Annotated in this window: 832 protein-coding genes, 16 tRNA genes, 6 pseudogenes and 2 riboswitches (2 of these 856 only partly in view); of the genes and pseudogenes, 389 read left to right on the plus strand and 465 right to left on the minus strand. The window is 60.1% G+C overall.

The features are described 5' to 3' along the window. Positions 1-550 carry the 3' portion of a hypothetical protein gene (locus HZ993_RS01880; protein WP_209395590.1) on the plus strand. The gene continues 62 nt to the left of window position 1, outside the view, so the window shows 550 of its 612 coding nt (coding positions 63-612); its start codon lies beyond the left edge, outside the window; it ends in the stop codon at positions 548-550. A 23-nt stretch (positions 551-573) separates the two neighbouring features. On the opposite strand, the gene HZ993_RS01885 is transcribed toward HZ993_RS01880, so the two are convergent. Further along, complete coding sequence (locus HZ993_RS01885) at positions 574-1,335, minus strand: PP2C family serine/threonine-protein phosphatase (protein ID WP_209395591.1); 762 nt, start codon at positions 1,333-1,335, stop codon at positions 574-576. 111 nt (positions 1,336-1,446) lie between these two features. On the opposite strand from HZ993_RS01885, the gene HZ993_RS01890 reads away from it, so the two are divergent. Both HZ993_RS01890 and HZ993_RS01895 read left to right on the plus strand, forming a co-directional pair. Then, positions 1,447-1,650: a YdcH family protein gene (locus HZ993_RS01890; protein ID WP_209395592.1), complete on the plus strand. Its 204-nt coding sequence runs from the start codon at positions 1,447-1,449 to the stop codon at positions 1,648-1,650. Positions 1,651-1,653: 3 nt separating this feature from the next. Further along, positions 1,654-3,663 carry an ATP-dependent DNA helicase gene (locus HZ993_RS01895; RefSeq protein WP_209395593.1) on the plus strand — a complete coding sequence of 670 codons (2,010 nt, stop codon included), beginning with the start codon at positions 1,654-1,656 and terminating at the stop codon, positions 3,661-3,663. Here HZ993_RS01895 and HZ993_RS01900 read toward each other — a convergent pair. Continuing rightward, positions 3,635-4,441 carry an outer membrane protein assembly factor BamD gene (locus HZ993_RS01900; RefSeq protein ID WP_209395594.1) on the minus strand — a complete coding sequence of 269 codons (807 nt, stop codon included), beginning with the start codon at positions 4,439-4,441 and terminating at the stop codon, positions 3,635-3,637. The two genes, HZ993_RS01895 and HZ993_RS01900, sit on opposite strands and share 29 nt — an antisense overlap. 50 nt (positions 4,442-4,491) lie before the next feature. Between HZ993_RS01900 and HZ993_RS01905 the strand changes: the two genes are divergently transcribed. From HZ993_RS01905 to HZ993_RS02010, 22 genes are all read left to right on the plus strand, one after another. Continuing rightward, positions 4,492-5,484, plus strand: a complete 993-nt coding sequence (locus HZ993_RS01905) for an RluA family pseudouridine synthase (RefSeq protein ID WP_245213785.1) — start codon at positions 4,492-4,494, stop codon at positions 5,482-5,484. Between the two features lie 114 nt (positions 5,485-5,598). After that, positions 5,599-6,276 (plus strand): SMC-Scp complex subunit ScpB, encoded by a 678-nt coding sequence (gene scpB, locus HZ993_RS01910; protein ID WP_209395596.1) that lies wholly within the window; start codon positions 5,599-5,601, stop codon positions 6,274-6,276. Beyond that, entirely contained in the window at positions 6,273-7,646 is a 1,374-nt protein-coding gene (locus HZ993_RS01915; protein WP_209395597.1) for a pseudouridine synthase, read from the plus strand. Before scpB ends, HZ993_RS01915 begins: the two co-directional genes overlap by 4 nt. A gap of 76 nt (positions 7,647-7,722) precedes the next feature. Continuing rightward, a complete protein-coding gene (gene ndk, locus HZ993_RS01920) occupies positions 7,723-8,148 on the plus strand; it encodes a nucleoside-diphosphate kinase (protein WP_209395598.1) in 426 nt (141 codons plus the stop codon). Positions 8,149-8,156: 8 nt separating this feature from the next. Then, positions 8,157-9,317: a 23S rRNA (adenine(2503)-C(2))-methyltransferase RlmN gene (gene rlmN, locus HZ993_RS01925; RefSeq protein ID WP_209395599.1), complete on the plus strand. Its 1,161-nt coding sequence runs from the start codon at positions 8,157-8,159 to the stop codon at positions 9,315-9,317. Continuing rightward, positions 9,274-10,137, plus strand: coding sequence for a type IV pilus biogenesis/stability protein PilW (gene pilW / locus HZ993_RS01930; RefSeq protein ID WP_245213786.1), 864 nt, complete (start codon positions 9,274-9,276; stop codon positions 10,135-10,137). Before rlmN ends, pilW begins: the two co-directional genes overlap by 44 nt. Next, positions 10,130-11,152: a RodZ domain-containing protein gene (locus HZ993_RS01935; RefSeq protein WP_371816960.1), complete on the plus strand. Its 1,023-nt coding sequence runs from the start codon at positions 10,130-10,132 to the stop codon at positions 11,150-11,152. The genes pilW and HZ993_RS01935 overlap by 8 nt, the downstream gene beginning before the upstream one ends. Beyond that, the gene (ispG, locus tag HZ993_RS01940) at positions 11,152-12,426 is read left to right on the plus strand and encodes a flavodoxin-dependent (E)-4-hydroxy-3-methylbut-2-enyl-diphosphate synthase (RefSeq protein WP_209395601.1); all 1,275 of its coding nucleotides are present in this window, start codon (positions 11,152-11,154) and stop codon (positions 12,424-12,426) included. The genes HZ993_RS01935 and ispG overlap by 1 nt, the downstream gene beginning before the upstream one ends. Before the next feature lie 73 nt (positions 12,427-12,499). Further along, positions 12,500-13,183, plus strand: a complete 684-nt coding sequence (locus HZ993_RS01945) for a tetratricopeptide repeat protein (protein WP_209395602.1) — start codon at positions 12,500-12,502, stop codon at positions 13,181-13,183. Beyond that, positions 13,180-14,310 carry an outer membrane protein assembly factor BamB gene (bamB, locus tag HZ993_RS01950; protein WP_209395603.1) on the plus strand — a complete coding sequence of 377 codons (1,131 nt, stop codon included), beginning with the start codon at positions 13,180-13,182 and terminating at the stop codon, positions 14,308-14,310. The genes HZ993_RS01945 and bamB overlap by 4 nt, the downstream gene beginning before the upstream one ends. 18 nt (positions 14,311-14,328) lie before the next feature. After that, entirely contained in the window at positions 14,329-15,672 is a 1,344-nt protein-coding gene (der, locus tag HZ993_RS01955; protein WP_209395604.1) for a ribosome biogenesis GTPase Der, read from the plus strand. A 102-nt stretch (positions 15,673-15,774) separates the two neighbouring features. Then, on the plus strand, positions 15,775-16,041 hold the full coding sequence (hfq, locus tag HZ993_RS01960; RefSeq protein ID WP_209395605.1) for an RNA chaperone Hfq: 267 nt from the start codon (positions 15,775-15,777) through the stop codon (positions 16,039-16,041). 54 nt (positions 16,042-16,095) lie between these two features. After that, entirely contained in the window at positions 16,096-17,268 is a 1,173-nt protein-coding gene (hflX, locus tag HZ993_RS01965; RefSeq protein WP_245213788.1) for a GTPase HflX, read from the plus strand. Positions 17,269-17,307: 39 nt separating this feature from the next. Beyond that, entirely contained in the window at positions 17,308-18,687 is a 1,380-nt protein-coding gene (gene hflK, locus HZ993_RS01970) for an FtsH protease activity modulator HflK (RefSeq protein WP_209398226.1), read from the plus strand. A gap of 9 nt (positions 18,688-18,696) precedes the next feature. Continuing rightward, on the plus strand, positions 18,697-19,599 hold the full coding sequence (hflC, locus tag HZ993_RS01975) for a protease modulator HflC (RefSeq protein ID WP_209395606.1): 903 nt from the start codon (positions 18,697-18,699) through the stop codon (positions 19,597-19,599). A 3-nt stretch (positions 19,600-19,602) separates the two neighbouring features. Further along, positions 19,603-19,758 carry a DUF2065 family protein gene (locus tag HZ993_RS01980; protein ID WP_209395607.1) on the plus strand — a complete coding sequence of 52 codons (156 nt, stop codon included), beginning with the start codon at positions 19,603-19,605 and terminating at the stop codon, positions 19,756-19,758. A gap of 90 nt (positions 19,759-19,848) precedes the next feature. Continuing rightward, on the plus strand, positions 19,849-20,997 hold the full coding sequence (locus HZ993_RS01985) for an ATP phosphoribosyltransferase regulatory subunit (protein WP_209395608.1): 1,149 nt from the start codon (positions 19,849-19,851) through the stop codon (positions 20,995-20,997). Between the two features lie 61 nt (positions 20,998-21,058). Next, the gene (locus tag HZ993_RS01990; RefSeq protein WP_209395609.1) at positions 21,059-22,435 is read left to right on the plus strand and encodes an adenylosuccinate synthase; all 1,377 of its coding nucleotides are present in this window, start codon (positions 21,059-21,061) and stop codon (positions 22,433-22,435) included. 80 nt (positions 22,436-22,515) lie between these two features. Further along, entirely contained in the window at positions 22,516-23,040 is a 525-nt protein-coding gene (locus HZ993_RS01995) for a phosphoribosyltransferase (RefSeq protein ID WP_209395610.1), read from the plus strand. 242 nt (positions 23,041-23,282) lie between these two features. Continuing rightward, on the plus strand, positions 23,283-24,488 hold the full coding sequence (locus HZ993_RS02000) for a PLP-dependent transferase (RefSeq protein WP_209395611.1): 1,206 nt from the start codon (positions 23,283-23,285) through the stop codon (positions 24,486-24,488). Positions 24,489-24,575: 87 nt separating this feature from the next. Further along, positions 24,576-25,427 (plus strand): DUF2189 domain-containing protein, encoded by an 852-nt coding sequence (locus HZ993_RS02005; protein WP_245213789.1) that lies wholly within the window; start codon positions 24,576-24,578, stop codon positions 25,425-25,427. A gap of 35 nt (positions 25,428-25,462) precedes the next feature. After that, a complete protein-coding gene (locus HZ993_RS02010; protein WP_209395612.1) occupies positions 25,463-25,651 on the plus strand; it encodes a hypothetical protein in 189 nt (62 codons plus the stop codon). On the opposite strand, the gene mnmH is transcribed toward HZ993_RS02010, so the two are convergent. Both mnmH and HZ993_RS02020 read right to left on the minus strand, forming a co-directional pair. Next, positions 25,648-26,739, minus strand: a complete 1,092-nt coding sequence (gene mnmH / locus HZ993_RS02015; protein ID WP_209395613.1) for a tRNA 2-selenouridine(34) synthase MnmH — start codon at positions 26,737-26,739, stop codon at positions 25,648-25,650. The two genes, HZ993_RS02010 and mnmH, sit on opposite strands and share 4 nt — an antisense overlap. Continuing rightward, entirely contained in the window at positions 26,736-27,410 is a 675-nt protein-coding gene (locus HZ993_RS02020) for an arylesterase (protein WP_209395614.1), read from the minus strand. The genes mnmH and HZ993_RS02020 overlap by 4 nt, the downstream gene beginning before the upstream one ends. Between HZ993_RS02020 and HZ993_RS02025 the strand changes: the two genes are divergently transcribed. From HZ993_RS02025 to HZ993_RS02035, 3 genes are read left to right on the plus strand one after another with little or no spacing between them, the layout of a single operon-like run. Then, the gene (locus tag HZ993_RS02025; protein WP_209395615.1) at positions 27,394-28,065 is read left to right on the plus strand and encodes an ABC transporter ATP-binding protein; all 672 of its coding nucleotides are present in this window, start codon (positions 27,394-27,396) and stop codon (positions 28,063-28,065) included. The two genes, HZ993_RS02020 and HZ993_RS02025, sit on opposite strands and share 17 nt — an antisense overlap. Positions 28,066-28,105: 40 nt before the next feature. After that, complete coding sequence (gene rlmB / locus HZ993_RS02030) at positions 28,106-28,876, plus strand: 23S rRNA (guanosine(2251)-2'-O)-methyltransferase RlmB (RefSeq protein WP_209395616.1); 771 nt, start codon at positions 28,106-28,108, stop codon at positions 28,874-28,876. Between the two features lie 45 nt (positions 28,877-28,921). Further along, the gene (locus tag HZ993_RS02035) at positions 28,922-29,245 is read left to right on the plus strand and encodes a hypothetical protein (RefSeq protein WP_209395617.1); all 324 of its coding nucleotides are present in this window, start codon (positions 28,922-28,924) and stop codon (positions 29,243-29,245) included. 4 nt (positions 29,246-29,249) lie between these two features. Here HZ993_RS02035 and HZ993_RS02040 read toward each other — a convergent pair whose 3' ends face one another. Further along, positions 29,250-29,846, minus strand: coding sequence for a chromate transporter (locus HZ993_RS02040; protein ID WP_209395618.1), 597 nt, complete (start codon positions 29,844-29,846; stop codon positions 29,250-29,252). After that, a complete protein-coding gene (locus HZ993_RS02045; protein ID WP_209395619.1) occupies positions 29,843-30,463 on the minus strand; it encodes a chromate transporter in 621 nt (206 codons plus the stop codon). The genes HZ993_RS02040 and HZ993_RS02045 overlap by 4 nt, the downstream gene beginning before the upstream one ends. Positions 30,464-30,553: 90 nt before the next feature. Between HZ993_RS02045 and HZ993_RS02050 the strand changes: the two genes are divergently transcribed. Then, positions 30,554-32,524, plus strand: a complete 1,971-nt coding sequence (locus HZ993_RS02050) for a bifunctional 2',3'-cyclic-nucleotide 2'-phosphodiesterase/3'-nucleotidase (RefSeq protein ID WP_209395620.1) — start codon at positions 30,554-30,556, stop codon at positions 32,522-32,524. Here the strand turns inward: HZ993_RS02050 and HZ993_RS02055 are convergent, their stop codons facing one another. Beyond that, on the minus strand, positions 32,525-34,327 hold the full coding sequence (locus HZ993_RS02055) for a bifunctional UDP-sugar hydrolase/5'-nucleotidase (protein WP_256440959.1): 1,803 nt from the start codon (positions 34,325-34,327) through the stop codon (positions 32,525-32,527). 130 nt (positions 34,328-34,457) lie between these two features. Here HZ993_RS02055 and HZ993_RS02060 point away from each other — a divergent pair, with 130 nt between their 5' ends. Both HZ993_RS02060 and HZ993_RS02065 read left to right on the plus strand, forming a co-directional pair. Further along, complete coding sequence (locus tag HZ993_RS02060) at positions 34,458-37,799, plus strand: TonB-dependent receptor (protein WP_209395622.1); 3,342 nt, start codon at positions 34,458-34,460, stop codon at positions 37,797-37,799. A 178-nt stretch (positions 37,800-37,977) separates the two neighbouring features. Beyond that, positions 37,978-39,810 carry an acyl-CoA dehydrogenase gene (locus tag HZ993_RS02065; RefSeq protein ID WP_209395623.1) on the plus strand — a complete coding sequence of 611 codons (1,833 nt, stop codon included), beginning with the start codon at positions 37,978-37,980 and terminating at the stop codon, positions 39,808-39,810. Positions 39,811-39,913: 103 nt separating this feature from the next. Here the strand turns inward: HZ993_RS02065 and HZ993_RS02070 are convergent, their stop codons facing one another. The 7 genes from HZ993_RS02070 to HZ993_RS02100 all read right to left on the minus strand — a co-directional run bounded on the left by HZ993_RS02070 (position 39,914) and on the right by HZ993_RS02100 (position 47,511). Further along, entirely contained in the window at positions 39,914-40,879 is a 966-nt protein-coding gene (locus HZ993_RS02070) for an OmpA family protein (protein ID WP_209395624.1), read from the minus strand. A gap of 116 nt (positions 40,880-40,995) precedes the next feature. Then, positions 40,996-42,705 carry a hypothetical protein gene (locus HZ993_RS02075; protein ID WP_209395625.1) on the minus strand — a complete coding sequence of 570 codons (1,710 nt, stop codon included), beginning with the start codon at positions 42,703-42,705 and terminating at the stop codon, positions 40,996-40,998. Then, positions 42,705-43,289 carry a hypothetical protein gene (locus HZ993_RS02080; protein WP_209395626.1) on the minus strand — a complete coding sequence of 195 codons (585 nt, stop codon included), beginning with the start codon at positions 43,287-43,289 and terminating at the stop codon, positions 42,705-42,707. Before HZ993_RS02080 ends, HZ993_RS02075 begins: the two co-directional genes overlap by 1 nt. Before the next feature lie 14 nt (positions 43,290-43,303). Further along, a complete protein-coding gene (locus HZ993_RS02085) occupies positions 43,304-44,419 on the minus strand; it encodes an RCC1 domain-containing protein (RefSeq protein ID WP_209395627.1) in 1,116 nt (371 codons plus the stop codon). A gap of 160 nt (positions 44,420-44,579) precedes the next feature. After that, a complete protein-coding gene (locus HZ993_RS02090; protein ID WP_209395628.1) occupies positions 44,580-45,947 on the minus strand; it encodes an RCC1 domain-containing protein in 1,368 nt (455 codons plus the stop codon). Next, entirely contained in the window at positions 45,944-46,429 is a 486-nt protein-coding gene (locus HZ993_RS02095; protein WP_209395629.1) for a hypothetical protein, read from the minus strand. Before HZ993_RS02095 ends, HZ993_RS02090 begins: the two co-directional genes overlap by 4 nt. Before the next feature lie 110 nt (positions 46,430-46,539). Further along, complete coding sequence (locus tag HZ993_RS02100) at positions 46,540-47,511, minus strand: hypothetical protein (protein ID WP_209395630.1); 972 nt, start codon at positions 47,509-47,511, stop codon at positions 46,540-46,542. A gap of 262 nt (positions 47,512-47,773) precedes the next feature. Between HZ993_RS02100 and HZ993_RS02105 the strand changes: the two genes are divergently transcribed. The 12 genes from HZ993_RS02105 (at position 47,774) to HZ993_RS02160 (ending at position 60,334) form a co-directional block, all read left to right on the plus strand. Beyond that, positions 47,774-48,316: an ECF-type sigma factor gene (locus tag HZ993_RS02105; protein WP_209395631.1), complete on the plus strand. Its 543-nt coding sequence runs from the start codon at positions 47,774-47,776 to the stop codon at positions 48,314-48,316. A 65-nt stretch (positions 48,317-48,381) separates the two neighbouring features. Continuing rightward, positions 48,382-51,114 carry a serine/threonine-protein kinase gene (locus tag HZ993_RS02110; protein ID WP_209395632.1) on the plus strand — a complete coding sequence of 911 codons (2,733 nt, stop codon included), beginning with the start codon at positions 48,382-48,384 and terminating at the stop codon, positions 51,112-51,114. A 90-nt stretch (positions 51,115-51,204) separates the two neighbouring features. Further along, positions 51,205-51,999, plus strand: coding sequence for an SDR family oxidoreductase (locus tag HZ993_RS02115; protein ID WP_209395633.1), 795 nt, complete (start codon positions 51,205-51,207; stop codon positions 51,997-51,999). Next, entirely contained in the window at positions 51,992-52,477 is a 486-nt protein-coding gene (locus HZ993_RS02120; RefSeq protein WP_245213791.1) for a PaaI family thioesterase, read from the plus strand. Before HZ993_RS02115 ends, HZ993_RS02120 begins: the two co-directional genes overlap by 8 nt. A 75-nt stretch (positions 52,478-52,552) precedes the next feature. Continuing rightward, on the plus strand, positions 52,553-53,569 hold the full coding sequence (locus tag HZ993_RS02125) for an NADP-dependent oxidoreductase (protein WP_209395634.1): 1,017 nt from the start codon (positions 52,553-52,555) through the stop codon (positions 53,567-53,569). A 9-nt stretch (positions 53,570-53,578) separates the two neighbouring features. Continuing rightward, positions 53,579-54,514, plus strand: a complete 936-nt coding sequence (locus tag HZ993_RS02130) for a glutathione S-transferase family protein (protein WP_209395635.1) — start codon at positions 53,579-53,581, stop codon at positions 54,512-54,514. Continuing rightward, positions 54,511-54,987 (plus strand): GNAT family N-acetyltransferase, encoded by a 477-nt coding sequence (locus HZ993_RS02135; RefSeq protein WP_209395636.1) that lies wholly within the window; start codon positions 54,511-54,513, stop codon positions 54,985-54,987. Before HZ993_RS02130 ends, HZ993_RS02135 begins: the two co-directional genes overlap by 4 nt. Before the next feature lie 18 nt (positions 54,988-55,005). Then, positions 55,006-55,911: an SDR family oxidoreductase gene (locus HZ993_RS02140; protein ID WP_209395637.1), complete on the plus strand. Its 906-nt coding sequence runs from the start codon at positions 55,006-55,008 to the stop codon at positions 55,909-55,911. 76 nt (positions 55,912-55,987) lie between these two features. Further along, complete coding sequence (locus HZ993_RS02145) at positions 55,988-56,470, plus strand: GreA/GreB family elongation factor (protein WP_209395638.1); 483 nt, start codon at positions 55,988-55,990, stop codon at positions 56,468-56,470. 154 nt (positions 56,471-56,624) lie between these two features. Next, positions 56,625-57,107, plus strand: coding sequence for a hypothetical protein (locus tag HZ993_RS02150; protein ID WP_209395639.1), 483 nt, complete (start codon positions 56,625-56,627; stop codon positions 57,105-57,107). 124 nt (positions 57,108-57,231) lie between these two features. Next, positions 57,232-57,690 carry a hypothetical protein gene (locus tag HZ993_RS02155; RefSeq protein ID WP_209395640.1) on the plus strand — a complete coding sequence of 153 codons (459 nt, stop codon included), beginning with the start codon at positions 57,232-57,234 and terminating at the stop codon, positions 57,688-57,690. Between the two features lie 610 nt (positions 57,691-58,300). Next, positions 58,301-60,334 carry a glycosyl hydrolase family 18 protein gene (locus HZ993_RS02160; RefSeq protein WP_209395641.1) on the plus strand — a complete coding sequence of 678 codons (2,034 nt, stop codon included), beginning with the start codon at positions 58,301-58,303 and terminating at the stop codon, positions 60,332-60,334. Between the two features lie 58 nt (positions 60,335-60,392). Here HZ993_RS02160 and HZ993_RS02165 read toward each other — a convergent pair whose 3' ends face one another. After that, entirely contained in the window at positions 60,393-61,415 is a 1,023-nt protein-coding gene (locus HZ993_RS02165) for a Gfo/Idh/MocA family protein (RefSeq protein ID WP_209395642.1), read from the minus strand. A gap of 132 nt (positions 61,416-61,547) precedes the next feature. Here HZ993_RS02165 and HZ993_RS02170 point away from each other — a divergent pair, with 132 nt between their 5' ends. The 17 genes from HZ993_RS02170 to HZ993_RS02250 all read left to right on the plus strand — a co-directional run bounded on the left by HZ993_RS02170 (position 61,548) and on the right by HZ993_RS02250 (position 92,820). Next, positions 61,548-64,307: an ATP-binding protein gene (locus HZ993_RS02170; protein WP_209395643.1), complete on the plus strand. Its 2,760-nt coding sequence runs from the start codon at positions 61,548-61,550 to the stop codon at positions 64,305-64,307. A gap of 5 nt (positions 64,308-64,312) precedes the next feature. Further along, positions 64,313-65,305, plus strand: a complete 993-nt coding sequence (locus HZ993_RS02175; RefSeq protein WP_209395644.1) for an ABC transporter substrate-binding protein — start codon at positions 64,313-64,315, stop codon at positions 65,303-65,305. Between the two features lie 9 nt (positions 65,306-65,314). Further along, positions 65,315-67,666, plus strand: a complete 2,352-nt coding sequence (locus HZ993_RS02180) for an ATP-binding protein (protein WP_209395645.1) — start codon at positions 65,315-65,317, stop codon at positions 67,664-67,666. A 23-nt stretch (positions 67,667-67,689) separates the two neighbouring features. Continuing rightward, positions 67,690-68,652, plus strand: a complete 963-nt coding sequence (locus HZ993_RS02185; protein ID WP_209395646.1) for a diguanylate cyclase domain-containing protein — start codon at positions 67,690-67,692, stop codon at positions 68,650-68,652. 69 nt (positions 68,653-68,721) lie between these two features. Continuing rightward, positions 68,722-69,102 carry a PilZ domain-containing protein gene (locus HZ993_RS02190; protein WP_209395647.1) on the plus strand — a complete coding sequence of 127 codons (381 nt, stop codon included), beginning with the start codon at positions 68,722-68,724 and terminating at the stop codon, positions 69,100-69,102. 122 nt (positions 69,103-69,224) lie between these two features. Beyond that, a complete protein-coding gene (locus HZ993_RS02195) occupies positions 69,225-71,687 on the plus strand; it encodes a Tex family protein (protein ID WP_209395648.1) in 2,463 nt (820 codons plus the stop codon). Between the two features lie 20 nt (positions 71,688-71,707). Beyond that, positions 71,708-72,532 (plus strand): TlpA disulfide reductase family protein, encoded by an 825-nt coding sequence (locus HZ993_RS02200; RefSeq protein ID WP_209395649.1) that lies wholly within the window; start codon positions 71,708-71,710, stop codon positions 72,530-72,532. A gap of 250 nt (positions 72,533-72,782) precedes the next feature. Continuing rightward, the gene (locus HZ993_RS02205) at positions 72,783-73,934 is read left to right on the plus strand and encodes a two-component system response regulator (RefSeq protein ID WP_209395650.1); all 1,152 of its coding nucleotides are present in this window, start codon (positions 72,783-72,785) and stop codon (positions 73,932-73,934) included. Between the two features lie 57 nt (positions 73,935-73,991). Beyond that, on the plus strand, positions 73,992-75,548 hold the full coding sequence (locus HZ993_RS02210) for a GAF domain-containing protein (RefSeq protein WP_209395651.1): 1,557 nt from the start codon (positions 73,992-73,994) through the stop codon (positions 75,546-75,548). Continuing rightward, positions 75,545-80,419: a PAS domain S-box protein gene (locus HZ993_RS02215; protein ID WP_209395652.1), complete on the plus strand. Its 4,875-nt coding sequence runs from the start codon at positions 75,545-75,547 to the stop codon at positions 80,417-80,419. Before HZ993_RS02210 ends, HZ993_RS02215 begins: the two co-directional genes overlap by 4 nt. 13 nt (positions 80,420-80,432) lie before the next feature. Next, positions 80,433-81,488: a TMAO reductase system periplasmic protein TorT gene (gene torT / locus HZ993_RS02220; RefSeq protein WP_209395653.1), complete on the plus strand. Its 1,056-nt coding sequence runs from the start codon at positions 80,433-80,435 to the stop codon at positions 81,486-81,488. Positions 81,489-81,494: 6 nt separating this feature from the next. Next, a complete protein-coding gene (locus tag HZ993_RS02225) occupies positions 81,495-84,260 on the plus strand; it encodes a PAS domain S-box protein (RefSeq protein WP_209395654.1) in 2,766 nt (921 codons plus the stop codon). Positions 84,261-84,265: 5 nt separating this feature from the next. Beyond that, the gene (locus HZ993_RS02230; protein WP_209395655.1) at positions 84,266-87,820 is read left to right on the plus strand and encodes a response regulator; all 3,555 of its coding nucleotides are present in this window, start codon (positions 84,266-84,268) and stop codon (positions 87,818-87,820) included. Between the two features lie 2 nt (positions 87,821-87,822). Beyond that, a complete protein-coding gene (locus tag HZ993_RS02235) occupies positions 87,823-89,460 on the plus strand; it encodes a response regulator (RefSeq protein ID WP_209395656.1) in 1,638 nt (545 codons plus the stop codon). A gap of 65 nt (positions 89,461-89,525) precedes the next feature. After that, positions 89,526-90,332: an HDOD domain-containing protein gene (locus HZ993_RS02240; RefSeq protein WP_209395657.1), complete on the plus strand. Its 807-nt coding sequence runs from the start codon at positions 89,526-89,528 to the stop codon at positions 90,330-90,332. Beyond that, positions 90,332-91,471 carry a patatin-like phospholipase family protein gene (locus HZ993_RS02245; RefSeq protein WP_209395658.1) on the plus strand — a complete coding sequence of 380 codons (1,140 nt, stop codon included), beginning with the start codon at positions 90,332-90,334 and terminating at the stop codon, positions 91,469-91,471. The genes HZ993_RS02240 and HZ993_RS02245 overlap by 1 nt, the downstream gene beginning before the upstream one ends. Beyond that, positions 91,468-92,820 carry a M1 family metallopeptidase gene (locus HZ993_RS02250; protein WP_209395659.1) on the plus strand — a complete coding sequence of 451 codons (1,353 nt, stop codon included), beginning with the start codon at positions 91,468-91,470 and terminating at the stop codon, positions 92,818-92,820. The genes HZ993_RS02245 and HZ993_RS02250 overlap by 4 nt, the downstream gene beginning before the upstream one ends. Before the next feature lie 12 nt (positions 92,821-92,832). Here the strand turns inward: HZ993_RS02250 and HZ993_RS02255 are convergent, their stop codons facing one another. Together HZ993_RS02255 and HZ993_RS02260 are read right to left on the minus strand one after the other, a co-directional pair. Continuing rightward, positions 92,833-93,405: a cysteine hydrolase family protein gene (locus HZ993_RS02255; protein ID WP_209395660.1), complete on the minus strand. Its 573-nt coding sequence runs from the start codon at positions 93,403-93,405 to the stop codon at positions 92,833-92,835. Between the two features lie 33 nt (positions 93,406-93,438). Further along, positions 93,439-94,575 (minus strand): iron-containing alcohol dehydrogenase, encoded by a 1,137-nt coding sequence (locus tag HZ993_RS02260; protein ID WP_209395661.1) that lies wholly within the window; start codon positions 94,573-94,575, stop codon positions 93,439-93,441. A gap of 53 nt (positions 94,576-94,628) precedes the next feature. Between HZ993_RS02260 and HZ993_RS02265 the strand changes: the two genes are divergently transcribed. Continuing rightward, positions 94,629-95,615 carry an alpha/beta hydrolase gene (locus HZ993_RS02265; protein ID WP_209395662.1) on the plus strand — a complete coding sequence of 329 codons (987 nt, stop codon included), beginning with the start codon at positions 94,629-94,631 and terminating at the stop codon, positions 95,613-95,615. After that, positions 95,616-96,485, plus strand: coding sequence for a YbgC/FadM family acyl-CoA thioesterase (locus HZ993_RS02270; protein ID WP_209395663.1), 870 nt, complete (start codon positions 95,616-95,618; stop codon positions 96,483-96,485). It begins immediately after the preceding gene. Positions 96,486-96,496: 11 nt separating this feature from the next. On the opposite strand, the gene HZ993_RS02275 is transcribed toward HZ993_RS02270, so the two are convergent. Beyond that, positions 96,497-97,123: a protein phosphatase CheZ gene (locus HZ993_RS02275; protein WP_209395664.1), complete on the minus strand. Its 627-nt coding sequence runs from the start codon at positions 97,121-97,123 to the stop codon at positions 96,497-96,499. A 112-nt stretch (positions 97,124-97,235) separates the two neighbouring features. Then, the gene (locus tag HZ993_RS02280; RefSeq protein WP_209395665.1) at positions 97,236-98,192 is read right to left on the minus strand and encodes a folate-binding protein YgfZ; all 957 of its coding nucleotides are present in this window, start codon (positions 98,190-98,192) and stop codon (positions 97,236-97,238) included. 47 nt (positions 98,193-98,239) lie between these two features. Between HZ993_RS02280 and mltG the strand changes: the two genes are divergently transcribed. The 6 genes from mltG to HZ993_RS02310 are packed head-to-tail and all read left to right on the plus strand — an operon-like array spanning position 98,240 to position 102,784. Continuing rightward, positions 98,240-99,223 carry an endolytic transglycosylase MltG gene (gene mltG / locus HZ993_RS02285; protein WP_209395666.1) on the plus strand — a complete coding sequence of 328 codons (984 nt, stop codon included), beginning with the start codon at positions 98,240-98,242 and terminating at the stop codon, positions 99,221-99,223. Positions 99,224-99,242: 19 nt separating this feature from the next. Beyond that, on the plus strand, positions 99,243-99,902 hold the full coding sequence (gene tmk, locus HZ993_RS02290) for a dTMP kinase (protein WP_209398232.1): 660 nt from the start codon (positions 99,243-99,245) through the stop codon (positions 99,900-99,902). Then, complete coding sequence (locus HZ993_RS02295; RefSeq protein WP_209395667.1) at positions 99,899-100,912, plus strand: DNA polymerase III subunit delta'; 1,014 nt, start codon at positions 99,899-99,901, stop codon at positions 100,910-100,912. The genes tmk and HZ993_RS02295 overlap by 4 nt, the downstream gene beginning before the upstream one ends. 9 nt (positions 100,913-100,921) lie before the next feature. Then, complete coding sequence (locus HZ993_RS02300; RefSeq protein ID WP_209395668.1) at positions 100,922-101,284, plus strand: PilZ domain-containing protein; 363 nt, start codon at positions 100,922-100,924, stop codon at positions 101,282-101,284. A 49-nt stretch (positions 101,285-101,333) separates the two neighbouring features. Then, positions 101,334-102,128 carry a TatD family hydrolase gene (locus HZ993_RS02305; RefSeq protein ID WP_209395669.1) on the plus strand — a complete coding sequence of 265 codons (795 nt, stop codon included), beginning with the start codon at positions 101,334-101,336 and terminating at the stop codon, positions 102,126-102,128. After that, the gene (locus HZ993_RS02310) at positions 102,125-102,784 is read left to right on the plus strand and encodes an ankyrin repeat domain-containing protein (protein WP_209395670.1); all 660 of its coding nucleotides are present in this window, start codon (positions 102,125-102,127) and stop codon (positions 102,782-102,784) included. Before HZ993_RS02305 ends, HZ993_RS02310 begins: the two co-directional genes overlap by 4 nt. 68 nt (positions 102,785-102,852) lie before the next feature. Here the strand turns inward: HZ993_RS02310 and HZ993_RS02315 are convergent, their stop codons facing one another. Further along, positions 102,853-103,770 (minus strand): adenylate/guanylate cyclase domain-containing protein, encoded by a 918-nt coding sequence (locus HZ993_RS02315; protein WP_209395671.1) that lies wholly within the window; start codon positions 103,768-103,770, stop codon positions 102,853-102,855. Positions 103,771-103,929: 159 nt separating this feature from the next. On the opposite strand from HZ993_RS02315, the gene HZ993_RS02320 reads away from it, so the two are divergent. Next, entirely contained in the window at positions 103,930-104,274 is a 345-nt protein-coding gene (locus HZ993_RS02320) for a hypothetical protein (protein ID WP_209395672.1), read from the plus strand. Between the two features lie 13 nt (positions 104,275-104,287). On the opposite strand, the gene HZ993_RS02325 is transcribed toward HZ993_RS02320, so the two are convergent. The 7 genes from HZ993_RS02325 to guaB form a co-directional block, all read right to left on the minus strand. Next, on the minus strand, positions 104,288-105,268 hold the full coding sequence (locus HZ993_RS02325; protein WP_209395673.1) for an LD-carboxypeptidase: 981 nt from the start codon (positions 105,266-105,268) through the stop codon (positions 104,288-104,290). 35 nt (positions 105,269-105,303) lie between these two features. Then, entirely contained in the window at positions 105,304-107,067 is a 1,764-nt protein-coding gene (locus HZ993_RS02330; RefSeq protein WP_245213793.1) for a bifunctional diguanylate cyclase/phosphodiesterase, read from the minus strand. A gap of 143 nt (positions 107,068-107,210) precedes the next feature. Further along, on the minus strand, positions 107,211-108,608 hold the full coding sequence (gene tadA, locus HZ993_RS02335; protein ID WP_209395674.1) for a tRNA adenosine(34) deaminase TadA: 1,398 nt from the start codon (positions 108,606-108,608) through the stop codon (positions 107,211-107,213). Between the two features lie 55 nt (positions 108,609-108,663). Beyond that, positions 108,664-108,891: a hypothetical protein gene (locus tag HZ993_RS02340; protein ID WP_209395675.1), complete on the minus strand. Its 228-nt coding sequence runs from the start codon at positions 108,889-108,891 to the stop codon at positions 108,664-108,666. A gap of 29 nt (positions 108,892-108,920) precedes the next feature. Beyond that, positions 108,921-110,546 carry a glutamine-hydrolyzing GMP synthase gene (gene guaA, locus HZ993_RS02345; protein WP_209395676.1) on the minus strand — a complete coding sequence of 542 codons (1,626 nt, stop codon included), beginning with the start codon at positions 110,544-110,546 and terminating at the stop codon, positions 108,921-108,923. Positions 110,547-110,556: 10 nt separating this feature from the next. Then, positions 110,557-111,768, minus strand: a complete 1,212-nt coding sequence (locus HZ993_RS02350) for an MFS transporter (RefSeq protein ID WP_209395677.1) — start codon at positions 111,766-111,768, stop codon at positions 110,557-110,559. A 37-nt stretch (positions 111,769-111,805) separates the two neighbouring features. Further along, positions 111,806-113,281 carry an IMP dehydrogenase gene (guaB, locus tag HZ993_RS02355; RefSeq protein WP_209395678.1) on the minus strand — a complete coding sequence of 492 codons (1,476 nt, stop codon included), beginning with the start codon at positions 113,279-113,281 and terminating at the stop codon, positions 111,806-111,808. A 137-nt stretch (positions 113,282-113,418) separates the two neighbouring features. Between guaB and HZ993_RS02360 the strand changes: the two genes are divergently transcribed. Then, a complete protein-coding gene (locus HZ993_RS02360; RefSeq protein WP_209395679.1) occupies positions 113,419-113,961 on the plus strand; it encodes a DUF4124 domain-containing protein in 543 nt (180 codons plus the stop codon). Positions 113,962-113,994: 33 nt separating this feature from the next. On the opposite strand, the gene HZ993_RS02365 is transcribed toward HZ993_RS02360, so the two are convergent. Continuing rightward, positions 113,995-114,345 carry an RnfH family protein gene (locus HZ993_RS02365; RefSeq protein WP_209395680.1) on the minus strand — a complete coding sequence of 117 codons (351 nt, stop codon included), beginning with the start codon at positions 114,343-114,345 and terminating at the stop codon, positions 113,995-113,997. Then, entirely contained in the window at positions 114,335-114,778 is a 444-nt protein-coding gene (locus tag HZ993_RS02370; protein ID WP_209395681.1) for a type II toxin-antitoxin system RatA family toxin, read from the minus strand. The genes HZ993_RS02365 and HZ993_RS02370 overlap by 11 nt, the downstream gene beginning before the upstream one ends. A gap of 81 nt (positions 114,779-114,859) precedes the next feature. Between HZ993_RS02370 and smpB the strand changes: the two genes are divergently transcribed. Then, positions 114,860-115,333 carry an SsrA-binding protein SmpB gene (gene smpB, locus HZ993_RS02375; RefSeq protein ID WP_209395682.1) on the plus strand — a complete coding sequence of 158 codons (474 nt, stop codon included), beginning with the start codon at positions 114,860-114,862 and terminating at the stop codon, positions 115,331-115,333. A 115-nt stretch (positions 115,334-115,448) separates the two neighbouring features. Here smpB and HZ993_RS02380 read toward each other — a convergent pair whose 3' ends face one another. The 8 genes from HZ993_RS02380 to rimP all read right to left on the minus strand — a co-directional run bounded on the left by HZ993_RS02380 (position 115,449) and on the right by rimP (position 126,042). Then, positions 115,449-116,594 (minus strand): enoyl-CoA hydratase/isomerase family protein, encoded by a 1,146-nt coding sequence (locus HZ993_RS02380; RefSeq protein ID WP_209395683.1) that lies wholly within the window; start codon positions 116,592-116,594, stop codon positions 115,449-115,451. Then, positions 116,591-117,472 (minus strand): DMT family transporter, encoded by an 882-nt coding sequence (locus tag HZ993_RS02385; protein WP_209395684.1) that lies wholly within the window; start codon positions 117,470-117,472, stop codon positions 116,591-116,593. The genes HZ993_RS02380 and HZ993_RS02385 overlap by 4 nt, the downstream gene beginning before the upstream one ends. A 133-nt stretch (positions 117,473-117,605) precedes the next feature. Next, entirely contained in the window at positions 117,606-119,435 is a 1,830-nt protein-coding gene (typA, locus tag HZ993_RS02390) for a translational GTPase TypA (protein WP_209395685.1), read from the minus strand. A 50-nt stretch (positions 119,436-119,485) separates the two neighbouring features. Beyond that, on the minus strand, positions 119,486-120,460 hold the full coding sequence (truB, locus tag HZ993_RS02395; RefSeq protein ID WP_209395686.1) for a tRNA pseudouridine(55) synthase TruB: 975 nt from the start codon (positions 120,458-120,460) through the stop codon (positions 119,486-119,488). A gap of 3 nt (positions 120,461-120,463) precedes the next feature. Then, positions 120,464-120,838, minus strand: a complete 375-nt coding sequence (rbfA, locus tag HZ993_RS02400) for a 30S ribosome-binding factor RbfA (protein WP_209395687.1) — start codon at positions 120,836-120,838, stop codon at positions 120,464-120,466. 15 nt (positions 120,839-120,853) lie between these two features. Next, complete coding sequence (gene infB / locus HZ993_RS02405; RefSeq protein ID WP_209395688.1) at positions 120,854-123,748, minus strand: translation initiation factor IF-2; 2,895 nt, start codon at positions 123,746-123,748, stop codon at positions 120,854-120,856. 80 nt (positions 123,749-123,828) lie between these two features. Then, on the minus strand, positions 123,829-125,325 hold the full coding sequence (gene nusA, locus HZ993_RS02410; RefSeq protein ID WP_209395689.1) for a transcription termination factor NusA: 1,497 nt from the start codon (positions 125,323-125,325) through the stop codon (positions 123,829-123,831). Between the two features lie 84 nt (positions 125,326-125,409). Then, on the minus strand, positions 125,410-126,042 hold the full coding sequence (rimP, locus tag HZ993_RS02415; protein WP_209395690.1) for a ribosome maturation factor RimP: 633 nt from the start codon (positions 126,040-126,042) through the stop codon (positions 125,410-125,412). 261 nt (positions 126,043-126,303) lie between these two features. On the opposite strand from rimP, the gene fabI reads away from it, so the two are divergent. Continuing rightward, positions 126,304-127,092: an enoyl-ACP reductase FabI gene (gene fabI / locus HZ993_RS02420; protein WP_209395691.1), complete on the plus strand. Its 789-nt coding sequence runs from the start codon at positions 126,304-126,306 to the stop codon at positions 127,090-127,092. Positions 127,093-127,187: 95 nt separating this feature from the next. Here fabI and HZ993_RS02425 read toward each other — a convergent pair whose 3' ends face one another. Continuing rightward, the gene (locus tag HZ993_RS02425) at positions 127,188-129,461 is read right to left on the minus strand and encodes an arginine/lysine/ornithine decarboxylase (protein WP_209395692.1); all 2,274 of its coding nucleotides are present in this window, start codon (positions 129,459-129,461) and stop codon (positions 127,188-127,190) included. Positions 129,462-129,591: 130 nt separating this feature from the next. Here HZ993_RS02425 and HZ993_RS02430 point away from each other — a divergent pair, with 130 nt between their 5' ends. Together HZ993_RS02430 and HZ993_RS02435 are read left to right on the plus strand one after the other, a co-directional pair. Continuing rightward, the gene (locus HZ993_RS02430; protein WP_209395693.1) at positions 129,592-130,017 is read left to right on the plus strand and encodes an NfeD family protein; all 426 of its coding nucleotides are present in this window, start codon (positions 129,592-129,594) and stop codon (positions 130,015-130,017) included. Positions 130,018-130,068: 51 nt separating this feature from the next. Then, complete coding sequence (locus tag HZ993_RS02435) at positions 130,069-130,980, plus strand: SPFH domain-containing protein (protein WP_209395694.1); 912 nt, start codon at positions 130,069-130,071, stop codon at positions 130,978-130,980. A gap of 57 nt (positions 130,981-131,037) precedes the next feature. Here HZ993_RS02435 and HZ993_RS02440 read toward each other — a convergent pair. The 4 genes from HZ993_RS02440 to HZ993_RS02455 all read right to left on the minus strand — a co-directional run bounded on the left by HZ993_RS02440 (position 131,038) and on the right by HZ993_RS02455 (position 133,364). Continuing rightward, positions 131,038-131,127: transfer RNA gene (locus tag HZ993_RS02440), tRNA-Ser, on the minus strand. A gap of 70 nt (positions 131,128-131,197) precedes the next feature. Continuing rightward, positions 131,198-131,485 (minus strand): hypothetical protein, encoded by a 288-nt coding sequence (locus HZ993_RS02445; RefSeq protein WP_209395695.1) that lies wholly within the window; start codon positions 131,483-131,485, stop codon positions 131,198-131,200. After that, complete coding sequence (locus tag HZ993_RS02450; protein ID WP_209395696.1) at positions 131,485-131,922, minus strand: DNA polymerase III subunit chi; 438 nt, start codon at positions 131,920-131,922, stop codon at positions 131,485-131,487. The genes HZ993_RS02445 and HZ993_RS02450 overlap by 1 nt, the downstream gene beginning before the upstream one ends. After that, on the minus strand, positions 131,919-133,364 hold the full coding sequence (locus HZ993_RS02455) for a leucyl aminopeptidase (protein WP_209395697.1): 1,446 nt from the start codon (positions 133,362-133,364) through the stop codon (positions 131,919-131,921). The genes HZ993_RS02450 and HZ993_RS02455 overlap by 4 nt, the downstream gene beginning before the upstream one ends. Before the next feature lie 23 nt (positions 133,365-133,387). On the opposite strand from HZ993_RS02455, the gene lptF reads away from it, so the two are divergent. From lptF to HZ993_RS02480, 5 genes are read left to right on the plus strand one after another with little or no spacing between them, the layout of a single operon-like run. Further along, on the plus strand, positions 133,388-134,503 hold the full coding sequence (lptF, locus tag HZ993_RS02460) for an LPS export ABC transporter permease LptF (RefSeq protein ID WP_209395698.1): 1,116 nt from the start codon (positions 133,388-133,390) through the stop codon (positions 134,501-134,503). Then, a complete protein-coding gene (gene lptG / locus HZ993_RS02465; RefSeq protein ID WP_209395699.1) occupies positions 134,500-135,606 on the plus strand; it encodes an LPS export ABC transporter permease LptG in 1,107 nt (368 codons plus the stop codon). The genes lptF and lptG overlap by 4 nt, the downstream gene beginning before the upstream one ends. After that, complete coding sequence (locus HZ993_RS02470; RefSeq protein ID WP_209395700.1) at positions 135,603-135,989, plus strand: sirohydrochlorin chelatase; 387 nt, start codon at positions 135,603-135,605, stop codon at positions 135,987-135,989. Before lptG ends, HZ993_RS02470 begins: the two co-directional genes overlap by 4 nt. Before the next feature lie 49 nt (positions 135,990-136,038). Beyond that, positions 136,039-136,992: a CysB family HTH-type transcriptional regulator gene (locus HZ993_RS02475; RefSeq protein WP_209395701.1), complete on the plus strand. Its 954-nt coding sequence runs from the start codon at positions 136,039-136,041 to the stop codon at positions 136,990-136,992. After that, complete coding sequence (locus HZ993_RS02480) at positions 136,992-138,140, plus strand: pyridoxal phosphate-dependent aminotransferase (protein WP_209395702.1); 1,149 nt, start codon at positions 136,992-136,994, stop codon at positions 138,138-138,140. Before HZ993_RS02475 ends, HZ993_RS02480 begins: the two co-directional genes overlap by 1 nt. A gap of 45 nt (positions 138,141-138,185) precedes the next feature. Here HZ993_RS02480 and HZ993_RS02485 read toward each other — a convergent pair whose 3' ends face one another. The 4 genes and pseudogenes from HZ993_RS02485 to HZ993_RS24925 form a co-directional block, all read right to left on the minus strand. Further along, positions 138,186-140,507, minus strand: a complete 2,322-nt coding sequence (locus HZ993_RS02485; protein ID WP_209395703.1) for an ATP-dependent DNA helicase — start codon at positions 140,505-140,507, stop codon at positions 138,186-138,188. Beyond that, positions 140,504-141,307 carry a hypothetical protein gene (locus HZ993_RS02490; RefSeq protein WP_209395704.1) on the minus strand — a complete coding sequence of 268 codons (804 nt, stop codon included), beginning with the start codon at positions 141,305-141,307 and terminating at the stop codon, positions 140,504-140,506. Before HZ993_RS02490 ends, HZ993_RS02485 begins: the two co-directional genes overlap by 4 nt. A 131-nt stretch (positions 141,308-141,438) precedes the next feature. Beyond that, a complete protein-coding gene (locus tag HZ993_RS02495; protein ID WP_209395705.1) occupies positions 141,439-141,972 on the minus strand; it encodes a hypothetical protein in 534 nt (177 codons plus the stop codon). A 12-nt stretch (positions 141,973-141,984) separates the two neighbouring features. After that, positions 141,985-142,128, minus strand: a pseudogene (locus HZ993_RS24925) (DUF4124 domain-containing protein); the annotation flags it as partial. Between the two features lie 432 nt (positions 142,129-142,560). On the opposite strand from HZ993_RS24925, the gene HZ993_RS02500 reads away from it, so the two are divergent. Next, entirely contained in the window at positions 142,561-143,442 is an 882-nt protein-coding gene (locus tag HZ993_RS02500; RefSeq protein ID WP_209395706.1) for a hypothetical protein, read from the plus strand. Between the two features lie 68 nt (positions 143,443-143,510). Here HZ993_RS02500 and HZ993_RS02505 read toward each other — a convergent pair whose 3' ends face one another. The 8 genes from HZ993_RS02505 to hrpA all read right to left on the minus strand — a co-directional run bounded on the left by HZ993_RS02505 (position 143,511) and on the right by hrpA (position 156,877). Further along, on the minus strand, positions 143,511-145,907 hold the full coding sequence (locus HZ993_RS02505) for a TonB-dependent siderophore receptor (RefSeq protein ID WP_209395707.1): 2,397 nt from the start codon (positions 145,905-145,907) through the stop codon (positions 143,511-143,513). Positions 145,908-146,103: 196 nt separating this feature from the next. Next, on the minus strand, positions 146,104-147,660 hold the full coding sequence (locus HZ993_RS24825; RefSeq protein ID WP_209395708.1) for a methyl-accepting chemotaxis protein: 1,557 nt from the start codon (positions 147,658-147,660) through the stop codon (positions 146,104-146,106). A 103-nt stretch (positions 147,661-147,763) separates the two neighbouring features. Beyond that, the gene (locus tag HZ993_RS02515) at positions 147,764-148,708 is read right to left on the minus strand and encodes a branched-chain amino acid ABC transporter permease (protein WP_209395709.1); all 945 of its coding nucleotides are present in this window, start codon (positions 148,706-148,708) and stop codon (positions 147,764-147,766) included. A 42-nt stretch (positions 148,709-148,750) separates the two neighbouring features. Then, positions 148,751-149,635 carry a branched-chain amino acid ABC transporter permease gene (locus HZ993_RS02520; protein WP_209395710.1) on the minus strand — a complete coding sequence of 295 codons (885 nt, stop codon included), beginning with the start codon at positions 149,633-149,635 and terminating at the stop codon, positions 148,751-148,753. A gap of 76 nt (positions 149,636-149,711) precedes the next feature. After that, positions 149,712-150,905 (minus strand): ABC transporter substrate-binding protein, encoded by a 1,194-nt coding sequence (locus tag HZ993_RS02525; RefSeq protein ID WP_209395711.1) that lies wholly within the window; start codon positions 150,903-150,905, stop codon positions 149,712-149,714. A gap of 60 nt (positions 150,906-150,965) precedes the next feature. Further along, entirely contained in the window at positions 150,966-151,670 is a 705-nt protein-coding gene (locus HZ993_RS02530; RefSeq protein WP_209395712.1) for an ABC transporter ATP-binding protein, read from the minus strand. Positions 151,671-151,672: 2 nt separating this feature from the next. Further along, positions 151,673-152,446, minus strand: coding sequence for an ABC transporter ATP-binding protein (locus tag HZ993_RS02535; protein ID WP_209395713.1), 774 nt, complete (start codon positions 152,444-152,446; stop codon positions 151,673-151,675). Positions 152,447-152,704: 258 nt separating this feature from the next. Then, positions 152,705-156,877 (minus strand): ATP-dependent RNA helicase HrpA, encoded by a 4,173-nt coding sequence (gene hrpA, locus HZ993_RS24255; RefSeq protein ID WP_245213946.1) that lies wholly within the window; start codon positions 156,875-156,877, stop codon positions 152,705-152,707. A gap of 139 nt (positions 156,878-157,016) precedes the next feature. On the opposite strand from hrpA, the gene argA reads away from it, so the two are divergent. Then, the gene (argA, locus tag HZ993_RS02550) at positions 157,017-158,366 is read left to right on the plus strand and encodes an amino-acid N-acetyltransferase (RefSeq protein ID WP_209395714.1); all 1,350 of its coding nucleotides are present in this window, start codon (positions 157,017-157,019) and stop codon (positions 158,364-158,366) included. Here argA and HZ993_RS02555 read toward each other — a convergent pair. Next, positions 158,358-159,260, minus strand: coding sequence for a class I SAM-dependent methyltransferase (locus HZ993_RS02555; protein WP_209395715.1), 903 nt, complete (start codon positions 159,258-159,260; stop codon positions 158,358-158,360). The two genes, argA and HZ993_RS02555, sit on opposite strands and share 9 nt — an antisense overlap. A gap of 130 nt (positions 159,261-159,390) precedes the next feature. Then, positions 159,391-159,903, minus strand: a complete 513-nt coding sequence (locus HZ993_RS02560; protein ID WP_245213795.1) for a disulfide bond formation protein B — start codon at positions 159,901-159,903, stop codon at positions 159,391-159,393. Between the two features lie 181 nt (positions 159,904-160,084). Between HZ993_RS02560 and HZ993_RS02565 the strand changes: the two genes are divergently transcribed. Together HZ993_RS02565 and HZ993_RS02570 are read left to right on the plus strand one after the other, a co-directional pair. Further along, complete coding sequence (locus HZ993_RS02565; RefSeq protein WP_209395716.1) at positions 160,085-160,357, plus strand: oxidative damage protection protein; 273 nt, start codon at positions 160,085-160,087, stop codon at positions 160,355-160,357. Positions 160,358-160,392: 35 nt separating this feature from the next. Next, entirely contained in the window at positions 160,393-162,081 is a 1,689-nt protein-coding gene (locus HZ993_RS02570) for an FAD-dependent oxidoreductase (protein ID WP_209395717.1), read from the plus strand. An 8-nt stretch (positions 162,082-162,089) separates the two neighbouring features. On the opposite strand, the gene HZ993_RS02575 is transcribed toward HZ993_RS02570, so the two are convergent. The 5 genes from HZ993_RS02575 to HZ993_RS02595 all read right to left on the minus strand — a co-directional run bounded on the left by HZ993_RS02575 (position 162,090) and on the right by HZ993_RS02595 (position 167,509). After that, positions 162,090-162,827, minus strand: a complete 738-nt coding sequence (locus tag HZ993_RS02575; RefSeq protein WP_209395718.1) for a response regulator — start codon at positions 162,825-162,827, stop codon at positions 162,090-162,092. A 63-nt stretch (positions 162,828-162,890) separates the two neighbouring features. After that, positions 162,891-163,859, minus strand: a complete 969-nt coding sequence (locus HZ993_RS02580) for an ABC transporter permease (RefSeq protein WP_209395719.1) — start codon at positions 163,857-163,859, stop codon at positions 162,891-162,893. Then, the gene (locus HZ993_RS02585; RefSeq protein WP_209395720.1) at positions 163,852-164,982 is read right to left on the minus strand and encodes an ABC transporter permease; all 1,131 of its coding nucleotides are present in this window, start codon (positions 164,980-164,982) and stop codon (positions 163,852-163,854) included. Before HZ993_RS02585 ends, HZ993_RS02580 begins: the two co-directional genes overlap by 8 nt. Next, positions 164,979-166,529, minus strand: a complete 1,551-nt coding sequence (locus HZ993_RS02590) for an ABC transporter ATP-binding protein (protein WP_209395721.1) — start codon at positions 166,527-166,529, stop codon at positions 164,979-164,981. Before HZ993_RS02590 ends, HZ993_RS02585 begins: the two co-directional genes overlap by 4 nt. Beyond that, positions 166,529-167,509: a BMP family protein gene (locus tag HZ993_RS02595; RefSeq protein WP_245213796.1), complete on the minus strand. Its 981-nt coding sequence runs from the start codon at positions 167,507-167,509 to the stop codon at positions 166,529-166,531. Before HZ993_RS02595 ends, HZ993_RS02590 begins: the two co-directional genes overlap by 1 nt. 156 nt (positions 167,510-167,665) lie before the next feature. Between HZ993_RS02595 and HZ993_RS02600 the strand changes: the two genes are divergently transcribed. Genes HZ993_RS02600 through HZ993_RS02610 form a run of 3 tightly spaced genes read left to right on the plus strand, consistent with a single transcriptional unit; the run spans position 167,666 to position 170,501 of the window. Beyond that, a complete protein-coding gene (locus HZ993_RS02600; protein ID WP_209395722.1) occupies positions 167,666-168,613 on the plus strand; it encodes a ribokinase in 948 nt (315 codons plus the stop codon). 18 nt (positions 168,614-168,631) lie between these two features. Beyond that, entirely contained in the window at positions 168,632-169,630 is a 999-nt protein-coding gene (locus HZ993_RS02605; protein ID WP_209395723.1) for a nucleoside hydrolase, read from the plus strand. Between the two features lie 28 nt (positions 169,631-169,658). Beyond that, positions 169,659-170,501 carry an isopenicillin N synthase family oxygenase gene (locus HZ993_RS02610; protein WP_209395724.1) on the plus strand — a complete coding sequence of 281 codons (843 nt, stop codon included), beginning with the start codon at positions 169,659-169,661 and terminating at the stop codon, positions 170,499-170,501. 48 nt (positions 170,502-170,549) lie between these two features. Here HZ993_RS02610 and HZ993_RS02615 read toward each other — a convergent pair whose 3' ends face one another. After that, entirely contained in the window at positions 170,550-170,954 is a 405-nt protein-coding gene (locus tag HZ993_RS02615; protein WP_209395725.1) for an MAPEG family protein, read from the minus strand. A 131-nt stretch (positions 170,955-171,085) separates the two neighbouring features. On the opposite strand from HZ993_RS02615, the gene HZ993_RS02620 reads away from it, so the two are divergent. The 12 genes from HZ993_RS02620 (at position 171,086) to HZ993_RS02675 (ending at position 180,059) form a co-directional block, all read left to right on the plus strand. Then, positions 171,086-171,877, plus strand: a complete 792-nt coding sequence (locus HZ993_RS02620; RefSeq protein ID WP_209395726.1) for a sulfite exporter TauE/SafE family protein — start codon at positions 171,086-171,088, stop codon at positions 171,875-171,877. A gap of 62 nt (positions 171,878-171,939) precedes the next feature. After that, positions 171,940-173,757: a nitrite/sulfite reductase gene (locus HZ993_RS02625; protein WP_209395727.1), complete on the plus strand. Its 1,818-nt coding sequence runs from the start codon at positions 171,940-171,942 to the stop codon at positions 173,755-173,757. A 70-nt stretch (positions 173,758-173,827) separates the two neighbouring features. Continuing rightward, positions 173,828-174,214, plus strand: coding sequence for a DUF934 domain-containing protein (locus tag HZ993_RS02630; protein ID WP_209395728.1), 387 nt, complete (start codon positions 173,828-173,830; stop codon positions 174,212-174,214). Continuing rightward, entirely contained in the window at positions 174,211-174,984 is a 774-nt protein-coding gene (locus HZ993_RS02635; RefSeq protein ID WP_209395729.1) for a phosphoadenylyl-sulfate reductase, read from the plus strand. The genes HZ993_RS02630 and HZ993_RS02635 overlap by 4 nt, the downstream gene beginning before the upstream one ends. Further along, the gene (gene cysD / locus HZ993_RS02640; protein ID WP_209395730.1) at positions 174,981-175,913 is read left to right on the plus strand and encodes a sulfate adenylyltransferase subunit CysD; all 933 of its coding nucleotides are present in this window, start codon (positions 174,981-174,983) and stop codon (positions 175,911-175,913) included. The genes HZ993_RS02635 and cysD overlap by 4 nt, the downstream gene beginning before the upstream one ends. A gap of 1 nt (position 175,914) precedes the next feature. Next, positions 175,915-177,261, plus strand: coding sequence for a sulfate adenylyltransferase subunit 1 (locus HZ993_RS02645; RefSeq protein ID WP_209395731.1), 1,347 nt, complete (start codon positions 175,915-175,917; stop codon positions 177,259-177,261). 93 nt (positions 177,262-177,354) lie between these two features. Further along, the gene (gene fdxA / locus HZ993_RS02650) at positions 177,355-177,684 is read left to right on the plus strand and encodes a ferredoxin FdxA (protein WP_209395732.1); all 330 of its coding nucleotides are present in this window, start codon (positions 177,355-177,357) and stop codon (positions 177,682-177,684) included. Positions 177,685-177,696: 12 nt separating this feature from the next. After that, positions 177,697-178,788, plus strand: coding sequence for an NAD(P)/FAD-dependent oxidoreductase (locus tag HZ993_RS02655; RefSeq protein ID WP_209395733.1), 1,092 nt, complete (start codon positions 177,697-177,699; stop codon positions 178,786-178,788). Between the two features lie 77 nt (positions 178,789-178,865). Beyond that, a tRNA-Asn gene (locus tag HZ993_RS02660) sits at positions 178,866-178,941 on the plus strand. 54 nt (positions 178,942-178,995) lie between these two features. After that, the gene (locus HZ993_RS02665; RefSeq protein ID WP_209395734.1) at positions 178,996-179,217 is read left to right on the plus strand and encodes a hypothetical protein; all 222 of its coding nucleotides are present in this window, start codon (positions 178,996-178,998) and stop codon (positions 179,215-179,217) included. Positions 179,218-179,243: 26 nt separating this feature from the next. Next, positions 179,244-179,501 carry a hypothetical protein gene (locus HZ993_RS02670; protein WP_209395735.1) on the plus strand — a complete coding sequence of 86 codons (258 nt, stop codon included), beginning with the start codon at positions 179,244-179,246 and terminating at the stop codon, positions 179,499-179,501. Positions 179,502-179,525: 24 nt separating this feature from the next. Continuing rightward, positions 179,526-180,059 carry a pseudouridine synthase gene (locus HZ993_RS02675; protein WP_209395736.1) on the plus strand — a complete coding sequence of 178 codons (534 nt, stop codon included), beginning with the start codon at positions 179,526-179,528 and terminating at the stop codon, positions 180,057-180,059. Between the two features lie 26 nt (positions 180,060-180,085). On the opposite strand, the gene HZ993_RS02680 is transcribed toward HZ993_RS02675, so the two are convergent. Continuing rightward, positions 180,086-180,778: an SOS response-associated peptidase gene (locus HZ993_RS02680; protein ID WP_209395737.1), complete on the minus strand. Its 693-nt coding sequence runs from the start codon at positions 180,776-180,778 to the stop codon at positions 180,086-180,088. Continuing rightward, complete coding sequence (locus tag HZ993_RS24260; protein ID WP_245213947.1) at positions 180,775-180,972, minus strand: hypothetical protein; 198 nt, start codon at positions 180,970-180,972, stop codon at positions 180,775-180,777. The genes HZ993_RS02680 and HZ993_RS24260 overlap by 4 nt, the downstream gene beginning before the upstream one ends. Between HZ993_RS24260 and HZ993_RS24265 the strand changes: the two genes are divergently transcribed. Next, the gene (locus HZ993_RS24265) at positions 180,916-181,152 is read left to right on the plus strand and encodes a hypothetical protein (RefSeq protein ID WP_245214026.1); all 237 of its coding nucleotides are present in this window, start codon (positions 180,916-180,918) and stop codon (positions 181,150-181,152) included. The two genes, HZ993_RS24260 and HZ993_RS24265, sit on opposite strands and share 57 nt — an antisense overlap. A gap of 133 nt (positions 181,153-181,285) precedes the next feature. Next, the gene (locus HZ993_RS02690) at positions 181,286-181,573 is read left to right on the plus strand and encodes a DUF5710 domain-containing protein (protein WP_209395739.1); all 288 of its coding nucleotides are present in this window, start codon (positions 181,286-181,288) and stop codon (positions 181,571-181,573) included. Positions 181,574-181,624: 51 nt separating this feature from the next. Here HZ993_RS02690 and aceA read toward each other — a convergent pair whose 3' ends face one another. Further along, complete coding sequence (gene aceA, locus HZ993_RS02695; protein ID WP_209395740.1) at positions 181,625-182,941, minus strand: isocitrate lyase; 1,317 nt, start codon at positions 182,939-182,941, stop codon at positions 181,625-181,627. A 363-nt stretch (positions 182,942-183,304) separates the two neighbouring features. On the opposite strand from aceA, the gene HZ993_RS02700 reads away from it, so the two are divergent. Both HZ993_RS02700 and HZ993_RS02705 read left to right on the plus strand, forming a co-directional pair. Then, positions 183,305-184,753: a sodium:solute symporter family protein gene (locus HZ993_RS02700; RefSeq protein WP_209395741.1), complete on the plus strand. Its 1,449-nt coding sequence runs from the start codon at positions 183,305-183,307 to the stop codon at positions 184,751-184,753. Beyond that, the gene (locus HZ993_RS02705) at positions 184,753-185,694 is read left to right on the plus strand and encodes a DMT family transporter (protein ID WP_245213798.1); all 942 of its coding nucleotides are present in this window, start codon (positions 184,753-184,755) and stop codon (positions 185,692-185,694) included. Before HZ993_RS02700 ends, HZ993_RS02705 begins: the two co-directional genes overlap by 1 nt. Here the strand turns inward: HZ993_RS02705 and rraA are convergent. Next, positions 185,678-186,211, minus strand: coding sequence for a ribonuclease E activity regulator RraA (gene rraA / locus HZ993_RS02710; RefSeq protein ID WP_209395742.1), 534 nt, complete (start codon positions 186,209-186,211; stop codon positions 185,678-185,680). The two genes, HZ993_RS02705 and rraA, sit on opposite strands and share 17 nt — an antisense overlap. Positions 186,212-186,387: 176 nt before the next feature. On the opposite strand from rraA, the gene HZ993_RS02715 reads away from it, so the two are divergent. The 6 genes from HZ993_RS02715 (at position 186,388) to HZ993_RS02740 (ending at position 192,758) form a co-directional block, all read left to right on the plus strand. Next, entirely contained in the window at positions 186,388-186,837 is a 450-nt protein-coding gene (locus HZ993_RS02715; RefSeq protein ID WP_209395743.1) for an SWIB/MDM2 domain-containing protein, read from the plus strand. A gap of 165 nt (positions 186,838-187,002) precedes the next feature. Next, positions 187,003-188,013 (plus strand): ABC transporter permease subunit, encoded by a 1,011-nt coding sequence (locus HZ993_RS02720; RefSeq protein WP_209395744.1) that lies wholly within the window; start codon positions 187,003-187,005, stop codon positions 188,011-188,013. Beyond that, positions 188,010-188,897, plus strand: coding sequence for an ABC transporter permease subunit (locus HZ993_RS02725; protein WP_209395745.1), 888 nt, complete (start codon positions 188,010-188,012; stop codon positions 188,895-188,897). The genes HZ993_RS02720 and HZ993_RS02725 overlap by 4 nt, the downstream gene beginning before the upstream one ends. A gap of 109 nt (positions 188,898-189,006) precedes the next feature. Beyond that, positions 189,007-190,014 (plus strand): ABC transporter ATP-binding protein, encoded by a 1,008-nt coding sequence (locus HZ993_RS02730; RefSeq protein ID WP_209395746.1) that lies wholly within the window; start codon positions 189,007-189,009, stop codon positions 190,012-190,014. Beyond that, positions 190,011-190,994, plus strand: coding sequence for a peptide ABC transporter ATP-binding protein (locus HZ993_RS02735; RefSeq protein WP_209395747.1), 984 nt, complete (start codon positions 190,011-190,013; stop codon positions 190,992-190,994). The genes HZ993_RS02730 and HZ993_RS02735 overlap by 4 nt, the downstream gene beginning before the upstream one ends. Before the next feature lie 138 nt (positions 190,995-191,132). Next, positions 191,133-192,758, plus strand: coding sequence for an ABC transporter substrate-binding protein (locus HZ993_RS02740; protein ID WP_209395748.1), 1,626 nt, complete (start codon positions 191,133-191,135; stop codon positions 192,756-192,758). Between the two features lie 177 nt (positions 192,759-192,935). On the opposite strand, the gene HZ993_RS02745 is transcribed toward HZ993_RS02740, so the two are convergent. Next, complete coding sequence (locus HZ993_RS02745) at positions 192,936-193,460, minus strand: suppressor of fused domain protein (RefSeq protein ID WP_209395749.1); 525 nt, start codon at positions 193,458-193,460, stop codon at positions 192,936-192,938. Between the two features lie 160 nt (positions 193,461-193,620). Between HZ993_RS02745 and HZ993_RS02750 the strand changes: the two are divergent. Beyond that, positions 193,621-194,897, plus strand: a pseudogene (locus tag HZ993_RS02750) (IS256 family transposase). 187 nt (positions 194,898-195,084) lie between these two features. On the opposite strand, the gene HZ993_RS02755 reads toward HZ993_RS02750, so the two are convergent. From HZ993_RS02755 to HZ993_RS02775, 5 genes are all read right to left on the minus strand, one after another. Then, positions 195,085-195,441 carry a hypothetical protein gene (locus HZ993_RS02755; RefSeq protein ID WP_209395750.1) on the minus strand — a complete coding sequence of 119 codons (357 nt, stop codon included), beginning with the start codon at positions 195,439-195,441 and terminating at the stop codon, positions 195,085-195,087. 205 nt (positions 195,442-195,646) lie between these two features. Next, positions 195,647-196,102, minus strand: coding sequence for a hypothetical protein (locus HZ993_RS02760; protein ID WP_209395751.1), 456 nt, complete (start codon positions 196,100-196,102; stop codon positions 195,647-195,649). 137 nt (positions 196,103-196,239) lie between these two features. Beyond that, positions 196,240-197,784, minus strand: a complete 1,545-nt coding sequence (locus HZ993_RS02765) for a hypothetical protein (protein ID WP_209395752.1) — start codon at positions 197,782-197,784, stop codon at positions 196,240-196,242. Between the two features lie 52 nt (positions 197,785-197,836). Further along, the gene (locus tag HZ993_RS02770) at positions 197,837-197,995 is read right to left on the minus strand and encodes a hypothetical protein (RefSeq protein ID WP_209395753.1); all 159 of its coding nucleotides are present in this window, start codon (positions 197,993-197,995) and stop codon (positions 197,837-197,839) included. Positions 197,996-198,139: 144 nt separating this feature from the next. Next, a complete protein-coding gene (locus HZ993_RS02775; RefSeq protein ID WP_209395754.1) occupies positions 198,140-199,165 on the minus strand; it encodes a LacI family DNA-binding transcriptional regulator in 1,026 nt (341 codons plus the stop codon). Between the two features lie 185 nt (positions 199,166-199,350). Here HZ993_RS02775 and HZ993_RS02780 point away from each other — a divergent pair, with 185 nt between their 5' ends. The 4 genes from HZ993_RS02780 to HZ993_RS02795 are packed head-to-tail and all read left to right on the plus strand — an operon-like array spanning position 199,351 to position 202,732. Beyond that, positions 199,351-199,857 (plus strand): gluconokinase, encoded by a 507-nt coding sequence (locus HZ993_RS02780; protein ID WP_245213799.1) that lies wholly within the window; start codon positions 199,351-199,353, stop codon positions 199,855-199,857. Further along, the gene (locus HZ993_RS02785) at positions 199,854-200,369 is read left to right on the plus strand and encodes a TRAP transporter small permease (RefSeq protein ID WP_209395755.1); all 516 of its coding nucleotides are present in this window, start codon (positions 199,854-199,856) and stop codon (positions 200,367-200,369) included. Before HZ993_RS02780 ends, HZ993_RS02785 begins: the two co-directional genes overlap by 4 nt. A 6-nt stretch (positions 200,370-200,375) precedes the next feature. Beyond that, positions 200,376-201,668 carry a TRAP transporter large permease gene (locus HZ993_RS02790; RefSeq protein ID WP_209395756.1) on the plus strand — a complete coding sequence of 431 codons (1,293 nt, stop codon included), beginning with the start codon at positions 200,376-200,378 and terminating at the stop codon, positions 201,666-201,668. A gap of 41 nt (positions 201,669-201,709) precedes the next feature. Next, complete coding sequence (locus HZ993_RS02795) at positions 201,710-202,732, plus strand: TRAP transporter substrate-binding protein (RefSeq protein WP_209395757.1); 1,023 nt, start codon at positions 201,710-201,712, stop codon at positions 202,730-202,732. 92 nt (positions 202,733-202,824) lie between these two features. On the opposite strand, the gene HZ993_RS02800 is transcribed toward HZ993_RS02795, so the two are convergent. After that, positions 202,825-203,742, minus strand: a complete 918-nt coding sequence (locus tag HZ993_RS02800; protein ID WP_209395758.1) for an MBL fold metallo-hydrolase — start codon at positions 203,740-203,742, stop codon at positions 202,825-202,827. A 102-nt stretch (positions 203,743-203,844) separates the two neighbouring features. On the opposite strand from HZ993_RS02800, the gene HZ993_RS02805 reads away from it, so the two are divergent. The 5 genes from HZ993_RS02805 (at position 203,845) to HZ993_RS24270 (ending at position 207,584) form a co-directional block, all read left to right on the plus strand. Continuing rightward, positions 203,845-204,303, plus strand: coding sequence for a heavy metal-responsive transcriptional regulator (locus HZ993_RS02805; RefSeq protein WP_209395759.1), 459 nt, complete (start codon positions 203,845-203,847; stop codon positions 204,301-204,303). Continuing rightward, on the plus strand, positions 204,296-205,396 hold the full coding sequence (locus HZ993_RS02810) for a rhomboid family intramembrane serine protease (protein ID WP_209395760.1): 1,101 nt from the start codon (positions 204,296-204,298) through the stop codon (positions 205,394-205,396). Before HZ993_RS02805 ends, HZ993_RS02810 begins: the two co-directional genes overlap by 8 nt. A gap of 80 nt (positions 205,397-205,476) precedes the next feature. Beyond that, positions 205,477-205,713 (plus strand): hypothetical protein, encoded by a 237-nt coding sequence (locus HZ993_RS02815; RefSeq protein ID WP_209395761.1) that lies wholly within the window; start codon positions 205,477-205,479, stop codon positions 205,711-205,713. Between the two features lie 3 nt (positions 205,714-205,716). Continuing rightward, positions 205,717-206,934, plus strand: coding sequence for a putative zinc-binding metallopeptidase (locus HZ993_RS02820; RefSeq protein ID WP_209395762.1), 1,218 nt, complete (start codon positions 205,717-205,719; stop codon positions 206,932-206,934). Continuing rightward, the gene (locus HZ993_RS24270; RefSeq protein WP_245213801.1) at positions 206,931-207,584 is read left to right on the plus strand and encodes a PEP-CTERM sorting domain-containing protein; all 654 of its coding nucleotides are present in this window, start codon (positions 206,931-206,933) and stop codon (positions 207,582-207,584) included. The genes HZ993_RS02820 and HZ993_RS24270 overlap by 4 nt, the downstream gene beginning before the upstream one ends. Before the next feature lie 68 nt (positions 207,585-207,652). On the opposite strand, the gene HZ993_RS02830 is transcribed toward HZ993_RS24270, so the two are convergent. From HZ993_RS02830 to hppD, 7 genes are all read right to left on the minus strand, one after another. Continuing rightward, the gene (locus tag HZ993_RS02830) at positions 207,653-210,190 is read right to left on the minus strand and encodes a PAS domain-containing hybrid sensor histidine kinase/response regulator (protein ID WP_209395763.1); all 2,538 of its coding nucleotides are present in this window, start codon (positions 210,188-210,190) and stop codon (positions 207,653-207,655) included. A 203-nt stretch (positions 210,191-210,393) separates the two neighbouring features. Further along, a complete protein-coding gene (locus tag HZ993_RS02835) occupies positions 210,394-210,789 on the minus strand; it encodes a VOC family protein (protein WP_209395764.1) in 396 nt (131 codons plus the stop codon). Positions 210,790-210,876: 87 nt separating this feature from the next. Then, positions 210,877-212,673, minus strand: a complete 1,797-nt coding sequence (locus HZ993_RS02840) for a thiamine pyrophosphate-binding protein (protein WP_209395765.1) — start codon at positions 212,671-212,673, stop codon at positions 210,877-210,879. A gap of 79 nt (positions 212,674-212,752) precedes the next feature. Beyond that, on the minus strand, positions 212,753-214,363 hold the full coding sequence (locus HZ993_RS02845) for a Fic family protein (RefSeq protein WP_209395766.1): 1,611 nt from the start codon (positions 214,361-214,363) through the stop codon (positions 212,753-212,755). 197 nt (positions 214,364-214,560) lie between these two features. Continuing rightward, positions 214,561-215,466 carry a phenylalanine 4-monooxygenase gene (gene phhA / locus HZ993_RS02850; protein ID WP_209395767.1) on the minus strand — a complete coding sequence of 302 codons (906 nt, stop codon included), beginning with the start codon at positions 215,464-215,466 and terminating at the stop codon, positions 214,561-214,563. 14 nt (positions 215,467-215,480) lie between these two features. Next, positions 215,481-215,801, minus strand: a complete 321-nt coding sequence (locus tag HZ993_RS02855; RefSeq protein WP_209395768.1) for a 4a-hydroxytetrahydrobiopterin dehydratase — start codon at positions 215,799-215,801, stop codon at positions 215,481-215,483. Positions 215,802-215,803: 2 nt separating this feature from the next. Further along, the gene (gene hppD, locus HZ993_RS02860) at positions 215,804-216,880 is read right to left on the minus strand and encodes a 4-hydroxyphenylpyruvate dioxygenase (protein WP_209395769.1); all 1,077 of its coding nucleotides are present in this window, start codon (positions 216,878-216,880) and stop codon (positions 215,804-215,806) included. A gap of 108 nt (positions 216,881-216,988) precedes the next feature. On the opposite strand from hppD, the gene HZ993_RS02865 reads away from it, so the two are divergent. Next, complete coding sequence (locus tag HZ993_RS02865) at positions 216,989-217,522, plus strand: Lrp/AsnC family transcriptional regulator (RefSeq protein WP_209395770.1); 534 nt, start codon at positions 216,989-216,991, stop codon at positions 217,520-217,522. Between the two features lie 10 nt (positions 217,523-217,532). Here the strand turns inward: HZ993_RS02865 and HZ993_RS02870 are convergent, their stop codons facing one another. The 4 genes from HZ993_RS02870 to HZ993_RS02885 all read right to left on the minus strand — a co-directional run bounded on the left by HZ993_RS02870 (position 217,533) and on the right by HZ993_RS02885 (position 221,852). After that, positions 217,533-218,843, minus strand: coding sequence for a hemolysin family protein (locus tag HZ993_RS02870; protein WP_209395771.1), 1,311 nt, complete (start codon positions 218,841-218,843; stop codon positions 217,533-217,535). A 307-nt stretch (positions 218,844-219,150) separates the two neighbouring features. Continuing rightward, on the minus strand, positions 219,151-219,675 hold the full coding sequence (locus tag HZ993_RS02875; protein ID WP_209395772.1) for a DUF4304 domain-containing protein: 525 nt from the start codon (positions 219,673-219,675) through the stop codon (positions 219,151-219,153). A gap of 146 nt (positions 219,676-219,821) precedes the next feature. Continuing rightward, complete coding sequence (locus tag HZ993_RS02880) at positions 219,822-220,223, minus strand: RHS repeat-associated core domain-containing protein (protein WP_209395773.1); 402 nt, start codon at positions 220,221-220,223, stop codon at positions 219,822-219,824. Between the two features lie 723 nt (positions 220,224-220,946). Next, on the minus strand, positions 220,947-221,852 hold the full coding sequence (locus HZ993_RS02885; RefSeq protein WP_209395774.1) for an RHS repeat-associated core domain-containing protein: 906 nt from the start codon (positions 221,850-221,852) through the stop codon (positions 220,947-220,949). A gap of 203 nt (positions 221,853-222,055) precedes the next feature. Here HZ993_RS02885 and HZ993_RS02890 point away from each other — a divergent pair. Further along, positions 222,056-223,332 (plus strand): annotated as a pseudogene (locus tag HZ993_RS02890) (IS256 family transposase). A gap of 232 nt (positions 223,333-223,564) precedes the next feature. On the opposite strand, the gene HZ993_RS02895 reads toward HZ993_RS02890, so the two are convergent. Genes HZ993_RS02895 through HZ993_RS02905 form a run of 3 tightly spaced genes read right to left on the minus strand, consistent with a single transcriptional unit; the run spans position 223,565 to position 233,628 of the window. Beyond that, on the minus strand, positions 223,565-224,011 hold the full coding sequence (locus tag HZ993_RS02895; RefSeq protein ID WP_209395775.1) for a DUF4265 domain-containing protein: 447 nt from the start codon (positions 224,009-224,011) through the stop codon (positions 223,565-223,567). A gap of 24 nt (positions 224,012-224,035) precedes the next feature. Continuing rightward, positions 224,036-230,197 carry a M6 family metalloprotease domain-containing protein gene (locus HZ993_RS02900; RefSeq protein ID WP_209395776.1) on the minus strand — a complete coding sequence of 2,054 codons (6,162 nt, stop codon included), beginning with the start codon at positions 230,195-230,197 and terminating at the stop codon, positions 224,036-224,038. Between the two features lie 26 nt (positions 230,198-230,223). Beyond that, positions 230,224-233,628 (minus strand): RHS repeat protein, encoded by a 3,405-nt coding sequence (locus HZ993_RS02905; protein ID WP_209395777.1) that lies wholly within the window; start codon positions 233,626-233,628, stop codon positions 230,224-230,226. Between the two features lie 474 nt (positions 233,629-234,102). On the opposite strand from HZ993_RS02905, the gene HZ993_RS02910 reads away from it, so the two are divergent. Both HZ993_RS02910 and HZ993_RS02915 read left to right on the plus strand, forming a co-directional pair. Further along, positions 234,103-235,395 (plus strand): protein kinase, encoded by a 1,293-nt coding sequence (locus tag HZ993_RS02910; protein WP_209395778.1) that lies wholly within the window; start codon positions 234,103-234,105, stop codon positions 235,393-235,395. A gap of 76 nt (positions 235,396-235,471) precedes the next feature. Further along, positions 235,472-235,789, plus strand: coding sequence for a hypothetical protein (locus HZ993_RS02915; protein WP_209395779.1), 318 nt, complete (start codon positions 235,472-235,474; stop codon positions 235,787-235,789). Between the two features lie 22 nt (positions 235,790-235,811). Here HZ993_RS02915 and HZ993_RS02920 read toward each other — a convergent pair whose 3' ends face one another. Further along, the gene (locus tag HZ993_RS02920) at positions 235,812-236,723 is read right to left on the minus strand and encodes a LysR family transcriptional regulator (RefSeq protein WP_209395780.1); all 912 of its coding nucleotides are present in this window, start codon (positions 236,721-236,723) and stop codon (positions 235,812-235,814) included. A gap of 104 nt (positions 236,724-236,827) precedes the next feature. Here HZ993_RS02920 and HZ993_RS02925 point away from each other — a divergent pair, with 104 nt between their 5' ends. From HZ993_RS02925 to HZ993_RS02945, 5 genes are all read left to right on the plus strand, one after another. Then, complete coding sequence (locus tag HZ993_RS02925) at positions 236,828-237,370, plus strand: VOC family protein (protein WP_209395781.1); 543 nt, start codon at positions 236,828-236,830, stop codon at positions 237,368-237,370. 5 nt (positions 237,371-237,375) lie between these two features. Further along, positions 237,376-238,698, plus strand: coding sequence for a fumarylacetoacetase (gene fahA / locus HZ993_RS02930; protein WP_209395782.1), 1,323 nt, complete (start codon positions 237,376-237,378; stop codon positions 238,696-238,698). 14 nt (positions 238,699-238,712) lie between these two features. Next, the gene (gene maiA, locus HZ993_RS02935) at positions 238,713-239,363 is read left to right on the plus strand and encodes a maleylacetoacetate isomerase (protein ID WP_209395783.1); all 651 of its coding nucleotides are present in this window, start codon (positions 238,713-238,715) and stop codon (positions 239,361-239,363) included. 76 nt (positions 239,364-239,439) lie between these two features. Continuing rightward, complete coding sequence (locus HZ993_RS02940) at positions 239,440-239,856, plus strand: hypothetical protein (RefSeq protein WP_209395784.1); 417 nt, start codon at positions 239,440-239,442, stop codon at positions 239,854-239,856. Positions 239,857-239,906: 50 nt separating this feature from the next. Next, positions 239,907-240,329 carry a DUF1801 domain-containing protein gene (locus HZ993_RS02945; RefSeq protein ID WP_209395785.1) on the plus strand — a complete coding sequence of 141 codons (423 nt, stop codon included), beginning with the start codon at positions 239,907-239,909 and terminating at the stop codon, positions 240,327-240,329. Positions 240,330-240,395: 66 nt separating this feature from the next. Here HZ993_RS02945 and HZ993_RS02950 read toward each other — a convergent pair whose 3' ends face one another. Next, a complete protein-coding gene (locus tag HZ993_RS02950; protein WP_209395786.1) occupies positions 240,396-240,920 on the minus strand; it encodes a class IV adenylate cyclase in 525 nt (174 codons plus the stop codon). Between the two features lie 157 nt (positions 240,921-241,077). Between HZ993_RS02950 and HZ993_RS02955 the strand changes: the two genes are divergently transcribed. Then, on the plus strand, positions 241,078-241,680 hold the full coding sequence (locus HZ993_RS02955; protein WP_209395787.1) for a hypothetical protein: 603 nt from the start codon (positions 241,078-241,080) through the stop codon (positions 241,678-241,680). A gap of 24 nt (positions 241,681-241,704) precedes the next feature. Here HZ993_RS02955 and HZ993_RS02960 read toward each other — a convergent pair whose 3' ends face one another. The 3 genes from HZ993_RS02960 to HZ993_RS02970 form a co-directional block, all read right to left on the minus strand. Further along, positions 241,705-242,376, minus strand: coding sequence for an ATP-binding cassette domain-containing protein (locus tag HZ993_RS02960; protein ID WP_209395788.1), 672 nt, complete (start codon positions 242,374-242,376; stop codon positions 241,705-241,707). 18 nt (positions 242,377-242,394) lie between these two features. Further along, positions 242,395-243,144: a ProQ/FINO family protein gene (locus tag HZ993_RS02965; protein ID WP_209395789.1), complete on the minus strand. Its 750-nt coding sequence runs from the start codon at positions 243,142-243,144 to the stop codon at positions 242,395-242,397. Between the two features lie 72 nt (positions 243,145-243,216). Continuing rightward, complete coding sequence (locus HZ993_RS02970; protein WP_209395790.1) at positions 243,217-244,446, minus strand: MFS transporter; 1,230 nt, start codon at positions 244,444-244,446, stop codon at positions 243,217-243,219. An 87-nt stretch (positions 244,447-244,533) separates the two neighbouring features. On the opposite strand from HZ993_RS02970, the gene HZ993_RS02975 reads away from it, so the two are divergent. The 6 genes from HZ993_RS02975 (at position 244,534) to HZ993_RS03000 (ending at position 247,986) form a co-directional block, all read left to right on the plus strand. Further along, on the plus strand, positions 244,534-245,367 hold the full coding sequence (locus HZ993_RS02975) for a helix-turn-helix domain-containing protein (protein WP_209395791.1): 834 nt from the start codon (positions 244,534-244,536) through the stop codon (positions 245,365-245,367). Positions 245,368-245,536: 169 nt separating this feature from the next. After that, the gene (gene ygiD, locus HZ993_RS02980) at positions 245,537-246,397 is read left to right on the plus strand and encodes a 4,5-DOPA dioxygenase extradiol (protein ID WP_209395792.1); all 861 of its coding nucleotides are present in this window, start codon (positions 245,537-245,539) and stop codon (positions 246,395-246,397) included. 44 nt (positions 246,398-246,441) lie between these two features. Then, positions 246,442-246,744 carry a nucleotidyltransferase family protein gene (locus tag HZ993_RS02985; protein WP_209395793.1) on the plus strand — a complete coding sequence of 101 codons (303 nt, stop codon included), beginning with the start codon at positions 246,442-246,444 and terminating at the stop codon, positions 246,742-246,744. Further along, on the plus strand, positions 246,734-247,084 hold the full coding sequence (locus HZ993_RS02990) for a DUF86 domain-containing protein (protein ID WP_209395794.1): 351 nt from the start codon (positions 246,734-246,736) through the stop codon (positions 247,082-247,084). The genes HZ993_RS02985 and HZ993_RS02990 overlap by 11 nt, the downstream gene beginning before the upstream one ends. 31 nt (positions 247,085-247,115) lie before the next feature. Beyond that, on the plus strand, positions 247,116-247,574 hold the full coding sequence (locus tag HZ993_RS02995; RefSeq protein WP_209395795.1) for a GNAT family N-acetyltransferase: 459 nt from the start codon (positions 247,116-247,118) through the stop codon (positions 247,572-247,574). Positions 247,575-247,686: 112 nt separating this feature from the next. Further along, positions 247,687-247,986: a DUF1294 domain-containing protein gene (locus tag HZ993_RS03000; protein ID WP_245213803.1), complete on the plus strand. Its 300-nt coding sequence runs from the start codon at positions 247,687-247,689 to the stop codon at positions 247,984-247,986. A gap of 99 nt (positions 247,987-248,085) precedes the next feature. Here the strand turns inward: HZ993_RS03000 and clpB are convergent, their stop codons facing one another. Next, positions 248,086-250,686: an ATP-dependent chaperone ClpB gene (gene clpB, locus HZ993_RS03005; RefSeq protein ID WP_209395797.1), complete on the minus strand. Its 2,601-nt coding sequence runs from the start codon at positions 250,684-250,686 to the stop codon at positions 248,086-248,088. A gap of 88 nt (positions 250,687-250,774) precedes the next feature. Here clpB and HZ993_RS03010 point away from each other — a divergent pair, with 88 nt between their 5' ends. After that, the gene (locus tag HZ993_RS03010; RefSeq protein WP_209395798.1) at positions 250,775-251,377 is read left to right on the plus strand and encodes a hypothetical protein; all 603 of its coding nucleotides are present in this window, start codon (positions 250,775-250,777) and stop codon (positions 251,375-251,377) included. Between the two features lie 21 nt (positions 251,378-251,398). On the opposite strand, the gene HZ993_RS03015 is transcribed toward HZ993_RS03010, so the two are convergent. Continuing rightward, positions 251,399-251,902 carry a molybdenum cofactor biosynthesis protein MoaE gene (locus HZ993_RS03015; protein WP_209395799.1) on the minus strand — a complete coding sequence of 168 codons (504 nt, stop codon included), beginning with the start codon at positions 251,900-251,902 and terminating at the stop codon, positions 251,399-251,401. A 273-nt stretch (positions 251,903-252,175) separates the two neighbouring features. Between HZ993_RS03015 and dapA the strand changes: the two genes are divergently transcribed. The 4 genes from dapA to HZ993_RS03035 all read left to right on the plus strand — a co-directional run bounded on the left by dapA (position 252,176) and on the right by HZ993_RS03035 (position 256,300). Further along, positions 252,176-253,054, plus strand: a complete 879-nt coding sequence (gene dapA / locus HZ993_RS03020; RefSeq protein WP_209395800.1) for a 4-hydroxy-tetrahydrodipicolinate synthase — start codon at positions 252,176-252,178, stop codon at positions 253,052-253,054. Positions 253,055-253,159: 105 nt separating this feature from the next. After that, positions 253,160-254,095, plus strand: a complete 936-nt coding sequence (locus tag HZ993_RS03025; RefSeq protein ID WP_245213804.1) for a glycosyltransferase family 2 protein — start codon at positions 253,160-253,162, stop codon at positions 254,093-254,095. Continuing rightward, entirely contained in the window at positions 254,088-254,480 is a 393-nt protein-coding gene (locus HZ993_RS03030) for a GtrA family protein (protein WP_209395801.1), read from the plus strand. Before HZ993_RS03025 ends, HZ993_RS03030 begins: the two co-directional genes overlap by 8 nt. Beyond that, positions 254,477-256,300, plus strand: a complete 1,824-nt coding sequence (locus tag HZ993_RS03035) for a hypothetical protein (RefSeq protein WP_209395802.1) — start codon at positions 254,477-254,479, stop codon at positions 256,298-256,300. The genes HZ993_RS03030 and HZ993_RS03035 overlap by 4 nt, the downstream gene beginning before the upstream one ends. Positions 256,301-256,305: 5 nt before the next feature. Here HZ993_RS03035 and moaD read toward each other — a convergent pair whose 3' ends face one another. From moaD to HZ993_RS03060, 5 genes are all read right to left on the minus strand, one after another. Further along, entirely contained in the window at positions 256,306-256,560 is a 255-nt protein-coding gene (moaD, locus tag HZ993_RS03040) for a molybdopterin converting factor subunit 1 (protein ID WP_209395803.1), read from the minus strand. Then, a complete protein-coding gene (gene glp, locus HZ993_RS03045; RefSeq protein WP_209395804.1) occupies positions 256,557-257,819 on the minus strand; it encodes a gephyrin-like molybdotransferase Glp in 1,263 nt (420 codons plus the stop codon). The genes moaD and glp overlap by 4 nt, the downstream gene beginning before the upstream one ends. A 77-nt stretch (positions 257,820-257,896) precedes the next feature. Next, positions 257,897-259,426 (minus strand): threonine synthase, encoded by a 1,530-nt coding sequence (thrC, locus tag HZ993_RS03050; protein WP_209395805.1) that lies wholly within the window; start codon positions 259,424-259,426, stop codon positions 257,897-257,899. Then, the gene (locus HZ993_RS03055; protein WP_209395806.1) at positions 259,426-260,748 is read right to left on the minus strand and encodes a homoserine dehydrogenase; all 1,323 of its coding nucleotides are present in this window, start codon (positions 260,746-260,748) and stop codon (positions 259,426-259,428) included. The genes thrC and HZ993_RS03055 overlap by 1 nt, the downstream gene beginning before the upstream one ends. 40 nt (positions 260,749-260,788) lie before the next feature. Continuing rightward, a complete protein-coding gene (locus HZ993_RS03060; protein WP_209395807.1) occupies positions 260,789-262,072 on the minus strand; it encodes a pyridoxal phosphate-dependent aminotransferase in 1,284 nt (427 codons plus the stop codon). Positions 262,073-262,175: 103 nt separating this feature from the next. Between HZ993_RS03060 and HZ993_RS03065 the strand changes: the two genes are divergently transcribed. From HZ993_RS03065 to HZ993_RS03075, 3 genes are all read left to right on the plus strand, one after another. After that, complete coding sequence (locus tag HZ993_RS03065) at positions 262,176-262,541, plus strand: Mth938-like domain-containing protein (protein WP_209395808.1); 366 nt, start codon at positions 262,176-262,178, stop codon at positions 262,539-262,541. A gap of 136 nt (positions 262,542-262,677) precedes the next feature. Next, positions 262,678-263,154, plus strand: coding sequence for a peroxiredoxin (locus tag HZ993_RS03070; RefSeq protein WP_209395809.1), 477 nt, complete (start codon positions 262,678-262,680; stop codon positions 263,152-263,154). A 181-nt stretch (positions 263,155-263,335) separates the two neighbouring features. Next, on the plus strand, positions 263,336-265,030 hold the full coding sequence (locus HZ993_RS03075) for a PhoH family protein (RefSeq protein WP_209395810.1): 1,695 nt from the start codon (positions 263,336-263,338) through the stop codon (positions 265,028-265,030). A gap of 55 nt (positions 265,031-265,085) precedes the next feature. Here HZ993_RS03075 and dnaB read toward each other — a convergent pair whose 3' ends face one another. From dnaB to ppsA, 7 genes are all read right to left on the minus strand, one after another. After that, positions 265,086-266,489 (minus strand): replicative DNA helicase, encoded by a 1,404-nt coding sequence (dnaB, locus tag HZ993_RS03080; RefSeq protein WP_209395811.1) that lies wholly within the window; start codon positions 266,487-266,489, stop codon positions 265,086-265,088. 190 nt (positions 266,490-266,679) lie between these two features. Beyond that, positions 266,680-267,132 carry a 50S ribosomal protein L9 gene (gene rplI / locus HZ993_RS03085; RefSeq protein WP_209395812.1) on the minus strand — a complete coding sequence of 151 codons (453 nt, stop codon included), beginning with the start codon at positions 267,130-267,132 and terminating at the stop codon, positions 266,680-266,682. An 11-nt stretch (positions 267,133-267,143) separates the two neighbouring features. Next, positions 267,144-267,425, minus strand: a complete 282-nt coding sequence (gene rpsR, locus HZ993_RS03090) for a 30S ribosomal protein S18 (protein WP_209395813.1) — start codon at positions 267,423-267,425, stop codon at positions 267,144-267,146. Between the two features lie 17 nt (positions 267,426-267,442). After that, positions 267,443-267,736, minus strand: coding sequence for a primosomal replication protein N (gene priB / locus HZ993_RS03095; RefSeq protein ID WP_256440965.1), 294 nt, complete (start codon positions 267,734-267,736; stop codon positions 267,443-267,445). 22 nt (positions 267,737-267,758) lie between these two features. Then, positions 267,759-268,124 carry a 30S ribosomal protein S6 gene (gene rpsF, locus HZ993_RS03100; protein WP_209395814.1) on the minus strand — a complete coding sequence of 122 codons (366 nt, stop codon included), beginning with the start codon at positions 268,122-268,124 and terminating at the stop codon, positions 267,759-267,761. A 113-nt stretch (positions 268,125-268,237) separates the two neighbouring features. Next, positions 268,238-270,535, minus strand: coding sequence for a VC_2705 family sodium/solute symporter (locus HZ993_RS03105; RefSeq protein WP_209395815.1), 2,298 nt, complete (start codon positions 270,533-270,535; stop codon positions 268,238-268,240). Then, the gene (ppsA, locus tag HZ993_RS03110) at positions 270,532-272,925 is read right to left on the minus strand and encodes a phosphoenolpyruvate synthase (RefSeq protein ID WP_209395816.1); all 2,394 of its coding nucleotides are present in this window, start codon (positions 272,923-272,925) and stop codon (positions 270,532-270,534) included. Before ppsA ends, HZ993_RS03105 begins: the two co-directional genes overlap by 4 nt. Positions 272,926-273,156: 231 nt before the next feature. On the opposite strand from ppsA, the gene HZ993_RS03115 reads away from it, so the two are divergent. Then, the gene (locus HZ993_RS03115) at positions 273,157-273,978 is read left to right on the plus strand and encodes a pyruvate, water dikinase regulatory protein (protein WP_209395817.1); all 822 of its coding nucleotides are present in this window, start codon (positions 273,157-273,159) and stop codon (positions 273,976-273,978) included. A gap of 139 nt (positions 273,979-274,117) precedes the next feature. After that, complete coding sequence (gene bfr / locus HZ993_RS03120; protein ID WP_209395818.1) at positions 274,118-274,594, plus strand: bacterioferritin; 477 nt, start codon at positions 274,118-274,120, stop codon at positions 274,592-274,594. Here bfr and HZ993_RS03125 read toward each other — a convergent pair. The 5 genes from HZ993_RS03125 to hemP form a co-directional block, all read right to left on the minus strand. Beyond that, positions 274,561-274,788 carry a bacterioferritin-associated ferredoxin gene (locus HZ993_RS03125; protein ID WP_209395819.1) on the minus strand — a complete coding sequence of 76 codons (228 nt, stop codon included), beginning with the start codon at positions 274,786-274,788 and terminating at the stop codon, positions 274,561-274,563. The two genes, bfr and HZ993_RS03125, sit on opposite strands and share 34 nt — an antisense overlap. Positions 274,789-275,470: 682 nt before the next feature. After that, a complete protein-coding gene (locus tag HZ993_RS03130) occupies positions 275,471-276,979 on the minus strand; it encodes a serine hydrolase (RefSeq protein ID WP_209395820.1) in 1,509 nt (502 codons plus the stop codon). Positions 276,980-277,249: 270 nt separating this feature from the next. Further along, positions 277,250-277,738, minus strand: a complete 489-nt coding sequence (locus HZ993_RS03135) for a DUF4112 domain-containing protein (RefSeq protein WP_209395821.1) — start codon at positions 277,736-277,738, stop codon at positions 277,250-277,252. A 97-nt stretch (positions 277,739-277,835) separates the two neighbouring features. Further along, positions 277,836-279,074, minus strand: a complete 1,239-nt coding sequence (locus HZ993_RS03140; protein WP_209395822.1) for a DUF2325 domain-containing protein — start codon at positions 279,072-279,074, stop codon at positions 277,836-277,838. Between the two features lie 114 nt (positions 279,075-279,188). Then, positions 279,189-279,401 (minus strand): hemin uptake protein HemP, encoded by a 213-nt coding sequence (gene hemP, locus HZ993_RS03145; protein ID WP_209395823.1) that lies wholly within the window; start codon positions 279,399-279,401, stop codon positions 279,189-279,191. Positions 279,402-279,482: 81 nt separating this feature from the next. Between hemP and HZ993_RS03150 the strand changes: the two genes are divergently transcribed. The 6 genes from HZ993_RS03150 to HZ993_RS03175 all read left to right on the plus strand — a co-directional run bounded on the left by HZ993_RS03150 (position 279,483) and on the right by HZ993_RS03175 (position 285,392). Further along, the gene (locus HZ993_RS03150) at positions 279,483-280,259 is read left to right on the plus strand and encodes a tetratricopeptide repeat protein (protein ID WP_245213805.1); all 777 of its coding nucleotides are present in this window, start codon (positions 279,483-279,485) and stop codon (positions 280,257-280,259) included. A 183-nt stretch (positions 280,260-280,442) separates the two neighbouring features. Then, a complete protein-coding gene (locus HZ993_RS03155) occupies positions 280,443-282,752 on the plus strand; it encodes a TonB-dependent siderophore receptor (RefSeq protein ID WP_209395824.1) in 2,310 nt (769 codons plus the stop codon). 14 nt (positions 282,753-282,766) lie between these two features. Beyond that, a complete protein-coding gene (locus tag HZ993_RS03160; RefSeq protein WP_209395825.1) occupies positions 282,767-283,450 on the plus strand; it encodes a Fe2+-dependent dioxygenase in 684 nt (227 codons plus the stop codon). A gap of 14 nt (positions 283,451-283,464) precedes the next feature. Next, positions 283,465-284,109, plus strand: coding sequence for an energy transducer TonB (locus HZ993_RS03165; RefSeq protein ID WP_209395826.1), 645 nt, complete (start codon positions 283,465-283,467; stop codon positions 284,107-284,109). A gap of 50 nt (positions 284,110-284,159) precedes the next feature. Next, on the plus strand, positions 284,160-284,876 hold the full coding sequence (locus HZ993_RS03170; protein WP_209395827.1) for a MotA/TolQ/ExbB proton channel family protein: 717 nt from the start codon (positions 284,160-284,162) through the stop codon (positions 284,874-284,876). 93 nt (positions 284,877-284,969) lie between these two features. Then, positions 284,970-285,392 (plus strand): biopolymer transporter ExbD, encoded by a 423-nt coding sequence (locus HZ993_RS03175; protein ID WP_209395828.1) that lies wholly within the window; start codon positions 284,970-284,972, stop codon positions 285,390-285,392. A 103-nt stretch (positions 285,393-285,495) separates the two neighbouring features. Here the strand turns inward: HZ993_RS03175 and HZ993_RS03180 are convergent, their stop codons facing one another. Next, complete coding sequence (locus HZ993_RS03180; protein WP_209395829.1) at positions 285,496-285,903, minus strand: heme-binding protein; 408 nt, start codon at positions 285,901-285,903, stop codon at positions 285,496-285,498. A 194-nt stretch (positions 285,904-286,097) separates the two neighbouring features. On the opposite strand from HZ993_RS03180, the gene HZ993_RS03185 reads away from it, so the two are divergent. Then, positions 286,098-286,805: a Bax inhibitor-1/YccA family protein gene (locus HZ993_RS03185; RefSeq protein WP_209395830.1), complete on the plus strand. Its 708-nt coding sequence runs from the start codon at positions 286,098-286,100 to the stop codon at positions 286,803-286,805. 138 nt (positions 286,806-286,943) lie between these two features. Further along, positions 286,944-287,294, plus strand: coding sequence for a hypothetical protein (locus tag HZ993_RS03190; RefSeq protein WP_209395831.1), 351 nt, complete (start codon positions 286,944-286,946; stop codon positions 287,292-287,294). A 21-nt stretch (positions 287,295-287,315) separates the two neighbouring features. Here HZ993_RS03190 and rlmD read toward each other — a convergent pair whose 3' ends face one another. From rlmD to surE, 12 genes are all read right to left on the minus strand, one after another. Next, positions 287,316-288,770, minus strand: coding sequence for a 23S rRNA (uracil(1939)-C(5))-methyltransferase RlmD (gene rlmD, locus HZ993_RS03195; RefSeq protein ID WP_209395832.1), 1,455 nt, complete (start codon positions 288,768-288,770; stop codon positions 287,316-287,318). Positions 288,771-288,828: 58 nt separating this feature from the next. Continuing rightward, a complete protein-coding gene (locus HZ993_RS03200; RefSeq protein WP_209395833.1) occupies positions 288,829-289,782 on the minus strand; it encodes an ABC transporter permease in 954 nt (317 codons plus the stop codon). After that, a complete protein-coding gene (locus tag HZ993_RS03205; protein ID WP_209395834.1) occupies positions 289,779-290,735 on the minus strand; it encodes an ABC transporter permease in 957 nt (318 codons plus the stop codon). Before HZ993_RS03205 ends, HZ993_RS03200 begins: the two co-directional genes overlap by 4 nt. Before the next feature lie 5 nt (positions 290,736-290,740). After that, positions 290,741-291,739, minus strand: a complete 999-nt coding sequence (locus HZ993_RS03210; protein ID WP_209395835.1) for an ABC transporter ATP-binding protein — start codon at positions 291,737-291,739, stop codon at positions 290,741-290,743. After that, on the minus strand, positions 291,736-292,740 hold the full coding sequence (locus tag HZ993_RS03215) for an ABC transporter ATP-binding protein (RefSeq protein ID WP_209395836.1): 1,005 nt from the start codon (positions 292,738-292,740) through the stop codon (positions 291,736-291,738). The genes HZ993_RS03210 and HZ993_RS03215 overlap by 4 nt, the downstream gene beginning before the upstream one ends. A 19-nt stretch (positions 292,741-292,759) precedes the next feature. Next, entirely contained in the window at positions 292,760-294,451 is a 1,692-nt protein-coding gene (locus HZ993_RS03220; RefSeq protein WP_209395837.1) for a peptide ABC transporter substrate-binding protein, read from the minus strand. Positions 294,452-294,481: 30 nt separating this feature from the next. Beyond that, positions 294,482-296,170, minus strand: coding sequence for a peptide ABC transporter substrate-binding protein (locus HZ993_RS03225; protein ID WP_209395838.1), 1,689 nt, complete (start codon positions 296,168-296,170; stop codon positions 294,482-294,484). 189 nt (positions 296,171-296,359) lie between these two features. Next, complete coding sequence (pepF, locus tag HZ993_RS03230; protein ID WP_209395839.1) at positions 296,360-298,165, minus strand: oligoendopeptidase F; 1,806 nt, start codon at positions 298,163-298,165, stop codon at positions 296,360-296,362. A 93-nt stretch (positions 298,166-298,258) separates the two neighbouring features. Beyond that, positions 298,259-299,296: a sigma-70 family RNA polymerase sigma factor gene (locus HZ993_RS03235; RefSeq protein WP_209395840.1), complete on the minus strand. Its 1,038-nt coding sequence runs from the start codon at positions 299,294-299,296 to the stop codon at positions 298,259-298,261. A 15-nt stretch (positions 299,297-299,311) separates the two neighbouring features. Further along, on the minus strand, positions 299,312-300,226 hold the full coding sequence (locus tag HZ993_RS03240) for a peptidoglycan DD-metalloendopeptidase family protein (protein ID WP_209395841.1): 915 nt from the start codon (positions 300,224-300,226) through the stop codon (positions 299,312-299,314). An 11-nt stretch (positions 300,227-300,237) separates the two neighbouring features. Continuing rightward, a complete protein-coding gene (locus HZ993_RS03245) occupies positions 300,238-301,080 on the minus strand; it encodes a protein-L-isoaspartate(D-aspartate) O-methyltransferase (protein ID WP_209395842.1) in 843 nt (280 codons plus the stop codon). After that, positions 301,077-301,868, minus strand: a complete 792-nt coding sequence (gene surE, locus HZ993_RS03250; protein ID WP_209395843.1) for a 5'/3'-nucleotidase SurE — start codon at positions 301,866-301,868, stop codon at positions 301,077-301,079. The genes HZ993_RS03245 and surE overlap by 4 nt, the downstream gene beginning before the upstream one ends. A gap of 131 nt (positions 301,869-301,999) precedes the next feature. Here surE and HZ993_RS03255 point away from each other — a divergent pair, with 131 nt between their 5' ends. From HZ993_RS03255 to mobA, 3 genes are all read left to right on the plus strand, one after another. Beyond that, positions 302,000-302,974 (plus strand): NADPH:quinone oxidoreductase family protein, encoded by a 975-nt coding sequence (locus tag HZ993_RS03255; RefSeq protein WP_209395844.1) that lies wholly within the window; start codon positions 302,000-302,002, stop codon positions 302,972-302,974. Between the two features lie 107 nt (positions 302,975-303,081). Then, positions 303,082-303,900 (plus strand): hypothetical protein, encoded by an 819-nt coding sequence (locus HZ993_RS03260; RefSeq protein ID WP_209395845.1) that lies wholly within the window; start codon positions 303,082-303,084, stop codon positions 303,898-303,900. A 4-nt stretch (positions 303,901-303,904) separates the two neighbouring features. Then, positions 303,905-304,495 carry a molybdenum cofactor guanylyltransferase MobA gene (gene mobA / locus HZ993_RS03265; protein ID WP_209395846.1) on the plus strand — a complete coding sequence of 197 codons (591 nt, stop codon included), beginning with the start codon at positions 303,905-303,907 and terminating at the stop codon, positions 304,493-304,495. A gap of 47 nt (positions 304,496-304,542) precedes the next feature. On the opposite strand, the gene HZ993_RS03270 is transcribed toward mobA, so the two are convergent. The 10 genes from HZ993_RS03270 to HZ993_RS03315 form a co-directional block, all read right to left on the minus strand. Next, positions 304,543-304,619: transfer RNA gene (locus tag HZ993_RS03270), tRNA-Pro, on the minus strand. A 13-nt stretch (positions 304,620-304,632) separates the two neighbouring features. After that, on the minus strand, positions 304,633-305,106 hold the full coding sequence (locus HZ993_RS03275; RefSeq protein WP_245213806.1) for a MerR family transcriptional regulator: 474 nt from the start codon (positions 305,104-305,106) through the stop codon (positions 304,633-304,635). Between the two features lie 121 nt (positions 305,107-305,227). Further along, a complete protein-coding gene (locus tag HZ993_RS03280; protein WP_209395847.1) occupies positions 305,228-305,545 on the minus strand; it encodes an integration host factor subunit alpha in 318 nt (105 codons plus the stop codon). A 37-nt stretch (positions 305,546-305,582) separates the two neighbouring features. Then, positions 305,583-308,021 (minus strand): phenylalanine--tRNA ligase subunit beta, encoded by a 2,439-nt coding sequence (gene pheT / locus HZ993_RS03285; RefSeq protein WP_209395848.1) that lies wholly within the window; start codon positions 308,019-308,021, stop codon positions 305,583-305,585. Positions 308,022-308,063: 42 nt separating this feature from the next. Then, a complete protein-coding gene (gene pheS, locus HZ993_RS03290) occupies positions 308,064-309,137 on the minus strand; it encodes a phenylalanine--tRNA ligase subunit alpha (RefSeq protein WP_209395849.1) in 1,074 nt (357 codons plus the stop codon). Positions 309,138-309,240: 103 nt separating this feature from the next. After that, positions 309,241-309,600 (minus strand): 50S ribosomal protein L20, encoded by a 360-nt coding sequence (gene rplT / locus HZ993_RS03295; RefSeq protein ID WP_209395850.1) that lies wholly within the window; start codon positions 309,598-309,600, stop codon positions 309,241-309,243. Between the two features lie 25 nt (positions 309,601-309,625). Beyond that, positions 309,626-309,829, minus strand: a complete 204-nt coding sequence (rpmI, locus tag HZ993_RS03300; RefSeq protein WP_029707661.1) for a 50S ribosomal protein L35 — start codon at positions 309,827-309,829, stop codon at positions 309,626-309,628. Between the two features lie 157 nt (positions 309,830-309,986). Next, on the minus strand, positions 309,987-310,583 hold the full coding sequence (gene infC, locus HZ993_RS03305) for a translation initiation factor IF-3 (RefSeq protein WP_209398251.1): 597 nt from the start codon (positions 310,581-310,583) through the stop codon (positions 309,987-309,989). A 76-nt stretch (positions 310,584-310,659) separates the two neighbouring features. Continuing rightward, positions 310,660-312,594, minus strand: coding sequence for a threonine--tRNA ligase (gene thrS, locus HZ993_RS03310; RefSeq protein ID WP_209395851.1), 1,935 nt, complete (start codon positions 312,592-312,594; stop codon positions 310,660-310,662). A gap of 219 nt (positions 312,595-312,813) precedes the next feature. Then, complete coding sequence (locus HZ993_RS03315) at positions 312,814-314,013, minus strand: hypothetical protein (RefSeq protein WP_209395852.1); 1,200 nt, start codon at positions 314,011-314,013, stop codon at positions 312,814-312,816. Positions 314,014-314,165: 152 nt separating this feature from the next. On the opposite strand from HZ993_RS03315, the gene HZ993_RS03320 reads away from it, so the two are divergent. The 7 genes from HZ993_RS03320 (at position 314,166) to HZ993_RS03350 (ending at position 318,481) form a co-directional block, all read left to right on the plus strand. Then, the gene (locus tag HZ993_RS03320; protein WP_209395853.1) at positions 314,166-314,465 is read left to right on the plus strand and encodes a flagellar basal body rod protein; all 300 of its coding nucleotides are present in this window, start codon (positions 314,166-314,168) and stop codon (positions 314,463-314,465) included. Between the two features lie 296 nt (positions 314,466-314,761). Next, positions 314,762-315,049, plus strand: coding sequence for a DnaJ domain-containing protein (locus HZ993_RS03325; RefSeq protein WP_209395854.1), 288 nt, complete (start codon positions 314,762-314,764; stop codon positions 315,047-315,049). Then, entirely contained in the window at positions 315,050-315,586 is a 537-nt protein-coding gene (locus HZ993_RS03330; protein WP_209395855.1) for a hypothetical protein, read from the plus strand. A 4-nt stretch (positions 315,587-315,590) separates the two neighbouring features. After that, complete coding sequence (locus tag HZ993_RS03335; RefSeq protein WP_209395856.1) at positions 315,591-316,352, plus strand: hypothetical protein; 762 nt, start codon at positions 315,591-315,593, stop codon at positions 316,350-316,352. Continuing rightward, on the plus strand, positions 316,352-317,563 hold the full coding sequence (locus HZ993_RS03340) for a hypothetical protein (protein WP_209395857.1): 1,212 nt from the start codon (positions 316,352-316,354) through the stop codon (positions 317,561-317,563). Before HZ993_RS03335 ends, HZ993_RS03340 begins: the two co-directional genes overlap by 1 nt. Before the next feature lie 81 nt (positions 317,564-317,644). Further along, positions 317,645-317,881 (plus strand): hypothetical protein, encoded by a 237-nt coding sequence (locus HZ993_RS03345; RefSeq protein WP_209395858.1) that lies wholly within the window; start codon positions 317,645-317,647, stop codon positions 317,879-317,881. A gap of 12 nt (positions 317,882-317,893) precedes the next feature. Then, on the plus strand, positions 317,894-318,481 hold the full coding sequence (locus tag HZ993_RS03350) for a thioredoxin fold domain-containing protein (protein ID WP_209395859.1): 588 nt from the start codon (positions 317,894-317,896) through the stop codon (positions 318,479-318,481). Between the two features lie 34 nt (positions 318,482-318,515). Here HZ993_RS03350 and HZ993_RS03355 read toward each other — a convergent pair whose 3' ends face one another. Next, positions 318,516-319,118 (minus strand): glutathione peroxidase, encoded by a 603-nt coding sequence (locus tag HZ993_RS03355; protein ID WP_209395860.1) that lies wholly within the window; start codon positions 319,116-319,118, stop codon positions 318,516-318,518. Positions 319,119-319,280: 162 nt separating this feature from the next. Between HZ993_RS03355 and HZ993_RS03360 the strand changes: the two genes are divergently transcribed. Together HZ993_RS03360 and HZ993_RS03365 are read left to right on the plus strand one after the other, a co-directional pair. Further along, positions 319,281-321,317 carry a carbohydrate-binding module family 20 domain-containing protein gene (locus tag HZ993_RS03360; RefSeq protein ID WP_209395861.1) on the plus strand — a complete coding sequence of 679 codons (2,037 nt, stop codon included), beginning with the start codon at positions 319,281-319,283 and terminating at the stop codon, positions 321,315-321,317. 129 nt (positions 321,318-321,446) lie between these two features. Next, positions 321,447-322,097 carry a DUF922 domain-containing protein gene (locus HZ993_RS03365; RefSeq protein ID WP_209395862.1) on the plus strand — a complete coding sequence of 217 codons (651 nt, stop codon included), beginning with the start codon at positions 321,447-321,449 and terminating at the stop codon, positions 322,095-322,097. A gap of 79 nt (positions 322,098-322,176) precedes the next feature. Here the strand turns inward: HZ993_RS03365 and HZ993_RS03370 are convergent, their stop codons facing one another. From HZ993_RS03370 to HZ993_RS03380, 3 genes are all read right to left on the minus strand, one after another. After that, positions 322,177-322,605, minus strand: a complete 429-nt coding sequence (locus HZ993_RS03370; protein ID WP_209395863.1) for an MmcQ/YjbR family DNA-binding protein — start codon at positions 322,603-322,605, stop codon at positions 322,177-322,179. Between the two features lie 13 nt (positions 322,606-322,618). After that, positions 322,619-326,662 (minus strand): phosphoribosylformylglycinamidine synthase, encoded by a 4,044-nt coding sequence (purL, locus tag HZ993_RS03375; RefSeq protein ID WP_209395864.1) that lies wholly within the window; start codon positions 326,660-326,662, stop codon positions 322,619-322,621. Between the two features lie 98 nt (positions 326,663-326,760). After that, positions 326,761-328,977, minus strand: coding sequence for a cation-translocating P-type ATPase (locus HZ993_RS03380; RefSeq protein WP_209395865.1), 2,217 nt, complete (start codon positions 328,975-328,977; stop codon positions 326,761-326,763). 161 nt (positions 328,978-329,138) lie between these two features. Here HZ993_RS03380 and HZ993_RS03385 point away from each other — a divergent pair, with 161 nt between their 5' ends. The 9 genes from HZ993_RS03385 (at position 329,139) to HZ993_RS03425 (ending at position 335,358) form a co-directional block, all read left to right on the plus strand. Then, the gene (locus HZ993_RS03385) at positions 329,139-329,330 is read left to right on the plus strand and encodes a heavy-metal-associated domain-containing protein (RefSeq protein WP_209395866.1); all 192 of its coding nucleotides are present in this window, start codon (positions 329,139-329,141) and stop codon (positions 329,328-329,330) included. A gap of 108 nt (positions 329,331-329,438) precedes the next feature. After that, positions 329,439-329,993: a Cu(I)-responsive transcriptional regulator gene (gene cueR, locus HZ993_RS03390; RefSeq protein ID WP_245213808.1), complete on the plus strand. Its 555-nt coding sequence runs from the start codon at positions 329,439-329,441 to the stop codon at positions 329,991-329,993. A 15-nt stretch (positions 329,994-330,008) separates the two neighbouring features. Next, positions 330,009-330,398, plus strand: a complete 390-nt coding sequence (locus HZ993_RS03395) for a hypothetical protein (RefSeq protein WP_209395867.1) — start codon at positions 330,009-330,011, stop codon at positions 330,396-330,398. A 114-nt stretch (positions 330,399-330,512) separates the two neighbouring features. Continuing rightward, a complete protein-coding gene (locus HZ993_RS03400; RefSeq protein ID WP_209395868.1) occupies positions 330,513-330,914 on the plus strand; it encodes a hypothetical protein in 402 nt (133 codons plus the stop codon). 10 nt (positions 330,915-330,924) lie between these two features. Then, positions 330,925-332,349 carry a TolC family protein gene (locus HZ993_RS03405; protein ID WP_209395869.1) on the plus strand — a complete coding sequence of 475 codons (1,425 nt, stop codon included), beginning with the start codon at positions 330,925-330,927 and terminating at the stop codon, positions 332,347-332,349. Positions 332,350-332,384: 35 nt separating this feature from the next. Next, positions 332,385-333,827 (plus strand): multicopper oxidase family protein, encoded by a 1,443-nt coding sequence (locus HZ993_RS03410; RefSeq protein ID WP_209395870.1) that lies wholly within the window; start codon positions 332,385-332,387, stop codon positions 333,825-333,827. A 25-nt stretch (positions 333,828-333,852) separates the two neighbouring features. Then, complete coding sequence (locus tag HZ993_RS03415) at positions 333,853-334,461, plus strand: Spy/CpxP family protein refolding chaperone (protein WP_209395871.1); 609 nt, start codon at positions 333,853-333,855, stop codon at positions 334,459-334,461. Between the two features lie 27 nt (positions 334,462-334,488). Then, positions 334,489-334,983 (plus strand): plastocyanin/azurin family copper-binding protein, encoded by a 495-nt coding sequence (locus HZ993_RS03420; protein WP_209395872.1) that lies wholly within the window; start codon positions 334,489-334,491, stop codon positions 334,981-334,983. Between the two features lie 42 nt (positions 334,984-335,025). After that, entirely contained in the window at positions 335,026-335,358 is a 333-nt protein-coding gene (locus tag HZ993_RS03425; RefSeq protein WP_209395873.1) for a copper-binding protein, read from the plus strand. A gap of 10 nt (positions 335,359-335,368) precedes the next feature. Here HZ993_RS03425 and HZ993_RS03430 read toward each other — a convergent pair whose 3' ends face one another. Next, entirely contained in the window at positions 335,369-338,206 is a 2,838-nt protein-coding gene (locus HZ993_RS03430; protein WP_371816961.1) for a cation-translocating P-type ATPase, read from the minus strand. A gap of 238 nt (positions 338,207-338,444) precedes the next feature. On the opposite strand from HZ993_RS03430, the gene HZ993_RS03435 reads away from it, so the two are divergent. Then, positions 338,445-338,672: a hypothetical protein gene (locus HZ993_RS03435; RefSeq protein WP_209395874.1), complete on the plus strand. Its 228-nt coding sequence runs from the start codon at positions 338,445-338,447 to the stop codon at positions 338,670-338,672. Between the two features lie 236 nt (positions 338,673-338,908). On the opposite strand, the gene HZ993_RS03440 is transcribed toward HZ993_RS03435, so the two are convergent. Together HZ993_RS03440 and HZ993_RS03445 are read right to left on the minus strand one after the other, a co-directional pair. Next, entirely contained in the window at positions 338,909-339,166 is a 258-nt protein-coding gene (locus HZ993_RS03440) for a hypothetical protein (protein WP_209395875.1), read from the minus strand. A gap of 531 nt (positions 339,167-339,697) precedes the next feature. Then, positions 339,698-342,388, minus strand: a complete 2,691-nt coding sequence (locus HZ993_RS03445) for an FAD-dependent oxidoreductase (RefSeq protein ID WP_209395876.1) — start codon at positions 342,386-342,388, stop codon at positions 339,698-339,700. Positions 342,389-342,492: 104 nt separating this feature from the next. On the opposite strand from HZ993_RS03445, the gene HZ993_RS03450 reads away from it, so the two are divergent. Beyond that, positions 342,493-342,960: a MarR family winged helix-turn-helix transcriptional regulator gene (locus HZ993_RS03450; protein WP_209395877.1), complete on the plus strand. Its 468-nt coding sequence runs from the start codon at positions 342,493-342,495 to the stop codon at positions 342,958-342,960. Between the two features lie 47 nt (positions 342,961-343,007). On the opposite strand, the gene HZ993_RS03455 is transcribed toward HZ993_RS03450, so the two are convergent. Then, positions 343,008-344,048, minus strand: coding sequence for a serine aminopeptidase domain-containing protein (locus HZ993_RS03455; protein WP_209395878.1), 1,041 nt, complete (start codon positions 344,046-344,048; stop codon positions 343,008-343,010). 89 nt (positions 344,049-344,137) lie between these two features. On the opposite strand from HZ993_RS03455, the gene HZ993_RS03460 reads away from it, so the two are divergent. Then, entirely contained in the window at positions 344,138-345,121 is a 984-nt protein-coding gene (locus HZ993_RS03460) for a LysR family transcriptional regulator (protein ID WP_209395879.1), read from the plus strand. Between the two features lie 78 nt (positions 345,122-345,199). On the opposite strand, the gene HZ993_RS03465 is transcribed toward HZ993_RS03460, so the two are convergent. The 10 genes from HZ993_RS03465 to HZ993_RS03510 form a co-directional block, all read right to left on the minus strand. Next, positions 345,200-346,264: an OmpA family protein gene (locus HZ993_RS03465; protein WP_209395880.1), complete on the minus strand. Its 1,065-nt coding sequence runs from the start codon at positions 346,262-346,264 to the stop codon at positions 345,200-345,202. An 84-nt stretch (positions 346,265-346,348) separates the two neighbouring features. Beyond that, a complete protein-coding gene (locus HZ993_RS03470) occupies positions 346,349-346,915 on the minus strand; it encodes a hypothetical protein (RefSeq protein ID WP_209395881.1) in 567 nt (188 codons plus the stop codon). A 116-nt stretch (positions 346,916-347,031) separates the two neighbouring features. Further along, positions 347,032-348,822, minus strand: coding sequence for a hybrid sensor histidine kinase/response regulator (locus HZ993_RS03475; RefSeq protein ID WP_209395882.1), 1,791 nt, complete (start codon positions 348,820-348,822; stop codon positions 347,032-347,034). A gap of 4 nt (positions 348,823-348,826) precedes the next feature. Further along, positions 348,827-349,516 (minus strand): response regulator transcription factor, encoded by a 690-nt coding sequence (locus HZ993_RS03480; protein ID WP_209395883.1) that lies wholly within the window; start codon positions 349,514-349,516, stop codon positions 348,827-348,829. Positions 349,517-349,592: 76 nt separating this feature from the next. Beyond that, a complete protein-coding gene (locus HZ993_RS03485; RefSeq protein WP_209395884.1) occupies positions 349,593-351,416 on the minus strand; it encodes an acyl-CoA dehydrogenase C-terminal domain-containing protein in 1,824 nt (607 codons plus the stop codon). An 8-nt stretch (positions 351,417-351,424) separates the two neighbouring features. After that, positions 351,425-352,720, minus strand: coding sequence for an acetyl-CoA C-acetyltransferase (locus HZ993_RS03490; RefSeq protein ID WP_209395885.1), 1,296 nt, complete (start codon positions 352,718-352,720; stop codon positions 351,425-351,427). 65 nt (positions 352,721-352,785) lie between these two features. Beyond that, the gene (locus HZ993_RS03495; protein ID WP_209395886.1) at positions 352,786-353,649 is read right to left on the minus strand and encodes a MaoC/PaaZ C-terminal domain-containing protein; all 864 of its coding nucleotides are present in this window, start codon (positions 353,647-353,649) and stop codon (positions 352,786-352,788) included. Positions 353,650-353,653: 4 nt separating this feature from the next. Further along, positions 353,654-355,060, minus strand: coding sequence for a 3-oxoacyl-ACP reductase (locus HZ993_RS03500; protein ID WP_209395887.1), 1,407 nt, complete (start codon positions 355,058-355,060; stop codon positions 353,654-353,656). Between the two features lie 87 nt (positions 355,061-355,147). Then, positions 355,148-356,224 (minus strand): acyl-CoA desaturase, encoded by a 1,077-nt coding sequence (locus HZ993_RS03505; RefSeq protein ID WP_209395888.1) that lies wholly within the window; start codon positions 356,222-356,224, stop codon positions 355,148-355,150. 43 nt (positions 356,225-356,267) lie between these two features. Next, complete coding sequence (locus tag HZ993_RS03510) at positions 356,268-357,398, minus strand: ferredoxin reductase (RefSeq protein ID WP_209395889.1); 1,131 nt, start codon at positions 357,396-357,398, stop codon at positions 356,268-356,270. Between the two features lie 160 nt (positions 357,399-357,558). Between HZ993_RS03510 and fabR the strand changes: the two genes are divergently transcribed. The 4 genes from fabR to HZ993_RS03530 are packed head-to-tail and all read left to right on the plus strand — an operon-like array spanning position 357,559 to position 362,946. Then, on the plus strand, positions 357,559-358,227 hold the full coding sequence (gene fabR, locus HZ993_RS03515) for an HTH-type transcriptional repressor FabR (protein ID WP_209395890.1): 669 nt from the start codon (positions 357,559-357,561) through the stop codon (positions 358,225-358,227). 59 nt (positions 358,228-358,286) lie between these two features. Further along, positions 358,287-359,435 (plus strand): GGDEF domain-containing protein, encoded by a 1,149-nt coding sequence (locus tag HZ993_RS03520; RefSeq protein ID WP_209395891.1) that lies wholly within the window; start codon positions 358,287-358,289, stop codon positions 359,433-359,435. 38 nt (positions 359,436-359,473) lie between these two features. Further along, the gene (gene map / locus HZ993_RS03525; RefSeq protein ID WP_209395892.1) at positions 359,474-360,301 is read left to right on the plus strand and encodes a type I methionyl aminopeptidase; all 828 of its coding nucleotides are present in this window, start codon (positions 359,474-359,476) and stop codon (positions 360,299-360,301) included. Positions 360,302-360,336: 35 nt separating this feature from the next. Beyond that, on the plus strand, positions 360,337-362,946 hold the full coding sequence (locus HZ993_RS03530) for a [protein-PII] uridylyltransferase (protein WP_209395893.1): 2,610 nt from the start codon (positions 360,337-360,339) through the stop codon (positions 362,944-362,946). A 72-nt stretch (positions 362,947-363,018) separates the two neighbouring features. Here the strand turns inward: HZ993_RS03530 and HZ993_RS03535 are convergent, their stop codons facing one another. From HZ993_RS03535 to HZ993_RS03550, 4 genes are read right to left on the minus strand one after another with little or no spacing between them, the layout of a single operon-like run. Beyond that, the gene (locus HZ993_RS03535; RefSeq protein WP_209395894.1) at positions 363,019-363,861 is read right to left on the minus strand and encodes an HDOD domain-containing protein; all 843 of its coding nucleotides are present in this window, start codon (positions 363,859-363,861) and stop codon (positions 363,019-363,021) included. Between the two features lie 5 nt (positions 363,862-363,866). After that, a complete protein-coding gene (locus HZ993_RS03540; RefSeq protein ID WP_209395895.1) occupies positions 363,867-364,421 on the minus strand; it encodes a peptide deformylase in 555 nt (184 codons plus the stop codon). Further along, a complete protein-coding gene (locus HZ993_RS03545; RefSeq protein ID WP_209395896.1) occupies positions 364,418-364,762 on the minus strand; it encodes a DUF86 domain-containing protein in 345 nt (114 codons plus the stop codon). The genes HZ993_RS03540 and HZ993_RS03545 overlap by 4 nt, the downstream gene beginning before the upstream one ends. Continuing rightward, positions 364,755-365,045 carry a nucleotidyltransferase family protein gene (locus tag HZ993_RS03550; protein WP_209395897.1) on the minus strand — a complete coding sequence of 97 codons (291 nt, stop codon included), beginning with the start codon at positions 365,043-365,045 and terminating at the stop codon, positions 364,755-364,757. Before HZ993_RS03550 ends, HZ993_RS03545 begins: the two co-directional genes overlap by 8 nt. A 61-nt stretch (positions 365,046-365,106) precedes the next feature. On the opposite strand from HZ993_RS03550, the gene HZ993_RS03555 reads away from it, so the two are divergent. Beyond that, the gene (locus tag HZ993_RS03555; RefSeq protein WP_209395898.1) at positions 365,107-365,535 is read left to right on the plus strand and encodes a YbaN family protein; all 429 of its coding nucleotides are present in this window, start codon (positions 365,107-365,109) and stop codon (positions 365,533-365,535) included. Between the two features lie 19 nt (positions 365,536-365,554). Here the strand turns inward: HZ993_RS03555 and ligA are convergent, their stop codons facing one another. The 5 genes from ligA to HZ993_RS03580 form a co-directional block, all read right to left on the minus strand. Beyond that, positions 365,555-367,624, minus strand: a complete 2,070-nt coding sequence (gene ligA, locus HZ993_RS03560; RefSeq protein WP_209395899.1) for an NAD-dependent DNA ligase LigA — start codon at positions 367,622-367,624, stop codon at positions 365,555-365,557. 22 nt (positions 367,625-367,646) lie between these two features. Beyond that, a complete protein-coding gene (locus tag HZ993_RS03565; protein ID WP_209395900.1) occupies positions 367,647-368,690 on the minus strand; it encodes a cell division protein ZipA C-terminal FtsZ-binding domain-containing protein in 1,044 nt (347 codons plus the stop codon). Between the two features lie 15 nt (positions 368,691-368,705). Beyond that, the gene (smc, locus tag HZ993_RS03570; protein ID WP_209395901.1) at positions 368,706-372,221 is read right to left on the minus strand and encodes a chromosome segregation protein SMC; all 3,516 of its coding nucleotides are present in this window, start codon (positions 372,219-372,221) and stop codon (positions 368,706-368,708) included. 136 nt (positions 372,222-372,357) lie between these two features. Further along, positions 372,358-372,744 (minus strand): response regulator, encoded by a 387-nt coding sequence (locus HZ993_RS03575; protein ID WP_209395902.1) that lies wholly within the window; start codon positions 372,742-372,744, stop codon positions 372,358-372,360. Between the two features lie 17 nt (positions 372,745-372,761). Further along, positions 372,762-373,130 carry an Hpt domain-containing protein gene (locus HZ993_RS03580; protein WP_209395903.1) on the minus strand — a complete coding sequence of 123 codons (369 nt, stop codon included), beginning with the start codon at positions 373,128-373,130 and terminating at the stop codon, positions 372,762-372,764. A 94-nt stretch (positions 373,131-373,224) separates the two neighbouring features. On the opposite strand from HZ993_RS03580, the gene dapC reads away from it, so the two are divergent. From dapC to HZ993_RS03610, 6 genes are all read left to right on the plus strand, one after another. Then, positions 373,225-374,442: a succinyldiaminopimelate transaminase gene (gene dapC / locus HZ993_RS03585; RefSeq protein ID WP_209395904.1), complete on the plus strand. Its 1,218-nt coding sequence runs from the start codon at positions 373,225-373,227 to the stop codon at positions 374,440-374,442. A 50-nt stretch (positions 374,443-374,492) separates the two neighbouring features. After that, positions 374,493-375,317: a 2,3,4,5-tetrahydropyridine-2,6-dicarboxylate N-succinyltransferase gene (gene dapD, locus HZ993_RS03590; RefSeq protein ID WP_209395905.1), complete on the plus strand. Its 825-nt coding sequence runs from the start codon at positions 374,493-374,495 to the stop codon at positions 375,315-375,317. A gap of 46 nt (positions 375,318-375,363) precedes the next feature. After that, positions 375,364-376,533: a PilT/PilU family type 4a pilus ATPase gene (locus tag HZ993_RS03595; RefSeq protein ID WP_209395906.1), complete on the plus strand. Its 1,170-nt coding sequence runs from the start codon at positions 375,364-375,366 to the stop codon at positions 376,531-376,533. Next, on the plus strand, positions 376,533-377,750 hold the full coding sequence (gene dapE / locus HZ993_RS03600) for a succinyl-diaminopimelate desuccinylase (protein ID WP_209395907.1): 1,218 nt from the start codon (positions 376,533-376,535) through the stop codon (positions 377,748-377,750). The genes HZ993_RS03595 and dapE overlap by 1 nt, the downstream gene beginning before the upstream one ends. Next, the gene (gene prmB, locus HZ993_RS03605; RefSeq protein WP_209395908.1) at positions 377,747-378,712 is read left to right on the plus strand and encodes a 50S ribosomal protein L3 N(5)-glutamine methyltransferase; all 966 of its coding nucleotides are present in this window, start codon (positions 377,747-377,749) and stop codon (positions 378,710-378,712) included. The genes dapE and prmB overlap by 4 nt, the downstream gene beginning before the upstream one ends. A gap of 368 nt (positions 378,713-379,080) precedes the next feature. After that, a complete protein-coding gene (locus tag HZ993_RS03610) occupies positions 379,081-381,027 on the plus strand; it encodes an ABC-F family ATP-binding cassette domain-containing protein (RefSeq protein ID WP_209395909.1) in 1,947 nt (648 codons plus the stop codon). A 307-nt stretch (positions 381,028-381,334) separates the two neighbouring features. Here the strand turns inward: HZ993_RS03610 and HZ993_RS03615 are convergent, their stop codons facing one another. The 8 genes from HZ993_RS03615 to HZ993_RS03650 form a co-directional block, all read right to left on the minus strand. Further along, positions 381,335-381,922, minus strand: coding sequence for a DUF2971 domain-containing protein (locus HZ993_RS03615; protein WP_209395910.1), 588 nt, complete (start codon positions 381,920-381,922; stop codon positions 381,335-381,337). 402 nt (positions 381,923-382,324) lie between these two features. Continuing rightward, positions 382,325-382,400: transfer RNA gene (locus HZ993_RS03620), tRNA-Lys, on the minus strand. Positions 382,401-382,411: 11 nt separating this feature from the next. Continuing rightward, positions 382,412-382,487, minus strand: a tRNA-Lys gene (locus HZ993_RS03625). Between the two features lie 56 nt (positions 382,488-382,543). Next, entirely contained in the window at positions 382,544-383,332 is a 789-nt protein-coding gene (locus tag HZ993_RS03630) for a ThiF family adenylyltransferase (RefSeq protein ID WP_209395911.1), read from the minus strand. A 17-nt stretch (positions 383,333-383,349) separates the two neighbouring features. Next, positions 383,350-384,144 carry a tol-pal system protein YbgF gene (ybgF, locus tag HZ993_RS03635; protein ID WP_209395912.1) on the minus strand — a complete coding sequence of 265 codons (795 nt, stop codon included), beginning with the start codon at positions 384,142-384,144 and terminating at the stop codon, positions 383,350-383,352. After that, positions 384,141-384,659, minus strand: a complete 519-nt coding sequence (gene pal, locus HZ993_RS03640) for a peptidoglycan-associated lipoprotein Pal (protein WP_209395913.1) — start codon at positions 384,657-384,659, stop codon at positions 384,141-384,143. Before pal ends, ybgF begins: the two co-directional genes overlap by 4 nt. A gap of 34 nt (positions 384,660-384,693) precedes the next feature. Next, positions 384,694-385,959 (minus strand): Tol-Pal system beta propeller repeat protein TolB, encoded by a 1,266-nt coding sequence (gene tolB, locus HZ993_RS03645; protein ID WP_245213809.1) that lies wholly within the window; start codon positions 385,957-385,959, stop codon positions 384,694-384,696. A gap of 7 nt (positions 385,960-385,966) precedes the next feature. Beyond that, positions 385,967-386,821 carry a glycosyltransferase family 2 protein gene (locus HZ993_RS03650; protein WP_209395915.1) on the minus strand — a complete coding sequence of 285 codons (855 nt, stop codon included), beginning with the start codon at positions 386,819-386,821 and terminating at the stop codon, positions 385,967-385,969. Positions 386,822-386,888: 67 nt separating this feature from the next. Between HZ993_RS03650 and HZ993_RS03655 the strand changes: the two genes are divergently transcribed. From HZ993_RS03655 to msbA, 3 genes are read left to right on the plus strand one after another with little or no spacing between them, the layout of a single operon-like run. Continuing rightward, positions 386,889-387,677, plus strand: a complete 789-nt coding sequence (locus HZ993_RS03655) for a glycosyltransferase family 2 protein (protein ID WP_209395916.1) — start codon at positions 386,889-386,891, stop codon at positions 387,675-387,677. Beyond that, positions 387,670-388,911, plus strand: coding sequence for an O-antigen ligase (locus HZ993_RS03660; RefSeq protein WP_209395917.1), 1,242 nt, complete (start codon positions 387,670-387,672; stop codon positions 388,909-388,911). Before HZ993_RS03655 ends, HZ993_RS03660 begins: the two co-directional genes overlap by 8 nt. Beyond that, positions 388,908-390,716: a lipid A export permease/ATP-binding protein MsbA gene (gene msbA / locus HZ993_RS03665; protein ID WP_209395918.1), complete on the plus strand. Its 1,809-nt coding sequence runs from the start codon at positions 388,908-388,910 to the stop codon at positions 390,714-390,716. The genes HZ993_RS03660 and msbA overlap by 4 nt, the downstream gene beginning before the upstream one ends. On the opposite strand, the gene HZ993_RS03670 is transcribed toward msbA, so the two are convergent. Genes HZ993_RS03670 through HZ993_RS03715 form a run of 10 tightly spaced genes read right to left on the minus strand, consistent with a single transcriptional unit; the run spans position 390,705 to position 399,571 of the window. Next, positions 390,705-391,820, minus strand: coding sequence for a glycosyltransferase family 4 protein (locus HZ993_RS03670; protein ID WP_209395919.1), 1,116 nt, complete (start codon positions 391,818-391,820; stop codon positions 390,705-390,707). The genes msbA and HZ993_RS03670 overlap by 12 nt on opposite strands. Positions 391,821-391,867: 47 nt before the next feature. Further along, positions 391,868-392,614 carry a polysaccharide deacetylase family protein gene (locus HZ993_RS03675; protein ID WP_245213810.1) on the minus strand — a complete coding sequence of 249 codons (747 nt, stop codon included), beginning with the start codon at positions 392,612-392,614 and terminating at the stop codon, positions 391,868-391,870. Positions 392,615-392,648: 34 nt separating this feature from the next. Further along, positions 392,649-394,124 carry a ribonuclease G gene (gene rng, locus HZ993_RS03680; protein WP_209395921.1) on the minus strand — a complete coding sequence of 492 codons (1,476 nt, stop codon included), beginning with the start codon at positions 394,122-394,124 and terminating at the stop codon, positions 392,649-392,651. Positions 394,125-394,147: 23 nt separating this feature from the next. Next, positions 394,148-394,759: a nucleoside triphosphate pyrophosphatase gene (locus HZ993_RS03685; RefSeq protein WP_209395922.1), complete on the minus strand. Its 612-nt coding sequence runs from the start codon at positions 394,757-394,759 to the stop codon at positions 394,148-394,150. Positions 394,760-394,768: 9 nt separating this feature from the next. Then, on the minus strand, positions 394,769-395,236 hold the full coding sequence (gene rlmH, locus HZ993_RS03690) for a 23S rRNA (pseudouridine(1915)-N(3))-methyltransferase RlmH (protein ID WP_209395923.1): 468 nt from the start codon (positions 395,234-395,236) through the stop codon (positions 394,769-394,771). Positions 395,237-395,244: 8 nt separating this feature from the next. Beyond that, positions 395,245-395,946, minus strand: coding sequence for a ribosome silencing factor (rsfS, locus tag HZ993_RS03695; protein ID WP_209395924.1), 702 nt, complete (start codon positions 395,944-395,946; stop codon positions 395,245-395,247). Next, positions 395,946-396,557 carry a nicotinate (nicotinamide) nucleotide adenylyltransferase gene (nadD, locus tag HZ993_RS03700; protein WP_209395925.1) on the minus strand — a complete coding sequence of 204 codons (612 nt, stop codon included), beginning with the start codon at positions 396,555-396,557 and terminating at the stop codon, positions 395,946-395,948. The genes rsfS and nadD overlap by 1 nt, the downstream gene beginning before the upstream one ends. 2 nt (positions 396,558-396,559) lie before the next feature. Continuing rightward, positions 396,560-397,486, minus strand: coding sequence for an oxygen-dependent coproporphyrinogen oxidase (gene hemF, locus HZ993_RS03705; RefSeq protein ID WP_209395926.1), 927 nt, complete (start codon positions 397,484-397,486; stop codon positions 396,560-396,562). Continuing rightward, positions 397,483-398,805 (minus strand): phosphoribosylamine--glycine ligase, encoded by a 1,323-nt coding sequence (gene purD / locus HZ993_RS03710; RefSeq protein ID WP_209395927.1) that lies wholly within the window; start codon positions 398,803-398,805, stop codon positions 397,483-397,485. Before purD ends, hemF begins: the two co-directional genes overlap by 4 nt. Positions 398,806-398,851: 46 nt before the next feature. Then, a complete protein-coding gene (locus HZ993_RS03715) occupies positions 398,852-399,571 on the minus strand; it encodes a YebC/PmpR family DNA-binding transcriptional regulator (protein ID WP_209395928.1) in 720 nt (239 codons plus the stop codon). Between the two features lie 61 nt (positions 399,572-399,632). On the opposite strand from HZ993_RS03715, the gene HZ993_RS03720 reads away from it, so the two are divergent. Next, positions 399,633-401,195, plus strand: a complete 1,563-nt coding sequence (locus HZ993_RS03720; RefSeq protein ID WP_209395929.1) for a helicase HerA-like domain-containing protein — start codon at positions 399,633-399,635, stop codon at positions 401,193-401,195. 133 nt (positions 401,196-401,328) lie between these two features. Here HZ993_RS03720 and HZ993_RS03725 read toward each other — a convergent pair whose 3' ends face one another. The 10 genes from HZ993_RS03725 to HZ993_RS03770 all read right to left on the minus strand — a co-directional run bounded on the left by HZ993_RS03725 (position 401,329) and on the right by HZ993_RS03770 (position 411,473). Further along, positions 401,329-402,558, minus strand: coding sequence for an EAL domain-containing protein (locus tag HZ993_RS03725; RefSeq protein ID WP_209395930.1), 1,230 nt, complete (start codon positions 402,556-402,558; stop codon positions 401,329-401,331). Beyond that, positions 402,555-403,637 (minus strand): chemotaxis response regulator protein-glutamate methylesterase, encoded by a 1,083-nt coding sequence (locus HZ993_RS03730; RefSeq protein WP_209395931.1) that lies wholly within the window; start codon positions 403,635-403,637, stop codon positions 402,555-402,557. Before HZ993_RS03730 ends, HZ993_RS03725 begins: the two co-directional genes overlap by 4 nt. Continuing rightward, complete coding sequence (locus tag HZ993_RS03735) at positions 403,634-404,146, minus strand: chemotaxis protein CheD (RefSeq protein ID WP_209395932.1); 513 nt, start codon at positions 404,144-404,146, stop codon at positions 403,634-403,636. Before HZ993_RS03735 ends, HZ993_RS03730 begins: the two co-directional genes overlap by 4 nt. Positions 404,147-404,154: 8 nt before the next feature. Next, entirely contained in the window at positions 404,155-404,955 is an 801-nt protein-coding gene (locus tag HZ993_RS03740; protein ID WP_209395933.1) for a protein-glutamate O-methyltransferase CheR, read from the minus strand. A 30-nt stretch (positions 404,956-404,985) separates the two neighbouring features. After that, positions 404,986-405,549 carry a chemotaxis protein CheW gene (locus tag HZ993_RS03745; RefSeq protein ID WP_209395934.1) on the minus strand — a complete coding sequence of 188 codons (564 nt, stop codon included), beginning with the start codon at positions 405,547-405,549 and terminating at the stop codon, positions 404,986-404,988. A 24-nt stretch (positions 405,550-405,573) separates the two neighbouring features. After that, the gene (locus HZ993_RS03750) at positions 405,574-407,280 is read right to left on the minus strand and encodes a methyl-accepting chemotaxis protein (protein WP_209395935.1); all 1,707 of its coding nucleotides are present in this window, start codon (positions 407,278-407,280) and stop codon (positions 405,574-405,576) included. Between the two features lie 80 nt (positions 407,281-407,360). Then, positions 407,361-409,568 carry a chemotaxis protein CheA gene (locus HZ993_RS03755; RefSeq protein ID WP_209395936.1) on the minus strand — a complete coding sequence of 736 codons (2,208 nt, stop codon included), beginning with the start codon at positions 409,566-409,568 and terminating at the stop codon, positions 407,361-407,363. 10 nt (positions 409,569-409,578) lie between these two features. Further along, positions 409,579-409,869 (minus strand): STAS domain-containing protein, encoded by a 291-nt coding sequence (locus HZ993_RS03760; protein ID WP_209395937.1) that lies wholly within the window; start codon positions 409,867-409,869, stop codon positions 409,579-409,581. A 32-nt stretch (positions 409,870-409,901) separates the two neighbouring features. Then, on the minus strand, positions 409,902-410,270 hold the full coding sequence (locus HZ993_RS03765; RefSeq protein WP_209395938.1) for a response regulator: 369 nt from the start codon (positions 410,268-410,270) through the stop codon (positions 409,902-409,904). Between the two features lie 12 nt (positions 410,271-410,282). After that, a complete protein-coding gene (locus HZ993_RS03770; protein WP_209395939.1) occupies positions 410,283-411,473 on the minus strand; it encodes a methyl-accepting chemotaxis protein in 1,191 nt (396 codons plus the stop codon). A gap of 220 nt (positions 411,474-411,693) precedes the next feature. Between HZ993_RS03770 and HZ993_RS03775 the strand changes: the two genes are divergently transcribed. The 7 genes from HZ993_RS03775 to HZ993_RS03805 all read left to right on the plus strand — a co-directional run bounded on the left by HZ993_RS03775 (position 411,694) and on the right by HZ993_RS03805 (position 420,319). Beyond that, positions 411,694-412,260: a response regulator gene (locus HZ993_RS03775; RefSeq protein ID WP_209395940.1), complete on the plus strand. Its 567-nt coding sequence runs from the start codon at positions 411,694-411,696 to the stop codon at positions 412,258-412,260. Positions 412,261-412,285: 25 nt separating this feature from the next. Further along, positions 412,286-415,024, plus strand: a complete 2,739-nt coding sequence (locus HZ993_RS03780) for an MASE3 domain-containing protein (protein ID WP_209395941.1) — start codon at positions 412,286-412,288, stop codon at positions 415,022-415,024. Next, entirely contained in the window at positions 415,021-416,895 is a 1,875-nt protein-coding gene (locus tag HZ993_RS03785) for an MCP four helix bundle domain-containing protein (RefSeq protein ID WP_209395942.1), read from the plus strand. The genes HZ993_RS03780 and HZ993_RS03785 overlap by 4 nt, the downstream gene beginning before the upstream one ends. Positions 416,896-416,936: 41 nt before the next feature. Next, a complete protein-coding gene (gene upp, locus HZ993_RS03790; RefSeq protein WP_209395943.1) occupies positions 416,937-417,590 on the plus strand; it encodes a uracil phosphoribosyltransferase in 654 nt (217 codons plus the stop codon). Positions 417,591-417,654: 64 nt separating this feature from the next. Continuing rightward, positions 417,655-418,647, plus strand: coding sequence for a nucleotidyltransferase domain-containing protein (locus tag HZ993_RS03795; protein ID WP_209395944.1), 993 nt, complete (start codon positions 417,655-417,657; stop codon positions 418,645-418,647). Positions 418,648-418,713: 66 nt separating this feature from the next. Further along, positions 418,714-420,066, plus strand: coding sequence for an amidohydrolase family protein (locus HZ993_RS03800; protein ID WP_209395945.1), 1,353 nt, complete (start codon positions 418,714-418,716; stop codon positions 420,064-420,066). Between the two features lie 82 nt (positions 420,067-420,148). Then, complete coding sequence (locus HZ993_RS03805; protein ID WP_245213811.1) at positions 420,149-420,319, plus strand: hypothetical protein; 171 nt, start codon at positions 420,149-420,151, stop codon at positions 420,317-420,319. A gap of 58 nt (positions 420,320-420,377) precedes the next feature. Here HZ993_RS03805 and HZ993_RS03810 read toward each other — a convergent pair whose 3' ends face one another. Both HZ993_RS03810 and HZ993_RS03815 read right to left on the minus strand, forming a co-directional pair. Then, positions 420,378-420,863: a type II toxin-antitoxin system YhaV family toxin gene (locus HZ993_RS03810; protein ID WP_209395946.1), complete on the minus strand. Its 486-nt coding sequence runs from the start codon at positions 420,861-420,863 to the stop codon at positions 420,378-420,380. Beyond that, positions 420,856-421,185 carry a type II toxin-antitoxin system PrlF family antitoxin gene (locus HZ993_RS03815; protein WP_209395947.1) on the minus strand — a complete coding sequence of 110 codons (330 nt, stop codon included), beginning with the start codon at positions 421,183-421,185 and terminating at the stop codon, positions 420,856-420,858. The genes HZ993_RS03810 and HZ993_RS03815 overlap by 8 nt, the downstream gene beginning before the upstream one ends. Positions 421,186-421,479: 294 nt before the next feature. Between HZ993_RS03815 and HZ993_RS24930 the strand changes: the two are divergent. Both HZ993_RS24930 and HZ993_RS03820 read left to right on the plus strand, forming a co-directional pair. After that, positions 421,480-421,881: pseudogene (locus tag HZ993_RS24930) on the plus strand (zinc-ribbon domain-containing protein); the annotation flags it as partial. Between the two features lie 21 nt (positions 421,882-421,902). Continuing rightward, positions 421,903-423,606 carry a zinc-ribbon domain-containing protein gene (locus HZ993_RS03820; RefSeq protein ID WP_245213812.1) on the plus strand — a complete coding sequence of 568 codons (1,704 nt, stop codon included), beginning with the start codon at positions 421,903-421,905 and terminating at the stop codon, positions 423,604-423,606. 408 nt (positions 423,607-424,014) lie between these two features. Here the strand turns inward: HZ993_RS03820 and HZ993_RS03825 are convergent, their stop codons facing one another. The 6 genes from HZ993_RS03825 to HZ993_RS03850 all read right to left on the minus strand — a co-directional run bounded on the left by HZ993_RS03825 (position 424,015) and on the right by HZ993_RS03850 (position 432,122). After that, positions 424,015-424,491, minus strand: a complete 477-nt coding sequence (locus tag HZ993_RS03825; RefSeq protein ID WP_209395949.1) for a peptidylprolyl isomerase — start codon at positions 424,489-424,491, stop codon at positions 424,015-424,017. Positions 424,492-424,557: 66 nt separating this feature from the next. Further along, positions 424,558-426,021, minus strand: coding sequence for an exodeoxyribonuclease I (gene sbcB / locus HZ993_RS03830; protein WP_209395950.1), 1,464 nt, complete (start codon positions 426,019-426,021; stop codon positions 424,558-424,560). A gap of 24 nt (positions 426,022-426,045) precedes the next feature. Next, on the minus strand, positions 426,046-427,362 hold the full coding sequence (locus HZ993_RS03835) for a methyl-accepting chemotaxis protein (RefSeq protein WP_209395951.1): 1,317 nt from the start codon (positions 427,360-427,362) through the stop codon (positions 426,046-426,048). Positions 427,363-427,461: 99 nt separating this feature from the next. Beyond that, a complete protein-coding gene (gene yjjJ, locus HZ993_RS03840; protein ID WP_209395952.1) occupies positions 427,462-428,850 on the minus strand; it encodes a type II toxin-antitoxin system HipA family toxin YjjJ in 1,389 nt (462 codons plus the stop codon). A 116-nt stretch (positions 428,851-428,966) separates the two neighbouring features. Further along, entirely contained in the window at positions 428,967-431,198 is a 2,232-nt protein-coding gene (locus HZ993_RS03845; protein ID WP_209395953.1) for a bifunctional (p)ppGpp synthetase/guanosine-3',5'-bis(diphosphate) 3'-pyrophosphohydrolase, read from the minus strand. A 21-nt stretch (positions 431,199-431,219) separates the two neighbouring features. Further along, a complete protein-coding gene (locus tag HZ993_RS03850) occupies positions 431,220-432,122 on the minus strand; it encodes an alpha/beta fold hydrolase (protein ID WP_209395954.1) in 903 nt (300 codons plus the stop codon). A 106-nt stretch (positions 432,123-432,228) separates the two neighbouring features. On the opposite strand from HZ993_RS03850, the gene HZ993_RS03855 reads away from it, so the two are divergent. Next, complete coding sequence (locus HZ993_RS03855; protein ID WP_305847093.1) at positions 432,229-432,999, plus strand: 3-hydroxybutyrate dehydrogenase; 771 nt, start codon at positions 432,229-432,231, stop codon at positions 432,997-432,999. A 105-nt stretch (positions 433,000-433,104) separates the two neighbouring features. Here HZ993_RS03855 and HZ993_RS03860 read toward each other — a convergent pair whose 3' ends face one another. The 4 genes from HZ993_RS03860 to HZ993_RS24935 all read right to left on the minus strand — a co-directional run bounded on the left by HZ993_RS03860 (position 433,105) and on the right by HZ993_RS24935 (position 434,925). Then, the gene (locus HZ993_RS03860; RefSeq protein ID WP_209395956.1) at positions 433,105-433,578 is read right to left on the minus strand and encodes a hypothetical protein; all 474 of its coding nucleotides are present in this window, start codon (positions 433,576-433,578) and stop codon (positions 433,105-433,107) included. Then, positions 433,565-433,912 carry a helix-turn-helix domain-containing protein gene (locus tag HZ993_RS03865; protein ID WP_209395957.1) on the minus strand — a complete coding sequence of 116 codons (348 nt, stop codon included), beginning with the start codon at positions 433,910-433,912 and terminating at the stop codon, positions 433,565-433,567. Before HZ993_RS03865 ends, HZ993_RS03860 begins: the two co-directional genes overlap by 14 nt. After that, a complete protein-coding gene (locus HZ993_RS03870; RefSeq protein ID WP_209395958.1) occupies positions 433,899-434,231 on the minus strand; it encodes a type II toxin-antitoxin system RelE/ParE family toxin in 333 nt (110 codons plus the stop codon). The genes HZ993_RS03865 and HZ993_RS03870 overlap by 14 nt, the downstream gene beginning before the upstream one ends. A gap of 388 nt (positions 434,232-434,619) precedes the next feature. Continuing rightward, on the minus strand, positions 434,620-434,925 hold the full coding sequence (locus HZ993_RS24935; protein WP_209395959.1) for a transposase: 306 nt from the start codon (positions 434,923-434,925) through the stop codon (positions 434,620-434,622). Positions 434,926-434,979: 54 nt separating this feature from the next. Here HZ993_RS24935 and HZ993_RS24275 point away from each other — a divergent pair. After that, positions 434,980-435,084 (plus strand): annotated as a pseudogene (locus tag HZ993_RS24275) (integrase); the annotation flags it as partial. Here the strand turns inward: HZ993_RS24275 and HZ993_RS03885 are convergent. From HZ993_RS03885 to HZ993_RS03925, 9 genes are all read right to left on the minus strand, one after another. After that, entirely contained in the window at positions 435,085-435,618 is a 534-nt protein-coding gene (locus HZ993_RS03885) for an NTP transferase domain-containing protein (RefSeq protein ID WP_209395960.1), read from the minus strand. Next, positions 435,588-436,610, minus strand: coding sequence for an XdhC family protein (locus tag HZ993_RS03890; protein WP_209395961.1), 1,023 nt, complete (start codon positions 436,608-436,610; stop codon positions 435,588-435,590). The genes HZ993_RS03885 and HZ993_RS03890 overlap by 31 nt, the downstream gene beginning before the upstream one ends. Before the next feature lie 8 nt (positions 436,611-436,618). After that, positions 436,619-438,889 (minus strand): xanthine dehydrogenase family protein molybdopterin-binding subunit, encoded by a 2,271-nt coding sequence (locus tag HZ993_RS03895; RefSeq protein ID WP_209395962.1) that lies wholly within the window; start codon positions 438,887-438,889, stop codon positions 436,619-436,621. 22 nt (positions 438,890-438,911) lie between these two features. Next, positions 438,912-439,370: a (2Fe-2S)-binding protein gene (locus HZ993_RS03900; protein WP_209395963.1), complete on the minus strand. Its 459-nt coding sequence runs from the start codon at positions 439,368-439,370 to the stop codon at positions 438,912-438,914. Positions 439,371-439,452: 82 nt separating this feature from the next. After that, on the minus strand, positions 439,453-441,507 hold the full coding sequence (locus HZ993_RS03905; RefSeq protein WP_209395964.1) for a bifunctional diguanylate cyclase/phosphodiesterase: 2,055 nt from the start codon (positions 441,505-441,507) through the stop codon (positions 439,453-439,455). Further along, a complete protein-coding gene (locus HZ993_RS03910) occupies positions 441,504-442,790 on the minus strand; it encodes an HD-GYP domain-containing protein (protein WP_209395965.1) in 1,287 nt (428 codons plus the stop codon). Before HZ993_RS03910 ends, HZ993_RS03905 begins: the two co-directional genes overlap by 4 nt. Before the next feature lie 283 nt (positions 442,791-443,073). After that, complete coding sequence (gene phbB, locus HZ993_RS03915) at positions 443,074-443,811, minus strand: acetoacetyl-CoA reductase (RefSeq protein ID WP_209395966.1); 738 nt, start codon at positions 443,809-443,811, stop codon at positions 443,074-443,076. 76 nt (positions 443,812-443,887) lie between these two features. Continuing rightward, positions 443,888-445,066 (minus strand): acetyl-CoA C-acetyltransferase, encoded by a 1,179-nt coding sequence (locus HZ993_RS03920; protein WP_209395967.1) that lies wholly within the window; start codon positions 445,064-445,066, stop codon positions 443,888-443,890. 36 nt (positions 445,067-445,102) lie between these two features. Further along, the gene (locus HZ993_RS03925) at positions 445,103-446,773 is read right to left on the minus strand and encodes a PHA/PHB synthase family protein (RefSeq protein ID WP_371816994.1); all 1,671 of its coding nucleotides are present in this window, start codon (positions 446,771-446,773) and stop codon (positions 445,103-445,105) included. A 149-nt stretch (positions 446,774-446,922) separates the two neighbouring features. On the opposite strand from HZ993_RS03925, the gene HZ993_RS03930 reads away from it, so the two are divergent. Beyond that, entirely contained in the window at positions 446,923-447,204 is a 282-nt protein-coding gene (locus tag HZ993_RS03930; protein ID WP_209395969.1) for a hypothetical protein, read from the plus strand. On the opposite strand, the gene pgeF is transcribed toward HZ993_RS03930, so the two are convergent. Beyond that, a complete protein-coding gene (gene pgeF / locus HZ993_RS03935; protein WP_209395970.1) occupies positions 447,136-447,933 on the minus strand; it encodes a peptidoglycan editing factor PgeF in 798 nt (265 codons plus the stop codon). The two genes, HZ993_RS03930 and pgeF, sit on opposite strands and share 69 nt — an antisense overlap. An 85-nt stretch (positions 447,934-448,018) precedes the next feature. Here pgeF and HZ993_RS03940 point away from each other — a divergent pair, with 85 nt between their 5' ends. From HZ993_RS03940 to HZ993_RS03985, 10 genes are all read left to right on the plus strand, one after another. Then, complete coding sequence (locus tag HZ993_RS03940) at positions 448,019-448,321, plus strand: antibiotic biosynthesis monooxygenase (RefSeq protein ID WP_209395971.1); 303 nt, start codon at positions 448,019-448,021, stop codon at positions 448,319-448,321. Positions 448,322-448,346: 25 nt separating this feature from the next. Continuing rightward, positions 448,347-449,042 carry a fumarylacetoacetate hydrolase family protein gene (locus tag HZ993_RS03945; RefSeq protein WP_209395972.1) on the plus strand — a complete coding sequence of 232 codons (696 nt, stop codon included), beginning with the start codon at positions 448,347-448,349 and terminating at the stop codon, positions 449,040-449,042. Positions 449,043-449,047: 5 nt separating this feature from the next. Beyond that, entirely contained in the window at positions 449,048-449,863 is an 816-nt protein-coding gene (locus HZ993_RS03950; RefSeq protein ID WP_209395973.1) for a thioesterase family protein, read from the plus strand. 48 nt (positions 449,864-449,911) lie between these two features. Continuing rightward, positions 449,912-450,427 (plus strand): superoxide dismutase family protein, encoded by a 516-nt coding sequence (locus HZ993_RS03955; RefSeq protein ID WP_209395974.1) that lies wholly within the window; start codon positions 449,912-449,914, stop codon positions 450,425-450,427. Positions 450,428-450,447: 20 nt separating this feature from the next. After that, on the plus strand, positions 450,448-450,993 hold the full coding sequence (locus tag HZ993_RS03960) for an NUDIX hydrolase (protein ID WP_209395975.1): 546 nt from the start codon (positions 450,448-450,450) through the stop codon (positions 450,991-450,993). A 2-nt stretch (positions 450,994-450,995) separates the two neighbouring features. After that, entirely contained in the window at positions 450,996-451,688 is a 693-nt protein-coding gene (locus HZ993_RS03965) for an EcsC family protein (protein WP_209395976.1), read from the plus strand. Between the two features lie 47 nt (positions 451,689-451,735). Continuing rightward, positions 451,736-452,704, plus strand: a complete 969-nt coding sequence (locus tag HZ993_RS03970; protein ID WP_209395977.1) for a phosphatase PAP2 family protein — start codon at positions 451,736-451,738, stop codon at positions 452,702-452,704. Then, entirely contained in the window at positions 452,671-453,258 is a 588-nt protein-coding gene (locus tag HZ993_RS03975; protein ID WP_209395978.1) for a thymidine kinase, read from the plus strand. Before HZ993_RS03970 ends, HZ993_RS03975 begins: the two co-directional genes overlap by 34 nt. 42 nt (positions 453,259-453,300) lie before the next feature. Beyond that, positions 453,301-453,870 carry a hypothetical protein gene (locus HZ993_RS03980; protein WP_209395979.1) on the plus strand — a complete coding sequence of 190 codons (570 nt, stop codon included), beginning with the start codon at positions 453,301-453,303 and terminating at the stop codon, positions 453,868-453,870. 191 nt (positions 453,871-454,061) lie between these two features. Continuing rightward, positions 454,062-454,622, plus strand: a complete 561-nt coding sequence (locus HZ993_RS03985; RefSeq protein WP_209395980.1) for a hypothetical protein — start codon at positions 454,062-454,064, stop codon at positions 454,620-454,622. Positions 454,623-454,678: 56 nt separating this feature from the next. Here HZ993_RS03985 and HZ993_RS03990 read toward each other — a convergent pair whose 3' ends face one another. Together HZ993_RS03990 and HZ993_RS03995 are read right to left on the minus strand one after the other, a co-directional pair. Beyond that, a complete protein-coding gene (locus tag HZ993_RS03990; protein WP_209395981.1) occupies positions 454,679-457,135 on the minus strand; it encodes an HDOD domain-containing protein in 2,457 nt (818 codons plus the stop codon). 113 nt (positions 457,136-457,248) lie between these two features. After that, the gene (locus HZ993_RS03995; RefSeq protein WP_209395982.1) at positions 457,249-457,518 is read right to left on the minus strand and encodes a hypothetical protein; all 270 of its coding nucleotides are present in this window, start codon (positions 457,516-457,518) and stop codon (positions 457,249-457,251) included. A 170-nt stretch (positions 457,519-457,688) separates the two neighbouring features. Here HZ993_RS03995 and ompR point away from each other — a divergent pair, with 170 nt between their 5' ends. Together ompR and HZ993_RS04005 are read left to right on the plus strand one after the other, a co-directional pair. Next, entirely contained in the window at positions 457,689-458,420 is a 732-nt protein-coding gene (gene ompR / locus HZ993_RS04000; protein ID WP_209395983.1) for a two-component system response regulator OmpR, read from the plus strand. 35 nt (positions 458,421-458,455) lie between these two features. Beyond that, positions 458,456-459,814: a sensor histidine kinase gene (locus HZ993_RS04005; RefSeq protein ID WP_245213950.1), complete on the plus strand. Its 1,359-nt coding sequence runs from the start codon at positions 458,456-458,458 to the stop codon at positions 459,812-459,814. Between the two features lie 3 nt (positions 459,815-459,817). Here HZ993_RS04005 and HZ993_RS04010 read toward each other — a convergent pair whose 3' ends face one another. Then, positions 459,818-461,860 (minus strand): NADPH-dependent 2,4-dienoyl-CoA reductase, encoded by a 2,043-nt coding sequence (locus tag HZ993_RS04010; RefSeq protein ID WP_209398254.1) that lies wholly within the window; start codon positions 461,858-461,860, stop codon positions 459,818-459,820. Between the two features lies 1 nt (position 461,861). Then, the gene (gene ispF, locus HZ993_RS04015) at positions 461,862-462,341 is read right to left on the minus strand and encodes a 2-C-methyl-D-erythritol 2,4-cyclodiphosphate synthase (protein ID WP_209395985.1); all 480 of its coding nucleotides are present in this window, start codon (positions 462,339-462,341) and stop codon (positions 461,862-461,864) included. 90 nt (positions 462,342-462,431) lie between these two features. Here ispF and HZ993_RS04020 point away from each other — a divergent pair, with 90 nt between their 5' ends. Beyond that, positions 462,432-462,995, plus strand: a complete 564-nt coding sequence (locus HZ993_RS04020; protein WP_209395986.1) for a hypothetical protein — start codon at positions 462,432-462,434, stop codon at positions 462,993-462,995. A 1-nt stretch (position 462,996) separates the two neighbouring features. Here HZ993_RS04020 and ispD read toward each other — a convergent pair whose 3' ends face one another. After that, a complete protein-coding gene (gene ispD / locus HZ993_RS04025) occupies positions 462,997-463,716 on the minus strand; it encodes a 2-C-methyl-D-erythritol 4-phosphate cytidylyltransferase (protein ID WP_209395987.1) in 720 nt (239 codons plus the stop codon). A gap of 134 nt (positions 463,717-463,850) precedes the next feature. On the opposite strand from ispD, the gene mfd reads away from it, so the two are divergent. From mfd to serB, 7 genes are all read left to right on the plus strand, one after another. Then, entirely contained in the window at positions 463,851-467,399 is a 3,549-nt protein-coding gene (mfd, locus tag HZ993_RS04030) for a transcription-repair coupling factor (protein WP_209395988.1), read from the plus strand. Positions 467,400-467,565: 166 nt separating this feature from the next. Further along, complete coding sequence (locus HZ993_RS04035; RefSeq protein ID WP_209395989.1) at positions 467,566-468,813, plus strand: ATP-binding protein; 1,248 nt, start codon at positions 467,566-467,568, stop codon at positions 468,811-468,813. A 252-nt stretch (positions 468,814-469,065) separates the two neighbouring features. Next, positions 469,066-469,320, plus strand: coding sequence for a hypothetical protein (locus HZ993_RS04040; protein ID WP_209395990.1), 255 nt, complete (start codon positions 469,066-469,068; stop codon positions 469,318-469,320). An 18-nt stretch (positions 469,321-469,338) separates the two neighbouring features. Then, positions 469,339-469,737 (plus strand): type II toxin-antitoxin system VapC family toxin, encoded by a 399-nt coding sequence (locus tag HZ993_RS04045; RefSeq protein ID WP_209395991.1) that lies wholly within the window; start codon positions 469,339-469,341, stop codon positions 469,735-469,737. 67 nt (positions 469,738-469,804) lie between these two features. Then, positions 469,805-470,137, plus strand: coding sequence for an antitoxin (locus tag HZ993_RS04050; protein WP_209395992.1), 333 nt, complete (start codon positions 469,805-469,807; stop codon positions 470,135-470,137). Further along, positions 470,134-470,553 carry a PIN domain-containing protein gene (locus HZ993_RS04055; RefSeq protein ID WP_209395993.1) on the plus strand — a complete coding sequence of 140 codons (420 nt, stop codon included), beginning with the start codon at positions 470,134-470,136 and terminating at the stop codon, positions 470,551-470,553. Before HZ993_RS04050 ends, HZ993_RS04055 begins: the two co-directional genes overlap by 4 nt. Before the next feature lie 69 nt (positions 470,554-470,622). Further along, positions 470,623-471,354: a phosphoserine phosphatase SerB gene (gene serB, locus HZ993_RS04060; RefSeq protein ID WP_209395994.1), complete on the plus strand. Its 732-nt coding sequence runs from the start codon at positions 470,623-470,625 to the stop codon at positions 471,352-471,354. A gap of 9 nt (positions 471,355-471,363) precedes the next feature. On the opposite strand, the gene HZ993_RS04065 is transcribed toward serB, so the two are convergent. Then, the gene (locus HZ993_RS04065) at positions 471,364-472,017 is read right to left on the minus strand and encodes a DsbA family oxidoreductase (protein WP_209395995.1); all 654 of its coding nucleotides are present in this window, start codon (positions 472,015-472,017) and stop codon (positions 471,364-471,366) included. Positions 472,018-472,142: 125 nt separating this feature from the next. Here HZ993_RS04065 and HZ993_RS04070 point away from each other — a divergent pair, with 125 nt between their 5' ends. Both HZ993_RS04070 and HZ993_RS04075 read left to right on the plus strand, forming a co-directional pair. Beyond that, positions 472,143-472,952 carry an HDOD domain-containing protein gene (locus HZ993_RS04070; RefSeq protein WP_209395996.1) on the plus strand — a complete coding sequence of 270 codons (810 nt, stop codon included), beginning with the start codon at positions 472,143-472,145 and terminating at the stop codon, positions 472,950-472,952. Positions 472,953-472,980: 28 nt separating this feature from the next. Beyond that, positions 472,981-474,249, plus strand: coding sequence for a DEAD/DEAH box helicase (locus tag HZ993_RS04075; protein WP_209395997.1), 1,269 nt, complete (start codon positions 472,981-472,983; stop codon positions 474,247-474,249). Here the strand turns inward: HZ993_RS04075 and HZ993_RS04080 are convergent. Both HZ993_RS04080 and HZ993_RS04085 read right to left on the minus strand, forming a co-directional pair. Then, positions 474,246-474,887: a glutathione S-transferase gene (locus HZ993_RS04080; protein WP_209395998.1), complete on the minus strand. Its 642-nt coding sequence runs from the start codon at positions 474,885-474,887 to the stop codon at positions 474,246-474,248. The genes HZ993_RS04075 and HZ993_RS04080 overlap by 4 nt on opposite strands. Before the next feature lie 36 nt (positions 474,888-474,923). Then, positions 474,924-475,232: a DUF6172 family protein gene (locus HZ993_RS04085; RefSeq protein WP_209395999.1), complete on the minus strand. Its 309-nt coding sequence runs from the start codon at positions 475,230-475,232 to the stop codon at positions 474,924-474,926. A 57-nt stretch (positions 475,233-475,289) separates the two neighbouring features. On the opposite strand from HZ993_RS04085, the gene HZ993_RS04090 reads away from it, so the two are divergent. Both HZ993_RS04090 and HZ993_RS04095 read left to right on the plus strand, forming a co-directional pair. Continuing rightward, positions 475,290-475,892, plus strand: a complete 603-nt coding sequence (locus HZ993_RS04090) for a 3'-5' exonuclease (RefSeq protein WP_209396000.1) — start codon at positions 475,290-475,292, stop codon at positions 475,890-475,892. Beyond that, positions 475,889-476,872, plus strand: coding sequence for an LLM class flavin-dependent oxidoreductase (locus tag HZ993_RS04095; RefSeq protein ID WP_209396001.1), 984 nt, complete (start codon positions 475,889-475,891; stop codon positions 476,870-476,872). The genes HZ993_RS04090 and HZ993_RS04095 overlap by 4 nt, the downstream gene beginning before the upstream one ends. Here the strand turns inward: HZ993_RS04095 and HZ993_RS04100 are convergent. From HZ993_RS04100 to HZ993_RS24830, 4 genes are read right to left on the minus strand one after another with little or no spacing between them, the layout of a single operon-like run. Beyond that, on the minus strand, positions 476,869-477,318 hold the full coding sequence (locus tag HZ993_RS04100; RefSeq protein WP_209396002.1) for a DUF2721 domain-containing protein: 450 nt from the start codon (positions 477,316-477,318) through the stop codon (positions 476,869-476,871). The genes HZ993_RS04095 and HZ993_RS04100 overlap by 4 nt on opposite strands. Next, complete coding sequence (locus HZ993_RS04105) at positions 477,312-477,839, minus strand: NYN domain-containing protein (protein ID WP_209396003.1); 528 nt, start codon at positions 477,837-477,839, stop codon at positions 477,312-477,314. The genes HZ993_RS04100 and HZ993_RS04105 overlap by 7 nt, the downstream gene beginning before the upstream one ends. 9 nt (positions 477,840-477,848) lie before the next feature. Further along, positions 477,849-478,232: a translation initiation factor Sui1 gene (locus HZ993_RS04110; RefSeq protein WP_256440966.1), complete on the minus strand. Its 384-nt coding sequence runs from the start codon at positions 478,230-478,232 to the stop codon at positions 477,849-477,851. After that, a complete protein-coding gene (locus tag HZ993_RS24830; protein WP_209396004.1) occupies positions 478,217-479,977 on the minus strand; it encodes a methyl-accepting chemotaxis protein in 1,761 nt (586 codons plus the stop codon). The genes HZ993_RS04110 and HZ993_RS24830 overlap by 16 nt, the downstream gene beginning before the upstream one ends. Positions 479,978-480,216: 239 nt before the next feature. On the opposite strand from HZ993_RS24830, the gene HZ993_RS04120 reads away from it, so the two are divergent. From HZ993_RS04120 to HZ993_RS04135, 4 genes are all read left to right on the plus strand, one after another. Then, a complete protein-coding gene (locus HZ993_RS04120; protein ID WP_209396005.1) occupies positions 480,217-480,699 on the plus strand; it encodes a hypothetical protein in 483 nt (160 codons plus the stop codon). A 4-nt stretch (positions 480,700-480,703) separates the two neighbouring features. Then, positions 480,704-481,978 carry a tetratricopeptide repeat protein gene (locus HZ993_RS04125; protein ID WP_209396006.1) on the plus strand — a complete coding sequence of 425 codons (1,275 nt, stop codon included), beginning with the start codon at positions 480,704-480,706 and terminating at the stop codon, positions 481,976-481,978. Positions 481,979-482,003: 25 nt separating this feature from the next. After that, positions 482,004-483,401, plus strand: a complete 1,398-nt coding sequence (locus HZ993_RS04130; protein ID WP_209396007.1) for a patatin-like phospholipase family protein — start codon at positions 482,004-482,006, stop codon at positions 483,399-483,401. Between the two features lie 74 nt (positions 483,402-483,475). After that, positions 483,476-484,153 (plus strand): DNA alkylation repair protein, encoded by a 678-nt coding sequence (locus tag HZ993_RS04135; RefSeq protein ID WP_209396008.1) that lies wholly within the window; start codon positions 483,476-483,478, stop codon positions 484,151-484,153. Positions 484,154-484,335: 182 nt separating this feature from the next. Here the strand turns inward: HZ993_RS04135 and HZ993_RS04140 are convergent, their stop codons facing one another. Both HZ993_RS04140 and HZ993_RS04145 read right to left on the minus strand, forming a co-directional pair. Then, positions 484,336-485,001: a hypothetical protein gene (locus HZ993_RS04140; protein WP_209396009.1), complete on the minus strand. Its 666-nt coding sequence runs from the start codon at positions 484,999-485,001 to the stop codon at positions 484,336-484,338. A gap of 429 nt (positions 485,002-485,430) precedes the next feature. Then, positions 485,431-486,627 (minus strand): PLP-dependent aminotransferase family protein, encoded by a 1,197-nt coding sequence (locus HZ993_RS04145; protein WP_209396010.1) that lies wholly within the window; start codon positions 486,625-486,627, stop codon positions 485,431-485,433. A gap of 207 nt (positions 486,628-486,834) precedes the next feature. On the opposite strand from HZ993_RS04145, the gene HZ993_RS04150 reads away from it, so the two are divergent. Then, positions 486,835-491,598: an NAD-glutamate dehydrogenase gene (locus tag HZ993_RS04150; protein ID WP_209396011.1), complete on the plus strand. Its 4,764-nt coding sequence runs from the start codon at positions 486,835-486,837 to the stop codon at positions 491,596-491,598. A gap of 167 nt (positions 491,599-491,765) precedes the next feature. On the opposite strand, the gene HZ993_RS04155 is transcribed toward HZ993_RS04150, so the two are convergent. Beyond that, a complete protein-coding gene (locus HZ993_RS04155; protein WP_245213813.1) occupies positions 491,766-494,192 on the minus strand; it encodes an Hpt domain-containing protein in 2,427 nt (808 codons plus the stop codon). A gap of 294 nt (positions 494,193-494,486) precedes the next feature. Here HZ993_RS04155 and HZ993_RS04160 point away from each other — a divergent pair, with 294 nt between their 5' ends. From HZ993_RS04160 to HZ993_RS04175, 4 genes are read left to right on the plus strand one after another with little or no spacing between them, the layout of a single operon-like run. Further along, complete coding sequence (locus tag HZ993_RS04160; protein ID WP_209396012.1) at positions 494,487-495,206, plus strand: methyl-accepting chemotaxis protein; 720 nt, start codon at positions 494,487-494,489, stop codon at positions 495,204-495,206. A gap of 11 nt (positions 495,207-495,217) precedes the next feature. After that, entirely contained in the window at positions 495,218-495,772 is a 555-nt protein-coding gene (locus HZ993_RS04165) for a hypothetical protein (RefSeq protein ID WP_209396013.1), read from the plus strand. A 31-nt stretch (positions 495,773-495,803) separates the two neighbouring features. After that, positions 495,804-496,778: a chemotaxis protein CheX gene (locus HZ993_RS04170; RefSeq protein WP_209396014.1), complete on the plus strand. Its 975-nt coding sequence runs from the start codon at positions 495,804-495,806 to the stop codon at positions 496,776-496,778. An 18-nt stretch (positions 496,779-496,796) separates the two neighbouring features. Then, positions 496,797-497,165 (plus strand): response regulator, encoded by a 369-nt coding sequence (locus HZ993_RS04175; protein WP_209396015.1) that lies wholly within the window; start codon positions 496,797-496,799, stop codon positions 497,163-497,165. A gap of 55 nt (positions 497,166-497,220) precedes the next feature. Here HZ993_RS04175 and HZ993_RS04180 read toward each other — a convergent pair whose 3' ends face one another. Then, the gene (locus HZ993_RS04180) at positions 497,221-499,638 is read right to left on the minus strand and encodes an MCP four helix bundle domain-containing protein (RefSeq protein WP_209396016.1); all 2,418 of its coding nucleotides are present in this window, start codon (positions 499,636-499,638) and stop codon (positions 497,221-497,223) included. A gap of 506 nt (positions 499,639-500,144) precedes the next feature. On the opposite strand from HZ993_RS04180, the gene nth reads away from it, so the two are divergent. Then, complete coding sequence (nth, locus tag HZ993_RS04185; protein WP_209396017.1) at positions 500,145-500,789, plus strand: endonuclease III; 645 nt, start codon at positions 500,145-500,147, stop codon at positions 500,787-500,789. Positions 500,790-500,795: 6 nt separating this feature from the next. Beyond that, positions 500,796-502,136: a TAXI family TRAP transporter solute-binding subunit gene (locus HZ993_RS04190; RefSeq protein ID WP_209396018.1), complete on the plus strand. Its 1,341-nt coding sequence runs from the start codon at positions 500,796-500,798 to the stop codon at positions 502,134-502,136. A 9-nt stretch (positions 502,137-502,145) separates the two neighbouring features. Here the strand turns inward: HZ993_RS04190 and HZ993_RS04195 are convergent, their stop codons facing one another. The 21 genes from HZ993_RS04195 to HZ993_RS04295 all read right to left on the minus strand — a co-directional run bounded on the left by HZ993_RS04195 (position 502,146) and on the right by HZ993_RS04295 (position 525,025). Continuing rightward, the gene (locus HZ993_RS04195; protein WP_209396019.1) at positions 502,146-503,006 is read right to left on the minus strand and encodes a matrixin family metalloprotease; all 861 of its coding nucleotides are present in this window, start codon (positions 503,004-503,006) and stop codon (positions 502,146-502,148) included. A 72-nt stretch (positions 503,007-503,078) separates the two neighbouring features. After that, a complete protein-coding gene (locus tag HZ993_RS04200) occupies positions 503,079-503,948 on the minus strand; it encodes a matrixin family metalloprotease (RefSeq protein WP_209396020.1) in 870 nt (289 codons plus the stop codon). Positions 503,949-503,993: 45 nt separating this feature from the next. Continuing rightward, positions 503,994-504,539: a histidine phosphatase family protein gene (locus HZ993_RS04205; protein WP_209396021.1), complete on the minus strand. Its 546-nt coding sequence runs from the start codon at positions 504,537-504,539 to the stop codon at positions 503,994-503,996. Continuing rightward, positions 504,536-505,378 carry an adenosylcobinamide-GDP ribazoletransferase gene (locus tag HZ993_RS04210; protein ID WP_209396022.1) on the minus strand — a complete coding sequence of 281 codons (843 nt, stop codon included), beginning with the start codon at positions 505,376-505,378 and terminating at the stop codon, positions 504,536-504,538. Before HZ993_RS04210 ends, HZ993_RS04205 begins: the two co-directional genes overlap by 4 nt. A gap of 23 nt (positions 505,379-505,401) precedes the next feature. Beyond that, on the minus strand, positions 505,402-506,490 hold the full coding sequence (cobT, locus tag HZ993_RS04215) for a nicotinate-nucleotide--dimethylbenzimidazole phosphoribosyltransferase (RefSeq protein ID WP_209396023.1): 1,089 nt from the start codon (positions 506,488-506,490) through the stop codon (positions 505,402-505,404). A 36-nt stretch (positions 506,491-506,526) separates the two neighbouring features. After that, entirely contained in the window at positions 506,527-509,772 is a 3,246-nt protein-coding gene (locus tag HZ993_RS04220) for a transglycosylase domain-containing protein (RefSeq protein WP_209396024.1), read from the minus strand. Then, a complete protein-coding gene (locus tag HZ993_RS04225) occupies positions 509,769-511,382 on the minus strand; it encodes a cobyric acid synthase (protein ID WP_209396025.1) in 1,614 nt (537 codons plus the stop codon). The genes HZ993_RS04220 and HZ993_RS04225 overlap by 4 nt, the downstream gene beginning before the upstream one ends. Positions 511,383-511,480: 98 nt before the next feature. Then, positions 511,481-511,735: a toxin-antitoxin system HicB family antitoxin gene (locus tag HZ993_RS04230; protein ID WP_209396026.1), complete on the minus strand. Its 255-nt coding sequence runs from the start codon at positions 511,733-511,735 to the stop codon at positions 511,481-511,483. A gap of 1 nt (position 511,736) precedes the next feature. Then, a complete protein-coding gene (locus tag HZ993_RS04235) occupies positions 511,737-512,216 on the minus strand; it encodes a putative toxin-antitoxin system toxin component, PIN family (protein ID WP_209396027.1) in 480 nt (159 codons plus the stop codon). 9 nt (positions 512,217-512,225) lie between these two features. Next, positions 512,226-513,644: a hypothetical protein gene (locus HZ993_RS04240; RefSeq protein WP_209396028.1), complete on the minus strand. Its 1,419-nt coding sequence runs from the start codon at positions 513,642-513,644 to the stop codon at positions 512,226-512,228. After that, on the minus strand, positions 513,635-514,675 hold the full coding sequence (locus tag HZ993_RS04245; RefSeq protein WP_209396029.1) for an aminotransferase class I/II-fold pyridoxal phosphate-dependent enzyme: 1,041 nt from the start codon (positions 514,673-514,675) through the stop codon (positions 513,635-513,637). The genes HZ993_RS04240 and HZ993_RS04245 overlap by 10 nt, the downstream gene beginning before the upstream one ends. Then, positions 514,672-515,670 carry an adenosylcobinamide-phosphate synthase CbiB gene (gene cbiB, locus HZ993_RS04250; protein WP_209396030.1) on the minus strand — a complete coding sequence of 333 codons (999 nt, stop codon included), beginning with the start codon at positions 515,668-515,670 and terminating at the stop codon, positions 514,672-514,674. The genes HZ993_RS04245 and cbiB overlap by 4 nt, the downstream gene beginning before the upstream one ends. Positions 515,671-515,677: 7 nt before the next feature. Continuing rightward, the gene (bioB, locus tag HZ993_RS04255; RefSeq protein WP_209396031.1) at positions 515,678-516,712 is read right to left on the minus strand and encodes a biotin synthase BioB; all 1,035 of its coding nucleotides are present in this window, start codon (positions 516,710-516,712) and stop codon (positions 515,678-515,680) included. A gap of 21 nt (positions 516,713-516,733) precedes the next feature. Beyond that, positions 516,734-517,303 carry a cob(I)yrinic acid a,c-diamide adenosyltransferase gene (cobO, locus tag HZ993_RS04260; RefSeq protein ID WP_209396032.1) on the minus strand — a complete coding sequence of 190 codons (570 nt, stop codon included), beginning with the start codon at positions 517,301-517,303 and terminating at the stop codon, positions 516,734-516,736. Between the two features lie 166 nt (positions 517,304-517,469). Continuing rightward, positions 517,470-518,273 (minus strand): ABC transporter ATP-binding protein, encoded by an 804-nt coding sequence (locus HZ993_RS04265; protein ID WP_209396033.1) that lies wholly within the window; start codon positions 518,271-518,273, stop codon positions 517,470-517,472. After that, a complete protein-coding gene (locus HZ993_RS04270; RefSeq protein WP_209396034.1) occupies positions 518,270-519,352 on the minus strand; it encodes an iron ABC transporter permease in 1,083 nt (360 codons plus the stop codon). The genes HZ993_RS04265 and HZ993_RS04270 overlap by 4 nt, the downstream gene beginning before the upstream one ends. Continuing rightward, complete coding sequence (locus HZ993_RS04275; RefSeq protein WP_209398257.1) at positions 519,349-520,254, minus strand: ABC transporter substrate-binding protein; 906 nt, start codon at positions 520,252-520,254, stop codon at positions 519,349-519,351. The genes HZ993_RS04270 and HZ993_RS04275 overlap by 4 nt, the downstream gene beginning before the upstream one ends. A gap of 2 nt (positions 520,255-520,256) precedes the next feature. Beyond that, positions 520,257-520,850 carry a bifunctional adenosylcobinamide kinase/adenosylcobinamide-phosphate guanylyltransferase gene (locus HZ993_RS04280; protein ID WP_209396035.1) on the minus strand — a complete coding sequence of 198 codons (594 nt, stop codon included), beginning with the start codon at positions 520,848-520,850 and terminating at the stop codon, positions 520,257-520,259. Further along, complete coding sequence (locus HZ993_RS04285; protein WP_209396036.1) at positions 520,847-521,704, minus strand: ABC transporter substrate-binding protein; 858 nt, start codon at positions 521,702-521,704, stop codon at positions 520,847-520,849. The genes HZ993_RS04280 and HZ993_RS04285 overlap by 4 nt, the downstream gene beginning before the upstream one ends. A 2-nt stretch (positions 521,705-521,706) precedes the next feature. Next, positions 521,707-523,149 (minus strand): cobyrinate a,c-diamide synthase, encoded by a 1,443-nt coding sequence (locus tag HZ993_RS04290; protein WP_209396037.1) that lies wholly within the window; start codon positions 523,147-523,149, stop codon positions 521,707-521,709. 4 nt (positions 523,150-523,153) lie between these two features. Next, a complete protein-coding gene (locus HZ993_RS04295; protein ID WP_209396038.1) occupies positions 523,154-525,025 on the minus strand; it encodes a TonB-dependent receptor domain-containing protein in 1,872 nt (623 codons plus the stop codon). A gap of 76 nt (positions 525,026-525,101) precedes the next feature. After that, a riboswitch (cobalamin riboswitch) is annotated at positions 525,102-525,339 on the minus strand. A 35-nt stretch (positions 525,340-525,374) separates the two neighbouring features. Here HZ993_RS04295 and HZ993_RS04300 point away from each other — a divergent pair. From HZ993_RS04300 to HZ993_RS04315, 4 genes are all read left to right on the plus strand, one after another. Beyond that, entirely contained in the window at positions 525,375-525,602 is a 228-nt protein-coding gene (locus HZ993_RS04300; protein ID WP_209396039.1) for a cell division protein ZapB, read from the plus strand. Beyond that, complete coding sequence (locus HZ993_RS04305; protein ID WP_209396040.1) at positions 525,599-525,943, plus strand: cell division protein ZapA; 345 nt, start codon at positions 525,599-525,601, stop codon at positions 525,941-525,943. Before HZ993_RS04300 ends, HZ993_RS04305 begins: the two co-directional genes overlap by 4 nt. Positions 525,944-526,252: 309 nt before the next feature. Next, positions 526,253-527,419 (plus strand): DUF4034 domain-containing protein, encoded by a 1,167-nt coding sequence (locus HZ993_RS04310; protein ID WP_209396041.1) that lies wholly within the window; start codon positions 526,253-526,255, stop codon positions 527,417-527,419. Positions 527,420-527,527: 108 nt separating this feature from the next. Beyond that, complete coding sequence (locus HZ993_RS04315; protein WP_209396042.1) at positions 527,528-528,340, plus strand: sulfite exporter TauE/SafE family protein; 813 nt, start codon at positions 527,528-527,530, stop codon at positions 528,338-528,340. 59 nt (positions 528,341-528,399) lie between these two features. Here HZ993_RS04315 and HZ993_RS04320 read toward each other — a convergent pair whose 3' ends face one another. The 7 genes from HZ993_RS04320 to HZ993_RS04350 all read right to left on the minus strand — a co-directional run bounded on the left by HZ993_RS04320 (position 528,400) and on the right by HZ993_RS04350 (position 535,065). Next, complete coding sequence (locus HZ993_RS04320) at positions 528,400-529,446, minus strand: acyltransferase (RefSeq protein ID WP_209396043.1); 1,047 nt, start codon at positions 529,444-529,446, stop codon at positions 528,400-528,402. 5 nt (positions 529,447-529,451) lie between these two features. Next, positions 529,452-530,606: a hypothetical protein gene (locus HZ993_RS04325; protein WP_209396044.1), complete on the minus strand. Its 1,155-nt coding sequence runs from the start codon at positions 530,604-530,606 to the stop codon at positions 529,452-529,454. Positions 530,607-530,797: 191 nt separating this feature from the next. Next, positions 530,798-531,886, minus strand: a complete 1,089-nt coding sequence (gene rtcA, locus HZ993_RS04330) for an RNA 3'-terminal phosphate cyclase (RefSeq protein WP_209396045.1) — start codon at positions 531,884-531,886, stop codon at positions 530,798-530,800. Further along, positions 531,852-532,271, minus strand: coding sequence for a zinc-ribbon domain containing protein (locus tag HZ993_RS04335; RefSeq protein WP_209396046.1), 420 nt, complete (start codon positions 532,269-532,271; stop codon positions 531,852-531,854). The genes rtcA and HZ993_RS04335 overlap by 35 nt, the downstream gene beginning before the upstream one ends. A gap of 39 nt (positions 532,272-532,310) precedes the next feature. Next, positions 532,311-533,543 carry an RtcB family protein gene (locus HZ993_RS04340; protein ID WP_209396047.1) on the minus strand — a complete coding sequence of 411 codons (1,233 nt, stop codon included), beginning with the start codon at positions 533,541-533,543 and terminating at the stop codon, positions 532,311-532,313. 58 nt (positions 533,544-533,601) lie between these two features. Then, a complete protein-coding gene (locus tag HZ993_RS04345; RefSeq protein WP_209396048.1) occupies positions 533,602-534,741 on the minus strand; it encodes a slipin family protein in 1,140 nt (379 codons plus the stop codon). 250 nt (positions 534,742-534,991) lie between these two features. Continuing rightward, a tRNA-Ile gene (locus tag HZ993_RS04350) sits at positions 534,992-535,065 on the minus strand. 350 nt (positions 535,066-535,415) lie between these two features. On the opposite strand from HZ993_RS04350, the gene rtcR reads away from it, so the two are divergent. The 7 genes from rtcR (at position 535,416) to fdhD (ending at position 542,089) form a co-directional block, all read left to right on the plus strand. Further along, a complete protein-coding gene (rtcR, locus tag HZ993_RS04355; protein WP_209396049.1) occupies positions 535,416-537,041 on the plus strand; it encodes an RNA repair transcriptional activator RtcR in 1,626 nt (541 codons plus the stop codon). Between the two features lie 122 nt (positions 537,042-537,163). Next, positions 537,164-537,559, plus strand: coding sequence for a GNAT family N-acetyltransferase (locus HZ993_RS04360; RefSeq protein ID WP_209396050.1), 396 nt, complete (start codon positions 537,164-537,166; stop codon positions 537,557-537,559). 109 nt (positions 537,560-537,668) lie between these two features. After that, positions 537,669-537,803, plus strand: a complete 135-nt coding sequence (locus tag HZ993_RS04365) for a lmo0937 family membrane protein (RefSeq protein ID WP_209396051.1) — start codon at positions 537,669-537,671, stop codon at positions 537,801-537,803. Between the two features lie 13 nt (positions 537,804-537,816). Next, positions 537,817-538,464: a transcriptional regulator gene (locus HZ993_RS04370; RefSeq protein ID WP_209396052.1), complete on the plus strand. Its 648-nt coding sequence runs from the start codon at positions 537,817-537,819 to the stop codon at positions 538,462-538,464. Further along, positions 538,461-538,751 (plus strand): 2Fe-2S iron-sulfur cluster binding domain-containing protein, encoded by a 291-nt coding sequence (locus HZ993_RS04375; protein WP_209396053.1) that lies wholly within the window; start codon positions 538,461-538,463, stop codon positions 538,749-538,751. The genes HZ993_RS04370 and HZ993_RS04375 overlap by 4 nt, the downstream gene beginning before the upstream one ends. Before the next feature lie 15 nt (positions 538,752-538,766). After that, on the plus strand, positions 538,767-541,055 hold the full coding sequence (locus tag HZ993_RS04380; RefSeq protein ID WP_209396054.1) for an FdhF/YdeP family oxidoreductase: 2,289 nt from the start codon (positions 538,767-538,769) through the stop codon (positions 541,053-541,055). Positions 541,056-541,060: 5 nt separating this feature from the next. After that, positions 541,061-542,089 carry a formate dehydrogenase accessory sulfurtransferase FdhD gene (fdhD, locus tag HZ993_RS04385; protein WP_245213814.1) on the plus strand — a complete coding sequence of 343 codons (1,029 nt, stop codon included), beginning with the start codon at positions 541,061-541,063 and terminating at the stop codon, positions 542,087-542,089. Between the two features lie 82 nt (positions 542,090-542,171). Here the strand turns inward: fdhD and HZ993_RS24940 are convergent, their stop codons facing one another. Further along, positions 542,172-542,768 carry an IS30 family transposase gene (locus tag HZ993_RS24940; RefSeq protein WP_209398260.1) on the minus strand — a complete coding sequence of 199 codons (597 nt, stop codon included), beginning with the start codon at positions 542,766-542,768 and terminating at the stop codon, positions 542,172-542,174. Beyond that, entirely contained in the window at positions 542,654-543,157 is a 504-nt protein-coding gene (locus HZ993_RS04395; RefSeq protein ID WP_209395537.1) for a helix-turn-helix domain-containing protein, read from the minus strand. Before HZ993_RS04395 ends, HZ993_RS24940 begins: the two co-directional genes overlap by 115 nt. A 101-nt stretch (positions 543,158-543,258) precedes the next feature. Between HZ993_RS04395 and HZ993_RS04400 the strand changes: the two genes are divergently transcribed. Then, positions 543,259-543,663 (plus strand): group II truncated hemoglobin, encoded by a 405-nt coding sequence (locus HZ993_RS04400; RefSeq protein ID WP_209396055.1) that lies wholly within the window; start codon positions 543,259-543,261, stop codon positions 543,661-543,663. A 14-nt stretch (positions 543,664-543,677) separates the two neighbouring features. Here HZ993_RS04400 and HZ993_RS24835 read toward each other — a convergent pair whose 3' ends face one another. The 5 genes from HZ993_RS24835 to HZ993_RS04425 all read right to left on the minus strand — a co-directional run bounded on the left by HZ993_RS24835 (position 543,678) and on the right by HZ993_RS04425 (position 549,174). Beyond that, complete coding sequence (locus tag HZ993_RS24835) at positions 543,678-545,375, minus strand: methyl-accepting chemotaxis protein (RefSeq protein ID WP_209396056.1); 1,698 nt, start codon at positions 545,373-545,375, stop codon at positions 543,678-543,680. A gap of 279 nt (positions 545,376-545,654) precedes the next feature. Further along, a complete protein-coding gene (locus HZ993_RS04410; protein WP_209396057.1) occupies positions 545,655-546,689 on the minus strand; it encodes a cytochrome d ubiquinol oxidase subunit II in 1,035 nt (344 codons plus the stop codon). Further along, positions 546,682-548,067, minus strand: coding sequence for a cytochrome ubiquinol oxidase subunit I (locus tag HZ993_RS04415; protein ID WP_209396058.1), 1,386 nt, complete (start codon positions 548,065-548,067; stop codon positions 546,682-546,684). Before HZ993_RS04415 ends, HZ993_RS04410 begins: the two co-directional genes overlap by 8 nt. A gap of 3 nt (positions 548,068-548,070) precedes the next feature. After that, positions 548,071-548,730, minus strand: coding sequence for a GbsR/MarR family transcriptional regulator (locus HZ993_RS04420; RefSeq protein ID WP_209396059.1), 660 nt, complete (start codon positions 548,728-548,730; stop codon positions 548,071-548,073). A 138-nt stretch (positions 548,731-548,868) separates the two neighbouring features. After that, positions 548,869-549,174 carry a DUF2917 domain-containing protein gene (locus tag HZ993_RS04425; protein ID WP_209396060.1) on the minus strand — a complete coding sequence of 102 codons (306 nt, stop codon included), beginning with the start codon at positions 549,172-549,174 and terminating at the stop codon, positions 548,869-548,871. 155 nt (positions 549,175-549,329) lie between these two features. Between HZ993_RS04425 and HZ993_RS04430 the strand changes: the two genes are divergently transcribed. Further along, a complete protein-coding gene (locus tag HZ993_RS04430; RefSeq protein WP_209396061.1) occupies positions 549,330-550,754 on the plus strand; it encodes a PLP-dependent aminotransferase family protein in 1,425 nt (474 codons plus the stop codon). 22 nt (positions 550,755-550,776) lie between these two features. Here HZ993_RS04430 and HZ993_RS04435 read toward each other — a convergent pair whose 3' ends face one another. Together HZ993_RS04435 and HZ993_RS04440 are read right to left on the minus strand one after the other, a co-directional pair. Beyond that, positions 550,777-551,916: a GGDEF domain-containing protein gene (locus HZ993_RS04435; protein WP_209396062.1), complete on the minus strand. Its 1,140-nt coding sequence runs from the start codon at positions 551,914-551,916 to the stop codon at positions 550,777-550,779. 46 nt (positions 551,917-551,962) lie between these two features. Next, positions 551,963-553,606: a C13 family peptidase gene (locus tag HZ993_RS04440; protein ID WP_209396063.1), complete on the minus strand. Its 1,644-nt coding sequence runs from the start codon at positions 553,604-553,606 to the stop codon at positions 551,963-551,965. Between the two features lie 103 nt (positions 553,607-553,709). On the opposite strand from HZ993_RS04440, the gene HZ993_RS04445 reads away from it, so the two are divergent. Further along, a complete protein-coding gene (locus HZ993_RS04445; RefSeq protein ID WP_209396064.1) occupies positions 553,710-554,105 on the plus strand; it encodes a VOC family protein in 396 nt (131 codons plus the stop codon). On the opposite strand, the gene HZ993_RS04450 is transcribed toward HZ993_RS04445, so the two are convergent. The 4 genes from HZ993_RS04450 to HZ993_RS04465 all read right to left on the minus strand — a co-directional run bounded on the left by HZ993_RS04450 (position 554,102) and on the right by HZ993_RS04465 (position 557,453). Next, positions 554,102-554,749, minus strand: a complete 648-nt coding sequence (locus HZ993_RS04450) for a helix-turn-helix domain-containing protein (protein WP_209396065.1) — start codon at positions 554,747-554,749, stop codon at positions 554,102-554,104. The genes HZ993_RS04445 and HZ993_RS04450 overlap by 4 nt on opposite strands. A gap of 97 nt (positions 554,750-554,846) precedes the next feature. Then, a complete protein-coding gene (locus HZ993_RS24945) occupies positions 554,847-556,556 on the minus strand; it encodes a DUF692 family multinuclear iron-containing protein (RefSeq protein ID WP_209396066.1) in 1,710 nt (569 codons plus the stop codon). Next, a complete protein-coding gene (locus HZ993_RS04460; RefSeq protein WP_209396067.1) occupies positions 556,556-556,840 on the minus strand; it encodes a hypothetical protein in 285 nt (94 codons plus the stop codon). The genes HZ993_RS24945 and HZ993_RS04460 overlap by 1 nt, the downstream gene beginning before the upstream one ends. A gap of 148 nt (positions 556,841-556,988) precedes the next feature. Further along, positions 556,989-557,453, minus strand: a complete 465-nt coding sequence (locus tag HZ993_RS04465; protein WP_209396068.1) for a DoxX family protein — start codon at positions 557,451-557,453, stop codon at positions 556,989-556,991. 108 nt (positions 557,454-557,561) lie between these two features. Between HZ993_RS04465 and HZ993_RS04470 the strand changes: the two genes are divergently transcribed. Together HZ993_RS04470 and HZ993_RS04475 are read left to right on the plus strand one after the other, a co-directional pair. Continuing rightward, positions 557,562-558,149 (plus strand): sigma-70 family RNA polymerase sigma factor, encoded by a 588-nt coding sequence (locus tag HZ993_RS04470; RefSeq protein ID WP_256440967.1) that lies wholly within the window; start codon positions 557,562-557,564, stop codon positions 558,147-558,149. Continuing rightward, positions 558,146-558,787: a DUF1109 domain-containing protein gene (locus HZ993_RS04475; RefSeq protein WP_209396070.1), complete on the plus strand. Its 642-nt coding sequence runs from the start codon at positions 558,146-558,148 to the stop codon at positions 558,785-558,787. The genes HZ993_RS04470 and HZ993_RS04475 overlap by 4 nt, the downstream gene beginning before the upstream one ends. Before the next feature lie 5 nt (positions 558,788-558,792). Here HZ993_RS04475 and HZ993_RS04480 read toward each other — a convergent pair whose 3' ends face one another. The 8 genes from HZ993_RS04480 to HZ993_RS04515 all read right to left on the minus strand — a co-directional run bounded on the left by HZ993_RS04480 (position 558,793) and on the right by HZ993_RS04515 (position 570,777). Beyond that, positions 558,793-559,143 carry a hypothetical protein gene (locus HZ993_RS04480; RefSeq protein WP_209396071.1) on the minus strand — a complete coding sequence of 117 codons (351 nt, stop codon included), beginning with the start codon at positions 559,141-559,143 and terminating at the stop codon, positions 558,793-558,795. A 414-nt stretch (positions 559,144-559,557) separates the two neighbouring features. Next, positions 559,558-561,180, minus strand: coding sequence for a SpoVR family protein (locus tag HZ993_RS04485; protein WP_209396072.1), 1,623 nt, complete (start codon positions 561,178-561,180; stop codon positions 559,558-559,560). Continuing rightward, positions 561,177-562,445 carry a YeaH/YhbH family protein gene (locus tag HZ993_RS04490; RefSeq protein WP_209396073.1) on the minus strand — a complete coding sequence of 423 codons (1,269 nt, stop codon included), beginning with the start codon at positions 562,443-562,445 and terminating at the stop codon, positions 561,177-561,179. The genes HZ993_RS04485 and HZ993_RS04490 overlap by 4 nt, the downstream gene beginning before the upstream one ends. Positions 562,446-562,475: 30 nt before the next feature. Beyond that, complete coding sequence (locus tag HZ993_RS04495; RefSeq protein WP_209396074.1) at positions 562,476-564,398, minus strand: PrkA family serine protein kinase; 1,923 nt, start codon at positions 564,396-564,398, stop codon at positions 562,476-562,478. 292 nt (positions 564,399-564,690) lie between these two features. Next, positions 564,691-567,303: a M1 family metallopeptidase gene (locus HZ993_RS04500; protein WP_209396075.1), complete on the minus strand. Its 2,613-nt coding sequence runs from the start codon at positions 567,301-567,303 to the stop codon at positions 564,691-564,693. Between the two features lie 168 nt (positions 567,304-567,471). Next, entirely contained in the window at positions 567,472-568,875 is a 1,404-nt protein-coding gene (locus tag HZ993_RS04505; RefSeq protein WP_209396076.1) for an FAD-binding oxidoreductase, read from the minus strand. Between the two features lie 7 nt (positions 568,876-568,882). After that, a complete protein-coding gene (locus HZ993_RS04510) occupies positions 568,883-569,791 on the minus strand; it encodes a dihydrodipicolinate synthase family protein (RefSeq protein WP_209396077.1) in 909 nt (302 codons plus the stop codon). 50 nt (positions 569,792-569,841) lie between these two features. Further along, positions 569,842-570,777, minus strand: a complete 936-nt coding sequence (locus HZ993_RS04515) for a proline racemase family protein (protein ID WP_209398262.1) — start codon at positions 570,775-570,777, stop codon at positions 569,842-569,844. Between the two features lie 79 nt (positions 570,778-570,856). On the opposite strand from HZ993_RS04515, the gene HZ993_RS04520 reads away from it, so the two are divergent. Further along, entirely contained in the window at positions 570,857-571,561 is a 705-nt protein-coding gene (locus tag HZ993_RS04520) for a helix-turn-helix domain-containing protein (protein ID WP_209396078.1), read from the plus strand. 21 nt (positions 571,562-571,582) lie between these two features. On the opposite strand, the gene HZ993_RS04525 is transcribed toward HZ993_RS04520, so the two are convergent. Together HZ993_RS04525 and HZ993_RS04530 are read right to left on the minus strand one after the other, a co-directional pair. Further along, positions 571,583-572,194 carry a LysE family translocator gene (locus HZ993_RS04525; protein WP_209396079.1) on the minus strand — a complete coding sequence of 204 codons (612 nt, stop codon included), beginning with the start codon at positions 572,192-572,194 and terminating at the stop codon, positions 571,583-571,585. 14 nt (positions 572,195-572,208) lie between these two features. Continuing rightward, positions 572,209-573,144: an NAD-dependent epimerase/dehydratase family protein gene (locus HZ993_RS04530; protein WP_209396080.1), complete on the minus strand. Its 936-nt coding sequence runs from the start codon at positions 573,142-573,144 to the stop codon at positions 572,209-572,211. Between the two features lie 108 nt (positions 573,145-573,252). On the opposite strand from HZ993_RS04530, the gene HZ993_RS04535 reads away from it, so the two are divergent. Together HZ993_RS04535 and HZ993_RS04540 are read left to right on the plus strand one after the other, a co-directional pair. Beyond that, on the plus strand, positions 573,253-574,176 hold the full coding sequence (locus HZ993_RS04535; RefSeq protein ID WP_209396081.1) for a LysR substrate-binding domain-containing protein: 924 nt from the start codon (positions 573,253-573,255) through the stop codon (positions 574,174-574,176). 18 nt (positions 574,177-574,194) lie between these two features. Next, the gene (locus HZ993_RS04540) at positions 574,195-574,806 is read left to right on the plus strand and encodes a Crp/Fnr family transcriptional regulator (protein WP_209396082.1); all 612 of its coding nucleotides are present in this window, start codon (positions 574,195-574,197) and stop codon (positions 574,804-574,806) included. Positions 574,807-574,818: 12 nt separating this feature from the next. Here the strand turns inward: HZ993_RS04540 and HZ993_RS04545 are convergent, their stop codons facing one another. The 4 genes from HZ993_RS04545 to HZ993_RS04560 all read right to left on the minus strand — a co-directional run bounded on the left by HZ993_RS04545 (position 574,819) and on the right by HZ993_RS04560 (position 579,105). Continuing rightward, positions 574,819-575,385, minus strand: a complete 567-nt coding sequence (locus HZ993_RS04545) for a c-type cytochrome (RefSeq protein ID WP_209396083.1) — start codon at positions 575,383-575,385, stop codon at positions 574,819-574,821. After that, positions 575,378-576,655, minus strand: coding sequence for a sulfite dehydrogenase (soxC, locus tag HZ993_RS04550; protein ID WP_209396084.1), 1,278 nt, complete (start codon positions 576,653-576,655; stop codon positions 575,378-575,380). Before soxC ends, HZ993_RS04545 begins: the two co-directional genes overlap by 8 nt. 116 nt (positions 576,656-576,771) lie before the next feature. Further along, entirely contained in the window at positions 576,772-578,385 is a 1,614-nt protein-coding gene (locus tag HZ993_RS04555) for a tetratricopeptide repeat-containing response regulator (RefSeq protein ID WP_209396085.1), read from the minus strand. 27 nt (positions 578,386-578,412) lie between these two features. Next, positions 578,413-579,105, minus strand: coding sequence for a sensor histidine kinase KdpD (locus HZ993_RS04560; RefSeq protein WP_209396086.1), 693 nt, complete (start codon positions 579,103-579,105; stop codon positions 578,413-578,415). Positions 579,106-579,249: 144 nt separating this feature from the next. Between HZ993_RS04560 and HZ993_RS04565 the strand changes: the two genes are divergently transcribed. From HZ993_RS04565 to rsmH, 3 genes are all read left to right on the plus strand, one after another. Then, positions 579,250-580,440 (plus strand): hypothetical protein, encoded by a 1,191-nt coding sequence (locus HZ993_RS04565; protein WP_209396087.1) that lies wholly within the window; start codon positions 579,250-579,252, stop codon positions 580,438-580,440. Then, complete coding sequence (locus HZ993_RS04570; protein WP_245213815.1) at positions 580,437-581,582, plus strand: HupE/UreJ family protein; 1,146 nt, start codon at positions 580,437-580,439, stop codon at positions 581,580-581,582. Before HZ993_RS04565 ends, HZ993_RS04570 begins: the two co-directional genes overlap by 4 nt. A 118-nt stretch (positions 581,583-581,700) precedes the next feature. Next, positions 581,701-582,753 carry a 16S rRNA (cytosine(1402)-N(4))-methyltransferase RsmH gene (rsmH, locus tag HZ993_RS04575; protein ID WP_209396088.1) on the plus strand — a complete coding sequence of 351 codons (1,053 nt, stop codon included), beginning with the start codon at positions 581,701-581,703 and terminating at the stop codon, positions 582,751-582,753. 64 nt (positions 582,754-582,817) lie between these two features. On the opposite strand, the gene nudC is transcribed toward rsmH, so the two are convergent. Then, positions 582,818-583,660, minus strand: a complete 843-nt coding sequence (gene nudC / locus HZ993_RS04580) for an NAD(+) diphosphatase (RefSeq protein WP_209396089.1) — start codon at positions 583,658-583,660, stop codon at positions 582,818-582,820. Positions 583,661-583,791: 131 nt separating this feature from the next. On the opposite strand from nudC, the gene HZ993_RS04585 reads away from it, so the two are divergent. From HZ993_RS04585 to HZ993_RS04595, 3 genes are all read left to right on the plus strand, one after another. Beyond that, positions 583,792-585,060, plus strand: coding sequence for a D-amino acid dehydrogenase (locus HZ993_RS04585; RefSeq protein WP_209396090.1), 1,269 nt, complete (start codon positions 583,792-583,794; stop codon positions 585,058-585,060). A 112-nt stretch (positions 585,061-585,172) separates the two neighbouring features. After that, positions 585,173-586,393, plus strand: a complete 1,221-nt coding sequence (locus tag HZ993_RS04590; protein ID WP_209396091.1) for an MFS transporter — start codon at positions 585,173-585,175, stop codon at positions 586,391-586,393. Further along, positions 586,390-587,010, plus strand: coding sequence for a metalloregulator ArsR/SmtB family transcription factor (locus HZ993_RS04595; protein ID WP_209396092.1), 621 nt, complete (start codon positions 586,390-586,392; stop codon positions 587,008-587,010). Before HZ993_RS04590 ends, HZ993_RS04595 begins: the two co-directional genes overlap by 4 nt. On the opposite strand, the gene HZ993_RS04600 is transcribed toward HZ993_RS04595, so the two are convergent. Together HZ993_RS04600 and HZ993_RS04605 are read right to left on the minus strand one after the other, a co-directional pair. Then, the gene (locus HZ993_RS04600; RefSeq protein WP_209396093.1) at positions 586,997-589,357 is read right to left on the minus strand and encodes an ABC transporter substrate-binding protein; all 2,361 of its coding nucleotides are present in this window, start codon (positions 589,355-589,357) and stop codon (positions 586,997-586,999) included. The two genes, HZ993_RS04595 and HZ993_RS04600, sit on opposite strands and share 14 nt — an antisense overlap. A gap of 70 nt (positions 589,358-589,427) precedes the next feature. Next, on the minus strand, positions 589,428-590,342 hold the full coding sequence (locus HZ993_RS04605; RefSeq protein ID WP_209396094.1) for a LysR family transcriptional regulator: 915 nt from the start codon (positions 590,340-590,342) through the stop codon (positions 589,428-589,430). Positions 590,343-590,456: 114 nt separating this feature from the next. Between HZ993_RS04605 and HZ993_RS04610 the strand changes: the two genes are divergently transcribed. Beyond that, complete coding sequence (locus HZ993_RS04610) at positions 590,457-591,107, plus strand: FMN-dependent NADH-azoreductase (RefSeq protein ID WP_209396095.1); 651 nt, start codon at positions 590,457-590,459, stop codon at positions 591,105-591,107. Here HZ993_RS04610 and HZ993_RS04615 read toward each other — a convergent pair. Continuing rightward, a complete protein-coding gene (locus HZ993_RS04615; protein ID WP_209396096.1) occupies positions 591,104-592,078 on the minus strand; it encodes a GlxA family transcriptional regulator in 975 nt (324 codons plus the stop codon). The two genes, HZ993_RS04610 and HZ993_RS04615, sit on opposite strands and share 4 nt — an antisense overlap. A 102-nt stretch (positions 592,079-592,180) precedes the next feature. Here HZ993_RS04615 and HZ993_RS04620 point away from each other — a divergent pair, with 102 nt between their 5' ends. Beyond that, complete coding sequence (locus tag HZ993_RS04620; protein ID WP_209396097.1) at positions 592,181-592,786, plus strand: DJ-1/PfpI family protein; 606 nt, start codon at positions 592,181-592,183, stop codon at positions 592,784-592,786. A 14-nt stretch (positions 592,787-592,800) separates the two neighbouring features. Here HZ993_RS04620 and HZ993_RS04625 read toward each other — a convergent pair whose 3' ends face one another. After that, entirely contained in the window at positions 592,801-594,093 is a 1,293-nt protein-coding gene (locus HZ993_RS04625) for a glycerate kinase (RefSeq protein ID WP_209396098.1), read from the minus strand. Next, positions 594,090-594,902: a hydroxypyruvate isomerase gene (gene hyi / locus HZ993_RS04630; protein ID WP_209396099.1), complete on the minus strand. Its 813-nt coding sequence runs from the start codon at positions 594,900-594,902 to the stop codon at positions 594,090-594,092. The genes HZ993_RS04625 and hyi overlap by 4 nt, the downstream gene beginning before the upstream one ends. Before the next feature lie 144 nt (positions 594,903-595,046). Between hyi and pcaF the strand changes: the two genes are divergently transcribed. Continuing rightward, a complete protein-coding gene (gene pcaF / locus HZ993_RS04635) occupies positions 595,047-596,249 on the plus strand; it encodes a 3-oxoadipyl-CoA thiolase (RefSeq protein ID WP_209396100.1) in 1,203 nt (400 codons plus the stop codon). 153 nt (positions 596,250-596,402) lie between these two features. Then, positions 596,403-597,923, plus strand: coding sequence for a serine hydrolase domain-containing protein (locus HZ993_RS04640; protein ID WP_209396101.1), 1,521 nt, complete (start codon positions 596,403-596,405; stop codon positions 597,921-597,923). Between the two features lie 75 nt (positions 597,924-597,998). On the opposite strand, the gene HZ993_RS04645 is transcribed toward HZ993_RS04640, so the two are convergent. From HZ993_RS04645 to uvrB, 10 genes are all read right to left on the minus strand, one after another. Continuing rightward, positions 597,999-598,073: transfer RNA gene (locus tag HZ993_RS04645), tRNA-Val, on the minus strand. 40 nt (positions 598,074-598,113) lie between these two features. Further along, the gene (dnaQ, locus tag HZ993_RS04650; RefSeq protein ID WP_209396102.1) at positions 598,114-598,824 is read right to left on the minus strand and encodes a DNA polymerase III subunit epsilon; all 711 of its coding nucleotides are present in this window, start codon (positions 598,822-598,824) and stop codon (positions 598,114-598,116) included. 18 nt (positions 598,825-598,842) lie between these two features. Further along, positions 598,843-599,181 carry an ISC system 2Fe-2S type ferredoxin gene (gene fdx, locus HZ993_RS04655; protein WP_209396103.1) on the minus strand — a complete coding sequence of 113 codons (339 nt, stop codon included), beginning with the start codon at positions 599,179-599,181 and terminating at the stop codon, positions 598,843-598,845. Next, positions 599,181-601,037 carry a Fe-S protein assembly chaperone HscA gene (gene hscA, locus HZ993_RS04660; protein WP_209396104.1) on the minus strand — a complete coding sequence of 619 codons (1,857 nt, stop codon included), beginning with the start codon at positions 601,035-601,037 and terminating at the stop codon, positions 599,181-599,183. The genes fdx and hscA overlap by 1 nt, the downstream gene beginning before the upstream one ends. 68 nt (positions 601,038-601,105) lie before the next feature. Beyond that, positions 601,106-601,624, minus strand: coding sequence for a Fe-S protein assembly co-chaperone HscB (hscB, locus tag HZ993_RS04665; RefSeq protein ID WP_209396105.1), 519 nt, complete (start codon positions 601,622-601,624; stop codon positions 601,106-601,108). Continuing rightward, positions 601,621-601,944, minus strand: a complete 324-nt coding sequence (iscA, locus tag HZ993_RS04670) for an iron-sulfur cluster assembly protein IscA (protein WP_209396106.1) — start codon at positions 601,942-601,944, stop codon at positions 601,621-601,623. Before iscA ends, hscB begins: the two co-directional genes overlap by 4 nt. Before the next feature lies 1 nt (position 601,945). Then, complete coding sequence (gene iscU / locus HZ993_RS04675; protein ID WP_209396107.1) at positions 601,946-602,332, minus strand: Fe-S cluster assembly scaffold IscU; 387 nt, start codon at positions 602,330-602,332, stop codon at positions 601,946-601,948. Between the two features lie 12 nt (positions 602,333-602,344). Then, a complete protein-coding gene (locus HZ993_RS04680; protein ID WP_209396108.1) occupies positions 602,345-603,565 on the minus strand; it encodes an IscS subfamily cysteine desulfurase in 1,221 nt (406 codons plus the stop codon). Between the two features lie 27 nt (positions 603,566-603,592). After that, positions 603,593-604,129: a Fe-S cluster assembly transcription factor gene (locus tag HZ993_RS04685; protein WP_209396109.1), complete on the minus strand. Its 537-nt coding sequence runs from the start codon at positions 604,127-604,129 to the stop codon at positions 603,593-603,595. 101 nt (positions 604,130-604,230) lie between these two features. After that, the gene (gene uvrB / locus HZ993_RS04690; RefSeq protein ID WP_209396110.1) at positions 604,231-606,351 is read right to left on the minus strand and encodes an excinuclease ABC subunit UvrB; all 2,121 of its coding nucleotides are present in this window, start codon (positions 606,349-606,351) and stop codon (positions 604,231-604,233) included. 427 nt (positions 606,352-606,778) lie between these two features. Between uvrB and HZ993_RS04695 the strand changes: the two genes are divergently transcribed. From HZ993_RS04695 to rsxB, 5 genes are all read left to right on the plus strand, one after another. Continuing rightward, positions 606,779-607,195: a hypothetical protein gene (locus HZ993_RS04695; protein WP_209396111.1), complete on the plus strand. Its 417-nt coding sequence runs from the start codon at positions 606,779-606,781 to the stop codon at positions 607,193-607,195. A 261-nt stretch (positions 607,196-607,456) separates the two neighbouring features. Then, positions 607,457-607,897 (plus strand): tol-pal system-associated acyl-CoA thioesterase, encoded by a 441-nt coding sequence (gene ybgC, locus HZ993_RS04700; RefSeq protein WP_209396112.1) that lies wholly within the window; start codon positions 607,457-607,459, stop codon positions 607,895-607,897. Between the two features lie 151 nt (positions 607,898-608,048). Then, a complete protein-coding gene (locus HZ993_RS04705) occupies positions 608,049-609,245 on the plus strand; it encodes an amino acid aminotransferase (RefSeq protein ID WP_209396113.1) in 1,197 nt (398 codons plus the stop codon). A 256-nt stretch (positions 609,246-609,501) separates the two neighbouring features. Next, positions 609,502-610,941, plus strand: a complete 1,440-nt coding sequence (locus HZ993_RS04710; RefSeq protein ID WP_209398266.1) for a polyhydroxyalkanoate depolymerase — start codon at positions 609,502-609,504, stop codon at positions 610,939-610,941. Then, a complete protein-coding gene (rsxB, locus tag HZ993_RS04715; RefSeq protein WP_245213817.1) occupies positions 610,938-611,618 on the plus strand; it encodes an electron transport complex subunit RsxB in 681 nt (226 codons plus the stop codon). The genes HZ993_RS04710 and rsxB overlap by 4 nt, the downstream gene beginning before the upstream one ends. Here the strand turns inward: rsxB and HZ993_RS04720 are convergent. The 10 genes from HZ993_RS04720 to scpA form a co-directional block, all read right to left on the minus strand. Beyond that, positions 611,615-613,135 carry a methyl-accepting chemotaxis protein gene (locus HZ993_RS04720; RefSeq protein ID WP_209396114.1) on the minus strand — a complete coding sequence of 507 codons (1,521 nt, stop codon included), beginning with the start codon at positions 613,133-613,135 and terminating at the stop codon, positions 611,615-611,617. The genes rsxB and HZ993_RS04720 overlap by 4 nt on opposite strands. Positions 613,136-613,244: 109 nt before the next feature. Then, positions 613,245-614,747, minus strand: a complete 1,503-nt coding sequence (locus tag HZ993_RS04725; protein ID WP_209396115.1) for a mechanosensitive ion channel family protein — start codon at positions 614,745-614,747, stop codon at positions 613,245-613,247. Positions 614,748-614,768: 21 nt separating this feature from the next. After that, positions 614,769-615,257 (minus strand): VOC family protein, encoded by a 489-nt coding sequence (locus tag HZ993_RS04730; protein ID WP_209396116.1) that lies wholly within the window; start codon positions 615,255-615,257, stop codon positions 614,769-614,771. Positions 615,258-615,346: 89 nt separating this feature from the next. Beyond that, positions 615,347-617,395, minus strand: a complete 2,049-nt coding sequence (locus tag HZ993_RS04735) for an acetyl/propionyl/methylcrotonyl-CoA carboxylase subunit alpha (RefSeq protein ID WP_209396117.1) — start codon at positions 617,393-617,395, stop codon at positions 615,347-615,349. A gap of 230 nt (positions 617,396-617,625) precedes the next feature. After that, positions 617,626-619,158 carry an acyl-CoA carboxylase subunit beta gene (locus HZ993_RS04740; protein ID WP_209396118.1) on the minus strand — a complete coding sequence of 511 codons (1,533 nt, stop codon included), beginning with the start codon at positions 619,156-619,158 and terminating at the stop codon, positions 617,626-617,628. A 63-nt stretch (positions 619,159-619,221) separates the two neighbouring features. After that, a complete protein-coding gene (meaB, locus tag HZ993_RS04745) occupies positions 619,222-620,238 on the minus strand; it encodes a methylmalonyl Co-A mutase-associated GTPase MeaB (RefSeq protein WP_209396119.1) in 1,017 nt (338 codons plus the stop codon). Next, positions 620,231-620,629, minus strand: a complete 399-nt coding sequence (locus tag HZ993_RS04750; protein WP_209396120.1) for a PIN domain-containing protein — start codon at positions 620,627-620,629, stop codon at positions 620,231-620,233. The genes meaB and HZ993_RS04750 overlap by 8 nt, the downstream gene beginning before the upstream one ends. Then, positions 620,626-620,916, minus strand: a complete 291-nt coding sequence (locus tag HZ993_RS04755; protein ID WP_245213818.1) for an antitoxin — start codon at positions 620,914-620,916, stop codon at positions 620,626-620,628. Before HZ993_RS04755 ends, HZ993_RS04750 begins: the two co-directional genes overlap by 4 nt. A gap of 70 nt (positions 620,917-620,986) precedes the next feature. Further along, positions 620,987-621,853, minus strand: a complete 867-nt coding sequence (locus tag HZ993_RS04760; RefSeq protein ID WP_209396121.1) for a GNAT family N-acetyltransferase — start codon at positions 621,851-621,853, stop codon at positions 620,987-620,989. A 5-nt stretch (positions 621,854-621,858) separates the two neighbouring features. Next, positions 621,859-624,030, minus strand: a complete 2,172-nt coding sequence (gene scpA, locus HZ993_RS04765; protein WP_209396122.1) for a methylmalonyl-CoA mutase — start codon at positions 624,028-624,030, stop codon at positions 621,859-621,861. A 163-nt stretch (positions 624,031-624,193) separates the two neighbouring features. On the opposite strand from scpA, the gene HZ993_RS04770 reads away from it, so the two are divergent. Next, the gene (locus HZ993_RS04770; protein ID WP_245213819.1) at positions 624,194-624,865 is read left to right on the plus strand and encodes a GntR family transcriptional regulator; all 672 of its coding nucleotides are present in this window, start codon (positions 624,194-624,196) and stop codon (positions 624,863-624,865) included. Between the two features lie 84 nt (positions 624,866-624,949). Here the strand turns inward: HZ993_RS04770 and HZ993_RS04775 are convergent, their stop codons facing one another. Together HZ993_RS04775 and HZ993_RS04780 are read right to left on the minus strand one after the other, a co-directional pair. Further along, on the minus strand, positions 624,950-625,378 hold the full coding sequence (locus HZ993_RS04775; RefSeq protein WP_209396123.1) for a TA system VapC family ribonuclease toxin: 429 nt from the start codon (positions 625,376-625,378) through the stop codon (positions 624,950-624,952). 4 nt (positions 625,379-625,382) lie between these two features. Continuing rightward, on the minus strand, positions 625,383-625,658 hold the full coding sequence (locus HZ993_RS04780; protein ID WP_209396124.1) for a hypothetical protein: 276 nt from the start codon (positions 625,656-625,658) through the stop codon (positions 625,383-625,385). Between the two features lie 145 nt (positions 625,659-625,803). Between HZ993_RS04780 and HZ993_RS04785 the strand changes: the two genes are divergently transcribed. Both HZ993_RS04785 and HZ993_RS04790 read left to right on the plus strand, forming a co-directional pair. Continuing rightward, positions 625,804-627,966, plus strand: coding sequence for a sensor histidine kinase (locus tag HZ993_RS04785; RefSeq protein ID WP_209396125.1), 2,163 nt, complete (start codon positions 625,804-625,806; stop codon positions 627,964-627,966). After that, complete coding sequence (locus HZ993_RS04790) at positions 627,963-628,706, plus strand: response regulator (protein WP_209396126.1); 744 nt, start codon at positions 627,963-627,965, stop codon at positions 628,704-628,706. Before HZ993_RS04785 ends, HZ993_RS04790 begins: the two co-directional genes overlap by 4 nt. Before the next feature lie 72 nt (positions 628,707-628,778). Here the strand turns inward: HZ993_RS04790 and HZ993_RS04795 are convergent, their stop codons facing one another. The 3 genes from HZ993_RS04795 to HZ993_RS04805 are packed head-to-tail and all read right to left on the minus strand — an operon-like array spanning position 628,779 to position 631,841. Continuing rightward, a complete protein-coding gene (locus HZ993_RS04795; RefSeq protein ID WP_245213820.1) occupies positions 628,779-629,699 on the minus strand; it encodes a DMT family transporter in 921 nt (306 codons plus the stop codon). Continuing rightward, positions 629,686-630,669 (minus strand): tRNA dihydrouridine(20/20a) synthase DusA, encoded by a 984-nt coding sequence (dusA, locus tag HZ993_RS04800; RefSeq protein WP_209396127.1) that lies wholly within the window; start codon positions 630,667-630,669, stop codon positions 629,686-629,688. The genes HZ993_RS04795 and dusA overlap by 14 nt, the downstream gene beginning before the upstream one ends. A gap of 56 nt (positions 630,670-630,725) precedes the next feature. Further along, the gene (locus HZ993_RS04805) at positions 630,726-631,841 is read right to left on the minus strand and encodes a hypothetical protein (protein WP_209396128.1); all 1,116 of its coding nucleotides are present in this window, start codon (positions 631,839-631,841) and stop codon (positions 630,726-630,728) included. 191 nt (positions 631,842-632,032) lie between these two features. Here HZ993_RS04805 and HZ993_RS04810 point away from each other — a divergent pair, with 191 nt between their 5' ends. Both HZ993_RS04810 and HZ993_RS04815 read left to right on the plus strand, forming a co-directional pair. Continuing rightward, a complete protein-coding gene (locus HZ993_RS04810) occupies positions 632,033-633,706 on the plus strand; it encodes a PAS domain-containing methyl-accepting chemotaxis protein (protein WP_209396129.1) in 1,674 nt (557 codons plus the stop codon). 23 nt (positions 633,707-633,729) lie between these two features. Next, complete coding sequence (locus HZ993_RS04815) at positions 633,730-636,447, plus strand: bifunctional diguanylate cyclase/phosphodiesterase (protein WP_245213823.1); 2,718 nt, start codon at positions 633,730-633,732, stop codon at positions 636,445-636,447. Positions 636,448-636,648: 201 nt separating this feature from the next. On the opposite strand, the gene HZ993_RS04820 is transcribed toward HZ993_RS04815, so the two are convergent. Further along, entirely contained in the window at positions 636,649-637,179 is a 531-nt protein-coding gene (locus HZ993_RS04820) for an ornithine carbamoyltransferase (protein WP_209396130.1), read from the minus strand. 231 nt (positions 637,180-637,410) lie between these two features. Between HZ993_RS04820 and HZ993_RS04825 the strand changes: the two genes are divergently transcribed. After that, positions 637,411-638,193 (plus strand): Crp/Fnr family transcriptional regulator, encoded by a 783-nt coding sequence (locus HZ993_RS04825; RefSeq protein WP_209396131.1) that lies wholly within the window; start codon positions 637,411-637,413, stop codon positions 638,191-638,193. Between the two features lie 22 nt (positions 638,194-638,215). On the opposite strand, the gene HZ993_RS04830 is transcribed toward HZ993_RS04825, so the two are convergent. Together HZ993_RS04830 and HZ993_RS04835 are read right to left on the minus strand one after the other, a co-directional pair. Further along, positions 638,216-640,321 (minus strand): PAS domain S-box protein, encoded by a 2,106-nt coding sequence (locus tag HZ993_RS04830; protein ID WP_209396132.1) that lies wholly within the window; start codon positions 640,319-640,321, stop codon positions 638,216-638,218. Next, positions 640,314-641,048: a winged helix-turn-helix domain-containing protein gene (locus tag HZ993_RS04835; protein ID WP_209396133.1), complete on the minus strand. Its 735-nt coding sequence runs from the start codon at positions 641,046-641,048 to the stop codon at positions 640,314-640,316. Before HZ993_RS04835 ends, HZ993_RS04830 begins: the two co-directional genes overlap by 8 nt. Before the next feature lie 248 nt (positions 641,049-641,296). Between HZ993_RS04835 and HZ993_RS04840 the strand changes: the two genes are divergently transcribed. Further along, entirely contained in the window at positions 641,297-642,688 is a 1,392-nt protein-coding gene (locus HZ993_RS04840) for a wax ester/triacylglycerol synthase family O-acyltransferase (protein WP_209396134.1), read from the plus strand. Positions 642,689-642,700: 12 nt separating this feature from the next. On the opposite strand, the gene HZ993_RS04845 is transcribed toward HZ993_RS04840, so the two are convergent. Then, positions 642,701-643,390 carry a sulfite exporter TauE/SafE family protein gene (locus HZ993_RS04845; RefSeq protein WP_209396135.1) on the minus strand — a complete coding sequence of 230 codons (690 nt, stop codon included), beginning with the start codon at positions 643,388-643,390 and terminating at the stop codon, positions 642,701-642,703. Between the two features lie 9 nt (positions 643,391-643,399). Next, positions 643,400-644,794, minus strand: a complete 1,395-nt coding sequence (hemN, locus tag HZ993_RS04850) for an oxygen-independent coproporphyrinogen III oxidase (RefSeq protein ID WP_209396136.1) — start codon at positions 644,792-644,794, stop codon at positions 643,400-643,402. Positions 644,795-644,912: 118 nt separating this feature from the next. Here hemN and fnr point away from each other — a divergent pair, with 118 nt between their 5' ends. Next, positions 644,913-645,698, plus strand: a complete 786-nt coding sequence (gene fnr, locus HZ993_RS04855; protein ID WP_371816962.1) for a fumarate/nitrate reduction transcriptional regulator Fnr — start codon at positions 644,913-644,915, stop codon at positions 645,696-645,698. On the opposite strand, the gene HZ993_RS04860 is transcribed toward fnr, so the two are convergent. The 9 genes from HZ993_RS04860 to HZ993_RS04900 form a co-directional block, all read right to left on the minus strand. Continuing rightward, entirely contained in the window at positions 645,695-645,931 is a 237-nt protein-coding gene (locus tag HZ993_RS04860) for a hypothetical protein (RefSeq protein ID WP_209396137.1), read from the minus strand. The genes fnr and HZ993_RS04860 overlap by 4 nt on opposite strands. 6 nt (positions 645,932-645,937) lie before the next feature. Next, on the minus strand, positions 645,938-646,210 hold the full coding sequence (locus HZ993_RS04865; RefSeq protein WP_209396138.1) for a FixH family protein: 273 nt from the start codon (positions 646,208-646,210) through the stop codon (positions 645,938-645,940). A 23-nt stretch (positions 646,211-646,233) separates the two neighbouring features. Next, positions 646,234-647,700 (minus strand): cytochrome c oxidase accessory protein CcoG, encoded by a 1,467-nt coding sequence (gene ccoG, locus HZ993_RS04870; RefSeq protein WP_371816963.1) that lies wholly within the window; start codon positions 647,698-647,700, stop codon positions 646,234-646,236. Between the two features lie 24 nt (positions 647,701-647,724). Continuing rightward, positions 647,725-648,639, minus strand: coding sequence for a cytochrome-c oxidase, cbb3-type subunit III (gene ccoP / locus HZ993_RS04875; protein ID WP_209396139.1), 915 nt, complete (start codon positions 648,637-648,639; stop codon positions 647,725-647,727). A gap of 22 nt (positions 648,640-648,661) precedes the next feature. Further along, positions 648,662-648,805, minus strand: coding sequence for a CcoQ/FixQ family Cbb3-type cytochrome c oxidase assembly chaperone (locus HZ993_RS04880; protein WP_209396140.1), 144 nt, complete (start codon positions 648,803-648,805; stop codon positions 648,662-648,664). A 17-nt stretch (positions 648,806-648,822) separates the two neighbouring features. Beyond that, a complete protein-coding gene (gene ccoO, locus HZ993_RS04885) occupies positions 648,823-649,449 on the minus strand; it encodes a cytochrome-c oxidase, cbb3-type subunit II (protein WP_209396141.1) in 627 nt (208 codons plus the stop codon). Positions 649,450-649,477: 28 nt separating this feature from the next. Next, positions 649,478-650,914: a cytochrome-c oxidase, cbb3-type subunit I gene (gene ccoN, locus HZ993_RS04890; protein ID WP_209396142.1), complete on the minus strand. Its 1,437-nt coding sequence runs from the start codon at positions 650,912-650,914 to the stop codon at positions 649,478-649,480. A gap of 100 nt (positions 650,915-651,014) precedes the next feature. Then, the gene (gene ccoS, locus HZ993_RS04895) at positions 651,015-651,152 is read right to left on the minus strand and encodes a cbb3-type cytochrome oxidase assembly protein CcoS (RefSeq protein WP_209396143.1); all 138 of its coding nucleotides are present in this window, start codon (positions 651,150-651,152) and stop codon (positions 651,015-651,017) included. Beyond that, on the minus strand, positions 651,152-653,524 hold the full coding sequence (locus HZ993_RS04900; protein ID WP_209396144.1) for a cation-translocating P-type ATPase: 2,373 nt from the start codon (positions 653,522-653,524) through the stop codon (positions 651,152-651,154). Before HZ993_RS04900 ends, ccoS begins: the two co-directional genes overlap by 1 nt. 107 nt (positions 653,525-653,631) lie before the next feature. On the opposite strand from HZ993_RS04900, the gene HZ993_RS04905 reads away from it, so the two are divergent. After that, a complete protein-coding gene (locus tag HZ993_RS04905) occupies positions 653,632-654,075 on the plus strand; it encodes a universal stress protein (protein ID WP_209396145.1) in 444 nt (147 codons plus the stop codon). An 85-nt stretch (positions 654,076-654,160) separates the two neighbouring features. On the opposite strand, the gene HZ993_RS04910 is transcribed toward HZ993_RS04905, so the two are convergent. From HZ993_RS04910 to lgt, 9 genes are all read right to left on the minus strand, one after another. After that, positions 654,161-655,207 carry an HD domain-containing phosphohydrolase gene (locus HZ993_RS04910; RefSeq protein WP_209396146.1) on the minus strand — a complete coding sequence of 349 codons (1,047 nt, stop codon included), beginning with the start codon at positions 655,205-655,207 and terminating at the stop codon, positions 654,161-654,163. Positions 655,208-655,241: 34 nt separating this feature from the next. Next, positions 655,242-658,781, minus strand: coding sequence for a response regulator (locus HZ993_RS04915; protein WP_209396147.1), 3,540 nt, complete (start codon positions 658,779-658,781; stop codon positions 655,242-655,244). Between the two features lie 10 nt (positions 658,782-658,791). Next, a complete protein-coding gene (locus HZ993_RS04920; protein ID WP_209396148.1) occupies positions 658,792-659,934 on the minus strand; it encodes an FIST signal transduction protein in 1,143 nt (380 codons plus the stop codon). A 13-nt stretch (positions 659,935-659,947) separates the two neighbouring features. Beyond that, positions 659,948-661,501, minus strand: a complete 1,554-nt coding sequence (locus HZ993_RS04925; RefSeq protein ID WP_209396149.1) for a malonyl-CoA synthase — start codon at positions 661,499-661,501, stop codon at positions 659,948-659,950. Between the two features lie 53 nt (positions 661,502-661,554). Next, positions 661,555-662,346, minus strand: a complete 792-nt coding sequence (locus HZ993_RS04930; RefSeq protein WP_209396150.1) for an enoyl-CoA hydratase/isomerase family protein — start codon at positions 662,344-662,346, stop codon at positions 661,555-661,557. 17 nt (positions 662,347-662,363) lie between these two features. Next, a complete protein-coding gene (locus HZ993_RS04935; protein ID WP_209396151.1) occupies positions 662,364-663,371 on the minus strand; it encodes a tripartite tricarboxylate transporter substrate binding protein in 1,008 nt (335 codons plus the stop codon). 50 nt (positions 663,372-663,421) lie between these two features. Then, the gene (locus HZ993_RS04940) at positions 663,422-664,936 is read right to left on the minus strand and encodes a malonyl-CoA decarboxylase domain-containing protein (RefSeq protein WP_209396152.1); all 1,515 of its coding nucleotides are present in this window, start codon (positions 664,934-664,936) and stop codon (positions 663,422-663,424) included. Further along, on the minus strand, positions 664,933-665,601 hold the full coding sequence (locus HZ993_RS04945; RefSeq protein ID WP_209396153.1) for a GntR family transcriptional regulator: 669 nt from the start codon (positions 665,599-665,601) through the stop codon (positions 664,933-664,935). Before HZ993_RS04945 ends, HZ993_RS04940 begins: the two co-directional genes overlap by 4 nt. A gap of 111 nt (positions 665,602-665,712) precedes the next feature. Beyond that, a complete protein-coding gene (gene lgt / locus HZ993_RS04950; protein WP_209396154.1) occupies positions 665,713-666,525 on the minus strand; it encodes a prolipoprotein diacylglyceryl transferase in 813 nt (270 codons plus the stop codon). A 49-nt stretch (positions 666,526-666,574) separates the two neighbouring features. Here lgt and HZ993_RS04955 point away from each other — a divergent pair, with 49 nt between their 5' ends. Further along, entirely contained in the window at positions 666,575-667,084 is a 510-nt protein-coding gene (locus HZ993_RS04955; protein ID WP_209396155.1) for a DUF4124 domain-containing protein, read from the plus strand. Here HZ993_RS04955 and HZ993_RS04960 read toward each other — a convergent pair. Next, positions 667,081-667,971, minus strand: a complete 891-nt coding sequence (locus tag HZ993_RS04960; RefSeq protein WP_371816995.1) for a LysR family transcriptional regulator — start codon at positions 667,969-667,971, stop codon at positions 667,081-667,083. The two genes, HZ993_RS04955 and HZ993_RS04960, sit on opposite strands and share 4 nt — an antisense overlap. Positions 667,972-668,188: 217 nt before the next feature. Here HZ993_RS04960 and ilvD point away from each other — a divergent pair, with 217 nt between their 5' ends. Next, on the plus strand, positions 668,189-669,883 hold the full coding sequence (gene ilvD / locus HZ993_RS04965) for a dihydroxy-acid dehydratase (RefSeq protein WP_209396157.1): 1,695 nt from the start codon (positions 668,189-668,191) through the stop codon (positions 669,881-669,883). 142 nt (positions 669,884-670,025) lie between these two features. Here ilvD and HZ993_RS04970 read toward each other — a convergent pair whose 3' ends face one another. Together HZ993_RS04970 and acs are read right to left on the minus strand one after the other, a co-directional pair. Beyond that, entirely contained in the window at positions 670,026-670,277 is a 252-nt protein-coding gene (locus HZ993_RS04970) for a TIGR04438 family Trp-rich protein (protein ID WP_209396158.1), read from the minus strand. 129 nt (positions 670,278-670,406) lie between these two features. Beyond that, positions 670,407-672,404, minus strand: coding sequence for an acetate--CoA ligase (acs, locus tag HZ993_RS04975; RefSeq protein ID WP_209396159.1), 1,998 nt, complete (start codon positions 672,402-672,404; stop codon positions 670,407-670,409). A 178-nt stretch (positions 672,405-672,582) separates the two neighbouring features. Between acs and HZ993_RS04980 the strand changes: the two genes are divergently transcribed. From HZ993_RS04980 to HZ993_RS04995, 4 genes are read left to right on the plus strand one after another with little or no spacing between them, the layout of a single operon-like run. Further along, complete coding sequence (locus tag HZ993_RS04980; RefSeq protein WP_209396160.1) at positions 672,583-673,203, plus strand: TIGR00645 family protein; 621 nt, start codon at positions 672,583-672,585, stop codon at positions 673,201-673,203. A gap of 40 nt (positions 673,204-673,243) precedes the next feature. Then, complete coding sequence (locus tag HZ993_RS04985; protein WP_209396161.1) at positions 673,244-674,803, plus strand: fumarate hydratase; 1,560 nt, start codon at positions 673,244-673,246, stop codon at positions 674,801-674,803. A 3-nt stretch (positions 674,804-674,806) separates the two neighbouring features. Further along, a complete protein-coding gene (gene murI, locus HZ993_RS04990; RefSeq protein WP_209396162.1) occupies positions 674,807-675,628 on the plus strand; it encodes a glutamate racemase in 822 nt (273 codons plus the stop codon). A gap of 23 nt (positions 675,629-675,651) precedes the next feature. Further along, positions 675,652-676,482, plus strand: coding sequence for an acyl-CoA thioesterase II (locus tag HZ993_RS04995; RefSeq protein ID WP_245213824.1), 831 nt, complete (start codon positions 675,652-675,654; stop codon positions 676,480-676,482). 24 nt (positions 676,483-676,506) lie between these two features. Here the strand turns inward: HZ993_RS04995 and HZ993_RS05000 are convergent. Next, positions 676,507-676,583, minus strand: a tRNA-Arg gene (locus tag HZ993_RS05000). A 73-nt stretch (positions 676,584-676,656) separates the two neighbouring features. Here HZ993_RS05000 and HZ993_RS05005 point away from each other — a divergent pair. Together HZ993_RS05005 and HZ993_RS05010 are read left to right on the plus strand one after the other, a co-directional pair. Further along, entirely contained in the window at positions 676,657-677,499 is an 843-nt protein-coding gene (locus tag HZ993_RS05005) for a MipA/OmpV family protein (RefSeq protein WP_209396163.1), read from the plus strand. Between the two features lie 6 nt (positions 677,500-677,505). Beyond that, complete coding sequence (locus HZ993_RS05010; RefSeq protein WP_209396164.1) at positions 677,506-678,222, plus strand: class I SAM-dependent methyltransferase; 717 nt, start codon at positions 677,506-677,508, stop codon at positions 678,220-678,222. On the opposite strand, the gene HZ993_RS05015 is transcribed toward HZ993_RS05010, so the two are convergent. The 22 genes from HZ993_RS05015 to HZ993_RS05120 all read right to left on the minus strand — a co-directional run bounded on the left by HZ993_RS05015 (position 678,206) and on the right by HZ993_RS05120 (position 697,017). Next, on the minus strand, positions 678,206-679,030 hold the full coding sequence (locus tag HZ993_RS05015) for a polysaccharide deacetylase family protein (protein ID WP_209396165.1): 825 nt from the start codon (positions 679,028-679,030) through the stop codon (positions 678,206-678,208). The two genes, HZ993_RS05010 and HZ993_RS05015, sit on opposite strands and share 17 nt — an antisense overlap. Positions 679,031-679,140: 110 nt before the next feature. Continuing rightward, a complete protein-coding gene (locus HZ993_RS05020) occupies positions 679,141-679,818 on the minus strand; it encodes a 4'-phosphopantetheinyl transferase superfamily protein (RefSeq protein ID WP_209396166.1) in 678 nt (225 codons plus the stop codon). An 8-nt stretch (positions 679,819-679,826) separates the two neighbouring features. Then, entirely contained in the window at positions 679,827-680,264 is a 438-nt protein-coding gene (locus tag HZ993_RS05025; protein WP_209396167.1) for an excinuclease ATPase subunit, read from the minus strand. Positions 680,265-680,308: 44 nt separating this feature from the next. After that, complete coding sequence (locus tag HZ993_RS05030; protein ID WP_209396168.1) at positions 680,309-681,544, minus strand: beta-ketoacyl-ACP synthase; 1,236 nt, start codon at positions 681,542-681,544, stop codon at positions 680,309-680,311. Next, positions 681,541-682,272, minus strand: a complete 732-nt coding sequence (locus HZ993_RS05035; RefSeq protein ID WP_209396169.1) for a 3-ketoacyl-ACP reductase FabG2 — start codon at positions 682,270-682,272, stop codon at positions 681,541-681,543. Before HZ993_RS05035 ends, HZ993_RS05030 begins: the two co-directional genes overlap by 4 nt. Further along, positions 682,265-682,762: a hotdog family protein gene (locus HZ993_RS05040; protein WP_245213825.1), complete on the minus strand. Its 498-nt coding sequence runs from the start codon at positions 682,760-682,762 to the stop codon at positions 682,265-682,267. Before HZ993_RS05040 ends, HZ993_RS05035 begins: the two co-directional genes overlap by 8 nt. Positions 682,763-682,764: 2 nt before the next feature. Further along, on the minus strand, positions 682,765-683,952 hold the full coding sequence (locus HZ993_RS05045; RefSeq protein WP_371816964.1) for a beta-ketoacyl-ACP synthase: 1,188 nt from the start codon (positions 683,950-683,952) through the stop codon (positions 682,765-682,767). 5 nt (positions 683,953-683,957) lie between these two features. Further along, positions 683,958-684,452, minus strand: a complete 495-nt coding sequence (locus HZ993_RS05050) for a DUF3261 domain-containing protein (RefSeq protein WP_209396171.1) — start codon at positions 684,450-684,452, stop codon at positions 683,958-683,960. A gap of 59 nt (positions 684,453-684,511) precedes the next feature. Beyond that, the gene (locus tag HZ993_RS05055; protein WP_209396172.1) at positions 684,512-685,738 is read right to left on the minus strand and encodes an NAD(P)/FAD-dependent oxidoreductase; all 1,227 of its coding nucleotides are present in this window, start codon (positions 685,736-685,738) and stop codon (positions 684,512-684,514) included. Between the two features lie 3 nt (positions 685,739-685,741). Beyond that, positions 685,742-688,087, minus strand: a complete 2,346-nt coding sequence (locus tag HZ993_RS05060; protein ID WP_209396173.1) for an MMPL family transporter — start codon at positions 688,085-688,087, stop codon at positions 685,742-685,744. Positions 688,088-688,100: 13 nt separating this feature from the next. Next, the gene (locus tag HZ993_RS05065) at positions 688,101-688,682 is read right to left on the minus strand and encodes an outer membrane lipoprotein carrier protein LolA (RefSeq protein ID WP_209396174.1); all 582 of its coding nucleotides are present in this window, start codon (positions 688,680-688,682) and stop codon (positions 688,101-688,103) included. Positions 688,683-688,702: 20 nt separating this feature from the next. Continuing rightward, positions 688,703-689,122, minus strand: coding sequence for a thioesterase family protein (locus HZ993_RS05070; RefSeq protein WP_209396175.1), 420 nt, complete (start codon positions 689,120-689,122; stop codon positions 688,703-688,705). Then, entirely contained in the window at positions 689,112-690,659 is a 1,548-nt protein-coding gene (gene hutH / locus HZ993_RS05075; RefSeq protein WP_209396176.1) for a histidine ammonia-lyase, read from the minus strand. The genes HZ993_RS05070 and hutH overlap by 11 nt, the downstream gene beginning before the upstream one ends. Beyond that, a complete protein-coding gene (locus tag HZ993_RS05080; RefSeq protein ID WP_209396177.1) occupies positions 690,640-691,605 on the minus strand; it encodes an acyltransferase in 966 nt (321 codons plus the stop codon). The genes hutH and HZ993_RS05080 overlap by 20 nt, the downstream gene beginning before the upstream one ends. Then, a complete protein-coding gene (locus HZ993_RS05085) occupies positions 691,602-692,339 on the minus strand; it encodes a glycosyltransferase family 2 protein (protein WP_209396178.1) in 738 nt (245 codons plus the stop codon). Before HZ993_RS05085 ends, HZ993_RS05080 begins: the two co-directional genes overlap by 4 nt. Beyond that, positions 692,336-694,033: an AMP-binding protein gene (locus HZ993_RS05090; protein WP_209396179.1), complete on the minus strand. Its 1,698-nt coding sequence runs from the start codon at positions 694,031-694,033 to the stop codon at positions 692,336-692,338. The genes HZ993_RS05085 and HZ993_RS05090 overlap by 4 nt, the downstream gene beginning before the upstream one ends. Continuing rightward, on the minus strand, positions 694,026-694,571 hold the full coding sequence (locus tag HZ993_RS05095) for a hypothetical protein (protein WP_209396180.1): 546 nt from the start codon (positions 694,569-694,571) through the stop codon (positions 694,026-694,028). The genes HZ993_RS05090 and HZ993_RS05095 overlap by 8 nt, the downstream gene beginning before the upstream one ends. A gap of 9 nt (positions 694,572-694,580) precedes the next feature. Continuing rightward, positions 694,581-694,838 (minus strand): acyl carrier protein, encoded by a 258-nt coding sequence (locus HZ993_RS05100; RefSeq protein ID WP_209396181.1) that lies wholly within the window; start codon positions 694,836-694,838, stop codon positions 694,581-694,583. A 52-nt stretch (positions 694,839-694,890) separates the two neighbouring features. Continuing rightward, positions 694,891-695,151, minus strand: a complete 261-nt coding sequence (locus HZ993_RS05105; protein ID WP_209396182.1) for a phosphopantetheine-binding protein — start codon at positions 695,149-695,151, stop codon at positions 694,891-694,893. Further along, a complete protein-coding gene (locus HZ993_RS05110; RefSeq protein WP_209396183.1) occupies positions 695,138-695,920 on the minus strand; it encodes a 1-acyl-sn-glycerol-3-phosphate acyltransferase in 783 nt (260 codons plus the stop codon). Before HZ993_RS05110 ends, HZ993_RS05105 begins: the two co-directional genes overlap by 14 nt. Further along, positions 695,913-696,653, minus strand: coding sequence for a beta-ketoacyl synthase chain length factor (locus tag HZ993_RS05115; RefSeq protein WP_209396184.1), 741 nt, complete (start codon positions 696,651-696,653; stop codon positions 695,913-695,915). The genes HZ993_RS05110 and HZ993_RS05115 overlap by 8 nt, the downstream gene beginning before the upstream one ends. A 287-nt stretch (positions 696,654-696,940) precedes the next feature. Next, positions 696,941-697,017 (minus strand) — tRNA-Pro (locus HZ993_RS05120). An 86-nt stretch (positions 697,018-697,103) separates the two neighbouring features. On the opposite strand from HZ993_RS05120, the gene aat reads away from it, so the two are divergent. The 3 genes from aat to HZ993_RS05135 are packed head-to-tail and all read left to right on the plus strand — an operon-like array spanning position 697,104 to position 699,423. Next, positions 697,104-697,853: a leucyl/phenylalanyl-tRNA--protein transferase gene (aat, locus tag HZ993_RS05125; protein WP_209396185.1), complete on the plus strand. Its 750-nt coding sequence runs from the start codon at positions 697,104-697,106 to the stop codon at positions 697,851-697,853. Positions 697,854-697,863: 10 nt separating this feature from the next. After that, a complete protein-coding gene (locus tag HZ993_RS05130; RefSeq protein WP_209396186.1) occupies positions 697,864-698,628 on the plus strand; it encodes an arginyltransferase in 765 nt (254 codons plus the stop codon). A 9-nt stretch (positions 698,629-698,637) separates the two neighbouring features. Further along, positions 698,638-699,423: an IclR family transcriptional regulator gene (locus HZ993_RS05135; protein WP_209396187.1), complete on the plus strand. Its 786-nt coding sequence runs from the start codon at positions 698,638-698,640 to the stop codon at positions 699,421-699,423. 10 nt (positions 699,424-699,433) lie between these two features. Here HZ993_RS05135 and pbpG read toward each other — a convergent pair whose 3' ends face one another. The 6 genes from pbpG to HZ993_RS05165 all read right to left on the minus strand — a co-directional run bounded on the left by pbpG (position 699,434) and on the right by HZ993_RS05165 (position 706,732). Continuing rightward, positions 699,434-700,453: a D-alanyl-D-alanine endopeptidase gene (pbpG, locus tag HZ993_RS05140; RefSeq protein ID WP_209398286.1), complete on the minus strand. Its 1,020-nt coding sequence runs from the start codon at positions 700,451-700,453 to the stop codon at positions 699,434-699,436. A 149-nt stretch (positions 700,454-700,602) separates the two neighbouring features. Next, positions 700,603-702,141: a 2-isopropylmalate synthase gene (locus tag HZ993_RS05145; protein ID WP_209396188.1), complete on the minus strand. Its 1,539-nt coding sequence runs from the start codon at positions 702,139-702,141 to the stop codon at positions 700,603-700,605. A 38-nt stretch (positions 702,142-702,179) separates the two neighbouring features. Beyond that, complete coding sequence (gene pssA / locus HZ993_RS05150; RefSeq protein ID WP_209396189.1) at positions 702,180-703,025, minus strand: CDP-diacylglycerol--serine O-phosphatidyltransferase; 846 nt, start codon at positions 703,023-703,025, stop codon at positions 702,180-702,182. Between the two features lie 126 nt (positions 703,026-703,151). Further along, entirely contained in the window at positions 703,152-704,165 is a 1,014-nt protein-coding gene (ilvC, locus tag HZ993_RS05155) for a ketol-acid reductoisomerase (RefSeq protein ID WP_209396190.1), read from the minus strand. 136 nt (positions 704,166-704,301) lie between these two features. Continuing rightward, positions 704,302-704,793 carry an acetolactate synthase small subunit gene (gene ilvN / locus HZ993_RS05160; protein ID WP_209396191.1) on the minus strand — a complete coding sequence of 164 codons (492 nt, stop codon included), beginning with the start codon at positions 704,791-704,793 and terminating at the stop codon, positions 704,302-704,304. Positions 704,794-704,932: 139 nt separating this feature from the next. Further along, positions 704,933-706,732, minus strand: a complete 1,800-nt coding sequence (locus HZ993_RS05165; protein ID WP_209396192.1) for an acetolactate synthase 3 catalytic subunit — start codon at positions 706,730-706,732, stop codon at positions 704,933-704,935. A 300-nt stretch (positions 706,733-707,032) separates the two neighbouring features. Here HZ993_RS05165 and HZ993_RS05170 point away from each other — a divergent pair, with 300 nt between their 5' ends. The 5 genes from HZ993_RS05170 to HZ993_RS05190 all read left to right on the plus strand — a co-directional run bounded on the left by HZ993_RS05170 (position 707,033) and on the right by HZ993_RS05190 (position 709,788). After that, positions 707,033-707,599 (plus strand): RNA polymerase sigma factor, encoded by a 567-nt coding sequence (locus HZ993_RS05170; protein WP_209398288.1) that lies wholly within the window; start codon positions 707,033-707,035, stop codon positions 707,597-707,599. After that, complete coding sequence (locus HZ993_RS05175; protein ID WP_209396193.1) at positions 707,596-708,027, plus strand: DUF3619 family protein; 432 nt, start codon at positions 707,596-707,598, stop codon at positions 708,025-708,027. Before HZ993_RS05170 ends, HZ993_RS05175 begins: the two co-directional genes overlap by 4 nt. 106 nt (positions 708,028-708,133) lie before the next feature. Further along, complete coding sequence (locus tag HZ993_RS05180) at positions 708,134-708,787, plus strand: DUF3106 domain-containing protein (protein WP_256440970.1); 654 nt, start codon at positions 708,134-708,136, stop codon at positions 708,785-708,787. An 89-nt stretch (positions 708,788-708,876) separates the two neighbouring features. Then, the gene (locus HZ993_RS05185; protein ID WP_209396195.1) at positions 708,877-709,371 is read left to right on the plus strand and encodes an RDD family protein; all 495 of its coding nucleotides are present in this window, start codon (positions 708,877-708,879) and stop codon (positions 709,369-709,371) included. Positions 709,372-709,383: 12 nt separating this feature from the next. Continuing rightward, a complete protein-coding gene (locus tag HZ993_RS05190) occupies positions 709,384-709,788 on the plus strand; it encodes a diacylglycerol kinase (RefSeq protein ID WP_209396196.1) in 405 nt (134 codons plus the stop codon). On the opposite strand, the gene HZ993_RS05195 is transcribed toward HZ993_RS05190, so the two are convergent. Next, positions 709,785-710,123, minus strand: a complete 339-nt coding sequence (locus HZ993_RS05195; protein ID WP_209396197.1) for a P-II family nitrogen regulator — start codon at positions 710,121-710,123, stop codon at positions 709,785-709,787. The genes HZ993_RS05190 and HZ993_RS05195 overlap by 4 nt on opposite strands. A gap of 63 nt (positions 710,124-710,186) precedes the next feature. Further along, entirely contained in the window at positions 710,187-711,863 is a 1,677-nt protein-coding gene (locus HZ993_RS05200; protein WP_209396198.1) for an NAD+ synthase, read from the minus strand. 71 nt (positions 711,864-711,934) lie between these two features. On the opposite strand from HZ993_RS05200, the gene HZ993_RS05205 reads away from it, so the two are divergent. Beyond that, the gene (locus HZ993_RS05205) at positions 711,935-713,227 is read left to right on the plus strand and encodes a GNAT family N-acetyltransferase (protein WP_209396199.1); all 1,293 of its coding nucleotides are present in this window, start codon (positions 711,935-711,937) and stop codon (positions 713,225-713,227) included. Here the strand turns inward: HZ993_RS05205 and HZ993_RS05210 are convergent. Continuing rightward, complete coding sequence (locus HZ993_RS05210) at positions 713,224-713,883, minus strand: class I SAM-dependent methyltransferase (RefSeq protein ID WP_209396200.1); 660 nt, start codon at positions 713,881-713,883, stop codon at positions 713,224-713,226. The two genes, HZ993_RS05205 and HZ993_RS05210, sit on opposite strands and share 4 nt — an antisense overlap. Positions 713,884-713,956: 73 nt before the next feature. Continuing rightward, positions 713,957-714,835 carry a CPBP family intramembrane glutamic endopeptidase gene (locus HZ993_RS05215; protein WP_209396201.1) on the minus strand — a complete coding sequence of 293 codons (879 nt, stop codon included), beginning with the start codon at positions 714,833-714,835 and terminating at the stop codon, positions 713,957-713,959. 171 nt (positions 714,836-715,006) lie between these two features. Here HZ993_RS05215 and hpnC point away from each other — a divergent pair, with 171 nt between their 5' ends. After that, positions 715,007-715,879: a squalene synthase HpnC gene (gene hpnC / locus HZ993_RS05220; RefSeq protein WP_245213826.1), complete on the plus strand. Its 873-nt coding sequence runs from the start codon at positions 715,007-715,009 to the stop codon at positions 715,877-715,879. 13 nt (positions 715,880-715,892) lie between these two features. On the opposite strand, the gene HZ993_RS05225 is transcribed toward hpnC, so the two are convergent. Further along, positions 715,893-716,756, minus strand: coding sequence for a DUF4394 domain-containing protein (locus tag HZ993_RS05225; RefSeq protein WP_209396203.1), 864 nt, complete (start codon positions 716,754-716,756; stop codon positions 715,893-715,895). Between the two features lie 141 nt (positions 716,757-716,897). On the opposite strand from HZ993_RS05225, the gene hpnD reads away from it, so the two are divergent. The 10 genes and pseudogenes from hpnD to HZ993_RS05275 all read left to right on the plus strand — a co-directional run bounded on the left by hpnD (position 716,898) and on the right by HZ993_RS05275 (position 730,407). After that, positions 716,898-717,737 (plus strand): presqualene diphosphate synthase HpnD, encoded by an 840-nt coding sequence (hpnD, locus tag HZ993_RS05230; RefSeq protein ID WP_209396204.1) that lies wholly within the window; start codon positions 716,898-716,900, stop codon positions 717,735-717,737. Between the two features lie 5 nt (positions 717,738-717,742). After that, entirely contained in the window at positions 717,743-719,050 is a 1,308-nt protein-coding gene (hpnE, locus tag HZ993_RS05235) for a hydroxysqualene dehydroxylase HpnE (protein WP_209398290.1), read from the plus strand. Positions 719,051-719,180: 130 nt separating this feature from the next. Further along, entirely contained in the window at positions 719,181-720,263 is a 1,083-nt protein-coding gene (locus HZ993_RS05240; protein WP_209396205.1) for a PilT/PilU family type 4a pilus ATPase, read from the plus strand. A 26-nt stretch (positions 720,264-720,289) separates the two neighbouring features. Next, the gene (locus HZ993_RS05245) at positions 720,290-722,737 is read left to right on the plus strand and encodes a Lon protease family protein (RefSeq protein ID WP_209396206.1); all 2,448 of its coding nucleotides are present in this window, start codon (positions 720,290-720,292) and stop codon (positions 722,735-722,737) included. A gap of 138 nt (positions 722,738-722,875) precedes the next feature. Beyond that, a pseudogene (locus tag HZ993_RS24840) lies at positions 722,876-723,748 on the plus strand (tyrosine-type recombinase/integrase). A gap of 9 nt (positions 723,749-723,757) precedes the next feature. Continuing rightward, positions 723,758-724,969: an IS91 family transposase gene (locus HZ993_RS05255; RefSeq protein WP_209396207.1), complete on the plus strand. Its 1,212-nt coding sequence runs from the start codon at positions 723,758-723,760 to the stop codon at positions 724,967-724,969. A gap of 598 nt (positions 724,970-725,567) precedes the next feature. After that, entirely contained in the window at positions 725,568-725,849 is a 282-nt protein-coding gene (locus tag HZ993_RS05260; protein ID WP_209396208.1) for a hypothetical protein, read from the plus strand. Between the two features lie 451 nt (positions 725,850-726,300). After that, entirely contained in the window at positions 726,301-726,618 is a 318-nt protein-coding gene (locus HZ993_RS05265) for a hypothetical protein (RefSeq protein ID WP_209396209.1), read from the plus strand. A 127-nt stretch (positions 726,619-726,745) separates the two neighbouring features. Next, on the plus strand, positions 726,746-727,162 hold the full coding sequence (locus tag HZ993_RS05270; RefSeq protein WP_209396210.1) for a hypothetical protein: 417 nt from the start codon (positions 726,746-726,748) through the stop codon (positions 727,160-727,162). Between the two features lie 797 nt (positions 727,163-727,959). Next, entirely contained in the window at positions 727,960-730,407 is a 2,448-nt protein-coding gene (locus HZ993_RS05275; protein ID WP_209396211.1) for a penicillin acylase family protein, read from the plus strand. Positions 730,408-730,427: 20 nt separating this feature from the next. Here the strand turns inward: HZ993_RS05275 and HZ993_RS05280 are convergent, their stop codons facing one another. Next, on the minus strand, positions 730,428-731,147 hold the full coding sequence (locus HZ993_RS05280) for a 2-phosphosulfolactate phosphatase (protein ID WP_209396212.1): 720 nt from the start codon (positions 731,145-731,147) through the stop codon (positions 730,428-730,430). A 45-nt stretch (positions 731,148-731,192) separates the two neighbouring features. Here HZ993_RS05280 and hemH point away from each other — a divergent pair, with 45 nt between their 5' ends. Further along, positions 731,193-732,284 carry a ferrochelatase gene (gene hemH, locus HZ993_RS05285; protein WP_209396213.1) on the plus strand — a complete coding sequence of 364 codons (1,092 nt, stop codon included), beginning with the start codon at positions 731,193-731,195 and terminating at the stop codon, positions 732,282-732,284. 73 nt (positions 732,285-732,357) lie between these two features. Here hemH and HZ993_RS05290 read toward each other — a convergent pair whose 3' ends face one another. After that, positions 732,358-733,716 carry a GGDEF domain-containing protein gene (locus HZ993_RS05290; RefSeq protein WP_209396214.1) on the minus strand — a complete coding sequence of 453 codons (1,359 nt, stop codon included), beginning with the start codon at positions 733,714-733,716 and terminating at the stop codon, positions 732,358-732,360. A gap of 160 nt (positions 733,717-733,876) precedes the next feature. Between HZ993_RS05290 and HZ993_RS05295 the strand changes: the two genes are divergently transcribed. Further along, positions 733,877-735,148, plus strand: a complete 1,272-nt coding sequence (locus HZ993_RS05295; RefSeq protein WP_209396215.1) for a D-serine ammonia-lyase — start codon at positions 733,877-733,879, stop codon at positions 735,146-735,148. A gap of 82 nt (positions 735,149-735,230) precedes the next feature. On the opposite strand, the gene HZ993_RS05300 is transcribed toward HZ993_RS05295, so the two are convergent. The 13 genes from HZ993_RS05300 to HZ993_RS05360 all read right to left on the minus strand — a co-directional run bounded on the left by HZ993_RS05300 (position 735,231) and on the right by HZ993_RS05360 (position 750,871). Then, positions 735,231-736,100, minus strand: coding sequence for an alpha/beta fold hydrolase (locus HZ993_RS05300; RefSeq protein WP_209396216.1), 870 nt, complete (start codon positions 736,098-736,100; stop codon positions 735,231-735,233). Positions 736,101-736,136: 36 nt separating this feature from the next. Then, on the minus strand, positions 736,137-737,294 hold the full coding sequence (locus HZ993_RS05305; RefSeq protein ID WP_209396217.1) for an ABC transporter substrate-binding protein: 1,158 nt from the start codon (positions 737,292-737,294) through the stop codon (positions 736,137-736,139). Positions 737,295-737,321: 27 nt separating this feature from the next. Next, positions 737,322-739,553: a 3-hydroxybutyrate oligomer hydrolase family protein gene (locus HZ993_RS05310; protein WP_209396218.1), complete on the minus strand. Its 2,232-nt coding sequence runs from the start codon at positions 739,551-739,553 to the stop codon at positions 737,322-737,324. A gap of 69 nt (positions 739,554-739,622) precedes the next feature. Next, a complete protein-coding gene (locus tag HZ993_RS05315) occupies positions 739,623-740,690 on the minus strand; it encodes a branched-chain amino acid ABC transporter permease (RefSeq protein ID WP_209396219.1) in 1,068 nt (355 codons plus the stop codon). A 12-nt stretch (positions 740,691-740,702) separates the two neighbouring features. Continuing rightward, positions 740,703-741,686 carry a branched-chain amino acid ABC transporter permease gene (locus tag HZ993_RS05320; RefSeq protein ID WP_209396220.1) on the minus strand — a complete coding sequence of 328 codons (984 nt, stop codon included), beginning with the start codon at positions 741,684-741,686 and terminating at the stop codon, positions 740,703-740,705. Further along, entirely contained in the window at positions 741,683-742,426 is a 744-nt protein-coding gene (locus HZ993_RS05325) for an ABC transporter ATP-binding protein (protein ID WP_209396221.1), read from the minus strand. Before HZ993_RS05325 ends, HZ993_RS05320 begins: the two co-directional genes overlap by 4 nt. Further along, a complete protein-coding gene (locus tag HZ993_RS05330; RefSeq protein ID WP_209396222.1) occupies positions 742,423-743,247 on the minus strand; it encodes an ABC transporter ATP-binding protein in 825 nt (274 codons plus the stop codon). Before HZ993_RS05330 ends, HZ993_RS05325 begins: the two co-directional genes overlap by 4 nt. A gap of 33 nt (positions 743,248-743,280) precedes the next feature. After that, positions 743,281-744,741: a fibronectin type III domain-containing protein gene (locus HZ993_RS05335; RefSeq protein WP_209396223.1), complete on the minus strand. Its 1,461-nt coding sequence runs from the start codon at positions 744,739-744,741 to the stop codon at positions 743,281-743,283. 124 nt (positions 744,742-744,865) lie between these two features. Then, the gene (locus tag HZ993_RS05340; protein ID WP_245213958.1) at positions 744,866-746,011 is read right to left on the minus strand and encodes a substrate-binding domain-containing protein; all 1,146 of its coding nucleotides are present in this window, start codon (positions 746,009-746,011) and stop codon (positions 744,866-744,868) included. A 239-nt stretch (positions 746,012-746,250) separates the two neighbouring features. Continuing rightward, positions 746,251-747,759 carry a sigma-54-dependent Fis family transcriptional regulator gene (locus HZ993_RS05345; RefSeq protein ID WP_209396225.1) on the minus strand — a complete coding sequence of 503 codons (1,509 nt, stop codon included), beginning with the start codon at positions 747,757-747,759 and terminating at the stop codon, positions 746,251-746,253. A 126-nt stretch (positions 747,760-747,885) separates the two neighbouring features. Continuing rightward, positions 747,886-749,394 (minus strand): tripartite tricarboxylate transporter permease, encoded by a 1,509-nt coding sequence (locus HZ993_RS05350; RefSeq protein ID WP_209396226.1) that lies wholly within the window; start codon positions 749,392-749,394, stop codon positions 747,886-747,888. Continuing rightward, on the minus strand, positions 749,394-749,915 hold the full coding sequence (locus HZ993_RS05355) for a tripartite tricarboxylate transporter TctB family protein (RefSeq protein WP_209396227.1): 522 nt from the start codon (positions 749,913-749,915) through the stop codon (positions 749,394-749,396). The genes HZ993_RS05350 and HZ993_RS05355 overlap by 1 nt, the downstream gene beginning before the upstream one ends. Further along, positions 749,912-750,871, minus strand: coding sequence for a tripartite tricarboxylate transporter substrate binding protein (locus HZ993_RS05360; RefSeq protein ID WP_209396228.1), 960 nt, complete (start codon positions 750,869-750,871; stop codon positions 749,912-749,914). The genes HZ993_RS05355 and HZ993_RS05360 overlap by 4 nt, the downstream gene beginning before the upstream one ends. Positions 750,872-750,989: 118 nt before the next feature. Between HZ993_RS05360 and HZ993_RS05365 the strand changes: the two genes are divergently transcribed. The 4 genes from HZ993_RS05365 to HZ993_RS05380 are packed head-to-tail and all read left to right on the plus strand — an operon-like array spanning position 750,990 to position 755,219. Beyond that, positions 750,990-751,673 (plus strand): response regulator transcription factor, encoded by a 684-nt coding sequence (locus HZ993_RS05365; RefSeq protein WP_209396229.1) that lies wholly within the window; start codon positions 750,990-750,992, stop codon positions 751,671-751,673. 1 nt (position 751,674) lies between these two features. After that, positions 751,675-753,102, plus strand: coding sequence for a sensor histidine kinase (locus tag HZ993_RS05370; RefSeq protein ID WP_209396230.1), 1,428 nt, complete (start codon positions 751,675-751,677; stop codon positions 753,100-753,102). A gap of 3 nt (positions 753,103-753,105) precedes the next feature. Beyond that, entirely contained in the window at positions 753,106-753,510 is a 405-nt protein-coding gene (locus HZ993_RS05375) for an RNA-binding S4 domain-containing protein (protein ID WP_209396231.1), read from the plus strand. Positions 753,511-753,521: 11 nt separating this feature from the next. Further along, positions 753,522-755,219: a DUF2235 domain-containing protein gene (locus tag HZ993_RS05380; RefSeq protein WP_209396232.1), complete on the plus strand. Its 1,698-nt coding sequence runs from the start codon at positions 753,522-753,524 to the stop codon at positions 755,217-755,219. Positions 755,220-755,242: 23 nt separating this feature from the next. On the opposite strand, the gene HZ993_RS05385 is transcribed toward HZ993_RS05380, so the two are convergent. The 6 genes from HZ993_RS05385 to cysS form a co-directional block, all read right to left on the minus strand. Further along, positions 755,243-755,335 (minus strand) — tRNA-Ser (locus tag HZ993_RS05385). A gap of 86 nt (positions 755,336-755,421) precedes the next feature. After that, on the minus strand, positions 755,422-756,690 hold the full coding sequence (locus HZ993_RS05390) for an aspartate kinase (RefSeq protein WP_209396233.1): 1,269 nt from the start codon (positions 756,688-756,690) through the stop codon (positions 755,422-755,424). A 26-nt stretch (positions 756,691-756,716) separates the two neighbouring features. Beyond that, a complete protein-coding gene (tilS, locus tag HZ993_RS05395; RefSeq protein WP_209396234.1) occupies positions 756,717-757,679 on the minus strand; it encodes a tRNA lysidine(34) synthetase TilS in 963 nt (320 codons plus the stop codon). Positions 757,680-757,847: 168 nt separating this feature from the next. Then, positions 757,848-758,825, minus strand: coding sequence for an acetyl-CoA carboxylase carboxyltransferase subunit alpha (locus HZ993_RS05400; RefSeq protein WP_209396235.1), 978 nt, complete (start codon positions 758,823-758,825; stop codon positions 757,848-757,850). A 112-nt stretch (positions 758,826-758,937) separates the two neighbouring features. Continuing rightward, positions 758,938-759,588 (minus strand): DNA-3-methyladenine glycosylase, encoded by a 651-nt coding sequence (locus HZ993_RS05405; RefSeq protein ID WP_209396236.1) that lies wholly within the window; start codon positions 759,586-759,588, stop codon positions 758,938-758,940. After that, the gene (gene cysS, locus HZ993_RS05410) at positions 759,588-760,985 is read right to left on the minus strand and encodes a cysteine--tRNA ligase (protein WP_209396237.1); all 1,398 of its coding nucleotides are present in this window, start codon (positions 760,983-760,985) and stop codon (positions 759,588-759,590) included. Before cysS ends, HZ993_RS05405 begins: the two co-directional genes overlap by 1 nt. A gap of 184 nt (positions 760,986-761,169) precedes the next feature. On the opposite strand from cysS, the gene HZ993_RS05415 reads away from it, so the two are divergent. The 5 genes from HZ993_RS05415 to HZ993_RS05435 are packed head-to-tail and all read left to right on the plus strand — an operon-like array spanning position 761,170 to position 765,491. Continuing rightward, complete coding sequence (locus tag HZ993_RS05415) at positions 761,170-762,312, plus strand: nuclear transport factor 2 family protein (protein ID WP_209396238.1); 1,143 nt, start codon at positions 761,170-761,172, stop codon at positions 762,310-762,312. A 23-nt stretch (positions 762,313-762,335) separates the two neighbouring features. After that, positions 762,336-763,571: a murein L,D-transpeptidase family protein gene (locus tag HZ993_RS05420; protein ID WP_209396239.1), complete on the plus strand. Its 1,236-nt coding sequence runs from the start codon at positions 762,336-762,338 to the stop codon at positions 763,569-763,571. Position 763,572: 1 nt separating this feature from the next. Further along, positions 763,573-764,160 carry a peptidylprolyl isomerase gene (locus HZ993_RS05425; protein WP_209396240.1) on the plus strand — a complete coding sequence of 196 codons (588 nt, stop codon included), beginning with the start codon at positions 763,573-763,575 and terminating at the stop codon, positions 764,158-764,160. 3 nt (positions 764,161-764,163) lie between these two features. Continuing rightward, entirely contained in the window at positions 764,164-764,670 is a 507-nt protein-coding gene (locus HZ993_RS05430; protein WP_209396241.1) for a peptidylprolyl isomerase, read from the plus strand. 17 nt (positions 764,671-764,687) lie between these two features. Next, positions 764,688-765,491 carry a UDP-2,3-diacylglucosamine diphosphatase gene (locus tag HZ993_RS05435; protein WP_209396242.1) on the plus strand — a complete coding sequence of 268 codons (804 nt, stop codon included), beginning with the start codon at positions 764,688-764,690 and terminating at the stop codon, positions 765,489-765,491. Here the strand turns inward: HZ993_RS05435 and HZ993_RS05440 are convergent. Together HZ993_RS05440 and HZ993_RS05445 are read right to left on the minus strand one after the other, a co-directional pair. After that, positions 765,488-767,107 (minus strand): HD domain-containing phosphohydrolase, encoded by a 1,620-nt coding sequence (locus tag HZ993_RS05440; RefSeq protein ID WP_371816965.1) that lies wholly within the window; start codon positions 767,105-767,107, stop codon positions 765,488-765,490. The two genes, HZ993_RS05435 and HZ993_RS05440, sit on opposite strands and share 4 nt — an antisense overlap. A 119-nt stretch (positions 767,108-767,226) precedes the next feature. Continuing rightward, entirely contained in the window at positions 767,227-770,001 is a 2,775-nt protein-coding gene (locus tag HZ993_RS05445) for a DUF349 domain-containing protein (protein ID WP_245213828.1), read from the minus strand. Positions 770,002-770,934: 933 nt separating this feature from the next. Between HZ993_RS05445 and HZ993_RS05450 the strand changes: the two genes are divergently transcribed. From HZ993_RS05450 to HZ993_RS05540, 19 genes are all read left to right on the plus strand, one after another. After that, the gene (locus HZ993_RS05450; RefSeq protein ID WP_209396245.1) at positions 770,935-771,753 is read left to right on the plus strand and encodes a lytic transglycosylase domain-containing protein; all 819 of its coding nucleotides are present in this window, start codon (positions 770,935-770,937) and stop codon (positions 771,751-771,753) included. Positions 771,754-771,794: 41 nt separating this feature from the next. Next, positions 771,795-771,925: riboswitch (ZMP/ZTP riboswitch) on the plus strand. Between the two features lie 57 nt (positions 771,926-771,982). Beyond that, positions 771,983-773,230: a serine hydroxymethyltransferase gene (glyA, locus tag HZ993_RS05455; RefSeq protein ID WP_209396246.1), complete on the plus strand. Its 1,248-nt coding sequence runs from the start codon at positions 771,983-771,985 to the stop codon at positions 773,228-773,230. Positions 773,231-773,333: 103 nt separating this feature from the next. Further along, positions 773,334-773,783, plus strand: coding sequence for a transcriptional regulator NrdR (nrdR, locus tag HZ993_RS05460; protein ID WP_209396247.1), 450 nt, complete (start codon positions 773,334-773,336; stop codon positions 773,781-773,783). 157 nt (positions 773,784-773,940) lie between these two features. After that, complete coding sequence (locus tag HZ993_RS05465) at positions 773,941-774,534, plus strand: GspH/FimT family pseudopilin (protein ID WP_209396248.1); 594 nt, start codon at positions 773,941-773,943, stop codon at positions 774,532-774,534. After that, positions 774,519-775,052: a type IV pilus modification protein PilV gene (gene pilV / locus HZ993_RS05470; RefSeq protein WP_209396249.1), complete on the plus strand. Its 534-nt coding sequence runs from the start codon at positions 774,519-774,521 to the stop codon at positions 775,050-775,052. Before HZ993_RS05465 ends, pilV begins: the two co-directional genes overlap by 16 nt. An 11-nt stretch (positions 775,053-775,063) precedes the next feature. After that, positions 775,064-776,215 (plus strand): PilW family protein, encoded by a 1,152-nt coding sequence (locus tag HZ993_RS05475; protein ID WP_209396250.1) that lies wholly within the window; start codon positions 775,064-775,066, stop codon positions 776,213-776,215. 8 nt (positions 776,216-776,223) lie between these two features. Continuing rightward, a complete protein-coding gene (locus HZ993_RS05480) occupies positions 776,224-776,763 on the plus strand; it encodes a PilX N-terminal domain-containing pilus assembly protein (protein ID WP_209396251.1) in 540 nt (179 codons plus the stop codon). 32 nt (positions 776,764-776,795) lie between these two features. Then, positions 776,796-781,166 carry a pilus assembly protein gene (locus HZ993_RS05485; RefSeq protein ID WP_209396252.1) on the plus strand — a complete coding sequence of 1,457 codons (4,371 nt, stop codon included), beginning with the start codon at positions 776,796-776,798 and terminating at the stop codon, positions 781,164-781,166. Between the two features lie 2 nt (positions 781,167-781,168). Further along, the gene (locus tag HZ993_RS05490) at positions 781,169-781,594 is read left to right on the plus strand and encodes a type IV pilin protein (RefSeq protein ID WP_305847094.1); all 426 of its coding nucleotides are present in this window, start codon (positions 781,169-781,171) and stop codon (positions 781,592-781,594) included. A gap of 35 nt (positions 781,595-781,629) precedes the next feature. Then, positions 781,630-782,754 (plus strand): bifunctional diaminohydroxyphosphoribosylaminopyrimidine deaminase/5-amino-6-(5-phosphoribosylamino)uracil reductase RibD, encoded by a 1,125-nt coding sequence (gene ribD, locus HZ993_RS05495; protein ID WP_209396253.1) that lies wholly within the window; start codon positions 781,630-781,632, stop codon positions 782,752-782,754. 43 nt (positions 782,755-782,797) lie between these two features. Further along, on the plus strand, positions 782,798-783,430 hold the full coding sequence (locus HZ993_RS05500; protein WP_209396254.1) for a riboflavin synthase: 633 nt from the start codon (positions 782,798-782,800) through the stop codon (positions 783,428-783,430). A gap of 45 nt (positions 783,431-783,475) precedes the next feature. Beyond that, positions 783,476-784,720, plus strand: a complete 1,245-nt coding sequence (locus HZ993_RS05505; RefSeq protein ID WP_209396255.1) for a nitronate monooxygenase — start codon at positions 783,476-783,478, stop codon at positions 784,718-784,720. Positions 784,721-784,832: 112 nt separating this feature from the next. Further along, the gene (ribBA, locus tag HZ993_RS05510; RefSeq protein ID WP_209396256.1) at positions 784,833-785,948 is read left to right on the plus strand and encodes a bifunctional 3,4-dihydroxy-2-butanone-4-phosphate synthase/GTP cyclohydrolase II; all 1,116 of its coding nucleotides are present in this window, start codon (positions 784,833-784,835) and stop codon (positions 785,946-785,948) included. A gap of 49 nt (positions 785,949-785,997) precedes the next feature. Further along, positions 785,998-786,471 (plus strand): 6,7-dimethyl-8-ribityllumazine synthase, encoded by a 474-nt coding sequence (gene ribH, locus HZ993_RS05515; RefSeq protein ID WP_209396257.1) that lies wholly within the window; start codon positions 785,998-786,000, stop codon positions 786,469-786,471. After that, positions 786,471-787,013 (plus strand): transcription antitermination factor NusB, encoded by a 543-nt coding sequence (gene nusB / locus HZ993_RS05520; protein WP_209396258.1) that lies wholly within the window; start codon positions 786,471-786,473, stop codon positions 787,011-787,013. The genes ribH and nusB overlap by 1 nt, the downstream gene beginning before the upstream one ends. A gap of 19 nt (positions 787,014-787,032) precedes the next feature. Beyond that, positions 787,033-788,217 (plus strand): pyridoxal phosphate-dependent aminotransferase, encoded by a 1,185-nt coding sequence (locus HZ993_RS05525; RefSeq protein WP_209396259.1) that lies wholly within the window; start codon positions 787,033-787,035, stop codon positions 788,215-788,217. A gap of 40 nt (positions 788,218-788,257) precedes the next feature. After that, a complete protein-coding gene (gene tolQ / locus HZ993_RS05530; protein WP_209396260.1) occupies positions 788,258-788,950 on the plus strand; it encodes a protein TolQ in 693 nt (230 codons plus the stop codon). Between the two features lie 2 nt (positions 788,951-788,952). Continuing rightward, positions 788,953-789,387: a biopolymer transporter ExbD gene (locus HZ993_RS05535; protein WP_209396261.1), complete on the plus strand. Its 435-nt coding sequence runs from the start codon at positions 788,953-788,955 to the stop codon at positions 789,385-789,387. A gap of 35 nt (positions 789,388-789,422) precedes the next feature. After that, positions 789,423-790,334, plus strand: coding sequence for a cell envelope integrity protein TolA (locus HZ993_RS05540; protein WP_209396262.1), 912 nt, complete (start codon positions 789,423-789,425; stop codon positions 790,332-790,334). Between the two features lie 140 nt (positions 790,335-790,474). Here HZ993_RS05540 and HZ993_RS05545 read toward each other — a convergent pair whose 3' ends face one another. From HZ993_RS05545 to uvrC, 7 genes are all read right to left on the minus strand, one after another. Further along, positions 790,475-790,993, minus strand: a complete 519-nt coding sequence (locus HZ993_RS05545) for a PH domain-containing protein (RefSeq protein ID WP_209396263.1) — start codon at positions 790,991-790,993, stop codon at positions 790,475-790,477. An 84-nt stretch (positions 790,994-791,077) separates the two neighbouring features. Further along, positions 791,078-791,153, minus strand: a tRNA-His gene (locus HZ993_RS05550). Between the two features lie 32 nt (positions 791,154-791,185). Then, positions 791,186-793,132 (minus strand): SurA N-terminal domain-containing protein, encoded by a 1,947-nt coding sequence (locus tag HZ993_RS05555; RefSeq protein WP_371816966.1) that lies wholly within the window; start codon positions 793,130-793,132, stop codon positions 791,186-791,188. 48 nt (positions 793,133-793,180) lie between these two features. After that, positions 793,181-793,256 (minus strand) — tRNA-Val (locus HZ993_RS05560). 19 nt (positions 793,257-793,275) lie between these two features. After that, positions 793,276-793,548, minus strand: a complete 273-nt coding sequence (locus HZ993_RS05565; RefSeq protein WP_066709320.1) for an HU family DNA-binding protein — start codon at positions 793,546-793,548, stop codon at positions 793,276-793,278. Positions 793,549-793,875: 327 nt separating this feature from the next. Continuing rightward, complete coding sequence (pgsA, locus tag HZ993_RS05570; protein WP_209396265.1) at positions 793,876-794,451, minus strand: CDP-diacylglycerol--glycerol-3-phosphate 3-phosphatidyltransferase; 576 nt, start codon at positions 794,449-794,451, stop codon at positions 793,876-793,878. A 101-nt stretch (positions 794,452-794,552) separates the two neighbouring features. Continuing rightward, the gene (uvrC, locus tag HZ993_RS05575; RefSeq protein ID WP_209396266.1) at positions 794,553-796,580 is read right to left on the minus strand and encodes an excinuclease ABC subunit UvrC; all 2,028 of its coding nucleotides are present in this window, start codon (positions 796,578-796,580) and stop codon (positions 794,553-794,555) included. A 56-nt stretch (positions 796,581-796,636) separates the two neighbouring features. On the opposite strand from uvrC, the gene earP reads away from it, so the two are divergent. Together earP and efp are read left to right on the plus strand one after the other, a co-directional pair. Continuing rightward, on the plus strand, positions 796,637-797,824 hold the full coding sequence (earP, locus tag HZ993_RS05580; RefSeq protein ID WP_245213829.1) for an elongation factor P maturation arginine rhamnosyltransferase EarP: 1,188 nt from the start codon (positions 796,637-796,639) through the stop codon (positions 797,822-797,824). A gap of 147 nt (positions 797,825-797,971) precedes the next feature. Continuing rightward, the gene (gene efp / locus HZ993_RS05585) at positions 797,972-798,526 is read left to right on the plus strand and encodes an elongation factor P (RefSeq protein WP_209396268.1); all 555 of its coding nucleotides are present in this window, start codon (positions 797,972-797,974) and stop codon (positions 798,524-798,526) included. A 53-nt stretch (positions 798,527-798,579) separates the two neighbouring features. Here efp and HZ993_RS05590 read toward each other — a convergent pair whose 3' ends face one another. Further along, positions 798,580-799,485 carry a LysR family transcriptional regulator gene (locus tag HZ993_RS05590; protein ID WP_245213830.1) on the minus strand — a complete coding sequence of 302 codons (906 nt, stop codon included), beginning with the start codon at positions 799,483-799,485 and terminating at the stop codon, positions 798,580-798,582. Between the two features lie 139 nt (positions 799,486-799,624). Here HZ993_RS05590 and HZ993_RS05595 point away from each other — a divergent pair, with 139 nt between their 5' ends. From HZ993_RS05595 to HZ993_RS05610, 4 genes are read left to right on the plus strand one after another with little or no spacing between them, the layout of a single operon-like run. Further along, complete coding sequence (locus HZ993_RS05595) at positions 799,625-800,644, plus strand: NADP-dependent oxidoreductase (protein WP_209396269.1); 1,020 nt, start codon at positions 799,625-799,627, stop codon at positions 800,642-800,644. A 37-nt stretch (positions 800,645-800,681) separates the two neighbouring features. After that, a complete protein-coding gene (locus tag HZ993_RS05600; RefSeq protein ID WP_209396270.1) occupies positions 800,682-802,280 on the plus strand; it encodes a thymidine phosphorylase family protein in 1,599 nt (532 codons plus the stop codon). Beyond that, the gene (locus HZ993_RS05605) at positions 802,280-803,170 is read left to right on the plus strand and encodes a ribose-phosphate diphosphokinase (protein ID WP_209396271.1); all 891 of its coding nucleotides are present in this window, start codon (positions 802,280-802,282) and stop codon (positions 803,168-803,170) included. The genes HZ993_RS05600 and HZ993_RS05605 overlap by 1 nt, the downstream gene beginning before the upstream one ends. A gap of 11 nt (positions 803,171-803,181) precedes the next feature. Continuing rightward, positions 803,182-804,045: a TIGR00730 family Rossman fold protein gene (locus tag HZ993_RS05610; protein WP_209396272.1), complete on the plus strand. Its 864-nt coding sequence runs from the start codon at positions 803,182-803,184 to the stop codon at positions 804,043-804,045. Positions 804,046-804,143: 98 nt separating this feature from the next. Here HZ993_RS05610 and HZ993_RS05615 read toward each other — a convergent pair whose 3' ends face one another. The 5 genes from HZ993_RS05615 to HZ993_RS05635 all read right to left on the minus strand — a co-directional run bounded on the left by HZ993_RS05615 (position 804,144) and on the right by HZ993_RS05635 (position 809,068). Continuing rightward, positions 804,144-805,346 carry an MFS transporter gene (locus HZ993_RS05615; RefSeq protein ID WP_209396273.1) on the minus strand — a complete coding sequence of 401 codons (1,203 nt, stop codon included), beginning with the start codon at positions 805,344-805,346 and terminating at the stop codon, positions 804,144-804,146. Beyond that, positions 805,343-806,785, minus strand: a complete 1,443-nt coding sequence (gene rmuC, locus HZ993_RS05620; protein ID WP_209398296.1) for a DNA recombination protein RmuC — start codon at positions 806,783-806,785, stop codon at positions 805,343-805,345. Before rmuC ends, HZ993_RS05615 begins: the two co-directional genes overlap by 4 nt. Positions 806,786-806,897: 112 nt before the next feature. Continuing rightward, entirely contained in the window at positions 806,898-807,908 is a 1,011-nt protein-coding gene (locus HZ993_RS05625) for a D-glycerate dehydrogenase (protein WP_209396274.1), read from the minus strand. 15 nt (positions 807,909-807,923) lie between these two features. Further along, positions 807,924-808,628 (minus strand): nitroreductase, encoded by a 705-nt coding sequence (locus HZ993_RS05630; RefSeq protein WP_209396275.1) that lies wholly within the window; start codon positions 808,626-808,628, stop codon positions 807,924-807,926. Then, on the minus strand, positions 808,625-809,068 hold the full coding sequence (locus tag HZ993_RS05635) for a thioesterase family protein (RefSeq protein WP_209396276.1): 444 nt from the start codon (positions 809,066-809,068) through the stop codon (positions 808,625-808,627). The genes HZ993_RS05630 and HZ993_RS05635 overlap by 4 nt, the downstream gene beginning before the upstream one ends. A gap of 261 nt (positions 809,069-809,329) precedes the next feature. Between HZ993_RS05635 and HZ993_RS05640 the strand changes: the two genes are divergently transcribed. Beyond that, entirely contained in the window at positions 809,330-809,875 is a 546-nt protein-coding gene (locus HZ993_RS05640) for a phasin family protein (RefSeq protein WP_209396277.1), read from the plus strand. A gap of 215 nt (positions 809,876-810,090) precedes the next feature. Here the strand turns inward: HZ993_RS05640 and HZ993_RS05645 are convergent, their stop codons facing one another. Continuing rightward, positions 810,091-810,999 (minus strand): patatin-like phospholipase family protein, encoded by a 909-nt coding sequence (locus HZ993_RS05645; protein WP_209396278.1) that lies wholly within the window; start codon positions 810,997-810,999, stop codon positions 810,091-810,093. A gap of 103 nt (positions 811,000-811,102) precedes the next feature. On the opposite strand from HZ993_RS05645, the gene HZ993_RS05650 reads away from it, so the two are divergent. Further along, complete coding sequence (locus HZ993_RS05650; protein ID WP_209396279.1) at positions 811,103-812,143, plus strand: extracellular solute-binding protein; 1,041 nt, start codon at positions 811,103-811,105, stop codon at positions 812,141-812,143. A gap of 83 nt (positions 812,144-812,226) precedes the next feature. On the opposite strand, the gene clpA is transcribed toward HZ993_RS05650, so the two are convergent. From clpA to icd, 3 genes are all read right to left on the minus strand, one after another. Continuing rightward, positions 812,227-814,551: an ATP-dependent Clp protease ATP-binding subunit ClpA gene (gene clpA / locus HZ993_RS05655; RefSeq protein WP_209396280.1), complete on the minus strand. Its 2,325-nt coding sequence runs from the start codon at positions 814,549-814,551 to the stop codon at positions 812,227-812,229. Positions 814,552-814,629: 78 nt separating this feature from the next. Next, complete coding sequence (gene clpS, locus HZ993_RS05660; RefSeq protein WP_209396281.1) at positions 814,630-814,992, minus strand: ATP-dependent Clp protease adapter ClpS; 363 nt, start codon at positions 814,990-814,992, stop codon at positions 814,630-814,632. A gap of 171 nt (positions 814,993-815,163) precedes the next feature. Then, positions 815,164-816,417: an NADP-dependent isocitrate dehydrogenase gene (gene icd, locus HZ993_RS05665; RefSeq protein ID WP_209396282.1), complete on the minus strand. Its 1,254-nt coding sequence runs from the start codon at positions 816,415-816,417 to the stop codon at positions 815,164-815,166. A 155-nt stretch (positions 816,418-816,572) separates the two neighbouring features. On the opposite strand from icd, the gene HZ993_RS05670 reads away from it, so the two are divergent. Further along, positions 816,573-817,022, plus strand: coding sequence for a DUF192 domain-containing protein (locus tag HZ993_RS05670; protein ID WP_209396283.1), 450 nt, complete (start codon positions 816,573-816,575; stop codon positions 817,020-817,022). A gap of 43 nt (positions 817,023-817,065) precedes the next feature. Here the strand turns inward: HZ993_RS05670 and HZ993_RS05675 are convergent, their stop codons facing one another. After that, entirely contained in the window at positions 817,066-817,647 is a 582-nt protein-coding gene (locus HZ993_RS05675) for a superoxide dismutase (protein WP_209396284.1), read from the minus strand. A 41-nt stretch (positions 817,648-817,688) separates the two neighbouring features. Next, positions 817,689-819,002 (minus strand): exodeoxyribonuclease VII large subunit, encoded by a 1,314-nt coding sequence (gene xseA, locus HZ993_RS05680; protein ID WP_209396285.1) that lies wholly within the window; start codon positions 819,000-819,002, stop codon positions 817,689-817,691. 287 nt (positions 819,003-819,289) lie between these two features. Between xseA and HZ993_RS05685 the strand changes: the two genes are divergently transcribed. The 6 genes from HZ993_RS05685 (at position 819,290) to adk (ending at position 823,150) form a co-directional block, all read left to right on the plus strand. Continuing rightward, on the plus strand, positions 819,290-819,925 hold the full coding sequence (locus HZ993_RS05685) for a MotA/TolQ/ExbB proton channel family protein (RefSeq protein WP_209396286.1): 636 nt from the start codon (positions 819,290-819,292) through the stop codon (positions 819,923-819,925). Next, entirely contained in the window at positions 819,922-820,350 is a 429-nt protein-coding gene (locus HZ993_RS05690; RefSeq protein WP_209396287.1) for a biopolymer transporter ExbD, read from the plus strand. Before HZ993_RS05685 ends, HZ993_RS05690 begins: the two co-directional genes overlap by 4 nt. Positions 820,351-820,354: 4 nt before the next feature. Continuing rightward, positions 820,355-821,431: a tetraacyldisaccharide 4'-kinase gene (gene lpxK / locus HZ993_RS05695; RefSeq protein ID WP_209396288.1), complete on the plus strand. Its 1,077-nt coding sequence runs from the start codon at positions 820,355-820,357 to the stop codon at positions 821,429-821,431. Beyond that, positions 821,412-821,594, plus strand: a complete 183-nt coding sequence (locus HZ993_RS05700) for a Trm112 family protein (protein ID WP_209396289.1) — start codon at positions 821,412-821,414, stop codon at positions 821,592-821,594. The genes lpxK and HZ993_RS05700 overlap by 20 nt, the downstream gene beginning before the upstream one ends. Before the next feature lie 11 nt (positions 821,595-821,605). Next, on the plus strand, positions 821,606-822,376 hold the full coding sequence (kdsB, locus tag HZ993_RS05705; protein WP_209396290.1) for a 3-deoxy-manno-octulosonate cytidylyltransferase: 771 nt from the start codon (positions 821,606-821,608) through the stop codon (positions 822,374-822,376). A gap of 117 nt (positions 822,377-822,493) precedes the next feature. Beyond that, positions 822,494-823,150, plus strand: coding sequence for an adenylate kinase (gene adk / locus HZ993_RS05710; protein WP_209396291.1), 657 nt, complete (start codon positions 822,494-822,496; stop codon positions 823,148-823,150). 43 nt (positions 823,151-823,193) lie between these two features. Here the strand turns inward: adk and HZ993_RS05715 are convergent, their stop codons facing one another. Next, positions 823,194-824,153: an asparaginase gene (locus HZ993_RS05715; RefSeq protein WP_209396292.1), complete on the minus strand. Its 960-nt coding sequence runs from the start codon at positions 824,151-824,153 to the stop codon at positions 823,194-823,196. A 113-nt stretch (positions 824,154-824,266) separates the two neighbouring features. On the opposite strand from HZ993_RS05715, the gene lexA reads away from it, so the two are divergent. The 3 genes from lexA to HZ993_RS05730 are packed head-to-tail and all read left to right on the plus strand — an operon-like array spanning position 824,267 to position 826,353. Continuing rightward, positions 824,267-824,941 carry a transcriptional repressor LexA gene (lexA, locus tag HZ993_RS05720; protein ID WP_209396293.1) on the plus strand — a complete coding sequence of 225 codons (675 nt, stop codon included), beginning with the start codon at positions 824,267-824,269 and terminating at the stop codon, positions 824,939-824,941. 21 nt (positions 824,942-824,962) lie between these two features. Next, positions 824,963-825,292, plus strand: coding sequence for a hypothetical protein (locus tag HZ993_RS05725; RefSeq protein ID WP_209398740.1), 330 nt, complete (start codon positions 824,963-824,965; stop codon positions 825,290-825,292). 53 nt (positions 825,293-825,345) lie between these two features. Next, entirely contained in the window at positions 825,346-826,353 is a 1,008-nt protein-coding gene (locus HZ993_RS05730; protein WP_209396294.1) for a D-2-hydroxyacid dehydrogenase family protein, read from the plus strand. A 9-nt stretch (positions 826,354-826,362) separates the two neighbouring features. On the opposite strand, the gene HZ993_RS05735 is transcribed toward HZ993_RS05730, so the two are convergent. Then, the gene (locus tag HZ993_RS05735; protein ID WP_209396295.1) at positions 826,363-828,192 is read right to left on the minus strand and encodes a FimV family protein; all 1,830 of its coding nucleotides are present in this window, start codon (positions 828,190-828,192) and stop codon (positions 826,363-826,365) included. A 290-nt stretch (positions 828,193-828,482) separates the two neighbouring features. Between HZ993_RS05735 and HZ993_RS05740 the strand changes: the two genes are divergently transcribed. Genes HZ993_RS05740 through HZ993_RS05750 form a run of 3 tightly spaced genes read left to right on the plus strand, consistent with a single transcriptional unit; the run spans position 828,483 to position 831,613 of the window. Further along, positions 828,483-829,202 (plus strand): Crp/Fnr family transcriptional regulator, encoded by a 720-nt coding sequence (locus HZ993_RS05740; RefSeq protein WP_209396296.1) that lies wholly within the window; start codon positions 828,483-828,485, stop codon positions 829,200-829,202. A 32-nt stretch (positions 829,203-829,234) separates the two neighbouring features. Continuing rightward, the gene (locus HZ993_RS05745) at positions 829,235-830,320 is read left to right on the plus strand and encodes a phosphotransferase family protein (protein WP_209396297.1); all 1,086 of its coding nucleotides are present in this window, start codon (positions 829,235-829,237) and stop codon (positions 830,318-830,320) included. 42 nt (positions 830,321-830,362) lie between these two features. Further along, on the plus strand, positions 830,363-831,613 hold the full coding sequence (locus tag HZ993_RS05750) for an acyl-CoA dehydrogenase family protein (RefSeq protein WP_209396298.1): 1,251 nt from the start codon (positions 830,363-830,365) through the stop codon (positions 831,611-831,613). A 54-nt stretch (positions 831,614-831,667) separates the two neighbouring features. On the opposite strand, the gene HZ993_RS05755 is transcribed toward HZ993_RS05750, so the two are convergent. The 13 genes from HZ993_RS05755 to dnaE form a co-directional block, all read right to left on the minus strand. Continuing rightward, entirely contained in the window at positions 831,668-832,909 is a 1,242-nt protein-coding gene (locus HZ993_RS05755) for an HD-GYP domain-containing protein (RefSeq protein WP_209396299.1), read from the minus strand. Positions 832,910-832,936: 27 nt separating this feature from the next. Next, positions 832,937-833,566, minus strand: coding sequence for a DUF6806 family protein (locus HZ993_RS05760; protein ID WP_209396300.1), 630 nt, complete (start codon positions 833,564-833,566; stop codon positions 832,937-832,939). Positions 833,567-833,604: 38 nt separating this feature from the next. Continuing rightward, positions 833,605-833,697, minus strand: a tRNA-Leu gene (locus HZ993_RS05765). A 73-nt stretch (positions 833,698-833,770) separates the two neighbouring features. Further along, positions 833,771-833,844, minus strand: a tRNA-Cys gene (locus tag HZ993_RS05770). Positions 833,845-833,929: 85 nt separating this feature from the next. Then, positions 833,930-834,005: transfer RNA gene (locus HZ993_RS05775), tRNA-Gly, on the minus strand. Between the two features lie 88 nt (positions 834,006-834,093). Beyond that, entirely contained in the window at positions 834,094-836,541 is a 2,448-nt protein-coding gene (lon, locus tag HZ993_RS05780) for an endopeptidase La (protein ID WP_209396301.1), read from the minus strand. 144 nt (positions 836,542-836,685) lie between these two features. Beyond that, a complete protein-coding gene (clpX, locus tag HZ993_RS05785) occupies positions 836,686-837,951 on the minus strand; it encodes an ATP-dependent Clp protease ATP-binding subunit ClpX (protein ID WP_209396302.1) in 1,266 nt (421 codons plus the stop codon). Between the two features lie 99 nt (positions 837,952-838,050). Continuing rightward, positions 838,051-838,650, minus strand: coding sequence for an ATP-dependent Clp endopeptidase proteolytic subunit ClpP (gene clpP, locus HZ993_RS05790; protein WP_209396303.1), 600 nt, complete (start codon positions 838,648-838,650; stop codon positions 838,051-838,053). Positions 838,651-838,821: 171 nt separating this feature from the next. Beyond that, on the minus strand, positions 838,822-840,132 hold the full coding sequence (gene tig, locus HZ993_RS05795; protein WP_209396304.1) for a trigger factor: 1,311 nt from the start codon (positions 840,130-840,132) through the stop codon (positions 838,822-838,824). A gap of 76 nt (positions 840,133-840,208) precedes the next feature. After that, positions 840,209-840,295 (minus strand) — tRNA-Leu (locus tag HZ993_RS05800). 118 nt (positions 840,296-840,413) lie between these two features. After that, positions 840,414-843,566, minus strand: coding sequence for an efflux RND transporter permease subunit (locus tag HZ993_RS05805; protein WP_209396305.1), 3,153 nt, complete (start codon positions 843,564-843,566; stop codon positions 840,414-840,416). A 7-nt stretch (positions 843,567-843,573) separates the two neighbouring features. Next, positions 843,574-844,773 carry an efflux RND transporter periplasmic adaptor subunit gene (locus HZ993_RS05810; protein WP_209396306.1) on the minus strand — a complete coding sequence of 400 codons (1,200 nt, stop codon included), beginning with the start codon at positions 844,771-844,773 and terminating at the stop codon, positions 843,574-843,576. 241 nt (positions 844,774-845,014) lie between these two features. Then, positions 845,015-848,614, minus strand: a complete 3,600-nt coding sequence (dnaE, locus tag HZ993_RS05815) for a DNA polymerase III subunit alpha (protein WP_209396307.1) — start codon at positions 848,612-848,614, stop codon at positions 845,015-845,017. Positions 848,615-848,723: 109 nt separating this feature from the next. On the opposite strand from dnaE, the gene HZ993_RS05820 reads away from it, so the two are divergent. After that, on the plus strand, positions 848,724-848,930 hold the full coding sequence (locus tag HZ993_RS05820; RefSeq protein WP_209396308.1) for a hypothetical protein: 207 nt from the start codon (positions 848,724-848,726) through the stop codon (positions 848,928-848,930). Positions 848,931-848,955: 25 nt separating this feature from the next. On the opposite strand, the gene HZ993_RS05825 is transcribed toward HZ993_RS05820, so the two are convergent. Further along, positions 848,956-849,519 (minus strand): flavodoxin family protein, encoded by a 564-nt coding sequence (locus HZ993_RS05825; protein WP_209396309.1) that lies wholly within the window; start codon positions 849,517-849,519, stop codon positions 848,956-848,958. 82 nt (positions 849,520-849,601) lie between these two features. Further along, complete coding sequence (locus HZ993_RS05830) at positions 849,602-850,303, minus strand: pirin family protein (RefSeq protein ID WP_209396310.1); 702 nt, start codon at positions 850,301-850,303, stop codon at positions 849,602-849,604. Positions 850,304-850,463: 160 nt separating this feature from the next. On the opposite strand from HZ993_RS05830, the gene HZ993_RS05835 reads away from it, so the two are divergent. From HZ993_RS05835 to gluQRS, 3 genes are all read left to right on the plus strand, one after another. After that, entirely contained in the window at positions 850,464-851,408 is a 945-nt protein-coding gene (locus HZ993_RS05835; protein ID WP_209396311.1) for a LysR substrate-binding domain-containing protein, read from the plus strand. 61 nt (positions 851,409-851,469) lie between these two features. Continuing rightward, a complete protein-coding gene (locus tag HZ993_RS05840) occupies positions 851,470-852,513 on the plus strand; it encodes an NAD(P)/FAD-dependent oxidoreductase (RefSeq protein WP_209396312.1) in 1,044 nt (347 codons plus the stop codon). Next, positions 852,510-853,529, plus strand: coding sequence for a tRNA glutamyl-Q(34) synthetase GluQRS (gene gluQRS / locus HZ993_RS05845; protein WP_209396313.1), 1,020 nt, complete (start codon positions 852,510-852,512; stop codon positions 853,527-853,529). Before HZ993_RS05840 ends, gluQRS begins: the two co-directional genes overlap by 4 nt. Here gluQRS and HZ993_RS05850 read toward each other — a convergent pair. The 4 genes from HZ993_RS05850 to HZ993_RS05865 form a co-directional block, all read right to left on the minus strand. Further along, on the minus strand, positions 853,490-854,668 hold the full coding sequence (locus HZ993_RS05850; RefSeq protein ID WP_209396314.1) for an ABC transporter permease: 1,179 nt from the start codon (positions 854,666-854,668) through the stop codon (positions 853,490-853,492). The genes gluQRS and HZ993_RS05850 overlap by 40 nt on opposite strands. Next, positions 854,665-855,474 (minus strand): ATP-binding cassette domain-containing protein, encoded by an 810-nt coding sequence (locus tag HZ993_RS05855; protein ID WP_209396315.1) that lies wholly within the window; start codon positions 855,472-855,474, stop codon positions 854,665-854,667. Before HZ993_RS05855 ends, HZ993_RS05850 begins: the two co-directional genes overlap by 4 nt. Continuing rightward, entirely contained in the window at positions 855,471-856,967 is a 1,497-nt protein-coding gene (locus tag HZ993_RS05860; RefSeq protein WP_209396316.1) for an alpha/beta fold hydrolase, read from the minus strand. Before HZ993_RS05860 ends, HZ993_RS05855 begins: the two co-directional genes overlap by 4 nt. Positions 856,968-857,074: 107 nt before the next feature. Beyond that, entirely contained in the window at positions 857,075-857,899 is an 825-nt protein-coding gene (locus HZ993_RS05865; RefSeq protein WP_209396317.1) for an ABC transporter substrate-binding protein, read from the minus strand. A 215-nt stretch (positions 857,900-858,114) separates the two neighbouring features. Between HZ993_RS05865 and HZ993_RS05870 the strand changes: the two genes are divergently transcribed. Beyond that, complete coding sequence (locus tag HZ993_RS05870; protein ID WP_209396318.1) at positions 858,115-859,686, plus strand: right-handed parallel beta-helix repeat-containing protein; 1,572 nt, start codon at positions 858,115-858,117, stop codon at positions 859,684-859,686. A 30-nt stretch (positions 859,687-859,716) separates the two neighbouring features. On the opposite strand, the gene HZ993_RS05875 is transcribed toward HZ993_RS05870, so the two are convergent. Next, entirely contained in the window at positions 859,717-862,224 is a 2,508-nt protein-coding gene (locus HZ993_RS05875) for an EAL domain-containing protein (RefSeq protein WP_245213832.1), read from the minus strand. A gap of 284 nt (positions 862,225-862,508) precedes the next feature. Between HZ993_RS05875 and HZ993_RS05880 the strand changes: the two genes are divergently transcribed. Together HZ993_RS05880 and HZ993_RS05885 are read left to right on the plus strand one after the other, a co-directional pair. Further along, positions 862,509-863,618, plus strand: a complete 1,110-nt coding sequence (locus HZ993_RS05880; RefSeq protein ID WP_209396320.1) for a sensor histidine kinase KdpD — start codon at positions 862,509-862,511, stop codon at positions 863,616-863,618. A gap of 210 nt (positions 863,619-863,828) precedes the next feature. After that, complete coding sequence (locus HZ993_RS05885; RefSeq protein WP_209396321.1) at positions 863,829-864,482, plus strand: PEP-CTERM sorting domain-containing protein; 654 nt, start codon at positions 863,829-863,831, stop codon at positions 864,480-864,482. Between the two features lie 15 nt (positions 864,483-864,497). Here the strand turns inward: HZ993_RS05885 and HZ993_RS05890 are convergent, their stop codons facing one another. Both HZ993_RS05890 and HZ993_RS05895 read right to left on the minus strand, forming a co-directional pair. Then, positions 864,498-865,292, minus strand: a complete 795-nt coding sequence (locus HZ993_RS05890) for a hypothetical protein (protein ID WP_209396322.1) — start codon at positions 865,290-865,292, stop codon at positions 864,498-864,500. Between the two features lie 19 nt (positions 865,293-865,311). Next, the gene (locus HZ993_RS05895; RefSeq protein WP_209396323.1) at positions 865,312-866,244 is read right to left on the minus strand and encodes a 2-hydroxyacid dehydrogenase; all 933 of its coding nucleotides are present in this window, start codon (positions 866,242-866,244) and stop codon (positions 865,312-865,314) included. A gap of 198 nt (positions 866,245-866,442) precedes the next feature. Here HZ993_RS05895 and HZ993_RS05900 point away from each other — a divergent pair, with 198 nt between their 5' ends. Next, positions 866,443-866,901 carry a hypothetical protein gene (locus tag HZ993_RS05900; protein ID WP_209396324.1) on the plus strand — a complete coding sequence of 153 codons (459 nt, stop codon included), beginning with the start codon at positions 866,443-866,445 and terminating at the stop codon, positions 866,899-866,901. Between the two features lie 59 nt (positions 866,902-866,960). Here the strand turns inward: HZ993_RS05900 and bchE are convergent, their stop codons facing one another. The 3 genes from bchE to HZ993_RS05915 form a co-directional block, all read right to left on the minus strand. Continuing rightward, entirely contained in the window at positions 866,961-868,508 is a 1,548-nt protein-coding gene (gene bchE, locus HZ993_RS05905; protein ID WP_209396325.1) for a magnesium-protoporphyrin IX monomethyl ester anaerobic oxidative cyclase, read from the minus strand. 183 nt (positions 868,509-868,691) lie between these two features. Then, the gene (locus HZ993_RS05910) at positions 868,692-869,867 is read right to left on the minus strand and encodes an acyltransferase family protein (RefSeq protein ID WP_209396326.1); all 1,176 of its coding nucleotides are present in this window, start codon (positions 869,865-869,867) and stop codon (positions 868,692-868,694) included. A 154-nt stretch (positions 869,868-870,021) separates the two neighbouring features. Continuing rightward, a complete protein-coding gene (locus HZ993_RS05915) occupies positions 870,022-870,858 on the minus strand; it encodes a S9 family peptidase (protein ID WP_209396327.1) in 837 nt (278 codons plus the stop codon). Between the two features lie 159 nt (positions 870,859-871,017). On the opposite strand from HZ993_RS05915, the gene HZ993_RS05920 reads away from it, so the two are divergent. Then, positions 871,018-872,043 (plus strand): GlxA family transcriptional regulator, encoded by a 1,026-nt coding sequence (locus tag HZ993_RS05920; RefSeq protein ID WP_209396328.1) that lies wholly within the window; start codon positions 871,018-871,020, stop codon positions 872,041-872,043. 156 nt (positions 872,044-872,199) lie between these two features. After that, positions 872,200-872,442, plus strand: a complete 243-nt coding sequence (locus tag HZ993_RS05925; protein WP_209396329.1) for a hypothetical protein — start codon at positions 872,200-872,202, stop codon at positions 872,440-872,442. Between the two features lie 48 nt (positions 872,443-872,490). On the opposite strand, the gene mdeB is transcribed toward HZ993_RS05925, so the two are convergent. Both mdeB and HZ993_RS05935 read right to left on the minus strand, forming a co-directional pair. Further along, entirely contained in the window at positions 872,491-875,112 is a 2,622-nt protein-coding gene (gene mdeB / locus HZ993_RS05930; RefSeq protein ID WP_209396330.1) for an alpha-ketoglutarate dehydrogenase, read from the minus strand. Positions 875,113-875,295: 183 nt separating this feature from the next. Continuing rightward, positions 875,296-876,546 (minus strand): methionine gamma-lyase, encoded by a 1,251-nt coding sequence (locus tag HZ993_RS05935; RefSeq protein WP_209396331.1) that lies wholly within the window; start codon positions 876,544-876,546, stop codon positions 875,296-875,298. Positions 876,547-876,682: 136 nt separating this feature from the next. Here HZ993_RS05935 and HZ993_RS05940 point away from each other — a divergent pair, with 136 nt between their 5' ends. From HZ993_RS05940 to HZ993_RS05955, 4 genes are all read left to right on the plus strand, one after another. Further along, entirely contained in the window at positions 876,683-877,150 is a 468-nt protein-coding gene (locus tag HZ993_RS05940) for an Lrp/AsnC family transcriptional regulator (protein ID WP_209396332.1), read from the plus strand. 61 nt (positions 877,151-877,211) lie between these two features. Beyond that, positions 877,212-878,003 (plus strand): tRNA (guanosine(46)-N7)-methyltransferase TrmB, encoded by a 792-nt coding sequence (gene trmB, locus HZ993_RS05945; protein WP_209396333.1) that lies wholly within the window; start codon positions 877,212-877,214, stop codon positions 878,001-878,003. Positions 878,004-878,130: 127 nt separating this feature from the next. Further along, entirely contained in the window at positions 878,131-879,051 is a 921-nt protein-coding gene (locus HZ993_RS05950) for a pseudouridine synthase (RefSeq protein ID WP_209396334.1), read from the plus strand. Positions 879,052-879,161: 110 nt separating this feature from the next. Next, on the plus strand, positions 879,162-880,784 hold the full coding sequence (locus HZ993_RS05955) for a methyl-accepting chemotaxis protein (protein WP_209396335.1): 1,623 nt from the start codon (positions 879,162-879,164) through the stop codon (positions 880,782-880,784). A gap of 55 nt (positions 880,785-880,839) precedes the next feature. On the opposite strand, the gene HZ993_RS05960 is transcribed toward HZ993_RS05955, so the two are convergent. Continuing rightward, positions 880,840-882,519 carry an AMP-binding protein gene (locus tag HZ993_RS05960; protein ID WP_209396336.1) on the minus strand — a complete coding sequence of 560 codons (1,680 nt, stop codon included), beginning with the start codon at positions 882,517-882,519 and terminating at the stop codon, positions 880,840-880,842. A 170-nt stretch (positions 882,520-882,689) separates the two neighbouring features. Here HZ993_RS05960 and dinG point away from each other — a divergent pair, with 170 nt between their 5' ends. Then, positions 882,690-884,843, plus strand: a complete 2,154-nt coding sequence (dinG, locus tag HZ993_RS05965) for an ATP-dependent DNA helicase DinG (RefSeq protein WP_209396337.1) — start codon at positions 882,690-882,692, stop codon at positions 884,841-884,843. Between the two features lie 28 nt (positions 884,844-884,871). Then, positions 884,872-885,405, plus strand: coding sequence for a DUF2799 domain-containing protein (locus tag HZ993_RS05970; protein ID WP_209396338.1), 534 nt, complete (start codon positions 884,872-884,874; stop codon positions 885,403-885,405). A 43-nt stretch (positions 885,406-885,448) separates the two neighbouring features. Here HZ993_RS05970 and HZ993_RS05975 read toward each other — a convergent pair whose 3' ends face one another. From HZ993_RS05975 to HZ993_RS05990, 4 genes are all read right to left on the minus strand, one after another. Further along, positions 885,449-886,459: an adenosine kinase gene (locus tag HZ993_RS05975; protein WP_209396339.1), complete on the minus strand. Its 1,011-nt coding sequence runs from the start codon at positions 886,457-886,459 to the stop codon at positions 885,449-885,451. Between the two features lie 109 nt (positions 886,460-886,568). Beyond that, a complete protein-coding gene (locus tag HZ993_RS05980) occupies positions 886,569-887,345 on the minus strand; it encodes a ferredoxin--NADP reductase (RefSeq protein ID WP_209396340.1) in 777 nt (258 codons plus the stop codon). Positions 887,346-887,485: 140 nt separating this feature from the next. Continuing rightward, positions 887,486-889,789, minus strand: coding sequence for an NADP-dependent malic enzyme (locus tag HZ993_RS05985; RefSeq protein WP_209396341.1), 2,304 nt, complete (start codon positions 889,787-889,789; stop codon positions 887,486-887,488). 72 nt (positions 889,790-889,861) lie between these two features. Continuing rightward, the gene (locus HZ993_RS05990; protein WP_209396342.1) at positions 889,862-890,974 is read right to left on the minus strand and encodes a 6-phosphofructokinase; all 1,113 of its coding nucleotides are present in this window, start codon (positions 890,972-890,974) and stop codon (positions 889,862-889,864) included. A gap of 116 nt (positions 890,975-891,090) precedes the next feature. Between HZ993_RS05990 and HZ993_RS05995 the strand changes: the two genes are divergently transcribed. Beyond that, a complete protein-coding gene (locus HZ993_RS05995; protein ID WP_209396343.1) occupies positions 891,091-891,462 on the plus strand; it encodes a thioredoxin family protein in 372 nt (123 codons plus the stop codon). Positions 891,463-891,533: 71 nt separating this feature from the next. Here HZ993_RS05995 and alaS read toward each other — a convergent pair whose 3' ends face one another. Next, on the minus strand, positions 891,534-894,161 hold the full coding sequence (gene alaS / locus HZ993_RS06000) for an alanine--tRNA ligase (protein WP_209396344.1): 2,628 nt from the start codon (positions 894,159-894,161) through the stop codon (positions 891,534-891,536). A gap of 194 nt (positions 894,162-894,355) precedes the next feature. Here alaS and HZ993_RS06005 point away from each other — a divergent pair, with 194 nt between their 5' ends. Further along, the gene (locus tag HZ993_RS06005) at positions 894,356-895,852 is read left to right on the plus strand and encodes an NAD-dependent succinate-semialdehyde dehydrogenase (protein ID WP_245213833.1); all 1,497 of its coding nucleotides are present in this window, start codon (positions 894,356-894,358) and stop codon (positions 895,850-895,852) included. 40 nt (positions 895,853-895,892) lie between these two features. Next, positions 895,893-896,123: a hypothetical protein gene (locus HZ993_RS06010; RefSeq protein ID WP_209396345.1), complete on the plus strand. Its 231-nt coding sequence runs from the start codon at positions 895,893-895,895 to the stop codon at positions 896,121-896,123. A 27-nt stretch (positions 896,124-896,150) separates the two neighbouring features. On the opposite strand, the gene HZ993_RS06015 is transcribed toward HZ993_RS06010, so the two are convergent. The 3 genes from HZ993_RS06015 to HZ993_RS06025 form a co-directional block, all read right to left on the minus strand. Next, a complete protein-coding gene (locus HZ993_RS06015) occupies positions 896,151-896,468 on the minus strand; it encodes a hypothetical protein (RefSeq protein WP_209396346.1) in 318 nt (105 codons plus the stop codon). Positions 896,469-896,561: 93 nt separating this feature from the next. Continuing rightward, positions 896,562-898,925, minus strand: coding sequence for a TIM-barrel domain-containing protein (locus tag HZ993_RS06020; protein ID WP_209396347.1), 2,364 nt, complete (start codon positions 898,923-898,925; stop codon positions 896,562-896,564). A 44-nt stretch (positions 898,926-898,969) separates the two neighbouring features. Beyond that, positions 898,970-900,601 (minus strand): alpha-amylase family glycosyl hydrolase, encoded by a 1,632-nt coding sequence (locus HZ993_RS06025; RefSeq protein WP_209396348.1) that lies wholly within the window; start codon positions 900,599-900,601, stop codon positions 898,970-898,972. 248 nt (positions 900,602-900,849) lie between these two features. On the opposite strand from HZ993_RS06025, the gene HZ993_RS06030 reads away from it, so the two are divergent. Beyond that, the gene (locus HZ993_RS06030; protein WP_209396349.1) at positions 900,850-903,636 is read left to right on the plus strand and encodes an alpha-1,6-glucosidase domain-containing protein; all 2,787 of its coding nucleotides are present in this window, start codon (positions 900,850-900,852) and stop codon (positions 903,634-903,636) included. A gap of 109 nt (positions 903,637-903,745) precedes the next feature. Next, entirely contained in the window at positions 903,746-904,120 is a 375-nt protein-coding gene (locus HZ993_RS06035) for a hypothetical protein (protein ID WP_209396350.1), read from the plus strand. A gap of 33 nt (positions 904,121-904,153) precedes the next feature. Here the strand turns inward: HZ993_RS06035 and HZ993_RS06040 are convergent, their stop codons facing one another. Beyond that, a complete protein-coding gene (locus HZ993_RS06040) occupies positions 904,154-904,630 on the minus strand; it encodes a GNAT family N-acetyltransferase (protein WP_209396351.1) in 477 nt (158 codons plus the stop codon). Between the two features lie 82 nt (positions 904,631-904,712). On the opposite strand from HZ993_RS06040, the gene HZ993_RS06045 reads away from it, so the two are divergent. Together HZ993_RS06045 and senA are read left to right on the plus strand one after the other, a co-directional pair. Further along, complete coding sequence (locus HZ993_RS06045) at positions 904,713-905,534, plus strand: class I SAM-dependent methyltransferase (protein WP_209396352.1); 822 nt, start codon at positions 904,713-904,715, stop codon at positions 905,532-905,534. Then, positions 905,534-906,733: a selenoneine synthase SenA gene (gene senA / locus HZ993_RS06050; protein WP_209396353.1), complete on the plus strand. Its 1,200-nt coding sequence runs from the start codon at positions 905,534-905,536 to the stop codon at positions 906,731-906,733. Before HZ993_RS06045 ends, senA begins: the two co-directional genes overlap by 1 nt. A gap of 572 nt (positions 906,734-907,305) precedes the next feature. On the opposite strand, the gene HZ993_RS06055 is transcribed toward senA, so the two are convergent. From HZ993_RS06055 to HZ993_RS06075, 5 genes are all read right to left on the minus strand, one after another. After that, positions 907,306-908,232 carry an SOS response-associated peptidase family protein gene (locus HZ993_RS06055; protein WP_209396354.1) on the minus strand — a complete coding sequence of 309 codons (927 nt, stop codon included), beginning with the start codon at positions 908,230-908,232 and terminating at the stop codon, positions 907,306-907,308. 5 nt (positions 908,233-908,237) lie between these two features. Beyond that, complete coding sequence (gene phnE / locus HZ993_RS06060) at positions 908,238-909,086, minus strand: phosphonate ABC transporter, permease protein PhnE (RefSeq protein ID WP_209396355.1); 849 nt, start codon at positions 909,084-909,086, stop codon at positions 908,238-908,240. A 6-nt stretch (positions 909,087-909,092) separates the two neighbouring features. Beyond that, on the minus strand, positions 909,093-909,920 hold the full coding sequence (locus HZ993_RS06065) for an ABC transporter permease (protein WP_209396356.1): 828 nt from the start codon (positions 909,918-909,920) through the stop codon (positions 909,093-909,095). Further along, complete coding sequence (locus tag HZ993_RS06070; RefSeq protein ID WP_209396357.1) at positions 909,911-910,744, minus strand: phosphonate ABC transporter ATP-binding protein; 834 nt, start codon at positions 910,742-910,744, stop codon at positions 909,911-909,913. Before HZ993_RS06070 ends, HZ993_RS06065 begins: the two co-directional genes overlap by 10 nt. Before the next feature lie 74 nt (positions 910,745-910,818). Continuing rightward, positions 910,819-911,685 carry a putative selenate ABC transporter substrate-binding protein gene (locus tag HZ993_RS06075; RefSeq protein WP_209396358.1) on the minus strand — a complete coding sequence of 289 codons (867 nt, stop codon included), beginning with the start codon at positions 911,683-911,685 and terminating at the stop codon, positions 910,819-910,821. Positions 911,686-911,762: 77 nt separating this feature from the next. Between HZ993_RS06075 and senB the strand changes: the two genes are divergently transcribed. The 5 genes from senB to HZ993_RS06100 all read left to right on the plus strand — a co-directional run bounded on the left by senB (position 911,763) and on the right by HZ993_RS06100 (position 918,072). Further along, complete coding sequence (gene senB, locus HZ993_RS06080; protein ID WP_209396359.1) at positions 911,763-912,785, plus strand: selenoneine biosynthesis selenosugar synthase SenB; 1,023 nt, start codon at positions 911,763-911,765, stop codon at positions 912,783-912,785. A gap of 4 nt (positions 912,786-912,789) precedes the next feature. Next, positions 912,790-915,078, plus strand: coding sequence for a selenide, water dikinase SelD (gene selD, locus HZ993_RS06085; RefSeq protein ID WP_209396360.1), 2,289 nt, complete (start codon positions 912,790-912,792; stop codon positions 915,076-915,078). Positions 915,079-915,181: 103 nt separating this feature from the next. After that, positions 915,182-915,799, plus strand: a complete 618-nt coding sequence (locus HZ993_RS06090) for a redoxin domain-containing protein (RefSeq protein ID WP_371816967.1) — start codon at positions 915,182-915,184, stop codon at positions 915,797-915,799. Between the two features lie 232 nt (positions 915,800-916,031). Continuing rightward, positions 916,032-916,763 carry an MBL fold metallo-hydrolase gene (locus HZ993_RS06095; RefSeq protein WP_209396362.1) on the plus strand — a complete coding sequence of 244 codons (732 nt, stop codon included), beginning with the start codon at positions 916,032-916,034 and terminating at the stop codon, positions 916,761-916,763. Positions 916,764-916,770: 7 nt separating this feature from the next. Further along, entirely contained in the window at positions 916,771-918,072 is a 1,302-nt protein-coding gene (locus HZ993_RS06100; RefSeq protein ID WP_209396363.1) for an MFS transporter, read from the plus strand. A 3-nt stretch (positions 918,073-918,075) separates the two neighbouring features. Here HZ993_RS06100 and HZ993_RS06105 read toward each other — a convergent pair whose 3' ends face one another. The 4 genes from HZ993_RS06105 to HZ993_RS06120 form a co-directional block, all read right to left on the minus strand. Beyond that, on the minus strand, positions 918,076-918,735 hold the full coding sequence (locus HZ993_RS06105; RefSeq protein WP_209396364.1) for a metalloregulator ArsR/SmtB family transcription factor: 660 nt from the start codon (positions 918,733-918,735) through the stop codon (positions 918,076-918,078). Positions 918,736-918,808: 73 nt separating this feature from the next. Further along, on the minus strand, positions 918,809-919,777 hold the full coding sequence (locus HZ993_RS06110; protein ID WP_209396365.1) for a DMT family transporter: 969 nt from the start codon (positions 919,775-919,777) through the stop codon (positions 918,809-918,811). 10 nt (positions 919,778-919,787) lie between these two features. Beyond that, positions 919,788-920,135, minus strand: coding sequence for a YnfA family protein (locus tag HZ993_RS06115; RefSeq protein ID WP_371816968.1), 348 nt, complete (start codon positions 920,133-920,135; stop codon positions 919,788-919,790). After that, on the minus strand, positions 920,132-920,551 hold the full coding sequence (locus HZ993_RS06120) for a helix-turn-helix domain-containing protein (protein ID WP_209396366.1): 420 nt from the start codon (positions 920,549-920,551) through the stop codon (positions 920,132-920,134). Before HZ993_RS06120 ends, HZ993_RS06115 begins: the two co-directional genes overlap by 4 nt. A 94-nt stretch (positions 920,552-920,645) precedes the next feature. Here HZ993_RS06120 and HZ993_RS06125 point away from each other — a divergent pair, with 94 nt between their 5' ends. Further along, complete coding sequence (locus tag HZ993_RS06125; RefSeq protein WP_209396367.1) at positions 920,646-920,948, plus strand: hypothetical protein; 303 nt, start codon at positions 920,646-920,648, stop codon at positions 920,946-920,948. A gap of 80 nt (positions 920,949-921,028) precedes the next feature. On the opposite strand, the gene HZ993_RS06130 is transcribed toward HZ993_RS06125, so the two are convergent. Both HZ993_RS06130 and HZ993_RS06135 read right to left on the minus strand, forming a co-directional pair. Next, positions 921,029-921,394, minus strand: a complete 366-nt coding sequence (locus HZ993_RS06130) for a hypothetical protein (RefSeq protein WP_209396368.1) — start codon at positions 921,392-921,394, stop codon at positions 921,029-921,031. Positions 921,395-921,421: 27 nt separating this feature from the next. Then, on the minus strand, positions 921,422-922,746 hold the end of the coding sequence (locus tag HZ993_RS06135; protein ID WP_209396369.1) for an efflux RND transporter permease subunit. It continues 1,795 nt past the right edge of the window; the window shows 1,325 of its 3,120 coding nt (coding positions 1,796-3,120); its start codon lies beyond the right edge, outside the window; the stop codon is at positions 921,422-921,424.

The raw sequence follows: 922,746 nt of genomic DNA on the forward strand, positions 1-922,746 counted from the left end.
GGATGCCCCAAATGTGGTGGGGGGTGGCCAGGCTGAGCGTCTGCGTATTGACAGCATGCGCCAGCAAAAGACGGCGGAGTTGGATGCAGAAGAGTCGGCCTGTTTGTCACGGTTTGCAGTCACCGACTGCCAAAACGAGGTTAGTGTGCGGCGACGTCAGATGTTGTCTGACCTGAAACGCCAGGAAGCGGTCCTCAATGCCGCGGACCGAAAACAACGAGGCGTTGAGCAGTTGCAACGGGAAGAACTGAAAGCGGCCGACAACGTGCAGCGCCAACGGGACGCACAGACACGCACCGAAAAAAGCGTGCTGCAAGACCGGCAAAAAACGCAGGACGACAAACAGCGCTCCCACCACCAACGGGCGCAACCGGTCAAAAGCCAGGCAGCGGTTGCCAAAACTGGCGCAGTGCTGAATGCTGAGACGATTGAAAAGAATCGCCAGGCCTACAGTGATAAACAGAAGGCACTGGAAAAACGCCGCCAGGAACGTGACCAGCGGCTGCTGGACCATGGAAAGGGCAGTCAGCCACTACCGCTGCCGCCCTGAGGCCCTAACCCTTGAACGCGAAACTAGGGCGTGAGGGGTTCGAGCTTGACCACCACAATCGACAGGTTGTCACCCACACCGCGGCCGCGGGAGCGGGCCTTTTCGATCAAAAACTCGGTGGCCTCACGTGCACTCAGCGTGGACAGGACGGAACCGAGTTCGCCCGTGTTGAAGTAGTGCCAAATACCGTCGCTGCAGGCCATCAGCACGTCGCCGGGGCGCAACTGGGAGATGAAATGGAAATCCACCGGAGGATCGTTCTCGGTACCCAGGCAGCCCATCAGGATATTGGACTGCGGGTGTACGGCCGCTTGCTCCTCGGTGATCTCACCGCGGTTGACCAGGGCCTGCACATACGAGTGGTCCATGGTGCGCTTGACGAAGCGGTTGCCGTGGAAATGGTAAATACGGGAATCGCCCGTGTGGGCCCAGTGGCAGTCGCCACCGGCGTTGATCAGGAAAGCCGCCAGGGTGCTGTGGGGCTCTTCTTCTGAGGAAATGGCTGTGAGCTTGATGACTACGTGGGCTTCCTGCACCACCTGTGCCAGGATGGCTGAGGCGTCGTCGGTGTCGGGGTCGTAACGCTCGAAGAGTTGCTTGGAGGTCATCATGACCTGATCCGAGGCCTTGCGGCCGCCGCTGCGTCCACCCATGCCATCGGCCACGATGGCCAATATGCAACCATTGATACGCGGGTGTTTCAAGAGCGCGATCTGGTCCTGCTGGTACTCGCGGTCGCCCTTGTGTATACCTGTGGAAGCAGTGAGTCGGTAACCAGTGGCCATGTTGATTTGCTTAAGAAGCAATACTTTCTGCAAAAGGACAGTAAGGTCGTATTATCAAGCCAGCACGACCCTTGGTGCCGTAGTTTAAACCCGTACTTGCTTGCATTGCCCTTGGTAACAAATCTCCACTCACCTGAACGCCATTTGATCGAGTTGCGGATGGAGCATGCCGACCTGGATGCTCTGATAGACCGCGCGGCCAATGATGCGCCGGTAGACGAACTGATGATGCGCAGGCTCAAAAAACGCCGTTTGTCCCTGCGTGACGAAATTGCGCGTGTGGAGCGTGAATTGCAGCCCAACGAGCCGGCCTGACGCATGGGTCTGCAGGATCTGGTCGCGCGGGCGTTTGACGTTGATGGGGCCTTGGCGCAGTGTGTAGACGAGTTCACCCCCCGAAGCGGACAGACTGCGATGGCAAATGCAGTGGCGGCCACTTTGGAGAGTGGTGGGGCACTGGTGGTCGAGGCCGGAACGGGTGTTGGCAAAACCTTTGCCTATCTGGTGCCAACCCTGCTCAGTGGTGAACGCGTCCTGCTGTCCACAGCGACAAAAACTCTGCAGGACCAGTTGTTTGGACGCGATATTCCACGCCTGGTGGCCGCGCTGGGCATGCCGGTGCGTGCGGCGCTGTTGAAGGGGCGCAGCAGCTACCTGTGCATGCTCCGCTTGGGGGACGCCAGGCACAGTGAAATGGCACATAAAGCCTCTGTGCAGCGGGATTTGGGCCGTGTTGAGGCCTGGTCTCAAACCACCCGTGCGGGGGATATGGCCGAGTTGACGCAGCTCGATGAACGTTCGCCGGTCATACCCCTGGTCACGTCCACGCGGGACAACTGCCTGGGCGCCCGATGCCCGCAGATCAGCAATTGCCACGTCAACCTGGCGCGGCGCGAGGCCATGGCGGCCGATGTGGTGGTCATCAACCACCACCTCTTTTTTGCCGATCTGAACATCCGCGAATCGGGTGTGGCCGAGTTATTGCCGACGGTGCGGGCCGTGGTGTTTGACGAAGCGCACCAGCTCAACGAAATCGGCGTTAACTTTTTGGGCCGTCAGCTGACAACCCACCAACTGGACAATTTCGGGCGCGATCTGGCGCTGCAAGGGCACAAGATGGTCCTGGCCCACACCGCGTGGCCCGACATGTTGGTGGAGCTCAGCCGCAGTGTGCAGGCGTTGCGCGCGTTGTGTGGTGGTAGCCAGGCCACCGGGCGTATCGCGTGGGAGGCTGAACAGCCCGCAGGCATTGCTGCGCAGGATTGGCAGGCTGTGGTGTCGGATGTGCATACGGCACTGCAGCACACGGATGTGGTGTTGCGCAGCATGGAAGATCTGTCGCCCGAGCTTCAGGCGCTGCATGAACGTGCCTCGCGCCTGATGGCTGAGCTGGACGTGTTTTCACACGCCGTGCAAGCCGGTGCCGTACGCTGGCTGGAGGTGGGCAGTTCACAGGTTCGGCTGGTTCAGTCACCGCTGGACATTGCAGATGCGATGCGATCACGTGTGAACAGCGCTGAAACCGATGGAGGCAATCACAAGTCCTGGATTTTTACGTCAGCCACCCTGGGGCATGACGCGCACATGGCACATTTTGTGGCGTCATGTGGGCTGGAGGGCGCGCAGGTGTTGCAGGTTCAAAGCCCCTTCGACTACATGGCCCAGGCAGCGTTGTACATCCCTGAACACATGCCCAAGCCGGGTGATGCGGGGCATAGCACCGCAGTGGCCCGGCTGGTGGCCCAGGGTGCCGCCGCGTTGGGCGGGCGAACCCTGGTGTTGACGACCACATTGCGGGCCATGCGCGACATTGCAGCAGCTTTGCGTGAGCACTTTGGTGCCTTGTCGTTCATGGATGTGTTGCTGCAGGGAGAGTCCCCCAAGCGCGAACTGACCGAGCGTTTTGTAAGGGGCGCCGTGGCCGGAAACAATGGTTGCATCCTGGTTGGCTCGGCGTCGTTCTGGGAGGGGATAGACGTTCCGGGTGACGCGCTGCAAATGGTGGTGATAGACAAACTTCCGTTTGCCCCGCCAGGAGACCCGGTGGTAGAAGCGCGGTCGAGGCAGCTGGAAGCCAGTGGCAGCAACCCGTTTCACCACTACCATGTGCCCCAGGCGGCGATCGCCCTCAAGCAGGGGGCCGGCCGTTTGATCCGTCGGGAAACTGACCGTGGGATGCTGGTGGTGTGTGATGTGCGGCTAAGCCAGATGGCCTATGGACGCCGTATTCTGGCGGCCTTGCCGGCCATGCGGCGCATCACCTCGCAAGACCAGTTTGTCCAGGTGCTCGAAGGTCTGTTTACCAGACCTTCCACCACGGGTCATTGAGTGCACGCGAGCCATGCACCAGAAAGTCGGACTTGGGATAGTTCTTTTCCAGCACGCGTTTGGCGTCGTCCCGTAGCTGTGTCATGCCAAGTGCTTCGTACGAGCGGTACATGATGTACAAGGCCTCTTCGACGGCTGCAACCTCTCGGTAGTCGGAGACGGCAACTTGGGCGCGGTTGACGGCGGCCAGGTAGGCGCCGCGTTTGTAGTAGTAGCGGGCCACATGTACTTCGTATTGGGCCAGCGCACTCACGATGTAGTTCATGCGCAGGCGCGCGTCACTTGCATAGCGAGAATCTGGAAAGCGGTCTACCAGTTCCTTGAAGGCTTCAAACGACTCTTTGGAGGCTTTCTGGTCGCGTTCGGTCAAATCCTGTCGCGTGAACTTGGCAAACAAGCCCAGGTCATCGTTGAAGTTGATCACGCCCTTGAGGTAAATGGCATAGTCCATGGCGGGGCTCACTGGATGCAGCTTCATGAAACGCTCCAGCGTTGCCAAAGCCTGTGCGGGCTCTGCTGATTTGTACTGTGCGTAGGCTTTGTCCAACTGTGCCTGTTGCGCCAGCGGTGTACCGGCAGCTCTTGCTTCCAGCTTTTCAAGCAAGGGTATCGCCCGTTCCCACTGGCTCGCTGCCATCTCTTCCTTTGCCTCCGAGTAAATCCTGTTGGGACTCATCGTGGCTGTCTTGTCCACCGTGGTGCTAGAGCAGCCGGCGGTCAAGAGTGTGACGGTCGCCAGCAGTGAAACGCAAACGACCGATAATTTGACACGAAGCATGTTAGGAAACTTTCTTGAAACAGAGCACAGGAATTATATCGAGCGCCCCGGTGCCGAACGACTCTGAGGAGTTGGAGGACGCCGCAAACGACGTTGAATGGCGCAAGCTTAGCGTGTCTGCAGAACAACACGGCGCACGGCTGGACAAGGCCCTGGTCGACGCGGCACCCGAGTTCTCCAGAAACTACCTGCAGCAATTGATTGAAGCGGGCCGCGTCACTATCAACTCGCAGCCTGCCCGCAAGGCGTCGCACAAGGTCAAGGCGGGGGACGAGTTGGTGATCGAGCTTCGGCCCACACCCCAAAGCCAAGCCTTTAAACCCCAGGCCATGCCATTGGACGTGGTGTTCCAGGACGCCCACATTCTGGTCATCAACAAGCCAGCGGGGTTGGTGGTTCACCCCGCGCCGGGCAATTGGAGTGGCACCTTGCTCAACGGCCTTCTGGCATATGACACGGCGATTGCAACCGTGCCCAGAGCCGGTATCGTGCACCGCTTGGACAAAGACACCAGCGGGCTGATGGTAGTGGCCCGCAGCCGCACCGTGATGGACGCCCTGGTGCAGTCCATCGCTGCGAGGGATGTGAGCCGGCAATACCTGGCTGTCGCGCACCGTCCCTGGACCGGACCGACGCGCCAGACCGTGGATACGCCCATAGGCAGAGACCCACGCAACCGTTTGCGCATGGCCGTCGTGGATCTGGACAGCCAAGCGGGTAAAGCGGCGAAGACGGATGTGGTGTTTCTGGACAATGCCGACAGTGGATGTCTGGTTCGCTGTATTTTGCATACGGGGCGCACCCATCAGATCAGGGTGCACATGGCTTCGTTGGGCCATCCTTTGGTGGCCGATGTGGTGTACGGAGGTGTCTGTGTTGCTGCCATGCATCGGCAAGCCCTGCACGCTACCCATCTGGCCTTTGACCACCCTGTGACCGGGGTGCAGATGACCTTCGACGCACCACCACCAGAAGATTTCCAAGCACTTCTCGCCGCTTGGGGCCTGCGTTACAATCCAAATGCACGGGTCGAAAACCCGTAAGCGCCTCGTGACATGCCGAGGTGAGGCACGGTGAATTCTTCACATCTGCTGCCGTCTGTTTGGAATCTCATTGATTGCTCACCGGGATGGTGGCGTTTCCGATAAAGCCTGACTATGAACATGGCAGATGCAAAACGGGTCCTGGAGACCGCGTTAATTTGCTCTCAGCAACCCTTGCCGTTGCGCGATATGCGTTCGCTCTTCAATGAGTCTTTGGGTGCAGACACGCTCAAAAGCCTGCTCGAAGAGTTGGGCAGCGAATGGGCGGGCAGGGGCGTTGAGTTGGTCAATGTTGCTTCCGGATGGCGCTTTCAAAGCAGGCCGGAAATGCGCGAGTACCTGGACAGGCTGCATCCCGAAAAACCACCCCGTTACACACGGGCGACGTTGGAGACGCTGGCCATCATTGCCTACCGCCAGCCGGTGACGCGGGGCGATATGGAGGACATCCGTGGTGTGACCATCAATTCCCTGTTGATTAAACAACTGGAAGACAGGGGCTGGGTCGAGGTGATTGGACACCGGGAAGCAGCAGGGCGCCCGGCACTGTATGCGACCACCCGGCAATTTTTGGATGACCTGGGGCTGAAGTCTCTGGATCAGCTGCCATTGTTGGAGAGTGTGGCGAATCAGGACGGAGTTTTTGGCGCCCTGGTTGAATCAGCCGGAGAGACCGTCGCGTTGCAAGCCGCCGAGGAGCTTGTGTTGGGCGACGAAAAGATGCAATTGGATATGCCACTGGAAGCCGTCAATCTAGAAGTGCCTCCACCTTTAAATGGATTCTCAGAATGAACGAAAACACGCCTGCACAGCCAACGCCCGAAGAGCTTGCTCCCGAAACTGCCGCATTACCCAGCACTGAAGTAGACGGCACCGCACCGGTAGCGTCGGCTGCGCCCTCTCTCCAGGCCGATCTGGCGGTTGTACCTGCTGGGCAGACAAAGGCGGCGTTCGACAACCGCTTCAGTGACGTCATTTCGGGCCAGTTTGACGCTGACGAGGAGTTGGTGGAGCTGGTGCTGCCCAAACGCGTGCTGGCACCGATGGCCGAAACGCCTAAGCTGCACAAAGTATTGGCCCAGGCTGGCATGGGCTCGCGCCTGGAGATGGAGCAGCTCATTATGGAAGGGCGTATCTCGGTTAACAATGAGCCTGCCCACATTGGTCAGCGTATCCAGTTTGGCGACAACATCAAGGTCAATGGCAAGCCCATCCGTTTTCGTATCGATCCCCCACCGGCCCGGGTGATCGCTTACCACAAGCCTGTGGGCGAAGTGGTGACCCATGATGACCCACAAAACAGGCCCACCGTGTTTCGACGGCTGCCCAAGCTGCACCAGGGTAAGTGGCAGTCGGTCGGGCGCCTGGACCTGAACACCGAAGGCTTGCTGCTGTTTACCAGTTCTGGTGAGTTGGCCAATAACCTGATGCACCCCCGATTCGGCCTTGAGCGCGAGTATGCGGTGCGGGTATTGGGTTCCTTGAACAAGGAAGAGAAAAAAATGCTGCTGGAAGGCGTCAAGCTGGACGACGGCATGGCGCAGTTTGGCTCGATTGAAGATGGTGGTGGCGAAGGCTCCAATTGCTGGTACCGCGTAACCATTTCTGAGGGCCGAAACCGCGAGGTGCGCCGCATGCTGGAGGCGGTGGGCCATGCCGTGAGCCGATTGATCCGCATCCGATACGGTGCCATGGTTTTACCGCGCGGGCTGAAGCGTGGCGGTTGGATGGAGTTGGACGAGGCTGATATTCGATCCCTGGTACAGGCGGCTGGTGGCGGACGGGCACCAGCGGAGGGTGTTCGGGAAGAGGGTGCACCACGTGGCAACCCGGGTCGTGGTGGTCCACAAGGCAATGGCCAACGCCGCGGTGGTCGCACGGGCGGCCCCCGTGGAGCCAATGCAGGCGGTCAGCCAAACCCGACGGCCCCAAGCGGCTTTAAGGGTCGCGGCGGCCAGGGTGGACCCAAAGGGGGTGGGCGTCCAGATGGGAATCGTTTTGATGCGCCGCGCGATGGGCGGGGTGGGGCTGCGCAGCCGGACCCTATGAAAACCGCCTTTGGTTACATTGGTGCAGATAGCTTTACGCGCCAACGTCAGGACGGCGGGCAAAGACCATCCGGTGGGCCTGGTGGTCAGCGCCGCAAGGGACGTAGCCGCTAGGCGGCAATGCTAAAATAGCAGGCTTTGCCCCGCTTCGGAGCAATAGGTCAGATTCTCAATCAGTTCAGGAAATATTATGACAATCGAACGCACTCTCTCCATCATCAAACCCGACGCCGTTGCCAAGAACGTCATCGGACAAATTTACGCCCGTTTCGAAGCAGCTGGCCTGAAGGTCGTTGCTGCTCGCATGGCGCATTTGTCCCGCGGCGAGGCAGAAGCTTTCTACGCGGTCCACAAGGCGCGTCCTTTCTTCAAAGACCTGGTGGATTTCATGATCTCCGGTCCTGTGATGATCCAGGCACTGGAAGGCGAAAACGCCATTCTGAAGCACCGTGACCTGATGGGCGCTACCGACCCCAAGAAAGCTGCGCCCGGAACCATCCGTGCCGACTTCGCCGACAGCATTGATGCCAACGCAGTGCACGGTTCCGACGCAGCAGAGACCGCCGCAGTCGAAATCGCGTTCTTCTTCGCTGGCGCGAACGTTTTTTCCCGTTAAGTTATGCAATGACGGCCAACCTGCTTGATTACGATCTGGACGGATTGGCCGCCTTTTGCGAGCGGCTCGGGGAAAAACGCTTCCGTGCGACCCAGCTTTTTCGGTGGATTCACCAAAAAGGGGCTGCTCAATTCGAGGATATGAGTGATCTCGCTAAGTCTTTGCGCGAGAAACTCAAGACTACCGCACACGTCCAGGCACTTCCGGTGCTTTCTCAGCACATCTCTGTGGACGGAACCATCAAATGGTTGTTTGATGTGGGTGGTGGCAATGCCATAGAGACCGTATTTATCCCGGAAGACGACCGCGGCACGCTCTGCGTTTCGTCTCAAGCCGGTTGCGCCGTTGCGTGTCGGTTTTGCTCTACCGGGCACCAGGGGTTTAGCCGCAATTTGACGGCTGGCGAGATTGTGTCGCAGCTCTGGTTTGCCGAACATTTTTTGCGCAAGCATTTGAAGAAGGACGAACGCGTCATCTCCAATGTAGTGATGATGGGTATGGGCGAGCCTCTGCAAAACTATTCAGCGTTGGTTCCGGCCCTGCGGGTCATGTTGGACGACCATGCGTATGGTTTGTCGCGCCGCCGTGTGACGGTTTCCACGTCGGGCGTGGTCCCGATGATGGACAGACTGGGCCAGGATTGTCCCGTTGCGCTGGCGGTGTCCTTGCATGCGCCCAATGATGCACTCCGAGACGATCTGGTTCCGTTGAACCGCAAGTACCCTATTGCGGAGTTGCTGGACGCCTGCAAGCGCTATTTGGAGGTGGCGCCCAGGGACTTCATCACCTTTGAGTACTGCATGCTGGATGGAGTGAATGACACGCCAGCACATGCAGCCGAATTGGTGAAGCTGGTGCGTCCCGTTAAGGGTGAACGGGCTTGGTGCAAATTCAACCTTATCCCCTTCAACCCTTTTCCTGCCTCTGGACTGGTCCGCTCCCAACAAAGCGCAGTCCTCGCCTTCTCCAAAATATTGAGTGACGCGGGCATCGTAACGACAATCCGCAAGACCCGTGGCGACGATATCGATGCTGCGTGTGGTCAACTAGCGGGCGATGTGCAAGATAGAACGAATATTCAGACACGAATCAGCAAGCGACGCACTATCATCATCACGCCCGAAAATGAATTGGCTCCACAGGGGAGAGAGGATATTGTTAATGACTGATAAGTTGCGGATTGGCGTTGCAGCGCGCTCATGGATCGTGTGGTCCAGTCTGGTCGCTGTGACCGTCGTGTTGTTTTCTGGTTGCGCGTCCAATATGCCGGGCGCCTCCATGAATTCGGACCGTGAGACAGAGTCAGATGAGCCGGAGGCACGCAAACGCGCGCGGTTGCGGCTGGAGTTGGCTGTGGCCTACTTTGACAAAGGCCAGACCACCGATGCGCTGGATCACCTCAAACAATCCATTACGGCTGATCCCGGTTTGTTTGAGGCCTACAACCTGCGTGGGTTGATCTACATGCGGCTGAATGAGATGCCGCTTGCGGAAGAAAGTTTTCGCAGGGCACTTGCCATTAATACCAAGGCAGCTAGCGTGCAGCACAACTACGGTTGGATGTTGTGCCAACAATCCCGATTCACTGAGTCGACGCAACTGTTCAATAGTGCCTTGGCGAATCCGGCCTATGGCGAACGCGCCAAGACTTGGATGGCCATGGGCTTGTGCCAGATGAAGGCCGGTCAGTCCGCCGAAGCCGAAAGCAGTTTTGTACGTGCCTACGAGTTGGATGCTGGAAACCCCATCACGGCGTATAACCTTGCGCAGTTGTTGTACCAACGCGGGGAGTTTGTGAGAGCCCAGTTTTATGTTCGGCGCTTGAACAACAGCGAGCTGGCAAATGCCGAGTCCCTGTGGCTGGGAATTAAAGTGGAGCGGCGCATGGAAAACCGTGATGCGATGGCACAACTGAGCGGTCAGTTGAGGAAGCGTTATCCACAATCTCGGGAAAACTTGGCTTTGGAGCGAGGTGCCTTCAATGAGTAATGTGGGGGCTTCCGATGAAGTGGGTCTGGGAGAGGCGCAGGCGTCGCCGGATACGGTAACTGCCGGAGCAATGATGCGCAGTGCCAGAGAGGCCGCCGGCTTGCACGTGGCAGCCTTGGCGGTTTCCATGAAGATACCGGTAAAGAAGCTTGAAGCGCTGGAGGCAGACCGTCTGGACTTGCTGCATGACGCGGTTTTTGTACGGGCATTGGCCGCAAGTGTTTGCCGTGCGCTGAAAATTGACCCTGCCCCGATATTGCACAAGCTTCCGCTGACCACAGCACCCAAGTTGAACCCAGACGAGCGTGGTATCAACGCTCCGTTTCATTCGCCCAGTGATGCGACTACGATGCCGCTTCCCGCATTGCTGACCAAACCTTCAACGCTGATTGTTGCTGCCCTTGTATTGGCGGGCATAGCGGTGTTCTTCATGCCGGGTATTCAAGAGCCGGAAGTCTCTGGTGAAATCGCCACCCAACCGAAGGAAACCTTTGACAGCAGCGTAGGGCAAATCCAGGCGGTGCCGCCTTCGGCGCCGGTTTTGAGTGCTAGCCCAGAGCCAGTTGCTGAGGCAAGCTCTGTGGTTCGCAACCCAAATGAAACGGCTACCACGTCAACAACGCCCGTTGTGGAAGCACCGCCCATGAAGGCTGCAACGCCGTTAGGCCCCGCGGTCGCGGCCAGCCAACCCGTGGCGCTTGCGAGTCGGCCAACACAGCCTGCTAGTTCTCCGGCAGTGGCGGCAAGTCGCCCTTCCAGCGCCCCTGTGTTGCCAACGACAGGCACGGTTGTGTTTAAAGCCAGAGGTGTTACCTGGGTCAAGGTTGTAGATGCCAAGGGCATGGTGCAGTTGAGCAAGACTCTGGCCGAAGGTGAGGTGGTGGGTGCTTCTGGCGCGGCGCCTCTGTCGGTTGTCATCGGTCGGGTAGATGCCACGGATGTTGAGGTTCGTGGACAACCTTTTAGTTTGTCGGCGGTATCCCGCGACAACGTTGCACGTTTTGAGGTGAAGTAGTGGATTCCAGTTTGGCTATTGCTTTGTCAACTCCGGTGCGGCGCAAGTCGTTGCAGGCGCGTGTCGTGTGGGGTGGGCGTGTGGTCACCTTAGGTGGCGATGCGCCTGTGCGTTTGCAGTCTATGACCAACACCGACACCGCAGATGCCATTGGTACCGCTATTCAGGTGAAGGAGTTGGCAATCGCAGGATCAGAGATGGTCCGCATTACCGTGAATACCCCAGAGGCTGCCCAGGCAGTACCCTATGTGCGGGAGCAATTGGATCGCATGGGCATTGATGTGCCATTGATAGGCGATTTCCACTTTAACGGGCATCGCTTACTGACAGACTACCCTGAGTGTGCCAAAGCACTGTCCAAATACCGCATCAACCCTGGCAATGTGGGCAAAGGCGATAAGCGGGACAAACAGTTCTCTCAGATGATCGAAGCCGCTTTACGGTGGGATAAGCCTATTCGCATCGGTGTGAATTGGGGCAGCCTGGACCAGGAGCTGCTTGCCTCCATGATGGACGAAAACAGCCGGCGTGCGGTGCCTTGGGACGCAAAGCCGGTGATGTACGAGGCCTTGATCACGTCAGCTATTGAGTCCGCCCAAAGAGCGGAAGCTATTGGCATGGACCCGGGTCAGATTATCTTGTCATGCAAAGTCAGTGGTGTACAGGATTTGGTTGCCGTTTACCGGGAGTTGGGACGTCGATGTGCGTATCCATTGCATCTCGGCCTGACCGAGGCGGGGATGGGGACCAAAGGAACGGTCGCGTCGTCAGTGGCGTTGGGCGTGTTATTGCAAGAGGGTGTAGGTGATACGATCCGTGTCTCGCTGACCCCTGCGCCAGGTGAGTCGCGTTCCCAAGAAATTGTTGTAGCGTCTGAAATCATTCAGGCCTTGGGTCTGCGCAATTTTGTGCCCAGCGTTACTGCCTGCCCAGGATGTGGCCGAACCACCAGTACGACTTTTCAGGAACTCACACAGCAGATTGATGATTTCCTGCGAGAGAAAATGCCAGTCTGGCGCAAAAGTTTTCCTGGCGTGGAAAATCTCAAGGTGGCCGTGATGGGGTGCATCGTGAATGGACCTGGCGAGAGCAAACACGCGGATATCGGTATCAGTTTGCCTGGTACCGGTGAGGCACCTGCCGCTCCGGTGTTCATTGATGGCGAAAAGCGCATGACTTTGCGCGGTGAATCCATCGCATCAGATTTCCAGAATGTCGTGGAAGACTACATCCAAAAGCGCTTTGGCACTTCGGCTGAACGCGCAACGCAATAGAAAACACGTGTCCGAGAGCCTCTTGTCGCTGAGGTTCAACAACCTACAATCCCCGGCTTAACTGAATAATCACATGGCAAACCATTTAGACCTCGAAGAACAAGAGCAGCTTGACCAACTCAAGCATTTTTGGAAGCAATACGGAAACCTCATCACCTGGGGTTTGATCGTGGTGTTGGGTGCTGTAGCTGCCTGGAATGGTTACCACGCTTGGCAGCGGAACCAGTCTGTGCAAGCCGCTGCCATGTTTGATGAAGTTGAAAAGGTGGTGCGCAGTGGTGATGCACAAAAGGCCGAACGCGCTTTTTCGGATATGAAGGATCGCTTTGCAAAAGCTTCCTATACCCAACAGGCAGGTCTTCTGGTTGCCAAGATGGCTTATGAAGCGGGGAAGGTTGATGCTGCAAAGACGACACTGAACTGGCTTGCGGACAACGCGGCGGACAAAGGGTACGCTTCAGTTGCGCGGTTGCGGCTCTCCGCCATCTTGATCGATGCCAAAGCCTATGACGATGCCTTGAAGATTCTGGGTACTGGCATCGCCGAAGAGTTTTCTGCTTTGGCAGACGATAGAAAAGGCGATGTGTACATCCTGCAGGGGAAAAAATCAGAGGCCAAAGCGGAGTACCAAAAAGCATTCAAGGCCCTGGATGAACAGTCCGAGTACCGTCGTCTGGTAGTTGTAAAGTTGAATGCTTTGGGCGTGGACCCTCTGGCAGATACTAAAACTGCCGCTGTTGCGGGGGGCGCGAAGTGACCGTTATTCGCCAAGCTTTGAGCAAGTGGGCGCTGTCCGTCGGCATCATATTGACGCTGAGTGCATGTGCAGGTCCTGATAAATCCAAGCAGCTCGATCTCGGGCCTAATACACCGCTGATAGGAGTCCGCTCCGCGTGGACTTCGACGGTAGGATCTGTCGATTTTCCGCTGGAAATTCGGCCCGTTGGCAGCCTGGTCTTCGTGGCTGGCTCGGATGGAACTGTTGCCGCAATCGATGCCAGAACAGGTGGTGATTTGTGGCGTACGTCGGTCGGGGTCAAATTGTCAGCCGGCGTAGGAAGTGACGGCCGTTATGCTGCAGTTGTCAGCAAAGAAAACGAACTGATCGTATTGGATGGCGCAAAAGAACTGTGGCGCCAAAAGCTGGGTGCAGTGACGCTGACGGCGCCTTTTGTTGCAGGTGCACGGGTTTTTGCGATGTCCGCCGATCGTTCGGTGTCTGCCTTTGACGTGGTGACCGGACGCAAACTCTGGCAGCAACAACGCAGTGGCGAGGCGCTGGTATTGGGGCGCTCAGGTATCGTGATGGCTATCGGCGATACGCTGGTAACTGGTCTGGCCGGACGGTTGGTGGGTATGAATCCGCTCAACGGCAAGATCAAGTGGGAGGCCCAAGTTGCCAATAGCCGCGGTACCAATGAGGTTGAGCGCCTTGTGGACCTTGTCTCCGGCGTTAGCCGCCAGGGAAATCAGGTGTGTGTCCGGGCTTTCCAGTCTGCCGTTGGTTGTGTGGATGGTGTCAGAGGAAACTTGGTCTGGAGCAAGTCTGCGTCAGGATCCACGGGAGTGGATGGTGACGAGTCCGAGGTGTTTGGAACCGAGAGTGACGGTCGTTTGATTGCCTGGAAGCGCGCCGATGGCGAGCGTCTTTGGGTATCGGAGCGACTGCGCTTTAGAAGCCTTACGGCCCCCGTCCTGGTTGGCCGATCCTTGGTGATCGGTGATGAGGTCGGTACCGTGCACTTTTTGTCGCGCCAGGACGGCTCGCCACTGAACCGCCTATCCACGGACGGTTCTGCTATTCGGTCCGCGCCCGTATTGGTCGGTCAGACGCTTGTGGTTGTGACCCAGCGTGGCGGTATTTTTGGCTTCAAACCGGAGTGATGGTCTGAACCATACAACATGAAACCTGTTATCGCATTGGTTGGCCGTCCCAACGTCGGCAAATCAACCCTGTTCAACCGTCTCACCAAAACCCGTGATGCCATTGTGGCCGATTACGCGGGGTTGACGCGGGATCGCCACTACGGAAACGGCAAGCAGGGACAACACGAATTTATCGTCATCGACACGGGCGGATTCGAGCCGGATGCCACCTCTGGCATTTACAAGGAAATGGCCAAACAGACACGGCAAGCCGTGGCCGAGGCCGATGTTGTCTTGTTTGTGGTCGATGCCCGTGCCGGGCTCTCTGCACAAGACTACGAGATTGGAAAATACCTGCGCAAGCTCGGCAAGCCTTGTGTTTTGGTGGCGAACAAGTCAGAGGGTATGACGGCAGGTGCCCAACTGGTGGAGTTTTTTGAGTTGGGGTTGGGTGAGGTATTCCCCATTTCTGCAGCCCACGGCCAAGGCATACGGCCTTTGGTCGATCTCGCATTGGGTCCGCTGGTGCCGCCTGATGATGGCTTGGAAGAGATTGCCGATGAGCCTGGTGTCATCAAGTTGGCAGTGGCTGGTCGTCCCAATGTTGGCAAGTCAACACTGATCAATACTTGGTTGGGTGAGGAGCGCTTGGTCGCTTTTGACCTTCCGGGCACGACGCGTGATGCTATTTCCGTGCCGTTCGAACGCAAAGGTCAACGCTTCGAGTTGATCGATACGGCAGGCTTGCGTCGCAAAGGCCAAGTATTTGAAGCCATAGAGAAATTCTCGGTGGTTAAAACGCTGCAAGCCATCGAGTCGGCAAGCGTCGTGTTATTGCTCATTGACGCTACCCAAGGCGTGACGGACCAGGATGCCCATATTGCTGGATATGTGCTGGAGTCTGGGCGCGCTGTGGTGGTCGCGGTTAATAAGTGGGATGCGATGGATGACGACTACGCACGCGAACTGGTCAAACGTTCCATAGAAACACGCTTGGGTTTTTTGAAGTTTGCGGCGCTGCACATGATCTCTGCGCAAAAGCGGCAGGGCCTTGGCCCAGTATGGGACTCCATTGCACAGGCCCACAAGGCGGCAAACTGCAAGATGTCCACTCCGGTGTTGACGCGCTTGTTGCTGGAGGCTGTGCAGTTCCAGACACCCAAGAAAACGGGAATGTACCGTCCCAAGTTGCGTTACGCGCACCAAGGGGGCATGAATCCACCCATCATCATCATCCACGGTAACTCGCTGGAACACGTGACAGATGCCTACAAGCGATTTCTGGAGGGACGATTCCGCAAGGAATTTAATCTGATAGGTACGCCATTGCGTATACAGATGAAGTCTTCCTCGAATCCCTATGCCGATAAAGACGACTAATCAGGCTTTACGCGTGTAAAAAACGCCATTTGCACCGGGAATGGTGTGCATCGCACCGGGTCACCGGCCTTGGTGTGGTATCGTCCAGTCTTCTTAATCTTCTTGAACACGGAGAATATCGTGAGCAACAAAGGGCAGTTACTGCAGGACCCATTTCTCAACGCTTTGCGGAGGGAACATGTTCCGGTCTCGATTTATTTGGTTAACGGCATCAAACTGCAAGGGCAAGTGGAGTCTTTCGACCAGTACGTAGTGTTGCTGCGCAATACGGTTACCCAAATGGTATACAAGCACGCCATTTCCACGATTGTTCCTGGTCGCGCGGTGAATTTTGCTGCACCGAATGTGGATGCACCAGACGCTGCTTAAGTTTCGGGGCCCTAGCGGCTCAGTTGTTCAAAAGCCAGCTTTCCAGTAGACCATTTGACAGCAGCGCTTCAAACTGCCAGAACGCCGACCATACTGGTGGGTGTGGACTTGGGCACTCCAAATTTTGACAGTGAACTGGAAGAGCTGGGTTTGCTGGCCGAATCCGCCGCTATGGAGCCAGTGGCACGCGTCACCTGCAAGCGGCGTGCGCCTGACGCGGCACTTTTCATAGGTTCAGGCAAGGCGGATGAGATCAAGTTGTTGGCTACACAATTGGGTGCCAAAGAGGTATTGTTTGATCAAAGCCTGAGTCCGGGCCAGCAGCGCAACCTGGAGCGCCATTTGGAGTTGCCGGTCAACGACCGTACCTTTCTCATTCTGGAAATATTTGCCCAACGCGCACGCAGCCATGAAGGCAAGCTGCAGGTTGAGTTGGCACGGCTGCAGTATCTGAGTACACGTCTGGTGCGTCGGTGGTCACACTTGGAGCGCCAAAGCGGTGGCATCGGCATGCGCGGTGGCCCTGGAGAAGCGCAGATCGAGCTGGACCGCCGCATGATTGGCGACACTATCAAACGTACCAAAGAGCGTCTGGCCAAGGTCAAAAAACAACGACAAACCCAAAGACGCCAACGTGAACGCCGAGATGCCTTCAATATCTCCCTGATCGGTTACACCAATGCAGGCAAGTCCACGCTATTCAACGCACTGGTAAAGGCGCGGGCCTATGCGGCCGACCAGCTCTTCGCAACTCTGGATACGACCACCCGCCAGCTTTATTTGGGGGAGGCGGGGCGCTCGGTGTCTCTCTCTGACACGGTGGGCTTCATCCGCGATCTACCTCACGGTTTGGTCGATGCTTTTCAGGCAACACTCCAAGAAGCCATAGACGCCGACCTGTTGTTGCATGTTGTGGATGCGGCCAATCCCCGTTTTGCCGAACAAATTTTGCAGGTCCAAAGCGTGTTGAAAGAAATCGGGGCCGATGGAATTCCCCAGTTATTGGTTTTCAACAAAATCGACGCCTTGGATGCGGAACACCAGCCGCTGAAGCTGGAGGATCAATTCGAGATCGATGGCGTACAAACCCCGCGTATTTTTGTCAGCGCGCGAGACGCAACAGGCCTTCCCGCCTTGCGCAAGCGCTTGGCTGACATTGCGCGTGTGCCATCCTCTGACGAGAATCCAGTGGAGCTATCCCCCGCAAGCCCTGGGGACGACCGCTGAGTAGGCACAATCCGGGACAGATCTATGAAAAACGACGCAATGAAACCACCTGTTCGTACATTTGCTTTCCCCGCAGTCTCTGCGCCCCGTTGGCTGCAAAGAATGTTTAACTTGAACGACTCCCGTTGGGGACGTGGTGACGACAAGCCCACGGAAGGTAACAACACAGACGGAACACCACCACCTGAAAATGAACCGTATAAGCCCCCGCAGGACAGTGGCCCTTCCAACGGCCGCCGGAATACGCCGGCTGGTGGACCGCCGGATCTGGAAGAGGTTTGGAAAGACTTCAACCGAAAATTGGGTGGTCTCTTCGGCAAGGATCCGCAGTCGCCGCGTGGCGGCGGTGGCGGTGGTTTTCAGCCCGACATGAAGAATGCCGGTATTGGGGCGGGGTTGATCGTTGCGGTGCTGGCCCTTATCTGGTTGGGCACTGGCTTCTTTATCGTTCAAGAAGGTCAGCAGGCGGTGATTACGCAGTTTGGCAAGTACAAGGGCACAGTGAATGCCGGTTTTAACTGGCGACTGCCTTACCCCATTCAAAACCATGAACTGGTTTTTGTAACGCAAATTCGCTCGGTCGATGTGGGGCGCGACAACGTGCTCAAGGCCACTGGCTTGCGCGAGTCGGCCATGCTCACAGAGGATGAAAATATTCTGGACATCAAGTTTGCGGTTCAATACCGTTTGAACGATGCCCGGGCTTTCCTCTACGAAAGTAAAAACCCCGCCGAAGCAGTTGTTCAGGCCGCTGAAACCTCGGTGCGTGAGGTTTTGGGCAAGATGAAGATGGACGCGGCGCTGTCGGAAGAGCGTGACCAGATTGGCCCCCGTGTACGGGCCATGATGCAAGTGATTCTGGATCGGTACAAAGTTGGCGTGGAGGTGGTGGGTATCAACCTCCAGTCTGGCGGTGTGCGACCACCGGAGCAGGTGCAGGCTTCCTTTGACGATGTCCTGAAGGCAGGACAAGAGCGCGAGCGCGCCAAGAATGAAGCCCAGGCCTACGCCAACGATGTGATTCCCCGCGCCGTGGGTTCTGCCTCCCGTTTGAAGGAAGAGGCCGAGGCCTACAAAGCGCGTGTAGTGGCGCAGGCACAGGGTGATGCCCAGCGCTTCCGTTCGGTGTTTGCCGAGTACCAAAAGGCACCACAGGTGACCCGGGACCGTATGTACCTGGATACCATGCAGCAAATTTATGGCAACGTGACCAAGGTGCTGGTGGACTCCAAGCAGGGCTCCAACCTGTTGTATTTGCCTTTGGACAAAATTATGCAAATGGGCGCAGGGGCGGGTGAGTCAGGTGCGCCGCTTTCACCGGCAGTGGCTCCGCCCATCCAGGTGGTTCCGTCTGCCGGATCCGGAAGTGATGCCCGCAGCCGTGAAGCTGCCCGTACCCGTGAACGCGAATCCCGCTAGGAGCTCCCCATGAATCGGATTGGATTGATTTTTTCGTCGTTTTTGGTGCTGATTGCGTTGGCAAGCTCGACTCTGTTTGTGGTGGACCAGCGCCAATTTGGTGTGGTCCTTGCCTTGGGTAAGTTCAAGGATGTGATCTCCGAACCAGGGCTCAACTTCAAGTTGCCACCACCGTTCCAGAACGTGATCTACATTGATAAGCGCCTGTTGACCTTGGACAGTTCGGATACCGAGCCCATGTTGACAGCCGAGAAGCAGCGCGTGGTGATCGACTGGTATGTACGCTGGCGCATTTCTGAGCCTACCGAATACATCCGCAATGTGGGATTGAACGAAGGTGCAGGAACCATCCAGTTGAACCGCGTGGTGCGTAATGCCTTCCAGGAAGAAGTTAACAAACGCACGGTCAAGGAGCTGCTGTCGCTCAAACGTGAAGACCTGATGGCCGACGTCAAAGCAGAAGTGCTGGCCAAAGTGCGCGGTGCCAAACCTTGGGGTGTCGACATAGTTGATGTGCGGATCACCCGTGTGGACTATGTGGAAGCGATTACCGAATCGGTCTACCGCCGCATGGAAGCAGAGCGTAAACGGGTCGCCAATGAGCTGCGTTCTACTGGCGCGGCTGAGGGTGAAAAAATTCGTGCCGATGCAGATCGGCAGCGCGAAGTCGCCATTGCCAATGCCTACCGCGACGCGCAAAAGATCAAGGGTGAGGGTGATGCCGAGGCCGCACGTATTTACGGTGAAGCCTTTGGCAAAGACCCCCAGTTCGCGCAGTTTTACCGCAGCCTGGAAGCCTACAAGACCAGTTTCGCCAACAAGAGCGACGTGATGGTGCTGGATCCCTCTTCGTCCGAGTTTTTCAAGGTGTTCCGCGGGGGTGTTGCACCCGCCGCCAACAACAAGAAATAAGGTGTGAGCGGCGATACCATCTGGCTGGCCGTCGCCTTGGTGCTGGTCATCGAAGGGCTCTATCCGTTTGTGTCGCCCGAAGGGTGGCGCAAGATGTTCGCACAGCTGCTGTTGTTAACGGATGGGCAGAGACGCTTCTTTGGCATGTGCAGCATCTAGGGTGGTTTGCTGTTGATTTGGCTGACCGGCGCGTGAAAACCGGGCACCAAGCCCGGTAAAATCTAGGTTTTAATAGCCTGCACTTTCCACATGTCAGCCTGGGTCTTACCGGATCACATTGCCGATGTGCTGCCTTCCGAGGCGCGCCACATCGAAGAAATACGAAGAGACCTGCTGGACATGGCGCGTTGCTATGGCTATGAACTGGTCATGCCGCCCTTATTGGAGCATCTGGAGTCGCTGCTGTCTGGCACCGGAGAGGCGCTGGACCTGCAAACCTTCAAGCTGGTCGATCAACTGTCCGGGCGCATGATGGGTCTGCGTGCCGACAGCACGCCCCAGGTCGCACGCATCGATGCCCATTTGCTCAACCGCCAAGGTGTGACCCGCCTGTGTTACTGCGGCCCTGTGCTGCACACCCGCCCGGGTGGCCCCCACGCAACGCGCGAGCCCCTGCAGTTTGGCGCCGAGATTTATGGCCATGCAGGTCTGGAAGCCGACCTGGAGAGCCTGACACTGGCACTGGATTGCCTGAAAGCCGCCCAGATTGGTGACATCAGCGTGGATATGGCGGATGCGCGCATCGTGCACGCCTTGCTGGATGGTCTTTCACTGGATGCCGCACAGCTTGCGCAAGTGCATGCCGCACTGGCCGCCAAGGATGCCAGCGAACTCAAAACGCTGTTGCGACAGGCACCGGCTGCCACCTCACGCGCGCTGATCGACTTGCTGCAGCTCTACGGGGATGCATCCGTTTTGGACCAAGCGCACAAGGTCTTGCCTGCCACCCCAGAAATCCAGACTGCTCTGGCCCATCTGAAGTGGCTCTCCAGCCACGTCGAAGGTGCCAAGCTGTCGTTTGACCTGGCCGACTTGCGCGGTTATGCCTATTACAGCGGCGCCATGTTCTCTTTGTATGCCCCTGGCGCCAGCGATGCATTGGCCCGTGGTGGACGTTATGACGAAGTGGGCCTGGTGTTTGGCCGCAAGCGTCCCGCCGTTGGCTTTAGCCTGGACATCAAGGCGCTGACCGCGGTGGCGGCGGACCGCCCATTGCGTGCGGCCATCCGTGCGCCCTGGGGCGAGGCTGCCGAACTGCGCGCTGCAATCGCTGCCTTGCGCCGCCAGGGTGAAACGGTGGTCTGCGTGTTGCCCGGCCACGAGAGTGAAGTTGATGAATTCCATTGCGACCGCGAACTGCACCAGTCCGCCGGCCAATGGCTTGTCAAAGTATTGTGATAACCCTTGTGGGACCGTCCGTAGCCTAGCCACGCTCGATCCCCAACCAATTGGATATGAAATGAATGCAACCAAAGGACGCAATGTCGTCGTCGTCGGCACGCAATGGGGCGATGAAGGCAAGGGCAAACTGGTCGACTGGCTTACCGAAAGCGCGCAGGGCGTGGTGCGCTTTCAGGGCGGCCACAACGCAGGCCACACCTTGGTCATCAACGGTGTCAAAACCGCCTTGCACCTGATCCCCAGCGGCATCATGCGCCCCGGTGTCAAGTGTTACATCGGCAACGGTGTGGTGCTGTCCGCGGCCAAGTTGTTTGAAGAAATCGAAGGCCTCGAAAAAGTGGGTGTGGAGCTGCGCTCGCGCCTGCGCATCAGCGAGGCCTGCCCGCTGATACTGCCGTTCCACGCCGCGCTGGACGTGGCACGCGAAGCCTTCCGCGAAAAGGGCGGCACCACCAAGATCGGCACCACGGGCCGTGGCATCGGCCCCGCTTACGAGGACAAGATCGCACGCCGAGCGTTGCGCGTGCAAGACCTCAAATACCCCGAGCGTTTTGCCGCCAAGCTGCGCGAGCTGCTGGACCTGCACAACCATGTGTTGACCAGCTACCTGGGCTCCGCCGCGTTCGACTTTGGTCCCACGCTCGCGCCGTACATGAAAGATGGTCAGGTGCAGTTTGAGCCCGTGTACGCGGAGGCCATGCGCCACGCAGAACTGCTCAGGCCCATGATGGCCGATGTGTCGCGCGAGTTGAACGAAGCCAACCTCAAAGGCGCCAACCTGCTGTTTGAAGGCGCACAGGGCACACTCCTGGACGTGGACCACGGAACCTACCCCTATGTCACATCGAGCAACTGCGTGGCCGGCAATGCCGCCGCCGGTGCCGGTGTAGGCCCCGGCATGTTGCACTACATCCTGGGCATCACCAAGGCCTATTGCACCCGCGTGGGCGGCGGCCCGTTCCCCACCGAACTGGACTGGGAAAAGCCAGGCACCCCTGGCTACCACATGAGCACCGTGGGCTTCGAGAAGGGCGTCACCACCGGCCGTTCACGCCGCTGCGGCTGGTTTGATGCGGCTTTGCTCAAGCGCTCGGCGCAGGTTAATGGCCTGTCCGGCTTGTGCATCACCAAGCTGGACGTGTTGGACGGTTTGAAAGAGCTGCTGCTGTGCACCGGCTACGAGATGGATGGTGAACTGATCGATATCCTGCCCATGGGCGCTGACGACATCGAGCGCTGCAAGCCGGTCTATGAAGTCATGGAAGGCTGGAGCGACAGCACGGTGGGCGTCACGCAATACGACAAGCTGCCCGTGGCGGCCCGCCTGTACCTGCAGCGTATCGAGCAGGTGACGGGTGTGCCTATCCACATGGTGTCTACCAGCCCGGACCGCGACCACACCATCATGATGCGCCACCCCTACCTGGCAGAGTGAGTTGGACCGATCTTTTAAGCGAAATTGGGCTCTAGCCCCCGTAAACATTGCGTAAGCAGCTATAAATACAGGAGCATCCTATGTTGACAGAAGACGGCAAACACCTCTACGTCAGTTATGACGAATACCACAACCTGATCGAAAAACTAGCGATCAAGATCCACCAGTCGGGTTGGGAATTCGACACCATCCTGTGCCTGGCCCGTGGCGGCATGCGCCCAGGTGACATCCTGTCGCGCGTGTTTGACAAGCCCCTGGCCATCATGTCCACCAGCTCTTACCGTGCCGAGGCTGGTACGCAGCAGGGCAAGCTGGATATTGCACGTTACATCACCACACCCAAGGGCGAAATCGCCGGCCGCGTCTTGCTGGTCGACGACCTGGCCGACTCCGGCCACACGCTCAAAGCCGTTGTGCACCAGTTGAAGCACGACTACGAGCCCATCAGTGAATTGCGCAGTGCTGTGATCTGGACCAAGGCCATGTCCACGTTTGTGCCAGATTATTCGGTGGAATTTCTGCCCACCAACCCGTGGATCCACCAGCCCTTTGAAGGGTATGACGCGATGCGTCCGGAGCAGTTGATCCAGAAGTGGAGCGTGTAGTTTTTGTCCTGCCATAGTGTGCAGTGCCGGGGGCTCAGAGGCGCTTCGCTTGCCAAGTCGCCCCCGACACTGCACACCATGGCAGGAAGCTGCATTACTGGTAGTGGACAGCCACAAAACCGCCGCAGAAGGGATAGCGCCAAGGCCGACTTGGCAAGCGAAGCGCCTCTGAGGCCTTGGCGCTATCCCTTCTGCGGCGCGCCCGCTACGCTACGTCACACCCAAAGAGAACGGACTTTCACGTGACCCACCCCACCACCAACCTCATCCACCACCCGTACGTTCCTCCGGAAGGTTTTGAGGCCCCGCAGCCGGGCGTCTTCAAGGCATCTACCGTGTTTTTCCCGACCGTGGCCGCCATGCGCAGCCGCGAGTGGAAGGACAAAACCGCCTACACCTATGGCCTGCACGGCACGCCCACCAGCTATGCGTTGGAAGAGCGTCTGGCCACGCTGGAAGGCGGTAAGCAGTGCCTGCTGGTGCCCAGTGGCCTGGCCGCCTTGGGTCTGGTAGCCCTGTCGCTGCTCAAGAGCGGCGACGAGGTGCTGTTGCCCGACAACGTGTACGGCCCCAACAAAACCCTGGTCGAAGGCGAGTTGATGGGCTGGGGCATCACCCACCAGTATTACAACCCCATGGACCCCGAGGATCTGGAAGCCCAGATTTCCAGCCGCACCAAGCTGGTCTGGCTGGAGGCTGCGGGTTCGGTCACGCTGGAGTTTCCCAATCTGGTGGAGCTGGTGCACATCTGCCAGCGACGCAAGGTCTTGACGGCGCTGGACAACACCTGGGGTGCAGGCCTTGCCTTTGCCCCGTTTGATCTGGTGCCAGGCGCCAGCCCAGCGGTGGGTGTGGACATTTCGGCCCATGCCCTGACCAAGTACCCCAGTGGTGGTGGCGATGTGCTGATGGGCAGCGTCATCACGCGGGATGCCGGTCTGCACCTCAAGCTCAAGCTCACCCACATGCGCTTTGGCCTAGGTGTGGGTATGAACGATGTGGAACTGGTGCTGCGCTCTCTGCCGAGCATCGCACTGCGCTACCGCGCCCACGACGCCGCCACACGTGTACTGGCAGCCTGGGCGCAGACCCAGCCCGAGTTTGTACAGGTCTTGCACCCGTCCCTGCAGGAGTCGCCAGGCCATGCCCATTGGATGGCCCTGTGCGGAGAAGCGCAGGGCAGGGCAGCAGGGCTGTTCAGTGTGATTTTGGATGCCCGGTTCACCCGGGACCAGACCGATGCATTTTGTAACGCACTCAGGCTGTTCCGCCTGGGTTATAGCTGGGGTGGCCCCATCAGCCTGGTGGTGCCTTACGATCTGGACAGCATGCGTTCGGGTTGGCCCAGCCACTTGCTGCCCGGCACGCTGGTTCGTTTCTCGGTGGGTCTGGAAGATGTGGCCGATCTGCAGACCGACATCACACAGGCGTTGAACGTCCTGCGCTGAGTGTTGCCTAACCAGCGCCTGCACCGCGCAGGCTCTGCGCGTTTTCCTCAGTAGGCAAAGGCCCACAGCCACTTTAAGCTGTCGGCCATGCAGAGCACAGACACCACAGACCACATGGAGCAGACGCAGGCCATGCAGCCTGCGCCCTATGTGCCACCACCCTCCGGCGCACCGCGCAAGACCATTGTTGCGCTCACCTGGGGCCAACCCTTTGTCTGGTTGCGCAAAGGTGCTGTCGACCTGCTGGCACACCCCGGTATCGCTGCCTTTTATGGTGTGGCTTTCTGCACCATGGCCATAGTGTTGGCGGCGGTGTTCCGCGCCAAACCCGAATACACCATGTCCATCGCCTCGGGCTGCCTGCTGGTGGGGCCGTTTCTGGCCATGGGTTTGTACGAAGTGAGCCGCCGGCGTGAGCTGGGCATTGCGCCAGAGCTTGGGGCATCTGTGACCTGTTGGGATCGCCATTTGGCCAGCATGGGGCTGCTGGTCTTGGTTCTGGTGGTTCTGGAACTGTTGTGGGGCAGGGCATCACTGGTGGTGTTCGCGGTGTTTTTTAATACCGGCATGCCGTCCACCACGGGCGTATTACAGGCGGTGTTCAACCCGCAGAATTGGGAGTTTGTAGCCGCCTATGCCGCCGTGGGTGGTGCATTTGCCATGCTGGTGTTTTCTACCGCGGTGGTGTCTATCCCCATGATTTTGGATCGGGATACCGATGCCATCTCTGCGGCTATCACCAGCTTGGAAGTCGTGTTCAACAACACCGGCGTGATGGTGTTGTGGGGCCTGTTGCTGACCACCTTGGTGGTGTTGGCCATGTTGTTGCCCTGGAGTCTAGGCTTGTTGGTGGTGGGGCCCTGGCTGGGTCACGCAAGCTGGCATGCCTACCGCGGCAGTGTGGCCTGGCCCGCTGAATCGGCAGTTGCTGGGGGCTGAGGTGGTAAAGTGTCGCCAACAACAGAAAGTACACCTTGGCAACACCCAACTACGGCTACGAAAAACGTCAGAAAGAACTGGCAAAGAAGAAGAAGAAAGAAGAAAAGCTCAAGGAGAAGAATGAGCGCAAAGCCCACGGCCCTGGCGACGACGGCATGGCCGGGCCCGGTGACACCACATCCCCTGCGGATGAGGGGGCGGCACCCGGCCCACAGGGCGGTTAAGTTTGCACCGGTGCGGGGGGCTGCACAGCCCCCATGTCTTGCACCATACGCTGCGCCAGTTCACCCATCGACGCAAGTGATCGGTCCCCCGGCGTAATGGCCATAGCCCGTGGGTACTGCACAAAATTGCGCTGCATGGATTGCAGGTACACCGGGTCGTAGTGCTGCGTCAGCAGGTCTTGCACGACTGGCGCAAAATTGCCCGCGGCGACCTGGTCTTTCCATGCCTGCACCACGGCCTTGCCGCGAAAGTCTGCCAGTACATCCAGGCGTTCGCAGAAGTGCGCGCTGTCCCTGACAAAGAAGTCGTAGTCTTCTAGTAACAAGGCCACACGTTCGGTCATGGGCAATGTCAGGTCCCAGCAGGGGCTGGCGCGCATACGCTCCACCAGAGCGGTTGGCACGGACACATTGCCCACCTTTTTGCTCTCACTTTCCACAAACACCGGGCGCAGCGGGTCAAACCGGCGCAGGGCATCCCATATCAGGGTGTCAAAACGTTTTTGTGTGGGCTGTGTCTGCCCGGGAAGGGCACCCAGCACCGAACTGCGGTGCCGCGCCAATGCCTCCAGATCCAGCACCTGGGCGCCAGCCGCTGCAAGGGCTTGCAACAGCCGTGTCTTGCCCGATCCGGTGGTGCCGCACACGACTTGAAAATTCAAATGCAACACTTTCTCGACAATGTCCAATAGCATGGCCGCCCTGAAGGCCTTGTAGCCACCCTCCACCAGGGTGACCCTGAAACCGATCTGGTCCAGTATCAGAGACAGCGAACCGCTGCGCTTGCCACCGCGCCAGCAGTAGGCCAGTGGTTTCCAGTCCTTGGGCTTGGCAATGACCTCGCGCTCAATATGGTTGGCAATATTGCGCGCTGCAATGGCCGCGCCGCGTTTCTTGGCCTCGAACTGGTTGACCTGCACATACATGGTGCCGACCAGCTTGCGCTCTTCGTCGTTCAGCGTGGGCCAGTTCACTGCGCCAGGCAAGTGGTCCAGCGCAAACTCGCTCTCGCTGCGGGCATCGATGATGGTGTCAAAACCATCCATTTGTGCCAACAGCGCAGCAGCGGGCAGTATTTGAAGGCTCATGACAGCTGCTTTTTCACGGCGGGCCACACATTGTTCAGTATGGTGGGGTGGGCGGCCTCCGTCGGGTGTATGCGGTCGTTCTGGAACAGGCGCAGCGCGTCCGGACCATCCGCCACGTCCTTCAACAGAAAGGGCACCAGGCCGGTTTTGTGGGTCTTGGCAACGGTGGCAAACAGCGCGGCGAAACGATCCGCATAGTCCTGGCCGTAGTTGGGCGGCATCTGCATGCCCAGCAGCAGCACCTTGGCCTTGGTGGCTTGGGCCGCCTGGGTCATAGCCTGCAGGTTGTCTTGGGTCATGGTCAGTGGCAGGCCGCGCAGTGCATCGTTGCCGCCCAACTCGATGATGACCACGGTGGGCTTGTGTTTGGCCAGCAGGGCCGGCAGACGTGACCGCCCGCCAGACGTGGTGTCACCGCTGATGCTGGCATTGATGACGGTGGCGGCAATCTTTTCCTGCACCAGGCGTTGCTCCATCAGCGCCACCCAGCCGGTGCCGCGTTTGAGGCCATACTCGGCACTGAGGGAGTCACCCACAACCAGAATGGTGGCGGGTGTGCGGGCCGGCGGCTGGGCTGCTTCTGCGGGTAAAAACCCCGCGAGCCCGGCCAACAGGCCAAGCGCGATACAGTGTCGACGAACCAAAGAGAGCCCTATGAGTGAAGAAGTCATTATTTCTGTTGAACACGTTTGCAAGTCGGTGACCGATTCCACCGGCACGCTAGAGATTCTGCGCGATATCGATTTTGCGCTCAAAGCCCGCGAGACCGCCGCCATTGTTGGCGCATCGGGTTCGGGCAAGAGCACCTTGCTGTCCATCATCGCCGGTTTGGATACCCCCACCACCGGCACGGTGCATTTGGCGGGCACCGACCTGTTTGCGATGGATGAGGACGCCCGGGCGGGCCTGCGCGCCAGCAAGGTCGGTTTTGTCTTCCAAAGTTTTCAATTGCTGGGCAACCTTACGGCTCTGGAAAACGTCATGCTGCCCCTCGAACTGGCTGCGCGCAAAGACGCACGCCAGGCCGCCACCGACATGCTGGCCCGCGTGGGGCTGTCGCAGCGACTGTCGTCTTACCCCAAGGTGCTCAGCGGGGGTGAACAGCAACGCGTGGCGCTGGCCCGTGCCTTTGTGGTGCACCCGGCCGTGCTGCTGGCCGACGAGCCCACCGGCAGCCTTGACTTTGCCACCGGCGAGAAGATCATGGAGCTGATGTTTGAACTGAACCGCGAGTTGGGGACAACGCTGGTATTGGTAACCCACGACCGGGCCATTGCCGCGCGCTGCGACCGGCGCATCACGATTGAAGCAGGCCGCGTGGTCTAAGGACAGAATGGAGGCAGGCGAGGGCGGCGATAATCCCCCCATGTCATCCCCCAAAGTCCTCTTCGGCTTCCATGCCCTGGGCGTGCGCCTCAAAACAGCGCCCCAATCCATCATCGAAATCTATTTCGAACCCACGCGGCGTGATGCCCGTATGCGCAGTTTTCTGGACCGTGCCAATGAGGCCGGTGTCAAACTGATCGAATCCGACGGAGTTCGCCTGTCCAAGATGTGCGGCGGCCACGGCCACCAGGGCATCGCGGCCAAGGTGCAGGCCATCGCCCAAGTGCATTCGCTGGACGAATTGCTGGAAGACCTGGAGGCTGCCAATGCCGAGTTGCCGGTCGAACAACGCACCCAACCGCTGATTCTTGTCTTGGACGGCGTCACCGATCCGCACAACCTGGGCGCCTGCCTGCGGGTGGCCGATGGTGCCGGTGCCCACGCCGTGATCGCCCCCAAGGACCATGCCGCCGGCATCAACGCCACGGTGGCCAAGGTGGCCAGCGGTGCGGCGGAGACCGTGCCCTATTTCATGGTCACCAACCTGGCGCGTACCTTGAACGAGCTGAAGGAACGCAACATCTGGATCATTGGCACCAGCGACCAGGCACCCGCCACGCTGTACCAGACGGATCTCAAGGGCCCAGTGGCCCTGGTGCTGGGTGCCGAAGGTGCAGGCATGCGCCAGCTGACGGCCAAGACCTGTGATGCGCTGGTGAGTATTCCCATGCGCGGAGCGGTCGAGAGCCTGAACGTGTCCGTGGCCAGCGGCGTCTGCCTGTACGAGGCACTGCGCCAGCGCACGGTGTAGGGGTAGCAAATGGACGCTATTAAATCAAGAGCACTTGGTCTAGTAATGACGGGGGCTACAGCCCTATTTCTCTTAAGCGCTTGCACCCAGGAGCAGCAGAACAAGATCAGCCGCGATATCCAAAACTGGACCGGCACCAACGGCGTGCTGGAGATCTATGCCGGTGACAAGTTGGTGCGCCGCTTCATCAAGATCGACAAGCTCTCCACCGCCCTGGGTACCGAGGACGGCAAACCCAGGCCCTACCGTTTTGGTTATGGCGTGCTGGATGAAAACCTGAACATGCTGGCCGACCCGGGCGAGAAAAAGGTGTACTTCGAAATCAGCGACTACGCGGGCAACTACGTGTTTTTCGAGAGCCCGCGTTAAGCCGTCACACCCATCCTAAGGCGCCCAAGGCGGCGCCCGCCCCCAACAGCCACAGCATATGCAGCTTGGTGTGCCACACCAGCAGGGTGGTCACCACCGTTACCAGCCACAAATGCCAATGCTCCAGCGGCTTGCCGTGGCTGGCCGCCAGAATCCAGCCGGTGGCGACCAGCAGGGCAATAACGATGGGCGCCATGCCCTGCTTGAAGGCGCGCACCGCCCGCAGTTCCCGGTTTTGGTGGGCCCAGCGTGTGGCCACAAAGGTTAATGTGGAGCTGGGCAACATGATGCCCACCATGGCGACCAGCACACCGGCCAGCGCCATCCACCAGGCCCGCGGGCCGGCACCCATCCCACCTCCGGCATTCATGCCCACATTCCAGCCCAAGAGCGCCACAAACAGCACATTCGGTCCGGGCGCCACCTGCGCCAGCGCGATGGACGAGGTGAACTGGCTGTCGCTCAACCACGTTTTTTCATCGACCAGGTAGCCGTGCATGCCCGGCGCGGTGGTGATGGCGCCGCCAATGGCCAGCAAGGACATGGACATGAAATGCAGCAGCAGTGCCATCCAGTCTGCAGCGGCAAAAGCGGCGGTCATGGCGTGCCCTGCGTCTGCCGGGCGCTGTCCAGTTGCCGATACGCCCAGATGCAGGCCAGGCCACCGACACTCAGCAGTACCCAGACCAGTGGCAGGCGCAAGAGCGCGATGGCCACAAAACTCAGCACTGCAAAGCCCCAGCACACGGCCAGCCCCATCACATTGTTTTTCAGTGTGCCAATCAGCTTGATGCCCGTGGCCGTGATCAGGCCCGCCGCCACGGCCCCCATACCGCGCAGGGCACCTTGGGCCGCGGCGGTGTCGGCAATACCGCCAAACAGCGCTGCAACGGCCAGCACCACCACCAGCGGAAAGGTGAGCATGCCCGCCAACGCCGCAAAGGCGCCGCGCCAGCCAAAGTAGCGGTCACCAATCATCAACGACAGGTTGACCACGTTGGGGCCGGGCAAGATTTGGGCGACGGCCCAGTCTTCCAGGAACTCTTCCTGCGTCAGCCAGCGTTTTTTCTCGACCAGCTCGCGTTGCACGATGGCCAGCACGCCGCCAAAACCCTGCAAGGCCAGTATGGAGAAAGAGACAAAAAGGTCGGTCTTGGATTGTGGGCGCGGGTGCTGCGCCAGGCCCGCAGGCTGCGGGTCAGGTTCCTGGGATGTCATGCTCTCACTTTAACGGAAATACCTGACCTTGTAGTCAGATTGGTTACAGTCGCGGATGCTTGAAAACACTGCAGTGCAGAGGAGAAAAGAATGGGCTCTTGTTTGAAAAAGATGTCTGCCGCGGCGCAGACCCTGGGACTGGTGGGTTTTGCCTGCCTGCTGGCCGGTGTGGTGCAGGCCGCCGAGGTGCGCTTGCGCATCATGGAGACCACCGACCTGCACATGAACCTGCTGAGTTACGACTACTACCAGGACAAATCTACCGACCAGTACGGACTGGACCGCACGCTGTCGCTGATCAAGGCGGCCCGTGCCGAAGTTCCCAACAGCCTGTTGTTTGACAACGGCGATTTGCTGCAGGGCAACCCCATGGGTGACTATGTGGCCAAGATCAAACCGCTGAAAGAGGGTGAGGTGCACCCCGCCTACCGGGTCATGAACCAGATGGGTTACGACGCGGCCAATATTGGCAACCATGAGTTCAACTACGGTCTGGAATTTTTGCGCCGTGCCATCAAGGGTGCCGCGTTTCCCTACGTCAATGCCAACATCTATGTGGACAACGCCGACAAGGACGGCGACAAGGCCCAACACGCGTTCACGCCCTATGTGCTGCTGGACCGCCAACTGGTGGATGCAGAGGGCAAACGCCACGCGATTCGCGTGGGTGTCATCGGTTTTGCGCCACCACAGATACTGTTGTGGGACAAGACCCATCTGGAGGGCAGGGTGGTTGCGCGGGATGTGGTCGAGACGGCCCGCAAATACGTGCCCCTGATGCGGGCCCAGGGCGCACAACTGGTGGTGGCCATTCCGCACGCCGGGTTTGAGAAAGGGCCCGTGGCCCGGTTCTCGGAAAACGCCGTAGGCATTCTGACGACAGTGCCCGGCATTGACGCGGTGTTGTTTGGCCACGCCCATGCCGAATTTCCCAGCAAGGCCTTTGCCGACTACCCCCAGGTGAACCTGGAGCGCGGCACCATCAATGGCGTGGCGGCTGTCATGCCCGGGCGCTGGGGCGACCACCTGGGCGTGGTGGACCTGACGCTGGACAACACCACTGGCAGCTGGAAGGTGGTGGACAGCAGGGCCAGCATCCGTCCCATTTTTGACAAGACCGCACGCAAATCCCTTGCCGCGGCCGACCCCCTGGTTGCCCAGACGGTAGCTGATGTGCAGGCCGGCACACTGGAGTTCGTGCGCAACAAGGTGGCCGTGAGCAGCGCCCCCATTTACAGCTACTTTGCGCAGGTGGAAGATGACCCGTCGGTGCAGATCGTGGCCAATGCACAAATCGCGTATGTGAAGCGTGCCATGCAGGGCACGGATTACGAAAAGTACCCGGTGTTATCGGCCGCGGCGCCCTTCAAGACCGGTGGTCGCCAGGGCTGGGATTACTACACCGACATACCGGCGGGCCCCCTGGCCATCAAGAATGTGGCCGACCTGTATGTGTACCCCAACACCTTGAAAGCCATGCTGTTGACCGGCGCCGAGGTGCAGGAATGGATAGAGATGTCGGCCGGCCAGTTCAACCGGATTGACCCCAAGGGTGCGGCGATGCAGTCCGTGCTGGACACCAACTTCCGTTCCTTCAACTTTGACACGCTGGATGGCGTGAGCTACGAGATCGACGTGACGCAGGCCGCTCGCTATGACACCAATGGAAAACTGGTGGCGCCCGACGCGCACCGCGTCAAGAACCTGCGCTTCCAGGGCCAGCCGGTGCAACCGGATGCCAAGTTTGTGGTGGCGACCAACAACTACCGCGCCTATGGAGGTGGTAATTTTCCGGGGCTGAACGCCAGCAAGGTTGTGCTGGAGGCGCCGGATGAAAATCGCCAGGTGTTGATCGAATACCTGCGCATGATGGACACCTTGTCTGCCAACAAACAGGTAAATCCCTCGGCCGACGGCAACTGGCGCATCACCCCGGTGCCCGGCGTGCGCCTGGGTTTTTCATCGGCCAGTGCTGCGCAGCGTTACTTGGCGAACCATCCCCGCATCAAACTGGTCAAAGACAACGGCGATGGTTCTGCACTGTACGAGTTGTTGCCCTGATTACTTTTTAACTATTCGACCTGGTTCGATCTGCTCTAGCGCCTTGGGGTTCTCGGCCAGCCATTCGGCCAGCGCGTCGATGTCCATGCCCAGCGTTGCGCGGTCACGCCCTTGGCGCAGCACGCTGAGGTTGTCGCCACCGTCTGCTGTGAAAGAATTGACCACCACTCGGTAGTCTCGTGCCAGATCCAGGGGTTTGCCTTCAAAGGTGACGGATTCCAGCACGGGCTCGGCGCCAGCAGCCTGGCTCCATTGGTAGCGCAGGTTGTGCGAGACCTGCAGAGATGCGGGGCCCGGACGTTTGGGCAATGCCTTGCGGATCAGCTCCTGCAATTGGCTTCCCGTGATGGTGAGGGCGATCAGATTGTTGCTGAATGGCTGGATCGCAAACAGGTCACTCATGGTCACCATGCGCCCTGGTTCCACGGTGAGATCGGCGCGAATGCCGCCTGAATTCGTCATGGCCATATCGGCCTTTGCATGTTTCTTGCCGTGCGCCAGGTGGGCATCTGCCACCAGGTTGCCCAAGGGGGAATCGCCAAAAGGCGCTGTGGCCGAGCGCTGCGCACCGCGTGTGAGCAGGGCCACCGGTTTCTCACGCGCGGCAGTGGTCAATGCGGCTGCGCGCTGGACCAGGGCGGCAAATGCGGGGTTGGGTGCGTATGCGCCCTGCAGCACCGGGTGGTTGATGGCCTCGGCCTCCAATACACGCCCGGTAGTGTCTAGCTTCAAACGGCTCTCGGTCAACCAGCCGCCAAAACTGCCGGCCTGCACCAGCAAACGTCCATTGATTTTGCAGGTGTAGGCCTGGTGTGTATGCCCGCTGACGATGATGGCGTAGGCCGGGTCCAGTCGTTTGGCAATGTCCACACCACGGCCTTGCAAACTGGGGCAAGCATAGCTGCGGTCATTGGCACCACCCTCATGCACGGCACCTTCATGCATCATCGCCACCAGCACCTGGGCACCGGCCGCGCGCAGCTCCGGCACCAGGGCATTCAGCGTGTCCGCTTCATCGCCAAATCGCAAGCCCACAATGGCACGCGGGCTGATCACCCTTGGGGTGTCCCGGGTGACGGCACCCACAAAGGCCACCTTCAAACCGCCAATGTCCTTGATCACATGGCTGGGCAAGATGCGTTTGCCGCTATCGGCATCGAACATGTTGGCGGCCAGGTAGGGAAAACTGGCGCCTTTGAACTCTGGCCACACACAGCCACCTACGGCACATTCGCCGCGTGTCTTGCGCAACAGCTCGGGCAAGCCGGCGTCCAGCTCATGGTTGCCCAAAGACGAGGCCAGCAGACCTAATTCACCCAAGGCAGACAACGTGGGCTCGTCTTTCAACATGGACGAGAGTTGGGGTGACGCACCCAGCAGATCGCCCGCCGCCACAAACACATGGTTCTTGCGCTGTGCACGCAGGTCGTTCAGTACGGTGGCCAGGTAAGCCACACCACCTGCGGCCTGTGGTTTGACTTCGCCCGTTTTGGGGTCCGGCAAACGTGGCATCAGCGGGGTAGGGGACTTGGGTTGGATATGACCATGGAAGTCGTTGAGCGAAAAAATACTCAGCTCAATGGTCGAGGGAGTTGACTCTAAAGTGGTGGGCGGTGGCGTCGCGCAAGCGGTCAACAAAGCGACCAGGGAAAACCCTAGAGTGGACGTAAAAATGCACTTAAAGGGTGCAATGAGGTGGTGCGGTTTCAAGGGGTTTGCTCCAAAGAAGGGAGTCGCTGGCGGGTGGCAGCAGACGTCGGCCGTTAGATCATAAATTGGTGTCTGGAATACAACAGTTGTCACCAAACTTTCCTGACTATATGGTTAACTTAATGGGTATATTGCAGTTCTTTGCAAATATTTACACCCTACCAATAACCCCCCGTTGGGACCCATTCGCCTAGGAGCTATCAGGATGCGTAGTAATCACCACATGAGTTTTTCCAGCTTTTCACGAACGGTGCTGAGCGCAGCCGTGGCCATCGTGGTGGCTGCGCCAGCGTTGGCACAGAACACCACTGCCGCGATTGGCGGGCAGATCACCGGTGTAGATGGCAAGCCCGTCGCCGGTGCAATGGTCAGCATCGTCCACGCGGAGTCGGGTTCGGCCAATCGCCTTGTCACGGATGCTGATGGCCGTTACTCCGCACGTGGTTTGCGCGTGGGTGGTCCTTACACGATTGTGGTGACCAAGGGCAACGACAAGAGCACGCGTGATGATGTGTTTCTGCAATTGGCCGAAAGCCTGACACTGGATTTGAAGGTGGGTGGAGAGGCCTTGCAGCAGGTGGTCGTGACTGGCGCTGCCAACAAGTTCAACTCAGCGTCCATGGGTTCGGGTACCAATATTGGTCGCCAGGAACTGAATGCATTTGCGTCGGTGCAGCGTAGCCTGAACGACTACGCGCGTATGGACCCCCGCCTGTCGCAAACCGAAAAAGACCGGGGTGAGATTTCGGCAGCCGGCCAGAACTCGCGTTACAACTCGCTGACCATCGACGGCATGCGCACCAACGACACCTTTGGCCTGGAAGCCAACGGCATGCCCACAATCAAACAACCGATCTCCATCGATGCGATCCAGGCAGTCCAGGTCAACCTGTCCAACTACGATGTGACGCAGCAAGGCTACACCGGCGCCAACATCAATGCCGTCACCCGCTCGGGCACCAACGAGTTCAAGGGCAGCGTCTACAGCGTGTACCGCGACAACCGCTGGCAGGGTGACCGTTACAACCGCACCAACGATACCTATACCCCAGCACCGTCGTCCCGCGAAACCACCAACGGTTTTGTACTGGGTGGCCCCATTGTTGAAGACAAGCTGTTTTTCTTTACGAGCTTTGAAGAACTGCGCAGCAACCGCAATGCGCCCACCTTTGGTCCCCTGGGCAGCTCGCTGATCAACGTTGGTATCACACCAGCCCAGATTTCTGCAGCCCAGACGGCGGCGCAATCGCGTTACGGCATTGATGCCGGAACGGCCGATGTCCCTTCGTCTGTGCAGACCGTTGTTAAAGACGTTCTGTTGAAAGTGGACTGGAATATCAGCGAAAACCACCGCGCCAATGTGCGTTATGCCAAGACAACACAGACAGATCCGATCTTTCCGGGCAACTTCAACAACTCGCTGGCGTTGAGCTCACATTGGTACTCCACCGAAAAAACCATTGACACCGCGGTAGCGCAATGGTTTGGTGACTGGACGGACACCTTCTCGACGGAAGTCAAGGTTTCCGCCCGCAATTACGCCAGCGCACCTGCGCTGAACGCGAACACGCCCGAGGTTTACCTGATTTACACCGGTACGGCTCCGGCAGGCACCGCAACGGGTGACCGCACCTTGCGTTTTGGTACCGAAGAAACACGCCAGTTCAATGACTTGCAAACCAAGACGACCAACCTGTTTGCTGCGGGTACGCTGAACCTGAACGACCACGAAATCAAGGGTGGTGTGGACATTGAGCGCAACCTGATAGTCAATGCCTTTGTGCGCGGCTCCAGTGGTCGCTACACCTTCCGCGGTGCTGATCCCGCGGCGCTGCTGGTTGCGGGCAACCCCACCACCTATTCGGTGCAGGTACCACTGCCAGGCCGCACCCTGCAAGACGGTGCCGCCGACTGGACCATGACCAATACCGGTTTGTTCTTGCAAGACGCCTGGAAAGTCAACAAGAAGCTGACCGTGACCGGTGGCGTGCGTGTGGACATCCTGGGCACCAATGACCGCCCCATTGCCAACCCCGCTGCGTCCGCTGCCGTAGTTGCCGGCAATCCTGCTACTGGCGCACGCCAGACCGGCGGTTTCGGTTATGACAACACCCAGACGCTGGATGGCGAGAAGCTGTTCCAGCCCCGTGTTGGCTTCAACTACAACATGGACACGGAAGACAAGCGCAAGTCCCAACTGCGTGGTGGCTTCGGCTTGTTCCAGGGTTCGGCTGCCAACGTCTGGTTGACCAACCCCTTCCAGACCACGGGCGCTGCATTGACCACCTACGCCTGCGGTACCACCGGCAACCCTGCATGCCCAACCAACTTGCGCATCAACTTTGACCCCCGCACCCAACCCACCATCACCGGTGTGGCGCCTGCTCCAGCGGTGGACTTTATTGCGCCAGGTGTGAGCCAGCCTTCGGTGTGGAAAGCCAACTTTGCATGGGATGCCGAGCTGCCATGGGCTGGCTTGGTTCTGGGTGCTGAGGTCTTGCACACCGACGTGAAACAAGGGCTGTACTACAAACATTTGAATCTGGGTGCACCCACCCGTACGGCACCAGATGGCCGCCAGATGTTCTGGAATGCAGCGGGTGTAAACCCCGCCTGCTACAACGGTGGTGCCACGGTGCTGACAACCGGTGCCTGTGCAACTGGTACTGCCCGCCCCACCAGCAAGGCATTGAGCAACTCCAGCTTTGCCAACGTGACTCTGGTCGAAAAGACCAGCGAAGGTGGTGGCAATGCCTTCACCCTGTCACTGGCCGGCGCCATCGACAGTTCCATGCGCTGGAGCACCGCCTTCACACGCACCACGGCAACCGAAGTGAGCCCGCTGACATCGTCCACGGCCAACTCCAACTTTGCCAATCGTGCGGTGTACAACCCCAACGAAGAGGTGGCAGCCAACTCGGCCTACCTGGTGCGCAACCGCCTGAACGCCTCGTTCAACGCGACCAAGTCCCTTTTCTCGGGTTACAAGACCACCTTTGGTGTGTTCTACGAAGGCAAGGACGGCCGTCCCTATAGCTGGACCTTTGGCAACGACATGAACGGTGACGGCGTGGTCAATGACCTGTTGTATGTGCCTTCCGGCAAGGGTTCGGGTGAAGTGTTGTACCGCGCTGCTTCGGGTTCCACAATGACTGCTGCGCAAGCCGAAGAAAAGTTCTGGAACATCGTGGATGCCAACGAAGGCCTGAGCAATTCCAGGGGCTCCGTCGTGTCGCGCAACTCCTCGTTCTCGCCTATCACACACCAGTTCGACGTGCGTATCAGCCAGGAAGTGCCAGGCTTCTTCCCCAAGCACAAGGGTATCTTCTCGTTTGACATCCTGAACATCGGGAATATGATCAACAAGGAGTGGGGCCGTATTGATGAAGTCAATTTCCGGGATGGCAGCGGTGGCAATGCGCGTCAGTTTGTGAATTTCTCTGGTATCGATCCAGCCACTGGCAAGATGATTTATGCGGTCAACGATCCAACGGATCTGACGACAAAACAAAACAAGGGTGAATCGCAGTGGGCGGTTCAGGTCACCCTGAAATATGAGTTCTGATTTGGGTTGAGAGGTTAGGTTTCGGGTTTCGGGCGGCAACGCCTGAGGCAATTCAAAAGCTCCAGCCAGCAATGGCCGGAGCTTTTTTTTGCCTGTTGGGGGTCGAAATTGTCTCTTTGGTGCCAGCCATTTGCCGGGGCTTCCCTTACGCTCTGGGGCAACTTTTGTTGGAACCACCATGAACCTGCGCCCCACGATAGACTTTTTGCTCAACGACTGGCTCAACACCGAGGCACTCACCCAACGAGCACGTTTTACCGACCACTCCCGCGACACCTTTGACGCGGTGCTCGACACTTGTGAGCGCATCGCCCGCGAAAAATACGCACCGTTCAACCGACTGGTCGACACCCAGGAGCCGCACTTTGACGGCGAAAAGGTCATCTTGCCGCAGGCCACCCACGACGCCAACCGCGCCTATGCCGAATCCGGCATGCTCAGCGCCGCGCAGGACTACGACATGGGCGGCATGCAACTGCCCTACAGCGTGGAGGCTGCTGCCAACGCGTTTTTTGCCTGTGCTTCGGTCAGTATTGGCTCGGGCATGTTGACCACCGGCAATGCCAACCTTCTGATGGTCCATGGCACACCCGTGCAGAAGGATGTGTTTGCCAAGAACGAATTCGCGGGCCGTTGGTCGGGCACCATGTGCCTCTCCGAACCACAAGCCGGCTCCAGCCTGAGCGACGTCGCGACCCGCGCCGTGCCAGACGGAGCAGACTTTGAATCCGACCCGCTGGGCGCACGTTACCGCCTCAAGGGCAACAAGATGTGGATATCCAGCGGCGAGCACGAGCTGACCGAGAACATCATCCACCTGGTGTTGGCCAAGATCCCCGATGCCGAAGGCAAGCTGGTACCCGGCACACGCGGCATTTCACTCTTCGTCGTGCCCAAGAAGATGGTGAACACCCAGGGCGAGCTGACCGGTGTACGCAACGACGTGGCCCTGGCCGGGCTCAACCACAAGCTGGGTTGGCGCGGCACCACCAACACGCTGCTGAACTTTGGTGAGGGCAAGTTTCCGGTGGATGGCCAGGCAGGTGCGGTGGGTTACCTGGTGGGCCAGCCCGGCAAGGGCCTGCAGTGCATGTTCCACATGATGAACGAAGCACGGATCGGTGTAGGCATTGCGGCCACCATGCTGGGCATGGCGGGCTACTACGCTTCGCTGGACTACGCACGCAACCGTCCCCAAGGCCGCCCCATGGGAGCAGCCGGCAAGGACGTGGCCGCGCCCCAGGTCGCCATCATTGAACACAGCGACGTCAAACGCATGCTGCTGGCGCAAAAAGCGTACTGCGAAGGCGCGCTGGCGCTGGAGCTGTACTGCGCCCGCCTGGTAGACGAACACCACACGGCCGGCGGTGCAGAGGCCGATGACGCCCGCCTGCTGCTGGAGGTGCTGACACCCATTGCCAAGAGCTGGCCCAGCGAATGGTGCCTGGAGGCCAACTCCCTGGCCATCCAGATCCACGGCGGTTATGGCTACACACGCGATTTCCCGGTGGAGCAATACTGGCGTGACAACCGCCTGAACATGATCCACGAAGGCACCCACGGCATACAGGCCACCGACCTGCTGGGCCGCAAGGTGCTGATGGAGGAGGGTAGAGGCCTCAAGCTGCTGGCCGAACGCATGACCGCCACCATCCAGAGGACCGCGGCGCATCCCACACTCGCCCCACACGCCGCCGCCTTGGGCAATGCCTTGCAACAGGTGTCTGCGGCGACCCAAAAGGCTTGGTCTACCGGCAACCCAACCGAAGCCCTGGCCAACGCCGTGCCCTATATGCAGGCCTTTGGCCACACCGTGCTGGCCTGGATCTGGCTGGACGTGGCCGCCAAGGCGCTGGAGGGTGATGCAGCCCAGGCCAAGTCTGCGACGCAGGGGCGAGTCGGTGCAGCCAGGTATTTCTTCCACTACGAGCTGCCCAAGATCGGCGCCTGGCTAGCCGTGGTCGCTTCGCGGGACCAGACTTGCGCTCAATTCCCAAATGACAGCTTTTGAGAGATCGGTTTTAGTCAAATCAGTGCCTAGCCCCCGTAGTATTTGCGGTTGTTGCTATCATTTTGAGAGTGATATGCTGCTTCGGGCCAAGACGGCGTGATCTTTAAACTCTTACCAGCTCCACGCGGCGATTGCGCGCACGGCCGTCGGCGGTGGTGTTGTCGCCTGCAGGCTGAGACGCGCCCAGGCCTGCGGCCTGCAGCCGGCCCGCCAGAGACGGCTCGCGACTGACAAGCGCGTGCAGCACCGCCTGCGCCCGCGCGAGCGAAAGCGCGCGGTTGGCTGGCTCGCTGCCTATGGCGTCCGTGTGCCCCTCCACGCGCCAACGCCCCGCTAAGGGCTTCAAGGCACGAACGCAGGCAGACAACGCGGCCTCAGAACCCGATTGCAGCGTGGCCTGACCGAAGTCGAAGTACAGACCCGGCAGCGCCACACGGCCTGTGCGCTGAAGTTCGGCAGACAACGCGGCATCGGCATCGGGCCGGGGCCAGTCCAGTCGCACCACCGTGAGCTGCGCGCCGCCGAAGCGCCAGGCCAGTGCCAGCGGGTTAACGTCGTCATCCAGCAGGGCCAGCCGCACCGCTGTCGGCTTGCCGCTGCGGGCCGCCAGCGTGCCCTCGGCCCATCGCACGGGCAGGTCCACCGGCCGACCGTTGACGAGCACGCGCTGTGAGCCTGTGGCTGGCGTGGCCGCCCGCAGCTCGCCGCGCAGCATCAGCTCGCCCACCGTGAGTGAGCGAGCGAGCTCCAGTGCCCCGGCGTCTGCGGGCTGGCGCAGCCACTCGGGCGCCTCCACCAGCGTGAATGGCGTGCCGCCCGGCTTGCGCAAGGCGCGCAGCACCGCGGTGGACACGCCCAGAGCGGTACTGCCGGGGTAGTGCTCCTCGGTGTCGCTCTCGAAGCGGCTGCGATAGGTCGTGGCGTTGGCGAGGTCAGCGTCGGATTGCTGCCGCGTGCTCTGCACCCGTTCGGCACCTTGCGGAAGGCTCGCGCGGTAGTCGATGCGCCAGCCGGGTGCCGGCTGCGTGATCCGGGTACCGAGGGTCTTGACCGATTCGTAGTCGCCCACGCCGGGCTCGTGCAGCGCTGTCACTACCGTCAGCCCGGCCACCAGTGGCACGCGCGTCGGTTCATTTGCATGCGCAGGTAGGCACAGCGCGCTTAGCAGTAGCTGCCGCCGTCGCATCAGCAGGCCCCCGCTGGGTTGCAGAGGTTGAACTTGAGTTGGTAGCGGCCCTTGGCCACGCCAGTCCCTTTCTGCTCGTCGACCTCACCGGCGATGCGCAGCGCCTTGGCCGTCTTTTCCACCTTGAAGCGCATGGGCTGGCCGCCCGAGGCGCGCAGGAAGAAGAAGCCCGCGTCCTTGTATGGCAGCTCGAAGGCGGTGGCCACTGGCACCAGCGACAGCGGCGACACCACGACGTAAACGACGCGCGCCTTGGCGTTGAAGTCGCTGGTAGCAGCCTGCACACGCAGCGTCAGCACGTTGTCGACGATCTCGCCCTCCACCGGCACGAAGAAACCATAGGGTTGCACCATGGCTGCCGAGGCTTTGCCGTCGATCTCTATGGGCTTGCCCTCCTGGGGCGGCGCGATGTTGGGCAGGATGGGCATGGGCACCAGTGCCCGCTTGAAGAGGCGCGCGCCGGAAGTCAGCTTGGGCCAGCCCACGCGAATGGCGTCTTCCTCTAGCGTGAAGCGCACCGCCTGGCCTACGAACTCGCCACGCACCGCCACCGATTGGCCCTCGCCCAGCGGGCTCTTGGCATAACGCAGCTCGAACTGGCCGCGCAGTTGCATGTCGTAGCTCCACCATTTATCGCCGCCCTGGCGGGCGAAGAAGTCGGCGTGCATCACGCCGTCGAAGCGGCCAGAGAAACGGCTGCAGAACTTGTCGAACTGCTGCGTACCCATCCACGCTACCGCCTCGGATAGCCAGCCAACGATATTTCCGTTCGTTTCCTGCCGCAGCTTGGCGGTGGCCTCCAGCGCGCGCTGGTAGCCGGCTAGCTTGCCTTGCAGATGGGGCTTGAGCGTGCGCAGCAGCGCACCCTCCACCAGCTCCTTGGCGGCCGAGACCATCGCACCGCGCGCGCCGTCGAGCAGGTTAGACAACGCCATCGCCCACTTGAAACCTTCGATGACGCGCTCCAGGTTTTCGCAAGTGGCGCCTTCGCGGCGGCTGGCCGACAACTGCCGCAGGATGCGCTCGCGCTCGGCGCGGGACCGCGTGGTCCAGTCGTTCAGCGCGCGCGTTGCGGGCTGCAGCGCCGGGGCCGCATCGCGGTCGCCAGCCACGGCGGCCTTCAGCGGCGTGACGAGGGCATCGATGTCGCCCAGGTCGCGCACGGAGCGCTGCAGCTTCGGTTTGAGTTCGGCCCACTTGGCCTTGAGTGCATCACGCGCCGGGTTGTCGGGCAGGCGGGCGATCTGCGCATCCACATCGGCCGCTATGCCTTGCACCGCTTGCACCGCCGCCTGTGCCTCGGCCTTGGCCTGGCCCGTGGCCTGCTCGAAGTCGTCGGCGAAGTCAGTCTCCAGCACAGTGAAGCGGCCCAAACCCTTGAGCCGGCCGCCGGGTGAAGTGGCGTCCACGCGGTAGTCGCCCGGCACCTGGGTGGTGGCGAACTGCGCGCTCCAGTCGCCATTAGCAGCGGGCGGCACTTCCAGCACCGTGGGCGGCCTCCCGGCGGGTGGCGTAATGGTCAAACGCAGCTTGCCTTTGGCATCCAGCGGCACCACGCCGTCCAGTGTGAACGTGGTGCCCGGCGCAGCCTGTGGGGGCGTGGCGCGGATGGATATGCCCACCGTGCCGGCCGGGGCAGCCGTGGCGGTGTCACCTTGCGCCCAGGCCGGCGCAGCAGCTACCAGGCATAGCGCCACCAACCGGCGCATCACAGGCGCTCCACGGCGCGGCGCGCGGCCGCCTCCAGCCGGGCGGCAGCGCCGTCTGACTCGCCCATGCCCGTCAGCACGAAGGCGGCGACGCGCCGGCCCTTGCGCACCACCACCTGGCTGCTCTGCACCATCTCGCCCATGTTGCTGGCCAGGAACACGGCCTCATCGCCCAGGCCGTCGATGACGCGCGCGGTCTTGCGCGTGGTCTGGCCGAGCGGTTGGTTCACCATCTTGCCCAGCTTGCTGCCGATGCCGGCCACGCCTTCGTAGACCTGCGCCGCCATGGCCTCGTTATCGTTGTTCACCAGCGTCAGCATCAACGTGGTGAAGGCCATGGGCGAATCGGCGGAGCGCCACATGCAGTTTTCTGCGTCGTCGTTCATGGGCTCCACCGACTGAGCCAGCACCGCCTTGGCGGCCTCGCGGTCGAGCAGCATGCAGGGGCGGACGGTGGCCAGGGCAGGCGCTGAGGCAGCCTGCGCAGCAGCCGTCGGAGCGGCCGAGGGCTGGCAGGCCGCAAGAGCCAAGACCAAGGCGCTGGCCAGGGCCAGGCGGTGCGTAGGGGTGTGCAAAGGTTTCATGTCAGTACACGGTTCTAAAACCTTACCGGGGTGCGCACGTATTTGTCTACCAGAGTGCCGTCACCGAGTTCGCCAACGTCGTTGCTGCCCCAGCAGGCGACCGCGCCATCTGCTTTTGCTGCGCAGGAGTGGTAGCCGCCGGTGGCAATGGCGGCGACATTGCTTAAGCCCGGCACGGTGGTGGGGATGAGTTTGGCCACCACAGTGTTGTCGCCGATTTGACCCTCTGAGTTGCGGCCCCAGCAGGCGATGGCGCCATCGGTCTTGAGCGCGCAGGTGTGGTAACCGCCAGCAGCAATAGCCATGACATTGCCTAGGCCTGGCACGGCTGTGGGAGAGGATTTGTCTATCACCGTGTTATCGCCGAGTTGACCGTAACCATTGTTGCCCCAGCAGGCGACCGTGCCGTCGGTCTTCAATGCACAGGTGTAGTAAGAGCCGGCAGTAATGGCGGCGATGCTGCTCAAGCCCGGTACGACTGTGGGAAAGGGCTTGCCCACCACCGTGTTGTCGCCCAGTTGACCGCTGCTGCTGCTTCCCCAGCACGCAACCGTGCCATCGGTCTTTAATGCACAGGTGTGGTAATCGCCGGCGGCTACGGCGGCGACATTGCTTAAGCCGGGAACGATGGTTGGAGCGCGCTTGTACAACACTGTGTTGTCGCCGAGTTGTCCCTCGCCGTTGCGGCCCCAGCAGGCAACCATGCCATCGGTTTTGACTGCGCAGGTGTAAGCAGAGCCAGTTGCCAGGGCGGCGACATTGCCAAGATCTGAAACGCTGGTGGGGATGGGTTTCGAAACCGTGGTGTTGTCTCCGAGTTGACCATAGGGGTTGTCGCCCCAGCACGCAACATTGCGGTCGCTTTTGACAAAGCAACTGTGGTCTCGACCCAAGGACAACCTATTCTGACTAACCGGAGTGGCTGACAGCAATGCGAACGAGTTCAGTTGTACCCGCACATTCGTGTAGGTCGATCCCTTCACTGCGAGCGATCCCATGGTCAACAGATTGTTGCTGGGGTTGAAGGTGTCTGCGCCGGGCGTCCCGCCATCCACGCCCAGTAACGTGTACGCGTTGATGGTTGCGGATACATCGAGGTAACTCGCATCACCCACTGTAACGGACGCCATGGACAAGCGATTGGTACTCGCATCAAAGCTGCTGGCGCTATGGGCATTGGCCGATCCGAATAGTGTCAATATGGCCAGCCCGGCCGCTGCCGCGCGTTGTGTCCATATGTGTTGGATAGGCGTGGTTGCTGGGTGAGGTTGTTTGTTAGATGCCATGGCTCTAAAACCCCACCGGGGTGCGCACGTATTTGTTTGCCAGGGTGCCGTCACCGACTTGACCATCTCCGTTGTAGCCCCAGCAGGCGACTGCACCATCTGTTTTGAGTGCGCAGGTGTGGAAGCCGCCAGTGGAGACGGCGGTCACATTGCTTAAGCCCGGTACGGACGTAGGGATGAGTTTGGTCACCGCCGTGTTGTCGCCCAATTGACCTTGGTTGTTGTCGCCCCAGCAGGCGACCGTGCCATCCGTCTTGACTGCGCATGTGTGGAACAGGCCAGCCTGAACGGCAACACCACCGGTTAGACCCGGTACGGTGGTCGGGATGAGTTTAATCACCAGCGTGTTGTCGCCCAGTTGACCAGACGCGTTCAGGCCCCAGCAAGTGACTGCACCATCGGTCCTGAGCGCGCAGGTGTGGTTGCCACCGGCAGTAATGGCAGTGACATTGGCCAAGCCTGGCACGACTGTGGGAAAGGGCTTGTCCACCACCGTGTTGTCGCCGAGTTGACCGTTCGCGTTAGTTCCCCAACAGGCAACCGTGCCGTCGGTCTTTAGAGCACAGGTGTGGCGATCGCCGGCGGCCATTGTGGCGACATTGCTTAAGCCCGGAACGACGGTCGGAACGCGCCTGTTCACCACCGTGTTGTCGCCGATTTGACCAAACACGTTACTGCCCCAGCAGGCGACCATGCCATCTGTTTTGACTGCACAGGTGTGGAACAGTCCCGCGACCAAGGCCGTGACTTTGCTCAGGTTCGGTACCACGGTCGGAACGCGTTCAATAAAAACTATCACTGACCCGTTGTTACCGAGTTGACCTTGCCTGTTATCGCCCCAACAAGCGACCGTGCCATTGGTTTTGATCGCACAGGTGTGATAGCCACCGGTCGCCAAGGTGGTGGCATTGTCAAAGCCCGGTACCGTGGTGGGGATGGGCTTGTTGACTATTGTGTTGTCACCGATTTGACCGTACTTGTTGTAGCCCCAGCAGGCAACACTGCGATCACTTTTGACAAAGCAGCTGTGGTCTCGACCCAAAGACAAACTCCTCTGACTAATCGGCGTGGCTGACAGCAATGCGAACGAATCCAATTGCACCCGCACATTCGTGTAAGTCGCGCCTTGCACTACGACCGACCCCATGGTTAACAGGTTGTTACCCAGATTGAAGGTGTCTGCGCCGGGCGCTCCGCCATCCACGCCCAGTAGCGTGTACGCATTGATGGTTGCGGATACATCGAGGTAACTCGCATCACCCACCGTAACGGACGACATGGACAAGCGATTGGTGCTTGCATCAAAGCTGCTGGCGCTGTAGACATTGGCCGCTCCCAGTAACGCCAACATGGCAGAAAAAACCAGTTTCATTTGACCTCCTTGGGTGCGGTCACCCCGGTGTAGCGTGTGGTGCCGTTGGTGGTACCGGCTGCTAACTTGTAAGGCAGGCCATCGCTGCCAATCCACATGCGTGTACTGCCATAGGACTTGCCGCTGACGGTCGTTGTCCAACTGTAGATACGGGTGGAAACCCCGCCGAGCAATTCGCTGCCGACCTGCTTGCAGTCGCTCATCGTCAGGCCATCGAGTGCGGCAGTTTGCATGGTCTTCAGTAGGGCAGGTGAGATTTTTCTCCAGCCCCTATCCGCTTTGATCCATGCGTCGGGACCGATCTTGATGAATTCGCCGGTCAGTCCGGACTCGGCATCCAAGACATTGATGTCGTGCACCGTAGGCGCACGCAGCTTGGCCTGTCCGGCATTGAGGATGGCCTGGCAGGCTGCATCAGCGGCATGCGCCGCATTCGGCAAAACGACTGCGGCCGCAAGGTATAGAAGGGTTGTAGGTTTCATGTTGTCCCTGTGTGTGCAAGTAGCGGTTGGAGCTTCGGCGTACCTAACGGAATGCCTGCGTACATAGACCAACGGATTGGCCTTGCCAATCCGGACAGGTGCGAATGAAACTATTTGCCCGCCAGGTACAGGGCGTACAGGAAGGCTTTTGAAATCTTGGCTGCGGCGGTCGAACACAGGTGGCCCTGACCGGCGGTATCAATGCCCTGGCCCTTGCTCGGGCAGGCGGGTGTGGAGCGAATATCGCTGCAGATTTGCCACACACCGTTTTGCTCGCACCGTGCACCCACGGCGTCCGTGCGGCTCTCAATGTCTTGCAGGTCAAAAATCACATCATCGGGAAACGTCGTCTGCATCCAGCTGCGCATCTGCATCTTGGGTGTGTTGTAGTTGGTGTCAAAAATCAGCGGCGGCGTCACATGCATCACCCGTATGCCATTGCTCTTGAGTTCATCCACCATGGCCTTGTAGCCTGATTGCACCGCACCCAGCGTGCCGCTTTCGATGTCTGCGTAGCCGAATTTGAATACGGCGACGCGCAGATTCGCCTTGTTGGCCAGTGCATTGCTTCGGAAGTAGCTGAACTTCGCAATTGGGTCACCATTGCTGATGCCGTCAAACAGGCCGCCATACAAGTTGGTCGTGGTGATGAGCATTCCGGGAGCGAAGTATTCGGCCTTGAAACCGTTGGTGGCGGTACCGTCTTCCATGTCCTGGCCCACCGACTGGTGTAAGAAGAGACTGTTCCAACTGGTCAGGCGGTTGCGTTCAGACTGCGCCAACGCGTCCCACGCCGCGATGCCTGCGCTGCCTACCAGCTTGGTATTCGATCCGAGGGGCACGGCACTGGCGACCGTGAACCGAAGGGGACTGCTAGAAGCTACCAGCGATAACCGCGCGGAGTAGGCAGTGCCGTCTACGCTGACATTGGGCAGATCGACCTCCGCGCCGCTGTAGGTGACCGGGCCGGCGCAGGCAGACGCGGCAAGTGGCGTTGCACTCTCCAGCACCAAGGTTGTGGTGTTGGGCAGCATTTGCGCGGACGCACCGTAGCGCACATCGCCCACTTGCACTGCCTCCATGGTCAAACGCCCAGAGGCAGACTGAAAAGTCGCGGCGCAATCAGCGCCATGGGCTGCTAAACCGGTGAGCAGACTCGCCGCGCCCATAGCCAGAGCGGGGAACCGTGAACGAAAACCTTGCATAGTGGACTCCATGAAACGTGAGGGTGAAATGCCTTAGCCATGAATGGCCAACGCAATTCCTGTGGCAAAGCGGACATCCGGCATGCGCGTCGGGTCTGATCAGTGCTTGGAGTGCAGGCTGCGTGGTAGGATAAATCGCATGTTTTCCAGCGTTCCCTCTGCCGACAACGATGCCAGCGCGCCAGGCCTAGACTGGAGCGCCGCCTACCCCGAACTGAAAAAAATTGCCCGCGCCCGTCTGTACAGTGCGGGTCCTGATGCGGGCCTCAACACCACGGCATTGGTCAATGAAAGCTATTTGCGTCTGGCCGGGCACCTGGAGCGTTTGGACTTCCGCACCCGTGGTCACTTTTATGCTTACGCGGCGCAGACCATGCGCTCGGTCATTGTGGATCTGGTACGCGAGCGTCAGGCCGAACGGCGCGGTGGCGATGCATTGCATGTCACGCTGGGTGCTGCGTCAGATCTTGCACATCCGCTGGACGACGAAGCCTTGCATGTAGATGCCGCCCTCACGGCCTTGTCGGCAGTGGAGCCGCGGTTGGCACAAGTGGTGGAGCTTCGTTACTTCATGGGCCTTACCGATGACGAGATCGCCAATGCCCTGGGCCTTACCGACCGCACGGTGCGGCGTGACTGGGAAAAGGCGCGGGCGTTGTTGCAGACGATGCTTTCTTCATGATGGAGCTGCCGTGTCCGCCGGAGTTGTGGTCTGACTTCTCGCGACTACTGGACGAGGCAATAGCGTTGCCCGCGAATGAACGCGAACGCTGGCTCAATGAATTGCCAACCGCGCACGAAGCCCTGCTTCCGTATCTGCGCAAGGTACTTAAGCAGCGGCTGTCGACACAGAACGACGCGGCGCTCCAAACCCCGCACCTGTCGCCAAACACTGCGACCACCAGCAGGCTTGCCGGTGACCCGATTGGCCCCTATATCTTGATCCGACCACTGGGCAGTGGCGGCATGGGTGAGGTCTGGTTGGCCCGCCGCGCCGATGGCGCCTATGAACGCGAAGTGGCTCTCAAGTTGCCACACGCCCATTTGCTGGCGGGCGCCTTGCGCGAGCGGTTCACCCGCGAACGCGATATCTTGGCGGCCCTTTCGCATGCCAACATCGCGCGCTTTTATGACGCGGGTCTGGCCGCTGACGGTCAGCCCTATCTGGTGCTGGAGGCCATAGAAGGTGTGCCCATTACCGATTGGTGCCAGTCCAACAAGTTACCGTTGGAGCAAAGGCTGGGTCTGTTCCGGCAAGTACTGATGGCCGTCATGCATGCGCACTCACGCCTGGTAGCGCACCGGGATCTGAAGCCAGCCAATGTGCTGGTCACCCCAGCGGGCGAAGTGAAACTGCTCGATTTCGGCATTGCCAAACTGCTGCATGACGAGAGTCGGGTCAATGTGGACACGCTCACCAGCATCCAAAGCGCACCGGCAACACCGCGGTATGCTGCGCCCGAGCAACTGACCGGCGCACCGGTGAGTGCCGCGACCGATGTGTATTCGCTGGGGCTGATGCTGTTCGAACTGTTGGTCGACAAGCCGGCCATAGCAGGTCATGCGTTCGACGCACTGAGGGGCGGGGCGCCCAGGGATTTGCCATTGCCGTCGCAGGGTTGCGTCGATCCCTCCCGGCGTCGTGGACTCATCGGAGACCTGGACGCCATCGTGCACCGCGCCACACAGCATGAACCCGCGGCGCGATACGAGTCGGTGGCAGCCATGGCAGACGACATTGACCACTATGAAAACCACAGACCGATTGCCGCCCGGCATATCACCCGCTGGGATCGGGTTGCCAAGTTTGTGCGTCGGCACCGCCTCCCAGTTGCCTTGTCTACGGCATTGACATTGGCTCTGGTGGCCGGTGTTGCTGGCATTGCCTGGCAGGCGCAGGAGGCCCGCGCCCAGGCGCGCCGCGCTGAAGCAGTCAAAGACTTTCTGCTTGGCGTCTTCAGTGCGGCCGACCCGCGACTTCCAGCAGAAAAACCCAACGGTCAAACCCCCGCCAAGGCTTTGCTGGACCGCGCAGTGGCGCGCATCGATGAGCGCTTTGCCGATGACCCCGATTTGCGCATTGAGTTGATGCGCACCGCCGCGGACGTCTACCGCGAGTTGGATGAAATGGTTGCGTACCAGTCGCTGCAAGAGCGGCAATTGGCCCTGGTGGTGCAGCGCCATGGGCCTTTGCATGCCAATGTTCTGGATGCGCTGCATGAAGCAGCGACATTGGCACATGACCGTGGTGATCTGGAGCAATGCCGTACGCTTTTGCGCAAGCTGGACGATAGCTTGCGCCGCGCGAACCAGGATGCCAGTGAACTGCGCGCCTCTTGGTGGACCACCTGGAGCATTTGCCATCGGGACCAGCCAGCACAGGCTGAACTGCGCAACCAGGCGCTAGAGAAAGCGCAAGCCTTGTTTGCCCGCGTCGCACCGGGGCAACGCGGCCACGTGACTGCCCTGATCGAAATCGGCAACGAACATGTCTCCCAGAACCGCCTGGGTCTGGGCATTGCAGCCGGGGAAGCTGCTGCACGCATGGCCGAAGCACTACCCACGCGTAACGAAGCGGAGCTTCAAACAATCTATGGCAACCTGGGCGTCGCCCGCACCCAGTCTGGCGATTTTGCGGGTGCGGGCGCTGATTTTGGGCGCGCCGCCGCCGTTGCTGCGCGCACCGTGGGCAGCGATTCGCGCAAAACCTGGGCACCACGCAGCCGTCAGGCCCGTGCGTTGCACCTGGGTGGTGATCGCGCTGCTGCTTGGCCGCTGTTTGATAGCCTGTTGGCAGCGTTGCCACCGCCCAGTGAGCCTTCGCCAGACGCCCACTACGCACGCGAAGATGCCGGTGAGCGCCTTGCTGCGGAAGGGCGCCCCGCGCTTGCCATTCCACTGCTCCAGCAGGCCGAGCAAGGGTATATGCATTCGTCGAATTTTGAGTTTGCCCTGCGGCGTGTGCGACGCCACCTTGGCGATGCGCTGGACAAAGCGGGTCAACACAGCGAGGCCCGTCGCGTCTTGGCCAGTGCGCTGAAAGATTACGAGACGAACAATCCGCCCAACAGCCAGACGGTTGCCGCCGCCCGCGAGCGCTGGGCACGTTTTCTGCTGGATCAGGGTGAATTGGCACCTGCGCAGGTTGCCTTCGAAAAAGTGCTTGCCGATGCCGCCGACCCGCACTGGGCCCACGTGGCCCTGGCCCGTGCCGGGTTGGCCCGCGTCATGCTGGCCCGCAAGCACACTGAAAAGGCGTTGCACTACAGCGCGCAAGCCCTTGGCGATTGGGATCAAATCAAGGGGTTTCGTGATGTACGCATGCAGGCTTATCTGTGGCGCGTGCGCGCGGCTGCGCTGGACAATGCTGGCGCACATGCAGAGGCCAAGACACTGCGGGACCGTGCGCTGGCACAAGCCAAGCGCACCGATGCGCCCGAAAGCCCGACGCTGACACAGACGGTGTATCTGGGGCTTTAAGCGCCCATGCTGCGCTATCGCGCCAGAGACAGCTGCCGCCGCCTGAATCCCTTAAATTCCCGCACAATGTTTTTTTTGGAGATTTAACCCATGACAGCGCGCACCATTCAAAAATTGTTTGACCTCACCGGCAAGACCGCCCTTATTACTGGCGGCTCGCGCGGCCTGGGCCTGCAGATGGCCCACGCCCTGGGTGAAGCCGGCGCCAAGATCATGCTCAGCTCGCGCAAGGCCGCAGACCTGGAAGAGTCGGCCGCCGAATTGCAAGCAGCCGGCATCGACGCCCGCTGGATCGCCGCCGACTGCGCCAAAGAAGCCGACATCCATCGCCTGGCCGACGAAACCCTGCAACGCATGGGTGATGTGGACATCCTGATCAACAACGCTGGCGCATCCTGGGGTGCTCCGGCCGAAGACCACCCGGCCGAAGCCTGGGACAAGGTCATGAACCTCAACGTGCGGGGCTACTTTTTGCTGAGCCAGGCCATTGCCAAAAAAAGCATGATCCCGCGCAAGAGCGGCCGCATCATCAACATCGCCTCCATCGCCGGTCTGGGCGGCAACCCCACAGCCATGAAGACCATCGCTTACAACACCTCCAAGGGCGCCGTCATCAACTTCACCCGCGCGCTGGCGGCGGAGTGGGGCGTGTATGGCATCAACGTCAACACCATCTGCCCCGGCTTCTTCAAAACCAAGATGGCCGCCGTGCTGATCGAGACCATGGGTGAAGACAAGATGGCCGCCCACGCACCGCTCAAGCGTATTGGTGACGACGAAGACCTGAAGGGTTTGACCCTGCTGTTTGCGTCGGACGCGGGCAAACACATCACCGGCCAGTGGCTGGCCGTGGATGGTGGCGTATCCGTGGTGACCGGTGGCTGAGTCCAAAGATTCCATTTGGGAACGCGCCGTAGGTTTCGGCGTGGACATCCCCTTTGTCACGCTGCTGGGCTTCGAACTCACCAAGTTCGAAGGCGGGCAATCGGAAATCAGCTTCGCACCCAAGCCCGAGCACCTGAACTCGTTTTCGGTCACCCACGGTGGCGCGCTGATGACGCTGTTGGACGTGTCCATGGCCACGGCCGCGCGCAGCCAGGTGCCCGAGATGGGTGTGGTCACCATCGAGATGAAGACCAGCTTCATGATGCCCGCCATGCCCAGCGCAGGTGCGCTGGTGGCCAAGGGTCAGCTGATGCACCGTACGGCCACCATGGCGTTTACGCAGGCGACGGTGTACGACGGCGCGGGCCGCGCCTGCGCCCATGCCACGGGCACCTTCAAGTTTGTGAAGCGCCTGCCCACCGGCACCAAGAGCAGCAACCCGCTGAATGTGCCACCCGGCCAGATCTCTACAGATTAAATTGGCCTCTAGCCCCCGTAATCATTCACTCTATTGCTATCTAAGTAATAGTAAATCTATCAGGAGACCACCACCATGCCACGCAACCAACAAATCCATTTAGACAACCGCCCCGTGGGCGAGGCCGTGGCCAGCAATTTCAAGCTGGTTGTCGCAGAAACCCCAGCCCTGCAGGACGGCCAGGTGCTGGTGCGCCACCACTTCCTGAGCCTGGACCCCTACATGCGCGGCCGCATGAACGACGCCAAGAGTTACGCTCAACCCCAGCCCTTGGGCCAAACCATGGGCGGCGGCACGGTGGGTGAGATTGCAGAATCCCGCAACCCCAAGTTTGCCGTGGGCGACAAGGTGGTGGGCATGGGCGGCTGGCAGGAATACAGCGTGGTTGATGCCACCCAACCCGGCGCACTGCGCAAGGTCGATACCACACACGTGCCACTCAGCGCCTACCTGGGCGCGGTCGGCATGCCCGGCGTGACCGCCTGGTATGGCCTGGTCAAGATTTGCCAGCCCAAGGCCGGTGAAACGATGGTGGTGAGTGCCGCCACCGGCGCTGTCGGCAGCGCCTTTGCAGCACTCTCCAAGGCACGCGGCTGCCGCACGGTGGGCATTGCCGGTGGACCGGACAAATGCAAATACGCGGTGGAAGAGCTGGGCTTTGACGCCTGTATTGATTACAAGTTGCACGACAACGCCGCATCCCTGTCCAAGGCGGTTGCCGAGGCCTGCCCCAACGGCATTGACGGCTATTTTGAAAACGTGGGTGGCATGGTGCTGGACGCCGTGTTGCCCCGCATGAACGCCTTTGGCCGCATCGCCGTCTGCGGCATGATCGCCGGCTACGACGGCAAGCCGCTGCCCTTGGCCTACCCCGCGTTGATACTGACCAACCGCCTGACCGTGCGCGGCTTCATCGTCAGCGAACATATGGAAATCTGGCCCGAAGCCCTGACCGAGTTGGGCACGCTGGTCGCCACCGGCAAGCTCAAAGCCCGTGAGTCGATTGCGCAAGGTATTGCCGCCGCGCCAGAGGCATTCCTCGGTCTGCTCAAGGGCAAGAACTTTGGCAAACAACTGGTCAAATTGATCTGAGAGCCCACTATGTCCGACATCATCCTGCACCACTACGCCAGCTCACCGTTCTCTGAAAAAGTCCGACTGGTGCTGGGCTACAAAAAGCTGGCGTGGAAGTCCGTCACCGTGCCCGCCATCATGCCCAAGCCTGACGTGCAGGCCCTGACCGGTGGCTACCGCAAGACGCCGTTCCTGCAGATTGGCTCAGACGTCTACTGCGACAGCGCCTTGATGTGTGACGTGTTGGAGCACCTGCAGCCCGCCCCCACGCTGTACCCCGAATCCCACAAGGGCCTGGCCCGCGTGCTGGCCCAGTGGGCGGACACCACGCTGTTCTGGGCGGCCATGGCCTACAACCTGCAACCCAAGGGCGCGATGACCATGTTCGATTCGCCAGAGACTGCCAAGGCCTTTGGCGCCGACCGCGGTGCCATGAGTGTGGGCATGAACCGCCTGCGCCCGGCAGACGCCGCTGCGGCCTACAAGTCTTACCTGCGCCGCCTGGCCAATATGTTGGATGGCAATGATTTCCTGATGGGTAGCAGCCCCTGCGTGGCCGATTTTTCTGCCTACCACCCGCTGTGGTTCACACGCGTCTGTGTGCCGGTGATGGCCGATATTCTCGAAGCCACACCCGCCGTACTGCGGTGGATGGACCGCATGGCGGCCCTGGGGCATGGCAGCAAGGAGAAAATGACTGCTACAGAAGCGATAGCGGTATGTGCAGCATCCGCGGGGGCTGTAGCCCAGAATGACGTAAGCTTTCAGGACGAACACGGCATTCCGCTGGGCAGCCAGGTCAGCATTGCGGCCGAAACGTTTGGCCCGGAGGCGACCGAAGGTGAACTGGTCGCCGCCACCCGCACCCGCTACACCCTCAAGCGTGTGGACGAACGGGCTGGCACCGTGCATGTGCACTTTCCCCGCATTGGCTATGTCCTCAAGGCGGTGCAGCCGGCATGAGTACGGACAAACCGCTAGCCCCACCGGTGCTGAGCTGGAAGCTGTCCGCGCTCGATGCACTGACGGTGCCCGAGCTGTACGCCATGTTGCAGCTGCGCTCCGAGGTGTTTGTCATCGAGCAGAACTGCATCTTTGCTGACATGGACGGCCTTGACGACCGGGCCCTGCACCTGCTGGGTACACGGGGCGGGCAGTTGGTGACCTACGCCCGGCTGTTTCCGGCAGGTATCACCTTCGCCGAGGCCAGCATAGGCCGCGTGGTCACGCGCATGAGCGCCCGTGGCGGTGGCCTGGGCCATGTGCTGATCAAGCAGGCCATAACTGCCGTACACAGCCAATGGGGTCTGCAGCCGATCCGCATTGGTGCCCAAGCCCGTCTTAAGGCCTATTACAGCCAGCATGGCTTTGTGGATGTGGGCGTGCCCTACATCGAAGACGGTATCGACCATATCGAGATGGTCTGGACATCCTAAAAACCTGGAGCTTTCCCCATGATTTCTGATTTCAAAAACAAGACCGCCGTTTTGACCGGTGCCGGCTCCGGCTTTGGCCTGGAGTGCGCGCGTATTGGTGCCAAGCTCGGCATGAATTTGGTATTGGCCGATGTGCAGCAAGACGCACTGGACAAGACAGTGGCCGAAATGCAAGCCGCCGGCGCGCAAGTGCTGGCCATGCGGGTGGACGTGTCCAAGGCTGACCAAATGCAGGCCTTTGCCGAAGCCGCCTTCCAGCGGTTTGGTGCGCCGCACTTTGTTTTCAACAACGCGGGGGTAGGGGCGGGCGGTCTGGTTTGGGAAAACAGCTTGAAAGACTGGGAGTGGGTGACGGGTGTCAACGTGATGGGTGTGGTGCATGGCGTGCATTTCTTCACCCCCAAGATGCTGGCCGCCGCAAAGGCAGACGCCACCTACCAGGGCCATATTGTCAACACCGCCAGCATGGCCGGTCTGCTGAATGCGCCCAACATGGGCATCTACAACGTCAGCAAACACGCCGTGGTGGCGCTGAGCGAGACGCTGTACCAAGACTTGGCCTTGGTGACGGACCAGGTCAGCGCCAGCGTGTTGTGCCCCTTCTTTGTGCCCACCGGCATCAGCCAAAGCCACCGCAACCGCCCTGACGAACTCAAGGCGCAAGACAAGCCCACACAAAGCCAGCTCATCGGCCAGGCCATGAGCGACAAAGCTGTGGGCAGCGGCAAGGTCACCGCCGCCCAGGTGGCGCAAATGGTGTTCGACGCCATTGCAGCCAACCAGTTCTACATCTACAGCCACCCCAAAGCCATTGGCTCGGTGCAGACTCGCATGGAAGACGTGATGTTGGCCCGCAACCCGACTGACCCGTTTGCGCACAAGCCTGAGCTGGGTGTGGAGCTCAAGAAAGCGCTGCGGGGGTGATTGGCCGTGCCTGTAGCAGTTTTGGGACAGCTGTGGAAGTTGCCCATTAACTACTTCGAGCTGCCTACCTTTCATCATGGATAAATTCTTGCTGCAGCAGCAGGTGCTGGAGCGGCTCGCCGAAGACCTGCTGCAAGCCGAACAGGCAGTGCGTGCGGCCCATGAAACGGCCACTCACGAAGAAAACATTGCCGAAAACAAATACGACACATTGGGACTCGAAGCCGCCTACCTGGCCACCGGCCAGGCTCGGCGCGCCGAAGGCATCCGCCAGGCGATGGCCAATTGGCGCCAATTCCGCCCGCGCCCCTACGACGCCAGCAAAGGTATACAGCTCGGCGCGCTGGTCTGCCTAGTCGATTCCGACGACAAGCTGCAACAGCTCTTTCTCGGGCCGGATGGGGGCAGCATGAAGTTGGTCAGCGGCGCTCAGCTCGTTCAGGTCATCAGCAGCGAAGCCCCTTTGGGCAGGGCCATGCTGGGTAAATGTGAGGGTGATGAGGTCTGTATACAGGTCGCTCAAATCCGACAGCAATTTGAGGTGCTGCAGGTTTATTAATCCGCAAGCAAGCCCACGCCAAATTGGCTGAGGCCAGCAGACGTGCCTGGGGGCTAGACTTCGGCTGTGGGGCGGAAGCGGTCGTTCGAGGGCCTTGTCCGTTCGTTTACGATATTCAGCATTTTTGTCCCCAATTGCGCCGCAAGAAAGTTATATGTTGAATCATTCGAATACTGTTTTACTTCGCCGTTGGATTGCTCAGTTGCTGGTCTTAACTGCAGCCTTGACTACCTCGTTGTGGTCCTTTGCCACGGAACCGCCTTTCAAAATCGAGGAGAGTTACGGAGCGACAGTTGGCACTACTCAACCACTTCCGTTGGGAGCAAAGCTTGAATTTTCCGCATCTGGATTTAAAGCAAATGAAGTGTTCATGCTGCAGCGTTGCGGCGAACCCTGCACTACCGCAAAGATGGTCCGGACATGGAAGAAGTCGGATTTCGAGAGCAGTAGCCCGAAATTGGTCGTCCTCACCGAGAGCGGGACTTATTACTTCTGGATCCTTCGAAGGCTTGAAAATGGAGAGTCCGGCCCGGTACTTGGCGAACGCTCTACCTTCGAAGGAATGAAGGGGACTATCCAATTTGCTTCAGGAACCACGATATCTGTGGAAGTACAGATTCCTTCAGCTTCGCAATGAAGAACTGAGTGGGCTACATCAAAACGCGTCAGACGTTGCAATCCGCGACAGACCGAGTCAACCGTACGGACACCCGCTACGCGTGTGCCGCACATTTCCGACGGTTAGGCCGCACAGACCCGCGATGAGGTACTACTGCACTTTCTTTATTCGCTCTGACGACGGCGACGCGCCTTCGAAGATACTTGTCTCTGACGTTCTCGGTGCACTCGACTTCGACGACAACGAGTCTGTGCTCAATCTCGCAAGTGCAGAGCGCTGGCGGGCGGCGGGCTTCGTCCGCCGGAACGATCTGCCCAGGTTCAAGTGGTTCTTCGACACGAGAGAAGCAGTTGACTCCGACGAAATTGATCCCTTGGTGCACGTGTCTTGGCTACTTTCCCACCTCAGGCCCGGGATCTCGTTGGCGGAGGCGACAGAAAATGGCATTGAGACCTGGTTGGGTTTTTACTGGGGGGGAAGCGGAACAGGTGGAGGGCCATTCATTTCGGTGCGGTTGGCAGAACTTCTCGCACGGCACCAGATTTGCCTTAACGTGGGCTTCTACTATGAAGAGTACGAGAATGGCACCGATGCGGCTTAGCTCCGACATTTAAGCGCAAGCATCGACCGGTTGAATGACCGCTTTCTGGATATCGGGATGTCGGCTATGTCTCGTACGGAATTTGAGCATCTAATGAATCCGGTGTCATGCCTTCAGGGTGTCTGGCGTACTTGCCAACCCGTTCAACATCTTCGGCAACGGGGAGCACACCTACAAACATCTGCAAGACGTATTGACTTCAAAGAAAGCGAATAGCTATTAGTTTGATAGCTACACCTTCATATATTACGGGGGCTATGAGGCGTTTTTTCATAAGTGAACACCCAAAAATGGCGTCGGGGCTACGGCGTGCAGCTATTTGGCTTGTATTGGTTTCTAATTGGTATTTTCATAGCAGAGTAGTGAGACGCCAAAAACAGCCGTAGCCACTTGTTATAGTCAAAATCCAAAGTGGTATGGTTGGTTTCCTAGCGTAAGCACTAATACCAAAAGTCATTTTGGTATTTACATTGCATACCACTATAAGATCAATTCAGACCAGTCTTGTAGTTGGTTGCCGTAGGTGCCCGCCTTGCCTTGTATGGGTTCCTCCAACGTCGACTTCCCCAGTGCGGTCTGTTTTGCGTTGGTCCATAGAAAGGTCTCTTTCATGCGAATTCGATCATCCCATCTGTTGATGGCGCTAGCCCTGACCGGCGGCGCCGGTCAGGCCCTTGCGTACAACTGCACCGGCTTGGCCACCTGGACAAGCAGTGATATCTACATTGCCAACAACCTCGTCAAATCCGACAACAAGGCCTACCAGGCCAAGTGGTGGACCCAGAACAACCCGCCGGTCAGCAATTCCGGGCAATGGGATGTCTGGCGTCCGCTGGGCGACTGCACGGGCAATCCGCCCACCGACACCACTCCGCCCACGGTGCCCGGTGGCCTTACGAGCACAGGCCAGACCAGCAGCAGCATTTCGCTGACCTGGTCGGCGTCTACCGATGCGGGCAGTGGCGTCGCCAACTACCAGGTCTTCCGCGGCGCGGCGCTGGTGGCATCACCCACCGCCACCAGCTACACCGACACGGGCTTAAGCGCCGGCACCAACTACAGCTACACCGTCCGTGCGCGGGACGTGGCGGGCAACGTATCTGCCGCTACTGCCGCGCTCATGGTCAACACCAGCAATGGCGCGTGCGCCAGCGCGCCGGCCACTCCCACCGGCCTGAACTCGCCGAGCCGCAGTTCCACCTCGGTCAACCTGTCCTGGTCCGCATCGGCGGCCGGGCCTAACTGCACGGTGCAGTACCGCATTCTGCAAGCGGGGCAGCTGGCGGGGCAATCGTCCACCACCGCAACGCTGATCGGCGGTTTGACACCGGAGACGACCTACAGCTACTCCGTGGTTGCGGTCAACCAGGCTGGCGCATCCGCGCCATCCGCAGCAATCAGTGTTCGGACCGAGGCCACACCGCCAACGGGCGCCAAACGGGTGCTGGGCTACTTCGCCCAGTGGGGCATCTATGGGCGCAACTACCTGGTCAAAGACATTGATGCCGGCGGCGCGGGTGCACGCCTGACCCACATCAACTACGCCTTTGGCAATGTGCGCAACAACATCTGCGAAGTGGGGCTGACGGTGCCTTCGAGCGAAAGCACGGGCGTGGGCGGTGATGCATTTGCAGACTACACCAAGGCTTTCCAGGCGGCGCAAAGTGTGGATGGCGTGGCCGACACTTGGGACAAGCCCTTGCGCGGTAGCTGGGGCCAGTTGAAGAAACTGAAGGCCAAATACCCCAACCTCAAGGTGCTGATTTCACTGGGTGGCTGGACCTACTCCAGAGGCTTCAGCAGCGCGGCCCGGCCAGAGAACCGCCAGGCGTTTGTGGCCTCGTGTATCGATGCCTACATCCGTGGCAACTTGCCGGTGTCGGACGGTGCGGGTGGGGCCGGCGCAGCAGCGGGCGTGTTTGATGGGATCGACATCGACTGGGAATACCCGGCGGCGTGTGGCCTCTCCTGTGGCAGCGGGGAAGACACCGCCAACTTCACGGCGCTGCTGGCAGAGTTCCGCCGCCAGCTGGATCTGGTGCGGCCAGGCTTGTTGTTGACCCTTGCAACCGGTGCCGGCATTGACAAGATCCGCGTCACGCAGCCCGACAAGTTCCACCCCTATGTGGATTTCATCAACGTCATGACCTACGACTTCCATGGCGCATTTGAAAGCACGACCAACTTCCACTCGGCGCTGTACGGTTCGCCCTCCGACCCTTCCACCGGCGATGCACGCAGCTACAACACCGACCAGGCGATACAGGCCTATCTGACGCGTGGTGTGCCGCCGGCCAAGTTGTCTTTGGGTATCGGCTTCTACGGCCGCGGCTGGACCAATGTGCCCAATATCAACAACGGCAAGTACCAGAGCGGCACCGGAGCGCCCGGCACCTACGAGAGCGGTATTGAGGACTACAAGGTGTTGAAAAACCTCAACTACCCCAGCTTTGTGGACCCGGTCACCCGCGCGCAATGGATCTACAACGGCAACACGTTCTGGAGCTACGACACACCGGTGCAGATTGCCGAGAAGATGCAATACGCCAAGGACAAAGGCCTGGGTGGCGCCTTCTTCTGGGAGTTCAGCGGCGATGACAGCAACGCCACCTTGCTCAAAGCCATCAGCGATGGCCTGAAGTAAGCTGCGCAAGGGCATCGTGCCCCACAAGAACCCGCTGCTTTGCCGCAGCGGGTTTTTTTTATGCTTCGAACGGGTAACGCACACCCAGCTGGGCACGCATGGTATCCATCCAACCCAGCGTAGCCAATGTCTCGGCGTGGGGCATGTGCGGGCTCTCCACCAGACCGGCGCGGATGCAGCGCATGGCTTCGACGATCTCGCCCTCGAAGCCATTGATGGCAAACGGGGTTTGCACTGTGCGGGGCGGCTCGCTGCGCGTCTGCAACACCACTTCGGTGGCCTGCCAGAAGTTCAGCGGTGCGCTGATCCAGCCATGTTCACCCGTGATGCGTAGCGCGTTGTCCGACTGGCTGTCAAAACCACACACCAGCTGTGACACCACGTCGCCTTCAAACACCAGGCTGGCTGCCAGCCGCTGGTCCACCCCGGTGGGCGCCAGCACACCATGCACCTGCAGGTCGCGCAGGGCAGGGCATGTGCCCAGCGCAGTCTGCATCACCCAGCGGGTCATGCTCAGGTTGTAGACGCCAATGTCCAGCAGGGCGCCACCGGCCAGTTCGGGTGCGTACAGCCGGCTGTCCAGACCCTCGGTGGCCGCAAAACAAAAGCTGGACTGGATAGACCTTACCCGGCCGATGGCACCGCCGCGCAACCACTGCGCGATCTGCGCATAGGCCGGCAAAAACCGGGTCCACAGCGCCTCCATCAGAAAAACATGGTTGCGCTGGGCCAATGCCACCAGGGTTTGGGCCTGTGCCACATTGGGCACCAGGGGTTTCTCACACAACACCGGTTTACCGGCGGCCAGGCAGCGCTGCACGGCGTCGTGGTGCAGGGCGTGGGGTGTGGCGATGTAGATGCCGTCAATGCTGGCGTCATGCAGCACACTGTCCCAGTCGGCCGTGGTGCGAATAGTGCCGTTGTCGGCTTCAGACCAGCGTGTGGCAAATGCCGCGGTGCGCTGTGCATCGCGGCCCAAGACACAGGCCAGGCGGGTATGGGGCAGGCCTTGCACAGCTTGTGCAAAGCGGTGGGCAATACGGCCCGGCCCTACCAGGGCCCAAGCAAATACGGGAGTCATAGGGGATGCAGGGGGGCAAAGGCTCGTCGCGGTGTTCGGTGGGGCTTTCGTGGGGCAACAGACAGGCATTTTGTGCATTGCGTTGCCTGCCTGCTGCCTTATTATGTGTTGATGAATAGCACGATACGGCGCATGGCACTGACGATAGGCATTGCGCTGGGCTATTTCTTGTTGGGCAAATTGGGGTTGGCGTCGGCGTTGCCGCCCGGTTTTGTATCCGCTATCTGGCCTGCTGCTGGTTTCGCCTTTGCGGTGGTGGTGGTATGGGGCTTTCAGGCTACCTGGCTGGGCATTTTGCTGGGCTCGGTGGTGACCAATGCCACCGTGGGTGGCGGCTTTAATCTCAATACCGTGGCCCTCTGTATCGCCGCCGGCACCACCTTGCAGGCGGTGGTGGGCGGCACGGCGCTGAAACGGCTCATGCCCAGCCTGGAATTGAACGACCCCGGCAAGGTGGCGCGGTTTTCCGTATTGGGTGTTGGCTCTTGCCTGATCGCCGCGACGGTGGGCAACCTCACCCTGTGGGCCCATGGCTACATTTCGCCGGCCCAATTGCCGCAAAGTTTTCTCACCTGGTGGCTGGGGGATGCCTTTGGGGTGCAGATTTTTGCCCCCCTGACCCTGGTAGCTTTGGCACCCAGCACAGTGTGGAAGCAGCGGCGCACCTCGGTGGGTTTGCCGCTGCTGCTGGCCTTTGCGCTGTCTGCTGTTCTCTACACCTTTGTACGCACATCGGACGAGCGCCAGTTGCAGCGCGACTTTGCGGCCATGGTGGCGCCCTTTGAGCACGAAATGCGTTCGCTGGAGGAAAACAGCGGCCGCGCCCTGCGCCAATTGGCGGCCAGTTACCAATTGCGTGGCGAAGTGCCGGGGGCCGAGTTGGAGCACCTGGTGGCGGACATTCGCAGCGCACTGCCCAAGCTCAAGACCATATCCTGGTTGCCCGTGCTGGACGCTGCAGAGCAGGAGGCCTATGCCAAGCAGGTCGGCAGCACTGCAATTCACAAAGCGGTCTACTGGCCCCCAGAATTCAAACCCAGTGCCGATGGCCTGGTTGCCCCCGTAGCCATGATTTATCCGCTCAAGGGCAGCGAAATGGTGCTGGGTATGGATATGTTGGGCGAGCCTAAACGTGCAGCCGCTGTACGGGCGGCGTTGGCCCGGGGCCAACTGACCGCCAGCACCCCCATACGCCTCAAGTCCGATCCACAGGGCCCGGGTGCCCTGCTGCTGATGGCCCCTGTGCAAAACACACGGGTACAGGGCGTGTTGTCCGGTGTTATCGACCTGCGCACCATAGACCAGGCCTTGCAGGCTATACCCGGTGTGGTCTGGGAGTTGCGCGCGGTTCAGGACCGGGCAGAAGAGGTGTTGTGGCGCAGCAGCACGGTCACCATGCCCGATTTTTCGGGCAACACCCACCTGGACCGGCTGGGCGTTTACAGCCAGCAGCGCCTGGCGCTGGGTGGTAAAGAGTGGCACCTGCTGCTGCACCTCCCACATTCCAAACTGGTGGCCAGCGCTGGCACCGGCGCCACCCTGGTTTTGATGATGGCCCTGTTTGTTTGTGCCCTGGTTGCTTACTTCGCGCTGATACGCACCGGAGAGCGTGAGCGCATCACATCCGAAGTGCAGGAGAAAACAGCCGCGCTGAATGCCGAAATCGCCGAGCGCAAAACCTACCAGGCCGCCCTGGAGCAATCCAAACGGCTGGCTGAGAGCGCCAACCTGGCCAAAAGCCAGTTTCTGGCCACCATGTCGCACGAAATCCGCACCCCCATGAATGGCATTCTGGGCATGGCCCAACTGCTGATGATGGACGATGTGGGCACAGAGCAACGCAAGGAATTTGTGCGCACCATACTGGGCTCGGGCAAGGCCCTGCTGGCCATACTGAACGACATACTCGACCTGTCCAAAATCGAAGCCGGCAAGATGGAGCTCAGCCACGGGCCCTTTGACGCCGCGGCCCTGGTGGGTGAGGTTGCAAACCTGTTCCGTGAAGCCGCCAAGGCCAAAGGGCTCACTTTGGTGACCAACGTGCAGCTTCCCGACCGTGCCCCCCGTTACATGGGTGACTCCATTCGGCTGCGGCAAATGCTGGCCAACTATGTGGGCAATGCCATCAAGTTTTCGGACGCGGGTGAAATTTTGATCGCACTGCGTGAACGCTTGCCCGATGGTGCAGACAGTTCGGGCGCCACCCTGTTGGAGTTTGCAGTCAGCGACCAGGGGGTTGGCATCCCACAGGCCAAACAGGTAGAGCTGTTCCAGCCCTTTGTGCAGGCCGATGCGTCGGCCACCCGACGTTTTGGTGGCACTGGTTTGGGCCTGTCCATCGTGCGCCGATTGGCCGAGCAGATGCAGGGCGATGTGGGCGTGGAAAGCCAGCACGGCGTGGGCTCACGTTTCTGGTTCACCGTGAACTGCCCCCCCGCTGCAAGCGGCGTCGAACAACGGCGCGGTGAACGGCGGCAGGTGCCACCACCTGGGGCCGACGGGGCAACACGCAGCGGTTGGGTGCTGGTGGTGGACGACAACGCCATCAACCGCATGGTGGCGCAAAACATGCTCACGCGCCTGGGTTTGGCGGTGCGGTGTGTGGAGAACGGCCAGGAAGCGTTGGACATGCTCGCTGCCCAGACCAATGACCCGCCACGGCTGGTGCTGATGGATTGCCAGATGCCGGTCATGGATGGTTATGCCGCTACGCGCACCATCCGTGTGCTGGAGGCTGCAGCGGGGCGCCCACGCCAACGCATTGTGGCGCTCACGGCCGATGCATTTGCGGCCGACCGGGAGTTGTGTCTGGCCGCTGGCATGGACGATTTTCTGCCCAAGCCGATGGCGTTTGATGACTTGGTCCGCATAGTGGACGGACAAACGGAGTGAACCCTATGACGCTGCGCCTTACGCTCATGCGCCCATCGGTTTGGGCACTGCTGCTGGTCTGCTGGGGCGCGGGCTTGTGGCTGCCCGCGGCAAATGCTGCCAGTATCACCATCGGGGTATCTGCCAGCCCGATGTCTATTCCTTTTTATGTAGCCGAGCGAAGAGGGTTTTTCCGCGACGAGGGGCTGGACGTGGTGCTGGTTGAATGCCCCACGGGCAGTGTGTGCCTCTCGCAGTTGCTGGAGTCCAAAGTGCGGCTGGCCACTGCCTCTGATCTGCCCATCATGTTCCGCAGTTTTGACTCGGTTCCCTTCAAGGTGCTCGCCACTTTTGCCGCCAGTCAAGATGTCAAACTCATAGTCCGGGCCAACGCGGGCATACGGTCCAGCAAAGACCTCAAGGGCCGACAGGTCGCCGTCGCCCGGGGGACTGCAGGACAGTATGTGCTGGATCTGGCCCTGCTGGCCGCCGGCCTGGACCCGCGCGAGGTCTCCACGGTTGCCTTGGACACCAAACGTCTGGACATTGCAGCCGCCAATACGCAGACCGAGGCTTTTGCGCTGTTTCAGCCAGGGGCCAACCAAATGCTCAAGCTGCTGGGGCCAGAAGCCGTGGTATTGCCGATCCCCCGGCTGTATTCGTTCAGTTTTAACCTGGTAGCCCTGGCTGGACAAACGGCTGCATTGGACGAAGACCATGTGCGTGTGTTGCGTGCGCTGGCCCGTGCGGTGGATGCCGTCAGGGCCGAGCCCGATGTGGCCAAGTCCATGTTGCGCGAGCGGCTCAATATGGACGCTGCCGAAATTGCGTTGTTGTGGCCCGACTACCGCTTTGCGCTGGGTTTGAACCAATCGCTGATCGCCACACTGGAGTCCACCGCGCGCTGGGCCATCCAGGAGCAACTGGTCAAAGCGACGGCTGTGCCCAATTACCTGGACTTTATCGACATTGGCCCCCTCAAGCGGGTGCGGCCATCTGCCGTCACGGTTGTGAAATAGCGGCCCACCATGCGTGTACGCAAACTTTTCAAGATCATCAGCCTGGTCAGCGTGGTCGCCACGTTGTCGGTGGGGTTGGTGGTGGTCAGTTTTTCGCAGCGCCGGGCAGAAGCTGTTGCCGAACTGGAGCGTGTGACGGCCATCTCCGATAACGCCGTGTCGCTGCTGCTGGTGGCCAATGATGCGGTGCAAGAACACTCGGACCGCGCCGCCCGGCAATGGTCCGTGCGGTATGACGAGATGGCCCGTGCGCTAGACACCCAGGACCACCGTGCGGATGGTGACCCGTTGACCCCACTGCTTGCAGGACTACGCGAACGGCATGTTCGCGTGGGCGAGTTATTTACCGGCCTGCTGGAAAACAAGTCTGCCGCACTGTCCCCCCAACTACAGAGCCGCCGCAAATCCCTGATGGTCGGGCGTTTGCTGATCGAGGTGGAGGCCATGGTGGAAGAGATTCACCAGTGGGAAAACGTGGTCGCGGAGGAGCGTGTGCGCAGCGCCCGGGCCTTGTTGTGGGCGGGCTGGGCCTTGTTGGGCGTGTTTGCTTTGGCGTTACTGCTGGTGATGGTGGTCACGCTGCGGCGTTTGATTCGCCCGCTGACGGAGCTGGAAGCAGCCAGCCAGGCTGTGGCGCAGGGTGACTTTGGCCTGAAGCTGCCCAACGACCGCCGTGACGAGTTTGGCGACGTGTCACGCGCCTTCAACCAGATGACCAGTGCGCTGCAACTGCAGACCACCGCGTTGGCCCAGGCACGAGACGTTGCAGAGGCCGCCATGCACGCCAAATCCGATTTTCTGGCCACCATGAGCCATGAAATCCGCACCCCCATGAACGGCATTCTGGGCATGCTCAAGCTCTTGCAGCACACCGAGTTGTCCACCCGCCAGGCCGACTATGCGCGCAATGCCGAGGGGGCCACGCAGTCGCTGCTGGGCATCATCAACGCCATACTGGACTTCTCCAAGGTAGACGCCGGCAAGCTGGAGCTGGACCGCGCCCGCTTTGCGTTGGCTGATGTGTTGCGGGACCTGTCGGTGATGTTGTTCGCCGCGGGCGACCGCAAGCCGGTGGCTGTGCGCTTCGACGTGGCACCCGACGTGCCCGCCTTTTTGGTGGGCGATGCGCTGCGCCTGCGCCAGGTATTGCTCAATTTGACCGGCAACGCCATCAAATTCACCGAGCGCGGTGATGTGGTGGTCAGCGTACGGGTGGTGGAGCGCCATGCAGAGCAGGCCGTGCTGGAGTTTGCCGTCAGCGACACCGGCATAGGCATACCCGCCGACAAGCTGGATTACATCTTTGAAGGTTTTAGCCAGGCCGAATCTTCCACCTCACGCCGCTTTGGCGGCACCGGGCTGGGGCTTGCCATCAGCAAACGCCTGGTGGAGCTGATGGGTGGTGCACTGCGGGTTGAGAGCCATGTGGGCAAGGGCAGCCGTTTCTACTTTCAGATCGGTCTGGCGCTGGCGCCAGACGAGCCCGTGCCAGCCACGCCACCACAGCAGGCGACACAAGCCCAGGCCGTGTTACCGGGCACAGAATCGCCCCCCGTGGCACAGCCTCCGCTAGACAACACACGGCTGGCTGGCCTGCGCCTGCTGGTGGTGGAAGACAACCCGCTCAACCAACAGGTGGCCCGCGAACTGCTTGAGCGCAGTGGTGCCCACATTGTGGTCGCCGGTGGTGGGTTGGCAGGGGTAGAGCAGGCTCTGGCTGCCACGCCGCCCTTTGATGCGGTGTTGATGGATCTGCAAATGCCCGACATCGATGGGTTTGAGGCAACCCAACGCATACACGCCGAGCCGCGCCTGCGCCGCCTGCCCATCATCGCCATGACCGCGAACGCCATGGAGTCTGACAAAGCTGACTGCCGCGCCGCCGGCATGTGTGACCATGTGGGCAAACCTATCGATCTGGAGCAGTTGATCGCCACCGTTTTGCGCCACGTGGCACAGGCCGCAGAGACCCCGGCGCAGGACTCCTTGGCCGCCGCCGCCATAGTCGATAGCGAAGGCGCGATTGACCGCCTGGGCGGCAGCCGCGAGTTTTACCAAACGGTGGTTACCGTGTTTCGCCAGGATGGCATCACACAGCGCGACGGGTTGCTGCAGGCGCTGGCCGAGCGCGACTATCCGGCTGCCTTGCGCAGTGCCCACACCCTGAAAGGACTGGCTGCAACCGTGGGGGCCAAACCCCTGGCTGCAGCCGCTGCGCATGCGGAGGCTTTGATCAAACCCATGGTGGGTGCCGCTGCCGAGCCGGCCGCCCTGGCGCTGCTGGATGACGCGCTGGCACAATTGGAAAAACAATTAACGTTGGCGCTGAAAACACTGGACCACTACGGTGAAGCAGCATAAAGACAAAAACAGAAGGACGCGGTATGCCCCAGCATCAACCCAAACCCCCGTTGCCCACCCTGCTGGTGGTGGACGACCAACCGCTCAATGTCCAGATACTGGTCCACATCTTCAGCCCCGACCACGTGGTGCGCACCGCCACCAGCGGTGAGGAAGCCCTGGCTGCGTGTGCCGCAGAGCTGCCAGACCTGGTGCTGCTGGACGTCATGATGCCGGGCATGGATGGCCACGAGGTGTGCCGCCGCCTGAAAGCAGACCCCCGCACCCGCGACATACCGGTGATTTTTGTCACCGTTCAAAACGACCCCCAGGAAGAGGCCACCGGCCTGCTGATGGGGGCGGTGGACTTTATCCCCCAGCCCGTGAATGCCGCCGTGGTGCGCGCCCGGGTACAAACCCATTTGCGCCTGCGCCAGGCGCTGCACCAGGTGTGGGAGCTGGCCTTCCACGATGCACTCACCGGCTTGCCCAACCGCCGTCTGCTCAATGACCGCCTGGGCCAGGCCATGGCGGTGAGCCAGCGCAGCATGTGTTTTGGTGCGCTCATCTTCCTGGACCTGGACAACTTCAAGCCGCTCAACGACGTGCATGGCCACGAGGTCGGTGATTTGTTGCTGGTCGAAGCCGCCCAGCGTCTCAAAGCCTGTGTGCGTGAAGTGGATACCGTGGCCCGTTTTGGCGGCGACGAGTTTGTGGTGCTGCTCACAGCCCTGGTGGCAGACCGGGCCGAGGCCGTTGACCGTGCCGGCCTGGTGGCCGAAAAAATCCGCAACGCCTTGGCCGAGCCTTACCGTCTGAGCGTCTCACAGGGGGAGGGTGTTGCGCCACTGGCGCTGGAGCACCGCTGCACCGCCAGCCTGGGTGTGGCCCTGTTCCTGGGCAATGCGGCCTCGACCACGGACGTCATCAAATGGGCCGACCTGGCCATGTACGACGCCAAGGAGGCTGGGCGCGACATGGTCCACTTTTACGACCCCGCGCCCTGACGCAGGAGCCCGCTTGCGCTTTGTGAATAAGCAACGTAGGCTCCCCCAACATTGACTCGAAAGTCCAGCATGAAATCCGTTCCAGTCAAAGGCCTACGCCAGTACGCCCGTATTCCATTTGCTGCGCAGGTGCAGCTGCACCTGAAGGGTCAAACCCTGACGGTGCATCTGCTGGACATTGCGCTCAGGGGTGCGCTGGTGCAAACGGGAACGCTGCAACAACCACTCACACTGTACGAAAAATGCCGCCTGGAGCTGGCCCTGGCCGATGACGGGGAGGGTGTCACCATGTCCGGCTCCATCGTGCACCTGGACCGCCAGCACGTGGGCATTGCCTGTGAAAACATCGAGCTGACCAGCCTGACCCGCCTGCGCCGCCTGATCGAACTCAACACCGGCGACACCGAGCTGATGGACCGCGAACTCTCGCATCTGTTTGGTGTGGCCTGAAAGCCGGTTACATGTGCTAACACAGCACGGCGGGTTCCAAGCGCAGGCGGCGGCGACCGCCCCTTGGGCTGTGGCACACTCCCGGCCTTGATTCTCTCCCCCTAGCGTCCGTCTTTTTCGCCATGCAAAAAATCATCGCGCAGCTCGCGCAAGAAATCCGTATCCGCCCCAATCAGGTCGAAGCCGCTGTGGCCCTGCTCGACGGTGGGGCCACCGTGCCTTTTATCGCCCGCTACCGCAAAGAGGTCACCGATGGGCTGGACGACATCCAGCTGCGCGAACTGGAAACCCGCCTGGCCTACCTGCGCGAACTGCGCGACCGCAAAGAGGCGGTGTGCAAAGCCATAGACGAACAGGGCAAGCTGACCCCCGCGCTGATGGCCGCCGTGCACAACGCTGCCACCAAACAAGAAGTGGAAGACATCTACCTGCCGTTCAAGCTCAAGCGCCGCACCAAGGGCCAGTTGGCCAAAGAAGCCGGTCTGGAGCCACTGGCCGACGCCCTGTTCAACGACCCCACGCTGGTGCCGGCCGAGGCCGCGCAGGCCTACGTCAAACCGCCGCTCACCGCGGAGCAGATTGCCGACAAACAACCCGACTTCTCCAACGTGCTGGCCGTGCTGGACGGCGTGCGCGATTTGCTGAGTGAGCGTTGGGCCGAGAACCCCGCCCTGGTGCAAGACCTGCGTGAATGGCTGTGGCAAGAGGGCCTGCTGCAGAGCAAACTGATGGACGGCAAAGACGAAAACAACGCCGACGTGGCCAAGTTCCGCGACTACTTTGACTACGACGAGCCCATTGGCCGCGTGCCCAGCCACCGGGCGCTGGCCGTGTTCCGGGGCAGGGCACTGGACATTCTGGATGCCAAACTGGTGCTTCCAGAAAGTGATGTAGTGCCAAATCGGCCTCTAGCCCCCGCGAATGCTGCCTCATCCGCTATCAAAACTGGAGTGACTGCTACCGCTGGCCGCGCCGCACCTGCCGTCTCGCTGGCCGAGGGCCGTATCGCGCTGAAGCTAGGCTGGAGCCATGCGGGCCGTGCCGCCGACGATTTGATACGCAAATGTGTGGCCTGGACCTGGAAGGTCAAGCTCAGCATGTCCACTGAGCGTGACCTGTTCACCAGGCTAAGGGAAGACGCCGAAAAAGTGGCTATCAAGGTGTTTGCAGACAACCTGCGCGACCTGCTGCTGGCCGCACCGGCAGGCCCCCGTGTTGTCATGGGCCTGGATCCAGGCATCCGCACCGGCGTCAAGGTGGCCGTGGTGGATTCCACCGGCAAGCTGGTCGAAACCGCCACCGTCTACCCCCACGAACCCAAGCGCGACTGGGAAGGCTCATTACACACCCTGGGCAAGCTGTGCGCCAAACACAGCGTCAACCTCATCGCCATTGGCAATGGCACCGCCAGCCGCGAGACCGACAAGCTGGCCGGTGACCTGATCAAGCTGTTGGCCAAGATGGCCGCCCAGGCCGGCGCCCCCGAGATCAAGGTGGACAAGGTGGTGGTGTCCGAAGCGGGCGCTTCGGTGTACAGCGCCAGCGAATTCGCGTCGCAGGAAATGCCCGATGTGGACGTGAGCCTGCGCGGCGCCGCATCCATTGCCCGCCGCCTGCAGGACCCGCTGGCCGAGCTGGTCAAGATCGACCCCAAGAGCATTGGCGTGGGACAGTACCAGCACGATGTCAACCAGAGCGAATTGGCCCGCACGCTGGACACCGTGGTGGAGGATTGTGTGAACTCGGTCGGTGTGGACCTGAACACCGCCAGTGTGCCACTGCTGTCCCGTGTGTCCGGCCTGTCGGGCGCCGTGGCCAAGGCCGTGGTGCGCTGGCGCGAGGCCAATGGCGCCTTTGGCAGCCGCCAAGACTTGCTCAAGGTGACCGGCCTGGGTGCCAAAACCTTTGAGCAGGCCGCAGGCTTCTTGCGTATCCGCGGTGGCAACAACCCGCTGGACATGACCGGTGTGCACCCCGAGACCTATCCGGTCGTGGAACAGATCATCGCCAAGACCGGCAAACCCGTGGCCGAGATCATGGGTCGCGCGGATATGTTGAAGACCCTGCGCCCCGAGCTGTTTGCCAACGAACAATTCGGCGTCATCACCGTGAAAGACATTCTGGGCGAGCTGGAAAAGCCCGGCCGCGACCCGCGCCCGGACTTCAAGGTTGCCCGCTTTAACGACGGTGTGGACGACATCAAGGATTTGAAGGAAGGCATGATCCTGGAAGGCACGGTCAGCAATGTGGCCCAATTTGGCGCCTTTGTAGACCTGGGTGTGCACCAAGACGGCTTGGTCCACGTGAGCCAGTTGGCCCACAAGTTTGTCAATGATGCACGTGAGGTTGTCAAGACCGGCGACATCGTCAAGGTGCAGGTGGTCGAGGTGGATGTGGCCCGCAAGCGTATTGCGCTGACCATGAAGCTTGGCGCCGCACCGGCCGGCCCGCGCGGCGCTGACAGGGCAGGGGACAACCGCTACCAGGGCGCTGGGCGCGGGCAGAGCCAGTACAGCGGCCAGCAAGGCGGCAATACTTTGGGTGGTTCGGCTATGGCGTCGGCGTTTGCCAAGCTGAAGCGCTAGCGCCAGAACCGACGTTGCCCGTGCCGGGTGTTATCCAATTCGGGCCGATCGTCCTGCCCGTATCGGTCATCTTCATGCTCGTTGCAATGGCCGTTGCCACGTTCATTGGCAAACGGGTGGGTCGCAGGGCCGATGTTGATATCGAGGCGATTTTGTTTCAGACCCTCGTCGTCGGTGTCGTAGTGGCGCGGCTGTGGTTCGTTCTGCACTTCAGCGCGGGCTACCAGGCGTCACCGCTTGCAATCCTGGACATCCGCGATGGCGGGTGGCGGCCAATGTCCGGGTTTGTAGCGGCCTGGCTGTTCGCACTGGCCCGGCAGTTCAACAAGCCTGCTCTACGCAAGCCGCTGCTGGCAGCCGTTTGCGCAGCCACTGCCATTTGGGGTGGTGGCTTATTTGCGTTGTCGCGTCCCGACCCTGAGCAGAAACTGCCTGCACTGACACTCAGTAGCCTGCAAGGGGCCAGCGTGAGCCTTGCGCAGTTTGTGGGCAAGCCAACGGTCGTCAATATCTGGGAAACATGGTGCCCTCCGTGCGTGCGCGAAATGCCGGTCTTGCACGCGGCGCAGGCACTAAATCCTGCGGTGAACTTCGTTTTTATCAACCAGGGCGAGTCTGCTCAGCGCGTCAGCGGCTGGTTGGCTGCGCGCAATCTGCCACTTGGCAATGTACTTCTGGACTCCCGGGGCCAGGCGCTCGAAACCTTCAACCAGCGGGGACTTCCAACCACGTTGTTCTTCGATGCGAAGGGCCGGCTGATAAGCGTTAGAACCGGCGAGCTTTCAGCAGCAACGCTGGCTGAAAAGCTGGAGACCATCGATTCACCTAAGCCACACTCACCGTAGTGCCTGCTCAGCAGTGTGTCTGAGGCGCTCGCCGTGCTGGAGCTGGCGCAGTTTTCCTCGTTATTGTTGTCCGGCGGCACCACGTCAGGGTTAATCCGTAGACAGCATGTATCCGACTGCCGAGTCCTTGCGGGCCAAAGATTTGCGGTACTGGGTGTAGTTGTGTAGATAGGCTTTTTTCATGCAGAATGGGCTGCGGCCCTGGCCTGGATGGTCTTTGAAACACCCTCAGCTCCGAAGGAACACAGTGATGGCGAATTCCCTGGATTTCACCCGAAAGGCCACTATCCTGGTGGTCGATGACACCATCGACAACCTGACCCTGATGGCCGCCTTGCTCAAAGACCTGTACCGGGTCAAGGTGGCCAACAGTGGGGAAAAAGCCCTCAAGATTGTTCAGAGTGACGGCCCGCCGGACCTGATCCTGCTGGACATCATGATGCCGGGCTTGTCGGGTTGGGATGTCTGCACCATGCTCAAACAGGACCCCGCCTCGCGCAATATCCCCATCATCTTCCTGACCGCCATGACGGCCACCGCGGATGAAAAGCGGGGCCTGGAACTCGGCGCGGTGGACTTCATCACCAAACCCGTCAACCCGCCCATCGTGATGGCACGGGTGGCCACACAATTGCATGTGAAGGCGGCGGCCGATTTTTTGAAAGACCAGAACCTCTACCTGGAGCATGAGGTCACCAAGCGCACCAAGGAGCTGGCCGCCATACAGGACGTCACCATCCTGGCCATGGCCTCACTGGCCGAAACGCGGGACAACGACACCGGCAACCACATCCGCCGCACGCAGTATTACGTGGACCTGTTGGCCAAACACTTAAAGGACCACCCGCGCTTCAGCCTATTCCTGAGCGACCACGTCATCAGCATGTTGTTCAAGTCCGCACCCCTGCACGACATCGGCAAGGTCGGCATTCCCGACCGCATCCTGCTCAAGCCCGGGCGCTTTGAGCCGCACGAGTTCGAAATCATGAAGACCCACTGCAAGCTGGGGCGCGACGCCATCCAGCACGCCGAAGACCAATTGGGTCTGGAGGTGGAATTTTTGAAGTACGCCAAGGAGATTGCATACGGTCACCAGGAGAAGTGGGACGGCAGCGGTTACCCCGAAGGTCTGGCCGGAGACGACATTCCGATCTCGGCGCGGCTGATGGCCGTGGCCGATGTGTATGACGCCTTGATCAGCCGGCGCGTCTACAAAGAGGGCATGCCCCACGCCAAGGCCGTCTCCATCATCCAGGAAGGGCGGGGCTCGCATTTTGACCCGGACATTGTGGATGCCTTCATGGCCCTGACCGACCAGTTCCAGGCGGTAGCCCAACGGTATGCGGACAGCGACCAGGACCTGCAGCAAAAGGCCGAGAGCCTCAAACTGATCACCGGGTAATACGTCCTTGCGCTCCGGCACACCATTGCGGCCCAGTGCCGAAGAGGGAGTCAAACCATGAACACCCTCGCCGTGTTCTTCGCCCTGCATGCCCGCGCCGCGTGGGCTCTGGTGGTCGCAGCCAGTCTGGCCGTGGCGCTGCTGGCGGGCTGGAGTGACTTGCGTGCACGCGAACAACTGGTGGGCTCGCAGTTGCAGACCGAGGCCCGGCGCAGCAGCATCGAGATCATGTCCACCACGCTCAATGGGAACCTGATGGGTTCTGTCACGCTGCTGGGTTTGATCGACGGCAACATCAAGCAGGAAGCGACCAATGGTCTGCGCTCCATCGACGCCAATGTGATGGGCACCCTGTCGACCGTGGGCGGGGCATTTGGTGCCGAGGGAGTGTTCATCGTCGGCGAAGACGGCATTGTCAAGACCTCCTGGGACCGCATAGACAAGCCTTCAACCGGCCTGGATGTGCGTTTCAGGCCCTACTACAAGAAGGCCATGCAGGGGCAGACCAGTGTGTATGCCGCCATCAGTATGGCGCGTGGAGACCGTGCCCTGTATTTCGCGGCACCTATTTTTTCGGAGTATGCCAAGTCGCGTGCGGGCATTGGTGGTGTGGTGGCCCGGACCAACCTGGCACAGGTCGACGCTTTGCTGAAGGACCGGTACGACGTGGCCATGCTCCTGTCGCCCCAGGGCGTGGTTTTTGCCAGCAGCCGCCCCGAGTGGCAAGGCATGGTAGAGGGCGAACCCGATGCACAGAGGCTGGCGGCTATCCGGGAACTGCGGCAGTTTGGCAAGCAGTTTGACGAGCGCAAGCCGCTACCGCTACCAATAGTGGCCCGTGACGGTACACAACGCGTCGAAGGGCAGCGTTTTGCCGTAGCCGCCGCCGACGTGGACTGGAACGACCCCTCGGGGCCCTGGAAGCTGGTGTTGATGAGCAAGCTGACCAACACGGCGCCATGGGGTCCATCGGCATGGACCGCTGCTGTGGCCGGCGTATTGACACTGCTGCTGGGCTGGATGTGGCTGCACCTGCTGCGGGGCCGCCACACGCAGGCCCAGGCCAATCTGCAGTTGCAGGCCTATGCGCACCAGCAGGAAGCCAATGTGGCCTACCGGGCCCGGCTGGCAGGCATCGCCGCCCAACTGCAGCGTTGCAACACGCTGGCCGATCTGGCGCAGGTTTTTCTGCGCGAAGTGCGCGAGGTGCTGGGTGCGGTCCAGGGCGTGTTGTATGTGTCAGACCCCCTGTCGCCGCAAGTCTTGCAATTGATCGGCTCGGCGGCCTGTGCCGAGCCCCCGGCCACCACCCTGGTGCTCGGTGAAGGCCTGTTGGGCCAATGTGCGCTGGAGCGCCGCAAACAAGTGATCGCCACCCCGCAGGGCGGCGTGTGGCGCTTGCGCTCCGGGCTGGGCAATACGCAGGCTGCAAGCCTGCTGCTGGCACCCCTTGTCGTGCAGGATGCCTTGGTCGGTGCACTGGAACTGGCCCTGTTGGCCCCCGCCGATAGTGTGCAGACCACGCAGTTTGAAGAACTGGTTGCCTTGCTCGCCACCAACGTGGAAATACAGCGGCGTAACCGGCAGTTGCAGCAGGCGGAGGCAGCACCATGAATGCACTTTTGTCTGCCCTGGAACGGCGGACCCTGGTCACCAAACTCACCCTGGGTCTTGCCAGCCTGTTGCTGTTGTCCGTGCTGATAGGCATCGTCAGTCTGCGGACCCAGTTGGCATTGAGTGCCCAACTGCAGCAAACCTACGAAGCCGATCTGCTGGGTGTATCCAACGCCAAAGACGTTCAGATTGAATACACCACCATGGGGCGCACACTGCGCCAGGCTCTGATCGCACCCGACGCCGAACGCCGGGAGCAGGCGCTCAAGCAGTTGGTGGGTGCAGAGACCCAGATGCACAAAGAGCTGCAGCAGCTGCGCCCGCGCATTTTCAGAGAGCAGGCCAAGGTGGAATTGGCCCGGTTTGATACGGAGTTTGCCAACTACAAAAGCAATGTGGACAAGGCCGTGGCGATGATGCGCGATGGTTATTTGCCACGCGCCACATCACTGGTCAGTTCGGACGAGTTTGAGCGTGCCGGCAACACCACAGCTGCTGCCATTTCGGCCGTGGTCAAGATCAAGGAAGAAGGCGCGCGCCTCGGCACGGAAGCCGCACAACAACTGGCCCAGGACAACGCCCGCGTCATCTACCTGCTGATGCTGGGGGGGCTCGGATTGGGGCTTTGCATGGCCTGGTTGACCGTGCAGTCCATACGCCGACCGTCTGATCGGGTTCGCAAGGTGGTTGAAAAACTGGCACAGGGCCAGCTGGATATCACCGTCCCGCATGCGGATTTTTCCAACGAAATTGGGGCGCTGGCCCGAGCGGTTGTGGTCCTGCAGACCGGCGCCCGCCAGATGGAAGAACAAAACTGGTTGAAGTCGAACCTGGCCCTGCTGTCCAATGCCCTGCAGACGGCGGCCACCTTTACCGAACTGTCCCAGACCCTGTTCAGCACCGTGGCCCCCTTGTTGCGCGTGGGCCACGGCGTGCTCTACATTCATGAGGAAGATACACACCGCCTGCGCCTGCTGGGCAGTTATGCCTACCGTGAACGCAAGGCGCTGGAGCAGCACTTCGACATGGGCCAAGGCCTGGTGGGCCAGTGCGCCATGGAGCGTGTGCCCATCATCCTGCGCCAACCCCCACCGGACTACGTGCGCATAGGCTCCAGCCTGGGCGAGGCCAGCCCACGCTCCATCATCGTGCTGCCCATTCTGCGCAACGAGCGCCTGCTGGGCATACTGGAACTGGCCACCCTTGCCGAGTTCGGCACACGGGACCAGGCCCTGCTGGACGCCGTGATGCCCACGCTGGCCATGAACCTGGAGATTCTGGAGCGCAGTGTCAAGACCAACCGGCTGCTGGTGGAGACACAACGCCAGTCGCGCGCCATGCAGGAGCAGGCGGCCACGCTGGAAGAACAGGCCGAAGAGCTGGAAGCCCAGCAGGCGGCCCTGAAAGACACAGAAGCCTGGTACCGCAGCATCATCGAGTCGGCGCCCGACGGCATGCTGGTCTGCGACGCCCGCGGCACCATTGCGCTGGCCAACCCCAAGCTGGAGGCCATGTTTGGGTATGCCACCGGCACCCTGGCCGGCCACCCGATTGAAGTCCTCGTGCCCGAGGCCATACGCGGTGTCCATGTGGGTTACCGCAATGGCTTCCTGGAAAACGGACAGGCCCGCAGCATGGGTGGCATGAACACCGAACTCAAGGGTGTGCGTAAGGACGGCAGCAGCTTTTCGGTCGAGGTCGGTTTGTCCAAGTTGCCGATGGTGGGCGGGCGCGGTGTCAACGTCTGCGCCTCGGTGCGCGACATCACCGAACGCAAAGAAGCCGAACGGCGTGTACGGGAGAGCGAGCAGCGACTGGACCTGGCCATGCGCGGCGGCAACCTGGGGCTATGGGACTGGCAGGCTCGCACCGGCGACGTTGTGACCAACACCATATGGGCCGAGATGCTCGGTTATACACAGCAGGAGTTGGCCCAGGCCTACCCCAGCCACAGCGAATGCTGGCGCAGCCTGGTGCACCCCGATGATCTGCCGGCGACAGAGGCCACCATGGCCGCCTTCCAGCGCAACCAAACCCCGATCTACCGTGCCGAATACCGCATGCGCCACAAGTCGGGAGACTGGCTCTGGATTCTGGACACCGGGTATCCGGTCGAGCGCAATGCCGAGGGCCTGCCACAACGTGTGGTGGGCATCCACCAGGACATCACCGAACGCCGCCAAGCCGAACTGGCGATCCGCAACAGCCAGCGCCAGATCCGCACCCTGGTCGACAGCATCGGCTCGGTCATCACCATGAAAGACCGGGACGGGCGCTACCAGTTGCTCAATGCCACCTACGAAAAGATGCTCGGTGTAGTCGAGAAAGATGTACTGGGCAAGTCGGCCTTTGACCTCATGCCCAAAGAGGTGGCCGACAGGATCGCCGAAGTGGAAAGCAAAGTGATGGAAAGTGGCCAGGCCATCACCTACGAAGAGCGCATTCCCAGCCGCGACGGGACTTCGGTGCGTGACTTCATGACGACCAAGACACCGCTGCGCGACGAGAGTGGTGCCATCTACGGCATCTGCGGCATTGCGACCGACATCACCGAACGTAAGACCGCCGAGACACGCATACTCCATGCGCTGCAGGAGGTCGAGGAGTCCAAGAAACTGATCCAGGCCGTGCTAGACAACTCACCCACTGAAATCTACATCAAGGACCTGGATGGGCGCTTCCTGTTGATCAACCACAGTTTTTCAACGCGCTTACAACAAGACCTGCACATAACCAGCGAGCAGCTGATTGGGCACTCCATTGCCGAGTTTGTGGGGAACGACGCCGACAGTTGGGGGCATGAAACCGACGCCCAGGTCCTGGAGCGCGGCGAACTGATGGAGTTCGAACACACGCTGGAGCGCGCGTGGGGCCACGAGGTGCGCCAGATCTTCAAGTTCCCACTGCGCAACAGTGACGGCCACATCTACGCCATTTGTGTGATTGGCCAGGACATTACGGAAAGAAAGCGAATGCAGGAAGACATGCGACGCGCCAAGGAAATAGCCGAAGAGGCGACCAAGGCTAAGAGCGACTTCCTGGCCAACATGAGCCACGAAATCCGCACGCCCATGAACGCCATCATCGGCATGTCGCATTTGGCCCTGCAGACCAAGCTCGACAAGAAACAGCGCAACTACATCGAAAAGGTCCACCGCTCGGGCGAGAACCTGTTGGGCATCATTAACGACATCCTGGACTTCAGCAAGATCGAAGCCGGCAAGATGAGCATGGAGACCATAGACTTCCGCTTAGAGGATGTCATGGACAACCTGGCCAACCTGGTGGGCATGAAAGCAGAAGACAAAGGCCTGGAATTACTCTTCAACGCCGCGCCCGACGTCCCCACCGCGCTGATTGGCGACCCCCTGCGCTTGGGTCAGATCCTCATCAACCTGGGCAACAACGCCGTCAAGTTCACCGAGTCCGGTGAAATCGTCATCGGTATCGAAAAAGTCTCTGAAAACGGGGAGGGCGTGGAGCTGCACTTCTGGGTCAAAGACAGCGGCATCGGCATGACGCCCGAGCAGTGCGCCAAGATGTTCCAGAGCTTCAGCCAGGCCGACGCCTCCACCACCCGCAAATACGGTGGCACAGGGCTTGGACTGGCCATCTCCAAAAACCTGGTCGAAGCCATGGGTGGCCGCATTTGGGTCGAAAGTGAGGCCGGTAAGGGATCGAGCTTCCACTTCCACGTCAAACTGGGTGTGCAAACCGACCCCCAAGCGCGGCGCATGTTCAAGGCCGACGAGCTGCTGGGCGTGCGGGTTCTGGTGGTGGACGACAACGCCAGCGCGCGCGAAATCCTCTCCACCATGGCGCGCAGCTTCGGCCTGGAAGTGGATGTGGCCTGGGACGGCGCGCAAGCCTTGCAGATGGTGGCGCAGGCCGACAAAAAAACCTTGCCCTACGACCTGGTGTTGATGGACTGGAAGATGCCGGTCATGGACGGTGTAGAAACCGTGCGCCAGTTGCAGCACGAACACCTGAGCCAGGTGCCCACGGTCATCATGGTCACCGCCTACGGACGGGACGAGGCCATGGGCAACGCCCAGCAGCGGGGTGTGATGCTCCACACGGTCCTGACCAAACCAGTCACTGCCTCAACACTGTTGGAGGCCATAGGTGAAACGCTGGGCAAGGGCCTGGTGATCGAGACCCGCTCCAGTGAGAAAGCCGGTACGCACAGTGAAGCCATGGCCAAGCTGGCCGGTGCCCGGGTGCTGCTGGTGGAAGACAACGAGATGAACCAGGAGCTGGCCATGGAGTTGCTCGCCAATGCGGGCATGGCCGTGGTGCTGGCCACCAACGGCCAGGAGGCGGTGGACATTCTGGCCAAAGACCCCCAGTTTGACGGGGTGCTGATGGACTGCCAGATGCCGGTGATGGACGGCTACGCCGCCACGCGTGAGATCCGCAAGAACCCGGCATTCAAAGACCTGCCAATTGTGGCCATGACCGCCAACGCCATGACCGGGGACCGCGAGAAGGTGATGGAGGCGGGTATGTGGGACCACATTGCCAAGCCGCTCAATGTGGGGGAGATGTTTGCCACCATTGCCAAGTGGATCAAGCCACGGTCTGGCGAAACCCTGAATACTCCTGAATTCATAGCTACTGAGGCAATAAACACGGGGGCTACAGGCCAAAAAGACTTAAAGACTTCTGGCAGCCTGGAGCCGCAGCTGCAGCGCCTGATGACCCTGCTGAAAAACAGCGACGCAGACGCCACCGATGTGCTGGACCAGTTGCTGGACCAGGCACAGGGCACAGCACTGGCCAGCACCCTGAAACGCGTGTCCACCGCCCTGGACGCGTTTGACTTTGACACGGCCGCAGATATCTTGAACCAGGCCGTCGGGCCCACCTAGGAGAGAAGACCCTATGCGCAAACTTCTGATCACCAGCCTACTGGCCCTTGCGGGCGGTGTGGCCCTGGCGCAAGGGTCTACGCTAAAGGTGGATGTCTGGGACCCGCCCTTTAACAAGGAGCGCAAACACCGTGCGGAAAACTATTCAACGCTGGACAAGGCCAGCAAACCCTGGCACCTCTGCGTGGCCATACCGCACCTGAAAGACGCCTACTGGATGGCCGTCAACTTTGGCCTGGTAGAACATGCCAAACAATTGGGTGTGGAATTAAGTATCCATGCCGCGGGTGGTTACGAGAAGCTGGACGAGCAGCGCAAACAGGTCGAACAATGCATGGCAGACAAGGCCGATGCCCTGATCCTGGGCGCTATCAAAAGCGACGGTCTGAACGACCTGATCGACCAATTCAGTGCACAGGGCAAACCGGTGGTGGACCTGATCAACGGCATACATTCCCCCAAGCTGACCGCCCGCACCGCGGCGGACTTTTATGAGATGGGCAAGGCGGCTGGCGACTACGCCGTGCAAAAACTTGGCGGCGGCAAACCCCTGAAAGTGGGCTGGTTTCCGGGCCCCAAGGGTGCGGGCTGGGCCGAGGCCGGGGACCAGGGCTTTCGCAGTGCCCTGGCCGGCAAACCCATGACCATTGTGGACACCGCATGGGGTGATACCGGCCTGGCCGCACAGGGCAAGCTGCTCTCAAACATGCTGGACGCCCACCCGGACATCAAAATCATTGCCGGCACCGCCGTCACGGCCGAGGCCGCCGTGCAGGAGTTGCGGCGGCGCAAACTGAGCGACAGTGTCCAGGTAATTGCCTATTACTTTGCACCGGCGGTGCACCGTGGCATCCAGCGCAAAGTGATAGCCGCCGCACCCAGCGACGTGCCCGGCCTGCAGGCCCGCCTGGCGGTAGACGTTGCGGTGCGCGCCCTGGAGAAGAAGCCACACCCCAAACACCTGAGTGCCGCTATACAGCTGGTTGACGCGGCCAATGTGAACAAGCTGGACCTGTCCGGCAGCCTGGCGCCCGAGGGATTCCGTGCCATCTTCAGTGTCAACCGCTAAGCACCCATGAAACGATTTCTCAGCCAGGCCCATCCACTGCTGGTACTGGTGGTGGGTCTGCTGTTTTCTGCACTGCTGACCCAGGTGCTGCACACCAGTGCAACCCAGGTCTGGGAAAAGCGCGCCGACCAAGAGGCAACCCGGCGCTCCATGAACCTGCTCGGGTGGATCGAAGAGAGTTATGCCACCCTGTCGGGCTTGGTGGCCTTGCTGGAAAACTCCCAAGATGTCGATGCCGGTGAGTTCCTCAACGCGGTGGATGGCCTGGAAGCCAGGACCAAGGTCAATTTCATGCCCGCCAAGGCGATGCTGGTGTCCACATCCGAAGGCTGGGACACCCGGTATTCTTCCGCTACGCCCGATTCTGACACCGCCTTCCCCAAAACCACGGAGCCTCCCAGCACCCTGCTGCGCCACTCCCTGGCAAGCGCGCAGAACACTCCCAACGAGTGGTTTCTGTCGGCCCCCTTTGTGGCCACGGACGGCAGGCAATTTGTCTACATCATGCTGGTGCCTGCCACCAAGACCGATGTCGCTTTGGTAGGGGTCCTGGACCTGCAGCGCATGGCGGAGAACCAGTTGGATACGGAGGGCGTCACCGGCTTGGTTCTCAAACTCAAGGCCCAAGACGATCCGGTCGAGCGTGTGCTTGCGGTGCGCAAAAGCGATGCCCGTGTGCACCACCGCAGCAGCACCCTGACGCAAACGGCACGGGCCAACCTTGAGCTGGTCTGGGAAATGTCAGCGTCGTTCGAGGGTGGCATCAACCGGCACCTGGCCCTGGGTGTGGGAGGCGCCTGTGCACTGAGCAGTCTGTTGCTGGCCCTTTTTGCATGGGGCCTGCGCCAGCAGGGCCAGCGCATACAGCAACGGGTACGGGAAGCAACCCGGGAGCTGGCCACCGCGCTGCAAAAGGCCGAAGCCGAAGCACAGGCCAAGGCCAGCATTACGGCGGTGCTGCTCCAGTTGCAGCAGGTTGGTAGCCTGGGTGCGTTGTCCGACACCGTTTTCCAGGGGCTGGCGCCCTTGCTGGCACTGGGGCAGGCCAGCCTGTACCGGGCCGATGGCCCCTCTGCAACGCTGGTACTGTGCGGCGCGTATGCCGGGACCGCGCAACTGTCGCCACCCCCCACTATTGCCTTCGGCCAGGGACTGGTAGGCCAGTGTGCGGTGGAGCAAGGTGTGGTGGTGCTGGATACGCCGCCCGCGGACTATCTCCATGTCCGCTCCGGGCTGGGGGAGGCGTTGCCGGCTGCCATCGTGCTGCTGCCGATTGTGGGCAGTGGCACCCTGCTGGGCGTCATGGAGCTGGCCTGCCTGAAGCCGTTTACAGAGCGCGAGCAACAGTTCCTGGACCATTTGTTGCCCATGGTCTCCATGTCCATGGAAATCATTGCGCGCAACGAACACACCCAATGCCTGTTGCATTCCAGTCAGGAACAGGCGGCGGCACTGGAGACCCAGCGCAAAGAAATTGCCCAGTTGCTGTTGGAGCAAGAGAGCATCTTCCAGAACGCCCCCCACGGTATCGTCTACACCGCCGACGGCACCATGCTGCGGGCCAACAAGCGGTTTGCCGAGTATTTTGAAACCACGGTGGAAGAGCTGGTGGGGCAGCATTCCGAAAGCATTTATGCATCCCCGGAAGATTTCCAGAATTTTGTAGCGCTGGTGGGGCCATCCCTGGCGGCCGGCAAGGACGTGCACCTGGAGTGGGAGTGTTTCAGCAAAAAGGGGAGACGTTTTTTTGCCATGGTGTCTGGCCAGGGCATTGCGCTCAGCGGGCATTCCACCGCGACCGTGTGGATGTTTGAGGACATCAGTGACCGCAAACATGCCGAACAAGAGTTGCAAAAGGCCCGCGACGCCGTTTTGGAGGAGCGGGAGCGGCTGCGCAGCATCTTGGAGACCTCTCCCATCGGGGTAGGCATCACAACAGGTGGCATCCTGCGCATGGGCAATCCGGCATTGCTCGCGATGCTCGATGTTGCGCCGGGCAAGCCCATGACTGGTATCTATGTCAACCCGGACGCCCGTGCCCAGCTGATGGCGCAACTCCAGCAGCAGGGATTCATTCGCGACTGTGAGCAGCAGTTGTACAACCCCGCACGTGAGCCGCGCAGTATTCTGACCACCTACATGCAGACCACCTACCAGGGCGAGCCCGGTATCCTGGGGTGGTCGCTGGATATTACCGAGCGCAAAGCGGCCGAAGAAAAGCTGCGTATGGCCAGCTTCCTGAGTGACCAGGCGCTGGATCTGACCAAGTCCGGGCACTGGCATATCCCACTCAACACCGGTGACCCGTTCTACAACTCCTCCGAGCGTGCCGCCGCCATCTTCGGCGACCCGCCGCAGGCGGACTGGCGTTACCACCTGATGAACCACTGGTTCGCCAATGTAGAAGCGGGCGACAAGGATGCGGCTGCCCGCACCTTTGAAAACTTCAACGCCGCATTGGCTGGCACGGTGCCACGCTACGACACTGTGTACGCCTACAAACGGCCGGTGGATGGAAATATCATTTGGGTTCACGCCATGGGCCATGTGGTGCGCGATGCGGCAGGAAAACCCACCGACATGTATGGCGTGACGGTGGATGTCACGGCGACCAAACTGGCCGAAGCCGAACTGCAGGAACGCATGGACGAGCTGGAGCGCTTTCAAGCCCTGACCATCGACCGGGAGGAGCGCATGATTGCGCTCAAGGTCGAAATCAACACGCTGTTGCAGGGTGCTGGACTGCCTGCCAAATACAAGATTGTCGAGTAGCCACCATGACCCACAATCAAGTTGCCGCTACTGGTCCCGAAGCGTCCTCTGCGCTGGCGCTGAACGAGCGCGCGTGGAACATGCACCCTATCGACCCCCGCCAAGCGCATGAAATCGCGGTGGAAGCCTTGGCGATGGCCGATGCGCAAGGCGATGCAAAAGCTCAAATATTGGCCCGGGTCACCTTTGACTGCTGCAACTCCCGGATGGGCAAGCAGGAAAGCGCGCTGGACGGGCGCAGGGCAACCCAAGCGCGTGCGCAAAAGCTGGGTGACAGCCTTGCCATGTACCGGGCTACTTACTCGATCGGGCAATGGTTCAGCTATGCGCACCACTACGGTGAGGTGATTTCAGAGCTGCAGGCTTGCCTGGCGCAAATCCACCAGTTTGATCTACTGGACCAGTTTCTGGTGTTCGGAGCATTTGCCATGAATGCCTCCCGGCAGAGCAAGTTTGACGAAGCGGTGTCGTTTTACTACAAGGCGCTGACCGCGGCCCGTGGGTTGCATTCACCCCTATTGCTTGCACGAATTTTGCACAACATTGGTTCGGTGCAACACAAGATTGGCAATTACGACGAGGCCATCACCGTGCTGACGCAGGCGGATGAAATCGATCAGCAACTTCCCTTTTCTCAAGGTGTTCTGGCCGGGCGTCTTAATCTTGTGGATTCGCATCTGGCCATTGGAAACTTCAAGACCGCGCTCAGTCTGGTCGAACCGTATATCGATTTCCAGGATCGGCATGTCACCATCACGCCCCAATTTGCCATCAGTTTCAGATGCGTCACGGCGGTGGCTTACGCCGAGAACGGGGACTGGAGTTCTGCGCGGCGCATGATAGGTCTTGCCGCCGAGCTCTTGGCGAAAGCAGCGGATATCGAGCGCAACTGTTATATGGAGTTTTATAACGCTGCCAGCAAGGTAGAACTTGGAGCGGGCAATCCGGCAGCAGCTCTGCACTACCTTCAGCTGGCCGAGCCCTATCTGGATGAGGATGGCCAGCGCGATCAGGCACTCGCTTTTTACCGAGAGCGCGCACTGGTGTTTGCTGCGCTAAAGCGGTGGCAGGACGCCTACCAGGACAATGTCCACTACCAATCACTGCACAAAGAAACGCAGGGCAACGCGGCGCGCGCACGCGCCAGTGTGCTCCAGGTACAAGATGCGCTGCAACGCAACCACGGGCTTGTCGAGGACCTGGAAGGCATGGTCAAGAAGTCGGAGAAAACGCGCAAGGCCATGCTCAACATCCTGGAAGACCTGGACGAAGCGCGGCAAAAGGCCGACAGTGCCACCCAGGCCAAGAGCGACTTCCTGGCCAACATGAGCCACGAAATCCGTACCCCCATGAACGCCATCATCGGCATGAGCCACCTGGCCCTGCAGACCAACCTGGACAAGAAACAGCGCAACTACATCGAAAAGGTCCACCGCTCGGGCGAGAACCTCTTGGGCATCATCAACGACATCCTGGACTTCAGCAAAATCGAAGCCGGCAAGATGAGCATGGAGACCATAGACTTCCGCCTAGAGGACGTCATGGACAACCTGGCCAACCTGGTGGGTATGAAAGCCGAAGACAAAGGCCTGGAATTACTCTTCAACGCTGCTCCGGACCTTCCCACCGCATTGCGCGGCGACCCCCTGCGCCTGGGCCAGATCCTCATCAACCTGGGCAACAACGCCGTCAAGTTCACCGAGTCCGGTGAAATCGTCATCGGCATTGAAAAAGTGGCGCAAGATTCCGACGGCATAGAACTGCACTTCTGGGTCAAAGACAGCGGCATCGGCATGACCCCCGAGCAATGCGCCAAGATGTTCCAGAGCTTCAGCCAGGCCGACGCCTCCACCACCCGCAAATACGGCGGCACCGGACTGGGCTTGGCAATCTCGAAGAACCTGGTCGAAGCCATGGGCGGGCGCATCTGGGTGGAGAGTGAGGCCGGCAAAGGCTCCAGCTTCCACTTCCACGCCCGCTTTGGTGTGCAGGCAGAACCCATGGCCCGGCGCATGTTCACCGCCGACGAACTGCTGGGTGTGCGTGTGCTGGTGGTGGACGACAACGCCAGTGCCCGAGAAATCCTCTCCGCCATGGCGCGCAACTTCGGACTGGAAGTGGACGCAGCCTGGAATGGCGCCCAGGCCCTGCAGATGGTGGCCCAGGCTGACCAGAAAGCCTTGCCCTACGACCTGGTGCTGATGGACTGGAAGATGCCCGCCATGGACGGTGTGGAGACGGTGCGCCAGCTGCGCGAAGAACACCTCATCCATGTGCCCACCATCATCATGGTCACGGCCTATGGCCGTGAAGAAGCCCTGGGCAGTGCCCAACAGCGCGGTGTGCGCCTGGACACCGTGCTGACCAAACCCGTAACCGCCTCGACCCTGCTGGAAGCCATAGGCGAGACCCTGGGCAAGGGCCTGGTGGTGGAGACCCGTTCCAGCGAAAAGGCGGTCACCCACCACGAAGCCATGGCCCAACTGGCCGGAGCCCGGGTGCTGCTGGTCGAAGACAACGAGATGAACCAGGAACTGGCGCTGGAGCTGCTGGCCAATGCAGGTGTCGAGGTGGTGCTGGCCAACCATGGCCAGGAGGCGCTGGACATACTGGCCAAGGACAGCAAATTCGATGGTGTGCTGATGGACTGCCAGATGCCGGTGATGGATGGTTACGAAGCCACGCGAGCGATCCGCCAGAACCCCCAATTCAAAGATCTGCCCATTCTTGCGATGACGGCCAATGCGATGGCTGGGGACCGTGAGAAGGTGCTGGAGGCCGGCATGTGGGACCACATTGCCAAGCCGCTGAATGTGGGGGAGATGTTTGCCACCATTGCCAAGTGGATCAAACCGCAGAAGAAAGACGCTCCTGAATCGATAGCGAATGAATCAGCAAATACGGGGGCTACAGGCCAAAAAGGCTTGAAGGCATCTGCTGCAAAAACCAGTACACCTTTTGCCAACCTGGTGGGTATCGACGTCGCCGCAGGGCTGGCCACCACCATGGACAACCCCAAGCTCTACACCCGGCTGCTGATCAAGTTTCGCGACAGCCAGGGCAATTTTGCCACCCTGTTTGCGGCTGCCCGCAGCGACGCAGACCCCACTGCAGCAGCCCGCGCCGCCCACACCCTCAAGGGCACAGCGGGCAATATTGGCGCCAAGAGTGTTCAGGCGGCAGCCGCGGACCTGGAGCATGCCCTGATGGCCAACGCCGCGCCCGCAGACATTGAACCCTTGTTGGCCCATACCCTTCAGCAGCTGGCGCCCGTCATCGCGGGCTTGCGGACGCTGGATGCAGCGCCGACCGCCACCGCCGCACAGGTGGCTGCACCCCTGGCGACCGCCGCGGTGGACACACCGCAAGTCCTGGCGGCCAAACAGCGCCTGGCGCAGCTGCTCAAAAACAGCGATGCCGATGCGGCCGATGCCGTGGATGCGTTAGCCGAGATGGTGCAGGGCACAGCGCTGGCAGCCACGCTGCAGCGGGTGGCCAAAGCCGTGGCTGAATTTGATTTCGACGCAGCCCTGGCTGCACTGCAAACCGGAGAGACCTAACCATGGCCGCCATCTACAACCAACCCCACGTCCCCACACTCGACAAGGCCCTGTCTTTCCTGGTGGTCGACGACTTCGAGGCCATGCGCCGCGTCACCGTCAACCAGTTGCGCCAGCTGGGCGCCGAGAAAATCGTCACCGCCAAGGACGGCAAAGAGGCCCTGCGGGTGCTGCGCAGCCAGGCCATCAATGTGGTCCTGTCCGACTGGAACATGCCGGTGATGTCGGGCCTGGAGCTGCTCAAGGCCATCCGCGAAGACCCCAAGCTGTATGCGCTGCCCTTCATCATGATTACGGCCGAGGCCGAGCGCCCCCGCATCGAAGAGGCCATCGCCTGTGGTGTGACCTCCATGATCCTCAAACCCTATTCACCGGGCCAGTTGATGATGCGGGTCGAGAAAGCATTGGCCTGGAAGCCGCGCAGCAGCCCGACCACGGCTGCTACCGCCGCGGCGGCATCGGCGCGCGCTGTGCCGGCATCGGCAAACGCGGCGGCTCAGGCACCGAAGGAAGCGGTTCGCCCCACGGTGCTGGTGGTGGACGACACTCCCGACAACCTTATGCTGCTGTCCAACCTGCTGAAGGACGAGTACCGCGTGCGCCTGGCCCAGAACGGCGCCAAGGCGCTGGAGATCTGCACATCCGACGACCCGCCGGACCTGGTGCTGCTGGACGTCATGATGCCCGGCATGGACGGTTTCGAGGTCGCCAAACAAATGCGCGAACACCCCGTCTCCGAGGCCACACCGGTGATCTTTGTGACGGCCATGACCTCCAGCGACGCCCGCCTAAAAGGCCTGGACCTGGGCGCCGTGGACTTCATCACCAAGCCCATCGACCCCGAGGCGCTCAAACACCGAGTGCGCAACTTCATGCGGTATGTGCAGATGCGCAAGGACCTGCAGTCCGAATACGACAACATGGTCGAGATGGCGCAGCTCAAGGACGACGTTGCCCACATCACCCGTCACGACATGAAAGGCCCGCTGGCCGGCGTGCTGGGCCTGCTGCAGGCGCTGATAGATGACGACTCGGTGGGCCGCCGCCAACTGGAGCAGCTCAAGTTGGTGGAAGAGACCGCGCTGCAGGTGCTCAACATGATCAACCTGTCGGCCGAATTGTTCAAGATCGAGACCGGGCGCTTTGAACTCAAGGCCGTGCCGGTCAAGGTGGCCGACATCCTGCGGCGCATTGCCGAAATCAACCGCACCACCTATTCCGGCAAGGACCTGACCATCTCGGTCGACGCCGATGTGCCGGTGGGTGAGGAGATGCCCCAGTCACTGGGTGATGCCATGCTGTGTTATTCGCTGTTCCAGAACCTGCTAAAGAATGCCTGCGAGGCAGCCCCCGATGCGACCAAGGTCTCCATCAAGCTCTACGACCAGTCGCCGCTGCGCATCGTTATCGAAAACAAGGGCGCTGTGCCCGCCGATATGCGCCACCGTTTCTTTGACAAATACGCCACCAGTGGCAAAACGGGCGGCACCGGCCTGGGCACCTACTCGGCCAAACTGCTCACGCAGGCACAACACGGCAGCATTGAGTTGGCTGTCTCAGACGACACCAACACCACGGCCATAACTGTCATGCTGCCCAAGTTCAACGTGCCGCAGCCCAACCAAGCCCCAATCCCGTGACGATCTACACGCCATAATGGACACCACATAACGTTGGTCCGATTGATGCGTGGAGGCTGTTTGTCATGATTCTCAGTGCCTTGTTGGCGCAGCACTTTCACCTGCCCAGCATCCCCAAGGTGGTGGCGCTGCTGCTGACCGAGCTGGACCGCCCCGAGGTGGATTTGCGCAAGATCACCCAGCTCATCAGCACCGACCCCGCGCTGACCACGCGGCTGTTGCAGTTGGCCAATTCCGATTTTTTTCAACTGCAGGGCAAGATCAGCAGTGTGTCTGAGGCGCTGGCCGTGCTGGAGCTGGCCCACGTCAAGACCATGGCACTGGCGGCTGCCGGGGCCACCTCGCCCAAGGCGGTGCCGGGCATCCAGCTGGCGCAGTTCTGGCAGTACAGCCTCAATGTGGCCAAAATCTCGCGCGCGCTGGCCGGCCTGGTGCGGCAAAACCAGCAGGCGGCTTTTACCTGTGGCCTGATCCACGGGATTGGTGAACTGGCCATGCACCTGGCCATGCCCGACGCCATGGCCGTGCTCAACCTGGATGTGCCCCCGCTGGACCTGCGCCGCGCCCGCGCTGAGCGGCGCGAGCTGGGCTACTGCTACGCCACGGTGGGTGCGGGTTACGCCCGTATGTGGAATTTTCCGCAGCCCATGGTGGATGCGCTGGAGCACCAGTACGCCCCGTTTGAAAACAATGTGTACGAACCCCTGGCCGGTGTCATCCACCTTGCGTGCTGGCGCGCCCGCGCCCGCGAGGCCAACATGAACGAGCGGGCCATGGCCGTGACCTTTCCCGACTCGGTAGGTGTGGCGCTGGACCTGGACATCGACGCTGTTCTACAGCAAGACCCCTTCGACTGGGCAGCGCATACCTGATGCAAGCACTTCAAATCTACGCGGGCCCGGTGGCCCGGCAATCTATCGCCCAAAACGGCCTGCAACCCAGTGCCATTCGCACCATTCCCGCCGCCGCCGGTGGCCCCAAGGGGCTGGTCTTGGGTGCGCTGGATCGCTTCATCTTTGGCGATTGGCTCAACGGCTCCACACAGCCCATAGACCTGGTCGGCGCGTCGATTGGCGCCTGGCGTATGGCCACGGCCTGCCTGAACCAATCGGCCTTTGGTTTCCGGCGGCTGGAGCACGATTACATCCACCAGCACTACGAGCTGCCGCCCGGCCAAAAGCGGGTGAGCGCCGCCATGGTCAGCGAGCTGTTTGGCAAAAACCTGCAGGCGTTTTACAGCGGTCGGGTGCAAGAGATACTGCAGCACCCGCGTTACCGGCTGCACATCGTCACCTCGCGCGGGCGGCATTTGTTAAACACCGAACATGGCCTGCGCACACCGCTGGGTTACTTCGGCGCCTTTGTGACCAATGTGGTCCGCCGCAAGGCCATGGGGGCCTGGCTGGAGCGGGTGGTGTTTTCCACACCGGAAGCTGTTTTACCCTTTGGCACGGACGACTACCGCACCCGCCAAGTGCCGTTGAGCGAGCGCAATTTCAACCAGGCGCTGCAGGCCAGTTGCTCCATCCCTTTTGTGCTCAAGGCCGTGCACAACATACCCGGCGCACCGCCCGGCGCCTACTGGGATGGCGGCATCACCGACTACCACCTGCACCTCAACTACCTGCCGGGCACTGCAGTTGCTACTGATTCAATAGCTAATCAATCAGATTCGACGGGGGCTAGATGCCCATTTGACCAAGGAGATTTGGTCTTGTACCCCCATTTCCAGAAGGCCGTGGTGCCGGGTTGGCTGGACAAAAGCCTGAAGTGGCGCCACCACGCCACGCCCCACCTGAACCGCATGGTGCTGCTGGCGCCCAACCCCGAGTGGGTCAAGACGCTGCCCCACGGCAAGCTGCCGGACCGTACTGATTTCACCCGCTACGGCAACGACCTGGCGGGTCGGGTGAAGGCCTGGAATGCTGCCTGCAGCGCCAGCACCCAACTGGTGGACGAGTTTGCCGCCTGGCTGCAAAAACCAGACATGGCGCGGGTACAAGCGCTGTGACCGGGCGGGCTCCGGTGTACGGCCAGCTGCTGCGCTGGTTGTTGCACTGGGTATTGGCGGTGTTGTGCGTCGGCCTGGCCGCCACGGGTGCGTGGGCGCAGACCGGTTGGCGTGTGGCGCAGTTCAACCTGGAGTTGGAGCCCCGGTTTGACACCAAGTCCATCCACGGCACTTTGCGTATGGACTTTTCGGTCCAACAAGCAAGTCTGTCGCAGCTGAGCCTGGATGCGGGCGCGCTGCAGATTGAAGCGGTAGAACTGGCTGGCCGAACACTCCCGTTCGAGAAAACAGGCAGCCAATTGCGCATCCAACTGCCTGCTGCGCTGAAGGCCGGCACACCACAGCAATTGCAAGTGCGCTACACGGGTGCTGGCAGCGCGGGCCTGCGTTTTGACCCCGATAGCCCACAGGTGGCCACCGCATTCAGCACCAGCCAATGGATGCCCTGCCTGGATGACCCCGCTGTGCGTGCACCGTTCCATCTAAGCCTGGTGTTGCCACCCGAACTGGTGTCGGTGGGCAACGGCAGCCCCAAGGCAACACAAGCGCGAGCGGACGGCAAACGGTCACACCGCTGGCACCTGGACCAGCCCATGCCCAGCTACCTGTACGGTTTTGCGGCGGGCCTCTTTGCACGGGCCCAGGCCATGGCGGGCAAGACCCGGCTGGAATACTTCGGCCCGGCCAGCCAGTTCACACCGGCCCAGCTGCAGCAGGTGTTTGCCGACAGCGCCGACATGCATGCGTTTTTTGAGCAGCGCTCCGGCGTTCCTTATCCGTTGCCAGCCTACCGCCAAGTCTTGCTGGCGGGCCCGGCGGCGCAGGAGATGGCGGGGTATTCGGTGATGGGGGTGCGCTACGGCAAACGTGTACTGGACAAGCGCGCGGCCATCTGGCTGGGCGCCCATGAGTTTGCGCACCAGTGGTGGGGCAATGGCATCACCAACCGATCCTGGCAGCACTTCTGGCTGAACGAAGGCATCGCCACCTTCATGACCGCCGCCTACCTGGAGCACCGCTTTGGCGTGGAAACGTATGCCGACAACATTGAGGCGGCGCGTGCCAAATACCTAGCTATCCAAGCGGCGGGGCACGACCGCTCACTGGTGTTTCCGGACTGGGACAACCCCTCCGCAACCGACCGTTCCCTGGTCTATGACAAGGGCTCTCTGGTGCTGCACGAGCTGCGCAACCTGTTGGGCGACGCCACATTCTGGAAAGCTTTCAAGCACTACACCCGCAAACATTGGGGGCAGTCGGTGGAAACGGCCGACTTTAAAAAGGCGATGGAGGAGGGCAGTGGTGTGGACTTGACCGCCTTCTTCAAGCAGTGGGTGGAAGCCCGCTGACAGCCCCTTGGTCTAAGCGACTGCGCCTGCCGCAAACGCCAAGTCTTGCGCCTTGGCCGTCGTGTTTTTGCGGCCGGGGTAACTGAGCCAGGTCATCGCAATGTTGAGGTCTTGCACCAGCGTGGCGGCTTCTATCTTCTGGCCGTTGTCCAGGTCCATGGTTTTGGTGGTGTGGGCGTCCTTGACCAGGGTCAGGTCGTAACCACGCTCCAGCGCGCCATAGGCCGTGGCGCGTATGCACCAGTTGGTGGCGCAGCCCGCCAGCAGGATGTGGGTGGCGCCCAGTTTGGCCAGTTCATCGTCCAGCGTCGTGTGCTCGAACGATGAATTGAAGTTCTTGTGGATCAAGCGCTCGCCCGCGGCTGGCGCCAGCTCGGGCGCCCACTGCCATTCGGGGCTGTCCTTGACCAGTTCGTCGTCGTTGTGCTGCACCCAGATGACCGGCGCGCCTGCCGCGCGGGCTCGCTGCACCGCCAATGCCACATTGCCCACCACACGGGGTGCGTCCCACGCACCTTTGACGACGTCTACCTGCACGTCAACAACCAATAGAACGGGCTGGTTACCTTCGCGTACGCTGGCCATGGTGGACTTCTCCGAATAGTGTTGGGTGTGTGTTTACAAGGACTGCACCAACATCTCGCGGTATTCGTCTTCCGTCGCAATGCGCGGATTGGTCTTGTGGCAATGGTCGGCCATGGCCCCCACGATGATCTGGTCAAACATGCTGGCATCCACACCCATGGCGGCCAGGCCGCTGGGCAGGCCCAGGCGTGCGTTCATGTCCTGGATGGCGGCACCGATATCGCTGGCCGACGACAGCCCCATGGCATGGGCCATGCGCTGCAGGCGGTTGTCTTTTTGGACGGACTCTGCCGTGGCGTTGAAGGCAATAACCGCCGGTAAAAACATGGCGTTCAGCGTGCCGTGGTGCAGGCGTGGGTCCACGCCGCCCAGGCTGTGGCTTAAGCTGTGCACGCAGCCCAGGCCTTTCTGGAAGGCCATGGCGCCTTGCATGGATGCACTCATCATGTTCTGTCGTGCTTCGCGGTCCTGGCCATCTTTGGTGGCGCGTTCAATGGCCGACCAGCCGCGCTGCAGGCCGTCGAGCGCAATGCCGTCGGCCGGTGGGTTGAAGGACGGAGCCATAAAGGTTTCCATGCAATGTGCAATGGCGTCCATGCCGGTGGCGGCGGTCAACTTGGGAGGCAGGCCAAAGGTCAGCTCAGGGTCACAAATGGCGGTCTTGGGCACCAAGTGCCAAGAGTGAAAACCCAGCTTGCGGTGGTCGTCCACGATGATGATGGCGCCGCGCGCCACCTCGCTGCCGGTGCCGCTGGTGGTGGGCACGGCAATGATGGGGGCCACGCGCTCTGTGATGCGGGGGGATCCGCCCAAAATGGTGGCGTAGTGGGTCAAAGGTCCTTCGTGCGTGGCAGCAATGGCCACACCTTTGGCACAGTCGATGGCCGAGCCACCGCCCACGGCAATCAGGCCGTCACACTGGTTGGCTTTGTACACATCCACAGCGGCACGCACCGCAGCCTCCGTCGGGTTGGACGGGGTTTGGTCAAACACGGCCACCGGCAGGCCGGGCAGGGCATCCAGCGCTTTTTGCAACACACCCGCGGCCTTGACGCCGGCATCGGTCACGATCAGCGGGCGGGTGATGCCCACCCGTTCACATTCCTGTTTGAGCAGCTTGACGGCACCAAAATCAAACTGAACTTGGGTGATGTAGTAGATCAATGCCATGGCGATTTGGGGTTAGGATGAAAAGTTGCACTGTAGCAAGAACCCATCAAAACATGAGTCACCGACGTAACCCCAAGACCTTGCTCACGCCCGCCATGCACAGTGTGCTGGAACGCATGGTCCGTGCGGGCCACCCGCCCTTGCACAGCCTGAACCCGGTGCAGGCACGCGCGGCCTATGCGGCTGGCGCCGACGTGCTGGAGCTGCCGCTGCAGCCCATGGCGCGGGCGGAAGACTTCCACATCACGGCCCGCGACGGCTTTGCCATACCGGTGCGCCTGGTCGCTCCCAGCGAGGACCAGACCCTGCCGGTGTTGGTCTACTTCCACGGCGGCGGCTTCACGATCGGCAGCATTGCCACCCACGATGGCCTGTGCCGCCAGTTGGCACACCGCGCGCAGTGTGCCGTGTTGTCGGTGGACTACCGGCTGGCGCCAGAGCACAAGTTCCCCACCGCGGTGGACGACGCCTGGGACGTGGTGCAGTGGGTGGCAGAGCAGGGCGCCACACGCAACATCCGCAGCACCCACATCGCGGTGGGGGGCGACAGCGCCGGTGGCACCTTGGCCGCGGTCTGCGCCATCCTGGCGCGCAATGCCGATATCCGCCTGGCTTTGCAGCTGCTGTTTTACCCGGGCACGGCGGCCCACCAGCACACGGATTCACACCGCATGTTTGCTGATGGCTTTGTGCTGGAGCAGTCGCACATCCAGTATTTCTTCAACCACTACCTGCGCACCCCCGCCGATTGGGATGACTGGCGTTTTGCACCGTTGGACGGACACGATGCAACGGGCTACCCGGTGGAGCTGGATGGCGTCGCGCCCGCCTGGCTGGGCCTGGCAGAATGCGATCCCCTGGTGGACGAAGGCGTGCATTATGCTGACCGCCTGCGCATGGCGGGTGTGCCGGTGGAGTTGGACATTTACCGCGGCGTGGTGCACGAATTCATCAAAATGGGCCGTGCGATTCCCCAGGCCGGCCAGGCCCACGCGGATGCCGCCCGCGCTCTGGTTCACGCATTCAAGGAGATGGTTTAAATGGCAAGTACCAAACGTTCTGACTTCCGCAGTTTCCACCGCATCCAGGTGCGCTGGGCCGAGGTGGACATGCAGAAGATTGTTTTCAACGCCCATTACCTGATGTATTTCGACACGGCCATGTCAGGTTACTGGCGCAAGCTGGCCTTGCCGTACGAGGCCACGCTACACGGGCTGGGCGGTGACCTGTTTGTCAAGAAAGCCAGTGTGGAATACCACGGCTCCGCCCGTTATGACGACACCATCGACGTGGGCCTGCGCTGTGCCCGCATCGGCACCTCGTCCGTGGTGTTTGAGGGCGCCATTTTCCGAGGCGACACCTTGCTGATCACGGCCGAGTTGCTGTATGTGTATGCCAACCCGGCCACACAAACCTCGCAGCCCGTACCCGAGGCCCTGCGTGCCGTGTTTGACACTTTTGAAGAGGGCCAGGCCGTGACGGATCTGCAGGTAGGCGCTTGGGACAGCCTGCGTGAACCCGTGTCCAGCCTGCGCACCGATGTGTTTGTCAACGAGCAGGGTATTGGCGCCCACATGGTGTGGGACGCGGCGGACGCCACCGCCGTGCACGCCCTGGTCTGCAACAAGCTGGGCCGGCCGGTGGCCACGGGGCGGCTGCTGCAACATGCGCCCCAGGTGGGCCGCATCGGACGTATGGCAGTGGACCGTGGGCTGCGTGGCTCCCGTTTCGGTCGTGATGTATTGGTGGGTTTGCTAAATGCTGCCCGTGCACGGGGTGACACGGAGGTGATGCTGCATGCGCAATGCAGTGCCGAAGGTTTTTACACGCGCCAGGGTTTTTTAGCGCGTGGGCCGGTATTCGAAGAAGCGGGCATACAGCATATAGAAATGGTGCTGCCCTTGGTCTAAAAAAGGGCGGGTCAGAACCCCAGGGAGGCCAGCAGGTCGTCCACATCGCCCTGGGCCAGGGCCTCTGCGGTGGCCTGGGGGCCTTGCAGCTGGTGGGTCTCACCAGTGAACTCTTCGGCTGGTTTTTCTTCACCCTGGTTGGGCGCGCTGTCTACCAGCAGTTGCACCAGTTGGAGCTCGGTGCGGTTGATGATGTCGATGACTTTCTTGATCACCTGTCCGGACAGGTCCTGAAAGTCTTGCGCCATCATGATGTCGCTCAAGATAGAGGCCTGTTTGCCGGCAAACTGGGACGTGCGCTCGGCGAATTTGCCACACACACCCATCAGGGCGCGGGCGCGTTCCACGGTCAAGTCTTCCGAGGCGGCCATGCGGGCCAGGGACTGACCCAATTCTTCGCCGCGTTTGACCAGGTCGTCACATTCAGGTTTGGCTGCATCCACCAGGTTGAGCACAGTGTTGGCAGCGTTTTCAGTCATTTTCCCGACGTGCGCCAGACGCTCGCGCGCATTGGGAAACTCTTCAACCACATTGTGCAAATCATTGCTGCCGCCCAGCACGCTGAAGGCCTCGTGCATTTCACGGGTAATGGCACCCAGGCGCGCAAACGCCTCATCTTTGCTTATCGGTTTAGACATCTTTGGAACCAATCCCTTCTGGACATATTTTCGGATTTTGGCCCAATTATGAAGGTCCAAACATCCACGTGCGCAATTTAACTGCAAATTGCCCGTTTACGTGGAACTGGCTTCAAATGTCGTCGAGCAATGCGTAAGGCAGGGGCAAGATTTGCAGGGCTGGTCCGCTGTTGGAGCCCAGGTGGAGGGTGCCACGCTCCACCGCCGACAACTGTGCAGACAGAATCGCATCAAAGCCGCCCTGGGGTGCGGGTGCCGCCTGTACAACTGTGGCAACCGGTTGAGATTCGTCATCGGCTGCAAACACCTCGTTGCCAGCCGCCATGTCTGCATCGGCATGCACCACAAAGGCCCGGCGCTTCAGCGTGCCGCGGAACTGGCTGCGCGCCACAACCTCCTGGCCGGGGTAACAACCCTTTTTGAAATTGACGCCGCCGATGGATTCGTAGTTCAGCATCTGCGGCACAAAGGCCTCGACCACCGGTGCGGAAATGGTGGCCACCCCGCTGCGCACCTCGCTCCACAACCACGGCTCCGCTGGCAAAGCCTGTCCCTTTGGCGCTGGTGTGCCGACCGGTGCTATCCACAGTTGGCGGGGCACGCCGTCCGCAGGGTACAGATTGACAAAAGTGCTTGCGTCAATATCGGCCTTAGCCCACGCCGAATAAGCCTGGTCAGCTATCGGTTTTGTAGCGTTTCCTAAAAGGCCCAGGATGGAGTATTGCGCGCTGGCGTCGCTGAGTTTGGCCTTGGCCCGCATCACAAACATGGACAAGCGCTTGAGTGTGGCGGGCAGGATGTCCAGACTGCAGACCAGCAGAATCTCCGTGGCGCTGCGTTTGAAGCCAATAAAGCTGGCCTGCATACGCCCTTTGGCAGAACAAAAGGCCGCCAGGCGTGCGGTGTGCAAATCCAGCAGCGAAAAGTCGTGGGTCAGTTGCCCGTGGATGAATTTGGCCGCCTCTTCACCTTCGATTTTGATGACGCCTAGATGGGCAATGGGTGCCACGCCGTTTAAAAACGTTAGTGAGGTGTTGGGGGCCTGGGGATGCGGGGTCGTCGTGTTCATGCTCTGAATTATCATTCCTCCCATGATCTCAATAGGCTTGTAGGGCTGTGCGCTTTTTCTTTGTTCTCGTGCTGGGCCTTGTGCTGGCCGCTGCCGGTGCCGGATACCTGTGGGTCAATCAGCCGTTTGACCTTGCTGCAGAGTCGGTGGACGTCTCCGTAGAGCCCGGCATGAGCGCCCGTGAGGTGGCAGCCACCGTTGCGCAAGCCGGTGTCGCTGTCAACCCGGTGCTGCTGCATGCGTGGTTCAGGCTTTCGGGGCAATCCCGCCAGATCCGCGCCGGTAGTTATGAGTTGGACCGGTTGACGACGCCCACCAGCCTGCTGCAAAAGCTGGTGCGCGGAGAGGAAGCCCTGCGCAGCGTGACGCTAGTAGAAGGCTGGACCTTTCGCCAGGTGCGCGACGCGCTGAAGAAAGCCGAACAGCTCAAGCCCGATTCTCAAGCCCTGTCAGCCAACGACATCATGATGCAACTGGGCAAACCCGGTGTGCCTGCCGAGGGCCACTTCTTCCCGGATACCTACACCTACAGCAAAGGCTCCAGTGATCTTGCGGTGCTCAAGCGTGCCATGCAGGCCATGGACAAACGGCTGGCCGCTGCCTGGGCGCAGCGTGACCCCAAGTCACCGCTGACGACCCCCGAACAGGCGCTGGTACTGGCCAGTATTGTTGAAAAAGAAACCGGCGCACCCGCAGACCGGCCCACGATATCGGCCGTGTTCAATAATCGGCTGGCCATCGGCATGCGTCTGCAAACCGACCCCACGGTGATCTACGGCCTGGGTGATGCCTTTGATGGCAACTTGCGCAAAAAAGACCTGCTGGCCGACACACCGTGGAACACCTACACCCGCGTTGGCCTGCCGCCCACACCTATTGCCATGCCCGGCAAGGCGTCTTTGATTGCCGCCGTGCAACCGGCGCCATCCAAAGCACTGTACTTTGTGGCCAAGGGTGATGGCAGCAGCCACTTCAGCACCACGCTGGACGAGCACAATAGGGCGGTCAACAAATACCAGCGCGGACAGTAGAGCCGTGAAAAACCAGGCGATGAGCAGCGGACTTTTTATCAGTTTTGAGGGTATCGATGGTGCGGGCAAATCCACGCACATCGACAGCTTGGCACAGGCTTTCAGGGCTCAGGGGCGCGTGGTCACCCTGACCCGCGAGCCCGGTGGTACCCCGCTGGCCGAGCGCCTGCGCCAGATGGTGCTGAACGATCCCATGGATGCCATGACCGAGGCATTGCTGGTGTTTGCTGCGCGGCGCGACCATGTGCAGACCGTGATCCTGCCCGCGCTCGCACGGGGGGATGTGTTGCTGTGTGACCGTTTTACGGACGCTACCTTTGCCTACCAGGGTGCGGGCCGGGGTTTTGATTGGGAAACCCTGGCCGTGCTGGAGGCCTGGGTGCAGGGCAGGGCGGCAGATGGTGCCACTGCTGCAACGGCGGTTGTTCTGCAGCCGCATCTGACCATTTGGTTCGACCTGCCACCGCAGGTTGCCGCCGAGCGGCTGAGCACGGCCCGGGTTCCAGACAAGTTTGAATCCCAGCCCTTGGCTTTTTTTGAGAAAGTGGCAAGTGGCTACGCCCGGCGCATGGATGCTGATGTCGGCCGGTTTGCCCGTATCAATGCTGACCAGACACCCGCCCAGGTGTGGCAGGATGTACTGCAGGCCGTGCAGTCCAAGGGGCTGTTAACGCCATGAGTAGCGAAGCCACGCCCGCAAGCCCACCCCCTTGGATCGTTGCCCAGACGCAGTTGCTGCTGGCCCAGCGCGGCCATGCCTGGCTGTTGCATGGTCCGTCGGGTTTGGGGCAGTACGGTTTGGCCATGGCGCTGGCCCGGGCTTGGTTGTGTGAGCAGCCGGGTGAGGATGGGGCGTGTGGCACCTGTGGGAGTTGCCACGCCATCGATGTGCGCACCCATGCGGATCTGTGTGTGCTGATGCCTGAGACCACCCTGCTTGAAATGGGTTGGCCGTTGGGTGAAAAAGCACAGAGCGAAATCGACGACAAAAAACGCAAAGCCAGTAAAGAAATCCGTGTGGATGCCATGCGCGACACGGTTGAATTTGCGCAGCGAACCAGCGCCCGGGGCAGGGGCAAGGTTGTGCTGGTTTTCCCAGCAGAGCAAATGAACACGATCACCGCCAACGCCCTGCTCAAAACGTTGGAAGAGCCGCCGGGCGATGTGAAGTTTGTTTTGGCCAGTGAATCGGCCCACCAACTGCTGCCCACCATCCGCAGCCGTTGCCTGGGGCACGCCATGCGTTGGCCCGATGCGCAGGCCAGCCAGCAGTGGTTGCAGTCTCGTGGTTTTGATGCGACGCAAGCCCAGCTTCTGCTCAAGGCCATGGGTGGCCGGCCCGAAGACGCTGCGGCCTTTGGTGCCTCTGGCCGCGACCCCAGTGCGTGGGCCGTTTTGCCCAAGGCCGTTGCCAGGGGCGATGTCGGTTTTTTCAAGGACTGGAGCATTGCCCAGACCCTGGATGCGTTACACAAGCTGTGCCACGACCTAATGGCCGTGCAAGCGGGTGCCGCGCCGCGGTTTTTTGCAAGAAGTGATCTCGTCGGCGCAGCCTCTATAGGTGCATTGAGTACCTGGGCACAGTCGTTATCCCGCACCATGCGCACCATGGATCACCCATTTAACGCAGGTTTGATGCTGGAATCGCTTGTAGGAAAAGCCCAATCGGTTTTAAACTCAGCACATTAACCAGATTCCATGAGCACAGCCCCCACTACCCCCCCACGGCCCAGCGTCATCCAGCTTTCCATCAAGGAAAAGGCGGCGCTGTACGCCGCGTACATTCCGGTTTTTTCGGAAGGCGGCGTTTTTATTCCCACCGCGCGGGAATACGCCCTGGGTGATGACGTGTATGTGTTGCTCTCGTTGCCCGAAGACATGCAGCGGTATCCCGTGGCAGGAAAAGTGGCTTGGGTGACGCCAGCCAAGGCCGCCGGTGGACGCACGCAGGGCGTGGGCATCACCTTCCCCAAAGACGAAAAGTCGCACGCGCTGAAGCTGAAGATTGAGGAAATTTTGGGCGCCCACATGGCGTCCGAGCGTCCCACTCAAACCATTTGAGTTTTTTGCCGTAGCCCCCAGGGCACGGCCCTGCTACAGGGCGCGAAGCATGTTTACCGATTCCCACTGCCACCTGACCTTTCCAGAACTGGTCGCCAACCTGCCCGCCATTCGCCTATCGATGGCCGATGCACACGTGGACCGCGCTTTGTGCATATGCACCACGCTTGAGGAGTTTCCCGATGTCCACCGGCTGGCGACCCAATACGACAACTTTTGGTCCAGCGTGGGTGTGCACCCGGACAACGAAGGAGTCACCGAGCCCACGCTGGATGATCTGCTGCAACGCGGGCAATTGCCGCGTGTGGTCGCCATCGGTGAAACCGGGCTGGACTATTACCGGCTGGGCGACAGAACCCATGCCGACATGCATTGGCAGCGTGAGCGGTTTCGCACACACATCCGGGCCGCGCGGCAGTTGCAAAAGCCCTTGGTGATCCATACCCGCAGTGCATCTGAAGATACTTTGGCCATCCTGCGCGAGGAGGGCGAAGACGGTTCTGTCGGTTCTGCGGGTGGTGTCTTCCACTGTTTTACCGAAAGCCAGGAAGTAGCCCGCCAGGCTTTGGAGCTGGGCTTTTACATTTCCTTCTCGGGTATTTTGACCTTCAAGACCGCCCAGGATCTGCGCGACGTGGCGACCTGGGTGCCCCTGGACCGGTTGCTGATAGAGACGGACAGCCCTTATTTGGCGCCCGTGCCGTACCGGGGTAAAACCAATAACCCGTCGTATGTGCCCCATGTGGCCAAGCAGCTGGCGGCTTTGAAAGATTGCAGCATAGAAACTATTGCAGAGGCCACTACCTATAACTTCAATCGACTATTCTCAGGAGTTTTAACATGAGAATTTACTTGAAGCATCTGGTATATCTGTTTGTTTTAATTGGTTTTTCCGTTTCTCAAGCGGGGTCGTACGAAGATTTTTTTGGTGCCATTCAGCGAGATGACGCAGTGGCCGTTCGTGGATTGCTCGCGCGGGGATTTGACCCCAATACCGTCAATCCCAAAGGCGATTTCGCGTTGATCGTCGCCTTGCGAGAGCCTTCGCTGAAAGTTGTGACGGCGCTACTGGAAAACCCACAGACACGGGCAGAGGTTCGGACGGCCAAGGATGAAAGTCCATTGATGCTGGCAGCATTGCGAGGGTATGTTGACGTGTGCAGGCTGCTCATTGCCCGTGATGCCGACGTCAACAAACCGGGTTGGACACCGTTGCATTACGCGGCCACCGGCGGGCATATTGATGCCATGCGTTTGTTATTGGACAACCATGCGTATATCGACGCTGCATCGCCCAATGGCAGTACACCGCTGATGATGGCTTCCATGTACGGAACGATTGATGCGGTGAAACTCTTGCTCGACGCGGGCGCTGACCCAGGCCTGAAGAATGTTCAAGGCCTAACCGCCATTGATTTTGCCCGCCAGGTACAGCGAGAAGAAACGGTCTCGGTGGTTGCCGCAGCATTGCGCGCCCGCAAACCCAAGGGTGTCTGGTAACCATATCTACTTCATACGATGTATATTATGTTAAGTGGCGCCACTGGATCTGCTAATTGTTGGTGCTGCTAAAGAATGGTGAACGCCACCGTTGGAACGCTGGCATCCGAAAAAGACGCGCCTAAAGCGAGCTCGCCCTTTCCATGCAAAACGCATTCAGCACGGCGCAGCAAGACGTCTGAGCCCTTGGTTCCGGCAAAGCGGACCCAGCTTCCATAACTGCTGGCGTCCACAAACACCACGCTACCGTTGCGCCACTCCAGACGCGCATGGATACGGGAGACACGTGGATCGTTAACCACAAAATCTGCATCACGGACTCGACCGAGCTGCACCGGGAGTTCGAACGATTTGAAGCGGCGGGTGTTGCCAGACCAGGTCAGTTCAACCTCCCGACCCAGCGCGTCACGTTCACCCGATACCTGTGCGGGGTCCAGCGAACCCTGCATCGTCAGAAAATCGGAGGCCACATCTTCATGCCATTCAATCTGGTAAACACTGCAGGGCTCCGCGCGGCCGCGGATATTGATGGGGCCTAATACCCGAAAGCTTGTACCTTGGCGTTCTTCGGCCGATGCCAGCGACGCTGCATTGGCCCAGATCTGGTAAGGGCCACACAGGTCGCAGAGCCGCGAGGCTACGTTGACGGCGTCACCATAACAGTCGCCGCCAACCATTTCCACTTCGCCGCTGGCAACCCCAATACGCATGGGCATGCGTAGTTCCATGGGCGTGCGCAGCATACGAATGGAATGGGCGCGCTGAATCTCTACAACTGCGTTGACCGCGCTCTGGCCATCGGGAAACATGGCCAAAACCCCGTCGCCCAGCGTTTTGACCACCCGACCACCGCTTTGCACACACTGTTGGGAAATCCTGCTCGTGATCTCGGTCACTGTCTCGGTTGCCAGCGCATTGCCCAAAGCCTCAAACACCGCCGTGCTGCCATGCAAGTCTGTAAATACAACGGTGGTTTGAACGCCCATTCCCGATAGTTCCGATGCTTGTCTAGGATTAGAGTTTAGGGCATTGCTGCAGACTTGAGAACCAAGCCGGTCATTGCCGGCGCATCCGTATCACGCCCTATTGCCGACCGTATGGTTTGTTTGGTATGGTAAGGCCACTTTGTCTCAGAATTAATAAAAATGAGTTGGATACGATCTTCCCTGGTTACCGGGGTGCAAAGTTTTTTTAACGGTCAAAGTGGCGCCCGTGAAACCCGCATGCAGTCCGCACTGGAAGACATTCGGGAAGCCATGCTGGAGGGCTTGAGCGTTCCCGGTGCTGCGAGCGCGTCCAAAATAGAGCTCAAGGTTACCTACGCCAGCGACTTGAATGACCTCTGGTATTTGCGTGGCGACGTCATGGCTGCCATTGCTGCGGTGGACGGCGAGGCGGTAGCGCGGCGTAAACTGGACCGTATCAGCGGCATGTTCAAAGGTTTGTTGCCAAAATCATTGACTACGCGCAACAGCAGTCCTCGCTCCTAAATTCCGGTTTGCATCAATGACTGCCGCTGTGGTCGTTCCCCCAGAAGAGCAAAACATCGCGCCCCTCTGCATGTAAATCCGCTTTTGCACCAACCGGTAACAGGACCTTGGTGGCTACGTGTCCATACGGCAGGTTGGTCAAAATGGGCGTTTTGACTTGGCTGCGCAACCATTGCACAACGCTTGCCAGCTTGAAACCCTTGTCGTGGCTGTTCAATTTGTACTCGGTAAACTGCCCCAACACAATTGCCCTTTGGCGTGCCAGAACGCCAGCGTGCAGCAACTGCGTCAGCATCCGCTCAATACGGTACGGGTGTTCGCCCACATCTTCCAGAAACAGGATACCGCCTTTGATATCCGGAAAGTAGCCGGTTCCGAGAAGTGATGTCAGCATGGCCAGGTTGCCGCCCCAGATGGTGGCCTGGCTTGCGCGCACGATCAGGTCTTGCGGAAACTCTCCAGTTTCCTTGATTTGCCGCCAGCCCGTGCCCTCCCCCTGCCCCGTCAACATATCGTTGAAACAATCTTCCATGATGTCATCGGGTACCGCTGGCGTGGTTTGGCTGAGAGCATCGTTGGGGTCTGGCTTGCCGCCAACACCAAAACCCTCGCAGAGGGCGGGACCAGCCCAGGTTGTGCTGCCCGTCTTTGCCAGCAGTGCCAACTGCAAAGCGGTGAAATCACTAATGCCTACGAACTGGGTACCCCGCTCAATGGATTTGGCCAGCGCCTTGTAGCGTATGCCGCCCAGTATGCGGGTGAGTCCATAACCACCGCGGGAAATCAGGGCTACATCGGCGCCACTGGCGGCTGCACGGTGAATGGCCGCCAAACGGGTGGCGTCGTCACCGGCAAAACGCGTGTGGCTCGCCAGCGCATCGGCGTCGACCTCGACTTCGTGACCCAGGAACTGCAGGCGGCGCACACCGCGTTTGAAAGCGGCCTTGTCGCGCACCGCTCCGGAGGGGGAGTAAATGTAGATGTGTTTTTTCACCGCGCCATTATCAGGCACCGGTTGCAGCGATTGGCTCAGGCTGGGCTGTTATTGCCGCGTGCCTCGATCCACTTGACCAGATCCGGGGCAACCATGGGCTTGGCATACAGATAGCCCTGCCCTTCATGGCAACCCATTTTCAGGAGCGTCTGCGCCTGTACTTCTTCCTCAATACCTTCAGCGATCACCGTCAAATTGAGGTTGCGCCCGAGTTCAATCACCATGGAGGCAATGTGGCCGCCCATCACCGCACTGTTCAACTCGGTCACAAATGCCCGGTCGATCTTGAGTCGGTCAATCGGCAACTGGCGCAAATGGCTGAGTGAGGAATACCCGGTGCCAAAGTCATCAATGGCAATGGATATGTCCATCTTGCGCACTTTATGCAGGGTCTCCAACATAAAGTCCGGGTCATCCATGGCCACCGATTCCGTTATCTCCAGCTCCAGGCATTTGGGGTTGATGCCCGTGTCGGTCAATGCGGAGCGCAGCTTGTCCAGGAATCCGGGATGGCGGAACTGGATCTGCGACACGTTGACCGACATGCGCAGGTCCGGCAAACCCAGGGCTTGCAGCCGCGCCAACTCCATGCAGGATACGCGCAGCACCCAGTCACCAATGGCAACAATCATGCCCGAGGCCTCAGCCAAAGGAATGAAACGGTCAGGCGGCACAAAGCTACCGTCCTCGTTGCGCCACCGTATCAATGCTTCCACGCCCACCAACTTGCCACTTATCAAGTTCACTTGCGGCTGGTAGACCACAAACAGCCGCTCGCTCTCAACCGCGTGGCGAAGCGCCTGCAAAAGACGTACACGCTCACGGATGTCAGCACCCATCTGGGCCGAGAACATTACAAAGCCGCCGCGGCGGTTCTTCTTGGCCAGTTTGAGGGCAATATTGGCGTCTTTGAGCGCGTCGCGGCCGGCAATTCCGGGGCCTAATTCCTGGGTCAAACCCATGGTGGCTGTGACCACCATGGAGTCGTCTTGCACCTTGAACGGCGCGCGGAACAGGTCCAGCACGGTCAGGGGGTCCAGCACGCAGTTGTCGCCCATCAGGCCAAAGGTATCGCCACCCAGACGGGCCAAGATGACATCAGAACCCAGCTCCAGCTTGAGACGCTCCGCCACAGCCTGCAGCAAACGGTCGCCCTGCTGGTGGCCCAGTGCATCGTTGATCTCAGAGAAATCATCGATATCGAGAATGGCAATGACGTCCGAAGTGAACTGGCCTGACAACAGGCGCTCGTCGCTGAGGTCAATGAATTTGTTGCGGTTGGGCAAGCTGCACAACCGGTCGTAAAACGCCAACTGGTCCAGCTTGCGGATTTGTTCGTACGCCCGCACGGCCGCAGTCACGGTGGCGTACAGCTTGGTGCGTGTCAGTTCGGACTTGGTCTTGTAGTCGTTGATGTCGAAATCGTGGATGGTTTCGATTTCAGGTGCATAACCTGGCTGTCCGGTGCGCAGGATGATGCGCAACTCCGCCAGGCGCAAGTCTTGGCGAATCGTCTTGACCAAGGCCAGTCCGGCGTCTTCGCGCTCCATGACCACATCCAGCAACACAACGGCCACATCGGGTTCTGAAGCCAGCAAAAGCGTTGCCTCGGCAGCCGAATAAGCATGCAAAAACTGTAGAGGACGCCCCAGAATTTTGACCCCGGCCAATGCGAAAGTCGTAGCCCGATGCACGTCGGGCTCATCGTCAATCACCATCAGGCGCCAGACCAGTCCTGCAGCGACCCCGGTGTCGCTTTCGTCATCCAGGAAATGCAGCGTGTCAGTATCAGTATGCATTCAAACTACAAATGGTTGTCCGACGGTTGTCTTTCCAAACATTGTGCACCACCCATAAGGAAAATGTTGCCAAACATCCAAAACATTGCAAAACATTTAGCGGCGCCCGTCGTGTCCCATCGGGATAACCCTAGAGCGCGAACCTAATGCGCCCCAAAGAAGCGTTCGGCTGCCTTCGCAATAGGCTCTCCCATTTCCTGCAGGAAATGCCCGCCCTCCTCCACACACAGCGGTTCTGGGCATCCGCGCAGGGACCGCCGCAGTTCGGCCATGGACGCGTGGCCCAAAACAGGATCCTGCATGCCTATCGCCATCAGGGTTGGCCCCTGCCATTGCGTCTGCCAGAAGTTGCGGGCGGCGCGTGAGAGGGCCGCACCGTCGGCTTCTGGGTTATCCGGAACCATGGCCGGAAAGGCGCGTGTCGCAGCGCGGTGGCCCTTGTCTGGAAACGGCGCAGCGTACGCCGCACACTCTGCCGCGGACAGCTGCGGATTGCCCCGTGCGAACAAACGTGCGATGTCGTACCCCGGATTTTTTGCACACATCTCACGCCAGGCCAGAAACCCGGGTGACAGCGGTTGGTCGCCGGTGGCCAGCGTGGTGTTCATGACCAGCAATCCCTCGAAGCGTTGCGGCATCTCCATCGGCAGTGTCAGACCCAGCAAGCCGCCCCAGTCCTGCACCACCAGCACGATGCGCTGCAGGTCCAGCCGCTGCACCAGGTCCAACAGGGTCTGGCGGTGGAAGCTGAACGTGTGCGCCGATTCTTTCTTCAGTTTGTCGCTCTTGCCAAAACCGATCAGGTCCGGTGCCACCACGCGCTGCCCCGCTTGCAGGAACACCGGAATCATCTTGCGGTACAGGTAACTCCAGGCTGGGTTGCCATGCAGGCAGAGGTAGGTGCGTGCGGCGTCGGTGGGCCCCTCGTCGAGGTAGTGCATGCGCAGGCCATCCAGTGCGGGCAGATCGCTGAGGTAGTGTGGCGTCCAGGGGTAGCCTGGCAAGTCGGCAAAAGGTGCATCAGGCGTGCGCAACGCGTCATCGCGCAAGGGGTGCAGCGCCCGCTTCTCCCCCCGTTGTGCCTCGCGTTTGTTCTGGAAAAAGGCCTGCAATTCGGCTGCACAGGTGTCGCCCAGCACGCCACCCTCAATGCAGGTCTGGTGGTTCAGCTGGCTGTCGGCAAACAGGTTGACGACCGAGCCCGCCGCCCCCGTCTTGGGATCGGGGGCGCCAAACACCACGCGGGCCAGGCGCGCGTGCAGCATGGCGCCACTGCACATGGCACAGGGTTCCAGCGTGACGAAGAGTTCACAACCGTCCAGGCGGTAGTTGCCCAGCACCTGGGCGGCTGCGCGCAGCGCGACAATCTCCGCGTGGGCCGTCGGGTCGTGGGTGGTTATGGGGGTGTTGCGGCCCGTGGCGATGACCTGGCCGTCTTTGACGACCACTGCGCCCACCGGCACCTCGCCAGCCTCTGCTGCCAGACGGGCCTGCGTCAGCGCCAACTCCATGAAGTCAGTATCACGCAACGACACTACCATTTTGATAGCATCTTAGATAATATTCACGGGGGCTAGAGGCACTTTTCGCTTGAAGCTACTTGTCTTCTGGCATGGGACGGGCCTGCTGCACAGTGGCCTCCACACTTTGCTGGACCTGTTGTTGTAGGAGCTGACTCTGCTCCTTGACGGTGGCACCGGCCGGTGCACTGGCCAAGCCAGCCGGTGGCGCCACAGTCGTCACGGAGGACAGGTTTTTCTTGGCCAGAACACCTACGATGGCCAGCGTGAGCAACAGGCCGACAACTCCAAACACACCGCGCATACCGGGCTCCTCCTAGGGCAGATTCTGGTTTATTCCCACTCGATGGTGGCCGGCGGTTTGCTGGACACGTCGTAGGTCACGCGGTTGATACCGCGCACTTCGTTGATGATGCGGCCGGACACCTTTTTCAGCAAGGCGTAGGGCAGCTCGGCCCAGTCGGCGGTCATGAAGTCGCTGGTCTGTACGGCGCGCAGCGCCACCACGTAGTCGTAGGTGCGGCCATCGCCCATCACGCCCACGCTCTTGACAGGCAGGAACACGGTGAAGGCCTGGCTGGTCAGTTCGTACCAGGTTTTGCCTTGATTGGGGCCGGGTGCCTCTTCCTTGAAATTGCGCAGCTCTTCGATGAAGATGGCATCGGCCCGGCGCAGCAGGTCGGCGTATTCCTTTTTGACCTCACCTAAAATGCGCACGCCCAGGCCGGGGCCGGGGAACGGGTGGCGGTAGACCATGTCATGCGGCAGGCCCAAGGCCACGCCCAGTTCGCGCACCTCATCCTTGAACAGTTCGCGCAGCGGCTCCAGCAGTTTCAGGCCCAGTTGCTCGGGCAAGCCGCCCACGTTGTGGTGGCTCTTGATGGTGACGGCCTTCTTGTTGCCAGCGCCGCCGGACTCGATCACATCAGGGTAAATCGTGCCCTGCGCCAGCCACTTGGCACCCTTGGCGCCCTCACCCTTGAGCTTGGCGGCCTCTTGCTTGAAGACAGTGACGAATTCGCCGCCGATGATCTTGCGTTTGGCTTCGGGATCACTGACCCCCGCCAGCTTGCCCAGGAACAAATCGCTGGCATCGGCACGTATGACCTTGGCGTGTAACTTGCCGACAAACATGTCCATGACCATGTCGCCTTCGTTCAGGCGCAGCAGGCCGTGGTCCACAAACACGCAGGTCAGCTGGTCGCCAATGGCACGGTGGATCAGGGCCGCGGCCACGGAAGAATCGACACCACCGGACAGGCCCAGGATGACCTCCTCGTTGCCGACCTGGGCACGGATGCGCTCCACGGCCTCGGCGATGTAGTCACCCATGATCCAGTCGGCGCGCGCGCCGCAGATGTCCAGCACAAAGCGGTTCAGGATGACCTGGCCCTGTTTGGTGTGGGTGACTTCGGGGTGGAACTGCACGGCGTAGAAGCGGCGGGCCTCGTCCGCCATGGCCGCTATCGGGCAGGCGGCGTTGGATGCCATCAGGGTAAAGCCCGGGGGCATTTCGGTGACCTTGTCGCCGTGGCTCATCCAGACGTCCAACAAGCCATGGCCTTCGGCATTGGAGCTGTCTTGAATGCCTTCAAACAGCTTGGTATGGCCGCGGGCGCGAATTTGCGCGGAACCGAATTCGCGGGTATGGCCCGCCTCGACTTTGCCACCGAGCTGCTGGGCCATGGCCTGCATGCCGTAACAAATACCCAAAACCGGAACGCCCAGCTCGAACACGGCCTGTGGCGCCTTGTCGGTGCTCTCTTCGTAAATGCTGGCATGGCTGCCAGACAGGATGACGCCCTTCAGCGATCCGTCCTTGGCATAGTTGCGCACCCATTCGTCGCTGACATCGCAGGGGTGGACTTCGCAAAACACATGGGCTTCGCGGACACGGCGGGCGATGAGCTGGGTGACCTGGGAACCGAAATCGAGAATGAGGATGCGTTCGTGTGTCATGGGAAAAAACTCAAGCTTGGGAAATGCCAGCCCGCAGCGCGCGCTGGCGTTGAAAGTGCCAAACCGCCAGGCCCAGGGCCAGGGCTTGGATCAGGCCGCCGACAAAGAAAGGCAGGCCCAGTCGAATGTCACCGCGCGGCGCATCGGACACCAAAGACAACATGCCGGCGCCGGCCACCGGTGCCAAAATCGCCATCAGGCTGTTGACGGAGGACACGGCGCCCAGGGTGCGGCCTTGTATCTTTTCATCCGCCGCGCCGGACACGATGCTTTGCAGGTTGGATCCGGTCGCCGCCGAGAACATGTTGAGCACAATGATGACAAATAACATCCAGGATTCGGTAGCCAGACCGTAGGCCACATAGGCCAAGCTGGCGCTGCACATGCCGATGACGGCCAGGCGCTGGGCCGAGATGCGCCGCAGTATGTGTTTGAGCAACACGCCCTGCATCAGCACACTCACAACACCGACCACCATCAGCGACCAGCCGGTTTCCCGCGGTCCCCAGCCAAACTTGAACGTGGTGTACAGCACCCACGTGGCATGTAACATGAACTGCGCCAGCGTGGTGAGCGCCAGGACGGCGACCAGGGGTCCTACGCCGCGCAGATCGATCAGGCCCATCAGCGACGCGATGGGGTTGGCCTTGCGCCACTCAAAAGCGCTGCGTTTCTCAAACGGCAGGCTTTCCGGCAACACAAAGTAGCCATAGATCCAGTTGAGCACGGCCAGAGAACCTGACGCCACAAAGGGCAGGCGCAAATCCACATCACCCAGAATGCCGCCCAGTGCGGGCCCGAGGATAAAACCCAGGCCCATCATGGCACCCAGCAGGCCAAAACGGCGGGCGCGGTCCGGGGCCGGCGTGATGTCGGCCACATAGGCATTGGCCACCGCAATATTGGCCTGCATGGCACCGCCAATCAGCCGCACCACCACCAGCAACCACAGGCTATGGGCGGCAGCCGTCATGAAAAAGGTGAAGGCCAGGCCACAAAAGCCCAGCAGCAACACGGGGCGCCGGCCATACCGGTCGGATAACGCCCCCAGAATGGGCGCACCAAAGAAGTTGGCAATACCAAACGCAAACATCATGGCGCCAAACCAGAAGGCCTGGTCGCCCTGCGACTGTGTGAACTGGCCCACCAGATGCGGCAACACCGGGATCATCAGGCCGATCGACATCATGTCGATCAGCACCGCGATCATGATGAAACGCATCGCCGCGGGCCGGCCCTCGGCTACGGCTACTGGGGTATCAGTCGGCGCGGTAATTGGGGGCCTCTTTGGTGATTTGCACGTCGTGCACATGGCTTTCGCGGATACCGGCGGTGGTGATTTCTACAAACTCCGCTTTGTTCTGCATGTCTTCAATGGTGGGGCAGCCGCAGTAACCCATGCTGGCGCGAATGCCACCGGCCATCTGGAACACGATGGCAACCATGGAGCCCTTGTAGGGCACACGGCCTTCAATGCCTTCGGGCACCAATTTGTCGGCATTGGGGTTGCCGGTGCTGGATTCCTGGAAGTAACGGTCTGCACTGCCCTGCTGCATGGCCCCAATGGATCCCATGCCACGGTAACTCTTGTAGCTGCGGCCCTGGAACAGGATGACTTCGCCCGGCGCTTCTTCGGTACCGGCAAACATGCCGCCCATCATCACGGTGCTGGCGCCAGCGGCCAAGGCCTTGGCGATGTCACCGCTGTAACGGATACCACCATCGGCAATCAGGGGGATGCCCGTGCCCTTGAGCGCGGTGGCCACGTTGTCAATCGCCATGATTTGCGGCACACCCACACCGGCAACGATGCGCGTGGTGCATATGGAGCCGGGGCCAATGCCCACCTTGACTGCATCGGCGCCAGCTTCTGCCAAGGCCAGAGCGGCCGCGCCAGTGGCGATGTTGCCGCCAATGACGTCCACCTGGGGATAGTTTTTCTTGACCCAGCGCACACGCTCAATGACGCCGTGGCTGTGGCCGTGTGCGGTGTCGACAACGATGGCGTCGACACCGGCGCGTACCAACAGTTCCACACGCTCTTCGGTGCCTTCACCCACGCCCACCGCCGCGCCGACACGCAGCTTGCCATGGGCGTCGCGTGCGGCATTGGGGAAGCTGGTTTGTTTGGTGATGTCCTTGACGGTGATCAGGCCCTTGAGCTCAAAGGAATCGTTGACGACCAGCAGGCGTTCGATCTTGTGCTGGTTGAGCAGCACCTTGGCCTGGGTGATAGTGATGGCGGCGCTGTCCTGCACCGTCACCAGCTTGTCCCGCGGAGTCATGATCTGGCTGACAGGCAGGTCGTAACGGGTCTCGAAGCGCAGGTCGCGACCGGTCACAATGCCGACCACCTTGCCGCCGTCGCAAACCGGGAATCCGGATACACCCAGCTGTTCGGACAAGCTCATAACCTGGCGCACGGTGTGGGACGGGGTGATGACGACAGGGTCGCGCAACACGCCGGATTCGTAACGCTTGACCTTGGCCACTTGCGCAGCCTGTTCGGCAGCGGTCAGATTCTTGTGGACGATGCCCATGCCACCTTCTTGCGCGATGGCGATTGCCAGGCGGGCTTCGGTGACCGTGTCCATGGCGGCAGACACCAGGGGCAGGTTCAGGGCGATGTTGCGGGAGAAGCGGGTGGCGAGGGAAGTGTCCTTGGGCAGGACCTGGGAGTACGCGGGGACCAACAACACGTCGTCGAAGGTGAGCGCTTTGCCGAGGAGGCGCATGTCAAAGCTCCAAATGTCGAAATTGTACCCGTGGCGACGTCCCCCAAAGCCGGCAGGGGCAACCGTTGAAGTGTAAAAACCCCGCCGTTCGCTCCATTTTTGGCCCCTTCCACAGCGTGCAAGGCTACACTGCGCCCATGAAACTGATTCAAACACTCCTGGTTGTAGCGTTGAGTGGCCTGAGCTTTGCAGCGTCGGCCCAGTGGCAGTGGCTGGACAAAGACGGGCGCAAGGTTTACAGCGACCGTGCCCCACCCTCTGACATCCAGGACAAGAACATCATCAAACGGCCTGGAAACTACAAGGCTCCAGTAGTAGCCCCTGCGGCCGACGCCGCAGTGGAAGGTGATGCTGCTGCGGCATCCGCGCCCGTGGCGGGCCAGGCAGCGGCACTGCCCGCATCCGGTGCCAAGCCTGCCGGTGGCCTGGACAAAGAGCTGGAAGCCAAAAAGAAACAGGCCAAGGAAGCGGAAGCCGCCAAACGCAAAGCCGACGAAGAACGCATAGCCAAAGCCCAGATTGAGAATTGCGCACGCGCCAAACAAGCCAAAACGACCTTTGAGTCCGGCGTGCGCATTGGCCGTACCAATGCCGCGGGCGAGAAAGAGTTTATGGACGATGCGGCGCGTGCCGCAGAGTTGAAGCGTATCCAGGGCATCATCGACAGGGATTGCAAGTAGTCCGGTAGGGCCGACGCCGCCAAGCGGCACGCTTCAGTACCCGGCTTTGGCCCCGTCGCGGCGCTTGGCAAACAGGCCCGCAGCTTTTTTGGCCCCCTGACCCGCAAACCGTTCCCTGCGCGCCACCTTGGGGTCCACCGTGAGGGGTCGGTAAACCTCCAGTCGGTCCTGGTCATGCAGCACATGCGTTAAACCGACCTTCTTGCCCCAAACACCCTGACCACCCAGGGGAACGCCTTCCGCGGGGGTTGGCAGTGCCAAGCCACTGGCATTCAAGGCCTGTTCGACCGTTGTGCCCTCCTCCAGTCGCAACGTCTCCTCCACCACATCCCGCGTCTGGGCCGAATAGACAACCGTGACGGCTATGCCCACCTCAGTCCCCATACATCTGCTCGGCACGCTTGACAAAGGCGCCTACCAGGTCGGTGGCAATCTTGTCGATGGCGGGGGCCGCCAGCTTTCCCAGCGTGGAACTGTTCAGGCGGTAGTTGACGGCCAGTTCCACCTTGCAGGCGCGTTGTGAGCCATCGCCCAGGGCCAAAAAGCTCCATTGCCCGTCCAGGTGCGAAAACGGGCCGTCCAGCAGCTCCATGTCGACCTGGCTGTCGGCAATGTGCACGTTACGGGTGGTGAAGGTCTGGCGTACGCCGCCAAAGGACATAGCCACTTCGGCGGTCATGCCGCCCGCATGTTCTTCCACAATGCGGGTACCCTCACACCAAGGCAGAAACTCGGAATACCGCTTCACATCGGTCACCAGGTCATACATCTCACGCGGGCTGTACCAGATCAAAACGGACTTGTTAACGGTTTTCATAGAATAGAGGTCTGCGCGGGATTGTAGACAAGCCCCCAAAGCATGCCTTCCATTCCCGTCTGTCACCCCTATATAGCTTCCATGGCCAAGAAACCCGTAGTCAACACCCGCATTGCCGACAACAAAAAAGCAGCGTTCAACTATTTCTTCGAAGAGCGCTTTGAAGCGGGCTTGGTGCTGGAGGGCTGGGAGGTCAAGTCCTTGCGCGAGGGCAAGGTCCAGCTGACCGACGGTTATGTGGTGATACGCGGCGGCGAGCTATTCATCATCGGCCTGCAGATCAACCCGCTGCATACCGCGTCTAGCCACGTCAGCCCGGACAAGGTGCGCACCAAGAAGCTCTTGATGCACAAGGAGCAGATCCAGCGGCTGATTGGCAAGGTGGAGCAAAAGGGCTACACACTGGTGCCGATCAACCTGCACTGGAAAGACGGCAAGGTGAAATGCGAGATTGCACTGGCCAAGGGCAAGGCGGAGCACGACAAGCGTGACACCATCAAGGACCGTGAAGGCAAGCGGGAGGTGGAGCGGGCTATGAAGAGCAAGGCGCGCTAGTCTGGCAAGAGGCTGGGCACCAGAGCGTTTTGCTCCGTGTCCCCCGGCCGCAAGCGGCCTCCTCCTTTTACCTGCGCAAAACGCTCAGCTGCCCAACATCTTGTCCCGAATCTTCTTAGGCCAAATCTTTCAGCGGGTGTGTACCTGCTGGCCAAGGGCTGACGAAGAACGGGGCCACCATGTCCGGCGTCACATCCGCTATGCGCGCAGGGTTCCACACGGGTTTGTGGTCCTTGTCGATGGCCAGGGCACGGATACCCTCCACCGTCTCACTGCTTACGCCGGAGCGGTCCAAGTGGGCGGTGTAGAAGCAATGTTGCACCAGGTCACGCTCCATGCGCAGGTCATCGGCCAGACCCATGTCGCGGGCGCGGCGGATCTGCTCCAGCACCACGTGCAGCATCAGCGGGCTGCGGTGGCGCAGGGTTGCGGCCATGGCGCGTGCGGGTTTGGTGCCAGAGGCTTCCAGCGCGGCCACGATGGCGGGGATGCTGCCCAAGCCGAAAGCGGCATAGTCGTTTATGTCAAATGTGGCTGTAGCTCCCGTGGAATCTATACTATCCGCTATCACATTGCTAGCAATCCATTGTTGCAAAGCGTCCAGCGAACCCTGCGTTTGCATGGCGGCCCACAGCTCCGGCAGTCTGGCGGACGGCACACACACATCGGCGAGGCCCCAGGCCACAGCCTGGGCGCCGCTAATGACGTCGCCGGTCAGGGCCAGGTATTCGCCCACATGGCCGGGGCAACGGCTCAGGAAGTAGCCACCGCCCACGTCCGGGAACAGGCCGATGCCGGTCTCTGGCATGGCCATCTTGGTGGTTTCGGTGACGATGCGCAGGCTGGCACCCTGACTAATCCCCATGCCACCACCCATGACGATGCCGTCCATGAAGGCGACATACGGCTTGGGGTAGTTGTGGATCAGGTGGTTCAGCGTGTATTCGTCGGTGAAAAACGTGTCCAGGGCCGCATCACCGGACAGCGCGGCCTGGTGGAAGAAGCGGATGTCGCCCCCGGCGCAGAAGCCGCCGAACAACGCCTCCGGGCTGCCGGGCTGGCCGGTCTTGTTGCTGCCGCGGATGGCCACTGCAAAAACGGCCGGGTCGTCACGCCAAGCCTGCAGCGTGGTCAGCAGTGCCTGCACCATGGGCAAGGACAGGGCGTTGAGCGCCTTGGGGCGGTTCAGGGTGATCAGGCCCATGCCACCGGCGACGGTGGTGTGGACTTCGGTGATGTTGCTGGTGTTGTTTTCGTTCATGGTGTTTGACTCCTTTGTTTCCAGCCCAGCAGCTCGTTGGCTACCAGGGCACCCAATACCAATGTACCGCCGACCCATACGGTCGTACCCGGCGCCTCCCCTGCCCCCAGCCAGACCAGCAGAATGCCGAACAGCACTTCCAACAAGGCCAACAGGGACAATTCTGGTGCGAGCAGCACGCGGGCGCACAGCACGGACAGCACACAAGGAATCGCCAGCTGGAAGACACCCAGGTACGCCAGCAGGCCCAAGTCGTGTGCGGTGGCCGCAAACGGGTAGGCCAGCGGCAACGTGACCAGGGCACTGATGACGGCGCCCACAAAAACGGCGGGCACCAGGTCCACATCGTGGCCTTGGGCGTGGGCGTTCTGCGTGACCGTCCAGTTGGTGGCTCCGGCAATCGGCACACACAGCGCCACCAGGGAACCCAGCAACTCGCCGCCCGCGATCTGTGGCGCGTACATGTAGGCGATGCCGAAACCAGCCACGGCAATGGCCACCCAGGTGCGCAGTGCAATACGGTGGCCAATAAACATGCGGGCAATCAGGGCCGTCATCAGTGGGCCCAGCGACATGGTCATCAGCACATTGGCCACGCTGGTCATGGTCAGCGCCACCATGTAGGCGGTGAACATCACACTCCAGCACACACCTGAGATCCAGAAGGCCCGGCCGGCGTGGCGGATGTCCGCAAAAACCGTGCGTCCCCGCATCAACGGCAGGATGAACAGCAAGGAAACAGCCGTGAACAACGCCCGCCAGAAGGTGACCTCAAAGCTGCGCGCAGCATCGAGATGGCGTGAAACCACGCCCGCGGTAGACCACATAAAGGCCACCGCGACCATCAGCACCACAGCCCGGTTGTGGGTAAGTTTCATTGTTAAAACGTAGACGCAAACGCCACACGAAGCACGTGCCTTAACCCAAGGTTACCGCGGAGCCGGCTTTGCCGGGCCGCTGGTAACGCCCCCTGAGGGGGAGGCGGCCAAAGGCCGCTTCGGGGGGGGGAACTTAAGACCGTCCGGCGCGTTTGCGCTCGCTCTCGGTCAGGTGGCGCTTGCGCAAGCGCACCGACTTGGGCGTGATTTCGACCAGCTCGTCGTCCTCGATGAATTCCACGCCGTATTCCAGCGTCAGCTCAATCGGGGGCGTGATCTTGATCGCGTCTTCCTTGCCGGACACGCGGAAGTTGGTCAGCTGTTTGGTGCGTGTGGCGTTAACGACCAGGTCGTTGTCACGGCTGTGGATGCCCACAATCATGCCTTCGTATACCGGATCGTTGGCCTTCACAAACATGCGGCCGCGGTCGTCCAGCTTGCCCAGTGCGTAGGTGAAGATTTCACCGGCGTCCATGGAGATCAACACGCCGTTTTTGCGGCCGCCGATGTCGCCCTTGTGCGGCTCGTAGCAGTCGAAAATATTGGAGATCAGGCCGGAGCCGCGGGTCAGATTCAAAAATTCATTGGTGAAACCGATCAGGCCACGGGCCGGGATGCGGTATTCCAGGCGGACACGGCCGCGGCCGTCCGGCTCCATGTTCACCAACTCACCCTTGCGTTCGCCCAGGGCTTGCATCACGCCACCCTGGTGGGTTTCTTCGATATCAGCGGTCACCATTTCGATGGGCTCGTGTTTGACACCGTCGATGTCCTTGAACATCACGCGGGGCTTGGACACGGCCATTTCGTAGCCTTCGCGGCGCATGTTTTCCAAAAGGATGGTCAGGTGCAATTCACCACGGCCCATCACTTCGAAGATACCTTCTTCGTCGGTCTCGTTGACGCGCAGCGCCACGTTGTGCTGCAGCTCTTTTTGCAGGCGGTCCCAGATCTGGCGGCTGGTAACGTACTTGCCTTCACGACCGGCCAGTGGGCTGGTGTTGACGCAGAAGTTCATCGTCAGCGTGGGCTCGTCCACCTTCAGCATGGGCAGCGGCGCGGGGTTGGCGGGGTCGGTCACCGTGACGCCGATACCAATGTCTTCGATACCGTTGATCAGCACGATGTCGCCAGGTCCGGCTTCGAGGGACTGCACGCGGTCCAGACCCTGGAAGGTCAAGACCTGGTTGATACGGCCCTTGACCTGTTTGCCCTCAGGGCCTTCCATCACCAAGACGTCCATGCCGGGTTTGATGGTGCCCTGGCTGATACGGCCCACGCCGATGCGGCCGACAAACGAGGAAAAGTCCAACGCGGAGATTTGCAACTGCAGTGGAGCCTTGGGGTCACCCGAGTTGGCCGGCACGTGTTTCAGCACGGTGTTGAACAGGGCCGACATGTCGGGACCCCACTGTTCACCTTGACCGCCCTCTTCCAACGAGGACCATCCGTTGATGCCGGATGCGTACACCACAGGGAAATCCAGCTGTTCATCGGTCGCGCCCAGCTTGTCGAACAGGTCGAATGCAGCGTTGACGACCTTGTCGGGGTTGGCACCTGGCTTGTCCACCTTGTTGACGACGACGATAGGCTTCAGGCCCAGGGCCAGCGCCTTCTTGGTCACGAAACGGGTCTGGGGCATAGGACCCTCTTGTGCGTCGATGAGCAACAGTACGCCGTCGACCATGGACAGGGCACGTTCCACTTCGCCGCCAAAGTCCGCGTGTCCGGGGGTGTCGACGATGTTGATGTGGGTGCCTTCCCAGCTGACGGCGCAGTTTTTGGCCAGGATCGTGATGCCACGCTCTTTTTCGATAGCGTTGTTGTCCATCACCGTGTCGACGACTTTCTCGTGCTGGGCAAAGGTACCGGACTGGCGCAACAACTGGTCGACCATGGTGGTCTTGCCGTGGTCAACGTGGGCGATGATCGCAATATTGCGGATTTGTTTGCTAGAGCTCATGGTTCACTTTCTCGTTTGAATCAGTTGTTGTGCCAGACGCCGCGGGGCGCTCAGGCAGCTTCCTTACTGCTGTCTGCTTGCTGGGTTTGAGACTGTGCAATCTCAAGCGGGCTCAGCAAGCGCCCCGGTATCAACTCCCCCGCTTCCGTATGGGCCGTGCCCAACAAAGCGTGCGGTTCGATGCTGTACACCGCAACCTGTTTCTCGTCGGCCCAGTTTCCGCGACGGCGCACGCCGCTCAAGAACCGGACCGTATTTTCGCTGTCCAACGTGACCGGTGTGTGGCGCTCCAACAGCGCGTCCACCGGTAATAGACAGGCCATCCGTTCTTCTTCTGTCATGGCCTCCAGCGCTTCCAAGGTCACGCACTGTGCCGCCGTGAACGAGCCCGTCGCGGTTCTGCGCAGGCGGGTCAGGTGGGCACCACAACCCAGGGCCTCTCCGAGGTCTTCACCCAGGGTACGGATATACGTGCCCTTGCTGCATTTTACTACCATATTGATAGCAATCTGACCAGCATCTACGGGGGCTAGAGCCACATTCAGCATATGAATTGTGACTGCGCGTGCTTCCCGCTCTACTTCTATCCCGGCACGCGCATATTCGTACAGAGCTTTGCCATCCTTCTTCAAGGCACTGTGCATGGGCGGCGTCTGCAGTATGGGCCCGGTGAACCGGGGTACAACCCGCGCCACCGCGGCTGCGTCCACATGGACCGGCCGCACTTCAATCACTTCACCTTCCGCATCACCGGTGCTGGTTTTGATCCCCAGCAGCGCCGTAGCTTCATATTCCTTGTCTGCATCCAGTTGCATTTGGCTGAACTTGGTGGCGGCACCAAAACACAGCGGCAGCACGCCCGTGGCCAACGGGTCCAGCGTGCCGGTGTGGCCAGCCTTCTCGGCGCGTAACAGCCATTTGACCTTTTGCAAGGCGTCGTTGCTCGACCAGCCCAATGGCTTGTCCAGCAACAGCACCCCATGCACGGGGCGCCTAGTGACCCGTGCACGTGGCGCTTGAACCATGCTCTATTCCTCGTTCTTCGAGCGAGAGGCTACAGCCTGCGCAATCAAAGCATTCATATCCGCCGCGCGCTCCGTGGTGCGGTCGAAATGGAAGTGCAAGGTAGGCACGGTGTGGATGTGCAGCCGTTTAAACAAGCCCGCGCGCAGAAAGCCCGCCGCTTGATTTAGACCTTCTGCACAGGCCACCGGGTCGCCGGTCAGCATGCTAAAAAACACCTTGGCATGGGCATAGTCTGGCGTCACTTCGACCGCCTGGATCGTCACCATGCCGACGCGCGGGTCTTTCAACTCGCGCGCGATCAACTCGGTCAGATCCCGCTGGATCTGATCGGCCACGCGGAAACCGCGGTGGGGGGTGGAAGACTTCTTACGCGCCATCTGTGGGTCAACCGTTTACAGCGTACGGGCGATTTCGCGGATCTCATAGAACTCCAGTGCGTCACCCTCTTGGATGTCGTTGTAGTTCTTGATTGTCAAGCCGCACTCGAAGTTTTCCTTGACTTCCTTCGCGTCGTCCTTGAAGCGCTTGAGCGAATCCAGCTCGCCGGTGTAGATGACCATGTTGCCGCGCAGCAAACGCAGCTTGGCGGTGCGGCGCACCAGACCCGAGGTAACCATACAACCCGCGATCGAACCGATCTTGGACACCTTGAGCACCTGGCGAATCTCGGCGGTACCGATGACTTCTTCCTTCTTGTCCGGCGTCAGCATGCCCGACATGGCCAGCTTCAGGTCGTCCACGGCGTCGTAAATGATGTCGTAGTAACGGATGTCCACGCCATTGTTCTCGGCCAGCTTGCGCGCACCGGCATCGGCACGGGTGTTGAAACCGATGATGACGGCCTTGGCGGCAATCGCCAGGTTGACATCGGATTCGCTGATCGCGCCCACAGCGGCGTACACCATCTGCACCTTGACTTCGTCGGTCGACAGCTTGAGCAGCGACTGGGCCAAGGCTTCTTGCGAACCCTGCACGTCGGCCTTGACGATGATGGGCACCATCTTGACTTCGCCAGCCGAGATGTCGGTGAACATGTTTTCCAGCTTGGCAGCTTGTTGCTTGGCCAGCTTGGTGTTGCGGAACTTGCCGGCACGGTAGGTGGCGATTTCACGGGCGCGGCGCTCATCGGCCAGGACCATGAATTCATCACCCGCTTGTGGCACTTCGGTCAAGCCCTGGATTTCGACCGGAATCGATGGTCCAGCCGTCTTGATGGCACGGCCGTTTTCGTCCAGCATGGCGCGCACGCGGCCATAGGTCTGGCCTGCCAACACCACATCACCGGTCTTGAGCGTGCCGGATTGCACAAGGATGGTGGCAACCGGGCCACGGCCCTTGTCCAGACGGGCTTCAATCACCAGGCCCTTGGCCATGGCGTCGACCGGTGCTTTCAATTCCAGCACTTCGGCTTGCAGCAGCACTTGCTCCAGCAGCTCGTCAATGCCTTGGCCGGTTTTGGCCGACACGGACACGAAAGGAGAGCTACCACCGAATTCTTCAGGAATCACCTCTTCCACCACCAGCTCGTTTTTCACCCGCTCGGGGTTGGCATCGGGCTTGTCGATCTTGTTGATGGCCACGACGATAGGAACACCGGCCGCCTTGGCGTGTTTGATGGCTTCCTTGGTCTGGGGCATCACACCGTCGTCCGCTGCCACGACCAGAATCACGATGTCGGTGGCGTTGGCACCACGGGCACGCATGGCCGAGAAGGCCTCGTGACCTGGGGTATCCAGGAAAGACACCACACCGCGTGGTGTTTCCACGTGGTAGGCACCAATGTGTTGGGTGATACCACCGGCTTCGCCCGAGGCGACTTTGGCGCGGCGGATGTAATCCAGCAGCGATGTTTTACCGTGGTCGACGTGACCCATGACGGTGACAACCGGCGCGCGCGGCAGTGCCTCGGCGTGCTGTTGCAAGACTTCGTCGTCGGTAAAGGCTTCTGCATCATCCAGTGCGGCAACCATGGCCTTGTGGCCCATTTCTTCCACTACGATCATGGCGGTGTCTTGGTCCAGCGGCTGGTTGATGGTGACCATCTGGCCCAGCTTCATCAAATGTTTGATGACCTCGGATGCCTTGACAGCCATCTTGTGCGCCAGTTCGGCCACGGTGATGGTTTCTGGCACATGGACTTCCAGCACGCGCGCCTCGGTCGGCGCCGATGCCACCTGGTGATGGTCGCGGTCACGGTCGTTGCTGCCACGTCGGCCACGTGGGCCAGCGCGCCAGTTGGTGGAGCGGCCGGCGCCTGCACCGGTGTCACCACGGGTGGGAATGGCCTTCTTCTTGGCAGGATCACCTGCCCAGCTGGACGACAGCTTGGCCGATTTGACTTCCTTGCCAGCGCCCGTTGTGGATGCGGGGGCTGCCGGTGCGCCAGGTTTGGCTGGCTTTGCAACAGTCGATCCTGCAGCGGGTTTGTGCAAAGTGCCCTTGAGGGCTTTCGGGTCCGCAACGGGCGCCTTGACGGGCTCTGGCTTGTGGGCCACCAGCACACGTTTGGGCGCGGACATCATGGAACGAATCGCGGCGGCCTCGGCCTCGGCCTTGCGGCGGCGGTCACCCAGGTCTACGGCACGCGCCACTTCTTCATCGGCGGCGGCCTTGGAGGCAGCAGCGGCTGCCGCGGACTTCTCAATCGCCAGCGCGGCGTTGCGGGCGGCCTCTTCGGCTTGCGCCTGGGCCTGGGCTTCGGCGGCTTCGCCTGCAGCCTTGTTCTTGACCTTTTTGGTCGCTTCGGAGTCCTTTTGGGCTTGCAGCTCGGCTGCAGCCTTGTCAGCTGCTTCGCGGGTACGGGCTTCCTGCTCTTCGCGGTCGCGGCGGCGCTGGGCCAGTTCTTCTTCCTGGCGGCGGATCAGCTCGGCCTGGCGGCGCGCTTCTTCCTCACGGCGCGCCAATTCGGCGTCGTCAATCAAGGGAACGGCTGGCGCCGTGGCCTGCACTTCTTCGGGCGCCGCTTCAGGGGCTGCAACAACGTCGTCGTCTCGGCGCACAAAGGTACGCTTTTTCCGCACTTCGACCTGGATGGTGCGGGCCTTGCCCGTGGCATCCGCCTGTTTGATCTCTGTGGTCTGCTTTTTGACCAGCGTGATCTTTTTACGGTCTGGGCTGGCAGTGCCATGCGCGGCCTGTAAAAAATTTAACAGGCTGTGCTTGTCAGCATCTGTCAGGACATCGGAGGCGGACGCTTTGGCGACTCCGGCCGACTTCAGCTGGTCAAGCAGCGTATCAGTGGATTTTTTGAGTTCATTGGCAAACTCGGCGACGGTCGTACTGGACATTTGTTGTGTAACCTTTGGCGGCTGCCCAACTGCCCCATGGGCAGTTGTTGGCCTTGACTTAAATTTTATTTACATAACCATTACTCTTGAGAAGCGGCTTCATCGGTAAACCAATGTTCGCGCGCCTTCATGATCAGGGTCTTGGCGTCTTCCTCAGACTGGCCAGTGATATCGGTGAGCTCGTCTACCGCCAGGTCGGCCAGGTCGTCGAGTGTGTGTACGCCGCCGTCGGCCAACTTGCCGATCAATTCAGGCGTCAGACCTTCCAGGTCACGCAGGTCTTGCGACACTTCTTCCACGCTCTCTTCGTGCGCGATTTCCATGGTCAGCAAAGCGTTCTTGGCACGGTTGCGCAACTCGGTCACGGTTTCTTCGTCGAAGCTTTCGATCTCCAGCATTTCCTGCAGCGGCACATAGGCCACTTCTTCCAGGCTGGTGAAACCTTCGGCAATCAGGATGTCGGCGATCTCTTCGTCCACATCCAGCTTTTCCATGAACAGCTTGCGGCCCTGGTCGGTTTCGCTGGCTTGTTTCTGAGCCGACTCTGCGGCATCCAGAATATTGATGCGCCAACCTGTCAGCTCGGACGCCAAACGTACGTTTTGACCGCCACGGCCAATTGCAATCGCCAGGTTCTCTTCGTCGACCACCACGTCCATCGCGTGGCGCTCTTCGTCCACCACGATGCTGGATACATTGGCCGGAGCCAAGGCGCCAATCACAAACTGGGCAGGGTCTTCGCTCCACAACACGATGTCGACACGTTCGCCGGCCAGCTCATTGGTCACACCGTTCACGCGGGTGCCACGCACGCCGACGCAGGTGCCAATCGGGTCAACGCGCTTGTCGTGCGACAACACGGCAATCTTGGCGCGGCTACCGGCGTCACGGGCGCAGGATTTGATCTCCAGCAGGCCTTGTTCAATTTCAGGTACTTCCTGGCGGAACAACTCGACCATGAATTCAGGGGCCGACCGCGACAACACGATGGGAGCGCCACGCAAGGTCAGGTCCACTTCCATGATCATGGCGCGTACGCGGTCGCCGGTGCGCAGGTTTTCCTTGGGGATCATCTCGCTGCGGCGCAGACGGCCTTCCACGCGGCCGCTCTCCACAATCAGATCACCCTTGTCCATACGTTTGACGGTACCCACAAAGATCTTCTCGCCGCGCGACATAAAGTCGTTCAGCAGCATTTCGCGTTCCGCATCGCGGATCTTTTGCAGAATGACCTGCTTGGCCGCCATGGCACCAATACGGCCAATCGGCACGGAGGGCACGGACTCTTCGATGTGTTCGTCCACCTCGATGTCGGGGATCTGCTCTTTGGCTTCAAACAGCAGGATCTCCTGGTCGGGCAATTGCAGGCCCGCTTCATCGGGGACCACATGCCAGCGGCGGAAGGTTTCGTAGTTGCCACTGTCGCGGTCCAGGGCGACGCGGATATCCACGTCGCCGGGATACAGCTTCTTGGTCGCTTGGGCCAGGGCGGCTTCCACTGCCCCCAACACCACATCACGTTCCACGTTTTTCTCACGTGAAATTGCCTCTACCAGCATCAACAGTTCGCGATTCATGCCATGACTCTCCTGAACACTCGATTTAACCAATACAAAACCTGAAAACCCTGTGGGTGCAGACCCCTAGAAGGCCTGCCACCCTTATTCTTTATTCGCGTCGCCTTCTACGCCAATTTCTGCACCATCCGTACCGCCAGGCCCACCGCGGCCTTTGAAACTGACAATCGGCGCCAGACGCGATTCACGCAATTCATCCAGCGTGAAGCCCAGGGCTTGCAACGGTGGTGGAACACGCTTCTTGCTGACCTTTTGACCGGGCTTGACCGGCGGCGCATCGCTCCAGACGATTTGCCAACCCACGGAGCCATCGGCCCCTACAACTTTTTCCAGCGTTCCGCGGAATTTCTTGCGACTGGCGTGCACCTGCCCGCCAGCAGCAGCACCCATGGGTGCCTTCAGGGTGATGTCGATCACATGGCCGACAAAACGCTCGTAATCCTGTGCATGGCGCAAAGGGCGGTCGATACCGGGCGAGGAGATCTCCAGCCGCTTGTATTCGATACCATCCACTTCCAGCGCAAACTGCAATTGGCGGTTGACCTTTTCGCAGTCTTCAACATTGATAAACTGTTCAACCGGGGCGACACCTTCCTGGGGTTGTGTCCAAGGCAGGTCGATGGTGATGCGCAGCAGGCCTCCGGCGGAGCGTTCAATCTCCACCAAGTCATATCCCAGACCACTTACGGTTTGTTCAACAATGTCCTGCAATGCCACTTGTCATTAACCCGATCAAAAACAATCGCCCAAAAAAAACGGGCGGTAGTTACCCGCCCGTTTGGTCGTGAGCCCGGATTGTACTGCAAAAACGTGTTAAGGGCCTTGATTTGTAAGGGTTATTAAAGCCTGGACCGGGAAACATCGGCGATTGGGTCGTGGGCGAGCACGCCAGTAGCCGCGCGGTGGTTACAAATCCCGTTGTTGTTCGCTGGCATGCGACAATTCTGGATTGAGACATGCACTACACAAGAGGATGAAATGGGATTTTTAGCAGGCAAAAAGTTACTGATTACGGGTGTGTTGTCCAACCGCTCCATTGCATACGGCATCGCCAAGGCCTGCCATGACCAGGGTGCCGAACTGGCCTTCAGTTATGTGGGCGAGCGCTTCAAGGACCGTATCACCGAATTCGCGGCCGACTTCAACTCCAAGCTGATTTTTGATTGCGACGTGGGAGACGATGCGCAGATCGAGAAGCTCTTCGTAGACTTGGCCGTGCACTGGCCCAAATTTGACGGTTTTGTGCACAGCATTGGTTTTGCCCCCCGCGAAGCCATCGCCGGTAACTTTCTGGATGGCCTGACCCGTGAAAACTTTCGCATCGCCCACGACATCAGCGCCTACAGCTTCCCGGCCATGGCCAAGGCTGCTCTGCCCTATCTGAATGACAACGCCTCGCTGCTGACGCTGTCCTATCTTGGCGGTGTGCGCGTGGTGCCCAGCTACAACACCATGGGCCTGGCCAAGGCTTCGCTGGAATCTTCCGTGCGTTACCTGGCCGAGGCTGTTGGCCAACGCGGCATGCGGGTGAACGGCATCAGCGCCGGTGCCATCAAGACACTGGCCGCCAGCGGCATCAAGGACTTTGGCAAACTGCTGGCCATCTCGGCCAACGCAGCACCGATGCGCCGCAACGTGACCATTGATGAAGTGGGCAATGTGGCCGCCTTCCTGCTCAGCGATCTGGCATCCGGCATGACCGCACAGATCACCTATGTGGATTGTGGTGTCAGCCAGGCGGCTGTAGCCGTTATGGACGCGCCTTAAGCCAAATATGCCGCTAGCCCCCGCAAAATAAGCGTGGGCAGCTATAAAAACAATAGCGCCTCCAGGGCGCTATTTTTATGGAGCGTTGGCCGCGGTTACTTCACGCAATCTGCGAAGTAATGCACCGATCCATCCTCGCGCCGCTCCTCCACCAAACCATGGATATCGGTTTCAAATCCGGGGCACTTGGCATTGAATTCGCGTGAGAACTTGAGGTAATCAACAATCTTCTTGTTGAACACTTCGCCCGGAATCAGCAGGGGAATGCCGGGTGGGTACGGCGTCACCAGACCCACGGTGATGCGGCCTTCCAGGTTGTCAATTTCCACCCGCTCGGTCTGGCGCAGCGCAATGTGGGCATAGGCGTCGCTGGGCTTCATGGCCGGCGTCAGGTCGCTCAGATACATGTCGGTGGTCAAACGGGCGATATCGTATTTGGCGTACAGCGCATGCACGTACTGGCACAGGTCGGCCAGACCCATTTGTTCGTACTTGGGGTACTTTTGGCAGAACTCGGGCAGGATGCGCCACATGGGCTGGTTCTTGTCGTAGTCGTCCTTGAACTGTTGCAGCGCCGTCAACATGCTGTTCCAGCGGCCCTTGGTGATGCCGATGGTGAACATGATAAAGAAGCTGTACAGACCGGTCTTCTCGACCACCACGCCGTGTTCTGCCAGGAACTTGGTCACGATGCTGGCCGGAATGCCGGTCTTGGCAAACTTGCCGTTCAAGTCCATGCCGGGTGTCACGATGGTGGACTTGATTGGGTCCAGCATATTGAAACCGGTGGCCATCTTGCCGAAGCCATGCCAGTTCACACCGGCCTTGGCGTTTTTGGATTCACCCTTGATGATCCAGTCGTCCGAGCGGCCAATGCCCTCTTCCGCCAGCTTGTCCGGCCCCCAGACCTTGAACCACCAGTCCTTGCCGTACTCTTCGTCCACCTTGCGCATGGCACGGCGGAAGTCCAGGGCTTCGGCAATACTTTCCTCGACCAGTGCCGTGCCACCGGGTGGCTCCATCATGGCCGCCGCCACATCGCAGCTGGCGATGATGCTGTACTGTGGGCTGGTGCTGGTGTGCATCAAATAGGCTTCGTTGAACAGATGTTTGTCCAGCTTGACAGTTTGCGAGTCTTGCACCAACACCTGACTGGCCTGGCTGATACCGGCCAACAGCTTGTGGATGGAGTGGGTGGCGTACACCATGGCATGTTTGGGCCGCACACGGCGCTTGCCCATGGCATGGTACGAACCGTAAAACGGGTGGAAGGCGGCGTGTGGCAGCCAGGCTTCGTCAAAGTGCAGGTTCTCGACGTAGCCGTCCAACATTTTCTTGATGGTTTCGGTGTTGTACAACACGCCGTCGTAGGTGGACTGGGTAATGGTCAATACCCGCGGCTTGACCGACTTGGCATCTACACCGCGCAGCAAAGGGTTTGCTGCGATCTTTCGCTGGATGGATGCCTGTTCGAACTCCTCCTTGGGGATGGGGCCGATGATGCCGAAGTGGTTGCGCGTGGGCTTCAAAAACACCGGGATCGAACCCGTCATGATGATGGCATGCAGGATGGACTTGTGGCAGTTGCGGTCCACCACCACCACATCACCCGGCGCCACCGTGTGGTGCCAGACCATCTTGTTCGAAGTCGAGGTGCCGTTGGTCACAAAGAAGCAATGGTCGGCGTTGAAGATACGTGCGGCATTGCGCTCGGAGGCGCCCACGGGGCCGTCGTGGTCCAGCAACTGGCCCAGCTCTTCGACCGCGTTGCACACGTCGGCGCGCAGCATGTTTTCACCAAAAAACTGGTGGAACATCTGACCCACGGGACTCTTCAGAAATGCAACACCGCCCGAGTGGCCGGGGCAGTGCCATGAGTAGGAGCCGTCTTCGGCATAGTCCAACAAGGCCTTGAAAAACGGTGGCTGCACACCCTCCAGATAACTCTTGGCCTCGCGCAGGATGTGGCGGGCCACAAACTCGGGCGTGTCCTCAAACATGTGGATGAAGCCATGCAACTCGCGCAGGATGTCGTTGGGAATGTGGCGCGAGGTCTTTGTCTCGCCGTACACATAAATCGGCACATCCAGATTCTTGCGGCGCACCTCTTCGATGAAGTGGCGCAGGTTCAGCACCGCGGGGTCCAGGTCCGGGCCGGGCGTGAACTCTTCGTCGTCTATGGACAGGATGAAGGCACTGGCGCGCGACTGCTGCTGTGCAAATTGAGAGAGATCGCCGTAACTGGTCACGCCCAGCACTTCAAAACCTTCTGTTTCGATTGCCTGGGCCAAGGCGCGGATACCCAATCCTGAGGTGTTCTCAGAGCGAAAATCCTCGTCGATGATGACGATGGGAAAGCGAAATTTCATGGGGGCTCCAGCCGTAGGCGCGAAAAATAAGAAAAACAGGCGCGAAGTGTAAGGACTTATTGTGTCTCGCAGCTTGCACGGCCTGCCTTTTGCCCCAAAATGTGGTGATCGCAACACAAGCAAGGACTGTATGGCCCCATCCACACTCTGGTGGCTGCTCGCTGGTATAGCGGTAGGCATCGAATTGGTGACCGGAACCTTCTACCTGCTGATGCTGGCGATAGGTCTGGCTGCCGCAGCTGTTGCTGCCCACATGGGTGGCAGTTTGGCGGTGCAGATTGTGGTTGCGGCATTGGCATCTGCCGGATCCGTGCTGGGCTTGCGCCATTACCGAAAGAACCAACCTCCCCGTCTGCCCGCCACGGCCAACCGCGATGTGAATATGGATATTGGAGAAACCGTGCAGGTGGAAGCCTGGAACGCGGACGGCACCAGCACCGTCCGGTACCGTGGCTCCAGTTGGGCCGTGGCCAGCGTGTCGGGTGAGCCGTTGACTGCGGGCCCACACCAGGTGGTCGAAGTCGTAGGCAGTCGGCTAGTCGTTAAAAAAATCTGAGCACCTGGCGCCCCGCCCTTTCACTACAGTTGTTTCTTTTAAGGATGCATCATGGAATACGGAGTAATTTTGTTGATCGTGGCCGTGATCTTCGGCTTCAAAGCGATCAAGGTGGTCCCCCAGCAGCATGCTTGGGTGGTCGAGCGACTGGGCAAATACAACGGCACGTTGACACCCGGCTTGAACTTTGTGGTGCCCTTTGTGGACCGCGTGGCCTACAAACATCTGCTGAAGGAAGTGCCGCTGGACATACCCAGCCAGGTCTGCATCACGCGCGACAACACACAGCTGCAGGTGGACGGCATTCTGTACTTCCAAGTGACCGACGCCATGCGGGCCAGTTATGGCTCCAGCAACTACGTGGTGGCCATCTCGCAATTGGCACAGACTTCGCTGCGTTCGGTTATCGGCAAACTGGAACTGGACAAGACCTTTGAAGAGCGCGACATCATCAATGCCCAGGTGGTGCAGGCCATTGACGAGGCGGCGCTGAACTGGGGTGTGAAGGTGCTGCGCTATGAAATCAAGGACCTGACACCGCCCAAGGAAATTTTGCATGCGATGCAACAGCAGATCACCGCGGAACGCGAAAAACGGGCGCTGATCGCCGCATCCGAAGGCCGCCGCCAGGAGCAGATCAACATCGCCACCGGAGAACGCGAGGCCTTTATCGCCCGATCCGAAGGTGAGAAACAGGCGGCCATCAACAATGCCCAGGGCCAGGCCGCTGCCATTCTGGCAGTTGCCGAAGCCAATGCCCAGGCGATTGAACGTGTGGCCGCCGCCATTCGCCAGCCGGGCGGTGAGCAGGCTGTGCAGCTCAAAGTGGCTGAGCAGGCGGTCAATGCTTATTCCAAGGTTGCCGCGGACGCCACAACAACCTTGATCGTGCCCAGCCACATGGCTGAAGTGGCGACCCTGATTGGTTCGGCCATGAAGATGACACAGCTGCCGAAAACCTGAGGCAGCGCCAAATAAAATAGCCCCGTAACGCAATGCGCTACGGGGCTATTCATTTTCTGGCGGAGCAGGCGGGATTCGAACCCGCGGAGGGTTTTACCCCTCGCACGCTTTCCAGGCGTGTGACTTAAACCGCTCATCCACCGCTCCAGAGCCTTCGATTATAAGCAGCCTTTAGGCCAAATTCAGAGCAACGGGACGGAAAGCGCAAAAAAAGACATCAATCCTTGGGCGGATTCAAATTGGCAATAGCCTGTGTGACGGCAACTTGAATAGCGTCCTGCAGATCGCTGCGCATGCGGGGTGCCGCAGCACGCAGGTGCTGCTCAATCACCGTCTGCAAGGATGCGCGCAGTTGCTGCTCCAGCCGCGGCTTGACCAGCTTCAATACCTGTTCGGCCAGTTGCGCCGGGTCAATAGGGGTTGGTGATGGGGCTATGGGTAGTCCCGGTTGGACTACCTCGGTCAGGGTGGGAACAAATCGTGGGACTGGTTTGTTGGCTGCCATCAGTCCGCACGTTTCAAGTTTAAATCGTGGCGCGCAATGGTGTAACCCCGCTCGGTATAGTGCCGCCACCGCTGGCGCGCCAGGTCGCGGTCTGCGGCATCGGTGCTGACGACCTCGATGACCCGTGCGAAGCGCTCAAACCCTGGCGCAACCGTATCGGTCAGGTTGACCAGTACATCTGCCAAGTCAGGCGCCTGCTGGACATCGGTGACCATCACCACCGGAGACCGGCCACGAACCGCGTCCCTAGCGTTGGCCACACAATGCGGAACAAACTCCGTTGGGGATAAAGCCCACAAGTCGGCGTCCAACTGCGCAGCGGTATCGGGCGTTGCCAATACCACCACCTTGGCCCCACTGCCCACTGCCTTGCGCAGCAATCGGCAGGTGTAGGCCATCTTGTCGGGCGCGCCGAAATGAAAGGCCAGTTCGGTCACTTGGTCTGGGCCTGGTCCATCAGGTATTCAACCAGCAGGCCCACGGGTCGGCCAGTCGCCCCTTTGGCGGCACCGCTTTTCCAGGCGGTTCCGGCGATGTCGAGGTGGGCCCAGGCAAACTTTTCGGTGAACCGCTGCAAGAACTTGGCTGCTGCAATGGCGCCGCCGGCCCGTCCGCCCAGGTTGGCGACGTCGGCAAAGTTGGTCTTCAGGCCTTCGGCATATTCTTCGTCCAGCGGCATTCTCCAGCAGCCGTCTTGTGCGGTTTCACCGGCTTTGAACAATGCATTGCCCAGCTCTTCCTTCGCCGCAAACAATCCGCTGCGCACGCCGCCCAGTGCAATCACACAGGCACCCGTCAGGGTGGCGATGTCTACAACGGCGGCCGGCTTGAAGCGCTCCGCATAGGTCAGCGCGTCACACAGGACCAGGCGACCCTCCGCGTCGGTGTTGAGGATCTCAATGGTCTGGCCACTCATGCTGGTCACCACGTCGCCCGGTTTCACGGCACTGCCGCTGACCAGGTTTTCGCAGGCGGCGATCAACCCCACCACATTGATGGCGGGTTTCAGTGCGGCCAGTGAACGGAACACGCCCAACACGCTGGCAGCACCCGACATGTCGTACTTCATCTCGTCCATTTCGGCTGCGGGCTTGATGGAAATACCACCGCAGTCAAAGGTGATGCCCTTGCCGACCAACACGGTGGGTGCCTTGGTCTTGGCTGCACCGTTGTACTTCAAGACGATAAAACGCAGCGGCTGGTCAGAACCCTGGGCTACGGCCATAAAGGCGCCCATGCCCAACTTGGCCACTTCTTTGGGGCCAAGCACATCACAAGTGATTTTGGGATGCTGCGCCAGCTCTTGGGCCGCCTGTGCCAGCAGGGTGGGTGTGGCATGGTTGGCAGGCCGGTTGGCCCATTCCTTGGTCAGCTCTGCGCCCACCACAATACCGGTGGCACGGTTAAAGCTGGCCTGCACTTCTGTGGCATTGGTGGCCGCCACCAGCACCTTGGACAGGGTGCGGCCCTCAGGCTTGGATTTGGTGGTGGTGTAGGCGTAGCTTGCATCGGCCACTGCAGTCACCACTGCGCGCACCGCATCTTCACGCGCAGGTGCTGCAAAACACACCAACAGTTTTTTCAGCGTGCTCGATTTGACCGCAGCCACGGCGGACATGACCGAGCCACGCACATCGCGCGCGGCTCCAGCGCCTATGCCCACCAGGACCACACGCGTGGCATGGGCCTGCACCGGGCGGTACAGGCACAGGGTTTTGCCCGCTTTTGTTTCCAGATCGCCGGCTTTCAGGGTTTGCGCGATCAAGGTCGACAAATCATCTTTGCCGGGCTTGAAATCCTGGGGTACCAGGACAATCAGCGCATCACATTTCTCGGTAGAGACCCCTGTGAGGCCCATAGCTTTCAGTTCAAAGTTCATAATTCAGGTTTTCCTTTGTCTCCATGTTATTCCATTCCTCCATTCGCAAAGAACTCGCGCGCAGTTTTGGTGCCACCCTGGTGGTGCTGATCACCGTGGTGATGACCATGACGCTGATACGCACGCTGGGCGAAGCCGGTCGCGGTGTGTTCAATCCGTCGGATGTGATGATTATCATGGGCTACATCGTGTTGTCCCAGTTGCCTATCATCCTGGCGCTGTGCCTGTTTATCGCGGTGCTCAGTGTCTTGACCCGCATGTTCCGTGACAGTGAAATGGTGATTTGGTTCGGTAGTGGGCGCGGTTTGACCTCGCTGATAAGGCCGCTGTTCCGATTTGCATGGCCCATCCTGATCGTTATTGGAGCGCTGGCCTTTCTGATTCTGCCCTGGGCCGAGGGACGCATTGCAGACATGAAGGACCGCTTTGACAAGCGCGGTGACATTGCCCGCATGGAGCCGGGGCAGTTTCAGGAATCTGCCACTGGCGACCGGGTCTTTTTCATCGAAAAAGATGCCAGCACTACCCAGGCGGGCAGCAATGTGTTTATTGCCACGCAAAAGGACAACAAAGAAACCGTCACGTCGGCACGCAGTGGCCAGCTCAAGGAACTGTATGGCGAAAAGTTCCTGGTTCTTGAGAATGGGCAACGCCTCGAAAAAGTGGCCGGCAAGCCGGAGTTGACCGTGGCGTCCTTTTCGACGTACGGCGTTCAGGTCGACGCGCCCGACCCATCGGCACGCAGTTTTGTGGCGTCGGGCGCCAAGGGCACGATGGAACTTGTGGCCGATCCCAATAAGGCACATTTGGCTGAGCTGTCGTGGCGTGCGGGTCTGGCGCTGGCGGCCATCAATTTTGTGCTGATTGGCCTGGCTGCAGCCGGCGTCAACCCCCGTGTGGGCCGCGCCGCCAACCTGGGATTTGCCTTTGGGGCCTTTATTGTTTACTTCAACCTGCTGATCCTGGGTAAAAGCTGGATAGAGACTAGCCAGGTGCACTTTGGCGTGTATCTGCTCGCATTGCATGGTGGTGCGCTGGCCCTGGCCCTGTTGTGGCTTGCCAAGCGGCACAACAATTGGGTCTTCCAGTTACCCGGTAGAGCCCGCCGCAAACCGTGTGCCGCCAAGGTCGCGCCATGAAAACCATCCGCAGACTTCTTTACGGCGAAGTGATACTGGCCTTCCTGCTGGTCACGCTGGGCTTTGTCGCGCTGTTTTACTTCTTTGATTTTGTGGAAGAGTTGCAAGCGGTCGGCAAATACCGCTCGACCGGCTACACCGTTGCCCAAGCCCTTTTGTATGTGGCGCTGCTGCTGCCCAGCCACCTGTACGAGCTGCTACCCATCACCGTGCTGATTGGCACCATCTTTGTGATGGCCCGCCTGGCCCAAAGCTCGGAGTTCACCATCTTGCGTACCAGCGGCCTGGGGCCTTGGCGGGCCCTGCGTGCGCTGCTGGTGCTGGGCCTGGGTTTTGTGGTGCTGACTTTTGCGGTGGGCGACTATGTGGCCCCGATGGCCGACAAAACCGCGCAACTGCTCAAGTCCCGCTACCAGGGCAAGGTCACCGTGGGCAAGACCGGCGCCTGGCTCAAGGAGCGCCAAGCCTATAGCCACTATGCCGTCAATGTGGGTGCATTGGCGCCAGACGGCAGCATGCGGGATGTACGCATTTTTGAATTTGACAACCAGGGCATCCTGGTCTCCATGACCGAAGGCCAAACCGCCCGGTTCGGCAGGGACGACTCCTGGTTATTGGCGAATGCCGAGCACACCGAGTTCACCAATGCCGACACCAATGCATCCAAAGTGGACCGCAAGGCGCTGGAAAGCTTCCGCTGGCCCACCCAGATCAGCGGAGAAATGGTGGCCACCGCCGTATTGCGGCCAGAGCGCATGGGCACCCTAGACCTGTTCCACTACATGCGGCACCTGGACGCCAATGGCCAGGCCGCGCAAAAGTACGAAATCCAGTTCTGGAAAAAAGTGTTCTATCCCCTGAGCTGCCTGGTCATGGTGGTGCTGGCCCTGCCCTTTGCCTACCTGCATTTCCGATCGGGTAGCGTAGCCACCTATGTATTTGGCGGCGTGATGGCGGGCATCAGTTTTGTGCTGCTGAACAACGTGCTGGGCGACCTGGGCGCGCTGCGCGGCTGGTGGCCGTGGATTACCGCTGCCTTGCCGGGGCTGATTTACTCCATCCTTTCTCTGACCGCTTTCTCCTGGCTGGTCATACGACGATGACACCTGAAGACACCACCAACCAGCGCGGCATCGTTCTGTTTGCCCACGGCTCACGCGACCCGCTGTGGCACAAGCCCATAGAGGCAGTGGCCACGCATATCGCCACCCTCGCGCCCCAGACACCCGTGGTCTGCGCCTACCTGGAGCTCAGCACACCTGACCTGGCGACTGCGACCCGGGCACTGGTGGAACGCGGCGTGCAGGCCATCACCATACTGCCCATGTTTCTGGGCGTGGGCAAACACGCACGTGAGGACCTGCCCGAATTGGTTGCAGCGCTGCGGGCCAGCTACCCGGATGCACACATCACACTCAAGCCGGCGGTAGGTGAAGATGCACGCCTGGTGCAATTGATGGCACAAATAGCCCTGGACGGCCTGTAGAAAGCCTTTAATCCGGCATAATGAATCTCTTCTTTAGTAGAGATTTGATATGAACCTGCACCAGTTTCGTTTTGTCCAGGAAGCCGTACGCCGCAACCTCAACCTGACGGAAGCCGCCAAAGCCCTGCACACCTCGCAGCCGGGTGTCTCCAAAGCCATCATCGAGCTGGAAGAAGAACTGGGCATAGAAATTTTCGCCCGCCACGGCAAACGCCTCAAACGTGTGACCGAGCCGGGTCAACACGTGCTCAAAAGCATAGACCTGATCCTGCGCGAAATTGGCAACCTCAAGCGTATTGGCGAGCAGTACAGCGCCGAAGACAGCGGCACCCTGTCCATTGCCACCACCCACACCCAGGCCCGTTATGTGTTGCCGGAAAAAGTGGCCGCCCTGCGCACCGCCTACCCCAAGGTCAACATCAGCCTGCACCAGGGTTCACCCGACCAGGTGGCACGTATGCTGATTGACGAAGTGGCCGAAATCGGCATCGCCACCGAATCCCTGGCCGACTACAGTGAACTGGTTACCCTGCCCTGCTACGAATGGCAACACATGCTGGTGCTGCCCACCGACCACCCGCTGGCCCGTAAAGACCGCATCACCCTAGAAGACGTGGCGTTGGAGCCGCTGATTACCTACCACCCGTCCTTCACCGGCCGCACCAAGATCGACCAGGCCTTTGCCACCCGCAAGCTCACCCCCCGCATCGCACTGGAAGCCATTGACTCAGACGTGATCAAGACCTACGTGCGCCTGGGCCTGGGCGTAGGCATCGCAGCCGAGATGGCCGTGCGTGACGTCATCGAAGACGGTGGCAAGAGTGGCCTGGTTGTGCGCCCCGCCGGTAGTCTGTTTGGCCAGAACGTGGCGCGTGTCGCCTTCAAGCGCAGCGCTTATCTACGCAACTTTGTGTTCACCTTTGCCGAGCTGCTGAGCGACCGCTTGGACCGCAAGCTCATCGCCCGCGCGATGGATGGGCATACCGAGAACTACGACTACTGATGACTCCTACCCTCATCTCCCGCCTGCCCAATGTAGGCACCACCATTTTCAGCGTCATGTCGGCACTGGCCGCCCAGCACAAGGCTGTCAACCTGGGCCAGGGCTTTCCGGACTTTGCCTGCGACCCCGCACTGGTGAACCACGTGACCCATGCCATGCAGGCCGACCACAACCAGTACCCGCCCATGCCGGGTGTGCCGCAGTTCCGCGAGGCCATTGCCAGCAAAATTGAAGCGCTCTATGGCCACACCTACCGGGCTGCTGACGAGATCACCATCACCGCCGGCGCCACGCAGGCCATCATCACCGCCATTTTGGCCATCGTGCACCCAGGTGACGAGGTCATCGTGCTGGAGCCTTGTTACGACAGTTATGTGCCCAATATCGAACTTGCCGGTGGCACGGCAGTGCGTGTACCGTTGACGCCCGGCACCTTCCGCCCCAACTTTGACGCCATAGCCGCGGCCATCACGCCCAAGACCCGCGCCATCATTGTCAACAGCCCGCACAACCCCAGTGCCACGGTGTGGACGCGGTCGGACATGCTGCGCCTGCAGGAAATTTTGGCCCCGACCAGCGTGCTGCTGATCAGCGATGAAGTTTATGAACACATGGTGTTTGATGGCGCACCGCATGAAAGCGCGGCCCGTTATCCCGGCCTGGCAGAACGCGCGTTTATCGTTTCCAGCTTTGGCAAGACCTACCACGTGACCGGCTGGAAAGTGGGTTACGTGGCCGCACCTGCGGCGCTGATGGCCGAGTTCCGCAAGGTGCACCAGTTCAATGTGTTTACGGTCAACACACCGGTGCAATATGGCCTGGCCGCTTATATGGCCGACCCGGCACCGTACCGAGACCTTCCCGCCTTCTACCAGCGTAAACGCGACCTGTTTCGCGCCGGTCTGGCCAGTACGCGGCTGCGCCTGTTGCCGTCTGAGGGCAGCTACTTTCAGTGTGTGGATATCTCGCAGGTGAGCGACTTGGGTGAGGCAGACTTCTGCCAATGGCTGACCGCCGAGATGGGCGTGGCTGCCATTCCGCTGTCGGCCTTTTACGGCAATGGTTTTGACCAGCGCGTGGTGCGATTTTGTTTTGCCAAACAGGATGCCACGCTGCACGCTGCGCTGGACCGGCTCAAATCGCTTTAAGCCAAATTGGCCTCTAGCCCCCGTAAAATATGGTTAAGTTGCTATCTATACGATAGCAATTCTCCACCAACATGGTAGCAGGCTGCGGTAGCGGTGCTCCCGGTAACGCTCATCCAGCAGCAGCACGGCGCCAGTATCTGTCTGCGTGCGTATCACCCGACCGGCCGCCTGAACCACCTTTTGCATGCCGGGGTACACATAGGTGTAGTCATGGCCGCGGCCGAACAGGGCCTGCATTCGTTCACAAATGGCGTGGTTCACCGCATCAAACTGCGGCAAACCCAGTGTGGCGATGAAGGCGCCTATGAGCCGTTTGCCCGGCAGGTCCACCCCCTCGCCAAACACACCGCCCAGCACCGCAAAACCAATGCCCTGGCCCCGCATATCAAACTGCCGCAGGAAGGTGTGGCGGGCGGCCTCATGCATCTGGCGCTGTTGGGCCCAGACCGGCACATCGGGGTGCCGTGCCTGCAGCCGCGCCAGGGCTAACTCCAGGTAGTCGAAGCTGCTGAAAAACGCCAGGTAGTTACCCCGCTGCTGGGCGTATTGCGCGGCCATCACATCCACCAGTGCATCCAATGTCAGCAAACGGTCGTCGCGCCGGGTGGACAAGCTGTAAACGCTGACGGCCAGTTGTGCGGGGTCAAACGGGCATGGCACGTCGATGGACTGCGTGCTGTCGGGCAGGCCCAGCAGATTGGTGTAGTAGTCGGCGGGGTTAAGCGTGGCCGAGAACAGCACCAGGGAGTCGGCCGCATCCACCCGGGGCCGGACGAAGTGGGCGGGCACGATGTTGCGCAGTGTCAGGCTGGCCGCGTCGTTCTCTTGCAGCGTGTCGCCGGATGTGGACAGGCTCAGCTCGCACAACGAGTGTTCACCAAACTCTTCGGCCAGCGTGGCAAAGGCCAGGGTCTTGAAGAAAAACGACAACCAGGCGCCCTGGGCCTCTGCCGAGTGGTCATTCAGGTATTCACCCACCACGCTGTTGAAGCGCTGCAGGCTGCGCAACCAGGCATCCGGCACCTCTTTGAGCAGACGCCAGGGCTGTACCGGTTCGCTCCGTTGGGCTTGCATCTCCAGCAGATCCCATTGGTTCAGTACATCGTCTGCAGGCCTGCGCAGCACACTCGGCAGCTCGGGGCGCACGGCTGCAGTCTCGGCCCGTGTCAGGTCCGCGCTGTACATGCTGCAGGCACGGCTGTACAGGTTGTGCGCCTCGTCCACCAGCACACTGACGCGCCAGGCGTTGAGCTGGGTCAGGCCGTAGAGCATGGCGCTGCGGTCAAAGTAGTAGTTGTAGTCGCCCACCACCACATCGACCCAACGCACCATCTCCTGGCCCAAGTAGTAGGGGCAGACCGCATGCTCCAACGCCACGGTACGCAGGCCCTGCTGGTCCAGCCAGCCTTGTGCGGCGGCGGCGCGCCGTGCCTGGGGAAGCCGGTCATAAAAGCCCTGGGCCAGGGGGCAGGACTGGCCGTGGCAGGCCTTGTCCTTGTGTTCGCAGGATTTGTCCTTGGCCACCAGCTCCAGCACCCGCAGCGCCAGCCCGTTGTTGGCGCTGCGCACGGTGTGCAAGGCCTCCAGCGCCACGCCGCGCCCCGGAGTTTTGGCGGTCAGAAAAAACAGCTTGTCGATGCCACGCTCGGGCATGGCGCGCAGCGCGGGGAACACCGTGCCAATGGTCTTGCCAATGCCCGTGGGCGCCTGGGCCAGCAGGGTGCGGGACTGCACGCAGTTCTTGTACACCGCACCGGCCAGGTCCCGCTGGCCGGGCCGGAACGGCAGCTGTGGAAACTCCAGTGTCTGTAGCGCGTCATCGCGGCTGCGCCGGTGGGCCAGTTCACTCTGCGCCCACGCCATGAAACGTGCGCACAAAGCATCAAAAAATGACTGCAGGTCGGCAGCGGTCCAGTCTTCGTTGCTGGGGTGTTCGGTCTGGTCCACCACATCAAAGTAGACCAGACTCAGTGTGAGGCGGGGCAGCGCGCGGCTGTTGCACATCAGCCAGCCATACACCTTGAGCTGGGCCCAGTGCAGGGCGCGGTGGTTGGGGGCTATGGCTGACAAGGCACCGCGAAAGGTCTTGACCTCTTCCAGCACATGGGTGGTGGGGTCGTATCCATCGGCGCGGCCGCTGATACGCAGCGGGGCGTCCGTCTGCGCACCGCCAGTGCCGATATAGGTGCCTGAAAGTGTTACCTCTGCCTCATGCCCGGGCGCCCTGCGGCTGGCCACCAGTTGATGCCCTTCCCTGCCCTGCTGCGCGGTGGGGGATGGCGTAAAGCGCAAATCCAGGTCGCCCAGCTTGGCCGCAAACTCGCACAGGTTGCGCACCGAGACGCTGTAACCAGCTTCCGTGTTCATGGCACCGCATCGGCGGGCGGTTCGGTAGGCGGCTCGGGCGCCACTTGCTCCAGCAGCATGGACTGGTCTGGCCCGTCTGAGCCCAGATCAGCATGCGCACGCAAGGGCGTGGCTTTGGCCAGCACCATCCACAGTGCAAATGGCAGGTCCGCCACCGCACGTTTGGGTGCATTGCGCAGCACCTCCAGCCGTTCGTTTTGCAGCACCATCACGCCGCACTCCAGCGGAATCTCGTCAGCCTCTGCAATGGGCTGGCCCTTTCGGTTGCAGCCCAGCACGTACCAGCACTGGCCGCCGGCGTCCAGGTAACTGTCGCGTTTGTCCTTGGATTTGAGGTCACCCAGCAGGTCGGCCCGGCTGACCTTGATCTCGTGTACCACCGGCTCCAGATAAGCCGCCACCGAGGTGTTGCGGATGGAGAACACATCGGGCATGCAGACTTTCCACCGCGTTTTCTCTTCGGGCGCTGCTGGCAGCCGTGCACGGATGCTCAGGTCTGTCCAGACGATGCGGCCATCGCGCAGCATCTGCTGCGCCACACGCTCCACCAGCAGCTCATGCGCAGAGCGGGCCTGCCGGTTGGTGTGAAAGGCCTCGGCCAGAAATGTAATGCCGGCGTCGGTGAGCCGCACCTTGTCGTGCCCGCTGGGCTCTGCCACGCGCTTCAACAGGCCTGCTGCGAGTAGTTCCACCTCCACACTGTCCTGGCTGGGCCAACCGGCCGAGCGGTAGACATCGCGCAGCCGCCGGGCGTGGGTGCGGCTCAAGGCGATGGTGTTGATGACGGTGGTGCGGGGCATGCAGATCGTACGAGTACAGACAAAGCAATACTGTACAAGAAAACAGTACTCTGAAACCAGAATAACTGGTGCTTATCCGTTGCTGCAGCGCACGCCCATTGTCACCAGGCTCCCGAAACCGCTTGGTTCGTCTATTTGGCCTTGGTTGCGAGCGGCGTTGTAGGAGGAGGCGCAGGTGGTTTACCGCTGGCTTTGGCCCTGGCAGCTGCCGCGGCTGCGGCGGCCGCATTTGCCTTGGCGGTTGCCGCGGCGGCGGTGGCTTGTGCATTCGCGGCCGCCGTCTTGGCTGCCGCGGCGGCGGCGGCCTTGGAGGCATCTGTTTTTGCGGCTGCTTCAGCTTTGGCCGCTGCCGCCGCTGCGACGTCGGCATTGCCTGCGGCAGCTGCCGCGTCAGCCTTAGCCGCAGCGGCAGCTGACTCCTTGGAGGCGGCGTCTGCTTGTCTTGCGCCGGCCGCTGCACGAAGCAGCGCTTCTGCCTCTTCCTGCGTCAGGGCGCGGTCAGCAGAATCGGTGGGTTTTACAGGCTCAGGCGCCGATGCCTTGTTTGCACTGCGCGCGGCAGCCACAGCGTCGGCTGCTGCTTGTACCCGCGCGTTGGCGGCTGCATTCTCTGCCGCCCAATCCCGCACAGGGCCATCGGATATGCGCCCTTTCTGAATAGGCACTACGACTTCCTTGGCGTCGTTAGTCGGGCACGGTTTCTCGGAATAACTCGTCTTCCCATCTGCTGTAGTGCACTTGAACACTTCAGCAAATACCTGCGGCGTTGAGAACACGAGCGGCGCAAGCAGGAGCCAGGTGGCGGGTGTGGTTGTGCGCATGATTTTGTGAACTCCCTTAGCTTTTAGAAATGGCGGTGCAACGATTGGCGGATCGTTTGTAAAGGGCAATTATGCGGCCTTCAATTGCGGTCTGGTATCCCCATGCGGCCAATACGACTTCGCCGCAACCTGAACGGTCGTTTGTTCCCCATACCATTACTTCTGCGATAAAACTATCTATTTGATAGCAACAAACATCCATTGGACGGGGGCTGCGAGCCGTATTTATCTATACAACCGGTCAAAGGCAGATCTATTGCCTGTAGGCCGCAAGTCACCAAGCCGCTTTTTGCAACGACTTGTAAGCCGGGATAGGCCGCGCCATGTCCTTTTGATCCCACACACCGTTTTCCATTGGACTTTGTGGTCCTACTGACTAATATTGCCGAGAGCCTTTTTCGAAGATGTATCTCACATTAGAGAGGTGATGCCATGAAGAAGCTGCTGGCGGTCGTTCTGTGCTTGCTGTCTGTCCCTTCCTGGGGCAGTCTGACGGTGAATATCACGCAAACAGCTGCCACGGCGGACCCGCCCGGCACCTTCTACACCATGTCGATTCCTGCGGTGGACCAGATGAAGGCCGCAGCGCCCGCCGGGCAGCGGGTGTATGTGTTTGTCGGTGTGATGCGTGCTGAGACCGCTGGCAAGATTCCGGTCGATATGCTGAGCCTCAACACCATGGACCCCCATGCGGTCGGCGCGGTTTCTGGCTACGGCGTCACGGCGACTACCTATCACTTTGACCCGAACGCGTTCACCAGTGCGCCGGTCAATGTATCCAACCCCAACAGCACGGCCGGGCTGTCGATCGCGACCGACCAAAGCACATTCACGACCACCAATGTTTCCACCCTGCTGGCGGGCATGCAGGCAGGCGACGCCATCTGGGTGGTGGCCGGAACGGGCGCCAACGCCACGGACGCGCTGGCCAATGGCCTGCTGAGTGGCAACACTGCGGAGGTGTTCAAGAAGCAGTTGCTGCTGAATGCCGCACCCAATCTGCTGTCCGCCGGACATACCGTTGGATCAACCGGCTGTCCGCAAGCCATGGGCACCGTCAATGTGACCAGCCTGCTGGCCGCGGGGCAGGTGTTGAATGTGAGTGCCACCAGCTCCAACCCGGTTTTCAGGTTTGCCAACAACACGAATGCATCCACATTCACGGTGGCAGCGGGCACGTCCACGCCGGTTGCGGTCACGTTTGACTGCACCATGAATCCTCCGCAAACCGGCTCCATCACTTTCATCGGCAGCACCGCGGGCGTGGGACATTCGCACACCGTCTCGGTCACCGTGACACTAGCCCGGAACTAAAAAGAAAAAAGGGCCAACACCTCACGGTGTTGGCCCAATCGGTTAGTGCAAACCTAATCTATCTCATCTTAGAAACGTTTCCAGAACTTGGCGAAGTACGACGCGCCGTTCAAGCCAAACTGCACACTGTCATAGATAAAGCCGTTGTCGGTCTCGTTGGCGTCCTGCTTGGTCGGCTTGACGTTCAGGATGTTGTTGCCGCCAACGGTCAGCTTGGTGTTTTTGTCAAAGCTGTAGGTAACGGCCAGGTCGGCCGATGTCTTGGGCTCGTAGTAGGCATTGGGCACGCCGTTTTCGGTACCCGAGAAGGTGCCTAGGGTCTGGCTGCCAAAGTGGATGATCTTCAGGTTGGTTTCCCACTGGCCTTGGCTGTAGTCAAAGCCCAGCGTGGCCTTGGTGCGGGGGCCACCCTGTTCGATGAACAGGCGCTCGCGCTCCGACAGCAACACCGACTCGTATCCCTTCAATGACGCGGGCGCGTGCACGCTGACCACCTCGGTCTGGCTCAGGTTCAGCGCCAGGAAGGTGTTCAGCTTGCCGCCACCAAGGTCGGCCTTGTTGGACACCGTGAGGTCCAGGCCCTTGGTCTTGGTATCGATGGAGTTCACAAAGAACTGGGCCTGGCCCACGCCCAGCGCGGCCAGTGTGGCGCCCAGAGCCGGGAAGTTGTCGGCGTCAAACCGTCCCGACAAACCAATGCGGTCGGTGATGTCGATCTGGTAAACGTCGGCCGTGACCGATGTGGTCTTGCTCGGTGTCAGCGTAAAGCCCAGCGTGAAGTTCTTGGAGTTTTCTTCCTTGAGCTTGGGGATGCCCGCCGCATTGGCAATGGTGCCGCCGTTGGGGGCCAACACCACGTCTTGCGCCTGGCCGCTGATGAAGTCGGTGAAGGTAGACGAGAAGTAGACCTGTTGCAGCGAAGGTGCGCGGAAGCCTGAGCTGACCGAGCTGCGGAACAACAGCTGCTCGCTGGCCTTGAAGCTGGCCGCCAGCTTGCCGGTGGTGGTGTTGCCAAAGTCGCTGTACTGCTCGGTGCGCACGGCCGTCTGCACCTTGAAGCGATCCGTCACGTCGGTTTCGATGTCGGCATACAGGGCCGTGCTGTCGCGGTTGCGGTTGGTGGCATCGGCGGGCATGAAGCCGGGGAAGCCTTGGCTACCGGCGTTGCCGCCGAAGCCCACGCCGTCGGCGTCAACATACGAGCCGGCCTCACCAGCGTAGATCTGGTAGTTTTCACGGCGGTATTCGGCGCCGAAGGCCACGTTGGAGCCACCCAGAAATCCGTCAAAAAACTTGCTGAAGTCCAGGTTGGTGGTGGCCTGCGAAAACAGGAAACCACCGGCCTGGAACACGCTGGCACTGCGGCCGGCGCCGCCCGCCAGCAAGTCCTGGTTGGCAATCGACGCATTGATGGTGTTGGAGATGCGGTAACGCATCTCGTTGGAGCCATAAGTTTGGGACAGGTCGGCCGTCCACTCGCCGATCTGCCATTTGTGGCCGATGATGGCCGTGCGGTCGGTGATGTCGCCATTGATAAACGGCACAAAACCGCCGGGGTACATGGCGGCCGAGTTGCGGCTCGGAATGTCGTCCGAGCCCACACCGCCGCGCGCAAAAGCGGCAGACGATGCGTCGCGGTTCTGTGCACCCAGCGTGAAATACAGCTTGCCAGTGCCGCTGGTGGGCAACTCGCCATTCAGGAATAGCGTGGCGTTTTTGGATTGGGTGTCACCAATGATGCGGGGGTTGTCTGGCTCGGCGCGGTTGGAGCGGCCGCGGTCCGAATACTCGGCGGTGATGCCCAAGACGCCGTTTTCACCAATACCAAAGCCGCAGTAGGCCGATGGCAGGTAGTTCTTGCCGTCACCCACCGAATACTGGCTGTAGCCCAGGATGGCTTCGCAGCCTTTGCTCTTTTTCAGCGTGATGTTCATCACGCCGGCAATGGCGTCCGAACCGTATTGGGCGGCAGCGCCGTCGCGCAGGATCTGCACGTTGTCGATGGCCAGTGTGGGGATGGCGTTCAGGTCGGTGCCGGTGTTGCCGCGGTTGCGGGCACCAAACAGGTTGACCAAGGCCGTGGTGTGGCGGCGTTTGCCGTTCACCAGCACCAGGGTCTGGTCCGAACCCAGGCCACGCAGGGCTGCGGAGTCGATCAGGTCGGCGCCGTCCGCACCGGTCTGGCGGGTGGAGTTGAAAGACGGCGAAAGGTACTGCAGCGATTGGGACAGGTCAAACTGACCGCCCTGCTCTGAAGTTTTGGACAAGGGGATGAAGTCGATGGGCACCGGGGTGTCCGTGGCCGAGGCGTTGGCACGGCGCGAGCCAATGACAGTCACACTCTCCAGGCCGGAGGCCGCCGCAGCGCCCGTGGTCTGGGCGACCGCCATGGAGACAGGGGTCAGTGTGGCGACGGCCGCCGCGCCATAAAGTCCAAGGGTAAATGCTTTGCGCAAAACTGTCATAGCTCACCTTTTGATATTGTGTGGATGGGGACAAGCTGGAAATTCTAGGGGTGGGTGCCCCCCAGTGGGGGCGCTTGTTTCCGCAGTACCACACTGCTATGACAATTTAGTCCGATTCATACGCCGGACTAATGGGCCTTTAGTTTCTCTAATAGAAGCCAGGGGCCAAAGACGTCTGAAAAATGGCTCTTTTGCGCTATGCGATGGCGACGGCGGTTCCGGTCAATTGGAAGATAGACACCACCTGGGCCAGGCGTTCGGCCTGTTCACGCAGGCTCTCGGCCGCAGCGGCTGATTCTTCAACCAAGGCCGCATTCTGCTGGGTCATTTCATCCAGCTCGGATACCGCCGTGTTGACACCGCCAATGCCCCTGCTCTGCTCCGACGCGGAAGCCGATATTTCACCAATGATGTCGGACACCCGCTGCACCGAACCCACGATCTCGGTCATGGTCGCACCCGCCGTGGCCACCAGGCGAGAACCCGACTCCACCTTGTCGACTGAAACACCTATCAGGCTCTTGATCTCTTTGGCCGCCTGCGCCGAACGGCCCGCCAGGCTGCGCACCTCGCTGGCCACCACGGCAAAGCCACGGCCCTGCTCCCCTGCCCTGGCGGCCTCCACGGCGGCGTTTAGGGCCAGGATATTGGTCTGGAAGGCAATGCCGTCGATGACACCGATGATGTCCGATATCTTGCGGGCACTGGTGTTGATCTCTTCCATGGTAGAGACCACCTGGGCCACCACCACACCACCGCGTGCCGCAACGGCAGCCGCGCTGGCTGCCAACTGGTTGGCCTGATGGGCCGATTCAGCAGACTGGTGCACGGTGCCGGTCAACTGTTCGGTAGAAGCCGACGCACGCTGCAGGTTGCTGGCGGTCAGCTCAGTGCGGGCACTCAGGTCCTGGTTGCCGGTGGCAATCTCGGCGCTGGAGTAACGAATGGACTCTGACGAATCACGCACCGTGCTGATGGAATCGTTCAATTGGCGGGTCATGGCGCCCAAAGCGCGCATCAGGTCACCCACCTCGTCCTGGCGCTGCGTGCTGGCGTCAACCCGCAGGTTGCCGGTAGCCACGGCACCGGCCACATCCACGGCACGGGCCAGTTCGGCCATGATCTTCTTTTGCATCAACCACGACATAAAAACCGCGATACCACCGGCCAGCAACGCCACCAGGGACAGGGTCAGGCTGATGGTGCGGACCTTGTTGGTGGACTGGCTGATGGTGGCGTCTGTTGCACTTTCGATGCGGGCCGCCATGCTGTTGGATACCTTGCTCAACTCCTTGAACAACACATCGCCCCGCTCCAGCGCGGCCAGGCTGGTATTGGGGTCTTCCAATGCCATGCGGATAGCGTCATCAATTTCCTTGGCGTATTTGTCGATCAGGGCCGTGGCAGTCTTAACATCGGCTTGTTGTGCCTCCAAAACGTCCGCTCCAGCGGCCAGGCCTTCAATGACGCGTTTGGCACCCGCCAGTTGTTGTGCAAAGTCGGCACGTGCGGCCTTGAGCTTGCCCTCTCCCATGGCAGCAATTTGTGACACCGTGCGGTAGACGCCAGAGTGCACATTGCCCATTTGTTGTTCAGCGGCAGCCATGGTCTTGAAACTGTCCAGGCTGCTGCGTGAAATGCCCAGACTGGCCTGCGCCTGATTGCTGAGTAAATAGGTGTTGACCTGACCGGTCAGCAATACCACGGCGGCGGTTAACAACGGCGCCGCCAACAACTTCAATCCCAACTTCATAGGGTCTCCAACGCAACTCTTTTATTGATATCAAAAGCACTCTGCAGGCAGCCCCTGGGTAAGGGATTGCCCGCTGCAAAAAAGCCTCTACAGCGAATCGCCTTTATCGCTTGGCACGTCTGTCCAGATAGGCCTGTATTTCACCCACTACGCCTTTGCGGAAGGCCATCACACACAGCACAAAGATCACTCCAATGATCACGGTGACCCAGGAGCCCACCTTGTCGGCCAGCATGTTCTGCAGCGCAATCACAATGCCGGCACCCAACACCGGGCCGAAGAATGTGCCCACGCCGCCCAGCAGCGTCATCAGGATCACCTCGCCCGACATGGACCAGTGCACATCCGACAGCGTGGCAAAACCCATGATCAGTGTCTTGAGTGAACCCGCCAGACCGGCCAACGCGGCAGACAATACAAAAGCTAGCAGCTTGTATTGGTCCACGCGGTAGCCCAGCGAGATGGCGCGGGGTTCGTTCTCGCGGATCATCTTCAGCACCTGGCCAAAGGGCGAATGCACGATGCGCGAGATGGCCAAAAAGCACGCGACAAAAACAGCGACCACCACGTAATACAAGGCCGTGTCCGATTCCAGCGACAACACCCCAAACAGCGCACCACGCGGCACACCTTGCAAACCATCTTCACCACCGGTGAATGGTGCCTGCAGCAGTGCAAAAAACACCATCTGGGCCATGGCCAGCGTGATCATGGCGAAGTAGATGCCCTGGCGGCGAATGGCCACCGCACCGATCACCAGGCCAATCACACCGGCACCCAAGGTGCCGGCCAGAATGCCCACCTCGGGCGACACGTTGTGCGCTTTGATGAGCCAGCCCGTCACATACGCGGCCGAGCCAAAAAAAGCTGCATGCCCGAAGGACAACAAACCGGTAAAACCCAGCAGCAGGTTGAAGGCACAGGCAAAAATAGCGAAGCACAGCAGCTTCATCACAAACACCGGGTACAGGCCCAGCATGGGCGCCACAACTGCCAGAACCAGCAGTGCGATGTAGGTGACGCGGATGAGTTTGGCGGATTGGGTCATGGACGGGCTAACAGGGGTCTTTAGAGTGGTTGTAGACATGGCTCAGGCCTCTTTGCCAAACAGGCCCGCGGGGCGGAACATCAGCACAATGACCATGATGACAAACACCACGATGCTCGATGCCTCGGGGTAGAAGACGCGGGTCAGCCCCTCAATCACACCCAGGCCCAGGCCGGTCAGGATGGAGCCCATGATGGAGCCCATGCCACCAATCACCACGACGGCAAACACCACGATGATCAGGTTGGAACCCATCATGGGGCTCACCTGGATGATGGGCGCGGCCAGCACACCGGCCAGCCCGGCCAGCGCAGCACCGGCTCCGTAGGTCAGCATCACCATCAGTGGCACATTGATACCAAAGGCTTGCACCAGGGCGGCGTTTTCTGTGCCGGCGCGCAGGTAGGCACCCAAGCGGGTACGTTCAATCAGGAACCAGGTGCCGATACACACGGCCAGCGAGGCAAACACCACCCACGCGCGGTAGTTGGGCAGAATCATGAAGCCCAGGTTGGTGGCGCCCTGCAGCAGCTCGGGCACCGGGTACGACTGGCCAGAGGCGCCAAACAGCTCGCGGAACACCCCCTCAATGATGAGTGAGAGACCAAAGGTCAGCAGCAGGCCATACAGCGGGTCCAGCTTGTACAGGCGCTTGAGGAACAAACGCTCCACCACCACGCCCACCACCCCTACCAGTAGTGGTGCCAGCAGCAGCGCAAACCAGTAGTTGATGCCCAGCTTTTCCAGTAAAAACCAGGCGGCAAAAGCACCCAGCATGTAGAGCGCGCCGTGCGCAAAATTGACCACACCCAGCAGGCCAAAAATGACCGCCAGGCCGAGGCTGAGCATGGCGTAAAACGCGCCATTGACCAGGCCCAGCAATAGCTGGCCCAGAAACGCTTGGTGGGGGATGCCGAAAATTTCCATGGGAGCCCGTCAGTTCATACCTTGCAAAAAAAACATGCGGCTGGTCTTTGTACAGACCAGCCGCCTTGACGCTGGTTTACTTCTTCAGCAGCGCACACTTGGACTCGGTCACCGTGGTGAAGGCCTGCTCACCCGGTACCTTGGCCACCAACTTGTAGTAGTCCCATGGTGTGCTGGCATCCTTGGGCGACTTGACCTGGTAGAGGTACATGTCGTGGATCATGCGGCCGTCAGCGCGGATGTAACCCTTGTTGTAGAAGTCGTCGACCTTGGTCTTCTTCAGGGTTTCCATAACCTTGTCACCGTCGGTGGTGCCGGCAATCTTGACGGCCTTCAGGTAGGTCAATGCAGCAGAGTAGTCAGCCGCCTGGATGCTGGAGGGCATACGCTTGTACTTGTCAAAGAAGCGCTTGGCGAAGGTGCGCGATGCGTCGTCCTGGTTCCAGTACCAGCTGTCGGCCAGTTGCAGGCCTTCGGTGTTGGCCAGACCCAGGCTGTGCACGTCGTTGATGAACACCAGCAGGCCGGCGATCTTCATGGTCTTGTTGATGCCGAACTCTTTGGCGGCTTTCATGGCGTTGGTGAAGTCACCACCGGCATTGGCCAGTGCCAGAATCTGGGCCTTGGACGACTGCGCCTGCAACAGGAAGGACGAGAAGTCCGACGCGTTCAGCGGGTGGCGCACGGCTCCGGCCACCGTGCCACCGCTGGCCTTGACCACGTTGGATGCATCACCTTCCAGCGAGTAGCCAAACGCGTAGTCGGCGGTCAGGAAGAACCACTTGTTGTTGCCCTCTTTCACCAGCGCATTGCCGGCAACCTTGGCCAGGGCCACGGTGTCGTAGGCGTAGTGCACGGTGTAGGGTGTGCAGGCATCATTGGTCAGGCGGGCCGAGCCAGCGCCGACGGAGATGAAGGGGCGCTTCTTTTCTTCTGCAATCTTGGCCATGGCCAGGGACGTGCCGGAGCTGGTGCCACCGATCAACATGGCCAGGTCTTCCTTGTCAAACCACTCGCGGGCTTTGGAGCTGGCCACGTCGGCCTTGTTCTGGTGGTCGGCGGTGACCACTTCAATAGTACGGCCAAGAACCTTACCGCCAAAATCCTGTGCAGCCCACTTGATCATTTCACCGCCGGCCGGGCCGTCGATATCGGCATACAGGCTGGACATGTCGGTGATGAAACCGATCTTGACGGGACCGGTGGCCTGGGCGGACACGGCACCGGTGAAAGCGATGGCCAAGGCGGCAACTAAGGTGTTGAGTTTCATGGTATTCCTGTTAATGGAGGTAGGGGGAAACGGGGAAAAAAGGATGGACACCCGGGGCGATCAAACGCCCAGGTACTCTTGCAACATGCCCATGTTCTGGGTCAGCTCTTTCTGGGCAAACTGCTTCACGATGGTGCCGTGCTCCATCACATAAAAGCGGTCTGCCAGCGGTGCGGCGAAGCGGAAGTTCTGCTCCACCAACACAATGGTGTAGCCGCGCTTCTTGAGGGACAGAATCATCTCGCCCAGCTTTTGCACGATGACGGGCGCCAGGCCTTCGGATATTTCGTCCAGCAGCAGCAGGCGTGCACCGGTGCGCAGAATGCGGGCCACGGCCAGCATCTGTTGCTCACCACCGGACAGGCGTGTGCCAGGGCTGCCAGCGCGTTCCTTCAGGTTGGGGAACATGCTGTAGATTTCGTCCACACCCATGCCACCCGCGGCAACGGTTGGCGGCAGCATCAGGTTTTCCTCGGCCGACAGGCTGGCAAAAATGCCCCGCTCTTCGGGGCAGTAACCCACACCCAGTCGGGCAATCTTGTGCGGTGCGAGCTTGATGGATTCTTCGCCGTTGATCTTGATCGAGCCCTTGCGTGCACCGGTCAGGCCCATGATGGCGCGCATGGTGGTCGTGCGCCCAGCGCCGTTGCGCCCCAGCAGCGTGACCACTTCGCCTTCATGCACCGTCAGGTTGACGCCGTGCAGGATGTGGGATTCGCCGTACCAGGCGTGCAGGTCTTCTATGCGTAGGAGTTCTTTTGTCATGCTTAGTGCGCGCCCTGCAAGGCGGTGTCCACGGTGCCCATATAGGCTTCAATCACCAGGGGGTTGCTCGATACCTCGGCATACGGGCCGTCGGCGATGATGGCGCCGCGTTGCAGCACCGTGATACGGTCGGCAATCGACGACACCACGTTCATGTTGTGCTCCACCATCAGAATCGTGCGACCGGCGGACACCTTCTTGATCAGTTTGGTGACGCGGTCCACGTCTTCGTGGCCCATGCCCTGGGTAGGTTCGTCCAGCAACATCAGCTCGGGCTCCAAGGCCAGCGTGGTGGCCAGCTCCAGCGCGCGCTTGCGGCCATAGGGCAGGTTCACCGTCAGCTCGTCGGCAAAGTCCTGCAGGTCCACCTCTTGCAGCAGCTGTTTGGCGCGGGCGTGCAGGTGGTACAGCGTGCTTTCGGGCTTCCAGAAGTGGAAGGAGTTGCCTTCGTTGCGCTGCAAGGCGGCGCGCACGTTTTCCAGTACCGTCATGTGCGGGAACACGGCCGAGATCTGGAAGGACCGCACAATGCCGCGGCGCGCCGTTTGCGCGGGCTGCTCTACCGTGATGTCGTTGCCGTTGAAGGTGATGCTGCCCGAAGTGGGGTGCAAAAACTTGGTCAACAGGTTGAAGAAGGTGGTCTTGCCTGCGCCGTTGGGCCCGATCAACGCGTGGATGTGGCCGCGGCGGACCTTCAGGTCCACCCGGTTGACGGCGACGAATCCCTTGAACTCTTTCGTCAGCTGACGCGTTTCAAGAATAATTTCCGATGACAAATCACTCTCCCGTATGAAATGCGCCCTGCACCTTGCATGGACACATCGTGTGTACAAGGATGCTAAGTAGCATTCATCGAGAGACCGCGGGGGTATCAACCTAGGTAGTACTACGTCGGGTACCGTCAGGACGTTGACAGCCTCCCAGTGTTAAGAGGCTGGGCGGCAGGGCGTTCTGCGTAGGTAAAGGAGGAGACCGCGCAGCGGGCGGGGCAAAGTATGGAAACTGGGGAGCAGAGCGCTCTGCCGCCCAGGCTCCTACGCGCTGAGTTGTGCCCAGGCTTTATCCAGCCGTTTCACACTCACCGGTTGTGGGGTGCGCAGCTCTTGGGCGAAGAAGCTAACGCGCAACTCCTCCATTAGCCAGCGGAACTCCTGCATACGTTCATCCACCGAGCCCTTGCGCTCGGCCACCAAACGCCAGTAGCGCTGCTCCAGCGGGCGCAGTTCGGCCAGGCGGGCCGCATCGCGGGCGGGGTCGGCGCGGTACTTGTCCAGCCGCAGCGTGATGGCTTTCAGGTAACGGGCCATGTGCTGCAGGCGCGGCCAGGGCGCCGCCTGTAAAAAGCGTTTGGGCACCAGGCGGTTGATCTGCTGGGCGCAGTCGGCCACAGCATCAGGCGCGGTTTTGGTGTCCTTGATCTTGCGGGCCGCAGCAGCGTGCTCTAGCAAGATGGTGCCGGCCATGCGTGCTACTTCAGTGGCGATCAGCGTCAGGCGGCCCCTGCCCTCCTCCACCCGGCGTTTGAAGGCGAATTCGTCGGTGGGCAACGGGTCCAACAAAAAGGCCCGGTCCAGCGCCACGGCGATGATCTGCTCGCGCAGTTCTTCCAGCGTGCCGCCGCCGGTTCCGTTCTCGGCTTTGCCCACGTTCATATAGGCCACGGCCATCTTCTGCAGGTCGGGGATGTTTTTCTCCAGGTACTTCAGCGCGTCCTTGATCTGCAACGCAAACAGGCGGCGCAGGCCGGCGCGGTGTTTGGCGGCGGAGACTTCGGGTTCATCGAACACCTCGATGGTGACGGCGTCGCCCTGGTCGATCAGCGCGGGGAAACCGATCAGCGTCTGCCCGCCCTTGCGGATTTCCAGCAACTCGGGCAGTTCACCAAAGGTCCAGGCGGTGTGGCGCTGTTCTGTGACGGCGGGTGCAGTGGACTTTGCCGGTGCAGCTGCGGCTTGATTTACTCCTGATTTTATAGCGTTACCATTAGCATTTGCGGGGGCTAGAGGCTGATTTTGCTTAAACGGTTTACCGGGAGCGGCTACCGCCGCACCCGCTGCATCCGGCGCCTGGGCAGCGCCTGCGGCACCCACCTGCGCCAGCTTGAGCCCGGCCAGTGCCTGAAACGCGCCGCGCGCCTGTGCGCCCAGCTCGGCCTTCAGCGCGCCCAGGTTGCGGCCATGGCCCAACTGGCGGCCATGTTCGTCCACCACGCGGAAGTTCATGAAGAAATGGGGCGTCAGCATGTCGGCCTTGATGTCGGCACGGGCCACATCCACCGATGTGGCTTCACGCACCAGCTTCAACAACGCGTCGATCAGCGCGCCGCTGCCAAAACGCTCGGGCGCGTTCAGCACCTCGGCGAACTTGGTGGCCGTGTCGGGCAGCGGCACCAGGCGTGAACGGGGGCGCTGATGCAAAGTTTTTAGCAGCGCCTGCACCTTGTCCTTCAGCATGCCGGGCACCAGCCACTCACAACGCTCGTCGTTGACCTGGTTCAGTACAAACAGCGGCACGGTCACGGTCAGTCCGTCACGCGGGTCGCCGGGCTCGTGCAAATAGGTGGCGGCGCAGTCCACGCCACCCAGGCGAATGGTCTTGGGGAAGGATGCTGTGGTGATGCCAGCAGCCTCGTGGCGCATCAGCTCTTCGCGGGTCAGGCGCAGGAGGGTGCTCTCGCTGCGGCCATGCGGGCGGTCGTTTTGCTGCGTGTCCCCCGCCCGCTGCGCGGGCTCCTCCTTTACCTCCGCAAAACGCCCACCCGCACGGCCTCCGGGGTTGTACTGCGGCTTCTTGGACTCCTCGCGATACCAGCGCTCAAAGCTATGGCCGCTGCATACGTCGGCGGGCAACTGCTGGTCGTAGTAGGCGTAGATCAGCTCGTCGTCCACCAGCACGTCTTGGCGGCGGGCCTTGTGTTCCAGCTCTTCGACCTGTTTGATGAGTTTCCGGTTAGCGGCCAGGAAGGGCAGTGATGTTTCCCACTCGCCTTCGACCAAAGCTTGGCGGATGAAGATTTCGCGGGCACCGGCCATGTCTACGCGGCTGTAGTTGGTGCGCCTGCCGTTGTAGACGACGATGCCGTAGAGCGTGGCGCGTTCCAGTGCGACGACTTCGGCGGCTTTTTTCTCCCAGTGCGGGTCCAGCAGCTGTCTCTTCAGCAGATGTCCTCCAACCTGCTCCAGCCACTGGGGTTCGATGTTGGCGATGCCGCGGCCAAAGAGGCGTGTGGTTTCCACCAGCTCGGAGGCGATGATCCAACGGCCCGGCTTTTTGGTCAGGTGTGCGCCGGGGTGGGCGTAGAACTTGATGCCGCGCGCCCCGAGGTATTCGCCACCGGCACCGGGTTTACTGTCGCCCTCGGTTTCGAGTTTGCAGCCGATGTTGCCTAGCAAACCGGACAGCATGGAGAGGTGCAGTTGTTCGTAGCTGGCGGGCTTGGTGTTGAGGCGCCACTTGTGTTCTGCCACAACGGTGTGGAGCTGGCTGTAGATGTCTTTCCACTCGCGGACGCGGCGGATGTTGACGAAGTTCTGGCGCAGGAGTTGTTCGTATTGGCGGTTGGTTAGTTTGTGTGTCGCTGTGTGAGTTTGTCCGTAAGCGCTTGCAGGGCGTTGGGATGGACGGGCGTTCTGCGTAGGTAAAGGAGGAGCCCGCAGAGCGGGCGGGGGACACGGAGCAGAACGCTCGGCCATTCCAACTCCCGGTGTTGCCGGAGATGACCCGCCTCTTGCGTCGTGGATCCACTTCCAAAGCTTCAGGTAGCCGGTGAACTCGCTCTTTTCGTCATCGAACTTCTGGTGTGCCGTATCGGCCTGCTGCTGCGCCTCCATGGGCCGGTCGCGCACATCCTGCACACTCAGGGCCGACGCGATCACCAGTGCTTCGTCCAGCGCTTCGCGCGAGCGGGCTTCGAGCAACATGCGGCCCACGCGCGGGTCCAGCGGCAGGCGGGACAGCTCGGTACCTAGCGGCGTTAATTCATTTGAATCGTCCACAGCGCCAAGTTCATTGAGCAACTGGTAGCCGTCGGCAATGGCGCGGCCAGACGGTCGCTCCAGGAACGGGAAGTCTTCAACTATCCCTAAGTGCAGCGACTTCATGCGCAGGATGACGCCGGCCAGCGAGGACCGCAAAATTTCTGGGTCGGTAAACCGTTCGCGTCCGTTAAAGTCCTTTTCGTCGTAGAGCCGTATGCAGATACCGTTGGCCACCCGCCCGCAACGGCCGGAACGCTGATTGGCGGCGGCCTGGCTGATCGGCTCCACCAGCAACTGCTCCACCTTGCTTCTAAAGCTGTAGCGCTTGACACGTGCGGTACCCGCGTCGATCACGTAACGGATACCCGGCACGGTCAGCGAGGTCTCGGCCACATTGGTCGCCAGCACGACGCGCCGACCGGTGTGACCGTCAAAAATGCGGTCCTGCTCGGCCGGGCTCAGTCGGGCGAAGAGTGGCAGCACTTCGGCACTGCACATGACGGGCTGGTGGCTCAGGTGTTTGCGCAGATGGTCCGCCGCCTCACGGATCTCGCGCTCACCGGGCAGGAAGACCAGGATGTCGCCCTGGTTGTGCACATCGCGCCAGAGTTCGTCCACACCGTCGGCAATTGCGTTGTTCAAATCGTACTCGCGCGACTCTTCAAACGGCCGGTAACGCTGCTCCACCGGGAACATGCGGCCCGACACCATGATGACCGGGGCCGGACCTATTGATGATTTGAAGTGGTCAGCAAAACGCTGGGCATCAATCGTGGCGGAGGTCACCACAATCTTCAGGTCCGGCCTGCGCGGCAAGATCTGGCGCAGGTAACCCAGCAAGAAGTCGATGTTCAGGCTGCGCTCGTGCGCCTCGTCGATGATGATGGTGTCGTAGGCATTGAGCAGCGGGTCGGTCTGCGTTTCTGCCAGCAAGATGCCGTCGGTCATCAGTTTGACGGAGGCATCTTTGGACAGGCGGTCCTGGAAGCGCACCTTGAAGCCCACCACCTCGCCCAGTGGTGTTTTCAACTCTTCGGCAATACGCTTGGCGACGCTGCTGGCGGCAATACGGCGTGGCTGCGTGTGGCCAATCAACTTGGCGCGCTGGCCCGCCGGGTAGTTGAGCTTGCCGCGGCCCATGGCCAAGGCGATCTTGGGCAGTTGTGTGGTTTTGCCCGAACCCGTCTCACCACAGACGATGATGACCTGGTGGGCCGCCATGGCGGCCATAATTTCTTCGCGTTTGCCGGAGACCGGGAGCGATTCGGGGAATTCAATGATCAGAGAGCTGGTGGTCAAGGTACAAACTTCGTAGAGAATCGGGGATTATCCCAGCCCTGCTGCCTATCGCCGCCCTAGCCTGAGTGCCATGACCACTGTTTTCAATTTCACCTTCGTGCCCTGGTTCCGTTCGGTCGCGCCTTACATCCACAAATTCCGCAACCAGACGTTTGTGGTCGGTATCGCCGGTGAGGCCATCGCCGCGGGCAAGCTGCCGCACCTGGCGCAGGATCTCGCCATGATCCAGAGCATGGGTGTGAAGATTGTGCTGGTGCACGGCTTTCGCCCCCAGGTGAACGAACAACTCAAGGCCAAGGGCCACACGCCCAAATACAGCCACGGCATTCGTATCACCGATGAGGTGGCGCTGGACTGTGCCCAAGAGGCCGCGGGCCAGCTGCGTTATGAGATCGAAGCTGCGTTCAGCCAGGGCCTGCCCAACACGCCCATGGCCGACTCCACGGTGCGCGTCATCTCGGGCAACTTCATCACTGCGCGGCCGGTGGGCATTGTGGATGGCGTGGATTTTCAGCACAGTGGCCTGGTGCGCAAGGTGGACATTGCCGGCATTGCCCGCACGCTGGACATGGGCGCCATGGTGCTGCTGTCGCCCTTTGGCTTCTCCCCTACCGGTGAGGCCTTCAACCTGACCATGGAAGAAGTGGCAACCTCGGTGGCCACGGCGCTGCAGGCAGACAAGCTCATTTTTGTGACCGAGGTGCCGGGTGTGCGCATGCGCCCGCTCGAAGCCGCATCAGACGACAACCCCATCGACACCGAACTGCCGCTGGCCGCGGCCGAACAATTGCTGCGCCAGCTACCCGCCGCCAATACGCCTACCGACACCGCGTTCTACCTGCAGCACTGCGTGAAGGCCTGCAAGAACGGCGTGGAACGCAGCCACATCATTCCCTTCGCGGTGGATGGTTCCATCCTGCTGGAGGTGTATGTGCACGATGGCATTGGCACCATGGTGGTGGACGAAAAGCTGGAAAGCCTGCGCGAAGCCACGGAAGAAGACGTGGGCGGCATCCTTCAGCTGATTGAGCCATTTGAGAAAGATGGCACTCTGGTCAAGCGCAGCCGTACCGAGATTGAGCGCGACGTCGGCAACTACACCATCATCGAACACGACGGCGTGATCTTCGCCTGTGCGGCGCTTTACCCCTACCCCGAAGCCCGCACCGCTGAAATGGCGGCACTGACCGTGTCTCCCGATGTGCAGGGCCAGGGTGACGGCGAGCGTGTTTTGAAGCGTGTAGAACAGCGCGCCAAGGCCGCCGGCCTGGACAGCATTTTTGTGCTGACCACCCGCACCATGCACTGGTTCATTAAACGTGGTTTTGTGCAGGTGGACCCGGACTGGTTGCCCGAGGCCCGCAAGCGCAAGTACAACTGGGACCGCAAGAGCCAGGTGCTGGTGAAGAAGTTAGCCTAGGGCTGGTTCTACTTTGGGCTCTGCAACCACCGCTGCGCTTGCGCTTGGTGTGGTTTTGTGTTCGGCCTGGTCGGCCATGTATTGCCAACTTTGTGTGCGCTCAAAAGCGTTGTCACAGACACGCATGTTCACAATGAACTCGATTTCATTGACCTGGGTATCGTAAAAGTCGGTACACGCAAAATCGATCAAACCCTGGCGAGACATTTCTGCAAACAGCGCAGCAAACGAAGCGGGGGTGAAGACCCAGCAGTGCACGTCGTGGTAGGTACCGTTTTGTATTGCGTCCCGCGCCACATGCAAGGCTCCTTCCAGGGTATGGGCCTTTTTCAAGGATGCGGCGTCCAAGGTGCCTTGCCATGCCGCTACGCAATCTACCGGTACTTCGTTGAGACAAAAGTCCAGCAGACACTGCGTGGTGGGAATACGCGCCTTGCTGGCAAAGGCAGCCAAGACGTCGGTCAGGTTGGTTGTGCGGCGCAGGTAGTCAAAGGTATAACGCTTGTCTGGCACGGCCAGCCTGACCTTGCCATCTTCCTTCAATACCGAGCGGATTTCCTGCAGCCAGGTCACCAGGTCTGGCACATGTTCAATGACATGTGAGGCCAAAACATAGTCCAACGCCCGTGGCACCTTGCCCAAGCGGGTGAAGTAGGCTTGCACGCCCTGCAGCAACGTCTGGACACCCCATACCGCATCCACACAAATGGCATCGGGGTTGACGTCTTTGTCGTTGGCGTAGTGCCGTCGCAATTGATCTGCATCACAGTGGTCCACGTAGATCACCTCGCCGAGGTGTTTGCCCACGATGGGGTTGTGCAGCGGTCCAATTTCAGCACCTATGCTGCTGGCCAGGTCGATGCCCGCCAGCAGCTTGTTTTTTCTATTCTGCATTCCATCCCTTCCCTTGTTTTTTTCACCATACCACAGGCATGTGAATACGTCGGGGGGTGGATTGGGTGGTGGTGTTACCGCTTGTAAAAGACTTTTCGGTGGTGAAAAACGAGACCCGTCTGTGATGGCTTCAGGCCCTGCGGCTGCGCCGCCACACCAGCACCGCGCCGATGACGGCAATACCGCTGAAGCACAGGAAGGACCAGTTGGCAATGGAGGCGCCCAGGAAGGTCCAGTCCACCTTGGTGCAATCACCTCCGCCCTTGAAGATCATGGGGATAGCGCGTTGCAGGGGGAAGGTTTCTATCATGCCGTAGATGTCACGCCCACAGGACACCACTTCGGGCGGGTACCACTGCAGCCAGCTCTGGTTGGCGGCCACATAGGCGCCTGCCACTGACATCAGCACCATCAACACGCCGCCGGTTAGTTGTATGGATTTTCGGTCACTAGCCCCCGCCAATGCTGAACATAGTGCTACCAAAACAAGAGCATACCGCTGCACAACACACATCGGGCAGGGGTTCAGCCCCACCACATGCTGCAAGTACATGCCAAAAGCCAACAGGCCCAGGCAGGCCAGGAAGATGGACGCAAAAATGCGCCGGGGCGCCGTATCAAAAAGTGCCAAAACGGAAGTCAAGATCAGGGGTCCTGTCAAAAATATGCGCCCTGGGTGGGCGCTGTGCGAATGTTGGTATCCATTTTGCCCGTGAAGTTCCCCGGCCCATCCTACCGCTCGGCCGCCTTGGTGTGGCAAACCGAATAAGATTCAGCCTATGGGCTCCGGTTGAGCCCCATTTTTTTCACACGAGGTTTTTTCCATGGCACGCACCGTCAACTGTATCAAGCTGGGCAAAGAAGCCGAGGGCATGGATTTTCCGCCCTACCCTGGCGAATTGGGCAAACGCATCTGGGAAAGCGTCAGCAAGGAAGCCTGGGCGGCCTGGCTCAAGCACCAAACCATGCTGGTGAATGAAAACCGTTTGAACCTGGCTGATGCCCGCGCGCGCCAGTACCTGGCCCGCCAGATGGAAAACCATTTCTTTGGTGATGGCGCCGACGCCGCCCAGGGTTATGTGCCGCCAGCGGCCTGACCGCTCCAGACCAAAGCCCTAACGCGATCGAGACCATGGCGCCACCCGCTTTTGCGGCTTGTGGACTGCCCGGGGCATGGGCCCATCGTCCGTCCTGGACGGTGCTGGACACCGATTTCCAGGATGGCCAGCACTTTTTGAATGCCTTGCGGGCCTGGCAACACCATCCCGGGCGGCCGCGCATGTTGCACTACGTGGGCATCACCGCGGTGGCGCCAGACTGCACGGCCGTGCACGATTTGCCCCAAGCATTGGCACCCCACTGGGTCGACCTGCGTCCCGGTTTTCACAGAATTTTGCTGGAGCATGGGCAGGTCTCATTGACGCTGTGTGTGGGTGATGTGTCGGCCATGTTGGGCGAGCACGTGTTCCAGACCGACACCCTGCTCGCACGGGCACCTGCCGATAAATGGGAAGTCCAGGCCTTGGCCCGTCGCTGCAAACGGGGGACCCGGTTTTGGGTCGCTGCACCGTCTGCGGGCCCCATGGGGAACGAACACCAGTCTGAGAAGGTTGCACAGTTGCAATCCGCCGGCTTTCAGTTGGACCCGACCGACATACCCACCACGGCCATCACCGGGCGATTTGACCCACGGTGGCACATTTCGACCAGCCGCACGCCGTCTCACCACGTGCAGCCGGTGCCAGCGCGCTGCGCCATTGTGGGTGCCGGAATAACAGGTGCCAGTGTGGCCCACGCGCTGGCTTTGCGCGGATGGGAGGTGACGGTGTTCGACGGCCAGGCGCAGGCTGCGTGTGGTGCCTCGGGTTTGCCGGTGGGCTTGGCGGTACCCCATGTGTCGGCTGATGACAACCCGCGCTCCCGCATGTCGCGCAGCGGAACCCATTTGCTGCAGCAACACGCCCGCCATTTGTTACTGCGTGGACAGGATTGGGAACCCTCAGGGGTGATGGAACGTCTACCCGAGGGCGACAGCCTTTGGCATGCACGCGCCTGCTGGATCAAACCCGCTGCCTTGGTGCACGCCTGGTTGGCGCATCCCGGCATCCGTTTTGTTGGCGCAAGCCGTGTCGCCCGACTGCACCACACGGACGGTTTGTGGCATGTATTTGGCCCCCAGGACGTGCACTTGGGGCGCTTCGAAGCCGTGGTTGTGGCAAATGCCATGGGCTGCGCCGACCTCTTGGCTGCCGTACCAACCGATGGTGCTGCAGGCCTTGCGCTGCAGGACAAGCTGGCCGCGTTGCAGGCCGTACACGGCACCCTGAGTCAGGGCCGATTTACACAGGAGATTGCCGGTCTGCCCGCCAAGCCGGTCAACGGAGATGGGTGTTTCATATCCCTTGATGACACCACCGGTACGCAATGGTTCGCCGGCTCAACGTTTGAGACCGATGCAGCCTTGGCTGCCGACGGAGCCCTGCAGCACGCTGCCAATATGGAGCGCCTGCGACACCTATTGCAGATACCGGGCACGGATCTGATAGCAGCCCTGAACCGCGCGCCCGTGTCACTGTGGTCGTCAACCCGCTGCGTCACGCATGACCGTTTGCCCTTGGTGGGCCCAGTGGATGCAGCTGCAGGCCCTGGCCTGTGGCTGTCTGTGGGCATGGGCTCGCGGGGGCTCAGTTTCTCGGCGCTGTGTGCGGAATTGTTGGTGGCACGTATGGGCGCGGAGCCGCTACCGCTGGAGTTCAGTCTGTCACTCAGCCTGGATGCCAACCGCCCACGGCGGCGGCCGTCTGCACCAGACAAACACTAACCCTGTATTCAGACCTTGAGCAGCAGGCCCATCACCTGGGGTGGGTTAAAGGGTATCTCCAGCAAACCGGCACAACCCATTTGTTCGGCTTTCTCCATGGCAGACCACGAGGGCTTTTCGGTGGCGACGATTACGGCCTGGGGTGGTGTTGGCATGGCCTTGAAGCTCTGCACCAGTGCCCAGGGGTCTATATCGCTCAACTCCAGCCCAACAATAATGACGTCGTAGTGGCGATGCGCCAGGCTGGCACTGGCTTGCTCTGCCGTCTCGAACTCGTCCACATCGGTCAGCCCCGCCAGGGACAACCGGGCACGCAGGTACATGCGTTCCGCGGGTTTCAACCCGACCACTAGCGTCACCCGCATGCCGGGGGGCACGGTTTGTTCATCCAGTTCATCAAAACCGGTCACCACATCCACGTAGGCGTGGGAGGCAAACAGGCCATCCAATACCTGCACCATGGCATTCCAGTCCACCGGGCGCTGGAAGGATCGCCATGCCTTGTTGTGGGTCTTATTGCCCACACAAATAATCTTCAGATTGGGATTAAAGGTGGGTGAGGCCAGTTCGACCTCGGCCTCGTGGCAATCCATGTCGATCAATGTCACATGGGGTGGTGCCGGAGCATCGGGTGTCCACAGGCAATAGGCGGGCGTCTGGCGCACGGAGAGGCGGAACAGGGTATTGAGCGAGTGCCGCTCAACGGCACTGAAACCGACTACTTTGACCCAAATGCTGGATGACATGCTGGACTGACTGCTAGTGTGGAACTACGCCGACTCTAGCAGTGTTTGCGCCCATTTTGCCGACTAGCGGTCCTTGCTGTAGGGTCGTCCCAGGGCTTTGGGTGCAATGGCCTTGCCAATGAAGCCCGCCAACAACACCACCGTCAGCACATAGGGCAAGGCCTGGATGATTTGAACCGGTACCTCGCCCACCAGGGGTAGCTCGACGCCCTGCATCAGTATGGCCGCAGCATCCAGAAAGCCGAACAACAGGCAGGCCCAAAAAGCCCCGACGGGGTACCAACGTCCAAAAATCAAGGCGGCCAAAGCCATGAAGCCGCGGCCCGCAGTCATGTTGGGGGAAAAGTTGGCGCTTTGTGCCAGCACCAGGTAGCTGCCGGCCAGTCCACACAAAACACCATTCAGTGTGAGCGCGCCATAACGCAGGCGCATGACCGACACGCCGGCTGCATCCACCATTTGGGGGTTTTCACCCACAGCCCGCAGGCGCAGACCAAAACGCGTTCTGAACAACAGCCACCACGACAAGGGCACCAGGGCCAAGGCCAGGTAGACCATGGGGTTGTGGCTTAACAGGCCCTCGCCCACCAAGGGGCCTATCCACGGTATGCCCGCGAGCGCCGCCGGTGCCTGCGGAAACAGGGCCTGTATGCGCACCGCATTGCCGACTGCAGGTGTCTGCCCACCCTGGGCAAACCAGGCAATACCGAGCACCACCGTCAGGCCCGCAGCAATGATGTTGATGGCCACACCCGACACCACCTGGTCACCCCGGTAGCTGACGCAGGCCAGGCCATGCATCCACGACAGCGCAACCGCAACCCCGATCGCCGCCAGCAAGGCCAGCGTGGTAGAGCCCCACACGGCACCCGCAGCACCCGCAGCAAAGGCCGCGAACAGCATCTTGCCCTCCAGGCCGATATCCACCACGCCCGAGCGTTCGGAGAACAGGCCTGCCAGGGCGCAAAAAATCAACGGAGTGGCCAGCCTTAGCGTGGACGCCACCATGGTCGCCAGCAGGGATTCATCCATGGGCGGCTCCCGACGGCAACAAACGCATGACCCGGGCCAACAACCAGCCCACGATGGGCGCAATGACATAGACCATGGCACCCGAAAACAACACGATAAAACCCTGCAGCATGACCACCATTTCGCGGCTGAAACCGCGCACTTCAAACGCCACCTCGGCGCCGCCCTGGAACAGGGCTCCAAACAAAATACTGGCCAACACAATGCCCACCGGGTGGTTGCGTCCCATCAACGCAACGGCAATACCGGTAAAGCCGGCGCCGCTGACAAACTCCAGCAGCAGCTTGCCGTTCACACCCGCAATTTCGTTCATGCCCACCATGCCTGCCAGGGCGCCCGACACTGCCATGGCCACCATGATCTGGCGCTTGGGGCGAACGCCGGCATATTCCGCCGCACCTGGGCTGGAGCCCACGGCACGCAGGTGGTAACCCGCGCGGGTGCGCCACAGAAACAGGTAGACGCCGACAGCTGCCAACACGGCCAGCAGCACGCTGAGGTTGAGCGGTGAACTGGGCCACTCGACGCCCAGCCATCCCAGGGCCTCGTGCATGGCAGGCAACTTGGCAGAATCAGCAAAAGGCTCACTCTCCACCGACATGGAGCCCGCGGGGCGCAGGTGATTGACCAGCAAATAGACCAGCAGGCTGCTGGCAATAAAATTGAACATGATAGTGGTGATCACCACATGGCTGCCGCGGTAGGCTTGTAAATAACCGGGTACGGCCGCCCACGCCATGCCGAACAGAGCACCAGCCACCAGCATCAGCGGCAGCATGATCCACACCGGTAAAAAAGCCGACCACCACAGCGCCACCAGGCCAGCGCCCAGCCCGCCCAGAATTGCCTGGCCCTCACCACCAATGTTGAACAAGCCACCATGGAAAGCCACGGCAACGGCCAGACCGGTGAATACAAAAGTGGTTGCGTAATACAGCGTGTAGCTGAAGCCGCGCGCCGTGCCAAACGCTCCATGGACCAGCACGGTTATCACTTCCTTCGGGCTTTGCCCAACCAGCGCCACCACACCGCCGGCCACCAGCAGAGCCACGGCCAGGCACACGGCCGGCAACAACACCAGATCTGCCCAGCGGGGCAATGCTTGTGTACCGCCGCCGCTCATGCTGCCTGCTCCGCATCTGCCACCATCAACAGGCCAATGCTAGCCTCGGTGCAGTCTTCAATCGCCAGCTCACCGGTGACGCGTCCTTGGTTCATGACAATCACCCGATTTGAAAGTGCCAGTATTTCGTCCAGCTCGCTGGACACCACCAGCACCGCGCAACCTGCATCGCGCATAGCGCGCAGTTGCCCATAAATAAACTCGATAGCCCCAATGTCCACGCCCCGCGTGGGTTGCCCCACCAGCAGCACCTTGGGCGTCTGCCCAATTTCGCGTGCCAGCACCAGCTTTTGCTGGTTGCCACCGGAGAAGCTGCGGCTCAAGAGTTCCGGGTCACGCGGGCGCACGTCAAAGTGTTCCATCATGTCCGTAGTGGCCTGCCGCATGTGTGTGTGGTTCATCCAGACGCCGTTGGCATATTCCGGCAAGTCGTCATAACCCAGTACCGCCGACTCCCACGCTACAAAATCCATGACCATGGCCCGTGCGTGCCGGTCTTCTGGCACATGGGCCAGACCCAGTGCGCGGGCGCTGTGGGGTTCCAGCCAGGCTTTGGCGTCGAAGGTCTTGGCGCCCAGTTGCAATTGCCCTTCCGTGGGCTGCAGCATGCCGGACAACACATCCAGCAGTTCGCTCTGGCCGTTGCCAGACACACCGGCAACACCCACAATTTCGCCGCCGCGCAGGGTCAGGTTCAGCCGGCTCAGGCGCACCACATTTAGCGCGTCGCGCACCATCACATTGGATGCCTGCAACAGGACCTCGCCCACGGGTTTGGTTTCTTCGTCCACCCGTCCCACCTGTACCTTGCGTCCCACCATGGCCTCGGCCAGGCCTTCGCAGGATGCCTGGGCAATGGGCAGCTCCTGCACCACACGGCCAGCACGCATCACGGTCACCTGGTCACACAGGCGCATGACTTCCTTCAGCTTGTGGGTGATCAGCAAAATGGTGGTGCCCTGCTGGCGCAACACGCGCAACACGTCGAACAGCTGTTCGGTCTCCTGCGGTGTCAACACGGCAGTGGGCTCGTCCAGAATCAGGATTTTGGCGCCGCGGTACAGCGCCTTCAGAATCTCCAGGCGCTGGCGGTCTCCCACCGGCAAATCGGCCACCTGCACATCCAGCGCCACCTGCAGTCCTGTGGACTGCATCAGCGCATTGAGCTTGCTGCGGACTTGTGCGTCGGCACGCTGGAGCAGCCAGTGCGGCTCAGCACCCAGCATCACGTTCTCTAACGCGGTCAGGGTGTCGACCAACATGAAGTGCTGGTGCACCATGCCAATGCCCAGGGCAATAGCGTCATCTGCATTGCGGATGGAGGCGGGCTTGCCAAACACCTCGATATCTCCGCTGTCGGCCTGGTAGAAGCCATACAAAACGGACATCAAAGTGCTTTTGCCCGCACCGTTCTCACCTACCAGACCGTGCACGGTGCCAGCAGGTACCGCCAGGTTCACGTCGGCATTGGCCGCCACCGCGCCAAAGCGCTTGTGGATGCCGGTCATGCGGACCGCGGTGGCCGCATGCGCGGCAGAACCCGACATCAGTATTTGCAGGCGTTGTCGGCCATGTAGTCAGCAGCCTTGATCTTGCCGCTGATGATGTCGGCCTTGATGGCTTCCACCTTTTTCTTCATATCCGCATTGACCAGCTTGGCGTTGTGTTCATCCAGCGCGTAGTCCACGCCGCCTTCCTTCAGGCCCAGAACCGACAGACCAGGTTTGTGGCCCTTGGCCACGTTGTACACGGCCACGTCCACCTTCTTGATCATCGAGGTCAGCATGGTGCCGGGCTGGATATGGTTCTGGTTGCTATCCACACCGATGGCGAGCTTGCCGCTGTCTTTGGCGGCCTGGTAAACACCCATGCCCGTGCCGCCCGCGGCCGCAAACACCACGTCAGCGCCCTTGGCAAACTGGGCCTTGGTCAACTCACCGCCACGCGCGGGGTCGCTCCAGGCAGCGCCGGTGGTGCCGGTCATGTTGGCAAACACCTCGGCCTTGGGGTTGGCGTACTTGGCGCCCTGCTCGTAGCCACACTGGAACTTGCGGATCAGCGGAATGTCCATGCCACCGACAAAACCCACCTTGCCGGTCTTGCTGGCCATGGCCGCCATCGCGCCTACCAAGAAGCTGCCTTCATGCTCCTTGAACACCACGGACTGCACATTGGGCTGTTTCACCACCATGTCGATGATGGCGAACTGCAGCTTGGGAAACTCTTTGGCGATCTTTTCGATGCTGGAGGCCTGGCCAAAACCAATGCCGATGATGGGGCTCGCGCCACGCTCTGCCATGCGGCGGATCGCCTGCTCGCGTTGTGATTCGTTGGACACCTCGAAGTCCAGGTAGGACTTGCCGGTTTCCTTCTTCCACTGCTCCATGCCACGGTAGGCTGCCTCGTTGAAAGACTTGTCGAACTTACCGCCCATGTCATACACGATGGCCGGCTCGGCCATGGCCTGGAAACTCGCGGCCAGCGCAAGGCCCAACAAACCCATACGCGCCACATTTGTAAAACTCATAGCTACCCTTTTGTTGACTAAATGATCAGGAAAAATGGCGTAAGGTTATAGTCTACGCACACCTCTTGCAATCAGGGTGTTTCCCTAGCGCAAAAAAATGGACCTCTGTATTTTCCACTACACAATGGACCCCCCATTGCAACCGCCCAAGACTTCATGATACTGGTAGCAGGCTCCTCCAACCTGGACTTTGTCGTCCGGGCCCACCACATTCCCGCACCGGGCGAAACAGTTCTGGGCCGCGATTTCAAAACATTCCCCGGCGGCAAGGGTGCCAACCAGGCCGTGGCCTGCGCACGCGCAGGCGGTGCACCCACAACGCTCTTGACCGCCATGGGGGCTGACGCCTTCGCCACACCGATTGAAAACTCGCTGCGTGAAGCGGCGGTGGCCCTCAACATCGTACGTATCAACGACCAACCCACCGGTACCGCCTTTATCTGTGTGTCGGAAGACGCCGAAAACGCCATCACCGTGGCTCCAGGCGCCAATCTTTGCCTGCTGGAACAGCACCTGCCCAGCTTGCAAGATGTGAGCCACCTGCTGATGCAACTGGAAATCCCGCTGACCACCGTCATTGCCTACGCCAAAGCCGCGCGCCAGCAGGGTGTGACCACCGTGCTCAACGCCGCACCCATCCAACAACTGCCCGCTGAACTGCTGGAGTGGATAGACGTTCTGGTGGTTAATGAGGGTGAATTGGCCAGCCTGTCCGGCCACAGCGGCAGCATTGCCGAATGCCTGGAGCGCATCGCCGTGCCGACGGTAGTTGTCACCTTGGGGCACCGCGGTAGCTGCGCACGGACCCAGGGCACATTTTTGGTGCAGCCGGCCTGCGCCATTACCCCGGTGGACACCACGGCGGCGGGTGATACCTTTTGTGGCAGCTTGGTCGCAGCCTTGAGCACCGGTACCAACATGCCACAAGCACTGTCGCTGGCGGGCGCTGCTGGCGCCTTGGCATGCACCCGTTTGGGTGCGCAATCCAGCATTCCGCACCAAGCCGAAGTGGCAGCTTTCCTGGCCCAACAACCAGCAAAAACCGCTGCAGCCATGGATGCCCTGGGCGCGTATTGCGGTTTGCCAGCCGGCACCTATTCTTGATGGACCAACAATAAAACTATGAACACGCAAGCTCCCCGCAAAGTCATCTACGACACGGATCCCGGCGTAGACGACGCCATGGCCCTGTATTTCGCCATGGCCCACCCCGGCATCGAATTGGTGGGCATCACCACAACCTTTGGCAACGTATCCGTCGACCAGGCCGCCACCAATGCGCTGTACCTGACCGCTCTCGCAGACCAGATCGTGCCGGTCACCAAGGGGGTGAAATCACCCTGGGTCAAGCCTGGAGAGCCACCACCGGATTTCATCCACGGCGCCGATGGCCTGGGCAACCTGCCCAGCCGCGTGGCCACCCGCAATGTGCTGGACCCGCGTTCATCTGCCCAGCTCATCGTCGATATGGCCCGCGCGCAACCGGGCGAGATCACGCTGGTGGCGGTTGGGCCCTTGGGCAACTTGGCTATGGCTTTGAAGCTGGAGCCCGAGCTGCCCAAACTGCTGCGTGAGGTCATCATCATGGGCGGTACCATCAATGAACCGGGCAATGTGTCACCGGTGGCCGAGGCCAATATCTGGAACGATCCGCACGCGGCAGATCTGGTGTTCACCGCGGGCTGGAAGCTGACCATGGTCGGCCTGGACGTGACCCATGGCGTGGTGACGCACCTGGAGTTGTTCAAGAAGATTGCAGACCACCACCAGCATGTGGCAACCGATGTCTTGCACCACGCGGTAGCTTTCTATTCCAACTTCTACAGTGGCCTGCACCCCCACCTGGCGGCCAAACCCGGCTGTTTTGCGCACGATCTGCTGGCCTTCATCTACCTGACCAACCCCGAACTGTTCAAGCTGGAAACCGGTAGCGTACGTGTGGTAACCGAAGGTATCGCCCAGGGCCAGACCATGTTGAACCGCCGCGGATACATCGACTACCCGCAATCGGGCTGGGGCAAACACTTGCCGCTGACCGATGTCTGCATGCAAGTTGATGCGCCGGGCTGTCTGGCGCTGTTTGAACAGACCCTGCTGTCCAACTGGCTGAAAATGAACTGATTGATAAAAAAAGCGAAAGAGGCAAGCCATGCACTTACCCGTTGTTGACTTCCGCAGCCCCACCGCTGCAAAAGACTTTTGCCTGAGCCTGCACGAAACAGGTTTTGGTGTGCTGCGCAACCACCCGCTGGAGCAGTCCATGGTGGAAGGCATTTATGCCGAGTGGCTGGCGTTTTTCCAGACCGAGGCCAAGCACCAGTATCTGACGGACCCGGCCAAACACGATGGTTATTTTCCGCCCTCGGTCTCCGAAATTGCCAAGAACCATACGCGGCGCGACCTGAAGGAGTTTTTTCACATCTACCCGTGGGGCCGTTACCCTGCCGAAGTGTCCGACGCCGCGCGCCGCTATTACGACCAGGGCAATGCACTGGCCCGCACATTGCTGAACTGGGTGGAGGAAAACTCGCCGGCTGACATCAAGGCCCGTTACTCCATGCCCCTGCCCCAGATGCTGGAAGGCAGCGACAACACGCTCTTGCGCGTGCTGCACTACCCGCCCCTGCGCGGCGACGAAGAACCGGGCGCCGTGCGCGCCGCGGCCCATGGTGACATCAATCTGCTGACCATACTGCCCGCGGCGACCGAACCCGGCCTGCAGGTCCTGGGCAAGGACGACGCCTGGTACGACGTGCCCTGCGATTTTGGTCTGTTGATCGTCAACATTGGCGACATGCTGGAAGAGGCTTCGGGCGGCTACTACCCTTCCACCGTGCACCGCGTGTTGAACCCCGTGGGTGATGCGCGCTTCAAGCCCCGTATCTCGCTGCCACTGTTTTTGCACCCACAGCGCGATGTGGTGCTGTCGGACCGCTACACGGTGGGCAGTTATTTCGACGAACGCATGCGCGAGTTGCGCGGCGAGAAGTAATAAAAAGCCCCGGCACTCCGGGGCTTTGTTTTTTGGGGTGCCTGTGGTTCAGCTAAGAAGCTTGAACAGCATGAAAAGCATCAACCCGAGCTGAGTGCTCCAAAAGGTCGCCCGCACCAACACATGCAACGGGCCAACACCCGCCAGGTGGGTCAGCGACTGGGCGATGCGGGCATACAACACCCAGGGCGCCAGAGCGGCAATGACTTCCAGACGGCCCGCGGCCGCTGCGCCCAGCACAATCACCGCAAACACCGGCAGGTTCTCCAGGCAGTTGGCATGGGCGTCCTGCAGGCGGTTGACAAAAGCTGCGTCACCCGCAGGCTTGGTGCCGCGCGGCCAGCTGTTGATGGGTGTGCCCGTCACAAAACGCAGACCACGGTACAAAAATACACCCAGGACCAGCAATGCGGTCCAGGCGGCAAAACCCAAAAGTGCTTGAATGGCTGTCATGCGCTGGAGTCCTTGTGCGTTAAAAAAACCGACCTTAACCGATCACCCAAGGGCTTTATATGCAAATCCAGAATAAGGAAATAGCTAAAAAATATTTTTCAATATAAGCAGGGAAGCCTACAGTCGCTCCCATGCATGAATTAGCGTTTGTCTTTGCGGGTTTTTTTGTTGGCGTTATCGTTGGTTTGACCGGCGTGGGCGGCGGCTCCCTGATGACGCCGATTCTGATCTTCTTCTTTGGCGTCAAGCCGTATCTGGCCGTCGGCACCGACCTGCTGTTTGCTGCTTTTACCAAGATGGGCGGCACCATCAAGCTGGCGCGCTCCAAGCACATCGACTGGCCCGTGGTGCTGAACCTGTCGGCTGGCAGCATCCCTGCGGCGCTGATCACGCTGTATGTTCTGCACACCATGGGCGCGGCCAGCCAGACGGTTCAAAAAGTCATGACCACCGCCCTGGGACTGGCCTTGTTGCTGACCGCTGCGGCCACGCTGTACAAGGTGGTGCGTGGCAAGGCCACACCCTCTTCCATCGCCAAAGGCGGAGAAGCCGCCGCAGCCCGCCCCCGCCACTGGAGCCTGCCCGTGCTGTTTGGCGCCATCATTGGCACGCTGGTCACGCTGACATCCGTGGGCGCAGGTGCCATTGGCGTCACCGTGTTGATGATTCTGTACCCCTTGCTGCCGCTGCCACGCATTGTGGCGGCCGACATTGCCTATGCTGTGCCGCTAACCCTGGTCGCAGGTTTTGGCCACGCATCGTTGGGATCGGTAGATTGGCCCATGCTGGTCAGCCTGTTGGCCGGCTCCCTGCCCGGCATCTGGGTGGGCTCACACCTGATGTCCAAGACACCCGAACGCGTCATCCGCTCCCTGTTGTCCGTACTGCTGGCCTACGCCGGTTTGAAACTCATCGCCTTGTAAAACCTTGCGGGGCTGACCAAAGTTACACGTAGTGAACTTTGCTCCGTTCCCAACCATTAAACATGTACCAATACACCGAATTTGACCGCCAATTTATCCGCAGCCGCGCCGCCCAGCACCGCGACCAGCTGGAGCGCAACCTGGCCGGCACCTTGAGCGACGATGAATTCCGCCCCCTGCGCCTGCAAAACGGCTGGTACATCCAGCGCTACGCCCCCATGCTGCGCGTGGCCGTGCCTTATGGCGAGTTGTCGGCCAAACAGTTGCGCGCCCTGGCCAAGATTGCCCGCGAATACGACCACCCCAGCAAGGAAGTTTTTGACAAGGCCATTGGCACCCAAGCCACCTGGGGCACGACCCACCTGCCCGTGGGCTACGGCCACTTCACGACCCGCCAGAACGTGCAGTTCAACTGGATTCCGCTGGAGAAAAGTGCCGACGTGATGGACCTGCTGGCCAGCGTGGACATGCACGGCATCCAGACCAGCGGCAACTGCATTCGCAACATTACCAGTGATGAGTTGGCCGGTATCGCGCCCGATGAGATTGCCGACCCCCGCCCATTCGCTGAAATCATGCGCCAGTGGACTACGCTGCACCCCGAGTTCGCGTTTCTTCCCCGCAAGTTCAAGATCGCCATCACCGGCGCAACCGAAGACCGCGCCGCCACCCACTGGCATGACGTGGGCCTGCACCTGATCAAGAATGCAGCCGGTGAACTGGGTTTCAAGGTGCTGGTAGGCGGTGGCATGGGCCGCACGCCCGTCATCGGCACAACGATCCGCGAGTTCCTCCCGTGGATGCAGATCATGAATTTCCTGGAAGCCGTGGTTCGGGTCTACAACCGCTGGGGCCGCCGCGACAACCTGTACAAGGCGCGCATCAAGATCCTGGTCAAGGCCGAAGGCCAGCGCTACATCGACGAGGTGGAAGCCGAGTACCAGCAGATCATCACCGTGGACGGCGCACCACACACCATCACCCAGGCCGAGCTGGACCGGGTCTCTGCATCATTTGTGCCGCCAGCCCTCGCCGAACGTGCACAAGCCGCTACCAAAACCGTAGCAGTTCCCGCGGACCGCCAAAAAGACTACGAACGTTGGCTCAAGCAAAACGTGGCCGCACACCAGAACCCTGCGCTGCGCGCCGTCACACTGTCCTTTAAACGCCTGGGCCAAGCACCGGGTGATGCCGATGCGGACCAGCTCGACACCGCAGCCGCCCTGGCCGACGAGTTCAGCGCCGGTGAAACCCGCGTCACCCACGACCAAAACCTGCTGCTGCCGTGGGTGCGCGCAGAAGACCTGCCCGCCCTGTGGGTGGCCGCCAGCCACGCTGGCCTGGCCCGCTCGAACGTGCGCCTGCTGACCGACATGATTGCCTGCCCTGGCGGCGACTTCTGCGGGCTGGCCAATGCCCGCTCCATCCCGATTGCTGCATCCATCACCGAGCGTTACCAGGACATGGACGAGTTGCACGACCTGGGCGAGATCGACCTGCACATCAGCGGCTGCATCAACAGCTGTGGCCACCACCACAGCGGCCACATCGGCGTGCTGGGCGTCGATAAAGACGGCAAGGAGTGGTACCAGATTTCGCTGGGCGGCTCCGACGGCTCGGCACTCTCTGGTACATCCGTGCCCGGCAAAGTTGTGGGACCATCGTTCAGCGCGTCCGAAGTGCCCTGCGTCATTGAAGCCGTGCTGGATACATTCCGCCTCAACCGCAATGGCCGCGAAACCTTTATCGACTGCGTGAAACGTGTCGGCTTCGACACCTTCAAGACTGCAGCCAACAGCGCCCGCCTGGCCGACAAACACGAAGACCTGCACGCCCTGCCCAAATCGGCAGGGTATGCCAAAGATGCACAGGAAGCCTGAAAACAGAATTCATTGCGGGACAGACCGCAGCGCGCAGCGCAAGCTCTGTCCTCAACTGACTAGGATCACTATGAAATTAATAGCTGCTCAATCACATTCCACGGGGGCTACAGGCCTAAAAGTCATAGAGCTTGCCAACGATGTGGACCCCCGCACGCTGGCACTGGACGGCGTCGACCGCATCGACCTGGTCTTCCCCAAGTTCACCGACGGCCGCGCCTTCAGCCAGGCCTTCCTGCTGCACCGCCGCCTGGGCTTCAAGGGCGAGATCCGGGCCACGGGCGACGTGCTGGTGGACCAGCTGGTGCAGATGCAGCGCAGCGGCTTTACCTCCGCCGTGCTGCGCGAGGGCCAGGACATGGCCGTGGCCCAGAAACAGCTGGACCGCTACAAGGCCTTCTACCAGGGTGACGCGGTCACCGTGCAACCCATCTTCGCCCGGGAAGCAACAGCATGAGCGCCATAGACCTGCACGCCCGCCCTTCCAAAGACTACGCCGCCAAGCTGGCCGAAACCACGGCCCTGCTGGTGAAGGCTGCGCAAGACTATGCGCCCGGCGAAGTGACCCAAGCCTCCAGCCTGGGCGCCGAAGACGTGGTTATCAGCCACATCCTCAACAGCCACCAGTTGGACATAGGCATTTTTGTGCTGGAAACGGGTCGTCTGCACCAGGAAACTCTGGCGCTGCTGGACCAGTTCAAAGCCACATCCCGCGCGCCGGTCACCGTCTACACGCCGGTAAACGAATCGGTGGTGCAGTTTGTGGCCCGGGAAGGCAAAGACGCGATGTACAAAAGCATCGAGCTGCGCAAGGCCTGCTGTGGCATCCGCAAGATGGAGCCCCTGGGCCGCGCCCTGGACGGCAAAAAGGCCTGGATCAGTGGCCTGCGCCGCGAGCAAAGCGGCGCCCGTGCCGACGTGCCGCTGGTGGACACGTCCGAGCCCCGCACCAAACTCAACCCCCTGGCCAACTGGACCTGGGGCGACGTGTGGCACTACATTGCCGAAAACGGCGTGGCCTACAACCCACTGCACGACGCGTTTTTCCCCAGCATTGGCTGCGAACCCTGCACCCGCGCCATCAGCCTGGGTGAAGATTTCCGCTCCGGCCGCTGGTGGTGGGAAGACGAAGCCGCCAAGGAATGTGGCCTGCATGTCAAACACGATGACGCCGGTGAAGACGCCGCCCCTGTATCCTCTTTGCTTTCCAGCCGAGCCCCCGCATGAACGCTATGACCGACACCTCGCATTTCAATTTACTCTCCAACCGCCACCTCGACGCGCTGGAGGAAGAAACCATCTTCATCCTGCGTGAAGTGGCCGCCGCCTTTGAGCGCCCCACGCTGCTGTTCTCGGGCGGCAAGGACTCGCTGGTCATGCTCAAGTGCGCCGAAAAGGCCTTTGGCGTGGGCCGCATCCCCTACCCGCTGCTGATGATCGACACCGGCCACAACTTCCATGAAGTGACCGATTTCCGCGACTTCCGCGCCAAGGAACTGGGCGCTGAGCTGATCGTGCGCAGCGTCGAAGACTCGATGGCGCGCGGCACCGTGCGCCTGGCCCACCCCGGTGAGAGCCGCAATGTGCACCAGTCGGTGACGCTGCTCGAAGCAATTGAAGAATTCCGCTTTGACGCGCTGATCGGCGGTGCCCGCCGCGACGAGGAAAAAGCCCGCGCCAAGGAACGCATCTTCAGCCACCGCGACAGTTTTGGTCAGTGGCAGCCCAAGGCCCAGCGCCCCGAGCTGTGGACGTTATTCAACACCCGCCTGCAGCCCGGCGAACACTTCCGTGTGTTCCCCATCAGCAACTGGACCGAACTGGACGTTTGGCAGTACATCGAACGCGAAAAGATCGCACTGCCATCGCTGTACTACACGCACAAACGTGACGTGGTCGAACGCAAGGGCCTGCTGGTGCCCATTACCGACCTGACGCCCGCCAAGGATGGCGAAACGGTTGAGAGCCGCGACGTGCGCTTCCGCACCGTGGGCGATATCACCTGCACCTGCCCGGTGGACAGCCTGGCCGCCACTGCGGCCGACATCGTGGTCGAGACGCTGGCGGCCGACGTCAGCGAACGCGGCGCCACCCGCATGGACGACAAAACGTCCGAAGCCTCCATGGAAAAGCGCAAGAAAGACGGGTACTTCTGATATGACAACCGCTACACAAACAATAGCTACACCCCTATATTCCGCGGGGGCTACAGGCCAAAATGGCTTAAACGGTGACACCCAAAGCGCCCTGCGCTTCATCACCTGTGGCAGCGTGGACGATGGCAAGAGCACGCTGATTGGCCGACTGCTGGTGGACAGCCGCTCCGTAATGTTGGACCAGTTGGCCAACGTCTCCAAAAGCGGCGAGGCTGATCTGGCCTTGTTCACCGATGGCTTGAGCGCCGAGCGCGAGCAAGGTATCACCATCGACGTGGCCTACCGCTACTTCGCCACGCCCACGCGCAAGTTCATCATTGGTGATGCACCCGGCCACGTGCAGTACACCCGCAACATGGTGACCGCAGCCAGCAGCGCCCACGCCGCCGTGGTGTTGGTGGATGCGACCAAGCTGAAATGGGATGTCGAGGGCCTGGTGGACCTGCTGCCCCAGACCCGCCGCCATTCGCTGTTGGTGAACCTGTTGCGTGTGCCCAGCATCATCTTTGCAGTCAACAAGCTGGACGCGCTGGGCGATGGCGCTGCCAAGGCATTTGCCAAGATCACAGAGGCCTTGCAGGCCTTCGCCGCACAGGCGGGCATCACCGTCACCGCCAGCATCCCGATGTCGGCGCTCAAAGGCCACAACGTGGTCACTGCGTCTGAAGGCTGGTGCGGCTATACCGGCCCCAGCTTGCTGGCCCTGTTGGAAACCCTGCCCGTGACCGCCGCCGAAACGGATGTTCCGTTTGCTTTCCCGGTGCAGTGGGTGGAAAAATTCCACGATTCCGCCGACACCACCCAAGGCCGCCGCGTGTTCTGGGGCCGTGTGGCCACCGGCACCGTACAACCCGGCGACACCATTTCGGTCTTGCCCAGCGGCCAGACCGCCAAGATCTCCCAGGTGCTGGACCACGCCCGCACGCCCAAGAACGTGGGCGCAGGCCACGGCGCCGGCATCGTGCTGGACCGCGAAGTGGATGTGTCGCGCGGCGACTGGCTGCTGGCATCGAACGACGCACCCAGCCACTTTGAGACGACGCGCGAGATCAAGGCAACGGTCGCCTGGATGGACGATGAACCCCTGGTTGCCGGCCGTGTCTACTGGGCGTTGCACGGCCACCGCTGGATCAAAGCCAAGGTCAAACGCATCGTCCACAGCCTGGACATCAACACGCTGGAAGAGCATGATGCAAGCCAGATCGAGCCCAACGCCATTGGCCACATCGAATTGGCCCTGCAGGAGCCCATCGCCGCCCTGCCCTACAGCCAGTCGCGCATCCTGGGTGCGCTGATCCTGGTCGACACCGCCAGCCACAAAACCTCAGGCGCCCTGCTCCTGAACTGAAAGACCCTTCCGGCGTACCCGTGCGACAGGAACCGTAAGCAATTGCCAATAAAATCAAGGGGTTGTTAATACCTCTGTGCCCTAGAAAACAAAATGACCCATACCGTCACCGAAGCCTGCATCAAGTGCAAGTACACCGATTGCGTCGACGTTTGCCCCGTGGATTGCTTCCGCGAAGGCCCCAACTTTTTGACCATCGACCCTGATGAATGCATCGACTGCGCGGTGTGTATCCCCGAATGCCCGGTCAACGCCATTTATGCCGAAGAAGACGTGCCCGCTGACCAGCGCCACATGACGGCCCTCAACGCCGAGTTGGCCAAGCTGCCCACCTGGAAAAGCATCACCAAGCGCAAGGCCGAATTGCCCGATGCAGACGAGTGGAAAGACAAGACCGGCAAGCTGGTGCACCTGATCCGCTGATCTGCCGTGCCCATGGCACCGCCGCCCGCCCCTGTCATAGAAACCGATGCGCTCATCATCGGCGCAGGCCCTGTGGGCCTGTTCCAGGTGTTCCAGCTCGGCCTGCAGGAGGTCAAGGTGCACGTTGTGGACGCTTTGCCCGGCCCCGGCGGCCAGTGTGCAGAGCTGTACGCCGACAAACCCATCTACGACATCCCGGCGCTATTAGTCTGCACCGGTCGCGAACTGGCGGACAAACTGATGGCCCAGATCGCGCCTTTTGGCGCGCATTTCCATTGGAACCAGGTGGTCACGGCCTTGCAGAAGCAGCCGGACGGCCGTTTTCTGGTGGTGACCTCCCAAGCCCAGCGTTTTCTGTGCAAATCCGTATTTATCGCGGCGGGTGTAGGCGCTTTTCAGCCACGCACCCTGCATGTGGACGGACTGGCCGCGTTTGCAGGCACGCAGCTGCTGCACAGCCTGCCGGATGCTGCAGTGTGTGCGAACCGAAACGTCGTGGTCTTCGGTGACGGCGATGCCGCACTCGAATCAGCACTAAAGCTCTGCGCAGCCCACGCCGACGGCCACCCCCACAAGGCCAAACGCGTCACCCTGGTGCACCGCCGCGATGTGTTCAGCGCCGCAGCGCCGACTGTGGAACGTTTCCGCACATTGGTGCAGCAAGGACACATCCATTTCGTGGCCGGCCAGGCACAGGGCATTGAGACCGTCAACGACCGCCTGACCGGTATCCAGATCCTGGACGCCGAAGGCCAGACGCGCACCCTGCCGCTGGAAATGCTGCTGGTGCTGCAGGGCCTGTCCCCCAAGCTCGGCCCCGTGGCCCAATGGGATCTGGACATGGAGCGCAAGCAGTTGCAGGTGGATACCGAGAAGTTCTCCACCAGCGAGCCTGGCATTTTTGCCGTGGGCGATATCAACACCTACCCTGGCAAGAAGAAGCTCATCGTGTGCGGCTTTCACGAGGCCACGCTGGCGGCGTTTGGTGCAATGCCTTTTATTGCGCCAGAAAAAAAAGTGATGCTGCAGTACACAACCACCAGTCCCAAGCTGCACAAGCTGCTGGGCGTGGCACCGCAGGTGCACGATGCAGCCAATGAATAAAAAATTCTGCAGTTTTTTCAAAAATCTGCGTGTCCCTTCAAAAACCAAAATTTCCACGCTATAATTTGAGGCTTCATTCCTCAATAGCTCAGTTGGTAGAGCGCCGGACTGTTAATCCGTAGGTCCCTGGTTCGAGCCCAGGTTGAGGAGCCAAATTTAAGAACCCACCATTGCAAGATGGTGGGTTTTTTATTTTCCGGGGCACACATGCACATCGACACATCCACCGCCGTCACCTCGCTCATCCAAGAGGGTGCACATCAGCTTGCAATACTGCGAGAAGACGCCAGTGAGGCCCACATCGCAGATCACATCCGCGGCATGGTTGCAGCAACCATGGGCCACCTGGCCAGCGACGTGTCAGACGCCACGCTGAAGAATGCGGAACAATGGCAAGGTTGGGCACTGGGTGTGGCCGACGGAATTTGATCGACGTGCAACAGGAGACACAACACATGTTTGACAAAAACGGCCAGTGGATACGCCTTGAAACCTATGACGACTTTGACAACGGTCTTTCCGACCTGATTGAACTGTGGTCCAGCACCGCAAAGTCGGCAACACAGGCCGTGAAGGACGCGGCGTTCGCACATTTCAAAGAAGACCTGGAAGCGGCAATCCTGCAATGGGAAGGCAACAAAGCCAAGTCCAAAAAGTATGCGGCCATTGCGCAAGAGCTGGCCGAATTTGAAGAAGTGTTGAAACAAGGCTAAGACCCTGCCCGATAGAGGCGCAGCGTGATTTGTTTCAACAAACCCTACGGGGTGCTCAGCCAGTTCACGCCGGAAGGGCAATGGCGCGGGCTTAAAGACTTCATACCCGTTCCAAACGTGTACGTAGCGGGCCGCCTGGATGCCGACAGTGAAGGACTGCTATTGCTAACGGACGATGGCAAACTCCAGGCACGGATTGCTGATCCGCGCTTCAAGATGGAGAAAACCTACTGGGTGCAGGTTGAGGGCATCCCCGACGAGGCTGCGCTGGTGGCCTTGCGCAACGGTGTGCAGCTCAAAGATGGTCCCACCCTGCCCGCCCGCGCCCGTGTGATGGAAACGCCACCAGGCCTGTGGGAACGCGTGCCACCGATCCGTGTGCGCCAGACCAAGCCCACCGCCTGGCTGGAGCTGGTTATCCGCGAGGGGCGCAACCGCCAGGTACGGCGTATGTCAGCTGCCGTGGGCTTGCCCACCCTGCGCCTGATCCGCGCCGCCATAGGGCCCTACACACTGGACGGGCTGTCTCCGGGGTCTTGGCGGGAACAAGCTGTCTAAAACAGAATCGCGCAACGGCATCCTGATCAGCGTTTTTTCTCGATCGGGTTGGCCGTCAGCCAGTTGGCAGGATAGGCCCGCATGAACTCCTTTGCTTTCTCTGGGCGAGCACTTAGCCAAGCGTCGACCGCCCCTTCGTTCAGAATCACCACCATGCGTTTTTCGTTGCCGGGCTGTTGGTAGCGGTGCATTAGCGCATGGCTATTGGCGCTGACGGTGAGCAGGGTGTAACTGGTGATGACTTCACCGTCCGCACCCGTCCAGCTTTCCCACAAGCCGGCCACACCCATGGGTTTGCCATCTACCCGGGCAATGCGGGTGGGTACGGCCTTGCCACTGCGCCAATCATCTTCTTGAAACGCCATCATCGGCACGATACAACGCTGCCCATTCATCCAGGCGTCGCGGAAGTTGTTGGATGTGGTCACGGTTTCTGACCGGGCGTTGGCCAACTTGGACGAGCGCAGCTTGGCTTCAGACGCCGACTTGACCCAATTGGGCACCAGGCCAAACTGGCCAGCCACCAGTTCGCGGGAAAGAATCTCGCGTGCGGGCTCCTCCACTTCTGTTACCTCTAGGGCGTGGGGTTTGCCCGCCCGAACAAAGACACCTGGTTGGCGTGGCCACACCTCGCGCCCCACCGGTGAAACCGGAGCCGCCACATGGAAGGCCTCTGCGTAGAGCGAGGCTATCTGAACGCTTTCGTAGCGGTCACTCATACGGCCGCTTCAAAACGCCCTCTCAAGTAGGCATTGATTGCCCCAGACTCGACCAGCCACTGGCTATTACCCGCGGTGTCGGTGATTTTCAGGCACGGCACTTTGGGCTGGCCCAGGCCACGCACCAATGCCGCTCGATGCTCCCCTTCCTTTTGCGCATCGCGGCGCTCAATGTTGAGGGACAGCCTGTGCATTTCTTTGCGGACCTTGATACAAAAAGGGCAGGTTTGGAACTGGTACAAAACAAGCTTGCTGCACTGCGCATCAATTTCCGCCTGCTGCGCAGGGGCACGCACGACACCCTTTGGGCGGCTGGCAATTTCCCAGATACGCATGACGGGGCCCAGCAGCAGCCGCACCGCTTTGAAAAATAGTCTGACAAAAGTCTTCATCTGGATAAATTGGGATTGGGGTGAGAGTAGCGTGCACGGATACCGCGGCCCGCTTTTACAGGGGCCCCATTGTCGCCTGCCGCTGGGGCCAACCCCTCACACGGATAATGGCCGCATGAGAATCAATTTGGTTACACCCTTCGCAGAGAAGGATGCCGCAAAAGCACTGGGTGCCCGTTGGGACGCCACCAAAAAGCTTTGGTACATCGTTGATGTGGCCGACCTGACACCGTTTTTACGCTGGATACCCGATGTGGACGCTGCGACGGCAGAAGCGGTTGAAGGCGTCGAACCTGTCAGAAGGTCTGCCGGGGTCATCACCACATCGAACCTCAAAATTCCGTCATGCGGGTGCAATGTGCACGCTTGGCAAGACTGTCCGCATAGCGGAAGTCAGGCGTAAAAAGGCCGGGCCTTCTTGCGAAAGCCCGGCCCTGTCAGTTAAGCCAATGGCTTAGTGGAACTGCTCTTCTTCAGTAGAACCAGTCAGCGCCTTGACGGAGGATGTACCGCCCTGGATAACGGTGGTCACGTCGTCGAAGTAACCCACGCCGACTTCCTGCTGGTGCGACACGAAGGTGTAACCCTTTTCGCGGGCAGCGAATTCGGGCTCTTGCACCATCTCGGTGTAATGCTTCATGCCTTCGCCTTGGGCGTATGCATGGGCAAACTGGAAGGTGTTGAACCAGTTGATGTGGATACCGGCCAAGGTGATGAACTGGTACTTGTAGCCCAGTGCGGACAGGTCTTCCTGAAAGGACGCGATCTGCGAGTCGGACAAGTTTTTCTTCCAGTTGAAAGAAGGCGAGCAGTTGTACGACAGCAGCTTGCCAGGGCAGGCAGCATGCACGGCTTGTGCAAATTCGCGGGCAAAGCCGATGTCTGGCACACCTGTCTCACACCACACCAAGTCGGCGTAAGGAGCGTAAGCCACGCCGCGGCTGATGGATTGCTCCAGGCCGTTCTTGACACGGTAGAAGCCTTCTTGGGTGCGCTCACCGGTGATGAAAGGCTTGTCGTTGGCGTCGTAGTCGCTGGTGATCAGGTTGGCGGCTTCCGCATCGGTGCGGGCCAGGATGATGGTGGACACGCCCATGGTGTCTGCAGCAAAACGTGCGGAGATCAGCTTCTCGATGGCTTCGCGGGTTGGCACCAACACCTTGCCACCCATGTGGCCGCATTTCTTCACGGCAGCCAACTGGTCTTCAAAGTGCACGCCAGCAGCGCCGGATGCAATCATGTTCTTCATCAACTCAAACGCGTTCAACACGCCGCCGAAACCGGCTTCTGCGTCGGCCACGATAGGCAGGAAGAAGTCGATGAATTCCTTGGAACCTGGCTCGATGCCACGGCCCCACTGGATTTCGTCGGCACGCTTGAAGGTGTTGTTGATACGGCGCACCATTGTGGGCACCGAGTCGTAGGCGTACAGCGACTGGTCGGGGTACATGGTCTCAGATGTGTTGCCGTCAGCGGCCACTTGCCAGCCCGACAGGTACACGGCTTCCAGACCGGCTTTGGCCTGCTGCATGGCCTGGCCCGCGGAGATCGCGCCGAAGGCGTTGACGTAACCCTTCTTGGCACCGCCGTTGACCTTTTCCCACAACTTTTCGGCACCGCGCTTGGCCAGCGTGTGCTCGATGTTCACGCTACCGCGCAGACGAACGACGTCGGCTGCGGTATAGCCGCGCTTGACGCCTTTCCAGCGGGGGTTGGTGGCCCAGTCTTTTTCAAGGGCTGCGATTTGCTGTTCACGGGTTTGAGTAGTCATGGAATCACTCCGTCGTAGTTAAAGGATTTCGGTGCCTGAAAGGCAGGCAGTGCAGTTCAAGCTGAGAACAATTGTAGTCTTATATAAGACATAAAACCATATCTTATGTCTTATAGATGACTAAAATATTATCCATACAAATCAATAGCTTAGCGGCTTCATTTCTCCATATGAACTGCAATAATTGCCATATGAAAATTATTCTGCCACTTCTGGTACCGATGCAGGAATCAGGCCAGGGTGGTATTCCTAAGCTGTGGGCCCATGCAAACTGCTTGTACACGCCAACTGTGACAATCAGCGCTCTGATCCCTTGCCAACTGTTGGGATAATGCCCCGTTTTTTACATTTAAGGAGTGCGCCGTGCTGTTGACCCTGGTCATCGTCTACTTGCTGATCACCATCGCCATTGGTCTCTATGCGGCCAAACGTGTCAAGAACACGGCGGACTTTGCCATTGCGGGCCGCAATTTGCCCCTGATCATGATCGTCACCACCACGTTTGCCACCTGGTTCGGGTCGGAAACCGTGTTGGGCATCCCAGCCAAGTTTGTCAACACCGGGCTCAATGGTGTGGTCGAAGACCCGTTTGGAGCCGGGACCTGCCTGATCCTTGTCGGCATCTTCTTTGCGGCCAAGCTCTACAAGATGAATCTGCTGACCATCAGCGACTACTACCGCGAGCGTTTTGGCCGCACGGTGGAAGTGTTGTGCTCCTTGATCATCATGTTGAGTTACCTGGGGTGGGTGTCTGCACAGGTGACCGCACTGGGCCTGGTGTTCAACCTGCTGTCTGGCGGCGCCATCAGCATTCCTATGGGCATGACGATTGGTGTGGTGTCCATCCTGGCCTACACCCTGTTTGGTGGCATGTGGTCGGTAGCAGTGACCGACTTCATCCAAATGATTATTCTGGTGGGTGGCCTGGCGATCATTGCGGTGTTTGCCGGCAACATGGCTGGCGGTGCAGACAAGGTGGTGTCGCTGGCTATGAGCAAAGACCTGTTCAAGTTTTTGCCAGAACCCTCGTTCAAGGACATTGTGTTTTTCCTCGCCGCTGCCATGACCATGATGCTGGGCTCCATTCCCCAGCAAGACGTCTTCCAGCGTGTGATGTCAGCCAACAGCAGCAGCGCCGCAACCAAGGGGCCAGTCATTGGTGGTGTGTGTTACATCCTGTTTGCCTTTGTGCCCATGTTCCTGGTGACCAGTGCGCTGATCATCATGCCGGAAAAAGCCGCGCTATTGCTGCAGGAAGACCCGCAGAAAGTATTGCCCGCCCTGGTCATGGAAAAAATGCCCTTTGTGATGCAGGTGCTGTTTTTTGGCGCGTTGTTGTCCGCCATCAAGTCCACCGCCTCTGCCACCCTGCTGGCACCCAGCGTCACCTTTGTCGAGAACATCTGGCGCCAGTTCATGCCCCGCATCAGTGACAAGCAAGAACTGCGCACCATGCGTATCACGGTGCTGATTTTCAGCGCAGCCGTGCTCATCTATGCCATCAATGCACAGGGCACACCCATTTACGAAATGGTTTCTGGTGCTTACCAAGTCACCTTGGTGGGCGCATTTATCCCGCTGGTGTTTGGCCTGTACTGGAAACGCGCCACCACCCAGGGCGCACTGTTCTCTATCGTGCTGGGCTTGTTGACCTGGGTACTGTTCCTTGCCACACCGGCTGGCGCTGAGTTTCCGGCACAGCTGGCGGGGGTACTCGCCGCGTTCCTGGGCATGCTGGTCGGGTCGCTGGGCCCCCAGGCTATCAAAAACGTACACGCAGGCCACCACAAGCTGCCAGGTCTGCACGGGTGATGCAGCCCAACAGCCGCTGGCTGGCCTATGGCAGTCTGGCCTTGAGCATGGCCCTGGTTGGCAGCTATGTCGCCCTGTCCAAACCCTTGGTCGCAGCGTTGTCTGTATTCCTGCTCGCCTGGCTGCGTTTTGGCATTGGCGGCGTGGCCATGCTGGGCTGGTTGAAGCGGGCGCCGCATGAGGCGCCCATGGACAGCACAACCAAACGCCTGCTGTTCCTCGAATCACTGGTGGGCAACTTCCTGTTCTCGATCGCCATGCTGTTTGGCGTCAGCATGACCACGGCTGTTTCGGCGGGTGTGATCATGTCCACCATACCGGCGGTCGTCGCGCTGATGAGCTGGGCCTTCCTGAAAGAGCGCATCGGTCTGCGGGTGTGGGCCGCCATTGTCTGCGGTGTGTTGGGTATTACCGTGCTGGCGCTATCAAAAGGAGAGCTAAACAGCGAGCAATCTCGGAGGCTAGGTGGCGATTTGACCAACAACACCATGCTGTGGGGCAATATTCTGGTGTTTGTCGCCGTGGTGTGCGAGGCGGCCTACGCCGTCATCGGCAAGAAGCTGACCGGCAGCGTGTCACCCAAACGCATTGCTGCGTTGATCAATGTGTGGGGGCTGGTTTTGATGACACCCATGGGGTTGTACGCGGCCTGGCATTTTGAGTTTTCTGCCGTCACACCCTCGCTGTGGCTGCTGCTGGTGTTTTACGCACTGGCGGCCAGCGTGTGGACGGTGTGGCTGTGGATGACGGGCCTGCAGACGGTGCCCGCCGCCCGCGCCGGAGTGTTTACCGTCATGCTGCCCATATCCGCCGCACTGGTCGGCGTATTCGTTTTGGGTGAAACGCTGAGCGGCATGCAGTTGGTGGCCTTTGGCATAGCGCTGCTGGGTGTGGTGCTGGCAACGCTGCCCTCGGGTCGAACCGTTACACCAGCGCCTTAGCGGCCACCACGATGCCGTCTTCATCGGCATACAGCCAGTCACCGGGTCGCACCCATACACCCTGCACTTGCACGGCCACATCCGCCTGACCTTGTTGCCGCTTCTCCGTAGGCATGGGCATGCTGGCCAGTGCCCGTATGCCCACCGCCTGCGTGGCCAGCTCTGCGGTGTCGCGCACACAGCCATCGATCACCACACCGGCCCAGCCATTGCGCGCCGCTGCTGCGCCCAGGTTGCCCCCCAGCAGTGCCTTGCGCAATGACCCACCCCCGTCCACTACCAGAACCTTGGCCACACGGCCCTGCGGCGTCTCCAGGTAGCCCGGTGAATCCACCGCGGCCTTGACCAAGGTGTTGTCCTCAAAACACTTCACGGTGACCACCGGGCCTGCGAACTTTTGCACGCCACCAAAGTCCCGAAACACCGGCGGCAAAACACGAAAATCACCAGTGGAATCACCCTTGTGGGCATCACACAGATCACAGGTCGCAAACGTCAATGCAATTGCAATCGCCATAGCTAGTCACTCCTTTTTGCCAAATAGGCCCATTCTCCAATGGAAAAAACAACATTTCCCAATGAAAAATTGATTTTTCCGCTGGATAAAGCCCCTTTTCTCCAGTAGCATCCGGGTACCAGCGAGGAGGCAGCTTTTCACTGGTGATTAATCAACTTCAAGAAGGACAATCAATCATGGCAACTGCAAAGAAAGCTCCGGCAAAAAAAGCGGCACCTGCTAAGAAGGCAGCCGCTCCGGCAAAGAAGGCAGCTCCTGCTAAAAAAGCAGCCGCTCCCGCCAAGAAAGTAGCCGCCAAGGCCCCAGCCAAGAAGGCAGCTCCCGCCAAGAAAGCGGCTCCAGCTAAAAAGGCCGCCGCCAAGGCTCCAGCGAAAAAGCGCACCGTGAATGCTGCATTCATGAAGGCTTTGACACCTAGCGCCGCATTGGCCGCTATCGTGGGCGCAAACCCACTGCCACGCACTGAAGTGGTGAGCAAGCTGTGGGCTTACATCAAGAAGAACAAGCTGCAAGACGCAGTCAACAAGCGCATGATCAATGCGGATGCCAAGCTCAAAGAAATCTTCGGCAAGATGCAAGTCTCGATGTTCGAGATGGCTGGCCTGATTGGCAAGCACCTCAAATAATTGACCACTGCGTCAACCTGAAAAGGCCGGTTCACCCGGCCTTTTTTACGTCTGCAACACAGGGAAAACCACTGCATGGTGCGATTTTTGCGTTGATAGAATTCGGCACCCCACGCACCACCCCGGTGCGGCCTATTTGTCTATACAAGCCCAAACCGCCCACCCATGCTGCGCTTTTTGTTCACGCGCTTGAGCCTGATCATCCCGACTTTTTTCGGCATGACCCTGGTGGCATTTTTCCTGATTCGCCTGGTACCCGGCGACCCCATTGAAACCTTGGCGGGTGAACGCGGCATTGACGCCGAACGCCATGCGGTTTTACTGAAGGAGTACGGGCTGGACCAGCCGGTCATCACGCAGTACGGCATCTACATCGCCAAGGTGTTGCAGGGTGATCTTGGCAAGTCCGTTATCACCCAAACGCCAGTACTCACCGAATTTGCGGCCTTGTTCCCCGCCACCATCGAACTGGCGCTGTGTGCGATTGTGTTTGCGCTCTTGATCGGCATACCCGCCGGCATCATTGCCGCCATCAAACGCAACACCATCCTGGACCATGGGGTGATGGGTGTATCACTAACCGGTTACTCCATGCCCATCTTCTGGTGGGGCCTGCTGCTGATTTTGTTCTTCTCGGTGCAGTTGGACCTGACACCGGTCTCGGGCCGCATTGCGGTGCAACACTTCATCGAACCCGTCACCGGTTTTCTGCTCATCGACACCTGGCTGGCCAACGACAAGGCGGCATTCTGGTCGTCGGTCAAGCATCTGATTCTGCCGACCATCGTCTTGGGCACCAACCCGCTGGCCGTGATTGCACGCATGACACGCTCTGCCATGCTGGAGGTCTTGGGCGAAGACTACATTCGCACGGCACGCGCCAAGGGCCTGCCCAGCTTTCGCATCGTGGCGGTACACGCGCTGCGCAATGCGCTGATCCCGGTCGTCACCGTGATTGGACTGCAGGTGGGGGTGTTGTTCACCGGCGCCATCCTGACCGAAACCATCTTCTCGTGGCCCGGTGTGGGCAAGTGGCTGATCGAAGCCATCAGCCGGCGTGACTACCCCGTGTTGCAAGGCGGCATGTTATTGCTGGGCGCCCTGGTCATGGCCGTCAATCTGCTGGTGGACGTGACCTACGGCATCATCAACCCCCGCATCCGCCACCAAAAATGACAACGTCACACGCTGTGGGTGCCCCGCTGCACCCCTTCAAAGAGTTCTGGAGCTACTTCCGCGCCAACCGCGGTGCCGTGGGTGGACTGCTGGTTGTGGTGGGCGTGCTGTTGCTGGCGGCTTTTGCCCCCTGGGTGGCACCCTACCCCCCCGATCTGACCGACAACACGGTGTTCCTGGTGCCACCGGCCTGGCAAACCGGGGGCTCGTCCGCCCACTGGCTGGGCACCGATGCCATTGGCCGTGACATTTTGTCGCGTCTGATCCATGGTGCGCGGCTGTCCCTGGCGATTGGTATTGCGGTTGTGGCGCTGTCCGTGGTGTTGGGCACCACACTGGGCCTGCTGGCGGGGTATTTCCGCGGTGTGTTTGAGATTGCGGTGATGCGCACCATGGACATCATCCTGACCCTGCCCAGCCTGCTGCTGGCCATTGTGATTGTGGCCATCCTAGGCCCTGGTTTGATGAACGCCATGCTGGCCGTCTCCGTCGTTGTGCTGCCCCACTATGTGCGCATCACCCGTGCAGCCGTCATCGCCGAGATGTCGCGCGACTACGTGACCGCGGTGCGCATGGGCGGCGCGGGGCATGGGCGCATCATGTTCAGCGAGGTGTTGCCCAACTGCACGGCACCACTCATCGTGCAAGCCTCTTTGGGCATCTCCACCGCCATACTGGATGCGGCCGCACTAGGCTTTCTGGGCCTGGGCGCACAACCGCCCTCACCCGAATGGGGCACCATGTTGGCTGATGCACGCGAGTTTGTGCTGCGTGCCTGGTGGGTCGTTACCTTCCCCGGGCTGGCCATACTGATCACCGTGTTGGCCTTTAATCTGCTGGGCGACGGCCTGCGTGATGCGCTAGACCCCAAGCTCAAACGCTGAAATATGGCCCCCACGTTCGGCACTAGCGTGTCCTCTCTGCCCCCCAAGGGGGCTAATTTTCCTTGGGGCGGCCCGGCGGAAAATTCACCCTCAAGAAGCTGTATTCAAAATGGCCCTGCTTGAAATTGAAAACCTGTCGGTGGAGTTCCCGTCACACAACGGCGTCATGCATGCGGTGGACGGTGTCAGTCTGTCGCTGGACGCTGGCGATGTGTTGGGCATTGTTGGTGAGTCCGGCTCCGGCAAAAGCGTCACCATGATGGCCCTAATGGGCCTGGTGGCCTACCCCGGCCGTGTCAAAGCCGACAAGCTGCGCTTTGATGGCCACGACCTGCTGACCCTGAGCGACCGCGAACGCCGCCGCCTGACAGGCAAAGATCTGGCCATGATTTTTCAGGACCCCACCACCAGCCTGAACCCGTGTTTTACCGTCGGCTTTCAGTTGGCCGAAACGCTCAAGCTACATATGGGCATGACCAAAGCCGCGGCCCGCAAACGCTCCATCGAACTGCTGGAGCAAGTAGGCATACCCGCACCCGAGAGCCGCCTGGGCGTCTACCCGCACCAACTCTCCGGCGGCATGAGCCAACGCGTGATGATTGCCATGGCCATTGCCTGCAACCCCAAGCTGCTGATCGCGGATGAGCCCACCACCGCGCTAGACGTGACCATCCAGGCGCAAATCTTGGACCTGCTGCGCAGCCTGCAAAAAGACCGCGGCATGGCCCTGGTGCTTATCACGCACAACATGGGCGTGGTCAGCGAAATGGCGCAACGCATTGCCGTGATGTATGCCGGCCAGATCATGGAGCAACGCGGTGCTGACACCTTGTTCACGACACCGCAGCACCCCTATACCGAAGCCCTGATGGCCGCCCTGCCTGAGCGAAACGACGGCCATTCACGCTTGGCCACCATCCCTGGCATGGTGCCGGGTTTGCATGACCGGCCCACGGGTTGCCTGTTTGCGCCCCGCTGCAGTTATGCAAATGACAGCCTGTGCCAGACCCGCCCTCCGCTGCGCGCCTGGCAAGACGGCGCTGTGCGCTGCCACTACCCGCTGGGTGACCCGGACCGCGCTTTGCACGCGCCCAAACATGCGGAGGTAGCAGCATGAGCACAGCGGCCGTGGTTACGGCCCAAGACCTGCGCTGCGTCTACCCCATCAGCCGGGGCCTGTTCAGCAAGCCCGACCTGCTGCAAGCAGTGGGTGGCGTGTCGTTCACCGTGCAGGCTGGCAAGACACTGGCCATCGTTGGTGAATCCGGTTGCGGCAAATCGACTCTGGCGCGTATGGTGACCCTGATCGAATCGCCCACCGGCGGCAGCCTGCAGCTCGGCGGCGTGGATGTGGCTAACGCGTCCAGCGATGAAAAACGAACCCTGCGCCAGAAGGTGCAATTGGTGTTCCAGAACCCCTACGGCTCGCTGAACCCCCGCAAACGCATTGGCCAGATTCTGGAAGCACCGCTGGAGATCAACACACAGCTCAACGCCCCACAACGTGCCGAGAAAGCCCGTGCCATGCTGGCCATGGTGGGCCTGCGGCCAGAGCACTACGACCGCTACCCACACATGTTTTCCGGCGGCCAGCGCCAGCGTATTGCCATAGCGCGGGCCTTGATGCTCAACCCATCCCTGGTGGTGGCAGATGAACCGGTGTCGGCATTGGACGTGTCTATACAAGCCCAGGTGCTGAACCTGCTGGCCGACCTGCAGCGCGATCTGGGCCTGGCCTATCTGTTCATCTCACACGACCTGGGCGTGGTGCGCCACATCGCCCACGATGTGTTGGTCATGTACCTGGGCCACACGGTGGAGCATGGCGAGAAAAATGCCATCTTCAGCCGCCCCCTGCACCCCTACACCCAGGCACTGTTGGGCTCTACACCGGGCTTGGCCGGCAGCGGGCCTGCTGCCCAACGCACGGTGCTCAAAGGCGAGCTGCCGTCTCCGCTCCATCCGCCGGTGGGTTGTGTGTTTTCTACCCGCTGCCCCCATGCCACCGCGCAGTGCCGCAGCGAGCGGCCTGCGCTGCAAGAGCTGCATGGCCGCCTGGTCGCCTGTTTTGAAGCGTCGCGCCTGGCTGCAATATGAACGCAAAAGCAGTAAGAACCCCAGTAAGCGCATACCGGTTACTGGCGTACCATGATTTCTTGGCAACCAGGCCACAAGCTTGGTTCAATTGTTGACACGGGGCGTAAGCCGCCCCATATTTTTTATGGAGTTTTCTTGATGACCACTTCTTTCCCGCGCACCAAGCTGCGTGCCAGCAAAGTTGCCATGTTGTGCGCTGTGGCGCTGCCTGCTTTGATGGCCATGGCACCCGCGGCCGCCAAGACCCTGGTGTATTGCTCTGAGGGCAGCCCTGAGAACTTCGCACCCAGCATCAACACCACTGGCACCTCGTTTGATGCAACGGAACAGATATACGACAACCTGGTCGAGTTTGAACGTGGCAGCACACAAATCGTGCCCAGCCTGGCCGAAAAATGGACCGTGTCCAAAGACGGCCTGGAGTACACGTTTCATCTGCGCAAGGGCGTCAAGTGGCACTCCAATAAAAACTTCAAGCCTTCGCGCGATTTCAACGCCGATGACTTTCTGTTCACCATGAACCGACAGTGGGTTGCGACCGACCCCTACTTCAAAGTCACCAGCTCCAACCACTCCTACTTCGACGACATGGGCATGCCCAAACTGTTGAAGTCCATCGACAAGGTCGACGACTACACCGTCAAGATCACCCTGAACAAGCCCGAGGCGCCCTTCCTTTCCAACCTGGCCATGCAGTTCGCAGGCATCCAGTCCAAGGAATACGCCATTGCCATGCTGAAGGCCGGCACACCCGAAAAGATCGACCAGGAGCCAGTAGGTACCGGTCCCTTTATGCTGGTGCAGTACCAGAAGGACGCCATCATCCGTTACAAGGCCTTCCCGCAATACTGGCAAGGCGCTGCCAAGATTGACGACCTGATCTTCTCCATCACACCCGATGCGTCGGTGCGCTGGGCCAAGCTGCAAAAGGGCGAATGCCATGTCATGCCCTACCCCAACCCGGCTGACCTGGACGCCATCCGCAAGGACCCCAATGTGACCGTGCTGGAGCAACCCGGCCTGAACGTGGGTTATCTGGCATACAACACGACCAAGAAGCCGTTTGACGATGTGCGTGTGCGCAAGGCACTCAACATGGCCATCGACAAGAAGGCGATTGTGTCGGCCGTCTACCTGAGCACTGGCATTGCGGCGACCAACCCCATACCGCCCACACAATGGTCGTACAACAAGTCCATCAAGGACGATGCGTTTGACCCCGCAGCGGCCAAGAAAGCACTTGCCGCCGCCGGCTACCCCAACGGCTTCACGACCGATCTGTGGGCCATGCCCGTGCAACGCCCCTACAACCCCAATGCCAAGCGCATTGCCGAGCTGATGCAGGCCGACCTGGCCAAGATTGGCGTCAAGGCCGAAATCAAGAGCTTTGAATGGGGCGAATACCGCAAGCGCATGCAAGCCGGTGAACACCAGATGGGCATGCTGGGCTGGACCGGTGACAACGGAGACCCAGACAACTTCCTGAACACCTTGCTGGGCTGCGATTCGGCCAAGACCAACGGCTCCAACGTGGCCAAGTTCTGTTTCAAACCCTTTGAAGACCTGGTGCAAAAAGCCAAGGTAGTCTCCAAGCCCGCCGAGCGCACCAAGCTGTATGAGCAAGCCCAGGTGATCTTCAAGGAACAAGCCCCCTGGTTCACCATTGCCCACGCGGTGCAACTGAAACCCGTGCGCAAGGAAGTGGTTGACTTCAAGCTGAGCCCGTTTGGGCGGCACACGTTTTATGGGGTGGATATGAAGTGATCAGTGGTTAGTTTTGCGTTTCTCAAAAAGTTTAGGCCGGTGTGAACCGGCCTTTTTTTGCGCGTTAGGCGTTTTGGGAAGACTGCTTCAGACACATAGCTGACTTTCAAAATCCCAGACAGCAATCATTCAACGCATCAGTTTTCTGCGCTTGTGGGGGAGTCCATTTGTGTAGTGTTATGCGGCACTTTTCCTGCCCCAATCTAATACATCAGTGGATTGCTTAACCCAAATAGCTTCAAGGTCCTGACCTGCGTTCGCTCCTGCGACTTTGGCTTCCGCCTCAGAGATGGGGATTGCCACTAACGGATAGATTGTCTTTGCGGAAAGAGAGAGCTTCGACATGGTGTTCCACTGAAAAGGTGCAGTGAACATCACGTGAGGAAGCTCTGTACCAGGGACGTACATCCTCACTACGTCGTGGAAAACGACCCCCGGCGCTACGTTCCAACAGTCCTTCATCACACAAAAGGCAATTGTGGAGAGAACGTTTGAGATTCTTTCATCATGGCCTCTCTGATCCATGATGATTTCAGAGTAGATCTCGACACCCGGCTTGTCACTCTGATTGATCTCCATTAAGCCAACAGTAGCGGCAACTATTCCATCGCTATTCGAACTTGAAAAGATGTGAATTTTGTTGGCGTTCGCCTCATCGTAGTACGCGGTAACTGAGGTGTTGCCGCCAACGAGTTGCCGCATGTGCTTCGCCCACTCTTTGTGTTCGCTAGGTATTGAGGATGGTGAGTTCATGACGCATAGCGCGGAAGTGAGGGGCAGCCGAAGCGAAGCGTAGGGAGCCACAAGCCGAGCCTGTCAGAAATTTTGTGTGCGAGGCATAACATGTCAACAAGGAGCATGAATGCCAAGCAAGACAAAGAGCGCCACGGTGGCGGACAACGCAACACAACTTCAAATCCCAGCCGAGTTGCTGGACCAACTGGTGACCGGCCCCATGACAGCCGGTCAAGTCCAGGGACTGTTTGACCAGTTCAAAAAGGCCGTGCTGGAGCGGGCACTGGCTGGAGAAATGAGCCATCACCTGGGCTACGCGCCGGGCAAGGCCAAACCCGAGGGAGCGCCTGCAAACCACCGCAACGGCAAAAGCGCTAAGACGGTACTGACCGATGCAGGAGCCCTGCGCATTGACGTCCCGCGCGACCGGGAAGGCACGTTCGAACCCCAACTCATCGGCAAACACGAGCGCCGTTTCACCGGCTTTGACGACAAGATCATCGCCATGTACGCGCGTGGCATGACCGTGCGCGAGATACAGGCGTTTTTGAGCGAGATGTACTCGGTCGATGTATCGCCCGACCTCATCAGCCGCGTGACTGACGAAGTCATGAGCGAGGTGACAGCCTGGCAGAGCCGCCCATTGGAATCCATGTACCCGGTGGTGTTCTTCGATGCGCTGCGCGTCAAGATTCGTGAGGACGGGGTGGTGCGCTCAAGGCCGTGTACTTGGCCCTGGGCGTGCTGGCCGATGGCAGCCGCGACATCCTGGGGATCTGGGTCGAGAACACCGAAGGGGCCAAATTCTGGATGAAAGTGTTCAACGATTTGAAGACCCGAGGTGTGCAGGATATCCTGATTGCCGTCACCGACGGGCTCAAAGGCATGCCAGAGGCCCTGGGCGCGGTGTTCCCGGCCACGACACTGCAAACGTGCATCGTGCACCTGATACGCAACAGCCTGGACTTTGCCAGTTGGAAGGATCGCAAGGCGCTGGCTGCGGCCATCAAACCCATCTACACGGCGGTGAGCGCAGAGGCAGCACAGGCTGAACTCGATGCATTTGAGGCAGGTCCCTGGGGCCAGAAGTTCCCCACCGTGGTGGGAGCCTGGCGCAGGGCTTGGGACAGAGTGATTCCCTTCTTTGCGTTCCCGCCCGAGGTACGCCGTGTGATCTACACGACCAATGCCATTGAGAGCGTAAATGCCAGACTGCGCAAGATCATCAAGTCCAGAGGACACTTCCCCAGTGACGATGCGGCCACCAAGCTGATCTGGCTGGCACTGCGCAACATTACCGAGGATTGGGGACGTGCGGCTAACCACTGGAAATCAGCCATGAACCAGTTTGCCATCCTCTACGGCGACAGGTTCACGCAGCCCACTCACGGGGGTGCAAAATGAAGGAGCTGAACCCTGCCACTCAGGGTTCTACCGGGGGGGGGCCTCCGGCGGCCTGGCAGGGGCCTTAGTTTGAATAAAATTTACCCATCAGCTGATTTCTGAAACCGCCTCACACACAGAAATTCTGACACTCCCCACAAGCCCAACTTCTTGCTGTCCCTCACGACTGCAAAGTTCGGCAATGCGGCTACCATGAAGAAAAGCTGAGGCCTGGAAAGGACGAATGGTCTACGCCCACAGAGAAAGCCAAGGCAATTAAACCGTGCACTTCGCCAATAGAAACTTGCTTTGAATATGAGCCTCTTTTTCCTTGGACCGGAATGTCGAGCAGAACAATTTCTAGGTGGCGAGCATCTTCAAAGTGGTCTGGAATGTCTTCGGTGAAGTAAAACTGGATGGTTCTTCCTTGTGTGTCGATCAAGCCGAAGAAATTTCCTTTAACACCACTTGCGTCAGACCATGTGTTCTTGGCTTGCACCAGATCTAGCTCAACGGGAGTATCGGACGCAGGGCCCTGACCGCAATCGCTCCAGAATGCTTTCATTGTGCTCATTTAAGTATTGCCAAACGAATAATCAATGGTTAACTGTAGTCGATCAGGCCGTGACATCAGAAGTCCGCTTTCGCCCCATTGCAGCATCGAAACAAGACGCCCCGGGGAGTGCTTCAATGCCACTACTCTTGTACACCACTATGATGGCAATAACTTAGAGCCATTGCACGCCCTCAATACGGAACATAAAACTAGCTCACAACTGCAACATGGCCTCAAGCGCGGGCCAATCGTCAGGGTTGTGCAAAATCCGAATACCTACCGCTTGAAATATCTGCTCTCTCTTAGACCAAAGATCGTCCTTATCGCCCGTGAGAAGGACCGAGCATCCCGCTCGATATGCTGAGTCAACATGCTTCGCATCCTTCAAGTTGCTACCGCCGATAATTAATTTCAGTTCCTCGAACTTGTCAGAACTACTTTCCAAATCGTCCCAAGTCAAAGACTTCAGCTCTTCGATCTGCTTCAGTTCGGCCCACGTGTAGTTCATTTCTCTGAACGTCGGTTGGGTCGGAACCGCAGCATGCTTAATTTTCGGGTTTCTGTTGTCGTCATAGCGAAACTGAAATAGCTTCGCCCGACCATCTATTACGTACGGCCGCAATTGAGGCATATAGCCTCCTGTATCGCAATAGATTTGAAGAGTGCTCATAGGGCAATAAATCTACGGGGACGAGTGCGGGAATGTTACTCGACCAGTCTCGACGTCGCGGGTAAGGTTCGCGTACTTTTGAGAAGACCCTGCCAATTGGAAGCCCAATCTTGAGGACCGCTTCCGCCCCGCTGCTGTCAAAACCTACGCTCAAACTTTACCAGCGCATCTTCCAGTTGCCACTGCAACTTGGCCTTGGGGCTTTGTTCCAAATACCGTTCGCAACGAGTGCTAGCTTTGGCGGCTCCAGGCCGGCTACCCGCACAGTCCGCGACCGGCCGCCCCTGCTCCACATCCTTCCACAGCGCCCCACCCTCCACAAACGCATACTGCAAACTGTTCCGCGCCATGGTCTTCAGCTGCCGGTAGCTGATGTTCTGCTCTTGCACAGCCTTCACATATTCGTGCGTCATCTCCGAGCGTGACACGCCTTCGTCATCCGTCGCCAATGCAGTGGGCACGCCGTACTTCAGGTAGGTCGCCAGCGGATGATGCGCACCACTCACACCCAGGATGCCGGTGTTACTGGTCAGGCAGATCTCCACCATGATCTTGTCGCGGGCCATGCGTTTGAGCAAACTCACGGCATCGTCTTCTTGCATGATGGCAACGCCGTGGCCGATGCGTTTGGCATGACCTTGTTCAATCGATTGACGGATATGAAAACGCAGACCTTCGGGCGGCACCAGGCCGGGTGCCAGTTCACCGGCGTGTAACGTGACCTGTACCTTGGGGTAGACGCTGTGCAGATAGTCCAGCAGGCGCATGTGCAGCGAGAAATCGCGCATAGGCACCAATGCATCTTCGGGCATCACCAGGTTCAGGCCAACCACTTGTGAGTCCGCGCGGCTGGCCAGCTCGAAGCCTGCCAGCATTTGTGCAAACACAATCTCCTTGGGCAACCCACGTAGCACCTGGTACAGGTACCGCATGCTCACCGCGCAGCCAGGCGCGGCCTGGGGTGTGTCGCAGCGCAAGAGTTCGGCTTTGCGTGCGTTGGCATGTTTCAGCTCTTCTACAGCGGCCGTGGCTGCGGCGGGCATGCCGCCTTCCAGCATGGCCGTGCGCATCTGGGAAAAATCGTCGTTCCAGCCTGCCTTGGCTGCAACCTTGGACACTTCTGATCCGCCCGGTGTCAGCATCAGCTCCAGGTAACTGACATGGCCACCGCTGGCACGCATGGCCACCTCGGCCAGCATGTCGCCACTACGGTTGCGGTTGGCGGCGCCAAACTTTCCAAAGCTGTCAAAGAACTGGTCGTGGCCACTCAGGCCGGAGGTTTGTGCGTTGCGCATGGACCAGGCGTCAATCATGCGGCGGTACAGCACGCCGTCTACCTGTGCGTCTTTTGCCGCGACCAAACCGGGCGTGGCATCACACGGCGGCTTCTGCAGAGCCATGGATTTGGTGTCCACACACAGGCCATCTTCGGCCGCCCATCCGATCATGGATTCGGCATAGATGGCGCCAGACAAATGGCTGTGCAGATCGCCGCCTTTGGGCATGTCTTTGAGGAAGGCCCACAGCTCGGGCGGCTTTGTTCGGACGGTTCGGAAGTGTGCTTCGGTGCGCTGCTGGGCACTGGTGCCCGACTTGGTTTGTGCGAAGCTGGGCGCGGTGATGCTGGCCGCCAGGGCCAAGCCCATGCACAGTGCCTTCAGCGTGGTGGTTGTGTGGTTCATACAAAAACAAAAAAGCCCCAAAGAAGGGGCCATCATATGCGCGCTGCAGCCGCTATTTGGTGGGTGTTTCGCCGGTGGCGGGGGCCGGCTTCTTGCTGTTGAACTTTGCCGCAACCTCCGCCTGCTTGCGCTTGCGCTCCGCGTTGGTGCGCTCCAGCTGTGCCTGGTTGGTTTTCTTCATGTTGGGATCTTTCCCGAATACGCCTGCCATAGTGTGGACTCCTTTGGTTCAGTCTAACTGAAAGTCCACACGGTGGGTGCAGCACGCCGTGTGGTGTGAAATACTACGCTTTTGATAGCATTACCAATATATTTCACGGGGGCTACAGGCCAATTATTCATACAACGCCTTGGCTCAGGTGCTGCCACGCACCAGCAACTCGTAACCCAGGTCCACACAGGGCGACGCCACATCTTCATCCCGCATCAGTGCCAGCAGCATGGTGGCGGCGGCAGTACCAATCTCGGCCCGCGGCGTGCGCACCGTGGTCAGCGGCGGCAGCATCTGGTCGCTGCCGGTCAGGTCATTGAACCCGGCTACCGCCACCCGCTGGGGCACCGCAATACCCAAGCGCAGCGCGGCCAGCAATGCGCCTTGGGCCAGATCGTCATTGCAGAAAAAGATCGCATCGACCGCCGGCTGCTGGCCCATGATCTGCTCGAACATGCGCGCGCCCAAAGAGATAGACGACGGCGCTGGGTTCAGCCACTCCAGCGTGGTGTCGTACAAGCCAGCGGTCTGCAAAGCCTTGCGCCAGCCTTCCAGTCGTTGCAAGGTGCGCGGGTCCAGTTGGGCTGCGGCAAAGGCGATGCGTTTGTGGCCGCGGCCCAGCAAATGGTGTGTCAGTTCTTCACCCGCATCCATCTGCGAAAAACCGACGCAGTAAACACCCGCCGTGCCCGATGCTTCCATCACATGCACACAGGGCACGCCGGCCTGCGCAATGAGGTTGCGGGTAGCGTCGTTGCGCTCCAGCCCGGTCACGATCAGGCCTGCGGGCCGGTGCAACAGTTGCTCGCGCAACAGAGACTCTTCTTCGGCCGGGTCGTAGTGTGTGACGCCAATCAGCGTCTGGTATCCACCCTGGCGCAGCGTGCGTTGCGTGGCTTCCAGCAGGTCCACAAACAGGGCGTTGGACAACATGGGTATCAGCACCGCCACATGTGAGCCCACGCCAGACGCCAGCGCGCGTGCCGCGGGGTTGGGCAAATAACCCAGCTTGGCCACTGCCGCCTGCACACGGGCTACCAGCTCGGGGTCTACGGCGCGCTCACCCCGCAGGGCACGTGACACGGTGATGGGGCTGACACCAGCAGCATGTGCCACGTCTGCCAGCGTGATGCGGCCAGTGGCACGGGAACGGACGGCGGTGGGTTTCATGGGCCTAGGGTAAGTACGGATGGAGCGTTTGCAATATTCACATAGGATAGCGCTATCCAAACGCAAATGGCAGGCGGGCAATCCCTAGGTAGCGAGAAATTCTGCTGCTAGGGGACATACCCAACTTGTTGTTTGCCTTTTTATTAACCAAGCAGGATAGCGCTATCCAAAAGAATAAAACAGTGATGCAGGCGATTGTGATCATGGGTGTAGCCGGTTGCGGCAAGTCCAGCCTGGGGGCCGCGGTGTCGCGCGCCACCGGTTGGGAACTGGTGGAAGGCGACGACCACCACAGCGCCGCCAACCGCGACAAGATGGCCCGCGGCGTGCCGCTGACGGATGCTGACCGCGATGGCTGGCTGACCACCCTGTGCGCGCAGTTGCAGGCCCACCCCCAGGGTGTTGTGCTGACCTGCTCGGCGCTCAAAAAGGCCTACCGTGCCCGGCTGCGCTCTGCCGCACCTGGCCTGGGTTTTGTGTTCATGGCCATCAACCGCGAGCAAGCGTTGCAACGCGTGGCCGCACGTGGCGGTGCGCACTTCTTCTCCACCACCTTGGTAGACAACCAGTTCACCACGCTGGAAGATCCCACGGGTGAGCCCGGCGTGCTGAAAGTGGACGCGATGGCGCCCTTGGCACAACTGCAGACCCACGTCAGCCAATGGCTGCGCAACCACCAGGAGCCCGCATGAGCGACACCACACAACACGCACCCGCACCCACCGGGCGCTTCCAGCACATCACGAATGTGTTGATGGCCGCCTGTCTGGGTGTGATGGCCGTCTCCGTCTTTGTCAACGTGGTGTTGCGCTACGGCTTTGGCAGCGGCGTGGCAGCCAGTGAAGAACTGTCGCGTCTGCTCTTTGTATGGATGGTCTTCATAGGCGCTACGGCGGCTTACCCGGCGGGTGAACACATGGCCTTCACCAGCCTGGTCGCGATGCTCAAGAACAAACCCCTGCCCATGCGGCTGATGACGGCGCTGATCCGCATCGCCGTCATTCTGGGCTGTGTGCTGGTGGGCTGGGGGGCGTGGCAACAGGTGCTGGTGGGCCTGGACAGCAAATCCGTGGTGCTGGGCTACCCCACTGCCCTGCTCCCCTTGCCCGCCCTGCTGTGCACCGCGTCCATTGCGGTGATGGCCCTGGTTGAACTGATCCAACAAACACCGCTGGACCTGGGTCACGGCGCCGAACTGGAATAAAACAAGATGAGCAACGAAGGACTCGCTTTTATCGTCTTCGTCGCCGGCATGCTGGTGCTGATGGGTATTGGCATGAACATGGCACTGGCGCTGGTGTTGACCGGCGCCGGCATGGCTTGGGTGCTGGGCTTTTGGGATACCCAACTACTTGCACAAAACCTGGTAGCGGGGGTAGACAGCTTTCCGCTGTTGGCCGTGCCATTTTTCATATTGGCCGGAGAGCTGATGAACACGGGCGGCATCAGCCGGCGCATCATCGATATGGCCCAGGCCTGGGTGGGGCATATACGCGGTGGGCTGGGTTATGTGACCATTGGCGCGGCGATTCTGCTGTCGGCCATGTCAGGCTCTGCGTTGGCCGATGCAGCCGCCATGTCGGCCATCCTGCTGCCCATGATGCGCAAACACGGCTACCCATTGGCCAGTTCGTCTGGCCTGATCGCGGCGGGCAGTGTCATCGGCCCCATCATTCCGCCGTCCATGGCGTTTGTGATCTATGGCGTCACCACCAACACATCGATCTCGGCCCTGTTTGTATCGGGCATCGTGCCCGGCCTGATCATGGGTGCAGCGCTGGTGGTGGCCTGGCGCTGGATGCTGCGTGGCATGGACCTTCCCGAAGGCACCCCCATGCCCATGCGCCAGCGCATGCTGGCAACCGGCCGCGCTGTGTGGGCCTTGCTGATGCCGGTCATCATCATCGGTGGCATGAAAACCGGCGTCTTCACGCCCACCGAAGCCGCCGTGGTGGCCGCGTTTTATGCACTGGTCATAGCACTGTTCGTACACCGTGAGATGCGTGTGGCCGAGTTGTATGGCGTGCTGGTACGTGCAGCCAAGACCACGGCCATCGTCATGTTTTTGTGCGCGGGTGCCGCCGTGGCCAGCTACATGATTACCTTGGCCGATTTGCCCGCCACACTCACCGGCTGGCTGGGTCCGCTGGTGGAGCATCCGCGCGTCTTGATGGTGATGATGATGCTGGTACTCATCGTCATCGGCACCGCGTTGGATCTCACGCCCACCATCCTGATCTTTGCCCCGGTCATGCTGCCCATCGCCGTGAAGGCTGGCATCGACCCGGTCTACTTTGGCCTGATGTTTGTGCTTAACGGCGCCATTGGCCTGATCACACCACCGGTGGGCACGGTGCTGAATGTGGTGGCCGGTGTGGGCAAGCTGCCGCTGCACCAGGTCATCAAGGGTGTGAACCCCTTCCTGCTGACCTATACCGTCATTCTGTTTCTGTTCGTACTGTTCCCGCAGATCGTCACCGCACCCGTAGCGTGGATGCGGTAGATAAACCCATAAAAACCTTTCAACCCCAGGAGACTCCCACCATGACTTTTGCACTTCGCCGCACGCTGATTGCCGCCACCACCGCTGCCCTGCTGGGCGCATCCTTCGCGTCTTTCGCACAGGACATCAAGCCACGCCTGATCCGTTTTGGTTATGGCCTCAACGAACAAAGCAACCAGGGCCGTGCGGCCAAGGTGTTTGCAGACGCGGTGGACAAGGCCTCCGGCGGCAAGATGAAGGTGCGCGCCATTGGCGCCGCTGCACTGGGCCCCGACAACCAGATGCAGCAAGCGCTGATTGGCGGTGCGCAGGAGATGATGGTGGGCTCCACCGCCACACTGGTCGGCATCACCAAGGAAATGGCGCTGTGGGACACACCCTTCCTGTTCAGCAACACCAAAGAGGCCGACACCCTGCTGGACGGCCCCATTGGCGACAAGATCCGCAACAAACTGCAAGACAAAGGCCTGGTCGGCCTGGTGTATTGGGAAAACGGTTTTCGCAACCTGACCAATAGCAAACGTGCCATCACCAAGATGGAAGACCTGGACGGCGTCAAGCTGCGGGTGATGCAGAACAATGTGTTCCTGACCAGCTTCCAGACCCTGGGCGCCAATGCCATCCCCATGGCCTTCTCCGAGCTGTTCAGCGCGCTGGAAACCAAGACGGTCGATGGGCAAGAGAACCCGTTCAACACCATCTTGTCCAGCAAGTTCTACGAAGTGCAGAAGTACATGACGGTGACCAACCACGTCTACAGCCCCTGGATCGTCACCGCCAGCAAGAAGTGGTGGGACCAATTGTCCAAAGACGAGCAAAAGGTGCTGATGGACGCCGCCAAGATCAGCCGCGACTTTGAACGCAAGGACACCCGCGACGAAGCCGCCCGGGCCGTGGGCGACCTGAAGGCCAAGGGCATGCAAGTCAACGAGCTGTCCCCAGCAGAATCCGCCCGCATGCGCGACAAGCTGACCAAGGTCTACGCGCTGATTGGTGCGGACATTGGCATGGATTTGTGGAACGAAACGCAGGCGGAGCTGGCCAAGATACGCGCCAAGAAATAGACGCCTGGGGCTGCCACGGAGGCGATCTATAACAAATCGGCCTCTAGCCCCGGAATAATATGGTTACTGCGCTATATATTCAATAGCATCATTCATCTGACCCAAGCCGGAAAGTAGCCCAGCGCATCCTGCACCGCGGCATCGTGCGCGGGTACCACCACCAGGTCGGGGTATTTGCGGGCCACATCCCGCACCTGCTCCACGCTGCGCAGGGTCTGCTCGCGGTTGCGGTCCACCACCATGCTGGCGGCCCAGAACTTGGGGGCACCGGCCTGTATGGCGGCCGATTTCCAGGCCACATCACCAATGAAGAAATAACACTTGCCACTGTCCACAGTCACAAACATGCCGATGGACCCTTCGGTGTGGCCCGGCATGGCCACCAGTACCACGCTGCCGTCGTTGAACAGGTCCAGGCTCTGTGCGTAACCCTTGTGGGCAATCGGCTGCAACACCAGTGGCGACCAGCGCGTGCCGGGGGTTGCCACCTGCGATGGCCAGGCCGTGGCCGCGCCGGACTCTGCGTGCTTGATAGAGTGCATCTCTTCTTCGGCGGCGAAGATTTCAGCCTCCGGAAAGTCGGGCACACCACTGGCATGGTCCCAATGGCCGTGGCTGATGATCACCTTCTGAATAGGTGCAAAACCGGCCGCGTCCAGCTGCTTGCGCACCGGCACCACAGGCTTTTCAAACTTGAACGCCAGGCGTGCCCAGTAGGGCATATCTTGCGCGTACTGGGTCTCGATGTTGGCACCCAGGCCGGTGTCAAACAACAGGTAGTCGTTCTTGTGTTTGATCAGAAAGGCCGAAAAGTTGGTGTCTATCTTTTTGGAGAGGCTGCCATCGGGCACCAACAGGCGTTCGGCCACCGACACTTTGCCGGTCTTGATGATCGAAAAGCCCACTTGTGGGGGTGCCGAGGGTGTGGCAGCCGGGGCTTGCGCATGTGCTGCGCCGCACAGAAGCGCAGCGGCGAGTGTGAAAGACTGAAGCAATGAAAAGTATTTCATGGGTGGCAAAGGAAAGAAAGTGATTGAAAACGGGGGAACTCTAAAGCTTGGTCTATGCTCCAAGGTCAAGCACTTTTTCACGCCGGTCGCAAAAACCTCACCATGAACATCAGCCAACTAGCCAAAACCACAGGCGTCTCGACCGACACGGTGCGCTATTACGAAAAGCAGGGCCTGCTGCAGGCGCCCACCCGCCAGGACAATGGCTACCGCAGCTACACCGCCGCCCATATAGAGGCGATCCGTTTTGTGCGCGGGGCACAGTCGCTGGGATTTTCTTTGGCAGAGATACGGGTGATCGTGCCGCAGTTTGCCCAAGGGCAACTGGGCCGCACCGACATTGAACACCAGCTGCAAACCAAGATGGCACAGATAGACACCCACATCAAACAATTGCAAACCCTGAAGAAAGAGCTGCAGGCCACATTTGCATCCCTGCGTTGCGCACGCAACGAGCCGGTAACAACGGCCCAGGGCACGGCGGTGAACTCGGGCAGCGGTGCCGGTGTGGCGCGGGTGCGCAAATCCTTTGCCAAAACGGCTTCTGCCACGCATGGCTGAGCCGGTCATGAGCCTGGCCACGCTGATGGCCGCCCCGCCACGCCGTGCGCCCGTCACCGCCACCCTGTTGGCTGTGAACATTGGGGTGTTTCTGCTGATGCTGCTGGCTGGTGCTGGCTTCTGGCACACCCCCAATGGCGTGCAACTGGCCTGGGGCGCCAACTTCGGCCCGGCCACACAAGACGGCCAGTGGTGGCGCCTGTTCACCGCGCTGTTCATCCACTTTGGTGTGGTGCACCTGGCGCTCAATATGTGGGCCCTGTGGGATGTGGGCCGCTTGGTGGAGCAGCTTTATGGGCGCTGGCGTTTTGCGGGCTTGTATGTGGTCAGTGGGCTGCTGGGCAACCTGCTGTCGCTGGTGCTGCATGGCAACCAGGCCGTCTCGGGCGGGGCATCGGGCGCCATCTTCAGCCTGTATGGCGCGCTGCTGGTGTTTTTGTGGCGCGCACGGCGCAGCGTGGAGCCGGGTGAGTTCCGCTGGCTGTTTGGCGCTGCGCTGCTGTTTTCATCATTGATGCTGGGCGTGGGTTTTGTGGTGCCAGGCATAGACAATGCGGCCCATGGCGGTGGCCTGCTGGCAGGTGCATTGCTGGGCCTGGTGCTGGCGCCCGCAGGGGGCCTGCACGGACGCACACCCTCGCGTGGCCTGGCCTGGGGCACCGCGGCACTGATAGTGGCCGTCACGGCCGTGCTGGTGTGGCGCCTGCCCGAGCCCAGCTACCGCTTCAGCGAAGAACAAAAGGCGCGCGAGGCCATCCAGCAGTTTCTGGGCGAAGACCAGCGCACCAGCCGGCGCTGGGGCAGCCTGCTGGCCAACAGCGCGCGCAACGGGCTGACGTTTGATGAACTCGCGGGCCAGATCGACGCCGACATCGCCGCGGTGTACGAACGCAGTTTTGAGCAGCTGGAGGCCGCCCAACCCGGTGGCGCGGCACCCTCGGCCCCCAAGCTGGAGCAGTTGCAGGCCTACGCCAATGAACGCGCCGAAGCCGCCCGTGAACTGTCGCAAGGCCTGCGCGAGCAGGACCGTGAACAGATCCAACGGGCACTGGAGCACGCCCGCCAAGCATCATCAAAACCGGCACCTGAATAATGGGAGTGTGCGGCGACGCACCGACCCCACCACGCAGCACGACTAGCCTTGTGGCCTTGTTCATTGCAAAGGGTCACTATATGGTCAGCATTGCAGACGTCATTCCCCTGTCAAACGCGAAGCGCGCACCCGTGCTGTTGATGGACTGGAAGCTGGTGGGCATCACCCCACCGGACCAGCCCATGCCGGTGCCAGAGAGCCCACCGCCCCTGCCGCCAGAAATGCCGCAACCGCTGGAGCCACTTGGTGCGCCGCCACCTACGGAATCGCCAGTCCCGATGCGCGAGCCACCCACAACGCTTCCACCGCAGTCTTGAGGCATGGAGGCCGACAAGCGCTGGCAGCCGTTGATACACCGCATTGGCAAGTGTTACTGCGGCTACCCGGTATTTTTTCGCAACTACCTATGCCTGCACTGCGGCCGGGCGCTGGGCTACCAGCCCGACCAGGCGACCGTGTTGGCGCTGGAGCCAACCGATGAAGACGGAGTCTGGCAACTAGCCGGCGCCCCCGCCGGGGCCAGCCTGTACCGGCGCTGCACCAACTTTTACCTGCCCCCGCAATGCAACTGGATCATTGCGGTGGTAGATGGCGAGCAGCCAACCCTGTGCCGCTGCTGCAGGCTCAACCGCATGGTGCCGGACCAGAGCATTGCAGCCAACGCGCCGCTGTGGCACAAGGTCGAGCTGGCCAAACGCAGGCTGGTGTCTTCCCTGATTGCCATGGGTTTGCCTGTGGCGTCACGCGTGGGTGAAGACCCACAACGGGGCCTGGCCTTTGACCTGTTGGCCGACGTGGAGCCCACACCCGTGTCCACCGGCCATCACCAGGGCATCATCACCATCAATATCAACGAGGCGGACGACGCCGCGCGCGAAGCCATTCGCACTGCACTGGACGAGCCCTACCGCACCCTGCTGGGCCATGTACGCCACGAGTCGGGCCACTATTGCTGGAGCCGCCTGCTGGAGGGCAGCCACTGGCACGAACCGTTTCGCGCGTTGTTTGGCGACGAGCGACAAGACTATGGCGCCGCTCTGCAACAGCATTACGCCAATGGCCCCGAGCCCGACTGGGCGGACACCTGCGTCAGCGCCTACGCCAGCGCCCACCCCTGGGAAGACTGGGCCGAGACCTGGGCACACTACCTGCACATGGTGGACACCTTGGACACGGCCATGGCCTCTGGCATGAACGGCGAACATGCGAATCTGTTGAAAGACCCGTTTGGTGAAGAAGTGCTCTACCGAATGGAAGGTGAGTCGGACGGCACTTCGGACCAGGTCGACTACGCGTTTCTGAATTTCTTCAACGCCTGGGCCGGGCTGACCAGTGTGCTCAACGAGTTCTCACTCGGCATGGGGCTACCAGACTTCTACCCCTTTGTGCTGAGCCAACGCGCCATTACCAAGCTGCATTTTGTGCACCGTTTTATCCAGGCGCACAACAGCAACGCCGCTGCGTTAGTCCGAACAGACTATTGCGCGGCCACTCCGGCGGCTCGATACTTACCATTACTTACAGGAGTTACACCATGAAATTCAAAGCACTGGCCGTTACTTGCGCGGCAGCATTCCTCCATACAGTGGCTAGCGCTGGTCCAAGCTGGATCGATTGGACAACAACGGACACCGGCACGCTGACCATCGGCAGCACCGTGGTTGGCGTGTCTCTGACAGGAAGCTCTCCTCTGAGCCTGAACGACGGGACCTACTACTACGACAACGCAAACACCGGCGGTGTTGCACCTACCGGAACCTACGGCGGATACCAGCCCAGCGACATGTTGCAGGTGTATACCCCATCGATTTTCACACTGACATTCAGCCAAGCCATCGTCAACCCATACATCGCGCTGGTCAGCGTGGGCCAGGGTAGCGTACCCGTTACCTACAGCTTCGACAGCGCCGTGTCTGTAATGTCCTCGGGCGGCAATTACTGGGGTTACAGCGGGTATACCGTGGCGGGCAACCAGTTCACAGGATATGAATTCAACGGTGTTTTGCAGTTGCAAGGCACATTCACCACCATGAACATCACTGTTGGTCAACCTGAGTATTGGCACGGTTTCAACGTTGGCTCCGCCTCGGTATCGGCAGTACCCGAGCCAGAAAGCTACGCTTTGATGTTGGCCGGTTTGGGTCTCATGGGCGCCATTGCCCGTCGCCGCAAAGCCAAACAGGCTTGATACAAGAGCCCACTCTGAAAAAAAACGGCACCTTCGGGTGCCGTTTTTTTTTACAGAGTGGGCCGCTGTCAAGGCAGGTGTACGGCCAATGCGCCCTCCGAGCCCAGCGTCAAGACCTCGTCCAGGGTTTCCATGAACTGGTCCACCCGAATGGGTTTGGTCAGGTAGCGGAAAAACCCTGCGGCCAAACCCTTGGCAATGTCGCTGGGCATGGCATTGGCGCTGATGGCAATGACCGGTATGTGGGCGGTGGCGGGGTCGGCGGTCAAAATGGCCAACGCCTTGGTGCCGCTCATGCCGGGCAAATTGATGTCCATCAAAATGACATCCGGCCGTACGGTGCGCGCAATCTCGATGCCGCTGGGGCCATTCCTCGCGGACAACAAACGCATATCGGACCGGCGCTCAATCAGCGCCTCTACCAGCATCAGGTTGGCCGGGTTGTCTTCCACATACAGCACTGTGTAGACGTGTGGACCGGCGACCACATGCACCGGTACCAGCGCCGCGGGCTCGACATGCTCGGCGGTTTGCGCATCGGTTGTCAGCTCCAGCTCTATCCAGAAAGAGCTGCCCTGGCCAACCACACTTTCCACACCAATCGTTCCGCCCATCAGCTCAACCAGGCGTTTGCACACCACCAGGCCGATGCCGGTGCCTTCCTCTGTCGTAGCCTCCTGGCCCAGGCGGTTGAAGGGCTGGAACAGCTGTGCAATCTTCTCCGTGGTCAGACCATCACCCGTGTCCGCCACGCCAATCCGCAAACGCCCCGGCGTGTTGGCCGCCAGGGAGACCACCACGGAGCCACTCGTGCGGTTGTACTTGATGGCGTTGGACAAGAGGTTGATCAGCACCTGCTTGACCCGTGTGCGATCGGCCTTGACGCAGTAGCGCACGTCCACCGCCGGGAAACACACACTGATGTCACGCCGTCTGGCCTGGGATTCGACCATGGTCTCGCATTCGGCCATAACGTCGGCCAGCGAAACGGGCTCCGACGTCAGCATCAGCTTGCCGGACTCGATCAGGGCCAGGTCCAGAATTTCGTTGATCAGCTCCAGCAGGTACCAGCCCGCCTGCAGGATCTGGTCGGTGCTGCGCTTTTGCGTGGGTGTTGGCGCCGGATCGCCAGAGTCTATGAGCTGTGCAAAACCCAGTATGGCGTTCAGCGGCGTGCGCAGCTCGTGGCTCATGCTGGACAAGAAGTCGGACTTGGCCAGGTTGGCTTTCTCGGCAATCGATTTGGCCATCTCCAGCTCGATGTTGTTCTCTTGCAGCGCCTGGTCCAGCAGCTTGCGTTCGGTCACATCCCGTGCTGCGGCAAATACGCCTTGCAGATTGCGGTCCCGGTCGTAAAACGTGGTGGCGTTGTACGAGACCACAGTCTCTTTGCCATCCCTGGCCCGTGCGGTCAATTCGTAGTTGGTGACCTTGTTTTCCTTCAACACCCGTTTGATACCCGCCTCGGCACGCAATGGGTCGGTGAAAAAACTCTTGAAAGGCGCACCAATCAACTCATCCCGCGTGCAGCCGGTCAAGGCTTCCATTTGTTTGTTGACGTCCGAGATAACGCCGGCCGGGTCGGTGGTTATCAGCGCGTCGATGTGGGATTCAATCAGCGAGCGGGTGTAGAACTGCTGGTCGCGCAGGCGCTGGTCTAGCTTCTTGCGTTCGTCTTCCACCTGCTGGCGCGCGGTGTTGTCGGTGCCAATCAGCAGGTAACCAATGATGATGTTTTGCGCGTCGCGCAGGGCCGTAACCGACACCACGGCGGGCAGGCGGCTGCCGTCTTTGCGGATGTAGGTCAGCTCGTAAATGTCTTCAATACCGCGGGATGCCTTGAACACCAGGGCCTCAAAACCCGGGGTGATGGTGGTATCCAGCTCCAGGCTCAGGGTCTGGGCGCGTTCAATCACCTCCTGCGGGTCGGAGATGTCGGCGGGTGTGATCTTGTTCACCACGTCGGCAGCGGTGTAACCCAGCATGCGCTCGGCACCCACATTAAAAATCTGGATCACGCCCGTGGCATCGGTGGCGATGGACGAGAAATTGGCGCTGTTAAAAATGGCATTTTGCAGTGCGCCGGCCTTTAACAAAGCCTCTTCGGCCTGCTTGCGTGCCGTGTTGTCGGTGCCAATCAGCAGGTAACCGATGATGACGTTTTGCGCATCGCGCAGCGCGGTGACAGACACCACGGCCGGGAAGCGGCTGCCATCCTTGCGGATATAGGTCAGCTCGTAAATGTCTTCGATGCCGCGTGCGGCCTTGAAGACCAGGGCCTCAAAACCCGGCGTGATGGGCGTGTCCAGCTCCAGGCTCAAGGCTTTGGCGCGCTCTATCACTTCCTGCGGGTCCGAAATATCGGCTGGCGTGATCTTGTTCATCACGTCCGCGGCCGCGTAGCCCAGCATGCGCTCGGCTCCCACGTTGAAAATCTGGATCACGCCTTTGGCGTCGGTGGCAATGCTGGAGAAGTAGGCGCTGTTAAAAATGGCGCTTTGCAAGGCGCCCGCCTTGAGCACCTCTTCCTGCTGCTGGGCGTCGGCCGTCCCGTCCGGGCTGGCTACTCCGTAGAGCGGTGGCGGCGTGTTTTCGGTGTCAGACATGTTCCATTTCCCAAACAGCGCATACCTACCTGAACATGAAAATGGCTCAGCGAACCTGCATCAATCAACTGGAGCGCCTAACACGGATACATGACGGCGCACAAGGCCTGAGCGTACAGAGTGCGGGAGTTTTTGCTATGTGCGGTACCGCACATAGACTCGATATAGGGCGCAATGAGCGGCCCAGCGCACAGAAAGAGGGCTCAGACGCTGGCCTGCACCAGATCCCACAGGTTGCCGCAGACGTCCTGGAACACGGCCACGGTGCCATATGGCTCTGCTTTGGGCTCGCGCACAAACACCACACCACGGGACTGGTAGGCGTTGAAATCACGCCAGAAGTCATCGGTGTACAGAAACAAGAAGACGCGCCCGCCGGTCTGATTGCCCACGCGCGACAACTGTTCATCGCCAACCGCTCGCGCCAAAAGCAGGCGCACACCGCCCGCGCCCGGAGGGGCCACCACCACCCAGCGCTTGTTTTGCGCGGGCATGGCGGTGTCTTCCACCAGCGTGAAGCCCAGCTGGTGGACGTAGAAGTGGATGGCCTCATCGTAGTCACGCACCAGCACCGAGAGCTGGCCAATGGATTGGCTCACATTTACTCCTAAATTGATAGCGCTACAGCTATATTTCACAGGGGCTAGAGGCCAATTTGACGTATAGGCCTTCGGCTGGGCCGCTGGTTAACGCTTCAGCGCTGCCTGGGTGATACCCGTCAGCGACACCCGGGTGCTGATCAGCTCAGGCTCCAGCATGACCTCGATCAGTGTGCCTTCGGGCCGCGCCAGCGCCGCCAGAAACTCGCCCTCAAAGTCAGCCGTGCGCTGGATGCGCACGCCGGCATAACCATAGGCGCGGGCCAGCGCGGCGAAATCGGGGTTGTGCAGCGACGTGCCGGCACCGGCCACGTGCTGCGGGTACTCGCGCTCCTGGTGCATACGAATCGTGCCGTACATGCCGTTGTTCAAGAGCAGGATGATGGTCTTGGCGCCGTGTTGCACGGCGGTGGCAAGCTCCTGGCCATTCATCAAAAAGTCGCCGTCACCGGCTATGGTGAACACCACCCTGCCCTGCCCGGCCGCCGCGGGGCTGGCCTTGCTGGTGATGGCCGCCGCAATGCCGGCCGGCACGCCATAACCCATGGCGCCATTGGTGGGGGCCAATTGCGTCTTGAATCCCTTGGCCAGACCGCTGTAGCGGTAGAAGCGGTGCAACCAGCTGGCAAAATTGCCGGCGCCATTGGTCAGCACAGCATCACCCGGTAAATGTTTTTGCACGGTGGTGATGACGCTGTGCATGTCGACCAGGCCGCGCGCAGTATCGGCCGGCAGGTCCTTGATGGGGCTGGCTTGCAGGTTGGCCACATAGTCGGCGTTGCAGGCCTGCGCCCAGGCTTCCCAGACCACATCTTTGGGGGCTGCCAACACCTCCAGCGAGCGGGCCGCGGCGCGCATGCTGGCGTGGATGGCCAGGTCGGCCTGGTAGACGCGGTTCAGCTCCTCGGCGCTGGCGTGGATGTGGACCAGGGTTTGTTTGCTGCGCGGTGCCTGCAGCAGCGTGTAGCCGCCGGTCGTCATCTCACCCAGGCGCGGGCCGATGGCGATGACCAGGTCGCTCTCGCCAATGCGTTTGGCCAGCGCGGGGTTGATACCAATGCCCACGTCACCGGCATACTGCGGATGGTGGTTGTCAAAGGTGTCCTGGAAACGGAAGGCATTGCCCACTGGCAGGCGCCAGGCTTCGGCAAAACGCTGCAAGGCCTGGGCAGACTGGGGCGTCCAGCCGCTGCCGCCGGCAATGACAAACGGGCGCTGGGCCTTCATCAGCATCTCGCGCAGCGTGCGCAAGGCGCCGGGGTCGCTCCAGGCATCGGATGGCTCTACCCGGGCCAAGGGCGCCGGCAACGCGCCGGTGTGCGGGTTCACTTTGACGGCTTGCGTCAACATGTCTTCGGGTAGCACCAGCACCACGGGGCCGGGGCGGCCATTCATGGCAGTTGCAAAGGCGCGGGCTATGTATTCGGGGATGCGGGCCGCATCGTCGATGCGCTCCACGCGTTTGGCCATGCCCAGGGCGCTGGGGCCGAACATGACGCGGTAGTCCATCTCTTGAAAGGCTTCGCGGTCACGCTGGTCGCTGGCGACATCGCCGATCAGCAGCACCATCGGTGTGGAGTCCTGGAACGCGGTGTGCACGCCGATGCAGGCGTTGGTGGCGCCGGGGCCGCGCGTTACAAAACACACGCCGGGGCGGCCGGTCAGCTTGCCATGGGCTTCGGCCATGAAGGCGGCGCCGCCCTCTTGGCGGTTGACGACAAACTGGATGTGTTCGCGGTACATGTGAAAACCATCCAGCACAGCCAGATAACTTTCGCCGGGGACTCCAAAGGCGTGGGTAACGCCTTGTTCAATCAGACATTGCACCAGCAGGTGGCCAGCAATGTGAGGAGCGGGTGTAGAGGGGGTAGGTGTTGAATGCATGGGCGATATTGTCCACGCACACGGCACCCTTTTGCCCCCCACTTTCCTCGGGGTTTACACCTTGGTAGTGGCGCCCAGACTAGGTCGACGGGTACCGGCCGACGGTGTCTCCAGTCGTCCCATCATTTTTAAAAGCTGCACGTACGGCACCCACAACAGCGTCCCACACACCAGGCTGTGTCAGCACTGGCATCTCCTTGACCAACACACTGCTGAGTTGGCCCTGGTTCTGCTCTATCGAACGTAAGAGCCGGTCCGCCTGATGGTCCGGCATCTCAACAACCTCTTTGATAGCCTCACGCGCACGGTGGTGGGTCCGCAGATAGCGGGATTCTTCACGCATCTGTTCGGTAAGCGTGCGAGCAATCACCTTTGACAGGTAGACCACATGCGGGCCAAGATCAGGATAACGCCAGATGGGTCGCGCCAGATCATGGGCCTCGAAAAAGAGGTTCGAGGTCACGCCATCAGGATAAGTGGTCTGTACTTTTGCAAACTCCACATGGTCGCGAACAGCCTCCATCAACGGGCGAGATACCTTGTCAAGAACCTCGTCATATGCGCGCCGCTCACCGGCGTCGGAAGTGATTACGGCGGAAACGGGCAGGATCACGGGCCCCGGGATCACGCCATCCCGGCGCAAGATATCGTTGATGAGAAAGCGGTGTATCCGGCCGTTGCCATCGGCCATAGGGTGGATGTAAACAAAGGCAAACGCAGCCACAGCGCTGCGCAGAACCGACGATTGCCCTTGGGTGCGGTCCAAAAAGGTCTGCAAACCATCCAGCATGTCTTGCAGATCCCGTACCGGCGGCGCAACGTAGTGCACCACCTCTTGGTACCTGACTGTCTCGCCAACGAACACGGGTGACTGTCTCAAGCCAGTCCGGACAACCGTGGTCGTGGGGCCCAGGATCTCCTGCTGTAACTCCGCCAGGCTTGCATCTTTGAGAGGAAGCGGACCTTTGCCGGTGCGCCTGGCCATGACATCGGCAAAGCGCTGGATCCGGGTGGATCGGTCTGCCTCCCCCTCGATGGTGAAGCTAGCCTTACTCTCCCGCAGGGTCATCCAGGCTGCCGCGCGTAACAGCAATTCTTCTCCAAATTCTGCGGAAAGTTCACCAAACAGCGCGCGGACGTCCAGCTCGGCGGCGGCAGACAAGGCATCCGTCTTGACCACGCTGGGGCAAAAAAATCGGGTGCCAGGCAGGTTGTCGTTAACCCGCCATCGGGCTACTTTCAACACCTTGTCAGTGGAAGCAGTCAGCAGCTTTTCATCATCGATCGCGTTGATGTAATTGCCACCCAGATTCTCTGGCACATCAAGCAGTTCGCCCGTAAGCCATTCATACAGGAATGCTGCCCGGCGGGCATACCGCCCCGTAGGCTCACGCAGAACCCAAAGTTGAAGCTGATCTGGCCCTGTCACCTTGAAGAGTCTGCTCAGAAACTCCAGATGCAGGATTTCATGGCGCAAATGAAATTGCAAGTGCTGTGCGAACTCCGGCAATGGCCGCATGACCTCTGGAAAAGTCTCTAGGCGGAAGCCATCGTCAATGTGGCTGGATCGGCGATGGCCAATTTGGCTCACGACCGGAAAGCGCCCCAGAGGACGCACATCAAACGCCTTGGCCAGCCAAGCTGCGCCAATCGCATGTGCAGGGAGTGATATGTGCTCGGGAGTACCCATGGTGCAGTGCTGCTCAAAAGTGATTTGCTACGACCCTGAATGACCCCCAATGACTTTGGGGTGCTTAATTTTGTGTACATGGGCAGATTTTTACCCAAAACCAATTATTAAGCTACCCACCAATACGCCGCTGAAGCAAACAAATATGCAGCGACGAAAAAGTCAACCAACCGCCTTTCAATGAAAGGCGGTTGGCTTTACACCTTGGTCGCAGCCGCTGCAGCACGTGCGCGGTGGTAGCTGCCGGTACCGCGGTGGGGCACCACATCGGTGGGCAGCACATCACCCGGCTGGTAGGTCGGGCCGCTGTCCAGGCGGGCGTAATACGGCGCAAACTCGGTATTGGCCAAGGCCAGCAGGTCTTCCAGCTTGTCCAGCACGAAATAGCTTTCCTGGAAGTCGTCGATGCGGTAGTTGGTGCGCATCACACGCTCCAACTCGAACCCTATGCGGTTCGGTGAATCGCTCTGCACTGAGAACGTGCTCTCGGAGAACGAAGACGCAATACCCGCGCCATAGATGCGCAAGCCTTCTTTCTGCTGCACCAGGCCAAACTCCACGGTGTACCAGTAGACCCGCGCCAGGTTCGTCAGCTTGCCCAGCTTTTGCGCCCGCAGGCCACCCTGGCCATAGGCCTGAATAAAGTCCGCCATCACCGGGTGCATCAACATGGGCACGTGGCCAAAAACGTCGTGGAAGACATCGGGTTCTTCCAGGTAGTCCAACTCGTGTGCACCGCGGATGAAATTACCAGCCGGGAAACGACGATTGGCCAGGTGCTCAAAAAACACATCGTCCGGCACCAGGCCCGCCACGGCCACGATCTGCCAGCCGGTTTTGCGCATCAGCGTCTCCGACAGCTTTTCGAAATTGGGAATCTCATCGGCCGACATGGGCAGGTGTTTCATGCCTTCCACAAAATCGTCGCAGGCCAGGCCGGGCAAGAGTTTGGTCTGGCGCTCGTACAGCGTCTTCCACACCGCGTGTTCCTGCGACGTGTACTTGTCCCAGCCTTGGTCAATGGTCCAGTCGGCACGCTGGGGCGCTGCCGCGGGGCCGGCTGCCAAGCCGTGTTTAACCTTTACGGGTGTTGCTTGTTGCATATCAAGCCTCCTGCTTAGCTGTGGGGATGCGCCGACGCATGACCCGCAAACGCCTGGTCACACATGCGGGCCAGTGCGATGTCGTTGCTGCTCAGGCCGTGTACGTCGTGTGTGGTCCAGGTGATCAGCACCTTGTTGTACACATTGCTCCACTCGGGGTGGTGGTTGTGTTTTTCGGCGGCAATCGCGATCTGCGTCATGAACGCAAAGGCCTGCATAAAGTCGGCCAGCACAAATTCACGTGTGATGGCGCCCACCTTGGCGTCAAACGTCCACAGCGGCAGAGCCTTCAGTTGTTGCGCGGCTTCTTGCGCATCCAGTTTTTGCAATGCCATGGTCAGTCCGCCGTGATAACGCCGCGGCGCAACTGGTCGCGCTCCAGCGATTCGAACAGAGCCTTGAAATTGCCCTCGCCAAATCCGTCGTCGCCCTTGCGCTGGATGAATTCAAAAAACACCGGGCCTAGCAACGTGGCCGAGAAAATTTGTAGCAGCAGGCGGCGGTCGCCTTCCTTGCTGACGCCGTCCAGCAGGATGCCGCGGCTTTGGAGCGCGGCCACGTCTTCACCGTGGTTGGGCAGGCGGCCTTCCAGCATTTCGTAGTAGGTGGCGGGGGGTGCGGTCATCAGCGGCACGCCGGCCGCTTTCAGGCTGTCTAGCGTGGCCACCAGGTTGTCGCAGATCAGGGCGATGTGCTGAATGCCTTCGCCGTTGAACTGCATCAGGTACTCTTCGATCTGGCCGGTCTTGCCCGAGGCTTCTTCGTTCAGCGGGATGCGGATCATGCCGTCAGGGGCAGTCATGGCGCGGGATGTGAGGCCGGTGTATTCACCCTTGATGTCGAAGAAACGGATTTCGCGGAAGTTAAAAATCTTCTCGTAGAAACCACCCCAATAGGCCATGCGGCCACGGTACACATTGTGGGTCAGGTGGTCGATGAGTTTGAGGCCATGGCCAAAGGGGTGGCGGTCCACACCGGGCAGGAATTCAAAGTCGATGTCGTAGATGGACTTGCCGTCTTCAAAGCGGTCGATCAGGTACAGCGGTGCACCACCAATGCCCTTGATGGCCGGCAGGCGCAGCTCCATGGGGCCGGGCTGGATCTCGATGGGCTGTGCGCCCAGCTCCAGTGCGCGGGCATAGGCCTTGTGTGAATCGCGCACGCGGAAGGCCATGCTGCAGGCGCAGGGGCCGTGCTCGGCCGCGAAGTAGGCGGCGTGGCTCTTGGGCTCGCGGTTGATGATGAAATTGATGTCGCCCTGGCGGTACAGGTCTACATCTTTGGAGCGGTGACGGGCCACATGTTTAAAACCCATTTGTTCAAAAATGGGCTCTATCAAGCCAGGTGTGGGGGATGCAAACTCGACAAACTCAAAACCCATGAGTCCCATCGGGTTGTCAAAAAGATCGGCCATTGTGTTGCTCCTGTTATCTATGGATGAATGGCTAGATTGTGGACAAAAGCACGCGCACGGTGTGCGCAATTTGCGCCGCCCCAAGCCAAAGATATGCATAATTCATGCATGAATCAAGAGAAATATGACGATCTGCTGCTCGACAAGTTCGATATCAGCTTGTTGATCGCATTGCAAAAGGATGCCCACGCGACCAACCAGCAGGTCGGCGAGCAGATCCATTTGTCGGCCTCCCAGGTGAGCCGCCGCATCCAGCGGCTGGAGTCCACGGGCATCATCCGCCGGTACGTGGCATTGCTGGACGCTGCTGCGATGGGCCTCGGCGTGCGTGCCATGAGTTACGTGACGCTGAGCCGCCAAGGCGGCGACGAAGGCCCGGCATTTGAGCGCGAGATCATCGCCATTCCCGAAGTGCTGGACTGTTATGCCGTGGCCGGTGAATCGGACTACATCATGCAAATCGTGGCAGCTGATCTGGGTGTGCTGTCGGAGTCGGTGTTGCGCAAGATCATGCGCATCAAAGGCGTGGCCAATATCCGCTCCAACATCGTGCTGAACTGCATCAAGTCCAGCACCGAATTGCCGCTGGGGCATATCGGCAAGGCGGATGGCGCGGCGCGCAAGGTGCGGATTGCGGGCTGAGCTTGCTCACCTACTTGGGTTCAAGCACCCGTGAGATCATGACCTGGTCAACCCGGTTGTTGTCGACGTCCATCACCTCAAAGCGCCAACCCTGCCACAACACGTGATCGGTGCGCCGGGGAATACGGCGCAGCGACACCATCAAGAATCCGGCCAGGGTGTCATATTGCCCAGGCATGGGCCACTCGGACAAATCCAGCACCCTCTGCAGATCCGCCACCGGGGTGACTCCGTCGGCCAGGAAGCTGCCATCCTCTCGGCGCAGGATCTGTTCCTCATCATGGGATGCCACCATGCTGCCCATTACGGTGCTCATCACGTCGTTGAGCGTAATGACACCCACCACCAAGCTGTATTCGTTGACGATGACCGCAAAGTCCTCATGCGCCTGGCGAAACTGCGTCAGCATTTCGGCCAGGGTCAGCCGGTCCGGGACGACAAGGACCTTCTTGACCAGACCGCCGTCGATGCAATGTGAAAGGGTTAGCGGTTTTTCCAACAAGACGCGCTGAAAGAGGTCCGTTGCGTCGACATAACCGATCACCTCATCGATGCCGCTTGCGCCGCACACCAAGTAGGTTGAATGCGGGGATTCGGCAAGCCGGGTGCGCAGCAAGGTCTCATCATCACCAATGGTCAGAAACACGATGCGCTCGCGGGTCGTCATCGCGCTCTCCACGGTGCGCGTGTCGAGTTCGAATACGTTTTCGATGACCTGTTGTTCAGCGGACGCTACCGCCCCGGATTGGATACCCGCTTCGGTGAGCGCCAGGATGTCCAGATAGGTGATCCGCTCGTCTCGGGTTTGCGCAAGCCCCAGCAGGCGTGACAAGGTGTCCGCCAGTTTGCTAAAACAAAACACCAGGGGTTTGAACAGCGTCAAGAGACCCAGCATCGGGCCCACCGTCAACATCGCCAACCGCTCCGGCTCGTTCATGCCCAAGCGCTTGGGCACCAGGTCGGCCACAACGATAAACAGCGTAGTAACCGTCACAAAAGACAAGGTGGTTGCCAGGGGGCCACTGGTGCCTGGATCCACGCCCAACCACAAGACAACCTGGTTGAAGTGGGGCGACAAAGCGCCATCCCCGACAACGCCACCCAGGATGGCAATCGTATTGAGACCAATCTGTACCACGGTCACAAAGTGTCCGGGCGTGTTCTGCACCGCCAACACGCGCGCGGCGCGCCGGTCACCGCTATCGGCCAGTTGGCTCAGTTTGATGCGCCGCGCCGCAGCCATGGAGATCTCGGCGACCGAGAAGAAGGCTGATGCAGCGATCAGAATGGTTATCAAAAAAAGGCTGGTAGGGAGGTTCATTTCTCTGGCAACTATAGCCGTTCAATACGCAGAAATGAAGGACTGCTCTGCCCACTGGGGGCTACCGGACCGCGTGCGGTGGTGTGCTTTGCCAGTGAACCTCTACCTCATAGAAACTCCTGATTTAATAGCAGAAGAAGTCCATTTTTCGGGGGCTAAAGGTCAATTCTGCATAGAGGATATTCTGGAACCAGACTATTGGCACGCTACCCCGCCTCACTCACAGATATTGAGACACTCCCACCTTTCTGCGGGGGCTATAGGCCGATTTCACAAAATTGCATCGGTGAAAACCAGAGGTTTGCGATCAGGATTTATGCGAAGGGTCCAAGCAGTCCTTCGCGATCTTCATGATGAGCGCCTTCTTGAATTCACCGCCTTCGATCTTTGACCATAGGGCGCCGGTGTGTACACAGTCTGCGCAAAACGGCGCAACCTTCACGCGCAAGAACTCAACAAACGTGCGCAAATCTTCGTCGCTAGCATTTCCACTGCAGGCCCCCTCAATCATCTCAGCATCTCCAGGAAACAGCGAAGTCAAACGCACCTGAATATGGCACTTGTTTTCCGCAGGAAAGGCCACAGCACCAAGGCTCTTGAGCCATATCCCCAGATTAACGTAGTACTTGTCATCAAAGTCTGACTTCTGAAGGTTCAAAACCACTATTGAGTCGTCCCCGTCTAAGAACCAGGATTGCCCATTGTTCGCAAAACGCGCTGCTTTCAGAACGCCGCCAATTGCTTTCTTGAAGGTAGTTTTTTCCATCATTGCCGATACTTGTTTACAGACGAAGTTTGGCTCGTCACAACACTCCCCTTTTGCGCGTTCCATATGGGCAGGCAAGAGACTATCAGTCTAGCCATCCATTGGTACGAAACAGATTTCCGACCTCAGCATCAAAAGCTCCGCAATCAAAATCCTTTATTTTTAGCTCGGGCAGCAACTTGACAGCACGATAGACGGACGCTGCCACCAACTCAATACCGATTGAACGAGTGAATGTTGTCTTCTTTGAAGTCAACAGGATCAACGCCCATAAACCGCCTCAACACCGGGTCGTAATACCGCGCCCCCATGTAACTCAAGCCCGTGGCCGGATCAAACTGCTTGCCCGCAAAGCCCAGCTTGTTCTTGCTGTAGCCCGCCTGGTTGTTCAGCCGCTCGCCGTAGGGGCGATAGTTTTCTTTCCAGATGACGGCACCCGCGCCATCGGTGGCCAGCATGGGGCTGCCGGAGATGTCGTTGTGGAAATAGGTGACCGCTGGCTCGGCTACCTCGGGCACCACCGCGTTGGAGTTGGCCGACCAAGCGCTGACACCGGCTGTGGTGGTGGTGCGCACCTTGCAGAAGTAAGACGTGCCATTGGTCAGGCCCGTCACGTTGATGGGTGAACTGGCGCCATTGGTGGCAAAGGCACCGCAGGCTGCGGTGTGGTTGACTAGCGTGCCGCCACTCTACGAATACTCCTGATTCAATAGCGGAAGAGGTCCATTTCACGGGGGCTAGAGGCCGATTTGGCGCGGAGTGTTAGTGCGCCACCCTGTGGCCGATAGAAGAAGCCACCCGAACCCCCACAGCTTCAGCAGATGGCAGGGGGTGTGGGTGGTTTTTCTACTTTAGAGATAGAGGAAAACTGGCTGCTAGCCCTAGTAGATATTCCGCTACTAGCTATTGATTTTGCAGCGACGGAACAGATCAACTATCGATCGGCAGGTACTGACAAGCTAGCTGATTACAAACGTAGAGCGCGATCAGCCTCGCGGACCTGATTTCCTCAAATCGATCTAGGAATGTTGACAACTCGATTGACAGGAAGTAGTCGATATCCCACCGCTGTAGGCTAGATTCATCTAGTGGCAGGTTGTGGATCAAATTCAAAACTACCCCAGCACCTATGAAGTCCGAACTCTTAATCTGAGTGATCGCCTCAGCGACACACAGTCTAATGATCTTCCTTGTACTCAAGATCGTTATTGAGTCCAGACTAGCAAGTACGTCCTCAAGACATTCGACAACATTTTCATTTGATCGCCCTCCTAGCAAAATATTCCTGCACGAGATCAGGCAACCGGCAACCGTATTGTTTGGTTTCATTAATATCCTCAAGGTGTGAACGTCAAATCGGCTGGCGTTTTATATGCCCCCCAAGGCAATTCAACTTTTGTGACGGGAACCTCAGCAACACCGGCCTTCGGGGCGGCGAGCGCTCGATGATGACCATCCAAAATATGCAGCTTACCCCCGTTTTCGGTGACAGTAAGCGGTTCCTTTATTCCTTCGGCCCGAATATTCTTCGTGAGCTTGTCGAGTGCCTTATTGCTCATGGTTTTCCCATGAGTCGGAATCAGCTCACCAACCTTGGCAGTCTCTTGTGCTGATGCCTTTGCAGCATTGGCGGAAGCTGTTGCTCCCACACGCAGGGCCGCCACACCCTCTCCAAGAACTGCAAAAATCCCATCACCAGCGGCCATCAGCGCCACGTGCGTATAGACACTAACCAAGCCGTCCTGAAACGTCTTGAACTCAGCCTCCATGTTCGGGAAATACGCACCTACTGCCTGCCGCCCATCGGGATCAATGTATTTATAAGGATTGTTATTGGCGTAAGCGTACCGATTGAAGCTATGGATATTGCCGGCGCCAAACTCCACAGGATCAACGCCCATAAACCGCCCCAACACCGGGTCGTAATACCGCGCACCCATATACGACAAGCCCGTGGCTGGATCGAACTGCTTGCCCGCAAAGCCCAGCTTGTTCTTGTTTGAGCCCGCCTGGTTGTTCAGCCGCTCGCCGTAGGGGCGGTAGTTTTCTTTCCAGATGACGGCACCCGCTCCATCGGTGGCCAGCATGGGGCTGCCGGAGATGTCGTTGTGGAAATAGGTGACCGGTGGCTCGGCTACCTCAGGCACCACCGCGTTGGAGTTGGCCGACCAGGCGCTGACTCCGACCGTGGTGGTGGTGCGCACCTTGCAGAAGTAAGACGTGCCGTTGGTCAGGCCCGTCACGTTGATGGGTGAACTGGCGCCATTGGTGGCGAAGGCACCGCAGGCTGCGGTGTGGTTGACAAGCGTGCCGCTAGTCTACGAATACTCCTGATTCAATAGCATAAGAAGTCCATTTTGCGTGTTCTAGAGACCGATTTTACATAGAGGACAGAGCCTGTCAGAAATTTTGTGTGCGAGGCATAACATGTCAACAAGGAGCATGAATGCCAAGCAAGACAAAGAGCGCCACGGTGGCGGACAACGCAACACAACTTCAAATCCCAGCCGAGTTGCTGGACCAACTGGTGACCGGCCCCATGACAGCCGGTCAAGTCCAGGGACTGTTTGACCAGTTCAAAAAGGCCGTGCTGGAGCGGGCACTGGCTGGAGAAATGAGCCATCACCTGGGCTACGCGCCGGGCAAGGCCAAACCCGAGGGAGCGCCTGCAAACCACCGCAACGGCAAAAGCGCTAAGACGGTACTGACCGATGCAGGAGCCCTGCGCATTGACGTCCCGCGCGACCGGGAAGGCACGTTCGAACCCCAACTCATCGGCAAACACGAGCGCCGTTTCACCGGCTTTGACGACAAGATCATCGCCATGTACGCGCGTGGCATGACCGTGCGCGAGATACAGGCGCGTTTTGAGCGAGATGTACTCGGTCGATGTATCGCCCGACCTCATCAGCCGCGTGACTGACGAAGTCATGAGCGAGGTGACAGCCTGGCAGAGCCGCCCATTGGAATCCATGTACCCGGTGGTGTTCTTCGATGCGCTGCGCGTCAAGATTCGTGAGGACGGGGTGGTGCGCTCCAAGGCCGTGTACTTGGCCCTGGGCGTGCTGGCCGATGGCAGCCGCGACATCCTGGGGATCTGGGTCGAGAACACCGAAGGGGCCAAATTCTGGATGAAAGTGTTCAACGATTTGAAGACCCGAGGTGTGCAGGATATCCTGATTGCCGTCACCGACGGGCTCAAAGGCATGCCAGAGGCCCTGGGCGCGGTGTTCCCGGCCACGACACTGCAAACGTGCATCGTGCACCTGATACGCAACAGCCTGGACTTTGCCAGTTGGAAGGATCGCAAGGCGCTGGCTGCGGCCATCAAACCCATCTACACGGCGGTGAGCGCAGAGGCAGCACAGGCTGAACTCGATGCATTTGAGGCAGGTCCCTGGGGCCAGAAGTTCCCCACCGTGGTGGGAGCCTGGCGCAGGGCTTGGGACAGAGTGATTCCCTTCTTTGCGTTCCCGCCCGAGGTACGCCGTGTGATCTACACGACCAATGCCATTGAGAGCGTAAATGCCAGACTGCGCAAGATCATCAAGTCAGAGGACACTTCCCCAGTGACGATGCGGCCACAAACTGATCTGGCTGGCACTGCGCAACATTACCGAGGATTGGGGACGTGCGGCTAACCACTGGAAATCAGCCATGAACCAGTTTGCCATCCTCTACGGCGACAGGTTCACGCAGCCCACTCACGGGGGTGCAAAATGAAGGAGCTGAACCCTGCCACTCAGGGTTCTACCGGGGGGGGCCTCCGGCGGCCTGGCAGGGGCCTTAGTTTGAATAAAATTTACCCATCAGCTGATTTCTGAAACCGCCTCACACACAGAAATTCTGACACTCCCAGAGGACATTCTGGAAGCAGGCTATTGGGCAGCCCGCCTCACTCACAGAAATTCAGACAGGCTCAAGAATGAAATTTTTGTTTCCTTTTCTTCTCCCATTAACTTTTGGCAGATGCGATCGCTAGTTCAGCAAAACTGATCTTGGATTGCGATTCAAGATGTTCCAGTTGAATCCGCAACTGAGAATAGTCCGTTGACGCGGGCACAGCAACTGCCAGGACTCGGAACTTTCCAAACTCACCATACTCGATAACGCAGTTGAGCCCGCGCAAAAGGTCCATCAGGAAAACATCCATGGTTACGTCAAGAATGATTATGGAGATTGAAGTGAATGTGGAGCCTTCAATTAACTCCACGAAATCGAACTGCTCAGGGTTATTACTTTGACGCGCACGGACAACATCGTTGTAAGAGATATTTGTTGCAAAAAATGGCGCGTTGTCAATGCGAAATGTATTCGCTGATATCGCCGTCGCGTTTAGAAGCTCGTACTGAATAGGTGGATACCCGTCCTCGTTGCATTCAAGTGGAATTACTATTTTCATATTCGGCTCCTTTTCAGTTCAGGGCTATAAGCTGTCACTTTTTTTCGCATTGCATGACCAGCACTTAGTCTTGTGATTTCTCATATCCTTGACCGTTGCGCCGTCACCGCCCTTTGACTTTGGATGAATATGATCGCCTACTGCCGCGTCGCGGTCTATTGGAGAGCCCTTAATGCTCTGCACTGGTTCATTCATTTTCTTGTCGCAGGTCGGGCAAATCAATTCACCATTGTTCGCAGCGCGATTGTTCTCTCGCCCAAGCTTGTTTGCTGCAGGAGTGTGCGCCTTTCCAGCCCGCGCTCCATTTGCCGCCCCTTCAGCCATTGCCTTGATGCCATGCTCAGCGGCCCTAGCCGCATCCACGCCATGATCAATAGCACGTGCGCCCTTGATCACCTGCCCTACCCCAGGGATCGGGCTGCCCACCCCAACCACACTTGCGGCTACGTCCCAGGCGGCAGCTTGCACGCCGACACCGGTGTACAACGCCACACCCAGTTTACCCAGGTCATACACCAAGAAGACCACGTCAATCGGGCTGTGCCCATCCGGGTCCACATACTTGTACGGGTTGTTGTTCGCGTACGCATACCGGTTAAACGAGTGAACACTATCTTCCTGGAACCCCACCGGATCAACGCCCATAAACCGCCCCAACACCGGGTCGTAATACCGCGCACCCATATACGACAAGCCCGTGGCTGGATCGAACTGCTTGCCCGCAAAGCCCAGCTTGTTCTTGTTTGAGCCCGCCTGGTTGTTCAGCCGCTCGCCGTAGGGGCGGTAGTTTTCTTTCCAGATGACGGCACCCGCTCCATCGGTGGCCAGCATGGGGCTGCCGGAGATGTCGTTGTGGAAATAGGTGACCGGTGGCTCGGCTACCTCAGGCACCACCGCGTTGGAGTTGGCCGACCAGGCGCTGACTCCGACCGTGGTGGTGGTGCGCACCTTGCAGAAGTAAGACGTGCCGTTGGTCAGGCCCGTCACGTTGATGGGTGAACTGGCGCCATTGGTGGCGAAGGCACCGCAGGCTGCGGTGTGGTTGACCAGCGTGCCGCTGCCCAGGTTGCCGGGTGTGAACGCAACGCTGGCGCTGGCGACTCCTGCCGTGGCGCTGCCCATGGTGGGGGCGGATGGCAGGGTCACGTTGACTGCCGGGATGACCGTGTTGGCAAGGGCCGACCAAGGACTGTTGTCTACCGTGCTGAGTGTCTTGACCCTGCAACTGTAGGATGTGCCGTTGGTCAGGCCGGTCACCACGATGGGGGACGCCATGCCGTTTGCCGTGATGCCCCCACAGTCTGCGGTGTAGGTGACCAGTGTGCCGCTGCCCAGTGCACCTGGGGTAAAGGCCACGCTGGCGCTGGCATTGCCTGCGCTGGCACTATCAATGGTGGGCGCTGCAGGTGCGGTACCGCCGCTCACCACACCGGTCGGTGCCACTGCATTGGACATGGCCGACCAGGCGCTGGTACCCACACTGCTGGTGGTTCTGACCCTGCAGGTGTAAGTCGTGCCGTTGGACAAGCCCGTCACCGTGATGGGTGATGCCATACCGTTGGTGGTGATACCCCCGCAATCTGCGGTGTAGTTAACCAGCGTGCCAGTTCCCAGTGCGCCTGGGGTAAAGGCCACACTGGCGCTGGCGTTGCCAGCCGTGGCGGTACCAATCGTAGGAGCAGCTGGGGGTGTACTAGGGGCAACAGGTATCACTGCGTTTGACAGAGCCGACCATGGGCTTGTGCCAATGCTGCTGGCTGTCTTGACCTTGCAGGTGTAAGACGTGCCATTGGTCAGGCCTGTCACGTTAATCGGTGAACTAGACCCGGTGGCGGTGATGCCACCGCAATCTGCGGTGTAGTTAGTCAGAGTGCCGGTTCCCAGTGCGCCTGGGGTGAAGGCCACGCTGGCGCTGGCGTTTCCGGGTGTGGCGGTGCCGATGGCTGGCGCTGCGGGTAGCGTGCCGCCAGCTACAGTCCAGGCTTCGATTTCGGTCACATGTGCAGTGCCGTTGGACGTAGCGGTGATGTTGACGCGAATGCGGTCAGTAGTGACTGTCGGAAACGTGACCGTGCGCTTGACGGAGTTATTGCCCGTAACAGTTGCCTGTGTTACCCAGGCCGTGCCATTCCATGTTTGTACCGTAAAGGCAGTGTTGCCGTACAGTGAAAACACCATGGCGTCGGTTGGTTCAACCGGGCTATTCAGCGCGTCCTGCATCGAGAACACTACGACCCGATTGATGGTCTGGTTGCCGCTGAAGTTGATTTGCACCCAGTCCGGGTAGACCGATGGGGTAGCGTCGGCCCATGACGTTCCATTGGCGTAGTTTCCACCCGTACGCTCGTTGTCGTTCACTGTTGTGACAGGATGGCCTGCGCTGGTGCTGGACGCTGACGCGACCCCACCCGCTGCCACCAATGCGACATTGCTGCCGCCGAACACAATCGGTGTCACAGCGTTCGACACTGCCGACCAGGCACTGGTGCCTACGCTACTGGTCGTGTTGACTCTACACGTGTAGACCGTTCCGTTGGTCAAGCCCGGCACAAAAATGGGTGAGCTGGTGCCTGTGCGGGTGATACCACCACAATCTGCGGTGTAGTTAATCAGCGTGCCACTACCCAGTGCGCCTGGGGTAAAGGCAACACTGGCGCTGGCATTGCCAGCGGTCGCGGTACCAATCGTAGGAGCCGCTGGTGGTGTACTAAGGGCAGTCGGTACCACTGCGTTTGACAAAGCCGACCAGGCGCTGGTACCCACACTACTTGTCGTCCTGACCCTGCAGGTATAGGTCGTGCCGTTGGTCAAGCCCGGCACAGAAACGGGAGAGCTGGTGCCTGTGCGGGTGATGCCCCCGCAATCTGCGGTGTAGTTGACCAGAGTGCCGGTACCCAGTGCACCTGGAGTAAATGCCACACTGGCGCTGGCGTTGCCAGCGGTCGCGGTACCTATGGTCGGGGCCGCGGGTGGTGTACCAGGGGCAACAGGAATCACTGCGTTTGACAAAGCCGACCATGGGCTGATACCAACACTACTCGTCGTTCTGACCCTGCAGGTGTAAGTCGTGCCGTTGGTCAAGCCCGTCACCGTGATGGGTGATGCCATACCGTTGGTGGTGATACCACCGCAGTCTGCGGTGTAGTTGACCAGAGTTCCGGTTCCCAGAGCACCGGGAGTAAAGGCCACACTGGCACTAGCATTCCCAGCCGTGGCGGTACCTATGCTCGGCGCTGCAGGCGGCGTTCCCATCGTGGCCCACGCTTGGACTTCAGTCAGGTAGGAGTTGTAGGTCTTGCTGCCAGTCAGGTTGACGCGAATACGGTCGGTAGCGACGGCTGGGAACAAAACGGTCCGCTTAACCAAATTGTTTTCAGTAACTGTCGCTTGTGTTACCCAACTGGACCCATTCCATATCTGGACAGTAAACCCCGTGATTCCATACTTGAGAAACTTCAATGAGTTACTGGGGTCAATAGGATTGCTGTTGTCATCTTGTATCGAAAACACCACCACCCTATCGATTGTCTTTGTGCCATTGAAAGTAATTTGCACCCAGTCAGGGAAGGCGTATGAAGTGTTGTCTTGCCAAACCTTTGAAAGAGCAACACCACCAGTACGTTCGTTATCGTTCAAATTTGCGGCGACAGAGGTGCCAAAAGTGCTTGACGCTGAAGCGATTCCACCTTGGGACGCTAACGCGACGTTGATGCTGCCAATCGGCGTCACTGCGGCCGACGATGTAGACCAAGGGCTGACACTTATGCTGCTTGTCGTCATGACTTTGCAGGTATAAGCTGTTCCATTGTTCAGGCCTGCAACAACTATTGGAGAGCTGGTACCAGTGGCAGTGTTGCCACCACAATCTGCGGTGTAGCCAATCAAAGCGCCACTGCCCAGAGCACCAGGAGTAAACGCCACAGTTGCGCTGAAGTTGCCTGCAACAACGGTACCTATGGCGGGGGCAGTTGGAGGTGTCCCAACCAAGGTCCATGCCTCAATTTCAGTGATGCTGGAGTAGCCGTTCGCGCTACCCGTCACGTTGACACGTATACGATCCGTCGTGATGGCCGGAAACATCAACGTGCTTTTAACTAGGTTATTGGCTGATAACGTCGCCCGAGTTATCCAGCCGGTTCCATCCCATGTCTGAACCGTGTAGCCTGTATTGCCAGTCTTTAAAAACGTTAGGGAGTCAGTTGGTTCGACGGGATTGTCGCTATTGTCCTGAGTCGTATAAACCACTACACGATCAATCGTTTTTGCGCCGTTGAAGTTGATCTGCGCCCAGTCCGGAAACGTGTTTATAGTGGTATCTTGCCAATAGCCGTTTGCACCCATGCGTTCGTTGTCGTTCAAACGTATGATGGTTGAACCGCCCGAGGCGGAAGCAACGCCACCTGCCGACGCCAAGGCAACGTTTACGCTACCAGGTACAACCGAGGCGGTAACTCTTTCCAATGAGGCCAGTGAACTACCGATACCAACGCCGCTATCTCGACTCACGGCCATGGGGCCATTAACCTTGTCGCCAGATACGTTTGAGACAGTTGAATCATTCGCAGCATTTCTGTTGACAGTAGCGAACATCAGGCTGCCGGGCGCCGAGATGTTGCTCAAACCAAGACCACTGGCGAGTCCGTTGAAGTAGGTAGAACCTGGTTTCGATTCGCTGTTGAAATTTGCTCCAGTTCCCGAATGAAACAGAACCGATGCACACCCCTGCGATGCACGCTCTGTGCTTGAGAGCGAACAGTTCGCCACCGGTGACTCCACTGCGACGGCCCCCTGTTGGCGACCAGGTACTAGGGTGTTGAAGTTACTGAGGAACGGCGACCCAGCTTTCAGATCTACGCGCTGGATCAGAAGTCCGCCAGTCCATGCACCTAAAACGTCTTGCAAGCCCACGTCCCACCCCTCGGGAGGGCGATTCTCCACCAGCCAGTATTCGCTGGTATTCAGGGAGCTATTCATCAGCAAGACTGCCGAGCCAGGACTGGTCAATCCGCTCACAAACGAGACCCGGGAGCCATTCGGAGGGGTCTGCGGAACGGACCACCCAAGGAACTGTCGGCTCAATGCGTCCAATGCAACAGGCGTCGTTCCGGCGGGCTCAACTCCCGTTCTGCCCCAACTACCGCTGGACATCAGAGAAAAGCCTCCCAAGCCGGCGTTGGAGCCTGATGTGTCATATAGGTCCGGTAAGCCAGCCAAGTGACCCAGCTCGTGGGCCATGGCGCCTATGCCCATCCGAGTGAAAGAGTCAACCATTTCGCCGTGAAGCGCCCAGTGACGCACGCGTTTTCCAGCAATGCCGACACCGTCTCCGCCCCACGAGTGGGCCCATACATTGGGCGCCAGGGCTCCGTTGGCAGAAGCCTCATAACCTGCCACCACAAAGAAGATCAGTGTCTCACTTACATCAATGGTGCCGTCACCATTGGTGTCCAGCGCAGCAAAGTTGACATACGGGGCAGCAGCGGTCAATGCGCTGTTGACCCAATCGGCCTCTTGTAGGTAGGTGCATTGGGCAGCGCAGTCAGGGTGTCGTTGTGGCAGCAAAACCGATACAAGTCCGGCGGGGCTGCTGTGTTGTGTATGTTCCACCGGGGAAATGGAGACAGCACCAAATGAGTTGTCCTGGAAATACTTGTTGGCGGAGATTCCAGTTGGGCTGTAAACAGCATTGCCCCAGTAGGTTGAAGCCCCGGGACTCACTCCTGCATCCTGAAAACCCACCAGAATTGTCAGTACCTTCAGTGCGCCTGCTACCGGCACGGGAGTTTGTGCGCCACTTTGCATGCGCCTCGCCAACGCTGAGTCCAAGAACTTGCTCTGATGCTCGGCAAGCACAGTGTTGCGCAATGGGCGAAGCCCTTTATTGACCGAAGCTGCCCCTCCCGTTGACACCCTGATACCCGACAGTACTAAATTTCCGGCAACGTTCTGTTGGGCGTATTCGAAGTAGCCTGTAGTCCGATTTTTTAAAATCGTGAAGCCTTGGGCCGTTTCCATCCACCCCTGGAATTCATCCCCACGCATGAACGCCTGAAACGTAGTGCCGTTGGGTTGAACAACTTGAAAGGGCTGTGGGCTTGCGGGACCAGCCACAGCTGTATGCACCAATGCCGTGGCGCACAACGCGAATAGAAACGCGCGCACCTTATCGAATTGCAATTGCAACATGGTTATTACTTCCGAATTTTTAGGGATCAGTTGCTGACGCGCTGCGCTATGCGCTTGCCACCCAGATAGATGTACTGCACCAGGCGAGAGTTGGGCAGTGGTGTGAACTCCACTAGCTGGTTGCCGTTTGAGCCATACATTTCGTAGGTCTTAAAGCCACCCTTTGTGATGACGGATCGGTGGTTAGTGGCGTCATAGGCGTATTCGATCTTGTTGATGGGATCGGAGCAGTTGATACAACGCAAATTGGGCGCACCGTCGTACGTGTATGCAGTGCCGGAGGCACTGACGATGTTTCCGTAAGCGTCATAACCGTAAGTTGCGTTTCGGCTACCGGATACGCTACTCAAGCGGTTGCTACCGTCGTACGTGTAGTTCAAGCTGGTGCCACCGAACACTTGGCTGGTAATGTTGCCGGTACCGTTGTAATTGATCGTCCCAGATCCCCATGGACCGCTGACAGTGCTCAGGCGGTTGATGCCGTCGTAGGTCAATGTACGGTCGTAGGTGTTGTCTACCGAGTCATTTATGTTGGTAAGGTTGCCAGCGCCGTCATAGGAATAGCCACTGCTGATATAGGTAGTTCCACCTCTTTGGGTGCTGAAGTTGCTGGGCCACAGTCGTGCGTTTTGACCATAACTTGTGGTCGTGCCATTTGCATACGCAATCTGATTGATCTGCCCCGATGGCCAGTAGCTCACGCTATTGACATAGCCAGATACCTGCGTGGGGCGGCCCAGCGTGTCTGGCGCGTAATTGACCGTAGCATTGGAGCGCGGATACGTGATCGCACTTAGCTGATCAAGTCCGTTGTAGGTGTAAACGGCTGTAAAGGTCAGACCATCAACCACCAAGGTTTCACTCGTTAGATTGCCATTCCAGTCATAGCCAAAGCTTCGCGTTCCAGTGGATGAAGTGGCGGTCAAAAGTTTATGGACTTTGTTGTAGGTGTTGGTGACCGACGGTGTGCTGCCAGGGTAGGTGACCACACTCAACCGATTTTGATCGTCGTAGGTGTAATTGGTGGTACCCGAAGAGCCCACCGAACGGGACGTCATATTGCCCGCTGCATCGCGCCCATACGTGGTGGCCCCAGTCTCCGGGTTGCTAACGGACTGCAGGTAGTAGTTGGAGTAGTAGCCATAGTAACGTGTCAAACCAGCTTGTGTGACTTGGGTCGTTAGATCGCGGCTATTGCGCTGAATCGAAACATTGGCGGATGACTCTGGTGCCGCTATGCCCATCAGGAACTGTTGATCTGGATTACCGTAGGCACGGTACGTAAACGTTGTCGACTTGCTGCGCTCGTCCGTGACGGTCTTGTTACCAGCGCCAAATGAAATAGTTTGGCTGGTGCTGTCGGCATTGGTGACTTTTTTGACCCGATTGAGAATGTCGTACTCGTAGGTGGTGCCGCTGCCGGACCCGGGATCGGACTCAAAGGTCTTGCGACCAAAAGCATCAATTTGAAAAGTACGTGTGATTCCACCGAGGGAAACGCTAGTGGGTTGGCCAAAGCCGTTGTAAACGGTAGCTTCAGTCAACGACCCTCGCGTCGCAGTTTTTGAGGCCGAACCATACGAGATCGTTACGCTGGTGCCCGTTGGGTAATCTATCGACGTAACTCGGTTGAGGCCATCGTATCCAAACCCGGTGGTGCGCCCCTCACCATTGGTTTCCGAAGTGACATTTCCTGCGTCATTGACCACACGCGAGATAGATACCCCTTCCGGTTGGCTCTCGGTCTGTGGTATGCCGCGTTTGTAGTTCGAGTAATAGTGTTTCAGCGAACGCGGGAACGTGGTGGAAGAAACGCTGCCTTGCGAGTCGTAGGTATGGCTGGTTGTTACCCCATCACGCGTGATGGAAATCATGTTTCCATCTCCGTCAAAGTCGCGGGTGATAGAGCCCCCCGAAAAACTCTCGTTCTTAAGCTGATTGATGATCCATTTGGAAGTGTTAATGTTGTAGGTCAAGTTGGTGGTGCGATTGCCACCAAAAGTGCCAGACTCTGCAATGTTCGCCGGGTTGCCATACGTATCAAACCCACTGTAAGTGGTGGTGTAGGTGGCTCCTTCTCTCTCGATTACACGCTGAGTCAAGATTGGTGCATTGGTCTCACCCGCATCTACCTTCAAATTAAAGATTCCAGGGCGCAGAAAATTTTCCGACGAAATTTTTTGCTTGTCCCATGAGTAAGTTTCAGTTTGCAGACTTCCTATGGTTTTGGACTTCAACAACCCAACCGTCCAGACAGTTCCAGAGCTAACGTAGTTTGGCCCGATGTGGCGATAGACCTCTGTTCCACTGGGCGAGTTAATAGTTGTCGTGTCGAGGGAACCGGGTCCACCAGGGGAATAGGCAAACGCCCAACTCCCCCCCGCACTGCGTGACTTACTGGTTACGACTGTTGATCTGTAATAGGGGTTGGCTTGTGGATCAAAGTAGGCAAATCCGTACCCATAGTTGATAGTTCCACCCTGCGGATAGGTGGTCTGACTCATTATGTAACTGCCAGGCGAAGTATTCAGATTACCGTAGTAGGTATATTGCCAGCTAGTCCCACCCGGACGGGTGACCGAGGTCAATTGATACTTGCCCGTCACGTTCTGTATAGCCTGGTAACCATAGTTGAACGTTTGACCTGCGCCAGAGATGGAGGAGATGCGTCTGAATAGTTCACCACTTTGCAAGGAATAGTAAGTAAACGAAATGCTCCGCCCGTCACTCGTCGAGATTCCGGTAATTTCAGGTGAGGCCAGTGATGCGTAGCTGATGTTGGCATAGTTGCCATTCCTGTCGGTGATCTTTGTGGTAAACCACGCATAGATTGGGCTGCCTATTCCGACGTTCGCCATTTGGGTCATCTCGTACTGGGTGCCGTCTGGTGAATACACCGTCAGGCCACCAGGCCCGCTTAAGTTGCAGTCGGCCCTCCAGCGCTGTGTAGTTAGCATCAGCGGCGATGTACCGCCGGTGAAGGCCAGCATCTGACGGCTACCATCCGGCAATTCCAGAACTGGGTTATCTGAGACCGTCAGTGCGTTGCTGTTCAAGCAGATGGAATTGTTCTTTTTTAGAACCCGGCCAAAATGAATGGTCCAACCTACGCCGGTTAGCGACTCATAAGTCGCAGGATTCAGAGGATCGACCGACGCGCTGTTGTATGAGCGCACCACCTTGAGGTCAAATCCGCCATTGCCAGGAATGTGCAAATCGACATAGTGTTGTTGCAGCGATCCGGTGAATGGGTCAATCTGTTCATTGAAGCTTTGATTGACGTAACTGCGGTTGGGACTTAAGCCGGGGTCGCGATAGAAGTCCGGGATGACTTCTTGGGCCATGACGACTGTCATCGGTAAGAAAAAGAGTGATGCCACGAGCCATTTGACCTGCGCCACCGACGCACAATAGAACTGAATCTTCTTCACTTTTTCTCCCTGAAAATGTCGCTCGAAAAATCGATGAGAACGGACACAATCGAACGCAAACCAACAGCCGGCAAAATTCGCCAGGCAAAGGTTTTCCCGCCGATAACAGTCAGCGTGAGTGCTCGAATGAAAGAATTGAGCTCGGACTTAAAGTCCAGCTTTAGCCTGTCGCTAAATTGACGTGCAGATGCTGCTGAAGAGCAGCCTTAACAAAACGACGCGCCTAGTCGTCGCCCTTTGGCCATGCAGTTTGACTGCGACGAAGTGAATAAACCGGCATCGAGCTGGTTTCCATATTTCCCCCTGAACAATATTTTTTTTGCTACTGCAATTATTGCTAACTCCCTATAGCAAATTACGAGGCGTTGCACTTCTTTACAAAATAGAAACCTACCCTGAGCTTTTCACTTTCTTCAGTTTGTTCAAACTTTCAGTGTGGTGAAATCGCCGTAGCACGTCACAGCGAACAGCAACATGTCTTCTTCCACGCCCCTGCAAATCGGTAAATACCAGATCGAGCGCGAGTTGGGGCGCGGCGCCAGCGGTGTGGTGTACCTGGCCCGTGACACGTTCCGGGACAACTGGGTTGCCATCAAACAGATACACCCCCACCTGCTGGTGGACCCGACGCAGGCAGGCAAATACCGCCGCCTTTTGCACAACGAGGCGGTGCTGATCGGGCAGATCAACCACCCACACATCGTGTCGCTGATCGATGCGGACGAGCGGGCCAACCCGCCCTACCTAGTGCTGGAGTATGTGCAAGGGCATTCCCTGGAAGAGCACACCCAACCCAACACCTTGCTGCCGGTGCCCGAGGTGCTGGATATCGCCTTCAAGTGTTGCAATGCGCTGGAGTACGCACATGCGCACGGGCTGGTGCACCGCGACATCAAACCGGCGAATATTCTGCTGCGCAACGACGGTGATGTGAAACTGACCGACTTTGGTGCAGCCATGTCACAGAACGGTGATGTGACCCAGGTGGCGGGGCTGATGGGGTCACCCGCCTATATGTCGCCCGAGCAGATACGCGAAGAGTCGCTCACCGCACAGTCCGACATGTTTTCGCTGGGGGTGGTCCTCTACGAACTGCTGACAGGCCAAAAACCGTTCCAGGGCGACACCGACTACGCCACCATTTACAAAATTGGGGCAGAAGACCCCGCGTCCATCCGGGTGCTGCGACCAGAGTTGCCCAAGGCGCTGAGTGACCTGGTGCGCACCGCCCTTGCCAAGAAACCCGAGGACCGGTTTGCCGACTGGGGAGAGTTCGCCAACGCCCTGTTTGGCGCCAACAGCAGCGTGGTCAAACTGACCAGCCAGCTGACCGAGTTGGAGCAGTTCCAGAAGCTGCGCAAACTGGTCTTCTTCCGCAGTTTCAGCGACGTGGCCATCTGGGAAACTTTGCGCTTGGGCCGCATCCGCTCTCTGGAGCGCGGCAGCGTGCTGATGAAAGAAGACTCCGTTGGCCGCTCGTTTTACCTGCTGTTGGAAGGTTCGGTCAAAGTCACCAAAAAAGACCTGGCGCTGACCCGCTTGAAGGCCGGTGTGAGCATTGGCGAAATGGCGTATCTGCAATCCGGTGAAAACGTGCGATCGGCCACCGTTACGGCAGAGACAGATATTTCCGTGCTCAAACTCAAAAGTGTCTCGGTCAAGCAGGCCTCGGTAGAACTGCAGTCTTGCTTTGACAAGGCGTTTATCAAGATGCTGGTCACGCGCCTGATTGCCGCCAACCAGCAGCTTTCCGAGTGGGATGTGTAGTGATTGAAAATATTGGGGGTGTAAAACCGCAGTTATTGCAGCACCACCGCGGCCCCAACGTTGCACACTCGCGCGTATGCGCTTTAGAAACAGCTTTTGGGCTCTGCTGGGCCGCAACACCGCCGGTGCGCCGGACGAGGTGATGGAAAGCGTGCGCAGGGCCATGTTCAGGGCGCTGGACACCTACTGCGATGATGACCGCACGGGCATCAACCGCCGCATCGACAGCGCCCAACACATTGCCGAACTCTGGTACCTGCGCCCCGACCTGATGGATGCCATTGCCACCCGCCACCAGGAGGCCACGGCACGCGATTGCATTGCGAAAATCACAATCTTGTTTGACGGCTACCAGCCCGGTGCACACAGCCCGTCACACTTCGCCACGTTGTAAAACCGGGCAAGGCGTTGCGGCATTACTTGGCCGTCGTGCACCAGTCCTGCTGTGTCACATACGCCAACAGGTACTCCGAAAACCGCTGCGCCGCGGGTGACAGGGGCCTGTCCCTGCGGGTAAAAACCAAAAACTTGCGCCGCACCATGGGAGCCAGGGGGCGGCTTTGCAACTGGTGCAGGCGTATCAGGCTGCTGGCGTACGGCAAACAGGTGGTCACGCCCAGGCCAGCGCTGACCATGGCAAAGGCCGTGGTCATAAAGCCGACCTCGTTGGCCGGGTTCAGCGCCTCGTCGTGCAGGGATTCGTGCAGGTCGGCCCGCAGGCGGTGCGTGAACTCACCCTTGAGTGCAATCACCGGGTAACGCAGGGCGTCGTCCCAGGTCACACGTTTTTTCTTGTTCAGGGGGTGGTCCGACCGGAACACCACGACAAAGGGAATCTCGAACAACGTCTGGGCCTCAATATCAGCCGAAGGCTCGCGCTCCGGCCCCACGCCAAAGTCCACCTCACCGCTGTGCACCTTGGGCAACACATGCTCCACCATGCAGTCGGACAAGCGGATTTCAATGTCCGGGTACTGCTGTCTGAAGCCCGCTATCACCTCCGGCAACACGGATGCCGACATAAGCTGCGGCGCCGCCACCCGCACCAGGCCACGCTTGAGGGCTTTCAGGTCGGTGATGGTGTCCAGCGCACCGTCCAGGTCCTGCAGCAGGCGCGCCACCAGCGGGTAAAACTCGCGCCCGGCTTCCGACAGGCTGACCTTGCGGGTGCTGCGGTTGACCAGTTGCACACCCAGGGTCTGCTCCACCTCCTTGATCAGGCCGCTCAATGCCGATTGGGTCACATGCAGACTGGTGGCTGCATCGGTAAAACTGCCAGAGTCGGCCAAGGCCACAAAGGCGCGCAATTGGCGCAGCGTGATATTCATAAGTTATATGTATAAATTCATCATAAAAATCTGTTTGAATGATAGATCAATCTCCCCTCTAATAGCGGCCATTGACCCGTTTAACGCCCTGCAGGAGAAACACCATGCTCATCAAGAAGATCCACCATGTGGCCTACCGCTGCATCAATGCCAAGCAAACTGTGGAGTGGTACATGCAACACCTGGACATGGGTTTTGTGCTGGCCATTGCCGAAGACGAAGTGCCTTCCACCAAGGCACCCGACCCGTATATGCACGTATTTCTGGACGCCGGCAATGGCAACGTGCTGGCCTTTTTTGAGCTGCCCAACAGCCCCCCCATGGAGCGCGACAAGAACACCCCGTCCTGGACACAACACCTGGCCTTTGAGGTCGGCACCCTGGCCGAACTGGAAGCGCAAAAGACCAAACTGGAAGCCGCCGGCATTGAAGTGATTGGCGTCACCGACCACACCATCTTCAAATCCATCTACTTCTTTGACCCCAACGGCCACCGCCTGGAACTGTCGGTGAATGTTGCCACCCCCGCCATGACCAAGGCGCTGGACGATGTGAAATGGGACATGCTCAACGAGTGGGACCGCACCAAGAAGGCACCCAAACACGCCGCGTGGATGCACAACGGCCAAGGCATTCCCGGGCAATGAGCACCATGATGACCACCAACGAAACCCACAACCCCGCGCTGCGCAGCTGGGTCGAATCTGCCAATGCCGAGGGCACGGATTTCCCTATCCAGAACCTGCCTTTTGGTGTGTTCCGCCGTTACGGCAGTGCCGAGAGTTTTCGCGTAGGCGTGGCCATTGGCGACCAGATTCTGGACATCACCGCCGCCCAGGCCAAAAGTGTGTTCACGGGTGATGCCGATACCGCCGCCCTGGCCTGCTGCGCACCCACGCTGAATGCCTACATGGCACTGGGCTCCCACGCTTGGTCGGCACTGCGCCTGGCCTTGTCGCGCGCGCTGCGCGAGGGTTATGCGCTGCAGTCCGCACTGAGCACCTGCCTGGTCGACCAGGCCGATGCCGAATATGCCGTTCCGGCGCAGATTGGTGACTACACCGACTTCTACACATCGGTCCACCACGCCACCAACATCGGCAAGCTGCTGCGGCCCGACAACCCGCTCCTGCCCAACTACAAGTGGATTCCCATTGGTTACCACGGCAGGTCTTCCAGCATCGGCATCTCAGGCCAGGAGCTGCGCCGCCCGGTCAGCCAGGTCATGCGCCCGGGCGCGACGGAGCCCGTGCTGGCCGCCAGCGCACGCATGGACTACGAGCTGGAGATGGGCATCTTCATCGGCCCGGGCAATGCGCTGGGCGAACCTGTATCCATGGCCCAGGCCGAGCAGCATGTATTTGGCCTGTGCCTGTTCAACGACTGGTCGGCCCGCGATGTGCAGGGTTGGGAATACCAGCCGCTGGGCCCCTTTCTGGCCAAGAACTTCGCCAGCACCGTGTCGCCCTGGATCGTGACCATGGAGGCGCTGGCACCGTACCGACAGGCGTGGACCCGTGCTGAAGGCGACCCGCAGCCCCTGCCCTACCTGGACTCGACCGAACTGCGCGAAAGCGGCGCGGTCGATATCGAACTGGAAGTCTTCATCCAGACCGCTGCCATGCGCGAAAAAGGCCTGGCCGAACACCGCCTGTCCCACAGCAATTTCCGCGACGCCTATTGGTCCGTCTCGCAAATGGTGGCGCACCACACGGTGAACGGCTGCAACCTGCAGCCTGGCGATTTGCTGGGCAGTGGCACACAGTCCGGCCCCGCGTTAGACGAGGCAGGTTCCATGATGGAGCTGTCCAAGGGCGGCAAAGAAGCAATCACCCTGCCCAATGGCGAGAAGCGCACGTTTCTGGAAGACGGCGACACCATCATCTTCCGCGGCGCTTGCCAGGCGGCCGGCGCCGCGCGCATCGGTTTTGGTGAGGTGCGTGGCACGTTGCTACCTGCCCGTGCTTTGGCTTGATGGAGGACAAACCCATGCTCCAGCTCTACAGCTACTTCCGCAGCTCGGCCTCGTACCGGGTGCGCATTGCGCTCAACCTCAAGGGCCTGCCCTTTGAGTACGTGCCCGTCCATTTGCTCAAAGACGGTGGCCAGCAGCACACTGCCGAATACCAGCGCATCAACCCCGCCGAACTAGTGCCCACGCTGGTGGATGACGGCCAGGCCATAGGCCAGTCCCTGGCCATCATGGAATACCTGGACGAGACCCGCCCAGAACTGCCCGCGCTGCTGCCGCGTGACGCACTGGGCCGTGCCCGCGTGCGGGCACTCGCGCAAGCAATAGCCTGCGAGATCCACCCGCTCAACAACCTGCGTGTGCTGCAGTACCTGGAAAAAGACCTCAAGCTAGACGAAACCACCAAGGCAACCTGGTACCGCCACTGGATCACCGTAGGCTTCACCGCCGTGGAGGCCTTGCTGGCCAACAACCCGCACACCGGCGCCTTCTGCCATGGCGACACACCCGGTCTGGCCGACTGCTGCCTGATACCGCAGATCGCCAATTCACGCCGCTTTGAGACGCCGCTGGATGCGTTTCCCACGATCCGCCGAATTGAAACAGCGTGTTTGGCGCTGGATGCTTTTGTCAAGGCTGCGCCGGCTTTGCAGCCAGACGCTGTGTAGCGGAACGCACCTTGATTGAGTTGATCTGGGGCATAGAATCGCCCCAAACAACTTGGGGCACCTTGCCTCACCTTCCATGCCACAGTACGAATGGCGGTGCCATGTATGCGAGTCGGCTAACGATGCTCCGACCGAGACCTGCAAACAATGCGGATTTCCTTTCAAAGCAAGTAGCAACGCAATACTGGCGGCGCGGGCAGCGAAAAATCCACAGGCACGGGCTGTTTACCCCCACACCCCAAACGCACTCGAACGTTTGGACATCGAGCTAGGGTCTCTTCCGCCTTGGCGACAGATCATCGCCGTCATCGGATTGTTGACTTCAATTGTTGGGGGTATCCTCATCAAATGGACGTTTTCGTGGACCGGAGCGCTTATCGGCCTAGCTGCCCTTTTGGGCGGTGTGATCGTCTATCTTGCGGCGGTGCATACCGGTAAGGACGCCAGCTCATTCCATGTGCGACCAGTTGACCAGAACAACGAATCGAGTTGACGCACTCAAAATTTCACTACCTCTACAACTTTTGGGGAGGAAGCTTGAACATGAAAACTCCAGACACTAGCCACACCCCATCCGCATCGGAGCTGATCACCGAGAAAATCGCCACCCTCGGCGGTTGGCACGGGGAAACACTGGCGCGCATGCGCAAGCTCATCCTTGAGGCAGCACCGGACGTGGTCGAGACCTGGAAGTGGATGGGTACTCCGGTGTGGGAACACAACGGCATTGTTTGCACCGGCGAGTCGTACAAGGACAAGATCAAACTGACCTTCATCAAAGGCGCAGCGCTGAAGGACCCGACCCAACTCTTCAACGCCAGCCTGGACGGCAATACGCGCCGTGCGCTCGATATCTTTGAGGGGGACGCGGTGGATGCCACCGCCTTCAAGGCGCTGATTCAAGAGGCCGTGGCGTTGAACGGTACCTCCAAGGCCAAACCTGTCAAAAAAACCAAGGTTGTTTAGTTGCTATCAATGTGATAGTGAATAATCAAGCCTGCACGGGGGCTACAGGCTGATTTTGCTTAAGTATTATTGGTTGGCTACCTTGTCCGTCAATAGATCGACATACGCACTCGCCACAAGCTGCGAGTGCTGCACACCCAAGCTCGCCATGACTGCGTACGCCTCTTGGTGGCCACTTTCAGCTGCTTCGCCGTCCGCCAGCATGACCTCCAATTCCAGGTAATCCCCCAGTCCGTCAACCCTGTCCAGATGGATGCGCGTGCGCCCCGCCGTGAACAGCGTGCGGTGTTTTTTGACGCGGCCGGACTGCCCGTAGGCCAACGACAGCGTGTCGCGCAGCGCGTCTGGCGCCAGGGTGGGAGCTGTTGTGAAGAAGCTCTCCTTCGGGTCTTTTTCATCTGCTCGTTGGTAGAAAATCAGCACGCCCGTGCCATCTGTGAAAGCACGCAACTTGAGCCGCCCTGCTTCGCATGTAAAAAAGGTGTCGTCTTGCAAAATTTCGACCGGATCGGAACCACTGAGTGACGCGGCTACCTGCTTCAACGGTTCTACGCTTTTTATGCGGGCTTTGATTTCAATATTGCTCGGCATGTGCTGATGGAATGTAATGGTGAGGTGACCCGAGATTGTCAATCAGCGCTCCAGCGTCTAGGGTTTTCACGCTGCGCGATACCGCTGCTGCGGGTTGATACTTGGCTGACATTTCTGTGCTATCTCTTTTCCCTATTCTCTGAAACCCGCAAACGCAATGAATGAAGATTTGCATACAACACTCAAAGTCATCGCGGCTTTAGCCACTGCTGCTGCGGCAAACGCGGGCATGACCCTGCTATCGGCACCTGGCCATACGGGCACGGCCTTGGCGGCGGCAGTAGGACTGACCTCTGTCGGATTCATGCTCGCCAAGTATTCAATGGAAATCGTGATGCTGCCGATTGGCGTTTTATCGTTCATGTTTCGCCTGGTAGTGGGCGGTAAAGCCAAACCCAGATCGAAGAACGGCGGTGACCGGATCGATTCGTTTGGCCGTGCTTTGTTCGTCGCCGCTTACAGCTTTATTTCCGCCATCTTCGGCCTGTATGTGGGTGCGCTAGATGGCGGTATGGGCTGGTTTATGAGCGCTGCCATGTTTGGCGCGATCGGCATTGTGTTGGCCCTCTTGGTGCCTATGGATTTGTTATGGGCCGCCGAAGGTGGCGACGCAGGTACAGCGGGACAAACCGAAGTCGAGAAGGCAGATCTGGAGCAAGCGCGGCGCGATGGCGTACCAGTCGTGTTGTTTGCCGATAAGGTTGCCAAAGTCGCCGCTAAAGTCGTGATGCGAGGCACTGGAACGGGCAACAAGCCCTAACGCCAGAGGGTGCCCACTACGGCTTCACGGATGTGGGCTTGACGACACCCCGATTAAATCAATGGTCTGCGCCAACACCACGCCACGTGGTGCCACATAGTCCGCCACCACCCAGGTCCGGCTGGGGTGCGTAGAAGACTCTTGAAGCACAGTCAGCACCCGTTCAATCGACGTTTTGTCCAGCGCGGCAAAGGGTTCGTCCAGCAGCGTAACCGCAGCTCCGCTGGCAAAGGCTGCGGCCAGGTAGACCTTGCGTTTGGTCCCGGTGGACAACATGTACAGCGACTTGGGCAGGTGTGGCGCCAGTGCAAATTCTTCTGTCAGTTCCGAGAGCAGTGCTCCGTCAAACGCCGGGTACTGCTTGCGCACACCATCCCAATAGGCTTGGGGAGTCAACGCGTCGAAGGCTTGGGTACGTGGGTCTACCCAAAACACCTGGCTGCGGTAGGCCTGGGCCTGGTCGGCCAAGGACAGGCCGTTGATCTGCAAGCTGCCGCTTTGGGCGGACAGCTCACCGGCCAGCAGGCGCAGCAAGGTGGTTTTGCCCGTGCTCTCGTCGCCGCCCAGCCAGGTAACACCCGGTGGCAGCGAGAACGAAAAATCCTTGAACAGCGCCGCCTGCTTGGCATAAGCAAAGCCAAGCCCTTGGGCCCGCAGTACGGTGCCGGCAGGCTGGCTGCTTGCAGCTTGGTCCATGCCCCGGTGCTGCGCCGCTCAGGCTTGGGGTGGTGTCGGAGGCGTAGGCTGCGTCACAGTGGCACGCGCCAGCATGCGGCTCACGGCGCGCGGGTCCATGCCGTACATGTCGGCAAAGACGTCCAGCGATTTGCCGCTGGCCTTGAAAGCCTGCAGCAGCGCTTCGGTCTTGGCGGCGCGGGCTTCGGCCTCCACCATGGCTTCGTCCAGCGCGGCGTTGGCCGCCTCGTCGCGGCTGCGCACCAGTTCTGCATAGGCTTGGGGTGTGAGGCCAGAGGCTTCACACGCCACCACAATGCGCTGGATCAGCTTGGGGCGCAGGTCTTCTTTGCTGCGGGTCTGGCGGCGGCGGAATACTTCCAGCAGCGCGTGGTGCACATGCTCGGGTGCCATGGCTTCCACGGGTTTGCCTTGCAGGTCGTGGCGGTCTTCGCCAGACGCTACGGCGGTCAGGTAACGGGTGGAGCGGGTGTGCAGGGAGAGCGCGGCCTTGAGGCTGTCGCGCTCGAACACATCGGGGTGCGCCTCTTGCAGGTCCTGGAAGATGCCGCGCTTCAGCGGCAAAAACACCGCGCCAAAGAGCTTGGGGTACAGCGCTGCCATTTTTTCCAGCACCGGAAACACATCGGGCTTGGGCGCGCGTTTGGAGGCGGCCGGCGCAGCGCCTTCAGGGGCATCGACCGTATCGGTAACAGGGGCATCCGCAGAAGTAACGGGTGCTACGGGTTCAACCGCTTCGGGGGTAGTAGGAGGCAAGGTGTCGGTCATGGAAAATTCGGGAAAGCTGGCGAAAAAGCCCTCCATCATGCCAGCGATTGGGTTTTGCCCCTAGAACGGCTGTTACCGCGGCACCGTGCGCAGCCCCACACCCAGGGCCGCGCCCACGCTCAGCAGCAGTAGCAGCGCGGCTCCCAGCAGTGTTGCGCTATACCAGCCACGGTCCAGGAACACACCGAAAATCACGGGAGAAATGGCAAAACCGGTGTCCAGACCCGAATACACCAGCCCATACACCCGCCCGGTTGCACCGTGGGGTGTGGCCTTTTTGATCATCATGTCGCGCGAAGGGCCACCTATGCCCACCGCAAACCCGGTGATGGCCAGCACCACCATGGTCGCCGTGGCGCCCAGCCAACCCGTGCCGCAGAAGGCCAACAGCACCGCACCCGCCGCCATGGCCCATGCCACCACGCGGTCGCTGTTGGCAGTCTTGGCCGCAACAAAACCGCCTATGAACATGCCCACGGCGCCACACAACATGTAGGCAGTCAGCGTATAGGTGGCTGCCTCAAGGCTGACGCCATGCATGGCCTTGAGGATAGAGATCGAAAAGTTCTGAACCACGGCCAGTGTCATCGTGGACAACAAAAAGAAACCAAAACACCACCACACCACGGGCAGTTTCATGAATGCCATGCCGTGTTCGGTCTCGCCCTTTGCCATGGACTGCACATCACGGCGCACAACCTGGGTGCTGAGCTTGTCCCGCTGGAACCACAGCAGCGCAAAAATAGCGGCATAAAGGACCGAGGCAGCCACATAGGCTGAGCGCCAGCCCAACGCGGCCCCAAAGCCGGCAAAAAACAACGGCGCGGCGGCCCAGCCCAAGTTGCCGGTCAGACCGTGGGCGCTGTAGGCATAACCCAGGCGCGGCGCCGAAACGCGCTGGTTGAGGATGGTGAAATCCACCGGGTGGAATGATGCATTACCCAAACCAGCCAATGCAGCCACCAGCATCAGACCAGCATAGCCAGTAACCATGGATGCAGCCAGGCAGGCAGCCATAAAAATACCCAGCGATACAAACATCAAAGGTCGTGCGCCCAGCCGATCCACCACAAAGCCCGCAGAAGCCTGACCCACGCCAGAGACGACAAAAAAGGTCGTCATCAGCAACCCCAGCTCTGAAAAGCTGAAGCCGAATTCCTTCATGAACACGGGGAACATCAGCGGCAACAACAGGTGGCCAAAGTGCGAACTGGCGTGCGCCAAGCCCACCAGGCCGATGATGGTGGCGTCTTGTTGCATGGGCACCGCGGGAGCGGCGGTGGGGAAGGTGGTGGTGTTCATGGCGCCAATGGTAGGACGCAGTGCCGCATGCTTGAATACGACAATAAGACAATAATCATCGAAATTCCGCCAAATGCAAGCGAGACCATGCCCGCACCCAAACCCCGATCCACACTAACCACCGTTGGCTTCGACGACTCCGCCAATCGTGCGCCCTCCCCCCAGCGCCCGGTGCGCAGCCGGGCCCGCGCGCTGGCCATGGACGCCCACATCGAGCCCCACCACCACGCCTGGTCGCAGTTCACCTATTGCGCCAGCGGCCTGATGCAAGTCACGGTGACACAGGGCGGCGTGCAGACCACCTACATCGTGCCGCCCACCCGCGCGGTGTGGATTCCACCCCTGGTGCAGCACCGCGTGATCGTGCTGGAGGACGCCGAACTGCGCACCGTGGACCTGGACCCGTCGGTCACACCGCCGGGCTGGAACGACTGCCGCGTGTTGATGGTCAGCAAGCTGCTGCGTGAACTGGTGCATGCACTGGAAGACTCGGTGCCGGGTAAGCGCGACGACGCCATCATGGCCCTGGCGGTGGACGAAATGACCCACGCCACCACCCAGGCCCTGGGCGTACCCATGCCCCATGCGGAGCACGGCGACAAACGCCTGCGCGCCCTGTGCGAAGCCGTGCTTCGCGACCCGGCCGAGCGCTCCCAGTTGCGCGACTGGGTGGCCGATGTTGGCGCCAGCGAACGCACGGTGGCCCGACTGTTCCGCGACGAACTGGGCACCAATTTCCAGCAATGGCGCCAGCAGGCCATACTGGCCCACGCCCTGCCCCTGCTGGCACGGGGCATGCCCATCAGCCAGGTGGCGGCGGCCAGTGGTTATGCCAGCGACAGCGCCTTCAGTGCCATGTTCAAACAGGCGATGGGTAAGGCACCCAGCCATTTCCAGACCAAAACACTATCAAAACAATAGCGTATTGTGTATAGTGGACGGGGGCTAGAGGCCAATTTTTCATATAGGCATCCGTCCAGCAAAGGCCGACCGATGGAACTAAGGGCAGATTGAAAGTCTCCACATAGGCATGTACCGCAGAACCACATTAACCGCCCTGGCCGCCCTAGCCCATTTACCAGGAGTTCCCATGACTTCACTTGCCGACGCAGCAGCCCTTCCCTTGCTGCAATCACTCAAACCTTCTCCCCGCATGCCCACGCTCTTCGTCGGCCACGGCAGCCCTATGAACGCCATCGAAGACAACGCCTGGCGCCGTAGCTGGCAGAGCCTGGGCGCCGAACTGTTGGCGCGCGAGGCGCAGCCCCAGCTCATCCTGTGCATATCGGCCCACTGGCTGACCCGCGGCGGCTGGCAGATCACCGGCATGGCCAAGCCCAAAACCATCCACGACTTTGGCGGTTTTCCGCCCGCACTGTTTGAGCAGCAATACCCCGCACCGGGCGCACCCGCAGTCGCCAGTGCACTGGCCCGAGACTTGAAGTCCCCCACCGATGGCCGCCAGCTGGGTGTGGATGCTGATGTATGGGGGCTGGACCACGGCAGTTGGTCCATCCTCAAACCCATGTTCCCCCAGGCCAACATCCCCGTGCTTCAGCTCAGCATGGACTACGCCCGCCCCCCGGCCGAACACTATGCGCTGGGTCAGCAATTACATGCGCTGCGCGACCGTGGTGTGCTGATTGTGGGCAGCGGCAACATCGTGCACAACCTGCGCGCCATGCGACCCGGTACCGGCCCCAATGACGCCTATGAATGGGCTGCCGAATTCGACACCCTGGTCCACGAACAGATCAAGACCGGCCACCTGGACACGCTGCAAAACTTCCAGGCCCTGGGCGCGGTGGCCAAACAAGCCCACCCGACCTACGAGCACTACCTACCCCTGCTCTACGCCGCCGGTGCCGCCCGCAGCGCGGATGCGCCGCGCTTTTTCAACACGGGATACCAGGGTGCGGCTATCTCGATGCAGTCCATCGTCTGGGGCTGAGTCGGCCAAGGCACAATACCAACACGCCAACCCAAAGCGACAGCATGCATCCCATTTTTAATCTTGACGAACGCACCGTTCAAAAATTCTGCGAGTCCCACCGTATTCGCAGTCTGGCCTTGTTCGGCTCGCAGGCCAAGGGGACCGCGGGCCTGGATAGTGATGTAGATTTGCTGGTGGATTTCGAACCAGAAAGTGTGCCCGGCCTGCTGGGCATGGCGGCGATGGAAGACGAGCTCTCCGGTCTTTTGGGTGGACGCAAGGTGGACCTCCGTACTGCCCGTGACCTGTCACGGCATTTTCGGGACGAAGTTGTGCGCACGGCCCAAGTGCAATATGCACGCTGAAGACCGTATTCGCCTGCTGCACATGGTGGAGGCATCACAAGCTGCTTTGCGGTTCGCCGCAGGTCGCCAACGCAGTGACTTGCAGACGGATCAAATGCTGCTATTTGCCGTCATTCGCGCCATTGAAGTCCTGGGAGAAGCGGCCAACAAGGTTTCTGAAGCAGTTCGAGCCGCAAACCCCAACATTCCTTGGAAGGCAATTGTTGGCATGCGAAACCGCCTGATCCACGCCTACTTTGATGTAAACACCGATATGGTGTGGGAAACGCTGCAAGTAGAGATTCCAACGGTACTGGCCGATATCCAGAAACTACTCGACCAATCGCAGCGCGAAATATAGCGGGCGTGCGGCTTTTTTTATCTGACGCTCTATGCACATCCGAACCGACGATCTCACCGGCCCCGAAGTCCACCGCCTGATGCAGGAACACCTGGACCACATGCACCAGTTATCTCCGCCGGAGAGCGTGCATGCGCTGGGCCTGGACGCGCTGCGCCGCCCTGAGATCACGTTCTGGACGATCTGGTCCAAGGATGCCGAGCTGATGGGCAGCGGCGCCCTGAAAGAACTGAGCGCCGACCATGGCGAGATCAAATCCATGCGCACCGCGGCAGCACACCGTAACAAGGGTGCTGCCAAGGCCATGATGGTCCACATACTGGCCGAGGCCCGCAAACGCTCCTACGGCCGACTGAGTCTGGAAACCGGCTCTGTGCCCGGCTTCGAGCCCGCCATCAAATTGTATGAAGGCTTCGGCTTCCAGCGCTGCGGACCGTTTGCCGATTACCCGGAAGACCCCTACAGCGTCTTCATGACACTGTCACTGTAGGCAACCGGTCGGTCTATGCGATTCGAAGTCACCACCACAACCTGAAATGATGACCGGGGCTGCCCTTTTTGCGATACCGACGTTTCTTCTGTTGTATCTGGCGGTCAGCGTGATGTGGAAACCACCCCTGCTGATCGCCGGAATCTATACCGCGGCCAGTGCCATCACATTCATGGCTTACGCCCTGGACAAGTCTGCCGCACGCCAAGGCAACTGGCGCACACCGGAGAGCACGCTGCACATGCTTGCGTTGGCGTGTGGATGGCCCGGCGCGCTGCTGGCGCAACAGTTTCTGCGGCACAAATCCGCGAAAGCCGAATTTCGCGCCACCTTCTGGGCCACGGTGGTACTGAACGTCGCTGGCTTTCTGTGGGTCTGTTCACCCGCAGGCCGCGCCACCCTGAATCTATAAAAAAAGCCAGCCAGGATTTGCTGCCAAATCCATAGCTGGCTGCGCATATTTCACGGGGGCTAGCGGCCAAAAAGACCGCTAAACCACCCGTATCAGGCGTCAGGAAAAACTGAACTGCCCGGGCGCTTGGATCGTATCCACACCGACGTTGATCGTGTCCTTGGGCGCGAACTTGCCTTCCAGCAACAGCTTGGACAAAGGGTTCTCAATACGCTGCTGGATGGCGCGCTTCAAGGGCCGCGCACCAAACACCGGATCAAACCCCACCTTGGCCAACTCGGCCACCGCCGCGTCGGACACCACCAGGCCCAGGTCCATCTTGGCCAGGCGGGCCATCAGCACCTGCAACTGGATCTTGGCGATGTTGGCGATATGGGTGGCGTCCAAAGAATGGAACACAACCGTCTCGTCAATGCGGTTCAGAAACTCGGGGCGGAAGTGGTTCTTCAGCTCCGCAGTCACCGCATCTTTCACATCGTCGTAATCCTGCCCCACCATGGACTGGATCATTTGTGAGCCAATATTGCTGGTCATCACAATGATGGTGTTCTTGAAGTCCACGGTGCGGCCCTGACCATCGGTCAGGCGGCCATCGTCCAGCACCTGCAGCAGCACGTTGAACACATCGGGATGCGCCTTTTCAATCTCGTCCAGCAGCAGCACGGCATAGGGTTTGCGGCGCACGGCTTCGGTCAGGTAACCACCCTCCTCGTAACCCACATAACCGGGGGGCGCGCCAATCAGGCGGGCCACGGAATGTTTCTCCATGAATTCACTCATGTCGACGCGGACCAGGTGTTCTTCACTGTCAAACATGAAGCCTGCCAGCGCTTTGCAAAGCTCGGTTTTACCCACGCCCGTGGGCCCCAGGAACAGGAAGGAACCTGTAGGGCGGTTAGGGTCCGAGAGGCCGGAGCGTGACCGACGGATGGCGTTCGCAACCGCGGCAATGGCTTCGTCCTGGCCTACCACGCGGTCGTGCAACTTGCCTTCCATTTGCAACAACTTGTCGCGTTCACCCTGTAGCATCTTCGCCACCGGAATGCCTGTGGCGCGGCTCACCACCTCGGCAATTTCATCAGCGCCGACCATGGTGCGCAGCAGTTGCGCACGGCCACCGTCTTTGGCATTTTTGGTTTTGCCGGCCTCCTGGGCCTGAGCGTCTTTCAAACGCTTTTCCAGCTCGGGCAGCTTGCCGTATTGCAGTTCACCCGCGCGGTTGAAGTCACCCTTGTCGGTCAGCTCCTTGATCTGCTGGCGGACCTTCTCCACCTCTTGCATGATGGTTTTCGATCCCTGAGCCTGGGCCTTCTCAGACTTCCACAACTCGTCCAGGTCAGCAATCTCTTTTTGCAGCGCGGTGATCTCTTCGTTGATCAGTTCCAGGCGTTTTTGCGAGGCCTCGTCCTTCTCGCGTTTCACTGCTTCACGTTCAATCTGCAGCTGGATCAGGCGGCGGTCTTTCTTGTCCATGACCTCGGGCTTGGAATCCAGCTCGATCTTGATCTTGCTGGCAGCCTCGTCGATCAGGTCAATCGCCTTGTCGGGCAAAAAACGGTCGGTGATGTAGCGGTTGGACAACTCGGCCGCGGCCACGATCGCCGGGTCGGTGATCTGCACGCCGTGGTGCACTTCATAACGCTCTTTGAGGCCACGCAGGATGGCAATCGTCGCCTCCACAGTAGGCTCACCCACCAGAATCTTCTGGAAGCGGCGCTCCAGTGCGGCGTCTTTCTCTATGTATTTGCGGTATTCGTCCAGCGTAGTGGCACCCACGCAGTGCAACTCGCCGCGGGCCAGCGCGGGCTTGAGCATATTGCCGGCGTCCATCGCGCCTTCGGCTTTGCCGGCACCCACCATGGTGTGCAGTTCGTCAATGAACACAATGGTCTGGCCTTCGTCCTTGGCCAGGTCTTTGAGCACATTTTTCAGGCGCTCTTCAAACTCGCCACGGAACTTGGCTCCGGCCAACAGCGCGGCCATGTCCAGGCTCAACACGCGTTTGCCCTTCAGCGATTCGGGCACCTCGCCGGCCACGATGCGCTGTGCCAGGCCTTCCACAATGGCCGTCTTGCCAACACCCGGTTCGCCAATCAGCACGGGGTTGTTCTTGGTGCGGCGTTGCAGCACCTGGATGGCGCGGCGGATCTCGTCGTCTCGGCCAATCACCGGGTCCAACTTGCCCATGCGGGCGCGTTCGGTCAGGTCAATGCAGTACTTCTTGAGGGATTCACGCTGCTCTTCGGCATCGGCGTTATCCACACTCTGGCCGCCACGTACGGTGTCGATGGCGCTCTCCAGGCTCTTGCGGGTCATGCCACTGGCGCGGGCGATGTTGCCGATCTCGGCCTTGCTGTCGGAAAGCGCCAGCAGGAACATGTCGTTGGATACAAACTGATCTTTGCGCTTGATGGATTCCTTCTCGGACGCCTGCAGCAGCGCGCCCATGTCGCGGTCTACCGAGATCTGGTCCTGCCCCTGCACCTGGGGCTGCTTTTTCACATAGGCTTCGGCACCCGCCAACAACTGCGGCACGTTGACGCCTGCGCGCTGCAGCAAGGCCTTGGGGCCATCGTCCTGGCGCAGCATGGCCACCAAGAGGTGGGCGGGCGTGATGTAGGCATGGTCATTGGACAGCGCCAGTGTTTGCGCTTCGCCCAAGGCTTCCTGGAATTTGGTGGTGAGTTTGTCCATTCGCATATAAAAATCTCCGGTTAGCCATGAGCTTGGGCTTGTAGCACCTATTTCAAGTGCAAGCGCTGCCCAGCGACTTGACTAGAATCAAACTATGGACATTCGCCAGATATCGATCCGCTACCGTCAGGACCACGATCGAATCCTGGTGGACATCAACACGGGCTCGGGCACTGAGGTACAGGTCTGGCTGACGCGGCGCATGAGCCTGCGGCTGTGGCCCCTGCTGAACCGGGTGGTCATTGACCATTTTGCGATTCCCCAAGACGCCAAGACCGATGGATTTGTGGACCTAGCGGCCATGGACGTGCAAACCAAGGCATTGTTGGCCGACTTCAACCGTGAAGAGGCCATGCAAAAAGCGGATTTCAGCACGCCCTACCAAACCAGTGTCACCCAGCGCCCCATGGGGCCCAACCCGCTGGTGGTGACCGAAGTCAGCCTGACCCCCTACGGCAACGGCAAGTTGCAACTCAACTTTACCGAAGTACTGGACGAGCCGCCTTCCAGCCGTGGGTTCCAGATAGACCTCTCAAGTGAGCTGGTGTTTGCGGTGATCAAACTGCTGGGCAATGCGCTGGAACAGGCGCAGTGGGAGGTTGGCCAACACAGCGCCGTACCGCTTGCGGCAGAGCCGGATGTAGCGGATGAAATCGACCTGAGCCCGGATGCGACCCGCCCCACCTACCTGAACTGAGGGGCCGCCTCGCCCCCCGCTTCAGGCGTTTGTGGCCTGAATACCCCAGCGCGCCAGCGCCTCATCATCACTGACCCGCGCATCCACCCACTGCGCGCCGCTGGCCGTCTGCTCCTTCTTCCAGAACGGTGCCTGGGTCTTCAGGTAGTCCATCAAAAATTCACAGGCCTTGAAGCTTTCGCCCCGGTGTGCAGACGCCACAGCCACCAGCACGATCTGATCAGTGGGCTGCAACAAGCCGATGCGGTGGATGATCCGTGCGGCAAAGATGTCAAAGCGCCTATGCGCCTCGTCGATCATGTCTTCGATGGCCTTTTCGGTCATGCCGGGGTAGTGTTCCAGCTCCATAGTCTGTACATGACCCGCAGGATCCCCATTAGCGATATTCCTGTCCCGCACGGTGCCTAGGAAAGAACATACGGCTCCAACCCGCGCGTCGTTGGCGTGCAATGCTTTCACCACTTCGCCCAGATCAAAGTCTTCGGTCTGGATGGAAACGCGGGGGGCTTTTTGCAGGGTGCTCATGGCGCAATTGTGGCACTTGTGCGCTGCTACACTCCACCTATGCCCGCACTCCAACTCTGCATCCCCAACATGGCCCTACAGCGCCATGTGCCGTGCAGTGTGGCGCGCGCCAGCAAAGCCAAAAAACCCAAGCTCATCTGACCGGAGCTTTGTGGTTCCGTTCTCAGATGAGCAACGGAACCACCAAAACAAACACCCCCCTGCTTTTTTTGGTTCTCGCGCACATCCGATAAGAACGGTTTTCCATCGGTCGTTTTCGAAAAGGACACATGCATGCCTAGCTCCCGCGATTTCTCTGGCCTCTGGATCCCATTGATCACACCGTTTGCTGGTGAATCGGTAGACCACCCTGCCCTGACCCGGCTGGTCAAACACTATGCCGCGGCCGGTGTCCACGGCTTTGTGGCCTGTGGCTCCACCGGCGAAGCTGCCGCGCTGGACAAACAAGAACAATTGGCCGTGCTGGATACCGTATTGGCTGCTGCGGGGCCATTGCCGGTGGTCATGGGGCTTTCGGGCTACCACCTGGTGCAGACCGTGGCCTGGGTCAAGGAATTGGCGCAACGCCCCATCGCCGGACTGCTGGTGCCTGCGCCCCACTACATTCGGCCTTCGCAGGCGGGCTTGGTGCAGTGGTTCACGGCGCTGGCGGATGCATCCGACAAACCGCTGGTCGTCTATGACATCCCCTACCGCACCGGCGCCACCCTCGCGTTGGACACATTGCTGACACTCGCGGCCCACCCCCATATCCAGGCCATCAAGGATTGTGGCGGTGATGCAGGCAAGACCCAGGCCCTGATTACCGACGGGCGCCTGCAGGTGCTGGCCGGCGAAGACGCGCAAGTTTTCAGCACGCTGGCCCTGGGTGGTGCGGGGTCCATCACTGCCAGTGCCCATTTGTGTACGAGCCGGTTTGTTGCCGTAATGCACAGTCTGCGTCGGGGAGATCTACCACACGCCCGAGCACTGTGGCAGCCTCTGGTGCCGTTGATAAACGCAGTGTTTGCGGAGCCCAATCCGGCGGTGATCAAGGCCATGCTGGCACAGCAGGGGTTGGTGCAGGATGGCTTGAGGCTGCCGATGACTGGGGCAAGTCTCGAAGCCCGGCAACGCGTGCATACGATGGTGGACAAACTGGCATTGGATTGAAACCGGGAGTTGCAGAACAGGCTACCACCGATCGATTGGCACAAAAAGCTCAGCTTTACAATGTGCGCGCAAGGGGATGTGCCCCTCAATCAGAGGGGTTTTACCGTGGATATTTCTTTGGTGGTACCAGCCTACAACGAATCTGAAAACATCAGCCAATTTCTTAATGCAGTGAAGGTTGTTCTCCAGCCTACTGGGCTGTCGTACGAGATCATCATGGTCAACGATGGCAGCCGTGACGACACATTGGCCATTTTGGTAGAAGCTGTTTCCGAAAACGCCCACCTCAGAGTCATTGATTTGACGCGAAACTTTGGCAAGGAAGCCGCACTCACTGCCGGCCTGGACGCAGCCACTGGAAACGCAGTGATTCCCATGGATGCAGACCTACAGCACCCGCCAGAATTAATTCCGCAGCTGATACATCACTGGCGGGAAGGTTATGACGTAGTTCTATGCCGTAGGGCATCCCGCAATACCGATCACTGGTTACAACGTTGGTTTTCGAATTTCTTTTACAAGGTACACAATGCAGTTTCCGATCACGCTATCCCTCCCGATGTAGGTGACTTTCGGTTGTTGGATAAGAAGGTCGTGGCTGCATTGCGTCTATTGCCCGAGCGCCGCCGATTCATGAAGGGCATATTTTCGTGGGTCGGGTTCCGCAGCACCGTGGTGGAGTTCGAAGCAAACGAACGCTATGCTGGCAAATCCAGCTTTAGTGGTTGGAAACTGTGGAACTTTGCGCTGGAAGGAATCACTAGTTTCTCCACCCTTCCTCTGCGTATTTGGACTTACGTAGGCGGCCTGGTCTCCATATTTGCCATTGGCTACGCAATCAAGGTGGTTATCAGCACCCTCGTTTCCGGAACAGATCTACCGGGCTACCCATCGCTGTTTTGCGCCATATTGTTTTTGGGAGGCGTACAGCTGATAGGAATTGGTGTGCTGGGTGAATACATTGGCCGTATCTACAGCGAAGTCAAACAACGCCCCATCTACTTGGTGCGCAGCAGATTTGGATTCTTCGCCGATGAGTGAATCCTTGTTGTCTAAAACCCTCTTTCGACGCATCGCCGGTTTCTCAACCATTGGCGTCCTGAATACATTCATCCATTTAGGTGTCGTAACTGCACTGGTAGAACTGCTCTCTGTGCATCCAGTGCTCGCAAACTGCCTGGCCTTTGTAGTGGCCAATGTCTTTTCATTTTACGCAAATAGCAGATGGAACTACGGCACGCCAATGGATGGAAGCCGGTACAAGCGCTTTTTATTGGTTTCACTAATGGGGCTGGCCATCACCGCGGGTTTGAGTGCAATGGCCGAAACTTTGGGTTGGCATTACCTGATGGGCACTGCCATGGTTTTCGTAGCATTGCCTGCCCTAACTTTTGCCGCGCATCACTACTGGACCTGGGCTGAATGAGTCACAGCACACACAGTCGGTTTTTACAAATCACCAAACACAACATCGCCCAAAACGAAAACTGTTTTGTCTTCGTTTTGCTCTGTCTGCTGACCTTTGTGCTGCACAACAGTGCGCTCAACGGATATTGGCGCTTTGACGACGGAATGCACCTGAAGTTTGTAGCGACCTATGCGCCTTGGCAGTATTACTTGCAGCCATCGATCACAGTGCTGCAATCGTATGCCAATGTCACGCCCTACAACGCCCTCTTCTACGACATCAATCTGGCACTGTTCGGCATGCTGCCGCGCTGGCATTACGCACACCTGTTAGTCGTTTTGGCGGCTACGGCTTTTTCCACCTATCGGCTAGTCCGTCTATGGCGAGACCGCCAAGCGGCGCTCCTGGCCGCCACCTTGTTTCTGCTGGGTCTGCCAACATTGCATATTGCGCATCAATTGATGACAGGGCATTACGCAACCGGCTTGCTGTTTGCAGTGCTAAGCATGCACTACTTCACCATCGGTGTGCGACAAAATCACTATGGCATGACGCTTTTGGGAGCCGTGCTTTATCTGTTTGCGACGACCTGTAAGGAGGTCTTCGTGCCGCTCGTCATGGTATTGCCTTTCATCCCGGCAGGATCTCTGGCGACCCGTGTCAAAGCCGCCCTGCCATATGTCGCCATCGCGATCTTCTACACCTTTTGGCGCTATGCAGTACTGGGACGGCTGATGGGTGGCTACATCACCAATCCCGTGAATCCGGTTGAACAGTACAAGCAACTGCTCAGCATTCCCCTGCTCTTAATCGGCTGGACAAATGGGCAAACCATCAATGCATTCCTACGAGGCTTTGGCGGCCTCTATATGGTGGGATTATTTTTCGCGCTTGCGGCCGGTGTCAGAGCCATCGTCCGCAAGAAAATTGCTTGGCCACTCGTTTGCGCCTCACTGTTTCTTGTGATAGCGCCTCTGATACCGCTCGCTGGAGACCCGGGACTGCTAGCTGCGGATCGCTACCTTCTTCTGCCTTGGTGGGGCGGTAGTGTGCTACTTGCGGCGCTTGTATACCAGCCTTTCAAAGCCAAGTTTGAGCGTTTGCTCAAGCACCTTCTAGCAGCGGTCCTGGCTGCCCTCGCGCTCTATGCTCAACACACTGAACACGCGCGCATTGCGCCACAACTGGCCTTGGAAGACGCTCTTTATCAAACTGTCATGCATGCAGACGACAACACTGCGCTATTGCCACCGCCCAATCGCGACAACTACCGCAAGCTGCTATCTGGTGCTCAGCAAGCCCAAGCAATTATGATGAAAAACCAAACGGCACCCACGAACTTCGTGGTCGATAAAGCGTCGCTGTGCGAATTCACGCAGAAAGGCGCCAAGATTGTGGAATACGACACCACCTGCAACTGCATGCGCGATATCACGCGTCAACTGGATACATCGCTGGCAAAGCTCATGAGTGAGGAGAGACATGCAATAGCGGGTGTGCCTCTAAGAGTGAGCCTAGCCTTTCAAAACAACACGCTGCGATGGGACCTAGGACCAGCAACTGATGGGACCTTCTGGGTGCTGTTGGGAAGCTCTCCAACAAAAGTTCCGGCTAAAGGCAGTATTCCTTACGGCAACACGGAAGCTCTGCGGTTGAGAGTGCGCCACGACGCTACCGATGGCAGCATGGCAATCACACCCAGTCTAATGTTTAATATGCCTACCGCAACAGAGTTCAACTGGACGGGAACAAGTGTGGTTGAAGCGCCCTACTGCCCGATGGTTGCTGAACGGCCAGGGCCAGATCAAGCCGCCCGTGAGAACCCCATCGGAGGGTAGCTACCTCATCCGCCAGTGACAGGCGGAAAAAAGGCCACTTCAGCGCCTTCTACCAAGGCAGCGGTCTCCGGAGCCAAAGTCTGGTTGATCGCCACACGCACGGCCTTGCCCCTCGCCAGCGACTCAGCGTAAACACCACCGCGCGCAATCAACTCGTCGCGCAAACCGGAGACGGTGGACGCCAGGGTTTCCATCACTTCGCCACCTGTGCCAAGGGCTTCCCGGATGGAGGCGAAGTATTTGACATTCACTTGGGTCATACCAGTAACTCCGCAAAAGAAACGAACTGAACCGTGTCACCCGGTGCGATGGTGTTGCCCGGCCTGTTGTCCACCAGACCATCACCCCAGACGGCCGATGTCAGCACACCCGAGCCCTGGTTGGTGAACAGGTCCAGGCCAGCGTTGGCATTGTGCCGCACGCGCAGGAACTCACGGCGTTTATCGGCCTTGGCCCACGTGAAATCTGCACGAGCCGCTACCGTTTTCATAGCAACATTCGGCATGCCTTGCAATCGCAGCAAAAAGGGCCGCACCAGCACCAGAAAGGTCACGTAGCTGGAAACCGGGTTGCCCGGCAGTCCCAGGAAATGGGCATCACCGATACGGCCATAGGCAAAGGGTTTTCCGGGTTTGATGGCGATTTGCCAAAGGTCCAGCGTGCCCAATGCCTGCACGGCGGGTTTGATGTGGTCTTCTTCACCCACCGACACACCACCGCTGGTCAGGATCACATCATGGGATTGGGCTGCAGAACGCAAGGCCTCTGTCGTTGCATCCCGCTGGTCGGGGACGATTCCCAGATCGGTGACAACACAACCCATGCGGCGCAGCAGCGCGGCCAGAAAAAAGCGATTGGAGTTGTAGATGGCGCCGGGCGGCATGTCCTCTGGCGCCACGGTGCCGGGCATCACCAGCTCATCGCCGGTAGAAAACAGCGCCACACGTGGGCGGCGGGCAACCGCCAGCGTGGCCAAACCAATGCTGGCAGCCATGCCCAGTTCGGCCGGGCCCAGGCGCACGCCGGCTGACAGCACCGTGTCGCCACGGGCCACGTCTTCACCCGCGCGCCGTATGTTTTGGCCCACCGAGGGCAAAGTATTGATATGGATGAAGGACGTATCGGATGCGGCACCACCGGCTGGCGGCAAGACCGTGCAGTCTTCCTGCATGACTACCGCGTCTGCACCAGCTGGCACCGGAGCACCAGTGAAGATGCGGGCCACCGTGCCAGCCTGCAAGGCCTGGCCTGTGGTGCCTGCTGCAATGCGTTGCGAAACGGGCAGCGCAGTGGCGCCTGGCTGCAACACATCGGCACAACGCAGCGCATACCCGTCCATGGCGCTGTTGTCCTGCGGCGGCACATGCAGGGCAGACACCACGTCCTGCGCCAGCACACGGCCATCGGCATCACCCACGGGCACTTGCTCAGTGCCCAACTGCGGGTTGGCACTGGCCAGCAGGCGCTCCAAGGCATCATCCAGGGATAACAGCGGGGCACGCGGGGCTTGGGTGGTCATGCTGGCACTTCCTCTCATTTGCTACACAAATTATAGCGCTTCACGCAGCAAGAACGGGGGCTACAGCCCCATTTCACTTAAGCCGCCTGGCATTCCCGTGCAATCAGCGTCTGAATGGCCGCCACATCGGCGTCCATCACCAGCACCCGTTTGGGCAGGTCTTCAATACCCTCAAACTTGGCCGGACGATCCGGCTCTCGGCCAAGGGCTTCGACAATGGTTTCGGCAAACTTGATGGGCAGCGCGGTTTCCAACACGATCATGGGCCCGCCCCGCAGTTCCAGCTTGTTGCGGTGTTCATGCGCCACCTTCAGGCCGTCGGCCGTGTGGGTGTCGATGACCATGGCGTGCTGGTTCCAGGTAGCACGAATGGTGTCCAGGCGGTCGGCGTGCGTGCTCTTGCCGCTGACAAAACCATAGCGGCTAGCAGCGTCGGCAAAGGCAGGGTCGCTACTCAGGTCGAACTTTCCGGTCTTGGACAGCCCTTCGCCAAACAGCGCCTTCACGCGCGCGCCATCGCGGCCCAGCAGGTCAAACACAAAACGCTCAAAGTTGGACGCCTTGGAAATATCCATCGACGGGCTGGAGGTCTCATGCGTATCCGCACTGCTGCGCACGCGGTAGACGCCGGTGCGGAAGAACTCGTCCAGCACATCGTTTTCATTCGTGGCCACCACCAGCTTCTCGATGGGCAGACCCATCATGCGGGCCACATGGCCGGCGCAGACATTGCCGAAATTGCCCGACGGGACGGTGAAGCTGACCTTCTGAACGACCTCTTTGCGCGGTGCCAGCGAATCGCGTGGGCCCGGGGGTTTGGGCACGGATTCTTCGGTGGCCTGCAGATACCCCGCAAAGTAGTACACCACCTGGGCCAGCAAACGCGCCCAGTTGATGGAGTTGACGGTGCCAATGCGGTACTTGCGCTTGAACTCCAGATCGTTGGACACGGCCTTGACCATGTCCTGGCAATCATCAAACACGCCCTTGACGGCGATGTTGTAGATGTTGGCGTCCATCAGGCTGAACATCTGCGCCTGCTGGAAGGCGCTCATACGACCGTGCGGGCTGGTCATGAAGACGCGCACGCCCTTTTTGCCGCGCATCGCGTATTCGGCGGCGCTGCCGGTGTCGCCGCTGGTAGCGCCCAGGATGTTGAGCTCTTCGCCACGGCGACCCAGTTCGTATTCGAACAGGTTGCCCAACAATTGCATGGCCATGTCCTTGAAGGCCAGCGTGGGGCCGTTGGACAAAGCTTCGAGGTACAGACCGGGTTCACCCGCTTTGGCGTTGGGCGCTTCCAGCGTCTTCAGCGGCACTATTTCGGAGGTGCCAAACACGTCTTCGGTGTAGGTCTTCTTGCAAATGGCCTTGAGGTCATCGGCAGGAATGTCGTCGATGAACAGCGACAAAATTTCAAACGCCAGATCGGCATAACCACCGGGTGCGCCCTGGCGGTAGGTGCGGCGCAGGCGCTGCAAGGCAGTGGCATTGATCTGCGGATAAGACTCCGGCAAATACAGTCCGCCATCGGGCGCCAGGCCTTCCAGCAGGATTTCGCAGAAGCGCTTGCGATCGGGGTGGCCGCGGGTCGACAGGTACAACATCAGGCCAACTCCTCCTTGCGGATGCGCACGATGGGTGCCAGCACGGTGCTCAAACTCTGCATCTGGGCCAGGGCAGCGTTCATGTTTGCTTCCACACAATCGTGGGTCAAGATGATCAGGTCGGTCTGGGTGCTACCCTCGCCACCCACTTCGTCCGCTTCGCGTTGCAACACGGCATCGATGCTGATATTGGCTTCGGCCAGGATGCCGGTCACCTTGGCGAGCACGCCGGCCTGGTCGGCCACGCGCAGGCGCAGGTAGTAGCTGGTCACCACGTCGCCCATGGGCAGGACCGGGGTGTCGCTCATGCTGTGGGGCTGGAAGGCCAGGTGGGGCACGCGTTGCGCCGCATCAGCGGTATGCAGGCGGGTGATGTCGACCAGATCGGCGATCACCGCACTGGCGGTGGGTTCGGAGCCCGCGCCCTTGCCGTAGTACAGCGTGTTGCCGACGGCGTCGCCATTCACAACCACGGCGTTCATCGCGCCTTCCACATTGGCGATCAGGCGCTTGCTGGGGATCAGGCTGGGGTGCACGCGCAGTTCAACACCCTTGGCCGTGCGCTTGGTGATGCCCAAGAGCTTGATGCGGTAGCCCAGTTGTTCGGCGTACTTGATGTCAGCTGCGCCCAGCTTGGTGATGCCCTCCACATATGCCTTGTCAAACTGCACGGGGATACCAAAGGCAATCGCCGACATCAGCGTGACCTTGTGTGCGGCGTCCACACCTTCAATATCGAAGGTGGGGTCAGCTTCGGCATAACCCAGGCGCTGCGCTTCTTTGAGCACCACGGAGAAATCCAGGCCCTTGTCGCGCATCTCGGACAGGATGAAGTTGGTGGTGCCGTTGATGATGCCGGCGATCCACTGGATGCGGTTGGCTGTCAGGCCCTCGCGCAGCGCCTTGATGATAGGAATGCCACCGGCCACAGCCGCTTCAAACGCCACCATGACACCCTTGGCCGATGCCGCCGCAAAAATCTCGGTGCCGTGCACGGCCAGCAAGGCCTTGTTGGCGGTGACCACGTGTTTACCGGCCGCAATGGCTTCGAGCACCAGCTGTTTGGCAATGCCGTAGCCGCCAATCAGTTCGATAACGATGTCGATATCGGGGTTGGCGATGACAGCGCGAGCGTCGCTGACGACTTTCACATCGGGACCGACGACCGACTGGGCACGGGCCACGTCCAGATCGGCCACCATCGTGATTTCAATGCCACGGCCGGCGCGGCGCTGGATTTCTTCCTGGTTGCGCTTGAGCACATTGAATGTGCCCGCGCCGACGACGCCAATGCCCAGCAGGCCAACTTGAATCGGTTTCATAAAATCTCTAAGAGTAAAACAGGGCGCTAGCCCCCGTGAATCATGCGCGAGTCGCTACCAACTTGATAGCAGAAGGCGTTGCCTGCGCTTGTGCAGGCTGTGTGCCGTGGCTCTTGCGGTAGCTTTCCAGGAACTTGGCGATGCGGTTGATTGCCTCGCGCAAATCGTCTTCGTGGGGCAGAAACACAATACGGAAGTGGTCCGGTTGCTGCCAGTTGAAGCCTGTTCCTTGGACCAGCATGACACGGGTCTCGCGCAGCAGCTCCAGGAAGAATTGCCGGTCGTCCGTGATGGGGTACACCGCCGGATCCAGCTTGGGAAACATGTACAGGGCGGCCTGGGGCTTGACACAGCTCACGCCGGGTATGGCGGTGATCAGCTCATAGGCCAGGTCGCGCTGGCGGCGCAGGCGGCCGCCTTCACACACCAGGTCATTGATGCTCTGGTAGCCGCCCAGCGCGGTCTGGATAGCCCATTGGCCGGGCACGTTGGAGCACAGCTTCATGTTCGAGAGCATGTTCAGGCCCTCGATGTAGTCGGTGGCGTGTTTCTTGTCGCCTGAGACCACCAGCCAGCCAGCACGGTAACCGCAGGAACGGTAGCTTTTGCTCAGGGAGTTGAAGGTCAGTGTCAGGATGTCGGTGGACAAGCTGCCGATGGCTGTGTGTTTGACGCCGTCGTAGAGGACCTTGTCGTACACCTCGTCGGCCAGGATGACCAAACCGTGTTCGCGGGCAATCTCGACAATGCTCTTGAGCAGCGCATCGGAATACAACACACCGGTCGGATTATTGGGGTTGATGACCACGATGCCCTTGGTCTTGGGCGTGATCTTGGCGCGGATGTCGTCTAGATTAGGCATCCATCCATTGGCTTCGTCGCACAGGTAGTGCACCGGTGTGCCACCGGACAGGCTGGTAGCCGCAGTCCATAGCGGGTAGTCGGGCATGGGCAGCAACAATTCGTCGCCGTTGTCCAGCAGCGCGTTGGTGGCCATGGTGATCAACTCGCTGGCACCATTGCCAAGATAGATGTCGTCCAGCGTGACACCGGCGATGCCCTGCTTCTGGGTTTCGTGCATCACCGCCTTGCGTGCGGCGAAGATGCCCTTGCTGTCGGAGTAACCCGCCGAGTTGGGCAGGTTACGGATCATGTCCTGCTGGATTTCTTCCGGGGCATCAAAACCAAAAACGGCGAGGTTGCCGAGGTTGAGCTTGATGATCTTCTGGCCCTCGTCCTCCATTTGGCGGGCCGCATCCATGATGGGTCCGCGAATGTCGTAGAGCACATTAGCCAACTTGGCCGATTTTTGAATGGTACGCAAAAGTCCCTCCAGAAGTCTTTAGCACAGGGCGAAACCTATAATTTGACCACAGTTCCGCACGAAATTAGTGCGGTGCAGCATTCAAATTCACCCAGGTACCCCCATGAAATTTCTCCCAGACCCCACGGAATCGTCATCAGTGACGGCTTATGGGCCAGGCTGGGTGACCGTGAATGGCGAGAAATACACCAGCAGCGTGGTGGTCAGCACCTTGGCGGCGCCCTATTTTTGGGAGTGTGCGCAGTTTGACGCTTTGCAAGACAGCCATTTTGCGCGCTTGGCCCAGATGGACGCTGAACTTGTGATCTTTGGCAGCGGAGAGCGCATCCGTTTCCCCAAACCGGCACTCTTGCAAGCCTTGTACGCCAAACGTATCGGTGTGGAGACCATGGACACCCAAGCCGCTTGCCGCACCTACAACTTCTTGGCCGGTGAAGGCCGCAAGGTCGTAGCCGCCCTTTTGTTGTAAGCAGGTTTACCCTGAGGGCCTATGGGGTGCTTTTCAGAGTAAAATCGTGGGTTGCAGTCGAGGGAAAACAAACGCTGTCACGTTTGAGCCCTCTACTTTGACTGACACATACAGCACGCGAGACTAAAAGTACCATATGGCGATCGTTGTCAACAAGCCCCTACCTGAATTTGAAGCCAACGCAACCGGCGGCGTCAAGGTTAGCAATACTAGCCACGTCGGAAAGACCATGGTGTTGTATTTCTACCCGAAAGACAATACACCCGGCTGCACCACCGAAGCCATGCAGTTTCGTGACAAGTACAAAGATTTTGTGAAAGCCGGCGCCGCCGTATTCGGCGTGTCCCGCGACAACATGAAATCCCACGACGAGTTCAAAACCAAGCTGGAACTCCCGTTTGAACTGATTGCCGATACCGAAGAAAAAATGTGCCACATGTTTGGTGTGGTCAAGAACAAGATCATGTACGGCAAGAAGGTCAAGGGTATAGAGCGCAGCACCTTCCTGATTGGCGCCGACGGCCTGTTGAAAGAAGAATGGCGCGGCCTGAAGGTCCCCGGCCACGTGGACGACGTGCTCAAAGCCGTCAAGGCACTGAAAAAAGCAGTCTGAGCTGTTCGCGTGGTTTTTGACACACGCCTGTCTGGCGGTGTCACCCGGGTCATGCATAATGATTCCATGCCGTTGATCACCGCAAACGCGCCACAACAAAAAGCCGCCTTGGCTCAGGGCGGCTTTTTTGCTTTTGCGATGCCCTTCTCATTCACTTCCCCTTCCATGAGCCCCTCTATCCATGCCACTGCCACCCGCACCCACCAAACCTGCTGACCGTCTCCCTCCCAAGGCTTTTGCTGCATCTGTTCGCGGCACCGCCCGCACCGCGCAGAAGTCGGAAAACTTTGAAGCCGTCAAAGCGCCAGCCGCTCGGCCAGCTGCGGAAAAAGTCATTGCCAAGGAAGCCCCCAAGCGGGCAACGGCCGCATTGCTGGAAAAGACAGCACGTGAGCCAATGCCAGTAGTGGAGCCAGTCGCTCCCCCGGTCATGATCCAGGTGGAGACCCGACCCAGCACCACCCGCTCCCGCAAACCCGTGCGCACCGGCCCTACCAAGCTGTTCGTGCTGGACACCAATGTGTTGCTGCACGACCCGATGTCGCTGTTCCGTTTCGAAGAACACGACATCTACCTGCCGATGATTGTTCTGGAAGAGCTGGACGGCCATAAAAAAGGCATGACCGAGGTCGCCCGCAATGCCCGCCAGACCAGCCGCACATTGGACGCGCTGGCCGGTGCACCCGGTGCAGACATCACCGCAGGCTTCCAGCTCTCCAGCACCGGCAACCGCGATGCACGGGGCAAACTGCTGTTCCAGACCCAGCCGCTGAACTACACCCTGCCTACCAGCCTGCCCCAGGGCAAGGCGGACAACCAGATTCTGGGCGTGGTGGAGGCCCTGCGCCAGCACTACGCACCGCGCGAGGTGGTGCTGGTGTCCAAAGACATCAATATGCGGGTCAAGGCCCGTGCACTGGGTCTGGCCACTGACGACTACCAGAACGACAAGACGCTGGAAGATGGCGACCTGCTGTACTCCGGCGCCACCGCCCTGCCCACAGACTTCTGGGCGACACACGGGCAAGCGGTAGAAAGCTGGCAACAAGGCCAACACACCTTCTACAAGATCGACGGACCGGTGGTGCCCAGCTTGCTGATCAACCAGTTTGTGTACTTTGAGTCCCCCGGTGAACCCAGCCTCTATGCCCGCGTGACCGAGATCCGTGGCACCACGGCCGTCATCAAAACGCTGCGCGACTTCACCCATCTCAAGAATGCGGTATGGGGTGTCACCACCCGCAACCGTGAGCAGAACTTCGCGATGAACCTGCTGATGGACCCTGAAGTCGACTTCGTGACCCTGACCGGCACGGCCGGCACCGGCAAGACCCTGATGGCACTTGCAGCCGGCCTGACCCAGGTGCTGGACGACCGCCGCTACACCGAGATCATCGTCACCCGTGCCACCGTCAGTGTGGGTGAAGACATTGGTTTCCTGCCCGGCACCGAGGAAGAAAAAATGGGCCCCTGGATGGGCGCACTGGACGACAACCTGGAAGTGCTGGGCAAGACCGACACCAGCGCCGGTGAATGGGGCCGCGCCGCCACCAACGAGCTGATTCGCAGCCGCATCAAGATCAAGAGCATGAACTTCATGCGTGGGCGTACCTTCTTGAACAAGTACGTCATCATCGACGAGGCGCAAAACCTGACGCCCAAACAGATGAAGACCCTGATCACCCGTGCGGGCCCTGGTACCAAGATCATTTGTATGGGCAATCTGGCGCAGATCGATACACCGTATCTGACTGAGGGCTCATCCGGCCTGACTTTTGCGGTGGACAAGTTCAAAGGCTGGCCACACGGTGGCCACATCACGCTGGCGCGCGGCGAACGTTCGCGCCTGGCGGACTTTGCCAGCGAAGTGCTATAAATTCAATAGCTATTCAGGCAATCCACACGGGGGCTCAGGCCCCCTTTTTCATATATCAATAGTCCCCACCACCGCCATGCGCCAGGCTTTCAAACTTGGTGAACTGGCGCATAAAGGCCAGCTTGACGGTACCTGTGGGGCCATTACGCTGCTTGGCAATGATGACCTCGGCGACACCCGGCTCCTTGCACTGGTCCTTGGTGTAGTACTCGTCGCGGTAGATGAACATGATGATGTCGGCATCCTGCTCGATGGCGCCGGATTCGCGCAAGTCACTCATCATGGGGCGTTTGTCGGGGCGTTGCTCCACACTGCGGTTGAGCTGCGACAGCGCAATCACCGGGCACTTCAGCTCACGGGCCAGCATCTTCAAGCCCCGGGAAATCTCACCCAGTTCGGTTGCGCGGTTTTCACCATCACCACCACTACCGCTCATCAGCTGCAGGTAATCGACGACGATCAAGCCCAACTGGCCGCATTGGCGCGCCAGGCGACGCGCATTGGCCCGCACCTCACTGGAGGTCAGACCCGGGCTCTCGTCTATATGCAGGGAGATGGTGCGCAGTTTTTCAATCGCCTCGGACAGGCGCGGCCACTCGTCGTCGGTCAGGTTGCCGGTGCGCAAATGGCCCTGGTCGATGCGGCCAATAGAACCCACGATACGCACCGCCAGTTGGGCGGCACCCATTTCCATCGAGAAAATGGCCACCGGCAGGCCTTCCTTCAAGGCCACATGCTCGGCAATATTGATGGCCAGCGCCGTCTTGCCCATGGAGGGGCGCGCGGCCAGCACGATCAGATCACCGGCCTGCAGGCCCGCCGTCATGCGGTCAAAGTCGATAAAACCGGTCGGCACACCCGTCACGTCGTTCGGGTTGTCCGCCATCTCCTGCACACGGTCCAGCAGCTTGACGACCAGTGAATCCATGGCCTGGAAGCCCTGGTTGTTGCGCTTGCCCTGCTCGCCAATCTTGAAAATCTTCTGTTCGGATTCATCAACGATTTCCGACACCGGCCGCCCTTTAGGATTGAAGGCATTGGTGGCGATTTCGTCGCTGGCAGTCACCAGTTTGCGCAGTATCGAGCGGTCACGCACGATCTCGGCATAACGGCGGATATTGCTGGCACTGGGCACATACTGGGCCAGGGAATTCAAATAGGCCAGGCCGCCAATTTCTTCCGCCCTGCCCTGGCTCTGCATGTGCTCAAACACCGTAATCACATCGGCCGGCTTGCTGGCGTTAACCAAGGTACCAATGGCCGCGTAGATCAGGCGGTGCTCATAGCGGTAGAAGTCGTTGTCCATCAGGATGTCGCCCACCCGGTCCCAGGCGGCATTGTCCAGCAGCAGACCACCTAGCACACTGGACTCCCCCTCAATGGAGTGCGGCGGCACCCGCAGTTGTGCAATTTGACGGTCTTGACCGTGTTCGTCTACAGGGGAAAGGACGGTGGACATGGATGTTCCTTGAAGCTCTCCATGCTATGCGCTACCGACTGCCGCGGCAATGCATAACTCTGGGGAAAAGGCTGTGGACAACAACTAAATGCTGTGGGTAACTTGGGACCGCAAAAACAAAAGCCGCCAGGGCGAACCCTTGCGGCTTTTGGTAACAGGTCCAACCCTTGCGGGGTTGGACTATTGCTGATTAGGCAGTTTCGCCGTACACGGAAACGGTGATGTCCACCACCACGTCGGTGTGCAGAGCCACAGCCACAGTGCTTTCGCTCACGAGCTTGATAGGACCGTTGGGCATGCGGATTTGCGACTTGGCAACCTTGTAGCCATTCTTGACCAGCTCTTCAGCGATGTCAGAATTGGTCACAGAGCCAAACAAACGGCCATCCACGCCGGCTTTTTGTGTCAGCTTGATGGTAGTACCACCCAGCTTTTCGCCCAGAGCCTGGCACTCGGCCAGCTTGGCGGCTGCAGCTTTTTCCAGCTCAGCGCGCTTGGCTTCAAAAGCAGCCTTGGCGGCCTCGGTGGCGCGGCGAGCGCGGCCCGAAGGGATCAAAAAGTTACGTGCGTAACCGTCTTTAACCTTGACGATATCGCCCAGGTTGCCCAGATTCACGACCTTGTCGAGCAGAATGATTTGCATGTTCGTACTCCTTAGATCTTGTGCTGGTCGCTGTAAGGCAGCATCGCCAGGAAGCGAGCGCGCTTGATAGCGGTGTTGAGCTGGCGCTGGAAAATCGCGCGGGTGCCGGTCAGGCGTGCGGGGATGATCTTGCCGTTTTCGGCGATGAAATCACGCAGGGTGTCGATGTCTTTGTAGTCGATCTCTTCGACGCCGGTCACTGTGAAGCGGCAGAAACGCTTGCGCTTGAACAGCAGGTTTTGTGCGGGACGCTTGGGGCGCTTGTCTTTACTGAATTTTTTGAACGTGGCCATGTGGGCCTCCTAAAAAACTAATCTTGCGAAAATTCTTGAATATGCAAAACGATGCTTTTACCGTGACGGGCGTTGCCTAGAAAACCGCTGAACCTCCAGACACTGCCAAGGGGTTGTTTGACCAACCGCTCTGCCAATGCGCCGAAAGCCACTGCTTTCACTGCCACCTTGATCTGTCTGGGCTGCCCGGCTTCCTGTGTTTCAGACTCGTGTTCGAGTTTGAGGTTCAGGGCGGGTATTCCAGCCGGTGTGTAACGCATGGCATCCAGCTCAGCGATACAGGCACTCAGGATCAGGGAATTGGCAGGCACTCTCCGTCAGTAAAAACAGCCGTTAGGCGTTGTATTCAGCCTGTTGTGTCTTGCGTGTTTCTTCGCGCTCGACAGTCTTCATCATGGACGAAGGACCTGTCTCGGCCTTTTTCTTCAACACGGTCAGGTGGCGCAGAACGGCGTCGTTGAACTTGAACGCGTGTTCCAGTTCGGACATCACAGCCTGGTCGGCTTCGATGTTGACACACAGGTAATGGGCTTTGGCAAGCTTGTTGATCATGTAGACCAACTGGCGACGACCCCAGTCTTCCACGCGGTGGATCTTGCCACCGCCGGCAGTGATCATGCCTTTGTAACGCTCCAGCATGGCTGGAACTTGTTCGCTCTGATCCGGGTGGATCATGAGAATGATTTCGTAGTGACGCATTGATACTCCTTTTGGATTTCCCCCATTCAAGATTCGGGGGTTAAGAAAAGCTGCCCTCAGCGTCTAATTGAGGTGCAGCAAGGCGAAGCCCAAGATTATAGCCCAGAAGGGCGTCATTGCGCCAGAGGGACAGGCTCCAGGGGCTCCGGGCGGGTGAACCAACTGACCACTACGGCCGCTACCAGCCCGGCAGCAACGCCAAAAACCCCGGCGGACACGGGCTGGATGCCCCACCAAAGACCTTCACCCGTCAGCCCCACCACCGCTCGTACGGCGGGCAAATTGATGACCATGTAATACACGGTCAGCCCCAGTCCCGTCAACATACCTGCAACGGCGCCAGCCCGGGTTGTGCCTTTCCAGAATATGCCAAGGACCATGGCTGGCACAAATGCTGCACCCGCCAGTGAAAACGAAGCCGACACCAGGTACAAAATGCCCGCAGGGCGTTGTGCGGCGACGTATGACGCAATCAATGCCACCACCAGCAAGGCAAATTTGGACCACATCACCCTGCGCATGGCCTGTACCTTGTTGCCGTTGCCTTCAAAGTACACGTCGTGCGCCATGGCATTGCCAATGGTCAACAACAAACCGTCGGCGGTACTGAGCGCCGCGGCCAGGCCTCCGGCCGCCACCAGCACCGACACCACATAGGGCAAGCCCCCAATTTCGGGGGAGGCCAACATGATCAGGTCCGCGCCCATCTTAAGTTCGGCAAACTGCAAAATGTGGTCGCCATTGACATCGGAAACCGTCAACAGACTGGCGTCGCGCGCCCATTGCGCCACCCAGGCTGGCAAGCTGTCAAAGGGTTGCCCCACCAGATGGGCCATCACCTCGTACTTGACCAATACCGCCAAGGCTGGGGCGGAAAGGTAGAGCAGCGCGATAAACACCAGGGACCATGCGACCGAACTGCGTGCTTCGGCAACGGTCGGTGTGGTGTAGTAACGCGTCAGCAGATGGGGCAAGCCGGCTGTACCCACCATCAGGCAAAACATCAGCGCCAGAAAATTCAGGCGCGAGGTCTCGAACTCCTGCACCTGCTCAGGCGTGCCGGATGGGTCACCGGCGAACGGCGTGGTGTGGGGTGGCATACCACCCAAAGGTTTGGCGCGGGCCCAGTTGTCTGCAGCCGCACGGGTCCAGGCATCACGTGCCGACGCCGCGTCCTTGGGCAGCGCAGCCAACTCACGGCGCAGGCTTATGGCACGGTCGTCGTCCGACTTCTTGTCGCCCAGGCTGCGCAACTGCTGGCGCAGACCTGTGCGTTCTTCCAGCAAGGCGCCCTCCACGTCCAACAACTTGGCTTCATAGGCACGGGCGCGCCGCGCGTACTCTTCAATGACCTGCCGTTCCGCCGGGGAGTCCATCAGCTGCTGTTCTATGGCCGCGATTTTTTGTAGCTGCTGGCCATACACCACCGGCGCGAATGGATTGCCCAATTGTTTATAGGCCAGCCACGAAACAGGAATCAGAAACGCCAGGATGATGACCACGTATTGTGTAACCTGTGTCCAGGTCACCGCCCGCATACCACCCAAAAATGAACACACCAGCACGCCGCCCAGACCCAGCAAGATGCCGATCTCGAAGTGCACACCGGTCAGGCGCGAGGTGATCAGCCCCACACCGTAAATCTGGGCCACCACATAGGTAAAGGAACACAAAACCGCGGCCATGGCCGCGATCATGCGGGGCCAACGGCCGCCAAAACGCACTGCAAAGTAGTCTGGAACGGTGTAGATCCGCATACGCCGCAGGTACGGCGCAACCAGCAGTGCAACCAGGCAAAACCCGCCGGTCCAACCCAAAACATACGCCAGACCACCGGCCTGCCCACTGGTGCCGGAGTAGCCCTGCAAATACAGCCCACCGGCCATGCTGATGAAAGAGGCTGCGCTCATCCAGTCGGCAGCCGTGGCCATACCGTTGTAGACAGCGGGTACACGCCGGCCGGCCACGTAGTACTCCGACGCGTCGGCGGTACGTCCATAAACACCGATCACCGCATACAAGACCAGGGTTGCCGATAGAAAGATACCTGCCACCCAGACCTTGGACAAGCCCAGGCGTTCTGCCAGTGCAAGGACCAGCAAGAACACCAGTAGGCTGGCAACATACAGCGCAAACCGCCTGTGCAGCGCACCTTTGTAGCGTGCATAGGCCGCGGCGTCAAATCCGGGCTCGGCGCCCTCTCTGCGATTGGTCACCCAGGCATAAACGACCACGATGCCAATAAAAACCAGCACCGAGCCCTGGGCGGCGAACCAGAAGCCAACCGGCCAGTTGGACACCACCCATTGCAGGTCGCGGGCAAAAAAAACGACGCCAAACGATGCCAAGAACCACAGCGCCAGCAGTCCTGCATGCAGGGCCCACTGGCGTGCGGTCCTTGGTACGGTCATTGTGCTGCGAGTTTTTGCCAGGTAGAGATGACGGAATCCGGGTTCAGCGAGATGGACGAGATGCCCTCCGACACCAACCACTGCGCAAAGTCAGGGTGGTCGCTGGGGCCCTGGCCACATATGCCAATGTACTTGCCCTGCTTCTTGCAGGCTGCAATCGCCAGGCTGATCAGGGCCTTCACCGCGGGGTCGCGCTCGTCAAAATCGGCTGCCAGCAACTCCAGACCCGAATCGCGGTCCAGGCCCAGGGTCAATTGGGTCAGGTCGTTGGAGCCAATGGAGAAGCCGTCGAAATACTCCAGGAATTGCTCGGCCAGGATGGCGTTGCTGGGGATCTCGCACATCATGATCAGCTTGAGCCCGTTGTCGCCGCGGCGCAGGCCATGGCGGCCCAGCAGCTCGGTCACCTTCTTGGCCTGGCCGAGGGTCCGCACAAAAGGCACCATAACCTGCACGTTGTTCAACCCCATGTCGTTGCGCACGCGTTTTAAGGCTTCGCATTCCATGGCAAAGGCCTCGCCAAACTCGGTACTCACATACCGCGCGGCGCCACGGAATCCCAGCATGGGGTTTTCTTCTTCGGGCTCGTAGCGGCTGCCGCCAATCAGCTTGCGGTATTCGTTGCTCTTGAAGTCGGACAGGCGCACGATGACCGGCTTGGGCCAGAAGGCGGCGGCAATCGTAGCCACACCTTCGGCAACACGGTCCACATAAAAAGCGCGGGGCGATGCATGGCCACGGGCCACCGACTCCACGGCCTTTTTCAAGTCTGCATCCACATTGGGGTAGTCCAAAATGGCCTTGGGGTGCACACCAATGTTGTTGTTGATGATGAACTCCAGCCGCGCCAGGCCCACGCCTTCATTGGGCAACTGGCAGAAGTCAAAGGCCAGTTGTGGGTTGCCCACGTTCATCATGATCTTGACCGGGCTCTCGGGCATGGTGCCACGCACCACTTCGGTCACTTCGGTTTCCAGCAGGCCGTCGTAAATAAAGCCGGTGTCGCCCTGAGAGCAGCTCACGGTGACCAGCATGCCGTCTTTGAGTGCTTCAGTGGCATGGCCACAGCCCACCACGGCCGGAATGCCCAGTTCACGGGCAATGATCGCAGCGTGGCAGGTACGGCCGCCACGGTTGGTCACAATCGCCGAAGCACGTTTCATGACCGGCTCCCAGTTGGGGTCCGTCATGTCGGTCACCAAGATGTCGCCGGCCTGCACCGTGTCCATCTCGCTGATGTTGTGCACGATGCGCACGGGGCCGGTACCAATTTTTTGCCCAATCGCACGGCCTTCCACCAGCACCGTGCCCGAGCCCTTGAGCTTGTAGCGGTATTCGGCCTGGTTGCCGGCCTGGCTTTTGACCGTCTCGGGCCTGGCTTGCAGGATGTACAGCTCGCCGTCGATGCCATCTTTGCCCCACTCAATGTCCATGGGGCGCCCGTAGTGCTCTTCAATCACCAGCGCGTAGCGGGCCAATTGCTCCACATCGGCGTCGGTCAAGGAGTAGCGGTTGCGCAGTTCGGTGGGCACATCGGTGGTCTTGACCAGCTTGCCGCTCTTGGCCTTTTCTTCGGCGGTGGTGAACTGCATCTGCAGCAGTTTGGAGCCCAGGCTGCGGCGGATGACGGCGCGGTTGCCTGCCTTGAGCATGGGCTTGTGCACGTAGAACTCGTCGGGGTTCACAGCGCCCTGCACCACCGTTTCGCCCAGGCCATAACTGGAGGTAATGAAGACCACCTGGTCAAAGCCGGACTCGGTGTCGATAGTGAACATCACACCTGCCGCGCCCAGGTCGGAACGCACCATGCGCTGGATGCCCGCACTCAGCGCCACCACATCGTGGGCAAAACCCTTGTGCACGCGGTAGCTGATGGCGCGGTCGTTGTACAACGAGGCAAACACTTCGCGGATCTTGTGCAGGATGTCATCGATGCCGTGCACATTCAGGAAAGTCTCCTGTTGGCCGGCAAAAGAGGCGTCGGGCAGGTCTTCTGCCGTGGCAGAGGAGCGCACCGCAAAGGTGGCGTCTGCGTTGCCAGCGCTCAGGGTGGCAAAGGATTCGCGAATGCCTTTTTCCAGCTCGGGCGGGAAAGGCTGGGCTTCGACCAACCCGCGGATTTCTGCACCTACCACGGCCAGGGCACGCACGTCTTCTACGTCAAGCGCCTTCAGCTTGGCGCTGATTTTTTCAGTCAAACCGTCAAACTTGAGGAATTCGCGAAAGGCGTGGGCCGTGGTGGCAAAGCCGGTGGGCACTTTGACGCCGGTGGGTAGGTTGGAGATCATTTCCCCCAAACTGGCGTTTTTCCCACCGACCGACTCGACGTCGGTCATGCGAAGATGCTCGAAGGGGACGACCAGATCGGTCGGATTGAACAGGGTTGACATAACAGTAGCTCCGGAAGTTAAAAACCGTTTCGCTGCTACCTGCACCGGCACACGCCGCGCTTAGTCAGCAGCGATCACTCCACGCCAGTCCACTGTTGTTGCTATTGGGGACACCCGGGAATGAGAAAATGCATCAATTGCGACCATTGTAGAGGCCGCACACCCCAGGTGCCCCGGCCAATATGAGCCCGGCGCTTGCAAATCACTGACGACAACCCGCGAGCCCTAACCATGACCCACCGCAGCGTATTCTTCGTGTCCGATGGCACCGGCATCACCGCCGAGACCTTTGGCAACGCCATCTTGGCCCAGTTTGAGACCAAGGCCCGCCACATACGCCTGCCTTTTGTGGATACCGTGGACAAGGCCCACCAGGCCGTGCGGCAGATCAACAATGCAGCCGTGGTGGACGGTGAACGCCCCATCGTCTTCACCACCTTGGTCAATATGGAGGTGCTCAAGGTCATACAGGACGGCTGCCAGGGCATGTTGCTGGACATGTTTGGCATGTTTGTGCACCCGCTGGAGCAAGAGCTCAAGCTCAAATCCAACCACCGCATTGGCCGTTTCAGCGACGCCAGCAAGAGCAAGGAGTACCAAAGCCGCATCGAGGCCATCAACTTCTCACTGGCCCACGACGACGGGCAAATGAACCGCGACCTGGAGCAATCCGACGTGATTCTGGTGGGCGTGAGCCGCAGCGGCAAGACGCCCACATCGCTCTACCTGGCCATGCAATACGGGCTCAAGGCGTCCAACTACCCGCTGATCCCTGAAGACTTTGAGCGCCGCCAGATTCCACCCGCCCTGGTACCCCACAAAGCCAAGATCTTTGGCCTGACCATACAGCCCGAGCGCCTGAGCGAGATTCGCAATGAGCGCCGACCCAACTCCAAATACGCGTCGCTGGAAAACTGCCGCATGGAAATCAACGAGGCCGAGGCCATGATGCGCCGTGCCGGCATACGCTGGTTGTCCACCACCACCAAGTCCATCGAAGAAATCGCCACCACCATCCTGCAGGAAATCCACCCCGGGCGACTGGTGTACTGACCCCCTTGCTCAGGGAGAATGCGAACGCCTATCAGCCTCATACGTAAAAAGAACCCGTAGTCGTGGGTATTGCCCGTTTCCCTTGGGGAATGGGCTTATGCCGGGGACAATGCAACAGATCAATCCCAAGGAGAATCCCATGAAGGGCGACGCACAAGTCATACAACACCTGCAGGCTCAACTCAAGAATGAGCTGACCGCCATCAACCAGTACTTTCTGCACTACCGCATGCTCAAACACTGGGGTTTCGCGAAGCTGGCGAAGAAGGAATACGAAGAATCCATTGGCGAAATGAAACACGCCGACCAACTGATGGACCGCATTTTTATGCTGGACGGCCTGCCCAATCTGCAGGATTTGTCCAAACTACTGGTTGGTGAAGATGTGCCAGAGATCCTGGCCTGCGACCTGCAAAGTGAGCAAGGCGCCCAAGCCACCATCAAGGCCGGCATCGCCCACTGCGAATCCGTGCGCGACTACGGCTCGCGCGACCTGCTCCAGGGCATTCTGGAAGACACCGAAGAACACATCGACTTTCTGGAAACCCAGATCGACCTGATTGCCAAACTGGGCCTGCAGAACTACCTGCAAAGCCAGGTGGGCGAATCCAGCTGAGGCTCGCCGCTGCTTAGCGCAGCAACCGGGTGCATGCGGTGGCATTGGGCCACCACATCCCGGGCGCACTGCTCACATTTGCCACATTGGGTGGCCACGCCCAATTCAAACTGAATCTCGTCAAAACCCATACCCGCCCGCACGTGGCGATGGATCTCGCGGTCTGACACACGTTTGCAAACACACACAATCATGGCACTGCGCTCTTTGGGCGGATGGTGATGAAAAGCCCATTTTAAATGCGAATTCCTCGCATTCGCAATGGCAAATGTGTAAAACCCTATGGGAGCGCTGATCTGACGTTGGGGGCGGTGTTCTGGAGGTTCCTTGGATCACTATTGAATCCATAGCAATAGATTCAATTTATTCGGGGGCTGGGGCTACTTTTCGCTTAAACCTTTCCGATGGGAAGGCTGGCCATGCCAAAACAACGCAGTTTCGCAAGAGCCTTCGGTGTGGAGATGCGCAAGCCGGTGAATGCCTTCTATGGCGTTGAAAGTGGGAAAAAACGATGTGGCATTTGCCACATGCAACCATCAGGCTACAGAAACCGGCGATGCGGGTTTGCGAGATCGCAATCGACCCCAAGCGGGCGTAGATCAGCGTGAAATCGGCACCCCAAAGCGGACACCGAGCAGGCCTCATCACAAGGGAAGAGGGATTTCGAAAAGCTCACTCAGGTAGCAAGGTCACCTGCTGCCGCGCTTCTCCTTGAATGAACCGTTACATATTGAACTCAACATGTGGTTCTATATGTCATAGCAAAGGTTGCAATCAATTCAAAGGGGGTTTAACACAGCCTCGGCCAGGAATGGACATGTCTCTGCGCGACTGTCGGCAAATGGACAAGCAATGCCTTTTCAAGGCTCGTCTACATCAATCTGCCGCCGGGATTTGCGTGATCCACGCACGCAAACGGCCGCTCATGACGAGAGCCTCGTGATCACGATTGGATAACACTGCCACTACATAACCCTGGTCAACAAATATGGTGAGATCTCCACTGATGCCAGGAAAACCGCCGTTATGGCCCACATCAAGTCCATTAGGGTACGCGCCGATCTTAAAACCATAGCCATACCCTCGGTCAGATTGATTGGTCCAGAGCCTGGCGCGCGACTCGGGATTAACCAAGTTTCCGACTTGAAGTGCCTGCGCAAATCGGTGCAGATCACCAACAGTGGAAAACCCGCCGCCCGCAGGGCCACCCTTGATCACATGCATAAAAGTGTTTTCTTTCCAATGCACCTTCTCCCTCGATTCCGAGGTGTAGCCCATTGCCAGATTCTCAACCGGCTCATCCATGGCGTAGCTGTCGGTATCCTTCATCCCGGCCGGCTTGAAGATATGCTCGCGTACATAGTCAAAGTATTTTTTGCCACTGGCTTTTTCGATCACCACCCCGAGTAGCAGCATCCCGCTATTGCTGTATTGAAATCTTTGGCCCGGTGGAAAGCTTGGGTCGTCGCCCTGCAAAAGGGGCTTGAAGTCGTTTACTTCACGGAATAGCTCGCGAGAACTATTTTCAAATTTATCGTTGAAATAACTTCCCAATCCCGAGGTATGCGTTAGCAAATGGTGAACCGTGATGCGGTCCGTAATGCGCTTGGGCAGCCAGCTTTTGTCAACATATTTGCTGACCGGATCATCGTAAGAGACCCGCCCCTGCTCGACCAGCTGCGCGATGGCAACGGCGGTGAACATCTTGTTCATGGAGCCAAGATTGAACTTGGTATCGACGTCGTTCTTCACGTGGTAACGCATGCTCGCTTCGCCACATGCTCTCTTGAGCAACACCTGATCGGCGCGCGCAATCAATAAGGCGCCAGAGAACTTGTCGTTTGCACACTCACGGTCCAAACTGGCATTCACACGTTCCAGCATTTGCACTTCTGTCATTGCCGCCGTGCTGGTGCTCGCAGGCGGGCGGGCATGGTCAAACGCAATGCTCCGGATGCGCGGCGCGTTGCCGGGATCCATCACAAGTTTTGCAGCCATCCAGCCACCGTGCAGGCGTTCCTTCAACACCACGGTGTTGACCGTGTGTGGCGACCCGCCCGAATCCACGGCAGCCCTGACTGAATAGAAATCTACGCCAGAGGAAGACCGAAACGCCTGCATCAATGATGCTGCGCGTGCGTCCAACGCTTTCCCCGTCGCAACGGAAGGAGTTAGATAGCGCTCGACAAAGTCATGTGCCACTTTGGGATCGTTGGCGTTGATGGCGGCAATCATCGCGGCCACTTGCTCGCCCAACTTTCCCTGCGGTGGTTCGGTGATGTCTCGGAAAGCTGGCTTTGCCAAACCCTGCGCGCCAACCGCTGGTGCGAGCAAGCTGGCAAGCGCGATGAGAGTGCACAAAGTAATGTTTGTTTTTCGTACCATTGCGGCTCCCTGGGTCCTGACAAGTTCTGCATTCTATGTAGCCATGAATGCTTATTTGCTGTCTTAGTTTTCAGCGCTGACGCCAAAGCTTCGTGCGGAGACCATAGCTGACTGGACAGTCCATTCTGACCGAGCGCAACCGTCATGCATGCTCCATCAGCGTAGTCCTTGAAGGCGGTCATCCGCGTTTGACTGCAACTTGGCCCGGTACAGACGAAACTAAGCTGGGTGCCCGAAATGTTGCCAACGCCATCGTTCAATTCAACAGATTTAGCCAAAGACCCCCTGCCACACCGGCGCAAAAAGCTGCCGCAGGGCCAGCAATAACACCAAGATCAGTGCGGCGAACGCGACCAGCACTATCCACTGCTGCCAGCGCCGCGGGGTGCGAACCGGAGTCGGCTGCAGACGATCCTCGATATAAGTCTTCAGCATTGCCGCGTTGCGCAGATTGGCCTTGAAGGCGATGTCGAAAACGTCTCCGAGCACCGGCACCACGCCTACCAGGGCTTCCAGTGCCACATTGCGCAACATCTTGAACAACACACGCTTGGATACGCCCAGGCGTATTGCCTCAACCACGACATAAAGCGAGAGTGCAAGACCCAACACGTCGCCTATGCCCGGCAGCAGGCCGATGATGGGGTCCAAGCCGATACGAATCCGCGTCCCGGGCACCCGAAAGCGCGCATCCATCAGCGTCGCGTAGCGTTCCAGCCGTGCCAGCGCCGCTTGGTCTCTCAGGTGTTCGTCCGGCATAGGGGCCTTGTGTATTTGGTGAATGAGAATGCTGACACAGCATAACAACACCAAATTGCTACTATTGTTATAGCAGCAACAATAGAAAATACGGGGGCTACAGCCTCATTTCATCCAAACCAATGGCCGGTACCGCGGCGCCCTGCTCTGTCATCTGCGCCAGCCCCCGCACCAGAGACGATGTGCTGGGGTTCTCTACAAACACGCAGCGTTTGCCGGTGCGTTTGCAGAAATCCTTCACCTTCCAGTAGGCGTTGTGGCTGATGCAGCCGGTCTGGCAGATCACCAGGTCGGCGGCGGCCAGGCTGGCGTCGAGCACGCTCTGGTTGTCTTCCAGCCCGCCGTCGTGGTGGGCAAACCGGCCCCCTACCCGCTCGATCAGGTTGCGGTAGTTGGCGATGTTGCCGGTGCGCCCGCCCACACAGAGCACGGTTTTTTGCTTCAGGTACAGCGTCACCGGTGACACACGGGGTGCGCTGCGTTGTGGGGTGTCCGCCAGGGTGGTCTGGGGTGGCTCGGTATGCAGGGCGTCCAGCGCCTTGGCGGCCGTGGCCAGTTTATGGCGCAGGGCTGCGTTCTGCTCTTCCAGCTCGGCCATGCGTGCGGTCGTCTGGTCCAGCTTCTTTTGCAAACGTGTACGGGCATCCAGTTGGGGGTTGGAGGCCTTTAGAGTGGTCAGGTCTTCCGTCAGAAAGGCGATGCGGCTTTCCATGCTGATGTTGTCGGCCTGCACACGCATGTGCTGTGCTGCCAAACGTGCGATCTCGGCCGATTTTTCGGCCAGCAGGCGGGTGCTGCGCTCCTGCACACGCGCCAGCTCGCGGGCCAGCACCGCGTTTTCGTCGAGCACGGCGCTGAAACGGGCGACATCCAGTCGCGCATTGGCACCGGCCTGGTGTTGCAGCATATGCATGTCGCGGCACAACACTTCTTGCATGACAGCGTCGCAGCGGGGGTGTACCAGTGCGGCCCAAAAGGCACCGGCCACGTCGCCCCGGCGTATGGCCTGGCTCCACAGGTCTGCCACATCGCGCACAGTTTTGGCGGTCTTGAAAAGCCGCACGTCGTGCGCGTAGCGCCGTTCCAGCTCGTCGTGCAGGGCTTCGGACAGGCGGTTGCGGTGCCGGCACTCGGCCACGGCTCCCACATGGATTTCGTAGTCATCGGCCAGGGCCTTGCCGCCGAGCGCCTTGTTGACGATGCTGCGCAGGGTGTCGAGCGGTATACAAACGCCCACCACCGGGCAGTGGCATTCGTGGCTCAGGTCCCAGAGCCTGCGGCGCCTGGAGCCGATGGTTGCGCTCGCCGGCGCCGGTTTTGGATTGGATTCACACACATTAACCTCCCTTTCAACAGCGTGGGGGGTCCGTAGCGGACCCGGACACTGGCTGGCGGGGGCTGGCTGGTGTGGTTTTATCAGTGCCCTTGGGCGGGCATTATTTGGTCAGACTTACTTGGTCAATATCAGTTTTCCCAATGCCGTCTGGCGCAAACGGTAGACCGTGCCATGGTGCTCAATCTCCACCTCCTGGGCGCCAGAGAACAGCGCAGTGCTGGGCATCCGTGCCACACGTGCAGAGGCCGATGGTTTGTGGCCCGCTGAAGAATCCACGGGAGCTGGCGTCTGTTCGTTATGGCCTGGAACTTTGGGAATAACATTCATGCAGCAGATTATAAATGCGAATCGTTCGTATTTAAAATACAAAACGCATAATCGCACCATTCACCCTGACAGCCCCCCCCCATGCGCCCTCTCACCATTGACCTGCCCCTGTCCAAAGAAGACCTGGACCGCCTGACGCCCGCAGAGTGGCAAACCGTCATAGGCTCCAACCCCTGCGACGCAGCGCAATGGATGACCCATAGTGCAGCCCTGGGCAATGCCAATGCACAAACGGTGTTGGGCCAGTGGCTGCTGGACGGGCATGGCCAGGAGCGTGCGCCGCAGCAGGCTTTTGCCTGGTTTTTGAAAGCGGCCACACAGGGCCAGCCCATGGGCATGAACATGGCCGGCCGCTGTTTTGAGAACGGCTGGGGCACCGAGCTTGACAACTTTGTGGCCGCCAACTGGTACCGCCAGGCGGCCCACAAGGGCCTGGATGCCGGCATGTACAACTATGCCAATGTACTGGCCGCAGGCAAAGGGGTGGCCCAGAACCATGCACACGCCCTGGAGTGGTACCGCAGGGCCGCCGACCTGGGCCATGCCAAGTCCATGACCAAGATAGGCCGCTACTACGAGGATGGCCTGGTCGTTGCACGCGACCTGGATGCAGCCTTCTTCTCATACGGCGAAGGTGCACAGGGCGGCGACTTTCGCGGCCAGTTCAACTACGCCGGCATGCTGGCCGCGCGTGGGCGCATGGAGGAAGCGTTGCACTGGCTGCGCAAGGTGCCGCTTACCGCCACCACCGGTTACCGCTTTCAGGCAGGCAAGGAGCTGCTGCAATCGCCCCACCCGGCGTTTCAGGCGATTGGGCAGCAGATGCTGGACAGTTTGACGCCTGCCGCCGTGGCCTGACGGCTGCGGCCGTGACCACCGTGGTCACACATTTCTGCGCCACAGAAAAAAAGTGCAATCGATATCGCTAATGACAACGATTCGCATTTAGAATACTGCCTGACCATCACAAGCCAGCCACACCGCGTGGGCGTAAGCCAGTTGCGGATTTAGCCAGCCAACAACCCTGACCTAAATCGCACCATGACCCAAAGCCAAGCATTTAAGCCAAAACACACTCTAGCCCCCGTCGGCACTACATCAAGCGCTACACATTCCGTAGCATACAGCCTGGATGTCAAACACCTGCCCCTGGGTGCTTTGCTGTTGATGGGTTCGCTGGGCGCCATCGCGCAGACCAGCACACCGGCTGAGACCAAGACGCTCAAGCCCGTGGTGATCAAGGAAACCGCAGTCGCCCCCGAAGGCAAAGACGGCGTGCGCGCCACCACCTCCGGCATCGGCAAGGTCAACCAGGCCCTGCGCGACATCCCCCAATCTGTGACCGTGGTCACCGAAAAGCTGGTGGATGACCGCAACCTGGACACGCTGAAAGATGTGTTGCACAACACCGCGGGCGTGACCTTCCTGGCTGCCGAAGGTGGAGAAGAGGACATCCGCCTGCGCGGCTTCTCGCTGGCGACCAGTGGTGACATTTTTGTGGACGGCATGCGCGACCCGGCCTTCTACGACCGCGACACCTTCAACAACGACCGCATCGAACTGCTGCGCGGTTCGGCCTCCATGTTGTTTGGCCGTGGCTCCACAGGCGGTGCGGTCAACCAGGTGTCCAAGGCGCCCCGCGCCATGAACGAAAACGAAGTGACCACCACGCTGGGTAACTTCAACTACGCGCGTATCACCGGCGACTTCAACGTGCAGACGGGCGAAAACGCGGCGCTGCGCATCAACGCCATGGCCACCAAGGCCGACAACAATGGCGCCGGCAGCAGCATCAACAAAAAGGGCCTTGCCGCCGCCTACCGTTTTGGCATTGGCACCGCTGACGAATTTTCCGTTGGCCTGTACGCCCTGGACAACAACAATGGCATGAACTACGGCCTGCCGTGGATCAGGCCCACGGCCAGCGCGCCCGTGTCGGCCACCACCATCAACGACAAGCTGGACCCCAGCGCCTACTTCGGCATGGCCAGCGACTACAGCGCCGGCACCGCCAAATACCTCACCGCCAGCCACCTGCACCGTTTTGACAGCAACACAGAGCTGAAGACCGTGCTCCGCAAGGGTGCCTACACGCGCGACCAGCGTGCTGGCACCGTGCGCTTCTGCCAGCGCAGCACCAACGCCACCACCGGCGTGGTGACCAACCCCGAGTGCCCAACCCTAGCCGTCGCCCTGGACACCTTTGGCCCCAACACCATCCTGACCCGTGGCAACCAGGCCAAGATCCAGAACCTGGATTCGCTGTACGGCCAGAGCGACTACAGCCAGAAGTTGACCGCTTGGGGCATGAAACACGAGATCCTGGCGGGCCTGGACTTTGCCCGCGAAACCAAGGACGTGTTCGCCGCGTCCGGCGTGACCAAACCCAAGACCACGGCAGGTCGCCCGTTTGACGGTGCGTCGCTCAACGAGGCGGCACGCACAACAACCCGCACCAGCGCTTTCGAGGCGCAAAACATCGGTGTCTACGCACAGGACATGGTCCAGGTCGCACCCGCATGGAAAGTGCTGGCCGGCCTGCGCTACGACAGCATGCGTGGCAACTTCGACACGATCAACGCCACTGGCCGGGTCACCGCCAGCTACGCCCAGACCATTGGCGACTGGAGCGAGCGTGTGGGCGTGCTGTACCAGCCCAACCCCCTGCACTCGTACCACATGTCGTGGGGCACGTCGTTCAATACCTCGGCCGACACCTACTCCTACAGCGCCCTGAGCGCCAACACCGCACCCGAGCAAAGCCGCAACTTCGAGATCGGCGCCAAGCTGGACACGGCAGACAAACGTTTCACCACGCGCCTGGCGCTGTTCCAGTCCACCAAGTTCAACGAACGCAACACCGACCCCGATTCGGCGGCCACCGCCTTCCTGCTGTCGGGCAAGCGCCACGCCAGTGGTCTGGAGGTTGACCTGACCGGCCACCTGACACCCCAGTGGGAGGTGTTTGGCTCTTACATGTGGATGCCCGATGCCGTGATCGACATCGCATCGCCCACCGCGGGCGCGGGTGACCGTGCCGGTGAGCGCCCCGCACTGACCCCCATCCACAGCGGTACCGTATGGACCACCTACCAGATCAACGGCCAGTGGCGCGTGGGTGCCGGTATCAACTTCCGCGGTGAACAATCGGCCAACCGCAACCCCGGCTGGATGGCACCGGCCTACACCACGGTGGACCTGATGACCGAATACACCTTCAACGAAAAGGTGTCGCTCAAGGGCAATGTGACCAACATCAACAACGTGTTGTATGCGGACTCCCTGTACTCGGGCCACTACATCCCCGGTTCGGGCCGCAATGCCCAACTGACGCTGAACCTCAAGTTCTAGAAACCAACCACACCATGCTGCTCCATCTACCCAACATACTGACGCCTGAAGAGGTGCAACACGCACAGACGCTGCTCGCCAGTGCGCCCTGGGGCGATGGGCGCAAAGGTGCGGGCGAGTTGGCGCGCCAGGTCAAGAACAACGAACAGTTGGACCATGACTGCGAGGCCGCGCGCGCCATTCGCACCATGGTGCTGGCTGCTTTGGACCGCAGCCCTTTGTTCTTCTCGGCCGCCCTGCCCAAACGGGTGTTCCCGCCGCGCCTGAACCGTTATGGCGGTGACAGCAACTACTACGGCAACCACATCGACGGTGCCGTACGTTATATGCCCGAGACCGGACAGCGGGTGCGCACCGATGTCTCGTGCACCCTCTTCTTATCCGACCCCGATAGCTACGATGGGGGCGAACTCTGCATCGCCGACACCTATGGCGAGCAGTCGGTCAAATTGCCCGCAGGGCATATCGTGCTGTACCCCGGCACCAGCCTGCACCAGGTCAAACCTGTCACCCGCGGCCACCGCCTGGCCTGCTTCTTCTGGATGGAGAGCATGGTGCGCAGTGACGAACAGCGTCGCCTGCTCTACGAGCTGGACATGAACCTGCTGGCCCTGCGCCAGCGCCATGGCGATTCTGCCGAAACCACCGCACTCACCGGTGTCTACCACAACCTCCTGCGCATGTGGGCGGATACATAAACGACAACACGAAGATGAGCCGAAATTTACGAATCGTTGGGATCGTGCTGCTGTTGCACGTGGGTGCCTTGTGGGCGCTGCAAGCCGGCCTTTTGCGCCGGGTGGTGGAAGTGTTTGTACCGGCCCAGGTGCTGGTGGAGATGCACACACCCCAGGAAGACAAACCCGCGCCACCGCCCCCTGTACCAACACCCATCAAGACCCGGCAGACACCGGTCACGCCGCCCACCCCTTTGGCGGTGACGACACCCACACCACAGCCATCGGAGATCACGCTGGCACCGGTGGACCCGTCCCCACCGGTCACCGCCGCTGTAAAAGCGTCCAGCAATGCCACGGCAACTGCGACCACAGCAGCACCCCCGGCACCCCCCAAGGTGGAGCTGCCGTCCAGCGACGCCGACTACCTGAACAACCCATTTCCGCCCTACCCTGCATTAAGCAAACGCATGGGTGAACAGGGCAAGGTCATTATCCGCACCCTGATTGGTGCAGACGGCACGGCGCAAGACGCCAGCGTCTTCAAATCCAGCGGTTTTGACCGCCTGGACCAGGCCGCACTGGCCACTGCTCGCAAATGGCGCTACGTGCCCGGCAAACGTGCCGGCGTGGCCGAGGCCATGTGGTTCAACGTGCCATTTACCTTTGTTTTGGAGTAACCAACCGCCTCTGGTTGGCCCCGCAGCTTTCTTTTTTTAGTGGAGTATTTATGGATTCGCAACTCGGATTAGTCGCCGTCTGGGCCCAAGGGGACTGGATCATCAAGTCAGTGGCCGTGCTGCTGCTGGGCATGTCCTTTGCCTCGTGGGTTGTCATCCTGATCAAGGCGCTGGACATCTTCAAGTACAAGTCTTTGGCCAAACGCACCGAAAACTTCTGGCACAGCGCAGCCTTTGCCGACGGTGTAGCCGAACTGGGCCCACAAGACGGCAACCCCTTTGTGCAACTGGCCCAAGCCGGGCGCGAAGCCACGGCCCACCACCGCCACACCCAGACCCAGTTGCACGACACGCTGGACGTCAGCGACTGGATCAGCCGCACCCTGCGCAACTCCATCGACGACAGCACGGCGCGTTTCCAGAGCGGCCTGGCCATCCTGGCATCGGTGGGCTCCACAGCCCCCTTTGTCGGTCTGTTTGGCACAGTCTGGGGCATTTACCACGCGCTGGTGGGCATTGGTGCATCCGGCCAGGCCACCATCGACAAGGTCGCAGGTCCTATCGGCGAGGCGCTGATCATGACCGCCCTGGGTCTGGCCGTGGCCATCCCCGCGGTGCTGGGCTACAACGCCCTGGTGCGGGGCAACAAATCCATCCTGACCAAGCTCAACCGCTTTGCGCACGACCTGCACGCCTACTTTGTGACCGGCGCCCGCGTCGGCAACAACCCGGCCGACGGCAAGATCATTGCCATGAAGAAAGCCTAAGGGAAAATATGTACCACCCCCACGCTCACATTTGTTCGCTGCCCCCCGAGGGGGCGCATGCCTCCCTAGAGGCGGCTCGTCGGGAGGCATAACATGGCATTCGGAATGCAAGAAGCCACGAGCGACGACGACACCGAGGTCATGAACGAGATCAACATGACGCCGCTGGTCGACGTGATGCTGGTGCTGCTCATCATCTTCATCATCACCGTGCCGGTGATGAAACATGCCATCAATGTGGAACTGCCGCAGGCCAGCAGCGAGCGGCAGAACCTCAAGCCCGAGACCATCCAGCTCAGCGTGGATGCCCAGGGTGCCTACTTTTTGAACCAGACTGCGGTGACGGAAGATGCACTGGTCAGCCAGCTGCAGGCCGAGGCCGCCAAACAGCCCCAGCCGGAACTGCATATCCGCGGTGACAAAGCCGTGCGTTATGAATTTGTCGCCCAGGCCATGGCCACGGCCAAGCAGGCGGGATTACACAAGATCGGTTTCATCACCGAGCCCAGGCACTGAATATTGCCCCCACGCTCCACCGCTACGCGGGTCGCTGCCCCCCGAGGGAGCTAATTTTTCTTGGGGCGGCCCGGCGAAAAATTGCCGCCCCTAGGCTTGTTTTTTACAGCCCCAGCGCGGCGATACCGGCCTTGGCGATCTGTGCGTCTTCGCTGGATTTGACCCCGCTCACACCAACCGCCCCGAGGCACTGGCCGTCTTTCACAATCGGCACGCCGCCTTCGAGCATGGCGTTCAGGTCTGGTGCGCTCAGGAACGACACACGACCACCATTGATCATGTCTTCGTAAACCTTGGTCTCGCGCCGGCCTACAGCAGCAGTACGGGCCTTGCCCGGCGCAATGTGGGACGAGATGGGTGCAGCTCCGTCCAGGCGCTGGAACCACAACAGGTGACCGCCGTCGTCCACAATCGCGATGCTGACGGCCCAGTTGTTCTTCAGAGCCTCGGCTTCGGCAGCGGCGGCAATGGCTTTGACATCGGCAAATTCAAGTACAGATTTGGTTTTCATGGCGGTGAAATTCAGATGATGGAAGGTGAAAGTCTGCAAGCATAACCCCGCGCCCACACAGTGTCTGTGTACCGGTTTGCACAACATCCTTGCTTATAAAAAGGTCAATGTGTCCCCATATTTGTTGTATGCGCCTTGATAAACCCTAGAATCCACCCCACCTGCACTCAGCAGACACTGAAGGAGTTTGAAACATGACAGACCACATCACTACTTTGAACCCGGGCCAAGGCTATGTAGCTTCGGACGCACAGCAGCGCAACAAGGTGCTGCGCAATACCTATTGGCTGTTGAGCCTCTCCATGGTGCCGACCGTTCTGGGTGCCTGGATCGGGGTGGCGACGGGCGTGGGCGCGGCCATGGCGGCGATGTCTCCATGGATGGGCCTCATCGTTTTCATGGGCGGGGCTTTTGGCTTCATGTACGCCATTGAGAAGTTCAAGAACTCCGCTGCTGGCGTACCTGTTCTGCTGGCGTTTACCTTTTTTATGGGCCTCATGTTGTCCCGTTTGGTAGGCAACATTCTGGGCCTGAGCAACGGCGCCAGTTTGATCATGACGGCATTTGCGGGCACGGGCGGTATCTTCATGGGCATGGCAGCCTTGTCGTCCGTCATCAAACGCGATCTGTCTTCGATGGGCAAATTCTTGTTCATCGGCATGATCATGGTCCTGGTAGCGGCTGTGGCGAATATCTTCTTTCAGAGCCCTGCCCTGATGATTGCTCTGTCGGTACTGGTGATCGGCATCTCTTCCGCATTCATTCTGTATGACCTGAAGCGCGTGAAAGATGGCGAGGAAACCAATTACATCTCGGCCACTTTGGGCGTGTACCTTAGTCTGTACAACATCTTCGCCAACCTGCTCGCTTTGTTGGGCATCTTTGGCGGCGAGCGCGAGTAAATGTCGCTTTGCGGGTCGTCAGGCCCGCTTTAAACCCCAAAAAAAGGCCCATTTCGGGCCTTTTCTTCGTTCAAACCAAGCGATGATTCAGACAAGCGGCCACCGTGCCGATATGACCCCAGAACATCACCTCATTCCATGACTGCTGCACGACTGATACTTTTGGCCATGCTCTTGGGGCTGGCAGGTTGCGACCAGATCGAAACCCTGCTGACAGATCCCAAGATAGCCCAGCGCGTCGCTGACTCCAAAGCGATTGGCAGCGCCTGCCGCTACGGCATGCGCAGCATTGAAGACTGTTACGCCAAGAACGAAAAAGCGTCCAAGGCGGCCATATTCGATGGCTGGAAAGAGATGGACCAGTACATGCGCGACAACAAGATCGACGGTATACCGTCCAAGGACGAGAAGCCGCCGCAGCCTGTGGAAGAAGTGCTTGACGAGAAGGCCAGCGACAACAGCAAGGCCAAACCCAAGGCCAAGCCCTGAGCCCCTAACTCAGCACGCCGCTCAGGCCACCAGGTCAAACACCGCAATACTCTCCACATGGGCCGTGTGGGGGAACATATTGACCACCCCGGCTGACGTGCACTGGTAGCCGCCCTCCTGCACCAGCACGCCGGCATCCCGCGCCAGGGTTGCCGGGTTGCAGCTCACATACACAATACGCTTGGGCGGCGTCCAGGCCCGCTCGGCATCACTTGCCACACCCTCCAGCACCCGCTGGCGCACACCAGCCAAGGCCTGCACCAGTGCAAAGGCACCTTCACGCGGAGGGTCTACCAACCACTTGTCGGCGGCACCATCCCCGACCAGCATTTCCGGTGTCATCTCAAACAAATTTCGCGCTACAAAAGTAGTAGCAGCCAAAGGCCTTTTCTCGGGGGCTGCAGCCTGATTGAGCTTAAGGTTCTCGCGCGAACGCTCGACCAGCGATTCGGCACCCTCCACACCCAGCACCTCGCGCGCCTGGGTGGCCAGCGGCAGCGTGAAGTTGCCCAGGCCGCAGAACCAGTCGATGACACGCTCATGCTTCTGCACGGCCAGCAAACCCAGTGCGCGTGTCACCAGCACGCGGTTGATGTGGGGGTTGACCTGTGTGAAGTCGATGGGTCTGAAAGGCATGGTGATGCCAAAGTCGGGCAAGGAATAGGCCAGTTGCCCGGTCTCGTGACCCGGCGTCTCGTCCATGCGGTGCACGGTGTCCAGGCCCTTGGGTTGCAGCCACCACTGCACGCCGGGGTGTGCCACAGCAAACTGGCGCAGACGCTCCAGGTCGGCCTCACTCAAGGGGGCCATATGGCGCAACACCAGCGCGGTCACGTCACCGCTGCCACCGTCCATGTCACCAATCGCCAATTCGATCTGCGGCAGAGTGTCTGCCGCTTCCATGCTACCGACCAGTGCACGCAGCGGCATCAACATGGCGCTGACATGGGGTGCCAGCACCCTGCACTCTTTCATGTCGGCCACATAGCGGCTCTTGCGCTCGTGAAAGCCCACCAGCACCGTACCCTTTTTACGGACATTCTTGACCGAAAGCCGTGCGCGGTAGCGGTAGCCCCAGGCAGGGCCTTCAATGGCCCGCAAGATATTGTCGGGTTTGACCTTGCTGATGTGCCACAGGTTGTCTTCCAGCACCCGCTGCTTCACGGCCACCTGGGCACCCACATGCAGGTGCTGCATCTTGCAGCCACCACAGGCGCCTTCGTGCAGGCCAAAGTGCGGGCACTCGGGTCGCACACGCTGGGACGATTCCACATGGATCTCGGTCAGCGTGCCTTTTTCAAAGCTGTTTTTGCTGCGGTGGATATTGGCGCTGACAACCTCAAAAGGCAGCGCGCCGTCAATAAACACCACTTTGCCATCGGGTTTGTGGGCGACGCCCTGAGCTTCCAGGTCCAGGGCTTTTACTTTGAGCCAGCCCTCGGGCAGCGGTTTTTCGGTCGAATTCGGTTCAGTCATGCCTGAATTGTCTCAGGTCGCGCCAACGACCAGTTCAGGCACGCCCACAACCCATGCGTCAATGCGATTCGGCGCGGGGGTCAAACGCATCCTGCAAACCATCGCCCAGGAAATTCACCGCAATCACGGTGATGAAAATCAAGAAACCGGGGTAAAAGGCCAGCTCTGGCGCACGCGAGATCAATTCCTGCGCGTTGTTCAGCATATTGCCCCAGCTGGGGGTGGGCGGTTGGATACCCAGGCCCAGAAAACTCAGCGTGCTCTCCAGCAGAATGATCTGACCCACAGCCAGACTCAGCGCCACGATGATGGGTGACGTGGTGTTGGGCAGAATGTGCAAGCTCAGAATGTGGCGGGCGCTGGCACCCTGGGTACGGGCGGCCAACACAAACTCGCGTGTCATCAGGCTCAGCGTGGATGCCCGCACCAGGCGTGCCACCGTGGTCCATTCCACCAGCGCAATGATGAAGACAATGCGGTAGAAATTGGCCGCACTGGAGCGCACAAACTCTTCCGAGAAGCCCAGCTTTTGCAAATCAATGGCGGCAAACACAATCAGCAGGGGCAAGATGGGCAACGAAATCACCCCATCGGTGACGCGCATCAGCACGGATTCGGTACGGCCGCGGTAATAACCGGCGATCAGGCCAATCAATGTGCCCACCATGGCCGCACTGATGGCGCCCAGCAGGCCCACCAGCAGGGAAATTCGCCCGCCGTACATCAGCCGCGCCATCACGTCGCGGCCCGCCTCGTCGGTGCCCAGGATGTGTTGTGCCGACGGCGGTGCAAACCGGTTCAACAGGTTGGTGTCGTTGACGTTGACGCCCATCAAGCGCTCATACAGCGGAGCACCGGCGGCAAACAGGGCCAACAGAATCAACACCAGGCCGCCCAGCATGGCCACCCGGTTGCGGGACAAACGCCGCCAGCGCAGTTGCCAGACGGATTGGGGTTTGTCGGCGATGGTGGTGGTGGCCACAGACAGTGGCAAAGTAGCTTGGTTGTTCATGACAGCGAGATCCTTGGGTCCAGCCAGGCGTAGGCAATGTCAGCCACCAGGTTGGACACCAGCGTGGCGGTGGTGGCAAACAGCAGGCCCATCAGTGCCAGGTTGAAGTCGTTGCCCATGATGGCATCAAAAATCAGCTTGCCCATACCACGCTGGGCAAACATGGTTTCGGTGATCAGCGCACCACCCAGCAGTGCGCCAAAGCTGAGCGCCAATACGGTGACGACCGGAATCAGGGCGTTGCGCAACGCATGTTTGAACACCACCCGCAGCTTGCCCGCACCCTTGGCCCGTGCGGTACGGATGTAATCCATGCGCAGCACCTCGACCATGGAGGCGCGGGTAAAACGGGTAAAGCGCCCGACAAAGGCTGCGGTCAGCGTCAGCACGGGCAAGACATAGTATTTGGCCGTATCGCCCAGACTGCCGTCCCCGCCAATGGTGAACATACCGCTGGCTGGTAGCCAGCCCAGGCGCACCGCAAACAGGTAGATCAACATCAGCGCCAGAAAAAACACGGGGATGGAGATACCGGCAAAGGCCAGCAGATTGATCAGCCGGTCCAGCACCGAGCCCTTGGTCAGCGCGGCCACAACGCCCAGCGTGAGCGCCAGCACGGTGAACACGACAAAAGACAGGCCCACCAGCTTACCGGTCTGGATCAAGGCCGGTACCAGCACCACCAGCACGGGCTGGGAATAGGTACGCGAATACCCAAAGTCCAGCATGGCGGCTGCCTGCAGCCAGTTCCAGTAGCGGGTGAGCAGCGGCTGGTCCAAGCCGTACTGGGCGCGCAGGCGGGCAACATCCTGTGCCGTGTAGCCGGGGTTTGAGTTGACCATGATGTCGATCGGGTCGCCCGGCATCAGGCCAATGAGGCCATAAATGATGAAGGACATCACCAGAAGCACGATGGCGCTCTGGAGCAGTCGGGAAGTAATGAAGCGCAGCATCGTGGTCAGTCCTTGAAGTGGCAAGCTGCCAGTTGTTGGACGCGGCTGGGCGCGGGCATCAACACCGGCGCCTCGACCTTGCAAATGGCCTGGGCCTTGGGGCAGCGCGGGTGAAAGGCACAACCCGAGGGCGGCTTCAGCGGGCTGGGCAGGTCACCCTGTATGGTGCGGCCCCGGGCGCGGCGCCCTTGGCCAATGCGGGGAATGGCATCCAGCAAAGCCTTGGTGTACGGGTGGCTGGGCGATGCAAACAGCTCGGCCCGCGGTGCCACCTCGACCAGGCGGCCCAGGTACATCACCGCAACCCGGTCGGCCAGGTGGTGCACAGCGGACAGGTCGTGGCTGATGAACAGATAACTCAAATGGCGCTGCTCGCGCAGCTCACTCATCAGGTTCAGGATCTGGCTCTGGATGGACACGTCGAGCGCTGACAGGGGCTCGTCTGCCACGATCAACTCTGGCTCGGGGCCGAGTGCGCGGGCAATGGCAATACGCTGGCGCTGGCCGCCCGAGAACTGGTGCGGGTAGCGATTCAACGCGTCTACTGGCAAGCCCACCTGGGCAATCAGTTCGCGGGCACGGTCGGCTCGCTCGGCACGGTTGCCAATGCCGTGGATCAGCAGCGGTTCGGTGATGACATCGGACACGGGCAAGCGCGGGTTCAGCGACTCGTACGGGTCCTGAAAAATCATCTGGATGGCGCGGCGCGTCTTTTGCTGTTGCGCAGCGGGCATGGCTGTCAGGTCTTCACCCTTGAAGCGGATGGCACCGTGCGTGGCGGCATACAGGCCCACCAGTGCGCGGCCCAGTGTGGTCTTGCCACAGCCGCTTTCGCCCACCAGGGCCAATGTCTCGCCGGGGGTGATGGAAAAACTGACGTCGGACACGGCCTGCAATACGGGCGACGGGCCACGCTGCAGCCAACTGGTGCGCGCCATGGGGAAATGCACGGCCAGTTTGTCGACGTACAGCAGAGGGGCTGTGGTAGTGATGGTAGAACTCATGCGTCAGCCCTGAAACAAGCAACATCGTGGCCGGGCGCCACAGTGACCAAGGGCGGCACCTGCTCACGGCACTGCGCAACCACACGGGAACATCGGTCGGCAAAACGGCAACCGGGTGAGGCTACAGCCAGATTGGGCATACCGCCGGGAATCACCGGCAGGCGGGGCTGGCGGTGCTGCAGATTGGGCAGGGTCTGGATCAGCCCCACCGAATAGGGGTGGCGCGGCTGGTCAAACAGGCGTGCCGCCGGTGCGCGCTCCACAATCCGCCCCGCGTACATGACGATGATGTCGTCGGCCAGTTCGGACACCACACCCAGGTTGTGGCTGATGAACTGGATGGCCATGCCAATGCGGTCTTGCAGCTCCAGCATCAGCTCCAGAATCTGCGCCTGGATGGTCACGTCCAGGGCAGTCGTGGGTTCGTCTGCTATCAACAGGCTGGGCCGGCAGGCCAGCGCCATGGCAATCATGGCGCGCTGGCGCATGCCGCCCGACAACTGGTGCGGGTATGCCGCTGCACGTGTACGTGCCGACGGGATACCCACTTCGTCGAGCATTTCGACCGCCCGTTCATAGGCAGCGCGTTTGTCCAGTCCCTGGTGCAGCAGAAACGTCTCGCCGATCTGTTCACCAATGCGTATCACCGGGTTCAGCGCGGTCATCGGCTCCTGAAAAATCATGGCCACCTTGTTGCCACGTACGTCGCGCCACTGCGATTCAGATTGCCCGAACAGTTCTTGCCCGCCAAAGTGGGCTTGACCTGTTACGGCAGCGGTGTGTGGCAGCAAGCCCATAAGGGCCAGCGCGGTCGTCGATTTGCCACAACCACTCTCCCCCACCAGACCCAGCGTCTTGCCGGGGGCGATGCTGTACGAGATATCGTCCACGGCGCGCAGGACGCCTTTGTCGGTCTTGAAACCAATGGACAGGTGGTCAACATGTATCAAGGGCGTGGCCGAGGTGGGCGCCTTTGCGCCATGCGCTTCTTCAACAGGCATATCAATTACTTCCGTCATATCAGCGCACGCCCCATTCTTCTACCGCATAGGGGCCGGCAGGCAATTTGCCAGGGCGTATCACCCCGGTCAGCCACTTGGGCACCACATACACATCGGTACGGAAGTACAGCGGCAACACGGGCAACTCTTCGGTGAATATTTTTTGCATTTCGGCCCACAGGGGTTTGCGTTTGGCGGGGTCCAGTTCACGCTGGACTTCGTCAATCAATTTGTCCATGCCAGCGTTGCTGAAGTGGGCGTAGTTTTGTCCACCGTAGTTGTTGCTGGCCGTGGGAATGCCACTGCTGCTCAAGACTGCAGTAGGTGGTGACTCAGGGGTCGAACTCAGGGCCAACTGGGCCAATCCGGTGAACTGGTGCTTTTTCAGGGTTTCACCAAAATAGGTGCGGGCCGGCACATTTTTGATGACCACCTCTATCCCGATTTGTTTCCACTGGTTTTGCAGAACCTGCTGGATCAGCTCGCGCAGTTTGTTGCCGGCAGTGGTCATGTATTCCAGCGACAGACGTTGCCCCTGTGCATTCACGCGAATACCACCGGCACCCGGTCTAAAACCCGCCTGGTCCAGCAAGGCTTTGGCACGGGCTGGGTCAAAGGCGTACTTGGTGACGTTGGGGTCAAACCCCAGCTCCAGCGGATTGACCCAGCTATGGGCCACCGGAAACTTGCCATCCACCAGTTGTTTGACCAGGGTTTCACGGTCTATGCCCAGCATCAGCGCATGGCGAACACGCTTGTCCTGCAGCACGGGGTTGGCATTGTTCAAGACGATGTATTCGTAGAGCAAGCCCGGAGGGAAGGCAAAGTCGTATTTCTGCTGCGACGCCGGTTCTTTGGCCATGGCAAGGCCCTGGTCTATGGACAGGCCCAGCACGCCGGCAATAAAGTCCACATCGCCCGAACGCAGGTTGGCCTCCAGCGTGGCGGTGTTCTCCACCGTTTTGACGGTGATGCGTTTGAAGTGGGGCTTGGGCCCCCACCAGTGCGGGTTGGGCTCAAACACCAAAAATGCGCCTGACTGGATTTGGGTCAGCTTGTAGGGGCCGTTCCACAATCCCGCCTGGGTGGGCTCGCGGTTGAAGCCGGTGTTTTTGCCATAGTCGGCCGGGTTCTTGAGCCCTTTGACAACGGGTTCTTCCAGGTGCGCGGGCATCAACGCCAGATCGTTCAGGTCGGCAAAGTTATAGACCGGCTTGTTCAAATGCAGGACGAAGTTCTTGGGGTCTAACACCTCCACCTTGGTGACCCGGCGGAAAAAATCACCCCCCGCGAAACCGCTCTCAGGCTTGCTGCCCACGGTCCAGCTAAACGCCACATCCTTGGATGTGATGGCAACACCGTCGCCCCACTTGGCCTGCGGGTGCAAGGTGAACCTCACCGTCATTCCTTTTTTTCCACCGCCCAGATCCACCACTTTGGCGCGACCATTGGCGATGGACGGCAGTTCGGTGCAGATGAAACACTGCATCTTCATGTCGTCGTTGTAGGTGGCGATCGGGCGGTAGCCAAATCGCATGGCATACACCTTGGCAACGGTAGGCTCGATACCGGGGTGCAGGCTGGGCGGGTACTGCGACATGCCGATGACCAGCGTGTCCTTGGGCGTCTGCGCCAGCGCAGGTGATGGATACAAAAGATGCAATAGCGCAGCCGCCACCGCACCCAGCAGTGGGTTCAGTTTTTTAACCATGGAACGATCTACAAAAAGGCAGCTACCGCGCTAGCGGACGCCCCAGGACTCCTGGCCAAAATAGTTGGACGGCAGCTGACCGGGCTTCAGGACGCCGCTGAGCCACTTGGGCACCACGTACACATCGGTGCGGAAATACAGTGGCAAAACGGGCAACTCGTCGGTGTAGATTTTCTGCATCTCATGCCACAGGGGTTTACGTTTGGCGGGGTCCAGCTCACGCTGTACTTCGTCAATCAGCTTGTCCATGCCGGGGTGGCTGAACTGCGGGTAGTTGGCACCAGCGTAGTTGTTGGCGGCCGTGGGAATACCTGCGGTGGCCAGGGTGCTGGTGGGTGGGGACTCGGGGTTGGAACTCCAGGCCAGTTGCGCCAAGGCGGTGAACTGCTGCTTCTTCAGGGTCTCACCAAAGAAGGTGCGGGCCGGCACGTTTTTGATAACCACTTCCACGCCGATTTGTTTCCACTGGTTTTGCAGCACCTGCTGGATCAGCTCGCGCATCTTGTTGCCAGCGGTGGTCATGTACTCCAGCGACAGACGCTGGCCCGCACCGTTCACACGGATGCCGTCCGCACCAGGCTTAAACCCAGCTTGGTCCAGCAAAGTCTTTGCGCGCGCGGGGTCAAACGGGTATTTGGTGACATTGGCGTCGTAACCCGGTTCCAGCGGGTTGACCCAGCTGTGGGCCACGGGAAACTTGCCATCCACCAACTGCTTGACCAGGGTTTCGCGGTCAATGCCCAGCAACAGCGCGTGGCGCACCCGTTTGTCCTTGAGGCCGGGGTGGTTGCGGTTGAGGTCTATGTGTTCGTAGACCAGACCCAGCGGGAACTCAAAATCAAACTTCTGCTGCAGTGCCGGCTCTTTGGCCATAGCCAGCCCCTGGTCCATGGACAGACCCAGCACACCGGAGATGTAGTCCAGGTCACCTGAGCGCAGGTTGGCCTCCAAGGTGGCGGTGTTTTCTATAGTCTTGACGGTGATGCGTTTGAAATAGGGCTTTTGTCCCCACCAGTTGGGGTTGGGTTCAAACACCAGGAAGGCGCCCGACTGGATTTGTGCTAGCTTGTACGGGCCGTTCCATAGGCCGGCCGTGGTGGGTGTGCGGTTGTAGAGCGTGTTCTTGTTGTAGTCACCAAGGGTTGCCAGTCCTTTGACGACGGGTTCTTCCAGGTGGGCAGGCAACAGCGCAAAGTCCACCAGGTCGGCAAAGTCGTACTCGGCCTTGTTCATGTGCAGAACAAAGTTCTTCGCATCGACGGTTTCGACCTTGGTGATGCGCTGGAATACATCGGGGCGCGCAAAGCCACTTTCGGGCTTGACCCCCACCGACCAGCTGAAGGCTACGTCTTTGGATGTGATGGGTGTGCCATCACCCCACTGCGCCTGCGGGTGCAGCGTGAACTTGACCGTCATTCCTTTTTTGCCGCCACCCAGGTCCACCGTCTTGGCGCGGCCATTGGCGATGGTGGGCACCTCGGTGCACAGAAAACACTCCATCTTGCGGTTGTCGTTGTAGGCGGATATGGGGCGGTAGCCAAAACGGATGGCATAGGTCTTGGCCACCGTGGGCTCAATGCCAGGGTGCAAACTGGGTGGGTACTGCGACATGCCAATGGTCAGCGTGTCTTTGGCGCCTTGCGCCAAGGCAGGCGCGGGGGTCAGCAACGGCAACAGTATGGCCGCCGCAACAAATGTTTGCGTAACAACAGATTTCATCAATCGCTTCCCTGGGTGTACAGAAGTGGCATTAGTGGGGACTCAGATCATGAGTCCGCGCGCAGTGTGGCACAGCTCGCAAAAACCGTGCCCATCGTTAACCCTAAGCCGTCGCCGGGCCGCCCCAAGACGGCTAGCGCCCCCTCTGGGGACAGCGCGGTACGCGCAGCGACAAGCGTGGGGGCTCTACTACCCTGGAAAGCCCTGCTCCAATTCGTCGACCAATTGACCGACATAGGCCACCGCATCGTGTATGGGCTGGGGCGACAACATGTCTATACCAGCGGACTGCAAAAGTTCCAGTGGCGGGCGTGTGCCACCGGCTTGCAGAACCTGAAGCCAGCGCTGGACGGCAGGCGCCCCTTCATCCCGAACGAGACCCGCCATGGCCGTGGAGGCCACCAAGCCCACCGAATAGGTATAGGGGTACAAACCCATGTAGTAGTGGGGCTGGCGCATCCAGGTCATGCGGGCACCGTCGTCGATTTCTACCGTATCGCCCCAGAAGGCGGCCAGGATATCGCCCTTGCTTTGGTTGAGCACGGACGCGGTGATGGATTTGCCCGCCTCGGCCATCGCGTACGCGCGGCGTTGCAGCTCGGCTTCCAGCAGGTGGGTCACAAAATTGTGGTGGTAGGTGCCCAGCACCTGCATGATGACGGAGCGCCGCATACGCGCATCCTGGCTTTGGCCAAGGATGTGCTGGGCCAGCAGCATCTCGTTCATGATGGACGGCGCCTCGATAAAGGGCATGGCCGGTCGCGTGTTGAAAAACCGCTGGTGTTGCATGGCCAGGCCAAAGTGTCCGCCGTGCCCCAGTTCATGCGCCAGGGTGAACACATTGCGCATGGTGTCGGACCAGGTGATCAGGATGTAGGGGTGCACACCGTAGGGTGACGCACAAAACGCACCCGAAGACTTGCCGACGTTGTCGGCCCTGTCCACCCAACGCTCCGTGAGCGCCCGGCGGGCGAAACCACAGTACTGTGGCCCCATCACGGCCAGTGCATCCAGTATCAGTGTGCAGGCTTCGTCATATGGCATGCGCGGGTTGAAGGCCGGGTCCAGCGGCGCCTTGATGTCGCAGTAAAGCAGCTTCTCCAGCCCCAGCACCCGGCGGCGCAAGCGTGCATAACGCTGCATGTGCGGCGCCAACTCGGCCTGGATGATGTCCAGGATGTTCCTGTAGACCGCGTGCGGGATCTTGTGGGATTGCAGCAGAAAATCTTCTGTGCTGCGGTAGTTGCGCAGCCGGGCCAGCACCACGTTTTTGTTGACCTCGGTGGCAAAGGTGGCCGCATAGGTGTGGTTGTAGGACTTGAGGCCCGCGCTGAATGACGCCCACGCGCCCCGGCGAATACTGGTGTCACTATGCCCTTCGTAATTGGACTCGAACAGGTTGACCGAGTTTGGGTGCACCGTGCCACGGGCATCGGTAAACGGCGCAAACTGGATGTCGTTGGCCTTGGACCGGCTGTACACCATATAGGGTGCAGCCAGCGACTCACCCAATGAGGCCAACACACGTTCGGCATCCGGGCTCAGGCGGTGGGGCCGCAGGTCCAGCAGGTCCTGCAAATAGTGGCGGTACGGCGCCAGACCGGGTTCGGCCGCCAGGTACTGCTCCAGCAAGTCGTCGGGCAACTGCAGGATTTCAGAATCCACAAAAGCGATGCTGGCGTTCAACTGCGCACCCAGTGTGGCCACACGTGCCATACCGGCCTGGTAAACGGGGTTGGTACCGTCCTGCGCGTTGCGCAGGTGGGCGTAGGTGGCCACACGCATCAATCGCTGCTGCAAGGCCTCTACGCTGTCCAGGCACTGCAGCAGCGTTTGCGCGTTGTCTGCCAAGCGGCCCTGGTACGGGCTGACCTGGGCACGCGCCGCATCAACCGCTGCACACTCTGCCTCCCAATGGGCCTGCGAGGTAAACAGGTCATTCAGGTTCCAGGTCATATCCACCGGAACTTCGGGACGGGTCAGACGATTTTGCATGCTGCCTCTCAATAGTTGTGGTCTATCCCGCGAATACATTCCTAATCAGTTGGCGACAGAGCTCCGCTTCGCTACGGTCTGTCCCGCAAGGTCTCACATTAACGATTGCCGCGTAATGCCCCGGCGCGTGAGGTAACGTTTGAGTTTGGAGAGCGCTTCGTTTTGCACCTGGCGCACACGTTCACGTGTCAGACCCAGGCGAATGCTGATGACGTCCAGGGTTTCGGGCTCCTGGTCGTGCAGGCCAAAACGGCCCTCCAGCACCGCACGTTCGCGGTTGCTCAGGGTGCCTATCCACTCCTCCAGCAACAGATCTACTTCGTGGGCCAGGGTTACGTCCTCGGGGGCCAGGGTCAGTTCATCAACCAGGCCATCCCCCAGCGTCATGTCGTCGCCGCTGCGGTCCAGTGAAGCGTCCAGCGAACGTGGCGCCTCACCCATGGACAGCAGGTCGGCCACGTGGTGTGGGTCCTGCCCCAGCAGCGCGGCGATGTCTTCCACGCGTATGCCTTCGGGCCGCTTGGCCACCAGCTCGGAATCGTTCTCCAGCAGGCGGCGTGCGCGCAACACGTGCTGCAGCTCGCGTACCACATTCACCGGCAGGCGCACGGCACGGCCCTGGTACATCAGCGCGCGGTCCACCGACTGGCGTATCCACCAGGTGGCGTAGGTGGAGAAGCGAAAGCCCCGCTCGGGCTCGAACTTGTCGATGGCATGCATCAGGCCCAGATTGCCCTCTTCCACCAGGTCGGCCATGGGCACGCCGCGGCCCATATAGCCCTTGGCGATGCTGACCACCAGGCGCAGGTTGTGTTCGATCATGCTCTGCCGGGCCGCAAAGTCGCCCGCGCGGGCACGGGTGGCGGTCTCAAATTCCTCTTGGGGGGTAAAGAGCTCGGTGCGGCGCACGCCCCGCAGGTACAGCGAGAGCGCGTCGCCCGACTCGTCTGCTGGCGCCTCGCCCGCGGTACCGTCCTGCGCCAGCAGTTCCAGCGCGTGCAACGCTATCGAATCTGTAGCTAATGAACCAATATCCTCGGGGGCTGAGAGGCTATTTTGCTCTAAGAGACTCCCCGAAAGCCCCGGCTCTACCGGGCTGCTGTCAAAACCCTTGTTGCGGGGTTTTTTCATGGTGGATGCTGGGGTTTAACGCGCCGGCAGGTATTTGGCGGGGTCCACCGGCTTGCCCTGGCGGCGCACCTCAAAGTGCAGCTTGACGCGGTCGGCGTCGCTGCTGCCCATCTCGGCAATCTTCTGGCCCTTCTTGACGGTCTGGTCTTCCTTGACCAGCAGGGTCTGGTTGTGGGCGTAGGCGGTCAGGTAGGTGTTGTTGTGCTTCAGGATGATCAGGTTGCCATAACCGCGCAGGCCGGCGCCGGCATAAACCACTTTGCCGTCCGACGAGGCCAGCACGGCATCACCGGCGGCGCCGCCAATGTCCAAGCCCTTATTCTTGGCTTCATCAAAACCGGCCAGCACGGGGCCACTGCCGGGCCAGATCCAGCCCAAGTCTTCTTCACCGCTGGCGGCGGAGGATGCAGTGGCCACCGGTGCGGACGCGGGGCTTGCACTGGCGGTGGCACCCGATGCGGGAGCCGATGCGGGTTTGGCCACCGCACCCGGGGCAATCGGCGTGGCGGTAGCGGCGCTGGAGGACACCGGTTTGGCCACGGCCACACCGCTATCGCTTGGGGTGGTGGTGGCCACCACTGCCGGCGCAGCCACCGGTGGTGTTACGCGCAAGACCTGCCCGATCTCGATCCGGTTGGGGTTCTCCAGGTTATTCCAGCGGGCGATGTCCTTGTGGCTTTGTCCGGCCTCCAGGCCGATGCCAATCAGCGTGTCCTTGGGTTTGACGGTGTAGTAACCGGCCTTGCCTGCATTCTCAAAACCCGGTGGCTGCTTGACCGGGACGGGTGGTGGGGTGATCTCGACCTTGCTGGAGACCGATGCACGGTCCTCCACCGGCGCAGGGTTGAGCGGCTTGGAGCCACACGCGGACAGCACCAACACCGCCGCAGCAACGGACAAGCAACCAACAGAACGCGGGAAACCAAACATAAACACTTCCTTCAAGCAACACCCGATTTTAGGGGGACAAAATGCACGGCTTCCAAAATGGTCTGGCGCACACCCTGTGCTGTTTTATCCAGCACCAAGAGGGCCTGGGCACTGCCGGCCGCACCTGGCGCCCCCATGGTGACCACCGGCGCCACCAGCCGCCCGCCCACGGCCAGTTGGTCGACCCAGGCCTGCGGCACGGCCTCGCCACCCGCCGCGGCAATGATGGCCGCATACGGTGCGCCCTTGGGGTAACCCACCATGCCGTCGCCAAACAGCAGGTGCAGATTGGGCAGGCGCAGGTGGCGCAGGTTGTCGCGCGCACGGTCGTGCAGGCCGCGCAGGCGCTCGATGCTGTAGACCTCGGTGGCCAGGCAGCTCAACACGGCGGCCTGGTAACCGCAGCCGGTGCCGATTTCCAGCACCCGTCCCAGCTTGCCGCTGTGGCCGTTGCGCAGCAGCTCCAGCATGCGCGACACCACACCGGGTTTGGAAATGGTCTGGCCCAGCCCAATAGGCAGGCTGGTGTCTTCATAGGCCTGGTTAATCAGGGCACTGTCTACAAAGCGGTGGCGTTCGATGGTGCCCATGGCAGCCAACACATGGGCATCGGTAATGCCTCCGGCCGCCAGTTTTTGCACCATGCGGGCGCGCACAGCGCTGGATTCCATGCCATGGCCTTGTGGCGCGGCCGGTTTGGCCGCGTTGGCGTTTTTGCTAACACCGGCAGGTGCGGCACTGGTTTGAGTTGTTGGGGCCGCCGCTTTGGCGGGCGCTGGCACCCCATGGGCGTTGGGCCGGTTTTTGGCCAGTGTGGTGTCCAGCCGGGCGGGGAACGAGGGGCGTTGTTTCATGGCGCGGCAACTGGCGCGGGTTGGGGTGCAGCACCCGACAAACGCGACGCGGTTTGTGCCCAGTAGCGCAGGCTGTCGTGGTCCGTCAAATCCACCTTCAAGGGTGTGATGGACATATGGCCCTGGGCCGTGGCGTGGAAGTCGGTGCCTTCGGCGTCATCCTTGACCGGGCCAGCCGCACCAATCCAGTACATGGTGTCGCCGCGTGGGCTCTTTTGCTGGATCACCTTTTCAGCCGCATGGCGCTTCCCCAAGCGGCACAGCTTGGTGTTGCCAATTTGTTCGTAAGGCAAGTTGGGAATGTTGACGTTGAGCAGAAACGGCGTGTGGGTGATCAACTGCTGTTGCTCCATGGACTGCACCAGTTCACGCACCTTGCGTGTGGCGCTGTCCAGGTGGTGCCAGTCTTTCTCCACCTGTGAAAAGGCAATGGCCGGGATACCAAACAGAAACCCCTCCATGGCAGCACCCACCGTGCCCGAATAAATCGTGTCATCCCCCATATTGGCGCCGTTGTTGATGCCGGAGACCACCAGATCGGGCCGGTAATCCAGCAGACCGGTCAGCGCAATGTGTACGCAGTCAGCCGGTGTGCCATTCACAAAACGAAACCCATTGCTGGCCTGGTGCACGTACAGGGGCGAATGAAGGGTCAGCGCGTTGGATTTGGCGCTGTTGTTTTGCTCGGGCGCTATCACCTCCACTTCGGCAACATCTTTCAGCGCCTCGTACAGCGCCATCAGGCCAGGGGCCAGGTATCCATCGTCATTGGAAATCAGAATTTTCATACATCTTGGGGGGTTGAAGGACCATTGTAGGGGCCGCCAAGAACCCTCCACGTAACCGGGCCGGGTCGCCCCAGCGACATTTTTTGCCACAGCCACGGCCTATGATGCCCCAACTTTTTTTGGAGATTCCCATGCACGCCTGGCTTTGCGAAAACCCCACCGGTATCGACGCCCTGAACTGGAAAGAACTACCCACGCCCCAGCCCAAAGCGGGTGAGGTGCTATTGGAAATCAAGGCCGCCAGCCTGAACTTCCCCGACATCCTGATCGTGCAAAACAAGTACCAGATGAAACCCGCCCTGCCCTTTGTGCCGGGTTCGGAATACGCCGGCATCGTGCAGGCGGTGGGTGAAGGTGTGACCCATCTGAAGGTCGGCCAGAGCGTGGCCTGCCTCAGCGGCACCGGCGGCTTTGGCACCCACACCATCGCCCCAGCTGCGCTGTGTATGCCGCTGCCGCCGGGCTTCCCCATGGTGGATGCCGCGGCTTTCATCATGATCTATGCCACGTCTTACCACGCGCTGGTAGACCGGGCCCAGTTGAAGGCCGGTGAAACCGTGCTGGTGCTGGGCGCGGCCGGTGGTGTGGGCACGTCTGCCATCCAGATTGCCAAGGCCATGGGTGCCAAAGTGATCGCGGCCGCATCCACACAAGAAAAATGCGACCTGTGCAAGAAGATCGGCGCCGATGCCACCATCAACTACTCCACCGAGAATCTACGCGACGCGCTGAAGGCCTTGACCGACGGCAAGGGCCCGGACGTCATTTATGACCCCGTGGGTGGCGACTTTGCCGAGCCGGCCTTCCGATCCATTGCCTGGCGCGGGCGTTACCTGGTGGTGGGCTTTGCATCTGGCCCCATTCCCGCCCTGCCCTTCAACCTGGCCCTGCTCAAGGGTGCGTCCATCGTGGGGGTGTTCTGGGGCGACTTCGCCAAGAAAGAACCCAAGGCCAATGCCGCCATGATGGGCGAACTGGCCCAGTGGTACGGCCAGGGCAAGATCAAGCCGGTGATTGACCGCATCATGCCCATGGCTGAGCTCAAGGCTGCGTATGCCCACATGGGCTCGCGCGGCGTCATGGGCAAGCTGGTGATGGTGAACTAGGGCAAACCATTGCTATATTTTGTATAGCTATTCGGGTATATTCCACGGGGGCTGAGGGGCGATTTAACCACTAACGACCTCGCCACAACCCCCTCCCGACCTGAAGCATGGCACACCGCTCTATCCCTTGGATCCGCCGACTCACCGTCGGCATGGTGTGTGCCATCGTGTTGGCTTGCGGCGGCGCCGGGCCCACTGTCAGTCCGGCGACCCCAACCACCACCGCCGCACCAACCAACAGCACCGTTGCTTCTGCCGACATCCGTGTATTGATGATGGGCAACAGCCACACCGCAGTCCATGGCCTGCCGCAACGCCTGCACGCCATGCTGGTGGCCGGACGACCGGGCAAAACGGTGGCGGTGAGTGTTGCACCAGACTCCCTGTTTCTGGACGAACACCGGTACAACACAAGCACCCTCCAGCTGCTGGAGGGCCAGACCTGGAGTGCCGTCATCCTGCAAGCCCAGAAATACAGCACCAGCGGTCTCCATACCTATTCGACCACAGAGGCCCAGGCCCTGGTACGCATGGCGCGTACGTCCAAGGCGCTGCCGGTGATGTTTCCGGAGTGGCCACGCCGTGGCGTCGCCGAAACCGACCGCATCTACAACCTCCACGTATCCATCGCGCAAAAGGAGCCCGCCTGCGTAGCCCCCATGGGCCAAGCCTGGGACCTGGCCACGCAACGCCACCCTGGTCTGGCACTCTACGCTGCCGATAGCAACCATGCCACCGCGGCGGGAGCGCATCTGGCCGCGCTGGTGATGTTTGCCAGCCTGACCGGTGTGCCACCCAACAGCCTGCCAACCCTTGCCCCCAGCGACATACCGCCCGACGTGCAAGCCCAGCTCCAACAGGTGGTGGCCGACACCTTGCAAACCGTCGACCCACACAAGCACTGCCCTGCGGACACGCTTCTTTAACAACATGGAAATTACCGGGCTAATACTTGCAGGTGGACGTGGCTCCCGCATGGGCAGCATAGACAAGGGCTTGGCCCTATTGGGCGGACACCCCATGGTGCAACATGTGCTGACCCGGCTGCAACCCCAGGTACAGCGCCTGTTGATCAGCGCGAACCAAAATGCAGATGCCTATGCGGCATTTGGTGTGCCGGTCTGGCCCGACGCCATGCCCAACTTTGCCGGCCCGCTGGCAGGTTTGCAAACGGGCTTGGTGCATTGCCAAACGCCTTATCTGGTGACCGCTCCCTGCGACTCCCCTTTTCTGCCCACTGATTTGGTCGCCCGGTTGTCGGCAGCTCTGACAGCCGCGGACGCTGACCTCGCCGTTGCAGTGACCGGCACCGGCGATACCCGCCAGCCGCACCCTGTGTTTTGCCTGACCAAAGTTTCGGTGCTGCCCCATCTGACCGCATTCCTACAGGGCGGTGGCCGCAAGGTTGAGCGCTGGTATGCAACGCTGCGCGTGGCCGAAGTGCACTTTGCAGACGAGGCTGCGTTTCGCAACATCAATACGCTGGCAGAGCTGCAGCAGTCAGAAAGTACCCGGCCATGAAAAAAGCCTTCGAAGATTGCGCTTCGAAGGCTTTTGTCGTATCTATATGGTCGGTGTGAAAGGATTCGAACCTTCGACCCCTTGCACCCCATGCAAGTGCGCTACCAGGCTGCGCCACACACCGATCTAGCCTTCAATTATAACCCGGCTAAACAGCAGTTCTTGGGCTCAAGCCACCAACAACTCACGAATTTCAAAAATTCTCGGCGCACCTGTAGCAATTGCGTGGAGTTATCGTCCACCAGATCGGGCGATTGGCTGTCTTCGAAGTCGTCCATGTCAACATCGTCGACCTCCAACACCTCGACGCCTTCGAGCATGACCTCGCCATTGCGTTTCTTGTCGCGCTCACTTTGCAGTATTTCCTGCATTTTGTTGCGGGCACCACTGATCGTAAAACCCTGGTCATACAACAAATCGCGTATGCGGCGAATCATCAGGACCTCATGGTGCTGGTAGTAGCGCCGATTGCCGCGCCGCTTCATAGGGCGTAGTTGCGTGAACTCTTGCTCCCAATACCGTAGCACATGGGGTTTTACGCCGCACAAATCCCCCACCTCACCGATGGTGAAATAACGCTTGGCGGGAATGGGGGGGAGAGTTTTCTCCATTGAAATCAATGCTGTACGAGGGAAAGCGTAGAGGTTACTCTAAGTTTTGCCTCAGTGCAAAGACTGATTGCGGCAGTGCCGCACAAATTGTTACGTTTGTGTCACAAACGCGTGAAAGTGTTCAGGAGACTTCCTGGATTTGCTCTTTGAGCTTGTGGCTGGCGTGGAAGGTCACGACGCGTCGGGCCTGGATGGGAATGGCCTCGCCGGTACGCGGATTGCGGCCAGGCCGGGGTGCCTTGGTTCGGATCTGGAAATTGCCAAAGCCCGAAATCTTGACATCCGTGCCGTCGACCAAGCTGGCTGCGATCAAGTCAAAGAAGGCGTCGATCATGTCCTTGGATTCGCGCTTGTTCAGACCGATCTGCTCAAACAGCAAATCGGCCAGTTGCGCCTTGGTCAGTGCCGGGGTTTCCAGACTCTCAACAGAAAAATCCATGGCTGCGCTATCCTTTTCTTGTAACACAGTGACTCCGTCAGACACGCTGGCGGGCGCCCAAGGACGCCGTCAGCTGTTCCACAATGGCTTTCACAGCCGACTCAATCTGCTCTTCGGACAAGGTGGCGTCGTCGCTGTTCAGCGTGAGACGCACTGCCAGGCTGCGATCCGTCGCGCCATCGGCCACAGGGGCCGCGTCTTTGGCCAACTTGGGGCGGTACACATCAAACAACTGAGCATCACGCAGCAGACCGGACGTAGGCGCTGCCCAGATGGCAGCCATCAGCGCGGCATGGGTCACGTCATCTGCAACCACCACCGCGATGTCGCGCTGCACCGGCTGCAGCTTGGCAACGGGCTTGAACTCGGCCACACGGCGTTGCAGCACGGCATCCAGGTCCAGCTCGAACAACACCGGCGCCTGCGTCAGCTCAAACTGCTGGCGCCATTGGGGGTGCAGTTCGCCGACAAAACCGATGGCCTTGCCGTCCAACACAACCTGTGCGCAACGACCGGGGTGCATGGCGGGATGGTTACCGGGCGCAAACTGGGCTTGCAGCGGTGCCAGCAAGGCTTCCACATCACCTTTGATGTCAAAGAAATCTACGCCCTGCTCTTTGCGGCCCCACTGCAATAAATCGGCACTTCCACTGGCCAGACCGGCCACACGCATGGGCTGGTCGAACCCTTCGACCGTGGCGTCTGTGCTCTTGACCGAAGCATCGCGCAGGAACACACGGCCCAACTCAAACACACGCACACGCGGTTGTTTACGGGCTTGGTTGAACTTCAGCACTTGCAGCAGCGAACCCAACAAGGACGAGCGCATCACGCTCATCTGGCTGGCAATCGGGTTCAGCAGTTTGATGGGATTGGGGTTGCCCGCCAGACCATGCTCCCAGCTTTCTTCAACAAAGCTGAAGTTGATGGTTTCCTGGTAACCCAAGGCCGCCAGCGAACGGCGCACGGCGAATGGTCCGCGCGCAGCCTCGGTGCGGATCTTGGCGGTGATAGGTGCCAGCGGCGGCGTGTGCGGCAGGTTGTCGTAACCCACCATACGCGCGATTTCTTCGATCAGGTCTTCTTCGATCTGCAGGTCGAAACGGTAAGACGGTGGCACCAGGGTCAACACGCCCTCAGCTTGTGTCACGGTCAGGCCCAGGCGCTCCAGCGCGTCCACGCACTGGGCTTGTGTCAAGGGCATGCCGATGACCTTGCTGGCTCGGGCCACACGCACGCTGACCGGTGCGGGCACCGGCATGCGGGGTTGGTGGTCGTCCACTGGGCCGCAACTGGTGCTGCCTGTGCCGCAGATATCGTTGATGAGCTGGCTCAGGCGTTCGATGTGTTCGATCGTCAATTGCGGATCCACACCGCGCTCGAAGCGGTGGCCAGCATCGGTCGAGAAGTTAAAGCGGCGCGAGCGCCCTGCGATGGATTTGGGCCACCAGAAGGCAGCTTCCACATACACGTGTTGTGTGTCGTCGGTCACGGAGGTGGCGTCGCCACCCATGATGCCTGCCAGGGATTCGACCTGCACGTCGTCGGCAATCACGCCCACTTTTTCGTCGACGGTCACGGTGTTGCCGTTCAGCAGCTTAAGCTGTTCACCGGGCTTGCCCCAGCGCACATCCAGGCCGCCATGGATCTTGTCCAAATCAAATATGTGGGACGGGCGGCCCAGTTCAAACATCACATAGTTGGAGATGTCCACCAGGGCTGTGACGCTGCGCTGGCCGCAGCGTGCCAGGCGATCCACCATCCACTGCGGTGTCTTGGCCTTGGTGTTGACGTTGCGGATCACACGACCGGAGAAGCGGCCGCACAGGTCGGGCGCGCTGATCTTGACCGCAACTTTGTCTTGGTTGCCAACAGCCACAGCCGGGAAGGTAGGCGACACCAACGGCGCACCGGTCAAAGCAGACACTTCACGGGCCACGCCGTAGACACTCAGGCAATGCGCCAGATTGGGCGTGAGCTTGAGTGTGAACAGGGTGTCGTCCAGATTCAGGTGCTCGCGGATGTTCTGGCCCAAGGGGGCGTCAGCGGCTAGTTCCAGCAGGCCACCGTGGTCATCGGCCAGTTGCAGCTCCTTGGCCGAGCACAACATGCCCTGGCTTTCGACGCCGCGCAGCTTGCCGACCTTGATCAGGAAAGGCTTGCCATCTTCACCCGGGGGCAACTCTGCCCCCACCAGCGCGCAAGGAATACGGATGCCAACACGGGCATTGGGTGCGCCGCACACAATGTTCAGCAACTCCGGCTGACCCACATCCACGGTGCAGACGCGCAAACGGTCAGCATTGGGGTGTTGCTCAGCCGTCTTGATTTCACCAACCACAATCTTGGTGAACGGAGGCGCGACTGGTTTGAGTTCTTCGACCTCCAGGCCGGCCATGGTCAGCGTGTCCGCCAACTGCTGCGTGGAAATGGGTGGGTTGCAGAAGGTGCGCAACCAGGATTCGGAGAATTGCATGGTACTTAATCGGTTCAGAATCGGTTTCGAGACGAGGCGTGCTTACTGGAACTGCGACAGGAAGCGAACATCACCATCAAAGAACAGCCGCAAATCGTTGACACCGTAGCGCAGCATGGTCAGGCGGTCCGGGCCCATGCCAAAGGCGAAGCCAATGTATTTTTCTGGGTCCAGGCCCATGTTGCGCACCACATTGGGGTGCACCTGGCCAGAGCCGGCCACTTCCAGCCAACGGCCGGCCAAGGGGCCGGTCTGGAACTGGATGTCGATCTCGGCGCTGGGCTCGGTGAATGGGAAGAAGCTGGGGCGGAAGCGCAGCACCAGGTCGTCCGATTCAAAGAAGGTGCGGCAGAAATCGGTGAAAACAAACTTCAGGTCCTTGAAGCTGACGTTCTCGCCCACCCACAGGCCTTCGCACTGGTGGAACATGGGTGAATGCGTGGCATCACTGTCGACGCGGTAGGTACGACCGGGCGCAATCACGCGAATCTCAGGCATATCTCCTGAAAACAGGCCAGAGCCCCCGCCACCATTGGCTTTGTTGCTATATTTTTTGACATGCTGCACCGCGTAGCGGATCTGCATGGGGCTGGTGTGGGTACGCAGCAAATTCGGCGCGGTCTCCGAGCCACCTTCCACATAGAAGGTGTCGTGCATGGAGCGCGCAGGGTGGTCTTCGGGCGTGTTCAGGGCTGTGAAGTTGAACCAGTCGGACTCGATCTCGGGGCCCTGCGCCACGTCAAAACCCATGGAGCCAAAAATCGCCTCGATGCGTTCCAGCGTCAGTGACACGGGGTGCAAACCGCCCTGCCCGCGCTGGCGGCCTGGCAGGCTCACATCCAGCGCCTCTGCGCGCAACTGGGCCTGCAGCTCCGCATCGGCCAATGCCTGGCGACGGTTCGTCAACGCGGTCTCGATGGCCTGCTTGGCGATATTGATGGCGGCGCCGCGGGATTTCTTCTCATCCACGCTCAAGGCTGCCATGCCTTTCATCAACTCGGTGATGCGGCCGGATTTGCCGAGGAACAGCGCTTTGGCGTTCTCCAGGTCAGCGGGCGTGACAGCTGCAGCAAAGGCCACTTGGGCAGACTCGACGATGGCGTTCAGATCGTTCATATATTCTTGGGGTCAATGAAAAAGGGCTAGCGCTCTTTCAAGCTCTAGCCCTTGTTCTATTTGCACTGATAGCTACCAAAACGATAGCATCACAGGGCGAAAATCAAGCAGCCAGCTTGGCCTTGACTTGCTCCACGATACCGGCAAAAGCCGCCATGTCGTGAATGGCGATATCGGACAGAACCTTGCGGTCGATCTCGATATTGGCTTTCTTCAGACCGTTGGCGAATTGGCTGTATGTCATGCCGCACTGGCGAGCAGCCGCATTGATACGGGCAATCCACAACTGACGGAAGACACGTTTCTTGGTACGACGGTCACGGTAGGCATATTGCCCAGCCTTCATTACCGCTTCTTTGGCGACGCGGAAGACATTACCGCGGCGACCGCGAAAACCTTTTGCAAGGGCCAGAACTTTTTTGTGGCGGGCGCGAGCCGTTACACCACGTTTGACGCGAGGCATGTGATTACTCCTTGTTCGTCGTTAATTAAATACCACGGCCTGGGAGCATCTGTGCCATATGACCCATATTGGTCGGATGGACAGTTACTGCACCGCGCAGATGGCGTTTATTTTTGGTGGTCTTCTTGGTCAAGATGTGACGTTTGAAGGCTTGGCCGCGCTTGACGGTTCCACCTGGACGGACGCGGAAGCGTTTCTTCGCCGCGCTCTTGGTCTTCATTTTGGGCATATTAATGCTCCTTCTTGCTTGTGCTCGTGAGGCGTCTGGAAACTACTTCCAGCCTTGTTGGCCCCGAGCCACTTATGTGGCGTGTTTTGCAACCTACCACTTGTGGGTGCCTTTCGGCATTCCACTTACCAGGGGGCTTTCGCCCCCCAATCTCTTTTTACGAAGCAGCAGGTGCTGTTGCTTCGGTTGCCGCCTTACCAGAAGTCGGCTTTTTCTTACCCGGGGCGATCATCATGATCATCTGACGCCCTTCGAGCTTAGGGAATTGCTCCACCACAATCAAATCAGCCAAATCGGCACGAATACGGTTCAACAACGCCATACCGATTTCCTGGTGGGTGATTTCTCGCCCCCGAAAACGCAAAGTGATCTTGCACTTGTCGCCATCGGCCAGGAAGCGCTTGATATTGCGCATCTTGATGTTGTAGTCGCCGTCATCGGTACCAGGGCGGAATTTGATTTCCTTGATTTCGATAACCGTCTGTTTGGCCTTGGCTTCTGCAGCCTTCTTCTGTTCCTGGTACTTGAACTTGCCGTAATCCATCAAACGACAGACCGGCGGGTTCGCCGTAGCAGCAATTTCAACCAGATCCACATCCAGCTCACCCGCCATACGGAGGGCTTCCATCAGGCTGACCACACCCAGTGGCTCATTCTCAGGGCCAGAGAGGCGAACCTCTGGGGCCATGATTTCACGGTTCAGGCGGTGTTTGCGTTCTTCACGCTGACGACGGTCACGAAATTCAGTAGCGATGGCTCAATCCTTCACAATATCTTTGCTACCAAAACAGTAGCTACAGCCGCACAGCCCACGCGGACAAACCAACTCATTAAGCCGACTTGTTGGCAATGTCACCCAGGATTTTTTGCACAAAGGCATCAAGGGGCATTGCACCGAGGTCTTGACCACCCCGGGCGCGCACTGCAACAGCACCGGCTGCCATTTCTTTGTCGCCAATAACGACCAGATACGGCAGCTTCTGCATCGAATGCTCGCGTATTTTATACGTAATCTTCTCGTTGCGCAGGTCTAAATTGACTCTAAGCCCTTGATTTTGCAGCGTTTTAGCCACGGAGCGGGCATATTCGGCCTGCGCATCGGTGATATTCAGCACCGCCACCTGCACCGGCGCCAGCCAGGCTGGCAGGGCTCCGGCACTGCCTTCGATCAGGATGCCGATGAAACGCTCCAGGCTACCGACAATGGCGCGGTGCAACATGATGGGACGGTGGCGGGCCCCGTCTTCACCCACAAATTCCGCGTCCAGACGCTCCGGCATATTGGGGTCGATCTGGATGGTGCCGCACTGCCAGGGGCGGCCCAATGCGTCTTTCAGCGTGTACTCGATCTTGGGGCCGTAGAAGGCGCCCTCACCCGGCAGGTACTCAAACTCACACCCTGAGGCACGCAGACCTTCCGCCAGGGCGGCCTCGGCACGGTCCCAACTTTCTTCTGTGCCAATGCGCTGGGCCGGGCGGGTCGCAATCTTGTAGATGATGTTGTGAAAGCCAAAGTCTGCATAGACCTTTTGCAGCAGCACGGTGAAGGCTTTCACCTCGCCCTGGATCTGGTCTTCGGTACAGAAGATGTGACCATCATCCTGCGTAAAGGCGCGCACCCGCATGATGCCGTGCAGGCCGCCCGAAGGCTCGTTGCGGTGGCAGGCACCGAATTCGCCGAAACGCAGCGGCAGGTCGCGGTAGCTCTTGACGCCGTGTTTGTAAATCAGGATGTGGCCGGGGCAGTTCATCGGCTTGAGCGCGTAGTCGCGCTTTTCCGACTCGGTGACGAACATGTTCTCGCGGTACTTGTCCCAGTGGCCGGTCTTCTCCCACAGCCCCTGGTCCAGGATCTGCGGGCCCTTGACTTCCTGGTAACCATTGTCCTGGTACACCTTGCGCATGTACTGCTCCACGCCCTGCCACAGCGTCCAGCCCTTGGGGTGCCAGAACACGGTGCCTGGGGAATGTTCGTCGATGTGGAACAGGTCCAGCTCGCGGCCCAACTTGCGGTGGTCGCGCTTTTCGGCCTCTTCCAGCATCGTCAAATGCTGCTGCAGTTCGACCTTGCTAGCCCAGGCCGTGCCGTAGATACGCTGCAGCATCTCGTTCTTGTGGTCGCCACGCCAGTAGGCGCCGGCCACCTTCATCAACTTGAAGTGCTTGAGCTTACCGGTGCTGGGCACGTGGGGGCCGCGGCACAAATCCTCGAACTTGCCTTCGCGGTACAGGAATACTTCCTGGTCCGCGGGGATGCTTTCAATGATCTCTGCCTTGTAGTGCTCACCCAGGCTCTTGAAATAGGCTACTGCCTCGTCGCGCGGCAACACGCGGCGTGTGACGGGTTCGTCCAGCGCAGCCAACGCGGTCATTTTCTTCTCGATGGCCACCAGGTCTTCTGGCGTAAAAGGACGCTTGTAGGAAAAATCGTAGAAAAAACCGTGCTCAATGACGGGGCCGATGGTCACCTGTGCTTCTGGGAACAATTCCTTCACCGCATAGGCCAGCAAGTGAGCCGTGGAGTGGCGGATGACCTCCAGGCCATCGGCGTCTTTGCCGGTGATGATGGACAGCGCACTATTGGCCGTCATCTGAAAGCTGGTGTCCACAACCTTTGCAGCATCAGCAGGCTCGCCTACAGCTCGGACTTTGCCGGCCAGCGCGGCCTTGGCCAGACCTGCGCCGATGGATGCGGCAACTTCGGCCACAGTGACTGGGCCGGGGAATTCACGTTGGGAACCGTCGGGGAGCGTAATTTGAATCATGGTGGGTGCCTAAAAAGAGTCGATCCGAAAAGCAAAAAGCGCGGAATGGTCCGCGCTTTACTATAAATTTGGTAGCTGGCTGCGCACAAGGCGCGCGGACTACGGCCTTATTCGCTTGTTGTGAATGTCGCCGGTGTAGTTCGCGGTGTCATAACCAGATTGCCTTTCTCGCTCTTATACAAAGTTGATCGCTGGATTTTAACCGCATTCGACTACCGCTCAATCACTCCACGGCGCACTGACAATCACCCAATTGGCATTGCCCGGCCCCTCATCGGTCGCATTGGACGTGGAAGCAGCAACATAAACCCGATACCGCCCATCCGCCGTCCGCACCATCACAGGGTCATTCAGCGAGTAGATCGTGATGCCAACGCTGGCGAAATCGGAGGTCTTCAGGCGCACACCGGGTTCACGCACGTAGTTGAGTCCATCGCTGCTGATAAAACTGTGGATTTCATTGGACCGCATCGTCACCATGCGGCGCCGACCGTCCGCTAACAGCAAGGTCTTGTTGTCGATAAAGGTGTTGCCACCGCCACCGGCGCCGTCATCCCCCAGAACATTGCTCTTGAGAAATGTAAAGCTGAGGCCATTGTCGGTTGAACGTGCCATGCGCAAATTGTTCTTGCCCATCAGGTCGCCCACATAAGTAAGGATCACCGAGTTGTCGCTGACGACATAACTGTTGTAGACCCCCAGTGTGTTGTTGTCACCGGCGGCCGGGCTGTAACGTATGCCGGCGTCGGCGGTGAAACTATTGCCGTCGGTTGAGCTGTAACTGGTCATCACCTTGGCAACCAGGTCGTATTGGTACAGGCGCCAAGTTCTGCCGTCGGGCATCAGTGTTTTCCGGGAGTCCACGGACCGGTTCGTGTAGGTCAGTGTTGTGGGATTGGCAAAACCCAAGCCATCCGTGGCAGATTGGAATCGGGTGATGTTGCCACTGCTGCGGTCCTGGTAGCCGAGGTAGGTAGTTCCGGTACTGTCCACCGATGCAAAAGGATTGCTTGCCTGGTTGACGCGTATGCCAGGGTCCGGCACCAGGCGCGGGTTCTTGGTGGCGATGACCTGGCCGAACTGCATAGGCACGGCGCCCGCTGCCAACACCATGGTGGCGGAGTAGGAATCAGTTCCCACACCGACCGCTGGAATACTGACCGCGCTGCCATCAAACGTCGCCGGGTCGTAACACGCACTAGTCGTCACCGCCGCACTATCCAGTTGAAACGCCATTGCCGCGCCACCGGCCAGTGAAAGCCGGACCTGGTACCGGGTGTTACCGACTGCCGCCGCTTCTAACGCCAACGCACCCGTGGTCGGGCTGAATGTGGCGACACACGTGACACGCTGGGCCCACGCTGGAGGGGCAACGAACCCGACGATGACCACCATCCACAACACATGGGCGAACGACATGGGCCTCCTCCTTTTGCGTTGGATGCACTGGCACTGGAAGTGGTTGGCGGGGCAACGCCCCCACTCTAGTCCTTATCGCATTTGTATCCAAGCGATAAAAGGACTAAGGTGTAGGTACACCCCAACCAAACCCCAGGTATCAGGCGCGACACATGGCTTCTGTTTCATCCATTTCCCAATCCGGCATGAACGCCGCACAAACCCGACTGGATTCGGCTGCCCACAATGTGGCCAACACCGAAACGAAAGCCTTTCGGAGGCAGGAAGTCATTCAGACCGAACAACAGGAAGGGGGCGTCTCAACCGCCCTCAGCCAATCCACAACAGAAGGGGCGGCGTTGGAAACCGATATGGTTGCGCAGTTGCAGGCCAAGAATGCGTTCCTGATGAACCTGCAAGTGTTCAAAACCAGCAACCAGATGACCGGGGCGTTGTTGGACCAAAAGGCGTAATCAGCCCATAAAAAATCCCCCAGCCGATGAAGGCTGGGGGATAAAGCGAGGTCAGACGAACAACCTCGCCAGGAGACGACCCTCAGTCGCAACCATGTCTAGCAAATTTGATGCCAAACCTGTCCAATGGGACAAGAACTGCTCGAAACGGACTGCATGGCACCTCGCTCCGATCAACCCGCGCGGCACGGCTTTGTGCATAACTGGGTAAAATAGAAGACGCACTTTTTTTGGAGCCTCTTTCATGCCTGTTAGCGCACCCCGAGCCATAAACGCCGCAACGTGCCGCATCTGAGGTGAAAGACCACTACGCAAGCCTGGGGCTCAACAGTTCAGCCAGTCTGGCCGATATCAAGAAGGCCTTCCGACAGCAAGCGTCCCTGCACCACCCGGATCGCAACGACGATCCTGGCGCACCAGCCCGTTTTCGAGCCGTGCAGGAGGCTTATGACGTGTTGTCTGACGACAGCAAACGCCAGGCCTACGACGACAACCGGCGACGCAACCTGTTGGACAGCCCCATCGACACCGCACGCGAAATTTGGCAGAACTATTTCAACCGACTTAACCTAGACCCACACTGAATGAACATTTCCCCCTACTTTCGCAATCTGCGCTCGGCCTACTCTGCAGAACTGGACGACCTGACATTTGACTCAGAAGGCGTCCACATCCTGGACAAACGCCTGAAGCAGCGGCGCAAGGAAATGGAATTTCTGGTCCACATGATGGAGATCAGCCCCGAAATGGTGGCCGTGGTCTTCCACAAAGGTTTTCGCTTCACATCCCTCGCCGCCATGGACGACCTGCTGAGCCGTGATGCCGATGCCCTGCCCGAATGGGATAGCCTGGCCCACGCGATTGAGCTGGCGCCCTGGACGCAAGAAATCGTCCACGTATTGCAGAAGCAACCCATGGGCGAATGGTTCATGACCGTAGCCGCCGCGCTGGAGTACATGCACAGCAAGCCTGAGTACCCACAAGCTGCCGAGTCGGACGACGAGGACGAAAACGAAGATGGTGATCACGGCGTGGAAGACGCTGAAGAGGCAGAAGCCCGCACGCGCGAAGAAGCCGGTGCCGACTGGATGGTCGAGCAAGGCTTTGACCGCAAGGAGTGATGGCATGGACAGCAACCTAGCCCTCATCGCCAAAACCCAGAGCCTGATCGCCGCCGGCGACATCGTGGGGGCTGAATCGGCCCTGGTCGAACTGGCCGACGCCGAAGGGGACGGCGCCCTATTGGTCGTACTGGAGCAATTGCCGCCCAAGGACATCCTGGCAGTGATACGCGAGTACGACAACTCCAAGGAATCCGTCATCAACCTGCTGGTCACACCCGAGATGTTTGCCCGGGCCGTGGTGATTGAAAAACAATACAAAGACCTGACCCGCACCCACTTGCGCGGCATGGTCAACTCGGTCATCTTCCGCGAAGATGCTGACCCGGTTGCATTTCTGATTGCGATTGGTGATCTGGAAGGTGGCAGTGAAGCCCTGGCCGACTACTTCTCCGAAAAATGGAGCCGTATCGAAGCATTTGCCCGCACCGGCACGTTTGACACGGTAGAAGACGACGGCGAAATGTTGTCCGAAACCGCCCTGCTGTCCCTGGCCTACGCACCACCCCGCATTGAGCTGGACGAAGTCACCGACCAGGATTGGATGCAACTGGCCTGGTTGTTGCGCCACGAATGCCCCGACCTCTTTACCGAAACCGTGATGGTGCTGCGCGCCAAGGCCCGCGCCCATGACCTGGGCCTGGACGATGACGACGACACGGTGGAAGAAGCCGAAGAAGACGATGGCAAGGTCGAAACAGGCGACACAGACCGCGGCAAGGCCACACCCGCTGCGCGCGAAGACGACGAGGAATCCGCGATCTGATGTCGCAGCAATCCGTATCGCTGTTTGACGCACGTCCGTTTTTCGAGAAAGCGCTGGCCTATGGCGTACAGCACGGCATCATCGACCAGACCAAGCTGGATGCCATATGCCAGGATGCGCCCAAAGGCATGGTGCAGATAGCACGCTACTTTGGCACCGAGTTCCTGCGCCCCGAGCTGGAAAAAGCCCGCGACCGTATGGTCAACCTGGTAAGTCTGTACCTGGAACACAGCAGCGGTGGTGACCTTCGCCGGGCGGCGGAGTCTTTGCGCGACAACTCCTTTTTGTCCCGCTCCAAAGGCGGCTCCGACATGCTCAAGGCGCTGATCGCCATGCCGCAAAACAGCCACTTCGGCATGAACGAGGGCACGGGCTTTACCGACGACCACATCCCGCTGCTGGCCAAATGGTCACTGCGTACGCTGCCCGAATACCAGGCCGAGCTGGCCCTGCGTCAACAGGCTACGCTGCTGGTCAATGCTGCCACCAGGATGGCCGAGACCCTGGGCCTGAACGCAGAAGAATTAGAGGAAGCTGGCAAAGACGCCGAAGCCGTAATCCGCACTGCCCTGTTGGCACGTTTATCGCGCCGCACAGAGATGCCGGACTGGGTTGCGTTTGAAAAGCTGATCCTGGCGTTGCGCAAGAAATACCCCAGCGCCGACAGCGTGCCTGCCATCACCCTGCCCAAAGACCTGCCGCCCCGCTTCGTGCCCGTGGTGGAGCGCGTGCAGCAGTCTGTGTTGGTAGATATGCCCAAGATACTGGATGCCAAACTGCCTGCGCGCAAGCTGTTTGACCAGACCCCAGCATTCATGGGCCGCTACTTCTGGCTGGAAGACGCCGTCAGCGAAGTCGACCACTTCGACCGCAATGCCTCAGCCGCGTGGAACAAGGCGACGGGCGGACATGGTGACGACGGCTCCCTGCTTACCCTGTTTCTCTGCGTGGCCGCCGGTAGCCCGCCCAAAACGGTTTTGACTGAAAAGTCAGCCGCCACCCTGGTTCGCAAAATCCGCAAATCCGGGCTGAAACTCGATCTGGCCAGCCAATACATTGCAGACAACGCGCCGCAACACTCCCAAAGTGATTACATCCAGCTGTGGGAGGCCTTTGTCGAAGACGCCGAGTCCACCTTGGTCAGTGACCGTGACTACGCACTCAACGATGCCCTGTCGCTGCTGCGGCGCGAGTGCAACATCGCAGCCTAAACCCGCACGGCAGAGCATAAATTGCGAGCGCCACACGAATCCGTTAAAGTGTCAGCAGCCCAGCCAACCGAGGGAACCGTAGTGAACAACAAGCCACCCGCCCCTGCCCCCCGGCCACCTGCTGCAGAGCGCTCCACCGAACGTTACCTGCCAGGCGACCCCATCCCCGTACCCGATGCCGTAGAAGCCAACACCGAGTCCACCTGGGCTCTGTTCTCTGACGTGCCCCGGCAACCCGAACCCGACTTTTTAGACACCGTGCCCGCCTCCATGCTGGAGGAAGACCTGGCCGCCACACTTCGCAAACGTACCGAGTAGAAAACACCTCCCATGCACTTGAATCGCCTGTTGTTCACCCTGGTCGCCTGCTCCACACTGCTGCTGGGCGCCTGTTCACAAAAAGACTCTTCCACCGCCACCAACCAACCCACCAAACAAGAGGTTTCCGTAGACGCCGTGGCGGCACAAGCCAAAGGCTTTACCGTGGGTGCATTCATGAGCGCCAACACGGTCTATGTGTTTTTTGATCCGCAGTGCCCCCACTGCGGTCACCTGTGGCAAGCCTCGGTTCCCTTGCACAATAAGATCAAATTTGTATGGGTACCGGTAGCGTGGATCAATGCATCCAGCCTGCCCCAAGGCGCCGCTTTGCTGACTGCCGCCAACCCACTGGAGCTGATGACCGAGCACGAGACATCGCTGTTGTCTGGCAAAGGCGGCATATCGGCAACCGCCGGCATCACGCCAGAGATTGAGAAATCCATCAAGGCCAATACCGCGCTGCTCAACAGCTTTGGGGCCGAGTCCGTGCCCTATGTGGTGGCCAAAAATGCGCGTACTGGCCAGACGGTCAGCCGCAATGGCGCCATGACCACCGCGGCCTTGGCAGAGTTTGTCGGGGTCGACGCAACGCCCTGACCCGTTGTGACATAAAGCGCGCCCTGCTGCGCGCTTACGGCTGGCTCAAGGCCTTTTCAACCGCCGACACCAAGGTACTGCTTTCGGGCTCCACACTGCTGGGGTAATGGGCCAGCGCCTTGCCACGGCGGTCAATCAGATACTTGTTGAAATTCCACTTGGGCTCGGCCTGGGTCGCCTTGGCCAGCTCGGCATACAGCGCGTTTTTCTTAGGTCCCGCCACTTCGGTTTTGGCAAACATCGGGAACTTGACGCCATAGGTGTTGAAGCAGAAGTCTGCAATTTCTTTGGCCGACCCCGGCTCCTGTTCACCAAACTGGTTGGACGGAAAACCCAGCACCACCAGGCCCCTGCCCTGGTACTTGGCATACAAGGCCTCCAACCCCTCGTACTGCTTGGTAAAGCCGCAAAAACTTGCGGTGTTCACCACCAACACCACCTTGCCCGCGTACTGACACAGATTCTGGGGCGCGTCGTCCTGCAGGCGCGGAAACTGGTGCTTCAAGATAGCCGGACAGGCTGCAGCAGGTACCGAAACCGCCGCCGGAGCAGGCTTCTGTGCCATGGCACCCGCCAATGGCAACAAAGCCAGGGCCGCAAGCTGCAAGCCACGGCAGAAAGTGATTGAAGTGTTCATCGGTTCATTATGGATGCCTGCATAAAAGTAGTTTTACTATATTTAGCGCAGACATCTTCAAAGTAATCGCTTGTTTTCGGCGATATAGGCGTTTCCACTAGGTTTACATTTACGTAATAAAACTACACTTCGCCAGCCTCTTCAACCTTGAATGGAGTAGACATGACAACTGGCATCCCATCGCGCCTTCTTAAAACGCTCTTGGTCAGCTGCGCCCTGCTGGTCGGCGCCCTGACCACTGCAGCACCCGCCTATGCCCTCAACCCCAGCGACACGTCCGTGCAGATGTTCCGCTGGAAGTGGAATGACATCGCCAAAGAATGCACCAACTGGCTGGGCCCGCAGGGTTATGGCCGTTCGTTTACGAATCTGGTCAACACCTGCCACGCGGCCGGTGTGCGCGTCTATGCGGACGTGGTCGTCAACCACCTGGCGGCCGGCGCCGGCACAGCCACCAACGGCCAGACCTGGAACTCCACCACACTGACCTACCCCTTCTTCAGCGCCAGTGACTTCCACAGGAGTTGCGCCATACAGGACGCGGACTACGGCAACCCCGGCAACCAGAGCAGCATTCGCAACTGTCGCCTGGTCGGCCTGCCCGATTTGTCTACCGAGTCCACCTACGTGCGCGGCCAGATCAAGAACTACCTGACCAAGCTGCTGAACATGGGCTTTGACGGCTTCCGTTTTGATGCCTCCAAACACATGCAACCGGCTGACCTGCAGGCCGTGGTCAGCGGTGTGGCACAGACCACGCTGGCCGGTGCGCCGGTCTGGGCGACGCACGAGATCATCCCGGACGGCAACGTGAATCGCGCCGACTACTTCACCAGTGGCACGGTGAATGAATTCAAGTTCACCTACGCCATGCGCGAGACCTTCCGCGGCACCAACGGCAACCAGCTGTCGCAGATCCGCACCTATATGGGCACGCCCGGCAACTGGGGTGGAACCTGGGGTTTTGTCGACAGCGCCAAGGCCACGGTCTTCGTCAACAATTGGGACACCGAACGCAGCGGCGACTCGCTGATGGCCAGCAACTACACCGGCCTGGGCAATGACACCCAGGGCTCCAAGCGTTATGACCTGGCCAACATCTTCATGCTTGCCTGGCCCTACGGCCATGCGCAAATACACTCAGGTTTTCGCTTTACCAACAAGGACCAGACCAGCCCCAGCGCCAGCCCGTTTGACGCCAATGGCAACCCGCAGATCAACGTGAACTGGGACTTCATCCACCGCTGGAGCAACATCTCCAACATGGTCAAGTTCCGCTCCACCACCTCGGGCCAGGACGTCAACAACTTCACCAGCGGCACAACCAACCAGATCGCCTTTGGCCGTGGCAACAAAGGCTTTGTCGCTATCAACAATGAGTTCTCCGCCTGGAACACCACACTGCAAACCCAGATGCCAGCGGGCAGCTACTGCAATGTGATCGACGGCCAGCGCAATGCCGCCCAGACCGGCTGCACCGGCAGCACGGTGGTGGTCAGCGCCGCAGGTCAGATCAGCATCAATTTGCCCGCCAATGGCGGCAGCGCTGTGCCAGCTGTGGCGATCCATGCCAACCAGAAGCTCAACACCGACACCACGCCACCCAGCGTGCCCACGGGCTTGAGCAAAAGCAATGTGACATCCAGCGCGGCCACCATCAGCTGGAACGCATCAACCGACAACGTGGGCGTGTCCATCTACCGCCTGCTGCGCAATGGCGCACAGGTCACCACCGCGGTTTCCACCAGCGCCACCAACACCGGCCTGTCACCCGCCACCACCTACAGCTACGCCGTGCAGGCGCTGGATGCAGCGGGAAACGTATCTGCGGCCAGTAGCCCACTGTCCGTCACCACGTTAGCTGGGCCGGCCGGTTGCCAGGTGAAATTCACGATTGCGAACGCGAACACGACGGTAGGACAGAACCTGTATGTGGTCGGCAATCAGACGGCCATTGGCAATTGGACACCGGCATCGGGCTTTGCGCTGGCCATACAAGGCAGTGGCGCCAATGTGCCGTGGACGGGCACGGTCACGCTGCCGGTCAACACGGCCATTCAGTACAAATATGTGAAGTGGAATGGCAGTATGGCGGTGTGGGAGAGCAATCAGGCCACAGCCTCCGGCAACCGCGAAATGACAACGCCATCTACTTGTGCAAGTCCCATGGCGCGGAGTGATGGAAGCTTCAAGTTCTAGACTTGCCCGCATCCCAGCCAGCCCGCCCCGAGCGGGCTATTTTTTTCGATAGTCGGTCAGCCATCCCTCTGCGGCGCCCACCTAAAATGAATTGCACCACGACAAAAAATCCAAGGGGAGAACCATACGATGAAGCGCATTCTGGTAGCTGCCGCTATGGCCATCACGGCAAGCGCGAACGCCGCTATCTTCAAGTGTGCGGACGGCACCTACCAGGACAAGCCCTGTACGGCAGGCACCGAAAAAATCTTGACCGAAGCGTCCAAGGGAATTCCGATCACCATCGAGTTCACCGAAACAAGCTCCACCTATGATGTAACGCAGAGGGACCCCCGCGCACTATGGGCAGAGCTTGTGCAACAGCAATGGTTCGCCTACAACAGCAGCAAGAAGTTCAGCATCACAACCAAAGTCGAAGAGAAAAACAAAGTCTGCCAGATAACGGAAGCAACACTTCGCCTGTCCAACGACAATCATCTGCCAAACTGGATCCACTACGCCTCCGCAGACCGTGCCTCCCAAAAGTATTGGGACTGGGCACTGGCAGACGCGGTTCGGCATGAAAACGTACACAGGCAAATCTCGCGGGAGTTCCTGATGTTTCTCAAGGAAAAGATAGCCGGGATCGGACCGCAACCGTGTGACGCGCTGCCACGCAGAATCAAGCAGGAAGAAGCCCTGGGCTGGATTAACCTCAGCGAACGCCAGGCCAACTTCGACCGGCAGGAGGGCGGCAAAACAGCAAAAGAAATGTGGGCAAACGGTGGGCCCAAAAGATAGTGTGCGGTCAATCCTCTGGGGCGTGGACCTGAATCATTAGGTGACCGGCTGGAAGCTTCGTGTGCTGACCACGATCCGCTCACCGCCGCTTCCCATCCGGCAACTCCCCCGCCTTCACCCACGGCTGTTCATCCTCCAGCGCCTTCAACAGCTTTTTTGGGGCCTGCGCACGATAACTTTCCATCATCCAGCGCATCACCGTATCCAACACCACAGGTTCGTCGGACGCAAAGCTCAGCGAGACCCATCCGCTCTTGCCCAAGCCATAACCCGTGGGTTTAGCGGTGGGGTATGCCTCCAGCACAGCTTTGCCAGTGACGGGCAGCTTGGCGGATACATGCAATGCACCGTCGTCGTGCAGACTCAGGTAGACGAAAGTCTTGTTGTTGACCGCCACATCGTCATGCCCCGGCCACGGCGCTTTGGGCGTGGTGCCGGGCAAGCTCAGGCCGAAGGCCTTGAGCTTCTTCAGCGTTGTGGCGTGGGCGTGCTGCGGCGGCTTGGCCATGGCGCGCACTCGTCTACCCCACCCAGCGGCGCGCGTTGTGCCACAGCTGCATCCACGGGCTATGCGCGCTGCGGTCGCCGTCGGTCCAGCTCATCTGCACGTTGCGGAACACGCGCTCGGGGTGCGGCATCCACGCGGTGAAGCGACCGTCTGCCGTGGTCACACCCGTCAGGCCGCCAGGGCTGCCATTGGGGTTGAACGGATAGGCCTCGGTTGCCACGCCGTGGTTGTCGGTGTAGCGCATGGCGGCCACGGCCTTGGCGGCGTTGCCACGGTACTTGAAGTTGGCATATCCCTCGCCGTGGGCCACAGCCACGGGCAGGCGGCTGCCGGCCATGCCGGACAGGAAGATGGACGGGGATTCCAATATCTCCACCATGCTCAGGCGCGCCTCGAAGCGCTCGCTCTGGTTGGTGGTGAAGCGGGGCCAGTCCTGCGCGCCGGGGATGATGTCGGCCAGCTCGGCAAACATCTGGCAGCCGTTGCACACGCCCAGACCGAACGTATCGGTGCGGCCAAAGAAGGCTTTGAACTGGTCGGCCAGCGCTGGGTTGAAGGTGATGGAGCGGGCCCAGCCAATGCCGGCGCCCAGCGTGTCGCCATAACTGAAACCACCGCAGGCCACGATGCCCTTGAAGTCCGCCAGCTGCGCACGGCCGGTTTGCAGGTCGGTCATGTGCACGTCGAAGGCTTCAAAACCGGCCTCGGTGAAGGCGTAGGCCATTTCCACGTGGGAGTTGACGCCCTGCTCGCGCAGCACGGCCACCTTGGGGCGGCTCTTCAAGACGGCGGGCGCTACATTTGTTGTAGCGCTATTGTCAGATTGCACGGGGGCTACAGCCTGATTTGGCATATAGACATGCAGACCGGGGTCTCCCAGGGCACCGGCGGCGGCGTGTTCGGCATCCGCACAGGCGGGGTTGTCGCGCTGCTGGCAAATCTTCCAGCTCACGGCGTCCCAGACCTGGTGCAGGTCGGCCAGCGGGGCCTTGAAGATGGCCTTGGCATCGCGCCAGATTTGCAGTTCATTCTTGCCAGCGTCGATCTCGCTAGAAGCGGGGCGGGTCTTGCCGATGAAGTGGCTGTGTGCGGACAAACCGTGCGCGCGCAGGGTTGCCATGACCTCGCTGCGCTCCGCGGTGCGCACCTGCAGCACCACGCCCAGCTCTTCGCTGAACAAGGCTTTGAGTGTCAGCTCTTCGCGGCGGGCGCCGACCTGGCCTGCCCAGTTTTTGCTGTCGCCCACGTCCATGCGGCTGTCGGAGATGCCGTCGCCTTCCGTCACCAGCATGTCCACGTTCAGCGATACACCCACGCGGCCGGCAAAGGCCATCTCGGCCACGGTGGCCAGCAGGCCGCCGTCGCTGCGGTCGTGGTAGGCCAAAACCTTACCTTGCGCACGCAAAGCGTTCACGGCATGCACCAAATTGACGAGGTCCTTGGCGTCGTCCAGATCAGGCACGGCGTCGCCCACCTGGTTCAGCGTCTGGGCCAGGATGCTGGTGGCCATGCGGTTCTTGCCGTGGCCCAGGTCAACAAGCACCAAAGTGGTGTCTTCGGATGCATTCAATTGAGGCGTGAGCGTGCCACGCACATCGGCCAGTGTGGCAAAGGCGCTGACGATCAGCGACACGGGGGACGTGACCTTCTTGTCGTCGCCATCCGTTTTCCACTGCGTGCGCATGGACAACGAGTCTTTGCCCACGGGGATGGACACGCCCAGCGCCGGGCACAGTTCCAGGCCCACGGCCTTGACGGTGGCGTACAACGCGGCGTCTTCACCGGGCTCGCCGCAGGCGGCCATCCAGTTGGCGGACAGCTTGACGCGGGGCAGCTCGATGGGTGCGGCCAACAGGTTGGTAATGGCCTCTGCCACGGCCATACGGCCCGACGCAGGTGCATCCAGCGCAGCCAAGGGCGTGCGTTCGCCCATAGACATGGCTTCACCGGCAAAACCCTTGAAGTCCGCCAGCGTGACGGCGCAATCGGCCACCGGCACTTGCCAGGGGCCAACCATCTGGTCGCGGTGGGTCAGGCCACCGACGGTGCGGTCGCCAATGGTGACGAGGAAGCGTTTGGAGGCGACGGTGGGGTGGGCCAGCACGTCGATGACGGCTTTTTGCACGTCCACGCCGGTCAGGTCCAGCGGTTTGAAGGTACGGGCAACCGTCTTCACGTCCCGGTGCATCTTGGGCGGTTTGCCCAGCAGCACATTCATGGGCATGTCGACCGGTGACTCGGCGCCCTCGTCCACCAGCTTCAGCTGGCGCTCTTCGGTCGCCACGCCAATCACGGCAAACGGGCAACGCTCGCGTTCGCAAATGGCAGTGAACAGTTCCAGCGATTCGGGAGCGATCGCCATCACATACCGTTCCTGGCTCTCGTTGCACCAGATTTCCTTGGGCGCCATGCCGGACTCTTCCAGCTGGACGGCACGCAGATCGAAACGGGCGCCGCGGCCAGCGTCGTTGGTCAACTCGGGGAAGGCGTTGGACAAACCACCGGCACCCACGTCGTGGATGGCCAGAATCGGATTGCCCGAATGGCCTTCACCGCCCTGCCCCAGCATCCAACATTGGTTGATGACCTCTTGTGCTCGGCGCTCGATTTCGGGGTTGCCGCGCTGGACCGAATCAAAGTCCAGCTCGGCCGCGTTCGCACCCGTGGCCATGGAGCTGGCCGCGCTGCCGCCCATGCCGATACGCATACCGGGGCCGCCCAGCTGGATCAGCAGGCTGCCGGCGGGGAATTCGATCTTGTGGGTCTGGGTGGAATCGATCACGCCCAGGCCACCGGCGATCATGATGGGCTTGTGGTAGCCGCGCTGCACAGTGTCCACATCGCTAGCCACGCTCTGCTCGTATTCGCGGAAGTAGCCCAAGAGGTTGGGCCGGCCAAACTCGTTGTTGAAGGCCGCGCCACCCAGCGGGCCTTCGACCATGATCTGCAGCGGACTGGCGATGTGCTCGGGCTTGCCAAAATCACCACCCCAGAGCTTGGACACGGTGAAACCCGTCAGACCCGCCTTGGGCTTGGAGCCACGGCCGGTGGCACCCTCATCACGGATCTCGCCACCCGCGCCGGTGGATGCACCGGGGAATGGAGAAATGGCCGTGGGGTGGTTGTGGGTTTCCACCTTCATCAGGATGTGGTTGGTTTCGCTACTCTTTTCATAGCTTGTCAGGCTTATTCCACGGGGGCTGGCGGCTGATTTTGCTACAAACCTTTCCACCACAACACCTTCCATGACCGAGGCATTGTCCGAATACGCCACCAGCATGTGCTGGGGGTTGGTCTGGTGCGTGTGGCGGATCATGCCGAACATGCTCTTGTCTTGCGGCACGCCGTCAATCGTGAACTGGGCGTTGAAAATCTTGTGGCGGCAGTGTTCGCTATTGGCCTGGGCAAACATCATCAACTCCACATCGGTGGGGTTGCGGCCCAGCGTGGTGAAGGCGTTGACGAGGTAGTCAATCTCGTCGGCGGCCAGGGCCAGGCCGAACTGGGTGTTGGCCTTGACCAGGGCATCTTTGCCTCCACCCAGCACATCCACATGGTCCATGGGTGCGGCCTGCAGGGCACCGAACAGGCCCAGGGCTTGGGCGCGCTCCAGCATGGCGCTTTCGGTCATGCGGTCGTGCAAGACGGCTGCGACCTGTTGCAGTTGTTCGGGCGTTAGTGCGGTCTTGCTGATCAGGCCGTTCTTCAGCGTCAGGCGGTATTCGACCAGGCGCTCGATGCGTTTGACGCCCAAGCCGCAGTTGTGGGCGATATCGGTAGCTTTGGACGCCCAGGGCGACACGGTGCCCAGACGGGGCGACACCACAATCAGCGGGCCATCGGTCGGGCCGGTGTAGGGGTCGCCATAAGTCAGCAGGGCTGCCAGCTTGTCGCTCAGCGCGGCATCGGGCGCTGCATCGCTGGCCACCAGGTGCACAAAACGCGCAGAAATGCCGGAAATTTTCTCGTGGATACCCTGCAATGTGGGCAGGAGTTGTTGGATACGGAAGCTGCTCAGGGCGTTGCTGCCCTCGAATTGGGTGATGTGCAGTGTCACTTGGGGTGGCCTGAAAGGTGGACTGAGGGGTGGGCTGAGGGCTGAAAATCCAACTCATCCCTGTGCGCTGAATGGGCACAGGGTTAAGCCCGCTGATTTTACCCGCCCCGCTGACCCGCCTTCCAATTGCGCAGCATCAAGGCATTGGTCACCACACTCACACTGCTGAGCGCCATGGCTGCGCCAGCCACCATGGGGTTGAGCAGGCCGAATGCCGCCAGCGGAATGCCCAGCACGTTGTAGGCAAACGCCCAAAACAGGTTCTGGCGAATCTTGCGGTAGGTGCGCCGCGAGATGTCTATGGCGTCGGCCACCAGCGCAGGGTCGCCGCGCATCAGCGTGATACCGGCGGCATGCATGGCCACATCGGTGCCGGTGGACATGGCAATACCCACATCGGCCGCGGCCAGGGCCGGTGCATCGTTGATGCCGTCACCCACCATGGCAACCACTGCGCCACCGTCCTTGAGTTTGCCAACGATGGCGGCCTTATCGGCCGGCAGCACCTCGGCCTCGATGCCGTCCATGCCCAGCGCCCCACCCACCAGCGCGGCACTGCCTTTGTTATCACCCGTGACCAGCACCGCACGCACGCCCAGTGCCTGCAAATTGCGCACCGCCTGCAAGGCGCTGGCCTTGACCGCATCCCCAAAGGCCAGCATGCCGACCAGGCGCGGGCCGTCGGTCACATCGGCCAGCCAGGAAACCGTGCGCCCTTGCGCCTGCAGCTTGGCGGCCTCTTGGTCTAACTCAGTTGTGTTGACGCCCAGCTCTTGCATATACCGCTTGCTACCCAGGCGGATGTGACGCCTGCGAACAGTAGCCGACATGCCCCGCCCGGCGACCGCCGACACATCACTGGCCGGCGGCACGCTGATGCCGGTGGCGCGCACTTCGTCCAGCACGGCCTTGGCCAGAGGATGCTCGCTGCCCTGCTGCAGCGCCGCGGCAAATGGCAGCAAATCCTGGTTCTGGCCCTGGGCGGCAACGGCTGCCACCATCTTGGGTTTGCCTTCGGTCAGGGTGCCGGTCTTGTCAAAGGCCACCACGTTGATGGTGTGGGCAATTTCCAGCGCCTCGGCGTCCTTGATCAGAATGCCATGGCGTGCGGCCACACCGGTGCCAGCCATGATGGCGGTCGGTGTTGCCAAGCCCAGCGCACAAGGGCAGGCAATCACCAGCACGGCCACCGCATTCAAGATGGCCTGTTCCCAATTGCCGCTGTAAAGGCCCCAACCTAACAGGGTCAGCAGCGCCAGCAACAGCACCACGGGTACAAACACAGCACTCACCTGGTCCACCATACGCTGGATGGGCGCCTTTTTTGCCTGGGCGGATTCGACCATGCGCACAATGCGCGACAGCGTGGACTCGGCACCCACCGCAGTAGTTTGCACCAGCAGCAGGCCCTCTGCATTGACCGCGCCTCCGGTTACGCGGTCGCCCACCAGTTTGCTGACCGGCAGGCTTTCGCCAGTAATCAGCGATTCGTCTACCTGGCTGGCACCTTCCATCACGATGCCATCGACCGGAACCCGCGTGCCGGGGCGAATGACCACCACGTCGCCGACGACTACGCGTGAGACAGGCAGTTCAACATCGGCACCATCCCGGCGGACCAAGGCCAGCTCGGGGCGCAGGGCATTGAGCGCCTGTATGGCTGCCGTGGTTTGCTGCTTGGCCCTGGCCTCCAGCCATTTGCCCAGCAGCACCAAGGTAATGATGACCGCCGACGCTTCAAAATACAGGTGCGGCATGCCGTGGTCTGCATGTTTGAACATCAAATAAATGCTCAGGCCAAACCCGGCAGATGTGCCCAGCGCCACCAGCAAGTCCATATTGCCGGCACCAGCGCGCAGGGCTTTCCAGCCCGCACGGTAAAAACGCGCACCCAGCCAGAACTGCACAGGCGCAGCAAAACCCAGTTGTAGCCAGGGGCTGAGCGCCCAATCCAGACCAAACACCATGGCCAGCATGGGCAGCACCAGGGGCAGCGACAGTGCCGCGGCCAGGGCCACGGGCCACCAGGGCTCACCCTTGCTGGGTGGGCGCTCGACCGCACCGTCATCGCCCTGGGCTAGTTGCAGTACCCGGGCCTGGTAACCGGCCTTGTCAACCGCGGCGACCAGGGCGTCTGCCATACCAGCGTCGGTGACCAGCACACGCGCGGTCTCTGTGGCCAGGTTCACTTCGGCCTCCACCACGCCGGCAACTTTTTTAAGCGCCTTTTCAACGCGGCCCACGCAGGATGCGCAGGTCATGCCCTCGATGCTCAGGCTCAGCGCCGGGTTGGCAAGACTATTGGTTGTTTCCATGTTCGATCTCCTAAAGTGGATAGGTACCCAGTGGGCATGGAACGAACTTTTGGGCTTTACACGATGGCAAGGTCAAGACCCATCTTCACCACCCGAGTACTTGACCTTTCCACCGTGGCAAACCCCAGACTGCAGTTCTCTCAACTTTTCTGGAGCCTTCCATGATCGAATTTCAAATCCCCGATATGACCTGTGGCCACTGCGCCTCCATGGTCAGCTCTACCTTGGCCCTGGCCGACCCGGACTGCAAAGTCACCATCGACCTGGCGCAGCACAAGGTCAGCGTACAGACCACTGAGGAAAAATCGGCTTTAGTCGAAGCTTTGACCGAAGCAGGCTACCCACCCGCCTGATCGGCAGCCACCACAAGACCCCTGGGCAACCAGGGACACTTGACCTTCCCACCGTGGAAAGCTTGATAGTGCAGGCATCGGACCCAAATACAGGACGAGGAGCAGACCATGAACCCCTTGATGAACATTGGAGAAGCCGCCAAAGCCGCAGGCGTATCGGCCAAGATGATTCGCAACTACGAGCAGATCGGCCTGCTGCCACCGGCAGAACGCAGCGACTCTGGTTACCGCCTGTACGGGTTACGTGATGTGTCGGTGCTGCGCTTCATACGCCAGTCGCGCCGCCTGGGCTTCTCCATGGAGCAGATTGCCGAGCTGATTGGCATGTGGGGCGATGACGCCCGCTCCAGCCGTGAGGTCAAGGCCGTGGCCCAGCGCCACTTGGACGAGCTGGAAGAAAAAATGCGCGAAATCACCGAGATGAAAAATGCCCTGCAACACATGGTCAATGCCTGCAAAGGTGATGACCATGCCCATTGCGCCATTCTGGACACCCTCGCGGTGGACAGCCCGGCCGCGCCCCAGCACCATGCCAAAGTGGTCAAGACAAAACGCAAAGACGGTGAGCAAGCAGACAGCCCCGCTAAAAAGACATCCACCGGCCCAGGCAGCCATATCGACCTGATGGCCTGGATGCGCGGTGTAACCACGGCGCACGGCTAGTAGAATCATTCCACCATGTCTGTGTTGCGTCTCTTGTTCGCCTGGTTGTTGATCGCTGCGGTCCCCATGCAGGGGTTTGCCGCGGCGTCTATGCTGTTGTGTGGCGCGGGCTCGGAGCACCAACACACCGCACAAGCCAGCGAAGCCCATGACCACGCCGCCATGCACAGCCACATGGGAGAAGCAGACCTCTCCCATGCACACGATGCACACCCGGCGCCTGACGCATCGCCGGATGCCGACCACACCTGCAGCATCTGCGCGGCCTGCTGCAACGGTATGGCCCTGGTGGGGCTAAACCACATGGCGACCGTGGCACCCGCACCGCAGGCGCAGTTGGCCGAGCCCTTTGTACTGATCCACACACGGGCGGCCCCCGTCCCCGACAAACCGCCTCGCGCGTAAACCCATCCCGGCCCGCGGTTCTTGCAAACGGCGGGCAGCGGATGCTTTGGTACGTCCGCCATGGGCCCCATTAAGGCCCCGTGGCGTCCATCCTGTTTACCGTGCGAGGACTTCATGCTCCCTATATCTCCAGCCCCCTGGGCGTTCGCTGTGAGCGCGCTGTTGGCGTTGCCGGCCGTGGCCCAACACCATCAGCACCACCAGCACCACCAGCACCACCAGCACCACCAGCACCACAAGCACCACACACCGCCAGCATCCCCAGCCGCGGCCACCCCGGCCCCGCTGCCGTACACGTCCGCGTTGCAGGGCTACCAACCCTTTGCCGACGAAAAGGTAAGGCCCTGGAAAGAGAGTAATGCCACCGTCGAAAAAATCGGTGGTTGGCGCGCCTATGCCAAAGAGGCGGCAGAACCAGCGGCCAATAGCAACCAACCGCCAGCGGAATCTTCCGCATCAAGCGCCAAAACACCCAAAGCCCCCGCCGATCCCCACGCAGGCCACGGCAAACAATAAGGCTACCGTTATGACCCAAGCTTTTCGACTTTTGGCCGTCAGCGCCGCAGCGCTACTACTCACCGGTTGCGCCTCGGTGAACTTTGACCAGGCCCTGGACGGTACCCGCCAGGCAACCCAGACTTTTGTACCCAACACCCTGGAGCTGCGCCAAACCAGTGCGCAACACCAAGCCGCAGCGCAACGCAGCGCCCAGCTACTGGACAAGCCACTGAGCATGGCCGACGCCGTTGAACTCGCACTGGCCAATAGTCCCGACGTACAAGCCCTGCTGGCCCAAAGCTGGGCCGATATGGCCAGCATCAATCAGATGGGGCGCATTGCCAACCCGGTTCTCAGCTTCGAGCGCAACCAGTCGCTGGAAGAAATAGAGCTAGGGCGGCTGCTGTCCTTCGGATTGCTGGACCTGCTGACCCTGCCCCAGCGCCAGAACGTGGCCCGCAACCAGTCGGCGCAAGCCAACATCCAGCGCAGTGCCAACGTGGTCGACAAGGTGGCCCAGGTGCGCCAGGCGTGGGTGCGCGCCGTAGCTGCCGAGCAGACCGCGCAGTATGCCGAGCAGGTGAACACCGCCGCCAAGGCCAGTGCCGAGCTGGCAAAACGCATGCTGCAAACGGGCAACTTCAACAAGCTGCAACGCGCCCGCCAGCACGCCGTGTATGCGGATGCCGTGGCCCAATTGGCGCTGGCCCGCCACAGTGCCACCGCCGCGCGGGAAGAGCTGGTGCGCCAACTGGGTCTGGACGCGAAGCAGACCGCTCTTTTGAAACTGCCCGAGCGCCTGCCCGACCTGCCCGAGCAGGCCCGCACCGCCACCGAACTGAGCACCACCGCCATGCAGCAGCGACTGGACGTACAACAAGCACGCTTGCAGCTCGATGGCGCTGGCAAGGCCCAGGGCCTGAACCTGCTCAACACCCTGGCCGATGTGGAGGTGGGTATTCGCCGGGACACCGTCACCGACACCCACAGCGGGCAAACGTCGGACCGCAAGGGATATGAGGTGGCCATTCGCCTGCCACTATTTGACTGGGGCGGCGCGCAGCGCGATGCGATGAACGCACAAACTTTGGCAGCGGCTAACCACTACGAGGGGGTGCTGCGCGCCGCCGCACCCCAACTGCGCGAGGCCTACTCGGCCTACCGCACCAGTTACGACCTGGCCCGGCACTACCGCGACGAGATCGTACCGCTGCGCAAGACCATGGCCGATGAAAACGTGTTGCGATACAACGCGATGTTGATCGGCGTATTCGAACTCCTGGCCGACACACGGGACAACATCACCAGCGTGATGGGCGCCATCCAGGCGCAGCAACAGTTCTGGCTGGCCGATGCCGGCCTGTCCGCCGCTTTGCTGGGCAAGCCCCTAACGGGCGGTACGCCATCGCTTGCGCGCAATGCCGCGCCCACCGCCTCGGGTGGCGGCCACTGAGCTGCCCATACCCCTACCTGCCAATCGGAATCCATATGAACAACAGACGCAATTTCTTGAGTGGCGCCGGTGCCATCACCGGCGCGATGCTGGCCGCTTCGGTCAGCAAGGTCGCCATGGCCGCATTGCCAGAGCCCGTGCTGCAAAGCAAACCCGACACCATGCCACCGCTGGTGCCGTCCACCGGGCGCCCCTACAACCCAGTGGTCACGCTCAATGGCTGGACCCTGCCCTGGCGCATGAACCAGGGGGTCAAAGAGTTCCACCTGGTAGCCGAGCCCGTGGTGCGCGAAATGGCGCCCGGCTTCAAGGCCCACCTGTGGGGCTATAACGGCCAGTCACCCGGCCCGACGATCGAGGTGGTCGAAGGCGACCGCGTGCGCATCTTCGTCACCAACAAGCTGCCCGAACACACCAGCGTGCACTGGCACGGCCAGCGCTTGCCCAATGGCATGGACGGCGTCAGCGGCTTGACGCAAAAGGCCATCCAACCCGGCAAGACCTTCGTCTACGAGTTTGTGGCGCGCAGGCCGGGCACCTTCATGTACCACCCCCATGCGGACGAGATGACCCAAATGGCCATGGGAATGATGGGCTTTTGGATCACCCACCCCAAGACCAAACACCCGTTGATCGATGAGGTAGACCGGGACTTTGTGTTTCTGCTCAACGCCTACGACATAGACCCCGGCGCCTACACACCCAAAACCATGACCATGCTGGACTTCAACATCTGGAGCTGGAACAGCCGTGTCTTCCCCGGCATAGACCCGTTGATCGTCCGTAAAAACGACAAGGTGCGCATCCGCATGGGCAACCTGACCATGACCAACCACCCCATCCACTTGCACGGCCACGAGTTTCTGGTGACGGGTACGGACGGTGGCCCAACCCCCAAGTCGACCCGCTGGTACGAGGTGACCACGGATGTGGCGGTTGGCCAGATGCGCCAGATCGAGTTTGTGGCCGATGAAGAAGGCGACTGGGCCTTCCACTGCCACAAGAGCCACCACACCATGAACGCCATGGGCCACGACGTACCCAACCTGATTGGCGTGGACCACCGCAAGGTGGTGCGCGACATCACCAACGTCATCCCCGACTACATGGTGATGGGTGAACGCGGCATGGCCGACATGGCCGAGATGGACATGCCCATACCCGACAACACCGCCAAGATGATGACCGGCGAAGGCCCGTTTGGCTCGGTGGAAATGGGCGGCATGTTCTCGGTGCTCAAAGTCCGCAAGAACCAGAAGGCCGGTGACTACAAGGACCCGGGTTGGTACAAGCACCCCGCGGGCGAAGTCGCCTATGAATGGACCGGCGCTCTGCCCAACCCCGCACGTTTTGCCGCCGAGGGCGGGCAGACCATGAAGGCGCAGAACATGCCGGCCAAGGAAATAGAAGTACAGGTCCGCAAGCCTGTGATGGGCCACAAAGGCGGCAAGGGTGGCGTGGACCACAGCCAGCACTAATCCGTTACACCACACAAGGAATACCATGCAAACCCAAAACACTCTCAAATTGATAGCTTCTTGTATAGCATTGACGGGGGCTACAGGCATATTTGCCCAACATGCTTCTGGCCAACACGGGCACGGAGCCAGTGCCGCACCTGCGCCCAGCCCCTACGCTGGCCAGCAGACGCGCAGTATCAAGGCCTTGTCTGCCACCCAAGAGCAGGATCTGCTGCAGGGCAAAGGCATGGAATTGGCGAAGGCGGCCGAACTCAATGGTTATCCCGGTCCCATGCACACGCTGGAGCTGGCGCAAGCCCTGGAGCTGAGCGCTGCGCAAAAGCAGGCGTCGCAGGAGCTGCTGGACCGCCACAAGGCAGACGCCCGACGCCTTGGTGCCGAACTGGTAGAGGCGGAGCGCGCGCTGGATCAATCGTTCGCGACCCGCCAGATCACCGCCGCCGGCCTGACGCGCCACACCGACCGCATTGCACAACTGCAGGCCACGCTGCGCGCCAATCATCTGCAGACCCACTTGCAGCAAACCGCGTTGCTGACACCCCATCAGATCACCCGCTACGCAGAACTGCGTGGCTACATCGCAGGGGCGGCCACCGCCAGTCCTGCCGCGCCTTCTTCCCACAAGCACTGAGCATTTATTCGCCAGAAGGAAACAAACATGAAAAAACTGACAACTCTCCTCATCGCAGCGTGCATCGCCAGCACCGGCACCTTCGCGTTTGCGCATGGTGACGCAGCACACGCAAAAAAAGCCGGCCCGGTCAAGAAGGAGCAAATGGAATGGGGCATCGCCGGTGATGCCAAAGCCGTCAGTCGTACCATCACCATCGGCATGAGCGACAGCATGCGTTTTTCGCCAGACAAGATCGACGTCAAGCAAGGTGAAACCATCAAATTCGTCATCAAAAATAGCGGCAAGATGATGCATGAACTGGTGATCGGCACCAAGAAAGACCTGGACGAACATGCCGCACTGATGGTCAAGTTTCCCGGCATGGAGCATGAAGAGCCCTACATGGCACACGTTGCCCCGGGCAAGACCGGACAAATCATCTGGACCTTCAACAAACCCGGCAACTTTGACTTTGCTTGCCTGATCGCCGGCCACTACCAGGCCGGCATGGTTGGCAAGATCACGGTCGCTGCACGATAACCAAAGTCTCCGCAACGCCCACCAACTCCTGAAAGAATAATCATGAAACATCTACACACTGCGCTACTTCTGTCCGCCCTGCTTGCCGGCTCTGCCTACGCCAGCTCACACACGGGCTCACCGGCTGCTATGGACAATGCCAAAAAAGACACTGCAATGGCCGATGGCGAAATCCGCAAAGTGGATACAGACAACAAAAAAATTACCATCAAACACGGCGAGATCAAGAACCTCGACATGCCGCCCATGACCATGGTGTTTCAGGTGAAGGACGATGCCCTGCTGGGCCGGGTCAAGTCCGGGGACAAAGTGCGTTTCTCGGCCGAAAAAATGGGCGGGGCGTTTGTGGTGACGGATATCCAGGCCGCAAAGTAAGCCTCTGCCGCTAGCGACGTAACAGCCTCCCCACCCACTTGCGCAGTTCGCTGTACCACAACACCCCACTGGCCATGCCAGCACACAGCAGCCAGTGGTCCAGCGACAGCGGCACGGTGCCAAAGGCCAGGTTCAGAAAGCCCACATTCACCACGGCCACCTGCAGCATCGCAGACAGTACCAGCGCGCCCAGCAGCCAGGGGTTGCTGAAGAAATGGGCAAACGCGCTGGCGGTCTCGGAACGGGCGTTAAACGCGTTGAACAAATGGGCCAGCACCAGCACGGTAAAGCCGGCCGTGCGGGCCGTGGCCAGGTCATGGGAGCCCTCAATCAGGCCACCCGGTAGAAACATGTCCATGGTCAACAGCGTCACCACCGCCACCACCACACCTATCTGCAGTACACCGGACCACATACGCCCGTCGATCAGGCGCTCGTTCATGCGGCGCGGCTTGCGGGCCATCACGTCGTCGGTGGGTGGGTCCACGCCCATGGCCAGGGCGGGCCATGAGTCGGTGATCAGATTGATCCACAGTATCTGTGTGGCCAACAGGGGCAGCACCACCACACCGGCCATGTGACTGCCGTCGTGCAGCCCTATCACGCCGGCCAGCACCACGCCCAGAAACACCGTCAGCACTTCCCCCGTGTTGGATGACAGCAGGTAACGCAGGAACTTGCGGATGTTGTCCAGAATGCCACGTCCCTCCCGCACGGCCTGGACGATGGTGGCAAAGTTGTCGTCCGCCAGGATCATCTTGGCGGCTTCCTTGGTCACCTCGGTGCCGGTCACACCCATGGCAATGCCGATGTCGGCCGATTTAAGCGCCGGTGCGTCGTTGACGCCGTCCCCCGTCATGGCAACGATGTTGCCGTCCGCCTGCAGCGCATCCACGATGCGCAGCTTGTGCGCTGGCATCACGCGGGCGTAGACCGAGGTCTGGTGCACCGCCGCGCGGAAATCTGCATCGCTTAAATCGTCGAGCTGCTTGCCACTCAGTGCTGTCGCACCGGCTTGCACAATGCCCAGATCGGTGGCGATACGCACCGCCGTCTGGGGGTGGTCACCGGTGATCATGATGACGCGGATACCCGCGCGGTGCGCCTCTTCAATGGCCACGGCCACTTCGGCACGCGGCGGGTCGATGATGCCCACGGTGCCCACAAAAACGAGATCACGCTCCAGCCCATCCGTATTCTGTGCACCCTCACCCGGCGCCAACGGGCGGTAGGCCACTGCCAGTGTGCGCAGTGCGGCATCGCTCAGTTGCCCAACCTCCGCCAGGATGCGGGCACGGTGCGCGGCGTCCAGCGCCGGTGTGTCCATGCCCACCCGCACCCGGTTGCAGCAGCCCAGCAACACATCGGGCGCGCCCTTGGCGATCAGCACCGTCTCGTCGCCGTGTTCGTGGTCTTGTGCCAGCACCGACATCATCTTGCGTTCGGATGTGAACGGGATTTCTGCAACACGGGCAAACCGCTGCTCGCGCCGCTCCGTCAGGCCCAGCTTGCGCTCGGCCACCAGAAAAGCGGCTTCGGTAGGGTCGCCGTGGATCTCCCAGGCCTCGCCCTCACCCTGGTGCAGTTCGGAGTTGCCGGCCAGACTGCCGCCACTGAGCAGCACCAATTGTTCGGCATGCAGGGCGCTGGGTACCACCAGGGGCACGCCCGCCTGCTCCACCTGGCCCACCGGCGCGTAGCCCACACCCGTCACGTCGGTAATGCCCGAGGCGGTCATCAGCCGCACAATGGTCATCTCGGCACGGGTCAGTGTGCCGGTCTTGTCCGATGCAATCACGGTAGCCGAACCCAGTGTCTCGACCGATGAGAGTTTTTTGACAATGGCGTTGTGCTGGGCCATGCGCTGCACGCCCAGCGCCAGCACTACGGTCATTACCGCAGGCAGACCTTCGGGCACTGCCGCCACGGCCAGCGAAACACCCAGCAACAGCACACGCATCACATCGGCGGCATTTTGGATATCAGAGATCACCAGAATGGTGCCCACCACCACCGCGGTGATGACCACAACCGCCAGGCCCAGCACACGCCCCAGGCGGCCCACTTCCTGCTCCAGCGGTGTGGGCTCTTCCACGGTGGCCTGCAACATGCGGGCGATGGCACCCATCTCGGTGGCCATGGCGGTGGCTGTGACCACGGCACGGGCCGTACCCTGTGCCACGCTGGTGCCCTTGAACACCATATTGGTACGGTCACCCAGGGGCGCAGGCTGCTGCAGCGTGGCCGCGTCTTTGGCGACCGCTGCGCTTTCACCCGTCAGCGAGGCTTCTTGCACACGCAGCGCGGCGGCCTCCACCAGGCGGGCATCGGCACCCACCGCGTCACCCTCGGCCAGCACCAGCACATCACCGCGCACCAGCTGGTCACTGGGCAGGCGCCGCACCTGGCCGTCGCGCAGCACGGCGGACGTGACGGCGGTCATGCGCGCCAATGCGGCGACCGCATTTTGCGCGCGCGCCTCCTGCACAAAACCCAAGATGCCGTTGAGCACCACGATCAGGCTGATCACGGTGGCGTCCACCGGCCAGCCGTGCCGGCCATCGACCACCCAGGCCGCCAGCGCCACGGCGATGGCCACCAGCAACAGGTAAATGAGAGGGTCTTGAAAGTGCGACAGGATGCGACGCCAGACGGGCACCGGTGGTGCAGCCAACAGTTCGTTGGGGCCGTCCTGTGCCAGGCGCTTGGCGGCTTCTTGTGCCGTCAGCCCGCGCTGCAGGTCTGCGCCCAGGGTTTTGCACAGGGTTTTGCACAGGGCGTCGGGGTCTTGCACAGAGGCATCCAGGTCCTTGTCACTGGCTATCGGTGGTGCGCTGGGATTATTCACGGTTCGCTCTGGGTCGGGTCATGGTGCCTGATTGTGCACAGGCGCCAAAACACAAGGGTGCGCAAGCGCACCCTTTCCCATTTTCGAGACTGACGTATTTCTGACGCCGAGCGCCGAACGGACCTAGGAATACCCTAGCTCCCCTTGCCGGTGTTTGGGTCTCACATCTATAGTTTGCTGGGCGGCCACACAGACTCCCTGTGTGTCACGTACTGCAACGCACTACTGAAGGAAAAACATGCAACGCTGCTCTTCCATTTTTTTGGGGGCGATGGTCTGTCTGATCGCCGCTTGTTCCACCATGCCCGAGGAAAAAGTCAAAGTTACCGACAAAGGCGTCTCAGTGAGCGGCGCCGACAGTTTGGGTGAAGCGCAAATGGTGGCCGAAGAGGTATGCGCCAAGCGCGGCAAAGTGGCACGTTGGACCAGTGGCGACGCTGTCTATGAGTTTGAGTGTGTCGAGTAACACTACTCGTTAACAGTTTGCGCCTTTGCCCCCACTCCGCAAAACCAAAAACTATCGAATCAATAGCATAGTAGCTAATGTGGACGGGGGCTAGAGGCTCATTCGACCTAAATCCATTTGGAACAGAACCTGCGATTGTGTTGTTGTGGGTAACGCCCTTCCCCCTATGGTCGGTGCTTTTACAGAGCCACGGCAAGCCCATCGAGTGCATCAGCGGGCGTTTGTACGAAGGCGCCTTATGCGGACCCGCAGGCGCCATACGAGCCTGACCAAAACATGCCGACCGCCACACCGCGCGCCACCGCCTCATGCTGCAAACGCCAGAGCTTGGGGTCCAGCACATGGGTAGCGACCGGTTTAAGCCAGGGGTGCGCCGACAGAACCGCGCGCGTAGGCAAACTGTCGCGCAGCCTGTCGATCCAATAGATCGGTTCTTTGGGAATTGCCTTGGCAGAACCGGCGTGATGATGATGGTGAGACTTGTGGCGGTGCATGGAATACCGTAAAAATTTCAACCAACCAGGCGCACGGCAATCACGGCAAACCATCCCAGTACAAAGTTAACCACCAACCCGTGGTGGGCCGGCGACTGGCATCAAAGTCCACCCGGCGCGAGAGGGAATACACGTAGCATGCAATTACGCCCCACAGCGCCACGAATCAAAGTCAGCTTTCAGGAAGACAAATTCGATCCTGGGGCGGGGACAGTAGACTGTAGGCCACGCAAAAAACCTGCCTCATGCTCAAGCGACTCTATCAACCCCGAAACCCCTTGTTCTGGATCATGGTGGTGCTCAACGGGCTGTCGGCCCTCTTGGGATGGATTACCCACAGCTATGCACTCGGGACGGTGGCTACTTTGCTGGTGACAGTCTTCGCAGTGGGCAATGCGCTGCTGGGGAGCTTCATTGCGTGGCGTCTCATTCGTTCCTAGGCGTGCATCGCAGTCATCCCACGGCATCACCTGGTTGCTCAGTAGAAGTCGTTGGAGTCCTTGCCCTTGCCCTGCCGCCCAGAAGCGTCTGCTACGCCGCCACCAGCACCCTTCCATTCACATAACCCACACACGTCAGTACATAGCCGTCTTCCACCTCGTGCGGGTCCAGCCCTGCCGTGTTGGCCATGGGGGCGTCCCCCGATACCTTGCGCACCTTGCATTCGCCACAGTCTCCGGTGCGGCAGGCGCTGGCAATTTTTACACCGGCTTGGCCCGCAATGTCCAAAATGTTTTGCTGGTCGCTACAGGCTACTTCGATGCCGGTGGTCGTAAAGCACACCGTTCCGCCGCCGGCTTCAACCGCATTGGCGGTTCCAAAACTTTCCTCATGGAAATGGCCCATAGCGAAGCCCGCGGTTTCGAATACGGCTTTGGTGCCTTCCATAAACCCGGTGGGGCCGCAGATGTAGACCTCGCGCTCGGCAAAGTCTGGTGCCACCGTGTTGAGCATGGCGGCATCCAGGTAGCCGGTCAGTCCGCGCCACTTGTCTTTTTTGGTGCTGCGGGTCAGGCTGGTGTGTTGCACAAAGCGGGGGTTGGTGGCAGCAATGGCGTCTACTTCTGCGCCAAAAATCAGGTCTCTGGCGGTGCGGGCGCAGTGGAAATACACCACATCGGTGTCTAGTTTTTCATCGCGAATCCAGCGCGCCATCGACAGCATAGGCGTAACGCCGCTGCCTGCCGACAAGAGCAACAGCTTTTTGCGCGGCTTGGGCGCGCAGGTGAATTTGCCGTGGGGGCCGGTCATCGGCAAGGTGGCACCGGCTTTCAGGTGGTCACACAGCCAATTGGAAACCGCACCGCCATCCACGCGCTTCACCGTCAATTCAAAGTACGCAGGCTGGGTGGGCGTAGACGACATGGTGTAGGAGCGGAACAGTTTTTTGCCAGCAATTTCAAGCTCCAACGTCACAAACTGGCCGGGCTTGTAAAGCATAGTCTGGCCGCTGTTGTCCACAAACCGGAATGCTTTGACATCGGCCGTGATGTCCAGCACCTCGGTGCAGCGGGCCACCAGTGCGCGTTGCACGGGGTCGGGCATGGCCAACTTTTGCGCCGGAACTGCGTTTTTGTTACCCAACAAAGGCAGTTTGCCCGCCATGGTGCTGAGCCATTGGGCTTTTTCGCCCAGGAAATCCGGCAACACCTTGACCGATGCAGTGCCCAGCACCGCGGTAGCCGTCATCACACCCGACATCATGGCCGAGGCCACCCCACAGAACAGGATGTCTTGGCCGGTTAAATACAAGCCTTTGATAGGTGTGTGGGGCTTGACCCAGCTTTGGGCGAAGCGCTCGGGCGTGTGCTCCAGCCCATACACCTGGCCTTGTGCGTAGTTGTTGAAGTGCGCGGTGGACAGCGGCGTGGAGAGTTCAAAGTAATCCACCCTGCCGCGTGCCTGCGGGGCGTGTTTGTACACATCGGCAAGTAGCTTTTCAGACAGCATGGCCTTCACATCATCGTAGTCGGCACCGCGGTTTTTCCAGGGCTTGTTGGCCCATTTTTTGAACCATTCATAAGGTGCCAATGAAATGACGTCGATGGTTGATTTGCCGGTGTAGTGGGTGTCCCACTCCGGGTCTTTGCTGGAAGGAAACGAGATGTAGTTCAGCGGCGACTCGGTCTTTGGTGTGGGAGTCGCTCGGGCCATAAACCGTGCCAGACTGGCATCGTGGTCATAGTCCTGATAAACCCACTTATTGGCTTGCTCCAGGCCTAACTCTTTGGCGGTGCCGTGCAGGCCAACGTACAAACCCAGGTGCGCCACTGAAGGCTTCATGGCGCTGAGTTTTTCACGCAGTTTGTGGCGGGTGCCCACTGTCTCGGGCAGCAACTTGCCGTAGGTGTTGTGCACGCCCGCAGCGCTGATGACCTGCTGGCACAAAATCTCATCGCCATTGCTCATACGCACACCAATGGCGCGGTTGCCGTCCACGAGGATTTGCTCAACCTCGGCACTCACCACCACCCTGCCCCCTGCGCGCTGAATCACCGGCTCTATGTGCCGTGCAATTTGCGATGCGCCACCGATGGGGAAGTTGCCCCCGCCCAGGTAATGCTGCGCTACCACGGCGTGCATGGCAAAGCTGCTTTGCGCCGGTGGTAAACCGTAGTCGCCCCACTGACCGCACAACACACTGGCCAACTGGGGGTCTTGGATGAAATCGGCCATCACGGCCTTGGTAGTACGTCCAAAGTAGTTGCTGCCCAGCTTGGCGGTAAAGGGTTGCAAGCGTGTAGGCAAGTAGCGTTGGCCCAAGTGCGAGGGCAGGCTGTTGGTCGCCGCGCGAATATGCTTCAGGTAGTCGTCAATTTGCTTGCGCCCGTTGGGAAACGACTTCAACAGTTCGTCCCGAAAGTTGGCGGCCCCAGCCACAAAGTTGTACTGCGTGTCCCGGATGATGATCTTGTCGTACACGGCGTCCATCTTGGCCCACTTGAGCTTGCCGTCGGTAATGACATCAAACACCCGGCGCAGCGGCGAGTTGGGGTTGTGCACCTCGCCGACGTAATGCACGCCCACATCCCACTCGTAGCCACGGCGCTTGAAGGAATGCGTAAAGCCGCCCGCCGTGTAATGGCGCTCTAGCACCAGCACTTTTTTCCCGGCCTTGGCCATCAGCGCCGCCGTGGTGAGACCTCCAAGGCCCGAGCCGATAACGATGGCGTCGTAGTGGGTGTCAATTTCGCTGGAAACGTATTTTTGGCCGACGATCATGGAGATTCCTTTTGGGGTGATAACGCTGCTTGCTGGCTCAAGCTACCCCATTTGTAGTAAACTTTCGTTCAGAATTGAACTATTATAGTTCATAATTGAACTATATGCCACAAACAAAATTAGAGATTGATCCGCGAAATGCCGCCGCTACCAAAGCGTGGTTCGGTGTGGTGCGGGCCTACAACCTGTGCGACGCCACCCTGGCGACTCGCCTCGCACCCCTGGGCCTTAAGGTCGGCGAGCACGAGGTGCTGGCCAACCTGTCATTGGCGCCGGGTATGACACAACAGGCCCTGGCCACGCGGTGTTTCGTTGCCAAAAGCGGCATCAGTATGTTACTGACCCGCATGGAAGAGCGTGGCTGGCTACGCCGCGAGGCGGATGACCGCGACCTGCGTGCCAAACGCCTGTATCTGACCAGCAGCGGCAGCGTCTTGGCGCTTCAATCTATGGCGATTCAAGATGAAATAGTGGCCGCCATGATGTTGCCCCTGTCGCTGCAAGAGATGGCAGCAATGGCTGAACAATCAGCCCGCGTAAGCGATGCGTTGGAGAGGCTTTCGCGCACTTGAGACTGGGAGGAACAGCGGTTGCGGCAACTGCGTGACCACACGGGTAGCTATGACGCAACGCCAACCGCTGGGCGCAAGAGCGGCACCTTGGCCTCTATGTGGTTTAACACCATGGGCCAAATTTTTGCCTCCGCCACGCGTTGAAACACACCGAAATGCCCGACTGTTTTGCGCCCGACCGCTCGCGGGTGCAGGTGCAAGCGCTCGACCTGCCCGTTGCTCTGGCTAAAGCACGCCGCCAGTGCGTCCACCGCATCCACAGGGCCAAAAGTTTTGTCGTCGTCAATGCTCCACAGCTGCATGTGACCCCGAAACTGGTCGGGCTGGTACCAGCCGGCGCACGCCGGGTCATCGCGGAAGTATCCAGGGGACATGCCCCATCGAGACCAGTCCATGGCGGCTGCCCCGGGCAGCGCCTCGCCACCGCCCAGTGCCCAGCCTGGTAGCTTGCCAGTCAGACGCACACACAGCGGGACCCAGCGCCCAAAGAACACGCGGGTCACCTGGCGGTGCCATCCGCGCGGCCACAGCTTCCAGTACCCGAACTGCGAACCCAGGGTAATGACCGCATTGATGTGCTCAAGCCCCTGTACCAGCGGCAAGCCATTGCCGCCCAAAGAGTGCCCGACCCACAGCAATGGCAATCGCTGATCGCTTTGGGTGCTACGCGCCTTCGCACAGGCCAAGGCCCCAGAGAGGTCGTGGCGCACCCATTCCCGCATACCGGTGCGCCCATTGGCGCTGCCGCGATTGCCCATTCCGCGGTAGTCAAAACACAAAACGGCATAACCGCGCTCGGCAAGCCAGCGGGCAAAGGCGTGGTAATAGCGCTGCGGGACACCGGTGGCGGGCGCCACGACAGCCACCGCATGGGCAGCACGGTGCTGCGGCACAAACCAGTGCCCGTGCAACGGGTGACCATCCATGGCGGCAAATTGCACCGCGCCCATGCCGACCGCCGCGTCCTGCGCGGCAGTTGCATCCTGGGCATCCTGGAATGGCAGATGGGCATGCAGGTGCACTTGGTCGGGGGATTCCAACGTAGTCCTGTGCGTGGCAGGGGCGGCGGTAGACAAGGCAAAAGACATAGTGTCTCCAAACAGTTGGTTCATGTAGCTGCATGGTAGATTTGTACTATTTGTTTGACTAGACTCACTTCATTCAACACACTGTTTACATGAACTCACCAAAAGACGCACTCGGCTTGTCAGCAACCCAGTTGCACCGCCATCGCGAAAACGCGGCTTTGGATGCCAACGCGCTGGAGTTGTTTGCCCGTGTGGTCGCTGCCGGCAGCTTTTCACGCGCGGCGCGCCAGTTGGGGTTGACGCGTGCAGCCGTCAGCCGCCGTGTGGCCGCCATGGAGCAGCTAGCCGGCCAGACGCTGCTGGCACGCACCACCCGCTCGCTGGGTTTGACCGAGGCCGGGCGCGCGCTGGCTGCGCGGGCTCAGGTTGTGCACGAAGCAGCCAATGCGGCACGCATGGCGCTGCGAAAGGAAGGCGATGCCTTGCAGGGGCGCCTGCGCATCACCAGCATGCGCGCATTCGGCTACAGCGTGTTGTTGCCTTTGCTGGCCGAGTTTGGCCGCATTCACCCGGGCGTAGCCATGGAGTTGATGTTTACCGAACGGCGTGTAGACCTGGTGCGCGAGGGGGTGGATGTGGCCTTTCGCATTACCCGCAAGCCCCCTGAGGACTGTGTGGCCCAGCCGGTGCTGCGCTATCGCATTGGTGCGTACGGCGTTGCGCCGACGCCCCTGACGGGACCGCAGGCCTTGCAGCAATGGCCTTTGCTCATGCTGGAGGGCGGCGCGCAAAGCTGGCCGCTGCAGTGGCACAGCCATAGCGGCAACGCCCGCGAAACCGTGGAACTGCAGCCACACATCAGCGCCGACAGTCTCGAAGCCCTGGTAACGCTGGCGCGGCTCGGCCAAGGGGTTGTGTTGGCACCCGACTTTTGCGTGCAGGAAGACGTGGCGGCAGGGCGTTTACACAACCTGCTGCCCGACTGGCATTTGCCCATTACAGAGGGCGACTGTGTTCAGGCCCTGACCTTGCCCGTGCACACTGCAGGAGCCAACGCGCGCGCACTGGTGCGCTTGGTGGCGCAGCGGCTTGAGCAAATTGATAGCAACACAGTCAACAAGTACGGGGGCTAGAGCCCGATTTGGCTTCAAGCCATCTGGAACAGCTCCAGCGGCATCGGCATCACCGCGAATGGGCAACTGCCAGTTCGGCTACTGCGGTACCAGCTCTACCCGGCGGTTCTTGGCGCGGCCTTCTTCGCCGCTGTTGCTGGCCACCGGGGCCAGGTCGGCCACACCAAAGGCTGACAGGCGGTTGGCGGCCACGCCGTAGCTGCTGGCCAGCGCAGCGGTGACCGCCTCGGCCCTGCGTTTGGACAGGGCGATGTTGGACTCCAGCGCGCCCTGGTTGTCGGTGTGGCCCACTACGCGCAGTTTCAGGCTGGTATCACTTTGCAGCAGCTTGGCTATCTCATCCAATGCCGGTTTGGATTCGGCCTTGAGATCGGCCTTGGCGGTGTCAAACAAGATGCCGTAGAGCGCAATGCGCCCGGTGGCGGCAATGGCTTTGGACATGTCAGACGCGCTGACGCTCACCATGTCCTGCTTGAGGGCGCCCACATCGACCACGTCCAGCGCCACATAGGCACCGCGCTGTGCTTTGTAGGTAATGTTGGGCTTGTCCCACTGCACGGCCACCAGGTGCACATAGGTGAGCTGCCCTTGGCGCTCGCGCTGGGCCGACAGGGTTTGGATGCCGCCCATGGAGGCGCCGGTGAACACAAACTGGCTGCGGTTGGTGGCGAGCGGCGCCTTATTGAAGGTAAAGCCATTCAGGTAACCATTCCACTTGCCCAGTTTGGCGTCTTTGGTGGAGTCGTACAGCAGGGTGAAGCCCTGGGCAGTGAGCTCGGCCGCGTAGTTGCGGAACACTTCGACGCTGCTGGTCTCGCCCGGTGCCTCGTACCAGATGCGGGTACGCCGGCCCTCGGCCACCACGGGCGGGGCGGCAAACTCGCGCTTGCCGGTGCTCAGGTTGAACCTGGCAAAACTGCTGGTGGGGATGTCGACCGAATCAAACTGCTTCACGTCATAGGCCACGATGCTGGAGCCCGCATACCGTTTGATGGCCGGGTGGTCTTTGGCGCCGGACATATCCTGCGCCAGGGCCACGCCACACAGCAGACTGAACCCCAGGCCCCACCCGATACGGAGTGCGTCGCGCGCTGAAAAGCGGTAGCCGCGTCGGCAGCCGGCTTGCAATGTGGGTTGAACCATAGTGTTGAATTTCCCTGGGTTGAACGTGCTAAAGCGCTGCTTCATTCTCTCACCATGGTCCTGGCCGACATGCGTGGCCCACGATCAGCGTGCGGATAACACCAGGGTTTGGGTAAAGGGCATAGCCCCCCCTACTTCGTAGCTCAAGGTCATAGGCTGACACGACAGGATGCGCGAAGTGCCCGCACCGAACCCCCCCGACACTGGGACGGAGATGGTTCCGAAGGAGCCGCTGACGGTGCTGGTGATGTTGTTGCTGGTCTCGGCCGTGGTCAGTACGTCGCTGCTGACCCTCCAGGTGCCGGTGACGCTGCCGGCAGTGTTGCCCGTGGCGCGTTCGCCGCTGGCGTTCATGTTGATCGTGAAGCTCGGGGTGTAGGTGTAGGTGCCGTTGGCGCGGATGTCCACAATGGCCTGGCCTGTGGTTGCGATGCTGACGAAAGCGGGCAGCGATGCCGCCGTGATTGCGCGTTGCGCCTGGTCGGCAGTCAGCAGCCATCGGCCCACCATGCACTCCTGGGTGCTAGCAAAATCGGATGGCAGCGTTGCGCCGGTGGGGGTGGTGGGGGCAGGCGCCTCGCTGCCGCCGCCACAGGCGGCGAGCAGCACGGTCAGGGTGAGGACCGTCAGGCTGTGTGTGTAGTTCTTCATGGCATCTCCTTGGGTTACGGGGTGCACGGAGTCTAGAAGCGCACGCCGTGGCCCAACAGTGCCGAAAGTCATGACTTGTTCCCGCCCGAACCGGCTGGACGGCAGCGCGCGGGCCCTCAGCGGGGCGGCACGCGGATTGCGTTGAGCAGGGCCTGCGCGTTCACCGGCTTGTACAGGGCTGTCAGGCCACTGTCCTGGATGCGGCGCAGCGTGTCCGGGCTGGTTTCGCCGGTGATCAACATTGTTTGCCAGGGCGCATGCGCTGGCGCCAGGGCTGCGAGTGATCGGGCCACAGCCAGGCCATCCACGCCATGGGCCAGGCGCATGTCGCAGATCACCGTCTCAAAGGGCGCCTGGTCGGCATGCGCTTGCGCAATGGCGGCGCGCGCCTGCGCCTCGTCGCGCACACTCACCAACTCCACCTTGAAGCTGTGCAACAAGGCGGTCACGGCCACCGAAATGCTCACCTCGTCATCAATGAGCAGGACCCGTTTTGGCAGTTGTGCATTGTGGAGGGGTGCGGTATCGGCGGCCATAGGCCCGGCGGGCAGAGAGGGGATGGACGCCTGCACGAGCCGAATCCTGAAGCGACTGCCGCGACCGGGGCGCGAATGCACTTCCATCGGATGTTCCAACAAGCTTGCGAGACGGTGAACCACCGACAAACCCAAGCCCAAACCACGGCTGCGATCACGGCCAGGGTTGTCGACCTGAAAGAACTCATCGAAGACACGCTGCTGGAGCTCAGGAGCGATGCCAATACCGGTATCGACCACATCCAGCCAGACCTCGGGCCCGCGCTGGCGTGCCACGATCAGCACCCCACCCTGCTCGGTATATTTGATGGCGTTGTCCACCAGGTTGGAGACCAGCCGCTGCAGCAAAAAGGCGTCGCTCTGCACCCATAACGCACTGGTGCGCAAGCGCAACTGCAAGCCTTTTTCTTCGGCCCGGGCGGCGAAGATGGCACCCAGCGATTGCAGTACCGGTTGCAAGGGGATCGGACTCTTGGTCGCGTGCACGCCACCCGCGTCGAGCTGAGAGACATCCAGCATGGCGTCCAGCGAATCAGAAAGTGCGCGCACGGCACCCATCAAATGCCGCGCATTCACACCCTGCGGGTGCGCGTGCAACTCGCGTTCGAGCACAGCGCCGAACAGGGAGATGGCGTGCAGGGGCTGGCGCATGTCGTGGTTGGCGGCAGCCAGGAAGCGAGTCTTCTCGGTGTCGCTGCGCACTACCTGGTCGACCTGTTGCGCCAGACGCCCCGCCAGCGACTGGTTCTCGAACTGACTGCGGATCATGCGCAGCGCGGACTCGTGCTGCTGGCGCGCATAGTGGAGCGTAACGGCCATGTTGAGCAGGCAGGACAGCGCCAGGAAACTGCTCAACACCGTGCCTTGCCAGGCCAGGTTGGCGGCCAGGCCCAGCGTCATCGGTATCACAAAACACTTCACCGAAGACATTGAAATGGTCAGCGACGGGGCGCCCACATTGCTGAGCGTCAGAATCAGGATCATCATCAATGCGCTGGCATCCAGATTGTCCCCAGGCGGTACGGCCCAGGGCAATAGCCCCCAGATCACACTGAAAGCCAGCATCTCCCACGCATGCCGGCGGCGCCATTGACTGGCATGTGTGGTCAGGCCCAAGGGATCGCGGTCAAATGCCCGGCCTTGCAGCGGGATCAACAAACGCACGGCGAAGTGAAGGCCGTACCACAGCAATATGGTCTGCGCAGGCCACAACCAGTACAGCAAAACACTGGTACCCAGTGCAAACACCGCGCCGGCAATGGAGGATGAGAGGTAGGTGGCAAAAAGTGCCTTGACTTGCGCGCTGAGGATATGCGCTTGAAGCCGCTGCTCCTCCGCGTCTGTGTCGCGACTGATCGCAGATTTACGCATGGACTTACCTTAACAGTGTGAGAAGTTGCGAGCGGGAGCGAACGCCAAAGCTCAGCAACAACTGGGAGATGTGGTTTTTCACGGTGCCTTCCGACAGGCACACACGCTCGGCAATTTCGCGGTTGGACAAACCGCTGAGCAGCGCGTCCAGCACCTGCGATTGCCTGGCACTCAGTTGTACGACCATACCGCTGCTGCTGCGGATCGTTCGATTGGGGCCACGCTCATCACCAAGGACTTGTGTGGGGCTCGGTTCGATGCTTTTGTCGATGGCGCGGTGAGCGGACAGCTGGCAGACAAAGTCCAGCACTTCCTGCATATGTCCGTTTTTGCTCAGGTAAGCCTGCGCGCCGAGGTTGAGCGCCTGTCGTTGGGTGTAGGGGTCGGAGTTGCCGGAAATTACTGCCACAGGGGCATCCGGAAAGCGCCGCAGGAAGGTCTGCAGACCCAGCAGACCGTGGGCATCTGGCAGGTGCAGGTCCAGCAATACCAGGTGAACATGGGCGCGCTGTTGGGCATAGGTGTCCATCGCCCGAGCTAGCGAGGCAGCCTCGAACCACACCAGCGCGCACGGCAAGGTGCGCGCATACGAATCAAGCAGAGTCTTCAGGCCCAGTCGCACCAAATCGTGATCGTCAACGACCAAGACCCCCATGCCGAGGCGGTCTTCATTGTTGACGGTGGCATGGATCATGATCGACCCATAATACGCGGGGCCTGATCGGCCGGACAAGTGACAAAAGTCACGAGCCGATCAGAACCCCAAAGCCTCACGCCATCTGGAACAGTTCCTGCGGCATCTGCATCACCGCACTGGTGGGTGCCAGTGCCGCGCTGTAGTGGCCATCTGCACGGGGCAGCAGGCGCGCAAAGTAGAACTCTGCCGTCTGGATCTTGGCGGTGTAGAAGTCGTTGGACTCCTTGCCCTTGCCGCTGGCCAGCAGCTCGGCGGCCTTGGATGCTTGCAGCGCCCAGAAGTAGGCCATCATCACAAAGCCGGAGTACATCAGGTAGTCCACGCTGGATGAACCCACCTGCTCGCGGTCCTTGGACGCGCGCAGCATGATGAGTGTGGTCAGCACATTCCACTGCGCCGTGCGGCGCGCCAGCGTGCGCATCATCTGACCCATGGGCGTGCGTTGCAGCGAATAGGGCTTGATCAGGCGCAGCATGGTGGCGCTGAAATCGCGCACACACTTGCCCTTGGTATTGAGCAACACCTTGCGGCCCAGCAGGTCCAGCGCCTGGATGCCGGTTGTGCCTTCGTACAGCGTGGAGATGCGGGCATCGCGCGCAATCTGCTCCATGCCGTGTTCACCGATGTAGCCGTGGCCGCCAAACACCTGGATGCCCAGGTTGGCCGCTTCCAGGCCCATCTCGGTCAAAAAGCCCTTGAGGATGGGCGTGTAGAAACCCAGTTCGTCGTCGTACTTCTTGTACTTGGCCTGGTCGCCTTCCGTCACGGCGTTGAACATCTTGTCGGCGATTTTGGAAGCGCCGTAGACCATGGCCCGGCCGCCTTCGGCAATGGCTTTTTGTGTGAGCAACATGCGGCGCACATCGGGGTGCCAGATCAAGGCATCCGCCACTTGTTCAGGTTCTTTTTTGCCGGACAGCGCGCGCATGGAGCGGCGCTCTTGGGCGTAGGGCAACGCGCCCTGGAAGGACAGCTCGGCATGGGCCACACCCTGGATGGCGGTGCCGATGCGGGCCGTATTCATAAAGGTGAACATGGCTTCCAGCCCCTTGTTGGGCTCGCCAATCAGGGTGCCGATGGCGCCGTCAAAGTTCAATACAGCCGTCGCATTGGCGGCGATGCCCATCTTGTGCTCCAGCGAACCGGTGTTGACGCCGTTGCGATCACCCACGGTGCCGTCAGCTGCCACCGCAAACTTGGGGACCACAAACAGCGAGATACCGCGTGTGCCTTCTGGAGCCCCCGGCAGGCGGGCCAGCACGATGTGCACGATGTTTTTCGCCAGGTCGTGGTCGCCAGACGAGATAAAAATCTTGGTGCCGGTCAGCGCGTAGGTGCCATCCGCTTGTGGCTCGGCGCGGGTCTTGACCTGGGCCAGGTCGGTGCCGCACTGGGGTTCGGTCAGGCACATGGTGCCGGTCCATTCGCCCGCAACCAGGCGGGGCAAGTAGACCGTCTTAATGGCGTCGGTGCCGTATTGCAGCAGCGTGTTGATGCAACCGATGCTCAGGCCGGGGTACATGTTGAACGACCAGTTGGCCGCGCCCATCATTTCCGACTTCATCAGGTTCAGCGACATGGGCAGGCCCTGGCCGCCGTACTCCACGGGGAAGGACAGGCCTTGCCAGCCACCGGCGATGAATTCTGCGTAGGCTTCCTTGAAACCCTTGGGCGTGGTGACCACACCGTCGTTCAACTGGCAGCCTTCCTTGTCGCCGGATGCGTTCAGCGGCGCCAGCACCTCTTCACACAGCGTGGCCGCGCCTTCCAGAATGGCGTCGACCATCTCGGGTGTGGCGTCGGCGCCGTTGGACAGCGTGCCGTAATGCTGGGGGTAGTCCAGCACTTCGTTAATCAAAAAGCGCATGTCGCGCAGGGGGGCTTTGTATTGCAGCATGGCGAGAATTACCTTTCGATGATGGCGACAACGCCCTGGCCACCTGCGGCGCAGATGGAGATCAAACCGCGGCCGGAGCCCTTTTGCGCCAGCATCTTGGCCAGCGTGGCCACAATGCGACCGCCGGTTGCGGCAAAGGGGTGACCCGCTGCAAGCGAGCTGCCGTTGACGTTGAGTTTGCTCATGTCGATCTTGCCCAGCGGCTTGGACAGGCCCAACTGGTTCTTGCAGAACACCTTGTCTTGCCAGGCGTTCAGCGTGCACAACACCTGGGCGGCAAAGGCTTCGTGGATCTCGTAGTAGTCAAAGTCTTGCAGCGTGAGGCCAGCGCGCGCCAGCATGCGCGGCACAGCGTAGGCCGGGGCCATCAGCAAGCCTTCTTTCTTGTCGAAGAAGTCCACGGCAGCAACTTCGCTGAAGGTGATGTAGGCCTGCACTGGCAGGTTATGCGCGGCGGCCCACTCTTCGCTGGCCAGCAGCACGGCGGATGCGCCGTCGGTCAGCGGTGTGGAGTTGCCGGCCGTCAAGGTGCCCTGGCCCGGTGCGACTTTCTTGTCGAACACGGGTTTCAGCGACCGCAGCTTTTCAATCGTCAGGTCGGCGCGCAGGTTGTTGTCTTTGGTCACACCCTTGAACGGTGTCATCAGGTCGGTGAAGAAACCCTGGTCGTAGGCCTTGGCAAGGTTCTGGTGGCTCTTCAGCGCCAGTTCGTCTTGGGCTTCACGGGGAACGGCCCATTCACGCGCCATGATCTCGGCGTGTTCACCCATGGAGAAACCGGTGCGTGGCTCGCCGTTTCGGGGCAAGGCGGGCTTGAGCAGCATGGAGGGACGCACACGCGCGGCAATCGCCAGACGCTGCGCACCGGTCTTGGCGCGGGACAGGTCCAAGAGGATCTTGCGCAGCTTTTCGTTCAGCGCAATCGGTGCGTCGGAGGTGGTATCCACACCGCCGGCAATGCCGGACTCGATATGGCCCAAGGCGATCTTGTTGGCCACGATCATCGCCGCCTCCAGGCCGGTGCCGCAGGCTTGCTGGATGTCAAAGGCCGGTGTCTCGCGCGCCAGCGTGGTGGACAACACGGATTCGCGCACCAGGTTGAAGTCACGCGAATGTTTCATCACCGCACCGGCAACCACGTCGCCCAGGCGTTCGCCGTGCAGGTTAAAACGGTCCACCAGGCCCTGCAGCGTGGCGGTCAGCATCTCCTGGTTGGAGGCTTGGGAATAAACGGTGTTGGAGCGGGCAAAAGGAATGCGGTTGCCGCCCAGAATGGCGACGCGGCGAATGGAGGGAGTTGTCATGGTGTTGTTCCTTGCGTATTGCAAAACAAAATAAAAGACTGGTTCGCAGGGCGTTTGCTACAGTTTTAGTAGCTAAGTTGGCCGCGCAGATGGGGGCGCATGCCCTTTTTGTCGCGCACTTCAAACTGCGCACCGTGGGCGGAGCGTTCGGTCCATAGCGCGGCGCGACCAGGCAGCAGCAGCGGTGTCTTGAACTCCACGGCGGCCGAGGCCTGCTCCAGCGGATCCGCCGGCAGCAGGTAGGACAAGGCGCGTGCCTTGGTCCACATGCCATGTGCAATGGCGCGTTTGAAGCCAAACAGCTTGGCGGTGATGGCCGTCAGGTGGATGGGGTTGCGGTCACCCGACACGGCGCCATAACTGCGGCCAATGTCGGCAGGCGCCGTAAATTCGGTCTGGCATGACAGCGATGTGTCCAGCGCCAGCTGGCTGGTGAAGGGCTGGCCCGATGTTTCCTTGACACCCACGCGCAGCAGGCTTTGTGTGGCGCTCCAGACCAGCTCACCATCGCGCAGGATGCGCAGGTCCAGCGTAAAACCCTGGCCTTTTTCGTGGGTGAACAGTTCGCCCGTGCCCATCTCGATCCGCACCGTGTCACCGGCGCGCAATTGCTTGCGCTGCGCAATGCTGTTGGCCAAATGCACCGTGCCCATGGCGGGCCAGGGGCATTCGGGTGAGCACATATACGCCGTCACCAGCGGGAAGGTCAGCATTTGCGGGTAGATCAGCGGCACACCTTGTGATGCGCTGAAGCCGCACAGTGCGGCATAACGCGCGATGTGTTGGGCATCCAGCGTGACGCTGGGGATGGCCAGCTCGACCTTGGGCAAGGTCTTGACCAGGCCGGGGCGCTTGCCACCCGTGCCCAGGGCACGGAAGAAGGTGGCCGCCAGGCTGGGGGAGCCGGTGATGTCTTGGGTTGTAGTCATAGTTTTAAGCACCAATCAGGCTTTGGCCGCAGACGCGCACCACATTGCCGGTCAAACCGCCGGAGGCTGGAGACGCAAACCAGGCAATGGCCTCGGCCACGTCCACCGGCTGACCGCCCTGCCCCATGGAATTCATGCGGCGGCCGGCTTCGCGGATCGCAAACGGCACAGCGGCCGTCATCTGGGTTTCGATGAAACCAGGCGCCACGGCGTTGATGGTGATGCCCTTCTCGGCCAGTACCGGCGCCATGCTTTGCACCATGCCAATAACACCGGCCTTGGACAACGCGTAATTGGTCTGGCCCAGGTTGCCGGCTATGCCGGAGATGGACGACACACACACAATGCGCGCACCGGCTTTCAAGGCACCTGCTGCTACCAGCGCGTCGTTGATGCGCTCTTGGGTGGACAGGTTGACGTTGACCACTGCCTGCCACAGGTGGTCCTTCATGTTGGCAATGGTCTTGTCGCGGGTGATGCCGGCGTTGTGCACGACCACGTCCCAACCGCCATCGGCCAGCGCTGCGTCCACCAGGGCTTGGGGCGCTTCGGCAGAACCAATATCTAGCGCCAGTGCCTTGGCACCCAGGCGTTTGGCCACAGCATCCAGACCTTCTTGCGCTTGCGGTACGTCCAGGCAGATGACCTCTGCCCCGTCGCGGGCCATCACCTCAGCAATCGACTCACCAATGCCGCGTGATGCGCCGGTTACCAGAATCTTTTTACCGGCGAGGGGCAGGTTCCAGTCGACGGCTGCAGTAGCGGTGCTGGGCATGCTCAAGCGCACCACCTGCGCCGACACATAAGCCGAACGCGGCGACAGCAAAAAGCGCAAGGTGTTCTCCAACTGGTCTTCGGCGCCCTCGGCCACGTACACCAGTTGTACTGTGATGGCACGTTTGAGTTCCTTGGCCAATGAGCGCGTCAGACCTTCCAGTGCGCGCTGGATCGTGGCCTGGCGCGGATTGGCACAAGCCTCGGGCGGGCGACCCAGCACAACCACTCGGCCGCAGGGCAACACCGAACGTGCGGCGTCGTGGAAGAAGTTGTAGATGGCGTCCGATTCCGAGCTGTCGGTCAGGCCCGTGGCGTCAAATACCAGGGCCTTGACTTTTTCGCCTGGCTGGTCGGCAACGCCCCAGCGGCCGGTCATCATGCCGGCCTCGTTGGCCAAGCCCATCCATTGCGGCAGGCTCTTGTGCGCCACGGTTTGTGCGTCCATGGACTTGAAGGCGGCTACCAGCGCGTTCAGCAGTTGGGGGGTACCACCGCCACCGAGCAACACACCACCCTTGATGACGGGTTGGCCGGGTTTAAAACGCTCCAAAGGCAGGGGTTGGGGCAAGCCCAGCATCGCTGCGATACGGGAGCCTAAAGTTGAGTTGGCAAAGCCAAGGTACGAATCGTTCATGAGAGGGAAGCTCCTTTGGGGCGCGATGGTACCGACCAATTGGTCATTTAACGTAGAGCGCTTCGCCTAACCGCATATTGCAGTGCATCAAACGGGCACACGCTTGGGCGGCATGGTGTAGGTCAATATGCGCTTCATCACCGTCCAATACTGCTTGTACAGGCTGCCCGTGTTGTAGAAAAGGCCGTATTTGCGGCACAGCGCCTGGATCTGCGGGGCCACTTCCGGGTAGCGGTGGGCCGGCATGTCGGGGAACAGGTGGTGTTCGATCTGGTGGCTCAGATGGCCACTCATCACGTGAAAGAGCCTGCCACCCGTGAGGTTGCTGGAGCCCGAGAGCTGGCGTATGTACCAGTCACCCTTGGTTTCGTTGCGTGTATCTTCCTCGCGGTAGATCGCTACACCCTCGGTGAAGTGGCCGCAAAAGATGATCAGGTAGGTCCACAGGTTGCGTATCAAATTGGCGCAGAAATTACCCGCCAGCACACGCGGAGCACTCCACAGCGCCAGTGCGGGGAACAGCAGGTAGTCCTTGAACCAGACCTTGCCGACCTTGGTCAAGAAACGGTCCAGCCGCGCCTTGAATTCGGCCTTGGGCATGGCGCCGTGTTTGTAACGGCCAATCTCCAGATCGTGTGAACCCACGCCGTACTGGAAACCCATGGCCAGCATCAGGTTCGCCAGCGGCTGGAACCAGTGGCGCGGCTTCCACTTTTGTTCATCCGTCATGCGCAACAGTGAATAACCCAGGTCGCGGTCCTTGCCCAGGATGTTGGTGTAGGTGTGGTGGGTGACGTTGTGTGAATGCCGCCACTGCTCGCCATCACAGGCAATGTCCCACTCAAAGGTTTGTGAATTCAGCGCCGGGTCGCCGGTCCAGTCGTATTGGCCGTGCATCACGTTGTGACCAATCTCCATGTTGTCCAAAATTTTGGCACTGGCCAGGGCCAGCACGCCTGCCACCCAACTGAGTGGCCCCACGCCAAAGTGCAGCAGCGCGCGGCCACCGATTTCGCTGGCGCGGCTGATGCGGATCATGTTGCGCATGTGGTCCACATCGGCTTGGCCGAGGTTGTTCATGACGCTGTCGCGGATGGTGTTGACCTCGCGTTCGAATTCGGCAACCTGTTCGCGGCTCAGGGTGGTGGGTTTGGCAAAACTCATGGAGGGCTCCAGTCTGGGTTTGAATGTTTGGGGTTGCGTGTGTTCAGAGCGCCAGCGCCACATCGGAGCGCGCGGTGGAAATGCACAGGCGTATCAGTTCATTCGGCGCGGACGACACTTCACCGGTCTGTAGGTTCTCCACCGTGCCACTGGTTTTGACACACTGGCAGGAGCGGCAGATGCCGATGCGGCAGCCGTGTTTGGGCGTCAGCCCTGCCCGCTCGGCTTGCACCAGCAAGGGGTCTGTGCCGCTGGTGGTGAATGTGGTGCCGCTGTTGGCAAAGGACACCTGGACGGGTGTGCCTGGGGCAGTACTGGGCAACAAGGGTGCACCTACAAAGCGCTCGCTAAACAGCTGCTTGTCAAAACCCTGGGTATCCCAATACGCGCTGATGGCGTCCATGAACCCTGCCGGACCACACATCCAGGTGCTGCGCGTGTTCAGATCCGGCACGTGTTGCGCCAACACCTGTGGCGAGAAGAAACCTGCACTCGCGTCGTAATGCACCACCAGTCGCAAGCCTGTGAAATCGGCAGCCAGGGCTTGCAACTGCGCGGCAAAGATCAGGTCATCCGGTGCCCGGCATACATGCAGAAACACCACATCGCCACCGTAATTGCGGGCCTTGAGATCGCGCAGCATGGACATCACCGGAGTGATGCCGCTGCCCGCGCTGAGCAGCAAGATGTTGGCGGGCAAGGCATCCGGCAGGACGAATTCACCCGTGGCCTGGCTGATGGTCAGCACATCCCCAACCGAAACCGCGGTGTGCAAGTGATTGGAGACAAGACCCTGGTCCTGACGCTTGACGGTAAAGGCGATGCGGCGCGCTCCCGGCCGTGACGACAGGCTATAGGCCCGCTCCACACGGCGGCCATTGATCTCCAACTGCACACGCACAAACTGCCCGGCCTGCGCGCTGGCCCACAGCGCATTGGGCTGCAGCACAAAGGTCTTGGTGGTGGCGGTCTCGTCTACGATGCGCAGCACGCGCGCGCGGACCTGCGTCAACGACAACAGCGGGTGCAAGGCGCTGAGTGCATCCTCTACCGCATCCAGCCGAACAATGGATTCCACCCAAGGGTGACCCAAGGCCTTAACCAAGGGCGTGTTCACGGCACGGGCCAGAACGTGGGCAGTGGTGCGGGTAGCGGTTGTGGGGGAAGGCTGCATGGTGGCTCCTGGTTGGAATGGTTTTATTGTGTACATATGTACACCAATAGTCAATAAACCGAAATGGCTTTAGAGAAGCCAACCAATTTTCCAATGAACAACAACCCTATTTCTGCATTCCGGCCAAAAACAATAGAATACAAACGTACACACAATCGACATGACCAAGCCCACACCCACCACCGACCCCAAGGACAAGCTCACCCGCACCGAGCGCAAGGACATCACCCGCAACAGCCTGTTGCAGGCGGCACTGGCCCTCATGGGTGAAGGCCGTAGCTTCACCAGCCTGGGCATCCGCGAGATTGCGCGCGAGGCTGGCATGGTGCCCAATGCCTTTTACCGGCACTTCCGCAATACCGATGAACTGGGCCTAGAGCTGGTCGAGGAGATGGGTATTGCGCTGCGCCGCCTGCTGCGCGAGGCCCGCCAAACCGATACCGCCAACACCGACATCGTGCGCCGTTCGGTGCAGGTCTACCGCCGCTACGTGGTGGACAACCGTCTGCTATTTTTGTTCGTCTCCAGCGAACGCTCGGGTGGCAGCCGTATTTTGCGCATGGCCATTCGCAACGAGGTAGCGCACTTCACCAATGAAATGGCGCAGGACTTCCGCCGCCTGGGCGCCTACAAAGACCTGTCGACCGCCAGCCTGCAAATGGTGTGTGGCCTGATCGTGACCACCATGCTGGCTGCGGCGCCCGAGATTCTGGACCTGCCGCCCGACCAACCCATGCTGGAGGCGGAGATGACCGAAAACTTCGTCAAACAGCTGCAGTTGGTCTTGATAGGCGCATCCAGCTGGAAAGAAGACCCGCGCAAAGCCTGATCACAAAAAACGCGTGCAGGCTTTGCCCATGGCAGCTAGACTGAATCCATGGTGGCACCTTGCTGAACAATTCGACGCTGCTGTTGGTACAAATTGGCTTCACGGTCCTGACGACCCTGTTGTTGATTGCCGCCGCACTGTCCACAGATGCCTTGGCCGAGCAGCGCCTGTGGGCATTGGGCAATGTGGTGACCTGCCTGGGGCTGGCGGTCGGCAATATGACCCAGCTGCCGGCGGTCGTGCATGGCGGCTTCAGTTATGCCCTGCTGGGTTTGGGTCTGGCCCTGGTGCTACGGGGTGTGCGCCAGTTCTGTGACCTGGCATTGACCGGGCGTTGGCTGCTGGGCATCACCGCCGTCACGTTTCTGATTCCCGCCTATTTTGCGACCGTGCAACCCAGCCAGACCGCGCGGCTGGTGGCCACGGGGCTGCTCTTGGGTGGGCTGAACCTGGCCTGTGCCATCACCCTGGTGCGGGGTTTGCGGGGAAGCGTTCGCGCCATGATGTGGATAGCCGTGAGTGGCTTCACCGCGCTGGGCCTGGCCTTGGTACTGCGCTCCGTCTACCAGCTGGTAGCCTACGCCAGTGGCCCCAACGCGGTGTCCGATGAAACGCTGATGTCGATCACAATTCTGGTCGTGGCGCTGGCCCAGGTGACCATCGCCTTTGGCCTGATCATGCTGGTGGCCCACCGGTATGCCGAAAAACTCAACCGCCTGACCCTGCTCGACCCGTTGACCGGCACCCTGAACCGCCTGGGCATGGAGCGCATGGGACAACGTGTGCTGGTGCGTTCACGGCAAAGCATGCGCAACGTCGCAATAGCCTTGGTGGATGCCGACCATTTCAAGGCCATCAATGACAAATACGGCCACCCTGTGGGTGACCAGGTGCTGGTCCACCTTGCCAAACTGCTGATTGCACAGGTGCGCCCGGGGGACCTGGTGGTGCGCTACGGTGGTGAAGAGTTTTTGCTGTTGCTGGACGGCTCTGGCCCCGAATCAGCTTTCCGCATTGCAGACCGCCTGCGGGAGCTGGTAACACAGGCCCAGGTGGCCACCCCGGCAGGCAATATCCGCTACCAGGTGAGTGTCGGGGTCAGCAACACCGAGAAGTCGGGATACTCCCTGGCCCAGCTGATTCTGGATGCCGACGCAGCGCTGTACCGGGCCAAACAGGAAGGCCGCAACCGCGTCTGCGTAGCCTGACGGCGGCTCCAGCTGCGACTCTCTGGGATAATTGCGCCATGACCATTACCTACAAAGATGCCCAGGGCATCGCTGGCATGCGTGTTGCAGGCCGCCTCGCCTCCGAAGTGCTGGATTACCTGACCCCTTTCGTCAAACCCGGCGTCACCACCAACGCGCTGGACAAGCTGGCCCACGACTACATCACCCAGGTGCAAGGCGCCATTCCGGCACCGCTGAATTACCGGGGTGGCGGCGACATTCCCTACCCCAAGTCCATCTGCACCTCGGTCAACCACCAGGTTTGCCACGGCATCCCCAACGACAAGCCGCTCAAAAAGGGCGATGTGGTCAACATCGATGTCACCGTCATCAAGGACGGCTGGCACGGCGACACCAGCCGCATGTTCATGGTGGGCGAGGTATCGATTGCCGCCAAGCGGCTGGCCAACATCACCTACGAAGCCATGTGGAAAGGCATCATGCTGGTCAAACCCGGCATCCACCTGGGTGATATCGGTTATGCGATCCAGAAGTTTGCCGAAGGCCATGGTTTCAGTGTGGTGCGCGAATTCTGCGGCCACGGCATTGGCCAGATCTTCCACGAAGAACCCCAGGTGCTGCACTATGGGCGCCCGGGCACACTGGACAAGCTGGTCGAAGGCATGACCTTCACCATCGAGCCCATGATCAACGCCGGCAAGAAAGAAATCAAGGACGGCCCCGAGAAAGACGGCTGGACCATTGTCACCAAGGACCACTCGTTGTCTGCCCAATGGGAACACACCGTATTGGTAACCCCAACGGGTTATGAGGTGATGACACTGTCTGCAGGCTCACCGCCCATACCCGCGTTTGTGCCTGTGCAAGCGACTGCCGCGGCCTGATCCCGTTCTGCGCGACCACCGCACGGCACGACCCCATGGCTGATTTGCAGGCAATCCGCACCGCCTACCGCGCCGACAAAACCCTTCTGCTGCAAGCCCTGGGGCAAGGTGATGCCACCGGGCGTGATGTACACAAGGCCCTGATACGGCTAGCCCACCTGGCCGATGGTGTGCTCAAGCAGTTGTGGGACCATGCCGGCCTGCAACACCCCTTCGCCCTACTGGCGGTGGGTGGTTTTGGCCGTGGTGAGTTGTTTCCGCACTCCGATGTGGATGTGCTGGTGCTGCTGCCCGATGGTTTTGACCCCCACTACGACACTGCCCTCAAGGGCCGCATCGAAGCCTTTATTGGCAGCTGCTGGGATGTGGGGCTGGAGATAGGCTCCAGCGTGCGCACATTGGGTGACTGCCTGGCCGAGGCGGCCAAAGATGTCACCATACAAACAGCCCTGCTGGAGCACCGGCTGATCACGGGCAACACCGAACTGGTGCAGCAGTTCCAGACCGCCTTCTTCAAGGCCATGGACCCTCGCGCCTTTTTTGTGGCCAAAACACTGGAACTGCGCCAGCGCCACACCAAGTTCGAAAACACACCGTATTCCCTAGAGCCCAACTGCAAAGAATCGCCCGGAGGACTGCGCGACCTGCAGGTCATCCTGTGGGTGGCCAAGGCGGCCGGCTTTGGCGACAACTGGCATGCGCTGGCCGTCAACGGCCTGGCCACACCGTTTGAGGTGCGGCAGATCCAGCGCAACGAGTCCCTGCTGATGCGCGTGCGCGCCCGCCTGCACCTGATTGCCAACCGGCGCGAAGACCGCCTGATCTTCGACATGCAGAACGCGGTGGCCGAGTCCTTTGGCTACACCACCAAGACCCTGGTCTCCACCGGCGCCACACCCAAACGCACCATCGTGCGCGCGAGCGAGGCGCTGATGAAGCGTTATTACTGGGCCGCCAAGGCTGTGGCCCAGCTCAACCAGATTCTGCTGCTCAATATCGAAGAGCGCTTGAACCCGTCGACCCACGCGCCCCGCCCTATCAATACGCGCTTTAACGACAAGGCGGGCATGATCGATGTGGTCAGCGACGACCTGTACCAGCGCGAGCCCCATGCCATTCTGGAGACCTTTCTGGTCTACCAGACCACGGTAGGCGTCAAGGGTTTGTCGGCCCGCACGCTGCGTGCCCTGTACAACGCCCGCAGCCTGATGGACGCCCGTTTTCGCAGCGACCCGGTCAACCGCCAGACCTTTCGCCAGATCCTGACGCAGCCCCAGGGCACGACGCACGCCATGCGGCTGATGAACCAGACCTCGGTGCTGGGGCGTTACCTGTGGGTGTTTCGCCGCATCGTGGGGCAGATGCAGCATGACCTGTTCCATGTGTACACGGTGGACCAGCACATCCTGATGGTGCTGCGCAATATGCGCCGCTTCTTCATTGCCGAGCATTCACACGAATACCCGTTCTGCTCGCAATTGGCCGCGGGCTGGGACAAGCCCTGGCTGTTGTCGATAGCCGCCATCTTCCACGACATTGCCAAGGGCCGCGGCGGCGACCACTCCGACCTGGGCGGTGCCGAGGTGCGGCGCTTCTGCAAGCAACACGGCTTCGGTGGCGAAGACTCCCAGCTGATCGAGTTTGTGGTGCGCGAACACCTGACCATGAGCCGCATCGCCCAAAAGGCCGATCTGAGCGACCCCCGCGTGATTGCCGACTTTGCCCAACGCGTGGGCAACGAGCGCCAGTTGACCGCCCTCTACCTGCTGACCGTGGCCGACATCCGCGGCACCTCACCCAAGGTGTGGAATGCCTGGAAGGGCAAGCTGCTGGAAGACCTGTATCGCTACACCAGCCGCGCGCTGGGCGGCCATGCGCCCGACCCCGATGCCGAGGTGGAAGCCCGCAAGCGCGAGGCCCTGGCCATCGTCAATATGCACTCCCTGCCCTTCGAGGCCCACAAGCCGCTGTGGGATACGCTGGATGTGGGCTATTTCATGCGCCATGACGCGGCCGACATCGCCTGGCACACCCGCCACCTGTCGCGCCTGGTGGGCTCCAGCCATGCGGTGGTGCGTGCACGCCGCTCGCCTGCGGGCGACGGCCTGCAGGTAATGGTCTATACGCCAGACCAAAGTGATCTGTTTGCCCGTATTTGCGGCTATTTTGAGCAACGTGGTTTCAGCATTCTGGATGCACGTGTGCACACGGCCAAAAACGGTTACGCATTGGACACCTTCCAGCTGGTCACCGCTGCCGGCCCCGAGGAATACCGCGAAATCACCAGCATGATCGAAAACGGGCTGACCAAGGTCATCACCGATGCAGGGCCGCTGCCCAAACCCAGCCGCGGCCGGGTGTCGCGCCGGGTCAAGAGCTTTCCCATTGCACCCCGTGTGACCTTGACGCCCGACGAGAAAGGCCAACGCTGGCTGCTCAATGTGTCGGCCAGCGACCGTGTGGGTCTGCTCTACAGCCTGGCCCTGGTGCTGGCACGCCACCAGGTCAACGTGCAACTGGCCAAGATTGCCACTTTGGGCGAGCGCGTGGAGGATACGTTTTTGATCGACGGGCCCGAGCTGCAGCACAACAAGAAGCAGATCGAGATCGAAACCGAATTACTGGAAGCCCTGGCGGCCCAGTGAAAATGCTACTGTATTTATAGCAATACAGTCATATTTCTCGGGGGCTAGAGGCCAATTTGACCCATAACGACTTTAGATTTTGGAGAAGACCTGGGCTTCTTCAAACAGCGGTGTCAGATCGCCCAGCCGGGCAATCACTTCTTCCAGCGAGCCACCCAGGCGCTTGGCCACATTGGGTGGGAAGGGCTCCACCAGGTGGTTGCCGGCAAAACCAAACTGCAGCTGTTTGCTGATCTGGTTGGCGGCGAACACGCAGGCAATCATGTCGGAATCGGCCAACTCGGGGCCGTACTGGTGGCGAATGGTCTCCACCAGCTTGGGCGCAAAGCGCCATTTCTCGACCAGCATGGCGCCCACCACGGCGTGGTCTACCTCCATGATCTCGCGCAAAGCCAGGTGCAGGGATGTGCCCTGTTGCTTGCTCACATCCAGCGCAGCGCGAAACTCCTTGGGCATGAACTGGGCCAGCACCACCTTGCCAAAGTCGTGCAACAGACCGGCGATAAAACAGTCCATGGGGTCGGCATCGTCCACCTTCATCGCCAGTTGTTTGGCAATGGCCGCCGTGGCCAGCGAGTGCAGCAGATACTGCTGGCCATCAAAACCGGCTTCGTTGGTCTTGGGCAACATGCCGATAGCGGCAATGCTCAAGGCCAGGTTCTTGATGGTGTTAAAGCCCAGGTAAACCACCGAATGGCCCACCGACGTGATCTGTTTGGGCAGGCTGTAGTAGGCGGAGTTGACGACCTTCAGGATCTTGACCGTCAGCACCGGGTCTTTGTCGATCACCTCGACCAGGTCTTTGGGTGTGCTGTTGACGTCACGCGTCAGCTCCAGTACCCGCTGCACGCTTTTTGGGAAGGCCGGCATGCCATCCACTGCAGCGGCGAGCTTTTTGGTCAGTTCTGGGCTCATGGGCGTCAACTCAGTTCGGGGAACAGAACTTCAGTGTAGCCAAATTGGCTGAAATCACGAACCCGCATCGGGTACAACTTGCCCCACAGGTGGTCACACTCGTGCTGCACTACCCGGGCGTGGAAGCCGTCCACCGTGCGGTCTATGGGGTCACCATACTGGTCAAAGCCGGTGTAGCGGATACGCGACCAGCGTGGCACCAGGCCACGCAGGCCGGGGACAGACAGGCAGCCTTCCCAATCGTCTTCCTGCGGCGTGTCACCCGTTGTGGTGCCCTCGGCGGACAGAGGTGTGATGACCGGGTTGACCAGCACGGTGGGCGGCACGATGGGCCGGTCCGGGTAACGCGGGTTCTTGTCACGGCTGCCGAAGATCACCACCTGCAGGTCCACACCAATCTGCGGCGCAGCCAGGCCCGCGCCGTTGGCGGCACGCATGGTGTCCAGCAAGTCCGTAATCAGCAGGTGCAGCGCATCAGAGTCAAAGCCGCTCTGCGCCACGGGCTGCGCCATACGCAGCAGGCGCGGATCGCCCATCTTGAGGATGTCACGGACAGTCATATTTCTTCAGAAGCAAGAAGTTTGAGTTGTTGGAGTAGCACTGGCACATCCGTTTGCACAATACTCCACAAGATATCGTTGTCGAGACCCAGATAGCCATGGATCAACTGATTTCGCGTGGCTATCAACATACGCCAGGGAATCGTAGGATGGGCATTGCGCACGTCTTGCGGAATGTGACTTGCGGCTTCGCCGACCAGTTCAAGGTTGCGCACCGTTGCATCGAAACGCATGGCATCGGCAACGAACTGGGCTTGTTGTAGACCTTGCGTAAATGCCAGGACTTTTTCACAAAAACCAACCATGTCAGTTATGTAAAACCGCCACTCCCGTTCAGACATGCACCGCATCCTTCAGCACATAGGGTCGCAACTCAGGACGCAATGCCTTCTCGGTCACCAGATCGACGGAGCAGCCCAGCACATCTTCGAGATAAAACTGCACGCCAAAAAACTGCGCCGACGTAGCCGGGCCGACAAAGCTCACCAACAAATCCACGTCGCTGCCAGGCGTTGCAGCATCACGGGCGGTGGAGCCAAACAGGGCCAGGGACGCCACGCCAAAGCGCTGCACGATCTGCGCTTTGTGCTCAGACAGGGTTTGGAGTGCGGTAGCGCGGTTCATGGTTGCAGTTTACGGCAATGCGAGGAGGCACAAGGTCTGTTCACCCGGCACAATCCGGGGCATGTCTGCGCAACCCAGTCTACCGCCTGCAAGCAACCCCGCAAAGCCTTTGCCACGCGGCTTGCAATGGCTGTTGCGCGTTGTAGCGGTGGTCAGTCTGGCGCTGGGTTTTCTGGGCATATTTCTGCCGGTTCTTCCCACCACCCCGTTTATTCTGCTGGCCGCCTGGGCCGCAGCGCGCAGTTCACCCCGCATGCTGGCATGGCTAGAACAGCACCGCCTGTTTGGCAAAATGCTGCGCGACTGGCGCCGAGGCGGTGTGGTCAGCCGCAGGGCCAAATGGGGTGCTACCGGCGTCATGTCGGTCAGCGCGGTGTTGCTGTTGTTCACGGTATCCAAACTCTGGGCCGCCGGTGTTGCCATTGCCTGCATGGCCAGCGTGCTGGCCTGGTTGTGGCGCAGGCCGGAAAGCGCCATCCCGCACCCCTGACCGCGCGGGTCTGGGTGGCTCACTGTGGTGGCGCCTGCAGCAAGGCCAGCATGGCCGCTTCGTCAATCACCGCCACACCCAGCATCTGTGCTTTTTCCAGCTTGCTGCCCGCCTCGGCACCGGCCACCACGTAGTCAGTCTTTTTGCTGACCGAGCCCGACACCTTGGCGCCAGCGGCTTCGAGCAAATCCTTGGCCTGATCGCGACCCAGTGTCGGGAAGGTGCCGGTCAACACAAAGGTTTTGCCGGTCAGGGGCTTAGGCACCTGCACCGCGGGTTCGCCTTCTTCCCACGTCAGGCCGCAGGCGCGCAGTTGCTCCACCACCTCACGGTTGTGGGCCTGCGCAAAGAAGGTGTGAATACTTTCGGCAACGATGGGCCCTACGTCAGCCACTTCGAGCAACTGCTCCACCGTGGCGTCCATGATGGCGTCGAGCTTGCCGAAATGCCGGGCCAGCGCCTTGGCCGTGGACTCACCCACGTGGCGAATGCCCAAGCCGAACAAGAAGCGTGGCAGGGTCGTTTGTTTGGACTTCTCCAGCGCGTCAACAATGTTCTGCGCGGACTTCTCAGCCATACGGTCCAGGGCCGCCAATGCGGTGAAACCCAAACGGTACAAATCCGGCAATGTCTTGACAATACCGGCGTCCACCATTTGCTCGACCAGCTTGTCCCCCAGGCCTTCGACCTCGACCGCGCGGCGGTGCGCGAAATGCAGGATGGCCTGCTTGCGCTGGGCACTGCAGAACAGGCCGCCGGTGCAGCGGTAGTCGGCCTCGCCCTCTTCGCGCACGGCCGCCGAGCCACAGACCGGGCAGATACGTGGCATCGTGAATTCCGCGCCCCGCTCCACCGTCTCGGCGGGCAACACCACACTGACCACCTCGGGAATGACATCACCAGCGCGGCGCACCACCACGGTATCGCCAATACGCACGTCCTTGCGGCGGGCCTCGTCTTCGTTGTGCAGCGTGGCATTGGTAACGGTAACGCCGCCCACAAACACCGGCGCCAGCTTGGCCACGGGCGTCAGCTTGCCCGTGCGGCCCACTTGTATATCTATGCCCAGCACGGTGGTCATCTGCTCTTGCGCCGGGTACTTGTGGGCTACGGCCCAACGCGGTTCACGGCTGACAAAACCCAGGCGCTGCTGCAGGGCCAGGCTGTTGACCTTGTAAACCACGCCGTCGATATCAAACGGAAGCTGGTCCCGGGTTTGGCCAATGCGCTGGTGGTACGCTACCAATTCAGGAGCACCATTCGCAATAGCGACGAGGGCTGCAACCGGAAATCCCCAATGCTTCAAGGTCTGCAGCATGTCGTAATGCGTGCCGAATGCCGGGCCGCCCTGCTCTACCGGCGTGACCTCACCCAGGCCATAGGCAAAAAAACTCAAGGGGCGCTGGGCTGCAATGCCGGGGTCTAGCTGGCGTACGGCACCGGCCGCTGCATTGCGCGGGTTCACAAAGGTTTTTTCGCCCTTTTCACCTGCGGCAATGCGTGCGCGTTGGCGCTCATTCAGGGCCTCAAAGTCATCACGGCGCATATAGACCTCGCCGCGCACCTCCAGCACGGCGGGTGCCTCGGTAGATAACCGAAGTGGAATCTGGCCAATGGTGCGAATATTTTGCGTCACGTCTTCACCCGTTTCGCCGTCACCCCGCGTCGCGGCCTGCACCAGCACACCCTGCTCGTAGCGCAGGTTCATCGCCAGGCCGTCGAACTTGAGCTCGGCCACGTATTCCACGGGCGGATCGGTCTCGGCCAGAACCAGTTCCTTGCGGACACGGGCATCAAAATTCTGCGCGCCACTGGCCTCAGTGTCAGTCTCGGTGCGGATGCTGAGCATGGGCACGGCGTGGCGTACCGATGCAAACTGGTCCAGCGGCTTGCCGCCCACGCGCTGGGTCGGTGAATCGGGCGTTACCCACTCCGGGTGTGCCGCCTCCAGGGCCTGCAGCTCCTGGAACAGCCGGTCGTATTCGGCATCGGGCACCGTAGGTTCGTCCAGCACATAGTACTGGTGGGCGTAACGGTGCAGGGTCTCGTGCAGCGTCTGCAGGCGCGCGCGGTCGGGGTGGTTGGCCATGGCCCTAACCTCTCTCAGCAAATCAGGCAAACAGACGGCGCGCCAACAAGGAGCCCGCTGCCAGGTCACGCTGCTCCAGCGTGTCGTACAGGATTTCCAGCTCTGAGCCAATGACGTCCATGGTTTGCGCGTTCAGCAGCTGACCGTTGTCGTCGGTCACCACACCATCCATGGTCTGGGCAAGTGCGGCTGCCACTTCGCGCATACGAACGAACGGCTGCTCCGAGCGGTCCACCTGGGCCACATCCAAATGCAGGGCGATGTCGCGGATGGCGGATTGGGCTGGGTCTTCGGCCAACGCCGCCTGCGGATCAAAGCTCAGCACCAGTACGGGTGCAAGACCTTCGGTACTGGCGGGCAAGACCATGCGCCCGGGTATCACGCCGGCGACAAAACCCAGATGGGCCGCATTCTGCTGCACATAACCAGGGCTCCAGGATGCGTCGCGCGCGCGGATGGTGAAGCCCAGTTGTGCGTCATGTGCGCTGGCAAACTGGTCCAGCTCGCGGGCACGGGCCACCTCTTCCAGCATTTCGGGGAACTCGGGCGTGGCGTTGATGGCGTCGGCAAAGGCCTGGGTCTTGACCACAAATTCGGAGTATTCGATCTCGTTGAGCGCGCCGGAGCGGTTGGCCAATTGCACACCCGCCTGGAAGCCACCATACCGCTGGCCAGCCGCCGGCACTTCCCAGTTCAGGGTCACCAGGTTGTAGCCTTCGATGGCAAAGGGTTTGGTACCTGCACGGCGTGTGCTGGGCATGGCGGCAATGGCTGCCTCACCCGACACCACCATGCCAGGGCCATCCAAAGCAATGGTGGCGATCACGTCAATCAGCGAATCCATGGCCGAACGCCGAGCCACCGGTGGCAGCGACATGGGCTGGGTGTCGCGCTCGATATCACCATCCAAAGCCGGTTCACGCAACTGGGTTTGTGGAGTGGTGCCGGTGGGTTCGGGTTTGGCCTGGCGCGGGGCGTTGCGGCGCGAATTCCAGGCGCCGTGGGCTACCACGGCGGCCAGCACCACACCCCCTGCAATCGCCAAACCAATTTGTAAATTGCTCATCGTGTTGTATTAGCTTTAAGCCAGCTCAGCCAAGGTAAGGGCGGACTCCATGTCGACCGCAACAATGCGCGACACGCCCTGTTCCTGCATGGTCACGCCAATCAGTTGCTCGGCCATTTCCATCGCAATCTTGTTGTGGCTGATGAAAAGGAATTGGGTTTCTTTGCTCATGCTGCGCACGAGTTTGGCATACCGCTCGGTGTTGGCATCGTCCAAGGGGGCATCCACCTCGTCCAGCAAACAGAATGGCGCCGGGTTCAGCTGGAAGATCGCAAACACCAGCGCAATGGCGGTCAGTGCTTTTTCACCGCCCGACAGCAGGTGGATGGTCTGGTTCTTCTTGCCGGGTGGCTGTGCGATCACCTGCACACCCGAGTCCAGAATTTCATCACCGGTGATGACCAGGCGTGCATTGCCGCCACCAAACAGCTCGGGGAACATACGACCAAAGTGCTGGTTGACCTGCTCAAACGTGCCCGACAACATGTCGCGCGTTTCGGCGTCGATCTTGCGGATGGCGTCTTCCAGCGTCTGCATGGCCTGGGCCAGATCGGCGTTTTGGGAATCCAGGAACTGCTTGCGTTCACGGGCCACAGCCAGTTCGTCCAGCGCGGCCAGGTTGACGGCGCCCAGTGCGGCGATTTCGCGGTGCAGGCGATCAATCTCGCTCTGCATGCCGGTCAGGCGCACATTGCCTTCCTTGATCGACAACTCCACGGCTTCCAGGTCGGCCTGGGCGTCCAGCAGTTGCTGTTCGTACTGCTCAAAGCCGAGGCGGGCGGCCTGTTCCTTCAGCTGGAATTCAGTGATGCGCTGGCGCAGCGGGTCCAGCTCGCGCTCCAGCTGCAGGCGGCGTTCGTCGCTGGCGCGTAACTTGGCGGTCAGATCGTCGTATTCGCTGCGCTTGGCGCCCAGGGCCTGTTCGCGCTCCAGTTTGAGTGCCAGCGCGCTTTGCAAACCCGCCTGGGCCGCGGCGTCGCTGAGGCGGGCCAGTTCTTCGCGGGCACGTTGTGCCTCGGAAAGGACGGACTCGGTTTGCTGCGTGGCGGTGTCTATGGTGCGGGCCAGTTCGGCATTACGTGCCTGCAGGCTGCGCTGCGCAAACTGCGCCTCTTGCGCCTGGCGTTCCAGGCTGCGCTGTTGTTCACGGCATTGCGTCAACTTGCGCTGTACCTCAATCACGCGTTCATCCAACTGGGCGTGGCGCTCCTGGCTGTCTGCCAGTTGCATGTCCAGCGACTCAAAACGGCCTTCTGCAGTAACGCGGCGCTCTTGCAGGTCGTCCAGTTGGGCTTGCACTTCGGCAATGTCCGCATCGATTTGTGCGCTACGGGTGCGGGCCTGTTCGGCCAACTGCGACAAACGCAGAGTTTCGACCTGCAGGCCATGGGCCTGGGTTTGTGCCTCAGTGGCCTCGCGGCGCACGCTGACCAGGCGCTGGCTGGCTTCGGCATAGGCCGCTTCGGCGCGGACCAGCGCGGTGCGGGCTTCCTCGGCAATCATCACCTGGGCACGCAGGTCTTTTTCCAGGTTCTCAATTTCCTGGGCGCGGGCCAAGAGGCCGGCTTGTTCGGAATCCTGCGCATAGAAGCTGACGCTGTGAGCGGTGACCACGTGGCCAGATTTGAGGTAAATGCTTTCGCCAGGCTGCAGCTTCTCGCGCTGGGCCAGTGCATCCTCAAAACTGCTGGCCGTATAACAGCCGTGCAGCCATTCATTGAATACGGCCTTTTGGCCGGCATCGTTGATACGCAGCAGGTCCGACAGGCGGGGCAAAGTAGACGTTGCCTCGGGCACAGCGGCCATCGGCGGGCTGAAGAAGGCCAGCTTCGCCGGTGGTGCATCGTTGGCAAAGGAGCGGACCAGCTCCAGGCGTGAAACCTCTAGCGCGGCCAGGCGCTCGCGCAGCGCACCTTCCAACGCGTTTTCCCAGCCCTGTTCGATATGGATGCGGGTCCACAGGCCCTGCAAGTGGTCCAGGCCGTGTTTGGCCAGCCAGGGTTGCAACTTGCCGTCGGTCTTGACCTTTTCCTGCAGGGTTTTCAGTGCTTCCAACCGCGCCGAAAGGTCGGCCTGGCGGGCGGATTCATCGTTGACGGTCTGCTGCTGGGTGCGCCGGGCCTCGTCGCGCTGGGGCAGCATGTCTTGCAGCTCCTGCAGGCGCGCGTCGGCCACGGCAGCGGCCTCTTGGGCTTCGTCCAGTTGGGCTTGCAGCTCTTGCAGCTTGGCCTCATCCGGCGCGGCCAGCGCGCTGCGGTCCACGGCCAGGCGCTCTCTGCGGGTTGTGACCTGGCGGAATTGCTCTTCAATACCGCGTTGTTCTGCCGCCAGCACCTGGATCTGCTGCTGCACCTGCATGACGCTGCCACGCTGGTTATTGGCGGCGGATTGCGCTGCCGTTAGTGCGTCTTCCAGATCGGGCAGTTGTTGCGCCTGTTCTTCTACTTGCGCAGAGAGCAATTCAGTCTGCTCATCACCTAACAGCGCCAATTCGGCCAGGCGTTCGATCTCGGCCGCGGCATCTTCCTTGCGGGCGGCCCATTGGCCGATCTGCTCTTGCAAAGTGGCCAGGCGTTGCTCCGCGCGTTGGCGCCCTTCGACCACAAACCGGATTTCGGCTTCGAGCCGGCCCACATCGGTGCTGGCCTCGTACAGAAGACCCTGCGCCTGATTCACCTGGTCACCCGCCGCATAGTGGGCCTGGCGTACGGTCTCCAGATCGGATTCAATACGCCGCAGGTCGGCCATGCGGCTTTCCAGCGCGTTGACCGCGCCTTCGGCATCCGCCTTGACCTTGGATTGGTCGCCCAACGCCTCGGCCCGCTTCAAAAACCACTGCTGGTGCTGCTTGAGGGTTACGTCGGCCTGCAGCGCGTTGTACTTTTGCGCCACCTCGGCCTGCTTTTCCAGCTTTTCCAGGTTGGTGTTGAGTTCGCGCAGAATGTCTTCGACCCGGGTCAGGTTCTCGCGGGTGTCGGACAGGCGGTTTTCGGTCTCGCGGCGGCGCTCTTTATATTTGGAAACCCCTGCTGCTTCTTCCAGGAACAGGCGCAGCTCTTCGGGCTTGGATTCAATGATGCGGCTGATCGTGCCCTGGCCAATGATGGCGTAGGCGCGTGGCCCGAGGCCGGTGCCCAGGAACACGTCCTGCACGTCGCGTCGGCGCACCGGCTGGTTGTTGATGAAGTAGCTGGACGTGCCGTCGCGGGTCAGCACCCGTTTGACGGCGATCTCGGCAAACTGGCCCCACTGGCCGCCGGCACGGTGGTCGGCGTTGTCAAAAATCAGTTCAACACTGGAGCGGCTGGCCGGCTTGCGGGTCGTGGTGCCGTTGAAAATGACGTCCTGCATGGACTCGCCACGCAGTTCGCTGGCCTTGCTCTCGCCCAGAACCCAGCGCACCGCGTCCATGATGTTGGACTTGCCGCAACCATTGGGCCCGACCACACCCACCAATTGACCCGGCAACAGGAAGTTGGTGGGTTCGGCAAAGGATTTAAACCCGGATAGCTTGATGGAGTTGAGACGCACAGGAGAAGAAAACTGGGCTAAGTGATTGATTTCATTGCGTTTTGCGTAGATTCAACAAAGCGCAACGGCCTGCAATGATACCGTGTGGGTACCCTCGCAAAACCACAGCATTGGGCAGGGGCTAGGGCTTGCCCGTTCAGGACTGCAGAGCACCCTCAATTTTGGCAGCCAAGGCGTTGACCGACGGGGGTTTCAGCAGGTAACCCGCCACCCCCAGGGGCAGCACCTCGCCTACCGTGGCGGGGCTGGAGTCTGCACTGAGAAAAATGACCTTGGTATTGCTCACCTGGTTGTTGGGCAGGGCACGCAGTTGCCGGACAAATTCAATCCCGCCAACCGGCTGCATATGGATGTCGGTCAGTATCAGGTCGGGTTTGAGCCGCGATACCTCGCGCAGCGCGCTTCCCCCGTCTGGAAAGGCATACAGATCCAATATGCCAATACGGCGCAGATTGTTCAGTATGAAGGTGCTCATGACCTTCTCGTCTTCCACCACCAGGATACGTGCGCGTTTGATGTCCATGGCAAAACTCCGGGGTGCTAGTGCTGCGCCATGTACAGCGCAACTTCCTGCTGCAGGAGTTGGAGTTTGGGGCTCAGCGCCGCAAACGCCTCGCCAACTTCGGGGCCGTTGCCGGTCTTGCTCATCTGCTCCACCGCTGCCATCTGCTCACACAAGGCGGGTGTGCAAAAAATGGGCAAACAGCCTTTGAGCGAGTGCAATAGCGGGTTGGCACCGCGCACGTCCTGGTCCGCCAGGCGTTGCCCAATCAGGGGCAGATCACGCTCCAGCATTTCCTGCAGCATGGGCAGCATGCCGCGCAGCGCTTCCTCGTCGCCGATTTGCTCCAGTGCCCGCGCAATATCGAGGTGAACCAGCACTTGCCCTTGGGGCAAAGTTGTCGACATCCCGTGCTCCTTGAACTGACAGTTATAGCGAAAAGGCGGATTGCGCCCCGCTTTCGTGCACAGTGTAGCAACTGCTCGGGGATAATCGCCACCCATGAATCCGAATTTGCCCCGCCTGCAGGCCTATCCCTTCGAGCGCCTGAAGCAGTTGTTTGCCACGGTCACCCCCAATCCCGAGTACGCGCCCATTAGCCTGGGCATTGGTGAACCGCGCCACGCGACCCCACAGTTGATCAAACAGGCCTATTGCGATGCCATCATGGACCCGCAGGGTGGCCTGTCGGTCTACCCCGCCACCGGTGGTGTGCCAGCTTTGCGCCAGTCCATTGGCCGCTGGATGCAGCGCCGTTATGGCCTGGCGCTGGATACCAACACCCAGATCCTGCCGGTCAATGGTTCGCGCGAAGCCCTGTTTGCCTTTGCCCAGACCATCATCAACCCGGCCGTGCCCTATGCCGATGGGCAGAGTGCCCAGGTGGTATGCCCCAACCCCTTCTACCAAATCTACGAAGGCGCGGCCTTCCTGTCTGGCGCGCAGCCCTATTACGTGCCGTCGGACCCGGCGCGCAATTTTGCGCAGGACTGGGACAGCGTGCCCGAATCGGTGTGGGCGCGCACCCAGTTACTGTTTGTCTGCTCCCCCGGCAACCCCACCGGCGCCGTGATGCCGCTGGACGAGTGGAAAAAGCTGTTTGATTTGAGCGAGCGCCATGGTTTTGTCATTGCGTCCGACGAGTGTTACAGCGAAATCTATTTCCGCGACGAGCCGCCGCTAGGGGGCCTGGAAGCCGCCGCCAAGCTGGGCCGTAGCGATTTCAAAAACCTGATCGCCTTCACCAGCCTGTCCAAACGCAGCAATGTGCCCGGCATGCGCAGCGGTTTTGTCGCAGGTGATGCGGCGCTGATCAAGCAATTTTTGCTTTACCGCACCTACCACGGCAGCGCCATGAGCACCGTGGTGCAGGCCGCTAGCATGGCCGCCTGGGATGATGAGGACCATGTGCGCGACAACCGCGAGCAATACCGGGCCAAGTTTGCCCAGGTGACGCCCATCCTGGCCGAGGTGCTGGACGTGGCCCTGCCCGACGCGGGCTTTTACCTGTGGGCCAAGGTCAAAGGTAGCGACACGGACTTCGCCCGCGACCTGCTCGCTCTTTACAATGTGACAGTCTTGCCCGGCAGTTATCTGGCCCGCGAGGCGCAAGGCTTCAACCCCGGCGCCAACCGTATCCGCATGGCGCTGGTGGCCGAAACCGCTGAATGCGTCGAAGCTGCCCAACGTATCGTTCAATTTGTTAAATCCCGAAGCTAAGACCTTGCGGGACAGACCCCTCCAGTTATTGATCCATTAGAAAGACCTTCATGAGCCAACAACTCCAGCAAATCATCGACGCCGCGTGGGAAGACCGCGCCAATATCTCCGTCAACTCCTGGACCGCCGAAGTGCGCGACGCCGTCGAACACGTGATCCATGAGCTGGACCATGGCCGCTTGCGCGTCGCCAGCCGCGAGGCTGTGGGCCAGTGGACCGTCCACCAGTGGATCAAAAAGGCCGTTTTGCTGAGCTTTCGCCTGCGCGACAACGAAATCATCCAGGCTGGCCAACTGGGCTTTTATGACAAGGTGCAGACCAAGTTCGCGGGCCTGTCGGCTGAAGAAATGCGCACCAGCGGCACCCGTGTAGTGCCACCGGCCGTGGCCCGCCGCGGCAGCTACATTGGCAAGGGCACGATCCTGATGCCCAGCTTTGTGAACATCGGCGCCTATGTGGACGACGGCACCATGGTCGACACCTGGGCTGCGGTCGGCTCTTGCGCCCAGATCGGAAAAAACGTGCACCTGTCCGGCGGCGTGGGCATCGGCGGCGTGCTGGAACCCATGCAGGCCAACCCCACCATCATCGAAGACAACTGCTTCATCGGTGCCCGCTCCGAGGTGGTGGAAGGCGTCATCGTCGAAGAAAACTCGGTGCTGTCCATGGGTGTCTACATTGGCCAAAGCACCCCCATTTATGACCGTGCCACGGGTGAAGTGAGTTATGGCCGCATCCCCAGCGGATCGGTTGTTATCAGTGGCACACTGCCGAAAGACGGCGGAAAATACAACCTGTACGCCGCCATCATCGTCAAACGTGTGGACGCACAGACCCGTGCCAAGACATCGCTGAACGATTTGCTGCGCGACTGAACCTGTTAGCAAGTGAGCTTGTTGATACCCAACCGAGGTTGAACCTATGGCAACGACGACGACACCCAACCCACCCGGCACCATGGAGCGCATCCTGCGCCTGATGAGCGAGAAGAAGGCCTCGGATGTCTACCTGTCGGCCAATTCACCCGCGTTGATCAAGATCAACGGCCAGTGTGTGCCCATCAACAACCAGTCCCTGCCCAACGACGCCACACGCAACCTGTTGGCAGAGATCCTGCCGGCCGACCGCATAGCCGAGCTGGAGGCCGAGGGTGAACTGAACATGGGTTTCCCCATTGCAGGCGTGGGACGCTTCCGGGTCAGCGCCATGCGCCAGCGCGGCAGCATTGCGGCGGTGATCCGCTACATCTCGGTGGACGTACCCCCGTTGGCAGACCTGCTGTTGCCACCCGTCCTGGGTGATCTGATCATGGAAAAGCGTGGTCTGATCCTGATGGTGGGTGCCACCGGTGCCGGCAAAAGCACCACGCTGGCCTCCATGATCGACTACCGCAACTCCATGGTCTCGGGCCACATCCTGACCATTGAAGACCCGGTGGAGTTTTTGTTCAAGAACAAAAAGTCGGTCATCAACCAGCGTGAGATCGGCTCCGACACCAAGTCGCTGCAAGTCGCCCTGAAAAACGCGCTGCGCCAGGCGCCCGATGTCATTTTGATCGGCGAAATCCGCGACCGCGAAACCATGTCCGCCGCCATTGCCTACGCCCAGTCCGGCCACCTGTGCCTGGCCACCATGCACGCCAACAACAGTTACCAGGCGCTGAACCGGATTTTGAGTTTCTACCCCGTGGAAGTGCGCCCCACCATGCTGGGCGACCTGGCGGCCGCGCTGAAATCCGTGGTATCGCAGCGCCTGTTGCGCAATACGGCAGGTACCCGCGTACCGGCCATTGAAGTGCTGCTCAATACCAAGCTGATCTCCGAGTTGATTGAAAAAGGCGACTTCTCGGGCGTTAAAGAAGCCATGGAGAAATCCATGGCCGACGGCTCCCAGTCGTTCGAGCACGACATCGCCCGCCTGATTGTGGAAGGTGTGGTCGACCGCAAGGAAGGCCTGGCCAACGCCGACTCGCCCACCAACCTGATGTGGCGTCTGCAAAACGACTTCACCAAGACCCAGGCACCCACCGCGGCCGCCGAGGAGCACGAAGAGGCCTCGTTTACCGAAATCACCCTGGACGTCAAGCATTGATGCAAGCAGTTACCAGCAGTGCCACACTGCACTTGGCCGAGCAGTTGATCGCCCGCCCCTCCGTCACACCCCTGGATAGCGGTTGCCAAGACCTGATAGCCCAACGCCTGAACGCCATTGGCTTCCATTGCGAAACCATCACCAGCGGCCCAGTCGACTTCCGGGTCACAAACCTTTGGGCAAAACGGGCTGTAGCCCCCGTGAAACCTAGCACTACCGCTAGCAACTCAGTAGCAAATCACACATCCGCCAAAACCCTGGTGTTTGCGGGCCACACCGATGTGGTGCCCACCGGGCCTGTAGCCGAGTGGCACAGCGCCCCCTTTACACCCACCCACCGCAACGGCAAGTTGTTTGGCCGCGGCGCCAGTGACATGAAGGTGTCCTTGGCGGCGTTTGTGGTGGCGATTGAAGAGTTCATCGCCGCCAACCCCAACCCGCAGTTGAACATCGCCCTGCTGCTGACCAGCGACGAAGAAGGCCCGGCCAACGACGGCACGGTGGTTGTCTGCAAGGCGCTCACCGAACGCGGCGAGACCTTTGACTACTGCATCGTGGGTGAACCCACCTCGGTGGAGCGCACGGGTGACATGATCAAAAACGGCCGCCGCGGCACCATGAGCGGCAAGCTCACCGTCAAGGGCATACAGGGCCATATCGCCTACCCCCACCTGGCCAAAAACCCCATCCACCTGGTCGCGCCCGCGCTGGCCGAGCTGGTGGGTGTGGAATGGGACAAGGGCAATGCATTCTTCCCGCCGACCACCTGGCAGATGAGCAATATCCACGGCGGCACCGGCGCCAGCAATGTGATTCCGGGGCATGTGGTGATTGACTTCAATTTCCGCTTCTCCACCGAATCCACACCCGAGTCCCTGCAGTCGCGCCTGACGCGGGTGCTGGAGAAATACGAACTGGAATACGATCTGGCCTGGACCGTGGGTGGCCTGCCCTTTTTGACCACACCTGGCACCTTGGTAAGCGCCGTACAGGCCGCCATCCTGGACGAGACCGGCATAGTCACCCAGTTGTCCACCACCGGTGGCACCAGCGACGGGCGCTTCATCGCCCAGATCTGCCCCCAGGTAATTGAGATGGGGCCGCCCAACGCCACCATCCACAAGATCAACGAACATGTAGAAGTGGCCGACATCGAGCCGCTGAAAAACATCTACCGCCGGGTGCTGGAAAACCTGGACCGTCAGGCCCGCGCATGAGCGCCGCGCAGGGCCGTTCCCAAGCAAGCTCGCACCGCAGTGCAGAGCACGAAGGTTCTCCATTAACGCTGCTGGAACTGATTGAATCCGGCGCGCAGCAGTTGGAAAACGCCAAGCTGTCCTTCGGCCATGGCACCACCAACGCAAAAGACGAAGCCGCCTGGCTGGTGTTGTGGAGCCTGGGCTTGCCGCTGGACACACCTTTGGATGGCGAAGACTCCAAGGCAAATGAGGCTGTAGCCCCCGCAGATGCTCATCGTGCCGCTAGCATTTTGGAAGCACGCATCAATACCCGCAAACCCGCCGCTTACCTGACACAAGAGGCTTGGCTGCAAGGCGTGGCCTTTTATGTGGACGAACGCGCCATCGTGCCACGTTCGCTGATTGCCGAGCTGATCGTGGATGGCAGCATCGACTACTGGTTGAAGGAATCCACCCACACCGTGCTGGACCTGTGCACCGGCAACGGCAGCCTGGCGGTGATTGCGGCTTTGACCTACCCGGACGTGGTAGTCACCGGTTCCGACCTTTCGGCCGATGCACTGGCCGTAGCTCGCATCAATGTGGACAAACACGGTCTGCAGGAGCGCATCACTTTGGTCACATCCGACGGCCTGACGGCCCCTGATCTGGCAGCCCGCGGCCCCTTCGACCTGATCCTGTGCAATCCGCCGTATGTCAACGCAAAAAGTATGTCCGAGCTGCCCGCCGAATACAAGGCCGAGCCGGTCATGGCCTTGAGTGGTAACCAGGCCGGTGGCAGTGATGGTATGGACTTTATTCGCACGCTACTGAAAGACGCACCCCGGCATATGAGTGAAGACGGTGTGTTGGTGCTGGAGATTGGCAACGAGCGGCCCTACTTTGAAGCAGCGTTTCCGGATATGGAAGTGGTGTGGCTGGAGACCAGTGCGGGGGAAGACCAGGTGTTGCTGGTTACCAAGGAGGCTTTGTTGCTATAGCTCCTTTGCTGGGCCCGCAGCGGGCCTGGGGTATGGGACTCCGTTCGTGTCCCCCGGCCGTTCCGGCCTCCTCCTTTACCTCACTGCGCCCCACACCCATGCCCCGCTGCTGCGACGAGTCTTGTTTTGGTACCGTTGCACGCAGTTTCATCGCCCTGGGCTGGTGGATGGGGTGTCCGGGCGCAGGCTCTATTCGCGGTTGCCACAGATCCCGTGTGCCAACCAAATTGTTAATGACGTACACATGGCGAACCAAAACCGTTCGCCCGCGAGATGAGCCGGAGAACGGATACCCCGTCCACCAGCCCTCGCCAACCTGCAGGCCGCAAACGCCTCTACGAATTGAATCGAAAACTGAGTTCTAAACGATGATCACCTTAAAAAATATCACCCTGCGCCGCGGCGCCAAGGTCGTACTGGACAGCACATCCGTCACCCTGAACCCCGGCGAAAAGGTCGGACTGGTGGGCCGCAACGGCGCTGGCAAATCCTCGCTGTTTGCATTGCTCAACGGCTCACTGCACGAAGATGCAGGTGAGTACTACATCCCCACCCAATGGCGCATGGGCCAGGTCGCACAGGACATGCCGGAAACGAGCCAGTCCGCTACCGACTTTGTAGTCGAAGGCGACACCGTGCTGCTGGCAGCACAACAAGAAGTGACCGCGTCCGAAGCCACCGAAGACTATGACCGCATGGCCCACGCCTACATGGCACTGCAAGACGCAGGCGCCCACGACGCTCCGGCCCGCGCCCAAGCGCTGATCCTGGGCCTGGGTTTCAAGACCACGGAACTGACTAACCCGGTGGACAGCTTCTCCGGCGGCTGGCGCATGCGCCTGCAACTGGCCCGCGCGCTGATGTGCCCGTCCGACCTGCTGCTGCTGGACGAACCCACCAACCACTTGGACTTGGACGCCCTGGTCTGGCTGGAAGCCTGGCTCAAGAAATACGAAGGCACCATGGTCGTCATCAGCCACGACCGCGAATTTCTGGACGCCGTGACCAATGTCACGCTGCACATCGACGCCGGCAAGCTGGTGCGCTACGGCGGCAACTACAGCAAGTTTGAAGACCTGCGCTCCGAACAAATGGCATTGCAGCAGACCGCGTTTGCCAAGCAGCAGGACAAAATCGCCCACCTGCAGAAGTTCATTGCCCGCTTCAAGGCCAAGGCCAGCAAGGCCAAACAGGCGCAAAGCCGCGTCAAGGCGCTGGACCGCATGGAGAAGATTGCACCGCTGCTCAGCGAGGCAGACTTCACCTTCGAGTTCAAGGAACCGGCCAACCTGCCCAACCCCATGTTGTCCATGAGCGGCGTGAGTTTTGGCTACCCACCGCCTGAAGATGCGCCTGATGGCACGCCGCATACCGTCATCGTGCGCAACGTCAGCAAGTCCGTGCTGGCGGGCCAGCGTATCGGAATTCTGGGCGCCAACGGCCAGGGTAAATCCACACTGGTGAAAACCGTGGCGCGAGACCTGGCAGCCATCGGTGGCGAGATTACCGAAGGCAAGGGCCTGAATATTGGCTACTTTGCCCAGCAAGAATTGGATGTGCTGCGTCCCGCCGACAACCCGCTGGAACACATGATCCGCCTGGTCAAGGAAATGACGGCGGCTGGCAAGATCGGTGGCCAACAAACGCGTGAACAAGACCTGCGTAGCTTCCTGGGCACCTTCAACTTTGGTGGCGACATGGTCAAGCAGGCCGTGGGCAGCATGAGTGGGGGTGAAAAAGCCCGCCTGGTGTTGTGCATGATCGTCTGGCAGCGCCCCAACCTCTTGCTGCTGGATGAGCCAACCAACCACCTGGATTTGGCAACCCGCGAAGCACTGTCCATGGCACTCAACGAGTTCGAAGGCACCGTGATGCTGGTCAGCCACGACCGTGCACTGCTGCGTGCGGTGTGTGACGAGTTCTGGATGGTGTCGCGCGGCGGTGTGGAACCGTTTGATGGCGACCTGGACGACTACCAGCGTTACCTGCTGGACGAGGCCAAACGCCAGCGCGAAGAAGCCAAGGAAGCCGCCAAGGCGCCTGCAAAAGCCGCTGTGCAGGCCGCTGCGGTCGCCACGGCCAGCAAGCCCAAGGCCAAGGGCGACACCTCGCCCAAAGCCAAGAAGGAATTGCAAGAGGTGGAAGCGCGCATGGAAACGCTCAACACCCAAGGTGCTTCGCTGGAAAGCCGCCTGTCAACCAACCCACACCCGACTGAGATTGCCGAGATCGGCCGCAACCTGAAGCTGGTCAATGACGAACTGGCGCAGCTGGAAGACAAGTGGCTGGAGTTGTCCAGCCGCGTGGAGGCCTGAAGCAAAGAGGCCTGCTATTTATTAGATAGCAGGCTTCTTATATTTCACGGGGGCTAGGGGCTTAAAGTCTTGCAAGCACCAAAGAAAAAAGGACTTAGTCTTGCGACTAAGTCCTGTAGAGACACGCGCATGCAAATTGCTACAAGTGTGTTGACAATATTGAAGGCGTACTGGCAGGGACAGCGCGTGGCTATACAAGGCGGCAGCGACTTTCACGAATGGACCATATTGGTACGTGAACCCCTCGTATGGGCACAGCAACAGGGCTTTACGGTGTCGGCAGGACTTGGCGAAATAGTTGACCCAGCTAAAGCCTTGGGCGGTAACCAACTATCTCGATTTGGTATCGATTGGGAACACGCACGGCGCGCTTAACGGCAATCGCTGGGGCAACCCTGGACACGAGCGCCTGTACTTGATCAAAGTCGCCTTGGCAGCCAACGATTACTGCTGTTAGAGCGCCATCAGGCAATTTCAGGTTGTCACCATCCGTCAGCAATGCATCTTGGGTCACGGCTTGGTTTCTCTCCTGCGCCACAAGGCGGTACTCCTTTTCGTACTCCCATGGCCGCCCCTTTGCCAACAAAACCCGCATTTGGTCTTCAACGTCATTGGAGTGAACATCAACTAGCGGGAACTCATCTAGATACTCGCATCGGAGCGCAGTGCACATAATTGCATTGCGCAAGCTGAATTCGAGACAAATACCTTTGTGGGAGTCCCCATAGTGTGCCCACATAAGCAAATTTTTTACGTCTGGCCCTAGGCAATACACACGGTAGCTTGCTGCAATTGATTCGGCGACACTTTGAGACACTTCCGAAATCAGTTCAGCGGCGCGCAGTTTGTTGGTTCGCAAAGTTGTTTCCATGTTCGCGATGTCCGCGTCGGTCATGGTCGTACGCTGGCGGACTAAGGCTATCGCCCATTGCACATATTTCTCGTGGTTGGCCGGGTCACTTAAGTCAGTATTGAATTGAGGCTTGCAGTCCCAAGGGTCGTTAAATCTATTTGGGGCAGAACAGTGTATGGTTCGATTAACTAGCGTCTGTTCAAGGTAGCCCGCGTTAAACCCTTGCCAGTGATACAACACTCTATGTCCGTCGCTCCAAGCTGTTTCTGGCATCGTGCACTTTCATTGATTTGATTTTTATTATTGTCGTGCGTTTGCCAAGTAGTGCACCCTATCTGCAACCGCGTGGTGTGATACTGCCTACACAGGCGCCTACATGGATCACAAACAAAAAAGCCTGCTATCGATGTGATAGCAGGCTTTCTATATGCCACAAAGGCAATCTGGTGGGATCTGAGAGATTCGAACTCTCGACCTACGGATTAAGAGTCCGCTGCTCTACCAGCTGAGCTAAGATCCCTTAAGGAATATTGGTGGGACCTGCGGGGGTCGAACCCACGACAAACGGATTAAAAGTCCGCTGCTCTACCAACTGAGCTAAGGTCCCGACAGGAAGTTACAAAAAGTTTGCGACTTCCCGCGAAGCTTTAAATTATAGCGTTTTTAATTGCCGGTTTTGTGGGTCTCTGAAATTTTATCGAGTACCCAACCCGCGGCACACATGCCAAAGGTCGCCGTGACCGACACTGCAGAGCCGTAGCCATGGCAGTTGAGCGAGTTGTCGCCCTGCTCTACCTGGCAAGATGCATCGGCAGCCTTGACGGCCTCACGGCTGAAGACACAGGTGACGCCGATACGCTTGCCTTCTTTCGGCGCGTTGTGTGCCTTGCGCAGGCGGTAGCGCATTTGCGCCAGCAGCGGGTCGTGTGTGGTTTCGCTCAGGTCGGCGATGTCGACCTTGTGGGCATGGCGTTTGCCCCCGGCAGCACCTACGGATATGAATAGCGCTTTGCCGCGCCGCGCCCAATCGGCCATGGCCGTCTTGGCCTTGATCTGGTCACAGGCATCCACAACAGCATCCACATCGCTTGGCAAAACGGCGGGCCAGTTGTCGGGCTCGACAAAGGCATCTACACAGACAACTGTACACGCGGGATTAATCAGCGCGATACGCTCTTGCATGGCGATGATCTTGGCCATGCCCACGGTGGAGCTGAGCGCATGCACTTGGCGGTTGATATTGGACTCGGCCACATGGTCCAGGTCAATCAGCGTCAGGCGACCGACACCACTGCGTGCAAGTGCTTCGGCAACCCAGGAGCCTACACCACCAATACCCACCACCGCCACGTGAGACTCCCGTATGGCACGGGCAGGCTCCATGCCATAGAGGCGCTCCATGCCGGAGAAACGCCGAACGACGTCGGCATCATCGCCATCGGCAGGAGTCATAGTCTCGGGTTGTGGAGTCAGCGCAAACGCGCCAGACGGTCCTTGGCAGCCTGTGCGGCCTCGGAGGACGGGTAGTTGGCGACCAGGTCATCCAGTGTCTTGCGGGCGCCCTTGTTGTCCTTCAACTCCAGCTGGCAATTGGCGATGGCCAATATGGCCTCGGGCACACGCATGTGGTCACCGCCCATGGCGACCAGCGCACGAAAGCTCGCCAGGGCGTCTTTGTAGTCTTTGGTCGCGTATTGGGCATTGCCCAACCAGAACAACGCAGAGGGCCGGAACCCGGTCTTGGGATAACGGTTGAGAAAATCCACAAAAACCAACTGCGCCGCAGCAAATTCGCCCTTGCGGAAGGTGGTCATGGCAGCGTCATAGTCACGCTTCTCCGCCGGATCGGCCAGGAATTCGCGGCCATCCACCGTCAGGCGTGAAGGCTCGAACCTGCGCAGACGTTCGTCCACGTTTTGGACAGCATCTTTTTGCTGGCGCTGCAGCTCTGCCACATCACGGGCCATTTGTTCATCCTGACCACGCATTTTGGCCAATTCTGTACGCACCGCGTCCAACTGGCCTTGCAGGTCGATCAGGCTACGCTGAAGCTGTGCCGACTCATCCGTCGCACGCCGGGTTTCTTCGGCCAGCTTCTGCTCAGTCAATTGGACCTTTTGCCGCAAATCCAGAATGGCCTTGCGCGCCTCTTCGTCATCGAAAAGACCTGCAGAGGCCTGGCCCATACAAGCCACCATCACAGCAGCAGCGGCCGCCACGCGGCTCAACTGCACGACAGACGTGGACCAGGCGCGTGTTTTCATCGGTACGAGATTTCAGCGCGACGGTTCTTGGCAAAGGCGTCTTCGGTCGAGCCCATGACTGCAGGCTTCTCCTTGCCAAAGCTCACTGCCTCCAACTGGCTATCGGGCACGCCCAGCAGGCCCATGGCGCGGCGAACGGCCTCGGCACGTTTTTGACCCAGGGCCAGGTTGTACTCACGGCCACCGCGCTCGTCGGTGTGGCCTTCGATGGCGATCTTCTTGGACTTGTCGGCCTTGATCAGCTTGGCATTGGTCTCAATGAGTGCCTGGAATTCAGGGCGGATGGCATAACTGTCGTAGTCAAAATAGACCACACGGTTGGCGACATCGGGCACCTTGCTTTTATCCAGAGCCACGGGAGTGACTACACGTTCGCCCACGCCGCCGGTGCCAGGACCACCGGGTGTTGTGACATTGGTTCCCGATTTATCTTCAACGGGAACCGTATCCAATTTGGTCGAACTGCAAGCACTCAAGAAAACAGCGACAGCTGCCGCCAATACCAATTGTTTCATCCAATACTCCTTTTGATTTGCGGTTATTACGTTATTACTTTTGCATGGGGCCCCAATCGGGCTCCCGAATATCACCATTTTGACCCGCCAGGCGGGCCTTGATCTTTCCGTCCACTGTGGTTGTCATCAGCGCTTCGCGACCTTGTTGCTGGGTGGCGTAGATGATGAGTCGTCCGTTGGGAGAAAAACTGGGGTTCTCGTCGGCCGTTGTGTCCGTGATGGCATTGGTGGCACCCGTCGCCAGGTCCATGACGTGTAGTTTGAACACACCACTTACGCGAGAAATATAGGCCAGCCATTTGCCGTCCGGACTCAAAGACGGAGAAATATTGTAAGTGCCGGTAAAAGTAACACGTTCTGCGTTGCCGCCCGTTGACGGCATGCGGTAAATCTGTGGCGCACCGCCGCGGTCGCTGACGAAATAGATGGACCTGCCATTGGTCGTGAACGTGGGTTCTGTGTCGATGGAGCTGTTTTGGGCCAGGCGCCTGGGCTCGCCACCCGTGGCGTCCATCAGATACAGCTGAGAGCCGCCGTCGCGTGTGAGGGTCGCCGCGAGGGTTTTTCCGTCTGGCGACCACGCGGGTGCGCTATTGGAACCCTTGAAATTGGCCACCAGGCGACGTTTTCCGGTAGCCACGTCGTGCACAAAAATCACGGGCTTGCGTGACTCAAACGAGACATAGGCCAGTTGCTGGCCGTTGGGCGCCCAGGACGGCGAAATGATTGGCTCCGCACTGTTGAGTGCACTTTGTGCACTTTCACCATCGGCATCGGCCACCCACAGGTTGTAGCTCTGGCCAACCTTGGTCACATAGGCAATACGGGTGGAGAAAATGCCCTTGTCGCCGGTCATTTTTTCATACACAAAGTCTGCGATGCGGTGGGCCACCAGGCGCAAATCGCCCGCAACTACGGCATAACTCTGGCCACCCATGTCCTGCCCACGTACCACATCCCACAGGCGCATGCGCACATCAAAACGGCCATCGGCCAGGCGGGTGATGCTGCCGGTGACCAGGGCATCCGCCCCTTTTTGGCGCCAGGTCGAAACCTCTGGCCGGGAGCCTTCATCCATGGCTGCGCCACTGCTGTCCACCGCGCGGAACTGCCCACTGCGTTCCAGGTCGGCCTGGACAATACTCGCTATCTTCTGAGGGGCTGATTCGTCGCCACGGAAGGTGGCAATGGCAATCGGAACCTGGGTCAGCCCCACACCGGAGACCTCCACACGGAACTGCGCAAAGGCAGAGCTGCAAACCAGGCTGGTTATCAAAATTAACAGGTGACGCTTCAACATCTTCGCATTATCCCAGTGTTGTGATGAGCACATCATCGTTGATCCGTTCTTTTGCGTAACCCAATGTTGGCTGGGTTACGGTCGTCGTGGCACGGGCCTTCACGACAGCAGCGTTGTGTGACTCCTGGTTGCGCGCCGCCTCCTGGTGCCACAGGTGAAACACCTCGGTCGCACAAAAACCGTTCTTGCGTGCCACCCCACTGTTGTGCAATCGCAAGACAAAGTCCGCATCCTCATGGCCCCAGCCCACAAACGACTCATCAAATCCGTTTACCCGCTCAAAGTCCGTACGCCAGCATCCCAAGTTGCAACTGCGTATGCCTTTCCACGAAAAAATTTTGCTGTTGCGCCATGGCATATCCGGAAGGCGCAGCAGGCCCGTTAGTTTACTGGCGTGCCCACGCACCCTTTGACCCAGCCAGTACCAGATCGACCGTCCGATGATTAGTTCCACTCCATTCAACACCTGGCTGCTCAATGCGGGGGATAACAATACGCGGCTGCCATTCACAAAAAAACCGGGCTGCGCCAATCGTTTGTGCTGGGCGATGAAGTCCACCTCGGGAACACAGTCTCCGTCGAGGAACACAATGTAGGCCCCGCGTGACGCGGCCACACCAAGGTTGCGAACACGCGACGCGGTAAAACCAACGTCTGGGTGCCACACATGGGTCACGCGCAGTGCCTTTGCTGCGGGGGACTGCAGAACAGCGACCTGGTGCTCGGCGCGGGAGCCGTCGTCCGCCACGACTACCTCAAATTGGCTATCCGTCTGGCGTGTTAAACCGGCCAGAACCGCCAGCACGGCGTCACTGCGGTTGTAGGTCGTGATGACCACGGAAACAAGTGGGGAAGCATTCATTTTGAACTAGACTACGCGGCTGGCAACCGCCTGCAGCGCGCCAAGTGGCCGAATACTACCACCCCCGATGAGCAAAATTTCCGTCTATATCATCGCCTTCAACGAAGCCGAAAAAGTTGCCGCCACCATAGAAAGCGTGCAATGGGCCGATGAAGTGGTGCTGGTGGATTCCTGGAGCACCGATGGCACACCGGAGATTGCCACTCGCTTGGGCGCCAAGGTTGTGCAGGTCGATTTCAATGGCTTTGGTGCATTGCGCAACAGCGCCCTCGCCGCCTGCTCACACGAATGGATTTTCAGCCTGGATGCGGATGAGCGTTGCACGCCGCAGGCCGAACAAGAGATCCGCGCCATCACCAACGACCCGAATGCTGCCGACGTCTACTGGATGCCGCGGCGCAACTACTTCATGGGTCGCTGGATCAAACACTCTGGCTGGTACCCCAACTACCGCCAACCCCAGTTGTTCCGCAACGGTGCGATGGAATACGACCTGAAGCCGGTGCATGAAGGTTACGTGCTGAAGACAAGCAAACCCATTGGCCATTTGCAAAATGCCATCTGGCAGTTTCCGTTCAAGAACATGGCCGAGGTCATGCACAAGTCCAACCGCTATTCGACACTGGGTGCAGAGAAGATCAAACACAAGAAGATCAGCATGGGCAGCGCATTGGGCCATGGCGTGTGGTCCTTCGCCAAGCACTACATCTTCAAACTCGGCTTCCTCGACGGTTGGGCCGGTTTTGTCATTGCGTTGGGTAATTTTGAAGGCACCTTCTACCGCTACGTAAAAGCCATAGAAATTCAAAAAGGCGCCGCATGGCAAGCGCCCAAACACCCCACCAGCAATGGTTGACACAACCACCAAGTGGAACGTCCGCCTGTTCGTGGTGTGTCTGGCGGCGCTGTCGGTCAGCCTGCCCATAGCCTGGATCAGTCTCGCCAAGGTCTTGTTGTTTGTCCTGGGGTTGGTGTATTTGATAACCAGTCACTGGACCCGGCACCGTGATACCGCACTGCAGCGGCTCTGGACGACATACGCCGTTCTGGGCAGCATGGTGGTGTTCGCTTTCAGCCTGCTGTGGACCGATGCCGACATGGAGTCTGCTCTTTATAGCCTTGTAAAACACGCCAAGTTGATGGGTATCCTGTTGGTGGTGTATTTCGTGCGTACGGTGCACGAAGCACGTATGGGCTTGCTGTTTTATGCAGGTGGCCAGGGCTTTTTGTTGCTCAGTTCTTGGTTGCTGTTTGTGGGTATCCCCGTACCCTGGGTGGCTGACACGGCGACCGGCAATGTCGTTTTTTCCACCTACCTCGACCAATCCATCATGCTTGCGGCCGCTGCTGCAGTCTTTTGGCATCTGCGCCAGGATGGTCTTTGGCCCCGTTGGCTGGGTGCAGCCGCGGCGTTGTTGGCCTTGGCCAATGCATTGTTGTTGTTGGAAGGCCGAACCGGCTATCTGGTTGCTTTGACCACATTGACCATGGGTTTGGTGTGGGCCATGCCCCGGCGTTTCCGCTTGGTGACCCTGGTGGTGTCACCCCTGGTCGTACTGATGGGCCTGTTGCTGGTGTCGGCACAGGTGCAGGAGCGCGTCACCAAGATCGTCAGCGAAAGCGTGAACTACTCAAAAAGCCAGCAAGTAGCAGCCGAGGACTCTTCCGGTTGGCGTTTGAATGCCTGGCGCAGATCCCTGCAAGCCATAGATGCCAAACCCTTCAACGGCCATGGCGTCGGCGCCTGGACTCCCGCCGTTAAGCAGTTCGAAGACAGCAAGACCGCAACCCGCCTGTTTGGCGAAGGCAACCACAGCAACCCGCACCAGGAATATTTGTTGTGGGGGGTCGAACTGGGTGTGGGTGGTCTGATCCTATTGGTGGCGTTGATGGCCTGTATGGCGCGGGATGCCCTTCGCTTCCCAGACAACATCCAGCGCGCTACCTTGTCGGTGCTGGCGGCCATGGCGGTAGCCTGTCTGTTCAATTCGACCTTGTACGACGACTGGATTGGTGATTTCTTCTGCATCAGTTTGGGTCTATTGCTTGCCGCGGGGGTGCGCAGCACACCACACACATCACTGCCATGACAACAGAACTACCCGATACCGAGACGCCCGCACAACCGGCGCCGCCCTCAACAAGCCTGTTGCAGCGCCTACGACCGCTGTGGCCCTACTTTGGCAAGTCACCCGCCACCTGGGCGGTGGTAGCGCTGTGCACCATTGTGGGTGCATCCACAGAACCCATGATTCCCGCGGTGATTGATTTGTTGCTCGAACGCGGGTTTGTGAAGCGAGAACTTGATCTGTGGACCGTGCCTGCGATGTTTGTGTCCATATTTGCGGTGCGTGGCCTGGCCGGCTACGTTGCGCAGCTGGGTCTGTCCAGCATCACCAACAATGGCTTGACGGCTTTGCGCAGTGCCATGTTCAAGAAGGTGCTCCAGGCGCAGTTGCAACTGTTCTCTGCAGAGAGCTCCAGCTCCCTATCCAACGCTATCGTCTACGAGACCCAAACCGGCGCCGCGATGTTGGTGAACTCATTGCTCAGCCTGACACGCAATGCGTTGACGCTGGTCGCCATGATGGCCTACCTGCTGTTTTTGAATTGGCAACTGACGCTGATTGTGATTGCGGTTTTTCCGGCGGTCGCCTGGGTGATGCGCAAACTCACATCACGCCTGCACAAGCTCACCAAGGCCAACCAACAAGCCACAGACAGCCTGGCCTACGTCGTGGAAGAGAACGTGCTGGCACACAAGGACATCCGGCTGTATTCGGCCCAAACCTCACAGGCCGTTCGGTTTGACAAGCTGGGCGAATCACTGCGGCACTTGGCCATGAAGTCAACCGTCGCAGGCGCTGCCATGACACCGATGACGCAAATGTTGGCTGCGATGGCCCTCTCCGCAGTCATCGCGGTAGCGCTGGCCCAGAGTACGAGTAGCGGAACCACCGTCGGTGGTTTTATGGCCTTTGTCGTAGCCATGCTGATGATCATCGCGCCGATTCGGCAGCTGTCGGAAGTATCCAGCCCCATCATCCGTGGGCTGGTCGCGTTGGAACGGGGTTTAGCACTGATCCACGCAACCCCCAATGAAACCGAAGGCACGTTTGCCAAGTCACGTGCCACGGGCGACATCGTCTTCACCCAGGTTGGTGTGCAATACGCCTCCGGTTCAGCCCCCGTCATCAGCCAGCTCGATCTGTCCGTTGCGTCCGGTGAAACGATTGCCATCGTTGGCGCTTCGGGCGCCGGCAAATCCACGCTGGTCAACCTGTTGCCACGTTTTGTAGACGCCAGCACGGGCAGCATCTCCCTGGACGGTCATGCGCTTGCGGACTGGAACTTGCAGTCCCTGCGCTCCCAGTTTGCTTTCGTCAGCCAGCATGTCATCATGCTCAACGACAGCATTGCTGCCAATGTCGCATTGGGCATGGACTTGAACCGCAGCAAGGTAACGGAGTGCCTGCGCGCCGGCAATCTGGGAGGCTTGATCGGCGATCTGCCACAGGGCATAGACACCGTGGTGGGACACAACGCCATGCAGCTGTCGGGCGGCCAGCGCCAGCGCCTGGCCATTGCCCGTGCGCTATACAAAGACGCACCGATTTTGATACTGGACGAAGCCACGTCTGCGCTGGACACCGAATCCGAACGTGCGGTTCAAGAAGCCCTGCAGGGTCTGATGCGCAACCGCACCACGCTGGTGATCGCCCACCGCTTGTCCACGGTCATGCATGCGGACCGCATTGTCACCATGGACGCGGGTCGTATTGTGGAAATAGGCAACCACCAGGAATTGCTGGACAAAAACGGCCACTATGCGCGGCTGTACCAGATGGGGCTGGAATCCTTCGTCGCCAAAGACGCGCCGGTCCTAACGGCCTGAGACCACCGTTTGGTAAATGGTCTCCTGATGAAGTGCCTGCTCTGACCACAGGTGTTGTTGGGCAAAACGCAGACCGTTGTCACTGAGTGTGTTGGCCAGCGCCACATCCGCCAACAGGCGTTGCAACTCCTGCGCCAGCTCGGTGGCATCACGCGGCTGGTTCACGATCAAGGCGTTTGTCTCATGGGCCAACAGGCCGGAGATGCCGCAATACTGGGCACTGCTGACCACTACCGGCAGGCCGTGCGCCATGGCCTCCAGCACTACCATCGCAAACGTGTCTTCCAGCGTGGGGTGTGCCAGGCAATCGGCAGCCCGGTAAGCGTCATCCACGGTGCGCAACGCTCCCAAGAAAAACACACGCCCCCGCATACCACCCGCATCCACTGCATGCTGAAACCCGGCTATCTGAGCCGCATTGCCGACCACGGCTACGAAACAATCGGCAGGTAGTTGGGGCAATACCGCGAGCAAGGTTTCCAGACCTTTCTTGCGGTAGTCGTTCCCGACAAACAGGATGCAACGCCCTTGTGCAGGTAGCCCCAAGCTCACCCGCGCCGCTGCCTTTTGGTCCGCAGCCACCACACCGGGTACGCTGACCACGCCCGGTGTCACCACCTGGAGGGTTGGCACGGACGCCGGATACGCCTGCGCCATCACCGGCTTCAAACTGTCGGACGCCAGCACCACACAACGATCCGCCTGAGGCTTGTAACGAAAGTGTTCCAGGCACAGGTAGGCCACCAGGCGCGGGCTGGTGACGATCTTGAGCCAGCGCAAGGCTAGGCGCCAACCCGTGCGGCCTTGCAGCAGGCTGTGCTTGACGGGCACCACGTGCACCGTCTGCACCTGGCCATGCCAGGTGTTTTCGTGTGAATGCACCACATCAAAGCCACGCCGTGTTTGCCACCAGGTGGCCAGTGCAAACCACAGCTGGTTGATCCAGCGGGGTTTATCAAAGGGCCAGGGAATCGGGTGGTAGGTGACTCCTGGCCACTGGTGCTCTATTTGTTGGGCAAAGACATGGATGTCGTGGCGCGCAGCGAGCTGCTCGACCATGGCAATCGAATAACGCTCGGCACCACCCCCGGTGGGCTTGAACATCCGGTTCAGGACAGCGATGCGAAGCCGTTTGGGAGGGACAGCCACCGTTAATCCCGCCGACGGTCTTCGTACTGCGACACCAGTTTCCACCACAGCAACATGCGGTGGGTTCGGCGCAAAACCGGCACGCGGGGTAACTCCCACAAGCCGTCGCCTGCGTGGCAGCGCCCGCGCCGCGTGGTGGTGGCCGTCATGTAATTGGCCTGCCGGACCATCTCCACATGTTCAGGCCTGAACTCACCATAGGGATAACAAAAGTGGCTGACTGCGGTGCCGGTGACATGCTCCAGCTCTTCCTTGCACAGCGAAATTTCAGCATCACTGGCCACAGCATCCAGAGCCAGCAAACGCGCATGGTGGCGGGTATGGGCCCCCACCTCTTGCCGCCCTGCCACCCACTGCCGCAAATGTGCCGCGGACATCAGTTCGGAGGGTGGCACACCCATGGCAGCGTCCCAGCTGTTGGTCTGGCCCAGCATGCCACTGACCACATAACAAGTGGATGAAAAACCATACCACTGCAACACGGGCAAGGCGTGGGTCAGGTTGTTCAGGTAGCCATCGTCAAAGGTAATACCAAAGACTTTGCCCTGGCGCTCACCGCGCAGGTAAGGCTGCAGGGCCGTCATCGACAGGCCGTGGTAACCCATGCCATGCAGAAACGCCATCTGCCGTTCAAAATCTTTGGGGGCAACACTCAAGCTGCGAAAGCCTGAGCCCTTGGGCGGCGTCTCCGCGATCTGGTGGTAGGTCAGTATGGGGACCGGCGAGCGACTTTTGACTTTGGAATGCACGGTGGACAACAATATGCAAAAAAAAACGGCGGTGTTAGAGCAACACAATATCGTATTGGTCCTGCCCCATTGCAGCCTCGCTTTGTAGCGATACAGGCTTGCCGATGAATTCACTCAAACCAGCCAGATGCTGGCTTTCTTCATCCAGAAACAATTCAATGACCTTGGGTGATGCGACCACACGAAACTCGCGCGGGTTGAACTGCCGCGCCTCGCGCAAAATCTCGCGGAAGATGTCATACGCCACGCTGCGCGGTGTTTTGACAATGCCCTTGCCCTGGCATGCGGCACAGGGCTCACACAACATGTGGGCCAATGATTCACGCGTGCGTTTGCGCGTCATCTCCACCAAGCCGAGCTGAGAGAAGCCTCCCGCCATGGTCTTGACACGGTCACGCGACAACTGTTTGCGGAACTCGGCCAACACCGCCTCCCGGTGGTCTTCGCGCACCATGTCGATGAAATCCACAATGATGATGCCGCCTAGGTTGCGCAGCCGCAGTTGGCGCGCAATGGCTTGCCCCGCCTCCAGATTGGTCTTGAAGATAGTGTCGTCGAAATTGCGTGCGCCGACGAACCCCCCGGTGTTGACATCTATCGTGGTCAGCGCTTCGGTCTGGTCCACGATGAGGTAACCACCCGACTTGAGATCCACCCGGCGGCCCAGCGCCTTTTCAATCTCTTCGTCTATCGAGAAAAGGTCAAAGATCGGGCGCTCCCCCTTGTAGTGCTGCAGTTTGTCGGCCGCCATGGGCATGAACTCGGCGCCAAAGGCTTTCAGGGCCTCAAACTGCTCACGCGAATCCACCCGTATGGTCTGGGTGGCCTCGCCCACCATATCGCGCAGCACACGCTGCAGCAGGCTCAAATCCTGGTGCAGCAGAGACTGTGGTGGCAGGCGTGTGGAGGCTTCCTTGACACGCGCCCAGGCCTTGCGCAAATAGGCGATGTCTTCGGCCAGCTCGGGGTCGGAGGCATCTTCGCCATTGGTCCGCAAGATAAAACCGCCTCCCTGCGTGCCGCCCAGTTGCTGCATGCGGCTGCGCAATTCGTCGCGCTGGTCCTTGGGAATCTTTTGCGACACGCCAATGTGGTCGTCCTGCGGTAAAAACACCAGCAGGCGGCCGGCGATGCTGATCTGTGTGGACAGCCGCGCGCCCTTGGTGCCAATGGGCTCCTTGATGACCTGCACCATCAGCGCCTGGCCTTCAAAAATCTGCTTCTCGATGGGGATGACGGGGGCTGCGCCTTTGGCGATGAAAGGCGCCTCGCCATCGGGCTGGCGGTGCCACACATCGGCCACGTGCAGGAAGGCCGCACGCTCCAGACCAATGTCAATAAATGCCGATTGCATGCCGGGCAATACACGGGCCACCTTGCCCAGGTACACATTGCCCACCAGGCCTCGCTCCAGAGTGCGCTCCACATGCAGCTCCTGCAGTGCGCCGTTCTCCAGAATGGCCACGCGGGCCTCTTGGGGAGACCAATTGATCAAAATATCGTTTTGCATCACGGGTATCCGGGTTGATCTATTCAGAGCCTGAACCCCAAGGACCGCAGCGCCTGCGCGGTCTCATAAAGCGGCAGGCCCATGATGCCAGAGTAAGACCCGCTCATGTGCGCTATGTGGGCAGCCGCCCTGCCCTGCACCGCATAGGCACCGGCTTTGCCCATGGGCTCGCCGGACGCCACAAAGGCTTCAATATCAGCCTCGTTCAACTCTGCAAACGTCACCCAGGACTCGCTGCAGGCGGCGGCGTACTGATCACCCATGCCGATGGCGATTGCCGTCAGGACCCGGTGTGGACGGTTGGACAGCGCACGCAACATGCGCTTGGCGTCTTCGGCATGTTCAGGCTTGCCAAAAATGGTCTGCCCCATGGCCACGGTTGTGTCTGCACACAAAATCGGCGCAGGCTGCAGGTTGCGACGCACCAGCCGCTGCTGGGCCGCTTGCAGCTTCAACGCCGTCACACGTTGCACATAGGTCTTGGGCGCTTCGTTGCGCAGCACCACTTCCAGGGCTTCGGAGTCTTCTTCATCATCGGGCAACAACAGGGCGTGTCGCACACCCAGTTGCTCCAGCAACTGGCTGCGCCGCGGGCTCTGGGATGCGAGGTAAATGAAGTCGGGAGCAGCATGCATTGGAAAAAACTATTCCCTGTGGTACGGGTGGTTGGCATTGACCGACCAGGCCCGGTACAGCTGCTCAATCAGCAACACACGAACCATGGCGTGGGGCAAGGTCAGGTCTGACAGTCGGATACGCTCATGCGCGGCCTGGCGAAAGGCTGGGTCCAGCCCGTCCGGCCCGCCAATGACTAGGGCCACATCGGTGCCACCCAATTGCCAGTCTTTGAGCTTGGCCGCCAGGGCCATGGTGGTCACCGTGGTACCCCGTTCGTCCAGCGCGACAATACGCGTCCCTTTGGGGATGGCGGCCTCTATGCGGGTACGCTCGGCGGCGTACAGGGTTTCCAGGGTCTTGGAGCTGCGGGGCTCGGTTTTGACGGCCTTGAGCTCGACCTTGAGCTCATGCGGAAAACGTTTGGCGTAGTCATCCCACGCTGTTTGCGCCCAGTCGGGCACCCGCTGTCCAACGGCGACGATGATCAGCCGCACGGGGAGAATCAGGCTTTGCGGGGGGCGGTCTTCTTGGCGGCGACCTTTTTAGCCGCGGGTTTGGCAGCAGGTTTGCCCACCACGGTGCGTTTGGCAGAAACCGGTACCTTCTTGGCGGCAACTTTCTTGGCAGGAGCGGCAGCGCCGGCCGGGGCCGGTTTGGCACTTGTCTTGCGGGCGGGTGCCTTGGCGGCCTTGTCTGCGTCTTTCTTCAACTGCGCCTTGGACGGGAAGGCCTCGGCCACACCCTTCTTGGCCGCATTGGAACGCCTCAAAGTCGGCTCCACCTTGGGAGCTGCCTTGGCGGCGGGTTTGGCACTTTCGGCCATGGCCGGTTTGGCTGAGCCCAGCTTGAGACGCACGGGCTTTTCGCCCCACAGCTCTTCGAGGTTGTAATACGTGCGGAACGTGGGCTGCATGATGTGCACCACGGCTTGGCCGCAATCCACAATAATCCACTCACCGTTGTCTTCACCTTCTATGCGGGGCTTGGCAAAACCCGCTTCGCGCACGGCATCGCGCACGCTGGCGGCCAGACCCTTGGTTTGCCGATTGGATGTACCCGATGCCACGATGACCCGTTCGAACAATGAGGACAAGTGCTCCGTGTCAAACACCTGGATGTCCTGGGCTTTGACGTCTTCCAGACCATCGACGATGGCGCGTTGGAGCTTGGTAATGTCTTTTTTGGCAACGGTAGATGTATTCATCAGGCAGTTCGGTAAAGGTGGTGTTGGGCAATATAACGCGCAACGGGATCAAAAACCAGTGGGGCATCGGCTTGGCCGTGGGCCAAACGCAAGCGGATATCGGTGGAACTGACCTCCATGGGAGGCATTTCAAGGCGCCGCAAGCCTGGAATTCCGGGGGGCAATGGACTAAATATGCCCTCAGCCCTCGTGAAATCGGCGCGTTCAGCTACACATATTGTAGCGATTTCAGGAATCTCGCCGATTCGGTGCCACGAAGCCAGTGCCTGTGCCTGGTCTTCACCCAGTACCAGAAAGAACTGGGCCAGTGGAAATTCGGTGCGCAATTCCAACAAAGTGTCCGCCGTATAGCTGGGGCCGGTGCGCAATGTTTCGCGCGGGTCCACGACCACACAGTCCAGTTCGGCAAAGGCCAGGTGGGCCATCTCCAGCCGATGGACCGCGGGCGTCAACGGTCGGCTTTTGTGCCAGGCCTCACCGGTGGGTATGACAAACAACACGTCCAGCCGCAGTTGTTCGATGGCCGTCCGGGCCAAGGCTACATGGGCGATATGGGGCGGATCAAACGCGCCGCCAAATACGCCAATGCGGCGCGGCAATGCTGCTGCCACGTTTAAACCAACCAGTCTCGCCGGGGCAAGAAGTCTGTGTACAGCGCAGCCTCGGGCGATCCGGCATCCGGCACCGCCTGGTACGCCCAACTGGCCAAGGGGGGCATGGACAACAAAATGGATTCGGTACGACCGCCGGACTGCAGACCAAAGTGTGTCCCCCGGTCCCAGACCAGGTTGAACTCCACATAACGACCGCGGCGGTACAGCTGGAAATTGCGCTCGCGCTCGCCGTAGACCGTGTCCTTGCGGCGCTCGGCGATAGGCATGTAGGCCGTCAGGAAAGCATCGCCCACGGCTTGCATCAGCGCAAAACCCTTGTCAAAACCGCCTTCGGCAAAGTCGTCATAAAAGATGCCGCCTATGCCGCGTTGCTCGTCGCGGTGCTTCAGGTAGAAATACTCGTCACACCATTGCTTGAAATCCGGGTACTTGTCGGCGCCAAAGGGCTGGACCGCATCGCGGCAGGTGGTGTGGAAGTGCACCGCGTCTTCTGCAAAACCGTAAAACGGTGTCAAATCCATGCCGCCACCAAACCAGCACACAGCTTCTTGCCCCGGGTGACCGGCGGAAATCATGCGCACATTCATGTGCACGGTGGGCACATAGGGGTTGCGGGGGTGGAACACCAGGGACACCCCCATAGCCTCAAACGGCGCACCCGCCAATTCGGGCCGGTGCTGGGTTGCCGACGGCGGCAGCTTGGGGCCACACACATGCGAGAAGCCGCAGCCGGCGCGCTCAAACACCGCGCCGCCTTCCAGGATGCGGGTGATGCCATTACCTTGCAAGGGTTCGCCAGGGGCTTTCTCCCAGGCATCTGACACAAAAGTCTGCGTGCCACCGTCCATGGCCGCCACGGCCCCAGTGATGCGTTCCTGCAAGCCCGTCAGATAGGCCCGCACCTGCGCCACCCGTGTGTCACTCATCGGCCAGCCTTGCCGTCTGCGCCCGGCTTGATGGCCCGGTGGCCAATGTCCTGGCGGTACTGCATGCCATCGAACCGAATGCCCGGTATCGCGTCGTAGGCGACCTGGCGGGCCGCCTTGGCGTTTTCGGCCAAGGCCGTCACACACAACACGCGGCCACCGCTGGTGACGGTGGCGCCATCACAGGCCTCGGTTCCGGCGTGGAAGACCATGCATGTCTCCTGTGGAGCGGGCAAACCGTGGATGACATCCCCCTTGCGCGGTGTACTGGGATAACCAAAGGCAGCCAGCACCACGCCCAACGCCGTGCGGCGGTCCCAATCCAGTTCCATATTGGCCAGGCCACCGTGCTCGGTGGCGGCCAACAGCACGTCCACAAAATCGGTCTTGAGGCGCATCAGAATCGGCTGCGTCTCGGGGTCACCCATGCGGCAATTGAATTCCAGCGTCTTGACCTGGCCCTGCGGGTCAATCATCAAACCGGCGTACAAAAAGCCGGTGTAGGGGATGCCGTCCTGCTCCATGCCCTTGAGCGTTGGCAAGATGATCTCGCGCATGGCGCGGGCGTGGACCTGGGGCGTGACCACGGGTGCAGGTGAATAGGCGCCCATGCCGCCGGTGTTGGGGCCTTGGTCGTCGTCCAGCAGGCGCTTGTGGTCCTGGCTGGTGGCCAGCGCCACCACGTCCTTGCCATCACACAGCACCATGAAGCTGGCTTCTTCGCCTTCCAGGAATTCTTCGATGACAACACGTGGCACAGCCTGGCCGCCCTCACCCGCGTTGTGCACCACGCCCAGTTTGTTGTCCAGCAGCATGAAGTCAATCGCAGCGTGGGCCTCGTCAAGCGTCAGGGCCACCACCACACCCTTGCCTGCGGCCAAACCATCGGCCTTGACCACGATGGGTGCGCCCATGCGGTCCACATAGGCGTGGGCGGCCTTCGGGTCGGTAAAGGCTTCATACGCTGCGGTGGGAATGTTGTGCCGCTGCATAAAGGCTTTGGAGAAAGCCTTGGAACTCTCCAGCTGCGCGGCGGCCTTTGTGGGGCCAAAAATCCGCAGGCCGTGGGCGCGGAATTCATCCACCACACCAGCTGCCAACGGGCCTTCCGGGCCGACCACCGTCAAACCAATCTTGTTCTCCTGCGCCCATTCGCGCAGCGCCACCACATCGGTAATGGGCACGTTTTTCAGGCGGCTGTCCAGCGCAGTGCCACCGTTGCCAGGCGCCACGTAGACCATTTGGACCTTGTCGGACTCTGCCAACTTCCAGGCCATGGCGTGCTCGCGGCCGCCTCCCCCGATCACCAGAACATTCATGTGGGCTCCCTATCCGCCGTCACCCGGCAGTTGCAGTTGTTGTTTTTCATAAAGCGGCGTTGTGGAAAATTTCTTGCGTGTCGTCCAGGTCTTCCAGCACGTCCAGCAGTTTTTGCATACGCACGGCGTCATCGCCGCTCAGCTCAATCGTGTTTTCGGCCCGCATGGTGACGCCTGAAATCTCGGCCACCAAGCCTGCGGCTTCCAGCGCCTGTTTGACGGCTTCGTAGTCGGCAAAGGCGGTCAGCACTTCGATGGCGCCATCGTCATCGGTGATGACGTCTTCAGCACCGGCCTCCAGCGCCACTTCCATGATCTTGTCTTCGCTGGTGCCGGGCGCAAAAATCAGCTGGCCGCAGTGTTTGAACTGGAACACCACCGAACCCTCGGTGCCCATATTGCCGCCGTGTTTGCTGAAGGCGTGGCGCACTTCAGCCACGGTGCGTACCTTGTTGTCGGTCATGGTGTCTACGATGATGGCCGCGCCACCGATACCATAACCCTCGTAACGGATTTCTTCGTAGACGATGCCTTCCAATGTGCCGGTGGCCTTGGCAATGCCGTATTTCACGTTTTCGGCGGGCATATTGGCCGCCTTGCCCTTTTCCACAGCCAGGCGCAGGCGTGGGTTGCTGCCCAGATCGCCCCCGCCCATGCGGGCTGCGACCATGATTTCACGCATCACACGGGTCCAGACGCGCTGTCGCTTCTCATCCTGGCGCCCCTTGCGGTGCTGAATATTGGCCCATTTGCTGTGTCCTGCCACGTGAAATCCTTAGAAAAATCGTTACGCTACAGGCTCAATTGTACTTTTTGAGATTCCACCCATGGCCGCTCCAGACGACACCAGCATCCTGATTGCACAGCATGGAGAAACCCAATGCTGTCTGCTACCGAACAAAGCCAACCGCCACGGGCTGATCACCGGCGCCACCGGCACCGGCAAAACCATCACGCTGCAGACCATGGCCGAGGGCTTTTCACGCATGGGGGTGCCGGTGTTCATGGCCGATATCAAGGGCGACCTGACCGGCATCTCGCAGACTGGCAGCCCCAGCCCCAAGCTGTCCAAGATCATCGAAGAGCGCAAACTGCCAACACCGGCCTACCAGGCCTTCCCCACCACACTGTGGGATGTGTTTGGTGAACAGGGGCACCCGGTGCGCGCCACCGTCAGCGACCTGGGACCGCTGCTCTTGGCCCGCATGCTGAACCTGAACGAGACCCAGGCCGGTGTGCTGCAGCTGGTGTTCAAGATCGCCGATGACGACGGTTTGCTGCTGCTGGACATGAAAGACCTGCGCGCCATGTGCCAGGACGTGGGCGACAACGCCAAGGAGTACACCACCGAATACGGCAACATCAGCGCCGCCAGCATCGGCGCCATCCAGCGTGGGCTGATGCAGATCGAGAGCCAGGGCGGCGAGAAGTTCTTTGGCGAGCCTATGCTCAATATTGCCGACTTCATGCAGACCGATGCCAAGGGTCAAGGCATGGTCAATATCCTGGCTGCCGACAAGCTGATGAACGCGCCCCGGCTTTACGCCACCTTTTTGTTGTGGATGCTGAGTGAACTGTTCGAGACCCTGCCCGAGGTGGGTGACTTGGACAAACCCAAGATGGTGTTCTTCTTCGACGAGGCGCATTTGTTGTTCAACGACGCGCCCAAGGTGCTGCTGGAGCGCATCGAACTGGTGGTGCGCCTGGTGCGCAGCAAGGGCGTGGGCGTGTATTTTGTGACGCAAAACCCGCTGGACATCCCCGACACCGTGTTGGCCCAGCTGGGCAACCGCGTGCAACACGCGCTGCGCGCCTTCACACCGCGTGACCAGAAGGCCGTCAAATCCGCCGCCGACACCATGCGCGCCAAGCCGGGGCTGGATATTGGCACGGCGATTACGGAGCTGGCCGTGGGCGAGGCATTGGTGAGTTTTCTGGACGACAAGGGTCGCCCCTCGATTACCGAGCGTGTCTACGTGCTGCCCCCGTGCAGCCAGATTGGGCCCATCACGCCAGAGCAGCGCAAGACCCTGCTGGCTGAATCGCTGGTGGCCGGGGTGTATGAGAAGGCCGTGGACAGGGATTCCGCGTTTGAGGCGATCAAGGGGCGCACCCAGGCAAGGCAGCCTGCCGGTACGGTGCCACCTGCGCCCAACGGCGTGCCCTCACCCACCACCGGCGCGCCAGCAGGCGCGCCCGCAGCGCCCGCAGCACCTGAAAAGGGCATCCTGGACTCCATCGGCGACATGCTGGGCGGTGGCACCCGCCGCACCCGCACCAGCGTGGGTGAACAATTGGCCCGCAGCGCTGCCAGCTCCATTGGGCGCGAGGTGGGGCGGCAGATTATTCGGGGGGTGCTGGGTGGGATTTTTGGTGGGTCCAGGCGCTAATGCCTGCAACCATTCGCCCCACATGCCCACAGCCGGGCCACCAAGTAAGAAATACGCATTTAGCCCCCGTGGAATATAGCGATAGTGCTATCATTTTTTTCATTGAAGCGCTTTGCGTCGGCAATTAGGGGGTTCAAGAGACACCCACTGCCTGCGCCAGACCACGCAGGCGCGCCCGGTTGGTCCGGGTCCACGACATCAACTCTTCACCCGGCATGGGTTTGGCGATCAGGTACCCCTGGGCAATGTCACAGCCCAGGCTGCGCACCAAGTTCCAGTCTTCGACTGTCTCCACGCCTTCGGCCACCGTGCTCACGCCCAGGCTGCGGCCCATCTCCAGGGAACTGCTCAGAATGGCGCGGCGGTTGGAGCGTTCACTGGCGCCATTGACAAATATCCGGTCAATCTTCAACTCTGTGAACGGGCTGCGCGACAGGGTCTGCATGGACGAATACCCAATGCCAAAGTCATCCATGGACAGGCCAAAACCCTTGAGCCCCAGCCGTGCAAGATTGGCCAGGGCCTGTGGATTCATGACCATGGTTTCGGTGACCTCCCAGATCAGGGCAGAAGGCTCCACTTCGTAAACCTTTACCAGGCCCATCAGTCGGTCCACAAATCCCTGGTCGGACAAATCGTCGGCTGACAAGTTGAGTGACAAGGTCAGCGATGGCATGGACTTCTGCCACTCCACAAACACCTTCAAGGACAGCTCCACCATGACCAGCGTGAAATGGGCCATCAACGGCGTACCTTCTATGGTGCCAATGAAGGCCGCCGGTCCGAGCAGTCCGCGTTGCGGGTGGCGCCAGCGCGCCAGCGCCTCCACCCCTTTGAGCAAACCCGTCGCCATTGCAATCTTGGGCTGAAAAAAGGGCACAAACTGCCCACTGTCCAGTGCCAGTTCAATCTCTGCCAATTCCTGCATGGCGGCGGGCGCAGCTTTGACCGCGTCTGCCTGGCGGTGCCTTGCCGCTTCCAACAAGCGGGCCAGCGCCGGCCCGGTGATGGGCTTGGGCAGCGTGCCCAGCAAGTTCATGCGGGCGTTGTCGGCGCCCAGGCTTTCCACCGTTTCCAGCAGGCGGGGGTCCCGCGCGCTGGTGACGATCAGGTTTTCCACCCGGCGGCTCTCGGCCAGGTGGGTGATCAACTCGAAGCCATCCATGCCAGGCATATCGATGTCGGTGATGAGCAGGAATATTTTTTCGGTCGTCAACGTGCCTAGCAGACGCAGCGCATCCGTGCCGTCACAGGCCTCCAGTACCGTGCCAAAGCACAGGTCCTGTAGCAGGCTGACCAAATGGTTGCGTTGGACAACACTGTCCTCCACAACCATGGCGACCAGGTGGTTCACATCGTTCATAAAGATCTTTGCAATTGCTGAAGGATCTCGCGGTCAATCATGTTCAGTGGAACCAGCTTGTCCACAGCGCCCCGTTTGACGGCCTCTTTGGGCATGCCATAGACCACACAGCTGGCCTCGTCTTGCGCCACAGTGCGGGCACCGGCCTGGTGCATTTCCAGCAATCCGGCCGCACCGTCATCACCCATGCCGGTCATGATGATGCCCAGTGCGTTGGCACCGGCACATTTGGCCACCGAGCGGAACAGCACATCCACCGAGGGGCGATGCCGGTTGACCACCGGCCCGTCAATCACTTCCACAAAATACTGGGCACCTGCACGGCGCAGCAGCATGTGTTTGCCACCGGGTGCAATCAGTGCCCTGCCCTGTACCACGCGGTCATTGTGGGCGGCCTCTTTCACATCAATCTGGCACAGGCTGTGCAAGCGGCTGGCAAAGGCGGCCGTGAACTTTTCGGGCATGTGCTGCACGATGACAATGCCGGGCGATACCCGTGGCAAGGCTGTCAACACCTCTTCCAACGCCTGGGTGCCACCAGTCGATGTGCCTATGGCCACCACCTGCTCCGTGGTCTGGCTCATGGCGCGGGTATCGGCGGGCGACAGAATCACATCCGCCGTATTTTTTGCCTTGGGCACCAGGGCCGCGGCCTGGCTGCGTGCGGCGAGGCGGTTCACATTCGCCCCGGCGGCGGATTTGACGGCGGCGATCAGCTCCGCGGCACTGGACTGCAGAAAGGCCTTCAAATCCAGCTTGGGCTTGGTGATGGTGGTCACCGCACCGGCCGACAAGGCCTCTACCGAGGTGCGGGCACCCTTTTCTGTCAGAGTGGAGCAGATCACCACCGGTGTGGGCCGCTCGGCCATGATCTTGCGCAAGAAGGTGATGCCGTCCATGCGCGGCATTTCCACATCGAGCACGATCACATCGGGCCAGGTGGTCTTCATGCGCTCCATGGCCAGGATGGGGTCAGAGGCTGGTACCAGCACCTCCATGTCCTTGTCCTGCCGCAACAAGCCCGACAACACCTGGCGCACCACGGCCGAGTCGTCCACGATCAACACCTTGATGCTCATGCCGTAGTCTCCTTGATGCCCAGCGCAGCGGTCTGCGGGGCTCGTTCTACATAGTTCACCCAGATATCGCCTGTGCTGACATTGAACATAATCTTGCGGTAACCGTCGCCAAACAGGCTCTCCGAGATGATGGGAATGTTGTGCGCCAACAGCAGATTGCGGGCAGCTTCGCCATTGCGCCGGCCAACATCCGGCAGACCAGGACTTTTGGTACGGTCAAACATGGCGCCACCACCAAAGACCTTGGCTAGACACTCTGTAGGGTCCACGCCTTTCGCACGCAGCTTGCACAGCATGAGCTGCAAGGCATCGTCGCTGTAACGGGCGTTGCGCACCCCATCCGAGCTGGTACCGCTCAGTACAAAGTGCGACATGGCGCCCACCAACGCTTGGGGGTGCCACAAGGTTATGGATACGCAGGAACCCAGCAAAGTGCTGATGCGGCAGCGTGCGTCACCCACGTGGTAATCCCCGGGCATCAGGAATACGTTGGCAACACGGTTTGGCATGGTGGGGCCTACGGCTTGGTATAGATGGACGGCGCCACCGGGCGCAGGTCGGTCCTGGTATCGTTCAGCGTCTCGGAATGGCCCACCAGAAGGTGCCCCCCCGGCTTCAGATGCTGCGCCAGGCGCTGCGCCACACCTTGCTTAGTCTCGCTGCTGAAATAGATCATCACATTGCGCACAAAGATCAGGTCAAACTGCCCCAGGTTGGGCAAGGGCCTGTCCAGGTTCACCTGCATGAACCGCACCCGGTCGCGCAGACTGCGTTGAATCAGCAGCGTACCCGCCTGCGGGCCTGTGCCCTTGAGGCAAAAGCGCTTCAGGTAGTCGGGCGGTATGTGGGTGGTGCGTCCCTCCGGGTAATGGCCAAAACTGGCGTGGCGCAAGACCCGCGCACTGATGTCGGAACCAAACAGTTCCCAGGGCCGGTTCTCCATGCAATCGGCCAGCACCATGGCAATGCTGTAGACCTCTTCTCCACTGGAGCAGGCGGCACTCCAGACACGCAGGGGCCGGTTGGCGGCCGCTGCTTCCATGACCAACTTGCGCAGCAGGTCAAAGTGTTTGGGTTCGCGGAAGAAGTAGGTTTCGTTGGTGGTCAGCAAATCGATGGCGATCTGCACCTCGGCCGGATCGCGCTTGCTGCTCAACAGGGACAGATACTCGGTATAGGTGCTCAGGCCATGGTGTTGCAGGCGCTTGGACAGGCGCCCGGTAACCAGTGCTTTCTTCGTGGAGGCAAGCGTGATGCCCGCCTCGTCAAAAATAAAGCTCTGGTATTTGGCGAATTCGTGGTCTTTGATGTCAATCATGGCAATTCGCCGCACCGGGCGTTTGTAGGGTCAATGGGTGCCCTGATCGGCAGCAGACTCCGGCGCCAATATTCCCTGCAGGTTGGTCAACTGGCTGATCGACAACACCTGCTGGATATTGAGCAGAATCACAAACTTTCCGTTGACCTTGCCCATGCCAGCAATCAGGTCCGGGGCTATCTTCATGCCAAAGCTGGGCGCAGGCTCTACGTCCCCGGGTGCAATTTCCTGCACGGCGTTGACGGAATCCACCACTACACCAATAACATGTTGTTCGCCGTCGTGCTCAAGCTCCACAATCACAATGCAGGTGCGCTTGGTGATCTCGCTGGAGGGTTGTCCAAAACGGGTGGCAAGGTCCATGACGGGCACCACGGCGCCACGCAGGTTGATCACGCCGCGTATGGCGCCAGGCATCATCGGCACGGTGGTCAGGCCGCCGTACTCGATGATTTCCTTGATGGACAAAATGCCGATGGCGTAGATCTCACCACCCAGCATAAAGGTCAGGTACTGGGTGGGCTCCTGCGGCAAGCTAGTGGTGGCCGCAGCCGCCACCAGACTTCTGCCGCCAGTCTGTACGAGTGAAGTCATAGGATCATTCCTGGGGACAAGGTCTCAGTACTTGACGAAGTGGGCTTCGTCAGGCTCCGCGTCCGTAAAACCGGAGCGCACCTGGCTGGGTTTGGCTGCTTTTCCGTCCTTGCGCGACGCTGTGCTGCGGGTAGCCGTTGTGGATGGTTTGCGCACACCCACCGTGTTGCCCTGGTTGCCTTGGGTGACACGGAAGAAGGAAATAGTGGACTGCAGCGATTCAGCCTGGCTGGTCATTTCTTCAGCGGTGGCAGCCAACTCTTCAGAACCGGCAGCGTTTTGCTGCGTAGTCTGGCTCAGCTGGCCAACGGCAGCATTGATCTGCGACACACCGGCCGACTGCTCTTCCGATGCAGCCGTGATCTCTTGCACCAGGTCCGATGTCTTCTTGATATTGGGCACCATCTCGTCCAGCAAGGAGCCCGCACGCTCGGCCAGTTGCACACTGCTGTCGGCCACTTCACCAATCTCTTGGGCGGCCACCTGGCTGCGTTCTGCCAGCTTGCGCACTTCGGCGGCGACCACGGCAAAACCCTTGCCATGTTCGCCGGCACGGGCCGCTTCAATGGCGGCATTCAGCGCCAGCAGATTCGTCTGGTAGGCGATGTCGTCGATGATGACAATCTTCTTGGCGATTTGTTTCATGGCCGCCACGGTGGATTTCACCGCTTCACCACCTTCAGTCGCCTCGCTGGCGGCCTTGCTGGCCATGGCGTCAGTCACCTTGGCGTTCTCGGTGTTCTGGGCAATGGAAGCAGTCATTTGCTCGACCGATGCACTGGTTTCTTCCACACCGGCTGCCTGCTCGGTGCTGGCCTGCGACAGGGATTGCGCTGTGGCACTGATCTGTTCGGCCGCGCCCGTGAGGCCGGCTGCACCGGAGGACACCTCGGCCACCACCTGCGATAGTTTGTCCACCATGGCTTTCATGCTGGCCAACAGGCTGGTGTTGTCGTTGGGTTTGAGGTCGATCCGCACAGTGAGATCACCGGCGGCCACTTGCTCCACGATGTCGGCAGCATAGGCGGGGTCGCCGCCCAGTTGTTTCATGATGGCGCTCAGAATAAAGACACCAAGCAACACAAGGGCAACAAACGAGACACCGGAAACCGTGTACATCAACTTAAGAGAGCGGGCAGCCGACTCTTCAGCACTCTTCACCGCTTCATCACCGTATTTCACGTTCATCTGAACCAGTTTGTCCAGACTGGCTTCGGCCGGGGCGAACAGCGTGCGGCTATCGACCAACGCCGTGTGGTGTTGGCTAAACATCTCCTTGCGACGTGCGTCAGTGTCTGCCTTCATCACATCTTTGGCGAGATCGGTCAGCTTGTCATCACTCTTTTTCCAAGCATCCCACTCCTTGACGAACTGTTTCCATACATCCGCTTCTTCAGGCGTCTGTGGCAATGGCTCATAGAGCTTGAATCCATCGTCGACACGTTTCCAGGCGTCTGTCTTTTCTTTGAGAAACATCTCAATATCTTTGTATTCCTCCAGACGGGCTGCCTTGCTGTCAATACCACGGGACGACGACCGGATGGCAGACTGCGCCTCATTCACAATCTGCAGCGCCAAGACCGAGGGCATGCGGTTCTTGCCAACTTCCGCAAGCTGTTCGGCGTCCGATTTCAATCCCGAGAATGCGATGAGCATGACCGCCAACAGGGCCGCGATGGCCACCGCAAGCAGGGTGATGATTTTTGCTTTGAGCGAAATATTGGAGAACATACAACTCCCTCCGGTTAAATGGGGAAAAATTTCCCTGAATACGTGAATGAATGCACTAAATAACTCGAAAATTTGGTGGACTACGTCAACATGCGTTGCTCCACCGATCGGTTGTCCATATCCTTGAAGACCGAAGGAACATCCAGAATGAGGGCCACCTCACCGCTGCCCAAGATGGTGGAGCCGCTGATGCACTTGACCTGCTGGAACACCCGGCTAAGGGGCTTGATGACGGTCTGGAATTCGCCCAGCAGGTTGTCCACAACCATGCCAAACTTTTGTCCCGCATGTTTGAGCACCACCACGCTCTCGCGCCGCGGCGCGGGCGCCTCGATGCTGAAGAACTGGCGCAGCCGCACCAGCGGCAGCACCTGGCCGCGCAGGTTGCAGTAGTCATGGCCGCCCTCGGCTGAGAACTCCACACACTCGTCAATCATGTCCAGCGGCACCACAAACACGGCCTTGCCCACGCCGACCAAGAATCCGTCGATGATGGCCAGCGTCAGTGGCAGGCGCACGCTGACGGTGGTGCCCACACCTTCTTCGCTGTGCAGGCTGATGGTGCCCCGCAGCGAGGTGATGTTGCGTTTGACCACATCCATGCCCACACCACGGCCCGACAGGTTGGTGATCTGGTCCGCCGTCGAAAAGCCAGGCTCAAAAATCAGGTCAAAGATTTCCTTGTCGGAGAGGCGTTGGTCGGCATCGATCAGTCCCCGCTCCAGTGCCTTGGCCAGGATGCGGTCTTTCTTGAGACCACCACCGTCGTCCGACACTTCGATGACAATGCTGCCGGAGTCGTGGAATGCGTTGAGGCGTATGCTGCCCTTGACCGATTTGCCCCGTTGCTGGCGTAGGTCGGCTGGCTCGATGCCATGGTCCATGGCATTGCGCACCAGGTGCATCAGGGGGTCGCCGATCTTCTCCACCACGGTCTTGTCCAGCTCGGTCTCTTCACCGCTGATCTGCAGGCCAATATCCTTGCCAATCTCGCGCGACACGTCGTAAACCACACGTTGGAAGCGGGTGAAGGTGGCGCCGATCTTGACCATGCGCAGTTGCAGTGCGCTGTCACGCACCTCCTGCACCAGGCCGGACAGGCGCGAGGTACTTTCCTGTAACTCCGGCATCTGCGACCGGCGGGCCAGCAGGTTGGAGGTGGCGCCTTCGATGATGAGTTCACCCACCAGGTTGATCAGCTGGTCCAGCTTGTCGGCGTCGATACGGATGGAGCGGTTCTCGCTGGACTTGCTGTCACCCGTCTTCTGTTTGTCAGTTATCTGCTTTTGCTTGGCCAGGGCCGCCTCCACCAAGGAAGGCTCCACCGCGTTTTGCTCCACCAGGATGTCACCCAGCTTAGGCAGATCCGCGTCGCTTTGACCGCAGGTCAGTGCGTCGGCCTGTGCGTTTTGCTGGATGGCCAGGGCTTCGGCCAACTCGCGCCGGGTAATGCTGCCACACAGAACCAAAATATCGCCCAGGCGTACATTGAGTTCGGGCAATTGCTGGATCAGGTCGGCATATTCCACCAGGCGGCTGTGCGGCGGGATGATGCGAATGCTGCAGTCGTCACGCACAAACTCGAACACACCCTCGATGGCGTCTTTGGTGGCATTGCTGGCAAAAGCAATCTCGAATCCCAGGTAGCAGGTCTCGGGGTCCATCGCGGTTGCCGGGGGCATGGCATCGTGCAGCGTGGCAATGCCCACAACGCGACCCAACTGGCCCAGGTAGCGGATAAAGGACAGGGGGTCCATGCCATTGCGCAATACATCAGGCCCAAAGCGCAGCGAAATGTGCCAGTTGTTGCGGGCGTCACCCGCCGCGTCGTCACGTGATATGCGTTCCAGCTGGGCCTCTGGCTCCGGTGCCGGTGCAGCCACCTCGGTGCTGGACGGCTTGAGGTACTGGCGCAACTGCGTGAGCAAGGGAACCGACACACGCTCCAGCGCTTCGCTGTTTCCGGTCTGGCCGGCGTCGACCATCTGCACCATGGTGGTCAGGTGATCGCAGCAGGACAGCAGCAGCACAACCAGGCTGTCGTCGATCTGGACCTGGCCATCGCGCACGCCATCCAGCACACTCTCGGCCACATGGGTAAAGGCAACGATATGGTCCAGACCAAAAAGTCCAGCCGAGCCCTTGATGGTATGGGCGGCGCGGAAAATGGCGTTGACAGCTTCGTCGCGGTCGGGGTTTTGCTCTATGGAGAGTAGCGCGTTCTCCATTTCCTCCAGGAGCTCGCGGCACTCGGCGATGAAGGTTTGCAGGGCGGCGTCTAGATTCATGCTGTGTCCCTCAGGTGGTGCCTTCGGCCATGACCAGCTGGTCGCCAAAGAATGCGGCGACGTTGAGGATCTCAAACACCTCAAGCACTGCGGGGCTATGGGCAACCAGCCGCAATTCGCGGTTCTGGGCTTTGGCGGCCTGTTTGGCCATGATGAGGACCTGCAGACCGGCTACGTCCATTTCGGTAACGCTGGATAGGTCAATCACCAGGGTACCGGGCTCTTGTGCAAGTGCTAACAGCAACTGCTCCTTAAGCTCGGCAGCCCGGTAGATGGTCATTTCGCCTGTAATAGGGATCATGGTGCTGGCCTTTGCTGTATAGGGCTACGCCGTTAAGGCAAAACCAGTTTCTGAACTGCGTTGAGCATGACCTCGGGGCGGAAGGGTTTGACCACCCAGGCCTTGGCACCGGCGGCCTGACCCTCGGCCTTTTTGGACTCTTGCGACTCGGTGGTCAGCATGATCACGGGCGTGAACCGGTAGGCGGGCAACTGCTTGAGTGCCTTGACAAAGGTGATGCCATCCATATTGGGCATGTTGACGTCGCTGATGACCAAGTGCACCTTTTGCCCGGTTAGCTTTGCGAGTGCGTCACGCCCGTCGCAGCCCTCGATCACGTCGTAACCCGCACCCTTGAGTGCAATGCCTACAACTTGTCGCAGCGAGGCGGAATCGTCTACCACCATGATGGTCTTGGCCATGTTGTCTATCCCCTAAAAAAATGTGATTTCATCAACTGGTGCAGCAGCAACAGCAGCCTTGGGCGACGACCCCTTGTGCACGGCACGTTCGTCCGCCATCACATAGGTGCTTTCCAGCTCGGCCAGCAGGCCGGCCGCGTCCAACGGCTGCAAGGCCTGACCCTGGTGGTAGTCGTTGTGCGCTTGGTTCAACAACTCAGGCAAGCGGTCCATGTTGTGTTTGACGTGGGTCAGGATCTGGCTGATACGGTCCTGGAATTGCAGGTGCACCAGTGCCTCGCTCACTTCGCCCTGCAGGTAGTCGCGTCCACTCTTGAGGTGGTTGCTGGATTCAAGCAAGGCATCGGTAGCCTGGCGGAACTGGGCCAGCACAGTCTCAATGGCCTCCTTGGACGTGTTGACCGATTGCTCTTCCTGCACCAGCGACTGCTCGGCGGCGCCACAGGCTTCGCGGATGGTCTCGCTGATCACGCCCACCTTGCCTGCGATGCGGCGGCCGGTTTCTGCCGACAGGTTGGACAGGTTGCGCACCTCATGCGCCACCACTGCAAAGCTGCGGCCCTGCTCACCGGCTCGCGCGGCCTCGATGGCGGCATTCAGTGCCAGCAAATTGGTTTGGGCCGCGATGCGGGCCACGTCGGCCGCCATATCTTGCAACTCCACAATGAACTGCTCCAAGGCCTTGACCTTGCCCAACATAGCCTGGTTGCTGCCCATGGCCGTTTTGAGCGACTCCACGACCCCGCCCAAATTACGCTCACTGGCGGAAAACACTGCAACCAGTCCCTTATCACCACTCGCCATGGACTCTGCCGCCACATCGGACTGGCGGGCCGTCTGGTTGAGCTGGTCCACAATGCCCGAGAACCGCAGGGCCAGCTCGGATATAGCGGATTCCATCTGGCTGCGGGACGACTCGATGTGGCCCGTCCAGACCGGCAACAGATCCGCACCCAATTGGTGCAGGCCCTGTAAGTGTTCGGCAATGGCCTGTTGCATGGCGAGCTGTTTTTTGCGGCTCTGCAGGCTGATCACCCCTCCCGCAACCACCAAAGTCACCGCAATGGCGTAGGCCAACCAGTCGGTATACGCAACGCCCAACAAGGCACCTGCCGCCACGACTGCCAAAGCCAGCGGGGCAAAACCTGCCAGGCGGCCCTGGCCGGCTGCGCCCACAACAGCACCAGCAGGACCAGCTGTCATGTGTAAGGCTCTTGCATCGGACATGGGCACATCCCTTTCTTTGGATTGGATCGGTTTTGTTACTTTTCAAAACGATTAGATCGAATTTATCGGTTTAAAATGATCGTGTCAATCGTTTATATCGCTTTTGCAGAATATTTCGTAACATTGTTGACAGGCTATCGACAAGCGTATGCTGCAAGCACATAATCGATTAAACCGACCAAATAGATTTATTCCCATGGACGAGACACAGGATGACAAACCCTACTTGACCCCCGCTGAGGTGGCCAAGCGGATGATGGTTTCCCCCATCACGGTGCGGGGCTGGTCCCAGCGCGGGCTGCTGGAGGCCGAGGTGACCCCTGGTGGACACCGCCGATACCACCGCGATGTGGTCGAGCGTTTTGCCCGCACCTGGAATCCAACAGGCAACAAGGGCCCTATACGTATATTGATAGTGGACGACGACCACGCCCTGGTAGGGTTTCTGTGCGAACTGCTGGGTGACCGGGATGGGCAAACCGTGCTGGAAACCGCAAACGATGGGTTTGAAGCCGGACATAAGGTGCACACCTTTGGGCCGGATGTGGTCTTGCTGGATTTGATGATGCCGGGTATCAGCGGCGTAGAGGTATGCCGCCGCATCAAAGACATTCCGGGCAACAGCCGCATCCGCATCCTGGCCATGAGCGGTTACCTGACGCCAGAAAACGAAGAGGAACTCCTGGCCGCTGGGGCCGAGCGTTGTTTTGCCAAACCGCTGGACACGGCCCAACTGCTGCTGACCCTGGGCATTCGGGACTGACTGCGCCACGCCGCGCGCCATCACCATGGGAGCCGACAACGCAGCGCAAACGCTGGGCCGCCAAACCCGTTTGTTGCTGGGTGCCGCATTCATTGCCGCGGCGGCCAGCCTATTGCCGCTGGACACCGTCCATATCCCTTTAAGCGCTTACGTGCCTGCTCACTCCATCTTGGAGTTTGTGTCGATCGTGATCGCCTGTCTGGTGTTTGCAACGGCCTGGTATACGCCGTCTCGTGAGTCTTCGGCAGCGGTGGTTGTCATCGGTATAGCCTTGCTGACCGCTGCGGGACTGGACTGTTTGCACCTGCTGTCCATCGTTGGTATGCCCGACCTGGTGACGCCCAATACCTCGCAAAAAAGCATTACCTTCTGGCTGGCAGCACGTATCTGTGCCACCCTGGGTTTTTTGGCCGCCAGCTACTTGCCAGCCACCGCAGCCCTGCCCAGAAGCCGGCGCCGCTGGGTGGCGGCCGGGTTTGCGTTGTATGCAGCCGCCGTTACGGCGGCCGCGTTGTACGGCGAATCCAGCCTGCCGACCTTCTTTCAAGCCGGCACGGGCACCACGGTGCTGAAGAGCCTATTAGAAAGTGCGCTGGTCACTGTGTTGGCATGGATTGCCTGGCGGTACTACCGGTCCGCGCGGGCCAGCCAGGACAGCTTCGAGGCACTGATGTTTGGCGCCATGGGCATGGCATCGCTGACTGAGCTGTTTTTCGCCAATTACGCCCTGGCCAACGACACCCAGAATCTTTTGGGGCACCTGTACAAAATCGCGTCCTACGGTCTGATTTTTCAGGCCCTTTTTATCTTGAGCATCCGCAAGCCGTATCAACGGCTGGCCATCAAGACCCAGGGGTTGCTGGACGCCAACGAGGCGCTGCGTGTGCAGTCCCTGGCGCTGGAGTCCACGGCCACACCTGTCATGGTGACCGACACCACGGGCAAGGTGACCTGGCGCAACCATGCTTCGCGCACACTCAAACCAGCAGCCTCGGAAGAGGACCTGAATCTGTTTGCCCCCACGGTTACACCAGACCCCGAGGTGGCGATCCAGATGCGCAACCGCCTGGATGCCGGTGAAGTGTGGCGTGGCCGCGTGCGGCTGGAGTCGGCGCTGGGGCAAGACCTGTATCTGGAGCGCACGGTTACCCCGGTGCGCAACACACAGGGCTTGCTGGTCGGTTATGTGTCGGTGTCAGAAGACATCACGGAGAAGGTGCGCACTGAAAACAGGCACCGGCGCATTTTGGAAACGGCCCTGGACGGTTACTGGGTGACCGATACACACGGCAGTTTGCTGGAGGTGAACGCCGCCTACGCCAGGATGTCAGGCTATTCGACCCAGGAGTTGCTGGGCATGCGGGTTCACGACCTGAAGTTGGCGGATGAGCAGGACGACATCCATGCCCGAATGTTGAAGGTCAAACAGCTGGGGCAGGACCGGTTTCAGTCCCAGCACCGCAAGAAGGATGGCTCCGCACTTTACGTAGAGGTATCGGTCAACTACGACCTGGCAACGGACAACTTTTTTGTGTTTGTACGTGACCGGACCGAATACGAGCTTTCTGCGGCCACCAAGCAGGATCTGGAACGGCAGTTGCAACATGCCCAAAAAATGCAGGCCCTGGGCCAACTGACCGGTGGTATTGCCCACGACTTCAACAACATATTGGCGTCCATATTGGGCTACTCCAATCTGGCTTTGAGCCGCTTTGTGCCAGACAAGGAATCCAAACTGGCCAAATACCTGCAAGAGATCGTGCTTGCCAGCGAACGCGCCCGCGACCTGATCGCCAAGATGTTGACCTTTACCCGCACCCAGCCCAGCGGTACCTTAAAAGCCATTACGCCATCGCTGGTGGTGAAGGAAGTGGTGGCCATGCTGCGTCCGTCAATCCCTTCCAGCATCCAGCTGCGCTGCAATGTGGAGTCGGACCAGGCCATACGCATGGACGCAGGTGAACTCAACCAGGTCCTGGTCAACCTGATCATCAATGCGCGGGACGCCATAACCGAGCAGGGCCTGATCGATATCCGCGTGCGCAAGGTGCGGATCAAAGATGCCCTTTGCGCCATTAGCCACCAACGCCTGTCTGGGGAGTATTTGGCGATTCAGGTGGCGGACAACGGCTGTGGCATTTCCGCCGAAAACCTGAGCAGTGTGTTCAACCCGTTTTTCACCACCAAAGACGTGGGCAAGGGCACGGGGCTTGGCCTATCCATGGTGCAGGGCATTCTGCAAAGGTGCGGTGGCCATGTGGTGGTGGCGTCTACGCTCGGACACGGCAGCCAGTTTCAGCTGCTGTGGGCCGCGGAGTCGCGCCCTCCGGCCCAACACAGCGCACCGGTGCGCCCATCCGGTGACAGCACGGGTACCGGCCAGACGGTATGGGTATTGGACGACGAGAAGGCCGTGGGCGGTTATGTGGGCGAATTGCTGGCTGACGCGGGTTACAAGGTGCGGGTCTTCACGGACCCGCTGCACGCACTGAGTGCATTCAAGACCGATCACAGCAACGTCAACCTGCTTATCACGGACCAAACCATGCCAGGTTTGAGCGGGTTGCAACTGGTGGGGTTGTTGCATGGCATACGGGCAGACCTGCCCGTCATCATCTGCACGGGTTTCAGCCAAGGTATTGCCGCCAAAGAACTGGAGAGTCATGGCATACAAAGGCTGTTTATCAAACCTGTGGCCGCCGACCAATTGCTGCAAGTGGTGGCCGACATTCTGGTGCCCCACATGCAAGGAGCACTGAAATGAAGCAGCTGAGCACCTCCAACCGCCTGATCCTGTTGGTCGCTGTGTTGTCTACTTTGCTATTGCTGGTGGGCACCTTTGGACTGGTCGGGCTCTACCGGTCCAACGATGCGCTGAAGTCGGTGTACGCCGACCGCACGGTGCCCATGTGGCAGTTGTCGGAAATCCAGCGTTTGATGCAGCGCAGCTGGCTGATTGTGGCCATCGGTCTGGATGTGAAATCGCCAGCCTTTGCCGAACAGTACATTCCCGATATTGAGGCCAACCTGGCTACGGTCAATGGGCTGTATTCGCAATATTTGCAGACCTTCATGACCCCGGAAGAAAAGGTGCTTGCAGAAAATTTTCAGCGTGAGCTGGCAGATTTTCAGACCCATGCCTTGCGCCCTGCCTTGGCGGCGCTGCGGGCGCAGGACTATAAAGAGGTGCGACGGCTGCAAATGGAGGTGATGATTCCCGCCTCCAATACCTACCGCACCCATCTTCAGGCACTGAGCAAGTTACAACTGGATGTTGCCAGCCATGAATACCAACGGGCCATGGCGCGCTTTGAAAACGTGCGCATGGCTTCAATCATTTCCATGGTTTTGGGGGTGGTGTTTGCCCTTTTGTTCGGGGGATTTCTGGTGCGCAGCATGGTGCGGTCACGGGTGGAGTTTGAGCAATCGCTGCTGGCCAAGCGGGATCTGGAGCGCCAGCTCCAGCAGTCACAAAAGGTGCAGGCGCTGGGCCAGCTGACCGGTGGCATTGCGCACGATTTCAACAATATTTTGTCGGCCATATTGGGCTACTCCAACCTGGCCCTGAGCCGCCATGTGCCCGACAAGGACTCCAAACTGGCCAAGTACCTGCGCGAAGTCATCACCGCCAGCGAGCGGGCCCGCGACCTGATCGCCAAGATGCTGACCTTTACCCGCACACAGCCCAGTCAAGACGTGACACTGATATCCCCGGCCACCGTGGTGCGCGAGGTGGAGTCCATGATGAGCCATTCCATTTCTGCCAGCATCGTGCTGCACAGCCGCATTGAGGACGATACCCAGATACTGATGGACGCAGGCGAGTTGAACCAGGTGCTGGTCAACCTCATCATCAACGCACGTGACGCCGTACAAGGCCAGGGGCAGGGCCGTATCGACATACGGGTGCACAAGGCACAGGTCACCAACCAGATCAGCCTGACCAGCCATCGCCGGTTCACGGGTGAGTTTTTGGCGGTTGATGTGTCAGACACCGGCACTGGCATAGCGCCAGAACACCTGCCCCGCCTGTTTGACCCGTTCTTTACGACCAAGGACGTTGGCAAAGGCACTGGGCTGGGCCTGTCTATGGTGCAGGGCATCATGATGCGCGCCGGTGGGCACATCCTGGTCCACTCCATTCCCGGCAGGGGTAGCTGTTTTCAGCTGCTGTTCCCACTTCCTTCAGCACGTCAGCTGGTGGCCACGGCAACAAGTGACGTTGCAACAACATCCACCGGGAAGGGACAGCTGATCTGGCTGGTGGATGACGAGCCCGCAATTACCGGCTACCTGGAGGATTTGCTGGCCGATTGGGGCTACACCACACGCAGCTTCAATGATCCGCAGATTGCGCTACGGGCATTCCGCGCCGAGGCGCCGCAGGTAGACTTGCTTATCACAGACCTGACCATGCCAGGCCTGTCGGGCGCCGACCTGGCAACCCATATGTGTACCGTGACACCCAACATGCCGGTCATCTTTTGCACCGGATTTTCCGAAGGGTTTGAGCGGGTGCATATACCCACTTTGAATTTCAGCAAACTGCTGGTCAAGCCCGTGGCCAGCGGCGAGCTGGCAACGGCGCTCGGCGATGTAATGCAACTGACGCAGGGAGGCACCCAGTCGCAGTAAGATCCCATGCAATCTGCAACCGCTTCTTACCTACCACTGCCATGACACCCCTCAACCCCGCAGCCCGCGCCAACGTCCACCTGATCGACCACCCCCTGGTACAGCACAAGCTGACCCTGATGCGCAACAAAGAGGCCAGCACCAACAGCTTTCGCCGCCTGCTCAACGAACTCTCCAGCCTGATGGCCTACGAGGTGACGCGCGACATGGCCACGCAGGACATCGAGATCGACACCCCGCTGGAGAAGATGACCGCCAAGGTCATCGACGGCAAGAAGCTGGTGTTTGTGTCCATCCTGCGCGCGGGCAACGGCATCCTGGACGGCGTGTTGTCCGTGGTGCCCGGCGCCCGCGTGGGCCACATCGGCCTGTACCGCGACCCGGCCACACTGCAGCCCGTGGAGTATTACTTCAAGATGCCAAAGGCCATGGAAGAACGCGACATCATCGTGGTCGACCCCATGCTGGCCACCGGCAATTCGGCAGCGGCGTGTATCACCCGCCTGAAGGTCTGCAAACCCAAGTCCATCAAGTTTTTGTGCCTGCTGACCTGCCCCGAAGGCATCAACACGCTGTACAAAGAACACCCTGACGTAGAAATCTACACCGCGGCCATTGACCGGGAGCTGAACGACCACGGTTACATCCTGCCGGGACTGGGTGATGCGGGCGACCGGATTTTTGGCACGCAGTGACTGTAAGTTATTGATTTCATTAATAGTTCAATGTAATATTTGAAATTCAAAAAATACATTGAACATGCCTCCCCACACACCGTCAACCACGTTGTTCCTCGACCAGTCGGAAAGCCAGAAGCGCCAGTACATTGACGCAGAAACTGTATTCTTGGCGCTGGCCAAGGCAAAGAAGGCAGCAGCCGAAGTACGTGGCAGCATGCTGTGGCGGGAGTTGCGTGGCAAGCCGACACTGATCCGAACGTCCGCAAGCGGTGCGCAAAAGTCCTTGGGAGTGCGCAGCGCCGAGACAGAGGCCATCTACGCCAGTTTCATGGCACGCAAGCAGTCGGCCGAAGAGCGGCACAAAGCACTCAAGGCCCAATTGGCTACGCAGCAACGCCTAAACCGTGCACTGCGCGTGGGCCGCGTACCCAATGTCGTGGTCGGCGTGATCAATGCACTGGACAACATCGGCGTGCAGGACCACTTCATGGTGGTTGGCACCCACGCCCTGTTTGCCTACGAGACTGCAGCAGGCGTGCGCATAACCGAGGAAGCCATGGCCACCCGCGATGTGGACATCCTGTTTGACACCCGCAAGCGCATTTCCTTCTTCACCGCGATGAAGAAGCTCGACAGTTCGCTGATCGGTGTCCTGCGCAAGGTGGACCCCAGCTTTGAAGTGGTGGAAGACCAGCTATACACCGCACGCAACCAGGACGGTTTTGAGGTCGACATCATCCGCCGCACGGCAAAAGACGCCGATCCGCACCCGCTGCGTATGAGCGATGAAGACGACGACTTCTGGGCCGTACAAGTCTCCATGGGCGAGAAGCTGCAATCGGCCCGTCGTATGGACCAGGTCGTAGTGGCGACGTCGGGCGAGATGGCGCTGATGCGTACCGTCCACCCGCTGGACTTTGCGCGCATCAAGCTGGGGCTGTCCAGGCAAGTCGGGCGCGACCCAAACAAGAGTGGCAAAGACGCGCTGCAATCCCGTATCGTCACCGAACTGGTGAGCGAATACCTGCCGCACTTCTTGCCTGCCGAGGGAGAGGCACCGTTAGTCCAATAGGGCTATAGCCCCCGTCACTATTACGTTAGCAGCTATCAAATTTGCAGTAACTACCCATACAACACCATGCTCGACCTGCTGATCCACAACGCCACCCTGCCCGACGGCCGCACCAATATGTCTGTGGCGGTGCAAGCCGGCCGCATCACCGACGTAGCACCTAGCCTGATGGCGCCAGCCACGGAAACGATTGATGCCCAAGGCCTGCTGCTGAGCCCACCCTTCGTCGACGCCCATTTCCACATGGACGCCACGCTGAGCTACGGCCTGCCGCGCGTCAATGCCAGCGGCACGCTGCTCGAAGGCATTGCGTTGTGGGGCGAGCTCAAACCGCAGCTAACCCAGGAGGCACTCGTCGAGCGCGCCCTGGCTTACTGCGACTGGGCCGTGGCCAAGGGCCTGCTCGCCATCCGCAGCCATGTGGATATCTGCGGAATTAGCCCCCAAGGGACTGCGTCCCGCCCCCCCACGGGGGTGCCCCATGGCTTGGGGCGGCCCGGCGCCATGGGTGGCCTGCTGGCTGTGGAGGCGCTGCTGGAGGTTAAACGCCGCGTCGCGCGGTATCTGGATCTGCAACTGGTCGCCTTCCCACAAGACGGCGTGTTACGCGACCCCCAAGCCATGGACAAGCTGCAACGCGCGCTGGCCATGGGTGTGGACGTGGTCGGCGGTATCCCCCACTTCGAGCGGACCATGGCCGACGGCGCCTTGAGCGTCAAGCTGCTGTGCGAACTGGCTGCAGCGCAAGGCAAGCTGGTGGACATGCACTGCGACGAGTCCGACGACCCGCTGTCGCGCCACATCGAAACCCTGGCGTTTGAAACCCAGCGCCTGGGCCTGAACGGCCGCGTCACTGGCTCCCACTGCACATCCATGCACAGCATGGACAACTACTACGTGAGCAAGCTGCTGCCGCTGATCGCCGAGGCCGGTGTCAGCATCATCAGCAACCCACTGATCAACATCACGCTACAAGGCCGCCACGACACCTACCCCAAGCGCCGCGGCATGACCCGCGTGCCCGAGTTGCTGGCCCACGGCGTGACCGTTGCCTTCGGCCACGACTGCGTGATGGACCCCTGGTATTCGCTGGGCAGCGCCGACATGCTGGAAGTGGCCAGCATGGGCCTGCACGTAGCCCAGATGACCAGCCAGGCTGCCATGCGCCAGTGTTTTGAGGCCGTGACCACCAGCGCGGCGAAGATCCTGCATCTGGAAGGCTATGGGATTGAGAAGGGGTGCAACGCGGACTTTGTGTTGCTGCAGGCGCAGGACCCGATTGAGGCGATACGGCTAAGGGCTACGCGGTTGCAGGTGTTCAGGCGCGGGAAGCGGGTGGCTCAGACGCCGGCGGCTATCGCGACGTTGAACTTGCCGGGGCGTCCACAGACGACCTCGTTGATGCATTCTGGGTGCTAGCCCCCGTGGATATTGCGTAAGCCGCTACAAAAAATGCAGCAAATACCGTCGCCACAGTGCAGAGTTCTTAAGTATGTCGCAGATGAAGTTGCTCATGGTGATTGAAAGCATCAAGCAATTACAGGAAAAGGAATCGCTCATCGCCGCCTTGAAAATCATGGCCTTGGGTGAGAAAGACCGCAGGCAAGGCAAAGGCATATCCATTGCAGAGTCACGTGCGCAACTGGCCGCAGTGCGCCAACGCCACAAGTAATGGCCATCAACATTCTTCCTGCTACGAGAGAAGAAAATTTGACCGTCACACGGACTGCCTACTTGCTGGCCTTCGCTTGCGCCAACAACGCATCCCAGTCATCCGGCGGATGCCCACTCTCCAGCATTTTTCGGAATACGCGGTAGGCATCATCACTGCTGTCGTAGGCACGCTTAGTGTCGTCGTCATTGACCCACGCCAGCACAATAATTTTTGCTTGCAGGTGGTATCGGAAGAACAGACGGTATTGCTGAAAAAACTTGGCGCGAAACCAGTGTTTGTATTCGTCGCCCAAGGTGCCGCCCTGGCGGTATTCGACACGTGTGGGGTCTTGGGGAATGACTTCAAACGCCAACTTTTGAATGGCCGCCAAACGCTTGGTCGCGTTCTTTTTGATGTAGCCCTGCGGGTCTTTGGTCTTTAGAGTTTCAACCTGCAAGGTTAGGGTCTGCAACTGGGCCAAAAACAGCGGATGTGCAAATACCGACCAGCCATTCACCACCCAACGCGCTGACGGACTGCTGGGCTTCTTACGCTCACTCATCGTCAGGAGACAACGACGCGTCCATATCCAACTCCACACCTGCGGTCAGCGCCTGAATACGCTCCACCAAATCAGCATCCACCGCTTGCAGGTGCTCCGGATGCTGGGTCATGTCGTGTGCCAGAAAGCCCAAAAATGCACCCATCGCAGGGTCGTCCGCCTCCACATCGGCAGCTCGACTCAACACCACCTCGCCGCCAGGACGGATGCTGTAATGAATTTTGTCGCGTTTACCCAGGCGCAACGCACTGCGTACGGAGGCGGGCACCGTGGTCTGGTAGCGTTCGGTCAAGGTCGATTCGACTTCCATGGTGGTGGGCATGGTGCACTCCGGTTCAAAAAAGAGATTTTTCACATGGTAATGCATTTGCATTACCAACACCATACCAGACGTTGGTCCAGCAGCTCAATTCAAAATTCTCACCGACGCAACGGGTTAGCTTGGCGCAAACTTGGCATCAAAGCGCAACCGCGCAAGAGTGCCCCAGGTCACTTTAATCTTAAAGGTTCAAACGAATGGAATGCAAATGCATGCTCGCCGACACAATTGCCAACAACAACCGCACCTGGGCTGAAATCGCCCTCTTGAGGTTCGCAAGATAAGGCAAGCGCGACAATGAAACGTGCGACGAATACTCTGGCTCAAGCATTCCCGGATATTGCAAATAGCTGGGACCATGATCGCAATGGAAACCTCACCCCTGCGGACGTTGCCCCGTTCTCACGCACAAAGGTTTGGTGGAAGTGCGACAAGTGCGGGGAAAGTTGGCCGGCATCGGTTGCATCGCGAACTTCAGGCAGACCGTCGGGTTGTGGCTTCTGCGCAGGGAAACGGGTGTCTCCTTCTCGGTCGCTGGAAGCACAATTCCCCGACATAGCCAAGCATTGGGACGCGGAAAAGAATGGCAGTTTTAAACCAAGCCAAGTCATGCCCAAGGCAAATCGCAAGGCTTGGTGGAAATGTGACCTAGGCCATTCTTACCATTCGCGTATCGCTGGACGAGTAGCAGGAAGGGGCTGTCCAATCTGCTCCGGCAACATGGTCATCGAGTCTACAAGTCTCGCGGCGAAGTTTCCCAGTCTTGCCGAGTCGTGGCATGCCGAGAAAAACTCTCCGCTGACCCCTGCTGATGTTGCTCCGAAATCAAACCGCAAGGTTTGGTGGAAGTGCCAATCAGGGCATGAATGGGCAGCGACCGTTGTAAACCGATCATTGGCTGGTTCTGGTTGCCCGTATTGCGGTGGCCAGAAAACTTCGTCAACCAACTCGCTGCTCGCCATCAACCCAGAGCTGGCCGCAGAATGGCACTCGTCGCGAAACGGAGAAAAGACGCCAGCACAGTTCACGCCATTGTCGAGTGTCAAAGTCTGGTGGAGCTGCGCGCGCGGGCACGAATGGCCTGCCACGATAAGTTCACGTCAGTACGGCGTAGGGTGTCCTTTTTGTGGCGGAGGAACCTCTGCTCTTGAAGCGCGCGTTTTCACAGAACTGAAAGCGCTTTTTTCTGACGTAATTTGGCATAGCAACGCGATGGGCGTTCAAGTCGATGTACTTCTGCCGACCCTGAAAATCGGTGTCGAAATCGACGGTCATTACTGGCACTCTGGGAAGGTCACAGCGGACCTTCGGAAAAATGCAACTTGCGAAACGCAGGGTGTAAGAGTGATCCGGCTGCGCCAGCTCCCACTGAAGAAACTCAACAGCTGGGATATTGAGTACCTGCGCTCGGACACTGACCTGTCAGTCATTCAACGGCTTGTGTCCGCAATATCCACAGTGGTTGCAAACGTAGAAACTTGCAGAATCGTAGACGGTTACCTCACCACAGATCGCTTGTTAGCCGACGCTGAGTATCGAAAGATCATTGCGAATCTGCCGTCTCCCCCGGATGGGGCGTCGTTTGGCGCAATTTATCCGAAGGCAGCGGCCGAATGGCATAGTGAGCGCAACGCTCCACTGGAACCTTCGATGTTTGCGCCGAAGGCAAACCGAGTGGTGTGGTGGAAGTGCTTGGCGAATGGCCACGAGTGGCAGGCTGCGATTTACGCCCGCGCCGTCGGCGGCGGATGCCCGTATTGCGTCAACAAAAAGATTGGAGCGGATAACAGTCTGGCTGTGCTCCGACCTGACCTGGTTCCTGAATGGAATTTCGAGAAGAACAACTCAGTTGCGCCTGAGCGCATCGGACCAGGGTCGCACAGAAAGGTGTGGTGGAAATGTTTAAAAAGAGGGCATGAATGGGAGGCCACCGTAGATCGCAGGGCAAAAGGTTCAGGCTGCCCATACTGTTCCGGTCTGTACACCGATGCAAGCACTTCCCTGGCTGCCCTCTATCCAGAAATTGCAGCAACCTGGGATTCGGAGAAGAACGCGCCCCTTCAACCCGAGGACGTTCGCAGTCAGTCAGGCCGCAAGGTCTGGTGGAAGTGCGCTGGCTGCGATACCTCGTGGCAAGCAAATGTGCAGCACCGAGTGATTGCAAAGCTCGGGTGCCCGAAGTGCTCCCGGACGCTTGCCGGCGAACAGATGAGGTTGAGGCGACTAAAGTTGTACGGGACCCTCAGGGAAAATGCGCCCGAATTGGCAATGAGATGGCATCCCACACTCAATATCGGCCTTACACCTGACGACGTAGGGCGACAAAGTACAAAGTTGGTTTGGTGGCTTTGCCCAGATTGCAATCATGTGTGGAGCGTATCGCCCAACTATTACCGCCGATGTCCGCAATGTGGATCAAAGTAACGGGCGGCTGGCGAGTACCGCCTTAATGTGGTTGCCCTCTGGGTCTGCAACCAGCCCAAAGCACTTTCACCATGGACGTAGCTTAAAAGCAATGGGTTCAAGCCGAATTTTGCTTCATCGCCACAACGAAACCACCCGAGGAGGGTGGCGTGGCTTACGGGCGCAGGCCGCACTTGCGGTTGCCACTAGAGCTGGCGTGCCTGGCGGGTGTTAACGCAATCGCGCAGGTTAACCAGCCCTGTCCACCCGCGACGCGAGCCGGAGAACGTGAGCCACGGCGCCCGCCGTACGCGAACCACAAACAGGCTTTAGTTTCAAGAGAAACGGGCCGCTAGCCCTCGTCCAATATGCGTGAATCGCTACTGATTCAATAGCAACCAACAGACGACTTAGCAAGCACCAAACCCCTCAATGGTGGTGCCCATGCTCCCCGTGCACGTGCTTGTGCGCAATCTCTTCTGCCGAAGCAGCACGCACTTCCACCACCTTGATGCCAAACTTCAGCGTCTGGCCGGCCAGGGGGTGGTTGCCGTCCAGGTGCACGGTATCGCCCTTGATCTTGACGACGTTGAACACATGCTCTTCGCCGTCTTCGCCACGGCCTTGCAGATGGCCGCCGACCTTGACGCCGGGCGGGAAGTCCTTCTTGGCAATGGTGGTGATCAGTTGCGGGTTGTGCTGGCCGAAGGAATCTTCGGGCGCCAGCGTCAGCGTGACTTCGTAGCCAGCTTCGTGGCCTGCCAGCGCTTCTTCGACCTTGGGGAAGATGTTGTCGTAGCCACCGTGCAGGTAGACCATGGGCTCAGTGCCCTTGTCGATGACCTTGCCAGCGGCGTCGGTTACGGAGAAACGCAGGGTGACGGCGGTGTCTTTGTCGATTTTCATAATGGGATTGTGCAAAATGCGTGGAATTAAGGAATGGGCGCTATTTTCGCCGCAGTTCAGTCCCCTCTATTCCCGATGGGGTGCGATGGACTCGGCGTAATCGTACAGGGCACCCAAAATGGCCTCGCCGCGCTCGTCTACCGACTCGGACAACTGGTCAATTTGGTCAAACAGCTGCTCCACTGTGCGGTAGCCACTCGCCCCGTCAAACAGGCGCTCGGCCCGGTGCGCCTCCCAGCGTTCGGACTCTTCGTCCGTCAACACCTCGGGGAAATTGCGCGCCCGGTAACGGAACAGCAGCTCTGGCAGCCGCGCGTCTTCAAAAGCCGGATGGGCGCTACTCAACTGCTGGGGCGACATGGCCCTCAGATCGTTCAGGCGGCGTCTATCCGCATTGCCCACAAAACCGCCGTACAGGTCTTCATCTACGTCCAGCGGCGCAAGGGCTTCGGGCCGCTCAAACACCTCGGGCCAGATGGCGCTCATGTCCGGCAGGTCGCGCGCCCACTCGGCGTGGCGCAGTTGGGCTTCCACATCAATACCCCAGCGCTGTGCCATGGCGGGCGACAGCACCTTCAAGTTGGCCATCACCATCGGCGATTTGTTCAGATGGATGGTCTTGACCGGCAAACGCGCCACGCCCTTGGGCAAGTCTGAGGTCTTGCTGAACAGCCGCAGACGCAGGTCCGCAGGTTTGAGCGACTCCAGCTCGCGCGGGTCAAAGGCTAAATCCCACGCAATCAACTCGTTTTTGTTCTTGGGGTGCATGGCCAGCGGCCACATCAGGGCCAGGCAACCCCGCTCGGCTGGGAACATGCCTGATACATGCCAAAAGGGCCGGGCGTTCCGCGGCGCGGTGGGCAGGCCCAGCTCTGCCGCCACACGGTCTTTTTTGTGCAGGCCCAGGCAAAAGTCAAACAGACGGGGTTGTGCAGTCTTGATCAGCCGGGCCAGCGCGATGGTGGCACGTACATCGCTCAGCGCGTCGTGCGCCGCCTCGTGCAGCAGGCCGTTGGCGGCGCTGAGGTCGGTGAGCTTGAAGCTGGCACCGCCTTCGGGCTTGGTCGGCCATTCAATGCCCTCGGGGCGCAAGGCATAGGCCGTACGCACCACATCCAGCAAATCCCAACGGCCACACTGGTTCTGCCACTCACGGGCATAGGGGTCGATCAGGTTGCGCCAGAACATGAAGCGTGTGATCTCGTCATCAAACCGGATCGTGTTATAGCCCACGCCTATGGTGCCGGGCAGGCTGAAGGCCTGTTCAATCGTCGCGGCGAACTGGTGCTCGGGCACGCCCTGCTGCAAGCACTGTTGCGGTGTGATGCCGGTGATCAGGCAGCTCTGCGGGTCGGGCAAAAAGTCAGGCGCGGGCTGGCAGAACAGCATGATGGGCTCGCCCAGCTCGTTCAAGTCTGCATCGGTGCGGATGGCGGCAAACTGGGCGGGCCGGTCGCGCCGGGGCACGGCGCCAAAGGTTTCGTAGTCGTGCCAGAGGAAGGTGTGGCTGCTGCTGAGGCTGTTGTCCATGGGGGTGATGGACGACGCCAGTCCTTAGAAGGTTTCCCAGTCGTCATCCGCGCCGCGGGCGGCTGGTTTCGGGGCAACCGCGGCTTGGGGCTTCGCGGGTGCTGCCAGTTTCTGCAAGGGCTTGCCGGCTGGTTTGGCCGCGGGTTTTGCAATGGCCTTGGGTGCCGGCGCACGGTTAGCCGCAGCGGCAGGCCGGGCGGCGGGCGCGGGTTTTGCGCGGTGCGGGGCGGCCTGGGGCGGCGCACCGGCCATATTGCCCTGCAGTTTGAACTCACCCACCAGGGCGTGCAGCTTGGCGGCCTGGTGTTTCAGGCTTTCTGCGGCTGCGGTTTCCTGCTCCACCAGCGCGGCGTTTTGTTGCATGGCCACGTCCAGATGCTCCAGCGTGGTGGATATCTCGTGCAGACCCCGTGTCTGCTGCTGCGACTTGCCGCTGGCCTCCACGATCAGGCTGGACACCTCTTCGATGGCCTTGACCACTTCGCCCATCTTCTCGCCCGCGTCATTGACTAGGCCGGCGCCCTTCTCCACCTGCTCGACCGAAGCGGTGATAAGGCTCTTGATTTCCTTGGCCGCTTCGGCAGAACGACCGGCCAGGCTGCGCACCTCAGATGCCACCACGGCAAAACCACGCCCCTGCTCGCCGGCGCGGGCCGCTTCCACGGCGGCATTCAAAGCCAGGATATTGGTCTGAAAAGCAATGCCATCGATGACGGAAATGATGTCGGCAATCTTGCGCGACGAGTTGTTGATCTCGCCCATGGCCGCCACGGCCTGGTTCACCACCGCGCCACTGGTGTGTACCAGGGCGCTGGTGCCCTGGCTCAGGCTGGTGGCCTTTTGCATGGCTTCTGAGCTTTGGGCGGCGGCGTCCGTCATCTCTTTCATCGCGCTGGAGGCGGATTGCAGTTCGGAACTGCCCTGCTCGGTACGGCGACTCAAATCCTGGTTGCCGGCGGCGATTTCGCTGGATGCATTGCTGACCTGCCAGGCCCCTTCATTGAGCGCGCCCAGCATGGAGCGTATGCGTGTCTGCAGCGCCTGCATGGTGCCCAGGCCTTCGCGCAGCGTGGGGTTGCCAAAGCTGGTGGATACATCCTTGGTCAAATCACCCTGGCCCATGCGCTCGGCGCCCGAGATCAGCTCCTCCACAAACTGCCTACTGGCTAGCGCGCTGTCCAGATACAGCCATAACATGAACAGCCCCACGCCCAGGCTGCTGAGGATCAGGGTCATCTTGCTCCAATCCATCAACACGCCGGTGACCACCACTACCTGCAGGGTGACGTTGAGCAACAACTGAAGGACTACGCGTTGCTTGAGGGTGAGCTGATTGAACATGCGGCAGGTCTCCTGGGTTATGGAGCTAATTTAGCAGACGCGGGGAGGCCATGGGGCAGTGTGAACCCGCGAAAAGGGGTGCAAACCAGCAGGCGCGGTTCAGGCCAGCGCGACCAGACGCTCCAGTTCCCGCAGGTTGGATTTGCACACCGTGCGAAAACGCGCGCTGATACGTGGGTCGGCCGCAGCCACTTCCCAAAAAGCCAATGCTGCGCGGCTGGCCGCCAGCCAAGCGGCACGGTCCTTTGGCGTGGGCAGGCCGGGGGCATACACCGTCTTAGGGATTTCGCCACCAGCCAGCGGCGCGTAGGCCATGGGCAGCATGTCGTACACCGGCGCAACCCGCAGGCTGTTGGCCTCCGGCACAAAGCTCACATTGCCCTTGTGCATGTCTGCATTGGCGATGAGTTTGCCAAAAGCCCAGATGGTGCGCAATTGCACCGCAGCTTCACTGCCTAGCCAACCCTGGGCTTGCATCTTGTCGCCCGCATCACCCCAGTCGGTACTGGTAGTAGGCAATATGGCGGCCTCCAGTGCGTCCAGGCTGCACAGGGGGCTGCGGCCAAACAGGCCGTGGCGATCAAACCGCTCCAGCTCCAGGAAGGTGCGCCCGCCGTGTTGCAACACCCGGCTGTTGGCACTGTGGACCTGTGGGATGGTGCGTATGGCCTGCAGAGCCAGGTGTTCGCAAACCAGCAGGTCCGACCAGCGCTGGACCGTATCCGACGTATCGTTGGCCGAAAATTTCACGATGGCATGTGGCGTGTGGGCGCCCTGCAGCGCACGCTGCACCGTGAACTTGGGGAATTCGCCCCCGGCGCTAGAGCCTGCAGCACCCCGTGCACTGGCCTGCTCTGCATACGCCAGATAACCTGCCAGTGTGTCGCCCTCCGCGAGCACGGCTTGCGGTCCGGCCTTGTGCTGCAGCCACAAGTCCAATGCCGTATCACCGACGATGAGGTTGCCACTGGTGTCCACGCCCCGGCCCAGCAAGATGACCAGCACATCGTCATCACTCCACTCCCTGGGATTAGGTGAAACACCCAGCCCCTTGGACTCCAGGTGTGCAAACTGCCGTCCCAGAAAACCCTGGGGCTTCATATCCTGCAGCGGGTATGGCAGGCCGTCGGGCCATACGCCCTGGGCAAATTCCTGCTCGATGGGCCAACCCATGGCCGCCACATCCAGCACCGTGCCCCGCGGCGCAATCAGTTCCAGCTGGCCCACCTGGGACGGGATGCCCTCGCGGTTGATGGCATAGACGGGTGCGGAACTGGTCTGCCCCCGCAGGGCGCGGCGCAAAAAATATCGCGTACCACGGGCCTTGCCCAGGCGCAAAACACTGTCACCGGCCTCATTGAGCATGCGCACCATGGTGGGCGTACTGACCTGCGCCAGGGCCGCCAGCTCCGTGCTTTTGGCGCCGGGGCTACTTTGCAACAGTCGGGGCAGCTGCGTGCGGGGAATGTCCAGTATTTTTGGCGGCATGTGATTCGATTTTTGAATCAATATTTTGCCACATGAAAACTAATTTACCAATGGATTAACATGTAACTTATGCCAACCCTGTGGTTTTTGTGATTCGATATTTTATCGATTTACCTTCACCGCCGCCGTGCCGCCCGCACCCCATTCAGGTCCGCCACAATGCCCAGCACCCGGTTCAGCCGGCCGGAATCACTCACCTCCACGGTGAACGTCATCCACGCAATACCGCGTATCGACTGGGTCTGCACGCCGATCACATTCATCTTTTCCTTGGCGAACACCTCGGAGATGTCGCGCAGCAGACCCTGGCGGTCGTTGGCCTCCACGGCCACATCGACCGGGTAGACAGAGCCATCGCCCCCGGTCTTGCCACCCCACTCCACCTCAATCACACGGTCGCCGCTGCGGGTGACCATGTTGCGCAGGTTGGAGCAGTCGGCGCGGTGCACGCTGACGCCCTTGCCGCGGGTCACAAAGCCGCAAATGGCGTCGGGCGGTGCCGGCTTGCAGCATTTGGCCAACTGCGTCATCAGTGAATCGACCCCCACCACGAGAACACCACCTTTGCCGCCCGTGGCGCGTGGCTTTTTGAGCGGCAGGTAATCGTCTTGCGCAGCCGCAGGCTCGGGCGGGCGCAGCAGCAGTTCGATGTTGCGCAGCGAGAACTCGTCTTTGCCCACCACCTCAAACAAGTCGTCGGCGGAGTTAAAGCCCAGTTGTGAAGCCAGATCGTCCAGCTTGACGGCCGTCTTGCCTTCACGCTGCAACAGTTTCTCCACCGCCTCGCGGCCCTTTGCAACCGTCTCGCCCATGGCCAGCGCGTTGAACCAGGCGCGCACCTTGGCGCGCGCGCGGTGGCTGACCAGAAAGCCCAGCTCCGGGTTGAGCCAGTCGCGCGACGGGCCACCCTCCTTGACCGTACTCACCTCTACCGTCTGGCCGTTTTTGAGCGGCGTATTCAACGGCACCATGACACCATCTACCCGCGCGCCGCGACAGCGGTGGCCCAGGGTGGTGTGCACGCTGTAGGCAAAGTCCACCGCGGTGGCGCCCTGGGGCAGCTCCACAATGGCCGCGTTGGGGGTCAGCACGTAGATGCGGTCGTCAAAACTCACCCTGTCCTGCTGACTGCCCTCTTGTGCGCCCGACAGATCGCGCTCCCAGGCCAGCAGTTGGCGCAGCACGGCGATCTTGGCGTCGTACTCGCCCGCCGCGGTGACGCTGCCACCGTAGCCTTTGGCACCCGCTTCCTTGTAGGCCCAATGGGCGGCAACACCGGTCTCGGCATGGTCGTGCATGGCCTGGGTGCGCACCTGTACTTCGATGGGCTGGCCGGTCGCGTCACGCACCACGGTGTGCAACGACTGGTAACCATTGGCCTTGGGCCGGGCAATGTAGTCGTCAAACTCGTCGGGCACCGGGGTGAAGTGGTCGTGCACCCAGCCCAGGGCCGCATAACAATCGGGCACCGTGGGCACCACGATGCGCAGCGCGCGTATGTCGTATACCTGGTCGAAGCCCAGCGACTTGCCGCGCATCTTTTTAACAATGCTGTAGATGTGTTTGGGACGCCCCTGCACGGTGGCGTGTATGCCCTGCTGGCTCAGGTCATGCGCCAGCTGCAGGCGCAGTTTCTCGACATGGGCTTCGCGCTCCACCCGCTTTTCGTCCAGCAGCCGGGCAACATGGCGGTAGGTGTCGGGCTCCAGGAAGCGGAAGGACAGGTCTTCTATCTCCCACTTGATTTCCCAGATACCCAGGCGGTTGGCCAAGGGGGCAAACACCTGAAGCGACTCGCTGGCCAACCCGGGCGGCAGGACAAGCTTGGTAGCTGCAAAGTGGCGCAGCGTCTGCAGCCGCGAAGCCAGGCGCAGCATGACCACGCGCAGATCACGCGAGAAGGCCAGCAGCATCTTACGCACACTCTCGGTCTGCGCGGCGGCCGTCTGGGCCATGGGTATGGGGGTGGCGGCGTGGCTGGCCGACTGCTGGGCGATACGCGCCATGCGCTGCACCCGCACCAGCTTGGTGGTCTCCATGGCCAAGTCGGCAAAGTTGCTGCCAAAGGCCTTGGCAATCACCTCGTGCGGCTTGTTCAGGTGGTCGCAGGTGTAGACCAGGTAGCAGGCCGCCTGCATGGCCTGCGATCCACCAATGCTATGCAGGATGCGGGCCACGGCGTCGGCATGGGCCAGCACGTTTTCACCGGTATCCAGCTCCGCGCTGCTGAGCAGCGGTTCGGCAAAGGCGCGGGCACGCGCCAGCGCGTCGGCCTGCTCGGGCAGGCTGGCAGCCGTGGCAGCAATCACCGGCGCTGTGGGCGCGTGTTCGGACGAGAGACTCTTCATGGAAGCACAACAGGCATGGATTCAGCCCAGCACAAAGCCGGTCACAGCCTCCACCTGGTCCGGCGCAATCAGCGTGGGCGCGTGGCCTACACCGGCAAACTCCACCAGACGCGCCTTGGGGCCACGCTCGGTCATCATCTTGGCGGTCTGCGGCGACAGCAGGTCGGACTGGGCGCCACGCAGCACCAGGGTCTGCGCCTGCAGGCCGTCATACAAGGCCCACAACATGGCCTCACCCTGGGTGGCAGCCTCTTGCGTAACTGCGGTAAAAGGCACGGCAATGGCAGGATCGTAATGCAGTGTGACCGCAGAGTCAGATCCCGGCACGGGCTTGACCATGTGGCGGGACAGCTCCATCCACTGCTCGGGCGTGTGGGGCCCAAAACTGGAAGAAATGGACCACATGGCATCGGCCGCCTGCTGCAGCGAATCAAACTTGACCTCACGCCCCAGGTAGGCACCGATGCGGGCCAGCGCCTCCCACTGGATGCTAGGCCCCACATCGTTGAGCACCAGGCGGCGCACCTGCAGCGGCAGCGGAAACTGCTTTTGCCCAAACACGGCCATGCCGATCAGGCCGCCCATGCTGGTGCCCACCCAGTCCAGCGTCTGGGTGGTCGGCTTCAGGTGCATCAGCAGGGCCATCATGTCGCCAGCGTAAGAGGGAATTTGGTAGCCCTGCGGGTCTGCCAGCCAGTCGCTCTTGCCGCGGCCCACCACGTCGGGGCAAATCACACGCAAGGCACCACCGGCCTTGGCCACCAGGGCCTGGGCCAGCACATCAAAGTCGCGCCCCTGGCGAGACAGGCCGTGCACACACACCACGACGTGGGTGGCTTGCGGGTCGCCCCACTCCCAAAATGCCATGCGATGGCCCGAGTCGGTGTCGGGGCACGGTAAGTAATTCAGCTTAGGGTCAGACATGGTGCAATGGGGGTTTGATAATGAAGGCCAGGGCATTGGTCATGTGTGAGATGGGTTTCGCAAGTTCAATGCCATGGGTGAATCGTAATTGATTAAAAGGATGACCATGCTCAAAGGTAAAACAGCTCTTGTTACCGGTTCCACCAGCGGCATTGGCCTCGGCATTGCCAAGGCTTTGGCGGCCCAGGGCGCCAACATCGTGCTCAACGGCTTTGGTGATGTGGAAGGCCCCAAGGCCGAAGTGGCCGCTCTGGGCGTGCAGGTGGCCTACCACGGCGCCGACATGAGCAAACCCGCCGAGATCGAAGACATGATTGCCTTCGCCAGCAAGACCTTTGGCAGCCTGGACATCCTGGTCAACAACGCCGGCATCCAGCACGTAGCGCGCATCGAGAACTTCCCGGTGGAAAAGTGGGATGCCATCATCGCCATCAACATGAGCAGCGCCTTCCACGCCACCCGCCTGGCGCTACCCGCCATGCGCGAGCGCAACTGGGGCCGCATCATCAACGTGGCCTCCATCCATGGCCTGGTGGCATCTGCCGAAAAGTCAGCCTATGTGGCCGCCAAACACGGTGTGGTGGGCCTGACCAAGGTGACCGCGCTGGAGAACGCCACCACCGGCGTCACCTGCAACGCCATCTGCCCCGGCTGGGTGCTCACACCGCTGGTGCAAAAACAGGTGGATGCCAAGGCTGCTGCCCTGAAGATCAGCAACGAAGAAGCCACCAAGCTGCTGCTGGGCGAGAAAGAGCCCTCCATGCAATTCACCACACCCGAAGAGCTGGGTGCACTCGCCGTATTCTTCTGCTCCCCTGCAGGTAACAACGTGCGTGGCGTGGCCTGGAACATGGATGGCGGTTGGACGGCCCAATAAGGGCTTTGAACGATTTTGGGCTCTAGCCCCCGCAGAATCTTACTACGGCGCTATCAACTTTGTAGTGGATGTGGCTCTGGTAGATTCTGCAGCCACTATTGGCCGTCACCGCGCTTCTTCGACGAGTTCCAAGTCATTCTCCGCCGCCCAAGCGCGCAGAGCTTCCTGCACGCCGGCAGATTCGTAAGCGTACCAAGCCTCAAGAGCGCCCTGGGCATGCAGCAGATCCTTGAATTTCGCGTACGCCCCAGGCTTGCTGAAGAAGCCTCTGATCTGCGAAGCGTACTGCGGCAGCTGTGCGTCGGCAAAACGCAATGCAAGGCTTCTCCCAAGATCAAGTTCGTTCTTTTTCGGGACGGTGGCGTACAAGGACTCGTCGCCCACGTCTTCCGGTGGTTCCTCCCCCATGTCGTCGAAGTCTGAGACTAGCCAAATTTGCCCCGACTCGCGGCTCACATAAGCAGCGTTCGCGTAGGGCCCGGTGGCACTAGCCCACTCGTAGGCATCGAGGAGGAGGGACAATTGAACGCGTGCGGTCATTTCAATCTGACGGACACCGTTGACGTCAAGCAGCAACACGTTTGGGCGTCGTCGGGCTTGGACGACCAGTTGCATTCTTCGTTGACCGAGGCCTGCGGACCAAACGAACCTCCAACTTGCACCCCAAGGCATCTGCATACTTGGTCAGCGTTGCCAGAGATGGTGAATGCTTGCCACTACCCGATTCCATACGCGCAACTGCAGACTGCGTGGTACCGATCTTTTCTGCCACCTGCGCTTGGGTCAGACCTTGCGCCGCCCGAGCCTTCAAGAATTCGTCCAAAAGCGAAAACTCGTCAGCCAGTTTTTCGTATTCCGCCTTTACCTCAGCAGTAGCCAATGCCTTGGTGCGAAGTTGTTTATGTGTCAACATTTTTCCACTCCTTCATTCGCTTGCGCGCAAGTGCCAATTCTTTAGGAGGTGTCTTATCGGTCTTCTTTACAAACTGGTGGAGCATGACGATCTTGCGATCCACCAAAGTGCAATAAAACACCCGCCCAATACCCTCACGGGATTTCAAACGCAACTCGAAAAGCCCCATGCTCATTGCCCGCGTGTGAGGCATTCCTAAATCTGGACCAAACTCAACCATACGATCGGTGCAATGAAAGTATCTGGCCAAAATTCCCGGCGGCAATGCCAGCACATCAGCCTGCAACTTCTCATCGTGATATTTGATCTCCCACTTCATGCAAAGAATATAGCACTTTTGAGATAATTAGGTGATGCTAGCCTCAAGCAATTTGCGTGAAATTTAACGTGAAGGTGCCCAACTTGGCATGCGTCGCCAAAAGGGAAGTTCAATACTCCACGTTCCGAATAGTTCGAGGGCTGCATAGGTAGCTCTCTTGGTTGGTCAATCGCCAGTCATTGGACTCACGCATAGTGCGATTTAACGTAAAGATGACCGGACCACCAACACGAGCGGTGAAGCCGCAGCCTGCCGTTGTGGGTCCGTGTCGATTGACAAGTTATCCATCATGCTTCCTCCCGCTGTACGCGACCTGAGTGAGTGCATCGTGCAGGAACACCCCTGCGCCTGTTGCGCTGTGATACCAAACCATCGCCACACCCACCTCTCATGGTGGCCCCCGGCTCGATGGCATCATCGTGCGCGCTGGCGCTGGCAGTCGTGCCGGCCCCTGCAACACGGCTGTGATGTGCAGCCGTCCCACCTTGCAACAGGGACACAAGTGCACATCGATTTTGGCCACCCGTGCCATAAAGTCTCGGGCACACTCCATGGCCTGCACGCTTGGCTGCGGCATGTGCAGGGACTGACGGGCCGCTGTGAGTTGGACTCCTTTGCAGGCTGAGGCGAGCACCCCGTAGTGGCGGATGCGCTTGAGACCGGTGGGCAGGATGTGCGACAGGAAGCGGCGCACAAACTCCTCGCCCTGCAAGCGCTCCAGGCGCTCCAGGCGCTTGCCACCCTAGACGTAGGCCACTCTGATGTTTCCACCACCATGATCTACACCCATGTGCTCAAGGTGGCAGCAGGTGGCACGGCCAGCCCGCTGGATGCATTGGCAGCCGGTAATTAGCTACGGCAGCAACTGCGCCACCCGGTTCAGATCATCCAGCGTATCAATGTCGGTCACGGCACCGGCATCGGTCACTACAAATTCCATAGCATGGAAAGCAGAAAGTACGGGGGCTGCACCCTGATTTCCCTTAAGAGACTCCAGCCCTGCACGGCACTGCGCCGAGAAACCTACAGGGTGGCCACGCTGGCCTTCGAATGTAGGGAACACAGCCGCGTGGTCGGCCAACGCCTGCGCCATCGCGCGCAAGGTGTCTGGCTGGATGAGCGGCAGATCACCGGGCAGAATGAGCCACCCCGCAGCATCACGCGTAGCGCGCACGGCCGCTGCAATGGAATCCCCCATGCCGAGGTGCGGCCCGTTTTCCACATGGAAAGGCAAGCCACTGGCACGCACTGCATCCACCGTGTGTTGCAGCACGGTTTTGCCATGCAGCAAGGCCTGCAGCTTGGAGCCTGTGCCGCCTGATGCGATGAAACGCCGGCCCCGGCCGCTGGCCAGGATCAGGACGGTGGGTGGGTGGTGGCCAGGCAAGCGCCGGTCTCCGCCACAGGCTGCCCTTGGGGGGCCGCGTTTTTGACCTGCACGACCTGGGCAATGATGGACACTGCAATTTCGGCAGGTGTCTTGGCACCTATCGACAGCCCCACCGGGCCATGCAGCCGTGCGAGCACGTCAGCGGTCAGGTCGAAGTGTTCGGCCAGGCGCTGTTTGCGCGCCTGCTGGTTGCGCCGCGAGCCCAGTGCGCCTACGTAGAAGGCGTCAGAACCCAGCGCCTCCAACAGCGCCATGTCGTCCAGCTTGGGGTCGTGTGTGAGCGCCACGATGGCGGTGTGGGCATCGGGAGCCAGCGCGCGCACCGCGTCGTCAGGCATACCCATCACGCGGGTCACGCCGTCCATGCGCAAGGTGGTCACGTATTCGTCACGCGGGTCGCAGACCAGCACTTCAAAGTCCAGCATCTGCGCCATTTGGGCCACGGCTTGCGACAGCTGGCCCGCGCCAATCAGCAGCAGACGCCACTTGGGGCCGAATACGGTGGTGAGCACACTGCCATCAAACGCCATGGCCTGGCCGCGCGTGGCAGGCAGCAACTGCACAGCCCCCGTCGACAAGGTCAGCTGGCGGGCTACCAGCTTATGCCGGGCCGTGCGGTCCAACAGATCCTGCACCCAGGCCGTGTCCAGCAGCGGCTCGCGCACCAGGCGCAGCGTGCCGCCGCAGGGCAGGCCAAAACGTGCAGCCTCTTCTTTGCTGACGCCGTAGGCCAGCATGGACGGGCGCTCTTGGTCAGGCGATGCTGCACGGTTTTGCAGTGCGGCCTTGGTCTGGGCGATCAGGTCGTCTTCCACACAGCCGCCAGATACAGATCCGCTGACGGCGCCATCGTCCCGCACGGCGAGCAAGGCACCGGGCGGCCGGGGGGCGCTGCCCCAGGTCTCCACCACGGTGACCAGCGTGACGGCGTGGCCGCTTTGGCGCCACTGCAGCGCGTCGGCCAATACCCTCAGGTCCAGGCTTTCCATTGGTCTGATCAGGCCAGCTTGAACGGCAGGCTGCGGGGCGTCTTGCCGGTCAGCTTGGCAATGGCATTGCCAAAGGCCGGGGCCAGTGGCGGCAGGCCAGGTTCACCCATGCCAGTGGGCGGCTCGGCGCTGGGGACAATGTGCACGGCGATCTTGGGCATGTCGGTGATACGGGCCACCACGTAGTCGCCAAAATTGCTTTGCTCAACCAAACCATCCTTGAAGGTAATGGCAGACCCAGGCAGGCAGGTGCCCAAGCCCATCAGCGCGGCGCCCTGCACTTGCGCTTCAATGGTCTTGGGGTTGACGGCCAGGTTGCAGTGCACGGCAGCAGTGACCGCATGCAGCTTGGGCACGCCCTTGGTGACCGATGCCTCGGCCACATAGGCCACCACGGTGTCAAACGACTCGTGTACGGCCACGCCCCAGGCCTGGCCCTTGGGCAGCTTGCGTTTGCCATAACCCGATTGCTCCACCGCCAGCATCAGTGCGGCTTTGTGGCGCGGGTGCTTGTCACCCATCAGCTTCATGCGGTAAGCCACCGGGTCCTGGTTGGTGGCGCGGGCAATTTCATCGACCAGGGTTTCCATGACGTAGGCGGTGTGGGTGGAGCCCACGCTGCGCCACCACAGCACCGGCACGTTGACCTTGGGGTGGTGCACCGACAGGCGCATGGGCACGTCATACGGCTCGCGCATGCCTTCGACGATGGTCGCGTCCACGCCGTCCTTGATCATCATGCCTGCAAAGGGTGTGCCCTCCACAATCGACTGGCCGACGATGACATGGTCCCAAGCCAGCACCTTGCCCTTGGCGTCAAAACCGATCTCGGCACGGTGCACGTGCATGGGGCGGTAGTAGCCGCCTTTGATGTCGTCTTCGCGGCTCCACAGCACACGAATCGGTGCACTGACTCCGGCTGCCATGGCAACCTTGGCCACAGTGCAGGCCTCAACCACATAGTCGGCCGTGGGCACGGCGCGGCGGCCAAAACCGCCACCGGCCATCTGCACATTCACCTTGACGTTTTGTGGTGGCAGGCCCAGCACCTTGGCTGCTGCCATGCCGTCAAAGCCGGGCATTTGTGTGCCCAGGTAGATGGCGGCCTTGGCATCTGCACCACTGCCGGTGACATGCACGGTGCAGTTCAGCGGCTCCATGGGCGCATGCGCCAGGTAGGGGAAGGTGAACTCGGCGCTGATCTTCTTGGGCGCCTTGGCCAGCGGCGCCATGTCGGCCTGGTATTTCAGCGCGCCGGTCTTCTTGGCCAGGGCCTTGTAGCTGGCCAGTTGGGCGGTGCTGTCGACTTTCTCCACGCCAGAGGTGTCCCACTCCAGCTTCAGCGCATCACGCGCCTGCTTGGCGGCCCAGTAGCCTTGGGCGATCACGGCCACGCCCTCCCCGCCCCGGTCGGTGGGCATGCGTAACACGGCTTTGACACCGGGTACCGCCTTGGCGGCCGCGTCGTCCAGCGACTTGATCTTGGCGCCAAACACTGCCGGGTGGGCCACCACGGCGGTCAGCATGCCGGGCAGTTGCACATCGATACCGAAGTTTTGCTGGCCGCTGGACTTGGCTTTGCCGTCCAGCCGCGGTGTGGCTTTGCCGATGATGCGGAAGTTCTTAGGGTCCTTCAGCGCCACTTTGTCGGGCACGGGCATCTTCATGGCGGCATCCGACAGATCGCCATAACTGATGGATTTGCCTGCGGGGCCCAGGACCATGCCGTTTTCGGTGCGCAGCGCGCTGGCATCCACACCCCACTGCGCAGCCGCAGCGGCCACCAGCATGGCGCGGGCGCGGGCACCCAGTTCGCGGTACTGCATGAAGGAGCGTTTGATGGAGCCCGAGCCACCTGTCAGGTGCATGCCAAAGGCAGGGTCCACGTAGGCGGCGTTGGCATCGCCGTGTTCGGCGGTGACCTTGCTCCAGTCGGCGTCCAGCTCCTCGGCCAGGCACATGGGCAAGGCGGTCCACACGCCCTGGCCAAACTCCAGGCGGTTGATGGCGACGGTGACCGTGCCGTCCTTTGCAATCCGCACGAAGGCAGAGGGTTGCTCGAAGGGTTTCAGGCCAGCCGGTGCCGCGGCTTGTGCGCCCGCCACCAAGGGGTAGGCACCCAGTGCAAAGCCAGAGGCCGCGCCCATCTTCAAAAAGCTGCGCCGGGCCAGCCCTTCAGTTGCTATTGATTTAGAAGCGCCTTGAGACCGTTCCACGCGGGCTAGAAGCCCTTTTGGCAGTTGGTCCATCAGTTCGGGGGATGCGGAGTCGAAATGCATGGTGATTTCCTCGCGTAATGTTTTAGGCCAAGGACGCGGCAGCGGCGTGGATGGCGCTGCGCACGCGGGCATAGGTGCCGCAGCGGCAGATGTTGCCGGCCATGGCGGAGTCGATGTCGGCGTCGCTGGGCTTTTTATTGGTCTTGAGCAGCGCCGTGGCGCTCATGATCTGGCCGCTCTGGCAGTAACCGCACTGCACCACATCGTGCGCGACCCAGGCGTTTTGTACAGCCAGCCCAACCTTGTCCGTGGCAACGGCTTCTATGGTGGTGATTTTCTTGCCCGCCGCAGCGGAGATGGGCGTAACGCAGGAGCGTGTCGCCACACCATCCACGTGCACAGTACAGGCGCCACACAACGCAGCGCCGCAACCGAACTTGGTGCCGGTCATGCCCAGCGTGTCGCGAAGGGCCCAGAGTATGGGGGTGGTGGCATCGGCGTCAACCTGCATGTCTTTGCCGTTGATGTTCAGAGTGGGCACAACAATCTCCTCGGTCTGGATCGCGGCCACAGTGGCCGGGTCGGCCGAATGTAATGCAATTCCGCGAAACGTGCTGAATGCGCTAGTGCGCTGATAGCCCCATGGGCAGTGTGGCGTACAAATCTTCAAAGTCTTCCGCTGGCAAGCCCGGCGAACACAGAAAACCCTGGAAGGCTTCGCACTGCAAACCGTGCAGGTAGTCACGCTGGGCGCCCGTCTCCACACCCTCGGCCACCACGGACATTTTGAGAGCGCGGGCCATGGCAATGGTGGCACCCACAATGGCACGGTCACCTTCGTCTTCGGGCAAGCCCATCACAAAGGCGCGGTCGATCTTCAGTTTGGAAATGGGAAACTTCTTCAAGTAGGCCAGACTGGAATAACCGGTACCAAAGTCGTCAATCGCCAGGCTGATGCCCAATGCAGCCAGGGCCTGCAGGCGCGTCAGGGTTTCATGGATGTCCTTGATCAGGATGGACTCGGTCAGCTCCAGCTCCAGCAAAGCCGGGTCCAGCCCTGCATCGCTGATGGCGCTGGCCACACGCTCCACAAAATCACCCTGCTGGAACTGCAGCGCCGAGACGTTGACCGACACCACCACCGGACGACCGGACTCCTGCCAGGTGAAAGACTGGCGCACCGCTTCGGCCAGCACCCAGTTGCCTATATTGATGATGAACCCAGACTCCTCGGCCAGCGGGATAAAGGTGGCCGGTGACACATTGCCCAATTCGGCATCGCTCCAGCGGATAAGCGCCTCCACGCCCAGCAAGCGCCCATCCAGCAACGATATCTGCGGTTGGTAGTGCAGGCGAAACAAACCCTGTTCCATGGCAAGGCGCATGGCATGGTCCATCTTGACCCGCGAGAGCAGGTCCACATTCATTTGCGGCTGGTAGAAGCGGAAGTTGCCTCGCCCGCGTTCCTTGACCCGGAACATGGCCGTGTCTGCGCATTGGACCAGCGTGTCCAGCGTGCGGCCATCTGCCGGGTACATGGCGATGCCGATGCTGCACCCCATGGAAAAATTCACACTGTCCAACACAAAGGGCTGGGCCAATTTTTCCAGAATGCGGCGGGCCACTATCTCGGCACCTATGGCATCGGCCTCTTGCAAAAAAGCAATGAACTCATCACCGCCCACCCGGCACAGGGTATCTACCTCGCGCAGCGTTTGTTGTATGCGTGCCGAGGCTTCTACCAGCACCCGGTCACCAAAGGCGTGGCCCAGCGAGTCGTTGATATTCTTGAAGCGGTCCAGGTCCACAAACAGCAGGGCAAAGGTCGAGCCATTGCGTTGTGCGGTGCGCAGTGCAACCGCCACCCGCTGCCCCAGCAGCAGCCGGTTGGGGAGCCCCGTCAACACATCGGTATAGGCCAGGGCTTCAATGCGTTTTTGGGCGTCCAGCCGCTCGGTCAGGTCGCGGAAGGAATACACCCGCCCCACCACGCGGCTGCGGCTAGTCTGGGGCAGGGTTACACGCTCCAGCATGCGCCCCGAGCGCAACAACAACACGTCGGTGCACTCCATCTCGGGGTCATCACCAATCAATCCCAGGCGTTCCTGGTAACTCGCTTCATCCTTGACGCACCCACGCATATGGGTCAGCAATGCCGCATCGTCATGCGCCTCCAGCATGTCCGGCGGCACATTCCACAATTCTACAAAACGGCGGTTGTAGTGGCGCACCTCGCCAGCGACGTTGAGAACCAGAATGCCATCACCCGAGGACTCCAGTGTGGCCCGCAACTCCGACATGCGGTTTTCCAATTGTTCCTCGGCACTGCGCTGGTCCCGCAAATCACGCAGCCCGACCAGAAACACCGGCTCGTCGGGTGCAACCCACACCCGGCTGACCTTGCGCTCTACGGGTATGGCGACACCCTCACTGCATCGCAATAGCGATTCCGACAGGATGTGGTCCGCCAGACCTGCAGCCACATCCTCCCAAAAAAACAGGTCTTCCGGAGAATTGGTCAGTTCCACCACGGGTTTGCCGACAAACTCTGCACTGGGCAATCCCACCAGTTTGGCCATGACCCGATTGGCCATGGTGATACGCAGGGACTTGGGGTCTACCAGGCAGACCGCCTCTATCATGGCGTCCAATAAGGGGCCACACGTGGCGGGTGTCATGCAAGCGCACCCATCTGTGAGTCAACAACCCGCTCAAAAAAATAACTCACGCGCTGGCGCGGTGCCAGAAAGTCCATAGCTGCGCTGGGCAAGCCCGAGGGTTTGAGGCTGCGCCGGATACCGATGTTAGGTGCATGCTCCAGATCCAGAATCAACGCCTCGTGTTTGGCCACACCGGCTTCATGCACGATGATGCGGGGCTTGAGCGGCCGGGTAGAATTGACCGACACCACCATGCCGTAGCGTTCATCAATCAACTGCACCACCGAGCCGGGCGGGTACACCCCCATCATGCGGATAAATGCACTGAGTGCCGCCGTATCAAACCGTGTTTTGAGCTGTGCAAAAATCAACGACAGGGATTCGTGCGGTGTCATGGCCGCAGCCGGCCGGCTGGGGTTGCACAGGTTGTCATACCGGTTGACCAGCGCCAAAATACGCGCGGCCACCGTCATGGATTCACCCTTGGCACGGGTAGGAAAACCACTGCCATCGGTCAGCTCATGGTGCTGCGCAATCGCCAGCAAGGCGCCCTTGGACAGCTCCATGGCCTTGCCCACCTGCACACTTTTGGCCACATGCTCCTGGTAGAGCTTGTACTCTGCGGTTGAGAAATTTTCTTCCAGCCAGCGTACCCGGTCCGGCAGTTGGGCCTTGCCGACATCGTGCAAAAACGCAGCCATGCCCAGGTCGATCAATTCAGCCTGGGACAAACCCATGGCCTTGCCAAGCAACAAGGAGACCACCGTGACATTGACCGGGTGCATGGACGACTTGTCACCCGCGGCTTCGGACAGTAGGCGAATGGCGGAATCGCCTTCGCACAAGATGTCGCCCACAAAGGTGTTTACCAGCGTGTGGCAATGTTCTGCGGCGGCCTTGGGTTGGGTCGGTATGGCCTCCAGCATCTTTTTGTACTGGCGCACAGCGTCACCAAATTGCCGCTCACAAACGACCAGACTGCGCTGTTGCACCGCCAGTTGTTCGGCGCGTTGCTGGCGCAGCTGGGCTTCACGGTGCGCGGCTTGGGCGCGTTCCACGGCCAGTGCGTCCATGGCGGGTTTGGCAACCACCGCATCCGGATCGGGATCGCTTTTGGCCAGGTTGACACGCACTTGCTGCATGCCCAGTCCACAAATAGTTTCGATTTGTTTGGAAGACGTCAGTTTGAAGCTGCCGGTGGGAAACGGATGGGCCAACCAGCCTACGTCCAGCTCCACATACATGCCTATGCGCAGGGACTTGCAATCCACCAACCCGACGGTATCGTCTTTGCTCTTCATGGGCCACCATCCTTCATCGATTCTCACAACCCAAGCTTGCCGGCCACCGTCCTGTTCTGCGGCAACCGTGGCATGCTGCAAAGCGCATTCCACAGCCTGCGACAGAGGACTTTGCTTGTTCTAAAGCAAGCATACCCCATGTTTTTGGCCCATTTCTGCAGATACTACGCGGCTTATGGGCACTCGCCATCCCATAAACATGTCAGTTACACGTCAGGCGTAAAAAAACCCGCCAAAGCGGGTTCTTTTGACTCGATATTGCGACTTCTGGTCGCAAAGCAACTCAGCCCATGTGCAGGCCGCCGTTGACAGAAAATTCTGCACCTGTTGCGTATCCGCCCTCATCCGACGCCAGCCAGGCGATGATGGATGCAATTTCGCCGGGCTCACCCAGACGTTTGACCGGCACTGTGGCGATGATCTTGTCCAGCACTTCCTGGCGAATGGCTTTGACCATGTCGGTGCCGATGTAGCCTGGGCTCACGGTGTTGACGGTCACACCCTTGGTTGCCAACTCTTGGGCCAGCGCCATGGAGAAACCGTGCATGCCGGCCTTGGCGGCCGAGTAGTTGGTCTGCCCCGCCTGGCCCTTGACGCCATTGACCGACGAGATGTTGATGATGCGGCCCCAGCCCTTTTCCACCATGTCGCCGACCACCTGCTTGGTGACATTGAACATGCTGTTAAGGTTGGTCTCGATCACGGCGTCCCAGTCTTCGCGCGTCATCTTCAGGAACATGCGGTCCTTGGTAATGCCGGCGTTGTTGATCAACACATCGATAGCGCCATGCTCGGCCTTGGCTTTGGAGAAAGCCTCTACGGTCGAATCCCAATTACCCACATTGCCCACCGACGCGAAGAAGGTGAAGCCCAAAGCCGCCTGCTCGGCAATCCACTTGGCGTGGTCACGGGTAGGGCCGCAGCCCGCAATGACCTTGAAACCCTCTTTGTGCAAGCGCTGGCAGATGGCGGTACCGATGCCACCCATACCACCGGTTACGTAGGCTACTTTTTGACTCATGTTCACTCCTCTTTGGTTTTACTTGCTACAACATTAGTAGCTGTAACCCCAGTATTTACGGGGGCTAACAGCCAATTTATCTCTCAATCGTCAGGGCCACGCCCATGCCGCCACCGATACACAGGCTGGCAATGCCCTTCTTGGCATTGCGGCGCTGCATTTCATGCAGCAGCGTGACCAGAATACGGCAACCGGACGCACCAATGGGGTGGCCTATGGCAATGGCGCCACCGTTGACGTTGACCTTGCTGGTGTCCCAGCCCATTTCGTTATTCACCGCGCAGGCCTGGGCGGCAAAGGCTTCGTTGATTTCCAGCAGGTCCAGGTCCTGTGGCTTCCAGCCGGCACGCTCCAGCGCCTTGCGCGATGCGGACACCGGGCCCATACCCATCAGCGCAGGGTCCAGGCCACTGGTGGCAAAGCTGGCGATACGGCCCATGGGGGTCAGGCCCAGAGCTGCCGCCTTCTTGGCGGTCATCACCATCACCGCGGCGGCGCCGTCGTTGATGCCCGAGGCATTGCCTGCCGTCACGCCACCCGCCTTGTCGAAGGCGGGACGCAGGCCAGCTAGCGCGTCGGCGTTGGACTTGCGGTTGATGAACTCATCGGCTGCAAACACAATCGGGTCGCCCTTCTTCTGCGCAATGCTGAAAGGCACGATTTCGTCCACAAACTTGCCGGCGTCTTGTGCGGCAGCGGCCTTTTGTTGGCTGGCCAGCGCCAGTGCGTCCTGCATGTCGCGGCTGATGCTGTAGGCCTTGGCCACGTTTTCGGCGGTAATGCCCATGTGGTACTGGTTGTAGACATCCCACAGGCCGTCCACAATCATGGAGTCGGTCATCTTCCAGTCGCCCATGCGCTGGCCGTCACGGCTGCCCAGCAACACATGGGGTGCGGCGCTCATGTTTTCCTGGCCACCAGCGATCACAACTTCGCTGTCGCCATAGGCAATGGCTTGCGCAGCCAGCATCACAGCCTTCAGGCCGGAGCCGCATACGGCATTGATGGTCAGGCCGGGCGTTTCTTTGGCCAGGCCACTCTTGATGACGGTCTGGCGGGCGGGGTTTTGGCCCGAGCCGGCGGTCAGCACCTGGCCCAGGATGACTTCATTGACCTGCTCAGCAGACAGGCCTGTACGGGCCAGCAAAGCCTTGATGACGGCGGCGCCCAGTTCGGGTGCCGGAGTCTTGGCCAGCGTGCCGCCAAATTTGCCGACGGCGGTGCGGGCGGCTGAAACGATGACGATGTCTTCCATTTTTATCTTCCTTCGGTGGGTCAAAATTAATTCAGATCAGGCCTTGGCCTTGACGTAGCTGCCTGGGGCTGCTTCGGTCGCTTTGTACTTGCCTTTTCCGTATGTTTTGGGCGCAGCAATTTGTTTGCCTGCATGGGACTTGAGCCATGTAGACCAGTCTGTCCACCAGCTGCCCGGGTGTTCCACTGCACCGTCCAGCCACGCGGTCTGTGTCTTGGGTAATTTGCCATCGGCACGTATCCAGTGGCTGCGCTTGTTTTTGGCGGGCGGGTTGATGACACCGGCAATGTGGCCAGACGCGCCCATCACAAAACGCTTCTTGCCTGGCAACACCTGGGTAGAGGCATAGGCACCACCAATCGGCACGATATGGTCTTCGCGCGATCCATAGATGTAGACCGGGATATCCACCGCGTTCAAATCCACCTTTTCGCCACACACCGTCAACTTGCCGGGCTTGACCAGGTTGTTTTCCAGGTAGGTGTTGCGCAGGTACCAGGCGTAATAGGGGCCGGGCAGGTTGGTGCTGTCGGAATTCCAGTACAGCAGGTCAAACGGTGGCGGGGTTTCGCCTTTCAGGTAGTTGCCCACCACGTAGTTCCAGACCAGGTCGTTGGGGCGCAAAAAGCTGAAGGTACTGGCCAGGTCCTGGCCTTTCATCAAACCGCCCTTGCCCATTTCTTTCTCGCGGAACTGCACAAAGGCTTCGTCGATGAAAACATCCAGGATGCCGGTGTCGGTGAAGTCCAGCAGGCTGGTCAACAAGGTTGCGCTGGCAACAGGCTCTTCTCCGCGTGCTGCCAATACGGCCAGTGCCGTGCCCAGCATGGTGCCGCCCACGCAGAAGCCCAGTGCATTGATGCTGGGTGCGCCGGTGATCTCTTGCGTGACTGAAATAGCCTTGATGACCGCCTGCTCGATGTAGTCGTCCCAGGTGGCCTTCTCCATGGAGGCATCGGGGTTGCGCCAGCTGACAACAAAGGTGCGGTGCCCTTGCGCCACGGCGTAACGCACCAGCGAATTGTCCGGCTGCAGGTCCAGGATGTAGAACTTGTTGATGCAGGGTGGCACCATCAAAAACGGCTTCTCGTAGACCTTGGCGGTCAGAGGCTTGTACTCGATGAGCTGGAAGAAGGCGTTCTCGAACACCACGGCGCCTTCGGTGGTAGCGACATTTTTGCCGACCTCAAACAGGCTCTCGTCCGTCATGGACACATGGCCTTGTTGCAGGTCGTGCACCAGGTTTTGCATACCTTTGGCAATGCTTTCACCTTTGGTGTCCAGCGCCTTCTTTTGGGCTTCGGCGTTGAAAGCCAAAAAGTTGCTGGGCGCCGCAGCGGCCATCCACTGCTCGATGGCGAAGCGGATGCGGTTGCGGGTCTTGGCATCGGCTTCTACTGCGTCGGCCAGGCCCATCATGGTGCGGGCATTGAGCAGGTACACCGCGGCGGAGAAGGCTGCCACCGGGTTGCTGCCCCAGGCCTCACCCGCAAAGCGTTTGTCGCCTCCGGTGCTGGGTGCGGACATGCCCTGGCTGAAAAGACCCATCACATCCTGCAAGTACTGCTGTTGCAGCGCCTGCAGTTTGTCGGGTGCAAAGCGGATGTCGGGGGCTTTGGTGGCAGTGCCGGTGGGCAGGCTGGCGCCCATTGCACCCAGGTCCATGCTTTGCAGGGACTGCACCGCTTTGCTCCAGTTTTCGGTCATGGACTGCTGAAACTGCTGGGCGGCTTGGGTCCAGAATTCGGGGGCTTGTTGCGTCACACTGTCACCTTTTCTATTGTCTGCGTGCAGGCCCTAGTATCTCAGCATCCGGCCTACGATTCCCTGACATGTGGTAAACACGCAGTGCACTTATGTACATCATTCCTATCGCCTGGTTGTATGTCGCTGTCATGATGGCAGTGGCAGAAGCCACCAACACCAACGGCTCCATCCTCGGTGCCATTGTGACCTTTGTTCTTTACGGTTTGTTACCAATTGGGCTCATTCTGTATTTCATGGGAGCGCCCGCGCGCAAGCGCGCCATCCGGGCCCGTGACGCTGCAGAGCTGGAAGCTGCGAAGGCATCAGTCCAACCAGATACAGGCAGCCTGCCGACCACTGATACGGTCACGCCGGTGGGAAAAGAAACGTAGCGGCTGACCCACGGTGCACCACGGCGCACTGCCGTCGTTGCCAAACACCTGGGTGATGCCCAGAGCCGCCAACCGCTGCCGCGCCAGTGCGGGCAAATCCGCCAGCCACTTGCCACCGGCAAGCGGCTTGAAACACGCTGCCGCCTGCGCATGGGTCTGCGCAAACGCTGCAACCACATCGGCCCCTACTTCAAAGGCATCCGGCCCTATGCAAGGGCCGAGCCACGCTATCAACTCAATAGCACTATTGTTAGATACAACGGGGGCTAGAGGCTTAAAAGACTTATAAGCATTTTCCAGAATGCCCACGCCATCCACCCCGGCCAGCCCACGCCATCCGGCATGCACCGCGGCCACCTGGCGGCCTTGCACATCACACAACAACACGGGCAAACAATCGGCCACCATGATGGTGCAGGCCAGGCCACGTTTGCGCGTGTAGGCACCATCTGCCGAGGCGCCATCGGGCGTGTCCTGCGCCAGGGCCAGCATGTCGGTGCCATGCACCTGGTTCAAAAACACGGGTTTGGCCCCCAAGGCTTCTTGCAGCAGCCCACGGTTGTGTGCAACGTGGGCCGTGTCATCACCTACGTGTGAACCCAGGTTCAGACTGTCATACGGCGCGGCGGACACCCCGCCCGTGCGTGTGGTGCAAAGCGCCCGCACATGGGCTGGTGCGGGCCAGTCGGGTTGTATCCAGTCGGTGCCAACAGAGGGGGAGCGTGTCATGCAAACAAGGATAAACCAAGGCCGTTACTATTAACCCATATTCAACTTGCACCCTTCAACCACCAACACCTTCCGAGGCCCCGCCATGATTCTCGAACTCGCCGACATCCGCATCCACCCCGGCCAGAATGCCGCCTTTGAAGAGGCCATCCAGCGCGGCCTGGCCACCGTCATTTCCCAGGCCAAGGGGGCGCGCAGCTTCTCGGTGAACCGCGGCATTGAAAGCGCCGAACGGTATGTGCTGCAAATTGTGTGGGACACGCTGGAAGACCACACGGTGGGCTTTAGACAATCCGATGCCTTTACCCAGTGGCGCGCAATTGTGGGTCCGTTTTTTGCCGGCCCACCCACGGTGGAACACTTTGAACTGGTGACCCAGTCGGTCTGAGCCCATAACTTTGCCATCGCACGCCATGTCTTACGTCTTCACTCCACCGGCAACGGTCAGCATTCCCGTGGTCGGCCACAGCGACCTATTTCCCGTGCACCGCATCTACTGCGTGGGCCGCAACTATGTTGAACACGCCCAAGAGATGGGCCACACTGGGCGTGAGGCGCCGTTTTTCTTTATGAAACCGGCCGACGCCGTGTTGGTGGCGACACCCGGCAACACGGTGGCCATGCCCTACCCCAGCCTGACCAGTAACCTGCACCACGAAATCGAGCTGGTGGTCGCCATTGGGGTGGGCGGAGCCAACATCAACGCGGCCGATGCATCCAAACACATCTACGGTTACGCCGTGGGCCTGGACATGACCCGGCGCGACCTGCAAAACGACATGAAGAAGCAGGGCCGCCCCTGGTGCATCGGCAAGGGTTTTGACCATTCGGCACCCATCGGCCCCATCACCCCCGCGGCCCAGGTGCCCGGTATTGGCACCGCCGCCATCCACCTGCAGGTCAATGGCCAGGACCGCCAGCGCAGCAACATTGCCAAGTTGATCTGGAACATTGCCGAGACCATTGAGCAACTCTCCGCCGCGTGGACACTGCAAGCCGGCGACCTGATCTTCACAGGCACCCCCGAGGGCGTGGGCGCCGTGGTGCGCGGCGACACGTTGGTGGGCGGTATAGACGGCCTGCAGAACATTAGCGTGCGTGTGGAGTAAAACCCTTGTCCAGCACCACAGCCCTGCCCGCCTTTGCCTACGCACCGCAGGCGGGCGACACCACCCGCTACCAGTCCACCGAACTGACCCGCGGCCCCTGGCACCCCGACCACCAGCACGCCGGTCCACCCATTGCGCTGGTCTGTGGCGCGTTTGAGGCCGCGGCCCAGGCCCATGGCTTGACGCATATCGCCCGCCTCACCGCCAACCTGATACGCCCCGTGCCGATTGGAGAACTGCAGGTGCAGGTCACACCGGTCTACGTCGGGCGCAATGCGGGCCACTTCTCGGCCCAGTTGCTGGCCGATGGCAAAGAGGTGGGCATGTTCACCGCCCTGGCCCAACGCGAAAACGCGTTTGAACTGCCTGAGGGCCTGCCCGGCCACCCGCTGCCGATGGCACCGCGACCGCCCGAGGATTCACCTGTGGCCAACTTCCCGTTTGCGGGCAGACGAGTCGGTTATTCCGACCTGGTCGAAACCCGCACCGCCCAGGGCCGCATCTTCGACGGCCCCTGCGCCATCTGGTTCTGCCTGCGCCACCCGCTGCTGGACGGCCATGCTCCCAGCGCCTACCAGCGTGTGGCGGTGGCGGCCGACTCGGGCAACGGCATCAGCGCCGTGCTGGACTATGAACGCTACAGCTTCGTGAATTCCGACCTCACCGTCCACCTGCTGCGCCCGCCCGTTGGTGAGTGGGTGTGCCTGGACGCACGCACCTGGCTGGGCGACAACGGATGCGGCCTGGCCGAATCGGCGTTGTACGATGCGCAGGGTTTGATCGGCCGCTCCACGCAAAGCCTGGCCGTCAAGGCCCGATAAATCAACCGATTCGAATACACGTCCCACTACTTTTTAACGGAATTTCACATGATCAAACTCAGCATTTCAGTTCTTGCCGCGCTCCTGGCCTCGGCCTGTACCACGACACCCAGTGCGCCATCGGCCTCGGCGGAGCTGGTCCCCACAACCGGCAATATGGTGAGTGGCAGGGTCACGTTTACCCAGCAAGGCAATGCGGTATTGATCGCAGGCGAAGTGCGCGGCCTGGCACCCAACAAGGAACACGGCTTTCACATCCACGAAAAAGGCGATTGCTCCAGCGGCGACGGCATGGGCACAGGTGGCCACTTCAACCCGAACGCACAGGCCCATGGCGCGCATGGCCACAGCAGCCACCATGCCGGCGATTTGGCCAGCCTGAAAGCCGACGCCAACGGCGTAGCACGGTTCAGCTACACATCAACCACCATCGCTGTGGGCGCGGGCACCACCGATGTATTGGGCCGCGGGCTGATCGTTCACCGCGATGCAGACGACTACAAGACCCAGCCCACCGGCAATTCTGGCCCACGTGTGGCCTGTGCCGTCATCACCAAAGGTTAAATCCCTTTTCTCCTACAACCATGCTGCGCAGCCCCATCAAACATTGCAAACAGTGCGGCACGGCCGTGGTCTACCGCCTGCCGGATGACGGCGACACCAAGGAACGCGCGGTTTGCCCAGCCTGCAGCACCGTGCACTACGAGAACCCGCTGAACGTGGTGGGCACCGTGCCCCACTGGGGCGACAAGGTGCTGCTGTGCAAACGCAATATCGAGCCGCGCTGGGGCAAGTGGACGCTGCCGGCTGGCTTCATGGAGCTGAACGAAACCACGGCCGAGGGCGCCGCGCGCGAGACGGATGAAGAAGCCGGCGCACAGATCGAGATGGAAGGCCTGTTCACGTTGCTAAACGTGTCGCGGGTTGGCCAGGTGCACCTGTTCTACCGCGCCCGTCTGCTTAGCGACGTATTCAACCCGGGAACCGAGACGATTGAAGCGCGCCTGTTTGCCGAGGACGAAATTCCCTGGGACGAGATCGCCTTTCGCACGGTCAAGGAAACGCTGGAACACTACTTTGCCGACCGCAAAAAAGGCCAGTACGGCTTCCACCAGATGGACATTGTGTAGCCATGGCGTCCAAGCCCGCCCCCAGAGACAACCCATTGACCGACGCCGTGTTGCAACTGGTCTTGCAGGTGCCAGGCAGCACCGAGCCCGTGCGCGCCCACCCGGCCGAGCGGGCCCATGCCATTGCGCGCAAGGCGGCCCGCACGGCCAGTGTGGTGTCGGGTTCGCTAGCCCTGCCACCAGGCATCTTGGGATGGCTGACGGTGATGCCCGAGCTGGTGGGAGTCTGGAAACTGCAGGCGCAAATGGTGTCTGATATTGCCAGCGTGTATGGCAAGAGCAAGACCCTGGGGCGCGAGCAGATGTTGTACTGCCTGTTCCGCCACATGTCGGCCCAGGTGTTGCGCGACGTGGTGGTGCGGGTGGGTGAGCGTTTTGTGGTCAAAAAAGCCTCGCTCAAGGTCTTGCAGGCCGTGGCACAACAACTGGGTTTACAGGTGTCCAAAGCCGTCATCAGCAAAGGGGCCTCGCGCTTTGTGCCGCTGGTGGGTGCGGTGGGTGCCGGCGCCTATGCCTACTTTGACACCCTGCAGGTTGCCAAAACGGCGGTGGAGCTGTTCGAGCGCGAAACCGTGGTTGATGCCGAAGGCGAAGTCTGGGTGGATGTGGACGTGCATACCCACGATGGTCTGCAAGAGAAGAAGACCACTGCAAGCACCCCCCAGACCAAGGCAACGAGCAAAAAAGGCCTATAGCCCCCGTAAAATCTTATTGAGTAGCTATAAAAACAGGAGCATTTGCCTTGGATATCTTGCACAACCTGCAATGGGTGCTACCCCTGCGCAGCCCGGCACTCACGCAGTTTGCCGTGGGATTTTCGTGGCTGGGCTACACCACCTTCATCATCTTCTTCATCGCCATCGGTTACTGGACCTGGAACAAGGCCCTGTTCTACCGGCTGCTGGTACTGGTGGCGATCAACGCCCTGGTCAACGCCTATATCAAAGACCTGGTGCAAGACCCGCGCCCACCGTTGGACCTGCGCCTGGACGATCTGGTGGGCACCAGCTACGGCCTGCCCAGCGCCCATGCCCAGATGGCAGTGGTGATGTGGCTGTGGCTGGCGTGGGAAGTGCGCCGTGCCTCCTTGTGGGTTCTGTGCATTCTGATCGCGCTGGGCGTGATGCTGAGCCGCATGTACCTTGGCGTGCATGACCTGGAAGATGTGCTGGTGGGGGCCGCACTTGGCGGTGCCAGCCTGTTTGCGTTTGAGCGCCTGCGCCGCGACCACTGGCCGTGGGAGCAATCCGTGGGATTGCGCGTGCTAGCCATTGCCGCAGTCACCGGTGCGGCCCTGCTGGCCTGGCCCAACGGCTTCACCGCGCCCGACTACATTCCGCTGGTGGCCGGCTCCCTGATCGCCGCCACCTTGGGCATGCAGTGGGACAAGAACCATCTGCGTTTTGCAGCACCACCCCAGTTCTGGCGCCGGGTGGCCATGGGCTTGGTGGGCACCGCCATTTTTATGGGTGAACAAAAGCTGCTCAAGCTGCTGGGCCCCGTGGTACCGCTGGACCCGATGGTTTGGGTCTTTGTCAAAGGCTTGGCCAATGGCCTGTGTGTGGCCGTGTTGATGCCGGCTGTTTTTGTGGGGCTGCGTTTGGCGCTACCATCTGCAACCCCGGCCCCTGGCCCCCCCCCGACAAACCCCTCTCCGCGTCCCGCTGACCTGCATCCATGGCCAAACTTTTTTTTCGCTACTCGGCCATGAACGCCGGTAAATCCACCGCGCTGCTGCAAATCGCCTACAACTACGAAGAACAGGGCCAACGCGTGCACCTGTTCACCGCAGGTATTGACGACCGCAGCGGCGCCGGTTGTATTGCCTCGCGGCTGGGCCTGCAACGCCAGGCTGATGTGTTTGACGAGCACACCGATTTCTTCACCCTGCTGTCGCGCGAAGACGCTCTGGCCTGTGTGCTCATCGACGAGTCACAATTTTTGTCGCCTGAACAAGTACGCCAGCTGCACCGCGTGGCCAATGTTTGCGGCGTGCCGGTCATCTGCTTTGGCCTGCGCTCGGACTTCCAGGGCAATGCCTTTCCCGGCTCGGCCCAATTGCTGACCCTGGCCGACGATATTGAAGAAATCAAGACCATTTGTGGCTGCGGCCGCAAGGCGACGATGAACATCCGCATCGACGACAAAGGCCAGCGCGTACACGCCGGTGCCCAGGTGGAGATTGGTGGCAACGAGCGCTATCAGCAGGTGTGCGCACGCTGCTTCTATGACGATAAATCCGGCGTCTGTTGTAAAATGAGGTAACAGTTGTGGTTGGCTACATTGGATTGTTTGAAAAGTCATTCCTTGAATATCTTGCCCCAACGGGTTACTAATTTTTATGTGAGCAACCAACTGAAGGGGAGTGATATGTCGAGAGTGGTGAATGGTCTTGTAGCCGGAACTTTAATGGTCTCCACATTTGCACAAGCCGGTAATGTGAGCGGTTTTCTGGCCCAGCGAGATGCCATGTACGTCTACAACATGAATGTGACAGAGCGGGTATCCAAAGAGTTCTGGGGTATAGATTGTGATGTTTTCCAGGTGTTGTTCAAAATGGACAGCGGCAGCACAAGTTTTCGACATGTGCAATCGAACTCGGGGGCCACGGCCGATACGCTGAGCGCGCGGACGTGGTTCCCTAACCCGCTTTACTCTTACCAGAGCCAGTTTGCCTACAGTCTGTCTGATACAGCCACATATAAAGTATTCGGTTTTGAATCCGCTACGTTGAATGGCGTTGCAAGTACTGGCCGTGGCACATTCTTCGCCTATTGCTTTTCTACAAATCCAAACGCCCGCATATTTTTGTGGGATGGCGAGGCTTGTCGCATTAAATACTCTAACGGAAGTAGCGTGTCCTCTGTCTGCATGTAATTTCATAGAGGGATAGCCTCTGCGTCATTTGATTCAATAGAACCCCTTGAATGACGCGCCCTGTTGAACTTTAGATTTGCCCTGGAATCTCCCTGCTATTGTTGTATTTGAGACACCCAATATGGAGCAACATTATGATGAACAACGGCATTCTCGTCGTTGCAATTGCATAGACCTTAGTGGGGTACAACATGAGCATGACCATCGGCAACGCAACCTCCCATCTCGGAGATGTCAAAGGCAACTTCGCAATAGGGGCGAGAGAATTCAAGCAGGGCGCGCCAAAAACGTTTGCTGAAGTACAAGCCAACGAAATTGCGGCAAACAGTTTTACTGGCTCTGTCGATAGGGAAAGAGCTGCTACCACAGGCAGTGGTACACAGTCTTTGGATCTTGAAGGGTCTCAAACAACAGATCAACTGTTGTTGCAGCGCCGAATGGCGAACCAACTCGGTGTGGACCCGAAGGCTTCTCTCGACTCAACACGCGTTAGCCAGCAATCGTCAGCATCTGAAAGCACGTACAGCCCACAAGCGACGACTGACACGCTGTCCGCTTTCCAAGGGCAAGATCAACTTCTGAAGCAAAGTCGACCAGCTACTCAACAAAGCGAGGATCCCAAGTGGGCAGCTGACGGCTCAAACGTTGTCGTACAGGCTGCCGCTGCTTTAATGTCCAACACAGTGCAAGCAATTGTCACTACGCCTCTGGCGACGTTGACAACGCTTGAAGAACAGGCCGATCGACCTTAATAGAGGCGAAGTCCAAGCACCGTTTAAGGCACACCCACTGATGTTAAATAGGCTGGCTAGGTGGATTGCTTAAACGCCATCACCGCCTGGTTGCGCAGGGTGCGCAAAAGGGCCAGTTCCTTCTCATCCAACTCCAGGGATCCCCGGTTCTTCTTGTCGGCATAAATCAGGCCAAAAGGGGCACCCTTTATCATCAGTGGCAACAGCAGAAAAGTGTGGGCGTTCAGCCCCTTTCGGTACCACTCGGGCAGACGCTGGGCGAGTCGGGGCTCGGTGGCGTCACTGATCATGGTGTCGGTCCCTTTTTGGCACACCACGGCAAACAAATCGGGCGTTGCCGTCTTCAGAGGCACTTTGAACCCCTTGGCAAACACCTCCACACCTTGGCCCAAGCCAAATCGTCCCGTCATGGTCTCGGTCTTGGCATCACGCATGCAGAAGATGATGTGGTCGAAATGCAGGGCACGTATCATGGTTTCCAGGATCATGCGCAGCACGTCGGTCAGTTTGAAATCCTCCACCATGGCGTTGGTGATGTCTTGAATGCCGGCGGTGAGGGTCTCGGTCACCGAGGAATCCTTGGGCGCCGCAAAACTCTTGCCATCGGGCAAGGTGGTATTGGTCGCATGCAGCGCAAAGGCGGCCAGGCCACTGTCGGCCTCCTGTGCTGCGCCCTCTTCGTCGTCCTTGCCACTGGGCAGGGTTGGCATGGACAACAGATTGGCCGCGGCAGAGCCGGGCGAGACCCGTATCTCCATCGCAGCGGCCAGCTCAATCAGTTTTTGCCGCGCGGCGGTGGTGGCAGCCTGCACCGCCTTGGACCCTACCCCCAGCGCCGATACATATTTGCGGGTGACCGCCTGTACCCGGGCATCCACATCTTTCGGGGCGGAGTGCAACAAAACATCGGCAATTTCATTGGCGGCCAGGGCGATCCAGCGCATGCGTTCGTCGTAATCCGAGGGCGCCTTGGATGGCACCGCACCCGTGGGTTTGCGCATGCAACGCTGCATGCTCAGCGGCAAGCCCCAGGCCTTGGCAATACCCAGACCCAATTCCTCAAAGGTGAGGCCCAGTACCTGGGAGGAGGCAGCACTCTCGCTGACGGGTTCGCGGGTGGACTGCACCATCTTGCGGACCTGGCTGGCTTCTTCGGGAAAGTAGAACTGCACCAGCAGGCGGCCCAGGTTTTGGAACATGGCACCAATAAACGCCTCTTCACTCTCCCCCGCCCCTGGACACAACTCACCACCAATGGAACCTGCCATCAGCGAGCGCAAAAACTCTTCCTTCAGTTGGCTTGCATGGGCCTTGTCTTGCATGTGCTCCAGCAGAACAAGGCTCAGCGCCATATTGCGAATGCCATTGAAGCCCACCAGGTTGACCGCCCGCGACACGGTGTTGATGCTGCCGCGGTGTGCATAGTGCGCACTGTTGACCATGCGCAACAGCTTGTTGGTCAGGGCCACATCCTTGAGGATTTCATTGGTGACGCTGTTGACACTTTCGGTGTCGGAGTTGGCCATGTTTTGGATGCGCAACACGGAGTCCGACAGTGCCGGAAAGTCGCTTTTATGGCGCATGCGCCGCAGCAGAAAGTCCAGCGTGCTATTGCTGCCGGCTCCACTGGCTGTGGCAGCCGGTTTGGCCCATTGCTCCAGCTCGGCCTGGAAGGCCCGGGCCGTGGGAAAGCGTTGCCGCGGGTCACGCGCCAGCGCACGCAACACAATGGCACGCAGGCGGTCGTCCACATCCGCATTCATCTCATCGGGCAAGACCATCTGCTCGTGCACCACGCGGTAAATGGCGCGGTAGGGGTCTGGCTCGTCAATCAGGGGCTTGCCGGTCAACAGCTCCGCCAGGACCACACCCGCCGAAAAGATGTCCATGGATGCGGACGGCGCGCCACCATTGGCGGCTTCGGGCGACAGGTAGCCCACCGTGCCCCCGCCTGCCACAACCGGATCGGTGCTGTTGCGGTCCGGTATACGGGCCGCTATGCCAAAGTCCAGCACGCGGGCGCGCCCTGTGCCATCCACCAACACGTTGGAAGGCTTCAGATCGCGGTGCACCACGTTGACCGCATGGGCCACCGCCACCGCATCCAGCACATCCCGCATCAACGCTACGGCCTCCTGCGGCGGGATGGCGCCGCGTTGCTTGAGAATCTGGTCCAGCGTGTTACCGGCGATGTATTCAAACACCAGGTAGGGCTGGTGGTCCTGGATATCGGCCTCGTAGACCGGGACAATGCTGGGGTGTTTGACGCGCCCCACGCTACGCGCTTCATCCAGCCACTGCACCAGGGCCTGGGGGTCGGAGCCGCTGCCCGGCCGCATGACCTTGATGGCCACCTCACGCTCCATGCGGGGGTCAAAGGCCAGCCACACCGTGGACTGTGCGCCCTGGCCCAGAATTTTTCTCAGTTCGAATCGCCCCAGCGTGTCGGATACGCGCAACGAGCCGGTGGCCAGCGGTGAGCGGCCGTTTGTAAATGTGTTGGGCGTGGGCATGCTCTGGCTGTTGGAAGGGTGCGCAATAGGTGATTTGCAAACCACAGTATGACACCGCCCTACCCCGCAGCCAAGCATTGGTATCTGGGGGTGAAATACCCCCTTTTCTGCCGCTATTGCTGGCGCAACTGCTGGCGCAAATCGGCCCGTTCCCGGTCACTCATCTGGCGTGGGACAGGGCTTGTGTTTGCCCGGGCGAAGGCGACATCGGGTTGAGATTTGAGCGACGCCCGCAGCAAGGCGCGGCGTTGTTGGGTGTCGCTCTCGCGTGCGGGCTCGCGGGTTTCAGCCCTTGTTGGCTCCGCTGCCTCTGGCGTCGGTTGGGCATTGGCACCGTGTGCCACCATGGCCAGAAAGGCATACACAACACGGGGGGCAAACATGGTGGAATGGGGTCCGGTGGTCGGTTTATTGGGCTTTTTTTGCATTGTTGGACGATCCACCGCAACAGTCTGCCGATTTTTGTAACTTTATGTCAATGCCTCGAAATTAAGCAAAGCCAAGCCCCGGAAGCCGCGCAAAATCACGGCTGTTACAAATTCCACACCCCCCTATGCAGAACACGGCAACCCGACCCAACAAGATCCTGGTGGTAGATGATGACACCCGCATACGCGACCTGCTCCGGCGTTACCTGGCACAAGAAGGTTTTGACGTGCTGCTGGCAGAAGACGGCAAGTCCCTCACGCGCATCATGCTGCGCGAAACCGCAGACCTGATCGTGCTGGACCTGATGATGCCCGGTGAAGACGGCTTGTCCATTTGCCGGCGATTGCGCGCTGCAGGTGACGTCACCCCCATCATCATGCTCACCGCCAAGGGCGAAGATATAGACCGCATTGTGGGCCTGGAGGTGGGTGCGGACGACTACCTGGGCAAGCCCTTTAACCCGCGCGAACTGCTGGCCCGCATCCATGCCGTCCTGCGCCGCAGACCCACCCCCGAAGTGCCGGGCGCCCCGTCTACCGAGAACGAAGTCGCACGTTTTGGTGTGTTTACCTTTGACCTGGCAGCCCGCACCCTGCACAAGGAGGGCAAAGAACTGACCCTGACCACCGGCGAATTTGCCATGCTCAAGGCGCTGGTGCGCCACCCGCGCGTACCCCTGTCGCGTGAAAAGCTGGCCCAGCTCTCGCGCGGCCGTGAGTTTGAACCGTTTGACCGCAGCCTGGATGTGCAGGTTTCACGTTTGCGCAAACTGATAGAGAAGGACCCTGCCTCGCCCCACTTCATCCAGACGGTATGGGGTGTGGGGTATGTCTTTGTGCCGGACGAAGCGGCCTGAGCTTGGAATTTCCCGCCACGCAGCAGACTCAAACGGTGTCGCAGGACGACTCCGAGTACGAGTCCTCGCCGGTTGGCCTCAACCTGTTCTGGCGCACCTTTTTCCTGATCGCATTGCTGCTGCTGGGCAGCATGCTGGCTTGGTTGCAAACCCTGCATTCGCTGGAGTTTGAAAGCCATGCCGTAGGTACGGCGCAAGAACTGGCATCACAGGTCAACCTGAGCCGCGCGGCTCTGGTCTACTCCGATGCCATTGCACGGGTGGCCTTGCTCAAGACCATGAGCGACCAGGAGGGTTTGCGCATCGTGCCGCGTGAACCCAGCGACAAATTCACCCTGTTTGATGGTGACGCCCTGAGCCGCCGTGTTGCCAGTGAACTGGCCAAACGCCTGGGCGCGGGCACGGTGGTGGCCAATAGCGTCAATAGCCAATCTGGCCTGTGGATAGGCTTCAAGATTGATGGCGACGACTACTGGCTGCTGACGGATGAGGCCCGATTCCGCGCGGCGGAGGGCAAAACCTGGGGCGTATGGCTGGCAGTGGCTACCGCCTTGTCGCTGGTGGGGGCCGCATTGATAGCCCGGTTGATCAACCGGCCGTTAAAACAACTGTCTTTCGCCGCCAGCCGGGTACGCGAAGGCGACTTTGAGGCCAGTCGGCTGGACGAAAACGTGCAGACCGGCGAGATCCGCGAGGTGAACATCGGCTTCAACCGCATGGCCCAGCGCCTGGCCAAGATCGAGCAGGACCGCGCGGTGATGCTGGCTGGCATTTCACACGACCTGCGCACCCCACTGGCCCGCCTGCGCCTGGAAACCGAAATGAGCGTGACCGACCTGGACGCCCGGGCCCATATGTCAGCCGACATCGCCCAATTGGACGCCATCATCGGCAAGTTCTTGGACTATGCACGGCCAGAACGAACCAAACTGGCCCCCGTGGTCTTGGCCGACGTGGTGGAGGCCTGCACCTACTCCTACAAAAAGCAGACCGACGTCAAGATCAAAGTGCAGCTGGAAGACAACCTGCTGGTGCTGGCCGATGAAGTGGAGCTAGGCCGCATCCTCTCCAATCTGCTGGAAAACGCACGCCGTTATGGCAAATCCGTCGATACCGGCATTGCCCGCATCCACCTGGCAGCCATCTCGCGGGACAAGTGGGTGCTGATCAAGATTCGCGACCACGGTGTGGGTGTGGCCACCGAGCAGCTCACCAACCTCACCCAACCGTTTTACCGCGGAGAAGCCGCCCGTACGGCGGCCAACGGCGCCGGCCTGGGCCTGGCCATCGTTGACAAAACCGTGCAGCGCATGGGCGGCGCGTTTTCGCTGGGCAATGCACCGTCTGGCGGTTTGTCCTGCAATATTCGCCTGCAACGCGTCAGCAGCCCTTGAAAACTACAGGCTAGCCGCGAGGGTGGCACCCTCGCGGATCGCGCGCTTGGCATCCAGTTCGCTAGCCAGTGCAGCGCCACCGATCTTGTGGAAACGTGGCGCACCGGGCACCACCGGTGTATCGGCTGGGGGCATCAGCTCGGTCAAGGATTCCTGACCGGCGCACAAGACCACATGGTCAATTTCCAGCACCTGGGACTCCCCATTGACCGTGATGTGCAAACCAGCGTCGTCAATACGGCGGTACTCCACACCCGCCAGCATCTTGACCCCATTGCGCTGCAACACCGCACGGTGCACCCAGCCGGATGTTTTGCCCAAGCCAGCCCCCACACGCGTGGTCTTGCGTTGCAACAAATACAACTCGCGATACGGCTCGGCCGGTGCAGCGGGCACTAATCCACCATGGGCCTGGGCTTGCAGGTCAACACCCCACTCCTGGCACCAGTGTTCTATGGACAGCGGCAGCGCCACCGCCGGGTCGTGCAGCAAAAACTCACCCACATCAAAACCAATGCCACCGGCGCCGATGATGGCCACCCTCTTGCCGGGCACCACCTTGCGCTGTAGCACGTCCAGGTAGGACACCACATTGGCCCGCTCCACCCCCGGAATGCGCGGTGTGCGCGGCACGATGCCCGTAGCCAGCACGATGTCATCAAAGCCCTGGGCCAACAACTCTTCACGGCTGACACGCTGGTTGAGTTTGACGGTGACACCCGTTATATCCAGACGCCGCGCAAAATAACGCAGGGTCTGCGCAAACTCTTCCTTGCCCGGCACCTGCATGGCGATGTTGAACTGACCACCGACACGGTCGCTGCTGTCGAATAGCGTCACGTCGTGGCCACACTCGGCTGCCACCGTAGCCGCAGACAAGCCCGCAGGCCCCGCACCCACCACCGCCACCTTCTTCTTGCGGGCGGCCTTGCGGTAGACCAGCTCGGTCTCGTGCGCAGCCCGCGGGTTGACCAGGCAGCTGGCACGCTTGTTGGCAAAGGTATGGTCCAGGCAGGCCTGGTTGCAGCCTATGCAGGTATTGATTTCGTCCACCCGACCGGCAGCGACCTTGTTGACCCAGTCGGAGTCGGCCAGAAACGGCCGCGCCATGGACACCATGTCCACACTGCCACTGGCAATCAGTGCCTCGGCTTCATCCGGCATGTTGATACGGTTGCTGGCGATGACCGGTACCTTTACGGCCTGCTTCAGGCGTGCCGCCACGCTGGCAAATGCCGCGCGAGGCACCGAGGTGACGATGGTGGGCGTGCGCGCCTCGTGCCAGCCGATGCCGGTGTTGAACAGGTTTACACCCGCCGCCTCCAGTGCCTGGGCCACTTGCACCACTTCGGGCCAGGTGTTGCCGCCCTCCACCAAGTCCAGCACCGAGTGGCGGTACATCAGAATGAAATTGGGTCCGACCGCCGCGCGCACCTGGCGCACGATCTCCACCGGCAGTCGCATGCGGTTCTCAATGTTGCCACCCCAGCGGTCGGTACGCTGGTTGGTGCGGGTGCACAAAAACTGATTCAGCAAATACCCTTCGCTGCCCATGATTTCCACGCCGTCGTAACCCGCCTTTTGCGCCAGTTGGGCGCAGCGCACATAGGCCTTGATGGTGGACTGGATGCCGCCCTCAGTCAAAGCCTTGGGTTTGAACATGGAGATGGGGGATTTGATGCTGGACGCCGACACTACAAAGGGCTGGTAGCCATACCGACCCGAGTGCAGAATCTGCATCAAAATCTTGCCGCCCTCTTCGTGCACTGCGTCGGTCACCTTGCGGTGGTTGCGCACATCAAAGACTGAATTCAGCGTGCCGCCAAAAGGCAGCAGCCAACCCTGGCGGTTCGGTGAAATGCCGCCGGTGACTATGAGGCCAACCCCACCCTTGGCCCGCTCACGGAAATAGGCCGCCAGTTTGGAGTAGTTGTAGAAGCGGTCCTCCAGCCCCGTGTGCATGGAGCCCATCATCACGCGGTTGCGCAGCGTGGTAAAGCCCAAGTCAAGCGGTTGCAGCAGGTGGGGATGTGCAGTGGTTGGCATATCAGACATGGTTAATCAGTACGATGGCACGGGCCTCCATGGCCAGGCCTTCGCCGACCGGCCCCATTTTTTCGGCGGTTTTGGCCTTGACGTTGACTTGCTCCACGTCGATGGCCAGCACCTGCGCAATACGCGCACGCATGGCCGCAATATGCGGTGCCAGCTTGGGGGTCTGGGCAATGACGGTGCTGTCCACATTGCCAATCTCAAAGCCTTTTTCGCGCACACGACGGGCAGCCTCGGCCAGCAACACGGTGGAGTCCGCGCCCTTGAACCGCACATCGGTATCCGGAAAATGTGTGCCTATATCGCCCATGGCTGCCGCACCCAGCAGCGCGTCGGTGATGGCGTGCAGCAGCGCATCCGCATCCGAATGGCCCAGCAGGCCTTTGGTGTGGGGAATGTCCACACCGCCCAAGATCAGCTTGCGGCCTTCCACCAGGGCGTGAATGTCCCAACCTTCTCCAATACGCAATCGCATAGTCTTCCTGTTTACTTGTTCCAATCGAGAATAGCCGAATTCCATGGGCGTTACATTTACGCTTTAAGCTCACGCACCTAAAACCCCCCCATGAAAATACTTACCCTTTTGGCCCTGTTCGCGTTCACCAGCATCACCCACGCCCAATCCACCCCCACCAAGCAAGAGCTGATCGCACGCATATTGGCAGCACAACAGCCAGCAATTGAGCAGACCGCACAAGCCATCGTGGAACGCCCGGCCATCCAAATGCAGCAACAGGCAGGCTTGGCCCTTCAGGCCCGCGTGGCACCCGAAAAGCGCGAGGCCGCTGCAAAACGCATCCAGGCAGACCTTAAAAAGTACATCGATGAAGTGGGCCCCGTCGTGCGGGCACAGGCCGTCAAGCTGGGACCCTCAACCATTGGCGCCTTGCTGGATGAAAAGTTCACCGAAGACGAACTGAAACAATTGATCGCCATCATCGAATCACCCGTCAACAAAAAGTTTGCACAAATGGGTGGTGAGTTTCAAAAGTCCCTGGGCGAAAAACTGGTGGCACAGACGCAGGCCAGCGTAACGCCCAAGGTCAAGGCGCTGGAGCAATCCATTGCAGGGCATTTGGGTCTGCCAACAACGCCATCGGAACCTGCTACCAAAGCACCCAAGAAATAGTCTAAGTCGTCTGGAGCCGCGCCTGCAGCACCGCTTGCGCCAGCGCAAAGTCCTGCGGGTAGGTGACCTTGAAGTTTTGCGCACTGCCCTCGACCAACAGCGGTGCTTTGCCGACAAACTCCAGCGCGCTGGCTTCATCGGTCACGGCATCACCCGCCACCAGCAAGGCCTGTTGCAGCTCCGCGATCCGAAACATCTGCGGGGTCTGGGCCAGCCACTTGTCGATGCGCTCCACGGTCTCGGCCACCCTGCCACCCACTTCACGCTTCAGCGTGTCGGGCAGCTTCAACGCCAACAGGCCACCGACTGCGTCGCCCTGGCAGGCGTCGATCAGTGTATTGATCTGCTCGGGGGTTATCAGGCAACGGGCCGCGTCATGCACTAGCACCCAGTCATCCGGGTTTGCACCGCGGTCCACCAAGGCAGTCAAACCGTTAAAAACGCTTCCAGCCCTCGTGGAACCTCCACATGGCGCTACCAAAACAGTAGCGCCCTGGTTGTCAAAGAAGGTATCACCACTGGACACCACGACCAAGACTCCGCTGAGGCGTGACACCGCTGCGAAAGCGGACAGCGTGTGTAACACCATGGGTTGGCCCGCCACCGGTTGGTACTGCTTGGGGCCGTCGGAGCCAGCACGGGAGCCGGTGCCGGCACAGGGGATCAGCGCCCATAGGCGGGCGGAGGGAGCGGTAAGGGATGCGGTGACCGGAGCTGTCATGGAAGAGGTATTTGTTGGGCTGGCGGTCTAGGACGGGTGCGCCATTCTAAAATCGACGCAACCGGTTCCCCTTTTTCTTCCCTTTCCCAGCGGTTGCAGCGCCCTCCACGGCCCGCCCCGCACCCCAAAGCCCCATGGATTTACCCAAACTAACGGTCGGCAAACGCTTCACCCTGCCCCGCCCCGCTGGCTCTGCCGACGCGATGTTGCTGGCCCGCCTGGGCGAGCGCGAAAAGGCCGCAGGCAAGCCCATGACCGTGGTCACGGCCAATGCCAATGACGCCCAACGCCTGCTGGATGAGATCAGCTTCTTTGCCCCCACGCTGCGCTGCGCGCTGTTCCCCGACTGGGAAACCCTGCCCTACGACACCTTCTCGCCGCATCAGGACCTGATCAGCGAACGGCTGGCGACCCTTTGGCGCATCAGCCAGCGCGACAAGGACACCGGCGCCGATGTCGTCATCGTGCCCGCCACCACGGCCTTGTACCGCCTGGCGCCACCCAGCTTTCTGGCCGGCTATACCTTTGAATTCAAGGTCAAGCAAAAGCTCAACGAGGCCAAGCTCAAGGCCCAGCTCACGCTGGCGGGCTACAGCCATGTGACCCAGGTGGTCAGCCCCGGGGAATATGCGGTGCGCGGCGGCCTGATCGACCTGTTCCCCATGGGATCACTTGTTCCTTTCCGTGTGGATCTGTTTGACGACGAAATCGATTCCATCCGCACCTTTGACCCCGACAGCCAGCGCAGCCTGTACCCGGTGCCCGAAGTGCGCCTGCTGCCCGGGCGTGAGTTCCCGATGGACGACGACGCGCGTGCGCGTTTTCGCAGCCGCTGGCGCGAGCTGCTGGAGGGGGACCCCACCAAGAGCCGTATCTACAAGGACATGGGCGCCGGCGTGGCCACGGCCGGTATCGAGTACTACCTGCCGCTCTTCTTTGAAGAAACGGCCACCGTTTTTGACTATCTGGGGCCGGACGCCACCGTGGTGCTGCACGGCGACCTGGAGCCAGCCTTCCAGCGCTTCTGGCAGGACACCAAGGACCGCTACCGCCTGGTACAGGGCGACCCCGAGCGCCCCGCGCTGCCACCCGAGAGCCTGTTCCTGGGCACTGAGCAGTTTTATGCGCGGGCCAATGGCTACGCGCAGCTTGCTATCAAATCCGCAGCGCAACCTGTAGATTTAACGGGGGCTACAGCCCAGATTGGCAATGAGGCACCGGCCTCACCCTATACAGAGCTGGACACCCTGCCCCCCATGGCGGCCGAACGCGGCAGCGAAGACCCGCTGGCCCGCCTGAAGGCCCACGCACGCAACACCCAGCACCGCATCCTGGTGTTGGCAGAGAGTGATGGCCGCCGCGAAAGCTTGTTGGACTTCTTGCGCGCCAGTGGCATCAACCCGCCGTCGTTTGATTCCCTGCTGGAGTTCCAGACCAGCGACGAGAAATTCGGCATCGCCACCGCCGCGCTGAGCGTAGGTTTCAGCTGGCTGGAATACGGCATTGACCTGGTGACAGAGACCGAGCTCTTCGCCAGCGCCCCCACCACCCGCCGCCGCAAAAAGCAGGAACAGGTCAGCGATGTCGAAGCGCTGATCAAGGACCTGAGTGAACTGAACGTGGGCGACCCGGTCGTGCACTCCAGCCACGGCATCGGGCGTTACCGCGGTCTGATCAACCTGGACCTGGGCAACAAGCTGGCCAACGGCGAGCCGGAGATGCAGGAGTTTCTGCACCTGGAATATGCCGACAAAGCCACGCTGTATGTGCCGGTCAGCCAGTTGCAACTGATCAGTCGTTACACCGGTGTCAGTGCCGACGAAGCCCCCTTGCACAAGCTGGGCAGCGGCCAGTGGGAAAAAGCCAAGCGCCGCGCCGCCGAGCAAGTGCGCGACTCGGCCGCTGAGTTGCTGAACATCTACGCCCGCCGCGCCGCACGCGAAGGCCACGCTTTCCGCTACTCGGCCAACGACTACGAGACCTTTGCCAACGACTTTGGCTTTGAAGAAACCGCCGACCAGAAGGCCGCCATCCACTGCGTGATCCAGGACATGGTCAGCCCCCGCCCCATGGACCGCCTGGTCTGCGGCGACGTGGGTTTTGGCAAGACCGAGGTGGCGCTGCGCGCCGCGTTCATCGCTGTGACCGGCGGCAAGCAGGTGGCGATTCTTGCGCCGACCACGCTGTTGGCCGAGCAGCATTTCCAGACCATCTCCGACCGTTTCTCCAAATGGCCGGTCAAGGTGGCGGAGATGAGCCGCTTTCGCTCTACCAAAGAGACCAACCTGGCGCTGAAGGGCGTGGCCGATGGCACGGTGGACATTGTGGTGGGCACGCACAAGCTGCTGTCGCAAGACACGCACTTCAAGAACCTGGGCCTCTTGATCATCGACGAGGAGCACCGCTTTGGCGTGCGCCACAAGGAGCAGATGAAGGCGCTGCGCGCCGAGGTCGATGTGTTGACGCTGACCGCCACGCCCATTCCCCGCACCATGGGCATGGCGCTGGAAGGCCTGCGCGATTTAAGCGTGATTGCCACCGCGCCGCAGCGCCGCCTGGCCATCAAGACCTTTGTGCGCACTGAAGGCAACGGTGTGATCCGCGAGGCGGTGTTGCGCGAACTGAAACGCGGCGGCCAGATCTACTTCTTGCACAACGAGGTGGAGACCATAGAAAACCGCCGCGCCAAGCTGGAAGAGCTGCTGCCCGAGGCCCGCATCGCCGTCGCCCACGGCCAGATGCCGGAGCGCGAGCTGGAGCGCGTGATGCGCGACTTCATCGCCCAACGCTACAACCTGTTGTTGTGCTCCACCATCATCGAGACCGGCATCGACGTGCCCACCGCCAACACGATTGTGATGAGCCGCGCCGACAAGTTCGGCCTGGCGCAGTTGCACCAGCTGCGCGGCCGCGTGGGCCGTAGCCATCACCAAGCCTATGCGTATCTGATGGTGCCCGATATTGAAGGCCTGACCAAACAAGCCACCCAGCGCCTGGACGCCATTCAGGCCATGGAAGAGCTGGGCAGTGGTTTCTATTTGGCCATGCACGACCTGGAGATTCGCGGTGCTGGCGAGGTGCTGGGCGAAAACCAGAGCGGCAACATGCTGGAAGTGGGATTTCAGCTCTACAACGAGATGCTGAGCGAGGCCGTGCGCTGCCTGAAGGCCGGCATCGAGCCCGACCTGCTGAGCCCGCTGAATGTCACCACCGACATCAATCTGCACGCCCCAGCGCTGTTGCCCGACGACTACTGCGGCGATGTACACCTGCGCCTATCGTTCTACAAAAAGCTGGCCACCGCCAAAACCGCCGACCAGGTGGACACTCTGCTGGAAGAAATCGTGGACCGCTTCGGCAAACTGCCACCGCAAGCCCAGACCTTGATCGACGTGCACCGCCTGCGCGTGCTGGCCAAGCCCTACGGCGTGCTGAAGGTAGACGCCGCGCCCGGCATCATCAGCATCACGTTCCAGAAAAACCCGCCAATCGACCCGATGAAGATCATCCATCTGATCCAGAAGAACAAACACATCAAGCTGGCGGGGAATGAGAAGCTGCGTATCGAGCGAGAGTTGCCTGAAGCCAAAGACCGGGCGCAGATGGTGCGGGATATTTTGAAGTCGTTGGGGCAGCCGGTGGTGGAGGCGGAGGCGGTGGCTACTGCTGCGGTTGCAAAGTAACTGGGCAATCGCAGTTTGCTTCGCCCATCTATGGCGTGGGAGGCAGAGTTTGGATCGAAAAAACCGACCAACAACGAAGCAGACGCGTACGATAGGACAACATCAACAGTGATTGACTGAAATTGTCGATTCTCAGTATCCCCTTCGAGCACACAACACAACTCACATGACGAAGATAAATCCGTTCAAACCGAACAGCCCCGTTCCAACTGCAATGTTTGCAGGTCGCATAAATGAAGTTGTTGCGCTGGAAAAAGGCCTTTACCAAACCAAGCTGGGGCAACCAGCAACCATTCTGATGACTGGCGACAGGGGCATTGGAAAATCCTCACTCTTATTATTTCTAAAGGCGGTGGCCGTCGGAAACATTAAAAGTCCCGAGTATGAAAATTTTGATTTTTTGTCAATTCATATACCAGTATCAGACAAACTAGACATTGGCACTTTATTGAAGTTAATAGAACGCAATATTTCGCGCGAAATTGGCAAAGTCGAGAGCATCCGATCCTTTGTGGCGAATACTTGGTCATTTATACAAAGAATTAAAGTTATGGACTCTGGCGTCAGTGCAGCAGAAGTAGATTCTGAAGTTGAGCTGCAACTTGACCAGTTCTCATATAGTCTTGCCGAAACGTGCAAGCGAATTGTCAAACCGGAGCGAGGGGAAAATAAAAAAGATGGAATCCTCTTTTTGTTCGACGAGTGTGACAATGCGACGCCTTTGCTTCGAATAGGTTACTTTTTTAAGACAGTCACAGAGGCCCTGCAACGACAAGGATGTGACAATGTAATGTTTGTGGTCGCAGGTCTACCAGACACCCCCGAAAAACTGTCAATCTCTCACGAGTCATCTGTTCGCATTTTCACGCCACTAAAAATAACGGAACTCAGCCTGGCGGACAGAATATATGTCATTGACAAAGGACTTGAAGCTGGGAATAAATTGAATGTTGAACAAACAACAATATCCGACGCGGCAAAAGATCAAATAGCTGCCCTTTCCGAGGGATACCCACATTTCATACAACAGTTTGCGTATTCTGCGTTTGATCACAACACAGATGGTGAAATATCTCTTGAGGATGTCTTTGATTCCGCATTCAAGCTAGGCGGAGCAATCGACGCTATCGGCAACAGCTATTACGCGAGTGCATTCAACGAAAAAATCAAATCCGATGAGTATCGGCAAGTCTTGTCGATCATGGCCGAAAAGATGAATTCTTGGATTACAAAGGCGCAGATTCGCCAAAGTTTCACCGGCGATGACTCGACGCTTACAAATGCGTTGCAAGCTCTAACGACTCGAAAAATTATTCTGAAAAACCCATCAAAAATTGGTGAATATCGGCTCCAGCAACGAGGCTTTGCATTGTGGATACGTCTCTTCGGCAAGCGAAATAGGGACAAAAAGTAAGCTTGATTCGCCAAAAGCAAATAGGGGCGACGCCTGTAATCACGCGGTCAATTCGCCCCGGCGATTGTCTCGTATGCGATTTGCATCCAAACCATGACCGTTGATATCGGCGCATCCAAACACGCGGGTATGACGCTGATTGTTGTTAGCTGAAGGGTCCTGAAATAGCCACTCCGTCCCCGCTGGACAACCGTGATCACCTAATTTACTGACACTTATATAATTGTTCATGTAATTATTTGGAGAACTGCCATGTCCCAAGTCACCATCTACATGGACGAAGAAGCAATCACCAGAGCCAAGGCTTCCGCAGCTGCAGCCAAGCTGTCGCTCAGTGCGTGGATATCACAGCTGGTCAAGGAGCAAACCACCGCCTTGGACGCAAACGGCTATCCCTTGGGGTTTTTTGAAGAAATTGCCGCCCAAGCCAGCGCTTGGCAAAACTTCCCGCTATCGCCATCGCTGCGTGCGGGTGACACGCCCGACCTGCCGCGCGAAGCCCTGTAGTGCCTGGGAACACCTGACGTGTTTGCCCTGGACACCAACACCCTCATCTACTTCTTCAAGCAAGAGGGTCAAGTCGCTTCACACTTAAAAAGTATTCCGGCCAACCAAGTGTTTGTGCCCGCCGTGGTGTGGTTCGAGCTGGAGTACGGCGTACTGCGGTCCACCCGACCCGAGTTGCAGCGCCGCGGCATGGAGTCGGTACAGCGTGCGTACCAGATACTGAACTTTGACTCTGCCAGCGCAAAGTCAGCGGCAGTCATTAAACACACATTGGATGCGGCGGGGACGCCTATCGGAAATTCGGACCTGCTGATTGCCGCTACTGCAATGGCCCGCGACCTCACGCTGGTCACCCGCAACACCCGGGAATTCGAGCGGGTGCCGGGTTTGCGGGTTGAAAACTGGTATGGCAATTAGCCCTCGGTCCAAGGCATATGCCAAGGCATAGGCTAAAATCAAGCCTGCACTCCTGAGGAGGTTGACCATGTCCACTTCAAACCACCACTCCACTCACCATGCTTCGGAAACAATAGCACCCTTTCCAGAAAATTCGGGGGCTAGGACCGTAAAACTCTTTAGGAATGGCGCAAACCAGGCGGTCCGCATCCCAAAGGAGTTCGAGTTACCCGGCACTGACGCGGTGATGCGCCGAGAAGGCAACCGGCTGATTTTGGAGCTGGTTCCAGACAAACCCAAGAGGGGTACAGCGGCAGCCTTGGCCGCAGCGCTTATCAGCATGAAGGACTGGTCTGTCGTCGATGAGCCGTTCCCCGATGCTGGCGAGGACTTGGCGCCGCTCGACGAAATTGACCTATGAGCCTGTATTTGCTGGACACCAATATCGTGTCAGACATGATGCGCAATCCGCAGGGCCCCGCCGCCCGCCGCGCCATTGCGATCAGCCAATCTACGCCTGAGGCGCAATTTCAGACAAGCGTCATCGTGGACTGCGAACTGCTGTACGGCTTGGCACGCAGACCGCAAGAGCGCTTGCAAGCTGCCTATGAGCGAACCATGGCGACGCTAACCATTCTCCCGCTGGGCACCGAAGTGGCTCAAACCTACGCCAACATGCGCAACGCGGTGACGTCGATAGGCCAAGGCTTGGACGCCAATGACACGCTGATCGCTGCGCACGCACTCACGCTCGACGCCACACTGGTCAGTGCCGATGCGGCCTTTACCCGCATTCCTGACCTCAAGCTGGAAAACTGGCTACAGGCAAAGCCTTAAGGCAAATAGGCCTCCAGCCCCCGTACAGATTTCGTAAGCAGCTCCCAATTCAATAGCACTTTTTACACAATGCAAGCCACAGAACTCTCCCCCGGCCTGGTCCTGCGCAACTTTGCGCCCGGCACCCAAAAGCTGTCCGACTTCAAGCTCATCGCCTTCGACATGGACTCCACGCTGATCAACATCGAGTGCATCGACGAAATTGCCGACGCCGTGGGTCGCAAGGCCGAAGTGGCGGCCATCACCGAGGCCACGATGCGGGGCGAAATTACCGACTTCCAGACCAGCCTGCGTCGGCGGGTGGCGCTGCTCAAGGGTGTCACCGTGGCCGACTTGGAGGCGGTGTATGTGCAGCGCTTGCAGCTCAACCCCGGCGCGGCCGAACTGGTCACGGCGTGCAAGGCGGCTGGGCTCAAGGTGCTGCTGGTCTCAGGCGGTTTCACCTTTTTTGCCGACCGGGTCAAGGAACGCTTGGGCATTGACTTTGCGCGCTCCAACCGGTTGGAAGTGGGCGGTGGCCCTAACTGCGGCGCATTGACCGGCGGCCTGGTGACCCAGGCCTGGGGCGAGATTTGTGATGGGGCGGAGAAACGCCGCACGCTGCTGGAGGTGGCCTCACTACTGGGGATAGAGCCCGAACAGTGCATCGCCATGGGCGATGGCGCCAACGACCTGCCAATGATGGGCGCCGCTGGCCTGTCTGTGGCCTACCACGCCAAGCCCAAAGTGCGCGAGCAGGCCATGGTGTCGATCGAGTCTGGTGGCCTGGACCGTCTGCTCGAAGTGCTGCAGCCGGGCTAGACGTACGGCTTACGCCGTGGCCACGATCTGCCGCAGCGCCTGTTCAAACACCTCAGGGGGTTGGCCGCCAGAAATGAGGTGCCGGTCATTGATGACCACGGCCGGCACCGAGTTGATGCCCTGGCGCAGGTAAAACTGCTCTTGGGCGCGCACTTCGGCCGTATAGGTGTCGCTGGCCAGGATGGCCTTGGCGCGCTCGGTGTCCAGGCCCACCTCACCCACCACCCGCACCAACACCGCATGGTTGCTGGGGTCTTCGCCGTCGGTGAAATAGGCCTTCAAAAAGGCTTGCTTCAGCGCCAGCTGGTGACCACCACCTTCCTCATGCGCCCAGTGCAACAGGCGGTGAGCGTCAAAGGTGTTGTAGATGCGCGAGCGTTTGTCCAGGTTGAAGGTAAAACCCAGCTCGGCACCGCGGGCACGAATGGTCTCGCGGATGGCGGCTGCCTGCTCGGGTGTAGATCCGTACTTGTTGCGCAGGTGTTCGGTCGTGTCTTCACCTTCGGGCACCATCTTGGGGTTCAGTTCAAAGGGTTGGAAGGTAATGTCCACCTTCACATCGGGTGCCACGCGGTCCAGCGCAGTCTGCAGCGAGGCCAGGCCGACCGCGCACCAGGGGCAGGATACGTCGGATACAAAATCAATTTTCAGTGTCTTGGTCATGAAAGGTCCTTGGGTCAATACCGCCAGTTGGGGCCACTGGGCGGGTTTTCACCCATGATAGAGAGGTCAGCCAATCTTTTTTTCCGGCAGCACAAACCCCTTGCGCGGGTATCATCAAACGAACCATGACAACCGCCGCGCGCTTCCTGCAGTCCGTCTCGCTCCCCGTGATGCCGGAAGTTGCGCAGGCCCTGATCCGCACCCTCAAAAGCGAGAGTGCCGACGTCGCCACCGTCACAACCATCATCGCCAAAGACCCCGGGCTCACCGCGACCTTGCTGCGCATGGCCAATAGCGCCATGTTTGGCCTGTCGCGCAGCGTGCATACGTTGGACAGCGCGGTCAGTGTGGTTGGCATGGCGCACATTCGGGCCCGCGCGTTGTCGATTTGCATGGCCAGGGGCTTTGAATTTCCTCCAGCACTGGACAGGCTTGATTTTTGGCGCCAAAGCATGGTGTGTGCCGGTTATGCCAAATGGCTGGCTGGCCATTGCGCTCTGGACGAGCAAGAGGCCTGGCTGACCGGCATGATGCTGCGGCTGGGTGAAATCATCATCGCGCAGCGCATGCCGGATGCACTGGCGCAGATCGAAGCACAACCTTGCGCACCGGCAGAACGCTGGAAGCGCGAGCGTAGTGTGGCCGGTTTTGACGAAGGGCAGATTGCCGCAGAAATTGCACGCCGATGGGATTTCCCCGAGACCGTGGCCATGGCACTGGAGTACGCGGCGCGCCCACTGACCGCCTCGGCGACCCGCCTGGCGGCCGTGGTGCACTTGGCGGCCTTCATTGCCGACCAGTCGGCAACATCAGCACCGCTACTGGCCGACCTGCCGGTCTCGGTTGTGCAGAATCTGGGCCTGGATGCGGAAAAACTGCAAACCCAGATGCCAACCGCCGAGGCCTTCAGCGATATTTCCATGCTGCTGGCCTGATGCCAGCGCCAGGGCCGACAATAGGCCCATGCCTTTTCTCTCCCTCGGATTGCTCCCCACACTGGCCCAAGCCGCCAGCGCGCTCGGGTTTACAACCCCCACCCCCATCCAAAGCGAAGCCATTCCGGCGGTTTTGACCGGGGCCGATGTACTGGCTTCGGCCCAAACCGGCTCTGGCAAAACTGCAGCCTTCGCCCTGCCCCTGCTGCAGCGCCTGCAAGAATTGCCCGCCGAAAACCGCCACTCCTACGGGCGGGCCATCCGCGCGCTGATCGTGGTGCCCACCCGTGAATTGGCCGCCCAGGTGGGCGACGTGGTGCGCAGCCTGGCCCAGGCCCTGCCCCAAAGCCCCAAGGTGGTGGTGGCCTCCGGCGGTGTCTCCATCAACCCCCAGATGATGGCCCTGCGCGGCGGTGCGGACGTGCTGGTTGCCACACCGGGCCGCCTGCTGGATCTGGCCGCGCAAAACGCGGTGCAGCTGGCCACGGTGCGTCTCTTGGTACTGGACGAGGCCGACCGCCTGCTGGACCTGGGTTTTGCCGAAGAGTTGGGCAAGGTACTCACCCTACTGCCGCCCCGCCGCCAAAGTCTGTTTTTCTCTGCCACCTTTCCGCCCGATGTACGGGCCTTGGCCGGCCAGATGTTGCGCGACCCGGTCAACATTTCGGTGGCCTCTACCGAGATTCCGCCCGCCGACATCACGCAACGCGCCATCCGGGTGGACACCGACAAACGCACCCAATTGCTGCGCCACCTGATCAAAGACCAAGGCTGGAAACGTGTGCTGGTCTTTGTGGCCACCAAATACGCAGCCGAGCTGGTGGCTGAAAAGCTGTACAAGGCCAAGATCTACGCCACCGCCTTCCATGGCGACCTGAGCCAGGGCGCACGCAAGCAAGTGCTGGCCGAGTTCAAGGACGAACAGTGGGAAGTGGTCATCACCACCGACCTGGCCGCACGCGGCATTGACATTGCCAAGCTGCCCGTGGTGGTCAACTACGACCTGCCCCGCTCAGCGGTCGACTACGTGCACCGCATAGGCCGCACCGGCCGCGCGGGTGAGCCAGGCCTGGCCATCAGCTTTGTCACCGCCGACACCGAGGCGCACTTCCACCTGATCGAAAAGCGCCAGGGTTTGAGTCTGCCGCTGGAAGAGGTCGCAGGTTTCGAGCCCACTGAGGTTGCCACACCCATCGTGCCGCAGATCGCCGCGGACAAAGGTGGCATCAAGGGCAAGCGCCCCAGCAAAAAAGACAAGCTGCGCGCACTGGCAGCCGCCCAGACCAAGCCCGACTAGGCTTTAACCATGGACGCCTTGCGGTCTGCGTCCACCCGCTGGGCTGAGGGCCGCTGGCCAATGAACTTGATGTAGGCCTTGTAGTCGATGCCACCGGCCAGCAACAGGTCTTCACCGTAGATGGCCTTCGTGGCCATACCCACCAACGGCAGACTGACATAGGCGGCGCAATCCGCCAGCGTAAAAGTGTCGCCCGCGGCATAGGGCGCAAACTTCAACAAACGCTTGGCTGCGGGAATACCTTTGTCCAACTGCTTGCGCACCCGAGCCTGGGTGCCCTCGCTGACCGTGCCACCAAAAAACGCCTGGTAGTACAACTCGCGGGCCACCAGCTCCAGGTGCAGATCAATGTAGATGCACAACTCGCGCACCTTGGCCGCGGCAAAGGGGTCAGATGGCAACAAAGGCGGGTTGGGGTAGGCCGCTTCTATGTACTCCACAATCGCTTCGCTCTCGCACAGCGTACCCTGTGGTGTGCGGATGAAAGGAATTTTGGCCAACGGAGAGGCCGATAACACGGCCTCATCGGTCAGGCCGGTCTTGACGTTCTCTTCAACAAAGGGAACGTTCTTCTCCAGGAGCGCCAGTTTGACCTTGTTGTAGTAGTTGGAAACGGGGAAACCACACAGCGTCAACATAATAAAACCTTCTCCTGGTCAAGATACAAAACGAAGTTACTCCCGTGGATCGGCACCTGCTGGGCGCGCCTGGCGGCGGCCATGCGATGCCAATATCTCCACATAAAACTGCTCACCGCCCGCTGTGGCAATACCGTCAATCAGGCCGGTGAGCGTAGCGAAGTGGACCACAACGGCCTCAGCCTCGGTGGCACCAAAGCGACAATCAAAGTCCCAAAAGTCCACGCCCTCGGGCAGTTCGCGGCGGCGCTCGCGTTTAACGTATTTGCGAATCTCGTGCTTGACGGCGTCCAGAACACGGTCGCGGTTCTTGCCTTCAATATTCAGTTTGAATGTTTTTTTCATGCAGCGATTATGCTGCGCTGCCGCTTTGGCCCTGCCAATCCGGCACACTTGCTCCCCATGCACACCACCCACCCTACCCCCAGCAAAGAAGAAATCGCACTGCTGCAGCCTTTTGACCGTCTTGGCTTACACCACATTGTGTTGGTCGCCACGGCCGAACAGGCCAGACGTGCCTGCGCGGAACTGGCAGACGCCCAGGCGCTGGGCTTCGACACCGAATCCAAGCCCACCTTCTTCAAAGACCAGGTGTCGGAGGGGCCACACATTGTGCAATTGGCCAACGCCCACAAGGCCTGGGTCTTCCAGCTGCATGACCCGCAGTGCAGCGCCATGGTGGCAGATTTGCTTGCACACAGTGGCATCACCAAGGCCGGCTTTGGTTTGGGAGATGACCGCAAACGCATCATTGCAAAACTGGGTGTAGAGCCCGGTGGTGTGCTGGAACTCAACACCGTCTTTCGGGAGCGCGGATACCGCAAAGACATGGGGGTTAAGGGTGCCGTGGCGGTGTTGTTCAACAAACGATTTCTCAAATCCAAAAAGGCCGCAACGTCCAACTGGGCCAATCCACAACTCACGGAAGCCCAACTGGTCTACGCCGCCAACGACGCGTACGCCGCATTCCGCGTGTTCCAGGCGCTCAAACTACACCAACCATGATTCCATTCTCCGTACTCGATCTCTCACCCATCACCGAGGGCAGCGACGCCGCACAATCATTCCGTAACACACTGGACCTGGCCCAACATGCGGAGCGCCTGGGCTTCAAACGGTACTGGCTGGCCGAACACCACGGCATGCCCGGTATTGCCAGCGCAGCCACTGCCGTGCTGATTGGCCACGTAGCGGGTGGCACGTCCACCATTCGCGTGGGCGCCGGCGGCATCATGCTGCCCAACCATTCACCTTTGGTCATTGCCGAGCAGTTTGGCACGCTGGAATCGCTCTACCCGGGCCGCATAGACCTGGGCTTGGGCCGCGCGCCCGGCTCAGACCAGTTGACAGCCCGTGCACTGCGGCGCAACCTGGCGTCCGACGCCGATGAGTTTCCCCAGGATGTGGCCGAGCTGATGGACTTTATGTCGGACCAGCCCAAGCAAAAGGTACGCGCCGTACCTGGGAGGGGGCTCAAGGTGCCAATCTGGATACTGGGCTCTAGCCTGTTTGGAGCGCAGTTGGCGGCGATGATGGGCTTGCCCTATGCCTTTGCTTCGCACTTTGCACCCGCACAGATGATGGACGCCATAGAGTTGTACCGCGCCCGTTTCCAGCCCTCGGCCCAACTGGCCAAACCACATGTGATGCTGGGCTTCAACGTGTTTGCTGCGGATACGGATGAAGAGGCCCAGATATTGGCGACCTCCATGCAGCAGGCCTTTGTCAACCTGCGCAGCGGTCGCCCTGCCCGCCTGCCGCCCCCCAAGCCTGGTTATGCCCAGCAGGTTGGTCCGGCCGAGCAAGCTTTGCTACGCAGTGTGTTGTCGTGCACCACCATAGGCTCGGCAGCAACCATACGCAAAGGATTGCAGGATTTTGTGGCACGCACCGGCGCAGACGAGCTGATGATCACATCACAGATGTTTGACCACACGGCCCGCAAATGTTCCTACGCGTTGACCGCGCAGGCGATGCGAGACTAGCCTTTGCCCGGCAGGTGAAAATTGAGCAGGCGTGTGGCAATCACCGTCTCCGCCAAGAAGCACAACAGGGCCAGCAAAAAGCTCACCACTCCCGACAAGAAGCCCCCCACGGCCCAGCGGCTGACCTTGAAACCCGTAGTCTCCCCCACGAACAACACAATGATGGTCAGGCCGATCAAAAAGGCACAAAAGGTCAACAAGGCAATACCGCCATTGGCCAGGCGGCCCCGCAGGCGCAGCTCTCCCAGTTCCTTGAAGGCACGCGCCAAAAACTCCGGGTCATTCGACTCACGTGCCCGGTCTTCCACCAGACGCGCCCGGTCGATGATGCGGGCCAGGCGGCCCGCAATGGCACCAATCATTCCCGACACGGCGGTCAGCAAAAACACCGGCGCCACGGCCAGTTGGATACCGTGGGTTACTTCGTCTGCGTTAAATGTCAGCATGGTGTGGCTACCAAATCTTCGTAGTAATGGAATCCGTGGCAGGAACTGGCCCAGTGCCCGTTGGTGGTACTGCGTGCACCCAGACCAATCACCCGGCGCCCGCTGGCCTTGATCTTTTGCGCCAGTGGCATGAAGTCGCTGTCACCACTGACGATGACCACGGTGGCTATATGGCCATGGTGTGCCACATCCTCCATCGCATCCAGGCACAGCCGGATGTCGGCCCCGTTTTTGGCGGCTCCACCCGGGGGAAACAGCTGGATCAGTTCCATGGCGTGGTGCAGCAGCGCATCGCGGTATCGCCCGAAATACTGCCAGTTGCAGTAGGCACGGTTGATGGTGATGGGGCCCAGGGTAGCCGCCAGCGCCACCACGGCGTGCACATTCACCAGAGGCTCCTGCACCCTGAATCGGTTGTCCTGCTTGCCATAGGAGCCCTCCTGGCGGGCCTCACACAGCGCGGCATGCAGGTTTTCAAAGTCCCAGTACAGGGCTACAGAGGCGGGGTTGGGGCTGTCCATCCGCCAATACTAACCGCCGGCGCGCTTGACCTTGTGCCCCTGGGTCGTGAGGATTTGCATGACCCGCTCGATGTGGTCACCCTGCACTTCGATCACCCCGTCTTTGACGGTGCCACCGGTTCCGCAGGCGGCCTTGAGCTGCTTGCCCAGTTCCGCCAAGGCCGCGGCGTCCACCAACACGCCCTTGACCAGGGTGACGGCCTTGCCGCCACGGCCCTTGGTTTCGCGCGAGACCCGCACAATGCCGTCACCCGTGGGCGCCACAGGCTGCTTGCAGGTGCACTGCGCCACCGGTTGGCGGCAATCCGGGCACATACGCCCGCTGTCGGTGGAATAGACCAGTCCGCCCAAGGCGGCGAGTCCGGATGCTTTGGCTTTCAGAATGTTTCCCAATCGTCGTCTCCGCCCGCAGGCGTCACCTTGGTGCTGGTTTTGGGGGCAAGCCGGGGTATGGCCGGCGCTTCCGCGCGGGCCGGCAAGGTCGCGGCCTTGGGTTTGCTCACGGGTTTTGCCGTTGGCTTGGTCAGGGGGCTGCGTGGCGCTGGAGCATGGACCGGGCTGGGCCGCGCGCTGTAGCCCATGTCGGACTCGCTCAGGCGGAACGCGGCCACAACCTGCACCAGATCCTGTGCCTGAGACTTGAGCCCGCTGGCAGCGGCCGCCATTTCTTCCACCAGTGCCGCATTTTGCTGGGTGGCCTGGTCCATGTGGGTCACCGCCTCCCCTACCTGTGCCACACCCAAAGCCTGTTCGTCGCTGGCCGCGCTGATTTCACCCACGATGTCGGTCACACGTTTGATGCTGCTGACCACCTCGGTCATGGTGGCACCGGCCTGGTCGACCAGGGTGGTGCCACGTTCCACACGCTCCACGCTGGCGCCAATCAGCCCCTTGATCTCCTTGGCAGCCTCAGCACTGCGGCCGGCCAGGCTGCGCACCTCAGACGCCACCACGGCAAAACCACGCCCCTGTTCACCGGCCCGCGCCGCCTCTACCGCGGCATTCAAGGCCAGGATATTGGTCTGAAAGGCAATGCCATCGATCACACTGATGATGTCGGATATCTTGCGCGACGAGTCATTGATGCCCTTCATGGTCTCTACCACTTCGGCCACCACCTCACCACCCCGTATGGCCACGCTGGACGCATTCATCGCCAGCTGGTTGGCCTGGCGGGCGTTGTCGGCGTTTTGCCGCACCGTGGAGCCCAACTCTTCCATGGACGCTGCCGTCTGCTCCAGCGCGCTGGCCTGCTGTTCGGTACGCGAAGACAGGTCGTGGTTGCCCTGGGCAATTTCGGAACTGGCTGTGGCAACCCCTTCGGAGCCCTGGCGCACATTGGTCACCACCTTGGCCAGGGCCAGCCGCATGGATTCCAAAGCGTGCAGCAACTGGGCGGGCTCATCGCTGCCCCGCGGGTGCAGTGCATGGGTCAGGTTGCCATCGGCAAACTCCTTGGCCGCGTGCACAGAAAAGGCAATGGGTTTGGTGATCTGGGGAATGATCCAAAACGCCATGCCAGCCGCCAAGGCCACCGTTATGCCCAACAACAACACCACACTCCATTGGGAGCCGGCATAGGTAGACTTGGCGCCCTCGCGGGCCGCAGCAGCGCCCTGTGTGTTGTGGGCCGTCATGGCCTCAATGTTCTTGACCAGGGTGCGGAATGCAGTGCGTGATTCGCCGTTCAGCAACTCGGTGGTAGCCATCGCTTCGGCGGGTCCAATATCGGACATGGTCAACAGCTTGGTGCTTACGGTGTAGTAAGCAGCCAGGTCCTTGCTGAAGGTCTCCCAGTTTTGCTTTTCAGCGGACGTATCCAGCAGGCCTTCGATCTTCTTGCCGACCTCAGCGAGCTTGGCCTTGTCCGCGTTGATGCGGTCCGCCTCGACCTTTTTTTCTTCCGCCGTCACGGCCATGGCATGTTGTGTCTCGGCCTGGCGAAACTCGTTGAGCAAGCCCTGGAGTTCACCGGTGTACTGGATGCTGGGCAACCAGTTGCTGGCCATTTCCTCGGTGTTGGCATTGATGCGCGCCAATTGGACCAGCGCAAATCCGCCAATAATGCCAGTCAACAGCACCATCAGAAAAAAGGCGCCGCTCAATTTGACGCTGATCTTGGTGTTAGAAAAATTCATGCTGCAGCTTCCCCAATTGGTGCGCACAACGAGCGCAAGTGGGCCCAATTATGGTGCGGCTATCTGTTCAATTGACAGCAATGTTTGCCGATTACCGCCGCTTTGGCCACAGATGTCGCCCGGGTGACAAAAGCATGCACGCGCCCTTGCCGACGCGCCCCACTTGTGACAGCGCAAAAGCCGGTTCCCGGAACCGGTGTAAAGTTCCGCCCACGTTCAACCCAAGAGACTCCATTCTTATGTCTACGATCCGCATTTTGTCCACCTCGATTTTGGCTGCCACATTGCTGGTTCAGCCTGCCATGGCCCAGAACAAAGCGGCCATTGGAAAATCCGTCACCGAGTTCATCAAGGTGTCCCAAGGTCTGGCTACCAGCCTGGCCGACCTGTCCAAACGCGCCGGCACCGCATCCCCCAACGACAAAGACATGCTCAAGCTGGTGAACACCCAGTTGGGTCTGGTGGATGCCACCGCCGACGGCGTGGTCGCACTGGGCCTGGTCGCCGCCGAGATGCGCGACGCCAGTGACCTGGCAGCCGCCAAAAAACAATTGACCACCCGCTGCACGGCACTAAAGTCCCTGGCGGAAGCCTCTGGCAAGTATGTGGGCAGCCTGGCGTCCAATATCGCGGCCGTAGCCACCGCGGCAGAAGTCAACAAGGCACGCGACCTGGTGGTGCAAATGGGCCAACACGCCCTGTGCAACCCCGGCAAGGCGTAATGGCATGAAAGCACCTCTCACCATGCCATCCTTTCGCTTGAATGCCGTGCTACTGGCCTGCGCCCTGGGGGCGCCAATGGTCTGGGCACAAACGCCGGCCGCACCAGCAAGTGCAGCGTCGGCTCCCGCTGCGCCGACCATTCGCGCGGAACTGCGTACCCTGTTGCTGGAAACACAAACCCTGCTGACGGACAAGAAGTTTCCCCAGGCCCGGGAAAAGGTTCAGTTGGCAAACGCCGTAGCGGACAAGACCCCTTACGAAAACTACATCGTGGCGCGTATTGCGCTGTCCATCGCCATTGCAGACGATGACGCACCCAGCGCCCACAAGCTGCTGGAGCAGGTGCTGGAGCTCAACGCCAAGGGCGCCTGGCTCACGACCGAAGAAACCCTGCCCCTGATGCACGCCGTGGGCATTACCCACTACCGCACCAAGGACTACGCCCAATCCGCCAACTGGATGGACCGCAACATCAAGGCCGGTGGCACTGACCCCGCCGTCAAGAATGTACGCATCCAGGCCTATTTGCTCGGCGGCAACCTGCAACGCGGCAGCGACCTGATCAACGAGGAAATCGCAGCCAGTGAACAGGCCAAAAAAGCCCCCGCTCAAAACCACCTGGAAATGCTGGCCCAGGCCCGCAACAACCTGAAAGACGCCGCGGGTTACACCCGGGCCCTGGAAATGCTGGTGCAGTATTACCCCAGCAAGGACAGCTGGCGTTTGCTGATCAACCGCCTGTGGAGCCGCTCGGACCTGGCCAGCCGCTTGCAACTGGATGTGTTTCGCCTGGCCTTTTACAACGGCACGCCCGAAGAAGCCACCGATTACTCCGAATACGTGGACTTTGCCCAAAAAGGCGGCTTCTCTGGCGAAGCACTGAATGCCTATGACCAAGGCGTAACCGCCGGCCTGCTGGGCAGCACCGACGCCCACAAGAAGCTGCGCGCCAAACTGGTGCAAGAGAACGAGCTGGACCGCAAAAATCTTGCCGCAGACACCGCTGCCGCCCAGAAAAAGCCTGACGGTTTTGCGCTGTTCAACATCGGACTCAACCTGGTGGGCATGAAGCAGTTTGACAAAGGCCTGGAGCTGATGGAAAAAGGCATTGCCAAGGGCCTGCCCCGCCGCCCCGAGGAAGCGCGTTTGCGCCTGGGCGTGGCCTATGCACAAGCCGGGCAAGCCGACAAAGCCGTCCAGACCCTGGCCACCGTCTCCGGCCCCGAGGGCCTGACCGAGCTGGCGCGCTACTGGACCCTGGCCGCGCGCAAGCCCTGATCGGCGAGTAAGGGGGCATTGGCACGTGTTCAGACTGCTGCTTGCCTCAGGGCTCGCCGTGTTGTTCAGCGGTTGCGCCAGCCTGGTGCCGCCGCCGGAGCCCACCAAGCCCCTGGACACCGTCAACCCCAAATACGGCTACCGCTTCTCCAACCTGCAGCCAGGCCCCGACAACAGCGACGGCCTGTTCATGGTGGTGGCGTTCTCGGGGGGCGGCACCCGCTCTGCCGCGCTGGCCTATGGGGTGCTGGACAAACTGCGGGACACACCGATCCGCTGGAATGGCCTGCCCCGCCGCTTGCTGGACGAAATTGATGTCATCAACTCGGTATCGGGCGGCAGCTACGCCGCGGCCTACTACGGCTTGTACGGTGATGCCTTTTTTGACGACTTTCCTGACCGGTTTTTGAACGCCGACTTCCAGACCGAGCTGTGGGACCGCTACATCTCGGTCACCGGCATGACCCAGGTCATGGGCTGGTCTACCAATGACCGGGTCGATCTGCTCAGCGCCATTCTGGAACGCCGCCTGTTTGCCAAAAAAACCTTCGCCGACCTGCTGGAGCGCCAAACCCGACCGCTGGTGGTGATACACGCCACCGACCTCAACCGCGGCTCCGACTTCCAGTTCACCCAGGACCAGTTTGACCCCCTGTGCACCGATCTCTCCAGCCTGCCGCTGGCCCGTGCCGTGGCGGCGTCCAGCGCCGTCCCCATCCTGTTCGGGCCGGTGGTGTTGAAGAACCATGGCGGGCGCTGCGGCTACAAGCGGCCCAGTTGGATACAACCCACGCTGCGCGGCCCACAAGACCAGGGTTGGGCCCTGCGGGCACAGCGCCATGCCACGGTGGTGGACTCCTACATGGACTCCAGCCCAGAAACGGGCCGCCCCTGGATCCACCTGATCGACGGTGGCATCTCGGACAACTTGGGCCTGCGCGGGCCGCTGGAATCCAGCATCGCGCGGGGCGGTTTTGCACCCCTGCTCAAACGCCTGGGTGTGAAGGGTGTGCGCAAGGTGGTGTTCTTGGTGGTCAGTGCCGAGGTCTTGCCGGAGTCGGGCATAGACCAGTCGGGCAAGGCGCCCAGCATCCGCCAAATGGCGTCCCGTGTGCTGGACACCCTGATGGCCAATATTTCGTTTGAAACCCAGACCTGGCTGCGCTCCAGCTTCCACTACTGGCGCCACGAAGCGCGTGAACTGATCGACAACCCCGACAGCCCCTACGAAGGCCAGCCCGATTTCTACCTGATAGAAACCAGCCTGCGCGACATTGCCGACCCCGCCGAGCGCAAGACCATGATGGCCATACCCACAACCTTCAAGCTGGACCCCGAACAAGTGCAGTCGCTGCAACAGGCCGGGCGCACCCTGCTGGACAACGCACCGGAATTCAAACGCCTGGTCCAGGATCTGCAATAACCACTTTAAGCAAAATGAGCCTCTAGCCCCCGAATAGTCTATACCTATTGCTACTATTTTTATAGTATCCAAGCATGCCAGACACCAGCCGACTGCAAACCGCCCTGGCCCTGCTGCACGCCAACGCCCGGCCCGAGGCGCTGGAAAGCCTGGAGCGTTTTGGCATTGTGGGTGACGGGCGACTGGGCCTGTCGGTACCAGCCATGCGTAGCATAGCCCGCAAGCTGGGGCGCGACCACGCGTTGGCCCAGGCCCTGTGGGACACCAGCATCCCCGACGCACGCATCGTCGCCAGCATGGTGGCCGAGCCCGCCCTGCTTACGTCTCGCCAGATGGACGCCTGGGTCAAAGGATTTGCCGCCTGGGATGTGTGTGACCAGACCTGCCTGAACGCCTTTGTGAAGTCACCGCTGGCCTGGCGCAAGGTCGATGCGTGGGCTACGCGCAAAGACGAGTTCGTGCGCCGCGCTGCGTTTTCGCTACTGGCCACGCTGGCCGTGCACGACAAAAAAGCGGGCGACGAGCCCTTCATCGCCGCACTGGCGCTGGTAGAAGCAGCCGCAGACGACGACCGCAACTTTGTGAAGAAAGCCGTCAACTGGGCTCTACGCGGTATCGGCAAACGCAATACCGCCCTGCGCGCGCAGGCTATTGCGGCTGCGCTGCGGATTCAACAGCAGGGAACTAAATCGGCGCGGTGGATTGCGGCGGATGCTTTGCGGGAGTTAGACCCGAAGGCGGTTGCGCGCTGATCATGATCACCTGGAGGGGGATGGATTCGGTGGCGGCTTCAGACACAAAGCGGGCGGGGCGGTTTGCAATGAGCTTGCTCTAGACCGGTCACTCGCAGTCAGGGAGCGGGCAACTGCTTTATGGTGAGCACTTCGTCAAACCGAGCACCCGCCATGGGCTGGAAGCCCTCTTCCAAGATATTTCATTCTTTTGACCGAGAGAAAAAAACGATGAGAAGTCCACCAATCACGGGAATGAAAACAATGGCCCCGAGAAATGCAAAACCGCGCCACTTATTTGTGACTTCTGCCTTCTTCACATCTGATGGCAACTCACGAGTTGGCCAAACAAAGTCTGAAACCGCATGCAACTTTCCAAACTGCCATCGTTCTTGTGCAACCTCCTGCCCAATGCTTAGTTGCGTCCATAACTCTTCTGAGTAGCACTTTTTCTTTGTAGACCCATCCAACAACCATCGAATATCGGTACGGTACCTGCACCCCCTAGAGCCCGTGTAAGACTTGGCAACTATCTCTCCCAGGACAGTAGCCGACTCGCCCCGAAAGCTGACGTATAGCCCACCGAGGCCCGCGACAGCACCGTGGACTGTCATGAGTGCCATGAAGACTACGACTAGAACCGGCCCAATGAGGAACTGAAACTGCTTCCAAAGCTTGCCTTGAGAGTTTTCAACTAGAAAGCGATGCCCTGGTTTGGTAAAGCAAATAAACGCGAAGGTTACTGTTCCTAAAGTCCATCCAACTTTACTCAACACATCATCAAGCCACGCTGGCAATGGTTCTAATTTGGGAGCTGGGCCCAACATAGCCGTCCAAGAGCCCAGTGTGAACACAAGCATGAGCAACACGAAGACCTGAAGAATCCTAGTTATGCCTCTATTCATATTAAGCCTTCATACCCCGTTGGTCTATCTTTGAGAAAAAGGAAGACGATACCTGCGTCAAGAACCAATCGTGCTTTCGTTGGGAGATAGAGTATCGCAACTTGTTTAGTCAACTCTGGGCTATCTTGGTTGAAGAGAAGTTGAAGTACGAACGATCGCTATCACGGGCACAACCGAAATGCTCGAGCGACCGATGACGGGCAATAGATTGGACTGCCAGTAAGCAGCCATTCGCCAACGCCGGCTTCCGCCCCACTCCAGCCCAATGATCCACTCCAGAAACCATTGCAGCGTGTGGGGCAGTAGGCCCCGCCGATTTGTGGGCCTGTGACACCATGAGGCGGGGCCTACTGCCCCACACTCTGCCGCCAACAACGCCAAGATCAAAAGCGATTAAAGCGCCTGCGCCAACCGCCCCACCCCTTCCTCAATCTTCGCCACATCCGCAGTCGCAAAACTCAAGCGCAGGGTAGACAGATCGGGGTTGGATGCATAAAACGGTGCACCCGGCACAAAGGCCACGCCCTTGTCGATGGCGCGCTTGGCCAACTCGGCACCGTCTTTAACCTTGCCGCCAGCGCCGGTCAGGCGCGCCCATACAAACAGGCCGCCCTGGGGCTGCACAAACTCAATCGCATCGCCCAGCTCTTTGCGCAAAGCGTTGCCCATGGCCAGCGCACGCTCGGCGTACACCTTGCGCACGTGGGCCAGCGTGCCGGGCATGCGGCCAGCCTTCAGGTATTGGGCAGCGGTGGCCTGAGCAAAAGTGCTGGTGTGGGCATCGCTGAACTGTTTGCACATGGTGGCCTTGGCCAGCAGTTCGGGCGGGGCAATCATCCAACCCACGCGCAGGCCGGGGCTCAGCACCTTGCTCAACGAGCCGCAGTGCACCAGCAGCTCACGGCTACCGGGCACACCGGCGCTCAGCGCCAATAAGGATGGCGGCGGCGCGTCGTTGAAGTACAGATCGCCATAGGGGTCGTCTTCCACCATCAGCGTCTGGTACTGCACGGCCAGCTCCAGCACACGTTTGCGGCGCTCCAGGTTCAGCATGGCGCCACTGGGGTTGCCAAAGGTGGGGATCAGGTAAACGAACTTGGGCTTGTGCTCGGCAATCAGCGCTTCCAGCTTGTCCACTTGCACGCCGTTGGCATCGATGGGTGCGCTGATCAGTTGCGCGCCATACAGGCGGAAGCACTGGATGGTGGCCAAAAAGGTGGGCCCTTCCACAATGACCTTGTCGCCTGGGCTGATCATGGTCTTGCCCAATAGGTCCAGGCCCTGCTGGCTGCCAGTGGTGACGATCATTTGCTCGGGCGAGAGGTCTTTGACACCCTTGGCCTGCATGAAAGCCGCCAGTTGCTCACGCAGCGGGTTGTAGCCCTCGGTGGCACCGTACTGCAGTGTGGCACCGGCCTCTTCTGTCAGCGCAGTGTTGACGGCTTCGCGTATGCCCTCCACATCAAACATGGCCGGATCGGGAAAGCCGCCCGCAAAACTGATGATGCCGGGCTTGCCCAACAGCTTGAAGAGTTCGCGAATGGCGGAGGTTTCTACGTTGTCTAGACGAGTGGCGAATTGGAGCGGCATGGCGGTTTCGGTGTGATGGTTGTGGCGCAATGGTAGCGCCTGCATTTGCAGCGTCTCTTGCAGCAGTACTTTTCAAGCCCATTCAGCCCGTCTAATTGCATCATGCATTTTTTGCATAACGCCATGAATGAGGGCATTTCTGCATATCCAGCAGACGTATGCGCGCCTAGAATTCGCGTCATCCAAAAGATAACCCCGGAGCAAACAATGACCTCTTCCGCGCTCACCGAGCTGCTGTCCTACACCCAAGAACATGCAGGCCCGGCCTCCAGCCGTATCCACGATTTTGTGGCGGCCTACTTCGACAACACCGACCCCGATGAACTGGTGGCACGTGGCCCGTCCACGCTGTTTGCCATTGCCAACGCGCACTGGCGCCTGCTCGATGCACCCCGCCCACCCAACACGGCCAAGGTCCGCGTCTTCAACCCCACACTGGCCGAAGACGGTTTTGTCAGTGACCACACCGTGGTGCAGATCGTCAATGACAACATGCCCTTCCTGGTGGACTCGGTCACCATGGCCATCAACCGCAGCAACCGCACGGCCCACTGGATTGTTCACCCCCTGCTCAGCGTGGCCCGTGATGCCAAGGGCAAGGTGCAAAGCGTCAGCAGTGCAGCAGCCGCTACCGCAGCCGGCAGCACCAACCCCGTCGAATCCCTGATACAGGTGGAATGCGACCGCATCGTCGGCGTAGCAGACCAGCAGGCACTGGCCGACGAGCTGGAGCAGGTGTTGAACGATGTACGCAGCGCCGTGCAAGACTGGAGCGCCATGCTGGAGCGTGCGCGCAAGATGGCCGCCGATGCATCCCGCTCGTCGCTGTCGCCCGCTGGTCGCCAAGAGGGCGTTGACTTTTTGAGCTGGCTGGAAGACCGCCACTTCACCTTCCTGGGTGCGCGTGATTACGACCTGAAACGTGATGGCGATGTGGTCAGCATGGTGGCCAAGCCCGAGACCGGCCTGGGCATCTTGCGCGGCCCGGTCCACACCCTGGAAACCGTGTTGCCACCCGAAGCCGTGGCCCTGCTGGAAAGCAACGAACTGGTGCTGGTCACCAAGGCCATGACCCGCGCCACCGTGCACCGTCCGGCCTGGCTGGACTATGTGGCCGTTAAACGTTTTGACGAAGCCGGCCAGGTCATTGGTGAGGCCCGCTTCCTGGGCCTGTACACCGCTACCGCCTACACGGCAGCGGTCAGCGAGATCCCCCAGGTGCGCAGCCGTGTCGCCGCGGTGATGGCCGCCGCCGGTGTGGTGCCCGACAGCCATGCCGCCAAGTCGCTGCAATCCATTCTGGATGCCTACCCGCGCGACGAACTTCTTCAGATAGACACCCCCACGCTGACCGAACACGCCATTGGCATCCTGCGCCTTCAAGAGCGCCAGCGCACCCGCCTGTTCCTGCGCCGTGACCCGTTTGGCCGCTTCACATCGGCCCTGGTGTTTGTGCCACGGGATCGCTTCAATACCGAGCTGCGCATCAAGATAGGTAGCGAGCTGATGACCGCGCTGGACGGCCTGTCCATCGAATTCACTCCCATGCTGACGGACAGCCCACAGGCCCGCATCCACTACCTGGTGCGCGCCAAGGACAACGCGCCGCATGTGGCCAACTTTGCTGCACTAGAGGCCCGCATCACCCGCCTGACCCAGCGCTGGGAAGACGATTGCACCACTGAGCTGCTGCGCGCCCATGGAGAAGGCCCGGGCCTAGCCCTGGCCCACCGTTTTGCCGATGCATTCCCCACGGCCTACCGCGAAGACTTCTCGCCCCAAGTGGGTGCCGAAGATGCCGATATGTTGTTGGCGCTCTCCCCCACTTCGCCACTGGCCGTCAAGCTGTACCGTCCGCTGGACGCTGGCACCGGCATCCTGCGTCTGAAGATTTACAACACCTCCAAGGTTGCGTTGTCTGACTCGCTGCCCGTGCTGGAGCGTATGGGCGCCCGTGTGCTGGACGAACACCCCTACCGCATTGGCAACAATGGCGACACGCTGTGGATACACGACCTGGGTCTGCAACTGCCGGCTGACACGGACATTGCCAAGGTCAAATCCCGCTTTGAAGCGCTGTTTGCCACCGCCTGGCGCGGCGGTGTGGAGAGCGACGATCTGAACCGCCTGGTGCTGGTCACCAACCTGGATGCACGTGCCATCTCGGTGCTGCGCGCCTACACCCGTTACTTCAAGCAACTGGGCTTTGCCTTCAGCCAGAGTTACATCGAAGCGGCGCTCAACAAAAACGCCAGCATCGCCCAGTCCATCGTCGAACTGTTCATGGCCCGCTTTGACCCGGCCTTTGCGGGTGACCGTGCGGCCGCGCAGCAGCAGATCAAGCAAACGTTGGACACAGCCCTGAGCAACGTGGCCAGCCTGGACGAAGACCGCATCCTGCGCCAGTTTGTGGCCACCATCATGGCTACGTTGCGTACCAATCTGTGGCAGACCGCTGCCTCGGGCTCCGAGAAGCCCTACATCAGCTTCAAGCTCAACCCGCGCGAAGTGCCCGGTGTGCCAGAGCCCAAGCCGCTGTTCGAGATCTGGGTCTACTCGCCCCGTGTGGAAGGTGTGCACTTGCGTGGTGGCAAGGTGGCCCGTGGTGGCCTGCGCTGGTCGGACCGCCGCGAAGACTTCCGCACCGAGATTCTGGGCCTGGTCAAGGCCCAGCAGGTCAAGAACACCGTCATCGTGCCCGTGGGCTCCAAGGGTGGTTTTGTGCTGAAAAACGCGCCGCCTGCCAGCGACCGCGAGGCCTACCAGGCTGAGGGCATTGCCTGCTACAAGATTTTCCTGTCTGGCCTGCTGGACATCACCGACAACGTGGTCAAGGGCGCCGTGGTACCCCCCACCAACGTGGTGCGCCATGACGTGGACGACCCCTATTTGGTGGTCGCCGCCGACAAGGGCACGGCCACCTTCTCTGACATCGCCAACGGCGTATCTGCCGACTATGGCTTCTGGCTGGGCGACGCGTTTGCATCCGGCGGCTCGGTCGGTTACGACCACAAGAAGATGGGCATCACCGCACGCGGTGCGTGGGAAGCGGTCAAACGCCACTTCCGCACCCTGGGTGTGAACACACAGACCACTGCCTTCACCGTGGCCGGTATTGGCGACATGTCGGGCGACGTGTTTGGCAACGGCATGCTGTTGTCCGAACACATCAAACTGGTGGTGGCCTTTGACCACCGCCACATCTTCATCGACCCCAACCCAGATGTGGCCAAGTCGTTTGCCGAGCGCCAGCGCCTGTTCAACCTGCCCCGCTCCAGCTGGGATGACTACGACAAGAGCCTGATCTCGCAAGGTGGCGGCGTGTACCCGCGCAGCGCCAAGTCCATTCCCCTGAGCCCCGAGGCACGTGCCGTCATCGGCATCACAGCCGAAGAGCTGCCACCGCTGGAACTGCTCAAGGCCATCCTGCAAGCGCCTGTGGACCTGCTGTACAACGGCGGCATTGGCACCTATGTCAAAGCCAGTTTCGAGACCCATGCCCAGGTGGGCGACAAGTCCAGCGATGCGTTCCGTGTGAACGGCAGCGAGCTGCGTTGCAAGGTGGTGGCTGAAGGCGGCAACCTGGGTTGCACCCAAAACGGCCGTATCGAATACGCCCAGAAGGGTGGCCTGATCTACACCGACGCCATCGACAACTCCGCCGGTGTGGACTGCTCCGACCACGAAGTCAACATCAAGATTTTGCTGGGCGGCGTGGTCGAGGCCGGTGACCTGACGCTGAAACAGCGCAACGACCTGCTGGCATCCATGACCGACGAAGTGGGCCAACTGGTGCTGCAGGACAACTACTACCAGACCCAGGCGCTGGACATTGCCACCCACCGCCCCCTGTATGTGCTGGACGGCCAGCAACGCCTGATGCAGTGGCTCGAAGGCAGCAACCGCCTGAACCGCGCCATCGAGTTTTTGCCAACGGACGATGAAATCGCCCGCCGCCGCGCCCGCAAGGTTGGCCTGACATCGCCCGAAAATGCCGTCGTGTTGGCCTACGCCAAGATGAGTGTGTTTGACGAACTGGTGGCCAGCAACCTGCCGGACGATCCGTTCTTCAGCCGCGCACTCAAGGCCTACTTCCCCCAGGTCTTGACCGAGAAGTTTGGCCCCGCCATTGCAGCCCACCCGCTCAAACGCGAGATCATTGCCACCCATATCACCAACACGGTGGTCAACCGCACCGGCGCAACATTCGTCAACTTCATTGCGTCGGAATCGGGTGCCACGGCGGCGGACGTGATCCGCGCCTTCACACTGGCCCGCGAGATTTTTGACCTGGAGCCCATCTGGGACCAGTTGGATGCTCTGGACTACAAGGTCGATGCCAGCCTGCAGCTCGACCTGCTGAGCAAGCTCACCGCCATTGCCCAACGCGCCTCACGCTGGATGCTGCGCATCCGCGCCCAGGGCACCGACCTGCCCACGCTGATCCAGCGCTACCAGCCCGCCGCCCGCGAGCTGCGCCAGAACCTGGCCACCTGGCTGCCCCAGAGCGCACAAGACAGCTGGCAACAGGCCACCGACGTGCTGGTCAAAGCCGGTGTGGATGCGGCTTTGGCACAGAACCTGACGGCGCTGGAATTCATCTTCCCCGCACTGGACCTGGTGGACCTGGCCCAAAGCGCCAACACCGGCCTGGAACAGGCGGCACGGGCCTACTTCGGCATTGAGGCCGACCTGGCCCTGACCGAATGGCGTGCGCAGATCAACCGCCTGCCCACCGACACCCTGTGGCAAACCCAGGCCCGCGGCAGCGCGCGTGACGATGTGTACTCCATCGCCCGCCAGATCACGCTGGGCCAGCTGTCACGCGGTGCGGAGGGTGTGCAAGCCTGGCGCACAGAACATGGCCAAGCAATTGGCCGCCTGCAAGCCCTGCTGACCACCATCAGCACACAGGGACCGGATCTGGCGCCGGTGTCGGTGGCATTGCGGGAACTGCGGCACCTCGCCTAACTGCAGATGTACCTGCGCCGACTGGTGGCCGTCAAGGTCAACAACAGTCGGTGCAAGTATTTGCTACTATTTACATAGCGCAATAGTCATATTTTACGGGGGCTCCAGCCTGAATCGGCATATACCCCCTTCAATGCGACCCAAGCCGATCGCATCCACCGTTCTTGCTAAGAATTCGCTTGCACTGCAAATTTTGCTGGCATGCTGATTACGGTTTCAAACGGGCGATAGCCGTCGCTTGCGCTATTCGCCTGCGGGTCCAAAAAGCGCAGCTCGATAGAGCCTTCCTCGCGTTCTACAAAGCTCTTGACAGCATCCATCCCAACTCCACGGCCCGACACCTCGGTGACCTGCTCGGCAGTGGAAAAGCCCGGTGCAAAAATGAGCTGCGCAATTTCTTCTGGTGACAACTTCTGATCTTCGGTAATCAGTGCCTTTTCAATAGCCTTTTTGCGAATGTAATCGACTGCCAGTCCGCGCCCATCGTCACGTAGCTTGAGTTGCAACTTGCCCTCGGCTAGAGCCAGTTCCAGCTGGATACTGCCTGCCGCTGGCTTGCCCTTTGCAACACGCTCAGACCCGGTTTCGATGCCGTGATCCATCGAATTGCGATAAAGGTGCATGAAGACGTTTTTCAACAAATCCGCGATTTGCGTGCGCAGCACAATGTTGTGGTCCACGATGCTAATGTGCGGCGGCTCTTTGGACAATTCTTGGGCAAGTGATGGAAGGGATTCCAAAATGCCCTCCAAGGCTTCCTGAACACGCACGGTGCCCAGCATTTGCAACATGTTGTGCACCCGCTGGTGCGCCGCTCGCATCGATGCCAGATCGGTCCCGCGTATCGAATCGTCCATTACATCCAGAGCGTCTTGAATGTCCTGCTTTTGCACCATGAGGTATTTCTCCACACCTGCGCGACGCCCAGGGCCAGTCCTGCCCAATTTAACCTTGTTGATATGGGCGTATTCTTCAATTGCATCGGATGCACTGGCTAGCTCGCGGAGTAGTTTTTCTTGGTCCCACACGGCATCTGGGTTTTTGCGCAGGTCGTCGTAGGTTTGTTCGGCCTCGTGCACCATGTTGGTCAAGTGCAGAAAACCGTATGTGCGCGCATTACCTTTGATCGTATGCATGTTGCGGAACAACTCGGTGACAGTTCCTGGGTCCAGGCCGTCTTTGGGAGTTGCGCCCACTGCATCGATAATTTTCTTGTTTTCAGCCAAGAACTCGACCGATCCCTCAACAAACCCTGAGAATTTTTCCTGGCTGATCGCCAATATTTGACCGATGATGTCCAGCTCGCGTTTTTGTTTCCCAGCTGCGGCTGCCAAGGCTTTGAGCTCGGTGACATCGCGTACGCACAGCATCAGGCGTACAACGGTATCCATATCGTCGGTGATGGGTGACCAGCTCAAATCGAGAATCTTCACACGTCCGTCAGGCATTTTCTTTTCAACTTCGCTCACCAAAAGGTGCTCATTGAATTGAAAATTCATACTGTCTTCGCCAATGCAGGCGCTAACTGCAGCTTCGACCTGAGACAGAATTTCCGCATTGAAACTGCTATTGGCAAAGACCAGCTCCAGTAGGTCGCGCCCAGCAATGTCTTTGGTTTCTAAAATGGTTTCCAGATAGGCGGAAAACTCTGGATGCACCTTGTTGCCTGCTACAACCGTCAAGATACCCTGCGGTATGTAATGCATCATGGCCTGGATGTCGGCAGTTTTTTGCTTGAGCTGTTGCGAGCTTTCCTGGATTTTTCCGATCATGGCATTAAAGGCCACGATGGACATTCCAATTTCATCCATGCGCTCAACCGGCACGCGACGCGAAAAGTCTTGGCTGGTGGCAATTTCGCTCATCATGACTTGCATTTGGGTGATGGGCTGTACCACACTGTTGGTAATGCGCCAGGCAATGAAGCCGCCCATGGCAAGTGCTACTGTCACCAATATGCCCAAAGTGACAAATACAGTACGCTGCAACGACAGCACGTCTTTGTTGGCATCCTCATTGATCTTGCCCTGCAGATCAATCAACTCAGAGACCTTGGCCCGCAGGATCACCTCTGCAGGTCGCACCCGATTGCTGAGAGTGAGCACAGCGGCGACGGTGTCGGCGTCCAGCGCTTGCTCCAGCGACTCTGCGGTCGATGGGAGTACCTTCTTTCCGGCCGCCGAAATATCGCCCATCAACGCGCGTTCTTTATCGGTCGCGTTGTCGCCAACCATCAGTGCATTGAGCGCTTCTTCAGTCTTAAGAAAGGATTTTTCGGCAACTTTTGCTGCGTCGAACTCGACCTGAAGCTGTTTAGTATCCATGTCCGTAAACAATGCGGCAGACCTCGCGCGAATTGCCAGGTCATTGATGCTTTCCATCAATTCATTCGCCAATGTGGTTTTGACGTTATTGACCTGAACAATGCGCTGCACCCGCTGGCCTTGCAGTTGCAGGGCATAGATACTGGTAATGGCTACAGCAAGCAAAAGTATGAGAACGCTGGTAAAACCCAGCGATAGCCGGCGGGCCAAAGACATGGATTGAAAGTATGAATTGATCATATATTTCTGCTGTCCTTCATGTGCTGTCATCTTGTCGAGTCCAACTCTCGATGCAACTTTTGGCAATAGTGCTAACTTATTATGCGGCCAATTCTTTGACGCACCTAACCCGTGCGGGGTTCACCGCAACAACCGATTGCACCGTGGCGCGGTCGCTACAGTCTTAGAAAAATTGCTAGGTATTTGCTAGCGACCCAAACAGGGCGCAAGAGCCACATCGAAGGACATTCCAGGCATTTTCGAAGATCGAATCGCTCTTTTGTAGCACTTGATGGCGGCCTATGTTAGGCTTAGTCACACCACGCATTAATTGATAGAGGTGCCATGGGCAACACAACATTGGTTCTACTTTTTGCGGCAGTCGCCGCAGCGTGTTTCTTGGGCTGGCAGGTGTTGAAGCTCAGGCGTGCGCTTGCAAAGACGGTTGATGCACAAGAGGCAAAAGCGCAAGAGCAATATTGGAGCGGGTTGCTGGAAGCGCAACGTAGGGAAAGCGAAGATTTTCGTGAATCTTCAGAGCGGAAACACGCCGCGCTTGAGGCCGAGTTGGCAAATTTGCGGCAGGACGTGCGCCCGGATGTAATCGCCCAGCTGGAAAAAATCCAGCAGTCCAGTTCAACAGCACTGGATGGAAGCAAAGCTTTGGCCGGCGAAATTCTCACCCTGCTGGATTTGGTCAAGACCTTCGAGCGCTGGCATTCCGATATGAACGAGCTCATCATCCATAACCGCGCGATGCATGACAAGAATGACGAGTTTGCATCGATCGTCAAGTACATGATTATTGTTACGCTCAATGCCTCCATCGAGGCGGCGCGGGCCGGTGCGTCCGGGCGGGGCTTCGCAGTGGTTGCTGACGAAATGCGCAATCTGGCGGCGCGAGCCGAGAGCCTGTCGGAAGGCTACCGCAATAGTCTCTACCAAAATGACCTGATTACCACCACGACGTTTCAAGACCTGCAAGCGGGTGGCAAGATGATCATCGGTTCACTCACAGGACTGAACTTGATCAACAACAAGATCAAAGATGGATTAACTTCTTGAGTTGAAACAACATGATCAGTAACCGGGTGCGAGACAGTTTTGACCAGATGCTGATGATGGGCATCAAGGCCAGCATGGGAGGATCATCGCCCGAGAACTGCGAGATTGCAGTGCTGGCGAATCCGAAGGAAATTCGGGAAACCACGGTGGTCATGTTGACCGTAGCATCGTTTCTGTTTCGACTGTCCGTGGTGATTTATTTTTCGTCGGATGACGCTACCAAAGCCCACTTTGCAAGCCTCAACAATATTGATCCGGCGGAGATGAGCGACCAGGCATTCTTGGACGCCATGCGGGAATGCGGCAACATTTGTTGCGGCACATTGAACCGTGAACTGGCGCGTGTCTACCCACATGTGGCCATGTCAACCCCCAACATTATCGAGCGGGAGTGCGTCGACCATCTTGAATCTTTGAAAGGCGGACATCTCCAGTATTTTCGCGCCACGATTGATGGAAACAAGCAGTTTCACGTGAGCGTCTGCGTGCGTGACTATGCCGATATTGATTTCGAATGGACGATGGTCGAAGAAACCACGGCTGCGGGTGAGATGGAGTTCTTCTAACGGCGATTGCATATTCTCGAAGGGAATAAAAATGACCGAACAGACGAAGATAGTCAGCAAAGTATTGGTACTTGACGGCGATACAGCGTGCTTTGATAGCATCAAAGATTTCTGCGACAGCAATGGTTTGGTAGGCCTCAAAGTCCAGCCAGACAACGTCATGTCAGTGCTGCGTTCTAACTTGGACTTAGGCGCGATTTTGTTGTCCGAAACGTATTCAGACAGCGCGCACGGTGGCACCGTGTTGGCGCGAAAAATCCATGCAGTTCGTCCGGAGTTGCCCATTTTTTTGCGCCGCGAAGCGACGGACAGCCTGGACGACTTGTCGGGCCGTGACCGATTGCTCTACAGTGCGGCTTACACCATCGGCACGATTTCCAAACTGCAGGCAGTTATAGAGGAGTTCATCTTCAGCCGGTCGTACCCCAATGCACTGATCCGTGGCATCACAGAAATTGCGATCCCTGCACTGCAGAGCCAATTCAAGTCCATGCAAGTTGAAGTTGAGGCACCCTACTTGGTGCGAGACCGCTTGATCTTTGGCGAAATCTTCACGCTGATCCCCTTGGAAAGTAGCTGGTGCCGCGGCTACATGATGCTTCAGACAGAAGAAGAGGCCATGATGCACTACGTGAAAGCGGGCCGGACTTTTATCAACCCTGAAGAATCCTACGACTTTCGCAACCTCAATGGGCTACTCGGTGAAATCACCAACCTGATTTGGGGGGCTATCAAGAACCGCTACCTGTCCAGTGTTCGCGAGGGGGTCTACTTGTCCCAGGTGCCTATCATCATCAACAATTTGCACCGGTATATTTCTTTTGGATCGGATAACCCACAACTGTGTTTCAAATACACCGTCTCCGATCCCAATGATCCGGCGTTTAGGCCCCTGGTGTTGCAACAGAAGTTTGTTTTTAATTTGAGTTGGTCGCCTGAAGAGTTTTCGGAAAATCTCACTTCGGTAGACGAGTTGGTTTCTTCAGGTGAATTGGAATTTTTTTAACACGTTAGGAGTCTGGATATGGCGCAAATTTTGGTAGTAGATGATTCGAGCACCGTTCGCAATGAAGTGGGCGACTTCTTGCAGAAGAATGGTTTGACCGTTGCCCTGGCAGTTGACGGGCGGGATGGTTTGGTCAAGCTCAAGGCAGATCCCGCGATCAAACTCATTGTCTGTGATGTCAATATGCCCAATATGGACGGTCTGACGATGGCTGAAAAAGTCCGTAGCGAACTCAATAACAATACGGTCAGCATTGTCATGCTCACAACCGAGAATTCGCCGGTCATGAAAGAACGTGGCAAGGCTGCCGGTATCAAAGGCTGGATTGTGAAACCATTCAAAGGCGACGCCGTGTTGCCCTCATTCAAGAAGCTGGTTGGCGTGTAACTTAAATCTTGCCCCCCCCGCTACCGCGGGGGGGGCAAGCTGTTTGGAACCTGGTCTAAGCTATCGCCTGAACTGCAAACTTGCCAGGCATGCTGATCACCGTATCAAAGGCTCGATAGCTACTGTCGGTATCGGCACTGCGGAACACCAATTCAATGGTTCCCTCTTCGCGCTCGACAAAGCTCTTGACCGCGTCCATACCAACACCCCTGCCCGACACCTCGGTCACCACTGCTGCAGTGGAGAAGCCCGGGGCAAAGATCAGTTGCGCAATTTCTTCGGGGCTGGCTTGCTGGTCGGCACCCAAGAGGCCCTTTTCAATAGCCCTTTGACGTATCAAATCAACCGCCAGACCAGCACCGTCGTCACCAAGCTTCAACACGACGCGCCCGTCTGCCAATGACACATCCAGGTTGATGTGGCCAGCTGCGGGCTTGCCCTTGGCCAGGCGTTTCTCTGGCGCCTCAATACCGTGGTCAATGGAGTTGCGGTAGAGGTGCATGAAGACGTTCTTCAACAAATCTGCAATCTGTGTACGAAGCACAATGTTGTGGTCGTCGATGCTGACGATTGGTGACTCTTTGGACAGCTCCTTGGCAAGTGAGGGTAGAGATTCCACAATGCCCTCCAACGCTTCCTGCACGCGAACGGTGCCCAGCATTTTCAGCATGTTATGTACCCGCAGGTGTGCTGCTCGCATGGCCTCCAAGTCATTCCCACGCACAGAGTCGTCCATCAAATCCAGCGCGTCTTGAATGTCTACCTTCTGCACCATGAGGTATTTCTCGACACCGGCGCGACGCCCCGGACCTGTTCGGCCCAATTTGACCTTGTTGATATGTGCGTATTCTTCAATCGCAGCCGATGCTCTGGCCAATTCACCAAGCAGTTTTTCTTGGTCCCACACCGCATCGGGGTCCTGCCGCAGTTCTTCGTAGCTCTGTTCAGCCTCGTGAACCATGTTTGTCAGGTGCAGCAAGCCGTAGGTACGCGCATTGCCTTTAACGGTATGCATGTTGCGAAACAACTGGGTGGCCGTATCGGGATCAAGGGCGCCCTGGGGCGTGGGGCCAACGTCTTCGATAATTTTCTTGTTTTCAGCCAAGAACTCGACGGAGCCGTCGATAAACCCGGAGAATTTCTCTTGGCTGATGGCCAGAATTTGGCCAATGATGTCGAGCTCGCGTTTTTGCTGTCCCGCCTCTGCTGCCAATGCCTTGAGTTCGGTCACGTCTCGTACGCACAACATGAGCTTATCGACGACGCCGCTGGTGTCAGAAATTGGCGACCAGCTCAGCGCTACCGCTTTCACGCGCCCATCCGGCATCGTCAGGTCGAAATCGGTAACCAGCAAGTGCGAGTTGAAGTCGTACTGCATCTCGTCTTCACCGATCACGGAGTCGATGGTGGTTTCGATCTGGGACAGTATGTCGGCGCCAAGGTTGGAGCCGCCGAACACCAGCTCCATCACCGGCCGATCAGCGATATCGTTGGTCTCAAAAATAGTCGCCATATAGGCGGAGTACTCGGGGTGGATGACCCCGCCTTTAACCACCGTCAGCACACCCTGCGGCATATTCTGCAGCATGGCGTTGATGTCGTTGGTCTTCTGGCGAAGCTGCTCTGTGCGCTCGGCCAAGCGGACCTGCATTTCGTGCAGGGAGTACAACAGGCTCTGTGTGTCGTTCTGGGCCAGTGTGATCTCCATTGTCAAATCGCCGTCGGCAATGCGGTTGGCAATGGATTTGGCATAGGCAGGCTCGCCGCCGAGTTGGCGCAACAAGCGCACGATGACCCAGCTTCCCACGGCGATGGACATGGCTACCAGCAGCAACACGATACCAATCACCCATATCACCGAGGTCTTGTAAATCTCACCCGTCTGTTGCAGGGTGGCCTTGGCCGACTGGCCACGCTGGGCCACCAGCGTGTCGACAATTTTTTCGACCTTGCGGGTTTCATTGAGCAAACCAGCGTCTTCCAAAGAGACTCCAACATCCATCTCCAAGTAGGACAGCGGTTGCTCCTTGACGAACTTCACGTATTCGCGCAAGCGCTTAGACCACTTGGCAAGGATTTCAACCAACTGTTTGGTCGTTGCGACCGATTCTTCGCTGCTGGACAGTCCCTGAATGACCGCGATCTTTTTATCCGCGTCGGCCAAGCTGGTCTCAATGTCTTTACCCAAACCTTCGCGTTCTTGTGGCGTGCTGGCGGTCAACAACTGGGTTTGCGCGCGGCTGGCACGCAACACATTGCCGCGCACCTGCTCGGCGGCTTGCCCTGCGGTGTACTCCTGGTCGTAAATGATGCGGGTGGAATCATTGAGCCTCCCCATCTGATATAGGGAAAACCCGCCAATGACCACGGCACCGGTCACCACGCAGGCAAAAGCCAGCCCAAGGCTGGCGCGCACCGACAGGCCATCAATCGCCTCACGCATCGTCTGGGCCATGCCACGCGGCGCGTTCAAGGCCGGGTTCTCAGGAGGTATTTGAACTTCTGAGCGTGAATCAGATGCCACTGCCAACGACTTTTTTGTTGTATCAGGTTCCATCATGCGATTCCTATATTGGACGATGAAAAGAGTTCAGGATAGCCGTGTTTAGTGCTAATGCTGCCATTTTTTTGCTCATACAGATAGCGCCAGCGGCTGCCCGCCTGGAGGCGGAACATCAATGGCCTAAGCGAAAGACAACCCATCGAGTCAAAGCAATAATCACGCCACATCTATTCTCTGTAGACATGACGCCCGGCCGACGGCATTCAGTGCATTCACGTTCGTACAATGAATGCATCGAACGCAACTTGGGAACTTCCTTGGCCATGTTGACGGTAGGCAATCCGCCGGACGACGCGCACCTGCATGGCGGGTGCACTCCAACGTCGCCTCCGAGGCCATAAAACCTGATCCTCATCCTACGACACGGCGCCCTACTCTGCTGCGCAAGTAACCGTCGTCAAACCATCGGAGCACCCATGAAGCCCGCCCAAATCGAAGCCTTCTTCGCCACACTGAAAGCCGCCAACCCCATGCCGGTAACCGAGCTCGAATACACCAGTGTGTTCGAGCTGCTCACCGCTGTGTTGTTGAGCGCGCAGGCTACCGATGTGGGGGTCAACAAGGCGACGCGCAGGCTGTTTCCCGTGGCCAATACACCGCAGGCGATTCTGGATCTGGGTCTGGAGGGACTGGAGTCGTATATCAAGACCATTGGCCTGTACCACAGCAAATCCAAACACCTGCTGCAAACCTGCCGCATGCTGGTGGACCTGCACGGCGGCAAGGTGCCCGGCACCCGAGAGGAGCTGCAGGCCCTGCCCGGCGTAGGCCGCAAGACGGCGAACGTGGTGCTGAACGTGGCCTTTGGTGAACCCACCATGGCTGTGGACACGCACATTTTCCGCGTAGGCAATCGGACGGGGCTGGCCCCGGGCAAAACGCCGGAGCAGGTGGAGCAGCAATTGCTCAAACGCATTCCCGCGCCTTACATGGTCGATGCCCACCACTGGCTGATACTGCATGGCCGTTATGTGTGCCAGGCCCGCAAACCCCTGTGCTGGCAATGCGGTGTTTTTGCCCAATGCGGCTTTGGCGATAAGACGCCTGCACCAGCGAACTGAGCCGCGATGACCCAATCCATACGCTTCACCCTGTTGTCCCTGCGCGACCTGTTGGTCTCGGCCGGCCCCTTTGTTGCCCTGGCGGTGGTACTGCTGGCCCTGGCCTATTGGTGGCTGGACCCCAACCCGCCCAAACGCGTGACCCTGGCGACCGGCCCGGAACAAAGCGCGTACGAGGCCTTTGGCAAGCGTTACGCCACACTCCTGGCCAAGGACGGCATCACCGTGGAACTGCTGCCGTCTGAAGGCTCGGCAGACAACCTGCGCCTGCTACGCGAAGGCAAGGCCGATTTTGGGTTTGTGCAAGGTGGCACGCGTGAGGCCGATGGGCCGGACGATGCCGATCTGGAGTCTTTGGGCAGCCTGTTCCTGGAGCCGGTGTGGCTGTTTTACCGCGAGGCCGCGGCCCCGGCCACCACCACACCACCCCACACCCTGGAATCACTCACACAACTCAATGGCCTGCGCGTCAACGTGGGCACACCCGGCAGCGGCGTGCCCAGCCTGGTGCGCAAACTGTTGGACAGCAACCGGGTGGACCTGAGCAAACTGACGCTGTCCGAGCTGGAGCAAACGCCCGCCACGGTGGCCTTGTTGGGCGGTGATCTGGACGCCATCGTGTTTGCATCCGCGCCCGAATCGCTGATGGTGCAGATGCTGCTGCAAACACCGGGTATCAAGCTGATGGACTTTGCGCAGAACGAGGCCTACTCCCGCCGCTTTGCCTTCCTGAGCCCGGTCCTGCTGCCGCGCGGTGTGGTCGATCTGGCCAGCGACGTGCCACCGAGCAACGTGCGCCTGGTAGCCCCCACCACCACGCTGCTGACCCGTGCCAGCACCCACCCGGCCCTGCTGCAATTGTTCGCACTGGCGGGCAACACCATACACGGCAGCGCCGGCTGGTTCAAACGGACCCGCGAGTACCCCAATGTGCACAACAACGAGCTGCCGGTGGCGCAGGAGGCCGAGCGCAGCATCCAGGGCGGTGCGCCGCTGCTGCAGCGTTACCTGCCCTTCTGGGTGGCCAACCTGGTGGAGCGCATGTGGCTGGCCATGGGTATTATTCTGGCGGTGCTGCTGCCGCTGTCGCGCGTGGTGCCGCCGCTGTATGCGTTCCGGGTGCGTTCGCGCATCTTCCGCTGGTACGCGCAACTGCGCGCGCTGGAGGCACGGGCCGAAGACTGCACGGACACCGCGCCCCTGCTGGACGAACTCAACCAAATGGACCGCCATGCTGAGAAGATTGTGGTGCCGCTGTCCTACACCGATGAGTTGTATTCGCTGCGCAACAACATCCAGCTGGTGCGCAAGAAACTGCTGCAGAACAACAACACAGCGCGACAGTAGGCGGCCTGCTCAGTAGCCCGCGCCGCGCACCTGCAGGAAGTAGGAGCCCAGGCTGCCCATGTTCTGAATCACGCCGTCGGGGCCCATGTAGTAGACCGTACCATTGCGCGTGCCCACATAACTCCGGGTGCCGGAGTAGTAGCGGTAGTAATAACCCTCCAGCGTGCCCGACACGGCAGCATTGGGTGACAGGTATTGGGCATACACGGCCTCGGCCCAGTTGAAGGCGCGGTTGGATTCAGCGGTGGTGGCCGTTCCATACAACACGGCACAGCCATTGGCGTCATCACCACGCAGGGTGATCATGTAACTGGTCGAATGGTAGGGGCTGGCATACATCACCGAGGCCGGCACATCCGAGTGGCTCAGGCCCAGCGCATGGCCGATCTCGTGTGTCATGATGCCCTCCAGCTCAGTCATGGTCCAGAACTGCGCAGTGTTCATCACGATGTCGGCGTCGATGTAACTTGAACCTATCCACCAGCTCTTGGTCACCGCCGAATAGGGTGCGTTGTCACCTTGCAGCAGGCCCCAGCCGAAAACGTTGACCTGGTCCACGGAGGACGCAGGGCCATCCAGGTTGGGCAAGGTAGACGTGAGACCCAGGTAGTTGAACGTCACCCGGCACATGCCGCTCCAGCGAGTCGCCGCACGCTGTATGGCTGCTACCACCTCAGTGGTGGACAGATTGGAGGGCTGGTTGAGCGGGTTGTAGTACCAGTTGATCTGGCCACCCGCCCACGACTGGAAGGACGAGCCCAGCACGTACTGCGGACTTTCTCGCTCACCATGCAGTGGGGAGCTCTTGAAGTCCTGCGCATGACTGGCCGCCGCCGCCAACAGCAGGATGAAACAGTTCAGGTGGCGCATAACACGGTATTGGAAAGAGGTAAACCCATTATTGGGCAAATATCTCCACCGCGCCATGGCCACACTGACCGCCTAGTACCCCCAGCTGGTGACCCAGGGCGAGTAGTAGTCCAGGGTACCCACGTCGTAGATGAGCCCGGTAGGCCCCATGAAGTACACCGTGCCGTTGCGGCTGCCCAGGTAGGTGTTGGTGCCCGGGTAGTAGCGGTAGTAGTAGCCTTCAAACGTGCCCGACACCGAGGGGCCGGGCGCGATGAACTCGGGGTAGGCTTCTTCGGCCCAATTGAAGGTCCGGTTGGAAGTTGCGGTATCGGCTGCGCCATACAAGGCAGCACAACCCTTGGCATCATCACCTCGCAACACGCGCATGTAGGCAAAGCTGTTGTACGGGTCAGCCGACATCACGGAGTCCACGGTGTTCGAATGCTTGATGCCGACCATATGCCCGATCTCGTGCGTCAGCACACCGTCGAGCCGCTGAGCCGTCCACGGAATCGGCATGTCGGTGTTGATGGCGATGTCCGCGTCCAGCAGTACGCCGCTGTTTGACCACGAATAGGTAATGGCCGCCGCATCACTGTCCTCGCCTTTGAGCAGGTCCCATCCCACCACGTTGCGACGGTCAACCGCAAAGGAGTCTTCGCCACCGTAAGGCCGGTTCGTTGTGGTGCCCATATAGCGAAAACGGACGTTGCACATGCCACTCCAGCGATCGGCCGCAACCTTGATCGCATTGACCACCGTTTCGGTGCTCAGACTAGCAGGCTGGCTGGTGGGGTTGTAGTACCACAAGACCACGCCGAGAGGCCATTTTTGTTGGGTAGTGCCCAGGACGTAGTTCGGGGTTTCCCGGTCGTCGGGCATGACCCTTGCCTTGTGGTCATTGGCATGGCTGGAAACGGCGCACACGAGCAGCACCGCAGTGGTTATTATTTTGCGCATTTTGCGCTCTCCCTGTCAGAACGAAAGGCGCGATGCTAGCACGGCCTACAGGTCCAACTGCTGCCATTCTCCCCACGCGGGAGCGGTCTTTGGCCATGCGCTGGCATTGCGTATTTGCCGCTGCCCTTGCGCCAACAGCGTGGCCGCGCGAATGACCCCTGCATGGGTGATCCACACCGTGGGTTGCTGCAAGGCCCGGGTTTCGTCCCACACGGCGCCCACGCGGCGCATGACGTCGGCCACGCTCTCGGCGCTGCCGCAGCGCCAGGTGTCAAAGGCGGCGGTCCAGCCGTCCAGCTCGGCGCGGGGGATGCTGTCCCAGCGTTGGCCCTCCCATTGGCCGAAGTCCATCTCCACCAGTCTGGCATCATGCCTATAAGTCAAATCAGGCCGTAGCCCCCGTAGAACCTCAGTGAGCTGCTCACATCTTTGTAGCGGTGACGACACCACGCAGACACCCTGCGGCAATACGGCGGCCAGGCCCTGTGCAGCCTGCTGTGTGGCCGCGGGGTCTGCAGCGATGTCGCTGGCGCCATAACACATGCCGGCCTCCACCAGCGGTTGGGCGTGGCGCACCAGCCAGAGCTTCATATGGCCAGGGCCAGGCCCAGGTAGAAGGCGATCTCACACACCTGCTGCGTGGCGCCTAGGCCATCACCGGTGAAACCCTGCAGGCGGCGCCACAGCAGGCGGCCCATGTAGACAAAGGCCAGGCCAGAGGCCAGCAGCGCGACAGCCAATGGCAGCAGTGCCGCCCACGCCCCGGACCCAATAACTCCTATATTCATAGCAACCAATGCAGCAAATACGGGGGCTAGAGCAACAAAACACCAAATGCCTGCCGCCACCAGACTACCGGTGCTGATCTGGTCCGCCAGGGGTTTGGACTTGGACCCCGCCGCATCCCCCACATGGGGCATCAGCCGGATCAATAACAGCGGCCAGGTGCGCGACACCACATGGGCCGCAAAGATGCCCAGCAACATCCACGGCGGGCTTTCCGAACCAATCAAAGCCAACAGCGACACCTTGGCCAGCAGGGCCAGCACCACGGCCAGCACACCAAAGGCGCCCACACGCGAGTCTTTCATGATGACCAGGGCCCGCTCGCGGTCGCTGCTGCCACCCAGGCCGTCGGCCACATCGGCCAGGCCGTCTTCGTGGAAACCGCCGGTGACCATCACACTGAGCACCGTGCCCAGCACGGCCGCGACCAGCGGCGTAAACGGGCTGGGTGGCAGGCAGGCCAACAACACGGCGGTCAGTGCCGCCACCAGCAGTCCGACAACCACACCCACACCCGGAAAATGCGCGGCGCTGGCGCGCAGCATGGCCGGGCTGTAACCCACCCAGTCCGCCAGCCGCCCCGTCACCGGGATGCGGGTGAAGAACTGGATAGCCAGCAGGAAGTGGCGAACGGTCTGGACCATGGGGTGGATTGTTGGTGCAGGGATCAGGCCGTGTGCGCGGGTGCGTCAGACTTTTCTGACACACCGGCCGACGCAAAGCTGGCCATGTCGCTCAGGATGGCGCAGCTGGACAACAGCAGCGGCCAGGCCAGTGCCGCGCCAGAACCCTCGCCCAGGCGCAGGCCCAGGTCCAGCAGAGCCCGCACGCCCAGGTGCTGCAGCATGAACTCGTGGCCGCGTTCGCCGGAGCGGTGGGCAAAGATGCAGCGCTGCAGCACCAGTGGCTGCAAGGCGTGGGCCACCAGCACGGCACTTGTGGCGATAAAACCATCGACCACGATGACACGGCGTTCGGCCGCGGCCTGTAACACGGCGCCCACCATGGTTGCAATCTCAAAACCACCCAACGCGGCCAATACATCCAGCGGGGCCTTGGCATCTGCATGGCGGGCCAGCACTTCGCGCAGCACCTCAGTCTTGCGCAGCACGGCAGGTGCGTCCAAGCCGGTGCCCGCGCCGGTGCATTGCGCAATGTCCAGCCCCGCCAGACGCGCGAGCAGCAAAGATGCGGCCGACGTATTGCCAATGCCCATTTCGCCCAGCAGCAGCGCATTGCCGGGCAGGCCTTTGACCAGGTCCACGCCGTGCTGCAGGGCCTCCCCACACTGGGCAGCAGTCATGGCGGCCTGTGCGGATGAGTCTGCCGTGCCCTGCTCTGCCCCTTGGGCCTTGCGCACTTGCAAACCTGGGCGCTGCGTGCCCGCCGCCAGGCCGGCCAGAAAGTCGTGTTTGACACCGCAGTCCACCACCGTCAGCGCAATGCCGTTTTGCAGCGCCAACACACTGACGGCCGCACCACCGGCCAGAAAGTTCTCCACCATCTGCCATGTCACATCGCTGGGAAAGGCCGACACGCCGCGCGCGGTCAGACCATGGTCACCGGCAAACACCACCATTTGCGGCTGCTCCAGCACCGGCTGCTCCGTGCCTAGGATCTGGCCGATCTGCAAGGCCAGGTCTTCGATACGGCCCAGGGACCCCAAGGGCTTGGTCTTGTTGTTGAGTGTGGTTTGCAGGGCCTGGGTCAAGGCAGCGTCGTGGATATCGGCCAGTTGGGGGATGGGAGTGTTCATGGTGTGGGACAGGTAAAGAATGGAGGACAGAAAAAATCAGGGCGCAGGCGGCGCAACACCGGCCCAGTTGCTACACGGCTGCGCCGCGGCACTGGGGTAGCCGGCAGGGTCCATCAGCGGCATCAGTGTGGGCGACAAAACCTTCAGCAGTTGCACCGGCAAGGCGCTGGTGAAATCGTAATCGGCCGCCTGCGGGCCGTACACATAGGCGGTGATGCTGCCAAAGAAACGTTCACCGATATTAAAAACAAAGGTGGCCGAACGGCTGACCACGCGCGAATCCAGCAGTTGGCCCTGGCCGCCAAAGGTCTCGTACCGGTGGTCGCCGGTGCCGGTTTTTCCGCCCACTGCCATGACCGTGCCATCCACGCGCTTGAAGACATTCTTGACACGCCGGGCCGTGCCCTCGTCCACCACATCACGCACCGCGCCCAGCGCGGCCTGGGCCACCTCGGGTGCCAGCACCTGTTCACTCGCGCCACTGTGGTGTTGCAACACAGCTTCGTACGGCGTGCTGGACGCAAAGTGCAGCGCCGCGATACGCTGCGTAGGCTTGCGCAGGCCACCGTTGACGATGATGCCCATGAGCTCCGCCAGTGCCGCGGGGCGGTCAGCCGACGCGCCCAGTGCCGTGGCATACGATGGCACCAGCGAGCCGAACGGGTAACCCATGCGTTTCCACTGGCGGTGGATCTCCAGAAAACCCTCCACCTCCAGCAGGCTCAGGATGCGTTTGTCCTGCGCGGGTTTGAGTTTGCTGGCAAACAGCCACTGGTAGACCACCTGGCGTTCGGCTGCGCTGGCGGCCACCATCTGGGCCTGCGTAGCGCCGGGGTTGGCACGCAGATAAGCCACCACCCACAGTTCCAGCGGGTGGACACTGGCGCTGTAGCCCCGGTCGGCCAGCGACATCTTCTCGGGCCCATACTGCGTGTACAGCACGGCCAGGCGCTCGGCCGTCACCTCACGCCCCTCGGGCAGGTTTTCTTTCAGGAAAGCGCCCAATTGCGCCTGTGTGGCCGTAGGGGCAATGGTGCGGAAGATGCTGCTCAGGCGCACCGGTGTGGGCCGCACGTTGTGCAGTAGCAATTCCTGCGCCTGCTCGGCCGTCTTGCCCTGGTACTTGGCGACAAAGCGGTTGATGAACTCCTTGCCTTCGCGGTCGGCAAAACGGCTCAGGTAGTCTGCGCGCCGTGGGTCCTTGCCATCTTGCAGCAGTGTGGCAGACGAGCCCGGCACCTGGAACATGTAGTGGTGCACCACGTCGCGCAGCAGGCGCACAAAAACAAGGTTTACCGAGTGGCGCAGGCCCTCACGCACGGTCACGATACGGTTGTTGTCCTCGCGTTTAAAGTTATTAAAGGTGTGTAAGCCACCGCCGGTGTAGAAGCTTTCATCCGGGTTGGCGGAGTATTTGCGATCCAGCGCGGCCTGCAACAGCGTCGGCAGATCGGCAGATGGGTTTTGTCCCAGGTAGTCCAGCACCCAGCGCGAGAGTTTGTCCTTGGGGTCCAGCACCACCTGCCCACGCGCGGCGGCGTCCATGGCGCTGTAGCGCTGGTGCAGGCCGGCCATGATGTCCAGGTAGGTCACCAGCGTGCGCAGCTTGGCGGTAGAGCCCAGGTCCAGCTTGGCACCGGCATTGATGTCCAGCGGCTGGTCGTAGTTGTCGGTCTGCAAGCGCAGGTAGTTGGTGTCTTCACCGCGCTCCAGCAGAGTAAAGCTGTAGACCACCTGGGCCGGGTCGCCATTGCCCAGCAGACCCTTGCCCGTCAAACCGGCTGCCTTGGCCACCTCGGCGTCGCGCAACTGGCGCAGCACCGTGGTCACGGCCTCTTGCGTCTGACCGTCCAACGTGCTGACCGCGCCCAGGTCCAGCCGGTCCAGGCTGTAAAAATTGGGCACACCCAGCAGTCCCAGCAACTGGCTGCGGATGGCGGTGGAGGCCTTGCGGCTGACGAACGATGGAGCGGGAGCCGGCACGGGTGCCTGGCTCCTGTCGCCCAGCTTGACCGCCAAGGCCGCGTCGCGCAGCGCGTCAGAAATCACCTCTTGGCTGGCCAACAGGCGCAGGTGGCTATCGGTCAGATCTTCCAGGTCACTCTGGGGGTCGGCCAGGTAATAGGACGGTCGCCGCTGCGCAATGACCAGGCTCAGTGCCTGTTTGTAGGCCAAGGCCTGCTCGGCCGTCGGCTGTGCGGCCGCAGCGGCCGCATGCAGCAGCGCAGTCGCCTGCTCAAAATCGCGCCCGTACCAGACCCACAGGCCGTCCCCCATGCCATTCACCTCGCCAAAACCGGGGCGTGCGGACAGGGGCACCGTGTTGAGGTAGTCCAGCACCAGCTGCTGGCGCGCCGCAGTAGTGTCCTGGCCTGGTTGATAAGCCCGCACCGTGGCCGATGCCATCTGGCGCAGCTTGTCGTGTAACGAGGCCGTGCGCCCATCGGGCGAATGCCGGTACTTTTCGATCTGGGTCGCCAGTGTGCTTCCACCGGGCGTGCGGCCATCGGCACCAAAAACCTGGCCCACGTGTTCAAACAGGGCGCGGCCCAGGCGACTCCATTCCACCGCCGGGTTGCGCAGCGGGTAACGTGGGTCCAGCAGCTCCCGGTTTTCGATGAACAACAAACTCTTGACCAGCAGCGCCGGGGTTTGTGCAAAGCTGGGGTAGCTGCGCTCCGGGTACTGCACGGCAAACAGCGGCTGCTTGCGGCAGTCATACACCGACAGACCCTGCTGCGTCTTCTCGCGGTAGGGTGCAAACAGGCCCTCATCAATGCTATCCACCATGGCCGGTGTCATGCGCGCCTGGGCGCTGATCTGAAAATCCTTTGCCTGCAGCCGGCCCAGATAGTCCGGCATATTGGAATAACCCATGCGCTGGTCATAAGGTCCATCAGCCGGGTAACGCACTGCTGCGGCCGGAGTGGGACCGGGCTGCAGCGCAAAGCCCATACGCCCAGCCCATTCGGCAAAATACTTGGCCTGCCATTGCGAGGTGCGCATTTCGTGCCAGGCCAACTGCCCCACGATGACCAGCAAAGCCAGCAGCACCAGCAGTACAAACCAGACGATGACACGCCGCGTGGTGAACGGCGCTTTGTTCAAGGTCGGCCCCGCGCTGGCAGTCGCGCCATACGGCGGCAATGGTGTCGCTACCGGCTGTGGGGCACGCGGGCGCTTTTTGTCGCGGTAACCCGCAGCACCAGCCGCCCTGCGGCCCAGCGAACGCACCGCATGCAGGTAGGTGTTAGGGTGGCGCCAATGCGTTTTTTTACTCATACCCGGGCAATGAGGCGCTCCAGCAGCTGGGGTGCAAAGTGTTGTTCGATGTAATCCGCCAGACCATCAAAAACGGTGTCCAAAGTGGGCACCGGTCCATTGAGCTTAGCGCCAAACAATGCCTGCAACACTTGCGCATCCTCAAACAAACCGTGCAAATACACACCCATCACATTGCCCGTTGCGTTTTGCCAACCCAGACCATCCGGCAACACGACGCGCGCCACATCCCCCGCCGCTGCCATGGCCACATGCTGCTGCGTTTGACCATGGTGGATCTCGTAACCGCTGACCGACACGCCAGCAAGGGTTGCCCAAGGCGACAGCGATGGCGCACCAGCGCCCAAGCCGGAGGGGCCCGGGCTGGGGGCCGATTTGTGCGCGTTTGGCACCATGAGGCCCCCAGCCCGGGCCCCTTCGGTGTGCGAAAGCCCATCAGCGTGCGCGGAAAAATCATCAGCAAACCGCGTCGTTGTATGCCTAACCGTCTTGTCCTCCGCAAACACCGTCACCAACGGCAACAACCCCAAACCGGGTGCATTGCCATCAATGCCATGGGTATCAATCAGCGCCTCCCCCAGCATCTGCAAACCGCCGCAGACCCCCAACACCGCCCCACCCCGCCCGGCATGCTGCGCCACCGCCGCATCCAGCCCCTGCGCGCGCAGCCAGGCCAGATCACCACTGGTGTGTTTGGAGCCCGGCAGGATGATCCAGTCTGTCGGCTTGAGGCTGGCAAGTTCGCTGGGGCTACGTACCCACTGCAGACGCAAACCCGGAATGTTCTTCAGCGGCTGGAACTCATCCAGATTGCTGATGCGCGGATAGGCCACCACGGCCACGGTCAGTTCCACCGCCCCCTTGGCCACACTGCGGTCATCAAAGACACCATCTTCTTCCGGCAGCCCATGGTGCCACCACATAGGCAGCGTGGCCACGGTGGGAATACCGGTTAAATCCTGCAGCATCTGCGGCGCCGGCGCCAGCAAGGTGGCATCACCGCGGAACTTGTTCAGCACAAAACCCTTGATCAAGGCCCGCTCGTCCTCTGGCAACAAGGCCCAGGTACCGTACAGGTGGGCAAAGGCACCACCGCGGTCGATGTCAGTCACCAGCAGACAGGCGGCATTGCAATGCTTGGCGACACGCATGTTGACGATATCGCTGCTGGAGAGGTTGATCTCGGCCGGAGAGCCCGCGCCCTCGACCACCACCACATCGTTCTCGGCACACAGGGCATCCAGCGCCGCGGCGATTTGCGGCCAGACCAGAAGGCTGCGGCCGCGCCAGGGCAAGGCCGTCAACTCGGCACTGACCTGGCCCATCAGCACCACCTGGCTGTGGGTGTCGCGCTCGGGTTTCAGCAACAAGGGGTTCATGCGTACATCAGGTACGGCATTGGATGCAAGGGCCTGGAAGTATTGGGCGCTACCGATCTCGCCCTGGCCGTTGTCAGAAGCGACCACACGGGCGTTGTTGCTCATGTTCTGCGCCTTGAACGGCGCGACCCTAAGGCCCTGGCGCGCGTAGTAGCGGCATAGGGCGGTGGTCAGCCAGCTCTTGCCGGCGCCGCTGGTCGTACCCAGCACCATCACACAACGGGCGGTCATGCGGATGTTGCGTTCTTTAGATAGACGTTGTCTTCGCGTAATTCTGCAAGATACATTTGGTGATTTCTTATCTGTTGTCTGCTATTCGGGCACGCAGCCTACTTTTTTCCAGCTTTGACGATTTCATCGCCGGGCAGCGCCGCAACATTGGGTACCGCATTTAAAAATGCATCAAAGTGCTCGCGCTTTCCCAAAGCGGCTTCTTGCCGCAGGTAATCCAGCGTCTGGAACGACGCCATCTTTTCCGCCGCCGCGCTGGCAATGAACTGGTTCACCGAAATGCCGTCTTTGCGCGCCAGCGCCTTAATGCTCTCGTGCACTGAGTTGGGTAAACGAATGGTCAATGCTGTCATGTCATTGCTCCTTCAAAAGGTTCAAAAAATCACCGGGCGTGATCGCTTGCACACCCAGCTGTTCACTACGGCGAAAGTCTTTAACGTTATGCGTCACGATGTATTGGCACCCTGCGGCCACCGCACACTCCAGCACCATGTCGTCATCTGGATCTTTCAAAAAAGGACGCCACAAAAAGTGAATGTCTTGCAAATGCGCCAGAGATGCCAAATACCGCACAAAGCCCATTGCAGCATCGGCGTCCAACCCGGGCGGCAAGTGCTCTGCCCGCGTCATAACGGCTTGCCATTCGGTATAAACCGCCACGGAAAGGCATATTTGGAACTTGGGATGCGGTAACGAAGCGATCAGCGCAAAGCTAGCGCCGTTGCGCGAGCGCGCAGCTGACACCAGCAACGATGTATCAAAAACAACTTTAATGGTTACACCCATATAACCATTATACCATTCCAGCTGCACCTTGCCAACGCTTGCAGACACCGGTGGTGATCAGGGCTGATGCGCACAGCGGCGCAGGGCGGTGTCGGGCCTGCTTACTGCGAAAGATTGAATCCGCAGCCACAGGGCATCTTGCAGACTTTTCCAATGGGGCAAATCGGCGGCAGCCTGCATAAACTCCACACGCATGCCATCCCGTACAAAGGCGTGGTGGCAACTCGCGTTCGGGCCATCACAGGCCATCCAGCTCAGTGGCGCGCCGCTGGCGGCATCCTTCTCAACATACTGCATGCGCGGAACCTGGTTGGCCGCGGTCACGATCTCCTGCCGCTCCAGTCCGTGCACGTTGTTCACGGTGCGGACCTGGTGCTTGGCATCGCCCGGCTGGTACCAAGGGTGGATGTTCTCCGGCGCACACAGGGTGACAGTCACGTTCTGGGCGATTTGTGCCCAGGGTTGCGGCCCATGGCGTACCAATGACCCCGGGGGTGGACCAAAGTCTTTGCCGTGGGCGTAGAACTGCAGGCTGGCCGGCTTGTCACCCGCCTGGCCCGCATAACCCGCGGGTATGCGCCACTGCCCACCGGCCAACCAGAACACGGAGTCAGGGCTCTGCGCCCCCACGCCCGATACCTGGCGCTTGCCCCACCATGGCAGCTTAGCGGCATAGTCCGCTTGCGGCACACAGGTCAACACACCGCCCCTGGATTCGGACACGAACCCTGCTTCGCGGTACGACCAGTAGCTCCAAACCGGAGCCTGTACCGTACCAGTAGCCAGTTGCGCATGCCGCATGGCACCGCGGCCGGCCTGCATGGAGAACCCGGCCAGATCCAGCACACTGTTGACGGGCTGCAAGCCTTGCTCGGTGGCAGACAGCAGGCAATAAGCTTGCCCACCCGCCGCCACCTGCGCCACATGTGCAACCCGCTGGGCGGAATACACAGACCAAGCCAAGGCCAGCGTGATCGCCACGGCACCAACCCAGCGCACCACACTGGCGGGGTGCAAAGGCACCGCCGTGTGCATGGACGCACCACGCCAAGCGCGAGGGCTCAGCACCCACCAGGCCACTGCCAGCAGCGCAACCGCACTGTGTGTGATCCAGCCCGCATGGAATAACGCGTTGCAGACCTGCACCAAAAACGCCGCCAGAAACACCGCCCCTACCAAACCCGCCACCCCCCACAGATAGACCCGCGCCCAGTAGTAACTGCGACCAGACACCTCCAGCGGCTGCTTGCGCCACGCAAACAGGTACCGCAGCCCCAGAATCAGCAGCATCAGTTGCAGAAGGGCCGTCAGCAAGAACATGCCCATCACGTCGGCAGTTTCGCCGTGCATGCGGCTGAAATATATGCACAGTACCCCCCAGACCACGGCCAGCGTGGCCAGCAGTGGCGCGGCCCATTGGCGTGGAACCAGAGTCGCCAGCAGCACGGGTAGGCCGAAGAAAAGTATCAGAAGCACGCACCCTCCACCACTTTGCTGGGAGACAGGGACTGCAGTGCATCCGCCAAAGCCTGTTGGGCAGCAGGCGGCAGCACACCCAGGCGCACATGGCCGGGCAGCCCAAAGGACGCCGCATCGCGCAGCTTGATGCCCCGGGCGCGCAGGGCCTCGCAGAGCGCGGGCACGTCCACGCCTTGCGGCGGACGGGCGCAAAAGTAGGGTGTATCGCTGGGCAGCACCGTCCAGCCCAGACCTTGCAGCAGCGCCACCTGGCTGGCCTTCCAGCCACGCAAGCTGTGCAGGCTGGTCAACAACCAGTCTTGCGTGGCAGCTTGTGTCCACGCCTGCAGCATGGCCACGCCGTGCGCGCCCAGCACCCAAGACGGCGCCAGCGCGTCCAGTTGCGCAACCGCGGCCTCGGCACCCAGAGGCGCAATGGCAAAGGCCGCACGCACACCGGTAAGGCCCAAGGCCTTGTTCGGGGAAAACAGTTGCCAGACCCGCTGGCGTTGTGCATTACCCAGGCTGGGGGCACCGTCCAGCCGCAGGGGTGCATACGCGCAGTCCACAACGAGGACCTGGTCTGTACTGGCGGCATGCGCAGCATCGCCCTGCAGCCACGCGGGCCAGGGGCCATGGTTTTGCCCCAGCGGGCTAGAGGGTTCGCAAGCCCACGCCAAGTCCGCATCGTCGGGGCTGGCCACCACCCGCAAGCCCCAGGCCTGCGCAGCATGGGCGTAGTCGCCATAGGCATGGGCTGGCAGACTGACCGTGTTGTCACCCTGCTGCCGCACCCAGGCGGTGGTGCGAAAAATGCACTCGCTGGCACTGCCTGCCAGCAGGATGCGCCCAGCGTCCACGCCGTAAAAATCGGCCAGGCGCCGGCGCAGATCGGTGTAACCAGGGTCGGGGTAACGCGTGGCATCGGCTTGCTGTACGGCTGCCAAAGCCAGCGGACAAGGGCCACAGGCATTGCTGTTGGTGGAGAAGTCGTGCAGCGGCGCGCCCTGCCCGTCCGGACCACCATGGATGCGTGGCAGCTTATTCAAGGCGCTGCCCTTAACACTACAAAAATAATAGCTATTGAGGCAATACCGACGGGGGCTAGAAGCACATTTGATGCATACCGTATGGCCCGGGACGTGTCCTGCGCCTGCGGTGCAGGGGCCTCACCATTGAGCACATACCCTCCCGGTTTGCCCAGGCGCACACCCAGTGCCAGCGCCATGGCGGCCATGGGCCAGCCGCTATTGGGCGATGGGCTGCGAGTGGCCTCTGCACGCAGCCGCTTCATCTGCACGGCACCGGTCACCGCCACCAGCAACAAGGCGGTGATGCGCGCCGGCACCCAAGCGAGTACATCATCGGCCCGCGCCGCCCATTTGCCGGCCCAGGCCCAGTTGCGGCCCTGGCTGTCATTGGGGTAAAGGCCGGGGTAGCCCCACATGGCGTCGGCAGTGTTGGCAAAACGGAACAGTGCCGCGCCCGGCAGGCCCAAGAGCGCAAACCAGAACAGCGGCGCGATGACAGAATCGTTGAGGTTTTCGGCCAGCGTCTCGATGGCACTTTCGCGCACCTGCGTTTCGCTGAGCGTGGTGACATCGCGGCTGACCAGATAGCGCAGGCGTTCACGGCCCGATTCCAGTGACCCGCTGTACGGATTGCTAAGCGCGTGCTCCACGGCCAACACTTCGCTTTTCAGCAACGCCCAGGCCAGCAGGGGTTTGAGCAACAGGCCCAGCAGCAGCCCCGATACGACCCAGCCGCACAGGTCGCACAGCCACACCACACCGATTTGCAAACCTGAAAAAACTATCAAAATGAGAGCACCACCACCAATCCACGCGAGGGCTCCGAGCCAAAATGCCTTAAGGTCTTGGGCCGCAGGCAAGTCTTGTTGGGTGTGGGCCTGCACGTGGCGCCCTGCCCAGCCCAGGTAGTTGCCCATCCACACCACGGGGTGCCAGCGCACAGGCGGCTCACCCAGCCAGCGGTCCACGGCCAAGGCCACCAGCACAGCCAGGGCTGGAACCAGCGTGTCCATCAATCAATCAGTCGCGTGGCTGGGGCTGGCCTGTCTTCAGGCCCAGGCGGGCCAACAAATCCAGATCGGAATTGCCGGCCGGGTTGGGCGTGGTCAGCAGCTTGTCGCCATAAAAGATGGAGTTGGCGCCGGCCACAAAACACAGGGCCTGCACGGCCTCGCCCATGCCCTGGCGGCCAGCGGACAGACGCACACGCGCCTTGGGCATGGTGATGCGGGCCACGGCGATGGTGCGCACAAATTCCAGCGGGTCCAGATCGGGTTGGTCGGCCAGCGGCGTGCCTTCCACCTTCACCAGGTGGTTGATGGGCACGGACTCCGGGTATGGCGACAGGTTGGCCAGCTCAGCTATGAGGCCGGCGCGCTGCAGCCGCGATTCGCCCATGCCCACGATGCCGCCGCAGCAGACGCTGACGCCGGCATTGCGCACACGGGTCAACGTGTCTAGGCGGTCCTGGTAGTCGCGGGTGGTGATGATGTCGCCGTAAAAGTCGGGCGCGCTGTCCAGGTTGTGGTTGTAGTAGTCCAGGCCCGCATCACGCAGGGTCTCGGCATGGCCGTCGTTCAGCATGCCCAGCGTGGCGCAGGATTCCAGCCCGCACGCCTTGACGGTCTTGACCAGCTCGGCCACCGCCTTAATGTCGCGATCCTTGGGCGCGCGCCAGGCTGCGCCCATGCAGAAACGGGTCGCACCCGCGGCCTTGGCGGCCAGCGCAGCTTCGCGCACGGCCTCTACACCCATCAGCTTGCCAGCCTCGACGCCGGTGTCAAAGTGGACAGACTGCGGGCAATAACCGCAGTCCTCAGGGCAGCCGCCGGTCTTGACGGACAAGAGCGTGGCCAGTTCGACCATATTGGGGTCGAAGTTGGCACGGTGCACCGTCTGCGCCTGGAACATCAGGTCGTTGAACGGCAGCTCCAGCAGGGCTTGGATTTCGGCAACGGTCCAGACGCGTTGTGCCACGGCGTGGCGCGCTTTGGGGGACTTGTGCGGGGCGTGGAAGGTTACTGGCTTTTGGATGGGGGCGTCTACCTGGGTCATGTTCGTCGTCTTTGTATTTTTTCAGTCTTCGATTCCGCGCTGTGCAGGGATGCCCGCCTTAAAAGCGTGCTTGACCATCTGCATTTCGGTCACGGTATCGGCCAGTTCGATTATCTCAGGCGGGCAGCGCCGCCCCGTCAGCACCACGTGCACATGGCTGGGTCGGGTTTTAAGTGTCTCCAGCACATCGTCCAGCGGCATCCAGCCGTAGATCAGCGGGTACGTGATTTCGTCCAGCGTGACCATGAAATAGTCGCCACTCAGGATGGCGGCCTTGGCCTTCTGCCAGCCATCGCGCGCCAGTTGGGCCGAGTGTTCCAGGTCCTGACTCTTCCAGCTGAAGCCGTCACCCAGACCTTCGATGGGTATGCCAATCTGCTCAAACATGCGGTGCTCCCCAAAGCGGGCCGAAGGCACCTTCATGAACTGAAAAATCTTGACCGCCTTGCCGCGCCCATGCGCACGCAGCGCGAGCCCAAAGGCAGCCGTGCTTTTGCCCTTACCGTCACCGGTGTTAACGATGACGATGCCGCGGCGCTCGCCCTCGGCTTTTTCATACGGTTTGACAGAAGGTGGTGTTTCGATTTGCATAGGTTTTTCTGTAACTAAGCTTCAAGAGTGCACAGGCCCCGAGGAGACCGGGGTGGGCGTTCTGCGCAGGTAAAGGAGGAGCCCGCACAGCGGGCGGGGGACACGGAGCAGAACGCCCACCCCGGTCTCATCGGCGAGCACAAAAAGCGCGACAAAAGCAAGAAAGTCATTTGTTCTTAGGCAACGCCACCCATTGCCCCTCAATCGAATGAATAGAGATCCGCTGGTCAAACACGTCAATCAATGCCCGGTGGGTCTCAGCGTCACCGCTGGCCCCATGGTGCAGCAAACGTCCTTGCGCCATCACCACCACACGGTCCGCATGCAAAGCCATACCAATCTCATGCAACACACTAACTACGGTATTGCCCTGCTCTACCAACGCCTCCACCACCGCCAACCAATCGGCCTGGTGCGGCGGGTCCAGATTCGCCAGGGGTTCGTCCATCAGCAACACCTGGGCCTGCACGGCCAAGGCACGGGCCAACAACACACGCTGGCGCTCACCACCCGATAGCTGACCCAGCGCACGGCAGCGCCAGTCCCAAGCCTGGGTGGCGCGCAGCGCCTGTTCGACGGCGGCTTCATCGGCCGCGCTGGCCGGTGCCAACCAGGCCTGGTGCGGCAAGCGGCCCAGCATGGCCACATCCCACACGGTCAGGTCATCGGCCGAAGTTTCGTTCTGGCCCAGCCACGCCATTTGCCGGGCGCGTTCACGCAGCGGCACACTAGCCAGCGGAGCGTCCCACAGCGACACCGTGCCGGTATGCGGCAACACGCCTGCCAATGTCTTCAGCAGCGTAGACTTGCCGGCGCCATTGGGCCCGACGATGCTGGTCCACTGCCCTGCCGCGATTTCCAGCGACAGGCCGTGCAACACGGCTGTTTTGCTGGGCCCGCTGCCCATGGATGCGTGGACGGCGTCTGCCTTCAGCGCCACGGCCCCAGTCTTGCGCAGGGTCGTTGTCATAACGCGCTCCCCACCTTGGCCGGGCCGCGGTGCATCAGCCACAGCAGGTAACCGCCGCCCAGCACCGCGGTCAGCACACCCACCGGCAATTCTTGCGGCGCAATCAGCCAGCGGGCCAGTGTGTCGGCGGCCATCAGCAGCACTCCACCGACCAGGCTGGCCAGCAGTATCAGCTGGCCGTGTGTGGTCTTCAACACAGATCGCACCAGGTGCGGCGCTGCCAGGCCGACAAAGGCGATCAGCCCGGTCTGCGCCACCGCAGTACCCGTAGCCAGGGCCAGTACGGCCACCAGCGCCGCGCGCATGGGCACCACGGCCAGACCCAGGCTCTGTGCGGTGGCGTCGCCCAGGCTCAGCCCGTCCAGCACACGGGCCAGCAGCCAGGCGGCGATAACGCTGACCACCCAGGCAATCACCATCACGGACACCGACACCCAGCCCACAAACGCCGTAGAGCCCAACATAAAGGCCCACATGGCCTGCAGCGAATCGGGTGACAACATCAGCACCAGGTGCGTGACCGCGCCCAACACCGCACCCACCACCACACCGGCCAGCAGCAGGCGCAGCGTATGGCTGACGCCGCGTGACAAAACCAGAGTCAACAGAATCGCCAGCACAGCCCCTGCAAAGGCCGCACCAGTGAGACCCAGGCGCACCCACAGGCTGCTGGAAAACACGCTGACCGCCACACCGCTGTTCATCATGTTTCCAGCACCGCCCAACATCCCGGCGCCCCCACCCATGGCGGCTAGTGCCAGCGCAACGCCCAGGGACGCGCCGGATGCACTGCCCAGCAAATACGGGTCGGCCAGCGGATTGCGAAACAGCCCCTGTGCCACCGCACCGGCCAGCCCCAACAAGGCACCGGCCGCCCAGGCGCCCAAGGTACGCGGCAGGCGTATCTCCCACACGATTTGTTTGGCCATGACCGTGCGGTCGGGGTCCAGCGTCGGATTCAGCAGCGGCTGCAGCAGGTTCTCGAACCCGACACTGCCGACACAAATACCCAAGGCGGTGAGCGCCACGGCACCGACCACAGACACCCACAGCATCCAGCGAACACGTGACTGCATCATGGCTTGGACTTGTCCATGGCCAGCGCGCTTGTATTTGGGGCTTTACTCTCCAAACATTTCGCCATCAGGCGCGCGCCTTCTGCCATGCGCGGCCCGGGTCGCACCAGCACATTGGCCTCTTCCGACGGAAAGATGCACAGGCGTTGCTCACGCAGTGCACGGATGTTTTGCCAGCCGGGACGCTGCTGCAGGCCATCGGCGCTGCGCTGGCCAATCATGATCAGGTCGGGGTTGGCGCGCACGATGTATTCGGGATTCAGCTTGGGAAACGGCCCCAGCTTGGCCGGTACGATATTCTTCGCGCCCAGGCGCGTCAGCGTCTCGCCAATGAAGGAAACCTCACCCGCCGCATACGGCCCCTGATTCACTTCAAAGTAGACGCGGGCACCCCGCACGTTGGCCGGAATCGACTGGGCAGCCGCTGACACACCGGCATCGATGGCGCGCCAGATGCGTTGCGCGTCCTGCACTTCCAGCAATTGACCAATCTTTAGCATCACACGCTGCACGTCGGCATGGCTCTTGGGTTCCAGCGCCACCACCTTGATACCCAGGGCCTCCAGCCGGTCGCCCACGCGGGAAGACTTGGCCATCAGCACCACATCGGGACGCAGGGCCACGATGGCTTCCACGTTAGGGTCCAGCCCGCCGCCGACCACCGGCAACTTCTGCACGCTGTCGGGGTAGTTGGAATAACGGTCCACACCGACCAGGCGGGCGCAGTGGCCCAGCTCACACACGGTCTCAGTCAGCGACGGCAAGATGCTGACAATGCGCTGGGGTGCGGCCGGCAGCGTCACAGTCACGCCCCGGTCGTCAATAACCTGGGCGGCGTGCAGCGCGGTGCAGGCCAGCAGCACCGCGCTGGCCAGAAGTTTGAGCATGGAAAAACGCTTCGTCATCATCATGGAGAGGCTTTCAAAACCAAAGGCAGGCCGGCCGCCATCAGGGTCACACGCTGGCACACACTGGCCACATCCTGGTTCAGGCGGCCCAGGGCATCGACAAAGGCACGCACCTCGCGCCCCATAGGGATCACACCCAGGCCGATCTCGTTGCCGACCAGCACCACGGGGCCAGGGCTGTCCTGAATTGCTATCAAAAGTGAAGCGCTACGGGCATATTCTTCGGGGGCTAGAGGCATATTTTGCTCCAAGCCTTCTGGCTGGACGGGCATCAGCACATTGGTCAGCCACAGCGTTAGGCAATCGACCACCACCAACGTGTGGGGCTTGCTGTGCGCGGAAATGGCCTCGGCGAGTGCCAGAGGCTCTTCCACCGTAGCCATGCCCGGCACCCGCAGGGCGCGGTCGGCCTGGTGGCGGGTGATGCGTTGACGCATCTCGTCGTCCCAGGGTTGGGCGGTGGCAATCAGCACGGCACGGTGTGTGTCCGACTGGTCCAGCCAGGTGCGGGCCAGCATCTCGGCACGGCGCGACTTGCCGCTGCGCTGACCGCCCAGGATGAATTCGCTTTTGGCGACGGTGAGTGCGCTCATGGCGCAGACCCCACGCCGCTCGCCTGAGCATCCATCCATTGCATGATGATTTTGTGCATCTTGGTCACCCCATCGGTCAGCGCGGCGGGGCCCGGCTGCAGGATGTCGGGCGATTTGATTTCATACAACTGCGCGTCGCGAACCGCGTTTACTGCACTCCAGCCTTCCCGTGCCACCACGTTCTCGGGCCGGAATTTCTTGCCGCACCACGAACCCAAAACAATGTCCGGGTTGCGCCGGACGATCTCGGCACCGTCGGCAATGATGCGGTTCTTGCCCAGCGACTCCAGCGACAGCTCGGCAAAACAATCGTCACCTCCGGCAATCGCCATCAGCTCCGACACCCAGCGTATGGCGCTGATATGCGGCGTGTCCCACTCTTCAAAAAACACCTTGGGCCGCCGGGCTCCGGCTGCCACACGCGCCGCCACCGTGGCCTGCATGGCGCGCAGGTCAGCCTGCATGGCCTCAATACGCTGCATGCCCTGCTCCGCCTCGCCCACTATTGCAGCCACCTGGTACAGCATGGAAAAAATCTCGGCCACGCTGCGCTGGTTGAAGATGGTGACCTGCACACCCCTGCGCACCAGCTCAGATGCGATATCAGCCTGCAAATCCGAGAAGCCCAGCACGCAATCCGGCCGCAGGTCCAGGATCTTGTCGATCTTGGCGCTGAGAAATGCGCTGACCTTGGGTTTTTCTTCCCGCGCGCGCTTGGGCCGCACGGTGTAGCCCGAGATGCCGACGATGCGCGCCTCTTGCCCCAGCAGGTACAGCCATTCGGTTGTCTCTTCGGTCAGGCAGACGATGCGCTGCGGGCCTAGTGAAAAGTTGAGCATGTCGTTGTCGTCCATGGTCAGTCAGCTTTCTCATGGCGAGGTGCCGAAAACAGTTCTACCACGGCCGCCGGACAAGACGGGAACCAGGCATGGAAGTAGCTGGCACGCAAAGCGCCCTGCTGCCACAGTGCTTCGCCCGCATCCGGCTGCGGCGCGGTATCCGGTCGTGCCGTGCGTGCCACCGCCTGCAGCGACGTGCTGGTCGTCGAGTAATGGAAGGTATGGCCGCGCAATGTACCGCTGCCGAGTACCAATTGCTGTGGCCCCAGACCCGCCAGGCGCTTGTGCATCGTCACCTCACCCGGCAGCAAACCCCACTGCGCGTGGCGCTGAGCATCCACAGTGATCAGCGAGTCAAACAGTGCCATCATGCCACCGCACTCCGCCCACACGGGCTTGCCAGCGGCAATATGCTGGGCCAGGCTGTCACGCAGCGCGGTGTTTGCGGCAATGGTTGCTGCGTGTAATTCAGGGTAGCCACCCGGAATCCACACGGCATCACAAGCGGGCAGCGTCTGGTCAGCCAAGGGCGAAAAGAAAACAAGCTCAGTCCCTAGTGCGGTCAGGCAATCCAGGTTGGCGGTATAGATAAAACAAAAGGCCGCATCCCGCGCCACAGCAATCGTTTTGCCAAGCAAGGTAGGGAGTGCGGGCGGCTGGGCCTTCTGCGCAGGTAAAGGAGGAGCCCGCAAAGCGGGCGGGGGACACGGAGCAGAAGGTCCAGCCGCCTGCACTCCCGGGGCAAGGTGCACTGCGACTTCAGGCCCCTCAAAAGAAACGGACCACCGCTGCAAATCATCCAGTGTCATCCGCCCCAAGGGTGTTGAGGCAAGCGCATCCGCAGCAACATCCAGCCGCGCCAGCGCATCCGGCACCTCACTGGCAACCGTCAGCCCCAAGTGCCGCTCAGGCAGCACCATGCCTGCATTGCGCATCAACGCGCCCATCCACGCTTGCGGGTCTTGCAGGCTGACCTGCAACATCTCCGCATGGCGCACACTGGCCACGCGATTGGCCAACACACCCGCCCAAGGCATGTCAGCACGGTAATGTTGCAGCCCAAACGCCAACGCACCAAAGGTGCCCGCCATGGCAGACGCATCCACCACTGCCAGCACCCGCAAACCAAAACGTTGTGCCAGGTCCGCCGCACTGGGCTCGCCATCAAACAACCCCATGACCCCTTCGACAAGGATCAGGTCCGCCTCTTGCGCGGCAGCAAACAGGCGCGCACGGCAATCGGCCTCACCCGTCATCCACAAATCCAGCTGGTAAACCGGCGCACCGCTGGCCAGGCTGTGCCAGTACGGGTCCAGAAAATCCGGCCCGCACTTGAACACACGCACCCGCCTGCCCTGGCGCGTGTGCAGGCGCGCCAAGGCACTGGTCACTGTGGTCTTGCCCTGACCAGAAGCCGGGGCTGCGACCAATACAGCAGGACAGGTTGCGTGCGCCACCATGGCCTTACAAGGACCAGTTCAGGGACACAAACACATTGCGACCCGGCGTGGAGTAGGTATTGGCCAACATATATTTTTCGTCCGTCACGTTATTGACACGCGCCAAAACAGACACGTTCTTATGTACGGTGTAGTTCATGCCCAGATTGAGCACGGTGTAGCCCGGCAAGATGTCGCGTCCACTGAAGGCCAGGTTGTTGTCTTCGCGGTCGCTGGACACCTTGACTTCACCAAACACCGCCACATCACCCATGCGGTGGTTGGCCCGCGCATTGAACACATTGCGTGCAATGCGCACTAGGCGCAGGTCGTTGGACGCCGGGTTGGTGGAATACGAGCGGGGGTCCGCGTAGTCATACGACAGCGAATAGCTGCTGGCGCCGGACTGCACATCGGCACTCAGCGTAAGCCCGCGCAACACGCCCAACGCGCTTTGTACATTGGTGGCTGGCAAGATAAAGCCCTGGATGTCATTGTGGTACACCACTGCACCCATGGACAGGTTGGCGGCGTGGTAGCGCAGGCCCAGCTCCGTAGCGCGGTTGCGCTGCGGCACCAGGGCTTTGTTACCAAAGTTGGGAAAGTAAAGCTGGTTAAACGACGGCGCCTGGAAACTGGTGCCCATACTGGCCACGCCCCGCACTGATTCTGTGATGCGGTAGCCGCCCGAAACCGCCCAGTTGTTGAAACTGCCAAACTGCGAGTTGTCGTCGTTGCGGGCTACCAGCAGCGCATTCCACACAGGCCGGTTCACGGCATACGAGACCAGTGCGCTGCGTACATCGCGGCTGGTCACGGTGTAGGCGGTGGAGCTGTCTACATTTTCATGGCGGTTCTCCAGCATGACGGACATCACGTCTTTGTCCAGCGTGATGTCGTTCTGCCAAGTGAGCTGGCGTCGGTTGGTGTTGAAGCGGGTGTTGCCGCCCCAGGCACCGTCAGACACACGGTAATAGTCGCCCATCGAACGTTCGTCACTGGTGCCCACAGTCAACGCTGCGTGCCACTGGGGCATCCACTGGGCGTCCCATTTCATCGTGGTGTGGTGGAGGTTGATCTTGGAGCGCGCGTCGGTCGTCAATCGGCTCAGCCCCAAGGGGTTGGGCGAGGGTGTGGCGTCAAACTGGTACTCGGTGTCGTTGCGAAGCAAGCTCAGGCTCAACGCATGTTCGCGGTTCAATTTGGCCGTCAGTTTGGCATCCACACTGGAGGCGCTGAAACCGTCTTCATCCGGGTTGTAGGCATTGGCCGCGGGGTTGGAGATCACGCTGATGCCGGTCGCCTTTTCACGCGACACGCCCAGGCTGTAGCCCAGGATTCCACTGGTGCCGCGCACCGATGCGCCAGCTTGCTGCTGGCCGTCGGTTCCGCTGCCGATGTTGGCATCGGCTTGCAGACCTTCGCCGGCTTCACGCGTAAAAATCTGGATCACGCCACCCACGGCATCCGGGCCATACAGGGCAGAGGCCGCACCACGCAGTACCTCAATCCGCTCGATGCGCGACAGGGGAATGTTTTCCAGCGACGCGCCGCCCGATGTGGCCGAACCCACTCGAACACCGTCAACCAGCACCAGGGTTTGTGAGGTGCTGGCACCGCGCAGGAACAGCCCTGTAGTGGAACGGTAACTGCCATTGCTGGCGAACTGCACACCCGGTAATTGGGCTAGGACATCGCGTAACGAAGACTGGCCTGCCAGCTCCAGCGTTGCGCGGTCCACCACCGAGATATCGGCCAAAACATCCGTCACCGGAGTGGCCACGCGTGAAGCGGTGACCACAGTTTCTGCCAAACTGACTTGGGCGTGGATGGGGAATGCAGCAGCCAGAGCCAGCGATAACGTGGCCAAGCGCGCACCAGAAGTGCTTTTTTTCATAGTAATAGAGAGACTCTTCGACAGGAGCCCTCGCCGTCTTCCCCGACAGCGCATGGGCATCACGGTTGCGCGACTAGCGTGCAACCACCGTATTGGCCGGTATCCGGGCTGGTGGAGCAACTCCCATCGCCTTCCCAGGCGCGTGTTCAAAACGCCCAGTGGCTGTGATGGGAGCGAAATCGCGGGGCGACTCGTCCACTTACCGTTGCGGGGGCAGCGCAGGTTAGACTTGCTGTGGACAGCGCACCCTCCTGCTTCCCGTTGAACTGCAGCGTGTGAACCACGCCGCGAGAACCAACGCAGCAATTTTACGTCACTTTGACGTGGTAAACCCTACAATGCCCAGTCTATGGCGAACCAGAACCACATCGACCAAATAGCCGAGCGCGTTGACCGCTTGTTGGTGCGTTATGCCGAGTTGCAGCGCACCAACGCACTGCTCACCGGCCAGGTGGAGGCACTCACCCATGAGCGTGATGCGCTCAAATCCCGCCTGAATGCCGCACGCGCCCGGGTGGACGCCCTGCTGGAGCGATTACCGGATACGACGACTGCGGTGCAAAAAGATCCATCATGAAACAGCTTGAAGTTCAAATCATGGGGCAGACCTATTTGCTGGGTTGCCCGGAAGGCGGCGACGCCCGCCTGCTCGAAGCCGTAGAGCGTGTCGACACCGCCATGTGCAAGATCCGTGATGCGGGCAAGGTGCGCGCCCGTGACCGCATCGCTGTGCTGGCGGCCCTGAACCTGGCCTTTGACGTGCCACAACAGCAGACCTCCGCACCCGCCGTACCGGGCCAGGTCGCTACCGCCACGGACGAGCGGTCCGCTGAACACAATCCCGATTCCGATGTACTGCTGGTCTCCCTGCTGGAACGTCTGGACGAAGCGCTGAGCGAAGACGGCAGATTGCTTTAGGCCTTTGCCGAAAAGCCTACAATGGGCCCGTCTGCAGTGCTCTCCGGGCTTTATATTTCCTGCAACCAATGCTCTTTGAGCCCGGGCTTGGAATATTGCCCCGCTAGCGTGATCATCTCGCGTCAGATGAACCCAAAGCGTGTGCTGACCTCGCCCACCTGAACCCAGGTTCAGGATGCCGGCCCGGTGGCATTTGCAGACACCTTATTCGGCCCATTACCGCTACGCGCTTCTTATGAGTGCACGCCACAATCCGGTATTACCCATAGGCCGGGAGTCCGGCAAACACTTCAACGACATATTAAAAACATGACACGGACAAAACCTCGAATCTTCTTGAATTTTGTTTTGGTCCTGTCACTATTCTTTCTTGCCGAGAAAAGCTCCTATGCCGTCGAGAACATTGGTGCACCCCTAGCGCTGCTAAAACAACGGCAGCTTGGTGATCTTGACCGATTAATGAACGGGTATTTGGACGGGTACAAACGCGATACAGACAAAGAGTTTGACGCGGCAAACGCCTTTGACACACTCAGTGTCAGGGACTTGAACATTTCCCATTTGTTTGACGAATGGATTATGGCGTTTCCAAAGTCTGCCGCTGCTCGATTAGCCAAGGGAAGGTACAACTATGAAATGGCTTGGTTGTCGCGAGGCGGAGGTTATATCTCAGAAGTCCCGCAAGACAAGATCAGCGGAATGGAAAGCTACATCAGCAGATCGATTGAAGATCTGCGTCGGGCCTGCGAACTAGATCCATCGCAAGCACTATTTTCTAGATACCTCATTCAAGCCTACATGACGCTGGGGCAACGAGAAGACCTATATAGAGAATATAAGAGAGCGATCACACTGGACCAGCACGTGAGAGGCGCTCGATACGCTTACTTGTTCGCGCTCCTCCCGCAATGGGGCGGGAGTTACCAAGAAATGGAAGGGTTCCTCAGCGAACTTAAAGGAATACCGGACACTCCCAAGACGATAAAAACAAAAGGGGACTTAGAGCAGGTGTACTACTTACAAAGATCGCAGCAATCTTTCCGAGAAGCTGACTTCGAACAAGCACTGAAATTTGCAAACCAAGCCGTCGCAGCAAATCGCAGTCAACCCGCGCTTTCTCAGGTAGGGTATGTCTTGGTCAAACTCAACAGGCATTCGGAGGCGATCAGCATATTTACTGAGGCGATAGACTTGTCGCCCGCAACAGCAAATGAATTGCGTGGTCCCCGCCAAAGTAGAGCCTTTGCCTACAGGACCCTGCTACAGAACAAGGAAGCTCTTGACGACTACGCAATACTCGCAGAAAGAGGTAATGCTTACGCTCAGTATTTTTTGGGGTACGCATATGTCAAGGGTTGGGGTGGAATAAAGCAGAATCAACCTGAGGGAATCAAATGGCTATCGCTAGCAGCTGATAGAGGAAATGAAAGTGCTAGAAAATTAATATTGGAAATAAAGTCTAACGAGATTAGGTAAGTACTTCTGGGGCATGGCTGTGAAAGCGGTCTCCTGCTCGACTATCTTTATAGTTTCGCAATTTCGCAGTTTGGCGGTAGCCAAAGTTAAAGCTCAGATTCACTGCCCATGCTCTCCCCTCTCCTGATTGTTGAACTGGCCGCCTTGGGCCTGGCCACCGGCTTTCTGGCTGGCCTGCTGGGCATTGGTGGAGGCATGCTGATCGGGCCTTTCATGACCCTCATCCTGTCGGCGCTGGGTGTTCCGGCCGACCTGGCGGTCAAGATGGCGATTGCCACCTCCATGGCCACCATCATGTTCACGTCCATCTCCAGCGTGCGCGCCCACCACAAGCGTGGCGCTGTGCGCTGGGATATCGTCAAAGGCCTGGCACCCGGCATCGTGATCGGCGGTGCGCTGGCCAGCGCCGGGGTGTTTGCCCTGCTCAAAGGCAGCTACCTGGCCATCTTTTTTGCGCTGTTTGTCGGCTTCTCGGCTACCCAGATGTTTCTGGACAAAAAACCCAAACCCAGCCGCCACATGCCGGGTACTGCGGGGCAGGTGGCCGCGGGCAGTGTCATTGGTTTTCTGTCGGGCTTGGTGGGTGCCGGTGGCGGCTTTATCAGTGTGCCGTTTATGGTGGCGCACAATATTTCCATCATCAACGCCGTGGCCACCAGTGCGGCGCTGGGTTTTCCCATCGCACTGGCCAACACGGTGGGTTATGTGGTCAGTGGTGCAGCGCTGCCCGATCTGCCGCCCCACTCACTGGGTTATGTATGGTTGCCCGCCTTGGCAGTGATTGCCAGTTGCAGTGTGTTCACCGCGCCCCTTGGGGCCAAGGTGGCGCACCGACTGCCTGTGGCGAAACTCAAGAAGGCCTTTGCGTTGATTCTCTACGTCTTGGCCAGCTACATGCTCTGGAAGGGTATGAACGGTTAACTAGAACGGAATCGCGCATGCTCCACACGCGGTGGGCAAATCCGATTGAGCGAAGTCACTCAGCCCGGTATGCGTATGGCAGACAGCCGCCGCTCCACAAACCGCTCAAACAGCAGCGCAATCACCATGCAGACCAGCCAGGCACCCGCGGTGAACCAGGCGGCGGCCCCGGCAAAGGTCCAGGCCCATTGCACCCACAGCACATTGCCTAGCAAGACGATGGAAAAGTGTGTCAAAAACAGCGCATAAGAGCTGCGGCTGAGCACCCGCAGCAGCCGAGTTGCCACTGACAACTGGCGCGCAGGGGTGGTGGAGGTGGTGTGGGCGGCCTGTGCCACACGCCACCGCACCACACCCAGACCGATGGCCACCAACACGGCAAGGGCGATACGCAAGCGAAAGTCCCACACCAGCGCGGCAGCGCCTACCACCGCCAACACAACCAGCCATTTGCCCGCGTTGCGCGAATGGCCCGCCCACCACGCAAAGGCGCCCAGTCCGTAGGAGCCGAAGAAATACAAGGCCCAGATGTCCACCGATTCGTGCAGGTTGAAAAAGAAGAGCGAACCCAACATGCAAACGCCCACCAGCCACAACGCCGCACGCCCACCTATCCATAGAAACAAGGCCATCACGGCGAAGAGCTGAAAGTCTATGGCCACGTACCACACCCCGACCGATAACGCCTCGTAGTCAAAGATGTCAAACAGCAGTACAAAGTGCGCCAGCAGCGCGATGAGGCTGGGTGCCGTGGGAATGAAGTCGGCATCCAGCCAGAGCCTGGCCACGGCGCTGCAGGCTATCACCAGCAATAGCGCCGCACCAAAGGGCAGCGCCAGACGCACATAACGTTGGGCAATGTTGTGCCAGGGCGACGTACGCTGCAAGTGCCCGTGGGGCGCCAGGGTGCCGGCGGCAAGGTAACCCCCAATCACCAAGAAAACCTGCACCGCCATGCGGGCGTACTCAAAAAACCATTCGGTCAAACGGGGGGCCACAAGGTCCAGCGCTTCGGCCAAGGGGCCGTAGACCGTGAAGTGGTGCAAAACAATGAGGTGGGATGCCACCACCTTGGCGGCATCGATATGGGTTTGGCGGCGGGGCATGCTGGCTAGTATGCGGGCAACACCAGGTCGGCCGTGCCAGGGCACACCCAGCGTGCAAACTCCCGCGTGGTGTCCATGCAGCCGCCCGCCGCGGTGTAGACACCACGCGGCTCCCGGTAACGCTGCATGTAGGCGGCGATGCGCGACACCTCCGCAGGGTCGGCCTTGGATGACTGCACCAATTGCTCCACCTTGGCCTCGTTTATGCGCTCTTCACCCTCGGCATCCTTGTACAGGCCGTGGCGCCAATGGTAGATCTCCAAACACTTGTCGACCAGTGTGTAGGGCTGGTCCCGCTTCCAGAAATTGTTGAACAAGCCGTTACCCAGGTACATGACCCATGAGCCCTCAAAACCCGACGCATCGGCCGAGGGCTCATCCGGGTTGCGAAACCAGGTGCGGTCACCGGGCACAAAAAAGCGTGGTGGCAGCGGTTGCTCCATGCTGCCCTGCTCGCGCAGGAAAACATCATGGAACATCCCAGACTTGATCGGGTGCTCGGCCCAAAGGGTCTGCAGCTGTGCGTACAAGGCCGGGTTGCAGTGCTCCAGCTCCTGGGCTATGCCCAGCAGAATCAGATACTCCGACGCGCGGTAACAAGAGAATGCATACAGGTCACCGGAAACCTCGGGCTGCGTGGCCTTGACCAGGGCCTTCGTCAGCGACGCACCGGGCAGAATCACAAAGCCGCGGTCTTCGTCGTACCGCCAGCAATCGGTGGGGCGATTGACCTCTACCGTGTGGAAGGCCAGTGTCGTCTTGCGCGCCGCGTGTACGGTGTTGATGCGGATACGCACCGCGCTCAGCAGCTCTTCCACACTGGGAAACTCATACGCCACGGGGCACATCAGCATGCACACCACAATCTCACGGGTTAGATCCTGAACGCTGCCTACGGTGTCGAGCTGCAGAATGCTGGCCACCTTCAAAGTGTCCAGGCAAGGCGCCCACTGGTGCACATGCTGTGGGCGCAGGCGCATGGTGACAAAACCACCTTGGTCGTCGCACCCGGCTTCAACTATCAGCATGGGGAGCAGGTCCGCCAGACCCAGTTGCTCCAGCACACCCGCACACACTGTGGTTGGCGCTACATTGCCATCACTGCGCAGGCGGTAGCCCTTGCAATCGAGCGCCGACTGTCCCATCCAACGGTCCACCATGCTCTGTCTCCTACATCAAATAGCTTGTATTTTTTGGACGAGACAATGTAACCCACAATTTCTGAGAGGAATTAGTCAGCAGAGATCTTTTGCGGCGCCGATCCCCAGGGGACTGCTTCGGCTCTGGGCCAGGGGGCCTTAAGCCAAATTGACCTCTAGCCCCCCTGCAATATCACTAGTTTGCTATCAAATCAGGATTTTTTGGTTTGCACCAGCACCCCACCGTCCAGCGGATCCATCACAAAACGCAACGGCAGGAACTGCTCTATCACCTTGGCATTGGTTCGCGTGTGCTCGGACATGCTGGTGGCCCAGTACTGCCCGGCCTTGCCTTGTAGCGCGGCCAGGGCCATGGGGAGCATCAACTGGTCCGCCAGGTGCTCGCCCACTGGCGCGCGGTGTGCCAAGTAGGCCTGTGTCTCGCGTAGCACCGTGCGCGCCACTTCTTCAGCGCTGATACTTTTCTCGCCAAAGGCGGTCAACACTTCGGTGATGTGCTCAAACTGCAGGATCACCTGCAACGCATTGCCCGGCCCTTCGTTGCTGCGCAGGGCGCGGTCGCGTAGTTGGTCTTCCGTCCAACCGAGCGCGCGGCCCAGCACGTCTAGCTCGCGGCCGGCCACGCCCTTGGGAATGCCGGCGTGCAGGCATTCGGCCCAGGCCTCCAGGCGCGCGCCGCGCTCCATCAGGTGGATAGCAGCAAGGCCGTCCGCAGGCGGCGCGATGCGCACGCGCACCTCGCCACCACCAGCGGGGTAGAAGCCATGGCGTTGCACTTCCAGCGCATACACGGACTGGCCACCGCCTGAGAAGTACGGCGCCATGCGGTTCAAGAACGTGGCCGAAGGCGCCATGGGGTTGTGTGTACCGCCGCGCAGCACGATGGTGGAGGCATGTGCAGCCAGGGCCAAGGGCCACAGCACGGTTTGCAGCACCAGCATACAGCTGCCGGCAGAGCCGACTGCGAATTCGTAGTCACCGCCATGCACTGGCCCAGGAGTGAAGCTGAGTTGGCTGGCGCCAATCTGCACCGCATTGCCATCCGCGTCCACAGCTTGGCAGTGTTCAGGACCGCCGCCCACAGCCACAGCCGCCTGCACACAAGCCAGGTGCTGGCGCATCAGGCCGGGCTTGGGGCGCTTGGCGCGGATGTTGACCAGGTTGAAGGCTTTGCCCGTGATCAGGCTCAGTGCCAAGGCCGTGCGCAGGATCTGCCCACCGCCCTCGCCTTGTGAACCGTCGATTTCAACCGTTGTTGTTTGTGTTTCTGTTTTCACCATTTTTCTTCTTCTCGATTTTTAATGCCATACCGGCCTGGCTTACGCGCCGGGCCTTTTCGACCCGCGCACGCTCCAGCAGGCGGCAGGGTCGGCAACGCACGGCGCGGGTGTCGATCTGCCCCTTGGCAATCTCGTACCACCACTTCTGCTGCTTGGCTGTCCATATTTCTTGCGCACCGCAGTTTTTGCAGACAAAGGGTGTGTCGATGTAAAACGACGGCAACAGGCCGTAGGTGTTGTTATGGGCCAGTTGTGCAGGGTCCGCTGCCATGGCACCCAAAGGCACCGCCTTGCTTGGCATAAAGGGGTTGGGCGCCTGCGCAGCGCGCAGGCGCACCAGGCGCTTGGCTTTGATTTCCTCCCGCCTTTGTTTTCCGCTTTTCATCACACACACTTCCTTTGCGGGGTTTCCCGCCCCGCTCTGTTATCCCTTCACACACACCACCTGCTTCAGCGTGTACACCACTTCCACCAGATCGCTCTGGGCCAGCATCACGGCGTCGATGTCCTTGTAGGCCATCGGGATCTCGTCGATCACATCAGCGTCCTTACGGCATTCCACACCGACGGTGGCGTCAATCTGATCCTGCACCGTGAACAGCTTTTTGGCCTTGGTGCGGCTCATGGTGCGGCCTGCACCGTGGCTGCAGCTGTTGAAGCTATCCGGGTTGCCTTTACCGCGCACGATGAAACTCTTGGCGCCCATGCTGCCGGGAATAATCCCCAGCTCACCCGCCTTGGCGCTCACCGCGCCCTTGCGGGTCACGAACACCTCTTGCCCAAAGTGCGTTTCCTTGCTCACATAGTTGTGGTGGCAATTCACCGCCTCCAGATGCGTCTCGAACGGCTTGGGCACAGACTTGCGCAGCGCGCCAATCACGGCCTGCATCATCACCTCGCGGTTCAGACGCGCAAACTTTTGCGCCCAACCTACACCGCGCACGTAGTCACCAAAATACTGGGCACCTTCTTCAAAATAGGCCAGGTCCTGGTCCGGCAGATTGCGCTGGTGCAGTTCGGCATCCTTCTTGGCCAGCTCAATAAAGTGCGTACCAATGGCGTTACCCACGCCGCGCGACCCGCTATGCAACATGATCCACACACTACCGGCTTCGTCCAGGCAGATCTCCACAAAGTGGTTACCCCCGCCCAGCGTTCCCATATGGCGGTGGTTGTTGGTGTTCTTCAGGCGTGGGTAGTCCACGCACAGCGCATCAAACTCGGTCACCAGCTGTGCCCACGCGGTGTCGGCGGCAGCGGGCGTGTTTTCCCACGAACCTTTGTCGCGGTTGCTCCCCTCGCGGCGGTACTGCTTGGGCGACATACCGTGCGGCACGGCCTTCTCAATCTCGCTACGCAGGCGACCCAGGTTATCCGGAAGGTCGCTGGCCACCAACGTGGTCTTGCAGGCAATCATCCCGCAACCAATATCCACCCCCACCGCAGCGGGAATGATGGCCTTGATCGTGGGGATCACGCTACCAATAGTGGCGCCGATACCGTAGTGCACATCCGGCATCACGGCCACGTGGCTGAACACAATCGGCAGCTTGGCCGCGTTTTCCAGCTGGCGCTGGGCCTCGGCCTCAATCGGCACGCCCTTGGTCCACATCTTCACCGGCACACCGCCGGGTACGTTGAGTTGTTGGTAGTTCATTCTTCTCTCAGTTTTCAGTTCTTTGTCGTCGTCATTCTTTTGGTCGTCATGCTAACGCTCAACGCAACTTCACCAGCCCGTTAAGCACCTGATCCAAACCGCCGAACACGGAGATCTTGTCAATGCGTTCAGCAACCCGTTCCAGCGTCTCCAACTCTTTCATACGCAAGGCGATGGGGTTGTCCTCCATCAGCTTGGCGGTGTTCAACAGCGAACGCGTGGCAGCCGTTTCTTCGCGGCGGCGGATCACGTTGGCTTGGGCCGATTTCTCGGCTTCCACCACCTGGGCCAGGATGGTCTTCATCTCGCCGGGCAAGATGATGTCCTTCACGCCCACACCTTCCAGCGTGATGCCTGCGGCCATCAGCTTCTGCGCCGCAAAGTCCTTCACGATGGTGTCGATCGTTGCCTTGTCTTCCAGCAACTCGTCCAATGTGCGGGTACCCACTGCGGCGCGCAGACCAAACTGCAACTCGCGGTACACCAACTCTGCGGGTTTCGCGGTGTTGGCAAAGGCCTTTTGCACGTCTTCATAGCGCCACGTGGCCGACAGGTTCAAGCGCAGCCCCACCTTGTCCTTGGTCAAGATTTCTTGGCCACTGATCTCCAGCGCCTGCGAACGCAAGTCCACACACTCCACCTGCACTTGGCGGTTGTAGCGCCAGAACCCGTAGGCACCGGCACCCAACAACTCTTGCAACTTGCCGTCCACGGTCAGCACACCCACGTGGTAATCCGCCACTTGCACCAGCAACACACCGGCCAAACCGGCCACAGGGCGCTGGCGCAACTGTGTCTGGTTCAGCCTGGACAGCAGTTCGACTGACAGCTTTTCGCTGGCGGCAATATCGACCACATCTACACGCACGTCGTTCAGGCCTTTCCAGTACAGCTTGCGGGTGGCAGGTGGCAACACTTCAACCAGCAGCCCGTTTTCATAACGCAGGCCCACTTGGGCGTCCGTCAACGCGGCATGCACAAACTCTTGCGCCACAACTTCTGGCTCCTTGGCCATGAAGTAATCGGACAGGCCGTGCACAAATGCCGTTTGCTCCATGGCAAAGGTCTCGATGCGCACGGGTGCGCCCCAGGTAGCAACCCAGTGTTGACCGGGCTGCAACACACGCTCGAAGTCGCCATTGCGCAGCAACAGGCCACGTTCGTTTTTCTTGATGGTGATGCGTTTCAAACCTAGCATTTTTTTCTTCCTATTTTTCTTTATCAATCTCTCACGTGAAGGGCCGCTGCAGCAACAGGCGCGGACTCCGGGTGCAGGCACCGTTTGGCAGTGCTTTGAAGTCCCTGGGCGTCACCCTGGTCTCAGCACACTGTCGCGCGGTGTCGCAGATCCTTTGCTCTGGCGACTGCTGCTGGTGGGCTTTTGACGACCCACATGCGGCACTTCTCTCTCTTCGCTTTACTTCCAAGTAAGCTGGCTTTTTACGACCAGCGTTCGGCGGGAATCGAACCCGCGACAGACGCGTTATCAGCGCGTTGCTCTACCAGACTGAGCTACAGAACGTGGCATCCGGGATTCGAACCCAGCGGGAAAGCTCCTTTGACAAAGCTCCCCGTGACCGACATTGCCTTTGCCCCACGTTTCCAGGTCGCGGCATACAAAGAACCGCTGGCATGAACCAGGCCTCTCTGCACCAGCGGGGCCCGGTTACCCGGAAACCCCTGCTTGTCAGCGAACACCTTCTGCGTGTGGCCCTTTCCATATTGCATGGGGCGTGCCAACTCATTCATTGCGCCAAACATTTCTGTAAGTTATTGAATCCATTGATTATTTTTCTATGCAGCTCAAAGCTTTGCAAAACTCACCGCATGAACATTTCAGCCATTTATCTTTATAGCTAGTAAACTAGCCATATGAAAAAACTCGTCGTCATAGGATTCCTGGGCACCCAACTCGACTCCGGCCTCAGCCCCACGCGTTGGGAGAAATGGCGGCCCACGGTATCGCTGGCGCAGCATGAAGACCTGGTCATCGACCGGCTGGAGCTGTTCCATGACGTGCGCAGTACGGCACTGGCGCGGCAGGTACAAGCTGACTACGCGCAGTTATCCCCCACCACCGAGGTGAAGTTGGTCGAGATGAGTTTGACAAACCCCTGGGATTTTGGTGAGGTCTACACCGCGCTGTACGACTGGGCAGCGGCTTACCCATTTGACCCGTCCAAAGAGACCTACCAGGCCCACATCACCACCGGCACCCACGTCGCACAGATTTGTTTGTTTCTGCTGGTGGAGGCGCGCTTTATTCCTGGCGTGCTGCTGCAAAGCGCCCCACCCCGCGGGCGCCAGGGGCGCGGCCCCGGCAGCCACGAGGTGATTGACCTGGACCTGTCGCGCTACGACGCCATCAACCAGCGCCTGCATGTGGCGCAGCAAGACGCCGTGTCGTTCTTAAAGAGCGGCATTGCCACCCGCAACACACGCTTCAACACACTTATTGATGAGGTAGAGCGCGTAGCAGTGCAAAGCAAGGCTCCCATGCTGTTGACCGGCCCCACCGGCGCGGGCAAGTCGATGCTGGCGCGGCGCGTGCATGAGCTGAAGAAGGCGCGCCACCAGATTGATGGCGAGTTTGTCGAAGTGAACTGCGCCACGCTGCACGGCGATGGCGCAGGCTCCACACTTTTTGGCCACAAGAAGGGTGCCTTTACCGGCGCCATCACCGACCGCCCCGGCCTGCTGCGCACGGCGCACAGTGGCCTGCTGTTTCTGGACGAGATTGGTGAGCTGGGCCTGGACGAACAGGCCATGCTGCTCAAGGCCGTGGAAGAAAAGCGCTTTCTGCCCATGGGGGCCGACCGCGAGGCGACCAGCAACTTCCAGCTGATCGCTGGCACCAACAAGGACCTACGCGTGGAGATCGCCGCTGGGCGCTTCCGCGAAGACCTGTTCGCCCGCATCAACCTGTGGACCTACACCCTGCCCGGCCTGGCCCAGCGGCGTGAAGACATTGAGCCCAACATGGACCACCAACTCGCACTGGCTGCGCAAGAGCTGGGCAAGCAAGTGCGTTTTACCGCCGAGGCACGCAGTGCCTACCTGCGCTTTGCCACCGCCGTGGATGCCAGTTGGCGCGGCAACTTCCGCGACCTGAGCGCCTCCATCACGCGTCTGGCCACACTGGCAGACCATGGCCGTATCGGCATTGACCTGGTCAACGCAGAAATCCAGCGGCTGCGCTGGCAGTGGCAAGCGCTACCAGCGCCGCAAGCGGGCGGCAGCCCCTGCCAAGCAGCAACATCCCCAACAAGCCCTTCGCTGTCAGACCTGTTGGGTGATCAAGCCACCACACTGGACACATTCGACCAACTACAACTCAAGTCCGTGATCGCGGTATGCCGCAAACACGCCAGCATCAGCGATGCGGGGCGTGAACTGTTCAACGTATCACGCCAGCAGCGCAGCGTCATCAACGATGCGGACCGTCTGCGCAAATATCTATTGAAGTTTGGGCTGGACTGGGATGCAGTTTCGGGCTAAACAGCGCATTGCCGCCTGATGGCACCAGCGAGGACGACGCTATAGTCTGTACCTACATGCATATTGCTCGCACCACTACAAATATTGAACCTGCCGCTGAAAAAATCCTCCGCAGTTTGCCCATGTGGTTTGGGCAGGAAGAATCAACGCTGGAGTACATCCGCGGTACATCGCAGTACCCGACGTGGGTTGCAATGGAAGGCGACACCATTTTCGGATTCATAACCTTGCAGCGGCATTACCCACAAGCGTGCGAGATCCACTGCATCGCCGTTCACGCGGCTAGCCGCACCACCGGCGTTGGGCGTGCCTTGGTTCAGGGCGCAGAGGCCTGGGCCCACGCACAGGGTACGCGCTTCATGCAGGTCAAGACGCTGGCCGACTCACACCCCAGCCCCGAGTACGCACAAACCCGTGCTTTCTACAAGCGGCTTGGCTTTGTTCCCATGGAGTTGTTTCCCACGCTGTGGGGTGAAAAAACCCCATGCCTTCAAATGATCAAATACCTCGCTGGGTGAGGTTTTCTGGCGCGATGGGGTCTGCGCTGTGTACGCTGCCACACGGACAGCAGCACCGGAGCATTGAACAATGGCCCATCGCTCACTACCACCCACAAGAGGTTTCGCCATGCTGTACACCATTGCCGTCATTTTGGTCATTCTTTGGCTACTGGGTCTGGTCACTTCGTTCACCCTGGGTGGATTCATCCACATTCTGCTGATCGTTGCCATCATTTCCGTTCTGTTGCGCGTGATTGGATAGAATCAAACCCATAATGGGTTTACCACGCCAACCGCTCCCCGCCCCACCCCGCGCCAGCCTGGCCGATGCCTTGTTTCCCAAGGTGCGCCAGCGCGTATTGGCCGTATTGTTTGACGCCCCCCAACGCAGCTTCTACATGGGTGAAGTGATAGCGCTGGCCCAATCGGGCACGGGTGCCGTGCAGCGCGAGCTGGCCGACCTGGCCGCTGCCGGCATTCTGAGTGTGCACAAGCAGGGCAAACAAAAGCACTTCCAGGCAAACACCCAGTCACCCGTATTCAAAAGCCTGCACACCCTGGTTTCCAAAACCATGGGTGTACGCAATGTGCTGACCGCTGCACTTGCGCCCGTGTCACGCCAGGTCAGTGCGGCCTATATTCTGAACAAACCCGCCGCCGCAACGTCCAGCGCAAAGCCCCCCGTAGTCACCCTGGTCTTGTTTGGCAGCCAACTGGCGGAACCCGCAGTGGCCAGCGCAGTGGCCGAGGCCCTGCAGGGCGCGTCGAACACAATGGCGCGGCAGGTGAAGTTTTCCATGCACACGCCTGAGACGCTGGCCAGCGCCATGGCACACAACGACCAATTCCTCCACCACCTGTTGCGGCCGTCCAAGACCTGGCTCAAGGGCAGCGAGGACAATCTCTTTGGACATGCAACGTGAACCCGTCAGACGCATCTTTTTTTACCGCCCGCAGCGAAACCGAAGACCTGCAGGTGGACGCCAGTGACACCGATGTGCTCTTGTTGTCCCTGGAAATGGGCGGCAGCAACTGGCCCAGCTCCTGCCGCAATGGCACCTGCCGCACCTGCATAGGCCAGTTGCAGAGCGGCCAGGTGCGCTACGCTGTGGAGTGGCCCGGCCTGAGCAGCGAGGAGCAGGCTGAAGGCTACGTGCTGCCCTGCGTGGCCTACCCCTGCTCGGATGTGGTGCTGCGCCAGGGCTACTGAGCAGAACTACCCCGTATGAAAAAAATCCAAGTCTATACACGCCCTGCCGGTGGCTGGGGCGCGCTGAAAAGTGTGGCCCACCAGTTGCTGGAGCAAGGCATTCCCGCCAAGGGCGCACGCACCCTGCTCTCCGCCAACCAGCCCGATGGGTTTGATTGCCCCGGCTGTGCCTGGCCCGATGCCGACCACACGTCTACCTTTGAGTTTTGCGAGAACGGTGCCAAGGCCGTGGCGGCCGAATCGACCGCGCACCGCGCCACCCCCGCGGTGGTGGGCGCGGAGACAGTCACCGCGCTCAAGGCCCGCTCCGACCAACAGCTCGAAGCGCTGGGCCGCCTGACCGAGCCACTGCAATACGACCGTGCGACTGACCGTTATCTGCCCATCAGCTGGGATGCAGCCTTTGCGCTTATAGCGGACAGGCTCAACTCCCTGCCCCGTCCGGACGACGCCATCTTCTACACATCCGGCCGCACCAGCAACGAGGCGGCATTTTTGTACCAGCTGTTTGTGCGCGAGTTCGGCACCAACAACTTCCCCGATTGCTCCAATATGTGCCACGAGCCCTCGGGCGTGGCCATGCGCCAGGCCATCGGTGTGGGCAAGGGCACGGTGCAGCTGGCAGACTTTGAACTGGCCGATGCCATCTTTATCTTTGGCCAGAACCCCGGCACCAACCACCCGCGCATGTTGGGCGAGCTGCGCAAGGCCGCCAAACGCGGAGCACAAATCGTGGCCTTCAACCCGCTACGCGAACGCGGCCTGGAGAAATTCCAAAACCCGCAGAGCGCGATGGAGATGCTGACCGGTGGCTCCACCGAGATGACCACGGATTATTTCCAACTCAAGATCGGTGGCGACCTGGCCGCCGTCAAAGGTATGGTCAAGTGTGTGCTGGAGGCCGACCAGGTGGCTCAGCAGCACCGCCACACCCGCGTCATCGATGCGGTCTTTATTGAACAGCACTGCGCCAATTTCGACGCCTTTGCAGACGACGTGCTGGCTGAGTCCTGGGAAGTGATCGAGCATGAGTCTGGCCTGACCAAAGATCAAATTGCCCGCGCGGCCCTGGTCTACATGCAGTCCGAGCGCGTGATCGCCTGCTGGGGCATGGGCATCACCCAGCACCAGCAGGCCGTAGGCAGCATCCACATGCTGATCAACTGGCTGCTGCTGCGCGGCAATATGGGCAAACCCGGCGCGGGCGCCTGCCCCGTGCGCGGCCACAGCAATGTGCAGGGTGATCGCACCATGGGCATTTTTGAACAGCCCACGCCCGCCTTTCTGGACCGGCTGGGCCAGGTGTTTGACTTCGCCCCGCCCCGTGCCGACGGGCTGAACACGGTGGCATCCATAGAGACCATGTTGAAGGAACCTGGCAAGGTGTTCTTTGCCATGGGCGGCAATTTTGCGGCCGCCACACCCGACACCGTACGTACCCACCAGGCGCTGCAAAACTGCGCGCTGACCGTGCACGTGGCCACCAAACTCAACCGCAGCCACCTGGTGCACGGCACCGAGGCGCTGATACTGCCCTGCCTGGGCCGCACCGAGATCGATGTGCAGGCCGGTGGACCACAAGCCATCACCGTGGAAGATTCCATGAGCATGGTGCACCTATCGTCCGGCATCAATGCACCCGCGTCCCCACACCTGCTGTCCGAGCCCATGATCGTGGCGCGGCTCGCCCAGGCCACCCTTAAAAACAGCAGGACGCCCTGGCAGTGGCTGGTGGATGACTACGACCGCATACGCGACAAAATTGCTGCCGTGTTTGAAGACTTTGCCGACTTCAACACGCGGGTCAAGGTGCCGGGCGGCTTTCACCTGCGCAACCGCGCGGCAGAACGCCTGTGGGTCACACCTACGGGCAAGGCTAACTTCCATGTGCATGCGGTGCCGGTTGACTTGCCCATCCACCGCGCGCGCGCAGGTCGTGACCAAAGGGTCTTCAACCTGACCACGCTGCGCTCCCACGACCAGTACAACACCACCATCTACGGCCAGAACGACCGCTACCGCGGTGTGTTTGGCGAACGGCGTGTGTTGTTCATGCACGCAGACGACATCAGCAGCCTGCACTTGCAAGCCGGTGATTGGGTGGACCTGCAGAGCGTGGCCGATGACGGCATAGAACGCACCGCCAAACGCTTCATGCTGGTGGCCCACCCCATTCCGCTGGGCAACCTGGCAGCCTACTTTCCCGAGACCAATGCGTTGGTGCCGCTGTCCAGCGTGGCCATTGGGGCGGACACACCGACGTCCAAAGCCGTGCCGGTGGTGGTGACGCCGCACGTGGCTTAACCGCCATGGAGGTAGCCGACGTTGCCGCCGCGGTGGTGCAAGAGCTGGCCCGGCATGCAGAGCCCATCTCTAGCGCGCGCCTGTGCAAGGCGCTGGGCATACGAATGAGCACGCTTTTACGCGCCCTGGCCTACCTGGGCGAGGCCGAGATTGCCGGCCAGGCCGGGCTGGGCTGGGTGAAACAACACCAAGACGGTGAACGCCTGATGCTCAGCCTTGCACCCACACTGCCAGCGCCCACCCGGCAGCAGCCGGTGCTGCGCTACCGCGGCGCCCAAGCACACGCCGCCCAGGATGCCCTGGCCGAAGAAACACCCGTTGCCCTGGTCTACAACGGGGTCTCCCACGCGGTAATGATGGCCACGCCAACCGATCTGGAGGCCTTTGCCATGGGGTTCAGCCTGTCCGAAGGCATTGTGGACAGCACGGCGCAAATCTACGACATCAGCATCCAGACCCAGCCCCAGCCCCAGGGCATGGAGTTGCACATCAGCTTGGCCAGCGCCCAGTTCGCCGCGCTGAAAGACCGCCGACGCCAGCTGGCCGGGCGCACCGGATGCGGCCTGTGTGGTCTAGAGAGCCTGAAGGCACTGGACCTGGACGTGGCACCCCTGGAGCACGCCGTGCACCTGCGCCACAGCGACATACTGGCAGCGCTGCAGCACCTGCCCCAGCACCAGCCGCTGAACGCGCAAACCGGCGCCCTGCATGTGGCGGCCTGGGTCAACACCGATGGCCAGTTGCCGTATGCCATGGAAGACGTGGGCCGCCACAACGCGCTGGACAAACTGGTCGGCATGCTGGCCCAGAACAAGCTTGATACAGTCACCGGCTGGGTGCTGATGAGCAGCCGTGCCAGCTACGAACTGGTGCAGAAATGTGCGCGGGCCCGCATCAGCCTGCTGGCCACCGTGTCGGCCCCCACGGCCATGGCGGTGCGACTGGCGCAACAGGCGGGCATCTGCCTGGTCGGCTTTGTGCGGGAGTCCGGCCTGGTGGTCTACAGCTTTCCCGAGCGGGTGTTGCCAGGCTAAGCCATACAACCCCATTTACTATACTTTCAATAGCACCCTAGGTCCATCCGACGGGGGCTAGAGGCCATTTTTTCAGGCGGATTCAAGTACAAAGCGCAACGGAATGCAGTGTAAGAGGTCTGACGGGTAGGTTGTAGAAGACCTCATGCGGTGTGCGATAGCCCAGGCACTTACGAGGCCGATGATTGAGTAAGTACACAGCTTCATCGACCTGAGCCTGTGTCACCTTGAGCAAACTGCACCCCTTTGGAAAGAACTGTCGCAGCAGCCCGTTGGTGTTCTCATTGAGCCCACGCTGCCATGAGCAGTAGGGCTTGGCAAAGTACACCTTCGCCCTCAAACAACTTGCAATGAATTCGTGCTCAGCGAACTCCTTGCCGTTGTCAAGGTCAGTGTCTTGCAGGCATGTCTGTGGGGGCGCAGCAAATCGACAATGGCCTGCGTCACCCCGCACTGTGCTTGGGCGTAGTGGATGCGCCAAGGTATAGCGGGACTTGCGTTCCACCAGTGTCACCAACACGCCTTTGCGCCCCCCGCCGATCACCGTATCGCCCTCCCAGTCGCCTATGCGCTTCTTGCTATCCACCACTGCGGGGCGATGTTCAATTCCGACCCGGTTCTTGAGTACCCCACGGCGCTCTCGACCACTGGCATAGCGCTTTCTACGAAGTTTTGACAGCGCAAGTACCCGACTAAATCACCGCCCTGGGCTTTGTTGGCATAGGCGTATTGGTAGATGGCTTCGGTGCTAATCGACAAACGATCCTCTAAAGCCAGGCGGTCACTGACTTGCTGGGGAGACAAGCTCAGGCGCAGATACAACTCCACGAGTTGCCACTGCTCTGGATCGAACTGGCGGGCATTGCGACGCTGTGTCTGTCTCTGAGTCGCTTTGTCTTGGGCCAGTGCAGGTTGGTAGCCCCGGGCACTGGCATTGCGCCTGAGCTCGCGGCTGATCGTCGAGCTGCTACGTCCAAGCTCTGCTGCAATTTGCGACAGATGAATGCCTTGGCGCGTGAGGTTGTGAATTTGGTATCGTTCTTCTTGGGTCAAGTGTGTATAGGTCATGGTGCAACGTTTGGGACTGGCCGGTCACAAAAGTGCATCCTATTCACTCTTGGCCTAACCCGTTTCTAAAACGTTGCACTTCGTACTTGAATCCGCCTCATATGAACATCCCGGAACAACCCACATTCGACACCCCATTTGCATGGATAGGTGGTGAAGACAGGGTCAAGGCCCTGGCCGAGCGTTTCTACGATCTGATGGACCTGGAGAGTGGGTACGCCGAACTGCGCGCCGCACACGGCCCCGACCTGGGCAGTGCCCGCGAAAAGCTGTTCTGGTTCTTGTGCGGCTGGCTGGGCGGCCCCCAGCACTACACCGACCGCTTTGGCCACCCCCGGCTGCGCATGCGCCACATGCCATTCAAAATTGGCGAAACCGAACGTGACCAGTGGCTGGCCTGCATGGCCCAAGCCATGGCCGAAACCGGTGTGCCAAACGAACTGGCCGAGCGGCTGAAGGAATCGTTCTTCAAGACCGCAGACTGGATGCGCAATACTGAAGGGTGATGCGCTTGGGGTGATCAGACCGATGCCAGCCGGGGCGCCGTAACCGCGGGTTTGGTACGCGGCAACGCAGCCCATGACCTGGACCGGGCGGTCACTTCAGACACGCTCACCGGGCTGACCTCGTGGCCTTCAGCCAGCTTGAAGATTGCCACCGTCTGCACCAAGTCACCGGCCTGGCTCCTGAGGCTGCTGGCGGCTGCGGCCATCTCTTCCACCAGGGCCGCATTTTTCTGGGTCGTGTGGTCCATCTCGGTAATGGCATCACCCACCTGCGACACACCGGCACTCTGCTCGCTGCTGGCCGCGCTGATCTCACCCATGATGTCGGTCACACGGCGTATGCTGGCCACAACTTCGGTCATGGTCTCTCCGGCCTTGTCTACCAGGCTGCTGCCCTGCTCCACACGCTCCACACTGGCGTTGATCAATTGTTTGATTTCCTTGGCCGCCTCGGCGCTGCGGCCGGCCAGACTGCGCACCTCGGACGCCACCACCGCAAAACCACGGCCCTGTTCACCCGCGCGGGCGGCTTCCACCGCAGCATTCAGCGCCAGGATATTGGTCTGGAAGGCAATGCCGTCGATGACGCTGATGATGTCGGCAATCTTGCGGCTGGACTCGTTGATGCCCTTCATGGTTTCCACCACCTGACCCACCACTTCGCCGCCCTGCATGGCGACTGAACTGGCACTCTGGGCCAACTGGTTGGCCTGGCGGGCGTGGTCGGCGTTTTGCTGCACGGCCGAGTTCAGTTGCTCCATGCTGGCCGCTGTCTGTTGCAGGGCGCTGGCCTGCTGTTCGGTGCGGGAGCTGAGGTCCTGGTTGCCCTCGGCGATTTCGGAGCTGGCACTGGACACGGTTTCCGAGCCATGGCGCACCCGTGCAACCACGGTAACCAGGCTGTCCTGCATGGTCTGCAGGGCGCGAAACAGCTGGCCGGTTTCGTCTCTGCTGCTGACATCAATGTGGGAGGACAGGTCGCCCGCGGCCACGGTTTCCGCAATATTGACGGCCCGCAGCAAGGGACGGGTGATCTTGCGGGTCATGACCACGGCCAGGGCGGCGGCACCCGCCAGCGCCAGCGCGATGGCGGCAAACAATTGCAGGCGCAGGCTCTGGTTCTGCGCCATGGAGGCAGCCACCTCGCGGTCGCTGATGTCGTGGATTTCCTTCTTGGCCGACTCCACCGCCGCCACCAGCGCAATCAGCAGGGGGCGGCAATCGGCGACGATCGACTTGGATGCACCTTCGCGGTCGCCAGCCAGCGCCTTCCTGAGAATCTCGGTGGCCACCACTTCATAACGGCTCTCGATTTTTTCGATCGCTTCGACCTTGCGCAGCAGTCCCGCCGATTCCGGCCCGCCTGCCGCCAGCATGGTCTTGAGTGTTTGCATCGAGCTGCTGATGCGCGCCAAGGCCACCTCGATATTCTTTTTCTCAGTGGCAATTTCTGACGGGGAGTCTAGCAGCACGATGTTGCGTGCCGCTACCGCACGGGCGTTAACAGCATCGAACAGGTTGGCGAGCAAGTCGACCTCCTTCTCGACCACAGTGACCTGGTGCTCGAAGTTGTACTGTGACGCCGCAAGATCGGCGATGGCCATCGCCGACACCACAATCAGCGCCAGCGCCATCACCGCATAACTGAAGATCAGCCGGGCTTTGATCGTGACAAGGCTGAAGACGCCCGCTTGGATGGGGTTGTTGTTCATGGGTTTGACCTCCTTGGAATAGACAGCGTTCATGAACGTCCATAGGCCGGACGAACTGCCTCCAAAGACTTTGCTGCAGCGTCACGCGCTAAGCGTGCACTGCAGCTTTTCTGGTCGACGAACTGGTTGGGCCAATCGCTTGGCATTCCCTCAAACACAGCCCCGGTACCGCTCCGTATCACCCGTAGGTGTCAGACGCCATGTTTTTTCTACCGGGGCGAGAAAATATTAACCAACTTATTGCAAAAGTGGGGATTTATTTGAACAAGCGATGGAGCCCTAGTATTTCAGCGCCGACGCCTTGCCCCAAAACACCCGGTACGCATACACCGTGTAGCCAATGATGACGGGCAACACCACCACCACGCCGTAGAAGATCACCATCAGCGCCTCGGGTGAACTGGCGGCCTGCCAGATGGTCATGCGGTCCTCCACCAGCCAGGGGAACAGGCTGTAACCCAGGCCGTAGAAGGCCAACAGGAACACACCCACGGTGGCGGCAAACGGCACACCGATGCCGTATTCGTTGCCCTGGGCCAAACGAACCGGCAGGCGCTTGACACTGCGTGCAATCACGCCCAGCAACACGGCCGTGACGAGTGGGATAGGGAAGAGCAACACGATATTGGGAAAGGTGAACCACTTGCCAAAAATGCGCTGGCTGACCAGCGGCGTGACCACCGAGATAGCCGCCACACCCGCCGCCGTCAGCCACAGGCTGCCCTGGGCCCAGCGCACGGCCTTCAATTGCAAGGCACCCTCGGTTTTCATGATCAGCCAGCCCGCGCCCAGCAGGCAGTAGGCGGCTACCAGGCACAGGCCGATCAGCGCGTTGAACACGTTGGACCAGACATCGGTGCGAAAACCGGTGATCAGCCCACCCAGCATGAAACCCTGCGACCAGCTGGCCAGCACGGAGCCCACGTAAAACGCGGTATCCCACAGTGGCTTGTGCTGGTCGCGCGCCTTGACGCGAAAGTCAAAGGCCACGCCGCGCAGCGTCAGGCCAAATAACATCAGCGCCACCGGCATATACAGGGCGCCCAGGATCACGCCATGGGCTTGCGGAAACGCCACCAGCAACACGCCCACACCCAGTACCAGCCAGGTCTCGTTGGCATCCCAGAACGGGCCAATGCTGGCGATCATGGCGTCCTTCTGCTCGCGGTCGTCGGCGCGGCGCAGCAACACACCCACGCCCAGGTCGTAACCGTCCATGATCACGTAGGCCAGCATGGCCAGCGCCATCACGGCGGCAAAGACCAGGGGCAACCAGCCCTGGGGTTGGGTCAGATCCGGCATAACGTCAAACATGATTTGGCCCTCCAGCCCCCGTCGGTATTACATCAGTCGCTACTGAATCAGGAGCAACCAGCGGTTCAAAGTTTTTCTTGGCCGCGCTGGTGGCCAGGTAGAACACCACCGACACATAGGCCAGCAGCAGTGCCGCATACAACACCAGGTACATGGCCAACGTAAACGCGATGTTGGGTGCGGGCACAGCAGAGGCCGCATCTGCCGCCAACAGCAGGCCCTGCACCAGCCAGGGCTGCCGGCCAATCTCGGTCACATACCAACCGGCCACCAGGGCCACCCAGCCGGCAAAGGTCATGGCCACCAGCACACGCAGCAGCCACACATTGGGCTGTCGCCCTCCCCGCGTCTGCCAGGTGCCAAACCAGCTCACGGCCAGCATCAGCAGGCCCACACCCACCATGGTGCGAAAGGCGAAGAACACCGGCGCCACGGGCGGGTGCTGGCTGCCAAAGGCGTCTATGCCTTTGATCTCGCCATTCCAGTCGTGGGTCAGGTAAAACGAGGCCAGTTTGGGGATGGCCACTTCAAAGCGGTTGCTTTGTGTGGCGGCATCGGGCCAGCCCAGTAGCACGGCTGGGGCGCCGGTTTGCGTCTTCCAGATACCTTCCATGGCGGCGATCTTGGCCGGCTGGTGCTTGAGTGTGTTCAGGCCATGCAGGTCACCCACACCGATCTGCAGCGGGATCAGTACCGCTGCCAAGACCAGGCCCGTGCGCAGGCTGGCGCGTACTTCGGCACCCTTGTCGCCCTTGAGCCAGCGCCAGGCACTGATGCCGGCCAGCAGAAAAGACACCGTAAGGCCAGAGGCCAGCAACATGTGTGTGAACCGGTACGGGAACGACGGGTTGAAAATGACCTGCAACCAACTGGTCACATGGGCCTGGCCGTTGATCATCTCAAAGCCGGCCGGGGTGTGCATCCATGAATTGAGCGCCAGTATCCAAAACGCCGACAACGTGGTGCCGCCCGCCACCAGCAGCGTGGCAATGGTGTGCATGCGTTCGCTGACCCGGCCACGGCCAAACAGCATGATGCCCAGCATGGTGGCCTCTAAAAAGAAGGCCGTCAGCACCTCATAGGCCAAGAGCGGGCCGGCCACATTGCCCACCGTGTTCATGAAACCCGGCCAGTTGGTACCAAACTGGAAACTCATGGTGATACCGCTGACCACACCCAGGGCGAATGTCAGCGCGAAGATCTTGACCCAGAACTGGTAGGCGTCCATCCAGTGCTGCTGGCCGGTGCGGGCAAAACGCAGCTTGAAAAACAGCAGCACCCAGGCCATGGAGATGCTGATGGTGGGGAACAGGATGTGGAAGGTGATGTTAGCGGCGAATTGGATGCGCGCCAGGATGAGGGGGTCCAGGGTGTCCATTGTTCAGTGCTCGTTTTTGGGAGAGGTTTCGGGTGTGCTCGCGGGCGACTCCAAGGCCTGGCTGGGCGCGGCATGCGTGGCGTCCGGCGGCTCGGCATCACTGGTGGCGGACGCCATGCCAAACACCTGTTTGACCTTGTCCTTCATCTCCAAGAGCTTTTGCACCTTGGCGCCCATCTTCATCAGGCTGGCCAGCGTGGCCGAGTCCATCTTCTGCACCTCGTCCAGCCAGTCGGTCATCAGCTCGATGAAGGCGTGCATCTGGCGCATGCGCTCCTGGGCCACCCGTTCGTCTTCGCCACTGGGCGTCTCCATCAATGCGTCGCGCAGCATGGAGAGCGTGGGGTCGATCTCGCGCTTGCGCCGCTCGGTGGCCAGCGTGCGGAAGATCTGCCATACGTCTTGTGGGGACTGGAAGTATTCGCGCCGGTCATTGGGCAAGTGGATCAACTTGACCAGGTTCCAGGACTGCAACTCTTTGAGCCCCATGCTGACGTTGGAGCGGGAGAAGTTGAGCGCTTCGGCAATTTCGTCCGCATTCAGTGGCTTGGCCGACACATAGATCAGCGCATAAATCTGCCCCACCGTGCGGTTGATGCCCCAGCGGCTGCCCATCTCGCCGAAATGCAGCACAAAGGATTGGGTCAGGGGGGGTAGGTTCATGGTTTTATTGATCTAGATCAAATTCTTGAATTTTCAGTATTTTCTGAAATTACATAAAACCAAGTAGACCCAGCATGGCATACCCCACCAATACCCGGGGGAATTACCTCACCCCCGTTCCCCGCAGATTGCCCTCACCTACGCCGCAACCGCCACCGGCGGACGCCCGGCGCGCAAACGCCGGGTGACTTTGGGCTGAAGCGCGGTGGGCTGGCGCACGGCAAATGCCGCAGCCCCGGCCTCAGCGCTGATCCAAACTTTGGCGTTCAGCGGCACGGTCCAGTGGTCATGGGTCTTGAGCCACACGTCCCGGCTATGGCCCTCCAGCGTGAGCCAGATAACGCCCTGGGTCACCTGCACCATGGCGCCCGCTACCAGGTGGAGCGCAAGGGTCTGTTGCGGTGTGTCCAGTTGGAAGTGTTGGTTTGGCTGGCTGGTTTGCATGGTGAACTCCTTCAGTGGTGGTTACCCATCAGTGAAAGCAAATGGTGCTTGCACATTGGTCATGCCAGTGTAAAATTTGTACCGATACAGTACCTGTACAGTTGAGTAGAAACTTTATTCAACTGGCTAGGTATTAACACCAGTACGGATGCACCATGCCGATGACCGAACCCAGCGCTTCCCTCGCCACCACAACAACTTTGTCCGAACAAATCGTGCAGTGGGCCACCCACCGCATCCAGGAGCAGGTGTTCAGGCCTGGCATGCGCATGCCCTCGGTGCGGCAGCTGGCGGTGGACCGTGGGGTGTCCCGCTTTACTGTGGTCGAGGCTTACGACCGGCTGGTCGCCCGTGGTTATTTGCAGGCCCGCCAGGGCTCGGGCTTTTTTGTGCGCGAGCGTGCCAACAAGCCATTGCGCCGCGCCAAGCCGGCCGCTCTGCCCGCACGCCCCATCGACATGGGCTGGCTGGTGCGCAATATGCAAAGTGGCATTGCCGCCGATATGTCGCCCGGCTTTGGGTATTTGCCACCCGAGCTGTGTGGTGGCGAGCTGATGCGCGCTGGCCTGCGCTCGGTGTCCACCACGGCCGGGCTGCAGCTCTCCCACACCGCACTGGCGCACGGCTACACGCCCCTGCGGGAGCAGCTCAGCCGCAAGCTCGAAGAGATGGAGATTGCCAGCACACCGGCGCAGATCCTCACCACCTCGGGCTCTACCCAGGCCATTGACCTGGTGGTGCGGCATTTTTTGCAGGCGGGTGACACGGTGATCGTGGGCGACCCGGCCTGGTCGGCCCAACTGGCATCACTAACCATGGTGGGTGTCAACGTGGTGGGCATGCCCTACACCGCGGCGGGGCCCGATGTCAAAGCCCTGGCCGAACTGGCCGCCACCCACAAACCCAAGATGCTGCTGGTCAACACGCCGCTGCACAACCCCACCGGCACGCTGCTGACGGTGGCAGCGGCCTACCAGATACTGCGCATTGCCGAGGCCCACGACATGGTGGTGGTGGAAGACGATATTTATGCCGATTTTCTGCCCAGCGGCGTGCAATACGCGCGGCTGGCCAGCCTGGACCAGCTCAAACGGGTGGTCTATGTGGGCAGTTTTTCCAAAACCCTGGTGCCCGGCATACGGGTGGGTTACCTGGCAGGCAGTGCGGATCTGGTCGAATCGCTGGCCGGGCTCAAGCTGCTGACCTCGTTTGCCACCCCCGAGATCAATGAACGCATCGTCTACCAAACGTTGACGCAGGGCAGCTACCGCAAACACTGCCAGCGCATGCACGGTGCGCTGGACGCCCTGCGCGAGCCGGCGTTCAAGCGGTGTGAAGCCATGGGTTTGAAGGCGTTTTGTCGGCCGCTGGCGGGGTTCTTGGGCTGGTTCGATACGGGTGTGGACACGGCCAGCCTGGCAGCTATGGGACTGGAGGCCGGTTACCTGCTGGCGCCGGGCGCCATCTTTTCACCGCAACAAACCCCCAGCACCTGGATGCGCATCAACATTGCCACCAGCCAGAACCCGGCCATGCTGAAGTGGATGGCCAAGACACTGGAGCAGTTGCGCGGCGCATAGGCCCGGCAGGCCACAGGCCTGTCTACTCGGCGGTCTCCACCCGGTTGCGGCCTTTGGTTTTGGCGCGGTACATGGCTGCATCGGCACGGGCAATCAAGCTGTCCACCGTGTCATTGCCTTGGGAATTGGTGGCCACACCGATGCTGACCGTGCAACAGGGCTCCGTGTCGGCTGCGGCACAGGCACTGCGAATGCGCTCTGCCACACTCAGCGCTTCGGACAGCGATGTCTCGGGCAGCAGCACAACAAACTCTTCTCCCCCAAAACGGCCCAACTGGTCAGGTCGGCGCAGCAAGGTGTTGACCTTGCGCACAAAGTCCACCAGCACGCGGTCGCCGCGCTGGTGGCCATGTGTGTCGTTGACCTGCTTGAAATGGTCCAGATCCATGATGAGCAGCGCCATGTTGTGGCCGTTGCGCTGGCTGCGCTCCAGCTCCATGGCGCACACTTCATTCATGTGACGGCGCGTGAGCGCATTGGTCAACGAATCATGGCTGGCCAGGTAGGCCATTTCAGTGTGCATGCGTTCAGCCGCCAGCAGCACAATGCTGACCGACAACAGCAAAATGAAGACCGACAGCGCGCTCAAATAGACCATATGCAGGGGCGAGCTGTCGTAGATATTCACCCCTACAGGCCAGATCAATGCCGTCAGCAGGCGCATGCCCACAATGGCACACATGCTCAGCAGCACGCCCATGGTCAGAATCTTGGCAAACGAATTCAGACCCTGCTTGCGCAACAGGTTGACAAAGGCCACAAACAGGCAAACGGACAATGCGCCCGACACCCGCAGGCGCGCAGCAAAATTGGGCTCCCCAAACGTGAACCACATGTGCACCGCGACAGTGATGGCAATCAAGGTCAACCAGGGCCAGTAGCGTGGCGTCTCGCCAAAGAAGCGCTGGGCCCCGACATAGCCCAGAAACAACCCAGCCGGAAAAAGAATGCGCGGCAGCGTGATGGAAAAAAAGTTGGGAAATGTGCCCAGGCCAAACGCCAAGGTGCTGCCCACCGTCACCAGCAATAGCGCTACACCCCATTCGCCCAAGCCCTTGATGCTGGACGGGTAGCTGCGCTGCAGGAAAAACATGATCAGCGCCATGAAGCTGCTCATGACACCCGCCAACAAAACCACCGTTCGGGGATCTATTTGCGGCATGGGCGGGTGTGAATTCCTGTCATGGGGCAATTATTGCTGCTATTGGTTAACGTTGTGCACGCCAGCGTCGCAAGTGTTCCTCGATTGCGGGTGTTGTGGCAATTTGCGGTTCGGAATGCTGGTTCTCTTCCGTCTTGCTGACCTGTTTGAAGTCGTCGTCCTCCCATTTCTGGACCAGCGTCTTGGCATGCTGGAACGCCTCGGTAAAGGACTTGCTGGTGGGCAGTGACTCTTTGAAGAAGGCACGGCCGAAATAGGTGAAGTCATTCTCGTCGGCGCAGCCAAACGAGCGCCGGTCTGCGCGCGAGGCCGTGATCACCAGGGTGTGTGCATCCTGCAACGGTTCTATGAAACCACCCGAGTAACAGGCCGATACCACCACCACCTTCCAGCGGATGCCGGATTCTTTTAACAGGGTGCCCAGCTCCTTGGCGCCCAGGTTGCGCAGATCCATGCCGTTCTGGTCCAGCGTCAACTGGTGGTCCGCAGACCCATGGCTGCTCAGGTACAGGAACAGTATGTCGTTCTCTTTGTCCATGCGGCTGGCGATGCCCTGGATGCCTTCCCGTACGCTGGTCAGTGTGGCCATGGGCAGTTGTGACACGGTGGTACGGCTGTTGACCAGCACCAGGGAGCGGCCCTGGGTGCGGAAGTCGCGGTCAAACTGCTGCTGCACAAAATCCACCTCGCGGCGAAACACCTCCTGCGATCCATCTCCCCCCACCGCCATCACATACAGGTTGATGTCCTGTTTGGGATCGCGCGGTGCCAGCGCTGCCAAGGCACTATCCAGCAGCGTGCGCTGGTTGTACAGGGCGGCCTCCACATTGGCGGCAGTTTTTTGTGCGGCCTCCTTGTTGGGCAGAGTTCCGTAGCGCCAAACACCGGTCTTGTGGGTGGTGCCGTCCTTCTGGGGCTTGGCAAAGGTCAAGGTGCCCTCACCCTCGAACAGACCGTCTGCAAACGCACCCTTGTATTCATCACCGTTGGCATGGCGAAACACGCCCTGGCCGTCGTATATCCAGTTCTTGAATTCCCCCTCGTAGCGCGAGCCGTCTTTGCCCAGCATACGGCCCGGCCCGTTCAGCGCGCCCTCGGTAAACGTGCCTTCGTACACATTGCCCTTGGCATCGGTATAGGTGCCAACCCCATGCGGCCGCCACTTGGCGAACTGGCCCCGGTGTTCTATGCCGTCGGGGCGTTTGTAGGTACCGGCCCCGGAAAAGATGTTTTTCTCAAAACTACCCTCGTACACCTGGCCGTCGGGCGTGCTGTAGACACCGCTGCCGTGGAACTGGCCCTGCGCAAAATCACCCTTGTACCTGCGTCCGTCCTGGTACTTGAGCTCCCCCTGCCCCGCGTAACGCCCAGCCTTGAAGTCACCGGTGTATTCCTCCGTGGGGCCGGTCAGCTTGCCCTTGCCGTCAAACACACCGTTGGCAAAACTGCCTTCGTAACGCACGCCGCTGTCCCATTCCACGCGGCCCTGGCCTTGGCGCAGGCCGTCGACCAACGCACCGTAGTAACGGCCGCCATCAGGGGTCACCGCGTCGGGCCGAGGGGTGCTTTGGGCATGGGCTACCAGGGGCATGCTGGTGGACAGGCACAGTGCAGCCACCAGCATGGCGCTGCACAGGGGCGAGCGATAAAAAGCTTTATGGGTGGACAAGGTGGTCGTGTGTTTCTGCATGTGCCCGATCCTATCGTGTCGGATTTATTCAAGACCGGTCCAGAGGCCTGTTTTACAGTCGCGCCCTGTTGACACCCTTCGAAACCAGAACCCATCCACCACCATGATCCCTCAGCTACTTTCCACTTCGATCACCACCACCAAAATGGATGAAACCCGAGACTTCTATGTGCGGCATTTCGCGGCCCGCATTGCGTTTGACTCCGGCTGGTACCTGCATCTGGAATTCGGCAGCAAATGGGCGTCGCTGCAGTTCATGGCGCCCCAGCCCGGCATGCCGCTGTGCAACCCGGCCGGCTTGAGCTTCAACTTCTGTGTGGCCGATGTGGACGCGGAGTATGCAAAGCTGACCGCTGCAGGCCTGGCCACCACCATGCCGCTGGAGGACCACGCCTGGGGAGACCGGGCCTTTGCGGCGGAAGACCCCAATGGCGTCACGCTCTACATTTATTCCGAGCGCGAGCCCAGCGCCGAATTCAAAGTCTTCTACAAAACCTAGGCGTAACCCGAAGCCACCACAACCGCAAGCACATCGGCCGAAGCCAGCAAGGCACTGGGTGTGCGCCCCAACCAACGCTGGAACTCCCGCGTCATGTGCGCCTGGTCGGCAAAACCGTGGTCGGCCGCGCAGGCCGCCAGGGAGGGTGTGTGTGCCAGGCTGGCCGCCGCACGCCGAATACGGGCCAGGCATTTCCAATACGCAGGCTGGCGGCCGGTGGCGCCCAGTACCAGCCGCTGCAGGGTGCGCTCGGCCACGCCCAACTGCCGAGCCGCTGCCGCCACGCTGGTGCTGACCGACAGACTGTGCAGGGCCTGGTCTACACGGGCGTCTACGCGCACACAGGCATCGAGCCACGGCAACGCGTCATGCGCGTCCCGCAGCGGGCGGGCCTGCAAGGCGGCCAACAGCGTGGCCTCGTCAATGCAGGCGCCAGGCTGAAGACGAAAACCCCAGAACTGCTCCCCCACGGTGCCCGGCACGTCGTATGCTGCATCGGCCAACGGTGTCACAAACCAGTAAGGGCGTTGGCCTGGCGGGGCACGCAGGATCAGATCACAGCAGCCGTCCGGCAACACAACCGTACGCGCTGTACTGGTGGATGTGTGCTGCCATGCATGCAGAACTGGTGCGGGTAGAGACATGGTGGGCAAGTATCGCAGCTGCCACACCAAGAATAAGTACTACTGAATTTATAGCACTACCGGCATATTAGTCGGGGGCTAGAGCACGATTTGACCACTAAGTCTTTTGCAAACGCAGCACCCCATCGTTCAGCCAGGCCTGCAACCAGCCGCCCAGACGCTGGGGGTCGGGCAACACGGCGGTACCGGCCAGCGCCGTGGCGGCTTGGTCCACCGATTGACCGGCCTGCAGGCAGCGCAGGAAGGCAGCCTCGTCGGCATCCATAGACTGGAAATGCGGCTGCAAGCCCTTGCGCCACACGGCCAGAAAGCGCTCTTCGGCCCACTGCTGCGCCGGGGGCACATCGGTATCGGCGTCCATGGCGCGCCAGAGTTGTGCGACGTTGGTTCGGATGCTGCGCAGCACCAGACTGGGGTGCAGTGGTGTAGGCCAGCCCAGCCAGGCAGGTGCTTGGCCATCTGCTGCGGCCTGCGCCGTGTCGGGGTCCAGCGCTGGCACATCGGCGCCATCAAAACGGGTGCGCAGGTCCCAGTCCAACTGGGCCAGTTCGTGTAGCTCGGGGTTGTCCGGGTACAGGCCGGCCAGGAAGGCAGGCAGGTCGGCCCCATAACGGCTCAGGCTGCGTGCCATTGGCGGATGGGCCACGGCAAAGGCAGTTGCGTGTTCGGCAAAGGTGTCGGAGCCCATGTACAGGCAGGTCTTGGCAAAACTGTCGGCCAGCACATCGGCCAGGCGCACACGGTAGGCGTTGTGGTAGATGCCCAGGCGCTGTGCGCTGTCCACACCCTGCCGCTCGCGCACCAGGCTGGCCACACCAGTGCTGGCTGCTTCCTCGTCGGTGCTGGGCCTGTCCAGGATGTAATCGGCCAGGCGCCTTTGCACCTGCGGCAATGCGGGCGCGTGCGGCGCGGTGTGGGTCCATGCCGTCCCGCGGCTGGTGTCATGCGCATAGGCTGCGGGCGGCGCTGCATTGGCAGCGGCGCGCTCGGTCCATATCGGCTCTGCAATGCTGCGGGCTACCTGCAGTTCGGTTATCAGGGTTTGCAGCGGCGGAATGTTGTCATCCCGTTCGATCATGGTGGCCACGGGGCCAAAGCGCTTGCAGGCCTCGGCATACAGGTCCCACACGGGCTGCACTACCGGGTGGTCGTGGGTGTCAACGATGTAGCTGCCGCAATCGGAGTGGCCGGCCAGGTGCATCTGCTGCACACGCTGCGCTGGCAAGGCGTTTAAATAGTCCAGCGGGTCAAAGCCGTGGTTGACGCTGCTGACATAAATATTGTTCACATCCACCAAGAGCAGACAGTCGGCCTGCTGCGCAATGTGGGCCAGAAACTGCCATTCGCTGGCGGCGTTGTGCTGGAAGTCTATGTAGCTGGATACGTTTTCCAGCACCAGCTGGCGTTGCAGCACGTCTTGTGCACGCTGTATCTGCTCCACCACGTGGCGTGCCGCCGCGTCGGTGTAGGGCATGGGGTACAGGTCGTGTAATTGTTCGGGGCCGGGGCCGGTCCAGCACAGGTGGTCGGACACCCACAGCGGTTCGATACGGTCTGCCAGCGCCTTGACCTTGCGCAGGTAGTCCAGGTCCACACCACCCGCCGCACCAATGGACATGGCCACGCCGTGCATGGCCATGGGGTAATCACGGCGAATGGTGTCCAGCATCACCAGTGGCTTGCCACCGTCGACCAAAAAGTTATCGGTGATGATCTCCAGCCAGTCCAAGGGCTGCTTGGCGGCCAGAAAATCTGCGTAATGCTGGGTGCGAAGCCCCAGGCCAAAGCCGGGGCTGGGTTGGCGCATCACGCGTTGATGTCGCCAATCACGCCGTTGCCCTTGAGGCATTCAGCGGCGGTCTTGGCCTTGAAGCCGTGGCCCTTGCAGGCGTTTTGGCCTTTGCACGCATGTTCTGCGGTCTTGCAATCGCTGTTGCCCTTGCAATCGTGCACGTTGTAGCAATGCACCTTGTCATTGGCGGCAATGGCTTTTCCGCTGGAACCCTTGGGCGCGTCGGCAGCAAATGCGGTGGCGGACAGGGCCAACAAAGCGGCGGTCAGAGCAAAGGAGGTGGTGTGTGTAGAAGCCATGGTGAAAAATCTCCGAAATAAGTAGTAAACAAAGAGTGAACCCGGCCAGGCTGTGGGGCCTGGAAACCGCTTCAATGTGTTGCGGTCTGCTCTTTAATTCGCCGGGTCGGGCCGTTTGGTTACAGCCGCTGCAAAATTTCTTTCAAACTTATTTCACCGAGCCCCATCGGCGCACGAGCCAGTGGTCCACGGAAAATCGGCCAGGCCCATAAATGGCGATGCCCGCCAGCAAGGCACCCCAGAACACATGCTGCTGCAGGGCAGCTGGCGCAATTTCGGCCAGTGACAGCACCGCCACCACATTCACCACGGACAGGCCCAGCGCCGCAAAACGACCACCCAGGCCCAGCACCAACAGCACCGGCAGCACCAGTTCACCCGCTGTGCCCATCACCGCGGCCAACGCGGGTGGCAGCAATGGCACCTTGTATTCATCCATGAACAGGGCCAACGTGATGTCCCAGTCGCGGATCTTGGTCAGCCCGGACAGGAAAAAGACCTGGGCTACGTACAGCCGGGCCAGCAGCGCCGCCACGGGTTGTAAGGAATTGAGCGCTTGCGCGACAGACAGGGCAAGCCTGGCGAGGGTTTGGATCAGGGTAGTGGGTTTCATGGACCTCTATTCGTACAACTCGGCGTTTTGGTTACACCCGGGGCACCGTCCCCATAAAAAATATTTGCTGCACGCTGTAACCAGATCGCTACTGTGAACGAATACACCTTGGAACGCAATCAGACCCAGAGGGACGGAGTGCACCGCATGCAAGCAGAGGAAGACCGGCTGCGCACGCTTCTGTTGCTGGGTTTGACGGGAGATGCAAAGGCCTACCAGGCATGCCTGCAGGGCATGGGCGCCCATTTGCGGGCATTTTTTAAACGCCGTCTGGCGTCTTTACCCAGTGAAGTAGAGGATCTTGTGCAAGAAACACTGTTGGCGCTGCACAACCAGCGCCATACCTACCACAGCGACCAGCCCCTGACGGCCTGGGTGCATGCCATTGCACGCTACAAACTGGTAGACCTGTTCCGCGCACGGGGCCGGCGTGACGCACTGAACGACCCGCTGGACGATGAGTTGCAGGTTTTTGCCAGCAGCGATACCGACGCATGTGATGCACGCCGTGACCTGGGCCGCCTGCTGGAGCAACTGCCCGACCACCAGCGCCTGCCCATCGTGCACATGAAACTCGAAGGCCTCTCCGTCATCGAGACCGCCCAAGCCACCGGCATGTCCGAATCCGCCGTGAAGGTGGGCGTGCACCGCGGCCTGAAGGCATTGGCTGCCATGATTGGAATGAAAACACCATGAAAACCGACGACCTGATTGCTGTATTGGCCCGGGGTGTAACCCCCGTGGATACCGATGCCACGCGCAAACGTTTCCAGACCGCCCTGGTGTGGGGTGTGCTGGGCGCCCTGGCGGTGATGTTGTCTGGCTACGGCATACGGCATGACCTGGCGCAGGCGGCAGCCTTGCCCATGTTCTGGGTCAAACTCGCCTTCCCCTTGGCCATTGCCATCCCCGCCGTGTTGCTCACCCTGCGCCTGTCCCGCCCCGGCATGCCGCTGGGCAAGACCTGGATGGCACTGCCCCTGCCGTGGCTGGTTGTTGCGCTTATGGCCATTGCCACCCTAGCCCATGCCAGCCCCGATGAACGCCTGCCGCTGGTGATGGGCAAGTCCTGGCTGTCCTGCGCCTTCAATATCGCCTGGGTGTCCGCACCGGTTCTGGTGGGCATGTTGTGGGCCGTCAAAGGCATGGCCCCCACACGCCCTGCCCTGGCTGGTGCCTGCGCGGGCCTGGCTTCGGCAGCCGCAGGTGCAGTGGTCTATGCCTTGCACTGCCCGGAAATGCAGGCGCCTTTTTTGGCGGTCTGGTACATGTTGGGGATGTTGATACCGACGGCGGTTGGGGCGGTGGTGGGGGCTAAGTTGCTGCGCTGGTGAATATGTTATCCGCGCCATTCCGTTTCGAGCAGTTTGACCGACACACTATTTGAGGCCAGACGCGCAGAAAAAGAACTCACGTGTTCTGTACCGCAAACAAAAAGTATGGGCCAAACGTTCAGGACATCTATGCGCTGCAGCCATATGGTCTCCCGACGGCGAAACTCTTCATCTAGCGCAGCCTGCACTTCAACTTCAGATTGGTCATTCATCTCTGCTGAAGCCAAGATCCAGTTTTTTCCATGTACCCCCATAGTGGCTCTTTCCGCCTTGTCTGCCTCGCAAAATTGGTGGGGTAGACCGAGGTCTTCGGCGAGGCTCTGGAGCACTGAGACGCGCTTACCAGCATCAAGCACGCTCTCTTCGTTTAACTCCTCAGCAACTGCGTTTACTTAGCACTTGAAGACACTGGAACGAATGAACATTCGGAATGCTCTTTCTTGTGCTTCTGTACATGCATGTTTGATCCCCCGCTTCGCACCCACGCCATACTGGTAAAGGTGGTGTGTACCAATCAAATAGAGGACGCGTTCAGTCATGATGAGTACTTTAATGTCAAGAGAGATAGATGCTGGACTTTGCTGGAAAAGTTGAACATCGAATCCCTCTGAATGTGGATTGCAGTCTAGGATGCGCGGTTTCTTCTCGGAAAGCCGCAATCCCAGCCGCAGAGTTTGGGGCATTGGTCCCTGCCGATTTCTGGGCCATTGACAGTATGAGGCGGGGGCCAATGCTCCAAACTCTGCTGCCACCAATACCAAGCGCAGCGTTCAAGCCGGACTGGACACACTCCACTCTTTCACCCGCTCCCCAGCCCCATTGACGCTCTCCAGCGTCACACCAAAGCCCCATAGCCGGGCCGTGTGTTTCATGACCTCCAGCGTGCTTTCACCCAGGGGCCGGTCCTGGTACTGGGTGTGGCGCAGGGTCAGCGTGCGGTCACCGCGCAGGTCTACATCCCAGACCTGGATATTGGGCTCACGTGTGCCCAAATCGTATTGGGATGACAAGGCCTGGCGGATGCGCTGGTAACCAGCATCGTCGTGGATGGCGGCTACCTCCAGGTCGTTGATTTTTTCGTCGTCGTGGATGGCGAACAGGTGCATGTCGCGTATCAGCTTGGGCGACAGGTACTGGCCGATAAAACTCTCGTCCTTGAAATTGCGCATGGCGTGGTGCAGCGTGGGCAACCAGGGTGTGCCGGCAATGTCTGGGAACCAGGCGCGGTCTTCATCGGTGGGTGCCTCACAAATGCGTTTGATGTCGGTGTACATCGCAAAACCCAGGGCATAGGGGTTGATGCCGCTGTAGCCGCGGTGGTCCACCGGCGGCTGGAAGATGACGTTGGTGTGCGAGGTGAGCCACTCCAGCATCACACCATCGCTCAGGTGGCCATCGTCGTATAGCGTGTTGAGCAGCTTGTGGTGCCAGAAGGTGGCCCAGCCTTCGTTCATGACCTGGGTCTGGCGCTGCGGGTAAAAGTATTGGGATATCTTGCGCACAATACGCACGATCTCGCGCTGCCAAGGCTTGAGCAACGGTGCGTTCTTCTCGATAAAGTACAGCAGGTTTTCCTGTGGCTCAACCGGAAAGCGGTCTACCTGCTGTGATTGGTCACCTGTGCCCTCTTTCACCGGCACGGTGCGCCACAAGGCATTGATCTGCTGCTGGGCATGGGCCTCGCGCTCCTTGCGCTCTTGCACCTCCTGTGCCAGCGTGCGTTTGCTGGGGCGGCGGTAGCGGTCCACACCAAAACTGGCCAGTGCGTGGCAGGAGTCCAGCAGGTCTTCCATCTCCTGCTGGCCGTAACGCTCTTCACATTCGGCCACATAACTTCTGGCATAGACCAGGTAGTCAATGATGCTGGACGCATCGGTCCACATGCGGAACAGGTAGTTGCCCTTGAAGAAACTGTTGTGGCCATAGGCCGCATGGGCAATCACCAGGGCTTGCATGGCCGTGGTGTTTTCTTCCATCAGGTAACTGATGCACGGGTTGGAGTTGATGACGATTTCGTAGGCCAGGCCCATGTGGCCGCGGCGGTATTTTTTCTCGGTGGCGATGAATTCCTTACCGTAACTCCAGTGCCGGTAGTTGATAGGCATGCCGACCGAGGCATAGGCGTCCATCATCTGCTCAGCGGTGATGATCTCCAACTGGTTGGGGTAAGTGTCCAGCCCGAAACGTTCTGCAGTCTGGCGGATGGTGTCGTGGTAACGCTCGATCAGATCAAACGTCCAATCACTAGGGTCTGGCAGAGGGACCGCAGCCCGCGGTGGCGCAGGCAATGGCGCTTGCAAGGGCGTATGGGGACGGCGGTCCCCGGTGGGTGGCACACGCGCCAGGTGCTCCATATGGCGCCGCTCCAAAACGGGTTGGTGTTCGGCCGTCATGTGTTCGCCCCTTCCTTCTTGAACAGATCGCGGAACACGGGGTAAATCTGTGATGCCTCGGTGACCTTGCGCATGGCGAAGTTGCTGTGCTGGGCCTGCAAGCCCACATACTCGCGCCACAGGTTTTGTTCTTCATCCGCCACCTGCACATAGGCAAAGTAGCGGCACAGGGGCAGAAGTTTGTCGGTCAGCAGCTCGGTGCAGCGTTCGCTATCGTCCGAAAAGTTGTCGCCATCACTGGCCTGGGCGCCATAAATGTTCCAGTCGCCATGGGGATAACGCGCAGCAATGATCTGGTGCATCAGCACCAGCGCACTGCTGACCACGGTGCCACCGCTTTCGGTGGCGTGGAAGAAGGTGTCTTCATCCACCTCTTGCGCCTGGGTGTGGTGGCGAATAAAAACGATGTCGATCTTGTCGTAGTGCCGGGTCAAGAACAGATACAGCAGCGTGAAGAAACGTTTGGACAAGTCCTTGCGCTCCTGGTCCATGGAGCCCGACACGTCCATCAGGCAAAACATCACGGCCTTGCTGGTGGGCACCGGCACCTTCACGCGGTTGCGAAAGCACAGGTCTATGGGGTCCAAAAATGGAATGTTCTTCAGCCGCCGCCGCAGTTCCAAAATGTCGCGCTCCAGCGCCAGGATTTCGCTCTCGCGCCCTGCGGGGAATCGCTTGAACTCCGCCAGCAGTGCTTCTTTTTCATGCAGCTCGCGCCGAGCGGAAGTGCCCAATGCAATGCGGCGGCCCAAGGCACCGCGCATGGAGCGCACGATGTGCAGGTTGTTGGGTGTACCGTCGTGTGAATAACCGGCGCGGTGGCTTTTCCATTCGGGGCTGTCGCCAATTTGCGTGCGCAGCAGGTGCGGCAAGGCCAAGTCTTCAAAGAAGATCTGCATGAACTCTTCTTTGCTCAGCGTGAAGGTAAAGTCATCTTCTCCCTCGCCCGAGTCACTGGCCTGGCCACCCCGCCCGCCGCCACCGCCCTTGGGCCGGGCAATACGGTCGCCACGCACATAGTCCTTGTTGCCGGGGTGTACGGTGTCGCGTATGCCGCCCTGGCCGTGGTGAAAAACCGGCTCGCTGATGTCTTTGCGCGGAATGGTGATGTCTTCGGCCTGCTCCATGTCGCGTATGCCCCGGCCAGACACAGCACGCCGCACCGCGTCGCCAATCTGCTCCTTGTAGCGGCGCAGAAAACGTTCGCGGTTGCCTATGGACTTGTTTTTGCCCGAGAGGCGGCGGTCAATGATCTGAAGGGGCATTGCGGGCCTCCGTCATTAGTGCCAACTCTTTTACGAACTCTTTCGAACGCGCAGGTACCACTCGCACAACAATCGCACCTGCTTGGCCGTGTAGCCCTTGGCCACCATGCGGGTCACAAAGTCTTCGTGTTTCTTGGCCTCGTCCACACTGGCCTTGGCGTTGAAGCTGATGACCGGCAACAACTCTTCGGTGTTGGAGAACATTTTTTTCTCGATAACCAGGCGCAGCTTTTCGTAGCTCGTCCAACTGGGGTTCTTGCCCTGGTTGTTGGCACGGGCCCGCAGCACAAAGTTGACGATCTCGTTGCGGAAGTCTTTGGGGTTGGCAATGCCGGCGGGCTTTTCGATCTTCTCCAGCTCGGCATTCAGCGCCGAGCGGTCGAAGGACTCACCCGTATCGGTATCGCGGTACTCGTTGTCCTGAATCCAGTAGTCGGCATAGGTAACGTAACGATCAAAGATGTTTTGACCGTATTCGCTGTAGCTCTCCAGATAGGCAGTCTGTATCTCTTTGCCGATGAATTCGGCATAACGTGGCGCCAGGTACTCCTTGATGAAGCCGGTGTATTTGGCCTCCAGCTCGGCGGGGAACTGTTCACGCTCGATCTGCTGTTCCAGCACATACATCAGATGCACCGGGTTGGCCGCCACTTCGGAGCTGTCAAAGTTGAAAACCTTGGACAAGATCTTGAACGCAAAACGGGTAGATACGCCGTTCATGCCCTCGTCCACACCGGCGTAGTCGCGGTACTCCTGGTAACTCTTGGCGCGCGGGTCGGTGTCTTTCAGGCTCTCGCCATCGTAGACCTGCATCTTGCTGTAGAGGCTGGAATTCTCGGGCTCCTTGAGCCGCGTAAGTATCGAGAACTGCGCCATCATCTTGAAGGTGCCGGGCGCACACTTGGCATCACCCAAAGACGAATCCCGCACCAGCTTTTCGTAGATGCGGACTTCTTCACGCACGCTCAGGCAATACGGCACCTTGACGATGTAGATGCGGTCCAGGAAGGCTTCGTTGTTTTTGTTGTTACGAAATGTCTTCCACTCGCTCTCGTTGCTGTGTGCCAACACAATGCCATCAAATGGAATGGCGCCAAAACCTTCGGTGCCTTTGAAGTTGCCTTCTTGTGTAGCAGTCAACAAGGGGTGCAGCACCTTGATGGGTGCCTTGAACATTTCCACAAACTCCAGCATGCCCTGGTTGGCCAGGCACAGGCCGCCGGAGTAGCTGTAGGCATCGGGGTCATCCTGCGCATAACTCTCCAGCTTGCGGATATCGACCTTGCCGACCAGGGAGCTGATGTCCTGGTTGTTTTCATCACCGGGCTCGGTTTTGGCCAGGCCGATTTGTTTGAGTATGCTGGGATACCGTTTGACGACCTTGAACTGGCGGATGTCTCCACCAAACTCATCGAGGCGCTTGACGGCCCAGGGCGACAGAATGCGCTGCAGGTAGCGGCGCGGAATGCCAAAGTTCTCTTGCAGGATGGGCCCATCTTCTATGGGGTCAAACAGGGCCAAAGGTGTCTCGTTGACCGGTGAACCTTTGATGGCATAAAACGGCACCTGCTGCATCAGGAACTTGAGGCGCTCGGCGATGGAGCTTTTGCCGCCACCTACTGGCCCTAGCAAATACAGAATTTGTTTGCGCTCTTCCAAGCCCTGCGCGGCGTGGCGGAAGTAACTCACCACCTGCTCGATGGCGTCTTCCATGCCGTAGAACTCGGCAAAGGCCGGGTAACGTTTGATGGTCTTGTTGGCGAACAGGCGGGACAGGCGGGGGTCATTGCGCGTGTCCACCAGCTCGGGTTCACCAATGGCGGTGAGCATGCGCTCGGATGCCGTGGCATAGGCCAGCGGGTTGCGTTTGCACTCCGCCAAGTAGTCGTCAATGGAAAGTTCTTCTTCGCGGCTACGCGCATACCGTGCGACGAAGTTGCCAATTGCATCCATAGAGCCTCCTGTTTCAACAAGGTGCCACCAGCAACAACTGGCAGCGCCTACAACCTTAGGTACAGACAACAAGCGATAAGTTCATTTGAGCACTTACGCGCCTAAATTACCACAACATTAAGGGGATAAATATGGTCTTTACCCCGCAATGCAACAACCACCCACACTCAACGCGCGATGTGGTGCATGTGGCTACTGTAGGTTGAATTGCAAGGCCGCGCTGGCATGGCGCGAAGCCCGCTTGTGTTAGCAGTGGCATGGCGCCGCTGCTAACCACCCGTGCGGGTGACCGTTAGAACAGGTTGAGGTACTGCTGCAGGCTGGCGTGTTGTGCACCGCGGTAACGCGCACAGATGCGCACCGACTCCAAAGACTGCGACAGGGTTTGGCTCAGGCCGGTATAGGTCTTGGTCAGCGGCGTAAAGAAGGCATCCACCCGATCTGCCTCTTTGACACTGCAGGCCCCATCAAACAGATTCGGGAAACGTGTGACCGCTTCCTTGGGCAGTTTGGCAGCGAGCGCATCGAAGTGCTGGGTCACAAAGTCGAACATGCCTTCGCGCAGTGCTTCGGTGCCGCCGCGCACGCGGGCGGCGGCCATCAGCTCGCGGATGTCGTGCTGGGGTGACAGCCACAGGTCGCGCGCCGCCTGTGCCAGCGCGGGTGCGCGGAAGCTGGCCAGGGCGGCGTAAATGTCGGCCCGTTCGCGGCGGTCGGGGTTGCCCACCGACGCGGCAGTTAACGCATCAAAATAGGCACGGTCGCCGTGGTAAGCCGCCGCGCGCAAGACCAGCGCGCGGTTGGCTGCGGGCAGACTCTTTTTGTCCTTGAGCCATTGCTGTGCCAGACTGGTGGCCTGTGCCGTCAAGACACTGTCGGCACTGAGGGCGATGTAGCGCGGGAGCCAGGTAGCCCGCATGGAGCGGTCGTCCGCACTGTCCTGCGCCTGGTCCAGCAAGCCCAACTGACGGGCCTTGGCACCGAATGCGGATTGCCACACCCGTGCATAGGCCTCGCGCTGCTGGGGCTCCAGCAGCACTTCCACGTTGCTGATCACCTTCAACGCGGACTCGGCAACGTCATGCTCAGCGTGGCCAACAAATCGGCTTGCAATAGCCAGTGACTCGGCGACCGTCAGGTCGCCCGACTCCACCATCGCCTTGACATCGTTCAGGTTGGCCATCAGCTCGGCCTCGGTCAGGTCGGCCTTGGCCATCAGTTCGGCCATCTTCCCGGGGCTATAGACCGCGCGGTAATAGCCGGAGCCCTGGGCGTTGGCCTGCACCCAGGCGGGGCAGGTCTTGTCGGGCAGTGGCAGTTGGCCCTGTCGGTCCTTGAGCAGCATCTGGGCCGTGCCAGACGGTGTGCGCACGGTAACGGGAACCCACCACAACGAAGCTTTGGGTGCACGCACACCTGCGGGCAAGAAGCGTGATTGGGTCAGCTCCAGTCGGGGTTGGCCATCACACTTCAGCTCCACCGCCACACGGGGAATGCCGGGCTGGTGGGTAAAGGTCTTGAAGGCGGCGGCCAGCGTCTTGTCGCCCTGGGCCAGTGCCGCCACAAAGTCTTCGCCTGTGGCATTGCCCCAGGCGTGTTTGGCCATGTAGCGGCGCACACCGGCCTGGAAGCGCTCTTCGCCCAACCAGGTTTCAAACATGGCCAGTGTGGCTTGGCCTTTGCCGTACACAATGGCCGAGACCTGGCCGCCCAGTGGGTCGCCCTGCGAAAAAGTCTTGCTGACCGGTTGGTAGATTTGAGAGGTTGACAACAAGCGGTCGGTCTGCATGGCCCAGGCCCGCGCAGATTGTGTGGCGTTGTCGCCGTGTAATTCGGGGCCCATTTGGATGGCGATTTTTTCTGCCATCCAGGAGGCAAAGGATTCGTTGAGCCACAGGTCATCCCACCAGGCCATGGTGACCAGGTTGCCAAACCACATGTGGGCCAGTTCGTGCGCCTGGATCTCGACGAAGGTGCGCTTGAAGTCCACCGTTTCCTCACCCGGTTTGGACAGGCTGTACAGCGAGACAAAAGTAACCAGGCCGGGGTGCTCCATGGCACTGAAGCCCATCGCCAGCGGCAACACCAGGGTGTCGAGCTTCTCGTACGGGTAGGGCATGCCGAAGTAGGCTTCCAGCTTGGCCAGGATGGCAGGGGTCACGCTGGCCGCGAAGCTGGCATCCTGTGCGCGACCGCGCGGTGTGATGAAACGCACCGGTGTATTGCCGGCCATGCCGCCGTCCAGAATGTCAAAGGGTCCAACACCAAACGCCAGCAGGTAGCTGGGCAGCGCTTTGGTGGTCTGGAAATCGACCCGTTTCTGGCCACCTGCCAACGCCACCTCGCGCACCACGGGTGTATTGGCCACGGCTGTCATGGCCTGGGGAACGGTCAGCGACAGGGTCCATGGCACTTTCCAGCCCGGCTCGTCAAAGGACGGAAACGCCTGGCGGGCGCTGATGGATTCAAACTGGGTAAAGGCATACCAGTCGCCGCCCTCTTGCTGGCGAAACAGGCCCTGGCTGTCCTTTTCTTCGATACGGCCCGTAAACACCATGCGCAGTTGGCCCTTGCCTGTGGGAAAGGTCTGCGCGAAGGTTAGGTCCAACACATCGGAGGTGCGCTGTTTGGCACGGGCGGTGTAGGTTTTGCCGGCCATGGTCAACACCGCGGATTGCAGCGTGATGTCCACCGCGTGCAAACGTATCAGCTGAGCGGGCTTGGTGATGTCTACCGCAATGTTCACTTCACCGCTGTGGGTGGTTTGGTTGGGGTCTACCGTCAGGGCAAGCTGGTAGGCCGTGGGGGTGATGGTTTTGGGCAAGCGCAGCGGAATCTCCTGCGGCGCCGCCCAACTGGTCAGCGTGTGCGCTGCCAGCAGTACAAATCCAAACAACAACTTCATTCGCGTGTCTCCATTCTTGAAACCCGGATAGGGTTTGCAAATGCTATGAATACGATAGCAATACAGTGATTAATCACGGGGGTTTGTGGCCATTTTTACTTAAACGATTTGGCTGGAACAGCGCTGAAATCCCCACCCAGGGGCATGGTGGTGCCCCGGTAAGCCCGCTCAGGCAAAGCCGAAGCGGTCTATTGCATAGGGTTTCAGGTCGATGGGACTGGTGTTGGTCTGCATCAGCTCCGCCATTACAGCGGCGGTCACGCCGGCCAACGTCAGCCCCAGGTGCTGGTGGCCAAAGGCGAAGAATACATGCTTGTGGCGGGGTGCCGCGCCCAAGACCGGTAAATGGTCGGGCAAAGAGGGCCTGAAACCCATCCAGGTGCGCATGTCGGCCGTGTCTATGCCGGGCAGCAGCGCCTGCAACTGGCGCTTGAGCAACTGAAAGCGGCGGGGGTCCGGTGCCAGCTTCAAGCCGCCAAACTCCACGGTGCCGGTCATGCGCAGGCCCATGGACATGGAGGTCATGATGACCTTGCGCTCGGTGGACGCTACGGGTCGCTGCAAGCCAGGAATCTGGGTGGCGAAGCGTTCTGCTCCGTGTCCCCCGCCCACTGCGTGGGCTCCTCCTTTACCTGCGCAGAACGCTTCGCCACCCAGACTCCTGGCGGGGCTGGCGTGCGGCGCGGTTGGCAGGCCGCCGACACTGATGTGGTAACCCCGTTCGGTGTCCAGTGGCACTCGGTAGCCCAGGCTGGCCGCCAGGGGTTTGGACCATGCGCCTGCGCACACCAAAACTTGCGCACTGTGCAGTTGGCGGCCGTCTTCCAGTACAACGGTTGCCTCGTCCGGGATGTCGGCATTTATGCGCACCGCCCTGCCCTGACGCACCTGGCCACCACTGCGCACCAGGGCGTCGCGCAAGCCCTGGCATACGGCCCAGGGATCGTCCACATGGGCACTGCCCAGGTATTGCACGGCGCCCTGCACGTCGGTGTTGAGCGTGGGCACCTGGGCGCGCACGCCCTCGGCCGACAGCTGCGCCGATTCCACGCCATAGGCCATCAGCCGGTTGGCCTGGGCCTGCGCGGCCTGACCACCGGCCGCGGTTTCAAAGACTTCCAGATGGCCATTGCGGTGCAACAAATGGCCAATACCCGCATCCGCCAACAGATCGGTCATGTCCGCCAGCGCACTGTGCTGCAAGGCTACCAGCGCGGCCACGCCACGCACGTGGGCGTGCTCCCGCGCAGCCCATGCAAAACGGGCCAACCAGGGTAGTAACGGTAACAGGTAGCCCGCCCGCACACGCAACGGGCTCTCGGCGTCCAGCAGGTAACGCCAGCTTTGGCGCAAGACCTCTTTGCTGGCCAGCGGGAACAGTTGCTCAGTGGCGATATGGCCGGCGTTGCCGTAACTGGCCGCTGTCTCTGGCCCGTCCGCGTTCACCAGCAGCACCGCGCGCCCGGCCTGCGCCAGGCGAAAGGCGCAGGCCGCACCGATGACACCGCCACCGATGACGATGACCTCAGCATCCCGTGTGGGTAAGGAGGCGCGTGAAGCTACTTGCACCATGCGAACGTCAGACTGCTGGCAACTGGGGCTTGGTGACCAAGGCCTGCTTGATGACGGCATTGGCCTGGGCCAACTCTTCGCCTTCCAGCACCAGACGCGGTGCCCGCACGGCCTGGCTGCCCATTTCCACATGGGACTGCACCAGTTTGATCAGTTGCACAAACTTCGGGACAACGTCCATGCGCAGCAGTGGCAGGAACCAGTGGTACAGCGGCTCGGCCTCGGCATAACGTCCGGCGCGCGCCAGTTTGAACAGCGCGATGGACTCCTTGGGGAAGGCATTGACCAGGCCGGCCACCCAGCCGGTCGCACCGGCGGCAATGCCTTCCACAATCAAATCATCCACGCCGACCAGAATCTGCAGCCGTGTACCCAGCGCAGACTTGATGGCCGCAATGCGGCGCACATCGGCGCTGGACTCCTTGACCGCCTCCAAGTTGGAGTGGGCGGCGGCCAGCTCTTGCATCTGCGTGGCCGAGAAATCGGTGCGGTAGGCAATCGGGTTGTTGTACAACATGCACGGCAAGGGCGTGGCGGCAATCACGGTGCTGACGTGGGCCTTCATCTCACGCCAGTCAGTGGAGTACACATAGGGTGGCAGCACCATCAGGCCGCTGCATTTCTCTTCCGCCGCCATCTGCGCAAAACGCACCGCGTCTGCGGTGGCCAGGGCCGCCACACCCGGCACCACGGCACCACGCCCGGCAACGGCCTTGACCACGGTGCGCAATACGGCTCGTTTCTCGTCAAAGCTCAACGTGGCGGTTTCACCCAGCGAACCCAAAGGGACTATGCCCGTGCTGCCGGCCTGCATCATCAGGTCCACATGGTGGGCCAGGAAGGTGTGGTCTACCTCGCCATTGGGCAAAAAGGGGGTGGTGATAGCGGGTAAAACGCCTTGCCAGAATGTGTTCATGGTGTGTCTCCTATGGGTTGTTGTTTAAAAACTTATTGCAGTGCTGCGGTCTATTCCAGACCCCAGCAGAAGGGGTCGCGCCGGTCCAGCAGCTGCGTGGTTTCGGCCACCACGTGGGCCTGGCCGCGGATGCTGGGTAGCAATTGGTCACCCACCAGCCGGTAGCGGCCTTCAAAGACGCTGCCCACCACACTCTCCTGCAGCCAGCGTTCGCCCTCAGCCAGCTTGCCGTCCGCCGCCAGGCAGGCCAGCTTGGCGCTGGTGCCGGTGCCGCAGGGTGAACGGTCATAGGCGCCGCCGGGGCACAACACGAAGTTACGGCCGCTATTGCCGTGGGTCTGGGCGGGGCCCATCAGTTCAATGTGGTCAATCTCGGCGCCGCCGCTGCCGGTGATGTGGTGCTTGCGCAATGCGCGGCGGATGGCAACAGAAAAGGCGGTTAGGTCTTGCACCCCCGCCAGGTTCAGAGGCAATGCACCCGCGTCGGTCAAAAAGAACCAGTTACCGCCCCAGGCCACGTCGCCCACCACCTGGCCATAACCCGCCACGTCCAGCACCACGCCGGCCAGGTGCCTGTGGGCGGGCACGTTGTCCACCTCCACCCAGCCTTTGCCATGCAAATGGGCCTGCACGGTGCCCACCGGCGTGTCGATGGCATAACTGCCTGGCGTGATACGGCCCATATGCTGCAACGTGGCCAGCAGGCCAATCGTGCCGTGCCCACACATGCCCAGGTAACCCACGTTGTTGAAGAAGATGACCGAGGCCAGCGAGCCGGTGTTCACTGGGGGCAGCAGCAACGCGCCCACCACCACGTCGTTGCCCCGTGGCTCACACACGGCGGCCTTGCGGTATTGGTCGTGCTCCGTGCGCAACCGCTCCACTGCCGCGGGCAAGGGCAAACCCGCCAGATCGGGAAAGCCGGACACCACCACCCGGGTGGGTTCGCCGCCGGTGTGGGAATCGATACAAATGATTTTTTCCATGCCCGAATTTTGGCGAGCGGCGAGGTTGCGGTCTAGATCAAAGTCCGGCACCGGAATGCAGAATTCGGCACAATGCGGCATGGACATGCTCACCGCCCACCACGCCCTGTTTGACCGCCTGCCCGACGCGGTGTATTTCAGCAAAGACACTGAGGGCCGCTACACCCACGCCAACCAAACCTTGTTACAGCGACTGGGCTTGCCAGACTTAAAAGCGCTCAAAGGCAAGACCGCGGCCGACGTGTTTCCGGCACAGCTGGGAGAGCACTACTGGCAGCAGGATTTGCAAGTCATCCGCAGTGGCGCCAGCATGGTGGACGTACTGGAGCGGCATTTGTTTCCCAACGGTGAATCTGGCTGGTGCCTGTCGGTCAAACACCCCATACGGGAGGATGGCAAGGTGCGTGGCATTGTGGGTATCTCACGTGACCTCAAGGGCCCTTCCACGCAGAACCCGGTCTACCAGCGCCTGGCCAGCAGCCTGGCCTGGGCGCGCCAGCACTGCACCGACCCCATCAGCGTGGCGGATTGGGCACAACACGCCAAGCTGTCGGTGGCACAACTGGAGCGCCACGTGTTGGCCCTGCTGCAGCTCACACCCAGTCGATGGCTGTTGTCCTTGCGCCTGGAGTTTGCGCTGGGCCAACTGGCTACAGACCACTCGGTGGCGCAGATAGGCCTGGACAGCGGCTTTACTGACCACAGCGCGTTCTCCCGCGCCTTCAGGCGGCATGTGGGCATCTCACCCAGTGACTACCGCCTGCTCAAGCCGGGTGGTGGTTGAACCCAAACCCAGCTGTTCCCCTCAAGACAGCAGGACAAAGGCGCTGCACAGCAACAAGCCGATGCCGCTCAGCCTCTGCAAATGCACGCCCGCCACGGAGCCGAAATGCCGGGACTGCCGCAAACGGCCAACCAAAACAATCAAGGCCGCAAAGTAGACCAGGTTGATGGCTTCAAACAGTGCGCCCAGCAGATAAAAGCTGCACATGGCCGACGGCGCGGAATGGTCGATAAAGCCCGGGAAGAAGGCTGAGAAAAACAGTATCGGTTTGGGGTTGCTCAGCGTCAGCAACAGTGCTTTCGCAAAGCCACCCGCAGGTGGCGTGCCGTGTGCCACCTGGCCTGGTGATGGTTGGGGCATGAGCAGCTCCAGCGCCAAGTAAGCAATGTACAGGCCACCCCCGAACTTCATCACGTCCAACAGCCGCGGCCACTGCGCCACCAGGGTCGCAAAACCCAGGCCAGACACGGTAATCAGCAGGATGTCGCCCACCACGATGCCCAGCACCGCCGAGAACCCGCTGCGCGCCGAGTGCCGTGCCCGCCCTGCAACATAGAGGGTTGCCGGACCAGGCACCACGATCACCAGCGTGGCGGCCAGCAGAAATGCCGGTAGTTGTGCAATACCTTGCATGGCAACTGCTCCATCTAGGCGGCAAGGGCACTGGGCCTGTGCTGGCGCACCAGATGGGCCAAGCCCTTGTACAGATGGCCGAAGTGGTAACCCAGCGCACCGGCACGGCTGGTGTCCATGGTGTAAGGCGCGGGGTAGTCAAACGGACTCAGGCCAATACCGTGCAACGGGCTGGTATCCACTGCTGTGTACACGGGTAGCCCCAAGGCTTCGCCCACACGGCGGTGCAACTCGGGGGCGGACAGTGCGCCGTTGCAGGCTGCGTTGACAGGGCCAACAAAGTCCTGCATACCTACCCACACCAGAAAGTCGCTGATGGCCTGTGGGTATAAAAAAGAACTGGCACCCGCGTCTGAGGTGTAACGCAGCGGTGTATGGCTGCGGGCCAGGTCCACGTAGTGCGCCAGGCGCCCAGTAAAGTCTTCCGGCCCACCCAGCACGTGGCCTATACGCACCGTAACCACAGGCAAGCCACTGTGGCGGTACAGGTAGGCCTCGGCTTGGCGCTTGCCCCGCGCATAACTTTCTTCCGCCAAGGCCGGGTCGTGCCAGGGGTAGTCCATATCAATGGTCTCCTGGGAAGCGTCCCAATCGGCTTCTGCGAAGGGCCTGTTTTGCAGCCCCACCATGGAGCGGTAAACCTCGATGGTGGACGCCATCACGTAACGCTGGACCCTGCCGGTAAACACCCATGCCGAAATGGCGGCGTCCAGCGGGCTGTAGCACATTTGGTCATATACCAGGTCATAGTCTTCACCACCCGCAAAGGCAGTGCGCATGGCGGCTGCATCGCGACGGTCTACCCTGATCCGGCGAACCCGCTCGCCCCAGCCATCAGCCGCATGGCCCCGGGTGGCGAGCGTGACACGATGGCCAGCCTGGAGCAGGCCGTGCACCAGCAGTTTGCCGAAGTACCGCGTTCCGCCAATAACCAATATATTCTTTTGCATAAAATTTCCTTGTTTGTGTGATGCGCCATATTTTTGAACGACAAATTCAAAGACACAAACCAGAAATATTGACCCTATGCACAAGAAAATATTAGCCATTCAACTCCCATGACACACCCATTGCGCTCACTCTCCGGGCTGTTGGACTTTGAATGCGCGGCACGCTGGGGCAGCTTCAAACTGGCCGCCCACGAGCTGCACAAGACCGCTGCAGCCGTTAGCCAGCAGGTTAAACAATTGGAGGACAGCGTGGGCTTCGCACTCTTCATCCGCCACCCACGCCACATCGCTCTCACCGCCAAGGGCCAGGACCTGGCGGCCACGGTCAGCCGACTGGTGGGCGAGCTGCGGGCAAAAGTGACGGCCCTGCAAGACGGGGACGAGGAGAGCATTCTGCGGATCTCGGCCACCCACTCGTTCGCCATCAAATGGCTGGTGCCGCGCCTGCACCGTTTCACCCTGTTGCACCCGGAGCTCGACATCCGGCTGGATGCGAACGATCAGCCCGTCAACCTGGACGACGACAGCACCGATGTGGCGATCCGTTATGGCGCAACCACGGGCAGCAACGCCGATACGGTCTTCCACGACCCTTTGGTAGTGGCCTACAGCCCGGCATTGCTGGCGCCAGGGCAAGCCGCGCTGAGCCTGGCCGACGACCTCCCCCGCCAGCCCCTGTTGTACGAGGGTTCTACCGAGTGCTGGATCACACTGCTCCACGCAAACAAGGCGCTGGACCAAACGTACCACTTTGCGCGTGGCTACAGCCACTCCGGCTTGTTGACCCAGGCAGCCGTTGCCGGGCAAGGCGTGGCACTGGTGCCCTACATGATTGCGTGTGAAGATGTACGCAAGGGTGCCTTGCAACTGCTGCCCTGCCGCAGCACACCCTCGGGCGAGAGTTACCGCCTACTGGTCAACCGCTCCAAAGCGGCCATGCCCAAGATTGCGCACTTTCGGGCCTGGATGCAGCAGGAGATGGACGACATGGTGCGCGAGATGCCGCGCTTTGCGCGGGGCGAAAGCCCTTAACTGCGATACTTCCGCGCCATGTCTACCGCACTGAACTGTTTGATTTGCCGCCCGCCGGAACTGGAACGCCTGCTCCAGGCCGACCCCGCCATGGAGCGGGTGTGGCTGGCCTTGCCGCGCCGACACCTGGCACCCAAAGAGACCTTGCACGCCGCCGGAGACACCTTGACCCGCAGCTGGCTGGTGGAGCAAGGCCTGGTACGCACCTATTACCTGACTGCGGAAGGGATAGAGCGCAACCGATCGTTCCACGCCGAAGGCAGCTGGCTGGGTGGTGGCGTGCCACCCGTGCCCAGCATCTGCCCCTACACCATGGAGGCCATGGAGCAGACCCAGGTGGTGGAATTACCTTACGCCACCTTGCAAGGCTGGCACGATGCATTCCCTGCGATTCGCCCGCTGCTGCATGATGCGATGAATTGCCTGTTCACCGGACAGGCGCAGCGCGAGGCCGAATTGTTGACCCTCTCGCCGCTGGAGCGTTACCAGGCGTTTATGGCAGACCAGGCGCCCATCGTGGGGCGTATCCCCATCCACCATGTGGCCAGTTATCTGGGTATTTCCAACGTTTCACTGTCACGCATTCGGGCGCGTTTGGGCATGGCCAATCAAGGGCGCGGCGCCCCGTAAACAGGCGGTCGCTCAGGGCTTTTGCGGCCACGCCGAAAACGTCTTGTCCCGCGCAGGCATCTCCACACGCGGCAAACTGTCTTTATCCATGACAGCCGTGGCACTGACCAGACCATTCATGTGTAACAACTGCGCCGTGATGGCGTAGACCTCGTCATCGCCCAAACTCTTGGGCGCGTGGTAGGGCATGGCGCGGCGCACATAGTCAAACAGCGTGGTGGCATAGGGCCAGCGCGCGCCGACGGACTGCACCAGCAAGGGGTAGTTCTTGATGCGCAAAACCCGCAGGGGATCGGTCCAGCCAAAAAAACCGTCGGACCCCACCAACCGAGCCGCCGGGCCTTCAATGCCTTTGGGGCCGTGGCAACCCGCGCACTGCGCCTGGTACAGTGCCGCGCCCTGTGACACGCTGCCCTGGCCTTTGGGCAAATTGCGACCGTCCGGAAACACGGTGATGTCAAAACGCGCAATCTGCGCCGCGTCCAATGGCTGGCCCAGATCCACGGCGTGCGCAGCCTGCCCCCACAACACAAATCCTAAAACCAGGGCCAGCAGGAGTGCCATCAAGCGTTCACGCATAGGTGTTCTCCACCCGGCCATCACGCCCCACCTGCCAAGCCTGTATGGCGTTGTAGTGGTTGAAAGAATGGGCGGCATACCGGCTTTTCCACGCGCTGCGTGTGGGCTGCACATTGCCGTGTTCGTCGGTGGCGCGGCTCATCAACACCGCCTTCTTGCCCTGCCATTGCCAGGGCAAGGTGAAGCGGGTGAAGGCACGGTCCAACACTGGCGCTTGCAAAGTTGCAGAAGCCCAGGTCGCTCCGCCGTCCACCGACACCTCCACCTTGGTGATGCGCCCCCGGCCGGACCAGGCCAGGCCCCCAATCTCGTAAAAACCTTTGGCCTCTGGCAGGGTCTGCTGGCCCGATGGATGGGTGATGAGGGACTTGACCTCCATGGGAAAGGCAAACCGCTCGATGCGCCCGTCCTTCAACACCTGGGTGTAGAGGCCGGACTCGTCCTTGGTGTAGGCCGGTGCATCCACCACTTCCAGCCGGTGCAGCCACTTCACATTGACGTTGCCCTCCCACCCCGGCATAAAGAGGCGCAGTGGGTAACCTTGTGACGCCCGCAGGCGTTCGCCGTTTTGGTACAGCGCCAGCATGCCGTCTTTTGCCAGGGCCGACAGCGGCAGGCTGCGGCTGTGGGAGCCACCGTCTGCCCCCTCTACCACCACCCATTGGGCGCTGTCTTTGAGACCCACCTCGTTGAAGATGTAGGACAGGGGCACACCCGTCCACTCTGCACACGACACCTCCCCCGCCAGATCACCCAGCGTGTGGTCCAGCGCCGTCAACGACAGTGCATTGGCCGCCGAGTTGCCCGCGCATTCCAGAAAGTGGACCTTGCTGACCATGGGGTAACGCGCCAAGCGTTCCATATCAAATTTCAAGGGGCGTTGCACCAGGCCGTGGACCATCAACACGTGTTGTTCGGGTGTTATGTCCGGTATGCCGTTGTGGTGGGTTGCAAAGTGCAGGCCATTGGGGGTGATGATGCCGCGCTGGTGCTGCAAGGGTGAGCGCCAGACGCTGAAACCAGCTGCGCGGGATTCGGTGCGCACCACGCTGCTCTCATGGGGCGAAGGCAGGCCATAAGCCAGATCAGAGCCCCCGGGTGTTTTCATGGCGTTCGGCAGGCGCTCACCCAGGGGTGTAACCACTGGGCCTGCGCCGCCAGCGCTCGCCACACCCGCCCATGCGGCCGCGCCAAGCCCCATGCCCCTGCGTAAAAACTGCCTGCGCGGCGCTGCTGCGCCCGCCTGTGCCTCTGCCGTGTCCCAAACCATGTGTTGAACCCTGAAGATATACGGCACCGTTTGGCCGCCGGGCAAGTGTTGTCGCTTACAGGGATAGGCGCATTAACAATGGTTAAGACCGCAGACTATCTTTCTCTCGCCTGCGGCTACTTGCCACCGGTCATGCGGGCCAGTGCGCCGGCATAGAGCTGGTATTTTTTGTTGGCCGGGTTCAAGATAAAAACGCGGTCCAACAGGGCACGAACTTCCTGGATCAGGTCTTCGCTCTTACCTTCCTTGTTCATCAAACCTATCAACAAGGCGCACAGGTTCAGTATCACCATTTCGCTGTTGGGCAGGTTCTTCACCGCGGTGCGGAGCAGCTTGGCGCCTTCCAGGAACTCACCCTTCTTGGCCAACACCACCCCTTCGTTGTTGATGTTGATAACCTCCTGCTTGGACTCCTTGATCAACGCCGCGCCTTCCGCACCCAGGTTGGCCCCCTGGAAGACGGACTCGATCTGCCGCGCAATTTCCACATTTTCGTGGTTGTTCTTGACCAGGTCGCGCATCAGATTGCAGGCCTGGTCTTTTTTGCCCAGGGCGAACAGGGCCTGGGCCATTTCCATGGCGGTTTCAGGGGTCGCCTTGCCAGGCAGGCTGGCCATCAACTGCTCCGCCTGGGCCATGGCAGCCTGGGCCTTGTCGGCCTGCCCCATGGTTTGGTAGACGGCACTTTCTGCGGCAGCGGTCTGTATTGCGGCCTCCGGGTTGTCCTTGAAGGCGCTCTTGCTGCGGGCCAACACTTTCAAGGCTTCGTCTGGCGCATCCTTTTTCGACAGCACCCTGGCCAGCCCGGCGTACACCGCCGCACTCTTGTGTGCGGAGAACTCGCTGATCTTGATATTTTTTTCGAACGCCGCCTGTGCGATGTCCATTTCGCCATTCCTGTACGCCGCTTCACCCAGGGCCTTTTGCCGCGCCGACGAATTGGGCGAAAGTTTCACCGCGTCCAGCAACACCTGTTGGGCCTGGCTGCCTTCACCCAGAGCGACCAGGGATTTGACCAGCCAGTCGGAGGCCTCGATAAACATGCGGTTTTCATTCAGCACCTGCTGGAAGACATCACGGGCCGCAGCGTAGTTTCCGGTCAGGTAGTGGACCTTGCCCAGTCCCGTTCGGGCCCAGGGCACACTGCGCGTAGCCAGCACCGATTCAAACAATGCACGTGCCATTTCAAAATCGCCCAGCGTAATCAATAGGTCACCCTTGATGCGCAGAATCTCCTGAGGGTTGGGGACCTGACCCTGCAGTTGCTGGTCGCACTGCGCCACCGCACCGGCAAAGTCCTTGGCTTTGATGGCCGCTTCAATACCGCCCAAGGACTGTTTCCTGAGAATGAGCTTTTCCAGCCGGGCCTCCAACAGACTCTGGTTAATCGGCTTGAGCAGGTAGTCGTCGGGTTTGACCTCGGCCGCGCCCATCACCATGTCGGTGGTTTTTTCGGCCGTCACCATGACCCAGATGGTGGACACGCCGATGTAGTCATGCATGCGCGCTTCATCCAGAACCTGCTGGCCATTCTGGCCAGTGCCCAGGTTGAAGTCGCAGATCACAATGCTGTAGCGCGTGTTGCGCAACTGGCTCAAGGCTTCCTTGCCATTGGCCGCCGTATCCACATGGGTTACCCCCATGGCCTTCACAAAATCCCGCAGCATGGTGCGCATGCCCTGAAAGTCGTCAATCACCAGTATCTTGGCCTGTGTCAGGGAAACCGTCATGGTTTTGCTCTTTCTCTGCAAACAGAACTAGGGAAGCCGCAGCACAAAACATCCGCCGCCATACGCGCCGCCGTTCTCTATGGTCAGCGTACCGTGGCGGTCGGCATTTTTGTGCATGCCCGCCACCTTGGACGAAAAGTAGAAGCCCAGCCCGGTGCTGCCACTTAAAAAATTGATGCTCTTGTTGGCGGACACCCCGTCTGTGAGCAACATGCCCGCAGGGTAACCGCGCCCGTTGTCTTCTACCCGCAGCTCCAGCATGCCATCGTGCAGCGCCGCCGCGACGCGTATCTTGTCGTGGGTGTAGTTGTAGGCGTTGTTCAGTGCGTTGACCAGCACACCCTCCACCAGGTCCCGGTCTATGTACCAGTAGCAGTCTGCCGCGCAATCGACTGTGATGGACACGCCCTTGAACTCCATGATGGATTCATTCTGCAGAATGGCATCCTGTATCACTTCGCGTACGGCATGCTCTGCAATGTCAATCGGGTAAATGGAGTTGCCCAGTTTGTAGAGGCTGAGCAACTGGATGAGGTTAGAGTTCATCCGGTTGGCCTGGTAGATCACATGGCCCAGGTTTTCGAAGGTGGGGGTGTCGCCCCGCTCGCGGCACTGCGTGGCAATACGCTCCAACGCGCTGACCTGCACATTCAGCGAATTCTTCATGTCGTGGATGGTCGACGCAATCAGATCGGTGAAACTGATGTCCTCTTGTGCCATGCCTTACACCTTCTGTTTCAAATTCGGGATGGGAAGCAATACCGCCACGATCGGACTCCTGGGGTTTAATCGCAGATCGCAACGGCTCGATGGCCGCAAAAACACTGTATGTCAAATATGCAATATTCACAAACTCCTGGGCGCATGCTGGCGACCAGGCTGGGCGCGGCACTGGTCTTGGGTGCCTGCACCATGGCAGCACATGCTGCACCCCGCACACCCGTGCAGGACAGCGAAGTCATCGAACGCCTGCAACTGCGCCCGGGTGATGCCACCGCACGCGAGTTATCGGCCCTGCGCGCGGCAGTGGCCAGCCAACCCAACAACCCTGAGCCGGCAGTTGCCCTGGCCCAGCGTTACTTTGCATTGGCTGCAGAGCGCGGCGACCCACGGTATGTGGGTTATGCAGACGCACTGGTCAACCGCTTTGCAACCCAGATGAACGCCCCGCTGTTGATGGTGCGAGGCATGGTGCGGCAGTACCGCCACGGCTTTGCCGAGGCGTTGGCGGACTTTGAAGCCGCCTTGAAACTGGACGCTGACCTGGCTGGGGCCCATGCCTGGCGCGCGGCCATCTACCTGGTGCAAGCCAACTATGGCGCGGCGGCGCAGGAGTGCACGGCGCTGCAGCGCCTGCAACGCCCTGTGCTCCACGGGGGCTGTGCGGGGCTGACACAGGCCTACACCGGCCAACTGGGTGCGGCCTACAAGACTTTGCAACTGGCGCTGGCCAGCGCACAAGACGAGGACCAGCGCCTGTGGCTGCACACGCGCCTGGGCGAGGTGGCAGGCTGGCAGGGGCAGACCAACCTGGCTGAGCAACACTATCGACAAGCCCTGGCCTTGGGTGTGGACGATGGTTACCTGCTGGCTGCCTGGACCGACTTTCTGCTGGATGCTGGACGCCCAGAACAGGTGATCCAGCAGCTGGCCCAATGGGAGTCCAACGACGGTCTGTTGCTGCGCCTGGCAGAAGCAGAAACGCTGTTGAAGCTGCCGGCGGCTGCAGCCCATACCCAGACCCTGGCGGACCGGTTTGCTGCCGCCAAGCTGCGTGGCGACACCACACACCAGGCGGAAAAAGCGCGCTTTTACCTGCGGCTGCGCAAAGACGCCAAAGAGGCGCTGCGCCTGGCCAACGAAAACTACGCCGTACAAAAAGAACCGCGCGATGCCCGCATCGTGCTGGAGTCTGCCCTGGCCGATCGCAATCCCGCCGCTGCGGCCGCCGTGCTGGAATGGCTTCGCACCAGCGGGTTTGAAGGCACTGTGCTGCGAGCCTTGGCCCAGCAGTTGCAGCCGCAACAAACCTCGACCGCCGGAGGTGGCAAATGATGATGCGCACATTGTTGCTATTGCCCCTGCTGTTCTGCCTGCACCTGAGCGCCTGGGCCCACAAGGCCAGCGACAGCTATCTGGTGGTCCAGGCAACAGGCACCACAGTCACGGTGCAATGGGACATCGCCGTGCGCGATATCGACTTTGCACTAGGCCTGGACCAGGATGGCAGCGGCGATATCACCTGGGGGGAGCTGCGGACCCGCCAGGCCGACATGGCGGCTTGGGCACTCAGCCGACTGGAGCTGACACGCGGGGGTGGTGTATGCCCCCTGCAGGTCCAACAATTGCAGGTCGATGAACATACCGATGGGGCTTTTGCCGTGCTGCAGATCGCGGGCACCTGCCCCGGCGCTGCGGGTCCGTTGGGGCTGCAATACCGGTTATTGTTTGACCTGGACGGCCTGCACCGCGGCCTTTTGCGTGCCACGGTAGACGGCGGCACACACACCGCAGTGTTGTCGCCTACCAGCGGTGCCCTGCAGTTTGGAGCCGACGGCATTTCACGGCTGGCGCAGTTCAAGCAGTACCTGTTCGAAGGTGTGTGGCACATCTGGATTGGTTTCGACCACATCCTCTTTTTGCTGGCGCTTCTGCTGCCGGCAGTCCTCGCGCGTACTAGCCCCCAGGGCCAGTGGCGCGGTGCAGAGCGTTTTGGCCTGGCATGGAAAGAGGTGTTGTGGGTGGTGACCTCGTTCACCGTCGCCCACTCCATCACCCTGTCACTGGCGGCGCTGGGCTTGGTGTCCTTGCCTTCGCGCCTGGTCGAGTCGGCCATTGCCTTGTCTGTGGTGCTGGCGGCGGCCAATAATGTGTGGCCCGTGGTGGAAGGTCGGCGCTGGGTGGTGGCGTTTTGTTTTGGCCTGATCCACGGCTTTGGTTTTGCCAGTGTGCTGGCCGAGCTGGGTCTGCCCACCGATGCACTGGCCTTGTCTCTGCTGGGTTTCAACCTGGGAGTGGAAACGGGTCAGCTGGCCATCGTCGCCGTATTCCTGCCTGTCGCCTTCGCGCTGCGCCACACGGCGTTCTACCGCAAGGGTGTGTTTGTGGGGGGCTCGCTGCTGACGATGTTGGTGGCTGCGCTGTGGCTGGTGGAGCGGGTGTTTGACCTCAAACTGTTCACCGGCGCCGGCGGGTAATTTCCCCGCCGGGCCGCCCCAAGGGGAGGACTCGGGGTTTTGCCAAATGCGCCCCCTCGGGGGGCAGCGCAGCACACGAAGTGGCAAGCGTGGGGGCAACATAAACGACAATCGGGGCATGACCGATGACGCCACCCCCCACCAACGACGGGTGCGCTATGCGGGCACCCACCCCAAACGCTTCGAGGACAAATACAAGGAGCTGGACCCCACGCGCAATGCGGACGCGGTGCAGAAGGTGCTGGACCGGGGCCAGACCCCGGCCGGCATGCACCGCTCCATCTGCGTCGACGAGATCCTGGGCATCCTCAAACCCCAGCCTGGCGAGATAGGCCTGGATGCCACGCTGGGCTTTGGCGGCCACACACAAGAAATCATGCCCAAGCTACTGCCGGGCGGCCGCCTGTACAGCATGGACGTGGACCCCATCGAGCTGCCCCGCACCGAGGCGCGCCTGCGCAAGCTGGGTTTTTTACCCACCGAGCTGGTCATACGCCGTATCAACTTCTCCGAGCTGGCCACGCTATTGCCCGAGGCCGGTGGCGGTTTTGATGTGGTGCTGGCCGACCTGGGCGTGTCGTCCATGCAGATCGACAATCCGGCACGGGGCTTCAGCTTCAAGGCCGACGGCCCGCTGGACCTGCGGCTGGACCCCAGCAGCGGCCAGTCGGCGTCTGAACTCTTGCAATCCGTGACCCGCCAGCGCCTGCGCGATCTGCTGGTCGACAACTCGGACGAGCCCTATGCCATTCCGCTGGCGGCCGCCCTGCAAGGTCAGTACCTGGAGACCACCACACAGCTGGCCGACCTGGTGCGGCTGACGCTGGACCTGGCCTTCAAGCGCAGCATGCCCGAGGAAGAACGCCTGGCCGAGACCAAGAAGGCGCTGCAACGCACGTTCCAGGCCTTGCGCATTGAGGTGAATGATGAGTTTGGCGTGCTGGACCGTTTTCTGGCACTGCTGCCCTCCTGCCTGAACCCCGGCGGCCGGGTGGCCATTCTGAGCTTCCACTCGGGCGAGGACCGGCGCGTGAAAAAAGCGTTCCAGACCGGTGAGCGCAGCGGTGTCTATTCCAGCGTGGCCAGTGACCCGATACGTGCGTCGTTTGACGAGCGGAGGGCCAATCCGCGCTCCACATCCGCCAAGCTGCGCTGGGCGGTCATGGCCTGACACCCCATAAACACTATATTTTTGATAGCAATACAGCTATATTTCTCGGGGGCTAGAGGCCAATTTAACCAACAACCACTTGGCTGCGGGGCCCCGGCCAGTGGGCATTGAGCAAGCGATTGGAGATGGACACGCCGGGCGGCGGTTCGGGCTGCACATCCTCCGGACCGAACCAGCGGGCCTCGGCGATCTCGCTGGCATCGGGTGTGATCTCGCCGCTAGCGTATTCGGCGGTGAACGCAATCATCAGCGAGTGTGGGAAGGGCCAGGACTGGCTGCCAAAGTACTGCAGATTGGTCACCCGCAGGCCCACCTCTTCCATCACTTCGCGGTGGATGGCCTCTTCGATCGACTCACCCGCCTCCAGAAAACCCGCCAGTGCACTGAACCGGCCAGTGGGCGACACCACGTGGCGGGCCAGCAGGATGTGGTCATCCTTTTTAATCAGCACCATCATCGCCGGCGAAATGCGGGGGTAAGCCACCATGCCGCAGGCCGGGCATTTGAACGCACGCTCACCAGTGGCCAACTGCATGGGGTTGGCGCAATGGCCGCAGAAACGGTGGGTGCGGGCCCACTCGGACAACTGGATGGCGCGGCTTGCCAGGCCCAAAAGAGGTTCGTCCATGCTGCCGAACAGCGACCGCAGGGGGACAAAAGCAAAACCGGCCTGGGGTTGCAGCTCGGCATCCACCCAGGTGGTGCAGCAGTAACGCTCCTGCCAAAGCCCTACCGGGTGGAACTGCGCCAGCTCCAGCCCATGCAGTGGCAGGCCCAGGCGAGCGTCGGGCAGCGACAGGTCATCCTCACGAACCAACAATTTGCCGCTACGAAAGACGAAGGCCAGAGGATCGGGATGACCTTGCGCGGTCATCAATGGAACAAATTCGCTGGGTGTCTGGAGCATGGTGTTTCAGAGGGAAATTGCAGAGGTTGACCAGTATCGCAGCTAATGTTGCCGCTGAATCGGTACGCAAACTAATGTAAAACCGGCACATAGCGTTACATTTCACGCACATTTTTGGAAGGATTTTGCGCATGAAAGTCATCGTATTGGGCAGTGGTGTCATTGGCACGTCGGTGGCGTATTACCTGGCCAAATCCGGACACGAAGTTGAGGTCATAGACCGCCAGCCTGGCCCCGCGCTGGAAACCAGTTTTGCCAATGCCGGTGAGGTGTCGCCCGGTTATTCATCCCCCTGGGCCGGGCCCGGTGTGCCGGTCAAGGCCATCAAATGGCTGCTGATGCGCCACAGCCCGCTGGTGATCTGGCCCGTGCTAGACCCCAACATGTGGCGCTGGGGTCTGTCCATGTTGGCCAATTGCACCGAAAAGGCTTATGCCATCAACAAGAGCCGCATGGTGCCCATTGCCGAATACAGCCGCGACTGCCTCAAAGAGCTGCGCGCCGAAACCGGCATTGGGTATGACGACCGCGCCCAGGGCACGCTGCAGCTGTTTCGCACACAAGCGCAAATGGACGGCATTGCCAAAGACGTGGAAGTGCTCAAGGACTACAAGGTTCCGTTTGAGGTGCTGGACCGCGCGGGTTTTGTCAAGGTGGAACCGGCTCTGAAGTTGACACAAGAGAAGTTTGTCGGCGCCCTGCGCCTGCCGGGTGATGAGACCGGTGATTGCTTCAAGTTCACCAACCGTCTGGCCGAAATGGCCGAGGCCCTGGGTGTCAAGTTCCGCTACAACACCAGCATCGACGGCATCGAGGTCAGCGGTGGCAAGGTCACGGGTGTGCGCACCAGTGCTGGCACCTTGACCGCAGACCACTACGTCACCGCGCTGGGCAGTTTTACGCCCCAGCTGGTCAAGCCCATTGGCATCCATATTCCGGTGTACCCGGTCAAGGGCTACTCCATCACGGTGCCGATTACCGATGCCAGCGGCGCGCCCGAGTCCACCATCATGGACGAGACCCACAAGGTGGCGGTGACGCGCCTGGGCGACCGCATCCGCGTGGGTGGCACGGCCGAGCTGGCGGGCTTTGACATGACGCTGCGCGAATCGCGCCGCGACACGTTGAACCACGTGTTGACCGACCTGTTTCCCAAGGGGGGTGATGTGTCCAAGGCCACGTTCTGGTGCGGCCTGCGCCCCATGACACCGGACGGCACACCCATCGTCGGCCGCACGCCTTACCCCAACATGATGCTGGCCACGGGCCACGGCACCCTGGGTTGGACCATGGCGGCGGGTACCGCACGGGTCATTGATGACTTGATCTCCGGGCGCAAACCTCAGATCTCGCTGGACGGTTTGTCCATGGACCGTTACCCGCGGGCTTGGCGGCCCTGAGACCGGAAGCCCTGCCACGGGTTGGCAAGGCACTTTTGATATGTAAACTTTTTTGTTGACATATCGGTTGTTGCATCTTACATTTGTAAGCATATAAGTTTACAAATAAGCCATGCAATCCACCCTCCTCATCGCCGCCGCCTGCCTGGTGGCGTTTTTCTCTACGGTGGGAGCGGCACTGCCCTACCCCATATTGCCGCCTTTGTTTGCGGCCGACGCGGCCAATGACCTGAACAACTTCATGGGTCTGCCGCCCAAACTGCTGTTTGGCCTGGCGCTCACCATCAACCCGATTGGCTTGTTGCTGGGCTCGACACTGCTCGGCCCCTTGTCCGACCGGTTTGGACGCCGCAGCATCCTGCTGTTGACGTCCTTGGGTGCCGCAGTAGGCCATGCGATCACGGCGGTCAGCCTGGTCAACCAGTCCTATCCCTTGTTCATCCTGGCGCGTTTTGCGACCGGGCTCATGGAGGGCAATGGCAGCGTGGCGCGTGCGCTGTTGGCAGACCAGTTGCAGGGCGCGGTGCGGGTGCGGGCGTTCTCCATATTCAATGGCGCGCTGTATATGGGATGGCTGGCGGGCCCTTTGCTGGCGGGCCTGACCCTGGGGTGGGGTATCACCACACCATTTTGGGTGGCCGTAGTGGCCCTGCTGGTCACCGCTGGGGTCGCGTGGGTTGCCATACCGCGGGAAAAACTGGCAAGCAAAGGCCCGGGTTGGTGGCAGGTGGTCAGGCATCAGCATGCGTTAACCCTGCTCAAACACGCAGACTTGCGCACCCTGCTGATCATTCAAATGGCCTACACCTGCGGCGTAACGGCTTTCTACGAGTTCAACCCCCTGTGGCTGGTGGAGGTGTGGAAATTTGATGCCCAGGGCATTGCCTGGATTACGGCCGCCCTGTGTGCGGTGATGACCATCAGTTCGGTCTTTGCAGGCAGCGTGGTGCGCAGCAATCCCTTGCAACAGGCAGGCGGCTTTGCAATTGCGACCGCCCTGTGTATTGCTGCCGTGGCTGCAGGAGGCCCGTCACTGGGCATGGCAGCCATTGTGCTGTTTGGCATTCCCAACGCCTGTTACAACGCCATCATGCCGGCCTGGTGTGCGGAGCGTTTTGGCCACCTGGGCCAGGGCGCGGTGATGGGCCTGTGGTCGACTATTTTCTGCCTGTCGAACATTCTGATGGCGGTTGCCGGTTCCGTGCTGACGCTGATCGATACCCGGCTGATCCTGTTGCTGGGCGCGATACTGTCGGGCTGGGCAGCTTGGCGCATACTGCGCTGGGCACACCACGAACCCTCTGCAACGGCAGGCGCAGAAGTCAATCCATGAACACCAGCGACCACATCCTTTTCCTGCTCAAGACCCGCGGCCCCAGCACGGCGCAACAGTTGGCCGAGCAATTGCAACTTACATCGATGGCCGTGCGCCGCCACCTGGAGCAGGGTCAGGAGAAAGGCCTGCTGTTGACCGAAGACCGGGCCGACAAGGTGGGCCGCCCCGCCCGTTACTGGTTGCTCAGCGAGGCAGGCCACGCACGTTTCCCCGACCGGCACAGCGAGCTCACGGTGCAGTTGATTGCCCAGGTGCGCACCTTGTTTGGCGAAGATGGTCTGGACAAACTGATCACTGCACGTGAACAGGTGAGCGAAGCCAGCTACGCCACACACATGGCGGGCAGTAAAACCCTGTCGCAAAAAGTTGCCAAACTGGTGGAGGCCCGGGATGCAGAGGGCTACATGGCAGAGATGGAGAAGCAGGCGGATGGCAGTTTTCTGCTGGTCGAAAACCATTGCCCCATCTGCGCGGCCGCCACCGAATGCCAGGGCTTTTGCAAGTCCGAGCTGGATGTTTTTCGGCGCACCCTGGGGCCTGGCAGCACAGTCGAACGGGTGGAACACGCGCTGGCCGGCGCGCGCCGCTGCGTCTACCGCATCACACCGGTGTAGTGACGCCGGCGGGCTGTGTTTCGGCCAAGGGGGCAACCAGTGGCAACAGCAGGGTGAAGCAGGTGCCCTGACCCACCTGGCTCTGGACCTGCACCGTGCCGCCCAGGCGGTCATGGACCAGGTTGTAGGTGATATTGAGCCCCAAGCCACTGCCACCCTTGCCCAGTTTGGTCGTGAAAAACGGATCAAACACCCGGCCCAAATGGGTTGACGGTATGCCCACCCCATCGTCCTGCACCGTCAAACGCACCCTGTCGTCTACCAACACTTCTGCGGCAATGGTGATGGTGCCGTTTTCACGCCCTTCGAAGCCGTGAAACAGGGCGTTGTTGACCATATTGGTCAACACTTGGCCTAGCGGGCCGGGGTAACTTTCCATCGTGATATCTGCCGGGATATCAATCACCACACGGTGGGTCGTCTTGCGAATGGTGGGGCCCAAGGTCAGCATGATCTCATCCACCGTTTGCCGCAGGTCAAAACGGCGGCGATTGGTGCTGGTCTGGTCCACCGCCACCTGCTTGAAGCTGGACACCAGTTCGGCGGCCCGGTGCAGGCTGCGCATCAGAATGTCGGTGCCTTCGCGGGCGCTGCTGACAAAGTTGTCCAGGGCACTGCGTGTCAAACCTTTGGCCACATCGGACTCAAAACCTTTGACGTAGTTTTCCATGGTGCTGGCCACAGTCAGGCTATTGCCTATAGGGGTATTGAGCTCATGGGCCACCCCCGCCACCAAGGCGCCCAGGGACGCCATCTTGTCGGCCTGCACCAGGCTGGCCTGGGTTTGTTTGAGGCGGTCTATCACCTGTTGCAGCTCGGCCGTGCGCTCGGCCACACGGGTCTCCAGGGTTTCGTTCATCAGGCGCAACTGCTCTTCCTGTTCCTTGCGTGCGGTGATGTCGGCGTGGGTACACACCATGCGCAGGGGTTTGCCCGCAGCATCGCGGCGCACCACACGGCCCCGGTCCACCACCCATTTCCAGCTGCCGTCCTTGCACAACGCACGGTGCTCGGCGGTAAACGTGTCGGTCTTGCCGGCAAAGTAGTCCAGCATGTTGGCCTTGAACAGAGCCACATCATCGGGGTGCACCCGTTGCTCCCACCCTTCCAGCCGCTCGGGAATGTCTTCGCGCTGGAAACCATGCATCTGCAGCCAGCGGTCGGAGTACAGCACAGTGCCACCGGCAATATCCCAGTCCCATACGCCGTACCCCGCGCCGTCCAGCGCAAATGCCAGTCGCTCTTCACTCACCTGGATACGGGCTTGGGCGCGTTCTCGCTCCCGTTTCAGTCGCTTCAGATGGACGGCCCATGCCGCAGTGGCCGACAACAACACCACAGCCAAGCCCCAAAACACCCAGCGGAAATCGGGCCTGGGGTCAGGGTCGTATAAAAACCCGGCCAGTGAGATGCCCTTGGGCAGCATGCCCAGATCCGCGTACACACTGCCTATGTGCTGCCACCGGCCAGGGTTCATGTAGCCCATTTCCACCAACACGGGCTGCACCAGGGCCTGCATTTGCCGGGCCTCGTACAACAGGTGTTCGCGGCTGTTGCGTTTGGAATACTTGGCCAGAATCAGATCGACCAACTCTTCCGGGTGGGCCATGGCGTATTGCCAGCCACGCATGCTGGCCTGACGGAAAGCCTTGACCCGTGCGGGGTGGTTGGCGATCTCCCGCTCGCTGGTGAACAGGTTGTCACCGTAAAAATCAATACCGGCCGAGCGCGGTGTATAGGCCTGATAAGCAAAGCCCTTTTTGTCCAGGTAATCCGTTTCATTGGTGGCATAGGCCGAGAAGCCATAGACCTTGCCACTGATCAGATCGTCGGGGTTAAAACTGTGCTCGACCTTGGTGAAGTCAGAGACCGATATGCCTTCTTTCTTGAGGTAAGCCACCAGGTCTTCCGACTGGGCTGCCAGCATGACACGTTTGCCAATGATGTCGTGAATGCCTTGCGTGGGGCCGGTCTGCGGTGCCAGCAGCACGTAGGGCGAGTGCTGAAAAACCACCGCCAGCACCACCACCGGTTTGCCCGCCTGGCGGGCCAACAACAGACCGCTGCTGCCCACCCCAAACTGGCTGGTGCCAGCCAGAACATTGGCCAGTGGCTCGTCACCGGTGTGGCCTTCGGCAATCGTGACGTCCAGGCCAGCCTCCCGGTAGTAGCCTTTTTCCAGCGCTGCGTAATAGCCTGCAAACTGGAACTGGTGCAGGTACTTCAACTGCAGGTTGATAGGTTCCAACGCGTGGGCGCTGGGGCCAACCAGGCAGGCAAGCGTGATGCCCCATGCCGTGAACCATCGACACACGATCCGCGCAAACGCGAGAGTTGCTAGGTCCAAGTGAACGCCCCCTTAATAGGACAGATTGCAGGCTTGTCTGCCTCCAGTATGCGCTCATTGATATCGGCCATCAAGCTATCAATGGCAGGCCTTCGGCCCCAATGGATTGCCCCAGGAAATCCAGAAAAACCCGCACCGCGGGCACCATGCCGCGCCGCGTGGGGTACACCGCATGGAAGATTCCGGGTGTGGGATTCCAGCCCGGCAAGACCTCAACCAAGCGACCGGCTCGCAAATCTTCCTCACACATGTAGTCGGGCATAAAACACATGCCTATGCCGCCCAAAACCGCAAAACGCAGGGTGGCCAGATCGTCTGCGCAGTAACGCGGCTCGTGCACCAGGGTGTGGGTGGCGCTGCCCGCCCCCCGCAAGACCCAGGTAGATTTGCCGTCCACCGCCGACATGGCAACCGTGTCCAGCCCCGCCAGTTGCTCTGGTCCGGTAGGCTGCCACTGGCGCTGCATTTGTTGTGGGCTGGCGACCAACAGCGTACGGCTCTGGCCAAAATTCTTGACCACCAGGCTGGCACTGTCTTCCAGGCTGGGCCGTACCCGAAGCGCAACGTCAACACCTTCTTCGATCAGGTCTACGACGCGGTTGCTGACCCGCATGTCGATGTGTACCTGGGGATACCGTGCCAGAAAGACGGGTACCAAGGGACCGATGGTGCTCAGGGCCAGCGTCAACGGGCATGCCACACGTATGTTGCCGCGCGGCTCGGTCTGTATGTACTCGACCGCCTCTTGCGCGGCCTGGGCCGCGTCCCGCATGGCGCTGCAATGGCGCAGGTACAGGGCGCCTACGTCGGTCAGTGAGAGCTTGCGGGTGGTGCGGTGCAACAGCCGCACACCCAGGCGCCCCTCCAGCTCCGCCACCCGGCGCGAGATCTTGGATTTGGGCACACCAAGGCGCCTGGCCGCCGCCGCAAAACCACCGGACTCCACCACTTCGGCGAAGTACAGCATGTCGTTCAAATCTTGCATGGACGCTCCATTGTTCTACCAATAGAACAATTTAACGCATATTTGCTGACTTATCAAAGAATGGTTTCGATTCGACAATTAATCCATCGCTACCAACCACCTGAAAGGTTCACCATGAAACTCTTGCACATTGACTCCAGCATCACCGGCGCCCAATCCGTCTCCCGCCAGCTGACACGCGACATCGTGAACACCTGGACGGCCAGCCACCCCAATACCGCGGTGGAGTATCTGGACCTGGTGGAGAACACCCCCAGCCATTTGTCGGCGGAGTCCTTGGGTTTTCGCATGCCACCCAGTGCCGAAAACCTGACCGAAGCGCAGCGCCGTGAAAACGCAGTCTCTGAAGCCCTGGTGACGCAATTCCTGGCAGCAGACGTGATCGTGGTAGGCGCACCGCTGTACAACTTCAGCATCCCCAGCCAGTTAAAGGCCTGGATTGACCGCGTGGCCCAGGCCGGCCGCACCTTTACCTACACCGCTACCGGCCCCAAGGGTTTGGCCGGTGGCAAAACGGTCATCGTGGCCTCCACCCGCGGCGGCGTGTACTCCACCAGTGAAGGCGGCCGCGCCATGGAGCATCAGGAAAGTTATCTGCAGACCGTGTTTGGCTTCCTGGGTATCACCGACGTGCGTTTTGTGCGCGCCGAAGGTGTGGCCATGGGGGATGCCAAGAAGGCCGAGGCCCTGACCCTAGCCGCGGCACATATCAAGGCCAGCACGCAGGGTGCGGCGAACGAAGACCAACGGGTGCAAGCAGCCTAACCAAAGCGTGCGCGGTATTCGGAAGGGACCACACCCAGATGGGCAGAAAACGCCCGGCGCAGGTTGTACTCTGAACCAAAGCCGGTCTGGCGAGCTACCAGTTTGATGGACGTGTCGACACGCTCCAGCAGCCCACAGGCCGCGTCCAGCCGCATGCGGGTCAAAAACTGTGCGGGCGTGACGCCAGACTCTTCTGCCAACTTGCGGTGCAGTGTGCGCACCGACAAGGCCAGGGCCTGCGCCATGTGTTCGACCCCAATGGCCTGATTCAGGCGCGGCTTGAGCCACTGGGTCAACCGCGCACCGACGCCCTGGTCGTCCGCTTGTGCCAGCAGCTCGGAGCTGAACTGGCGCTGCCCGCCGGGGCGTTTCAAGAACACTACCAGGCGTTTGGCCACACGCTGCGCAACTAGGCGGCCCAGGTCCTCCTCCACCAGACTCAACGACAAATCAATACCTGCCGTGATGCCGGCAGAGGTGTAGAGCGTTCCGTCTTTGACGTATATCGCGTCTTCCTGCACCCGTACGGCGGGATAACGCTGTTGCAGCTGCGCCGCATCTTGCCAGTGTGTCACCGCGCGCCGGCCGTCCAGCAAGCCGGCGTGGGCCAGCACAAAAGCACCCGTGCACACCGCACAGCAGCGCGCAAGGCGCGGGCAGGATCTGACCACCCAGTTCAGGGTCGTGGCATCTGCCAGAGCCTGCTCACACCCCCGGCCACCGGAAACGATCAGCGTGGCCCCTGGCAAGCCAAGCCGCGGCAGCTTGCGGGTCAACACCGTGACGCCGGAGCAGGACGTCACCGGGCCGCCGGTCTTGGACACCAGTGTGATGCGGTACGGCGCCGGCAAGCCAGCATCACGGGCGTCGTCGTTGGCGGTGGAGAAAACCTGCACGGGACCGGTTGCGTCCAGCAATAAAAAGCCGGGGTACACCAGTACCCAGATGGTGATGGAAGGTTTAGGCTGCATATTGGCAGATATTCAACGTCCAATGGCATATCTGTCAACCGCATTTTCGCCATCATGTGGGCCTGCACACGGCGCATTGACCCATTTTTTTGTGGAGCCTCCATGACACGAACCATCGGCATCTATGTTTTTGACAACGTCGAACTGCTGGACCTCGCAGGTCCCTACGAGGTATTCACCTGTGCTTCGCGCGTCCATGCGCGGCTAAACCCCGGCACAGAAACACCGTTCAAGGTGCTGACCGTGGGACAAACCTCTGCACCAACCCATGCCCGCGCCGGACTGCGTGTTCTACCCGACGCTGTTTTTGCGGACCGCACCAAGATCGACGTGTTGGTGGTTCCAGGTGGTGTCGTATCTGCAGAATTGGTCAAACCAGAGGTCATCACATGGATCGCCCAAACCGCGCGCGGTGCCGAACTGGCCACGTCGGTGTGCACCGGGGCATTTCTGCTGGCGCAAGCGGGTCTGCTGGCCGGTAAACAGGCCACGACCCACTGGGAAGACATGGATGATCTGCAAACCATGTTCCCCTCTGTCGAAGTGGTGCGTGACAAACGCTGGGCGCGTGACGGCAACACCGTGACATCTGGCGGCATCTCTGCAGGCATCGACATGTCCTTGCACCTGGTGGAGACACTGGTCAGCCGCGAACTGGCCCTGCGCACCGCACACCAAATGGAATACGCATGGAATGAAAATGCATAAAACCTCGGGCTAGCCTACTCAATCAGAATGGCCCGAAAGTCGTTCACATTGGTCAAGGTAGGGCCTGTCACCACAGAGTCGCCGAGCTTGCCAAAGAAACCATGGCCGTCGTTGTCGTTCAGGCAGTCGTGGGGTTTGAGACCCAGCGCATGCGCCCGTTCCAGGGTGTCGGGGCCGATGCAGGCGCCTGCAATTTCGGCCACACCGTCCACACCATCGGTATCACCTGCCAGTGCATGGATGCGGGGGTGGCAGCCCAAGGCAATACCCATGGACAGCAGGCACTCCACATTGCGCCCGCCACTGCCCATGCCGCGCAGGGTGACCGTTGTCTCTCCACCCGAAAGCAATACGCAGGGTGCCTGGACCGGCTGGCCACGCTGCGCCACCTGCAGCGCAATACCGGCCAGTACCTTGCCAACATCGCGTGCTTCACCTTCCAGCGCATCCCCCAGGATGTAGGCGCCATAACCGGCATCCCGCGCCACCTGGGCGGCCGCTTCCAGCGCCATTTGCGGGGCCGCCACCATGTGTACGCTGTTGCGCGCCAAACGCGGGTCGCCTGGCTTGACCGATTCGCAGCGGTCCGACTCCAGCGCTGCGCGCACCTCGGCGGGTAAATCGATGGCGTAGCGTTTCACAATGGCCCGCGCATCGTGCGCATGGGTGGGGTCGGCCACCGTGGGGCCTGATGCAATATTGATAGGGTCGTCTCCCGGCACATCCGAGATCAGCAAGGTCACCACCCGCGCCGGGTGACAAGCCACCGCCAGGCGGCCACCTTTGATGGCAGAGAGGTGGCGGCGCACGCAGTTCATCTCGCTGATGGTGGCGCCTGATTTCAACAGCGCGCGATTGACGGCTTGTTTGTGTTCCAGCGTCAGCCCCTCCAAGGGCAACGGTAACAAAGAAGAGCCTCCACCGGAGATGAGGCACAGAACCATATCATCCTCGGTAAGCCCCTGTACAAACTGCAACATACGCTGTGCTGCTGCAAGCCCTGCGGCGTCGGGCACCGGATGCGCGGCTTCCACGATCTCGATGCGCGCGCAGGGTACGCCATAGCCATACCGCGTGACGACCAGGCCGGACAATGGGCCAGGCCAATGGTCCTCCACCGCACGCGCCATCGCCGCCGATGCTTTGCCGGCGCCAATGACGATAAGCCGCCCCTTGCCCAACGACTCAGGAGTGGGTAGATACGGCGGGACGCACAGCGCAGGTTGGGCGCTGGCGATGGCGGCGTCGAACATGCGGCGTAGCAGGTCGCGCGCAGTTGGATGTGAAGGGTTGGTTGAAGTTGTCATGGTTTGGGCAAATCTGATGCGGACGTTGTTGGCTCCAAGTACGGTTTGAGCCAGCCCAAACCCGCAATTGTAGTGGTCGTGGGTTTGTATTCACAGCCGATCCATCCGCTGTAACCCAGGCGGTCCAGATGGTCGAACAGAAAGGGAAAGTTGATTTCGCCCGTGCCTGGCTCGTGGCGCCCCGGGTTGTCCGCCAGCTGCATATGGCCTATGCGGGGCAGTTGCTGGGCAATGGTGGCGGCCAATTCACCTTCCATGCGTTGGGCGTGGTAGATGTCGTATTGCAGGTAGACGTTGCCAACACCGACCTCGTCGAGCAGTGACAGTGCCTGGGCCGTGCGGTTCACATAAAAGCCGGGAATGTCAAAGCTGTTGATGGGCTCCACCAGCAAGCGCAGACCCGCATCCCTGAACGCCCCTGCGGCAAAGCGCAGATTGGTCACCAGTGTGCGCCGCAGCACATCGTCCGCAATGCCCGCCGGTGCCCTACCGGCAAGGCAGTTGAGCTGGCCCACACCCAAGACTTTTGCATAGGCAATGCTGTGGGCAACACCGGTGCGGAATTCATCCACCCGATCGGGGTGGCAGGCAATGCCACGCTCACCCGCGTCCCAGTCACCCGGGGGCAAGTTGTGCAACACCAGGCGCAGGCCGTGGGCATCCAGGCGTTGGCGAATGTCCTCTGCCGCGTAGGCATAGGGGAACAAAAATTCCACTGCGTCAAAGCCTGCCTGCGCGGCCAACGCAAAGCGGTCCAAAAATGCAACCTCGTTGAACAGCATGGTGAGGTTGGCGGCGAAACGGGGCATGGTTTACTCCAATGGCGGGCGCGCACGCGGGCGACCACCGCCATGTTAGCGGTCCTGCGCAACGCTTCGCTGAGTCAAATGGGCGACGCATGGCTGGAATGCCAGTGTTAGCATTTCAAGGCACCACTCCACGAGACACCCCGAATGAACCAAGCCTTTATCTGTGACGCCATCCGCACACCCTTTGGCCGCTACGGTGGCGCATTGAGCAGCGTGCGCACTGACGACCTGGCGGCCGTGCCGCTGGAGGCGCTGATGGCGCGCAACCCTAATGTGGACTGGCAGGCGGTAACGGACGTCATCTACGGTTGTGTCAACCAGGCGGGTGAAGACAACCGCAATGTGGCCCACATGGCCAGTCTGCTGGCGGGCCTGCCGCTGGAGTTACCCGGCACCACCATTAACCGCCTGTGCGGCTCGGGCATGGACGCTATTGGCACTGCAGCCCGCGCCATCAAAGCCGGAGAAGCTACATTTATGATAGCAGGCGGTGTGGAGAGCATGAGCCGCGCGCCCTTTGTGATGGGCAAGGCCGAGAGCGCCTTCAGCCGCGCGGCGCAGATGTACGACACCACCATTGGCTGGCGCTTTGTCAACCCGCGCATGAAGGAACGTTACGGCATAGACGCCATGCCCGAGACCGCCGAGAACGTGGCGGCCGACTACAAGATCAGCCGCGAAGACCAGGACAAGATGGCACTGGCCAGCCAGCTCAAGGCCGTAGCGGCGCAGAAGTCCGGCTTCTTTGATGCGGAGTTGACGCCGGTGAACATACCGCAAAAAAAGGGCGATGCCATTGTGGTCACCAAGGACGAACATCCGCGAGAGACTTCACTGGAAGCACTGGCCAAACTCAAGGGCGCCGTGCGTGCGGATGGCACTGTGACAGCCGGCAATGCCAGTGGTGTCAACGACGGCGCCTGCGCCCTGCTGCTGGCCAACGAAGCGGCCACCAAGCAGAACGGTCTGACGCCACGCGCCCGCGTGGTGGGCATGGCCACCGCCGGTGTGCCACCACGCATCATGGGTATTGGTCCGGCCCCGGCCACGCAAAAGGTACTGGCGCTCACAGGCTTGAGCCTTGCACAAATGGACGTGATTGAACTCAACGAAGCCTTTGCCGCGCAAGGCCTGGCCGTGCTGCGCCTGCTGGGCCTGCAGGACGACGACCCGCGCGTCAACCCCAACGGCGGTGCCATTGCCCTGGGCCACCCCTTGGGCGCATCGGGTGCCCGCCTGGTCACCACGGCAATCAACCAGTTGCACAAAACAGGCGGTCGTTACGCCTTGTGCACCATGTGTATTGGTGTGGGCCAGGGCATTGCGGTGGTGATTGAGCGGGTCTGAGGCTACTGATTCCGCCTATCCATCGGGCGTTCCACCCATAACGCCCTGCGGGCAGTTCGTCGCATCGGGGGTGCGTGCAGCGCCTGGGCGTCCTACAGTGCGCCCTTCCCTGCACCAGGGGTCTTTCCATACCTACCCGGAGCCCATGCATCCATGCAACTCAATCCAAAAACCAACCAATGGCTATGCCATGCCCTTTGCGTAGTGGCCGCATTGACCATCACCAGTACCACGGTCCACGCGCAAACGCCCAAAACCACAGCACCCACAGCTACCAATAAATCCCACCAACTTCAAACACTGCTGCGGCAATACCACGCCATCGGCCAACTGGACGGCGTGGTATTGGTCGCCGACCACGGCAAGGTGCTCTACCAGGGCGCCTTCGGTTTGGCCAGCCGCGAGTGGAAAATCCCCAACACGCCGGACACCGCCTTTCGCATCGCCTCGTTGACTAAACAATTCACCGCCACATTGGTGATGCAACTGGTGGAACAAGGTAAACTCAAGCTGGACGACACCATAGACATGTATGTGCCAGACCTGCGCCCAGGCATAGGCAACACGGTAACAATCCACCAGTTGCTCAACCACACGTCGGGCATCGTTGATTACGCCAACTTTCCCGGATTCTGGGAAAGCCGCTTGGGTGCCAAAGTCTCCCGCGCGGAGTTAATGGAGATCATGAACCGCGATCTGGAGTTTGCGCCGGGCTCTGCTGGCAAATACAACAGCTCCGGTTATTACTTGCTGGGCTACGTGATCGAGAAAGTGACGGGCAAGCCCTACCAGCAGGCGCTAGACGACATGATTCTGCAACCGCTGCGCATGGCACGTTCCGGCTACGAAGCGCCTGAGCGCGTGGTAGAGCGCAAGGCCACCGGCTACCTCAAAAGCCCTGGTGGTGAATACGAGAGCGCGGCGCCCATGCACATGGCCAATGGTTACTCCGCGGGCGGCATGTACAGCACAGTTGGAGACATGTTGCGCTGGGACCGTGCGCTCTACGGCACCACGCTGCTATCCGAATCCGCCAAACAGCGCATGTTCACCCCCTACGCCAAGGACGACGTGCGCCGCGATCTGGGTTTTGGCTACGGCTGGCTGGTGGGCACCCGCAAGATTGGCACACGTGACGTCGCCGTGCACGAACACGGTGGCAACACCAACGGCTTTCGCAGCCTGATCACCCGTTTTCCCGATGACCAGCGGCTTGTCGTTATCCTGCTAAATGATGGTGGTGGCACGATCACGCCGGCCATCTACCAAATGGCGGAGTCTGTCACCCGTGTGTTGTACAACCTGCCAACGCCCGCGCCGAAACGTAGCCTGGCGGACATCCTGGCCCAAACCATTGCCAAACAAGGCGTTGGCGCAGCGGTCGGACAGTTTCAACAGCAGCGCAAGACATTCCCCCCAGCCAAAAGCCCCAATGAACTGAACCTGCTGGGCTACCACTACCTGTTGAAAAACCGTCTGCCAGAAGCCGTGGAGGTTTTCAAACTCAACGTTGCGCTGTTTCCTGAAGATGGCAACAGCTACGACAGCCTGGGTGAGGCTTACGTGGTGCAAGGCGACACGCCCCGCGCCATACTGAACTACCGTCGGGCCGTGGAACTGGACAGCACCAATACAAACGCGGTGGAGGTGCTGCGCAAGCTGGAGCAAAAGTAGGCATTGCTGCCATATCCTAAAGCCCAAGAAAAAAGCACCTGGCGTTTCCGCAAGGTGCTTTATCTTTACCGTATTTGGTGGGCAGTACAAGTTTCGAACTTGTGACCCCTGCAGTGTGAATGCAGTGCTCTACCCCTGAGCTAACCGCCCTGATTATTCATCAGAATAGCCTCAAATTATACAACAATCTTCAGGCCAGCTTTCGCCACAGTGTTTTGCCACCGCTGGATTTGTCCATTTGGACCAGCACCTCGTCGTGTGCCGCCAGCTCCTGGGCATTGGCGGCTACCACCGGCAGCTCAAAACCACGCAGATCAACCTGCACCACCTTGATCCCGCTCTCGTTCGATGAACCTACTTCCATCAGGAGCGCATCCTGGCCGCGCGTCATGTTGATGTATACGTCAGCCAGCAGCTCGGCATCCAGTAAGGCGCCGTGCAAGGTGCGGCCGGAGTTGTCCACTTCCAGGCGGTCGCACAAGGCATCCAGGCTGTTGCGTTTGCCGGGGAACATCTCCTTGGCCATGACCAGGGTATCGGTCACCGAGCCAATGTATTTTTTGAACGGCTGGTGGCCGGCACGCACCAGCTCTGCATCCAAAAAGGAGAGGTCAAACGGTGCGTTGTGGATGATGATTTCGGCACCGGCCACGTAGTCCAGCAAGTCTTTGGCAATGGCCGCAAACTTGGGCTTGTCGCTCAAGAACTCGGTGGTCAAGCCGTGGACACGCAAGGCGCCCTCGTCGCTGTCCCGCTCGGGGTTCAGGTAGAAATGCAGGTTGTTGCCGGTGAGCTTGCGGTTGACCAGCTCCACACAGCCGATTTCGACCATGCGGTCCGGGTTTTGGGCCAGGTTGGCGTTGAAGCCGGTCGTTTCGGTATCCAGAAAGATTTGACGCATGCGACGCTCCCCACTCTTTCAGTGATTCTCTTTGGCGTGGTTGAGGGAGTACTTGGGGATCTCCACTACCACATCCTTCTGGGCCAGAAAGGCCTGGCAGCTCAGCCGGGAATTGGGCTCCAAGCCCCAGGCGCGGTCCAACAGGTCTTCTTCCGTTTCGTCCAATTCATTGAGCGATGCAAATCCCTCGCGCACGATGACGTGGCATGTCGTGCAGGCGCAGCTCATATCGCAGGCATGCTCGATGTTGATGTGGTTGTCCAGCAGGGCTTCGCAGATGGAGGTGCCAGCCGGTGCGCTGACCTCAGCGCCTTGGGGGCAGTACTCGGGGTGCGGCAGGATTTTGATGATGGGCATTAGAGTGTCTCAATGTTTTTGCCTTCGAGCGCCTGGGCAATGCCTTTGTTCATGCGCATGGCGGCGAAGGATTCGGTGGCCTGGGCCAGGGCTTTGCTCAGGGCTTCAATCTGGGCGGCATCGGTGCCAGAGCGGCCGTTGGCCAAGGCCAGCATGGCGGCATCGATCTCGGCACGCTCCAGTTGGCTCAGCAAATCGGCATCGGCATCCAGCGCACTCTGGATAGCCAGCAACAAGCGGTCGGCATCCACCTGGGCCTCGACCACGGCGCGGGTGCGGATGTCTTGTTCGGCGGTGGAGAAGCTGTCTTGCAGCATCTGCGCGATCTGCGAGTCACTAAGTCCGTAAGAGGGTTTGACGTTGATGTCGGCCTGCACACCGCTGACCTGCTCGTGGGCGGACACATTCAACAAGCCATCAGCATCAACGGTAAAGGTCACGCGGATACGCGCCGCGCCCGCTGCCATGGGTGGAATGCCGCGCAGCTCAAAACGCGCAAGGCTGCGGCAGTCGCTCACCAGGTCACGCTCGCCCTGCACCACGTGTAAGGCCAGGGCGGTCTGGCCGTCCTTGTAGGTGGTGAAATCCTGCGCCATGGCGGTGGGAATGGTCTGGTTGCGCGGAACGATGCGCTCCACCAAGCCGCCCATGGTCTCCACCCCCAGCGACAGCGGAATCACGTCCAGCAACAGCAAATCACCGGCCGTGTTGTTGCCCGCCAACTGGTTGGCCTGGATGGAGGCGCCCAGCGCCACCACTTCGTCGGGGTTCAGGTTGTTCAGCGGTGCACGCTCAAAAAACTTTGCCACGGCCGCCTGCACCTGGGGCATGCGGGTAGAACCACCTACCATGACAACACCCTGCACATCCTGCACGGCCAGGCGCGCATCACGCAGGGCCTTGCGGGCGGCTGCCAGGGTGCGGGCTGTCAAATGCGCGGTAGCGGCCTCGAACTGGGACTGGCTTACATCAAAATGGGCTGTAGCCCCCGTCAAATCTGCATGGAACGCTACACTATTTGCAGTAGACAGGGCCTCTTTGCAAGCACGGGCCGCCACCTTCAACGCAGCCTTGTCCGATGCATTGGCTGCCTTCACACCGGTCTGGCCCAGCACCCAGTCAGCCAGCGCATGGTCGTAATCATCCCCACCCAGCGCAGAGTCGCCGCCCGTGGCGACCACTTCAAACACGCCCTGCGTCAGCCGCAATATGGAAATGTCAAATGTACCGCCGCCCAGGTCGTAAATGGCGTAGACACCTTCGCTGGCATTGTCCAGGCCATACGCAATGGCCGCCGCAGTGGGCTCGTTGATGAGGCGCAGCACTTTGATGCCGGCCAGTTGCGCAGCGTCCTTGGTGGCTTGGCGCTGGGCTTCGTCAAAGTAAGCCGGCACGGTGATGACTGCGCCATACAGGTCGTCGTTAAACGTGTCTTCGGCCCGGTAGCGCAGCGTGGCCAGAATGTCCGCGCTGACCTCAACCGGGGATTTTTCTCCGGCAACGGTCAGCACACCCAACATGCCGGCGTGGTCAGCAAAGCGGTAGGGCAGTTTCTCGGCACCTGCTACGTCGGCCAGGCTGCGGCCCATGAAGCGCTTGGCCGAAGCAATCGTGTTCTCCGGGTCACTGGCCAGGGCGGCTTGGGCTGCGTAACCAATCTCGCGCTTGCCCCCCTCCAGATAACGCACCACTGACGGCAGGATCACCCGCCCGGCGTCGTCCGGCAGGCATTCCGCCACGCCATTGCGCACCGCGGCCACCAGGGAATGGGTCGTGCCCAGGTCTATGCCGACCGCAATACGGCGCTCGTGTGGATTGGGCGCTTGGCCAGGCTCGGAAATTTGTAGAAGCGCCATTTTTTAATCGCATGGCGGTCGCGCTACGCACCACACAGGGCCGTAACCGGTTCCGCCGGGTTTTGAATTCAGGTTTCCAACTTGTCAAACGCCAGATCGAGATCGTGCGCAAACTTTTCGATGAACATCAGCGCACGTACCGACTGCACGGCAGCTGGGTAATCGTGTTGTACGTCCAAACGCTGCGCACATTCTTGAATCAGGGCTCGCTGCGCAGCCTCTACATTTTCGCGCAAAGCATTCAGCGTATTGTCATCATGGGCTTCATCCAGCTCTTCGCGCCACTGCATCTGCTGCATCAGAAAGGCGGCCGGCATAGCCGTGTTGCTGTGGGCGTTGATGGGGGCACCGGCCAGTTCGCACAGGTAGGCGGCGCGTTTGAGCGGGTCTTTGAGGCGCTGGTAGGCCTCGTTGATGCGCACGGACCACTGCATGGCCACACGCTGTGCGGCGTCGCCCTGGGCGGCAAACTTGTCGGGGTGGGCCTCGCGCTGCAGCTCTTTCCAGCGGGCGTCCAGCGCGGCACGGTCCTGGGCGAACTGCTGCTTTACGCCGAACAGTTCAAAATCATTCGATTGCAGGTTCACACGCGGAAGGACTCACCGCAGCCGCACTTGTCGCGTTCCCGCGGGTTGTTGAAGCGAAAGCCTTCGTTCAAACCCTCACGCACAAAATCCAGCTCGGTACCGTCGAGATAGGCCAGGCTCTTCGGGTCCACCAGCACCTTGACGCCGTGGCCTTCAAACACCAGGTCCTCGGGTGCCAGTTCATCCACGTACTCCAGCTGGTAGGCCAGGCCGGAGCAGCCCGTGGTTTTGACGCCCAGGCGCACGCCCACGCCCTTTCCGCGCTTGGTCAGGTAGCGGGTGACGTGCCGTGCAGCGGCCTCTGTCAGAGTAACTGCCATTTCAGTTCAGGTGTTTTTTCTTATAGTCATCCACGGCCGCCTTAATGGCGTCTTCGGCCAGGATGGAGCAGTGGATCTTGACTGGCGGCAGTGCCAGTTCTTCGGCGATCTGGCTGTTCTTCAGCGCAGCCGCTTCGTCCAGCGTCTTGCCCTTGACCCACTCGGTCACCAGAGAGCTGGACGCAATGGCCGAGCCGCAGCCATAGGTCTTGAAGCGTGCGTCTTCGATCACGCCGGTTTGTGGGTTGACCTTGATCTGCAGCTTCATCACGTCGCCACAGGCGGGCGCGCCCACCATACCCGTGCCTACGCTGTCGTCGCCTTTTTCAAAGCTGCCGACATTGCGGGGGTTTTCATAGTGGTCAACAACTTTTTCTGAATATGCCATTTTCAATTCTCCTTAATGCGCAGCCCACTGGATCGTGGAAATATCAATGCCTTCTTTGAACATGTCCCACAGGGGGCTCAAGTCACGCAGCTTGGCTACATTTTTCTTGATGGTGTCCACGGCGTAGTCGATCTCGGCCTCGGTGGTCCAGCGGCCAATCGTCATGCGCAGGCTGCTGTGGGCCAGTTCGTCACTACGGCCCAGTGCGCGCAGCACGTAGCTGGGTTCCAGTGAGGCCGATGTACAGGCGGAGCCGCTGCTGACAGCCAAGCCCTTGATACCCATGATCAGCGACTCGCCTTCGACGTAGTTGAAGCTCATGTTCAGGTTGTGCGGCACGCGCTTCGTTTCGTGGCCGTTGATGAAGACCTGCTCCACATCCTTCAGGCCGGCCAGCATGCGTTCATGCAGGGCGCGGATGCGGATGTTGTCGGAAGCCATCTCTTCTTTTGCAATCCGGTAGGCCTCTCCCATGCCCACAATCTGGTGTGTGGGCAGGGTGCCGCTGCGCATGCCGCGCTCGTGGCCGCCACCGTGCATTTGCGCTTCCAGGCGGATGCGGGGCTTGCGGCGCACAAACAATGCACCCACGCCCTTGGGGCCGTAGGTCTTGTGCGAGGTCAGACTCATCAGATCGACGGGGAGCTGGGACAAATCAAATTCGACCCGGCCAGTGGCTTGCGCTGCATCCACGTGGAAAACGATGCCTTTTTCACGGCAGACCGCGCCAATACCAGCGATGTCTTGGATGACACCAATCTCATTGTTCACAAACATGACACTGACCAGGATCGTGTCCGGACGAATGGCAGCCTTGAACACGTCCATATCGATCAGGCCATCGGCCTGCACATCCAGATAGGTCACCTCAAAGCCCTGGCGCTCCAGCTCACGGCAGGTGTCCAGCACGGCCTTGTGCTCGGTCTTGACGGTGATGATGTGTTTGCCCTTGGACTTGTAGAAGTGCGCGGCACCCTTCAAGGCCAGGTTGATGGATTCGGTCGCGCCGGATGTCCAGACAATCTCGCGCGGGTCAGCGCCAATCAGGGCGGCAACCTGACCGCGGGCGTTTTCGACCGCCGCTTCAGCCTCCCAGCCCCAGGCGTGGCTGCGCGACGCGGGATTGCCGAAATGGTTGCGCAACCAGGGCACCATGGCATCGACCACGCGCTCGTCGCACGGCGTGGTGGCGCTGTAGTCCATGTAGATGGGGAAATGGGGTGTGGAATCCATGGCAGTTAACTATTAAAACTAGGGGAATCAGTTTTTGGAGAATGCATTGCCCAAGGCAAACACGGAATTGGGCGCGTTGATGCGTATGGGCTTGGTGATGGGCATGGCCGAGATGGCACGCTTGACACTGGGCTTGTCTTCCACCAGCAGACCTTTGGACAGTTGGTCATCCACCAGTTTTTGCAAGGTGACCGAGTCCAAAAACTCCACCATGCGCACATTCAATGCGGCCCACAGGTCATGGGTCATGCAGCGCTCACCCTCACCCAGGCAGTTTTCCTTGCCGCCGCAGTGGGTGGCGTCGATGGGCTCATCCACCGAGACGATAATGTCTGCCACGGTGATGTCCGACGCTTTGCGCGCAAGGGTGTAACCGCCGCCGGGGCCACGGGTGGATTCCACCAGTTCATGGCGGCGCAGCTTGCCAAACAACTGCTCCAGGTACGACAGCGAAATCTGCTGGCGCTGGCTGATAGCGGCCAAGGTCACGGGCCCGCTGCTTTGTCGCAAGCCCAGATCAATCATGGCGGTGACCGCAAACCGGCCTTTGGTAGTGAGACGCATGGAAAACTCCTTCAGTCCTACTTGGTTGACTATTCCACTCAAGTATACCAAAAAACCTAGGGTTTTCCTCAGGTATTTAGACTGATCAGTCACAAACCCGTTTATTTGCCCGCCGCGGACAGGACAACGATGTTGTCGCTGCCCGGCGCGCCAAAGGCCTGCTCCTTCAAAATGTGCAACTGGTCCCGCACTTTGGCCGCCTTTTCGAACTCCAAATTGCGGGCGTGCTCCATCATCAACTTCTCTAAGCGCTTGATTTCACGGGAGATATCCTTCTCGCTCATGTCTTCCGCTTGGGCCCGCTGCATGGCGTCGCGCTCCAGGCGCTCGGCTTCCTTGCCAGCCTTTTCGCTGTAGACGCCGTCGATCAGGTCGCGCACTTTTTTAACGATGGCTTTGGGGGTAATATTCCGCTCCAGGTTGTGGGCAATCTGCTTTTTGCGGCGCCGTTCGGTCTCGCCAATTGCCCGTTCCATGGAATCGGTGATGCGGTCGGCATACAGAATGGCGCGGCCATTCAGGTTGCGGGCGGCCCGGCCTATGGTCTGTATCAATGAGCGCTCGGAGCGCAAAAAGCCCTCCTTGTCGGCGTCCAAAATCGCCACCAGCGACACCTCGGGAATGTCCAGGCCTTCGCGCAGCAGGTTGATGCCCACCAGCACATCAAAGGCACCCAGGCGCAGATCCCGCAAGATTTCTACCCGCTCTACCGTGTCCACATCGCTGTGCAGATAGCGCACTTTCACGCCGTTGTCGGTCAGATAGTCGGTCAGTTGCTCGGCCATGCGTTTGGTCAGCGTGGTGATCAACACGCGCTCGTTCTTCTCCACACGGATTCGAATTTCCTGCAAGACGTCGTCCACCTGGTGGGTGGCGGGCCGCACTTCCACTTCGGGGTCCACCAGACCTGTGGGGCGCACCACCTGCTCCACCACCTGGCCGGCATGTTCTTTCTCGTAGTTGGAGGGTGTGGCGGATACAAAAATGGCCTGCCGCATCCGTGTTTCAAACTCCGCAAACTTCAGCGGCCGGTTGTCCAGCGCGCTGGGAAGGCGGAATCCGTATTCCACCAGCGTGGTCTTGCGCGAACGGTCGCCCAGGTACATGGCGCCAAACTGGCCGATGGTGACGTGGCTTTCGTCAATGAACATGACCGCGTCCTTGGGCATGTAGTCCGTCAGCGTGGAAGGCGGGTCGCCAGGTGCGCTGCCCGCAAGGTGACGGCTGTAGTTTTCAATGCCCTTGCAGTGGCCGACTTCGCTGAGCATTTCCAAGTCAAAACGCGTGCGCTGCTCCAGGCGCTGGGCTTCGACCAGCTTGCCTGCGGACACAAACTCCTTAAGCCGGTCCGCCAGCTCCACCTTGATAGTTTCCACGGCCATCAGCACCTGGTCACGTGGGGTGACGTAGTGGCTGCCGGGGTACACCGTGAATCGCGGAATCTTCTGGCGGATGCGACCGGTCAAGGGGTCGAACAGTTGTAGGGATTCGATCTCATCGTCAAACATCTCCAGGCGCAGCGCCATCTCGGAATGTTCGGCCGGAAAGATGTCGATGGTGTCGCCCCGCACGCGGAAGGTGCCGCGGCTGAAGTCCATGTCATTGCGCTGGTATTGCATACGCACCAGTTGGGCGATGGCATCGCGCTGGTTGAGCTTGTCGCCGGTGCGCAAGGTCATGATCATCTTGTGGTACGCCTCGGGCTGGCCGATACCGTAGATGGCGGACACGGTGGCCACGATGACGACATCGCGCCGCTCCAGGATGGATTTGGTGCACGATAGGCGCATCTGCTCGATGTGCTCGTTGATGGCGCTGTCTTTCTCAATGAACAGATCGCGCTGCGGCACGTACGCCTCGGGCTGGTAGTAGTCGTAGTAGCTGACGAAATACTCGACCGCGTTGTTCGGGAAGAACTCGCGGAACTCGCTGTACAGCTGCGCGGCCAATGTCTTGTTGTGCGCGAACACGATGGCCGGGCGGCCCAGGCGGGCGATCACATTGGCCATGGTGTAGGTCTTGCCGGAACCGGTCACGCCCAGCAGGGTCTGGAACACCTCGCCGTCGATCACGCCCTCAACCAGTTTGTCAATCGCCTCTGGCTGGTCACCAGCCGGTGGGTAGGGCTGGTACAGCTCAAACGGTGAACCGGGGTAGCGGATGAACTGACCGGTGGGCGCGGGCGCGGCATTTGGGTCGGCGATGGGGGTCGGGGCGGTCATGGATTGGTTCGGCAAATGGGCAAAGATGGAACTGTAGTCCATGCGGTGCGTTTGCGTTTGTGGGGGCGCGCACGCCGGGCCAGCGGTGTGGGCCGAGCGACCCTGCTGCGTGGGCCCTGCGGGCTGCCTTGCGGTGCTCGCGTCGGGCGGGGTCTGGCTAAACTCGCCCTGCGGGCTCAAACAACGCCAGCCCTGATCCGCCCGGCCCTGCGCGCCTCAGCCACGCACAAGGGATCGCCCAGCCCGCACCGCTGGCCCGGCTTGGGGATTGATTGCAGTGGATGAGAGTCAACACCCCGACTTATTTAGTGTGGGGTTGTGTGCTATTTTTATGGGAGCAGACTTTGTATATTCGACGTGGGCTAGGTGCCATTTTCATGCAGGATTCCGTCAGAGAATCACGCATAGTTTTACGGTCTGCAATTCGATGAACGCACTCGTGGACACAGCGCTCGTCGCTGCCGAAGTTGAAAACCTTCATCAGTTCATCCAGCAATGGTTCAATGGCTCCATCCCAAAGTCAGAAGAGGCATTTGCCAGGCTCTCAACCTCTTGGCCCCATGGCTTCACACTCATTGATCCTCACAACGAATGCCATTCGTCTACCGAGTTGCTGAAATCCACATATCAGTTGCATGGTCAGTTTCCAAACCTTTCGATCCAGATCAAGAACATGAAGGTCAGCAGCCACCTGCCCGGCACAGCTGTCGCGGTCTATGAAGAGTGGCATGTGGAACCAATCGAATCGGAAGCTAGGCTATGCAGTGCAACTTTTGCCCTTGAAGCAGTTCATCCAGGCCGCCTCAGTTGGGTCCACATACACGAGTCAAAGCTGGCTATCTGAGCAACTGCGCTCTAACCCCAACGTTTTGAATAGTTTCTGGTAGCGATCACCCGAAAGCATGAGGCATCGCTCCGTGCCACCCTTGGGCGGTGCCGAGCAGCGCAGCGGCGGGCGGATCAGGGCTGGCGTTGTTTGAGGCGTAGCCGAGTTTAGCCAGACCCCGCCCGGCACGAGCAGTGCAGGGGAGTCGCGCCAGCGACCATCGCCCCAGGGTGGCACGGAGCGATGCCTCATGCGCCCCCGTCTGCAACAATATTGCCCATGCGCCCCACCCCCCTCCCCCCACCCGACAACGTCTTCACCTGGCCCGTCCGAATCTATTGGGAGGACACCGATGCAGGCGGCATCGTCTTCTACGCCAACTACCTGAAATTCTTCGAGCGCGCCCGCACCGAATGGCTGCGCGCCAAAGGTGTGGAGCAGCGCCAACTGCAGCAAGACCTGGGCTGCATCTTTGTGGTGAGCGACGTGCAAATCAAATACCTGCGCTCGGCTAGGCTGGACGACCAGTTGCTGGTCACCTCGCACTTGAGCGAGCTGGGGCGGTCGTCCTTCACCATCCAGCAAGAGGCGCGGCTGGTATCTGCGGATGCCGCGCCGGTGGTGCTGTGCACGGGCTCCGTGCGCGTTGGCTGGATACACGGCCAGACCTCCAAGCCCGCGCGCATACCGCCCGAACTGCAGCAGGCTCTGCAGGGCTGAAGAATCCGGTGATGTGGCGGGCTGCAGAATCCATGCAGTATCCGCATCACATCCCCACCTCGGGGTAAACCCACCCCGGTAGAATGAGGGCCGACACCAGCCCCGTGCTGCTGCTTCGCACCCCTCCCGAATCTTTCCCACAGGACCCGCTATGTCTCTCTTCTCCTCCGTCGAAATGGCCCCCCGCGACCCTATCCTGGGTCTGAACGAGCAATTCAACGCCGACACCAACCCTGCCAAAGTCAACCTGGGCGTGGGCGTGTACTTTGACGACAACGGCAAGCTGCCCCTGCTGCAGTGTGTGCAGGCCGCTGAAAAAACCATGATGGACAAGCCCACCGCCCGCGGCTATCTGCCTATCGACGGCATCGTGGCCTATGACAACGCGGTCAAGAGCCTGGTGTTTGGTGCCGACAGCGAACCCCTCACCTCGGGCCGCGTGGCCACCGTGCAAGCCATTGGCGGCACCGGCGGCCTGAAGATTGGTGCCGACTTCCTGAAGAAGCTCAACCCCAACGCCAAGGTACTGATCTCCGACCCCAGCTGGGAAAACCACCGCGCGCTGTTCAACAGCGCTGGTTTCGAGGTCGACACCTACGCCTACTACGACGCCGCCAAGCGCGGTGTCAATGTCGAAGGTTTCCTGGCCAGCCTGAACGCGGCCGCGCCCGGCACCATCGTGGTGCTTCACGCCTGCTGCCACAACCCCACCGGCTACGACATCACTCCCGCTGACTGGGACAAAGTGATTGCCGTGGTGAAGGCCAAGGAACTGACCCCCTTCCTGGACATGGCCTACCAAGGCTTTGGTTACGGCATTGCCGAAGACGGCGCCGTGATCCAGAAGTTTGTCGCCGCCGGCCTGAACTTCTTTGTGTCCACCTCCTTCTCCAAGAGCTTCAGCCTCTACGGCGAGCGCGTGGGCGGCCTGTCCGTGCTGTGCAAGGACAAGGAAGAAGCCGGCCGCGTGCTGAGCCAACTCAAGATCGTCATCCGCACCAACTACTCCAACCCACCCACACACGGTGGCGCTGTGGTGGCAGCCGTGCTGAACAACCCCGAGCTGCGTGCCCTGTGGGAAAAAGAGCTGGGCGAAATGCGCGTGCGTATCAAGGCCATGCGCCAGAAGCTGGTCGATGGCCTGAAGGCTGCGGGTGTCAAGCAAGACATGTCTTTCATCACCACCCAGATCGGCATGTTCAGCTACTCGGGCCTGACCAAGGACCAGATGGTGCGCCTGCGCAGCGAATTCGGCGTCTACGGCACTGACACCGGCCGTATGTGTGTGGCCGCGCTGAACAGCAAGAACATCGACTACGTATGCGCGTCGATTGCCAAGGTCGTTTAAGCCAAATTGGGCTCCAGCCCCCGTCAATACTACGTAGGCCGCTACCAATACAGTAGCGGCCTACTGGTTCGTGGCGGAGCACTTGTTTGGGCGGTGTACTGCAACCCCACCCTACAGTCCCTGTCACCAAGCTGACAAACACCGGGAATCTACGGGGTTTCCTAGGGCCAAACGCCAACCCCGCACACGTGTAAAGCTGGTATATTGCACTGCAACATTTCTATTGTTGAAACGTTCTTCCGAAAGCGAGTCTCCCATGCTGTACCAGTTCTACGAAACCCAGCGGTCCTTGATGGAGCCCTTTTCTGACCTGGCCCAGACCGCCGCCAAAGTGTTTGCCAACCCCCTGACGCTGGCCGGCCAAAACCCGTTTGCGCAACGCATCTCTGCGGGTTACGACCTGATGCACCGCCTGGGCAAGGACTACGAAAAACCCGAATTCGGCCTGCGCACCATTGATGTGGACGGCGTGGAGGTGGCCATCCACGAACGCGTGGAGGTTGCCAAGCCCTTTTGTGAACTGCGCCGCTTCAAACGCTTCACCGACGACACTGACACACTGGAAAAGATCAAGGGCCAGCCCGCAGTGCTGATCGTGGCGCCCTTGTCGGGCCACTACGCCACGCTATTACGCGACACCGTCAAGACCATGCTGAAGGACCACAAGGTCTACATCACCGACTGGAAAAACGCGCGCCTGGTGCCCCTGTCCGAGGGTGGCTTCAACCTGGACGACTATGTGAACTACGTGCAGGAGTTCATCCGCCACGTGCAGGCCAAATATGGCAACTGCCACGTCATGAGCGTGTGCCAGCCCACCGTGCCGGTGTTGGCCGCCGTGTCGCTGATGGCCGCGCGTGGCGAACCCACGCCGCTGACCATGACCATGATGGGTGGCCCTATCGACGCGCGCAAATCGCCCACGGCCGTCAACAACCTGGCCATGAACAAGAGTTACAGCTGGTTCGAGAACAACGTGATCTTCCGCGTGCCCTCCAACTTCCCCGGCGCGGGCCGCCGCGTCTACCCCGGCTTCTTGCAGTACACCGGCTTTGTGGCCATGAACCCCAGCAACCACGCCAACAGCCATTACGACTACTTCAAGGACCTGATCAAGGGTGACGACGCCAGCACCGAAGCCCACCGCAAGTTCTACGACGAGTACAACGCTGTGCTGGACATGGACGCCAATTACTACCTGGACACCATCAAGGTCGTGTTCCAGGACTTCAGCCTGGTCAACGGCACCTGGGACGTCAAGGGTGTGAATGGCAAGGTTGAACGGGTTCGCCCCGAAGCCATCAAGACCACGGCACTGTTTTCGGTGGAAGGTGAGCTGGACGACATCTCCGGCTCCGGCCAGACCCAGGCCGTGCATGACATCTGTACCGGTGTGCCGCGCAGCATGCAAAAGCACTTTGAAGCCAAGGGAGCCGGCCACTACGGCATCTTCTCGGGCCGGCGTTGGCGCGAACATGTGTACCCCCAGGTGAAGTCCTTCATCCTGTCCCAGCATGTTCCCAGCACCCCCGCGGTTGCTGACCGGCGGGCGGCTAAACCGGCTGCTGTGGTTGAGCCCAAAGCCGTTGTAGCCCCCGTGGCAAAGAAAGTGGCAAAACCGGCTGCAGCCCCCGCAAAGGCTGCTCGTACCGCTACTAAAAAGGTAGCGACCAAACGCAGCACTGCCAAGAAGTGAGTAGCCCGGCGCAACCGCTGGGGCAACTTGCGGCCCGCATTCTGGATGCGCTGCCGCAAACCCAGTGCACGCGCTGCGGTTACCCGGATTGCGCGGGTTATGCCCAGGCCATCACGTCTGGAGAAGCGGACATCAACCAATGCCCACCCGGCGGACAGGAAGGCGTGGTCCGTCTGGCGCAGATCACCGCCCGGCCAGCCAAGCCCTTGAACCCTGACTTTGGCCTGGAAGCGCCGCGCCAGGTCGTTTTTATTGACGAAAACTGGTGCATAGGCTGCACGCTGTGCCTGGATGCCTGCCCGACCGACGCCATCATGGGCAGCAACAAACGTATGCACACCGTCATCGAGGCCTATTGCACCGGTTGTGAGTTGTGTTTGCCCGTCTGCCCGGTGGACTGCATCAAGCTGGAGAATGCCAGTGGTGACGCCACCGGCTGGGCCGCATGGTCACAGCCAGCGGCCGACCTGGCGCGAACACGTTACGCCGCCAAGACCGAGCGCACTGCGCGCGCCAAGGAAGCGCACGCACACAAACAGCAGGCGCAGGTACAGGCCAAGCTGGCCGACCTGGCGGCGCATTCCCGCATCACCGACCCCGCCGTGCTGGACCACAAACGCGCCATCATCGAAGCCGCCATGGCTCGCGCCCGCAGCAAACGCGCGGGCCTAGACTAGGCCTGCACCAGGTTCTTGTAGACGCCGCAGCCGACGTAGAGCCCGTCCACCTTCTGTACGAAGGACATCTTGGCCTGCACCTTGCCCGTGGTCGGGTTGGCAATGTTGTACTCCACCCAGCCCGGCTCGTAGTCTGCCTGGTCAATGATCGATTGCAACAACCCCTGGCCGTCGATGCCAGGAATGTCCTGCAAACGCGTGCCGACTTTGGCCGGGTTGCCCCCAAAGGCAAGGTAACGGCCGGTGTCGTCCAGCACAAAGACGTACATGTCGCGGTCCATAAAACCCTTGGTCGCATCGGTCACGTCCCGCAGGAAGGTCTCTTTGGACACATGCTGGCGGTGGGCCACGGCGCGCTGCACCAGGGCCAGAGCCTCTTCGGCCGAGCCCTGCTGCAGTTTGAACAGCGCCACCGATTCCACCAGCGTACTGGCCCGCCCTTCCATGGCCACGGCCTGGGTCACGGCCTGCTCCACCATCTGGGCATTGCGCTGGGTGATTTCGTCCAGTTGGCGCACAGCCGAAGTGATCTCACTCAGGCCCGAACTCTGCTCCGCGCTGGACGTGGAGATTTGCGACATGCTGGCAGCTACATCGCGTATGCCGCCAACTACTTGGTTGATGGTAGTGCCTGCCGCGCGGATTTTCTGCACGCTGGACGCCACCTGGCTGGACGAAGTGCTGATCAGCAGGCGAATTTCTTTGGACGCCTCGGCAGAACGCTGCGCCAGGGAGCGTACCTCGGTCGCCACCACGGCAAATCCACGGCCCGACTCACCGGCACGTGCGGCCTCCACGGCTGCATTCAGGGCCAGGATATTGGTTTGGAAGGCCAGGCCGTCAATGACACCCACAATTTCATCCATGCGTTTGGCACTGGCCTGTATGGCTTCTACCGACTCCACCGCCTGCACCATGGTGGCGGCACCCTGGTCGGCCACATCACGCACTTCGCCCGCTTTCTGGTTGGCCCGGCTGGCGGTGTTGGCGTTTTCTTGCACGGTGGAGGACAGTTCTTCCACGCTGGCGGCTGTCTGCTCCAGGTTGGCGGCCTGCTGCTCGGTGCGGTCCGACAAATCGCTGCTGCCGCGGGCCAGGCTTTTGCCCGCGTGGTTGACAAAGGCCGCATTGCTGCGCACATTGGCCACCATGGCCGAAACGGTACGGCCCAACTGGCCTACGGCCCCCACAAGCTGCCCCAATTCATCGCGACCGCTGGCGGTTAAGGACTGGCGCAAGTCACCGGCCACCATACGGTCCACAGCCTTCACGACCACGCCCAAATCCAGCGTCACACTCAGGTAGAACGCCACCAGGAAATAGACCAGCAGGCCAGCCAAGCCACACAGCACCCACAGGCTGGCCGGCCCCGGCCTGGAACCATCACCCACCACGACCTGCCACAACACAAACACCAATGGCAACGCTGACAACACTGCAACCAGTGCCAGCTTGCCCCCCAGTGACAAGTGACGCATCAGGCCAAGCCCAAGCCCCAACAACTTGGAAGAACCCATATCAAACACCTCGCTATACCGGTACCACAACAATACATCCAGACCGGGCCGAAGGCTAGCCCTTCAAGCTGACGATGAACCTACATAGGAACCCGGTACAAACCCTGTATCAGGCGCGTTGCGAGAAGAATTTAAGCATGCGACCCAGCAGGTCGTCCTGGCTTGCCACCGGCTGGCCTGCCTTGGCCAGCAGCACGCTGCGTTCGGCATTGCGCGCCTCAACGATGGCGCTCATGTCTCTGGCAATCTCGGGGCGTTGTTCCAAAACCTTGGCAAAACCCGCCTTGTCCAGACGGTAACAATCCACGGCTGTAACTGCCACCACGGTGGCGCTGCGGGCCTCACCGGTCAGCATGCCCATCTCGCCAAAAATATCGCCATCGTGCAAGGTGGCCACGGGTATGCGGCCGTCCGGCCCATCCACCAGTACCTTCGCCTCACCCCGTATGACCAGGTAGAGCCAATGGGCGACAGCGCCCTGGCGGGTAAGAATGTCCCCCGCGGCAAACGGTGCATGCACCAGGTGTTCGGCCAGCATGTGTTGCTCGGCGGAAGGCAAATTGGCAAACAGATCGGTGCGGCGGATCGCGTCCAGGCGCAGGTCAAATTCGCGCTGGTCCGACGCGGCCCGCCAACTGTCGTTTTCCTTGATCAGCAGGCGCTCTTCTTGCGGCACGCCCAGCTGTATGCCTGCACGGGCCAGGGCCGCCAGTGCATGCACCCGCACCGAAGAATCGCCGGGCTCGTCAAACTGCGGATCGCCCAGCCAGTAACGCAGGCTGAAGCGGCGATACCCGGCCACCACATCACTCAAGATGGCATTGGGGGGTGGCTGGGTCAACACATGGGGAATTTCGGCGTCCAGCACGGAGCGCTCCAGCACACGAATGACGGCCTCCGGATCGGCCGACGGTGTGATGCAGAAGTGAACCACACGGCGCCACGCCAGCGGCGCAGCGTCGGAGCCCCGCATGACGGTGAAGCGGTTTTTCATCAGCCAGCTGTTGGGCACCATGACCAGCTCGCAGTTGCGGGTCTCAACCGCAGTAAACCGCCAATGCACATCGGTGACACGGCCGCTGATGTCGTCCAGTTTCACCCAGTCACCTACGCGCAGCGAATTATCCAGCTGCAGGGTCACACCACCCAACACATTGCCCAGAGTGTCCTGCATGGCAAAGGCCAATACGGCGGTAATGACGGCCGAAGTGGCAAACAACGGCGTGGGATCGACCCCCGACAGCCGCAGGCAGAAAATTCCCCAGACCAGGGCCAGCCCGGTAAAGCTCAGGTCATGGGCAATGCGGGGCACGCTGAAGCCCCACAGCGGCAGCAGGCCGCGAAAAAACACCGTCGCCACCAGATGCGCGCAAGCTACACCCCACAGAAAAATGGCCAGCACCAAGGCGGTATTGGCCAGCATGGGAGAACCGCGCAACCCCCTGACCGCCGACAGCGCCACCAGCACCAGTGCCGACAACACCCAGGTAACCCGAAGCGCCCGGTATTCTGCAGGCCGCACCAACCGAAAAACCACCGCCGCCGCCACAACGCCCAACCAGGCCCACCACAACACGGGTTGTTGGGCCATTGCCAGATCAAGTACGGTCATGGACGGGCCCGCGTGACAGCTTTAGCGGCTTTGTCCAGGATGGGCCAACTGTGAAAACGCCTTGACCACCTCGGGCGGTGCCTGCACCAGCTCGATCAACACACCCTCACCGGCAATCGGAAATTCATCGTTGCTCTTGGGGTGCAAAAAACACACATCAAAGCCGGAGGCACCCTTGCGGATGCCACCCGGCGCAAAACGCACACCCTGAGCAGTGAGCCAGTCCACGGCGGTGGCTAGGTCATCTATCCACAAGCCCACGTGGTTGAGCGGCGTGTTTTGCACGGCGGGCTTTTTCTCGGGGTCCAGGGGTTGCATCAGGTCCACTTCGACCTTGAACGCACCCGCGCCTATGGCACAAATGTCTTCGTCCACGTTTTCTGACGCACTGCGGTAGGTACCGGTGACCTCCAGCCCCAGCATGTCCACCCACAGCCTGTGAAGGCGCTTCTTGTCAGTGGCACCGATGGCGATTTGCTGGATGCCCAGCACATGAAAAGGACGCAGCATGTCGATACCCTCACCTTGTTTGACAAACTTCACTTTCGCATATTTTTGCGATTTACAACCCCGCGTTTACGCGAACTCCACCGTCGCGTTTATGCGAACTCCACAATCGGCTGGTCCACCGTCAACGACTCACCTTTCACCGCCAGCACCTTGCCCACCACACCGTCGGCGGCGGCAAACAACACGTTCTCCATCTTCATGGCTTCGATCACGGCCACGCGTTCACCTGCCTGTACTTTCTGCCCAGGTACCACCGCCACATCCACCAACAGACCCGGCATGGGCGACAGGACATAACGGCTCATGTCGGGTGCGGCCTTGTGTGGCATCAGCGCATGAAGCTCGGCCATGCGTGGCGAGATCACCAGTGCATCGATACGCGTGCCGTTGTGTTGCAGGCGCAGCGCCAACGGGTTCTTGGGCGTACCCCGCTCCACCTGGGCGGTGAAGGGCACGCCATTGACCGTGCCGTTGATGGCAATGTCGTTGATGCGCGAACCACTGCGAATCTCGTAGCTGTTGGCACCCACCCGCACGCGGGCCGAGCCGGTCTCACCGACAAACTCATCCACATGCACCGGCGTGTAGCTGTGTTTGCCGTCGTGTGCCAGCGTGACCACCACATAGTCCTTACCCACCTGCACGCCATACCCCGGCAACTGCCCGCTGATGCCCGCCGCGCGTTCACGCGATTTGCGGCGCACAAAGGCGGCCAGGGCCACCAGGAAAGACGGATCGGGGTGTGGCACATCTTCAGCCGCAAAACCCTTGCCATAGTTCTCGGCAATAAAGCCGGTGTTGAAGTCACCCGCCACAAACCTGGGGTGCGCCAACAGAGCCGCCTGGAACGGAATATTGCTGCTGATGCCGCGGATCACAAAACCATTCAAGGCCTCGCGCATCTTGGCAATTGCATCATTGCGGTCCGTGCCGTGCACGATCAGCTTGGCGATCATGGAGTCGTAAAACATCGGGATCTCGCCACCGTCCTGCACACCGGTATCGACCCGCACACCCATCAGCGCATCGGTATTGCCTTGCCACATGGTTTGTGCGGGTGGCGCAAAACGCACCAGGCGACCGGTGGAGGGCAGGAAGTTGCGGAACGGGTCTTCGGCATTGATACGGCACTCAATGGCCCAGCCATTGCGTTTGACCTCAGCCTGGGTCAGCGGCAGCTTCTCACCTGCGGCCACACGGATCATCAGCTCCACCAGGTCCAGCCCGGTGATGCATTCGGTCACCGGGTGCTCCACCTGCAGACGCGTGTTCATCTCCAGGAAGTAGAAGCTCTGGTCCTTGCCAACCACAAACTCCACAGTGCCCGCGCTCTGGTATTTCACCGCCTTGGCCAGCGCCACGGCCTGCTCGCCCATGGCCTTGCGCGTGGCGTCGCTGATGAAGGGAGATGGTGCCTCTTCAATCACCTTCTGGTGGCGGCGCTGGATGGAGCATTCGCGCTCGTTCAGGTACAGCACATTGCCATGGCTGTCGCCAATCAACTGGATCTCGATATGGCGGGGTTCTTCGACAAACTTCTCGATGAACACGCGGTCATCCCCAAAACTGTTGCGTGCCTCGTTGCGGCAGGAGGTGAAACCTTCGAACGCTTCCTTGTCGTTGAAGGCGACACGCAGACCCTTGCCGCCGCCACCGGCCGAGGCCTTGATCATGACGGGGTAACCAATGCCCTTGGCAATCTCCACGGCCTTCTCGGCTGTCTCAATCGCGTCGTTGACACCGGGAATGCAGTTGACCCCCGCCTTGCCCGCCAGCTTCTTGGACTCGATCTTGTCGCCCATCGCAGCAATCGAATAGTGCTTGGGGCCGATGAAGATGATTCCCTCTTCTTCCACCCGCTTGGAGAACTCTGCGTTCTCGCTCAGAAAGCCATAACCCGGGTGCACAGCCTGGGCACCAGTCTGTTTGCAGGCGGCAATGATCTTGTCGGCCAGCAGATAACTCTCGCGGCTGGGTGCGGGGCCGATGTTGACGGCCTCATCGGCCAGCTCCACGTGGCGTGCCTCCTTGTCGGCATCGGAATACACGGCCACGGTCTTGATGCCCATCTTGCGGGCGGTGGCGATGACACGGCAGGCGATTTCGCCGCGGTTGGCGATCAGAATTTTTGTGAACATGAAAAGTCTCCTATTCGGGAATCAGTTTGTTGGCCTTGCGGATAGACGTGAAACGTCATCGTCCGAACCAAAAAGGCATGTGCGGTCTCAGGCATACCAGTCCCCCAAGAGCGGTTTGCCCAGGGGCTTTGCGCAGGTAAAGGAGGAGCCCGCAGGGCGGGGGACACGGAGCAAAGTCCGTGGGCAGACCGCTCGCACGCGATGGAAGATGCAACACATGAAGTGCATTCCTACAGCGGAATATTCCCGTGCTTGCGCCAAGGGTTCTCCAGCTTCTTGTCCTTCAGCATCACCAGCGAACGGCAAATGCGCTTGCGGGTTTCGCTGGGCAAAATCACATCGTCAATAAAGCCGCGCGCGCCCGCCACAAACGGGTTCGCAAACCGCGCCTTGTACTCCGCCTCTTTGGCCGCCAGCTTGGCCGGGTCGCCCTTGTCCTCTCGGAAGATGATCTCCACTGCGCCCTTGGCACCCATCACCGCAATCTCGGCATTGGGCCAGGCCAGGTTCACATCGCCACGCAGATGTTTGGACGCCATCACGTCGTACGCACCGCCATAAGCCTTGCGTGTGATGACCGTGATCTTGGGCACCGTGCACTCGGCATACGCATACAGCAGCTTGGCCCCGTGTTTGATGATGCCGCCGTACTCCTGCGACGTGCCGGGCATGAAACCGGGCACATCCACAAAGGTGATGACGGGGATATTGAACGCATCACAAAAGCGCACAAAACGCGCCGCCTTGATGGAACTCTTGATGTCCAGGCAACCTGCCAGCACCAGCGGCTGATTCGCCACGATGCCAATCGTCTGTCCGTCCATACGCGCAAAACCGATGATGATGTTCTTGGCGTACTCGGGTTGTATCTCGAAGAAATCGCCATCGTCCACCGTCTTGACGATCAGTTCCTTCATGTCATAGGGCTTGTTGGGGTTGTCCGGGATCAGGGTGTCCAGGCTCAACTCCTTGCGGTCAATCGGGTCGCCGCTCTTGCGCACGGGCGCCTTTTCGCGATTGGAGAGCGGCAGGTAGTTGTACAGGCGGCGCAGCATCAACAGCGCCTCCACATCGTTCTCAAACGCCAGATCGGCCACACCGCTCTTGGTGGTGTGGGTGACGGCGCCGCCCAGCTCTTCGGCCGTCACCTCTTCGTGCGTTACCGTCTTCACCACTTCAGGCCCGGTGACGAACATATACGACGAGTCTTTCACCATGAAGATGAAGTCGGTCATAGCCGGCGAATACACCGCGCCGCCAGCCGAAGGCCCCATGATCAAGCTGATCTGCGGGATGACGCCGCTGGCCATGACATTGCGCTGGAATACATCGGCATAACCGCCCAAAGACGCCACACCCTCCTGGATGCGGGCGCCGCCGGAGTCGTTGAGGCCAATGACCGGTGCGCCCACCTTCATCGCCTGGTCCATGACCTTGCAAATCTTCTCGGCATGGGCCTCGGACAGCGCGCCGCCAAACACCGTGAAGTCCTGGCTGAACACAAACACCAGGCGGCCATTGATCATGCCGTAGCCGGTGACCACGCCGTCGCCCGGAATCTTCTGGTCTTGCATGCCGAAGTCCACACAGCGGTGTTCAACAAACATGTCCCACTCTTCAAACGTGCCCTCGTCCAGCAGCAGCTCCAGCCGCTCGCGGGCGGTGAGTTTGCCTTTTTTGTGCTGGGCGGCGATGCGTTTCTCGCCACCACCCTGGCGCGCGAGCTCGCGCTTGGCTTCCAGTTGTTCAAGGATGTCGTGCATGGTGTCCTTCTTTGGTAATCAGTGATTGAAGTTTCTGAAAAATGCTATGAATTGAATAGCTACTTAACTAGTAATGGCGAGGGCTGCAAGCAGATTTCGTGCAGCAGTCGAGGCCGCCAGCTGCCCTGCAGCCACCGCACGTGTCATCTCTGGCAGACTGGCCTGCACGGCGGGGTTTTGGCGGAAGGCCTGCTTCAAGCCAGCATCAATACGCTCCCACATCCAGGCCAGGGCCTGGTGCTGGCGGCGCTGGGCCAGCTTGCAGTTGGCTTGGCCGAGGCTTTGGAACTCGGTGACGGATTCCCAAAAGGTATCGACACCCGTGCCCTTCAGGGCGCTGAGTTGAATCACCTTGGGGTGCCAGTTGGTCTTGACATGGGGCTCGTGGTCCGGGCTGCCATGCATGCCCAGTAGCCGCAGGCTGGAACTGATCTGTGCCCGTGCCCGCATGGCAGCATCGGGATCAATATCGGCCTTGTTGACGACCACCAGGTCCGCCAGCTCCATGACGCCTTTTTTGATGGCCTGCAGGTCGTCACCCGCATTGGGCAGCTGCATCAGCACAAACATGTCCGTCATGCCCTGCACCGCCGTCTCGCTCTGGCCCACACCCACGGTTTCGACAATGACAATGTCGTAACCCGCCGCCTCGCAGACCAGCATGGCCTCGCGCGTCTTCTCGGCCACACCGCCCAGCGTGCCGCTGCTGGGGCTGGGGCGGATGTAAGCCTCTTCGCGCATGGAGAGGTGCTCCATACGCGTCTTGTCACCCAGAATGGAGCCGCCCGATACCGTGCTGGACGGGTCAATGGTCAGCACCGCAACGCGGTGGCCTTTGCCAATCAGGTACAGACCCAGGGCTTCGATAAACGTGGACTTGCCGACACCCGGCACACCACTGATGCCCAGGCGGAACGACCTGCCCGTGTGGGGTAGCAATGCGGTCAGCAGCGCATCGGCCTGCACGCGGTGGTCGGCACGGGTGCTTTCCAGCAGCGTGATGGCTTTGGCGATGGCGCGGCGCTGGGCAGGCCCGCGCGACAGCAAATCGTCCACCTGAGATGCCAGAAAGTCAGACAACCCAGTTCTCCAGCTTCAAGCCCTCAACACGCTCGAACTCGCGGGTGTTGTTGGTAACCATAGTGGCGTCGAGTGCCAAGGCTTGGCAAGCCAGCAGCAAGTCCCGCTCGCCGATGCGTTGCCCTTTGGCCTCCAGCGATTTGCGTACCCGCCCGTACACCCAGGCGGCATCCTGACCCCAATCCTGTATGGGGAACTTCGACAGAAAATTCTCCAGCTTGGCGCGGGCCCCGGGGCGTTTGCTTTTTTCAATGCCAAAGGCCAACTCCGCCACCGTGACGGTGGAAATCACCAGTGACTCGCGACCGACCTGAATCAAGCGCTGCAGAACGTGCGCAGGTTGCTCGTTGATCACATAGATGCAAATATTGGTATCCAGGAGATAGGTCATGGCAACAAGGGCTCCCGATCGGGTTGGGGCCACTCGTCGCTGCGCTCCAGCTTGAAGTCGGGCTCAAACGCGGCCACTGCGGCCAACACCTGTTGCGCCCAGGTTTCGCGGTCTGGTTTCGGTCGCAGAATGATGGCATCCCCTTGCCGCTCAATGGTCACTTCCGCTGTGTTGAAGCGAAACGCCTTGGGTAGGCGTACGGCCTGGCTACGGCCAGTGGTGAATACCTTGGCGACGCTTGGCGCCGGCATCGCAGAATCCGTGGTGGTTCGGGTTGTGGCGGTCATGATGGCTCCCGGCTATTTGATATATACCAATAGTACATATCAAATCCAAAAACACAAGTGTCCAATTTGCTCATGGCATTTGCGCCCGTGGGTCTGCAGTGGGGTCAAAGCGGGTCACGCCCGGAAAGGCCTGCGGGCTGCGCCAGGCGGGTGGTGCCTCTACGGTGGCCCAGTATTCGTCCACTCCGGCAATACGCCCGTCGTCCACCCGGAAAAAAGAGGTCGCAAAAAACTGGTTGGGCGGATGGTCCACACGCGCCAGTGACAGGACACGCCCGTCCTGCAAGTGCTCCACCTCCAGCAGGTGGATGGTCCAGCCCTCGGGGTAGCGCGCATTCACGTCGATCAATGCATCGGCTCCGTTGATGCGTTCACCACTGGTCCACCACACGGTTTGCACGTCGTCGTACAACAGGGAGCGGGCCTTGGGCCAATCGCGCGCCTGCAAGGCCGCCCAGAAGCGGCGCACGGCGCGCACGCTGGGCGTGGCGGGCATGCGCAAATAGTCGTTGTCCCACTCGCCCTCACCCACCTTGGCAAAACCCCAGCGCAGGTAGAAACGGTTGGCATCACTGCCCTTGAGAGCGCACAGCTCCACCGGCAATTGTTCGGCATCGGCCTGTTTGCACACCCAACGCATGGCCTTGGCGCCCAGGCCGTGGTTCTGCCACTGCGGGTCAATGTAAAGATGGTCCAGGCGGAAGGCGTGCGACAAATGCTTGAGCACGATAAAACCCACGCGCTGGCCTCGCACTTCAATATGGTGGGTGCTCTCAGGGGAAAATCCCTCGGCCAGACGTTCGCGCGCACGCGCCTCGTCGTAGCGGCCCAAGCGTGTCAGGCTCTCGCGCATGGCGCGCAGGCGCAATGCCAGTAGGGCCTCAAAGTCATCGGCTGTGGCGGGCACCAGGGCCCAACCACCGTGGTGGGACGCCATGGGTTCTACCCCAACGCTTTCTGGATCTGGTCCAGCACATCGCGCGCGCTCACCGGGATGGGCGTGCCCGGGCCGTAGATGCCCTTGACGCCGGCCTGGTACAAGAAGTCATAGTCCTGGCGCGGTATGACACCACCCACAAACACCACAATATCGTCCGCGCCCTGTTTCTTCAGTTCGGCAACGATGGCGGGCACCAGGGTCTTGTGTCCTGCTGCCAAGGTGGACAGGCCCACGGCGTGCACGTCGTTCTCAATCGCCTGGCGGGCGCATTCCTCGGGTGTCTGGAACAGCGGTCCCATGTCCACGTCAAAACCCAGGTCGGCAAAGGCCGTGGCAACCACCTTGGCGCCACGGTCATGGCCATCCTGGCCCAGCTTGCCTATCATCACGCGCGGGCGGCGGCCCTGGGCTTCGGCGAAGCCGGCGATGTCTTTCTTGAGCTGTTCCCAATATTCCATCGTGTCGCCCGTAGCGGAGTCGTAGGCGGCGGCATACACGCCGCTGACCTTGTTGGTATCTGCGCGGTGGCGGCCAAAGGCTTTTTCCATCGCATCGCTCACCTCGCCCACGGTGGCGCGCAGGCGGATCGCTTTGATGGACAGGTCCAGCAGGTTGCCTGAATTGCTTTCTGCTGCAGAAGTGATAGCAGACAAGGCAGCATCCACGAGGGCTGCATCGCGTTTTTGCTTGATAGTCTTGAGCCGAGCGATCTGCGAATCACGCACCGCCACATTGTCAATGTCACGCGCGTCGATGGCATCTTCGGTCTTGAGCTTGTACTTGTTGACGCCGACGATAACGTCCTGCCCGCTGTCGATGCGCGCCTGTTTGTCCGCAGCCGCGGCTTCAATCTTCAGCTTGGCCCAGCCGCTGTCCACGGCCTTGGTCATGCCACCCATGGCTTCCACTTCTTCGATGATGGCCCAGGCGGCGTCGGCCATGTCCTGGGTCAGCTTTTCCATCATGTAGCTGCCAGCCCAGGGGTCGATCACGTTGGTGATGTGGGTCTCTTCCTGGATGATGAGCTGGGTGTTGCGGGCGATGCGGGAAGAAAACTCGGTCGGCAGTGCGATGGCCTCGTCAAACGAATTGGTGTGCAACGACTGTGTGCCGCCAAACACGGCAGCCATGGCCTCGATCGTGGTGCGCACCACGTTGTTGTACGGGTCTTGCTCGGTCAGGCTCCAACCGGATGTCTGGCAGTGGGTGCGCAGCATCAGGCTCTTGGGGTTCTTGGCATCAAAGCCTTTCATGATGCGGCACCACAGCAGGCGCGCGGCGCGCATCTTGGCCACTTCCAGGTAGAAGTTCATGCCAATGGCCCAGAAGAACGAGAGGCGCCCGGCGAACGCATCCACATCCATGCCCTTGGCGATAGCCGTCTTCACATATTCCTTGCCGTCTGCCAACGTAAAGGCCAGCTCCAGCGCCTGGTTCGCGCCGGCCTCTTGCATGTGGTAGCCGCTGATGGAGATCGAGTTGAACTTGGGCATGTTCTGTGCCGTGTACTCGATGATGTCGCCAATGATGCGCATCGATGGCGCAGGCGGGTAGATGTAGGTGTTGCGCACCATGAATTCTTTCAGAATGTCGTTCTGAATCGTCCCGATCAATTGGTCCTGCGCCACGCCCTGCTCTTCGGCCGCCACCACGTAACCTGCCAGCACCGGCAGCACCGCACCGTTCATCGTCATCGATACGCTGACCTTGTCCAGCGGGATCTGGTCGAACAGGATCTTCATGTCCTCCACGCTATCTATCGCCACACCGGCCTTGCCGACGTCGCCCGTCACACGCGGGTGGTCCGAGTCATATCCACGGTGGGTGGCCAGGTCGAACGCAACGCTCACCCCCTGGCCACCTGCCGCCAGTGCCTTTCTGTAGAAGGCATTGCTCTCCTCGGCCGTCGAAAATCCTGCGTACTGGCGAATCGTCCACGGCCGCACCGCGTACATGGTGGCCTGCGGGCCGCGCAGGTAGGGCTCAAAACCGGGCAGCGTGTTGGTATAGGCCAGGTGGGCCGTATCGTCGGCGGTGTACAGGGGTTTGACGGCAATGCCGTCGGGCGTGATCCAGTTCAGGGCATCCACATTGCCGCTGGGGGCGGACTTGGCGGCCGACTTGGCCCAGTCTTGCAGCGTGGCGGCTTTGAATTCGGGTTGGCTTTGGGTCATGACGGGTCCAATGAATCAATGTGCAGGGGCCATATCCAGGTGCCGATCACCAGGTGCGCAATCGAAGACCATTGTGGTACGGCGCCGGAATTTTGGCGATGCCGAAGTTTACATTATTTATAATTATTGATTCAAAATACGTATTCACACCTACAATTCAGGCATGCCAGACTTGATGACCGCCGCACGCTCCGGCCCTTCCCTATCCCACCGCGCGCTGTATGAAGACGTGGCCGAGTTGCTGCGCCAGCGCATCTTCAAGCGCGAGCTGGAGCCCGGTAGCTGGATAGACGAACTCAAGCTTGCCGAGGAATACGGCATCAGCCGCACCCCCCTGCGCGAAGCCCTGAAAGTGCTGGCCGCCGAAGGCCTGGTGACTATGAAGGTGCGCCGCGGGGCCTATGTGACCGAGGTGTCCGCCAGCGACCTGGCCGATGTGTACCACCTGTTGAGCCTGCTGGAGAGTGATGCGGCGGGTGTAGTCGCCACCAAGGCGACGGATGCAGAACTGGCCGAGTTAAAGGCCCTGCACGCCGAACTGGAGGCTGCAGCCCTGCCCGGCACCGCCAACACCGACGCCTTTTTTGCAGTCAACGAACGCTTCCACATGCGCCTGCTGGAGATCGCCAACAACCGCTGGCGTGACCAGATGGTGGCCGATCTGCGCAAGGTCATGAAGCTGAACCGGCACAACTCGCTGCTCAAGACCGGGCGCATTGGGGAATCACTGGCCGAGCACCGGGCCATCATGGCGGCGCTGCTGGCGCGGGATGCACAAGGCACCGCGCTGCGCATGCGGGAACACTTCAGCAATGGCCTAGCAGCGGCTAACTAGGCATCCAAGCATGCTACTATTTTAGTAGCAACCTAGTTATATATTTCGGGGGCTATCGACCGATTCGGTCATTAACCATGCCGCTCACAGCTTTACCAAATGCTCTGCACGTGCACCATGCACTGCACTCAGCGGGATACGCTGGTCAAAACTGACCAAGCGCCCGCCATTCTTTACAGCCAAAGCCAGTAGATACAAATCGGTCAGCTGGCCGTGGCTGTGCATATGCGTGTGGTGAAAATACTTGGCATCCAGCAGGCTGATGTCATCACTCCACAACATGTGAAAAGCCGTGGTGGTGGAGCCATGCAACATGGATACCAACACCGCCAACGGTTGCGGGCTGCTGTAGCCAGGCTGGCTCATGATGCGCAAGCAGCCGTTTTGTGTCAGCGGGCAACTGGCCCAGCCATGCACGATGTTGGATTCGAACCAAAGTGCTGCGCGCTGGTGGTGTACATGGTCCCCGTCATGCAGGGCAATCAGCACATTAATGTCCAGCAGCGCGCGCATGGCGTTAAATGCCCTCGGCGTCGCGCAGCCGGTCTACGAGCTCGTTGCTGACAATGCCTCCCCGCGTAGGCAAGGGGTGAATGCCATAGCTGGCCAACCGTTCGGACACTTGCGGGGCTGCCGCACCAGTTGCCCCTGCAGCATGCGTAATGCCTTCGGGATTCAGAAAGGCACGGCGTGCAAGGTCGCTGATGATGGTGCCCAGTGGCTTTTTCTCGCGCTGCGCAATTTCTTTGGCGGCATAAAGCACGTCGTCTGCAATATCCAAGGTTGTACGCATCAAAGCCTCCACTTACCAGATGCTTGATGTTAACGCATCAAACATCACTTGTCACCACCGAATCATGCCGCGGCGGGCGAAAGACTGGACCACGCCACGCCGTTAGTGCATTCTTACGCCAGTGCCGCTACGGGAACATGCGTCAATGGCCCACCACCAGCAAAAAAACCAACCCAACAGCGCCGTATACGACAGGCTGGCGCAGATACGGCTCAATCTGATCGAACGCATGTGGTGGACCATGGCCGGTCTGGCCGCCGTTGCGCTGCCGGTCATGGTGTGGCGGCTGCATGTCAAATATCTGGACCCCGAGGCGGGTTCACCGCAGATCAATCTGATCTTCGGCGGGGTTTGTATATGTATGTTGGCCCTGTTCCCGCTACGCCGGCGCATTCCCCTGGCAGCCCGGTCCGCCGTACCAGTGGTCTTGTTGTCGGTCTCGGGGGTGGTCAGCCTGTTTTTCTTTGGCGCCGCGTCCACCCTGTTTATCTGCCTGGTGCAGGCCAATTTTTTGATCAGCACGCTTTACACCTCGCGGGCGGGGGCCTGGGCCAACGTGGCCACGACCACGCTCGCCCTGCTGGTGGGCCTGGGTTATGTGACGGGTTTTCTGCACACCGATAGGGATCTGAACGAATACGTGCTGTTGCCCAGCACCTGGATCATCTTCCTGCTGGGTTCCACACTGCTGCCCACGCTGATTTTGTATGCCATTGGGGACTACCAGAGAACCATTGTGGCCTTGTTGCAGGAGGCCGAACGCGCCACCACCGCCAAGACGCAATTTCTGGCCCACATGACCCACGAGCTGCGCACGCCCCTGGCGGGTGTGATTGGCATGTTGGAAATGGCGCACCAGCGCAGCCACGACCGAGCCGTCAACCACTTGCTGGATGTTGCGCGGGACAATGCCGAATCCCTGCTCAACCTGGTCAACGACGCGCTGGACCTATCCAAAATCGAGGCAGGCAAACTCACACTGCAAGAAGAGGTCTTCAACCTGCCGGAGTTCCTGGCGTACAGCCTCAGAATCTTTGCGCTACGCGCCGAACAAAAGGGCATCGTCTTCAGCCACAGCGTTGACCCAAGCCTGCCCCCGCTGCGCCGTGGCGACCCGCACCGTTTACGCCAGTTGCTGTTCAACCTCGTCGGCAACGCGCTGAAATTCACCGACCACGGCAGCATACGTGTGGAGGTGCAGACAGCCCCCGCCGTTACACCGGCCGACGGCGGCAACGGAATACGGATCACGGTGCGTGACACCGGCATGGGCATTGACCCGCAAGACCTGCCCAACCTGTTTGGTGCCTATGTGCAGGCCAACCCAGCGGTGGAACAACGCTTTGGCGGAACCGGCCTGGGTTTGCGGATTTGCCAATCGCTCGCGCAGGCCATGGGTGGCAACATCGCCGTGGAAAGCCGCCTGGGTGAAGGCTCGTGTTTCACGGTCACCTTGGCGCTGCCCCTCGCCACCGATGCAGACCGGGCTGCACACCCATCGACCAACAGCCCCATTACAACACCTGCGCACAACAGCCACCGGCTCAACGTATTGCTGGCCGAAGACACCCCCACCAACCAGATGGTGGTGATGGAGATGCTGCGCGGTATGGGGCACACCGTCACCCTGGCTGTGAATGGAAGGGAAGCCCTGCGCGTGGCCGGGCAGGACGTGGTTGACGTGATCCTTATGGACCTGCGCATGCCATTGCTTGATGGCCTGGCTGCAACACGGCTGCTACGCAAAGGTGGAGATGCGTCCAACCCGGTGCTGGACCCTGACATCTACATCTGCGCTCTGACCGCCAATGCCATGCAACACGACCAGGACGCAGCACAGGCCGCGGGCATGCAGGACTTTTTAGCCAAGCCCGTACGCCAACATGCACTGTACGTAGCGCTGCAAAGAGCCATTGACTACCAGCTGGCACGCGGCAGACCACTGGAGCCGGTGTCGGTGCCGCCCGCAAACGAGGGCGACCGGCAGCAGTTGGAGGCATGGCTGGGCCTGGTTCCGCAGCCCCCCACCCCGTCAGACGGGCTGCAAGCAGTCTTTCTGCAAGATGCGGCCCAGCGCCAGGTGTTGCTGGCCCAGGAAGTGGCCCACGCCAACTGGCCCGCGGTGCACGAGATTGCGCATGCAATAAAAGGTGCCGCGTTGACGGTCTCCAGGGATACACTGGCATCGGCAGCCGGCGCGCTGGAAGCGGCCTGCCAACAGGGCGGCAATGGCAACATCGACCACAGGCAGCAGCTTGCGCAACATTTGTTGCGGTTGTTGCAGCAGGTCCAGGAGGACGGGGCATGAACATACTGCTAGCCGACGACGACAACGTCTCCCGAATGGCCCTGGCCGAGGCCTTGGGTGGCCTCTGCCGCAATGCCCCACTACTGGTCAACGACGGCCAACGGGCGCTGGAAAGCTTGCAAAAAGGCTACCTGGCCGATCTGGTCATCACTGATGTGCGCATGCCAAACCTGGATGGCCTGGGCTTGCTGAAAGCGCTCCGGGCCGACAGCCGCTTTGCCCCACTGCCCGTGATGCTGATCACAGCCTTCTCTGAACGCGATCTGGTCGCCCAGGCGCTGCAACTGGGGGTGCAGGGTTTCATTCTGAAGCCGGTCACGCCAGACGCCCTGCTGCGCGCGCGCAATGTGGTGGGACGTTTCCACGCCAGCTTGACCGAAGGCATGACCGCCACCATGCACCGCCTGTCCATACTGCCCGACCGGTACTGGACCTACGTGGAAACCTTGGCCGCACAGGGCCACACCCTGCAGGAAACCGCTCCGCTGAAAACGCTGCTGGCCGATACAGCCGGGCACTCCATTGCAGATGTGCGCTCGGCCCTGAACGCCTGCCTGGGCGCCAGCAAGGTCCTGGGCGCCCGCCCGCTAGAAAAAGCCCTGCTGCAACTCGATGCCTTGCTGGTGTCTGCGCCCCAGCCGGGAGACCCCCGGTTGGCTTTCGCCGTACACACCACCCGCCTGCACCTGCACTGGCTGGAGGTCTACCTTCAGTTCAACCGCGCCACGGCCACGCCTTAGTGCAACGGCAGATTGCTATTTTTTAATAGCTACTCGTCTATATTTTACGGGGGCTAGAGGCACTTTTTACCACTAGCGTTTGCTCACCAGGTAGACCCCCGGCAGGATCAGCGCCGCACCGGCCACATGGTGCCAGCCCAGTGGCTCCCCCAGCACACCCCAGGCTGCAACCGCTGCGTACAGCGGCCCCAGGTACAGCGTGACGGCCACGCGGCTGGCGCCCAGAATCTTCTGTGCCCAACCGTAAATCCAGTAGGCCCCCAGGCCGGGTGCCAGCGCTGCCGTTACCACCATACCCGTCGCGGACCACGACCATGGGGGCGTGCCGGGTTGCAGCGATTCCCACACCGCGCAGGGCAGCAGCACTGACACACCACCCGCGCAAATCGCCGCCAGCCGGCCGGTAGACCCCAGCGGGCTGGGCCAAAGCTTTTGCAGCAGCGCGTACGCCGCCCAGGCCACCATGGCAGCCACAATCCACGCGTCGCCTGCCACCCACTGCACACTGCCCAGCGCCATCCACTGCCCTTTGACGATGACGTGGACTACGCCGCTCAATGCAACCACCACACCCAGCGCCTGCAACCAGCGAAAACGCTCGCCCAAAAACAGAACTGCCCCCAGCGCGATCAGCACGGGGGATGCGGAATAGATCAACGCTATGTTCATGGCCGCCGTGGTCTTGGCGCCTATATAGACCCAGGCCCCACAGACCAACATGCCGCAAAAGCCCAGCACCACATATTGATACCACACCGCCGCAATGGCACGCCGCTGCGTCCATAGCTCCTGGCGCGCAACGACCGCCAGCAGAATACCTGCCAACGCCCATCGCCCCAGGGCCAGTGCATAAGGCTCGATGACACCAGGCGCGCGCCGGGCCACGATGTAGTTCACCGCCCACAGCGCGGGAACACCCCAAATAGCGAGGCGTGCCAAACGCTCCAGCCGCTCACGCTGGGCGGGTGCCTGCGCCGCGTCAAGCTGCGGCAAAGGCGCTCCCGTGGGCTTGCTCCATCACCACGTGGGCGGGTTGGGTCTTCAGGTGATGATCACTCCACACCTGGCGCCAGTGCCGTGCACCGGGCATACCATGGCGCAGGCCCAGCATGTGGCGGGCAATGTGGCTCCAGGGCGTGCCGTGCTCGGCGGCCTCGCGCGCCATGTACTCCACCATCTGCTGCTCCACCGATTCGCGGGTGATATCGGACGGCGCTGCGCAGTAAAACGCGGCGTCCCATTCGCTCAGAATCCAGGGGTTGTGGTACGCCTCACGGCCTATCATGACGCCGTCCACCTGCTGCAGTTGCTCGGCCGCCAGTGCGTTGCTGTTGATGCCCCCGTTGATGGCGATGGTCAGGTGCGGAAACTCTTGCTTGAGCCGGTGCACCAGCGCATACCGCAACGGCGGCACCTCGCGGTTGGCCTTGGGAGACAGGCCCTTGAGCCAGGCGTTGCGGGCATGCACGATGAAAACCTTGCAACCCGCCTCGCTGACCGTGCCCACGAAATCGCGCACAAATTCATAACTCTCGGTCTTGTCGATGCCAATGCGGTGCTTGACCGTGACCGGCACATCCACCATATCGACCATGGCCTTCACACAGTCGGCCACCAATTGCGGCTCGGCCATAAGGCAGGCCCCAAACGCGCCGCGTTGCACGCGCTCGCTGGGGCAGCCGCAGTTCAGGTTGATCTCGTCGTAACCCCACTCTTCGCCCAGCTTGGCGCAGCGCGCCAGGTCAGCTGGCTCGCTGCCGCCCAGTTGCAAGGCCACAGGATGCTCTTCGGCGTTGAAACGCAGGTGGCGCGCCACATCGCCATGGATCAGCGCACCGGTGGTCACCATTTCGGTGTACAGCAAGGCGTTCTTGCTGAGCAGGCGGTGGAAGTAGCGGCAATGGCGGTCTGTCCAGTCGAGCATGGGGGCGACGGACATGCGCCAGGGATTGGGTTCGGTCATTGTTCTGCGGGATCGGGGAGTTGGGTGATTTTCGCAGATTGACTGCTCCGGCAGTTTCAACCGACCGGCTTTGCGTGCGCTTTCAGATAAGCCACGTCTTCATGCACGGGGTTTTTTGGGCTGGCACCACCGTAGCATTCAGCATCGGTCTCGGCCACCATGCGCTCAAAGTTCGGGTTGCTGGCCAGGTAGGCCAGCACCAGCCGTGACAAACCTGTTTCAGTATCGAAGTGAGACAGCGTGGGATCTCCAAAGAAACCCCTGCGTGGGCTGCCATCATTGGCCAGCGCATCTAGACCCTGAATGCTGTGCATTTGGTCGATCACAGCCGGCAGTCTGGAGTCGATTTTATGGGTCCACTCCGCCAGATCGTCCGCCGTCTGGATGGAGAATGCCCCTCCAACGATCTCGTCAAAGTTTCTTTTGTAGGTCAAACTGTGCCCTCGCCCGGGAACGCCGGTCGACAAGGCTTGCACATAGTGGTTAAGTACCGAGAAGCGCATAGTGACCCAGGCTCCACCTTCATTGGGATATCCGCCGTGCACAAAGTCGCAACGAATGTCTACTTGGTCAGTCTTGGCAACAAATGACTGGTGGTCGTCGCCGCTACTTACCTTGGTGAATCCCTTGGCAAGCAGCACGGGCTCCACGTGCGGGAGCAGGGATTCCGCAATGTACGGGTGGGCAAGGATCGGGATCGGGACAAGCTCCGTGAAACGCAGCTCAGGATGCGCGCGGTGTCGGAACCCACATATCTGCTGCACGAGTGACGCGGGCACGCCAAAAACCGCGTCGTAGCCTTTCTCACGCCTGTCTTTCTTTGCTTGCGCCAGAATGCCTGCAAGCAACTGAGGAGGCTTGCCTTCCACCGCGAGGTGGTCGTCACCCTCATCCAGGGTATGCGTAACCTGCCACTGTTGCAGGCCTTCGCGGTAGAGGAAGGCGAGCGAGGTGTTCACGTTGTCGTACTCCGAGCAGCCCACCACCACACAGCCGTTGGACAAGACTTCCATGGTTGAGCGCTTGATCAGCGGGTGCCAGAACTCATCCATCACCACCACAAAGCTGCCATTTGGCAGCACCGCACCGGCGATCCTGCAGCTGCCCTCCCGGACTTCTATCCCCGTATCTCGGAGCAGCAGATGTTTAAGAACGGCATTTGCAGGCTTCATGCCAACCGAAATCCACGAGACTGCTGTACCCATATTTACCCTCCCCAAGTAGAGCCGCAGGATCCGTAAGACGACTCCGCGACGGTTAGATGATTCAGTTCTTTCAGAATTGTCGGCAGTTGATCCCGGTCAAGCCGCACCGAATATAGGCTATCCATACTGCGGGCATTACAAACCACGGGAGTTCTGCCATGCGTTCAAATCTACCGGTTTTCCAGCAGGAATATGCCTTTCCACCGGACCAGACATTGGTCTCGGTGACAGACCTGAAAGGGCGCATAACGTATTGCAATCCCGCCTTTGTTGAAGTCAGCGGTTACCAAGCCGCTGAATTGCTGGGCCAGGCACACAACTTGGTCCGCCACCCGGATATGCCAGAAGAGGCGTTTAGGGACATGTGGGCCACCATTCAGGCCAAACAACCGTGGACCGGGTTGGTCAAGAACCGCCGCAAAAATGGAGAGTTCTACTGGGTGCGTGCCAATGCCACCCCTATGGTTGACGGTCAGCAAATCACCGGTTACCTGTCGGTACGCACCGCACCAGCACGCGAAGAGGTAACCGCGGCTGAGGAGTTGTACAAGCGCATGCGCGCCGAGGCCGCCTCGGGTCGCCCGGTTCACGTGCTGCGCCAGGGCAATCTGTTTCGCAACGACTGGATCGGAAAGCTGCAACGCATGCTTACGCCCGGTCCCGTGGCACAACTGGTGCTTGTTCAGTGCCTTGCGGCTCTCGCGCTGCTGGGTGGCGTGTCGCTCGACTTGCCTATGTATGCATTGGCAATGGTGGCAGCCGGTGCCGGTGCTGCTGCGGTGTGGTACACCTTTGCCCTCACCATCCGTCCACTGTCTTCTGTGTTGCTGGATGCGAATCAATTGGCCGCAGGTGATCTGTCGCACAAGGTTCGGGTGGGCGCCACGGGTGTGGTGGGCAAACTCCAGCAGGCGATGATGCAGATGTCTGTCAATCTGCGCACAGTGGTCAGCGATGTTCGCCACGAATTAGATCAGTTCAGTGTTGCAGTCCGCGAAATTGCGGATGGCAACCACGACTTGTCTGCCCGCACCGAGGCCCAAGCCAGTAGCCTGGAGGAGACTGCGGCCTCTATGGAACAGATCCACGGGACCGTGCAGCAAAGTGCTCAGGCCGCACAACGCGGGTCTCAAATGGCCAGCGAAACCAGCGCCATCGCATTGCGCTCCAATGCGTCTGTCCAGACCGTAGCGCAAACCATGGAGGCTATTGCGACATCTTCAGGCCGAATTACTGAAATCATTCACCTGATCGAGGGCATAGCCTTCCAGACCAACATTCTGGCGTTGAACGCGGCGGTAGAAGCTGCAAGAGCCGGCGATGCGGGGCGTGGATTTGCCGTGGTAGCCAGCGAAGTGCGCTCGCTGGCACAGCGCACATCGGCCGCGGCGCGTGAGATCAAGACGCTGATCGGTGAATCCTCAGTTTGCGTGGCCAATGGCGGCCAGCAGACGAAAGAAGCCTTGGCCCGGATGGACGCTGCGCAAATGGCTGTCGACAAGGTCGCCGCGGTTCTGGATGAGATCAGCCACACGTCACATGAGCAGACCTTGGGCATCTCGCAGATCAACGAGGCTGTCACCCAGATGGATAGCATCACCCAACAAAACGCCGCCATGGTGGAGCAATTGGCTGCCACCGCTGGCGCGCTCAACGAGCAAGTTTTGGGTGTGACCAATTCCATGCGCCTGTTCCGACTGAAGTCAGGCGACCGGACCGTGGCCCAGGCCGACGCGGTGGACTTGCGGCGCACCGCCAAGCTGTCCGCGCAACTAAATCCCCAGCAGCTGGTCCGCGGCGCCGTGCGCCTGCAGCTTGCACACGCGGCATAAGAAACATACGTGTCAAGCGCGTCATGAAACCAGTACCCAAACTCATGCCTGATAGTCCCCGAGCACGTTTCATCCTGTACAGCACAGCGGGGTATTTTGTGCTGGCCATGGCATGGATATTCCTGTCCGACAAGTTGCTGTCAAATCTTATTGATGTGCACTCCATGGTTTGGCTATCTACCGTAAAGGGTATGTTTTTTGTGCTTGCCACCACCGCCATGTTGCGCATCGCATTGCGGATTGTTTCCACGCTGCCAACCGCAAACGGGGGATCCGTTCTCTCCCATGTGGCGCACAGTCATGGCCCAATCAAAGGCCCCAATGTAACCAACTATTTCCTGGCAGTGGGGTTGCCATTAACCATGCTGTTGGTGCGACAGTCGGTCGGCAGCACTGACCACCCTCTGTTGATCTTGCTGGTTCTGCCTGTCATCCTCAGTGCATTGCTTGGCGGGCTTCTGCCGGGCTTGTTAGCCACCGCAGTGGCTGCAGTCGGCTCTACCATCGTTGATCCGGTGCCGCACGGCCTGCGCACCATGGACGGGCGCGACGCGCTAGCGCTGGCCCTGCTGGTGCTCAATGGCGTTGTAGTCAGCTTCCTGAGCGAGTTGCGCCGCCGTGCACAAATCAAAGCCCATGAGAACGAGGAACTCCTGAACGCCGTAGTCTCCGGCACGTCTGATGTGGTATTCGTCAAGGACCTTCAAGGACGCTACCTGCTGATCAATGGCGCAGGGGCGCGCATGATGAAAATGGCGCCGCGCGATATCCTTGATAAAGACGACACCCATCTTTTCCCCTCGCCCAATGCCCAGGAACTCATGGCCAGTGACCGTGCCATCATGCAACGCGCGATGACCCAGACCCATGAAGAGTCTCTGCCCTTCCCTGACGGTCAGGAACACGTCTTCCACGTCACCAAAGGGCCCGTAGTAGACAAGCAAGGACAGGTTAGAGGTCTGTTCGGCATATCGCGCGACATCACGGAGCGCAAGAAGGCCGAGATCGCGCAACAAATCGCCACAACCGTATTTGAGGGTAGCCAGGAGGGAATTTTGGTGGTCAACCCGCAGAAGCGGATTGTCAAGGTCAACCCAGCCTTCTGCCGCATTACGGGTTACGCTGCCGAGGAAGTGTTGGGACAGCAACCCCACATGTTGTCATCAGGGCAGCATGACGCAGCGTTCTTTCGCAGCATGTGGACCGCCATCCATGATCAAGGCTTCTGGCGCGGGGAAATCTGTAATCGCCGAAAGAACGGTGAACTGTATTCAGAGTTCCTGTCGATCTCTGCGGTCCGCGGTCCTGATGGTTCGGTTCAAAACTATGTGGGCTCATTCACAGATATCAGCAAGTACAAAGAGCATGATGAGCAATTGAACCGTATTGCCCACTACGATCCCCTCACCGGCTTGCCAAATCGTCGCCTGTTGGTCGACAGATTGGAGCAAGCTTTGCGCAGTGATGTGAGCAACAAGCGCATGTTAGCGGTGTGCTTTCTGGATCTGGATGGGTTCAAGGGCATCAACGACCAATATGGTCACGCAGCCGGTGACGCACTTCTAGTCGGTGTGACCCGGAATCTGGCGCAGGAGCTACGCGCAGAGGACATACTGGCACGAGTGGGTGGCGACGAGTTTGTGCTATTGCTTGCAAACATGGAGTCTCCCGAAGCCTGCAGCCAGGCGTTGGACCGTATGCTGCTGGCGGTTGCCACACCGGTAGATTTGCCGCAAGCGGGCATCAGCGTCAGCGTTACAGCCAGCCTCGGTGTGACGCTATACCCACAGGACGAGGCAGACACCGATTCGCTGCTGCGCCATGCCGACAAAGCCATGTACATAGCCAAGGAATCAGGGCGCAATCGCTACCATCTGTTTGACTCCGACAGCGACCGACGCGCACAGCAACATAGCAAGATGTTGCATGTCTTGCAGAACGCCCTACAAGCTGGCGAGTTTGTGCTGTACTACCAGCCGAAGGTGGATCTGTTGAACGGTCGCGTAGTCGGAGCAGAGGCACTGATTCGCTGGGCACACCCCGAAAAGGGTGTTCTGTCCCCAGCAGCTTTCATTGACCATATCAACGGAAGCAGCTTGGAACAGCCCATAGGCCAGTGGGTCATCGAGGCAGCATTGACCCAGGCCGAGCAGTGGTACTTGCAGGGACTGAACTTGCGGGTCAGCGTCAACATCAGCGCCCACCACTTGCTGCATCCTGATTTTTGCGAGCAACTGAAACTAGCACTGCAACGCCACCCCAACCTGCCACCAGCCAACTTCGAGTTGGAGGTGCTGGAGACCGCAGCGCTCAACGACATGGACCAGGCGGTGGCCCTGGTTGAATGCTGCAAACAATTGGGTGTGCACTTCTCGTTGGACGACTTTGGCACAGGCTACTCTTCGCTGTCCTACCTTCGCCGCCTGCCGGTGGACGAGTTAAAAATCGATCAAAGTTTTGTGCGAGACATGCTTACCGATGACGACGACAGAGGCATCGTGCAGGCTGTAGTGCAACTGGCCCGTGCCTTCGGGCGTAAGGTAATTGCAGAGGGCGTAGAAACCAAGGCGCACGGTGCTGCCCTTCTTTCTATCGGGTGCCATTTGGCACAAGGCTACGGCATTGCCCGCCCTATGCCCTCTCACGAATTCAAGGACTGGACGGCCCGCTGGCACACGGAAGCGCCGTGGAAGGAAGTTGCCCAAGTAGCGACTGAGATGGAGACGATTGCTTTTTCGTGATCAATCCAGACGACGGCATGGTAGGTTGGCAAGTAAAGGGTACCTGAGCAATGGAAGAGTGAGGTCCAAGATGCAGAAGAGTGCGCGCAGGCGCTTTGATCTTTGTTAACAAGCCAGTCGTGACCGTATATAACAACCGGTGGGAACAGCCTTGAGGTGTTTGAAACACCCTACGTTGTGCAGCACAGCTGCTCACTGCATCTAAACCAAAGTTCCCAGAAGCACTGCCTGTACAACGCGGCGCCGCGCGTCGTCCGGAAGTCCGCTGCCAGTCCGCTCCGACAACGCCGCTGCAAGAGCGGCAGTACGGTGTTGGGCAGACGCCAGGCCTTGAAACACGGGTATGCCTGCATACAAGGCGATTTGCTGAACCAGCTCCACGTCCATGCCACCGCAATCCAGTGCGTCGTAAAGTTGGCCGAGCATCCGCGCGGTGCTTTCCACTTCTTGTGCAGTGCTGGATTGGGTCAGCCCAGGGCGTATATGGGCAACCTGCGCACCCATTTGCGTGGCCGCAAGCTCAAACAACTGAAACTCCTCCCCAATGACTGCGGGGTAATCACCGGTGAATTCGGACAGCAAAGCCAGCCTGCGGCCTTTCAATAGGCCCGCCAGCATTCCTTTCTTCGCGGCGCTGCCCATGATGCGGAGGTTTTCCAAGACAGCATTTTTCTCCTCTGGCGACATCGACCGCTCTGAGGAGGGCGTGCAAAGCGTAGGCAGAAAGGGCATGGCGGAGCGACTACAGATCGTGCAAAGTGGCGTACTGCCAAGAGTAGCCAAACTGCCTAGTTCGCTATTGACCTAGGTCAAACGAAAGGCGGTCAACGCACACCGCTGTTGGTTTGATACACACGGTTCACACAGTGTTACCAACCGATGCATGGCATTGTTACTGCATTTTCTGCACCCGTTCAACATTCAGTCCATCGCGCCACACCATTGACTGATCTGGAGACGACCATGTTGAACTACTCACCCGCCCCCATTGCAACCCGTGCCCCGATCATCGCGTGCAGGCCGGCTAAGTCACATACAGAATTTGACGGCCGCACCAGCCAACACATCGTCGAAGTACTCAACCTGCTACTTGAAGTGCTGGAGCCGCAGCGGCGTATCGTCCGGCCCGGCGAAGCCGTATACAAAGCGGGCGATGGTTTTGGCAATCTGTACGTACTGAACTCCGGCTTCTGCAAAATCGTCAACCAGACTGCAGACGGACGCGAGCAGGTTGTTGGTCTCAAGTTCCGCGGCGACTGGATGGGCTTTGACGGCATTGCCAACGGCCGCTTCGTCTGCGACGCGGTAGCACTGGACACCGGTGAGGTCTGGGTCATCGGTTACGACGCGCTAATGGCTGCCTGTGCACGCCATATCAAACTGTTGTCAGTGCTGCATGAGGCCATGAGCCGAGAAATTGCGCGCGACCGCGACTCGTTGATCTCGGTCTGCACACTACCGGCCGATGCGCGCGTTGCCGACTTTTTGCGGTACTGGGTGCATTGCCTTGGGCGCAGTGGCATGCGTACCGACCAGTTCACCTTGCGCCTGACGCGCGCGGACATTGGCAACTACCTGGGCATGACCATAGAAACCGTGAGTCGCTCACTGACCCGCTTGGCACGCAGCAAATTGATCGGATTTACCGAAAAAGGACGTCGCGACATCCACATCCCGGAGATCGATGCGTTGACGACCTTTGTGCAAAGCTACCTGACGCCCCCAACCAGCACAGCTCTGCACTGAGTCAGCCGCGGACCGCGCGGACTCAAGCCGATTTGCGGATAGCCAACACGCGGACAATGGCGCCAGCCAATTCCTCACGGCTATAGGGTTTGCGCAGCAGTTCCCATTCGTGCGGGGAGTCTCTGTCTGCGTCCAGCAACTCAGACGAGAACCCAGACATCAGCAACACGCCCAGTCCTGGAAATCGCCTTTGGGCGAGCAACGCCAGTTCGGTTCCGCGCATACCGGTGCCCAATGCGATATCGCTAACCAACAAAGCATGATCGGCCTCAGGAGTCAGTAGCAACAATGCCTGCTCTGCATTGACCGCCTCGGTCACGGCGCAGCCCAAGGCGACAAGAAAGGCGTGCACCACTTCACGCACTTCATGGTCGTCCTCGACCAAGAGAACCCGAAGCCCTTTTGGAACCTCCACATCCACGCTTTCCGCCAGCACGACCGGGTGGCCCACGCCTTGGTTGGGGCGCGGTAGAAACAGAGTGACCATGGTGCCTTGACTGGGAGTGCTGTCCATCGCTACGGCGCCATGCGACTGTTTCGCGAATCCATAAACCGTGCTCAACCCCAATCCGGTACCCCGGCCAGCCTCCTTGGTGGTAAAAAAAGGCTCAAAGGCGCGGTCGCGCACTGCATCAGGCATACCGCAACCTGTATCTGTCACGCATATCGCTACAAATGTGCGGTTTTGGCCGTCCTCCAGCTCGCTACGGACCGCGGCAGAGGGAACTTCGCAGACCCGTGCCGAGAAACGCAGCAACCCACCGTCGGGCATGGCATCGCGCGCATTGATCGCAATATTGAGTAGCGCAGCTTCGAGCTGTCCAGGATCGGCCTGCACCGCCGGACAATCTGGCATCACGCCCACCTCGATGCGTATGCGCTGGTCCAAGGTTCTGCGCAGCATGCCCGCCAGCGAGCCCAACAGCGCGCCCACATCCACGGAAGAAGGTTGCAAGACTTGGCGACGGGAAAACGCCAAGAGCTTAGCGGTAAGTTCTGCCCCTCGTTTGCTGGCACGTGTAGCGGCACTTACCAGTTGCTGGCCGAATGCGTCTCCATCCAGGGCGGGCAATTCTTCCAGAACCTGGAGGTTGCCTTGTATCACGGTGAGCAAATTATTGAAATCGTGCGCTATGCCACCTGTCAACTGGCCAACACTTTCCAGCCGCTGAGCATGGTTGAGGGCATCTTCAGATTGGGCCCGCTGCAAACTGGTAGCTAGCAGATTTGACAACGACTCCAGAAAGCGCATTTCGTCGCTGTCGAATCGTTTGCCCTCTCGCGAACGCACGGCCAGCGCACCAATCACGCGCCCGCGGTCCGACAGCGGTACGGCCAGCGCGCTGACTAAGCTGGCCTCCAGATAGGTAGGCGGCACCGTAAATCGTTGCTCGGTGCGATAGTCTTGCACCACAACCGTCTGCCCACAGTTCAATACGTATCCGGGTGGCGTGTCGGGCCGATTGGCAATCAGCGACCCAACCTCTTCCCCGGGCAATTGGCCTATACCGCTGGCAATGCGGAATTCCAGTCGGTTGGGCTCTAGCAGGAAAACCCTGGCCACTTCTACCTGCAACGCGGCGGCGGCGATCACTGGTACCTGGTCGAGCAGTACCTGCGGGTCGCGCGTATCGACCGCAAGACGCCCCAGTTGGGCCAGGTGCTCGCTGTAACGAGCCCGCTGCAAGGCCTGCTTGACGCGAGGGTAGGCACCGATGTCGCGAATGGCCGCAACAACGAACGGCAGACCATGGCTCTGCAGAGGACTCAGCGCAATCTCGACCATTACCTCGCTGCCATTCTTGCACCGCGCCACAAGGTCCATTTGTGTACCCATGGGCCTTTGCCTCGGCGAACTGCCATAGGCCTCCCGGTAGGCGGCGTGCCTTGGGCGAATACTGTCTGGCACCAGTGCGTCCACTGGCATACCTTGTAACTCCTGCACACCATACCCCAACAGCTTCGCAGCAGAAGGGTTGGCCAACACGATAACTCCCGACTGGTTTACGAGTAGCAATGCGTCCGGGTAAGCGAGAAACAGCGATCGGAACACGCTGTTTTCGTCCGCACCGGAGAGAAAGTCGCGCGGCGCGAAGTGATCATCCGGTAGTTCGGCCTCTTCAGACATGGGTTACCAATGGTACGAAGATGTAGCCTGCGCCACGTACAGACTTCAGGATTTGCGGGTCTTCGGGGTCACTCTCGAGTTTCTTGCGCAGTCGTCCAATCTGGACGTCGATCGTGCGGTCAAATGGAGCGGCTTCACGGCCTCGCGTTTGCTCCAAAAGAAAGTCTCGGGACAATACACGCCCTGGGCTCTTGGCAAAGGCACACAGCAGTTCGAATTCGCCGGTAGTCAGCGGTACATGTTGACGATGCGGGTCGAGCAACCGACGTGCTGCAGTGTCCAGCTCCCAGCCAGCGAAGCTCAGTGCAGTACCTGCAGCGCTGGGTGTAGATTGTTCGGCAGGGGTCATGCGCCGCAAGACCGCCTTGATACGTGCCAACAATTCGCGCAAATCGAAGGGCTTTGTAACGTAGTCGTCCGCGCCGACCTCCAATCCAACCACTTTGTCAACTGCATCGCCACGGCCAGTAACAATAACCAGTCCACAGCGCCAATGCTCGCGCAACTGGCGCGCGATGGAAAAACCGTCCTCGCCAGGCAAACCCAGGTCCAGGAGCACCAAGATAGGTGGATCCGAGCGCATAAGGTCCATCAGCGCGCGGCCATTGTGCAGTTGGGTAACCCGATAGCCGTGGGGTTTCAGGTAGTTGGCCAGCAGCAGCGTAATGTCGGCCTCATCGTCGAGGACTGCTATATGGCCTGTAGCGGTCGCGGGCGCAATTGCCATTGGAGTTCTCATCCCTTTAGCACCGTATTCAGTGCAATCGCAGTCTAGCAGAGGCACAGTAGTAAGGTCTTTATGGCCCAAGCTCCAGAAAGGTTGGTCGGCAACCCTTCGACCGGGACCCCTCACTAATATCGCACCGCCAAATTGACCGAAGCCAGCGCATCGCCTACAGTGCGCACAGGCACCCAGGCCTTAACCTGTTCTTGCCAAAGAATTAAGCACAACGGCCCTAGCAAAGAACATAAAACATGAGCAAACTGTCCCTACTCGACCTTGGTTTTTTCATCGCAGAGACCGAGGCCAGCCCCAAACACGTAGCCGGTTTGCTGATCTTCAAACGCCCACCCAAGTCCACGCCCGCGTTTGCCAAAAACCTGTTCAAGGAATACCTGGCCGCCAGTGATGTCAAGCCGCCGTTCAACCGGGTGATCCAGTTCACGATGGGCTCCTGGCCCTACTGGCAGCCGATCGAGAAGCTGGACATGTCGCAACACGTGTTCTTCCACACCATGCCCAAGGGCGCCAACGACCGTGCCGCGCTGTACGCCTTTGTGTCCCAGCTGCACACTCCCATGTTGGACCGCAGCCGCCCGCTGTGGGAGGTGCATGTGATTGACGGCCTGCCAGACGGCAAGTTTGCGCTGTACCAGAAGATGCACCACGCCTATGCCGATGGTGTGACCATGGCGCGCTGGACGGCCGAGTGTTATTCCACCTCCCCCACCGACATGGACCAGGTCCCGGTATGGACGCAAAAACACGGCGGCCACGGCGGCAGCCGCAGCGCCCGGGCCAAGCAGGAGCTGTTGCAGATGACCTGGAAAGAGGTGACCGGCAACACCCGGCGCTTCCTGGGCATTGGTCGCCTGGCCGCCATGCTGCTGCTGGAAAGTGTGAAGTTGACCAAAAACGCCATCGCCCTGCCCTTTGTCTCCAGCGCCAAAACGCCATTGACGGGCCAGGTCACATCCGGCCGCCAGTTCGCCACCGCCGGTGTGTCCATGGAGCGGGTCAACGCCATCCGCACCCGCACCCGCTCTACCCTCAACCACATTGCGCTGACCTGCCTGGACGGCGCGCTGCGCCGCTACCTGCAAGACCAGGGTGTGGAGTTGCGCCGCCCCATCACGATCCAGATGCCCGTCAACCTGCGCAAAGAGGGCGAGAAAACGGCGGGCAACAAGATCGGCATCATCCAGGTGGAGCTGTCTCCCCCCACAGACGACCCCTATGTGCGCCTGCGCAACATTGGCTACAGCCTGCGCAATGTGCGCACCATGGTCGACAGCGTGGCGCCAGAGGCCATTGAGTCCTACACCATCATCACCGGCCTGGTGGCCCAGATTGCCGAGACACTCAAGCTCAGCAACAAGATGCCACCCATGGGCAACACGCTGGTGTCCAACGTGCCCGGCCCCAAGGAACACCTGTACATCAAGGGTGCCCGCATGGAAGAGATGCACCCCATCAGCACGCTGCCACCCAGCAATCTGCTGAACATCACGCTGTTCAGTTATGCGGGTGATCTGTTCTTTGGCCTGATTGCGACAGACGAACTACCCAACCTGGAGCGCCTGGGTGTGTATGTGGAAGAGGCCTTTGGTGAGCTGGAAGCCTCGGTGCGCGACGCGCACATGTAGAGCACGCTGGGGCTACGGCACCACACACCATGGCGCGGTGTTATGCGCCAGGGCCATCCATAAGGCCCAGCCCGAACTGGCTGCCAGCGCCACGCCTGCCAGGCGCACACCCCACTGCCCGCTGCCAGGGTGTGCGGGCGAGCCACGCAGGCGCAGCCAGAGCACGGGCCCCAAAAACAGGGTGACGCTGGTACCCAGCGCAAACAGCGCCATGACCATGGCTCCGCCCGCCACGCTACCCGCCAGCGCTGCGACCATCACCGCCGAATACAGCAAACCGCAGGGCAACAGCGCCCACAGGCTACCCAGCAGTAGGGGCGCACCCGCGCCACCCGTGCCGGCAAAAGACCGTGCGCGTGCCCAGACCTTGCGTGCCCCCTGCTCCAGCCACACCGGCTGGCGCGCCTGCACCAGCAGCACCATACCCAGCACAAAAGCCGCCACATGGAACAGCGACCACACTGGGCGCAGCGCGGCAGACTGCACGGCCAACCAGCCCAGGCCTTGTAACGACGCAGCCGCCAGACCACCCAGTACCGAATAACCTGCTATGCGCCCCACCTGGAAGAGCAATAGTGCCGATTGCTTGCGCGGGCCGGCCGCCTGGCCAATGCCCGCGCAGGCGGCGCCACACATGGCGACGCAATGCGGGCCGCCCACCAGGCCCATCAGCAAGGCGGTGAGCGCCAGGGATGATTGCATGCAGTGCTGTTAGATGATTTTTGAAAAGCGGGCCCGCGTACGGTCCGACTGCAAGTATCGGTCAAACACCATGGCCACGGCACGCACAAAAAACCATCCCTGTGGCGTCACCTCGATGCCGGACGCATCGATTTGGACCAGCCCCTGGTCTGCCAGCGGCTTCAACTCTTCCAGCTCCTTGGCGAAGTAGCTCCGAAAATCCAGCAAGTGGGCCGCTTCAACGGCATCAAAATCCAGTTGCCCCTGGCACATCAGGGCCATGATGACGCAGCGGCGCACCAGGTCATCACGTGTCAGCGCCAGGCCACGTACCACGGGGAAACGTCCCTGGTCCAGAAAATCGCAATACTCCTCCATGGTCTTGGCGTTTTGGCTGTAGGTGGCGCCTATGCGGCCAATGGCCGACACGCCCAGGCCGATCAGGTCGCAATCGGGCTGGGTGCTGTAACCCTGGAAGTTGCGGTGCAGCCGCCCCTGGCGCTTGGCCACGGCCAGGGCATCGTCCGGCAAGGCAAAGTGGTCCATGCCCACATACACATAACCGGCCTTGCGAAAGGCCTCCAGCGAACGCGACAACATGGACACTTTGGCACCGCCGCTGGGCAACTCCACAATCGCAATACGCCGCTGCGGCTTGAAACGCTCGGGCAGGTGGGCATAGGCGTACAGCGCAATGCGGTCCGGGCGCAGGGCGTTGACCTGGGCCAGGGTGCGGTCAAACGACTCGGGGCTTTGGCGCGGCAGGCCGTAGATCAGGTCCACATTGATGGACTCAAACCCCCGCGCCCGTGCGGCCTCTACCAGCGCAAACACCTGCTCCGCCGGTTGCACCCGGTGCACGGCTTTTTGCACCGCGGGGTCAAAGTCCTGCACACCAAAACTGAGCCGGTTAAAGCCCAGCGCGGCCAGGGTATCGAGGCGGGCTGCGTCCACCGTGCGGGGGTCTACCTCTATGGAGTACTCGCCCCCAGGTGCCAGGGTAAAGCTGCGGCGCAGCATGGCCATCAACTCGCCCAGCTCGGCGTCGTTCAGAAACGTGGGGCTCCCCCCGCCCAGGTGCAATTGGCTGATGGTCTGCCCCACGCCCAGGCGCTCGGTGTGCAGGTCTACCTCGCGGCTCAAATACCGCAGGTAGGGCGCGGCACGGTCGTGGTGCTTGGTGATGATCTTGTTGCAGGCACAGTAGTAACACAGGGACTCACAAAACGGGATGTGCACATAAACCGACAAGGGCATGGGCCGCGCTACCACCCCGCTGCGCCGCTGGTCCAAGGCCCGCCCATAGTCTTCAGCCCCAAAGGCCTCCACAAAACGGTCAGCCGTGGGGTACGAGGTGTAACGTGGGCCGGGCACGTCAAACCTTTTCAGCATCTCGTCTGATACGGTTTCAGCGGCGAACGTCATACAAAACTCCTGAACATATGGCCCGCACTGTGCGGGAAAATCGCCTGTGACAGCTTGATTTGCATCAAAGACTTCGAATGTGAGTAAACTGGACCGAATCCGCACCTCTTTGCACCCCATGCTTGACCACACCCCGCCATCGACACCGAGCCGCACCGATACGAAAGCCAAACCGACCATCGGAATAGCGGCACATTCCATCAAAATTGCATGCTCCAACTGCAATTTGCGTGAGTTGTGCATGCCCATGGGGCTAAGCCAGTCCGAGCTGGACCGCATCGACGAAGTGGTGGCCAGCCGGCGCAAGGTCAAACGTGGAGGTACGCTGTTTCGCAATGGCGAAAAGTTCACCAGCCTGTATGCCATTCGCACCGGCTTTTTCAAAACCTGTGTCACCACCGAAGACGGCCGCGACCAGGTGACGGGCTTTCAGATGGCCGGTGAAGTGATTGGCCTGGACGGTATCGTCAACGATGTGCATACCTGTGATTCGGTCGCGCTGGAAGACGCCGAGGTCTGCGTCATGCCCTTTGACCGCATAGAAGAACTCTCACGCGAGGTGAATGCGCTGCAGCACCATGTGCACAAGATCATGAGCCGTGAAATCGTCCGTGAGAACGGCGTCATGCTGCTGTTGGGCAGCATGCGGGCCGAAGAACGCCTAGCCGCCTTCCTGCTCAACCTGATGCAGCGGCTGCATGCGCGGGGGTTTTCACAGTCCGAGCTGGTGCTGCGTATGACACGCGAAGAAATCGGCAGTTATATGGGCCTGAAGCTCGAAACCGTCAGCCGCACCTTCTCCAAGTTTGTTGAAGACGGCATCATCGAAGTGAAGCAGCGCCAGATCCGCATCATCAATGGTGATGCACTGCGCAATATCGTGAGCGCCCGGGCCGACTGCTAATCGTTCACCTCGGGCGACGACATGGCCAGCAGCACCGTCAGTCCGCCTGACACCGCGGTGATGGCCCAGAACACAAAAAAAGCGGCGGTGTAAATCGCCTGGCGTGACCACTCCAGTGGGGCACCAAACCAATGGATGTCTTGCGGGTCTACCATGGCAAAAACCAGCACCTCTAGCACACCGGCCATCAAAAAGGCGGGCCACACAACCCACATCAGGCGTTGCTGCAACATGGCGGTTTACTGGGGTGCCTTCACACCGGTAGCGGCATGGTTGCGGGCCTCTTTGGCGGGCGCCAGGCTGGCCGGGTTGTCACTCAGCGTCTTGTTGATGGCCAGGCCCTTGCGGTAATAGTCTTCGTCCACCACCGGGTCCTGGCCCACGATGGCCAGATAGGCTGTGATAAACGAAGCCACCACCACCAGAACCGGTCCTGCAATCACCAACCACACATGGCCGTAACGCCACCAGGGGCGCGACTCGGTGGCGGGGGTCATATTGGTGTGCTGCATAGAGCCTCCTGCAGGGTTAAACATTAACGGGGAACAATAAAAACGGACTTCTCGACCACACGGCCCAAGGACGCAGGGCCGGTTATCACAAAATGGATGGTATGCGAGCCCGGGGCCGCAGCATCGGGTGGCAGTTGCAAGCGTACGGCGACCCAGCGGGCCTGGGTGGAGTCGATGCTGACATCCTTGTCGGACACCACCACCAGCCCAGGCAATCCCTCAACCCCGATGCTGAAGTCTTGTGCGGCCTCGGTGGCGTTCATGATCTGCAGCCGGTACACGTTCTCAATACGGCCGGCCTCCACCATGCGGGCCAGCATGCCACGGTCACGCACCACATCCACCTTGAACGGGGTGCGCATGGCAAGGCTCACCACCATGGCCAGCACAACCGTGCCCAAAATGGCCGAATAAATCAGCACGCGGGGGCGCAACACATGGCGCAGGGTCTGGGCCTTGGTCCAGTGCTGGTTGACGGCGTTTTGGGTGGAGTACTTGATGAGGCCTGGCGCGTACCCCATCTTGTCCATAACACCGTCGCACACATCGGCACAGGCACCACAGCCAATACATTCGTACTGCAGCCCGTCACGTATGTCGATGCCGGTGGGACACACCTGCACACACAGGCTGCAGTTGACACAGGCGCCCAGATTCAGGGTCAAGGGGTCAGCCTTGCGCGATCGGGCACCACGCGGCTCCCCACGCTCTTCGTCGTAGGTGACGATCAGCGTGTCCTTGTCAAACATGGCGCTCTGGAAGCGCGCATAGGGGCACATGTGCAGACACACCTGTTCACGCATGAAGCCCGCGTTGCCATACGTGGCAAATGCATAAAAGATAGACCAGAACACTTCCCAGGTGCCCATCTTCAGCTGAACAAACGCACCTGCCAGCTCGTGTATGGGGGTGAAATAACCCACAAAGGTAAAACCAGTCCATGCCGCCAATACAAGCCACAGAAAATGCTTGGCCGATTTACGCAGCAACCAATCCGCATTGCGCGGGCCACTATCCCGCCGCATACGGGCAGATCGGTCACCCTCGGTCTTTTTCTCCAGCCACAGAAACATCTCGGTATAGACCGTCTGGGGGCAGGCATAACCACACCACAAACGCCCTGCCACCGCCGTGAACAGAAACAATGAAAACGCCGAGATGACCAGAAGTCCCGTCAGGTAAATAAAGTCCTGCGGGTACAACACCAGGCCAAAGATGTAAAACCGCCGCGCGCCCAGGTCAAACAGCACGGCCTGGCGCTGGCCCCACTCCAGCCAGGGCAAGCCGTAAAACACCAGTTGGGTCAGAAACACCATGCCCCAGCGCCAATTTGAGAAAAAACCCGAGACGCTGCGCGGGTAGATCTTCTGGTGCGCCTCGTACAGCGACACCATCTCCGCGTCGGCTCCCGCTGGGGGAGCTATGGGGCTCTTGTCCTTTGACGCCGCAATGTGGATGACCTTGCGGGGCGTGGCGGCGGTATCGTCCAAATCCTGTGTCTTTCTGGCGGGTGTTTACTTGGGTTTGGCGCTGTTGTTCGACAGGCCCCACACATACGACGCCAATACCTGGATCTGGCTGGCATTCAGGCGGTCGGCCTGGGCCGGCATCTGGTTGACCTTGCCATTGTTGACCATTGCGGCGATAGCGTTTTCGCCAAAGCCGTGCAGCCAGATGTCGTCCGTGAGGTTGGGGGCGCCCAGGGCCTGGTTGCCCTTGCCATCCATGCCGTGACAGGCTGCGCAGGCCATGAACTTCTCTTTGCCCAGGGCGGCACGCACCGAATCGTTGGGGCTTTTGGACAGGCCCAACACATAGTTGGCCAGATTCTTGACGTCTTCACCATTGCCCACGGCAGCACCCATGGGGGGCATGTTGCCAGCGCGGCCCAGTGTGATGGACTCCTTGATCTTGTCGGGCGCACCACCGTATAGCCAATCGCCGTCCGTCAAATTGGGGATGCCTTTAGCACCGCGGGCGTCCGAACCGTGGCATTGCGAACAGTTGTTCATGAACAAGCGCTCGCCAATGGCCTGGGCCTGCGGGTCCCGTGCAATATCTTCCGGAGTCATGGCAGCAAACTTGGCGTACAGGGGAGCGGTTTCACGCTCACCCGCGGCAACCTCGGCTTGGAGCGCACCCACCTGCGTCCAGCCCAGCTTGCCGGCGTAGCTGCCCAAACCGGGGTAGAGGACCAAGTAGGCCAAGGCAAACACAATCGTGATGACAAACAACCAGGCCCACCAGCGTGGCAGCGGGTTGTTCATCTCACGCAGATCGCCATCCCACACGTGGCCGGTGGTGTTGTCATCGGCTGTCATGGCACGTGCCTTGCCACTGAACCACAGAAGCAGCAGGCACGCCAGTATGCTCACCACGGTGATACCGGCTACATAAATCGACCAGAAGTCGCTTGTAAAGTCGCTCATTTTCTAATCCTTCTGGCTGGGTTCAGTCCTGCTCGAACGGCAGTTTTGCGGCTTCAGAAAAGTCGTCTGCGCGGCGCTTGGACCAAGCCCACCACACAATGCCAATGAAAGTCACAAAGCTGGCCACGGTGGCGGCGGACCGCAGGGTGTTGATGTCGAGTTCCATAGTCCAATCCTTGGTTGTTATTTCAGGGCCAGGCCCAGCACCTGCAAATAGGCGATGGTGGCGTCCAGCTCGGTTTTGCCCTTGACATCGTCTGCCGCGCTGGCAATCTGCGCGTCGGTGTAGGGCACACCCACCGTGCGCAGGGCCTTCATGCGGCTGGCCATGCCGGCGGCATCGACTGGTGCTTTCTCCAGCCAGGGGTAGGCCGGCATGTTCGATTCGGGCACCAAGTCACGCGGGCTGATCAGGTGGGTGCGGTGCCAGTCATCGCTGTACTTGCCGCCCACGCGCGCCAGATCAGGCCCGGTGCGCTTGCTGCCCCACTGGAACGGGTGGTCGTACACCGACTCGCCCGCCACGGAGTAGTGGCCATACCGCAGCGTCTCGGACCGGAAGGGGCGGATCATCTGCGAGTGGCAGTTGTAGCAGCCCTCGCGGATGTAGACATCACGCCCCGCCAGTTGCAAGGCGGTGTAGGGCTGTATGCCTTTGATCGGCTCGGTGGTGGACTTCTGGAAGAACAGCGGAACAATTTCCACCATACCACCCACCAGCAGCACCAGCAGGATCAGCACAATCATCAGGAAGTTGTTGGTCTCGATCTTTTCGTGCGAGAACGGAGAGTTTTCGTTGTTGTTAGCCATGGTTTTTCCTAATCACTAATGCATTCGCTCAGGCGTAGGCCACACTGGTGGGAACCTTGACATCCACGGCACGTCCGGCGGTGGCGGTCTTCAGCGTGTTCCACAGCATGATCACCATGCCACCCAGGTACAGCAGACCACCCAGCAAGCGCAGCACATAAAACGGGTAGGTCGCCTTGACGGACTCCACAAAGGTGTAGGTCAGCGTGCCGTCGGCATTGATGGCGCGCCACATCAGGCCCTGCATCACACCGGCAATCCACATGGCGGCGATGTAGATCACGATGCCGATGGTGGCGGTCCAGAAGTGCACCTCGATGGCCTTGACGCTGTACATCTGCTTCTGGCCAAAGAGTTTGGGGATCAGGTAATACATGGAGCCCATGGTCACCAAGCCCACCCAACCCAGGGCTCCCGAGTGCACGTGGCCCACGGTCCAGTCGGTGTAGTGGCTCAGGGCGTTCACCGTCTTGATGGACATCATGGGGCCTTCAAAGGTGCTCATGCCGTAGAAGGACAGGGACACAATCAGGAAACGCAGGATGGGGTCATCGCGCAGTTTGTGCCAGGCGCCCGACAGGGTCATGATGCCGTTGATCATGCCGCCCCAACTGGGCGCCAACAGAATCAGTGAGAACACCATACCGACCGACTGTGTCCAGTCCGGCAGCGCTGTGTAGTGCAGGTGGTGGGGGCCGGCCCACATGTAGGTGAAGATCAGCGCCCAGAAGTGGACGATGGACAGGCGGTAGCTATAGACAGGACGCTCAGCCTGCTTGGGGATGAAGTAATACATCATGCCCAGGAAACCAGCAGTCAGGAAGAAACCCACCGCATTGTGGCCATACCACCACTGCACCATCGCGTCTTGCACACCGGCATATGCCGAGTAACTTTTCATCCAGTCCGCGGGAATGGCGGCACTGTTGACCAAGTGCAAGATGGCCACGGCCAGAATAAACGCACCAAAGAACCAGTTGGCCACGTAGATGTGTTTAACCCGGCGTGTGCCAATGGTGCCAAAAAACACAATGGCAAACGACACCCAGACCAGGGTGATCAGAATGTCAATGGGCCACTCCAGCTCGGCGTATTCCTTGCCTTGGGTGTAGCCCAGTGGCAGGGAAATGGCGGCCGCCACAATCACCAGTTGCCAACCCCAAAACGTAAATGCGGCCAGTTTGTCGCCAAACAGCCGCACCTGGCAGGTCCGCTGCGCCACGTAATAAGCCGAGGCAAACAAACCGCAACCCCCAAACGCAAAAATCACCGCGTTGGTGTGCAGCGGTCTGAGCCTGCCGTAACTGAGCCAGGATATGCCGAAGTTGAGTTCGGGCCAGGTCAGCTGCGCGGCGATGATGACACCGACCAGCATGCCCACCACGCCCCAGACGACCGTCATGATGGCGAACTGGCGCACAACCGTATCGTTGTAAACAGTCGCTTTTTGATTTGCAAATGCCATGTTTCTCTCTTTTGGGTTGAAGCTTGTGGAGGATTTTTGCTGGTGAGGGGCTCGGTGACCTTGACCCAGGTCAAGCACACACCAAAGACCTTAAAAATATTCAGGTATCTTTCAGAATACGTTCGCCTTCGGCCTCAATGTCTTCAAACTGCCCGCGGTCTATGGCCCACCATAAACCGCCCAGTATGAAAAACACCAACACCACCGACAGCGGGATCAGCAAATACAGAATATCCATCAGACAGCCTTTCTTGGCGTGGGCAAAACAGCGACCCGACTGGGCGCAAGGCGCAGGGCATTGAGTACCACCAGCAAGGAGCTGGCGGCCATACCCAAGCCGGCCAGCCAGGCTGGCAGCAGGCCCACAACGGCCAACGGTACACAGGCCGCGTTGTAAAGTAAAGCCCACCACAGGTTCTGCCGCACCACGGCCATGGTGCGCCGTGCCAACTGCAGTGTGTGCACCACAGCCATCAACTGCTCGCCCAGAATCACAAAATCTGCCTTGGACTGCGCCAGTGGAGCAGCCTGGCCAAACGCAAACGAGGCATGGGCCCCGGCCAGCACCGGACCGTCGTTCAGGCCATCACCCACCATGGCCACGGTGTGGCCCTGGGCCTGCAACTGGCGCAAGACATTCAGCTTGTCCTGGGGTGTGCACGCACCATGGGCCTGGGTAATGCCAGCCTGGGCGGCCACCCGGGCCACGGACACAGATCCGTCCCCCGACAGCATCAACACATCAACACCCAGTGTTTTCAGTGCAGACACGGCCTCTGCGGCCTGGGGGCGAAGGTCTTCCTGCAGGATGAAGCTTGCCAGCCAACCCTGGTCGTCGCGCAAATGGACCTGCAAGCCGGGTACACAACGCGCAGGCACCGCGCAGTAACTGGCCGACCCCAGGCGCAAAGCCGCCACGCTGGGTTCGGCGGCATTCAGGCCCACCCCGTACGCCAAACCAGCCACACCCTCCCCTGCACTTTCGGTGACGGCTTCACAGGTCCAGGTGGGTTCTTGACCACCCTGTTGTGGGGTGCTTGCCAAACGCGAGGCCTGTTCTTTCACCAAGGCACGCGACACCGGGTGCAGTGAATGCTGCGCCAGAGCCGCAGCCATGGCCAGTGCCTGCTGTGCCGACACACCCGCGCGTGTTTCCACAGCATCCAGCACCATGGCATCGCGCGTCAGCGTGCCGGTCTTGTCAAACACCAGCGTGTCCACCTTGGCCAGGGCCTCCAGCCCCTGCAGGCGGCGCACCAGCACACCACCACGTGCCAGGTTGCCGGCAGCGGCCAACATGGCGGCCGGTGTGGCCAGCGACAAGGCGCAGGGGCAGGTCACCACCAGCACGGCCACCGCCACCATCAGCGCATGGCCGGGGTCACGCCCCCACCACCAGGCGCAGGCGCCCGCGGCCGCCAGCAGCACGGCAATCAAAAAAGGCTTGGCAATACGGTCGGCCAGCACTGCGCCCTCGGGCTTGGTGGCAGACGCACTTTCCATCAGCGCCACGATCTGCGCAAAACGGGTGGCTGCACCCACGCGCTCCACACGCAGCTGCACCGTGCCCGTCAGGTTGTGGCTGCCGGACCAAACCAACTCACCCACGCGGCGGGCCAGCGGGCGGGACTCACCCGTCAGCAAGGCCTCGTCCACGCGGGTGCTACCCACCGTCAACACACCATCGGCCGTAAAGGTCTCGCCCGGGTGCACCCGCAGCACATCACCCACCTGCACGCGGCGGGCTGCCACGCGGGCAAACTGGCCGTCGGGCAACTGGCGCTCCACGCTGTCGGGCAGGCGGTTCATCAGGGCCTCCAGCGCGCCTGCGGTGCGGTCCCGCAAACGCAGCTCCAGCCAGCGGCCGGTCAGCAAGAAGAACACAAACATGGTCAGCGAGTCGAAATACACCTCGCGGCCAAAAACACCCTGTGGCTCGAAGGTACCCACCGTGCTCACGGCAAAGGTGATCACCATGCCCAGGGCAACCGGCAGGTCCATGCTGACCCGCGCGTGGGCCAGGTCGCGCAGCGCATTGCGAAAGAAGGGGCCACAGGAGAACAGCATGACCGGCAGCGTCAGCACCCAGGATGCCCAGCGCAACAGCTGCTCCATCTCGCCGCTCAGGTCACCCGGCAGCGCAACGTAGGCCGGGTAGGCATACATCATGACCTGCATCATGCACAGCCCCGCCACCAGCCAGCGCCACAGGGCCTGGCGGGTCTCACGCTTGCGGCGCTCGCTGGCAAACACATCATTGGCCGGCACGGCGCGGTAGCCGCTGGCCAGCACGGCCTGCATCCACACCGATGGCATCACATGTGCGGCCGACCACACAATTCTGGCCCGGTGGCTGGCCGCACCCACCTGGGCGCTCAGCACGCCGGGCACGGCTTTGAGCGCGTCCTCCACGGTGAGCGAACAGGCCGCGCAGTGCATGCCTTCGATCACCACATTGGACTCCCAGCACCCCGGCTCCTGCGCAGACGGCCGGCTGAAGGCGCTCCACTCCTGCGGGTCATCCAGCAGGGCCAAAACGTCCCGCGCAGGCACGACCGCTGACGACGGATCGACGGGCAAAGCCTGGATCACGGTAGCGGTAGTAAGCATGGGGGCCATTGTGCGGCGAAATGTTCGCATAGCGCTTGACCTATATCAAGCCCTGCCACGGCCGTGGGCAGTACGCTGGAGCCCTACAACTCGCAAGGAGCAAAAGCATGTACCAACGAATTCTGGTCGCTACCGATGGCTCGGAACTGTCCCAAAAAGCGGTCACCAGTGCCATAGACCTGGCAGCACTGTGTGGCGCCGAGTTGGTGGCCGTATCGGTGGTACCACGCTACCCCCAAAGTTACTTCGAAGGCGGCATGGTGCTGCAACCCGAAGAGATGCAGCGGGTCGAAAAACAATGGGCAGACAAGGGTCAGTCGGTGGTGGATGCCGTCAAACACACCGCAGCCGCCAAAGGTGTGAAGACCCAGGCCATCACCCTCACATCCGACGTGGTGTCCGACGCACTGATATCCGCCGCCACCAAACACCAGTGCGACTTGATCGTCATGGCCTCACACGGCCGCAGGGGCATTCAGCGCCTGCTGCTGGGCAGTGAGACACAGCATGTGCTGACCCATGCCAGCATTCCGGTGTTGGTTCTTAAGTGAAAATGGCCTGCAGCCCCCGCGAAACATAATCATACAGCTATCATATTAATAGCAGAATTTGAGCATGCAGGTAGGGAAAGACGCACTACGCCGCTTCTTCCTGGTAGCGATTGCGGATCTCCATCACATCTTCCCAAGCGTTCAAAAAGGCTTGAACGCACTGTGGGTCGAAATGAGTACCGGAGCCAGCGACCAAAAAGTCAACCGCCGCTTCCAGGGTCCATGCTTCTTTGTAAGGCCGTTCAGAAGTAAGCGCATCAAAGACGTCAGCGACAGCGACTATTCGACTGAATAAAGGGATGTCCGCCCCCCGCATACCCGCTGGATAACCTGTTCCATCGAACTTCTCGTGGTGCCCAAGGGCGATTTCGGCCCCGGCTTGCAAGACCTTGGAAGAACTCCCCTTCAACAGCTCGTAGCCAAAAACGGCATGCATCTTCATAACCTCAAATTCGTCTGCATCGAGTCGCCCCGGCTTGAGCAGAATTTTGTCGGCTATCCCCACCTTGCCAATATCGTGCATGGGCGCAGCTTCCAGCAACAATTCCTGATCCTCTAAAGCCAAGCCCAGACCACGAGCAATCAATTGGGAGTAGTGGGCCATACGCAAGATGTGGGCACCTGTCTCCGGGTCTCGGTACTCAGCAGCCTTGCACAGTCGAAAAACAGTCTCCCGCTCCCGTGCCACGATTTCCACTGTGGCTTTTCGTACTTCGTCAGCCAGCCACATGGCGCGGTCCGTCAGTTGTTTGCGCGCATCACTCACCAGCAACATATTGCGTGTGCGCGCCAGAAACTCCACTTTATCGACAGGTTTTGTCAAGAAGTCGTTGGCACCAAGGTCCAATGCCCGGTAACGCAGCTGCTTCTGGTCATTGGCCGTAATCATGACAACCGGAACCACATCCCGGCCGGGAATTTCGCGCAACAAGCGCATGAACTCCAGGCCATCGATATCGGGCATCATGTAGTCCACAATAATCAAGTCGGGATCATTACCAACCAACCAGGCAAGTGCTTCACGGGCTTGCGCAAAGGTGTGTGGCACACAATCACCAAGCTTCTTCACCAGCGCGGCAAACAGAATGAGATTGATCTCAGTGTCGTCAATGATCAGTACTTGATGGGCCACGGACAGGTACTCATTAAATATGGAGACATCTTAGTCAGTTTGTCTCTTCAAGAGGTATGACCGGGATCAGCTTCTCCATTTCTATTTCCAGCAAACTCAGCCGCACCTGAGCGCCCGCCGCGTTCTGAGCGATCGCACATTGCTCCATTTCGAAAGCCAAGGCACCTGCCGGCTCCGCCCCAAACATGGCCAGAGTTCCCTTGAGGGCGTGTGCTACGTGCAACACTGACTGCAGGTCGCCCTGCGCAAGGCCGTCGCGCAATCTTTTCAACTCCTGCGGCCACTGGTTCACAAAGGGTTGAGCAATGATGTGCAGCACATCCTGGTCGACCAACGTAATGCCATGGGCATAGTCGAATGCCGCCGACGGGGGTGGGCTTGCAGCAAGGAGAGCAGCCTGCGTCTGCAGACGCAGAGCGCGAGGTGACGAGAAATGCTGCAGCATCTGCTGCAACTCCTGGGCCTTGATGGGTTTGGACAGGTATTCGTCCATGCCTGCGGCCAGGCAACGCTCACGGTCGGACTCCATGGCATTGGCGGTCATGGCAATGATGGGGGTATGTCGGTCGGTCTCCATCGCACGGATACGCCGCGTGGCTTCCAGCCCATCCATCACGGGCATCATCATGTCCATCAGGATGACGTCAAATGCATGTTGCGCAAACATATCCAGTGCGATCTGGCCATTGGCAGCAACTTCCACGTGGTGGCCCCATCGCGTCAACAGGGTCACGGCCAGTTTCTGGTTGACAACATGGTCCTCCACCAGCAACACATTGAGCAGCACCTGGCTCTCGCGGATGAGATGACTGGTCACCAGCGCCTGGGGTTGAGAGGTATCTGCATTCAACACCCGCGCAAGCGCCTGCAGCAGTTCATCCCGTGCTATGGGTTTGCTGAGGTAACCCACTATGCCCACGTCACTGGCCCGTTGCGCATCGCCCTTCACGCCTGCGGAGGACAGCATCACAATGGGGATCTTGCGCAACTTCTGCATACGACCAACCTGTTCGGCTGCGGCAAACCCGTCCATATCAGGCATTTGCGCATCCAGCAGAATCAGATCGCAGGGATGCCCCTGCAGCGAAGCTGCGTCCAGCCAGTCCAGAGCCTCCTGTCCGCTAGCCGCGGTGTGGGTGATCACCCCTTCACTTTCCAGGGTACGCGATAACACCAAGCGATTGACCGCGTTGTCATCGACGATCAGTGCCTTGCTTCCGGCGAACCGCACAACGGGAGCCAGCAACACAGGTGCACTGGTATCCACATCCATTTGCAGCGTGAAGTGGAACGTGCTGCCTTGGCCCGGCACACTCTCGACCCAGATACGGCCACCCATAGCCGCCACCAGGCGTGCACAAATGGTCAGGCCCAGGCCGGTACCGCCGTATCTGCGGGTGGTCGAGCTGTCCTCCTGCGAGAACGCATCAAATATGGCCTGTTGCTTGTCCAACGGAATGCCGATGCCACTGTCACGCACGGAAAAGTGCAATGTCGCTGGCCGCTCATGCGCACTGGCATGGGCGACACGGACCACTATTTCGCCCCTTTCGGTGAACTTGATGGCGTTGCCAATGATGTTCAACAGAATCTGGCGCAAACGCCCTGGGTCGCCTAGCACACCCATGGAAACATCTTCTGCCACGTCAGACACGAGTTCCAGACCCTTTTCATTGGCGCGCAGAGCAACCGACTTCAGGGTGTCTGCAACCGCATGGCCCAGATGGAAGGGTATGTGTTCTATCAGCAGCTTACCGGCTTCTATCTTGGAGAAATCCAGAATGTCGTTGATCACCCGTAGCAGCGCATCCGCAGACGACTTCACGATGCTGAGGTATTCCCGTTGCTCCGCATCCAGCGTGGTATCGAGCAGCAGCTCCGTCATGCCAATGACGCCGTTCATGGGTGTCCGAATTTCATGGCTCATATTGGCCAGGAAGTCCGACTTTGCATGGCTTGCGGCCTCTGCGTCGTCTTTGGCTTTTTGTAGCTCAGCCTCAGCCTGCTTGGAAGCGGTAATGTCGGTGAAATAGCCATTCCAGACCCAACCGCCATGGGAGAGCTGGCGCGGGTGGGCTTCGCCGTGTACCCAAACGATGGCACCGGTTTGCAGATGCACCATACGAAAGTCCACCGCTTGCGCCTGGGCATGGGCATTCGCTACCCCCAGCCCAGTGGAGAAGACATCCTGGTCTTCAGGGTAGACGCGGTCCAGCAACAGCGCAGTGGTGTCCAGAATGGCATCTGCACGCACACCGCATATCGCTTCGATAGAGTCGCTGATGAAGGTGATCTTTAGCCTTCCGTCGGGCTCCGCGTAGTACTGAAATACGGCTACGGGGATATTTTCAGTCACTTCACGCAACCGTGAATCTGCCTCTTTGAGCGCAGTAATGTCTTGCCAGATACCCGTGAATACCGTGGCACCATCGCTTGCCAGGTCGGGTTCAGGATCAATTTCTGCACGAATCCAGCGCAGAGCCCCCTCTTGCAACCGCACCCGGTAGTCGCCACGCCAAACAACGCGCCTGCGGGCCGCATCCAGCACACCACTGACCACTCGGGCGCGGTCTTCCTTGAATATCTGCGCGGTGGTCAATGTCGCGTCGCGCTTCAACTCTTCTGGCGTGAAGCCCAACACCTCGCGCACACGCTCGCTGATGAAGGTGTAACGGTAATGGTCTGGCGCGACATGCCACTGGAAAACAGCACCCGGCACCGTGTTGGTAATGTGGCGCAGGCGTGCTTCTGCCGCCTTCATGGACGCTTCCATGCGCTTGCGCTCGGTGATGTCGGTACGAATCGCAATGAACATCGTGGGCCTACCCGCGTCATTGGCCAGAGGGACGATGGTGGCAGCCACCCAGTAGAGAGTACCCCCCTTGTTGCGATTGCATATCTCACCATGCCAGACCATGCCAGATGTGATTTGCTCCCACATGTCTGCGAAAAACTCGGGGCTATGGGTCTTGGAGTTGATGAGCCTGTGGTTTTGGTTCAATACTTCGGCGCGTGAATAACCACTGATCTGACAAAACTTGTCGTTCGCGTAAGTTATGTCGCCGGCCAGGTTGGTGATGCTGACAATTGCATGCTGGTCAAGCGCAAATTTTTGATAAGCCAGGTCAGTCAGCGCCTCCTGCAAGTCGCGCTGGCTTTCTTCGTGCTGGGTAACCAGTTCTCGCATCAAGGCAGACAGGGTCTCAAGGTTATCGTCAGCGGCCAGAGTCTGGTCTGTGTCGATAGAAGCCATGAGGTCACGCGCTGAGGCACGCAGGGAGTCAATGGCACGGGTGCGACTGGCAAGATCTTCGCGCAGGCGGGCATTCTTTTGGGTCAGTTCGACCGAGCTGAGCTCCAGACTACGGGTCTTGAGCTCCAGGTCACGGTCACTCTGCGCATAAGCTTCATCCACCCGCTGCAGAAAGACAGGCAGACCATGGAGAAGTTGTGCAGCCTGCACAGACAGCACTCCGCTGGACGCCAATCGATTGAACTCCTGCTGCAGCGCAGGCAGACACAGTGGATCGACGTCCAGGACGCGCTTGATCTGGCGCGCAAGCAGCTTGTGCATGTGACCGGTTTCAGGCCGTTTCGGCGATGTAGGTAATGGTCATTGTCTGGTTGTGCAGCTTGCACTCAACCTCGGGGCTAAAAGGGCTGATCTCTCCGTAAGAGTAAAACCCAGCCAAAGTTGCACCTTGGCCAAAGACATCACCCACGGCCTCCACCTCTTCATCCACACGTCCGCCCATAACCAGTTTGCGGCCCACACAACTCACCAGCAAGGCCAACCCCTGATGGGGCCCAGTTTGTTGCATGGACTTTGCAGCTTCGGCAGCCGCTTCCGCACCATCCACCAGGGCGTCAGTGCTGGCATGCATAAGCCGCAAATAGCCGTCGGGATCGATATCTCCGGCCAGGGTCAGACTGCCTGCTGCTTCGTCAACACCCAAGATCGTGCGGATCAGACCCACTTCGGAATGGTCACTACCCAGCATCGCAAACGGAAACAACAGACCGGATGCTGGCAGGCCTTTGGCATGTTCACCGAGGTAACGCTTGTAGACCTCCAGCGCCGATTCGCCATCCAGCTCAAACAGCACATTGTTCACAGACCGCGTAACCTTGCGTGCCGGTCCGAACGGCGACCAGCCGCCAAAAGAGCCATGCGAAAACTCCAATGCTTCACCATACAGGCCAATACAGGTGAGGCGGTTGTCGCTGATGCCCTTCGCGTCCAGCACCCAGGTCTGCGCAAATGCACCACCATCACCTGCCAAGCCTCCGGTAATTGGCACCTTGGGACCCAGAATTTCTGTCATACCGGACAAAACGCCGCTTCCGTTGATGGCAACGCCCTGCCCAAAGATCAACACCGCCTTCAGTCCCAGTATGGGTAGACCCGATGCCAGGCGCTTTCCAGCAGCGAAGGAGTCCTCCATATTGGTCAACGCTGTGCTGAATTGGGCTATTTTTGTGCGCTCAAAGTGCATGGCCGTGATGACCAGGCTGCCGTCCTCTACCCCAACCGCGGATATTTCCCCAGCGGTCGAACAACCGGCACGATGCGCAGCGGGAAAGGCTTTTGCGATTGCCGCAGCCCCAGCCTGAAGCGTTGCCACCGATCCAAATGCCAGCACGAGGTTGGGTTGAATCGCCGTGAGCGCAGAAAAATCATGCGCGTTGGGATTGCCGTAACGTACAACGGTTTGCGACACTTTCATCAAGATGACTCCCCTAAGTTGGGCCAGCGTACTCCGCGCGCAACAGATTTTTCTGCACTTTTCCCATGGTATTGCGTGGCAGCTCGGCCACCACGTAACACCGCTTGGGTATTTTGAAGTTTGCCAGCATTGTCTTGAGCGCGGCCACAATATTTTGCGGCTCCAGCTTGACGCCTGGCTTGCAGACAATCACAGCGACCCCCACCTCGCCAAAATCCGCATCCGGTACACCCACCACCGCACTTTCGGCAACACCGTCCAGGCTGTTGATATATCCCTCGATCTCCGCCGGGTAGACGTTGTAGCCGCCGCTAATGATCAGGTCCTTGCTGCGGCCCACAATGGTCACGTAGCCATCGGCATCGACCTTGCCCACGTCGCCGGTCTTGAAGAAGCCGTCGGGCGTGAATTCTTCTTTCGTCTTCTCCGGCATCTGCCAGTAGCCGGCGAACACATTGGGGCCTTTGACCTGGATGCCGCCAATCTCGCCCACTGGCAGATCTTTGCCATCGTCGTCCTGCACGCGCAGTTGCACGCCTGGCAGCGGAAAGCCCACCGTGCCACCTCGGCGCTGACTCTGGCCACCGTAACGCGCATCGGCTGCGTAGGGGTTGGAGGTCAACATGGCCGTTTCACTCATGCCATACCGCTCCAGAATGGTGTGGCCGGTGCGGGCCTGCCATTCGGTGAAGGTTTCAATTAGCAAAGGGGCGGACCCTGCTATGAACAGGCGCATATTGCGCACCACCTGTTTGTCCAGCCCCGGCTCGGCCAGCAGGCGCACGTATAGCGTGGGCACCCCCATGAAGACCGTTGCCTCGGGCAGTTTTTGCAGCACACGTTTGGGCTCGAATTTGGCCATCCAGAGCATCTTGCTGCCGTTGAGCAACGCGCCATGCACCGCCACAAACAGGCCGTGGACGTGGAAGATGGGCAACACATGCATCAGCACATCACCCGCTTGCCAACCCCAGTAGTCCTTCAGCACCTGGGCATTGCTCAGCAGGTTGCCGTGGGTCAGCATCGCTCCCTTGCTGCGGCCGGTAGTGCCGCTGGTGTAGAGGATGGCGGCCAGGTCATCGGCCGCGCATTGGGCCACGGTGTGTTGGTCGCTGCAGTGCGCCGCCCGCTCCAGCAGGGAGCCCGTACGGTCATCACCCAGCGTGAACACGTTTTGGGTGCCGGCCTTGAAGGCGATCTTGCTAACCCAACCAAAGTTCTTTGGGCTGCAGACCACCACGGCCGGTGCGGCATTGCTTATGAAGTATTCGATCTCGCCGCTTTGGTAGGCGGTGTTCAGCGGCAGGAACACATAACCGGCGCGCAGCGTGGCCAGGTACAGCGCCAGTGCCTCGACCGATTTCTCGACCTGCACGGCGATGCGCGAGCCTGCAGGCAGTTTCAGCGACTGCAGCAGGTTGGCCAGCATGGCGGTGCTGCGGTCCAGGTCACGCCAGGAGTAGTTCAGGCCGTTGTCGGTCTCTACCGCCACGGCGTCTAGGTCGGCGGGAAAGGCCGCGCGCAAGGCGGCAAAGAGGTTGTGGTTGAGGTTGTTCTGGGGGCTCATCATGGGTCCATCCGTCAGGCTATACGGCTAGGGGAAACATCCGCAGCCGCAGTTTAAACACCGCCGCCAAACCGGGGTGGGCGCTTCTCGGTAAAGGCGCTGATGCCCTCCACGTGTTCTGCGGAGCTGGCGTAGTGGTAGGCGTTTGCTATCAAGTCAGTAGCGATATTATGAGCAATTACGGGGGCTAGAGCCCGAAATGTCTGTTTGTTCATGCGTGCAGCCTGGGGCGCCAGCGGGCGCATCCGGTCCACCACCGCGGCCACAGTCACATCCAGCGTGGGGGCTGCGACCACTTGGTTCAAGAAACCACGGCGATGCATCTCGGCCGCATCCAGCACGGCGGCCGACAACAACATCTCCCGCGCCGTCAACTCCCCCACCGCGCGCGCCACCAGGGCCGCCTCACGCGGTGCCATGGGGAACCCCAACTTGGCAATCGGTGCGCCAAAACGGGCCGTGTCGCTGGCGATGCGGATGTCGCAGCAGCTGGCGATCTCCACGCCTGCCCCCATGCAGTTGCCGTCTATCTGGGCGATGACGGGCACATCACAGTCCAGCACGGCCTGCAGGCCGCCCCAGACATCGTTTTCGTGGAAGTCACGCAAGCTGCTTTCTTCAAAACGGAAATCGGCGTATTCGCCAATGTCGCCGCCCGCGCAAAAGTGTCCGCCCTGCCCGCGCAACACCACGCAGCGCACACCGGCATCCTGTTGGATTCCCTCAAACACACTGCGCAAGCTGCGCCACATGGCGCGCGACATGGCGTTGAATTTGCCCGTGTGGTCCAGCGTGACCCACACCACGCAGCCATCTGCCAGCGCTACCGATACCGTTCCTGCCATCGTCTGCCTTCTATGTACTAGTCGAGCTTGGCGCCCGCAGCCTTGACCACGGCGGCCCAGCGTTTGACCTCGGCACTGACAAAGGCGCCAAACTGCTTGGGCGTCAGGTTGGGGAACTCGGCACCGTTGCCGGCCCAGGCGGTCTTGATTTCGTCCTGCGCACCCAGGCGGCGCACTTCTTCCACAATGCGGGCCTGCACGTCGGCCGGCGTGCCCTTGGGTGCCCACAGGCCGTACCAGGTGGTGACGGTGTAGTCGGGCAGGCCCAGCTCGGCGGCGCAGGGCACATCGGGGAAGGCGGCATTGCGCTTGGCACCGGACACCATCAGCGCTTTGATACGGCCACCCTTGATGTGTTGGGCGGATGAACCCAGGCCGTCAAACATCATGTCCACACTGCCGCCTATCAGGTCTTGCAGCGCCGGGCCAGCACCGCGGTAGGGGATGTGGGTGATAAAGGTCTTGCTCTGCTGCTTGAACAGTTCACCGGCCAGGTGGTGCGATGTGCCGCCGCCAGCAGAGCCGTAGTTGAACTGGCCCGGCTTGGCCTTGACCTGGGCCAAAAATGCGGCAAAGTCGCCCGTCACATTCTTGGGGTTGACCACCAGCACCTGGGGCACATTGGCCAACAGCGCCAGCGGGATGAAATCGGTCTCGATGTTGTAGTCCAGCTTGGGGTACATCGACGGCGCAATGGCGTGGTGCACGGCCCCCATGAACAGTGTGTAGCCGTCGGGCGCGGCGCGGGACGCCAGGCTGGCGCCCAGCGTGCCGCCAGCGCCACCTTTGTTGTCGATGACCATCTGGGTGCCCGTCAACTTGGAGAACTGCGCCGACATCGGCCGGGCAAAGGCGTCTGTACCGCCGCCCGCCGGGAACGGCACCATGACCGTGACCGGCTTGGCGGGCCAGCGCGCCTGGGCCAAGGCGGTCATGGGGGCACCCGCCAGGGCCAGCGCGGCGGCTGCACCGGCCTGCAGCCAATGGCGACGCTGGGCGTCGTGGGGGGATTCAGAAATGTCCATGGTCTTGTCTCCTGCTTTGTTATGGGTGAAATATACGCACTGCTGACACACTAGAAAACCAGTTTGCGGATGGCCGATGCCACGGGAATCTTGCCCTGCGCCAGCAAGGCGCGGTGCTGGTCCAGGCGGTGCAGGTCATACAGGTAGTTGACCATCAGGCCATAGGATTGTTTGAGCCCTTTGGGCGATGGGTCGCTGGCCCAGTTGAGCCGCTCTACCCGTGCGCCATTGCCCAGGTGGAACCGCGCCACCGGGTCAATGGGGCGGCCCTGCACCGTCTCTTGCCCCAGGTACTGGGCGGCGCAACGCAGCAACATCTGCCGCACGGGCGATGTGGGTTTGAGCGCCAGTGGTGTTTCGGCCGCGGCCAAAAAGTGTGCGGCAGTCACCGGCTCAAAACCCACGGCCTGGCCCAGTTCTGCGCGGGACCGTGGGTCCAACTGCTCCAGCAGACTGGCCGCATGTTTGCCCAGCCAGGCGCGAAAGCCCGGTATCGGCGACAGCGTGGCAAAGACCCGGAGTTTGGGGAATTCGGCCTTCAACGTCTCCACCACCCGCTTGATCAGCGAATCACCAAAACTCACGCCCCGCAGACCGTCTTGTGTGTTGCTGATGGAGTAAAAAATCGCGGTGGTGGCGGCGTTCACGTCATCTGCATCGGCAGACTCGTCCAGCAGCGGTGTGATGCTGTCGGCCAGCGCATCCACCAGCGCCACTTCCACGAAGATCAGTGGTTCATCCGGCAAGCGGGGATGGAAGAAGCCGTAACAACGGCGGTCGGAGTCGAGCCGGTTCTTGACGTCGGCCCAGCTCTTGATGTCGTGCACGGCCTCGTACTTGATCAGTTTCTCGACCAGCGAGGCCGGTGAATCCCAGCTGATGCGGCGCAGCTCCAGAAAACCCACATCAAACCAGGTGGAGAACATGTATTCCATCTCCACGTCCAGCGCCTGCAGGCGTTTGTCGCCCTTCAGCGCATGCTGCATCTCGGCGCGCAGGTTCACCAGAAAACGGATGCCCGTGGCATCGGCGCTGAAGCGCTGCAACACACGCCGCCGGGGCGACACGGTGGCGCGGCGGTAGTGCACCTCGGCTGCAGCCTCATCGGGCGTGCCCAGTGCGGCGGCAAACTGCGCCTGCGCGGCCTTGACCTTCTGGGGGTCGGCCACAAACATCTCGCTCATCAGCAGCCACATGTCCTGGCGGCGCTCGGGGGTGGCACCGGCATACCAGGCCATCAAGGCGGCGGCGCGGCGCCCGCCCTCCACCTCACTGACACGGTCGTCGATGACGGCTTGCAGCTCTTGCAGCGTGCGGCGCAACATGCGGGGGGACAGGGCCTCACCCGTGTGGCGCAGCGTGGCCTGCAGGCGGGCGCGGGTGCTGCGCGGGCTGGCGGGCGCCTTGGCGACAGGCCTGCCCGCAGCACCTGCAGAGCCATTTGCTATATTTTCTATAGCTTTACTATTAGGTTCTACGGGGGCTATAGCCTCATTTGGCTTAGAGGCCTTGGGCAGCAGACGTGCCACGTTGCGGTTGATCCAGGAGTCATGGGTATTGTTCATGCCAGCAACCTGCTTTTCTGGGTACGTGCCAACTCGCGCAAGGCCTCGCGCTGGCGCAACAGATGGGTGCGCATGGCGGCGTCGGCCGCTTCGCCATCACGCGCCTTGATGGCGGCAAACACGGCCAGGTGCTCACTCAGGCTTTGCTCCAACCGGCCGGGTGCATGCAGCTGCTGCAGGCGGGCCAGCTTCAGAATCTTGCGCAGGTCGGCAATCACCTGGGCCAGCCAGCGGTTGTTGGCCAAGGTGATGATGGCCTCGTGGATCTGGTAGTTGACGGCGTAGTAATCGGTGATGCGTTTGGCACTGGCGTGATGCTGCAGCTGGGTGTGCAGTGTTTCCAGCGCGGCGATGTCGGCGTCTGTCGCGTTGCGGGTCGCCTCCAGCGCGCAGCGCCCTTCCAGCAGCGCGATCACGGGGAATATTTCATCCAGGTCCTGCTCGGTCACCTGGCTCACAAAGCTGCCGCGCCGTGGCTCGTGGCGCACCAGGCCTTCGGCGGCCAGTACCTTGAGCGCTTCACGCAATGGCGTGCGTGAGATGGCCAGATCCGCACACAAGGCCACTTCATCGATAAAACTGCCGGGCGCCAACTGGCCATCAAAAATCCGCGCACGCAGGCCATCGGCAACGGTGTCGTGCAAGGAGTTGTGGATCAGGCGCATGGGAATGGAGGTTCGCTAATTCACCATAATTTCCTGTAATTATGGGTAATTACTGGTTCGCCGTAAAGAGCCCGGAGACCGTCCGGGATGGGGATTTACCCTAGATTGGCTTCACGTGCGCGCAGAGCGACGGCTGGCCCAAAGCCAAAGGCCGATACCGCCCACGATCATGGGCACACAGAGCCACTGCCCCATGCTCATGCCCAGGCTGAGCAGCCCCAGGTGGGCATCGGGCTCGCGGAAAAACTCGGCAATAAAACGCATCACGCCATAACCAAACAGGAAGGCAGCCGCAACCTGGCCCTGTTTGCGCTCGGTGCGCGCATAGAGCCACAGCAGCACAAACAGCAGCAAACCTTCCAGCAGAAACTGGTACACCTGCGAGGGGTGGCGTGGCAGGTCACCCGCACCACGGAACACCATGCCCCACGGCAGGCTGGGGTCGGCCAGTCGACCCCACAGCTCACCGTTGATGAAATTGCCGACCCGCCCGGCCGCCAGACCGGTGGGCACACAGGGCGCCACAAAATCCGCCACCTGCCAGAACGACCGCTTGCGCGAGATGCCAAACCACACCATGGCCACAATCACCCCCAACATGCCGCCGTGGAAGCTCATGCCGCCCTGCCACACATAAAACACTTCCAGTGGGTGGGCCAGGTAATAGGCCGGTTTGTAAAACAGGCAATACCCGATGCGCCCGCCCAGCACCACACCCATGACCCCCATGAACAGAATATCTTCCACGTCACGGCTGACCCAGGCATTGGGGCCCTTGGTGGCCGCAAATGGCAGGTGCCGCAAACGCAGGCGCCCCAAAAATACAAACAGGGCAAAGGCCGCCAGGTAAGTCAGGCCGTACCAATGGATGGCGAGTGGGCCGAGTTGCAGGGCTACGGGGTCGATTTGGGGATGGATGAGCATGCTAGTATTTTGCACGCAAGCCCGAGGGGCTTCTTTACGGAAGATAGATATGCGTCTTGTCTCGGGTTTACTGGCGTTGGTGGGGGTGGCGGCTGCACCATTGGCACATGCCCAGGTCTTCAAATGCACGGAGGCCGATGGCAAAACCGTGTATTCACAAGCGCCCTGCACCAAGGCCGACAACAAGGAAAAAGTTGTCAAGCTGATGGATGCACCACTGACAGACTCCACACCTTCCGAGGCCAAGAGCGGCAACTACAACCAGGCCAACATCAACTCCGCGCCCGACACACCAGCCAAAAATTACCAAAAGCCGCCGTCCAACCGCTTGCGCCAGTTCCCGCAAACGCCCGTCAACACTGGCCCGACCAACGAACAACTGATAGCCGAATGCGAGGCGAACAAAGGTGCGCGTTGCAGCAGTGCCGCAGAAATCGCCTACCGCAGGCAAGAAAAGCGCACACCCAGTGCCCAGGAACAGGCCACGATCCAGGCCGCCATCCGCGCGCGCCGGGAGCGTGAAGAAAACGAACTCCGCAACCGCCACTTCAGGCGTTAAACCAGCGGTGGCGTTCCAGCAAGGGCTGGTGCAAACGCCAGAAAACGCTCCAGCACCGGGTTGGAACGGGCCCACACCAGACTGGTTTCGCACTGCGGCACGGCCCCCGTCACCCTGCGGTAGACCACACCCGGCCGCTGGAACTGCTGCACGCTGGATGGCACCCAGGCCAGGCCCAGGCCTGCGGATACCAGGTTCACGATGGTCTGCATCTGGATCGCCTCTTGCGCCACCTGCGGCAGGCGCCCTGCCCCGTGGTACAGCGCAAACACCGCGTCATACAAGGAGGGCGCGATATGCCGTGGAAAGATCACCAGCGGCTCGCCCAACACCGCATCCAGCGTCAACTCCGCTTGGCTGGCCAGCACATGCTGCTGCGGCAGTGCCACAACCAGAGGCTCGCTGGTGATCAACTGGCTTGCCAACGCAGCGGGGGCAAAACCCGGCGCATGCAGCATAAAGCCGGCGTCCATCTCACCGCGCTCCATGGCCTGCAGTTGCACGTCTCCCGTGGCTTCCATCAGATCCAGTTGTACGCCCGGGTGGCGCTCGCGCAGCGCCCGCACCCACTCGGGCAACAAGGCGAAACCCACCGTGGACACAAACCCCAGGCGCAGACGGCCCAGTTCACCCGTGGCGGCGGCCCGGGCGTGGGCGGGCAGTGCCTGGGCGCGCTGCAGCAGTTCGCGCACCTCGGGTACCAGCGCGGCGCCGGCCGGGGTCAGGGCCACGTAGCGTTTGGTGCGGTCAAACAGGCGCACCTGCAGCCGCTCTTCCAGCAGCGCAATAGCCTGGGTCAACGGCGGCTGGGACATGTGCAGCCGAAGCGCAGCGCGGCCAAAATGTAATTCCTCCGCCACGGCCAAAAACTGGCGCCAAACGCGCAAGCCAATAAGACCCCCACGTTCGCTCACTTCGTGTGGCTCTCTGCCCCCCGAGGGTGCGCCCTTCGCCTTGGGGCGGCCCGGCGGCGAAATATTATGCTCATTCATATGCACTGCATATTAATACACGCTATTAAATATATTTGATCAAGTGTTTGGGGCGATGCATACTTTGCGCCTGCCCAAAAGCATCCTCCAACCATTCGACGAGACAAGCACCATGACCACCAAACCCATCGTCCTGAACCCCCGCAGCAAAAACATCACCGAGGGCAAGAGCCGCGCGCCCAATCGCTCCATGTACTACGCCATGGGTTACGAAGAGGGTGATTTCAAGAAGCCCATGGTCGGTGTGGCCAACGGCCATAGCACCATTACCCCTTGCAACAGCGGTTTGCAAAAGCTGGCAGACGCGGCGATTGCCGGTATTGAAGAAGCGGGTGGCAACGCGCAGGTGTTTGGCACCCCCACCATCTCCGACGGCATGGCCATGGGCACCGAGGGTATGAAGTATTCGCTGGTCAGCCGCGAAGTGATTTCCGACTGCATCGAGACCTGCGTGCAGGGACAGTGGATGGATGGCGTGGTCGTGGTCGGTGGCTGTGATAAGAACATGCCCGGCGGCCTGATGGGCATGCTGCGCGCCAACGTGCCCGCTATTTATGTATACGGCGGCACCATCCTGCCCGGCAGCTACAAAGGCAAAGACCTGAACATCGTCAGCGTGTTTGAAGCCGTCGGCGAAAACGCTGCGGGCCGCATGAGCGACGAAGACCTGCTCCAGATCGAGCGCCGCGCCATCCCCGGCACCGGCTCCTGCGGCGGCATGTACACCGCCAACACCATGTCGTCTGCCTTCGAGGCGCTGGGCATTTCGCTGATTTATTCCAGCACGATGGCCAACCCCCATGACGAGAAAATGAACTCGGCCAAAGAATCGGCCAAGGTACTGGTGGAAGCCATCAAGAAGGACCTGAAGCCACGCGACATCGTGACGCGCAAGAGCATCGAAAACGCTGTGGCTGTCATCATGGCTACCGGCGGCTCCACCAACGCGGTGCTGCACTTCCTGGCCATTGCCCACGCGGCGGGCGTGGAGTGGACCATTGACGACTTCGAACGTGTGCGTGTCAAGACACCCGTGCTGTGCGACCTGAAACCCTCTGGCAAATACCTGGCTGTGGACCTGCACCGCGCCGGTGGCATCCCCCAAGTGATGAAGACCCTGTTGGCCGCGGGCCTGCTGCACGGCGACTGCATCACCATCACCGGCCAGACCGTCGCCGAAGTGCTGAAAGACATTCCCGATGTGCCACGCGCCGACCAGGATGTGATTCGCCCCATCGACAACCCGATGTACAAACAGGGCCACTTGGCAATCCTCAAGGGCAACCTGAGCCCCGAGGGCGCAGTGGCCAAGATCACCGGCCTGAAGAACCCGGTGATGACCGGCCCGGCCCGCTGTTTTGACGACGAACAATCCGCGCTGAAGGCCATTCTGGACAACAAGATTGTCCCCGGCGATGTGATGGTGCTGCGCTACCTGGGCCCCAAGGGCGGCCCGGGCATGCCCGAAATGCTGGCGCCCACCGGAGCACTGATTGGTCAGGGCCTGGGCGAAAGTGTGGGCCTGATCACGGATGGCCGCTTCTCTGGCGGAACCTGGGGCATGGTGGTGGGCCACGTGGCGCCGGAGGCCGCAGCCGGTGGTGTAATTGCGCTGGTGCAAGAGGGTGACTCCATCACCATTGATTCACGCCAGTTGATTCTGGAACTCAATGTGCCCGAGGCTGAGCTGGCTAAACGCCGTGCAGCGTGGACAGCGCCCGCCCCCCGTTACAACCGCGGCGTGCAGGCCAAATTTGCGTTTAATGCGTCCAGTGCGAGCAAGGGCGCGGTGCTGGACAACTACTGAGGCGACCCGCGCAGCGGCGGGGCGTGGGGGTCATGGGTTCACCGCCGGGCCGTCCCAAGGTGTGGACTTGGGGTTTTGCCAAACGCGGCCCCCTCGGGGGGCAGGAAGCCACACGCAGTGGGCGACCGTGGGGGCCACATCTCTAGCGCTTTTTCTTTTTCTTCGCGCTCAAGAACCCCATGGCTTCGCGGTTGCGGTCAATACGTTCCTGCTTGCGGCGGTCCATTGCCTCCATCTCTTTGCGTTTGGTGTAGCCGGTGGCGTCCGCCCAGGCCCACCAGGCCAGAGCCAGCCCAAAGGGCGACAAGATGATCCACCAGTCCCACAAAGCAACAGGGCCGATTTCCAGATATTTCAGGGCCATAAAAAGCACGCCCAAACCGACGAAATACATAGCAGACTCCTGATTCGTTTTCGCGTCCATCGTAACCCAGCCAGTCCCATCATGGCTCCCCGATAGCTGCGCCAGGGCCAAAAAAAGCCCGCAACAGCGGGCTCTTGTCAGGACATGCCGCGCAAGCCCTTAGTAGGCTTGGCCCAGCTGGTCCAGAATCGCCGGATTTTCCAGCGTAGAGGTGTCCTGTGTGATGGCCTCGCCCTTGGCCAGCGAGCGCAACAGGCGGCGCATGATCTTGCCGGAGCGGGTCTTGGGCAGGTTTTCTCCAAACCGGATGTCCTTGGGCTTGGCAATCGGGCCAATCTCTTTGGCCACCCAGTCGCGCAATTCTTTGGCTATCGCCTTGGCCTCGTCGCCCTTGGGCATGGGGCGTTTGAGCACAACAAACGCGCAAATGGCCTCACCCGTCAGGTCATCCGGGCGGCCCACCACGGCAGCCTCAGCCACCAGGTCGGTCTTGGACACCAGGGCGGACTCGATTTCCATGGTGCCCATGCGGTGGCCCGACACGTTGAGCACATCGTCAATACGCCCGGTGATGCGGAAATAGCCACGGTCCGCACTGCGCACGGCGCCGTCGCCAGCCAAGTACAACTTGCCGCCCATTTCTTCCGGAAAATAACTCTTCTTAAAGCGCTCGGGGTCGTTCCAGATGGTGCGGATCATCGACGGCCAGGGGCGCTTGACGACCAGAATACCGCCAGTGCCGTTAGGGATGGGGTTGCCCACTTCATCCACGATGGCGGCCATGATGCCGGGTAGTGGCAACGTGCAACTACCAGGCACCAGCGGTGTGGCGCCAGGCAGTGGCGTCATCATGTGGCCGCCGGTTTCGGTTTGCCAGAAAGTGTCGACGATGGGGCAGTTTTCGTGGCCCACGTTTTTGTAGTACCACATCCACGCTTCAGGGTTGATGGGCTCACCCACCGAACCCAAGATGCGCAGGCTGGACAGATCGCTGCGGTCCGGGTGCACGGCAGCGTCGCCTTCTGCGGCCTTGATCAGCGAGCGGATGGCGGTGGGCGCGGTGTAGAAAATGGTGCACTTGTGGCGCTCGATCATTTGCCAGAAACGCCCCGCGTTCGGAAACGTGGGCACGCCTTCAAAAATGATCTGCGTGGCTCCCGCTGCTAGCGGGCCATACGCGACATAGGTGTGGCCGGTGATCCAGCCAATGTCTGCGGTACACCAGAATACGTCGGCGGGCTTCAGGTCAAACGTCCAGTCCATCGTGAGCTTGGCCCACAACAGGTAGCCGCCCGTGGAGTGCTGCACACCCTTGGGTTTGCCGGTGGAACCGGAGGTGTAGAGGATGAAAAGCGGGTGTTCGGCGCCCACCGGCACCGGTGCACATTCCGTGCTTTTGCCCGCCAGGGCCTCGGTGAACGTCTTGTCGCGGCCAGCCACCATATTGCAGGCGGTACCCGTGCGCTGGTACACATACACGTGCCGGATGGATTCGCAACCGCCCATGGCCAGGCCTTCGTCCACGATGGCTTTCAAGGGCAACTCCTTGCCACCGCGCATCTGGTAATTGGCGGTGATAACGGCTACCGCGCCCGCGTCGATGATGCGCTCCTGCAATGCCTTGGCCGAGAACCCGCCAAACACTACGCTGTGGGTGGCGCCAATGCGGGCGCAGGCCTGCATGGCAATCACACCCTCCAGTGTCATGGGCATGTAGACCAGCACGCGGTCACCCTTCTGGATGCCATCGGCCTTCAGGGCATTGGCAAACTGGCTCACACGTGCCAGCAGCTCCTTGTAGGTGGTCTTGGTGACGGTGCCGTCATCGGCTTCAAAGATGACTGCCGTCTTGTTTTCCGTCGGCGTGCCCATGTGTTTGTCCAGGCAATTGGCGCTGGCATTGAGTTCGCCATCGTCGAACCATTTGTAGAACGGGGCGTTGGACTCGTCCAGCGTGCGCGTGAACGGTTTGTTCCAGACCACGTTTTCGCGGGCCAGTTTGGCCCAGAAACCTTCGAAATCGCTTTCTGCCTCTGCACACAAGGTGTTGTAGCCCTCCATGCCCGAGATGCGGGCATTCTTGACCATGCTGTCACTGGGCATGAACACCCGGTTTTCAATCAGCATGGATTCAATGGCGGACGTGGGGCTGCTCATGGGGAAGTCTCCTCGGTTATCAGTTTGAACTGGCGCGTATGGTGTTGGACTGCACTTACAACTCACTGACTTTACACAACAAAGAAGCACACACGTAACCCCCATCGGCCGGGGGGATTGGGGTACTGCGGGAGCAGGCTTTTACAATGGCTGTCTTTGCCACCAACCCGCCCCCCGCATGCGCAACACTCCACCGCCCAAAGCCTCACCCCAGTCCATGAACCTGCTGTCACAGGTCATCTTTTCCAGCCGCTGGTTGCAGCTACCGCTGTACCTGGGACTGATCGCAGCGCAAGCCGTGTACGTGTTTCACTTCTGGGTGGAATTGGTGCACTTGATGGAGGCCGCATTCGGCAACCAGGAAGCATTGGCTCAACTGGTCAAAAGTATTGGTTACAAGGACTCCCTGGAAGTAACATCCCGGGTGACTGCGCTCAATGAGACCATCATCATGCTGGTGGTGCTGGCGTTGATCGACGTGGTGATGATCTCCAACCTGCTGATCATGGTGATTGTTGGCGGCTACGAGACCTTTGTGTCCCGCATGAACCTGGACGAACACCCCGACCAACCCGAATGGCTGAGCCATGTGAACGCCTCCGTGCTCAAGGTCAAACTCGCCACGGCCATCATTGGTATCAGCTCCATCCACCTTCTGAAGACTTTTATCAATGCTGACAATTTACAGGAGCATGTGCTGATGTGGCAAACCATCATCCACATCACGTTCTTGTTGTCCGCCATCGCCATTGCCTACACCGACAAGCTGATGTCGCATTCGCCGACCAACAACCATTAATTCACAGCCGCCATTCACATCCTCCGCCGGAACCCACACCATGAGCACCACCACCGTTATCCGCCAGGCCGACCTGATCGAATCCGTTGCCGCCGCGCTGCAGTTCATCAGCTACTACCACCCCACCGATTACATCGCCCACCTGGCGCGTGCCTATGAGCGTGAACAAAGCCCGGCGGCCAAGGACGCGATTGCGCAAATTTTGACCAACAGCAAGATGAGCGCCACGGGCCACCGCCCCATCTGCCAGGACACTGGCATCGTCAACGTGTTCCTGAAGGTGGGCATGGACGTGCGCTGGGAAGGCTTCACCGGCTCTTTGGACGACGCGATCAACGAAGGTGTGCGCCAGGGCTACAACCACCCCGACAACACGCTGCGCGCCAGCGTGGTGGCCGACCCCGAGTTCCTGCGCAAGAACACCAAGGACAACACACCGGCCGTCATCTTCACCGAGATCGTGCCCGGCAACACCGTGGACGTAACGGTGGCCGCCAAGGGTGGTGGCTCGGAGAACAAGAGCAAGATGTACATGCTCAACCCCGGCGACAGCGTGGTGGACTGGGTGCTGAAAACCGTGCCGACCATGGGCGCCGGTTGGTGCCCACCGGGCATGCTGGGCATCGGTATTGGCGGCACAGCCGAGAAAGCCGTGCTGATGGCCAAGGAGAGCCTGATGGACGACCTGGACATGTACGAACTGCAAGCCAAGCAGGCCTCTGGTGCAGAACTCGACAACGTGGAAAAGCTGCGCCTGGAATTGATGGAAAAAGTCAACGCCCTGGGCATTGGTGCCCAAGGCCTAGGCGGCCTGACCACGGTGCTGGACGTCAAGATCAAGATGTACCCCACCCACGCCGCCAGCAAGCCGATTGCCATGATCCCCAACTGCGCGGCTACCCGCCATGCGCACTTTGTGCTGGATGGCAGCGGCCCGGTCTACCTGGACCCACCCTCGCTGGACCTGTGGCCCAACGTGAACTGGAAACCCGACTACGTGAAAAGCAAAAAGGTGGATCTGAACACCCTGACACCCGCCGAAGTGGCGAGCTGGACACCGGGCCAGACCCTGCTCTTGAACGGCAAGATGCTGACCGGCCGCGACGCCGCCCACAAGCGTATCCAGCAGATGCTGGCCAAGGGCGAAAAACTACCGGTGGACTTCACCAACCGCGTCATCTATTACGTGGGCCCGGTCGATCCGGTCCAGGGCGAGGCCGTTGGCCCTGCCGGCCCCACCACCGCGACGCGTATGGACGGTTTCACCGAGATGATGCTGGCCCAGACCGGCCTGATCAGCATGGTCGGCAAGGCAGAGCGTGGCCCGGTTGCTATCGAAGCCATCAAGAAGCACAAGAGCGCCTACCTGATGGCCGTGGGCGGCGCCGCCTACCTCGTGAGCAAGGCCATCAAGGCTGCCAAGGTGGTCGGCTTTGAAGACCTGGGCATGGAAGCCATCTACGAATTCGACGTGGTGGACATGCCGGTCACCGTGGCAGTGGATGCGGGCGGCACCAGCGCCCACATCACCGGCCCGGCAGAATGGCAAAAGAAAATTGCCACCGGCGAGTTCAAGAATATCCCCGTTACTGCCAACTGAGCCTTGTCTGCGGCCGCCTCCAGCCCCATCGGGGTCTTTGACAGCGGTGTGGGCGGCTTGAGCGTGCTGCGGGCCCTGCGCACTGAGCTGCCACACGAGCGGTTTGTGTATGTGGCGGACAGCGGCCATGCGCCGTATGGTGAGCGGGATGACGCCCATGTCATAACCCGCTCACACGCCATCACCCGCTACCTGCGGGATCAGCACGGTATCAAGGCGCTGGTGGTGGCCTGCAACACCGCCACAGCTGCCGCCATCCGATTGATGCGACAGGACTACACCGACCTGCCCATCATCGGCATCGAACCCGCCCTCAAGCCCGCCGCGGCCAGCAGCAAGACGGGGGTGGTAGGTGTCATGGCCACACGCAGCACGCTTCAAAGCCAAAAGTTTCTGGCCCTGCTGGCCACGCTGCAGGACCAAGCGCGCTTTGTGCTGCAGCCCTGCGATGGCATGGTGGATGCCATTGAACGTGAAGATGCTATTAAAAAAGAAGCACTATGTTCAGCTTACACGGGGGCTATGGGCCGATTTGGCTTAAACGATGGGGAGATGGACACCCTGGTTCTGGGCTGCACACACTACCCCTTTGTCGAGCCTGAGCTGCGCCGCTGCATCGGTGAGCAGGTGTCCTTGCTCGAAGGCGGCGCCCCGGTGGCCCGCCAGACCCGGCGCCTGCTGGCTGAACAACACCTGCTGGCCCCTCCCCATGCCCAGGGCTCTGGCGTGACATTTTTCACCACCGGCAAGGCCGACATGCTGGCCAACGCGGTACGGCGCTGGCTGCAACTGGACGCTCCAGTCAGCGCACTGCAGATCGCTTAGTTCGACCTTCATCAGGAATTTTCGTGCAGACTCACCCCACACCTTTGGCCAAATTGCTGGGCCTCTTCGCGCTGGAACACACCAAGACCGACCACTATTTGGGGCAGAGCCTGGACTTGGGGTTTCGTAACCTCTTTGGCGGTCACATTCTGGGCCAGGCACTGGTGGCTGCAGGCAATACCTGCGAAGCACGCAGCGCCCATTCGCTGCACGCCTACTTTATCCGTGGCGGTGATCCCCATGCCCCCATCGATTACACGGTGGACCGCATCCGCGATGGCAACAGCTTCAGTGTGCGCCGGGTCACAGCCTCGCAAAACGGCCAGGCCATCTTGATACTCTCGTCGTCCTTCCAGACCGATGAAGGTGGCTTCGAACACCAGTTCGCGATGCCGGATGTGCCGCCACCCGAATCACTGGCGCAGACCATCACCAGCGACCTGGCGATTGACATACGCCCGGTGGACCCGGTAGACCGTTACCAGCCCACCAAGAAGTCGCCGCATCAGCACATCTGGTTTCGCGCCAACGGCAGCGTGCCCGACGATCCCGCGCTGCAGAAATGCTTGCTGGCCTATGCCTCCGACTTCAGCCTGCTCAGCACCTGCCTGCGGCCCCATGGCCTGACCTACTACCAACCCAATATGGTGACGGCCAGCCTGGACCATGCCATGTGGTTTTACCGGGACTTCCGTATCGACGACTGGCTGCTGTATGCCTGCGACAGCCCCACCACCGGCCATGCACGGGGTCTGAACCGCGGCAACATCTTCAGCCGCGACGGCCAATTGGTCGCCAGCGTGACGCAAGAAGGCCTGGTGAGACAAGTGGGAGATCGCCAGAGCGCCGATTGAGACAGGCGCTGGGCAAAAGAACTTTGGCCAGCCAGGAGGGACTCGAACCCCCTACCCCGAACTTAGAAGGTTCGTGCTCTATCCGGATGAGCTACTGGCTGTTTACGCCGTTGATTTTACCCAGAAGCGCACTGACTAGAATCGGTGCTCCCCCCACACCCAGGAAACGCTCCAATGCAACATGGCTCAGCCACATGGTCCCTTATCGCTTTGTTGGCCTGTTGCCTGTTACCGACCAGCGCCTATGCTGAAGAAAAACCGTTGTGGGAGTTGGGTGCAGGCGTAACAGCCCTGCAACTTCCCGCCTACCGCGGCTCTGCGGAAACCCGAACCGATGTCCTGCCCATACCCTACCTGGTCTACCGGGGAGAACATGTGAAGGCCGACAAGGATGGCGTACGTGGTGTCTTGTTTGATTCAGACCGTTTTGAGGTCAACCTCAGCCTGGCTGCGTCGCCCCCCGTAGACAGCGACAACGTCAAGGTGCGCCAGGGTATGCCCAGTCTGCATTCCAGCCTGGAACTGGGCCCATCGGTGGACATCACACTCTGGCAGTCCAGTGGGCACGATGCCAAGCTCAAACTGTTTGTGCCCTTGCGCGCCGCCATGACGCTGGAACGCGATCCCAAGTACATCGGCTGGCAATTCACACCACGCCTCAATCTGGACGTGGCCAACCCCTTGGGTCAGGCCGGCTGGACCTTCGCCGTGGTCGGTGGACCGGTCTTTGGCAGCCGGGAGCAACATGACTATTTTTATGGCGTATCACCGCAATACGCCACGGCGTCACGACCGGTCTTTGACGCCACATCGGGTTATGCCGGTATGCAGGTCTTGTCGGCGCTGTGGAAGCGTTTTCCATCCTTTTGGGTGGGGGGCTTCGCGCGTTACGACAATGTGCGGGGTGCCGTGTTTGAAAACAGCCCCCTGGTCACTCAAAAGAGTGGTTTCTCCGGTGGTGTCGCCATCACCTGGGTGCTGGCACAGTCCAAACAACGCGTCGTAATCGACCAGTAAAACCCCATGATTGAAACAGCGAGATTTGTCGAGGAAACGCGTTTTGGCAACTGGTTCCTGAAAACCAAAGTCTGGAAACGTAGCGTATTGGTGCGTGCGCTCGATGATTTACAAAGACTGGTACTGCCGCAGGCGATAGCTGCGAAGCCCCGCATTGTGGACGTGGGTTGTGGGTTTGGCCATTCCTTCGCCGAGCTGGCGCAGCGGTTTTCTCCGTCCGTCATTGTTGGCTTGGATGCCGACCCCGGGCTGCAGGAACGCGCTGGCGAAGAAGCGAAGGCCTGCCCGTGTGAGGTGCAGTTGAAGGAAGCCAACGCAGCACGCACCGGCCTGCCGGATGCAGATTTTGACGTGGTGTTCTGCCACCAGACCTTCCACCATATCGTCGAGCAAGAAGCCGCGATGGCCGAGTTCTACCGCATCCTCAAGCCGGGCGGCGTGCTGCTGTTTGCGGAGTCGACCAAATACTATATCCACTCGCTGCAGATACGCCTGCTGTTTCGCCATCCCATGGAAGTGCAAAAAACCGCTGACGAGTACATTGCCATTGTTCGCAAGGCGGGATTTAATGTGCCCGACAACAAGGTGTCTCTGCCCTACCTGTGGTGGAGCCGTCCGGACATTGGTGCCTTTGAATGGATGGGCTTCAAGGTTCCGACCAAGCGCAACGAAACCCTGGTCAATCTGGTTGCCGTGAAACCAGCGGCTAGTTCTGCGCAGTAGGCGGGAAGCACCCGCGCCGGGTGTCTCCATTCTTGAGGCCCAGGCGCACAGCAATGGGCGTTGCCAAGGCCGTCTTGTCGCACACATATAGCTGTTTTTGGGCACGCACCTGACCCGCACGCACCATCGCATCCCGATCAGCATAAAACGGTTCACTCGCAAGCGGTAACCCGACTGCAGCGCTCTCCTCAACCAGTATGTGCAGGTATTCCGTCATATGCTCGGCGGTGTACGAGTTGGTATCGTGCAGGGCCACGATGATCGGCAACACACCATCCGCCTCAGGCAAATGCCCGGCTATTCGTGCCTGCGCTACCCGCTCCAGGGTGCTGCGCAGATGGGTGCGCCGACGCGGGCTGCTGATCCAGCCGTAAATCTTTCCATCATTCACGCTGGCGTCTGCTTGCAGCATCTGCAGCTGTGCACCCTGGTAGGCGGCCAACGTGGCGTCGGTATAGACCCAATCGGGTGGCCGGACAAACGCCACACGCCCCGGGCACTGCTGCTCTATCGCCAGATTACCCTGCGACAGCGACACGGCAAGCTCTTCGGGTGCAAGGCGGGGATGGGGTATATGACCCCGTGGTGTGCCAGAGTGCAGGCCTAACAGGTGACCAGCCGCACAGGTGTCGCGCATGAGCTCCCGCCCCAGGTCACTGTCACCATGGCGTTCGTGGGTAGCCTGCACAAAAAACAGCGCTTTGATACCCGGCATGACCGGGTTGTAGGCCAACTGCTGCTGGATTGTCGCCGTTAACGAGGGGGTTCCAATATCGGGGCCATCGTCAAACGTAAGAAGGAATCGCACGGGTGCCAGTGGCTGCGCAGTAGCACACCATGTAAATAGCAGCAATGGCAAAACCAGCAAAGCGCGGGCAACATCAAACATGCAAAGAAACCTTCAAATCACAGAATCGCTTACACATAACGGTGCCATTGGACAGGGTCCGCACGCCAATGGGCAGGCCAACGCGCTTGCAGCTGTCGCAGGTCGTTTGCCGCAAGAGACACCACCACACCCATTTGGACAAAACACCATGTCCCCCCGTCTGCTTCAATTTCATCGACAGGCGTCGTTTGGATCGCGCGCAGCGCGGCGATATCAAACGGAAGGCCGTGTTGCTTCAACCTAGCCTCCTTGCGGGTCCACAGGCGATTGAACTGAAGTGGGTCCACATCACCGTCTGGTACGCGCAAGCTGCGCTGCTCCGCTGCGCTGCAAACCCACTGTGCCATGTCGACCAAAGGCCGACGCGCATTGGTACGCTCCAGGTCTATGCCCACGACCTCATTCGCCAGCGCGCAGGCCACATAGTCCCCACTATGGGCGATGGATATCTGTACGCTGTGGTTCAGAACGCGGGGTTTGGTATGGGGGTCTGTGCTGATGCACCATGCCGCCGGTGTCCCTCCGATGGCTTCACACAGCATGGTCTTGGCCAGCCAGCGGCCCGCCAGAAACTGTCGACGCCTGGCGGCAGAAAGTATCGCATCTGCGCGCAGGCTCTCTTCTTGAGACAGACCTTGCGTACCTGGGCCTGACTGCCATTCTGCGAGCAGCGCCTCACAGGTCTGGAGCGCAAACCGGGGGCCCACCGTGCAGTTTATTCTTCGATGGTTGCGTAGGTGCCTTTTAGCGCAACACCTGACATCATTGCGCCAGCGTGGCATTCAACCGTGGTGTCGCTGCTTGTCTCATTCTTCTTGTAATAGCTGGTGATGCCGACGACGGCATTGGCTCCAGCCTCCTTGGCAGACTTCTGAAGGCTGATCAAGGTACTGAGCGCCACCCATTTGCAACTGGCGTCATCACTTTTACCCACCGCATTGGTCTTCAGGTTGGAGACATCCTCTCTGAATTCTTTCACCACCTTGGGTGTGCTTTGTCCAGCCAGAAAGAACTTCACGCTACCGTCCAGTTTTGCTTTGGCCTCCGGCATATCGAGCACATCGGCCAAGCGGATGTTGACAACTGTGTCCCGGGCATAAGCAGGCGCAAGCAACACGGTCGTGGCGAGTGCAAGGGTGATCAATGTTTTCATGGAAAGCTTTCAGGTCTGAGAGAAAGGTGTTGGACGAAAGACTGTCAGTCTTTCCAGCGCTTGAATATCAGCGAGGTGTTGATGCCACCGAACGCAAAATTGTTGCTCATGACAATATCGGTCTGGAGTAGACGACCGTCTCCGGTGATGTAATCGAGCGCCGCACATTTGGGATCGACCTGCTCCAGGTTGAGCGTGGGCGCAAACCAGCCACTGCGCATCATCTCTATGGTCATCCATGCTTCCAGCGCGCCACAGGCGCCCAGGGTGTGGCCCATATAACTCTTGAGCGAAGAGATGGGCATACGCTCACCGAAAATGCTGTGGGTTGCATGGGACTCGGCCACATCGCCATGGTCTGTGGCAGTACCGTGTGCGTTGACATAGGCGATTGCTTCGGGCGGCAGACCCGCATCGTCCAGTGCCAGATTCATGGCCTGCGCCATGGTGTCGGAATTGGGCTGTGTGACGTGGCGTCCGTCGCTGTTCGTGCCGTACCCAATAATCTCAGCATGGATCTTTGCGCCACGCGCCAGGGCATGCTCCAGAGATTCCAGCACCAGCGTGCAAGCCCCTTCGCCCAGCACCAGACCATCGCGGTTGGCGTCAAAGGGGCGTGGGGTCAGGTGGGGCGTGCCATTGTGTTTAACACTGGTTGCAAACAGCGTGTCAAACACCGCCGCTTGTGTGGCGTCCAGTTCTTCTGCGCCACCGGCCAACATGGCGACTTGCTTGCCACTTTGTATCGCCTCGTAGGCGTAACCAATGCCCTGGCTGCCCGACGTGCACGCTGTGGACGTCGGCACAATGCGCCCCGTCAGCCCGAAAAACACACCGATGTTTACCGCTGCAGTGTGCGACATCATCTTGATGTAGGTTGTGGCGTTGATACCTTCTGTCGACTTGCTGATGATCATCCGGCCGAAATCGCCAATCGATTTCGGCGTGCCGGAGGAAGAACCATAGGCGATACCCACGCGCCCGCTTTTGAGGATTGGGTCGTTCAACAAACCGGCATCCTGCAACGCCATCTCACTGGCACGCACGGCCATCAGCGCCACGCGACCCATGCTGCGGGTGGATTTTCGGTTGTATTTTTCGGGCGACAGATCAAAGGGTTGGGCCCGTGCACCAACCCGTGTGTTCAAGCCCTCATAGCCCGCCCATTCGTCCATGGCCTGCACAGCGTTTTGGCACTGCTTCAATCGTGCGTGGACGGCATCCCAATCATGCCCCAGTGGACTGATAGCCCCGAAGCCGGTTACTACTACACGTGTCATCCGACCATTCCCCCGTTTACGGAAATCACCTGCCGTGTAATGTACGCAGCATCGTCACCCATCAAAAAACTCACGGTCGCCGCGACCTCGCTGGGCTGGCCTACGCGTCTGGCAGGGATCATCTTCAGCGCTTCATCCAGCACATGCTGGTCTACCATCTCGGTATCAATCAGGCCGGGGGCCACACAGTTCACCGTGATGCCACGGCTGGCCAGCTCGACGGCCAGGGCCTTTGTGGCGCCGATGATGCCAGCCTTGGCAGCGCTGTAGTTAACCTGCCCGCGGTTGCCCATGATGCCGGATACCGAGGACAAGGTCACAATGCGGCCCGGCTTGCGCCTGCGCACCAACGGCATGGTCAAGGGGTTGAGTACGTTGTAAAAGCTGTCCAGATTGGTGTGTATAACAGCGTCCCAGTCTTCCGCGGGCATGGCCGGAAAGGCATTGTCACGGGCGATTCCAGCATTGCAGACCACCCCGTAGTAACAACCATGGAGCTCAATGTCCTCCAACAACAAACGGGCGGTTGCTTCGCGGTCAGCCACATCAAACTGCAGCACACGCGCATTGCGCCCCATGCCGCGAATCTCCCCAGCCACTTCCTGCGCCTCTACGATCCCGCTTCGGCAATGCAAAACGATGTCGTAACCATCCCGCGCCAGTCTTAAGGCAATGGCACGACCAATTCCCCGGCTGGAGCCGGTCACCAAGACAGTTTTGTCACTCACGTGTCGTTCCCATTAAAAATTCCTCAGCATTGGTAGGCTCAAACACGGTCAAAGTTGCGCTGGCCACTACTTGCCCGTCCAGTTGAATCCTGCAGTCAAACTGCCCAAGACCATTGTCGGCCTGAAACTGCCGGTGTACATCTATGCGGTAGGTTTGCCCCAGCGTAAATCGGGGGCGAGAGCATTCGTAACGGCGGCTGCCCAACAAAAACCCGATGCGTGGTGCTTCACCCCGCAGGCGGGCACGCCAACCCGCCCACGCTGCCACCGTTTGTGCCATGTACTCAATGCCGACCCAACCGTCCACGCCACCATTGGAGAAAAACAAACCGTCTTCCCGAATGGTGACCTCACAGCTCAGGCTTTCAGCGTCGCCTTCAATCGGACGGTCAAGCAGGCACATCTTGCCGGCATGGGGAACAATGGCAGTGATGGGATAAGTGACTGGCAGTCGCGCAGTGGGTGTATCCGCGTACATGTTGCTATTCATCCCTAACCTTGGGCCAGGACCAAACTCGCATTGCTTCCCCCAAAGGCGAAAGAATTGCTAAGCAGGTAGTTGGGGGTATGCCCCAGCTTGAAGCCACTGTTTACGAGTTTGAGCGACGCCAGCTCGGGATCCACCTCACCGTCCCACCAGTGGGGCGGCAAATACCCTTGCGGGTTGTCGCGCAGTGTGAGCCAGCAGAGTGCGGCCTCCAGTGCTCCGGCGCCTCCAAGGGTGTGCCCGGTCAGGGGCTTGGTGGAACTCACAGGAATCTCCGACGAAAACACCGCCTGCACGGACAGGCATTCAACGGTGTCGTTCTGCCGCGTAGCTGTCCCGTGCAGGTTGATGTAGTCAACGGCGTGTGGCGCAATCCCGGCACGTGCAAGGGCTGAGCGCATGGCCGCCTGTGCACCGGTTCCCTGGGGAGACGGTGCGGATATGTGGTACGCGTCCGATGACTCCCCCCAACCTGCCAGACGAACATCGCCTGGCTCGCGTGTCATCAAGAAGAGTGCTCCGCCCTCCCCTATGTTGATGCCGCTGCGGTTTCGGCTTAAGGGGTTACACAACGTGTCACTCAGGGCCTCCAGAGCCGAAAAACCGGTCACCGTAAATTGGCTTAGCGCATCCATGCCGCCTGCAATCACCGCATCGGCCATACCTGCATTCAACAGACGTGCTGCACTCGCCAAGGCTTTGGCGCTGGACGAACAGGCGGTAGAAACACCCACAACGGGGCCACATAGTCCCAACTCGGCATTCAGAGCCATCACCGGGGAGCCCATCTCCTGCTGGCTGAAATGAAAGGCTGGTGGAAGTTCATGGTGGGCCGCGTAGTGGGCCATGGCAAGCTGCGCTTCACCAATGCCGGCAGTGCTGGTGCCAACCACCACCGCCACCCGGTGCGCACCGTAACGGCTGATGGCAGCATCCACCGCTCCGCGGATCTGCCGCAAGGCAGTCAGCAGCAGAGCATTGTTGCGGCTGCGCAAGGCATGGGGCAACCCACCCACATCTTCTAAGGTCTGCGTCACCGCGCCCAAAAAAAGCTCTTGCCCCGGGACAACACGCGTGTTAGCGGCCACTCCAGATTGCTGGTCTGCAAACAAACCAGCGCGCACGCTGGCGGAGTCAGCACCCAGAGCACAGACCACACCGACTTCATTCAAAAAAACTGATGACCGCACCACGAAAGTCAGCTCCCCGCCTGTTGGGCAGATTCTATCGTCAGGCTGTAACCTTCCAGACGGTTTTCCATTCGGGTGCGCCCGGTCCAGCGAGACTCGGTGTCGTAGTGGATCAGCAATATGGGTGTCGCACCATGCATAAGAATCCGCGCGTTACTGCTGTCCTCCAACTGCCAGCCACCCGGCAATACCTGGCGCAAGGATGCCACTGGTGCATACATCCATTGCACGTCACGCAACACATAGGCGGCATCAACTTCAGGTGGCAGCAAGGGATGGCGTTCGCTGGTTAGCGTGTTGCCATCCCACGTTAACGTCAACACGCGCTGGCCCAGCGCAAATGCAGCCAGACGCAAACTTTCTGTATCTAATTCCAGCAGCGTGTCCAGGCTGCGGGTCGCCACGGGGCGCCCTTCCGGTGCACGCTCAACCGTCAAACGCTGCGCAAGACTCAGAGTCACACCCATGGCCTGTGGCGCCAAGCGCGGTTGCGGCAACTGCAAGGTCTGCACAACTGGTGCCGTGGTGCACGCGCTGACAAGCAGCGCAACTATCAGGGTTATCAAGCAGCGCACACTTGTTCCAAAGTCTTCAGTCGCTGGGGTTGGGCAACATACGGGTTGCGCACATCCCATGCGTAACCTGCAAGAATCGCGGTGATCATCTTCCTGACCTCTGGGGACTGGTCTGGGTAAAAAATGACGTCCTGGAAACCACCGGAGTACCAACTCTCCACAAACGAACGAAACGCGTCTACGCCCGCGCGCAGTGGGTCGGCGTATTCGAGCTGCCAGTCCACAGGCTCGCCGCGGAAAGCACGTTCAATGGCCGCAGCAGCCAAGCTAGCCGACTTCACGGCAATCGTCACACCACTGGAAAACACGGGATCCAGAAACTCGCCAGCATTTCCCAGCAGGGCAAAACCCTTGCCGTGCAGGGATTTCACATTGGCAGCGTATCCCACCAACTTGCGTGCGGGCGTGTCCCATACGGCTTTTTCGAGCAATGTTGCCAACGTCGGTGTTTGCGCAATGATGGCTTGCAAGCGTTGGGTCTCGGTTCCTGGGAACTGGTCCAGAAACTCACTGGCAGCAACAACCCCTACCGAACAACGGCCATTTGAAAATGGAATGGTCCAGAACCAGACATCCACATGCTCGGGATGGACGGTAATCAGTATCTTGTTTCTATCAAAAGTGCCCACCGCTACGTGGTCTTCGATATGTGTGAAATAGGCACCACGCACCGGAAACGCAGACGGTGTTTCCAGATCCAGCAGGCGCGGCAGCACGCGGCCAAAGCCGCTGGCGTCCAGCAGGAATTGGGCACTGACCTGGTAGATCTCCTTGTCTGGCGACACAACCTGCACCAACGGTTTCTCGCCTGATACTTCGACAGCAACCACCTGGTGTTGGAAGCGCACCTCGGCCCCGGCTTTTTCAGCAGCACGTATCAGGACATGGTCGAAGTCCGCGCGCTGCACCTGGTAAGTGGTTCCCCAGCCTTTGGAGAATTTGTCGCGAAAATCGAAATTCGTGTGTTTGTCCCCACGCACGAACGCAGCACCATTCTTGTACTGGAAACCGGCCTCCACAACGTCTTGTAAAAACCCGGCAGCCTCGATGTACTCCATGCTCTGGGGCAACAGGCTTTCGCCAATGGAAAAGCGCGGGAACTGCTCCTTTTCGATGACCAGCACCCGCCGACCTTGTTTGCGCAACAAGCCAGCCGCCAAAGAACCCGCAGGTCCGGCACCAATGATGAGAATGTCAACGTTTTCCGTCTTCATGGGTTACTCTACTTTCTGTATTGGTTTTATCGTGGCAGGTAAAAACAGAGGCGTCAGCAGCCAACTCAGGCCGATGCCGAACAGCATGGTCAGACCAAAGGCGCGCAAGGCTGGCGTTGCCGACAAGGCCAAAAGCCCAAAGGCCAGCAGCGTACTGGCGGCGGCCAACGTGACCGATAAAAATGGGCGGACTGCGTCGCGGTCAGGTTGCTCCAGCATAAATATGCCGTAGTCCACGCCCATCCCCAGAATCAACAACAACGCCAACACATTAAACAGCTGCAGAGGCTGCCCTAACACGGCCAACAAGGACAACGTCAGGCAACTCGCCAACGCGGTTGGCAACAGTGCCCGCCATGCCTTCCGGCCAAAGCGCCAGGCCAAAGCGGCAAACACCAAGCCATAACTGGCGGCAATGACACCACCCATGCGGTAACGGTACCGCGCCATGACATCAGATACTTGCGCAACGGTATCCACCCACCGCACCCCAGGTAATCCAGGGGCAAGTGCGGCCGCACGCTCCAGTTTGTCTGCCCCATCGATTCCGCGCAGCAACACAATGCTGGCATAGCCGTCTCCAAAACGCCCCAGCCACTGCTGGCGAAACGGTTCCGATGCTGTGCTGCTCAACCAGGCGTCCAGACGCAGAGGTTCAATTGGAGCTGGCACAGCCATCGGTTTCGCAGTCTCACCCAGTTTCGCCATCGCCAAAGCCCTTACGCCAGCCGCTCCTTGGACGACACGTTCGACCATAGCCGCATCTGCCCCCTGTTGGCGGGCGGAGGGTACCCAGTCTGAAATAGCCTGGTAGCCGGACAAGCCTCCATGAGCCTGCAGGGTGTCGAGTTGTGCTTTCAGCGCTTCCTCACGCGTCAGCACTTCCTCCTGGTTGCTGCCCTGTACCAGATAGAACTGCCCCGGGCTGGGCAACTGCAGCAGTTTGCCAATCCGCATCTGCTGGTTGATCAACTCCGGCGGTGCGTTTTGCAGCAAGCGAATGTCGTCATTCACCCGAATCGAGCGGGCACCCAGCACCAGCAGGGTGATGGCAAGCAGTGAAAAAACCAACGTAAAGCGGTTGCGGCCCAGCACCGGCCATAGTGCGCGGCGGCTGCCTATCCACAACGCCAGTCGCGTCGCACCCATGGTGCCTCGGTCCAGAAAGGGGAACCACCACAAGACAGTGACAAAGGCCGCCAACAATCCCACCGCAGAAAACACCGCGATCTGGCGCAAACCCGGAAATGGCGTCAACGCCAACAGGGCGTAACCAATCGCGGTAGTCAGCATGGCAAGCCACATCACAGAGCCCTGCTCACGCAGCATGTGCCAGCGTTCGGAAGGGTCTCGCCCCAGGCGGTTGCTGAAGTAATTGGTGCCATAGTTTTCCGCAACGCCCACCAAACTGGCACCAAACACCAGTGTGATCAGGTGCAGGCGCTCGAACAACAGCACACACACCGATATAGCAGCCATCAACCCCACAGCAATGGACAAGGTGACGAGCAGACGCGGGCGGATCGCACTGAACGCAAACAAAGTCAAGAGCACAATGCCCAGCAGAGACCCGGCGCCAATGGTGTGCATTTCGTGCTGCCCTTGCGCGGCGGCAGCAGCAGCGTACAAAGGGACGCCAATGGCGAGGACTTCGACCGTTGGCATTGCGCCACCGGCCTGCTGCTTGGCATGGGCAAGAATCGGCATCAACGCCTCTTGCGCAGCCATCGAGAACGCAGAGCCACGCTGATCCAGCATTAAAAGTGCGTAATGGCGTTCCCCGTCCACGAGTGACAGGCGCCCGTCCGCTACACGCACCCGGCTCTCGCCAGCGCGTGTCGCCAGCCAAGTGCCAAAGAGGTTCAGGGGGTCATCGCCCCACACCCCCACACGCGGCATTCCCATTGGGCGATACAGTGCTTCAACTGCGCGGGCAGCGAGTTGCTCCGGCGGCTGGCTGCCCAGCATGTGACGCTGCTGGGTTGTCAATAATTGGTTGCGCCACGGTTGAAAGAAATCCACCATTTGCGCTGCCATCGCGTCGTCCACACGGTATCGCACAGAAACCACCTGGTCGTACGGGGACAGCGCCTGGGCATAGGCATCTGCAGCCCGCCGTGCGCCAGACCAATCGCCACCGCCCACCAGCACTACGATCCGCCGAGAGGCTGAGTCGGTGAGCTGGCGCGTGACATGCTGCACCGTTGCATCGCGCTCATCCAGCGGCAGCATGGCAAGCACATCGGTATCGAGTTGCAGCCTGGCGCCAGTCCACAACCAGGCGTTGTGGCCGAGCATGGCCAGCACCAACACAAGCCAGCCCAAAGCAAGCCAGCGGGTGCGAGACACGGATAGATGCGGTTCAATCAAACTGGGCAACCTCATCTGCACTGAGTTTGGCTGGCTCTGGGGTTTGTTTGTGGAATTGGATCACCGTTCGATCACCATTGGCTTCGTCCATGGCAATCCGCCGCACGTACACGTCCCCGCTGAGCTCAATTCGAGTCAGTATTTTTGCAAAGGCTGCTTGCTTGGGCACCAAGGTCAGGGACCAGGACTTGGCCTCTGCAGTGCCTGCAATCTTGAATTGCTCGGCCAACGCAGCTATGTCGCCATTGAGCATGGAAAACATCAATCCATTGATGACACGCACGCTAGGTTCCGTATTGGCTGAAAGCCTGAATGCGATCTCACTTCCTTGTGTCGCCACAATCTCATGGGGCGTGAGTTTCAACACGCTGGCAAATGGTTCACGGGTGCGCCAGATCACACCCCGGTCACGGGCCACCAGAAAGTCGCCTTTTGATAACAAGGCCTTTTTAAAGCCCGCAACCTGTTTGCTCTGTTCGAATTCGCCGCGCAGCACGGCAGGCTGGCCCAGGCGCGAACGAACATCCACCATCAGGTCCGCCGCATGGGAGGCGAGCGCCAAAAGAAACAACATGCATCCAAGCCCGATTTGCTTCATGCCGACTCCACTCCCAGCTTGCGCCACAACACATCGGGACACAGGTATTGCATCTCACGGCTGGTCATGTCCACGGCTACTTGAATGGTGTAGGCCTTGTTGATCTTGTTGCCGGTCAGGGCATCAGAAATCAGGTACTCGATTTTGAGTCGGTTCTCCCATTCAACAATCTCGGCACGGATGCGGATACGTTGACCAAATTCAGTTGTCTTTACGTACTTGAGGCGCATGTCCACGATGGGCCATGCATAGCCCGAATCACGCATCTGGGGGTAGTCGTAGCCAAACTTGGCGAGCAAGGCACAACGCGCCAATTCGAGGTACTTCACGTAGTTGCCATGCCAGACGATGTCCATCGGGTCCAAATCGTGGAATGCTGGCGATAACTCAATTTCGTTGCTCAGATCAGGGCGCATACAGGCTCCAGGCTTCGCTGCGTATCGCACCAAGGAGCGCAATCAATTCATGGTCCAGCGCCCGGTCTTCCACCACCAGCGGAATGCGCTGCGATAGATCCGCATGCATGGTAGCCAACCTCTCGGGCAGTGCGACGCCTGCATGGTCGCGCTGGCGCAGCTCTACTGCCTGGCGTGCAGCGATCAGCATGGCAGCGATCACCTGTTCGGTCAGCTCCAGTACGCGCAAGCAATCACGGGCGGCAATCGTGCCCATACTGACTTTATCCTGGTTGTGGCACTCGGTTGAACGACTGAACACCGATGCGGGCATGGTCAACTTCAAGGCCTCTGCGGTCCATGCGGAGACGCTGATTTGCAACGCCTTCAAGCCGTGGTTGATGGCCGCACGCGGGCCTGTGGCTCCCGACAAGTTGCTCGGCAAACCGTGGTTAAAGCGGGTGTCCACCAAGAGCGCCAGTTGGCGGTCCAACAGATCCGCTACATTGGCAACCGCGTTCTTGAGTCCGTCCATGGTGAACGCAATGTGACCACCGTAGAAGTGCCCACCGTGGAGCACTCTTTCATTGTCCGCATCCACTATCGGGTTGTCATTGGCACTATTGAGTTCATTCTCAATCTGCGTACGGAAGAACGGAAGGGCATCTTCCAGCACACCAATGACGTGGGGTGCGCAGCGCAAGGAATACCGATCTTGCAAACGCTGTTCATTGCGGCTGGGCTGGTCGCAGGCCAGATCTTCACGCATACGGGCAGCGGCCAATTGTTGACCGGCATGGGGTTTAACCGAGAACAGCACTTCATCAAAGTGGTGGGCATTGCCGGCGCTGCCCCACACGTTCAGGGCAGTGATGCGCGTCGCCAGCTTGCTGAGGTAGCTGGCGCGTTGCCATGCGAGGCAAGCCAACGCGGTCATCACGGCGGTTCCGTTCATGATGGCCAAGCCCTCCTTGGGGCGAAGCCACAGCGGGGCAATACCCAATGCATTCAACACGCCAGCAGCCGGTCGGACCTCGCCTTGGTACAACACGTCACGCTCACCACATAAGACAGCAGCCAAATACGACAAGGGGGTCAGATCGCCGCTGGCACCGACCGACCCTTCGGCCGGTATCAGCGGGAGCACATCGTGGCGCAACAACGCTGCAATTTGCTCCAGCAGACCCACGCTGACGCCAGACATGCCGCGCGCCAACGACGCCATGCGCGCTACCAGTACTGCACGTGTTTCCTGCGGTGTGAGAAAACGGCCCAGGCCGCAACCATGGTAGGCATAAAGATGGTGCGGGAGCTCATTGACCAGGGCCGATGGAATGCTGACGGTGCAGGAATCGCCATAACCCGTGGTCACGCCGTAGATGACACCATCTTCCGCCAACAAGCGGTCCAGGAATTCAGCTCCGCGCGCAATTCGTTCACGAAACTCCGCTTGCACAGAGAGATGTGCGATGCGACTTTGCTGCGCAATGGCCACCACATCTTCAATGCAGAGGCGGCTGCCGTCAAAAACGACGGCTTCAGGATTGGATGGAGGCATGTGTAGGATTCGCTGCTTGGTCCCAAAAGGGGAAAAAATTGAACCAGTCGTATGGCGACTGCACCAGTAAATCTGTCAACGTGTCCGCATAATGCTGGGCATACGAGGCTAGCGCAACATCACGTTCGCGCCGGGGCAACTGCACACGCTCAGCAAGCTGTTTGAAATGCAGGCGGTAGCCCAGGCCTTCGTGGATACAACCCAGCATGTAAACCGGGCATTGCAGCAAATGGGCCAATACATAGGGCCCAACTGGAAGCGGCGCTGAATGCCCCAAAAACATGGCGTCCACCGTTTTGCTGGCAAACACCGGTATGCGGTCCCCAGCAATGGCAATAAACTCACCTGCGGCCACTTTCTCGGCCAGTAACACAGCAGTGGCGGGGCCGACTTCTGTTACTTCGATTAACTTGAGATCGTTGCAAGGATTGAGTCGCTTCAGCACCCGGTTGAACTGTTCTGCGTGGCGCGTGTGCACCAGTACGTTCAACCGCAACAGACCCTGGCTTTGCTCGATGTTTCGGCAGAGCTCAAGGCAGCCCATATGGGCTGTAACGATAAGGCCGCCACGGCCACTTTGTGCAGTGGCATAAACCGCCTCGCGTCCGGTGCTTTTAACCCGGTCGACCGGATAGCGGCCCGAAGCAGCCACCAATTTGTCCAGCATTGTTTCCGCAAAGAGGGCTAGATGCCGGATTCCGTCACGCCAGTTGGGGCTGTGGCCCAGTGCGCCAGTATGTGCCTGAAGACGTTCAAAATACTGCTGTGATGATTTGCGCACAAGAGGCCGTGTCCACCAGTGCACTGCAACTACAGGATAGATGCAGATACGAAACGGCCAACGCCCCAAAACGCGGTGAATCCAGTACAACAACCAAATCCCAGCAACAAAGGTGCTTTCGCCTATTTCGGCCCAATGTGGATTTTTGTCAACGGTGGTGGTCATGTCCGCGCCTTACGCCAGAGCAATGCGGGCAAGCGTAACAACATGCCTAGAAACAGCTTCGCGTGCATGCGCGAAATCAACACATTGTCCAGCCAGACGCGAAAATGAGACACACCGTCAGTGGGATAACTCACACGCGTGGGCTGGTTCACATTCCCTATGCCACGCCAATGCAGTCGAACCAGTATCTCCACATCAAAGTCCATACGTCGGCCTATAGAGGTCGCATCAATCAGCGCCACGGTAGCAGAGAGTGGATAAACCCGAAAACCACACATAGAGTCCCGTATGGCAAACGAAAGGGTATTGATCCATACCCAGACGTGGGTCAGATAGCGACCGTACAAACGTCCCTTGGGAACGCTGCCGTCATATATGGGGCAACCGCATATCACGCGATCCGGGTACAACCGGGATGCAGCCAAAAAGGCAGGAACATCTTCTACGTTGTGCTGCCCATCGGCATCTATCTGCAAGGCATGGCTGTAACCCTGTTGGAGTGCCAAACGCAGTCCTGCCATCATGGCTCCACCCTTACCCTGGTTCACCGGCAACCGGGTCAACACCACACGCCCGGGATGCACCGACGCGATGTCAGACAACACGCGCGCGCATCCCGCATCGCTACCATCATCCACCAGGACACATGGCAGGCCATGGACCAATACCGAATGCACAACCGCACCAATGGCAGCGCCGTGGTTGTAGACCGGTATGACTGCACAGACATTCATTCCGCGGATCCAAAAATAATGCGACCACTTGCATGTGGGCCTGCAGCCGAATGCAACGCGAAGCTCAGCCGCCCGCGTTCAGCCTCAAACTGAATAGCCATTTCAATCGGTACACCCGGCTTGATGACTTGCTGAAATTTGACAGCTTCCATGCGCAGAAAATTAGGCGGCAACTCAAAGTACTCTCGCCCGAACAACACAACCCAATCCAACTGGACAACCCCCGGGAGAATCGGAGCACCCGTGAAATGGCCGTCGAAATAAGGCGACTCCGGCCTGAGCTCGATTTGCAGCGATACCGTGTCCGCGGAACGCGTCAATAAACGAGTATGGGGGCGTCTGGAATCAAACAAGGCCAAAAGATCGGCTTCCGTTGTTTTGCCCTGTGCGTTGACAGGTAGCGCCGAAACATACCGCCACCGCCGCGGCAAAACACTGGGCTCGATGACCCGTTCTAGTGCCGCGCGCAAGCGCGCGTTAAGTGACTGTTTGCCGCCCTGCTCAAATACAGACCAGCCCGCATTGCTCGGCACGGCAGCAACGATCAGCTGCGTACGTTGCCCGATCTGTACCAACACGCGAACTTCATCAACCAGCCCAGTGCGCAGTAGTTCCTGCTCTACTGCATTCAGTGAAACACGCTTCTCTTCAATTTTGAAGACACGGTCAGAACGACCCAGCAACTCGAATCCGCCCTGGACCACGCGCACACGGTCTGACATCGTCTGCCAACCCGCAGAGTCAGTGTGTGCCGAGCGAACCTGCAAGGCGTCATCATCAAACCTGATCTCTACGCCAGGCAGCACTTGCCACGCGAATATTCCATCCGGTTGCCGTTGGCGCCAAGCCACTCCACCAGTCTCAGAACTTCCGTAGACCTCGATGGGAGTTTGCCCCAGCAACCGCAGGCACACAGGCAAGGCTTCATCTGGTAGAGGGCCTCCAGAGGAGAAAACTGCACACAAATTTTGCTGTACCTGGCTCCAAGGCAACTGGTCAGGCAACCGTTTTAAGTGCGCAGGACTGGCAATCAGTGCGCGGACGCCACTTTGGGCCAGTTCAGTTGCAATGTCTTCTGCAAATACCAGGCGCTGGGCGGAAAAAGGGCGACCAGTCGCCAGCGGCAGCAATACGGCAAACAAGAGTCCGTAAATGTGTTGATGAGAAACCGTAGCGCAAATGCATGCATCACCAAGCCGGTTGTCAAAACATTGTGCCAATGCACTGACTTCATCAAAAAGCTGGGACAGGCGCTTGCGAATGGCTACGGGTGGTCCGCTGGATCCAGAGGTGTACACCACCAGTGCTGGGCACAGCCTGTCCAGTGTTTGCCAAGCCGGAATAGCACCATCAGTGATCGGCTGGACACACAAGACACCCGAAATGTCGCCGGCAAAACCATCAACCAAGGACTCCGACTGCAAACCCGCAACATTGGCAGGTAAAGCATCCGCCAGTAAGAACACCGTCTTATTGGCATGCCAAGCGCCCAACAGTGCCGTCGCAAAAGCGTAGGTGTCTTGAAAATAGAGTGCAAAGCGAGTGCCACTATGCATTGCAAACGCCCGATGCCAGGCGGCAACATCCCGCTCGAAAGTTGAGAAACTCAAGCGGATAGGCCCGCGCAATGCGACGGGATGGTCAACCGCCCGCCCGAGGCGCATCAACTCGGCGATGTCCAAGAACTCAGGCATCGTGAGCCTTCGCCTTTACCCGCTTGCGAATCAACCATTCACCGACAAACAACAAGCCCATCAATGCGTAGCTAATCACGCCGTTGTACAACGCCCACCCGGCGTCCGAAGCAAACAAAGCCGTCAACAAGGAAACACTGCCATTGACGATGAAAAAACCACACCAAACTTGCGTGACGCGCCGTGTGTAGGCCACACCAGCCGCGGGTAAATCCGGTTCTTGCAGGCGTGCCAAGCGTTCGATCACGGTTGGTGGATACACCAAGCTGATGGAAAAAACGCACAGTAAAGTCGCACTGACAAGTAGCGGATACAGCTTGAGCGGCATCGCATGATTGCCCCAAAAGCTGAGCGCAGCCAACACAAGGGCGCCACCTGCCGCCGCCAACCACACACGCTCGCGACCAAATGCTGCGCGCATCAAGGCAATAAAGACCAACAACAACGCCAGCCAGCGCGGTTCGACCTCATGCCCTAGGCCAAAATAAACCAGCACTGGGTAGGCCAATGTCAAAAGCGTAAGCCCGAAAGTCCGCATTGGGATGGATCAGGCGGGAGACGCACTATCTAGCAAACTATGCACAGCATCCACTACATCCTGGATGGTCCGAACCAATTTGAAGGCGTCGGGTTGCATCCGTTTTCCCACAATGGGTTTTAGTTTCACCAACAGGTCCACCGCGTCGATACTGTCGATATCCAGATCTTCGTACAGGCGCGATTCAGGTTTGATGTTCGCAGCTTCGATATCAAAAGTTTCGTGGAGTATGGCGACTAAATGGTCAAATAATTCTTGCTTGGTCATGGTTGGCTACCTAATGCGATGAACAGCACCGTCATAATGTTCGTAGTTATATTTACTTGGTTCTGGCAGCGTCAACAAATGCTGCCAACGCGCGCACGCTGGAAAAGTGACGCCGCGTTTCCTGGGCATCGCCGGACATAGCCACGCCATAACGCTTTTGAAGAGCCAAACCAAGCTCCAGCGCATCGATAGAGTCCAGACCTAATCCATCGACGAACAACGCGGCGTCTGGGTCAATATCGGTGGGACTGACATCTTCCAAGTTCAATGACTCAATGACGAGCGCAGTAATTTCTTGTTCAAGTGCCTGCATGTGTCAAGACCTCCGTAGAAAAATAGTGTTGGAGATGATGCGTCAGGCGACGTGCCGCAATAGCGACCTCACCTTCAGCGCGTTCAATAAATGGCGCAACTGCTATCGGATCGTGCACGGTAATGGTGAACTGCATGCGCTGACGTGGCACCTTCCACCACGGCAGTCCCTTTGTCAAACTTAGCGGCACACAACGGATGGTTACGGGGGTGATGTCACAGGCGCCGCGTACCGCAATGTTCGCAGCGCCACGCTGCAAAGTCATCACGCCACCAACGGGGGTACGAGTCCCTTCAGGAAAAATGACCAGGCTGTTTCCCATCTTGACCGATGCAATACAGTCTTGGACCAGATCCGCACCGACGTCGTTGCAGATGTAATTCGTGGCCCGCACTGGCCCCCGTGTAAAGGGATTTCGCGCCAAACTTGATTTGACTACGCAATCCGCATTGGGAAGCAGTGAGATCAGGAACACTACATCAATCAGTGTTGGATGGTTGGCTAGCACCAACTGCCCGCCACGACCCAGTTTTTCGAGACCTTCAATGCGGTAGCGCAGAATCCCCAGTGCACGCATCAATCCGATAAATGCACGAAACGCGTAGTGAATGGTCAACCTCGCGTATTTGATGCGGTGCCCGCGGTCCCATACAAAAAAAGCAAGAAAAGGAAAGGCAACCACGCGCAGAGCCACGCCACCGAGACCGAACACACTAAAGGCAATCGCCGTCGCAACCACGCGCCAGCATTGGTCTATTCGTTCAAGCATGGCGACTCCATACCCAGCGTCGGGCTCCCACCGCGTGAACGTATTGGCTGTCACCATCCGAGACGAGGAATTTGAGCGCAGCCAGATCAGAGGGCAACGCCGTTGGTTCGTCGCGGTCTCCCAATCGATCAACAGTTGGGCCGGCCTGCAAACTGCAGCCACCGGACTCTACCAAACGGATGCGATACGCCATCGCACGCGCAAACTCAGGGCGGTCCTGGAAAACATCATAGGGCGCGGGCATGGGTTCGTCGTAGTACACCAACAAGACCTCGGACTCACCGTCGACCAGTTGTCCAATCGCTTCGACAAAGGCCGCCTCGATCGTTTCCTCCCCGGCTGCAACCGCTGTGTATGGCCCCGTATGCGCAGTAGCAATGGAGTACAAAGCGCCGATCGCATTGTGAACGGACATACTAAATGCTGCAGGCGAGAGCGGCTCTCCTATCGCAAGCTGATGCAGCAGCTGAAGTGAGCGGCTGATGTCGCCACGACGCGAGGCGAACACTATGGGGCAGGGGTGGGCCTCGCCCTGCCCCCAGTACGTTGCTTGTAGCGCGACTCGCCCAAGTCGTTCCACTCTGCGACGGATCATCGCCGGCATTTCGAGCAGCGCCGGTTCATCCTGAAAAAGTATTGTGTGTGGCTGGCGCAGCCATGCCCGCCAAGCCGCTTGGTCGCACAGCCCAGGGGCCCAAGCAGCCCAACGTTCAACAAAAAACTGAACAGTCATAGTTCGCGCGAATTTTGAAATATATAGTTAGCGCGAAGAAATTGCGACCCAATGGAGTGATCTAGCTTACAACCACCTCCCGTGGTGTCAAATGCCTACCAGACGAAGGGGTATTCTAACAAATGACTGTTGCGTGAAGCACTGAGATTCAACCGCACTGGCGGTAGGTCAGAGTCGCACAAAAAAGGGACTGACACAAGCGTGCCTATCCACAAAACTGCGAGCTTGGCCAAGAAACGAAAAAGGCCCCAGAGTCTCACAACTTCGGGGCCTGTCTCTTGCAATAGTGGTCGGCGTACAAGGATTCGAACCTTGGACCCCCTGCTCCCAAAGCAGGTGCGCTACCAGGCTGCGCTACACGCCGACAGCTAGTATTCTAACCGCATCAAAGCCGTGTCTTTTTCCGCGCAGTAATATATTTCCTATTTCGTTCGGTGTCTACAACATTCCATGCCCAAGCCAACCACTACTTTGCCCTGGCTGGAGCCCGGCGATTCTTTTCCTGACGTCAATACCGCCTGGGGTCCGGAATCCGAAGCACCGGGTCTGCTGGCTGCCGGTGGTGATTTAACTACCAATAGCCTGCTCAACGCCTATGCCAGCGGGATTTTTCCGTGGTTTAGCGAGGGGCAGCCCCACCTGTGGTGGAGCCCCGATCCGCGCATGGTCTTGCAAGTGGCCAACTTCCAACTCCACCGCTCCCTGCGCAAAACACTCACACGGTTCGTCAAAACGGCACAGTGTGAGATTCGGTTTGACACCGCGTTTGCGGAAGTCATCAGCAACTGCGCGCAGGTTTCGCGCCGTGGCCAGCCGGGAACCTGGATACTGCCACCTATGGTCGAGGCCTACATCCGTTTGCATGCAGCGGGGCACGCCCACAGTGTGGAAACCTGGGTGGGCCGTAATTTGGTGGGGGGGCTGTACTGTGTCGCCCTCGGAAAGTCGGTTTTTGGAGAATCCATGTTCACCCAAGTACCCGATGCCTCGAAGATCGCACTGGCGGCCTTGGTGGGGTTTTGTCGCCACCAAGGTGTTGAACTGATCGATTGCCAGCAAAACACGGCACATTTGGCTTCCCTGGGCGCTGCCGAAATGCCAAGGAGTCGCTTTTTGTCACACATCCGCCGGACACAGTCTGCAGCCGAACTGGAATGGCGCTTCACACCCCTATACTGGAATCACATTTTGTCTGCCTGATGCCTCACCTGTGACAGACCTTAAAGACTTTCCGCTACAGGCGCTGCAGTTTTACGCAACGGCGCCCTACGAATGCAGTTACCTGCCAGATCGGCAGGCACGCTCGCAGGTGGCCACACCCAGCCATCTGATCAACAACTCCACCTACTCTGAGTTGGTAAGCAAAGGGTTTCGGCGCAGCGGCATGTTCACCTACCGCCCCTACTGTGACGGCTGCCAGGCCTGCACACCCTTGCGCGTCATTGCGAATGACTTCAAGCCCAATCGCAGCCAACGCCGCGCCTGGAATCGCCACCAAGGCCTGCAAGCGCGAGTGCTCAAGTTGGGCTTTGTGCCGGAACACTATGCCCTGTACCTGCGCTATCAAAATAGCCGCCACGCGGGCGGTGGCATGGATGAAGACAGTGTGGACCAGTACACGCAGTTTTTGCTGCAGAGCCGGGTCAACTCCCGGCTGGTCGAATTCAGGGAGGCCCAGGCCGATGGATCACCCGGCCCCCTCAAGATGGTGTCCATTCTTGACGTGCTGGACGATGGTTTGTCGGCGGTTTATACATTTTTTGAGCCAGACGAGGCTGCCAGTTTCGGCACATTTAATGTGCTCTGGCAAATCCAACAGGCGCGCCAATTGGGACTTGCGTTTGTGTACCTGGGCTATTGGATACAAGACAGCCCAAAAATGAACTACAAGGCGCGGTTTGCGCCCATGCAGATTCTGGTGGACGGCCAATGGTGTCAATACGATGCGATGCCGCGCGATAAGATAGAAGACTAAGTACCCACCATGACAAAACCCATATCCGACATCCCCAGCAAGCCAACGGTCCAGGTCATCGAGCGCATGTTCACGCTCATTGACGTTCTGGCTTCACGCGAAGACTCCATGAGTCTCAAGGACATCAGCGAGAAAGCCGGCCTGCATCCATCCACCGCGCACCGTATCCTGAACGACTTGGCAACCGGCCGTTTTGTAGATCGCACACAACCGGGGAGTTATCGCCTCGGGATGCGTTTGCTCGAATTGGGGAACCTGGTCAAAGGGCGGCTGAATGTACGCGACGCGGCCGTGGTGCCTATGCGGGAACTGCACAAGCTGACACAGCAGCCAGTCAACCTGAGTGTGCGCCAAGGCGACGAAATCGTCTATGTGGAGCGTGCATTCAGTGAAAGGTCGGGCATGCAGGTGGTACGGGCTATCGGTGGGCGGGCACCCCTGCACCTCACATCGGTAGGCAAGTTATTCCTCGCTGCGGATGACCCCCAGCGCATACGCGCCTATGCCGCACGTACCGGTTTGCAGGGGCACACCAAGAACAGCCTCACCCAACTGGAAACCCTGGAAAGGGAATTGTCCAAGGTGCGGCAATATGGCCAAGCCAATGACAACGAAGAGTTGGAGCTGGGTGTGCGCTGTATGGCAGCAGGTATCTACGACGACCAGGACCGTTTGGTCGCTGGGCTTTCCATTTCAGCGCCTTCTGAACGTATGGAAGACGGTTGGTTGCCCAAGCTGAAGGAAACGGCGAGACAGATTTCAGAGACGCTGGGACACAAATCAAGCCCAGCTTGAGCGTCAGGAATTAGTTGGCGATGACCTTGGCATCGGAGGCCAAGCTGGCCACCGGAGTTGTTTTGGCGGTTGGAGTGGACTCCACCCAGCGCTTCACCCGCTCAGCGTCACCCAAACGGCTGAGTTTGCCAGCCGAGTCCAAAAACACCATGATGAGCTTGCGACCCGCCACTTTGGCCTGCATGACCAAACACTGACCGGCTTCACTGATATACCCGGTCTTTTGCAGACCGATGTCCCAGGCCGGATTCTTGACCAGGCGATTGGTATTGTTGTACTGCAGAGTGCGGCTCCCCACTTCGACCTGGTGACCTGTCGAGGTCGACAGTTCACGCAACGTTGGGTCACCATAGGCAAAACTCACAAGCGTCGCCAGATCACGCGCGCTGGACTGGTTCTTACTCGACAACCCCGTCGGCTCCACATACCGGGTGTCCATCATTCCCAATGCCTTCGCCCGGGCATTCATCAAACCAACAAATACCGGCATGCCACCGGGATAGCTGCGCCCCAGCGCATTGGCAGCCCGGTTTTCACTGGACATGAGGGCCAGATGCAACAACTCACCCCGGCTTAACTCGGTACCAACCCGCAAGCGGGAAGAACTGCCTTTTTCCAGGTCCACATCATCCTGCGTGATGGTGATCATCTCGTCCATCGGCAACTTGGCTTCGCTGACGAGCAGACCGGTCATCAGCTTGGTGATGGATGCAATAGGCAGAACAGCCAGATCGTTCTTGCGAAAGAGCACTTCCTGCGTGTCCTGGTCTACGACCAAGGCAACACTGGACTTCAAGTCGAGAACATCATGCGCCGCGTGCAGGCCGGCCAATTGGCCGAAAGAGGGCACTTTTGGAGCCGCAGCTACGCGAAAAGTCGCTTTCTTCCGAACAACCTTCCCTTTTGCAACGGGTTTTTTGTTGTATTTGGCGGTAACCGACCGGTGTTTGGAAACTTCCGCATGGGCCGATGTAAAAATCAGCGATGAGAATATGGCGAGGACGCCAAAGCGGAAAAGTAGTCTATTCATGTTGTATCCCAACGGCAGTACCTGGTGAGCGAATAAATCAGTCAATACGATAGGCTGCAGTGGGAGTGTAAACAAAAAAGTCGCGCAAGATCAACTACTTGCGCGACAAACTTCAAGAAATACCTGGCTTATTCGGGCTTACCCTGACTTCAACCCTGGGCCGCGATGCTTTCGGCCTTGCTGTGCAGCTTGTTCAGGGCGCTTAAATAAGCCTTTGCGGATGCTACGACGATATCTGGGTCAGACCCCACGCCGTTGACAACACGGCCGCTGTTTTGCAGCCTGACCGTAACCTCACCCTGACTTTCGGTGGAACCGCTGATGGCATTGACCGAATACAGCACCATCTCCGCACCACTTTTCACGTGTTGTTCGATGGCCTTGAGGGATGCATCCACCGGACCATTGCCTTCCGATGCGCCTGACACTTCCACGCCATCCACGGTAAACACAATGCTGGCCTGCGGGCGTTCACCGGTCTCGCTGTGCTGGGACAGGGACACAAAACCATATTGTTCTTTGACGTGGGTAACGCTTTCGTCGCTCACCAAGGCCAAAATATCCTCGTCAAAAATTTCACTCTTGCGGTCTGCAAGCTCCTTGAAGCGTGCAAATGCGGCATTGACATCCACTTCGCTATCCAGTTGCACACCCAACTCTTGCAGGCGTTGCTTGAATGCATTGCGGCCGCTGAGCTTGCCCAAAACAATCTTGTTGGCGGTCCAACCCACATCTTCAGCACGCATGATTTCGTAGGTGTCGCGCGCCTTCAGCACACCATCCTGGTGGATGCCCGATGCATGGGCAAACGCATTCGCGCCCACCACCGCCTTGTTGGGCTGCACGACAAAACCGGTGGTCTGGCTAACCATACGGCTGGCGGCCAGGATGTGCTGGGTATCGATGCCCAACTCCAGTCCGAAATAGTCCTTGCGGGTTTTGACCGCCATCACGATTTCTTCCAGGCTGCAGTTGCCGGCTCGTTCACCCAGACCGTTGATCGTGCACTCCACCTGGCGTGCGCCACCAATCTTGACGCCTGCCAACGAGTTGGCCACGGCCATGCCCAGGTCGTTGTGGCAATGCACAGACCAGATCGCCTTGTCCGAATTGGGGATTCGTTCGCGCAGCGTCTTTATGAAATTGCCATACAACTCAGGAATGGCGTAGCCCACCGTGTCGGGCACATTGATGGTAGTAGCCCCTTCGTTGATGACAGCCTCCAACACCCGACACAGAAAATCCACATCGCTGCGGTAACCGTCTTCGGGGCTGAATTCAATATCGTCCACCAGATTGCGTGCGAACCGAACGGACTGCTTGGCTTGCTCAAACACCTGGTCCGGTGTCATGCGCAACTTCTTTTCCATGTGCAGAGCCGACGTGGCGATGAACGTGTGAATACGTGCCCGATTGGCGCCTTTGAGCGCCTCTGCGGCCCGTGAAATGTCCCGGTCATTGGCCCGCGACAGCGAGCAAATCGTCGAATCCTTGATGTTGTTGGCGATCAGCTGCACCGCGTCGAAGTCACCATTGGAGCTGGCGGCAAATCCGGCCTCGATCACGTCCACCTTCAGGCGCTCCAACTGGCGGGCAATACGCAGTTTCTCGTCGCGGGTCATGGAGGCGCCCGGAGACTGCTCACCATCACGCAAAGTGGTGTCAAAAATGATCAATTTGTCAGCCATGTCGTAACTCCTGTGGAACTCTTAAATTGGTGTTGGGACTACTTGTGCAGGCCGCGCTCGTCCGGCTCATCGGTAGACGTACTGATCACGCTGGTCTGCTGGCCGCGCGCCCTGCGCCGTGCATACACGACGTACCCGCTGAACCCGTAAAGGACAAAAATACCGAACATGACAGTCGGCGGGTCAATGGTCACCACGGCAAAACCCAACACAATGAGAATCGTCACCGCAAAGGGGACGCTGCGCTTCATCTGGATATCTTTGAAACTGTAGAACGGCACGTTGGTGACCATGGTCAAGCCCGCGTACAAGGCCAACGCAAACATCATCCAGGGCACGGGCAGTGCAATGGGGCCCAGCACCAGCGTGCTGGTTCCCTTCAGGCCGTTTTCGGTCAGCAGCCAGATAAAGCCCGCTATCAGTGCAGCAGCAGCCGGAGAAGGCAGACCCTGAAAATACCGCTTGTCCACCACCGTCGTATTGACGTTGAAGCGTGCCAAACGCAACGCGGCACAAGCGCAGTACACAAAGGCCGCAATCCAGCCCCAGCGGCCCAATCCCTGCAAGGCCCAAACGTAGGAGATCAGGGCCGGCGCAGCACCGAAGGACACCATATCCGACAGCGAATCCATTTGTTCACCGAAGGCGCTCTGCGTATTGGTCATGCGGGCCACACGGCCATCGAGGCTGTCCAGCACCATGGCGCAAAAAATGCCCACAGCGGCCTGGTCAAACCGGCCGTTGATGGCCATCACAATCGCGTAAAAACCGCCAAACAACGCTGCGAGCGTGAACAGGTTGGGCAAAATGTAAATGCCCTTGCGGCGCTTGCGCACCAAGACATTCACGTCATCCGCCGATGCGGAATCCGCGCCATCATGCATAAATTCTCCTAGCAAGACTCAAGCTTACAAGTGTAAGCCAGCGGTGGCGCACTTGGCCGTAACGGTCGGCTGCCAAAAATACAAAAAGGCCACCGAAGTGGCCTTTGCACGCAAACCGCAAATGCATCAGTTGCGGGACTGGTCCACCAGCTTGTTCTTGGCGATCCAAGGCATCATGGCGCGCAACTGGCTGCCGACCTTCTCGATGGAGTGGTCAGCGGTGTTGCGGCGGCGGGCCGTCATGCTGGGGTAGTTCAAACGGCCTTCCTGGATGAACATCTTGGCGTATTCACCGTTCTGGATGCGCTTCAGGGCATTGCGCATGGCTGCACGGGACTGGTCGTTGATGACTTCAGGACCGGTCACGTACTCGCCGTACTCCGCGTTGTTGGAGATAGAGTAGTTCATGTTGGCAATGCCGCCTTCGTAGATCAGGTCGACGATGAGCTTGAGCTCGTGCAGGCACTCGAAGTAAGCCATTTCAGGCGCGTAACCGGCTTCGGTGAGGGTCTCGTAACCCATCTTGATCAGTTCGACCGCACCACCGCACAACACGGCCTGTTCACCAAACAGATCGGTCTCGGTTTCTTCCTTGAAGTTGGTCTCGATGATGCCAGCCTTGCCGCCACCGTTGGCCATGGCGTAGCTCAGGGCCAGGTCACGGGCCTTGCCGGACTTGTCCTGGTGGATGGCGATCAGGTGGGGCACGCCGCCACCCTGGGTGTAGGTGTTGCGCACCGTGTGGCCGGGGGCCTTGGGCGCCACCATCCAGACGTCCAGATCGGCACGGGGCACGACCTGGTTGTAGTGCACGTTGAAACCGTGGGCGAACACCAGCGAAGCACCTTGCTTCAGGCTGGACTCGATCTCTTTGTACACGCCGGCGATGTTTTCGTCCGGCAACAAGATCATGACCACGTCAGCGGAGGCCACTGCCTCGTTCACTTCAGCAACCTTCAGGCCGGCCTTGGCGACCTTGTCCCATGACGCGCCACCCTTGCGCAGACCGACCACAACCTTGACGCCACTGTCGTTCAGATTTTGTGCGTGGGCGTGCCCCTGGCTGCCGTAGCCAATGATGGCAACGGTCTTACCCTTGATCAAACTCAGGTCGCAATCCTTGTCGTAAAAAACTTTCATTTCAATCTCCTAAATAAATGGTTTGCTGGCGAAATGCCCATCGACAGGCTCAGGGCGAACGGTGACCGTTGATCGCCACTAGCCAGGTCCGTTCGCGTTGAGCCTGTCGAAACGCGCGCTCGGACCTACGGAAAAATCAGACTCGCAATATACGCTCACCGCGGCCAATACCGCTGGAACCGGTTCGTACCGTTTCCAGAATGGCGGCACGCTCCAGGGCTTCCAGGAAGGCATCGTTCTTGGACTGGTCGCCGGTGAGTTCAATGGTGTAACTCTTGTCGGTGACGTCGATGATGCGGCCGCGGAAGATGTCGGCCATGCGTTTCATCTCTTCGCGCTCCTTGCCCACCGCACGCACCTTGACCATCATCAGCTCACGCTCGATGTAGGAGCCTTCGGTCAGGTCGACAACCTTGACGACTTCGATCAGGCGGTTCAGGTGCTTGGTGATTTGTTCGATGACGTCGTCCGACCCCGTGGTCTGGATGGTCATGCGCGACAGGCTGGGGTCCTCCGTGGGCGCAACGGTCAGGGACTCGATGTTGTAGCCACGGGCCGAAAATAATCCAACGACGCGGGACAGGGCCCCGGGTTCGTTTTCCAAAAGAACTGCAATGATGTGTTTCATGAATGGGATTCCTCTTTTCGCCGCCCTCCCCCGCAACCGGTAAGTTGCGGGCTTGGCGGACAATAGATTCGTCTACTAAAACGCTAGCATTTTGATAGCTAGCTACGCTTATTTTACGGGGGCTAGAGCCTCAAATTGCTTAAAGGTCTTCGCTTCCCAGCAGCATTTCCGTGATGCCTTTGCCGGCCTGAACCATGGGGAACACGTTCTCGGTCGGGTCGGTACGGAAGTCCATGAACACGGTGCGGTCCTTGAGCTTACGGGCTTCGCGCAGCGCGGGCTCCACATCCTGCGGCTTTTCGATCAACATGCCGACGTGGCCATAGGCCTCGGCCAGCTTGACGAAGTTGGGCAGCGCATCCATATAGCTGTGGCTGTAGCGGCCTTCGTATTCAACCTCTTGCCACTGGCGCACCATGCCCAAATAGCGGTTGTTCAACGACACGATCTTGATGGGCGTGTTGTACTGCAGGCAGGTCGACAGTTCCTGAATACACATCTGCACCGAGCCTTCGCCGGTGATACAGAAGACTTCGCTATCGGGCTTGGCCAGCTTGATGCCCATGGCGTAGGGAATACCAACACCCATGGTGCCCAGGCCACCGGAGTTGATCCAGCGCCGTGGCTCGTTGAACTTGTAATACTGCGCCGCCCACATCTGGTGCTGGCCCACATCGGACGTGATGTAGGTGTCCACATCCTTGGTCATGTTCCACAGGGTTTCAACCACGTACTGGGGCTTGATGACGTCACCCTTGCCCATGCTGTATTTCATACAGTCGCGTTTGCGCCAGCCGTCGATGGTTTCCCACCATGCACCCAGAGCGCCAGCCTCGGGTCGGACCGGTGTCTCTTTGATCATTGCGATCATTTCCAACAGCACGTCTTTGACGTCGCCGACGATAGGAATATCCACCTTGACCCGCTTGGAGATGCTGGACGGATCAATGTCGATGTGGATGATCTTGCGTTCGTTCTGCGCGAAGTGCTTGGGGTTGCCAATCACACGGTCATCGAACCGCGCGCCAACGGCCAGCAAAACATCGCAGTTTTGCATGGCGTTGTTGGCTTCCACCGTGCCATGCATTCCCAGCATGCCCAGGAACTTGGGGTCGGTCGCCGGGTAGGCGCCCAGACCCATCAGGGTGTTGGTGACCGGGTAACCCAGTATGTCCACCAGGGTGCGCAACTCGTTGGAGGCGTTGCTTAGCAACACGCCACCGCCAGTGTAAATATAGGGACGTTTGGCAGTCAGCAGCAGTTGCAGGGCCTTGCGAATCTGACCCCCGTGGCCCTTGCGAACCGGGTTGTAGGAGCGCATTTCCACCGATGTGGGGTAGCCGGTGTAGGGTACCTTTTTGAAAGACACATCTTTGGGGATGTCCACCACCACGGGGCCCGGACGGCCGCTGCGTGCGATGTGGAAGGCTTTTTTCAGTGTCTCTGCCAGATCGCGGGCATCCTTCACCAGGAAATTGTGCTTGACGACCGGGCGGGTAATACCCACGGTGTCGCATTCCTGAAAGGCATCCAGGCCAATGGCGTGCGTGGGCACCTGGCCGGTGATGATCACCATGGGGATGCTGTCCATGTACGCCGTCGCAATACCGGTCACAGCATTGGTCACACCGGGACCGGAGGTCACCAGGGCCACACCCACATCGCCCGTTGCGCGTGCATAGCCGTCTGCAGCGTGCACGGCACCCTGCTCATGGCGCACCAAAACGTGCTGGATCGTGTCTTGTTTGTAAAACGCGTCGTAAATGTGCAAAACCGCACCGCCGGGGTAACCCCAAACGTACTTGACGCCTTCGGCCTGCAGCGCCTTGACCAGAATTTCCGCGCCGCGGAGTTCCAGGGTACTGGAGGTAGTCCCTTGGGACTTGCTGGAGTGGGATGCAGCCGTCGCCGAAGCGATTTCAGCTTTTGAAATTTCCATGATGATGAACCTTTGTGAATTTCTCTAACGAAAAACCTTGGGTGCCCCTTCACAAAGCTCTTGTGGAGCCGCGTCGGAACTTAAGATTTTGGCCATGGACGCATTGAATGCTGCGCCGAACCAAAACCCGTTTGCCTTTTGAATGCAAACCACATTATCGCACCTGCAGCATGCCGTTTGGCACCAAGCCATAAATTCTGGGGCACACAAATGCCATAATTCGCGCCTGTTTGCCGTAATAGCCACTGTTTTGGCCTTCCGGTGTTTGTTGATTCCCCTCATTTCCTCGGCTTATTCCTCTTGGCCTCAGAACGCGAACTGTCCGATTTTTTGAAAAGCGTGGAAAAACGCGCATTCAAACGATCCGTTTACCACGTTCGCAATGACGAATCCGCCCTGGATATTGTTCAGGACAGCATGATGAAGCTGGCCGAGCACTACGGACACAAACCCGTTGAAGAACTGCCCATGCTGTTCCAGCGCATTCTGTCCAATTGCACGCTGGACTGGTTTCGGCGCCAAAAAACGCAGAAAGCCCTGTTTTCCACCATGAGTGACTTTGAAAGCGCGGGGGACGACGACAGTTTTGATCTGCTGGAAACCTTGAATGCCGCCAACGGCGGGGAACAAAACGAAAGCACGGAGACTCAGACCGAGCGGGCACAAACATTGCGAGAGATAGAAATAGAGGTTCAGCAGCTCCCCGCGCGTCAACGAGAAGCCTTTTTAATGCGTTACTGGGAAGAGATGGATGTTGCTGAGACTGCTGCAGCTATGGGCTGCTCACAGGGCAGTGTCAAAACACACTGCTCCCGAGCCGTCCAAGCCTTGGGCAAAGCCTTGAGCGCCAAAGGAATACGACTATGACAACACTAGACCCCAATTCGACCACCCGCTACCAGGACCGTCTGGGCCGCTCCATAGCCGCTCGCCTGTCTGACTCGACCCAAGGTATTCCCAACGATATCTCCGAGCGACTGAAGGTTGCCCGTATGCAGGCCGTGGCCAAACGCAAAGTCGTCAAACTCCAGACGGCAACCAACGTCAATGTACAGGGCGGTGCCGCTAGCCTGAACGCGGGAGATTTTGAGGGCGGCCTCTGGAGTCGCCTGGGCGCCCTGATCCCCTTGCTGGCCTTGGTCGCCGGTTTGTTGACCATCGCCGTGGTGCAGGAACAGCAGCGTGCCAGCGAAATCGCCGATGTGGACGTAGAACTGCTGGCCGACGACTTGCCACCCGACGCGTATACCGACCCCGGCTTTGCACACTTCCTCAGCATCAACCGACGCGACTAGCGCTTTCCCGACTCCCATGCCCGTACACCGTCTGCTTGCACCCCTTCGATCGCTATCTACGCTCCACTGGGTACTACTTGTGACGGTGTTGGTCGCTGCTGTAGGAATGGCAGTAAGCGTGGCGAGGGGCCGAGGTGAAGCCCAGGTTAGCCCCCCCCCTGCCCCCACTCCCGTATCCGTTGTCCAGCCGACTGGCTCACGCTGGCAAGACCTGACCCCCGCACAAAAACAAGTTTTGTTGCCTCTGGCCGGGATCTGGGACACGCTCAACAGCGCACACAAGGGCAAATGGATCGCCCTGACACAGAGTTACGGAACCCGATCCCCCGACGAGCAGAAAAAAATGCAAAGCCGCATGCTGGAGTGGGCCGCCCTGAGCCAAAGCCAGCGAGAACAGGCGCGTCTGAATTTTGCGGAAACCAAAAAAATCTCTCCTTCTGCCCGGGCGGCCGATTGGGAGACCTACCAGAACCTCAGCGCCGAAGAAAAGCAGCAGCTTGCTGCCAAAGCCAAAGCCAAGCCCACCGGTGCGGCAGTCGCTGTGACGCCCGTACCAGCCGGCAAACTGACCGCTGTTCCGATCACGCGCCACACGGTAGCCCAAGACAGCACAACAGCCGCCATCAAGCCCAGAATCGACGCCAATACGCTACTGCCGGTACAGACACCCCCAGCTCCGATTGCCCCGCCCGCTCCAGCTCCGGCGCCTCCTAGCCCCACGGTGCCTTTGGTGACACCCGAAACCCTTTCCCCGAACTAGCCCAGACCGCACACCAGCGTCTGGCGGCGGTGATTGGGCCGCAGCGGGCCTCGACCTACAATCCCCGTCGGTCCGAGATCCACACAACAATGCACACTGAAATAAACACCCCCGGTTTGTGGCGCCGCATGGCGTGTTGGCTGTACGAAGGCATGCTGATGTTCGGCGTCGTTTTCCTCGCAGGTTATCTGTTTGGTACGCTGAGTCAGACGCGCAACGCCCTGGACAACCGCCACGCCCTGCAAGCGTTTTTATTTGTCATTTTTGGCATTTACTTTGTATGGTTCTGGGCCAAAGGCCAGACCCTGGCCATGAAAACGTGGAATATCCGCGTGGTGGGGCGCGACGGGCGGGCCATTTCGCAGTTGCGTGCACTGGGGCGTTATGCACTGAGTTGGATATGGTTTTTGCCGCCGCTGATGGGGCTTTGGTTTTTCCAGATCAGTGGCGCGGAGACGGCGGTCATCATCATCGGCTGGGTGATCGTCTGGGCGCTGCTGAGCCGCTTCCACCCGCAAGGCCAGTTTTGGCACGACGCGCTGGCGGGCACCCGCCTGATCACGTCACTGCCACTGAGCCGCTGAGGCACTGATTCCGTGCAAGCCAAAACCAACACACCATCGGTCGTCAACCCGCAAAAGAGCCGCAAAGGCCTGAACCGTGTCTTGCATGCGGCCGGTTATTCACTGGCCGGTTTGCGGGCCGGCTGGGGTGAAACGGCCTTTCGACAGGAAGCCATTGCCGCGTTCTTCCTGCTGCCCGCTGCGCTCTGGTTGGGGCGCAATTGGGTGGAAACTGCTCTGCTGGCCGCCAGCGTGGTGCTGGTGATGGTGGTCGAATTGCTCAACACGGCGGTAGAAACCGCCATTGACCGCATAGGCCCGGAGTGGCACGACCTGTCCAAACGCGCCAAGGATATGGGCAGCGCCGCGGTGCTGCTGAGCCTGCTGGTGTGCGCAGGTATTTGGGCAGCGGCGCTGTACCACCGCTTTACTATCTAGACCGCTGATTCGTCCTGCTCGCCGGTGCGGATGCGCACGACACGCTCCACGCTGGTGACAAAAATCTTGCCGTCACCAATCTTGCCGGTGTGGGCTGCCTTGACGATGGCGTCCACGCAGCGGTCCACGTCTTCGGTCTTCACGACCACTTCGATCTTGACCTTGGGCAGGAAATCGACCACGTATTCGGCGCCACGGTAGAGCTCCGTATGGCCCTTTTGGCGGCCAAAACCCTTGACCTCGGTGACGGTCAAGCCGGTCACGCCGCATTCGGCCAGTGCTTCACGCACCTCTTCGAGTTTGAACGGTTTGACGATGGCGGTGATTTGCTTCATAGGATTTCCATTTAATCAGTTGAGGACAGAGCTCCGCTGCGCTACGGTCTGTCCCGCAATGCCTCACGCACGGAAGTAATTGGTTATAGGATACCGCCAATCCTTGCCAAAGCTGCGGTGTGTCACTCTAATACCGACCGGCGACTGGCGGCGCTTGTATTCGTTGAGCTTGATCAGGCGGGTGACCTTCTCCACATCGGCCCGGTCGAACCCGGCGGCGATGATGGTTTCTATGCTCTGGTCGTTCTCCATGTACCGGTCCACGATGGCGTCCAGCACTTCGTAGGGCGGCAGGCTGTCCTGGTCTTTCTGGTCCGGGCGCAGCTCGGCGCTGGGTGGGCGCGTGATGATGCGTTCGGGAATTGGGCTGGCGCCCGTGCCATAAGGGTCGTTGGCATTGCGCCAATGCGCCATCTTGAACACCAGCGTCTTGGCTAGGTCCTTGATGACCGCAAAACCACCGGCCATGTCGCCATACAGCGTGCAATAGCCGGTGGCCATTTCAGATTTGTTGCCGGTGGTCAGCACGATGCTGCCAAACTTGTTGCTCAAAGCCATCAACAGCGTGCCGCGAATGCGTGCCTGGATGTTTTCTTCCGTCGTGTCTTCGGCCCGCCCGGCAAAATCCGCCGCCAGCGACGCCTTGAAGGCCTCAAACTGCGGGACGATGGAAATCTCGTCATACCGCACGCCCATGCGCTGCGCCATTTCACGCGCGTCCAGCCAGCTGATGTCAGCCGTGTAGGGCGAAGGCATCATCACTGCGCGCACTTTGTCGGCACCCAAGGCATCCACCGCAATCGCCAGCACCAGCGCGGAGTCAATGCCGCCGGACAGGCCCAGAAGCGCACCGGGGAAGCCGTTTTTGCCCACATAGTCGCGTACGCCCAGCACCAGCGCGTCCCACAGGTCCTGCTCTGGTGTGCGCACAGGCTCCACCGTTGCTTCTATTTTGATAGCGCCTTGCGTAGATTCCACGAGGGCTACAAAGCTATTTTCCTTGAAGCTCGGAGCGCGACCAGCCAGCGTGCCGTTGGCGTTCAGCGCAAACGAATGGCCTTCAAACACCACCTCGTCCTGCCCGCCCACCAGGTGCGCATAGACCAGCGGCAAACCGGTCTCTTGCACCCGCTGACACATCATCTCCTCGCGCTCGTAGCCCTTGCCCACATGGAAGGGCGATGCATTGATCACCGCCAGCAATTCGGCCCCCGCCTCCTTGGCCAGGCGCGCGGGCTGCTCAAACCAGGCATCTTCACAAATCAGCAGCCCCACGCGGAGGCGCTGGCCTTCGGCACCCGCCTCGAACACGCAGACCCCGTCACCCGGTGTGAAGTAACGCCGCTCATCAAACACCTGGTAATTGGGCAGCTCGCGCTTGGCGTAGGTGGCAACCACCTGTCCCTCGCGCAGCACACTGGCGGCATTGAAGCGTTTTTGCACCGCAGTGGACCGCGTGCGGCTATCGCCGCCGGTGGGGTGTCCCACGACCACCGCCATGTCTTTTAACCCGGCCAAAGCATGGGCCACCTTTTTCACGGCATCATCACAGGCTTGGATGAATGCCGGACGCAGATACAAATCTTCGGCGGCATACCCGCAAATCGACAATTCGGGGGTCAGCAGCAGGCGCGCGCAATCGGCATAGGCGTCCTGGGCCGCGGTGATGATTTTTTGGGCATTGCCCTCCAAATCACCCACGATGAAATTGAGTTGCGCAACGCACAGTTTGAGAGTCATGAAGCAGGAATATTTCGAAAAATTCGTTAAGCGCCGCGCCAGCGGAGCGCGCCCTGCGCATAAGGTGCGCCTTGGCTGAGGATTATGTCATTCGGGTGCTGGGCTCGCCGCTGGATGTGGACGCCGCCGCATGGGACGCCCTGCTGCAGACCCAGCCTAACCCCAGCCCCTTCATGCGCCACGCCTACCTGGCGGCGCTGCATGCCAGTGGCAGCGCCGCGCCCGCTACGGGGTGGACGCCGCATTTCATCACGCTGTGCATCGGCGATGAGCTGGTCGCCGCCTGTGCCCTCTACGAAAAAATCCACTCTTACGGTGAATACGTGTTTGACTGGGCCTGGGCCAATGCCTACGCCCAACACGGCCTGCCCTACTACCCCAAGGCCGTGGCGGCTGTGCCCTTCACACCCGTGCCCGGCGCACGGCTGATGGCGCGGGATGCCGCCGCGCGTGTGGCACTGGTGAAGGCGATGGTGCAATGGTGTGACCAGAGTGGCATGTCGTCCCTGCACCTGCTGTTTGCCAATGAAGAGGATGCTGCCGCCTGCACACAGGCGGGGCTGATGCTGCGCCACACCGTGCAGTTCCACTGGACAAACATAGAACAAGGCTATCCCCATTTCGACGCCTTTCTGGCGTCTCTGTCGCAAGAGAAGCGCAAGAAAATCCGCCAAGAGCGGCGCAAGGTGGCCGAGGCTGGCGTCAGCTTCCGCTGGTCATTGGGCCAAGACATCAGCCCCTCCGATTGGGACTTCTTCTACCGCTGTTACGAACGCACCTACCTCGAACACGGCAACGCCCCTTACCTGAGCCGCGACTTCTTCCACCGCATGGCCAGCACTATGGCCGAGCACTGGCTGTTGTTCATCGCAGAGCGTGGTGGCAAAGCTATTGCTAGTAGTTTGATAGCGCTTGATGCTTATACAACGGGGGCTGTGAGCCAAAACACCTCAGGAGAATGGGCGGCAATGCGTTCTGCGCAGGTAAAGGAGGAGCCCGCCAAGCGGGCGGGGGACACGGAGCAGAGCGCATTGCCGCCCAGTCTCCGTAGCGAAATGAAAAGAGTAGCCTACGGCCGCTACTGGGGCGCCCTGGAGCGGGTGGACTGCTTGCACTTCGAGGCCTGCTACTACCAGCCCCTGCAGTGGTGCATCGAACACGGTTACCACCGCTTTGAAGGCGGCGCTCAGGGTGAACACAAGATGGCGCGCGCCCTGCTGCCCGTCAAAACCACCAGCGCCCATTGGCTGGCTCACCCGGCGTTTGCCGATGCAGTGGCGCGGTTTCTGGAGCGCGAAGACCAGGGGATCAGCAACTACCTGGATGACCTCAGGCAACGCAGCCCGTTCAAGCCTGTGGATTAAAGGGCCTTGGCCACGTACTCCACCATCCAGAAATTGTCCAGCGCGGAAAACTCGATCTGCTCCCCGAACTCTGCAAGCAGGGCGACCAGCTCCGCCTCGGTTGGGAAATTCTTCAGCACCCGGTGCATGGAGCCATCGTTCAACTGCCGCATCTGGTAGGTATTGCCCGCAGCATCGGTCTCCACCAGGGGAAAGTCGCGGAGTTGGACTTCGTTGTTATCCATGAAAACAACCCTGGCGCCGGGCTTCAGAAGTCTATGCAGCCCTTGCAGAAAGGCAACGCGCGCTTCTACTGGTACGTGTGAGAACCACAAGCCCGCAAAAGCGCCATCAAACACCCCCAGGTCCAGCGGCAGCGCATAGGCGTCCGCCTGGCGAAACACCACTGACACCGTGCCTGGGCGCAGCCGTGCAAAATCGAGTGGCTCGATGATCCAATCCGTCGCGACCAAGCGCTTTGCGGATGTTGCGATGTGCTGCGTCCAGTACCCTGTGCCACAGGCCAGCTCCAAGACTTCACGACCGCGGAATCGGTCTGGCAGGTGTTGGGACAAATATGCAATGTCCTCTTGGCGTTCGGGTTTCAAGTAAACCGCGTCATAGTAAGGCGCACGCTGTGCGTAGTAGGCATGCATCTCGGTGGAAGCTTGGGTCATGTGGGCATCACAACGGGTTGATCAAGACTAGGCCCTAGCCTAGCTGATTTTCACGGTGCCGCCTCTCCCGCTCTCAACGCTTCCAGGCTGGCAGCACCATCCGCCCTTTGCGCTGGGCCAGTACCACCATCACCATGCTGGCCAGCACCACCAGCACCAGGTCCACGGCCGAACCTTCGATGCCAAATGCGCCACCAGTCAACCAGTCCGGGCCACTGAGCTGGGTTGTCAGCAAGCCGTTTTTCACTTCGTGGCCAGACACTGCCAAGGAGAAGATGCCATCCTGGGTAAAGTTCCAGCCCGCATGCAAAGCGGCGCACAACCACAGGCGCCCGGTCAGCAAAAAGGCTGCGGCGAAGAACACGCCAGCCGCAGCGATGTTGGCAATGGCCAGCACTGTGATGTTGTCGTTGATCAGGTGCATGGCACCAAACACCAGGCCCGAGGCCAACAACGCCAGCCAACTGCCAATGGATTCCTGCACAACCCTGAAGAAAATGCCGCGCAGCACCATTTCTTCGATCAGACCCACGGTGATGTGCATCAGCAGCGGCAGGATGACGATGCTGGTGGGCGCCAGGGCCATTGTGCTCAGCCCGCCGAGCGCAGCAATCGACGCCACCGACAGGCACACCATCAGGCTGCCCAGCACAAAACCCGCGCCGTACTCTGGCAGCGCACCCTTGAGCCCCAGTTCAGAGACCGCGCGCTTTTCTATCTTGGTGACATACAAGACATACGACAGGCAGCCCACAACTGCACCCAACAATTGCCCCATGCGCGAATACAGTTTTTCTTCAAAAAAGTTCGTGGACGCTGCTTGAATGAGCAAGAACGGCACCATAAAAAACACCAGTGCCAGCACGATACGGGTCAGGGGGAAGCGCAAGATGCGTTGGCCCAGCGGGGCAGTCGCCGTGCCGCCCATGTAGATATTGCTTGCAGTGGTCATGGAGAGTGGCTTTCTGTGGGGAGATGGATGAACGGGTTACGGATGTTTTTCCGATGGGCGCGACTGTAGTCAGCCCACTGGTGCCAAACCAGCACCATGCGACAAACCGTCGCAAAGCCGGAACAGGCTGCAGTTCAGGCCTCGGCCGAGCCTGCTGGCAAAATCAGTTCCATGCACGCCCCCTCCCCGGACATCCCCGCCCCCATCACCCACTACGAAAATTTCCCAGTCGCGTCCTGGCTGTGCCCCGCGCATCTGCGTGCGCCCATCGCCGCCATCTACCACTTTGCCCGTACGGCGGATGACATTGCGGATGAAGGTGATGCCAACGCCGAACAAAGGCTGGACGAATTGCAGGTCTATCGCAACGACTTGGATGCAAGCTGTGCGGCTGCAGCGGGTGGTGTGGTGCAGACAAGCACCCGCTGGCCCCATGTTTTTGGGCCCCTTCAGGTAGCACTGCAAAGCCACCAGTTACCACCCCAATTGCTGCATGACCTGCTGGACGCCTTTGTGCAAGACACGCGCAAGTCTGCCACCGCCGAGGAGTATGCCACGCACGATGAATTGCTGGACTACTGTCGCATGTCTGCCAACCCCGTGGGCCGCCTGTTGTTGCATCTGTATGGTGTGACCGATGCATTGGCCCTGCAACGCAGCGACGCCATTTGCAGCGCCCTGCAGCTGATCAACTTCTGGCAAGACCTGAGTGTGGACATCCCGCGCGGGCGCTACTACCTGCCCGCAGACGATTGCGCCCGGTTTGGGGTACCGCAGGCCGACATATTGGCCCGGCGCCAAACGGCTAACGCTACGCAATTGATAGCGAATTGTGTAGCATTGGCGGGGTCTAGCATGGCATTTGGCTCAAGCCTTGTGCACCAGATACCAGGCCGAGCCGGCTGGGAGCTGCGCCTGGTGGTGCAGGGCGGCCTGCGGATTCTGGACAAGATCAAAGGCTTGGGCTACGCCACCCTCAACCAGCGCCCCACGCTGCGCTGGTGGGATGTGCCGGTGATGCTGTGGCGCGCCGTCTGGATGTAGGCCTGGCCCCAGATCAGGGAATAACGGCGATACCTGCCAAGGCCGCGCCGTTGGCCACATTGCCCAGCGCTTCGGCCTTGCCGGATTCCAGATTGACCAGGTAGAGCCGGGTTGGGCCCTCTGCACTGGTGCGCAGTGCGGCAAAGGCGGCGCCGCTGACATCGGCAATGTCCAGCGACGCATCTACCAGCGCGCCGGTGCCCAGGGCACCCACGGTGAACAGGCGACCCGTGTTGGGCGACACCACGGGTTGTGTGCCTTCCACCGAGCCCTGGCGCACCAGGGTGCCCGTGCGGCCGTCGATGGCAAAGTTGGTGGTGATTTTTTCGTCTTTCTTGTTGTAGGTGTAGCCGGCGGCCAGCAGCTGTGGTTTTTGGCCGGCCTGGGTATCACCCGGCTCGTAACTCAGCGGGGTGTCCACGGCGACCAATGTGCCCATGTCAGGGTGCAGACGCAGGTTTTGGCCGGTGTGGCTGACCACACGGATGCGGTCGGCCGCAGGGTTGAAGTCAAACCCAAAGGCCGTGCCATCCAGGGCGGTGCTGATGGGCCCAGTGCCCACCGGGGTGACCGCGCCGTTGTCGGTGTTGATGGTGTAGACACGGCCGCTGCGGGACAGGCCAAACAGAACGCCCTTGGCCACGCGGTAATCAATACCCACCAGTGTCTCGGTCGCTGGCAGCCCCTTGAGCGCCACGGTCTGCAACACCCGTGCGGGCTGGCCGGTGTTGACCGTGAGCAGTTTCATATCCTGGGTCAGGGCATGCAGGGTCTCTTTGCGCGGCGAACCCATCTGGCTTGGATTGGTGCTGCAGCCTGCGGCCAACACCATCACGGCGAGTGCAACACCCCCCACAACACGATTCACTGGGTTCATCAAAGGTTCTCCTGTACCACGGCCAAGCCCGTGCGCCACACTATACTTCGGCGAACACTTTTTTGCTGCTTTTTGCGTCACCCCGCGCAGCGCAAACGGGCCAGGCCCACCGTGACTTTCTTTTGATCCCAGCCAACGCCCATGACCCCTGCGCAATACGTACAAGACAAGGCAGCCGCTTCCGGCAGCAGCTTCTACTACGCCTTTCTGTTTTTGCCAGCACCCAAGCGTGCCGCCATCACCGCCTTTTATGCCTTTTGCCGCGAGGTTGACGATGTGGTGGACGAGATGGTCGACCCCAGCGTGGCCCAGACCAAGCTGGCCTGGTGGCAGTCCGAAGTGGCCAAGGCCTTTGCCGGCCAACCCAGCCACCCGGTCATGCAGGCCCTGATGCCGCTGGCGGGCAACTTCAAGATCGAGCAGCGCCACCTGCAGGCCGTCATCGAAGGCTGCCAGATGGACCTGACACAGACCCGTTACCTGGACTACCCCGGCCTGCAGCGCTACTGCCACCTGGTGGCCGGCATCGTGGGCGAAGTGGCGGCCGGCATCTTCGGCCAGACCCAGCCCCAGACCACCGCCTACGCCCACAAGCTGGGCCAGGCCCTGCAGATGACCAACATCATCCGCGACGTAGGTGAAGACGCGCTGCGTGGGCGCATCTACCTGCCAGTCAACGAGCTCCAGCAGTTTGATGTGAAGGCGCACGAGATTTTGAAGCGCACCTATTCAGACAACTTTACCGCGCTGATGCGTTTCCAGGCCCAGCGTGCCCACGGTTTGTATGACGAAGCCCTGGCCCTGCTGCCCGCCGCAGACCTGCGCGCCCAAAAGCCCGGCCTGATGATGGCCAGCATCTACCGGGCGCTGTTGCGCGAGATCGAGGCCGACAACTTCCAGGTGCTGCACCAGCGCATACGCCTCACGCCGCTGCGCAAGATGTGGCTGGCGTGGAAGGTGCAAGCCCTCGGCAGGCTGTGACCTCTTTGCGCATCGGCATCGTCGGTGGTGGCTGGGCCGGCATGGCCGCAGCAGTGGCAGCTTGCCAGGCGGGCCATACCGTCACCGTATTCGAAGCCGCCCGCACTTTGGGCGGACGGGCACGGGCGCTGCAAAGCAGTCTGCCCGATGAAACACCCCTTACGCTGGACAACGGCCAGCACATCCTGATTGGCGCCTACACCGAGACCTTGCGCCTGATGCGCTTGGTCGGCCTGGAGCCGGAAACACTGCTGCTGCGCCAGCCCCTGTCCCTGCCCTTTCCCGATGGCACGGGCCTGCAGACACCGGCCTACGCCACACACTGGCCCGCGCCGTTGGACGCCATTGCAGCCATCGCCACCGCACGCGGCTGGACTTGGGGCGAGCGCCTGTCGCTGATTCGCGCATCGCTGGGCTGGCAGCTCAAGCGTTTTAGCTGTGCGCCCGAGCTGTCGGTGTCGCAACTATGCAAAAACATGGCGCCACGCGTGCTGCATGAGCTGATCGAACCACTGTGTGTATCGGCACTGAATACACCGGCCGACCAGGCCAGCGCCCAGGTGTTTTTGAAGGTGATGCAAGACGCCCTGTTTGGCGTGCGCGGTGGCTCACATCTGCTGCTGCCTCGCACCGATTTGAGCGCCCTGTTCCCAGAGGCTGCGGCACGGTGGATCACACACCGTGGCGGCCAGGTGCACCTGGGCCAGCGTGTGGGCAGCCTGCGTTGGCAAGCGCCCCACTGGCTGGTGGATGGCCAGGCATTTGACCGCGTGGTGTGGGCAACCTCTTCGTCAAATGCGGCTACAGCCCTCGCAGAATATAGCAGTGATGCTACAGACTCCATAGCAAATGCGCTGCAAACCTGGGCCACCACAGCCGCTGCGCTGCGCTTTGAAGCCATTGCAACCGTGTATGCGTGGGCACCCCGTGCCCGCCTGCCCCACCCCATGCTGGCACTGCGCAACACGGCCACCGCCCCGGCGCAGTTTGTGTTTGACCGCGGCCAACTGGGTGGCCCGCAGGGGCTGCTGGCCTTTGTGGTCAGCGCCAGTGATGGCAGCCGTGAGGCCATACAAACCGCCGTGTTGCAGCAGGCATCAGTGCAATTGGCATCGTTGGGTGTACCCGTATTGCTGCCCGTGCAAACCGTGGTGGAAAAGCAGGCCACCTTCGCCTGCACACCGGGTCTGCAGCGCCCGCCCCAAGCGATCGCACCGGGCCTGCTGGCCGCAGGTGACTATGTGCAAGGCCCCTACCCCGCCACGCTGGAAGGTGCGGTGCGCAGCGGCTGGGTGGCGGGCAGTTTGCTCTAGATCAAGCTTTGCGCTCGGCAGGCTAGCCAGCGCGGCGGTGGACTCCTACTATGGCTGCAGGTGGTGCGCGTATCCCCAGGTAGAGCCGGTTCCCGGCACCGACGCTTGCCCCGCTTGCGAAGGAATCGCCATGGAAGACTATGACCTGCCCGCCCTGTTGCGCATGGTGGTGGATTGCAATGCATCCGATCTTTTTCTGACCACCGGCGCGCCGCCCCAGGTCAAGGTGGATGGCAAGGTACAGGCCCTGCCGCTGCCGGCCCTGCGGGTAGGCCAGGCGCACAAGCTGGCCTACTCGGCCATGAGCCCACAAGCCATTGCCGACTACGAGCGCAACCTCGAATGCAATATGGCCTACGCGCCCGATGGCATTGGCCGCTTTCGTATCAACGTCTACCAGCAACGCCGCGAGACCGGCCTGGTGGCCCGCCTGGTGCGCAGCCATATTCCCACCTTTGATGCCCTGGGCCTGCCACCCGCCGTGCGTGACATGGCGCTGCAGCCGCGGGGCCTGATCCTGGTCATTGGTGCCGCCGGCTCCGGCAAAACCACCACCCTGGCCTCCATGGTGGACTACCGGGCCATGCACAACAGCGGCCACATCCTCACGGTGGAAGACCCCATCGAATACCTGTTCCGCCACGGCCTGTCCACCGTGGACCAGCGTGAGGTGGGTGTAGACACCCACAGCTTTGCCAACGCGCTGCGCAACGCCATGCGCCAGGCCCCCGACATGATCATGATTGGTGAAATCCGCGACCAAGAGACCATGCAACACGCGCTGGCCTATGCCGAGACCGGCCACCTGTGCATCTCCACCCTGCATGCCAGCAATGCCAGCCAGGCCATCAAACGCATACTGAACTTCTTCCCCGAATCGGCCCACGCACAACTGCGCATGGATTTGTCGCTAAACCTGAGTGCCATCGTGGCGCAGCGCCTGCTGCCGGCCCGCGCTGGCGCGCGAGTGCTTGCCACTGAGGTGCTGTTGCAATCCGCCCATGTAGCCGATCTGGTGCAACGCGGTGCCGTGGACGAACTTCGCCAGTCGCTGGAAAAAACCAGCGTCATGGGCACCCACAGTTTTGACCAATCTTTGCTGGAGCTGTACCAGCGGGGTCTGATCGACCAAGAGGTAGCGCTGGCCCATGCCGATTCGCGCACCGACCTGGGCCTGCGCATGCGCCTGCACTCCTCACACGACCCCCACTGAGTACTCCACTGGCGCACAATAACTGCATGGCCATTTCACACCTTGACCGCGCACAGTTGCGCCTGTGCATCAACGCCGAAGCCCTGGGGTTTTCGGATACTTCCGAGCTGCTGGAGCAGCCCCTGCCCTGGGTAGGCCAGGCGCGTGCCGAACAGGCCGCGCGTTTTGGGCTGGCCATGGAGCAGGCGGACTACAACCTGTTTGTGTTGGGTGAGGTGGGTAGCGGTCGCTCGTCCATGCTGCTCAACACCATGCAGGCCGTAGCAGCGGGCCGCCCCGTGCCGCCCGACCTGTGTTACCTGCACAACTTCGACGCGCCCGAGCGCCCCCGTGCGTTGCGCATGCCACCCGGCCAGGGCCGCCAACTGCGCCAGTTGATGCTGGCGCTGACCCACACCCTGCAAACCGAAATCCCTTTGCGGCTCAACAACCAGGACTTCAAGGCCGAGAGTGAACGCATCGTCCACGCCTACAAGGTGGAAGAAGCCAAGGGATACGCCGAACTGGACGCCTTTGCCGAGGCACGCCACTTCACCCTGTTCCGCGAGCAGGGGCATCTGGTTTTCACCCTGTTGGGCGACAGCGGTCAGGCGCTGACAGAAGGTGAGGCCCGCGCCCTGCCCAAGGACAGGCGTTTGGAGATCGAAAAGTCCGAACAGGAACTGCGCGTGGAAATCGCCCGCTTTCTGGAGAAAACGCGGCCCCTGGAACGCATCCGCAACGAGGCCTTGGCCGCGCTGCGCCGCCAGGTTGTCAAGCCCCTTCTGGAACATGAGCTGCAGGACATACGCAACAGCCTCAAGAAGCAGATCAAGGACTCGGTCAAGCTGGGGGGCTACCTGGACCAGGTGATGCACGATGTCCTGGAGCAGTTGGACCTGTTTACACCGTTGGACGAAGAAGAGGCCGAGCTGGAGCGCCACACCGCGCTGGCACAACTGCTGTCCCGCTACACCGTCAACCTGGTGGTGGACAACGCGGGCCTCAGCGGTGCACCGGCCATCGTGGAGCAGAACCCGGTGTCGCGTGCGCTGTTTGGCAGCATCGAATACCAGGCCGAAGAAGACGTGTTGATGACCGACTTCTCGCGCATCCGCGCAGGCAGCCTGCTCAAGGCCCATGGCGGATTTTTGATGCTGCACCTGCGCGACCTGCTGGCCGACGAGCTGGTGTGGGAGCGCCTGCGCCGCTACCTGCGCAGCGGGCGTGTGCAGATCGACGAACCCGGCACCGCACTCATGCCTATGGCCGCCATGTCGCTGGAGCCCGAGGCGGTGGACGCCAACGTAAAAATTGTGCTGATAGGCTCGGTGGAACAGTACTACGCGCTGCAGGAAGGCGACCCCGAGTTTGCCCGCCGCTTCAAGGTCAAGGTGGACTTTGCCGAGAGCTTTTTGGCCACCGACGAGACTCGCAACGGCACCGCCATTGTGGTGGCCCACCTGTGCCGCAAGCTGGGTTTGCCACACTTCACCAGCACAGCGGTTGCCCGGCTGCTGGAAGACGCCCACCGCGAGGTGGACGACCAGACGCGCCAAAGCGCCATCTTTGCCCGCTTTGAAACCCTGGTCGCCGAAAGCGCCGCCCTGCGCCGCGCACGCACCGGCTCTGCCAGCGGCACATCCCTGGTTGATGCGGTGGATGTGGAAGCCGCGCTGACGGCACGCGGCCTGCGGCACGATTACCCGGAGCAGCGCCTGCGCGAATCAATCACCGACGGCGACCACCTGATTTCGGTGCAAGGCACATGCATAGGCCAGCTCAACGGCCTGACCCAGATCGACCTGGGCGACTGGCGGTTTGGCCTGCCCGTGCGGGTGTCGGCACGCACCCATGCCGGCACCAGCGGCCTGGTCAATATCGAGCGCGAAGTAGAAATGTCAGGCCCCATCCACGACAAGGGTGTGCTGATACTGCACAGCTATTTGGTTGCGCTGTTTGGCCATCTGGCGCCACTGGCGCTGAACGCATCCATCGTGTTTGAACAGGACTACCAGGGTGTGGAAGGTGACTCGGCATCGTGTGCGGAGCTGTTTGCCATCTTGTCGTCACTGGCCCAGGTGCCACTGCTGCAGGGCATAGCTGTGACCGGCGCGCTGAACCAGCATGGCGAGGTGCTGCCCATAGGCGGTGTGAATGAAAAGATCGAGGGGTGGTTCCGGGTCTGCGAAGCCGCGGGCCTGGACGGGCACCAGGGCGTGCTAATACCCGCGCGCAACCAGCGCAACCTGATGCTGGGCTGTTCGGTACTGGATGCCGTGGACCAGGGCATGTTCCATATCTACACCGCGTCGCACATCCGAGATGGATTGGAGTTGATGACGGGCCGCGCCAGCGGACTATCGTCGGATACGATGCCTGCGCGCTATGCAGCGGACAGTGTGTTGGGGCTTGCGGAGCAAACGCTGCTGACGTTTCGGCGGGCTTGTCGGTTGGCTGGACAGGGACGGCTGCCGCGTCGTGGGCGAATGTAGACTGCAGATTCGAAGCGTAGGACTAAACCGCTCCCGCGGTAGTCCCCACGCCAGCGCATGTAGTTTGCGCTGAGGACCTGTGCATACCTATGTTGTGAACTGAGGCAATTGGCCTCGTTTCACAACAGGAGCACAGCCATGCAATCACCCAACCACCCGGTCTCACCCTTGCGCCTACGCATGCTCGAAGACATGCGCCTGCGCCAACTCGCACCCAAGACCCAGGCCGCCTACATCCGCGCCGTCTCCAAACTTGCGGCGTTTACCAAGCAGTCCCCGACACCGCCAGCGCCGAAGACCTGCGCCGGTTCCAGTTGCACATGGTCGATGCCGGCACCTCCCCATCACGCTCAACGCCACCATCACCGGACTGACGTTCTTCTTTGACGTCACGCTGGGCCGCCCCGACGTGATGGCCAGGATGCAGTCGGTTCGAGTGCCTCAGAAACTACCGACGGTCCTGAGCCGCGAGGAAGTGGCCAGACTGCTGGGCGCGGTCGGCCACATCAAGCACCAGACCGCGCTATCGGTGGCCTACGGCACCGGATTGCGTGTCAGCGAAGTGGTGGCGCTCAAAGTAACGGACATCGACAGCGAGCGCATGACGCTGCGCGTGGAACAAGGCAAAGGCAGCAAGGACCGCTATGCCATGCTCTCGCCCATATTGCTGGAGCGCCTACGGGTCTGGTGGCGCGTGGCACGGGCCCAGGGCAAGATGCTTGACGGCGGTTGGCTGTTTCGGGGCGCGACCCCATCGAAGCGTTGACGGCCAGGCAACTCAACCGCGCCATCCACGAAGCCGCAACACTGGCCCACATCGACAAGCGCGTATCCATGCATACCTTGCGCCACAGCTTTGCCACACATCTACTGGAACAGAAGGTCGACATCCGCGTGATCCAGGTCATGCTGGGCCACAAGAAGCTGGAAACCACCTCCAAGTATGTCCAGGTGGCCACCGACATCCTGCGCGAAGTGCTGTCTCCTCTGGAAACGCTACAAGCAGCATAGGCCACCTCCATGGGGCCTGGTGCCCTGGAGGTGGCGGACATCTTCCGCACCCATGGGCCAGCCTTTAGAGCGGCGCAACGCTCACACCTGAGCCTGGGCCAGCTCAAGGCCATGTCAGTTATTGAACAGTGCCGCACGGCGGCACTGGGGGGACACGTTTTGCGCTGTCCGGACTGCCAGCAGGATCAGGTGTCCTACAACTCGTGTCGCAATCGCCATTGCCCGAAGTGCCAGGCTAATGCCGCCAAGCGCTGGTTGGAAGCCAGACAAGCTGATCTGCTACCGGTGGACTACTACCACGTGGTCTTCACGCTGCCAGCACCTATCAGCGATATTGCGTACTACAACAAGGCGGTGGTCTATGGCTTGTTGTTTGAGATCGCGGCTGAAACGCTGATCACCATTGCCGCCGACCCCAAGCACTTGGGCGCACAGGTGGGAGTGACGTTAGTGCTGCACACCTGGGGCTCGGCACTGACGCATCACCCGCATGTGCACGGCATCGTCCCAGGCGGTGGAATCTCGCTCGATGGCAAGCGGTGGGTATCCTGCAAGCCGGGCTTCTTCCTGTCGGTGCGGGTGCTCTCGCGTTTGTTTCGCCGGCGGTTTCTTGAATCACTGGAGGAGGCGCACCATGACGGCAAGTTGCAGTTCTTTGGTGACCATGCAGGCCTGGCTGATCCAAAGGCCTTTGCGAAGTGGCTGGCGCCACTGCGCCAATGCGAATGGGTTGTCTACGCCAAGCGTCCGTTTGCCGGGCCTGAGGCCGTGCTGGCCTATCTGTCGCGTTATACGCACCGGGTGGCGATTGCCAACTCCCGCTTGCTGACAATGGACGAGCGTGGGGTAACCTTCCGTTGGAAGGACTACCGGGACAAGGGCGAGCCGGACAGACCACGCCACAAGACAATGACCTTGAGTGCCGATGAGTTCATGCGCCGTTTCTTGTTGCATGTGCTGCCCGGCGGGTTTCACCGCATCCGCCACTTTGGATTGATCGCCAACCATGGGCGCACAGAGAAGCTCGCCCGCGCTCGGGAGTTGCTCGGCGTTGCGCCAGCGGTCATCACCGAAGCCTCTGAGGTCGGCACTGAAACTGAAGTCGATGGGGTTCGCCCGACCTTTGTTTGCGCCCACTGTGGCGCGGCAATGCTCGTCCTCGAGACCTTGGTGCGGGGGCACGCCATTCGCGCGCCACCGCCAAAGCGGGTGTCACTATGACGCACTGCCCAAAGAGCACCTATTGCAGGCTGACTATGCATTCAGCGCAGTTGGTGGGGATAGGTGTTGCCACACGGTGCAAAAGTGATCTGAAGGGTCTTCATTCACACCGCAGTATCCTGTTTCTCACCCGCCGATTCGTCGATCTGAACCTGGTGCGCGTGCAGTGGGGGCCGCCGTTTCTGGTTCCAGCTGCACTGTTTCGCATCCAATCGCCATAGTCTTGTAGCGGCCTCAACCAGTATTGGCACTCGCCGCGGTTTCCTCCTTCGAGGCTTGTACGACGCCCACCCTTCATGGGTGATCGTGGCGCCCTTGGCATGCCTGCGCGGGCGGGCATCCTACAAACCTAAACTGAAGCGGTCGTTCACCAAGTCGGTCCAATTGCCTGTTTTTTGGCGCGTTGGCACCTAGAATCTGGCAATTGCTATCTGCGGGGTTTGTTGGATTTTTTATACCTGTATAGATTCAGGTAAAACCGCTGCAAGCAAGGCCCCAAGCCACTCTCAAGAGAAGTTCATGTCCAGATTATCCCGCAACGCCCAGATTAATCCGCAGGTATTGCGGTATACATTGCGTTAAAGCGCAGGAGGTATCCTTGCAATCGCCACCTTTGGACAACTCCGGAAAAGTCGTAGCTGTTGGTGCGCATGTGCGCTTGCTGTGCCTTTCGGGCCGTTGGTTGGAGGAACTCCCAGCAGAAGAAAAGCAGGACGTCCTTTCCATGATCGGCGAAGTCTTTGAAGTTGAAGAAATTGACGAACACGGCCACCCGTGGATTCGTAAATCTTGGCCGAATGAGGAAGAAGGCAGATGCAACTCGCATTCGATTGCGCTAGAGTCCTATGAAATGGAATTGATAGATGAACCTGCGCCTTAACCCGTTGATCGATTGGACCGCCAACGGCGATCAGCGTCGCAGTCATTCTTCGACAGCGATCGCGCCGTTGACCCCCAATCATCGCCAACGTTAGGCTGATCGATTGTGCGGCCCGCGCTGATATCCGCAACCATTGGTTTGCTTCTATTCTTGACGCTTATCTGGAGTTTTGTCGATCCGCAGGTCTGCTCGGAGGGATGCGGCAGCTACCTGTTTGGCCTGGTCTTCCTGGCGCGCGAGTTTTTTGGCCTCATTGGCGTTAGATTACTGTTGCTCGGATTGAGCCTTATGTTTGTTGGCTTCACTGTGAAGTCCTTTTGGGAGCGTTGAAGGCAATGCGACGGAATCAGCCTAACGGGTTCGTCGAATGGACCCACAACGGCGGCCATCTTGGTCGCCATTCTTCACAACTGAGTGCGCCGTTGCGGCCCATTCACGGCCAACGTTATCCATGACCAAACGCAACGCTTCTTCAACGCCGCCATCACGATTGATGATGGTGGGCGCGTGGGTTGGCGGAATCGCTTCTGTAGGCGGCTTAGTCGCGATGGTCCTCATTGCCATTGACAAGCTCAATACCGGGCATGGCCTCGACACCTATCGAACCAAGTGGATGGTTCAAGACAATTGGATCGGATTCATTGTCTTTGTCGTCGTGACCACAGTTGTGGTTTTGGCGGCGGCAATAATTGGGTGGTTTCAGCGGCGAAATGAGCAGCGCGAAGTTCAACAACTTCAAGCGAAATATTCTGAGGGGCATCATGGATAACAGGTTGATCGATTGGACCACCAACGGCGGCCTATGCCCACGCCATTCTTCGGCCAGCAGTGCGCCGTTGTCGTCCAATCATCGCCGACGTTAGCCCGCTTGGTTATTAACTCTATTGGAGAAACTCATGCGCTCCCTCATTGCATTGGTTTTCTGCTTCCTGCTGGCACCCTTGCAGGTACATGCTTGTCTAGGACTTTTCGCGAATCAGTTTATCTTCTTTGAGGCCATACCCAATGTGCAGGCTGAAGGGGATGTTATTGCGAAAGTTTTGCTGTCGGGCGTACATGAAGAAACGAAAACAGCAGCAGTTACGGCAACAGCAACTGTCATGCAGGTTTTAAAAACATCTGACGCAAGGGTTCAGCAGGGCGCAAAAATTATTGTGAGATACAAATTCACAAGCTGCGGCCCAAATCATAGAGACGGGGATGAAGGAACGATCATTGCCAGAACTGGTACTGACAGCAAGGGGCTTTTTGTGTTGTATCCGTACGCGTACAGAAGATATGGTGATCGTCGCATCTTTCCACCCGAACTCTGACGGGATTTCAAGAGCCAGGCCTTTGCTTTTTGTGTGCATGATTTATGGCCTATCGTTTTTCTCCAGCTTTCTCTGTGCAGGCTAACATTTCTCTCGGCACGGACACGCAGCAGCAGGATGCCGCTTCGCTGCCCTTGCCGCGTGCCGGGCAGCGTCGACGTTAAAACGCATGATCAACCAGTCTGCCGACGAAGCGATTTCTCAAGTCCTCGCGGAATTGAGGCGGGAGAAGGTGAGAGTTCGGAACGCGCAGTGGCTTGCAAATGCTTTAGGAATCATTTCCTGTACTGGGAGTCTCGCTGGCTGGGCGATCCTCGTCAGGGTATACATTGGGCTGCAGTCTTGGCCTGATGCTCCTGGTCCCAATGGGTTGAGTCAGAATCTCCACGCGATGATCGGAGCCGGTTACATCTTCCTGTCGTTGCAGGCCGCCGCCGCCGTGTTCCTCGTATTCGCCTTGATACCAAGTCGGGACAGGCGGAAGACCCTCTTGTTCGGCGTCCCGCTCGCACCATGCGCCATCGTGCTTTGCTTTCTGCTTCTTCGGAACATCGCGAGATGACACGGCATTCCTTCAATGCGCGGCGGATGGCGTGGCCCGCGGGCGCAGGCCGCATTTGCGGTTGCCACAAAACAGGCCATCCCACCACAGCGTTGATGCAATAGCAGCGGCATGCCAACCATGCCCGCCCGCGACGCGAGCCGGAGAACGCGGGCCACGCCGTCCGCCGCGCGCGGCACAAAGGTAAGCCACCTCATTGCGTATGATTACCCCTCCTTAGAAGAGAGTGAGACCCATGCACATTGCAGTGAAAATCGTTGCCGCCACCGTCACCGCAGCCATCGTGGCTGTGGGTGGTGCAGCAGCCTGGCATATCCACACCAAACAACCGGTACGCAGCGGCAGCATCGCACTCAAGCAACTGCAAGCACCCGTCAAGGTGTCGTATGACGAGCGCGGTGTGCCCCACATCCAGGCCGAGAACGAGATGGATATGTACCGGGCGCTGGGGTATGTGCATGCACAAGACCGCCTGTTCCAGATGGAGATGGTGCGCCGCCTGGCGCGCGGTGAACTGGCAGAGATTCTGGGGCCCAAGCTGCTGGAGACCGACAAGCTGTTCCGCACGCTGGGCATTCGCGCCCGCGCGGACGAAATGGCCGCCAAGATCAACCCCATAAAACCCGCCGACATGGCGCTGATCTCGTACCTGGACGGCATCAACCAGTACCAGAACACCCACCCGGTGCCGCTGGAGTTTGACATCCTCAAAATCCCCAAACGCCCCTTCACGCCGGGCGACACCTTGGCCGTGGCGGGCTATCTGGCCTACAGCTTTGCCCAGGCATTCAAGGCAGAACCCGCGCTGACCCATATCCGCGACAAGCTAGGCCCCAACCACCTGAAGATGTTTGACCTGGATTGGAACGCCGAAGGTGTTATCAAAAGCAGCACCAGCAACCAAAGCGCCAAGGCCGCACCATCGGCCAACCGTGCCGCGCTGGCGCTGGACGCCCAAGATTGGGCTGGCTTGGGCCGCCTGGCCCAACTGAGCCAGGATGCGATGGATGCCGCGGGCGTGCCCGCCTTTGAAGGCAGCAACGCCTGGGCCATTTCAGGCAAACGCACCGCCAGTGGCAAGCCGCTGCTGGCAGGGGACCCGCACATTGCGTTTTCGGCCCCGTCCGTCTGGTACGAGGCCCACCTGACCGCCCCCGGCTTTGACCTGTACGGCCACCACCAGGCGCTGAACCCCTTTGCGCTGCTGGGCCACAACGGCCAGTTTGGCTGGACGCTAACCATGTTCGAGAACGACGACGTGGACCTGATCGCCGAAAAAATCAACCCAGCCAACCCCAACCAGGTCTCCATCAAAGGCCAATGGGTCGATCTGAGCACCCGCACCGAGACCATCAAGGTCAAGGGCCAGGACGATGTGCAGTTGGCCCTGCGCCGCTCGCCCCACGGCCCCATCATCAGCGATGCCTTTAAAGAGAGTTTTGGCAGCACCCCCATCGCCATGTGGTGGGCATTCTTAGAGACCGAAAACCCGGCGCTGGAAGCCTTTTACGAGCTGAACCGCGCCAACACCCGCGAGAAGGCCCGCGGCGCATCCGAAAAAATCCATGCCCCCGGCCTGAACGTGGTCTGGGCCAATACCGCGGGTGATATTGGTTGGTGGGCCGCCGCCAAACTGCCCATACGCCCGGCAGGTGTCAAGTCGTACTTCGTGCTGGATGGCAGCACGGCCGAGGCCGACAAGACCGGCTTCTACAACTTCAGCTTCAACCCGCAGGAAGAGAACCCAGCGCGCGGCTACATCGTGTCGGCCAACCACCAGCCCAAGCCCGCCAGCGGCGTGCCCGTGCCCGGCTACTACTGCCTGCCCGACCGCGTGCAGCGGCTGGACGACGTCCTGCGTGACTCCGACAAAAAATGGGACACCGCCGCCGCCCAGGCCCTGCAGTTGGACGGCAGCACCGGCTACGGCCCGCGTGTGCTCAAGGACTTGATGCCCATTTTAATGAACGTCACCACCGACCCTTATGAAAAGGCGTTTCTGGAGCCGCTGCTCTTGTGGGATGGCGACTACAGCCGCGACAGCATGGCCGCCCTGCTGTTCACCCAGCTGATGTACGAGCTGGCCCACGCGGCCATGTCCGACGAAGTGGGCGAGGCGCAGTTCAAGAACCTGCTGCGCACCTTTGCGCTGGACACCGCCCTACCCCGGCTGGTGGCCGACGCCAATGCCCCCTGGTGGGACAACGTCAACACCAAGCAGGTGGAGAACCGCTTTGAGACCGTGCGCATTGCCTGGGTCAACACGCTCAAACACCTGGAATCGGTCAACGGCAAAGACCTGCAAAAGTGGAACTGGGGCACCGCCCACACTCTGACCCACGCGCACCCGCTGGGCCAGCAAAAGCCGCTGGACAGCATCTTCAATGTGGGCCCCTTCAAGGTGGCTGGCGGCCGCGAGACGCCCAACAACATGAACTACCACGTGGGGCCCGCGCCCTGGGCCGTGCGCTCAGGCCCGTCCACCCGCCGGGTGGTGGACTTTGCCCAGCCGGACAAGGCCGTGGGCATCAACCCCGTGGGCCAAAGCGGCGTGTTGTTTGATGCGCACTACTCTGACCAGGCTGCCTTCTTTGCCGAAGGCATTTACAAGCCGCAACACCTGAGCGCGGCAGATGTCAAAGCCAACCGCAAGAGCCTGCTGACGCTGTCGCCCGCGCCCTGAGGACAAGCCTTGCCGTGGGCCTATCCGTTGGCTCGTACATATGCGCCATCCGTCAGCAGGGGTACACAGCTACTTGCATTGAGGGCGGTCGCCAGTTGAACATCGGCCGCGAACCCTCTGCCAACAAGCTCCACGCCCGACGCGCAAGAGCCGATGATGGAAGAGAGTTGATTGCGGGCACCAACAAACGCAGCCTCCGCGACGGAGGCTTCGGGCGATCTGGAACCTTGCAGATGGTGGATCACCGCGCCGGCTCCCAGCAGGTCTTCCACCGCGGGGCGGAGCGTTCCATCGTGCCACCGCTCACCTGCGGCCACCACGGTCACAGGCCCCGGATGGCGGGATGCGAAGGCGGCAACGGCCGCAGCATTGCGCAGGCAGCCCGCTAGCACAACAGGGTCTGTGCAAGCTAGCGTAAGTGTTGACCCGTTGGGCGACGGCAGTAACAGCCGCGTGCCCGCCTCAATCTCCAGCAGCGACTGCGGTGACAGACAGAGCCCGCCACCTGATCGTTCGCCGGCCAACACTGCGTTGTTGGCGCTTGCAAATGCTGCAGCCGATGTATCCTTGTGGCGGTAGGGCAGCACATACGCATTTCGGCTGCACACGATGTCCACGCAGGTTGAAAACGACAGAACATCCACGATGATGGTGACACCACCCACATTCGCAAGCTGGCTGACGCCATGGATGCCCCACTCAAACCGGATGGCGTGGGGAGACTGGGTGGTGAAAAGCATGGTGGCTGAGGCGTTGTCCAAAGGAAGAGTCGGCGAGAATAACGCATGCCCTTCTCCCCCGAACCTCCTTACTCCCACGGTCAGGCACCCCGCACCGCCGTGCTCTATTGCAACCTGGGCACGCCCGATGCGCCCACACCCAAGGCGGTGCGCCGCTATTTGAAGGAATTTCTGAGCGACCACCGCGTCGTGGAAATCCCGCGTTTGCTGTGGCTGTTGATCCTGCATGGCATCATCCTGCGCTTTCGGCCGGCCAAGTCGGCCGCCAAATACGCCAGCATCTGGACACCCGAAGGTTCACCACTGAAGCTGTGGACCGAGAAACAATCCAAGCTGCTGCAAGGCTGGCTGGGACAACGCAACCATGCCGTCAAGGTGCGCTACGCCATGCGCTACGGCAGCACGTCCATCGCCTCCCAGTTGGACGCACTCAAGGCTGAGGGTGTGACCCGCGTGCTGGTGGTGCCCGCCTACCCGCAGTACAGCGGCACGACTACGGCCAGTGTGTTCGATGCCGTCTATGCCTGGGCCGCGCGCACCCGCGCCCTGCCCGAGCTGCGGTTTGTCAACCACTACCACGATGACGCGGGCTACATAGGCGCCTTGGCTTCCAGCGTGCAGCGCCACTGGAAAGAGCATGGTCGCCCCGACCAACTGGTGATGAGTTTCCACGGCGTGCCGGCCCGCACGCTGACGCTGGGCGACCCCTACCACTGCGAATGCATGAAGACCGCCCGGCTGCTGGCCAACAAGCTGAACCTGACCAAGGAGCACTACAAGGTCACATTCCAGTCCCGCCTGGGCCGGGCCAAGTGGCTGGAGCCCTACACCGAACCCACGCTGATCGCGCTGGGCCGCGCAGGCGTCAAACGCGTGGATGTGATTTGCCCCGGCTTCACCAGCGACTGCCTGGAGACGCTGGAAGAAATCAGCATGGAAGCCCGCGCCGCCTTTCTGCTGGCGGGCGGCAAGACCTTCCACTACATCACCTGCCTGAACGACGACCCGGAGTGGATCACCGCGCTGTGCAACCTCAGCGAACAGCACATGGGCGGCTGGAACACGCAAGACGAACCGGATGCGGCAGCGATGGCGACCTCGCGTATTGCGGCGTTGGGGATGGGGGCTAAGCAGTAGCGCCTATTCCCCGCTTGATTCGCTATATATTTGATAGTGAGTCAAGCATATTCGACGGGGGCTAGAGGCCAATTTAACCAAAACACACCCGGTTGCGCCCCTGCTCCTTGGCCCGGTACAGCAGGCCGTCTGCCTTGCTTAACATGGCATGCACCGTGCCCGCGGCCACATCCGCGCACAGGCCCATGCTCATGGTCACGCGCAGCTCGGGGTGCACATTGGTCCAGGGGAAGCTTTCAATCACCTGGCGCAGCTTGTCGCACAGTGCGGCGGCCTGGGGCAGTGGGGTCTCTGGCAGCAGGATCACAAACTCTTCACCGCCATACCGCGCCACCACGTCGGAGATGCGCATATGGGTGCGCAGAATCTCGGCGATCTGCTTGAGCACCACATCGCCGGTGGCGTGTGAGTAGGTGTCGTTGATACGTTTGAAGAAATCGATATCACCCATTACCACGGTCATGGGGTGGCCGTGGCGCACGGATTGCTCGAACAGCTGCTGGGCTTGCTCGTCGAAGTGGCGGCGGTTGTAGAGGTCGGTCAGCGCATCGCGGATGCTCATTTCCTTGAGCTGGGTGGCCTGCTCCAAAATGGTTTTGTTGGACTGCTGCAGCGCCTCGTGGCTTTGCGCCAGCTCTTCGCTCATCTGGTTAAAGGCGGTGGCCAGCGTGGCAATCTCGCCACCACCGCCATCCACCTCCACCTTCTGGCGCAAAGCCCCGCCGCGCATGGCCTTGACCGCGCCCGTCAGTTGCCGCAACGCGGCGCTCAGGCCGGTGCCCAGCAGCAGGCCCAGGCCCAATGCCAACGCGGTGGCGGCCGCTGCGCCATACAGCAGAGCCTCGCGCATGGCGGCCAGGTATTCGATGTCCTGCTTGCCGGGCGCCAGCACGCCCTGGGGCGCGATGTAGGCTTCGACCTTGTCGTTGATGACGATGGGCATGGCGTCGCGCTGCAACTCGGGTGGCGCAACACTATCGTGTGCGTATTCACCCGCGCCCAGCAGCACGCGGTACTGCGCATCCAGCAAAATGAACTTGAACGGCGGCTCGCCACCGCGGCGGGGGCCGTCCGGGCCACCACCACCCGGCGGACCCTGGTCTGGCGGACCGGCTCGGCGGTCGTCGGGTGGTCCTGGGGGCCTGCCTTCTGGCGGGCCGTCTGGCCGCGGGGGCCGCGGCCGCGCGCCGACGGTCGGGCCCTGCTGCTCCATGAACTGGCGAAACGGCATCACCGCGCTGGCGGCTTGCCAATTGCCACCGTAACGCGTCAGGTAGTCGGTCACCGCGCCCTTGAAATGCATGCTGGCCTGCTGGCGCCGCAGCGAATCGAACTTGTTGGTCAGCTGCACATAGGCCACACCACCCACCAGTGCCACCGAGGCCAGGCTGCTGAGGAGCAGGGCAAGGACAAATTTGAAGCGCAGGGACATGGGGTTTCCTCTCAACAACCGACGGCAGATTTCGCGGAGATTTTAGGTCTGCCACCGTGGGCTTGTCGGGCCTTCTTTAACACAGAGTCTCTTTAGAATGCGGCCATGATTGCACTGCACGCGCCTCCCGCGTTCAACACTGGTGCACTACATAACAAGCATGCCCGACCCCATTTCCCTGCTGCGCTCTGCCGTGCCCCAGCGTTGGCTTAACCCCCATCGGGAGGGCCTATTCGCAGCGCCCACGGTTGGGGAGACACGTTTAGGCCCGGCCGACATGCAAGGAGCGCAGGATCGCTTCACGCGTTTTGCACCGCTGCTGGAAGACTTGTTCCCTGAGCTGGCCAACAGCCAAGGCCAGATTGAATCCGCGCTGACACCCGTGCCCCGCATGCAACAGGCCATGGGCTTGCCACCCGAACAAGGCCGACTCTGGGTCAAGTCCGACCACAGCCTGCCGGTGGCTGGGTCGATCAAGGCCAGAGGCGGTTTCCACGAAGTGCTGGAGTGGGCTGAGACGCTGGCCTTGCAGCACGGCCTGCTGCACGCTGGTGCCGACTACCGCAGCCTGGCGCTGCCCGCAGCGCGCGCGCTGTTTGCACCGCACCAGGTGGCCGTGGGCTCAACCGGCAATCTGGGCATGGCCATTGGCGTACTGGCCGCGGCACTGGGCTTCAAAGCCGTGGTGCACATGTCCACGGACGCCAAGGAATGGAAAAAAGAACGTCTGCGCCAGCACGGCGTAGAGGTTGTGGAACACACGGGCGACTACGAACAGGCCGTGGCCCAAGGCCGCGAACAAGCCGCTGCGGACCCGTTGTGCCACTTTGTCGATGACGAGCGCTCCCTGTCGCTGTTTGTGGGCTACAGCGCCGCAGCGCTGTACCTGCGTGACCAATTGTATGCCCAGGGTGTGGTGGTGGATGCCGAACACCCTTTACTGGTCTACATCCCCTGCGGCGTGGGTGGCGCACCGTCTGGCATTGCCTGGGGGCTGCACCAGCTGTTTGGGGAGCATGTGTTTTGCTTCTTTGCCGAACCCGTGCAATCGCCCTGCTTTCTGGTGCAGATGCTGGCAGAGCCGGGCAGCCACCCGTCGGTGTACGACTTTGGCTTGACCAACCAGACCCAGGCGGATGGCCTGGCCATTCCCCGCGCGTCGTTGTTGGCGGCACAGGCCATGCGCGGCGTATTGGCCGGCGTCTTTACGGTGCGGGACCAGTCACTGTTTGAGCATCTGGCGCTACTACATGCCAGCGAGGGGATGCGCATAGAGCCCTCGGCCGCGGCGGGCTTCAGCGGGCCGCTACAGTTGCGCGGCCATGCACTGGCCTGCGCGGGCGCCAACCACGTGGTGTGGACAACCGGCGGGCTGCTGGTGCCAGAGGCGCAGTACCAGGGTTTCTTGCAGCAGGGTTTGCTATCACTCTAGTAGCTACTCGATCATATTCCACGGGGGCTACAGGTCAATATGGCACTTAACTCTCCCGCAAGATACCGATAATTGGGGCTATCTACTTCCCCACCCCATCAATAAACGCCGCCACACAATCGAGCTGCTCCGGCACATTCAGCGCGGGTGCGTGGCCGCAACCCGGCACTTCCACCGTCTGCAGCAGCCCGGCCTGGCCTGGGCCGCGTGTGCGCATGCTCTCGATGGTCTCGGCGAGCACCAGGTCTGACTCTGCACCGCGCAGGCTCAACACCGGAATCTGCAGCGCGTCGTAGTGCTCCCAGATGCGGTAGTCGTCCGGGTGGCTGATGAACTGCTGCACCATGGCCGGGTCGTAGTGCGGGGTCACCCGGCCATCGGGCAGGCGGCGGGTGGAAGTCTCGGTCAGGCGGCGCCACTGCGCGTCACTGAGCCAGCCAAAGGGTTGGTAGACCTGGCGGAAAAAGGCCTCCAGTTCCAGCACCGTGTCAAAGGCTGGTGGGTTGCCGGCGTAGGCGCGTATGCGCGCAATGGCGGGGGCAGCCAGTTGTGGCGCGTTGTCGTTCAATGTCAGACTGACAATGCGCGAGCGCATGGACGGCTGCAACTGGCCCGCGGCGCACACCGTACCGATCGCGCCGCCCATGGAAGTGCCCACCCAGTGGGCCTGGGTTATGCCCAGCTGGGTAAACAGATCAGCCGCTATCTGCGCATAAAACGCCAGGCAGTATTCCTGCTCAGGTTTTGGGCTCCACTGGCTGAGGCCACGCCCTATCGTGTCCGGGCAGATCACGCGGTAGCGCGGGCTCAGGTGGGCGGCCAATTCGTCCATATCGCGACTCGTTCGCGCCAGGCCATGCCAGGCCACTACCACCGGCGCCTGCGCTGCCCCCCATTCCATGTAGTGAATCTCCCGGCCAGCGCAGGTTATGAAGTGGGAGGTGGGTGTCATTGGCAGGATTCTTTCTGGACTGGGGTTGCAGCGTGCTCATCGCAACAACTTGCCCGATGCACCGATCACGGTTACTTCCACAAAACGTGATCCGATGCGGTTGGTGGGTGAATAGCCGACGCGGGTGCCACCCAGGTCAAAGTTATCGATGGTTTCCAGCGCCTTGACCAGCTTGGCACGCGTGGGTGCCGGGCCAGCGCGGCGCAAGCCTTCCACCAGCACCTTGGCACCCAGAAACTCTTCAAAGCTGGTGTAGCTCACGGCCTGGCCGCCGCCGTATTTCTTCATCAGCGCCTGGTATTCACGCACAGCCGGTTTGTTGGCGCCGAAGGGAAAGGGCACCACCTGCGAGATGCCCAGGCCGTGTACGGCCTTCACACCTGCCAGCTTGACCAGCTCGGCCGGGTCCACCACCGAGATGTTGTACAGCTGCCCGCCACCACCGGCCGCGCGGTACTGCTTTGCGAAGGCTGCGGTGCTGCGGTTTACCGAGATCATGATGGTGGCCTGGGGTTCTGCCACCTTGATCTGCTTCACCGCGTCTGCCACCTCGTCGGTGTTGCGTTCATAACTCGCTGCCACCAGCATCTTCATATTGCGTTTGGCCAGCGCAGCCTCCACACCGGCCAGACCGGCCTTGCCAAAGGCATCGTTCTGGTACATGACCGCAATACGGGTCATGCCCAGTGTGGCAGCCTGGTGCACCATGTGTTCGGTCTCATCCATATAACCGGCACGCACGTGGAAGATGTGGGGATTGAAGGGGCTGCGCAGCGCTTCGCCCCCCGTGTAGGGCGCCACCAAGGGCGCCCCACCCACATCCAGCACACCGTCAGTCAGCAGCTTGCTGACATTGGCCGTGCCCGCAAAACCAAACAGCGCGATGACTTCGGGGTTGAGCAAGGCCTCCCGCGTGAGCCGCACGGTTTCATCCACCTTGTAGCCATCGTCCAACACCGTGTGTTTGATCTTGGCCCCGTGGATACCACCTTGCGCGTTGACCCAGTCAAAGTAGATTTTTCCGCCCAGCACCATTTGTTGCCCGGTGCTGGCCAGCACGCCCGTGAGGGGCGCGACTTGTACCACGGTGATGTCCGTGGGTGGTGGTGCCGCACACGCCAGGCTGCTGGCGCCCAGCGCCAGCACCGCCAGCGCGTGCTGACTCTGTCGTAACAATGCAGAAAACTTGAACATGGTTACTCCTTCTTTGTCTGCAGTGGTTTAGTTGGGCACGTTGACGGATGTACCGCTGAAGCCGATCACGTCGGCCACTGCCGGTGTGGCGCTAAAGCCAGGCACGTGAGCCGCAGTCAGTGCCGGGGCAGCGCCGGGTGTACCACCGCGCACCGTGGTGCGCACCACCTGGCTGGCAGGCAAGGCTGTACCGTTCTTCAAGTGGGCATACATGCTGTTGAGTGCCTGCACAAAGTAGGTATGCAGCGGCACAAATCGGGTGTCAAAACCCGAGAAGGCGTTGAAGCTGTCGAAGTGCTGGGCATTGGTCACTTCGATGTAGCTGAGCTTGCTGGCCGCACCTTCAACCAGTTTGTTGTACGCGGTATAGGCACGCTCCGAATGGTTGATGGGCAACAGTGCATCGCTGCGGCCTGCCAGCATCAGTGTCGGTTTGCCACGCAGGTTGCCATTGAGCTGCACTTCGGCCACACCGGCACGCACGGCGTCGCTCTGGGCCTTGGTGGGTGTAGACGTGGTGGTCAGCGCCGCACCGGTCACCACATTGGTTCCGGTCACGAGTGCACGCTGGCACAACGCGGCGTCCAACGAGAAATCGGCCACACCGGAGCTGGGCGACACACCCAGGTTCCAGGCCTTGGCACCACCCACCGAGTCGTTGTAGATGACGGTGGCAGGTGTCCCGTTGACCGTGCCGTTGCCAGTCGCAAAACTGGCCGCCTTCACATTGGCGGCCATGGCAGCGGGTGCACCGGCGGCCACGGCGGCTGCGCTCATGCCACACAGGTTGTCAACGACCGAGATGCGTCCGTAGGCATTGGTGTACATCATGGAAATGATGACGGCGTTGCCCAATGCGTAATGGGCGTTGTGCATGGTGTCAGCCTCGGCGGTCCAGCCTGCTGCACGCATCTTGGACAGGGCGTCGGTCGCCTGCTCTGCCGTGGTGCTGCCCGTGATCAGCCCCTTGGCGGCCAACTGCGTACAACGGTTGGTGGCAGTAGCGGTTTGGGCCGTCAGGGCCAAGTAGTTGTAGATGGACACTTCGGCCAAGGCTGCAGCGGGGGCCAGTGCGGCGCACGGCTGGTAGAGGTTGGCAATGGTGAAGTAGTCCATCAGAGACTTGCCGTAAGACGCCACCGGCACACCGCCAAACTGCACGCCATAACCAGCCGTGGTATTGGGCTGCGCACTGGGCTCGCCTGCCACCACACCGTCAATCAGGCCCGTCGTATCCTGTTCTGCTGCACGCAATACCGCAGCACCGCCGTTGGACACCGATGCCGCAATCACCATGGTGTTGGCAGCCGTGAAGCGGCGTGACTTGGCAGACGTGCTGCCGGTGGCCACGGGTGCGTACTGCTGGTTGAGCGCGTACAAGGCGTAGGCGGTTGCAGTCAGTGTGTCATTGCCCCAGTCTTTCTCAGGGTTCATCTGCGAGTGGGCCTGCTTGAGCGCCACGCGGTTGGGGTGCACCGCGTTGTAGGCGGTGCGCACCGCGTCGGTGATATTGGCCGCAAAGTGCGACAGCGTGCCCGCCACGGTGCGGGTGGCACGGGTGCCGTCGATGCGGTGCACCGTGTCGTCACCCAGGTCGTACAGACCCATGCCTTTGCCGGCGTCGGTCAGTGCCACAGCGCAACCGCGCTTCAGGCCCCAGTCGGATGCGGAACCAATGGCACCGTACACACCGCGTGAGCCGGACGATGGGCCAACCACCACACAGGGTGCGTTGACGTCAAAACTATCGGGAATCTGCACCGCCATGGTCACGCGTTTGCGGCCGCTGCCGTCGTCCAGCACGCCCACATATTCCAGACCAGGCACCAGGCCTTCGCCCAAGGTGCTCTTGCCCGTCAGGTCAACGTTGGGGCCATACAAGACGCCGTAGCCGCCGTTGGCGGTGTTGTCCACCAGACCGCGGTAGTTGGACTGGATCGCGTTGCGGCGCAGTTCGTCAGCTGTGGGGTTAGCCGGGTCGGCAAACGCGGTCAGCGCCGCAGCAGCCGTGCTGGCGATACCACTCTTGCCCAGGCCGCCGGTCAACAAGTCCTGACCAGCTGCGGTGCTGGCGGCCCCCGTTGCGGTGGCACGGTAGGCCTTGGCGCCAAAGTCTGTCACGCCGCTGGGCAAGGCATTGACGTCTTGTGCGGATGGGGATGAGGACGAGCCGCCACAACCGGTGAGGAATGTGGCTCCGGCCAGGGCCAGTGCCGTTGCCAACGTTGTCAAGGCGCGTGTTTCGATAGGACTATGCATGCATGTCTCCAGTTGTAATTCGAATGGATGGGGAACGAGAAAGGGGGCGAGAAAACGGGAAAGGCGTGGTCAGGACTGCGCACTGCGTGCGCGCAGTCTCCCCACCACACCGGAGGGGAAGTAATAAACGGACAACACAAACAACACACCCAGCCACAACAGCCAGCGGTCGGGGGATAACAGGGCGGACAACCAGGGCAGCGCACTGGCGGCCTCACTACCCAGCCGCAGCAGGTCTTGCAGGTAACTTTGCGCCACCAGGAACAGTGCGGCACCCACGATGGCCCCGTACATGGTGCCCATGCCGCCGATGACGACGATGAGCAACACATCCATCATGATCTCGAACGACAGCGATGTATCGGGCCCGTTGTAGCGCAGCCAGAGCGCCAGCATGGCCCCGGCCAGGCAGGCAAACAGCGCCGACAAAATGGCCGATGTGGTGCGGTAGACCACGACGCGGTAACCAATGGCCTCGGCGCGGAATTCGTTTTCGCGAATGGCTTGCAGCACGCGGCCGAATGGTGAGTTGACGATGCGCAGCAGAGCCAAGAACAACACAACCGCCGTCACAAACAGCAGGTAATAACACAGCAGCCGCCCATCCAGCGAGACACCCAAAAATGGCTGGTCACTGAACTCATAGCTGGGTGACAGAATCTCCGGCACCTTGAACGACAGGCCGTCTTCACCACCGGTGATTTCATGCAGTTGCGACGCCAGTGTCAGAAAGGCCGAGGCCACGGCCAGCGTGATCATTGCGAAGAAGATGGCCCGCACCCGCAGTGAGAACAGCCCCACCAGCAGCGCCAACACAAAGGACAGTGCCAGGCTACCAGCCACACCTACTGCCAATGCCTCCCAGGTTGGGCCCATGCGTGTGGTGGCCACCGCAATGCCGTAGGCGCCTATGCCAAAAAACATGGTGTGGGCAAAGCTGACGATACCGGTGTAACCCAATAGCAAATCAAAGCTGGCCACCAGCACAATAAAGACCAGCACCTTGGCGGCCACATTGAGTGCCTTGACACCAGGGAAGATGAATGGTGTGAGCGCCAATGCCAGCACCAGCAGAACAAGCAAGCCTGCAAGCCAGCGGCTGCGCGGTAAATCGTGAGAGAGCAGTCGTTGCAACATATGGATACTCCTCTAGCGGCTGGTGACGGGGTAGACACCCTGGGGGCGCCACAGCAGGATGGCGACCATCAGCGCGATGTTGGAAAACAGCGCAACCTTGGGTGCCAGGAAACCGGTGTAATTGGCCATCAGGCCGACCAGGAGCGCGCCTATCAAGGCGCCACCTGTGGAACCCAGGCCGCCGATGATGATGACGATGAAGATCAGCACATTGACGTGGGCGCCCATCTGCGGTGTCACGGTCTGCTGGTACAGGCCCCACATCACGCCACCCAGGCCGGCCAGCGCACTGCCGACCACAAACACGCCAATGAACAGGCGCTTGATGCGGTAACCCAGGCTCTCCACCATCTCACGGTCTTGCACACCCGCACGAATCAGTAATCCAATCTTGGTGCGGCCCAAGACCCAAGCCAGGGTTGCAAACACGGCAAGCCCCACGACCACGGCCATCAGGCGGTATTTTTCGATGGCGGCATCACCCAGGTAGAGCGAGCCCCGCATGGCTTCGGGCAACGGCAGTGCGATCTGCGCCGGGCCCCAGATGACCTTGATCAGTTCTTCACCAATGATCATGCCGCCCATAGTGATCAGGATCTGCTTCAGGTGTTGGCCATAGACCGGGCGCACGATGAAACGCTCAAAAGCCAGCCCCAGCGCGCCAGCCACCGCCATGGCCACAAACATGGCCGGGAACACCGCCACCAGGTTACGCCACAGCTGGTCTGATCCGGTCCAGTCGCCCATCATCCCCAGTACGGTCGTCGCCACAAAGGCGCCGAGTGCAATGAAGACGCCATGGCCGAAGTTCAGCACGTCCATCAAGCCAAAAACCAAGGTCAGGCCCGAGGCGATGATGAAAATAATCATGCCCATTGCCAGGCCTGCCACGGTGAGCGTGACCCAGGTAGAAGGTGAGCCAATGAATGGCAATACCAGCAGAGCCAGCGCGGGCACCAAGACCAGCGGCTTCCAATCAAAGTTCAATGTTTTCATATTGCCAACCCCAACAGTGCGTGTTGCAGGTCTTCGTTGTCGGCCAGCTCTTGCATCGAACCGGCGTGGACCACCTTGCCGTTGTCCATCACCGCAACCTGGTCGCCCAGGCGCTTGGCGAAACTGATGTTTTGCTCCACCAGCAAGATGGTGGTGCCGGTTTGTTTGAGCTGCGCGAAGGCATCAATCATGTTGTTGATGATGGCGGGGGCCAGGCCTTTGCTGGGCTCGTCGACGATCAACAACTTGCGTGGCTCCACAATGGCGCGGGCCACGGCCAGCATTTGTTTTTGGCCACCGGAGAGTTTGCCCGCCGGGTGGTTCCAGAACTTCTCCACCGCCGGGAACAGCTTGAAGATCCACTCCAGGCGTTTGCTGTCCATCTGCTGGGCGTTCTTCGCGCTTCTGGCCGCCAGCAGCATGTTCTCCTTGACGGTCAGGTCCGCGAAGATGCCCATGTTTTCGGGCACATAGGCGATATCCAGACCCGCTATATGCGGCGTTTCGGCGGCCGTGATGTCCTGGCCGTCAAACACCAGCTTGCCTTGTGACGCATGCCACAGGCCCATGATGGTGCGCAGTGTGGTGGTCTTACCGGCGCCATTGCGCCCCAGCAGCATCGTCAGTTGTCCGCGTGGCACAGAGAGGTCCACGCCATGCAGGATGTGGTACGCGCCGATATGGGTGTGCACACCGGACAGGGTGAGCAGCGGCTCGTGGTGTGTAGTCGCTTGGCTCATAGGTCTTCTCCATTGCGTCCGCCCTGCACTTGTTGCGGGACTTCGGCAGGCTCGGCTTGCGCAGGCGTGGGGCTCACACCCAGATACGCCTCTTGGACAACGGGCGAGGCAATCACTTCGGCCGGATCTCCGTCGGCTACCAGCGTGCCGTTGTGCAACACGATGATGCGGTCGGCCAGTTCACGCACCACGTCCATCTTGTGCTCCACCAGCAAAATGGTCTTGCGTTTGTCGTCCTTGAGTTTGCGGATCAGGTCCAGGATGACGGGTGCCTCGTCGGCCGACATGCCGGCCGTGGGTTCATCAAACATGAATACATCAGGCTCCAGCGCCATCAGCAATGCCACCTCCAGCTTGCGCTGGTCACCGTGTGGCAGACTGGCCACGGGCGTGTTTTGTTTATCGTTCATGGCCACCGCGTCCAGCACTTCTTCCGCCAGTTGGGTCAGCGCCTTGTGGTCGCTCCACACGCTCCACAGGTTCAGCCCCCGCAAATGGGCACCAGAGCGCGCGGCCTGTACGGCCAGACGCACGTTTTCCAAAACGGAGAGATTGGGGAACAGATTGGTCAACTGAAACGCCCGGCCCAGGCCCGCCCGGGTGCGGGCCGACGGGCTCATGCCCGCCAGGTTGTTGCCGTTGAGCAGCACGTCACCACTGGTGGCCTTGATCTGACCGGAGATGAGATTAAAAAACGTGGTCTTGCCGGCGCCGTTGGGGCCTACGATGGCCGTCAGCGTGCCTGGTTTGAATGTGCAGCTCACGGCGTTGACCGCCACGTGACCTCCAAATCGCACCGTCAAGTCTTTGGTAACTAACACTCTTGGTTTCTCCCGTTCAGATCAATGCCCTGCTCAGGGGCAGGTGCCAATGACGTAGTAGTTGGTACCGGTCTTCTTCAGCGTGGTGGTGGTGTAGATGTTCCACAGCCCCATGTTCTGGTTGGAACCGTTGGCGTAGGTATAACCATACAGCGCTGTGGCCCGCCCTGCTATGGTGTGGGCGTAGTTGGACGCGGTGTAACAGGTGGCGGCCGGTGGTGGTGTACCCGTGGTGGTGCCAGCTGCTGCTGCGGACACAGCCCCTTCTGCACCATTGGCATCGGCGGCCTTGACGGTCCAGCTGTAGGTTGTGGCTGCGGCCAGCCCGGTATCGGTGAAGTTCAACGCCGTCACGGGCAACGCATTGGTCTTGCTGTTGTTGCGGTAGACGTTGTAGCTAGATGCACCGGTGACGGCGCTCCAGCTGATGGTCATGGCGCTGGCCGTGGGGTTGGACGCCGCGACATTGGTCGGTGCGGGCAAGGCTGCAGGAGGTGGTGTGGTGCCGCCTGCGGAGAGCTGGTCCACCATGGCCTTGATAGCGGCCATTTGCGGGCCGGACTTCTTGGCATAGTTGGCGTTGTCATAACCCCACCAGTCCCAGCAGCTGTTCGTCGCGGCCGTGCTGGTCTGTGGGTACAGCATGACCATGTTATTGGTGTCAGCCCAGCGGTTGTAACCGGTGTTGCGCACATACTTTTGCTGCACCAGGGTCACGTTCTGCTGGCAGCCATGCAGCACCACGTGCAGGCGGCAGTGGGTGCCGGTGGTGCAGGCCTGGGGAATGTAGGCCCAGCCGGTGGGTGCCATGCCATGGTTGGTGATGAACTGGCTCTGGTTGAATTCGACGAAATTGCCTTCGGGCAAGGTGTTGTTGTTGCGGGCGTTCAGCGTGCCGTAGATGTGGCCCAGAATGGCGCCAGCCAGGTCGAAATTGCAGTCGTTGATATACGGCGAGGCCTTGGTGGAGCAGGCGCTGCCAAAGTCGTCAGTGATCATGGCGTGTTCGGCCGCGATGTCCTTTTTGTAGACCACGTTGGCAGTTGGCACAAAGCTGTTGTAGTAGGTCTTCAGCGCATCCATCACACCCGGCTTGACGGTGCTGTCTATGGAGCCAGAGAACAGGTAAACCTTGGATGCCTGCAGATTGGCCACCGGGTCAATACTGCCTGCACTGGCCCAGCTGTTGGTGGTGTTAACCAGGGTGCTGGTAGGAATGCCGGCCGGGCTGGCCATGCAGCGGCCTGTGGCGTTGGTAATGGAACCCTCAGCGCAGTAGAACGGCCCTCCCGCCACAATACCTGCGCCTTTTTTGAAGGTGGCCGAATGGCCCACGTGCAACTGCACGGCCATGAAGCCACCCGACGACAGGCCGGACACCGAAGTCTGGGTCTTGTCGATATTGAGCTGGGGCAGATTCACAGCGGCGATAGCACCGCCGCTGGCCAGCGCGAGTACACAAGCGCTCAGGCGAAGAACGGGAAAACGGTTCATACGATTTGTCTCCTGGTTTTTTGGGCGAAAAGCATCCCTGGCCCCCGTGTACCCGGGGGTTAAAAACTGAACTGAGAGGAGGCAGGGCTGCTTGTCTGTCAGCCCTGCAGAAACCGCGCTGTGTTTAGCGCTTGTTCCGGATAGGGATGTTCATCTCTTCCGGTTTGATCTCGCGCACCAGCTCGGGCACGCCCCAGGCAAACGCGGGGTCGGCCTTGATCTTGAAGTGGTACATGCTTTGCATGGCCTGGTGGTCTTCCTTGCGGAAGGTCATCTTGCCCTTGGGCGTGTCAAAACTCATGCCTTCCATGGTCTTGATCAGCGTGTTGGCCGAGGTGTCGCCCTTGCTGTTGTTCAGCGCCGTCACCACCGCCATGGCAGCGGAGAAACCGCCGGCTGTGAAGAAGTCTGGTGGTGCCTTGAACTCTTTGTAATGGCGGGCCACCATGGCTTCGTTGATGGGGTTCTTGGGAATGCCGAAGTAGTAATACAGCGCACCTTCCATGCCGGGGAACTGCTTGTAGGCCACCATGGCGGGCAGGATGTTGCCACCCGTTGCCAGCTCGATGTTGTAACGTTTTTTCAGGTCCAGATCCGCAATCTTGCTGAACGGTGCGGGTGCGCCCGACCAGCCCACCGAGATATATTTGTTGCCAGGCTGGTCCTTGAGCTTGTCCACGATGCGCTGCAGTCCAGCAGTGAAGTCCGTGGTGCCCACGGGCAGGTATTCCTCATGGACGATCTTGGCGTTCTTCAGCGATTCACGGGTGGCCTTGACACCATCGCGGCCAAAGGCGTTGTCATTGGCCAGTGTGGCCACCACATTGCCCGGCTTGTCCAGCGCGGCGGCATTGGCTGCAGCGTCCTGGCTGGAGTTGCGGCCGGTGCGGAAGATGTATTTGTTCCACTTGTCACCGGTGATGGAGTCGGCCACAGCAGGCTCCACCAACAAGATTTTTTTGTATTCTTCGGCCACGGGGAGCATGGCCAGGGCAACAGGTGATGCGGTAGGGCCAACGGCCAGATCAACCTTGTCATCGCCATAGGCGGCGGCCAGCAGGCTCTTGCCGATATCGGGCTTGCCCTGGTCGTCTTTTTCAATGACCACAATCTTCTTGCCGGCCACCATCATGGTGCCGCCCGTGGCGTAATCCAAACCCATCATGAATCCAACTGCAGTCTGTTTGCCATAGGCCTCCAGCGCACCCGTCTTGCTGTAAATGTGGGCGATCTTGATTTCCTTGGATTGCGCCATGGCGGTAGTGCCCATGAGGGCAGCGGCACACAGGCCGGTTGCGGCTATCGTTGCTTTAAGAATCCAGCGACCTTGGTTCATCTGTCTTGTCTCCTGTTGTAATCGTTCAATCCAGATTGGTGCGCAGGAAGCGTGCCAACCTCCGAATCGTTGTTTTGATTAGGGTTTCTACGCACTAAAGAGGTGAATACGCAGGAAATTGCCTAATTTCAATACAACTGCATGTGACTGAAATTTATACATATGTTCAGTTTTCAGTCATCGCCCAAACGAGCATACAGCGTTGCCCGCGCCACGCCCAGCATTTTTGCAGCCGCCACCTTGTTGCCCCGGTTGGCATCCATTGCGGCCCGAATCGCCTTCTGCTCCAGCTCGGTAATCTGCACCGACAGGGGCCGCAACAGGGCTGCCATATCGTGGGACTGCCCCTCATCCAACAAGGCCGTCACCACCGGCAGGCTGGATAACGCCCGCGCAGGTGCAACCTCCACCTGCTGCAAGCCGGATTCACGCAGCACGGCCTCCAGCTGCGGTACCTCGATGCGCTGGGAGTCGCTGCGCATGGCGGCCTGCTCCAGCACATTGCGCAGCTCGCGGATGTTGCCGCGCCAGGGCTGGGCCTCCAGCAGTGCCAGGGCCTGGGCCGACAGCTCGGGTGGCAACATACCGCTGCGCAGCGCCACGTCTTCACCCAGGGCTTCCAGCAGCGCGGCAATGTCTTCCCGGCGTTCGCGCAAGGGTGGCACACGGATGGGCAGCACGTTCAGGCGATAAAACAAGTCTTCGCGGAACCCCCCCTCTCGCACCAGGCGCGACAGGTCGCGCGAGGTGGCCGCAATCACCCGCACGTCAAACGGGATCAGCTTGTTGGAGCCCAGGGGTTCGATCTCGCCCTCCTGCAGGGCGCGCAGCAGTTTGGACTGCAGGGCCACCGGCATGTCGCCAATTTCATCCAGGAACAAAGTGCCTCCGTCGGCCAGGCGGAACTTGCCGTCGCGCCCTTTGCGGTCGGCGCCGGTAAAGGCGCCGGGGGCAAAACCAAAAAACTCGGCCTCCAGCAAGGTATCGGGCACGGCTGCGATATTGACGCTGATAAACGGCCCACTGGCGCGGGCGGAGGCCGCGTGGATGGCATGGGCCAGCAGTTCCTTGCCCGTGCCCGTCTCACCCAGCAACAGCACCGGGCTGGACGACTGCGCGGCCCGTCGCGCCTGGCGCTTGACCTCGACCGCAGCAGCACTGAGGCCTATAAAACTGGCAAAGGTGTATTTGGATTGGCGCTGTCCGGTCTGGCGCAGGCGCTGGGTGGCCAACTCCCGCCGGGCGTCGTCCAGGTCGCGCTGCAGCAGCGAAAATTTTTCGATCAGCGGTTGCAGCGTGGTCTCGGCATGGTCAAACAACACAATGCCCAGCGCACCGATCACATTGCCCGCCGCATCACGCAGCGGGATGCGGCTGACCACAAAGGTGCCCGCCTTGTTGGACAACAAATCAATCAGTATGGGTTTGCCGGTCTCCAGCACCTGGTGCATCTGCGTGTTGTGCACCACAGTCGAGACCGGGTGACCCACAAAATCTTCTTCACGCTCGTAACCCAGGGCCGGCAGAAACCGCTTGTACTGGTCGTTGATCCAGACCACGCGGGCCGCGCGGTCCACCAACATCATGCCCTCGCTGGCATTGGCGAAGAGGTCAAACATGGAGCGCGCAGCCAGCTCCAGAATGCTCTGTGCGTCGCGCGGCAGGGTGTCCAACTTGTCCATCCGCGCATATTACCCCCGCAATATCCAAACGGAGTCAGCCAAAACCCCACCACCGCATTGCTATAAATTAAATAGCAATATAAGCATATCCGACGGGGGCTAGAGGCTGACTTTTACCTGACGACTTCAGCCAAGCGCCAAACCGGAGCGTCTGGACAGACGCTTCACCAGGCGAGGCACCAACAGGACCAGCACCACGATGACCAGCAGCGTCAACGACATGGGCCGCTGCAGGAAGACCAGCGGGCTGCCCTCACCCATGGCAATGGCATTGCGCAACTGGGCCTCGGCCAGCGGGCCCAGGATCATGCCCACCACGACCGGTGCCGTGGGAAAGCTGAAGCGCCGCATCACCAGCCCCATCACACCCACGCCATACAGCAGGAACAAATCAAACGCGCTCTGGCGCATGCCGTAGGCACCCACCGTGGCGAAGATCAGGATGCCGGCGTATAGCTGGGGCTTGGGCACCTTGAGCAACTTGACCCACAAGCCGATCATGGGCAGGTTCAGCACCAGCAGCATCACATTGCCGATGTACAGCGACGCAATCAGCGCCCAGACCAGGGCCGACGAACTGCTGAACAACTGCGGGCCGGGCTGGATGCCATAGTTCTGGAACGCCCCCAGCAGCACCGCCGTGGTGTTGGACACCGGGATGCCCAGCGTCAACAAGGGAATCATCGCGCAGGTGACCGCGGCGTTGTTGGCGGCCTCAGGGCCTGCCACGCCTTCGATGGCGCCCTGTTTGCCGAACTCTGCCTGGTTCTCGCCCTTGGCCAGCTTCTTCTCGGTGGCATAACTCAGAAAGGTGGGTATCTCGGTACCCCCGGCGGGGATGCAGCCAAAGGGTGCACCAATCGCCGTGCCGCGTATCCAGGCCGGAATGGAACGCCGCCAGTCGCGTTGTGTCATGGTGACCCGGCTCATCTTGTTCTCGGACTCCTTCACCTTGCCTTCAAACAACACAGCGTGCAGGGCTTCGGCCACCGCAAACAGGCCCACGGCCACCAGCACAATGTCAATGCCATCCAGCAGCTCTGGCGTATCGCCGGTGTACCGCGCCTGGCCGGTGATCTGGTCCATGCCGACCAGGCCAATGGCCAGGCCGACAAACAAGGCCGTCAGACCCCGCAGCGTGCTTTGCCCCAGCACCGCACTCACGGTGGTGAAAGCCAGCAGCATCAGGCAGAAATATTCGGGCGGCCCCAGCTTGACGGCAAACTCCGCCACGATGGGCGCAAACAGCGTCACCATGACGGTTGCGACGGTACCGGCGAAGAAGGAGCCAATGGCTGCCGTGGCCAAGGCAGCGCCCGCGCGCCCGCTCTTGGCCATCTTGTTGCCCTCCATCGCCGTCACCATGGTGGCAGTTTCACCCGGTGTGTTGAGCAGGATGGACGTGGTGGAGCCGCCATACATGGCACCGTAGTAGATGCCTGCAAAAAAGATCATGGATGCGGTGGCATCGACCTTGGCCGTGATGGGCAGCAGCATGGCCACTGCCGTTGCAGGGCCGATGCCAGGCAGCACACCGACGGCTGTGCCCAGTGCGCAGCCTACAAAGGCCCACATCAGGTTGACCGGCGTGCCGGCGGTGGCAAAACCTTGTAGAAGTTGGTTCCAGATTTCCATCAGATCCACCCGCTTGTTGTGAGGCCCGGCAAACTGATAGCCAGAAACTTGGTAAACATCCAGTACACCGGCGCGGCGATCAGCAGGCCCACAACGATGTCAATCATCCATGAACGCGCGCCATCGGTGGATGGGCCCTTGGCATTGCGCAGGCCGCGTGCTGCCAGCACAAAACACAGGGCACAACTCAGGATGAAGCCCAGCTTGGTGATCAGCGCCGCATTGAGCAGCAGACCGGCAGACATCCATACAAAGCCGGGCCAATAGGGCTTGCCCCCCGCAAGGTCTTCCTCGCCCTCGTCCATATCCCGAAAGCCACCACTGCGCGCCTCGTAGACCAGAAAGGCGCCGCACACCAGCAAGGCTGCGGACACCAACCAGGGTAAAAAATTGGGGCCGACGCCGGAGTAACCGGCATCCGCCGGTATACCCACGGCGCCCCAAGCCAAGCCCATCGCCACCAGACACACACCAGTGCCAACGATGGTCTGGTAGCGCCGGCTCAGAGCCGCTTGGGTCATACCATGCCTGCCAGGTGCATGATGCCGCGCAGGTTGGAGAACTCGGCATCTACAAAGTCGTCAAAGGCCTTGCCGGTGAGCAGGGCTGGCGTCCAGGCATTTTTCTCCAGCGATTCGGTCCAGGACTTGCTTTTGGTCGCCTTGATGACCAGTTCGGTCAGGGCTGCACGTTGCTCGGGTGTGATGCCAGGGCCACCGTACAGGCCGCGCCAGTTACCCAGCACCACGTCGTAACCCATCTCCTTCAAGGTGGGGACATTGATACCGGGCAGGCGCTTATCGGATGTGACGCCAATCGGGCGCATCTTGCCAGCCGTGATGTATTCGGCCATCTCGCTGTAGCCACCACCGCCCACCGTCACATTGCCACCCAGAATGGCGGCTGTTGCTTCACCGCCGCCGCGGAAGGCCACGTAGTTGACCTTCTTGGGGTCCACACCCACCTTGGTCGCCAGCATGGAGGCGCAGATGTGCTCGGTGGTGCCGCGCGAACCGCCACCCCACTTCACACTGCCGGGGTCCTTGATCAGCATGTCCACCACTTCCTTCATGGTCTTGATGGGCGAGGCTGCGGGCACCACAAACACGTTGTACTCGCTGGTCAGGCGGGCAATGGGTGTAGCCTTGTCCAGGGACACCTGGGGCTTGCCGGTGATGATGCCGCCCAGCATCACGGCACCCATGACGATCAGCGCATTGGGGTCACCCTTGGCGGAATTGACAAATTGCGCCAATCCAATGACACCGGCCGCGCCGCCCTTGTTGTCGAACTGCACGTTGTCGGCCACCTTGGCATCCAGCATGGCTTTGCCAAAGGCACGGCCTGTGCCGTCCCAACCACCACCCGGGTTGGCGGGGATCATCATCTTGATGCTGGCAGCGGCCTGTGCCGACAGCGGCAGGCCCGCAGAAGCAGTCAGAGCGAGCAGGGATTTGAGGAAGGTATCGCGGCGCATGGATGTCTCCTGGTGTTGTTGAATTCCCCTCTATGATGCGCGGACAGCCTGTCAAACCGCTGTCCAAAAACCCTAGGGGAAACCCGCATACCACCCTTTCCCGACGCCTGCTTGCACCATGCATCTGCTCTTGATTGAAGACGATTTGGCCCTGCGGACCGCACTGCAACGTAGCCTGGTGCGTGCGGCCATGCGGGTGGATGTGTGTGGTGACGGTGCCCTGGCGCTGGAAGCCTGGCAAACACTACAACCCGACGTGGTGCTGCTGGACCTGAGCCTGCCGGGCAAGGATGGACTGGACATATTGCAACAGGCCCGCAAGGCTGGGCTCCACACGCCGGTGCTGATACTGACCGCACGTGGCACCGTGGGTGACCGCATCCTGGGGCTCAACGCCGGGGCTGACGACTACCTGCCCAAACCCTTTGACCTGGACGAACTGGAAGCCCGCGTACGCGCCCTGCACCGCCGCCGCACGAGCCCTGCCGCACGCGAAGAGTCGCCCGAACAGGGTGCGGTAGGTGCCTTGCGGTATGACCGTGACAGCGGCGCCATCTACCACCAGCACCAGGTGCTGGACCTGACACCGCGCGAACTGGCCCTGATGGGCGCACTGATGGCCAGGCCCGGCCATGCGGTGGCCAAGGAGCGCCTGTTTGAAGTGGTTTTCCCTGGCGAAACGCAGGTGCAGTACGAGGCGATTGAAGTGGTGGTCTACCGGCTACGCAAGAAGCTGGTAGCGACCGGCGTGACGCTGATGACACTGCGCGGTCTGGGTTATTTGCTCAAGGCCAGTGCCTGAAATGGCCAGCCCCCACACCAACCCACGACCGATCTCACTGCGCCGCCATCTGTTGGTGGGCATCCTGCTGCCGATTGTGCTGTTTGTGGTGGTGGACACCTACAGCCTGTACCGCCAGGCCCTGAACGCGGTCAACATCGCCTACGACCGCACGCTGTTGGCTTCGGCCAAGGCCATCGGCGAGCTGCTGGAGGTGGACGGTGTGGGCGACCAGGCGGTCATCCGTGCGCAAATCCCCTACTCGGCGCTGGAGGCTTTTGAGGCCGACAACCGCAGCCGCATGAGTTACCGCGTGTCCGACGCCAAGGGCAAATGGATAGACGGCGTCCAAGACCTGCCGCAGTGGACCGGCACCCTGCCCAACCAGGGCCCGTATGCCGCGCTGGTCGATTTTTATGACGAGACCTTCCGCGGCGATGCGGTGCGGGTGGCTGTGCTGCTGCAGCCCGTTGCCAGCACGCGCGGCCAGGCCATGGCCACGGTACAGGTCGCCGAAACCCTGGAACTGCGCCACACACTGGCCCGCAAGATTTTGCTGGACACCCTGCTGCGCCAGATGCTGCTGATCAGTGTCATCACGGCCGTAGTGCTGGTGGTGGTACACCGGGTCACCGCGCCTGTGCGCCGCCTCAGCGACAGCCTGCGCCAGCGCGACGAGGACGACTTAACCCCGCTGGAGGCATCCGACATCCCCCGCGAGATTCAGCCCCTGACCGATGCCACCAACCAGGTCATGCAACGCCTGCAGCACACTCTGGACCACCAGAAGCGTTTTGTCCGCGATGCGGCCCACCAGCTGCGCACACCGCTGGCCGTGCTCAAGGTGCAGGTGCAGTCCGCACTGCGCGGCGATGTGGCCGCACCGCTGGCCCTGCAAGAGATACAAGTCACCGTGGACCGCGCCACGGCCCTGGCCAACCAGATGCTGTCACTGGCCAAGGTGGAGCAGGTGCGCCAGATGCAGGATTTTGTAACGCTGGACTGGGCCGAGGTGGTGCGTGCCGTGGCGCTGGATGTATCGCCACTGATTGCCGAGAAAGACATCGACTTTGAACTGGTCACCCTGCCCTGCAGCATCCACGCCCATGACTGGATGCTGCGTGAGCTGACCCGCAACCTGCTGCACAATGCCGCGCGCCATACACCCACCGGTGGTCAGCTCTCGGTCCGCATCCAGCCTGTGGGCGACAACGCGCAACTGGTCGTTGCCGACACCGGCAGCGGCATCAGCGAAGACATGCGCCAACGACTGTTCCAACCCTTTGCCACCGGCGACACCAAGTCTGGCACGGGCCTGGGGTTAACCATCGCTCGCGAAATCGTGCAGGCGCTGGACGGCAGCATCCAATTGAACAACCGGCTGGAGGGTGGAAGAATAGTGGGTCTGGATGCCTGCATCACCCTGCCGCTGAACAACCCACCACAATAATCCATGGACAAAACCCGTATCGACAAATGGCTGTGGGCCGCACGCTTCTTCAAGACACGGTCCCTGGCCACAGAGGCCGTCAACCGCGGCCATGTGCAGATCGATAAACACGATGTCAAACCTGCACGCGACGTGCGGATAGGCGATGTGCTGACCATCTGGCAAGCCCAACTGCCCCGCACGGTGGTTGTCATGGGCATCAGCGAACAGCGCGGTTCGGCACCGGTTGCGCAGCAGTTGTATGCGGAGACCCCTGAAAGCATGGAGAAGCGAGCCAAAGCCGCCGAACAACGGCGCCTGAGCCCCGAGCCCGCGCTGGCCATGGAACACGGCCGCCCCACCAAACGCAACCGCCGGGATCTGGAAAAGACCTGGGGCGAGCGCTGGAGCGCTTCGCTCGATACCTGAATGCTCTGAGAATGGAAACAAGTCCATCCCCACGGCAGCTCGTCATTTGTTGTGACGGCACCAACAACAATCTGACGGGGGGTGTGGACGACACCAATGTGGTGAAGTTGGCGCAGTTGCTGGCCCAGTCGGCCCCTAACACCCGGGCACTGGTGTTTTATGACCCCGGGGTTGGCAACCCGGCAGAGTTGCCGGGTGCCACCTGGGTGGACAGCATCCACCGCAAGGCGCAACGGGTCGCGGGCCTGGCCTTTGGTCGTGGCGCTTACGAGAACATTGCCGAGTGTTATTTGTTCCTGATGCGCAACTACCAGCCGGGCGATCAGATTTTCATCTTTGGGTTTTCCCGTGGCGCCTTTACCGCACGCAGCGTAGGCGGCCTGGTCAACATGTTTGGCGTCTTGCGGCCGCGCATGGAGTCCATGCTGCCCACCTTGATCCATACCTATTTCTCGGACCGCAAACAGGGACATACCGACGCCAACCAGATAGCGCAGCAAATTTCGGCGCTGTTTGCCGACACCCACTCGCGGGTCGTGGAGATAACGTTTGTCGGGGTATGGGATACGGTCGAATCCGTCGGCATGGGCCCATTCAGCGCAAAAATCACCGCCATTCCGACGATAGACAACAAACGATTTTTGAATGTGCGCCAAGCGCTGGCGCTGGACGAGCAGCGCGCACAGTTCAAGCCACGACTCTATGGCAATGAGAATGGAACTTACCGCACGTCCACGGGCAAGCCGGCAACGATTCAACAGCTGTGGTTCCGAGGATCGCACTGCGATGTGGGTGGCGGTTATGCCAAGGGCCACACCGGTATCTCGGACCGAGCGCTGTGCTGGCTGGTGAGCGAGGCGGCACAGTGCGGTCTTGTTCTACACCACAACGGTGTTTCGCTAGACTCTGAAACTGCTGTAGCGACCGCGTTGAATCTTCCACTCGGCATGGCCTCTGCCCCCACCGTCCATAGCCAGTTGCACGACAACTGTCTCTGGGCATTGACTGGGCTGGCGGTACGGGAAACCCAGAAGATTGACCTGCACAAGACCACTCCCACATTCGTCACCGCAGTCGAACACAGCAGTGTGAGCGAAGGCACCTACCGGTTTCCTGAAGACACCCTCTGGACCAACCCAAGGCCCAAGCGCTGGTTGTGGATTTCGATGCTGGCCATGCTGGTTTTTCTTCTGGCACATGGCGATGCATTGAACAAGGACACTGTGCCGCTCGGTCTGGACTGGCAGGCGTGGCTGGCACGCGGATGGGAAGCCCTGCAGCAGAACTGGGAGTACGTTCGCTGGCAGTTGCTGTGGCTGTACGACGGCAGCCTCATGGATATACCCCACCGTTTGGCCTCACCGACATGGGCCATGGTCTGGGACCTGGGTTTGATTGCGGCTTACGCCTATGCGTTGTCCTGGTTGGGAGTTGCTGCTTTTACCCGCCACGCCGGGCTGCACCGGGCAGCGCATGCGCCAGCCAAATACCTGAACATGCTGGGCTGGGCCTTGCCCGTGGCGGTCTTCAGCGATCTGCTTGAAGACATAGCCACTTGGCTGGTCATCCAATGCGCCACCACGGACCACCCGGGATGGGCATTCGTGTGGGGATGCTGCATGAGCATTTTTTTGATGGGCAAGTCTGTGGGCCTGTTGGGCACACTGCTTCTGATCGGCCTGCCCGCCAAAGAAAAAAACCCTAAGTAAATGAATTACTTAGGGTTTTATCTTGGCGGAAACGGAGGGATTCGAACCCTCGATGAGGCTCTACACCCCATACTCCCTTAGCAGGGGAGCACCTTCGGCCACTCGGTCACGTTTCCTGAACAGCGAGCATTATCTCACGACTTTGCGCAGTTTTTAGCTCCGGCGTAACTTGCATGCAAGTTGTCTGCACTGAAACTTTGTTTTAGCTGGCAGGCTGGTCCAGATCAAACGCTTTGTGCAAAGCACGTACCGCCAGCTCCATGTACTTCTCGTCGATGACCACGGACGTCTTGATTTCGGATGTGGAAATCATCTGGATGTTGATGCCTTCCTCGCTCAGTACACGGAACATGCGGCTGGCCACACCCACGTGGCTGCGCATGCCGATACCGACGATGGAGACCTTGCAAATCTTGGTGTCACCCACCACTTCTTCCGCGCCCAGCGTGGGCAACACCACGGTCTTGAGCAGGTCCACGGCCTTGGCGTATTCGCCACGGTTGACCGTGAAGCTGAAGTCGGTTTTGCCGTCTTTGCTCAAGTTCTGGATGATCATGTCCACTTCGATGTTCGCATCGGCCACGGCGCCCAGAATCTGGTACGCAATACCGGGCTTGTCGGGCACGCCCATCACAGAAATTTTGGCTTCATCGCGGTTGAATGCGATGCCCGACACAATGGCTTGTTCCATTTTCTCGTCTTCCTCAAAAGTAATCAGGGTGCCGGACTTGGCTTCCTCTTCGATATCGATATCCCAGTCGGTGAAGCTGCTCAGAACACGCAACGGCACCTTGTATTTGCCAGCAAACTCCACCGAGCGGATCTGCAGCACTTTGGAGCCCATGGAGGCCATTTCCAGCATTTCTTCAAAGCTGACGGTCTTCAGGCGGCGGGCTTCGGCCACCACGCGCGGGTCGGTGGTGTAGACGCCGTCCACATCGGTGTAGATCAGGCATTCGGCGGCCTTCATCGCTGCAGCAACTGCCACGGCTGAGGTGTCCGAACCGCCACGTCCCAGCGTGGTGATATGGCCCTGCTCGTCCATGCCCTGGAAGCCGGTGACGATGACGACCTTGCCGGTCTCCAGATCAGCACGCACACGGGCGTCGTCAATGGATTCGATGCGGGCTTTGGTGTAGGCGCTGTTTGTGCGGATCGGCACTTGCCAACCAGCGTAACTGACCGACTCCATGCCTTCGGCTTGCAGCGCAATCGCCAGCAACGCGCTGGAGGCCTGCTCGCCAGTGGCGGCCAGCATGTCCAGCTCGCGGCCATAGGCGTCCCCCTGTTTGGAAGGTGCCAATTCCTTGGCCAGACCCAGCAGGCGATTGGTCTCGCCGCTCATGGCCGAGGGTACGACCACCATCTGATGACCCGCGCGCGCCCATTTGGCGACGCGTTTGGCGACATTGCGGATGCGTTCCGTTGAACCCATCGACGTGCCGCCGTATTTGTGAACAATCAGTGCCATGAAATGAGTAATTTTTGAAGCAAAACCTAGGGATTGTACCAAGTCAAAACATCGCTGCTGCGCTGCACAAACCCGCTGCCCACTTTGATGTGGATGTGATGGCCACGCGTGGTGCAGTCGGCCACCTGGTCCAGCAGCTCCGCCAGCTGCACGGTGCTGGGCACACACTGGTAGTTTTGCTTGAGCCAATAGCGCAGTGCGTTGGCTTGGCGCGGCCGGCTCAAGCCCTGCAGCGCCTTGATACGCGGCAGGCCATCCGTGCTGCGGGCAATGGTTTGCACGTCCTGTACAGCCACCTCGTCCAGAAGTTGCTGGCCTTGGGCTGCATGGCTGGCGCTGCGGGCAAAGGTATCCAGAAACTGCGGAAAGGCGGAGCGCAGTGCTGGCATCAGCCGCGCGCGGATGCGGTTGCGGGTGAACTGCTCGTCACTGTTGGTCGGGTCTTCCACGAAAGCCACACCCCGCTGCACAAGCCAAGCGCGGATGTCGGCACCGGCCACCTGCAACAAAGGCCGGTAGTAGTCCAAACCATCGCGCTGCCAGTGCGCGGGCATGGCGCTCAGGCCCGCCAGCCCCGCGCCGCGACTCAGGGCCAGCAACAGCGTTTCCACCTGGTCATCGGCATGTTGTGCGATTGCTATTGATTTGATAGCTACACCACCATATTTATCGGGGGCTAGAGCCGAAAAAGCCATATAACGTGCCTGGCGGGCGGCATCCTCGGGGCTTTGTCCAGCCTGTTTGCTGGCGTTCACCGCCTGTACGTGCAGAGGCACGTTCAGGCGTTTGCACAGCGTACGGCAGTGGTCTTCAAACAGTGTGGCAGCGGCCTGCAGGCCGTGGTTGATGTGCACGGCACTCACCTGCCCTGGCCATTTCTCGGCAGAGGCTACCAACAGCGCAACCGAGTCAGCACCTCCGCTGAGCGCCACGGCCAGCGGTAAAGCCGGATCAAAGCCAGCCATGGCCTGATCAACCGACTGGGTCACAGGAAACACTCACGCGCACAACGCGCGTACCGATGAGCCTGGGCGGCAGAGCGTTCTGCGCAGGTAAAGGAGGAGCTCGCGCAGCGAGCGGGGCTCAACGTCGCAACCGGGGAGCAGAACGCTCTGCCGCCCAGGCTCCCAAGCGAGGTGACGAACGCGTCCAGGGACCTAGCGCCCCGCAGTCTTGGTGTCAGTAAAGCGCCCATAACTCTGCAGGCGCTCGTAGCGGCGGTCCAGCAGCTCCTTGAGCTTCAGGTCGCTGATCTGGCGGTAGGCATCGGCCAGCGCACGCTTCAGGAAAGCGGCGGCCTGCTTCATGTCGCGGTGCGCACCACCCACAGGTTCGTTGACGATCTTGTCAATAACACCCACGGCCTTCAGCCGGTGGGCCGTGATGCCCATGGCTTCGGCTGCGTCGGATGCCTTGTCCGACGTCTTCCACAAAATGGAGGCGCAGCCTTCGGGGCTGATCACGGAGTAGATGGAATACTGCAGCATGATGACCTGGTCCGCCACCGAGATCGCCAGCGCACCACCGGAACCACCTTCACCAATGATGGTCGTGATGATGGGCACTTCCAGCTGGGCCATCTCGAAAATATTGCGGCCAATGGCCTCGGACTGGCCGCGCTCTTCGGCGTCAATGCCGGGGTAGGCACCGGGGGTGTCCACAAAGGTGAAGACCGGCAGCTTGAACTTCTCTGCCAGCTTCATCAGGCGCAGCGCCTTGCGGTAACCCTCGGGCTTGCTCATGCCGAAGTTGCGCAGACCACGCTCCTTGGTGTCACGCCCCTTCTGGTGGCCCAGCACCATGCAAGGCGTGCCGTTGAAACGGGCCAGACCGCCCACGATGGACAGGTCATCCGCAAAGTGGCGGTCGCCGTGCAACTCGACAAAGTGCGTGAACAGTTCGTTGATGTAGTCCAGCGTGTAGGGGCGCTCGGCGTGGCGGGCAATCTTGGTGATCTGCCAGGGCGTCAGGTCGCTGTAGATGTCCTTGGTGAGCTGCTGGCTCTTCTTGCTCAGTTGCTCGATCTCGGCGGAGATATCGACGGCAGACTCGGTCTGCACGTAACGCAATTCTTCGATCTTGGATTCGAGCTCGGAGATGGGCTGCTCGAAATCCAGGAATGTCTTCTTTGCCATGGTCACATCCTATTCTTTTGGGGACAGAGCGGAAGGTCGGTCCCGCAATACCATTTTGCTTAATTGGGGTCAGAGCATCTTTGCCATGCAACGTGGTTTGACCCACAAAGTATCAATAATCCACTTGCACCGGGTCCAACGAGCGCCAAATATACCAAGTTGCGACGGTGCAGTACGGCGCCCAGGCTGCGGCGACTTCGCGAGCATCGCTGCGGCTCACCACATCGCCAGAGAAATAATTATGGCTGATGCCGGTGATCAGGCCTACATCGTCCAGTGGCAACACATTAGGCCGCATGAGGTGAAATATCAAGAACATTTCTGCCGTCCAGCGGCCAATGCCGCGGATAGCGATCAGTTCAGCGACGATTTCGTCGTCACTCATTGCATCCCAGGATTTGACGTGCAGGGCGCCGTTGTCGAAGTGCAGTGCCAGGTCCACCAGATATTCGACCTTGCGGGCCGAAAGGCCAGCGGCGCGCATATCGTCCACCTTGAGCTTCAGCACATTGGCCGGCGTCAGCTTGCGCGGCAGCAGCTCAAAGCGCTCCCACACGGTTTGTGCGGCCTTGACCGAGATTTGCTGGCCCACGATGCTGCGTGCCAGCGTCACAAAGGCATCACCCCGGGTTTCCAGGCACGCGTCGCCAAATTGGGGGATCAGGCGCTTCATGACCCGGTCTTTTTTGACCAGGTGTTTGCAGGCTTCTTCCCAGAAATACGGCGTCTGTCGCTCAGCCGGTGGCTTCTTGACCGCAGCCATCACTGCACTGCTTCCCAGCTCGTTCCGGTGGGTGAGTCCTTGAGCACAATGCCCTGGGCCAGCAGATCCTTGCGGATGTTGTCGGCCAGTGCGAAGTCTTTTGCCGCCTTGGCTGCAGCACGTTCCTGAATTTTTGTCTGGATCGCCGCTTCATCCAAGCCAGCGCCCGCCTGCAAAAAGGCTTTGGGGCTGTCCTGCAGCAGGCCCAACACGCCGCCCAGCGCCTTCAGCAGGCCAGACAATTCGGCGGACTGGGTGCGGTTGACTTCACCTGCCAGGTCAAACAACACGGCAACCGCTTCGGGTGTGCCAAAGTCTTCGTCCATCGCAGCCTTGAAACGGGCCGCGTGGCTTTGGGTCCAATCGATGCCGTTAGCCAGTGGCGCCGGCGCGACCAGATCCAAGGCGGTATAGAAACGCTTGAGTGCATTGCGGGCGTCGTTCAGGTGCGCGTCGCTGTAACCAATATCGGACCGGTAGTGGCCGCGCACCAGGAAGTAGCGCACGGTCTCCGCGTCATACTTGGCCAACACATCACGGATCGTGAAGAAGTTGCCCAGGCTCTTGGACATCTTCTCGTTGTCCAGCTGCACCATGCCGTTGTGCATCCACACCTGGGCCATGGGTTTGCCGGTCACGCCAACCGTTTGCGCCAACTCGTTTTCATGGTGGGGGAATTGCAGATCCGCGCCACCGCCGTGGATGTCAAATGTCTCACCCAGCGTCTGGCAGCTCATGGCCGAGCATTCAATGTGCCAGCCCGGGCGGCCCACGCCATAGGCATGGCCGCTGGCGGCGCTGTCCCATTTGGCATCGGCAGGCTCTTCAGGTTTGGCGGCCTTCCACAGCACAAAATCCAATGGGTCATTCTTGCCGTCATCCACCGCCACCCGCTCACCGGCGCGCAGGCTTTCCAACGACTTGCCGGACAACTTGCCGTAGCCCTCAAACTTGCGCACGGCGTAGTTCACATCGCCCGAGCTGGCCTTGTAGGCCAGGCCCTTGCCCTCCAGTTGGCGGATCATGTCCAGCATCTGGGGCACGTATTCGGTGGCGCGGGGTTCGACCGTGGGTGGCTCTATGCCCAGGCGGCCAATGTCTTCGTGCATGACGCCAATCATCTCGTCGGTCAACGCGCGTATCGGGATGTTGCGGTCCAACGCGCGGCGGATGATCTTGTCGTCAATGTCCGTGATGTTGCGGACATAGGTGACGCGGTAACCGCTGCTTTTGAGCCAGCGCTGCACCACGTCAAAAGCCATCGCCATGCGGGCGTGGCCGATGTGGCACAGGTCATAAATCGTCATGCCGCAGACGTACATGCGCACATGACCGGGTTCCAGGGGGGTAAATGGCTCAAGCCCACGCGACAGCGTGTTGTAAATGCGCAAACTCATGGGTATTTCTAGGCCGCCTGCCAGGGACAATGGGCCTGGGCAACAGCGCTAACTCGTTCAGGTCTGGTAAGGGTAAGTCTCGGTCTCTCACCGGAGGGCGGGTGCACCCCCTCAGCTACAATTCAACACAGTATAAAGCCCCTTTTTCGAGGGCACATCCACCGTCTGAGAATCTGAAAGCCCTATGACGCACTCCCGTTTGACTGTACTTGGACCCCTGCGCCTGGTCGCCCTTGCCGCAGCCCTGATGTTTTCAACGGCCTATGCAGATGAATATGCGGATGTTGCGCAACTGGTGCGCAGCGGCAAATTACCCGAAGCCCTGAGCAAGGCCGACCAGTACCTGGCCACCAAGCCGCGCGACCCGCAGATGCGTTTCCTCAAGGGTGTGATCCAGCGCGATTCGGGCAAGACCACCGATGCTATTGCCACCTTTACCCGCCTGACCGAAGACTTCCCCGAGCTGCCCGAGCCCTACAACAACCTGGCCGTGCTGTACGCCGGCCAAAGCCAGTTCGACAAGGCCCGCACGGCGTTGGAAATGGCGATCCGCACCAACCCCAGTTATGCCACGGCGCATGAAAACCTGGGCGACGTCTACGCGAAGCTGGCCAGCCAGGCCTACAACAAGGCGCTGCAACTGGATGGCGCCAACGCAGGCGTACCGCCCAAACTGGCGCTGATCCGTGAACTCTTCAGCCCCACCGGTGCCAAGAACCAGCGTCCCGTTACGCCTCCGGTCGCCACACCCGCAATACCAACGCCCGTTGCCGCCAAACCGGCTCCCACCCTACCTGGCCCCGTTGCAGTCAAGCCCACCGTTGCGGCAACACCTGCCGTGACCGCTGCGGCACCTACAACACCTACACCCACAACACCGTCTGCTTCGATTGCTGCACCCGTGGTTGCAGCACCTGTGGCTGCCGCGTCCAGCACAGCGCCGACACCCGCCCCAACCGCGCCTGTTGTCGCATCCAACAGCAACAGCGCCAGGGACGCTGAAAACGCGGTCATCGCCTGGGCCAAGGCCTGGGCCGCACGCGACGTCAAGGCGTATCTGGCCACTTATGGCAAAGACTTCGATCCCCCTGGTTCCCAGAGCCGCAGCGCCTGGGAAGAGGAGCGCCGCCAGCGCATCACCAGCAAATCCAAAATCACGGTAAAACTGGAAAATCTCACGGTTACTGTTTCCGGCAACAACACAGCGGTCGCCAAGTTTCGCCAAGACTACAAAGCCAACGACTTGTCGGTTTCCAGCCGCAAAACACTTGATCTGGTCAAAGTGGGTGACCGCTGGCAGATTGTCAAAGAATCCACCGGTACATGATGCCGCGATGGTCGGCTGTTGGCATGCTTAAAGCGCATCGCAATACTTGGCTATTCACACTGGCGTTCGCAAGCCTGGCCCTGGCACATGCGGCCAGTCCCAAACCCGGGTCCAAGCCAACACGGGCGGAAGCCCCTGCGCCCAAAAACCAGGACGGTGTCGCTGAGGCGCGGCTGATAGAGGTCTACAAGCTCATTGGCCAGGCCAAAAACCGGGAAGCACTGGCCAAGGCCGATAGCCTGGTCGAAGACTTCCCCCATTTTCAACTGGCCCAACTGGTGCATGGTGATCTGCTGGCTGCACTGACCCGGCCCATCAAGACCTTTGGTGACGTCCCCGAATCGATGGTTCTCAGCGCGCGCCCGGTGTTGGCCGAACTGCGCGAGGAGTCACAACGGCGCGTCCGGGCCCTGCGCGAACGCCCTTTGCCGGGTACCGTGCCCTCCCAGTTTTTGGCCATTTCGCAAAAGTCCAAACATGCCATTGCGGTAGACGCCTCCCGGTCTCGCCTGTACCTGTTTGAGAACACGGCCAATGGCCTGAACCTGATCGCCGACTATTACATCTCGGTGGGCAAAGCGGGCACGGCCAAGGCGGTCGAAGGTGACCAGCGCACACCTCTGGGTGTGTACTACATCACCAGTAACCTGGACCCCAAGTCGCTGAAAGACTTCTACGGCTCGGGTGCCCTGCCCATCAACTACCCCAACATGCTGGATAACAAGCGCGGCAAAACCGGCAGCGGCATCTGGCTACACGGCACACCGCCCAACCAGTTTTCGCGGGCACCGCAGGCCACCGATGGCTGTGTGGTGCTGGCCAACCCGGACCTGCAGCACATCATCCGCACGGTCGAAGTGCGCACCACACCGGTGGTCATCGCGACCCAGTTGCAGTGGGTGGCGCCGCACAGTGTGCGCGCGGAAAGCAAGCCTTTTGAAGATGCCCTGCTGGGTTGGCGAAATGCAAAAACCTCGGGCAACCTGCAACAGGTTTTGACCTACTACACGCCCGACTTCAACAGCAACGGCAAATCCCTGGCACAGTGGACACCGGTGCTGAAAACCGAAATCGACCAGACGCAGGGACGCACCATACAGCTCAAAGATGTGTCTTATTTGCGCTGGACCGATGTGGCCGACACCATGGTAGTGACCTTTGGCGAAGTCGCCGAAGGTGCCCGGGTCGGTTGGACCAAACGGCAGTACTGGATTCGCCAGGAAAACCAATGGAAGATTTTTTTTGAGGGAGTGATTTGATATGACCAAGTTATGGAATCTTTTGAACCGCCGTGCCGCACTGTCGGTGCTGGCGCTGACCGCGTTGTCTGGCACCGCGTATGCAAGTGAGGCCGCACCCCAGGTCAAGTTTGAAACCAGTCTGGGCAATTTTGTGGTCGAGGTCTACCCCGACAAGGCCCCCAAAACGGTGGAGAACTTCCTGCTGTACGTCAAAAGCAAGCAGTACGACGGCACCATTTTTCACCGCGTGATCCCCAACTTCATGGTGCAGGGCGGTGGCTACAACGCCAAGTACGAGGAAAAAATCGCCCGCCCCCCAATTGTTTTGGAAGCGCAAAACGGACTCAAACACGAGACCGGCACCATTGCCATGGCCCGCACCAATGAGCCCAACTCCGCCCGCGCCCAATTCTTCGTCAACGTCAAGGAAAACCCGTTCCTGAATGCCAAGGGCTCTGCCGACGGCTACACCGTTTTCGGCCGCGTGGTGTCGGGCATGGAAACCATCAACAAGATCAAGGATGTGCCAACCGGTTCTGGTGGCCCATTCCCGACTGACGTGCCCAAAACGCCCGTTCTTATCAACTCCGCTACTTTGGTGAAATAAATCATGAGCAATCCACAAGTCGAACTCCACGTGCTGGACTACGGTGTCATTACCCTGGAACTGGACCAGGACAAGGCCCCCAAATCCGTTGAGAACTTCCTGGCCTACGTCAACAAGGGCCACTACAACGGCACCATCTTCCACCGCGTCATCCCCGGCTTCATGGTCCAGGGCGGTGGCATGGAACCCGGCATGAAGCAAAAGGATTGTGATGCCCCGATCCAGAACGAAGCCAACAACGGCCTGAAGAATGCCAACTACACCGTGGCCATGGCCCGCACCGGTGACCCGCACTCGGCCACCGCACAGTTCTTCATCAATGTGGCCGACAACGGTTTCCTGAACCACACTGCACCCAGCGCCCAGGGCTGGGGTTATGCCGTGTTCGGCAAGGTTGTCTCCGGCTCCGACGTGGTCGACAAAATCAAGGCCGTCAAGACGGGCCGCAAGGGCTTCCATGACGACGTGCCCAAAGACGACGTCATCATCGAAAAAGCCGTCGCGCTGTAAATCGGGCCATCGGCGGGATGGAACTCGTTGCACCATCCCGCTGGGCCTGTGTCGATTTCATTTCGGACATCCACCTGCAGGCGTCCGACGGCCTAACCTTCCAGGCCTGGCGCGACTACCTGCTCCACACCACCGCCGATGCGGTCTTTATCCTGGGTGACCTGTTTGAAGTCTGGGTGGGTGACGACATTTTGTTGTCCCCAGAGGGGGGCTTCGAGCAGCAATGTGCCGATGTGCTGCGCGCCGCTTCTGGCCGTATGGACATCTACATTCTGTGTGGCAACCGCGACTTCCTGATGGGTTCTGCCTTGATGGCTGCTTGTGGGTGCACGCTGCTGCCCGAGCCTTGCATTCTGTCGTTTGCCAACGTCCGCTGGTTGCTGGTCCATGGTGACGCCCAATGCCTGGACGATACGGACTACATGCAGTTCCGGGCCCAGGTGCGCAAACCAGAGTGGCAACGCGACTTTTTGGCAAAACCTCTTGCCGATCGCATGGCCATCGCACGCGGCATACGGGCTCAAAGTGAGGCACGCAAGCGCAGCGATACGGTGTATGCGGATGTGGATTTCCAGGCTGCCAACGACCTGTTGGACTCCACACATGCACGCTACTTGGTGCATGGTCACACGCACCGTCCAGCCAAACACCGCTTGAATGTGGGTCGCGAACGCCTGGTGCTCAGCGACTGGGACTTGTCCGCGCAACCACCCCGCGCAGAAGTGTTACGCCTGCGCCTTGCCAGTGTAAAAAACACCACCGAGCGTTTTACGCTTGAACGTATCCCACCGTCCATGGCAGTGGGTCCACACGAAAACTAATTCCAGGCCCGCGCGTCCACGGTATCAATCTGCCACGGGTCCAGAAACTGGTGGGCATACCGCAGGTAAACACCTTCGTTGAAGAAGATATCAAACAGATCCGGGTCAATGTGCCCACCGGTCTTGAACTTGTACATGATGCCCATGGCCTGGGACAGTTTCATGCCTTGTTTGTACGGCCTGTCCTTGGCCGTCAAGGCTTCAAAAATATCGGCAATACCCATGATGCGGGCCTGCACCGACATCTGGTCCCGCGTCAGGCCTTTGGGGTAACCCTTGCCGTCCATACGCTCATGGTGGCCACCCGCGTATTCCGGCACGTTCTTCAAATGTTTGGGCCAGGGCAACTGTTCCAGCATCTTGATGGTGGCAACAATGTGGTGGTTGATGGTGTTGCGCTCCCCGGCCGTCAGCGTGCCACCGCGTATGGTCAGGTTTTCGATCTCATCGGGCGTTAACAACTCGGACTCCAGCCCGTTCACATTGCGCCAGGTGTGGCGCTGGCCAATGTCGCGCACACGCTGCAGATCAGCGTCCTTCATGCCTTCGGCCCCGACGTTGACAACCCGCAAGAAGGCGCGGTCGGCCTCAAGGGCCGCGATGTTGTCTCGGCACTGCGTCCACGCCTGCGCCTCGGCCGCGGCGTCGCTCTGTGTGCGCAGCTCCAGCTGGGCGCGCAGGGCCGCGATCTCCTGGTCGCGTTTCAAGACTTCAATACGCGTGTCCACCAATTCGATACGGTCGAACAGCGTCTGCAACTTGGTCGCTTTGTCCACCACGTGCACCGGTGTGGTCACCTTGCCGCAGTCGTGCAGCAGCCCGGCGATCTTGAGCTCGTAACGGTCGCGTTCGTCCATGGTGAACGCCGCCAGCGGCCCTTCGCGGTTGGCGTTGACGGCCTCGGCCAACATCATGGTCAGGGCAGGCACGCGCTGGCAATGGCCACCGGTGTAGTGCGATTTTTCGTCAATGGCCAGATTGATCAGGCTGATGAAGGATTCAAACAGCTCTTCCAACTGCGACATGAGGTTGCGGTTGGTGATGGCAATGGCAGCCTGCGACGCAAGTGACTCTGCCAGGCTTTGGTCCGCCGTTGAAAACGACACCACTTCGCCGGTGCGTTTGCGCTTGGCATTGATCAGCTGCAACACACCAATCACATCACCCTCATGGTCCTTCATGGGCACGGCCAGGAAGGATTGCGAGCGGTAGCCGGTGCGGGCATCAAACTGCCGGGTGCCCGAGAAATCGAAGTTGGGTTCGGTATAAGCGTCGGAGATGTTGACAGTTTGCTTGTGGATGGCGGCATAGGCCGCGACCAACGAGTCGTTGGGCTGCCCGCTGGCATCCTGCAAAGGCAGATTGGGAAAGTCGATCGGTCTGCCCGACGTGCCGCCCATGGCGATCTTCAGCGAATCGGTCTTGATAATTTCAAACCGCAGGGCCTGCCCATCCTCCGTGACACGGTACAGGGTGCCACCGTCGGCATGGGTGATGGTTTTGGCAGCCACCAGTATGCTTTCCAGCAGCCGGGTGATGTCGCGCTCTTTGGACAGCGCCGAGCCAATGGCGTTGAGCTGTTCCAGGCGCCGCAGCAGGTCTTCGATGGAGTCCACAGTTTCCCCTTGTACAAGAAGCCATGTCCACCGCGGTGGACTGCCCATTCTTCCACAATTACCTGCTGCCGCACAGGTATCGCCGCAAGGCCGCGCGCGACCGTGCGGGCGATCGCTCGCTATTTTTTCAGCAACACTTTCAGCACATTTTGCACCCGGCGCGCCGCCTGCGGATTGAATGGACCAGCAAACACAGCGGCCGTGTCCTGGCCCCAGGTTTGCGCCGGTGGCGGATCGTTGCGGCGGGTCAGCAACTGCAACTGCAGGCTGCGGCGTGCGTCCAGGTCTTCGGCCGGGGTTGGCACTTCGGCGGCCATCTCCAGACGCAGCAGCGCCACATGCGGATCGGCCGCTTTAGCCGTCGCCGCGGAGGCTTCGCCCAGTGCGTGCACCCAGGCATTGCGGGTCGCCGGTGGCGCGCGGTTGCCAAGGTCTTGTGCGCCAGGCACCAGGCTGGGGTCGCGTTTTTCCCACGCGGTCAGCAGTTGGGTCAGTGCTTCACCGTGGGCCTGCATGGCCAGTTTCTTCAGTGCGTATTGCGCTTGCTCCAAGGCGTCGCGTTGGGCGCGGAAGGCGGCATCGCCCAGGCGTGGTGCTTCAGGCCGTGATTCGTATCCACCGCGCGTGTCGGAACCAAAACGGCCACCGGTACGGCCATCACCACGCGGTGCGCCACCACGGTCGTCCGTACGGGGGCCAGACTTGCCATCGCGTGGGCCGCGCGGGTTGCTGTCCTTGCGGTCGCCAAACTTGCCGGCCCCACGGGGACCGGCAGCCGCCGGTGCTTCTTTCTTCATGCCAGGGCGGTCATCGCCCCGCATCGCAATCACTGGCTTGGGTGCGGGCTTGGGGGCAGGGGCAGGCGCAGGCGCGGCATCGGCCACAGGAACTTCCTGCACCGTCTCGGGATTTACTACAACTTCTGTAGCACCAGATGTAGATTCCGCGGGGGCTAAAGCCACACTTTGCTCAGAGTCATTGGCCTGAACAGCAGCCTTGGCCTGGCTTTCCTGGGTGCCCGCATTGGTGACCTCGGCCTGCGCCTGGGCTTGGCCCTGCAATGCGGCTTCCAAAGCAGCCATGGCGGCGCGGATGGCTTGGGCATCGCCCGAAGCATTGGCGGCGTCCAGCGCCTTGGCAGCTTGCAGCACCATCTTGTCCCGTGCGCCCAGCGAGGCTTCGGCCTTTTCACGGTCTGCAGTCTTGCGGTTGAAGGCGTCGTCAATCGGTTTGCGGAAGGCGTCCCACAGCTTTTGCTCCTGGCGGCGGTCCATGGGCACGCGGTGCGCCTGGGCTTGCCAGCGCTGCTGCAAGGCCTTGACGGCATCGATGCGCAACTCGGGCGCTGTGCCCAGAATCTTGGCCTCTTCGATCATGGCGTGGCGCAGAGCCAGGCTTTCGGCCTGCAGGGCTTCCAGCGGCGCAGCGGCGTTGCCAATCGCGGCCTTCCACAGGGGCTGCAGTTCGGCAAACGCCTTTTCACCCAGGTGGCCCGCTTCGCGCCAACGGTCGCCGAACTGGTGCAGGATACGGTTGAAGCCTTTCCAGTCGTCGTCCAGCGCGGTGCGGTTGGCGGCAGCCCATGCGTTCACTTCTTCGATCAGCGCCAGGCGCTGGGCCTTGTGTTCGGCGGATTCGGCGCGGACTTTGTCCAGCCAGGCTTCGACCACTTTGTGGGCTTCGTTGCAGGCTTCGTCAAAACGCTTCCACATGGCGTGGTTGGGCGCACCGCCTTGGTCGGTTTGTTTCCACTGGTCACGCAAGGAGCGCAGGGTCTCCTGCATCTTGCGACCACCGATGGCCTGGCCTTCGGGGCGCTTGAGCAGGCCTTCTGCCTGGGCGACCAGCGCTTCGCGCAGCTGGTCGGCGCGCCAACGCTGCCAGCCTTCCAGTTCACCGGCGGCGGCCAAGGCGGCATGTGCCTGGTTTTCGAGCTTGTCGTCGATCAGGCGGCCAAATTCCTTGAGGGCATGGCGCAGCGCGTTGGCTGCACCGGCGCTGGCCTTGCCATGGCCTTCGGCAATTTCGGATTCCAGCGTGGTCAAGACTTCGCGCACGCTGGCAGTAGCCTTGGCGCGCACTTCGGGGTCGATCTTGGGTTTGGCCTGTTTGGCCGGTGCCTCGATGGGCACACCACGCGCAGTGCGCAACTCGTTGGCCCACATGGGCACGGGGGGCAACGGTGCCGCGGCGTCTTGCGCAGCAGCCACGGCCAAGGCCAAAGCGCCCTGGAAGGCTTCCCACACCACCAACAGTTGGCCGCGCGAGGCGTCCAGCAAGGGCGGGAACTTGGCATCCACACTGGCCCAGCTGGTATCGGCCGCCAGTTGGGCGGCTTGGGCCTGCCACTGGTCGACGTCAACCCGCAGAGCATCCAGCGCCGCCTGGGCGTCTTGCCAAGACTTGGTGGACAACACCTCAATGCGCTGCGCCAGCAATACTGCAGCTTCGCGCTGCACCTGCACGCGGCGCTGCAGGTCTTCGATGACCCGCACGCGCTCGGCCAATTGGGTCTTGAGCGCAGCCAGGGGCTCGCGGCTCAACGGCGCACCGGCTTTGGCGGCATCACGCTGCCAGGCCAAGGCGTCGGCAATATTGAGCTTGACCATGTCCAACAGCGCCTGGGCCTTGGCGGCCCAGTCGGCGGCCAGGGATTCCTGGCCCTTTTGGCGCTTGGCTTCGTCGATCTTTTCACGGACGAGTTTGGCAGCGCCCTTGTCCTTGATGCTCAGCTCTTTGAAGACATCGGCCAGCTGTTCGGCGCTGGGGCTGGTCAGCAACCAGTCCCGCACGCGGGCAGAACGCTCGCCGGAAGTGGGGGCTGTGAAAGCGCCACCGGTCAGACTGTCTAAATGGGCTATATCGTTGTTTTTGGCGGTAGAAGTCGACGTCACGGTAGGCTCGGGAATAGGTTGAATAGAAATCTGCAACCCTGTATTTTCGCCGCGAAATGGATCGAGGCATATGGTTTTTGTCCGGGCCCATTGCAGGCACACTGCGCAGCCTCTCATTCAGTTGAACTGTAAACGTGAAATGAGCCCCTAGCCCCCGCAAAATAAGGCCATTCAGCTATAAAAACAATAGCTAATGACGCTCCAACGCTGTCGCTACTGTTTCTTGGTCATGAGGCCCTCCTCCAAGAACACCATGCACCAACACACTATATATAGAGTGCCGCCGCGCTCACTGGGCATTTTCTAGGGAGAACAAAAGGAGGAAGCCAATGAAGAAAGCCCGGGAGCCTAACCATACGGCCAGTCTCTCGGGCTCGACGGCTGACCAGAGGTCCATGCCGTCAGGGCTGGCAGTGCGGGAGATTGAAGTCCCGCATTGCACTAGAAGCAATAGATTGCCTCCTTAACAGTTACCGGGGCCGCTTCATCACAGGTACCCTGGGGTACGGACTGGCTACTGCCGGAACATAACCTGAATCAACAGGCAACTGCAGTCTAATCCGCCGCCAACACGATTTCAAATCGGTTTTTCAATGGATTTGGGGGCTGTGATTGGGAGATTTTCAGGGTCCGGCAACCCGCTGAAATGCAGCGTCCAGCCTAGGTTTGGCGCTATTAACGATGAAAAATAGAATAACAAACCTATTTAATATTGTTGACTCGGTATATCCAGGCCCCCTAGAATCCGCCCATTCCTAGTTTTGCCTAGGGATAACCCGCAACCGCTGCCGAACCCGGCATATTCAAATCGCTGCACATGTCGAAACGACGCCGCAGGATATTGATAGCGTACCAACCCAAACGTGGTGCCTGACGTCATCGCACTGTCCACAGCGCGAGAAACTTGAAGCGCCCGCCTAAGAAGGAAGAGCTATGACAGCGACCGAAAAATTCACCAAGGGCATGGCCACAGTGGCCAGCGATATCGCCCAAGGTTTCTTTGAAATCACGCACAACGGATTCGCCCTCTTGGGCCTGGCCGTCATGTTTGCCGTGATCACCCTGACCGCAAGGCCAGAAATCCGCCAGGCGGGAGAAGTCCAGTTGATGAGCTGGCTCCAATCCCGCCAGACCGTCGTCACCGGCATTGTTGGTGATACCGAAGCCGTCGAACGTGCTACGGCAGCCAACCCGCAAAGCCTGCCTAAACAGCAAGCCGCCGTTGCCTTTTGGCTGAGCAAGAAGTACAACGTGGCACCTGAGCCCTTGAGTGCTCTTGTTGCTGAGGCCTTCGAGATCGGCGCCCGCGCCAAAATCGATCCAACCCTGATCCTGGCCATCATGGCCATCGAATCGGGCTTTAACCCCTTTGCCCAAAGCCCAGTGGGCGCCCAGGGTCTGATGCAGGTCATGACCAAGATCCACAGCGACAAGTACATGGGTTTTGGCGGCAAACTCGCTGCTTTTGACCCTGTGTCCAACTTGCGGGTGGGCGTCAAGGTGCTGCAAGAGTGTGTTGCACGTGCCGGTTCCATCGAAGGTGGTCTCAAACTTTATGTCGGCGCTGGCAATCTGGAAGACGACGGTGGTTACACCGCTAAAGTGCTGGCCGAACACAACCGTCTGCTGATGGTGTCCACAGGCCGCAGTGCGCCGGTTACCGAGCCCCGGCTGATTCCCGCGAAACAAGCTCCTGTTGAAGCGCCGACAGAAATTGCGCCCGAAGTGGTGGCCAGCGTACTGAACTCTTAACCAGCAGCCCGCCAGGTTGGCGGGCTGGCTCGGGTAAACTCCATACCGTACGCGACTGGCGATAGGCGCCCAAGCCCAAAGGTTTGAGGCGCTGACGTGGGATCACCACTGGGAAGCGTGCCGCAGCATCTGCACAGGTGTTTGCGTTCAGCCGTTCGCCTGGGCAGCCCTTGTTTCATGTCGTTTCAACACGCGTTGACCCAAGGTTCATTGTCTTAAAAGGACTGCCATGTACCACCGCAATATCCTCGTCGAACAAGCTGACCCCGAAGTGTGGGCCGCCATCGTGGCCGAGAACGCCCGCCAGGAAGACCACATCGAGCTGATCGCCTCTGAAAACTACTGCTCCCCCGCCGTCATGGCCGCGCAAGGCAGCCAGCTGACCAACAAGTACGCCGAAGGCTACCCCGGCAAGCGCTACTACGGCGGCTGCGAGAACGTGGACGTGGTCGAACAACTCGCCATCGACCGCCTCAAGCAATTGTTTGGCGCCAACTTCGCCAATGTGCAGCCCAACTCGGGTTCGCAGGCCAACCAGGGCGCGTTCTTCGCCCTGCTGCAGCCCGGTGACACCATCATGGGCATGAGCCTGGCCGAAGGTGGCCACCTGACCCACGGTATGCCGCTGAACATGAGCGGCAAGTGGTTCAATGTCATTTCCTACGGCCTGGACGCCCAGGAAGACATCGACTACGCCGCCATGGAAGCGCTGGCCCGCGAGAAGAAGCCCAAGCTCATCATCGCTGGCGCCTCGGCCTTTGCGCTGCGTATCGATTTTGAACGCTTTGGCAAGATTGCCAAGGAAATCGGCGCTTACTTCATGGTCGATATGGCCCACTACGCCGGCCTGGTGGCCGCGGGCGTCTACCCCAACCCCCTGCCCTACGCCGACGTGGTCACATCCACCACACACAAGAGCCTGCGCGGCCCGCGCGGTGGCATCATCCTGACGAATGACGAGGCGATTGCCAAGAAGATCAACTCGGCCATCTTCCCTGGTATTCAGGGCGGCCCACTGATGCACGTCATCGCCGGCAAGGCTGTGGCCTTCAAAGAGGCGCTGACACCCGAGTTCAAGGCTTACCAGACGCAAGTGGTCAAAAATGCCAAGGTTTTGGCTGACACACTGACCGAGCGCGGCCTGCGCATCGTTTCCGGCCGCACCGAGAGCCACGTCATGCTGGTGGACCTGCGCCCCAAGAACATGACCGGCAAGGAAGCCGAGGCGGTTTTGGGCTTGGCCCACATGACCTGCAACAAGAACGGCATTCCGAACGACCCGCAAAAACCCATGGTCACCAGCGGCATCCGCCTGGGAACCCCAGCCATGACCACCCGCGGCTTCAAGGAAGACGAGGTGCGCGCCACCGCCCACCTGATCGCCGACGTGCTGGACAACCCGCACGATGCAGCCAACATCGACGCCGTGCGGGCTAAGGTGCATGCCTTGACCGCGCGCTTCCCGGTCTACGGTTAAGCACTATGCAAAGCGCAGTTACTATAACTTTGATAGCATACTGCGCTTGTTTCACGGGGGCTAGAGGCCAATTTCACTTAAGGGCCTTGGCCCACTACCCCCTATGAAATGCCCGTTCTGTAGCCATTCCGAAACCCAGGTTGTGGAGACCCGGATAGCCGAGGACGGGGATTTCATCCGCCGCCGCCGCCAGTGTGGGTCGTGCGAAAAACGCTTCACCACCTACGAACGCCCGGACGTCAACTACCCTTCCATCGTCAAGAAGGATGGGCGCCGCATTGAATATGAGCGCGCCAAGCTGTTGGCGTCTTTCAATCTAGCCCTGCGCAAACGCCCGGTCAGCACCGAACAGATCGACAGCGCCATTGAGCGGATTGAAGAAAAGTTGCTAAACCTGGGTCTGCGCGAAGTCCAGTCCGGCCGTATTGGTGAACTGGTCATGCGTGAGCTGAAGAAGCTCGACAAAGTGGCCTATGTGCGCTTTGCCAGTGTGTACCGCAGTTTTGAGGATATTGACGACTTCAAGACGTTGGTGGATGAGGTGAGGCGGTAGGCCTCCCTGCGGCAACTCACCACCTCCAGCTTTGGCTCAACCAAGTGTCTGGCCCATTTGTCGAGCAAACCGTGCCGCTTGGCGGAAATCCTGTGCGAGGATAGCCGGCCCGGTGTCTAATCAACCAAGATCGCATCTTCAGTGATGTACCAATACGATGAACTACGCCAATTTAAGCACTCCTGGGTTCCGCCTACGTGGTTTCACGATCATTGAGCTGATGATTACTGTCGCCATACTGGCCGTGTTGCTTGCGTTGGCAGCTCCCAGTTTTCAGGCAATGATCGCCTCGTCGCGGTTGACGACCGCGACCAACGATTTAATTGCAGCATTCGCACAGGCGCGCTCCAATGCCATCAAAGTGGGCAACCGTACAACAGTTTGCATGAGCGCGGATGGCGCATCGTGCACAGATACTGGTGGTTGGCACCAGGGCTGGATTTCATTTGTGGACACGACGCGCAGCGGAACATCAGCGGCTGTGGATACCGGTGAAACGGTAGCCACGATCTATCCTCCGTTACCAGCTGGCATCGTAGTCAATGGCAATTTGCCTTACATTTCGTACTCGGCAGACGGTCAATCAAAGGCCATGAGCGGCGGCGGTTTTTGGACCGGAACCATACGTGTCTGCAGTACATCATCTGCTCTAACTAATGACAAGCGAGCACGCAATCTGACGCTAAACAGCGCTGGACGTATCACCATGACCGTGCAGAGCAACGTGGCTGATACATGCCCTTCACCTTGATTACGCTGGATATTGAAATGCAAACCAGACAACCATTTGCCCGCTCACCCAATCGTCGATATGCGGGTGGCGCCACCTTAATTGAAATTCTGGTGGCCTTGCTCGTTTTGAGTCTGGGCGTACTGGGTATGGCGGCGATGCAAATTCGAGCTCTCAAAGGTAACCAAAGCAGCATGCAACGCACGCAAGCCGTCATGATGAGCTATTACATTTTGGATGCCATGCGTGTTGACAAAGACAGCGCCAAGTCTTTGAACTACAACACGGGTTCTCTTTCCGGCGGGGTGATTGGACCCTATTGTGATGCAGCAGCCGTCACCGGAACCAGCTTGGCCAAAGTTAACCTCAAGCATTGGGTTGAATCGCTTAAGTCAACCATTGGCAACGCCAGTGACTCCACCACTTGTGGTGCGGTTTTGTGCGACGCTGACGGAGTTTGCATCGTTCAGGTGAAGTGGGACGACACTCGTGCTGGCGGGATAGGTGAACAGATAGTGGAAACAAAGACAACTCTATGACGCCACGAACTATGTCCATCTTTTTGCAACACCTCGGTAACCGCAAGCCTCAATACGGCTACGTCTCTGGGCCGTCCAGCTTAAAGGGCCAGAGCGGTTTCACACTCGTCGAGCTCATGGTCTCGATAGTGCTTGGGTTGGTTCTTATAGCCGGCGTGCTCAATGTTTTTGTCACCAATAGGGAGTCTTTTCGAACCAACGAAAATATTGCACGCATGCAGGAAGACGCGCGGATAGCGTTTGACTTTATGGCACGCGACCTGCGCGAAGCTGGTACCAACCCGTGCGGCACCCCTCTGGTTGCAAATGTGATTCGCGCATCCTCTGCGATTCCGTGGTGGGCGGATTGGAACTTGGGCACGATCCAAGGCTACGACGCGGGCCAAGATATGACTGCCATGGTGGCAATTGGCACTGGTAACGCAGACCGCGCTGCTGGAACGGATGCCGTACTGGTGATTCGTGCCGCCCAGGACGGAAAAATTGTAAGTGCCCACGACACATCCACCCACGACATCACTGTTGACTCGGTTACAGATCTTGACCCCAAAGACGTTCTCATCGCCTGCGACATGAATTCCGCAGCTATCTTCCAGATTGAAACGGTAAGTCCATCCACCAAAAATATCAATCATGCGCAAGATGCGGGTAACTACAACTGCAGCGGTGATTTAGGTTATCCAACTCCGAGCGATTGCCCAACAACACCGCCTGCCGTCAAACAGTTTACAAGCGGGGGCGTAGTAGTAAAACTCTTATCAACGTTTTGGTATGTGGGCGTTAACAGCGCAGGCAAGAAGTCTCTTTACCGGACCAAAATCATCAGAAAATCGGTGGGCGGCGCGATGATTGCCACGACCGAACGCGAGGAAATCTTGGATGGTGTTAGCGACATGCAGATTGAATACTTGACAAAGAATAAAACCGCCAACACCCTCGCCACCTCTTGGATTCCGGCGAATGACCCTACCGTGCCGGCCAACCCCAATCCAATTTTCTCAACAGCTAACGGAGGATGGACAAAGGACAATGTTGAGCAAGCCGTCGCCGCACGCATAACCTTGACACTGCAAAGCGATGAAAAGGTTGGGGAGAATCATGTGACGATTGAACGCAAGTTAATTCACGTCGTAGGTTTCCGCAGTCGCGACCTCTTATATTGATAGCTGCCATGAAAACTCTATTTCTACAGCGCACCAAGGTGGCACCTGCTCAAAAGGGTGTAGCACTAATTATTAGTCTCATCTTGTTGCTGGTGATGAGCTTGCTGGGTGTCGCGGCCATCCGTGGCATAGCCATGGAAGAGCGCATGGCAGGACAAACATACGACCGTAGCTTGGCGTTTCAGGCAACCGAATCAGCATTGCGAGAGGCAGAAGCCCTGGTTGAAGGCAAACCGGCCGACCCAGTAGGATCGGGTTGTGCGGTTGTCAGTGGGCTGATGCTTTGCTCAACTCCTCTTGCGAGTGATACACCTCGATGGATGAACAGCAGCTTTAGTGACTGGAAAGATGCGACAACCGTAGGAAGCGGTACGCTGGCGGTCACCCCGCAATATTTTGTTGAATTTCTAGGTACAGGTTTTCCCTGTGACCCTTCGGACAATATAAACAACCTGAACTGCAAGCGCTACCGAGTCACCGCTCGTAGTCGCGACAACACCGATGGCAGGGCTTCGGTCATGCTGCAATCAATCTACGCCATTGATTGACCCAAAACGCGTATTTTCTTCCAGGAGTCACCATGAAAACCCATAAAGATTTGAACTTCAGTTTCAAATTTGTTGCGTTGGCAGTCACTGCGTTCGCGGCAGTAGGGACTAGCGCTGTCACGATTCCAAACACGCCTTTGGTGGCGCAAGTATCCGCCACGCCCATGGTGATGCTGGTCGCTGGCAAAGACCACAAATTGTTTTACGAGTCCTACAACGATACCAGCGACATTGATGGCGATGGCGTATTGGATATTGGCTTTATACCCAACAATCCGAATATTGTTTACTACGGCTTGTTTGATCCCAAAATTTGCTACGTCCACAACAACGCTAGTGACAACACCGGGCTTTTCACACCTAGCTCCGCCACCAGCGACGGAAAGTGTGTGGGTAAATGGTCAGGCCTTTGGCTGAATTACGTGACGACCAGCCGAATGGATTCGTTACGCAAAGTGCTCTACGGTGGCCACCGTGAAGTGGACACTGCGTCGCAGACCATATTGCGCCGCGCCTATATTCCGGCAGATGCCCACAGTTGGGGTAAGGAATATACGAGCATTGCCGTCAATGGTTACGACATTCGGGACTACACACCGTTTGCTCTTCCTACGGCGGCCGATAAACGACATTTTTTTGGTAGCCTGACTGCCAACTACAGCACCAATTGCGCCACACTCAATAATTGCAGCAACTTGCCGCCCCTGTTGCGTGTACGTGAAAACGTGGGGAGTAACAAGCGCATTTGGGAATGGGCGTCTAAGGAACGACCAGTTTTATCCACCACACTTGCCAGCGGTGGATTTCCAGCGGGTACCGGTGCAGAAAAGAATTACACGGTGCGGGTGGAAGTATGCACCTCTACGTTTAATAGTGAGTGCAAGTTGTATCCCAACGGGTCTTACAAGCCTGTAGGCCTTTTGCACAACTATGGTGAAAATGATGCCATGTTATTCGGTCTCTTGACTGGCAGCTACGACAACCACATGTCGGGCGGCAGGCTTCGCAAGGTGGTGTCATCATTCAAGGACGAAGTAACAGCCTCCAACGGGCAGTTTACTGCGGGAGCCAAGATCGTAAATGCCTTCAATTCGATTCGTATCCGCGGCTACAACCAAGCCAGCACTACCAGTGAATACTGGAAGAGTGGTCCCTACACAGATTCCGCCAAAGCGCCGACAGAGGGGGAGTTAGTGGATTGGGGCAACCCCATTGGCGAAATGCTGTATGAGGGCGTGCGCTATTTTTCTGGCAAAAAATCTCCGACCTCCTACTTCAACACCGCTACAACACACGATACGGCTGTAGGTTTGTCTTCGGTGACGTGGGATGACCCATTCGAAAGCACCAGCGCCGCCAAGGCCCCCTACTGTGCGCGCTCGAGTTTCTTGACTATTTCGGACATTGACCCATCGTTCGACTCCAACCAGGTACCCGGAAGCAATTACATTGGAAGCTTTACGGGAGATTTGGCCGCACTCAATGTCAAGAATGAACTTGATGTAATTACTGCAATCGAGACATCTGTCAAAGGTAACCACTTCATTGGGGAATCAGATTCACTTACGGATAAAGCGCCTACTGTAAAAAACGTGACATCCCTCGGAACGATTCGTGGTCTCGCACCTGGCGAACCTGCCAAACAAGGCAGCTACAACGCTGCGGGTGTGGCATATTTTGCGAAACGTTCGGATCTACGCTCCACACTTGCAAAACAACAGTCCATTGATACCTTTGTAGTCGCGCTGGCGTCACCATTGCCCAAAATATCGGTGCCTTTGGCAGGTGGGACCGTCACACTGGTGCCGTTTTCCAGAACTGTAGCCGGTTCGGGCGTTAGTGCCACCAAAGGCAACTACCAGCCAACCAACCAAATTGTGGACTTTTACGTTGAGCAGCTCGCCAACACAATACCCAATACCGATATGACTGTTAATGGCGGCCGTTACCAGGCGCGCTTCATTATTAACTATGAAGACGTTGAGCAAGGTGGCGACCACGATATGGATGCCATCGCCGTTTATGACGTTGTTGCAAATGCTGGTGGCACTGTTACTGTTACTGTGACGCCTACATACCAAGCCGGCGGTATGAAGCAAAACATGGGATACGTGATATCCGGTGTCGGCACCGCTAGTGGTGTCTATTTGGTGGGTCAGGATGAAGCCGGTGCCCAAAATTATTTCTTGAATGTCCCAGCAGGAAGAGCGCCCGGATATTGCGATGTGGTGACACCACATGCTAGCTGCGGAACCCTGCCAACTATTGGAGGTGTGGCGTCCACTTTTACCTTTACGCCGAATGGTACTGGTGCAACGCTCTTGGACGGCCCTCTTTGGTACGCGGCAAAATGGGGCAGCTTCAATGACCTGAACCCCGAATCACCAGTGAATCCCGCAAACTCCAAGCCGGATTTGATACCGGAGTGGGATGCGGACGCCAATGGTGTACCAGACAATTACTTCTTGGTTCAAAACCCTTCCAAACTGCCCGATCAACTCAAGAAGGCTTTTGATAGCATTGCAAAGAAGAATTCCAGCGCTAGCAATGTAATTGCCAACAGTTCAAGTGTCTCCAACAACACTCGGGTGTTCCAGGCACGCTTTGACTCTAGCTATTGGTCAGGTGATTTGGTAGCCTATCCGCTTACTTCATCGGGTGTTTCCATCAGTGTTGATTGGGCTGCAAAAGATAAGCTGCCAAACGATACGGGGCGAAAGTTGTACTACCGTTCCAGTGATGCGCAGACTAAAGAGTTTCTGTACGCCAACTTGACTGGAACTGATCTGACGGATATGGGTGCTACGACAGCAGAGCGCCAAGACGTGATGAGTTATTTACGTGGCGTACGCACCAAAGAACTACAAAACAGCGGTACGTTTCGCAACCGTTCGACCACTGTTTTGGGGGATATCGTCCATTCTTCGCCGTTCTACGATAAGGCTAGCGACACCGTTTTTGTTGGTGCCAACGATGGCATGCTGCACGCGTTCAAGGCTAGCAATGGAAGCGTTGCTGGTAGTGCCGGAACCGAACTATTTGCTTTCGCTCCAGCTCAAAGCGTTTTCCGCCTTAAGAAGCTGACGGAGGCATCCTACACTCACACCTACTATGTTGATGGTGATGTCGTTGTTTCCCCCCAGACCGATGAGACCAACAACAAAAGCTATTTAGTCGCTGCACTTGGGCGAGGAGGCAAAGGTTTATTTGCGCTAGATGTCACATCACCAACAACATTTGGTCCGACTAATTTCTTGTGGGAATACACACCCAAAGGCAGTGCTGCTGCGGCGTTGGATGACGACCTCGGTTTAATGGTGGGGCGTCCAACTTATGTAACCGTGAATTGCCCGATTGTTAGTCCCGCCACAAGTTGCAAGAGAGGTGCCGTAATCATTGGCAATGGCGTAAATAGTACGAGCAGCAAAGCTGTTTTGTATATCTTCTTGCTCAATACCAATGGATCAATTGCCAGTATCAAAAAGCTGGATACCAATGTTGCGGGTGACAACGGTCTCTCTGCCCCCACGGGATTCGACGCGGACAATAACGGAACCATTGACTACATTTATGCCGGTGACCTGAAAGGTAACGTCTGGAAGTTCGACGTTAGCGCAGGTTCCGACAGTTCGTGGTCTATTGCAAACACTGCAACTCCGATGTTTGTAGCAAAAGACGCGTTAGGCACACCACAACCCATTACGGCGCCGATGTCAATTGGAATCAACACCATCTCTGGTAGTACCCATGCGGGCAAGCGTTATGTCTTCTTTGGCACTGGCAGTTATTTCAAAACCGGTGATCCGGCCGATGTTTCCGCACAAACATGGTATGGCTTGATCGATGAAGGCAGTGTTATTTCGAGTCGTACATCCCTCAAGGAACGTACTTTCTCTGCTACCGGTACGCTAGGAGGCAACCCTGTGCGAACTTTCTCAGCAGCTGTTGCTGGAGACATGGTTGGAAAGAAAGGCTGGTATATCGATTTGACGAGTACCGCAGGTGAACGCATGGTGACCAAGTCGTTGTTGGCGGTACTTGTGGAACCCGTACTATTCGCGAGTTCCATCATTCCCGATGCCACAGACCCCTGTGTGGCTGGCGGAAAAGGCTATGTCAATGCGATGAATCCGTTTTCTGGTGGATCGACGACGGCTGGAATAATGGATGTCAATAAGAATGGGAATTTTGTCGACGACAAACTCCCTTCGGGTTCGCCCGGAGGCTCAGATCCTGTAGGATCCGTTGATTTAGACGTGGGTTTACCTAGTGAGCCGATTATTGTTGGTGACCAGTTGTGTGTCGGTGGAACAAGTGAGACGAACCCGGTCGCATGCTTGAAGGTGAACGCTGGGAACAAGCGTAAGGGCCGCATTTCCTGGCGCGAAATTATTAAGGATTGATGATGCGTTCAATACACACCAACAAAGGTTTTACTTTGATTGAGTTAATGATCACGGTTGCAATCATTGGAATCATCGCTGCGGTGGCATTACCCAGTTACCAAGAACACGTTTTGCGAACGCGCAGGGGTGCAGCATCGGGGTGTTTGACTGAATTTGCCCAATTGATGGAAAAGAGGTACGCAACCAATATGTCTTATGCTGGAACCACGCTTCCTTCAACAACATGTACAAGCGATCTGACTAGTTTCTATACCTTTGCTTTTGCCGCTGATCCTACGGCGACGGCTTATACGGTAAACGCTACACCGACAGGCGCTCAGACTGCCGATACAAAATGTGCAACACTGACAATTGTCGAAACAGGTAAAAAGACTGTCTCCGGAACTGAATCCAGTGTTGATGAGGGCCGTGCGTGCTTAAAGTAACATGAAATACAGCTTCGACATCTGAGATAATTTGAATGGAGGAGTTGAGAGCCGCACTAATATTGGCGGCACAGGTAATCCAAAATACTCCACCAAACCCTAGTGTGGGCTGTATCTTGATAGCGAAAGACTGCTCCATTGTCGGAAGGGGTATGACCCAGCTATCCGGCGGCCCACACGCAGAAGTCATGGCTCTGCGTGATGCGCAAGCGAAAGGCCATTCAGTTGTCGACGCCACCGCCTACGTAACATTGGAACCCTGCTCCCACCACGGCCGCACCGGACCCTGTTGTGACGCGCTGATAGCGGCAGGCATCAAAAAGGTCGTGGCAACCATCGCCGACCCCAATCCCTTGGTGGCAGGACAAGGTTTTGCCAGGCTTCGGGCTGCCGGTGTTGAAGTGGAAGTTCTAGCACCCTCTGACCCCTTGGCCCAACAATCCCGAGAACTCAATATCGGCTTCTTCAGCCGCATGGTTCGCAAAACGCCTTGGGTGCGCATGAAAATTGCCGCCTCGCTGGACGGTAAAACGGCGCTGGAAAACGGCACCAGCCAGTGGATAACCTCCAGTGAAGCACGTGCCGACGGGCATACTTGGCGAGCCCGATCCGGAGCCATTCTGACGGGTATTGGCACAGTCTTGCAAGACAACCCGCGCCTGGACGTGCGCCTGGAGGATGTGCGCCGCCAGCCGCCCCTTGTCATCGTAGACAGCAGCCTTCAGACGCCGGTAGACGCTGCCATCTTCGTGGACGGGCGCCCCCTTTATATCTATTGCGCCCAGAAAAATGAGGCGCGGCAGAAAGCGCTGGAGGCGCGCGGCGCCACCGTTATCCATTTGCCGGGCGCCCTACCCGACGGATCCAATACTGGCAAGGTAGACTTAACGGCCATGCTGCATGATTTGGGGCGACGTGAAGTCAACGAGTTGCATGTAGAGGCAGGCCAACGTCTGAATGGTGCACTTATCCGCGAAGGCCTGGTGGACGAGCTTTTGCTGTACCTCGCGCCTAAGCTCTTGGGCCAAGGTCGCGACATGGCCGGTTTTGGCCCCTTGGACGACTTGGGCGAGGCCCTGCAGTTGGACTTTCTGTCCACTCAAATGGTCGGGCCAGACCTGCGTTTACTGGCACGCGTGCGCGGGCGTGACGTTTTTTAGACCCTTTTCCTGACGCAGGTCCAATCCCTGCGAAAATCCAGCGATGTTTACAGGAATCATTACCGGCGTAGGCCGCATCGTGGCTGCGCACGCACTGGGCAACTCGCCCACCCACGGCAAACAGCTGATAGTTCAGTGTCCACCACACTATTTGGACGATGTGGGCTTGGGAGACAGCATTGCGCTGAACGGCGCCTGCATGACAGTCACAAGCTTTGACACGAAAAATTCGACGTTCACCATCGATATTTCCGCAGAATCCCTGGCAAAAACGACGGGCTTGGGCGAATCGGGCTCTATTAACTTGGAAAAGGCCCTGCGTGCGAACGACCGGTTGGGCGGGCACCTGGTGTCGGGCCATGTGGACGGCATTGGCAATGTGACCCACTTTGCACAGCTTGGCGAAAGTTGGGAGCTGAGAATTCTGGCACCCAAGGCACTGGCCAAATACCTGGCCTACAAAGGCTCCATCACCGTAAATGGGGTGAGCCTTACGGTCAATCGTGTAACAGACGTGGCTGACGGCTGCGAAGCCAGCATTAACCTGATTCCCCACACGGTGGAAAATACCGCCCTGGGTAGTTTGCGATCAGGTTCACAGGTAAACCTGGAAATTGATTTGATTGCGCGTTACGTAGAACGCATGCTCAACAGCGCCACTCCTACGTCAGCCTGACACATTCGTGCGCTATACCGACATACAAATCCTACAAGGAAGACAATGAAACGAGTCGATGATTTCCGTTTGAAGTTTGGCAAGAAAGAATATGTACCCCTCATGATTGGCGGTATGGGGGTAGATATTTCCACAGCGGAGTTAGCACTGGAAGCCGTACGTTTAGGTGGAATTGGCCACATTTCCGACGCAATGGTGCCAGATGTTTCTGATCGGCGCTTTGACACCGAGTTTGTGAAAGAAAAGACCAAGTTCTACAAATACAACATTGCGAACTCAGACAAAAGCGACATCAAGTTTGACCTTGGGCGTCTGGCTGAGGCAACCCGGTTGCATGTGGGCAAAACCATGGAAGCCAAGCAGGGCGAAGGCATGATCTTCGTCAACTGCATGGAAAAACTCACCATGAACGCGCCCCGCGAGACCCTGCAGGTGCGGTTGAACTCCGCTCTGGATGCTGGCATTGACGGCATTACTTTGAGCGCGGGCCTGCACCTGGGTTCGTTTGCTCTGATGGCTGACCACCCGCGCTTCCGAGATGCCAAACTGGGCATCATCGTGTCGTCGGTGCGCGCCTTGCAGCTGTTTTTGCGCAAAACCTCGCGTTTGGGCCGGTTGCCGGACTACATCATCATCGAAGGCCCCCTGGCAGGTGGCCATTTGGGCTTTGGCATGGACTGGGCCCAATACGACCTGGCCACCATCGTGGCCGAGATTGCACAGTTCATGAAGACGGAGCAGTTGGACATACCGCTCATTGCTGCGGGCGGCATCTTTACCGGCAGCGATGCGGTGGGATTTCTGGAGAACGGAGCAGCTGGCCTGCAGGTGGCCACACGTTTCACCGTGGCCAACGAATGTGGTTTGCCCGCCAAGATCAAGCAGGAGTATTTCAAGGCCAGTGAAGAAGACATCATTGTCAACACCGTGTCCCCCACGGGTTACCCCATGCGCATGCTGCGCAGCACTCCTGCCATTGGCGCCGGCATTCGACCCAATTGCGAAGCCTATGGCTACCTGCTGGATGGCAACGGCAGCTGCGCCTATATCACGGCCTACAACGAACAAATCGTGATCCATCCGGATGGCAAAAATATCTCCGTGATGGACAAGACCTGTTTGTGCACGCACATGCGCAACTTCAACTGCTGGACCTGCGGCAGCACGACCTACCGCCTCAAGGACACCACACGAAAACTGGCCGATGGCAGTTACCAGACCCTGAGCGCCGAACACATATTCAAGGACTACCAGTTCAGCGTTGATAATCAAATCGCCCTGCCGGACTGATTGACACACCCGGTGCCACTACCGCCAAGCTTGCTCTGAAAATCGGCTGTCTTTTAGGGGCAGCCTCCCTTCTGGGACAATAGCGGGTCTCTGTTGCCACACACTAGAAACCATGAAACCCCAGACTCCAGTGCCCATTTCCCCTGTTGAAGACATTGTTGCCGACATGCGTGCCGGGCGCATGGTCATCTTGGTAGATGAAGAAGACCGAGAGAACGAAGGCGACTTGGTATTGGCGGCAGACCATGTAACGGCGGACGCCATCAATTTCATGGCCCGTTTTGGCCGTGGACTGATATGCCTGACCCTGTCCCGCGAACGCTGCGAAAAACTGCAGTTACCTCCTATGACGGTTCGCAACGGTGACAAAAAAGGAACCGCCTTTACGGTTTCCATTGAAGCAGCAGAAGGGGTAACAACCGGCATTTCAGCGGCCGACCGCGCCCGTACAGTACAGGCAGCAGTAGCCAAGGGTGCGGTGCCCGAAGACCTGGTGCAACCCGGACACATTTTTCCCTTGCAGGCGGTAGACGGCGGCGTGCTGATGCGCGCGGGCCATACCGAGGCCGGATGTGACCTGGCAGTTATGGCGGGTTGCTCACCCGCCTCGGTCATTTGCGAAATCATGAAAGACGACGGCACGATGGCACGTCTGCCAGACCTGCAATTGTTTGCAGGCGAGCATGGCCTCAAGATCGGCACCATTGCCGATCTGATCGCGTACCGCAGCCGAGTGGAATCGCTCATCGAAAACATGGGCACACACACCATCAATACCGCGTTTGGCGAATTCACCGCCCACGCTTTCCGTGACACCACAGGCAAAGGCGTGCACCTTGCGCTGGTGCGGGGCGAGTGGGCGGCATCTGACGCCATTTCGGTGCGTGTGCACGAACCGCTGTCGATACTGGACGCACTGCAAATCGGCCGCACCATGCACTCGTGGAGTCTGGATGCCACCTTGTCCCACATTGCGACCGAGGGCAAAGGCGTTGTTGTGCTGCTCAATTGCGGCGAAAGTGGTGAGCAGTTGCTAGCCCAGTTTGAAGGCACGGCACGTCCGGCCCATGCACCCGAGCGCGGCCGCATGGACTTGCGAACCTATGGCATTGGTGCGCAAATATTGCGCCAGTGTGGTGTGCACAAAATGCGCCTAATGGGCAGCCCGCGCCGCATGCCCAGCATGACCGGATACGGCCTCGAAATCACAGGCTACATCACGAAGTAAATGACTTGAGGGCAGGCCTAAGACGCGGTCCTCTATTGAAAGGAAAAATATGTTTGGCGCAGACAAGGGCAGCGTTGCCTCCACCGATGACCGTATGAACGGCAAGGGACTCAAGGTGGGTATTGTTCAGGCACGTTTTAATGCCAGTGTGACCGACGCTCTGGCACACGCCTGCAAGGCCGAATTGCTGGCGCTGGGCGTTGCAGACAAAGACATTGAACACTTGACCGTACCGGGCGCACTGGAAGTACCCGTGGCCCTGCAGGCCATGGCCGAGAAAACCAGCTACGACGCGCTGGTCGCCATTGGCTGCATCATCCGGGGCGAAACCTACCACTTTGAACTGGTTGCCAATGAATCTGGGGCCGGAGTGACCCGCGTTTCTCTGGATTACCAGTTGCCGATTGCCAACGCCATTTTGACAACCGAAGACATGGCCCAGGCCATCGTCCGCCAGGTTGAAAAAGGGCGAGATGCCGCCCGCGTAGCCGTGGAAATGGCCAACTTGATGGAGGCGCTGTAATGTCTGACATGAATACCCCCGCTTCGGCCAACCGCCCTCCCCGCCAGCCCCGTACCGGGCTCACCAGCACCGGCGCCCGCAAAGCCGGTAGCAAGTCTGACCGCAGCCGCGCACGCGAATTTGCCTTGCAGGGCTTGTACCAACACCTGGTCGGCGGCAACCCGGTCGACGATATCGACAGCTTTACGCGCGACCTGGCTGGCTTCAGCAAAGCCGATGCCGTGCACTTCGATTCACTATTGCAAGGGTGTGTGGCCGAGGCCGCCCAGTTGGACGCGCTGATCACCCACCTGCTGGACCGCCCCATGGCGGAAATCTCGCCGATAGAACACGCCATTATGTGGATTGGCGTGTATGAACTGAGCCACTGCCTGGACGTGCCATGGCGGGTCGTGCTCAACGAATGTGTGGAGCTGGCCAAAGAATTTGGTGGCACCGATGGCCACAAATATGTGAACGCTGTGCTCAACGGCATAGCGCCCACGTTACGTGCTGCCGAAGTGGAATCCGACCGCGGCCAGGTCAAAAAACCCCGCGCCTGAGCGAGGCCAACCGATACCCATGCAAATATCGTCCCGCGCGCAAAAGATAGAACCGTTTTATGTCATGGAGGTGGCCAAGGCCGCCGCAAGCCTGGGCCAAAAGGTCGCGCACACGGATGCGCCCATGATCTTTCTGAACATTGGAGAACCCGATTTCACGGCGCCGCCGTTGGTGCAGCGCGCTGCTGAACAGGCCATCCAGGGTGGTCGCACCCAATACACCGCCGCCACGGGCCTGCCTGCGCTGCGTGAACGCATCAGCCATTGGTATGGCCAGCGTTTTGGTGTGGATGTGCCCGCCAGCCGCATCGTAGTCACTGCGGGCGCATCGGCCGCGTTGCACCTTGCCTGCATGGCCCTGATAGAGCCAGGTGACCAAATCCTGATGCCGGACCCCAGCTACCCCTGCAACCGGCACTTTGTCAGTGCAGCGGAAGGCTGTGCCGTGTTGGTGCCCACCACCGCCGAAGACCGTTTCCAGCTCAGTGCGGATGCCGTGCGCTCCGCATGGGGCCCCCGCACACGCGGAGTATTGCTGGCCTCGCCATCCAATCCTACGGGCACGTCTATCCATCCCGACACCTTGCGCGACATCCACCGCGTGGTCCAGATGCATGGCGGCATCACCATCGTCGACGAGATTTACCTGGGGCTGGGATTTGATGACCAGTACGGACACACCGCGTTGGCTTTGGATGCGGACATCATCAGCATCAACAGTTTCAGCAAATACTTCAACATGACCGGCTGGCGCCTGGGCTGGATGGTGGTACCCGAACAGCTGGTACCGGTCATCGAACGTCTGGCACAAAACCTGTTCATCTGCCCCAGCACCATTGCACAACATGCCGCCATGGCCTGTTTTGAGCCCGAAAGCCTGGCCTTGTTTGAGCAGCGCCGCAGCGAGTTCAAGGCCCGCCGCGATTACTTCATACCCCAACTGAACGCCATGGGACTGACCGTTCCGGTGATGCCCGACGGCGCCTTCTACGCCTGGGCCGATTGCACGGCCGCCTGTGCCAAGCTGGGTGTCAAAGACAGCTGGGAATTTGCCTACGAAGTCATGAACAAGGCCCATGTTGCAATAACACCAGGGCGTGATTTCGGTTCGGCACAAACACAAAACTTCGTCCGTTTTTCCACCGCAAGCTCCATGGAACATTTGCAGCAGGCCGTAGCGCGCCTGCGAAACCTTTTGGTATAACCGCCGCTCTAACCGGCTCCATCTCTCCCACGATTGCGCAATGAACCAAGACTTATCCATACTGCACCTGGTGCTCAACGCCAGCCTCGTGGTGCAAGCCGTCATGCTGCTGCTGATGCTGGTATCCATCACCAGCTGGGCCGCCATATTCCGCAAGTACTTTGCATTGAACCGCGTCAAATCACTCAACGAAGCGTTCGAGCGCGAGTTCTGGTCAGGCTCCAGCCTGAATGACCTGTTTGCCGATGCGTCCAAAAGTGCCGGCAAGGGTGGGCCCCATGGAACGCATTTTGCCAGCGGCATGCGCGAGTTTCAGAAGCTGCGTGAACGCCGCATCACCGACGTCGGCACCCTGATGGATGGTGCCCGGCGCGCCATGCGTGCCAGTTTCCAGCGCGAAATGGACGTCATCGAAACCAACCTGTCGTTCCTTGCATCGGTTGGTTCTGTATCACCTTATGTCGGCCTGTTTGGCACGGTGTGGGGCATCATGCATGCGTTTGTTGGTCTGGCGGCCTTGACTCAGGTGACGTTGGCGACCGTAGCTCCTGGTATTGCGGAGGCATTGGTAGCGACCGCCATCGGCCTGTTTGCGGCCATCCCGGCCGTGGTGGCCTATAACCGCTTCGCCCGGGACATAGACCGCATCGCGACACACCAGGAGACCTTCATCGAAGAGTTCTCCAACATCCTGCAGCGCAACGTGGGCGCACAGCCCAGCGCCGCCCACTGACCATGCCAGCCGTATCCCACCGCGGCCGCGGCCGGCGCACCATCAACGAGATCAACATGGTGCCCTTCATCGACGTGATGCTGGTGCTGCTGATCATCTTTATGGTGACTGCACCGCTGATCACGCCCAGCATGATTGACCTGCCCAGCGTAGGCAAAGCCTCTCGCCAACCCGACCAGATCATCCAGATTGTGCTGGGCAAAAACGACAGCCTGGAAATGAAGGTCAAGGACAAAACCACCGCCCTGAGCCTGAAAGAACTGGCCGGCGCAGTCAAAGTGGCGCAGGGTCCGCGTGACGCTGCAAGCGCCGCCAATTCTGCGGTGGTCATCAGCGCCGACAAGAATGTGAAGTACGAGAGTGTGGTCAAGGTCATGGACACCCTCCAGCGCGCCGGTATTCAGCGGGTGGGCCTGTCCGTACAGTTGGCCAACTAAAGGCGGATACGCCCCTCCACCACGCTGCACACACCATGAACGCCCATTCCGCACGCATGGAATTTGCACCACCGCCCACACCGGGTCTGATGCGTGCGCTGGGACTGGCCATCCTGGCCCATGCCCTGCTACTGGCCGTGTTGACCGTGGGTGTGCAATGGAAGCGTGATGCCATACCCGTGACCGTAGAAGCAGAGCTGTGGTCGGCACTACCCGTGCAAGCGGCACCGAAGGCACCCGATCCCCTGCCACCGCCCCCCGAGCCAGAGCCCGAGGTAAAGCCGATTGCAAAAGTCGCACCGCCCCCAGAACCCGTGGCACCACCCAAAGGGCCTGACCCCAGCATTGCCATCGCCAAGGAAAAGGCCAGGCTGCTGAAAGAAAAGCAGATGGAGCAGGACCGTCTGGAACTAGAGAAACGCCAGAAAGACGCCCTCAAGGCCAAAAAGCTCCAAGACGAAAAACAGGCACGCGAGACCGCCCTGCGTGAAAAGGAGGCCCGCGACAAGAAGCTGCAACTGGAGCAGCAAAAACTGCAGTCCGCCAAGACGGACGCCGATGCCAAAAAGATCGCCGAATTGCGCAAACTGCAAATCGAACGCATGAACCGTATGGCCGACCAAGCGACAGGCTCCGGTGAGTCCAATGACAAAGGTCTCGCAAAACAATCCTCGGGGCCATCGGCCAGTTATGCGGGGCGCATCGTCGCGCGTATCAAGCCCAATATCACCTATACCGAGTCCATGAGCGGCAACCCGGTGGCCGATGTCGAGGTGCGCACCTCACCCGACGGGACCATCATCAGCCGCAAACTCATCAAATCCAGCGGCGTGAAGTCGTGGGACGATGCCGTCATCAACGCCATCGACAAGACGGAAAAACTCCCACCCGACGTCGATGGGCGGGTCATCCCCTCTCTCACCCTGGGCTTTCGCCCCAAGGACTGATGCGGCACAGGCCACAGCGTTGTGGCCCCAGGGGGAAGGGCCGATAACCCAACAACTTGCTATATTTTATATAGCGACAAATGCTTATTTCACGGGGGCTAGCGGCACAAATCGCTCTTAACGCTTCCGCCAAAGAGTGGTCAGGCCTGTACCAGGGTGGTCACACGCCTTCTGGTGCGTTCCCGCAGAGAGCACTCGCGCAACGTGTCGGCCAACACCTCCAGATCCGCCACGCCAAAGATCACCACGGTTGAAAAGTTGGTATCGCTAGAGCGCAACTGCAGCAGGCAATGCCCCACGAGGCGCATGCCCAGTGGCTTGAGTACATCAAAATGGTCGATGCGGAAAAGCTCCACACTTTCCTTGGATTTGGACAAAATCCCCTGCTCGACACGGACCCGCTGGCTGGTGATCTCGTAGTGGGTGGACAAACCACGTACCCAGTAATAGATATAGCCCAGACCCAGCGTACACACAACCACAAGCCATTGCCATGCCGAATGAATGGCGGCGGGGTGACCGGCGAACAGAACCCTCTCGGTATCAGCCTCGCGTGCAGCCGTAAATGCCAGCAGGTCCGTATTACAGAACCGGCATTTGATGGCAGCGGCCTTGATGGTTTCTGCGCAGACGGGGCAGGCCTTGGTGTCATCGCTCATGGGGGTTTTCCTTACGCGACCGTTGCAAATCCACAAAGAAAAAAGCCTGCTATTGAATCAATAGCAGGCTTTATCTATATCAGTTGGGGTGGCTGATGGGGCTCGAACCCACGACAACAGGAATCACAATCCTGGACTCTACCAACTGAGCTACAGCCACCGCGAGTCTAAGATTATAGCCTCTGTTTTGGACTATTCTGCGGCAATTGCCTGATCCACTGCACCGGGTGTAGGACGCGGCACTTTAATAGCCACTTTGAAACGTTGGCTGAGCATCTTGTAATAGGCCTTGTTTTCGGCACTGGCAACCCACTGTGCATATTGCTTGCGCTCCTGCTCGGCGGTAGCTGCCACGGCTGGGGTGCGCGGCAACACCTTGTTGACACGCACCACCATGTAACCCTGGGCACCCAGATCAACACCCACCCATGCGGGCAGCGTGCTGGTGTCGGCCTTCAACACAGCCTCCAGTACCGGGCCAGGAACCGTGGCTGCGCTGCCACGTGACACCATGACGGCTGCTGGCAGAGTGTCTGGCGCGGTGGTTTTCCAGGCGGCAAGCTTCTCAACGCCGTCCTTGACCGCCATTTCAGCAGCCTGTTTGGCGATCAAACGCTCTTTCACATTGGCCTGTACATCAGCCAAAGGGCGTGTACTGGCCGCTGTGTATTGGGTGATACGCGCAGCAGCCAACTGGTTGACGCCCACTTCAATGGCTTCTGTGTTGCGTTTCTTTTCCAAAGAATCCGCACTAAACACCGCTGCCAGAAACTTGGCGTTGGCCAATACACCGGTCACGCCCGCATTGGGTTTGCGCTGCAGATTCTCAACAGTTTTGACCTCCAGCTTCAGGCGTTCTGCAACACCTTTCAGACTGTCAGACTCTTCGTACACACCATTGGTGAATGCTTCGGCGGCTTCGGCAAACTTGCGTTGCGCCTGCTGCGTCTTCAGGTCGATTTCGATCATGGGGCGCAGTTCTTCAAAACTGCGTTGCTTGGGCGCCTTGACATCGGTGAGCCGGATGATGTGGAAGCCGAAGTCCGACTCGACCACATCACTGATATCACCCTTGTTCAAAGCAAACGCAGCGTCTTCGAAAGGCTTGACCATGGCGCCGCGCGCGAAGAACTCCAAATCGCCCCCGTTGGGTGCAGAGCCCGGATCCTGCGAATTCTTGCGGGCCAATTCAGCAAAGCTGTCGGGGGCTTTGCGCACTTGCGCCAACAAAGCGTCTGCACGTTCCCGTGCTTTTTTGCGCTCGTCTGCAGACATGTCCTTGGGCGCGGTGATCAGAATGTGGCTGGCGCGGCGCTCTTCCTTGCCGCTGAGGCGGCCAACATTCTGTTCGTAATAGGTCTTGACATCGGCCTCGTTGAGGGAGATGGCGTTGCGCACCGTAGTGAGGTCCAGCACCACGTATTCAATACTGGCAGATTCGGGCGCCTGGAACAGGGCCAGGTTGTCTTTGTAGAAACTTTCAATCTCTGCGTCCGTAGGGCTGACCTTGCCCGCATAGTCTTTGGGGCTGAAGCGGGTCACTTGCGCTTCCCGCTGTTCGTAAAAGGCGTTCAAAGAAACTTCTGACAACGCGGCGGGAGAAAAAGCTGTGCCCAACATGCCGGCTTCCACTTGGCGCTGGGATAACTGGCTGCGTACATTGGCTTCAAAACCGTCAGTGGTCAAGCCCTGGTTGGCAGCCAGTTGGCGGTATCGCTCGATGTCCAACGTGCCATCGGGTTTGCGCAGTGAGGCAATGGTTGGGTCTTGCTGCAGCTCACGGGCCAAGCGCGCATCAGAGGTACCCAGACCCGAGTCTTGCACCGCTTCGGCCAACACACGTTCGCGCACCAGGCGCTCCAGCGTAACGTAGCGTGCTTCCGGAGAGTCCAGCAGCTTGGCATCCAGATTGGGCATTTGTGCACGCAAGCGGTCCACCTCGACCTTATGGGCAGCATCCCATTCGGCCTGCTTAATGCTTTGGTTGCCGACTGTCGCCACCGCTTCACCACCTGCATTGATGTTCTGGAAGCCATCCACACCAACCAGCACAAATGCAGGAATGATCATCAAGAACATGAGAATCATCATGACTTTTGTGTGCCTGCGAACAAATTCAAACATGCGCGATCTCTCCATCAAAAAAACAAAAAGGCGAACATCGTGTTCGCCTTTGCTGTGTGGGGGTGGTGAGTGATGACGGGCTCGAACCGCCGACCTACGCCGTGTAAAGGCGCCGCTCTACCAACTGAGCTAATCACCCCACATAAACAACTAAAAAATCAATTCAGGGCATCTTTCAATGCTTTGCCCGGACGGAACTTTGGAACCTTGGCAGCCTTGATTTTAATCGCAGCGCCGGTACGGGGATTGCGACCGGTGCGCGCAGCACGTTTACCAACCGCAAATGTACCAAAACCTACCAGTGATACCGTGCCGCCTTTTTTCAAGGTGGTTTTGACCGCACCAATAGTGGACTCCAGAGCACGCGTAGCTGCGGCCTTGGAAATATCAGCATGCTTTGCAATGTGCTCAATCAGTTCGGTTTTATTCACAAAGACCCCTTGTAGGAAGCAGAGTTAATCGAATTGTCTCTTCAAATATTATTTTCACCGGACGCAGTTCAAGGGTTCTCTGCACATTGCGCAAGCGGGCCTGAGGCTGGTCTGGATCACATTTGTAGCAACCGTGGCTGCTGCATCCCATTAAAGCCACGGGTCAAATCCATGTCAATACGCCATGCAGCTTTACAACGGTGCGGTGGCAGATTCTAGTCGCATTTATTCCAATAATTTGACCCGAAAATCAAGAAAAAAAGTGGCCACTGTAAGCCCATTTGCACCCCGGATGGTGTATGGGTGCGGTGTGATCCGCTGTGGGGTTTAACGGGCCCGTGCGCGAATTTCGGGTATGGCTTTTTGCAAGTAATACACCATGGACCAGATGGTAAGGACCGCGGCCGCCCAGATCAACCAGACACCCCATACATGGGTGTTGATCAGGCCAAACAACATGCCGTCGAACAACAAAAACGGAATTGCAACCATTTGTGCCACAGTCTTGAGTTTGCCGATCATGTGCACTGCGACACTCTTGGATGCGCCGATCTGGGCCATCCATTCGCGCAGCGCGGAGATTGCGATTTCGCGGCCAATGATGATGAGCGCCACAAACACATCGGCACGCTGCAGATGCACCAGCACCAGCACACAGGCACAGACCAGAAACTTGTCTGCCACCGGATCCAGGAAAGCACCAAACGACGATGTCTGGTTCAGCTTGCGCGCCAAGTAACCATCCAGCCAGTCGGTGGCGGCAAACACAACAAACATGACCGTTGCAATCAGGTTTTTCTCCGCCACGGATGCCATGGAGTCGGGCAGGTAGAAGACGCCCACAATCAGCGGTATCGCGAAGATACGCGTCCACGTCATGATGGTTGGTATGGTCATAAACATGGCTTGATTGTGGCACGGCTTAGGTGTCGCCGGGCCGCCCCAAGACACGACGGCCCCAAAAGTGGGCAGCGACCCGTGCAACGGCGGAGCGTGGGGGTAGCTTAATGCAGTGCTCGGTAAATTTCCTCGGCTAATTCTTTGGAGATGCCATCGACTGTTGCAATGTCAGCAACACTGGCCAACGCCACGCCGCGCACACCACCAAATCGCTGCAACAGCTTGGCCCTGCGCTTGGGGCCAACGCCGGGGATTTCCTCCAGCTTGCCGCCACCCACCCGCACCTTGGCACGCTGGGCACGCATGCCGGTAATGGCAAAACGGTGGGCCTCATCGCGTATCTGCGCCACCAGCATCAGCGCCGCGGAGTCGGAGCCCAGGTAAACCTTGTCGCGCCCATCGGCAAACACCAATTCCTCCAGCCCCACTTTGCGTCCCTCGCCTTTTTCCACACCCACGATCAACGACAGGTCCAGCCCCAATTGTTCAAACACTTCGCGCGCCATGGACACCTGGCCCTTGCCACCGTCTACCAGCACCAGGTCCGGCAATCGGCCGGTTCCGGCTGGCGCTTGGCCCGCGTGTTTGGCTTCCCGCAGGGCTTCCGCTACCTTGCTGTAACGGCGGGTCAGCACCTGGCGCATCGCGGCGTAATCGTCTCCCGGTGTGATGCCTTCGATATTGAAACGCCGGTATTCGGCGTTTTGCATCTTGTGGTGGTGGAAGACCACACACGAGGCCTGCGTGGATTCACCCGCCGTGTGCGAAATATCAAAACACTCGACCCGCAGCGTGTCCAGGTTGTCCAGTGTCAAATCCAACGCCTCGGCCAACGCGCGGGTGCGGGCCTGTTGTGAGCCCTCTTCGGCCAGCAGACGGGCCAGCTGCAATCCGGCATTGGTTTGTGCCATGTCCAACCAGGCCCGGCGCTGTTCGCGCGGCTGGTGGATGGCACTGACCTTGAAGCCAACCTGTTCGGACAGCGCCTTGAGCAGGCTCTTGCTCACCGGTTCGCTGACGACCAGCGTCGGTGGCATAGGGACTTCAATATAGTGCTGCGCCAGAAAAGCTTGCAAAACTTGCACCTCGACCGAGTCAATGCGGGCCTTGGTGTTTGTTGGGGTTTGGGTTCCCCCCTCCGCGTCAGGGTTGTTATCTGCATCCATGGCCGCCTCGTCTGACAGACCCACGGCATCTTCCACATGCACCGGAAAGTAGGGCCGGTCGCCCAAGTGTCGGCCGCCGCGCACCATGGCCAGGTTGACGCAGGCCCGCCCGCCCTGCACCTTCACCGCCAAGATGTCCACATCGCGGTCTTCCACGTTGTCCATGGCCTGCTGGTGCAGCACATTGGACAAGGCAGCCACCTGGTTGCGCAGCTCGGCTGCCTGCTCAAACTCCAGCTTATCGGAGTGCGCCATCATGCGGGCCTCCAAATGGCGCATCACCTCCTGGGCATCACCGCGCAAGAATTTCTCGGCGTTGGCCACATCCTGGGCGTAGTCGGCGGCGGAAATATGGCCCACGCAAGGTGCCGAACAACGCTTGATCTGGTACAGCAAGCAGGGTCGGCTGCGGTTGCTGAAGACCGGGTCTTCGCAGGTGCGCAGGCGGAATACCTTTTGCATCAGCAGGATGGCTTCCTTCACCGCCCAGGCACTGGGGTAGGGTCCAAAGTAGCGGTGCTTTTTTTCCACACCGCCGCGGTAATACGACACGCGGGCAAAGTTGGCAGCCAGTGGCGACGCGGTGGCTTGCGGTGTGGCGGGCACACCGGTCATCTTCAGATAGGGATAACTCTTGTCGTCCCTGAACAGGATGTTGTACTTGGGATTCTGCGTCTTGATGAGGTTGTTTTCCAGCAGCAGGGCTTCGGCCTCGGAGCGCACCACGGTCGTCTCCATGCGCACGATTTTGCTGACCATGTGGCCGGTGCGGGTGCCGCCGTGGTTCTTCTGGAAATAACTGGACACCCGCTTCTTCAGGCTGATGGCCTTGCCCACATACAACAACTGGTCCTGCGCATCAAAGTAGCGGTACACGCCGGGCAGAGATGGCAGCGAGGCCACTTCGCGCAGCAGCTCTTCCGAGTGAACCGGCGTAGCGGGGATGTCTGGGGTATCGGCTGTCATGGGCCGCTATTGTCATTCTTTTCATGGGTGCCATGGACCGCGTGGACAATCGGTGCATGCCCTCTACCGCAAGCCTGCAACAGACCCCGCACGCCACCGCCCAGCCCAACTTACTGTGGGACGTGTTCTGCCGCGTCATCGACAACTTTGGCGACCTGGGTGTGTGTTGGCGCCTCAGCGCCGACCTGGCGTCGCGCGGTCACCGTGTGCGCCTGTGGGTGGATGATGCGTCGGCCTTGCAATGGATGGCGCCGGGTGCGCTGGACGGACGCTGGCCCGGTGTACAGGTGCTCCCCTGGAACCTCTCGCACGACGCTGCCTTCCTAGCCAGCCTGCCTGCAGCCAATGTGTGGGTTGAAGGGTTCGGTTGTGAAATAGCTCCTGACTTTATAGCGCATCATGCATATTCCACGGGGGCTACAGGCCAATTTCTTGTAAACAACCCGGTGTGGATCAACCTGGAGTACCTGTCGGCCGAACCCTTTGTCGAACGCTCCCACGGCCTGCCCTCCCCCATCATGGGCGGCCCAGCCAAGGGATGGACCAAACACTTCTTCTACCCCGGCTTTACCACCCACACCGGCGGGCTGCTGTGTGAACCAGACTTGTTACAACACCAGCGGCACTTCTTAGACAACGCCCCTACCGGCGGGCAGCGTGCAGCCTGGCTGGCGCAGATGGGGATCAACGCAGAAACAGGCGAAACACTGATCTCGCTGTTTTGTTATGAGCCTGCGGCCTTGCCGGCCCTGTTGGCACAACTTGACACACGGCCCACGCCCACCCACCTGCTGGTGACCGCAGGGCGGGCTGGTGCGGCCGTGCGCAAGTTTATGGACAACGGCCCCACGCTGCGCCAAGTGCGCATCAGCTACCTGCCACCGCTGAACCAGGTCGATTTCGACCATTTGTTGTGGACCAGCGATTTGAACTTCGTACGGGGCGAGGACTCTGTTGTGCGTGCCCTATGGGCCGGCAAACCGCTGGTCTGGCAGATCTATCCGCAGGACGACGACGCCCACATCCCGAAGTTGGATGCCTTTCTGGACATGCTGGGGGCAGAGGCCGGTCTCCGCGCGTTCCACCAGGTGTGGAACGCCGGGCCGTCGCACCCCGGCACCGCGACCCTGCCCGCGATCGACCTGCCGTCCTGGTCACAAACCGTACAGGCTACCCGTGAACGCCTGCTGCAAATGGACGACCTGACGAGCCAGCTGCTTCAATTCGCGCAGAAAAAACGGTAAAATCCGAGGCTTTGCTGAATTTGCCTCCAAAGATCGGAAGGCAAACCATGCTCCGCCGCCGGTACATATGGACGGCGTCTTCGCCGCCGTGAGCGGCCTATCACGCTGACAGCAAATCTGGCTGGCAGCGACAACCGCGTAAAGCACATGAAAATCGCACAAGAAATCCGCGCCGGCAACGTCATCATGCACGGCAAAGACCCAATGGTCGTTCTGAAAACCGAATACAGCCGCGGCGGCCGCAACTCCGCCACCGTGCGCATGAAGCTCAAGAGCCTGATCGCCAACTTCGGCACCGAAGTCGTGTTCAAGGCCGACGACAAGATGGACCAGGTCATCCTGGACAAGAAGGATTGCACCTACTCCTACTTCGCTGATCCCATGTATGTGTGCATGGACGCGGACTACAACCAGTACGAAGTCGAAGCCGAAAACATGGGCGACGCACTGAACTACCTGGAAGACGGCATGGAGCTGGAAGTCGTGTTCTATGACGGCAAGGCCATCTCCGTCGAACTGCCCACCGGCGTTGTCCGCGAAATCACCTGGACCGAGCCAGCCGTCAAGGGCGACACATCGGGCAAGGTGCTGAAACCTGCCAAGATCGCCACCGGTTTCGAAATCGGCGTGCCCATTTTTGTGGCCCAGGGCGACAAGGTTGAAATCGACACCCGTACCGGCGAGTACCGCAAGCGCGTCTAAACCTCGCAACGGTTCTCGACAAAAAGGCTTCTTCGGAAGCCTTTTTTTGTTGGTCACTGCGCAAACAGCCGCTCCTGCAGGAAGGCCACAAACGTCGCCGTTTTGAGTGCCAGCCACGGCCGCGCAGGGTACACCACATACACAGGTAGCCCGGGCCGCAGGCTGTAGTCGGTCAACAACTCCACCAGCTCCCCGCGCGCCAACTCCGGCGCAACGATCAACCGATCCATCAGCGACAGCCCCCCACCCGCACAGGCGGCTGCGGCGAGTGACATGCCGTCATTGATCTGGATCTTGCCCTGTACCTTGACCACCGTGGTCTGCCCATCCTGGATAAAGCCCCACTCGTCATAGGTGCGCGCGCCGCTGGTGTAGACCAGGCAATCGTGCTGCGCCAGATCCGCCGGCGTGGTGGGGGTGCCGCGGCGCTGCAGGTAGCTGGGCGCAGCCACCAGCACACGTGAGCTGTCCGTCAACTTACGGGCCACCAACGTGGAGTCCTCCAAGTGCGCCACGCGGATGGCCACGTCGATGTGTTCAGCGATCAGGTCCACCATGCGGTCTTCCACCGACAGCACGATGTCCACCTGCGGGTAGCGCTGCGTGAACTCCACCAGCAGCGGCACCAGGTGGCGCTGGCCCAACGGCATGGGGCAGCTCACGCGCAGCCGGCCCTTGACCTCGCTCTGGTACTGGCCGGTCAGCTGTTCGATGTTGGACAACGCCCGGTCAATCTGCTGGGCCTGGGCATAAACCTGCTCCCCAATCTCGGTCAGCGTCAGGCGGCGGGTGGAGCGCTGGATCAGGCGTGCGCCCAGCTCGGCCTCCAGCTTGGCCAACTGGCGCGATAACACCGACTTGCCGCAGCCCAGCCCCAGGGCCGCCTTGCTGATGCTGCCGGCTTGCACGATGGCCGAGAAGTTGGCCAATCGCTGGGGATTCATCACCGTTTTTGCCATATTGTTGCCCTATAGACAACAATATTATGCAATTCAACGGTCTATTCAGCCAACTTATTGCTTTCTACACTCCAGTCCATAGTTTCGACAATCCCGTTGGATACCACCAAAAACCCTGTTTTCACACCCGGAGATCACCATGAGCAACACCACCGTCAACCACCAATTCAAACTCGCCGCCCGCCCTGTGGGCCCCGTCAAGGTCAGCGACTGGAACCACACCCAAGAGCCGCTGCGCGACCCGGCCGAGGGCGAAGTCGTCATCCAAGTGCTGTACATCTCTTTGGACCCCGCCATGCGCGGCTGGATGAATGACAGCAAGGCCTCTTACATCCCGCCCGTGGGCTTGGGCGAAGTCATGCGTGCGCTGGCCGTGGGCCGTGTCACCGCCTCCAAGAACCCCAAGTTCGCTGTCGGCGACCATGTGACCGGCCTGCTGGGTGTGCAGGACTACGCCTATTCCAACGGCCAGGGCCTGACCAAGGTCGATCCCAAGCTGGCACCCCTGCCGGTCTACCTGAGCACACTGGGCATGCCCGGCATGACGGCCTACTTTGGCCTGCTGGAAGTGGGCCAGCCCAAGGCCGGTGACACGGTTGTGGTCTCCGGTGCCGCCGGTGCGGTAGGTGCCGTCGTGGGCCAGATCGCCAAGATCAAGGGTGCACGCGTCATCGGCATTGCCGGTGGTGCCGACAAGTGCCGCTACCTGGTCGAAGAGCTGGGCTTTGACGCCGCCATCGACTACAAGTCCGAAGACGTGGCCGCCGCGCTGGCCAAACATGCGCCCCAGGGCGTGAATGTGTACTTTGACAATGTCGGTGGCGACATTCTGGACGCCGTGTTGACCCGCCTGGCCCGTGGTGCCCGCATCGTCATCTGCGGCGCCATCTCGCAATACAACAACACCACACCGGTCAAGGGCCCGGCCAACTACCTGTCGCTGCTGGTGACACGTTCGACGATGACCGGCATCGTGGTGTCCGACTACTACGACCGCGCCATGGAAGCCGCGATGGTGATGGCCGGCTGGATTGCATCGGGCAAGCTCAAGACGCGTGAAGATGTGGTCGAAGGTCTGGACAACTTCCCCAAGGCTTTTGACATGTTGTTCACCGGTGCGAACAACGGCAAACTGGTGCTGAAACTGGCAGCGGCTTAAGCGCCGGGCGGTGGCCATTCGGGTGTACGCTTATGGCATGCACATTGCACCCGATGGCCAAGCGCCCAACACCCCGTCAACCCCACCCGCCCCGGCACTGACCACCCTGGCATTGCGCCGGGTGGCGATAGACACCTACCGTGAAAACGTGGCCTACCTGCACCGGGACTGCGCCGTGGTGCGGGCCGAGGGTTTTCAAGCACTGTCCAAGGTGGCGGTGCGAGCCAATGGGCAACGCATACTCGCTACCCTGAACATCGTGGATGACCCGGTGATTGTGGGCTGTGATGAATTGGGTCTGTCCGAAGATGCTTTTATGCAACTGGCTGTGGCAAACGGCTACCCGGTTTCCATCTCCCAGGCGGAGCCCCCTGAGTCGATTGGCGCTTTGCGCCGCAAGATTTCCGGGGAGCGACTCAACCAGGCCGATTTCAAGGCCATCATCCGCGACATCGCTGACCTGCGGTACTCCAAGATCGAACTGACCGCCTTTGTTGTTGCCACCAACCGCGACGAGTTGGACCGCGAAGAGGTCTACTACCTGACCGAAGCCATGGTCGCCAGCGGGCGCCGACTCGACTGGAACGAACCCCGCGTGGTCGATAAACACTGCATTGGCGGCATCCCCGGCAACCGCACCTCCATGCTGATTGTTCCGATCGTCGCCGCCCACGGTATGTTGTGCCCCAAGACCTCGTCACGCGCCATCACCTCACCCGCCGGCACAGCCGACACCATGGAAGTGCTGGCCAATGTGGAACTGCCTATTGAGCAACTCCACGATCTGGTCCGCAAACACCGGGCCTGCCTGGCCTGGGGCGGCACGGCCCATTTGTCACCGGCAGACGACGTATTGATCGCCGTGGAGCGCCCGCTGTCGCTGGATTCACCGGGGCAGATGGTGGCTTCCATCCTCTCCAAAAAGATCTCCGCGGGCTCCACCCACCTGGTGCTGGACATTCCGATTGGCCCCACAGCCAAGGTGCGCTCCATGCCCGAGGCACAACGTCTGCGCCGCCTGTTTGAATACGTCGCCCAGCGTATTGGCCTGTCACTGGACGTGGTCATCACCGACGGCCGCCAACCTATTGGTTTTGGCATTGGCCCGGTGCTGGAGGCGCGTGACGTGATGCGGGTGCTGGAAAACGATCCCCGTGCGCCCATGGACCTGCGCCAAAAATCCTTGCGCCTGGCCGGACGCCTGATTGAGTGTGACCCCGACGTGCGCGGCGGCGACGGCTTTGCCATTGCCCGCGACATACTGGACTCGGGCCGCGCCCTGGCCAAGATGAACGACATCATCGCGGCGCAGGGCGCCAAGGGTTTCGACCACCGCACCACCGCCTTGGGTGCCTTGAGTTTTGACGTGCGCGCACCGGTTGCCGGCATGGTGGTCGGCATCGACAACCTGCAGGTGGCCCGCATCGCCACGCTGGCCGGTGCGCCCAAGGTCAAAAGTGCGGGCGTTGAGTTGTTGTGCAAGCTGGGCGATACCGTCGCAGCCGATGACGTGCTCTACCGCGTGTACGCCAGCTTTGCACCAGACCTTGAGTTTGCCCGCCAGGCCTGCCAAAAGTCCAACGGTTATGCCATCGGCAAGGCCGCCGACCTGTCCCATGTTTTTGTGGAATCCTGATGCCCAACTCCGCCCTGTTATTGCACTTTGAAGAAGACCAACCCAGCGCGGCGCGTATCGCCCAAGCCGCAGGGCTGGAGATCGCATGTATTGCGCGCCACCGTTTCCCCGATGGTGAACTCAAGCTGCGCCTGCCGCCCGAACTGCCTGCCCGTGTCGTACTGCTGCGCACTCTGAACGATCCCAATGAAAAGCTGGTCGAGTTACTGCTGGTGGCGCAAACCGCACGCCTGCTGGGTGCCCACCACCTGACGCTGGTCGCGCCCTACCTGGCCTATATGCGGCAAGACATCGCCTTTCAGGCCGGTGAGGTGGTCAGCCAGCGCGTCGTCGGCAAGTTCCTGGCCTCGCTGTTCGATGCCGTCATCACGGTGGACCCCCATTTGCACCGCATCGCCAAGCTGGAGGAAGCGGTGCCTCTGGCCCAAGCCCTGGTGCTCAGCGGGGCGCCGTTATTGGCAGACCACATTGCCACCCAGCGCCACAACCCGCTGTTAGTGGGCCCTGATGAAGAATCTGCGCAATGGGTCGCCCAGGCCGCAGCGCGGCACGGTTTCGACCACGCGGTGTGCCACAAGATTCGCCGGGGGGACAAAGACGTGCAGATCGCCTTGCCCGACACGGCGGTTGGCGGTCGTGCTGTGGTGCTGCTCGACGACGTGGCCAGCAGTGGCCACACGCTGGCCGGTGCGGCCAGGCTGTTGCTGGCCGCGGGCGTTGCATCGGTAGATGTGGCGGTCACCCACGCTTTGTTTGCGGGCGACGCCTTGCAGGTCATCCAGCAGGCCGGTGTTGGCCACGTGTGGAGCACCGATTGCATCACCCACCCCAGCAATGCCGTTAGTATGGCAAGCAGCATTGCTGAATCACTGGTTACCCATATCCTCTAGAAAGCTGTCACTTGGAATCTCCGAAATACCTGAACGAGCGTACATTGGCCGATGCCTGGGCCGATTTAAAAGCCCATGCCGACGCCGGTATCCCCCTGCAACCCGACGCCTACCGGCTGGCCTTTGCCGACCCCGAATTTTTGTTGCGCCGCGAGACCCGCGGCATACGTTTCCAGCTGGAAATGCTCAAGCCCGATCTGGAGCAGCATGAGCAGGGTATCGAGAACACCATTGTTGTTTTTGGCAGCGCGCGCTTCAGCGCGCCTGAAGACGCGCAGCGCATCATGGAGGAGGCCCGCAAGAGTGGCGACGCCGCAGCCATAACACAGGCCGAACGCCATCTGCGCAACGCCCACTACTACGAACAGGCCCGCCAGTTTGGGCGCATCGTGGCCACCAAAGGTGCCAGCATGCCGCCGCGTGAACGCCTGTATGTGTGCACCGGCGGCGGGCCGGGCATCATGGAGGCGGCCAACCGCGGTGCGTCCGAAGTCGGTGCCCTGACCGTTGGTTTGAACATTGCACTGCCACACGAGCAGGCGGGCAACCCCTACCTGACACCCTCACTGAGCTTCAAGTTCCACTACTTTGCGCTTCGCAAAATGCACTTCATGATGCGCGCCAAAGCCATGATCGCCTTCCCTGGCGGGTTCGGCACGCTGGATGAACTGTTTGAAGTTATTACCCTGGTGCAGACCCGCAAGGCCAACCCTATTCCGATCATTTTGTTTGGCTCAGAGTACTGGAAACGCCTGCTGAACCTGGACGTGTTGGTGGAAGAAGGCGCCATCTCGCCAGAGGACCTGAGCCTGTTCCAGTACACCGACACGCCGCAGGAAACCTGGGACGCCATCGAGGCCTTCTATAAGACCTAAAAAAACTCGCCCCCACGCTCCGCCGCTGCGCGGGTCGCTGCCCCCCGAGGGGGCTAATTTACCTTGGGGCGGCCCGGCGGTAAATTGCGACAAAAGGGCTACGGCCTCAGGCGCCAGGCAAGAGGGGCTCCAGCCCCTACCATCGCGCCCACGGTCCAAAAGACCACCGACACCCCCACGACCAGCCCCGCCGTGCCAAACAGCATGGGCATCAGCACGCTGGACAGGTTCAGTGTCATCAACCGCAAGCCTATGGCTTGGCCGTGTAATGCGTGCGGGGTGATCTGGTGCAGCGTGCTCAAGATCATGGGCTGCACCGTGCCCAAGGAGAGGCCCAGCAGCACCGAGCACAGCCCCATGGTCCACGGTGATTCCATCAGCGGGTAGACGGCAAACAGCAGCGCTGTGGTCACCATGGCGCCAGTCACAACCACCCACTCACGCAAGTGTGCGGCCACCAGCGGCAGGATCACCCGCACCACCGCACCCGACACCGCCATGCACCCCAGGAGCACACCAATCACCGAAGCGCTAAACCCCCGCTCGTGGCCCAGCATGGGCACCACAAAGGTGTGCACATCCCAGCAAGACGACAGCAGCCAATTCACCATCAACAGGCGTCGCATCTGCGGGTCGCGCAGCAGATCCCATATCTTGGACTGGGAGGAGCCGGCTGCCTGTTCTAACGGCGGCAATTCCTGCGTATGGCGCACCCAAAACCAGGTCATCAGCGGCATCACGGCCATCAGCAAAAATGCTGCCCGGAAACCGTTGGTATCACCCGCAGATCCGCCCACCCACAGACCCACGTGGTCAATCAGCAGCCCTGCGGCCACCGGGCCCAGAAAGTTCGATACGGCGGGGCCAATGGCCAGCCAACTGAACACCTGTTTGAGTTCGGTCGTGTCCTGCGCAGCCCGCCCCACATGGCGCTGCAGCGCCACAATGGCCACCCCGGTGGCGCCGCCCATCAACAAGGCACTGATACACAGCATCGCAAAGTGCGGCACAACACCGGCAAGCGCCCCACCCATAACTGCGGCGATCACGCCCAGGCGCATGGGTTTGAGCAGGCCATGGCGATCGGCATAACGCCCGGCGGGTATCGCCAAAAACACCTGAGACACCGAGAACTGCGCCAGCAACATTCCCACCGCCAGCGCGCTATAACCTTCGCGCAGCGCCAGCAGGGGTGCGGCCATGCGCATACCCGCCATGCTGCCGTGCAGAAAGATCTGGCCGAGTATCAGCCGGGCCAAGGCCAAGGCGCGGGACGGTTCAGCGCTGGGCGCAGGACTCATGCGCTGGTGTCGGCGTCGGGCTCGCCACCGGCGCCGTCAAAGTCTTTGTCGAAGGGAATCAGGGCTTGAGCCTGCGTGTCGGGCAGGGCTTCCACCTTTTTCAGTGCACGGCCCATGGCGCGGCTGCGGGTCTCGGCGTTGTCCAGCGTGTTGAGCACGGTCTGGGTCTGCGATTTAACCTTGGCCAGCACACCACCAAATTTTTCGAACTCGGTCTTGACGGCACCCAGCACCTGCCAGACCTCGCTGGAGCGCTTCTCCAGCGCCAGCGTTCTAAAGCCCATTTGCAGCGAACTCAACATGGCCAGCAAGGTGGTAGGCCCGGCCAGCGTGACACGGTGGTCGCGCTGCAGACTTTCCATCAGGCCGGGGCGGCGCAACACCTCGGCGTACAGGCCTTCGGTGGGCAGGAACAAAATCGCAAAGTCGGTGGTGTGCGGTGGCTCCACGTATTTTTCGACCATGGACTTGGCCTCCAGCCGTATGCGCAGCTCCAGCGCCTTGCCTGCGGCCTCGGCGCCCAACACGTCCGCCCTGCCCTGGGCATCGAGCAAACGCTCGTAATCTTCGTTGGGAAACTTCGCGTCTATAGGCAGCCACAGCGGCGCGCCGGAGTCGGACTTGCCGGGCAGCTTGATCGCAAAGTCGACGACGTTTTTGCTGCCTGGGCGCGTCGCGATCTGCACCGCGTACTGGTCGGGTACAAAGACCTGTTCCAGCAGGCTGGCCAGTTGTGCCTCGCCAAAGATGCCGCGGGTCTTGACATTGGTCAGCAGGTGTTTGAGGTCGCCCACACCCTGGGCCAGCGTCTGCATTTCACCCAGGCCTTTGTGCACCTGCTCCAGGCGGTCGGCGACCTGTTTAAAACTCTCGCCCAATCGCGCCTGCAAGGTGGTCTGCAGCTTTTCGTCCACCGTGGCGCGCATTTCGTCCAGCTTGGCAGAGTTGGTGGTTTGCAGCTGGGCCAACTGTTGGTTCAGGGCATCCCGCACGGCCGTCATGCTGCGGGTGTTGGTGTCGCTCAACTCGGCCAGGCGGCGGGCCGTGGACTCGCCCATGCCAGAGAGTTGGGTGTGCAGGGTGTCGGCCAGCGTCTTTTGCATCAGCGACAGCTGTTGGCCAAAGGCGTCGATTTGTGTGTTTTGAGTGCGCGTGGCCTCGGCCCCTTGCTGTGTCAGCGATTGCTGGAAGGTGGCCAGGTTCTGTGTCAGCTCCTGGCGCGCGCCCTGGGACGATTCGGCAATCTCGCGGCGCAGCTCGCGCTCCAGGCGCTCATTGGCGGATTGCAGCAAAACCCGCAGGTCCTGCAGCTCCTTGCGCTGCAGTTGTGCGTCCAGCCCCGCCTGGGCATCACCCGCACGCAGGCGACCCAGCGCCAGCGCCGTCCAACCGGCCACGAGCAGCGTCACCAACGTCAGCGCCAGCAGCGCCCAAACCATTCCATCATTCACCGTATCATCGCCTTCTAAACCAGTTCCATATGAAAAATGGGCCTCTAGCCCCCGTCGGATATAACCATTTCGCTATACTTTTAATAGCATATTGATAGGTTTATGCAGTGCCTTGCTGCACCAGCCGGTCGGCATTCAGCGGCGTCACCGCCTTGCCGTGCACCAGATACCCGATCAGATTGTCCACTGCCAGCATGGCCATCGCGCGGCGCGTGCCCATGGTGGCGCTGGCGATGTGGGGCGTCAGCACCACGTTGGGCACGCTCAGCAGGTCCGGGTGGACATTGGGTTCACCTTCAAACACATCCAGCCCCGCTGCGGCAATGCGTTTGTCGCGCAATGCGGCGGCCAGTGCGGCATCGTCCACAATGCCGCCGCGGGCGATGTTGGTCAGTGTGGCAGTGGTCTTCATCAGCGCCAGTTCGGCCGCACCTATCGTGTGGTGAGACGCGGCAGAGTACGGCACGACGAGGACCACGTGGTCGGCCGTCTGCAAAAGCTCTTCTTTACTGACATAACGTGCCTTGCAATCGGCCTCGGTCGTGGCGTCCAAGCGGCTGCGGTTGTGGTACACGACCTGCATGCCAAAGCCCAGGGCGCCGCGGCGTGCGATGCCCTGGCCAATGCGGCCCATGCCGATGATGCCCAGTGTGGAGCCATGGATTTCGGCCCCGGCAAACATGTCGTAGCGCCAGCTCTTCCATTGGCCGGCGCGCAGAAAGTGTTCACTCTCTGTCACCCGGCGCGCGGCGGCCATCATCAGCGCAAAACCGAAGTCGGCCGTGGTTTCGGTCAACACGTCGGGTGCATTGCTGGCCAACACGCCGGCGGCGCTCATCGCGTCCAGGTCGAAGTTGTTGTAGCCCACGGCCATGTTGGCGCAAATCTTCAGGTCCGGGCATTGGGCCAGCAGGGCGGCGTTGATAGCGATGGAGCCCGTGGTGAAGGCGCCCGCCTTGCCCTGCAGGCGTTGTACGAGTTCGGCTGGTGTCCAGTTCACATCGCTCTGGTTGGACTCTACGTCGAAGTGTTCAGACAGGCGCGCGATCACATCGGGGAAGACGGCACGGGTGATCAGTACACGGGGACGCTGTGTGGAGGTTGATGTCATGGATTCGTCTGCGCCCTATTCCAGCCAGGTGGTGAAGTCTTGCGCCGGCACGCGGGGCGTGTGGAAGCCATTCACCACGGCAGATTCATCCGCATAACCCAGTGACATGCCGCAGACCAGCATCTCGTCTGGCCCGGCGCCAATATGCGGCAGGATGATCTTGGCAAAACCGTTCCACGCAGCCTGCGGGCAGGTGTGCAGGCCATGGCCGCGCGCGGCGACCATGATGTTTTGCAGAAAGGCTCCATAGTCCACCAACGAACCGCGGCCAAGGACACGGTCCACGGTAAACATCAGGCCTACGGGAGCATCGAAGAATTTGAAGTTGCGCTGGTGCTGGGCGTGCATCTTGTCCTTGTCGGCCTTGCCTATGCCCAGCAGACCGTACAGGCCCCAGCCGTTTTCGCGGCGCCGGTCGATGTAGGGGCTGACCCATTTCTGCGGGTAGTAGTCGTACTCTTCCACATACTCGGCGGCCAATGCCGGGTTGGCACGGATGGCGTCGTGCGCGGCGCAGACCTGCTCTACCAGTTGCGCCTGCTTGGCGCCCTGCAGCACATAGACACGCCAGGGTTGGCAGTTGGTGCCTGAGGGTGCGCGGCTGGCGACCTGCAGGATGTGTTCGATGGTGGTGCGGTCCACCATCTGGTCGGTGAAGGCCCGCACGGACATGCGGGACGTGATCGCTGCGTCGACGGCAGCGGAAGATGGTGATGTCATAACAATGCTTCCAATACAGTTTTGAGCCGCTGTGGCAGGGGTACGGGCCTACGCGTGATTTTGTCTACATAAACGTGCACAAAATGCCCCTTGGCGGCCGTGGTGTCCGCGTCGCCAAAGATGCCTACCTCGTAACGCACACTGGAAGTGCCCAGGTGCGCCACCCGAATACCCACCTGCACGGTCTGCGGAAATGCCAGGGATGCAAAGTAGTTGCAATGGGTCTCTATCACCAGGCCTATGGTCTCGCCGGCATGGATGTCCAGTGCGCCGTGTTCGATCAGGTGGGCATTGACCGCGGTGTCAAACCAGCTGTAGTAGACGACGTTGTTGACATGACCGTAAGCATCGTTGTCCATCCAGCGGGTGGTGATGGGGCGAAACGCCTTGTAGGCGCTGCGGGACTCGGGCGCGGGTTTGGGGGGATTGGTATTCGGCATGGCTTGATTCTGCCAGCCCCTACCTGCCAAATCTGGTAGCTTGCGCCGCGATCCATCCGCACTGACACTTGTGTGACCCGGCCATGACAAACGCTGGATATAGAGAAATTGTTCTAAATTGTTGCGACGCAGCAAAAAAGACTTGCGCTGCGGTGCAGCATCTCTATAATTCAAACCATGCTGCACTGCAACATCAACAAGCCATCTGGGCAGTTACGGAGCAGATAGTAAATTTTTACCGCAACTCTAGGAGATATTGACATGATGACTGTTGAACAACTGATGACTTCCCACAAAGCCAACATCGAAACTCTGTTCGGCCTGACCAGCAAGGCTTTCGAAGGCGTCGAGAAGATCGTTGAACTGAACCTGACTGCTTCCAAGGCAGCTTTGGCCGAAGCCAACACCCACACCCAGTCCCTGCTGAGCGTGAAAGACGCACAAGAACTGTTGGCCCTGCAATCCGGCCTATTCCAGCCTTTGGCTGAAAAGACTGCTGCTTACAGCCGCCACCTGTATGACATCGCGACCGGCACCACTGCCGAGTTCGGCAAGAACTTTGAAGGTCAGGCTGCTGATGCCCAGAAGAAGTTCATGGGTCTGGTTGACAGCGCTGCCAAGAACGCACCTGCTGGCTCTGAGTCCGCTGTGGCGATCATGAAGAGCTCAGTGGCTGCTGCCAACAACGCTCTGGAATCCGTGCAAAAGGCTGTGAAGCAAGCCACTGAAATGGCCGAAGCCAATTTCAATGCCGTGGCCGCTACTGCGACCAACGCTACGAAACAAGCCACTGCCAAAAAGCGTTAATTAGCCCCTGGTGAAGGCGCAGGCCACTGCGTTTTGGAGCGCCTTCTCTAGCTGTCAAGGGAAAACCCTGACATAATTAATCCAACACGGAAACACATGTGTTTCCTACCGGTTGTCTCCTCGGGTCCTTTCGAAACCATCAGGTTCAGGGATCCCTTCAAGGCCTCGTTGCAAGACGGGGCCTTTTTTTTGGCCCTACTTTCCGATGCCGTACTTCAGCGGGTTTTGGCAGCGATTGCGGCCCGCAATTGTGGCAAGAGTTGCAACATCGCTTTGCGCCCCGCTTCGATGGACTTTTTGCGTGAGCCAAAGTCCGCACTGGCGACCCCGACCAAACCGGGTTTGACCACGATGTCCGCTTCCTTGAGCTCAAAGTAGTTGATGCTTTTGCCCATGATGGCAAAGGTCTGCAACAACACGTCCAGCGTTCCGCCGGACAGATTGCCCTCCGGTGCGCTGGAGATGTCAACCGCGATCACCAATTCAGCGCCCATCTGGCGCGCGGCGCGCACGGGCACGGGCGAGACCAAGCCACCGTCCACATATTCACGGCCCGAAATTTTGACGGGCTGAAAAACAGCCGGAACTGCGCTGGACGCCCGCACGGCAGTGCCAGTATCACCACGCTGAAACAACATGCTCTGGCCACTGTTGAGGTCTGTGGCAACAATGCCCAGCGGTAAAACCATATCCTCGATCAGGCGTGACCCCACTTGGCCATTGACATACCGCGCCAGCGCATCGCCGCGCAGCATGCCGCGGTTGAACAGCGGCAGTGTCCAATCGGCGATGGTGGCCTCCTCCATGGTCTCGGCCACGTTTTGTAGCTGTTTGCCCGTTTTGCCGCTGGCATAAAACGCGGCTACCAGGCTGCCGGCGGAGGTACCGGAGACCATGGAAGGGCGGATGCCAGCCTCCTCCAAGACCTGGATTACACCGACATGCGCAAAACCCCGGGCCGCGCCACCGCCCAGGGCAAGACCTATACGGGGTGGTATTTTGGGAGCTACAACAACAGCAACCGGCGGCGTAACAACAGGCGTGTCGATGACCGGCGCATCTTTGGGTGTTGACGCGCAGCCTATGAGAGCAAGTGTGGCAACCAGTGAAATATAGAACTTCATGAAAGCAGAATCCGGGGAAATACCGGATGTATTGATTGCGAATGATTCGCGTTTGTAATATGATGAGGGCACTCTACACCCAAACCGACACCGAGGCTTCCAAATGAAAACCCGTATTGCCCTAGCCTGTTTGCTCAGCATCGTTTCCGCGACCACCCTGGCGCAGGAGCAGGTTCTGAACATTTATTCAGCACGCCATTACCCGACGGACGAAGCACTCTACGCCAACTTTACCAAAGCCACTGGCATCAAACTCAACCGTGTGGACGCCGACGACGCCGGTATTCTGGCGCGCCTAAAGGCCGAAGGTGCAGCATCCCCGGCTGACATCATTTTGTTGGTCGATGCCAGCCGCCTCTGGCGCGGTGAAACCGATGGTCTGTTCCAGCCCATCAAATCCAAGCTGCTGGACGATGCGATTCCCGCCCAATACCGTGGCAAAGCCAATGCCAATGGAGAAACACCCTGGTACGGTTTTTCCACGCGCGCGCGCGTCATCGTGTACGACAAGCTCAAGGTGAAGAAAGAAGACGTGGACACCTACGAAGAACTGGGTGACCCCAAGAATACCGGTAAATTGTGCATCCGCTCGGGTTCGCACCCGTACAACCTGTCGTTGTTTGGATCGGTGACCGAACACATGGGTGAAGCCGCCGCTGAACAGTGGCTCAAAGGCATGGTTGCCAACATGGCACGTGCGCCAAAGGGTGGCGATACGGACCAGATCAAGGCCGTCGCATCGGGAGAATGTGGCATTGCCGTTAGCAACTCGTACTACCTGGCGCGCCTGATGCGCTCTACCAAGCCCGAAGACCAGACCGTCATCGAACGTGTGGGCGTCGTCTTCCCCAACCAGTCCACATGGGGCACCCACGTCAACATCGCAGGCGGCGCAGTGGCCAAAAATGCCAAGAACCCGGCAAATGCCATCAAGTTCCTGGAGTACCTGGCGAGTGCATCCGCACAAGACCATTTCGCCAACGGCAACAACGAATGGCCCGTCGCAAAAGGGGTGAAGATCAACAACCCTGCTCTGCAGGCCATGACAGGCGGTAGCTTCAAAAGCGAGACCATACCCATCAGCGTGGTGGGTATGAACCAGGTCAAAGTGCAACAAATGCTGGACCGCGTGGGCTTCAAGTAAACACCCGCCAACAAGCGGGCAAAAAAAGGCCCCATTCGCTTTTGCGAATGGGGCCTTTGTGTTTGAGGCTTAAATGTGCTGCATTAGCCCGCAGTTGCCTCTTCCGGCTTCGACTTGCCCTTTTTCTCGGGCAAGGGCTGGATATCCAGCAGGACCTCGGTCTTGCTTTCGTCCTTGTCATCCAGGTCCACCGTCAGGCGGCCACCTTCCGTCAGACGTCCAAACAGCAGCTCGTCGGCCAGCGCACGGCGGATCGTGTCCTGAATCAGGCGCTGCATGGGTCGGGCGCCCATCAGGGGGTCAAAGCCCTTCTTCGCCAAGTGCTTGCGCAGCTTGTCGGTGAAGGTAACGTCGACTTTCTTCTCAGCCAGCTGGGTTTCCAGCTGCAGTAGGAACTTGTCGACCACACGCAGGATGATGTTTTCGTCCAGCGCCTTGAAGCTGACGATGGCATCCAGGCGGTTGCGGAACTCGGGGGTGAACAGGCGTTTGATGTCCGCCGCTTCGTCCCCAGCCTCCCGCGGGTTGGTAAACCCGATGCTGGCCTTGTTCATGGTCTCCGCACCCGCATTGGTGGTCATCACAATGATCACGTTGCGGAAATCGGCCTTGCGCCCGTTGTTGTCCGTCAGTGTGCCATGGTCCATGACCTGCAACAGCACGTTGAAAATCGCAGGGTGCGCCTTTTCGATTTCATCGAGCAGCAACACACAGTGCGGTTTCTTGGTGATGGCCTCGGTCAGCAAACCGCCCTGGTCAAAGCCCACGTAACCCGGAGGCGCACCGATCAAACGGCTCACCGCGTGCTGCTCCATGTATTCGCTCATATCGAAGCGAATCAGGTCAATGCCCATGATGTAGGCCAGCTGTTTGGCGGCCTCGGTCTTGCCAACACCGGTGGGGCCGCTGAACAGGAAGGAGCCAATCGGCTTGTCGCCCTTGCCAATGCCAGAACGCGCCATCTTGACGGCTGACGACAATACGTCCAAGGCCTTGTCCTGGCCAAACACCACATTGCGCAGATCACGCTCCAGCGTTTTAAGCTTGCTGCGGTCGTCATTGGACACATTGGCCGCGGGGATACGGGCGATCTTGGCCACAATCTCTTCGACCTCGGCCTTGCTGATGGTCTTTTTGCGCTTGCTCGCAGGCAAGATCCGTTGCGCCGCGCCAGCCTCATCGATGACGTCAATCGCCTTGTCCGGCAGATGGCGGTCGTTGATGTACTTGGCACTCAACTCTGCCGCCGCTTGCAAGGCCGCCACGGCGTACTTAACGTTGTGGTGCTCCTCAAAGCGCGACTTGAGTCCTTTGAGAATCTCAACAGTCTGCTCCACAGTAGGCTCAACAACATCCACCTTCTGGAAACGGCGCGACAGCGCTGCGTCTTTTTCGAAGATGCCACGGTACTCGGTGAACGTGGTGGCGCCAATGCACTTCAAGGCACCTGAGCTCAGTCCGGGCTTGAGCAGATTGGACGCGTCCAGTGTTCCACCCGATGCGGCACCCGCACCGATCAAGGTGTGGATTTCATCAATAAAGAGCACGGCATTGGGTTTGTCTTTCAGTGCTTTCAACACACCCTTGAGACGTTGTTCGAAATCACCGCGGTACTTGGTACCGGCCAGCAAGGCGCCCATGTCCAGCGAATACACAATGGCTTCCGCCAGGATTTCGGGCACATCACCCTGGGTGATGCGCCACGCGAGGCCCTCTGCAATGGCGGTCTTGCCGACACCGGCTTCGCCCACCAATAAGGGGTTGTTCTTGCGGCGGCGGCAGAGGATCTGGATGACGCGCTCGACTTCGTATTCACGGCCGATCAGCGGATCGATCTTGCCGTCTTTCGCGAGCTGGTTCAGGTTGACCGTGAACTGCTCCAGCGGAGAAGCTTTTTCGTTCTTCTCGCCGTTACCTTCTTCGTTCTCGACCGGGTTTTCATTGGCCTTGGCCGATGACTCGGGAGGATCATTCTTCTTGATGCCGTGGGCAATGAAGTTCACCACGTCCAGGCGTGTCACGCCCTGCTGGTGCAGGTAATAGACCGCGTGGGAATCCTTCTCGCCAAAGATGGCGACCAGTACATTGGCACCGGTTACTTCCTTCTTGCCACTGCCGGTGGATTGCACATGCATGATGGCGCGCTGGATGACGCGCTGAAAGCCCAAGGTAGGCTGGGTGTCCACATCATCGGCCCCTGCTACCTGCGGCGTGTTGTCCTTGATGAAGTTCGACAGCGACTTGCGCAAATCGTCGATGTTGGCCGAGCAGGCGCGCAACACTTCGGCGGCGCTGGGATTGTCCAATAGGGCGAGCAACAAGTGCTCCACGGTAATGAACTCGTGGCGCTGCTGGCGTGCCTCAACAAACGCCATGTGCAGGCTGACTTCCAATTCTTGGGCAATCATGTGATTTCCTTTAGCCTTGCGTTGATGATTAACTGTAAACCGTTTCCCGGTTCGCTGTTCACTAGTTTCGATATCACTTTACAAATCCACGGGTTCACAAATGCATTGCAAAGGATGGCCCGCCTTGTGCGCAGCGTCCAGCACCTGGTCGACCTTGGTCACCGCCACATCCTTGGAATAAACCCCACACACAGCTTTGCCATCCAGGTGGATTTTCAACATGATGCGGGTCGCTGATTCCAGATCCTTGCCGAAAAACTCCTGTATCACCACCACGACAAACTCCATGGGGGTGTAGTCGTCGTTGAGCATGAGCACCTGGTACATCTGCGGCGGTTTGACCCGCTGGGTACGACGCTCCAACACAACAGAGCCACCTTCATCAGGGTTGGGCGGCTGAATGGGGGGTTCTAGTGGTTTGGACGGGATATTTGTAGCCATGAAATCGATTCTATCGGTCACCCCAAAGGATTGCACCGCTCAGTTGAATTGGAGCCACTGCGGCCCAATTCAAGCCACAGCCATAAAAAAACCGCCTCGGACCCCAAAAAGCCCAGGCGGTTCCGCGCAACAAGCATACCCCGTGAGCCCAAGGGCCACGGGATATTCCCATTACATATTGTCGATCATGACCTGCCCGAAGCCGGAGCAGCTCACCTGGGTCGCGCCGTCCATCAAACGTGCAAAGTCATAGGTCACTTTCTTGCTCTTGATCGACTTTTCCATGGAGCTGATGATGAGGTCTGCCGCTTCCAGCCAGCCCATGTGGCGCAGCATCATTTCAGCGGACAGGATTTCAGAGCCCGGGTTCACGTAATCCTTGCCTGCATACTTGGGTGCCGTGCCGTGGGTGGCCTCAAAACACGCCACCGAGTCCGACAGGTTGGCACCCGGTGCAATACCGATGCCACCAACCTGTGCGGCCAGAGCATCAGACACGTAGTCGCCATTCAGGTTGAGCGTGGCAATCACGCTGTACTCGGCGGGACGAAGCAGGATCTGCTGCAGGAAAGCGTCGGCAATGCTGTCCTTGACCACAATGTCTTTGCCAGACTTGGGATTCTTGAACTTGCACCAGGGGCCACCGTCTATCAACTGCGCGCCAAACTCCTTTTGCGCCAGGTTGTAGGCCCAATCGCGGAAGCCACCTTCGGTGTACTTCATGATGTTGCCCTTGTGCACAATGGTCACGCTGGGCTTGTCATTGTCAATGGCGTACTGGATGGCCTTGCGCACCAGGCGCTCGGTGCCTTCACGCGACACCGGCTTGATACCAATGCCGGAGGTGTTGGGGAAACGGATTTTCTTGACGCCCATCTCGTCCTGCAGGAACTTGATCAGCTTCTTGGCCTTCTCACTCTCGGCTTCAAACTCGATGCCGGCGTAGATGTCCTCCGAGTTTTCGCGGAAGATCACCATATTGGTCTTGTGCGGTTCTTTGACCGGGCTGGGCACACCGTCAAAGTACTGGATGGGGCGCAGGCACACGTACAGATCCAGTTCCTGGCGCAAAGCCACATTCAGGGAGCGAATACCGCCCCCCACAGGCGTGGTCAATGGACCTTTGATGGACACCACGTACTCACGCAGGGCCTGCAGAGTTTCTTCTGGCAGCCACACATCGGGGCCGTACACATTGGTAGACTTTTCGCCAGCATAGACTTCCATCCAGTGGATCTTCTTCGTGCCGCCATAGGCTTTTGCCACCGCTGCGTCCACCACTTTCAGCATCACGGGGGTGATGTCCAGACCGGTGCCGTCGCCTTCAATAAACGGAATGATGGGCTGGTCGGGCACGTTCAGGGACATGTCCGCATTCACGGTGATTTTTTTACCTTCGGTAGGGACTTTGATGTGCTGGTACATGGGGAAAAGGTCTCCGTTGAATGGTGGGATCGCAATTACCTGAGAAGTTGTGCTTCAGACAGTGCACAAATTCTATTCCTAAAAAATTACCCCTTGCTGCCTGACGCCCGGTACGCCACCATCGGTCAGGCGCGTGATTCAGCCACAATAGCGGCATGAAAACCATTGTTTCTACCTTGTTGGCTACGCTCTTGTTTGGTCACGGACTTGTCAACGCGCAAGACATGCCACAGACCGAATTGCCACGCACCAAACTATCCGTCGGCATGTACCAAATCGATGCACAAGTAGCCGCCAGCTCCGAGCAACGCGAGATCGGACTCATGTTCCGCAAAAACATGCCCCAGCACGAAGGCATGCTCTTCATCTTCGAGAGCCCCAGCCGACTGTGTTTCTGGATGAAAAACACACCGCTGCCACTGACCGCTGCCTTTGTTGCCGACGATGGCGCCATCGTCAACCTGGAAGACATGAAACCACTCACCACCGAATCCCACTGCTCGACCAAACCCGTGCGCTACGTTTTGGAGATGAACCAGGGGTGGTTTGCGAAAAAGGGCATCAAGCCCGGCGCAAAACTTTCGGGACGCCCGTTCACCCCATAAAAAAAGCCGACCCAAGGTCGGCTTTTTCACAGGTGCAAGGCACTCAGGCGAAATTGGCTTCGGCAAAGCCCCAGTTCACCAGCTTGTCGAGGAAGGTTTCGACAAACTTGGGACGCATGTTGCGGTAGTCGATGTAGTACGCATGCTCCCACACGTCCACGGTCAGCAGGGCCTTGTCGGCTGTGGTCAAGGGCGTACCGGCAGCGCCCGTATTGACGATATCCACAGAGCCATCGGGCTTCTTCACCAGCCAGGTCCAGCCAGAGCCAAAGTTGCCCACGGCAGACTTGACGAAAGCCTCCTTGAAAGCTGCGTAGCTGCCCCACTTGGCATTGATGGCTGCAGCCAATGCGCCGGACGGCTCACCACCGCCAGCGGGCTTCATGCAGTTCCAGAAGAACGTGTGGTTCCAGATCTGGGCCGAGTTGTTGTAGATGCCGCCGCTGGACTTCTTGATGATCTCTTCCAGCGACATGTTTTCGAATTCCGTACCCTTTTGCAGGTTGTTCAGGTTCACCACGTAGGCGTTGTGGTGCTTGCCATGGTGAAACTCCAGCGTTTCTTTGGAATAGGCAGGGGCCAGAGCGTCGATCGCATACGGCAAAGCGGGCAGGGTGTGTTCCATGGAATCCTCTCTTGGGTTGGCAAAAACGCTGATTGTAGGAATTAATTTTGACCCCGGCCGTTGACGGTCAAGTCAACCGCGCCATCGGTAAGGGTGGCCCGCACCTGCTGCCCGGGAATAGCCTGCGCCACATGGCCCAGTGTTTGTCCGTTTTCCAGGCTCAGCCAGGCATATCCCCGCTGCAGCACCAGCGAAGGATCCAACAACCCCAAACGCAACTCGGCGCGGCGGTTACGTTCGTGCAAGCCCTGCAAAGCCCTCTGGATGCGGGGCTGCCAGTCCTGCTGCCTGCGTGCAATATCCGATTGGCGGATCTGCAATCCCATGCGCGCGGCGTGCTGCATGCGTTGCTCTAGCGCGGACAACACCAGGCGCTGGCGGTGCGCCAATGACGAGGGCCTTCCCAGACGCGAGGTTGCCAGATCGATACGCTGTGCCTGCCGGTCCAGATAACGCCCCACGGCATCGCACATACGGGTCTCCAGCTCCGCCACCAGGTCCAGCCACGCAGCGGTAGGCTCTGAAACCAGTTCTGCTGCGGCAGTGGGGGTCGGCGCTCGGATGTCAGCGACGAAGTCGGCAATGGTGAAGTCCGTTTCGTGGCCCACACCACACACCACAGGAACCGGGCTGCGCGCCAACAGGCGGGCCAGCTGTTCGTCGTTGAAAGCCCAAAGGTCTTCCATGGCGCCGCCGCCACGCACCAGCAAGATCACATCAATGGCAACGGCAGCGTCCGCACTGGCCGCCTGGACCTGGGCGTACAGACTGGACAGCGCCTGCACCAGCTCACGCGGCGCGTTTTCGCCTTGCACTGCCGCAGGCGCCAGCACCACCGGTATGTGCGGCACACGCCGCTGCAGGGCCGTCACCACATCGTGCAAGGCAGCAGCCCCCAAAGACGTCACCAGGCCAATTGCACGTGGCATGGCGGGCAGCGGCCGCTTGCGTGCACTGTCAAACAAGCCTTCCTGCTCCAGCTTGGCCTTGAGCTTGAAGAATTGTTCAAACAACGTGCCCTGCCCTGCGGGCCGCATGCTCTCCACCACCAGTTGCAACTCGCCCCGCGCCTCGTACACGCCAAGGCGCCCGCGCACCTCCACCCGGTCGCCATCGCGGGGACTGAAGTTCAGCAGGCTTGCCGCCCGGCGGAACATGGCACAGCGGATCTGGCCGGTTTCGTCTTTCAACGACAGGTAACAGTGTCCGCTGGCCGCGCGGGTGAACCCGCTGATCTCGCCGGCTACGGTGACCGGGTTGAAGCGGGCGTCCATGGCATCGGCAATGGCCCGGCACAAGGCCCTCACCTGCCACACCCGTACGGTCGACGCGGCGGTTTGTGGCGCTTCAAACATCGTGCATTCCAAGCGCCCCAAGCCTGTAGTGCGCGCTAACACTCCACAGATACGGGTCTAGCCCCTTGCCAGCGGGCAGACCCCGCGCACAACACGGCGTGGCGTAATAAGTTGTTGATTTCATTGGATTTTTTATTGCTGAATTTGTCATCAATTTGTCAAAACCACGCTTTGGTGCGGCTTGGCGCCGGGTCGGGCAATAGTTTTGCACAAACTTATCCACATGTTCTGTGGGTCACCGGCGTACGCCATAATCGCGGGGCATTGCATCTGTACGGAGTGACCATTTGTTTTCCATCATACAAGCCGCTGGCTGGCCAATCTGGCCCCTCATTGCCTGCTCCGTATTGGCCCTGGCCATCGTTATTGACCGTTTCATCAGCCTCAAGGGCAGCAAGGTTGCGCCCCCGCGCCTGCTGGACGAGGTGCTGAGCGTCACGCGCAACGCCATACCGGCACCGGACGTGGTAACCCAGCTGGAAAAGAACTCCGCCCTGGGTGAAGTGTTGGCCAGCGGATTGCGCGCCATCAACTCCGATCCCCGGTGCACCGAAGACGACCTGCGCGCGACCATGGAGAGCACCGGCCGCATCGTTGCCCACCGCCTGGAGCTGCGCCTGAGTGCACTGGCCACCATTGCATCGGCCGCACCGCTGATGGGCCTGTTTGGCACTGTCGTTGGCATGATCGAGATTTTCGGCTCGCAAGCGCCTGGTGGGTCCACCGGCGGCAACCCGGCCCAACTGGCACACGGCATTTCGATTGCGCTATACAACACGGCCTTTGGTTTGCTGGTGGCCATCCCTTCCCTGATTTTCTGGCGCTACTTCCGTGGCCAGGTGGATGCCTACCTGCTGACACTGGAAACCTCTGCCGAACACCTGGCCCGCCACCTCAAGGTGTTCCGTAAAAGCAAACCATGAACTTCCGCGCCCGTACCACTGAAGAGCCCGAGATCAACCTGATCCCGTTCATTGACGTGCTGCTGGTGGTGCTGATCTTTTTGATGCTGTCCACCACCTACAGCAAGTTCACCGAAATGCAGCTCAAGCTGCCGGTTGCCGACACCGACGCCCAGCGCGACTATGCCAAGGAGCTGATCGTAGCCATCAGTGCCGACGGTGCCTACAGCGTGAACCGGGTGCCCGTGGTCGGACGCACGCTGGAAAACGTGTCGATGGCCATGACCGATGGCGCAAAAGCAGGCAAAGACACAGTGGTCATCATCAGCGCAGACGCCAGTGCCAAGCACCAGTCGGTGGTGACGGTTATGGAAGCCGCGCGCCGCTCGGGTCTGCACCAGATCACCTTCGCTACCCAGTCTTCAGCCCAGGCGGGTGGTCGCTAGCGCCATGGCCGGTGCTTTGCGGCCCGCGCTGCAAAGGATTCTGCTGCGTGCCTGGACCGGACGGACCTGGCTGGCGTGCCTGTTGTGGCCCGTTTCACTGGTTTTTCAGAGCCTGGTTTGGCTGCGGCGCCAGATGTACCGGCATGGCATTGCCAAGACCCAGCGTGTCGACGCCGTCATGGTTGTGGTCGGCAATGTGATTGCCGGAGGCGCAGGCAAGACACCCACCACCATGGCCTTGGTGCAGCATTTGCATGCGCAAGGACTCCGTGTGGGGGTCGTCTCACGCGGTTATGGGCGCCACAACAGCACTGCCTGCATCGAAGTTCTGGACGAATCCCGCCCCGAAGACGCAGGGGATGAACCGCTACTCATCCGGCGCAACTGCCAGGTACCCGTCTTTGTGGGGCCGACACGTTTTGACGCCGCCACCGCCCTTTTGGCGCGTTATCCCAACACCCGCATCATCCTCTGTGACGACGGCCTGCAGCACTACGGCCTGTACCGCGATCTGGAAGTTTGCGTGTTCGATGACCGCGGTTGTGGCAATGGCTGGCACTTGCCCGCGGGCCCTCTGCGCGAAGGCTGGCCCCGCAGCGCCGTGGCCCGCGTCGGCCAACGTGCGGATCGCCTGCTGGTGCTGCACACCGGCAGCCAGCCAGCGTTTGCCGGCTACACCGCACAACGCAGTCTGGCGCCCTTCGCTGTTGGACGCGATGGCGTTCACATCCCGCTGGAGGCATTGCGCGCGCCGGGTGGCAAACCGCTGATGGCGTTGGCAGGCATTGCCCAGCCCGAAGCGTTTTTCGCGATGCTGCGCGCGCTCCCCCTGCCATTGGCGCAGACGCTTGCGCTACCGGATCACTATGCATTTGATAGCACATCAAGCATATTGCACGGGGGCTACCGGCTGATTTGCACAGAGAAAGATGCCGCGAAACTGTGGCCCCTGGCCCCGGACGCACTGGCGGTCCCGCTGGTGTTCAAGCCAGAAGCCGCGTTCTTCTCAGCCCTGGACACTGCCCTGGCCCCACTGCTTGGCGCAAAGTTATCATCTGCCCATGGACACCCGACTACTTGAACTCATTGTTTGCCCCGTTACCAAGGGCCCCCTCGAATACGACCGCGAGAAGCAGGAGCTGTGGTCACGTAGTGCGCGCCTGGCCTACCCAGTGCGCGACGGCATTCCGGTCCTGCTGGAAAACGAAGCCCGCACGCTGAGCGACGACGAACTCGGCCTGTAAGCCACGCCAGCATGGCCTACACCGTACTCATACCGGCGCGGCTGGCCTCCACCCGCTTGCCCAACAAGCCGTTGGCCGACATCGGCGGCGTGCCCATGGTGGTGCGTGTGGCGCAACGTGTGCGCTCGGGCGTCCCCGCCAGCGCCCGCATTGTGGTCGCGGCCGACCACGCCTCCATCCTCCAGGCCTGCCAGCACCATGGCATTGAAGCCATCCTGACGCGACAAGACCACGCCTCCGGCAGTGACCGCCTGGCCGAAGCCTGTGAGGTGCTGGGGCTGCGCGATGACGCGCTTGTGGTCAATGTGCAGGGCGACGAGCCGCTGATAGACCCCGCCCTCGTGCAAGCCGTGGCCGATGTGTTGCAAGCCCAACCCCTGGCCAGCATGGGTACGGCCGCACACGCTATAAACAGCGTGGCCGATTTCACCAACCCCAATGTCGTCAAGGTGGTGCTGGATGCCGCTGGCATGGCCCTGTACTTCAGCCGGGCCCCCATTGCCTGGTGGCGTGATGGTTTTGCCCAAGGCGTGCAGACCCTGCCCCAGCCCGCGCCACTGCGCCACATTGGCATCTACGCCTACCGCGTCGGGTTTTTGCGCCTGTTCCCGCAACTACCCCAAGCACCTATCGAAGTGACCGAGGCGCTGGAACAGTTGCGCGCTATGTGGCATGGCCACCGCATTGCCGTGCATGTGAGTGCGCAAGCGCCAGGGCCGGGCGTGGACACGCCGGAAGACCTGGAACGGGTACGGGCCTTATTTGTTGCCAGCAACGGGTAATCCGTAAGTTAGGCGAACGGTGGTCCATGCTATTCTCGGGAGGCAGCCGCGTGTCGTGGCGCACCACGACGGTGCAGCATGCCGCGCCAAAGGTTTTTGTTCTATCCGAGGGTATCCATGAGACTAATTTTGTTGGGCGCGCCAGGCGCAGGCAAAGGCACGCAGGCCACGTTCATTTGCCAAAAATACGGTATTCCACAAATCTCCACCGGCGACATGCTGCGTGCCGCCGTCAAGGCGGGCAGCCCGCTGGGACTGGAAGCCAAGGCCGTCATGGCTGCGGGTGGGCTGGTCAGCGACGATCTCATCATCAACCTGGTCAAGGAGCGTTTAACCCAGGCCGACTGTGCCAACGGTTTCCTGTTCGACGGTTTTCCCCGCACCATCCCCCAGGCGGACGCCATGAAAGCGGCTGGTGTGGCGCTGGACTTCGTGGTGGAAATCGATGTTCCCTTTGACGCCATCATCGAACGCATGAGTGGACGCCGCTCGCACCCCGCATCGGGCCGCACCTACCACGTCAAGTTCAATCCCCCCAAGGTCGAGGGTGTGGACGATGTGTCCGGCGAGCCGCTGATCCAGCGCGACGACGACAAGGAAGAGACCGTGAAGAAACGCCTGGACGTGTACAGCGCGCAGACCCGTCCCCTGGTGGAGTATTACTCCGGCTGGGCCGCCAAAGATCCGGCCAGCGCCCCCCAGTACCGCGCCGTCAGCGGCATGGGTGATGTGGAAGTCATCAAGTCGCGTATTTTTGAGGCGTTGGGTAGCTGAACACGCTGTTGCCCCAAATCAAAGGCCGCAATCGCGGCCTTATTTACGCCATCAATTCCAGCATCAAGGCAATACGGGCCTTGACCGGAGGCAGCCCCTTTGAATGCGGGAAGTCACCTTCCGCAACACCTGCCACGATGCCCCCGTAAGCACAACGGCTTGCCCGCACAATACGCACCCCTTGCACTTGCGCCACACGCAAGGCCGCTTCCAGATCCTGGTGGATCGTGCCGTTGCCCGTAGCCGCTACAACGATGCCCTGCACCGCGGCGTCGGCACACAAAGCCCGCACGATGGCGCCGGCCGCGCCAGCATAACTGGTGATGATTTCGACGCGTGGCCAGGGGTCTTTTGCCAAGGCTTTCAACGGAAAGTCTGCTGCTGCATCGGCGTCAGGGCAGGCATGCAACCACCGCACCCTTCCCTCTTCCACGTAGGCCAATGGCCCGGCATCGCCCGAATCAAAGGCATTCAACCGGTAGGGGTGGATTTTCTGGACATCCCGCGCCGAGTGCACCGTCCCCGCACACACCGCCAACACGCCGCGCGCCTCTGCCGAACCGGCCACTGCCACTGCATCCAGTACGTTTTGCGGGCCATCTGGCGCCAATGACGAGGCCGGTCGCATAGCGCAGGTCAGTACCACCGCCTTCTGTGCGAGTAGTTTTTTAGACAAGACACGCGACAAAAAGAAAGCCGTCTCCTCCAGCGTATCAGTACCGTGTGTGACCACCACGGAATGCACATCGGGCTGCGCCAGGTGGTACTGGATGCGCTGCGCCAACACACGCCACTGGGCCCAACCCATGTCCTTGCTGTCGACCTGCACCACCTGCTCTGCCAGAAAAGCGTGTGGGCCCAGCGCCTGTTGCAGGCGCGGTATGGCTTGCAGCAATTGCCCCACACCCAGCTGCGCCGCGGTGTAACCCACGTTGTCGCTTGCCTCAGCCGCGGTGCCTGCAATCGTGCCACCGGTGCCCAAAAAGACCATCTTTTTCAACATATTTGCGCTTTCCACTTGCAAACAAAATAAAACTGGTTAAAAATACAGCTACTGGATGCCGAAACAGTGTGTACAGACCAACAGCTTACACGGCCCATAACCAAGGAGTCAGCATGCTTGAAAGTCCCAAACTCACCGCGCGACAACAACAGATTCTCGATCTGATCCAAAACGCCATCTCCCGCACAGGAGCACCGCCTACGCGTGCAGAAATTGCGAGCGAACTGGGCTTCAAGTCTGCCAATGCGGCCGAAGAACACCTGCAAGCCCTGGCACGCAAGGGTGTGATTGAGCTGGTCAGCGGCACCTCGCGCGGCATCCGGCTCAAGAGCGACACCCTCAAGTCCATCCATGAATCCCGCTTCAAGCAGTTCTCCTTGCCATTGCCCGGCTTGGCCCAGTTGGCCCTGCCCCTGGTAGGCCGGGTCGCGGCGGGCTCACCCATTCTCGCCCAGGAACATGTAGACAAAACCTACTACGTGGAGAACAGCCTGTTCCAGCGCCAGCCCGATTACCTGCTGAAAGTGCGCGGCATGTCCATGCGGGACGCCGGCATCATGGACGGTGATCTGTTGGCCGTGCAAGCCACCAAAGATGCCAAGAACGGCCAAATTGTTGTCGCCCGCCTGGGTGAAGAAGTCACGGTCAAGCGTTTTCGCCGCAATAAACACCTGATCGAACTGCACCCCGAAAACCCGGACTACCAAACCATAGTGGTGGAGCCCGGCGAGCCCTTCGAGATCGAAGGTCTGGCAGTTGGTTTGATCCGCAACACCATGCTCATGTAATTCCGCACGAAAGTCACTCCCATGAACACCGCTCGATTTGCCAATTCAGATTTCTTTGGACCACTGCAAGGCCTGATGCGCTGGTGGTCGGCCAGCCGCACGCCGGTTGTGGGTGTACCGCTGCCCCAGCGGCAAGTGCAATGCTTTACTCCTAAATCAGTAGCAGCAAATGACCTACTGACGGGGGCTACAGGCCAAAATCGCACAATACAAAAGCCGCTGCGCGTCTTGCGTGTAGTCGAAAGCGGACAAGCCCGTTCCAGCGTGGGCCGTATGGTCATCTCCGGGCGCATGGCCGATGTGTGCGCCGAACTGGACCGCTTGGCTGCCAAGGAAGCGGCACTGTCATAAGTTGATACCTTCTGGGGCGCGGCATGGCCCTTTGACAGGGCACAATTGCATCCATGAATATTGTGATATTGGATGACTACCAAGATGCCGTGCGCAAACTGGAGTGCGCTGAAAAGTTGGAGGCCTACCAAGCCAAGGTGTACACCAATACGGTCAAAGGGATTGGCCAGCTCTCGGTACGGCTCAAGGATGCGGATGTCATCGTTCTGATCCGCGAACGCACCCACATCAACCGCCAACTGATCGAAAAACTGCCCAAGCTGAAAATGATTTCCCAAACCGGCCGTGTCGGTGCACACCTGGATGTTCAGGCCTGTACAGAGCGGGGCATCGCGGTGGCCGAAGGTGTGGGTTCTGGTGTGGCACCGGCTGAGCTGACCTGGGCCCTGGTGATGGCGGCCATGCGCAGGCTACCGCACTACATTGGCAACCTCAAACACGGTGCCTGGCAACAGTCCGGGCTGAAGTCGGGTTCCATGCCCGCCAACTTTGGCATGGGTTGTGAACTGCAGGGCAAGGTACTGGGTATCTGGGGCTACGGAAAGATTGGCCAGATGGTCGCCGGTTACGGTCGGGCCTTCGGCATGAAAGTCATGGTCTGGGGCAGCGAAGCCTCACGCGAAAAAGCGCTGCAGGATGGGTATGGCGCATCACCCAGCCGCGAGGCCTTTTTTGAACATTCTGACGTCTTGTCGCTCCATCTGCGGCTGAGTGACAGCACCCGCAATCTGATAGACCACGCCGATCTGGCCCGCATGAAGCCCACGGCACTGCTGGTCAATACGTCCCGGGCAGAACTGATGGATACCAATACCCTGATCAGCGCGCTGAACCGGGGTCGCCCGGGCATGGCGGCAGTTGACGTTTTCGACACCGAACCAGTGTTACAAGGGCATGCCTTGCTGCGTTTGGAAAACTGCATCTGCACACCGCATATTGGTTATGTGGAGCAAAACAACTACGAGACGTTGTTCGGCGCCGCCTTTGACAACGTGATCAATTTCATCAAAGGGACACCTACCAATATCGTCAACCCCGGCGCATTACAAGTCAGGCGTTGACAACGCCCTTCAGCGTCCTTTGCCTTTTGCGCCCTCAGGCTCCGATGGTGACCAGCCGCTGGTATCAAAGTCGATCAGGTTGCCGTTGTGTGGTTCCGACAAATCGAGGTCAACGCCCACCTCCGCTGCGACCGACACTGGAATCGGTGCGGTTTTGGCAGCGCTGAATGCCATGAACCCCGAATCAAACGATGACGATGCGATGCGGTTCGCCACGCCGTGCAGCATCAGCAGATCACGAAACGCCTCCAGATCGAAGTCTTGCCCCCCGCTTTCCCTGCGCGTACGCACCAGGCAACTCTCGATATACGCCACAGCATCCTCTGAAGGCCACAACGCCACAATCCGGTTGCACACCTGCGGGTAGGCCTCCAGCCCGCTCCCCGGTTGGCTGAATTCGGCATACACCGGCACATGGCCGTTGAAGATGGCATTGAACACACTGCGGTAATAGTCGTACTCTGCCTTGCGGCCCAGCGTGTGCAATACCTTGAGCAATTCCAGAGAGACCAGCGGGTTGGCATCGGGGCCAGCTTCCACACTTTCCCGCAAGAGTGTGATGGCCTCGTCGTGCTGCCCCAGGGTCATGAAAAACTCGGCCTGCTGGCGTACATCCAGCATCTCTTTGGAATTGACAGAACGCAGCAAGCTGGCAGACATGCTATGGCCAAAGTCCACATGCCCCGCAGCTCGTGACAAGGGCTGGCTCTGCGCAACACTCGCAATGCGTTTTTCCACACTGCTGGTGACCGCCTTGGACGGGCCAACGTGCACGGGGTCATCCCCATGGAGAGGGATGTCGACCTGCGCGACGCTAGCCAAAGGTGGCGCGGGTATGTTGTTCAAGCCAGTGGATGGCGGCACCTCTGCTTGCCTCACATCGCGCGCGGCATGGGGGTCCGCTTGTGGCGCCCCGTTTTCGGGAAAATCAACTGTTTCCGACTTATCACCAAGCCCCTCATCACGCCACCACGGGTCACGGGTCAAGGCACCGCTTTGGGCGCGACGCCACATCCAGGCAATCAACAAGCCGCATACCACCAGGGATAGCAAAAGCCCGTAAACCACGGGGTTGGCATAACGTCCGGCCTCCGCCCGGTCCAGCCGGCGCGTCATGTCTTCCAATAGCTGCCGATTTTTCGTTGTTATGCCCTGCAAGCTTTTGAGGTCCGCCCCAAGTGCCTGCTGGCGACTGTCCGTTGCCAGTATGTCTTGCGGCGTGGTATTCAACGAACGCCACAGCGCATCCGCCCGCGCGCTCCGTTGCAGGTCGCCGCCTTCTTCAACCACCAGTTCCGTGCTGAGCTTCAGGGTGGGATCACGATCCTGCGTTACATCCAGCGGTTCAAGCTTTAGCTGCGCCCCACGGCTGGGTGGCACCCTGGGTGGTTTGGCAGGACGTGGCGCTGCAGCGGCGCGACTCTCGTTTTGGGGCGTTCGCAAAGCGGGCAAGGGGCGGGCCACTGGCGGAACCACGGGCAGTGCGCTGGCGCTGGGCGGTGGCACCGCCACGGCCGGCGCCACTTCGGCCAGCAGAACGTAACGGCGGGTGGTTTTAGCTTCGCACCCTGCACGCAAGTACACCGTAACCACGGGTTCATCCACCGCGCCTTGCGCAAAGATGGTCACGTTTGCCAATGGAGTCTGGGGCAACAACTCGCTGCTAACGGACACTCGGCCGGCGTCCAGGCGGGTATCACCGTAAAAAACATCGGCTTCAAAACACAGCGACGCCCTACCCTCGCCCACTTCCATCTGAACGGGCACCGTCAGTTTGAGCGCCTGCCCCAAAAAAACAGACCCTTTGGCGCGCCCCAAAGTCAGCGCTGCGCTGTTCATCGCAACACACAGCGTCGCAACGCCCAATGTCGCAAATAAATATTTTCTATGGGGTTTCATCTATGTGACCGATTTTCGCATAAGGGCCTTCCAACCCAGCACCATAGCCGCCAAGCCCTCATGCATTCCACAAGAGAGGCGCGTAATCCCACCCTATTTGTCTCTTCCACCGCACAGGGCAAACCTGGAAGAGCAGACACGCGCGCGACAAACACAGAGACAAACGTCTGCCGCGCAGGTGACAATGGACCTGTCATTTCCGACATCTGCAGTCACCAAAAAGACAAGCTATGGACGAACCCATCCTTACTATCGACGAACGCTCAGCGATCAATGGCGGTCGCTGGTTTTCCACGCTGTCCCCTTCACTCAAACACGACATTCTTCGATGCGCATACGTCAAACGTTTCAAAGACGGCGACCTGATTGCAGCCCGCGGCGAGCCGCCGGAGGAGTGGATTGCATGCGCGAAAGGGGCTGTGCGGGTGAGCTCAACCTCCATTTCCGGCAAGCAGATTACGCTGGCCTACGTGGAGCCTGGCATCTGGTTTGGGGACGTTGCGATTTTCGACGGGGACAGGCGTACCCACGACGCCTATGCCCACGCAGACACCACGATTCTGTGTGTGGCCAAGGCCGATTTCAAAAAGATTCTGGCCCTGCATGTCGAGTTGTACGAAGCGCTGCTGCGGCTGCATGCACGCCGCATTCGGCAGTTGTACGGCTTGGTGGAAGACCTCAACACCCTGCCCCTGCGTGCGCGGCTGGCCAAACAGTTGTTGCACCTGGTCCGCAGCTACGGTGTTCCTTCGCTCAGCGATGCGACAGAAGTGCGCATAGGCCTGCAACTGGCCCAGGAAGAGCTGGCGCAACTGCTGGGTGCGTCCCGCCAGCGTGTCAACCAGGAGTTGAAGTCCATGGAGCGGGACGGAGCCATCCGGATCGAGCAAGGTGGCCTGGTGGTGCGCGACCGCGCTGCGCTGATGCACATCATTGATGCCGACAACTGACCTCTATACAACTTTACCGACACAACATCCCCATGAGTGAATTTGACCATTTCCTAGGTACACGACCTGTCAGTGAACAGCATGCATTTGATGTTGCTGCACTGAGCACCTGGCTGGAAGAAAATCTGCCGGGATATGCCGGACCCATGGCGGTGGAGATGTTCAAAGGCGGGCAATCCAACCCGACCTACAAACTCGTTACGCCCGGCAAGAGTTATGTGATGCGCGCCAAGCCCGGCCCCGTTGCCAAGCTGCTGCCGTCTGCCCACGCCGTAGAGCGCGAATTTGCCGTCATGCACGGGCTGCAAGATACTGGTGTGCCCGTGCCCCATATGTACTGTCTGTGTGAAGACGAATCCGTCATTGGCCGTGCCTTTTATGTCATGGAGTACATGCAAGGTCGTGTTCTATGGGACCAGTCGTTGCCAGGCATGGACCGTAGCCAACGCGGTGCCATTTACGACGAAATGAACCGCGTGATCGCGGCCCTGCACAAGGTTGATTTCAAAGGCCGGGGGTTGGCGAACTACGGCAAACCCGGCAATTACTTCGAGCGGCAAATCGGTCGCTGGAGCAAACAATACAGCGCCTCCATCACCCAGCCCATTGCGGAGATGGACAAGCTGATGGAGTGGTTGCCGCAAAACATTCCTGCGATGGCCCGTGACGACAGCATGGTCAGCATCGTGCATGGCGACTACCGGCTAGACAACCTGATGTTTGACGCAGAGCAGCCCAAGGTTGTCGCCGTCCTGGATTGGGAGTTATCCACGTTGGGCCATCCGTTGGCAGACTTCAGCTACCACTGCATGGCCTGGCACATACCACCGGGATCGTTCCGCGGTATTGCAGGGCTGGATTTTGAAGCGCTGGGTATCCCCAGTGAAGCGGAATACATACGCCGCTATTGCGAACGCACGGGCCTGGCCACACCAGAGCAACTCCAGGCCGATTGGAACTTCTACATGGCCTACAACCTGTTCCGCATCGCCGCCATCTTGCAGGGTATTGCCAAGCGCGTCGAAGCCGGCACCGCCTCCAGCGCACAGGCCGTCAGTTCAGCGGCGGGCGCTCGCCCCTTGGCCCAAATGGCTTGGAAATTTGCCTGCGCTGCTTGAGCACCGCCATTCTTTTTGAGAACAAACACCAACGGAGATCCCATGGACTTTGACTATTCCCCCAAAACAAAAGACCTGCAGGAACGCGTGCTGCGGTTCATGGACGAGCACATCTACCCGTCCGAGGCGGCTTACCATGCCGAAATCGCTGCCAACACGGCAGCCGGCAAACGCTGGACCCCGCTGCAAACCATTGAAAAAATCAAACCCAAGGCCCAGGCCGCCGGTTTGTGGAACCTGTTTCTGCCGGTGGATAGTGCACAGGCATCGGGCTACCACGGCGCCGGCCTGACCAACCAGGAATACGCACCCCTGGCCGAAATCATGGGCCGCGTCATGTGGTCCAGTGAAGTCTTCAATTGTTCAGCACCCGACACCGGCAATATGGAAACCATTGCGCGGTATGGTTCCGAGGAAAACAAAGCCCGTTGGCTCAAGCCCCTGCTGGAAGGCCAGATACGTTCCGCCTTTGCCATGACAGAACCCGATGTGGCGTCCAGCGATGCCACCAATATTGAAACCCGTATCGAACGCCAGGGCGACGAATACGTCATCAATGGCCGCAAGTGGTGGACATCGGGTGCGGGCGACCCCCGTTGCTCGGTCTACATCACCATGGGCAAAACCGACCCCGAGGCCCCTCGCCACTCACAGCAAAGCATGGTGCTGGTGCCGGCAAACACCAAGGGCATTACCGTGGTCCGGCCCTTGAACGTGTTTGGATATGACGACGCACCGCACGGCCATATGGAAGTGTTGTTTGAAAACGTGCGTGTCCCAGTCAGCAATATTTTGCTGGGTGAAGGACGCGGCTTTGAAATCGCCCAAGGCCGACTGGGCCCCGGTCGTATCCACCACTGCATGCGCCTGATTGGTCTGGCCGAACGTGCACTGGAGTTGATGTGCAAACGTGCCTCGTCACGCATCGCCTTTGGCAAACCCATCGCGGCCCAAACTGTGACGCAGGAACGGATTGCCGAAGCGCGCTGCAAGATAGACATGGCGCGCCTGCTGACACTCAAGGCGGCATGGATGATGGACATTGCTGGCAACAAGTTTGCCAAGAATGAAATTGCCATGATCAAGGTGGTGGCGCCCACGATGGCTTGTGACGTGATCGACTGGGCCATGCAGGTCCACGGTGGCGCCGGCATGTGTGATGACTTCCCTCTGGCCTACAGCTACACCAACGCGCGCACACTGCGTTTTGCCGACGGTCCCGATGAAGTGCACCGCAATGCCATTGCCAAAGCAGAGCTGGGCAAATACGCAGTCAAAGCACCTGCTGCCTGAGTTGGTAGGGTGAACGATTGCTGGCGCCGTACTCCCAGCTCGGCGCTGGCAACATTACCAATGGGTCTTGTTGAACCCGGACCACAATTCGTTGAGGTCCGTAAACCGCCATTTAGCCGGATCTTCTCTGCTCACAATCTTTTCGGTCACGCCGGGTAGGGATAAGTCAATCACTTCCGGCGGTATGCGCAGATTCGACTTTGTGGAAAAAAACACCTTGACCGATGGCGTGGTCAGTGACTTCCCGGTTTGCTCCACCACAACCCCCAATCGCCCAGAGGTAAGCTTCACCAGTGAACCAATGGGGTAAATGCCCAGGCTCTTCACAAAAGCCTGAAACACCTTTCCGTCGAAGTGCCCATTCGCCCACTCGGCCATTTTGCGCAAAGACTCGGCAGGATCCCAACCCGACTTGTAGGGGCGATTGGAGGTGATGGCGTCGTACACATCACACACCGCGCCCATCTTCGCAAACAGACTGATTTCGTCGGCTTTGAGTCCCTTGGGGTATCCAGATCCATCGGTCTTTTCGTGGTGGTGCAGACAAACATCGAGAACCAAGGCATCCACCTTGTCGCCAGACGATAACAAGCGATGGCCCTCCGATGGATGGGTCTTGATGACATTGAACTCGGCAGGAGACAATTTACCTGGCTTGTTTAAGACCTCCATGGGCATCAAAGCCTTGCCAAGGTCATGCATCAGGCCGGCCATGCCAGCTGAGCGGGTCTGCGCCTCGTCCAGCCCCAGCTGTTTGGACAAACCGACCATCATGGCGCAAACGGCAACGGAGTGCATATAAGTGTAGTCATCAACGGTCTTCAGGCGCGCAAGACTGATCAGCGCACCAGGATTCCGCGCCACTGAATCCGAAATATCTTCAACCAGTTGCTGGGCACCGCCTATGTCTACAGCTTTGCCCATCCGAGCTTCCTGAAACATGGAAATGACTGCTTGCTTGGACTGGAAGCAAATCTTGGCCGCACGCTCCAACTCTGCCCCGATCGATACGGGCGCCAACTCCCGTTGGTCGGTCGCGGCCAGTTGTTGAAGCTGTTGTTCGACCTGGGCTTCAGACTCTGCCTCGGTCACCGAAGGGGTGCTCCCGGAAGTATCGAGCCCCTTGCTGGTATCTATCCAAACTTCCTTGATGCTGCTGCCAAGAACTGCAGCAATGTCTTTCGGGTCCGTGATGACGAAACCGGTTCGCCAAAAGGGATGTTCCATCCAGGAGCCGCAAAACTCCTTCAAATGCATACCTACCGTAAGCTGATCAACATTTATTTTCTTGAGCATGTTGAGTCCGCTTGGAGCACCTTGTAATCAATGCAGATGCCGAGGCTTACGACCGCCACCGTGGCCGCCACCATGGTTGCCACCCGACCCACTGGGTGGTTTTCCCAGCGCAAGAGAACTCACCAAGGCATCGAAACGCTGGGTGAAAAGTTTATCGACCTCGCCCACAACACCACTCAATTCAGCCCCATCAAAATGGCGCTCCATCAGACTGATGACATCCTGTACCAGCAAGTCCCGCTGAACTTGCATGATGGCAGCGGGGTTCGGGCCTACAAACAGCATCAGGAAATCATCCCGCGATTCGCTCCCGGGTTGGCTGTCTTCTTCATCGAAGTCTGCATCGTAGAACGTCACTTCAATGGCAGCGCCGGTATCTGCGACCTCGTTCAAATTCATGCAGAGTTCGTCCAAGGTCTGGCGAAAATCGTGGTCGCCCGCTACCGTCCAGCACATCTGCAATACGTGGTCTAACGCATCAAATTTAATGCCGGGCTCGTCCTCATAGGAGCTATTCGCTCCGTCTGAAAGTGAACGCGCGCCTGCGTACTTCCAGAGTGGTTTGAGCGCATCTTGCAACTGCTCAAACTGGACATCCGTGCGCAAGGCAACCTGTCCATGGACATGGATTTCAAAGGGGGCGTTGTAGCGTGGCATAGGCTGAAGTGTAGTGCTGAAACCACTGAATGACTGGGTGGTGCCCGAGACCGGAATCGAACCGGTACGCCCGTTATTCACGAAGCGGCGGATTTTAAGTCCGATGTGTCTACCTATTTCACCACTCGGGCACAAGTTCAGTCTATTGTGGAACAAAAATGCCCCGGCAGCGAACGTTGACGGGGCATCTATGACCAAAATATTTGGAGGCGCGGTCCGGAGTCGAACCGGACTAACCGGATTTGCAATCCGGGGCATAACCGCTTTGCTACCGCGCCACTATCTTGTTAGTTCCAAGGCCAATTTGGCCCCGGTCCACTGAATGAAAAAGGGAAGCAACTAGCTTCCCTTTTTCTTGCAATATGGAGCGGGAAAAGAGGTTCGAACTCTCGACCTATACCTTGGCAAGGTATCGCTCTACCAACTGAGCTATTCCCGCATTTCAAGCCTCAAATTATAGCGCGATTTTTTGGGCTTTTAGTAAAGAGTCCAAAAATCGGTAAATTTTTGCGTGCCTTCACCTTGGCTTAGTGCTTCACCGAGCCTTGCAAGCCAGAGACCGGCACACTCGCTGCCACCACATCCGGTGCGGATGGCGCCTCCTCTTCCGGCAAAGGAATAGGCTTGGACTCCAGAGCCAAATCCAACACTTTGTCGATCCAACGCACGGGGATGATTTCCAGCCCATTTTTGACGTTGGCGGGAATGTCCTGCAAATCCTTAGCGTTGGCTTCTGGTATCAGAACGGTTTTGATACCACCGCGCAATGCGGCCAGCAACTTCTCCTTCAAACCACCAATCTCAGTCACCTCGCCGCGCAGGGTGATCTCACCGGTCATGGCCACATCCCCCCGCACAGGAATGCCCGTCAACGCAGAAACAAAAGCCGTGGTCATAGCAGCACCAGCGCTGGGGCCGTCTTTGGGCGTTGCACCATCGGGCACATGGATATGGATGTCCTTCTTCTCAAAGATCTCATCCTTGATACCCAAGCGTCGCGCACGGCTTCGCACCACGGTGCGGGCGGCCTCAACAGATTCCTTCATGACATCGCCCAGAGAACCGGTCCGGGTGATCACACCCTTGCCGGGTGTCAACGCGGCCTCAATGGTCAACAGATCACCACCGACTTCCGTCCACGCCAAACCGACGACCTGGCCCACCTGGTTCTGTTGTTCTGCGCGGCCATAGGTGTACTTGCGCACACCCAGGTAATCGTTGAGGTTGTCGACCGTCACTACCACTTGGGGCTTGATCTTCTTCAACAACAAGCCCTTGACCACTTTGCGACAAATCTTGGAGAGTTCACGCTCCAGCGAGCGCACACCGGCTTCACGGGTGTAATAACGAACGATGTCGCGCACCGCGTCTTCCGTGATCGACAGCTCGGCTTCTTTGACGCCGTTGTTCTTCATCTGCTTGGGCAGCAGGTAGGTGATCGCAATATTGGTCTTCTCGTCTTCGGTGTAGCCGGACAAACGAATCACTTCCATACGGTCCAACAGGGCCGACGGAATATTCATGGAGTTCGATGTGGCGACAAACATCACATCGCTCAGGTCGTAATCCACCTCAACGTAATGGTCTCCAAACTTGTGGTTTTGTTCGGGGTCCAGAACTTCCAACAAGGCGCTACTGGGGTCACCACGGAAATCCGTACCCAACTTGTCGATCTCATCCAGCAGGAATAGCGGATTGCGCGTACCAACTTTAGACAGGCTCTGCAAAACCTTGCCCGGCATGGCGCCAATGTAGGTGCGGCGGTGCCCACGGATCTCCGCTTCATCACGCATACCCCCCAGGGCCATACGCACATACTTGCGCCCGGTCGCCTTGGCAATGGATTGCCCCAACGAGGTCTTGCCTACACCCGGAGGTCCCACCAGACACAGAATGGGGGCCTTGAGTTTGTCAACACGCTGCTGCACCGCGAGATACTCCAGAATGCGGTCCTTGACCTTGTCGAGACCGTAATGGTCTTCGTTCAACACGGCCTCAGCGTTTGCCAAATTGTGCTTAATTTTGGTTTTGGCCGCCCAGGGGAGTCCAACCAGCACATCAATGTAGTTACGCACCACAGTGGCTTCCGCTGACATCGGCGACATCAATTTGAGCTTCTTCAACTCACCCTCAACCTTCTTGAGAGCATCCTTGGGCATCTTGGCGGCCTTGATCTTTTTCTCGATCTCCTCGATGTCGGCGCCTTCTTCACCTTCACCCAACTCCTTCTGGATGGCCTTGACCTGCTCATTCAAATAGAAGTCGCGCTGGTTCTTTTCCATCTGGCGTTTGACACGCCCACGGATCTTCTTGTCGACATTCAGGATGTCGACTTCACGCTCAATCTGTTCAAACAGATTCTCCAAACGGTCTTTGACGCTGGACAACCCCAACACCGATTGCTTGCTATCCAGTTTGAGCGGCAAATGTGCCGCAATGGTGTCAGCCAAACGGCCCGCATCATCGATGCTGGAAATGGACGTCAGGATCTCTGGCGGAATTTTTTTGTTGAGTTTGACGTACTGGTCAAACTGCTGCATCACCGCACGGCGCAGCGCTTCCACCTCGCTCGCCTTGTTGCCACGCCCCTTTTCCGGGACGTCTGCAACAACAGCAATGGGTGTGATATTCGCGGTGAAATAGGCTTCACCTTCTTCGATTTTGTTGACCGATGCGCGCTGGTGACCTTCTACCAAGACCTTGACGGTACCGTCAGGTAACTTGAGCATTTGCAAAATGGTCGAGACACAGCCCACATCGAACATGTCGGACACGAGCGGATCGTCTTTGGCGGCCGTGCGTTGGGCGACCAGCATGATGCGTCGGTCGGTTTCCATCGCGGCTTCCAGCGCCTTGATGCTTTTGGGACGACCCACAAATAGGGGGATAACCATATGGGGAAAAACAACCACATCACGCAAAGGCAACAGTGGTAGTTCGAGAGGGGTAGCAGGCAGTGGTGTGTGGCCAGACATAAGGGACCTTTTTATTACCTGTTGAATATGGACTACGAATCCTGAATTTCAAGCGCTCTGCCATTATCGAAGCAGGCCGCTTTCAAATACTCTGCTATTCCGGCACAAAAGCCCGTCATTTCGAACCATTGTGCCGGGCAGGGCTCAGGCCTTTTTAGCGATCTCGCGGTACACCAACAACGGCGGCTTGTTCTCATCAATCGTAGACTCATCGACCACGACCTTTTCGACATTGCTGGCGTTAGGCAATTCATACATCGTGTCGATCAGCGACTGCTCCAAGATGGAGCGCAGACCCCGGGCGCCGGTCTTGCGGGCCAAAGCCTTTTTCGCAATCGCTTTCAACGCAGAAGGACGGATCTCCAGTTCTGCGCCTTCCATCGCCAGCAGCTTGGTGTATTGCTTGACCAGGGCGTTCTTGGGCTCGGTCAGAATTTGTACCAAGGCGTCCTCAGTCAACTCAGCCAGGGCCGCAACCACGGGCATGCGCCCCACTAGCTCCGGGATCAGGCCAAACTTGATCAGGTCCTCTGGCTCCACCTCTTTGAACATGTCGGTAAGGCTGCGCTGCTGCTTGCTCTTGACGGTTGCGCCAAAGCCCATGCCAGACGCTTGCGTGCGGTTCTCAATAACCTTTTCCAGGCCCGCAAAGGCACCACCACAGATAAACAGGATATTGGTCGTGTCGATTTGCACAAAATCCTGATTGGGATGTTTGCGGCCACCCTGGGGCGGGACACTGGCCATCGTGCCTTCGATCAGTTTCAGCAGCGCCTGCTGCACGCCCTCGCCCGACACGTCGCGGGTGATGGAAGGGTTGTCCGATTTGCGGGAAATCTTGTCGATCTCGTCGATGTACACAATGCCGCGCTGTGCACGTTCTACCTCGTAATTGCAGCTCTGCAACAGCTTGAGAACAATGTTTTCCACGTCCTCACCCACATAACCGGCTTCGGTCAGTGTGGTGGCGTCAGCCATCACAAACGGCACGTCCAGCATGCGCGCCAAGGTCTGGGCCAATAAAGTCTTGCCTGAACCCGTGGGGCCAATCAGCAAGATGTTGCTCTTGGCCAGCTCCACTTCGTCCTTCTTGGCTTTTTCCTTGTGGCGCAGGCGCTTGTAGTGGTTGTACACGGCCACCGCCAGCGTACGCTTGGCGGGCTCCTGGCCAATCACATAGTTGTCCAGGTTCGCCTTGATCTCAGACGGAGTGGGCAACTCGCTCTTGGCATCTTTGCCTTCCGTGGTGGCAGGCAATTCATCACGGATGATTTCGTTGCACAGCTCTATGCATTCGTCGCACACAAAGACGGATGGGCCAGCGATGAGTTTCTTGACTTCATGCTGGCTTTTGCCGCAAAAAGAGCAATACAGGGTTTTTTCGCTGGAAGAGCCTTTTTTCTCGGCCATGTGACGCTCGCCTTTTCGGTTGATTCCCGAATGATACTCAAATAAAAAACGGTGCCCGCCTCACTGCAGAGCACCGCCGGTGGGATACAACCCGCTCGCTCAGGCGCGCTTGGCAATCACCTGGTCGATCAGACCGTAATCCTTGGACTCTTCTGCGGTCATGTAGTAGTCGCGCTCGGTGTCGCGCGCAATGCGCTCCAGAGGCTGGCCCGTACGTTCGGCCAGCACTTTGTTCAGTTGTTCTCGGGTCTTGAGGATCTCGCGCGCTGCAATCTCGATCTCGGTCGCCTGGCCCTGGCTGCCACCCGATGGCTGGTGGATCATGACCTTGGAATTGGGCAAACAAAAGCGCTTGCCCTTGGCGCCCGCGGCCAACAGGAAGGCACCCATGCTGGCGGCCATACCAATACACAAAGTGGATACTTCGGGCTTGATAAAGTTCATGGTGTCAAAAATCGCCATGCCTGCACTGACCGATCCGCCGGGTGAATTGATATAGAAGGAAATATCCTTGTCTGGATTCTCACTCTCCAGGAACAGCAACTGGGCTACCACCAGGTTGGCAGTCTGGTCATTCACCGGACCCACCAGGAAAATCACACGCTCCTTGAGCAAGCGCGAATAGATGTCGTAGGAGCGCTCACCGCGACCCGATTGCTCGATGACCATGGGTACCATGCCCAGAGCTTGCGTTTCCATGCCGTTCGTCCGCCCGTAATTCACATTCATAACGTCTCCAAAGAACTGTGTTGACTGTACCGAAAAATCCTGACCCTTAACGCAAATGGGGCTTGCATGCAGGACTGCAAGCCCTGCCCAAGCCCCATCACGCCAAAAGTGTGTTCGCCACAACGTGCAGCGAACAGCCCCTTAGTTCTGGCCCATCAACTCATCAAACGTGATGGCCTTCTCGCTCACTTTGGCTTTTGCCAAAATGAACTCGGTCACGTTGTTCTCGATCACAATGCCTTCGACTTCGGCCATGCGGCGGTTGTCACCATAGTACCAGCGCACCACATCGGCTGGTTTCTCGTAGCTGGCAGCCAGCTCATCGATATGGGCCTTGAGCTGCTCAGGCTTGGCATGCAAGGCATTGGCACGCACCAATTCGGCCACAACCAGACCCAGGCGCACACGGCGCTCGGCTTGGGGGCGGAAAATGTCGTCAGGGATCGGGGTGGTGTCCGCGTCCTTGATACCGCGTTGCTTCAGGTCGGCACGGGCGCTAGCGATCATGCGGTCCAGTTCGGCCTGCACGCTGGATTTTGGCAAATCGAGCTCGGCCTTGGTCAGCAAAGCGTCCATGGCCACCTGTTTGTTGCGGGACAACAGGCGGTACTTGACTTCTCGCTCCAGGTTTTTGCGGATATCGCTGCGCAGGCCTTCCACGGTAGCGTCGGCAATGCCCAAAGACTTGGCCAATGCACCGTCCACTTCGGGCAGGTTGGCGGCTTCGATCTTCTTCACAGTGACCATGAAGTCCGCCGTCTTGCCGGCGACGTCCTGGCCGTGGTAGTCGGCAGGGAATGCCAGGGGGAAAGTCTTGCTTTCGCCCAGCTTCATGCCGCGCACGGCTTCTTCAAATTCCTTCAGCATCTGGCCATCACCCACGATGAACTGGTAGTCTTCTGCCTTGCCGCCAGCGAAAGGTTCGCCGTCGATCTTGCCTTCAAAGTCCACCACTACACGGTCGGTGTCTTGCGCAGGAGCATCCTTGGCTCGCAGTGCGAAAGTACGGCGCTGCTTGCGCAGAATTTCAACAGTTTTGTCAATGGCCGTGTCGGTCACTTCCGCGCTGACTTTTTCCACTTCGGCAGTCGCCAAATCACCAATCTTGACTTCGGGGAAGACTTCGAAAACGGCATCAAACGCCATCTGGCCTTCAGGGGAAGTTTGGCTTTCGGTGATGCGGGGCTGGCCTGCAACGCGCAGTTCGGCTTCGTTGGCGGCTGTGGCAAATGCCTGGCCGACCTTGTCGTTCATGACTTCGTAGTGCACCGAATAACCATAACGCTGAGCCACCACGTTCATGGGGACCTTGCCAGGACGGAAACCGTCCATCTTGACGGTACGCGCCAGCTTGCGCAAACGCGAATCGACTTCGGTCTGGATCGCTCCGACTGGCAGTGTCAGGGTGATTTTTCGCTCCAGCTTATCCAGAGTTTCTACAGTAACGGCCATGGTCAGTCTCCTAAACGAAAGGTTTGTGGACAGGGCGCGTCGCTAAACAACTGCGTACTGTCCTTCATCAAATAAGTGGTGCGCGGGGGGGGACTCGAACCCCCACACTGTTGCCAGCGTCAGGACCTAAACCTGGTGCGTCTACCAATTTCGCCACCCGCGCAAAAAATACAAAATGGGTCGTCAAGTACCCGGCAAACATTGTTTACCGAACCCTGACCACCCATTTGAAATTGGTCAACCCAGTATTTTAACCTGCAACCAGGCTCTCCCCATTTACCCTAGGTTGGAGCCACTACGGTTTCGCGCTTGACGCGGAACCAAGCCGCATACATGGCAGGCAACGCCAGCAGCGTCAGCACGGTGGCAACGATGAGACCACCCATGATGGCAACCGCCATGGGGCCCCAGAAAACCGAGCGTGACAGCGGAATCATGGCCAGCACTGCGGCTGCGGCTGTCAACACAATGGGACGCAAACGGCGCACTGCAGACTCCACAATCGCGTCCCACGCCGGAACCCCTGCGGCTCTGTCCTGTTCAATTTGATCGATCAGGATCACGGAATTGCGCTGGATCATGCCCATCAAGGCAATCACACCCAGCAAGGCCACGAAACCAAAGGGTTTACCCGACAGCAGCAGCGCACCTGCAATACCCGCAATACCCAGGGGGCCGGTCAGAAACACCAGCATGGCGCGGCTGAAACTGTGCAACTGCAACATCAGCAACGTAAAGGTGATGAACAGCATGATGGGAATACCAGCCGCAATCGATGACGATCCCTTGCTGCTTTCCTCCACCGCCCCCGCCACTTCAATACGGTAGGCACCCAGGCCCTTGGCTTTCCAGCTTGCCTCCAGCGCGCGCAGCTTGGGCAAGAGTTCGTTGGTCACCGTGGCGCCTTGCAAGCCTTCCACGATATCGCTTTGGACCGTGATCGAGTACTCGCGGTTCTGGCGCCACATCACACCTGGCTCCCACACAAAGGTCGGCTTGGCAATTTGCGTCAGCGGAATGGACTTGCCACTGGCGGTAGGCAAGTAGGCATTGGCAATGTCGGTAATTGCATTGCGCTCGTCCAGGGGCTGGCGCAACACAATGTCTATCAGCTTGTCGCCTTCGCGGTATTGCCCCACGGTAGAACCCGCCAGCAGCGTCTTGGACGCCTGGGCGATGGACTGGCTGGAAACACCCAGAGCACGTGCTTTGGCCTGGTCCACTTCCAGCCGGATGACCTTGACGAACTCGTTCCAGTTGTCGTTGACGCCGCGGGTATTGGTGCTGGCGCGCATCACCGCCGTCACCTCGTCGGCGCGCTCGCGCAGCACGGCAGGCTCTCCGCCGAGAACGCGGAACTGCACCGGATAGGCCACCGGAGGTCCATTGGGCAACAGCTTAATACGTGCCCGCACCTCGGGGAACTCCTGCGCCATCAGGGTCGGTAGTTTGATTCGGATCGATTCGCGCAGCTTCAGATCCTTGGGAATGACGATGAATTGCGACACATTGCTTTGCGGGAACGCGTTGTCCATCGGCAAATAGAAGCGCGGCACACCCGACCCGACCCAGGTGCTGACACTTTCCACACCCGGCTCCTGCATCAGACGCGCCTCGACCCGCTTGGTCGTCTGTTCGTTGGCCGCCATGGACGTGCCTTCGGGGTACCAGATGTCCACCAGAATTTCAGGGCGGCTGGAATCCGGGAAGAATTGCTGTTGCACCACACCCATACCCACAATTCCCAATGCAAAGGTCATCAGCATCATGCCAATCGTGGCCCAACGGTACTCCACACACCAGTTCACGGTCTTGCGGAAGGTGTTGTAGAACGGGGTGTCAAACAGTTCATGCGGCTGGTCACCCGCTGCATGCGGCTTTATCTTCAGCAGCAGCGTGCCCAGGTAGGGCACGAAATACACCGAAACAATCCAGCTCAGCACCAGTGCCAGCACGGTCACGCCAAAAATGGCAAAGGTGTATTCCCCGGTCGCCGACTTGGCAATGCCGATGGGCAGGAAACCCACGGCGGTAATCAAGGTTCCCGTCAGCATGGGCATGGCCGTGATTTCATAAGCGAAGGTGGCTGCGCGCACCTTGTCGTAACCCTCTTCCATCTTGCGCACCATCATTTCCACCGCAATGATGGCGTCATCCACCAGCAGCCCAAGCGAAATGATCAGCGAGCCCAATGAAATCTTGTGCAGCCCAATGCCCCAGTACAACATGCCGATAAAGGTCACGGCCAGCACCAGTGGAATGGTGATACCGACCACCAAGCCCGGACGCATGTCCACGTAGTAACGCTTGAACCAGGGCATGGAACCGCTGCGCTTGTGCAGGCCCAGACTGATGAAGCTGACCGCCAGCACAATCACAATCGCTTCGATCAAGACCCCCACAAACTCATTGACCGATCGGGCCACGGCCTTGGGTTGGTTCTGCACATTGACCAGGCGAATACCTGCTGGCAGGGTCTGGTCAATGCCGTCGGTTGCCGTCTTGAGCGCCTTGCCCAGCGCAATGATGTCGCCACCCTTGGACATGGATACGCCCAACGCGATGACTTGTTTGCCTTGGTGGCGGACCTTGACGGTCGGGGGGTCGACATAACCGCGCTTGATGTCCGCAATGTCGCCCAAACGCAATTGGTTGCCCGAGCTGCCCCGGATGGGCATGTCGCGCAGCTGTTCCACCGCCTCAAACTGCCCACCCACGCGCACCTGCACGATGTCCAGCGGCGTTTGCACCGTGCCGGCAGCTTCTACGGCATTTTGCTGCCCCAGTTGGGCCAGCACCTGGTTGAAGTCCAACCCGAGCTGGGAGAGGCGTTTTTGCGAAATCTCGACGAACAGTTTTTCGTCCTGCACGCCAAACAGTTCCACCTTGTTGACATCGGTTACGCGCAGCAGCTTCTGCCGGACAGCATCGGCGAAGGTCTTGACCTCGGCGTCGGAAAAACCGTCAGCCTCCAGTGCATAAATGACACCGTAGACGTCACCAAATTCGTCGTTGAAGAATGGACCCTGCACGCCCACGGGCAGGGTCTGGCGGATGTCGCCGATTTTCTTGCGCACCGTGTACCAGATATTGGCGACATCGGTGGCGGGGGTCGAATCCTTGACCTGGAACAGAATCGTGGACTCGCCGGGCTTGGAGAAGCTGCGGATCATGTCCGCTTTGGGCACTTCCTGCAGCGTGCGCTCAATCTTGTCGGTAACCTGTTCCGCCATCTGCTGGGCTGTAGCGCCCTGCCAGAAGGTGCGCACCACCATGATGCGGAAGGTAAACGGCGGATCCTCATCCTGCCCCAGCTGGAAAAACGCCGCCGCGCCCAACACCAGGAGCACAACGATCAGATAACGGGTCAGCGCGGAATGGTCCAGCGCCCATTTGGACAGGTTGAAACCTGGCTTGGGTTGTTCTTGGTTCATGGCTGGCTCACTTCGCAGACGGAGCGCTGGCCTGCGCGGCAACAGTTGGAGCAGCGGTGGCAACAGGTGCTATCGCTTCAGTAGCACCTGAAGCAACAAATACGGGGGCTGCAGCCACCTTTTCCTTATACAGGGTGACCTTTTCACCGGGCGCCAACACGTGTACACCGGCGGACACCACCTGCATACCAGGCTGCAGTCCGGAAGCGATAACAACTTCATTACCATCAGCCGTTGCAATCTGCACCGGCTGCAACTTAACCGTCATCGTGTTGGTATCCAAGACCCACACGGCAGACGTCTTACCATCCTGGCGCAATGCGCTGGTGGGCAACTTGATGACCTGCACAGTGCTGCGGTCAAAGGCCTGGGGAATGATGGACACCGTGGTCCCCAAAGCCAGCGCATCCTTGGCATCCAGGGCTTCCAGTCCGACCTTGACCGTGAATGTGCGGGTGATGGGGTCGGCACTGGCCGCCACTTCACGCACCACACCCTTGAACGACGTCTTGCCAGCCCAGGCCCGCACTTCGACACCCGAACCAGCCTTGATCATGGCCACCTTGTCTTCCGGCACCGCAAACACCACATCGCGCGGTCCGTCCTGCGCAATACGCAGCACCGGCGTGCCGGCTGCCACCACCTGGCCTGGCTCGGCTTCGACCGCTGTGATCACGCCAGAGCTATCGGCCACCAAGGTCGTATAGGCAGCTTGGTTGCCCTGCCCCCTGGACTGGGCCTGGGCCTGGTCCAGTTGCGCCTGGGCGGCCTTGAGCGCGGCATCGCGGCGCTCAAGCTCGGCACCGCTGATGAAATTCTGGTCGCGCAGTTCCTTGAAACGTTTGAAATCGGCAGCGGCAAGGTCGCGGTTGGTCAATGCAGCCGCTACTTGGGCCTGGCCCGCTTGGGCGGCCAACTGGTAGTCCTGCGGGTCCAACTGCGCGAGCACATCACCCGCCTTGACCCGCTGACCCAACTCGGCCTGGCGGCGCACCATCTTGCCCGCGACACGGAAGCCCAGCCGGGATTCGACACGCGCCCGCACCTCGCCCGCAAATTCGGCACCGGAGCGCATGTTGTCGACACCAACTGTCAGCACCTTGACCGAACGTATCGGTGCTTCGGGTGGGGCGGGCTTGGAGCAGGCACTGAGCAAGAACGTGGCGGCGACAAGCGCCAACGCGGTGGGAATGAGTTTGGAAGGCATGGCGGGACCGTTTAAAAGGTTGAAGACAGCAAAATTTCGTTTAATGACCAGATGGTTAGTAATTTAGTCTAAACGAGAATGCCTGTCAACCAGAATGCCGACATTTCTGTGCGCCCGGGCGCTGTGGGCGTCGACATGCACCGCCCGGCCCCCAACCAAACCGCTACAGTGTTTATAGCGACTCAGTTATATCCGACGGGGGCTAGAGGGTTATTTACTCCAAATACCTCCGGGGTGGGGCTTAATCGTAGGCAATGACCGCTTTGCCCTGGTCCGCCTGCGCCCGCCAGCCGGCCAAGGCCGCGTCGCTAGGGTAAAACCGCGCGTTTTCGCCCAATTGCAGTTCTGCCGTGGCGCCGTTGCACAACGCGTCGCCCGCTGCCTCCGCGGCGCCCTGCTCCGCGCCGGCTATGACGCGCTGCACCGCCAGCCGCACGGCCAGGCCGCGCACCAGCTCACCCTGCTCCGTCTGTTCACGCTTGGCCGGGAACTCGCGCACCAAACGCGCCACATCCGGCCCTTGTGCACTGCCCGCCGCATTCACCGCCACCCGCAGGTACTTGCCAAAGCGGCAGCGCGCCTGCTCCAGGTCCCACACCTGCGTGATCGTGAGTTGTTTGCCGCCCGAGAAGCGGTCATCGCGCACCTTGCCCATGACGATGATGAGTTCGTCGTCCTTGAACAGGTGTTTGTTGGCGGCGATCAGCTCCTCTTCGGCCCGCGCGTCGATCATCGCGGACTTGTCGTCCAGTTTGAACAGCGCCAGTTTGCCGCGCTGGCCATTGATGACACGAAAGTCGGTGACGATGCCGGCCAGCAACTGCGGCTCGCGGGTGTCGATCAGCTCTTCGATCGGGCGCTTGGCAAAACGGCGCACCTCCAGCGTGACCTCGTCAAACAAGTGTCCAGACAGGTAAAAGCCGATGGCCGTTTTCTCGTAGGTCAGCCGTTCTTTGATACCCCAGGGCATCACATCCACCAGTTCGGGCTCTTGGGTGCTGGAGCCATGGTCGTCTTCACCGCCCATGTCGAACAGGCCGTGCTGGTTGGCGTTGGCCGCACTGGCCGCCGCAAAGTCAAAGGCCCGGTCTATGGATGCGGATAGCGCTGCTCGGTTCAGCTGCAAGGTGTCAAACGCGCCAGCCTTGATCAGCGCATCCACACAGCGTTTGTTCAGGCGGCTGCGGTCGACCCTGCGCGCAAAGTCGAACAGGCTGGTGAAGGGGCCGGCCTCCCCGGTTGGCCCCTTGCCTTCGCGCGCCGCCACGATGGCTTCGATCGCCTGCTGGCCCGTGCCCTTGATGGCGCCCAGGCCGTAGCGAATTTCCTTGTTGGAGATGGGCTCAAAACGGTGACGGCCGCGGTTGATGTTGGGTGGCTCAAAACTCAGGCCCATCTTCTCGGCGTCTTCAAACAGCACCTTCAACTTGTCGGTGTCGTCCATTTCCACCGTCATATTGGCGCAGAAGAACTCGGCCGTGTAGTGGACCTTGATCCAGCCCGTGTGGTATGCCAACAGCGAGTAGGCGGCGGCGTGTGACTTGTTGAAGCCATAACCCGCAAACTTCTCCATCAGGTCAAACACCTCGTCGGCTTTTTCCTGCGGGATGCCGTGGGTCTTGAGCGCACCGGCACGGAAGATGTCACGGTGCTGGTCCATCTCCTCTTTTTTCTTCTTGCCCATGGCCCGGCGCAGCAAATCCGCGCCGCCCAGCGAGTATCCACCCAGGATCTGCGCGGTCTGCATCACCTGCTCCTGGTAGACCATGATGCCGTAGGTTTCACTCAGCATCTCGGCCACGGCCGGGTGCGGGTACTCCACCACCTCGCGCCCGTGTTTGCGGGCCACAAAGCTGGGGATCAGGTCCATGGGACCGGGGCGGTACAGCGCATTCAGTGCAATCAAATCCTCCAGGCGGGAGGGTTTGGCGTCTTTCAGCATGCGCTGCATGCCGGTACTTTCAAACTGGAACACGGCTTCGGTTTTACCGTCGGAAAACAGCTTGTAGACCTTGGCGTCGTCCAGCGGCAGGTTTTCGTAGGCAAATTTCTCTTGGCCCGGATGGCGCTGCATGATGAACTCGCGCGCGATCTCCAGAATGGTCAGCGTGGCCAGACCCAAGAAGTCGAACTTGACCAGGCCAATGGCCTCCACATCGTCCTTGTCGTACTGGCTGACGGCCGACTCGCTGCCAGGCTGCTGGTACAGCGGGCAAAAGTCGGTGAGCTTGCCCGGCGCAATCAACACGCCGCCGGCGTGCATGCCGATATTGCGTGTCATGCCCTCCAGTTTGCGCGCCATTTCCAGCAGGGTCCTGACGTCTTCCTCGTTGGCCTCGCGTTCGGCCAAGATGGGTTCGGCCTCACTCGCGTAGACGTATTTGTCGTTCTTCTTGCCGTCGGTAGGCGGCAGCTGCAGCGTGACGTTGGTGCCCGGCTTGTTGGGGATCAGCTTGCTGATGCCATCACAAAAGGTGTAGCTCATGTCCAGCACACGGCCGACATCGCGGATCACTCCGCGTGCGGCCATGGTGCCGAAGGTGGCGATCTGGCTCACCGCGTCCTTGCCGTATTTGTCTTTGACGTAGTCGATGACCAGGTTGCGGTTGGTCTGGCAGAAGTCGATGTCAAAGTCGGGCATGGAAACCCGCTCGGGGTTCAGGAATCGTTCGAACAGCAGCTTGTAACGAATCGGATCCAGGTCGGTGATCTTGAGCGCATAGGCCACCAGCGAACCGGCGCCCGAGCCGCGCCCTGGGCCTACCGGGCAGCCGTTGTTCTTGGCCCAGTTGATGAAGTCCCCCACGATCAGAAAGTAGCCCGGGAAACCCATCTTCAGGATGGTGTTCAGCTCAAACTCCAGCCGCGCCACATACTCGGGCATTTGTTTGTCGCGTTCGGCCGCATCGGGGTACAGATGCGCCATGCGCTCCTTCAAGCCTTCGTGGGACGCGTAGCGGAAGTACTCTTCCGGCGTCATGCGCTGGCCATTGACCAGGGGCGTTGGAAACTCCGGCAAATAGTTCTTGCCCAACACCAGCGTCAAGCTGCAGCGCTTGGCAATTTCCAGCGTGTTAGCCACGGCCGACGGGATGTCGGAAAACAAGGCTTCCATCTGTTCGGCAGACTTGAAATACTGCTCGCGTGTGTACTTGCGCACCCGTTTGGCATTGCCCAGGATTTCGCCGTCCGCAATACAGACACGGGCCTCGTGGGCCTCAAAGTCGTCCGCCGTGGTGAACTGCACCGGGTGGGTGGCCACCACGGGCAGGCTGATGCGCGCAGCCAGCTGCACGGTGGCAATCACATGGGCCTCGTCGTCCGTGCGACCGGCCCGTTGCAACTCCAGATAAAAGCGGTGCGGGAACAAGCCGCCCAACTGCAAGGCCACTTCGCGCGCACGGGCTTCGTCACCCTGCACCAGTGCCTGCCCGACCGGCCCAGCCTGCGCACCCGACAGGGCGATCAGGCCTTCGTTCAATTCCTGCAACCACGCCAGCTTGATGACGGCCTGGTTTTTGACAATGTTCTTGGTGTAGCCACGCGCCAGCAGCTCTGACAGGTTCAGATAACCCTGCTTGTTTTGCACCAGCAGCACCATGCGTGACAGGGCCGTGGTGTCGCCACCCAGGCCCTCCAGGAATATCTCCACACCAATGATGGGTTTAGTGCCTTTGGCCCGTGCTTGCTTGTAGAACTTGATCGCGCCAAACAGGTTGCTCAGGTCGGTAATGGCCAAGGCGGGCTGGCCATCGGCCACCGCCGAGGCCACCACGTCATCGATTCGGTTGGTTCCGTCCACGACGGAAAATTCGGTGTGCAGGCGCAGGTGTACAAACATCCGGGGATTGTAGGTTTGAAACCGCAAACAGCGGGTCTAAGCAACCGCTATTCGCCCCTTGTACTCCTTTGCATTTACCTATTGTTCCGGCACAGCCAGGAGCATCGCTATGCACACCCCCACACCCACCCAGTACGAGCTGCGTTTCCAGTCCCTGTTCCACAGCGGGCGCGGCTTTTCATTCCCCTGCGATAGCGAAGGGCATGTGGACTTGGACGGCTTGGGTGACAGTGTGCGCGAGAGCTACCTGTATGCCCGCGCCGTGGTCGGCCGCGAACTGGCCGCGCCCGCCATCCTGCCGTGCACGCTGCACTAGGTTAGTGCCGCGCCCACTGGGTCAATCAGGCCGTCGCGCCAGCGGCCTTGGCAGCCAAGGCTGCAATGCGCACACCAAACAAACGACCGGTCTCCAGATCACCTGCATTCATTTCCGCACCACTGGCGTCGCCCGGTGTTTGTGCCATGGGGCCCGCGCTAGAAGCCAGGTAATTGACATCGCTGCGCTGCGAGGCCTTGGTGTTGTTGTAATTCAGGCCTGTGCCCGCCCAAAGGCCGCCGTGCTGCATGGCCAGCGTCATGAAGTAGTGCAGCGTGGAATGTTTGTCGCCATTGACATTGGCGCTGGCCGTGAAGCCGCCAAAAATCTTGTCCTTCCAGCTCTGGGTGTACCAGGGCTTGCTGCTGGCATCCGCAAATTTTTTGAACTGCCAGCTGACACTGCCCATGTAGGTGGGCGAGCCAAAGATGATGGCATCGGCTGCGGCCAGGGACTCCCAGGCGCCAGCCGGCAGGTTGCCGTCTGCGTCAATGGCGATCAGCTCGGCATTCGCGCCCTGCGCCACCGATTGCGCCAGGCGCTGGGTGTGGCCGTAGCCAGAATGGAAAATCACAACTACTTTGGACATCAAAATTCCCTTTGTAAAACCTTGCGGGACAGACCTTTAGCTCTGTCCTCAACTGATTAAATAGGCATCCCGACGGGATGCTCTAAGCGTGTAGGTCGAAAAACAAAACTTCGGCGTCTTTCGCCTGGTCCAGGCTAACCTGGGCTTCGCCTTCCAGCAGCGCTGCATCACCGCCGCTGAGCGACACACCGTTCACCGAAACGGCACCACGCACCACATGCACATAAGCCTTGCGCGTTGGGTCCATGGCCAAAGAGGTCGACTGCGCACCATCGAAGAGGCCGCTGTACAAACGGGCATCGGCATGGATCAACACCGAGCCCTGCGCCCCGTCTGGCGATGCCACCAGGCGCAGCACGCCTTGCTTATCCGCATCACTAAACGCCTTCTGCTCATAACTGGGTGGGATGCCGGTCACATTCGGCTCGATCCAGATTTGCAGAAAATGTGTGGTGTCGTTCGGCGCGTGGTTGAACTCGCTGTGCTGCACACCACGCCCTGCGCTCATGCGCTGCACGTCACCGGGGGGAATGCCTTTGACGTTGCCCATGCTGTCCTTGTGCGCCAGGTTGCCGGACAACACGTAGCTGATGATTTCCATGTCGCGGTGGCCATGGGTGCCAAAGCCAGTGCCGGGGGCGATGCGGTCTTCGTTGATGACGCGCAGATTGCCCCAGCCCATGTGCTCGGGGTCGTAATAACCGGCAAACGAAAAGCTGTGAAACGACTTGAGCCAGCCATGGTCGGCATAACCGCGGTCGGAAGATTTGCGTACGGTCAACATAGTGTTCCCTTAATTTGTTGGGGACAGAGCTTGCGGCTTGGCCGCTGCGGACTGTCCCGCAAGCTTTCAGAAGGATTGAATTTTGCGACCGCCAGGGCCACTTTCCATCCACGCTGATTGATGGCATCATTCAAATTAATTCAATTTAATAGAGCCATTCATGCAAACTGCACGTGATGTGCTCACACCTGACGCCCTGGCCATGTTGCAGGCCATTGCGGAGGCGGGCAGTTTTGCCGCAGCCGCCCGTGCCATGGGCATGGTGCCCAGTGCGCTGACCTACCGGGTGAGACAGATCGAGGACGCGCTGGACGTGCTCCTGTACGACCGCAGCGCGCGCCAGGCCAAACTCACACGTGCGGGTGCCGAACTGCTGCAAGAGGGCGCACGCCTGCTGCTGGAAATCGATGCGGTTGCCAACCGGGTCAAACGCGTGGCCACTGGGTGGGAGTCTCAACTCACCATCGCTGTGGACACCGTCATCTCCCGCGGCACGGTGATGGAGCTGTGTGAGAGTTTCTTCAGCCTGAACCCGCCCACCCGCATCAAGCTGCGCGACGAAGCCCTGACCGGCACGCTGGAGGCCCTCACATCGGGCCAGGCCGATCTGGCGCTGGGTGTGGCCCTGGACGCCGCCAATATGGCCGGCATCCAGAGCAAACCGTTGGGCAGCATGGAGTTTGTCTACGTAGTGGCGCCCCACCACCCCCTGGCCGGCGCCGCCGAGCCCCTGAGCGACACACTGATACAGCAGCACCGCGCCGTGGCCGTGGCCGACTCCCTGCAACGCGGCGCTGGTGCCACCTTTGGCCTGCTCAGCGGGCAGGATGTATTCACCGTGGGCACCATGCATGCCAAGCTGGACGCGCAGCTGCGGGGCCTGGGCGGCGGCTACCTGCCCTTGTGCATGGCCGGTAGCTACATTGAGACCGGGCGCCTGGTCATCAAGAAGACCGAGCGACCCCAACGCCAGGTGCCACTGAGTTTTGCCTGGCGCGGCGCTACCACCTCCACCCAAGGCCGCGCTTTGCAGTGGTGGCTGCAACAGATGGAAAGCCCCAAAACACGCGCCGCCTTGCTGGAACAACACCGCGGAAATTCGTGAGCGCGTACGAGTCACGTATAAACTGGCACAAACAACCCAACAACTCTTGGAGACAACCCCCATGACCGCACCTAGACACATTGCCATCGTTGGCGCCGGTATGGCCGCTGTCACCTGCGCACGCACCCTGGTGCAAGCGGGGCACCGGGTCACGCTGTTCGAGAAGAGCCACACGGTGGGCGGTCGCATGGCCACGCGCAACAGCGCCTTTGGCACCTTTGACACCGGCGCGCAGTACTTCACCGTGCGCGACCCCCGCTTCATGCAGGCCCTGCAAACCACGCCGGCGGTAGCCAAGCGCTGGAGCGCCAACACCGTGCAGGTGCTGGACGCCCATGGCCGCGTGGCTGCCGCCGGCCTGCCCGCACGCGAACCGCATTGGGTGCCCAGCCCCGGTATGAGCACCCTGGTGCGCCGCTGGGCACAGCCCCTGGTAGCAGCCCAGAGCCTGGAACTCAACACCCAGGTCACCCATATCGAACGCGACACCCTGAACAAGGCCCAGTGGCAACTGCGCACCACGGGTGCAGACGACAGCAGCCACGTCTACGGCGGATTTGATGCCGTGGTGCTGGCTGTGCCATCACCGCAGGCCAAGGCGCTGCTGGAGACAGCACCCAAGGCCGCCAATCTGGTGAAGAAAATAAGCCGCGTCACCGTGATGCCCTGCTGGACACTGATGCTCGCCTTTCCGCAGGCCATGCAACCCGGCCTGTTGGCGTTGGGCCCGCAGTGGAATGCAGCGCGCAGCACCCACCACCGCATAGCCTGGATGACCCGCGAATCCAGCAAGCCCGGCCGCGGCGCCGTCGAGCGCTGGACCGTGCAGGCCAGCGCCGCTTGGTCGCAAGAACACATACACGACGATGCCAAACGGGTACAGGCCAAGCTGACCAAGGCGTTTGCCGAAGTCACTGGCATACGCGCCCAGGCCGCGCATGCAGACACCAAACGCTGGCTCTATGCCAAGACCGAGCATCCGTTGGGGCAGTCCCACCTGTGGGATGCCAGCTTAGGGCTTGGCCTGTGCGGCGACTGGTGCCTCGGCCACCGCGTGGAAGATGCGTTCGTATCGGGCTTAGAGCTAGCCCTTGCGATCATTTGAGTCCAACGGCGATTTACAGGGGCCGTTTCGCGCCCTCCCCCACCGGCCCCTTACACGCAGGCTCACTGGTGGCGGCGCTGGCCAGTTGGCTCGACGCCCGCGCCCATGGCGGCCAATGGCTGGTGCGCATAGAAGACGTGGATGTACCGCGCACCGTGGCGGGCGCTACCGAACGCATCCTGCAGCAGCTCAGCGACTGCGGGCTCACATCGGATGAACCAGTGGTGCGGCAGTCCACTCGCTCGGCGCTGTACCAAGAGGCGCTGTACCAACTCATCACCGCCCAACGCGCCTACCCTTGCTGCTGCTCCCGCAAGGACATTGCGGCTGCCATCCAGGCCCAGGGCCGGACCCGCGCGAGGCATGGCGAGCTGGTCTACCCCGGCACCTGCAGGCTGGGCATGCGGCCCAGCACCTGCGCCGACGCTGCGCCCAACACAGTCCCACCTTCCACAGCCTGGCGATTCTTGACCGAGTCGCTTAAGCAAAATTGGCCTCTAGCCCCCGTCGAATATGAACCTACCGCTATTAATTCAGTAGCATTGCATACAACACACTGGCAAGACCGTTGGATGGGCGCGCAGCAACAGGATGTGGCAGCCGAGGTGGGCGACTTCGTTCTCAAGCGCGCCGACGGCTGCGCCACCTACCAGCTGGCCGTGGTGGTGGACGACGGCGCCCAGGGCATCACCCATGTGGTGCGCGGTTTGGATCTGGCGGATAACACGGCCCGGCAGGTGATGCTGCAACAGGCGCTGGGCCTGCCTACGCCGCAGTACTTGCACACACCGCTGGTGCTGGGTGTCAATGGCGAAAAGTTGTCCAAACAAAACGGCGCGCAGGCCTTGGACACGTCCAGCCCCGCCGCCGCGCTGGCGGCCCTGCAACACGCGGCCCAGGTGCTGGGTTTGCCCGCCAGCACGCAGACCACCATCCCCCAGGCCCTGTCCGATTGGACAGCCGCATGGCATCAGACTTATCTTGCGACCGCGATGCGCATGGACCGCGCCACGTAGAGCAGGCACAACACGGTCAAGCCTGCACCCACCAGCACACCTGGCAACACACGGGCCAGCGTCAGCGCTTCACCCTTGAGCACCAGCATCATCAGGGTATTCTGGGCCAGCCCCGGCACCCACAGGTACCAGGCGGCATCCCCCCCGGGGTTCAACAGGCTGACCATGGGCGCCAGCCCCACCAATGTGACGACCAGTGCACTACCCGCCTGCGCTTCCTTGAAGGTCTTGGAGCGAATGGCCAACGCCATCAGCACCGCACCCAGGCCGGCGGCCAGTGGCAGCTGCAGCAGCAAAAAGACCACCACCTCGTACCAGCCAAACTGGAACATGGCCTGCAGGCTGTCGCTGCGCAGCAGCCACTGCGCCGGCACAAAGCTCAGATTGGCCAGCAAGGCCACGGCCATGCCCAGCAATGCCACTGCACCCCATTTACCCAGCACCAGTGCAAAGTGTTGAACCGGGTTCATCAGCAGCGGCTCCAGTGAGCCCCGCTCACGCTCACCTGCCGTGCTGTCCAGCGCCGCGGTCAGGGCGCCGTAGAGCACGGCCATGATGATGAACATCGGAATGATGCCGGTGATACGTGCCGCACGGGCCTGGGTGCTGGCCAGGTCACGCTCCTGCACATCCACGGCCTGCAGCAGTTCGGTGGACACACCGCGCAGCGCCATGCTCAGCGTGGCGCGTTCGCGGTTGAAGCCCTGCAGCAGCCGCACGAGTGTGCCCACACCGGCACCGGCGCGCTGGTTGGCACTGTCGCTGACCACCTCGACCGTGGGGCGCTCACCGGTACGCAGAGCGTCTTCAAAGTCTTTGCCAATCACCAACACCGGCTCCAGCAGCGTGGTGGCGCGCAACCGGGCCTCGTAGTCCGCCGGTGCGGCCTTGAGGGTGTAGGTTTGGCGCTCCAGGAAGTTGCGCAGGCTGGGCGCGTGTTCGATGCCCACTACCATCACCTCACGCTTCTCGGCGCGCTCTTCCAGCGAGGAAATCAGGGTCGACAGCGCCAGCAGCAGCAACGGCCCCATCAGCACGGCAGGGACCAGCAGGCGCAGCAGAGTGCGCCGGTCGCGTAGCGCATCCATCACTTCTTTGGTGAAGACGATCCAGAAGCCTTTCAACAAAAACTTGCTCATACAGATTCCTGGCTTGCCAGAGAAGGCAAAGGGGGCTGAGGGGGAAAGGCCAGCTTGACAAAGGCGTCTTCAAACTTGGTCTCACCGGCCTGCTCCAGCAGCTCGGCCACCGTGCCCTGGGCGACACTGCGGCCCTGCGCCACCACGACCACGTGTTCACACAGCTGCTCCACCTCTTGCATGATGTGGGTCGAAAAAATGATGCACTTGCTGCCGCCCGCGGGGGAACGCAGGTGGCGCAGGGCCTCACGCAAGGCGCGCGTGGCCAGCACATCCAGACCATTGGTGGGTTCATCCAGCACGATGTTGGCCGGGTCGTGCACCAGGGCGCGGGCCAGCGCGGTTTTCATGCGTTCACCCTGGCTGAAGCCCTCGGCCCGCCGGTCCAGGATCTTGTCCATGTCCAACAGGCGCGACAGCTCTTCGGCGCGTGCGCTGGCGGCATCGGCCTCCATGCCCTGCAGGCGACCAAAGTAGATGATGTTTTCACGGGCTGACAGTCGTGGGTAGAGCCCGTGCGCGTCGCCCAGAATGCCCAGGCGTGCCAGTGCCTGGCGGGGTGCCTGCTCTACAGCAATGCCATCGACCGTAATGCTGCCGCCATCGGGCTTGAACAAGCCACCCAGCATGCGCAGCGTGGTGGTCTTGCCCGCACCATTGGCCCCCAGCAGACCGGTGATACGACCGCTGGCCGCGTGCACGGTGACACCCTGCACGGCATTCACAGTTTGTTTGGCGGCGCGCTGGAACAAAGAACCACCGGTGCGTGACACAAAGTGTTTGCTGACGTTGTCAATATGGATCATGGTTGGACCGGCACAAATACGCTGGGCCGCGGAATACGGGTCGCACAACTGGCATCTTGTGGCAAGGCGGTGCTGGCTTGTTTGGCGTCTATGAAACGGAACAACACCTCGTTCATACAACCCACAGCCGCCACACCATGGCCGGCCTGGGGCACCACAACATGCTGCACCAGGGACTTGTCTTGCGCGCCCAGCGCCTGGGCCACACGTTCTCCATGGCGCGGTGGTGTGGCCGGGTCTGCCCCGCCGCTGAGTACCAAAACAGGCGAGCGGGTTGGGCCCACTGTGAAGAACTCGGGGGGCACGGCACCTTTGGGCCAGTTCTGGCAAGCATCTGCATAGAAGCTGGCGTCGGCACTGCCAAAGTCCGCGCCCGGCTTGTCACTTGCAGCGGCCAGGCGCGGCACATCTTCTGCGCACACCACCGAGAAATGCATGCCCATGGCCACTCGCATGGCCTTGCGGGTAGCCACCGCGCCAGCCAAACCCAACAGACCTTCAAAACGCCCATGGCTGGCCGCTGCGTCTATGGCGGCGGGCAAGGCGGCGGTTAAAGCAGGCACATACAACGGGGTGCGCACGCTGCGCAACAGCAGATCACGCGTCAGCGTGAAACGCTCGGGCAGGCCCGTCACCGGATGGTTGACGCTGACGTCACGGGGCAGACTTTGCAGCAACGCAGCCCACTGCTGGCGCAGTTGTGGGTACTGCGCCCTACATGCCGTGTCCTGTTCACAGGCCAACAGGCTGGCATCGAGTGCGGCCTGGCTATCGGTGGAAAAACTGGCGGGCAACACCATGTCGGGCGGCGCCACACCGTCCAGCACCGTGCGGCGCACACGGTCGGGGTACTGCCGCTGGTACTCCAGCGCGGCGCGGGTGCCGTAGGAGGCGCCGACCAGGTTCCACTGTGGTGCGCCCAACTGCTGGCGCACAGCCTCAAAGTCCTGCATGGCGATGGTGGTCGTGTAGAAGCGCAAATCCCCATAGGGCAGCTGCATCAGCGCGGCGCGGCACTGCTCCAGCCGGCGGGCCTGTGCAGCAGGGTTCACCGCTTCCACCAGGGGCAGCTTGCTGTCGTCTTCACACTGCAGCGGGGCCGATTTGCCGGTACCGCGTTGGTCGACAAAGACCAGGTCGCGGCGGTAGTTCAGGCGTGTGAACCGGGACAACATGGCGGGGGCCACACCTATGGCACTTTGGCCGGGCCCACCGGCCAGCATTAGCACCGGATCGGGCTGTTTGTTGCGCGCCATGGCGGGTACGACCAGGTAGTGCACGTCGATCTGCACACCCTTGGGGTTTGTAGGGTCCAGAGGGCGCTGGATGACACCACACTGCAACTCGTTGGGCAGGCCTTCCACGCGGCAGACCTGTGTAGCGGCCCATGCAGGCACAGTCTGTACTACGAGAGCCCCCAGCGCAATCACCAAGGCACCTCGTGCACGCTGGCGGAACTGGGTGGGTGTAAAAGTAGGAAGTTGTTGGTGCATATCCGTTCTGTGCGGGCTGAACCGATGGGACGCCATTATGTGTTGAAGCTGCGAAGCGGCGTGCTGCACACGCCCACATCAACCACACAGCCTACTGAGCAACAGGGCTACCGATTCAAATCTAAAACGTAACGGCTGCCTAGTCGTGCCTTGAAGATTCTGGCCAACTCGCCACTTCTTTGCAGCTCCGCCATGCCACGCACCAGCCGGGCCCCAAGCTCTGGCGACAAATTTTGCGACAACATGAGCCACACCGGTTTGGATGCCAACACCACGCGCTGGGCTGTGGCAAAACGTGCCTCCAACCCCGCCCCAGCCAGCGCATCCAGCAAGGACTCATTGACCGTGCAAAACCCGTCGATACGCTCTGCCAGCAACATGCGCACGCCCGACTCCTGTGACGACAAATCCTGGAAGCGCCATGCTGCGGACTTGTCATCTGCCAACTCCTGACAGCCGCCGTTCAATCGCCCAAGTTCCATGCCTACCAATGCTCCGCGACCGGCAATCCGCAAGCCCGGCCGCATTTGCACAATCTGCTGCGTATTAAAAACCACCAAGGCTTCCACAACCTTTCCCCGTGTGAATGCGTTTCTGAACATCAAAGTGGCATCGGCAGATCCAGAGGCCACCACGGCAGCGGCCCGCGCAAACGGAACCACTTCCACACGGATGGCCAGCCCCGTTTGCCTAGACAGGGCCGCCACGATGTCCGGGTACAGCCCCTGCGCCTTACCGGTCTCGTCCAACCAGCCAAAAGGTTTGGACTGCAACACTGGCATCAATAGGACACGTTCAGACGCACACAGGCTTGGGGGCAAAACAACAGCCAACACCACCAACAGCGACCTGCATACCGCCAAGAAGTAGGTGTTGATCAGAACTGCTGGAGCAACAGTATGGACGATATGCATGCGAACATCGTAGTGCATTTAAGTGTGATGAAATCATTCAAGACCGTTGCAGTATTTCGGGCCATCAGCGCCCGTTATGAATTGCCCCATTGACGCGCGACGACAGAGCCCTCCATCGGACCGAGTCAACCGCCCGTCCACCCTCTTCCTGGGGAACGTAGATGCGCAGGTGCATTGCCGATATGCTCCGCTCCCAGCCCGCCGGACACCTGGCACCTACAGAGGGGAAACACATGTTGAAACACAAATTGCAAGCGCTAACACCTTCGTGTGTGGCCGCGTACACCGGGCCTTGTCTGGTGGCTATGGGCTGTTGCCTGGCGCCGCATTTGGGCGCACATGCCATGGATGTTTTCAACCCGGTGACGAACCTGCTCATCATGGACCAGATCACCGTAGCGGGCCTGGGCATGTACACCGATGTCAGGGCCACGATCCATTCCTACTCCCTGCTGGAGGTTGACGGCAGCGTGCCGCAGACCGCTGCATTTGATCCAGCCACGAGTCTGCTCACGCTAGCGTCCGTCAAAGTAGATGGGAAGATCTATAACAACGTGCGCGTCAAGATCCATACGCATGCCCTGCTCAATGCCGAAAAATCGGGCGCAGTGCCCACGCCAAGCCCATCGCCAACACCCACGCCCACTACCGCGGGCACCTACTATTTTTCCGATTGCCAAGCCGGTTCCTCCGCAAGCTGCGTCCAGGGCAACAATGCCAACCCAGGCACCCAGGCCGAACCCAAACAGAGTCTCATGGGCTTGAATGTGAATGCGCTGCCTGCGGGGACGCAGTTGTTGTTCAACCGGGGCGGCGTGTGGAACTGGACGTCCACCGTGCGGTTGGACAACCGCAACACCAGTGCAGCCGCACCGCTGACTTTCGGCGCCTATGGCAGCGGAGCGGCTCCCGTGCTGCTGGTGTCAACAAACCTGGGTTTCGAGACCGGCGAATGGCAAAACACGGTACCGGACGGTGGTTATGTTTTTCGCGGACTGAAGTTTGAAGCCACGGCATCTGCCCCAGACAACGCCTGGGCCATCTGGCTCCGTGGCACGGTGGGTGACGTGCTGATCGAAGACGTAGAGTTCACCAACTTCGGCATTGCGCTGAACGGCCAAGGCCATGACGATATCCAGCGGGTCACGGTACGCAACTCACGCTTCCTCCGCAACAAGAGCATGGGTGTGCTGGGTACCTTCAACCATTCGCTGTTCGAGGGAAATGTGTTTGAAGGCAATAACTTCTCGGGCAGCGGCTTCAACCACGGCACCTACTTCAGCAACGTCACCAACCTGACCTTGCGCAATAACCGCTACCTGCGCAACTCGGTGGTGAACGGCATTTGCACCGGCGGCAACATGACATTCCACGGTATGAACGATGGCCTGTTGATAGAGGGCAACACCATCGAGCAGGACACATCGGCGCCGGGTTGCTGGCTGATGTCGATCACGCAGGGGTACGACACTGCCGAAGGTTTTCGCAACACCGTGGTGCGCAACAACCGGTTGATCAATGGTGGCAACAATGCCATGAACGCCCAGTCTGCGGCGGGCATCCTGGTCGAGGGCAATACCATCATCAACACCACCCCCACCTACCAGGTGGCCATCAGTGTGGGCCACACCGACTACCCCAACGGTGACTTGGCCGACGGCAACGCCACCGTGCGCAACAACACGATTTGCCAAGGTGGCGGTGCAACCGGGCCTGCCACCACCGTCATTGCACCCAATAGCACGGTCAGTAACAACGTGGTGGTGTCCGGTGTGGCAGCCACCACCGGGATCTGCGCACGTTAAAGTCTTCCTGGGTGCCCCGTGCGGTAGCTGTCAGGGAATGGGCGCGGGCCGACCAAACAGGTAACCCTGAAAATACTTGCAACCCAACAAGACCAAGGCATCACGCTGCGCCTCGGTTTCCACCCCCTCTGCAATAACCTGCAGTTGGAGACTGTCACCCAACGTGATGATGGCGCGAACAATACTGGCGCTGGAGTGGTCCGACAGCAAGTCATGCACAAAGGACCGGTCAATTTTGAGCTGGTCCAACGGCAGACGCTTGAGCACATTCAGCGATGAATACCCTGTGCCAAAGTCGTCCAGGGCAATGCGCACGCCCAATGCCTTGAGTGCATCCATTTTCTGCACCACGCCACCCAGGTCATCAATCAGCTGGCTCTCGGTGAGCTCCAGTTCCAGGCGCTGCGGGTTGGCGCCTGTGGACAGCAAGATGGACTGAACGTCGGCCACAAAGTCACCTTGGCGGAATTGACGGGCGCTGAGGTTGACAGCAACCGACAGCATGGCTGTGTCCTCTTGTGCCGACCACCGCACGAGCTGGGTACAGGCGGTCTCCAGAATCCATCGGCCTAGCGACAAAATCAGACCTGAGCTTTCGGCTATGGGAATGAACTCAGCAGGCGACACCAGGCCACGCACCGGGTGCTGCCAGCGCACCAGGGCTTCCACACCCAAAGTCTGCCCCTGCTGGTTCACCTGCGGCTGGTAATACAGCAGGAACTGCTGCTTGTCCAACGCACGGTGCAAATCGGTTTCCAGCGCAGTCCGCGCGCTGACCTGCTCCTGCATCTGCGGGTTGAAGAAGCGTACGGTATTGCGTCCATCCGCCTTGGCCTGGTACATGGCCAGGTCGGCCTGTTTGAGCAATTCGTCTTGGTCAACGTCCGCGCCACCGAACAACGCCACGCCTATGCTGACGGAGGTCTGGTAGCGGTGGTTGTCCAGCACATAGGATTCGCTGAGCCTGCGCAAAATCTTCTGTGCCAGGTGTTGGGCGTGCACAGCGGCCGCATCGGCTGTGGGGCCTAGCCCCTCGACCATGGCAACAAACTCGTCCCCGCCCTGGCGCGCCAGAGTGTCCTGAGCACGTGTGCAGGCCGAAAGCCTTGCGGCGATCTCACACAGCAACAGGTCTCCCGTGCTGTGGCCCAGGGTGTCATTCAAATCCTTGAAATTGTCCACATCAATGAACAACAGTGCGCCAAACCCGTGGTCACGCACCTGCACTGCCAGCGCCTGTTGTAACCGCTCCATCAAGAGACGCCGATTGGGTAGGCGGGTCAATGGGTCATAAAACGCGAGTTGGTGGATGGCGCGCTCAGCCTCCTTGTGTTTGGAGATATCGGTAGAAATGCCACACAGTGCATACACCGAACCGTCGGGCCGCCGCAGAGGCAGCTTGATGGAGAGGTAGGTTTGCTCTGGGCCGCCATCTGCCCCGCGGTTGATCTCCTCCTCCTCCACCCGCTCACCCTGGCGGACAACGCGCAGATCGTTGACCCGCAACTTGGCAACCGTAGGGGCATCAAAAAAACGCTCATCGGTTTGCCCCACGACCTGGTCTGCAGTAGCACCAAACAGCTCACAAACCTTGCGGTTGGCGTACTGGTAACGCAAGGCCGTGTCCTTGATGTAGATGTAGGCGTCCACGCCGTCCAAAATGGTGTTCAGCCTATCCTCGCTGGCGCGCAAACTCCGGGTCTTTTCGGCCACCTCGCGCCGCAACAGCCAGGACGCACCCAGTGCAAGTGCCAACACCCCCCCAAGACCTCCCAAAGCCCACCACACTGCCCTAGGGACCATGGTTTGGGGGCGCACTTCCATCCAGCGCTTGAGCACCACAAAATAGTGTGACTGCGGATCGGCCTGCCAAGCATGCAGGTGGGACTCTATGGTTGCAATCAGGTCTGCATTTTTACCCTTGCCCGTGGCGAAGAACAACTGCGCGGGCTGGAACAGTATGGGTGTCGATGCCAGCTTGAAACGCGGCGCCTGCAAGTCGCCAAAAAACCGGTTGGCCACTGCAGCATCCAGCGTGCCGCGGGCAGTGAGAGCGAAGGCATCCTGCAAGCTGTTCACTGGCACCAATTCCGCCTGCAAGCCGAAACCTTCCAGCAGGTTGCGCAGATACGCCTCCTGCACCGACCCTTTCAACACCCCTATTCGCAGGCTCTTCAGGTCCAACGCTGAGCGGATGTTGAGGTCCGAGCGGGCGTAGATTTGTGACCATGCCAGCAGCGCGGGCGTGACGTGGAAGTCAAACAGCGTGGCACGCTCGGGTGTGGATGCAACATCGGGCATCAAGTCAATGTGGCCGCTACGAAGGCCGTCCAGGCAAGCCTGCCATTCGCACGGAACGGGCACCAGTTTCCAGTTGTGCTGGCGCGCCATCTCACGCGCCAAATCCCCAAAAATGCCCGAGGGCTGTTGTTGATCGTCGAGGAAGATTTTGGGTTCGTTCTGGTACACACCCATGCGCACCTCACGCGGGTTGTCCGCGTGTGCCACGCCAGCAAACCCCAACAGGCTGATCCACACGAAGATTGCCAGCAGACAACGGTGCCGTGGCACGACAATCCAACGTGCCCGGGCCAGACGCATTGCGACTGGACCAACCTTATCGCTGCACTTTGGGCTCAAATTGGATCTCCATCGGAAGGCACGACGCGCGCAAGAGTGTGTCGCAGTGCCCCCCATAGCTACTTTAAATCAAGTATCGCACCAGTAACGACCACTACAGCCGCGGCCTATACTGGTCGGCTCGTTGAAAAAATGAAACCGTACACAGATTTGTCCAACAACGCCGACGAGAGTAAGGTTTTATGACACCCACACCGAGTTCACTGGAGTCGCCCGAGCGCGACCAAACCGACTCAAGCCTTCGCGAAGAACGCGAAAAAGCGGACCGGGAAATGACGGCAAGCCGCAAGGCCGTGGAAAAAGACGCCGACGCGGTTGTCGAACACGCCAGGGAAAATGCCGATGCCATCATGGTTGCGGCGCGCGAAAAAGCAGACGAGAAGGCTGATGGCACTTCTCCACTGCCAACACCATCCAGCATTGCGATAGACCGGGAGATGGAAGACCAGGCTTTGCGCGAGGAGCGCGCTGCGGCAGACCGCAGTGTGCGCCGCGAGCGCGAAGCGCGGGCCCGCATGCTGACACGGCTTTTGCCGCTGGAACGTGACGCGACGGATCAGTACCTGTTGACCGAACGCGCCCGTTCCGACGACGCGCTGGCAACCCGCGACGATTTCCTGGGCATGGTCTCCCATGACCTGCGCGACCTGCTGAACGGGATAGTGGTGAGCTCCCAGTTCCTGGCCCAGAAGCTGGAGAAACACAGTGACAGTGCGCAGTTGCTCATCGAGACGGCACGTATCGAACGTTACGGCACCCGCATGAACCGGCTGATTGGTGACCTGGTGGATGTTGCGAGCATCGATTCCGGCAAACTGGCCATGCATGCCGTTCCGGGCGACGTTGCAGCGCTGGTTGCCGAAGCGGTAGATGCCCTTCAGGTCACGGCAGCAGCAAAGGGCATTACCCTGGCAGTACAACAACCGCAGGAATCTGGCACGGCAGAATTTGACCACGACCGCCTGCTACAGGTGTTGGCAAACTTGATTGCCAATTCGATCAAGTTCACGCCCAAGGGTGGCAGTATTCGCGTGCACAGCAAACACGTAGGTGATACGTTTGAATTCTGTGTGGACGACACAGGTGAAGGCATCCCCGTGGCGATGCTGGAAGCGGTATTCGAGCGCTTCTGGCAGGTCGGCAAAAACGACCGGCGTGGGCTGGGTTTGGGTCTCTACATTTCGCGCTGCATTGTGGAGGCCCACGGTGGCAGCATCTGGGCGCAAAGCAGTGCGGGCCACGGTACACGCATGCTCTTCACGTTGCCCATCAGCACCACGCAAAACAACTGACGCCTTGCCGCGTTTGGACAGCAGCTGGCGGCACTCGCCAGCGGCGACCGTTACCTATCGCACGCAAAGTCAATCGGGCGTGATCCGAATGGATGTGCTTTCTTCCAAATAACTGTGGCTCAGCGCACCGAGCCATCAGTTACAAAAAAATAAGCTCGCCGCGAGTGATGGATTTTCATCACCCACGTCTCATCCTTCTAGGAGCTCTCTATGAAACTTACGACACAACTGACGGCGCTTGCGCTCGCCCTGACGGGTGCCATCGGCGGCGCACAAGCGACGGTACTGATCATCGACACACCCACCACCTCGGTGGATGTCAGCGGCTCGTTCTTCGGAGGTACCCTGGTCGCTTCCGCCATCACAGACATCAGCAATCTGAGCTACCAAGGTATTGCACGCACAGCGGTATATGACACGGGCACGGGCCTGGACTTTTATTACCAGTTTTCCAACGCGTCGACGTCTAAAAATGGCGTGGAGCGATTCACAGGTTGGGATTTCAGTGCGCTGGGCAGTGGCGCGGTAAGCGTATTCCAAACCAATGCGGCCTTTGGCGCATTTACCTCCGGCACCGAGCCTTCGGACTATGCGGACCGCACGGCACTGGGCGTGATCGGTTTCAACTTCGTGGCGGATGCCGGATCCAAAATCAACCCAGGCAAAACCAGTTTTGTTCAAGTGATTCGCACCAACGCACGCCACTACCAACCCGGCAACTTCGGTCTGCTCAACGGCATTGGCGACAACGCGCCCGGTTTCGCTGTTTCTGCCGTGCCAGAACCAGAAAGCTACGCCATGATGTTGGCCGGTCTGTGTCTGATGGGGACTATCGCGCGCCGCCGCAAGTCCAAGCAAGCCTAGCATTGCTGCTTTGGGTTAGGCGGAGGCTGCTGGGTGTTGGTCAAACCGCTGCCTCCGTGACGCGACCACCGTGAACATCGGAACCTGTGCGTTCTGGTGCTCACACTTTTGTGCGTGGTATGAAACGCGGGCTTCTGAGAAGCCCAGCAGTTCCAACGCTGACACGATGAACTGTGGCGAAAACTGCCACCAGGTATCAAACTGCCGGATCGAAGGGTTCGGCATGAAACGGCAAACAGGCTCGGGGCCGAGGGCCGCGTTGTAGTTATCCACCACCACCATCGTTTGCGTCACCCGCCGCGACAGGCTCTCCAGCAGCGAGAAAGGGGAGCGGGTGTGGAGCAAAACACAAGCCAAAACGCCTACGTCATGGTCACCCATTTCGCTGGGGATGTTGCAAGGGTCGGCCTCGAACAATTTCGCTTGTGAGCGATGCAATGCGTGGCAATACCAGAAGGAATTTCTGATCCGCTCAATGTGATTTGCAAATTCGACGCGCACCGCGTCGGCATCAACGCCTGGAAACGGAACCGTATCCCATAAATGGGACATCGAGGGTTCCAGACAACTGACCGTTGCACCCGCTTGCTCCATGTGGAATGACAGGAAACCGCTGGCCGGGCCAATCTCAAGCACGTTACGGCCATTGAAATCCACGTGTCCCAGATAGGTATCTGGCGAAGGACGCAAATCCCACTGGCCGATGACTTCACCCGTCGGCAAGATCTGGGAGTGGTAGAAGTCGCAGTCGCCCAGTTGCGGATAACGCGGCGGCACGTGTCGACAGATAGACGGGGTTGGTAGCTGCATGGTGGAGACAGTGTGCTGTTCAAACTGGCGAGACCGGCGCCTCACCGGCAAGGTGGCGGCGGGCATTCTCCACGAAGCGGTCTACCGAGGCCTGAACGGCCTCTGGTGACCAGCCGGCCACATGGGGCGTGAGCACCACAGAGTCGAGATCCAGCAGGTCGGCCGGCGGCGCGGGCTCACTCTCATACACATCCAGACCTGCGCCTGCCAGGCGTCCCTCGCGCAGCGCCTGGGCCAATGCAGCGGTGTCGATGACGCTGCCCCGCGCGATATTGACCACGTAACCACGCGGCCCCAGGGCATCCAGCACTTGGGCGTTGACGAGGTGCTGCGTGCCCTGGCCGCCCGGTGTGGCCACCAGCAAAAAGTCTGCCCATGCGGCCAACGACACCACATCGTCAAAGTAGCGGTAGGGCACGTCAGTGCGCACGCTGCGGCTGTGGTAGCCCACCTGCAGGTCAAAGCCCAGCGCGCGCCGCGCAATCTTCTTGCCAATGGCGCCCAGGCCCACAATGCCCAGACGTTTGTGCGAGACATTGGGCGACAAAGGCAGGGCCGTGCGCCACACGCCTGCCCGGGTGAGGGTGTCGAGCTTGGGGATGCCACGCACCGCAGCGATCAGCAGGCCCATGGCATGGTCGGCCACACAGTCGTCATTAGTGCCCGCACCATTGGCCACCACGATGCCGCGGGCCTTGGCATGGGCGACGGCTATGTTTTCATAACCCGCGCCCAGTGCACACACCAGCGTCAGTGCGGGCAACCCATCCATCTGCACAGCCGAGAGGCCAACGGACCCTATGGTGAGCACCACCCGAACGCGTGCCCCGTGCGCAGCTATTGCCTCCGGGTGCCCCGCTGCATCCGGCGCATAGACCAGATCGAAGGTCTCGGAGAGTTGGGTGCGGTGTTCTGGTGTGAGAAATGAGAGGGCAAGCAGGACTGGTTTCATGGTGAAACGGATGGGGTGTTCAAAGGCATGGGCGCCAAGTATGGCATGTGGCTTGGCTGTTACCAACCGTTACCCAATAGACCCACCGAAGGCCTGGCGCAACAGACTTCGTGGCTGAGAATGTGTGGGCCTTGCGACCCTTGGTGAAACCCCAGCGCAATGCCAAGACTTCCACGATATTGAAGGCTGACCAAAACCATGAAGAAGACCATCACAACCCTGCTGCTGTTGGCAACACTGGTGGGTACCGCCCACGCTCAGGTACGCAAATGCATACTGCCGGATGGCAAGGTAACCTACAGCGATGTCTTGTGCAACAAAGACGTCGCGAAGCAGGCCGATGTCAACCTGAAAGCCAACACAGTGGACACATCACCTGCGCGTGCGGAAGCGCGTAAATTCGCCATGGACAGGCTTGTAGCCCTGGCCCGGCAGCGGGAACCCAACCGCTGCAAGTTCACTGTGGAGCCCAGCGTCCAGGGCGATGGGCAACAACTTGCCGAAGCCGCAACCTATGAATGCTTCGCCAACATCGTGGCCGAGCAAACAGGCCACCCCCTACGCAATGAGGCGTTCGAGCGCTGGTTCGAGAACCAGCAACTGGCCGAAGGCAAGCGCAGTGCCAGCGGCAAACCGGGGACAGATCGATCGTCGTAGTACTGAGCCGGGCTGTGCGACAGGCTGTTCAGCGCACACCCTCCACCCGCGAGTACCGCTCAGCCCACACGGCGAATTTCAATCTGGCTTCGTTTCGGTTTGCTCAGCACATATTCCTGGTGGTGCAAAGACTTGCCCCAGAATGCCTCCAGTGTTGGCCCACTGGCCGTGCGTTTGTCCTTGAAGAAGAACTGAAACACTTCCCGAAACCAGACACGCCTACCCATCCGCGTGTACCAGCGCATCGCCCAAGCCACATCACGGTCGCGGCTGAACAGAGTACGGACCAACGCTTTGGGCCGCATTTGCAAAATCATTTCAATCGACTTGACCCATAACAGCACGCGCCAGGGGGGCACCTTTTTAGTCTCCAGCACCTGGTGTTTGTAATCCCACTTGCGGGTATCGGTCTGGATCACGCGGCGTGTGGATACGGTGGGAAAGTAAGGTGTCCACCGGTGCGGCGTGACATACAGCATCTGGATTTGATCAGGGTCATAACGCAACAGATGGCGCATCGAACGCCAGTAATCGATGTCGGTCTCTTCTTCAAACCCGACAACGTAAGTTGCCATGGAAATGATGCCATGCTGGCGTAGCAAGGCAATGGCCTGTTGGTCTTCGCTGGTGCTGGCACCTTTCTTGATGGTTTTGAGTGTCGCCTCGTCATAACTTTCAATGCCGAGCAAAAAGCGAATCACGCCCGCCTTTTTGTACAGATGCAAAATGTCCGCGTCGCGCACAATATCGCCAGCCCGTGTTGAGCCAACCAGGATCAGGTTCACGTCTTCGGCAATCAAGGCTTCCAGAAATGCCTTCCAGGCCTTGCGCGAACCGGTTGGCAATTCATCGGCAAAATTGATCAGCTCCACACCGTGTTCGCGCGCCAAATGTGCCATTTCCTTGGCAAATTTGACCGGGTCACGGTGACGCCATTGCGTCCAGAAGCCGCGCTGGCCGCAGTAGCTGCACAGATAAGGGCAGCCGCGTGAAAACTGCACCACCACCGCACGCTTGCCGCCCCAGTAGGAATAACGTGCATGGTCAATCAATTCCCAACCGACGCGGTAATCATCCAGATTGCGAATCATTGCCGCGGCGGGGGTGGCAAACACGCTGCCGTGCTGCCGGTAGGCGATGCCATCGACTTCCGATAAATCACCACCGGCTTGCAGCACTTTCATCAGCTCGCAGGCTGTGTGCTCGCCTTCACCGCGGACCACAATGTCAAACGCGGCGCACTCGTTCAACACATCTTCAAAGTGGTAAGTGGGGAACACACCACCGTACACAATAAGCAGGTCCGGCAGTGCGGCTTTGAGCATGTGGCACAGCTGCACCACGATGACATGCACGGAAGTGGAGCCGGAGTGCCCGATCAAAACAAAGTCCGGCGCCATACGCTGGCATTGCACAACAATTTCTTCCAGCGGCATGGGGCCAAATTCGGCGTCTAACAATTGCACGGCAAAGCCAGCGTCTAACAGCGGGCCGCCTATGGCCAGCAGGCCTAGCGGTGGTAATTGTTCTCGCGGAACCCGGCTACCGATGGCGGTATGCGGTGGGTTGATCAGCAAAACCCGGTTGCGAAGATTCTGAACACGCATCAATCTTTCCTTCATTCTGTTGCATTGCCGTGCAGCGTAGCTACGGTGTTGGCAGGCTTGATGAAGTCAATGTGCGTTTTGTGTGATGCGTGTTCCTGGCAGACTAAGGCGCGTGATCGTAGTTATCGTCCATGCTGTGGTCGCGGATGCGGGCCATTTCGCCAAGAGAGACGGGGTGTATGGCTAGGCCACGCCGACCCCGTTGTGCGCCACGCGGGCCGACCGCGGGTGACGCTTGCCATTCAGCAACGTGCTGATCCAGGTATGGCGCACAAACAACTGGTAGCTGCCCACGCAGACCAAGGTGGTGGCAGCGATGTTGATGGCAATTTTGACCAGGGCGGGCATTGGCAGTTGGTACAGCAAGGCCCCAAAAAGAATGGTCAACGGAAAGTGCAGCAAGTAGACCCAGTAGGCACTGTCGGACAGATAGCCCAGCACCACATGGCGCGACTGCAGGAACTTGAGGGCCAGACCGATGGAGGCAAAGCTCCACAGCCAGCCTGCGCAGTGGTAGCTGTAAGCGCCCAACAGTTCCGGTCCGTGTCGGAGCATCACTACACCGGTGCCCAGGTAAAACAGCAGGCCCGCCGCGGCACAGTGCGCCCAGCGGCGCTGGAACTGCGCAAACAGCTCGGTCTGCCTGCCATGCAGCATGAGCCCGAAGACGAAGAACATCCCGTTGTGCAACCACTCGTTCCAGGGTGGCAAGAATGCGCCAGAGGCCATGAGGATCCCACGTGGGTAGCCCGCGCCTGCGGCCAGCAAGGGCAGCGCGAGAACCGCGAACCCCCAGGGCTGGCGTGCCAGCCAAGCCAACAAGGATGCCGCCGGTGCGAACCAGGCACGCGGCAGGCGCAGCAGCACCGAAGTGGCCACACAAAACCACAGCAGCATCCATAAAAACCACAGGTGCACCGTGCTAGGCCCTTGGGGAATCGGCAGGTTCGCGATCACGGTTTGGTCCAGCCCCCATTGGCCCAACACGATCCGGTTCATGAAGGCCAGCGCAGCGAAACCCGACGCTACCCACAAGAAAGGCCAAAACAAAGCGAACGGCAGCGCGAGACGCGCTAGCCGGTGGCGCAACAGGCCGCCCGGCCCACGGGACCGGGCAAGCAGCATGGCAAAGAACCCCGCCAGAATAAAAAACGCTGGCATCCTGAACGCATGGATGGAAGTCATCAGCAGGTCTGCCACGACCGTGCGCTGCTCATCACGCCAGATGATTGGCGAAGGCTCGAACCCGTAGATAGCGGTCACATGCAGCACGATGCCCAACCACATCAGGATGGCGCGCAGGTTGTCTAAGGCATGGAGGCGTGCTCCGGCGGCTAGGGGTGTGGAGATGTCGTTCATAGCTACCTTGAACGATAACAGGCCAATTGACCCAGGGCGGCCCCACCGTACTCTCCGCATCCACGCCAAAAAACCTCACACAGCCGCCCGCGTGTCGCTACGGCCAAAACCATGCGTTCCTGGCATGAGGTAGCTGCGATCTTTTGACCTACTCTTAGTTGCAGCGCGCTCCACTTTCTGCGCCAAGATGCGCATCCAGGAACCCAATCACCTTTTCGGCGTACGGGACCGGATGCGCTGCAAAGGCATGTGTATGTTCAGCGTTTGGAACTTGCCAGAATTCAGTGTGGGTCTTTTGTTCCAGGGTGCGCCACAACAACTTGCCGTCTTCGACCGGGGTAAATTCATCGGACTCGCCATAAATCAACAAGAGATTTGGGCTGCCCACCAGATGTTCGGCGGCGTAGGTGGGGCGCAAGCTGCGCTCACCGGCGGGATAGAACAATTTGGAAAGCTGAATACCCAACTTCGGAACGGGATAACGACGCCAAAAGTGCAACAGGGTCGGAAACGCAGACTCCAGAACGGCCGCCTTAAAAGGATGATGGGGCTGCGCCATGGCGCACACACTCATGGCCGCCCCCATCGAGGCGCCCAGAACCGCTACCGACAAGTCCGGGTATCGCGCTTGCAAAGCCTGCCCGGCGGCCAGTACGTCCAATGGATAGTCCATGGTGGTCGAGGTGCTTTCACCAAAGCCATTCAAGTCAAACACCATCACGTGGTAGCCAGCCCGACGCAGCATTTCGCTATGCCCGTATTTCATCCAGAAGCCTTTGGCCACGACCCCCATCGGGTGCGACATCAACACCGCACCTTTGACCTTCGCAGTGTGTGCAGGCCCTAACAAGGCAGAAAGAGTAGCCCCGGATTCGCTTGCAATCTGCAATCGCTGCCAATGCTGCCGATCAGCCTGCTCTGGCCAACGCCAGGGTTTGACAAAGCGACCAAAAAAGGGCTTTTTGAACAGTCGATAGGCGGTGTTTTTCATGCGGGAAATCCTTGTCAAGTTGAACGCTCAACGCCAAGACTGACGCGGCGAGCCCGTACTGTAGGCATTGACTTGAACCGCCGCCATCGGCAAAAATGACTAATTTCATGCCATTTTTGCCACGCATCCCCGCTAAACACCCAGACCCATATCCAAACCATGCACATCACGGTATTGATGGCCGATCAATGTTCTGCGACCAGCGTCGCCGCCACCCTGGAATTTTTTGAAACTGCCAACGTGCTGCATCGCCACGCAGGCGGCAAAAATGTCCGAACCCATGTGGACCGGGCCAACTTGTTCAAGGTTAAAACTGCCTCGGTAGACGGCCGGGCCGTCACGTGCACTGGCGGACTTCTATTGACACCCGATAAGGCCTTTGCCGATGTACACAACCCGCAGCTCATCATTGTTCCGGGGTTCATGTTCAATATCTTGGGCGTACTGCCATCGCTGAACACAATGGTTCAATGGTTGCAACAGCAGCATCAACGGGGCAGCTATATCGCCAGCATGTGTACGGGAGCCTTCGTGACCGCCCAGGCAGGATTGTTGGATGGTCGCTGCGCCACGACACACTGGGCCTTTAGTGAGCAGTTTGCCCAACGCTTCCCGCTAGTAAATTTGCAAACCGAGCGCACAGTGACAGAGGACGGCCAAATCATGTGTTCCGGTGGATCCACCAGTGGCACGGATCTATTGCTGCATTTGATTCGAAAATTTGCGTCGCCTCAATTGGCTGCCGAATGCGCAAAGAAGTTACTGGTGGATATTTCTGCGCGCAGCCAGACGCCCTATGCCTGCACTACATTCAAGAAAAATCACACCGACGCTGAAATCTTGCGCATTCAAATCTGGCTGGAAAATCGCATTGGCACCAGCATCACGATGGAGCAGGTAGCGGACGAATTTGGTCTGAGCATTCGCAACTTCATCCGCCGATTTAAAGCGGCAACCGATCAAACCCCTATCCTCTACCTGCAGAACCTGCGGATTGAAAAGGCCAAACATCTACTGGAAAGTAGCCAACTGGCGTTCGACCAGATTACCCAAAAGGTGGGTTATGAAGATGGGAATTCGTTTCGGCGGCTGTTCAAACAGAGGGTAGGTTTGGTACCCAGCACTTACCGCAAGCGGTTTGAGAATGTTCGCAGCGAACAGCCCCTGGAAAGTTCGCCCCTCTGAAGCACTTTTACTCCTGCACTTGAGGGGAAATCGGGCTGAACGTAGTAGAGAACGTCCTGTTGCTCCACCCGCAGCCTCTTTCTGCTTTTGACGCCTAGCCCCTCACCGCTGGGTTAGGATTGACGCTCAGTAAAAAACTTAAAGTTAGGGATCTGTATGTCAGAAGCACGAGATTATCTGGAGATGAGTTATCACTCGATTCAATGCTTTACCAACGATGGCAAGCTGGATGCAAACGAGCTTGGAAAAATTGTTGCAATTGCGGAAAAAGATGGCGTGATTGACTCTAACGAAATCAGAGTCCTGACAAGCATCATTTCGAAAATCAAGCCCCATGAAGTGGACGCGGCCATGCAGCAAAGGCTTGCTGACATCAGTAAGAAGATCGCAAAGGTCTAACTTCTGCGCCAGCGGTGGCCCAAGTGCCGTGGATGCGTCCACCTGCTATCAGGCCACCTGCCCCAACGCCGCCCGCAAAATACTCGCCGCATCCACCCCAAAGTAGCCCCGCAACGCGGCCCGCGTGTCACTGCGGCCAAATCCGTCGGTGCCCAGCGTGAGGTAGCTGCGGTCTGCAGGCAGGAAGGCGCGCACGCTTTCCGGCACGGCGCAGACGTAATCGGTGGCGGCGACGATGGGGCCGGCGCTGCCTTGCAACTGCTGCTCGATAAACGGCACGGGGGCGGTCGCGTCGCCGGCCATTTGGCGTTGCAGGCTGTCGCGGCCATCACGGGCCAGTTCGCTCCAGCTGGTGACGCTGTACACAGTCACCTCTACGCCTTGTGCGGCCAGCAATTGCGCGGCCTTGACCACCTCGGTCAGGATGGCACCAGAGCCCAGCAGCGTAACTACCTTAAGCGATTTGTGGCCATAGCCCCCGTCGGTACTAGCTGAATAGCTACTGAATTTATAGCAACCCTTAACCACATCGGCCTCCGAACCTACAGGCAGGTCGGGCTGGGCGTAGTTCTCGTTCATCAGCGTGACGTAGTAGAAAACGTCTTTCTGCTCGACCAGCATCTCACGCATGCCGTGGTCAACAATGACGGCCATCTCACCGGCAAAGGCCGGGTCGTAAGCCTTGCAATTGGGTATCGTGGCCGCCACCAGGTGACTGCTGCCGTCCTGGTGCTGCAAGCCCTCGCCGCCCAGTGTCGTGCGGCCCGATGTTGCGCCCAGCAGGAAGCCACGCGAACGCTGGTCCGCTGCGGCCCAGATGGCGTCGCCCACACGCTGGAAGCCGAACATGGAGTAGTAGATGTAGAACGGCAGCATGGCCAGGCCGTGCACGCTGTAGCTGGTGGCGGCAGCCGTCCAGCTGGCGATAGCACCGGCCTCGCTGATGCCTTCTTCCAGAATCTGCCCGTCCATGGCTTCGCGGTAGCTCAGCACCGAGCCAATGTCTTCCGGCTCGTAACGCTGGCCTACGCTGGAGTAGATGCCGACCTGCTTGAACAGGTTGGCCATGCCGAAGGTGCGCGCCTCATCGGCGACGATGGGCACGATGCGTGGCCCCAGTTCCTTGTCTTTCAGCAGATTGCCCAGCATGCGCACAAAGGCCATCGTCGTGGACATTTCCTTGCCAGCAGCCGCCGTGGCAAAGGCTGCGTAGCTGGTGAGCGCAGGCACGGGCACAACGTCAGCCGCCGTCTCGCGGCGTGGCAGGTAGCCGCCCAGTTGGGTGCGCTTGGTGTGCAGGTAGCGCATCTCGGCACTGTCGTCTGCGGGTTTGAAGAATTCGAGATTCGCGGCCTGCGCGTCGGTCAGTGGCAGGTTGAAGCGGTTGCGGAATTCGATCAGCGCGGCTTCGTCCAGCTTCTTTTGGCTGTGGGTGGTCATCTTGCCCTGGCCGGCCTGGCCCATGCCATAACCCTTCTTGGTGTGGGCCAGGATCACGGTGGGCTGACCACTGTGTTGCGCGGCCGCGGCATAGGCGGCGTGGATCTTGACGATGTCGTGGCCGCCGCGCTTGAGGCGGTCGATTTGCTCGTCCGTCATGCCCTGGGCCAGTTGCTTCAGCGCTTCGTTCTGGCCGAAGAAACTGTCGCGGTTGAAGCGGCCGTCTTTCGCGGCAAAGGTCTGCATCTGGCCGTCCACGGTGTTGGCAAAGGCCTGCACCAGGGCGCCGGTGGTGTCGCGGGCAAACAGGCCATCCCAGTCGCTGCCCCAGACGAGTTTGATGACGTTCCAGCCTGCGCCGCGAAACAACTTCTCCAGCTCGTCGATGATGCGGCCATTGCCCCGCACCGGGCCGTCCAGGCGCTGCAGGTTGCAGTTGACGACCCAGACCAGGTTGTCCAGCTTTTCGCGGCTTGCGAGCGTCAACGCGCTCATGCTCTCCGGCTCGTCCATCTCGCCATCGCCAAACACGCCCCACACCTTGCGACCGGCGCAGTCCAGCAACTGGCGGTGCGACAGGTAACGCATGAAACGTGCGTGGTAGATGGAGCTGATGGGGCCAATGCCCATGGAGCCCGTGGGGAACTGCCAGAAGTCGGGCATCAGCCAGGGGTGCGGGTAGCTGGACAGGCCGCGGGCACCCTGGTCGGGCGCGGTGATCTCTTGCCGGTAGTGGGCCAGGTCGTTCTCGGTCAACCGCCCTTCCAGAAAGGCCCGCGCATACACGCCTGGTGCACTGTGGGGTTGGAAGAACACCAGGTCACCACTACGTGAACCTTTGAAGAAGTGGTTAAAGCCCACCTCGAACAAATCCGCGGCACTGGCGTAGCTGGCGATGTGTCCACCCAGCTCTCCGTAAGCGCCATTCGCGCGGGCCACCATGGCCAGCGCGTTCCAGCGCATCAGCGACGCCAGTTTTTCCTCAATCGCCAGGTCACCGGGGAAGGTCCCCTGCTGGTCTACGGGGATGGTGTTCACATACGGCGTGGCCAGCTCGGGTGACCAGCCGACCTGCGCCGTGTGCGCCAGGCGCACCAGTTGGTCCAGCACAAACCGCGCGCGCTCGGCGCCGTGGGTGGCAACCACGGACTGGAAGGCTTGTGTCCACTCCGCGGTTTCAGTGGGATCGGCGTCGACAGGGGGCGTGGGGATGTGCGAGGTGGTATTCATGGGCTCTGACTATACAAACGCAGGCACCGAATGTGCTGCCAATCTGCATGTAAAAAGCCAGGCCGTGCAGCACAAAATGCCAAAAAGACAGGGAGCAACAGCAGCATGCGCCCCAAGGTCCGCGGTTACACGGACTTGGGCGCATGGCGGTTACCCTTCCGCGCGCTGGCGCGGGACTACGGTTTAGGCTGGCTGGGCCACCGCAACGCAGCGCAATGCCTGCGTAATATCCGCCACGATGTCTTCGATATCTTCCAGCCCAATGGACAAACGAACCAGGCCTTCGCTGATACCACAGGCCGCGCGCTCTTCGGGCGTGTACGTACTGTGGGTCATGCTGGCTGGGTGTTGGGCCAGCGATTCGGCATCGCCCAGGCTCACGGCGCGGGTCACCAGTTGCAGCGCGTCCATGAAACGCATGCCAGCTTCCATACCACCCTTCAGTTCAAACGCGATCATGCCGCCGAACTGGCGCATCTGGTGCTTGGCCAGTTCATGCTGGGAGAAGCTGGGCAGACCGGGGAAATGCACCACGGCCGTGGCGGGATGGGCTTCCAGCAGCTCGGCCACGGTTTGTGCGCTTTGGCAGTGGCGGTCCATGCGCAGGGACAAGGTTTTCAGGCCACGCATCACCAACTGTGCATCCTGTGCGGACATCACGGCACCGGTCATGTCCTTCAGGCCCACCAGGCGCACCTGCTTGGCCAGTTCGGCGTCGGCAAACACGGCCGCACCCGCGGTCAGGTCACCGTGGCCGCCCAGGTACTTGGTCATGGAATGCACGGACACGTCGGCGCCCAGCAACAGGGGCTGTTGCAGGTAGGGTGTGCAGTAGGTGTTGTCGACGATCAGTTTGGCACCGCCCTGGTGGGCGATGGCTGCCACGGCGGCAATGTCCACCAGGCGCATATTGGGGTTGGCCGGGGTTTCGCAGTAGACCACCTTGGTCTTGGGACCCATGGCCTGGGCCACCTGCTCGGGGTCGGTCATGTCCACGTGGCGCACGGTGACGCCAAAACGGGTCAGGCCGTGGTTCAAAAAGGCAAAGGTGCAGCCATACAGCGTGATGTCGGCCAGCACTTCGTCGCCCTGCTCCAGCATGGACCACATGGTGGCCGTAATCGCGCCCATGCCCGAGCCAAAAACCACGGCACCTGCGCCCTGCTCCAGGCTGGCCAGACGCGCTTCCAGCAGGGCCAGCGTGGGGTTGGAAATGCGGGTGTAGAAGTAACCTGGCTCGGTGCCGGCAAAACAGCGTGCACCGTAGGCGACGTCGGGGAACGCAAAGGTGGACGAGGTGTACAGCGGCGGCACCAGGGCGCCATTGTGGTCGGCCGGGTTGTAGCCCCAATGGATGGCACGGGTGCTGAAACCACCGGCCTTGGGCTTGGCGGCTGGGGGGATAGCGTCGAAGGGCAGGTCGTTGGCTTTCATGGCGGTGTCTCCTATGGGTTTTGTATAGGAGAATTTTTATGCAACCCGGGTGGATAAATTTCGCAAAATTCCAAGCATTCAGCTTTCTTTGGGGTGAAAATTTCCAAATTCACTAGACTGAAGGCAAAATTCACCTATGAAGCCTTTTGACCCCACTGACAAGGCCATTTTGCTGGCCTTGCAGCGTGATGCACGCCAGACCATGGCCGAGTTGGCCGAACACGTTTCCCTGTCGCAGTCGCCGTGCTGGCGCCGCGTACGGCAGTTGGAAGAGTCCGGCGTGATCGAGGGTTACCACGCCGCGCTGAGCCGCAAACACCTAGGCTACGGCGTGACCGGTTTTATCCACTTGCAAATGCAGGACCACACGGCTGAGACCACTGCGGCCTTCGAGCGCGAGGTCATGGCCCTGCCCCAGGTTGTGGCATGCCACAACCTGTCGGGCAACTACGATTACCTGATCGAAGCGGTGGAGGCGGACCTGGAGAGTTTTTCCACCCTGGTGCGCAACAAGATCCGCTGCCTTCCGGGCGTGAAGGAAATTGCGACCAGCTTTTCGCTGAAGGAAGTGAAGGCCTCGGGCAGCCTGCCGGTGGGCACCTGAGCTGCCTACTTACAATGCAGGCCAGTTTGCCGACCCTGCGTTGGCCTCAGAAAGACGACAAATGAGCACCCAACTCCCCCCCAGCGAACCCCTCGAAGCATCCGCCACCGAAGGCCAAACGCCCGCCAAGCCCTTCATGCGCACCATCAAGAGTTTTGTGAAACGCGCCGGCCGCACCACCACCGGTCAGGCCAAGGCGTTTGAAGACCTGGGGCCCAAATTCCTGCTGCCCTACCAGCAAAGTGCTATCAATTTCGAAGCGATATATGCTGATTTCACGGGGGCTACAGCCCAGAATGGCTTAAGCCACTCCCCCATAGTCCTGGAAATCGGATTTGGCATGGGTGAGGCCACGGCCCACATTGCGGGTGTGCTGCCCGACACCCGTTTCCTGTGCTGCGAGGTGCACGAGCCTGGCGTGGGCGCGCTCTTGAAACGCATTGGCGAGCAGAACATCAACAACATCCGCATCTGTGCCCATGACGCGGTGGAGGTCATCGACCACATGCTGCCCGAAAAGAGCCTGGACGGTGTGCACATCTTCTTCCCCGACCCCTGGCACAAGACCAAACACAACAAGCGCCGCCTGATCCAGTCTCCGCTGGTGGCCAAACTGGCGCGCCGGCTCAAGCCGGGTGGCTATCTGCACTGCGCCACCGACTGGGAGCCCTATGCCCAGCAGATTCTGGAAGTGTTGACCGCCGAACCACTGTTGAAAAACCGCGCGCTGGCCTCCAACCCCGAGTTGAATGGCTACGCACCCAAGCCGCACTACCGCCCACTGACCAAGTTTGAGAACCGCGGCATCAAGCTGGGCCACGGTGTGTGGGACCTGGTGTTTGAGCGAATTTAGAAGATGTGCGCCGACAACGGTCAGGACGGCAGCGGGTTTTGCGTAGGTAAAGGAGGAGCCCGCACCGCGGGCGGGGGACACGAAGCAAAACCCGTTGCCGTCCTGACCGTTGGCCCCCACGCAACCCATGGCCCTGCACCGGCCTAACGCGCCCCCCAGCCGAAACGGCGTGGGCGCCAGTTGCGTGGTGCTTCCCGCCGGGCCGTGGTTGACGATGCACGAAGGTCTGGTTGCGCGCTTTCCCGGTGTACCCGCCGCACTCTGGCTGCAACGCCTGCAGGAAGGCGACGTGGTCGATGACCACGGCCAGACCATCAAGCCCGATACGCGGTACGAAGCCGGTCGGCGCCTGTACTACTTTCGCGCGCTGGCCGCCGAGCCCCGCATTCCGTTTGAGGCCACCATACTCTGGCAGGACGAACACCTGTTGGTCGTGGACAAGCCGCATTTTTTGCCGGTTGTGCCTTCGGGCAAGTACCTGCAGGAAACCGTGCTGACCCGCCTGAAAAACGCGCTGGGGATCGATGCACTTTCCCCCATCCACCGCATCGACCGCGACACCGCAGGCCTGGTGCTGTTCTCCAAACAGGTGGCCAGCCGAGGCGCTTACCAGGAGCTGTTTCGCACCCGTCAAGTGGACAAAACCTATGAATGTGTTGCGCCGTGGAACCCGGCTCTGCCCTGGCCACTGCGCCGTGAAAGCCGCATAGTGCCCGCGACCCATTTCATGCAACAAACCGAAGTGGACGGTGCGCCCAATGCGCTGACCCACATCACCCCCATCGAGGTGCTGGGCGGACTGGCCCGCTACGCGCTCAAACCCGTCACCGGCCAACGCCACCAGTTGCGCGTACACATGGCGGCGTTGGGCCTGCCCATCGTGTGGGACGGCATCTACCCGACCCTGACGCCCGAGGGCAGCGCGGACTATGGTCAGCCCCTGCAACTGCTGGCCCAGACCATTGCGTTTACCGACCCCATCACCGGCGCCAGACGCCAGTTCTCCAGCCAGCGCCAACTGCGGCCCTTGGCACTGTTATTGGCCTAAAGCGTGTCGTCTCTGCTCTGAAAAAAGAAGCAGTGACATTTGCCAACAAGCGCCGCACAATGGGCTTGGACACCCGGCTGTTTCAACCAAAAATAACGAGGAGAGCGCCCATGTTCCGTCTGCAGTCCGTCACCATCGCCCAGCGCCTGGGCCTGCTGATTGCCAGCTCCATCTTTGGCATTGTGGTGCTCAGCGCCCTCTTCCTCTGGAGCGAGCGAACGCTTGTCATGGAAGAGCGCCAACTGGGTGTGCGCCAGACGGTGGAGACCGCCCACGGCATGGTGGCGCACTTCCACGCCCAGGTCGCTGCCGGCAAGATGCCCGAGGACGAGGCCAAGCAGCGTGCGCTGGCAGCCCTGAAGGCCTTGCGCTACAGCGGCAATGAGTATTTCTGGGTCAACGACATGAGCCCCAAGATGGTCATGCACCCCATACGCCCCGAACTGGATGGCAAAGACCTGAGTGACAACAAGGACCCCACGGGCCAGCGTCTGTTTGTGGAGTTCGTCAAGGTCGTCAAGGCCCAGGGCGCGGGTTATGTGGCCTACATGTGGCCCAAGCCGGGCAGCGACAAGCCAGTGCAGAAAGCCTCGTATGTCAAAGGATTCGAGCCCTGGGGCTGGATCATCGGGTCGGGTGTGTATGTGGACACCGTCGATACGGCCATTGGCAAACGCCTGCTGAATGCCGGTATGGGCACCGTGGTGCTGGCCGCCATGCTCTTGGGCCTGAGTGTGCTGATCACCCGCAGCATTCTGCGCCAGCTGGGGGGTGAACCTGCCGCCGCAGCCGACCTGACCCACCGCATCGCCCAGGGCGACCTGACGGTGAACATAACACTCAAGCCCAACGACGACTCCAGCCTTTTGCACGCCATCGAAGGCATGCGCGGGAGTTTTGCCGGCATCGTGGGCCAGGTGCGCAGTGGCTCGGAAAGTGTGGCCACGGCCAGTGCCGAAATCGCCCAGGGCAATAACGACCTCTCTGCGCGCACCGAACAACAGGCCAGCGCGCTGGAAGAGACCGCCGCCTCCATGGAAGAGCTGGGCTCCACCGTCAAACAAAACGCCGACAGCGCCCGCCAGGCCAACCAGCTGGCCCAAAGCGCCTCCACCGTGGCGGTCAAAGGGGGCGAAGTTGTGGGTCAGGTGGTGGAGACCATGAAGGGCATCAACGACGCCTCGCGCAAGATCGCCGACATCATCAGCGTCATCGACGGCATTGCCTTCCAGACCAATATCCTGGCCTTGAATGCCGCGGTAGAGGCCGCACGGGCCGGTGAGCAGGGCCGTGGTTTTGCGGTGGTGGCATCCGAAGTGCGGTCCCTCGCGGGGCGCTCGGCCGAAGCCGCCAAGGAGATCAAGCAGTTGATCAACGCCAGCGTGGAGCGTGTGGAAAAGGGCACGGCCCTGGTGGACCAGGCCGGCGAAACCATGACCGAAGTGGTCAGCTCCATCAAGCGTGTGACTGACATCATGGGTGAGATCAGCGCCGCCAGCAATGAGCAGTCTATGGGTGTGTCCCAGGTCGGAGAAGCGGTGACCCAAATGGACCAGGCCACACAACAAAATGCGGCCCTGGTCGAAGAAATGGCCGCTGCCGCCAGCAGCCTCAAGGGTCAGGCGCAGGACCTGGTGCAGGTGGTAGCGGTGTTCAAGCTACGCTCCGACGGCGGTGGCCACAGCGGCCGAACCAGCACACCGGGTGGCTCAGCGCCGCGGCTGCCCCGCTGACACAACCCACCCATAAGAAAAGGCCCCTCGGGGCCTTATTCTTTTTAAGCTAGCTTCAGCTCCACTGCACCTTGTCTTTGCCACCGTACCAGTTGTCCACCTTGGGGGCCACCTCGCCCTCGATGCGGGCACGGCGGATTTTCATGGTGGGGGTCAGGAAGCCGTTTTCGATGGTCCAGGGCTGCTGGGCAATCACGATGAATTGCAGCTTTTCGTGGCCGACCAGATCGGCGTTCACATCCTTCAGCAGTTGGCTCAATTCGGCTTCCACATGTTTGCGGAAGGCAGGGTCTTTCTGCTTGGGCCGCTCGTTTTCGGCCAGCACCACCATCGCATACGCAGCGGGTTGGCCAGGGCCGGAGACCATGCTCATTTCCACCAGCGGGTGGGCGTTCAGACGGTTCTCGATGGGCGCGGGGGCCACGTATTCGCCCTTGGATGTCTTGAACAGCTCCTTGACCCGGCCGGTGATCTTGAGCAGGCCATCGGCACGGCGCTCGCCACGGTCACCGGTGCGGAAGTAACCATCCGACGTGAACACTTCGGCATCCAGATCAGGGCGCTTGTAGTAGCCCACCAATTGGCCGGGGGACTTGATCAGGATCTCGCCCTCTTCACTGATCTTGACCTCTACGCCCGGCAGGGGCAGGCCCACACAACCGGGTGCGTTGACCTCGGGTGTGGAGTTGTGCGAATAGGCAAAGTCTTCCGACATCGCATACCCCTCCACCAGGTTCAGGCCCAGGCGTTGGTACCAGGTGATCAGCTCGGCAGGAATAGGGGCCGATCCGCTGCCGGCCAGCAAGGCCTGGTCCAGGCCCAGGTTCTTCAGCACCTTGCGTTTGACGATGCCGCTCAGGATAGGAATGCTGAGCAGACGGTTGAGCTTTTTGGGCGGCATCTTGGCGAATACGCCCTGCTGGAACTTGAGCCACAGGCGCGGCACCGAGATAAAGGTGGTGGGCCGTGCGCGGTTCAGATCCTTGACAAAGGTGTCCAGCGATTCGGCAAAGAACACATGGGTTTTGCCGTCCACCATGGATGCACACTCCACCCAGGCCCGCTCGAACACGTGGGCCAACGGCAGGTAGGACAGGATGCGGTTGTCTTCGATGTCACCGATGCGCGACTTGATGTCCTTGCTGATGTTTTCACTGACCTTGGTGATGCGCTCAAAACTGTGCATCACGCCTTTGGGTGTGCCGGTGGAGCCGGATGTGTACAGCAGGATCGCAATGTCCTTGCCTTCGCGTGTAACGCGCCCGGTCATGGGTTTGGTGCGCGCCACGATCGCATCCCAGCCTTCGTAGCTGTTCTTGGGTGCCAACGGGAAAGAGATGCAAGGCAGAGATGCGGGCACACCAGGTTTCTGCGCGTCCCAGGTGTCGAGCTTGCCGACAAACAACATGCTGGCGCCGCTGTGCTCCAGAACGTAACTGATAGTCTCTGCGGTCTCGGTGGGGAAGATGGCGACGGTGGTGCAGCCCGCCATCCAGATGGCCAACTCGGCCATGAAGAAATGTGCGCAGTTCTTGGACAGAATGGCTACACGTGCACCAGGCTCCAGGCCTTGCGCCTTGATATGTGCTGCCATGCGGCGGGACTGATCCAGGGTTTGTTTCCAGGTGTAGTCAATGACCTGGTCGTTGCCGATGGGCTGGGTCAAATAAACCCGGTCTGCCAGCTTGGCCTCGTGATCAAAAACGTAGTCCAGAATCAGTTTGGGTTTAGCCACCGCATATCTCCTTATTGGTTAGGACTACAGAATACTCCATTACATGCCCCAAACTGCTGTTAAAAGACTCTAAACTCTTTAAGCGTTAATCCCTATGGCATGGCCCCGCCGCTGCCCTCTTTTTGCGCCCTGCGCACACCCGTGTCCCTTGTTCTTCTGGATGGAATTGTTTGAGCTCTGACCGATTGGCCGACCTGTCCCTGGCGGCTTTTGAAAAAGTAGTGGGCGCAACACCCGGTTTCCGGCCCCGCCTGGGCCAGCACGAGATGGCCGCCTGTGTGGCCGCCACCCTGGCACAGGCCGACCTGGGTGAACACCCCACACCGACCAAGGCCATTGCCGTCATACAGGCCGGCACCGGCGTGGGCAAGTCGGCCGCCTATGCGTCCACCGCCGTTGCCTTGGCGCTGGAGCGCAAGACCCGCGTGCTGATCTCCACCGCCACTGTGGCACTGCAAGAGCAGCTGATGAGCAAGGACTTGCCCGCGCTGGCCCAGACCATGGACAAGCCCTTCGTTTTTGCACTGGCCAAAGGCCGCGGCCGGTACGTGTGCAAGCTCAAGCTGGAGCGCCTGGTGGGCAACGGCGGCACGGCAGACGATTTGTTTGATGCCGACAACGATGCACCTGCGCCGCAGAAGTTTGGGTCGGTGCTGTCGCAGGAAGAGGCTGAAGAGCGGCGCATCCATTTGTACGAATCCATGGCCACGCTCTTGGCCACCAACAGTTGGGACGGTGACCGCGACACACTGGCCGACGCACCCGACCCGCGCGACTGGTCCACCGTGGCCGCCGAGCGCCACACCTGCACCGTGCGGCACTGCCCGCGCTTTCGTGACTGCAGCTACTACGAGGCCCGCACGCGCCTGGCCGAGGCCAATGTGATCGTCGCCAACCACGACCTGGTTCTGGCATCACTAGGCATGAAGACGCTGCCCGACCTGGACAACTGCTTGGTGATCTTCGACGAAGGCCACCACCTGCCCGCCGTGGCGCTGGACCAGTTTTCCAGCAGCATGGACATGAGCAACCTGCGCTGGCTGGACAAGCTGCCCAAAATCGTGGCCGAGGTCAGCAGTGCGCTGCACCTGCACGCCGGTGAAGACGTGGCCACCGTCACCAGCCAACTCAAGGGCGCGTTGACCCAACTGGCCCGCATGGCCATGGATCTGGTGTGGGGACAGACTGGCCAGAACGCCGATGACGGGGGCAAGGACGGCACACTGCGCTTTGCGCACGGCGTATTGCCAGAAGCGCTGACCGAACCCGTGTCCCAAATCCACGCACAGTCGTTAGGCCTGTCCAAGGCCCTGGAAGCTCTGGGCCTGGAGGTAAAGGCCGTTGCCAAGGAAGACCCCAGCCAGGCGACGCTGTGTGCGCAGCTCTACGCCAAGATGGGTGCACTGGCGCCACGCCTGAATGGTGTGGTGTCCACGGCCAGCCTGCTGCTGGAGCACGGCCCCCAACCCTTGGCCAAATGGCTGCAGGCCGAGAGTGAACACGGCTACCTGACCATGACCGCCCACGCCTGCCCCATCGTGCCCGGTGACCTGTTGCGCCAGTTCCTGTGGAGCCAGGTGCGCGGTGCGGTGTTGACATCGGCGTCGCTGACCAGCTGCGGCAGTTTTGATTATTTTCTGCACGAGGCAGGGCTCATCAATAACCCCAACGTACAGGCGCTGGAAGTGGCCAGCCCCTTTGACTACAACCGCCAAGGCCTGCTGACCGTGGTCCACACCACGGCCGACCCCAAACAGGCCGACGCCTACACCCGCGAGATGGTGGCTGAGCTGATGAAGGACCTGACCCAGGTCGAGACCGGCGCCCTGGTGCTGTTCACGTCCCGTGCGCAAATGCGCGTAGCCACCGACGCCCTGCCCGCATCGCTGATGGAAGTGGTGCTGGTGCAGGGCACGCAATCCCGCGCTCGCCTGCTGGCCAGCCATATGGCGCGCGTGGAGGCCGGGTTTCCTTCCGTCATCTTTGGCATGCAATCGTTTGGTGAAGGGCTGGACCTGCCCGGCAAGTTATGCGACACCGTGTTCATCACCAAGCTGCCGTTTGCCCCGCCGTCTGAGCCGGTAGACGAGGCCCGTGCCGAATGGCTGCGCAGCGTGGGGCGTGACCCGTTCAACGAACTGGTGATACCCGCCACCGGTATCAAGCTGCTGCAGTGGACCGGCCGCGCCATCCGCACCGAAGATGACCATGCCGCCGTCATTTGTTACGACAAACGTTTGACCCAGACTGCTTACGGCAAACGCATGCTCAACGGCCTGCCGCCTTACCGGGTGGAACAGCGCAAGAGCCGCGGTATTATTTGAGCCCCATCCTCGCCCCCAAGAACCCGCCATGAAAAAGCTGACCGCCTTGTTACTGCTGGTGTCCTCCCTGCTAGTGGGCTGCGAATCGATGTCGCCCACCGAATGCAAAGTTGCCGATTGGGGCCGGGTCGGCCATGCAGATGGCACGCGGGGAGAAAGTGACCGCCGCATAGCCGACTACACCGAAGACTGTGGCAAGGTCGGCGTTGTGCCCAATGCGCAGCTTTACCGTTATGGTTGGGACCAGGGCATTGTGAACTTCTGCACACCCGCCAACGGCTGGCGTGAAGGCATTGCTGGCAACTCCGGCAAGGCATCGGTCTGCCAGGGCCAGGCGGGGTACCCGGGTTTCGCGCGCTACCTGGACGCCGGCTTGCAGGTGCACAACACGCAGTCACAGATGCAGCGCAACGCACGCGAATCCGAACGCCTGCAGCGGCGCCTGGAAGAATCCAAGAGTGATGAAGAGAAGAAAAATATCCGCAACGAGTTGCGCCACATCGACCGCGAACAGTTCCGCCTGCGCAACCAGCTGACCCAGCAGCAGATGCTGGGGCCCTGAGGGCAGCCCAGTACCCGCAGTGACAAGCCGCGGGGCTTTTCGTTTAGGCGGTATGGCGCGCGAAACTGGCCTTGATCTCGGCCATCGTATCCAGGCTTAAGCGATTACCGTACTGGGTCACCACGCGGCCCGCGGCCTGATTGGCCAGCCAAGCCGCTTGGGCATGGCTGTGGCCATGCGTCACCGCGTATAAAAAGGCTCCGGCAAACATGTCCCCTGCCCCATTCGTATCCTTGGCGACCACATTGGCTGCCGGCACGGCGGTGCTTTGCCCACCTTCCAGCACCAGACAACCCTTGGCACCACGTGTCAGGCACACCGTGCGGGCCCGTTTGGCCAGTTGGGCGCAATTGGCGTCCAGGACTTTGGAATTGCACCAGACCTGGGCTTCTTCTTCGTTGCAGAACAGGTAGTCCAGACCGTCACCCAGCATGGCCTCCAGGCCTGCACGGCAGAAGTTGATCATGCTCATGTCGCTCAGCGTTGCGGCCAGGGCCACACCCGCTTCTTTGGCAACCGCACGGCCTTTAAGCGCAGCATCCAGCCCCGTGGGGGACGCGGCCAAATAACCTTCCATGTAATACACCTTGGAACGTTTGATGTCCTCTGGCTGCAAAGAGGTATGGTCAATGTCTGCGGTGGCGCCCAGAAAGGTGCTCATGCTGCGCTCGGCATCGGGCGTGACCATGACCATGCAGCTACCGGTCTGGCCGGCGGGCGACTGGCTATTCGTCAGGTTGCTGGCGACACCATTGGCGACCAGGTCGTCGCGGTAAAAGGCGCCCAATTCGTCATCTGCCACGCGGCAGGAATAAAACGCCTTGCCACCCAGCTGGGCCAGCGCTACGACTGTATTGCCGGCCGAGCCGCCACCCGTGCGGCGCGCGTGCAGGCCCTGCACCTGGGACTGCAAATAGGCCTTGCGGTCGGCATCGATCAGCGTCATGTGCCGCTTCTCAACCCCCATGGTCTCCAACTGCGCATCGCTCACTTCGTATTCAGAATCCACCAAAGCGTTGCCAATGGCGTAGAGGTCGTAATGTGTAGTCGTCATGCGGAGGGCGGGCAAAAAAAGTTAACGGCCCCGTAGGGCCGCAGAAAAAGCGTGGCTAGGCCAGGGAAGTAGCGAGTATCGCGCGGTTTCAGCGAACTGGGCGCGTGATTTACTGCTCGACGAACGCGCGCTCGACGACGTAATCGCCCGGCGTGGTGGTACTGCCCTCCACAAAACCACGGGCATCCAATAACTCGCGCATGTCCTTGTTTAGCGCCGGGCTGCCGCAGATCATGATGCGGTCACGTGATGGATCGAGCTTGGGCAGGCCCAAATCTGCCTCCAGCTTGCCGCTGGCGATCAGATCGGTGGCGCGGCCACGGTTCTTGAAAGGCTCGCGCGTCACACTGGGGTAGTACAGCAACTGCGCCTTGGCGAATTCACCGAGGAACTCGTTATTGGGCAGGTCGATATTGATGAAGTCGGCATAAGCCAGCTCCTCCACTTGGCGCACGCCGTGGAACAGGATCACTTTTTCGTACTTCTCGTACGTGGCCGGGTCGCGGATCAGGCACAGGAACGGAGCCAGGCCGGTGCCGGTGCCGATCAGGTAAAGGTTTTTGCCGGGCAACAGGTAGTCAATCAGCAGCGTGCCCGTGGGCTTACGGCCAACCACAATCTTGTCACCGACCTTGATGTGCTGCAGGCGCGACGTCAGTGGACCGTCCTGCACCTTGATGCTGAAAAACTCCAGGTGTTCTTCGTAGTTGGCGCTGACGATGCTGTAGGCACGCAACAGCGGCTTGCCGTTTTCCTGGCGCAGACCAATCATCGTGAAGTGCCCATTGGAGAAGCGCAGAGACTGGTCACGGGTCGTGGTAAAGCTGAACAGGCGGTCTGTCCAGTGGTGGACGCTCAATACGGTTTCTTCCTGGAATGCACTCATGGGTACCCTTGCAATGTGTCAAAACAACGAATTCGGGAAAACCCTTTAGTGTAAATCTTTGAAAAGCCCCTTCTGTCACTCGCATGACTGAAAAGGCCTTCGCTTATACAAACTTGTAATTTGCAAGACCACTTTTCAATCTAAGCAAACGCCGCCGCATTGGCCACCGCCAACGCCGTCATATTCACCACCCGCCGCACGGTAGCCGATGGTGTGAGGATATGCGCCGATGCCGCTGCACCCAGCAGGATGGGCCCCACGGTCACGCCATTGCCCGCCGTCATCTTCAGCACGTTGAACAAGATATTGGCCGAGTCCAGGTTCGGGCAGATCAACAAATTGGCTTCGCCATGCAAGGTTGTATCCGCCAATGCCGAGCGGCGCACGGTCTCGGACAGGGCTGCGTCACCCTGCATCTCGCCATCACACTCAATATCCGGCGCCATCTTGGTAAACAGCTCGCGCGCCAGGCGCATCTTGCGGGCGGATGGACGGTCGGAGGAGCCAAAATTGGAGTGCGACAAAAACGCCACCTTGGGCGGCAGACCGAAGCGACTGACCTCCTGCGCCGCCATCAGCGCGATGCTGGCCAGTTGCTCAGCGGTGGGGTCTTCGTTGACATACGTGTCGGCGATGAACAGTGCATATTTCTCCAGCATCAGCGCGTTCATGGCGGCCAGACCAGGCGCATCGGCACGCAGGCCGATGATGTCGCGCACGTGCCCCAGGTGCACGTCGTAACGCCCCACCATGCCGCACAACATGGCGTCGGCGTGGCCCAGCTTGACGGACAACGCGGCAATCGTGGTGTTGGAGCGGCGCACTGCCGCCTTGGCTGCTTCTTGTGTGATGCCGTGGCGGCCCATGAGCTTGTGGTACAGCTCCCAGTACTGGCGGAAGCGGGGGTCGTCTTCGGGGTTGACGCAGTCCGCGTCACGCCCGATCTGCAGGCGCAAACCTGCCTTGGCCAGGCGCGCCTGGATGACTGCGGGCCGGCCGATCAGGATCGGATAGGCCAGGCCCTCGTCCACCGCCACCTGGGCGGCGCGCAGCACACGCTCATCTTCACCTTCTGCGAAAGCCACCCGTTTGGCGGCGGGCAACACGGCCTTGGCGGCGCTGAATACCGGGCGCATGAACATGCCGGTCTGGTAGACAAAGCGTGACAGTTGCTGGCGATAGGCCTCCATGTCGGCAATAGGCCGGGCCGCCACGCCAGAGTCTGCAGCGGCTTGCGCCACGGCGGGCGCAATGCGCAGAATCAGGCGCGAGTCAAACGGTGTGGGAATCAGATAGTCGGGTCCAAACACCAACTCCTTGCCGGCATAGGCATTGGCCACTTCTTCGCTGATGTCGGCCTTGGCCAGGTCGGCAATCTGGCGTACGCAGGCCAGCTTCATGGCCTCGGTGATCTTGGTCGCACCGCAGTCCAGCGCGCCACGGAAGATGTAGGGAAAACACAGGACGTTGTTGACCTGGTTGGGGTAGTCGGAGCGGCCGGTGGCGATGATGCAGTCTGGCCGTGCGGCCTTGGCCAGCTCGGGGCGGATCTCGGGCTCGGGGTTGGCCAGCGCCAGGATGATGGGCTTGTCGGCCATGGTCTTGACCATCTCCACGGTCAGCACACCGGCGGTGGAGCAGCCCAGGAACACGTCGGCACCGTTCACCACATCGGCCAGCGTGCGGGCGGACGTGTTCTGCGCAAAACGCGCCTTGGACTCGTCGTAACCACCGGGGCGGCCTTCGTAAATAACGCCCTTGGAATCACAGGCAAACACGTTCTCCACCCGCACACCTAAGCCCACCATCACGCCCAGGCATGCCAGCGCCGCAGCACCTGCGCCCGACACCGCCACCTTGACATCTTCAATGCGTTTGCCAACGAGCTCCAAGCCGTTGATCAAGGCTGCCGACGAGATGATGGCTGTGCCATGCTGATCGTCGTGGAAGACCGGAATGCCCATGCGTTCGCTGAGTTTCTTCTCGATGTAGAAGCACTCGGGCGCCTTGATGTCTTCCAGGTTGATGCCGCCCAGCGTGGGTTCCATGGCGGCAATGATGTCCACCAGTTTGTCGGGGTCGTTCTCGGCCAGTTCGATGTCAAACACGTCGATGCCGGCAAATTTTTTGAACAAACAGCCCTTGCCTTCCATGACCGGTTTGCCGGCCAATGGGCCGATATTGCCCAGGCCCAGCACAGCCGTGCCGTTGGTGATGACACCCACCAGGTTGCCGCGCGACGTGTACTCCACCGCCAGCGAGGGATCAGCCTGGATGTCCAGGCAGGGATAGGCGACGCCGGGTGAATAGGCCAGCGACAGATCGCGCTGGTTGGACAGCGGCTTGGTGGGTGTGACAGAAATTTTGCCGCGGGTGGGCGTGCGGTGGTATTCGCGGGCGGCTTCGCGCAGGGCTTGTTCGGCGGGGGACAGTTCGTGGCTCATGGTTTTTATTCTCCGGGGTATCGGTAATCGGTAGTCGGGTTCTGGGGTCAGGGCTGGTACTGCGAGTGGGTACTAGTCGCCCATGCAAATGCCAACATCGCGCGCGGTTTGCAGCGTGTCGCCATCCAGTGGCACGGCCTTCATGCGGCCGGCCACGTCGTGTAGGGGTACGTAATTTACATTGGGAAAGGCCAGCGCCACCATGACGCCGGTCTCACCTTCTTCCAGTGCGCGCACGGCAGCCGCGCCGAAACGCAGGGCCGCCAGGCGGTCAAAGGCCGTGGGGCTGCCGCCGCGCAACAAATGGCCCAGCACCACCACACGGGTGTCTTTGCCGGTGCGCGCCTGCAAGGCATTGGCCACCTGCTCGCCCATGCCGCCCAGACGTTCGGCATGGCCGGCCTCGGCAGGTTGCAGCACATGGGCATGGCCATCACGCGGCGCGGCGCCCTCGGCCACTACCACGATGGAGTAGGTTTGGCCATAGGCGTCGCGTGCCTGGATGTGCTCTGCCAGTCGGTCAACGTCAAAAGGGATCTCGGGAATCAGGATGCCATGGGCGTTGCCGGCAATACCGGCATGCAGCGCAATCCAGCCGGCATAACGGCCCATGACCTCCACCACCATGACGCGCTGGTGGCTCTGGGCCGTGCTGTGCAGGCGGTCCAGACACTCGGTGGCAAAGCCCACCGCGGAGTCAAAACCAAAGGTGGTCATGGTTTTGTCCAGGTCGTTATCTATGGTCTTGGGCACACCCACCACGCGCAGGCCCTTCTGGTGCAGGGCGTTGGCAATGGTCAGCGAACCATCACCGCCCACGGACACCAGGGCATCGATGCCGTGTTCGGCAAAGTAAGCCACCAGCTCATCCGAGCGGTCCTTCTCACCCAGGGTTCCATCCGGCAGACGGGTCTGGCAATGGAAGGGGTCACCCTTGTTGGTGGTGCCCAGGATGGTGCCGCCCTGGTGGGCGATGCCACGCACCAGGTCGCGGGTCAGGCGGACCACGCCGCCTGCCGGGTAGCGCTCCGGGAACAGGACGCCGTTGAATCCGTCGCGTATGCCCAGACATTCCCAGCCCCGGCGGATGGCCGCAATGGTCACCGCGCGGATCACTGCGTTCAGGCCCGGCGCATCCCCGCCTCCGGTGCAGATGGCAATGCGGCGAATGGGGGACACGGGCATGCAGACGACTCCAGCTCAAATACTGGATTATGGTCACGCTTGGGCCCATATGCCATGCAAGTTGGGGATGAGGTCATACCGGGGATTTACGGGTAGCGATCTGCGATCATTGGGCCATGCAGACTTCCAATTCCACTCCACAGGCCTCACCCCCCATGCTGGTGGCCTGCCTGTGTGCCGACTGGTGCGGCACCTGCCGCGACTACCAAACCAAGTTTGAACAGCTCCAGGCGCAATTCCCTGGCGTGCGCTTCGTCTGGATTGATGTGGAAGACGAGTCCGAGCTGGTAGACCCGATTGAGGTGGAGAACTTCCCCACCCTGCTGATGGCCAGCCGGGAGCGGGTGTATTTTTTTGGCACGGTTTTGCCGCACCTGGAAACCCTGCAGCGGCTGGTAGAAACACAACTGGCACCCGGCGCACCTGCCAAGGCGCAAGAGCCCATGGTCGCGGCGCTGGCCCAGCGCCTGTGGGCCAAGACTCTTTAAGCCAAATTGGCCTCTAGCCCCCGTCGGATATAACGGTACCGCTATCTATTCGATAGCATCCCGCTACACCATCAGAGTTTGGAAGCCACCCAGGCCTGCACGCTGGCCAGCGCTGCGGGCAGCTTGGCGGGCTCGGTGCCGCCGGCCATGGCCATGTCGGCCTTGCCGCCGCCCTTGCCGCCCACTTGCGCGGCGATAAAGTTGACCAGCTCCCCGGCCTTGACCTTGGCAGTCGTGTCTGGAGTCACGCCGACCGCGATCTGCACCTTGTCGCCATCCACCACACCCAGCACCACCACGGCGGTCTTGAGCTTGTCTTTGAGCTTGTCCATGGTGTCGCGCAGGGTTTTGACATCGGCACCGTCCAGCTTGGCGACCAGCAGCTTGATACCACCGCCAATATCCACGGCCTGGCTCAACATTTCGTCGCCCTGGGCGGAGGCCAGCTTGCCCTTGAGGGCGGCGACTTCCTTCTCCAGCGCCTTGACGTGGTCCATCACATGGCCCAGCTTGGTCCCCAACTCAGCCACGGGGGCTTTCAGCGTGGCGGCGGCAGTGCCCAAAGTGTCTTCCAGGTCTTGCAGGTAAGACAGCGCATTCACGCCGGTCACGGCTTCTACCCGGCGCACACCAGCAGCCACACCACTTTCGGCCACGATCTTGAACAGGCCGATGTCGCCGGTGGCTTTAACGTGGATTCCACCGCACAGCTCGCGGCTGGAGCCAATGTCCAGCACACGCACGGTTTCGCCATACTTCTCGCCGAACAGCATCATGGCGCCGGTCTTCTGGGCCGATTCGATGTCCATCACGCGGGCTTGTGCGGCGGCGTTGGACAAAATTTCAGCATTCACGCGGTTCTCGATCTCACGGACCTGCGCATCGGTCACCGGTGCGTTGTGCGCAAAGTCAAAACGGGTGCGCTCGGCATTCACCAGCGAACCCTTTTGTTGCACGTGCTCGCCCAGCACTTCGCGCAGGGCCTTGTGCATCAAGTGGGTGGCGCTGTGGTTGCGCACGGTGGCGGCGCGAATGGAAGCGTCCACATGGGCGGTGACGGCGTCGCCGACCTTCAGCGCGCCGGTCTTCAGCGTGCCGTGGTGGCCGAATACATCGGCCTTGATTTTTTGGGTGTCGCCCACTTCAAACAGGCCACTGTCGGAGAACACTGCGCCCTCGTCGCCAGCCTGACCACCGCTCTCGGAATAGAAGGGGGTGGAGTCCAGCACCACAACACCGTTTTGGCCAGCCTTGAGTTCGGACACGGGTGTGCCATCGGCGTACAGCGCGACGATTTTGGCGGCTTGCGTCAGCTGGTCGTAACCGACAAAAGTGTTGCCAGCGCCGGTGTACTCCAGCGCCTTGTCCATCTTGAACTTGCCGGCAGCGCGGCCTGCGGCCTTTTGTTTGTCCATGGCGGCGTCAAAACCGGCTTCGTCCACCGTGACGTCGTTTTCACGGGCCACGTCGTTCGTCAAGTCCAACGGGAAGCCATAGGTGTCGTGCAGCTTGAAGGCCACATCGCCGGGCAGCACTTTGACACCGCCAGCCAGGGCTCCGTCGAGGATTTCCATGCCGGTCGCCAGGGTTTCAAAGAAGCGCTCTTCTTCGACGCGCAGTACATCGGTAATACGCTTCTCTTGCGAGGCCAGATTGGGATATGCCGCACCCATCACCTTGACCAGATCGGCCACCAGCTTGTGGAAAAACGGCGTCTTCTTGCCCAGCTTGTAACCATGGCGGATGGCGCGGCGCACGATGCGGCGTTGCACGTAGCCACGGCCTTCATTGCTGGGCAACACACCGTCGCTGACCAGGAAGGCGGTGGCGCGGATGTGGTCGGCAATCACGCGCAGGGATTTATTGTCCAGATCGGTACAACCAGTTTCGCGGGCGGCGGCCTTGATCAGTGCGTCGAACAGGTCGATCTCGTAGTTGCTGTGCACGTGCTGCAGGATGGCGGCCAGGCGCTCCAGGCCCATGCCGGTGTCCACGCAGGGGGCGGGCAGCTTGTTCAGGCTGCCGTCGGGCTGCATGTCGAACTGCATGAACACGTGGTTCCAGATTTCGATGAAGCGGTCGCCGTCTTCACCAGGGCTGCCGGGTGGGCCGCCGGGGATGTGGTCGCCGTGGTCGTAAAAGATCTCCGAGCAGGGGCCGCAAGGGCCGGTGTCGGCCATCATCCAGAAGTTGTCGCTCTTGTACTTGCCGCCCTTGTTGTCACCAATGCGGATCACGCGCTCGGGCGGCAGGCCGATTTCTTTGGTCCAGATGTCGTAGGCCTCGTCATCGTCGATATAAACGGTTGCGGTCAGCTTCTCGGGCGGCAGCTTGTAGACGGTGGTCAGCAGCTCCCAGCCCCACTTCAGCGAATCACGCTTGAAGTAGTCGCCAAAGCTCCAGTTACCCAGCATCTCGAAGAAGGTGTGGTGGCGGGCGGTGTAGCCCACGTTTTCCAGATCGTTGTGTTTGCCACCGGCCCGCAGACAGGCTTGTACGGAGGCTGCGCGCACGTAGGAGCGCTTGTCGGTGCCCAAAAACACGTCCTTGAACTGCACCATGCCCGAGTTGGTAAACATCAACGTGGGGTCGTTGCCAGGCACCAGCGGGCTGCTGGCCACCACGGTGTGGCCTTTGGAGGCGAAGAAGTCGAGGAAAGACTTGCGGATTTCGGCGACGTTCATTACAGCTTGGGTCATGGCGTGGGCTCGTTCAACTACAGACAAAAAAGGGGAATCGAAAGCCTTCTATTATCGCTGCGACTGGCGGGCTTAGTCCCAAGCTTAGCCTTGGGGCGAGGGCCGGGTGTTGCGAAGTTGACTAACATTGCACCCGGAGTTCGCTACAGTCAGCCCCCAAACACAATAAATCCTATATCCAAGAGACCCCATCCATGCCTACACATCTGCCCGGCCCCCTGGCCCTGCTCAAAGACCCCAGCCTCTTCAAAACCGACGCCCTGGTCAACGGCCAATGGCTGGCCGGCGCCAGCCGTTTTGACGTGCTGGACCCCGCCACTGGCGAAAAACTGGCCGATGTGGCCAACCTGGGTGCTGCCGACGCCGAAGCGGCCATCGCCGCCGCCAACGCCGCCTGGCCCGCCTGGCGCAGCAAGACCGCCAAGGAGCGCAGCACCATCCTGCGCAAATGGTTTGATCTGCTGATGGCCAACCAGGAAGACCTGGGCCGCATCATGACCGCCGAGCAAGGTAAACCGTTTGCAGAAGCCAAGGGCGAAGTGGCCTATGCGGCCAGTTTTGTGGAATGGTTTGCCGAAGAGGCCAAACGCATCAACGGCGAGACCCTGCCCCAGTTTGACAACAACCGCCGCCTGATGGTGATCAAACAACCGATTGGTGTGTGCGCGGCGATCACGCCGTGGAACTTCCCCCTGGCCATGATCACCCGCAAAGTCGCGCCCGCGCTGGCCGCCGGCTGCACCGTCATCATCAAACCTGCCGAACTGACCCCCCTGACCGCGCTGGCCGCGGCCGAACTGGCCCAGCGCGCCGGCATTCCCCCCGGTGTGCTGAACCTGCTCTGCGCCGACAGCAGCCAGTCCATCGCCATTGGCAAGGTTTTGTGCGCCAGTGATGTGGTGCGCCACATCAGCTTTACCGGCTCCACCGAAGTGGGCCGTATTTTGATGGCGCAGAGCGCACCCACGGTCAAAAAACTGTCGTTGGAGCTGGGTGGCAATGCGCCCTTCATCGTGTTTGACGATGCGAATATCGACAGCGCGGTGGAAGGCGCCTTTGCCAGCAAATACCGCAATGCCGGCCAGACCTGCGTGTGCACCAACCGCTTTTATGTGCAAGAAGGTGTGTACGACCAGTTTGTCGAAAAGTTTGCTGCCAAAGTGCGCACCGCCAAGGTCGGCAATGGTTTTGAGGACGGCGTCAACCAGGGCCCGCTGATCGAAGAATCCGCGCTGGAAAAAGTGCAACGCCACGTGGACGACGCCGTGGCCAAGGGCGGCCGCCTGGTGGCCGGTGGCAAGCGGCTGAAGGCGCTGGGTTCGGGCCAGTTTTTTGAACCCACCGTGGTGGCCGACGCCACCGCCGACATGTTGTGTGCACGTGAAGAAACATTTGGCCCTTTCGCCCCGGTGTTCAAGTTCAAGACCGAGCAGGAAGCCATTGACGCCGCCAACGACACCGAGTTCGGCCTGGCCAGTTATTTCTACAGCCGCGACATCGGCCGCATCTACCGCGTGGGCGAGGCGCTGGAGTACGGCATGGTGGGCATCAACGTGGGCATACTGGCCACGGAACATGTGCCCTTTGGTGGAGTCAAACAGTCGGGTCTGGGCCGCGAGGGATCACACTTTGGCATGGATGACTATGTAGAAATCAAGTACCTGTGCATTGGTGACATTCAGCAGGCCTGATTTTTTTGACACAACAGCAGTTGAACAAACGGGGGACGCCATGGCGCGACAGGACGATAAAGAACCCAATGTTTGGGTCACAGCGCTGAAGCTGGTGTTGGGCGCGGCGGTAATCATCGGCGGCGTGGGTTTTGCGCTGTGGATGGCGGCGCAGGGCCCTTCCTATTCACCTGCTTTGGAGCAGGCCAAGGAGGAAGTGCGGGCCAAGTCGCCCAATTCCACGAGCGACTCGTCATGGGGCATTTCCAAAGACTCACCCGTGCGCAAATAGGGCACTAACAGGCGGCTGGCGGCGCCCTTACAGCTTGCCGAAGCGCGACGGCGTGCCACCCAGGTGGTGTTTCTTGAACAGGGCCGTGATCTCGGCCATACATTCCTGGGCCACCTGCTCGCCCTGCGTGGCGGCCACCAGGTGCATCAGCTCGGGGCGCAAGAACCAGAGTTCGGCTATCTCGCGGGCGAAGTTGATTTTCATGTCCAGGCGAATGTGGTCGTCACCGCCGTACTCTTCCACCACCAGCAGCATGGCCTTGCGCACGCGCTCCAGCGCCACGTCAGCGGAGTCTGACGGTTCACTGCGGCCCAGGACGGCCCAAATGCTGCTTCGTATGCCCATTCCAACAACTCGGGTGTTTGGCACGCGCGGACGTACGCGGCTCGGGGCCTCATTGTGCACGCACCGCGCGACCCACCCATGACGGGAACAGGGTTAAAGATCGATAGGCGCGCTGGCAGCAGCTGCCAAACTACCGCCACTGAAGTTCCATGCAAACGGTGTCAGCGCCAGTGTGCTGCGCTGGTCACCCACCCGCAGTTGCAGGCTACTGGCACTGTCGTAACCCACCACCCGCAGGCGCAGCGGCTTCCAGCCTGTTTGCAGGGCGCTGACATCCAGCGTAAGCACATCGCCCGCACGGCTGGCCGTCAGGCGGTAGACGTTGCGCACGCCGCGCTGGTAGCCGTAGCTCAGGCCATCGTCTGCCACGTAGTCCAACGTGGCAGTGCCGGTGCTGCCCGCGCCGAGGATCACGTGCAGTTCGATGTCGGCCAGGTCATTGGCGGCCGTGGTGCGCACACCCACCTGCATGGGGACCAGGCTGCCTTCTTTCAGGTAAATCGGTGTGCTCTCGGTGTTGCTGGTGACATGGATGCCGCGGCCTCCCGCAAGGAAGTCACCCGTATTGACATCCATCCAGCGCCCAGTGCCAGGCAGGATCACATTGCGTTGCTGTTGGCCTTGTTGAACGAGTGGTGCCTGCAGGATGGCCGGGCCAATCAAAAACTGGTCGTCGATGCGGTCCAACTCCATGGCATCGGTATTGGCGTAGTCGTGGAACAGCGGGCGCATGACGGCCGTGCCGTTCTTCTCCTGGTCGTTCCACAGCTGGTACATGTAGGGCAAGAGCTTGTAGCGCAGCCGCACATGGTGGCGGATGACCTGCAGGGCCTCGGGGCCGAAGACCCAGGGCTCTTGGCGCGCGGTGCCAGCATTGGCGTGGTTGCGCATAAAGGGGAACAGGCAGCCGGCCTTGTACCAGGCGATGGCCAGCTCCTTGTCGGCATGGCTGCCGAAGCCGGGCACATCCGGTCCGTTGAACGGGATGCCCGACAACGCCAGGTTCATGCTGCAGTGGATGCTGGTGCGCAGGTGGTGCCAGTTGCTGTGGTTGTCGCCGGTCCACAGTGCGGTGAAACGGCTCGATCCCGTGTAGGCACTGCGCGCCAGCAAGAACGGACGTTCGTCCGGGCGCGCCGCCAGAAAACCGTCACGCGTGGCCTGGGCCATGCCGACCGCGTATTGATTGTGGTACGTCCAATGCGGCCAGGTACCGCGGTTGAACAGCATGTCATCCACCTCGGCAGCGCCGGTGCTGGGGTCGTTCATGTCCAGCCAGGCGCCGTCAAAGCCGGACTCGCGGAAGGCCTTGGAATATTTTGCCCACCAGTCGCGCCCTTCGGGCAGCGAATAGTCCGGGAACCAGGTGCGACCCGGCCACACAAAACCCACATACGGTTGACCCTCGGGGTTGTGGCAGAAGATGCCGGCGGCCGTGCCGCTCTCGGCCACTTCGTAGCCCTCTTCCACCTTTACGCCGGGGTCCAGAATAGGCACGATGCGGCGGCCATTGGCCTGCAGTTTTTTGAGTTCCGCGCCCAAGTCACCAAAGTGTTCGGGGCTGGTGGTGAAGACCTTGTAGCGGTCCATGTAGTCGATGTCCAGCCACAGGCCGTCGGCGGGGAATTCGTGTTCAGTAAACCCTGCATCCAGCGCGTTCAAATCCTTGGTGCCGGCGTAACCCCAGCGGCACTGGTGGTGGCCCAGCGACCACAACGGCGGCAGCGGCGTGGTGCCCACCAGACGCTGCAGACGCTGTGTAACGGATGCGGCGCTGTCACCGGCAATCACATAAAACGCCGGCACACCTTCATCCGCACCAAACCAGAAGGCGGGCGGTGCATTTTGGTCGTCCTTGCCGGAGAAGAACCAGTTGGAGCCCGTGTCCATAAACACCGCGCCGGGATGGTCTACCAGAATGCCGACCCAGCGCGTGCCATGGCGCACCAACAGGTAGGGCACGGCCGCGTATTGCGGATCGGCCTGGCCATTTTCAATGGTGTGCATGGCGTGGTCGGCCCACACGTCGGCATTCCAGAACTTGGTGCGTTTGCCGGTCTTCTCCAGGCCGGTGGTTTTTTCACCCTGGCCGAAGAAACGCATATCGGCATTGCGCGCAAACTGCACCAGCCAGGCACTGCCGCAGACGCCCACACTGGCACTGGCTACGCCGCTGAGCAGTTCAGCACCGTCGGGTGCGGTCAAAGCCAAGTGGCCAGTGGCGGAGATGCCGAGTTGGTACTGCGACGGATTGATTTTGAAGGCATCGTCATGCAACGGCAACACACGTGCATCCAGCGGCCAGCGCTTCGCATCATTCAACTCCAGATGGAACACGTCTTCACCCAAATCGCGCACCGAAGCTTGCACGGTTTTGGCGCCCACACTCAGCGTCTGGTTGGCATATGCGCTGGCGAAGGTGAAGTTGGACGGGTGGCGAATTTTGTTGAAGTACATGGTGGCGAAGCGTGTGAGGTTGAGGCTAAGGATAGAGCGTGTGTTTACGGTTGCAAGCGGTAGACCTGCACCGATTGGGCAGGCAGGCTCAGGCGGAGCCCGCCGCGGGCATTGGCGGCTACGGGCTTGGCTTTGGCGGGATAGGCAGATACAAGTGTTGCCATGGGCTGCAAGTCTTTGAGCGCGAGTTTGCTGGCCTTGGTGTCGTAGTTGACAACAACCAACGTGGTCTCCGCCCCCAGCGTGCGCCGGTAGGCCATCACCCCGCCCTGCACCACCGGCGCGTCATAACTGCCACTGGCAAGCGATGGCAAGGTGTTGCGCAAAGCAAGCATGCTTTTGTAAAACGACAACAAAGAGTTGGGATCGGCCAACTGCGCCGCCACGTTGTAACGCGCCACATTGGGTGCGATGGGCCGGAAGGGCTTGATGCTGGTGGTAAAGCCCGCGCCGCGCTTGTCTGACGTCCAGCTCATCGGCGCGCGCAGGGGCTCATCACCATCCAGCCCCTGGATGCCCGCCATACCAATCTCTTCTCCGTAGTAGATGAAGGGTGTGCCAGGTTGCAGCAGGTAGGACGCCGCAGCCAGCTTGTACTGCGCCAGGTTGCCACGCAACTGGTCCCACAACCGCGCACCGGCAAAGATGTCGTGGTTGGCGGCAAAAGTGGCCATGGTCTGCGGTGCGGAGGTGAAGTAGTCAGCCACGTAACGAATGGCCTTCTTGTCACCCTTGGCAGCCTTCACCAAGTTGCGCTCCAGCCCAAACGCAAAGGCGCTGCCGCAAATATCCGCCGCGGCATACACCTGCGGATTGGCCGTGGCCTCACACACCACATGGCGCTGCGAATACGCGGTGATCAGCGCGCGCAGCTCACCGGTGATACTGCGGCTCTCGGGCTGGTCGTTCCAGTCTTTGGCACTGTTTTCCACCAGGTGCGGCACGGCGTCCAAGCGGAAGCCGTCCAGCCCGCGGTTCAGCCAGAAACGCAGACTGTCCTGGTGGTAGGCCAACACGGCAGGGTTCATGAAATTGAAGTCCGGCATGTGTTTGCCAAAGGTGCCGAAATAGTGGCCCTTGTGTGTACGTGTCCACGGGTTTTTGCCCCAGATGTCCCAACCCTGGGGCGCATCTTTCTCCCACACAAACCAGTCGTAAAAGGGGCTGGCCGGGCCGTCTTTGAGCGCGCTGATAAACATGGGGTGGTGGCGGGCGCTGTGGTTGATGACGTAATCCATGACCACACCAATGCCGCGTGCGTGCGCCTGGCGCAGCAGTTCATCGAAATCCTCCAGCGAGCCGTAGGCCGGGTCTATGCCACGGAAGTCGGTGGTGGCGTAGCCGTGGTCGCCATCGGCGCTGGTGGTGATGGGCATCAGCCAGATGCCGGTGACTCCCAAGTCTTTGAGGTAGTCCAGTTGCTGGGTCAGGCCCTTGAGGTCGCCCACGCCGTCACCATCGCTGTCTTTGTAGGCGCGGACAAAGATCTCCATAAATGCACCGCGCTGCCAATTGGTTGGCAGTGTGCTGGGCTGGATGGCGGCCAGCACCGGGCTGGTGTCGATGGCAAAGCTGGCCGCGCCAAAGCACAGCCCGGCCAGCAACAGCGCAGACCGGGCAGCGCTACGCAACCCCCGTTGACATGCCACCCACTTGGCGGCAAAAGGCAGAACCATTGAAACCTCTTTGTAGTCAAACTACTTATAAATATTCAACCCGAAATGGTTAAATACCGTTGATTATTCAAACAATTTTACACAACTCTGAATGTTTATGTAACCATACTACCAAGTAAGATGGAAATCTTGTAGTAAAACACCGCGTACACCCCATCCCCAGTGAAAGATCGCCACACCAACAAGATTGCTATTACATTGATAGCGCATGAGGCATATTTCACGGGGGCTAGAACCCGATTTAACCTATGACACTTTCCCTCAACTGTCTTAACCGCCTGGTCAGCGGCTGCGTACTGGCTTGCACACTGGCGGCTGCTGGCAGCGGCGCAGCGGCTACTACGACCCCCTCAGCCGTGCTGGCTGCCTGCAACGCCAACAGCTTCCAGACCGTGCTGCACGCCGTGCCCAACTCTGCGCAGGCGAGCCCGCCTGCACCCCAGGCCGTGTGGCTGAGCCGGCAATTGCTGCAATGGCCCGGCGCCACCGCACAGGGGCGCTTTGCGCTGCACCACTCCAAAACCGGCCAGTTGCAGGCCGCCCCCGGTGTGCCCGTCACCGGGTCGGACGGCGCACCGCTGGCGCTCATGCTGCACACCAAACCGCTCCCGGCAAACATGGCCCAGCGTTTCGCCTACGTCAAACCCGGTACGTTGCTGGTGGTTCACACCGCGGACCTGCGGCGCCTGCACACGCTGCGCCAGGGCCAATTGCTGCTGGTGCAGGAAGATGCCAACGGCCGCGTACTGCAGGCCACACCCTTGCAACAGGCCGGCGCGTTGGACGATGCCTATGCCGCAGCAGCCCGCATCCCTGACCTGGGTGCCAGCCTGGGCGCGCGCCACACCCAGCTCAAGGTTTGGGCCCCTACCGCCCAGCAAGTCCACGCTTGTCTGTTTGACAGCGCGAATGGCGCCACCGTTGCAGTCCTCGCGCTGCAGCGCGATGTTTCCAACGGCGCCTGGCGCTACCGGCACGGCAGCAATCTGAGCGGTCACTACTACAGCTACCTCGTCGATGTGTTTGTGCCCGGCGTGGGCCTGGTGCGCAACCGTGTCACCGACCCCTATGCCGTCAGTCTGAACGCGGATTCGCAGCGCAGCTACATCGCCAACATGGGCGACGCCAAACTCAAGCCCGCCGGTTGGGACCAACACACCACACCACGGCGCGTCAAAGCACCCGTGGATATGGCCATCTACGAATTGCATGTGCGCGACTTCTCGGTAGGTGACGCCACAGTGCCCGAAGCCCAGCGCGGCAAGTACCTGGCTTTCACCCAAACCGAATCCAACGGCATGCGTCACCTCCGTGCACTGTCCAAAGCGGGCATGACCGATGTACACCTGCTGCCCATCTTCGACCTTGCCTCCGTGCCCGAACACGCCTGCACCACACCTGCCATCGCCACACCCGCGAAGGGCGACAGCGAAGCCCCCCAAGCCGCCAGCACGGCGATGGCGGCCAAAGACTGCTTCAACTGGGGCTACGACCCCCTGCACTTCAATGCACCCGAAGGCAGCTACGCCAGCGATGCAAACGACGGCGCCACGCGTATCAGAGAGTTGCGCCAGATGGTGATGGCCCTGCACGCTGCAGATTTGCGCGTGGGCATGGACGTGGTCTACAACCACACCAGCGCATCCGGCCAACACGCCCAATCGGTACTGGACCGCATCGTGCCCGGCTACTACCACCGGCTGGATGCCAACGGCGGCATTGAGCGCTCCACCTGCTGCGACAACACCGCCACCGAGAACACGATGATGGGCAAACTCATGGTCGACTCGGCGGTGCTATGGGCCAAGCAGTACCGCATCGACTCCTTCCGCTTTGATTTGATGGCACACCAGCCACGCGCCGTGATGGAGGCGCTGCAGGCGCGGGTGAACAAGGCCACCGGCCGCCACGTGAACCTGATTGGTGAGGGCTGGAATTTTGGTGAAGTGGCCAACGGCGCACGTTTTGTGCAGGCATCCCAACTGTCGCTCAACGGCAGCGGCATTGGCACCTTCAGCGACCGGGCGCGCGACGCGGTGCGCGGCGGCAGCGCGGGCGACAACGGTGAAGCCCTCATTCGCAGCCAGGGCTATACCAACGGCATGGTCTACGGCCGCAATGTGCTGTCCACCGCCACGCAGCAAGACCTGCTGCGCACGGCCGACATGGTGCGTGTGGGCCTGGCCGGGTCCATCCGCAATTTTGAGATGTTGACCCACACCGGCCAGCGCAAAAAACTCTCCGAAATCGACTACGCCGGCCAACCCGCGGGGTATACCAGTGAGCCGTCCGAAGTTGTGAACTATGTAGAGAACCACGATAACCAAACGCTGTATGACAACAACATCTTCAAGCTGCCCGTGGGCACCAGCACCGAGGATCGCGCACGGGTCCAGGTGCTGGCCATGGCCATCAATGCCTTCAGCCAGGGCGTGGCCTACTTCCATGCGGGCACCGAGATCCTGCGCTCCAAGTCGCTGGACCGCAACAGTTATGACTCCGGCGACTGGTTCAACCGGCTGGACTGGACTTTTCAAACCAACTTCTTCGGCACCGGCCTGCCACCCAAGGCCGACAACGCAGAGAGCTGGCCGCTGATGCGCCCACTGCTGGCCGATGCCAGCCTGCGCCCCACGCCAGCCGACATTGCGTTTACGCGCGATGCTTTCAATGACCTGCTGGCCATCCGCGCCAGCTCCACGCTGTTCCGGCTGCGCACGGCGGCCGACATCCAGCAGCGCCTAAGCTTTCCCAACACCGGCCCCACACAAAACCCTGTGGTGTTGGTGGGCCATCTGAACGGCCGTGGTTACGCCGGTGCAAATTTCCAGGAGCTGCTGTATTTCATCAATGTGGACAAGGTGGCGCACACCCTCACGCTGCCGGATGCGGCGGGCAAGGCATACCGCTTGCACCCGGTGCAGGCCGCCGCACACGCAGCCGATACGCGGGTACGTGACGGCGCACGGGTTCTCGGCACCACAGGGCAATTTACGGTGCCAGCGCGCAGTGCCGCCGTATTTTTCAGTCGATAGTGCAGTCGATAGTGGTTGGTGCCTTGCAGGTACCCTGGTGCAGTAGTGGCCGACTGATTCGCAGAAGAACTATCATTCCGCCAACACCACCACCCACATCCCACCTGCCATGCCCATCCTGTCCAAGACCCTGGTTGTTCTGTCCATCACACTCGCTATGGCTGGCCATGCCAGCGCACAGCAAACGACGGACGCCCCGATCAAGTCCAACCCTGGCCCCGTTGACAAAGTGGCCAATGCCATCAAGCGTGGCGCCAGTGCAGCAGCCACCGGCATTGAAAAGGGTGCGAGAGCGGCGGCCAGCGGTGTTGAGCGCGGTGTCAATGCTGCAGCCAAGGGCGTTGAGCGCGGCGCTGAAGCGACTGCGCGTGGCGTGGAACGCGGCGCCAATGCAACCGGCAAAGCTGCGAACAAAGTGGCCGACAAGATCGGTGGATCTTCCGATTCCGCCAAGAGCCCTGCTTCTGTGCCAGTAACGGACTAGCTTCACCCTGCAGGCGTGGTTTCAGCTTGCCGCCTACATGCACACCAGCTCAGCAACCATTTCTCCCTCTTCATCAATCTCCAACTCTCGAAAGCCAAAGCTGGCGTAAAAAGCCTGCGCCTGCTGGTTGCCTGGCACGTAGGAGATGAAAATGCGGCGCGCATCGCCACGGGATTGAATCTCGGCCAAGAGCAAGGCCAAGGCGTGGCGACCATACCCCTTTCCTTGGTGATCTGAGTCAATCATGAACCGCCAGATGCCGTACTCGCCGGGAGGTTCTTCACCAGGCTCAGGGTAGGCATACATCATGAAACCCACCGGCAGTTCGTCAACATACACCGCCCGTGTCGCCAGGCAGGGGAAGAGACTTGCCTCTGCAATGGAGTAGGAGTTGCTCGCAAGAAAATCGCGTTGATGGTCCAACAGGTTCAGGCCTGTAATGGCCTCAAAGTTTTCTCGCGTTACCGGGCGCAGTGTGATATTCATAAACGCAGATTGGATGTTGTGCATTGTGACCAAGGGGCGGAGAGTCTAACTGCTGCTGCGCGCACCCGCAGTGCAAAGGCCGGGCAGGATGCGGCACACTTGGGGCATGCCCGCAACAACACCCCCCTCCTGCGACTCTGGCGCCCAACTCCGCGCACTGTACGAACCCCAAGGCGGCACAGGGCAGATTTTTTCATCCAAGGTCAACGACTACGTCGCCTCGCGCCCCGACTACCCCGCAGCACTGTTTGATGCCTTGCGCACCAAATGCGACCTGCACCCCGGCGCAGAGGTGGCCGACATTGGCGCAGGCACCGGCCTGCTGACCCAGGGGCTGCTGGCACAGGGCTACGCAGTCACTGCCATAGAGCCCAGCGACAGCATGCGCGCTGCGGCCGACCACGCGCTGTCCCACCTGAAGGGCTACAGCAGCGCCAGCGGAACCGCCGAAGACCTACCCTTGCCCGCAAACTCCGTGGACCTGATCACCGCGGCACAGGCCTTCCACTGGTTTGACATTGCGGCGGCTCGGACCGAGTTCTTGCGTGTCCTCAAACCGCAAGGCCAGGTCGCGCTGATCTGGAATGACCGCTTGGGCGGCGACCCACTGCACACCGCACTGGACAGCATCTTTGCCCAGTACGGTGGTGCCAAGCGCGGTGCCATGCTGGCGCATGACGAACGCAGCCAGGTACCGGCCTTCTTCGGCACCCAGACGCCGCTGGTGCTGACCTGGCCGCACGCTCACCGTTTGAGCGAAGCAGGACTGTTGAGCCTGGTGTTCTCCCGTTCGTACATGCCGCCGCGGGACTCTGCCCAGGGGCAACAAGCCAGCCAAGACGTGCGCACGCTGTTTCAACAGCTCGCATCCGGTGGCACCGTCGCTGTGCGCTACACCACCGTAGCCATGTTGGGCAGGCCGGTGTGATGGACGCCGCACGGCAGCTGTCTGGCACCGCATTGGCACAGGCCCTGCGCGACAGCCGCCAGCAGACGCTGGCGGCTGTCCTCGATTTGAGCGCAGCACAGTGGAGCCCCCACCCGCAAACCGGCATCAACCCGGTTGCGTGGGAGCTGGCACACATCGCCTGGTTTGCAGAGTTCTGGATACTGCGCGGACCCCACCACCGTGACGCGCAGGGTTATGCACAGGCGCAGCATCCACCGCGGTTTGCCGGGCCCGATGCGCTGTTGGATTCGGCACGTCTGGCCCATGCCCGGCGCTGGACAGAACCCATGCCAACGCGCGAAGCGCTGGGCACCATGTTGCAAGACCAGCTGCAAGCCTGCCTGCAAGCCCTGCCAGATGCCGCTGACACGGCAGCCACCCTAAGCCACGACGCGCTCTACTTCCACCGCCTGGCACTGTTCCACGAAGACATGCATGGCGAGGCCTTTTGCTGGATGCGTGCCACCCTGGCTTACCCCGCCCCCGCAGGTATTGCGCTGCCGACGGTCACCGAACGCAGGAGCCTAAACGTGTCTGCGGCCGACGTCTGTTTGGGCTACCACGCAGGCGACCCCGGCTTTGCATTTGACAACGAGAGCCCGGCACACACCGTGCCATTGCAAACCTTTGCCATTGACAGCGCGCCCGTGTCCGCCATGGACTACGCCCGCTTTGTGGACGCCGGTGGCTACGACAACGCCCAATACTGGCCATCGCAGGCCGGTGCGTGGCGGGCACAGTCGGGCTGTGCACACCCGCAGCGCTGGCGTCGCACGGCCAGCAGCGGGTGGGAGATGCGCTGGTTTGACCAATGGTTGCCACTGCCACCCCATGCACCGGCCCTACACCTGAACGCATTTGAAGCCCAGGCCTATTGCCTGTGGGCCGGCAGACGACTGCCCAGCGCCGCCGAGTGGGAATACGCCGCGCGCACACAGCTGGACTTTGCATGGGGCCACAGCGTATGGGAATGGACGGCAGACAGCTTTGCGCCCTACCCGGGCTTTGCACCGGGCCCCTACCAGGAGTACTCACAGCCCTGGTTTGGCGGCGACCACCGCGAGCTGCGTGGCGGTGCATTTGCCACCCATGACCGCATGCACAACCCGCGTTACCGCAATTTTTTCCAGCCGCATCGTGCCGATGTGTTTGCGGGGTTTCGTACGGTGGCTTTGTAGGTCGGTGAAGTAACTGGCGTTGCGCGGCGCTATCGTGCAGCGTCTGTATGGGCCGCAGGGTTGGAGCCGGCAAGCCACGCTGGCCAAACACAGGCGGAAAGTAGCCACACCGTTGCCAGAAGTAGAACGACGCACGAAACGACAACTTCTGATGCGTGAGTCACGAAAACCAGGCTTAGGGTAGCCATGCAGGGAAATGCCATCAGCAATGTAACGACTATGCGCAGCAGTACGCTTGTGGCAACTCGCATTGGATAGAACGCAACAGACAAGTATCCAAGTGCAGCGACAAATCCGCCCAGCGCAGACGGAGCGACCCAGGAAAGGCTGATCGGCCTGGATGGCTCAACACTGGCGACGAACAGAGAAAGCATCACGGGTACCGCGATTACCACTCCACCGAGAGTCAAAGCAACGAGGCGAACAAGAATGGGCATAGGCTCCAACGATTGGCGTTTATCAGCCGCGATGCTATTCCATTGAAAACCACTGACAACTTACGTGACCGATAGACCATGGTAGACGGCTTACTGAACGACAAGCAGAACCCCACATCCCAGTATGCCCACCCTTCATGGCGCCAAACGGTGCTCATAATAAGGCCGCTCCCTATCCTCCAGGATGTCATACAGCGAGTCCAGATCGTTGGGGTCTGGGTCCAGCCAGGCATCGACGTTTTCTCGCTTGAGCGGGATGATGCAGCGGTCATGCCCCGCGGCCAGCACCTCGGCAGGTGGGTTATCGGTGATAAAGGCGAAGGAGTAGAGGTCGTCTTTGCCCGGCGCTGTCCAATGTGACCACAGGCATGCCACGTACAGGTTGTGCCCGGTGTGGGGTTTGAACTCCAATACAAGCTTTGCGCCGTCCGCACCCACCACGTATTCGTAAAAGGCGGTGACGATGGCAACGCCATGCGTGTAGCCAAACTGCTTGCGCCAGAAGCCGTCCAGGTTGTCCAGGCGGGCGTTGTAGGTGCCGGGGAATCGGGTGTCAAAGTTCTCGGGGCTTCCGGCCACCCTGCATTGGTAACGCATGGGCCGCACGATCTTTTTGCCGTCTTCCATGATCAGCACCGGCACGTAGTAGCCTGGGTACATTCTGGAATCGCCACTCTTGATGTCCGTCCGCTGCAGATCGGCCAGCTTTTCCAGTGCGCGTTCTATCTTGTTGGTGGCAATGCGCTTGTCATCCGTGGCCTTTTTTGTGGGCTTGGTTTGAAGGCATAGCTCGGCCTTGGCCAGCCTTTCGCGTTGCTCCACAATTTCTTGCCCCAGTTTGCTGACCTGCTGCGCCCTGTGTTGTTGTATGGCGTCTCGAATCCGTTGCATCTCGGTACGGGTGTCGGCAGCAAAAGCTGCGTCCATTCCGGGTGGGGTCTTGATGCGGTTGTCATAGAGTTTCATCCCGTACAGGTGGGAGAAGGTCTCGATGTCAATGTCTGCGCCAAACTGTTTGCAGTACTCGTCGTAAGACTCTTGAACTTGGGCGGAGTAACACATACGCCCTACCGCGACAGCGCCTTGCGCACCGCATAGCTCAAGGCATCCACCAGCGCCACCAGCACCAGCATGGCCAGCAGCACGGTGCTGGTCTCGCCCATCTGGAACAGGCCCATGTGGAAGGCCAGCATCTGGCCCAGGCCGCCAGCCCCCACCACACCTAGCACGGCAGCGGCGCGGATATTGTTTTCCCAGCGGTACAGGCTGTAGCTCAGCAACTGCGGCAGTACCTGCGGCAGCGTGGCATACAAAAACACGCGCCCCTCGCCCACGCCGCGCACGCGCAGCGCAAAGGCGGGGCCTGGTGTGGTGTTTTCAATCGCTTCTGCAAACAGGCGGCCCAGCACACCTGCCGTGTGCAGCCCCAGGGCTAGCGTGCCGGCAAAGGGGCCCAGGCCTGCAGCAATCAACAGCAGCGCGGCCCACACCAGCTCGGGCGTGCTGCGCAGGGCATTGAGTACTAAACGTGTCAGCCCGCGCCAGCGGGCCGGGTCTTGTGCGTGCACACGTGCGGCAGGCAGCGCCAACAGCAGGCCCAACACCACGGCCAGCAGCGTGCCCACGGCCGACATGGCCAGCGTTTCCAGGGCGGCCAGGGCCACCTTGGCCACAAACGCGCCGCCCATGGCCGGTTGCAACAGCTCCGCCAGGAAACGCCCCATGCGTTGCATGGCATCCCACGACCAGAACTGCGCCCACTGCAGGTTCAGCGTTGCAAAGCTGGCGACCACCAGCACCACCACGCCCAGCACCAGCCAGCAGGCCTTGCACCGTGCATCAAACAATTTGGGCGGCAGCTTGTAGGTGTCGTTGGCGGCGCACTGTGCCGTGGCTGGGGGTTGTGGGCTTTGCATGGTGTGTCAGGCCAAAGCCTTGCGCAACGCCGCACTCATGCGGTCTGCCAACCAGACCAGCGCCATAAAGACCAACAGAATGCTGGCCACCTCGGAACCATTGAACATCTTCATCGATGAGTCCATCAACTGGCCCAAGCCACCCGCGCCCACAAAGCCCAGCACCGCGCTGGAGCGTATGGCGCATTCCCAGCGGTAGACGGTGTAGCTGGTCAGCTCGGCCGCTGTCTGTGGCAGCAGCGCGTAAAAAAAGGCCTGCAGGCGCCCCGTGCCGTTGCGCAGCAGACTGGCCGTGGCATGGGTGTCGCTGCTCTCCAGAATGTCGGCATACACCTTGCCCAGCATGCCGCCGTAGGTGAGTGCTATGGCCAACACACCCGATGTGGGGCCCAGCCCCACCACGCGCACAAACACCAGTGCCCACACCAGCTCGGGCACGCTGCGCAGCAGGGTCAGCACCCAGCGCACCAGTTGCCGCACCACCAAAGGCACGGGGGCCATGGCGCCGGCCAATGCGGAGAGCGACAACACCCGCACCGACAACAGCGCCAGCGGCACCGCCAGCAACAGCGCCAGCGTCAGGCCTGCCGTGGCCATGGCCACGGTGCGCCAGGTCTCACGGGCCAGCAGTACCAAAAATTCCGTATCCGCACGCGGTGGGAAGAAGTCGCCCACAAAGTGCAGTGCCGGTTTGAGCGCACCCGGCTCCAGCAGCACCCAGGGTTTGAACTCGGCCAGCACCAGGGCCGGCCACAACACGGCCAGGCCGGCCAGTGCCCAAAACACCCGCGCAGCCCAAGCGGGGTCGCGCACGGTGGGGCTGATTACCTGCATTGCATGGCCACCGGGGCGGGTGCAGCGGGTGGCCCATCTTCTGGCGCGGGGGCAGCGCCATGCAGCTCGTGCAGGTGCTGCGCATACAGCGCTTGCAGGTGTGCGGGCGTCACATCGGCCGCGGGCAGGTCAAAGGCCAATGCGCCGTCGCGCAAACCCACGATGCGCGGAAAGTGGGCCAGCGCCATCTCTACATGGTGCAGTGTGGCCACCAGCGTGGCGCCCCGCGCGTGTGCGGCCTGGGTCAGGGTCTGCACGGCATGTTGCGAACGGGTGGGGTCCAGCGCCGACAGGGGCTCGTCCACCAGCAGCAAGCTGGCCTGCGACACCAGGGCCCGCGCCAGTCCCACACGCTGGCGCTCACCGCCCGAGAGGCGGTCCACACGCTCAAACAATTTGTCGGCCACATCAAACCCGGCCAAGGCACGCTCGGCACGGGGAATGTCGACCGGGTAGAACAGACTGCGCAGGCTGGTCCACAGGCCCTCGTGGGGCAGGCGCCCTGCCAGCACCGCGGTGACGACCCGCTGGCGCGGTGGCAGCGGCGGCACCTGGGGTGCCAGAAACAGCGCAGCGCGCTGCCTTTGCAAGGCGCCGCGCGACAGTTGCCAGGGGTCTTGGCCGTCCAGCAACAGGCGGCCCGCCGAGGGCTTGAGCGCACAGGCCAGCAGGTGCAGCAGCGTGGTCTTGCCAGCGCCCGATGGCCCGATGATGGCCACCTGCTCACCCGCTGCCACCTCCAGGCTCACCGCGTGCAGTGCGGGTGCAGCGCCGGTCTTGGCAGCCGGGTGGCAGCCCGAGAGGCCTTGTAGCTGGATCTTCATATGCGAAATTGGCCTTTAGCCCCCGTGAAATATAGGTAGTTCGCTATCAACTTCGAAGCAAACGCCCGTTGACACTATTTCAACAATCCAGCGCTACGGGCCGCTGCCTCAATGCCCTTGTAGTTGTCCGCCTTGGTGGGGATGAAACGGGTGGCGCGTTGCAGCTCCAGAATCTCTTTGCCTTCGGGCGTGCTCTTGTCCAGGCTCAAGAAGGCCTTGGTCAGCTTCTCGCGCTGAGCGGCGGGCATGTCGGCGTGCACGGTCCAGTTGTAGTCAAAGTAGCCGGGCGTGGTGTAGAAGACTTTGACCTTGGTGGTGTCCACCTTGCCCTCGGCCACAAACTTTTCCCAGACCGAGATGTTCAGCGCACCGGCCTCGACCTTGCCAGCGGCCACGGCGGCGATGGTGGCGTCATGTGCGCCCGAGTAGGCCACGCGTTTGAAATCCTTGTCGGGGTCGATATTGGCCTGCAGCAAGAAGCTACGGGGCATCAAATGGCCCGAGGTGCTGGACTGTGATCCAAAGCTCACGTTCTTGCCCTTCAGGTCGGCCAGGGTCTTGATGCTGGGGTCGCTGGTGATGAAGACCGAGCGGAATTTTTCATCTTCTTCGCGCTGCACCAGGGGCACGGCCTTGCCGCCAGAGCGCACATTGGCCTGCACAAAGGTAAAGCCGCCGTACCAGGCCAGGTCGACCTGTTTGTTGGCCAGGGCCTCCACCGACGCGGCGTAGTCGGTCACGGGGGTGAACTCGACCTTCATGCCCAGGGTCTTCTCCAGGTACTTCACCAGTGGTGCGGCCTTGCGGGCCAGCTCGGTGGGCGCCTCGTCAGGGATGGCGGTGACCTTGAACACGGCTTGCGCCTGTGCCAGGGATGCGGACAGGGTCAAGGCCAGCGCCAGTACGGCGTGCAGGGGGCGAAAACGGGGGGTATTCAGCATGGGGATAACTCCAAAGGGAAAAACAACCGGTCGATTAGACTCGAAACGCACCCGCCCTGCACACCAAGCCACCCGCCATGCCCCTGCCCCGTGTTCTCATCATCAGCCCGGCCGCGGCATCGGCCAACAATGGCAATTGGCAAACCGCCTGGCGCTGGTCCCGCATGTTGCACCCGGCCTACCACACCACCATTGCGCAAGACTGGCACGGTGAACCCTTTGATGTGATGCTGGCACTGCACGCCAAACGCTCGGCCGGGCCTATCGCCCGCTGGGCGCAGGCACAGGGAGCCGCTGCCAACGCACCCGGTTTGGGTGTGGTGTTGACGGGCACGGACTTGTACCGCGACATCCAGACCGATGCATCGGCCCAGGCCTCTTTGGTGTACGCGCGGCGCCTGGTGGTGCTGCAAGAGCGCGCGCCCGATGACCTGCCGCCCCAACACCGCGCCAAAACCCGTGTGATTTTCCAATCGGTCACGCCACACAAGCCTTTGATAAAAACCCAGCGGCACCTGCGGGCCGTGATGGTGGGCCATCTGCGCGATGAAAAATCTCCCCAGACCCTGCTGACTGCGGCCCGCCTGCTCGCACACCACACCGACATTTTGATAGACCACATTGGCGACGCGCTGGATGCCGATCTGGGCCGGCAAGCCCAAGCCTGTGCCGCCGCATGCCCGCAATACCGCTGGCTGGGTGGCCTGCCCCACGGCGCTGCACGCCGGCGCATCCAAAACGCCCATGTGCTGGTGCATGCCAGCCGCATGGAGGGTGGCGCCCATGTGCTGATGGAGGCCGTGTGCAGCGGCACCCCCGTGCTGGCCTCGCGTATTGCGGGCAACATGGGCATGCTGGGTGCCGACTACGCGGGTTATTTTGAACACGGCGATGCCCAGGGCCTGGCCGACGCGCTGCTGCGCTGCCGTGCGGCCCAACAACACCCTACCGCCGACCCGTTGTACAGCCCTTTCTACAGCCAGCTGCAAGCCCAATGCGCCCAGCGTGCCCCCCTGTTTGCGCCCGCCAACGAGCAAGCCGCCCTGTTGCAGCTGGTGCGCGAACTGCTCGTACACACCCCCGCCACCGAGGCACTCTAACCGCATGCAAGCCCCTGACCAACCGATTCTGCGCGACATTGTTTTAGTGGGTGGTGGCCACAGCCATGTGGCCGTGCTCAAAAGTTTTGGCATGCGGCCCATGCCCGGTGTGCGCCTGACCGTCATTTGCACCGATGTGCACACCCCGTATTCCGGCATGTTGCCCGGCTACATCGCAGGCCACTACGATTTTGATGCCGTACACATCGACCTGAGCCGCCTGGCCGTGTTTGCCGGTGCACGGCTCTACCGCGACGAGGCCGTTGGCCTGGACCGCATCAACCGCAAGGTGTTGTGCCGCAACCGCCCGCCGGTGCCGTACGACCTGTTGTCCATCAACATGGGTGCCACACCGCAGGCCCATGGTGTTCCGGGCGCCGCGGAGCATGCCGTAGCCGTCAAACCCATCGCGCGTTTCAACGACCGCTGGCTGGCCCTGCTGCAGCGTGTGCAGAGCCACCCCGGCACAACCACGGTGGCCGTGGTGGGTGCCGGAGCCGGTGGTGTGGAGCTGCTGCTGGCCATGCAATACCGCTTGCGCAAGGTCTTGCAGTCTTTGGGCCGCAACCCGGACGAGCTAGTCTTTCACCTGTTCACCGACCGCGATGTGATCCTGCCCACCCACAACTCCGGCGTGCGCCGGCGGTTTGACACGGTGCTGTCCGCGCGCGGCGTGGTTGTGCACCGCCAGGCCGCTGTCACCCAAGTCACGCACGGGCGATTGCTGACGGCGTCTGGCGCAGTGGTGGATGCGGACGAAATCGTATGGGTCACCCGCGCCGGAGCCGCCGCCTGGCTGCAAGACACCGGCCTGGCCCTGGACGCCGATGGCTGCATACAGGTGTTGGACACGCTGCAATCGGTTTCCGACCCAAGCATCTTTGCCGCGGGTGACGTAGCGTGTATGGTCAACCATCCGCTGGAGAAGGCCGGTGTGTTTGCCGTGCGCCAGGGGCCGCCCTTGACCGAAAACCTGCGCTTAAGCGTGCAAGGCAAGGCACCCAAACCCTACCACCCGCAGCGCAAATGGCTGGCGCTAATCAGCACGGGCGACCGCTATGCCATAGCCTCGCGCGGCTGGCTGGGTTTTGGGGGTGCCTGGGTCTGGCGCTGGAAAGACCACATTGACCAAGGCTTCATGCGCAAGTTCCAGGTCCTGGCGCCCATGCAAGCCGGTGCAGCGCCCCAGCAGGCGCCCAGCCCCAGCACGGTGGCGCTGACGTCTGAAGAATCACTGCAAGCCATATCGGCCATTGCCATGCGCTGCGGCGGCTGTGGTGCCAAGGTGGGGGCCACCGTGTTGTCGCGCGCACTGGGCCAGTTGCACCCGGTGGACCGCGACGATGTGGTGGTGGGCCTGAAAGACCCCGACGATGCCGCCGTAGTACGGGTGCCGCCGGGCATGGCCATGGTGCATTCGGTGGACTTTTTCCGGGCCTTTATCGACGACCCCTACCTCTTTGGCAAGGTAGCCGCCAACCACACTTTGGGCGACATCTGGGCCATGGGTGCCCAGGCGCAATCGGCCACGGCCATTGCCACCGTGCCGCCGGGCCTGGAGAGCAAGGTCGAAGACCTGCTGTTTCAGATGATGACCGGCGCGCTGGAAGTGCTCAACGCCGCCAACTGCGCGCTGGTGGGTGGCCACACCGGCGAGGGCAAGGAGCTGGCCCTGGGCTTTGCCATCAACGGCCTGATTGCCGACGACCCCGCGCAAATTCTGCGCAAGAACGGCATGCGCCCGGGCGACGTGCTGATCCTCACCAAACCCATAGGCACAGGCACCCTGTTTGCGGCCCACGCCCGCCTGGCCGCCAAGGGCCGCTGGATAGACGCGGCGCTGCAATCCATGGTGGTGTCCAACCAGCAGGGGGCTCAATGCCTGCGCGAACACGGCGCCACCGCCTGTACCGACCTGACCGGCTTTGGCCTGCTGGGCCACCTGGTGGAAATGACACGCCCCAGTGGGGTGGACGCCGAGTTGGACCTGGCCGCCCTGCCCCTGCTGGACGGCGCACAGGAGTGTGTGGCCGCCGGCATCGTCAGCTCGCTGCAGGGGGCCAACGTGCGCCTGCGCCGCGCCCTGCGCAACCAGGAGGCCATGGTCTCGCACCCGCGCTACCCGCTGATTTTTGACCCGCAAACCGCTGGTGGTCTGCTGGCCAGCGTGCCCGCCGACCGGGCCGAAGCCTGCATCGCTGCGCTGCGCCAGCTGGGCTACCCACACACGGTGGCGATTGGCCGGGTGCTGGCGCAAACCGATGCGCTGGAGCCTATTACGCTCCGCGGGTGAACTTTTTGCATAACCGCAGGTCCCAAGGTCCACGCCTCTAGCCCGGCGTCTTTTCTGAACCCGGTCGATGGTGACCCAACAAGGAACTACAGCAATGATGACGATGAAACACACAATCGTGGCAGTGGCCGCGCTGGCAGCCAGTCTGGCGTTTGTGGGACACGCCCACGCACAAACCCAGGTGGGGCAACCGGCACCCCAGTTCTCGGCGGTCGACACGGCCGGCAAAGCTGTGTCGCTGGCAGACTTCAAGGGCAAATACGTGGTGCTGGAGTGGACCAATCCCGAATGCCCCTTTGTGCAAAAACACTACACCAGCGGCAACATGCAGGCCACCCAGAAGCACGCCGCCAGCAAAGGGGTGGTCTGGCTGCAGGTCAACACCACCGGTGGCAGCGAGAAAGACAGCAAGCTGGCCGCCGAATTGGCCCAGTGGTTCAAAGACCAGAAGACCACCGCCCAGGCCCTGTTGATGGACGGCGGCAAACTGGGCCAGGCCTTTGGTGCCAAGACCACTCCCCACATGTACCTGATAGACCCGGCCGGCAAACTGGTTTACGCCGGTGCCATTGACAGCAAGGCCAGCGCCAACCCCGGCGACATCGCCACAGCCACCAACTACGTGACCCAGGCCATCAACGAGACGGCTGCCGGCAAGCCCGTCAGCAAACCGGTGACCGGGGCCTACGGCTGCTCGGTCAAATACGCCAGCGCGGGTTAATCCACCAATTCGCCACCAACCCACCGCGCCGCGCACGTGCCGACCAAGCCACCTTCGGGTGGCTTTTTGCTTTCAAAAACATAGCAATACATTGAATATTGACGGGGGCAAGAGGCCGATTTTGCTCTAAGCCATCCGCTCCAGAGCGCGCTTGATCACCTAACAATCTAATATCCCTTAGAATATGCGTATCAAATAATCCTTTGGCTGCCAGGACGGCCACAACACCACCATGTTTTTCAAACAACTGCCCGCACATGCGTCGTCTCTGTCCTACTTCTTCGGTTGCGCGGGCCATGGTCTGGCGGTGGCTGTTGACGTGGTGGCAGGTGACGAAGACTGGTTTGTAGAGCAGGCCCAGGCTGCGCAGGTGCGCATCACCCACGTGATCGACACCCATGTGCACGCCGACCACTACAGCGGGGGGCGGGCGCTGGCGGCGCGCGTTGGCGCACCGTATTGCCTGCATGAGAGTGCCCGATCCTTCGTGGGCTTCGACTTCACCCCACTGGTGGACGGACAACTGCTGGCGCTTGGCAATGTCACGGTCCAAGTCATACACACACCGGGCCACACACTCGACAGTATCTGCCTGCTGGTGACAGACGCGCGGCGCGGTGACGAACCCTGGTTCGCCATCACGGGAGACACTTTGTTTGTCGGTGCGGTCGGGCGCCCGGACCTGGCTGGGCGAGAGCAGGAAATGGCAGGACTGCTGTTTGACAGCCTGAGCCAGAAGCTGCTCAACCTGCCCCATCAACTGGAAATTTTCCCCGGCCACCAGGCGGGCAGTGCCTGCGGAGCGGGTCTGTCGGGCAAGCCGTCTTCCACCATGGGTTTTGAGAAGCGGTGGAACCCGTTTTTGAGCATGGACCGCGACACGTTTGTGCGTGAGCTGACGGCCACCGCCACACCAAGCCCCGCTGAGATGGACCGTATGGTAGCCGCCAATATTTCGGCCTGAAACAACCATGGAACTCCACCACGGCATCCGCCACAACCGCGGGCAATTCCTGCACTTGCTGCTGCAGGTGTTGCTGGTCGGGCTGACCCTGGGCATGACACGCACGGTGGTGCCCGCCCTTGCAGAGTCCGACTTTGGTGTGCCTAAAAATTCGTTTCTGCTGCTGAGCTCTTTTGTTGTCGCCTTTGGCCTGGTCAAGGGTGTCATGAATTTTGTGGCGGGTCGGTTGTCGGAGCGGGTGGGCCGCAAGCGGGTGCTGCTGTTGGGCTGGGTGGTGGCGTTGCCCATTCCCGTCATGGTCTGGTACGCCCCGAGTTGGAGCTGGGTGGTGGTGGCCACCGTGTTGTTGGGCATCAACCAGGGGCTTACCTGGTCGATGACACAAACCGCCAAGCTTGACATCACACGGCTGGAAGAACGCGGATTAACACTCGGGCTGAATGAGTTTGCAGGTTACGTGGGGGTGGCACTGGCCGGCATCCTCACGGCCTACCTGGCCACGCGGTTCGGCGCGCGCCAAGGCCTGATGGTGTTCGGCACGGTGGTCATAACCTCGGCCCTGCTGCTGACCCAACTATGGGTCAAGGACACGCTGCCCTGGGCCAAGGCAGAGGCAGCCAAACATGCGCCGGGGTCTGCTCAGCAGTTGCGTCCACGGTATCCCACGAACGTGTCTGCCAATCCATCCACCTGGGAAATTTTCACCCTCATGAGCTGGCGCGACAAACGCCTGATGGCGCTCAGCCAGGCGGGGCTGGTGGAGAAGTTTGTCGACGCGCTGGTGTGGGTGTTCTACCCCGTGTTCTTGTACCAGCAGGGCGTCAGCCTGACCAACGTGGGCTGGATCATTGGTGTGTATGGGTTGGTGTGGGGTGGGTCCCAGCTTTTCACCGGCAGGCTGTCGGACCGGATCGGACGCCACGGTCTCAACATTGGCGGCATGTGGATATGCGGGACCGGTGTGGCCGCCATGGTGCTGGGTGACGGCGTGGCGTGGTGGGCGGTTGCTGCCGGTGTCTCGGGCTTGGGCATGGCCATGTTGTACCCCAACCTCTCGGCGGCGGTGGCCGACATTGCACACCCTGCCTGGCGCGGTTCGGCCATAGGCATCTACCGCTTCTGGCGCGACCTGGGCTACGGCATTGGTGCCCTGGGCCTGGGTCTGGCGGCGCACTTCACCGGCCAGATGCAGGCAGCCTTCTGGTTTGTGGCCGTGTCGATGTTGGTATCGGGCGGCGTGTTGTGGTGGTTGGGGGAGGAAACACACCCGCGCCTGAATCCGGCAAAACCGCTGACCACAACGGCCTGAGCTTCACTTTGCCAGCGGCAAACCCGCAGCCTGCCACTCGCTGATGCCATCACTGGTTTTACGTGCGCGGTAGCCTTTGGCTTGCAACAGCTTGACCGCCTCATCCGACATCAGGCAAAACGGGCCACGGCAGTATGCCACGATGTCCACATCGCGCGGCAGTTCATCCAGACGTTGGGCCAGCTCGGCCAAAGGCATGGACCGTGCGTGGGGCAAGTGTGCAGTGTCAAACTCGTTCTGCGGGCGCACATCCAGCACGATGACCTCTCCGCGTTTGGCCTGGGCCATCAACTCCTTGCGGCCCACGCTGACCAGGTGGTCGGGGTCCGCTGCCATCTTCTGCACCGCCATCTGCAGCTCCACCAGATGTTCTTCTGCCACCTGGCGCAGCACCACGCCAAGCTGCGCCACATCCGGCCCCGCCAGTTTGTAATAGATGCGTTTGCCGTCACGCCGGGTTTGCACCAGGCGGGCTTCTTTCAGAGCCTTCAGGTGGGCACTGGCCAGTTTGTTGTCGATGGCGACTTCGGCGGTGATGGTTTCAACCGCCTTCTCCCCCTGGGCCAGCATCTCCAGAATCTCCAAACGCTTGGGGCTGGAGAGGGCCTTGCCCACACGGGACACCTGTTCGTACAAAAGGTCTTTGAGGGCGCGGTTGTTCATGGCTTCATTCTAATACTCACTAGATTGAATCCAAGCCATCCGCCCATTCGGGCGATGTGCAAACACGACGCGATCAATGCCCATGCCGATGGTGGACATCGGGAAAATGTTCATGGCTGTGGCGGACGGTTCCATGCGTGCGCGTGTGCTCGTAATCCAACGGTCCATGTTCGTGTTCGTGCGCGTGCTTTTCGGTCAAGTGCAACCAGACACCAATGGCCATTAGCAGCGCCGCGATCCAGAACTGGGGTCCGGCGGACTCACCCAGCACCACCAACGCAATCAGCGCGCCCACAAATGGCGCGGTAGAAAAGTAAGCGCCGGTGCGCGCGGTGCCCAGGCCCCGGAGGGCCAGCACAAACATCACCAGGCTGAAACCGTAGCCCAGCAGACCCACCGCCATCGTTTCCAGGGTGGTGACCACACTGGGCAAGCTAGCACCCAGGCTCAGTGCCAACACCGTATTGGCCAGGCCGGCCATGATGCCCTTGCTGCTGGCGATGAACAGCGCGTCCGACGCCGACACTTTGCGTGTCAAATTGTTGTCAATGGCCCAGCACAGACAGGCAAGGGATACGAGCACGGGCCCCGACCAGTCGACCAAGCGGGTGCTCTGCGCGGGCCAGGACAACACCAGGCCGCCTGCCACGATGGCGGCCATGCCCAACACAATACGTTTGTCGGCGTTCTCCTTGAACACCACCCAGGCGATGACCGCCGTCAACACAGCCTCCAGGTTCAGCAGCAATGACGCGCTGGCACCACTGGTTGTCATCAAGCCAAACATCAGGGCGACCGGGCCGGCCACACCACCAAAGAAGATGGCGCCCAACAGCCAGGGCCATTCCGCACGGCTGAGCCCCGGTGCCTGCCAACCCCGGTCCCGCACCAGGCGGATCAGCGTCAGCCCCAATCCACTGCCCAGGTACAGCAACCCAGCCAGCAGCACCGGTGGCATATGCCCCACCAGCAGTTTGGCAAAGGGTGTGCTGGCACCAAACAGGGCGGCAGCCAAAAGTGCAAAAAGGACGCTACGGTTCATACGTGAGCCATCAGGCCGTGCGATGCCCCAGCGCAATCACTCCCGCCCCGGCCAGTGCCAGGCCCACACCCACGTAATCATTCCATGTGGGCGCAACGCCATCCACAAAGTACAACCAAGCCAGCGCCGTGGCGATGTACACCGCGCCATAGGTGGCATACACACGCCCACTGGCAGCAGGATGCAGGGTCAGCAACCAGACAAAGACCACAAGGCTGAGGGCCGCAGGCACCAGCAGCCAGGCTGGGCCTTTGCCAGTCAGCCACAACAGGGGCAGGTAACAACCCACCAACTCGGCAACTGCCGTGGCAACAAACAAGCCAAAGGTTCGGGTCAACGCCAGGGTGTCCATCGTCATGTGGCGGCAGCCATGTCCGCCAGAATGCAGCAGTCTTTGGTAGGCCCTGCGCTGCAGGTGGCATCACAATTGCCCACCATCAATTCCAAGCTGGCCTCCAGCTGGCGCAGTTCGGCCAGCTTGGCGCGCACGGCGTCCAGGTGCTGCTGTGCCTGGTCACGCACCTCGCGGCAGGCACGGTCACCTTCCTCAAACAACTGGGCCAGCACCCGCACCTGCTCAATGGGGAAACCAAAGTCCCTGCACCGCTTGATGAAGGTCAGGCGGGTAAGGTCGCGGCGGCTGTAGTAGCGGTGGCCGTTGGCCGCACGCCCCGGGTTGGGCAACAGGCCAATTTGCTCGTAGTAACGGATGGTAGGCACACTGCAGCGCGTGTGGGCTGCCAGGGCTCCGATGGTGAGTGGAGAGTTGGACATTTCGAAAATTTCTCTCAAAAAGGGCTTGCACCTCAAGCTGCTTGAGCATCTACCGTACGGCCTGCACTATTGCACACAACACAAGGACCGTTCCATGTTTTCCATTCACAAAGCCCCGCCCGCCACAGGGAAAGCCACAGCCGCCGCCGTTGCAGCGGCTGTTGTGGCCTGCGGGGTCTGCTGTCTACCTTTGGTCGCGCCCCTGGCCGCAACCCTGCTGGCCAGCCTGGGCGTGTATTCCGCCAGCGATTGGTTGGCAAATGGCTGGTGGCTGGCAGCGGCGGCCCTGTTGGTGATCAGCCCCTTGGCGGTCTGGCTGTGGCGCAAACGGCAGCAGCGCGCTGCGCCACCTGCGTGTGCCACTGACTGCGGTTGCAAGTCCACCGGCAAGCCCTGAATAAGCAGACTACAAGCCACTATAAAAACAATAGCGTATGAATGAATAGTTACGGGGGCTAGTGGCCGATTTGGCTTGAACTACTTCAGCACAAAGCGTGCAGTAGACGACTTGCCGGCCAGCGACACCACGGCCACCACCTTGGTGCCGGCCGGCACCTTGAAGCTGCCCTTGGCTTCCAACTTGTCAGCCATCGGTTGCAGTTCGACCTCTTGTTTGTCGGAGCCCACCAGCAGGGTGAGTTTGGCCTTTGCCTTGCTGGCGTCCAGGGGTTTGCCATGGTCGCGCAGGTAGAGCTGCAACACATCGGGCTTGGCGACCAGTTCATAGTCCATGGCCTTGCCACCCACAAAGATGCCACCGTGTTGCGGGGTGTGGTCACCGCCTGCAAATGCCGCACCCGCGGCGACCAGGGCAAGGCTTGCGAAGAGTTGAGAGAGTTTCATACAGTTTCCTTTCAGGGTGGTAAAAAATCAGAATGCTTCTGCGTTGCGGTCATCCAGCAAACGCTCGGCGTCTTTGCGGCCAAACAGCCAGAACAGAACCGGTGTCAAAAACGTGTCTAGCAGCGTAGAGCTGATCAGGCCCGAGAAAATCACCACCGCAACGGGGTGCAATATCTCGGTCCCTGGGCGCTCGGCTTCAAACAGCAGAGGCGCCAATGCAAAGGCTGTTACCAGCGCGGTCATCAGCACCGGGCTCAGCCGCTCCAGCGAACCACGCACAATCATCTGGTGGTCAAACGCTTCGCCCTCGATGCGCATCAGATTGATGTAGTGGCTGACCTTGAGAATGCCGTTGCGCACCGAGATACCGGCCAGCGTGATAAAGCCCACCAGCGCCGCGACCGACAGTGGCTGGCCCGATAGCCACAAGCCCAGCACCGCACCCACCAGCGCCAGCGGAATATTGACCATGATCAGTGCCGACAGCGTGACCGACTGGTAACGGCTGTACAGCACCACAAACATCAGCACCAGCGACACGATGGACAACAAGCCCACCAGCTTAGACGCCTCTTCCTGCGCCTGGAATTGCCCGCCCAGCGTGATGAAGTAACCCTCGGGTAGTTTGACGTCGGCCACCACCTTGCGGATGTCTTGCACGATATCGGTCAGCGCCCGGCCCTGCGCATTGGCCGACAGCACGATGCGGCGTTTGCCATCGTCGCGGCTGATCTGGTTGGGGCCATCACTGTCTTCAATCGTTGCCACCTTGGACAGCGGCACGGCCCCTGCAGGCGTTTGCAGCAGGATATTGCCCAGGCCTTCCACCGAACGCGCAGACTCGGGCAGGCGCACCACCAGTGCGAAGCGGCGCGAGCCTTCCACAATCTGGGTCACTTTCTCGCCCTCCACCAGGCTTTGCAGCGTGGCCAGGATCTGCGGTGTGGGCACGCCGTATTGCGCGGCCGCCGCGTAGTCCACCCGGACCTTGATCTGCGGCGCAAGCACCTGCTTTTCGATCTCCAGGTCGGCCAGGCCGGGCACGTTGGCCAGCTTGGACCGCAGCACATCGGCCTGCCCGCGCAAGGTGTCCAGGTCATCACCAAAAATCTTGATGGCGATTTGTGAACGCACACCCGACAGCATGTGGTCTATGCGGTGAGAGATCGGTTGGCCAATCGCAATAGACGCCGGCAGATTGACCAGGCGGGCGCGGATGTCGGTAGAAATGGCGTCCATGGAGCGTGTCAACTCGGACGCGGGCTTAAGCCCCACATCCAGCTCGCTGACGTGTACACCTTCGGCATGTTCGTCCAGCTCCGCCCGGCCACTGCGCCGCCCCACATACGTGA

Origin of the sequence: Rhodoferax sp. AJA081-3, assembly GCF_017798165.1 — a bacterium.
Lineage (GTDB): Bacteria > Pseudomonadota > Gammaproteobacteria > Burkholderiales > Burkholderiaceae_C > Allorhodoferax.

Bases quoted from the DNA above. Each gene is read 5' to 3' on its own strand.
- bioB (WP_209396031.1), bottom strand. From the start codon at position 516,712: ATGACCCAGGTAGACGCCCCCATCCAAAAGCCAGTAACCTTCCACGCC.
- iscA (WP_209396106.1), bottom strand. From the start codon at position 601,944: ATGGCAGTTACTCTGACAGAGGCCGCTGCACGGCACGTCACCCGCTAC.
- HZ993_RS02780 (WP_245213799.1), top strand. From the start codon at position 199,351: ATGCAGGCGATTGTGATCATGGGTGTAGCCGGTTGCGGCAAGTCCAGC.
- HZ993_RS03865 (WP_209395957.1), bottom strand. From the start codon at position 433,912: ATGTTGACACATAAACAACTTCGCACCAAGGCATTGGCTACTGCTGAG.
- rmuC (WP_209398296.1), bottom strand. From the start codon at position 806,785: ATGGTTTGGGCGCTGCTGGCGCTGACGTTGGTGACGCTGCTCGTGGCC.
- HZ993_RS02575 (WP_209395718.1), bottom strand. From the start codon at position 162,827: ATGTCATCCAGCATTTGGGTCAAAGTAGTCGGTTTCAGTGCCGTTGAG.
- HZ993_RS04770 (WP_245213819.1), top strand. From the start codon at position 624,194: ATGCCAGACTTGATGACCGCCGCACGCTCCGGCCCTTCCCTATCCCAC.
- HZ993_RS04695 (WP_209396111.1), top strand. From the start codon at position 606,779: ATGAACGCACTCGTGGACACAGCGCTCGTCGCTGCCGAAGTTGAAAAC.
- HZ993_RS05490 (WP_305847094.1), top strand. From the start codon at position 781,169: ATGCGTTCAATACACACCAACAAAGGTTTTACTTTGATTGAGTTAATG.
- xseA (WP_209396285.1), bottom strand. From the start codon at position 819,002: ATGTTTGAAGCGCCACAAACCGCCGCGTCGACCGTACGGGTGTGGCAG.
- HZ993_RS02175 (WP_209395644.1), top strand. From the start codon at position 64,313: ATGACGCTGCGCCTTACGCTCATGCGCCCATCGGTTTGGGCACTGCTG.
- HZ993_RS05555 (WP_371816966.1), bottom strand. From the start codon at position 793,132: ATGGAGAGATCGCGCATGTTTGAATTTGTTCGCAGGCACACAAAAGTC.
- HZ993_RS03820 (WP_245213812.1), top strand. From the start codon at position 421,903: ATGGTCATCGAGTCTACAAGTCTCGCGGCGAAGTTTCCCAGTCTTGCC.
- HZ993_RS05295 (WP_209396215.1), top strand. From the start codon at position 733,877: ATGCCCGACCCCATTTCCCTGCTGCGCTCTGCCGTGCCCCAGCGTTGG.
- HZ993_RS04985 (WP_209396161.1), top strand. From the start codon at position 673,244: ATGAGCACCACCACCGTTATCCGCCAGGCCGACCTGATCGAATCCGTT.
- HZ993_RS03070 (WP_209395809.1), top strand. From the start codon at position 262,678: ATGGCGATCGTTGTCAACAAGCCCCTACCTGAATTTGAAGCCAACGCA.
- rlmD (WP_209395832.1), bottom strand. From the start codon at position 288,770: ATGACTGAACCGAATTCGACCGAAAAACCGCTGCCCGAGGGCTGGCTC.
- HZ993_RS05145 (WP_209396188.1), bottom strand. From the start codon at position 702,141: ATGGCTGACAAATTGATCATTTTTGACACCACTTTGCGTGATGGTGAG.
- HZ993_RS05255 (WP_209396207.1), top strand. From the start codon at position 723,758: ATGGGGCCTGGTGCCCTGGAGGTGGCGGACATCTTCCGCACCCATGGG.
- HZ993_RS03135 (WP_209395821.1), bottom strand. From the start codon at position 277,738: ATGCCGGACGAACACCTGAGAGACCAAGCGGCGCTGGCACGGCTGGAA.
- HZ993_RS04495 (WP_209396074.1), bottom strand. From the start codon at position 564,398: ATGGATGCAATTGGCAACTTCGTCGCACGGTATGCGCGTAGCCGCGAA.
- HZ993_RS03475 (WP_209395882.1), bottom strand. From the start codon at position 348,822: ATGCGTAAATCTGCGATCAGTCGCGACACAGACGCGGAGGAGCAGCGG.
- HZ993_RS05055 (WP_209396172.1), bottom strand. From the start codon at position 685,738: ATGAAGACGGAAAACGTTGACATTCTCATCATTGGTGCCGGACCTGCG.
- HZ993_RS04930 (WP_209396150.1), bottom strand. From the start codon at position 662,346: ATGGCAGGAACGGTATCGGTAGCGCTGGCAGATGGCTGCGTGGTGTGG.
- HZ993_RS04865 (WP_209396138.1), bottom strand. From the start codon at position 646,210: ATGCAGCACACCAATATGACCCCCGCCACCGAGTCGCGCCCCTGGTGG.
- HZ993_RS05735 (WP_209396295.1), bottom strand. From the start codon at position 828,192: ATGAACAGCGCAGCGCTGACTTTGGGGCGCGCCAAAGGGTCTGTTTTT.
- HZ993_RS04790 (WP_209396126.1), top strand. From the start codon at position 627,963: ATGAACATACTGCTAGCCGACGACGACAACGTCTCCCGAATGGCCCTG.
- HZ993_RS02555 (WP_209395715.1), bottom strand. From the start codon at position 159,260: ATGCAGAATAGAAAAAACAAGCTGCTGGCGGGCATCGACCTGGCCAGC.
- HZ993_RS02380 (WP_209395683.1), bottom strand. From the start codon at position 116,594: ATGAACGAAAACAACACCAGCAACATCACCGAAGTCCACACCACCGTC.
- HZ993_RS03920 (WP_209395967.1), bottom strand. From the start codon at position 445,066: ATGGAAGACATCGTCATCGTTTCAGCCGCCCGCACCGCCGTCGGCAAA.
- HZ993_RS05745 (WP_209396297.1), top strand. From the start codon at position 829,235: ATGAGTGAATTTGACCATTTCCTAGGTACACGACCTGTCAGTGAACAG.
- HZ993_RS04925 (WP_209396149.1), bottom strand. From the start codon at position 661,501: ATGAGCCCCCAGAACAACCTCAACCACAACCTCTTTGCCGCCTTGCGC.
- HZ993_RS04290 (WP_209396037.1), bottom strand. From the start codon at position 523,149: ATGGTGGCGCACGCAACCTGTCCTGCTGTATTGGTCGCAGCCCCGGCT.
- hemH (WP_209396213.1), top strand. From the start codon at position 731,193: ATGCCCTTCTCCCCCGAACCTCCTTACTCCCACGGTCAGGCACCCCGC.
- HZ993_RS05225 (WP_209396203.1), bottom strand. From the start codon at position 716,756: ATGAACCCAGTGAATCGTGTTGTGGGGGGTGTTGCACTCGCCGTGATG.
- HZ993_RS06130 (WP_209396368.1), bottom strand. From the start codon at position 921,394: ATGAAACTCTCTCAACTCTTCGCAAGCCTTGCCCTGGTCGCCGCGGGT.
- HZ993_RS02760 (WP_209395751.1), bottom strand. From the start codon at position 196,102: ATGAGCACTCTTCAAATCTATTGCGATACAGGAGGCTATATGCCTCAA.
- HZ993_RS03395 (WP_209395867.1), top strand. From the start codon at position 330,009: ATGTCTGTGTTGCGTCTCTTGTTCGCCTGGTTGTTGATCGCTGCGGTC.
- HZ993_RS03965 (WP_209395976.1), top strand. From the start codon at position 450,996: ATGGCGTCCAAGCCCGCCCCCAGAGACAACCCATTGACCGACGCCGTG.
- scpA (WP_209396122.1), bottom strand. From the start codon at position 624,030: ATGACCCAAAGCCAACCCGAATTCAAAGCCGCCACGCTGCAAGACTGG.
- HZ993_RS03030 (WP_209395801.1), top strand. From the start codon at position 254,088: ATGAGTGAATCCTTGTTGTCTAAAACCCTCTTTCGACGCATCGCCGGT.
- HZ993_RS04520 (WP_209396078.1), top strand. From the start codon at position 570,857: ATGGACATGCTCACCGCCCACCACGCCCTGTTTGACCGCCTGCCCGAC.
- HZ993_RS04435 (WP_209396062.1), bottom strand. From the start codon at position 551,916: ATGCCGCAAATAGATCCCCGAACGGTGGTTTTGTTGGCGGGTGTCATG.
- HZ993_RS05535 (WP_209396261.1), top strand. From the start codon at position 788,953: ATGCCAGCCGTATCCCACCGCGGCCGCGGCCGGCGCACCATCAACGAG.
- HZ993_RS05915 (WP_209396327.1), bottom strand. From the start codon at position 870,858: ATGAAAAACACCGCCTATCGACTGTTCAAAAAGCCCTTTTTTGGTCGC.
- HZ993_RS05025 (WP_209396167.1), bottom strand. From the start codon at position 680,264: ATGAAAACATTGATCACCCTTGCACTCGCCACGACCGTGTTGCTTGCG.
- HZ993_RS04560 (WP_209396086.1), bottom strand. From the start codon at position 579,105: ATGGCACAAGAGGACATCAGTTTCACCGATCTGATTGCGTCGACCATC.
- pgeF (WP_209395970.1), bottom strand. From the start codon at position 447,933: ATGACACGCTCCCCCTCTGTTGGCACCGACTGGATACAACCCGACTGG.
- HZ993_RS03125 (WP_209395819.1), bottom strand. From the start codon at position 274,788: ATGATTGTGTGTGTTTGCAAACGTGTGTCAGACCGCGAGATCCATCGC.
- HZ993_RS06070 (WP_209396357.1), bottom strand. From the start codon at position 910,744: ATGAAGATCCAGCTACAAGGCCTCTCGGGCTGCCACCCGGCTGCCAAG.
- phbB (WP_209395966.1), bottom strand. From the start codon at position 443,811: ATGAGTCAAAAAGTAGCCTACGTAACCGGTGGTATGGGTGGCATCGGT.
- HZ993_RS04565 (WP_209396087.1), top strand. From the start codon at position 579,250: ATGCTGGCGACCAGGCTGGGCGCGGCACTGGTCTTGGGTGCCTGCACC.
- HZ993_RS02270 (WP_209395663.1), top strand. From the start codon at position 95,616: ATGGCAAGTACCAAACGTTCTGACTTCCGCAGTTTCCACCGCATCCAG.
- HZ993_RS03655 (WP_209395916.1), top strand. From the start codon at position 386,889: ATGAGCAAAATTTCCGTCTATATCATCGCCTTCAACGAAGCCGAAAAA.
- HZ993_RS03445 (WP_209395876.1), bottom strand. From the start codon at position 342,388: ATGATCGTCGGCCAAAAATACGTTTCCAGCGAAATTGACACCCACTAC.
- HZ993_RS04545 (WP_209396083.1), bottom strand. From the start codon at position 575,385: ATGCGTGAACGCTTGATGGCACTCCTGCTGGCCCTGGTTTTAGGATTT.
- HZ993_RS04610 (WP_209396095.1), top strand. From the start codon at position 590,457: ATGAAACTCTTGCACATTGACTCCAGCATCACCGGCGCCCAATCCGTC.
- trmB (WP_209396333.1), top strand. From the start codon at position 877,212: ATGAGCACCCAACTCCCCCCCAGCGAACCCCTCGAAGCATCCGCCACC.
- HZ993_RS04170 (WP_209396014.1), top strand. From the start codon at position 495,804: ATGACCGAACAGACGAAGATAGTCAGCAAAGTATTGGTACTTGACGGC.
- HZ993_RS04535 (WP_209396081.1), top strand. From the start codon at position 573,253: ATGACACACCCATTGCGCTCACTCTCCGGGCTGTTGGACTTTGAATGC.
- HZ993_RS02970 (WP_209395790.1), bottom strand. From the start codon at position 244,446: ATGAACACCACCACCTTCCCCACCGCCGCTCCCGCGGTGCCCATGCAA.
- HZ993_RS04050 (WP_209395992.1), top strand. From the start codon at position 469,805: ATGTCCACTTCAAACCACCACTCCACTCACCATGCTTCGGAAACAATA.
- ccoS (WP_209396143.1), bottom strand. From the start codon at position 651,152: ATGGATATTCTGTATTTGCTGATCCCGCTGTCGGTGGTGTTGGTGTTT.
- HZ993_RS05485 (WP_209396252.1), top strand. From the start codon at position 776,796: ATGAAAACCCATAAAGATTTGAACTTCAGTTTCAAATTTGTTGCGTTG.
- HZ993_RS05475 (WP_209396250.1), top strand. From the start codon at position 775,064: ATGTCCATCTTTTTGCAACACCTCGGTAACCGCAAGCCTCAATACGGC.
- HZ993_RS03905 (WP_209395964.1), bottom strand. From the start codon at position 441,507: ATGACACCCGCCACGTGTGGCCCCTTATTGGACGCCATGATAGAGGCG.
- HZ993_RS01935 (WP_371816960.1), top strand. From the start codon at position 10,130: ATGAGTAATGTGGGGGCTTCCGATGAAGTGGGTCTGGGAGAGGCGCAG.
- lptF (WP_209395698.1), top strand. From the start codon at position 133,388: ATGTTATTCCATTCCTCCATTCGCAAAGAACTCGCGCGCAGTTTTGGT.
- HZ993_RS02950 (WP_209395786.1), bottom strand. From the start codon at position 240,920: ATGCCGAGCAATATTGAAATCAAAGCCCGCATAAAAAGCGTAGAACCG.
- HZ993_RS02565 (WP_209395716.1), top strand. From the start codon at position 160,085: ATGGCACGCACCGTCAACTGTATCAAGCTGGGCAAAGAAGCCGAGGGC.
- HZ993_RS02360 (WP_209395679.1), top strand. From the start codon at position 113,419: ATGAAACTGATTCAAACACTCCTGGTTGTAGCGTTGAGTGGCCTGAGC.
- HZ993_RS05895 (WP_209396323.1), bottom strand. From the start codon at position 866,244: ATGAAACCAGTCCTGCTTGCCCTCTCATTTCTCACACCAGAACACCGC.
- HZ993_RS03835 (WP_209395951.1), bottom strand. From the start codon at position 427,362: ATGTTCAATCAGCTCACCCTCAAGCAACGCGTAGTCCTTCAGTTGTTG.
- HZ993_RS04620 (WP_209396097.1), top strand. From the start codon at position 592,181: ATGACACGAACCATCGGCATCTATGTTTTTGACAACGTCGAACTGCTG.
- HZ993_RS05835 (WP_209396311.1), top strand. From the start codon at position 850,464: ATGCAAACTGCACGTGATGTGCTCACACCTGACGCCCTGGCCATGTTG.
- HZ993_RS05090 (WP_209396179.1), bottom strand. From the start codon at position 694,033: ATGCCTGAGTTCTTGGACATCGCCGAGTTGATGCGCCTCGGGCGGGCG.
- pilW (WP_245213786.1), top strand. From the start codon at position 9,274: ATGAATTGGCTCCACAGGGGAGAGAGGATATTGTTAATGACTGATAAG.
- HZ993_RS04105 (WP_209396003.1), bottom strand. From the start codon at position 477,839: ATGGACAGCCCCAACCCCGCCTCTGTAGCCCTGTACTGGGACTTTGAA.
- ligA (WP_209395899.1), bottom strand. From the start codon at position 367,624: ATGGCCAACCACCCCGACCGCGCGCGCCTGCAGACGCTGCACGAGACC.
- HZ993_RS04175 (WP_209396015.1), top strand. From the start codon at position 496,797: ATGGCGCAAATTTTGGTAGTAGATGATTCGAGCACCGTTCGCAATGAA.
- HZ993_RS06090 (WP_371816967.1), top strand. From the start codon at position 915,182: ATGAAACACACAATCGTGGCAGTGGCCGCGCTGGCAGCCAGTCTGGCG.
- HZ993_RS05405 (WP_209396236.1), bottom strand. From the start codon at position 759,588: ATGGCTGCGGTCAAGAAGCCACCGGCTGAGCGACAGACGCCGTATTTC.
- HZ993_RS01985 (WP_209395608.1), top strand. From the start codon at position 19,849: ATGTCAGCCTGGGTCTTACCGGATCACATTGCCGATGTGCTGCCTTCC.
- HZ993_RS02025 (WP_209395615.1), top strand. From the start codon at position 27,394: ATGAGTGAAGAAGTCATTATTTCTGTTGAACACGTTTGCAAGTCGGTG.
- HZ993_RS03725 (WP_209395930.1), bottom strand. From the start codon at position 402,558: ATGAACGATGTGAACCACCTGGTCGCCATGGTTGTGGAGGACAGTGTT.
- HZ993_RS04585 (WP_209396090.1), top strand. From the start codon at position 583,792: ATGAAAGTCATCGTATTGGGCAGTGGTGTCATTGGCACGTCGGTGGCG.
- HZ993_RS02485 (WP_209395703.1), bottom strand. From the start codon at position 140,507: ATGAACACGGAAGCTGGTTACAGCGTCTCGGTGCGCAACCTGTGCGAG.
- HZ993_RS02815 (WP_209395761.1), top strand. From the start codon at position 205,477: ATGGTCAGCATTGCAGACGTCATTCCCCTGTCAAACGCGAAGCGCGCA.
- map (WP_209395892.1), top strand. From the start codon at position 359,474: ATGACCATTACCTACAAAGATGCCCAGGGCATCGCTGGCATGCGTGTT.
- HZ993_RS05940 (WP_209396332.1), top strand. From the start codon at position 876,683: ATGAAGCCTTTTGACCCCACTGACAAGGCCATTTTGCTGGCCTTGCAG.
- tig (WP_209396304.1), bottom strand. From the start codon at position 840,132: ATGGCCGTTACTGTAGAAACTCTGGATAAGCTGGAGCGAAAAATCACC.
- HZ993_RS03335 (WP_209395856.1), top strand. From the start codon at position 315,591: ATGGACAGCAACCTAGCCCTCATCGCCAAAACCCAGAGCCTGATCGCC.
- scpB (WP_209395596.1), top strand. From the start codon at position 5,599: ATGAACATGGCAGATGCAAAACGGGTCCTGGAGACCGCGTTAATTTGC.
- HZ993_RS03685 (WP_209395922.1), bottom strand. From the start codon at position 394,759: ATGCATGCTGCTCCCGACTTCATTTACCTCGCATCCCAGAGCCCGCGG.
- pilV (WP_209396249.1), top strand. From the start codon at position 774,519: ATGCCCTTCACCTTGATTACGCTGGATATTGAAATGCAAACCAGACAA.
- HZ993_RS05830 (WP_209396310.1), bottom strand. From the start codon at position 850,303: ATGTTGACCGTACGCAAATCTTCCGACCGCGGTTATGCCGACCATGGC.
- fdhD (WP_245213814.1), top strand. From the start codon at position 541,061: ATGGAGGTAGCCGACGTTGCCGCCGCGGTGGTGCAAGAGCTGGCCCGG.
- HZ993_RS05975 (WP_209396339.1), bottom strand. From the start codon at position 886,459: ATGACGACTACACATTACGACCTCTACGCCATTGGCAACGCTTTGGTG.
- hpnD (WP_209396204.1), top strand. From the start codon at position 716,898: ATGACCCCTGCGCAATACGTACAAGACAAGGCAGCCGCTTCCGGCAGC.
- HZ993_RS05855 (WP_209396315.1), bottom strand. From the start codon at position 855,474: ATGATCCATATTGACAACGTCAGCAAACACTTTGTGTCACGCACCGGT.
- cysD (WP_209395730.1), top strand. From the start codon at position 174,981: ATGAACGCTATGACCGACACCTCGCATTTCAATTTACTCTCCAACCGC.
- HZ993_RS05600 (WP_209396270.1), top strand. From the start codon at position 800,682: ATGCACATTGCACCCGATGGCCAAGCGCCCAACACCCCGTCAACCCCA.
- HZ993_RS05430 (WP_209396241.1), top strand. From the start codon at position 764,164: ATGAGCAATCCACAAGTCGAACTCCACGTGCTGGACTACGGTGTCATT.
- HZ993_RS02570 (WP_209395717.1), top strand. From the start codon at position 160,393: ATGGCGCCACCCGCTTTTGCGGCTTGTGGACTGCCCGGGGCATGGGCC.
- HZ993_RS04345 (WP_209396048.1), bottom strand. From the start codon at position 534,741: ATGCTAGGTTTGAAACGCATCACCATCAAGAAAAACGAACGTGGCCTG.
- pepF (WP_209395839.1), bottom strand. From the start codon at position 298,165: ATGCAAAATCGTCTGACCCGTCCCGAAGTTCCGGTGGATATGACCTGG.
- HZ993_RS04145 (WP_209396010.1), bottom strand. From the start codon at position 486,627: ATGCCGCTCCAATTCGCCACTCGTCTAGACAACGTAGAAACCTCCGCC.
- HZ993_RS04020 (WP_209395986.1), top strand. From the start codon at position 462,432: ATGAAAATACTTACCCTTTTGGCCCTGTTCGCGTTCACCAGCATCACC.
- HZ993_RS05105 (WP_209396182.1), bottom strand. From the start codon at position 695,151: ATGCAGGCACTTGAACAAGAAATTACTGCGCTCGTCATTGAGTCATTG.
- typA (WP_209395685.1), bottom strand. From the start codon at position 119,435: ATGAGCTCTAGCAAACAAATCCGCAATATTGCGATCATCGCCCACGTT.
- HZ993_RS05650 (WP_209396279.1), top strand. From the start codon at position 811,103: ATGAAAACCCGTATTGCCCTAGCCTGTTTGCTCAGCATCGTTTCCGCG.
- HZ993_RS05185 (WP_209396195.1), top strand. From the start codon at position 708,877: ATGCACACTGAAATAAACACCCCCGGTTTGTGGCGCCGCATGGCGTGT.
- HZ993_RS03480 (WP_209395883.1), bottom strand. From the start codon at position 349,516: ATGATCCATGCCACCGTCAACAATGAAGACCGCCTCGGCATGGGGGTC.
- HZ993_RS02340 (WP_209395675.1), bottom strand. From the start codon at position 108,891: ATGCGCGGTGTGTTTGGAGTTGTCGGCCTGTTGCTCACGCTGGCCATC.
- HZ993_RS02755 (WP_209395750.1), bottom strand. From the start codon at position 195,441: ATGAAAGCATTCTGGAGCGATTGCGGTCAGGGCCCTGCGTCCGATACT.
- HZ993_RS03930 (WP_209395969.1), top strand. From the start codon at position 446,923: ATGTACATCATTCCTATCGCCTGGTTGTATGTCGCTGTCATGATGGCA.
- HZ993_RS03055 (WP_209395806.1), bottom strand. From the start codon at position 260,748: ATGAAACCGATTCAAGTTGGCCTGCTGGGCATTGGCGTCGTCGGCGCG.
- dusA (WP_209396127.1), bottom strand. From the start codon at position 630,669: ATGACCGAACCCAATCCCTGGCGCATGTCCGTCGCCCCCATGCTCGAC.
- lpxK (WP_209396288.1), top strand. From the start codon at position 820,355: ATGGCCGGTGCTTTGCGGCCCGCGCTGCAAAGGATTCTGCTGCGTGCC.
- HZ993_RS03200 (WP_209395833.1), bottom strand. From the start codon at position 289,782: ATGAACAACCAAGCTACTTTGCCACTGTCTGTGGCCACCACCACCATC.
- tmk (WP_209398232.1), top strand. From the start codon at position 99,243: ATGAGCAGCGGACTTTTTATCAGTTTTGAGGGTATCGATGGTGCGGGC.
- HZ993_RS03340 (WP_209395857.1), top strand. From the start codon at position 316,352: ATGTCGCAGCAATCCGTATCGCTGTTTGACGCACGTCCGTTTTTCGAG.
- HZ993_RS05215 (WP_209396201.1), bottom strand. From the start codon at position 714,835: ATGACCACTGCAAGCAATATCTACATGGGCGGCACGGCGACTGCCCCG.
- fahA (WP_209395782.1), top strand. From the start codon at position 237,376: ATGATGACCACCAACGAAACCCACAACCCCGCGCTGCGCAGCTGGGTC.
- HZ993_RS05315 (WP_209396219.1), bottom strand. From the start codon at position 740,690: ATGTTGCAACGACTGCTCTCTCACGATTTACCGCGCAGCCGCTGGCTT.
- pheT (WP_209395848.1), bottom strand. From the start codon at position 308,021: ATGCAATTCTCCGAATCCTGGTTGCGCACCTTCTGCAACCCACCCATT.
- HZ993_RS05195 (WP_209396197.1), bottom strand. From the start codon at position 710,123: ATGAAGCAAATCACCGCCATCGTCAAACCGTTCAAACTCGAAGAGGTG.
- aceA (WP_209395740.1), bottom strand. From the start codon at position 182,941: ATGACTACTCAAACCCGTGAACAGCAAATCGCAGCCCTTGAAAAAGAC.
- ybgC (WP_209396112.1), top strand. From the start codon at position 607,457: ATGCGCCCCACCCCCCTCCCCCCACCCGACAACGTCTTCACCTGGCCC.
- HZ993_RS02785 (WP_209395755.1), top strand. From the start codon at position 199,854: ATGAGCGACACCACACAACACGCACCCGCACCCACCGGGCGCTTCCAG.
- HZ993_RS02265 (WP_209395662.1), top strand. From the start codon at position 94,629: ATGAGTCACCGACGTAACCCCAAGACCTTGCTCACGCCCGCCATGCAC.
- HZ993_RS04750 (WP_209396120.1), bottom strand. From the start codon at position 620,629: ATGACCTATCTCCTGGATACCAATATTTGCATCTATGTGATCAACGAG.
- HZ993_RS05925 (WP_209396329.1), top strand. From the start codon at position 872,200: ATGTCAGAAGCACGAGATTATCTGGAGATGAGTTATCACTCGATTCAA.
- HZ993_RS04085 (WP_209395999.1), bottom strand. From the start codon at position 475,232: ATGAAAAAAACATTCAAACTGAATATTGAAGGCAAGAACCGCGACCGT.
- HZ993_RS06105 (WP_209396364.1), bottom strand. From the start codon at position 918,735: ATGAACAACCGCGCCCTCAAAGACCTTTTGTACGAACAGGTGTCCCGT.
- der (WP_209395604.1), top strand. From the start codon at position 14,329: ATGAAACCTGTTATCGCATTGGTTGGCCGTCCCAACGTCGGCAAATCA.
- ilvC (WP_209396190.1), bottom strand. From the start codon at position 704,165: ATGAAAGTTTTTTACGACAAGGATTGCGACCTGAGTTTGATCAAGGGT.
- HZ993_RS05595 (WP_209396269.1), top strand. From the start codon at position 799,625: ATGAGCAACACCACCGTCAACCACCAATTCAAACTCGCCGCCCGCCCT.
- HZ993_RS02875 (WP_209395772.1), bottom strand. From the start codon at position 219,675: ATGGAACGCGCAAAAGGGGAGTGTTGTGACGAGCCAAACTTCGTCTGT.
- HZ993_RS05165 (WP_209396192.1), bottom strand. From the start codon at position 706,732: ATGGAAATTTCAAAAGCTGAAATCGCTTCGGCGACGGCTGCATCCCAC.
- HZ993_RS02260 (WP_209395661.1), bottom strand. From the start codon at position 94,575: ATGGCATTGATCTACTACATCACCCAAGTTCAGTTTGATTTTGGTGCC.
- HZ993_RS02060 (WP_209395622.1), top strand. From the start codon at position 34,458: ATGAGTTTTTCCAGCTTTTCACGAACGGTGCTGAGCGCAGCCGTGGCC.
- HZ993_RS02800 (WP_209395758.1), bottom strand. From the start codon at position 203,742: ATGAAATACTTTTCATTGCTTCAGTCTTTCACACTCGCCGCTGCGCTT.
- HZ993_RS05040 (WP_245213825.1), bottom strand. From the start codon at position 682,762: ATGAATAGCAACATGTACGCGGATACACCCACTGCGCGACTGCCAGTC.
- HZ993_RS03360 (WP_209395861.1), top strand. From the start codon at position 319,281: ATGACAACTGGCATCCCATCGCGCCTTCTTAAAACGCTCTTGGTCAGC.
- lexA (WP_209396293.1), top strand. From the start codon at position 824,267: ATGCTTGAAAGTCCCAAACTCACCGCGCGACAACAACAGATTCTCGAT.
- pbpG (WP_209398286.1), bottom strand. From the start codon at position 700,453: ATGAATAGACTACTTTTCCGCTTTGGCGTCCTCGCCATATTCTCATCG.
- icd (WP_209396282.1), bottom strand. From the start codon at position 816,417: ATGTACCAGCACATCAAAGTCCCTACCGAAGGTAAAAAAATCACCGTG.
- HZ993_RS04880 (WP_209396140.1), bottom strand. From the start codon at position 648,805: ATGGAACTCGACATCAACACCCTGCGGTCCGCCGCCACCGTGGCCAGC.
- fabR (WP_209395890.1), top strand. From the start codon at position 357,559: ATGACCAAGCCCACACCCACCACCGACCCCAAGGACAAGCTCACCCGC.
- HZ993_RS02035 (WP_209395617.1), top strand. From the start codon at position 28,922: ATGACGGGGGCTACAGCCCTATTTCTCTTAAGCGCTTGCACCCAGGAG.
- HZ993_RS03210 (WP_209395835.1), bottom strand. From the start codon at position 291,739: ATGAGTTCTACCATCACTACCACAGCCCCTCTGCTGTACGTCGACAAA.
- HZ993_RS03770 (WP_209395939.1), bottom strand. From the start codon at position 411,473: ATGACAGCTGGTCCTGCTGGTGCTGTTGTGGGCGCAGCCGGCCAGGGC.
- HZ993_RS04920 (WP_209396148.1), bottom strand. From the start codon at position 659,934: ATGAAAGTGTCGCAAACCGTTGTACGTTACGGCAATCCCAACGCGCAT.
- thrS (WP_209395851.1), bottom strand. From the start codon at position 312,594: ATGATTCAAATTACGCTCCCCGACGGTTCCCAACGTGAATTCCCCGGC.
- HZ993_RS04360 (WP_209396050.1), top strand. From the start codon at position 537,164: ATGTGGTTTGGGCAGGAAGAATCAACGCTGGAGTACATCCGCGGTACA.
- HZ993_RS02855 (WP_209395768.1), bottom strand. From the start codon at position 215,801: ATGGCATTGCAAAAACTGGATGCGCAAGAAGCCGCGCAACAACTGAAG.
- HZ993_RS06020 (WP_209396347.1), bottom strand. From the start codon at position 898,925: ATGTACTTCAACAAAATTCGCCACCCGTCCAACTTCACCTTCGCCAGC.
- HZ993_RS03385 (WP_209395866.1), top strand. From the start codon at position 329,139: ATGATCGAATTTCAAATCCCCGATATGACCTGTGGCCACTGCGCCTCC.
- HZ993_RS03065 (WP_209395808.1), top strand. From the start codon at position 262,176: ATGAAATTTCTCCCAGACCCCACGGAATCGTCATCAGTGACGGCTTAT.
- HZ993_RS04835 (WP_209396133.1), bottom strand. From the start codon at position 641,048: ATGGCAATTGCGCCCGCGACCGCTACAGGCCATATAGCAGTCCTCGAC.
- HZ993_RS03405 (WP_209395869.1), top strand. From the start codon at position 330,925: ATGACCCAAGCTTTTCGACTTTTGGCCGTCAGCGCCGCAGCGCTACTA.
- HZ993_RS03370 (WP_209395863.1), bottom strand. From the start codon at position 322,605: ATGGCCAAGCCGCCGCAGCACGCCCACGCCACAACGCTGAAGAAGCTC.
- HZ993_RS04420 (WP_209396059.1), bottom strand. From the start codon at position 548,730: ATGAACCTACCCCCCCTGACCCAATCCTTTGTGCTGCATTTCGGCGAG.
- maiA (WP_209395783.1), top strand. From the start codon at position 238,713: ATGCTCCAGCTCTACAGCTACTTCCGCAGCTCGGCCTCGTACCGGGTG.
- HZ993_RS02315 (WP_209395671.1), bottom strand. From the start codon at position 103,770: ATGGGCGTTCAAACCACCGTTGTATTTACAGACTTGCATGGCAGCACG.
- HZ993_RS02955 (WP_209395787.1), top strand. From the start codon at position 241,078: ATGAATGAAGATTTGCATACAACACTCAAAGTCATCGCGGCTTTAGCC.
- rsmH (WP_209396088.1), top strand. From the start codon at position 581,701: ATGACCGATGACGCCACCCCCCACCAACGACGGGTGCGCTATGCGGGC.
- ccoO (WP_209396141.1), bottom strand. From the start codon at position 649,449: ATGGCTAACAACAACGAAAACTCTCCGTTCTCGCACGAAAAGATCGAG.
- HZ993_RS02870 (WP_209395771.1), bottom strand. From the start codon at position 218,843: ATGAACCTCCCTACCAGCCTTTTTTTGATAACCATTCTGATCGCTGCA.
- HZ993_RS04340 (WP_209396047.1), bottom strand. From the start codon at position 533,543: ATGAACTACCAACAACTCAACGTACCCGGCGGTGTGCCGGTGAAGATG.
- HZ993_RS02115 (WP_209395633.1), top strand. From the start codon at position 51,205: ATGACAGCGCGCACCATTCAAAAATTGTTTGACCTCACCGGCAAGACC.
- HZ993_RS03220 (WP_209395837.1), bottom strand. From the start codon at position 294,451: ATGGTTAAAAAACTGAACCCACTGCTGGGTGCGGTGGCGGCTGCGCTA.
- rtcR (WP_209396049.1), top strand. From the start codon at position 535,416: ATGAAAAAACTCGTCGTCATAGGATTCCTGGGCACCCAACTCGACTCC.
- HZ993_RS02150 (WP_209395639.1), top strand. From the start codon at position 56,625: ATGTTGAATCATTCGAATACTGTTTTACTTCGCCGTTGGATTGCTCAG.
- HZ993_RS03995 (WP_209395982.1), bottom strand. From the start codon at position 457,518: ATGTTTGCCCCCCGTGTTGTGTATGCCTTTCTGGCCATGGTGGCACAC.
- HZ993_RS04500 (WP_209396075.1), bottom strand. From the start codon at position 567,303: ATGAAGTTGTTGTTTGGATTTGTACTGCTGGCAGCGCACACGCTGACC.
- HZ993_RS03205 (WP_209395834.1), bottom strand. From the start codon at position 290,735: ATGCTGCGCTTCATTACTTCCCGACTGCTCCAGAGCGCCATCGTGCTT.
- HZ993_RS04380 (WP_209396054.1), top strand. From the start codon at position 538,767: ATGAAAAAAATCCAAGTCTATACACGCCCTGCCGGTGGCTGGGGCGCG.
- HZ993_RS02235 (WP_209395656.1), top strand. From the start codon at position 87,823: ATGGCCGCCATCTACAACCAACCCCACGTCCCCACACTCGACAAGGCC.
- purD (WP_209395927.1), bottom strand. From the start codon at position 398,805: ATGAATGTTCTGGTGATCGGGGGAGGCGGCCGCGAGCACGCCATGGCC.
- dapA (WP_209395800.1), top strand. From the start codon at position 252,176: ATGCCTAGCTCCCGCGATTTCTCTGGCCTCTGGATCCCATTGATCACA.
- HZ993_RS05415 (WP_209396238.1), top strand. From the start codon at position 761,170: ATGACGCACTCCCGTTTGACTGTACTTGGACCCCTGCGCCTGGTCGCC.
- HZ993_RS02455 (WP_209395697.1), bottom strand. From the start codon at position 133,364: ATGAACTTTGAACTGAAAGCTATGGGCCTCACAGGGGTCTCTACCGAG.
- HZ993_RS02170 (WP_209395643.1), top strand. From the start codon at position 61,548: ATGGCACTGACGATAGGCATTGCGCTGGGCTATTTCTTGTTGGGCAAA.
- mfd (WP_209395988.1), top strand. From the start codon at position 463,851: ATGGATTTACCCAAACTAACGGTCGGCAAACGCTTCACCCTGCCCCGC.
- HZ993_RS24265 (WP_245214026.1), top strand. From the start codon at position 180,916: ATGCTCCCCTTCCTTTTGCGCATCGCGGCGCTCAATGTTGAGGGACAG.
- HZ993_RS04515 (WP_209398262.1), bottom strand. From the start codon at position 570,777: ATGGAAAAAATCATTTGTATCGATTCCCACACCGGCGGCGAACCCACC.
- HZ993_RS03610 (WP_209395909.1), top strand. From the start codon at position 379,081: ATGATCACCTTAAAAAATATCACCCTGCGCCGCGGCGCCAAGGTCGTA.
- selD (WP_209396360.1), top strand. From the start codon at position 912,790: ATGCAAGCCCCTGACCAACCGATTCTGCGCGACATTGTTTTAGTGGGT.
- HZ993_RS04730 (WP_209396116.1), bottom strand. From the start codon at position 615,257: ATGCTGCGTCCTTTTCATGTGCTGGGCATCCAGCAAATCGCCATCGGT.
- HZ993_RS04220 (WP_209396024.1), bottom strand. From the start codon at position 509,772: ATGAGTAAAAAAACGCATTGGCGCCACCCTAACACCTACCTGCATGCG.
- HZ993_RS04275 (WP_209398257.1), bottom strand. From the start codon at position 520,254: ATGACGAAGCGTTTTTCCATGCTCAAACTTCTGGCCAGCGCGGTGCTG.
- upp (WP_209395943.1), top strand. From the start codon at position 416,937: ATGACACCCCTCAACCCCGCAGCCCGCGCCAACGTCCACCTGATCGAC.
- HZ993_RS02590 (WP_209395721.1), bottom strand. From the start codon at position 166,529: ATGTCGGGTTCTGCCGCGCATGCGGCCACCGCGGTCCGCATGACCGGC.
- HZ993_RS05265 (WP_209396209.1), top strand. From the start codon at position 726,301: ATGACCAAACGCAACGCTTCTTCAACGCCGCCATCACGATTGATGATG.
- HZ993_RS04395 (WP_209395537.1), bottom strand. From the start codon at position 543,157: ATGACCTATACACACTTGACCCAAGAAGAACGATACCAAATTCACAAC.
- HZ993_RS05390 (WP_209396233.1), bottom strand. From the start codon at position 756,690: ATGGCACTGATTGTTCACAAATACGGCGGCACGTCGATGGGTTCAACG.
- HZ993_RS05200 (WP_209396198.1), bottom strand. From the start codon at position 711,863: ATGACTCTCAAACTGTGCGTTGCGCAACTCAATTTCATCGTGGGTGAT.
- torT (WP_209395653.1), top strand. From the start codon at position 80,433: ATGCGCAAACTTCTGATCACCAGCCTACTGGCCCTTGCGGGCGGTGTG.
- HZ993_RS02915 (WP_209395779.1), top strand. From the start codon at position 235,472: ATGCGCTTTAGAAACAGCTTTTGGGCTCTGCTGGGCCGCAACACCGCC.
- HZ993_RS04400 (WP_209396055.1), top strand. From the start codon at position 543,259: ATGAACATCCCGGAACAACCCACATTCGACACCCCATTTGCATGGATA.
- HZ993_RS04450 (WP_209396065.1), bottom strand. From the start codon at position 554,749: ATGTCTCTACCCGCACCAGTTCTGCATGCATGGCAGCACACATCCACC.
- HZ993_RS03670 (WP_209395919.1), bottom strand. From the start codon at position 391,820: ATGTTCAAGCCCACCGGGGGTGGTGCCGAGCGTTATTCGATTGCCATG.
- tolB (WP_245213809.1), bottom strand. From the start codon at position 385,959: ATGTTGAAGCGTCACCTGTTAATTTTGATAACCAGCCTGGTTTGCAGC.
- HZ993_RS02670 (WP_209395735.1), top strand. From the start codon at position 179,244: ATGTTTGACAAAAACGGCCAGTGGATACGCCTTGAAACCTATGACGAC.
- HZ993_RS02595 (WP_245213796.1), bottom strand. From the start codon at position 167,509: ATGAGTTTTACAAATGTGGCGCGTATGGGTTTGTTGGGCCTTGCGCTG.
- HZ993_RS03805 (WP_245213811.1), top strand. From the start codon at position 420,149: ATGAAGTTGCTCATGGTGATTGAAAGCATCAAGCAATTACAGGAAAAG.
- HZ993_RS02255 (WP_209395660.1), bottom strand. From the start codon at position 93,405: ATGGCCAGCGTACGCGAAGGTAACCAGCCCGTTCTATTGGTTGTTGAC.
- HZ993_RS04710 (WP_209398266.1), top strand. From the start codon at position 609,502: ATGCTGTACCAGTTCTACGAAACCCAGCGGTCCTTGATGGAGCCCTTT.
- HZ993_RS03890 (WP_209395961.1), bottom strand. From the start codon at position 436,610: ATGGAAAGCCTGGACCTGAGGGTATTGGCCGACGCGCTGCAGTGGCGC.
- HZ993_RS04230 (WP_209396026.1), bottom strand. From the start codon at position 511,735: ATGACAGCATTGACCATTCGTTTACCCAACTCAGTGCACGAGAGCATT.
- HZ993_RS02050 (WP_209395620.1), top strand. From the start codon at position 30,554: ATGGGCTCTTGTTTGAAAAAGATGTCTGCCGCGGCGCAGACCCTGGGA.
- HZ993_RS02865 (WP_209395770.1), top strand. From the start codon at position 216,989: ATGAATCAAGAGAAATATGACGATCTGCTGCTCGACAAGTTCGATATC.
- HZ993_RS05325 (WP_209396221.1), bottom strand. From the start codon at position 742,426: ATGAGCCAAGCGACTACACACCACGAGCCGCTGCTCACCCTGTCCGGT.
- HZ993_RS02295 (WP_209395667.1), top strand. From the start codon at position 99,899: ATGAGTAGCGAAGCCACGCCCGCAAGCCCACCCCCTTGGATCGTTGCC.
- dnaB (WP_209395811.1), bottom strand. From the start codon at position 266,489: ATGTCCACCGTCCTTTCCCCTGTAGACGAACACGGTCAAGACCGTCAA.
- surE (WP_209395843.1), bottom strand. From the start codon at position 301,868: ATGAAAATTCTGATTTCCAATGACGATGGATACCTGGCCCCTGGCCTG.
- HZ993_RS03825 (WP_209395949.1), bottom strand. From the start codon at position 424,491: ATGAAAATCGACAAAGACACCGCCGTCACCCTGCGTTTCTCCGTAACC.
- HZ993_RS01945 (WP_209395602.1), top strand. From the start codon at position 12,500: ATGGCAAACCATTTAGACCTCGAAGAACAAGAGCAGCTTGACCAACTC.
- HZ993_RS03010 (WP_209395798.1), top strand. From the start codon at position 250,775: ATGGACATTCGCCAGATATCGATCCGCTACCGTCAGGACCACGATCGA.
- HZ993_RS04410 (WP_209396057.1), bottom strand. From the start codon at position 546,689: ATGTTTGACGTTATGCCGGATCTGACCCAACCCCAGGGCTGGTTGCCC.
- HZ993_RS03320 (WP_209395853.1), top strand. From the start codon at position 314,166: ATGGCTTCTGTTTCATCCATTTCCCAATCCGGCATGAACGCCGCACAA.
- HZ993_RS01885 (WP_209395591.1), bottom strand. From the start codon at position 1,335: ATGGCCACTGGTTACCGACTCACTGCTTCCACAGGTATACACAAGGGC.
- HZ993_RS02470 (WP_209395700.1), top strand. From the start codon at position 135,603: ATGACACCTGAAGACACCACCAACCAGCGCGGCATCGTTCTGTTTGCC.
- HZ993_RS03630 (WP_209395911.1), bottom strand. From the start codon at position 383,332: ATGACTCCTGCCGATGGCGATGATGCCGACGTCGTTCGGCGTTTCTCC.
- HZ993_RS05175 (WP_209396193.1), top strand. From the start codon at position 707,596: ATGACAACACTAGACCCCAATTCGACCACCCGCTACCAGGACCGTCTG.
- HZ993_RS02165 (WP_209395642.1), bottom strand. From the start codon at position 61,415: ATGACTCCCGTATTTGCTTGGGCCCTGGTAGGGCCGGGCCGTATTGCC.
- HZ993_RS03505 (WP_209395888.1), bottom strand. From the start codon at position 356,224: ATGAGTTTTGCCAAACCCACCACCCTGAGCCGCGAACAGGTTGCCGAA.
- ccoN (WP_209396142.1), bottom strand. From the start codon at position 650,914: ATGGCATTTGCAAATCAAAAAGCGACTGTTTACAACGATACGGTTGTG.
- HZ993_RS03420 (WP_209395872.1), top strand. From the start codon at position 334,489: ATGAAAAAACTGACAACTCTCCTCATCGCAGCGTGCATCGCCAGCACC.
- HZ993_RS03615 (WP_209395910.1), bottom strand. From the start codon at position 381,922: ATGACCGACGCGGACATCGCGAACATGGAAACAACTTTGCGAACCAAC.
- senB (WP_209396359.1), top strand. From the start codon at position 911,763: ATGCCCCTGCCCCGTGTTCTCATCATCAGCCCGGCCGCGGCATCGGCC.
- HZ993_RS05605 (WP_209396271.1), top strand. From the start codon at position 802,280: ATGCCCAACTCCGCCCTGTTATTGCACTTTGAAGAAGACCAACCCAGC.
- HZ993_RS04365 (WP_209396051.1), top strand. From the start codon at position 537,669: ATGCTGTACACCATTGCCGTCATTTTGGTCATTCTTTGGCTACTGGGT.
- HZ993_RS04815 (WP_245213823.1), top strand. From the start codon at position 633,730: ATGAAACCAGTACCCAAACTCATGCCTGATAGTCCCCGAGCACGTTTC.
- HZ993_RS06065 (WP_209396356.1), bottom strand. From the start codon at position 909,920: ATGCAGGTAATCAGCCCCACCGTGCGCGACCCCGCTTGGGCTGCGCGG.
- uvrB (WP_209396110.1), bottom strand. From the start codon at position 606,351: ATGACCGCCCCGACCCCCATCGCCGACCCAAATGCCGCGCCCGCGCCC.
- HZ993_RS05245 (WP_209396206.1), top strand. From the start codon at position 720,290: ATGGCCATTTCACACCTTGACCGCGCACAGTTGCGCCTGTGCATCAAC.
- nusB (WP_209396258.1), top strand. From the start codon at position 786,471: ATGTCTGACATGAATACCCCCGCTTCGGCCAACCGCCCTCCCCGCCAG.
- HZ993_RS04595 (WP_209396092.1), top strand. From the start codon at position 586,390: ATGAACACCAGCGACCACATCCTTTTCCTGCTCAAGACCCGCGGCCCC.
- HZ993_RS04465 (WP_209396068.1), bottom strand. From the start codon at position 557,453: ATGAAACCCACTACCCTGATCCAAACCCTCGCCAGGCTTGCCCTGTCT.
- HZ993_RS02605 (WP_209395723.1), top strand. From the start codon at position 168,632: ATGAACACGCAAGCTCCCCGCAAAGTCATCTACGACACGGATCCCGGC.
- bchE (WP_209396325.1), bottom strand. From the start codon at position 868,508: ATGCGTGTTCAGAATCTTCGCAACCGGGTTTTGCTGATCAACCCACCG.
- HZ993_RS02735 (WP_209395747.1), top strand. From the start codon at position 190,011: ATGAGCACAGCGGCCGTGGTTACGGCCCAAGACCTGCGCTGCGTCTAC.
- cysS (WP_209396237.1), bottom strand. From the start codon at position 760,985: ATGAGTTTGCGCATTTACAACACGCTGTCGCGTGGGCTTGAGCCATTT.
- hflC (WP_209395606.1), top strand. From the start codon at position 18,697: ATGAATCGGATTGGATTGATTTTTTCGTCGTTTTTGGTGCTGATTGCG.
- HZ993_RS04265 (WP_209396033.1), bottom strand. From the start codon at position 518,273: ATGACAACGACCCTGCGCAAGACTGGGGCCGTGGCGCTGAAGGCAGAC.
- HZ993_RS05910 (WP_209396326.1), bottom strand. From the start codon at position 869,867: ATGAACGACATCTCCACACCCCTAGCCGCCGGAGCACGCCTCCATGCC.
- HZ993_RS05985 (WP_209396341.1), bottom strand. From the start codon at position 889,789: ATGAGCCACGAACTGTCCCCCGCCGAACAAGCCCTGCGCGAAGCCGCC.
- rraA (WP_209395742.1), bottom strand. From the start codon at position 186,211: ATGGCGATTGCAATTGCATTGACGTTTGCGACCTGTGATCTGTGTGAT.
- HZ993_RS05180 (WP_256440970.1), top strand. From the start codon at position 708,134: ATGGCAGTAAGCGTGGCGAGGGGCCGAGGTGAAGCCCAGGTTAGCCCC.
- ppsA (WP_209395816.1), bottom strand. From the start codon at position 272,925: ATGTCAACCCTGTTCAATCCGACCGATCTGGTCGTCCCCTTCGAGCAT.
- HZ993_RS04325 (WP_209396044.1), bottom strand. From the start codon at position 530,606: ATGGTGGACCGTTGGATGGGACAGTCGGCGCTCGATTGCAAGGGCTAC.
- HZ993_RS03410 (WP_209395870.1), top strand. From the start codon at position 332,385: ATGAACAACAGACGCAATTTCTTGAGTGGCGCCGGTGCCATCACCGGC.
- HZ993_RS03180 (WP_209395829.1), bottom strand. From the start codon at position 285,903: ATGAAAACCAAATCTGTACTTGAATTTGCCGATGTCAAAGCCATTGCC.
- nrdR (WP_209396247.1), top strand. From the start codon at position 773,334: ATGAAATGCCCGTTCTGTAGCCATTCCGAAACCCAGGTTGTGGAGACC.
- cobT (WP_209396023.1), bottom strand. From the start codon at position 506,490: ATGAACACTCCCATCCCCCAACTGGCCGATATCCACGACGCTGCCTTG.
- HZ993_RS03765 (WP_209395938.1), bottom strand. From the start codon at position 410,270: ATGGCCAAGACCATCATGGTGGTAGACGATTCCGCCTCGCTGCGACAA.
- HZ993_RS02080 (WP_209395626.1), bottom strand. From the start codon at position 43,289: ATGAAACCTTTGCACACCCCTACGCACCGCCTGGCCCTGGCCAGCGCC.
- HZ993_RS06010 (WP_209396345.1), top strand. From the start codon at position 895,893: ATGGCGCGACAGGACGATAAAGAACCCAATGTTTGGGTCACAGCGCTG.
- HZ993_RS04370 (WP_209396052.1), top strand. From the start codon at position 537,817: ATGGGTTTACCACGCCAACCGCTCCCCGCCCCACCCCGCGCCAGCCTG.
- clpP (WP_209396303.1), bottom strand. From the start codon at position 838,650: ATGGAAACGCAAGCTCTGGGCATGGTACCCATGGTCATCGAGCAATCG.
- HZ993_RS03105 (WP_209395815.1), bottom strand. From the start codon at position 270,535: ATGACCGTACCAAGGACCGCACGCCAGTGGGCCCTGCATGCAGGACTG.
- HZ993_RS03450 (WP_209395877.1), top strand. From the start codon at position 342,493: ATGCCACAAACAAAATTAGAGATTGATCCGCGAAATGCCGCCGCTACC.
- HZ993_RS02920 (WP_209395780.1), bottom strand. From the start codon at position 236,723: ATGAATATCACGCTGCGCCAATTGCGCGCCTTTGTGGCCTTGGCCGAC.
- HZ993_RS03955 (WP_209395974.1), top strand. From the start codon at position 449,912: ATGATCAAACTCAGCATTTCAGTTCTTGCCGCGCTCCTGGCCTCGGCC.
- HZ993_RS04090 (WP_209396000.1), top strand. From the start codon at position 475,290: ATGCACACCACCCACCCTACCCCCAGCAAAGAAGAAATCGCACTGCTG.
- HZ993_RS03795 (WP_209395944.1), top strand. From the start codon at position 417,655: ATGCCTCCCCACACACCGTCAACCACGTTGTTCCTCGACCAGTCGGAA.
- HZ993_RS05310 (WP_209396218.1), bottom strand. From the start codon at position 739,553: ATGCATAGTCCTATCGAAACACGCGCCTTGACAACGTTGGCAACGGCA.
- lon (WP_209396301.1), bottom strand. From the start codon at position 836,541: ATGTCTGGCCACACACCACTGCCTGCTACCCCTCTCGAACTACCACTG.
- HZ993_RS04935 (WP_209396151.1), bottom strand. From the start codon at position 663,371: ATGGACATTTCTGAATCCCCCCACGACGCCCAGCGTCGCCATTGGCTG.
- rtcA (WP_209396045.1), bottom strand. From the start codon at position 531,886: ATGGTGAAAACAGAAACACAAACAACAACGGTTGAAATCGACGGTTCA.
- aat (WP_209396185.1), top strand. From the start codon at position 697,104: ATGCCCAAGCCAACCACTACTTTGCCCTGGCTGGAGCCCGGCGATTCT.
- HZ993_RS02615 (WP_209395725.1), bottom strand. From the start codon at position 170,954: ATGACAGCCATTCAAGCACTTTTGGGTTTTGCCGCCTGGACCGCATTG.
- HZ993_RS05625 (WP_209396274.1), bottom strand. From the start codon at position 807,908: ATGACATCAACCTCCACACAGCGTCCCCGTGTACTGATCACCCGTGCC.
- HZ993_RS02515 (WP_209395709.1), bottom strand. From the start codon at position 148,708: ATGACCCAATCCGCCAAACTCATCCGCGTCACCTACATCGCACTGCTG.
- HZ993_RS06015 (WP_209396346.1), bottom strand. From the start codon at position 896,468: ATGGGCATACGAAGCAGCATTTGGGCCGTCCTGGGCCGCAGTGAACCG.
- HZ993_RS05275 (WP_209396211.1), top strand. From the start codon at position 727,960: ATGCACATTGCAGTGAAAATCGTTGCCGCCACCGTCACCGCAGCCATC.
- HZ993_RS05500 (WP_209396254.1), top strand. From the start codon at position 782,798: ATGTTTACAGGAATCATTACCGGCGTAGGCCGCATCGTGGCTGCGCAC.
- HZ993_RS03990 (WP_209395981.1), bottom strand. From the start codon at position 457,135: ATGCCCACGCCCAACACATTTACAAACGGCCGCTCACCGCTGGCCACC.
- HZ993_RS05370 (WP_209396230.1), top strand. From the start codon at position 751,675: ATGGCCAGCCCCCACACCAACCCACGACCGATCTCACTGCGCCGCCAT.
- HZ993_RS04740 (WP_209396118.1), bottom strand. From the start codon at position 619,158: ATGCACGACATCCTTGAACAACTGGAAGCCAAGCGCGAGCTCGCGCGC.
- HZ993_RS02725 (WP_209395745.1), top strand. From the start codon at position 188,010: ATGACAACGTCACACGCTGTGGGTGCCCCGCTGCACCCCTTCAAAGAG.
- HZ993_RS02205 (WP_209395650.1), top strand. From the start codon at position 72,783: ATGGCGAATTCCCTGGATTTCACCCGAAAGGCCACTATCCTGGTGGTC.
- HZ993_RS04070 (WP_209395996.1), top strand. From the start codon at position 472,143: ATGACAACCGCCGCGCGCTTCCTGCAGTCCGTCTCGCTCCCCGTGATG.
- tadA (WP_209395674.1), bottom strand. From the start codon at position 108,608: ATGGTAGTGTCGTTGCGTGATACTGACTTCATGGAGTTGGCGCTGACG.
- sbcB (WP_209395950.1), bottom strand. From the start codon at position 426,021: ATGGACAACAGCCTCAGCAGCAGCCACACCTTCCTCTGGCACGACTAC.
- HZ993_RS05350 (WP_209396226.1), bottom strand. From the start codon at position 749,394: ATGGAAATCTGGAACCAACTTCTACAAGGTTTTGCCACCGCCGGCACG.
- HZ993_RS05740 (WP_209396296.1), top strand. From the start codon at position 828,483: ATGGACGAACCCATCCTTACTATCGACGAACGCTCAGCGATCAATGGC.
- HZ993_RS02085 (WP_209395627.1), bottom strand. From the start codon at position 44,419: ATGGCGTCCGTTACAGTGGGTGATGCGAGTTACCTCGATGTATCCGCA.
- HZ993_RS02350 (WP_209395677.1), bottom strand. From the start codon at position 111,768: ATGCGTTTCATCATGATCGCGGTGCTGATCGACATGATGTCGATCGGC.
- dnaQ (WP_209396102.1), bottom strand. From the start codon at position 598,824: ATGCGTCAAATCTTTCTGGATACCGAAACGACCGGCTTCAACGCCAAC.
- HZ993_RS03015 (WP_209395799.1), bottom strand. From the start codon at position 251,902: ATGAGCACCCTGCAAAAAGCCCCCCGCGTTTCCATCCAGACCGAAGAC.
- HZ993_RS02230 (WP_209395655.1), top strand. From the start codon at position 84,266: ATGACCCACAATCAAGTTGCCGCTACTGGTCCCGAAGCGTCCTCTGCG.
- HZ993_RS04460 (WP_209396067.1), bottom strand. From the start codon at position 556,840: ATGGCTTCTACACACACCACCTCCTTTGCTCTGACCGCCGCTTTGTTG.
- HZ993_RS05675 (WP_209396284.1), bottom strand. From the start codon at position 817,647: ATGGAACACACCCTGCCCGCTTTGCCGTATGCGATCGACGCTCTGGCC.
- HZ993_RS24270 (WP_245213801.1), top strand. From the start codon at position 206,931: ATGAAATTCAAAGCACTGGCCGTTACTTGCGCGGCAGCATTCCTCCAT.
- HZ993_RS02300 (WP_209395668.1), top strand. From the start codon at position 100,922: ATGAGCACAGCCCCCACTACCCCCCCACGGCCCAGCGTCATCCAGCTT.
- fnr (WP_371816962.1), top strand. From the start codon at position 644,913: ATGCTTGACCACACCCCGCCATCGACACCGAGCCGCACCGATACGAAA.
- uvrC (WP_209396266.1), bottom strand. From the start codon at position 796,580: ATGACAGCCGATACCCCAGACATCCCCGCTACGCCGGTTCACTCGGAA.
- hscA (WP_209396104.1), bottom strand. From the start codon at position 601,037: ATGGCGCTTCTACAAATTTCCGAGCCTGGCCAAGCGCCCAATCCACAC.
- HZ993_RS02795 (WP_209395757.1), top strand. From the start codon at position 201,710: ATGACTTTTGCACTTCGCCGCACGCTGATTGCCGCCACCACCGCTGCC.
- HZ993_RS02135 (WP_209395636.1), top strand. From the start codon at position 54,511: ATGAGTACGGACAAACCGCTAGCCCCACCGGTGCTGAGCTGGAAGCTG.
- HZ993_RS02370 (WP_209395681.1), bottom strand. From the start codon at position 114,778: ATGAAAACCGTTAACAAGTCCGTTTTGATCTGGTACAGCCCGCGTGAG.
- guaA (WP_209395676.1), bottom strand. From the start codon at position 110,546: ATGACACACGAACGCATCCTCATTCTCGATTTCGGTTCCCAGGTCACC.
- HZ993_RS04760 (WP_209396121.1), bottom strand. From the start codon at position 621,853: ATGGCGTCCCACCACGGTGGTTGGGCCCTGGTGCCCGCCACAGCCGAT.
- rng (WP_209395921.1), bottom strand. From the start codon at position 394,124: ATGCAAAACGATATTTTGATCAATTGGTCTCCCCAAGAGGCCCGCGTG.
- hemP (WP_209395823.1), bottom strand. From the start codon at position 279,401: ATGAATGTTATTCCCAAAGTTCCAGGCCATAACGAACAGACGCCAGCT.
- HZ993_RS05270 (WP_209396210.1), top strand. From the start codon at position 726,746: ATGCGCTCCCTCATTGCATTGGTTTTCTGCTTCCTGCTGGCACCCTTG.
- ndk (WP_209395598.1), top strand. From the start codon at position 7,723: ATGACAATCGAACGCACTCTCTCCATCATCAAACCCGACGCCGTTGCC.
- HZ993_RS02630 (WP_209395728.1), top strand. From the start codon at position 173,828: ATGAAATTAATAGCTGCTCAATCACATTCCACGGGGGCTACAGGCCTA.
- HZ993_RS02995 (WP_209395795.1), top strand. From the start codon at position 247,116: ATGCACATCCGAACCGACGATCTCACCGGCCCCGAAGTCCACCGCCTG.
- rbfA (WP_209395687.1), bottom strand. From the start codon at position 120,838: ATGGCGCGTAAGAAGTCTTCCACCCCCCACCGCGGTTTCCGCGTGGCC.
- HZ993_RS06055 (WP_209396354.1), bottom strand. From the start codon at position 908,232: ATGTGTTACTCCGCCCAAGTTCAAGAGTCTTACGACGAGTACTGCAAA.
- HZ993_RS04905 (WP_209396145.1), top strand. From the start codon at position 653,632: ATGTACCAACGAATTCTGGTCGCTACCGATGGCTCGGAACTGTCCCAA.
- HZ993_RS02715 (WP_209395743.1), top strand. From the start codon at position 186,388: ATGGCAACTGCAAAGAAAGCTCCGGCAAAAAAAGCGGCACCTGCTAAG.
- HZ993_RS03595 (WP_209395906.1), top strand. From the start codon at position 375,364: ATGGCAACGACGACGACACCCAACCCACCCGGCACCATGGAGCGCATC.
- HZ993_RS02690 (WP_209395739.1), top strand. From the start codon at position 181,286: ATGAGAATCAATTTGGTTACACCCTTCGCAGAGAAGGATGCCGCAAAA.
- HZ993_RS05425 (WP_209396240.1), top strand. From the start codon at position 763,573: ATGACCAAGTTATGGAATCTTTTGAACCGCCGTGCCGCACTGTCGGTG.
- cbiB (WP_209396030.1), bottom strand. From the start codon at position 515,670: ATGGACACGCTGGTTCCAGCCCTGGCTGTGCTGGTGGCCTTGGCCGTG.
- HZ993_RS03540 (WP_209395895.1), bottom strand. From the start codon at position 364,421: ATGACTGTCCGTGACATCCTCAAGATGGGCGATCCGCGCCTGCTGCGT.
- HZ993_RS03940 (WP_209395971.1), top strand. From the start codon at position 448,019: ATGATTCTCGAACTCGCCGACATCCGCATCCACCCCGGCCAGAATGCC.
- pgsA (WP_209396265.1), bottom strand. From the start codon at position 794,451: ATGTTTATGACCATACCAACCATCATGACGTGGACGCGTATCTTCGCG.
- HZ993_RS05095 (WP_209396180.1), bottom strand. From the start codon at position 694,571: ATGCGGACTTTCGGGCTTACGCTTTTGACATTGGCCTACCCAGTGCTG.
- HZ993_RS03280 (WP_209395847.1), bottom strand. From the start codon at position 305,545: ATGGATTTTTCTGTTGAGAGTCTGGAAACCCCGGCACTGACCAAGGCG.
- HZ993_RS02240 (WP_209395657.1), top strand. From the start codon at position 89,526: ATGATTCTCAGTGCCTTGTTGGCGCAGCACTTTCACCTGCCCAGCATC.
- HZ993_RS05115 (WP_209396184.1), bottom strand. From the start codon at position 696,653: ATGACTGTTCAGTTTTTTGTTGAACGTTGGGCTGCTTGGGCCCCTGGG.
- rpsR (WP_209395813.1), bottom strand. From the start codon at position 267,425: ATGGCCACGTTCAAAAAATTCAGTAAAGACAAGCGCCCCAAGCGTCCC.
- HZ993_RS03350 (WP_209395859.1), top strand. From the start codon at position 317,894: ATGCACTTGAATCGCCTGTTGTTCACCCTGGTCGCCTGCTCCACACTG.
- HZ993_RS02095 (WP_209395629.1), bottom strand. From the start codon at position 46,429: ATGAAACCTACAACCCTTCTATACCTTGCGGCCGCAGTCGTTTTGCCG.
- HZ993_RS04485 (WP_209396072.1), bottom strand. From the start codon at position 561,180: ATGACGGCCGAACACCAACCCGTTTTGGAGCGGCGCCATATGGAGCAC.
- HZ993_RS05465 (WP_209396248.1), top strand. From the start codon at position 773,941: ATGAACTACGCCAATTTAAGCACTCCTGGGTTCCGCCTACGTGGTTTC.
- HZ993_RS02310 (WP_209395670.1), top strand. From the start codon at position 102,125: ATGAGAATTTACTTGAAGCATCTGGTATATCTGTTTGTTTTAATTGGT.
- HZ993_RS03895 (WP_209395962.1), bottom strand. From the start codon at position 438,889: ATGCATTTCGACTCCGCATCCCCCGAACTGATGGACCAACTGCCAAAA.
- HZ993_RS05480 (WP_209396251.1), top strand. From the start codon at position 776,224: ATGAAAACTCTATTTCTACAGCGCACCAAGGTGGCACCTGCTCAAAAG.
- HZ993_RS05640 (WP_209396277.1), top strand. From the start codon at position 809,330: ATGATGACTGTTGAACAACTGATGACTTCCCACAAAGCCAACATCGAA.
- ribH (WP_209396257.1), top strand. From the start codon at position 785,998: ATGTTTGGCGCAGACAAGGGCAGCGTTGCCTCCACCGATGACCGTATG.
- HZ993_RS02945 (WP_209395785.1), top strand. From the start codon at position 239,907: ATGAAAACTCCAGACACTAGCCACACCCCATCCGCATCGGAGCTGATC.
- HZ993_RS02730 (WP_209395746.1), top strand. From the start codon at position 189,007: ATGGCCCTGCTTGAAATTGAAAACCTGTCGGTGGAGTTCCCGTCACAC.
- HZ993_RS03750 (WP_209395935.1), bottom strand. From the start codon at position 407,280: ATGTTCTCCAATATTTCGCTCAAAGCAAAAATCATCACCCTGCTTGCG.
- HZ993_RS02005 (WP_245213789.1), top strand. From the start codon at position 24,576: ATGCAGAGCACAGACACCACAGACCACATGGAGCAGACGCAGGCCATG.
- HZ993_RS04860 (WP_209396137.1), bottom strand. From the start codon at position 645,931: ATGTTGCAGCAACGCCTGATGTGGGTTGTGTGGCCCGCCTTTTTGATG.
- HZ993_RS02635 (WP_209395729.1), top strand. From the start codon at position 174,211: ATGAGCGCCATAGACCTGCACGCCCGCCCTTCCAAAGACTACGCCGCC.
- HZ993_RS02480 (WP_209395702.1), top strand. From the start codon at position 136,992: ATGACTCCTACCCTCATCTCCCGCCTGCCCAATGTAGGCACCACCATT.
- HZ993_RS05070 (WP_209396175.1), bottom strand. From the start codon at position 689,122: ATGCGCCCTGATCTGAGCAACGAAATTGAGTTATCGCCAGCATTCCAC.
- HZ993_RS04430 (WP_209396061.1), top strand. From the start codon at position 549,330: ATGCCGATGACCGAACCCAGCGCTTCCCTCGCCACCACAACAACTTTG.
- HZ993_RS02625 (WP_209395727.1), top strand. From the start codon at position 171,940: ATGTACCAATACACCGAATTTGACCGCCAATTTATCCGCAGCCGCGCC.
- HZ993_RS05010 (WP_209396164.1), top strand. From the start codon at position 677,506: ATGATTGAAACAGCGAGATTTGTCGAGGAAACGCGTTTTGGCAACTGG.
- HZ993_RS04320 (WP_209396043.1), bottom strand. From the start codon at position 529,446: ATGCCCCGCCGCCAAACCCATATCGATGCCGCCAAGGTGGTGGCATCC.
- HZ993_RS01900 (WP_209395594.1), bottom strand. From the start codon at position 4,441: ATGCTTCGTGTCAAATTATCGGTCGTTTGCGTTTCACTGCTGGCGACC.
- HZ993_RS02105 (WP_209395631.1), top strand. From the start codon at position 47,774: ATGTTTTCCAGCGTTCCCTCTGCCGACAACGATGCCAGCGCGCCAGGC.
- clpB (WP_209395797.1), bottom strand. From the start codon at position 250,686: ATGCGAATGGACAAACTCACCACCAAATTCCAGGAAGCCTTGGGCGAA.
- HZ993_RS05645 (WP_209396278.1), bottom strand. From the start codon at position 810,999: ATGAAGTTCTATATTTCACTGGTTGCCACACTTGCTCTCATAGGCTGC.
- ilvN (WP_209396191.1), bottom strand. From the start codon at position 704,793: ATGAAACACATCATTGCAGTTCTTTTGGAAAACGAACCCGGGGCCCTG.
- ispF (WP_209395985.1), bottom strand. From the start codon at position 462,341: ATGCGATTGCGTATTGGAGAAGGTTGGGACATTCACGCCCTGGTGGAA.
- HZ993_RS05210 (WP_209396200.1), bottom strand. From the start codon at position 713,883: ATGACCCAAGCTTCCACCGAGATGCATGCCTACTACGCACAGCGTGCG.
- HZ993_RS01895 (WP_209395593.1), top strand. From the start codon at position 1,654: ATGGGTCTGCAGGATCTGGTCGCGCGGGCGTTTGACGTTGATGGGGCC.
- HZ993_RS03780 (WP_209395941.1), top strand. From the start codon at position 412,286: ATGGGAGCCGACAACGCAGCGCAAACGCTGGGCCGCCAAACCCGTTTG.
- HZ993_RS02445 (WP_209395695.1), bottom strand. From the start codon at position 131,485: ATGGCAGCCAACAAACCAGTCCCACGATTTGTTCCCACCCTGACCGAG.
- HZ993_RS05525 (WP_209396259.1), top strand. From the start codon at position 787,033: ATGCAAATATCGTCCCGCGCGCAAAAGATAGAACCGTTTTATGTCATG.
- HZ993_RS04955 (WP_209396155.1), top strand. From the start codon at position 666,575: ATGCGTCTTGTCTCGGGTTTACTGGCGTTGGTGGGGGTGGCGGCTGCA.
- HZ993_RS04805 (WP_209396128.1), bottom strand. From the start codon at position 631,841: ATGAAGCCTGCAAATGCCGTTCTTAAACATCTGCTGCTCCGAGATACG.
- clpX (WP_209396302.1), bottom strand. From the start codon at position 837,951: ATGGCCGAGAAAAAAGGCTCTTCCAGCGAAAAAACCCTGTATTGCTCT.
- infB (WP_209395688.1), bottom strand. From the start codon at position 123,748: ATGTCCAGTACGACCGTCGCCGAGTTTGCCAATGAACTCAAAAAATCC.
- HZ993_RS04705 (WP_209396113.1), top strand. From the start codon at position 608,049: ATGTCTCTCTTCTCCTCCGTCGAAATGGCCCCCCGCGACCCTATCCTG.
- HZ993_RS03810 (WP_209395946.1), bottom strand. From the start codon at position 420,863: ATGAGTGAGCGTAAGAAGCCCAGCAGTCCGTCAGCGCGTTGGGTGGTG.
- HZ993_RS03555 (WP_209395898.1), top strand. From the start codon at position 365,107: ATGTCTGCGCAACCCAGTCTACCGCCTGCAAGCAACCCCGCAAAGCCT.
- hemF (WP_209395926.1), bottom strand. From the start codon at position 397,486: ATGAGTGACACACGGGTGGCGCAGGTGCGGGCCTATCTGACGGGCTTG.
- adk (WP_209396291.1), top strand. From the start codon at position 822,494: ATGAGACTAATTTTGTTGGGCGCGCCAGGCGCAGGCAAAGGCACGCAG.
- HZ993_RS03330 (WP_209395855.1), top strand. From the start codon at position 315,050: ATGAACATTTCCCCCTACTTTCGCAATCTGCGCTCGGCCTACTCTGCA.
- dapC (WP_209395904.1), top strand. From the start codon at position 373,225: ATGAATCCGAATTTGCCCCGCCTGCAGGCCTATCCCTTCGAGCGCCTG.
- HZ993_RS02740 (WP_209395748.1), top strand. From the start codon at position 191,133: ATGACCACTTCTTTCCCGCGCACCAAGCTGCGTGCCAGCAAAGTTGCC.
- HZ993_RS04590 (WP_209396091.1), top strand. From the start codon at position 585,173: ATGCAATCCACCCTCCTCATCGCCGCCGCCTGCCTGGTGGCGTTTTTC.
- nusA (WP_209395689.1), bottom strand. From the start codon at position 125,325: ATGAATCGCGAACTGTTGATGCTGGTAGAGGCAATTTCACGTGAGAAA.
- HZ993_RS04135 (WP_209396008.1), top strand. From the start codon at position 483,476: ATGCCAGACACCAGCCGACTGCAAACCGCCCTGGCCCTGCTGCACGCC.
- HZ993_RS03545 (WP_209395896.1), bottom strand. From the start codon at position 364,762: ATGTCTGAACGGGAGTGGCGGTTTTACATAACTGACATGGTTGGTTTT.
- HZ993_RS04685 (WP_209396109.1), bottom strand. From the start codon at position 604,129: ATGCGTCTCACTACCAAAGGCCGGTTTGCGGTCACCGCCATGATTGAT.
- ribBA (WP_209396256.1), top strand. From the start codon at position 784,833: ATGAAACCCCAGACTCCAGTGCCCATTTCCCCTGTTGAAGACATTGTT.
- HZ993_RS03800 (WP_209395945.1), top strand. From the start codon at position 418,714: ATGCTCGACCTGCTGATCCACAACGCCACCCTGCCCGACGGCCGCACC.
- HZ993_RS02020 (WP_209395614.1), bottom strand. From the start codon at position 27,410: ATGACTTCTTCACTCATAGGGCTCTCTTTGGTTCGTCGACACTGTATC.
- HZ993_RS03035 (WP_209395802.1), top strand. From the start codon at position 254,477: ATGAGTCACAGCACACACAGTCGGTTTTTACAAATCACCAAACACAAC.
- HZ993_RS06030 (WP_209396349.1), top strand. From the start codon at position 900,850: ATGACACTTTCCCTCAACTGTCTTAACCGCCTGGTCAGCGGCTGCGTA.
- HZ993_RS03170 (WP_209395827.1), top strand. From the start codon at position 284,160: ATGGATTCGCAACTCGGATTAGTCGCCGTCTGGGCCCAAGGGGACTGG.
- hppD (WP_209395769.1), bottom strand. From the start codon at position 216,880: ATGGCCGATCTTTTTGACAACCCGATGGGACTCATGGGTTTTGAGTTT.
- tolQ (WP_209396260.1), top strand. From the start codon at position 788,258: ATGAACCAAGACTTATCCATACTGCACCTGGTGCTCAACGCCAGCCTC.
- HZ993_RS05690 (WP_209396287.1), top strand. From the start codon at position 819,922: ATGAACTTCCGCGCCCGTACCACTGAAGAGCCCGAGATCAACCTGATC.
- HZ993_RS04040 (WP_209395990.1), top strand. From the start codon at position 469,066: ATGTCCCAAGTCACCATCTACATGGACGAAGAAGCAATCACCAGAGCC.
- HZ993_RS04440 (WP_209396063.1), bottom strand. From the start codon at position 553,606: ATGCAGAAACACACGACCACCTTGTCCACCCATAAAGCTTTTTATCGC.
- HZ993_RS06095 (WP_209396362.1), top strand. From the start codon at position 916,032: ATGTTTTTCAAACAACTGCCCGCACATGCGTCGTCTCTGTCCTACTTC.
- HZ993_RS02910 (WP_209395778.1), top strand. From the start codon at position 234,103: ATGTCTTCTTCCACGCCCCTGCAAATCGGTAAATACCAGATCGAGCGC.
- HZ993_RS02895 (WP_209395775.1), bottom strand. From the start codon at position 224,011: ATGAAAATAGTAATTCCACTTGAATGCAACGAGGACGGGTATCCACCT.
- HZ993_RS04200 (WP_209396020.1), bottom strand. From the start codon at position 503,948: ATGCGCAAAATAATAACCACTGCGGTGCTGCTCGTGTGCGCCGTTTCC.
- HZ993_RS03510 (WP_209395889.1), bottom strand. From the start codon at position 357,398: ATGCAGCCTTCCCCCACAACCGCTACCCGCACCACTGCCCACGTTCTG.
- HZ993_RS04505 (WP_209396076.1), bottom strand. From the start codon at position 568,875: ATGGTGCAAGTAGCTTCACGCGCCTCCTTACCCACACGGGATGCTGAG.
- HZ993_RS02620 (WP_209395726.1), top strand. From the start codon at position 171,086: ATGCATGAATTAGCGTTTGTCTTTGCGGGTTTTTTTGTTGGCGTTATC.
- HZ993_RS04225 (WP_209396025.1), bottom strand. From the start codon at position 511,382: ATGACCGCCCGTTGTGTGATGGTGCTGGGTACGACCAGCGGCGCCGGC.
- HZ993_RS04490 (WP_209396073.1), bottom strand. From the start codon at position 562,445: ATGCCCCTTCAGATCATTGACCGCCGCCTCTCGGGCAAAAACAAGTCC.
- HZ993_RS02145 (WP_209395638.1), top strand. From the start codon at position 55,988: ATGGATAAATTCTTGCTGCAGCAGCAGGTGCTGGAGCGGCTCGCCGAA.
- HZ993_RS02805 (WP_209395759.1), top strand. From the start codon at position 203,845: ATGAACATCAGCCAACTAGCCAAAACCACAGGCGTCTCGACCGACACG.
- earP (WP_245213829.1), top strand. From the start codon at position 796,637: ATGCCCTCTACCGCAAGCCTGCAACAGACCCCGCACGCCACCGCCCAG.
- HZ993_RS03550 (WP_209395897.1), bottom strand. From the start codon at position 365,045: ATGAACCGCGCTACCGCACTCCAAACCCTGTCTGAGCACAAAGCGCAG.
- clpA (WP_209396280.1), bottom strand. From the start codon at position 814,551: ATGATTGCCCAAGAATTGGAAGTCAGCCTGCACATGGCGTTTGTTGAG.
- ygiD (WP_209395792.1), top strand. From the start codon at position 245,537: ATGACTTCACTTGCCGACGCAGCAGCCCTTCCCTTGCTGCAATCACTC.
- HZ993_RS05630 (WP_209396275.1), bottom strand. From the start codon at position 808,628: ATGACATCACCATCTTCCGCTGCCGTCGACGCAGCGATCACGTCCCGC.
- HZ993_RS05320 (WP_209396220.1), bottom strand. From the start codon at position 741,686: ATGAAAACATTGAACTTTGATTGGAAGCCGCTGGTCTTGGTGCCCGCG.
- HZ993_RS05860 (WP_209396316.1), bottom strand. From the start codon at position 856,967: ATGCACCAACAACTTCCTACTTTTACACCCACCCAGTTCCGCCAGCGT.
- HZ993_RS03565 (WP_209395900.1), bottom strand. From the start codon at position 368,690: ATGAGCAATTTACAAATTGGTTTGGCGATTGCAGGGGGTGTGGTGCTG.
- HZ993_RS03240 (WP_209395841.1), bottom strand. From the start codon at position 300,226: ATGTTTGGTTTCCCGCGTTCTGTTGGTTGCTTGTCCGTTGCTGCGGCG.
- HZ993_RS02645 (WP_209395731.1), top strand. From the start codon at position 175,915: ATGACAACCGCTACACAAACAATAGCTACACCCCTATATTCCGCGGGG.
- HZ993_RS03740 (WP_209395933.1), bottom strand. From the start codon at position 404,955: ATGATTGACATCAAAGACCACGAATTCGCCAAATACCAGAGCTTTATT.
- HZ993_RS02320 (WP_209395672.1), top strand. From the start codon at position 103,930: ATGAGTTGGATACGATCTTCCCTGGTTACCGGGGTGCAAAGTTTTTTT.
- HZ993_RS02500 (WP_209395706.1), top strand. From the start codon at position 142,561: ATGAAGAAGCTGCTGGCGGTCGTTCTGTGCTTGCTGTCTGTCCCTTCC.
- HZ993_RS04525 (WP_209396079.1), bottom strand. From the start codon at position 572,194: ATGCAAGGTATTGCACAACTACCGGCATTTCTGCTGGCCGCCACGCTG.
- fdx (WP_209396103.1), bottom strand. From the start codon at position 599,181: ATGCCCATCATCAAAATCCTGCCGCACCCCGAGTACTGCCCCCAAGGC.
- HZ993_RS03155 (WP_209395824.1), top strand. From the start codon at position 280,443: ATGACCCAAAGCCAAGCATTTAAGCCAAAACACACTCTAGCCCCCGTC.
- HZ993_RS02610 (WP_209395724.1), top strand. From the start codon at position 169,659: ATGCACTTACCCGTTGTTGACTTCCGCAGCCCCACCGCTGCAAAAGAC.
- ribD (WP_209396253.1), top strand. From the start codon at position 781,630: ATGGAGGAGTTGAGAGCCGCACTAATATTGGCGGCACAGGTAATCCAA.
- HZ993_RS04300 (WP_209396039.1), top strand. From the start codon at position 525,375: ATGGCGAACCAGAACCACATCGACCAAATAGCCGAGCGCGTTGACCGC.
- HZ993_RS04780 (WP_209396124.1), bottom strand. From the start codon at position 625,658: ATGCGTACAACCTTGGATATTGCAGACGACGTGCTTTATGCCGCCAAA.
- HZ993_RS04100 (WP_209396002.1), bottom strand. From the start codon at position 477,318: ATGCTGACATTTAACGCAGACGAAGTAACCCACGGTATCCAACTGGCC.
- HZ993_RS05995 (WP_209396343.1), top strand. From the start codon at position 891,091: ATGCAGACTTCCAATTCCACTCCACAGGCCTCACCCCCCATGCTGGTG.
- dapD (WP_209395905.1), top strand. From the start codon at position 374,493: ATGAGCCAACAACTCCAGCAAATCATCGACGCCGCGTGGGAAGACCGC.
- HZ993_RS04155 (WP_245213813.1), bottom strand. From the start codon at position 494,192: ATGACAGCACATGAAGGACAGCAGAAATATATGATCAATTCATACTTT.
- HZ993_RS03175 (WP_209395828.1), top strand. From the start codon at position 284,970: ATGGCATTCGGAATGCAAGAAGCCACGAGCGACGACGACACCGAGGTC.
- hrpA (WP_245213946.1), bottom strand. From the start codon at position 156,877: ATGGCCGCCATGGCGGCCCACCAGGTCATCATCGTCTGTGGTGAGACG.
- rpsF (WP_209395814.1), bottom strand. From the start codon at position 268,124: ATGCGTCACTACGAAATCATTCTCATGATCCACCCGGATCAGAGCGAA.
- HZ993_RS02365 (WP_209395680.1), bottom strand. From the start codon at position 114,345: ATGGGGACTGAGGTGGGCATAGCCGTCACGGTTGTCTATTCGGCCCAG.
- HZ993_RS05885 (WP_209396321.1), top strand. From the start codon at position 863,829: ATGAAACTTACGACACAACTGACGGCGCTTGCGCTCGCCCTGACGGGT.
- lptG (WP_209395699.1), top strand. From the start codon at position 134,500: ATGAAAACCATCCGCAGACTTCTTTACGGCGAAGTGATACTGGCCTTC.
- HZ993_RS05110 (WP_209396183.1), bottom strand. From the start codon at position 695,920: ATGCTTGAACGAATAGACCAATGCTGGCGCGTGGTTGCGACGGCGATT.
- HZ993_RS05870 (WP_209396318.1), top strand. From the start codon at position 858,115: ATGTTGAAACACAAATTGCAAGCGCTAACACCTTCGTGTGTGGCCGCG.
- HZ993_RS01995 (WP_209395610.1), top strand. From the start codon at position 22,516: ATGTTGACAGAAGACGGCAAACACCTCTACGTCAGTTATGACGAATAC.
- HZ993_RS04510 (WP_209396077.1), bottom strand. From the start codon at position 569,791: ATGAACACATTCTGGCAAGGCGTTTTACCCGCTATCACCACCCCCTTT.
- HZ993_RS03000 (WP_245213803.1), top strand. From the start codon at position 247,687: ATGTGGAAACCACCCCTGCTGATCGCCGGAATCTATACCGCGGCCAGT.
- HZ993_RS05865 (WP_209396317.1), bottom strand. From the start codon at position 857,899: ATGCACTACGATGTTCGCATGCATATCGTCCATACTGTTGCTCCAGCA.
- HZ993_RS04475 (WP_209396070.1), top strand. From the start codon at position 558,146: ATGAAAACCGACGACCTGATTGCTGTATTGGCCCGGGGTGTAACCCCC.
- fabI (WP_209395691.1), top strand. From the start codon at position 126,304: ATGGGATTTTTAGCAGGCAAAAAGTTACTGATTACGGGTGTGTTGTCC.
- HZ993_RS04970 (WP_209396158.1), bottom strand. From the start codon at position 670,277: ATGTATTTCGTCGGTTTGGGCGTGCTTTTTATGGCCCTGAAATATCTG.
- pheS (WP_209395849.1), bottom strand. From the start codon at position 309,137: ATGAACGATCTGAACGCCATCGTCGAGTCTGCCCAAGTGGCCTTTGCT.
- HZ993_RS05545 (WP_209396263.1), bottom strand. From the start codon at position 790,993: ATGAGCGATGACACCAAGGCCTGCCCCGTCTGCGCAGAAACCATCAAG.
- HZ993_RS04755 (WP_245213818.1), bottom strand. From the start codon at position 620,916: ATGACCGCCACAACCCGAACCACCACGGATTCTGCGATGCCGGCGCCA.
- HZ993_RS04785 (WP_209396125.1), top strand. From the start codon at position 625,804: ATGGCCCACCACCAGCAAAAAAACCAACCCAACAGCGCCGTATACGAC.
- HZ993_RS03465 (WP_209395880.1), bottom strand. From the start codon at position 346,264: ATGGTTCAACCCACATTGCAAGCCGGCTGCCGACGCGGCTACCGCTTT.
- HZ993_RS03490 (WP_209395885.1), bottom strand. From the start codon at position 352,720: ATGACAACTCCCTCCATTCGCCGCGTCGCCATTCTGGGCGGCAACCGC.
- HZ993_RS05065 (WP_209396174.1), bottom strand. From the start codon at position 688,682: ATGTTGTTTCTTTTGGCGCTCGCCTCCCATGCGGCGGACCTGATGGTG.
- HZ993_RS03150 (WP_245213805.1), top strand. From the start codon at position 279,483: ATGCGCCCTCTCACCATTGACCTGCCCCTGTCCAAAGAAGACCTGGAC.
- HZ993_RS02435 (WP_209395694.1), top strand. From the start codon at position 130,069: ATGGAATACGGAGTAATTTTGTTGATCGTGGCCGTGATCTTCGGCTTC.
- HZ993_RS04035 (WP_209395989.1), top strand. From the start codon at position 467,566: ATGACGAAGATAAATCCGTTCAAACCGAACAGCCCCGTTCCAACTGCA.
- HZ993_RS04840 (WP_209396134.1), top strand. From the start codon at position 641,297: ATGAGCAAACTGTCCCTACTCGACCTTGGTTTTTTCATCGCAGAGACC.
- HZ993_RS06035 (WP_209396350.1), top strand. From the start codon at position 903,746: ATGCCCATCCTGTCCAAGACCCTGGTTGTTCTGTCCATCACACTCGCT.
- HZ993_RS02125 (WP_209395634.1), top strand. From the start codon at position 52,553: ATGCCACGCAACCAACAAATCCATTTAGACAACCGCCCCGTGGGCGAG.
- iscU (WP_209396107.1), bottom strand. From the start codon at position 602,332: ATGGCATATTCAGAAAAAGTTGTTGACCACTATGAAAACCCCCGCAAT.
- HZ993_RS02155 (WP_209395640.1), top strand. From the start codon at position 57,232: ATGAGGTACTACTGCACTTTCTTTATTCGCTCTGACGACGGCGACGCG.
- HZ993_RS03260 (WP_209395845.1), top strand. From the start codon at position 303,082: ATGGCACACCGCTCTATCCCTTGGATCCGCCGACTCACCGTCGGCATG.
- HZ993_RS03400 (WP_209395868.1), top strand. From the start codon at position 330,513: ATGCTCCCTATATCTCCAGCCCCCTGGGCGTTCGCTGTGAGCGCGCTG.
- glyA (WP_209396246.1), top strand. From the start codon at position 771,983: ATGTACCACCGCAATATCCTCGTCGAACAAGCTGACCCCGAAGTGTGG.
- HZ993_RS02040 (WP_209395618.1), bottom strand. From the start codon at position 29,846: ATGACCGCCGCTTTTGCCGCTGCAGACTGGATGGCACTGCTGCTGCAT.
- HZ993_RS05300 (WP_209396216.1), bottom strand. From the start codon at position 736,100: ATGACACCCACCTCCCACTTCATAACCTGCGCTGGCCGGGAGATTCAC.
- HZ993_RS02790 (WP_209395756.1), top strand. From the start codon at position 200,376: ATGAGCAACGAAGGACTCGCTTTTATCGTCTTCGTCGCCGGCATGCTG.
- HZ993_RS05760 (WP_209396300.1), bottom strand. From the start codon at position 833,566: ATGCCACGCTACAACGCCCCCTTTGAAATCCATGTCCATGGACAGGTT.
- HZ993_RS02960 (WP_209395788.1), bottom strand. From the start codon at position 242,376: ATGGACCAAGCTGCAAGCAGCCAGCCTGCCGGCACCGTACTGCGGGCC.
- HZ993_RS04725 (WP_209396115.1), bottom strand. From the start codon at position 614,747: ATGACCGTACTTGATCTGGCAATGGCCCAACAACCCGTGTTGTGGTGG.
- HZ993_RS04845 (WP_209396135.1), bottom strand. From the start codon at position 643,390: ATGCAATCATCCCTGGCGCTCACCGCCTTGCTGATGGGCCTGGTGGGC.
- HZ993_RS05820 (WP_209396308.1), top strand. From the start codon at position 848,724: ATGCACACCCCCACACCCACCCAGTACGAGCTGCGTTTCCAGTCCCTG.
- HZ993_RS05100 (WP_209396181.1), bottom strand. From the start codon at position 694,838: ATGACCAAGCAAGAATTATTTGACCATTTAGTCGCCATACTCCACGAA.
- HZ993_RS03495 (WP_209395886.1), bottom strand. From the start codon at position 353,649: ATGACTACAACCCAAGACATCACCGGCTCCCCCAGCCTGGCGGCCACC.
- phnE (WP_209396355.1), bottom strand. From the start codon at position 909,086: ATGCAAAGCCCACAACCCCCAGCCACGGCACAGTGCGCCGCCAACGAC.
- HZ993_RS03870 (WP_209395958.1), bottom strand. From the start codon at position 434,231: ATGAAGTGGGAGATCAAATATCACGATGAGAAGTTGCAGGCTGATGTG.
- HZ993_RS05345 (WP_209396225.1), bottom strand. From the start codon at position 747,759: ATGGACAAGTTGGACACCCTGCCGCGCGACGCACAGAGCATTCTGGAG.
- HZ993_RS05450 (WP_209396245.1), top strand. From the start codon at position 770,935: ATGACAGCGACCGAAAAATTCACCAAGGGCATGGCCACAGTGGCCAGC.
- HZ993_RS03530 (WP_209395893.1), top strand. From the start codon at position 360,337: ATGGCTGATTTGCAGGCAATCCGCACCGCCTACCGCGCCGACAAAACC.
- HZ993_RS04625 (WP_209396098.1), bottom strand. From the start codon at position 594,093: ATGACAACTTCAACCAACCCTTCACATCCAACTGCGCGCGACCTGCTA.
- HZ993_RS03500 (WP_209395887.1), bottom strand. From the start codon at position 355,060: ATGAACGATTCGTACCTTGGCTTTGCCAACTCAACTTTAGGCTCCCGT.
- HZ993_RS03460 (WP_209395879.1), top strand. From the start codon at position 344,138: ATGAACTCACCAAAAGACGCACTCGGCTTGTCAGCAACCCAGTTGCAC.
- HZ993_RS02525 (WP_209395711.1), bottom strand. From the start codon at position 150,905: ATGAAACTCAACACCTTAGTTGCCGCCTTGGCCATCGCTTTCACCGGT.
- HZ993_RS01990 (WP_209395609.1), top strand. From the start codon at position 21,059: ATGAATGCAACCAAAGGACGCAATGTCGTCGTCGTCGGCACGCAATGG.
- nudC (WP_209396089.1), bottom strand. From the start codon at position 583,660: ATGCTCCAGACACCCAGCGAATTTGTTCCATTGATGACCGCGCAAGGT.
- hemN (WP_209396136.1), bottom strand. From the start codon at position 644,794: ATGACGTTCGCCGCTGAAACCGTATCAGACGAGATGCTGAAAAGGTTT.
- HZ993_RS06075 (WP_209396358.1), bottom strand. From the start codon at position 911,685: ATGCTGAATACCCCCCGTTTTCGCCCCCTGCACGCCGTACTGGCGCTG.
- HZ993_RS06045 (WP_209396352.1), top strand. From the start codon at position 904,713: ATGCCCGCAACAACACCCCCCTCCTGCGACTCTGGCGCCCAACTCCGC.
- HZ993_RS04775 (WP_209396123.1), bottom strand. From the start codon at position 625,378: ATGCGCGCGCTGCTGGACATTAATGTGCTGATTGCCCTGCATGACGGG.
- senA (WP_209396353.1), top strand. From the start codon at position 905,534: ATGGACGCCGCACGGCAGCTGTCTGGCACCGCATTGGCACAGGCCCTG.
- HZ993_RS02580 (WP_209395719.1), bottom strand. From the start codon at position 163,859: ATGGATGAATCCCTGCTGGCGACCATGGTGGCGTCCACGCTAAGGCTG.
- HZ993_RS06115 (WP_371816968.1), bottom strand. From the start codon at position 920,135: ATGACGATGGACACCCTGGCGTTGACCCGAACCTTTGGCTTGTTTGTT.
- HZ993_RS02990 (WP_209395794.1), top strand. From the start codon at position 246,734: ATGCACGCTGAAGACCGTATTCGCCTGCTGCACATGGTGGAGGCATCA.
- glp (WP_209395804.1), bottom strand. From the start codon at position 257,819: ATGACCACCCAAGCCCCGCGTGCCCCGCTGTTATCCCTGGATGATGCC.
- ompR (WP_209395983.1), top strand. From the start codon at position 457,689: ATGCAGAACACGGCAACCCGACCCAACAAGATCCTGGTGGTAGATGAT.
- HZ993_RS05375 (WP_209396231.1), top strand. From the start codon at position 753,106: ATGGACAAAACCCGTATCGACAAATGGCTGTGGGCCGCACGCTTCTTC.
- HZ993_RS05290 (WP_209396214.1), bottom strand. From the start codon at position 733,716: ATGTCCCTGCGCTTCAAATTTGTCCTTGCCCTGCTCCTCAGCAGCCTG.
- rpmI (WP_029707661.1), bottom strand. From the start codon at position 309,829: ATGCCCAAAATGAAGACCAAGAGCGCGGCGAAGAAACGCTTCCGCGTC.
- HZ993_RS03415 (WP_209395871.1), top strand. From the start codon at position 333,853: ATGCAAACCCAAAACACTCTCAAATTGATAGCTTCTTGTATAGCATTG.
- HZ993_RS02975 (WP_209395791.1), top strand. From the start codon at position 244,534: ATGCCCGCACCCAAACCCCGATCCACACTAACCACCGTTGGCTTCGAC.
- HZ993_RS04065 (WP_209395995.1), bottom strand. From the start codon at position 472,017: ATGACCAAGACACTGAAAATTGATTTTGTATCCGACGTATCCTGCCCC.
- HZ993_RS03255 (WP_209395844.1), top strand. From the start codon at position 302,000: ATGCACGCCTGGCTTTGCGAAAACCCCACCGGTATCGACGCCCTGAAC.
- rlmB (WP_209395616.1), top strand. From the start codon at position 28,106: ATGTCATCCCCCAAAGTCCTCTTCGGCTTCCATGCCCTGGGCGTGCGC.
- HZ993_RS05670 (WP_209396283.1), top strand. From the start codon at position 816,573: ATGAAAACCATTGTTTCTACCTTGTTGGCTACGCTCTTGTTTGGTCAC.
- HZ993_RS05435 (WP_209396242.1), top strand. From the start codon at position 764,688: ATGGAACTCGTTGCACCATCCCGCTGGGCCTGTGTCGATTTCATTTCG.
- HZ993_RS03580 (WP_209395903.1), bottom strand. From the start codon at position 373,130: ATGTCGACAACTTTGCCCCAAGGGCAAGTGCTGGTTCACCTCGATATT.
- HZ993_RS04615 (WP_209396096.1), bottom strand. From the start codon at position 592,078: ATGCAGCCTAAACCTTCCATCACCATCTGGGTACTGGTGTACCCCGGC.
- HZ993_RS02280 (WP_209395665.1), bottom strand. From the start codon at position 98,192: ATGAACACGACGACCCCGCATCCCCAGGCCCCCAACACCTCACTAACG.
- mnmH (WP_209395613.1), bottom strand. From the start codon at position 26,739: ATGAGCCTTCAAATACTGCCCGCTGCTGCGCTGTTGGCACAAATGGAT.
- guaB (WP_209395678.1), bottom strand. From the start codon at position 113,281: ATGCGCCTCCTCGGCAAAGCGCTCACCTTCGACGACGTGTTGTTGGTC.
- HZ993_RS02530 (WP_209395712.1), bottom strand. From the start codon at position 151,670: ATGACAAAAGAACTCCTACGCATAGAAGACCTGCACGCCTGGTACGGC.
- HZ993_RS04555 (WP_209396085.1), bottom strand. From the start codon at position 578,385: ATGACGGTTTCCCTGACACAGGCCAAGATACTGGTGATTGACGACTTT.
- HZ993_RS05400 (WP_209396235.1), bottom strand. From the start codon at position 758,825: ATGGCAAAGAAGACATTCCTGGATTTCGAGCAGCCCATCTCCGAGCTC.
- HZ993_RS24945 (WP_209396066.1), bottom strand. From the start codon at position 556,556: ATGCGCCAACCCAGCCCCGGCTTTGGCCTGGGGCTTCGCACCCAGCAT.
- HZ993_RS04335 (WP_209396046.1), bottom strand. From the start codon at position 532,271: ATGAAAAGCGGAAAACAAAGGCGGGAGGAAATCAAAGCCAAGCGCCTG.
- HZ993_RS02190 (WP_209395647.1), top strand. From the start codon at position 68,722: ATGAAATCCGTTCCAGTCAAAGGCCTACGCCAGTACGCCCGTATTCCA.
- HZ993_RS03720 (WP_209395929.1), top strand. From the start codon at position 399,633: ATGGCCGCTCCAGACGACACCAGCATCCTGATTGCACAGCATGGAGAA.
- HZ993_RS03365 (WP_209395862.1), top strand. From the start codon at position 321,447: ATGAAGCGCATTCTGGTAGCTGCCGCTATGGCCATCACGGCAAGCGCG.
- HZ993_RS24830 (WP_209396004.1), bottom strand. From the start codon at position 479,977: ATGAATTTTTCTAACACCAAGATCAGCGTCAAATTGAGCGGCGCCTTT.
- soxC (WP_209396084.1), bottom strand. From the start codon at position 576,655: ATGGTTTGGGACACGGCAGAGGCACAGGCGGGCGCAGCAGCGCCGCGC.
- HZ993_RS04190 (WP_209396018.1), top strand. From the start codon at position 500,796: ATGACCCAATCCATACGCTTCACCCTGTTGTCCCTGCGCGACCTGTTG.
- lgt (WP_209396154.1), bottom strand. From the start codon at position 666,525: ATGCTCATCCATCCCCAAATCGACCCCGTAGCCCTGCAACTCGGCCCA.
- HZ993_RS03235 (WP_209395840.1), bottom strand. From the start codon at position 299,296: ATGAAAAAACCCCGCAACAAGGGTTTTGACAGCAGCCCGGTAGAGCCG.
- HZ993_RS01915 (WP_209395597.1), top strand. From the start codon at position 6,273: ATGAACGAAAACACGCCTGCACAGCCAACGCCCGAAGAGCTTGCTCCC.
- HZ993_RS05980 (WP_209396340.1), bottom strand. From the start codon at position 887,345: ATGAGTGCATTCCAGGAAGAAACCGTATTGAGCGTCCACCACTGGACA.
- HZ993_RS05990 (WP_209396342.1), bottom strand. From the start codon at position 890,974: ATGCCCGTGTCCCCCATTCGCCGCATTGCCATCTGCACCGGAGGCGGG.
- HZ993_RS02100 (WP_209395630.1), bottom strand. From the start codon at position 47,511: ATGGAGGCAGTGCAAGTGGGCGATGTGCGCTACGGTGCGTCCGCGCAA.
- HZ993_RS02275 (WP_209395664.1), bottom strand. From the start codon at position 97,123: ATGTCTAAACCGATAAGCAAAGATGAGGCGTTTGCGCGCCTGGGTGCC.
- HZ993_RS04445 (WP_209396064.1), top strand. From the start codon at position 553,710: ATGATCCCTCAGCTACTTTCCACTTCGATCACCACCACCAAAATGGAT.
- prmB (WP_209395908.1), top strand. From the start codon at position 377,747: ATGAGCGCCGCGCAGGGCCGTTCCCAAGCAAGCTCGCACCGCAGTGCA.
- clpS (WP_209396281.1), bottom strand. From the start codon at position 814,992: ATGGCTACAAATATCCCGTCCAAACCACTAGAACCCCCCATTCAGCCG.
- nth (WP_209396017.1), top strand. From the start codon at position 500,145: ATGAAGCCCGCCCAAATCGAAGCCTTCTTCGCCACACTGAAAGCCGCC.
- argA (WP_209395714.1), top strand. From the start codon at position 157,017: ATGACCACTGTTTTCAATTTCACCTTCGTGCCCTGGTTCCGTTCGGTC.
- HZ993_RS03735 (WP_209395932.1), bottom strand. From the start codon at position 404,146: ATGCCAAACCGTGTTGCCAACGTATTCCTGATGCCCGGGGATTACCAC.
- HZ993_RS04075 (WP_209395997.1), top strand. From the start codon at position 472,981: ATGCCTTTTCTCTCCCTCGGATTGCTCCCCACACTGGCCCAAGCCGCC.
- rplT (WP_209395850.1), bottom strand. From the start codon at position 309,600: ATGCCTCGCGTCAAACGTGGTGTAACGGCTCGCGCCCGCCACAAAAAA.
- HZ993_RS03745 (WP_209395934.1), bottom strand. From the start codon at position 405,549: ATGACTTCACTCGTACAGACTGGCGGCAGAAGTCTGGTGGCGGCTGCG.
- HZ993_RS02385 (WP_209395684.1), bottom strand. From the start codon at position 117,472: ATGAAACTTACCCACAACCGGGCTGTGGTGCTGATGGTCGCGGTGGCC.
- HZ993_RS03985 (WP_209395980.1), top strand. From the start codon at position 454,062: ATGAGCATGACCATCGGCAACGCAACCTCCCATCTCGGAGATGTCAAA.
- hyi (WP_209396099.1), bottom strand. From the start codon at position 594,902: ATGCCCCGTTTCGCCGCCAACCTCACCATGCTGTTCAACGAGGTTGCA.
- HZ993_RS04125 (WP_209396006.1), top strand. From the start codon at position 480,704: ATGAAAGCACCTCTCACCATGCCATCCTTTCGCTTGAATGCCGTGCTA.
- HZ993_RS02655 (WP_209395733.1), top strand. From the start codon at position 177,697: ATGGCACCGCCGCCCGCCCCTGTCATAGAAACCGATGCGCTCATCATC.
- HZ993_RS05825 (WP_209396309.1), bottom strand. From the start codon at position 849,519: ATGTCCAAAGTAGTTGTGATTTTCCATTCTGGCTACGGCCACACCCAG.
- HZ993_RS05750 (WP_209396298.1), top strand. From the start codon at position 830,363: ATGGACTTTGACTATTCCCCCAAAACAAAAGACCTGCAGGAACGCGTG.
- HZ993_RS05365 (WP_209396229.1), top strand. From the start codon at position 750,990: ATGCATCTGCTCTTGATTGAAGACGATTTGGCCCTGCGGACCGCACTG.
- HZ993_RS03435 (WP_209395874.1), top strand. From the start codon at position 338,445: ATGCAACGCTGCTCTTCCATTTTTTTGGGGGCGATGGTCTGTCTGATC.
- HZ993_RS04425 (WP_209396060.1), bottom strand. From the start codon at position 549,174: ATGCAAACCAGCCAGCCAAACCAACACTTCCAACTGGACACACCGCAA.
- smpB (WP_209395682.1), top strand. From the start codon at position 114,860: ATGGCCAAGAAACCCGTAGTCAACACCCGCATTGCCGACAACAAAAAA.
- HZ993_RS05935 (WP_209396331.1), bottom strand. From the start codon at position 876,546: ATGAAAGCCAACGACCTGCCCTTCGACGCTATCCCCCCAGCCGCCAAG.
- alaS (WP_209396344.1), bottom strand. From the start codon at position 894,161: ATGACCCAAGCTGTAATGAACGTCGCCGAAATCCGCAAGTCTTTCCTC.
- HZ993_RS04150 (WP_209396011.1), top strand. From the start codon at position 486,835: ATGACCTCTTCCGCGCTCACCGAGCTGCTGTCCTACACCCAAGAACAT.
- HZ993_RS04945 (WP_209396153.1), bottom strand. From the start codon at position 665,601: ATGCGCCTGATCCACAACTCCTTGCACGACACCGTTGCCGATGGCCTG.
- HZ993_RS02490 (WP_209395704.1), bottom strand. From the start codon at position 141,307: ATGCCCCGCACCACCGTCATCAACACCATCGCCTTGAGCCGCACCCAC.
- HZ993_RS04915 (WP_209396147.1), bottom strand. From the start codon at position 658,781: ATGCACAAGCTGCTTGCGCGCCAGATCAAGCGCGTCCTGGACGTCGAT.
- pal (WP_209395913.1), bottom strand. From the start codon at position 384,659: ATGAAACAATTGGTATTGGCGGCAGCTGTCGCTGTTTTCTTGAGTGCT.
- HZ993_RS02245 (WP_209395658.1), top strand. From the start codon at position 90,332: ATGCAAGCACTTCAAATCTACGCGGGCCCGGTGGCCCGGCAATCTATC.
- HZ993_RS05890 (WP_209396322.1), bottom strand. From the start codon at position 865,292: ATGCAGCTACCAACCCCGTCTATCTGTCGACACGTGCCGCCGCGTTAT.
- HZ993_RS05420 (WP_209396239.1), top strand. From the start codon at position 762,336: ATGCTTAAAGCGCATCGCAATACTTGGCTATTCACACTGGCGTTCGCA.
- ispD (WP_209395987.1), bottom strand. From the start codon at position 463,716: ATGACAGCTCCGGTCACCGCATCCCTTACCGCTCCCTCCGCCCGCCTA.
- HZ993_RS03730 (WP_209395931.1), bottom strand. From the start codon at position 403,637: ATGAGCATCAAGGTGTTGATCGTGGACGACTCGGCCGTGGTGCGCCAG.
- HZ993_RS05840 (WP_209396312.1), top strand. From the start codon at position 851,470: ATGACCGCACCTAGACACATTGCCATCGTTGGCGCCGGTATGGCCGCT.
- HZ993_RS04055 (WP_209395993.1), top strand. From the start codon at position 470,134: ATGAGCCTGTATTTGCTGGACACCAATATCGTGTCAGACATGATGCGC.
- HZ993_RS02830 (WP_209395763.1), bottom strand. From the start codon at position 210,190: ATGTCTGACACCGAAAACACGCCGCCACCGCTCTACGGAGTAGCCAGC.
- HZ993_RS03945 (WP_209395972.1), top strand. From the start codon at position 448,347: ATGTCTTACGTCTTCACTCCACCGGCAACGGTCAGCATTCCCGTGGTC.
- HZ993_RS06100 (WP_209396363.1), top strand. From the start codon at position 916,771: ATGGAACTCCACCACGGCATCCGCCACAACCGCGGGCAATTCCTGCAC.
- HZ993_RS05950 (WP_209396334.1), top strand. From the start codon at position 878,131: ATGGCCCTGCACCGGCCTAACGCGCCCCCCAGCCGAAACGGCGTGGGC.
- HZ993_RS03380 (WP_209395865.1), bottom strand. From the start codon at position 328,977: ATGGAAACAACCAATAGTCTTGCCAACCCGGCGCTGAGCCTGAGCATC.
- HZ993_RS04010 (WP_209398254.1), bottom strand. From the start codon at position 461,860: ATGCCAACCACTGCACATCCCCACCTGCTGCAACCGCTTGACTTGGGC.
- HZ993_RS05700 (WP_209396289.1), top strand. From the start codon at position 821,412: ATGGACACCCGACTACTTGAACTCATTGTTTGCCCCGTTACCAAGGGC.
- dnaE (WP_209396307.1), bottom strand. From the start codon at position 848,614: ATGTTTGTACACCTGCGCCTGCACACCGAATTTTCCGTCGTGGACGGA.
- HZ993_RS05635 (WP_209396276.1), bottom strand. From the start codon at position 809,068: ATGCCGAATACCAATCCCCCCAAACCCGCGCCCGAGTCCCGCAGCGCC.
- HZ993_RS02940 (WP_209395784.1), top strand. From the start codon at position 239,440: ATGCCACAGTACGAATGGCGGTGCCATGTATGCGAGTCGGCTAACGAT.
- HZ993_RS02075 (WP_209395625.1), bottom strand. From the start codon at position 42,705: ATGCGCCGGTTGGTGGCGCTATGCCTGGTAGCTGCTGCGCCGGCCTGG.
- HZ993_RS05715 (WP_209396292.1), bottom strand. From the start codon at position 824,153: ATGTTGAAAAAGATGGTCTTTTTGGGCACCGGTGGCACGATTGCAGGC.
- HZ993_RS04825 (WP_209396131.1), top strand. From the start codon at position 637,411: ATGTTGAACTACTCACCCGCCCCCATTGCAACCCGTGCCCCGATCATC.
- ccoP (WP_209396139.1), bottom strand. From the start codon at position 648,639: ATGAGCGACTTTACAAGCGACTTCTGGTCGATTTATGTAGCCGGTATC.
- HZ993_RS02845 (WP_209395766.1), bottom strand. From the start codon at position 214,363: ATGGGTACTCCCGAGCACATATCACTCCCTGCACATGCGATTGGCGCA.
- HZ993_RS02770 (WP_209395753.1), bottom strand. From the start codon at position 197,995: ATGGCAGGCGTATTCGGGAAAGATCCCAACATGAAGAAAACCAACCAG.
- cobO (WP_209396032.1), bottom strand. From the start codon at position 517,303: ATGCAAATCGAAACACCACCTTCTGTCAAACCGTATGAAAAAGCCGAG.
- ilvD (WP_209396157.1), top strand. From the start codon at position 668,189: ATGACCACCAAACCCATCGTCCTGAACCCCCGCAGCAAAAACATCACC.
- HZ993_RS05590 (WP_245213830.1), bottom strand. From the start codon at position 799,485: ATGGCAAAAACGGTGATGAATCCCCAGCGATTGGCCAACTTCTCGGCC.
- HZ993_RS24835 (WP_209396056.1), bottom strand. From the start codon at position 545,375: ATGAACAACAACCCCATCCAAGCGGGCGTCTTCAGCCTTGTCACGATC.
- HZ993_RS02065 (WP_209395623.1), top strand. From the start codon at position 37,978: ATGAACCTGCGCCCCACGATAGACTTTTTGCTCAACGACTGGCTCAAC.
- HZ993_RS05030 (WP_209396168.1), bottom strand. From the start codon at position 681,544: ATGACACGTGTAGTAGTAACCGGCTTCGGGGCTATCAGTCCACTGGGG.
- HZ993_RS03755 (WP_209395936.1), bottom strand. From the start codon at position 409,568: ATGAATCTAGACGCCGCCCTGCAAACCTTCATCGCCGAGTGCCGCGAG.
- HZ993_RS03115 (WP_209395817.1), top strand. From the start codon at position 273,157: ATGACCCACCGCAGCGTATTCTTCGTGTCCGATGGCACCGGCATCACC.
- HZ993_RS03315 (WP_209395852.1), bottom strand. From the start codon at position 314,013: ATGTCGTTCGCCCATGTGTTGTGGATGGTGGTCATCGTCGGGTTCGTT.
- HZ993_RS05505 (WP_209396255.1), top strand. From the start codon at position 783,476: ATGAAACGAGTCGATGATTTCCGTTTGAAGTTTGGCAAGAAAGAATAT.
- serB (WP_209395994.1), top strand. From the start codon at position 470,623: ATGCAAGCCACAGAACTCTCCCCCGGCCTGGTCCTGCGCAACTTTGCG.
- HZ993_RS05850 (WP_209396314.1), bottom strand. From the start codon at position 854,668: ATGAGCAAGTTTTTGTTGAAAGGCTTCTGGATCGTCTTCACCAAAGAA.
- HZ993_RS03660 (WP_209395917.1), top strand. From the start codon at position 387,670: ATGGTTGACACAACCACCAAGTGGAACGTCCGCCTGTTCGTGGTGTGT.
- HZ993_RS02520 (WP_209395710.1), bottom strand. From the start codon at position 149,635: ATGGAAATTTTCGGCATCCCCCACCAAGCGTTTCTGGGCCAGCTATTG.
- HZ993_RS02330 (WP_245213793.1), bottom strand. From the start codon at position 107,067: ATGCATACTGATACTGACACGCTGCATTTCCTGGATGACGAAAGCGAC.
- rsfS (WP_209395924.1), bottom strand. From the start codon at position 395,946: ATGAATACATCTACCGTTGCCAAAAAAGACATTACCAAGCTCCAACGC.
- HZ993_RS02425 (WP_209395692.1), bottom strand. From the start codon at position 129,461: ATGAAATTTCGCTTTCCCATCGTCATCATCGACGAGGATTTTCGCTCT.
- HZ993_RS03815 (WP_209395947.1), bottom strand. From the start codon at position 421,185: ATGCCCACCACCATGGAAGTCGAATCGACCTTGACCGAACGCTACCAG.
- HZ993_RS02925 (WP_209395781.1), top strand. From the start codon at position 236,828: ATGCTCATCAAGAAGATCCACCATGTGGCCTACCGCTGCATCAATGCC.
- HZ993_RS04315 (WP_209396042.1), top strand. From the start codon at position 527,528: ATGCTCTCCCCTCTCCTGATTGTTGAACTGGCCGCCTTGGGCCTGGCC.
- HZ993_RS02140 (WP_209395637.1), top strand. From the start codon at position 55,006: ATGATTTCTGATTTCAAAAACAAGACCGCCGTTTTGACCGGTGCCGGC.
- HZ993_RS04280 (WP_209396035.1), bottom strand. From the start codon at position 520,850: ATGAGCGCACTCACCGTCGCCAAAAGCGAATTCATCCTGGGCGGTCAG.
- moaD (WP_209395803.1), bottom strand. From the start codon at position 256,560: ATGACCCAAGTGAATGTCAAATACTTCGCCTCCATCCGGGAAGCCCTT.
- HZ993_RS03575 (WP_209395902.1), bottom strand. From the start codon at position 372,744: ATGGACATCAAACGCGCACGTATCCTGGTGGTGGAAGACGAGAAGGTC.
- HZ993_RS04295 (WP_209396038.1), bottom strand. From the start codon at position 525,025: ATGAAAAAAAGCACTTCTGGTGCGCGCTTGGCCACGTTATCGCTGGCT.
- HZ993_RS04160 (WP_209396012.1), top strand. From the start codon at position 494,487: ATGGGCAACACAACATTGGTTCTACTTTTTGCGGCAGTCGCCGCAGCG.
- HZ993_RS05955 (WP_209396335.1), top strand. From the start codon at position 879,162: ATGTTCCGTCTGCAGTCCGTCACCATCGCCCAGCGCCTGGGCCTGCTG.
- HZ993_RS03190 (WP_209395831.1), top strand. From the start codon at position 286,944: ATGACTGCTGCACGACTGATACTTTTGGCCATGCTCTTGGGGCTGGCA.
- HZ993_RS03775 (WP_209395940.1), top strand. From the start codon at position 411,694: ATGGACGAGACACAGGATGACAAACCCTACTTGACCCCCGCTGAGGTG.
- HZ993_RS02900 (WP_209395776.1), bottom strand. From the start codon at position 230,197: ATGTTGCAATTGCAATTCGATAAGGTGCGCGCGTTTCTATTCGCGTTG.
- HZ993_RS03165 (WP_209395826.1), top strand. From the start codon at position 283,465: ATGAGCCGAAATTTACGAATCGTTGGGATCGTGCTGCTGTTGCACGTG.
- HZ993_RS05305 (WP_209396217.1), bottom strand. From the start codon at position 737,294: ATGTTCAAGTTTTCTGCATTGTTACGACAGAGTCAGCACGCGCTGGCG.
- HZ993_RS05730 (WP_209396294.1), top strand. From the start codon at position 825,346: ATGAATATTGTGATATTGGATGACTACCAAGATGCCGTGCGCAAACTG.
- HZ993_RS05380 (WP_209396232.1), top strand. From the start codon at position 753,522: ATGGAAACAAGTCCATCCCCACGGCAGCTCGTCATTTGTTGTGACGGC.
- rplI (WP_209395812.1), bottom strand. From the start codon at position 267,132: ATGCAAATCATTCTGCTCGACAAGGTCGTGAATCTGGGCAACCTGGGC.
- HZ993_RS05080 (WP_209396177.1), bottom strand. From the start codon at position 691,605: ATGACCACCACCGTTGACAAAAATCCACATTGGGCCGAAATAGGCGAA.
- truB (WP_209395686.1), bottom strand. From the start codon at position 120,460: ATGGTTCAAGCGCCACGTGCACGGGTCACTAGGCGCCCCGTGCATGGG.
- cueR (WP_245213808.1), top strand. From the start codon at position 329,439: ATGAACCCCTTGATGAACATTGGAGAAGCCGCCAAAGCCGCAGGCGTA.
- HZ993_RS03355 (WP_209395860.1), bottom strand. From the start codon at position 319,118: ATGAACACTTCAATCACTTTCTGCCGTGGCTTGCAGCTTGCGGCCCTG.
- HZ993_RS05540 (WP_209396262.1), top strand. From the start codon at position 789,423: ATGAACGCCCATTCCGCACGCATGGAATTTGCACCACCGCCCACACCG.
- HZ993_RS05240 (WP_209396205.1), top strand. From the start codon at position 719,181: ATGGAAGACTATGACCTGCCCGCCCTGTTGCGCATGGTGGTGGATTGC.
- HZ993_RS02185 (WP_209395646.1), top strand. From the start codon at position 67,690: ATGCCCCAGCATCAACCCAAACCCCCGTTGCCCACCCTGCTGGTGGTG.
- HZ993_RS03485 (WP_209395884.1), bottom strand. From the start codon at position 351,416: ATGCTGCAATACAAAGCCCCCCTGCGCGACATGCGCTTTTTGATTAAC.
- HZ993_RS03975 (WP_209395978.1), top strand. From the start codon at position 452,671: ATGGCCAAACTTTTTTTTCGCTACTCGGCCATGAACGCCGGTAAATCC.
- HZ993_RS04095 (WP_209396001.1), top strand. From the start codon at position 475,889: ATGATTCCATTCTCCGTACTCGATCTCTCACCCATCACCGAGGGCAGC.
- HZ993_RS04830 (WP_209396132.1), bottom strand. From the start codon at position 640,321: ATGTCTGAAGAGGCCGAACTACCGGATGATCACTTCGCGCCGCGCGAC.
- HZ993_RS02160 (WP_209395641.1), top strand. From the start codon at position 58,301: ATGCGAATTCGATCATCCCATCTGTTGATGGCGCTAGCCCTGACCGGC.
- acs (WP_209396159.1), bottom strand. From the start codon at position 672,404: ATGAGCAGCCCCACGTCCGCCATTGAATCCATGCTGATTGAAAACCGG.
- HZ993_RS03855 (WP_305847093.1), top strand. From the start codon at position 432,229: ATGCTCAAAGGTAAAACAGCTCTTGTTACCGGTTCCACCAGCGGCATT.
- HZ993_RS02965 (WP_209395789.1), bottom strand. From the start codon at position 243,144: ATGACCGACACCTTGCCTCCTACTACCCCCGAAGCGGTTGAACCCGTA.
- HZ993_RS02765 (WP_209395752.1), bottom strand. From the start codon at position 197,784: ATGAACCACACAACCACCACGCTGAAGGCACTGTGCATGGGCTTGGCC.
- HZ993_RS03245 (WP_209395842.1), bottom strand. From the start codon at position 301,080: ATGAAACAACGCCCCTCGTTCCCCGCCCGGCTGGACACCACACTGGCC.
- HZ993_RS05005 (WP_209396163.1), top strand. From the start codon at position 676,657: ATGCAACATGGCTCAGCCACATGGTCCCTTATCGCTTTGTTGGCCTGT.
- HZ993_RS04210 (WP_209396022.1), bottom strand. From the start codon at position 505,378: ATGGTCCAGACCGTTCGCCACTTCCTGCTGGCTATCCAGTTCTTCACC.
- HZ993_RS05920 (WP_209396328.1), top strand. From the start codon at position 871,018: ATGCACATCACGGTATTGATGGCCGATCAATGTTCTGCGACCAGCGTC.
- HZ993_RS05280 (WP_209396212.1), bottom strand. From the start codon at position 731,147: ATGCTTTTCACCACCCAGTCTCCCCACGCCATCCGGTTTGAGTGGGGC.
- HZ993_RS03845 (WP_209395953.1), bottom strand. From the start codon at position 431,198: ATGAAGAGTCTCTCGTCCGAACACGCGCCCACAGCGCCGGTGATTGCT.
- HZ993_RS03185 (WP_209395830.1), top strand. From the start codon at position 286,098: ATGACAGACCACATCACTACTTTGAACCCGGGCCAAGGCTATGTAGCT.
- HZ993_RS06025 (WP_209396348.1), bottom strand. From the start codon at position 900,601: ATGGTTCTGCCTTTTGCCGCCAAGTGGGTGGCATGTCAACGGGGGTTG.
- HZ993_RS24825 (WP_209395708.1), bottom strand. From the start codon at position 147,660: ATGAAGTTGGGATTGAAGTTGTTGGCGGCGCCGTTGTTAACCGCCGCC.
- HZ993_RS03075 (WP_209395810.1), top strand. From the start codon at position 263,336: ATGCCACTGCCACCCGCACCCACCAAACCTGCTGACCGTCTCCCTCCC.
- HZ993_RS06125 (WP_209396367.1), top strand. From the start codon at position 920,646: ATGTTTTCCATTCACAAAGCCCCGCCCGCCACAGGGAAAGCCACAGCC.
- HZ993_RS02810 (WP_209395760.1), top strand. From the start codon at position 204,296: ATGGCTGAGCCGGTCATGAGCCTGGCCACGCTGATGGCCGCCCCGCCA.
- HZ993_RS04195 (WP_209396019.1), bottom strand. From the start codon at position 503,006: ATGCGCCACCTGAACTGTTTCATCCTGCTGTTGGCGGCGGCGGCCAGT.
- HZ993_RS04605 (WP_209396094.1), bottom strand. From the start codon at position 590,342: ATGCAAGATTTGAACGACATGCTGTACTTCGCCGAAGTGGTGGAGTCC.
- HZ993_RS24260 (WP_245213947.1), bottom strand. From the start codon at position 180,972: ATGCACAGGCTGTCCCTCAACATTGAGCGCCGCGATGCGCAAAAGGAA.
- HZ993_RS05805 (WP_209396305.1), bottom strand. From the start codon at position 843,566: ATGAACCAAGAACAACCCAAGCCAGGTTTCAACCTGTCCAAATGGGCG.
- HZ993_RS04165 (WP_209396013.1), top strand. From the start codon at position 495,218: ATGATCAGTAACCGGGTGCGAGACAGTTTTGACCAGATGCTGATGATG.
- HZ993_RS04980 (WP_209396160.1), top strand. From the start codon at position 672,583: ATGCGCAACACTCCACCGCCCAAAGCCTCACCCCAGTCCATGAACCTG.
- HZ993_RS02720 (WP_209395744.1), top strand. From the start codon at position 187,003: ATGCTGCGCTTTTTGTTCACGCGCTTGAGCCTGATCATCCCGACTTTT.
- yjjJ (WP_209395952.1), bottom strand. From the start codon at position 428,850: ATGCCGCCAAAAATACTGGACATTCCCCGCACGCAGCTGCCCCGACTG.
- HZ993_RS03850 (WP_209395954.1), bottom strand. From the start codon at position 432,122: ATGTCTGACCCTAAGCTGAATTACTTACCGTGCCCCGACACCGACTCG.
- HZ993_RS05900 (WP_209396324.1), top strand. From the start codon at position 866,443: ATGAAGAAGACCATCACAACCCTGCTGCTGTTGGCAACACTGGTGGGT.
- HZ993_RS02045 (WP_209395619.1), bottom strand. From the start codon at position 30,463: ATGACATCCCAGGAACCTGACCCGCAGCCTGCGGGCCTGGCGCAGCAC.
- HZ993_RS02090 (WP_209395628.1), bottom strand. From the start codon at position 45,947: ATGAAACTGGTTTTTTCTGCCATGTTGGCGTTACTGGGAGCGGCCAAT.
- HZ993_RS02745 (WP_209395749.1), bottom strand. From the start codon at position 193,460: ATGCGGCAACTCGTTGGCGGCAACACCTCAGTTACCGCGTACTACGAT.
- HZ993_RS02210 (WP_209395651.1), top strand. From the start codon at position 73,992: ATGAACACCCTCGCCGTGTTCTTCGCCCTGCATGCCCGCGCCGCGTGG.
- HZ993_RS02820 (WP_209395762.1), top strand. From the start codon at position 205,717: ATGGAGGCCGACAAGCGCTGGCAGCCGTTGATACACCGCATTGGCAAG.
- HZ993_RS02665 (WP_209395734.1), top strand. From the start codon at position 178,996: ATGCACATCGACACATCCACCGCCGTCACCTCGCTCATCCAAGAGGGT.
- HZ993_RS05755 (WP_209396299.1), bottom strand. From the start codon at position 832,909: ATGCTCAAGAAAATAAATGTTGATCAGCTTACGGTAGGTATGCATTTG.
- HZ993_RS05340 (WP_245213958.1), bottom strand. From the start codon at position 746,011: ATGGGCACTACCGCCATGGCGCAATCCAAGGAAATCAAGATCGCCCAC.
- HZ993_RS03425 (WP_209395873.1), top strand. From the start codon at position 335,026: ATGAAACATCTACACACTGCGCTACTTCTGTCCGCCCTGCTTGCCGGC.
- thrC (WP_209395805.1), bottom strand. From the start codon at position 259,426: ATGTTGTACCTGTCGACCCGCGGCCACCCCGATCGCAAGCGCTTCTGC.
- ybgF (WP_209395912.1), bottom strand. From the start codon at position 384,144: ATGAAAACACGCGCCTGGTCCACGTCTGTCGTGCAGTTGAGCCGCGTG.
- hutH (WP_209396176.1), bottom strand. From the start codon at position 690,659: ATGCCTCCATCCAATCCTGAAGCCGTCGTTTTTGACGGCAGCCGCCTC.
- HZ993_RS04900 (WP_209396144.1), bottom strand. From the start codon at position 653,524: ATGCTTACTACCGCTACCGTGATCCAGGCTTTGCCCGTCGATCCGTCG.
- HZ993_RS04305 (WP_209396040.1), top strand. From the start codon at position 525,599: ATGAAACAGCTTGAAGTTCAAATCATGGGGCAGACCTATTTGCTGGGT.
- HZ993_RS02475 (WP_209395701.1), top strand. From the start codon at position 136,039: ATGAACCTGCACCAGTTTCGTTTTGTCCAGGAAGCCGTACGCCGCAAC.
- HZ993_RS03215 (WP_209395836.1), bottom strand. From the start codon at position 292,740: ATGCCTGTTGAAGAAGCGCATGGCGCAAAGGCGCCCACCTCGGCCACG.
- HZ993_RS03760 (WP_209395937.1), bottom strand. From the start codon at position 409,869: ATGATCCCTATTACAGGCGAAATGACCATCTACCGGGCTGCCGAGCTT.
- HZ993_RS02985 (WP_209395793.1), top strand. From the start codon at position 246,442: ATGCATCCCATTTTTAATCTTGACGAACGCACCGTTCAAAAATTCTGC.
- HZ993_RS03785 (WP_209395942.1), top strand. From the start codon at position 415,021: ATGAAGCAGCTGAGCACCTCCAACCGCCTGATCCTGTTGGTCGCTGTG.
- HZ993_RS04820 (WP_209396130.1), bottom strand. From the start codon at position 637,179: ATGCCCTTTCTGCCTACGCTTTGCACGCCCTCCTCAGAGCGGTCGATG.
- HZ993_RS05880 (WP_209396320.1), top strand. From the start codon at position 862,509: ATGACACCCACACCGAGTTCACTGGAGTCGCCCGAGCGCGACCAAACC.
- HZ993_RS02705 (WP_245213798.1), top strand. From the start codon at position 184,753: ATGCAGCCCAACAGCCGCTGGCTGGCCTATGGCAGTCTGGCCTTGAGC.
- HZ993_RS04270 (WP_209396034.1), bottom strand. From the start codon at position 519,352: ATGATGCAGTCACGTGTTCGCTGGATGCTGTGGGTGTCTGTGGTCGGT.
- HZ993_RS02305 (WP_209395669.1), top strand. From the start codon at position 101,334: ATGTTTACCGATTCCCACTGCCACCTGACCTTTCCAGAACTGGTCGCC.
- HZ993_RS02195 (WP_209395648.1), top strand. From the start codon at position 69,225: ATGCAAAAAATCATCGCGCAGCTCGCGCAAGAAATCCGTATCCGCCCC.
- HZ993_RS04310 (WP_209396041.1), top strand. From the start codon at position 526,253: ATGACACGGACAAAACCTCGAATCTTCTTGAATTTTGTTTTGGTCCTG.
- HZ993_RS02430 (WP_209395693.1), top strand. From the start codon at position 129,592: ATGGCCCCATCCACACTCTGGTGGCTGCTCGCTGGTATAGCGGTAGGC.
- HZ993_RS05810 (WP_209396306.1), bottom strand. From the start codon at position 844,773: ATGCCTTCCAAACTCATTCCCACCGCGTTGGCGCTTGTCGCCGCCACG.
- HZ993_RS02180 (WP_209395645.1), top strand. From the start codon at position 65,315: ATGCGTGTACGCAAACTTTTCAAGATCATCAGCCTGGTCAGCGTGGTC.
- HZ993_RS03440 (WP_209395875.1), bottom strand. From the start codon at position 339,166: ATGCACCGCCACAAGTCTCACCATCATCATCACGCCGGTTCTGCCAAG.
- pssA (WP_209396189.1), bottom strand. From the start codon at position 703,025: ATGCATGATGGCGCGGATTCCGCATCGGCGGATGACGTGAATGTCTTG.
- HZ993_RS05360 (WP_209396228.1), bottom strand. From the start codon at position 750,871: ATGCGCCGCGATACCTTCCTCAAATCCCTGCTCGCTCTGACTGCTTCT.
- HZ993_RS04120 (WP_209396005.1), top strand. From the start codon at position 480,217: ATGTCTACGATCCGCATTTTGTCCACCTCGATTTTGGCTGCCACATTG.
- HZ993_RS06040 (WP_209396351.1), bottom strand. From the start codon at position 904,630: ATGCACAACATCCAATCTGCGTTTATGAATATCACACTGCGCCCGGTA.
- HZ993_RS03925 (WP_371816994.1), bottom strand. From the start codon at position 446,773: ATGACCGAAAACTGGAGCAAAGCGGTGCAGTCCCTGCAAAGCATGGAC.
- fdxA (WP_209395732.1), top strand. From the start codon at position 177,355: ATGACCCATACCGTCACCGAAGCCTGCATCAAGTGCAAGTACACCGAT.
- HZ993_RS04940 (WP_209396152.1), bottom strand. From the start codon at position 664,936: ATGAACAATACCCATGACTCCTGGATCAACCGCAACGTGGCACGTCTG.
- hpnC (WP_245213826.1), top strand. From the start codon at position 715,007: ATGCACGCCCCCTCCCCGGACATCCCCGCCCCCATCACCCACTACGAA.
- HZ993_RS05615 (WP_209396273.1), bottom strand. From the start codon at position 805,346: ATGAGTCCTGCGCCCAGCGCTGAACCGTCCCGCGCCTTGGCCTTGGCC.
- phhA (WP_209395767.1), bottom strand. From the start codon at position 215,466: ATGCAACAAGCAACACCCGTAAAGGTTAAACACGGCTTGGCAGCCGGC.
- HZ993_RS03225 (WP_209395838.1), bottom strand. From the start codon at position 296,170: ATGAAATCTGTTGTTACGCAAACATTTGTTGCGGCGGCCATACTGTTG.
- HZ993_RS03275 (WP_245213806.1), bottom strand. From the start codon at position 305,106: ATGGAGAAAACTCTCCCCCCCATTCCCGCCAAGCGTTATTTCACCATC.
- HZ993_RS05355 (WP_209396227.1), bottom strand. From the start codon at position 749,915: ATGACCCAAGCGGCTCTGAGCCGGCGCTACCAGACCATCGTTGGCACT.
- HZ993_RS04530 (WP_209396080.1), bottom strand. From the start codon at position 573,144: ATGCAAAAGAATATATTGGTTATTGGCGGAACGCGGTACTTCGGCAAA.
- HZ993_RS03455 (WP_209395878.1), bottom strand. From the start codon at position 344,048: ATGTCTTTTGCCTTGTCTACCGCCGCCCCTGCCACGCACAGGACTACG.
- rlmN (WP_209395599.1), top strand. From the start codon at position 8,157: ATGACGGCCAACCTGCTTGATTACGATCTGGACGGATTGGCCGCCTTT.
- HZ993_RS04205 (WP_209396021.1), bottom strand. From the start codon at position 504,539: ATGAAGCTCTGGCTGGTGCGCCACGCCCAACCGCTGGTGGAGGCCGGC.
- HZ993_RS02775 (WP_209395754.1), bottom strand. From the start codon at position 199,165: ATGAAACCCACCGCCGTCCGTTCCCGTGCCACTGGCCGCATCACGCTG.
- HZ993_RS06110 (WP_209396365.1), bottom strand. From the start codon at position 919,777: ATGAACCGTAGCGTCCTTTTTGCACTTTTGGCTGCCGCCCTGTTTGGT.
- HZ993_RS02680 (WP_209395737.1), bottom strand. From the start codon at position 180,778: ATGAGTGACCGCTACGAAAGCGTTCAGATAGCCTCGCTCTACGCAGAG.
- HZ993_RS05970 (WP_209396338.1), top strand. From the start codon at position 884,872: ATGAAAAAGCTGACCGCCTTGTTACTGCTGGTGTCCTCCCTGCTAGTG.
- HZ993_RS04640 (WP_209396101.1), top strand. From the start codon at position 596,403: ATGCAACTCAATCCAAAAACCAACCAATGGCTATGCCATGCCCTTTGC.
- HZ993_RS03535 (WP_209395894.1), bottom strand. From the start codon at position 363,861: ATGAGCCCAGAACTGACCAAAAAGCTCGCCGCTGCAGTGGATGGCATG.
- HZ993_RS02130 (WP_209395635.1), top strand. From the start codon at position 53,579: ATGTCCGACATCATCCTGCACCACTACGCCAGCTCACCGTTCTCTGAA.
- dapE (WP_209395907.1), top strand. From the start codon at position 376,533: ATGCAAGCAGTTACCAGCAGTGCCACACTGCACTTGGCCGAGCAGTTG.
- HZ993_RS05135 (WP_209396187.1), top strand. From the start codon at position 698,638: ATGACAAAACCCATATCCGACATCCCCAGCAAGCCAACGGTCCAGGTC.
- HZ993_RS02505 (WP_209395707.1), bottom strand. From the start codon at position 145,907: ATGACAGTTTTGCGCAAAGCATTTACCCTTGGACTTTATGGCGCGGCG.
- HZ993_RS02840 (WP_209395765.1), bottom strand. From the start codon at position 212,673: ATGCATTCAACACCTACCCCCTCTACACCCGCTCCTCACATTGCTGGC.
- HZ993_RS04680 (WP_209396108.1), bottom strand. From the start codon at position 603,565: ATGGATTCCACACCCCATTTCCCCATCTACATGGACTACAGCGCCACC.
- HZ993_RS02600 (WP_209395722.1), top strand. From the start codon at position 167,666: ATGATACTGGTAGCAGGCTCCTCCAACCTGGACTTTGTCGTCCGGGCC.
- HZ993_RS02585 (WP_209395720.1), bottom strand. From the start codon at position 164,982: ATGAGCGGCGGCGGTACACAAGCATTGCCCCGCTGGGCAGATCTGGTG.
- HZ993_RS02225 (WP_209395654.1), top strand. From the start codon at position 81,495: ATGAAACGATTTCTCAGCCAGGCCCATCCACTGCTGGTACTGGTGGTG.
- HZ993_RS04080 (WP_209395998.1), bottom strand. From the start codon at position 474,887: ATGTTGACGCTGTGTGGTTTCCCCGTTTCCAACTACTACAACAAGGTC.
- HZ993_RS03650 (WP_209395915.1), bottom strand. From the start codon at position 386,821: ATGAATGCTTCCCCACTTGTTTCCGTGGTCATCACGACCTACAACCGC.
- mobA (WP_209395846.1), top strand. From the start codon at position 303,905: ATGGAAATTACCGGGCTAATACTTGCAGGTGGACGTGGCTCCCGCATG.
- kdsB (WP_209396290.1), top strand. From the start codon at position 821,606: ATGGCCTACACCGTACTCATACCGGCGCGGCTGGCCTCCACCCGCTTG.
- HZ993_RS06120 (WP_209396366.1), bottom strand. From the start codon at position 920,551: ATGTCCAACTCTCCACTCACCATCGGAGCCCTGGCAGCCCACACGCGC.
- HZ993_RS04570 (WP_245213815.1), top strand. From the start codon at position 580,437: ATGATGATGCGCACATTGTTGCTATTGCCCCTGCTGTTCTGCCTGCAC.
- efp (WP_209396268.1), top strand. From the start codon at position 797,972: ATGAAAATCGCACAAGAAATCCGCGCCGGCAACGTCATCATGCACGGC.
- HZ993_RS04415 (WP_209396058.1), bottom strand. From the start codon at position 548,067: ATGGACACCCTGGACCCCCTCATCCTGGCGCGCATCCAATTCGCCGCT.
- HZ993_RS05335 (WP_209396223.1), bottom strand. From the start codon at position 744,741: ATGAACCGTTTTCCCGTTCTTCGCCTGAGCGCTTGTGTACTCGCGCTG.
- HZ993_RS02215 (WP_209395652.1), top strand. From the start codon at position 75,545: ATGAATGCACTTTTGTCTGCCCTGGAACGGCGGACCCTGGTCACCAAA.
- HZ993_RS03130 (WP_209395820.1), bottom strand. From the start codon at position 276,979: ATGGTACGAAAAACAAACATTACTTTGTGCACTCTCATCGCGCTTGCC.
- HZ993_RS03160 (WP_209395825.1), top strand. From the start codon at position 282,767: ATGCTGCTCCATCTACCCAACATACTGACGCCTGAAGAGGTGCAACAC.
- msbA (WP_209395918.1), top strand. From the start codon at position 388,908: ATGACAACAGAACTACCCGATACCGAGACGCCCGCACAACCGGCGCCG.
- pcaF (WP_209396100.1), top strand. From the start codon at position 595,047: ATGAACCAAGCCTTTATCTGTGACGCCATCCGCACACCCTTTGGCCGC.
- HZ993_RS03910 (WP_209395965.1), bottom strand. From the start codon at position 442,790: ATGAAGAGCAAAGACGATACCGTCGGGTTGGTGGATTGCAAGTCCCTG.
- HZ993_RS04735 (WP_209396117.1), bottom strand. From the start codon at position 617,395: ATGTTCACAAAAATTCTGATCGCCAACCGCGGCGAAATCGCCTGCCGT.
- HZ993_RS04285 (WP_209396036.1), bottom strand. From the start codon at position 521,704: ATGGACGACAACGACATGCTCAACTTTTCACTAGGCCCGCAGCGCATC.
- HZ993_RS03470 (WP_209395881.1), bottom strand. From the start codon at position 346,915: ATGAAGAACTACACACACAGCCTGACGGTCCTCACCCTGACCGTGCTG.
- HZ993_RS05085 (WP_209396178.1), bottom strand. From the start codon at position 692,339: ATGAATGTCTGTGCAGTCATACCGGTCTACAACCACGGCGCTGCCATT.
- bfr (WP_209395818.1), top strand. From the start codon at position 274,118: ATGAAGGGCGACGCACAAGTCATACAACACCTGCAGGCTCAACTCAAG.
- HZ993_RS04810 (WP_209396129.1), top strand. From the start codon at position 632,033: ATGCGTTCAAATCTACCGGTTTTCCAGCAGGAATATGCCTTTCCACCG.
- hflK (WP_209398226.1), top strand. From the start codon at position 17,308: ATGAAACCACCTGTTCGTACATTTGCTTTCCCCGCAGTCTCTGCGCCC.
- HZ993_RS03960 (WP_209395975.1), top strand. From the start codon at position 450,448: ATGCTGCGCAGCCCCATCAAACATTGCAAACAGTGCGGCACGGCCGTG.
- HZ993_RS04720 (WP_209396114.1), bottom strand. From the start codon at position 613,135: ATGGGTTCTTCCAAGTTGTTGGGGCTTGGGCTTGGCCTGATGCGTCAC.
- HZ993_RS06005 (WP_245213833.1), top strand. From the start codon at position 894,356: ATGCCTACACATCTGCCCGGCCCCCTGGCCCTGCTCAAAGACCCCAGC.
- HZ993_RS05725 (WP_209398740.1), top strand. From the start codon at position 824,963: ATGAACACCGCTCGATTTGCCAATTCAGATTTCTTTGGACCACTGCAA.
- mdeB (WP_209396330.1), bottom strand. From the start codon at position 875,112: ATGAATACCACCTCGCACATCCCCACGCCCCCTGTCGACGCCGATCCC.
- HZ993_RS04540 (WP_209396082.1), top strand. From the start codon at position 574,195: ATGTCTACCGCACTGAACTGTTTGATTTGCCGCCCGCCGGAACTGGAA.